The following is an 864,369-nucleotide window of genomic DNA, read 5'->3' as shown; positions in this document are numbered from 1 at the left end:
ACCATGAAGTCGTGGTTGGCCGGGTCGTACGAGATGTTGCCGGTGCCGTCCTGCTTCTCGATGCCGCCGATGCGGTGTTCGAGACCGGGCGTGCCGGGGATCGCCCAGGGGCGCGCAAGCGTCTCCGGGTCGCGCTTGTAGGGCCAGAAGACCTCAGTTCCGTCCTCCAAGACGTGGTTGGGTCCTTGGGGGAACTGGACCAGCATCTCGGGCAGTTCGTCGGCCTGGGGGATGCGCCAGGGCTCGGAACCGTTGGCCAGATAGCCGTCGCTCAGCAGGAACACCGGCGTGCGGTAAGTGACCGCGATCCGTGCCGCCTCAAGGGCCGCGTCGAAGCAGTCCGCCGGTGTCTTGGGCGCCACGATCGGCACCGGCGCCTCGCCGTTGCGCCCGTACATGGCCTGCAGCAGGTCGGCCTGCTCGGTCTTGGTCGGCAGTCCGGTCGAGGGACCGCCACGCTGGATGTCCACGATCAACAGCGGCAGTTCGAGCGACACCGCGAGGCCGATCGTCTCCGACTTCAGCGCCACACCGGGGCCGGAGTTGGAGGTGACGGCCAGCGAGCCGCCGAACGCGGCGCCCAGGGCCGCTCCGATCGCGGCGATCTCGTCCTCGGCCTGGAAGGTGCGGACGCCGAAGTTCTTGTGCTTGCTCAGCTCGTGCAGGATGTCGGAGGCCGGGGTGATGGGGTACGAGCCCAGGAACAGGGGCAGCCCCGTCTGGCGTCCCGCCGCGATCAGCCCGTACGAGAGGGCGAGGTTGCCGGAGATGTTGCGGTAGGTGCCGGCGGGGAAAGCTTCGGCTGCCGGGGCGACCTCGTACGAGACCGCGAAGTCCTCCGTCGTCTCGCCGAAGTTCCAACCCGCCTGGAAAGCGGCGATGTTGGCCTCGGCGATGGCGGGCTTCTTGGCGAACTTCGTCCGCAGGAACTTCTCCGTGCCCTCGGTCGGCCGGTGGTACATCCATGACAGCAGACCCAGCGCGAACATGTTCTTGCACCGGTCCGCGTCCTTGCGGGACAGATCGTGCGACTTCAACGCCTCGACCGTCAGCGTCGTCAGCGGGACCGGGTGTACCCGGTACGCGTCAAGCTCGTTCCCTTCGAGGGGACTTGAGGCGAAGCCGACCTTCTGCAGCGCGCGCGGCGTGAACTCGTCCGTGTTGACGATGATCTCGGCACCCCGGGGCACATCACCGAGGTTGGCCTTCAGCGCGGCCGGGTTCATCGCGACCAGGACGTCCGGCGCGTCGCCCGGCGTGAGGATGTCGTGGTCGGCGAAGTGGAGCTGGAAGCTGGACACTCCGAGCAGCGTGCCCGCGGGGGCGCGGATCTCGGCGGGGAAGTTCGGCAGCGTGGACAGGTCGTTGCCGAAGGATGCCGTCTCCGAGGTGAACAGATCCCCGGTGAGCTGCATGCCGTCGCCGGAGTCACCCGAGAAACGGATGATGACCCGGTCGAGCCGCTCTGTCTGCTTCGTCACCGGCACAAGTCCTCTCTTGCTGGGGGTGGTTGGGCGGTCGAGCGGCTGTCCGACCGCCGCCGGGGCCGAGCCTAGAAGCGCCGTCAGAATATTTCAATAGGCGTTGAATTCATCCGGGACGCCGCTGCCGGACGGCTGGACCGCTGAACTCACTCTATGTAGACTTCATCGGCAGTTGAATTGATACCGTGCGGGCTCGTGATCGAGAGGAGCTGCCGCCGTGGGGGACGACAAGGGTGTGCCGAGCACACGCGAGGCCATCATGCGGGCCGCCGCGGACCTCTTCGCCGAACAAGGCTTTCGCAGGGCCTCGTTGCGCTCCATAGCCGCGAACGCGGGCTGCGATCCCGCCCTGATCGGGCACTACTTCCCTTCCAAGGAAGACCTGTTCACCGCCGTGGTCGCGGAGACGGTCCGACCGGCCGAGGTGCTGCGCGAAGCCGTCGGGCGCCGGGATCCGGACGCCGCGGAGTGGCTGCTCCGTAATGCCGTGGCTGACTGGGACGACCAGGTTCAGCGCACGCGCATTCTCGGTGTCCTGCGGTCCGCGCTCGACCTGTCCGCCGCCGAGTCGCGGCTGCGGCAGTCGCTCGTGCCCGAGGGGGTCGCCGAGGACGAGGACGGCGAGATCAGGCTGGCTCTGATCAGCAGCCTGTTCGTGGGTGTGGTGATGGCGCGTCATCTGGAGCTGCTTCCGGCCGAATTGGCCAAGGAGGGCGGCTCCGACGAACTCGTGCGCACGCTCATGCCGGTCGTCGCCAGCTACCTCGCGGCCGGACGCTGAGCCGGCCCGGCAGCCGCAAGGGTCCGCGGCGGCCGTAGGCGGCCCGACCCCCAAGCCTTTGCGTTCATAAACGCAAAGGCTCGCTTCTGCATGCTCTGGGCCGGGTGCCCCGGCCCTCTGGGTCTCAGTCCAACTCCCCTCCGTATCAGCGTGAGTACCCCTCAAACCTGCCCGCATGTGCCGCAGTTGACCGGAGTCCGGATGTCCGGAAGCGAGCCATCAGGGTTGCGTGAGGAAATTCAATGCTCGTAGACTTCATTGGACAGTGAATAATCCAGCAGGCCGCAGTCAGTGGGCCCGAGGAGGGAACATGGAAGCAATGAGTACCGATGTGAAGGCGGGGAAACCGCCGGGTACTTCGTCCGGGTCAGGGCCCGCCGGACACTCCGCACGCTGGGTGGTCCTCGCGGTCACGCTCTCCGCGATCTTCATGCAGATGCTGGACACCACGATCACGATGGTCGCCCTGCCGTCGCTGCAGAGCGACCTGGGCGCCACCTTCGCCGAGATCCAACTGGTCGTCGCCGTCTACTCGTTGGCCTTCGCCTGTGCGTTGGTGACCGGTGGCAGGCTCGGCGACATCTACGGCCGACGGAAGATCTTCCTCATCGGCATGCTGGGCTTCACCGCGGCCTCCGTGCTGTGCGGCGCCGCCCCCACGTCGACGTTCCTGATCGGCTCCCGGGTGCTGCAGGGCCTGTTCTCGGGCCTGATGTTCCCCCAGGTCCTCTCGATCATCCAGGTCACCTTCTCGACGCGTGAGCGGCCCAAGGCCCTTGCCATGTACGGCGCTTCGATCGGTCTCGGCACCGTTCTCGGGCCCGTGCTCGGCGGCTGGCTGATCGACATGGACATCCTCGGCAGCGACTGGCGTGCGATCTTCTACGTCAACCTGCCCGTCGGTCTGGTGGCGCTCGCGCTCGGCATGGCCAAGATCCCCGAGTCCAAGGCGGAGGGCGCCCAGCGTCTCGACGTGGTGGGCGCGACGATCCTCTCCGCCGGCCTCTTCAGCCTGATCCTGCCGCTGGTGATCGGCCGCGAGCACGACTGGCCGACCTGGAGCCTGGCACTGCTCGGTCTCAGCCCGCTGATCCTGATCGGATTCGCGCTCTACGAGGCCAAGTTGTCCAACCGACCGGACAAGTCACCGCTCATCCCGATGCGGCTCTTCAAGGAGCGGTCGTTCTCCGTCGGGCTGCTGATCAGCATCGTGTTCTTCGCCGGCATCCCGTCCTTCTTCATGACGTTCTTCATGAGCCTGCAGGTCGGGTTCGACTACACGCCGATCTCGGCGGGCCTGGTGAGCCTCGGCTTCGCCGTCCTCATCGCGGCCGGTTCGGCGCGCTCCACGGCCGTGGTCAAGAAGCTCGGCACCAAGACGCTCGCCCTCGGCACCGGTCTCCTGCTCGTCGGCATGACCGGGGTGATCGCGACCGTCCACTGGGCCGGCTCGGACCTGCACGGCTACCAGCTGATCCCCTCGCTGATGGTGGCCGGCATGGGCGGTGGCTTCTTCCTCGCCCCGTGCACCGGCATCATCCTGGCCGGCATCCGCTCGCGCGAGGCGGGCTCGGCGTCCGGCATGCTCGCCACCGTGCAGCAGGTCGGCATCGCGATCGGCATCGCGGTCGCGGGCATCCTCTTCTACGGATTCCTGGGCACGAACGCCGATGACTCCAGCCGCTCCGCGGTCTCGGAGCTGCGGAAGGACCTCACGTCCGCGGGCGTCGTCGACGACCAGCAGGACAAGGCCGTCGCGGGATTCCAGACCTGCTTCCACGACCGCATGAACCAGAAGGACCTGACCGAGACACCCGAGAGCTGCGCGGCCATCGAGAAGGAGATGGCGAACAACCCGGCCCCGCAGGAAGTCAAGGACAAGGTGCAGGCCGCTGTCCTGGAGAAGGCCGTGCCCGAGGCTCGCAAGACCAACTTCAGCGAGAGCTTCGAACAGGTCGTCTACTGGCAGATCGGCTGCTTCGGCCTCTCCTGCCTGCTCGTCCTCGCCCTGCCGAGGATCCGCCCCGAGGACGTCACGGACGTGCCGGGAGGCGCGTGACACCGCCCCGAGGAACCGGATCCCGGTCCGGGGGCGCGGGGCCAGAACCCCGCGCCCCCGGACCGCCGAGTCCCCGTCCGCGACCCGTCTGCGAAAGGAAGCCGCGGTGGACACCGTCGTGCCGGTCCTCTCCCTCGGCGTCGTCTCGGCCCTCGCCTACGCCGCCGCTGCCGTCGTGCAGCGGCGGGTGGCGGCGCGGGGGCCCGGCCGGCTCCTGCGTACGGGGGCCTGGTGGGCCTCCGTCCTGTTCAACCTGTCCGGCGCGGCGCTCCACGTGGGGGCGCTGCGCCACGGACCGCTCATCACCGTCCAGACCCTCGGCGTCCTCACGCTCGTCGCGGCGCCCCTCCTGTCCGCCGCCGTCGCGCACACGCGGATGACCCCGGCCCAGTGGGCCGGAACGGCGCTGACGGTGACGGGAGTCGCCGGGCTGCTCGCCCTCACCGGATCGTCCGCCGCGAGCCGGACCCTGCGTACGCCGGAAGTGCTCGGTGTCATCGCCGCCACCGCCGTGGCCCTCGGCCTCACGACAGCGGCCGCCGCCGTGGCCCGCACTCCGGTCGGCAGGGGGCTCTGGTACGCGGCTGCCGCCGGGATCGCCTTCGCCACCGCTTCGGCCCTGGCACAGACCGCCGTCCTGAAACTCTCCGGCGACGACACCGCCGGGCTGCCGCTCTGGACGACCGTGGTCGTCGTGACGGTCACCGCCGGCCTGGGCACGGCCGGCCTGATGCTCAGTCAACTGGCTTTCAGGGACGCGCTTGACGCGCCGCTGGCCACCGTCACGCTGGTCAACCCGGCCTTCGCCTCCCTCATCGGGACCCTCGTCCTGGGGGAGCGCTGGGTGTCAGGTCCCGCCGGGCTGGCGGCTGTGCTCGCCGCCGCGCTCGTGGCGGGCCGGGGCGTGCTCGTCCTGGCGCGGTCCGAGGCGGCCGTGCAGGCGCGGGAAGCGGCCGCCCGCACAGCGGAGGCCGCGATGACGCCGACGGATCTAGCCCTGCGCCAGCTTGTCGAAGTGCACGTCGAGCGCGGGCACGAACCACGTGAGCAGGTCCTCGAAGTCGACCGAGGCCAGCGGCTCCACCTTGAGGATGTAGCGCAGCATCGCGAGACCCGCGAGCTGCGCAGACACCAGTGAGGTGAACACCTCGGTGCGCTCGGTCACTTCGGGCACCATCCGCAGCACGAAGTTCCCCATGCTGGACTCGATGCGCTCCCGGAACGTCCTCGACGTCGACTCGTCCGCGAGGCCCGTGCGGTAGATGGCGACCATCGCGGGCCGCGTCGACTCGTCCTCCCAGAACGACAGGAACGTACGGGCGACCCACTCGGCGCGGTCCTCGGGAGCGAGCTGCGAACCGTCGTCCGTCAGGGCGTCGAAGAGCGACGACACGCTCAGGCGGGAGTTGACCGCGGCGTGGAAGACGCCTTCCTTCGTGCTGAAGAAGTGGTGGACCAGGGCCGGATCGACGCCGGCCTCACCGGCGATCGCACGGATCGTGGTGCCCGAGTAGCCCTTGGCCGCGAAGAGGTCGAGGGCCGCGGTGAGGATCTGCTCCTTGGTGCTGTTCTCCCCGGGGCGCCGGCCGCTGCGGGCCGACGGAGGGCGCCCTCCGCGCGTGGCGCTCCGCCGGCGCGAGGCGGCCTCCTGCGCGTAAGGGATCCCGTTTCCGGCGTTCATAGGGGGCCCTCCGTCATGCGTTACGGCTCGCGGCGATCAAGTTCCCACCCGTTCACGCACGGCCTCTTGTCGTGGAAAGCATCCCGGCACCCCGCCGGAGTGTCCAGAACGCGTCCACTTTCGGGCGGAGTCGTTGGCCAGAACGCACCAACGGGCCGCCCCTCGAAGGGACGGCCCGCGGACTGCTATTCGGTGACGCTGGGCTGGATCGTCGCCCCTTTGGTGAGCACCCTGCGTACCAGGTGCGGGGCCTTGCGCTTGGCCCACAGGAGGACCTTGACCCGCTTGAGCGGAGTGAAGTTGTAGTAGCGGTCGGAAGGGTCCCCGAAACCGAACAGCGGCGGGATGAATGACGCGCTCCGCATCTGGCCGAAAATCCGCTCGGCCGCGGAGCCCGCGCTGACGCGCTCGTCGGCGACCTGACGCAGCAGCCGGTACGTGTCGTCGAACAGCACCCCGAAGCCCGGATAGGCGGGGAACCACATGCCGTTGCCCCGGTAGCTCTCCAGCTCTGCCCACTGGTCGGCCGCGCCGGGCCTGGCGAGCGCGTCGTTGCGGGCCCGCTTCAAGGAGAGCGCGGCGAACATGGAGTGCAGCAGCCAGACGCGGCAGAAGGCGTTCCACAGCCGGAAGTCCGTGGTGGCGGTGAGCGCCGTCTGCAGCAGGCGGTCGTTGTGCTCGGTCAGCGAGGCCTGGAAGGCCTCGAGCCCCCGGAAGCGCTCGACGGACCAGTCCCCGGCCTCGGCCGCGGCGAGGATGCGCACCGCCGCCTCGTGGACCAGCTCGGCGGTGAGCGTGACATCGCGGGACAGCGTGAAGTCGCAGCGGACCGCCGAGCGGTCCAGGACCACGAACCCGTCGCCCGCTGTGGTCGAGGCGCCGTACTGCCACTGCTCGCCGCCGGACCACGGGCGCACGGTCGTGGCCCGCGCGAACTGCCACTCCAGGTCCGGGAATTGACGTACTAGTTCCTTGAAGTCCGCCTCCGGCGACGCCGATCGCTGCGGCCACCGCTTGGCGTCCAGGCTCACCGACACACTCGTCAGGGCCTGCTCGCCGCCGCGCTCCTCGCCGAAGGGGATCAGCTGCAGCCAGCCGCCGGGGAAGATCACCTGTGTGGTGCCCCCGGTCCAGGGCGTGCCGCCGTCACCGGGGTCCACCCGCCGCTCGAGGGGCCGTACGCCGCGCAGCTGAGCCGTCAGGACCCGCGACGAGTGGCGCAGCGGACGCAGGGCGGTGCCCAGACGGCGCAGCATCGGCGCGTCGGGACCCGACATGTCGACCACGAACCCGGCCCGTACGGAGCGGCCGTCGGCGAGCTCGACGGTGAAGTCGCCGGGGCCGCCGCGCACATCGGCCAGCGGCGCCCGGCTCGGCGGGACCTTGCTGCCGTACGACACCGCGAGCTGGTGCACCCAGGCGTCGACGTCGGGCCGGTAGAGATGCGATTCGCCGTGCTCGCTCGGCACGTTGAACTGGAGCTTCTGGCGCGGGCGCACCGGCTCTCCGGGGCGCGCGTAGACGAAGCCGATGCTCTTCTTGACCCCGGACGTCCGGCGTATCTCCGGCGGCAGCTCCCCGAAGTGGCCGAGCGCGGAGAGCTCGGGGACGTCGAAGCGGCGTGCGAGCAGCTCGAAGACCTCCGCCGTGTACGGCACCGTGCTCTCGCCGGCGGGCGCGGTCGCGTCGTGTGGCGCGTCCACCAGGACGACGTCCACGCCCGCGCGGGCCAGGACGGCGGCCAGCATGCCGCCGCCCAGGTGCGCGCCGAGCACGGCCACCGTGTGCACCGGGCCCGGCTCGGGCGCGGGATCGTCGAACGGCTCGTCGGGGAGCGCCGACTCCGACGGCCCCACCGCGTCGGCGCCCTCGCACCACGCGGGGTCCGACGGCGGTCCCCCGTCCGCCGGGAGTGGTGCCCCGGCGCGCGTTTCCTCGTGTCGGTCAGACATGTTCCCGTCCTCCTGGGTCGGCCGTCGTCAGCTCTTGTGGAACCGGGAGCGCAGGAATCCGCCGAGGGCACTGGCCAGAATGGGGCCGGTGTCGGCTGCGGCCGGGCCGCGTTTGGCCCAGAGCATGGTGCGGATCATGCGCGCCGGGTTGGGGTTGTAGAAGCGGTTCGCGGGGTCGTGCAGGCCGAAGGGGGGCGGGGCGTAGCTGTCGTCCTGGAGCAGGTCGAAGAGTTCGCCGGTGGCGTGGTCGGGGGTCATCAGGCCCGCCTCGACGTCCCGGCAGGCCGACCAGGCGGCGTCGGTGATCTTGTTGAAGCCGACGCTCGCCGGGAACAGCGCCCCGGGGTGCGGCTGCGCCTCCAGCTCGCGCCAGACCATCGGGTCCCGGCCGCGCTGGAAGCGTACGAGCGCGTCCTGGGCGTTGAGGGTGCCGAGCACCGTGCCCAGGGCCCACATGCGAAACGTGGCGTTCCACATGCCGTAGTCGCGGAAGGACGTGAAGGAGGACGCCACCACGTCGTCGTGGGCGCGGACCAGGCCCTGCTGGAGCGTCTCGATGTGGCTGAACCGCTCGGCGGAGAAGTCGTCGTCCTTCGCGGCCTCGATGAGCCGCCAGGCGAGGGAGTTCACGATGTCCGTCGTGTTGGTCAGGCCGCGCGAGTACAGGGCGTCCACGAAGCCCGCCGCGTGCGAGGTCAGGCAGAAGCGGTCGCCGACGACCTGGTGCGAGGAGTACTGGAGCCGGCCGGTGGACACCCAGGGGCGGGCCGCCTTGGCGTTCCTGAACTGCGGGGTGATGTCGGGGAAGCGGTCGAGGAACTGGGCGAACTCCACGTCGGGTGCCAGGTCGGTCTTGGGGTGGCGGCGCGGGTCCAGGGTCAGGCCGACGCTGCAGAGACGGTTCGTGGCGCCGCGGTGGTTGTCGAAGGGGATGACCCAGACCCAGCCGCCGTCGAAGACGTGATGCAGGGTGCCCTGGTGCCAGGGGCTCGGGTTGTCGTGCTTGCGGCCCGCGGGGCTGGTGTCGAAGGGCGTCACGCCCACCATGTGCGTGAAGAGCGTCCGGGAGTGCGTGCGCTGCTGGGGCACCTCGTCCCGCAGCCCGAACTTCTTCGCGAGCGGCGAGTTGTGGCCGCCCGCGTCCACCACGTACCTGGCGCGGATGTCGGGCCCGTCCGAGACGGCGAGGGTGGCGCCGGAGCCGTCGATGTCGACGTCCGTCACCCGCGTGTTCAGCCGCGGCACCGCGCCGTAGCGCACCGCCACGTTGAACATGTAGGCGTCGACGTCCTGGCGGAACATGTGCGACTCGGTGGAGAGCGCCACCGGGATCACGAACTGGTTGATCTCCCGCGGGTCCTGGGGCTCGCCCTCCCGGTGGTAGACGAAGCCGAAGTTCTTCTTCTGGCCGGAGTTCGACGAGACCTTCGAGCGCATCGTGGAGAAGTGGCTCAGGTGCGCGATCTCCGGCACCTGATAGCGGGCGGCCAGGATGCGCAGCATCACCGAGGTGTACGGGATGGTCGACTCGCCGACGGCGAAGCGCGGGTGGGCCCCGGCGTCCACCAGGACGGTTTTGACCCCGTTGCGGGCGAGGATGGCGGCCAGGATCGACCCGGCGATACCGGCGCCCAGGATGGCGACGTCGTGGTCGGCCTTGCCGGGCGAGTCGGACACGGGCAGCGGTTGCATGATGCTCGTCCCTTCAGGGGCTTCGGAGGCTGTGATGGCTTCGGAGGGCGGGGCGGGTTCGGGTCGGGCGCCGGTCATGCGGTGGCCGTCTGGCGCGGCGCGGCCGACAGGTCGGCGGCGGGGTACTTCTCCTCGATCAGTTCGTGCAGGAAGGAACCCCAGTCGATGCCGGGGCAGGCGAAGAAGTCGCGGCTGTTGATCTCCAGGCCCAGGTCGTCCCTGCAGCGGCTGATCAGCTCCATCACCATCAAGCTGTCCAGGCCCATGTCGGCGAGGCGGGTGTCCGCGGTCAGCGTGTCGAGCTCCATCCGCAGGATCCCGGACAGCTGCACGCGTACGTACTCGTTGATCTCCGCGAGCCGCTCGTCGCGGGGCAGGGCGAGCAGCCGCGCCGTCAGCGATCCCGGCTCGGCCCCGGCCGCGGCGCCGGCGGCGGGCGCGGAACGGATGCCGCTCAGGATCGGCCGCTCGCGTCGCGCCTCCATCAGGTCGCGGAACAGCGCCCAGTCCGCCGAGCACACCGTGCGGTTGGCGACCCCGTCGGCCATCGCCTCGCCCAGCAGCTCGAGGGCGTGGGCGGGGTTGAGCTGGTGCAGGCCGATGGAGCGCAGGAAGGCCATCACGGAGTCGTCCGCGAGCCCGGACTGGGCACCCCAGGGGCCCCAGCTGACCGTCGTCGCGTTCAGCCCCCGCAGCTTCCGGTAGTACGCGAAGGAGTCGAGGAAGGCGTTGGCCGCCGAGTACCCGGCCAGGTGCTGCGAGCCCCACACCGACGCGATGGAGGAGAAGGAGACGAACAGATCCAGGTTCTGGTCGACGGTGGCGTCGTGCAGCGCCCAGGTGCCCGCCGCCTTCGCGTGCATGACCCGGTCGTACGTCTCGGGGTCGCTCTCCCGCAGGAACTGCGGCTCGGAGAGCCCGGCCGCGTGCACCACGCCCCGCAACGGGCGCCCCGCGAGACCCAGTTGATCCGTCAGCGAGCGCAGCGCCGTCTCGTCGGCGACGTCCAGGGCCACCACGCGTACGTCGGCGCCCAGGGCCTCGATGCGGCGGACCCCTGCGATCTTGGCCGCCGTCGCGTCGTCGAGCTCCGGGGCGTCCCAGGCCGAACGGTCCGGAAGGCCGCCCCGCCCGATGAGGACGACGGTGCCGGCGCCGAGGCTCGCGAGCCATTCGCCGACCAGCAGACCGAGGCTGCCGAGGCCGCCGGTGACGAGATAGCTGCCGAGGTCGCTCAGCTGCGGTACGGGCCGCTCGGCGGCGGACTCCGCGACGGGCGCGGGAATCAGGCGGGGCACGAGCAGCGCCCCCGCCCGGCGTGCCGTCAGATCCTCCGCGGTCTGTGTCGTGAGGAGGGCCGCGATCTGCCCGGCCTCGTCCGGCGACCCCGCCGGGTCCAGGTCCAGGAGGCCGCCCCAGAGCTCGGGGTGCTCCAGGGCCGCCACCTTGCCGAGGCCCCACAGCGGGCCCGCGGGCAGGCAGATCTCGGACTGGCCGGAACCCGTGAACTGGGCGCCCCGGGTCACCACCCACACCCGCGTGGCGGACTCCTCCGTCGCCAGCTGCTTCACGGCGGCGAGGAACACGTGCTCGGCCTGCTCACGGGCCTGCTGGATCGCGGAGGAGTCGTACCCGGTCACCGGCAGGTCGAGGCCGCTGAGGAGGACGAGATGGTCGTACGGGCCCTCCGACGGAAGCGCGGCACGGACCGCGTCCACGGACGCCTCCGCATGCGTCACCAGGGCGCCCCGCAAGGCGAGTTGCGTGGTCGTCGCCTCGACGATCCCGCTCGCCGCGCTGTCCGCGCCGCCGCCCACCAGGAGCACCCGCTGCCCGCGCAGCTCCCGCTCGCCGGTCACCGTCGCCGGGTCCACGGGCTGCCAGGCCTGCTCCCAGACGGTGTCCTCGCGCGGGCTGCGCGGCAGGTCGTCCAGGTCCGCCGACGTCGAGCGCAGATGGACGTCCCGCATCATGATCAGCGGGCTGCCGTCGGCGCCCAGGATCTCCAGGCCGCCGCGGAGCTCGCCGTCCTGCGCCTCGGGGTCCTCGGGGTCGAGCCAGCCGTGGATGTAGCGGCGTACGCCGACGGGCTGTGCCTTGGGCGCCTTCGCGTCGGCGGCCTCCCCGACGCGCGCGGACTGCCGCAGCAGCCCGATCGTCAGGTCGAGGAGCGCGCCCCTCGGCAGCTCCTCCGCGGCCGAGTTGACCTCGGCGAGCACCTCGCCGGGGCCTTGGTACACCTCGTTCAGGACCGGTTCCGCCCAGACGGGGACGGTGACGTCGGCCGGGGCGACCGGCAGGCACCGCGCGCGCACCGCGGCCAGGTCACCGCCGCCGGGACGTGCGTCCGGCGTACGGCGGGCCAGGACGCCACGGGCGTGCAGGCGCCAGCTCCCGGACTCGACGGAGTCGCCGCCCTGCAGCGAGAAGCAGAGGAAGAGCGAGCGCCCCTCGTCGTCCTGCGGCAGGACGTAGACGCGCACCTGGCCGGGCCGGTGCTCGGCGTCGAGCAGCAGCGGCTCGCCCACCACGAAGCGCTCCACGACCCGGGGCTGCGCGCCGGGCAGCTTCGCCGCGCCGGCCAGCGCCCAGTTGCAGAAACCGCCCGCCGAGACCGAACGGCGGCCGTCCTGTCCCGTCTGCACGAACACCGAGGGCAGTTCGTCGAGTGCGGGGGAGAAGGTGGGCTGCCCCGACAGCAGGTGCCCGTCGAAGAAGGCGCCTGGGGAGTCGTCCGGTGCTGCGGCGGGCAACCCGCCGCCCGTGCCCTCCTCCTTGAACCAGTACCGCTCCCGCTGCCAGGGGTAGCTGGGCAGGGCGGAGCGGCGCGGCTCCTCGGCGCGGTGCACGGCCGCCCAGTCGACCGGCACTCCCCGGTGGTGCAGGGCGCCCAGGGCCTGGGCGACGATGTGGCCGTCCTCCCGGTCCCTGCGCAGGGACGGGATCCAGCAGACGCCGTCCTCCGGCAGGCTGCGGGCGCCGAGACCCAACAGGACGGGCGCCGGGCCGAGTTCGAGGAAGGTGCGGCAGCCCGTCTCGTGGAGCGTCGTGATGCCCTCGGCGAACCGGACCGGCGCCATGACGTGCTCGGACCAGTACTGGGGCCGCAGTTGCTCGGGGCCCCACTCCTTGCCCGTGACGTTCGAGATGATCGGGTACTTGGGCTGATGGAACGTCAGGGTCTCGGTGACGGCACGGAACTCCTCCAGCATGGGTGCCATCAACGGCGAGTGGAAGGCGTGCGAGACCGCGAGCGGGCGGTGCTTGACGCCCTGCGCGGCGAGCAGCGCGACGACCTCGCCGACCTCTGCTCCCGGGCCCGAAAGCACCACATCGGTGGGGCCGTTGATCGCCGCCACGGCTACGTCGCCGGCCCGTCCCGCCTCGGCGATCGCGGCGCGCACGGTCTCCTCGTCGCAGACCAGCGTCTCCATCACGCCGCCCGCGGGCAGCGCCTCCATCAGGCGGGCGCGGGCCGTGATGAGCCGGGCCGCGTCCTGGAGGGAGTGGACACCCGCGACGCAGGCCGCGGTGATCTCGCCCAGGCTGTGCCCGATCAGCGCGCTCGGCCGCACGCCCCACGACTCCCACATCCGGGCCAGGGCGTACTCGACGGCGAACAGGGCGGGCTGCGTGAAACCGGTCCGGTTGATCCGGTCCACGTCCCCGCCGCGTCCCTCCAGGACCGGGCCGAGCGGCTCCGCCAGATGGGGGTCGAGCGCGGCCACGCACTCGGCGAGCGCCGCCGCGAACACCGGCTCGCCCGCCGCGAGTTCGGACGCCATCCCGGCGTACTGCGAACCCTGCCCGGTGAACAGCCAGCCAAGGCGGCGCGCCTTCGCGCCGGTCGGGGCGTGCACCGTGACCTGCTCGGACCGCTCGCCCGCGGCGAACGCGGCCAGACCGGCGGCCAGTTGCTCGCGGGTGCCGGAGACGCTGAGCCCGTGCTTCATGCGGGCCCGGCCGATGTGCGTGGTGTAGCAGATGTCCGCCAGGGCGCGCGGATCGGCGTCCCGCACCCGTGCCTCGTACGACGTCGCCATCGCCCGCAGCGCCGGGAGGCTGTTGGCGCTCAGCGTCAGCAGACCGGTGTCGCGGGTGGTGCCGCCGCGCGGCGCGGGCTTGGGTGCCTCGCCGATCACGGTGTGCGCGTTGGTGCCGCTCGCGCCGAAGCTGCTCACCCCGGCAAGGCGCGGTCCCTGCGGCCAGCGGGTCTCCTCGGTGGTGACCTTCAGGTGCAGATCGGACCAGGGGACCTGCGGATTGGGGTGGTTGAGGTGTAGATGGCGCGGCAGCGTGTCGTGCTTCAGGGCAAGGACGACCTTGAGGATGCCGGCGGCACCTGCGGCCGGCTCCAGGTGGCCGATGTTCGTCTTCACCGAGCCGACGAGCAGCGGCCGGTCGGCGGGCCGGTCCGTACGCGTGATGGCGTCGAGGGCCTTCAGCTCGATCGGGTCGCCCAGCGGGGTCCCGGTGCCGTGCGCCTCGACATAGCTGAGCTCGGCGGGGGCGGCTCCCGCGTCCTTCAGGGCGGAGCTGATGACGCTCTGCTGCGCCGATGGATTGGGCACGGTCAGGCCGCTGCTGCGCCCGTCGTGTTCGGTGGCGACACCGCGGACGACGGCCAGGATGCGGTCGCCCGCGGCCTCCGCCTCGCTCAGCCGCTTCAGCACGAACAAGGCGCCGCCCTCGCCGCGCGCATAGCCGTTGGCCGACGCGTCGAAGGTCTTGCAGCGCCCGTCGGGAGACAGCGCGCGCAACTTGCTGACCAGCACGAAGCCGTACGGCGACAGCATCAGGTTCACCCCGCCGACCAGCGCCATGTCACAGGCGCCGGACCGCAGCGAGAGGCAGGCCTGCTCCAGGGCGACCAGGGAGGAGGAGCAGGCCGTGTCGATGACCATGCTGGGGCCCTGGAGCCCGAAGGTGTAGGAGATGCGGCCCGCGAGGAAGCTGGGTTCGCCGATCAGCTGGTAGGCGTCGACGTCCGCGATCGCGCCCTCCTGCTGGCGCATGCGCACGTAGTCGCTGGTGCTCGCGCCGAGGAAGACGCCGACCTGCTGGCCCTCGAGCTCGGTCGGGGGCAGGCAGGCGTCCTCCATGGCCTCCCAGGCCAGTTCGAGGACCAGGCGCTGCTGGGGGTCCATGCCCGCGGCCTCGCGGGGCGAGATGCCGAAGACGGTCGGGTCGAACGTGTCCACGGGACCGTCGAGGAAGTTGCCCGCCAGGGTGTAGGCGGTGCCCGGGTGGTCCGGGTCGGGGTGGTAGAAACCGGCGACCGGATGCCGCTCCTCGGGGAACTCGGACGTCGCGTCACGGCCCTCGGCGAGGGACTCCCAGAACTCCTCGGGCGTACCGCCGCCCGGCAGCCTGCAGGAGAGACCGATCACCGCGAGGGGCTGGGGCTGCTGGAGCTCCTGGACCCGGGCGCGGAGGCTGCGGATCGTGCCGAGCGACTCCTTCAGACGTCCGCGCAGGACGTCCTGGCTCGGCTGGGCCGGCTTGTCCGCGGGCCGGTTCGGCTCCTGGGCGGAGCGGTTCGGCTTCTCTGCGGGGGTGTTCGTCATCAGTTCTCCTCGAACCCAAGGGCTGTGCCGGAGATCTCGGCCTCCAGCTGGCGAAGCAGTTCGTCGTCGTCGAGTTCGTCCATGCCGTCCGGGTCACCGGCTTCGCCGGGCCCGGCGCCGTCCGCTTCGGCGGCCCGCGTGGCCGCGTCCGGGGCGTCGGCGGGGTAGCCGAGGCGGTCGAGCAGATGGGCGGTGAGCGCGAGCGCGGTGGGGTGCTCGAAGGCGACCGTCGACGACAGGTCGGTCTTCAGCCCCCGCGAGAGCCGCAGCCGCAGCGTGAGGGACATGACCGAGTCCAGGCCGAGATCGAAGAAGCCCTGCTCGGCCTGGAGGTCGTCCTCCGGAAGCCCGAGGACCGCGGCGACCTGGGTGCAGACCCAGTCGAGCATCCGGTCGCGGCGCAGGGCCGGGTCGAGCTCACCGAGCCCGGCCACGAACTCCGTGCCGCCGTCCCGCTTGGCCGACCCGAGCACCGGGGCGAAGAGCCGCTGGTGCGGTGAGTCCGCGAGCGCGGCCCTGAAGAGTTCCCAGTCGACGTCGGCCACCGACACGTGCACGGCGCTCTCGCGGGCGAGCAGGCCGAGGGCGCCGACCAGGTCCTCCTCCTGGAGGGGCGCGATCCCACTGCTCTTCAGCAGTAAAATCGTCCGTTCGTCGAGGAGTTCACTGCCCGCCAGGGGCATGAGCTCCAGATGGGACACGGGCAGGCCGCTCGCCCTGCGCCGGGCGGCGAGCGCCCGCAGGGCCCAGTCGGCGGGCGCGGCCGCGCCGGTGACGGCGCCGCCCCAGGTGCCGGGCACCGAGCCGAGCAGGACGAAGAGGCCGAGCGGTTCCTTGACGGTCAGCTCGTGAAGCAGCTCCGCGGTGGTGGCGCGCCGCAGTTCCGCGTGGACGGCGGCGTCCGTGGTCTCGTCCAGGAGCGTCGCGGTGCCGGGGGAGTCCGCGCAGACGACGCCCGCGATACCGGCGTCGGCGCGCAACTGGCCGACCAGCGCCGTGAGTTCACCGCGGGTGGCGCCGGGGACGCGGCGGATCTCCACGCCCTGGGCGCGCCAGGCCTCGATGCGGGGCTCGTCCCAGGGCAGGGGCTCGTCCGACGCCGGTTCGGTGTCCGCGAGCGCGATGCGCCGGGCGCCCGCCCCGATCAGCCAGTCCACGACGGGCGGCGCGAGCTCACGGCGCGCCCCGGTCACCAGGTGCCAGCGGTCGGCGGAGAGCGGCGCGTGGCCGGACGTCTCGGGCGGCCTGCACTGCGTCAACTCCCCCACCTGGAGCGAGGAGTGCTCGACGCGGAGGTGTTCGTCGCCCGGCGCGCAGAGCAGCCGGGCCACCAGGGTCCGCAGCTCCTCCGCGCTGCCGTGCGTGAGGTCCACGTGCCCGCCCCACGCGTCGGGACGCATCATCGCCAGGGTCCGGCCGAGCCCCGCGTGCGCGCCTTGTGCGGCGACGGGGAAGCCGGCGTGGCCCGCGGCGACGAGCGCGTGCCGGGTGACGAGCCACAGCCTCGGCGCGGTGCCTTCGAGGCCGGCGAGGGTGGCGGCGAGCGCGGTGGTGGCGCGCCACGTGTCCGGGCGTGCGTCCAGGTCCTCCAGGGGCCAGAGGTCGCAGACGGCGGTGGTGTCCGCGTCGGCGCGCGCCCAGGCGTCCGTCCCGGTGAACAGCCGTTGCCAGGCGTCCCGGTCGTTCGGGTCGATGGTCACGTCGGCGGGGCTCGCGTGGCCTTCGTGCGCGAGCTGCGACGACCGTACGCGGATCACCTCGACTCCCGCTTCCCGCAGCCCGTCCGCCACCGCGCCCGCCAGATGTTCGGTGTCGCCGCAGACCAGCCAGCGGGTGGCGGGCGCGGGGCTCTGCGCGTCGTGGTCGGTGGGGCGCAGCGGGGCGGGGCGCCAGGCCATGCGGTAGAGGAGGCTCTCCAGACGGTCCCTGGCGGCGTCCGCGGGCACGAGCTCGCGGGGCGCCGCCAGGCGCAGGCCCGCCAGCTCCACCACGGCACGGCCCGCGGGGTCGAGCACCGTCACGTCCGCCTCGCGCAGCCCGTCCGCGGAGAGCCGCACCGGGCCGCGGCACACCCGTACCGTGCCGTCGGCGGCGGCCTTGACCCGGACAAGGCCGATCGACGCGGGCAGCGGGTCGGCCTCGGCGGCCTCGGTCGCGGTGCCTCCGGCCGCGGTGCCTTCGGCGACCAGCCGCAGGGCCAGCCGCAGCAGGTCGGCCGGCAACCTGCGCCGGGACGCCCCGTCGGGCAGCTCCACGGAGATCTCGGCGGCGCCCGCGGCGGAGTCCGCCGCCAGGATCCGCAGCCCCGGGAACGCCTCGGCGAGGCTCGCCCGCAGGGGTTCGTCCACCGCGAGCCCGCCCGGCGCGGCCATCTGCGGCGCACTCACATCCCCGGTGTCCGTCGACGCCGTCAGGGCGGCATCGGAGGGCGCGTCATCAGCCAGCGAGCGCAGCGCCACCGAGGCCTGCCGGGTGTCGACGACGGCCTGCAGCTCTGCCCGGCTCTCGGCGTCGGTGCGGGGCGCCGGACCGAACCGTACGCCGGTGAGTGCCGGTATCGGTGCGCCCGTCGAGGCGGCGCAGTCCAGCGCGGCCTCCAGGAGCGCGGGCGCGGCCACCGTGCCGGAGGCGGTGATCTGCCAGGGCGCGCGCACCCCGTCGACCGTCACCGGCAGGAGCGCGGTCCAGGAGGCGTTGGCCGGACGGACCGGGGTGCCGACCAGGGCCCCCGTACCTCCGGCGCGTTCCTTGGGCTGCTGGGGCAGCCAGTGTTCCTTGCGCTGCCACGGATAGGCGGGCAGCTCCACGAGCTGCCGGCCGGGCCCGGCGAACGCCGCCCAGTCGACCGGGACGCCCTGCGCGTGCAGTGCGCCCAGGCTCGTGAGCAGGGCGGCCACCTCGTCTTCGTCGCGCACCAGCGAGGGCAGCACGACCGGAGCCCGGACGCCTGCCGCGGTCAAAGACTCCTCGGCTCCCGACACGAGCACCGGATGCGGCGAGATCTCGACGAACACCCGGTCCTCCGGGTCCTCGACGGCGCTCACCGCGTCCTGGAAGAGCACGGTGTCACGCAGGTTGCGGCCCCAGTACTCGGCGGTCAGCGAGGAGCCGTCCACCTCGCCGCCCGCCACGGCGGAGTAGACCGGAATGCGGGCCTCGGCGGGCGCGAGGGCGGCGAGTCCCGTCACCAGGCGCTCGCGCAAGGGCTCCACCAGCGGGGAGTGCGGGGCGACCGGCACCTTGATGCGGCGCACGAAGACGTTGGCGTCGCTCAGCTCGGCGGCGAGCTCCTCGAGGGCGGCGTCGTCACCGGCGACGACCGTGGTCCGCGGGCCGTTGATGGTCGCGATGCTCAACTGGTCCTCGTACAGGGCCAGATACGGCGCGAGCTCATGGCGCGGCAGACCCACCGCGATCGAGCCGCCCGTGCCCACGACCGTGTCGAGGAGCCGCGAGCGCAGGCAGAGGATCTCCGTGGCCTGGGCGAGCGTCAGCGCGCCCGCGGCCCAGGCGGCGGCGACCTCGCCCATGCTGTGGCCGACGACCGCCTCGGGCACCACGCCCCAGCTGCGCCACAGCTCGACCAGGCCGACCTGCACGGCGAAGATCAGTTCCTGCGGGATGCCCTCGTCGAAGGGCCTGCTGCCGGTTTCGCCGCGCAGCGAGGCCAGCGGCGACCAGGCGATCCACTTGCGCATCTCCTCCTCCACGGCGAGCACCGCGTCCCTGAACACCGGCTCGGCGTCGAGGAGTTGGCGGCCCATCCCGGCCCACTGGGAGCCGAAGCCGGAGAAGACGAACACACAGGAGCGTGCGGCCTCCGCCGTGCCCGTGAGCAGGCCGGGGTCCTCCTCGCCCGCCGCGAGCGCGGCCAGCGCGGACCGGACCTCGGCGAGGCTCCGCCCGACGGCCACCGCGCGGTGGTCGAGGCGGCTGCGGCGTACGGACGCGGTGTACGCGAGGTCCGCGAGCCCGCTCTCGTCGATGCCCTCGGTCCGGGCGAGGAAGGCCTCGGCGGCCGGGGCGAGCGCGGAGGGCTGCGCGGCGGACAGCGGGACGGCGAAGCGGGCCGGGGCGGGCGCCGGGGGAGCGGGGGCGGCCGCGGGCGGTTCCGCCACCAGGATGTGGGCGTTGGTGCCGGTGAAGCCGAAGGAGCTGACGCCCGCGACGCGGGGCCGGCCGGGGGCCGACGGCCACTGCTCGGCGCCGCCCGCGACTTCGAGGCCCAGCTTCTCCCAGGCGACCTGGGTGGTCGGCCGGGTGGTGACGCCGATGTGCGGGGCGATGCGGCCGTGGTGCACGGAGAGGACGGCCTTGATGAGCCCGGCCATGCCGGCGGCGGCTTCCAGATGGCCGATGTTGGGCTTGGCGGAACCCACGAGGAGCGGCGCGGCCTCGGAGTCCTGTCCCGTGGAGTGCCCCGGACGCAGCGCCTGGGCGAGCGCCCGCAGTTCGATCGGGTCGCCGAGCGGTGTGCCGGTGCCGTGGGCCTCCGCGTAGCCGACCGCGCTGCCCGGCAACCCGGCCTGGTCCAGGGCCTGTTGGATGAGCGCCTGCTGGGCCGTGCCGTTGGGCACCGTCAGGCCGCTGCTCGCGCCGTCCTGGTTGACGGCGCTGCCCGGCAGCACGGCGTAGACGCGGTCACCGTCGGCGATGGCCTTGGAGAGCCGCTTGAGCACGACCGCGCCGGAGCCCTCGCCGCGCAGATAGCCGTCGGCGGCCTCGTCGAAGGTGTGGCAGTGGCCGGTGGGCGAGAGGGCGCCGCCCGCCGAGACCGACACGGGGATCACCGGGCTGAGGATCACGTTCACGCCGCCCGCCACCGCGAGGTCGCTCTCACCCTGGCGCAGGCTCTGCGCGGCCAGGTGCACGGCGGTCAGCGACGAGGAGCAGGCGGTGTCCACCGCGAGGCTCGGACCGGTCAGACCGAGGAAGTACGAGAGCCTGCCGGACGCCCCGGCGAAGGAGTTGCCGGTCCCGTAGTAGAGGTCGACGTCCTGGAGATGGCTGCTGACGTGCTGGGCGTGGTCGGAGCTGTTCATCCCGACGAACACGCCGGTCGCCGAGCCGCGCAGCCGGTCCCTGGTGGCCCCGGCGTCCTCGAGGGCCTCGTAGGCGACTTCGAGGAAGAGCCGGTGCTGGGGGTCGAGGCTGCGTGCCTCGCGGGGCGAGACCCGGAAGAAGGCGGCGTCGAAGCCGCGTACGTCGTCGAGATAGCCGCCGCGCAGAGAGGTCATCGTGCCGGGCGTCCAGGCCCCGTCGGAGAGGAAGGCCTTGCCGTCCCAGCGGTCCGACGGGACGTCGCGGATGACCTCGCGCCCCTCGACGAGCAGCTGCCAGTAGTCGCGCACGGTGGGGCTGCCGGGGAAGCGGCAGCTCATGCCGACGACGGCGATGGGGTCGTCGGCGGGCGCGGGCGCGGGCGTCGTGGGCTGCGGGTCGGCGGGTGTGGCCGTCCGCGCCGGGAGGTGTTCCTCGGCCGGGGCCTGCGCTTTCGCGAGGACCTCCGGGAGCAGGAAGTCCACCAGTTCGTCCAGGCAGGGGCGCTCGAACGGCGTGGACAGGGCGATCTCCAGGCCGAGCGTGATGCCGAGCCGGTCGACGAACTCGACGATGGAGAGCGAGTCGAGGCCGAGGTCGGCGAAGCCGCGGCGGGGCGAGATGCGGCGGGTCGGGTCCTGGCCGAGGATCTCCGCCAGGACGGCCGACGTCTGGCGCATCAGCTCACGCCGGTCACGTGCCGTCCCGGTCGCGCCGTGTGCTGACTCCGTGCCGTCCGCCGTCGCCTCCGCTGGCCCACGCGGGGTGACGGCGGACGGTACGGCCTCCCGGCCCGGCCCGTCGGGGGTCGGGACCGTGACCGGGGAGTCACCGGCGGAGAGGGGGATCCCCGCCGGCATCAAGGGGGCGCCGGTGGTGGCACCGGCGCCGATCCGCAGCTCCTGCGCCGGGCCCAGTGGATGCCCCTCGGGGTCGATCAGCTGGACGGCGAGCCTGGCGGACGTTGCCTGCGCGGCGCCGGGGGCGACCGCTCCGGACTGCGCGCCCCGCGTGACCTCGGGCAGCCAGAAGGACTCGTGCTGCCATGGGTGGCGGGGAAGGTCGGCCGGGCGGCCGGGCAGCAGGCCCTCCCAGTCGATGTCGGCGCCCGCGCAGTGCAGGTGGGCGAGGGCGCCGAGCAGCGTCGCGGGCCCGTCGGCGTCCCTGCGCAGCGAGGCCACGGCCACGCCGTGCCGGCGCGTGGTGGTGAGCGCCTCGGTCAGCGGGCGTACCAGCGTCGGGTGCGGGCCGATCTCGATGAAGTCGGCGCCCCGGTCGTTCAGGAGGTGGCGCACGGCGGGCCAGAACCGTACGGGGTTCAGGACGTTCGCCGCCCAGTACGCGGCGTCCAGGACGGCGGGGCGCTCGTCGGGCGTGACGGTGGAGACGAACGAGTCGGGCGTGGGCGCGGCAGCGAACTCGGCCAGCTCCAGGCGCAGTTGTTCGGCGTACGGCTCCATCGCCGGGCTGTGGAAGGCGTAGTCCCCGGGGACAAAGCGTGCCGTGACGGATCGTTCGCGCAGGAGTTCCGCGAGCGCCGTCAGGTCCTCCTCGGACCCGGCGAGCACGGTCGCGTTCGGTCCGTTGACCGTGGCGACGGTGACCGGGCGCCCGGTGCCCGCGACCGTGTCGACGGCCTGGACCTCGGGCAGCCCCACCGCGAGCATGCGTCCCGTGCCCGCGGCGCCTGCCATGACGCGCCCGCGCCGGATCGCGAGGTCGAGGGCGGATGGCAGGTCGAGCGCGCCGGACCAGCAGGCCGCCGAGATCTCCCCGAGGCTGTGGCCGATGACCTTGTCGGGGCGCACGCCCCGTTCGCGCCAGACCTCGGCGACGGCCAGTTGCAGGGCGACCACGGCGGGCTGGGCGAGCTCGGTGGCCGTGAGGTCGGCTTCGCCGAACAGGTCCCGCAGTGCGGGGAGTCCCGCGGCGCGGATCACCTCGTCGCAGCGCTCCAGGCAACGGGCCGCGGCCGGCTCCCGCTCCCAGAGGTCGAGGCCCATGCCCCGCCACTGCGAGCCCTGCCCGGAGAAGACGAAGACGGTGCGGTGTCGCCGGCGGGGCTCGGCGACACCGGTCAGGGTGCGCTCGTCGGGCGTGCCCTGGGCCAGGTCCGTCAGTGAGGCGCGCAGTTCGTCCAGGTCGGCGCCGATCACGGTGGCGCGGGTCTCGTGGTGCGTGCGCCGGACGGCCGCCGAGTGCAGGACGTCCGCCAGGGGCTGGTCGCCGTCGAGGGTCGTCAGGAGGTCCCTGGCGCGCTCGTGCAGGGCGTCGTCGGTGGAGCCGGACAGGAGGAGCACCTTCGGCGCGGGTCCTGTGCTCTCCTCGCGGGGTTCGGCAGGAGCCGGTTCGGGGGCGGCGGACAGCAGGATGTGGGCGTTGGTGCCGCTCAGGCCGAACGCGCTCACGCCGAGCAACTGGTCCTCGGGGCCGTCGAGTTGACGTGCCTCGGCGGAGATCTGCAACGGGCCGTCGGCCCAGGGGATCGCCGGGTTCGGCGTGCCGAAGTGCAGTTGCGGCGGTACGAGCCTGTGCTGTGCGGTCAGGACGGTCTTGATGAGCGCGGCGACCCCGGCGGCCGCGTCCGTGTGCCCGAAGTTGGCCTTGTGCGAGCCGATGTGCAGCTTGCGGGCGGGATCACGGCCGGGCCCGAACACCTCCGACAGGGCGTACGCCTCGATCGGGTCGCCCAGCGGTGTGCCGGTGCCGTGCGTCTCCACGTAGCCGACGTCGCCCGGGGTGGCGTCGGCGCGGCTCAGGGCGTCACGCAGCAGGGCCGCCTGGGCGGAGGCGTTGGGCACGGTCAGGCCGGCGCTGCGGCCGTCGTGGTTGAAGGCGCTGCCCCGGATGACGCCCAGCACCCGGTCACCGTCGGCGAGCGCGTCGTCGAGCCGCTTGAGGACGACGACTCCGCAGCCCTCGCCCCGGACGATTCCGTCGGCGTCCGCCGCGAAGGGCTTGCAGCGGCCGGTGGGGGACAGGGCCTGCACCTTGCTCATGAAGATGGAGAGCTCGGGTGCGGCGAGGACGTTGACGCCGCCCGCGAGCGCGGTGTCGGCCTCGCCGCTGGCCAGGCTGCGGCACGCCAGGTGCACCGCGACCAGGGACGACGAGCAGGCGGTGTTCACCGCGAGCGCGGGTCCGTGCAGGCCCAGGGTGTAGGCGACGCGCCCCGGCGCGAAGCTGAACTCCTTGCCGCTCGCGTAGTAGGGGTCGATGCCCCGCACGCCGCGCGTCTTGGAGTGCAGGAGCGTGTAGTCCATGCCGAGCATGCCGAAGAAGACGCCGGTGCGTGACCCGGCGAGCTGCGGCTTGGTCAGGCCCGCGTGCTCCAGGGCCTCCCAGGAGACTTCGAGCAGGAGCCGCTGCTGCGGGTCCATCTCGCGGGCCTCGCGGAAGGAGATGCCGAAGAAGTCCGCGTCGAACTGGTCCAGGCCCGGCAGGACACCCGCGTAACGGCAGTAGCCGGTGCCGGGTTCGGCCCCGTCCTCGCTGATGAACTCGGGGCCCCAGCGCTCCGCGGGGATCTCGCCGATCACGTCGACGCCGTCCCGCAGGACGTGCCAGAAGGATGCGAGGTCGACCACTCCGCCCGGGTAACGGCACCCGATGCCGACAAGGGCTATGGCCGGATCGGTGACTGGTCCGCTGCGGACGGGCATGGGTCCCCCTCAAAAGAGTGCGACGGGAGTGCGTCGGGAGTACGACGAGTGGGTGAGGAACGGGGTCCGGGTGGCGCGAGTGGTGTCCGCGCCACCCGGTGTGCGGCGGCCGTACGGTCTAGAACTTCGCGGCCGCCGTGGGTGCCTTGAGCTCCCCGAGATACTTGTGCCAGAGGTGGTTGGGGTCGTTCTCCACCGCCGTGACGATCTCCCGCATGGCGGCGAGCGCCTTGGGTTCCCCGTCGTACACGTCGCCCTGGAGCATCTTCAGCACGTCCAGGCGGTAGCGGGGGTCCTGGACGAACGCCGTGAACAGGATGTTCAGGCGGTAGTAGATGGAGATGAACTCGTACCAGTTGTGTACGGCGCTGCGCAGGGTGTCGACGTACGTGTCGAAGCGCTTCCTGCGGAAGTCGCCCGCCTCGTGCGCCGCGATGATGTCGTTGGCCGCCAGGCGCGCGCTGTTGAGGGCCACGCTGACACCGCTGGAGAAGATCGGGTCGACGAAGCGGGCCGCGTCACCGATCATGATGAGCGAGTCGTCGGCGATCTGCGTCAGTGCGTAGCTGTAGTCGCCCTCGGACTTGAACTCCTTGACGCGCTGGGCGTTCTTGAGCGCGTCGCACAGCGCGGGACGGGAACCGACGGTGTCCCAGAAGAACGTCTCCAGGTCGTCCTTGGCCTCCTTGAAGCGGGACTTCTGGGTGACGACGCCGACCGAGGTGATGGTGTCGGTAATCGGGATCTGCCAGACCCAGGTGTCGGTCAGCGGCAGGAAGTGGATGAAGATGTAGTCCGACTGCTCCTTGTTGACCGCGAGCGCCTTGCGGTCGAAGTTGTCGAACCAGGTGTGCACCGCGTACTGGTTGAATACCGGGTCGGGCACCTTGACCTTGAGCTGGCTGCCCATCATGGTGCGCCGGCCGCTCGCGTCGACGACCATGCGGACCGGGACGCCGATCGGCTGGTTGCCGACCTTCGCCTGGATGATGGGGCGGTCCCGCTCGGAGAAGTCGACGCGGTTGACGCGCACCCCGTGGTAGACCTTCGCGCCCAGGCTCTCCGCGTGCTGCAGGAGGATCTGGTCGAACTTGCCGCGGTCGACGTGGAAGGTGTAGTCGCGGTCGACGCCCGCCTGGTCGCGCTCGCTGAAGAGCACCTCGGCGGCGCGGAAGTCGTGGTCCAGGCCCTGGAAGCCCATGTGGTCGATGTCGCGGTCCTCGGCCGACGTCCAGGCGGCGCCGTACTTCTTGGGGAAGCCCGCCGCCTCGACCGCGTCTATCGCGCCGGTCTCGATGAGGACCGGCGTGGTGGCCGGGACCAGCGACTCACCGACGTGCTCGCGCGGGAAGGTCTCGGACTCGAAGACCACGACGGAGAGGCCCGCCTTGGCGAGGTAGGAGGCGGCGGTTGCGCCGGCCGGACCGCCGCCGATGATGCCGATGTCGTAGTCGTAGTTTGCGGACAACTTGAGCTCCTCTTCAGGGTTCGGTCGGTGTGCTGCGCCGTGGTCGCGGTCAGTGCACGGGAGAGCCGAGGGACAGCAGCAGGTCGGTGATGCTGTCGAGGTTCTGGAAGTTGGTCCCGGTCAGCTCGGTCGGCGGGATGTTGGTGCCCAGCTCGTCCCGGATGAAGGTGAGCAGCTGGGCGGTGTTGATCGAGGTGAGAATCCCCCACTCGAGCAGCGGGGTGTCCGGAGCTATGCCCTTGGGGTCCGGCTCGGACAGGAGCCGTTCCTGGATGAACTCGGTGAGCCGGCCGATCAGTTCGTCACGGTCACTGGCCACGCCGTACCTCCTGAAGATGCTGATGACGGGCGGGACGCTCCGCTGCCGGGGAGGCACTGGGAGCCGCCGGGGGAAACCCTGAGGAAGGAGTTCAACACTCGGGGAGTTCAACGCCCGGTGATTTCATTTCCTGATGAACTCTACTAGTGTTGAGCTCATCGTCAAGGGCCCAACACAAAGCAGTGGTCGCGTAGTTGGAGGTGCCATGAGCGGGGAACAGCACGGTCCACCCACCGGAGAAGCGCACGTCTGGGCGGTGCGCGAGCCGCCACCGGGCCCGGGGCGCAAGGCGGTGGTCGAACGCTGCCTCGCGCTGCTCACCCCCGCGGAGCTGCGCCGCTACGAACGCGTCGTGCCGCCCCAGCAGGCCCTGCACGCCTGCGCGCATGCCGCACTGCGCACCGTCACCGCCGCGTACACCGGACTGCGCGCACCCCAGGTCGCCTTCACCACGGGCGAGTTCGGCAAGCCCTACGTGGCATCGGACCCCGGCCTGCGGGTCAGCCTCGCGCACACGGACGGCATGGCGCTCGTCGCGGTGACCCGGGACGGCCCCGTGGGCGTCGACGTCGAGCGCATCACCGCCCTGCACGACCCGGCCGGCATGCGAGGCCAGGTGCTCTCGCCTTGGGAGGCGGCGCGCTGGCCCCAGAGCGCCGAAGACGCCGCGCAGAGCGGCCTGTTCACCCACTGGACCTGCAAGGAAGCCGTGCTCAAGGCGATCGGCAGCGGCCTCGCGGGTGATCTCACGGCCATCCAGGTGGCCCCCGGGGCGCGGCGTTCCGGGCCCGTCCCCGTCCACGCGCTGCCCGCCCAGGCGGCCACGCGCACCTGGGCCCTGCAACTCATCGACCTGGGGCCCGAGTTCAGGGCCGCTGTGGCCGTGGCGGACGGCGGCAGCCTCGTACGCGCCTTCCACATGGCACCCGGCAGCACCCCCAGCGTCCCGCCGGCCCTGCCCGCGCCCGTCCCGCCGCTGCTCCCCGAAGTCGCCGGGGTCCCCGAGGCCCCCGGCCGCCAGACCGTTCCCGACCGTGGAGGTCCGTCATGCAGCTGAGCAGCCCCCGATCGCCCGAACCGACGTCCCCGGTGCCCCCGACCGCGCCGCCGGCCCTGATCTGCCTGCCCCACGCGGGCGGCGCCGCCCGCGTCTTCACGAGCCTGCGGGCGGCCCTCCCGCACGTCGACTCCACCCTGCTCGAACTTCCCGGGCACGGCACCCGGATGCGCGAGGCGCCGCGGGACGACTTCGGCGCCGTACTCGACGACCTGGTCCGCAGCTCCGCCCCGCACACCGGCGGCCGCTACGTCCTGCTCGGCCACAGCATGGGCGCGGCCTTCGCCTATGAACTGGCGCGCTACTGGGCCGCGTTGGGCAGGCCGCCCGTGGCCGTCATCCTGGCGGGACGCAACGGCCCCACCGCCCGGCGCATCCTGCCCGACATCCACCCGCTGGGCGCGCAGGAGTTCCTGGACGCCGTCCGCAGGCTCGGTGGCACCCCGCCGCAGGTGTTCGCCAACCCCGAGCTGGTGAAGCTGTTCATCCCGATGCTGCGGGCCGACTTCACCATGTCGGAGACGTACGAGGCGCTGCCCGGCGCCCCGCTCGACTGCCCCCTGTGGGTGTGCGCGGGCCGCGACGACCCGATGGTCGACGACGCGGGACTGCACGACTGGGAGAACCACGGCGCGGGCGAGGTGCACACCGAGTGGCTTCCCGGCGCCCACTTCATCCTCGACACCCCGGAGTTCCACGCGTACGTCGCCAAGGTCTTCGCCGCCCTGCCGCCGCGCTGAGAGAACGATCGAACGCCGTCGGCCTTCCCCGGTCCAAGGGGAAGGCCGACGGCGTTTCGGGCCACGCGGCGGGTCGGCTCGGGGTCAGCTCGCGAGCCCCTGCGGCTGCACCTCGGAGAACTGCGTGCGCCAGTAGGCGAGGGGCGTGCGGGCCGCGCTGGCCTCGCCGTGCACCAGGCGGCCGATCAGGACCTGATGGTCGCCGGCGAGATGGCTGCTGGTCAGGATGCACTCGGCGAGCGCGACGGTGGAGCCGAGGAGCGGGGCGCCGGTGCGCTCGCCCGGCCGCCACGCGACGTCCGAGAAGCGCTCGGGCACCGACGACGCGAACGTACGCGCCAGCGCCGTCATGTCGGCGGAGAGGAAGTTCACCGCGAACACCGAGCTCTGGTGGATGGCCTCCAGCGTCGCGCTCGGCGCCTTGACGCAGACCAGGAGCAGCGGCGGCGACGCCGAGACGCTGCACACGGCGCTGCAGGTCAGTCCGCGCGGTTCCCCGTCGGCCGTCACGCTGGTGACCACGCTGACGCCGGTCGGCAGGGAACCCATGACGGAACGGAAGGTGTTCAGGTCGACCTGGTCCAACACGGTTTCGGTGACGTCCAGTTGATCGGGCATGTATGAATCCTCGTCTGTGAGTCCGAGGCGGCTCAGTCCGGCGGAGGTCACCGCGGCTACCGCGGATCGCTGTCGGCGAGAGCGGCGACCAGCGCCGGACGGTCCGTCTTTCCGTTGGCGGTCAGGGGGAGTTCGGGCACGACGTGCACGGCGTCGATCACCATGTAGAGGGGAAGCCGGGTGGCGCAGTCCCTCTTGAGCTCCAGGAGTCCGGGACGCTCGTCGCCCGACGCCACCACGAACGCGTGCAGCTTGGCGTCGAGGCCGGAGCCCACCACGGCACACGCGGCGGACTCCACCGAGGGGGCGTCGGCGATCACCGCCTCGATGTCGCCGAGTTCTATGCGGTGTCCGCGCACCTTCACCATGTGGTCGCGGCGGCCCACGTACTCCAGCATCCCGTCCGCGCCCATCCGCCCGATGTCACCGGTGAAGTACGCGCCCTTCTGGGGCTCCTGTCCCCAGTAGCCGAGCATGACCGTCGGCCCGGTGACCACGATCTCGCCCTCGCGCGAGCGCGGCGGGTGCAGCCGGATCAGGTCACCGGAGACCGCGGTGCCGATGGGCAGCGGGCGGGTGCTGCCCAGGTCGCGGTCGGTGACCTCGTAGCTGGTGCAGACATTGGTCTCGGTCGGCCCGTACCAGTTGTACATCCGCACATCGGGCCAGGCCTTGCGCAACTCGTGCACCTGCTGGATCGGGAACGGCTCTCCGGCGAAGACGCAGGCGCGCAGCGCCTTGGGCGGCTCGTCGGCGAGAAGGTCGCCGCGCTGCATCATCAGGGTCAGCGCGGACGGCACCGAGTACCAGACGCTGATCTCCTCGCGGCGCAGGAGCGCGCCGAGCTGGACCGGGTCGTACGCGAGCCCTTCGGGCACCAGGAACACCGAGGCGCCGGTGAGGAACGCGGCGTACAGGTCGAAGACCGAGAGGTCGAAGTTGAACGGCGCGTGGTTGGAGAGTCGGTCGTCGGGGGTGACGCCGATCTCGGCGGCGGCCCAGCGGATGAAGGAGAGGGCGTTGCGGTGGCTGATGCAGACGCCCTTGGGCTCCCCGGTGGAGCCCGATGTGTAGAGGATGTACGCCGGCTCGTCCGGCTCGTTCTCGTACGCCGCGGGGGCGTCGTCCGCGGTGGCCTCCTGTGCCAGGTCGGCGAACCCGACCAGCGGCACCGAGGCGGGCCAGTCCGTGGCGTGGGCGCGGCGCAGTCCGTCGCCGTCGGCCACCACCAGGGCGGGGGAGCAGCTGTCGGATATCCGCTGGACGCGGGCGGCCGGGTTGGCGGCGCTGACCGGGGCGTAGATCGCGCCGACGCGCAGCGCGCCCTGCATGAGGGCGATCGCCTCCAGGGTCTTGTGGCTCCACAGCACGACCCGGTCGCCGGGGCGCACCCCGCGCCGGTGCAGCGCGGCGGCGTACCGGTCGGCGAGAGCGTCCAACTCCCGGTAGCTGTGGACCCCTTGGGGGGACCGCACGGCCGGGGCCTGTGGAGTGCGGCGGGCGGAGTCGATGACGAGCTGGTGGAGCCTCACAGTCCTGTCTCCTTCGCTATCAGTTGGCGCTGGATGTCCGAGGTGCCGGAGAAGATCGTGCTGGGCACGGCGTCGCGCAGGGCCGCCTCGATGCCGTCCTCGCGGAGATAGCCGCGCCCGCCGAAGATGCGTACGGCGTCGGTGGCCGCGGCGAGCACGCCCTCGGACACCGCGAGCTTGGACAGCGCGATCTCCAGGACGGCCGGCTTGCCCTGGTCCATCTCCCAGCAGGCGCGGTACAGCAGGAGCCGGGCGCTCTCCAGGGTCAGCTTCATGTCGGCGATCCGGTGGGACACCGACTGGAACTCACCGATGCGCTTGCCGAACTGGCGCCGCTCGGTGGCGTGCCGCACGCACCTCTCGATGAGCCGTTCCAGGAGCCCGAGGTAGAGGGCGAAGAGGCAGGCCCGCTCCCAGCCCATGGAGTGCTGGAAGATCGCCGCGCCCTGGCCCACGCCGCCCAGGACGTTCTCCTCGGGGACGAAGCACTCCTCGAAGGTGATCGCGCCTGCCGGGCAGGAGTGCATGCCCATCTTCTCGTGCGGCTCGCCCACGACGACGCCGGGCGTGTTCCGGTCGACGACGACGCCGGTCACGCCGAGGAAGCCCGCCTTGGGATTGACGGTCGCGTACGCCACGTACACGTCGGCGGCCGGTCCGTTGCTGACGAAGCTCTTGGTGCCGTTGAGGACGACCCCGCCGTCGACGACACGTGCGGTCGTGGCGAGCCGGGAGGAGTCCGAGCCCGCGTCCGGCTCCGTCATCGCGTTGCCCGCGATCAGCCGCCCGGCGGCCAGCTCGGGCAGCAGCCGCTCCCGTACGGCGGCGCTGCCGAACTCCGCGATCGGCACCGCGCACGCGAAGGTGTGCGCGGCGGCGCCGAAGACCAGGCCGGTGTCCGCGCAGCCGCGGCCCACCGCCTCGACGACGCGCGCGGTGTCCAGGGCGCCGAGCCCCTGGCCGCCCACCTCGGTGGGCAGACAGGCGCCGAGCAGGCCGATCTCGCCGAGCCGCAGCCAGTCCTTGCGCGTGTAGAACCCGTGGCCCGAGCCGGGCCCGGTGGGGAAGGCGGCCCGGGTGGCCGCGAGCACCTCGTCGTAACGGGCCTGTTGGCCCTCGTTCCAGCCGAACTCCACGTCTGCTCCTGTCGTACGGGGAAGGGGCTCCCTCCCGCGTCGGGATCTGGGTGAGTGGTGGGTGCCGTGTGCCTCGGGGTGCCTCAGGCCGGGCCGGGCAGGTGGCGCAGGTTCCGCGGGCCGACGTATCGCAGCCGTGGGTGGATGCGTCCCTGCTGTGCGCGCTGTTCCTCGACGTGGGCGAGCCAGCCGGGCACCCGGGCGGCGGCGAACATCGGGACGAAGAGGTCGGACGGCATGCCCAGGAGGTGGTAGATCGCGGCCGCGTAGCAGTCCACGGTCAGGTACGGGCGGGGGCCTTTGGAGGGGTGCGCGGCGGTGCGCACCGCGTCCAGGACCTTCAGTACGTGGTCGCGGCCGGGGCTCGCCCTGAAGCCGCGGGCCGCCTCGCGCAGCGGCCCGACCCGGGGGTCCTCCATCGCGTACGGCACCGGTCCGGTGCGTACGGCGGCGGCCTGGTCGGCGCGGCCCCGCAGGTAGGCGGCGGCCGCGTCGGGGTTCTCGGTCTCCTGGGCCTGGTCGACCACTTGGTTCGCCGAGCCGCCGTGCAGTGGTCCGGTGAACGTCGCGAGCGCCACGGTGATGGCGGCGAAGGTGTCGGCGCCGGTCCCCGCCGCGACCCGGGCGGCGAACGCCGACGCGTTGCAGCCGTGTTCGGCCTGCAGGACCAGGCAGAGGTCCACGAGGCGGACGCGCTCCGGGTCGCGGGGCAGGTCCAGCATGTGGAGGATGTTCTCGGCGTGCGACAGCTCGGGATCGGGGCTGATCATCCGGCGGCCGGTGCGGGCGGCCTGCTGGATGGCGAAGATGGTCGGGATGCGTGCGATCAGGCGTTCGCCGAGGCCGATGTGCGCGGCCGGGTCGGCGTCGGCCTCGGCGGCGACCGCGAGTGCGGAGACCGCCGTGCGCAGCACCGACGACGTACTGCACCCGGCGTTGAGGACGAGGTTGGTGGCCACCATGGCCGGCAGCTCACGGGCCGCGGCGAGCCTGGCGCGGAAGGCGCGCAGCTCGTCGGGGTCGGGCAGCCAGCCGCGGATCAGCAGGTGGACGACTCCCTCGAAGGTCACCCGGCCGGCCAGCTCCTCGATGGGGTAGCCGCGGTAGGCGAGCCTGCCGCGGTCGGGGTCCACCTCGGAGATGCCGGTCTCGCCGACGATCATGTCCGCCACGTCCGGCGCGGCGGGCGACTGCTCGGGGTCGGGGCGCTGCATGCGGGGCAGTGCGGGGGCCACGGCCGACGCGTCCTCGGGGATGTCTATCTCCGCGAGGTCGTCGGTCGTGGAGAGTTCGGCGAGGCGTTCGTCGTAGAACGCGCGGAGCTGGCCCACGGACTCGATGTGCTCGATCAGACCGTTGTCGAGCGTGGTGCCGAGCTCATGCTCGAGATGGACCTGGAGCTCGACGGCCGTGAGGTTGTCCCAGCTGGCCACCGCGCGGAGCCGCAGTTCGTCGCCGATGTGTTCCGACGGCATGTCGAAGACCCGGGAGAGCGTGCTGATGACGGGATGCACGGGGGGCATCTCCTTCTCTGTCGTCGTACCGAGCCGGCGGCTGCTATCCCGCCATGTCCGGTGCGTGGTCGTCGGCCGGTTCGGGAAGCCGCACCACGGCGGGGGTGGTGTCGCGGGCGGTCACGCTCTCGCGGGTGCTCGACGCGTCGCGCGCGGGGGGCTGCTCGCGCAGCGGCGCGGACGGGCGCGGTGGGCCGGAGCCGCGTCGGGTCACGAGGTCCATCCGGGTGCGCGGCAGCAGGTGGGGCAGCGCGGGGCCGGTCATGGCGGTCGTGATGAGCGCCATCAGGACCATCTCGGTGAAGAGGGTCTGGTCGAGGACCCCGAGGTTGAGGCCGATGCCGAGGATGATCAGCTCGGTCAGACCACGGGTGTTCATCAGGGCGCCGACACCGAGGGACTCCCGCCAGCTGAGCCCGAAGGAGCGGGCGGGCAGGGAGGCGCCGACCAGTTTGCCCACGATGGCGGCGGACAGGATCAGGGCCAGCTCGGCCCATGCGGTGGCGGACATGCCGGCGACGTCGACGGAGAGGCCGGTGATGATGAAGTAGACGGGCAGCATCAGCTCGCCCGCGTGCTGCAGCGGCCGGAGCATCTTCTCCTCGAGGAGCTCGCTCGGCTTGCGGGGCATGACCAGGCCGAAGGCGAAGGCACCGAAGATCGGGTGGATGCCGATGTTCGAGGTGATGTACGCGGAGAGCAGCAGCCCCGCGGTGACGAGGGCGGCGAGGTAGGTGCCGCTGCCGCGCCGGGACATCCACGCGACGGCGCGGGTCAGCGCCGGGCGGACGACGACGAACATCGCGGCGCCGTAACCGGCGGACATCCAGAGGGTGTCGGTGAATCCGGTGGGCCCGGACGCGGTGACGATCGCGACCACACCGGCCAGCACACACCAGGCGATGACGTCGCCGAACGCGGCGCTGGTGAGCGCGAGCGCGCCGACCTTGGTGCGGGAGAGGTGCTTGTCCTTGAGGATGCGGGCGAGCACCGGGAAGGCGGTGATCGACATGCTGACGCCGAGGAACAGGGCGAAGGAGAAGAAGTCGATCTTCTCTCCGTTCACCACCGAGTGGTTCTGGTAGATGACCCAGGCGATCGACATGCCCAGGGCCAGCGGGACGAGGATGCTGCCCGCGGTCACCGCGGCGACCGACCGCTTGCGCCGGCGCATCGTCGCCCAGTCCAGTTCCCAGCCCACGGTGAACATGAAGAGCAGCAGGCCGATCTGCGCGACCATCGAGAGCAAGGGGCGTACGTCGTCGGGGAACAGACGGTTCGTCAGGTCACCGGGCAGCAGCCCGAGCAGGCTCGGGCCGAGCAGAATGCCCGCCGTTATCTCGCCGATGACGGCGGGCTGATGAAACCGCCGTGCCAGGCGTGCCAGCAGTGCGCCGACAGTCAGGATGACCGCGATGCCGGCGAAAGCGGTGGCCTGTAAGTCTTCCAGCTCGTGTGGAGTGGGCACAGCGTCACCTAATTCATTCGTCGCTGAAGTCAACTGGTGATGAGTTTTGCACGCCGATGTCGGGCGCTGCAAGGGGGAACCGGCGTCCCTTGACCCGTTCTTGAGTTGCCGTCAGTGGCCCGCACTCCGGCCTCCCCGGGCCCTTCCGGGGGCTTGCTGGGGTGCTCGGTCCATGCAAAACTCATCGCCAGTTGAGTTCACTGTTTGGTGAGTTTCCCTGTTCGGAAGGCGGTGCGTGACCATGCGCGAACTGGTGGAGGCGATCGAGGCCCCGGACTCGGTGCCGGCCGATGTGGCGGCCCTCAAGATTCCCGGCTCCTACCGCGCCGCCGTCCTGCGCAAGGAGGAGGCCGACATGTTCGAGGGCGTCGAGCTGCGTGACAGGACCCCGGCCGACTCCCTGCACATCCAGGAGGTGCCGACCCCGGAGCCGGGACCCGGCGAAGTCCTGGTGGCGGTGATGGCGAGCGCGGTGAACTACAACACCGTGTGGAGCGCCCTCTTCTCGCCCGTGCCGACCTTCGCCTTCCTCGAGCGGTACGGCAGGCTCGGCGGCCTCGCGGCGCGCCACGACCTGCCCTACCACGTCATCGGCTCCGACCTGGCGGGCGTGGTCCTCAAGTCCGGCCCAGGAGTGCGACGTTGGCACGCGGGCGACCGTGTGGTCGCCCACTGCGTGTCCGTCGAACTCGAAGGCGCGGAAGGGCACGGCGACGCGATGCTCGACCCCGAGCAGCGCATCTGGGGGTTCGAGACGAACTACGGCGGCCTCGCCGAACTCTCCCTCGTCAAGGCCAGCCAGCTCCTGCCCAAGGCCGAGCACCTCACCTGGGAGGAGGCCGCATCGCCCGGCCTGGTCAACTCCACTGCCTACCGCCAGCTCGTCACCAACAACGGCGCCGGCATGAAGCAGGGCGACAACGTCCTCATCTGGGGCGCCGCCGGCGGACTCGGCTCGTACGCGACCCAGCTCGCCCTGGCCGGCGGCGCCACGCCCATCTGCGTCGTGTCCTCGCCGGAGAAGGCCGAACTGGCCCGCCGCATGGGCGCCGAGCTCATCATCGACCGCGCCGAGGAGGGCTACCGCTTCTGGCGCGACGAACGCACCCAGGACCGCAAGGAGTGGCGGAGGCTCGGCGAGCGCATACGGGAGCTGACCGGGGGAGAGGACCCCGACATCGTCTTCGAGCACCCGGGCCGCGAGACCTTCGGCGCGAGCGTGTACGTCGCCCGCAAGGGCGGCACCATCGTCACCTGCGCGTCCACCGCGGGCTACAACCACGAGTACGACAACCGCTATCTGTGGATGTCCCTGAAACGTATCGTCGGCTCGCACTGCGCCCACTACCGCGAGGCATGGGAGGCCAACCGTCTCATCGCCAAGGGCAAGATCCACCCCACCCTCTCGCGGACCTACGCCCTCGACGAGGTCGGCGACGCCGTGGAGTCCCTGCACCGCAACGCACACCACGGCAAGGTCGGCGTGCGCTGCCTCGCACCCGCCGAAGGCCTCGGCGTCACGGCCCCCGAGTTCCGTGAACGCCACGAGACGGCCATCAACCGCTTCCGCGCCGCGCCCCCGGCCCAGCACCAACTCCCCACCATGGAAGGGGTGGCGGCGTGACCGTCGACCACACAACACTCGCGGTGGTGGGCCTGGGCGGCATCGGCTCCGCGCTCGCCCGCAGGGCCGCCCTCGGCGGTCTGGACGTCATCGTCCTCGACAAGGACACGCCGACCACACGCCACCGGGCCGCGACACTCTTCGACACGGCCCTCGCGGACGGGACGGTCACCCCCGACCAGGCCCGCGAAGCCGACGGGCGCATCCGCCGCGCCGAACGATGGGAGGATCTCGCCGGGGCGGCCACGGTCGTCGAGGCGGTGCCCGAGCGACGCACCGTCAAGGTGGACGTCCTGCGCGCCGTCGCCCGCGCCTGCCCGCCCGGCACGGTCATCGCCAGCACGGCGGCCGCCCTCTCGCTCACCGACCTCGCGGCGGCCTGCGGTCGACCAGGGCGGCTGGTCGGCCTCCAACTCCCGCTGCCCACCGCCGAGGTGGCCGAGGTCGGCCGCACGGTGATGGCGGACGACGACGCCCTCGAACAGGTCGAAGACCTCGTGGAACGGCTCGGCCTCCGCGCGGTCGGCGTCGGCGACCGGGCCGGACTGATCTCGTCGGCGCTGCTCTTCGGCTACCTCAACCAGGCCGTCACCATGTACGACCAGCAGGTCGCGAGCCGGGACGACATCGACGCCGCGATGCGGTTCGGCTGCGGACTGCCGCTCGGGCCGCTGCAACTGCTCGACGTCCTCGGCACGGACACCGCCTGCGACATCCTCACCGTGCTCGCCGAACGGTGGGACGAGCCCGCGCTGCGGCCCGCGCGCCGCCTGCGGCACATGGTCCTTGCCGGACTGCTCGGCCAGAAGTCGGGGCGCGGCTTCTACGACCACCGGGGCAGCGGCGAGACGTCGCCCGCACCCGAGACACGCTCCGGTTCGCCCGCCGTGCGGACGGTCGGGGTCGTCGGATCGGGCACCATGGCCGCCGGAATCGCCGAGGTCTTCGCGCTCTCCGGGTGCGCCACCGTCCTGGTCGGCCGCACCGACGACCGTGCCAAGTCGGCCTGGCAGGCGGTGTCCCGCTCGACGGGCCGCTCCCTGAAGCGCGGACGGCTCGACGAGACGACACGCGACGCCGCCCTGGGCCGCCTGACCCCCAGCAGCGATCTGACGCAACTCGCCGACTGCGACCTGGTGATCGAGGCCGTCGCGGAGGACCTGGCCGTCAAGAAGCAACTCTTCCGCGAGCTGGGGGAGGTCTGCCGGCCGGGCGCGCTCCTTGCCACCACCACGTCGAGCCTGCCCGTGATCGAGTGCGGACTCGCGTCGGGACGCCCCGCCGACGTACTGGGACTGCACTTCTTCAACCCGGCACCCGTGATGCGCCTCGTCGAGGTGATCGGCTCCCTGGAGACCGCCCCCGAGCACGTCGCCACCGCCCGCGAGCTCTGCCGCACGCTCGGCAAGCATCCGGTGCGCTGCATGGACCGGCCGGGCTTCATCGTCAACGCCTTGCTCTTCCCCTACCTCAACGGCGCGGTGCGGCTCGCCGAGAGCCACTACGCCACCGTCGACGACATCGACGCCGTCATGAAGCTGGGCTTCGGCTACCCGCTCGGCCCCTTCGAGCTCCTCGACGTCATCGGCCTCGACATCTCGCTGAGCATCCAGCACATCCTGCACGCCGCCGACGGCAACCCCGCGACCGCGCCCGCGCCCCTCATGGAGCACCTGGTCGCCGCGGGCCGGGCCGGGCGCAAGGCAGGGGCGGGGTTCCGGGTCCATGCGTGAGGGGCCGACCGCCGAGGGCGTGAGGGAAGGGAATCGGATGAACGACGACATGAGCACCAACATAAGAACCGAGACGGGCCCTGAAACGAGCCCTGAAACGGGCACTGGGGGGTTGGGCGTCGAGACAGGCGCCGAGCACGGGCGGGACCACCGCAGGGCCCTCCGCAGGGCCGAGATCGAGGTCGGCGTCGACGCCATCGCGCGGGCCATGCTGGCCGAGCTCACCGGATGGCCCGACCTGGATCCCTTCGTCCGTGGGCTCTGCGCGGCCCCCGAAGCGGGACAGCCGCTGCGGGAAGGCGCGAGCCGATGAGCACCTCGACACCGGTGGCCGCGAAGACGGTCCGGGAAGCGGCGGAGGCGGCCCGGGTCGCCGCGGCCCGGCTTGCCGCCACGACGGGGGCCGAGCGTGACTCCGCGCTCCGCGCGATCGCGGGGGCCCTCACCGACCGGGCACCGGAGATCCTGGCCGCGAACAAGCGGGACATGGACGACGCTCGCGCGGCCGGGCGCCCGCAGGCGGTGCTCGACCGGCTCGCCGTCTCCGACTGTCAGCTCGCCGGCCTCACGGACATGACGCGTGGCGTGGCCGCCATGGCCGACCCCGTCGGAACGGTCACCAGTGGCTCCGTCCTGCCCAACGGCCTGGAGGTCCGCCAGATCAGGGTGCCCCTCGGTGTCGTCGGCATGATCTACGAGGGCCGGCCCAACGTCACCGTCGACGCGGCCGTGCTCTGCGTCAAGAGCGGCAACGCGGCGCTGCTGCGCGGCTCCTCGGCCGCCCGGCACACCAATGCCGCGTTGATCGCCGTGATGCGGGACGCGGTGGCGGAGACGGCGCTGCCGGCCGACGCGATCCAGGGAGTACCCGGCGACACGCACGCCTCCGTGACGGAACTCATGGCGCTGCGCGGGTTGGTGGACGTACTGATACCGCGGGGCGGCCGGGAGCTGATCGAGACCACCGTGCGTGAGGCGGCGGTCCCGGTGATCGAGACGGGCGTGGGGAACTGCCACGTCTACGTAGACGAACACACCGACATGGAACGGGCGTTGAGCATCCTGATCAACGCCAAGACGCAACGTCCGTCCGTCTGTAACGCGGCGGAGACGCTGCTCGTGCACGAGGCCGTGGCGCCCGCGTTCCTGCCGCGCGCGCTCGCGGAGCTCGCCCGGCACGGGGTCACCGTGCACGGTGACGCCCGCGTCCTCGCCGCGGCGTCCGCTGTTCCGTCCGCTGCGGGCGAGCCGGTGGTCGTCGCGGCCACGGAGGAGGACTGGGACCGCGAGTACCTCGCGGCGGACATCGCGGTCGCCGTGGTCGACTCGCTGGACTCGGCGGTCGAGCACATCCGCCGCCACGGCACCGGGCACACCGAGGCGATCGTCACCGAATCCCAGTCCGCGGCCCGCAGGTTCGTCCTCGCCCTGGACACGGCGGTCGTCGCCGTCAACGCGTCGACGAGGTTCGCGGACGGCGGCGAGCTGGGCCTCGGCACCGAACTCGGCATCTCCACGCAGAAGTTGCACGCGCGCGGGCCGATGGGCGTTATCGCGCTGACGACCACGAAATACGTCCTGGTGGGCGACGGTCAGATCCGGTAGTTCAAGGAGGAACGGGCCATGCATGTACGCATCATCACCGCCACGGAACCTTCCGGAAGGTTCCTGTACGAGGACAGCCGTCCAAGGGACCGCTTCCCCCGCACCGCCGCCCCCGTGCCACCCTGGCTCGGCCTCGCAGGAGCGGAGGACGATTCGACGGAACCGCACATCGTGCGGGGCATCGACTGAGGGCTCACGCGAACCGCACACGGAAGGCGCCCACGCGAGACGCTCGCGCGGGCGTCTTCTGGCGACGGGTCACGCACACCTCAGCGCATCGCTTCCGTCGCCGGTCCGGCGGCCGGCTGCACCCGGATGGTGATGCGTCGTGGTGCGGGCGCCGGGGGTTGCCGCGGCACGGTCGAGGGGCCCGGACCGCCGCACCTGTGCCGCCTTGGCTCGGCCTGGCAGGTGCGGAGGATGATCCGGCGGAGCCGCGCATCGTGGGGGGCTTCGACTGAGGGGCCATGTGAGCCGCACATCGAAAGGCGCCCACGCGAGAGGAGCGTGCGGGGGTGATGTGTCGTGGTGCGGGCGCCGGGGGGTGCCGCGGCACGGCCGATGGGCCCGGACCGTCGCTCCCGTGCCGCCCTGGCACTCGCGGAGCACGATCCGGCGGAGCCGCGCATCGTGCGGGCTTCGAGTGAGGGACCATGCGAGCCGTACCGAAAGGCGCCCACGCGAGAGGGTCGCGCGGGGTGATGCGTCGTGGTGCGGGCGCCGGGGGTTGCCGCGGCACGGTCGAGCGGCCCGGACCGCCGTACCCGTGCCGCCCTGGGTCGGCCTGGCAGGCGCGGTGGATGATCCGGCGGAGCCGCGCATCGTGGGGGGCTTCGACTGAGGGTCCATGTGAGACGCACACCGAAAGGCGCCCACGCGAGGGGATCGCGCGGGGGTGATGCGTTGTGGTGCCGGCCCCGGGGGCTGCCGCGGCACGGCCGAGAGGCACGGACCGCCCTGGCTCGGCCTTGGAGGAGCGGAGGACGATCCGGCGGAGCCGCGCATCGTGCGGGGCGTCGACTGAGGGATCACGCGAGCCGTACACCGAAAGGCGCCCGCGCGAGAGGATCGCGCGGGCGCCTTTCAACTACGGCGTCACGTACACCTCAGCGCATCGCCTCCGTCGCCATCCCGGCAGCCGGTCGCACCCGGATGGTGATGCGTCGTGGTGCCGGCGCCGGGGACTGCCGTGGCACGGTCGAGGGGCCCGGGAGGAGTAGGACGAGGTCGTCCAGGCTGACCAGTTCGGTGTCCGAGTGGCCCAGCAGGGGCGGGAGTTCACGTGCGTCCAGGTTGACGAGGCCCCGCGCGACGACCTGTCCGGCCGGGGAGATCAGCTCCACGGGATCGCCCGCGGCGAAGTCGCCGTCGGCGTACGTCACGCCGGTGGCCAGGACAGGGCCCGCCCGGCCCGCGAGAGCCCTGGCGGCGGCCGCGTGCAGGTGCAGCGCCCCGCAGGGGCTGCTCGCGTGCTCCAGCCACAGGAGATGGTCGGCGGCGCGTGCGCCCGTGCGGTGGAAGTAGGTGCCCGTGTCCCGGCCTGCCAGCGCGTCCGTCGCGTGCCGGGCGGCGGTGAGGACGACCGGGATGCCCGCGTCGGTGGCGATGCGCGCGGCCTCCACCTTGGTGACCATGCCGCCGGTGCCGACGCCCGCGCTGCCGGTGCTGCCGATCTCCACGCCCGCCAGATCGCCGGGGCCACGGATCTCGCTGATGCGGCGCGACCCCGGCCGGTCCGGAACGCCGTCGTACAGGCCGTCCACGTCGGACAGCAGGATGAGCGCGTCGGCCCGCACCAGATGGGCGACGAGCGCCGCGAGCCGGTCGTTGTCGCCGAACTTGATCTCCGCGGTGGCCACGGTGTCGTTCTCGTTCACCACCGGCAGCGCGCCCATGGCGAGCACCTGCTCCAGCGTGCGGTACGCGTTGCGGTAGTGCGCCCGGCGGCTGACGTCCTCCGCGGTGAGCAGCACCTGCCCGACCCGCACCCCGTAGCGCGCGAAGGAGGCGGTGTACCGGGCGACGAGCAGCCCCTGCCCCACGCAGGCGGCGGCCTGCTGCCGCGCCAGGTCGTGCGGGCGGGCCGCGAGGCCCAGCGGTGCGAGGCCGGCCGCGATGGCACCGGAGGAGACGAGCACGACCTCGACGCCCGCCGCCTTCGCACGCGCAAGCACATCCACGAGTGCGTCGACGCGATCGGAGTCGAGCCCTCCGGCAGCGGTGGTGAGCGAGGACGAGCCGACCTTGACCACGATGCGGCGGGCGGCGAGCACGTCGGCCCTCGGACCGTGGGTTCTCGGCCCGTCGGTTCTCGGGCCGTCGGTTCTCGGGCCGTCGGTCCTCGGCCCGTGGGCCGAGCCCGTCACCGGCTCGCCGCAGTCGACATGCCACTGCCCCAGGAGAGTCCGTGCGCCCCCTCGCGCAGCAGCGCGTGCACCGTCTCCACCACCAGGACCGGCTGCTCGTACGGAAGGTCGTGGCCGTGGCCCGGCACCGTCTGCAGGGTCGCGCCCGGTATCTCGGAGGCGAGGGCCCGCGCCTGTTCGGGCGGTGTGTAGCGGTCGAGTTCGCCCACCAGGACCCGGGTGGGGACGTTGCCGAGCGCACGGATGCGGCCCGCGCAGTCATGCGAGGTCAGGGCCGAGTAGAACTCGGCGATCGCCAGGACCGGCACGTCACGGAAGGCGCGCGCGTTGGCGCGGACCGCCTCGGTGGTGGGCCCGGGGCCGAAGACCGCACGCCACAGCGGCGCCGTGGTCGGGTGGGAGAGCGGGCCGGTCAGGAGGCGGTGGGCGGTGCGCGCCGCGCGGGGCGAGCGCAGCAGACGGTCGGCGACTTTCCGCTGGGTCCGTGCGCGCCGCCGGGACCCGGGCGCGCCCGTCGGTCCAGGACGGTCGTTCAGGGCGCTCAGCGTCGCGCCGACCTCGTTGAGCGAGGTGGAGATCAGGCCCACGCCCACCACGTCCGTGCCGAACAGGCCGGGCCGCCGCGCGGCGAGTTCCTGGATGGCCATGCCTCCCATGGAGTGGCCGACCAGGATCACGGGCCTGCCGTCACGCGCCGCGTCGGCCAAGACCAGGGCCAGGTCGGCGCAGAGCAGCTCCATGTCGAGGACGGCGCTGCCCCGCGTCGAACGGCCGTGCCCGCGCTGGTCGAAGCTGATGGCCCGCAGGGCGGGAAAGCCGGGGCGCGGCCGGGTCAGCGCGTCGATGTGCGGACGCCAGTCGAGGGCGGACATCGTCCAGCCGTGACAGAGGATCACGCTGAGCGGAGCATCGGGATCACCGTGCGTGGAAACGGCGAGCTCGGCCCCGTCAGGCGTACCCAGCACATGAACCTGATGACGCGGCTCGACCGCAGCGGCGGTACTCATGACGCCTTCCTGTGCTCGGCGGGGAGCGCCGGGGCCGGTTCGGCGGGGAGCGGCGCGGCCGAGGCGTCGTAGCCGCAGGCCGAGGCGAACTCGGCTGTGCGCCAGGCGTGCTGGACCTGGCCGAAGGTCATGCCGAGCGCCGTGGCGATACGCGTCTGGCCCCACCCCCGGCGGCGCAGGAACCACACGTAGGCCGAGCGCTCCTGGGGGCGGGGCTTGCTGCGCCTGCCGCCGCTCTCCAGGAACTGGTGGAGATCGCCGCTGAGCGCGTGGACCGTGCCGGCCACACGCCGCAGCTCCCGGCGCTCCCGGACGGTGAGCCCGCCCCATATGCCGGCGCTCTCCTCGTGCGCGAGCGCCTCGCCCAGGCAGTCGGCGACCACCGGGCAGCTCGCGCAGAGCCGTTTGGCGGCCGCCTCCGCCTCCGTGTCGTCCGGGCTCCGCCCCGAGGGGAAGAAGGTGTCCGGATCACAGTCACGGCAGGCCGCCCGCTCCACCCAGGGTGCCCCGAGCGTGTGCTGATTCGCTGGTGCGTACATGTCGGTCGGCCCTTCCCTCGCTTCATCGCGGCCCCGAACCGATGCGGAACCGCCCCCTCAATGACCTGAAGACGACCATGGCGAGCGGCGGCGCCCACGGCGTGCCGAAGTCGTGGTGATGCCGTCCCACTGGTGTCGAGAATAAAGTCAACACCCAATGATTTCAATGGGTGTTGAGCTCAATCCGAATGGCCGGAAGGCGGCGCCACGGACCCGTGGTGCCTGCATGAACCGGCCCCGTCGTCCGCGCCGGCAGGTGATGTCCCAGGTGAGCGGCCCCGGCCTGCCGGGGCGCAGGCACTGTGACCACGAGGTGGTCACGCGGCGCCCATTCTGTGGATTCCTCGCGTGTTGAAATCAAGTCTTGCTGGAGCCAACTCGCTTGGCGTACGGTCCCCATGGCTCAAACCACACGGATCCGCATCGGGTCCCGGGGGAGTGCCGACGGACGTGCCCTGGCTGTGCCCCGGCACCGGCCGACGCACCCCCCAGCACCAGGCAGCCCAGATCCACGCTCTTGAACGCCACGCGTCATCGAGCTCGACGTTCTTCATCCGCGCTGTACGGCGCTCCCAACGGGGGGAGCACGGTCAACACCTGAAGGGGTGTTTTACGTGCATTTACTGCCATTGCGAGAGCTGACGAACGGACCGGCGGCCGCCATCCCCACAGATGTCACGGCGCCCCATGCCGCTCGAAGCCCGGGCTCGCGTTCAGTTCGCCACTGTCCGAGCGTCTTGGAGGTTCCCATGCCGGTCGTCAGCGCACCTGTCGTAGCCCTTCCCCGCCATCAGGTCGACACCGATGAACTCCTCAGCGTGCTGAGCGAGTTGTACGTCGACCACCCGAGGCTCGAAGCCATCCACACGGCCATCCGTGCCACGTCCGTACGGTCACGCTGGTACACCCGCCCGCTGGCCGAGCAGTTCAGTACCGACGTGCCCGTCGTGGAGCGGATGCGCACCCACCTGCGCGACTCCCTCGACCTGGCGGAGAACGCCGCCCGGGGGGCGCTGTTCGAGTCGGGCCTCGAGCCCGGCGACATCACCAACCTGGTGGTGACGAGCGCCACCGGACACACCATGCCCGGCCTCGACATCCACCTGATGGAGCGGCTCGCCCTGCCCTGCTCGGTCCGCCGGCTCCCGGTGACCCAACTCGGCTGCGGGGGAGGGGCGTTCGCCCTCACCCGGGCCAGGGATCTGGTCGCCGCGCGGCCCGACGCGACGGTGCTGGTCGTCTGCGCCGATGTCTACAGCCACTATCTGCACCCGGCCGACACCGGCATGGACGGCATGATCTTCAAGGGGCTCATCGGCGACGCCGCGGGCGCCTGCGTGGTGCGCGCGGGGTCGGACGGCCCGCACATGGAGCTCAACGAGCCCTGGGAGTACCTGCTCCCCGGCAGCCGCGACATCGTGGGGAGCTACGTCGACTCCGACGGGCTGCACGCGCACAACGCCCCACGGCTGCTGCGGGCGGTGCAGGACATCGCGCCGCGCCTCAGGGAGTGGCTCGAGCGAACGGCGCCACACGGTGCGGACGCGCGGCCGGGGTTCGTCGTCTCGCACTCCGGCAGCCCGAAGATCCTGGACGCCGTGATGGCGGGCCTCGGCTGCCCGCCGGAGATGGTGGACCTGTCCAGGGACTCCCTGCGCGAGCTCGGCAACGTCGGCTCGGCCTCGGTCCTCGACGTACTGGAAAGGACCTTTGCCAAGCCGCCGGGCGACGGTGACGAGGGGCTGCTGCTCGCGCTCGGCCCCGGCATCTCGCTCATCGCCTCGAAGATCACCTGGCGGGCCTGACGCGGGATACGTCAACTGCCCTCGGGGGAGGAACAGTTGGCAGGCCGGGGGATTCCCTTCGGGGGGTTCCCCGGCCTCCGTCCCGATGACTCGGGTCAGGCCTCGGGCTCGGCGGGCCGGTTCAGTCCTGGTCCTCGGGGCTGATGTCCGCGAGGTCCGGGACATTCGGGAGGTCCAGCGAGGCGAGCCGCAGGTTCAGGGTGGGTGTCACCCAGCGGATGATGTCCTCGAAGTCCATCGAGGCCAGGGGTTCGACCTTGAGGACGTAGCGGATGATGGCGACGCCCGCCAGGTGGGACGAGGCGAGGGCCGAGACGATGGACGCGTCCGGGTGGTCCTTGAAGACCATCTGCCCGGCCCAGTTCTTGATGCTTGTCTCGATCCGGTCCCGCAGGAGATCGGAGGTGGCGCTGTCGGCGAGCCCCGCGCGGTAGATGGCGGTCATCGCGTACCGCGTGTCCTCGTGCTCCCAGAAGTTCAGGTACGTCCGGGCCAGCCACGCGGCGGTCCGGGTCGAACCGTCGGGCTGGGGCGCGTCGAACTCGTCGAAGGCGGCGGAGACGCTCAGCCGGGACTCGACCGCCGCGCGGAAGACCCCTTCCTTGTTGCTGAAGAAGTGATGCACGAGCGCCGGGTCCACCTGTGCTGCCTCGGCGATGGAGCGGATGGTCGTGCTCGTGTAGCCGCGGTCCGCGAAGAGATGGAGCGCGGCCACCAGGATCTGCTCGCGCGTGCCGCTGTCGCCGGGCCGTCGGCCACTGCGTGCGCGCAACGGCCTCGGCTTCTTGCCGGGCGGCTTCTGAGGGGACGTGGACTGTCGGGCGGACGTCGCTGGTCCGTCCGTGCGCCTGGGTGTCATGGAATCACTGCACTTCGGGGGGTGTCAGAGCGGCTAATTCATTGCTTAGTGAAAACATCCTAACAGGCGCTAACCGAGGACTCCAGAGGCGTGCGTCGATCTTGGCGCGGAGTCGTGCCCCGTACCGGCGGGCCGGCCCCGGGCGGCTGCCGGCGGGCGGTTCACCGGGAGTTGGCGGGTCCCATCAGGGTCCGGCGCAGCCCCGGGGCGAGCGTTTCGATCACCGTTTCGAGGTCGGCGGAGGCGACGGCCTCGACCCCGATCAGGTGCCGGACGATCGCGGTGCCGCCGAGCTGGGCGCCGAAGAGCGCGGTGCGCAGATCCGCGTCCGGGCCGGGCAGCCGGTGGTCGACCTGGCCGTTGAGGGACTCCGATATGCAGGTGCGCAGGACCGCGGAGGCGTCCCGGTCGGAGAGGGCGATGCGGTAGACCTCCACCAGCGGGGACTCCTCGTCGCCGGGCTCCCACAGGGGCAGGTAGCTGCGGGCGAGGCGGGTCGGCAGATCGTCGTCGATGCCCACCGCGACCTCGGGCGCGAGCAGCCCGGCCACCTTGAAGGTCCGCCGGAGCAGGGCGGCGAAGACCTCGGCCTTGTCGGCGAACAGCGCGCGGGCGAGCTCCGGTTCGAGGCCCGCCTGGTCGGCGAGGTCGTCCAGGCTCGTCTGGCGGTAGCCGCGCTCGACGAAGAGTGTGCGGGCCGCGGAGACCAGGGCCTGGGCGGCCTCGGTCCGCTGGGTGTCCACGAGACTCTCGGTGGTGGTGGTCATGGTGCATCTCCCGTTGGTGTGTGGCATGGCGACGCTGTGCCGATGGCGTCGTCAAGGGGAGCGCCGTGTGACGAGACCCGTGCTTGACGGCCGCCGGGTGCGGGTGTTCCCCCGCTGAATTATTTCACGATGCAGTGAACTCTACTGGCGTTGAATTCGTCAAGTGACCGAGATGTGCGCGGTGTTGTGCGCTTCGGCGGTCAACGTCGGCGCGGCGGTGGGGGCTTGGCGGGCGAGCGCGTGTGTGCGAAACTCCACAAGCGATGAGTTCATCGTTTGTGGAGTTGTGGGCTCCCGCAACCACCCGGACAGCACGGGCAGTCGACGCCCGTGGGAGCGCCCCCAGTGGAACCGCGGTTCGCACCGCGCCGAGGAGGAATCGTGCAGTCGATCGGCATCGTCGGAGTGGGGTCCTACCTGCCCGAGACCGTCATCACCAACGAGGAGATCGGGCGCGGCGCGGGCGTGAGCGACGAGTGGATCGTCCGCAAGACCGGCATCCGCGAACGGCGCAGGGCCGCGGCCCACGAAGCCACGTCCGACCTGGCCGCCGCGGCGGCACAACACGCGCTTGCCAGGGCAGGTTTGACGGCGGATCAGCTCGCGTACGTCGTGGTCGCCACCTCGACCCCGGACCATCCGCAGCCCGCCACGGCCGCCCTCGTGCAGAACCTGATCGGCGCGACCCGGGCCGCCGCCTTCGATGTCAACTCCGTGTGCAGCGGCTACGTCTACGCGCTCAAGGCCGTCGAACGGATGCTGGCCGGCGCGCCCGCCGACGAGCCGCGCCACGGCCTGGTCATCGGCGCCGACATCTACTCCCGCATCCTCGACTACGCCGACCGGCGGACCGCCGTGCTCTTCGGGGACGGCGCGGGGGCCACGGTCCTGGGCCCGGTGGCGCCCGGCCTCGGCCTGCACAGGATCTCCCTGACCTCGCGCGGTGACGCACACCGGCTGATCGGCGTCGCCGCGGGCGGCAGCCGTCACCCGGCCTCGCCGGCCACCGTGACCGAGGGCGGCCACTACTTCCGGATGGACGGCCGCGGCGTACGCGACTTCATCCAGCGCACGCTGCCGGACGAGATCGGCGGGCTGCTGCGACGCGCCGGCGTCCCCGCCACCGCCGTACGCCACTTCGTCCCGCACCAGGCCAACGGCATCATGCTCGCCGACCTCTGGCCCGGACTCGGCATGGACCGCGCCGCACTGCACCTCACCCTGGAGCGGTACGCCAACACCGGGGCCGCATCGGTGCCGATCACCCTGGCCGAGATGGACCGCGCGGGAGCGGCGGCACCCGGCGACCCGGTCGTGCTCGCCGCGTTCGGCGGCGGCATGAGCCTCGGGACCGCGCTCCTGACGTGGAGCATGTCGCCGCAGGCCAACGCCCGTACCACGCGCCGGAGTTCAGCGGTGGCCGACGCCCTGTGCAACGTCCCCGACCTGCTCGCGGCGGGCGGACCCGCGCCGCTGGCGTCATGAGCGCGCCGAGCGGGTGGGCCGGCGGAACGCCCTCCACGGGCCCCGCGCCGGACCCCGACACCCTCACTCCGGACGCCTTCGCCCCGGACGCCCGTGGCCGCGTGGCCCGGCTGCGCGCCATCCGCGAACTCGCCGAGAACGGCCCCTCCGAGAAGGCCACCGCCGCCCAGCACGCCAAGGGCAAGCTCACCGCGCGCGAACGCATCGCGCTGCTGCTCGACGACGCCACCTTCCAGGAGGTCGAGCCGCTGCGGCGGCACCGCGCGCAGGGCTTCGGCCTGGAGGAGAAGCGGCCCTACACGGACGGCGTGGTCACCGGCTGGGGCACCGTGCACGGCAGGACCGTGTTCGTGTACGCCCACGACTTCCGCATCTTCGGCGGCGCGCTCGGCGAGGCGCACGCCGCGAAGATCCACCGCATCATGGACATGGCCATCGCCGCGGGAGCACCGCTCGTCTCGCTCAACGACGGGGCGGGCGCCCGCATCCAGGAGGGCGTCACCGCGCTGGCCGGCTACGGCGGGATCTTCACCCGCAACGCCCGCGCCTCCGGTGTGATCCCGCAGATCAGCGTGATGCTCGGGCCCTGCGCGGGCGGCGCGGCCTACAGCCCCGCGCTCACGGACTTCGTGTTCATGGTGCGCGAGACCTCGCAGATGTTCATCACAGGACCCGACGTCGTGCAGGCCGTCACCGGGGAACAGGTGACGCACAACGGCCTGGGCGGCGCCGACGTGCACGCCACCGTCTCGGGCGTCGCGCACTTCGCGTACGACGACGAGCACAGCTGCCTGGAGGACGTCCGCTACCTCCTCTCGCTGCTGCCCCAGAACAACCGCGAGACCGCGCCCGCCGTGGCACCCGACGACCCCGAGGACCGGCTGTGCGACGCGCTCACCGACCTGGTGCCGGTCGACGGGAACCGCCCCTACGACATGCGCCGCGTCATCGAGGAGATCGTCGACGACGGAGAGTTCCTCGAGGTGCACGAGCGCTGGGCGACGAACGTCGTCGTCGCGTTCGCGCGGCTCGGCGGGCAGGTCGTGGGCATCGTCGCCAACCAGCCGCAGTCCCTCGCCGGCGTCCTGGACATCGACGCGAGCGACAAGGCGGGGCGCTTCGTGCAGCTCTGCGACGCCTTCAACATCCCGCTGGTCACCCTGCTCGACGTACCGGGTTTCCTGCCCGGCGTCGACCAGGAGCACGGCGGCATCATCCGGCACGGGGCCAAGCTCCTCTACGCGTACTGCAACGCGACCGTCCCGCGGATCTCGCTCGTCCTGCGCAAGGCGTACGGCGGCGCGTACATCGTCATGGACTCCCGCTCCGTGGGCGCGGACCTCTCGTACGCCTGGCCCACCAACGAGATCGCGGTGATGGGCGCGGAAGGCGCCGCGAACGTGATCTTCCGGCGCCGGATCCAGGCGGCCGACGACCCCGACGCGATGCGCGAGCAGATGGTCAAGGAGTACAAGGCCGAGCTCATGCACCCCTACTACGCCGCCGAACGCGGACTCCTCGACGACGTGATCGACCCCGCCGACACCCGCCGGGTCCTCGTCGGCGCCCTGCGCATGCTGCGGACCAAGCACGCGGAGCTCGCGGCACGCAAGCACGGCAACCCGCCGCAGTAGGCGGCAGCCCACCCCGCCCGTCCGACTTCGCTGGAGGAACACACATGACCACCGCGACTCCCGCACAGCCCCTCGTTCGTGTCGTCAGGGGCGGCAGCGTCCTGGACGAGGAACTCGCCGCCCTGACGGCGGTGCTCCTTTCCCGCGCCGCGGCGGCGGGCCCCCAGGACGGCGCCGAGCCCGCCACGCAGTCCGTGTCCGTGGTCCCGCTGTGGGAGCGCCCCGGCCCGCAGTCCCCCTACCGCTCCCCGCTCAGCTGGCGCAACTAGGTCTCGAAGAACCCTAGTTGGCCCAGAGGGCGGTGAGCAGGGAAGGCGCGACCAGCTTCGCCAGCGCCTGCACGGGCAGATCGGCGATCGGCTGCAGCCGCAGCAGATAGCGGGCGAACGCCACACCGAGCAATTGCGCCGCGACCAGACTCGTGTTGGACGCGGCGCGCTCGGCGCCGAGCACGCCCGTCAGGCTGCTGGTGAACTGCTGGTGCAGGATGCGCCGCAGCCGCTCGGCCGCCCGCTCGTTGGTCGCGGCGGACCGCAGGAGCAGCCGCAGGGAGCCCTCGTCCGTGTCGTTCTCCCACGGGGCGAGGAAATAGGTGACCAGGACGTACGGCAGCTGCTCCGGAGGCGTGCCGGTCAGGTCGGGGAGGCCCAGGTCGACGTCGAGAGCGGCGTCGAAGAGCTGGTCCTTGGTCCCGAAGTACCGCATGACCATCGAGGGGTCTATCGAAGCGGTGGCCGCGATGGCGCGGATGGTGGCCCGCTGATAGCCGTCGGCGGCGAAGTGCAGCCGGGCGGCGTACAGGATCGCCGCGCGCGTGCGGTGCGAACGTGTGGTCCCGCTGTGGTCCACGGCATCCCCTTTCTTGACCGGCCGGAAGCGGTGGTGGTGCGGTGCCGGCCGGGCGCGCGGCTTCAGCGGCGCGCACCCGGCCCTCGGTGCGGGAGAGGAGCCCGGGGCGTCTACGCCTCGGGCCGCGAGGACAGGCTTTCCGCGTCGGCCTGAGCAACCGCCTGAGCACCCGTCTGAGCGCCCGCCTGAACGCCCGCCTGGTCGCCCGCCCGGCCGTCCGCGTGGGCTTCCGGCGCGGGAGCCGGAGCGGTTCGCGGCGGTCGCGCGGTCGGCGTCTCGTGCGTACGGCGGCTCGGTGCCGGCCCCTGGACCCCGCACCACCGGTGCAGTGCCTCGCTCACCCGGTCCTCGTCCGCGCCGCGCTCCTCCGGTCCGGCCACCCAGGCCGCGTACCCGTCGGGGCGGACCAACAGGAGCTCCACGCCCGCGAGTCCGGGCAGCGGACCGGCCACCCGGACCGGGCTCACCCGCGAGCCCCAGTCCTCGGCGAGCTTCGCCGCCGCCCCGTCGGCGGACAGGTCGACGAGCAGGAAACGGCCGTCACGCATCAGCTCGTACAGCCGCACCGGCGGCGCGTCGGGCCGCGGCACGCGCAGGTCGGGGACCCGCTGTCCGGCCCGGATCGGGAGGCCGCCGCCACGGCTGCCGCGCGGCGCGTAGCCGGCGCGCAGCCCGCTGATCGCCTCCCCCGCCACCCGCCTCGGCCCGCTGTGCGAAAGGAGCCGCGCGAGCACGGTGCGCCGCACCGTGTTGAGCACGGGGGAGGGGTTCGTGGCCAGGCGCGTCGCCCGGTCCGTGGCGCGCAGGATCTGCTCGGCGTGCGGGCGGCGCTCGGCCTCGTAGGAGTCGAGCAGGCCCGACGGCGCCCAGCCCTGCACCTCGGCGGCGAGCTTCCAGCCGAGGTTGACCGCGTCCTGGATGCCGAGGTTGATGCCCTGTCCGCCCAGCGGCGAATGCAGATGGGCCGCGTCCCCGGCCAGCAGGACCCGCCCCGTGCGGTACTGGTCGGCGATCCGCTGGTGGATCTTGAACCGGGCGAGCCAGGTCGGCTCGTAGGGCTCCGGGTCGAATCCGAGCGCCTCGGTCAGGAGTCCGCGCAGCTCGTCGAGGGTCACCGGGTCACGCGTCCACGGCCGGTCCCGGTGGGCCACCGCGAGACGGTACAGACCGTCGCCGTACGGCACCGAGAGCACGATCCCGCCCCCGCCGTTGCGCAGGAGCACGGCCTCCGGCGGCGGCTTGCGCAGCCGCACGTCGGCGAGGATCGGCGCGATGTCGTACGTCCGTCCCCGGAAGGCGATGCCCGCGAGTTCGCGTACGACGCTGTGGGCGCCGTCGCAGCCGACGACGAAGTCGGCGCTCTCCTCCCACTCCCCGGCGGGCGAACGCACCTGGAGGGTCACGCCCTTGCCGTCCTGGCCGAGGCCGAACACCTCGGCGTCCCGCTCGATGGTGACGCCGAGGTCGATCGCGCGCTGCTGGAGCACCGACTCGGTCCGGCTCTGCGGGATGACGTTGAGGTAGGGGAAGCGGGTGTCGAGCTCGGCGAAGTCGACGACCGCGCCGCGCGCCGGGACCATGCGGCGCACGGGCCGGCCGAGGGCCACCAGGTCGTCGGCGTGGCCGCGCAGGTCGAGGACTTCCATGGTCCTGCTGTAGAGGCCCATCGCGCGGGACTGCGCGGAGGGCGCGGTGCGGCGCTCCAGGACCGTGCAGGAGATCCCGGCGGCGGCCAGTTCGCAGGCCAGGGCGAGACCGGTGGGCCCGGCCCCGACGACGATGACGGACTGCTGAGGGGCGCTGGTGGCCACGGGGTCCTCCTTGGACTCGTACGGCTGTGGCGATGGCTGTGGCTGTTCGGTGGCTGGTGCGTGCGTGGTTCAGGGGGCGGTGGCGCCGGACCGCACGGGCCGGCCGGGTGCGGGCGTCGCGGTCCGCGGCAGCCCGAGGCGCGCGGCCCAGGTGCCCGCGCCGAGCACGAGCGCCCCGAGCAACAGCCAGCCCACCGGCCCCTGCTGGACCACGAGGAAGGTGATGACGAGCGGCCCGTACGTGTTGCGCGCGGCGTTGCCGAGGCTGAAGAACGCCAGATAGACCTGGCGCCGGTCCTCGGGCGCGAGGTCGTAGGAGATCGCCCAGGCCCCCGCCTGCTGGTGCATCTCCGCGAACGCCTGGAAGCCGACCGCCGCGAGGATCAGTGTCACGGCCGCCCAGACGGGCACCGCACCGCTGACCGCCAGGACGGCGCAGCACACGGCGAGCAGCAGGCCGCCCCGCCGCAGGGCACGCCCGCCGTCCGCCGCGCTCTGCGTGCCCCGGGTGGCGCGGACCTGGAAGAGCACGACGACGACGGTGTTGAGGACGAGCGTCCAGGCGATGGTGCCCCGCGGGATGTCGTCATGGGCGAGCACCCAGAGCGGCACGCCCGTGGTCAGTACGGTGACATGCAGGCTGACCAGGGAGTTCAACGAGGTCAGCGCGCTGAACCTGCGGTCCTTCAGGACGCTGAGGCGCTGCCGCCAGGGGAGCGGCCTGCCGCCGCCCGCGTCATGGCGGGGCGTCCGCAGCCGCAGGACCAGGGCCGCGGCGAGCACGAAGGAGAAGCTGTTGGCGTAGACGGTGCTCACGTACGCCGTGTCGCTCTCCCGCAGCAGCGCGGCGCCGGCCACCAGACCGCCCAGGGCGAGCCCCAGATTCTGCAGCGAGCGCGCGCGTCCCATGGCGCGGACCCGCTCCTCCTTGCCCACCGCCGCCCCGAAGAGCCCCTGCACGAGCGGCGAGGCCCCGCGGTCGGCGACCGCGAGGACGGAGACCACCACGAGGAACGCCCAGAAGTCCGAGGCCAGCGGGTAACAGAGGAGCAGCGCCGCCCGACCCAGATGCGCGGCGACCAGCATGCGGTGCGGGCCGACGCGGTCGGCGAGGACCCCGATCGGCACGAGGGACAGGAACGACAGGGCTCCGGCGACGGACAGGCCGATGCCGACCTGGCTCGTCCCCAGGTCCAGATACCGCGTGAAGAAGATGACGGAGACGGCCATGTAGAGGCCGCTCCCGAGGGCGTCGACGAACACGGCGGCGAGCAGGCTGCCCGCCGCACCGGGCAGCCTGAGCCGCCGTCCGTCGCGCGTGTGCTCCGTCGGACCTGTCATGTCGCCCTCGCCCCCGTCTCTTTCCGCTGCCTCGCCCCGGTGCCGCTGCGCTCAGTAGTAGTCGCGCATCAACTCGTCGACCCACGAGGGCTGTTCGATGTCGCCCTGCGGTGCGAACTGCGTCATGTACGGCTTGATGTCGAGGACCGGTGTGCCGTCCACCGCGTCGAGCCCCAGGACGTGCAGGTCGAGGCCGTCCGTCTTGATGAGCCTGCAGCGCGATACGCCGACCCGGTTCGGGCGGTTCTTGCCGCGCTGCGCGAAGACGCCGGTCAGCGGCCAGTCGGGGTTGCCGCGGGGGTGGCGGGCCCCGCGCTCCACCTTCTCGGGCGGCACCCGGTGGAAGTGGAAGACGACTTCGAGGTGCGAGAAGGAGTCCAGGCCGCGCAGGGCGTCCGGTCCGAAGCGCCCGGCGTCCAGCCGGATCACGGAGGCCACGGGCCCCCAGTGGTCGTCGACGACTTCCTTGCGGTCGTTGTGCACGGTGGCGATCGGCACGATGCCGGTCACCTCCCCGGGGCCGTCCTGGCCCAGGGTGTCGCCCTGCCAGACCTCGCCCCGCACCAGCAGCTCCCCGACCGTGGCGCGTCCCACCGTGAGGTAGACGTCGTCGCGGGGTACGTCGAGCAGCTCGCCGATGCGGTCCTGAAGCAGCCGCAGAAGACTGCCCACCTGTGCCCGGCCGTAGCTCTCCTTGCAGACGACGAAGCCCACCGGCGCCGGATTCCCCGGGCCCTGCCACTGCGGCCGGTGGAAGGAGCCGGGCTCCACCCGCTGCCACCAGAGCCAGCAGTGGCCCGCCGGAATGCCGAGCAACTCCGTGACGGAGGACGCAAGTTGGGCGAGCACGGACTCGCCGGGGCTCGGCGCCGGCGAGTACAGCCTGATGACCGGCATCTCAGCGTGCCCCCCGCAGCGGCTTGACGCCGATCACCATGCAGGTGCGCACGGGGATGCGGAACTCGTCGCCGTCCTTGCGGATACCCAGGGCGTGCAGATGGCTGCTCGGGGCCTCGAAGAGCCGCTGCCGGATGGCCTGTTCGGCCTCCGCCCCCGACGAGGCGATCTCGCACCACCGCTTGATGGGTACGCCGGTGCGGCTCTCCGCGAGCGAGCCGCGGGCCACCGGCACGTTCAGACCGGCGTCCTGGAGGAAGCCGACCCACTCCGTGAGGGTGTAGCTGCGGTGGTGGGTCGGGTCGTGCAGCATCTCCAGCTCATGGTTGAGGGCGTCGATCTCCGGGTCGCGATGCCCTTCGAGGTCGATGACGGCGAGGCGCCCGCCGGGCCTCAGGAGCCGGGTCATCTCGCCCACCGCCGTCGGCATGTCGCGGAAGTGATGCGGGGCAAGACGCGACACGACGAGGTCGAACGAGGCGTCGGGGAAGGGGAGTTCCTCGGCGAAGGCCTCCGCGGACTCGACCGTCGCCGAGCGTTCCGCGGCGAGCTTGAGGAAGGACTCGAGCATGCTGGGCGCGGGGTCGACGCCCACCAGACGGGCCGGGCCCTCGTCGGCGAAGGAGAGCGCCAGGTGCCCGGCGCCGCAGGCGACATCGCAGATGTCCTTGCCGGTCTGCGGGCCGAGCGTCTCGTGCAGGGCCTCCATCGTCGGGCTCGACCGGTGCACCTCGCTGGTCGCGAAATTGTCGGCGATCTTGTCGAATCGCTGGCTGGAGAGCATGTTCTTGGCCTGCTTCCTCTCGTTCGTCGTCACCGGCCGGCGGCCAGCGCGGTCAGTGCCGAGACCGGGTCCGGCACCGGACCGGCCGCGCAGGGGTGCAGCGTGTGCCCGAGCCCCTTGAACAGATAGACGTGCACGTCGAGCGCGTGCCGCCCGATGAGCCTGGCGGCCGACCACTTGCCGTACATGTCGGGGGTGAGGGCCACGGGCGGCAGGCCGTCGTCGGCCTCGGCGACGTAGCCGATCAGGTCGAGGCTGCCGTAGACCAGGTCGAGGGTCTCGATCTGGCTGCTGAGGAAGGTGTCCTCCTCGAGGACCGTCCCGACCAGGACCACCCGGTCGGCCCGGCGCGGGTCGCCGGACGTGAGCATCCGCAGCACGGCCTGCCCGCCCAGCGAGAACCCGATCAGGGTGACCGGGCCCACCGCCAAGTGCTCGTGCGCGCGCAGGAGTTGACCGAGCCGGTCGGCGCAGGCCCGGGAGTCGGAGTCGTCGGCGGGCCGCCCGCGGTCCCTCTCGGGCATGTCACAGGTGAGGACCTGCGCCCCGTCCGCCACCAGACGGTGGGTCAGATCCCGCAGCAGGGCGTCGTCGCGCCCCTCGCCGTCGAGGGCGGACACACTGCCGGGCCCGGCGAGCAGCACGGTCGCGTGCGGCGGCCCTGCCGGGAACGACCGCCGGGTGCGATAGGCAGAGCCCGCGGGATCGATCCGCCACTGGGTACGTTCCTGTACGGCCACGGGATCACCGACGGCAGACGGCTTCGGCGAATCCGCCGACGCGCTGGTGGAAGTAGACACTGATGATCTCCTCGTGCAGCGCCTCGCCGTCCAGCGTGGGCACGACACTCTCCGCCGTGCCGGGCACCGGCTCCACGAGTCCGCGCTCCATCAGGTCGTCGAAGACCGCCGCGAACGGCTCGTCACGGAACAGCTCCACGCCGAACCGCCTCCTGAACCGCCCGGCGTCGATCGGCTGGTTCGCCTTGAAGGCGAAGCCGAGCACCATGCCGATGGCCTCGTGGCCCACCAGACGACGGCCGGAGGCGAGGGGCAACCCGGGTCCTTCCCGCAGCCGGCGGGCGTAGGAGGAGATGTCGGCGACGTTGTGGGTCTGCACGATCTCGTCGCCGTCGCCGGTCAGCCAGCCGTACGCGCCGGGGCCGATGGCGATCATCGAGTCGTGGCGCTGCCACTTGTTGCGGGAGACGCGGGGGATGTTCCCGTCGGGGTAGACGCCGGGGCGGTTCCACCAGCCGCAGGGGCTCGGGTGGTATCCGCCGTCCAGGAGCGTCTCGACGATGGCCTCGCGCATCTCGTACGTCTCGCCGAGGGCGGGGAAGCGGTGCTCGTCGTTCAGCCGCGCCTTGACGCTCTCGACGTTCCACAGGGCGCGGTTGCCGATGCCCATCTTCGCGCGGTCGGCGTTGCGCAGGCGGTAGATGGTGATGGTGGGTACGTCGAGGTCGACCAGGCGGCTGATGCCGTCGGCGACGGTGGCCACGCTCTGGTGCGGCAGACCGAACATCATGTCGACGTTGAACGGCCGTCCCGTCGCCCGCAGCTTCTCCACCGCGGTCAGTGACATGGCGGCGTCGTGGCCGCGCCCCGCGAAGGCGTTGACCTCGCTCTGCAGGGACTGGACGCCGACGCTGAAGCGGTTGAAGCCGATGGCGCAGGCCTCGGCGAGCTCGTCGTGCTGGAAGTTGTCCGGGTTGCCCTCCAGCGAGATCTCGCAGTCGTCGGAGAGCGTGTAGCGCGTGCGTATGTGCCGTACGAGGCGCGCGAGTTGCTCCGTGCCGAGCAGGGAGGCGGTCCCTCCGCCGAGGTACACGGACTCGATCCGGGCGTCGGACAGCCAGGGGGAGTGGGCCAGTTGGCGCTCCGACTCGTCCAGGAGCAGGTCGGTCCAGATGCGCGGCGCCTGCTCGCCCTCGGGCCCTTCGGGCACCTTGCGCTTGACGTAGTTGCAGAAGTGACAGATGTACGCGCACAGCGGCACATGGAAGTAGAGATGCGCCGGGCGCCCGGCTCCCGGGTGGCGGCGCAGGGCGTCGGCCACCTGCCCGTCCGCCAACTGTTCGCCGAAGTTGGCGGTCACGTTGATGTTGTAGTCGTCCTGGCCGATCCGCAGCGCGGGGTTCTCCTGGAGCAGTCGCGCGAGCCCGGTGCCGGGGCGGAGGGTGGTGGTACTGGCTGAGGCGGTCTTCTCCATGCTCGTCGCGACCTCGTCTCTGGTGACGGGATATGGACTGGGAGGCGGCGCGGCCGTCCCGGCCCGGCCCCGCGTCAGGGGCGGGGCCGGTGCCGGGCGGCGGTGCGCCGGATGGCGGGTCCTGTGGGGCTCAGACCTCGACCTCGATGACCGTGGCCTCGGTGACGGTGGTGGCCTCCACCAGCGTCTCGGAGGGTGCGGTGGCGGAAGCGGCGCCGACGGCGCTCAGCGTCACGCCCTCCTGCCCCGGCTCCAGGTGGATGCGGATGATTTTCTTCTCCTCGGCTCCCATGATCTTTCCCTTCGGTGGGGCGGCTTCGGTGGTGCCGCCGTGGACGGGGGCCCGCTCACGTCGTCGGGAGCGGGGGTCAAAGGGGCGCTGCGGCGGCTAACGCGGGGTCAGCGTCAGCCGTACGTCGCGCTGGGCGCGCCCACGCCAGTAGCGGCCGGAGCGCAGGGTGAACTCCTGGAGGTACTCGGTGGCCCCGCAGCCCTTCGGGTCGCCGGTGATGTTGCGGGCGAGGGGCGGGCAGCGGAACTGGCACCAGATGTCCTCCTGGGCCACCGGGCACTGGCCGCAGACGGAGTGGTCGCTGAACCTGATGTCGCGGAACTCGTCGAAGCCGTGCTCCCAGATGTCCCTGAACGAGCGCTCGGTGATGTTCCCCGCGCCGTAGAGCTGGCCGGACATGCAGTTGCTGCACGGGTACACGTCGCCGCGGCTGTTCACGTAGACGACGGAGCGGCCGCACTTCTCCTGCCCCACCGCGCGTTCGAGGCGCTGGCAGAACTTGATGGTGTCGACGCCGCGGATCTCGTCCGCCGCGCGCCGCCCGGCACCACTGCCGGAACTCGCGCCGTCGCCGGCGGCCATGCCCGGATCCGAGGAGTACCGCTCCATGCACCGCTGGTAGACGCCGAAGACCTCATCGATGTCCTCGGGCCTGAGCAGCATGTCCGGGTGGAGCAGGGCGCGGCCCACCGGGTGGGTCTCCAGCCACTGGGGCCGGGGATAGCCGTGCTCGGCACACCAGTCGAAGATCTCCTCGGCGTCGTGGATGTTGTTGCGGTGCACGGAGATCGCGGTGCGGAACACATGCCCGTGCCTGCGCATCATCTCGAAGGCGCGCTGCAGCTTGGGGAAGTCCATCTTGCCGCGCACGGTGCGCTCGGGGTCGGCGGTGTCGAAGCTGATGAAGAACGACTGTCCCGCCGGGATCTCGGCGAGCCGCTCCTCGGTGACGAGCAGCCCGTTGGTGAAGATCTGCGTGCTGAACGGCTTGCTGCGCGCATGCCGGATGATCTCTGTGGCGTCCCGGTGCGAGAAGATCTCACCCCCCGTCAGGAACACCTGGAGTACGCCCATCTCGGCGAAATCGTCCAGGAGTTGCTTGATGCGCGGGGTGGAGATCTCGTCCGGCCGTTTGAGCGCGGAGTCCGCATAGCAGTGCCGGCAGCGCAGGTTGCAGAGGTTGGTGGTCTCCACGAACGCGATGGCGGGTGCGGACAGATGGAACCGCTCCAACTCCACCAGGGGGTCGGTGATCACATGGCTCAGCAACTCGGCCGAGGAGACCGGGTCTCCGGCGTTGTGACGCAGGATCAGCTCCCTGGCGGGCGCGGCGAGGAACTCGACGTGCCCGTCCGGCAGGAGAGCGACGAGACCGCCGTCGTTCATCTGGAAGGGGATCTGTTGCACGAGCGAGCCCTGCCTCTCCTGGTCGTAGGGGGCGCCGTGGGAGCGGACGAACATCAAAGTCAACACCCGTTGAACTCGTCCGGTGTTGAACTCTACGACCGTTGAATACAGCTTGGCAAGGCACCTGCGACAGGTCCCGCGCACCGCCCGTCGGACCGCTCCCGGCATTTGCGGGTACGCGTCAACCGTCCCTAGGTTGACCCGATGGGCCTCTTCGACAAGCTGACCGGCACCAAGCACCCCACCAGTGGTGGCGCACCACGTCCGGCCGATGAAGTGCGGGCCGCGCTGCTCGCCCTCAACGGCTCCGACGTGCCCTACCGCGTACGCGACGCCACCCCCTCCGAGGGCGCCGACCTGGTGGCGGAGTGGCGGATCCTGGAGCCCGCCTGGCACACCTTCTTCGTCCGCACCCAACTGGACCGGACCCTCAAGACCCGGATGCGCCTGGTCCCGGACAGCAACGAGGTGCGCGCCCTCGACGAGCAGTGGCAGGTCTCGTGGGTCGGGGACACCCCCAGGCTCGCGCGGTCACGCGAGTACTCCCGCGGGCAGTCGACCGTGAAGTCCCGGCAGTGGACCTACGAGCGCGGCGCCGACGGCAAGCTGCACAAGAAGGAGACGTACCGCTTCGACCCCGCGGACATGAAGGACCCCCTGCGCGACGCGGTCCTCGACGCGGGCTGGGTGTGGCGGGGAGTGGTCTTCAAGCTGTGAGCGGCCACGGCCCGCTGGGGACGCGGTCGCGGCGGCGCGGTGCTGCGCGCCGATGGCCCCTCCGTCAGCCCGCCGCGGTGACCGCCCCCGGCACCACGCTCCGGGGATCTCCCTGCGCCACCTCGTGGGCCACCTCGCGTGCGGTCCGCGCGAAGGCCGCGACCGCCCCCGTGCCGTGCCCGGCCCGCCACACCAGGCCGTAACCGACCGGCTCGGCGTCGGCGAAGGGTACGTAGGCGACTCCCGGCCGCGTGAAGTACGTACCGGTGTGCGCGGGGGCCAGGAAGGCGCCCTTGCCGCCCGCGACCAGCATCAGCGCCTCCTGCATGTTGGTCACCCCGGGACCGCGGCCGATCGGTGCGCCGGACGGGGTGCGGGAAGGGACGCGGTGCTCGAGCCAGTAGCCGGGTAGCTCGCCCTCGATCGTCAGGAGCGGGACGTCGGCCAGATCCTCCAGCGACACCGAGTCCCGCGCCGCCAGCGGATGCGCCGAGGCGATCGCGAGGACACGCTCCTCGGCGAGCAGCGCGGGACCCCCGCCCAGGTCCGCCTCGCGCACCGGGAACTCCGTCAGCTGCACGTCGAACTCGCCCTTGCGCAACTGCCCGTACGGATCACCGAGCGGCACCTCGCAGATCTCCACGGCGAGACCCGGATGGCTCACGCGCAGCGCCTCCGTCGCCCGCATCACGATCTCGCCGGCCAGCGGGTTGGCGAAACCGACGTGCAGCACACTGTCGATGCCGCGCGCCGTGGCCGCGGCCCGCTCGACGGCGGCCTCGATCGCCCGGTGGTGCGGCTCCAGGTCGGCACGGAGCTGCCGGCCGAGCGCGGTGAGGCCGACGCGGCGGCTCGTGCGGACGAACAGCGGTGCGCCGACACGGCGTTCGGTGCGCTGGATCAGCTGGCTCACCCGGGCCCGGGACAGCCGCATGCGCTCGGCCGTCCTGCCGAAGTGCAGCTCCTCGGCCAGGAGCAGAAAGCACTCCAGTTCATCGCGTTCCATCGACGTCCCCCAGGCAGCTCGGATCGGTAAGCCTGGTTGAACGAACGTTGCGATCTTCGCCGTTGTTCCGTCCGTGCGCCCTGACCGAGTCTGAGTGAGCCGGGAAATCCCCCGCGCCACCCATGAATCGGCGGAGTACAGACGTGAGTTCACAGACAGAGAGAACAGCCGGGGCGCCGAGCGCCTCCCCCGTCACCTTCAGGCCCCGCGAGTGGGGCGTCCTGCTCGTCCTGTGCGGCGCGATCTTCCTCGAGGGCATCGACGTCGCCATGCTCAACGTGGCCCTGCCGTCCATCCGCGCCGACCTGGGCCTGTCCACCGGCTCCCTGCAGTGGGTCATGAGCGCCTACGTCCTCGGCTACGGCGGCTTCATGCTGCTCGGCGGACGCGCCGCCGACCTCTTCGGACGCCGCCAGATGTTCGTCTTCTGGCTCTCCGTCTTCCTGGTCTTCTCCGGGCTCGGCGGGTTCGCCACCGAGGGCTGGACGCTGATCGTCGCCCGCTTCGTCACCGGCGTCGCCGCGGCCTTCATGACCCCCGCGGGCCTCTCCATCATCACCACCGGCTTCGCGGAGGGCCCGCGCCGCAACAAGGCGCTGCTCTTCTACTCGGGCACCGCCGCGGGCGGCTTCTCGATCGGCCTGGTCGTCGGCGGGCTGCTCACCGCGATCGGCTGGCGCTGGGTGTTCTTCGTGCCCGTGGTGCTCTCCGCCCTGATCCTGGCCGCCGCGCTCGCCTACGTCCCCAAGTCCCCGCGCCCCGACCGCACCGGACAGAGCGTCGACCTGGTGGGCGCCCTCACGGTCACCGGCGCGATCGTGCTGCTCGTCCTCGGCGTGGAGCGCGCGTCGCACGCGAGCGCCGCCGCCACGATCGGCACGCTCGCCGCGGGTCTCGGCCTCCTCGCCGCCTTCGTCGCCGTGGAGCGCCGCTCGGCCTCCCCGCTCGTCCGTCTGGGCATCTTCCGCAGCGGCCCCTTGGTCCGCGCCAACCTCGCGGGACTCTTCTTCGCGGGCGGCTTCTTCGGATTCCAGTTCCTGGTCGTCCTCTACCTCCAGGAGCTGCGGGACTGGTCGACGCTGCAGACCAGCCTCGCGATGATCGTCGTCGGTCTCGACGCGGTGCTCTCGCCCACGCTCACCCCCAAGCTGGTCGCACGCTTCGGCAACGCCCGCGTCATCTTCGGCGGCCTTCTCCTGGCCGCGCTCTCCTACGCCCTGTTCCTGCCGGTCGGCGCCGACTGGACGTACCTGGCGATGTTCCCCAGCCTGATCATCCTCAGCCTCGGCTTCGCCCTCACCTACGGACCGCTCACCATCGTCGCCACCGAGGGAGTCAAGGAGGAGGAGCAGGGCCTGGCCGGCGGACTGCTCTACACCGCCTTCCAGTTCGGGGCGGCCCTCGGCCTCTCCACGGTCACCGCCGTCAACGTCTGGGCCACCACGTCGAGTTCACCCTCCGCGCTCCTGGACGGCTACCGCGCGGCCCTCTGGGTCCCGCTCGCCGCGGCCCTGATCGCCGCCCTCATCAGCAGCTTCGGCCTCCGCTCGCGGCCCGGCACGGTGACGGCGGCCGGCGACCCCGCGGCCGGCCGCACCGAAGTCCCCGCGACCCACTGACCCGCCACTTCGCACGGCAAGGAGCACCCGACATGCCCACCACCAAAGTCAGCGACTTCTCCGAGGTGCGGGACACGTTCTTCTCGTACGTACGCGACATCAAGTACGCCACGATGGTCACCGTCGACCGGAAACACCGCCCCCGGGCCCGCGTCCTGCTGCCCGTCTGGGAGATCGTCGACGGCCGCCCCGTCGGCTGGCTCGCCGCGTACAAGACCCCCGTCAAGGCCGCCCACCTGGCCGACAACCCGCACACCACCTACTCCTACTGGAACCCCCGCCAGAACACCGTCCACGTCGACGCCCTCTCCGCCTGGGCGGAGGACGAGGCATCCAGACGCCACGCCTGGGAGCTCTACACCTGGGGCGGCCCGCCCGGCGTCGGCTACGACCCGGTCCACTACTGGCGCGGCGGCCCGGATGACCCCGAGTACCACGTGATCCGCATCGAGCCCTGGCGGATCCAGCTGGTCCGCGGATCGGATCTGCGCAGCACACTCTGGCAACCGGCACGCGACGCGGTCACCGACGGATCTGGTCCAGGAGTGGGCGAACGCGTAGCGTGAGGCGGCATGAAGATCCTGATCAGCGCAGACATGGAGGGGGCCACGGGTGTCACGTGGCCGGCCGACGTGCTGCCCGGTACGCCGCAGTGGGAGCGGTGCCGTTCGATGTTCACCTCGGACGTCAACGCCGCCGTGCTCGGCTTCTTCGACGGGGGCGCCGACGAGGTGCTCGTCAACGAAGCCCACTGGACCATGCGCAACCTGCTCCTGGAGGACCTCGACGAGCGGGCCGAGATGCTCACCGGGCGGCACAAGTCCCTCTCCATGGTCGAGGGCGTCCAGCACGACGACGTGGACGGCATCGCGTTCATCGGCTACCACGCGGGCGCCGGCATGGAGGGCGTGCTCGCGCACACCTACCTCGCCAACTCGATCACCGGGGTGTGGGTCAACGGCGACCGGGCCAGCGAGGGCCTGCTCAACTCCCACGTCGTCGCCGAGTACGGGGTCCCCGTCGTCCTCGTCACCGGCGACGACCTGGCCTGCGAGGACGCCCTCGGCTACGCGCCCGGCGCGCTGAAGGTCGCCGTGAAGGACCACGTGTCGCGGTACGCGGCGGTCTGCCGCACCCCGCGGCGGACCGCCTCCGACATCCGCGCCGCGGCCAAGGAGGCGGCCCCGCTCGCCGTACGGCACGAACCGGTCCAGGGCGGCCCGTTCACCGTGGAACTCGAATTCGACGCCGAGCACCTGTCCATGGCGTCCACCGTGGTGCCGGGCGTGCGGCGCACCGGAGAGCGGAAGGTCGCGTACACCAGCGAGACCATGTACGAGGGCATCCGTACGTTCAAGGCGGTCACGACGATCGCATCGGCCGCCGTGGAGGAGCAGTATGGCTGAGGAGCAGCCGGGGCATCGGAGCACCGGACACGTCGACGGGCAGGCGCTCGACGAGGTCGTCCGGTTCACCTCCGACCTGATCCGCATCGACACCACGAACCGGGGCGGCGGCGACTGCCGGGAGCGGCCCGCCGCCGAGTACGCCGCGGAGCAGCTCGCCGGAGCCGGGCTCGAACCGAAGCTCCTGGAGCGGACGCAGGGCCGTACGAACGTGGTGGCGCGCATCGAGGGCACCGACCCCTCCGCCGACGCGCTGCTCGTGCACGGGCATCTGGACGTCGTTCCCGCCGAGCCCGCCGACTGGAGCGTGGACCCCTTCTCCGGGGAGATCCGCGACGGCGTCGTCTGGGGCCGCGGCGCCATCGACATGAAGAACATGGACGCGATGATCCTGTCCGTGGTGCGCGGCTGGGCGCGCGCGGGCGTGCGGCCACGGCGGGACATCGTGATCGCGTTCACCGCCGACGAGGAGGCCAGCGCCGAGGACGGGTCCGGGTTCCTCGCCGATCAGCACGCCTCCCTCTTCGAGGGCTGCACGGAAGGCGTCAGCGAGTCCGGCGCCTTCACCTTCCACGACGGCCGCGGCAATCAGCTCTATCCCATCGCGGCGGGGGAGCGCGGCACCGGCTGGCTCAAGCTGACCGCGCGTGGCAAGGCGGGCCACGGCTCGAAGGTCAACCCCGACAACGCCGTGAGCAAGCTGGCCGCGGCGATCTCCCGCATCGGTGAACACCGCTGGCCGGTGCGGCTCACGCCCACGGTCCGGGCGTCCCTGACCGCACTGGCCACGCTGTACGGGGAACAGGCCGATCTGGACACGCCCGGATTCGACGTGGACGCGCTCCTGGAGAAGCTCGGCCCGGCCGCCGACCTGGTCGCGCCGACCGTGCGGGGCAGCGCCAACCCGACGATGCTGCAGGCCGGTTACAAGGTGAACGTGATTCCGGGCGAGGCCGTCGCCTATGTGGACGGCCGGTATCTGCCGGGCGGCGAGGAAGAGTTCGCCGCCACCCTTGACCGGCTCACCGGAGTGGACGTCGACTGGGAGTTCCACCACCGCGAGGTGGCGCTGCAGGCGCCGGTCCACTCGTCGACGTACGCGAAGATGCGGGCAGCCGTCGAGGAATTCGCGCCCGAGGGACAGGTCGTGCCGTACTGCATGTCCGGCGGCACGGACGCCAAGCAGTTCTCGCGACTCGGCATCACCGGCTACGGCTTCTCGCCGCTGAGGACACCGGAGGGCTTCGACTACCAAGCGCTCTTCCACGGAGTCGACGAGCGCGTCCCGGTCGACGCGCTGCACTTCGGCGTCCGCGTACTCGACCGCTATCTGAGAACGGCCTAGGGAACACAACCGATCATGGGGGAAGAGAAGGACATGATGGAGACCCAGGCTTACGGATCATGGCCGTCGCCCATCGACGCGGCACTCGCCGCGGCCCACGACGGCTCCCCGGCCACCGTGGGCTTCGTCGGGGACGAGGCGTGGTGGACCGAGCCCAGGCCCGCCGAGGGCGGTAGGCGCGCCCTGGTGCGACGGCGCCCGGACGGCGCCGAGGAGTCCGTGCTGCCCCAGCCGTGGAACGTGCGCAGCCGGGTCATCGAGTACGGGGGGCGTTCGTGGGCGGGGGCCGTGGGTCCTGACGGTCCGCTGATCGTGTTCGCGAACTTCGCGGACCAGCGCCTGTACGCGTACGCGCCCGACGTCCCCGGGGCCGAGCCGCGCCCGCTGACCCCGCTCTCCGACGTGGGCGGCGGCCTGCGCTACATCGACCCGTGCGTGCACCTGGACCGGGGCGAGGTGTGGTGCGTCCTCGAGGAGTACACGGGGGAGGGGCCGACCGATGTGCGCAGAGTCGCCGCCGCCGTGCCCCTGGACGGCTCGGCGGCCGACGACCGCGCGGCGGTGCGCGAACTCTCCGACGACCGGCACCGGTTCCTCACCGGGCCCCGCCTCTCGCCGGACGGCGCCCGCGCGGCGTGGATCGCCTGGGACCACCCCCGGATGCCGTGGGACGGCACGGAACTCCTGGTCGCCGAGGTCCGTACGGACGGCACGTTCGGCGCCCCGCGGGTGTTCGCGGGCGGCCCCGAGGAGTCCGTCGCGCAGGCGGAGTGGGCCCCCGACGGACGGCTGCTGTTCGCGAGCGACCGCACGGGCTGGTGGAACCTCTACCGCGGTGACGTCTCCGAGGGCGGCGACGGAGTACCCGTCTGTCCGCGCGAGGAGGAGTTCGGCGGCCCCCTGTGGCAGATCGGATCCGGCTGGTTCGCGCCCCTGGACAGCGGCCTCGTCGCCGTCGTGCACGGCAAGGGCGCCACCGCGCTCGGCGTGCTCGACCCGGAGACCGGCGAGGTCGTCGACGCGGCGGGCCCCTGGACGGAGTGGGCGGCCACCGTGGCCGTGAACGGCACCCGCGCCATCGGCGTCGCGGCCAGCCCCCGCAGCGCGTACGAGGTCGTGGAGCTGGACACCAGCACCGGCCGCGCCCGGGTGATCGGCGCCGCGCACGACGACCCGGTGGACACCGCGTACTACCCCGAGCCGCGCATCCGCACCTTCAGCGGCCCGGCGGGCCGCGAGATCCACGCGCACGTCTACCCACCGCACCACCCGGCCTGCGTGGCCCCCGACGAGGAACTCCCGCCGTACGTGGTGTGGGTGCACGGCGGACCCACCAGCCGTTCCCCGCTCGTGCTCGACCTGGAGATCGCCTACTTCACCTCGCGCGGCATAGGCGTCGCCGAGGTCAACTACGGCGGCTCGACCGGCTACGGCCGCGAGTACCGCAACCGCCTGCGCGAGCAGTGGGGCATCGTCGACGTCGAGGACTGCGCGGCCGTCGCCCTGGCCCTGGCCGACGAGGGCACCGCCGACCGCGACCGCCTCGCGATCCGCGGCGGCAGCGCGGGCGGCTGGACCACGGCCGCCTCCCTGACCACGACGGACGTGTACGCCTGCGGCACGATCATCTACCCCGTCCTCGACCTCACCGAGTGGGCCGCCGGCGGGACCCACGATTTCGAGTCGCGTTACCTGGACTCGATGATCGGCCCCTTCGACGAGGTGCCGACACGGTACGTGGAACGCTCCCCCGCGGAGCACGCCGACCGGGTCAGCGTGCCCTTCCTGCTGCTCCAGGGGCTCGACGACGTGATCTGCCCGCCCGAACAGGCCGAGCGGTTCGTCTCCGAACTGGAGGGGCGTGGAGTGCCGCACGCCTACATCGCCTTCGAGGGCGAGGGGCACGGATTCCGCCGCGCGGACACCCTGATCCGGGCCCTGGAAGCCGAACTCGCCCTGTACGCCCAGGTGTTCCGCCTGAAACTGTCGGGCGCGGCGCCCACCCTGGAGCTCTCCAAGTGACCCCCTTGACGCGTCCCGCGCGGCTCACCCCCGGCGCGCGGGTCGCCGTCGTCGCGCCCAGCGGGCCCATTCCGGAGGAGCGGCTCCAGGCGGGCCTCGACATCCTGCGGGGCTGGGACCTCGAACCGGTCGTCGCCCCGCACGTCCTGGACCGCCACCCGCGGCTGGATCACCTCGCGGGCACGGACGCCGGCCGCGCCCGTGACCTCCAGGAGGCGTGGTGCGACCCGTCGGTCTCCGCGGTCCTCTGCGCGCGCGGCGGGTACGGAGCCCTGCGCATGGTGGAGTCACTGGACTGGGCGGCGATGCGGGCGGCGGGCCCCAAGGTGTTCGTCGGCTACAGCGACATCACCACGCTGCACGAGGCGTTCGCGGCGCGCCTCGGCGTCGTGACGCTGCACGGGCCGATGGTCGCGGCCATGGACTTCCTCAAGAACGCCCGTGCGCAGGAGCACCTGCGGGCCACGCTCTTCGCGCCCGAGCAGGTCCAGGTGATCGCCTCGGGCGGGACGGCGCTCGTGCCGGGCCGCGCGCGAGGAGTGACCCTCGGCGGCTGCCTCTCGCTGCTCGCCGCGGACATCGGCGCCCCCCAGGTGCGTACGTCGGCGCGCGGCGGGCTGCTCTTCCTGGAGGACGTCGGCGATGAGACGTACCGCCTCGACCGCTACCTCACCCAACTCCTCCGCGCGGGCTGGCTCGAGGGGGTCCGCGGGGTCGCGCTCGGCTCATGGGTGGACTGCGATCCCTACGACACGGTGCGGGCGCTGCTGCTCGACCGGCTGGGCGGTCTCGGCGTGCCGGTCGTCGAGGAGTTCGGTTTCGGGCACTGCGACGGGGCGCTGACCGTGCCGTTCGGCGTGCGGGGCGAACTGGACGCGGACAAGGGCACGTTGACGCTGGAGACGCCCGCGCTGGCCTGAGGCCCGCCCCGCGTACGGCGTCTCACCCGCACCTCACCCGTTTGGCCCACGCCCCCACCCCGGAGGAGCAACCACCGCGCGCGAACCCGGTCCAGCTGCCCATGCTGGTCACCGGGGGAGGCCGGTCGAAGCTCCGACGGAAGGTCCACGTATGAGTCCCAGCAGCTCGACGGGCGGCGCGAAGGGCGGCTCGGGCGGTGGCGGTGGCCGCGGTGTCATGACACCCGGGAGGATCGCCGTCCTCGCGGTCGCCGTCCTCACCCTGGTCTTCATCTTCGAGAACACCCGCCACACCAAGATCAGACTCCTGATCCCCGAAGTGACCATGCCCCTGTGGGTGGCACTTCTCGGCACCGGCCTGATCGGCGCGCTGTGCGGGGCGTACTTCATGCGACGCCGCAAGTAGCGCCTTTGCGGAATCCTGACCGGGAGAGACCCTGGTCGGGACGGCGTCGAGCGTGTTCCATGGTGATCGTGACGACCACCGTGCGACGTGACGTACTGACGCTGCCCGCCGCCCCGTTGGGCCCCGAGAACCCGCTGCCGCCGCTGCGGCCGCTCCGTGAGGTGCACACGCTGGACGAGCGCGGCAGAGAGGGCCTGCCGCGCGACATGGCGCGCCAGCTCGGGTACGAGCCGTTGCGCGGGGTCCTGCCGACGCGGGTGCTCGACGGATATGGACGCGAGCGGACCGACACCACCCTCGACACCCTGGTCATCGAGAACGACCGGCTGCGCGCCACCGTCCTGCCGGGCTTCGGCGGCCGCGTCCACTCCCTCTTCCACAAACCGACCGGCCGTGAACTCCTCTACCGCAACCCGGTCCTTCAGCCCGCCGCCTTCGCGCTGAACGGCGCCTGGTTCTCCGGCGGCATCGAGTGGAACATCGGCGCCACCGGCCATACGACGCTGTCCTGCGCGCCCCTGCACGCCGCGCGCGTGACGGCGCCCGACGGCGGCGAGATGCTGCGGCTCTGGGAGTGGGAGCGGCTGCGCGACGTGCCGTTCCAGGTGGACCTGTGGCTGCCGGAGGACTCCGACTTCCTCCACGTCGGCGTGCGCATCCGCAATCCGCACGAGAAGGCGGTCCCGGTCTACTGGTGGTCCAACATCGCGGTGCCCGAGGAGCGCCGGGTCCTCGCCCCGGCCGACGAGGCCTGGCACTTCGGGTACACGGGCGCGCTGCGCAAGGTGCCGGTGCCCGAGACCGACGGCGTGGACCGGACCTACCCGCCGCGCAGCGAGTACGCCGCCGACTACTTCTACGACGTACCCGACCGCGCACGCCGCTGGATAGCCGCGCTCGACGACGACGGGCACGGCCTCGTCCAGACGTCGACCGATCTGCTGCGCGGCCGCAAGCTCTTCGTGTGGGGCTCCGGCGCGGGCGGGCGGCGCTGGCAGGAGTGGCTGACGGAGCCCGGCACGGGAGGGTACGCGGAGATCCAGGCCGGCCTCGCACGGACCCAGCTCGAGCACGTACGCCTGGACGCCGAGAGCGAGTTCAGCTGGCTCGAGTCGTACGGACCGCTGTCGGCGGACCCGGGTCTCGTGCACGGCCCCCACTGGGGGGCCGCGCGCGAGGAGGCCCAGGCGCGGCTCGCGGACGCGCTGCCGCGCGCCGCGGTGGAGGAGGCGTACGACGCGTGGCGGCCGTGCGCGGACAACGAGCCGGGCGAGGTGCTCGCCGCCGGTTCCGGGTGGGGTGCGCTCGAAGTCCTGCGCGCCGGTCACAAGCTGCCGGGCACGCCGTTCGCCGATTCCACCCTTGGCCCCGAGCAGGAACCGTGGCTGGAGCTCCTGCACTCCGGCGCCGTCCCCGAGCCGCGCCGGGTGGCGCCGCCCGGCCCGACCCTTGTCGCCCCGCACTGGCGGGACATGCTGGAGACGGCGCCCGCGCGGCCGGCCGCCGAGTACCACCTGGGCGTGGCGCAATGGCACGCGGGCGACCTGGCGCAGGCGGTGCGCAGCTGGGAGCGCGGCCTCGAACTCGCCCCTTCGCGCTGGCCGTTCCTGCGCTGCCTGGCGGTCGCCGACCAGGACGCGGGGAACCTGGAGCGCGCCGCCGACCGGTACGCGGAAGCCTTCGACGACCTGTGCCAGGAGCGGCGCGACGACGGTGTCCTGTGGACGTCCGCGAGCGCCGCCCTCGGCAGGGAGGCGATGGGTGTCCTGCTCGCGGCCGGGCGCAAGGAGGCGGCCCGCGGAGTGTGGGACCGCCTGCATCCCGCCACGCGGGCGGAGGGCCGCTTCCGCCTCGTCGAGATCCGGCTGCTCCTGGCGGAGGGCGACAAGGCCGCCGCGCGGGCGATGTTCGACGAGGGCTTCGAGGTCCCCGACCTGCGTGAGGGCGCCGAGGTGCTCGGCGAGCTGTGGCGCGCGGTGACCGACGAGGAGCTGCCCGCCCGGTACGACTTCCGGATGCGGGCAGCTTCGGGGGAGTGAGGTCCCGCGGTTACGTCAGCTCGCCGTTCCTGGCGACGACCTTGCCGCCGTGCACCACCATGTCCCGCTGCGGCATGTCCACCAGGACCTGCGGGAGGCACTCCCCGCGCACGAGGATGAAGTCGGCGGGGGAGCCCGGTTCGAGGTCGGCGTGGTCGAGGCCCATCACGTCGGCACCGCCGTGCGCGCCCACGTCGTAGCAGTCGGCGAGTTCGTCGTCGAGACGGACGTCGGTGACCCAGCCGAGAACGTGCGCACGGTGCAGCATGTCGGCGTTGCCGAACGGGCTCCACGCGTCGCGCACCCCGTCCGAGCCGAGCCCGACCCGCACGCCGTGCTCACGCAGCCTCGCGATCGGCAGCACGAGCGACTCGTTCGGCGCGACCGTCGTCAGGGAGATGTCCTGCTCGCCCAGGTCGGCCGCCATCGTGCCCAGATCGGTGTCGGACAGGTTCGGCAGGCAGAAGACGTGGCTGACCGTGACCTTGCCGCGCAGGGACAGGGCGCGGGTGCGCTCGATGATCGCCCGCAGGACCTTCGTGCCCTTCTCGTCGCGGTCGTGGAGGTGGATGTCCACGCCGACCCCGTGGCGGTCCGCGAGGCCGAAGACCAGGTCGAGCTGTTCGTCCATCGCGTCGTCGAAGCTGATCGGGTCGATGCCGCCGACCAGGTCGACGGCCCCGGAGCGGGCCGCTTCCTCCAGGAGCTCCGCCGTGCCGGGGGTCCGGATCACGCCGTGCTGCGGGAACGCCACGATCTGCACGTCCAGGGCGTCCCGCAGCCGCTCGCGGGCCGCGTTCACGCCCTCGACACCGGCCAGGTCGTAGGCGGGCGCCACGTCCACGTGGGCGCGCATCGCGCGGGTGCCGCGGGTCACGGCGTGTGCCATCAGGCCGTGGGCGCGTTCGCCGACCGGCCGGGCCTGGCTCTTGAACAGCTCCACGTCCTGGGCGCAGTAGTCGGCGATGCCGCTCGCGGGCTTCCGCGTGACCCAGTCGCCGCCCCACGTCGTCTTGTCCGGGTGGATGTGGGCGTCCACGAGCGAGGGCAGGGCGACCCGTCCGCCGCCGTCGATCACCTGGGCGCCCTTGGGCGCCCGGCCTTCCGTGATGCGGCCGTCGACGACCGTGAGGTCCACGGGGGTCTTCGCGCCGAAGGGCCGGACGTTGCGGAACACCACGGCCTTGGGTCGGTGCTTGTCGCCGTGAGGCGCCGCGGCGGCCGGGGCGGCGGCCGACAGGGCGGCTCCGGCACCCGCGAGGGCGGCGGCTCCGGCGAGCACGCCGCGACGGGAGAGAGGCGTCATAGGGGTCTCCTTCGAGAGATGAGATGCGCGGAGGGCTACCGAGAACTCGGGGGTGTTCAGACCGCGATGCCCGAACGCACCACGCGTACGGGCTTCTTGAGGACCGTCACGTCGGCCAGCGGGTCGCCGTCCACCAGGAGCACGTCACCGGCGAAGCCACGCGCGAGGCGGCCCGCCGTGCGCTCCACGCCGAGCAGCTCGGCGGCGCCGGTGGTGGCCGTACGGATCGCGTCGAGCGCGGAGAGGCCCGCCGCGCGCATCAGCTCCACCTCGCGGCCGATGGGCTTGATCTTCCCGCCGGAGGAGTCCGTGCCCGCGGCCAGCGGCACCCCCAGCTCGTGCGCGGCGAGCACGGCCCGCTTCAGGACCGGCAGGTACTGGCGGCCGCGCTCCGCGAGCACCGGGTCCGAGGACTCGGCGAGGCCAGCGATGGAGGTGAGGGTCGGCGTGAAGTACGTGCCCCTGCGCCGCATCTCGTGCAGCGTGCGCTCGCCGACGAACGCGCCGTGCTCCAGCGAGCGGATGCCCGCCATGACGGCGTCGTGGCAGCCCTTCTCGCTGTAGCTGTGGCAGAGCACGCCCTTGCCGCCGCGCCGGGCCGCCGCGACCACGGCGGACAGCTGCTCGCGGTCGTACACCTGGGCCAGCGGGTCCTGCTCGGGAAGCCCGGCCCGCTCGTTGACCCGGGTCTTGATGACGTCGGCGCCCCGGGCGAGGTTGACCTCGACGACGCGGCGCAGCGCCTCGGGCGAGCGCACCCCGTCACGCAGCCTGGCCAGCGGGGTCAGCTCCGGGTCGGCGAGGATCGTGTCGCCCAGGTCGGGCGTGACGAAGACACCGGCAGCGCGCAGTCGGGGCGCCTGTCCGGGGGCCTGGCGGGCCAGTTCCCGTACGGCGATGTCCTGGAAGAAGTTGGTCGAGCCGCTGCGGGCGCTCGTCGCGCCGAGCAGCACCGCGTCGCGTGCCTCGGCCGCGGTGTTGAGGTGGATGTGCGCGTCGACGAGACCCGGCAGGATCCAGCGCCCGTGCGCGTCGAGCACCTCGGCCCCCTCGGGCACCTTGGTCCGGCCGCGCCTGCCCGCCGCGCGCACGACACCGTCCACGATGACGACCACCGCGTCCTCGGTCACCTCGCCGGTCGCGGGGTCCAGGAGGGTGCCGCCCTCGACGACCAGATCACCGCCGGTCCGCCGGCCCCCGGGGGAGGCGGGGCTCGCGCCGGCCCGTGGCGCGGCGGCGGCCAGCGCGGCCGTGGTCCCGGCGAGGGCCGCCGCACCCGCGAGGACGCCGCGCCGGGTGAGCCGGGAAGAGGGCGGAGGGGTGTTCTCGACGCACATGGGGCTGCTCCAGGACGGGTTGCGGAGGGAACGCGTCCGCAGTTTGTATACCAAGCTGGAGTGGCCCGCAAGGGAGGGCGGGAAAATGTGCAGGTATAGGCAGAGTAGTGGCCTGGGAGAGTGGGGGAAGGGGATACCTATCGAGCTTTGGTATACAGAGAGCTAGGAGTCGCCCTCCTCGAAAAGCGCCCTCAGCGCCACCGCCTGGCTGTCCCGCACATGCAGCAGCGTGCTCGCCGCGGCCGTCTCCTCGTCGCCCGACGCGATCTGCCGGTAGATCAGGTCATGCTGGGCCCGCATGTGGTCCGGCTCCGCGCGCATGCCGAAAAGGAGCTGCAGCTGCCAGCTCAACTGCTCCATCGTGCGGGCCAGGAGGGGGTTGCCGGACAGGGCCACGATGCCCTCGTGGAAAGCCGTGTGCGCGGCGACCTCGCGAGGCCCGTCGTCCACGTCCGACGCCTGCTCGGCCTGGTGCAGCGTGCCTCGCAGCGCGGCGAGCCCCGGCGGCTCGCCCGGCGCGCTCCGCGCCACCCGGCGGGCCGCGAGCCGGGACGCCTGGACGGCGAGCGGCTCCCACACCTCGTACAGATGCCGCACATCGGAGCGTTCCAGGCGGCGCACCCGCACCCCGCTGTGCGGCAGGAGCTCGAGGAGGCCCTCGGCGACCAGCGCGCGCAGCGCCTCCCGCACCGGGACCCGCGACATCCGCAGCTCCTCGGCGACCTCACGCTCCACCAGACGCGAGCCCAGCGGGTAACGGCGGTCCACGATGCGCTGCCGGACGGCCTCGCGCGCCTGGGCGCTCAACGAGATCCGTTCCGTACCGTCCGCCGTACTGCCCGCCACGTGCACCGTCCTCCGTTCGGCCTGCCTGCCGTGGAGGATACGGGGAGGGCCGCGCGGGCGCGGTTCAGGACGCGGGGCGCCGGTCCGCGTACTCGAACACCGTGCCGTCCGGATGCACCGCGATGAGGTTGCGGCCCACCGGTGTCGGGACGGGGCCCGCGATGACCCGGGCGCCGGACGCGTTCAGGACGGCGTACGCCTCGTCGACGTCCGGTACCGCGATCGTCGCCGAGACCTTCCTGAGGATCTCCAGCTCACGCTCGGGCCCGCTCATCAACAGAAAGCAGCCGACCGCCGCCACCGACACGCCCTCCCGCTCGAAACGCTGCGCGGTACCGCCCGCGAGGCGTTCGTAGAAGGCGACCGAGGACTCCAGGTCCTCGACGCAGATACGCAGCGTGGCTCCCAGGATCTCCATACGGGCGAGCCTAGTTGGCCCGGCCCGCATCCGAGATCGTTTCGGCGGACTTCCGGGGGCTCCACCCCGTGGCGGCGACCACATCGGCCGCGATGTCCCGCACCCGCCGCCCGTCCGTCGCCACACGACGGGTGCCCTCGGCCGCGTGCTCGTCGAGCCGCCTGGCCATGAACGCGCTGCGGCGCAGCTGCTGTTGCAGCTCCGAGCCCAGTTCACGCTTGGTCAGCCGTTCCTGGACGGTGGCGTCCGAGGCCGTGAGGAGCACCCGGATGATGCGCGGGCCGCGCAGGGCGCGGGTGAACAGCCACTCCTCGCTCCCGAGGACGCTCGCGGTGTTCGTGTAGATCAGACGACGGCAGCCGAGGTCCGTGTAGTTCGCCCAGAGCGCGGCGAGATTCCGCTCGGTGATCCCCGAGCGGTCCGGGTCACCCGCCGGAACCGGATGGACGGCGTCCAGCACGTCGCCCTCGATGTACGCGTGCCCCACGTCCGCCGCCCGCAACTGCGCGGCGACCTCCCAGCCGACCGAGGACTTGCCCGCCCCGGAACGGCCCCCGATGAGCAGTGCCTCCGCCGTTCGCTCCCGCATGGGCCGAGCGTGGCACGCGGGGGCGGCGCTACGCGACCCGGTATTCCTCGACCTCCTCCGTGCGCCGCAGCTCCAGGCCGTGGCCCACGCCGCCGTCGGGGCGGACGACACCGCCCGTCGGGTCGAGGGCGCCGTCGAAGAACATCGACTCGATCCGCACATGGTCGTGCAGCCACTCGATGTGCCGCAGATTCGGCACACACGCGGCGACCGCGGCATGCGCGTGCGGTGCGCAGCGGGCCGAGACCTCGATGCCGTGCGCCTGCGCGAGGGCCGCGGCGCGGAGCCACTCGGTCAGACCGCCGCAGCGCGTCGCGTCCAGCTGGAGGCAGTCCACGGAGGGGACCATCCGCGCGAAGTACGGGAGGTCGTAGCCGTACGCACCGGCCGCGACGTCGCAGACCAGCGCGTCCCGCACCAGCGCGAGCCCCCGCAGATCGTCGGACGGGACCGGCTCCTCGAACCAGCCCACACCGTGCTCGGCGAGCACCCGGCCCACCCGGATCGCCTGCTTGCGGGTGTAGCCGCCGCTCGCGTCGACGTACAACTCGGCCTGGGAGCCGATGACATCGCGCGCGGTGCGCACCCGCAGCACGTCGCGGGCCGCCGCACGGCCCCAGGCCTCGCCGACCTTGATCTTCACGCGGGGTATGCGCTGGCCGTGCACCCAGCCGTTCAGCTGGGCCGCCAGATGCGTGTCGTGGTACGTCGTGAAGCCCCCGCTCCCGTACACGGGGACCTCGTCGCGGGCGGCGCCCAGGAGACGTACGAGGGGGATCTCCAGGAGGCGCGCCTTCAGGTCCCACAGGGCGATGTCGATCGCCGAGACGGCGCTCGACGCGGCGCCGGGGCGGCCGGTGTTGCGCACCGCCTTCGTCATCGCGGTGTGCGCGGCGGGGATGTCGAGCGCGTCGAGGCCCGTGACGACCGGGACGAGCTGCTCGGCCAGCAGGGAGACGATGGACGCCGGACCGTAGGTCCAGCCCGTGCCCGTCGCGCCGCCCGCCGTGATCTCGACGATCACGATGGTCGTGCTCTCCCAGGCGAAGGTGCCGTCCGCCTCGGGGGCGTCCGCAGGGACGGAATAGGCGGACATGGCGGGCATTTCGATGGGCACTGCGTCCTTCATCGGGACCGTCCTGGATTACATGCGGGGTGGGGGGCGCGGAGCGGTGCGGGGTCGGTTCACGACCCCCCACACCTGCGACGGCGCTCCGTACGGGTATCCCGATGCCGGGCGGGCAAACCGGACCGGCCCCGGATCCCGCCCCGCGTTCCCGCGGTGTTTGACGGCAGGGCGCGAGGGCAACCCGAAGGGCCCGCGTGCCGGTGCCGTCGGAAGACCACGCCCGGACGGAACGTCACGCCCGACAGGCCGAGGGCCGACGCGCCCGGCGGACCGCCACCACCGCACGCCCCACCCGAGGAGGACCCGCCATGACCACCAGCGAACTCGCCCCACTGGCCCGGCAGTTGAGGGTCGACTCCGTCCGTGCCGCCGACGCCGCGGGCTCCGGGCACCCCACCTCCTCGATGTCCGCCGCCGACCTGATGGCGGTGCTCGTCGCGCGCCACCTGCAGTACGACTTCGACCGGCCCGACCATCCCGGCAACGACCGCTTCATCCTTTCCAAAGGGCATGCCTCGCCCCTCCTCTACGCGACGTACAAGGCGGCCGGCGTCGTCACCGACGACGAGCTGCTGACCTTCCGTGCCCGGGGCAGCCGCCTCGAAGGGCACCCGACGCCGCGCCGCCTCCCGTGGGTCGAGGTCGCCACGGGGTCCCTCGGCCAGGGGCTTCCCGTCGGCGTGGGCATGGCCCTCTCGGGCAAGCGCCTCGACCGGATTCCCTACCGGGTGTGGGTGCTGTGCGGCGACAGCGAGCTCGCCGAGGGCTCGGTGTGGGAGGCCGTCGAGCACGCCGGGTACGAGCACCTGGACAACCTGACCGCCGTCGTCGACGTCAACCGCCTCGGCCAGCGCGGCCCCACCCGCCACGCCTGGGACCTGCACGCCTACGCCCGCAGGTTCGCCGCCTTCGGCTGGCATGTCGTGGAGGCCGACGGCCACGACCTGGACGACATCGACCGCGCCTTCCAGGAGGCCCGCTCCACCACCCGCCAGCCCACGGTCGTCCTCGCCCGCACCGTCAAGGGCAAGGGAGTCGCCGCCGCCGAGGACCGCGAGGGCCTGCACGGCAAGCCCCTCGCGGACGCGGCGGCGGCGATCGAGGAGCTGGGCGGCGCGGGCGGCGGGGAGGACGTACGCGTGGAGGTGCGCAAACCCGCCGCCGCGCGGGCGCTGCACGCGACACGCAGCGGCCATCTGGAACTGCCGCGCCACCAGGTGGGCGACTCCGTCGCCACCCGCACCGCCTTCGGCCAGGCGCTTGCCGCGCTCGGCACCGCACGCGGCGACATCGTGGCCCTCGACGGGGAGGTCGGCGACTCCACGCGGACCGAGTACTTCGCCAAGGAACACCCCGACCGCTTCTTCGAGTGCTACATCGCCGAGCAGCAACTCGTCGCCGCCGCAGTGGGGTTGGCGGCCCGCGGCTGGGTCCCGTACGCGTCGACGTTCGCCGCCTTCCTCACCCGCGCCCACGACTTCGTCCGCATGGCGGCGATCAGCGGCGCCGGCATCAACCTCGTCGGGTCGCTCGCCGGTGTGGCCATCGGCCAGGACGGACCGTCCCAGATGGGCCTCGAAGACCTGGCGATGTTCCGCGCCGTCCACGGCTCGACGGTCCTGTACCCGTGCGACGCCCACCAGACGGGCAAGCTCGTCGCGCAGATGGCGGGCCTCGACGGCGTGCGGTACCTGCGGACCTCACGTGGGGACGCGCCCGTCATCTACGGCCCCGGCGAGGAGTTCCCCGTCGGCGGTTCCAAGACCCTGCGCTCGTCCGCGAACGACCGGCTCACGCTCGTCGCGGCGGGCGTCACCGTGCACGAGGCGCTGACCGCGGCCGAGTACTTGGACCGCGAGGGCATCCAGGTACGGGTCATCGACCTGTACTCGGTCAAGCCCGTCGACCGCGCCACCCTGCGCGAGGCCGCCGAACGCACCGGCTGTCTGCTCACCGTCGAGGACCACCGGCCGGAGGGCGGCATCGGCGACGCCGTCGTCGAGGCCTTCAGCGACGGCGGCCCGGTGCCCCGCCTGGTGCGGCTCGCGGTGAACACGATGCCCGGCTCCGCCTCCCCCGAGGAGCAGTTGCACCACGCGGGCATCGACGCCGAGTCCATCGCGGCGGCGGCGAGGCTGCTCGTGGAGCAGGCGGTCGTGCGGTGAGGCCGGTCAGCGCCTCCCGGACTCCACCGACCGCGTTGCCCGCGCCCTGAACCAGGCGTTGGACGTGGGCAGGAACATCAGGGCCGTCGCCACGAGCACCGCGCTCAGATGCAGCACGCGGCTCGCGCCGAACAGGACGTCCACCGCCCCAAGGTCGCGGAAGGCGTCGCCCAGGGAGTGCCCGTCGGCCAGCCACCGGAGCGGCTCGACCACCAAGGACAGCGTGCCGAGGACGCCGAGCCCCACGGCGAGCGTCAGCCGGGCCCAGTTCCTGCCGCGGCGCAACTGGACGGCGGTCAGGACGGCCGCCGAGAACACGGCCATCCGCAGCAGCAGGCCGCCGGCCAGCTCTCCGGCGGACGTGTCGCCGTCAGCCACCAGGCCGCCGGCCATGAGCACCGTCTCGAAGAAGCCCGCCACGACCGCGGTGATCCAGAGCGCGAACGCGGCGTGGACGGGCGGGGGAGCGGATACAGGCGGGCGAGCGGAGGGTTCACCGCCGCCCGGCCGTGCGGGGCGCTGCCCCGGATGTCTCTGCGTCGCGTTCGTCATGCTGCGCCTCGCTCACCGCGGTCCACCCTGAACCGTCCCTCTGAATGGTTCCGGCGAACGCGGCCCGGGGCACGCCCGGCGGCCCCCCTCTTCAGGTGTTGTCAGCACCCCTGCGCGGCATGAGAGAAACCCCCTGGGCGCCGCCTCTCACTTCCGGCAGAGGATCTCCCCGTGCAGGACGGCGAACCAGCCGTCCTCCCGCTCTCCCCACTCCCGCCACGCGTCGGCGAACGCCCGCAGTTCACCGGCGTCGGTGTGTCCGCCCTCCACGGCCAGCCGCGCGTAGCCGGACGCGACCGTGCGGTCCGCCCAGAGGCCGCTCCACCAGGCACGCTCATCGGCCGATGTGTAGCACCAGGTGCTCGCGCTCGCGGTGACGTCGTCGAAACCGGCCTTCAGGGCCCAGGACTTGAGGCGGCTTCCCGCGTCCGGCTCGCCGCCGTTGGCGCGGGCCACCCGCCGGTACAGGTCGAGCCAGCCGTCCATGGCGGGGAGCTTCGGGTACCAGGCCATCGCCGAGTAGTCCGCGTCGCGGGCGGCGACGGTGCCGCCCGGCGCGCAGACGCGCCGCATCTCGCTCAGGGCGCGCACCGGGTCGCCGACGTGCTGGAGCACCTGATGCGCGTGGACGACATCGAAGGAGTCGTCCCGGTAGTTCAGGTCGTGGACGTCGGCGACGGCGAACTCCACGTTGCGCAGGCCGCGTTCGGCCGCCGTCGCGCGGGCCCGGTCCAGGATGCCGGGCGCGTGGTCGACGGCCGTGACGTGGCCGTCGGGCACGAGCGCGGCCAGGTCGGCGGTGATGGTGCCGGGTCCGCAGCCGATGTCCAGGACCCGCATGTGCGGCTTCAGTGCGTCGACGAGATAGGCGGCCGAGTTGGCGGCGGTCCGCCAGGTGTGGGAGCGCAGGACGGACTCGTGGTGTCCGTGCGTGTAGACGGCGGTCTCCTCCGGCATGGCGGGAACTCCTTCACAATCGGTGCCGCTTCGCTGCGGTGGAGCGAACGGTACGCCGCCATGTCGAATAATGAGACCCACGTATCACTATGTGGGCAGGCGTGGCACGCTTGTAGGGGCCGGAAAGGAGCGGCCGGAAACGGAGGGAGCCGAAACGCATTTGCGGCAAGCCGCACCGCCCACGGAGAATCCCCCGCATGGGACATCTGGAAGCCGCGCACATCGAGTACTACCTGCCGGACGGCCGAGCGCTGCTCGGCGATGTCTCCTTCCGTGTCGGTGAGGGCGCCATCGTCGCCCTCGTCGGGGCGAACGGCGCGGGCAAGACCACCCTGCTCCGCCTGATCTCGGGCGAGATCCAGCCCCACGGCGGCACCGTCACCGTCAGCGGCGGCCTCGGTGTCATGCCGCAGTTCGTCGGGTCGGTGCGCGACGAGACGACCGTGCGTGACCTGCTCGTCTCCGTGTCCAACCCCCGCATCCGCGATGCCGCGAAGGCCGTGGACGTGGCCGAGCACCTGATCATGACCGTCGACGACGAGGCCGCCCAGCTCCAGTACGCCCAGGCGCTCTCCGACTGGGCCGAGGCCCACGGCTACGAGGCCGAGATCCTTTGGGACATGTGTACGACGGCCGCGCTCGGCATCCCGTACGACAAGGCGCAGTTCCGCGAGGTCCGCACGCTCTCCGGCGGTGAGCAGAAACGTCTCGTGCTCGAAGCCCTGCTGCGCGGCGGCGACGAGGTGCTGCTCCTCGACGAGCCGGACAACTACCTCGACGTACCCGGAAAGCGCTGGCTCGAGGAGCGGCTCAAGGAGACGCGCAAGACCGTCCTCTTCGTCTCGCACGACCGCGAGCTCCTCGCCCGCGCCGCCGAGAAGATCGTCAGCGTCGAGCCGGGTCCCGCGGGCGCCGACGCCTGGGTGCACGGCGGCGGCTTCGACACCTTCCACGAGGCGCGGCGCGAGCGCTTCGCGCGCTTCGAGGAGCTGCGCAGGCGCTGGGACGAGAAGCACGCGCAGCTGAAGAAGCTGGTGCTCAGCCTGCGGCAGGCCGCATCGATCAGCCATGAGCTGGCCTCGCGGTACGCCGCCGCGCAGACCCGCCTTCGCAAGTTCGAGGAGGCGGGCCCGCCGCCCGAGCCGCCGCGCGAGCAGGACATCACCATGCGGCTGCAGGGCGGGCGTACCGGCATCCGGGCCATCACCTGCAAGGACCTCGAACTGACCGGTCTGATGAAGCCCTTCGACCTGGAGGTCTTCTACGGCGAGCGGGTCGCCGTCCTCGGCTCGAATGGCTCGGGCAAGTCGCACTTCCTGCGGCTGCTCGCGGGCGGCGACGTCGCGCACACCGGCGACTGGAAGCTCGGCGCGCGTGTCGTGGCAGGGCACTTCGCGCAGACCCACGCCCACCCGGAGCTCTTCGGCCGCACGCTCCTGGACATTTTGTGGCGCGAGCACGCCCAGGCCAAGGGTCCCGCCATGTCACGCCTGCGCCGGTACGAGCTCACCGGGCAGGCCGAACAGCGCTTCGAGCGGCTCTCGGGCGGCCAGCAGGCCCGCTTCCAGATCCTGCTCCTGGAGCTGGAGGGCTCCACCGCCCTGCTGCTCGACGAGCCCACCGACAACCTCGACCTGGAGTCCGCCGAGGCCCTCCAGGAAGGCCTCGAGGCATACGAGGGAACGGTCCTCGCGGTGACGCACGACCGCTGGTTCGCCCGCTCCTTCGACCGCTATCTCGTCTTCGGCAGCGACGGTCTCGTGCGCGAGACGCCCGAGCCGGTGTGGGACGAACGCCGCGTGGAGCGCAAGCGGTAGCGGCTCTCGGCCGCAGGAGGACAATGGCGGGTATGGCAGACACCACTGGCACAGCCGGCCCGTCCGACCTGAACGACCGCGAACTCCTCGGCCGGCACGCCGCCGCCCTCGAGCTGTTCGGCGACCGGGTGCACGCGATCGGGCCCGACCAATGGGACGCGGGAACGCCGTGCACCGACTGGTCCGTGCGCGACCTCGTCGACCACCTGACCACCGAGCAGCTCTGGGTGCCCTCGCTCGTCCGCGACGGCGCCACCATCGACTCCGTCGGCGACGCCTTCGACGGAGACGTGCTCGGCCCCGACCCCGTCGCCTCCTGGGACACGGCGGCGGCCGCCGCCCACGAGGCGTTCGGCGAGCCGGGCGCCCTCTACCGCACGGTGCACCTCTCCTTCGGCGACACCGCGGCCGACTTCTACTGCGGCCAGATGATCACTGACCTCGTCGTGCACGCCTGGGACCTGTCCCGCGCCATCGGCGCGGACGAAACCCTTCCGGAAGACCTGGTGGCCTTCTCCCTGCACGAAATCAAGCCGTACGCTGCGGACTTGGCGAAGAGCGGGCTCTTCGCCCCCGCGGTGGAGCCGCCGCGGGACGCCGACGCACAGACGGAGCTGCTGAGTCTGGTGGGGCGCCAGGTGTAGCCGCGGGGGAGCGTCAACGATGTCGGGGGAGCGGGTGAGTGACGCGTGAGTGCCCAGGTGCCGAGGACGTCCTTCAGGACCGCGGACGTGGACGAGGCGCGGCAGGTGATCGGTGAGGCGTTCTACAGCAACTTCATGGATGTCCTCGACGGGCCGCGCGCCTTTCGCGCCGAGTTCGACATCGGGCAGCTCGGCGCGCTCACCGTCGGCGAGCTCAGCTGCGGCGCCGATGTGTGGATGCGGGTCGGTGAACTGGGCGCGTACCACGTGAACATCCCGCTCGGCGGGCACATGCGCTTTCGGCAGGGCGGCGGCGCGAGCACCGTAGCGACGGCGCAGCGGGCCGGGGTGTTCCAGCCCGTCGGCGACACGGTGGTGGAGCGGTGGACCGGCGACTGCCGGATCCTGGCGGTGAAGATGGACCGCGAGGCGCTCGAACAGCGCCTTGAGCAGCTCCTCGGCCGGCCGACCCGCGCCCCGCTGGCGCTCGCCCCCGAGCTGGACACCACCCGTGGCCCGGGGCGCAGTTGGGCCCGGCTCGTCACCACGGTCATCGAGGATCTGCGCGCGGAGCCGGGTGCTCCGCCGGGCCAGGCGTCCCTCTGCGCCTCACCCCTGGTCGCCGCGCCCCTCCAGGAGGCGATCCTGAGCGGGCTGCTGCTCGCCGTCGAGCACCCCTACCGCGACGAACTCAACGCCCCGGAGCGGAGGTTGCGCCCGGCGCCCGTGAAGCGCGCCATGGACGCCGTCCAGAAGCGGCCCGAGCATCCCTTCACGCCCGCCGGGCTCGCCGCAGAGGCGCGGGTCGGGGTGCGCTGGCTCCAAGAGGCCTTCCGTCGCTATGTGGGCATGTCCCCCATGGCGTACGTACGAGAGGTGCGGCTGATCCGCGTGCGCGACGAACTGCGGGAGGCCGAGCCCGGCGCGATCGGCGTGAGCGAGGTGGCGCACCGGTGGGGCTTCGGCCATCTGGGGAGGTTCGCCGAGCAGTACCAGGCCCGGTTCGGGGAGCTGCCGTCCCAGACGCTGCGCGGTTGAACCGCCGGTAACCGGACCGTGCGCTATGCGGACAGCTGCTGCGTTCAACGGATCGTTTCCGCAGGGCAACTGATCTACCGTTTCTCTTGTCACCGGCTGGGCCGGTCGCCGTCCGGTTCGTGAGGGGCCCCAACCCCCACAGGGCGCGGCCGTGACGGACCCCCGGGGACGATCCGGCCCGGCCTCAGGCCGGGCCGGGCCCGCGCCGCGGGTCCGGTCGCTCCCCCTGCACGACCCGTGCAGCCGGACCCGCAGCCTCGGCCCGGGCCTGGACCCCGCCCGGGCCGAGGGGCCCTGGGCGGCGGGTGTGCGCCGCGGCACTCAGGCCGAGGCGGCGAGGTCCCGGAGGGTCACCATGCCCACCGGCTGGCCGTCCTCGACGACGGGCAGCCTGCGTACGGCGTTCTCGAGCATCAGGCTGACCGCCGACGCCACCGCGTCGTCGGGGGCGACCATCACCGGATTCGGCGTGCAGATGGCCTGCGCGCTGACGGTGAGGGGATCGGCGCCGTCGGCGACGGCCCGCAGCGTGATGTCCCGGTCGGTGAGCACGCCGACGAGGCGGCCCGCCGTGGCCACCAGGACATGCCCGATGTCCTGCGCGCGCATCAGCTGCGCCGCTTCCACCAGCGAGGCATCGGGGCCTACCGCCACGACTCCCGGTGTCATGACGTCCCTTACGACAACAGCCATGGTGGGGGCCCTTCCTGTGGGGGGACGGTTGTCTGGCCGCAGTACCCCGGCTCGGCCGGTCCATGCGGGTTTGCCCGGAAGAAACGGCATCGCGCAGGAACGCACAGGTGTTTGCTTCCCGGGCCACGGGGCAGGCGGAGTTCACAGTGCTTCGGAACGGAGGCACGTCCGTGGGAGCGGTTCGCGCTCGCCCGGGTGTGCCCTGTCGCGCTGTCGCGTCCACCCACGGTGACTCTTCAACCCAAGGCACCGAAAGAGGAGTTGCGACGCATCATGCGATCCGACGCGCGACAGACGAAGCGCCATCCGCACGACGACGCACCCGACACCGCGGCCGCTTTCCGCAGGCTGACCGAGATGCCGCACGGTCCCGAACGCGACGCACTGCGCCAGGAGTTGGTCAGGGCCTGGCTGCCGATGGCCGAGCGCCTCGCCGGCCGTTTCCGCAACCGCGGCGAAGCACTGGACGACCTGCGCCAGGTGGCGGCCCTCGGCCTGGTCAAGGCCGTCGACCGTTACGACCCCGAGCGCGGCAGCGCTTTCGAGAGCTATGCCGTGCCGACGGTCACCGGCGAGATCAAACGCCACTTCCGAGACCACATGTGGACCCTCCATGTGCCGCGCCGTGTGCAGGACTTGCGCAACCGGGTGCGGTTCGCCCGCCAGGAGCTGACCCAGACGGTCCCCGGGCGCACCCCCAGCCTCGTCGAGATCGCCGAGAAGGCGCAGCTCTCCGAGGAGGACGCGGCCGCCGGCCTGGAGGCACTGGAAAGCTTCACCGCGCTCTCCCTGGACGCCGAACTGCCGGGCAGCGACGACGGATACGCGCTGCGCGACGCACTCGGCGCGCCCGACCCCGCCCTCGACGTCGTCATCGACCGCGAGGCCGTCAAACCGCGCATCGCCGCCCTGCCCGAGCGGGAGCGGGACATCCTCTACATGCGGTTCTTCGGCGACATGACGCAGAGCCGCATCGCCGAGCAGCTCGGCATCTCCCAGATGCACGTCTCGCGCCTGATCAGCCGCTGCTGCGACCGGCTGCGCGAGGAAGTCATGCAGGACGCCGCCTAGTTGAGGCCGGGGGTCTCCCGGCTCGCGTGCCGGGCCATGGCAAGCGCGATGTGGCGCGACATCACGTCGACCGTCTGTGCCTCGGCCAACGAGAAGGCGAGCCGCGCCCCGCTCCTGAACAGCGTGAGGACACCTTCCACCGGACCGTCCGAGCGACCCCTCAGCGGCACGCACAGCAGGGACGTCACCTGCGCGCGTACGAGGACGGGGGCGCCGGACGCGTCCCGGCCGAAGGAGTCCGGGTCCTCCGGACGCACCTGCAGCATGGGCGCCCCGCCGCGTGCCGCCTCGACGACGAGGGGGCACGCGGCGGGCGCCTGTGCGAGGACGTCGTCGACCGGTGCGCCCTTCGGCCCCAGGACGGTCGTACGCCGCTGCCGCGCGGCCCCTTCGTCGGCGATCACCCAGTCCGCGAACCGCGGGTGCAGCACGCCGGCCGCCCGTTCGAGCACGGCCACGCGATCCCCGGCGGGAGCCGTGAGCAGGGCGGTGGTCATGGCGTCCGCGAGGTCCAGGCGGGCCGCGTGCCGGGTCGCCTCGCCGAGGTCGGGGGCGGGAGCGCGCGAGGCCTCCCGGGGTGACGCGGGCGAGCCCGCGGGCTGCGTGCCGGGCTGCAGCACCACCAGGACCGCCGTACGCGGCTCGGCGCCGGGCCGCAGCGCGGTGAGCGTCGCGCGGACCGGGAGGTCCGGGTCACGCTGGAGGTGGACGGTGAGGCTGCGGTCGCCCTCGCCACGGGCGACCGCTGCGGTCTGCGAGCGGAACGCCACCCGGTCCGCGTGCAGCAGGAATCCGGTCAGCGGCCTGCCGGTGGCGTAGCCCGCGCGTACGCCCGTGAGGCCGGTCGCGGCGAAGTTCATCCGCCGCACCACCGACTCCCGGTCGACGAGGGCGACGGGCAGGGGGAGGCGCTGGAAGAGGGCTCGCAGGAGGTGCTGCTCGTCCCGGTCGGGAACGCCGCTTCCCAAGTGGCCCGCGGCGGCGAGGCGTTCGTAGAGCGGCCGCAACTGGGCGACCACATGGTCGAGTTCGAAGATCGCCGCGTCGAGGACGGTGCCGAGGTCGTCCGCCGGAACGGAGCGTGCTGACTTCAACTCGGCGACGCGGCGCACGAAGTCCGCGATCTCTTCACCGAACTCCTCCGTTTTGGCCATGTGCCGAACGTATCCGCTGCGGCCGTTTTCCGGGGGACCTCGCGGGAAGGCGGAGAAAAGGAGGAGGAACCCACCATGCCCCTCGTACCGGAACCGGATCTCGACCTGGCGGGACCGGAGTCCGCGCTGCCGGGCCGCAGGCTCTCGCAGCTCGCGGAACAGGCCGTGCGCTGCACCACCGCGTGCTGCGGCGCGGGCACGACCGTGTCGGAAGGCGGCAGCGACCACCCCGCTTCGGTGACCCACCCCGACCTCGCCGGTCTCGTCTCCGTACAGCTGCGCTCGGGCGACGGGCCCATTCCGGCGGCGCAGGAGCGTGGGGCGCCGGTGGAGACCGGTGACCTGCTGCGGGACGAGCGGTGGCCCGTGTACCGCGCCATGGCGCTCGACACCGGCGTGCGCTCCAGCGTCACGCTCCCCTTCCAGCGCGGGGGTCTCACCGTCACCCTGACCCTCTTCAGCTTCCGTCCCGGCGCCCTGGACGACGTCCGGCACGGTCCCGCCCAGGCGCTCGGCGACCTCGCCACGACGGCCCTGGTCCGCGACCGCCGCTACCGCGCGGCCCTCACGGAACTGGACCACCTCGGCAACGCCCTGCGCACCCGCCCCGTGGTCGACCAGGCCTGCGGCATCATCATGCACGTCCTGACCTGCGACGCGGACAAGGCCTTCACGATGCTGCGCCGCATCTCCCAGACCACGAACCGCAAGCTGGCCGACGTGGCGTCCGCGGTGGTCGAGACGCGCGGCAAGGGCCTCGAGAGGGAGCTGGCGGCCCTGGCCGCGCAGAACTGACCGCACCCGGCCCCGGCCCTCCGCGCGCGGAGAACGCCCCGTCGCGTTTCGATGGGTACATGCGGACGGAACCCGAAGGCCGTGGCCCTGTCCGGTACGGGCCTCCCCTGCCGGAGCCGGGCCTCCCGGTCCTGCCCGAGCTCTCCGCCGTGCTCGCCGGCGCCGCGGGCCGCGCCCACGCGGAACCACCCGGCGGCAGCCCCGCCCTGCTCGACGCCGCGAGCGGCTACTGGGCCCGGCGCGGCCTGCCGGGAGAGCGGGACCAGGTCGTCGCGGCGCCCGGAGCCGCGCCCCTGCTGCTCGCGCTGACCGCGGCCCTCGGCGGCGGCGACGTCCTGCTGCCGCGCCCGTGTCCCGCCTGGTGGGCGCCCCAGGTGCGGCTGCTCGGCCGGTCGGTGTACCACGTGCCGACGCCCGCGGAGTGCGGCGGCGTCCCCGACCCGTTCGCCCTCATGGAGACCGTCCGCCGCATCCGCGCCGAGGGCGGCACCCCGCGCCTCCTCGTGCTCTCCGTCGCCGACGACCCCACCGCCACCGTGCCGCCACCCGAGGTGCTGCACGAGGCCGTGGAGGCGGCGGCGGACGAGGGGCTGCACATCGTCAGCGACGAGACCTGGCGCGACACCCTGCACCGGCCGCACGACACGGTGCTGGTGAGCCCCGCCGAGATGGACCCCGGACGCGTGACGGTGCTGACCGACCTCTCCGGGGCGTTCCTGCCGCCGGGCTGGCCCGCCGCGGTCGCCCGGTTCCCGGCCGGAGCGCGGGGCTCGGCGCTGCGGGCCCGCACCCTGGACGTCCTGACCGCGCTGGGCGCGTGCGTCACGGCGCCGGTCGGGGCGGCGGCGTCGTACGCCCTGGGCGAGCCGGACGAGATCACCGACCGCCTCGCCCGCGCGACCCGCCTGCACGCGCGCGTGGCCGCGGCCGCGCAGCACACGGTGGTCACGGCGGGCGCGCTCGCCCGCCCGCCGGGGGCGGGCCGTCACCTCTACGTGGACCTCGGGCCGCTCCGCCCGGCGCTCGCCGCACGCGGCGTCGGCGACTCGCAGGACCTGGAGGACTTCCTCGGCGGACGCCTCGCCATGCCCGCACCCGGCGGCCACCGCTTCGGCGACGAGCTGGGTGCGCTGCGCGTACGCCTGTCCACCGGCCCCCTGCTCGGCGCGACCCCGCAGGAACGCCTGACGGCCCTCACCGCACCGGACCCCTCTCAACTCCCGTACGTGGAAAGGGCATTGAGCACCCTGGCCGCAGCCTTCGACGATCTCCGCGCCACAGCGGCACAGGCCTAGGCCACCGCGCGCCGGACCTTGTGCCACAGCGTCGGTGCCACGCTGATCAGCACCGTGAGGGCGACCGCCACCAGCACGCCCTGCCACGGCTCCTTGAAGAGGGAGCCGCCGAGAATGCCGATCAGTTGGTACGTGAAGGCCCAGGCGAGGCACGCCGGTATGTCACCGCGGGCGAACCGGCGCAGCGGCATCTTCGCCATCAGACAGGCCAGCATCACCGGAATCCGCCCGGCCGGGACGAGCCGGGAGAGGACGAGCACCAGCACACCGTGGTCGGCGAGTTTCTCCTGCGCCTGGGCCAGGCGCTCCTCGGGCGCCCGGTCACGGATCGCCGCGAGCCAGCGCGAGCCGTTCGTCGAGTGCATGCCGCGCCGGCCGAGCCAGTACAGCGCCATGTCACCCAGGAACGCGGCGAACGCCGAGACCACGAACACCAGGAGCAGCGCCAGGGGCGCCTCCTGATGGAAGGCCACCACCGCGGCCGAGCTGACGAGCGCGCCCGTGGGCACCACGGGCACCAGCGCGCCGACCATGATGAGCAGGAACAGCGACGGATAGCCGACGGCCTGCGTCGACCCCGGTGTCACCTGGGCCGTCAGGGCGAGGATCACTGAGGATCTCCCTTGGTGACCTCGGGCCGCACGCTCTCGCCGTGCCCCAGCCGGTGCACCGCCACCTCGGGCGCGATCCGCGCGGCCTGGCGCACGAACTCCTCGCCCGGCGTGTGGAATTCATGGGGCCGCACGGCGTCCATGCCGATCGGCCAGTACGTCCCGTAGTGCACCGGCACCGCACTGCGCGGCGCGAGCTCCGCCAGGGCCAGGGCCGCGCGCCCCGCGTCGAGATGACCATGGCCGAGATACGGCCCCCAGCCACCGACCGGAAGCAGCGCGACGTCGACGTCGCCGACCTCCGCGGCCATCGAGTCGAAGAGCCCGGTGTCCCCGGCGAAGTACGTCCGTGCCTCACCCCGCACCACGAAGCCGAGCGCGGGCGCGGCATGCGGTCCGACGGGCAGCCGCCGCCCGTCGTGCCGCGCCGTCACCACGCGGACGACCAGGTCGCCGATCCGCACCTCGTCGCCCGGCACGACCTCGATGAGGCGCAGATGGGAGAGCCGGCGCGCGAGCCCCGGCACCTGCCGGCGTGCGCCGCGCGGCAACAGCACACGCGTGCCCGGGGTGATCCGTGCGAGGGACGGCAGATGCAGATGGTCGGCGTGCAGATGGGAGAGGAGCACGATGTCGGCGACGGCCGCCTCGGGCGGCGGGAGCGCGCCCCTGCGCCGGCGCAGATGGGCCAGGCGCCGGGCGAACAGCGGGTCGGTGAGCACCCGCAGCCCCGAGTCCTCGACCGTGCAGGTGGCATGACCCCACCAGGTGATCTCCACCGGCACTCCCATTGCTCCTTCTTCCTCCTTCGCGCGACTGTTTACGAGCCTACGGCCAGGAGTAGGGTCTTCGGCTGACGCCAGTGGTGAGGATGCCAGAGGTGAGGGGGACGCGATGGGGGACACCGCAAGCGTGACAGTGATGCGGGCCGCCGCGATCGCCAGCCTGATACCGCTGGAGGAGCTGGACGCCGACCCCTTCCTGGTGGACTCCCGCAGCCAGCACGCGATGTGCGCGCGCTGGGCCGCCGCCCGGGGGTACGTCATCACGCGGGAGTTGGTCGTGCACGGGCTGCCCACCGATCACGCCGTGCTCTGGGCCGACGTCGACGAGGGCCTCGTGGACCTCTTCGTCGTGCCCAGCCGCCGCGTGCTCGACCGCGCGCTGCGTTCGCCGGACGAGTTCACCGCGGAGTGCGGGCGGCGCGGGGTGCGGATCGAGACCGCGGGGCTCGCCGAACCGTCGTACGACGCGCAGATGAAGGCCTGTGTCCACCGGCGGCTGTCCATGCCGACGGCGGGGTACGACGGTCGCTGACCCACCCCCGGCACCTGTCCGTGGGCCCTGTGACACGCTGGTGTCCGGATCTGTCATGAAACCTGAGGCGGCGCGGCGTGGGGCGAGAGCGATGGCGGGCGGTCGGCAGTGCGCTGTGGAGATCCGTCGCCGTATGGCTGGTCAGCACGCTCACGATGCTCGCGCTCGCCGGGATCCTGCCCGACTTCCAGCTGCAGGCCGACGACGACGACAGCGCGACGCGCATCGCCAGCACGGCCGCCCTGGGCGCCGGTGCCTTCGGCCTGCTCTCCTCGCTGGTGTGGCCCCTGCTCGTGCGGGCGCTGCTGCTCGTGCCCGCGCTCGTGCTCGGCCTGCTCGCCTTCGCCCTCAACGGCTCACTGCTGCTGCTCGCCCTCAGCCTCATCCCCGACGGGCGCGGTGAGGCCAACCCCGAGACCGCCGTCGTCGTCGCCGCGGTCATGTCCGCGGTCGCCTCCGCCACCGGCGGTGCCCTCGCCGTCCGCGACGACGACGCCTACCGCCGCCGCCTCTACCGCCTGGCCGACCGCAAGCGGCGCCGCCTCGCCGAAGGACGCTTCGGTCCCGTACCGCCCGGCACCGTCTTCATCCAGCTCGACGGTCTTGGCCACGACGTCCTGCGCACCGCCGTGGACAAGGGGCTGATGCCCACCATCGCCGCCTGGCTCGGCCAGGAGGGGGCGCCGACCCATCGCCTCACCCCGTGGCGCACCGACTGGTCGAGCCAGACCGGGGCGAGCCAGCTCGGCATCCTGCACGGCTCCAACGACGACGTCCCCGCCTTCCGCTGGTACGAGAAGGACACCGGCGAGGTCATGGTCTCCAACCGGCCCGCGTCCGCCGTGGAACTCCAGCGCCGCGCCATCGAGCGCACCGGCGACGGCGGCCTCCTCACCCTCGACGGCGCCAGCCGCGGCAACCTCTTCAGCGGCGGCGCCGAGCAGGTCGCCCTGGTGCTCTCCCTGGCCGCGCGCCGCGGCAAGGAGAACCGCTCGCGCGCCGGGTACTTCGCCTACTTCTCCGACCCCGCCAACGCCGTCCGCACCGCCCTGTCCTTCGTCGCCGAGGTCGGCCGCGAGATCGGCGAGTCGACCCGGGCCCGGATCAGGAAGCAGCGTCCGCGCGTCGCCCGGGGCGGGCTCTACCCCTTCATCCGCGCCTTCGCGACCGTCATCGAGCGCGATGTCGTCGTCGCCGCGGTCATCGGCGACATGCTCGCGGGGCGCAGCGCGGTCTACGCCGACCTGGTCGCCTACGACGAGGTGGCCCACCACTCGGGGCCCACCGGTCACGACGTGGAGAAGGTGCTCCAGCGGCTCGACCGGTCCCTCGCGCTGATCGCGAAGGTCGCCGAACACGCCCCCCGCGCCTACCGCATCGTGGTCCTCTCCGACCACGGCCAGAGCCCCGGCGAGACCTTCCGCGCCCGCTACGGCCTCACCCTCGGCGACCTCGTCAGGGCCGGCTGCGGGCTGCCCGTGCCCCGCAAGGCGCAGCGCACGCACAGCGGCGCCGAGGCCCGCTCGACGGTCCGCGCCGCGCTGCGCCGCCCCGTGGAGGAGGGCGCGGACGAACACCGCCCGGCCCGCCGCGCGGAGCCCATCGTGCTCGCGTCCGGCAACCTCGGCCTCGTCTCCTTCCCCGACGTCCCGCACCGCATGACCCGCGAGGAGATCGACCTGCGCCACCCGGCGCTCCTGCCCACCCTGGCCAACCACCCGGGCGTCGGCTTCCTGCTCGTGCACAGTCAGGAGCGCGGCGCGGTCGTCCTCGGCGCGCGCGGCACGGAGGTGTACCTCGACGAGCGGCCCGGTGACCTCGGCCCGCTGGCCGACTTCGGGCCGGGCGCCGCCGAGGCCGTGCGCCGCACCGACGGCTTCCCGCACGCCGCCGACATCATGGTCAACTCCTGGTACGACCCCCAGGAGGGCGAAGTCCTCGCCTTCGAGGAGCAGATCGGCTCGCACGGCGGGCTCGGCGGCGCCCAGGCCGTCCCGTTCCTCCTGTCGCCCCTCGTGCTCTCCGCGCCGCTCGAGGACGGCCAGGAACTCGTCGGCGCCGAGCGCGTCCACGAAGTGCTCCGGCGCTGGCTCGGCGAGTTCCAGGGACCGGAGGTTCCGCTGGCTCCGCAGCCGGACGGGACAGCTTTTACGGTCGCCGACCCTCCCGCGCAGGACAAAACACGCTGATTTTGTACGGTTCCCTCCGTGCCCGACCATGTCTCTCGCCCCGGCGATCCCGGGCGTCCGGCACGATGAGAGGCACCACCCCCATGCACGACACCGGAACCGTGAACCAGCCGGCTCCGGCCCCCGACCAGGAAGAACTGCGGACAGAGCAGCACGAGGACGGCGGCAGCAGGCACGCCCGCCGCTTCGGCCTCCCGATCGCCACCTGCCTCGTCATGGGCAACATCATCGGCGGCGGCATCTTCCTGCTCCCGGCCTCCGTCGCCCCCTTCGGCACCATCAGCCTCGTCGCGTTCGCCGTCCTGACCGCGGGCGCCATCGCCCTCGCCCTGGTCTTCGGGCGGCTCGCGCGGCGCGACCCGCGCACCGGCGGACCGTACGTCTACGCGCGCGCCGCGTTCGGTGACTTCGCGGGATTCCTCGCCGCGTGGTCCTACTGGGCCACCGCCTGGGTGTCGAACGCCGCGCTCGCCGTCGCGGCCGTCGGCTATCTGGACGTCCTGATACCGGTGGGCGACCACAAGTGGACCGCCTGCCTGGCCGCCCTGGTCCTGCAGTGGCTTCCCGCGCTCGCCAACTTCGCGGGCACCCGCTACGTCGGCGCGGTCCAGGTCGTCGCCACCGTACTGAAGTTCGTGCCCCTGCTCCTGGTCGCGATCGGCGGGCTCTTCTTCTTCGACAGCGCCAACCTCGGCCCCTTCCAGGCGAGCGACGACAGCCCGGCCGGTGCGATCTCCGCCTCCGCCGCGATCCTGCTCTTCTCCTACCTGGGCGTGGAGTCGGCCGCCGTCAGCGCCGGCGAGGTACGCGACCCGCGCCGCAACGTCGGACGCGCCACCATCCTGGGCACCCTCGGCGCCGCCCTCGTCTATCTGCTCGGCACCCTCGCCGTCTTCGGCACCGTCGCCCACGACAAGCTCGTCGGCTCCACCGCACCCTTCTCGGACGCCGTCAACGTCATGTTCGGCGGCTCCTGGGGAGGTACGGCGGTGGCGATCGCGGCAGTCGTCTCCATCCTCGGGGCCCTCAACGGCTGGACCCTGCTGAGCGCCCAGACGCCGTACGCCGCCGCCAAGGACGGGCTCTTCCCCGAGGTCTTCGGCAAGAAGAGGCGCGGTGTGCCGACCGTGGGCGTCCTGGTCACCGTCGTTCTGGCCTCGCTGCTCACCGTCTACAACTACTTCGCGGGATCGAGCGGCGTCTTCGAGTCCCTCGTCCTGATCACCACGTTCACCGCGACCGTGCCCTATCTGCTCGCCACCGCCGCGCAGATCTACTTCCTGGTCTCCGGGCAGGGCGAGCGCGTCAACCGCGCCGCCCTGGTGCGGGACGGTGTCCTCGCGGCCATCGCGTCCGGGTTCTCCATGTGGCTGGTCGCCGGGTCCGGGTACGCGGCCGTCTACCAGGGCGTCCTGTTCCTCTTCGCGGGTGTGCTCGTCTACGCGTGGAGGGCGGCCCGCAAGGAGCGGACCGCCACCCACTGAAAAGACGCTCCCGGACTACCTGGCGAGCGGTGCGACCACCCAGCGGCGGGTGGTGTACATGCTGTCGGGCGAGCCGATCTCGATCAGCTTGCGGGCGGCCGGGTAGGCCTCGTTGCCCTCGATCTCATAGCCGACCTCGAAGGTGCCCGGCACGTCCCTGACCTGGGGCTCGCGCGGTGCCGCGGCGCTCCGGCCGCCCTGCTCGTCGGCCGTCACGGAGGCGAGCTCGGCGAGCAGCCTGCGCTGGGCGGCGGCGAGGGCCTCGCGCGGCTCGCGTGCCCGCTGCGGGGCGGCCGCGGCCTTGCCGCCCGCGGGCGGCGGCGCGATGTCGGTGCTCGGCTCGCGGGTCGTGCCGGTGGTGTCGCGCGTGGAGATCTGCGCCTGGACGACGGTCGCGTCGTTGTCCAGGGCCACCCGGATGAGACCGCGGTCGGGCGTGATGACCGGGATGCCGTCGAAGACCTGACGGAACGTCACATGGGTCTCGAGGGACACCGGCTCACCCAGCTCGGAGCCGTCCTTCGCCCCGGAGTTCTGCATCAGGTCGTGCACGCTGTCCACGACGAGCTCGGCGCCGTCGGCGTACTGCTCGGCGAATCCGCGGGCCGCCTCGACCGCCCGCTCCGTGGGCAACTGCCGCAGGTTGCGGTGGTTGGCCTCGGCGAGCTTGACCCACCGGATCGCGTGCGGAGCCGTGGAGACGGTCCGGTCGCCGGAGGTGGCGCTGAGCACGCCCTGCCGCTCGACCTGCACCTCTTGCAGCGCCGCCGACGGGAAGTCGGCGATGCGGCCCACCTTGGCCAGCTCGTCGCCCGGGTCGCGCGGCGCGAGCTGCACGATCTGCGGGGTGCTCGGGGCCTGCGTCAAAGGCTCCCTGAGGGAGTCGCGTGCGTTGTACCAGCGCCACGCGTACCAGTTGTCCGGCACGTGCTCGCGGTACAGGGTGCGCTCGCCGTTGAGGCGGGCCGTGGCCTCGGCCTGGTTGGCGCCGACCGCGCAGACCGAGGGCGCCTGGCCCTTGTAGATGTCCCAGCTCGCGTTCAGCCACGCGTCGGTGAACGTCTGGCCCGCCCGCCACTTCTCCCAGAACTTCTTGCCGTAGTCCGGGCTGTCGATGCTGACGGTCTCGAACCCGAAGATCATGCGGAAGCCGATGTTGGGGCCCGCCCAGGTGCGGATCGGGGAGTGCCCGCCGAGGACCCGCAGCGAGGTGCAGGTGGACCAGAAGATGTAGTTGACCTTCTCGTTGCCGAGCGCCATCCGGTTCGAGACCGCGTCGCTGCGGCCGTCCCAGACCGCGCCGAGCGGCGCGAAGAAGACGCCGTTGTTGTCCATGCCGCCGTGGCCCGAGTGGTAGACGGCGACCACCGCGTCCATGCCGTAGCGGTCCTGCCAGTTGTCGTACGTCTCCTCGTACGCCCAGACCTGCGCCCCGCCGTCCGCGAACCAGAAGTTGCGGTCGTAGAACTGCTGGAGGTACGCGAGCCACCCGGTGGCGTCGGCGTGCGTGTGGAACAGAGATGACTGGTTGACGAACTTCTGGATGCTGAAGGCGCCCCACCAGCCGAACGTCGAGTCGCGGTCTCCGGCGGCCCCGGGCTTCGCGCCTTCCAGCGGAGACGGACCGCGTTCCGAGTAGTTCATGCGCATGGTCAAACCCCCTGAGTGGACTCCTCGTCCCGTGGGCGAGGGGGCCTCAAAGTGTCACCGCAGACGCGCCTTGCACAGTTGGCATTTCGGCCATAGCGACCACGCACCGGGGCTGCCCTGACGCCTCAGGAGCCCCGGTGGAGAGGAGCGGTCTTGCGCGTGCGCCGCGTCCGGGTGTGATCGGATGGGCGCACGGAAGTTCCGGAACGCATCCCGGAACCGCACTGAAGGGAAGTACATCGTGGCTACCACGCGCTCCGCGCACACGGTCTGGGAAGGCTCTCTGACGGAGGGCTCGGGAACCGTCACCTTCGATTCCTCCGGGATCGGGGAGCAGGCCGTGTCCTGGCCGTCCCGTGCCGAGCAGGCCAACGGCAAGACCAGCCCCGAAGAGCTGATCGCCGCCGCGCACTCCAGCTGCTTCTCCATGGCGCTGTCGCACGGTCTGACGGGCGCGGGCACCCCGCCCACCCGGCTGACGACCTCCGCCGACGTGACCTTCCAGCCGGGCACCGGCATCACCGGCATCCACCTCACCGTCGAGGGTGAGGTGCCGGGCCTCGACGAGGCCGCGTTCACCTCCGCCGCCGAGGACGCCAAGGCGAACTGCCCCGTGAGCCAGGCACTCACGGGCACGACCATCACGCTGTCGGCGAAGCTGGCCTGACGCTCCTCGGACCGTGCCGCCGTCCCTCGCGGGGCGGCGGCACAGTCATGTGCGGCATTGACAACAAGCCGCTCAAGTTTTGTGATGGAGGTCGAAGTACGCCGGGAAACGGGCTCGCGTTGAAGGAGACTGGACATGGCACGTGCAGTCGGGATCGACCTCGGTACGACGAACTCGGTGGTGGCCGTCCTGGAGGGCGGTGATCCCACGGTCGTCGCCAACGCGGAGGGAGCGCGCACCACACCCTCGGTCATCGCCTTCGCCAAGAACGGCGACGTGCTCGTCGGAGAAGTGGCCAAGCGGCAGGCGGTCACGAACGTGGAGCGCACCGCGCGTTCCGTCAAACGCCACATGGGCGACGGCAGTTGGCGCTTCCCGGAGAGCGGCTCGGTGGACGGCACCCGGTACACCGCGCAGGAGCTCTCCGCCCGCGTCCTGCAGAAGCTCAAGCGTGACGCCGAGTCCTATCTGGGCGAGGACGTCACGGACGCGGTCGTCACCGTGCCCGCCTACTTCGACGACACGCAGCGCCAGGCGACCAAGGAAGCCGGCGAGATCGCGGGCCTGAACGTGCTCCGCATCATCAACGAACCCACCGCCGCCGCCCTCGCCTACGGCCTCGACAAGGGCGACGACCAGACGGTCCTCGTCTTCGACCTCGGCGGCGGCACCTTCGACGTGTCGCTCCTGGAGATGGGCGACGGCGTCATCGAGGTGAAGGCCACCAACGGCGACACCCAGCTGGGCGGCGACGACTGGGACCAGCGCATCGTCGAGTACCTGGTGCGGCAGTTCAAGAACGCCCACGGAGTGGACCTCGGCAAGGACAAGATGGCGCTGCAACGCCTGCGTGAGGGCGCCGAGAAGGCGAAGATCGAGCTGTCGTCGTCCAGCGAGACCGACATCAACCTGCCGTACGTGACGGCGTCGGCGGACGGCCCCCTGCACCTGGCGGAGAAGCTGACCCGCGCCCAGTTCCAGGAGCTGACGGCGGACCTGCTCGAACGCTGCCGCATCCCCTTCCACCAGGCGGTGAAGGACGCGGGCATCAAGCTGTCGGCCGTCGACCACGTGATCCTGGTGGGCGGCTCGACACGGATGCCCGCGGTCACCGAACTGGTCAAGGAACTCACCGGGAGCGAGCCGCACAAGGGGGTCAACCCGGACGAGGTCGTGGCGCTGGGGGCGGCGCTCCAGGCCGGTGTGATCAGGGGCGACGTCAAGGACGTCCTGCTCCTGGACGTGACGCCGCTGTCCCTCGGGATCGAGACCAAGGGCGGCATCATGACCAAGCTCATCGAACGCAACACGACCATCCCCACCCGGCGTTCGGAGACCTTCTCGACCGCCGAGGACAACCAGCCGTCGGTCGGCATCCAGGTCTTCCAGGGCGAGCGGGAGATCGCCGCGTACAACAAGAAGCTCGGCGTCTTCGACCTCACCGGGCTGCCCCCGGCGCCGCGCGGTGTGCCCAAGATCGAGGTCACCTTCGACATCGACGCCAACGGAATCATGCACGTGTCCGCCAAGGACGAGGCGACGGGGCGCGAGCAGCGCATGACGGTGACGGGCGGTTCCGCGCTGCCCAAGGACGACATCAACCGCATGGTGCGGGAGGCCGAGGAGCACGCGGAGGAGGACCGCAAGCGGCGCGACGCCGCCGAGACCCGCAACCAGGCGGAGCAACTCGTCTACCAGACCGAGCGGTTCCTGCGGGAGAACGAGGAGCGGATCCCCGCGGCCACCAAAACCGAGGTGGAGGCGGCGGCGACGGAGCTGAAGGGCCTCCTGAAGGACAAGGCCGACGACACGGCGGCGCTGCGCGCGGGCGCGGAGAAACTGGCCTCGGTGAGCCAGCGGATGGGCCAGGCCATGTACGAGAGCTCCGGCGAAGGCACCCAGGAGCAGGCGGCTCCGGGCTCCGTCCCCGACGAGGGCGTGGTCGACGCGGAGATCGTGGACGACGAGAAGCCGGGGGAGGGCGCCGACAAGTAAGGGGCGGCGGGCTGAGGGTTTCAGCCCGTCCGGCGTTTGAGGACGAACTCGGCGAAGCCGGTGTCGCCCGGCAACCAAGGCCCCCGCGCCGAGCGGCCCGCGGCGGAGCCGCAAATGTCACAGTCGGGAAGGGGCGGGGTTGGGGATCAAGACCCTGTCTTCTCCCAACCCCGCCGCTCCGGACGAGCTCCCACCCTCCGCGGGTCCCGACTCCGGTACACCACGTACGGCCGGAACAGATACTGCACCGGCGCGCTGAACATGTGCACGAGCCGTGTGAACGGGATCAGCGCGAACAGCGCCATGCCGACCACCGCGTGGATCTGGTACATGACCGGCACCCCCGCCATCCGGTCCGTGTCCGGCTGCAGGGTGAACAAGCTGCGGGCCCAAGGCGCCATCGACTCGCGGTAGTTGTAGCCCTCGCCCGAGGCATGTGTCAGCTTGGCCACCATGCCGAGCACGATCGCCGCGAACAGCACGAGATACATCAGCTTGTCGTTGGCGGTCGTCGCCCGGAACACCGGCGCGTTCGTGCGGCGCCGGTAGAGCAGCAGCAGGATGCCGAGCACAAGCAGGATGCCCGCCGCCGTGCCGCCGTACAGCGAGAACAAGTGGTAGGTGTGCTCGCTCACGCCCACCTTCTCCGTCCACGACTCCGGCACGAAGAGCCCCACCAGATGCCCGACGAGGACGAACAGAATCCCGTAGTGGAACATCGGCGACGCGATGTTCAGGAGCTTCGACTCGTACACCTGCGAAGAGCGCGTCGTCCAGCCGAACTTGTCGTAGCGGTAGCGCCACAGCAGGCCCGCCACGAGGAGGACGAAGGCCACGTACGGGATGACGCCCCACAGCAGCGTTCTCATCAGTGCTCCCCGATCAGTGCGAAGGGTTCGAGGCCGACGTCCTCCCGCGGGGGCCCCGACCTGGCCAGCGCCTGCGCCTCGGCCCGGTCCTTCGGCGAGGGGCCGGGCAGCGTCGCGCAGACCGCCCGGAGGACGGACGCGTAGGGCGTGCCGAAGTCGGTGAGGGCGAGCCGCAGCAGCTCGAGGCCCGGCCGGTGCTCCTCCAGGAGGACAGGGCCCGCGTGCGCGGAGAACTCCAGGACCGCGGGCAGGAAGTCCGGCAGCTCCTCGCCCGTGAACTCCAGGCCGTGCTCGCGGTAGACCTCCTTGAAGCGGACCAGGGCCATGCCGCGCCGGCGCGTGTCACCGTCGCGCCACCAGCTCAGATAGAGGCTGTGCCTGTTTTTGAAGTCGAAGACCTGGACGTAGTGCGCGGCGAGATCGGAGGGACCGGTAGCCGCCGCGTACGTCAAGAACTCCCGCAACTCCGGTGCGGCAGCGCTCAGTTGAGGCAGCAGGCCGCGGAACTCCTCGTCCGGGTAGGTCAGGCAGTGGGCGGCTGCCTGGTAGAGCACGGCGTTCTCGCTCACAGGGTGTCCTTCTCGGTCGCGGAGGGCTGCTCGTCGGCGGTCTGCCGGTCCCGCAGGGTGTGGAAGTTCTCGATGGTCACCAGCGGCAGCTGCTTGCGGCCCGAGTCCTGGCCGAACGGGCCGTCCCCGCCCGCTCCCGGGCCGCCCTCGAAGTCGAGACTGCACGAGTCGGGCAGCGCGGACTCCTCCAGCCGCTGGGCGTCACCGACCGCCGCGGTCGGGATGACGTAACGGTCCTCGTACTTGGCGATGGCGAGGAGGCGGTACATCTCCTCGATCTCCTGGGCCGACATGTCCACGGCCTCGGCCACCGAACTGTCGGGCCGCTCACCGAGGTTGATGGCCCGCATGTGCGCCCGCATCGCCGCCAGCTTCTCCAAGGAGGCCCGCACCGGGCCCACGTCTCCGGCCGTGAAGATCTCCGCCAGGTATTCGAGCGGGATGCGCAGGGTGTCGATCGCGCCGAACAGGTTGTCCAGGTCCTCGCCGTCGTGCCCGGTCTCGCTCAGCGCGTCCACGACCGGGGAGAGCGGCGGGATGTACCAGACCATCGGCATCGTGCGGTACTCCGGATGCAGCGGGAGCGCCACCTTGTACGTGCTGATCAGCGCGTGCACGGGGGAGCGGCGCGCCGCCTCGACCCAGTCGTGACCGATCCCGGCCCGCTCGGCCTCGCGCCGCACCTCGGGGTCCTCCGGGTCGAGGAAGACCCCCAACTGGGCCTCGTACAGGGCCTTGTCGTCCTCGACCGAAGCGGCCTCGGTCACCTTGTCGGCGTCGTACAGGATCACGCCGAGGTAGCGCAGGCGTCCCACGCATGTCTCCGAGCAGACGGTGGGCAGACCCACCTCAAGGCGCGGATAGCACATCGTGCACTTCTCGGCCTTGCCGGTGCGGTGGTTGAAGTAGACCTTCTTGTACGGGCAGCCCGTCACGCACTTGCGCCAGCCCCGGCAGCTGTCCTGGTCGACCAGGACGATGCCGTCCTCCTCGCGCTTGTACATCGCCCCCGACGGACAGGACGCCACGCACGACGGGTTGAGGCAGTGCTCGCAGATCCGCGGCAGATAGAACATGAAGGTCTGCTCGAAGGCGAACTTCACCTTCTCGGCGGCCTTCTCGCGGGTCTTGGCCACCATCGGGTCGAGGTCGCCGTACTCGGTGGCGCCGCCCAGGTTGTCGTCCCAGTTCGACGACCACTCGATCTTCATGGGCTTGCCGCTGATCAGCGAGCGCGGCTCGGCCACCGGGTAGTCGTCGCCGAGCGGGGCGTCGGTGAGGTTCTTGTACTCGTACGTCCAGGGCTCGTAGTAGTCCTTGATCTCCGGCAGCTTGGGGTTGGAGAAGATCTCCAGGAGTGCCTTGATCCGGCCGCCGTTCTTGAGCTTCAGGGCGCCCTTCTTGTTCAGCTCCCAGCCGCCGCGCCACTTCTCCTGGTCCTCGTAGCGGCGCGGGTAGCCCTGGCCGGGCCGGGTCTCCACGTTGTTGAACCAGACGTACTCCATGCCGTCCCGGTTGGTCCATGCCTGCTTGCAGGTGACGGAGCAGGTGTGGCAGCCGATGCACTTGTCGAGGTTCATCACCATCGCGATCTGTGCCATCACGCGCATCAGTAGGTGACCTCCTGTTTACGGCGGCGGATGACCGTCACCTCGTCGCGCTGGTTGCCCGTCGGGCCCAGGTAGTTGAAGGCCCACGACAACTGGGCGTAGCCGCCGATGAGATGGGACGGCTTGAGGATGAGGCGGGTCAGGGAGTTGTGGATGCCGCCGCGCTTGCCGGTGGTCTCCGTCCTGGGGACGTTGACCGTGCGCTCCTGCGCGTGGTGCATGTAGACCGTGCCGGCCGGCATCCGGTGCGAGACGACCGCGCGCGCCACCACGACGCCGTTGCGGTTGACCGCCTCGATCCAGTCGTTGTCCTTCACGCCGATCGCCTCCGCGTCCTGCGGCGACATCCAGATGCACTGCCCGCCCCGGGAGAGCGACAGCATGAAGAGGTTGTCCTGGTACTCGGAGTGGATGGACCACTTGTTGTGCGGGGTGAGATAGCGGACCGTCACCTCCTTCTCGCCGTCCGGCCCGAGCTGTGGCTCCCCGAAGAGGCGGTTCATGTCCAGGGGCGGCCGGTAGACGGGCATCGCCTCGCCCAGCTCGTGGATCCAGTCGTGGTCGAGGAAGAAGTGCTGGCGCCCGGTGAGCGTGTGCCACGGCTTGAGGTGCTCGGTGTTGAGCGTGAACGCCGTGTAGCGCCGCCCGCCCGCCTCGCTGCCCGACCACTCGGGCGAGGTGATCACGGGGACGGGCGCGGCCTGCGTGTCGGCGTACGTGACGCGCTTGCCCTCGTGCTCGGCGGCCAGGTGCGCCATCTCCTGTCCGGTGCGCTCCTCCAGGGTGTGGAAGCCCTGCGTGGCGAGGCGTCCGTTGGTCGTGCCGGACAGGGCGAGGATGGTGTTCGCCGCCTTCACCGCCGTGTCCAGGGCGGGGCGCCCGTCGGCGGGACCGCCGCGTACGACGCCGTTGCGTTCGCGCAGCTCGTCGACCTCCTGGTCGGGCCGCAGGGCGATGCCCTTCGCGGGCAGGCCCAGGTTCTCCGCCAGGGGGCCGAGCGCCGCGAACTTCGCGCCGATCGCCGTGTAGTCCCGCTCGACCACCGTCAGGCCCGGCATCGTCTTGCCCGGGATGGCCTCGCACTCGCCCTTGCGCCAGTCGAGGACGACACCGCCCGGCTGCGCCGTCTCACCCGGGGTGTCGTGCTGGAGCGCGGTGGCGACGACGTCCTTGCGCACGCCGAGATGGTCGACGGACAGCTCGCTGAGCCGGTCCGCGATCGCCTTGAACGCGTCGAAGTCGGTGCGGGCCTGCCAGGGCGGGTCGACGGCGGGGGTGAACGAGTGCACGTCGGGGTGCATGTCCGTGGAGGACAGGTCGTGCTTCTCGTACCAGGTGGCCGCGGGCAGGACCACGTCCGAGAGCAGCGTCGACGACGTCTGGCGGAAGTCGAGCGAGACGAGCAGGTCGAGCTTCCCCTCGGGCGCCTCGTCGCGCCAGGTCACCGTCGAGGGCCGCTCGCCGGGCGCCGCCTCCTCCGCCCGCAGCGAGGAGTGCGTGCCGAGCAGATGCTTGGTGAAGTACTCCGCGCCCTTCGCGGACGAGCCGAGCAGGTTGGCGCGCCACAGGGTCAGCACGCGCGGCCAGTTCTCCGGGGCGTCCGGGTCCTCGCAGGCGAAGTTGAGGGTGCCGGCCTTGAGTTCGTCGACGACGTTGGCGACCGGGTCGTCGGTGGTCTCGCCGAGATCGAGGGAGTTGCGGTCGAAGGTCGGATAGGAGGGCATCCAGCCGGTGCGCGCCGACAGGGCCAGGCAGTCGGCGCCCGTCATGCCCGCGAACCGGCCCTCGCCGAGCGGCGAAGCGAGCACGTCCGCGGCGAACTTGTCGTAACGCCACTGGTCGGTGTTCAGGAACCAGTACGCGGTGCCGATCATCTGCCGCGGCGGCCTGCTCCAGTCGTTGGCACTGGCCAGCGTCGCCCAGCCCGTCACCGGACGGCACTTCTCCTGCCCCACGTAGTGCGCCCAGCCGCCGCCGTTGCGGCCCTGGCAGCCGGTCAGCTGGAGCAGCGCGAGGAAGGCACGGTAGATCGTCTCGGAGTGGAACCAGTGGTTGGTCCCCGCCCCCATCAGGATCATGCAGCGCCCGCGCGACTTCTCGGCGGTCCGCGCGAACTCCCGCGCGATCTTCACCGCCTTCGCGGCCGGCACCGAGGTGTGCGCCTCCTGCCAGCCCGGGGTGCCGGGCGCGTCGGCGTCCTCGTACGAGGAGGGCCACTCGCCCGGGAGGCCCGCGCGCCCGACGCCGTACTGCGCGAGCAGCAGGTCGAAGACCGTGGTGACCAGGGGTCCGTCCTGCCCGCCGAGCCGCGTCGCGGGAACCCCGCGGCGGACGATCTCACCACGCCCCTGGCCGTGGGTGCCGCCCTCGGTGTCGAAGCGGGGGAGCAGCACCTCGACGCCTGTGGCGACATCGGAGTCGTGCAGGGAGAGCTGCGGCTTGATGGTGCCGAGCTCCAGATTCCACTTGCCCTTGCCTGACTCGGTCCAGCGGAAGCCGAGCGAGCCGTTCGGGACGGCCGGCTGCCCGGTGTTCTCGTCCAGGACGGCCGTCTTCCAGTCACCGCCCTCGCCGCTCTGGCCGAGGTCGGTGGCGCGCAGGAACTTCGACGGGACGTACGCGCCGTCGCGCTCGGTCAGCGTCACCAGGAACGGCAGGTCGGTGAACTTGCGCACGTAGTCGGTGAAGAAGTCCGTCTGCCGGTCGACGAAGAACTCCTTGAGGATGACGTGGCCCATCGCGATGGCCAGGGCGCCGTCCGTGCCGGGGTGCGGGTGCAGCCACTCGTCGGCGAACTTCGTGTTGTCCGCGTAGTCCGGGGACACGGCCACGACCTTCTGACCGCGGTAGCGCGCCTCGGCCATCCAGTGCGCGTCCGGCGTCCGCGTCACCGGGACGTTCGAGCCCCACATCATCAGATACGCGGCGTCCCACCAGTCACCCGACTCCGGTACGTCGGTCTGGTCGCCGAAGACCTGCGGCGAGGCGACCGGCAGGTCCGCGTACCAGTCGTAGAAGGACAGCATGGGGGCGCCGATCAGCGACATGAAGCGGGCGCCCGCCGCGTGCGACACCATCGACATCGCGGGGATGGGGGAGAAGCCCGCGACCCGGTCGGGGCCGTGCGTCTTGATCGTGTGCACGTGCGCCGCCGCGATGATCTCCACGGCCTCGTCCCAGGTCGCCCGCACGAGGCCGCCCTTGCCGCGCGCCTGCTGGTACGTCCTGCGCCGCTCCGGGTCCCCCTGGATGTCCGCCCAGGCGAGGACCGGGTCCCGCAGCCGGGACTTCGCCTCGCGGTACATCTCCAGGAGCACGCCCCGCAGGTAGGGGTAGCGCACGCGCGTCGGCGAGTACGTGTACCAGGAGAACGCGGCGCCGCGCGGGCAGCCGCGCGGCTCGTACTCGGGGCGGTCGGGGCCGACGGAGGGGTAGTCGGTCTGCTGGGTCTCCCAGGTGATGATGCCGTCCTTGACGTACACCTTCCAGCGGCAGGAGCCCGTGCAGTTCACGCCGTGCGTCGAGTTCACGACCTTGTCGTGGCTCCACCGGTCCCGGTAGAAGGCGTCCGCGTCCCGGCCGCCGACGAGACCGATGCTGTGCAGGTCGGGGGCGGCGGTGCCGCGGCGGAAGAACTTCCCCGCACGCAGCAGCGCGGCGCCGGGCTCGGTCGTCTCTGTCACCCTTGAGCTCCCTAGGTCTGCCTTTCAACGAACCTAGGTCCGGGGTGACGGGGGCACACGGCGGCGACCGCCGTACGGGTTGCGGCGGCGTGCGGATGCCCGGGACGCTCGGTGGGCGGCGGCGCCCTTACTTCTGAGGTAATCGACCGCGGCTCGCGGTCCCGGCAGGGTGGTCTCACCGGGCCCGGTCCGGCGCACTCTGGACCGGACCCGGCCCCCTCTCCCTACCACCGCTCGGAGGCAGCACCTCATGTCGACGTACTCCGCGAACCCGCTCACCGCACTGGCCCGCACGAACGACGCGAAGACGATGCTGCGCCGCTTCCTCGGCATCGACGCGGTCGTGACCACCGGGAACGGCCTCGCCTATGCGGCCGCCTCGGGCCCGCTGGGCCGTTTCCTCGGCGTCGACGCGGGGCTCCTGCTCGCCCTGGGTGTCTTCCTCACCCTGTACGGCGTGGGCGTCGGCTACCTCGCGTCACGCAAGAGCCCGCCCACGCCCGCCGTCCAGGGGGTGATCGAGGCGAACGCGGCCTGGGCGGTGCTCAGTGTCGTCGCCCTGATCGCCTGGCTCTCGCCCACCACCGCGGGTGCCGTGTGGATCCCGCTCCAGGCGGTGACCGTCGGGGGTTTCGCCGCCCTGCAGTACGCGGCGCTGCGGTCCCTTCGGGCCTAGGTGCCCGACTGGAGGTACTTGACCGTCGCCGGATCGGCCGGGAGGAGCGTCTCGATGGCCAGTTCGGCGACCGTCACGTCCATGGGTGTGTTGAAGGTCGAGATCGACGAGATGAAGGACAGCAGATGCCCGTCGTGCTCGATGCGCAGGGGCAGCGCGAAGTACGGGACGCCGCTCTGCGGCCCGTCGGCGTCGAACACATCGGCACCGGGGTCCTGCACCGGATACGCCGCCACCTCCTCGTACACCGCACGCAGCGCGTCCGAACGCTGCAGCGCGATCTGCCGCTCCATCTGGTGCAGCAGGTGCCCACGCCACTCCCGCAGATTGCGGATCTTGGGGGCGAGGCCCTCCGGGTGGAGCGTGAGCCGCATCGCGTTCAGCGGCGGCTGCAGGAGGTGCGCGGGGATGCCGTCGAGGATCATCGCGATGCCGCGGTTCGCCGCGACCACGTCGTACGCCGCGTCGACGACCAGGGCGGGGTAGGGCTCGTAGCCGCGCAGGAGCTGTTCGAGGCCCTCGCGCAGGGTGCCCATCGAGGGGTCGTCCATCGGGGTCTCCCGGAAGCGGGGAGCGTAACCCGCCGCCAGGAGCAGGGAGTTGCGTTCCCGCACGGGTACGTCGAGGTGCTCGGCGAGGCGCAGCACGATCTCCTCGCTCGGGCGTGACCTGCCGGTCTCGATGAAACTGATGTGCCGCGCCGAGGAGTCGGCGCGCAGCGCCAGTTCCAGCTGGCTCACCTTGCGCCGCTCGCGCCAGCCGCGCAGCAGCGGACCGACGGTGTTCTCCTTGCTGACCACGGCAGTTGTCATACCCAGACAGTAATCGAAGACCTCCTGCCCGGTGGCATGCCCAGGTGGGTTCCTGAGGGGGTGTGGCAGGCTGAGGGACACACGTCCGTACGCACGGAAAGGGGCGCGGCCATGTCACTCGAACCGCTGTCACAGAAGGACGTCGAGGAGCGGCTCGCGGAGCTGCCCGGCTGGTCGCTCGCGGGCGACAAGATCACCCGCTCCTTCCGGCTCGGCTCGCACTTCGCCGCGACCGCGATGGTCGTGCACATCGCGCGGATCCAGGAGGAGCTGGGCCACCACTCCGAGCTGACGCTGGGCTACAACACGGTCACCCTGTCCGTGAACACGCACAGCGTGGGCGGCGCTCTCACCACGCTCGACTTCGACCTGGCCGGCCGGGTCGAGGAGCTCGCCGTCGCTCACGGGGCGGTCTAGGCGCGGATGCTGGACTACGGCAAGGAAGCCGACCGCTACGACGCGTCGCGGGGAGGTGAGCCGCGCGCCGACGCCGCTGCCGCCGCCGTCCGCGGCCTGCTGCCGCCGGACGCCCGCACCCTCCTGGACGTCGCCTGCGGAACGGGCCTTGTCACCCGGCGCCTCGCCGGGCCGGGCCTGCGGGTGACCGGGGTGGACTCGGCGCCGAACATGGCCCGCATGGCATCGGGCCGCCTGCCGGGCGCCATCGTCCTGGGCGACAGCCGTCAACTCCCTTTCCCCGACGACTCGTTCGACGCGGTGAGCGCGGTGTGGCTGTTCCACCTGCTCTCCGGCGCCGATGAGGCGGCGGGGGTCGTCGCCGAGTGCGCCCGTGTGCTGCGGCCCGGCGGTGTGTTCGTCACGACCGTCGACAAGGCCGCCGCGCACGACGTGGGCAGCGACATCGACGCCGTCCTCGCACCGCGCCCGGTGGGCCCCGCCGTCGACCGCGCCCAGGCGGTCGAGGCGTACGCGGCGGCCCAGGGCCTGACCCCGGCCGGCGGGGCCCGCTTCCAGGGCCACGGCCAGGGCCGCTCCCCCCGCTCAACGATCGAGGACCTCGGCCGGGGCTGGTTCACCCGAGTCCCGCCCGACAGCCCCCTAGCCGCTCAGTTCGCCAAGGAGCTCGCGGCCCTGCCGGACCAGGATGCGCCGCGCCCCGACCCGAGGTTCACGCTCACGTCGTTCCGGTGAGGGCCCGCGTGGGCGCTGAGGCACGGTGGTCTCCCGTGGTGCCGTCGGGCAGGGTGTCCGCGATGTAGGCGTCGAGGTCGGGCAGCCGGGGCAGCTCGGGAGCGAGCATGTGCCGTACCCAGGCATCGCGTTCGTGGAGCAGCGGCGGCAGCTCCCAGACACAGCCGATCAGCGGCCGGTCCAGGAGCCTGAAGTGCGTCGGATCCTGGTCGGGGCAGCCGAGCGCGGGCTGACCGGCGACGGCGACACGGCAGTGCAGGACGTTGTCCCACACCCAGCTGTACGCGTTGAGGTAGGCCCCGCTGTCCCCGCCCCGGTGCAGCACGACGAACGTCGCGGGCGGCGTCCCGTCGGGCTCGGGAAGGAGCCGGGGCAGGATCGCGTACGCCGCCTTCTCCACGGCGGGATCGATGCCCGCCGGGTCGGCGGTGACGTGATAGCGCTTGACGCGGCGGCCCGCCACCTCGACGGGCGGCGGCGAGTGCAGCAGTTTTTCCTGAAAGGCCATGCCAGGGACGGTAGGCCCGCTTCACTGACATCCTGTGTCAGTGAAGTCGAAACACGGCAGGCGCCCGGCCACGCCTCGGACGGGACCCCTGTGAAGGCCGACAGACTCGTCTCGATCATCCTGCTGCTGCAGACCAGGGGCCGGATGACGGCCGCGCAGCTCGCCGACGAGCTGGAGGTGTCGGTCCGCACGGTCTACCGGGATGTCGAAGCGCTGCACACCGCCGGGATCCCGCTCTACGGGGATGCGGGCCACGCCGGCGGCTACCGGCTCCTGGACGGCTACCGCACCCGCCTCACCGGCCTGACCGCGCCGGAGGCGGCGGCGCTCTTCCTGGCGGGTGCGCCGGGCGCCGCCGCGGCCCTGGGCCTCGGCCCGGTCCTGGCCGCCGCCCAGCTCAAGGTCCGCGCGGCGCTCCCCGCCGAGCTGCGCCCGCACGCGGCCCGGGTCGGCGCCCGCTTCCACCTGGACGCCCCGGGCTGGTACGCCCGCCCCGACGACGTACCCCATCTGACCGCGGTCGCCGCCGCGGTCTGGGACAGCCGGGTCCTGCACGTCCGCTACCGCCGCTGGCGGGCCCCCACGGAAGTGGAGCGCAGCCTGCGGCCGTACGGCCTGGTCCTGAAGGCGGGCCGCTGGTACGTGATAGCGGCGACGACCGAAGCGGACGAGCCGCGCACGTACAGAGTCGACCAGATACTCCAACTCACCTCCACTCAAACACAGTTCGAGATCCCCCCGTCCTTCGACCTGGCGGCGCACTGGACGTCGTACCAGGAGTCCTTCCACGCGCGGCTGCGGCAGGGCGAGGCGGTCGTGCGCCTGGCGCCGCGCGCGGTGTCCCGCCTGACGGGCCCCGCGGCGCGCGCAGCCGAGGCGACGGGCCGTACCGAGCCCGACGCTCCCGACGGTCCTCGCGGCGAGGGCTGGATCCAGGCAGTGCTGCCCATCGAGTCCGTGGATCACGCCCACGACGAGTTCCTCCGCATGGGAGCGGACATCGAGGTCCTGCAACCGCCGGAACTGCGCGCGCGGTTGGCGGCAACGGCACGGAGCTTGCACGCCCGCTACTCCTGACGGATTGTGCCCTCCGCTTCCTGACCGGGCGAACCCTCCGCATCTCCGGACCGGGCTGGTCCTCCGCGTTTGCCGAAACCGCAACACGACTGGCCGTTACGGGGACGACGGCGCACGCTGGACACGGCTCGGACCCCACCACCCCGACACGCGAAGGCGGCGGCAGAACCATGGCTCACGACCACAAGCACGGTCACCACCACGAGGACATCGACTGGGCGACGATGGGCCCGATGCTGGAACGGAACGCGGAGCTCGCCGCCCCGCAGAACCGCGAGATCGCCGCATGGTTGCGCACCTGGCAGCCGGAGCCGGCCTTGATCGCGGACGTCGGCAGCGGTTCGGGGTCCATCTCCTTCCTCCTCGCGGAGATCTTCCCCAAGGCGAACGTCATCGCGGTGGACCCGGCGGAGCCCCTCCTGGAGCGGGCACGGGAGCGGGCGTCCAGGGAACAGCTGACAGACCGATTCAGCACCCTGCAAGCGGAACTGCCCCAAGGCATCGGCGAGTTGCCGCCGGCGGACCTCCTCTGGATCGGCAGGGCCCTGCACCACGTAGGAGACCAGGAGGGCGCCCTGGCAGCCCTGGCCGACCGCCTCGCGCCGGGCGGCGCGCTCGCCCTCCTGGAGGGCGGCCTGAACCAGCGCAGCCTGCCCCGCGACATCGGCTTCGGCCGGCCGGGCCTGCAGACTCGCTTCGACCTGGCGGACGACGAGTGGTTCACGCGGATGCGCGCCGACCTGCCGGGCGCGAAGGCGGTCACGGAGGACTGGCCCACGCTCCTCAAGGAGGCGGGCCTGCGCCACGCGGGCACCCGCACGTTCCTCCTGGACCTGCCGGCCCCCGTCTCCGAAGCGGCCCGCGCCCAGATCATCTCCGAGCTCTCCCGCCGCCGCGACATGCACGAGGACACCCTGACCCCCGACGACCTGACCACGGCCGACCGCCTCCTGGACCCCGACGACGAACAGAGCCTGCACCACAGGCCGGACGTGTTCCTGCTGTCGGCGCAGACGGTGCATGTGGGGGTCAAGGGCTGAACCGCGACGCGGAATATGCCCAACACCGACTGCCGGAACAGCCGTTGACGTTACCTTTTAGGCGACGTCGATCAGGCTGCGGAGGGGAGTCGGGCTGTGAGCGAGCTGATGCGATGGGAGTCCGACGAAGGTCCTGTCGTCGTGGAAGTGGACTCCAGGGACCCGGGTTTCAGGTCGGCGTCGCGCAGAAGCGACGGCAGCGAGATCCATGATGTCGAGGGGCACTTCGGGGCGGCGCTGAGCAATGTGCGGGGTGCCGCGATGTCCGCGCTGCGGACCTTCCGTGACCAGGCGCTCGACCCCGACGGCATCGAGCTGGAATTCGGGGTGAAGTTGAGCGCCGTCGCGGGCGCCGTCATCGCGAAGACGGCCGCCGAGGGCCACTTGACCGTCAAACTGACCTGGTCCCGGCGTGACGAGCCGGGCGAGCGATGACGGTGCGGGGCGGATAATGCACGGCATGCACTGGCGTGCCCGCATCGGCACGGTCGACGGCACACCCAGAGGGGCGGGGGTACTGGTCGACGGCACGCGCCTGCTCACCTGCGCCCATGTCGTCGAGGGGCTCTCGGCGGTCTCCGTCACACTGCCGGGCGTCACCGAAACCCTGCCCGCGAAGGTCGCGTGGTCCGGTGACTGGCGGCGCCTGGGGGACCGCGGTGACATAGCGGTGCTCGAACTCGCCCACGCGCTCAAGGTGACGCCCTGTGCGTTCGCGCCGCTCGACACACTGCGCCCTCAGCCTGGCCGGGCCGCACATGAACTGCGTGCGCTTGGCTTCCCCTTCGGCCATGAGCAGGACGGCACACATGTCACGCTGACGACCAGCGCGGACCGGCTGCTCGGTCAGGAGTGGCTGGAGGTCGATGTCGGGCAGGCCCACCTGCGGCGCCTGGACGAGGGGTTCAGCGGCGCGGCGGTCTACGACCCCCAGTCCGGCAAGGTCGTCGGCATGGTCACCGACGCCGTCCTCGGCGGCGACCAAGAGGGCTACATCGGGCGGATGCTGCCCATCGACACCATCCGGCGCCACTGGGAAGAACTGGACGACTTCCTGCCCCTGGACTGGCTGCCGGGTGAGCCACGCCGTGAACTGCGCGCCCTGTTCGCGGACGCACACCTCGATGCCGACGGCCTTGAGGTCCTCGTGCGGCGCGCCTTCCCCACCTTCCGTCGCCCGCTGCCGCCGTTCCGGTCGGTCTGGCACACCATCCGCCACGTCGGCGAGGAACTGACCGGCGAGGAGCGTCTGTTGCGGCTGCTGCGCGTACTCGGCACCCGGTTTCCTGAGGTGGACGTCGGAGCCTGGCTGCGGCGCTGGATGCCCGAGCAGTACGAGGACGAGGCACACGCCGCGAAGGCCGCGCGCGAGGCGCCCGCGCCCGTCGGTTCCGTGATGTTCCGCGCGGAGTCCATGACCCGTGGCGCCGGTCTCGACCTCACGGTGTGCACGGTGGTCGACGGCGTCCCGGTCGGCTCGTCCGGGCCGGTCAGGATCCGCCCACGCCAGCTCCGCACGAAGGTCGAGGCGATGCTCGCCGAACAGATCGGCAGGGTGCACGAATGCGACTGGATGCTGGAGTTCGTGGTGCCGGAGCGGCTGATGAGCGAGCCCTTCGAGGAGTGGCAGATCCACGAACCGGGGGCGGCGCGCCCCCGCCCCATGCGCACGGTGCCCGTGGTGGTCAGGCACATGGACCGCCTCAAGCCGCTCACCGTCTCCCGTCTGACGCGCAGGCGCTGGGAGACGGTGCGGGCCCGAGGCGAGACCCGCCCCCGCCGTGTGGCGTGCGGGCTTCCCTACGGCTACGACGAGTTCCACGACTGGCTGGACGCGGACGACGAGGTGTGCGCCCTCGCGTATGCCGCGACTCCCCTGGGGGACTGGCTCTCGGCAGCCCTGGACACCGGTGTGCCGATCATGCTGTGGAGACGGCACGAGTGCGGCGAGGACGGCCACGCGCAGTGCGCTCCCGACAGGTTTCTCGACCGGCTCACGGAAGCGGTGGGGGTCCTCGACCCCGACCGGCTGCCGTTCGAGGTCATGAGGCTGCGCAAGGAGGCCCGCTCCCCGGACAAGGGGGACGCCGAGCACTGCGGGCACCGGCTGACGCTCTTCTGGGACGACCCGGAGCGCAAACCGGATCCACCGCTGGCGATGGGAATGCGGGGAGAACAGTGAGCCCACGGAGCGCGAGGAGAGCAGTGAGCACCGGCAACGCGGGAAATACCGGCAGTACAGGGAGCAGGGGGAGCGTGAAGCGTGCCTGACACCGCCGAGACGTCCAACTGGCGCATCTACTCCGGGAGCCGGGTCCCGCACGACGGCATCGACCGCCTGCCGGCCCCGCCCCCCTGGCGCACCTTCACCGGTGGCCCGGCCCTGCGCACCCCGCCGGGCGACTCCGGCAACCCCCACGCGGCGGTCAGCTACCGGCCCGGCGAGGACGCGGTCCGCCAGGTCAACGCCGCGCTCTACCTGCGCAGACCACTCCTGGTGACAGGTGCGCCAGGCACCGGCAAGTCCTCCCTCGCGTACGCGGTGGCCCATGAACTGGGTCTCGGCAAGGTCCTGCACTGGCCGATCACCAGCCGGGTCACGCTCCGGGACGGCCTGTACGAGTACGACCCGCTCACCCGGCTGTACGCCGCGGAGCGCGCACGACGTGAGGACGTGAACGGCTCGTCGGGCGACGACATCGGGGACTATCTGCGCCTCGGACCCCTCGGCACGGCGCTGCTGCCGTACGAGCGCCCGCGCGTCCTGCTCGTCGACGAGATCGACAAGAGCGACATCGACCTGCCGAACGACCTGCTCACCATTTTCGAGAAGGGGGCGTACGAGATCGTCGAGCTGGCCCGTCGTGCGGAGCCGACGGCCAGGGTGATGACGGCCGACAGTACGACCGACCGCGTGGAGATCCGCGACGGCACGGTCAGCTGCCGCGCCTTCCCTCTCGTCGTCATGACGAGCAACGGCGAGCGCGAATTCCCGCCCGCGTTCCTGCGGCGCTGCGTGACCGTGGACCTGAAGCAACCCGCGAGTGTGGCGGAGCTGACGGCGATCGTCCGCGAGCACCTGGGCCCCGTCGTCGAGGGCGAGGGCGGCGAGCTGCCCGCGGGCGTCCAGGAGATCATCGACCGCTTCTTCGAGCGGCGCAGCGGAGGGCTGCTCGCGAACGACCAACTGCTCAACGCCATCTACATGTGCCACCACGCGTCGTTCAGTGAACCCCCGGAGACGGTGCGGCAGTTGGCGGACCAGGTGATGCCGTTCCTGAGCAGCGAGGCAACGCGCTCCGATGGAGACTGAGCGGCTGGTGAAGCTGCGGGGCCTGCTCGACACGCTGGGGCCCCACGTCACTCCGCTGGAGCTCGCGGAGATGCTGTGGCTTGCGGAGCGACTGCCTCCGTGCGAGGCGGACGGCGAGAGTGAGAGCGGGAGCGGCGGTGCGGACTCGTCCGGGTGGCTGACCGACGTGCTGCAGGAGGCCCTCGAAGGGATGGGGGACGCGTCGGGGGCGCAGCCTCGGCAGCGGGATGACCCGGAGGCCGGGCATCCTCACGTCGGCGATGCGCCGGACGGCCAGGGCCCGCCCGGCGACCCCTCCCGCTCGGCCCTGCACATCCCGCACGGCGCCCCGCGCCCCGGCACCGACGCCGAGGACGTCCTGGTCCCCGCCCCACAGGCCCTGCGCCACGAACTGGAGATCCAGCGCGCCCTGCGGCCGCTCAAGCAACGCGTCCCCGACCGTCGCCGCCGCATCCTGGACGAGGAGGCGACGGCCACGCGCGCCGCACTCCACGCGGGGCTGCGCCCCTGGGCCCCGGTCATGGCCCCCGCCACCGACCGCCTCCTGAGCCTGGCCCTCGTCGTGGACACGGGTCCGGCGATGCAGGTGTGGCGCTCGCTCGCGCGTGAACTGCGGGAGGCGATGCAGCGCACCGGCGCGTTCCGGGACGTACGGCTCTGGCATCTGGGCGACCTCGGCCCGGGTGTCTGCATCCGCTCCTCGCCCCGGGGCCCCGCGCTGGCCCCGGCAGCCATGGTGGACCCGACAGGCCGCCAGGTGACCCTGCTGCTCAGCGACTGCTCGGGCCCGCACTGGTGGGGCGGGCACGCGTCCCCGGCCCTGCATCTGTGGGCCAGGCGTGGCCCCACCGCCATCCTGCAGCCCCTCCCCGAACGACTCTGGCGGCGCACGGCGGCCCCCGCGATCCCCGGCAAGGCCATCGCGTCCCGGGCGGGCGCCCCCAACACCGCGCTGCGTTTCACCCCGCACGACGGCCGGGCAGGACGCCCCGCGCCGGACGCGGTCCCGGTGCCCGTCCTGGAGCTCTCTCCCGAGTGGCTGGCCGACTGGGCGGGTCTGGTGACCGCGTCCGGCGATCACCACCGGGACACGGCGGTGACGTACGTGAGCGCGGCGCAGCCACCGCACAGCCAACCCCTCGCCGAGGAGGGGGAGTTGACGATCACCGATCGGATCCTCCGCTTCCAGGCCGCGGCTTCGCCCACGGCGGTGGACCTGGCGGCACATGTCGCTCTGTCGGTGCCCGCGCTGCCGGTGATGCGGCTGATCCAGCAGCGGGTCACGCCGGGCTCGCGCGCCAGCGACCTCGCCGAGGTGCTCCTGAGCGGCCTCCTGGAACCGGTCGATCCGGAGCGGGGCCTGTACGACTTCGTGCCGGGTGCGCGAAGCGCCCTGCTGGAGACCCTGCCTCGCCCCGAGTCACTGGCGGTCGCCGATCTGCTGAACCGGCTCGGCGCCGAGATCGAGACCAGGGCCGGCTCGACGATCCGGGCCTTCAGGGCGATCGTGCCGGTCGCGGAAGGGACGGGGGGCCGAGCGCTGGGGGACGCGGGCCGGCCCTTCGCGCTGGTGAGCGAGGAGGCGATGGGGCTGCTGCGGGGGCGGGCGATCCGGGTGGCGGAGCGGCCGGTGGGCGAGGAGAGCGCGGTCGGCGACGAGCGGCCGGAGCCGTACGACGCCGATCATCGGACCCCGCCGGGCAACTCGTCGTCCCCTCTCGGCGGCTTCGATCCGCCTGCTTCGGTTTCGTGTCCGCCGGGACTGACGAATGTGGAGGCGCCGCGGGATTTCGTCGGCAGAGGGGATGTGCTGGAACGCCTGGACCTCGAACTGCTGGGCCCACGGACGGGGTCCGCGTCGCCGCGCACCGTCGTCCTCCATGGAATGGGAGGCGTGGGCAAGACGGCGCTGGCGTCGGAGTGGGCGGCCGGGGTGGCCCGCGCCGGGACTCTGCGCCCGGTGTGGCGGGTGCGCGCCGACTCGCCCGCCTCCATCGTCAAGGACATCTCCGGCCTCACCCGTGCACTGCAGCCCTCGGTCCCGGATTTCCTTGCGCGGGAGGGACGTTGGGAATGGGCCCTTCAGTGGCTGACCTCGCACACGGACTGGGTCCTCGTCTTCGACGGTGTGGAGGACCCCGACAACGTACGCGTCCTCCTCTCCCGTCTGGGCGCGAACGGGAGTGTCCTGATCACCAGCCGTCTGGCCGCCGGATGGGAGGGCACCGCCACTCAGATGGAGCTCGGTGTTCTCTCGCCGGAGGAAGCCGTGGCGATGCTCGACCAGCTCGGGGAGCCGGTGGCGGAGGTGGAGCAGCTGGCCGATGAGCTGGGGCGGTTGCCGCTCGCGTTGCAGCAGGCGTCCGCGTACCTCGCCGGAACGGACGTCTCCGTCGAGGAGTACCGCGCCTTGATCGCGGCACAGATGGGCCGGCTGCGGAACCCGGAGGACGATTCCTCCTCGATCTCTGTCGGCGACACCTTGAGACATGCCCTTCGAGCCGTCAGCACTCCGACGGCGAGGCGCGTCCTGCAGACCCTGGCTTGGTACGGCTCCGAAGACATTCCCAAGGGCCTCCTGACCGGAGCTCAGCTCACCGAGTCGGAGATTGCGGACGCGCTGGAGTTCCTGGTGCGCGCCCACCTCCTCGACCACCAAGCTGGATCGGCGACGGTCAGCGTGCACCCCCTGATCGCACGCCTCGCCCGCGTCTGGGATACCGGAGACCAGGCCGCAAGCAGTGAGAAGGACACGCAGGCGGCACGTCAGGCGGCTGCTCGCTGCCTCGCGGAGGCTGTCCCCGACGACCCGGACGACCCGGCCGGCTGGCCCCTTTGGCGCGCTCTCCTCCCGCACATCGAGGCATACGCTGACCACTCCCCACCCGTGGACGACGACGTGGTCTTCGGGACTCTGCTGGCGGACACGGCATGTTTCCTCATGGCACAGGGCCGGCTGGAACAAGCCCTGGTCTTTCTGCAGAGAGCAGCGGAGTCCTTGCAGAGAATCCTGGACGAGGACGATTCCCGAGCGCACCGCGCCGCGATTCTGCTGGGCAGGGCGTATCTGGCGTCGGGCGACACAGCGCGGGCGCTTGCGTGGTTCAGGAACGTAAGGGTCTCGATGGACCGCGCGGGAAGGCCCGAGGACGATCCGGAGAGGATCGCGCTGCGTGCGGAACTCGCCGGAGCCTTCCTGGCGACGGGCGCGACGAGGCGGGCGATCAGGGAGCTGGAGGTGACCCATGCCCTCGCGCTCAGGACTCTGGGCCAGGACCACCCGGTGACCGTTCCGGTGCTGGAGCGGCTCGCCGGCGCCTATCTGGCGGACGAGGACTGGGACCGTGCGGTGGCCGCCTATCAGGAGGTGCTGACCACCTACCGGCGGGAGCGGGGCGACCTGGCGCCCGCCGCACTCGGCGTGCGCGGTGAACTGGCCCTCGCGTACGACAAGGTGGGAGACGCGACGCGAGCGGTGCAGGAACTCGAGCAGGTCCTGGCCGGATACCGGGAAGCCCTGGGTGAGGCTCATCCCCGTACGCTCACGACACTGGCCGCCTTGGCCGGGGTGTACGAACGCGAAGGCGTTCTTGACCAGGCCATGGAGATGTACGGGGAGGCGTTGTCCTACAGCGCCGATACGTTCGGCGAGGAGCATCCGGAGACGCTGGGCCTGCAGGATCGGCTGGCCCGCGCCTGCCTCTTGGCCGGGGATCTGGGGCGGGCGATTCCGCTGTACGAGGATGCTCTGACGGCCAAAGGCGAGGCTCTGGGCCACGAGGACCCCGAGACGCTACGGGCGGCCGCGGCGCTGGCGGAGGCCTATCGGCGCGCCGGGAGCAGAGCGAAGGCGATCGCGCTGTACGAGCGGACGCTGGTCAAACGGATCAGTGTCCTCGGAAAGTCGCACGTCGAGACCCGCAGGGCGTACAGCGATCTGGCCGAAGCGCTGCTGGAAGCCGGAGAAGCATGGCGCGCGATCGAGCTGTTGGAGGCGACTCTGGGCGAACGCGTGTCCAGTCTGGGCGACGTGCACCCGGGAACCCTGCGCACACGCCATCAACTCGCCGAGGCCTATCAGCAGGCCGGAGAGCCGGAAGCGGCAAGCGTGCTGCACCAAGCCTCCCTGGCCGGCCTGAAGACGTCACTGGGCGAGGATCACCTGCGGACCTACGAGGCGAGGTCACATCTCGCGCATTCCCTTGCCATGGAAGGCGACATGGCGGGCGCCATCAGTCAACTGAGCCGCGCCGCCGAGGGATTCGCCCGCGAACTCGGAGAGGACGCCGCGGAGACCATCGCCGCTCGCGAGACCCTGGCCGGGTGGCAGGAGCCACGCTCCTGACCTGGGGCCAGGGTCTCGTATGAGGGTGGGCCTCAGGCCGCGTCGAACGTCGCCGGGTCCGGGCCCAGGCGCCTGTCCTCGTTCAGCGCGCTGATCGCCGCCACGTCCTCCGGGTCCAGTTCGAAGCCGAAGACGTCGATGTTCTCCTTGATCCGGGACGGGGTCACGGACTTGGGGATGACCACGTTGCCCAGCTGGATGTGCCAGCGCAGGACGACCTGGGCCGGTGTGCGGCCGTGCTTCTGGGCGATGGCGATGATCGCCGGGACCTCCAGGAGGCCCTTGCCCTGGCCGAGCGGGGACCAGGCCTCCGTGGCGATGCCCTGTTCCGCGTGGAACTCGCGGAGGGCGTGCTGCTGGAGGTGCGGGTGGAGCTCGATCTGGTTGACCGCCGGGACGACCGACGTCTCGGCGAGCAGCTGCTCCAGGTGCTCGGGCAGGAAGTTCGAGACGCCGATGGACTTCGCGCGGCCGTCGGCCTGGATCTTCTCGAAGGCCTTGTACGTGTCCACGGCGAGGCCCTTGGAGGGCAGCGGCCAGTGGATCAGGTACAGGTCCACGTAATCGAGGCCGAGCTTCTCCAGGGACGTGTCGAAGGCCCGCAGCGTGGAGTCGTATCCCTGGTCGGTGTTCCAGAGCTTCGTCGTGACGAAGAGCTCCTCGCGGGCGATGCCGGAAGCGGCGATGGCCTTGCCGGTGCCCTCTTCGTTGCCGTAGATGGCCGCGGTGTCGATGCTGCGGTACCCGGCCTCCAGCGCCGTCGCGACGGCCGACCGGGCCTCGTCGTCCGGGACCTGCCAGACGCCGAAACCGAGCTGCGGCATCTCGACGCCGTTGTTCAGGATGATCGGGGGGACCTTGCTCACGAGCTCTCGATCCTTAAAGTCGTCGGGTGGTACTCCCATGGTCAACGATCACGTGCGGTGCCGCATTCCTTGACCACTCCCATATCCACGACTCTATTGCACATCTTTGAACGCGGAATACTTATGTGAACGACTGGTAAATGCTCGGATGCGCGGTGGCTAAGCCGCCGTCGTGCCGAGGTACGCGTCCCTTACCCGCGGATCCGCGCGCACCTCGGCCGCCGTGCCCTCGGCCAGGACATGGCCCAGGTCGAGGACGACCACGCGGGCGCAGAGCTCCATCACGAAGGCGACGTTGTGCTCCACGAGGAGCACGGCGCAGCCCTCCTCGTCCGCGAGGTGCCGGATGACCGCCGACAGCTGCGCTCGTTCGTCGGCCGTCATGCCGGAGGCCGGCTCGTCCAGGAGCAGCACCCTGGGCGGGTCCGCCACCGCGCGTGCCAGTTCCACCATGCGGGCCCTGCCGACGGGCAGCGCGCCCGCGTAGTCGTCGGCCAGGGCCTCAAGTCCGCACTCCTGGAGAATAGTTGAGGCGCGTGCGCGTCGTTCGTTCTCGTGTTTGCGGCGGGTGGGCGCCGCCAGCAGATCCGCGGCGAACCCGCCGCCGCCCCCGCGCCACTCCTGCGCCACGAGCAGATTGTCACCGACCGTGAGCTGCCCGAAGAGCTGCTGGCGCTGGAAGGTGCGGCGCATGCCGTGGCGTGCGCGCCAGACCGGGGAGCGGCGGGTCACGTCGGCGCCGTCGAGCAGGACGCGCCCCTGGTCGGGGCGGCGGATGCCGGAGACGACGTCGAACAGGGTTGTCTTCCCTGCCCCGTTGGGGCCGATGAGGCCGCAGACCTCGCCGGGGCCAAGGCTCAGGTCCACGTCGGTGAGGGCGTGGATGCCGCCGAAGCGGACGCCGATGCCGGCAGCTTCGAGCACGCGCTCGCTCATGGCCTGCCCACCCCTTCGGTGCGGTCCCGCGCGGCTATGCCCAGATAGGCCTCGGTCAGCTGGTCCGCCCGGACCTCGGAGCGCGGGCCGCACCAGGAGACCCGGCCCTGTGCGAGGTAGGCGACGGTGTCGGCGACGCCGAGGATCTCGGCGGCCTTCTCCTCGACCAGGAGCAACCCCGTGCCGGAGTCCCGGAGTTCGGCGAGCAACCGGAAGACTTCCTCGACGACGCGGGGGGCGAGGCCGAGGGACGGTTCGTCCGCGATCAGCACCTTGGGCGGGCGCTGGAGGAGGGGCGCGAGGGCGAGCATCTGCTGTTCTCCTCCGGAGAGGGACCCCGCGGTGACCTTTCGCCGGGCGGCGAGGCCGGGGAAGCGGTCGTAGACGGCGTCGCGAGCGTGCCCCTCCTTCAGGTGCAGGGTGAGGTTTTCCTCGATGGTGAGGGCGGGGAAGATGCCGCGGCCCTCGGGGGCGAGGACGACTCCCGCCCGGGAGCGGTGGACGGGGCCGCGGTGCGTGGCGTCCGTCCCGGCGACGTGGATCTCGCCCCTGGTGGGGGCGATCAGCCCTGCCGCGACCTGGCATGTCGTGGACTTGCCTGCCCCATTCGGGCCGAGGAGCGCGAGGATCTCGCCGGGGTGGACGGTGAGGGTCACTCCGTGGAGTACGGGCGCGCCGTCGTATCCGGCGTGGATGTCGCGGAGGGCGAGGGAGGGCGGGTTCTCTTCCCCAAGCCCGCCCCTTCCCGAAACCGGCTCCGCCGCCCCGGGTGACCACCGACCACCTGCTCCGCCGACCGGCGGACGTACATCACCGGCTCCGCCGACCGGCACACGTACATCACCGGCTCCGCCGCGCTCGTCCTCAAACGCCGGACGGGCTGAAGACTTCGCCGCCCGCCGGCGATGCATCCGCACCGACACCGCCGCGCAGTACCCGTCCGGATCATTGGCCAGCGCCAGCCCCGCCAACCCGAACAGGATCACCGGCAGCTGTACCGACTCCGTCACGTAGTCGGCGATCAGGTGCGGCATGATCGCGAAGACCAGCCCCGCCACCACCGCGAACTGCGGCCTGCGCACCCCCGCGGCGACCACCACCGCCAGCCACACCAGGCCCGTCATCGCGGTGAAGTCCGTTGCCGTGATGCGGGTGTTGTACGACGCGTACATCACGCCCCCGAAACCGGCGAGCCCGGCCGACAGCGTGAACAGGAGCAGCTTCGTCCGGACCACCGAGACCCCGGAGGCCATCGCCGCCGCCGGAGCGGACCGCACCGCCAGCATCGCCCGCCCCGTCGCCGACCCCCGCAGCGCGCTGAGCGCGGCCACGGCCACCGCGACGAGGACGACCATCGCCACGCCCATCGCCCGGTCGTCGCTCAGGTCGACGGGGCCGAAGACGGCGCGCGGGATCTCCCACCCGGTGTCGCCGTTCCTCAACCACCCCATCTGGAACAGGACTTGGTCGGCGAGGAAGGCCAGCGCGAGCGTGGCCAGCGCCAGTGACCGGCCGCCGAGACGCAGCGCGGGCAGCGCGACGAGGGCGCCGAGCACCGCCGCACCGCACGTCCCCACGAGAGCGGCGGCGATGAACGGCCACCCGTGGCTCATCAGGAGGCCCGCGACGAGGGCCGCACCCGTCACGAACGTCGCCTGCGCCAGGGACACCATCGCCCCGAGGCCCGTCACCACGGTGAAGGAGACGAAGACCAGGGAGATGGCCAGCCCTTGCGCGAGGATCCCGCTCCAGAAGGGGGTGGTGACCGTGTAGAAGGAGAGCGCCAGCAGCACGCCCCCGGCGGCCCACGGCCCCCAGCGACGCATCCACGACTTCCCCGCCAGATAGTCGATCGGCGGCGCGTCCACCGCGGCCGTGCCCGCCGTCCGCTGCCGCCGTGCCATGAGGAGCAGCCCGGCGAAGAGGATCAGGAAGGGGACCGCCGTACGGAAACCGGTGATCTTCTCGGCGAAATCCGCGTAACCGGCGACCAGGTTCTGCAGGACACCCAGGCCGAGCCCGCCCGCGAAGGCCAGCGGGATCGACATGAAGCGCCCGAGCACGGCGGCCGTGGCCGACACGAAGAGGAACAGGGTGAAGTCGTGGGAGGAGAGGCCGAGCAGTGGCGTCGCGAGGACGCCCGCCAGGCCCGCGAGGCCCGACGACAGCATCCAGGCCACCGAGGAGAGCCGGTCGGCGCTCATGCCCCGCAGCTCCACCAGCGAGCGGTTGTCCACCGCGGCCCGCAGCCGGAGCCCCAGCGGTGTGTGCCGCATCAGGACCCACAGGCCGATCGCGACCACGGCCGTCGCGACCCAGGTGATCAGCTGGTCGGAGTCGATGCCGACGCCGTCCATGAGCTGCCAGTTCTTGGCGGGGCTCGGCCCCACGCCCGGCAGACCGAACTGGTTCTCGGCCGGCTTGACGGACGCCCCCGCGTCCTCGAGGAGTTCCACCGCCCACAGGCCGAGCGCGGGCAGCGCGACGAGCAGGCCGATCGTCGCCACGATCTGCGCGGTCTCGCCCACCCTCGCCAGCTTCCGGAACATCAGCCGGTCAAGGCCCCAGCCGAGCGCGGGCGCCACGACGCAGACGAGGAGCAGGGCCGTGGGCAGGGCGGGCCAGCCGAAGCCGGAGTGGAGTTCGTAGAAGGCGAGCGCGCAGAGGTAGGCGGTCGCGCCGTGCGCGAAGTTGAAGAGGCCGGAGGCGGAGTAGGACAGGACGAGCCCCGTCGCGAGCAGCGCGTACAGGGCGCCGGACACGAGGCCGCTCAGCACGAATCCCAGCAGGTCGGACATGGGTGACGCGCCCCCTCTGATGGAAGATCGCTACGTGCGGGTCCGCTACTTGAAGGGGATGGGCTCGTAGCACTTGAAGGGCGCGGACACCGAGTACTTGCCGCCCTTGAGCTGCACGAGGGCGCCGCAGCCGAACGACTCCTTCTGCCCCTTGGGCAGACTGCGGTCGCCGACCATCGTGTCCTGGTCGGAGAAGCCGTTCGCCGCCTGCTGGAAGGAGTCGGCGGTCAGGTCCTTGCCCGCCTTCTCGGCGATGGCGAGGAAGAGGTCGGCCGACATGTAGCCGGTCATCATGTGCATGTTGAGCGGGACGTCCTTGCCCGCCGTCTTCCTGATGTCCGCCTTGAACTGCTTCATCGCCGCCGTGTTCTGCTCGAACGGCTGGAAGGCGAGCAGGATGTGCACGCCGTCGAGCGCCTTCTTCGTCGCGCTCTTGGCGAGGAGCCCGGGGTCGTAGTCGGTCGGGTCGGTGAGCACGCCCTTGAAACCGGAGCGCTTGACGGCCGTGAACAGGCCGATGTTGTACGGGGTCTGCATCACGGAGACGACCACGTCCGGCGCCTTGCCGCCGTCCGAGCGCAGGATCTCCTTGGTGTACGCCGACCAGTCGCTCGGCACGGAGGTCGCGGGCACGGTCGACTTGGCGTACGTCACCTTGTAACCGGCCGCCGCGAAGCTCTGCTTGTAGGTGCGGATGGCGAAGGTGCCCGCGTCGTTGTCGTTGGCGAGGATGGCCACGGACTTGCCCTTCGAGCCGTCCGTCACCTTCTTCAGGCCCTCGGGCCAGCTCTGGGTGATGGTGCCGCCCGGCATCGGGACCATGCAGCCGCCGTAGCCGTACATGTAACTCGGCCCGCAGAACGGCGGGATGGTGCCCCAGCCGAAGGTCGGGACCTTCTGCTTCTGCAGGAAGTCGGCGCCGGAGAAGGTCACCGAGCTCATCGGTGACACCGCGAACACCTTGTCCTGCTGGACGAGTTTGCGCGCCGCCGCGAGATTCTTTCCCGGGTCCTGCCCGTCGTCCTCGGCGCCCAGATAGTCGATCTTCCGTCCGTGTACGCCGCCTTCGGCGTTCACGCGGTCGAAGCGGGCCTTGGCGCCGAGGTCGGTGTCCTTCTTGCTGTAACCGCTCGCGGTCGTCATGGAGACGATGCCGCCGACCTTGATGGAGTCGGCGCTCACGCCGCGTACGGAGCCGCCTGCCTTGTCGCCGCCGCTCGAATCACCGCTGTTGGAGGCGGAGTTGCAGGCGGTGGCGAGCAGCAGTGCGGTCACGGTGGCGGTGATGGTGCGGATCGATCGCGACACGGGTCGAGCCCCCTCCGTCGAAGTGGGGCTGATTCTGTGCGGGACCTGATGAACCGTCAATAACCACCGCAGCAATAAATGACGAACCATCAGATGTGGGTGATCACGCCCTGTAGAGAGCCTCGACCTCGGCCGAGTAAGCCGTCTCGATCGCCTTGCGCTTCAACTTCAGCGAGGGGGTGAGCAGCCCGTGCTCCTCGGTGAACTGGTGGGCCAGTATCCGGAAGGTGCGGATCGACTCGGCCTGCGAGACAAGGGTGTTGGCGGCCACCACGGCGCGGCGCACCTCGGTCTCCAGGTCGGGGTCGCGCACCAGGTCGGCCGGGGACATCGGAGGCTTGCGGCGCATGTTCAGCCAGTGCTCCACGGCCTCGCCGTCCAGGGTGACGAGCGCCGCGATGTACGGGCGGTCGTTGCCCACCACGATGCACTGGGCGACCAGCGGATGGTCGCGCACCCGCTCCTCCAGCTGCCCCGGCGAGACGCTCTTGCCGCCGGACGTCACCAGGATCTCCTTCTTGCGCCCGGTGATCGTGAGGTAGCCGTCCTCGTCGAGCGCGCCCAGGTCGCCGGTGGCCAGCCAGCCGTCGTGCAGGGTCGCGTCGGTGGCCTTGGGGTCGTTGAGGTAGCCCTGGAAGACGTTGGCGCCGTTCAGCCAGACCTCGCCGTCCTCCGCGATGTAGACGGTGGTGCCGGGGATGGCCTGACCGACCGTGCCGTAGCGGGTGCGCTCGGGCGGGTTGGCGGTGGCGGCGGCGGTCGACTCCGTCAGGCCGTAGCCCTCGTAGATCTCCACGCCCGCGCCCGCGAAGAACAGGCCGAGGCGCCGGTCCATCCCGGAGCCGCCCGACATCGCGTGCCGGACGCGGCCGCCCATCGCCTCGCGCACCTTGGCGTAGACGAGCTTCTCGAAGAGCGAGTGCTGCATGCGCAGGGCCGCCGAAGGCCCGGGGCCGGTGCCGAAGGCCCTGGCCTCCATCGCGTCCGCGTACCGCACGGCGCACTCCACGGCCTTGTCGAAGGGACCCGTCTTGCCGTCCTTCTCGGCCTTGCGCCGCGCCGCGTTGAAGACCTTCTCGAAGATGTACGGCACGGCCAGGATGAAGGACGGGCGGAACGCGGCCAGGTCAGGGATGAGCGCCGCCGCGTTCAGGCTCGGCTGGTGGCCCAGCTTGACCCCGCCGCGGACCGCCGCGACCTGCACCATGCGCCCGAAGACGTGCGCGAGCGGCAGGAAGAGCAACGTGGTCGCCTCGTCGCCGCGCCGGGAGTGGAAGACCGGCTCCCAGCGCTGGATGACCGTATCCGCCTCGAACATGAAGTTCGCGTGCGAGATCAGACAGCCCTTGGGGCGGCCCGTGGTGCCCGAGGTGTAGATGATTGTGGCGATCGAGTCGGGGGTGACGGCACGGCGGTGGCGGTTGACCACCTCGTCGTCGACGTCCTGGCCCGCCCGGTACAGCTCCTCCACGGCGTCGGCGTCCAGCTGCCACAGCCTGCGCAGCTGCGGCAGCCGGTCGATCACCGAGCCGATCGTCATCGCGTGGTCCTCGTGCTCGACCATGGCGGCCGACACCTGCGCGTCATGCAGCATCCAGAAGACCTGCTCGGCGGAGGACGTGGGGTAGACCGGCACCACCTGGGCGCCGACGGTCCAGAGCGCGTAGTCGAAGAGCGTCCACTCGTAGCGGGTGCGGCACATGATGGCGACACGGTCGCCGAAGCGCACGCCCTGGGCGAGCAGCCCCTTCGCCAGTGACATCACCTGGTCGCGGAACTCCGCCGATGTGACGTCACGCCACTCGCCGTCGGTCTTGCGGCCGAAGGCGACGTGCAGCGGATCCTCAAGGGCATGGTCGAACACGACGTCGGCAAGGCCGCCCACCAGCGGCGCCGACGCCATCGGAGGGTTCGTGAACTCGCGCAATGATGCTCCTTGTGGCGCTCCGCACAGCGCCGGTGACGGTACCCCACAGCGCAGCCCGGCGGGAGAGGGGCGACCGACCCGTCGGTACGTAACATTCACGCTGGTCACACGGGTAAATCCGGCCACAAGGGGAGAGGCGGGACAGAATACTTACGGTTGAGTAAGTTTCGGTGGCGTAATCTCCACCGAATCTGTACGCAGCGGTTACGGCTGTGGCTGCGCCGCGGGGACGCGCTCGGCGGCCGCCGGAATTTTCGCTTCCGGCGCTGAGCGCGCGGACCGCACCATGACGAGAACCGCCGCTCCCGCCGCCAGACCCACCACGCCCGCGACGACCGCGGCCGCGTTCAGGCCGGAGGCGAAAGCCGACCGCACGGCGTGCTCGGAGAACGTGCCGCCCACCGCCGACGCGCCGCCGCCCGCGACGGTGTGCGCCGCGTCGTGGCCGAGCGAGTCCTGCATCCGCGAGGTCAGCACGGTGCCGAAGACGGCCACGCCGACCGCGTACCCGAGCTGGCGGAAGGTGTTGACCGCGCCGCCCGCCATCCCCGCGTTCGCCGGCGGCACCGCCGCGAGGGCCGCGCCCCCCAGGGCGGGGGAGACCAGGCCGGTGCCGACGCCCGCGACCGTCAGCCCGGGGATGAGCGCGCCCCAGGACGACCCGGCGTCGAGAACCGCGAGGGCGAGTCCGCCGCCCCCGATCAGAAGCAGGCCCACGCCGATGGTCAGCCGCGCGGGCACCCCGTGCAGCAGCCTCCCGCCGACCGCGGCCACCACGAACGAGGTCGCGGCGAGCGGCAGCATGACGAGGCTGCCGGTCACCGGGCTCATGCCGAGCACGGTCTGCAGCCAGATCGAGAGGTAGGGCATCAGGCCGAACGCCGCCGCGTTGTAGCCGATCGCGCCGACCAAGACGCCCGTGAACGCGGGCATGCGCAGCAGCCGGAGGTCGATCAGCGGGTGCGCCACCCGGCGTTCGACGGCCACGAAGGCGACGAGCGCGAGCAGCGACACCGCGAGGGTCGCCACGGTGGGCCCGGACGCCCAGCCCTCCGCACCGGCCCGCACCACCCCGTACGTCAGCGCGCCCGCGAACAGCGCGAACGTCACCGTGCCCGCCCAGTCGACCCGGCGGCCCGCCTGGCCCCTGGACTCCGGCACCACGCGCAGCGTCAGCCACATCGAGGCGACGCTCACCGGCAGGTTCACGAAGAAGATCCACCGCCAGCCGGGCCCCTCGGTCAGCAGTCCGCCGACGATCGGCCCGAGCGCCGCCGCGGCCCCGCTGACCGCACCCCAGACGCCGAGCGCCACCGACCGGTCCCGCCCCTGGTAGGCGGCCCCGAGCAGCGGCAGCGTCGTCGCGAACATCGCGGCCGCCCCCAGCCCCTGCAGGGCGCGGGCAGCCACCAGCGCCTCCGCGTTCGTGGCGAGCCCGCAGCCCAGCGAGGCGAGCGCGAAGAGCGCGGTGCCCGCCACGTTGAGCCGCCGCCGGCCGAGCACGTCCGCCGCGGCACCGACCCCGAGCAGCAGCGCGGCCAGCGCGAGGGCGTAGCCGTCGATCACCCATTGCAGATCGCTCAGCGAGGCGTCGAGCGCTCTCGCCATGTCGGGCAGTGCCACGACCACGATGGTCACGTCCAGCAGCAGCATGAACGTCCCCAGGCATACCGCTGTGAGCGGCCCCCATGTACGCATTCTCAGTTCCCCTCGGGCGACTTGTTCGTCGCGCACGTTGTTCGTCTTGCACGGCTTTTACGACGCGTGTGCGCTCCCCGTACGATGGAGCCCGATCGGACGATCCCGGTCATCAGCCGTGTGAGACCGAAGGAATCCGACACCGAAGGACAGTGCAGCGATGGAATCCGCCACATCGGACGCGCCGGACCCGTTCGACGTCAAGCTCCTGCAGGCTCTTGAGCTCGACGGGCGCGCGCCGTTCAGCAAGATCGCCGCCGTCCTCGGGGTCTCCGACCAGACCGTCGCCCGCCGCTACCGCAGGCTCGTGGCCGGCGGTGGCCTGCGGGTCGTCGCCGTGCGGGATCACGAGCGGCTCGGCCAGGGCCAGTGGATGCTGCGGCTGCGCTGCGCCCCCGACGGAGCCGAGGCCATCGCCGCCGCGCTGGCCCGCCGCCCCGACACCTCCTGGATCGGCCTGACGTCCGGCGGCACCGAGGTCGTCTGCTGCACCCGTCCCCGCACCCGCTCCGACCAGGACGAACTGCTGCTCGGCAAACTCCCGCGCACCCCGCACATCGTCGACATCCGCGCGCAGCAGATGCTGCACCGCTTCTTCGGCGGCCCGGACGGCTGGCTCATCAAGCACGGGCCGCTCAGCGAGGAGCAGGTCGCCGCGTTGCGTCCCGCGACGCCCCCGCCGACCGCCCGCGCGGAGGGACCCCTGCGGATCGAGCCGGAGGACGAACCGCTGGTCGCGGTACTGGAGCGGGACGGCCGCGCGACCTACCCCGAGCTCCAGCAGGCCACCGGACGCTCGGAGTCAGCGGTCAAACGCCGCCTCGCCGGGCTCCTCGCGTCCGGCGTGATCTACATCGACATCGAGTACGCCGATGCCCTCATCGGCGTCAACGTCGGGGCGATGCTCTGGATCACCACGGCGCCCTGGGCCATGGACTCGGTCGGCAGGGCCCTCGCCTCCCACGCCGAGATCGCCCACGCCACCGCCGTGGCCGGGCCCTCCAACCTCATGGCGACGGCCGTGGCCCGTGACATCCCGGCGCTCTACACCTACCTGAGCGGGAAGCTGGGGCAGCTCGAGGGCGTCCAGCACGTCGAGACGGCGCCGTTCATGCGCCGCGTCAAGCAGCTCACGTACCGGCCCCATCCCCGCTGACCGTCACTGCCCGCGCTGACGCCGCCGGTGCAGGCGGTCGCCGCCCGCGAGGATCGACGCCGCGAGCGCGTCCGCGGCGCCCTGCGCGGAGGCCCGCCGCTCCCCGTGCAGGAGCACGAAGTCGACCGCGCCCAGCTCCGGAAGGCCCGCCCGCTCCGGGACCCGGACCAGGCCGGGCGGGATCAGGCCGTGCGAGTGCGCCATCACGCCGAGCCCCGCGCGGGCCGCGGCGACGAGGCCGTTCAGGCTGCCGCTCGTACAGGCGATCCGCCAGGCACGGCCACGCCGCTCCAGGGCCTCCAGGGCGAGGGCGCGGCTGATGCCCGGCGGCGGGTACACGATGAGCGGCACCGGCTTGTCGGGGTCGAGCCGCAGCCGCTCGGCGCCGATCCAGACCAGCTCGTCGTGCCACACCAGTTCGCCGCGCGGGTCCTCCGGGCGCCGCTTGGCCAGGACCAGGTCGAGCCTGCCCGCGTCGAGGCTCTCGTGCAGCGTGCCGGACAGTTCGACCGTCAGCTCCAGGTCGACCTCGGGGTGATCGTGCCGGAACGACTCCAGGATGTCGGTGAGCCGGGTCAGGACGAAGTCCTCCGACGCGCCGAACCGCAGCCGGCCACCGAGCCGCGTACCGGTGAAGAACGCCGTCGCCTGCTCGTGCACCTCCAGGATCCGCCGCGCGAAGCCGAGCATGGCCTCGCCGTCCTCGGTCAGCTCCACGGAGTGCGTGTCGCGCGCGAAGAGCTGGCGCCCGGTGGCGTCCTCCAGGCGGCGCACGTGCTGGCTCACCGTGGACTGGCGGAGCCCCAGGCGCCGGGCGGCCTGCGTGAAGCTCAACGTCTGGGCCACCGCGAGGAACGTACGGAGCTGGGCGGGGTCGTACATGGGCACCAGGCTAACGCGGCTATCGCGGAACGTGATGACAGTCAGAGCGGTATCCGGGATTCCCGATCGCGGTGATCAGGAGGATCATCGAGAGGGCACGACATGAACCGAACCGTTGGAGCGAAGTGAAACGCCCGAGCTGGCCCACCTGGATGCCGATCGACCCCTACATCCTGGCGTTGCTCGGCACAGTAGGGATCGCCGCGCTGCTGCCCGCGCGCGGTGTGGGCGCCGATGTCGCGGGCGGCGCGTCGACCGGGGCCGTGGCGCTCCTCTTCTTCCTCTACGGGGCGCGGCTCTCCACCCGCGAGGCCCTCGACGGGCTCAAGCACTGGAGGCTGCACACCACCGTCCTGGCCTGTACGTTCCTGGTCTTCCCGCTGCTCGGGCTCGCGGCCAAGGGCCTCGTCCCGTACGTCCTGACGCCCGCTCTCTACAGCGGATTCCTCTTCCTGACGCTCGTGCCCTCGACGATCCAGTCGTCGATCGCCTTCACCTCCATGGCGCGCGGCAACGTCCCCGCGGCGATCTGCGCGGGCTCCTTCTCCTCGCTGGCCGGCATCGTGCTCACGCCGCTGCTCGCGGCCGCCCTGCTCGGCAACAGCGGGGGCGGGTTCTCCGCGGACTCCGTCCTGAAGATCGTGCTGCAGCTCCTCGTGCCGTTCCTCGCCGGTCAGTTCCTGCGCCGGTGGATCGGAGCGTTCATCGCACGGAACAAGAAGGTGCTCGGCCTCGTCGACCGCGGCTCGATCCTGCTCGTCGTCTACACCGCGTTCAGCGAGGGCATGGTGCAGGGCATCTGGCACCAGGTGACGCCGCTGCGGCTCGGCGCGCTGCTCGGCGTGGAGGCGGTGCTCCTCGCCGTGATGCTCGCCCTCACCTGGTACGGGGCCAAGAAGCTGGGCTTCGGACGCGGGGACCGCATCGCCATTCAGTTCGCCGGGTCGAAGAAGTCCCTCGCGGCCGGACTGCCCATGGCGAGCGTCCTGTTCGGGGCCGAGGCCTCGCTCGCCGTGCTGCCGCTGATGCTCTTCCACCAGATGCAGCTGATGGTCTGCGCGGTGATCGCCAAGCGGCGCTCGCGGGACCCCGAGGACTTCCTCACTGCGCCGTCGCCAGTCGAACGGACACGAACCGCGGTCGGTACAGGGACACGTTCCGGCTGACGTTGGCCGCCGCGCTTGCGGGCGCCGCGTCCAGCCAGTTGACGTCGTAACTGAGCAGCAGCCGCCCGTCGCCGCTGAGCGCGGGGTGGGCCTGGGGGTTGTACGCGGCCGTGTCCTGCCGGGCCGCGCCGTCCTTCGGCAGGGGCGGCGCGAAGCCCTTCGCGGGGCCGTGCCAGGGGCCGGTGGGCGAGCACGCCCAGTAGGAGGTCACGGTGGTCAGGCCCTCGGACCCCGCGGCCATCGTGAACAGGACGTACGTCCCCTTCACGCGCACCACGGTGAACGCGCTGCCCACACCCTTGCGCTCGCCGTCACCGAGCACGGCCCGCGGTTTCCCCGACTCCGTCCAGTCCCTGCCGTTCCAGTACCGCCACGCGCCGGGCTCGGCCAGCCTGCCCTTGGGCACGCGTGCCACGTAGGCGTGCGAGGCGGGGCGCGAGACCGCCTTGCCGTCGTTGCCGCCGAAGACGTACGTCCAGTCGCCGTCGTCCACCGTCGTCGTGCCGTACAGGACACGCTTGTCGAGGTCCGGCACGGAACTCTGGTCGGAGACCTTGACGATGCCCTCGACGCGCAGGTCGGGCAGGGAGAGCGTGGCGACCTCGGTGGCGTTCGGCACGCCGTAGATCCACGGGCCCGTGCCGGCGGAGCGGCTCCAGAGCAGGACGCGCACGACCTTCTCGGACGAGCCGGGGGTGCGGGGCTCCACCTTCGCGGCGACCGGCCAGCGCCACTGCTGGGGGGCCGGGTCGGCGAAGAGCGGGGCGGGCAGGGTGCGTTCCAGGGAGCCCGAACGCGACATCACCACAGCCGAGTTGCGGACCATGGGGGTGTTCGCGTCACGCCAGGTGTGCGGCTGGCCCGCGGGGTTCGGGGGCGCGTGCACCTGGCCGAGGAAGGTGTCGGAGAACAGCCAGAGCAGCCGCCCGTCGGGCAGGCGCACCGAATGCGTGCCGTCGCCGCCGGTCCAGTCGTCCGCCCGCGCGGTGTCGTCGCCGTAGCGGGCGAACGCGCCGGTGACCTTGTCGTCGGCGGTCCAGGACGAGACGGTGCGTGCCCGGCATGCGTCGCCGCCCTCCCGGTCGTCGTCCGGGAGGGCGGTGAGCAGCACGGCCGCGCAGGCCAGGGCGAGCAGCAGGACGAGCCACGTCCTGCGCGCGCCCCGGCCTCGGCGTGGACCTTGGTCGGCGGACACGTGCCGGACGTTAGTTGCTCCCGCGGATGTGGTCCATGGGGAGCCATGCGACGGTGTCCCTCGTCACAGGGGCCTTGGCCGCGCCGTCCCCGCCGAGCGAGGCCAGCTCGGTATCGCTCAAGGCACGGTCGTACACGCGCACTTCGTCGATGGAGCCGTTGAAATGCGCCCGGCTGTCGACCCGCTGGCCGACGTGGAACCCGTACCCGGAGGTGCGGGTGACCGTGCCCGGCACGTCCCCGGTGCTGATCCGCGTGCCGTCGACGGAAAGGGCGAGCTGCCCGCCGCCTCGCCGCAGGGCGATGTGGTGCCACTGACCGTCGTTGTAGGCGCCCGTGGTGCGCACGGAAGCGGACCTCGGGGGAGCGGAGCCCTGACGTGTGGTGATCAGGCCCGTGACACGGTTGCTCGCGGGCTCGCCGCGCAGCCACACCTGCGGCTGGTTGGTGCCGATGCCGCCCATCCAGAGCAGCGGCTGTTCACCACTGGTGGCGGAGTAGCGGAACCACATCGATGCGGTGAAGTCCTTCGCGCCGAGCGGGAGTTGCCTGCGGAAGGGCAGGCGTACGGCGTCGTCCTGGCCGTCGAAGGTGATGGCCTCGCCGAACCGCCCTTCAGTGGTGGTCGCCCCACCGAGCACGGCAGCGGGCTTCGCGTGCGGCGCGCGGTCGGAGGTCGTGGGGTCCGGTCCCCTGCGCGGCTGCAGCCAGTCCTCGGTGAAGCGCGCGAAGCGGATCTCGTCACGGGCGTCGACCGCGCCACCCTCGTACATGAGGCCCACGTGCTCGCCGTCGGCCCGCACCATGTCCGAGTAGCCGGACCAGTCCGTGGTGACCGTCGTGCCGCGGTCCACGCTGTCCCAGGTACGGCCGCCGTCGTAGGACGAGCGGATCTGCATCGTGCGGCGGCGGTCGGGGTCGCCGGGGCAGGCGAGGAGCATCCGCTTGCCGAACTGGAGCGTGGAGCCCTGTACTTGGGGCGTGTACAGATCGGGGATGGCCTTGAAGGGCGCGACGAAGGACTCGCCCCCGTCGCGGCTGATCGTGTGGGTGCGATGCCCCAGGTCGGTGCCGTCCTGCTCGCGCCCGCTGATGTAGAGCGCCCCGTCCGGGCGCTCCGTGACGGTCATCTCCGACGGCTTCTGCCGGAACGTGCCGTCCTGCGCTATCGGGTACGAGTCCTTGGCGCCGATCCGCCAGTTGTCGCCGCCGTCGTCGCTGACGATCAGGGCCGCGTGGTTCGCGGAGATCCGACTGCCGTCCCACGTCTCGGTGTTGGCGGTGAAGACGAGCCGTCCGGCGTGCCGGCCGCGGGTCAGCTGGAGGCCGTGCACGGGCCCGGTCGCGTACCAGGAGTTCCAGTCCTTCGGCAGGATCTGGTCGCTGAGGTCACGGGGCGCCGACCAGCTGCGGCCGTCGTCGTCGCTGTACTGCAGGTGCGGGGTGCGGTCACACGGTATGGCGCAGTTCTGCCCGTCCGTGCGGCCCGTGTTGTACGTCTCCGCGAGGACGATGCGGCCGGTCCTGCGGTCGACGATCGGGGCGGGGTTCCCGTGCGTGTCACCGGCGCCTTCGTTGACGACCTGGAGCGGTCCCCAGGTGCGGCCGCCGTCGTGCGAGCGCTTGACGACGATGTCTATGTCACCCGCGTCGCTGCAGTCGTTCACCCGGCCTTCGGCGAAGGCGAGGAGCGTGCCCTTGACCGTCTTCACCACGGCGGGAATGCGGTAACAGGCATACCCGGGGTCCTGCGCGGCCTTGAAGAGCACCTGCTGCTCGAACCCCGCCGCCCGGTCGTCCGGCGCCGCCTGTGCCGCGGGACCGGGCAGCAGCGCCCCGACGGCGACGACGGTCAGCGCGGCCGTGGCCGTGCGCAAGGATCTGAGGCGTACATGGAGAGCTGATGGCATGGCGCGGCCCACCCTTCAAGGTGACTGGACATCCTGACATCCCACGTCCAACGTTCGCGCCTCAGACGCTACTTGGACGGCTCGACACCCCACAAGAAGCGTGCGTGGCACGAATGGACGCGGCCTGGTCAGGGGCCAGAACCCGAACAGGGCAACAGCGGGAGCGGGACCGGGACCCCGCCGGCGCAGGGGGCGCTCCCCGCCGGCCGGGGTCCCGCCGCCGTGCAGCGGGGAGCGGCCGGTCAGCCCTGGGAGGCCGCGGCCCGCACGGCGATCCGGTGCTCGCCCGCGTACACGTTCATGGAGGAGCCGCGCAGGAAGCCGACCAGGGTCAGGCCCGTCTCGGCGGCCAGGTCGACGGCGAGGGACGAGGGCGCGGAGACGGCGGCGAGCACCGGAATGCCCGCCATCACCGCCTTCTGCGCCAGCTCGAACGAGGCGCGCCCCGACACCAGGAGAACCGCGCGCGACAGCGGCAGGCGGCCGTCCTGAAGTGCACGCCCGACGAGCTTGTCGACCGCGTTGTGCCGGCCCACGTCCTCCCGTATGTCGAGGAGCTCGCCGTCCTCCGAGAAGAGCGCCGCCGCGTGCAGGCCGCCGGTCCGGTCGAAGACGCGCTGGGCCGCGCGCAGCCGGTCGGGGAGGCCCGCGAGCAGGTCGGTGCCGAGGTGGACCGGGGGAGTGTCGGCGATCGGGAACCGGGCCGTCGTACGGACCGCGTCCAGGCTCGCCTTGCCGCACAGGCCGCAGGACGAGGTGGTGTAGACGTTGCGCTCGAGATTGATGTCGGGCAGGACGAGCCCCGGAGTCGTCTTCACGTCGACCACGTTGTACGTGTTCACGCCGTCCGCCGTGGCCCCGGCGCAGTAGACGATCGACTGAAGCTCGTCCGCCGAGCCGAGCACCCCCTCGCTCACCAGGAAGCCCGCCGCGAGCGCGAAGTCGTCACCCGGCGTGCGCATGGTGATGGCCAGGGGCTTTCCGTTGAGTCTGATCTCCAGCGGTTCCTCCGCGACCAAGGTGTCCGGCCGCTCGGTGACGGCCCCGTCCCTGATGCGGATGACGCGGCGGCGCTCCGTGACTCGTCCCATGTCGATCAGTCCCGGTTCTGTACGTGCTGGTAGCCGAAACGGCCCTTGATGCAGAGGTTGCCGTGGGTCACCGGATTGTCGTGCGGTGAGGTGACCTTCACGATGTCATTGTCCTGCACGTGCAGGGTCAGATTGCAGCCGACTCCGCAGTACGCGCACACCGTCGTCGTCTCGGTCTGCCGCTCCTCGTCCCAGGTGCCGGCGGCCCGCATGTCGAACTCGGACTTGAAGCTGAGCGCTCCGGTCGGGCAGACCTCGATGCAGTTCCCGCAGTACACACACGCGGAGTCGGTCAGCGGCCCGTCGTGCTCGACGGCGATGCGGGCGTCGAAGCCGCGGCCCACCACCGAGATGGCGAACGTGTTCTGCCACTGGTCACCGCAGGCGTCGACGCACTTGTAGCAGAGGATGCACTTGTCGTAGTCGCGGACGTAGAGGTCGTTGTCGACCCTGGGTTCTTCGTCGACCCGGGCGGCGTCCGGGCCGAAGCGGTCGGGCTTGGCCTCGTACTCCTTGAGCCAACCCGCGACCTTCGGGGTGGTCGACATGTCGACGGACGAGGCGAGGAGTTCGAGCACCACCTTCCGGCTGTGGCGGGTGCGCTCGGTGTCGGTCAGGACGGTCATGCCCGGCTCGGCCCGGCGCGAGCAGGCCGGGGCGAGCGTACGGGCCCCCTCGACCTCCACGACACACACCCGGCAGGCGTTCTTCGGGGTCAGGGTGTCGCCCTCGCAGAGGGTCGGGACGTCCTTGCCCGCGGCCCGGCAGGCGTCCAGGATGGTGGACCCCTCGGGCACTCTGGCGTCCTGCCCGTCAAGCGTGAACTCGACGAGGCGGCGCGGGATTCCCAGCGGTACGGCGGTCACTTGTACGCCCCCAGGCGGTCGATGGCGGATTCCACGGCGTTCCAGGCGGTCTGGCCGAGCCCGCAGATGGAGGCGTCCCGCATGGTTCTGCCGACCTCGCGCAGGAGGCCGATGTCGGCGGCGGCATCCGCGCCCGTCCGCTCGACGATGCGGTGCAGGGCCTCCTCCTGGCGGACGGTGCCGACCCGGCAGGGCACGCACTGGCCGCAGGACTCGTCGCGGAAGAACTCGGCGATGCGCAGCAGGACGCGGGGGAGCGGCACGGTGTCGTCCAGGGCGAGGACGACGCCGGAGCCGAGGGTGGTGCCCGCCTCCCTCGTCCCCTCGAAGGTGAGCGGGATGTCGAGCTCGTCGGGCCGTACGAAGCCGCCGGCGGCGCCGCCCAGGAGGACCGCGCGGAGGTTGTCCGGCTTGCCCGCGAGGGTGAGGAGCTCGCCGAGGGTGGCGCCGAAGGGCAGCTCGTAGATGCCGGGGTGTTCGACGCTGCCGGAGACGCAGAACAGCTTGGGCCCGGTGGACTTGTCCGTGCCGATGGCGGCGTAGGCCTGCGCGCCCATGGTGAGGATGGGGAGGACGTTGACGAGGGTCTCGACGTTGTTCTCGGCGGTGGGCTTGCCGAAGAGGCCCTTCTCCACGGGGAAGGGCGGCTTGGAGCGCGGCTCTCCTCTGTACCCCTCGATGGAGTTGAAGAGGGCGGTCTCCTCCCCGCAGATGTAGGCGCCGGCGCCCCGGCGTATCTCGATGTCGAAGGCGTACCCCTGCCCGAGGACGTCGTCCCCGAGGAAGCCGCGGGCGCGGGCCTGCGTGAGGGCGTGCTCCAGCCTCTGGAGCGCGCGGGGGTACTCGCCGCGGAGATAGAGGTAGCCGAGGTGGGCGCCCGTCGCGTACCCCGCGATGGTCATCGCCTCGATGAGCGCGTACGGGTCGCCCTCCATGATCACCCGGTCCTTGAAGGTGCCGGGCTCCGATTCGTCCGCGTTGCAGACGAGATAGTGGGGGTGGTCCGGCTGGGCCGCGGTGGCCTGCCACTTCCTCCCCGTGGGGAAGGCGGCGCCGCCTCGGCCGAGGAGGCCGGAGTCCGTGACCTCGCGGATGACTTCGGCGGGGCCGATGGTGAAGGCGGTGCGGAGGGCTGTGTAGCCGCCGTGGGCGCGGTAGTCGTCGAGGGAGGTGGGGTCCACGGCGCCGATGCGCTTGAGCAGGATCAGCCCGTCCTGGCCTGCCTGGGGGACGGCCAGGGCCGCGGGGGGCTCGGTGGGGGCGGATTCGGGGGTGAGGGCGGCTTGGGTGAGGGTTTCGGGTGTGGCGGGGGCGACGGTTGCGGTGACATACGTCTTCTCCCCAACCCCGCCCCTTCCCGAAAACCCGCTGGCGCGGGGGCCTGGGGTGACCGCCGATCGCCTTGACGGCTCGTCCTCAAACGCCGGACGGGCTGAAAGATCACGGCCGGGCGAGAGGGTTTCAGCCCGTCCGGCGTTTGAGGACGAACTCGGCGGAGCCGGTGATTGACGGTCACCCCGGCCGGCGGAGCCGGAATTTTCGGGAAGGGGCGGGATTGGGGAAAGAACCGCCGGAGGCCCCGCCCGCACCACCAACGCAGCCGGAGCCCTCTCACACAACCCCAGGCAGGGCGAGGCCTCCACGGCCACCCCGGACGCGGGGCCCAGCCGAGCCTCCACCTCCCCGCAGAGCGACGCCCCACCCCCACAAGCAAGATCCGTGCACACCCGCACCACCGTCGCCGGACGCGGCCGCACCGAAAGCATGGAGTAGAACGTGGCCACCCCATACCCCTCCGCCGGCGGTACCGTCAGACGCCGGCAGAGGTAGTCCAGGCCCCCCTCGCTCACCCACCCCACGCGATCGTTGAGCGCGTGCAACCCCGGCAACAGCTCATCCCGCCGCTCCCGCGCCGCACGGCCGCCCCGGGCCCACCGCAGATCCGCGTCGCTGCGGTCATCGGCGCCCTCCCAGGCGGACTCCGGCGGCCCGAGCACCGCGTCGACGGCCGCCCGCTCCTCGTCCGTCGGTTTGCTGTCACCGAAGTGCAGATCCATACGTCACCTCACCTCACGTCACGTAACTGGCTCGGCCAGCTTCTCGATGCGTATCGCCGACGCCTTGAACTCCGCCGTGCCCGCGATCGGGCAATTGGCCTCGATCGTGAGCTGGTTGGTGTCGACCTCGTCGGGAAAGTGCATGGTCATGAAGGCCAGACCGGGGCGAAGGCCGGGGTCCACCCACACGGGCGCCGTCACCGCGCCCCGCCGGGACGAGACGCGGACGTGCTCGCCGACCACGACCCCGTACCGCTCCGCGTCCTCCGGGCACAGCTCGACGTACTCGCCGCGCCGCAGCGGCGAGGCGAAACTCCCGCTCTGCACACCGGTGTTGTAGGAGTCGAGCCGCCGTCCCGTCGTCAGCCGGATCGGGAAGGAGTCGTCGGTGAGGTCGACCGGCGGGTCGTGCGCGACGAGCCCGAAGGGCGCGAGCACACCCCGTCGCGCCGGGTCCGCCTCCCACAACCGGCCGTGCAGGTACGTCGGTTCGACCCGTTCCTCCGAAGGGCAGGGCCACTGGATGCCCTGCAGGGATTCGAGGCGGTCGTACGTCATGCCGAAGTGGTCCGGCGACACCGACCGCAGCTCGTCCCAGACCGCCTGCGCGTCCGCGTACTTCCAGTCGTGGCCGAGCCGTTCGGCGAGGTCGCAGAGGATGTCGATGTCCTCGCGCGCCTCGCCGGGCGGCCGCACGGCCTTGCGCACCCGCTGGACCCGCCGCTCGCTGTTGGTCGTCGTGCCGTCGGTCTCCGCCCAGGCGGCGGTCGCGGGAAGGACGACGTCGGCCAGCTCGGCGGTCTTGGTGAGGAAGATGTCCTGGACCACGAAGAAGTCCAGGGCCCGCATCCGCCGCATCGCCTGCTCGCTGTCCGCCTCCGACTGCGCGGGGTTCTCGCCGATGCAGTAGACGGCCTTGAGCGACCCCTCCTCCATCGCCTCGAACATCTCGGTCAGGTTCAGCCCGTAGCGCGGCTCGATGACCGTGTCCCAGGCCGTCTCGAACTTCGTCCGCGAGTCAGGGTCGAGGATGTCCTGGAAGCCCGGGAGGCGGTTGGGGATCGCGCCCATGTCGCCGCCGCCCTGCACGTTGTTCTGCCCGCGCAGGGGCTGCAGGCCCGAGCCGTAGCGCCCCACGTGGCCGGTCAGGAGCGAGAGGTTGATCAGGGCGCGGACGTTGTCGGTGCCGTTGTGGTGCTCGGTGATGCCGAGGGTCCAGCACAGTTGCGCCCGCTCGGCTCGCGCGTAGGCGTGCGCCAACTCCTTGATGGCGGCGCCCGGCACGCCCGTCACCTTCTCGGCGAGCGAGAGGGTCCAGGGCTCGACCAGGGCCGCGTACTCCTCGAAGCCGGACGTCGCCCGTTCGATGAACGCCCGGTTGGCCAGGCCCGCGTGGATGATCTCGCGGCCGATCGCGTGCGCCATCGGGATGTCCGTGCCGACGTTCAGGCCGAGCCAGCTCTCCGCCCACTCGGCGGTCTTGGTGCGGCGCGGGTCGACGGCGTACATCCGGGCGCCGTTCCTGATCCCCCGCAGGACGTGCTGGAAGAAGATCGGGTGCGCGAAGCGGGCGTTGGAACCCCACATCACGATCAGGTCGGTGTGCTCGACCTCTTCGTACGAAGACGTGCCGCCGCCCGACCCGAAGGCCGCGGAGAGGCCCGCGACGCTCGGGGCGTGGCAGGTGCGGTTGCAGGAGTCGACGTTGTTGGTTCCCATCACCACGCGGGCGAACTTCTGTGCCACGTAGTTCATTTCGTTGGTCGCGCGGGCGCAGGAGAACATCCCGAACGCGCCGCGCGCGGCCCGTAGCCCTTCCGCTGTCCTGGCAAGCGCCTCGTCCCAGGTGGCGCGGCGGAACGGCTCGTCGCGCGAGTCGCGTACGAGGGGGTGGGTGAGCCGGGTGTACGTGGTGGGCACCCGGTCCCGTTTCCTGCTCATGGCGCGCTCCATGTGTTCTCGCTCATGCCGCGCTCCTCATGCGGTCGGCCAGCAGATCCGAGATGGCGTGGACGGTTCGGAGCGTCGGCACCGGGACCCCGGTGATCTCCGCGAGCTCCACGACGGCCGCGAGCAGCACGTCGAGTTCAAGGGGTTTGCCGCGTTCCAGGTCCTGGAGCGTGGAGGTGCGGTGGTCGCCGACGCGCTCGGCGCCCGCCAGGCGCCGCTCCACGGAGATGTCCGGGCGGCAGCCGAGTGCCGCGGCGACAGCGAGCGTCTCGTTCATCATGATCTCGATGACGCGGCGGGTGCCGCCGTGCAGACACATCTCGCGCATGGTCGCGCGGGAGAGCGCGCTGATCGGGTTGAAGGAGATGTTGCCGAGCAGCTTGATCCAGATGTCGCCGCGCAGTTCGGGCTCGACGGGGCACTTGAGGCCGCCCGCTTGCATCGCCTCGCTGAAGGCGAGACAGCGCTCGGAGCGCGAGCGGTCCGGCTCCCCGACGGAGAACCGCGTGCCTTCCAAGTGCCGTACCACGCCGGGCCCTTCGAGCTCGGTCGCCGCGTACACCACACACCCGATGGCCCGCTCGGGCGCGATCACCGCACTGACCGCGCCGTCGGGGTCCACGCTGCTGACGCGGTGGCCGTCGTGCGGGCCGCCGTGCCGGTGGAAGTACCACCAGGGGATGCCGTTCTGGGCGGCTATGACCGCCGTATCGTCGTGCAGGAGCGGCTCGATCAGCGGCCCGCACGCCGCGTACGAGTTGGCCTTCAGGCCCAGGAAGACATAGTCGACGGGGCCGATGTCGGCCGGGTCGTCGGTGGCGTGGGCCCGTGCGGTGAAGTCGCCGCGCGGGCTGTGGACACGTACTCCGTGCTGCCTCATGGCCGCCAGATGCGGTCCACGGGCGACGAGATGGACGTCGGCACCGGCGCGGTGCAGCGCGGCTCCGACGTAGGCGCCGATCGCACCGGCGCCGAGGACTGCGACTTTCACGGTGGCGCGCTCCGTTCGGTTGAGGGATCCGAAGAAGGCTCAGGATCGACAGCGCACGCTCTCGACGGACGTACATCGCATGCCACAACTGTCGATGGAATATTGTCTACAGTATGGAAGTTGGGCCAGCAAGGGGTCGCGCGGCACATTGCATACCGTCGACGGAATCGTGTTTGCCTCTTCCCAACTCCCCACCCGGGTTCCTACTGTTCGGGATCATGAGGCCCCCCGTCGCACCCCCGGGATGGAGCCGCTGGCTCGTACCGCCCGCCGCACTGTCCGTACACCTCTCCATCGGCCAGGCCTACGCCTGGAGCGTCTTCAAACCCCCACTGGAATCAGCCCTCGACCTCAGCGGCACCCAGAGTGCGCTCCCCTTCCAGCTCGGCATCGTGATGCTCGGCCTCTCGGCGGCCTTCGGCGGCACGCTCGTCGAGCGCAACGGCCCGCGCTGGGCGATGACGGTCGCCCTCGTCTGCTTCTCCTCCGGCTTCCTGATCGCGGCCCTCGGCGCGGCGATCAGCCAGTACTGGCTGATCGTCTTCGGCTACGGCTTCGTCGGCGGCATCGGCCTCGGCATCGGCTACATCTCGCCCGTGTCGACCCTGATCAAGTGGTTCCCGGACCGCCCCGGCATGGCGACCGGCATCGCGATCATGGGCTTCGGCGGCGGCGCGCTCATCGCGTCCCCGTGGTCCGCGCAGATGCTGGACTCCTTCGGCTCGGACAACGACGGCATCGCGCTCGCCTTCCTGGTGCACGGCCTCACGTACGCCGTCTTCATGGCGCTCGGCGTGTTCCTGGTGCGGGTGCCGCGCACGGAGGGGGCGCGGGCGCCCGGTGCTCCCGGTGTGCTCGACGGGCCGCAGGTGTCCGCGCGGGCGGCCGTACGGACACCCCAGTTCTGGTGCCTGTGGATCGTGCTCTGCATGAACGTGACCGCGGGCATCGGCATCCTGGAGAAGGCGGCGCCGATGATCACCGACTTCTTCGCCGACACCTCTACGCCGGTGTCGGCCGCCGCCGCGGCGGGCTTCGTCGCCCTGCTCTCCGCGGCGAACATGGCCGGACGCATCGGCTGGTCGTCGACGTCCGACCTGATCGGCCGCAAGAACGTCTACCGCGTCTACCTGGGCGTCGGCGCACTGATGTATCTCCTGATCGTCCTCTTCGGGGACGAGTCGAAGCCGCTCTTCGTCGTCTGCGCCCTGGTGATCCTCTCCTTCTACGGAGGCGGCTTCGCGACGGTCCCCGCGTATCTGAAGGACCTGTTCGGGACCTATCAGGTCGGCGCGATCCACGGCCGTCTCCTCACGGCCTGGTCGACGGCGGGCGTGCTCGGCCCGCTGATCGTCAACTGGGTCGCCGACCGCCAGGAAGAGGCGGGCAAGAGCGGGGCGGGGCTCTACGGCCTCTCCCTCACGATCATGATCGGGCTCCTGGTCATCGGCTTCGTGGCGAACGAGTTCGTACGCCCTGTCCACGCCCGCCACCACATCCCCGCCCCGAGGGAGGCAGCCCATGACGGCACCGACCAGCACGCCGCCAAGTGATCCGCCCCGCCGACGGGCGCTGATCGTCGCCGCCTGGGTCTGGGTGGGGGTTCCGCTCGCATATGGGGTGTATGAGCTCGTACACAAGGCCACCCAGCTCTTCACCGGGTGACGTGATGATGAGAAGTCGCCAAACCCATCGCCCGATTCCTGTCGCTTTACGCGTCCTGTTACTGGTGAGTCGCTGAGCAGACTGGACGGTCCCGCATCTCCGGCAACAAGGGGGACCCGTTCATGCACGGCTCACGCATCGCCGCCGTCGGCCACTACCAGCCCGCCAAGATCCTCACCAACGAGGACCTGGCGGGCCTGGTCGACACCAGCGACGAGTGGATCCGCTCCCGCGTGGGCATCCGCACCCGGCACATCGCGGGACCCGACGAGCCGGTCGACGAGCTCGCCGCGCACGCCGGTGCCAAGGCCGTCGCCGCGGCGGGCCTCGCGCCCGACGCCATCGACCTGGTCCTGGTCGCCACCTCCACGGCGATCGACCGCTCGCCGAACATGGCGGCGCGGGTGGCGGCCCGCCTCGGCATCCCCTCGCCGGCCGCCATGGACATCAACGTGGTCTGCGCGGGCTTCACGCACGCGCTCGCCACGGCCGACCACGCCGTGCGGGCCGGGGGCGCCACCCGCGCCCTGGTGATCGGCGCGGACAAGATGTCCGAGGTGGCCGACTGGACGGACCGCACCACGTGCGTCCTGGTCGGGGACGGCGCGGGCGCGGCCGTCGTCGAGGCGTGCGGCCCCGGCGAGGAGCCCGGCATCGGTCCCGTGCTCTGGGGCTCGGTGCCCGAGATGGGCAACGCCGTGCGGATCGAGGGCACGCCCCCGCGGTTCGCGCAGGAGGGCCAGAGCGTCTACCGCTGGGCGACGACGCAGCTGCCGCCGCTCGCCCGCAAGGCCTGCGAGCGGGCCGGGCTCACCCCGGCCGACCTGGCGGCGGTCGTCCTGCACCAGGCCAACCTGCGCATCATCGAGCCGCTCGCCGAGCGGATCGGCGCGGTCAACGCGGTCGTCGCCCGTGACGTCGTGAACTCCGGCAACACCTCGGCGGGCAGCATCCCGCTCGCCCTGTCCAAGCTGGTGGAGCGCGGCGAGATCAACCACGGGGACCCGGTGCTGCTGTTCGGCTTCGGCGGGAACCTGTCGTACGCGGGCCAGGTCATCCGCTGCCCGTAGCGGGCCCGCCCCGTGTGACCGGCGCGACTCCCCCTGGTGCTGGCCATTGTGCTCAGTAGACTGTAGACAAAAGGCAATCGTCGAGGAGGGGACCGCGATGTTGTCCACAGGACTGCCGCAGGGGGCGGTGCCCAAGCTGGAACGCCCCGGTCCGCTCCGGGAGCGGGTCTACGAGGCGCTGCTCGAACTCATCACCACCCGCGCGCTCCAGCCGGGCCAGCACCTCGTGGAGAGCGAACTGGCCGGGCACCTCGGGGTGTCGCGGCAGCCCGTGCGCGAGGCGCTGCAGCGGCTCAACACCGAGGGCTGGGTCGATCTGCGGCCCGCCCAGGGCGCGTTCGTGCACGAGCCCACCGAGGAGGAGGCGGACCAGCTGCTCACGGTCCGCACGCTCCTGGAGGCGGAGGCGGCCCGGCTCGCCGCCGCCAACACCGGCACCGCGGGGATCACCGCCCTGGAAGAGCTGTGCGACAAGGGTGAGAAGGCCGTCGCCGACGGCGAGGTGGACCTGGTGGTGGCCACGAACGCGGCCTTCCACGCCAAGGTCATGGAGCTCGCCGGCAATGTGGTCCTCGCCGAACTCGCCGGTCAGGTGGACCGCCGCGTGCGCTGGTACTACACGCCGGTGGCCCGTCAGCGCGGCAAGCAGTCCTGGATCGAGCACCGCCGGCTGATCGCGGCCATCGCCGAGCGCGACGAGGGCCGGGCCACGGAGATCATGCGCGCGCACACGGAACACACCCGCGAGACGTACCACCGCCGCGACCGCGACGCCTGACGGGTCGACTCCTCCGGGGCGCGATAACCGCCTGTGCCCCACCGGCCTGCCCGCTGTACGCGGGCAGGCCGGTGTCATGCGTGGGACACGTCTGTCCGCCCCTTTGTCCTGTGACTGGAGAAAGTCATGGGTAATTCGTGCGCAACTTCTTCCCACTCCCGGCAGGCGCTGCTACGTTCCCCTCGAAAGCCCGGCGAGAAGAACGAAAGCCGGGCGTGCTGACATGAGTTGCCCGATGAGGCGGGGAGGGGCGCGTGAGACGTATGACGGCTCGACCCGCCAATGCGCACCAGGCGCGACTGCTGCGGCTGCTGCGTGACGGAGGGCCCAACTCCCGTGCCCAGCTGGGCGATCAGGTCGACCTCTCGCGGTCGAAGCTGGCCGTCGAGGTGGACCGGCTCCTGGAGACCGGACTCGTGGTCGCCGACGGACTCGCCGCCTCGCGCGGCGGCCGCCGCTCCCACAACATCCGCCTGGCCCCCGCCCTCCGCTTCCTCGGCGTGGACATCGGTGCGACCTCGGTCGACGTAGCGGTGACCAATGCCGAGCTGGAGGTCCTCGGCCACATCAACCAGCCCATGGACGTGCGCGAAGGCCCCGTTGCCGTCTTCGAGCAAGTCCTGGCCATGGCGGCCAAGTTGAAGGCCTCCGGGCTCGCGGAAGGATTCGACGGCGCCGGGATCGGCGTCCCGGGTCCCGTCCGCTTCCCCGAAGGTGTCCCGGTCGCCCCGCCGATCATGCCGGGGTGGGACGGCTTTCCCGTACGGGAGGCCATCAGTCAGGACCTGGGCTGTCCCGTCATGGTCGACAACGACGTGAACCTGATGGCGATGGGGGAGCAGCACGCGGGCGTCGCACGCTCCGTGGGCGACTTCCTCTGCGTCAAGATCGGCACCGGCATCGGCTGCGGGATCGTCGTCGGCAGCGAGGTCTACCGAGGGGTGACCGGCAGCGCGGGCGACATCGGCCACATCCAGGTCGAGCCGGACGGGCGGCCCTGTGCCTGCGGGAACAAGGGCTGCCTGGAGGCGTACTTCAGCGGCGCGGCACTGGCCCGCGACGCGGAGGACGCCGCGAGTCAAGGGCTCTCCCAGGAGCTCGCGACCCGCCTGGAAGCCGCCGGGAAGCTCAGCGCGATCGACGTCTCCGCGGCGGCCGCCGCCGGTGACGCCACCGCACTCGACCTCATCCGCGCGGGCGGCAACCGCACCGGGCAGGTCATCGCGGGCCTGGTCAGCTTCTTCAACCCGGGCCTCGTGGTGATCGGCGGCGGTGTGACCGGCCTCGGCCACACGCTGCTCGCCGCCATCCGCACCCAGGTCTACCGCCAGTCGCTCCCCCTGGCGACCGGCAACCTCCCCATCGTCCTGGGGGAGTTGGGGCCGACCGCCGGAGTCATCGGCGGCGCCCGGCTCATCAGCGACCACCTGTTCTCGCCGGCCTGACGGCCGGTCCGTAGGCACCCGCTCGAACCGGCCCACCCCTTACCTCCACGTCACCAACACCCCACCCAGCACAGCGCCCTGCTCTGCCCTGCCCGAAATCGTCGGCCGCACCCGCCCCAAGGGAACCGTCATGGCACCAGAACCACCGCTGCTCACCATGTCCGGCATCACCAAGTCGTTCCCCGGCGTCCGGGCCCTCGACGGCGTCGACCTCCAGGTCCAGGCCGGCGAGGTGCACTGCCTCCTCGGCCAGAACGGCGCCGGGAAGTCCACGCTCATCAAGGTCCTCGCGGGGGCCCACCAGCCCGACGACGGCGAGATCACCTGGCGCGGCGAGCGCACCGCGCTCAAGTCGCCGATCGCCGCCATGCGTCTGGGCATCGCCACCATCTACCAGGAGCTCGACCTGGTGGAGGGCCTGTCGGTCGCCGAGAACGTCCACCTCGGGCACGAGCCGACGGCGGCGGGTTTCGTGGTGCGCGGCAAGGACGCGAGGGCCTCAACTGGCGCTCTCCTCAAGCGACTTGGGCATGCCGAGATCGATCCGGGGGCGCTCGTCGGTGAGCTCTCCGCCGCCCAGCAGCAGATCGTTTCCATGGCCCGCGCGCTCTCCCACGAAGTGCGCCTGATCGTCATGGACGAGCCGTCCGCCGCCCTCGACCCGGACGAGGTCGACAACCTCTTCCGCATCGTCGGCGACCTCACCGCGGACGGCGTCGCCGTCGTCTACATCTCCCACCGCCTCGAGGAGATCCGCCGCATCGGCGACCGCGTCACCGTCCTCAAGGACGGCCGCGCGGTGGCGGGCGGACTCCCCGCGAAGGAGACCCCGACCCGCGAGGTCGTCGCCATGATGACGGGCCGAAACGTCGAGTACGTCTTCCCCGACCGGCCCGTCGAACCACCTGTCGCCGAACCGGTGTTGACAGTCCGGGGCCTCGCCCGCGACGGCGAGTTCGAGTCCCTCGACCTCGACCTGCGCCCCGGCGAGATCGTCGGCCTGGCCGGCCTCGTCGGCTCCGGGCGCTCCGAGATCCTGGAGACGATCTACGGCGCGCGCAAGCCGTCCGCAGGCCAAGTCAGCGTGGGCGGCCAGGTGTTGAAGCCCGGCAGTGTGCGTGCCGCCGTCCGCGCCGGCCTCGGGCTCGCCCCCGAGGAGCGCAAGGCGCAGGCCCTGCTGATGCTGGAGTCCGTCACCAACAACGTGTCCGTCTCCTCCATGTCCCGTTTCTCGCGCGGCGGTTGGCTCGACCGCGGCGCCGAGAGGAAGGCCGCGCAGACCGCGACCCGCGAGCTGTCGCTGCGCCCCGACAACCCCACCGCTCCCGTGCGCACGCTCTCCGGCGGCAACCAGCAGAAGGCCGTCCTGGCCCGCTGGCTGCTCCGCGGCTGCCGCGTCCTGCTGCTCGACGAGCCGACCCGCGGCGTGGACATCGGCGCCCGCGCCGAGCTGTACGCCGTGATCCGCAGGCTCGCCGACGACGGCCTCGCCGTCCTGCTCGTCTCCAGCGAAGTGCCCGAAGTCCTGGGCCTCGCCGACCGTGTCCTGGTCCTTCGCGAGGGCTGCGTCGTCCATACGGCGCCCGCCCGTGACCTCGACGAACACCGCGTACTCGACCTCGTACTCGAAGGGAGCCCGGCGTCATGACGCAGCCCGCATCGCCGCCACGGCCCGCCGCATCGAAGAGTCAACCGGCGGACGGCGCAAGCCCGTTGCGGACACTCACCGCACGTGCCGACGTGCGGACGCTGTCCCTGCTCGGTGTGCTCGCCGTCCTGATCCTGATCGGCGGCATCACCCAGCCCGACTCGTTCCTGGACACCGACAACGTCCAGCTGATCCTCACCCAGGCGTCCGTCATCGGTGTCGTCACGGTCGGGATGACGTTCGTGATCATCTCCGGCGGAATCGACCTGTCCGTCGGCGCGATCGTCGCCCTCGCCTCCGTGTGGGCGACGACGGTCGCCACCCAGGAGTACGGCTTCGCCGGCATCCTGTTCACCGCGGTGATCGTCGGTATGGCCTGCGGCCTCGTGAACGGCATGCTCATCGCGTACGGCGGGATGGTGCCGTTCATCGCGACGCTCGCGATGCTGGCCTCGGGACGGGGCCTCGCGCTCGAGATCACCGACGGCAAGACCCAGATGGTCACCGTCGACAGCGTGCTGAAGCTGGGCGAACGCGACTCCTACGTCCTCGGCATCCCGCCGCTCGTGCTGGTCTTCGCGGCCGTCACCGTCGTCGGCTGGCTGCTCCTGAACCGCACCACCTTCGGGCGCCGCTCGGTCGCCGTCGGCGGCAACGCGGAAGCGGCACGGCTCGCCGGCATCGACGTACGCAGGCAGCGGCTCTACCTCTACCTGCTCTCCGGCCTCTGCTGCGGCATCGCGGCCTTCCTCCTCATCGTCCTCTCCGGGTCCGGCCAGAACACCAACGGCAACCTCTACGAGCTCGACGCCATCGCCGCCGCGATCATCGGCGGCACCCTGCTCAGCGGCGGCCGGGGCACCATCGTCGGCTCCGTGCTCGGCGTACTGATCTTCATCACGATCCAGAACATCTTCGCGCTCAACAACCTGGAGACCGCAGTCCAGCAGATCGCCAAGGGCGCGATCATCGTCGCCGCGGTGCTCGTCCAGCGACGTACGGCCTCAACCACCTGACCCGAAGGGTTCACCGCCATGCCAGAGTCATCCCCATTCGCGAGCCGCAGAGGACTGCTCTTCGGAGCCGCCGCTCTGTCCACCGGTGCCCTGATAACGGGCTGCACCAGCAATGAACCCAAGGACGAGGGCTCCGACGACAAGGACCAGCCGGTCGCCGATGACAAGCCCGGCAAGGAGGTCACCATCGGCTTCGCGGGTCCGCAGGCCGACCACGGCTGGCTCAACGCGATCAATGACAACGCCAAGGAGCGGGCGAAGAAGTACTCGGACGTGACGCTCGAGGCCACCGAGGGCTCGAACGACACCGCCGCCCAGATCGGCCAGGTCGAGACGCTGATCAACAAGAAGGTCGACGTCCTGGTGATCCTGCCCGCCGACGGCAAGGCGCTCACCCAGGTCGGCCTGAAGGCCATGAAGGCGGGCATCCCCGTCATCAACCTCGACCGGGTCTTCGCCTCGCCGCAGGCCTACCGCTGCTGGATCGGCGGCGACAACTACGGCATGGGCCTGAACGCCGGGCACTACATCGGCGAGAAGCTCAAGGGCAAGAAGAACGCCAAGGTCGTCGAGCTCGCGGGCCTGGACAACCTCGAACTGACGAAGCAGCGTTCCAAGGGCTTCGACGACGCCCTGAAGAACTACTCGAACATCGAGAAGGTCGCCCGGCAGGCCGCCGAGTTCACCGTCGAGTCGGGACAGCAGAAGATGTCCCAGCTCCTGCAGGCCCAGAAGAACTTCGACGCCCTGTGGAACCACGACGACGACCAGGGCGTGGGCGCCCTGCGCGCCATCAAGCAGGCGGGCCGCGACGACTTCCTGATGGTCGGCGGCGCCGGCGCGCTCTCCGCGATGCAGGCCATCGAGTCCGACGACAGCGTCCTCAAGGCCACCGTGCTCTACCCGCCGACGATGGCCGCCTCCGCGATCGACCTGGCGCGCGCGCTCGGCCAGGGCAAGGGCATCAGCGGGATGGCCGAGTTCGAGATCCCGGCGTTCATCACCCTCTACTCGGCCGTGGTCGACAAGGAGAACGTCGGCAAGTACATGTCCACCGGCTTCAAGTGATCCGCGCGTCCGCACCCCCCACCGAGCATTTACGAGGAGGAGTACCGCATGCGTGAGACGGAACACGAGGCCGGGACAGGGAAGCGGTCCCTGGGAGTGGGCATGGTCGGCTACGCCTTCATGGGCGCCGCCCACTCCCAGGGCTGGCGCACGGTCGGACGCGTCTTCGACCTGCCGGTGCAACCGGTCCTCTCCGCGGTCTGCGGACGCGACGCCACCGCCGTGCGCGCCGCGGCGGACCGCCTCGGCTGGGCGGCGGCCGAGACCGACTGGCGCGCCCTCGTGGCCCGTGACGACGTCGATCTCATCGACATCTGCACCCCCGGCGACAGTCACGCGGAGATCGCCATCGCGGCGCTCGACGCGGGCAAGCACGTGCTGTGCGAGAAGCCCCTGGCGAACACCGTCGAGGAGGCCGAGGCGATGGTCGAGGCCGCCGAGCGGGCCCGTGCGCGCGGGCAGGTGGCGATGGTCGGCTTCAACTACCGCCGGGTCCCCGCCCTCGCGCTCGCCCGGCAGATGGTCGCCGAGGGGCGGCTCGGCACGCTGCGGCACGTCCGGCTCACGTACCTCCAGGACTGGCTGGTCGACCCCGGCTTCCCGCTCACCTGGCGGCTGCGCAAGGACCGGGCGGGGTCGGGCGCCCTCGGTGACCTGGGCGCGCACATCGTGGACCTCGCGCAGTTCCTGGTGGGGGAGCCGGTGGCGGGCGTCTCGGCGCTGACGGAGACATTCGTACGGGAGCGTCCGCTGCTCGACGGCGCGTCGAGCGGGCTCACCGCGGAGGCGGGCAGCGCGCTCGGCCAGGTCACCGTGGACGACGCGGCGGTCTTCACCGGACGCTTCCCCTGCGGCGCCCTCGCCTCCTTCGAGGCGACCCGTTTCGCGGCGGGCCGCAAGAACGCCCTGAAGCTCGAACTCAATGGCTCGGAGGGGTCTTTGGCCTTCGACCTGGAGCGCCTGAACGAGCTCTCCTTCCACGATCACACGGAGCCCGCCGCGTCATCGGGCTTCCGCCGCATCCTGGTGACCGAGCCAGGCCACCCGTACCTGGAGGCCTGGTGGCCGCCGGGGCACGGGCTCGGCTACGAGCACACGTTCGTGCACCAGGCCCGTGACCTGCTGCACGCCGTCGCCACCGGCGAGCAGCCTGAACCGTCCTTCGCCGCGGGACTCTCGGTGCAGCGGGTGCTCGCCGCGGTGGAGGAGAGCGCGGCGAAGAACTCGGTGTACACCTCCGTAGCGTCCACCCCCGTCTCGGTCTGAGGAGGCCTGTTCATGCCCCGCGACTTCACGCTCTTCACCGGCCAGTGGGCCGACCTGCCGCTGGAGGAGGTCTGCCGCCTCGCTCGCGACTTCGGCTACGACGGCCTCGAACTCGCCTGCTGGGGCGACCACTTTGAGGTCGACAAGGCGCTGAGCGACCGTTCCTACCTGGACTCGCGCCGTCAGCTCCTCGACAAGTACGGCCTCAAGTGCTGGGCCATCTCCAACCACCTGGTCGGCCAGGCCGTCTGTGACGCGATCATCGACGAGCGGCATCAGGCGATCCTGCCCGCCCGCATCTGGGGCGACGGGGACGGCGAGGGCGTACGGCAACGTGCCGCCCGCGAGATGGAGGACACGGCGCGCGCGGCGGCCGCCTTCGGCGTCGACAAGGTCGTCGGCTTCACGGGCTCGGCGATCTGGCATCTGGTGGCGATGTTCCCGCCCGCGCCGGAGTCAATGATCGAGCGCGGCTACGACGACTTCGCCGAGCGCTGGAACCCGATCCTCGACGTCTTCGACGCCCAGGGCGTGCGCTTCGCCCACGAGGTGCACCCCTCGGAGATCGCGTACGACTACTGGACGACGCAGCGCGCCCTGGAGGCGGTCGACCACCGCCCGGCCTTCGGCCTGAACTTCGACCCCTCGCACTTCGTGTGGCAGGACCTGGACCCGGTGGGCTTCCTGTACGACTTCCGGGACCGCATCTACCACGTCGACTGCAAGGAGGCCCGGCGCCGCCTGGACGGCCGCAACGGGCGTCTGGGCTCGCACCTCCCGTGGGGCGATCCGCGCCGCGGCTGGGACTTCGTGTCGGCCGGCCACGGGGACGTCCCCTGGGAGGACGTGTTCCGGATGCTGCGCTCGATCGCGTACGAGGGTCCGGTCTCGGTCGAGTGGGAGGACGCGGGGATGGACCGCCTGCAGGGGGCGCCCGAGGCGCTGAAGACCCTGAAGGCATTCGACTTCGAGCCGCCGACGGCGTCCTTCGACGCGGCGTTCGGCGGGAACTGAGCCGCCACGAGCGGCAGTGGCGCGGAGCCACTTTGTCCTGGACAAGGAAAAAGCTGAACTTCATTGCTGTGCAAGGGCTTTCCGTCCAAGACAAACGTGGCTACCGTCCCTGATGTGTACAGGACATAGAAACCTTCCGGGGTGACGGCGCACCCCGGCGCCCAGCGCCCTCTTCGCAGCACACCCGCGTACGACCGTCCCCCTCCCGGAGGAACTCCGTGCACAGGAAACGCCTGAGACTTCGCAAGACCCTCGCCCTCTTCACCGGCACCCTGCTGGCCGGTGCCACCCTCAGCCTCACCGCCCCCACCGCGAACGCCGCCGACCCGGAGGCCGTACGCGCCGCCCAGGCCCAGGCGGACAAGGCGGCCGCAGGCAAGTCCACCGGCAAGTCCACCGGCAAGGCCGCCGCGGCCGAGGACTTCCAGCAAGTCACCCTCGCCAAGGGTGAGCCCGAGACCGGCGAGCCCATGACACTCGCCGTCCTGCCCGACCGCTCCGTCCTGCACACCTCCCGCGACGGAACGCTCCGCCTCACGGACGCCGCGGGCAACACCAAGATCGCGGGCAAGATACCGGTCTACACGCACGACGAAGAGGGCCTCCAGGGCGTCGGCCTCGACCCGAAGTTCAGCGAGAACCGCGCGATCTACCTCTACTACGCGCCCCCGCTCGACACCCCGGCGGGCGACGCCCCGGAGACCGGCACGGCCGAGGACTTCAAGAAGTTCGACGGCGTCAACCGCCTCTCCCGCTTCGTCCTGAAGACCGACGGTACCCTCGACAACGCCAGCGAGAAGAAGGTCCTCGACGTCCCCGCGACCCGCGGCATCTGCTGCCACGTCGGCGGCGACATCGACTTCGACAAGGACGGCAACCTCTACCTGTCGACGGGCGACGACTCCAACCCCTTCGCCTCGGACGGCTTCACGCCGCTCGACGAGCGCGCCGACCGCAACCCCGCCTTCGACGCCCGCCGCAGCGCCGGCAACAGCAACGACCTGCGCGGCAAGATCCTGCGCATCAAGGTCGCCGACGACGGCTCGTACACCGTCCCGGACGGCAACCTCTTCGCGCCGGGCACGGACAAGACCCGTCCCGAGATCTACGCGATGGGCTTCCGCAACCCCTTCCGCATGAGCGTCGACAAGCCCACCGGCACGGTGTACGTCGGTGACTACGGCCCCGACGCGGGCGCGGCCGACCCCAAGCGCGGCCCCGCAGGACAGGTCGAGTTCGCCCGCGTGACCAAGCCGGGCAACTTCGGCTGGCCGTACTGCACTGGCAAGAACGACGCCTACATCGACTACGACTTCGCCACGCAGACCTCCGGCGCCGCCTTCGACTGCAACGCACCGAAGAACGATTCCGTGCACAACACCGGCCTGACCGATCTGCCGGCCGCGCAGGAGGCCTGGATCCCGTACGACGGCGGCTCCGTCCCCGAGTTCGGCTCCGGCTCCGAGTCCCCGATGGCGGGCCCCGTCTACCGCTACGACGCGGCGAACACCTCCCCGGTGAAGTTCCCCGAGGCCTACGACGGCGACTTCTTCGCCGGCGAGTTCGGCCGGCGCTGGATCAAGCGCATCGAGCACGGCGCCGACGGCACCGTCCAGTCCATCAACCCGTTCCCCTGGACCGGCACCCAGATCATGGACATGGAGTTCGGCCCCGACGGCGCGCTGTACGTCCTCGACTACGGCACCGCCTGGTTCGGCGGCGACGAGAACTCCGGCCTCTTCCGCATCGAGAACGCCACGGACGGCCACTCACCGGTCGTCGAGGCGAGCGCCTCCGTGACCAGCGGCCAGGCCCCGCTCAAGACCAAGTTCACCGCGGAGGCCACGGACGCCGACGGCGGCACCCTGACCTACGCGTGGGACTTCGGTGACGGCGGCAAGTCGACCCAGCAGAACCCCTCGTACACGTACAAGAAGAACGGCGTCTACACCGCGACCGTGACCGTCAAGGACTCCACCGGGCGCACCGGTTCGGCCAGCGCGCACGTCACCGTCGGCAACACCGCGCCCAAGGTGACCCTGGAACTCCCGGGCGACGGGCAGCTGTTCACCTTCGGCGACAAGATCCCCTTCAAGGTCAAGGTGACCGACAAGGAGGACGGCCCGATCGACTGCACGAAGGTCAAGGTCACGCACATCCTCGGCCACGACAGCCACGGTCACCCGGTGACCTCGGCCAACGGCTGTGAGGGCACCCTCCAGACGTCCGCGGACGGCGAGCACGACCCGAACGCCAACATCTTCGGGGTCTTCGACGCCGAGTACACCGACAAGGGCGCCAACGGCCAGCCCGCGCTGACCACCCACGACCAGAACGTCGTCCAGCCCAAGCACCGCCAGGGCGAGCACTACAACGACTCCAAGGGCGTCTCCGTGGTGAACCACACCCCGGCGCACGGCGGCAAGACGGTCGGCGAGATCAACAACGGCGACTGGATCTCCTTCAAGCCCTACATCCTCGGCAACGCCACCAAGCTGACCGCGCGCGTCGCGTCGGCCGGCGCGGGCGGCACGCTCGAGGTCCGCAGCGGATCGGCCACCGGCAGGCTCCTGGGCAAGGCCAAGGTCGCACCGACCGGTGGATGGGAGACGTACGCGGACGTGAGCACCACCATCAGCAAGGCACCCACGAAGACGACGACGCTCTTCCTGGTCTTCAAGGGCAAGGGCTCCGGAGCTCTGTACGAGGTCGACGACTTCACCTTCACCACGCGCTGAGGAAGGGGTCACCCCACCATGCGGGCATCCGCACGCATCACCATCGCCACCGCCACGGCCGCCTTGCTCATCGGCTGCGTGTCGGGCCCGGCGGCCTCCAGGCCGGCAGGGTCCGAGGGTCCTGAGGGTCCTGCGGGGAAAGCCGCCGGTGAGAAGGTCCTGGTCTTCTCCAAGACCGCGGGCTTCCGCCACGACTCGATCCCGGAGGGCATCGCGGCCATCAAGGAGCTGGGAGCGGAGAACGGCTTCACGGTCGACGCCACCGAGGACGCCAAGGCTTTCACGGCCAAGAACCTCGCGAAGTACGACGCCGTGATCTGGCTCTCCACGACCGGCGACGTCCTCGACGGCAAGCAGCAGAGCGCCTTCGAGGGCTACATCAAGAGGGGCGGCGGGTACGTGGGCGTGCACGCCGCCGCCGACACCGAGTACGACTGGCCCTTCTACGGCGGACTCGCGGGCGCGTACTTCCAGTCGCACCCCGCGATCCAGCCCGCGAAGGTGCGGGTCGAGGACCATGGGCACCCCTCCACGGCGCATCTGCCGGGGATCTGGGAGCGGACCGACGAGTGGTACAACTACCGCTCCAACCCCCGCGACCGCGCCCATGTCCTGGCCTCGCTCGACGAGTCGTCCTATTCGGGCGGTTCGATGTCCGGCGACCATCCCATCGCCTGGTGCCAGGACTACCAGGGGGGTCGCTCCTTCTACACGGGCAGCGGCCACACCAAGGAGTCCTTCGCCGATCCCGCGTACCGCACCCACCTGCTCGGCGGAATCCGCTGGGCGGCGGGTGCGGCACAGGCCGACTGCCGCCCGGAGAAGGGCTACACGCCCCTCTTCGACGGCACGGCCAAGTCGCTGGAGGCATGGAAGCAGGCGGGCCCCGGTTCGTTGGAGCTGAACGAGAAGGACGGGACCCTCACCACCGTCGGCGGCATGGGCATGCTCTGGTACGACGGGGCGAAGGAGCTCGGCTCCTACTCCCTCAAGCTGGACTGGCGCATGGACGGCGACGACAACTCGGGGATCTTCGTGGGCTTCCCGCCCTCCGACGACCCCTGGTCGGCCGTGAACAACGGCTATGAGATCCAGATCGACGCCACCGACGTCCCGGAGAAGACCACGGGCTCCGTCTACGGCTTCAAGTCCGCCGACCTGAAGAAGCGCGACAAGGCGCTGAATCCGGCGGGGGAGTGGAACACGTACGAACTCCGGGTCGAGGGCGAACGCCTTCGGATCTATCTCAACGGAGTGAAGATCAACGACTTCACCAACACGGATCCGGCGAGGAGCCTCAAGGACGGTCATATCGGCATCCAGAACCACGGTACCGATGACCAGGTCTCCTTCCGCGACATCCGGGTGAAGGACCTGCCGGCCCGCACCGCGTCCGGCGTGGGCCGCTAGACGGCGGCGGGCGGAGGACGCCGGACCTCCGCCCGCCGTCTTTACCCCGTCCGCCGTCTCTTTCCCTGTTTCTTCCCCTGCGCGTTCGCCGCGTGTACGACAGGAGGCAGCCATGTCCAACTCTTCCTCTACCGGTTCCTCTGGCTCACCCGGCTCCTCGGGTGGCGGGCTCACCGGGGTGTGGCTGATCGGGGCGCGCGGGTCGGTCGCCACGACGGCTGTCGCGGGGTGCGCTGCCGTGACGGCCGGGCTCCACCCGCCGACCGGCATGATCACGGAGACGCCGCCGTTCGCGGACTGCGGTCTGCCAACGTTGTCGTCGCTCGTCTTCGGCGGCCACGACGTGCTGGAGTGCCCGCTGCCCAAGCGGGCGGAGCAGCTGGCGGCCGGGGGCGTGCTCCCGCACGGCGTCCCCTCGGCGGTGGGCGCCGAACTCGCCGCGGCGGACGCGGAGATCCGCATGGGCGGGCCGCGCCGCGGGGACTCCGACACCAGGACGGACGAGGAACTGATCGAGTCCTTCGCCGCCGACCTCCGGGACTTCGTACGCCGTCGGGGGCTCGCCCGTGCGGTGGTGGTGAACGTGGCGTCGACGGAACCGGTGCCTGCGGAGGGCGAGGGGCGGCTGCCCGCAAGCTCCCTCTACGCGGCGGCGGCGCTGCGGGCGGGCTGCCCGTACGTGAACTTCACCCCGTCGGCGGGCCTGCACCACCCGGCGCTCGCGTCCCCGGCGGCCTCGTCCGGGCTCCCTTACGCGGGCCGGGACGGCAAGACGGGCCAGACCCTCCTGCGCTCGGTCCTCGGCCCGATGTTCGCCCAGCGTGCGCTGGCCGTCCGCGCCTGGTCCGGCACGAACCTCCTGGGCGGCGGCGACGGCGCCGCCCTCGCGGATCCCGCCGCGGCCGCGGCGAAGAACGCGGGCAAGGAACGGGTGCTCGCCGACACGCTGGGCTCCGCCCCGGAGGGCGAGGTCCACATCGACGACGTCCCGTCGCTCGGCGACTGGAAGACCGCCTGGGACCACATCGCGTTCGACGGGTTCCTCGGCGCGCGGATGGTCCTGCAGACGACCTGGCAGGGCTGCGACTCGGCCCTGGCGGCGCCCCTGATCCTGGACCTGGCCCGGCTAACGGCCCGAGCCCACGAGGCAGGCCTGACCGGCCCGCTGGGCGAACTGGGCTTCTACTTCAAGGACCCGGACGACGGCTCATCGTCGGCGCTGGCCGAACAGTACGAGGCGCTCGTGGGCTTCGCGTCGCGGCTGCGGGGGGTGAGTGCGTGAAGGGGGCTGGTGTTGAGGGGGTTGGTGCTGAGGGGGCTGGCGCTGGGTGGACTGGTGCTGAGGGGGCTGGTGTTGAGGGGGCTGGTGCTGGGAGGGTTGGTGCTGAGGGGGCTGGTGCAGGGAAGGCTGGCGCTGAGGGGGCTGGTGTTGAGAGGGCTGGCGCTGAGAGGGGTGGCGCTGGGAGGGGTGGTGGCGGTACCGGTCGTGGTGCTGCCGGTGGGCTGGGGGCAGGCCGCGACTGGGCCGAACTCTTGCGCGTCTCGGCCCTGTTCACCGTCCCGGGCGACGCCCTGGCCGGTGCGGCGGCGACAGGGCTGAACCCCAACCGCCGCACGCTCCTGGCCATCGCCGCCTCACTCTCCCTCTACGAAGCGGGCATGGCCCTCAACGACTGGGCCGACCGTGAGGAGGACGCGGTCGAACGCCCGCACCGCCCGCTGCCGTCGGGCCGCATCGCTCCGCCGGCCGCCTTGGGCGCGGCGGCGGCTCTGACGGCAGGGGGCCTGGCTCTGGCCGCGGGTGCGGGCCGCCCCGCCCTGACGGTGGCGGGAGCGCTGGCTGCCACGGTGTGGGCCTACGACCTGGGCCTCAAACACACCCCGGCGGGCCCGGCCGCCATGGCAGCGGCGCGCTCCCTGGACTTGCTCTTGGGGGCGGCGGCTACTTCGGCGGGGGTGGTGGGCGGTGGGGCACGAGGCGGTGGCCGCCGTTTCGGCCTACGTGCTGCTGCGCCCGCCGCTCTGGTGCTCGGCGCCCACACGCTCGCGGTGACCGCGGTCTCGCGGCGCGAGGCACAGGGCGGCTCCTCGGCGGCCCCCCTGGCGGCACTCGCCGCGACAGCAGCGCTGACGCGCCTGCTGGCTTCAGGCGGGGGCGGCGACGGTGGCGGTGGCGGTGACGCTCATGGCGACGCGGGTGCCGGCACCGGAACTCAACAACTCCCGGCAGGCCGCGGCGAAGCCACCACCCGCGGGCTGCCGGGCTTCACTCCGGGGGAGCTGACGGGGGGCCGCCGCCTGGTGGGCGGACCGGTGGGCCGAGCCTGGCGCACCGGCGGCGCGACCGGCCCCGCCTCTGGGCGGTCAGGCAACGCGTGGCGTACCGGGACTCGCGCCGGCGTCCAGCTCGCGCTCGCCGCCACGTACGCGGCCACCGCCGCCCGCCCCTTCTTCCACGCCGCGCTCAACCCGTCACCCCAGCTCACCCAGCGGGCCGTGGGCGGCGGCATCCGAGCCATGATCCCGCTCCAGGCCGCACTCTCCGCCCGCACCGGGGCCTTGGTCCCCGCCCTGCTGACCGCCGCCCTGGCCCCGGCGGCCCGGAAGTTCGGCCGAAAGGTGAGCGTCACATGACAAAGACAACGGACCGGCCGGACGCCCCGCAGGCTGCCCCGTCTCCCTTTCGCTTCGGGTACGGCACCAACGGGCTGACCGACCTGCGGCTCGACGACGCCCTCGGCCTTCTCGCCGACCTCGGCTACGCGGGCGTCGGGCTCACCCTCGACCACATGCACCTCGACCCCCTCGCCCCCGACCTCGCCACCCGCACCCGCCACGTGGCCCGCAGCCTGGAACGCCTCGGTCTGACGGCGACGATCGAGACCGGCGCCCGCTACGTACTCGACCCGCGCCGCAAGCACGGCCCCTCTCTTCTCGACCCCGACCCGGACGCACGCGCCGCCCGCGTCCGGGTGCTGATCCGTGCCGTACAGGTCGCCGCCGACCTGGGCGCCCACGCCGTGCACTGCTTCAGCGGCATCACCCCCGACGGCACCCGTGAGGACGACGCCTGGCTGCGGCTTGCCGAAGCCCTCGGCCCGGTCCTCGACGCCGCGTCCGGCGCCGGCGTACCCCTGGCCATCGAACCTGAGCCCGGCCACCTCCTCTCCACCCTCGCCGACTTCCACCGGCTCCGGCACGAACTGGGCGACCCTGAGCCGCAGTTCCTGGGCCTCACCCTCGACATCGGCCACTGCCAGTGCCTCGAGCCGCAGCCACCCGCCGACTGCGTACGCGCCGCCGCCCCCTGGCTGCGGCACGTCCAGATCGAGGACATGCGCCGCGGCGTCCACGAACACCTCCCGTTCGGTGACGGCGAGATCGACTTCCCACCCGTCCTCGAAGCCCTGGCCTCCACCGGCTACCAGGGCCTCACCGTCGTCGAACTGCCCCGCCACTCCCACGCGGGCCCACAACTCGCCTCCCAATCCATCGAGTTCCTGCACAAGGCGGCCACCGAAGCGGTCCGCTCAGCGCCGATCCCCACCCCGGCCGGAGGAGGAGCCCCGTGACCGAAGCCCCCGTCCTCGACGACCTCCGCACCCGCCTCGAATCCACCCTCGGCGGAGCCGCCCGGGCCTGGCTGGACCAGGCCACCGCGGAGGCCGCCGCCCAACGCGACAGGCCGGCCCAGAACACGACCCCCGTATGGGAGTTGCGCTTCGCCGAAGCCGGACGACGCTGCGGCCAGGACCACGCCGACGCCGCCCGCGTACTGCTCCTGCACGCGGCCGGAGCCGACCCGGCCACCCTCACCCGCATCTACGGACAAGGCACCGCGGCCGAACGCCGCGCCGTCCTGCACGCCCTGCCCCACCTGGTCCAGGGCCCCGACGCGCTACCCCTGGTCGAGGACGCCCTGCGCACCAACGACACCCGGCTGGTCGCCGCCGCCGTCGGCCCGTACGCCGCTCAGCACCTCCCCTCGCACGACTGGCGTCACGCGGTCCTGAAGTGCCTGTTCACCGGCGTCCCCGTGGAAGCCGTCGCCGAACTGGACCGCCGGGCCACCGCCGACGCCGAACTGGCCCGCATGCTCGGCGACTACGCCGGCGAACGCACTGCCGCCGGTCGCACCGTCCCCGGCGATCTGCACCGCGTCCTGGCCCTGACCGCCCCTACGGCCGCCTCGGCCGCGGTGGCGCCCCCGGCCCCCACGACCCCTTCCACCGGCGAGGAGCAGGAGTCCTGATGCGCATCTTCGACCCCCACATCCACATGACGTCCCGTACCACCGACGACTACCAGGCCATGTACGCCGCAGGCGTCCGCGCCGTCGTCGAACCCGCCTTCTGGCTGGGTCAGCCCCGCACCTCACCCGCCTCCTTCTTCGACTACTTCGACTCGCTCCTCGGCTGGGAGCCCTTCCGCGCGGCCCAGTACGGCATCGCCCACCACTGCACCATCGCCCTCAACCCCAAAGAGGCGAACGACCCCCGCTGCACCCCTGTCCTTGACGAACTGCCCCGCTATCTCGTCAAGGACAACGTCGTGGCCGTCGGCGAGATCGGCTACGACTCCATGACCCCCGCCGAGGACGCCGCACTCTCCGCCCAGCTCCAGCTCGCCGCCGACCACGAGCTGCCCGCGATGGTCCACACCCCCCACCGCGACAAGCTCGCCGGACTGCGCCGCACCATCGACGTCATCCGGGAGTCCGCGCTGCCCCTGGACCGCGTCCTGATCGACCACCTCAACGAGACCACGGTCAAGGAGGCCAAGGACAGCGGCTGCTGGCTCGGCTTCTCCGTCTATCCCGACACGAAGATGGACGAGGACCGGATGGTGGCCATCCTGCGCGACCACGGGCCCGAGCGGGTCCTGGTCAACTCCGCCGCCGACTGGGGCAAGAGCGACCCGCTCAAGACCCGCAAGGTCGCCGACGCCATGCTCGCCTCCGGATACAGCGAGGACGACGTCGACCTGGTGCTCTGGCGCAACCCTGTCGCCTTCTACGGACTCAGCGGCCGCCTCGCGCTCGACGTCACGGACACCGAAGGCACCCACGAGGGCAACTCCATCCTTCGCGGCGGGGAGTGAGCCATGCGCTTCCGGCACCCCGACGGCAGCGTCGTCCACCTCGCGTACTGCACCAACGTCCACCCCGCCGAGACCCTCGACGGCGTCCTCGCCCAACTCCGCGACCACTGCGAGCCCGTACGCAAACGGCTCGGCAGGGACCGCCTTGGCATCGGCCTGTGGCTCGCCAAGGACGCCGCGCACGCCCTGGTCACCGACCCGGCGGCGCTGCGTGGCCTGCGCTGCGAGCTCGACCGGCGCGGCCTTGAGGTCGTCACCCTCAACGGCTTCCCGTATGAAGGGTTCGGCGCCGAAGAGGTCAAGTACCGCGTCTACAAACCGGACTGGACCGACCCCGAGAGGCTGTCCCACACCACCGACCTGGCCCGTCTCCTTGCCGCCCTCCTCCCGGACGACGTCACCGAGGGCACCATCTCCACCCTTCCTCTCGCCTGGCGCACCCCGTTCGACGCCACGCACGCCGAGGCCGCCCGCACCGCACTCACCGCGCTCGCCCAACGCCTCGACGCGCTCGCCGAGCTGACCGGTAAGTCGATCCGCATCGGTCTCGAACCGGAACCGGGCTGCACCGTGGAGACCACGGGCGACGCGATCGCCCCCCTCACCGCGATCGGCCACGACCGCATCGGTGTATGTGTCGACACCTGTCACCTCGCCACCTCCTTCGAGGACCCGCAGACCGCGCTCGACGCGCTCGCCGTCGCGGGTATCCCCGTCGTCAAGTCCCAACTCTCCGCCGCCCTGCACGCCGAACACCCCCATCTCCCCGAAGTCCGCGAGGCCCTCGCCGCCTTCGACGAACCCCGCTTCCTGCACCAGACCCGCACCCGCACCGCGGCCGGGCTGCGCGGCACCGACGACCTCGGCGAATCCCTCGCCGGCGACGCACTGCCCGAGACGGCGCCCTGGCGTGCCCACTTCCACGTCCCCCTGCACGCGCCTCCCGCGCCTCCCCTCACCTCCACGCTCCCCGTACTCAAGGACACCCTCGCCCTCCTGGTCGGCGGGCCCGACCCCCGCACCCGGCACCTCGAGGTCGAGACCTACACCTGGCAGGCGCTGCCGCCCGAGCTGCGCCCCCGCTCCCGCCCCCAGCTCGCCGACGGGATCGCCGCCGAGCTCACCCTCGCCCGCGATCTCCTGACGGACCTCGGCCTGAAGGAACTCCCATGAGCCCCACACCCCTCCTCGTCCTGGATGTCGTCGGCCTCACCCCCCGTCTCCTCGACCACATGCCGCACCTCAAGTCCCTCGGCCAGTCCGGCTCACGGGCCCCGCTCGGCACGGTCCTGCCCGCCGTCACCTGCGCCGCCCAGTCCACCTTCCTCACCGGCACCACCCCCGCCGAACACGGCATCGTCGGCAACGGCTGGTACTTCCGCGAGCTCGGCGACGTACTCCTGTGGCGCCAGCACAACGGCCTCGTCGCCGGCGACAAGCTGTGGGACGCCGCCCGTCGCGCGCATCCCGGCTACACCGTCGCCAATATCTGCTGGTGGTACGCCATGGGCGCCGACACCGACATCACCATCACCCCCCGTCCCGTCTACTACGCCGACGGCCGCAAGGAACCCGACTGCTACACCCGGCCCCCGGCCCTGCACGACGAACTCACCGACAAATTCGGTACGTTCCCCCTGTTCCACTTCTGGGGCCCCGGCGCCGACATCGTCTCCAGCCGCTGGATCGTGAACGCCACGCGTCACATCCTCAGCACCCGCCACCCCGACCTGGCCCTCTGCTACCTCCCTCACCTCGACTACGACCTGCAGCGCTTCGGCCCCGACGACCCGCGCTCACACCGGGCCGCCGCCGAACTCGACGCGACCATCGCCCCCCTTCTCGACGAGGCGAAGGCCGAGGGCCGCACCGTCGTCGCCCTGTCCGAGTACGGCATCACCCGCGTGGACCGCCCCGTCGACATCAACCGCGCCCTGCGCCGCGCCGGCCTGCTCGAAGTGCACACGCAGGACGGCATGGAGTACCTGGATCCCATGACCTCGCGCGCCTTCGCCGTCGCGGATCACCAGATCGCCCACATCTACGTGCGCAGGCCCGAGGACCTGGAGGTCACGCGCCAGGCACTCGCCGACCTGCCCGGCATCGAGCAACTCCTCGATGACGAGGGCAAGAAGGCCCACCACCTGGACCACCCGCGCTCCGGCGAACTCGTCGCCGTCGCGGAGCCGGACGCCTGGTTCACGTACTACTACTGGCTCGACGACGACCGCGCGCCCGACTTCGCGCAGCTCGTCGAGATCCATCGCAAACCCGGCTACGACCCCGTCGAGCTCTTCATGGACCCCGAGGACCCCTACGTCCGCGTCAAGGCCGCGTCCGCGCTGGCCCGCAAGAAGCTCGGCATGCGCTATCGCATGGCGGTCGTGCCCCTGGACGCCTCACCTATTCGAGGCAGCCACGGCCGCCTCCCCCTGAGCGACGACGACGGTCCGCTCATCATCAGCTCCACCCCCCATGCGTTTCCCGACCGGATCGCGGCCACCGCCGTGAAATCCCTTCTCCTCGACCTGGCCGGCCTGGGCTGAGGAGCAGTTACAGAGAGTGAAGCATGCGTCACTGACAACGCGCCAGTGGCGTTCGCCCGCACGTCGAAAGATCAGGGAAAACCCCGAGAGCCCCTGAGTCCGAGAGTCGTAGTTCCCCAGAACCCAGAGTCCAGGAGAGGCACCCGTGACCGACATCCACGAGACTTCCGCCGCCGACGAGGCCCTCAGACAGCGCCTTGGCGTCAACCGCCGCCGCTTCCTCAGCACGTGCACCGCCGTCGGCGCGGGCGCGATCGCCGCGCCCGTGTTCGGCGCGGCACCGTCCTTCGCCCAGCCGCAGCCCAAGGGCGGCCATGGCCACGGTCACGGCCGCGACCTGGTACCCGCGAGTAAGCGCGGGATCATCCTCTACACGGTGCGTGACGCGACCGGCCGCGACCCGCTTGCCAGCACCCTTCCCTCCGGCTTCCGCGAGGTGTTCAAGGAGCTGGCCCGCTACGGGTACAAGCAGGTCGAGTTCGCGGGCTACGGCCAGCACGCCAATGCCCCGGGCGGAGCCAACCTGGAGTCGGTCGCCGGCGCCAAGCTGCTGCGCTCGTGGCTCGACGAGTACGGCCTGCGCGCCCAGGGCAACCACGGCTTCATACCGGGGTCATGGCCGCTCACGCAGCCCGACCTCGACACGTTCAAGAAGCACCTGGAGATCGCCAACATCCTCGGCATGGACCACATGGGCACCGGCGGTGACCCCACTAACAGCTCGTACAAGGCCGATTGGGATGTCGCCGCCGACAAGTGGAACGCCATGGGCGCCATCGCGCGCAAGGCCGGCATCAAGCTCTACACCCACAACCACGACGCTGCGTACGGCTTCCTGCTCGACGGTGGCCCGCTCGACGCGCAGGGCCGCCCGACCCGCAGCTCCGGGATCCGCAAGCTGGAGTACTTCCTCAAGGCCACCGACCCGAGGTCGGTCTGGCTGGAGATGGATGTCTACTGGGCGCACGTCGCGCAGTACAAGTTCCACACGTACACCGCGTACGACGGCTCGCAGCGGAAGAAGGTCTTCGACCCGGCTGCGCTCGTCAGCCGCAACAACAAGCGCTACCCGCTGTTCCACGCCAAGGACGGCACGCGCAACGACACCAGCGGTCAGGGCTACGACATGGTGGCCTTCGGTGAGGGTGTCATCGACTACCGCACCTTCTTCAGCCGTGTGGGCGAGAAGAATTACCACAACCCCATGGTCGAGCAGGACAACGCGCCCAGTGGCACCGACGCCGGCCAGTCCCTGAAGCTCGCCAAGATCGGCTACGACAACTTGGCGGCCCTCCGCAAGAAGCGCTGAGCCAGGCACAAGCCGAGCACACGCACAAACTGAGCACACGCACAAACAGCTCTCGCCGCGCGTCTTTCGCGCGGCGAGAGCTGTTCGTGCGTCACCCGGATCACGGTCACCGACCGTGTCGTCAGGACATCTCCTCGCCGAGGGGTTGTGGATTGGGTTTGATGCCTTTGTCCTTGGGCCTCCCGGGTTGAGAGAGGAAGAGCGCGATGAACCCCGCGAACAGGGAGATGGAGCCGGCCAGTGTAAAGGCCCCGGAGTGGCCCCAGTTGCTCACCACGACGGCACCCATACCGGAGCCGAGCAGTCCCGAGACCAGTTTGGAGCTGTAGACCAGACCGTAGTTGGAGGCGTTGTTGTTCTCGCCGAAGTAGTCCGCCGTCATCGCCGCGAACATCGGGAAGATGGCGCCGCCTCCGAAGCCGGAGATGCTGGAGAAGATCAAGAACAGCGGGAGGTTCTCGATGTTCGCCGACCACAGGATGCCGTACTGGGAAAGTCCCAGGACGATGCAGACGAAGATCAGGCAGCGTTTACGTCCGTAGAGGTCGGAGAGCCAGCCGATGACCCCTCGGCCCGTGCCGTTGACGATGGCCTTCAAGGACATGGCCGTGGCGACGATTCCGCCGGCGAATCCGGCTTCCTTTCCGATGTCCACCTGGAATGCGATGCCGAAGATGTTGACGCCCGATGTGCACAGCAGACAGAACCACATCAGCGCGACACGCCCGGTCTGCCACGCCTCCTTGGGCGTGTACTGGCGCACGGCGGGCGGGTTCATCGCCAGCGCGCGCCTGGCCCGCGGGTCCGTCGGCGGCCGCAGCGGGTCCACGTCGGCCGGCCACCAGTTCTTCGGCGGGTCCTGGAAGAAGTGGCCTGCCACGGCGACCATCGCCGCGAGGAAAAGGCCGACGGACACGAGCACCCAGCGGAAGTTCGTCAGGTCCATGTAGCCGGTGAAGATGAACACGAACGGCACCGAGCCGTAGGCGAATCCGCCGTTGACGAATCCGGTCTTTCCTCCCTTCCGTTCGGGATACCACTTGCCGACCATGTTCACGCAGGTCGCGTACACCATTCCGGCGCCCATACCGCTGAACATGCCGAAGCCGATGTAGGCGACGATAACATGTGGCGCGAACGCCAGTGACAGATAGCCCAAAAGCGTGCCGAGAGCGCCGCACATCATCGCCCAGCGTGCCGGAAGTTTTCCGCTCTCGCGCAGCTTGCCCGCGGGGAAGGCCACCGCGGCCTGGAAGAAGACCCACACGCCCAGCATCCAGAAGATATGGGTGTCGCCCCAGGAATGCGCGGTGTGCAGGGTGTCCTCGGCAGAGGCGAATGCGTACTCGGCCGAGCTGATGCCCATCATGCCGATCCACGGCAGGATGACCATCCACTTGCGTTTACGGCCCATGAGGTCGATGTCGGTCTCGCCGACCCGGTACATCCGGCCGTTGGCGTCCGTCACCTCCCTGTAGGGGACGGCTGTGGGTATGTCAGTTGTCGTCATGTTGGTTCAGCACCCCTTGCGTCGAAAAGATCCTGGCCAGCGCCCCCTGTCCAATACCTTTCGTGTGCGCACGGGTCCCGGGTCCTGCCGACGCGCACCGCCGGCAGGACCCAACACCGGTCACCTCATCGACCGCCCCCCAACAGGCCGGCCGCTCGGGCCCACCGGTACTTCGCGCCGAGCGCGGCGACCGGCTTCTCCGTGGTGTACGGATACGCCACGACCCCGCGCTCGAAGAGGTACTGGCAGGCCTCCTCCACCTCGACGTCGCCCGCCAGGGATGCCACGACGGGCTTCTCGATGCCGCGCTCACGGAACTCCGCGATCACGCGGGCCGTCAGTTCGGCGAAGACCATGGGAGGGGTCACGATGGTGTGCCAGTAGCCCAGGACGAGCGCGTGAATGCGCGGGTCCTCAAGGCCGAGCCTGATCGTCGCCTCGTACGTCGACGGAGGCTCGCCCCCGGTGATGTCGACGGGGTTTCCCGCAGCCCCGAAGGGCGGGATGAAGGCCCGGAACGACGCGTCCAGGTCTTCGGGGATGTCCATCAGCCGCAGCCCGTTGTCGGTGACCGCGTCGGAGAGCAGCACCCCGGAGCCGCCCGCGCCCGTGATGATCACGATGTTGTCGCCCTGCGGGGTGGGGAGCACGGGCAACGCGCGCGCGTACTCCAGCATTTCGTTGAGGCCCGGCGCCCTGATGACGCCCGCCTGCCTGAGGATGTCGTCGTACACGGCGTCATCGCCCGCGAGGGCCCCCGTGTGCGATCCGGCGGCCTTCGCCCCGGCAGCCGTACGTCCGGCCTTCAGGACCACGACGGGCTTCTTCGGGACGGTCGCCTTCGCGGCCTCCACGAAGGCGCGGCCGTCCTTGAGGTCCTCCAGGTGCATGGCGATGCACTGGGTGTGGGGGTCCTCGCCGAACCACGTGAGGAGGTCGTCCTCGTCCAGGTCGGACTTGTTGCCGAGCCCGACGATCGCCGAAACGCCCGTCTTCGTAGTGCGCGCGAAGCCGAGGATGGCCATCCCGATGCCACCGGACTGACTCGTCAGCGCGACCCCGCCCTTGACGTCGTACGGCGTGCAGAACGTCGCACACAGGTCCTGCCACGTCGAGTAGTAGCCGTAGATGTTCGGGCCGAGAAGCCGCACGCCGTGCCGCTCGCCGATCTCCATGATCTCGTCCTGGAGGGCCACTTCGCCGGTCTCGGCGAATCCGGAGGGGATCAGGACCGCGTTGGGGATGCCCTTGCGACCCACCTCCTCCAAGGCCGACGCCACGAACTTTGCGGGGATCGCGAAGACCGCCACATCCACCTCACCGGGAACGTCCGTGACACTCTTGTACGCCTTGCGGCCCAAGATGTCATCGGCCTTGGGGTTCACCGGATGGATCTCGCCGGAGAAGCCGCCGTCGATGAGGTTGCGCATCACCGAGTTGCCGATCTTGCCCGGCTCGTTGGAGGCGCCGATCACGGCGACGGAGCGGGGTTCCATCAGCCGCCGCATCGACGTGAGCATCTCCTCACGCGTGTAGGTGCGGCGCTGTTTCGTGGCCCCTTCGGAGAGGATGACGCGGATGTCCGCGGCGATCGCACCCTCCGGGGTGGCGATCACCGGGTTGAGGTCCACCTCAGCGATCTCCGGGAAGTCGGTGACCAGTTGGGACACCCGGCGTATCTGCTCGGCGACGGCCCACCGGTCCACGGCGGGCGCTCCCCGCACGCCGCGCAGGATCTCGGCGGCGCGGATGGAGTCGAGCATCGAGGCGGCCTCGTCCGCGTCGACGGGCGCGAGCCGGAACGTGACGTCCTTGAGGACTTCGACGAGTACGCCGCCGAGCCCGAAGGCGACGACCTTCCCGAACGTCGGGTCGGTCACCGCCCCGACGATCACTTCCTGGCCGGATGGCAGTAGTTCCTGTACCTGCACGCCCTCGATACGTGCCGCCGGCGCGTACGCGCGCGCGTTGTTCACGATTTCGCAGAAGGCTGCCCTCACGTCGGCGGCGCCCTCCACGCCGACGATGACGCCGCCCGCGTCGGTCTTGTGCAGGATGTCGGGGGAGACGATCTTCATGACGACGGGCCCCTCGAAGCGGGCCGCGTGCGCCACCGCCTCGTCCACGTCGGTCGCCAGTTCCTCGCCCGGCACGGCGATCCCGTACGCGTCCGCGAGGATCTTGCCCTCCGGCGCCGTCAGGGAGGTCCGTCCCTCGGCGCGCACGGTCTCCAGGAGCGCCCGCACCGTCAGTGCGCGGTCTTCGGCCATCAATCAGATCACTCCGTTCGACTTGAGCAGGCGCAGTTCCTCGTCGCCGAGGCCGAGTTCGCCGACGAAGACCTCCGCGTTGTGCTCGCCGAGGAGCGGCGAACTGACCACGTTCACGGGGGAGTCCGACAGCTTCAGCGGGGAGCCGACCGTGGTGAAGGAGCCGCGCTGCGCATGCGCGACCTCGACGACCATCTCGTTCGCGGCCAGCGAGGCGTCCTCGATGATCTCCTTGGTGGAGAGGATCGGGCCGCACGGGATGTTGTGGGCGTTCAGCCGCTCGAGGACCTCCCACTTGGGGAGCGTCGACGACCACTCCTCGATCAGCTGGAACATCTTGCCGAGCTTGGGAAGCCGCGACTCCGGAGTGGCCCACTCGGGATCGTCCGCGAGCTCGGGGCGTCCGATGAGCTCGGTGAGCGGCTGCCAGCCCACGGGCTGCACGATGACGTACACGTAGTCGTTCGGGCCGCCGGGCGCGCACTTGACCGCCCAGCCGGGCTGCCCGCCGCCGCTCGCGTTGCCCGAGCGCGGCACCTCGTCCCCGAAGTCCTCGTTCGGGTACTCGGCGAGTGGTCCGTGCGCCAGGCGCTGCTGGTCGCGCAGCTTGACCCGGCACAGGTTGAGCACGGCGTGCTGCATGGCCACGTTCACGCGCTGCCCGCGACCGGTGTTCTCCCTCTGGAAGAGGGCGGCGAGGATGCCGGCGACGGCGTGGATGCCGGTCCCGGAGTCGCCGATCTGTGCGCCCGTGGCGAGCGGCGGACCGTCCTCGAAGCCCGTGGTCGACATGGAGCCGCCCATGGCCTGGGCGACCACTTCGTAGGCCTTGAAATTGGTGTAGGGGCCCTCTCCGAAGCCCTTGATCGAGGCGTAGACGATCCGCGGGTTGATCTCCTGGATGCGCTCCCAGGTGAAGCCCATCCGGTCGACGGCGCCGGGACCGAAGTTCTCCACCATCACATCGGAGCGCCGGATCAGCTCGGTCAGGAGTTCCTTGCCACGCTCGGTCTTGGTGTTGAGGGTGATGCTCCGCTTGTTGCAGTTGAGCATCGTGAAGTAGAGCGAGTCGACGTCCGGGAGATCGCGCAGCTGCTTGCGCGTGATGTCGCCGGAGGGCGCCTCCAGCTTCACCACGTCCGCACCGAGCCAGGCGAGCAGCTGGGTGGCTGAGGGCCCGGACTGGACGTGTGTCATGTCGAGGACGCGTACGCCCTCAAGAGCCTTGGTCGTCATCGCGCGGGCTCCTCACTTGTACATGGTCTGGTTCATGGTTCCGGGGGCGTACGCGTCCGGATCGACCCATACGTTGATCAGCGAGGGCTTGCCCGACTCGCGGGCCCGCCGCAGCGCGGGGCCGATGTCGGCGGGGTCGCGCACCTCTTCGCCGTGGCCGCCGAGCATCTGGGCGAACTTGTCGTAGTGGACGTCTCCGAGGGTGTTGCCGATCCGCTCGCGCTCCTCGCCGTACTTGGCCTTCTGGCCGTAGCGGATCTGGTTCATCGAGGAGTTGTTGCCGACGATCCCGACGAAGGGCAGGTCGTAGCGGACGAGCGTCTCGAAGTCCCATCCGGTCAGCGAGAAGGCGCCGTCTCCGAAGAGGGCCACCACCTCCTTGTCGGGCCGCGCCTGCTTGGCGGCGAGCACGAAGGGGATGCCGACGCCGAGCGTGCCGAGCGGTCCGGGGTCCATCCAGTGGCCGGGCGACTTGGGCTGCACGACCTGCCCGGAGAAGGTGACGATGTCGCCGCCGTCGCCGATGTAGATGGAGTCTTCGGTAAGGAAGTCGTTGATTTCGCTCACGAGACGGTAGGGGTGGATGGGCGAGGCGTCGGACCGCAGGTTCGGAAGCCGCTTCTCGATCGCCGTCTGCTCGGCGGCGCGCAGCTCGTCGAGCCACTCCTTGCGCTTGGACGCGCCTCCGTTGAGACGCCCGGAGGCGGCCTCGGTGACCGACTTCAGGATGAGTCCGGCGTCGCCGACGATGCCGAGGTCGATGTCCCTGTTCTTGCCGACGGTGCGGTAGTCGAGGTCGATCTGTACGACGGTGGCATCGGGGGAGAGCCGCTTCCCGTAGCCCATGCGGAAGTCGAAGGGCGTCCCCACGATGACGATGAGGTCGGCGTTGGAGAAGGCGTACCGCCGCGAGAGCTGGAAGTGGTGCGGGTCCCCGGGCGGCAGGGTCCCGCGGCCCGCGCCGTTCATGTAGGCGGGCACATTCAGGGTGCGCACGAGTTCGATGGCGGAGGCGGTTCCCCGTGTCGTCCACACCTGGCTGCCGAGGAGGATCGCGGGCTTCTCGGCGTGCACGAGCAGGTCGGCGAGCTTCTCGACGGCCTCGGGGTCCCCGGTGGAGCGGGTGGACGCGCGGTACTGCCCGGCCTGCGGCACCCGGGCCTTGTCCACCGGCACCTTGGCGTCGAGCACATCGCGCGGTATCTCCAGGAAGGACGGGCCGGGAGCGCCGTGGAAGCACTCGCGAAAGGCCATCGAGACCATGTCGGCGGCGCGCGCCGTGTCCGGCACCGTCGCGGCGAACTTGGTGATGGGCGTCATCATGTCGACGTGCGGAAGGTCCTGGAGTGAGCCCATCTTGTGCTGGGTGTGCGCTCCCTGGCCGCCGATCAGCAGCATGGGGGACTCCGCGCGAAAGGCGTTCGCGACGCCCGTGACAGCGTCGGTCGTTCCCGGTCCTGCCGTCACCACGGCGCATCCGGGCTTTCCGGTGAGGCGCGCGTAGCCGTCGGCCGCGTGGGCGGCGACCTGCTCGTGGCGTACGTCGACGACATCGATCCCCTCGTCGACGCAGCCGTCGTAGATGTCGATGATGTGGCCGCCGCACAAGGTGTAGATGACCTCCACACCCTCTGCTTTGAGTGCCTTGGCGACCAGATGCCCACCGGAGATGTGGGTTTGGTTCGTGTCGCTGCTGCCGTCGGGCATGGCGAAGTCCTGTCCCTTCGTAGGGGAGTTGGAGCGCTCAGATGCTGCTCGCACACTGCTCGGAGGTGCTGTCGCGGTAGATTGCATACAGTCGACGAATACTGTATGAAGCTTGTTATCCCGCATCCGGTCAGTGGTGTCCAGGGGGCGTGCGGCACTTTTCGGAGGCGGGGGGTTCGCTCCCCGGAACGACAAGGCGTCAGGAGCCGGAATGGACCTGTTCGAGCACCAGGCAAGGGAACTCTTCGAGGAACACGGCATCTTGGTGCCGCGAGCGGAGGTCGCCGACACGGCGAAGGAGGCCCGCGCGGGCGCCGAACGCCTGGGTGGGCGCGTCGTCGTCAAGGCCCAGGTGAAGACCGGCGGACGCGGCAAGGCGGGCGGCGTGAAGGTGGTCGCGGACGCGGCCGCCGCCGAGATCACCGCACGCCAGATCCTCGGCATGGACATCAAGGGCCACACCGTGCACAAGGTGATGGTGGCCCAACCCGTCGAGATCGACAGCGAGTTCTACGTCTCGTACGCACTGGACCGCGCGGCGGGACGCTTCCTCGCGATCGCGTCCGCAGAGGGCGGCATGGAGATCGAGGAGGTGGCGGCGAGCCGTCCGGAGGCCGTCGCGCGCGTGGAGATCGACCCGGCGGAAGGCGTGGACGACGCGAAGGCCGCCGAGATCGCCGCCGCGGCGGGGCTCCCCGAGGCCACCGCGGACGTCCTGGTCAAGCTCTGGCAGGTACTGATCCGCGAAGACGCCCTCCTCGTAGAGGTGAACCCCCTCGTCCAAACCACCCAGGGAGAGATCCTCGCCCTCGACGGCAAGGTCACCCTGGACCACAACGCCCGCTTCCGCCAGGCCCGCTGGGGTGCCGACGACTCAGAACACGACGACCCCCTGGAGTCGGCGGCCGCCTCCAAGGGCCTCAACTACGTCAAACTCGACGGTGAGGTCGGCATCATCGGCAACGGCGCGGGCCTCGTCATGTCCACCCTCGACGTGGTCGCGGGCTGCGGAGCGCGCCCCGCCAACTTCCTCGACATCGGAGGCGGCGCCTCCGCCCGGATCATGGCCGACGGACTCTCCGTCATCCTCTCCGATCCCGCGGTCAAGTCCGTCTTCGTCAACGTCTTCGGCGGCATCACCGCGTGCGACGCCGTAGCCGACGGCATCGTCCAGGCACTGGAATCCGTCCAATTGACCAAACCGCTGGTCGTGCGACTCGACGGCAACAACGCCGTACGCGGCCGCGCCATACTCGACGCCCGCTCCCATCCCCTGGTCCAGCAGGCCACCACGATGGACGGCGCCGCGCGCCGAGCCGCCGAACTCGCCGGTCACACCAACGCAGCCTAAGGAGCAGGGACATGGCGATCTACCTCACCAAGGAGAGCAAGGTCCTCGTCCAGGGCATGACCGGCGCCGAGGGCATGAAGCACACCCGACGCATGCTCGCCGCCGGGACGGACGTCGTCGGAGGCGTCAACCCCCGAAAGGCCGGCCGCACCGTCGACTTCGACGACCGGGCCGTACCCGTCTTCGGCTCCGTCCGCGAAGGCATCGAGGCCACGGGCGCCGACGTCACCGTGGTCTTCGTGCCGCCCGCCTTCTCCAAGGCGGCGGTCATCGAGGCCGCAGACGCCGGGATCGGCCTCGCCGTGGTCATCACGGAGGGCATCCCCGTACACGACTCCGTCACCTTCCACGCGTACGCCAAGGGGCGCGGCACACGTGTCATCGGCCCCAACTGCCCCGGGCTCATCACCCCCGGCCAGGCCAACGCGGGCATCATCCCCGCCGACATCACCAAGACCGGACGCATCGGGCTGGTGTCGAAGTCCGGCACCCTCACCTACCAACTCATGTACGAGCTGCGCGACATCGGCTTCTCCACCTGTGTCGGCATCGGCGGCGACCCCGTCGTCGGCACCACGCACATCGACTGCCTCGCCGCCTTCGAGGACGACCCCGACACCGAACTGATCGTCCTCATCGGTGAGATCGGCGGCGACGCGGAGGAACGCGCGGCCGCCTACATCCAACAGGCCGTCACCAAGCCCGTCGTCGCCTACATCGCCGGCTTCACCGCACCCGAGGGCAAGACCATGGGCCACGCGGGAGCCATCGTCTCGGGCTCCTCCGGCACCGCACGCGCGAAGCAGGAGGCGCTGGAAGCCGCGGGAGTGCGGGTCGGCGCCACACCGACGGAAACGGCCCGCCTCGTTCTCAACCAACTCGGGGCGTGACGTCACTCATAGGTGACACACGCTGACTGCACTACCGTCCCCCAGCACATACGCGCGGACAGCGAACGAAGCGAACCACAGCGAATCGCAGCCAGCCGAACCGAACCACAGCGAATCGCAGCGAACCGAACCGAGCTGCGCCGCGCGAAGCCATGCACCTCCCGCCCCGACTTGTGCACCGTGAGCGGAGAACCCCGAATGGCACCCACCCTCCCCAACTCCCGTGTCCTCAAAGCAGGAACGGCCTGGACCGACGCCTGGCGACGCTGCCTCGCCGTCGCGCCCGAGGCCTTCCGCGACGACCGCGTCCTCAACCTCTGGAACGGCACCTGGCAGGCGGACGGCCGCGCCCTGCCCGCCACGTCGCCCGTCGACGGCAGCCCCATCGCGGGCCCGCCGCGCCTCGACGCCGCCACCGCCCAGCAGGCCGTACGCGCCTCACTCGACCAGCACCGCGCCTGGCGGCACGTCCCGCTGGACGAACGGCGCGCCCGCGTCGCCGCCACCCTCGACGCCCTCACCGAACACCGCGAACTGCTCGCGCTCCTCCTCGTCTGGGAGATCGGCAAGCCCTGGCGGCTCGCCCAGGCCGACGTCGACCGGGCCATCGACGGCGTGCGCTGGTACGTCGACGGCGTCGAGCCGATGGTCGAGGGCCGGACCCCGCTGGAGGGTCCGGTATCCAACATCGCGAGCTGGAACTACCCGATGAGCGTGCTCGTTCACGCAGTGTTGGTACAGGCACTCGCGGGCAACGCGGTCATCGCCAAGACCCCGACGGATGGCGGCGTCGCCTGTCTGACCCTCGCGTGCGCCCTGGCCGCCCGTGAGGGAATTCCCGTCACCCTCGTGAGCGGCAGCGGGGGCGAACTGTCCGAAGCGCTGGTCCGCGCACCCGAGATCGGCTGCGTCTCCTTCGTCGGCGGACGCGACACGGGCGCCGCCGTCGCCACCGCCGTCGCCGACCTCGGCAAGCGGCACATCCTCGAACAGGAAGGACTGAACACCTGGGGCATCTGGAACTACAGCGACTGGGACGCGCTCAGCGCCGTCATCCCCAAACTCTTCGACTACGGCAAGCAACGCTGCACGGCGTACCCGCGCTTCGTCGTCCAGCGAGCCCTCTTCGACGAGTTCCTCGCCGCCTACCTGCCGGCCGTGCGGACCGTCCGCGTCGGCCACCCCCTGGCGGTCGAGCGCGCCGACGACCCGTTCCCACAGCTGGACTTCGGGCCGCTGATCAACGCGGCCAAGGCCAAGGAGCTGGGCGACCAGGTGGCGGAGGCCATCGACCGCGGCGCGGTGCCGCTGTACCGCGGCGCGCCGGCGGCGGATGCCTTCCTGCCGGGCCAGGACACCGGCGCGTACGTCCACCCCGTCACGCTCCTCAACCCACCCCCGTCGTCCCCGCTGCACCACGCGGAGCCGTTCGGCCCGGTCGACACCATCGTCCTGGTCGACACGGAGGCGGAGCTGCTCGCCGCCATGAACGCGTCGAACGGAGCGCTGGTCGCCACCCTGTCGACCGACGACACCGCGACGTACGAACGCCTCGCGCCGCAGATTCGCGCGTTCAAGACGGGCCGCGGCAAGCCCCGTTCGCGTGGTGACCGGGACGAGCTGTTCGGTGGTTTCGGCGCGTCCTGGCGCGGGGCGTTCGTCGGCGGGGAGCTGCTGGTGCGCGCGGTCACACACGGCCCGGCGCTGGAACGGCCGCCGGGGAACTTCCCGAGTTACCACCTGATGGCGTGAGCCTGGGTCCGACGGCGTGAGCCCGGGGCCGGCAGGGTATCGGTTGCCTAGCCGATGCCCTGCCGGTCCGGCAGCAGTGCGAACGCGCGGTCCGCGGCCTCCGGGACCGTGCGTTCCACCGCCTGCGCGAGCAGTTCGCGGTGGCGCAGGAGTGGCTCTCTGCGCTCCTGCGGCGCGAGCCGCAGCAGGTCGTCGAGACCGGCCACCATCCGCCGGGTGACCTGCGGGCTGCCGACCGCGCAGCCCCGGATCTCGGCGAACCCGAGGTCCACCAGCGCGGTCCAGTCCGGTACGGGCTGCACCATGCGCACGGCGCCGCGCCGGTCACGGTGGCGCAGGGCGCCCAGCGGGTGGCCGGCCACCGAGGCCAGGAACTGGACGATGCGGTCAAGGGCCTGGACGGCGGTGGTCGGGTCGTTCACCGCGGGGGAGAGTGCCCGCAGCGCGATGTCGGCGAGCTGGCGGAGCCCGAACCCGAGGTCCTGGTGGAAGGTGCGCTCCACGCTGACGGACACCGTGTACCGCAGGGCGCGCGGGGGCGGCGCCGCACCGCCGTGCACGGTGAACACCGGCGTCCCCGGCACCACGAAGTCTCCGATGCGCGGCAGCAGGCGCAGCACCACACCATGACGTCCGGCCGCACGCACGACGCGGGCGATGTTCACGTCCCGCAGCACTCCGGCCCGCCCGTCGTGAGTGATCCGGGCGGTGGCGGGGCCGAGGCGTTCGTCGTCCACCGCGGCTTCGGTCGGGTGTTTCACGGCCACCCGGAACGACTCCCGGGCGATCCGGTCGATGACGAAGCTGATCCGCATCATCCGGAGGGTGCCGTTCACGTACGCGACGAAGAGGAGCAGGCTGAGGAGCACCATCGCCATCGCCAGAACCGACTCGACCAGCGGCACGCTCGCCAGGAGCCGCGGATCGCTCTCGCTGTCGAAGGACGTCAGCGTCATCAGCGAGAAGAGGAACGTCGCCAGGAAGACGGTGAGCGTGATCTTGGTGATCCGCGACCTGACGTACAGCCGCACCACCCGCGGGCTGAACTGTCCGCTGGCCATCTGCACGGCCACCAGCGAGATGCTGAAGACGACACCGATGAACGTCATCATGGCCGAGCCGATGGTGCTGATCACCGCCTTGGCGTCGTCGGCGATCCCCATCAGGCTCCGAACGGTTTCGTAGTCGCCGTCCTCCTGCAGCGACGCCACGAGCCGGCTGTCCACCTCGGCGGCGACGGCCCACAGCACCATGGCTCCCACCAGGCCCGCGGTCGGCGCGAACCACATGGTGTCCCGCAGATGCTCGCGCAACGGGGACAGCAGCCGGGGCCGCCGCACCTTCACCCCACCAAGCACTTCCGTAACCAGTCCGTCACTCATGGTGAGACTGTAGATGCGGCGGATCGGGTCACCGGGCATCCGCCCGCCGACGTACGGATACGCAGGTGAAAGGCACTCCGAAAGCTTGGTATTGTTGTCCATGTCGCCGCGGGGAACACCCCGCGAACGGCAGACACCTAGTCCGGGTGGCGGAATGGCAGACGCGCTAGCTTGAGGTGCTAGTGCCCTTTATCGGGCGTGGGGGTTCAAGTCCCCCCTCGGACACCAGTCAGAACCCCACGGTCTCCTCGAGACTGTGGGGTTTTGTCATGCCCGCCCTTCCCGGGACAGGCAGGGCGGGTGCGACATGGGGTTCAGGTCGTAGCGCCCGAAGCCGCGCGTGGGTCATTCTTCGTCTCGGGGGAGTCGGAGGCGGAAGCCGCGTCCATCGGGCGCACCGGGATCAGCGCCGCCACCGCCGCTGCCGCGAGGGCCACCCCGCAGCCCAGCAGCATCGCGGTCTTGAAGCCGTTCTCCGACGGCAGGAAGTGGCCGCCGAAGTCCGTCGTCATCTGGGCCAGGACCACGCCGATCACGGCCGCCGCCGCGGAGCTGCCGATCGAGCGCATCAGGGTGTTGAAGCTGTTGGCCGACGCGGTCTCTTCCTGCGGGACCGCGCCCATGATGAGCGCCGGCATGGCCCCGTACGCGAGACCGACGCCCGCGTTGCAGACGATCGTCACGGCCAGCAGACCCCAGGTGGAGCCGAGCAGCAGCATGGAGGAGGCGTAGCCGAGGGAGATGACCAGGCTGCCGACGGCCAGGGTGACCTTGGGGCCGCGGGCGTCCGACAGCTTCGCGCCGAGCGGTGCGAGGGCCATCATCATCAGGCCCGCCGGCGCCATCCACAGGCCCATGGCCATCATCGACTGGCCGAGGCCGTAGCCGGTGGCCTCCGGCAGTTGCAGGAGCTGGGGAACGACCAGCGACTGGGCGTACATCGCGAAACCGACGAGCACCGAGGCGGCGTTGGTCATCAGGATCTGCGGCCGGGCGGTGACGCGCAGGTCGACCAGCGGCTCGTCGCTGCGCAGCTCCCATCGGCCCCAGGCCGGCAGGATGACGACCGCGGCGGCGAACAGGCCGAGCGTGGTGCCGCTCGTCCAGCCCCAGTCGGAGCCCTTGGACACGGCGAGCAGCAAACAGATGAGGCCGCTGCCGAGTCCGATCGCGCCCAGTACGTCGAAGCGGGCGGAGCCGGAGCCTTCCCGGCCTGCGGGCACGAACAGCCAGGCCAGGACGGCGACCAGGAGGCTCAGGGCGGCGGCGACCCAGAACAGCACGCGCCAGCTGGCGTTCTCGGCGACGGCCGCCGAGAAGGGCAGTCCGAGCGCGCCGCCCACGCCCATGGACGCGCTCATCAGGGCGATGGAGGAGCCGAGCTTCTCGGGCGGCAGTACGTCACGCAGGAGGCTGACGCCCAGCGGCACCACACCCATGCCAAGGCCCTGAAGGCCACGGCCGACGATCATCGGCACCACGGACGAGGCGAGGGCGCACACGACTGAGCCGACCACGAGCGGTATCACGGAGACGAGCAGCATGCGCCGCTTGCCGAACATGTCGCCGAGCCGCCCGGCCACCGGCGTCGCCACCGCCGCCGAGAGCAATGTCGCAGTGACCACCCACGAGGCGTTCGACGGGGTCGTGTCGAGCATGCTGGGGAGGTCCCCGATCAGGGGCACCACCAGCGTCTGCATGACGGCGGCCACGATGCCCGCGAGGGCGAGTACCCCGACGACGCGCCCTGGGTGTACATCAGGGCGTACATCGAGGCGGGCATCGGGCTTCGAGCTGACCACTGGCTTCTCCTCTGGCTTCCGGGGGCGATGACCTGACGACATCGCGACGCTGTTCCACGGCACCAAGATGTGCACTATACATACGAAGTGCATGATGCATATGCCGAGTAGAATGACCTCATGGAAAAGCCCGGTCGCCGCAACGACAAGCCCGCCGGCCGCACGGACAAGCCCGTGCGGCGGGTCGAATTCGAGACGATGCTGCTCGGACGGCACTCACACCTGTTCAACCCCCGCACACGCTCCTCCGGCGGACGCCTCGACCGCAGCGCGTACATCCTGCTCAGCCGCATCCAGATGGACGGCCCCATGTCCATCGGCCAGCTCACCGACGCCTTCGGCCTCGACGCCTCCACCCTGAACCGGCAGACCGCCGCGATGATGCGCGGCGGTCTCGTCGAACGCATCCCGGACCCCGACGGCGGCATGGCCCGCAAGTTCCGCATCTCCGCCGAGGGGGCGCGCCAACTCGACGCCGACCGGGCCGAGTACACCCTCAGCCTGGAGAAGGTCATGGACGACTGGTCGGCGGACGACGTGGCCACGTTCGCGGGCTTCCTCCAGCGCTTCAACAGCGACATCGAGCGCCTGGAGGGCCACCCCTGGCCGCGCCCGTGAACCAACTCGGCCCACGGGACGCATCCCCCTAGGGGGGAAGTCCGGCCCCCTAGGGGGAAGTAACACCCACGTATGACGAGACGGAGCTGCGTACTGCCAGATCAGTACGGCGGATTGAGTGCAGGTGCACGACGACCGGACCCCCCGCGCCCGGAGAACCTGTGGAGGTACCCGAGATCAGATCTGGAGACCTCTGCCCGTGGCTACTCTTCTCTATCGCCTTGGCCGTCTGGCGTTCCGGCGGCGCTGGTACGTCGCCCTGCTGTGGGCGGCGGTCCTCGGTGCCGTCGGCTTCGGCGCGGCCACGGCGCCCGCCGCCTCGGACGAGGGCAACTCGATGCCCGGCATCGAATCGCAGAAGGCGTTCGACCTGATGGAGCAGCGCTTCCCCGGGGCCGCTGCCGACGGGGCGAGCGCGCGCATAGTCTTCGTCGCCCCTGACGGGCAGAAGGTCACCGCCGCCGAGAACCGCGAAGCCGTCGAGAGATTCGTCGGCGAGGCGGCCGACGGACCCCAAGTCGCTGATGCGGCCGACCCGTTCAAGGCGCGGGCGGTGAGTGAGGACGACTCGACGGCGTACGCGACGGTGACGTACAGGGTGGAGGCCGATGACCTCGCCGACCGGAGCAAGACGGCTCTCGAGCACGCCATGGAGGAAGCCAGGGACGCGGGCCTGACCGTCGAGGCAGGCGGGAACGCGCTCGCCACCCAGCCCGAGGCGGGCGGGGCGGCCGAGGGGATCGGCGTCGCCATCGCCGCCGTCGTCCTCCTGATCACCTTCGGATCGCTGGCCGCGGCCGGGCTTCCGCTGCTCACCGCGCTCATCGGCGTCGGCGTCAGCATGGCCTCGATCCTGGCCCTGGGCAGCGCGCTCGGCCTCTCCGCGACGACCGGCACCCTCGCCACGATGCTCGGCCTCGCCTGCGGCATCGACTACGCCCTGTTCGTCGTCTCCCGCTACCGGGAGGAGCGGGCCAAGGGGCACGCGCCTCAGGAGGCGGCGGGCCTGGCGGCGGGTACGGCCGGTTCGGCGGTCGTCTTCGCTGGGCTCACCGTGGTCATCGCGCTGGCCGGGCTCTCGGTGGTCGGCATCCCGATGCTGACCAAGATGGGTCTGGCCGCCGCCGGGGCGGTCGTCGTCTCCGTCGTCATCGCGCTCACCCTCGTGCCGGCCCTGCTCGGCCTCTGGCCGAACGCGGTGCTCTCCCGCTTCACCCGCAGGCGCGGCAACCGCAAGGACGGGGGCGAGCGCCACGGCGGCGAGAGCAACGGGGGCAGCCGCTGGGCAAGATTCGTCCTGCGCCGCCCCGTTCCCGTGCTGCTCGCCTCCGTCGCGGGGCTCGGCGCGCTGGCCCTGCCGGTGCTCGATCTCCGGCTAGGCATGCCGGGGGCTGAGGCCAAGCCCACCTCGACGACGGAGCGACGCGCCTACGACGCCCTCGCCGAGGGCTTCGGCCCCGGGTTCAACGGACCGCTGACCATAGTCGTCGACGCCAAGGGGGCAGCCGACCCGAAGGCCGCGGTGACGACGGTCGAGCAGCGCGTCGGCGCCACGAAGGGGGTCGTGTCCGCGTCGCCCGCGCAGTTCAACCCCGACGGCGACACCGCGATGTTCACCGCCGTGCCGGCCGCCGCTCCCACCGACCAGAAGACCAAGGACCTCGTCCACGGCATCCGCGGCGAGCGTCCCGCGATCGAGGCCGCCACCCGGGGAGCCACCTTCGAGGTCACCGGCACCACCGCGATGAACATCGACATGGCGCAGAAGGTCCAGGACGCACTGATCCCGTACCTCGCCGTTGTGGTGGGCCTGGCCGTGCTGCTCCTGATGGTGGTCTTCCGCTCCGTCCTCGTACCGGTCAAGGCCGCCCTCGGCTTCCTCCTGTCGGTCGGGGCCGCCCTCGGGTCGGTCGTCGCGGTCTTCCAGTGGGGCTGGGGCGCGGGGCTCCTCGGTGTCGAGCAGACCGGCCCGATCATGAGCCTGATGCCGATATTCCTGGTGGGCATCGTGTTCGGGCTCGCCATGGACTACGAGGTGTTCCTCGTCGCACGCATGCGCGAGGCGTATGTGCACGGGGACCGGCCGGGGCAGGCCGTGGTCAGCGGGTTCCGGTACAGCGCACGGGTCGTGGTGGCGGCCGCACTGATCATGATGGCGGTGTTCTCGGGGTTCATCAGCGCCGGTGAATCCATGATCAAGACGATCGGGTTCGGACTTGCCGTGGCCGTGCTGTTCGACGCGTTCGTCGTCCGTATGGCGCTCGTCCCCGCCGTCCTCGCCCTGCTCGGCAAGGCGGCGTGGTGGCTGCCGCACCCGCTGGACCGGCTGCTGCCCCGCGTCGACGTGGAGGGCGAGGCGCTCAGCCGCAGGTCCGCCGTCATACCGGCCCCCGCCCGGACGGACGATCGCGAGACGGTGCGGACCTGACAGAACCGCGTGACGGACCGTGAGGCCTGGGGGCGCGACGCCGGATCGCCCCGCGAGGGACACGAAGCGGCCCTGCGCCCGTCGGGGCGCCGCGTGGCCGACGATGGCTCAAGAACTCTGATCGGAGAAGTCGATGCTCACCAGCTGGCAGCGCCACGCGGAGGCCCACCCCCGCGTCGCCGACGCGGCCGTGGCGCTGCTGCTGTTCGGCGTCTCCTTCTCCGGCAGCATGCTCAGCACCACCGATCCCTCCGACCGGCCCGCGTGGTGGGCCGGCGTGCTGGCCTCGGCCGTCGGCTGCACCGCCCTGCTGTGGCAGCGCAGCCGTCCCCGCACCGTCGTCGCCGTGACCACGGTCTGCGCCATGGGCGTGAGCGCGATGGGCTTCCTGCTCACCCCGCTGCTCCTGGGCCCGGTCATGGTGGCGCTCTACTGGCTGGCCGTCGGCAGCGGCCGCAAGGTCACCCGGGCGTACACGCTGTCCGTGGCCGTCCCGGTGGGCGCGACGGCCCTGTTCGCGGACACCGTCAACCACTCGCTGTGGCTCAAGACGCTCAACCCCATCGCCTGGATCCTCCTGTCGGCGATGTTCGGCAACGGCGTCCAGCTGCGCCGTGCCTACGTGGAGTCCCTGCAGGCCCGCGCCGCGCACGCCGAACGCATGCGCATCGCGCGGGAGTTGCACGACGTCGTGGCCCATCACATGACCCTGGCCAACGCCCAGGCCGGTACGGCCGCGCACCTCGCGGGCACCCACCCCGACCAGGCCAAGCAGATCCTCACCGACCTCACGGGCACCACCGCGACGGCGCTGCGGGAGCTCAAGGCCACCGTGGGACTGCTGCGCCAGGCGAGCGACACCGACACCCCCCTGGAGCCGGCCCCCGGGCTCGCCCGGCTCGCCGACCTCACCGCGTCCTTCGCCTCCACCGGGCTCACGGTCACCGTCACCACGGAGGGCGAGCCGCAGCCGCTCTCGGCGGCGGTCGATCTGACAGCATTCCGGATCGTGCAGGAAGCGCTCACCAACGTCAGCAAACACGCCCGCACGGAGACGGCGTACGTCCACCTGACCCACGCCCCCGACGGCCTGACCCTCAAGGTCACCGACGACGGACACCACACGGCGCCCGCCACGGCCGCCGCAGGACACGGCTTCGGGCTCATAGGCATGCGGGAACGCGCCCACTCCGTCGGCGGTCACCTGCACGCCGGCCATCGCCCCGAAGGCGGTTTCGAAGTCACCGCCCACCTGCCGCCGCACCCCGAGAACACGGAAGAGAAGCGCACCACATGACCCTCCGCGTCCTGCTTGCCGACGACCAGGCCCTCCTCCGGGCGACCTTCCGCATCCTGATCGACTCCTGCGACGACATGGAGGTGGTCGCCGAGGCCACCGACGGCGAGGAAGCACTCGAACTCACCCACACCCACCGCCCCGATCTCGCCCTCATGGACATCCGCATGCCGGGCACGGACGGCCTGGCCGCGACCGCCCGGATCTGCGCCGACCCGGAGCTCGCCGCCACCCGCGTCCTCATCCTCACGACCTTCGAGACCGACGAGTACGTCGCCCAGGCACTGCGCGCCGGAGCGAGCGGATTCCTCGGCAAGGACGTGGGCGTCGACGAACTCCTCGGTGCGATCCGCACCGTGGTCGCGGGCGATTCGCTGCTCTCCCCGTCGGCCACGCGCGCCCTCGTCACCCGCTTCCTCGCCACCCCCGACGCCGGCGGCCACCTGGTGCCGCCCGAGAGCCTCGCCGCGCTCACCGCCCGCGAGCGGGAAGTGATGGCTCTGGTCGCCGAGGGGAAGTCCAATGCCGAGATCGCCGACGCGCTCTTCGTCAGCCCGCTGACCGTACGTACGCACGTCCAGCGCGCCATGACCAAACTCGATGCCCGTGACCGTGCCCAACTGGTCGTCATCGCCTACCAGTCGGGCCTCGTCCGCCCCGCCCCGCCCCTGTGCTGAGTGGTCAGGTCCTCCTGGACCCGTCCCTCACTTCTTGAGCCCCTCCATCGCGGCGCGCGTGTCGGACTTGAGCATCTCCTCGACCTCCGAGGCGGTCGGCGGCTCGGACTTGTCGTCCGCGCCGCCGTAGTAGCTCCAGCGCGTCTCGATGGTGAACCAGCCCTCGCGCACGGCGAGCGTCATGCCGTTGAGGTCGTCCCCGCTCGAGCTGCTCGAGCTGCTCGAGCTGCTCGAGCCGCTTGTGCTGCTCCGGTCGGTCACCAGGTACGCCTCGTCGCCGATGCCGCTGACGGGCTTGGTCTTGTAGGTGTACGTCTTCTGCGACTGGTCCTCGTAAGCCTTCTGCTCGGAGGCGAACTCGCCCTTCGGGTCGGTGGCCTTGTGCCAGCGGGCGGTCGAGTAGACGTAGATGCTCGAGTACGAGTCGGCGTCGGCCTTCGGGTCCTTGAGCTTGCGGCTGCAGTAGCTCTGGTCGAACCCCTTCTGCTGTGTGCCGTAGTGGGTGGTCGAGGTGGAGTCCGAGTCGATCTCGTACTTCTCCTTGAAGGCGTCGAGCGGGGAGACGTCGCAGAGATTCTTCGCGTACTGGTATCCGGCGAGGTCCGCCTTCGCGCCGTCGCCGTCGTCGCTGCTGGAGCCGAGGTTGCCGGTGGCGAAGAGCGCTCCCGCCCACAGGGCCGACGCGACCACGACGCCGCCGATGCCCCACACCCAGCCGGGCGTGGGCTTACGGGGGCCCGCCGGGGGTGCGGGCGGTGCGGGAGGCTGGCCGTAGGGGCCCGGCTGCTGGCCGTACGGACCCGGTGGCTGGCCGAAGGGCTGGGGCGAACCATGGGGCGGCACCGCGCCCGGAGGCTGCTGGTAGGGATTCGGCGGGGTCTGCTGGTACGGATTGGGCTGGGCGGGCTGATTGGGCTGGGCGGGCTGATTGGGTTGGTTGGGCTGGGGATTCGGTATCGACATAGGCGGCAATGTACCGCTGGCCTCCGGGCGGGTGGACGTGGCCCGGCCCAGGTCGCCCCGGTCGTGAGCGGCTCAAGTAAGGTCACCCTTAGCCAAGCGTCCGCAGTGAACCCCTGGAGGCTCCCCCATGCCGCTCACCGCTCCTCCCACCGGGGCGACCCGTCGGCCGCCCCGCATCCCGCGGCCGCGGCCGGTCGAGCGAGCGGTCAGTGCGTGGGTGGGGCAGGCCGTCGAGCGGGGCGGTGACTTCTGGGGCGCCGTGCGGGAGGCAGGCGGGGCGCCGGTCGTCGAGCCCGATCCGCGGGGCGACGACGAGCACCGGGTGGTCACCTTCCTGTGGCGGGGCACGGACGCGACCCGAGCTGTCCTCGTCATGCCGAACAAGATCGTCGACCCGCGTGACATGACACCCAACCTGATGGAACGGGTGCCCGGAACGGACATCTGGCACTGGTCGATCCGGATGCGGGCGGACTGGCGGGCGACGTACAGCCTGTGCGTGGACGAGGGGGACGGGCCCGGGGCCGAGGACGCCGGATACTGGCCCTGGCTGCGGCAACAACAGCGAACCGACCCGCTCAACTCCCGTACTCTCACCCGGCGTTGGGGCGGTGAGCCCGTCTCGTGCGTCGAGCTGCCGCAGGCGCCGGCAGGCGACGACTGGCGGCGTCGCGACGGCGTCGCGCGCGGCACCGTCAGCACGCACACCGTCCGCAGCGAACTCCTCGGCAACGAACGCCGGGTGCACCTTTACGAGCCGCCGGGCGGCGGGCGCGACCTGCCCGTCCTCGTCCTCATGGACGGCGAGATGTGGCAGCCGGGCCTGGATGTCGCGGCCCTCCTCGACAACCTCATCGCCGACGGCCGCATCCCGCCCCTGGCCGCGCTGCTGCCCGAATCCCTGAGCGCCGACCAACGGTGGAACGAGCTCGCCTGCAACGAACGGTTCATCGGATTCCTCCAGTCTGAACTGCTGCCGTGGGCGGGTGAGCGCGTCTCCCTCACCGCCGATCCGGCACGGACCGTGGTCGCGGGACAGAGCCTGGGCGGCCTCACCGCCGCGTACGCCGGAGTGATCGCGCCGGGGCGGTTCGGTCGTGTCCTGGCTCAGTCGGGGTCCTTCTGGTGGCCGGACGGCCCCGACCTCGAACGCTCCGAGTGGCTGACCGGCCGCATCGCCGAGAGCGAGAAGCTGCCCGTCCGCTTCTGGCTCTCCGCCGGCGAGCAGGAGTGGGTCGCGCTCCCCGCGATGCGCAGGCTGCGCGCCACGTTGCGGGAGAAGGGTTACGAGGACGCCGTGTACCGCGAGTTCAACGGCGGGCACGACTACCTGTGCTGGCGCACGGAACTCGCGGACGGACTGGTCGGGCTGCTGGGCTGCACGGAGTCCGCGGGGGAGCCCCCGGCGGAGACCGCTGCCGCCTAGCTCTCGCGGCTGGGCGGGCGTCCAGGGTGCTCCTGTCTCGGGGGAGGCGGGGGTGTCGCGCGCGCTTGCGCAATGGGGGAGGGAGCGCGGCTTGCTGGGGCTCGGGGCGTGGCGCGGTGGCAACGACGGCTGCCGCTGAGCTTTGGGTGGCGCCGCGGAAAACTTCCGGGCGGTTCTGCCCGAAGCCGGCCAGGGCGGGCGCCGTGCCGGGTGGGGCGGCGGGGCGCGTGCGGTCAGCTGGGGTCTTGGGTGTTGGGGGCTCAGAGCGTCTGGGGCTCAGGGCGTCTTGGAGTCCGCGATGGCGACTGCTGCCGCGCAGCCCTCGGGGGCGGCGACGTCTCGTACCATCCAGCCCTGGACTTGGAGGGGCGTGGCGCCCATGCCCACATGGAGCGAGGCCATTCCGCCCCCGCGTGTGTGTGCGGCCGGCTGGGGTCTTAAGCGCCGGGGGCTCAGCGCGCCGGGAAGTCCGCGATGGCGATCGCTGCCGCGTAGCCCTCGGGGACCGCCACGTCACGTACCGTCCAGCCCTCGACGGTGAGGGGTGTGGGGCCTGTGCCCGCCAGGAGTGAGGTTATTCCGCCGCCTGCGAGGCCCTCGCCTGTTCCCTTGAGGTAGGCCTCCTTGCGTGTCCAGCAGCGGGCGAAGGCCAAGGGGCGTTCCGTGGGCGGGAGTTCGGACAGTTCGGTCTGTTCCTGGGGGTGCAGGGACGCCGTCACGTCCGCCACCACGCTCGCGGACGGCAGACGCTCGACGTCGGCGCCGACCGGGCGGTCCGCGAAGGCGAGCAGGGCCAGGCCGTCCGTGTGGGAGAGGGAGAAGTGCGGGCCCGCGCCGTCGGCCACCGCCGGGCGGCCGTGCGGGCCCCCGCACAACGGGCACGGCAGCCGTACCAGCTCCACCGTCGCCGGGTCGACGGAGAGGTACGCGCCGAGCCGTACACGCAGCGCCGTGTGCGCCGCCGCGTACAGCTCCCGGTCCGCGGGGCGCCGCAACGCCGCCGCCCGGCGCCGCTCCTCCGCGTCGAGGAGCGACACGTCGAGCGGGGCCGGGCGGACCAGCTGGATCTCCGTCACGCGGGCGGAACCTGGAGGCGGGCGACGCAACGGCCGTACGTCTCCGGGCCGTACACCGTGGTCCACCCCTCGGGCGCGGCGCGGAAGACCGGCCACAGGGAGTACTCGCCGAGCGCGTTCTCCAGGATCAGGTGGGTCGGCTCGGCATCGGCGTCGGTGCCGGTGCTGGCGTCGGCAGGGGCGAGCGGATCGAAGGGGCCGGGCGTCGTCGTCATGCGTGGTCCAGCTCCTTGAGGCGGGCGGCGAGGACGGCGCAGACCTCGTCGAGGCGGCGCGGCTGGGTCAGCTCCGGGTGCAGGCAGTCCACGTCGTGGTTGGTGATCGAACCGGTGACGTACGGCGCCCAGGCCTCCCTCGTCAGCCAGTCCTCGGCGCGCGGCGCGGCCGCCGTGAAGAACAGGGCGTCACCGTCGAAGGGACGGTGGTCGTGCTCGCGCATCAGGCGGGCGTTGTTGACCACGATGTCGAGGACCGCCGACAGGGTCCGGTCGGGCAGGCCCGCCAGAGCGCTGCCCTCACGCTGAAGCGTCGCCAGGACGTCCTCGCGGGTCATCTCGTCCGTACGGTCGTAGCCGGCCATCCGCAGCAGCGCCGCCAGTGCGTCCGCCTCCTCCGGGACCACGGCGTCGCGCCACTGGTCGGAGGGGTAGGCGTCGAGCAGCGCGAGCAACTCGACCTCCTCGCCCGCCTCTTGCAGGAGTACGGCGACCGTGTGGGCGAGGACACCGCCGACCGACCAGCCGAGCAGCCGGTAGGGGCCGTGCGGCCGTACCGCGCGCAGTGCCTCGACGTACTCGGCGGCCATCTCCTCCATGGTGGAGGGGAGTTCGCCCTCACCGTGCAGGCCGCGCGCCTGGAGGCCGTACACCGGCTGCCCGGGGTCGAGCCGCGAGAGCAGCCCCGAGTAGCACCAGCTCATGCCGCCCGCCGGGTGGAAGGCGAACAGCGGGGCGCGGTCACCGCCGGCGCGCAGCGGGAGCAGCACGTCCAGGGAGTGGTCGGCCTCGTTGTGGTCCGCGTCCAGGAGAGCGGCCAGAGCCGCCGGGGTCTGCGCCTGGAAGAGCGTGCCGATGGTGAGCTCGGCGCCCAGCGTGTCGCGGACCCTGGCGACCAGGCGGGCCGCGAGGAGCGAGGTGCCGCCCAGGTCGAAGAAGGCGTCGTCCACTCCGAGTTGGGGCACTCCGAGGATCTCGGCGAAGAGCCGCGTGAGCGTCTCCTCGCGGTGGCCGCTCGGCACCCGGCCGCCGTCGCCCGAGCCCTCGAAGGCGGGGGCGGGCAGGGCGCGCCGGTCCAGCTTGCCGTTCGGGCTGAGCGGGAAGTCGTCCAGGACGAGGATCGCGCCCGGCACCATGTAGTCGGGCAGCGTGCGGGCGAGCCGAGCGCGCAGCTCCTCGGGGTCGGGGGCAGGGGCGGCTCCGGTGTCGGAAGCCGTCACGTACCCGACGAGCCGCTGGTCGCCCGGACGGTCCTCGCGCACCAGGACGCTCGCCGCGCCCACGGATACATCGGCCGCCAACTCGGCCTCGATCTCGCCCAGTTCGATGCGCAGGCCGCGCAGCTTCACCTGATGGTCGGTGCGGCCCAGGTACTCGATCTCGCCGTGCTCGGTCCAGCGCGCCAGGTCACCCGTGCGGTACATGCGGGTGCCGGGCGGGCCGTAGGGGTCGGCGACGAAGCGGGAGGCGGTCAGTTCGGGCCGCCCCAGGTACTCGGCCGCCAGTTGGGTCCCCGCCAGGTACAACTCGCCCTGGATGCCGGGCGGGCACGGCTGGAGCGCCGCGTCCAGGACGTACAGGCGGGTGTTCCAGACGGGCTTGCCGATCGGCACCGGGCCCGTCGCGTCGGTGGCGCATGGGTGGTACGTGACGTCGACGGCGGCCTCGGTCGGCCCGTACAGGTTGTGCAGCGGCACGCCGTTGAGCACGCGCCCGAACTCCCGCACCGTCTCGCGCGGCAGCGCCTCACCGCTGCAGAAGACGTGCCGCAGGCCCGCGCAGTCCGCGGCGGCGGGCTCGGACAGGAACACCTGGAGCATCGACGGAACGAAGTGGCAGACGGTGACGGCCTGTTCGCGGATGACGCGCGCGAGGTACGCAGGGTCCTTGTGGCCGCCGGGCTCGGCGACGACGAGCGTCGCGCCCACCCGCAGCGCCCAGAAGAACTCCCACACCGACACGTCGAAACCGGACGGCGTCTTCTGCAACACCCGGTCAGCGGCGCCGAGTTCGTAGGTCGCCTGCATCCAGCGGAGCCGGTTGTCGATCGCCGAGTGCGGCACGACGACGCCCTTGGGGCGGCCGGTCGAGCCGGACGTGTAGATGACGTAGGCGGGGTGGTGCGGGGTGAGCGCGCGCGGCGGGTCGTAGGTGCCGTACGGCGACGTGTCCAGGGTGTCCAGGGCGACGAGCGGGACGCCCGACGTGGGCACCCGGTCGGCGCGGTCGGCGATCACGCAGGCCGGACCGGCGTCCTGAAGCATGTACGCGAGGCGGTCCGCCGGATAGTCCGGGTCGAGCGGGAGATAGGCGCCGCCCGCCTTCAGCACGGCGAGGAGCGTGATCACAAGGTCCAGGGAGCGGGGCACGGCGACCGCCGCGAGCGCGCCAGGACGTACGCCGGCCTCGACGAGGCGGTGGGCGAGGCGGTTGGCGCGGGCGTTCAGCTCGGCGTAGGTGAGTTCCTGGTCGCCGAAGACCAGGGCGGTGGCGTCCGGGGTGCGGACGGCCTGGGCCTCGATCGGGCCGATCAGCGTGGTGGGCGGCACCGGGTGCTCGGTGGCGTTGAACTCGTCGACCACCAGGGTGAGTTCACTGCGGCGGGCGATCGTGTGCTCGGCCAGCGGCGTGTGCGGGCCCGCGTCGGCGATGCGTTCCAGGAGTTCCATGAACCGCGCCTGGTGTACGCCGAGTTCGTCCGGCTCGTACAGGGCGGGGTTGCCGTCGTAGTCGATGCGCAGGCCGCTGCCGTCGGCACGGTCGTAGACGTTGACCGTGAGGTCGTCGACCGGGCCCGCGGACAGGTTGTGGGCGTCGGTGCGGGCGCCCGCGAAGGTCAGCCCGTAGTCGAACGGCATGACGTTGATCAGCGGTCCGACCAGGGACCGGCCCTCGCCGAGAAGGCCCAGGTCGCGGCGGATATCCTCGTAGCGGTAGCGCTGGTGGCGGCGGGCGGCGCGGATGCCGAGCACCACCTGGCGGGTCAGTTCCGCGAAGGTGGCCTGCGGGGTCACGGTGAGCCGCAGCGGCAGCACGTTCATCACCATGCCGGGCACGCGAAGCGCCACCGAACCCATGCGGCCCATCATCGGCAGGCCGAGCACCACCTCGGCGGAGCCGGTGGCCCGCGAGACGTACAGGGCCTGCGCGGCGACGAGCACCTCGGGCCAGGTCGCCCGCATCGAGGACGCCGACTCGCGCAGCCGCGAGGTCGCCTCGGGGGAGAGGCGGGCGCTGCGGCGGTGGAAGGTGCGCGAGGGCAGTGCGGTGCGCCCGGCCAGGTTGGGGGCGTCGGGGCGGTCGGCGAAGGCGCCGTCCCAGTGGCGGCGATCCGCCTCGAACGTCTCCGATGAGCGGTAGGCGGTGTCCTCGGCGACCAGGTCCTCAAGCCGTCCGAAAGGACTCTCGCCGGGCTCCTCGCCCGCCGCGAGCGCGGTGTAGATCTCGGCGGTGCGGCGGGCGAGCAGCGAGTAGCCGAAGCCGTCCATCACGATGTGGTGCACCCGCTGGTACCACAGCCAGCGCTCGTCGCCGACGCGGAACAGCGCGTGCGCGAACAGCGGCCCGGCCGCCAGGTCGAACGGCGTGGCCAGGTCCTCGCGCATCCACGCCTGCGCCTCGGCGTCCGGGTCAGAGGCGGCGCGCAGGTCGCGCACCTTCAGCGGAAGCGTCGGGTCGACGACCTCCAACTGGCTCGGCCCGTCCGCCCCTTCGATGACCCTCACGCGCAGGGCGTCGGCCTCGGACACCACCTGCCGCAGCGTCGCCGCGAACAGCGACGGATCGATGGGACCGTGGATCTCCAGGCACTCGGCCGTGTTCTGGGCCGGGCTGCCGGGGTCGAGTGCCTGCGCGAACCACATGCCCGACTGGGCAGCGGTGAGTCTCATGCCGTGGCTCCCAGAAGCGGCGCCCAGGCCTCGATGGCGGGCTGTTCGGCCAGGTCCACGAAGGTGGCCGTGATGTCGTGCTCGCGGCGCCAGCGCTCGATGAGCGACATGATGCGCACCGAGTCCAGGCCGTAGTCGACGAGGTTCTCGTCGACGGGGATGTCGGCCGGGTCCTCGCCCAGGACGTCGGCGACGTCGGCCCGTATGAGTTCCACGCTGAGCGCCATGTCAGATCCCCTTCAGAACCGCGTCGGTGGTGGTGACGACCGCGCATCGTCCGGCCGCGTAGCGCAGGGCCATGTCGTGGTCCTCGCGGGAGAAGTCGGCCACGGCGTCCGCGACGACGAACGCCTGCACGTCACGCATCCAGGCGTCGCAGGCCGTCATCAGGACGCCGATGTGCGCGTACACGCCGACGATGACGATCTGGTCCCGGCCCGCCTCGCGCATGCGCTCCTCGAGGTCGGTGCGGACGTACGCGCTGTACTTCCACTTCGTGAGCACGGTGTCGCCGGGCTCCGGCGCGACGGGGCCCGCGATGGCCTTCGCGTGCTCGTCGTCGGGCAGCCCGGGACCCCAGAAGTCCTGCTGCAGTCCGCGCTCGGCCGGCGTCTGGCCGCCGGGCTGCGCGGAGTACAGGACGGGGATGCCGGACGCGCGCGCCGCCTTCGCCAACTCGCCGACGTTGGCGAGCAGTTCGGTCGTCGGTGAGGTGTCCGGGGTGTACGCGGTCAGGAAGTGGTTCTGCAGGTCATGGACGAGCAGCACCGCCCGCTGCGGGTCGATGGTCCAGGCGACCCGGTTGTCGGGCAGCTCGTCGGACGAGGGCATCGGGTACGGCGTGACGGCGGGGAGCGCCATGGTGGGGCCTTTCGGGAAATTCTGGAAAGCTGGGTGCATCGGGGTGCTGCCGGGCAGGGGTCGACCGCCCGCAGCGGCAGAGGTCAACTGCCCAAAGCTGCGGCGGTCAACTGCCCGGAGCCGCGGCGGTCGTCCGCTGGTCCTTCTTGCTGATCTTGCCGATGCCGGTCTGCGGGAAGGCGGTCACGAACTCGACCCGGTCGGGCACCTTGTATGCGGCGAGCCCACGCTCCCGTACGAACTTCTTGATGACGACGGGCTTCAGCGGCTCCGCGTCCGCGCGCAGGATCACGTACGCGAGGGTCCGCTCGCCCAGGTACTCGTCGGGGACGGCCACGACCGACACGTCATGGACGTGCGGGTGGGCGAGGATGATGTTCTCGACCTCCTCCGGCGCGATCTTCTCGCCGCCGCGGTTGATCTGGTCCTTCGCCCGGCCCTCCACCACCAGATGCCCGGTGGGGGTGCGGCGCACGATGTCGCCGGTGCGGTAGAAGCCGTCGGCGGTGAACGAGCGGGCGTTGTGGTCGGGCGCCCGCCAGTAGCCGCGGATGGTGTACGGGCCGCGGGTCAGCAGATGGCCCGCCTCGCCCTCCGGCACGTCCTGGTCGAGGTCGTCGACGATGCGGATCTCGTCGTCGGGGGAGATCGGGCGGCCCTGGGTGGTGACGATGGTCTCCGCCGGGTCGTCCAGGCGCGTGTAGTTCACCAGGCCCTCGGCCATCCCGAAGACCTGCTGGAGCGTGCAGCCGAGCGCGGGGGCGACCCGGCGCGCGGCCGACTCGCTGAACTTCGCGCCGCCCACCAGCAGCACCTCGAGGCTGGAGATGTCGTACGGCGTGGTGCGCCCCGCGTCCGTCCACACCAGGGCGAGCGGCGGGACGAGACCGGTGATCGTCACCCGTTCCCGCTCGATGAGCGGGAACGCGGTGTCCGGGTCGGGCTGCGGGCACATCACGACACGGCCGCCCGCGTACAGCAGACCGAGGGAACCCGGCGAGGAGAGCGGGAAGTTGTGGGCCGCGGGCAGCGCCACGAGGTAGACGGAGTCCTGCGTCACCCCGCAGAGCTCGTTCGAGCCCCACAGCGAGTACATGTAGTCGTCGTGGGTGCGGGGGATCAGCTTGGGTACGCCCGTGCTGCCGCCCGACAGCTGGAGGAACGCGAGGTCGGACGGCACGGGCCCGTCGAGCTCGACCGGCTCGCGCGGAACGTCGGCGAGCGCGGTGTGCTCGCCCGGGTCGCCGACCACGAACACGTCACGCAGCGTGGGCACTTCGGCGAGGACCTTGGACGCGAGGTCACGGTGGTCGAAGCCGCCGACCTTGTCCGGGATGACGTAGGCGACGGCCTCGGTGAACTCGCAGAAGTAGTGGATCTCCGTCTCGCGGTGCGCGGGAAGCGCGAAGACCGGCAGCGCGCCGATCCGGAAGAGGGCGAAGATCACCTCGAAGAACTCGGCGACGTTCGGCAGCTGGACGACGACCCGGTCACCCTTGCGGATGCCGCGTGCGGCAAAGCCTGCGGCCAACTGGTCGGCGCGTACGTCGAGTTCGCCGTACGTCCAGTTGCGGTCCCCGTCGGTGATCGCGACCCGGGCGGGGTGCGCGTCGGCGCGCTCGCGGAGCATGCCGCCGAACGTCTCGCCGCGCCAGTACCCGGCGGCGCGATACCGCTCGGCGAAGACTTCGGGTATGGGTGGTGCGTCTCTGCGGCTGTCCGCCGTCCGACTGTCTGCCGTCGTCATCGGTCGACCCCCACGGCGTCCAGAAATGTACGGAACTTGGCGCCCGTCTCGGCGCGTTCGGCCTCCGGCGAGGAGTCGGCCACGACGCCCGCGCCCGCGAAGAGCCGCAGCCGTCCGCTGCCGTCCGCTGTCTCCTCGGACTCCGCGCAGCGGATCGTGACGACCCACTCGCCGTCGCCGCGCGCGTCGCTCCAGCCCACCATGCCGGTGTAGTGACCGCGGCCGAAGGGCTCGAGCTCGCCGATCACGTCACGGGCATGCCCGGTCGGGGTGCCGCACACGGCCGGGGTCGGGTGCAGGGCGGTGGCCAACTCCAGTGCGGAGGTGGCGGGTTCGGCGAGTTCGCCGGTGACGGTCGTCGACAGGTGCCACATGGTGGCGGTGCGGACCAGCGTGGGCCGCTCCGGCACGTCCAGGTCGGTGCAGAACGGGGCGAGGGCCTTGTGTACGGCGTCCACGACGACGGCGTGCTCGTGCAGGTCCTTCGCCGACTCGAGCAGTGCGGCGGCCCGGCGCACGTCCTCGGCCAGGTCCGCCGAGCGGGGCGTCGAACCGGCCAGCGGGTTGGCGGTCAGGCGGTTGCCGTGCCGGGAGACGAGCAGCTCCGGGCTCGCGCCGAGCAGGGTGCGGCCCGCGCCCGTGGGTACGGCGAAGGAGTAACCGCGCGGGTCGCGCCGTGCCAGGCGCTGGAGCATCGCGGGCAGGTCGAGGGGGCCGTCCGTGGACAGCTCCAGGGTGCGGGCGAGGACGACCTTGTCGAACTCGCCGCTCTTCATGCGGGCCACGGCGGCCTCGACCGACGCGGCGTACTCCTCGCCCGAGGGGACTTCGCGCACCTGCCAGCCGCCGGCCGTGGCGGGCGGCGGGGTGGGCAGCGCCACGAGCGGGTCGGTGCGCAGCGCGGGCGCCCAGCGTGCCGCTTCGGGCACCGTGAGCACGGCGGGCTCGGCGGGGTCGAAGGGGATGGAGCCGACCACGATCGGCGCGTGGTTGCCTGCGCGCTGCTGCGCGTCCAGGGTGGCGGCGACCCGCTCCGTCAACGGCCGCTCGTCGTGCGGGACGTCGGCGGCGGTGCCGTGGGCGAGGAGGGTGCGGGTGGGCGACGCGAAGAACCGGGTGTCGCCGGGTCGGTAGGCGTCGAGCAGCGCGGTCGCCGCGCCGACGGCCCCGGGGGTGGTGGGGGCGGCGTCTGCGACCACGTCGTTGGGGGGTGTCACGGATGACTCCTCGTCAAGTAGGGGAGGGCGGCGCGGCTTTCAGGCGCGCAGGGTGGCGCCGCCGTCCACGTACAGGTCGTGCAGGGTGATGTGCCTGGCCCGGTCGGAGACCAGGAAGGCGACCGCTTCGGCGATGTCGGAGGGGTCGGCGATCCGGCCGAGCGGAATGCCGACCCGGTACGAGGCGGGGTCGCCGTCGATGACCCGGGCCTCGGCCTGCTCGTGGTCGCCGGTCCACAGCTGCCGCTGCATGTCGGTGTGGGTGGAGCCCGGCGACACGACGTTGCAGCGCACGCCGTCGCGGGCGACCTCGAGGCCGAGGCATTTGGTGAACATCGTGGCGGCGGCCTTGGACGCGGCGTACGCGGCCATCTGGGTGCGGGGCACCCCGGCGGCGTTCGAGCCGACCGTCACGATGGAGCCCTTGCCCCGGGCGGTCATGCGGCGGGCCGCGGCACGCGAGGTGTGGAAGACGCCGTTCGTGTTGACGGCGAAGGTCTCCGCCCAGTCGGTGTCGGTGAGTTCGACGACCGGGGCGGGCCGCAGGATGCCCGCCACGTTCACGAGGATGTCCAACGGCCCCACGGTGCGCTCGACTTCCTCGAACGCGGCGTCCACGGCAGCGGCGTCGGTGACGTCGAGGACCATGCCGGTGACGCGGCCGCCGCCCGCCGGCCGCGCTGCGACGTCCTGTTGCTTGACGTCGGGTGACCGGTCGGCGGCGACGACCCGCGCGCCGCGCTCGGCGAGCGCGCGGGCCACTGCCTGGCCGATCCCCCGGCCCGCACCGGTGACCAGAGCCACCCGGCCCGCGAGCTCAGGGTCGGTTATGCCGGAAGTCACTTGCCCATCGCCTTCTCGACGTCATCGAGGACGGAGACGGCGGCCTGCGCGCCACCGAGGCTGGTCCACTTCGAACCGTCGATCTCGGTCGTGTGGCCCTTCTTGACCGCGTCGAGCTGCTTGTACGCGGCCTTGCCCTTCAGCTCCTTGAAGAGGTCGGCGTCAGGACCGGCCGACGCGAGGGTGCCGATGAACAGCCAGTCGGCGTCGATCTGCTTGAGGTCCTCGTCGCTGAGCGGCGTCGAGTGGCCCTCGCCCTTCTTGTTCTGGATGCCGGGCCGCTTGAAGCCGAGGTCCTTCAGGACGTCGGAGATGAACACGCCCTGCTGCATGACGGCGGTTCCCTTGGCGGAGTAGCGCGCCACGGAGACGCTCGCGCCCGCGTTGTCGCCGAGGTTCTTCTTCACGGCGGCGGCCTTGGTGTCGTAGTCCTTGAGGAACGCGCTCGCCTCGTTGGACTTGCCGAGCACCTCGCCGGTGAGTTCCAGGGACTTCTTCCAGTCCTTGGTCCTGTCGATCGTGACGACGGTCGGGGCTATCGCCTTCAGCTGCTTGAGGACCTGCTGGTCGGCGAGCTGGCCCGCGAGGATGACGTCCGGCTTGGCCTGCAGCACCTTCTCGATGTCGGGTCCGGTGACCGCGCCCACCACCGGGATGCCCTTGGCCTGGTCCGCCAGATACTCGGGGGCGCCCTTCTGGCCTCTGCCCGCGGAGAGACCGACGGGCTTGACCTTGAGGGCGAGGGCGGAGTCCAGGTCCATCTCGCTCAGCGCGATGACCTTCTTGGGATTGGCCGGAACCTTTACCTCCGCACCGGAGGCGTCGGTGACGGTGACGTTCTTCGCGGCGTTCTTGGCGTTGCTGCTGGAGTCGGAGTCGTCGGACGAGTCCGAACCGCAGGCGGAAAGGGTGAGCGCGGAGGCCAGAGTGAGGGCCGCAACCGCGGTCAGCCGGGTACGCGGGGAGTGGTTCGAGGACATGTCCGTGATCTCCATGCTTCAGTTGCCCGGCGGTCAGTCCGGACATAAGGGTTATTCCTGGCCGTGTCGGGGCATGACGAATTACCCCTGAAAGAACAGGGAGTTCGCCGCCACCCCGACTCGGGGCTCCAGGTCAAGGTTAGGTTAGGCTAACTTCATGTTGGTTGCGCAAGGGGGCCGGGTCCCAACGTCCGGATCCAGACCTCCGATACCGGGCTTGGCGAAGATGCATCGCCCCACGCTGTGGGCGGCTGCCGCCCTAGTTGTCCTGCTCCTCTTGCTCGGCCTCCTGTCGCTCCTGATCGGGTCGGGGTCGACGCCGGTGGGCCGCGCCTGGGACTTCCTCGTCGGGGACGCCTCCGCGCGGGCCGACGCCCAGATACGGCTCGCCGTCATGGACGTACGCCTCCCGCGCACGCTCGCCGGCGTCCTGGTCGGCGTCGCCCTCGGCGCGGCCGGCTGCCTCCTGCAGGCCGTCACGCGCAATCCGCTCGCCGAGACGGGCCTCCTCGGGGTCAACTCGGGTGCGGCGCTCGGCGTCGTGATCGGTCTCACCTACTTCGAAGTGACCTCGGCCTACGGCGTGTTGGTGTGGGCCCTGGTCGGCGGCATGGCCGCCAGTGCGGTGGTCCTGCTGCTCGCCGCGTCGGGCAGGGCCGCGGGCTCGCCGCTGCGGCTCGTCCTCGCCGGATCGGCGCTCGGCGCCACCTTCCACGGCATGACGTCGTACGTACTCCTGGGAGAACAGGCCACGTTCGACACCTACCGCTACTGGACCATCGGGTCGCTCGCCGGCATCAAGACGTCCGAGACCTACCCCCTGATCCCGCTGATCGCGGTCGGTCTGCTCATCGCCTTCTCCTGCGTGCGCCCGCTCTCCGCCCTCGCACTCGGCGACGACAGCGCGCGCTCCCTCGGCCACCACCCGGGACGCATCCGTCTGATCGTCGCGGCGGCGGTGACGCTCCTCGCGGGCTCGGCGGTCGCCCTCGCGGGCCCCATCGCCTTCCTCGGCCTCCTCGCCCCGTACGCCGCACGCGCGGTCACCGGCCCCCGGATGGCGGGCCAGTTGCTGCTCTCCGCGCTGGTCGCGGCGAACGTGATGATCGCCGCCGACCTCCTCGCCAGGGTCGTGATTCGCCCCTGGGAGACCCCGGTCAGCGTGCTCCTCGCCTTCATCGGCGGCCCGTTGCTGATCTGGATCGCCCGGTCGCAGCGGATGTCGACGGCGGGGGTGGCCGCGTGAGCACGCAAGAGATGCCCGAGGCGGAGCCCGAAGCCTCGGCCGCCGCGGAACCCAAGAACGTCACCCCGCCCGACTCCACCGCCGTACGCGTCGGGGCCTTCTCCTGGCTCTTCCCCTACCGCAGCGCTCTCGCCGCCGTCGGCCTCACGCTGGTGATCGGGGTCGTCGTCTCGTTCGCCACCTTCGCCAGCTCCACCGGGATGAGCTTCTCCGACAGCCTCTCCGGACTGCTCGGAACCGGCGACTCCGCCACCGTCATGCTGGTGCAGGACTTCCGGCTCCCGCGCATCGCCGTGGGCCTCATGGTCGGCGCGGCGCTCGGCATCGCCGGGTGCCTGACGCAGACACTCGCCGGGAACCGCCTCGCGACCCCCGACATCATCGGCGTGAACGAAGGCGCCACCGCGGCCGTCGTCGCCTCCGTCGTCGGATCGTCCACCGGCATGATCGGGGACTGGTGGCTCGGGCCCCTCGGCGCGGCGGCCGCGGCCATGGTCGTCGTCGCCTGCGCGGGCGGCGCGGGCAGCGGGGGATACCGCATCCTGGTCGTGGGCATCGGCGTCTCCACCGTCATCGGCGCCGTCACCGACCTCGTCATGTCCCGCGAGAACGACAACACCGCGGGCGGCGTCTTCCTCTGGACCGTCGGCTCGCTCAGCGGCCGTGACTGGAGCGTCGGCACACCCCTCTCGGTCGTCCTGCTCGTCCTCGTGCCGCTGTCCCTCATCGCCGGCGGCCGCCTCCAACTCCTGCGCTTCGACGACGACATGGCGGCCACCCTCGGCGTCAACGTCCGCCGCGTGCGCGCCGTGACCCTCGCCCTGGCCGTCGCCCTGTCCGGCGTGGCCGTCGGCATCGGCGGGCCGATCGCGTTCGTCGCGCTCGCCGCACCCGTCGTCGCGGGGCGGCTCAGCGGACCCACCCGGGTCCCGGTCATCGGCTCGGCCCTGGTCGGCGCGGCGCTCGTGGGCGCCGCCGACGCGCTCGGCCGGGTCGTCGCCCCCGTGGAGATCCCCGTCGGCGTCATCACCAGCGTCCTTGGCGGACCCTTCCTCCTGTGGGTCCTCTTCGGCAAGAACTCCGAGCAGACCGGAAAGGCCTGACCCCGTGCAACTGACCGTCGAGGCGCTCACCTCCGGCTACCCCGGCCACACGGCCGCCGTGGACGGCGTCGACCTGACCATCCCCAGCGGACAGGTCGCCGCCATCGTCGGCCCCAACGGCTGCGGCAAGTCGACGCTGCTTCGCTCCATCTCCCGGCTCCACAAGCCGAGTTCGGGCACGGTCCGCGCCGGGGACGAGGACGTGTGGCGGCTGACCCAGCGCCGCGCGGCCCACCGCATCGCGCTGCTCGCCCAGTCCCCGCAGGCCCCCGAGGCCGTCACCGTCGCCGGACTCGTCCGCTACGGCCGCCACCCCCACCAGGGCCTGTTCCGCCAGTGGTCGCGCGAGGACGAGGCCGCCGTACGCGCCGCCCTGGAGGCCACCGGCACCACGGACCTCGCCTCGCGCCGCCTCGACCACCTCTCCGGCGGCCAGCGGCAGCGCTGCTGGCTCGCGATGGTCCTCGCGCAGGAGACACCGATCGTGCTCCTGGACGAGCCGACCAGCGCCCTTGACCTCGGGCACGCCGTCGAAGTCCTCGCCCTGGTACGGGAGGTGGCCGCCGCGGGCCGCACCGTCGTCATGGTCCTGCACGACCTCGCGAGCGCCGCCCGCTACGCCGACACCGTCATCGCCATGAACGCGGGCAAGGTCGTCGCGAACGGCCCGGCCCGCGAAGTGGTGACCGCCGAGCTGGTCAAGGAGCTGTACGGGATCGACGCGGACATCCTCAAGGCGCCGGGGGACGGCTCCCCGGTGGTCGTACCGACGATGACGGCGAAGGCGACCACGCAGGCGACTACGAAGACGCCGACCGGCTGACCGCGTAGTCCGCGGCCGTCCACGCGAGCCCCACGGCCCCGTCGATCAGGGCCTGTTCGGCCTCCGGAGTGGCGGCCGCGGCGGCGAACTCCGGCTGGTGCGGGCCGCAGCCGCCCCCGCTGATGTCGAGCACGGGGTGGATGGACGGGACGACGTGCGAGACGTTGCCCATGTCCGTGGACGCGAAGGGCCCGCGCCGCTGCGGTTCGGGCCGCCCGAGGGCGCGTGCGTTGGTCTCCCACAGGGCCACGAGAGCGGCATCGGACCGGAAGTCGAGATAGTCGGGCGCGGGCTGCTCGAGCTCCACCGCGCACCCGGCGGCGAGCGCCCCCGCCCGGAAACAGTCGGCCACGCGCTCCCGCAGCTCACGCAGCTCCTCGACGGACGGCGTCCGCAGCGCGTAGGCGGCACTGGCTCGCTCGGGGATCGCGTTGAGCGCGGTCCCGGCCTCGGTGGTGATGCCGTGCACCTTCCACTCACCGGGCAGCTGCTGCCGGAGCAGCCCGAGGGCCACCTGCGCCACGGTCAGCGCGTCGGCCGCGTTCCGCCCGTCCTGCGGGTTGAGCGCCGCGTGCGCGGACTTGCCGGTGTACGTCACCGAGAGCGCCCCCATCGCGTACGAGCGGAAGTCGGCCACCTCGAACGGGCACGGGTGCACCATCATCGCCGCGTCGACCCCGTGGAAGGCCCCGGCGTCGAGCATTAGCGCCTTGCCCGCCCCGCTCTCCTCCGCCGGAGTCCCCAACACGCGCACGGTGAGACCGAGTTGACCGGCCACCGGGGCGAGTCCGAGAGCGGCCCCCACGCCCGCCGCCGCGATCAGATTGTGCCCGCAGGCGTGCCCCATGCCGGGCAGCGCGTCGTACTCACAGGCAAGCGCGACGGTCACGGGTCCCGTCCCCAGGGTGGCCTCGAAGGCGGTGTCGAGCCCGTACGCGGAAGCGGTCACGGCGAAGCCGTGCGCACGCAGCACGTCCGCGCACCACCCGGCGGCCCGCCGCTCCTCGAAGGCGATCTCCGGATGGGCGTGAATCCGCCGACTGAGCCCGACGAGCTCACCGCGCACCTCGCCGATCCGAGCCCGGATCTCCTCCTTGAGTCCATCGAGCCCATCGAGGCCATCGAGCCCGTCGCCTGTCACGCGTCCTCCTCGTCACCGCCACGGCCACCGCCGCTGTCACCGAACATCCCGTCCGGCCAGCTTACGGTCGCCCGCGTTCCCGCTCAGACCGGCAACAACCGCCCGATCAGCGCGCTGAGCTGCCGTGCGTTGCGGCACTCGTACATGTCCACGAGCTCGGCGTAGGTGCCGGCCGCCGAGTCGCCGGTCTGCCACTGGGCGCGGCCTTCCGGGTTGAGCCAGTACACCCGGCGGGCGCGGGAGGCGAGGGTGCGCAGGGCGGGGACGTTCGGGTCGCTCATGTTCGTGCGGGCGTCGCCGAGCACGAAGACCGTGGAGCGCGAGGTGACGGCTTCGTGGTAGCGCTCGGCGAACTCCCCGAGCGCGGAGCCGTAGTCGCTGCTGCCGTGGTAACCGGTGACCGCCGCGCCCGAGATGATGCGAGCACTCAGGCCCTCGGGGTCGGCCGTGCCGCGGGCGATGAGGTCCGTGACCTCGTCGACGCGGTTGACGAAGGCGAAGACCTGCACCTTGCTGAACTGGTCGTGCAGCGCCTGTACGAGCAGCATCGCGAAGTTGGCGAAGCCCGCCACCGAGCCCGACACATCGCACAGGAGCACCAGTTCGGGGCGTGCGGGGCGCCGCCTGCGCAGCACCGGACGCATCGGGATGCCGCCCGTGGACAGCGAGCCGCGCAGCGTCCTGCGCAGGTCGATGTGGCCGCGGGCCGCACGGCGGCGGCGGGCGGCGAGGCGTGTCGCGAGTTTGCGGGCCAGAGGCTGGACCGTCCTGCGGAGTTCGTCGAGCTGCGCGCGGCCCGCGATGAGGAAGTCCACCCGGTCGGCGGTCGGGGCGATGGCCCGCCGGGCGATCACGTCCGCGCCGCGCCGCTCGGCGACCCGGCGGCGCGCTTCGCTGCCCACGAGCGCGCGGAAGCCCTCGATGCGGCGGCGGATCTCGTCGGCGGTGAGCCGGTCGGCGAACTCGCGGTCGTCGGCGGCCCCTTGGCGGATGCCGGCCAGGACGCGGGCCAGCAACGTCTCGGGGCGGAGGCGGGACAGCGTCTGGTGCGAGGACCAGCCGTCCGAGCCTCCGGTGCCTCCCGACCCGGGCCGCGTCCCGTAACCGCCCATGCCCTCCACCGCCTCGGCCGCCAACTGGGCGAGCAGGGGCTGGTCGTTGGCGGCCAGGGCGGCGGCCAGACGGTCACGCAGGTCGTCCCTGTCGAAGTCCCGCCCCGCACCGGAACCCTTCGCCGTGTCCGGTGCTCCGATCCCGCGCGGGAAGTACAGGTCGAAGACCGGATCGAAGACCGGCCGCTGGCCCTCGCTGTGCAGCAGCGCGGCGGCGAGTCCCTCCCGTACCCGCTCCCGGTCGGTGAGGCCGAGCGCCTCGATCGCCTGGCCGGCGTCCACCGTCTCGCCCGTGCCGATCCGGATGCCGTGCGAACGCAGGGCCTGCACGAGCGCGGTGAGCCGCTCCGGAACCCCGGTGGCCGTCCCGGTCACACGGAGTCCAGGTCCAGTTTGGCCGCCGCCTTCAGCACGTCGTCCTGGTGCTTGAGCACGACGCCGAGACTGTCGCGTACGACCTCCTCGTCGAGGGAGTCGGCGCCGAGGGCGATGAGCGTACGGGCCCAGTCGATGGTCTCGGCGACCGAGGGCACCTTGCGCAGGTCCATCGCGCGCAGCGCGCCCACCACGCGTACGACGGACCGCGCGAGGGTCTCGTCGAGTCCGGGCACCTTCAGGCGCACGATGCGACGCTCCAACTCCTCATCGGGAAAGCCGATGTGGAGGAAGAGACAGCGGCGGCGCAGCGCCTCGGAGAGCTCACGGCTCGCGTTGGAGGTGAGGACGGTGAAGGGCCGCCGGGTGGCGGTGATGGTGCCGAGCTCGGGGACCGTGACCTGGAAGTCGCTGAGGACCTCCAGGAGCAGCCCCTCCACCTCGACGTCCGCCTTGTCGGTCTCGTCGATCAGGAGCACCTTCGGCTCGTCGCCGCGGATGGCGGTGAGCAGCGGGCGCGGGAGCAGGAACTCCTCGCTGAAGATGTCCGTGCGGGTCTCGTCCCAGGACTCGTCGCGGCCCGCGGTGATGCGCAGGAGTTGCTTGGCGTGGTTCCACTCGTAGAGCGCGCGGGACTCGTCCACGCCCTCGTAGCACTGGAGGCGCACCAGACGCGCGTCCGCGACCTCGGCGACGGCCTTGGCCAGCTCGGTCTTGCCGACGCCCGCGGGGCCCTCCACGAGCAGCGGCTTGCCCAGGCGGTCGGCCAGGAAGACGGTGGTGGCGACGGCCGTGGAGGCCAGATAGCCCGTCTCGGCGAGCCGCGTGGAGACATCGTCCACGGATGAGAAGAGCAACGGGGCCTCCGGCTTGTGCGGGTGAGCGGGCTGAGCGCGCGTGAGTGGGTCGGTCGTGCGGGTAAGCGGCTGCTTACCCCACCTGATCAGTCCGCCGGGCCGCTCCACAACGGTGGTGCCGCGTTTGCGGCGAACGTCACGTGCGCGTACCGGCACCCGCCCCGGGCTGCTGAGTCCGGTATCGAGACCCATCGAGACCCATCGAGACCCATCGAGGCCCGGGGCCCCTTCTCGTATCCTTGCGGCATGAGGCGGACCTCCTTTGCCGACTGGCCCTGCTCCATCGCGCGCACCATGGACCTGCTGGGCGACTGGTGGACGCCGCTCGTGCTGCGCGAGGCGTTCTACGGGATCAGGCGGTTCGACTCCTTCCAGCAGGAACTCGGCATCGCGCGCAACACTCTGGCCGACCGGCTGCGCCGCCTGGTCGACGAGGGCCTCATGGAGAAGCGCGCGTACCAGAGCGAGCCGGTGCGCCACGACTACGTGCTGACCGACAAGGGCCGCGACTTCTTCGGCGTGCTCGCCGTGATGAACAGCTGGGGCAACCGCTGGCTGAGCGGTGACGAAGGCGCGCCGGTCGTCTTCGAGCACGACCGCTGCGGGCACGAGGCCGAGGCCGAGGTGGTCTGCGGTCACTGCAAGGAGCCGATGTCGGCCGCGGACACGCACGCGCGCCTCGGCCCCGGCTACCCGGCGCGGCTCGCCGAACGACCCGACATCCGGGACCGCTTCACCCGCTGAACCCCCTTCGCGCCGTTCGGGTCCTTCACCCTTGACGAGTGAGTCTATCTACGCAACTCTCGTGGTCGGCGAGGTAAGAGGCGACCTATAGAGAGGCGACCCACGATGGAGTGGACAGGCGCGCGCTACGCGGACGGGCCGACGGCCGAGGTGCGCACACGGATCGCCGCGTCACCGGAACGCGTGTGGGAGCTCGTCTCCGACATCGCCCTGATGCCCACGCTGAGCGCGGAGCTGCGGTCGGTGGAGTGGCTGGACGGGACGACCTCCCCCGCTCTCGGCGCGCGGTTCGCCGGCCGCAGCGAGCACCCGTCGTTCGGCGCGTGGGAGACCACGTCGTACGTCGTGGAGTGCGAGGCCCCGCGCGTGTTCGCCTGGGCGGTGGAGGACCCCGAACGGCCCAGCGCCGTCTGGCGGTTCAGCCTCACGGCGGCGGACGACGGCTCCACCGAGCTGACCCAGTGGATGCGGATGGGGCCGGGCCGCTCGGGTCTGTCGTACGCGATCGAGCGGATGCCGGAGAAGGAGCAGAAGATCGTGTACGTACGGATGCGGGAATTCGAGCAGAACATGGCGGCCACGCTGGACGCGATCAAGAAGCTGGCCGAGGGCGGAGCTTCCGGCCCGGCCCACGCCCCGAAGGCGGACGCCTGATGCGTACGTCGACGACCATCGAGGCGTCCGGGGCGAACTGGCGGGAGACCGTCGACTTCGTCACCGAGGCCGAGAAGCTGGGGATGGACATCTGCTGGGTCGCGGAGGCCTGGGGCTCCGAAGCGCCGTCCCCGCTCGGCTACTTGGCCGCCCGCACGGAACGCATGCTGCTCGGGTCCGGCATCATCCAGCTCGCGACCCGGACCCCGGCGGCCATCGCCCGCGCGGCGATCACTCTCTCGAACATCTCCGAGGGACGCTTCATCCTGGGGCTCGGTCCGTCGGGGCCGCAGGTGATCGAGGGCCTGCACGGGGTGCCGTTCGCCCGGCCGCTCACCCGGATGCGGGAGACCGTGGAGATCGTCCGCCTGGCGGTCTCGGGGGAGAAGATCTCGTACGCAGGACGGGAGTTCACCCTCCCGCTGCCGGGTGGCGAGGCCAAGCCCATGCGGCTGTCCATGCGCGCCGAGCACGAACTGCCCGTCTACCTGGCCACGCTCTCGCCCAAGATGCTGCGCCTGACCGGCGAGATCGCCGACGGCTGGCTGGGCACCAGCTTCGTCCCCGAGGGCGCGAAGGAGGCCTACTTCGACCACCTCGACGCGGGCCTTGCCGCCTCCGGCCGCACCCGCGGCGACCTGGACGTCTGCCAGGGTGCCGAAGTGGCCTTCGCCGACGACGAGGACGCCCTGCGCGCGATGGTCGCGGGCCGCAAGAAGGAGCTCGCCTTCAGCCTGGGCGGCATGGGGTCCGCCACCACCAACTACTACAACAACGCCTACAGCAGGCAGGGCTGGGCCGACATCGCCGCCGAGGTCCACGAGTGCTGGCAGTCCGGCGACCGTGATGGCGCGGCCGCCCTGATCACCGACGACATGGTCCTCGCCACCACCCTCATCGGCACCGAGGGCATGGTCCGCGAGCGGCTGAGGGTGTGGCGCGACGCGGGCGTGGACACGGTCCGCTTCTACCCTGCGGGCGAAGGTCTGGAGGCGCGGCTCACGACTCTGGGGCGGGCGATGGATCTGGTGCGGGAGTTGGATGCGGAGCGGGGGCGGGAGCGGGAGGTGGAGCGCGAGGTGGAGCGCAAGGTGGAGGGCGAGGTGGAGGGCGAGGCGCCGCGGTGATGTGACCTCGGCCGCGCGTGGTGGCCCCACCTGCGTATCCCAAGATCGTCAACTTCGGGTCACCGAGGGCCTGTTGGCTCAGCCGAACCCTTGATCTAACCTGGGAGCCGCCTGAGGGGGGTAGCCGCATGAGTGGAAGCGTCGAGCACACCCGGGACAGCAAACGCACGGCTCCGGCCGGCAAAGGGGAGCGGGTCGCCGACTGGGCGGACGGCCGTCTGGGCATCCACACCCTGGCCAAGAGCCAGATGCGGAAGATTTTTCCCGATCACTGGTCCTTCATGTTCGGGGAGATCTGCCTCTACAGCTTCCTGATCCTGATTCTCACCGGGGTCTGGCTGACGCTCTTCTTCGAGCCGAGCGGCTCCGAGGTGATCTACGACGGCGTCTACACCCCGCTCAAGGGCATCCAGATGACCAAGGCCTTCGAGTCCACGGTCGACATCAGCATGGAGGTGCGCGGCGGGCTGCTGATCCGGCAGATCCACCACTGGGCCGCGCTCGTGTTCGTGGCCGCCATGCTCGTGCACATGATGCGGGTGTTCTTCACCGGCGCGTTCCGCAAGCCGCGTGAGGTCAACTGGCTGTTCGGCTGGACGCTGCTGTTCCTCGGGATCATCACCGGTCTCACCGGCTACTCGCTCCCGGACGACCTGCTCTCGGGCACCGGCATCCGCTTCGCGCAGGGTGCGATCCTGTCCATCCCCGTCGTGGGGACGTACATCTCCTTCTTCCTCTTCGGCGGGGAGTTCCCGGGTGATGCCATCATTCCGCGGCTCTTCAGCGTGCATGTGCTGCTCTTGCCGGGGATCATGCTGGGGCTCGTCGTGGCCCACCTGATCCTGGTCTTCTACCACAAGCACACCCAGTTCGCGGGGCCCGGAAAGACCGAGAAGAACGTGGTCGGGGCGCCCTTCATGCCCATCTACGTCGCCAAGGCGGGCGGCTTCTTCTTCCTCGTCTTCGGTGTCCTCGCGCTCATGGGCGCGATCGCCACCATCAACCCCGTGTGGGTGATCGGGCCCTACCGCCCGGACCTCGTCTCCACGGGCGCCCAACCCGACTGGTATCTGGGCTTCTCCGAGGGCCTGATCCGGGTGATGCCAACCTGGGAGATCAACGCCTGGGGGCACACGGCCGAACTGGGCGTCTTCATCCCGTTCATGCTCTTCCCGCTGATCCTGGCGGCCATCGCCGTCTATCCGTTCATCGAGGCCTGGGTCACCGGCGACAAACGCGAGCACCACATCGCCGACCGGCCGCGCAATGCCCCGGTGCGCACCGGGCTCGGCGTGGCGTGGCTCTCGCTGTTCGGCGTACTGATGGTCGGCGGCGGCAACGACATCTGGGCCACGCAGTTCCATCTGTCCATCAACGCGATCACGTGGTTCGTGCGGGTCAGTGTCTTCGTCGTGCCGGTGCTCGCCTTCTTCGTGACCCACCGATGGTGCATGGGGCTGCAGCTCCGCGACCGCGAGAAGGCGCTGCACGGCCGCGAGAGCGGCACGATCAAACGCCTGCCGCACGGCGAGTACGTGGAAGTCCATGTGCCGCTCACCCAGGGTGAGTTGTACACCCTGACCGCGCACGAGCAGCCCAAGCCGTACGAGATAGGCCCGGTGGTCGACGCGCACGGCGTGGCCCGCAAGGTCACCCGGGGCGAACGGCTGCGGGCGCGCCTGGGACGGGCCATGTACGGCCCCACGGCCCAGGTGCCCAAGGCGACGCCCGAGGAGTACCTGCAGATCCAGCAGGGCGGCGGGGACGGACACCATTGATCGCGCCACGCGGCGGCAGCTCTGCGGTTAGCCTCGCACAGTGACACAAGTACCCGAGAAGAAGCCGAAGTTGTACGCCATCAGCGATCTGCATGTCGCGTACGACGACAACCGGAAGTTCCTCGAGTCCCTGCGCCCGGAGACCGACGAGGACTGGCTGATCGTCGCGGGGGACACCGCCGAGCGCATGGCCGACGTCGAATGGGCGCTGCGCACCCTCACCGACCGTTTCGCCAAGGTGGTGTGGACGCCCGGCAACCACGAACTGTGGACGCCCCGCGACGACCCGAACCAGTTGCGCGGCGAGGCCCGCTACCGCCATCTCGTGGACCTGTGCCGCTCCTTGGGCGCCGTGACCCCCGAGGACCCCTACCCGGTGTGGCGCGGCGACGGCGGGCCCGTCACCGTGGCCCCCCTGTTCCTGCTCTACGACTACACGTTCCGCCCCGAGGGCACGCACGCGAAGCGGGACGCCCTTGAGGCGGCGCACGCGGCAGGCGTCGTCTGCACCGACGAGGTGCTCCTGCACCCCGACCCCTACCTGGGCCGCGACGACTGGTGCCGCGCCCGCGTGGCGTTCACCGAGGAGATGCTCGCCCGGCGGACGCCCGGCCTGCCCACGGTCCTGATCAACCACTGGCCGCTGGTGCGCGACCCCACCCGGATCCTGCACTACCCCGAGTTCGCCCTGTGGTGCGGCACCGAGCTGACCGCCGACTGGCACGTGAAGTACGAGGCGGCGGCAGTCGTCTACGGCCACCTGCACATCCCCCGCACCACCTGGCACGACGGAGTCCGCTTCCAGGAGGTCTCGGTCGGCTACCCCCGAGAATGGCGCCGAGACCACCACCCCACCCCACACCTACGCCAAATCCTGCCGGAGCCCCGGGACGACTGACGGTCGGGTGGGCTTGGGCGCGACAAGGCGGCGGGCGAGATCGACGAGGTCGGCGAGGAGCAGCGTCCGGCCCGGCTCGGCCGAGCCCGGCAGCGGGACGTGCAGGGCGGCCGTCCACTCGGTGGGTAGGGCGGCGAGGCCGTGACGGGCGCCGGCCAACGCGCCGGTGACCGCGGCCACGGTGTCCGTGTCGCCGCCAAGATCGACCGCCGCGCGCACCGCTTCCGCGTACGACGTCGTGGTGCGCAGTGCCCACACGGCCGAGCCCAGACAGGGCCAGACGGCGCCGTTGAACTCGGTGGCCTCGTCGGGGTGCCAGTCGGGGGCGAGGACGCGCGCGTACCGGTCCCGGTGGTCGGGGTGGACCCGGGCCAGGGCCTCCGGCAGGTGGACGAGCGGATCGGCGCCCTCCAGAGCCAGCCGCAACAGCTCATGGAAGACGGCCGTGCCCTCCCAGGCCGCGCGGTCGCCGTGGGTGAGGGCCGCGATGCGGCGAGCGGCGTCCATCGTGGCCGCCCGGCCCGCGTCGGCGAAATAGAGGGCCGCGGTGGTGGCGCGCATGAGCGAACCGTTGCCCGCGGCCCGCATGTTGACCTGGAAGTGGACCTGGGCGGCGAGGTCCCACGGCTGGCCGTTCGTCAGGACGTCCTCCGTCTGCAGGCCGATGTCCTTGGGCTCGGCCCCCGCCCACCGCTGGAACCGCCCGAAGATGTCGGGCAGGTCGAGACCCCCGTGGGCGAGCAGCGAGTCCGTGACGTGCACGGCCATCTGCGTGTCGTCCGTCGCCTCTCCGGCGTCCCAGCCGCCGCCCCCGCACATCTCCCCGCCCAGGCCCGGCTCCGGGAAACGCGCCGAGAAGTCGCCCGCGAGCCCGAACTCGAAGGGCGCGCCGAGCGCGTCTCCCACGGCGGACCCGACGAGGGCGCCCGCGGCGCGTTGGACACGGTCAGGGACGGGACTCATGGGGCCAGGCTAGTCTCGCCGCTCCCGTTGGCCCCTGGCAGCCCTTGGTGGCCCCTTCACCCCTGTCCGAGGCCGGGCGCCCCCTCCATCTGGCGGTCGACGGCGAGGCCGAACTCGCGGAGCCAGTCCGGGCGTACTGCTGCCATGCCGAAGCCCGATGGGCTTCGCAGGGGGCCGTGGGACAGGTTTTCCTCGCGGTAGCGGCGGCAGTCGCGGTGCCAGGTGTAGATGCCGGCCATCCAGTTCTCGAGGTCGCGTACGTAGTCGTCGAGGATGTGCCGGGTTGACTGGGGGAGGTCGAAGTCGTCGTAGAGGACCGGTAGTTCGTGGGTGATGATGTGCTGGAACTGGTTCAGCCGTGACTTCATCAGGTCGTCGATGATGCCGAGCGCCGTCGGGTAGTCGCAGCCGAAGAAGTTCTGGACGACGAGGACGCCGTTGTGGATCTCGCCCTCGTACTCGATCTCCTTCTGGTACGAGAAGACGTCGTTCATCAGGGCCGAGTAGTCGACCGCGGCGTTCTCCAGGTTCTGCATCGGGCCGCTCCGGTAGATCTCCGGTGGGACCTGCGGGCCGTTGCCCAGGCGGCACAGGCTCAGGGTGAGCGGGGCGCCGAAGGTGAGGCGGCGCATCTCGATGTAGTCGACGGGGTCGGGGATACGGTTCTGCGCCTGGTTGTCCAGCTCCCAGAGCCAGCTGGCCGTCATGGCCTCGACGGCGGTGCGCAGCGTGCGGCGCGCCTCGTCGTCCATCGGGCCCGCGGTGCGCACCCACAGGTCCGCGAGGCCGCGCTCCATCGCGCTCGTCGGCGCCGGCATGTCGGCGAAGTCCAGCGGCATGAAGAGCGAGAGCCGGTCGTTGCAGAGCTTCGCGCCCGCCAGGTCACGGGGCCTGCCGAAGACCACGGGGAAGTAGTCGTCCCCGTACGTCCCCCAGGTCAGCCACTGCGAGCCCAGGTCGAGGGCTTCGAGGTCGGCGTCCGGGTGGAGGCCGGCCGCGCAGAGCGGGAAGTCGTAGCCGTACAGCTTGTGCGCGTCCCAGATGTCCGAGCTCGGGACCCCGGGCTGGGGCCGGAGCATGCCCATCCGGCTCGCCCATTGCACGGTGCGGGGCCGCGACGCCTCCAGGTGCGGCGAGAGGCGGGTCTTGAACGGCAGGTCGAAGTCGGGGAGCCGGGACGGGCCCACCCGTTGGAAGGGGACGTGCGTGTAACCGCGCAGCCGCTCCGCGCCCGTGGCGGCGATCAGCGCCTTGATCCCGGCGGCGGACGTGCCGGGCCCTGTGGGGCCGTCGAGAGGCGAAGGCGTGGTGCCGCCCTTGTTCATGTAGCGGCTTGACACCATGTGCCACTCCTGCCCGCCCGACTGCCAGTCCTGCAGCCCCTTGGTGTACGCGAGGACATCGGCGCACTCCTTCGGGGGCAGCCCCGTCCGCGCGAAGAGCGGGCCGAGTTCGGTCAGCACCGTGTTCTCGAACTGCTGCATCCGCGAGGTCAGCAGGTCGTTCACGGCATCGGCCGCCTCCTGCGTGGAGCAGTCCAGGAACCTCTCGAGGACCAGTACGCCGTTGGAGAGCTCCCCCTCATCCTCGATCTCCCGCTGGTACGAGAACAGGTCGTTGCGCAGATGGACGGCGTCGGAGAACGTCTCCTTGAGGACGCGCAGCGGCCTGGACCCGGCGACGGCCGGCGGGACCTCCGCGCCCGTCGCGTACTCGATCAGCCCCGCCGACCAGGGCGCGCCGCCCACCTTGCGGCGCATCTCGATGTACTCGACGGGGTTGGCGATCCGGCCCTCGTTGATGTTCGAAAGCTCCCACAGGGATTCGTTGAGCAGATTCTCCGTGCTCTCCGCGAACCGCGCCCGCCAGTCACGCGACATGAACGGCACGGTCCGCGCCCAGAGGTCCGCGAGTCCCGCTTCGACCGGATTGGTCGGCTCCGGCACGGGCGTGGACAGGTCCATCGGCATGAAGGCGGGCAACCGGTCCAGATAGGCTCTGCCGCCCTCGCGGTCATGGGTCCGCTTGAACAGTTCGAGGAAATGGTCGTCGAAGAAGAACACCCACACGTACCAGTCCGTGACCAGGGACAACGCGGGCCCGTCGCAGTCGGGGTGGGTGTACGCACACAGCAGCGCGTAGTCATGGGCGTCCAGGTCACGCTGCTCCCAGACGCCCGACCCCTCCAGCATCCCCATGTCACGTGCCCACTTCCCGGAGTGCTCCCTCGCCTCTTCCACATGGGGGTTGAGTCGGGCGGGATGCACCATGTAGAAGCTGGGCAGTTCGAAGGGCTGCGACGACATACGGCGTTCTCCTCGCGACGGCGGTGACGGCGGTGGCGGCGGTGATGGCGAAGGCGACGGTGGCGGCTTACGGGCAGCGGAGCACTACCCGAGCGGGGGTGACCGATGCGGTGGCCGCCGGAGCGTCACACCATTGCGTGACCGATGCGGTTCAAACTTCGCCTTGCGCTCGGCAGCCGGCAGGGGCTCGGCCGCCGGTGAAGATGAAGCAGCGACACCGCCCCGTCAAGGCCCGTGACGCCACCGGAATTTGACCTCCGACGCCCCCTTGTATACGGCATCTTTCTCGATCTAGCCTGCTGGCGCTCAAGCGCTTCAGCTCGGCGGCCGCCGACCGTCGGCAACCCTTCCCACCCTGCTGACAACGTTGCCAACCCGACGCGCCCGCACGACGAGGAGAACTGCCCATGATCCAGCCGTGGTTCACGGATTCCAAGCTCGGGATCTTTCTCCACTGGGGCATCTACAGCGTGGACGGCGTGGCCGAGTCCTGGTCCTTCTTCGACGGACGCGTCCCGTACGACCGGTACATGGCGCAGCTCGACGGCTTCACCGCGTCCGCCTACGACCCCGATGCATGGGCGGATCTCTTCGTCCGCGCGGGGGCCCGCTACGTCGTGCTCACCGCCAAGCACCACGACGGAGTCGCCCTCTGGGACACGGCGGCGAACGACCTCTCCGTCGTCAAGCGCACCCCCGCCGGCCGCGACCTCATCACTCCGTACGTCGCCGCCCTGCGCGCCAGAGGCATCAAGGTCGGCCTCTACTACTCGCACCTGGACTGGTCGCACCCCGACTACGCCACCGTGCGCCCCGACGGCCAGGACCCCGCCGAACGCGGCAACCGCTTCTCGATGCCCGCCCCCGGCGAGGAGTCCGAGGAGCGGTGGGCGGACTTCCTCGCCTTCCACCGCGTACAGGTGCGGGAACTCCTCGAGCGCTTCGCACCGGACCTCCTGTGGTTCGACGGCGAGTGGGAGCGCAGCCCCGAGCAGTGGCGGATGGCGGAACTCGCGGAGGAGATCCGGGCGCTCTCCCCGCACACCGTCGTCAACGGCCGCCTCACCGGGCACGGCGACTACGCCACCCCCGAGCAAGGCGTGCCGATCGAACCGCCGCGCCAGCCCTGGGAGTTGTGCCTCACGGTCAACGACTCCTGGGGGTACCAGCCGCAGGACACGAACCACAAGTCACCCCGTCAACTGGTCCGCATCTTCGTCGAGACCGTCGGAGGCGGCGGCAATCTGCTCCTCGACGTCGGCCCGAAGGAGGACGGCACGCTGCTCCCCGAACAGACCGAGCGCCTCGAAGCGCTGGGGGAGTGGACGGGCCGGCACGCCGAAGCGGTCTACGGGACGGTACGCGGCCTTCCGCACGGCCATTTCTACGGCCCTTCGACGCTCTCCGCCGACCGCCGCACCCTGTACCTGTTCCTCTTCGACCGGCCCAACGAGTACGTCGTGCTGCGGGGCGTGCGCAACGGCGTGACGTCAGCCCGCGTGCTCGGCACGGACACCGCCCTCCGGCACGAACGCGTGGGCGGACTCGGCGACGTACCGGGCTGGGAGTACGTCCACCTCACCGACGACCACCTCGATCCGCTGTGCACGGTCATCGCACTCGAACTCGACGGCGCACTCGACGGCGATCTCGACCTGTACCGCGCGCACACGCGCGACTGAGCGCTCCGCTGGACACGCGGTCCCACCCCCATCCCGAAGTTCGGAGGCCCCATGCCCCGCACCACACGCGTCCTCAGAACCCGGACAGCGCTTCTCGCGCTCGCCGTCCTGGCGGTCCCCCTGGCCCCATCGGCAGCCGCCGCGCCGCCGTCGCCGTCGCCGCAGGAGGGTGCCGTGACCCGCAAGCTCCCCGTCGTCTCCCCGACCCCGCAGCACATGGCGCGTGCGGGCGGCGACGTGCCGCTCGCCCGGCGCGCCGAACTCGTCGTCGGCGACGGCACGGACGAGGTGGCCCGCAAGCGCGTCACCGAGACGCTGCGCGCCCACGGGGTGCGTGACATCGACGTACGCGCGAAGGCGTCGGGCCGCGCCCCGCTGACCGTCCTGCTCGGCCCCGCGACCCGGCCGGACATCGCGAAGGCGCTCGGCGGGACGAAGGTGCCGGAGCAGGCGGAGGGTTACGCGCTGCGGGCGCGGCATCGCACCGTCGCGCTCGGCGGCAAGGACGCCACCGGGCAGTTCTATGCGGCGCAGACCCTCGGCCAGCTCATCACCAGGGGGCGCATAGCCGGGGCCGAGGTCTCCGACTTCCCCTCCATGCCGCTGCGTGGCAGCATCGAGGGCTTCTACGGCCCGCCCTGGACCGAGGCCGAACGCCTCGACCAGATGGACTTCCTCGGCGACACCAAGGCCAACACGTATGTGTACGCGCCGAAGGACGACCCCTACCACCGGGACAAGTGGCGTGAGCCGTACCCGGCGGACAAGCTCACCGAACTCGGCAAGCTGATCGACCGCGCCACGGCCAACCACGTCCGCTTCACGTTCGCTGTCTCGCCGGGCGGTTCCATCTGCTACTCGGACCCGGCGGACGTCAAGGCACTGACGGCCAAGCTCCAGGCGATGTACGACCTCGGGGTACGGTCCTTCTCGGTGCCGCTCGACGACATCAGCTACACCAAGTGGAACTGCGACGCCGACAAGGCCGCGTTCGGCGAGCCGGGACGCGGGCCCGCGGCGAAGGCCCAAGTGGGGCTCCTCAACACCATCCAGCGGGACTTCATCGCGCAGCACGAGGACGCCAACCCGCTGCAGATGGTGCCCACGGAGTACGGGGACCTCACGGACACCGCGTACAAGCAGACGATGCGGGCCGAGCTCGACGGTGCCGTCGAGGTGATGTGGACGGGTACGGACGTGGTCCCGCCGGAGATCACCAACTCCCAGGCGGAGAAGGCCGCCGAGCTCTTCGGGCGCAAGGTGTTCGTCTGGGACAACTACCCGGTGAACGACTTCGCGCGCACGAAGGGGCGGCTGCTGCTCGCGCCCTACGACAAGCGCGAGTCCGGTCTGTCCGGCCACCTCAGCGGCATCGTGTCCAACCCGATGAACCAGGAGGGGGCGAGCAAGCTCGCCGTCTTCACCATGAACGACTTCTCGTGGAACGACCACGGGTACGAGCGGGCGCGCTCGGGGCGGCAGGCGGCGCTGTATCTCGCCGGGGGTGATGAGCGGGTCGCCGACGCGGTGCAGACGTTCGTGGACCTCAACCACGCGGCGCCCACCTTCGGCGAGACGAACTGGCAGCCGCAGTCCCCGGTTCTCGGACCCAAGCTGGACGCGTTCTGGAAGCGGTACGAGAGTGACCCCGCCGGGGCGGTACGGGCGCTGCTGCCCACCGTCCGGGAGATCGGGAAGGTCCCCGCGGTGCTGCGCTCCGGGGTGCCGGACGAGCTCTTCCTCCATGACGCGAAGCAGTGGCTGGACGCGACGGAGCTGTGGGGTTCCGCGCTGGAGCATGGCCTTGCGGCGCTTTCGTTCGCCCAGGAGGGGGATGACGCGGGGGCCGCGCGGGAACGGGCCTCGATGGAGTCCCTCGTGAAGCGGGCCCGCGCGATCACGGTCGATCCGGCCGAGCATCATCAAGTGGGACCGGTGAAGATCGCCGATCCTTACCTGGACGAGTTCGTCGCCGGGGTGCAGGAGCGGGCCTGAGGTCCCGAGGCTGCGCGTTCCATTTCTCTCCCGCCCGCCCACCCGTTCACCCCCAGCGGAGGGGGAGCGGGTGGGCGGGCCCGCTTGCAGGCTGCGGGCTCTTGTTGCGGGATTGCGGTGACTGAGACATCAGTCAGCATCGCAATTGCGCAATCACCTGGAGGAACCGCCCCCGAAGATTGCGATCACCGCAACACCCAGGTAGCGTGACCGCCCATGCAGCAAGACCCCGAGGTCGCGGACAGAGTCCGCAAGGTCATCGCCGACGCCGGAGCGACCCAGCGCGAATTCGCCCGCCGCATCGTGATGGACCCCTCCAAGCTCTCCCGTTCCCTCGGCGGCACCCGCCGCTTCACCGCCGCCGAGCTCGCCCGCATCGCCGACACCGGCGGCGTGGACGCGGGCTGGCTCCTGGGCACCCAGCTTCCGGGCACCCAGCCTTACGGCGCCCAGCACCCGGGTGGCCCGAACGCCGCGACCTCGGCCCGCCGGGAACGCACCGCCGCGGCCCCGGAGGGTGGGCGCCCCCTCCAGATCGTCCGCGAGACCGTACGGCTCGTCGCTGAGCGCGGGTTCCATGCCGTACGCGTGGCGGACATCGCCGAAGCCTGCGCCACCAGTACCGCCGCCATCCACTACCACTTCCCCGGCCGCGACGACCTCCTGGAGGCCGCCGTCCGCTGGTGCATGGACGAGGACACCGCCCGCCGGGCGGCCCGCGTCGCCGACGCGGCCGACGCCGCCGACGAGCTGCGCCAGCTGATCGAGCTGCAGACGCCCCGCACCCCGCAACAGCGCTGGCAGTGGAGCGTCTGGCTCGACCTGTGGGCGGAGGCCGCCCGGTCGACCGCCGTGGGACGGCTGCACGCCGACTACTACCGGCAGTGGCGTGCGACGGTCGCCGACGTCATCCGGCGCGGCGTCGACGAGGGCGTGTTCCGCCTCGTCGATCCGCAGTCCGCCGCGCTCCGGCTCACCGCGCTGATCGACGGCCTCGCCACCCAGGTGCTCGCCTCGACCCCGGGGGACGACGGCACGACCCCCGACGACATGCACGAGGCGCTGCTCGTGTACGTGGACGCGACACTCGCGGCGCCGAGACCCGCGTAAGCACCGACAGAGCTACGGCAGCACCCCCGCAACACCAACACCAACCCCAACACCCCACCCCCGAGGGAGAGTTCGCCATGCCCGTGAACCAGGACGTCATCATCACCGCCGCGCTCACCGGCGCGGGCGACACCGTACGCAAGAGTCCCCACGTCCCCGTCACCCCCGAGCAGATAGCCGCCTCCGCCGTGGAGGCCGCCGAGGCCGGCGCCGCCGTCGTGCACATCCACGTACGCGACCCCGAGACCGGCGATCCCTCGCGTGACCCCCGTCTGTACCGCGAGGTCGTCGAGCGCATCAAGGAGACCGGCACCGACGTCGTCATCAACCTCACCGCGGGCATGGGCGGCGACCTGGTCATCGATCCGGTCGAGCCGCTGAAGGAGCTCGGCGAGCTGCCGGGCACCGACCTCGTCGGCGGCCTCGACCGCCTCCCGCACGTCGAGGACCTGCTCCCCGACATCTGCACCCTCGACTGCGGCTCCCTCAACTTCGGCGACAACCTCTACATCTCCACCCCCGACATGCTCCGCCAGGGCGCCAAGCGCATCCAGGAGCTGGGCGTGCGGCCGGAGTTGGAGATCTTCGACACCGGACAGCTCTGGTTCGCCAAGCAGCTGCTCGCCGAGGGGCTGCTCGACAACCCCACCGTCTTCCAGCTCTGCATGGGCATCCCGTGGGGCGCCCCGGCAGACCCGGGTGTGCTCCAGTCGATGGTCAACATGCTTCCCGAAGGCGCCCAGTGGGCCAGCTTCGCGCTCGGCCGCATGCAGATGCCGTGGGTCGCCCAGTCGATCCTGCTCGGCGGTCAGGTCCGCGTGGGCCTCGAGGACAACCTCTACCTCGGCAAGGGCAACAAGGTCAGCAACGCCCAACTCGTCGAGCGGGCCGTGCAGATCACCGAGAACCTCGGCTCCCGTGTAGCCACGCCGGACGAAGCGCGCCAGAAGCTCGGCCTCAAGCGGTAGCGCTTCGCTGGATTGCGCGGCTATCCGGCCGCGGGCCGGCTGTGGCCGGTCGCGCAGTTCCCCGCGCCCCTTCGGGGCGCGACCTCGCCGCACCCCCCCCACGACGAGTAGGACCCCTCCATGAACGACATCAACACACCCCCCGCCCCCTGCGCCCCCGAAGACGTACGTCGCATCGCCTGCGTCGGCGCCGGAGTGATCGGTGGCGGCTGGGTCGCCCACTACCTGGCCCGTGGCTACGACGTCACCGCCTGGGACCCGGCCCCCGACGCCGAGCAGAAGCTCCGCCGCCTGGTCGACGCCGCCTGGCCCGCGCTGACCCAACTCGGCCTCGCCGAAGGCGCGTCGCCGGACCGCCTCACCGTCACCGCCACCCTCCAAGAGGCCGTGGCCGACGCCCAGTTCGTGCAGGAGAGCGCCCCCGAGAAGCTGGAGCTGAAGCGCGATCTGCTGGCTCAGCTGGACGCGGCCGCGCCCGCCGGCGTCGTCATCGCCTCCTCCACCTCCGGCTACCCGATGACCGACATGCAGACCACGGCCGCCGACCCGGGCCGCCTCGTCGTCGGACATCCCTTCAACCCGCCCTACCTCATCCCGCTCGTGGAGGTCGTCGGCGGCGACAAGACGGCCGCACACGCGGTCACTTGGACCTCCCGCTTCTACGAGGTCGCGGGCAAGTCCGTGATCACCATGGCGAGCGAGGTGCCCGGTTTCATAGCCAACCGCCTCCAGGAAGCGCTGTGGCGCGAGGCCCTGCACATGGTCGCCAACGGCGAGGCCACGGTGAAGGAGATCGACGACTCGATCACCGAAGGCCCCGGCCTGCGCTGGGCGTTCATGGGCCCCATGCTCACCTTCGCGCTCGCGGGCGGCGAGGGCGGCATGGCCCACATGCTCGATCACTTCGGCCCGTCCCTGAAGTCGCCGTGGACGCGCTTGGAAGCACCCGAGCTCGACAAGAAGCTGTACGACGCCGTGGTGGCCGGCTGCGACGACGCGGCGGAGGGCAGGACCATCGCCGACCTGGTCGCCGAGCGTGACCAGGGAGTCATCGACGTACTGCGGGCGACGGGACGCCTGCCGCAGCAGCGCCGCGCGAAGGAGGAGGCCAAGTGAGCGAGTCCACGACCGTCGAGCCGCTGCCTCTGCTCCACCGGACCGTGCGGCCCGAGTGGATCGACTACAACGGCCACATGAGCGAGGCGTTCTACGTCCTCGTCTTCGGCTACGCCACCGACGCCATGATGATCGAGACCGGCCTGCACGAGGGCTACCGCGCGTCCACGGGCTGCTCCCTCTACACGGTCGAGGCGCACATCCGCTACCTCGACGACGTGGCGGAGGGCGCCCACCTCGCCGTCCGCACCCGCATCCTGGGCGCGGACGCCAAGAAGGCCCGCTTCACCCACGAGCTGTACGTGGTTCAGGAGCCCGAAGCGGCCATCGCCCCGGACGCGACCCCAGTGGCGACCACAGAGCTTCTGGCCCTCCACGTGGACCAGAACGCAGGCAGGTCGGCCCCCTTCCCGGAGCCGATCCACACCCACCTGCTGTCCCTCACGGAACCGGCCCCGGAGTGGGCGGGCCGCTCGATCACCGAGGTCCCCCGCACGTCCTGACGACTCGCCTCTCAGGTGTCGCAGCCGACGCCGTCACCGTCGCGGTCGAGGTGCGGCCCGTAGCCGGGCTCACCTCGATGCACGGGCGCGGCGCCCGCGGCACGGGCCTCGCTGCAGTTCCCGTAGGCGACGCTGCCGCCCCCACCGGAGCCGCTGCCACCCGAGCCCGGGTCGGCCGCCTCCGGCTGGGCGGTGACGGTGGCCTTCACCGTCTTCGTGGCCTTGACGGTCTTGGTGACCGTGGGAGCGGGCTCCGGCTTCGCCGTCTCGGTGGCCGTCGCGGTGGCTGTGGCGGTGACGGTCGAAGTCGGGCCCGCTTCCTTCGCGGCGGCCTTCGTCGAGGTGCTGCCGTCGTCACCGAGGCCGGTCCCGAGGCCGATGAAGAAGGTGAGGGCGAGGGCGGGGAGCACGAAGCGCTTGCGCGCCCATTTGGGCGCGGGTCTCGGCGCCGGCGGTGGTGCGGGATATGGGTTGGCCATGGGTGCCCCCTTGCTGCGGTGAAGGGGCATGACGCTAGTCCTGCTGCGCCAGTTGTGAAGGTATTTTGTTCAACTGGTGATGGAGTCGTAATCAGGTCTGCTGCGGCTAGCGTTCCAGTTCCTTGTGGGCCGATTCCGGGAGCTTGAGGTACACAGCCGATGAGGCGAGGCAGAGCACGGCCACGTACCAGGGAAACAGGCCCGGGTTGCCGATTTCCTTGAACAAGGTGCCGATGTACGGGGCCGTGCCGCCGAACAGGGCGACGGTGAGGGAGTACGGGAAGCCGATTCCCGCCGCGCGGACATGAGCGGGGAACACCTCCGCGTTCACGGCCGCCGAGATGGACGTGAAGCCGGTGAGCAGCACCATGCCCGCGCACTGCACCATCAGGAGCGAGCCGAACGAGCCGTTCAGGGAGCGCAGCAGCGGCACGCTCAGGACGGCGAAGCCGATTCCGAAGAAGAGCAGGAGCGGCCTGCGGCCGAAGCGGTCGGAGAGCAGTCCGCCGACCGGCTGGAGCAGGGCGAAGAACGCCAGCGAGAGCGTGCCGGACAGCAGCGCCTGGCTCTTGCTGATGTCGGTGTTCAGCTCGGCATAGGTCGGCAGATACGACGTCCACGTGTAGTACGCGATCGTGCCCCCGGCCGTGATCCCGCAGATCAGCAGCGACTGGCGCGGATACTTCCGCAGCGCGTCGAACAGGCCGGGCCGCTCGGACGCGCCCTGGGGCGCCTGATGGGTTTCCTGCGCGCCCTGCCTGATCCAGAAGCCGACCAGGCTGAGCACCGCCCCGACGACGAACGGCAGCCGCCAGCCCCAGCCGTCCATCTGCCCGTCCGAGAGCGTGGCGACGAGCAGAGCCGCGACACCGGACGCGGCGAGCTGGCCCACGCTCGTCGACACGTACTGGAAGCTGGAGAAGAGCCCGCGCCGGCCGGGCCCCGCGGACTCCACGAGAAAGGTCGTCGACGCCGCGAACTCGCCGCCCACGGAGAGGCCTTGGAGCAGCCGGGCCAGGACCAGGACGACCGGCGCGAGCACCCCGACGGACGCGTACGTCGGCGTCAGGCCGACCAGCAGGCTGCTGCCGCCCATCAGCAGGATCGTGACGGTCAGCGCCGCCCGCCTGCCCCGCCGGTCGGCGACCGCGCCCATGAGCAGACCGCCGACCGGCCGCATGAAGAAGCCGACGGCGAAGACGGCGAACGTGGAGAGCAGCGGTACGAGGGAGTTGCCCGAGCCCTTGGGAAAGACCTGGTCGGCGATGTACGTGGCCAGGAACGTGTAGGCGTACCAGTCGTACCACTCCACGGCGTTGCCCACCGACGCGGCGAGCAGTTGCCGTATCGGGCGGCGGGGCTGAGCGGGGGGCGTTTCGGACACGGGTGCGTGCCGGTGTTGCTGTGTCATGATCGCGACCATCCCCCGCCCGGCCCCTCCGCACACGTCCGGCATGTCGAGGGTGTGTGCGGGTCAGCCAGTGGTGGTGAGCCGGTTCCGGTCAGCCGGTCGTCGGCTTGTACGCGTACACCGACGTCGTCACCAGGCACGGCACCGGCGGCACGACCTGGACGCGCAGCGTGCGTCGCGCGGAGTCGTAGTCGACGCCCTCCGTCTCGAACGTGCCCCGGCACAGGCTCCGTTGCGGGACGGCGAACAGGCTCGTGACCTTGCCCGTCACGGGCTTGCCGTCGAGCGCCCGCTCCAGGTCCACCTGCAGGACGGGCCGGTCCTCGGGCCACAGCTCCTTCGACGCGTCGTTGGACGCGCACACGAGGCGGGTGTCGGAGACGAAGTCGCAGCCCTGGATGTCCCGCACCGGCTTGTCGAGCGAGATCTGACCGGCCTGGGGGAGCGCACCGCCGGTCGGCGGGGTCGAGGAGTTGAGGAGCGGGGCGGGAAAGACCTGGAGCCGGTTCTGGTCACCCCACTCGCCCGACACCAGCCACTGGTTGCCCGGCGCGACGGCCGCGAACGAGTTGTTCAGCTTCTCGCCCGCGTCCAGCTGGTGCTCGTAGAGGTAGCGCTTCCCACCGGGCGTCGTGACGGCGAACATCTTCGACTTCGCGCCGTCACCGCCCTGGTAGGCGTCGACGGTGTGGCCGTCGGCTATGTCCGGGTCGCCGACGTGGCTCCAGCCCTTGGCCCGCAGGTCGAGCGGGATCGAGGCGAGGCCACGGTAGAGGAGACTGCCGTCGGCGCGGCTGGCCAGGCCCTGGCTGCCGGTGAGGGAGTTGACGGACGAGGCGCCGGTCTCCTGCCAGCCGCCGGGGGATCTGGGGGCCGTGTCCGCCGCTGCCGCGGAGCCGGTCGACACTGCAAGGGCGAGGGCGCCGAGCAGGGCCGCGGATGCCTTCGCGGACGTCTTGAGGGGTGTCATCGGTGCGCTACCTCCGTGGGGGGTCGATCGCTGCCGGGCAATCGTACGTAACGTGACCTCTGTCGACGGGTGAGTTCTGACAGGTCGACAGATGTGCGTGTGCCGGCAGGCAGGTGCTCCGACAGAGGTCGGTCGAGACGTGAAGGTGGTTGTGACGTGAAGCTGGTCATTCTCGGTGGCGGCGGATTCCGCGTGCCGCTCGTGTACGGCGCGCTGCTCGGCGACCACGCCGAGGGCCGGGTCACGGAGGTCGTCCTTCACGACCTGGACGCGGGACGGCTCGGCGCGGTCGCCCGTGTGCTGGCCGAGCAGGCCGCCGGGGTGCCGGACGCCCCCGCCGTGACGGCCACCACCGACCTCGACGAGGCCCTGCGGGGCGCGGACTTCGTCTTCTCGGCGATCCGGGTGGGGGGCCTGGAGGGACGAGCGGCCGATGAGCGGGTGGCACTCGCGGAGGGCGTCCTGGGCCAGGAGACGGTCGGCGCGGGCGGCATCGCGTACGGCCTGCGGACCGTGCCCGTCGCCGTGGACATCGCGCGCCGCGTACGGCAGCTCGCCCCCGATGCCTGGGTCATCAACTTCACCAACCCGGCGGGCCTGGTCACCGAGGCGATGTCCCGGCACATCGGCGACCGCGTCATCGGCATCTGCGACTCGCCGGTGGGCCTGGGGCGCCGCGTGGCACGCATGCTGGGCGGCGACCCCGACGAGGCGTTCATCGACTACGTCGGACTCAACCACCTGGGCTGGCTGCGCGGACTGCGGATCGCGGGCCGCGACGAGCTGCCGCGACTGCTCGGCGACGCGCGGATGCTGGGCTCGTTCGAGGAAGGGCGGCTGTTCGGCGCGGAGTGGCTCCAGTCGCTGGGTGCCATCCCGAACGAGTACTTGCACTACTACTACTTCAACCGCGAGGCGGTCCGCGCCTACCAGGAGGCGGAGCAGACGAGGGGCGCCTTCCTGCGCGACCAGCAGGCGCGCTTCTACGAGCAGCTGGGCCGTGACGAAGAGGTGTCCTCGGCGCTGAAGGCCTGGGACGCCACGCGTGCGGAGCGGGAGGCCACGTACATGGCCGAGAACCGGGAGGCCGCGGGCGTCGGCGAGCGAGCGGCCGAGGACCTCGAATCCGGTGGCTACGAAAAGGTCGCCCTCGCCCTGATGCGGGCGATCGCGCGGGACGAACGGGCGACGCTGATCCTCAACGTCCGCAACCGCACGACCCTTTCGGCGCTGGACGCCGACGCGGTGATCGAGGTCCCGTGCTCCGTCGACGCCAACGGCGCGCACCCCATGGCAGTGGACCCGCTGCCGGGACATGCGACGGGGCTCGTGTGCGCGGTGAAGGCCGTGGAGCGGGAGATCCTCGCGGCGGCGGAAAGCGGCTCACGCACCACGGCGGTCAAGGCGTTCGCACTGCACCCCCTGGTGGACTCCGTGACGGTGGCGCGCCGGCTGGTGGAGGGCTACAAGGCGGTGCACCCGGGGCTCGCGTACCTGGGGTGAGTCGGAGTGACGTGCGGTGGGTGACGTGACACGGGAGACGTGAGATGTGAGACGGGCGAGGTCATATCAGACAGAACTCATTGCCCTCCGGGTCGGCCATTTCCATGTGGTCGGGATTTCCCTGCAACTCGTGCTGCCGGATCACCGTCGCTCCGGCCGCGGTCAGCCTCTCGGCCGCGGCGACGACCCGGGGCCAGCGGACGTCCCAGGGCGTCTCACGGCCGCCGCCCACCCGCACGTCCAGGTGCAGCCGGTTCTTGACCACTTTCGGCTCCGGGACCTTGAGGAAGGAGAGGGCGGGCCCATGGCCGTCAGGGTCCAACAGATAGGCGCCGTCGTCCCATTCCTCCTCGGGGACCTCGTAGTGCGCCAGCCAGGCTTCCCAGCTGTCGAAGCCGGCCGGGGGTGGCTTCTCCGCGTAACCGAGCGCCAGCGCCCAGAACTTGGCCAGCTCGCGGGGTCGCGCGCAGTCGATGGTGACGGTCCACTGGATGGCCATGAGCGCTCTCCCTCTCCTGCGTACGCGTCCGCGTACCCCTGCGCGGTGGTGCCGGATCGTGATGAATCGAGCGTCCCACGAGGGTCTGACAACGAGGCTGAGATGATCACTGGATGAGCCCCGTCATCTCCATCGGATCCGCCGCCGCCCGCCCCTGCACGCTGGTCGTGTGCCGAGGCTGCTGCTGCGGCAACTCGCGCAAGCATCCCGGAACGGACCACGACTGGCAGCTGGCACGGATGCGGGCCGCCGCCGCGGAGTCGGCGGGGCGGTTCGCGGTGCGGACGAGCGAGTGCCTCGGCCCCTGCGGGCAGGCGAACATCGTCGTCGTACAGCCCTCGCGCGAGGGGCGCAGGCGCGGTGGCCGGGCCGTCTGGATCGGCTTCGCCATGGACGACGACTCGATCGACGAGATAATCGCGTGGGCGCAGGCGGGCGGGCCGGGGGTCGCGGCACCGTCGGCGGCGCTGACCCTGCAGGTGGTGGACCCCCGGCAGACCTGAGCGGCGCAGGGCGGGAAGGGGCGGCGAGGGCCAGGGGGTCAGGCCGCCGCCGTCGTCCCTTCGAGGACCTTGTCGATGAAGCCGTGCAGGTTCGCCACGGTGCGGGCGTTCTGCTCCTCCAGGCCGAGGGTCTCCTCGAAGCGGCGGGCGAGGGGCGTGGTCTTCTTCCCGCGTACGTAGAGGGAGCAGGCGAGGTCGGCGCAGATGTAGATGCCGACCGAGTTGCCCTGGCGGCCCGCGGGGCCGGCGAGAGGTGCCACGAGCAGCGTGATGCCGGAACCGGACTGCGGGGTCACGCAGACGGAGCAGATGCTGCTCTTGAAAAGGCTCTTGCGCGCGCCGGTCGAGGCGCGCAGCGCGATGCCCACGTACTCACCGTCCCGCTCGGTCACGATGTAGCCCCGGTCCGGGGCCTTGGGGTCCCGCCACCCGAGGAAGTCCAGGTCGGACCAGGGGGTCTCCTGGAAGCCCGCGGGGAGCGTGAGTCTGCGGGCTTCGCCCTTGGAGCAGTTGACGAAGGCCGCGCGAATCTCTTTCTCGCCGATAGGTTCCATGATTCGAAACGTACCAACGAGAGCGCCTCCCCGTCGCTTCCTTTTCGCCCGCCCGATTTCTTCCCCCTGCCCCCTCCGACCAGGCTTTCCCCGGGCACCCGCGGTCGGAACGGAGACGTGAGGCGACGCGGCGGTCAGCCGCGACGCGGTGGTCAGCCGCGACGCGGTGGTCAGCCCGCTCCCACCTCAATCACGACCTTCCCTCGCGCATGTCCGCCCTCCACCGCCCGAAGCGCCTCGTCGGCCCGGTCCAGGGGGTACGTCGCCGTCACCTGGGGGCGCAGCACCCCCTCGACGGCGAGCCGCGCCACCGCGTCCAGGACCTCGCTGGTTCGCGCCCGTGCCACCGCCGCCCCGCCCAGTTCCCCGACTGTCTCCTTGGCCGCGGCCGTGATCAGTTTCCCCTCGCGGCCGGCGAGCGGCAGCAGGGCCGCCACCGCCACGAGATCGTCGCCGCCCACCAGGTCGAAGACCGCGTCGACCTGCCCGCCCGGCGCAGCCGCCCGCACGCGGTCCGCCAGGTCGGGACCCGGCGGCACATGCACCGCACCCAAGGACTCGACGAAGTCCTTCTTGCCCGCGCTCGCCGTGCCCACGACCTGAATGCCGCGGTGCCTGGCCAACTGCGCCGCGGCCACGCCCACCCCGCCGCCGACCCCGGTGATCAGCAAGGTGGCCCCAGCGGGCAGGTTCAGCTGCTGGAGGCCGTCGTACGCCGTCGCCACCGCGACCGGCAGCGCGGCGGCTTCCGCGAAGGTCAGGCCCGCGGGCTTGTGCGCGGCGAGCGAGGCGGGCAGGAGGGTGTGCTCGGCGTAGCCGCCGGTGTCCGGGTTGCCGAACACCGCATCACCGACCGCGAAGCCTTCGACGCCCGAACCGACCGCTTCGACCACGCCCGCGACCTCGCTCCCCAGCACCTCGGGGAACTCGGCGGGCGGCGCCCCAGGCCTCCGCTTGCCCGCGCGCAGCTTCCAGTCGACCGGGTTGACCCCCGCCGCCCGCACGGCGACCAGGAGTTGCCCCGGACCGGGCTCCGGCCGGGCCTGATCGACAAAGGCCTCCACGTCAGGGCCGCCGAACCGCGTGAATACGTACGCCTTGGACATGTGCTCCCTCGCTTCGAGCCGTGAACCCTGAGCCCCGTCCCTCACCTCCAAGGACGGAACACCTAGGACGACCACCACGATCGCCCCGCTATTCCCCGTACGCCACAGCGCGCCACAGCGTTCACGAGGCCGCAATGCGGGGCCGGCCCACGGCCTATGTCAGCCTCCGCCTCAGAAAACTGAACGACCTCCAAAGTTTTGCCGACGCGAGCATTGACCTTAAGCGTTCAACCAATCAAGACTCAGGCCCCACAACACCGCACTGGCGCGGGTGACGCATTCAGCTCTTGGCGTCGCCGACCCAGTTCGGCCTGCCCAGAGCCGCGTTCGGAGGCCATTTCGCCATGCCTGCCACCACACGTCGTGAACTCATGAAGCAACTCGGCGGCACCGCAGCCGCCTTCGCCTTCGTGGCCGCCGCCGGCCCGCTCGCCGCCGCGACGCCCGCGGTAGCCGTAGCCGCAGCCGCCGGAGGAACGCAAGCTCCCGCCTCCCCGGGCGCGGCCGCCGCCACGCGCCGCGTCCGGGGGCTCATCGCCCGCCTCACCCTCGACGAGAAGATCAGCCTCGTCCACGGCGCGACCGACCCGCGCAGACTGGGGCAGGCCGGTTACCTGCCGGGCGTCAAGCGTCTCGGCATCCCGGAGCTGCGCCTGAGCGACGGCCCCGCGGGCGTGAACGTCACGCAGTCCGCGACCGGCCTCCCGCCGGTCGCCACGCTCGGCTCCTCCTTCAACCTCGAACTCGCCCGCCGGTACGGCGAGGTCATGGGCCGCGAGGGCCGCACCCTCGGCATGGACGTCCTGCTCGCCCCGCAGATCGAGCTCTCCCGTACGCCCTACTTCAGCCGCAACAAGGACCAGTCCGGCGAGGACCCCTACCTCAACGGCCTGATCGGCGCCGCCCAGGTCGAGGGCGTCCAGGCGCAGGGCATGCTCGCCCAGGCCAAGCACTTCCTCGCCAACAACCAGCGCCTGCACGAGTTCGACCGCGAGAAGCCGGAGAACTCCTATGACTTCGTCGTCGACGACCGCACCCTGCACGAGCTCTACCTGCCCGCCTTCGAGGCCGTCGTGCGCGCCGGAGTGGCCTCGGTGATGTCGGCGTACAACCACCTCAACGGCGAGTGGAACTCCGAACAGAGCACCACCCTCACCGACATCCTGCGCGGCGAACTCGGCTTCCAGGGCTTCGTCACCTCCGACTGGGGCGCCACCCACTCCACGGCCGCGCTCGAAGCGGGGCAGGACATGCAGATGTGGGACGGCTCGTTCTACGGGGAGCCGCTCAAGAAGGCCATCAAGGACGGCTCCATCCCCGTCGCCGCCCTGGACACCGCCGTCTCCCGCATCCTCGGCCGGTACGACGCGTTCGGCATGCTCGACGGAAGCCGCGTCCCCGCCCGCAAGAAGATCGACGTCCAGGCCGGCGCCCGCGTCGCCCGCGAAGTCGCCACCCAGGGCGCGGTGTTGCTGGCCAACGACGGCGGACTCCCGCTGTCCCACGCCGCGTTGCGCGACCTCGCCCTCATCGGCCCGACCGCCGGCCAGGTCGCCACGTCGGTCTCCGGCGAGCGCGCGTACGGCTTCGAGGACCGCCTGGTCAGCCCGCTCGACGCACTGCGCCGCAGCACCAAGCGGAAGATCGCGTACGAGGTCGGCGTCGACCTCACGGGCACGGCAGTCCCCGCGTCCGCCTTCCCGAAGGGCCTGACGCGCAAGAGCAGCGGCACGAACAGGACCGACAAGAACGTCGACTTCGTCGGCGACAAGGCGCTCCCGGTCGGCGCGACGGCCGAGTGGACCGGCACCTTCGTGCCGCCCACCACCGGCGAGTACGCGCTCAAGATCCAGGGCTGGGGCGCGGCCGTCTCGCTCAGCCTCGACGGCAAGGAGCTGACGACGGCGGCCGGCGCCCGTGACAGCTTCGCGCGCAAGTGGTCCTCGATCGTCCCGACCACGGACGGCCTCGACAACGGTCAGGCCGACCCTGTCCGACTCACCGGCGGCACGTCCTACCAGGTCGTCGTCAAGGCCACCGGCTGGGCCGAGACCATCGCCGAACGCGGCCCGGTCCAGGTGCGGTTCGCCTGGGTGACACCGCAACAGCGCACCGCCTCGATCGCCGCCGCGGCGAAGCTGGCCCGGCGCGTCCACACCCCCGTCGTCTTCGCCTTCAACGGCTCGGGGGGATCGGTGGGCGGCAGCGGCGACTTCACCACCCTGACGCTCCCCGCCCACCAGGACGAGCTGATCACGGCCGTCGCCAGGGCCAACCCGCGTACGGTCGTCGTCCTCACCACCGGCTGCCCGGCGACGATGCCCTGGCGCCGCGAGGTCGGCACGATCCTGCACACCGGTTACGTCGGCCAGGAGGGCGGCTGGTCCACCGCCGACCTGCTCACCGGCCGCGCGAACCCGGGCGGCAAGGCCACGGTGACCTGGCCGAAGAAGGACACGGACCACCCCACCCTCGATCCGGCCCACCCCGAGCGCTACTACGGCGTCGACGGGGTGGTCACGTACAGCGAGGGCATCTTCACCGGCTACCGAGGCTTCGACAAGGCGGGCACAGAGCCTCTGTTCCCCTTCGGACACGGCCTGTCCTACACGGAGTTCGGCTACCGCGACCTGTCCGTGCGCAGGGCGGGCGAGGGGTACGAGGTGTCGTTCACGGTGACCAACCGGGGCCGGCGCGCGGGCGCCGAGGTCCCGCAGGTGTACGTGGGCGCCCCGCGCGGAGCCGCCGTCGAGATGGCCGTCAGGACGCTGGCCGCCTTCGACCGTGTCGAGCTGCGCGCGGGGGAGTCGCGCCGGGTCAGGGTGCGGATCGCCGAGCGGCAGCTGTCGTACTGGGACACGGAGCGCGGCCACTGGGTGCGCCCCGAGGGGCGGCGCGCGGTGTACGTCGGGTCGTCGTCCCGCGACATACGGCTGACGGGGGTGGCCCGCTAGGGGGTGGCGGGGTCGGTCGGCTCGCCAAGTCCCTCGCCGTCCACGGCGAGGGCTTGGACGAGCCGGTCCAGGTACGCCCGGTACAACCCGACGAAATCCAGCCGCCCTTCGGCGATGGCCCACTGCACCTGGAGCCCGTCGGACACGGCGAGGATCTCCCGCGCGATGCTCTCCGGGTCGATTCCCGGCTTCAACTGCCCCGCTTCGACGGCACGTTGCAGCGCCGAGGCCAGATAGTGCGCGACGCGTTCGTACCGCTCGGTGAAGTAGGCGTGCGCGGGGTGCGCGGGGTCACCCGCTTCCGCCGAAAGCCTGGTGTAGAGCTCGATGAGGCCCGGCTGGGTGAGGTTGTACGCGGCCAGCGCGAGCACCTCCCGGAACAGCGCGCGTACGTCGTCACCGCCAAAGACGGGGTCGGAGCCGGGGTCAGAGTCGGAGCCGGGGCCGAGCCGCCCGAAGGTACGGACGGTGCGCTCCTCGCGGGCTTCGAGCACCGCCATCAGGAGGCGCTGCTTCGACCCGAAGTGGTGGGTGATGACGGTGGCGGAGGTACCCGCCTCCTCGGCGATCTTCGCAAGCGACGAGTTCAGATAACCCGCTTTGGCGAAGAGCGCGAGCGCCGCGTCGATGATGGCCGCCCTGCGGGAATCGGCGGCGGCGTACTGCCCTGACGGGCGGTGGCGGGGGGTGCGCTGCTCCATGGGGGCAGATTACGTTCCCCCTACTTCAGCCCGCGGTACAGCGCCCCCACCAGATGCACGCTGCGCAGATCCTCCCCGGAGGTCCCGCCGCCCATCCGGTTCATCACGTACGCGTACGAGACCCGGTTCTCGGGATCGGCGAACGCGTAGGAACCGCCCGCACCCCCGTGCCCCACGGCCCGCGGATTGGGCCCCGCCTGGCCGTACCGGTTAAGCATGTAGCCGAGTCCCCAGTCCCACTTCTCGCCCCACGCCGTGCCCGCCGCGAGCACCAGGTCCGGTTCGTCGGGCTCGCCCTGCCGCGTCCGGAGCCGCTCGAGTGCCGCGGAACTCAGCAGCTCGCCGCCGCCCAGCGCCGCGTACACCGTCGCGAGCCCCCGCGCGGACGCGTGCCCGTTGGCCGCGGGGATCTCGGCGCAGCGGTAGGCCGCACTGTTCACGTTGCCGACGGGCAGGTACTGCAGGGCGAGCGTGACGACGGCCATCGGGTGGGCGTCGATCGAGGCCACCGGTGGCGCGGGCGGAGGCGCGGAGCCCAGCGCACTGCGCGGGCCGTCCGAGGCGAGCGGTCTCGCCATGTTCGCGCACCGGCCGTGCTCGCTCTCCGGAGTGCCCACGTACACATCCGCGCCAAGGGGGCCCGTGACCTCGCTCCGCAGGAACGTGCCGAGCGAGACCCCGGTGATACGCCGGACCACCTCACCGACCAGATAGCCGAAGCTCAGCGCGTGGTATCCCTGCGCCGAACCCGGCTTCCACCACGGCGGTGTCGCGGCCAGCGCCCCGCACACCTTCTCCCAGTCGTAGAGGTCGTCCGGCGTCATGGGCTCACGCGGCGCGATCACCCCGGAGCGGTGACTCAGGAGCCAGCGCACCGGGATGTCGTCCTTGCCCTCCTGGGCGAACTCCGGCCAGTAGCGGGCGACGGGCGCGTCCAGGTCGAGCTCGCCCCGGTCGGCCAGCAGATGCGCGCACAGCGCGGTCATCCCCTTGGTCGTGGAGTACACGTTCACCAGCGAATCGCGCTCCCACGCGCGCGTGCCCGTCTTGTCCGCGTCCCCGCCCCACAGATCGACGACGAACTCACCGTCGACCGTCGCCGCGACCGAAGCCCCCAGATCGCCGCGCTCGGCGAAGTTGCGCGCGAACTCCTCGCGTACGCCCTCGAATCCAGGGGCTACGGTTCCATGGATGCGTGCGGTCATGACTCTCCTCGATCGCTGGAAGCGCCGGCCTGGCAGGAGACAAGCGGGAGACGAAGCAGAAGGCAAAAAAAGAAGGCAAGGAGGTGTTCCCACTCCTTGCCACTCTTAATTTATAGCGCAGTGGGGGGCTTGCGGCAAGGCCCCGGTCATCCCGCACAATCGCAGGCCTAAGCCCACGACCTGCGAAAACGGGAGACTCCTTAAGTGCCTGCGTTGCTGTTTGCGTTCGACCTTCCTGCCCGCCTCGCCGCCAAGGCCGACCCGGCGCTGATCGCCCACGACGAGAAGCACTTCGCGGCCATCGAACAGAGCCTGAAGCAGACCGTCGCCGAAGTGTCCGACCGCCTCGACGCCCAGCGCAGGGCCCCCGGTGGCATCGGCCGTGAAGCGATGGACCGGGACCTGGAGATCCACCGCCTGTCCGGCCGCCTGCGCACGCTGAGCCGCTTCGGCCTCGACCTGTGCCTCGGGCACATCGTGACCGCGGACGACCCCGAGCCCGTCTACATCGGCAGGCTCGGCCTCACCGACAGCGAGGGCCGCCGGCTGCTGCTCGACTGGCGCGCCCCCGCGGCCGAGCCGTTCTTCGCGGCGACCCACGCCGACCCGATGGGCCTGGCGAGCCGCCGCAGATACCGCTGGACCGACGGCCGGATCAGCGATTACTGGGACGAGGTGTTCACCGCCGACGGGCTCGACGGGCACGCGGCGCTCGACGACCAGTCCGCCTTCATCGCCAGCCTCGGCGGCAACCGCTCGTCGCGGATGCGCGACGTGCTCGCCACCATCCAGTCCGACCAGGACGCCATCATCCGGGCGGGCTCCCGGGGTGCTCTCGTCGTCGACGGCGGTCCGGGCACGGGCAAGACCGTCGTCGCCCTGCACCGTTCCGCCTATCTCCTCTACTCCGACCCGCGTCTCGGTCACAGCCGGGGCGGCGTGCTCTTCGTCGGTCCGCACCGGCCCTACCTGAACTACGTCGCGGACGTCCTGCCCAGCCTCGGCGAGGAGGGCGTGCAGACCTGCATCCTGCAGGACCTGGTCACCGAGGGGGCCACGGCACAGCCCGAGAGCGACCCGGAGGTGGCCCGCCTGAAGGCGTCAGCCGACATGGTGAAGGCGATCGAGAAGGCCGTCAGGTTCTACGAGGAGCCGCCCACCAAGGGGATGACGGTCTCGACCGACTGGGCCGACGTACGGCTGAGCGCCGACGACTGGGCGGAGGCGTTCGACGCGGCGGGACGCGGCACACCGCACAACGAGGCGCGTGAGCAGATCTGGGAGGAGCTCGTCGCGATCCTCCTCGACAAGGTCGACGGCGACGTGCCCGGCGAGCTGTTCGAGCGGTCGCTGCGGCACGACGAGGAGCTGGTCACCACCCTGCACCAGGCGTGGCCGCTGCTCGAAGCGGCCGACGTCGTCGGAGACCTGTGGTCGAACTCCGCCTACCTGCGCATGTGCGCTCCCTGGCTCGACCGGGACGAGGTGCGCACGCTGATGCGCAAGGCGGCGCCCCAGGCCTGGACGGTCTCCGACCTGCCGCTCCTCGACGCGGCACGCCAGCGGCTCGGCGACCCGGAGGCGGCCCGGCAGAAGCGCCGGCACGAGGCGATCCTCGCCGCCCAGCGTGAGCAGATGGCGCAGGTCGTCGACAACCTGATCGACGCCGCGTCCGCCTCGGGCGCCGACGGTGACGACGGCGAGGGCCTGGTCACCATGTTGCGCGGCCAGGACGCCCAGGTCAGCCTGGTCGACGAGTCCGAGCTGCCGCCCACCGACCCGGACCGCCTCGCGGGACCGTTCGCGCACGTCGTCGTGGACGAGGCCCAGGAACTGACGGACGCGGAGTGGCAGATGCTGCTGCTGCGCTGCCCGTCCCGGAGCTTCACCATCGTCGGCGACCGCGCGCAGGCCAGGCACGGCTTCACGGAGTCGTGGCAGGAGCGCCTGGAGCGGATCGGGCTCGACCGGGTCGAGGTGGCCTCCCTGAGCGTCAACTACCGGACGCCGGAGGAGGTCATGACGGAGGCCGAGCCGGTCATCCGGGCGGCGCTCCCGGACGCCAATGTGCCGACCTCCATCCGCAGCAGCGGCATCCCCGTGACGCACGGTCCGGTGACGGAGCTGGACACGGTCCTCGACGGCTGGCTCGCCGCCCACGCCGACGGGGTCGCCTGTGTCATCGGCGATCCCGCCTTCCAAGAGACGCCCCGTGTCCGGTCGTTGACCCCGGAGCTCGCGAAGGGACTCGAGTTCGACCTGGTCGTCCTCGTCGACCCGGACCACTTCGGCGAGGGCGTCGAAGGCGCGGTCGACCGCTATGTGGCGATGACCCGGGCGACCCAGCAGCTCGTCGTCCTCACCAGCTGACCGGGTCGTAGTAGGGCATGTCGGTGCTTATGTGTCGGACAGGGAAGTTCTGGCCCATAGGGTCTGGCCTTGTGCCCTTCCCACCAAGGGTTGGACTTCTCTTCACATCCAGGTCACGGCCCCTTCCCTGATCCTTGCTCCCCTTGACACACTGCACCCGCTCACGCCCCCCACACCCCACATGACGAGGTCGAATCCACACATGCCAGAACTCAATCGGCGCCGGTTCATGCAACTCGCCGGAGGCACCGCGGCCTTCGCGTCGCTCTCGCAGAGCATCGCCCGCGCCGCCTCCCTGCCCGCCCAGCGCCGCTCCGGCTCCATACAGGACGTCGAGCACGTCATCGTCCTGATGCAGGAGAACCGTTCGTTCGACCACTACTTCGGCACGATGAAGGGCGTACGCGGCTTCGGCGACCCGCGCCCCGTGACCCTGCCCAGCGGCAAACCCGTCTGGAACCAGTCGGGCGGCGGCAAGGAGGTGCTGCCCTTCCATCCGGACGCCGAAGACCTCGGCATGCAGTTCATCGCGGGCCTCGACCACGACTGGGCAGGCGGCCACAGCGCCTTCGCCGACGGCACGTACGACAACTGGATCGCCGCCAAGTCCGAGCGGACGATGGCGTACCTGACGCGCGACGACATCCCGTTCCACTACGCCCTCGCCGACGCGTTCACCGTCTGCGACGACTACCACTGCTCGTTCATGGGGGCCACCGACCCCAACCGCTATTACATGCTGACGGGTCACGTCGGCAACGACGGCAAGGGCGGCGGCCCGGTACTCGGCAACCAGGAGGCGGGCTACGACTGGACGACGTACGCCGAGCGCCTGGAACAGGCCGGGGTCTCCTGGAAGGTGTACCAGGACATCGGGGACGGCCTGGACGCGGCCGGGCACTGGGGCTGGATAGACGACGCGTACCGCGGGAACTACGGCGACAACTCGCTGCTCTACTTCAACAAGTACCGCAACGCCAAGCCCGGCGACCCCCTCTACGACAAGGCGCGCACCGGCACGAACGTGAAGGCGGGCGACGGCTACTTCGACCTCCTGAAGGCCGACGTGAAGGCCGACAAGCTCCCGCAGGTCTCCTACATCGCCGCGCCCGAGGCCTTCTGCGAGCACCCCAACTGGCCGGTGAACTTCGGTGCCTGGTACATCGCACAGGTCCTGGACGCGCTCACCTCCAACCCCGCGGTGTGGGCGAAGACGGCGCTGTTCATCACGTACGACGAGAACGACGGCTACTTCGACCACGTCGTCCCGCCGTACGTCCCCAAGGACGCCAACCAGGGCAAGTCCACCGTCGACACCGCGCTCGACTTCTTCCCGGGCAACGCGCAGTACGCCGCCGGACACTACGGCCTCGGCCAGCGCGTTCCGATGGTCGTCGTCTCGCCGTGGAGCACCGGCGGCTTCGTGAACTCCGAGGTCTTCGACCACACGTCGATCATCCGGTTCATGGAGAAGCGCTTCGGCGTGCGCGAGCCGAACATCTCGCCCTGGCGGCGCGCCATCTGCGGCGACCTCACCTCCGCCTTCGACTTCGCGGGCAAGGACATGGACCCCGCCACGCTGCCGGACACCGACGCCTATGAGCCGCCGGACAAGGAGCGTCACCCCGACTACGTGCCCAAGGCCCCCGCGAAGGCGAACCTGCCCAAGCAGGAGTCCGGCTCCCGGCCCGCGCGCCCGCTGCCGTACGCACCGCTGGTGGACGGGGCCGGGGCGCCCGCCGACGGCAAGTTCACGCTGACCTTCGGCGGCGGCGACGCGGCGGGCGTCTGCTTCCACGTCCGCTCCGGCAACCGTACGGACGGGCCCTGGACGTACACCACGGAGGCCGGCAAGAAGATCTCCGACACCTGGAACACGGCGTACTCGAAGGGTGCGTACGACCTGTCGGTGTTCGGGCCCAACGGCTTCCTGCGCGTCTTCAAGGGACCCGGCAAGAAGGCGGGCCCCGAGGTCACCGCCCGCCACGACAAGGCCACCGGCAACCTCAGGCTGACGCTGAAGAACGCGGGCACGGCCGACGTGAACCTCAGCGTCTCCAACTCCTATGGCGGCGCCGCCCAGACGTTCAAGGTGAAGGCGGGCGGCACCGTCGAGCACACCGTGGACCTGCGGGCGAGCAAGCGCTGGTACGACGTGACGGTGAAGTCCGACGCGGACGCCACCTTCCTGCGGCGCTTGTGCGGGCACGTGGAGAACGGCCAGGCGGGCGTCAGCGACCCGGCGATCCTCTCCGCCTGACAACGCCCGGCGGCCCCAGGAGCACAGGCACCTGGGGCCGCCGCTCCTGCCGCGAAAACAGGAGGCCGGAGCACCCCGCCCGCGCTTACCATGCGGAGGCATGACCTTCCCCCATCGCACCGGCGCGGACGGCGCCCCCGACAAACTCTCTCTCGACGGGCTCGAGGAGAAATGGTCGAGGCGATGGGACGAGTCGGGCGTATACGCCTTCGACCGCACCAGGACGCGGGCGGAGGTCTTCTCCGTCGACACCCCGCCGCCCACGGTCAGCGGCTCCCTGCATGTCGGGCACGTCTTCTCCTACACGCACACCGACACCGTCGCCCGCTATCAGCGCATGCGCGGCAAGGAAGTCTTCTATCCGATGGGCTGGGACGACAACGGCCTGCCGACCGAACGCCGTGTCCAGATCCACTTCGGCGTCCGGTGTGATCCCGCGCTGCCCTACGACCCTTCGTTCCGGCCGCCGGAGTCACCGCCCAAGAACCAACTTCCCGTTTCGCGGCGCAACTTCATCGAACTGTGCGAACGCCTCACCATCGAGGACGAGAAAGCCTTCGAGGAGCTGTGGCGGCTGCTCGGCCTGTCCGTCGACTGGTCGCGTACGTACCGGACGATCGGCACCGAGGCGCGCGCCACCGCGCAGCTCGCGTTCCTCAACAACCTGGCGCGCGGCGAGGCATACATCGCAGAGGCGCCCACCCTGTGGGACATCACCTACCGCACGGCCGTCGCGCAGGCCGAACTGGAGGACAGGGAGCGGCCCGGCGCCTACCACCGGCTCACCTTCCACGGCCCGGACGGCCGGCCGGTCGTCATCGACACCACCCGGCCCGAACTCCTTCCGGCGTGCGTCGCGCTGGTCGTCCACCCCGACGACGAGCGCCACAAGGACCTGATCGGCACGACGGTCCGCACTCCGCTCTTCGGCGTCGCGGTACCCGTCGTCGCCCACCGCGCCGCGGTCCCGGACAAGGGCACGGGCATCGCGATGATCTGCACGTTCGGCGACACGGCCGACGTCACCTGGTGGCGAGAACTGCGGCTCGCCACACGGCCGGTCATCGGCTGGGACGGCCGTTTCCTGGCGCAGCCGCCGAGCGGGGTCGAGTCGGCGGACGCCGTCGCCGCGTACGCGAAGCTGGCGGGCGCCACCGCGCACACCGCACGGGAGCGAATCGTGGAGCTGCTGCGGGCGAGCGGCGAACTGGAAGGCGAACCACGGCCCGTCACCCACGCCGTGAAGTTCTACGAGAAGGGCGACCGGCCCCTGGAGATCGTCACCACCCGGCAGTGGTACCTGCGCAACGGCGGCCGCGACGCACACCTGCGGGACGAACTCATGGCGCGCGGCGGCGAGTTGATCTGGCATCCGCCGCACATGCGGGTGCGCTACGAGAACTGGGTCGGTGGCCTGAACGGCGACTGGCTGGTCAGTCGGCAGCGCTTCTTCGGCGTCCCGATCCCGGTCTGGTACCCCCTGGACAACAACGCCGAGCCCGACCACGCCCACCCGATCGTCCCGGACGCCTCCGCCCTGCCCGTCGATCCGAGCGCGGAGGCACCGCCCGGCTACGAGGACGCCCAGCGAGGTGAGCGGCACGGCTTCACCGGCGACCCGGACGTCATGGACACCTGGGCCACCTCCTCGCTCACCCCGCAGATCGCCGGAGGCTGGCGCTCGGACCCGGACCTGTTCGCGCGCGTCTTCCCGATGGACGTCCGGCCGCAGGCCCACGAGATCATCCGTACCTGGCTGTTCTCTACGGTGGTGCGCGCCCACGCCGAGCAGGGGGAGCTGCCGTGGCGGCATGCCGCGATCTCCGGCTGGATCCTCGACCCCCACCGCAAGAAGATGTCGAAGACCAAGTCGAACGCGGTCACGCCCGGGGACCTGCTCGTCCGGCACGGCTCGGACGCGGTCCGCTACTGGGCGGCGAGCGGGCGGCCCGGCACGGACACGGCGTTCGACGTCGGCCAGATGAAGGTCGGCCGCCGCCTGGCGACCAAGCTCCTGAACGTCGGCACGTTCGTGCTGAGCCTCGGCGATGCGGCCGGGCCGGCGCACCCGGCTCCGGTCACCGAACCGCTCGACCGGGCGGTGCTCGCCGAACTCGCCGCCACCGTGGAGGAGGCGACCGCCGCCTTCGACGACTTCGACTACGCGCGGGCGCTGGAGCGTACGGAACGATTCTTCTGGCGCTTCTGCGACGACTACGTGGAGCTGGTGAAGGCGCGGGCGTACGGCGACCAGGGCGAGGACGCGGGGACGCAGTCGGCGCGCGCGACGCTGCGGACCGTTCTCGACGCGCTGGTCCGCCTGTTCGCGCCGGTTCTGCCCTTCGTCACGGAGGAGGTGTGGTCCTGGTACGCCCAGGGCTCCGTCCACCGCGCCGCGTGGCCCACACCCGAGGTCCCCGAAGGAGCGGACGCCGCGGTCCTGACGACGGCCTCGGAGGTCATCGCGGCGATCCGCAGGGCGAAGTCGGAGGCCAGGCTCTCGATGCGGGCGGAGGTCGCGGGGGTGGTCGTCCTCGGACCACGCGCGAGCCTGCACCGCTTCGCGCTCGCGCAGGCGGACGTGCGGGCCGCGGGGCGGGTCGGGGCCGTGGAGACGCGGGAGGGGGAGACGCAGCTGAGGGTCGAGGTGCGCGTCGGGGATCAACCCGGGTGAGTCAGGTGTCACAGGGGGCGCGAGGGGCTGGCGAAGCGCCCCCATGTGCGGGGTAGTGTGCCCGGGTGACGACGCAATCGAACACTCCTGCAGGTTGGTATCCGGACCCTCAGGGCGCGCCCCAGCTGCTGCGCTGGTGGGACGGTTCCCAGTGGACCCAGCACACCAACCCGGGCCCGCAGACCGGCGGTGAGCAGGCGCAGGCCCAGCAGGCGCAGCCTCAGCAGGTCCCGCAGCAGGCGCACGCGGCGGCTCAGCAGCAGCCGGCCCAGCAGCAGGCGCAGCCCGCGTACGGTCAGCCGCAGGCTCAATTCGGCCAGCAGCAAGGGCAGTTCGCCCAGCAGGCGGCCCAGCAGCAGGCCCACTACGGCCACCCCCAGCAGGGGGCCCCGCAGGCCGACCCGGCCAAGGTGCAGCGGCAGGTCCAGCAGCAGGCGGGCGTCACGCCCACGTCGCAGGGCGGCGGCACGCTCTTCACCGAGCCGGTCCTGGTCGTGAACCAGAAGGCCAAGCTCATCGAGCTGACGAACGAGTACAGCGTGATGGACCAGGCGGGCAACACGCTCGGCTCGGTCGTGCAGGTCGGTCAGAGCACGCTGAAGAAGGTCGCGCGCTTCGTCTCCAGCGTCGACCAGTTCATGACGCACAAGCTCGAGATCCGTGACGCGTACGGCCAGCCGGTGCTCAACCTGACCCGCCCCCGCAAGTTCATGAAGTCGCGGGTCATCGTCGAGCGCGCGGACGGCCAGCCGATCGGTGAGATCGTCCAGCAGAACATGATCGGGAAGATCAACTTCGCGATCATGGTGAACGGTCAGCAGGCCGGCGCGATCAAGGCCGAGAACTGGCGCGCCTGGAACTTCTCGATCGTCGACCACGCGGACAACGAGGTCGCCCGGATCACGAAGACCTGGGAAGGCCTCGCCAAGACGATGTTCACGACCGCGGACAACTACGTCCTGCAGATCCACTACCAGCTGCCCGAGCCGCTCCTGAGCCTCGTCGTGGCGACGGCGTTGACGGTCGACACGGCCCTGAAGCAGGACTCGCGCGGCCTCGGGTGAGGACAGTTCCCCGCGCCCCTGACGGGGCTGCCTCAGTGGCGTGACAGATGCAGCGCGGCGGGTTCGGTCTGTCCGGGTATGGAGGGCAGGAAGTCCTGTGGGGACAACTCCGAAGGTGCCTCCGAGGGCGCTCCGCCCCGTGGTGAGCGGGTCAGGACCAGCACTCCGTACGCGGCGATCGCCGCGCCCCCGACCGCCAGGAAGACCCCGGCCACGCCTCCCTGCAGCCGCTCGCCGAGCAGGGTGAGACCGATGCCGGCGGCGGCCACCGGGTTGGCCAGGGTGACGACGGCCAGGGGCGCCCCGAGGCCCCCGCGATACGCGGTCTGGGACAGCAGGAGACCGCCCACGGCGAACGCGGCGACGAGCAGCGCCACGACGATCACCTGCGGGCTGAGCAGCGGACCCGAGCGGTCCGTCGCGGCGACCGTCACGGTCTGGGTGAGCGCGGACGCGACGCCCGAGGCGAACCCGGAAGCGGTCGCGTGACGCAGCCCCGGCCGCGTACCGGGGCGGGAGAGCACGCCGATCACGGCCATCGTGACGCCCGCGACGGCCAGTGCCTCCGTCAGGGTCAGTGTGTCGTCGGGCGCGGGCCCCGAAGCGGTGAGGAGCAGGGCGCCGAGACCGATGAGCGTGAGCCCGGTGCCACGCCACTCCGGCGGGGTGACGCGCCGCCCCGCCAGGCGGGCGCCCAGCGGCACGGCCGCGACCAGGGTGAGCGCGCCGAGCGGCTGCACCAGGGTGAGCGGACCGTATTTCAGGGCCGCCACGTGAAGCAGCGCCGCGGACGCGTTGAGCCCGACCGACGACCACCAGGGACCGCTGCCGAGCAGCCGCAGGAAGCCGGTGCCGGAGTCCGCGACGCGGGTGGCGAGGCGTTCCTGGGCCACGGCGGCACAGGCGTACGCGGCGGCCGAGACGAGCGAGAGCGCGACGGCGAGGAGGGTGGCGTTCATCGGCGGGCCCCGGGAGCGGCCAGCTCACGCGTCGGCGCGTACCTCCGCACGACACGCGAGCGCGCGGGATCCGGCAGCTTGATCACGGCGAGCGCGATGCCGAGCAGCGCGGTCACCACGAGGGCGTCGAGCCAGTAGTGGTTGGCGGTCCCGACGACCACGAGCAGGGTGATCAGCGGGTGCAGCAGCCACAGCCAGCGCCACCGTGAGGAGGTCGCGACGGTGAGCCCGACGGCGAGCATCAGCGCCCACCCGAAGTGCAGGGACGGCATCGCGGCGAACTGGTTCGCCATCGAGTCGGTCTGCGGGCTCGCGCCGTACACGCTCGGCCCGTACACCTGCCCGGTGTCCACGAGGCCGGTCGCCTCCAGCATCCGGGGCGGCGCCAGCGGGAAGGTCAGATGCAGCACGAGGGCCGCCGCGGTCAGCGCAGCCAGCACCCGGCGGCTCCACACGTAGTGCCGGGGCCTGCGCAGGTAGAGCCAGACCAGGAAGAGCGCGGTGGCCGGGAAGTGCACGGTCGCGTAGTAGGTGTTCGCGATGTGCACCAGGGTGTCGCTGCCGAGCAGCGCGTTCTGTACGGCGCCCTCGCCCGGCAGGTGCAGGGTGCGTTCGGCGTCCCACACGTGGTGGGCGTTGCGGAAGGCCTCGCCGGTGTGACCGTTGGCCAGCTGCCTGCCGAATTTGTAGACGAGGAAGAGTCCTACGACGAGGAGGAGCTCGCGGACGAGGGGCGGTCGGGCAGATGTGTCCGGCTCCCGGACGGCTATGTCCGGTTTCCCTTCGGCAGGCTCGGTTCGGGATTTCATCCCCCGGCCCCTTTACGTGACGACTGGGTGGTGCGGGTAGTGAGTGGTCAAGCGCCTCGCGCAGTCGTGGAGCGCCGCACTCATCGATACGCCAGTGTACCGATACGCCAGTGTACCGATACGCGGCCGTACCGGTACACTGGCGTATCGATAGGGTCGGTCGAAGCCGCCGCATCGAGGAGAAGAGTCATGACGTCGCCGGACCGGGCAGCAGAAGCAGGCACGACGGACCCCACGGGCTCATCGCGCCGCTCCAAGATCACGCCCGAGCGCGAGCAGGAGTTCTACGAGGCCGTCCTCGACCAGCTCCGCGAGTGCGGGTACGACGCCGTGACCATGGAGGGCGTGGCCGCGAGCACCCGGTGCAGCAAGTCCACGCTCTACCGCCAGTGGAAGACGAAGCCCCAGTTCGTGGCCGCCGCGCTGCGCGCCAACCGCTGCGTACGGTTCGCGGGCATCGACACCGGCACGCTCGCCGGTGACCTGCGCGAGGCGGCGCGGGCCGCGGGGGAGTGGTCGACCCGGGACAGCATGCTGGTCCAGGCCCTGAGCCATGCGGTGCTCCAGGACGAGGATCTGCGCAGCGCGCTGCGTGAAGCGCTGGTCGAGCCGGAGACGAGGGCACTCGACGAAGTGATCGAGCGCGGGGTGGCCCGGGGTGAGATCGCCGCGGACCATCCGGCCACCAGATTCATCACGGCTCAGCTCATGGGCGTGGTCCGGGCCCGGCCCGTCCTCGAGGGCAAGCAGGCGGACGAGGAGTATCTGTCCGACTTCGTGGAGGCGTGTGTGCTGCCCGCTCTGGGGCTGACCGGAGCCACCTGATCGTGGACCGGGGCCTGCTGGATGACGGGCCCCGATCTGCCTGGCGCGCCGCACCGTGGGGACGGGGGTGGCGTGGCCGCTCTTGGCCGGGCGGGCGGAATCCTCGTGGTTCCGCCCGCCCGGCTCTGACGTTCCCGGGGCCCGTCGGACCTTCGGGGCCGGTCAGACTTCCTGGCCGTTGCCGCCCCCGCCGGGCGCGGCCTTGATCCCCTTGGTGATCTCGTCCATGACGGACAGCTTCGGCGACTTGTCGTTCACGTCGATGCCGAACCGGACGATGACGATCTTCGACTTCAGGGTGGGAGAGGGGAAGGCCAGCGACTGGACGTACCCGTCGTCGCTCTTCTCGGTGACGGCCTTCCAGCGCACGAGGTAGCCCTTCTGGCCGGCCACGGTGACCGCCTTGGACTCCAGCTCCTTGTGCGAGGTGATCTTGCCGTAGGTCTTGCCGCCGTACGACTCCTTGGCGTTGACGGAGATGTCGGCCTTGGCGGCCGCCTCCGCCGTCTTGGCGTCGATCTTGAACCTTTCGGCGGGCCCCGAGTACGCGCCGCCGCGGGTGCAGGTCTTGTCGGTGTCCCGGGGGCAGGGGTAGGGCCCGGTCGTCACCGAGGCACCGCCGCCGGCGGACTGGCCGGTCCAGTCGTCGGGCACGGGAAGACTGATGCCGCTGAAGATGTCGGTGGCGTACCCCTCTTCGCTGGGCGGCGCGCCGGACGGTCCGCCCGGGGGCTCCGACGACTCCGGGGCCTTCGGCTCCTGGGGTGCGCCGGGCTTCGACGGCGCGGAGGAGGGAGTCTTGGCGGCGCTGTCGCTGTCCCCGTCGCCGTCGTCGGAGGTCAGGAAGTACACGCCCCCGCCGATGCCCGCCAGGACGGCCACGGCCACGCCGATGGCTATGCCTGTGCGCAGGCCGCGGCGGGGGGTGGGCTGGCCCGGATAGGCGGGATAGTTGGGGTATGCGGTCGGGGCACCGGGCGGATAAGCCGGAGGGGACGCGGGCGGCGCACCACCAAATCCGGCGGCGGCTCCCACCGCACGTACCTGGTCCGTCCATGTGCTCCCGTCCCACCAGCGTTCGGTACGGGGGCCGTCAGTCGTCTGGCCGGGGTCGGGGTACCAGCCGGGAGGGGTTACCTGGGTCATGGGCGTCAGGGTATGAGCATTCGGTGAAAGTGGGATGAGAGGGGGCCTCTACGGAGGTCACCGTTCGGCCGCCGTACTCCCGGGAGAAAGGGGCGAGTTCACCGCTCCCGCCCGTCCACCACCAACCGCACCGGGCCGCCGCCCTCGGGAGCGGGCACCCGCACACCGGCCCGGCCCGGCGTGATCGACCCCAGCACGCTCGCGTGCCGCGCCCCCGTGCTCTCCGGCACCGTCCCCGGCAGCCCGTGCGCCGTCAGGAAACCGAGGACCGCGAAGGCGTACGCCTCCTTCGCCGCGGACGGCAGACCGAGCTCGTCGGACGTGCGCACCGGGACCTTGTCCCCCAACTCGGCGCGCAGGAACGCCATCAGCGTCGGGTTGCGGGTGCCGCCGCCGGAGGCGATGACCTCGGAGGCGTCCACTGACCTGACGGCGTCGGCGACCGTGCGGGCGGTCAGGAGGGTGAGCGTGGCGATGACGTCCTGCGGGGCGAGCGTCTCGTACCCGGCGAGCGCCGCCCGCAGATAGGGCAGATGGAAGAGCTCCTTGCCGGTGGTCTTCGGGGCGGGGCGCGCGTAGTACGGCTCGCGGAGCAGGACCGCGAGCAGCCCCTCGTCGACGGTGCCGCGCGCGGCCATCTCGCCGTCCATGTCGTACGTGAGCCGTTCCCGGGTCAGCTCGCGCACGGCGGCGTCGATGAGTGCGTTCGCGGGGCCCGTGTCGAAGGCGGTGCCGTCCGCGGCGGTGATGTTGGCGATGCCGCCGAGGTTCAGGGCGGCGGGGGCGCCGGGCCTGCCGCGCAGCCACATTCGGTCGACGATGCTGACCAGGGGCGCGCCCTGGCCGCCCGCGGCGATGTCGCGGGGGCGGAAGTCGGCGACCACCGGGAGGCCCGTAGCCTCGGCGATCCATGCGGGCTGCCCGATCTGCAGCGTGCCGTGCACCTGGCCGTCCGCCACCCAGTGATAGACCGTCTGGCCGTGCGACGCGACCAACTCGGCGCGTCCGTCGCACAGTTCGCGGTCCGCCTCGGCCGCCGCGGTGGCGAAGGCCTGACCGATGCGGGTGTCGAGGCGGCACACGTCCGCCAGCGTGGTGGCGGCGGGCGGCAGCGCGGCGGCGAGCGTCGTCCGCAGCTCCTCGTCGTACCCGCGGGTGATCAGACCCAGCGGGGAGAGCAGCAGGCGGTCGCCGTCGATCGTCAGGTCGGCCGCCGCCGCGTCGATGGCGTCGTACGAAGTCCCCGACATGAGCCCGATTACGCGCACGTGCTGCCCCTTTCACCGTCCTCACCAGTGCGTTTTGATCATTGCAGCGAAGACGGGGCGAGCGCACTCGCACGTACGATCCAGTTCAGGCCATCGACGCAGAGGGAGGGGCGACTTGTCCATGTCCACCACGGGTTCGCCCGGTCCGCGCCGGGGGGTGCGCCGCACGAACCTCACCCGAACCGACGGCACCTGGAACGGCCTGCTCCTGGAAGTGAGCGGCCCCGGCCCGGACTGTGCCCTTGGATCGCCGGCAACCGTCTGCTCCTGACGCAAGGGGCGACCGCGGATCCGCTGCTGCTGGCCGTGGTGGCCCCGGACCGCGACGGCGTCGACTTCTACCGTACCGCTCGCCACCGCCCCCCGGCCCCACCCCTGCGCGCACACATGGCCCGCGCCTTCGAGGGCTCACCGGAGCGCTGGGCCCACCACTTCGCGGCCTTGCTCACGACGTCACCCGACAGCCCCCTGCACGACGGGCGTTGGGTGCTGTCCCCGGACCCGCCGCTGCGCCTGCGCCCGAACCATCCTCAGGGCGAGTCACCGGGGGAGTACTGGCGCTCGCTCCTCGTCGAGGGTGATCCCGACGGGTACATCGAGTGGTTCATCCACAACGGCTCGTGGGAGATTCTTCCGCTGCGGGCGATGCCCGACGCCGACGACCCCAGGGTCAAGGCCTACCGCAAGCAGGCGCGGGACGGCGTCCTGCCGCCCGTCCTGCTCTGGTGGGTGAGCGGCCTCGACTGCCACCTGGTCCTTGACGGGCACGCCCGGCTGGCAGCGGCGATCGCCGAATCCGTGGAGCCGGCGGTCCTGGAACTGCAACGCACTGTTCCTCAGGACGAGGTGGACTCCGGCACGGAGCAGGCCGTGGCGACGTACGAGACGGAGCTCGAGCGGTTCACCGCGCTGCGTGCCGCGCAGGGCCCGCGCGTCCCCGACGGCGCCGAGTTCGCGGGACCGGCCCTCGCCCGCCGCCTCGACGAACTGCGTACGGCCCACCGCCCCACGTGGGCCTGGCCGCTCCCGGGCGGAGTGCGGGAGTGGGACAGGATCGCCCGGGAGCAGGTGGGCGAGGGGGGCTGGGAGTACGGGTGACGGAGCGTACGGGTGACGGGGCGCGCGGGGCTTCGCGTCAGCGCAGGGAGAGGACGCAGAAATCGTTGCCCTCCGGGTCGGCGAGGCACGTCCACGGGACGTCGCCCTGGCCGACGTCGGCGTCGGTGGCGCCCAGGGCCCGCAGCCGCGCCACCTCCGCCGCCTTGTCGTCACCCTTGTAGGGCGCCACGTCGAGGTGGGCGCGGCTCACCACGGTCCTCTCGCCGGACGTGCGGATGAACTCCAGATAGGGGCCCACCCCCTTGGACGAACGCATCCGGGCGAGATCGTCGGACACCTCGTGCAGGGTCCAGTCCATCGCCTCGTCCCAGAACCGGGCCATGGCCCGCGGGTCGGCGCAGTCGACCACGATGGCGGCGACCGGCCCGGTGTCCCGGTAGAGCTCCCGAGGCTCCAGCACACAGAACACATTGCCCTCCGGGTCGGCCATGACCGTCCATGGGACGTCGCCCTGGCCCACGTCGGCGTGCGTCGCGCCGAGATCCTGCAAACGCGCGACCAGTTCCGCCTTGTGGGCCTCGGAGGTGGTGGCGAGGTCCATGTGCACGCGGTACTTCACCGTCTCGGGGTCCGGGACGACGACGACATCCACGCAGATGGCGGAGGGGTCCGGCCAGGCGACGCCCTCGGGTTCGACGTTCGTGACGCCGGGGCCCTCGCTGGAGATGCCCCAGCCGAGCGCCTGCGCCCAGAACCGTCCGAGCGCCCATTCGTCCCGGGCCTTGAAATTCACGTTCACGAGTCGCAACGGCATGTTGTCGATCATATGCACGGGCGGATGACGCGTGGCCGGAATTCAGTCCCCGGGCCGGCCGGCCCCCCGGGCCTCGGACAGCACCAGCCGCCGGCACTCGCCGGGGCTGCCCCACGCCCCGCGCAGCGCCCGCGCCTTCATCAGCCACAGCGACAGGTCGTACTCCGCGGTGTACCCGATGGCGCCGTGGAGTTGGAGTGCCGCCCGCGCGGCGCCGTACGCGGCTTCGCTCGCCGCCACCTTTGCCGCGGCTATGTCCGCCGTCTCCAGGGTCAGCGCCGCCCCGAACACGAGGGGCCGGGCGAACTCAAGGCCCATCAAGACGTCCGCAAGGCGGTGCTTGACCGCCTGGAAGCCGCCGATCGGCGTCCCGAACTGGGTGCGCTGCTTGACGTACGCCACCGTCCTGTCGAGCAGCGCGAGCCCGACACCCAGGGCCTGCGCCGCCGTCGCCAGCGAGGCCCAGTCGGCCGCGTACCGGGAAGCCTCCGTCACCGACGGGCCCGAGGCGAGCAGTTCGCCGGGGCCGAGCCGGGCGAGGCGCCGCGCCGGGTCCAGCGACCGCTGCACGCGCGCGTGCCCGGAGGCCAGGCGCAACTCGCCGTCCCCGGCGGCCAGCCGCAGCGTCGCCGCGTCCGCGTCCAGTGCGAACGGCCCCCCTTCGGGGAGCGCGAGCGTCGTGATGGCCTCCCCGGAGGCCACGGACGCAAGGAGCCGCTTGGCGGGGGCCGCATCGCCCAGTTCGGCGAGGCGGGTGAGCAGCGCGCCCGCCGCCACCGTCTCGACCACCGGCCCCGGCACCGCGTGCCGCCCCAACTCGACGAAGGACACAGCCATTTCCACCGGGAGCGGCCCCACGCCCTCGTACTCCTCGGGGACGGCCAGGGCGAACACGCCCGCGTCCGCGAGGCGGCTCCACACGGCATGCCCCGGTGCGTGGTCCCCGGCGGCCCACGCCCGCGCGGCCGCCGGGGTGTCCGCCGCGGTCAGCATCGCGTCGAGCGTGCGGGCGAACGCGCGCTGCTCGTCGTCCAGGAGGAACCTCATCAGCGGCGTCCCTTCGGCAGTCCGAGCAGCCGCTCGGCGATGATGTCGCGCTGGATCTCGTTCGTGCCCGCGTAGATCGGTCCGGCGAGCGAGAAGACATACCCCTCGGCCCACTCGCCGCCGTCCGTCAACTCGCCCTCGGCGCCCAGGAGATCGAGTGCGGTCTCGTGCAGCGCGATGTCGTACTCCGACCAGAAGACCTTGTTCAGGCTCGACTCCGCGCCGATCGTCTCGCCGGCGGCGAAGCGCGAGGCGTTGGCCCAGGTGAAGAGCTGGTAGGCGCGGGCCCCGATCACGGCGTCGGCGACCCGGTCGCGCAGCGCGGTGTCGGCGGGATCGCCGTGTGTGCGCCACTGCCCGACCAGGCGGTCCGCCGCGGCGACGAAGCGGCCGGGGGAGCGCAGGGTCAGACCGCGTTCGTTGCTCGTCGTCGACATGGCGATCCGCCAGCCCTGGCCCGGCTCGCCGATCACGTCCTCGTCCGGCACGAAGACGTCGTCGAGGAAGAGCTCGGCGAACGCGGGCTTGCCGTCGAGGCGTCCGATGGGGCGCACGCTCACGCCGTCCGCGTCGAGCGGGAACATCAGGTAGGTCAGGCCGCGGTGCGGCTTGGCGGAGTCGGTGGCGGAACCGTCCGTGGAGCTGCCTGCGGGGCCGCTGCGGAACAAGCCGAAGGCGCGGTCGGCGAACGCGGCCCGGGACGACCAGGTCTTCTGTCCGCTGATCAGCCAGCCCCCGTCCGTGCGGCGGGCGGTGGAGCGCAGCGAGGCCAGGTCCGAGCCCGACTCCGGCTCGGACCAGGCCTGCGCCCAGATCACCTCGCCGCTCGCCATCGGGGGCAGCACGCGGGCGCGCTGCTCCTCGGTGCCGAAGTCGAAGAGGGTCGGCGCGAGGAGGTTGATGCCGTTCTGCGAGACCCGGCCGGGGGCGCCCGCGGCGAAGTACTCCTCCTCGAACACCAGCCACTTGACGATGTCGACGCCCTGCCCGCCGTACTCCTCGGGCCAGGAGACCACCGACCAGCGAGCGGCCGCGAGCTCGCTCTCCCAGGCGCGGTGGGCCGCGAAACCCTCGCGGGTCTCGAGCGACGGCAGGGGCTCGGCGGGTACGTGCGCGGCGAGCCAGTCACGCGCCCGCCGCCTGAACTCCTCTTCCCCGGCGGTGAAGTCGAGGTCCATCAGTGGCCACCTACCTTCCCTAACAAGTGTTTGGTAGATTACCCTGGGATCGAGCCCGTCGTCGAGAGCGTGTCGGCGAGTCAGTCGAGAGTCGAGGGAGGCCGAGCATGGACGCACCCACGTATGTGCCGGGGCACGGTCTGCTCGCGGGCCGCACCGCCGTCATCACCGCCGCGGCCGGAGCGGGCATCGGCGGCGCCACCGCCCGCCGCTTCCTGGAGGAGGGCGCGCGCCTCGTCATCGGCGACGCGCACCCGCGCCGCACGAAGGAGACGGTGGAGGCGCTGGCCGCGGAGTTCGGCGGGGGACGGGTCGAGGGGACATCCTGCGACGTCACGGACGAAGCCCAGGTCCAGGGGTTGTACGACCTGGCCGAGCAGTGCCACGGCGGTCTGGACATCGTCGTGAACAACGCGGGACTCGGCGGCACGGCCGAGCTCACCGAGATGACCGACGAGCAGTGGGACAGAGTCATCGACGTCACGCTGAACGGCACGTTCCGCTCCACCAGAGCCGCCCTGCGCCGCATGCGTGCCGCCGACCGCGGCGGCGTGATCGTGAACAACGCCTCGGTGCTCGGCTGGCGCGCCCAGGCCGGCCAGGCGCACTACGCCGCGGCGAAGGCGGGCGTCATGGCCCTCACCCGCTGCGCCGCCGTCGAGGCCGCGCCCCACGGCATACGGATCAACGCGGTCTCGCCCAGCCTCGCCATGCACCCGCACCTGGCGAAGGTCACCTCGCCGGAGCTGCTCGAAGAGCTGACCGCGCGCGAGGCGTTCGGGCGCCATGCCGAGCCCTGGGAGATAGCCAACGTCATCGTCTTCCTGGCCAGTGAGTACTCCTCGTACATGACGGGGGAGACGGTCTCGGTCAGCAACCAGCACGCCTAGGCGGAGAATGACCGTGTGTCGAAACAGAAGCAGAACAGCACCACGAAGAAGAAGGCCCCCGTGAGCTCGCCCGAGCGCCGCAGCGAGCTCCTCGCCATCGCGGCCGACGTCTTCGCCGAGCAGGGGTACAACGCGACCACGGTCCGCAAGATCGCCGACTCCGCGGGCATGCTCGCCGGCAGCCTCTATTACCACTTCGACTCCAAGGAGTCGATGCTGGAGGAGATCCTCTCCACCTTCCTCACCGAGCTGTGGGACGGGTACGACACCGTGCTCCAGTCGCGGCTCGGCCCCCGCGAGACCCTGGAGGCGCTCGTCACCGAGTCCTTCCGGGAGATCGACCGGCACCGCGCGGCCGTCGCGATCTACCAGAAGGAATCCAGGCACCTGGTCGCACAGGCGCGCTTCCAGTACCTGACCGACTCGCAGCAGCGCTTCGAGAAGACATGGCTGACGACGCTGGAGCGCGGCGTCGCGGAGGGCGTCTTCCGGGACGACCTGGACATCCGGCTCGCCTACCGCTTCGTGCGCGACACCGTCTGGGTCGCCGCGTCCTGGTATCGCCCCGGCGGCGGCCACAGCCCCGAGGAGATCGCCCGCCAGTACCTCTCGATGGTCCTGGACGGCATCGCCGTACGCACCACGTAGAGCGCGCGTCGTCACCCGGCGACCGCACCGACCGAGGAGCACGAGGAGTACGCAGTCATGGCCGAGGCCTACATCGTCGAAGCGGTCCGCACCCCCGTCGGCCGGCGCAAGGGCGGCCTCGCGGCCGTCCACCCCGCCGACCTGGGAGCCCATGTCCTGAAGGCACTCGTCGAGCGCACCGGCGTCGACCCCGCAGCCGTCGAGGACGTCGTCTTCGGCTGCCTGGACACGGTCGGCCCGCAGGCCGGGGACATCGCCCGCACCTCCTGGCTCGCTGCGGGGCTGCCCGAAGAGGTGCCCGGCGTGACGATCGACCGGCAGTGCGGTTCCTCGCAGCAGGCCGTGCACTTCGCCGCGCAAGGCGTCCTGTCCGGCACACAGGACCTCGTCGTCGCGGGCGGCACACAGAACATGTCGATGATCCCCATCGCCTTCGCCTCCCGGCAGGCCGCCGAACCGCTCGGCCTCACCGAAGGCCCGTACGCGGGCAGCGAGGGCTGGCGCGCCCGCTACGGGGACCGGCCCGTCAACCAGTTCCACGGCGCCCAGCTGATCGCCGAGAAGTGGGGCATCACCCGCCGCGACATGGAGGAGTTCGCCCTCCGCTCGCACCGACGGGCCGTCCGCGCGATCGACGAGGGCCGCTTCGACCGCGAACTCACCCCCTACGGGGACGTGACCACCGACGAGGGCCCGCGCCGCGACACGACACTGGAGAAGATGGCGGGCCTCAAGCCCGTCCTGGACGACGGCACCATCACCGCCGCCTGCTCCTCACAGGTGTCGGACGGCGCCGCCGCCATGCTCGTCGCCAGTGAAAGGGCCGTGCGGGAACACGGGTTGACGCCCCGCGCCCGCATCCACCACCTCTCCGTGCGCGGCGAGGACCCGATCCGGATGCTGTCCGCGCCGATCCCCGCCACCGCGTACGCCCTCAAGAAGACCGGCATGAGCATCGGCGACATCGACCTCGTCGAGATCAACGAAGCGTTCGCGCCGGTCGTCCTCGCCTGGTTGAAGGAGACCGGCGCAGACCCGGAGAGGGTCAATGTCAACGGCGGCGCGATAGCCCTCGGCCATCCCCTCGGCGCGACGGGCGTCAAACTGATGACGACGCTCCTGCACGAACTGGAGCGCACCGGCGGCCGGTTCGGCCTGCAGACCATGTGCGAGGGCGGCGGCCAGGCGAACGTGACCATCATCGAGCGCCTCTGACGGCGTCCAGCTTCGGGCTCGACCTTCACCCCTTGCGGGAGTTGCTGCCCGGACCCCCCACCGTGAGGCCTTCTACCCGGCTAGTCTCGATGTCTGTACGTCGATTGAGCGACCTCGGGAGGTAGCGCGATGACGCAGGGACGGCCCGGAGGCGCCGCCTGGGCCCCGCTGTGGGAGCGCGACGCGGAACTCGCCGCTGCCGCGAGGGCGGTCGACGAGCTGTGCTCCGACTCGACCACGGCGGGCGGGCTGCTCGTCTTCCAGGGCGAGGCGGGCATCGGCAAGACGGCGCTCCTCGCCGAGGTGCGCCGTATCGCGGAGGGGCGGGCCGTGGTGTGGTCCGCGCGGGGCGGCGAGACCGTCACCTCCGTCCCCTTCAACGTCGTACGCCAGTTGCTGCAGCCGGCTCTCGTCGGTCTCTCCCCGGAACTGGCACGCGAGTATCTCGGCGACTGGTACGAGATCGCGGGCCCCGCCCTTGGCATAGCCGAGCCGACCGGTGTCCAGGCCGACCCGCAAGGCGTGTGCGACGGCCTGGTCGAGGCGGTCGTACGCCTTTCGGGACTGCACTGGCCGCTGGTCCTGCTCATCGACGACGCGCACTGGGCCGACCAGGAGACCCTGCACTGGCTGGCCGCGTTCGCCCAGCGCCTCGACGAACTGCCCGTGCTCGTGGTGGTCGCCCACCGGCCCGACGACGCCACCGGCGACAGCGCGCGCCACCTCGCGGCGGTCGGCGCCGCGGCCCGCCCGCTGCCCCCGCTGCGCGCGCTCACCCCGGACGCGGCCGCCGGCCTCACCCGCGCCACCCTCGGCGAGCACGCGGACGCCCCGTTCTGCCGCGAGGTCTGGGCCGTCACGGGCGGCAACCCGTACGAATCCGTGGAACTGCTCGCCAAGGTGCAGGACAGCGAGCTGGACCCGGTGGAGGGCTCCGCCGCCGAACTGCGCGCCCTGAACCGCTCGGCGCGCGGCCGTGGACTGGTCGCCCGTCTCGAAGGACTCGGCACGGACGTCACGCGGTTCGCGTGGGCCGCCGCGATCCTGGGCACCGCCATCCCGCTGGACCTCGCCGCCTCACTCGCCGGGATGACCCGCGAGACGGCCGAGCGGTGCGCGGAGCGGCTGCGCACCGCGCGCATCCTGCTCGGCGCCGACGAGGGCCTGGAGTTCGTCCATCCGCTGATCGCGAGCACCGTCTACCGCTCGATCCCGCCGGCCACCCGCACCGCGTTCCACGGCCAGGCCGCCTGGGCCGTCACGCTGTCGGGCCGCGGCGCCGCCGCCGCGTCCCGGCACCTCCTCGAGGTGCATCCGGACGACGACCCCGAGTTGGTCAAGCAGTTGCGTGAAGCGGCGGCCGAGCACCTCGCGGTCGGCGCGCCGGACGCCGCCCGCCGCTGCCTCGAACGGGCCCTGCGGGAGCCTCCGCTGCCCGAGACCCACGCGCGCGTGCTCTACGAACTGGGTTGCGCCACCCTCCTCACCTCGCCCGCCACGACCATCGGTCACCTGCGCGAGGCCCTGCACACGCCGGGGCTCGACCGGAAGCTGCGCGTGGACGCGGTCTGCCGCCTCTCCCAAGCCCTCGTGCACAACGACCAGTTGGAGGAGGCCCTGCGCGTCGTGGACGCCGAGGCCGAGCGGCTTGCCCCCGGACCCGACCGGATGCGTCTGGAGGGGGTCCACTACATGTGGGAGGGCATCCACGCGCGTGAGGACGACGCGACGGGCCGCTCGCGCCGCCTCGCCGCGCTCGCCCGGCCGCTGCCGGGGCGCGACAACTCCGAGCGCGCCCTGCTGATCCTGCGCGCCTTCGACGCCATGACCCGCGGGGAGAACGCGGAGGAGGTCGTCGAGCTCTGCGACCGTTCCCTCGTCAACGGCCGTCTCGCGCCCGGACTCGGCTGGACGGACACGGAGTGGGGCTTCGAGCTCCTGACGATGCTGGGCGGCTCCTACATCTTCACCGACCGCCTCGACCGCGCCGAGAGCGTCTTCGCCGAAGGGGTGCGTGCCTATGAGGCCGCGGGCTGGAGCGGCGGTCATCTGGCGGTCGCCAAGGCCTGGTTGGGCCTGGTGTACCGCAGGCGCGGGCGTCTCGCCGAGGCGGAGGCGTCGCTGCGGGAGAGCCTCCGGCTCACCGACCGTGTCGGCAGCGGGCTGCCGATGCACTGGGACGCCGCGTGCAAGCTCATCGACGTGCTGCTCTCGCGCGGCAAGACCGACGAGGCCCGGGAGGCCGCCGATCGGTACGGCATCGCGCCGCCCTACCCCTCCACGATCTTCCTGCCCGACATCCACTACGTGCGCGGCCGCCTGCTGATCGCTTCCGGGCAACGGCCGGAGGGCATCAACGAACTGGAAGTGGCCGCGAAGACGGCGAACGAACGCGGCTGCTACAACAGCGTCGTCAACCCCTGGGCGTACGAACTGGCGCAGGCGGTCGCCGGCGAGGACCCGCGGCGGGCCGCCGACCTGGTGGCCGAGGCGCGGGTGCAGGCGGAGCGATTCGGGACGGAGACGGCGATCGGCGAGGCGCTGCGGTTCGCGGCGTCACTGGAGAGCGGCCAGCGGGCGGTCGAACTGCACGCACGAGCCGTCGCCTGCCTGGAGGCATCCCCGTGCGCCTACGAACACGCGGTCGCCCGCGTCGAGTACGGCATCGCGGCAGGCTCCGCAAGCGAACTCTCCCGCGGCCTGGCCCTGGCCGAATCGTGCGGGGCGGCGGGCTTGGTCGCCCGAGCACGGGCTTCCCTGGAGGTGGCGAGGGTCTGAGCGGGGGTGCCCGGGGCCGACTCCGGGACGACCACTCCCGCGAAGCCTGCCCGAGGTCGCAGGGCCTGGGCACGGATGCGGCCTTCTGTGCCGCGCTGGTGCGGGGGGGTGGTGTCTTCGGTCTGGCCAGCAGCCGCCGTCCGGCACCTTCGGTACGCGCTCCGTGCACCTCCTGGCACCTATGCCCTGGTGGGCATGCCCCGTCCACAGCCCGCCCCGGGGCTCTGAGGGTGGGGAGGTGGTGCGGCCTTCCGTGCGTGCCGCGCATACCGCCCTGGACCTGCGCTACGGCGCGCCCGCGCCCGGGGAGTCAGGCACTGGCGGCGGCGGGATCGGGCAGGCCCCGCCGCAGGCAACCGCCAGCCCGCCTCAAGTACCCCGCTCAGCTCAGTCGCCTTACCACCGCCGCTGCCTCCGTCATTACCTCCGTGATCAGCTCCTCGCACGACGGCAGGTTTTCGATTACGCCCGCCACCTGGCCGGAGGCCATGATTCCGGTCTCCGGGGAGCCGTCCACCATCGCTGACTTCAGCATCATCGGCGTGTTGGCGGCGAGCAGGGTCTGGCTCCACGTCAGTTGCTTGCCGTGGCGCATCGTGAGGCCGTCGCGGATCATCTCCCGCCACCCCAGGCCGGACATCTTCCGGAACGCCGCCGCGTGCCGCACGGCCCGTGCGAGGGATGCCGTCCGGCCCGACTTCTCCAGGGCCGCGACGAAGTCCGTCCGCAGCATGCGGTGGGGGAGGCCGTCCACGCGCGTGGTCACCGTGACGTCCTTGACCGACGCGGCCAGGTAGCGGGCCTTGACCGCGTCCGGCACCGTCGAGTCCGACGTCAGCAGGAAGCGCGTGCCCATCGCGACGCCCGCCGCGCCATAGGCGAGCGCGGCGACGAGCCCCCGGCCGTCGAAGAAGCCGCCCGCCGCGACCACCGGAAGGTCCACCGCGTCCACGACCTGCGGCAACAGCACGGTCGTGGCGACCTCCCCCGTGTGCCCGCCGCCCTCGCCGCCCTGCACGATCACCGCGTCCGCGCCCCATGCCGCGACCTTCTCGGCGTGCCGGCGCGCGCCGATGGACGGGATGACGACCACCCCGGCGTCCTTCAGCTCCGCGATCAGCTCCTTCGAGGGGGCGAGCGCGAAGGACGCGACCCGCACCCCCTCGTCGACGATGATCCGCACCCGCTCCCGCGCATCGCCCGCGTCGGCGCGGAGGTTGACCCCGAAGGGCTCGTCCGTACGGGACTTGACCTCGCGGACGGCGGAACGCAACTGGTCGACCGTCATCGTCGCGGAGGCCAGGATGCCGAGGGCGCCCGCGTTCGCCGTCGCGGAGACCAGGCGCGGGCCCGCCACCCACCCCATGCCGGTCTGCACGATCGGATGCCGGACCCCGACCAGCTTGGTCAGCGCCGTCTCCATGCTCGCCGGGGGCGCCGTCACGAACGGACCTCGCGCTCGCGCAGCCCGCGCGGGTCCACCACGTCCCGGATCAGCCGGAGCTCCTCCGTGGTGGGCTCGCGGGTGGAGGGGACGTCGTCCGCCGTCGCGAGCGCGAAACCGGTCGCCTCCCGCACCTGCTCCACCGTCACGCCCGGATGCAGGGACACCAGCCGCATCGCGTGGTCCGCCGCCCCGAAGTCGAAGACGCCGAGATTCGACACGACCCGGCGCAGGTCGTGGAAGCGGGTCGCGGACGGCCCGGCTGCCGCCGCGCTGTCGTATCCCACACCGCTGATCATGTCGACCTTCTCCACGAAGACACGCTTCGAGTGGCGCGGAAGCCAGTAACTCACGGGATTGTTGAGGGTGTTGACCGGCGCGCCGCGCACGCCGAGCAGCTGGCGCTTGGGCCGCTCCCAGTCGCCGATGCAGGAGATGTTCTGGTTCCCGAAGCGATCGATCTGGCTCGCGCCCATCATCACGTGACGCCTGCCGCCCATGACCATCGTCAAGTGCTTCCTGTACGGCAACCAGCCCTCCGTCACCGCCGAGGGCGTCCCCACGGCGGGCACATCCCCGATCAGCAGCGCCTCCCCGTCTGTGAGCAGCAGGTCCGGCGAGAACGTCAGCTTGGCCAGGCGGGCGGCGATCGAGGGGATCGTGCCCATCGGCGACGCGAGGATCTCGCCCGCGTCCCGCCAGGCCTCGGCGCAGGCGATCACGCAGTACTCGGCGCGGGTGACGGTGGCCTCCCCGGCCGCACCGGCCGTGGCCGTCGGGTCGGTCCGCGTCATCGCTGCTCCTTGTGCCAGGTCTGGACGGCCGACTGATAGTCCTGCTCGGTGCCCGCGAGGAACCGGTCCTCGAATTCCTTCCAGGCGTCCGGGTCGGCGGCGGCCGCCGCGTACGCCTTCTGGAAGGGCTCGTCACGGCCGTAGTCCGGGACGCACGACGTGAAGTGCGCGCCGTTGGGTGTCTCGGTCACGCCCGTCACCGCGTGCCGGGAGATCAGCATCGTCTGTGGCGCCGACTGCCCGGTGAGCTCGCTCGACTCGACGATCCGCTCGCACGACACGTACGCCGTGTCGGCCGCCTCGCAGAACAAGTCGTCGAAGTACGGGTCGGGGCCCAAGTACTGGGCGTTGCCCAGGCGGTCCGCGCGGTTCAGGTGCACCAGGGCCGCGTCCATCCGCAGGGCGGGCACGGCGACCAGTTCCTCGCCGTCCTCGTACGGCGAAGTGACCGTACGCAGGTGGGGATTGACCCGCAGGACGTCCGAGCCGAGCCCCGCGCGGATCGGCAGGAAGGGCAGCCGCTGGACACCGGCATTCAGGCCCTGCATGAACATCGCCTCGTCCAGCTCGACCAGTTCGAAGGCGCCACGCTCGCGTGCCGCGCGGAAATGCGGCTCCAGGGGAATCGAGTCGAGGGTGGTGAACGCCGTGACCAGCTTGCGGATCTTCCCCGCGGCGGCGAGCAGACCGATGTCCGGGCCGCCGTACGACACGACCGTGAGGTCCGTGATCCCGGACCGGAGCAGGGCCCGCACCAGGGCCATGGGCTTGCGGCGCGACCCCCAGCCGCCGATGCCGAGCGTCATGCCGCTGCGCAGCCGTCCCACGATCGCGTCGGGCGTCATGGTCTTGTCCGTCATGCCCTGCCCTCCTCCTTCTCTCCGGGCCCTGTCCCGAAGTCCTCACGGATGCGGTCGGCCAGGCCGCTCAGGTTCGCCTCGAAGGTGAAGCCCTGCTCGAAGCGGTAGCTCCGGTGGACGTCCACGGGGTCGATGCCGTTGATCGCGGCCTTCGCGAACCGCAGCAGCGTCCCGTCCTTCTGCGCGATCTCGCGCGCCAACTCCAGTGCTGCGTCCCGCAGTTCCGCGCGCGGGACGACCCGCCACACGGAGCCGTGCGCGTGCAGCTCCGCAGCCGTGGCCGTGCGCGAGGTGTAGTACAAGGCCCGCATCAAATGCTGCGGCACCAGGCGCGCGAGATGCGTGGCCGCGCCGAGCGCGCCCCGGTCGAGTTCGGGCAGGCCGAAGGTGGCGTCCTCGCTCGCCACGATCGCGTCCGCGTTGCCCGCCAGGCCGATGCCGCCGCCCAGACAGAAGCCGTTCACCGCCGCCACGACCGGGACCTCGCACTCGTACACCGCCGAGAACGCCTCGTAGCAACCGCGGTTGGCGCCTATCAGGGCGCTGTGGCCGCTGTCGCGCTGCATCTCCTTGATGTCCACGCCCGCGTTGAAACCGCGGCCCTCGGCGGCGAGGACGACGCAGCGCGTCCCGGAGTCGCGGCCCGCCGCGCGCACCGCGGCCGCCAGGTCGAACCACCCCTGCACGGGCAGGGCGTTGACGGGCGGGAAGTCGACGGTGACGACGGCCACGCCCTTGTCCGGGGTGGAGGTGGAGACAGACATCAGAGGATCCGCTACCTTTCAACCAGGCCCTTCAACCAAACATTTGTTAGTTGGAAAGGTAGCAGCGATGACTGACACCCGACAGGTGGTCGTCGTCACCGGCGGCACCCGAGGCGTCGGCGCCGGTATCGCCCGCAGCTTCCTCGCCGCAGGCGCGCGGGTCGTCGTCTGTGCCCGCAGACCGCCGGACCGGCCGGTCGAAGCGGCGGGAGAGGTCGCCGAGTTCAGGGCGCTGGACCTGCGTGACGCGGCGGCGGCGCAGACGTTCTTCGCCGGTGTGGCCGCCGATCACGGCAGGTTGGACGCCCTGGTGAACAACGCGGGCGGCACGCCCTTCGGACTGCTCGCCGATGCGGACCCGGCCCGCCAGGCGAAGATCGTCGAGCTCAACCTGCTGGCCCCGCTGTACGCGTCCTTGGCGGCGTACGAGGTGATGCGCGGTCAGGAGGGCGGCGGGGGCAGCATCACCATGATCGGCAGCGTCAGCGGCTCCCGGCCCTCGCCCGGCTCCGGTGCCTATGGGGCGGCCAAGGCGGGCCTGGAGAACCTCGCGCGCACGATGGCCGTGGAGTGGGCCCCGAAGGTGCGGGTGAACACCGTCGTGCTCGGCCTGGCCCGCACCGAGAGCGCCCATCTGCACTACGGGGACGAGGCCGGCGTCGCGGCGGTCGCCCGCACCGTTCCGCTCGGCCGGCTCGCCGATCCGTCGGACGTCGGGGACGCGTGCGTGTTCCTCGCCTCCGCCGGCGCCCGCTACATCAGCGGCGCCGCGCTGCACCTGCACGGGGGCGGCGAACGTCCCGCGTTCCTGGACGCAGCGTCCGTCAACCACTGATCGCACCAACCCACTTCCGAGGAGTTCCGCATGACCGCAGCTGACCAGCCGGGCACGGGAATCTGCGCGGGCCGCGTCGTGATCGTCACGGGCGCGGGCCGTGGCCTCGGCCGTGCGCACGCGCGCGCGTATGCCGCGGAAGGTGCCAGGGTCGTGGTGAACGACCTGGGGGTGGGGGCCGACGGCTCCGGGGCGTCCGGCGGGCCCGCGCACGAGGTCGTCGAGGAGATCCGCGCGGCGGGCGGCGAGGCCGTCGCGCACGGCGGTGACATCGCCACGTCGGAGGGCGCCGCGTCTCTGGTGCGGACCGCGCTCGACACGTACGGGGGCCTCGACACCCTCGTCAACAACGCCGGGTTCCTACGGGACCGCATGCTGGTCAACCTTGAGGAGGACGACTGGGACGCGGTGATGCGGGTCCATCTGAAGGGGCACTTCCTGCCGATGAAGCACGCGGCGGCGTACTGGCGCGGGGAGGCGAAGGCGGGGCGGGCGCGGCACGCGTGCGTGATCAACACCAGCTCCGGGGCGGGGTTGCTGGGGAGCGTGGGGCAGGGCAACTACAGCGCGGCCAAGGCCGGAATCCTCGGGCTCACCCTGGTCGCCTCCGCCGAATTCGCCCCCTACGGAGTACGGGTCAACGCCATCGCACCCGCCGCGCGCACGCGAATGACGGAGAGCACCTTCGCGGAAACCATGGCCGCGCCCGAGAACGGCGGCTTCGACGCGATGGCCCCGGAGAACGTGTCGCCCCTCGTGGTGTGGCTCGGCTCCGAGTCGTCCGCGGGCGTCACGGGACGAGTCTTCGAGGCCGAAGCGGGCCGCATCACGGTCATGGAGGGCTGGCGCCCAGGCCCAACGGCCGACAAGGGAGCACGCTGGACTCCGACAGAGGCAGGCAACACAACACTCAAGCTGCTTGCGGGGGCGGAGGCGCCTCAACCGGTGTACGGGGCGCGGTAGGGCTGGGTTCAGCCGGAGCCGGACGGGCAGCGCATCGCCATGCCTGCCCGTCGCTCCCAGCGGTCCTCAAGCCCCGGAGCCGACCCGCACCGCCTCCGTGTCCTTCGTGCTGTGGTGGTCCGCCCAGGTTTCCAGGGAGGTGTGGCAGGCGTGGTCCAGGTGTCGTAGGCCCGTGAGGTCGAGTTCGACCGGGCGGTCCGGGGGGAGGGACTCCAGTGCGTCGAGGAGCTTGGGCAGGCGCAGGAACGTGGCGTTGCCCGAGAGGTGGACGTGGATCGGGCCCACGCCCTTGTCGACGACCTCCACGTTCACGTGTGACGTCTCCCAGGCGGACTTGACCACGGCGAGCACGAGACCGATGAGGACCCCCTCGAACATGTTCACCGTGACGATCGCCGTGGCCGTCACGACCAGGACCACCGCCTCGCCGCGGTGCTCGCGCCACAGGTGCGCCAACTGCCGCACCGGGATCAGCTTGCAGCCCGCGTGCACCAGGACGCCCGCCAGCGTCGCGACCGGGATGAGGCCGAGCGCGGCGGGCAGCAGCGCCGCGAAGAGGAGCAGCCACACGCCGTGCAGCACGCGGGACGCCTTCGTCCGCGCACCCGCCCGCACGTTGGCCGAGCTGCGGACGATGACGGCGGTCATCGGCAGCGCGCCGAGCAGCCCGCTCACGGTGTTCCCCGCGCCCTGCGCCATCAGCTCCTTGTCGTACGACGTGCGGCGGGCCGTCGTGCATGCGGTCCACGGCGGCCGCGCTGAACAGGCTCTCCGCCGACGCGATCAGGGCGAACGCCAGGACGGTGCCGACGGCACCCACACTCAGCAGTTCGCCGAAGGCTGCTGCGTCCGGTACCCGCACCGCCTCGACGAGCCCCCGCACCTCGACCGTGGCCACCGGCAGGGAGAAGAGCAGCGAGGCTCCCGTGGCGAGCGCCACTGCCGCCAGCGGCGCGGGGACCACGCGGACCTTCGAAGGAAGCCGGTGCCAGGACAGGAGGATGCCGATGGTGCCTACGCCGAGACCGAGGGCAGCGAGTGCGCGTTCCGAGCCGATCGCGCCGGTGAGCAGCCCCGGCAGTCCGGCGATCTTGGCGAGGCCGCTCGCCGGTGCCTCGCTGTCCGTCATGGCGTACAACTGCCCCGCGATCAGGATGAGTCCGATCCCGGCGAGCATGCCCTCGACGACCGCCACGGAGATGGCGCGGAAGAAGCGGCCGAGGCGGAGGAAGCCCATGACCAGTTGGAGGAGCCCGGCGGCGAGCACGAGGGCGCCGAGCGCCGCGAGCCCGTACTGCTGCACGGCTTCGTACACGAGCACGGTGAGCCCCGCGGCGGGACCGCTGACCTGGAGGCTGCTGCCGGGCAGCAGGCCGGTGACGAGACCGCCGACGATGCCGGTGATCAGGCCGAGTTCGGCCGGCACCCCGGAGGCGACGGCCACGCCCGCGCACAAGGGCAGGGCGACGAGGAAGACGACCACGGAGGCCGCGAAGTCGTGTCGTACGCCGTTGTCGGGTGCCGTGAACACCGAGCGGGCGCGGTCGAGCAGGGAGGCAGGGGAAGGCTGCATGTCGGTTGACTCCTGAGCGCCGTGGGGGGCGCATCGGTGTGACGTGGACCGGTTCGGGTCCGGCCGACGGCGCGTCAGGCGGGGGAGCCTGGCGGCATGGCCGTGCCGGAGGGCCCGATCAGCAGCGGAAGACCTGGAGCAGGGCCGGTAGTTCGCGGCCCGCGGGTTTCGTCCCGGGGTGGGTGACGGCAATGGCGCGGCACGCGCGCGTGCCGTCGTCCGCGGCCGTGCGCGGATGGGCGTGCAGCTGCGGAGCCGTGTCGGGGGTGAGGTCACGGCAGTGCGGGCGCCCGCGCGCCGGGAAGCGCTCGGACTCCTCGGGGTGCGTGTCCTCGCCGCACTGGGCGTACGGCGCCGTGGCCGGTGGCGTACGCGATTCCACGGCGGACGCGTATTCATTGACGCCGTGCGCGAAGAACTGGACGATCACCAGGAGTACGGCGACCAGTGCCGCGGACAGCATCCGCCTGCGCACCCCGGCTCCCGTCACAGTGGCAAAGTCCTCACGTGGCCGCGTAACTCCCATGGTCACCAAGTAACTTAACCGCCGGAACCGTCACCTGAGTGATCGCACGGTGACGTGGCGCGACAGCCACCCTTCGCTCAGATGTGCGTGACACGGCTGCGCGGGCAGGGGGCGGGTCGGGGTGAGGAGGGGCGGGGCGTGCGGGCCCCGCCCGGCGCGGGCTGAGCGTCACTGCACGTGCGGCCCGCCAATCAGCTGCGGCTTCCCGCGCGGCACAAGGACGAACGCGGCGGCCGCGCTGACCGCCGCGGCCACGGCACACACCATGAACGCGTCCGCGAAGCCACCTCCCGCCCCGCCGTCGATCCCCGTCGCGGCGACCGTCCGCGCGGCTCGCTCGCTGTTCCTGCGCGAGGGCTTCGGCGTCGGCATGGACGCCATCGCGGCCGAGGCGGGCGTGTCCAAGGTGACCGTCTACAACCACTTCGGGAACAAGGAGACGCTGTTCGTCGCGGTGATCGCGGGCGCGCTCGACGAACCACCTCGTGGCCCGGGAGATCCACCGCCTCCCCTCGCTCGGTGAGGCATGGGGAGCGCGCGGCCCTGAGGGTCATCACCCCGCCATCGCGGGCGCGTTGCGCGAACTCGCCGAGCGAGGGCGGCTCACCGTCCCCGACATGGAGACGGCGGTCCTCCAGCTCTACTCCCTGCTGGTCTTCCCTCACCTGGTCTTCGGCTCGTACGGAACCGACGTCGGCGAGGACCTTACGGAGCGTCTGATCGTTGCAGGGGTCGACATGTTCCTCGGGTTCTACGCCACCGCTTAGCGGCACAGGGCGAATTGGCATCGCAGGGCGAAGCGCCCGCATTGCGCCACCCGAAACCCCCGCGAAACCGCCCCGCCGCGCCGCCCGCCTACACTCCGGCCCATGGCGCGGATCCTGCCCTTCCAGCCCAGGCGGCTTCCCACCGGCGACGAGAGCGGGCCCGCCCTGCGGTTCCGCACCGTGCACGGCTACCGGCGCGCGTACCGCGTCGCGGGTGAGGGACCGGCGATCCTGCTGATCCACGGCATCGGCGATTCGTCCGCGACGTGGGCTCCGCTGATTCCGCGCCTGGCCCGTACCCACACCGTCATCGCCCCCGATCTGCTCGGCCACGGCGCGTCCGAGAAGCCCCGGGCCGACTACTCGGTGGCCGCGTACGCCAACGGGGTCCGCGATCTGCTCGGCGTACTCGGCGTCGAGCGGGTCACCCTCGTCGGGCATTCGTTCGGCGGCGGGGTCGCGATGCAGTTCGCCTACCAGTTTCCCGAGCGTGTCGACCGGCTCGTCCTGGTGAGCACCGGAGGCGTCGGCCCGCAGGTCACTCCCGTGCTGCGGGGCGTCTCACTGCCCGGCGCCGCACTGCTGCTCTCCCTGCTCGGGCTGCCCGGCGCCGATCTGCCGGTGCGGGCCACCGTCGGGTTGCTGCGGCTGCTCGACACCGGGCTCGGGCAGGACGCGCCGGAGCTGGTGGGCCTGGTCGACGCGCTGCCCGACGTGTGGGCGCGGGCCGCGTTCATCCGCACGCTGCGGTCGGTCGTCGACTGGCGCGGCCAAGTGGTCACGATGCTGGACCGCTGCTACCTCGCCCAGGGGATGCCCACCCTCATCGTCTGGGGCGACCGGGACGGCGTCCTTCCGGTGGACCACGCGTACACCGCGCACGAGGCGATGCCCGGCAGCCGCCTCGAGATCTTCCCGGGGGCCGGGCACTTCCCCTTTCACGCCGATCCGGTGCGCTTCCTCGCGCTCGTCGAGGAGTTCATCGGGGCGACGGAACCGGCCAATTGGAGCATCGAGCAGTGGTGGCGGCTGCTGCGGGCGGGGCGGCCGGGCGACGAGGCGTACGTCGACGCGATCGAGCGGCGGTATCGCGAGGCGAGCGAGCGGAGCGCCACGTAGGGCCCTGGAGTCCTGGGGCCCTAAGCCTTCCGCCAGACCGTCATGTCCGCGGTCATGAAGCTGAACCCGTCGTTCGGCAGCGCGGTCGACTTCACCTGGACCACGAGCAGGGCGATGTCCCCGGAGGGGTTCTTCACGCAGATCTCGCTGCCGGCCGCCACCGCGGCGAGCGGGAGGTCGTGGCTGTCGGCGCCCTTCAGGGCGATGCGGCACGATGCGAGGGTGGCGCCCGGCTTGCTGTAGAGGAGGGAGATCACGCTCTTGTCGCTCTCCAGCGCACAGCGGTCCTGCCCGCAGACGAAGCGGAGGTCGCCCTTGCGGTCCTTGCGGCGGGTGGGCTCCCTGAGGCTCACGGAGTTCTTCTCGTCGAACCATTCCTGCGGATACGCGGCGGGGCGCGGCGAAGCGGGTTCGGTCGCGGAGGACTTCGAGGAGGGGCGCGTACCGTCCGACGAGCCGTCGTTCCCGTCACCGGCCTCGGCGTTCTCGCCGGTCACCGACTTCTCGCCGTCCCCGGAACCCGCCCCCGCCCCGGATGTGGAGCCCGACGACCGGCCGCTCGCCTCCGAACCCGACGCATCAGAACCGGACTTCGAGTACGTGTCCCGGACGCGCAGGCCCGCCGCGTCCATGACCGCCCACGTCAGCCCGAGCACCAGCAGCGCGCACCCCGTCACGACGGCCGCTATGAGCGCGTTGCGTCTTCGGCCGGCCCGCTGCTCGTCCAGACCCGCCGGCCGGGTCGTCGGCGGCGCCTGAGGCGGGGCGTACAGCGGCAGCGTGTGCACCGGCGTGGGGTGGGGGACCGGCGCCGGGACCGTGACCTCGGGCCCCATGACATCCCGCCAGACGGCCAGGCCCGCTCCCGCGTCGGTGTCCCGGCCAAGCCGCCGGCGGCACCACTCGACTATCTCCGCCGGGGTGGCCCGGTCCGCCGGATCGGCGGCCAGGCACTTGGCGAACAGCGGACGCAACTGCGCGGGCAGCAGGGAGAGGTCGGGCTCCGAGTGCACGATGCGGTACAGCACGCTGACCGAGGGACCGTCCCCGTACAGCGGCTCGCCCAGTGCCGCGAACGCGGCCGTCTGGCCCAGCGCGAAGACATCGGTGGCCGCCGTGACCTCCCCCACGGACGCCTGCTCGGGAGCCATGAACTGGGGCGTGCCCGCGGCGGTGCCCGTGGCCGTGTACGCCGTGGTGGCGCTGGAGGTCAGCGAGATGCCGAAGTCGATCACGCGCGGTCCGTCGGCGGCCAGCAGTACGTTCGACGGCTTCAGGTCACGGTGCACGATTCCGGCGCCGTGGATGGCCTGCAGCGCCTCGGCGATCCCCGCCATCAGCCACAGCAGCGCGGGTACCGGCAGCGGACCGCGCCGGGCGACGGCCTCCGTCAGGGAGGGGCCGGGTACGTACAGGGTGGCGAGCCAGGGCGGGGCGCCGTCCGCGTCGGCGTCGATCAGCTCGGCCGTGTAGGCGCCCCGGACCCGCTGGGCGGCCTTGATCTCCCGGCCGAAGCGCCGCCGGAAGGCCGGGTCGTCGGCCAGCTCCGGGCGCACCACCTTGATCGCGACCGGGCGGCCGCCCTGCGTGTGCGACAAGTAGACCCGGCCCATGCCGCCGGCGCCGAGCCTGGCCGCGAGTCGGTAACCCGCCACCACCGGCGGATCCTCCGCCTGCAGCGGCTGGAACACCTCAGTCGCGTCGTGCATCGCCTCTTGCCCCCCGGTTCCCCTGAGCCCCTTAGCCCCTGCTCGTGTGATCCCCCTGATCAGCAGCAGCCTAAAGGGTTGGCCCGAGACCGTTTACTCCTCTACTACTTCGCTACTCCTCGGAGAGGACCCGCTGTGCTACTGCGAACGCCGCGTTGGCCGCGGGCACACCGCAGTAGACCGCCGTCTGGAGCAGCACCGCCCCGATCTCCTCGGGGGTGAGCCCGATGCGGCGGGCCGCCCGGACGTGCATGGCCAGCTCGTCGTGGTGTCCGTGCGCGACCAGGGCCGTCATGGTGATCATGCTGCGTTCGCGGCGCGCGAGGGTGGGGTCGGTCCAGATCTCGCCCCAGGCATAGCGCGAGATGAAGTCCTGGAAGCGGGCCGTGAAGTCGGTGGTGTTGCCCTGCGCGCGGTCCACGTGCGCGTCCCCGAGCACGGCCCGCCGGACCGCCATGCCGCTCGCGGCCGCCCCCGTCAGGTGTGTGCGCAGCGCCGCGACCACGGCCTCCGGACGTTCCGCGGGCGCCAGATGGGAGGCGCCCGCCAGCTCCATGAGGGAGGCGCCCGGCACGGCGTCGGCGATCTCGCGTGCGTGGGCGGGCGGCGTCGCGGGGTCCTCGCGGCCGGCGACGACGAGCGTGGGCGCGGTGATCGACTCCAGCGCGTCCCTGATGTCGTACGCCGCCAGCGCGTCGCAGCAGGCGGCGTACGCGTCGGGGTCGGTGGTCCGGTGGTCGTCCACCAGGCCGGGAACGGTGAAGCCGGGGGTGAACCAGCGCTCCGGGGCGCTGTCCGCGAGCGAGGCGATTCCCTCGCGGCGGACGAGCGCCGCGCGTTCCTCCCAGCGGGCACTGCCGCCGAAGTGCGCCGACGAGCAGATCGCGGCGAGGCTCTCGACGCGTTCCGGGTGATGCGCGGCCAGGTGCAGGCCGATCGCGCCGCCGAGGGAGACGCCCGCGTACGCGAAGCGGTCGACGCCGAGGGAATCGGCGAGCGCGAGGACGAGCGCCGCCAGGTCGGCGACGGTCGCTCCCGGGCCGATGAGGTCGGCGGGGGACTTGCCGTGGCCGGGCAGGTCCCAGCGGATGACCCGGTGGGTGGTGGAGAGTTCGGGCGCGACGGCATCCCACAGGGCGGTGGAGGTGCCGACGGACGAGCCGAGGAGGAGGGGCGGCGCGGTCGGGGCGCCCTCGGTGGTGTGGTGCGGCAGCTTGCCGGTCATCGTCGCTCCAGGGCTCGGTCGGTGAGGGCTCCGGCGGAGCCGGTGTAACGGGCGGGGTCGGTGAGTTCGGTGAGGTCCACGGCGGCAAGACCGGGCTCATCGGCGAGTACGTCCGCGAGGGTCCTGCCCTCGTCGCGGGTACGGCGGGCCGCCGAGGTGAGCAGCTCTTTCGCGCGGGCCCGGCCCAGAAGTGGCGTCAGCTCGGCCGTGAGCCGTTCGGAGACGATCAACCCGTGGGTGAGAGCGAGGTGTTCGCGCATCGCCTCCGGATGGACCCGGAGGTTCTCGGCGAGCTCCGCCGCGTGGTGGCTCGCGCCGCCCACCGTGCGCAGAAGGTCGCGCAGGGTCTCCCACTCCGCGTGCCAGGCCCCCGCCGGACGTTCGTCCTCGGCGGCCATCGACGCGTGCAGCGTCGCGGCAAGGGCGGGCGCGCGGCGGGCGGCGGCCGCGACGAGGGTGGAGCGCACGGGGTTCGCCTTGTGGGGCATGGCGGACGAACCACCGCCCGCACCTTCGGAAACCTCGGCGATCTCCGTGCGGCTGAGCGTGAGGACATCCACGGCCGCCTTGCCCAACGCCCCGGCGACGAAGGCGAGAACTCCGGCGAGGTCGGCCACGGGGGTACGGAGGGTGTGCCAGGGCAGAGCGGGTTCCGCCAGCCGCAGCTCCCGGGCGTAGACGGCGACCAGCTGGTCGGCGAGGCTGCTTTCCGTCGGGGGAGTGTCGTCGGGGGACCTATGGGCCGGGGCCGTGTGGGGCGGACGTGCGGCGGTCGAGGAGGCGCCGGTGGATGGCGTGTCGGCCGGGGTGGCCAGGTGCGTGTCGGCCGGGGACGCGTCGGCCGAGGGCGAGTTGGGCGGGGAAGTCTCGGCCGGGACGGCCGACGAGTGGTCCGGGGACGCGCCCCCCGAACAGCCCGTCGACGACGCCCCCCATGAGCCTCCCGAGGACGCCCCCGCAGAAGCTCCGGCCGCGCCATCCCACGCCGAGCCCTCGCTGTCCGCGTACGCCCCGAAAGCCGCCAACGTGCCCGCCGCGCCGCCCAGTTGGGACGGGAGTGTGTCGCGCAGCGACCGCACCCTGTCGCGGGCGTCCAGGGTCAGTGACCGCCAGCCCGCGGCCTTGAGGCCGAACGTCGTGGGGACCGCGTGCTGGGTCAGGGTGCGGCCCGGCATCACCGTGTCCCGGTGCTCCGCCGCGAGGCGGGCCAGTGCCGCCTCCGTGCGGGTCAGGTCCGCCAGGATCAGGTCGAGCGTGCGCCGCGCGACCAGCATCATCGCGGTGTCCATGATGTCCTGGCTCGTCGCCCCCCGGTGGACGTACGGCGCGGCCTCCGCGGGTACCGCCGCCGTCAGGTCCGCGACCAGCGGGATCACCGGATTGCCGCCGGAGCGCGCGCGGAGCGCGATGTCCCGTACGTCGAAGCGCTCGGCACGAGCCGCCGCGCCGACGGCGGCAGCCGCGGCCGCCGGGGCCAGGCCCGTCTCGGCCTGCGCCCGCGTCAGCGCCGCCTCCGCGTCAAGCATCGCCTGCAGGAAGGCCGTGTCGCCTGTCGCGGACTCGGCCGGGGAGCCTGCTCGCCCGGGGGCGAGCAGGCCGACGTCGGTACCTTCATCACTCACTGGAACTCCAGGAACACCGTTTCGCCCTCGCCCTGAAGGCGGATGTCGAAACGGTACGTGTGGCTCGCCTCGGGCCGGGCGATCAGCGTCGTGCGCCGCGCCGGATCGAGGGAGCCGAGGAGAGCGTCGCCCGGCTCGTCGACCAGGTAGGCGCGCGTGTAGAGGTGATGGAGCAGGCCGCGCGCGAAGACCGCGATCGCGATGTACGAGGCGCCGCCCGGCGGGAGCGTACGGACCGTCCAGTGCCCGTCCGCGTCGGTCGGGACGCGGCCGAACCCGGTGAACGCGACACCGTCACGGCCGATGACCTGACCGGTGACCGGGTCGTGCCGCAGCGATCCCGGCGCGCCCGTGCGGGAGCCGTCGGGCGCGGGCTGCCAGGTCTCGATGAGCGCGTCCGTGACGGGAATTCCCGCGCCGTCGTACACGTGCCCGTGCAGGGTGATCGTGTCCGGGTGGCCGGTCGGCGCGATCTCGCCGCCCCGCGGGAAGGGCAGCGCGTAGCCGTAGAAGGGGCCGACCGTCTGGGAGGGAGTCGGAGCGTACGACATCAGTGGTGGTCGCCTTCCTCGAAGAGCGTCGCGGAGGGGCCGTCGAGCACGATGTCCCAGCGGTAGCCCAGCGACCACTCGGGGGCGGAGAGATCGTGGTCGTAGGCGGAGACCAGGCGCTGACGCGCCGACTCGTCGGTGACCGAGCGCAGGACCGGGTCGTAGGGGAACAGCGGGTCGCCCGGGAAGTACATCTGCGTCACCAGGCGCTGGGTGAACGCGGTGCCGAAGAGCGAGAAGTGGATGTGCGCGGGGCGCCACGCGTTGACGTGGTTGCGCCACGGGTACGCGCCCGGCTTGATCGTCGTGAAGGAGTACGTTCCTTCGTCGTCGGTCAGGCAGCGGCCGAAGCCCGTGAAGTTCGGGTCGAGCGGAGCCGGGTGCTGGTCCAGCTGGTGGGCGTAACGGCCGGACGCGTTGGCCTGCCACAGCTCGACCAACTGGCCGCGTACGGGCCGCCCTTCGCGGTCCAGGACACGGCCGGACACGGTGATCCGCTCGCCGAGCGGCTCGCCCAGGTGCTGGCGCGTGAGGTCCCGGTCGAGCGCGGTGATGTCGGTGACGCCGAACGCGGGGCCGCTCAGCTCCACCGCCTCCGGGTCGCGCAGCGGGACCAGCGGCTGCTTGGGGTGGCGGAAGTGGCTGCTGCGGTACGGGGGATAGTCACGCGGCGGGTGGTCGGAGGGCGCGGCAGCGGCCTGCGCCTTGGCGACCTCGGTGTCTATCTCCTGCTGACTCAGCCCGTCGGGCAAGGGTTCGGTGAGGGGCATGTCTCGGCTCCGTGAGGACGGCGTTCTGTGAGGTCGGTAGGGAAAGCTGCGGGTCAGCGTTCGAGGACCAGGGCCAGGCCCTGGCCGACACCGATGCAGAGGGTGGCGACGCCCGTGCCCGAGCCGCGCCGGGCGAGCTGGTGGGCGACGGTCCCGGCGAGTCGCGCGCCGGAGGCGCCGAGCGGATGGCCGAGCGCGATCGCACCGCCGAGCGGGTTCAGGACGGCCGGGTCGAGGTCGGGCCATTCGGCCGCGCACCCCAACACCTGTGCCGCGAAAGCCTCGTTCAGCTCCAGCGTGCTCAGATCACCGAAGGACCTGCCCGCCTTGCCGAGGGCGCGGTTAACGGCCTCGACCGGCGCGAGACCGAAGTAGTGCGGCTCGGTCGCGGACACGGCGGACGCCGACACACGGGCCAGCGGCTCACGGCCCGTCGCCCGCAAGCCCTCCTCGTCGACCAGGAGCAGAGCTGCCGCACCGTCGTTGAGGGGCGAGGCGTTGCCGGCCGTGACGGTTCCGTCCGGGGTGCGGAAGGACGGCTTCAGCTTGGCCATGGCCTCCAGAGAGGCATCGGCGCGTACGCACTCGTCACGGTCGAAGAGGACGGGCTCGCCCTTGCGCCGCGGGACGGAGACCGGGGCGATCTCCGTGTCGAACAGGCCCTTCTGCTGTGCTGTGGCGGCCTTCTGATGGCTGCTCAGGGCGTATGCGTCCTGCTGCTCGCGGGTGATCCCGTGCTTGTCCGCGATGAGTTCGGCGCTCTCGCCCAGCGGGATCGTCCACTGGGGCTCCATCCTCGGGTTGACCATGCGCCAGCCCAGCGTGGTGGAGTACAGCTCGGTGTGCCCGGCGGGGAAGGGGCGCTCGCTCTTCGGCAGGACGTAGGGGGCGCGGGTCATCGACTCGACGCCGCCGGCCAGGGCGATGGAGACGTCGCCGAGCGCGATGGCGCGCGCTGCCTGGATGACGGCTTCGAGCCCGGAGGCGCAGAGCCGGTTGACGGTCACGCCCGGCACGGTCACGGGGAGACCGGCGAGCAGGGCGGCCATGCGGCCGACGTTGCGGTTCTCCTCGCCCGCGCCGTTCGCGTTGCCGAAGTAGACGTCGCCGATCCGCGAGGGGTCCAAGTCCGGCGCACGGGCAAGGAGTTCGCGGATCGCGTGCGCGCCGAGATCGTCCGGGCGGACCCCGGCCAGCGCACCGTTGTACTTGCCGACGGGGGTGCGTACGGCGTCGACGATGTAGACGTCGCGCAGGCTCATGACGGGGTTCCTCCGGGGTTTTCGGCGGAGAGCGCTTCGGGGACGCGGACCTTGGCCGCGGTCTTGGCGGCGATCTCCTCGGGAGTGACACCGGGCGCCGACTCGACCAGTTCCAGACCGGTTTCGGTGACGTCAAGGACGCCGAGATCGGTGATGATCCGGTTCACGCAGCCCTTGCCGGTCAGCGGCAGCGCGCACTCCTCCAGGATCTTGGGGGAGCCGTCCTTGGCGGTGTGCGTCATCGCCACGATCACCGTGCGGGCGCCGTGCACCAGGTCCATCGCCCCGCCGATCCCCGTGATCATCTTGCCGGGGATCGCCCAGTTGGCCAGGTCTCCGCGCGCGGAGACCTGCATGGCGCCGAGCACCGCGACGTCGATGTGGCCGCCGCGGATCATCCCGAAGGACAGGGCGGAGTCGAAGTAGGAGGCGCCGGGGCGGACGGTGACCGTCTCCTTGCCCGCGTTGATCAGGTCCGGGTCCACCTCGGCGTCGGTGGGGTAGCGGCCCACGCCGAGGATGCCGTTCTCCGACTCCAGGACGACCTCGACGCCCTCGGGGAGGTAATTGGGGATCAGCGTGGGCAGGCCGATGCCCAGGTTCACGTACTGCCCGTCGCGCAGCTCGCGTGCTGCGCGTGCGGCCATCTGCTCGCGCGTCCAGGTCATCAGCCGCTCACCGTTCCTCGGTTCTGCGGCGCGGAGACCGTACGCCGCTCGATCTGCTTGTCGGCGGCCTGCTCGGGGGTGAGCTCGACGACCCGCTGGACGTAGATCCCCGGCAGATGCACGGCGTCGGGGTCGATCTCGCCCGGCTCCACCAGCTCCTCCACCTCGGCGACGGTGATCCGTCCGGCCATCGCGGCCAGGGGGTTGAAGTTGCGGGTGGACTTGTTGAACACGAGGTTCCCGTGCCGGTCGCCCTTGGCGGCCCGCACCAGGGCGAAGTCGGTCCGGATGCCGCGCTCCAGGACGTACTCTCGCCCGTCGAACTCCCGTACCTCCTTGGCGGGCGAGGCGAGCGCCACCCCGCCCGAGCCGTCGTAACGCCACGGGAGTCCGCCGTCGGCGACCTGTGTGCCCACCCCGGCAGGCGTGTAGAACGCCGGGATGCCGCAGCCTCCCGCGCGCAGCCGCTCGGCGAGCGTGCCCTGCGGGATCATCTCCACCTCGAGCTCACCGCCCAGATACTGGCGGGCGAACTCCTTGTTGGCGCCGATGTACGACCCGGTCACCCGCGCGATCCGGCCCGCCGAGAGCAGGACGGCAAGGCCCGACTCCATCGCCCCGCAGTTGTTGGACACCACCCGCAGGCCCGACACGTCGGCCTCGTACAGCGCCGCGATCAGCACGCCGGGCACACCGCTCAGCCCGAACCCGCCGACCGCCAGGGACGCACCGTCCCCCACATCGGCCACCGCGTCGGCGGCCGATGCCACCACCTTGTCCATCTGTCGAGCCCCATCTCTTCCAGGCCTTCGATGCCCCGCCCATTAATCAGGGCACTGACTATTTCCACGAGGTTCGGCTTACGCTGCCACTCCTTCCGTGGGCCGTCAAGAGCGAGTAGTGTTCAGTGCACCTACCGAATCAGCAGGCCCGAACAGGCTCGAGGCAGTGGAGGAACTCATGGCCGCGGTGGACCTGACCACCCACCCCGGGCACCTGGCCCGGCGCCTGCAGCAGGCGCACTACCTGCTGTGGAACACGATGGTCTCCGAGGAGATCACCTCGCCGCAGTTCGCCGTCCTGAACGCGCTCGTCGCCGAGCCCGGCCTCGACCAGCGCACCGTCGGCGAGCGGGTCGGCCTCGACCGGTCCACCATCGCGGAGGTCATCAGCCGCCTGATCCGCCGCGAACTGCTCGACAAGGTCCGCGACCCGCAGGACGGCCGCCGGTACCTGCTGCACCTCACCGACGAGGGCAAGCGCACGCACCGCAAGCTGACGGTGCGGACGGCCCGGATGAACCAGGTCTTCCTCGGACCGCTCTCCGCGGCCGAGCAGACGGTGTTCTTCGACCTCATCCAGCGGGTCTCGGACGCGGCGGAGGGCCTGCGCAATCCGACCGAGCACGTCGCGGCCCACTAGCTTCTTCATCGCGACCCCAAGGCCCGGGTCACGCCGCCTTCGCGTACACCACCCACACCTGCCCCTTCGCGAACGGCAGCGGTTCGCCCTTGTCCGCCGTCGTGAACTCCGTGCCGTCCTGAGGCAGCGGCCGCTCCCAGCGCGCCTCGTAGGCACGGCCGTCGCGCAGGACCCGCGCCTTGCCGGACCCGACGGTCTCGGTGAACGGCGTGTTGTTGCCCCCGCGGTCGTGGAACCGCGACTCGCGCACCTTCACGTACTGCACGACGACCGTCGACGCGCCGAGCGTCCTGCCGTCGGCCGTGCGGGCCCGCGTGCCGTCCATGGAGACCAGCCAGCGCTTCTGCTCGGCGGCCCAGGTGAAGGTGAACCGCGCCGCCGGGAAGCGGACGGTGCGCTCACGTTCCGGGGTGCCGCCCTTGGGGCGCGGGCCGAAGCTGAAGCCCGTGCTCCCCAGACCTCCGTCACCCGTATCGGCGTCCAGGGCCTTCGGGCGTACGAAGAGGTTGTGCGGGGCCGGTTTGTCGCTGCCACGGAAGTAGGCGTTCCCCGGCGCCTTGCCGGGCGACAGCTGGCGCAGAGGGGCCGCCGAGATCAGCGGGAGGAGCTTCGACTGCGCCCCCGAGAACACGAGCGCCGGGTCGTCGAACTGCCGCAGCAGCTCCAGATCCGTCTCCCGCGCGCTGCGCACCGGCCCGATGACCGGCGGCAGCTTGCCCGCGTACACCGCCATCAGGCGGCTCAGACCGGCCTCGACCTGCTCCGCGTACACGACGTCCGCCGCGTCCAGGCCCGTCTGCGGACGGGCCGGACCCACGTTGTCGATCTTCACGGCGAGCACGCGCCCGCCGCCGGCGTCCTTCCCGTCGCCCTCGCCGGTCTGGCTCAGGGTGCAGCCGGGTGCCAGGGCCAGGGCGGCGACGGCCGCCACCGCCGCCACCGTCGTGCGTCGTGTCCGTGTCCGCGTTCCCATACGGGTGTCCTACCCCGTACGCCCCTGCTCTCCCGCCCTCAGCCCAGATCGAGGGCGTTGCGCAGACCGAGCCGGTAGCGGGTGCGGTCGTGGCGCTTGAGAAGCTCGATCGCGGGAGCGCGGTACAAGGGGGTCACCGTGCAGCGCTCGGCATCCGAACCGACCCTCTCCAGGACGGCGTTCACCGCCTGGCGTGCAGCTGTGTTGGCGCCCTCCATCGTCGCGAGGTCGATCGGCACGGCCACGTAGTCGCCGGCGAGGCAGAGGTTGGGGATCTTCGTTGCCGCCTTCGGCCGGTTGTGCAGGGTGCCGACCGGGTGGATGAGCAATTCGTCCTCGTTGGTCGGGTTCGGCGTGCCGATGCCGTCGACGCCCGGGTCCAGGAACCACGAGTGCAGCTTGCCGTCGCTCAGGACCACCTTGCCGGTGTCGTTGAGGGCGGCCTTGAGCTGGGCCCACACCTCCTTGGCGACCTCGTCGCGCGTGCACTGCTTGGCGGTCTTGCCGTAGAGCATCCCCGGCTTGTCCCACTCGGAGATGTCCACGGAGAGGCACTCGACCGCGACACCGTCCCCGTAGTCCGCCGCGAAGTCACGGTGTGGCCAGTGGCCGGCCTGGGCGATGCCCGTGAGCGACCAGGGCGAGTCGATGCAGTTGAAATGACCCTTGACCGTGGGCGGACGCTCCGTCAGGTAGAACTGGATGCCCGTCATCCAGTCCGTCTCCAGCTTGTCGCAGCGCGCCAACTGCGGGTCGGCCGCCTTCAGTTCCGCGCTCCACGTCTTGCGCGCGTGCTCCACCGGCATGGCCTGGATGTAGTGGTCGGCGGTGATGTCGCGGCGTACACCGTCGGGGTCCTCGATGACGGCCTTGGTGATGCGGCCGCCCGCGAACCCCAACTGGCGCACGTTCCAGCCGATGTGGAACTCCACGCCGAGCGACTTCAGGTGGGCCACCCAGGGGTCGATCCACGCCTCGTTCGTCGGCGCGTTCAGGAGCCGGTCCGGCGGCCCGTCCGCGCCCTGCCCGAGCGCGTTGAGGACGAAGGCCTCGCCGAGCGTGCCGACGGTGCGGGTGCTGGCCTCCTCGGCCTTGGTGGCGACGATGTTGCGGGTGACGCCGATCGCGAGGATGCGCTGGTAGTCCTTCGACATCTTCGCGGCGCGCGTGAACTCCCACCAGGGCGTCGACTCCCAGGTGCTGTCGCGGCGTTCGTCGCAGCTGGTGAGGAAGACCAGGGCGCGGTTCACGAAGTACGCGACCTCGTGCGCGGGCAGGTTGAAGGCGGTGTCGAGGAGCGCGGTGAGCGCGCGTGCGATGTCGTCCAGGGTGAGCTTCTCCGGCTCGCTGCCCGGCCACGGGATCGGCATCCGGATGTCCTCGCGCCCGGTGCGCGCGAACGACATCTCGCGCGGCGCCGCGAGGTTGTCCCAGACCCCGTTCGCGTTGCCAGGAAAGGGGATGCGGCGCATCGTGTCCGGGAGGTTGTGGTAGATCCCCGGGATGAAGCGGAACCCGTGCTCGCCCGGCAGCGGCTTCCGGTTGCCCTTCGCGCTGTCCGGTACGTCCATGCTGCGGGCCTTGCCGCCGAGCGCCCTGCGCTCGTAGACCGTGACGGCGAAGCCGCGCTCGGCCAGCTCGTGCGCGGCGGTCAGTCCAGCGACGCCGCCGCCGAGGACGGCCACGGAGATCGTCGCCGGATCCGCCCGCGGTGCGCGGTCCGCGGCCGCCGCCGGAAGCGCCCCCGCGCCGAGCGCCGCCACGCCGCCCGCGGCGGCCGCCCCCGCGACGAACGTCCGCCTCGTGCTGCCCGCGGCTCCCGAGTACCCCATGCGTCGGCCCCCTTACCGTAAGTAACTCCCGTGTCAGGCGCAGGAGCATACGGTCGGCGCCCATGGGGTGGAAGCGGCGAGAGGTCAGGGGCGCGAACATTGGCGCGATCACGTTCCGGTCGGGTTCCGGTCGGGTCCCCGGAACGGTTCCGGTGAGGACGCCGCGGACCGGTGTGACGCGCGTATGACCGGAGTACGAAGGCTGCGTTTCCGGAAAGCCGGGGCGAGCGCGATGACTTGACCCTCTCTTGATGCCGTGGCTAGTTTCAACGCCATGCGAATATCCCGGCGGTTCAAGCAGCGGCGCGCTGTTGATCTGATGCGCGTGGCCACCGCTCTGTGTAGCTGACCTTCGCAACGTCTCGTGACAAGCCGCAGGGAAATCTCCTGCCGGTCTTCCCTTGCCGTGTAGGTCCGCACTCCGGGAAAGAATTCATGCCCACACATATCCGGGCGGCGCTCGGCGCTGCCCTCCTCGTCCCCCTGCTCCTGGCCGGTTGCGCAGACAACGCGACGTCCACCACGACCGTCGACGCCAAGCACGTCTCCGCCAAGATCCCCGCGAAGGTGGATCCTGACACAACCCTCACCATCGGGGCGCCGGACACCCAGGTCGCCCTGAAACTCTCCGGGCAGATCGACAAGCTGCCCTTCAAGGTGAAATGGGCCAACATCAGCGGCGGCCCCCAGTGCTCCGAGGCATTCAGGGCGCATTCCCTGGACGTGTGCTCGGCGGCGGAAATTCCGTCCATCCACGCGCATTGGACGGGACTCGACACGAAATTGGTCGCCGCCAAATACCGCAAGGAACCGCTCAAGCACCCCGTCTACGAACTCGGCATCGCACCCGGCGCCGACATCGACACGCTGAAGGACCTGCGCGGCAAGAAGATCGCCTACAGCCCCGGGCAGGCGCAGGGCGCCCTCGTCCTGCGCATCCTCGCCAAGGCCGGCCTCGCCAAGGACGACGTGGAACTCGTCGAGCTGCCGAGCACCGGCGACGTCTACCCCTCCGCCCTCGGCAACGGCCAGGTCGACGCGGCGCCGCTCGGCGGGGTCAACATCAAGCGCTACCCCGCGAAGTACGGCAAGGACGGCGCGAAGACGATCCAGCACGGCCTGCGGGACGACCCCGGACATCTGTGGGTGCCGACCGAGTCGGTGGAGAACCCCCAGAAGGCCGCGGCCATAAGGGAGTTCGTGAAGGCCTGGGCGCGCGCCGCCGAATGGGCCGACCAACACCCCGACGAGTGGATCGCCGGCTACTACGTCAAGGATCAGGGCCTGACCCGCGCGGACGGCGAGTACCTGGTCAAGGGGGTCGGTCATCCGGACATCCCGGCCGACTGGACCGACGCCATCGCACGCCAGCAGAAGACCGTCGACCTGCTCGCGAAGGAGACCGGCAAGGAGACCTTCGACGCGGAGGTCCTCTTCGACCGGCGGTACGAATCGGTCGCCGCGGACGCCGTCAAGTCCGGCGCCGGGGAGGGAACATGAGTGCCGAGGCCCCTGTTCTGACCAAGGCCGCCGCCCACCCCGCCGCACATTCTGAGCCCGTGGTCCGCGTCCGCCGCAAGCCGCGGCGTCGCAGGCTCGGCCCCGGCAGGCCCGTCCCGTACGGCTGGGCAATCGGCCCCCTGCTGCTGCTCGCGCTCTGGTCGGTGGGGTCGGCCGCCGGGTTCATCGACGCCCGCAATCTCTCCGCGCCCTGGACCGTGGTGAGCACCGCCGGTGATCTGATCGCCGAGGGCAGGCTCCAGTCGAACCTCGCCACCTCCGCCGAACGCGCCGCCCTGGGGCTGCTGTTCGGCACCGCGGGCGGGCTCGCCCTGGCGGTCATCGCCGGGCTCAGCAGGATCGGCGAGGGCGTCATCGACGGCCCCGTACAGATCAAGCGGGCCATCCCCTCGCTCGCGCTGATCCCGCTGCTCATTCTCTGGTTCGGCATCGGCGAGTCGATGAAGGTCATCACCATCGCGCTCGGCGTCTTCGTGCCCGTCTACATCCACACCCACAACGGCCTGCGGACCATCGACGGCCGCTACGCCGAACTCGCCGAGACCGTCGGGCTCTCCCGCACCGGGTTCGTGCGCCACGTCGTCCTGCCGGGAGCGCTGCCGGGTTTCCTGCTCGGCATGCGGTTCGCGGTGACCGCGGCATGGCTCTCGCTCGTCGTGGTCGAGCAGGTCAACGCGACGAGCGGCATCGGCTACATGATGGAGCTCGCCCGCACCTACGGACAGACCGACATCATCATCGTCGGCCTCGTCGTGTACGGCCTCCTCGGTCTCGTCTCGGACGCACTCGTACGGCTCGTGGAGAGGAAGGCGCTGTCATGGCGACGCACACTGGCGGGCTGACGGTCCGGATCGAGAACCTCGTCCGGTCCTTCGGCGACCGGAGAATCCTGGACGGGCTCGAACTGCGCATCGCGGCGGGGGAGTTTGTGGCGCTCCTGGGCCGCAGCGGCTCCGGGAAATCCACGCTGCTCCGGGCGCTCGCAGGGCTCGACCACGAGGTCGCGGGAAGCGGGGACCTCGTGGCTCCCGGCGATGTCTCGGTGGTCTTCCAGGACGCACGCCTTCTGCCGTGGAAGCGGGTCCTGGACAACGTCGCCCTCGGCCTGACGGGCGCCGGGGCACGGGACCAGGCCCGCGCGGCCCTCGCCGAGGTCGGTCTCGCGGGCCGGGAGGACGCCTGGCCCGCGGACCTGTCCGGCGGCGAACAGCAGCGGGTCTCGCTGGCCCGCTCCCTGGTACGTGAACCTCAACTGCTGCTCGCGGACGAGCCGTTCGGCGCCCTGGACGCGCTCACCCGCATCCGCATGCACGCCCTGCTGCGCCGCCTCTGCGAGGCGCACCGCCCCGCCGTGCTCCTGGTCACCCATGACGTCGACGAGGCGATCGCACTAGCCGACCGGGTGGTCGTCCTGGACGCCGGACGCATCGCGGCCGACCTCCGGGTGGAGCTTCCCGCGCCGCGCGGCCAGGGAAGCCCGGAGTACGCGGAGCTGCGGGGGCGGCTGCTGCGGCAGCTGGGGGTGGATCCGGCCGAGGGGGACCCCGCACGGGCCGACGACGTCGAGCGCGCCCCCGAGGAACCCGAGGAGAGGGGCGACGCCGAGCGCGCCCCCAAGGAGAAGGCGACCGCCGCATGAGCCCCCGCGAGCTGCACCTCAACCTCTTCGTCTACCCCGGCGGGCACCACGAGGCCGCCTGGCGGCACCACGCGTCCGACCCCGCGCACTTCCTGGACATCGACTTCTACCAGGACCTCGCACGGCGCGCGGAGGCCGCCACCTTCGACGGGATCTTCTTCGCCGACGGCCCGGCGCTCGCCGACAACGTCCGCTACGCGAGCCGCTTCCGCCTCGAGCCCTTCACCTGGCTCTCCGCGATCGCCGCCGTCACCTCGCGGATCGGGCTCATCGCGACCGCCTCCACCACCTACAGCGAGCCCTACAACCTGGCCCGCCTCTTCGCCTCGCTGGACCATCTCAGCCGGGGGCGCGCCGGCTGGAACATCGTCACCACCGGAGCCCCGCAGGCCGCCCTGAACTTCGGGCTCGACGCGCACCCCGTGCACGCCGAACGGTACGACAGGGCAAGGGAGTTCCTCGACGTCGTCACCAAGCTCTGGGACAGCTGGGAGGACGACGCGCTCGTCGCCGACCAGAAGACCGGGCTCTTCGCGGACACCGACCGCATCCACGCCATCGACCACGAGGGGCCGCGCCTCAAGGTGCGCGGCCCGCTCAACACGCCGCGCACACCACAGGGCCGCCCCGTCTACGTACAGGCGGGCTCGTCGGAGGACGGCCGCGCCTTCGCCGCACGGTACGCGGAGGCGGTGTTCACCGCGCACCAGACCCTCCGCAACGGCCAGGACTTCTACGCCGACCTCAAGAAGCGGGCCGCGGGGCTCGGGCGCGACCCCGGCAAGGTGCTCGTCCTGCCCGGCATCAGCCCCTTCATCGGCTCCACGGAGGCCGAGGCGCGTGCCCTGCACGACGAGTACAACGAACTCACCCAGCCCGCGTACTCGTTGCAGCTCCTGCACCGCATGCTGGGGCTGCGCCTGACCGCCGAGCAACTGGACGGTCCCGTGCCGCGTGAGCTCATCGATACCGGCGGCGAACGCGGCAACGGCAGCCGCTTCCAGGTCATCCTCGACATCATCGACCGCGAACAGCCCACCGTGCGCGGTCTGTTGCACCGGCTGGCCGGGGCTCGCGGGCACCGCGTCATCGCGGGCACGCCGGAGCAGGTGGCCGACCAGATCCAGGAGTGGTTCGAGCAGGGTGCGGCCGACGGCTTCAACGTCATGCCGCCGGGGCTGCCCGGCGGCTTCGACGTCTTCGCGGACGAGGTCGTGCCGATCCTGCGGGCCCGCGGCCTCTTCCGCACCGAGTACACCGGCACGACCCTGCGCGACCACTACGGCCTCGCACGTCCGGAGAGCCAGTACGCGGGCGGGGGCGCGAGCCGGTCCGCCGGTTAGCGCAGCACATCCGCCAGGTCGTACCGGACCGGCTCCTCCAGCTGGGCGAACGTACAGCTGTCAGGGGTGCGGTCCGGTCGCCAGGTGCGAAAGCGCGCGGTGTGCCGGAAGCGCTGCCCGTTCTCCATGTGGTCGTAGGCCACCTCGCAGACGCGCTCGGGGCGCAGCGGCACCCACGAGAGGTCCTTCTTGCCCGTCCAGCGGCTCGGCGCACCCGGCATCCGGGACGTCTCGTGCGCGGACTCGTCCCCCCAGGCGGCCCAGGGGTGGTCGGCGGCTGACTCAAGACGCAGCGGTTCCAGCTCCTCCACCAGCTCGGCGCGCCGCCGCATCGAGAACGCGGCGCAGACGCCGACGTGCTGCAGGGTGCCCGCGTCGTCGTACAGGCCGAGGAGGATCGAGCCGACGATGGGGCCGCTCTTGTGGAAGCGGTAGCCGGCAACCACGCAGTCCGCCGTGCGCTCATGCTTGATCTTGAACATGAGGCGTTCGTTCTGCCGGTAGCGCAGGTCGAGCGGCTTGGCGATGACACCGTCGAGGCCCGCGCCCTCGTACTGCTCGAACCACTCCTGGGCCAGCTCCGGGTCCCTGGTCGCCGGCGCGAGATGGACGGGGGCGCTCACGCCTTCCAGGGCCTCGGTGAGGCGGGTGCGGCGGTCGGTGAGGGGAGTGTCGAGGAGGCTCTCGTCGTCCGCCGCCAGGAGGTCGAAGGCCACGAAGGACGCCGGGGTCCGCTCGGCGAGCGTGCGCACCCGGGACGCGGCCGGGTGGATGCGTTCGGTGAGCGCGTCGAAGTCGAGGTGGCCGTCCCGGGCGATCACGATCTCGCCGTCCAGGACACAACGGCCGGGCAGCCGGTCGAGCAGGGCCTCGGCCAGCTCGGGGAAGTAGCGGGTCAGCGGCTTGCCCGTACGGCTGCCGATCTCCAGGTCGGCGCCGTCCCGGAAGACGATCGCGCGGAAGCCGTCCCACTTGGCCTCGTACTGCATGCCCGTCGGAATCCTCGCCACGGGTTTGGCGAGCATGGGCTTGACGGGGGGCATCACCGGCAGATCCATGCTCCGATTCTGAGCCCATACGTCGCTTTGTGCCCGGTATGCGACTTATCTCCGTTGCGCCTAGCGTGGCGGCATGGGTGGTAAAGCGGTGGAGCTCGACGCGGGCGGGCGTACGGTGCGGCTCTCCAGTCCGGACAAGGTGGTCTTTCCGGAGCGGGGATTCACCAAGCTGGACGTGGCCCGCTACTTCATCGCGGTCGGCGACGGGATCGTGCGCGCCCTGCGGGACCGCCCCACGACGCTGCAGCGCTTCCCGGACGGGGTCGCCGGTGAGTTCTTCTACCAAAAACGCATCCCGAAGAACCACCCCGACTGGATCCCCACGGCCGTCATCGCCTTCCCCAGCGGCCGCACCGCCGAGGAGATGTGCCCCACGGAAGTGGGCGCGGTCGTCTGGGCCGCCCAGTTCAACACGCTGACCTTCCATCCCTGGCCGGTACGGCGCGGCGACACCGACCGCCCCGACGAGCTCCGCATCGACCTGGACCCGCAGCCCGGCACGGACTACGCCGACGCGGTCCGCGCCGCGCACGAGCTCCGCGCGGTCCTTGACGAGTACGGCCTCCGGGGCTGGCCCAAGACCTCCGGCGGGCGCGGCCTGCACGTCTTCGTGCCGATCGAACCGCGGTGGGACTTCTCCGGGGTGCGCCGTGCCGTGATCGCCTGTGGCCGCGAGCTGGAGCGCCGGATGCCGGACCAGGTCACCACCGCGTGGTGGAAGGAGGAGCGCGGGGAGAAGATCTTCGTCGACTACAACCAGGCCGCCCGTGACCGCACCATCGCCTCCGCCTACTCGGTGCGCCCCCGGCCGAACGCCCCCGTGTCGGCGCCGCTGCGCTGGGACGAGATCGACGACGCCGTGCCCGAGGACTTCGACATCGGCACGATGCCCGAGCGGTTCGCCGAGGTCGGGGACGTGCACGCGGACATGGAGGACTACGCCTTCTCCCTGGACGCGCTCCTCGAACTCGCCGCCCGGGACGAGCGGGAGCACGGCCACGGTGACCTGCCCTATCCGCCGGAGTACCCGAAGATGCCGGGCGAGCCGAAGCGGGTCCAGCCGAGCCGGGCGAAGCACGAGGAGTAGCGCGGCAGAGAGCGCTCAGATCGGGTACGCCGTGTGGATGTTCCCGTCGCGGATGACCACCTCGACCTCGTTGGTCACCCTGCCACTGCCGTTGACGCCGACGGGGCTGCCGTAATCGAAGCGGTGGATATGGCTGTCCTGACCCATCGTGGCGCGCGGGTTGGGCATGGCCGGGGTGCCCCGGATGCCCGCTTGGAGGCGGCTGCCGAGGGCGAAGTTGTCGCCGTCCCACAGGAAGTCCTCGCTGAACTCCCCGGGGATGTTCGGTTCGGAGCCGTAGTCCGCGCTCTCCCGTGCCCGCTGCTGGGCGCCCGGGCCGTGCTGGCCCTCGATGTGGGTCTCGCGCCTCTCGGTGATCCCGTGGTTACCGTCACAGCTCGGTGCGAGTCCCCAAGGGTCGGTCCAGCGCAGCGGGTTGAGGACGTACGCGTGGTGGTTGGGGGCCGGGGCGAGGCCGAGCGGGTCGGGGCTGAGATAGCTGGCGTTCGCCGGGTCGTAGTAGCGCTGGAAGTTGTAGTGCAGGCCCGTCTCGCGGTCGAGGTACTGGCCGGGGAAGCGGAGCGGGCAGTCGGCGCCCGCCGGGGCACTGTCGCTGACCTGTGTGCCCCACAGGGTGGTGCGGGCGCGCCAGGCGACGCCGCCATCCTCGTCGACGAGTTCGGTGGGGGTGCCGACGAGGTCGGTCACGATGGCGTAGAAGCGACGGTCGACCGCGGCCTGGTCGAGGCCGTCCGCTCCGGCGGCGGGACCGGCCGGGACGTCCGGTCCGTTCTGCTCGAGCTGCATCAGTGCCCGGTTCGTTCCCGGCGCCCACTCCCAGCTCGTGGTGGCGCCGTCGGCCGACGTCCGCTGCTCCGCCAGCCGCGTTCCGTCCCACGTGAAGACGGTCTCCTCCACCGCACGGCCGTCGTCGTCCGCAGACGACAACCGCTTCGCCACGCGGCGCCCGAGACCGTCGTACACGTACGTCCAGCGGCGGCCGTCGGGCGTGGTGACGGCGGTCAGGCGGTCCTCGGTGTCCCAGGTATACGTCCAGGTGCGCACGCCGCCGGACAGCAGTTTGCGGGACTGGCGCACGACACGGCCCTGCGCGTCATGCACATAGGTGACGTGGCCCGACCAGCGCACCAGGGTGCCGTCGTGGACGCGCTCGCCCTGCGGACCCTGGGGGGTTTCGGCGCGGCTGACGTTGCCGGCCGCGTCATAGGCGTACCGCTCCGACCAGTCGGCGGCGGTCACCGACTCCACGCGGCCGCGGCCGTCATGTGTGAAGCGGCGGGTGCCGTGGGCCCGGTCCTCCACGGCGGTGAGGTCACCGTCCTCGCCGTATGCGTACGCGCGTTGGAGGAGTGGGCCGCCGTCCCCGGCCTCCGTGGTCAGCGTCTGCCCGGTGAGGCGGTGGCCCGCGTCCCATTCCTGCGCCAGTACGGTCGTGTCGTCGATGCGGCGTTCCGTCTCGTGGCCGGACGCGCCGTAGGAGAAGGCGAGCCGGTGGTTGGCGACACGGACCTGTGTGGTGCGGTTGTTGGCGTCCCACTCCCACCGGCTGACGGCACCAGAGGGAGTGCGTCGGGCGACGCGCCTGCCGAGCACGTCGTACGTGCTCTCCAGCACCCTGCCGTTGCACCGCTCGGACAGGACACGGCCCGCCGCGTCGCGGGTGAGGGTGAGCTCGGTCCCGGGCGTCGTGGCGCGGACGAGATGGCCGGCGGCGTCGTACGCGAACGAGGTGACGCTGTCGTGGGACCGCCGCTCGATGACGCGGCCGCAGCCGTCGCGGACGTACGTCGTCGTCTCACCGGCTCCGTTCGTGCGCTCGGTCAGGCGGCCCGCCGCGTCGTAGGCGTATGTGAGGGAGCGGCCGTTGAAGTCGGTCTCCTCGACGAGACGGCCAGCGGCGTCGTAGGAGTACGTCCACACGGCGCCCGCCGCGCCGGTCACCGCGGTGAGACGCAGCTCGGTGTCGTAGGTGAAGCGGACCGTGGAGGCGTCGGCGCCCTCGCCCTCGGTGCGCCGGGAGCGGCGGTCGAAGTGTGTGAAGCCGTACGTGACGGTCCGGCCATCGGGGCCGGTGTACCGGACGACGTTGCCCTCGGCGTCGTACCACCAGCGTTCGCAGGTCCCGTCAGGCAGGAGGCGCTCGGAGGGGCGGCCCTCCACGCTCCAGGACGTGCGGGTGACGGCTCCGGTGCCGTCGGCCGACGCGACGATGCGGCCGAACGCGTCGCGCGTCAGGCGTGTGCCGTCGCCCAGGGGCGGGATGGTGGCGAGCGGCAGGCCGGTGGCGTGCGGCTCGGCGCGGTGCGTGGCGCCGAGGGCGTTTGTCACGCTCGTGAGCCCGCCGAAGCGGTCGTACGTGAAGGTGGTCAGGGCGCCCAGGGGATCCACGGTTCCGGTCGGGCGGCCCTGCTCGTCATAGGCGTAGCGGCGGGTGCCGCCCGTCGGCAGGGTGGTCACGAGGGGGCGGTCGGATGCGTCGTACTCGGCGGTGGTGACTGAGCCGTCGGGCCGGGTGATCCGGGTGAGGTTGCCGCGCTCGTCGTAGTCGAAACGTGACGTGTGACCGAGCGCGTCGGTGCGCGACAGCATGCGGTCGTACGCGTCCCACTCGGCGTACGTGGTGTACCCGAGCGGGTCGGTCTGGGCGACGAGCTGTAGTTGCTCGTTGTGCCGGTAGGTCGTGGTGTGGCCGAGCGAGTCGGTGTACTGCGTCGAGCGCTCTTCGGTGTCGTAGGCGACGGTGCAGGAGAGGTGGCCTTCGGCGCCCTCGCCTCGTACGCAGCGGTCCTGGTCGTCGTACGTGAAGCGGTACCAAGAATCGTTGCGGTCGGTCCAGGACGTGACGCGCGCGTGCTCGTCGTACGTCAACCGCAAGGGCAGCCCGGACGAGTTGACGACGTCGGTGAGGTGGCCGTCGGTGTATCCGTAGCGGATGAGGGTGGTGCCGTCGGGCCCGTCGTCGGGGTTGTGAAGGCGCAGACCGGTGACCCGGCCGCCTTGGGTGTCGATGTGCAGATGGCGGCCGGCCGAGTCGCGGACGGCCGTAGGGGTGCCGCCTTCGTCGCGGTCGAAGTCGACGCGGCGCCCGTTGCGGTCGCTGATCGCCGCGAGCGGCAGCGTGAACGCCTCGTCGGCCCTGGTGGCCCGGCCGAGCGGCGCGAAGTGACGGGTGTGGCCGGTGACCGGGTCCGTGATGCGGATGGGGGCGCCCGGCGCGCCGTCCCAGTCCAGGGGGAGGCGCGGGCCGTGCCGGGGCATGACAGAGGTGCCGGGCGCGGGCACCGGGTAGCTGAGGATCATGCCGTCGTCGGTGGCGAACAGGGCGCCCTCAGGGTCGAGTTCGAGGCGCTCGTCGAGGGTGGAGGCCCATGAGGGGCCGAACCAGCGGCCCGACGCGTACGTCGAAAGATGCGTGCGCCGCAGCACGAGTGGCAGCAGCCCCGGAAGTTCGACGTCGGTCTCCTCCATGATCATCTCGCCGGAGATCATGTCGATCGGGTCGCCGTTCTTGCATCGGCCCTTGGCGGGCTTGCTGGTGGCCGCGTCGTCCGCGCCGCGCCGCAGTCCGTTCTTGAGGCCCTTGCCCAGGCCCTTGAGGCCGCCCTTGGCGAGGCCCTTCATGCCCTTGGCGAGCTTGCCGACGCTGGTGAGGGCCTTACCGCCGGGGATGCAGTCGAGGGCGGCGAAGGCGACGTCGAGCAGCCCTGCCTCGCCCTTCGCATATTTGTTGAGGGTGTCGGCCAGGACGACCAGGGCGGCGACCAGGACGATGGCGGCGAGGATGGGTCCGCCGACGATCATCGCGATGACGCCGAGGACGGCGACGACGACCTTGCAGACGGCGACGATGGTGTCCCAGTTGTCGGTGACCCAGTCCCCGACCTCCTCCCACCACTTGCGGTTCTGGATGCCCGCGTCCGAGGCGTCTTCCAGCTTCTTCTTCGCCGTCCCGGCCGCGCCCTCGCGCATCTTGCGCGCGTCTTCCGCCATCTTCTTCGCCGCGTCCAGGTTGCTCTTCGCGGCGGAGACGTCGGACTTGGCGGCCGTCTGGGCCTTCTCGGCGGAGTCGGCGTTGCGGGTGGCGGCCTTGACCTTGTCCGGGTCGGGTTTGGGGACGTCTTTCCCGCTGTCCTTGTCGTCCTTGTACTTGTCGGCTTCCTTGCCCGCCCGATCCACCCAGGAGTCGGCGGAGGTCAGGCGGGACTGGGCGGCGGAGAGGCTGGTCTGGGCCTCGCGGCCCTGGGCGAGGGCCTTGTCGGCCAGGGCCTGGGAGCGTTCCAGCTCCGGCCAGTAGGCGGAGAGGGCGTCGCCGGCCATCTCGTAGCTCTTCTTGAGCTTCTTCAGCTTGCCCGGCGCGTCCTCGAACTCTGCCGTGAACGATTCCGCGGTCTTGCCCGCCCAGGTGAGGATCGCGTCCTCGCCCGCCATCCCCTTGATGTCGCGCAGGACTTTCGATACATCGTCGGCGAAGTCATGCAGATTCTTCGCCAGGTTCCGGACCCGGTCGGGATCCCCCGGAGTCGGATCCTTGTCCAGATCAAGGACATGCCAGTCAGCAGGCCTGTTGTTCACGTCATCCCCCGTTGCGCACGCTCACTCAGTACGTGAATGCATGAGGGAAAATACTTGGTCCGCTCCACTGGGCGAAACCCTGTGCCGAATCAGGGCCTCCACCGGCTCGTAGAATCCCGGGGTGAGCGATGACCAGGTGAAATTGCCCGACCCCGCGGAGCTGAAGAGGCTGGCCGCATCCCGACCGGATCAACTGCGGGGAATTGCCGCAGAGTTGGCCAAGGGGCGGCGGATCCCGGAGCTCGAGCCGCTCTTCGCCGAACCGCCGCGGGGCGCCGACGACCCGGAGGTCGAGCTGCGGGCCTGCTTGCTGGGCGAACTGGCGCTGATGGGGGTCTCCTGGCGCGAGCGGCCGGGTCTTGAAGCGTATGCGGCGCGGCTGCGGGAGCTGGGGCATCCGTTGTCCTGGCTGCCGGGGGAGCGGCTCGATCTGGAGCACCGCTTCGGGGTGCGGGTCCGGGGCGCGGGGCCGGTGAAGTCGGCCGGGCAGTTGCGGGGGCGCTTCCCCGAGATCCCGGCCACGGAGGCGGGCGCGGAGGCCGGGCGAACGGCGCAGGAGGTGCGGGACGCGGAGCGTGCCCGCGAGGCCGCAAGAGCGTTCACCGCGGGAGGCTGGGCGCGCGAACCCGAAACGCGGTTCTTCACGCTGCCCGAGCCGCTGGGCGACGACGACTTCGGCATGGCCTTCCTCCAGGAGTTGCCGCTGGACTGTCTGGCCGGGGAAACGGGGCGGGGCGGCGCCCTCGCGTGTCTGACGGCGGCCGACGACGTGGCGAACGAGCTGTACTCGGCGTCGTTCAACGGCGGTGTCGACGGGCGTCCCCAGCACGGGGCCTACGCCCGTCTCCACGCCTGGCGCGGGCTGTACGCGATGCTCGGCCTGCCTGCGGGTATGCCGTTCCTCGACGCCGTGCGGTACGCGGCCGACTGCCGGTGGCTGCGCTTCATGGCGTTCACGCGGTGGTTCCACCACGACACGGCCGACGTGGGCTTCGCGGTGCTCGATCCGTCCCGGACGCGGGTGGCGGTCCTCGCGGCCACCGACACCGGCGACTGAACCGCCCCGCCCGCCACAGGCGACGGCGCCCTCGCCCCGGACAGGGACGAGGGCGCCGCGGTGGGATGCGATCAGTCGCGGAGGCCCAGGGTGACTACAGCTCCTTGATCCTGATGTCGCGGTACGAGATCACATCCGTGACCCCGTGCACCTGGAGCCCGACGTAGCCGGACGAGTAACGCCGTCCGTCCGTGCCGGGGTCGTCGCCACGCGGCGGCGTGAAGACCTGGCCGCCCGTGTTGTCGAACTCGTTGATCAGGACGCCGTTGCGGTAGATCGAGTAGTGCTGGTCCACCACCTTGATCTCGTAGTCGTTCCACGTGCCCTTCGGGGTGACGCCGGCGCCGCCGAGCCCCACCCGGTCGAAGCCGTAGATCGACCCCGTCTTGTACATGTCGCCGTCAGGCCGGTCGAGCATCTGCACCTCGTGCCCGTACTTGATGGCGACCCACTCCGGACGTGACTCCTCCGGGTGGTCGTGGACCTGCGGGAAGCGCACGAAGGCGCCGCCGTTGGCGTTGCCGTTGCCCGGCGCGTCGTCCCGCCACTGGAGCTTCAGCGAGAAGTCACCGTACTTGCGCTGGGGGAACCACAGCATGCCCATGCCCTGCACGGTGGTGCTGCTGGTGATCGAACCGTCCGCGTTCAGGCCGAACTTGCCGCCACCGACCTGCTCCCACTTGTTCAGGGACTCCTGGGTACCGTCGAAGATCTTGCGGTAGCCCTCGGTCTGGCCCGGCTTGCCGATGCCGGACTGCTTGGCGGCCTTGTTGATCTTGTTGTACTCACGCTGGTCGATCTCGCCGGCCTTCAGGAGCTTGTCCGTGACGCTCTTGACGTGCTTCAGGAAGAGCGCGTGGGACGTCCACTCCTTCTCGTCCTCGATCATCTCGTTGATGCGGCACCGGTTGTTCGTGACGCGGTTCGGGATGCCCGTGTCGACCGTGCCGACGATGACCGTCAGACGCTCGTCGAACTCGGCGCAGTTGGGGGCCGGGACCCCGCCGCCCTCCGCGACGGTGAAGGAGACGTCCTTGGCCGCCGAGGTGTTGCCCGCCTTGTCGCTCGCGCGGTAGGCCACCGTGTGCCGGCCCACGCGGTCGACGACCACCGGGTCGGCGTACGCGAGATACGGACCGCCGTCCAGCGAGTACTCGACCTTGTCGACACCGGAGTCGGCGTCGGTCGCGGTGACCGACACCTTCGCCTTGCCGACGTACGCGCCGTCCGAGTTCTTGGTGCCGTCGACCTTGGCGGTGGTCTCCGGCGGTGTCTTGTCCTCGACCGGCGGCGTGACCACGGTGAACTCGACGGACTTCTCGGCGGCCTGGTTGCCCGCCTTGTCCGACGCGCGGTAGCGGATCTTGTGGGCGCCCGCCGCGTGCACCATGACCGGCGCGCTGTAGGCCGTCCACGCGCCGCCGTCACCGACCGCGTACTCGATCTTGTTGACGCCGGAGCCGGTGTCGGACGCCGTCACGGTGACGGTCGCCATCCCGACGTACTCACCCTTGTCGTTCTTCTCGCCGGTCACCGTGGCCGAGGTCTCCGGTGGCGTCTTGTCGTCGCTCGACGGCGGGGCCACCGTGAAGTCGACGGATTTCTCCGCCGCCACGTTGCCCGCCTTGTCGCTCGCGCGATAGCGGATCTTGTGGGTGCCGACCTGGTCGACGACCACGGGCGCCGTGTACGGCTGCCAGGGGCCGTCCGCCCCGACGGCGAACTCGGTCTTGTCGACGCCCGAACCCTCGTCGGTCGCCGTCACCGCGACGGTGGCGGAACCGACGTAGGCGCCATCGGAGTTGGTCTGCCCTTCGACCTTGGCGGCGGTCTCGGGAGCGGTGGTGTCCTCGCTGCCGCCCTCGGTCACCACGAGGATGCCCTGCATGGAGCCGTGGCCGGGGATCGTGCAGTGGTAGCGGTACCGGCCGGGCGTCAGGGTGACCTCGGCCGTGTGCTTGCCGCCCTGGTCGTCGTTCGGGTTGGCCAGGATGTTCAGCGGTACGTCGTTGTTGTACTCGGGGTCCGAGACGTCGAACGTCAGCGTGTGCGGCATGCCGGTGGTGTTGCCGGTCGCCTCACTGTTCTCGAAGACGATCGTCGTCGCTCCCGCGACCGCCGTGGTGGGCGCGGAGGCGTACTTGTCGATCGCGTTGTCCGCGGTCCAGGTCAGGGTCTGGGCCGCCGCACGGCCCGGGTTGTCGGGCTGGCTCGCCGCCGTGGAGGTCAGGCCGAGCACCATCAGGAGCGACGCGAGAAGCGCCGTCCAGAGTCTTCGCTTGCGTACCGCCCGCATCATCCGGCCTTCCTTGCGAGGTCCTTGGCGGCCGGAGTGGCCGCGCCGCCCGAATAAGTGACGCGCCACAGCGCCGACTTGGAGTCCGAGGTGAAGAACCCGCGGCCGTAGTCGAGGACATAGAGCGAGCCGTCCGGGGCGAACTTCCAGTCCATGAGGTTCTTGATGCCGTCGTTGCCGATGGGGATGATCTTCTTCAGGGACTCGGCGTGCGTGGGCAGTCCGCCCTTGCCGACCGTCTTCGGGTCGGTCAGGACCGCGTGCCGGGGCTGGTCGGCGTCGTAGAAGTCACCGACGAACCACTTGCCGTCCCAGTACGAAGGCCACTTGTCCGCGCTGGTGTTGGCGGCGTCGTAGCGGTAGACCGGGCCGTTCATCGTGGCCTGGCCGCCGCCCTTGAGCCACGGCAGGAGGATCTTCTGCTCCTCCGTCTTGTAGCTCGGGACACCGTTCGCGTCGCGCGGGTAGTCGACGCCACCGCCCTGCGGCGAGTACCAGATGTTGTTCGGCTCGGCCGGCGGGATGTTCACCAGGCCGTCGTTGTTGGGCGACTCGTTCTTGAGGTTCTTGCAGTCGTACCAGCCGAGCGGCTTCGTCGGATCCGGCAGATTGCGGTCGCGGTAGGGCTGGTTGTTGCCCATGCAGTACGGCCAGCCGCGGTTGGAGGCGTGGGTGATGGCGGCGAACGTGTCGTACTTCGCCGGGCCCCACGTCGTCGACGGCGCGCCCGCGTCCGGGCCGACCCAGCCCGCGTACAGCGTGTCGGTCTTCTTGTCGACGGAGATGCGCGCCGGGTTGCGGACACCCATCACATAGATCTCGCCGCGCGTCTTGCCGCCGCCCTCGTCCGGCTCCTTGCCGGTGAAGAGGTTGCCCTCCGGGAGCGTGTACGTCCCGTCGGCCTCGGGGTGGATGCGCAGGATCTTGCCGTTGAGGTTGTTGGTGTTGCCCGCCGTGCGGCGCGCGTCGGCGAAGGAGACACCCTTGAAGTTGGGCTCCGGGTTGTTGCCCGAGTATCCGTTGCTGAAGCCCGACGAGTTGTTGTCACCGGTCGCGATGTACAGGTTGTTCTTGGAGTCCCACGCCATGCCGCCACCCGCGTGGCAGCAACTGTGGATCTGCACCGGCCACTTGAGCAGGACCTTCTCGCTGGCGAGGTCCAGCTTGTTCGTGGTCTGGTCGAGCGTGAAGCGCGAGACGTAGCGCTCGGCCATGTGCGTCTCACGGTTGATCTTCGAGTGGGGTGTGTAGTGCAGGTACACCCAGCCGTTCTGCTCGAACTTGGGGTCCAGCTCGATGCCGAGCAGGCCCTCCTCGACCTTGATCAGCTCATCGCCGCCGCCCTTGTTGCCGAAGATCGTCAGCGCTCCGGCGAGGGTCGTCTTCTTGGTCTTGGGGTCGTAGACGTGGATCTCGCCCTTGCCCTTGCCGATGTCCGGGTTGTTCCAGTCGGTGACGACCGGCTGGGACGAGTCGGCGCCGCCGCGGCCGATGTAGAAGACACGGCCGTCGGGCGCGGTGACCAGGCCGTGCGGCTCGCCGATCTGGTCGTTCTGGCCCGGCTGGTTGGGCTGGGTCAGGCGCGACGCCTTGTAGTTGGCGGTGATGGTCGACTTGCAGTCGGCGCGGGCGATGCGGCTCGTCCAGAGCAGGGCGCCGCGCAGGTGCTGACGGAAGTCGGTCTCGTCGTACGAGGCCGCCGTGCCGCCCATGCCGGTGTAGAAGGAGCGCCCGCCGTCGTAGTCACGGCACCAGGAGACCGGGTGGTCGGCGCCGTTCTTGCTCGCGCCCGGCTGATAGGTGGACTCCCGCACGCGGGCCACGGTGTGGACCTCGCCGGTCGGGTTCTTGGTCCAGTTCAGCCACTGGTCGGGGCGCTTCCACTCCAGGGGCAGGTCCTTGGTGGCCGGATTCTCCCGGTCGCCGACCTCGACGGTGGCGCGCTGCACGTTCGTCGGGCTGGAGTCTGCCGGGCGGGCACCGATCAGGCCGGTGAACCAGGACGAGTACGGCTCGGCGCGGGCCGCATCATGGATGCCGACGAAACCGCCGCCCGCCTCCATGAAGGCCTCGAGGCCGGCTTCCTGCTCGGCGTCCAGGACGTCGCCGCCGCCGGTCAGGAAGGCCACGGCGTTGAACTTGCCGAGCTTGGCCTCGTTCGTGAAGACCGAGGCATCGTCGGTCGCCACGATCTTGAACCGCTCGGCGGCCGGGCCGCTCTGGCCGATCTTCTCGATGGCCTCGATGCCGGCGTTCACGACGGGCGACTCGTCGCCGTCCGCCGCCGAGCCGTGGAAGACGAGGACGCGCACGTTCGCCTGGCCGGGCGGTGACGGCAGGGACATCGTTGTCAACGGTGGCTCGGGATAGGGCCGCGCGGTGGCGGCCTGTGTGGAGAGCGCGCCGGTGACCATGACCCCGGAGATCAGGGCCGCGGCCCAGGCGCGCCGTGAGCGGCTCCGGTTCCGGTCGTCGCGGTTCGGTCTGCGTCTGGCTCTGCTCAACCCTCGTACAGCCAAGGGCTCTTGATGCGGTGTGAGCCGCATGAGTACACCCACCCCTCGTCGGTCACAGCAACAGGCGCGGATGAAGCTAGACCTCTTTTTGCCACTCGCCAATAGGTACGGACGGAATACCGCGAACTTTGTCCTGCGTGTGGATAAACGAAGCTCCCCCCGATACCGTGTGGCCGTCCCGGGGGCCACCTGCGCCCCGTCAGTCTCCGTACCGCAGTGGGGAGTTCGGCATGGACCGACGGAGCTTCAACCGACGGATGCTCGTGGGCGGAGCGGTCGCGACGGCCGGCGTGACATCGTTGTCGCTGGCCACCGCGCCCGAGGCGAGCACGGCCGAAGGGCCCAAGACCGCCCCCGCGGGCGGCGAGGTGCGCCGCATCAAGATGTACGCCGAGAAGCTGCCGGACGGGCAGATGGGCTACGGCCTGGAGAAGGGCAAGGCGTCCATCCCCGGCCCGCTCATCGAGCTGAACGAGGGCGACACCCTGCACATCGAGTTCGAGAACACGATGGACGTGGACGCCAGCCTGCACGTCCACGGCATGGACTACGAGATCTCCAGCGACGGCACCAGACACACCAAGAGCCACGTCGAGCCCGGCGGCAAGCGGACCTACACCTGGCGCACCCACGCCCCGGGCCGCCGCAAGGACGGCACCTGGCGGCCGGGCACGGCGGGCTACTGGCACTACCACGACCACGTCGTCGGCACCGATCACGGGACGGGCGGTGTGCGCAAGGGGCTCTACGGCGCGCTGGTCGTGCGGCGCAAGGGTGACCTGCTGCCGGACAAGACGTTCACGATCGTCTTCAACGACATGACGATCAACAACAAGGCCGGGCACGACAGCCCCAACTTCGAGGCCACGGTGGGTGATCGGATCGAGTTCATCTCGATCACGCACGGCGAGTACTACCACACGTTCCACGTCCACGGTCACCGCTGGGCGGACAACCGCACGGGCCTGCTGACCGGCCCCGACGACCCGAGCCAGGTCCTCGACGACAAGATCACCGGGCCCGGGGACTCCTTCGGCTTCCAGGTCATCGCGGGGGAGGGGGTGGGCGCGGGCGCGTGGATGTACCACTGCCATGTGCAGAGCCACTCCGACATGGGCATGGCCGGGTACTTCCTGGTGAAAAAGGCGGACGGCACCATCCCGGACTACGAGCCGCACCATCCTTCGGCGGCGAAGAAGTCCGGCGGGTCGGCCGGCTCCGGTGACTCCGGCGGGGCGAAGTCGGGTGCGTCCGGGCACGATCACGGCTAGACGAGCGATCCCGAGGAGTTCTGTGGGCTGATCGGTGTCGGTTCACTTCGAGGTCTGATCACCGTGGTCGTCTCGGAGCATGTGCCGACGTTCCTGTTCGCGCTTGGAGTAGGCGGCCGCACGGATCGCCTCGTCGCTCTCCAATCCTGATCCCAGGGCGCCGCCCACGGTGGCGACCGAAGCGACGAACCAGGACAACGTCACGTACTCCGCGGCGTGCAGCGGTGTTCGTGTCATGGAGGCGAACACTTGGTCGTTCAGGATGAACAGCGCCCACGCCAGGTTGATGACGATCAAGCTCCCGTAGCAGACGAGCACACCGATGCCCACGGTCATGACCGTCGAGGCGTTGTAGAGCCTCGCCTTCTGCCGCGCCTCAGGCGAGCCCTCCGCCGATCGATGCCACAGCTCCCCGTCCACGATCAGCCAGCCGATCATGAGCCCGACGGACCCGACCATGGCGATCACGAGGCGTGGCGCGCTCAGGGCCTCGGCCAGGCTCCAGGTGGTGGAGTTCACGGTGGCGACCGCTCCTGTGGCGAGTGCGGCCGCCAAGGCTTTCGACAAGCCGGGCACCAACCGCCATGGCCGGTTGGCGCGGACCATGCCGACGAGCACCCTCAGGTATCCGCGGGGCCCATTGACGACGTACCGAAGATCGGCAAGATCGGCGGCCTCCTCCTCACCGATCGGGCCCGGACGGACAGGCGTGAGACGACCGGCGCAGGGGCCCAGAAGCGGCTGACTCGTGGGTTCTTCGGCCTCAGTGGCCCGCGGACCCGCCAAGCCGAGCACGGCTTCCTCCACGGCCCGCCGGGCTCTCGTCTGCAGCCGCCAGCCTCCCAGTGCAGGCAGAGACAGCAGCGCCAGGCCGTGTTCGTGACTCAGACGCGCGGCGAGTCTGCGCCCGTGTGAGTGCAGCGGAAGGTCGGTGAGGGCCACAACGACATCCCAGTTCTCCGCACGTCCACGGTCCGTGATCCGGCGCATCAAGGTGGGCAGGTCCTCGGTCCCCGCGGAGAAGGGTTCACTGACCACCTCGACGTCGAACCGTCGCCCCGGGCCTGCCTTGTCGGCGAGCCGAGCAGGGAGTGTCCGGGCCATGCGCTGGGCGATCTCCGTCGGCGCGTCCGGGTCCGCCAGGAGAGCCACGACGGTAACGCCCTGGGACGACACCCGCATGGCACGACCCTTCTCTTCGACCACCGCGAACACCCGCTCCGGGGGGGCTACTCCGCCGAGCTTGCCGTGTCAGCTTGCCGTGTCCGCCTCCGGCTCGACCGCGCCCCCCGAGTCGGCCGCCGGACCGAGGGTCAGTGCCAGCTCGCCGTCCTTGACATCGGCGATGACGGTGTCGTCCGGATTGACCGAGCCGCTGAGCAGCATGTTCGAAAGACGGTTGTCGAGCTCCGTCTGGATGGTGCGGCGCAGCGGCCGGGCTCCGAACTCGGGCTGGTAGCCACGGTTGGCCAGCCACTCCTTGGCCGTCTCGGTGACCTCGAGGTTGATCTGCTGGGCGTGCAGCCTGCGACGGCTGCGTTCCAGCAACAGGTCGACGATGCGCACCAGGTCCGCCCGGGACAGGACGTGGAAGACGATGATCTCGTCGATGCGGTTGAGGAACTCGGGCCGGAAGTGCGCCTGCAGTTCGGACATCAGGTCATCCCTGATGTCCTCGACTGCCCCTTGGTGGTCCAGGATGCGCTGGGAGGCGATGTTGCTGGTCATGATGACCACGGTGTGCCGGAAGTCGATCGTGCGTCCCTGGGCGTCGGTGAGCCGCCCGTCGTCCAGCACCTGCAGCAGCAGGTTGAAGACGTCGGGGTGGGCTTTTTCGACCTCGTCGAACAGCACGACGCTGTACGGCTTGCGGCGCACCACCTCGGTGAGCTGCCCGGCCTCCTCGTAGCCGACGTATCCGGGCGGGGAGCCGACGAGCCGGGAGACGGTGTGCTTCTCCTGGAACTCGCTCATGTCGAAGCGGACCATCCGGTCGGCGTCTCCGAAGAGCAGTTCAGCGAGTGCCTTGGCCAGTTCCGTCTTGCCGACTCCCGTGGGTCCCAGGAAGAGGAAGCTGCCGGTGGGCCGATCGGGGTCTCCCATGCCCGCCCGGCCGCGGCGCACGGCCTGGGACACGGCGGTGACTGCCTCTTCCTGGCCGACCACGCGCTCGTGCAGGGCCTCCTCGAGCTTCGTGAGCCGCTCGCGCTCGGTCTCGGTGAGCTGGGAGACGGGGATGCCGGTGCGCGCGGAGAGCACATCGGCGATGTCCTCGGCCGTCACACTCCCGGCCTCCTCCCGCTCCCCGCCGACCTCGGCGAGTTCCCGCTCCACCTGCCGGATCTGGTCCTTGAGCTGTGCGGCGCGTTCGTAGTCCTCGGTGCTGACGGCCTCGTCCTTCTCCCTGCGCAGTTTGGTGAGGCGGTCCTCGATGCTCGCGGCCCCGGTCGGGGCACCGAGGCGGCGCAGTCCCACGCGTGCTCCTGCCTGGTCCATGAGGTCGATCGCCTTGTCGGGCAGGAACCGGTCGGTGATGTAGCGGTCGGACAGGGCGGCCGCGGCGTCCAGGGCCTCGTCCGTGTAACGGACCTGGTGGTGGGCCTCGTAGGAGTCGCGAAGCCCGCTGAGGATCTGTACCGTCTCCTCGACGGTGGGCTCGCGCACCATGACCGGCTGGAAGCGACGTTCGAGCGCGGCGTCCTTCTCGATGTACCGGCGGTACTCGTCGATGGTGGTGGCGCCGACGACGCTGAGGTCGCCCCGGGCGAGCGCGGGCTTGAGAATGTTGCCGGCGTCCATGGCACCCTCGCCGCCTCCACCCGCGCCGACGACCGTGTGCAGTTCGTCGATGAACAGGATGATGCCGCTCTCGGCCTCCGTGACCTCGTCGATCACCTTCTTCAGCCGCTCCTCGAACTCTCCCCGGTACTTGGATCCTGCGACCAGACCGGCCATGTCGAGGCTCACGACGCGGCGGTCGCGCAGGGCCTTCGGGACCTCTTCGGCGACGATCCGCTGCGCCAGTCCTTCGACGATGGCGGTCTTGCCGACTCCGGGATCGCCGATGAGGACGGGGTTGTTCTTGGTGCGCCGGGAAAGCACCTCCACGGTCTGCTCGATCTCCTCGGCGCGGCCGACCACCGGGTCGAGACGTCCGCTGCGGGCCTCGACGGTGAGGTCGCGCCCGTACTCGTCCAAGGTCGGGGTGTCGCTGTGCTCGCCCGACGGCGCCTTCCGGCCTGCTTCGCCGCCGTTCAGCAGACCGGAGGAGACTCCCTCGGATCCCAGCGTGCGGGCGAGGCCGGAATCTTCCAGCAAGGCGGCGAGGATGTGCTCCGGACCGATGTACGAGGCACCGGTCGCCTGGGAGCGGGCGTGGGCGGCAAGCAGAGCGCGCTTCGCCGCCGGTGTGAGGCCGGGGTCGCCGGGTTCGGTGCCGGTGGGGAGGTTCTCCTGCAGGTCCGCAGCCAGCTGGTCCGGATCGGCGCCCGCCTGCTCCAGGATCTGCCGGGCGGCCGGCACCTGCGTGGCGGCCCACAGTAGGTGCACGGTGTCGAGATCGGACCCGTCCTCGGACGCCCGGCCGCCTGCCGCCCCCAGCAGCTCGTGCGAGGAATCACTGAGCAGTCGCCCGATGGGCACGCGCTGCACGGCCGGCGGCGAGGCTGCCGGACTCGTGCCGAAGAAGCGGTTGAAGAGATCGGAGAACGGGTCGCCGGACCCGAAGGGGGAGGTTGTCACGAGGATCGTCCCGTCCGGCGGGCCGCACAGCGGCTGTGCGCAGCCTGCCATGGTCGAATTGCCGTACACGGCCATTCTTCGCCGGGTCGCCCCGGGGTGCGACCGCAGCACATGAGCGACGGGCGTCCTTGGCGCTGAGCGTCACCGCCTGTCACGCCTCATGGTGCTTGTCCGAGGCACAGGGGGGACGAAGCCGCCGTCGGGCAGCGCGTCGTCCTGCGGGGCAGTCGTGCGTACGGGGTGAGCGGGGTCTTCGGGGGTCTTCGGTGTCTCCGGCGCATGGGGCTGGGAGACGGTTTGAGCGCTCTTGACGGTCGGCCCGGTGCGGTGCTCGGCGTCGCCCTTTCTGTTCGTCATGTGGAGATCGTGTGGGACAGGCCGATCCTCGCGTCATCCCTTTACCCAGAGGTCCACGTTGGGTGTACTCCTTGTACGCGTCATCCATGCGCAGCACCCGTACGTCCCCTGTGCGCATCCCTCCGTGAACTGCCATTCAAGGGAGTCGAGTTGAGCAAGGACAGCGTGTACGACTACGTCATCGTCGGTGCCGGTTCCGCGGGGTGCGTCCTCGCCGCGCGGCTCTCCGAGGACCCCGCGGTGCGGGTGGCGCTCGTCGAGTCGGGGCCACGCGACCGGAAGCCCGAGATCCGCATCCCGGCGGCTTTCCCGAAGCTCTTCAAGACGCCCTACGACTGGGACTACTCCACCGTGAAGCAGTCCGCGCTCGACGGCCGCGAGCTGTACTGGCCGCGCGGCCACACGCTGGGCGGCTCGTCCTCGATGAACGCCATGATGTGGGTGCGCGGTCACCGCGACGACTACGACGCCTGGGGCGAGGCCGCGGGGCCCGAGTGGTCCTACGACGCGTTGGAACCGTACTTCCGGCGCGCGGAGCGGTGGACGGGTGACTCCGGCGGCTCCTCCGCCGGCTCCGGCTCCGGTGGGACCGGCGCCGGCAGCGTGTACGGCAGTGACGGGCCGCTCTGGATATCGCCGCCCCGCGCCCTCAACCCCACCACCGGCGCGTTCCTCGACGCCTGCCGCGACGCGGGCCTGCGCGAGCTGACGGAGCTGAACGAGCCGGACCACAGCGGCTTCGCGCTCACCCCGGTCAACCAGCGCCGCGGGCGCCGGTGGAGCGCCGCCGACGGGTACCTGAAACCGGCCAGGCGGCGCCGCAACCTGGACGTCCTGACCGAAGCGCGGGTCCGCAGGCTGGAGTTCGACGGGACGCGCGTGGCCGGGGTCATCGCCGACGGCGTCCCCGGCAAGCTGATCGCCCGCCGCGAGGTGCTCCTCTGCGCGGGCGCCATCGGCTCCCCGCAGCTTCTCCAGGCCTCCGGCGTCGGCGACCCGGACGACCTCGCGAAGGCGGGCATCGAACCACGCATCGAGTCCCGCGGCGTGGGCCGCAACCTCCAGGACCATCTCGCCTACGCGGTGACCATGCGCTGCCCGGAGCCCGTCACGCTGACCGGCGCGGACTCCCTCGCCAATGTCGGCCGCTTCCTGCTCGGCGGGCGTGGCCCGCTCACGTCGAACGTCGGCGAGGCCGTCGCCTTCATCAAGACGCGGCCGGAACTGGCCGCCCCTGACATCGAGTTGCTCTACGCCCCCGTCCCCTTCGTGCACCACGGCCTGACCCCGCCCACCGAACACGGCATCACGATCGGTGTGGTGCTGCTCCAGCCGGAGAGCGAGGGCCGGATCACGCCGAGGGGCCCCGGCGTCGGCTCCGCGCCGCTCATCGACCCCGGATATCTGTCGGCCGAGGCCGACATTCGCACGCTCGTGGCCGGGGTGCGCCGCGCCGAGGAGCTTCTCGCGGGGCCCGCCCTCGGCCCGTACACGTCGGGGCCGCTGGCGCCGCATCCGGGCACGGTCGACGACGCGACGCTCGCCCGGACGATCCGCGGGGCCTCCGAGACCCTCTACCACCCGGTCGGCACCTGCCGGATGGGCCTCGACGACGCCTCCGTCACCGATCCGGGGCTTCGGGTGCGGGGAACGTCGGCGCTGCGGGTCGTGGACGCCTCCGTCATGCCGCGGATCACGCGCGGCCACACGCACGCCCCGACGGTGGCGCTCGCGGAGAAGGCGGCCGAGCTGATCAGGGCGGACGCGCGCGGATGACGAGGGCCGGGGGCAGGGGGATGTGCCCCCGCCCCCGCCCACCGGTCGTATCCTGACCGGCGCACCAGCCAGCCGCCCCCGAGGAGCCCCACGTGACCGAGCCGTCGAGCGTCGCCCCGCGCCCCACCCTGGAGGCCGTGGCCGCCCGAGCCGGGGTCTCGCGGGCCACGGTGTCCCGTGTCGTCAACGGCGACACGGGCGTACGTGAGGTGCTGGCCGAGAAGGTCAGGCTGGCGGTCGACGAGCTCGGCTACGTCCCGAACCGTGCCGCCCGCAGTCTGGTGACCCGCCGGCACGACGCGGTCGCCGTGGTGATCGCGGAGCCGGAGACCCGGGTCTTCGCCGACCCGTTCTTCGCGCTGCAACTGCGCGGCATCAGCAAGGAGTTGACGTCGCGTGACGTCCAGCTGGTGCTGCTGCTCACGGAGGGGCGGGACGATCACGAGCGGGTCGGCCGCTACCTGGCCGGTGGCCATGTGGACGGCGCCCTCGTCTTCTCCCTGCACCTGGACGATCCGCTGCCCGGCATCATCCAGGGCGCGGGGGTGCCGACGGTCTTCGGCGGCCGGCCCGGATGGCCGGACGGGACGGTGACGACTCCGTACGTCGACTGCGACAACCGCGGCGGGGCCAGGGACGCGGTCCGCCACCTTCTCTCGCTGGGGCGCACCCGGATCGCGCACATCAGCGGCGCACTCGACCAGACGTCGGCCGTGGACCGCCTCGACGGCTTCCGTGACGTGCTTCCGGAGGCGGGGGAGAGGTTCGTCGCGCACGGCGACTTCACCCCGGCGGGCGGTGAGCGGGCGATGCGCGAGCTCTTGGACCGCGTCCCCGACGTGGACGCGGTCTTCGCCGCCAACGACCTGACGGCTTCGGGAGCGCTGCGGGTGCTGCGGGAGCGGGGGAAGCGGGTGCCGGAGGACGTCGCGGTGGTGGGCTTCGACGACATGCTGGCGGTGGCCGAGCAGGTGGACCCACCGTTGACGACGGTGCGCCAGGACATCGAGGAAATGGGCCGCCTCATGGCCCGCATGCTGCTCTCCCGCGACGACCTGCCCCCGAAAAGCGTGGTACTCCCGACAAAACTGGTGCGACGGGGCTCGGCGTAAAGCGACAGCACTCCGCTCCGGGCTGCGTCCCACCCCGCCCCGTCCGGCTCACCGGCGCCGGTCGGCCGCGATCCGCGCCCAGCCCTCACGCACCACCGGGCCCCCGCTTCCTAACGCCCCGACTGCCGGACAGGTGGCCCGACCCGGCACCCCCGCCCAGAGGCCCAGGAACGCCTCCCATCCCACGAACGAGTGCCCTCGTTCCCCCGCACGGTCCACCCGTGTTTTTGTCGCATCGATGCCGGGTGAGGCTCGCTTCAGCACTTCCACTCATCCGGAGGTAACACCATGCGCAAGTGCGCGATCCTGGCAGCAGCGGCCTTCGCCGCGGTCACCGTCATCGGCGGTGCCGGTTCGGCCGCCGCCACTGCCGACCCCGGCCCCGGCGCCTACGCCGAGGGCTCGGCTCACAAGTCGCCGGGCGTCCTCAGCGGCAACGTCGTCCAGGTGCCCGTGGACGTTCCGGTCAACGCGTGCGGCAACTCGCTGAACGTCGTCGGTCTGCTCAACCCGGCAGCGGGCAACCACTGCAAGTAGGTCTCCGGACCGGCGGGCGATCCCTGCCGGACGGCACGCCGCCCCGTCGCGACCAGTGCGCGACGGGGCGGTGCACGTGTGGGGGGTGGGTCCGCCAGGGAGCCGCTGCTAGGAGCCGACGCTCACCGTGAACCGGCGCGGGTTGCCGTCGTGCGCCGCCCCGGACACATCGGGCTCGCCGTCCGGCCGGACGTCGTCGTACGGGAACGCGTAACCGATGGGCGAGTTCGCGTGCACCACGCGGGCCCAGTGGTTGGTCACGTCACCCTTGTAGTAGTCCCCCGCGCCGGCCCCGTTCGGCTGCTGTGCGTGCGACAGCATGATGCTGCGGTTGAAGCCCGCCGCGAGCCGCGCGAGCAGGCCCTTCTTGTCGTCGGAGTCCCCGGGGTTGTTGGTGAAGGGCCCGTGGTTGCAGGTGAAGATGTCCTTGGACGTCGGCTTCGGGAAGGTGTGCCCGCCGTTGAACGTCAGCGTGTCACCGCTCACGCGGCCCGTGAACACGCCACGGCCGCCCTGAAGGTCGATCTTCAGGTCGGTGCCGCGGTACTTCTCCCACGCCTCGTCGATGTAGCTGTTCCACACGTCCCGGAACGGCATCTCGTTGGGACGGTCGAAGTACGGGGCCATGAGGTTCTGCGGCGAGATGACCCGGAGCACCTTGTCGCCGTCGCCGCGGATCACCAGATCGCCCCAGGGCTGCCCGTCCTTCTCCCCTTGGGCCACGAGATCGGCGGCTATCTTGTCGACGGCGCCGTCCGGCAGCGGGGCCACCGTGTGCGTGCCGTCGCCCTCCAGGGTCAGGCCGATGGGCAGGGCCGTGACGAGGTCGACGTAGCTGATGTTGGCGTACAACTGCGAGCTGTTGAAGGTGAATTCGCAGAACGACCAGGTGCGCCCGTAGTTGGCGTCCTCCTTGGTCGCGAAGGCGGGCTCGACCAGCGAAGGGCCCGGGTTCAGGAAGAAGTCCAGCTTGTCGTCCCGCACGAAGTAGACCCGCGCGCCGTACATCTGAGGCAGCGTCAGTACCTTCGGCACCGAACCCGCCGCGCCCAGCGGAATCGCGCAGTCGACCGGCAGCGGAGTCTGCGGGGCCGACGGCGAGTCGGGGCGGTAGACGCCCCCGTCCGGCTTCAGCAGGACCCAGCGGTCGGTGCCCTGCTCGTGCCCGGTGACGTAGGCCCGCACCTCGCCGGGCAACGACTTGTTCTGCAGGGCGAGTTCACAGGTCGCGGGGGCTGCCTTGGCGCCGGGGCTGAGGACGCTTCCCCAGACGGGGTAGGTGAGGGCTCCGGCGGCAGTGGACAGGAACACTCGACGCGAAATCACGGAAGGTCTCCCGGGATGTGTGGGGGGATGTCATGCGGCCGTGTGGGGGGTGGTGGCCGTGTGGTGCGACCACTGTCGCGTCGGCCCATTCGGCCGTCAAGAGTTGTGGCTGAGAGCGCTCTCAGAATCTCGCTTCTTTCACAAGGTGGCAGCACGCGCGCACTGTCAGTGGTGGGTGTCAGACTCAGAAGGACGGCAGAGAGATGCGACAAAGGAGTCGATCATGCTCAATACCCGTTATGTCGCGGGCGCTCCCACGTGGGTGGACCTCGGCACCCCGGATCTTGAAGGCGTCCACGCCTTCTACGGCGCACTGTTCGGGTGGGAGTTCCGCTCCGGTGGCGCCGAATTCGGTGGATACGGCATGTATCAGGCGGACGGGAAGACCGTGGCAGGCGCCATGAGCGTCCCCGCCGACCAGGCGCCTCCGGCCTGGACGATCTATTTCAAGACGACGGACGCCGACGCGACGGTGAAAGCGGTCGAGCAGGCCGGCGGCAGCACGGTGTACGAGGCGATGGACGTGGGCGACCTGGGTCGCATGGCTGTCCTCAATGACGCCCAGGGCGTCGGCTTCGCGGTGTGGCAGCCGGGCACGAACAAGGGCCTCGACCTGGTCGACGCGCCGAACAGCATGTGCTGGACCGAGCTCTACACCCCGGACATCACGGCGGCCCAGGAGTTCTACGGATCCGTGTTCGGCTGGGGCGCCACCACCCAGGCCTTCGAGGGCGGTTCGTACACGATGGTGCACCCCGCGGGCGGCACCGCGGACGACATGTTCGGGGGCCTGTGGCCGCTGTCCGACGCCCCGGACGAAGTCGAGGCAGGGGCGTACTGGACTCCGTACTTCCAGGTGACCGACATCGACGCGGTGCTGGCCCAGGTCGAGCCCGCCGGGGGCACGGTGCGGATGGCGCGCATGGACCTCGCGGGCGTCGGCAGCTTCGCCAAGCTCGCCGATCCCTCGGGGGCGCGCTTCGCGCTGATGCAGCCGGAGGCGCCCGACGCGGGGTGAGGCCGGCGGCCATGGGGCGGAGGCAGGGGTCACTTCGCAATGCAGGTGCCTGAAACGGCGCACGTCGCAGCGTTGATCGTTCGTTGATTTCCTGTTTCGCGCGCCCTGCCAGCATCGGCGGCATGCAGATCGACATGACAGCCGAGCCGGAACTCGCCTGGCAGGAGCAGGCCCTGTGCGCCCAGACCGGATCCGAGTTCTTCTTCCCGGAACCGGGCAGCTCGGTGCGCGAGGCCAAGTACATCTGCCGGCTCTGCGAGATGCGCCCCGCGTGTCTCGAGTACGCCCTGGCCCATGACGAGCGGTTCGGCGTCTGGGGCGGCCTCTCGGAGAAGGAGAGGCTCAGCCTCAGACGCACCTGACCCCCTCACGCGCGCGTCACCTCAGGCGTAGGTGACCGTGAACCTCCTCGTGCCCGCCGGAACGTGTACGTCGTCCCCCGTCACCGCCAGGTCGCGGCCGTCCGCCGTGACCGTCCGCACGGGGCCGAACCGGCACGGATAGACGTACCGCACCCGCTTCGGCGCCCGCGTGATGTCCACGGTCACCTTCCGCCCGCCCGCGTCGTGGGTGAGCCGGTAGCCGAAGGGCGCGCCGAACAGGTTCGGGGCGTCGTCGACGGCCACCGTGGCACCGTCCGGCACCCAGTGGGGGCGTATGCCCGGGGCGATGTAGAGGTGCGGGTCGCGGTCCTCGTCGGCCTCGAAGAAGAGGATGTCGCGGAGCAGGAGCAGGTACTCCGCCGCCGCCCAGCCGTGCGGGATGTCCCCCATGTACCAGTGACGGCCCGGGACTTCGCGGTAGTCGGAGGCGATGGGGAAGGCGTGCTGCTCGTTCCACGCGCCGAGCGCCACCGCGCGCTCCTCGGTCCGCGGCAGCGAAGCACCGATGATCCAGCCGAGCAGTGCGTCCATCCGCTCGGTGTCACCGGCCAGCAGATAGGCGTGCGCCAACTGGGTCGTGAGATAGGGGCCGTAGGTGTTCCAGGCCGCTTCGTGGCGGTAGCCGCCGGTCACGAAGTGCGCGTACATCGTGTCGAGCGTCCAGCGGGCCGCCCGGTCGATGTCCTCGCCCAGCTTGCTGCCCATGTGCAGCCGCAGCGGGTGGAAGAACGCCGCCGTGCCGATCATCGTCGAGTCGAGCCGCCCGACGTCGGCGGGCCCGGTCGGGATGTACGTCTCCCAGGCGCCATGCCTGCGTTGCTCCTCCAGGACCCAGCGGATCGAGGCGGCCGTCGCCCGCTTCAAGTCGTCGAAAGCGCCCCAGAGTTCGGGGACGTCGGGGGAGCCGAGCCGCTCCGCGAGCCGAGCGGCCTCGTAGAGTCCTGCCAGGCCCCACAGGTCATCCCAGTAGTGCGGCTTGTGGCGCTCGCCGAGATGTTCGGCGCTCCAGCCGCTGTGCAGCAGGCCGTTCTGGTCGCGGTTGTCCCGCAGCCACCGGGCGCCGTCGATGACGTACGGCGTGTAGAGCTTGGCGCCGAACGCGGTGGCACGGCCGTGCGTCCGGTCGAAGCGGCCGATCGCCCACAGCGCCTGGCCGTTGCTGTCCCACTCGCGGTCGTCCTTCTCGTGCGGGCCGCCGAAGAAGCCGTACTCCGCGCACGGCCCGATGCGGCCCGAGCCGCGGTTGAACTTGAGCGGATAGTGCGTGCCCAACTGGCGCTCGGCCAGCGACGCGTCGCCGACCAGCGAGCACGCGGTCGCCTCGACGGAGGAGTCACGGATCCAGAAGGAGTCGTACACCGTCGGCCCCGGGTGGATCTCGCCGTGGTCGGAGAGGATCAGGAGCTGCGAACGGCACTGGCGGAACTGGTCGGCCAAGTGGGATACGGGCAGCGGCAGTTGAGGCTGCAACCCACGCGCGATCAGCTTGTCCGTCCAGAAGACCCGATTGGCCTCCTCCAGGTCCGCGGCCGGAGTGGCCTTGATCTCCGCGAGATCGGCGGACCCGCTGTAGAGGTCGACGGGAAGCCGCACGTCGAGTTCGAACAGCTCGTCGTCGGTGATCCGGTAGGGCCAGGCGAACGCCGCACTGCACATCCCGGCGATCTGGTCCTGCGCCTGCACGGCGCCGTTCAGCTTGCCGCCCGTGACGAGGTCGTGGAACGGATTGCGGGTCAGATAGGCGCCCGGGTCGTACGTGAAGTCCGGGTTGCCGTACACGCCGAACTGCTCGGGAGGCGTGTCGAACACCGGGCCCCAGCCCGAGTTCGTCTCCACCCGCCCCTCGTCGGGCAGATGGCGCAGGAACGTCAGGCGCCGGTCGGTGATCTGCCGGCCGTTGCGGTCGTGCCGCTGGAAGCCGCTCGGCCCCGCGGGCATGACGGCCGCGCACAGCCAGCCCTCGCGCGGCTGCCCGGTCGCGCTGCCCACGGTCAGCCGGGTCACGACGAGGTCCCGCTGCCGGGGACCGATCGCCGTCCCGAAGGTGCGCTGCACGAACTCGGTGCCGTCGGCGGTGCGGAACGTCGTCAGGACCACCGGCAGATGCGGCGCCTCCATGCGCTGGCCGACGGCCCCTGCGTCCGTCAGCTGTGGAAGGCGGACGGCGCCGGTCGACGGTGAGTAGAGGAAGAAGGACAGGCAGTACTTGTCGTAGACCGGTTCGATCTCGCCCGCCTGCCCGATCAGGGACTCCTGCCGGTGGTCCTTGACGCCCACCATGTGCCAGTAGCGGTACAGGGCGTTGGAGGAGAAGGCGGCCTCCTTGGATTCATAGGTTCCCGAGTCGAAGTCGTCGCTCCAGTGCCGGAAGGCCGCCTGGGCCCACCACGGAACGGGGTAGGGCACCTGAGCCCGTCCCGCCCAGCCGCGCCACATGACCTCGTAGAACATCCACTCATGGGTCTGCGCCATGGGTTCCACCCCCGTGCCCACCGTTGCACCAGGGCGGGCGGTCGTAAATCGGTTCGGCACGGGGGTCTTGTGCGGTTACGATCCGGGAGCGCGGGCGGGCCGAACACTCCTGGTCCGCGGGTGTGGGGTCCTGTAGAGCAGAGGCAGACTCGCCGCTTTGCCAAGGCGGATACGCCGGTTCGAATCCGGTCGGGACCACGAGCGGACGGCACGGGCGGGGCGGGACGGATGAGTGAGAGCGGCGCGACCGGCGAGGCGACCGGCGGGGGGATCAGCGAGGCCGACCTCGCGGTCTTCCACGACGTGGTCGGCAGGCTCCGCGCGCTGCCGGTCGACGACCCCGCGCGGCTGCGCGCCGAACAGGTCGCCGCGTCCTTCGCCCGCGACGGGCGGCTGCGCAGGCGCAAGGCGCGCGGAGCCGAACTCTCCGCCGCCGACGCCGCCGTGATGGCCGCCACCGCCACCGGGGCCGACGACCGCCGGGAGGACGCGCCGCTGGTCGCCGATGAGGCTGCGGGTGGTGTGAGTGGTGCGGGTGCTGCCGTAGCCACGGGCTCCGCGGGTGTCGCGGGAGTTTTCCGGCGGCCCCGGCCCTGCTATGTCTGCAAGGCGTCGTATCGACAGGTCGACTTCTTCTACCACCGGCTCTGCCCCGACTGCGCCGCCGACAACCGAGCCCGGCGCGGGCTCGCCACCGATCTGAGCGGGCGCCGCGCGCTGCTCACCGGGGGCCGCGTGAAGATCGGCTTCCAGCTGGCCCTGATGATGCTGCGCGACGGCGTGGAACTCCTGGTCACCAGCCGCTTCCCGCACGACACGCGGCGCCGCTTCCGTGCCGTGCCCGGCAGCGAGAAGTGGCTCGACCGGCTGACCGTGCTCGCCGTCGACCTGCGTGACCCGCGCCAAGTCCTCGGCCTGTGCGAGGAGTTGCGCCAGGAGGGCGAACCGCTGGACATCCTGGTCAACAACGCGGCGCAGACGGTGCGCAGGCCGTCCGAGTCGTACGCGGCGCTCATGGCGGGGGAGTCGGCGCGGCTGCCCGCCGGGGCTCGTGGCGCGCCCGGGTTCCGCCCGATTGCGGCGCTGGAGGACGCCGCCGCGACGCGGGGCGCGCTCGCTTTCGTCCTGAACGAGGCCGACGAGGCGGGCCTGCTGCCTGATCCCTCGCCGGAGAACTCCTGGTCGGCCCGGCTCGGTGACCTCGACCCCGCCGAGGTCCTGGAGACCCAGCTGGTCAACGCGCTGGCCCCGGCCCTGCTCTGCGACCGGCTGTTGCCGCTGCTGCTCGCCTCGCCGCGCCCCCGTACCTACATCGTCAACGTCACCGCGGTCGAGGGCCGCTTCGCGGTGCGCAACAAGATGGCCGGGCATCCTCACACGAACATGGCGAAGGCCGCCCTGAACATGCTCACGCGCACGAGCGCCGCCGAACTCGCCGCGCGCGGCGTGCACATGTGCGCCGTCGACACCGGCTGGATCACCGACGAGAACCCCGCACCGAAGAAGGACCGCATCGCCGACGCGGGCTTCCGCACGCCCCTCGATGTGGTGGACGGCGCGGCTCGTGTCTATGACCCGATCGTGCGGGGCGAGGCGGGCGCGCCGGTCTCGGGAGTCTTCCTCAAGGACTACCGGGAGGCCGAGTGGTGAACGACCCGTCTGTGACACCTCAGTTCGCGGGCGTGCCCCGCGTCGAAGCGCGCCCCCTCGCCGAACTGGACCCGCTGCTCGCCTGGTTGCGCGGCGGAAAGGCGCCGAGCGAGCGGGTGGACTTCGCAACCGGGACCGCACTTCCGGACGGGCGGCTCGACCTCTGCAAGCAGGCGATCGGACCGCAGGGTGCCGCGCTGATCGCCGGAGCACTGCGGGCCGACCGCGACGAACAGGAGCCTGCCGTACGGCACTTGCTGCTCGGCACGGACGGTCTGGGCGACGAGGGCGCGGCCGTCGCGGCGGCGGCCGCGACCGGCGAGACGGGCCCCACCGGAGTCGAGACGCTCTACCTCGGCTGTAACGGCATCACCGCCGGCGGCGCCTGCCGCATCGCGGACCAGCTGCGTGCCTCGCCGCAGGTCGTGACGGGACTCTGGCTCAAACGCAATCCGCTGGGCCCGGGTGCGGGAGCAGCCGCCACCGAACTGATCGAGTCCGTACGGACGTTGCGCACCCTCGACCTCGTCCAGACCGGCCTGGACGCGGCCGGAGCGGCGGCCCTCGCCGACGCCCTGCTCACGGCGGCCGGTGCCGAGCGTGGCGTCGAGCGGGTCTTCCTTGGCGGCAACCCGCTGGGACCGTCGGGCGCGGCCCCGCTGGCCGAGCTGATCGCGCGGGGCGGAGTGCGTGAACTGTACGTATCGGCAGCGGCGTTGGGCGACGAGGGGGCGCTGCTGATCGCGGAGGGGCTGGAGCGCGCGGAGCCGGGCGGGCTCGACCGCCTGGCCCTCGCCAGCAACAGCATCGGGCCGCGAGCCGCCGCCCGGCTCGTCGCGGCCTCCGTGACCGCCGGAGTGCGACTGCTCGACCTCGGCCGGGTGCGCGCCGCGGGGACGCTCGGAGCGGCGGACAACCACATCGACGACACGGCGTCGGGAGCCATCGCGGAAAGCCTCGCCGCGGTCGAACACCGCCTGTCGCACCTGGTGCTCGCCCACACCGGCCTACGCAGTCGCGAGGCCCACCGCCTGCTCGACACCGCCGCCCACGCGCGCACACCCACCCGCTTCGTCCTCGGCCAGGGCATCGAGGCGAGCATCAAACGCCGCCTCGCCGCCCTCAGCGCACACATCCCGGCACCGTCGACCCCACGGGACGTGGCGGCGGTACGCAGCGTTCACCGTTGAGCTCGCGAGGCGAAACCTTTCTCACCGACCGAATCCCGAGACCTCGGCCCGCCCTGGGGATACGATTCACCGCAAGGCGGGGCGTAGCGCAGGGGCTGTCGCGCCGGTCTCCAAAACCGGAACACGCTGGTTCGATTCCAGTCGCCCCGCCCCCTTGGCAATTGCTCGTCCCCGAGTCGGTCCCACCGGGCACAATCCGTGCATGGCTCCGCACGAGAAGACCGCCGCCCACTATCTGCTCTCCGACCTCGACCCCCTGCCCTATCCGCGGCGGGTGCGGGAGATCGCCGAGAGCGCCCGGGACCTCGCCGGACGCGGGGCGCTGCGGTCCGTCATCGAGGAGCTAGAGCGCGGCGGCCCGTACGAGCGCGGGGTGGCCGTCCTGCTGGCCTGTGCCGGTAAGGACGCCGAGTGGACCGCGGCGCGGATCGCCGACCCCGACCCCTTCGTGCGGGGGCACGCGCTGCGGGTCGCCCAGAGCCACGGAGTGCCGGACGCCGCCTTCGAGGCCGCGCTCGACGACGCCCCCGAGGTGGTGCGGCGGCAGTTGCTGCGGGCGATCGTCGCCGGGCGCCGCACCGCGCTCGCCGATCGCGTCATCGAACCGCTGCGCCGGCAATGGGGCGACGCCGAGGCGGCCCGGCTGCTCCCCGGCTGCTCGGGTCCCGTGGTCGAGCGGCTGCTGCCCGGCCTCTTCCATGCCGTACGGGGCTGGCGCCCGCTGGCGCGGCGGCACGCGGGAGCCCTGCTCGACGTCGCCGGACATGAGCTCGACGCGCTGCCCGTCGCGCTGCGGGACGCGTGGTGGCAGCGGTACGCGGCGGGAATCGCGGCCGTCACGGAGGCGGAGCCGGCCCGGGTGCTCGACCTCCTCGAACGGTTCGCGCCGAGCGTGTTTCCGCCGCACCTGCGCCCGCGTCTGGGTGTGCTGGCCGGTGCCGCGCCGGGACGTGTCCTGGCGATCCTCTCCGGGCCCTGGGGGTGGCCGCTGCGGCACAGCGGCCACCTCACGGCTCCCGTGCTGCGCAAGCTCGCCCGTTCCGGCCTGCCCGAACTGCGCGCCTACGCCCGCACGGTCGCCGACGACTCCGCTGACCTGGCCCGGCTGATGCTCGCCCACCCGCCCGCCGAACGGGCTGCCGTGTACGCCCTCGCCGTCGAGGGACGCGGCGCGGGAGGCGTCACCGTCGACGGGGTCATCCTCGGCGCGCTGCCCCGTAGCGCCGTCGCCGACGAGGCGCGACGGATGGCCGAGCGGGTCAAGGAGAGCGGCGGACACTGGAGTGCCGTCCTGCTCGCCGAGTCCTTCCTGCCCTGCGCCGAGGTGCGCGACCGGCTCGTGGCGGCGACCCGGCGGCCCGCGGCCGACGACCGCGCGGAGGCGTGGCCGCTGCTCGTCCGCAACGCCGCCCGCTCCGGCGAACGGGCCCAAGTCACCGCCGTACTCGAAGAGATGACCCGGCTCGCCAACGAGCAGGACCCCGTGCGGTCCGCCGCCCTGGCCGCGCTCGCCGAGACCCGCCCCGCCCTTTTCGGGACCGATGCGGAACCGTTCCTCGACCGGATCTCCGCCGACGCCGTCACGGCCCGCGACTCCTCGCACCGCACCCGCGGCAGCCTCAGCCGCCTGGCCGTCGCCGTCCTGCGCGAACACGCGGCGTGCGGACAGCGGGAGTTGGTGAACTGGGCGCTGCGCACGCTGGTCCGCATCTCCGGCAACACCGGCGGCGCCGACCTCGGACGCCTGGACCACACGCTGCGCCGCGGCCAGGAGCACGACGTGTTCGAGGCGCTGCGTCCCTGGATCGAGGCGGGCGCGGAGAAGGCCGACTACAGCCTCACCTTCGCGCTGGCCCGCGCGGTCGGCCGGCGTGCCGCGGGAATGCGGGAGGTGCAGGAACTCCTGTGGCAGGCCATCCGGTTCGGCAGCAACGCGACGGTTTCGAGGGCGGTCGACCTGTGGTTGCAGCCACCCGCGACCCGTGACGAACGCGTCGCCCGCGTCCTGGCGCACGAGCAGTCGACCGCAGTGCTCGCGCCGGTCCACGCCGTGCTGTGCTCACGCCGCACGGACCTGCTCGACCCCCTCCTTTCCGCCACACCGCCCTACGGACGGTTCCTGACCAAGGGTGCCGCCTGGACCGTACCGGCCGACGCCCGCCAGATCAGCCGCTGGCTGCCGCGCCAACAGGAGGCGCTGGCGCGTCAGTTGGGGCAGGCAGCCGGTGACGCGGGGCTCCCGAAGTGGGACCGGGCCGAGGCGATCGCACGCGCCGCGTGCGTCCCCGGCCCGGGGGAGGAGCTCGTACGCCGCTGGACCACATCGTCCGACACGGTGCTCGCCGAGGCGGCCATCGGCGCCCTGGCCCACATCTCGCGGCCCGGGGACGTACTGCCCGACCTGCTCGCGCACGCGGGGGGCGAGCGGGCGCGGGTCGCGGTGTACGCGGCGACGCGGGCGTCACGGCACGCACCGCCCTCCCGGCTCGCGCCGCTGCTGCGCGAGATCCTGTGCGGGCCCGGCAAGAAGGTCACGAGCCGCAAGGAGGCCGCGCGATTGGCCGCCGTACGGCTGCCCGCGCCCCAGGCGGCGGCGCTGCTCGCCGACGCCTATGAGACGCCGGACGCACACCGCGACGTACGCGCGGCGTGTGTCGCCTTCGCGGGTGGGCTGCTCGGCGAGGAGCGGGTCTGGGCGCTGCTGAGGGACGCAGCCAGGGGTGAGGCGGTGCTGCGCACGGCAGTGCTTCGGGTCCGGCCGCTCGACCTGGCGCCGGAGCATCGGGAGCGGTACGCGCGCCTGGTGCGCGAGGCGGTCGGGGCCGATGACGACGAGGCGGCGGGCCAGGCGCTCGCCGCCCTGGCGCGGTGGGCCCCGTGGTCGCCGGACGCGGCATCGGTCCTCGCGCACGCCGTCGCGGACCTCGACCGGCGGGCCACGTGGCAGGTGGCCGCGCGGGGTCTCGTGACGGCGGCGGCGACCGCGCCCGGAGGCGTTGAGGCGTTGTGCGGCGCACTCGCGGCGCTGGCGGCGGGTTCCGATGCGTCCGATGCGCCGGACCGGGATCTGCCCGCGCGGCGGCGGATCGACTACGTGGCCCGGACGCTGACCGACGAGGGCGAGGTGTACCGCACCGCTGCCTTGCGGGCGGCCGAGCTTCTTGCCGGGTACGGGGACTTCGTGCCGCAGGCCGCTGAGGTGCTCGCCGGCGCCGTGGCGCTGGACGGCGAGTCCGCGGAGGTGGCGGACGCGGTGTCGCGGCTGGCCCGGCTGCACGAGGGGCGGCCCGCGCTGGCCGTACGGACGGCGTCGGTGCTGGGCGCGCGCCTGGCCGAAACGGAGGGGGAGACGGCATCGCTGCTGCCCGTGGCCCGGCGCTTGGCCGAGGACGGCGGCCACGCGTCCGGACTCTTCGCCGTCGCGGCGGTGGAGTCCCTCGGGGAGCGGACCGGCTGGCCCGCGGCCTGGCGCGATCTGCTGGGGTCCCTGCGGGGCCACGGCGTCCCGGACGTCCGGGACGCCGCGCTGACGGTGTGCACGACGCGGGAGTGACGGCGAGGCCGGCACCCCCGCCGGGGAGGGGTGCCCTACTTGCCCCGGGCCGCCATCCGCGCCTTGCGGGCGGCGAGCTTCTCGTCGAACTTGCTGGCCTCGCTGTCGAGCCCGTTCATGTACAGGCCGAGCTCTTCCTGCGCCTTGAGACCCTCGGGGCCGAGCCCGTCGATGTCCATGACCTTCAGGTAGCGAAGGACGGGCTGGATCACGTCGTCGTGGTGGATGCGCATGTTGTAGATCTCGCCGATGGCCATCTGGGCGGCGGCGCGCTCGAAGCCGGGCATGCCGTGACCGGGCATCCGGAAGTTGACGACGACGTCGCGCACGGACTGCATGGTCAGGTCCGGGGCGAGCTCGAAGGCCGCGCCCAGGAGGTTGCGGTAGAAGACCATGTGCAGGTTCTCGTCGGTGGCGATGCGCGCCAGCATGCGGTCGCAGACCGGGTCGCCCGACTGGTGGCCGGTGTTGCGGTGCGAGACGCGGGTCGCGAGCTCCTGGAAGGCCACGTACGCGACGGAGTGCAGCATCGAGTGCCGGTTGTCGGACTCGAAGCCCTCGGCCATGTGCGCCATGCGGAACTGCTCGAGCTTGTCCGGGTCGACGGCGCGCGAGGCCAGGAGGTAGTCGCGCATCACGATGCCGTGGCGGCCCTCCTCGGCGGTCCAGCGGTGCACCCAGGTGCCCCAGGCGCCGTCGCGGCCGAAGAGGGATGCGATCTCGTGGTGGTAGCTGGGGAGGTTGTCCTCGGTCAGCAGGTTGACGACGAGGGCGATCTTGCCGATGTCCGTCACCTTGGACTGCTCCGGCTCCCAGGCCTCGCCGTCCTCGAAGTAACCGGGGAAGTTCCGGGCGTCCGAGAACGGGACGTACTCGTGCGGCATCCAGTCCTTCGCCACCTTCAGGTGGCGGTTGAGCTCCTTCTCGACCACTTCTTCCAGGGCGAACAGCAACCGGGCATCGGTCCAGTCGTCCGTGCTGCCGAGATGGGGAGAGGTGATCGTCACGGGGGCTCCAGGGGGGACGGGAGTTTTTACGGATTACGTGCGTAGGGGTTACGCGGTAGCACGAGCGGTGGTACCTACCTACGGTCTCGTAGGTTACGTTGCCGTAGGTTAAGCCCTCCGTAAAGTGGCCGAGACAGAGGGGCCCAGGAGCCTCTCGTGTCCCCTCCGCCCCAGGACTGGTCAGGCGTACAGCTCCCGCAGCCGGACTGAGAGGCATGTCACACAGCCCTCAAGCTTCTCGAACTCGCTGATATCCACCACGACGGGCTCGAGACCGAGGTCCGCGAGCAGCTCCGCGCTCTTGGGCGCGCTCGCCGCGATGAGCAGTTTCGCGCCACCGAGCAATACCACGTGCGCCCCGGATTCCTCGGGCACGGGCAAGAAGCGCGGGAAGAGCGAGGGGGAGTCCACGAGGGGCGGGTGGCCGATGACCGTGCCGTCCGGCAGCGCCGTCACCGCCGACTTCAGATGCAGGACCTTGCTGACGGGTACGGCGACGACCCGCGCCCCCAGCGGCTCGAAGACCGCCCGAAGCTGCCGCACACCGGCTGCGTTCGTGCGCCCACCCCGGCCCACGTAGATCGTGTCGTCGACCTTGAGGATGTCGCCGCCGTCCAGCGTGCCCGGCTCCCACACCCAGTTCACGGAGGCGCCGAGCCGGGCCACGGCCTCCTCCACGGCGGCCGTCTCCGGCCGCCGGGACTCGGCGCCGGGGCGGGCGATCAGCGCCACGTTGCGGAAGACGACGACGGTGTCCTCGACGAAGACGGAGTCCGGGCAGTCGTCGGCGGGCTCGATCTCGATCGTCTCCCAGCCGTGCGCCCGCAGCGCGTCGGCGTACGCCTCCCACTGTTCGAGGGCGAGGTCCGCGTCGACGGGGGTCCGCTCGACATGGGTGACCAGGCCTTCGGCGAGGCGCGGTCCTGGCCGGCGGATCAGCGCTTTCCTGCTGGGCACGGGATGTTCTCCGTAGGGGTGGAGCGGCGGGGGCGCCCCCACCCGGCGGGCGCCGGGCCGGGGTCTTTCCGCTCATCATGCAGCGTGCGAGGGGTCCAGGCCCAGGTCTCGTCGCAGATGATCGGCGGTGAATGATCCGGTCGCCTCGACGAGCTGTCCCGGTGTCCCCTCGAAGACGATCCGGCCGCCGTGCTTGCCGCCGTCGGGGCCGAGGTCGATCACCCAGTCCGCGTGCTTGACGACCTCCAGGTTGTGCTCGACGACGACCACGGTGTTCCCCGCGTCGACGAGCCGGTCCAGGAGGGCGAGCAGGCCGTCCACGTCCGCCATGTGCAGGCCGGTCGTCGGCTCGTCCAGGACATAGGTCGTGCCGGTGCGGTGCAGCTGCGTGGCGAGCTTGATGCGCTGGCGCTCACCGCCCGACAGGGTGCTCAGCGGCTGCCCGAGCGTCAGGTAGGTGAGCCCCACGTCGTGCAGGGCCCGCAGCCTGCGCCGTACGGCCGTGTCGTCGACGGCGGCGAGGAAGGCGAGGGCGCGCTCGGCCGTCATGTCGAGGACGTCGGCGATGGAGCTGCCGCCGACGGTCAGCCGGAGCACGTCCTCCTTGAAACGGCGCCCCTCGCACGCCTCGCAGGTCGTCGTCACCGGGTCCATGAAGGCCAGGTCGCTGTAGATGATCCCGCGGCCCTGGCAACTCCCGCACGCCCCCGCCGAGTTGAAGCTGAAGAGCCCCGCGTCCCGGCCGGTCTCGCGCGCGAACAGCTTGCGCAGCGAGTCCATGATCCCGAGGTACGTCGCCGGGGTCGACCGGCCCGAGATGCCGATGCCCGACTGGTCGACGACCACGGCGTCCGGGTGCTCGGCGACGAACGCCCGCGACACCAGCGTGCTCTTGCCCGATCCCGCGACGCCCGTCACCGCCGTGAGCACCCCCGTCGGCACGCACACGCTGACGTCCTTGAGGTTGTGCAGGTCGGCGCCCTTGACCCACCGCCCGCCGATGGCCTCGCGCGGGCTCTCCTTGACGTCCGTCGAGCGCCGCAGGTGCCGGCCCGTGAGCGTGTCGGCGCGGCGCAGCTCCTGCGGTGTCCCCTCGAAGACGACCAGACCGCCGCCGGTGCCCGCCGCGGGGCCCATGTCGACGACGTGGTCGGCGACGGCGATCACGTCCGGGTCGTGCTCGACGACCAGGACGGTGTTGCCCTTGTCGCGCAGGCGCAGCAGCAGGTCGTTGAGCCGCCCCACGTCACGCGGGTGCAGCCCGACGCTCGGCTCGTCGAAGATGTACGTCATCCCGGTCAGGCTGGAGCCGAGGTGCCGCACCGTCTTCAGGCGCTGCCCCTCGCCGCCGGAGAGCGTGGACGTCTCGCGGCCGAGGCTGAGGTAGCCGAGGCCGATCGCCTCGATCCGTTCGAGTGCCGCCACGGCCGCCGACGCGACGGGCCCGGCCACCGGGTCGTCGATGCGGGCGAGCGCGGGGATGAGGTCGGTGACCTCCATGCGCGAGCAGTCGGCGATGCTCATGCCGTCGATGCGGGTGGCGAGCGCCGCCGCGTTGAGCCGCGCCCCCTCGCAGACGTCGCACTCGCCCTCGACGAGGAAGCGCTGCACGAGGTCGCGGGTCTTCTGCGAGAGCGTCGAGAGGTCGCGGTTGAGGTAGAGCCGCTCGAAGCGGTCCGCGAGCCCTTCGTAGTCGATGTCCCGCGCGCCCCCGGTGTTGTCGACGTTGACCTTGCCGCCCTGCTCGCCGCCGCGCATCAGGAACTCCCGCTCCCGCGCGCTGAACCGTCCCACCGGCTTGTGGGTGTCCAGGTCGGGGGTGTTGGTGTACGTCTGGCCCTGCCAGGTCCCGGCGGCGAACGGCGGGAAGAGGATCGCGCCGTCCGCCAGGGACTTGGCGGGATCCAGGATGCGGTCGTAGTCGGGCCGTACGGTCTTGCCCAGGCCGTGGCACCGGGGGCACATGCCCGACGGGTCGTTGAACGAGTACGCGGTGGCCGGACCGGCACTCGGTGTGCCGTGCCGCGAGAACAGCACGCGCATCACCGAGTAGATGTCCGTCATCGTGCCCACGGTGGAGCGCGAGTGGCCGCCGATCGGCCGCTGGTCGACGACGATCGCGGGCGAGAGCTCCTCGATGGTCTCCGCGTGCGGCCGCTCGTACTTCGGCAGCCGGTTGCGGACGAACCACGTGAAGGTCTCGTTCAGCTGGCGCTGCGACTCGACCGCGATCGTGTCGAACACGACCGACGACTTCCCCGACCCCGACACGCCGGTGAACACCGTGAGCCGGTCCTTCGGGATGCGCAGGTTCACCTCCTTGAGGTTGTTCTCACGGGCTCCTGTGATGGTGATGAACTGGTGCATACACGCGAAGCTAGCCGGGATACCCGACAGCTTCTGTCGTGATTTCCTTCATTTCTCCGTCGAGCAGCAGCCAGCGCGTGATGTTGATCGACTCCAGGAACGGCACGTCGTGACTGGCCACGATCAGTGCCCCCTCGTACGACTCCAGGGCCGTGGCCAGCTGTTTCACGCTCGCCATGTCGAGGTTGTTCGTCGGCTCGTCCAGCATCAGGAGCTGCGGCGCGGGCTCCGCGAGCAGCAGCGCGGCCAGCGCCGCACGGAACCGCTCGCCGCCCGAGAGGGTCGCCGCCCGCTGATCGGCCCGCGCCCCCTTGAACAGGAAGCGGGCCAGGCGGGCCCGGATCCTGTTGTTGGTGGCCGCGGGTGCGAAGCGTGCCACGTTCTCGGCGACGGTCAGTTCCTCGTCGAGGACGTCGAGGCGCTGGGGCAGGAAACGCAACGGGACATGCGCGAGCGCCTCGCCCTCCACGGCTGCCAGCTCTCCGGCGATGGTCCGCAGGAGCGTGGTCTTGCCCGCGCCGTTGCGGCCGACCAGCGCGATCCGCTCGGGGCCGCGCAGCTCGAACTCGCCCTGCACACGGGCTCCGTAACGCAGGGTCAGCTCGCGCAGCGTGAGCACGGTGCGGCCGGGCGGGACCGCGGTGAACGGCAGGTCGACGCGGATCTCGTCGTCGTCGCGCACCGCTTCGACGGCCTCGTCCAGGCGCTCCTTCGCCTCGGTGAGCTTCTCCTCGTGCATGATGCGGTGCTTGCCCGCGGACACCTGTGCCTGCCGCTTGCGCTCACCCATGACGACCTTGGGCTCGCGCTTGGTGTCCCACATCTTCTGGCCGTACCGCTTGCGGCGGGCCAACTTGACGTGTGCGTCGGCCAGTTCGCGCTTCTGCTTCTTCAGGTCGGACTCGGCGACACGGACCATGCGCTCCGCGGCCTCCTGCTCGGCGGCCAGCGCTTCCTCGTACGCCGAGAAATTACCTCCGTACCACTTCAGTTCTCCGTCCCGCAGATCGGCGATCTGGTCGACCAGATCGAGGAGTTCACGGTCGTGGCTGACCACGACCAGGACTCCGGACCATGCCTCGACGGCCGCGTAGAGGCGCCGACGGGCGTACAGATCCAGGTTGTTGGTGGGTTCGTCGAGCAGGAGCACATCAGGCCGGCCGAGCAGCAGCGCGGCAAGGCGCAGCAGCACGGACTCGCCGCCGGACACCTCGCCGGTGGTCCGGTCCAGGCCGATGTGGCCGAGGCCGAGCTGATCGAGGGTCGCGACGGCACGCTCCTCCACGTCCCAGTCGTCACCGACCGCCGTGAAGTGCTCCTCGGCCACGTCGCCCGACTCGATGGCGTGCAGGGCCGCTCGCGTCGACGCGATGCCGAGCACCTCCTCGACGCGCAGCGTGGTGTCGAGGGTGACGTTCTGCGGCAGGTACCCGATGTCACCGGCGACGCGGACGGTGCCGTCGGTCGGCGTGAGCTCACCGGCGACGAGCTTCAACAGGGTTGACTTTCCTGACCCGTTGACGCCGATGAGGCCGGTCCTGCCGGTGCCGAAGGCCGCCTGGAAGCCCTCGAAGACGCCGGTGCCGTCCGGCCAGGTGAAGTCGAGCGACGTGCACGTGATGGAGGTGGGGTGGGTAGACATGGGGTCCTCGCGGTTGCGTGAGATGAAGCGCGGTCAGGGGCAACGCGTTTCGGGACACCGCGAGGTGCGACTAGAGGACGGGAGCAGCGTCGTCAAAAGGCGGCAAGGAGGGCAGAAAAAAGGGCCCTGCGCCTGGGGACGGCTCGTACGCCGAGGTCGCACGCTACGCACACGGCCGAGCCGTGTGACGCGGTGACACCAGACCTCAGACGAGCAACGTCCTACTCCTATCGGCGACAACAGAACCGCTATACACCGTAGGGTGCGGCCCAGGGGCTGTCAACGACTTATCGTGAGCGCGGACGAGGAGCGCCGACAGGAGCGCGTACGAGGAGGCCCTCATGCCCTATGGCTCGCTCTCACTTCCGACCCGGATCTTCCTGCTGGCCTGGGACACCGGCCGGAACAGGATCGCCGGCGCACCCGACCTGCCCTACGCGGTACGGGCCTGCGCGCTGGCGGAGCTGGCCCAGAGAGGACTCGTCTCGGACGTGGACGGCATCGTCACGCCGGTCTTCGGCGCCCGCACCGGGGAACAGGCGCTCGACGGCGTCCTCGAACTCATCGAGGAGTCCCGGCCCCGTAAATGGCGCGGCTGGATCACTCACAAGTCCGGGCACACGATGGACGGGGTGCGCGACCAGCTGGTGGCGGAGGGCTATCTGCGGTCGGAGCGCACCCGGGTCCTCGGGATCTTCCCCTCCCGGCGTTACGAACTGGAGCGCGCCGGATACGTGGAGGTCCTGCACGCCGAGGCGCTCGCGGTCCTGCGTGGTCCGGTGCCGGTGTCCGAGGTCCCGCCCGGCGACGCGGCCCTGGTGGTCTGCGCGGCGACGGGCAAACTGCGCGGCATCATCCCGGGCAAGGAACGCAGGCAGTACAAGGACCGGCTCGACGAGCTCACCGACCGCGCCGGGGCCCCCGGCCCGGAACTCCCGGAGGTGATGCGCCGGCTGCGCAAGGCCCTGGCGTCGGCGGTCTCGGCCGCGGAGGCGGCCAGGTCGGGCGGCAGCGGGGGCGGTTGAGGGGCGGTCCGCGACCGGGGTGCTAGCAGGCGTCCCGCATCAGGTCGGCGAGGTCCCGGTCCAGGTCGACGTACAGATGCTCGTCGCCCATCGGCACCAGGGCGAGCGAGCGCTGCAGGAAGCCGCGCAGTTCGCCGCTGCGGATGTGGACGATCGCCGTGCCCTCCGGGGCGTGGAACTCGACGACCGTGCGGTCGAAGCCGTAGGGCCGCACGCGGACGTCGCCGTCGCCCACCCCCTGCTCCAGGCCCTGGGCGAGCAGCTCACGGGCGAAGGTCCAGTAGACCTCGATGCCCTCCAGGGTCGCCGGGGCGGGGAAGCTCATCCGGACGGCGAACGGATCGCTCCGGTCGTAGTGCAGCGTCGCGGGAATGGTCGACATCCGCGGTGCGGCGGCGACGAGGCGGGCCTCTACGGCTTGTTCGATGCTGGTGGACAACGCCTGCTCCCTCAACTACAGCTGGACGACTCGGGTCGGCACTTTGATAGACGTCGGAATGACGGAATCCGTGCACGCGAACACGGAGTGACCTCGGTCACCGCGTGCTCTTCACTCTCTTCACGGAATCCCCGGAAGGAATCCTGCGTTCCGGTGGTAACTTCGCCCGCCATGAAGTCTCTGGGGAAGACGAGATGGGTGCGGTCCACGGGCCGTGCGGTGTCGGTGGGACTGTGCGGGGCGGCGCTCGCCGCGACGGCGCTTGCCGCGCCCGGCCCCGCCCAGGCGGCCGCCGGGAGCCAGTCGCAGCGCGGCGGCGGCTGGGACCTCAAGGACAGCGGCTCCGACGCGCGCTTCCGCGGTCTGGCCGCCATCAGCAGGCACACCGCCTGGGTGGCCGGCGCCAAGGGCACCGTGCTGCGCACGTCGGACGGCGGCGAGAACTGGCGGAACGTCTCTCCGCCCGGGGCCGAGGGGCTGGAGTTCCGGGACGTCGAGGCCTTCGACGGCCGCCGCGCGGTGGTCCTTGCCATCGGCGAGGGCGAGGCGTCCCGCGTCCTGCGCACGTCGGACGGCGGAGCGACTTGGACGGAGTCCTTCCGCAACACCGACCCGAAGGCCTTCTACGACTGCATGACGTTCTTCGACCGGCGCCACGGTCTGGCGATGAGCGACCCGGTGGACGGCAAGTACCGCATCCTGTCCACCGCCGACGGCGGCCGCTCCTGGAAGGTCCTGCCCAGCGACGGCATGCCCGCCGCCCAGGAGGGCGAGGCGGGCTTCGCGGCGAGCGGCCAGTGCCTGGTGAGCTCCGGCTCCCGCGACGTGTGGCTCGCCACCGGGGGAGCGGCACGCGCGCGTGTCCTGCACTCCGCCGACCGTGGCCGCACCTGGACGGCCACGGACGCGCCGATCCCGGCGGGCGACCCGGCCCGCGGTGTCTTCGGCCTCGCCTTCCGCGACCGTACGCACGGCATCGCGGTCGGCGGTGACTACAACGCGGGCAAGCCCTCGCCCAAGGCCGCGGCCACCACCCGCGACGGCGGCCGCACCTGGACCACGGCAGCCGAACCCCCGCCCGCCTACCGCTCCGGGGTGGCCTGGCTGCCCGGGAGCCGCCGGGGCGCGCTCGCGGTCGGGCCCACCGGCACGGACGTCACGGCGGACGGCGGGCGCAGCTGGCGGACGGTCGACTCCGGGTCGTACGACACCGTCGACTGCACGCGCGACCGGGCCTGCTGGGCGTCCGGCGAGAAGGGCCGGATCGCCCGCTGGGAGCGGAGGTAACTAGGGCAGCTGCTGCCGGTAGGGGGCGAGTGCCGGGGCCGTCTTCGTGGCGATGAACTCGGTGATCCGGTACTCGCAGACCTCCGCGAGCACGAAGGGGTCGCCCGCCGCGATCTCCTCGATGGCGGCACGGTCGTCGGCCACGGCCAGGATCACGCCGCCGTCGCGCGGGTTCTTGCGCCCGGAGGCGATGAAGACGCCCTGCTCGTACAGCTGGTCGAGCCAGGCGACGTGGGCATCGAGCTCCTTGTCGACGGCGGACACGGGCGCGGTGTAGGTCAACTCGAGAACGAACATGATCGCGAGGCTACCGCCGGGCGCCGCCATCCGTGGCGGTGGCCCGGGGCGGTCGCGGTCCCTCACCTGGCCGACTCTTATGCTGACGGCTCCACCTGCCGCTCCATGGGGCCACTTCGTGCCGCGCGGCTGCCCCATTTCTGCCGGGAGACACTTTGCTGTACAGAAAGACCACTTCGCGCGGTGTCGCGACGGTGGCCGTGCTCGCCCTCGCGCTGACCGCCTGTAGCGGCCACGACGGCAAGAAGGACGCGTCGGACCGGAAGCGGGTGGCGCGCGGCACCGGCGAGAGCGCCACCGGCGAGGCGAAGGAGGGCGACGTCTTCGTCACCTACGACCTCACCGCGCAGAAGGTCGAACTGGGCACGGAGGCGCAGACCGCGAAGATGGTCTCGGAGCCCAAGCTGGCCAAGGGCCTGGTCCCGGCCATCGCCTACGTGAAGTACACGCACAGGTCCGGCCCGACCCTCACGGAGCGCCCGCGCGCCAGCCAGCCCACCACGATCTGGGCGGACGGCAGGCGCGGCACCCTGATCGTCGGCGCGGCCGACCGCACGCCGGGCTGCGAGGCCCCCTCGTCCATCAAGGGCTGGAAGCGGGGCGAGACGCACGTCATGTGCGAGACCTACCTCGTCCCCAAGGACGCGAAGAAGCTCGAGGTCCACTGGTCCGAGCAGGGCGGCCAGACGTTCATCTGGAAGTTCCCGGCAACCAGGTGAGCTGAGCTCCGCCTAGGCTTGCCCGCACCATGACGACGCACACGACTGCCTCTGCCCACGCGCCCGCGGACTGGCCCACCGACGAGCAGGCCGCCCGCGCCGTCCAGGACCGGCTCCGCGCCCGGGTCGTGCTCGACGAGGCGGGCCCCGAGCCGGGCACCGGACACGTCACGGGCGTCGACGTGGCCTACGACGACGAGCGCGACATCGTCGCGGCCGCGGTCGTCGTCCTGGACGCGGCGACACTCGACGTCGTGGAGGAGGCGACCGCGGTGGGCCGCGTGGCCTTCCCGTACGTGCCGGGACTGCTCGCCTTCCGGGAGATCCCCACCGTGCTGGCCGCCCTGGGGGAACTGCGGGCCGCGCCCGGCCTCGTCGTCTGCGACGGCTACGGCATCGCCCACCCCCGCCGCTTCGGCCTCGCGAGCCACCTCGGCGTCCTCACCGGGCTGCCCACGATCGGCGTGGCCAAGAACCCCTTCACCTTCACGTACGAGGCTCCGGACGCGCCGCGGGCGAGCGCGTCCCCGCTCCTCGACGGGGCCGAGGAGATCGGCCGCGCCCTGCGCACCCGCGAGGACGTCAAGCCGGTCTTCGTCTCCGTCGGCCACCGCGTGAGCCTGGACAACGCCTGCGCCCACACGCTCCGTCTGACGCCGCGCTACCGCCTCCCGGAGTCCACGCGCCGCGCGGACGCCCTCTGCCGCGCGGCGCTGCGCGAGGCGACTACTACCGCGACGCCGCCACCCGGAAGCTGAGCCCGGCCGCCGTCAGCCGCGCCGTCAGGGCGTCGCCCATCGCCACGGCGGTGGTCAACTGCCCGGCCACGTCCGGCAGGTCGTCGTCGACGGCCAGGCACAGGGCCGCCTCGCCCAGCATCTTCGCCGTCTCGTCGTACCCCGGATCGCCGCCCGAGACCTCCGTGTAGACCCGCTTGCCGCCGCCCTCGCCGACGAACCGCACGGAGAACCAGCTGTCCGCGCGCCGCTGCTCGCTCGGCCCGTCGCCCGGCTTCAGGCGCGACGACAACCATCGGCGTGCGGGCGGCAGTTGGGCCGCGGCGACCAGAGCGCTGACACCCACCGCGCCGCCCACCGCGAAGGGCAGGGTCTTCACGGCCGCGTAGTGGCGGTAGCGGAAGTCGGGCCCGTAGCGGTCGAGCGCGCGGGCCGAGCGCTGCACCACCTGCGGGTCGATGGTCGGCAGGGGCAGGGCCCAGGCGCCGACCTCGCCCGCGTACCGGGGCGCGCTCGGCGGCGCGTACGCCTTGCGGCCCACCACGCGCGGCTCGTGACGGCGCCGGTCGCGTGCGGCGGCCAGCATCTGCGGGCCGCGCGCGAACTGGGCGAGCGCGGAGGCGAACGTACCCCCGGAGAAGGTCGCGTTGCTGCGCACGAACCCGTCGACGCGCAGCGGCACGCCCTCGGGCAGCTGGCGCACCGTGAAGTACGCGCCCAGGTCGTGCGGGACCGAGTCGAAGCCGCAGGAGTGCACCAGGCGCGCGCCCGTCTCCCGCGCGCGGGCGTCGTGCCGCACGTACATCAGGTCGACGAACTCCGGCTCACCGGTGAGGTCCACGTAGTCCGTGCCCGCGTCGGCGCACGCGGCGACGAGTTCCTGGCCGTACTCGAGGTAGGGGCCGACGGTCGTGGCCACCACGCGCGCGTGCCCCGCCATCTCCCGCAGGGACGCGGGGTCCGCCACGTCGGCGCGGACGAGGGGGAGCTTCGCGCAGGCGGGGTGGGCTTCGGCGAGCGTGTCCCGCAGCCGCTCCAGCTTCCCGGTGTCACGCCCCGCGATCGCCCAGCGCACGCCTTCGGGGGCGTGCGCCGCGAGGTACTCCGCGGTGAGCACACCGACGAAACCCGTCGCCCCGAAGAGCACGATGTCGTACGTGCGGTCCGCCGCACGCTCCTTGCCGTTGCCGTTCTGACTGGTCATGGCACCTCTCTGCCGTGCGCCCCACGCCGATGTCGGTGGCCGAGGCTAGCGTGCGGGGGGAGTCGCGGCGCAAGGCCCGTCCCCCGATTTGTCTAAGCGCTTGCTTGCTAGGGTCTTGTGCGGAGTGGAACACGTTCTTAGCATCACTGGTGTTACATCAGTTGTGTCATAGCTGTGCCATAGCGCTGGGGGCTCAATGGCAGTTCCGGACAAGGACGTTCACGGACCGCTCGCAGGGGTGCGTGTCGTCGAGCTCGCGGGCATCGGTCCCGGGCCGTTCGCGGCCATGCTCCTCGCCGACCTCGGTGCCGACGTCGTACGCGTCGACCGGCCGGGAGGCGGCGGTCTCGCGATCAATCCCGCGTACGACGTCACCAACCGCAACAAACGCTCCGTGATCGTCGACCTCAAGGCCGCGGACGGCGCGGACCGCGTCCTGGACCTGGTCGACCGCGCCGACGTGCTCATCGAGGGCTACCGCCCCGGCGTCGCCGAGCGCCTCGGCGTCGGCCCCGACGCCTGCCACGCCCGCAACCCCAGGCTCGTCTACGGCCGGATGACCGGCTGGGGCCAGGAGGGACCGCTCGCCCAGCGCGCCGGGCACGACATCGCGTACATCGCCATCACCGGCACCCTCGGCATGATCGGCAACCCCGACGAGCCGCCCACCGTCCCCGCCAACCTCGTCGGCGACTACGCGGGCGGCTCGCTCTACCTCGTCGTCGGCGTCCTCGCGGCCCTGCACCACGCGCGGGCGACCGGCGCGGGGCAGGTCGTGGACGCCGCGATCGTCGACGGCACCGCGCACCTCACGTCGATGATCCACGGCATGCTCGCGGCCGGCGGCTGGCAGGACCGGCGCGGCGCCAACCTCCTGGACGGCGGCTGCCCGTTCTACGGGAACTACGAGACGGCCGACGGCGGGCACATGGCCGTCGGCGCCCTCGAGCAGCAGTTCTACGACGAGTTCATCGCGCTCCTCGGCCTGACCGAGGAGGCGCCGGCCCGCAAGGACCTCGCCCGCTGGGGCGAGCTGCGCGAGGCGGTCGCCGCCCGCTTCAGGACACGTACGCGCGAGGAGTGGACGGCCGTCTTCGAGGGCTCCGACGCGTGCGTGGCGCCCGTGCTCTCGCTGCGCGAGGCCCCCGCACACCCCCACCTCGCCGCCCGCGGCACCTTCGTGGACCACGGCGGCATCACCCAGCCCGCACCCGCGCCCCGCTTCTCCACGACGCCCACGGACGTGCGCAGCGGCCCCGCCCAGCCGGGCGCGGACACCGAGGCCGTGGCCCGCGACTGGGACGTACCGGCGCTCGTCCGGCATTCCGGCACCACCACGAAGGAAGACAGCTGATGGAGATCTCCGCACCTCTCGCCTACGCGGGCGACCCGCGGCAGGCAGCCGACGATGTCGCGGCCCTGGAGTCCGCCGGTCTGGACGCCGTCTGGGTGGCGGAGGCGTACGGCTTCGACTCGCCCACCATCATGGGCTACCTGGCCGCGCGCACCGAGCGTATGAAGATCGGCGCCGCGATCCTCAACGTCTACTCGCGCACCCCCGCCCTCATCGCCCAGACGGCGGCCGGACTCGACGCGATCTCCGGCGGCCGGGCGATCATCGGGCTCGGCGCGTCGGGCCCGCAGGTCGTCGAGGGCTGGCACGGAAAGCCGTACGACAAGCCCCTCGCCCGCACCCGCGAGGCCATCGAGCTGACCCGCCGCATCCTGCGCCGCGAGGTCATCGACCACCACGGCGTCACGGACATGCCGCTGCCCAGGGAAAAGGGCGGCAAGCTGGGCAAGCCGCTGAAGATCCTCACCAGGCCGGTCCGCTCCGAAGTGCCCCTCTACGTGGCGTCGCTGGGCCCGGCCAACGTCCGCATGACCGCCGAGATCGCCGACGGCTGGCTGCCCACCCTGTTCATCCCGGAGAAGGCCCACCAGGTGTGGGGCGCCCCGCTCGCCGAGGGCAAGGAGAAGCGCGATCCGGCGCTCGGCCCCTTGCAGACGGTCGCGGGCGGACTGCTCGCCATCGGTGACGACGCGGCCGCCGCACGGGATCTGGCCCGACCCCAGATCGCCCTCTACGTAGGCGGCATGGGTGCCCCGGGGAAGAACTTCTACAACGACCTCGCGGTCGCGTACGGCTACGAGAAGGAAGCGAAGCTCATCCAGGAGCTGTATCTCTCGGGCAAGAAGAAGGAAGCCGAGGCCGCCGTCCCGGACGAGTTCTGCGAGCTCATGTCGCTGTGCGGACCCGAGAGCTACGTCCGCGAGCGTGTCGAGGCCTTCCGTGCGGCGGGCGTCACCATGCTCAACGTCATCCCCGTCGGCCCCGAGCCGGCCAAGTTGATCGAGACCGTCAAGGGCTGGCTCTAGGGCTGTAGGAGGCCGAACGTGAAGCGACAGATCTTCTCCGCCGAGCACGAGGCGTTCCGCGAGACCGTCCGCACCTTCCTGGCCAAGGAGGTGCTGCCCCACTACGAGGAGTGGGAGAAGGACGGGATCGTCAGCCGTGACGCGTGGCTCGCCGCGGGCAAGCAGGGGCTGCTCGGGCTCGCCGTGCCCGAGGAGTACGGGGGCGGCGGGAACACCGACTTCCGCTACAGCGCCGTCCTCGCCGAGGAGTTCACCCGGGCGGGCGCGGCCGGGCTCGCGCTCGGCCTGCACAACGACATCATCGGCCCGTATCTGACCTCGCTCGCCACCGAGGACCAGAAGCGCCGTTGGCTGCCCGGCTTCTGCTCCGGCGAGATCATCACGGCCATCGCGATGACCGAACCGGGCGCGGGCTCCGACCTCCAGGGCATCCGCACCACCGCCACCGACCAGGGCGACCACTGGCTGCTCAACGGCTCCAAGACGTTCATCTCGAACGGCATCCTCGCCGACCTGGTGATCGTCGTCGCCAAGACGTCGGCGGAGGGTGGCGCGAAGGGTCTGTCCCTCCTGGTCGTCGAGCGCGGCATGGACGGCTTCGAGCGGGGCCGCAACCTCGACAAGATCGGCCAGAAGTCCCAGGACACCGCCGAGCTGTTCTTCAACGACGTACGCGTCCCCAAGGAGAACCTCCTCGGTGAGCTCGACGGCGCCTTCATCCACCTGATGACGAACCTCGCGCAGGAGCGCATGGGCATCGCCGTCGCGGGGATCGCCGCCGCCGAGCACCTCCTGGACATCACCATGACGTACGTCAAGGAGCGCGAGGCCTTCGGGCGCCCGCTCTCCAAGCTCCAGCACATCCGCTTCGAGATCGCCGAGATGGCCACCGAGTGCGCGGTCACCCGGACCTTCCTCGACCGCTGCATCGTCGATCACTCGAACGGCGAACTCGACGCCGTGCACGCCTCGATGGCCAAGTGGTGGGCCACCGAGCTCCAGAAGCGCGTCGCCGACCGCTGCCTGCAACTGCACGGCGGATACGGCTACATGACCGAGTACCGCGTCGCCAAGGCCTTCACCGACGGCCGCATCCAGACGATCTACGGAGGCACGACCGAGATCATGAAGGAGATCATCGGCCGCTCCCTGCTCGCCTGAGCCTTCCCCACCCTCACCTGCAAAGTTCTTTGCGAAAGGCTGCTGTCCTGACCACCGAAGCGTACGTATACGACGCGATCCGCACCCCGCGCGGACGCGGCAAGGCCAATGGCGCCCTGCACGGCACCAAGCCGATCGACCTCGTCGTCGGCCTGATCCACGAGATCCGGGCGCGGTTCCCCGACCTCGACCCGGCCGCCGTCGACGACATCGTCCTCGGCGTCGTGGGCCCCGTCGGCGACCAGGGCTCCGACATCGCGCGGGTCGCGGCCATCGCCGCCGGTCTTCCCGACACCGTCGCGGGCGTGCAGGAGAACCGCTTCTGCGCCTCGGGTCTCGAAGCGGTCAACATGGCCGCGATGAAGGTGCGTTCGGGCTGGGAGGACCTCGTTCTCGCGGGCGGCGTCGAGTCGATGTCGCGCGTCCCGATGGGCTCGGACGGCGGCGCCTGGTTCGCCGACCCGATGACCAACTACGAGACCGGTTTCGTGCCGCAGGGCATCGGCGCCGACCTCATCGCGACGGTGGAGGGCTACTCCCGGCGTGACGTCGACGAGTACGCGGCCCTGTCCCAGGAGCGCGCCGCGGCGGCCTGGAAGGACAACCGCTTCGAGAAGTCCGTCGTACCGGTCAAGGACCGCAGCGGTCTCACCGTCCTGGACCACGACGAGTTCATGCGCCCCGGCACCACCGCCGACTCGCTCGCCAAGCTGAAGCCGTCCTTCAAGGACATCGGCGACCTCGGCGGCTTCGACGCCGTGGCGCTGCAGAAGTACCACTGGATCGAGAAGATCGACCACGTCCACCACGCGGGCAACTCCTCGGGCATCGTGGACGGCGCGGCCCTGGTCGCCATCGGCAGCAAGGAGGTCGGCGAGCGGTACGGCCTCGCGCCGCGCGCCCGGATCGTCTCCGCGGCCGTCTCCGGCTCCGAGCCGACCATCATGCTCACCGGCCCCGCCCCTGCCGCGCGCAAGGCACTCGCCAAGGCGGGCCTGACCATCGACGACATCGACCTCGTCGAGATCAACGAGGCGTTCGCGGCGGTCGTGCTGCGCTTCGTCAAGGACATGGGCCTGTCCCTGGACAAGGTCAACGTCAACGGCGGGGCGATTGCGTTGGGGCATCCCTTGGGCGCGACGGGGGCGATGATCCTGGGCACGCTCGTGGACGAGCTTGAGCGGCGTGACCTGCGGTACGGGCTCGCCACGTTGTGCGTGGGCGGGGGCATGGGGATCGCCACGATCGTGGAACGGGTCTCCGGCTAAGCGCCGAGGGGCTGTTGTCCGTCGCCGACTGCGGGTGCGTTGTGGCTGGTCGCGCAGTTCCCCGCGCCCCTGAGATGCGCACTGCGTGCGCCACCTCAGGGGCGCGCACCGGGGAAGGCAGCGGCGAAGCCGCACGCCTTCAGGGGCGCGGGGAACTGCGCGATCAGCCCCCACCCACCGTCAGTCGGCAATGAAACGGCACCGCCCACCCCCGTAGCCGCCCACCTCCCCCGCATAAGACTTCACGGAGACAGACAAATGACCGAAAGCACCACCATCCGCTGGGAACAGGACGACACCGGTGTCGTCACCCTCGTCCTCGACGACCCCAACCAGTCCGCGAACACCATGAACCAGGGTTTCAAGGACTCCATCGCGGCCATCGCCGAACGCGCGGAGGCCGAGAAGGACTCCATCCGCGGCATCATCTACACCTCCGCCAAGAAGACCTTCTTCGCGGGCGGTGACCTCAAGGACATGATGAAGGCGGGCCCCGAGAACGCGCGGGACGCGTTCGAGGCGGGCGTCGCCATCAAGAGCTCCCTGCGCCGCATCGAGACCCTGGGTAAGCCGGTCGTCGCCGCCATCAACGGCGCGGCCCTCGGCGGCGGTTACGAGATCGCCCTGGCCAGCCACCACCGCGTCGCGCTCGACGCGCCCGGCTCCAAGATCGGCCTGCCCGAGGTCACCCTCGGCCTGCTCCCGGCGGGCGGCGGCGTGACCCGCACCGTACGCCTCATGGGCATCGCGGACGCGCTGCTCAAGGTGCTCCTCCAGGGCACCCAGTACAACCCGAGGCGCGCCCTGGAGAACGGCCTGATCCACGAAGTGGCCGCCACCCGCGAGGAGATGATCGAGAAGGCCCGTGCCTTCATCGACGCCAACCCCGAGTCGGCGCAGCCCTGGGACAAGCCCGGCTACCGCATCCCCGGCGGCACCCCGGCCAACCCGAAGTTCGCCGCGAACCTGCCCGCGTTCCCGGCCAACCTGAAGAAGCAGATCAACGGCGCGCCCTACCCGGCCCCGCGCAACATCCTCGCGGCCGCCGTCGAGGGCTCGCAGGTCGACTTCGAGACCGCGCTGACCATCGAGGCCCGGTACTTCACCGAGCTGGTCACCGGACAGACCGCGAAGAACATGATCCAGGCGTTCTTCTTCGACCTCCAGGCCGTCAACTCCGGCGCCAACCGCCCCAAGGGCATCGAGCCGCGCCAGGTCCGCAAGGCCGCCGTCCTCGGCGCCGGGATGATGGGCGCGGGCATCGCCTACTCGTGTGCCCGCGCCGGCATCGAGGTCGTCCTGAAGGACGTCTCCGCCGAAGCGGCCGCCAAGGGCAAGGCCTACTCCGAGAAGCTGTGCGCCAAGGCGGTGCAGCGGGGTCGTACGACCCAGGAGAAGGCCGACGCGCTGCTCGCCCGCATCACGCCGACCGCCGACCCGCAGGACCTCGCCGGCTGCGACGCCGTGATCGAGGCCGTCTTCGAGGACACCGCCCTCAAGCACAAGGTGTTCCAGGAGATCCAGGACGTCATCGAGCCGGACGCGCTGCTCTGCTCCAACACCTCGACGCTGCCGATCACCCAGCTCGCCGAGGGCGTCACGCGGCCCGTCGACTTCATCGGCCTGCACTTCTTCTCGCCCGTCGACAAGATGCCGCTCGTCGAGATCATCAAGGGCGAGCGCACCGGGGACGAGGCGCTCGCCCGCGCCTTCGACCTCGTACGCCAGATCAGCAAGACGCCGATCGTCGTCAACGACTCGCGTGGCTTCTTCACCTCGCGCGTGATCGGGCACTTCATCAACGAAGGCGTCGCGATGGTCGGCGAGGGCATCGAGCCCGCGTCCATCGAGCAGGCCGCGGCCCAGGCGGGCTACCCGGCGAAGGTCCTCTCCCTGATGGACGAGCTGACCCTCACCCTGCCCCGCAAGATCCGCAACGAGACGAAGCGCGCCGTCGAGGAGGCCGGCGGCACCTGGGCCGGGCACCCCTCCGACTCCGTCATCGACCGCATGGTCGACGAGTTCGAGCGGCCCGGCAGGAGCGGGGGAGCCGGCTTCTACGACTACGTGGACGGCAAGCGCGCCGGGCTCTGGCCGGGCCTGCGCGAGCACTTCACCAAGCCGGGCACGCAGATCCCGTTCCAGGACATGCAGGAGCGGATGCTCTTCTCCGAAGCGCTCGACACCGTACGCCTGGTGGAGGAGGGCGTCCTGACGTCCGTCGCCGACGCCAACATCGGCTCCATCTTCGGCATCGGCTTCCCCGGCTGGACCGGTGGTGTGCTCCAGTACATCAACGGCTACGAGGGTGGCCTGCCCGGCTTCGTGGCACGCGCGCGTGAGCTGGCCGACCGCTACGGGGAGCGGTTCACGCCGCCCGCGCTCCTTGTCGAGAAGGCCGACAGGGGCGAGAAGTTCAGCGACAACTGACCTGTCGCGCGTACGCGGGAGTGGCTCAGCCTTCTGCGAGCCACTCCCGCAGCTCCTCCTTGAGGGAGCGCTGGAACGCCGTCACCAGGGCCTGCACCACCATCGGCTGCATGTGGGCCGACAGGGAGCGCATCGCGGCCACGTGTTCGGGGTCCGACTCCCGGTCGCGGTAGGGGCTCCACACCTCGTCGCGGAAGAGCCGGGAGAGTTCGACGGCGGCCGAGCGGGTGTGCTCCATCAAAACCGTGCGGGCCGCCAGGATCGTCTCGTGCGCGATGGGCACGTCGAGCAGCTGGACGCCCAGGCGCAGCAGCCCCGGGTCGACGCGGTACGCGCCCGGGGCCTCGCCGGGCGCGACGACGCCCATCGCCGAGAGCCGGTCCAGGTCCCCGTCCGTCAGCGTGCGGCCCGCCCTGCGTTCCAGCTCCGCGTGGTCGGTGTCCTCGGCGGAGTCGGGGGCCCAGGAGGCCACCACCGCGCGGTGGATGGCGAGGTCGTGGGCGCTCAGATCGGACGGCAGCTGTTCCAGGTACCGCTCGATCGCGGCCAGTGTCATGCCCTGGTGCTGCAGCTCCTCGATGAGCCCGAGCCGGGACAGATGCTCCTGGCCGTAGTGCCCGACCCGCCGCGGGCCGATCACGGGGGGCGGCAGCAGGCCCTTGGTGCTGTAGAAGCGGATGGTGCGGACGGTGACGCCCGCGCGCGCGGCCAGCTCGTCGACCGTGAGCGTCGGCTCGTCCGTGCCCGAAGCCGTCGTCATCGTCATGGCAGCGCATCGCCTCCTCAGTCGTGCACCCGTGGCCGGGCACCGAGTTGTGCACCGATCAGGTGCAACAGTATTGCTGTCTCACCACTGTTGTGAAAGCGTCCGGGCCAGTCACTTGCTTCGTCGATGACGCCAGGAGGCGGTCATGACCACGATCCTGCGACTCCCCGGGGAACCCGCCGACATCACGCTCCCCGCCCTGCTGCTCCGCAACGCCGAGGACCACGGCGACCACCCGGCACTCTCCTGGCGCGCCGCTTCCGAAGGTTCCGAAGGGGAGTGGACGACACTCACCTGGCGCGAGGCCCGCCGCAAGATCGGGGTCCTCGCCGCCGGGTACACGGCGCTCGGCGTACGGCGCGGCGAGCACGTCCTGATGATGATGGGCAACCGCCCCGAACACTGGCTGAGCGATCTCGCGCTCGTACACATCGGCGCGGTCCCCATCACCGTGTACGGCACCTCGGCCCCCGAGCAGATCGCGCACATCGCCCGGCACAGCCGTGCCCGCTTCGCGATCATCGAGGGCGCCCGCGAGCTGGAACGCTGGGAGCCGCTCCTGACCGACCCCGACGCGCCCATCGAGCGCCTGGTGGTCGTGGAGGCGGCCGACGCGGGCCCGCACCGCACGTACGGCTCACTGCACGCCACCGGAAGCCGGCTGTTCGACCCGGACTCCTTCGAGAAGGCCTGGCGCGAGTCCCGGGCCGACGATCCGCTGACCGTCGTCTACACCTCGGGCACCACGGGCGACCCCAAGGGGGTGCGCATCACGCACCGCAACGTCGTCCTCAACGGCGTCGCCCTGGACGCCGTCGTCGAGCTCCCCGACTTCGTGGAGCACATCAGCTACCTCCCCTTCGCCCATGTCGCGGAGCGCATGCTGGGCATCTACCTGCCCGTGTTCCGCGCCTCGCACGTGCACCTGTGCGCGGACCCGACCGCCGTCGCCGCGACCGCGCGCGAGCTGCGTCCCGCGCAGTTCTTCGGGGTCCCGCGCGTGTGGGAGAAGCTGGCCGCGTCCGTGAAGGCCGTGCTCGCCGGGCTGCCGCAGGAGCAGCGGGAGTCGATCGAGGCGGCGAACGAGACGACACGCGCGCGCGTGGACTGCGTCGAGCGCGGCGAGGCACCGCCGGCCGACCTGGAGAGGGCGTATCGCGAGGCCAAGGAGAAGGTCATCGGCCCGCTGCTCTCGCTGGCCGGATTCGACCGCCTGGTGTGGACCGCGAGCGCGGCGGCCTCGATGCCCCTGGACGTCGTGCGCTTCTGGGCGGGCTTCGACATCGTGATCATGGACGCGTGGGGGCTCACGGAAACCACCGGGGTCGTCACCATCAACACCCCGGACGCCTTCCGGCTCGGCTCCGTGGGCAGGCCCCTGGACGGTCTGGAGATCCGCACCACCGACGACGGCGAGATCCTGGTGCGCGGCGCGACGGTCTTCGACGGCTATCTCCTGCCCGACGGGGGCGTGGAGTCGGCCTGCGACGCGGACGGCTGGTTCGCCACCGGCGACGTCGGGCGCATCGACGAGGACGGCTTCCTCTGGCTCACCGACCGCAAGAAGGAACTGATCGTCACGTCGACGGGCAAGAACGTCTCGCCCGCGCTCGTCGAGAACACCCTCAAGGAGCACCCCCTCATCGGCCAGGCCCTCGTGCACGGCGACGGCCGCTCCTACCTGGTCGCGCTGCTCGTCCTGGACGCCGAGATGGCCCCCGTATGGGCCGCGGGGCACGGGATCACGGGTGACCTGATGGCGAGCGAGGCCGTACAGGAAGAGGTCGCACGGGCCGTCGATGCGGCCAACGCACGCCTCAACCGCACCGAGCAGATCAAGCGCTACCGGCTCCTGGGGGAGGAATGGGGCCCCGAGACCGGGGAGCTGACGCCGTCCCTGAAGCTGCGCCGCAGGGTGATCCGGGAGAAGTACGCGGAGGCCATCGACGGGCTCTACACCCAGTGAGGCACGATCCGTACACCCTGTGATCATGGTGTGTACACCCCCTGCCCACCATGTGAGAAGTGCCGCTATGTGACGTGCGCCACCGCATGTCGGGTGATCTCTGGGGGAAGGTGTCGCGTCGGTCCACGCACATGTCAGGGGTGTCGTGGGCCGGAGCACATCCGGACACCGGAGTTTTCCGGGCACCAGAGAGTAGACCCCCCACGTGAGCAAGGAAGCCGTAGACACGGCCGCTGCGGACGCATCCCGCACAGATGCGTCCCAGGCCCCCGCGGACGCGGGCGACGCCGGTTACAGCAAGGACCTCAAGGCCCGTCACGTCAACATGATCGCCATCGGTGGCGCGATCGGAACTGGACTCTTTCTCGGTGCGGGCGGCCGCCTGCACTCCGCGGGCCCCGCGCTCGCCGTCGCGTACCTCGTGTGCGGCATCTTCGCCTTCTTCGTCGTGCGCGCCCTCGGCGAGATGGTCATCTACCGGCCCTCGTCGGGTTCGTTCGTCAGCTACGCGCGCGAGTTCCTCGGCGAGAAGGGCGCCTACGTCGCCGGCTGGATGTACTTCCTCAACTGGTCGACCACCGGCATCGCCGACATCACCGCGATCGCGCTCTACACGCACTACTGGAGCCTCTTCACCGACATCCCGCAGTGGGTGCTCGCGCTGATCGCCCTCGCCGTCGTCCTCGTGATCAACCTGATCTCGGTGAAGTACTTCGGCGAGATGGAGTTCTGGTTCGCGATCGTCAAGGTCGCGGCCCTGGTCGCCTTCATGCTGATCGGCATCTTCCTGCTGGTCACCCAGCACAAGGTCGGCGGCGAGACGCCGGGCCTGAGTGTGATCACCGACAACGGAGGCTTCCTGCCGCACGGCCTGATGCCGGTCGTGATCGTGATGCAGGGCGTCGTCTTCGCGTACGCCTCGCTGGAGCTGGTCGGTGTCGCGGCGGGCGAGACCGCCGAGCCGCAGAAGATCGTCCCGCGCGCGGTGAACTCCATCATGTGGCGCGTGGGCCTCTTCTACGTCGGCTCCGTCGTCCTCCTCGCGCTGCTCCTGCCGGGGTCGGTGTACTCGGCCGACCAGAGCCCGTTCGTGACGGTCCTGTCCAAGATCGGCGTGCCCGCGGCCGGTGACGTGATGAACCTGGTCGTCCTCACGGCGGCGATGTCCTCGCTCAACTCGGGCCTGTACTCCACGGGCCGCATCCTGCGCTCGATGGCGATGGCGGGTTCCGCGCCGAAGTTCACCGCCCGGATGAACAAGAGCCAGGTCCCCTACGGCGGCATCCTGCTCACCTCCGCGGTGTGCGTGCTCGGCGTCGGCCTGAACTTCCTCATGCCGAGCCAGGCCTTCGAGATCGTCCTGAACGTGGCGTCCCTCGGCATCATCAGCACGTGGGTGATCATCATGATCTGCCACCTGGCGTTCGTCCGCCGGGCCAAGGAGGGGCTGCTCACCCGCCCGAGCTTCCGGCTTCCCGGCAGCCCGGTCACGGAGATCGTCACGATCGTCTTCCTGCTCTCCGTGCTCGGCCTGATGTGGAAGGACCCCGAGATCGGCCGCAAGACGCTCTACCTCATCCCGATCATCGCGGCGGCACTGGCCGCCGGCTGGTACGGGATCCGCCGCAGGGTGGACCGCGAGGCCGCGGGCCTCACGAAGTAGCGCACGAGAACAGCAGGTCGACGGCGACTGTCAGTGGCAGCGCCCACGGTGGCGTCATGTCGGGGATCACTTACCCCCGAGGTGACGCCACCGCGCCGTCGGGCAAGGGCGTCCAGGTCGCCATGGAGTGGCGAGCGTCACTCAACTGGCGTGCAGATGCGCGTTGTTGGGCACACATGAGCGGGTAGATCAGCGGCATGCAGCTCATTCCCATGCCGCTAGGGCCGATCAACCCGGATGTCGAGAATCTTGCTGTCGGAGCCGTGCTGTTCGGCTCCCTCTACTTCTTCGTCAGGCGCATGATCCTCCGCGTCAACGGCGTACTCCAGGAGCGCGCCACGATCCTCGAGGGCGTCACCGGCGGACCGGCGGCGGACCTGCGCCGCGAGGCCGAGCGGATACGCGCCGAGCGGGCGGACCTGCTGGCCCAGGCCCGTCAGGAGGCCGCGCAGACGCGCCAGCGGGCCCGGGAGGAAGGCGCCGCCCTGATCGCCGCCGCACGGGAGGACGCCGTGCGTGAACGCGACGAGATGTTCACCGCGGGCCGCGCCGCGCTCGCGACGGAACGCGCGTCGACGGAGGCGGCCCTGCGCGCCCAGGTCCCCGACCTGGCCACGGTCCTCGCGAGCAGGATCGTGGGAGAGCCGCTCCCGACGGCGTCGGCTTCGGGCCGCTAGAGCCGGGAGACAGGCCGAGTTCCGTCTGGCCACCGGGCCGGACCCACGGCACGCTCGCACCATGGAACTCATGGTGCCGGTCAAGGACGGCGAAGTGTGGGCGCAGGACTTCGGCGGCGAGGGAATGCCGCTGGTTTTGCTGCACCCAGGAGTCGCCGACTCCCGGGTCTGGGACGGCATCGTGCCGCGCCTGGCGGAGGGACGCCGCGTCATCCGCTACGACGCGCGGGGGTACGGCAGGTCTCCCGCACCCACCGCGCCGTTCTCGCTCGTCGAGGACCTGAGCGCGGTCCTCGACCACTTCGACGTCGCGCGGGCGTTCCTCGCGGGATCCAGCATGGGCGGCACCACCGCCATCGGCCTCGCGCTCGGCGACCCCGCCAGGGTGGCGGGCCTCGCGCTGCTCGTCCCCGGGATCACCGGCAACCCGGACTTCGTCATGGCGGAGTTCACCGCCGAGGTGGGCAGGCTCGCGGAGGCGGGCGACATGGACGGCATCGTGACCCTGGTGAGGCGCACGTCGGCCGCCGCGGGGGCCGGGGACGACCCCGCGGCGGCGCTCATCAGGGCGGTGATCCCGGCCTGGTTCGCCGTCCACCCCCACCAGGTGCCCGACCCGCCGGCCTTCGGGCGCCTCGGTGAGCTGGACGTGCCGTGCGTGCTCGCCCTGGGGGAGCGGGACGACCCCGAGGTGATCCGCTGCAACGAGCAGATGGCGGCACGCATCCCCGACTGCCGGCTCGTGCGGCTGCGGGACAGCGATCATTTCCCGACCCTGCGCGCACCGGACGCGGTCGTCGACATCGTCCTGGAGGCGTACGAGGCCGCCCGGTGAGCGGACCGACGGGGCACGGGGCTCAGGGCCCGTGCGTCACAGCCCGTAGCACTTCCCGATGATGTCCCGCTGGATCTCACTGGTGCCGCCGTACACCGTCGACACCACCGCGGCCCGCAGATGCCGCTCCATGTCGTACTCGGTCGCGTAGCCGTAGCCGCCCATCATCTGCATGCCTTCCAGCGCCGCGCGCTTCGCCGTCTCGGTGGCCTTCAGCTTGGCCATCGAGGCCTCGCGCGGGAAGAGCCGTTCCGGCTCGGCGTCACACCTCGCCGCCACGTCGAGGACGAGGAGCCGTACGCACTCGATCTCCGTCGCCAGATCCGCGATCCGGTGCCGCAGCGCCTGGAAGGAGCCCACCGGACGCCCGAACTGCTCCCGCCCGCGCACATACGTGAGCGTGTCGTCGAGGATGCGCTCGGCGAGCCCCAGCATGTTCGCCGCCAGGAAGAGCCGCTCCGCGTTGAGCCCCGCCATCAGCTGCGGCCACGCCCTGCCCTCGGCGCCCACGACCGCGTCCGCGGGCAGCCGCACATCCGTGAAATAGACGTCGTTGACCTCGCGGCCGCCCATCGTGGAGATCCCGCGGATCTCGATCCCCGGGGTGTCCGCGGGCACGTGGAACATCGTCAGTCCCTCGTGCTTGGGCCCGCCCGCGTCCGTGCGGGCGACCAGGAGGATGTACGAGGCCAGGTGCGCGTTGGAGATCCATGTCTTGTGCCCGTTGACCAGCCACCCGCCGGCGCCCGCGTCGTCGGACCGTTCGGCCCGGCACCGCAGCGCCGCCACGTCCGACCCGGCGTCCGGCTCCGACATCGCGATCGACAGGACCTGCCCGGTGACGGCCCCGCCCACCGCCGCCTTCTTCTGCGCCGCAGAGCCGAACCTCTCGTACGCCTTCGCCGTGATGACGGAGGTGACGAAGCCGCCCGCGGGAACCAGCCCGCGTGCCGTCTCGCGCAGGAAGAGGCAGGCGTCCGTCATGCCACCGCCCGACCCGCCGTACTCCTCGGGCAGGCACACGCCCAGCCAGCCCAGTTCGGCCAGCTTCGCGTAGAGGGCGGGGGAGTGCGGGCCGCCGGATTCCGCGGTCAGGGCGTCGCGCTGCTCCCGGGTGCCGCACTCGCGCTGCGCGAAGTCACGGAGCGCGGCGGTGAAGTCGAGCTGCTCCGAGCTGAGCCGCTGCGTCATGGAACCCTCCTGGTCTGGGCATAGTTACAAAGAGATTGAGTTAGTGTCCGTGTAGCCATGGGGAGTTGGCGCCATGGCTGTGGTTGAGTGCGCAGGGACGACGGGGAGGGCTCATGGATTCGATGATGGAGCGCGCGCTGGACGCGGCACCGCCGCCCGACGCCCTGACCGAGCAGATACTCGACGCGGCGCGCGAGCAGTTCATGACGTTCGGCCTGCGCCGCTCCACCGTCGACGACGTCGCCAAGCGCGCCCGGGTCTCGCGCGTCACCGTGTACCGCCGCATCGGCAGCAAGGAAGAGCTCGTCTCCGCCTGCCTGCTGCGCGAGTACCGCCGCTTCGTGCGGGAGGTGGACGAGGCCGTCGCCCCCCTCCCGACGATGGAGGACCGCATCGTCGAGGGCTTCGTCGTGGTCCTGCGGCACATCCGCGAGCACCCGCTCATCGGCGGCCTGATGCGCCTCGAACCCGAGACGATGCTGCCGTTCCTGACGCTGGAGAGCGGCCCCGCCTTCCTCGCCATGCGCGGATACCTCACCGACCGGCTGCGCCGGGCGCAGCGCGCCGAGGGGAAGGAGGAAGGTGATCCGACGCCGGTGGCCGAGCTGATGGTGCGGATCACGGTCTCCTTCCTGCTCAATCCGGTGAGCTGCTTCGCGCTCGAAGAGGACGACCACGTACGGGACTTCGCGCGCCGCTATCTGGTCCCGCTGCTCGGCAGGTGAGGCCCGACGCTCCGGGGCCCCGCGGCTCAGAGCCGGGCGTGCAGCCTGCGCCCCAGTTCCACCGCTCGCGCCGTCTTCTCCCGCGCCGTCGTGAACGACGTCAGGTCCGCGTACGGCGCGAACCGCTTCACCGTCACCGAGCGCGGCACCGCGAACGCCCGCAGCCCCTCGGCGCCATGGATCCGGCCGTACCCCGACTCTCCGGTGCCGCCGAACGGCAGCGCGGGCACGGCGGCGAACCCGAGCACCGAACCCACTGACACGGCACCGGAGTTCAGCCGCGCGGCCACCGCGAGCCCGGTCCTGCGCGACCCGGTGAAGACCGCTGCACCCAGCGCGTACGCCGACGCGTTGGCCCGCCGCACCGCCTCGTCGAGATCGCGTACGCGGTTCACCGCGACCACCGGGCCGAAGGTCTCCTCCGTCATCGCGGGCGAGTCCTCGGGCACGTCCACCAGGACGACCGGATGCACATAGGGGCCGCGCACGGCCTCGGGGCCGCCGAGCGGCGCCCGCGCCCCCGCTGCCAGGGCCTCCTTCATGTGGCGTTCCACGACGCCGAGTTGGGAGGGCAGCGTCATCGGCCCGTAGGTCTCCCCGGCGCTGAGCGCACGCGCCCTCTCGACGATCAGCGCGCAGAGCCTCTCGTGCACGGACTCGACCGCGTACACCCGCTCCACGCCCGCGCAGGTCTGGCCCGCGTTGGCCATCGCGCCCCACACCACCGCGTCCGCGGCGGCCGGCAGGTCGGCGTCCGCGCCCACGATCACCGCGTCCTTGCCCCCGCACTCCGCCAGGAGCGGCGTCAGTGACCGGGCGCACGCCTCGGCCACCTTCCGCGCGGTCCCCGGTGATCCGGTGAACGCGACCTTGTCGACACCGGCCTCGGCCAGCGCCTGGCCGGTCGATCCGGGGCCGGTCACCGTCTGGAACAGCCCCGCGCAGTCCGGCACGGCGTCGTCGAAGGTCTGCGCCAGCAACACCCCTGTGCCCGCTGTCAGTTCGGACGGCTTGTAGACGACGGCGTTGCCCGCGGCGAGCGCGTAGCCGATCGAGCCCATGGGGGTGAAGACGGGATAGTTCCACGGGCCGATCACCCCGACGACGCCCAGCGGCCGGTAGCCGAGCAGCGCCCGCTGATGGACCGAGAGCAGCCCCGACGGAACCCGGCGCACCCGCAGCACGCCGTGGGCGTGCCGGGCCGCCCAGTCCAGGTGGACAAGGGACAGCAGCACCTCGGCGCGCGCGTCGTGCTCCGGCTTGCCCGTCTCGGCGGCGACGGTCCCCGCGAGCTCGTCCATCCGTACGGCGAGCGACCGCTTCCACTTGAGCAGCCGCGCACGGCGGCCCGACCAGCCGAGGCCCGCCCAGACGGCGGCGGCGCCCCGGCCGCGTGCGACCGCGTGCGCGATGTCGTCGGGGCCGTGCACCGGGTGCTCGCCGAGCGGTTCGCCGGTGGCGGGGGAACGTACGAAGAAGGTGGTCATGATGCGGCGCTCCAGGGGTGTGACCGGGGTGTGGGCGGCCGTGCGGACCGACGGTGCCTCAGTACGGTGTAGCGGACCTCGGCGGCGTCCACGAGTACCTGCCCGGCCGTCCATGGCCTCAACTTGCCCCCGCGCCAAGCCATTTGATGCGCTCTCCCGCCTGGTGTGTCAAAGTTACAAGAACTATCGACTTGTTTCACCGGTCGCGTCAACACCAGTCGCATACTGGAACACGTACACACCGGGCACCGACCGGCGGGCCCGCCGACCCCAGGGAGCCGTGTGATGCCGGACCGCCGCCAGACTCCCGAGCCACCCCCGCCCGGCGGCATCCTGTGGGACATCGCGGGCGACGTCCGCGCCCTGCTCGCCCTGCCCGCCGCGCTCACGATGCAGGTCGCGCACCCCGCGGTGGGCGCGGGCGTCGACACGTACTCCGTCTTCCGGACCGACCCCTGGGGGCGCGGCGAGCGGTCGCTGCGGTCGCTGCAGACCTGGGTGTACGGCGGCGAAAGCGCGGCCGAGGAAGGACGCAGGCTGCGTGACCTGCACAAACACATCCGGGGTACGGACGCGCACGGCCGTGACTACCACGCGCTGACGCCCGCTTACTACGCGTGGGTCCACGCCACCGGGTTCCCCGTCTACCACCACGCGCAGAAGTACCTGGGCCGCCCGTTCACCGAGGCGCAGGCGCGGCAGCTGTACGCGGAGTGGCTCCAGGTGGGCCGGATCCTCGGCATCCACGACCGGGACATGCCGCAGACGCTCGAGGAGTTCTGGCCGTACTACGCGAAGATCCTCGCCGATGAGCTGGAGCAGACCGAGGTGGTCCGCGATCTCGTCGCCACGGACCGTCCGGTGCCGCCACCGGACCGCGGCCCCTACCTTCTGCGGGTGGCGCTGCGCGTCCTGTGGCCGCTGCTGTTTCCGCCGCTGGCCCGCTTCCGCCGCTTCCTCACGATCGGCCTGATGCCGCCGGACGCGAGGTTGGCGATCGGCCTGCCGTGGACGGCCGCCCAGGAGCGGAGGCTGCGCCGCTTCGGCCGGGTCGTGCGGGCGGTGGTGCCGCGGCTGCCGGAACGACTGCGCTACTTGCCGATGGCTCGCAGGGCTCGGGCGCACCGGGCAAGAATCACCGGCTCCGCCGAGCTCGTCCTCAAACGCCGGACGGGCTGATATCCCACCCACCCGCCCTTCCCAGCGGATCGCTGCCGGGTGATCGAGTGGGTGGGCGGGAAAAATCCGCCGCGAAGCGGCGGCCCAGTATCAGTGACCGTGCCCGTGCACACCATTCGTCGCAGCAATGGACTTCCACGACTTCGGCGCAGCCGGAACCGCCGAGGACCGAGCGATCCCCGCCCCCCGCGCAGCAGGCGCGTCCGGCCGCGACGGCTGGAACAGCCACGCGTCGAAGAGCGAGGCCAGCGGCTTGCCGGACACCTTCTCCGCGTACTTCACGAAGTCACCCACCTTCGCGTTCCCATACGCATGCTCCTTCGGCCACCCCTTCAAGATCGCCGAGAAGGACTTCTCGCCGATCTCGTTGCGCAGCGCCTGCAGGGCCAGCGCCCCGCGGTCGTACACGGCGATGTCGAACTGGTTCTCCGGCCCCGGGTCACCGGGCTTGACCTTCCAGAACGGGTCGTCGGCGGGGTGCTGGGCGTACACGTAGTCGGCCAGCTCCTGCGCCGTGCCCTCACCCTCCTTCTCCGACCACAGCCACTGGCTGTACCGCGCGAAGCCCTCGTTGATCCAGATGTCCTTCCAGCCGTCGACGGACACGCTGTCGCCGTACCACTGGTGGGCCAGCTCATGGACCACGACGGACACGTTGGAGCCGTTCGCGAACTGCCTCGGGCTGTAGAACGGCCGCGTCTGCGTCTCCAGGGCGAAGCCGCTCGTCACGTTCGGGACGTAGCCGCCCAGGGCGTTGAAGGGGTACTTGCCGAAGACCGTCTCCAGCCACTCCGCCACCTCGACGGACCGCTCGATGCTCGCCCGCGCGGCGCCGGCGTTGTCGCCGAGGTCCTTGCTGTAGGCGTTCAGGACGGGCAGGCCGTCCGCGGTCTTGTCCGTCGTGATGTCGAACTTGCCGACGGCGAGCGTCGTCAGATAGCTGGCCTGCGGCTTGTTCGAGCGCCAGTTGAAGCGCGTCCAGCCGAGCCGCGAACTCTGCGACTGCAGGACGCCGTTGGAGATGGCCTGGGAACCGTCGGGCACGGAGACCGAGACGTCGTAGGTCGCCTTGTCGAGCGGGTGGTCGTTGGACGGGTACCACCAGGCGGCCGACTCCGGCTCCTGTGCGGCCACACCGCCGTCCGGCGTGCGGGCCCACGCCGTGAAGCCGTTGATCTTCACCTCGGACGGCTTGCCCGCGTAACGGACGACCACCGTGATCGGTGTGCCCTTGGGCAGGCCGGCCGCCGGAGTGATCTCCAGCTCCTGCTCGCCGGTCTTTTTGAAAGCGGCCTTCTTGCCGTTCACCCGCACCTCGCTGACCTTCAGGCCGAGGTCGAGGTTGAAGCGGGAAAGGGCCTGCGTCGTGGTGGCGTTGAGGGTGGCCGTGCCCTCGAGCAGGTCGGTCTTCGGCTGGTACTTCAGCCGCAGGTCGTAATGCGAGACGTCGTATCCGCCGTTGCCGCTGGCCGGGTAGTAGGGATCGCCGATACCCGGCGCCCCCGGGGTGAAGTCGGCCGCCGATGCCGGGATCGCCAGCAGCAAAGAGGCCGCGAGCGCGCCCGGGGCGATGAGTCTGCGGTGCACAAGAGCTCCAAGTCGTACGCGTCGTAGGGGGTGGTGGCAGGGGTTGATCCGTAGCCGTGTCCGACCTTATTGAGCCCCCAGGCCACGCGTCATGTCCATGGTCGCTGCTGTCACACGATCGCCATTCGGCCGACATGTGCCAAAACGCCCCACGAACCTGTCGTGCGTGTGTACGGCCCTCTGTCGCGCCGGAGTTGACCGGTGTACCTTCCGCGCCATGCCGATACGTGCGCGACGCACGCGCTTGATCCGGAGATCCCTGCCGCTGGCGGCCATCGCCGCCCTGCTGTCCACGCTCCTGACCCCGGGAGCCGCCCAAGGGGCGCCGAGCGCCCCACGTGAGAGCAAGCCCGTCTACTCGTACGAGAGCGCGATCCGCGAATCCGTCTGGGTCGACACGAAGATCGACGGCGACAGCGACGGGAAGACCGACCGGGTCGCCGTCGACATCGTCCGGCCCCGCGAACCGGCGCAGCACGGCCGGAAAATCCCCGTGATCATGGACGCCAGCCCGTACTACTCCTGCTGCGGGCGCGGCAACGAGAGCCAGAAGAAGACGTACGACGCGGACGGCAACCCCGTCCAGTTCCCGCTCTACTACGACAACTACTTCGTCCCCCGCGGCTACGGCTTCGTCGCCGTCGACCTCGCGGGCACGAACCGCTCCGACGGCTGCGTGGACGTGGGCGGCCGCTCCGACGTCCAGTCCGCCAAGGCCGTCGTCGACTGGCTGAACGGCCGGGCCCGCGGCTACACCACCCGCACCGGAGGCAAGAGCGCCAAGGCGTCCTGGTCGAACGGCGCCACCGGCATGATCGGCAAGAGCTACGACGGCACGGTCGCCAACGGCGTGGCCGCCACCGGAGTGCGAGGTCTCAAGACCATCGTGCCGATCGGCGCGATCTCCTCCTGGTACGACTACTACTTCGCCAAGGGCGCCCCGCTCTACGACAGCGGCCCCGAGTGGCTCTCGGACTACGTGGAGAGCCCCGAGGCGCGGGCCCGCTGCGGTGCCGTACAGAAGCGACTTGTCGACGAAGCACCCCGTACCGGTGACTGGACCCGGCTGTGGGGCGAACGCGACTACACCCCGGACGCCGACAAGGTGCGGGCCAGCGTCTTCGCCGTACACGGCATGCAGGACCTGAACGTCCGGATGAAGCACTTCGGCCAGTGGTGGGACGCACTCGCCGACGAGGGCGTCGACCGCAAGGTGTGGCTCAGCCAGACCGGTCACGTCGACCCCTTCGACTTTCGCCGAGGCGACTGGGTGCGCACCCTGCACCGCTGGTTCGACCACGAACTCCTCGGCTACGACAACGGCATCGACCGCGAGCCGATGGCCGACATCGAGCGCGCCCCCGGACAGTGGACCACCGACCGCGTCTGGCCCCCGCGCGCCACCGAGACCGTCAAGCTCCGCCCCGGCAAGGGGACTTCGCCCGGCGTCGGCACCCTCGGGACGCGTTCCGGCTCCGGCAGCGAGACCTTCACCGACGACCCGAAGCTGAGCGAGACCGACTGGGCCGCGCAGATCGACACCTCCACCCCGTCGAAGGCCGGTTTCGTCAGCCGCCCCCTCGGCAGCGACCTGCGTCTCTCCGGCTCCTCCGAGGTCATCGTCACCGCGACCCCGACGACCCGCACCGCCCACCTCTCCGCGGTCCTCGTCGACCTCGGCCCCGCCACCATCCGCGACTACGCGAGCGCCGGCGAGGGCATCACCACGCTTCCCGAACGCACCTGCTGGGGCCCGAGCACCGCCGGTGACAGCTCCTGCTTCAAGGAGACCAAGGCCAAGACCGCCGACGTCGAGCACACGATCTTCAGCCGCGGCTGGGCCGACCTCGGCAACTACGCGGACGACCACAAGGGCCGCCCCCTCACCCCGGGCAAGAAGCACACCATCACCCTCGACCTCGCCGCGAGCGACCACGTCGTACCGAAGGGCCACCGCCTCGCCCTGATCGTGGCGGGCACCGACAAGGACCTCATCGATCCCCCCGCCGACACCCCGACCCTCACCATCGACCTCGCCCGCACCTGGGCGAAGGTGCCGCTGGTCGGCGGCGCCGACGCGTTCCGCGCCACCGGTCCCGCCACCGACCGCGACTCCCGCCTCGACGGCGTGGCCCCGCCGCGTCCGTTCCGTCCCGTACCTGGAGGCAGCACTTCATGAGCCCCCGCACCGGCCGCACGCCCCGTGTCCGCACCCTGGTGCTCGCCTGCGCCACCGCCGCGCTCGCCGCGCCCCTCCTGACGGTGCCCGCGCAGGCGACGCCGACCCCGCCCCGCACCGGATTCGAGGAGTCCGACGGTGCGCGCTGGACCAGTCAGCCCGAGGAACAGAAGCTGCTCGCCACCGTCGACAAGGCGAGCGACCGGGTCTCGGTGTCCCGCATCGGCACCACCAAGCAGGACCGGCCCGTCCAACTGGTCCGCATCGGTGAACGCCCCACGAAGAGCACGGTGTTGCTGATCTGCAGCCAGCACGGCGACGAGCCGTCGGGCCGCGACGCCTGTCTGTCGACGATCCGCGACCTGGCGTACGCGAAGGACAAGAAGACCCGCACGTTCCTCTCGCGCACCACACTCCTCGTCATACCCACCGCCAACCCGGACGGCCGCGCCGCCGACACCCGCGGAAACTCCGACGGCGTCGACATCAACCGCGACCACATCTCCCTGCAGACCGCGGAGGCCCGCGCCATGGCCGCCGTCATCCGCGACAAAAAGCCCGACTCCATCTACGACCTGCACGAGTACGGCGCCACCCCGAAGTACTACGACAAAGACCTCTTCGACCTGTGGCCGCGCAACCTCAACACCGACGAGGCGGTGCACAAGGAGGCGCAGACGCTGTCCAAGGCGTACGTCAGGCCCGCCGCGGGCAAGGCGGGACATACGACGGGGACGTATGGAATCTGGACCGATCCGGTGACCGGGGAGCCCATCAAACAGACGGCGGGCGACGGTCAGGAACGCATCCTGCGCAACGTCTCCGGCATCAAGCACGCGGCAGGTCTGCTCATCGAGAGCCGCGTCGATCCGCTCACCGAAGCCGAGAAGAAGGACGAGGCGCTGAACAGCCGGCGCCGTGTCACCTCGCAACTCGCGGCGCTCGGCGGCCTGTTCAGCTACGCCGACGAGCGGCGCGGACAGCTGGAGGCGGCCACCGACGCGGCCCGCCTCGAAGGCTTCCGCGACCGCGGGCCCGTCTACGTAGGCGGCGCCGACAACGACCCCGCCGAGCCGGCCGAAGTGATCCAGGACCCGCCGTGCGGCTACCGGCTCGACGCGCAGCAGTTCGGCGACATCAAGGACGAACTCGCCCTGCACGGAGTAAAGGTCAGGAAGGACGGCAAGGGAGCCTACGTGCCGATGCGGCAGTCGGCGCGATCTCTCGTACCGTTGCTTCTCGACGAGCGCGCTGCCTACCACCTCGTCACCGGTTCGCCCGACACCAATTGTTGAGTGGTTGTTAGGTGCGTCACATGTGGTACTGGGTAGCGGACCACAGAGTTTGTACGAATGCGAAACCGTGAGAGGTGTACTTGTGACGCAAGAACAACAGAAAGCGGACGGCGGGGGAGGGGACGGACATCTGATGCACGCCGCTCACGGCGGCGCCCATCCCCAGACCGACCGCATCGTGTTCGGCGTGACCGCCGTTCTCACCCTGGCCTTCGTGGTCTGGGGCGCCGTGGCGACGGACTCGCTCGAGAGCGCCTCCACGAAAATGCTCAACGGCCTCATCCACAACGGTGGCTGGGCCTTCATGCTGGCGGCAAGCGGGTTCGTGGTCTTCGCGCTCTGGCTCGCCTGCAGCCGGTACGGAAAGATCACGCTCGGTGAGGAGGGCGAGGAGCCGGAGTTCCGCACCATCTCCTGGGTCGCGATGATGTTCAGCGCCGGCATGGGCATCGGCCTGATGTTCTACGGCGTGAGCGAGCCGCTCGCCCACTTCACCACGCCCCCGCCGGGCACGGATCCCGCCGACTCGGCGGCGAAGATGGAAACGGCGATGTCCACCACCCTCTTCCACTGGACGCTCCACCCGTGGGCGATCTACGCGGTCGTGGGTCTCGCCATCGCGTACAGCACCTTCCGGCGCAAGCGCAGGCAGACCATCAGCGCCGTCTTCACGCCGCTCATCGGCGAGAAGCGCGCGAACGGCGCTTGGGGCAGGGTCATCGACATCATCGCGATCTTCGCGACGCTCTTCGGATCCGCCGCGTCGCTCGGCCTCGGCGCCCTGCAGATCGGCAGCGGCTTCGAGGTGCTCGACTGGATGGACAACGCGGGCACGGGCCTGCTCGTCGCCATCATCGCCGTCCTCACGGTGGCCTTCGTGGCGTCCGCCATCTCCGGTGTGGAGAAGGGCGTGCAGTGGCTGTCGAACATCAACATGGTGCTCGCGCTGCTGCTCGTCGTGTTCGTCTTCATCGCGGGCCCGACCGTCATCGTCCTCGACCTGCTTCCGACCTCGATCGGCTCCTACCTCGGCGACCTGCCCCAGCTCATCGGGCGCACCGAGGCCTCGAGCGGCAAGGGCGTATCGGACTGGCTGGGCAGCTGGACGGTCTTCTACTGGGCCTGGTGGATCTCCTGGACGCCCTTCGTGGGCATGTTCATCGCCAGGATCAGCCGTGGGCGCACGATCCGGCAGTTCGTCGGCGGCGTCATCCTGGTGCCGAGCACCGTCAGCCTCATCTGGTTCGCCGTCTTCGGCGGATCGGCCATGAAGGTCAAGGAGAGCGGCGGTCTCGGCGGCGAGTCGACCCCCGAGGGCCAGCTCTTCGGCCTGCTGCACGAGTACCCGATCGCCACGGTGACGAGCCTGCTCGTGATGATCCTCGTCGGCATCTTCTTCGTGTCGGGTGCCGACGCGGCGTCCATCGTGATGGGCACGCTCTCGCAGAAGGGCGCGCTGGAACCCGGCAAGCTGGTGGTGGTCTTCTGGGGCGTCGTGACGGGAGCCGTGGCGGCGATCATGCTGCTCATCGGCGACGGGTCCGGCAACGCGCTCCAGGGCCTGCAGAATCTGACGATCCTGGTCGCCGCGCCCTTCACCCTGGTGATGATCGGGATGTGCGTGGCCCTGATGCGGGACCTGCGCCACGACCCGCTGATCGTCCGTGGTGAGCACGGCACGGAGGCCGTCGAGAAGGCCGTCATCGCGGGCCACGAGCAGTACGACGGCGACTTCGAGCTCCGCATCGGCCCGAGCGACAACGGCGACGAGGAGGAGAGTCCGGCCAAGTCGGTCTGACGTACCACCACTTTTCGCACCCCCTTCAGGAGGCGGCCGCTTCGTTCGCGAGGCGCGCCGCCTCCTGCGCGTCCTCACCCCTCGGCGCCGGCCGCGGAATGTCCAGCCGCGTCTCGCCGCGTACGCCATCGACCACGCGTACGGCCGGTCCGTGCCGCCCGGCGCACTGACCGGCGCCCCCTTCGTCCCGGGAACGTGGCGGAATACGTCATGCCGTGCTCACATCACCGCACAGATGGGGATACTCACCCTATGTCTGCCGAGTACGCGACCTTCGGTCTGGCACCGGCCATGCGCGCCGGTGGAGTCCTCGCCAACGGTGATTTCCAAGTGCACCGCGATTTCGTCGACTTCATCGTGAACGGGCGCCCGCTGCTGTTCCAGCTCTCCGACCTCGACGCCGTCTCCCCGCTCGCCTCCGACGTACCACCCGCGATCTTCACCCACCACGTACGCGGCCTCCTCCTGGAGACCCAGGCCCCCCTGCTCGACGACCGGCACGTCATCTACGGCTGCCCCGAGTGCGAGGGCCTGGACTGCGGAGCGGTCACCGCGGTCATCGAGCGGGCGCCGGACGGCACCGACACCTACGTATGGCGGGACTTCGCCTGGCAGACGGCCGACCGGGCCGATCTGGAGCTCAACGGCTACCACGGCATAGGGCCCTTCCGGTTCCGGGGAGCCGAATACCGGGAAGCGCTGGGGCAGTTGCTCACCGACGGCGAGCCGACGCCGCGCCGCAGGGTGCTCCTGATCGGCGCCCGTGTCGCCGTCCTCGCCAAGCTCGCGGCGGCGCTGCGCACGATCGGTGTCGGCGCCGAGATCGCGGCGGACGCGGCGGGCGTGCCACCGGACGAGCTGCGGACGTACGGGGCGGTGGCCTTCGGCCGTTCCGTTCCGGCGGCGACGCGCGACGGGGTACGTGCGGCGTTCGAAGGGGCGGGGCTCCGGGTCGCGTACGTCGACGGCCTCGCCCCGATCATCCCGCTCCTGGTCGCGCAGATAGAGCACGCCCTGGACCGCGGCCCGCTGGAGCTGCGGCGTCTGACGCGGCTCGCGGCGGCCGACGGCTCGGCGGACGTGGAGATCACCTCGACGTGCCGGGTCCAGCTGCTCGCCTACCGCCTGGACCGGCTCTCCCGCACCCAGGTCCATGCGGTCTTCGACGGCGTACTGGAGCCGGGCGAGCACCGCGTGCGGCTCGACGCCAAGGCGACGAAGGGAGAATCGTTCCTGGTGGCCCGAACGACGGACAGCGTCCTGACGGCGCCGATAGTGCGGTAGTGACGGGGCCCCGGGTGTGCCGGGCCGCCGGACAGGAACACGGCGCCGACCACGCGGATACTGCCGCGCGAGCCGACCTGCGCCTCGCCTAAACTCGACCCCCTGATGACCGCAACCCTCGTCGCCAAGAATCTCGCCGCCGGCCACGGCGACCGCTCCCTCTTCTCCGCCCTGGAGCTGGTCGTCGCCCCCGGCGACGTCATCGGCCTGGTCGGCGCCAACGGCGCCGGCAAGTCGACCCTCCTGCGCCTCCTCGCCGGCCTGGACACCCCGGAGACCGGCGAACTGCGCCTCGCCCCGGCCAGTGCCGCCGTGGGTCACCTGCCGCAGGAGCCCGACCGCCGCCCCGGCGAGACCATCCGCGCCTTCCTCGCCCGCCGCACCGGCGTCGACGAGGCCCAGCGGACCATGGACGAGGCCACCCAGGGCCTGGTCGACGGGACCCCCGGCGCCGACGACGCGTACGCCACCAGCCTGGAGCGCTGGCTGGCCCTCGGCGGCGCCGACCTGGACGAGCGGGCGGAGGAGGTCGCCGCCTCGCTCGGCCTCGACGTCAGCCTCGATCAGCCCATGACCTCGCTCTCCGGCGGCCAGGCCGCCCGCGCGGGCCTCGCCTCGCTGCTCCTGTCCCGCTACGACGTCTTCCTCCTGGACGAGCCGACCAACGACCTCGACCTCGCGGGCCTCGAACGCCTGGAGAGCTTCGTCCGCGGACTGCGCGCCGGCACGGTGGTCGTCAGCCACGACCGCGAGTTCCTCACCCGCACCGTCACCAAGGTCCTCGAACTCGACCTCGCCCAGCAGCAGGTCAACCTCTACGGCGGCGGCTACGAGGCGTATCTGGAGGAGCGTGACGTGGCGCGACGCCACGCCCGCGACGAGTTCGAGGAGTACGCCGACAAGAAGTCCGCCCTGGAGGGCCGCGCCCAGATGCAGCGCTCCTGGATGGACAAGGGCGTCAAGAACGCCCGCCGCAAGGCCGGGGACAACGACAAGCTCGGCAAGAACTTCCGCAGCGACTCCAGCGAGAAGCAGGCGGCGAAGGCACGCCAGACCCAGCGCATGATCGAAAGGCTCGACGTCGTCGAGGAGCCCCGCAAGGAGTGGGAGCTGCAGATGGAGATCGCGTCGGCGCCGCGCTCCGGCAGCGTCGTCGCCACCCTCCGCGACGCGGAGGTGCACCGCGGGCACTTCACGCTCGGCCCCGTGACGCTGCAGATCGACTGGGCGGACCGGGTGGCGATCACCGGCGCGAACGGCTCGGGCAAGTCGACCCTGCTCGGCACCCTGCTGACCCGCATCCCGACGGACGCGGGCCACGCGGCCCTCGGCTCGGGAGTGCTCGTCGGCGAGGTGGACCAGGCGCGTGCCCTGTTCCACGGCCCGGAGTCGCTCCTGGACGCGTTCTGCGCGGCCGTGCCCGACACCGAACCGGCCGAAGTCCGCACGCTGCTCGCCAAGTTCGGCCTGAAGGCGGCCCATGTCCTGCGCCCCGCGGCCACGCTCTCGCCGGGCGAGCGCACCCGGGCGGGTCTCGCGCTGCTCCAGGGCCGGGGCGTCAACCTCCTGGTCCTCGACGAACCGACGAACCACCTCGACCTGCCGGCCATCGAACAGCTGGAGTCCGCCCTCGAGGCGTACGAGGGCACGCTGCTCCTGGTGACCCACGACCGCAGGATGCTGGACGCCGTCCGGGTCACGCGCCGTCTGGAGGTGGCGGAGGGCAAGGTGACCGAGCTGTCACCCTGACCTCCGCCGACTCTCCCCGGATCAGCGCTGCTTGGGGTTCAGGAGCCCGGCCCTGCGCAGTGCGTCCGCCATCGCGTCATTGGCCGGCGGCGGGCCCTGCCGCTCCTTGCGCTGGCCCTGTCCGCCGCCCTGCTGCCGCGGGGGCCGCTGCCCCCGCGGCTGCGGCGGACGTCCGCCCCGCTTCGGCTGCTCCCCGCCGGGGGCGGCCGCCTCGTCGTCCAGGCGCAGCGTCAGCGAGATCCGCTTGCGCGGGATGTCGACGTCCATGACCTTCACCTTGACGATGTCGCCCGGCTTCACCACGTCGCGCGGATCTTTGACGAACGTCTTGGACATCGCGGAGACATGGACGAGCCCGTCCTGGTGGACGCCGATGTCCACGAAGGCGCCGAACGCCGCCACGTTCGTGACGACACCCTCCAGGACCATCCCGGACGCGAGGTCGGAGATCTTCTCGACGCCGTCCTTGAAGGTCGCCGTCTTGAAGGCGGGGCGCGGGTCGCGGCCCGGCTTCTCCAGCTCCTTCAGGATGTCGCTGACGGTGGGCAGACCGAAGGACTCGTCCACGAACTCGTCCGCCCGCAGGGAGCGCAGCGTCGCCGTGTCGCCGATGAGCGAGGCGACCTCGCCGCCCGTCTTCTTCGCCATCTTGCGCACCACCGGATACGCCTCGGGGTGCACGCTGGACGCGTCGAGCGGGTCGTCGCCGCCGCGGATGCGCAGGAAGCCCGCGCACTGCTCGTACGCCTTGGGGCCGAGCCGTGCCACGTCCTTGAGGCCCTTGCGGGAGGAGAAGGGGCCGTTCGTGTCGCGGTGCGTCACGATGTTCTCGGCGAGGCCCGCGCCGATGCCGGAGACCCGGGCGAGCAGCGGGGCGGAGGCCGTGTTCACGTCCACCCCGACGCCGTTCACACAGTCCTCGACGACCGCGTCGAGCGAGCGGGACAGCTTCACCTCGGAGAGGTCGTGCTGGTACTGACCGACGCCGATGGACTTCGGGTCGATCTTCACCAGCTCGGCGAGCGGGTCCTGCAGGCGCCGGGCGATGGACACGGCGCCGCGCAGCGACACGTCCATGTCGGGCAGCTCCTGCGAGGCGAAGGCCGACGCGGAGTACACCGAGGCGCCCGCCTCGGAGACCATCACCTTCGTGAGGTTCAACTCCGGGTGCTTCGCGATGAGTTCACCGGCGAGCTTGTCCGTCTCGCGGGACGCCGTGCCGTTGCCGATCGCGATCAGGTCGACCGCGTGCTCCTTGGCGAGCTTCGCGAGCGTGGCCAGGGACTGGTCCCACTTGTTCGCCGGGACGTGCGGGTTGATGAAGTCCGTCGCGACGACCTTGCCGGTCGCGTCGACCACGGCGACCTTCACGCCCGTACGGAAACCGGGGTCGAGCCCCAGCGTCGCGCGCGTGCCCGCGGGTGCGGCGAGCAGCAGGTCGCGCAGGTTCGACGCGAAGACCCGGACGGCCTCGTCCTCGGCGGCCGTGCGCAGGCGCAGGCGCAGGTCGATCCCCAGGTGCACCAGGATGCGGGTCCGCCAGGACCAGCGCACCGTGTCCTGCAGCCACTTGTCGGCAGGGCGGCCGCGGTCCACGACGCCGAAGCGGTGGGCGACCATTCCCTCGTACGACGACGGGCCCTCCGTGGGCTCCTCCGGTTCGAGGACGAGGTCGAGCACGTCCTCCTTCTCGCCGCGCAGCATCGCGAGGACGCGGTGCGAGGGGAGCTCCTTGAAGGGCTCCGCGAAGTCGAAGTAGTCGGCGAACTTCGCGCCCGCCTCTTCCTTGCCCGCACGGACCTTCGCGACGAGGCGGCCGCGCACCCACATGCGCTCGCGCAGCTCGCCGATCAGGTCGGCGTCCTCGGAGAACCGCTCGGCGAGAATGGCGCGGGCACCGTCCAGTGCGGCCTGCGGCTCGGCGACGCCCTTGTCGGCGTCCACGAAGGCCGAGGCAGCGGCGAGCGGGTCCACCGACGGGTCGCCGAGCAGGCCGTCCGCCAGCGGTTCGAGGCCTGCCTCGCGGGCGATCTGCGCCTTCGTGCGGCGCTTCGGCTTGAACGGCAGGTAGATGTCCTCGAGGCGCGCCTTGGTGTCCGCCGCGCGGATCTGCCCCTCGAGATCGTCCGTGAGCTTGCCCTGCTCGCGGACCGATTCGAGGATCGCGGCGCGCCGCTCCTCGAGCTCCCGCAGATAACGCAGCCGCTCCTCGAGCGTGCGCAGCTGCGCGTCGTCGAGCATCTCGGTCGCTTCCTTGCGGTAGCGAGCGATGAAGGGCACCGTCGAGCCGCCGTCGAGCAGGTCGACGGCGGCCTTCACCTGCCGCTCCCGTACGCCGAGTTCTTCGGCGATCCTGCCTTCGATCGATGCTGGAGTGGACGTCTGCAGAGGTGCCACGTTTCCCGCCTTCTCACTGGGGTTGCGGGGCAATTGTGGCAGGTGGCACCGACAGCGGGGGGATCAGACCCGGCGTGCCCGCCCCGGGCGGCGTCCCGTCCGCCTTCCGGAGCGCGAGGCTCCGCCGAAGAGGCGGGCCAGGGCGCGGAACGGCCAGGTCACCAGGAGGGCGAGCGCCGTGCCGATCGTGCGCAGGACATCCGCGATCGCACGGAACACGGCATTTCCCCTTTCGTCGCCCGGTCCGCACACGTCGCGCGGGACCGGAGACGAACGGGTACCTCGTACGGCGCCGGACATGCCCGGCGGCCGCGTGCCTGTGCCTGCTCCTCGCCGGGCTACTCCTTGCCGAGCAGATCCGCGGGGAACGCCCCGGCCTGCAGTGCCGCGCCCGCGAACACGGTCCCCAGCTCCGTCAGACGCTCGACGCCGGCCGCGCCCAGGTGCTCGTACGGCGCCCGGTCGAGGCGGTCCGTGGCCTCCTCGACGTCGTTGCGCAGCGCGACGCCCGCCTCGGTCAACTCGGCCACCCCGTCGTGCAGTCCGCGGGCGCGCAGCCGCTCCACGGCCGCGTCCCAGTCCTCCTGGGTCCAGCCGCGCGTGTTGAAGTTCCACTTCGGCCGCATGCCCTTGCCGGTCGCGGTGTGGCTCACCAGGGCCTCGAGACCGTCGAGTTCGGCGTGCTGGAGGGCCGTGAGGTGCCCGTCGCCCCGGTGCTCGCGCAGCAGCGTCGCGGCGTGCCAGAGCGCGAGGTGCGGCTGCTCGGGTACGGGAAGGTCGGCGTGGGCGGCGTAGAGCGGCCGCGCCGAGCGGGAGCAGGCCTCGGTGGCGCGCAGCGCGAGCTCGGCGGCCTCCGCCATCTCCGGCGATGTGAGGGCCTCGTCTCCGAGGAGGCGCCGCAGCGTCGAGTCGACGGCCCGCAGGCGTGCGGCGAGGACGTCCTCGGGGGAGGCGATGCGCCAGATGTCGGGGACATGCTTGGCAACGGCCTCGTGCTTGTAGTTGTAGAACGCCGCCGTGACCATTCCGGCGCCGACCGGCCCCATCGCCGCCGTCCGCACGGCGAAGTTGACGGCCTTGGGGTGGGTGATCCCGATCTCGGCGAGCTCGCGCCCCGTGTCGGGCGAGAAGTAGTGCGTCGAGTGCAGCGAATTGAGCACGGTGTGGCACCGACGTCCCGCGCGCGGGTGCAGGGCCGCGGCCGGGGAGGGGGGCTTGAGAGAAGTCATGACCGCACGCTACCGACTGGTTGGTATGACGTGAAGTCCGGGGCGCCACGAGACCGCGCCGCCCCCGCCCGGCCGCCGTCGGTGGCAGGAAGAGTGGGTCATTCGTCATTGCGGCCATCCTGTAAGCGGCCAAGAATCAGGGCATGGAGCAGCGAACTGTCCTGGTCGTCCTCTACGACGGCGTCCAGAGCCTCGACGTGACGGGGCCGGTGGAGGTCTTCGCGGGCGCCGCCGCCTGCCACGGCGGTGACCGGCCCGCGTACCGCGTCCGCACCGCCTCCCTGGACGGCGGTCCCGTGCGCACGTCGAGCGGCCTCACGCTCGTGCCGGACTCCTCCCTCGCCGACGCCCCCGCGCCGCACACGCTCCTGGCCCCCGGCGGCATCGGCACCCGCGAGGCCGACCCCCGCCTGATCGACTGGCTCCGGACGAACGCCCCCCGCGCCCGGCGCCTGGTCTCCGTCTGCACCGGCGCCATCCTCCTCGCCGAGGCCGGGCTCCTGGACGGCCGCCGGGCGACGACCCACTGGGCGTTCTGCGACAAGCTCGCGCGTGATCACCCCGCCATCGAGGTCGACCCGGACCCGATCTTCGTGCGCGACGGTCACGTCGCGACCTCCGCGGGCGTGACCGCGGGCATCGACCTGGCCCTGGCCCTGGTGGAGGAGGACCTGAGCCGGGACGAGGCGCTGATGGTCGCGCGCTACCTCGTGGTCTTCCTGCGGCGGCCGGGCAACCAGGCGCAGTTCAGCGCCCAGCTCGCCGCCCAGACGGCCCTGCGCGAGCCGCTGCGCGAGGTCCAGCAGTGGATCACCGAGCACCCGGACGAGAATCTCTGCGTCGAGTCGCTCGCCGCCCGCGCCCGCCTCTCGCCGCGGCACTTCGCCCGCGCGTTCCAGACGGAGACGGGGATGACGCCGGGCAAGTACGTCGAGCGGGTGCGCGTGGAGCACGCGCGCCGCCTCCTGGAGGACACCTCGCACGGGATCGGGGAGGTCTCGCGCGCCTGCGGCTACGGCACTCCGGAGGCGATGCGCCGCGCCTTCGTCAAGACCCTCGGCGCGGCCCCCGCCGAGTACCGGCGGCGCTTCCACGCCCCTCTCGCCTCACTTTCCGCTCAGCCGGCACCCGCCCTCGACGGATAGGCACGCCATGCAGATCGCCATCGCCCTCTTCGAACGCTTCACCGCCCTGGACGCGGTCGGCCCGTACGAGACGCTCAGCCGCATGCCCGGCGCCGAGACCGTCTTCGTGGCCGAGCGCCCCGGCCCCGTGCGCAACGACACCGGCTCCCTCACGCTCGTCGCCGACCGCTCCTTCGCCGACATACCCGAGCCCGACGTCCTGGTCGTCCCCGGCGGTCCTGGCCAGAGCGACCACATGGCGGACGAGGCGCTCCTGGGCTGGCTGCGGTCCGCGGACGCCACCAGCACCTGGACGACGTCCGTGTGCACCGGCTCCCTCCTGCTCGCGGCGGCGGGACTGCTCAAGGGGCGCCGCGCCACCTCGCACTGGCTCGCCCTGGCGGAGCTGGGCAGGTTCGGCGTCGAGCCGACGGAGGAGCGGGTGGTGTTCGACGGCAAGTACGTCACGGCGGCCGGGGTCTCCTCCGGCATCGACATGGGGCTCGCCCTGATCGGCCGTATCGCGGGCGAGGAGCGGGCCCAGACCGTGCAGCTCCTGACGGAGTACGACCCCCAGCCGCCCTACGACGCCGGTTCCCCGCACAAGGCGCCCGCGCACCTCGTCGAGGAGTTCCGCGCGGGCAGCCGCTTCAGCCAGTAGCGCCGTCGCCCGCAGCGGAGCCGCCGGGAGTCCACGTGAAGCGCGGCTCGCGGCGCTCCAGGAAGGCGGCGACCCCCTCGGCGGTGTCGCCGCCCGCACGCGCCTGCTCGCCCCAGTGGGCGTCGCGGTCCAGGCGGCCGGCCGCGAACTCCTTGGCCGCGGCCTGCGTCAGCTGTGAGCGTGCGGCGAGGACGGCGGTGAACTCCGCGACCCGCTTGTCCAGTTCGCCCGCGGGCAGCACCTCGTCGACGAGACCCGTGCGCAGCGCCCGCCCCGCATCGATCAACTCACCGGAGAACAGCAGGTACTTGGCGGCGGAGGGCCCCACGAGCGCCACCAGGCGCCGCGTCGACGACGACGGATAGACGATCCCCAGCTTCGCGGGAGTGATCCCGAACAGCGCGCCCTCGTCCGCGAACCGCAGATCGCAGGCCGCCGCGAGCTGGCTCCCGCCGCCCACGCAGTAGCCGCGCACGGCGGCCAGCGTCGGCTTGGGGAAGACGGCGAGGGCTTCCTCGGCCCGCACCGCCAGGTCCTGCGCCTCGCCCGGCGACTCGCGGAGCGAGGAGATGTCGGCCCCCGCGCAGAAGGTCCCGCCCTCGCCGGTCAGCACGAGGGCCCGCACGGCCGGGTCGGCGGCGAGCCCGGCGAGCAGCGGCGGCAGCTGACGCCACATGTCCGCCGTCATGGCGTTGCGCTTCGCCGGATGGTCGATGACGACGGTGGCGACGCCGTGGGTGACGGCCTGCCTCAGCTGCGGCTCCATGCGCAGGATGCTATCCGCACCTCTCGAACGTACGATCAAGAAGGGGCGGCCCTGAGAACTCTGTGCAGCGGGGGAAGCAGGACGGAGACGCTGATGGCCCGATCCAAGAGCGCCGAGGCCGCCGCACCGCAGGCCCAGGGCGCCAAGCAGCTCAACCGCAGTCTCGGCTGGCTGGCCCTCCTCGGTGCGATCCTGGCGATCGCCGGGCTCGTGGGCCTCGTCTACACGGGCGTGGCCACCCTCACCTCCATGCTCCTCTTCGGCTGGCTGCTCCTGATCGGCGGTTGTGTGGGTCTGGCGCACGCGGTGCAGTCGCGAGGCACGAACTTCTTCTGGCTCGGCGTGGTCGTGGCGGCCCTGAACCTCGCCGCCGGCGTCGTGATCATCCGCAGGCCGGATGTGGCGGCGGAGGCGCTGACGATGTTCGCCGCGCTGCTGTTCCTGACCGGTGGTGTCTTCCGGCTCGTCGGCAGCCTGGTGGTGCGCGGCCCGCAGTTCGGCTGGACGCTCGTGCAGGGTGCCTTCGGTCTCCTTCTGGGCATCCTGGTGCTCGCCAACTGGCCCAGCAGCAGCCAGTACGTGATCGGCTGCTTCTTCTCGCTCGCGCTGCTCTTCGACGGCCTCGGCCTGCTCGCCACGGGTCTTGGCGGGCGCCGGATCGTGAGCATGGTCAGCGAGGGCACGGAAACGGGACAAGGCGAACAACCCGTACAAGCGGAAGAAAGCTTCAAAGCGAAGCCGGAGGGACAGAAGTAATCACTCACCCGACGCGCTCGGGCGCCAGTGATCAAATACCGTCGATAGTCGCTGACTTCTGTTCAGTCGCACGGTCCGGACCAACGCATTCCCAACACTCGATGCGTGGTGACAATCGAGCGCAAGGGCGGCGACCGGACGATGGACGACGACGGGAGGGGCCCCGGCCCACTCCCTCGGGAGCCCGCGAAAGTGCCGTACGAAGGCGTGTGGCGGTTCACCGCCGCCGCCGTGGACGCCTCGGTGCCCCAGGCGCGGCACGCGGTGCGTGACCTGCTCGCGCGCCAGGGCGTGCCCGTGTCGGACGACCTCGTGCAGGGCCTGCTCCTGATCGTCTCCGAACTGGTCACCAACGCCGTACGGCACGCGGCCCTGCTCTCGCCGATGCTGGCGGTGGAGGTGGCGGTCGGCGCCGAGTGGGTGCGGGTCTCCGTGGAGGACGACCATCCCTACCGCCCGACCGCCCTGGTGGCCGACCACGGCCAGACCGGCGGCCGCGGCCTTCTCCTCGTGCGCGAGATCACCCAGGAGGCGGGCGGTGCCTGCGACGTCGAGCACACCGCGAGCGGGGGCAAGGTCATCTGGGCGGCCCTGCCCCTGAAGCCCAACGGCTCCGGCCCGCACGGGAGTTGACTCACCAGCCGGCGGCAGGCCCCGTCAGCTCGCGGACGGCGGGGCGCGCCGCGTCGAGGACGGTCATGAACCAGGCGGAGAACGGCCCCTTCGCGTGCCGCTCCGCCAGCTCGGCGGCCGTCACGAACGCGGTCTCGCCGACCTCGGAGGCGTCGGGCCGCAGCGGCGACTGGACCATCCCGACGAAGAGGTGGTTGTACTCCTGCTCCACCAGACCCGAGTCGGGGTCCGGGTGGTTGTAGCGCACCGTGCCCGCCTCCGCGAGCAGCGAGGGCGAGACGCCCAGCTCCTCGTACGTCCGGCGCGCTGCGGCCGCGAACGGCGCCTCGCCGGGGTACGGGTGGCCGCAGCAGGTGTTCGACCAGACACCGGGGGAGTGGTACTTGCCCAGGGCGCGCTGCTGCAGCAGGAGCCGCCCCTGCTCGTCGAAGAGGAAGACGGAGAACGCCCGGTGCAGCTGCCCGGGCGCCTGATGCGCGGAGAGTTTCTCCGCTGTGCCGATGGTCCTGCCGTCCTCGTCGACGAGTTCCAGCAAGATCGCTTCTCCGGTGCCGTTCGACGAGCTGTTCGCCGCGGTGGCAGGTGTGGTCGGCATACCCATCCTTCGCTTCGGTCTACGAGCCTCAAGTCTGCCGCACGTGAGGGGCCCTCCTGGCAAGGAACCACCGGAAGCCACCCTCACCGGTACTCATGGACCGGTCAGTGGCAGAGCTTCGCCTCGTGCTCCGCGTGGCCGACGGGCTCCAGCTGGAAGGTGCAGTGCTCGACGTCGAAGTGGTCGCCCAGGCAGCCCTGCAGCTCGTGCAGCATCTTCTCGTGGCCGATCGCGTTCAGTGTCTCGGTGCTGACGACCACATGCGCGGAGAGGACCGGCATCCCCGAGGTGATGGTCCAGGCGTGCAGGTCGTGGACGTCCTCGACGCCCGGCAGATCCAGTATGTGCGAGCGGACCTCGGCCATGTCCACGCCCTTCGGGGCGGACTCCAGGAGCACGTTCAGGGTCTCCCGAAGGAGCTTCACCGTACGCGGGACGATCATGAGGCCGATGACGAGGGAGGCGATCGGGTCCGCCGCCTGCCAGCCGGTCGTCAGGATGAGCACCGCCGCGACGATCACGGCCAGGGAGCCGAGCGCGTCGGCCATGACCTCCAGGAAGGCGCCGCGCACGTTCAGGCTGTCCTTCTGGCCGCGCATCAGGAGCGAGAGGGAGATCATGTTCGCCACCAGGCCGATGACGCCGAAGACGATGGTCAGTCCGCCCTCGGTGTCGGCGGGCGTGATGAACCGCTGGATCGCCTCGAACAGGACGTAGCCGCCGACGCCGAGCAGCAGTAGACAGTTGGCGAGCGCGGCCAGGATCTCGGCGCGCGCGAAGCCGAAGGTGCGGTTCTCGGTGGCCGGGCGGTTGGCGAACTGGATCGCCAGCAGCGCCATGCCCAGGCCGAGGGCGTCCGTCGCCATGTGCGTCGCGTCCGCGATGAGCGCGAGCGAATCCGCCATGATGCCGCCGACGATCTCGACCACCATGACGGTGAGCGTGATCGAGAGCGCGATGCGCAGGCGTCCCCGGTACGCCGCTGTCGCCGTCCCCCCGTGCGCGTGTCCGTGATCGTGCCCAGCCCCCATGGAAGCCGCCTCCGTGTGCTCGGTATCGGTCTTCTGTTCCCTGGTCGCGCGTCTGTCGCGATCACAGTGAACTACTGGTGGGGGGTATCCGGCAACACGGCACTGAACACCGTTGTCATATGCTCTGACCTGCGGAAATGACCGCAGGTCAGAGCGCTGACGTGGTCAGGGGCGGCGCGCCTCCGGGTGGTGGAGGCACCAGCCGGCCCACGCGGATTCGACCATCTCGCGTACGGTGCGCCGCGCCTTCCAGCCCAGCTTCTCGGCGGCCAGGCCCGCGTCCGCCACGGCGCGCGGCGCGTCGCCGTCGCGGCGCGGCTCGACGATCGCCGGGCGGGTGTCGCCGGAGATCTCGCCGATGAGCGTCACGAGTTCGCGTACGGAAACACCCTCGCCGCGGCCGATGTTCACCGTCAGGTCGCCCTCGGGGTGCGCCTGGACGCGGCGGGCCGCCGCGAGGTGGGCGTCGGCGAGATCGGCGACGTGGATGTAGTCGCGCACGCAGGTGCCGTCCGGGGTCGGGTGGTCGGCGCCGAAGATCCGCGGCGACTCGTCACGCGTGAGCCGGTCGAAGACCATCGGGATCACGTTGTAGACCCCGGTGTCCGCGAGCTCGGGGGTCGCGGCGCCCGCCACGTTGAAGTAGCGCAGGCACACGGTCGCGATGCCATGCGCCCGCCCGGCGGCCCGCACCAGCCACTCCCCGGCGAGCTTCGTCTCGCCGTAGGGGTTGATCGGCACGCAGGGGGTGCTCTCCGTCACCAGGTCCACGTCGGGCGGGTTGCCGTACACCGCGGCCGACGAGGAGAAGACGAAACGCTTGATGCCGGCCTCGGCCACCGCGTCGAGCAGGGTCACCAGGCCGCCGAGGTTCTCGCGGTAGTAGCGCAGCGGCTGCTCCACGGACTCGCCGACCTGCTTGCGCGCCGCGAGATGCACCACACCGGTCACCTCGTGCTCGGCGAAGACCCGCCGCAGCAGCTCGCCGTCGAGCGATGAGCCCCTAATGAGAGGGATGTCCGCGGGGAGCCGCTCGGGCACCCCGGCCGAGACGTCGTCAAGGACGACGACCCGCTCCCCGGCGCCGGCCAGAGCCCGCACCACATGTGCCCCGATATATCCCGCTCCACCTGTGATCATCCATGTCATGGGCGTCCACTTTATGCCGGTCGATGGGGCGCGGTTTGTGGGTGCCGCCCCCGATCGACCATGATGATCGCGTTGGCGGAGGCCTCTGCAGGTCATGCTTATGGGCCGTAAACGGGCGGTGAACGCCCGCTTCCCATCATCCGATAGCCTCTGCCGACGTGCCGCCCGGCCGCTGCCGGCCAGGGGCGCCCCTCATCACGCACGTGCCCGGCGCGAGCCGCGCCGGCAATCAAGGAGTGAGTTCGTCTGTCGACCGCCATCCTGACCGGTCAGCCGGTCCCCGGGTCGCCGCTCGAAGGCGATCTGCGGTCCCTGGGGTTTGACGTCCGGGTCGCCTCCGACGCGGCGGACACCGAGACGCTGCTCGCCGCCGTCCCCGCCGGGCAGCGGGTCGCGGTCGTCGACGCGCGCTTCGTGGGCCACGTCCACGCGCTGCGCCTGGGCCTGACGGACCCGCGCTTCGCGGCCTCGGCCGTCCCCGGCGCCGTCACCGCGCAGCCCGAGGCCCGCGCCGACCTGACGCGCGCCCTGCGCACCGCCACCACCGGCCCCGGCAACGGCGGCTCCGCCGTGACCGTCGAGGCGCTCGCGGACCACGTGGCCGAGGCGATCGAGGCCGAGGGCCGCGCGCTCCACCGCCCCGACCTCGGCACCCTCGTCGCCACCGTGCCCAGCGATCCGCAGACGCGGAACGAGGCACGCCAGGCCGTCGCCGCCGTGGACGACGAAGCCGTACGCCTGCGCACGGCCGTCAAGTCGCGGGACGGCTTCTTCACGACGTACTGCATCTCCCCGTACTCGCGCTACATCGCCCGCTGGTGCGCGCGCCGCGGCCTGACCCCGAACCAGGTCACCACCGCATCGCTGCTCGTCGCCCTGATCGCGGCGGGCTGCGCGGCCACCGGCACCCGCGGCGGCTTCGTCGCGGCCGGCCTCCTCCTGCTCTTCTCCTTCGTCCTGGACTGCACGGACGGGCAGCTCGCCCGCTACTCCCTGCAGTACTCGACGCTGGGCGCCTGGCTCGACGCGACCTTCGACCGCGCCAAGGAGTACGCCTACTACGCGGGCCTCGCGCTCGGAGCCGCCCGAGGCGGCGACGACGTCTGGGCGCTCGCGCTCGGCGCGATGGTCCTGCAGACCTGCCGGCACGTCGTCGACTTCTCCTTCAACGAGGCGAACCACGACGCCACCGCCAACACCAGCCCCACCGCGGCCCTCTCCGACAAGCTCGACAGCGTCGGCTGGACGGTCTGGCTGCGCCGGATGATCGTGCTGCCGATCGGCGAGCGCTGGGCGCTGATCGCCGTGCTCACCGCGGTGACCACCCCGCGCATCACTCTGATCGTGCTGCTCATCGGCTGCGGCCTCGCCGCCTGCTACACCACGGCGGGCCGTGTCCTGCGCTCGCTCACCCGCAAGGCCACCCGCACCGACCGCGCCGCACAGGCCCTGGCGGACCTGGCGGACACCGGGCCGCTCGCGTCGTCCTTCGCCGCACTCCGGCTCGGCGGCCTCGCGCTGCCCGCGCCGGTCCTCGCCTTCGTCGGCGGCGCCGTGCTGGTCTGCGTGGCGGGACTCACGTCGTACGGCAGCCCGTGGGTGATCGTCGCCGCGGTGATCTACGTCATCACTTCGGGTCTCGCCGTCGCCCGCCCCCTCAAGGGCGCCCTCGACTGGCTGGTCCCGCCGTTCTTCCGCGCGGCCGAGTACGGGACGATCCTGCTGCTCGCCGCCCACGCGGACGTGAACGGCGCCTTGCCCGCGGCTTTCGGACTGGTGTCCGCCGTCGCCTACCATCACTACGACACGGTGTACCGCATCCGCGGCGACGCAGGCGCGCCGCCGCACTGGCTGGTGCGGGCGATCGGCGGGCATGAGGGCAGGACGCTGGCGGTCGCTCTCGCCGCCGCCCTGCTCACCGACACAGATTTCACCGTCGCGCTCACGGCTCTCGCCGTGGCCGTGGCACTCGTGGTGCTCGTCGAGAGCATCCGCTTCTGGGTGACCGCTCACAAACGTGGAGCACCCGCCGTACACGATGAAGGAGAACCCGCATGATCGGCCTCGTGCTGGCGGCCGGCGCCGGACGGCGTCTTCGCCCCTACACCGACACGCTTCCCAAGGCCCTGGTGCCGGTCGACGGTGACACCACCATCCTCGACCTGACCCTCGGCAACTTCGCGGAGATCGGTCTGACCGAGGTCGCGATCATCGTCGGCTACAAGAAGGAAGCGGTCTACGACCGCAAGGCGGCGCTCGAGGAGAAGTACGGCCTCAAGCTCACGCTGATCGACAACGACAAGGCCGAGGAGTGGAACAACGCCTACTCCCTCTGGTGCGGTCGTGACGCGATCAAGCACACGGTGATCCTCGCCAACGGCGACACCGTGCACCCCGTCTCCGTCGAGAAGACGCTGCTCGCCGCCCGCGGCGACGGCAAGAAGATCATCCTCGCCCTCGACACGGTGAAGAACCTCGCCGACGAGGAGATGAAGGTCATCGTGGACCCCGAGAAGGGCGTCCAGAAGATCACCAAGCTGATGGACCCGGCGACCGCCACCGGTGAGTACATCGGTGTCACGCTCATCGAGGGCGACGCCGCCGAGCAGCTGGCCGACGCCCTGAAGACGACCTTCGAGCGCGACCCCGACCTCTACTACGAGGACGGCTACCAGGAGCTCGTCAACCGCGGCTTCAAGGTCGACGTGGAGCCGATCGGCGACGTCAAGTGGGTCGAGATCGACAACCACGACGACCTCGCCAAGGGCCGGGAGATCGCGTGCCAGTACTGACGAGGCTCATCCCCTCGCCGGTCGTCGTGGACATCCGGCCGGGGGCGCTCAACGACCTGGCCGGTGTCCTCGCGGACCAGCGGATCTGCTCGTCAACCGGCAAGCTCGCCATCGCCATCAGCGGCGGCTCCGGCGCGGTGCTCCGTCAGCGGCTCGAACCGTCGCTGCCCACCGCCGAGTGGTTCGAGGTGGGCGGCGGCACGCTCGATGACGCCATCAAGCTCGCCGACGCCATCAAGAAGGGCCGCTACGACGCGGTCGTGGGCCTCGGCGGCGGCAAGATCATCGACTGCGCCAAGTTCGCCGCCGCTCGCGTCGGCGCGCCGCTGGTCGCCGTCGCGACGAACCTGTCGCACGACGGCCTGTGCTCGCCGGTCGCCACGCTCGACAACGACGCGGGCCGCGGCTCGTACGGAGTGCCGAACCCCATCGCGGTCGTCATCGACCTCGACGTGATCCGTGAGGCCCCCGTACGGTTCGTGCGCTCCGGCATCGGCGACGCCCTGTCCAACATCTCCGCGATCGCGGACTGGGAGCTCGCCGCCCGCGAGCGCGGCGAGGACATCGACGGCCTCGCGGCCGCGATGGCGCGCCAGGCCGGCGAGGCCGTCCTGCGTCACCCCGGCGGCGTCGGCGACGACGGCTTCCTGCAGGTCCTCGCCGAGGGTCTGGTCCTCACCGGCATCGCGATGTCCGTGTCGGGCGACTCCCGCCCGGCGTCCGGCGCCTGCCACGAGATCAACCACGCCTTCGACCTCCTCTTCCCCAAGCGCGCGGCGAGCCACGGCGAGCAGTGCGGCCTGGGCGCGGCCTTCGCGATGTTCCTGCGCGGAGCACGCGAGGAGTCGCTGTACATGGTGGAGGTCCTTCGCAGGCACGGCCTCCCCGTGACGCCGGAGGAGATCGGCTTCACCGTGGACGAGTTCGTCCAGGTCGTGGAGTACGCCCCGCAGACGCGCCCCGGGCGCTACACGATCCTCGAGCACCTCAATCTGAATTCCGACCAGATCAAGGACGCATACGCCGACTATGCCAAGGCCATCGGTAGCTGAACTCCGCCCCGTCGTTCACCCCGCAGGGGTGAAGGACCGGCGCAGCGGTGAGCACTGGGCGGGACGCCTGTACATGCGAGAGATCTCGCTGCGCTGCGACCGCTACCTGGTGAACACCAGGATCACGCCCAACCAGCTCACGTATCTGATGACCGTGGCCGGCGCCCTGGCCGCCCCGGCGCTTCTGGTGCCGGGGATCACGGGCGCCGTGCTCGGCGTGATCATGGTCCAGCTGTATCTCCTGCTCGACTGCGTCGACGGCGAGATCGCCCGCTGGCGCAAGCAGTACTCCATGGCCGGGGTCTACCTGGACCGCGTCGCCGCCTATCTGTGCGACGCCGCGGTGCTCGTCGGCTTCGGTCTGCGCGCCGCCGACCTGTGGGGCTCGGGCCGCATCGACTGGCTGTGGGCCTTCCTCGGCACGCTCGCCGCGCTCGGCGCCATCCTGATCAAGGCGGAGACCGACCTCGTCGGAGTCGCCCGTCACCAGCAGGGCCTCGCGCCGGTCAAGGAGTCGGCCTCCGAGCCGCGCTCCTCCGGCATGGCCCTGGCGCGCAGGGCAGCGGGTGCGCTGAAGTTCCACCGCCTCGTGCTCGGCATCGAGGCGTCGCTGCTGATCCTGGTCCTCGCGATCGTGGACTCGGTCCGCGGCGACCTGCTCTTCTCGCGCATCGGTGTCGCCGTCCTCGCGGGTATCGCGATGCTGCAGACGCTGCTGCACCTCGTGTCCATCCTCGCCTCCAGCAGGCTGAAGTGAGTGCGGCGGGGAGCCGGCCCCTGAAGGTCGGCGCGGTCATCATCACCATGGGCAACCGGCCGCAGGAGCTGCGCGCCCTGCTCGACTCGGTCGCCAAGCAGGACGGCGACCCCGTCGAGGTGGTGGTCGTCGGCAACGGCGCCCCCGTGCCCGAGGTCCCCGAGGGCGTACGCACCGTCGAGCTGCCCGAGAACCTCGGCATCCCCGGCGGTCGCAACGTCGGCATCGAGGCCTTCGGCCCCGGCGGCACCGACGTCGACATCCTTCTCTTCCTCGACGACGACGGCCTCCTGGCCAACACGGACACGGCCCAGCTGTGCCGCGAGGCCTTCGCCGCCGACCCGAAGCTCGGCATCATCAGCTTCCGCATCGCCGACCCCGACACCGGGGAGACCCAGCGCCGGCACGTCCCGCGCCTGCGCGCGGCCGACCCGATGCGCTCCTCCCGGGTGACGACCTTCCTCGGCGGCGCCAACGCCGTCCGTACGCAGGTCATGGCCGAGGTCGGCGGACTGCCCGACGAGTTCTTCTACGCCCACGAGGAGACCGACCTCGCCTGGCGTGCCCTGGACGCGGGCTGGATGATCGACTACCGCGCCGACATGGTGCTCTTCCACCCGACGACCGCCCCCTCGCGGCACGCGGTCTACCACCGGATGGTCGCGCGCAACCGTGTCTGGCTCGCCCGTCGCAACCTGCCCGCGCTCCTGGTCCCGGTCTACCTCGGCGTGTGGATGCTCCTGACCCTGGCCAGGAAGCCCTCGGGCCCCGCGCTCAAGGCCTGGTTCGGCGGCTTCAAGGAGGGCTGGACGACGCCCTGCGGACCTCGCAGGCCGATGAGGTGGCGTACGGTGTGGCGCCTGACCCGACTGGGCCGACCTCCTGTCATCTGAGAAGCTCGGGTCTGAGAACATCTGGGCCATACCCCGGTCCCTGGCCCACGCCTACGCCCGACCGGCTGCGCATCTGAAGACGAAAGTTTCCACTCGTGAGTGAGACAACGCATGACGGCGGAGTCGCGGTGACCTCGCCTCCGTCGCCCGATGACGGGCTCTCCCGGGCCGATCTCGCCGCCAAATACGGTCTGACCGTCAGCGGCGCACGGCCCGGACTTTTCGAGTACGTCAACCAGCTCTGGGGACGGCGCCACTTCATCCTCGCCTTCTCGCAGGCGAAGCTGACCGCCCAGTACAGCCAGGCCAAGCTCGGCCAGCTGTGGCAGGTGGCGACGCCGCTCCTGAACGCGCTCGTCTACTTCCTGATCTTCGGTCTGATCCTGGAGGCGGACCGGGGCTTCGAGCGTGAGGTCTACATCCCGTTCCTGGTCACCGGTGTCTTCGTCTTCACCTTCACGCAGTCCTCGGTGATGGCGGGTGTCCGGGCGATCGCGGGCAACCTCGGTCTGGTGCGCGCGCTGCACTTCCCGCGGGCCTCGCTGCCGATCTCCTTCTCGCTGCAGCAGCTCCAGCAGCTGCTGTTCTCGATGATCGTGCTGTTCGTCATCACGATCGGCTTCGGCAGCTACCCCAAGCTGTCGTGGCTGCTGATCGTTCCGGCCCTCGCCCTGCAGTTCCTGTTCAACACCGGCCTGGCGATGATCATGGCCAGGCTGGGCAGCAAGACCCCCGACCTCGCTCAGCTGATGCCGTTCGTGATGCGCACGTGGATGTACGCGTCCGGCGTGATGTTCTCCATCCCGGTCATGCTCAAGGGCAAGCCGGAGTGGATCGCCGACATCCTGCAGTGGAACCCGGCGGCCATCTACATGGACCTGATGCGCTTCGCGCTGATCGACGGGTACGGCATCGACTACCTCCCGCTGGGTTACTGGACCTGGGCGATCGCCGCGGGCTGGGCCGTGCTGATCGCCGCCGGGGGCTTCGTGTACTTCTGGAAGGCTGAGGAGCGTTACGGCCGTGGCTGATGAGAACACCGTCGACAAGATCGACAGGACACACATCCCCACCGTCATCGCCGACGAGCTGCATATCGTCTACCGCGTGAACGGCGCCAAGACGGGCAAGGGCAGCGCCACCTCCGCCCTGAGCCGCATCCTCAGGCGCGGCGAGGAGCGCGGCGTACGCAAGGTGCACGCCGTGCGCGGCGTCAGCTTCACCTCCTACCGCGGCGAGGCCATCGGCCTGATCGGCTCGAACGGCTCCGGCAAGTCGACCCTGCTCCGTGCCATCGCGGGCCTGCTGCCCGCCGAGAAGGGCAAGGTCTACACCGACGGCCAGCCCTCGCTGCTCGGCGTGAACGCGGCCCTGATGAACGACCTCACGGGCGAGCGCAACGTCATACTCGGCGGCCTCGCGATGGGCATGACGCGCGAGCAGATCAAGGAGCGCTACCAGGAGATCGTCGACTTCTCGGGCATCAACGAGAAGGGCGACTTCATCACCCTGCCGATGCGCACGTACTCCTCGGGCATGGCGGCCCGCCTGCGCTTCTCCATCGCGGCCGCCAAGGACCACGACGTACTGATGATCGACGAGGCACTCGCCACGGGTGACCGCAAGTTCCAGAAGCGCTCCGAGGCGCGCATCCGTGAGCTCCGCAAGGAGGCCGGCACGGTCTTCCTCGTCAGCCACAACAACAAGTCCATCCGTGACACCTGCGACCGCGTGCTGTGGCTGGAGCGCGGCGAGCTGCGCATGGACGGGCCGACCGACGAGGTCATAAAGGAGTACGAGAAGTTCACGGGCAAATAGCCCCTGTCGTACGCCCGAATGCACCAGGGCCCCGCCGGAGTCAACCCGGCGGGGCCCTGTCGCGTCCTGAGGCACGACCGTCCCGGTGGTTGCCTCAAGTCCCTTGCGCCCAGGGAAGATTGACGCCAATCGGTGTGTTGTTGTGATGCGCGGAACACCCCGACGATGCAGGCTGCGTTGTACAACGTAAGCTGTAGCGGTGCTGATTCGCGGCAAGTGGGGCGATATCGTGCGGCGCCCCCGGCTCATGGCACGGTCCGTCTCGCGGAGGGCCGGGCGGCGTGTCCGAAATAGGATGTATTGGGTCGGCAGTGTAGAACGGGAGATGTGACGGCAATGGCTACGGATGATCTCCAGCTGCGCGACGCATCCGCCGTCCTCGCGAAGGCCGCGGACGAGAACTTCCCCGTGGCGCCCTTCTTCCTGCCCCGCGCCTGGCGCGACGACCTCATGGCCGTGTACGGCTACGCCCGCCTCGTCGACGACATCGGCGACGGCGACCTGGCCCCCGGCGGCGCCGACGCCCGCCACCTCGGCGTGGATCCCGGGGCCGCCGACGACCGGCTCGCCCTCCTTGACGCCTTCGAGGCCGACCTGCACCGGGTCTTCGACGGCACCCCGAGGCACCCGCTGATGCGCGCGCTGCAGCCCACCGTGCGGCGCTGCGCTCTCACCCCCGAACCCTTCCTCGGCCTGATCGCGGCCAACCGCCAGGACCAGCTCGTCACGCGCTACGAGACGTACGACGACCTCCTCGCCTACTGCGAGCTGTCCGCGAACCCCGTGGGCCGGCTCGTGCTCGGCATCACGGGCACCGCGACGCCGGAGCGCATCCGCCGCTCGGACGCGGTGTGCACCGGCCTCCAGATCGTCGAGCACCTGCAGGACGTGGCCGAGGACCTGGCACAAGGCCGCATCTACCTGCCCGCCGAGGACATGAGGCGCTTCCATGTCCAGGAGCGGGATCTCGCCGCGCCGACAGCAGGCGCATCGGTGCGCGCACTGGTTGCATATGAAGCAGAACGCGCCCGCTGCCTCCTGAATGAAGGCACCCCCCTGGTGGGTAGCGTCCACGGCAGGCTGAAGGTGCTGCTTGCAGGTTTCGTGGCTGGGGGGAGGGCGGCGGTCTCCGCGATCGCCGCCGCCGGATACGACGTACTTCCTGGACCGCCGAAGCCCACCAAACCGCGTTTGCTGCGCGAGGTGGGGGCGGTTCTGCGAGGAGAGGGGTGAGCCGGACCGTGGAGTCAGGCCCGAACGTGTCCGCGCCGGTTCTCGCCGCATACAGCTACTGCGAGGCCGTCACCGGACAGCAGGCACGCAATTTCGCGTACGGCATCAGGCTGCTGCCGATGCCCAAGCGCCGCGCCATGTCGGCGCTCTACGCCCTCTCGCGGCGCGTGGACGACATCGGCGACGGCGCGCTCGCCCCGGACGTCAAGGCCGAGCGCCTCGACGAGACCCGGGCCCTCCTCGCCCGGATCCGCGCGGGGAACGTGGACGAGGACGACACCGACCCCGTGGCGGTGGCGCTCGCGCACGCCGCACACCACTTCCCCATTCCGCTCGGCGGGCTCGACGAGCTGATCGACGGGGTCCTGATGGATGTCCGCGGTGAGACGTACGAGACGTGGGAGGACCTGAAGGTCTACTGCCGGTGTGTGGCGGGGGCCATCGGGCGGCTCTCCCTGGGCGTGTTCGGCACCGAACGGGGGGCGCTCCATGCCGAGCGCGCGCCGGAGTATGCCGACACGCTCGGCCTCGCGCTCCAATTGACCAACATCCTGCGTGACGTGCGCGAGGACGCGGAGGGCGGCCGTACGTATCTGCCCGCCGACGACCTCGCCAAGTTCGGCTGCTCCGCCGGGTTCTCGGGCTCCGAGCCGCCCGCCGGTTCCGACTTCGCCGGGCTCGTGCACTTCGAGGTGCGCAGGGCGCGGGCACTGTTCGCCGAGGGATACCGGCTCCTTCCCATGCTGGACCGGCGCAGCGGGGCCTGCGTCGCCGCCATGGCGGGCATCTACCGCCGCCTCCTCGACCGCATCGAGCGGGAGCCCGAGGCGGTCCTGCGCGGCCGTGTCTCGCTGCCCGGCCGTGAAAAGGCGTACGTCGCCGTGCGCGGTCTCTCCGGTCTCGATGCGCGCACCATCTCCCGACAGACCGTCAGGAGGCGTACTTGATGGGCATCCGCGGCGAATGCGGTGAACGTAGGGCAACCCCCTGCAACCGGCGGGCAACCCTCCGCCCGGCCCTGGCGTCCCAGACTGCAACCGCCGAGGGAGAAAGAGCATGAGCGACGACGACACGCGGCCGGCCGCGGAGGCCGACGGCAAGGTGGGCCGCGGGGCCGCCGTGGTGGTCGGCGGCGGTCTCGCCGGGATCACCGCGGCGCTGTCCCTGGCCGACGCGGGACTGCGTGTGACGCTGCTCGAAGGGCGGCCGCGCCTCGGCGGGCTCGCCTTCTCCTTCAAGCGCGGCGAACTGACCGTCGACAACGGCCAGCACGTCTATCTGCGCTGCTGCACCGCCTACCGCTGGTTCCTCGACCGCGTCGACGGTGCCGCCCTCGCGCCCTTGCAGGAACGTCTCGACGTGCCCGTACTCGACGCCGACCGCAACCGGCTGGGACGTCTGCGCCGCACCGCGCTGCCCGTACCGCTGCATCTGGCGGCGAGCCTCGCCACGTACCCGCATCTGTCGCTGGCGGAGCGCGCCAACGTGGGCCGCGCCGCGCTCGCCCTCAAGGGACTCGACCCGGCCGACCCCAGGCTGGACGGCCAGGACTTCGGCAGCTGGCTGGCCGAGCACGGTCAGTCGGCGCGTGCCGTCGAGGCGCTGTGGGACCTGGTCGGCGTGGCCACGCTGAACGCCGTCGCGGGGGACTCCTCGCTGGGGCTCGCCGCGATGGTCTTCAAGACCGGGCTGCTCTCGCAGCCGGGCGCCGCCGACATCGGCTGGGCTCATGTGCCCCTCGGTGACATCCATGACACGCTCGCCCGCAAGGCGCTCGACTCCGCGGGCGTGCGAACCGAACTGAGGACACGCGTCACCTCCATCTCCCGTACGGAGAACGGGGGTTGGCAGGTCGAAGTTCCCGGCGAGACGCTCGAGGCGGAGACCGTCGTGCTCGCGGTGCCGCAGCACGAGACGCACGACCTGCTCCCGGACGGCGCCCTGGACGAGCCCGACCGGCTCCTCGACATCGACACCGCGCCGATCCTCAACATCCACGTCGTGTACGACCGCAAGGTCCTCAAGAGGCCGTTCTTCGCGGCGATCGGCTCGCCGGTGCAGTGGGTCTTCGACCGGACCGACGCCTCCGGACTCACCGAGGGGCAGTACGTCGCGCTGTCCCAGTCCGCCGCCCAGGACGAGATCGACGCACCCGTCGCCGCGTTGCGCGAGCGCTATCTTCCGGAGCTGGAGCGGCTGCTGCCCGCCGCGCACGGCGCGGAGGTACGGGACTTCTTCGTGACCCGGGAGCGCACGGCGACCTTCGCGCCGACTCCCGGTGTGGGCCGGCTGCGGCCCGGTGCTCGCACCAAGGCTCCCGGCCTGTATCTGGCCGGGGCGTGGACCGCCACCGGGTGGCCCGCGACCATGGAGAGCGCCGTGCGCAGTGGCATCAGTGCCGCCGGGGCCGCTCTCTCCGCTCTCGACCGCCCACGCGATCACCTCTTCGACGTCGAGGAGGCCGCGTGAAGCCAGCCCTCCTGGGGTCAGGTCCCCAGGAATCCAGCACCGGAACAAGAGGAGAGACTGTGCCGACTGTGCCCTCGGCCGAATCGGCTGCCGACACGGTGGACGTGACCTCACTGCTCGAGCGCGGAAGGACGCTGGCGACCCCGGTGCTGCGGTCCGCCGTGGACCGCCTCGCCCCGCCCATGGACACCGTCGCCGCCTACCACTTCGGCTGGATCGACGCCGAGGGCAACCCGTCGGACGGCGACGGCGGCAAGGCCGTGCGCCCCGCGCTCGCCCTGCTCTCCGCGGAGGCCGCGGGCGCCGCGCCGGAGGTCGGCGTACCCGGAGCCGTCGCCGTCGAGCTGGTGCACAACTTCTCGTTGCTGCACGACGACCTGATGGACGGCGACGAGCAGCGCCGCCACCGCGACACGGTGTGGAAGGTGCACGGTCCGGCCCAGGCCATCCTCGTCGGCGACGCCCTCTTCGCGCTCGCCAACGAGATCCTCCTGGAGATCGGCACCGTCGAGGCGGGCCGCGCCACGCGCCGCCTGACCACCGCCACCCGCGCCCTGATCGACGGCCAGGCGCAGGACATCTCCTACGAGCACCGCGAGCGGGTCACCGTCGAGGAGTGCCTGGAGATGGAGGGCAACAAGACCGGCGCCCTGCTCGCCTGCGCGGTCTCCATCGGCGCGGTCCTCGGCGGCGCCGACGACCACACCGCCGACGTCCTGGAGAAGTACGGCTACCACCTCGGCCTCGCCTTCCAGGCCGTGGACGATCTGCTCGGCATCTGGGGCGACCCGGAGTCCACCGGCAAGCAGACCTGGAGCGACCTGCGACAGCGCAAGAAGTCCCTGCCGGTGGTGGCCGCGCTCGCCGCGGGCGGGCCCGCGTCCGAGCAGCTCGGCGAGCTGCTCGCGGCCGACGCCAAGAGCAACGACTTCGACAGCTTCTCCGAGGAGGAGTTCGCCGCGCGCGCCGCGCTGATCGAGCAGGCGGGCGGCCGGGAGTGGACCGCCGAGGAGGCCCGGCGCCAGCACACCATCGCCATCGAGGCCCTGGACACCGTCCAGATGCCGGACCGGGTGCGGGCGCAGCTCGTCGCGCTCGCCGATTTCGTCGTCGTACGAAAGAGATGATCACTATCGGGCAGATATGACTCGCAGTCGCCGGCCGGCGCCCAGCGCGTCGGCCGACGGCGGACCCACAGCAGAGAAGACGACTGCACGAAGGGGAAGCCATGACAGCGACGACCGACGGAAGCACCGGAGCGGTGACGCCCCGCGCAACCTCGGCCAGCCAGCCACTCGACCGCGCCGCCGCGACAGCAGGGCCACATGACGCCGCCGCGCGCGCCATACAACGCTCCACCGAGTTCCTGCTGCGACAGCAGGACGCCCAGGGCTGGTGGAAGGGCGACCTCGAGACCAACGTGACGATGGACGCCGAGGATCTGCTGCTCCGTCAGTTCCTGGGAATCCGGGACGAGAAGACCACGCGCGCCGCCGCACTCTTCATCCGCGGCGAGCAGCGCGAGGACGGGACCTGGGCCACCTTCTTCGGCGGCCCCGGCGAACTCTCCACCACCATCGAGGCGTACGTCGCGCTGCGCCTGGCGGGCGACGCCCCGGACGACCCGCACATGGCGAAGGCCTCCGCCTGGATCCGCGACCAGGGCGGCATCGCCGAGAGCCGTGTCTTCACCCGCATCTGGCTCGCCCTGTTCGGCTGGTGGAAGTGGGACGACCTGCCCGAACTCCCGCCGGAGCTCATCTACTTCCCCAAGTGGCTGCCCCTCAACATCTACGACTTCGGGTGCTGGGCACGGCAGACGATCGTGCCGCTCACGGTCGTCTCCGCCAAGCGCCCCGTCCGCCCCGCGCCCTTCCCGCTGGACGAGCTGCACAGCGACGCGCGGGTCCCGAACCCGGACAAGCCCCTTGCGCCCCTGGGAAGTTGGGACGGCCTCTTCCAGCGTCTCGACAAGGCGCTGCACGTCTACCACAAGGTCGCGCCGCGCAGGGTGCGCAAGGCCGCGATGAACAGTGCCGCCCGCTGGATCATCGAACGCCAGGAGAACGACGGCTGCTGGGGCGGCATCCAGCCGCCCGCCGTCTACTCCGTCATCGCGCTGCACCTGCTCGGCTACGACCTGGAACACCCGGTCCTCAAGGCGGGTCTGGCGTCCCTCGACCGGTTCGCGGTGTGGCGCGAGGACGGCGCACGGATGATCGAGGCGTGTCAGTCGCCGGTCTGGGACACCTGCCTGGCGACCATCGCCCTCGCCGACGCGGGCGTGCCCGCCGACCATCCGCAGCTCATCAAGGCCGCGGACTGGATGCTCGCCGAGGAGATCGCGCGGCCCGGTGACTGGGCCGTACGCAGACCCGAACTGGCCCCCGGCGGCTGGGCGTTCGAGTTCCACAACGACAACTACCCCGACATCGACGACACCGCCGAGGTCATCCTGGCGCTGCGCCGCGTCGACCACCCGGACCGCGCGCGCATGGAGAACGCGATCAGCCGCGGGGTGCGCTGGACCCTGGGCATGCAGTCCAAGAACAACGCCTGGGCCGCCTTCGACGCCGACAACACCAGCCCGTTCCCCAACCGGCTGCCGTTCTGCGACTTCGGGGAGGTCATCGACCCGCCGTCGGCCGACGTCACCGGGCACGTCGTCGAGATGCTCGCCATCGAGGGCAAGGCACACGACCCGCGCACCCGGCGCGGCATCGAGTGGCTGCTCGCCGAACAGGAGCCGGACGGTTCCTGGTTCGGCCGCTGGGGCGTCAACTACGTGTACGGGACAGGGTCCGTGGTGCCCGCGCTCACCGCCGCGGGCCTGCCGGGCTCGCACCCCGCGCTGCGCCGCGCCGTCAGCTGGCTGGAGTCGGTGCAGAACGACGACGGAGGCTGGGGCGAGGACCTGCGCTCCTACCGCTACGAGGAGTGGCGGGGCCACGGCGTGTCCACCGCCTCGCAGACCGCCTGGGCGCTGCTCGCGCTGCTCGCCGCCGGAGAGCGCGACTCCAAGGCCGTGGAGCGGGGCGTCGCCTGGCTCGCCGAGACACAGCGGGACGACGGCTCCTGGGACGAGCCGTACTTCACCGGCACCGGCTTCCCCTGGGACTTCTCCATCAACTACCACCTCTACCGGCAGGTGTTCCCGCTCACCGCCCTGGGCCGGTACGTCAACGGGGAGCCGTTCACCGGCCTCTCCGTCAAGGGGGGTTGATGGAGAGGACCCCGGCCGCGCCGGACCCCGCGCCGCTGCTGATCGCCTGCGCGCTCGGCATCGAGCACCTCGCCCTGCGCACGGGCGACCGCGGGGGCGCGCACGGGCGGGCCACCCTGCTCCGTACGGGCATGGGCCCCAAGAACGCCGAGCGCGCCGTCACCGGCGCCCTCGGCAAGGAACCGCTGCGCCACGCCGCCGTCGTGGCCACCGGTTTCTGCGCCGGGCTCGCCCCCGGCATGCACCCCGGCGACCTGATCGTCGCCGACGAGACCCGCGACGCACATGGCCACACGCCCTGCGTCGGCACCGATCTGCTGGTCAAGGAGCTGGAGCGGGCCGTTCCCGGCCGCACCGTGCACACCGGACCGCTCATCGGATCCGACCATGTCGTCCGAGGGCACGAACGTGCCGGCCTGCTCGCCACGGGAGCCATCGCGGTGGACATGGAGTCCGCCGTGACCCTGCACAGCGCGCTGCGGGCGGGAGACCGTCCCGTTGCCGCCGTCCGGGTGGTCGTGGACGCCCCACAGCACGAACTCGTCCGCATCGGCACGGTGCGCGGTGGAATATCGGCTTTCCGTGTTCTTCGCGCCGTGCTTCCCGCATTTTTCGAATGGCACCGTTCTTCTTTGCTCCCTCGGAGGTGAGCCAGATGGCCATGCCGCTGCGCCAGACCATCAAGGTCGCGACGTATCTCTTTGAACAAAAGCTCCGCAAGCGTGAGAAGTTTCCGCTGATCGTCGAGTTGGAGCCGCTCTTCGCGTGCAATCTCGCATGCGAGGGATGCGGGAAGATCCAGCACCCGGCCGGTGTGCTCAAGCAGCGCATGCCGGTCGCCCAGGCCGTGGGCGCCGTCCTCGAGTCCGGTGCGCCGATGGTGTCCATCGCCGGTGGCGAGCCGCTGATGCACCCTCACATGGACGAGATCGTGCGGCAGTTGGTGGCCAAGAAGAAGTACGTCTTCCTGTGCACCAACGCCATGCTGCTGCGCAAGAAGCTGGACAAGTTCACGCCTTCCCCGTACTTCGCGTTCGCCGTGCACATCGACGGCATGCGCGAGCGGCACGACGAGTCCGTCGCGAAGGAGGGCGTGTTCGACGAGGCGGTGGCGGCGATCAAGGAAGCCAAGAAGCGCGGCTTCCGGGTCACCACCAACTCGACCTTCTTCAGCAACGACACCCCGCAGAACATCATCGAGGTCCTCAACTACCTCAACGACGAGCTGCAGGTCGACGAGATGATGCTCTCGCCCGCCTACGCCTACGAGAAGGCACCGGACCAGGAGCACTTCCTGGGCGTCGAGCAGACCCGTGAGCTCTTCAGGAAGGCCTTCGCGGGCGGCAACAGGCGGCGCTGGCGTCTGAACCACTCGCCGCTGTTCCTCGACTTCCTGGAGGGCAAGGCGGACTTCCCGTGCACCGCGTGGGCGATCCCGAACTACTCGCTCTTCGGCTGGCAGCGCCCCTGCTACCTGATGAGCGACGGGTACGTCCCGACGTACAAGGAGCTCATCGAGGAGACCGACTGGGACAAGTACGGCCGCGGCAAGGACCCGCGGTGCGCCAACTGCATGGCCCACTGCGGCTACGAGCCGACCGCCGTCCTGGCCACCATGGGCTCCCTGAAGGAGTCCATCCGTGCCGCCCGTGAGACGGTCTCCGCCAACCGCGCGGGGTGACGTCATGACCCCTGGAACGCCTGTCGCACTGGGCCTTCCTGAGCTGCCGGTCCGGCCGGTCGCGGAGCGCCGCCCCTCGCGGCGCATCGAGGTCGGTCCGGTGGCCGTGGGGGGCGGCGCGCCGGTGTCGGTGCAGTCGATGACGACGACGCGTACGTCCGACATCGGTGCGACGCTGCAGCAGATCGCCGAACTGACCGCGTCCGGCTGCCAGATCGTGCGGGTGGCGTGCCCGACGCAGGACGACGCCGACGCCCTTGCGACGATCGCGCGGAAGTCGCAGATCCCGGTGATCGCGGACATCCACTTCCAGCCGAAGTACGTCTTCGCGGCGATCGACGCCGGGTGTGCGGCGGTGCGGGTGAATCCGGGCAACATCAGGCAGTTCGACGACCAGGTGCGCGAGATCGCCCGCGCCGCGAACGACGCGGGTACGCCGATCCGGATCGGCGTGAACGCGGGCTCGTTGGACGCACGTCTTCTCAAGAAGTACGGCAAGGCGACTCCGGAGGCCCTGGTCGAGTCGGCCCTGTGGGAGGCGTCGCTCTTCGAGGAGCACGGCTTCCGGGACATCAAGATCTCCGTCAAGCACAACGACCCGGTGGTCATGGTCAACGCCTACCGCCAGCTGGCCGCGGCCTGCGACTACCCCCTGCACCTCGGCGTGACGGAGGCCGGACCGGCCTTCCAGGGCACGATCAAGTCGGCGGTCGCCTTCGGGGCATTGCTGAGTGAGGGCATCGGCGACACCATCCGGGTCTCGCTGTCCGCGCCGCCCGCCGAGGAGGTCAAGGTCGGCATCCAGATCCTGGAGTCGCTGAACCTGCGCCAACGCCGTCTGGAGATCGTCTCCTGCCCGTCCTGCGGGCGCGCCCAGGTCGACGTCTACAAGCTGGCCGAAGAGGTCACCGCGGGCCTGGACGGCATGGAAGTGCCGCTGCGTGTCGCCGTCATGGGGTGTGTCGTGAACGGGCCGGGGGAGGCCCGCGAGGCCGACCTCGGCGTCGCGTCCGGCAACGGCAAGGGGCAGATCTTCGTCAAGGGCGAGGTCATCAAGACCGTACCGGAGTCGAAGATCGTGGAGACCCTCATCGACGAGGCGATGAAGATCGCCGAACAGATGCAGGACGACGGCGTCACCTCAGGGGTGCCGGACGTCACCGTGAGCTGAGTTCCACCAGAGAGGGGGCCGAGCATGACCATTCTGGAATCCATCCGGGGGCCGCGTGACCTGAAGGCGCTGACCGAGGACGAGCTCGACGAACTGGCCGAGGAAGTACGGGAGTTCCTGGTGCACGCGGTCGCCAGGACCGGAGGCCACCTCGGCCCCAATCTCGGGGTGGTGGAACTCTCCATCGCCCTCCACCGGGTCTTCGAGTCGCCGCTCGACCGCATCGTGTGGGACACCGGACACCAGAGCTACGTGCACAAACTCCTGACCGGCCGGCAGGACTTCTCCAAACTGCGCGGCAAGGGCGGGCTGTCCGGCTACCCCTCGCGCGCGGAGTCCGAGCACGACATCGTCGAGAACAGCCACGCGTCGACCGCGCTCGGCTGGGCCGACGGCCTGGCCAAGGCGCGCCAGGTCCTGGGGGAGCGGGGCCATGTCGTCGCCGTCATCGGGGACGGCGCGCTGACCGGCGGCATGGCGTGGGAGGCGCTCAACAACATCGCGGCCGCGAAGGACCGGCCGTTGATCATCGTCGTCAACGACAACGAACGTTCGTACGCCCCCACCATCGGCGGCCTCGCCAACCACCTCGCCACGCTGCGCACGACCGACAGCTACGAACAGGTCCTGGCCTGGGGCAAGGACATACTCCAGCGCACCCCCGTCGTCGGGCACACGCTGTACGAGTCGCTGCACGGCGCCAAGAAGGGGTTCAAGGACGCCTTCGCGCCGCAGGGCATGTTCGAGGACCTGGGCCTGAAGTACGTCGGGCCGATCGACGGGCACGACACCGGGGCCGTCGAGTCGGCACTGCGACGTGCGAAACGCTTCCACGGCCCCGTCATAGTCCACTGCCTCACCGAGAAGGGCCGCGGCTACGAACCCGCGCTCGCCGACGAGGCCGACCGCTTCCACACGGTCGGCGTGATGGACCCGCTGACCTGCGAGCCCCTCGCACCCTCGAACGGGCCGTCCTGGACCACGGTGTTCGGCGAAGAGATCGTACGCATCGGTGCCGAGCGGGAGGACGTGGTCGCGATCACCGCGGCCATGCTGGGCCCCGTAGGCCTGACGAAGTTCGCCCAGACCTACCCCGACCGGGTGTGGGACGTCGGTATCGCGGAACAGCACGCCACCGTGTCGGCCGCCGGACTCGCGACGGGCGGCCTGCACCCCGTCGTCGCCGTCTACGCAACCTTCCTCAACCGCGCCTTCGACCAGCTCCTGATGGACGTCGCGCTGCACGAGTGCGGCGTCACCTTCGTCCTGGACCGGGCCGGGGTCACGGGCGTCGACGGGGCCTCGCACAACGGCATGTGGGACATGTCGATCCTCCAGGTCGTGCCGGGCCTGCGGATCGCCGCGCCCCGCGACGCGGACCAACTGCGCGCGCAACTGCGGGAAGCCGTCGCCGTGGACGACGCGCCGACGCTGCTCCGCTTCCCCAAGGAGTCGGTGGGCCCGGCGATTCCCGCCGTCGACCGGATCGGCGGCATGGACGTGCTCAGCCTGGACGCCGATGCCGATGTGCTCCTCGTGGCGGTCGGCGTGATGGCGCCCGTCTGCCTGCAGGCGGCGGAGCTGCTGCGGGAGCGTGGCCTCACCTGCACCGTGGTCGACCCGCGCTGGGTCAAGCCGGTCGACGCCGAGCTGCCCGCGCTGGCCGCACGGCACCGCGTCGTGGGGGTCGTGGAGGACAACAGCCGCGCTTCCGGGGTCGGCGCGGCCATCGCCCTCGCACTGGGCGATGCCGAAGTCGACGTACCCGTAAGGCGGTTCGGCATCCCCGAGCAGTTCCTCGCGCACGCCAAGCGGGCCGAGGTGCTCGCGGACATCGGGCTCACCCCCGTCGAGATCGCGGGGCGGATCAGCGCCACACTGGCAGCCAAGGAGCACGGAGCATGACCAAGGAGTTCGACCTCGGCAGACTGCTCGCCGAGCGGGGCGCCGAGCGCTACGAACTGCACGCGCGGCACCTGAACCATCAGCTGCCGCGCATGCTGCACACCATCGGCTTCGACAAGGTCTACGAACGGGCCGAAGGCGCGTACTTCTGGGACGCGGAAGGCAACGACTACCTCGACATGCTCGCGGGCTTCGGGGTGATGGGCCTGGGCCGCCACCACCCCGTCGTGCGCAAGGCGCTGCACGACGTCCTGGACGCCTCGCTCGCCGACCTGACGCGCTTCGACTGCCAGCCGCTGCCCGGCCTGCTCGCCGAGAAGCTGCTCACCCACAGCCCGCACCTGGACCGGGTCTTCTTCGGCAACAGCGGCACGGAGGCCGTGGAGACCGCGCTGAAGTTCGCGCGGTACGCGACGGGCAGGCCGAGGGTGCTCTACTGCACGCACGCCTTCCACGGCCTGACCACCGGCTCGCTCTCGGTCAACGGCGAGTCGGGCTTCCGGGACGGATTCGCACCCCTGCTGCCCGACACCGCGGTGCCGCTCGGTGACCTGGACGCCCTGCGCGCGGAGCTCGCCAAAGGCGACGTGGCGGGGCTCATCGTCGAGCCCATCCAGGGCAAGGGCGTGCACGCGCCGCCGCCCGGCTATCTGCTCGCCGCCCAGGAGCTGCTGCGCAGGCACAAGGCGCTGCTCATCGCCGACGAGGTGCAGACGGGCCTCGGCAGGACCGGCGACTTCTACGCCTACCAGCACGAGGAAGGCGTCGAGCCGGACCTGGTGTGCGTCGCCAAGGCACTGTCCGGCGGCTATGTGCCGGTGGGCGCGACCCTGGGCAAGGACTGGATCTTCAAGAAGGTCTACTCGTCCATGGACCGGGTGCTCGTGCACTCGGCGAGCTTCGGGTCCAACGCACAGGCCATGGCGGCCGGGCTCGCGGTCCTCGCGGTCATGGAGGACGAGAAGGTCGTCGAGAACGCGCGCGTGACCGGCGAGCTCCTGAAGACGCGGCTGGGCGCGCTCGTCGACCGCTACGAGCTGCTGAGCGAGGTGCGCGGCCGGGGCCTGATGGTCGGCATCGAGTTCGGGCGGCCCACGTCACTGAAGCTGCGCGGCCGCTGGACCATGCTGCAGGCGGCCCGCAAGGGCCTCTTCGCGCAGATGGTCGTCGTGCCGCTGCTGCAGAAGCACCGCATCCTCACCCAGGTCTCCGGCGACCATCTGGAGGTCATCAAGCTGATCCCGCCGCTGACCGTCGGAGAGCGGGAGGTCGACCGGTTCGTGGAGGCCTTCACCGCCGTGATGGACGAGGCGCACAGCGGCGGCGGGCTGATGTGGGACTTCGGCAGGACACTGGTGAAGCAGGCGGTCGCCAACCGCTGAGGCGTCACCGCAGGCGTAGGCGGCTGTCGCGGCAGGCACAGGCGGCTGTCGCGGCAGGCACAGGCGCCTGTCGCGCCAGGCACAGGCGCCTGTCGCGCCAGGCGCAGGGGGCTTTTGCCTCTGGGGCAAGAAAGTTGCCTCGGGGGCAAGAGCCTGGCTCAATCGAGGTATGAGCAATGCCGAGCCCGAACCGCTCGACCCGGAGGCCGCCGATGCGCTGCCCGCCGTCGCCCCGCAACTGCGTGAGCTGCGGCGCCGTGCCGCGCTGACGCTGGAGGCCGCCGCCCGCACCGCCGGGCTCTCGCCCGCCCATCTCTCCCGCCTGGAGACCGGGCGGCGCCAGCCCTCGCTGCCGATGCTGCTCGCACTCGCCCGCACCTACGGTACGACGGTCTCGGAGCTCCTCGGCGAGAAGCCCGCCGACCGGGACGCGATCGTCCGCGCCTCGGACATGGAACCGACGCGGGCCGGCGGCTGGACCTACTGGCAGGCGGGCGCGCAGGCCCGGGGCATGCAGGCGCTGCGGGTGCACGTGCCGCACGGCGCACAGGGCGACATCGTGCGCGTCCACCCCGGCGAGGAGTGGCTCTACGTCCTCCAGGGGCGCCTTCGGCTGCGGCTCGGCGACACCACGTACACGCTCGAACCGGGGGACAGCGCGCACTTCGACTCGCTGACCCCGCACCGGATCGCCGCCGCGGACCACCTCGGCACCGACCTTCTCTTCGTCCACACCCTGCTGCAGAGTCCCGCCACCGCGCTGTGCCTCGGCGGGACCCCGCACAGCCCCACCCTGGGAGACACGCGATGACGGAACCCGAAGCGCGGCAGCCCGAACCGGCCGTTCCCGCCAAGAAGGACATGTCCATGGAGGAGAAGCTTCCCCGCGGGCTCTGGATCCGGCTGATCATCTACGTCGCCGTGGGCCACGTGTTCGCGGCCTTCATCTACCTGCTCTTCACGCTGGGCGCGCAGAACCAGTGACGGCGTGGCCGGTGTTGCCGGTGGGGAGTGTCAGTCCAGGAGGTGCTCGCGCAGCCGCTCGCGGGTCTCGGGAGCCAGCCCGAGGCCCTCGGTGAGGTAGGTCTCCGTGTCGCCCCAGGTCTGCTCGATCGTCTCGAAGGCCGCGGCCAGATACTCGGCGCGGGCCTCGAAGAGCGGGCTGAGCAGCTGCATGACCTCGGGGGACATCGCGTTCGGTGAGCTGTCGCTGCGGCGCACCTTGTAGCGGCGGTGGGTGGCGTTCGACTCCAGGTAGTCCGCCTCGATGGCGTCGCGCTCGACGCCGACGGCAAGGAGCGTGACGGCTATCGAGAGGCCCGCGCGGTCCTTGCCCGCCGCGCAGTGCATCAGCGCGGGCACACTGTCCGCCGCCATCTCGTGCAGCACCCGGCTGTGCTCGGCGGTGCGATCCCTGATGATCTCGCGGTACGTGTCGGAGAGGCGTCCCGCGGCCTGCCCCTCGGAGAGCGCCGCGCGCAGCTGGTCCAGGTCGCCGTCGCGGACCATCGTCCAGAACTCGGCGCCGTGGGCCGGGTCGGTCAGCGGCAGGTTCACGTTGCGTACGCCGGGCAGCTCGACGTCCGGGCCTTCGAGGCGCTGGTCGGCCGCGTTCCGGAAGTCGTAGATCGTGTGCAGGCCCAGGGTGGAGAGGAACGCGGCGTCGGACGCGGTGGCGTGCGCGAGGTGACCGCTGCGGAAGAGCCGGCCGTGGCGCACCCGGCGGCCGTCCACGGTCGGAAGTCCGCCCACGTCACGGAAGTTGCGGACTCCGGTCAGCTCGGGCTCCGCCTGCTCGGTCGTCGTCAGCTCTGTCGGCGGGACCTGCTGCGTCACGGGGGCTCCTCCGGTCCGGGTGCCGGCGCGACTCGCCGGTCGGGGTGGGACTTCGACCATACGACACGGGTGCCTGAAGCAATCACTGCCGGTGCATGAGCGTTGCCTCACAGGTGAACCCCCTCACGGCGGCTCCGCGTTGCCGTCTATTCCTGGCTTGGACGAAACTTGACCGGTGGCTTATCTCACCCCCCGTCAACCCCTCCCTACGGTGGCGTAGGTCACTTGGTGAGGTGAAAGATGTGACGACGTGAGAGCAGAGTCGACAACCTTCATCCCGGACACATTCACCTCCTACGCAGCGGTCGGCGACAGCTTCACCGAAGGTGTGGGGGACCCCGGTCCCGACGGCGCGTTCGTCGGCTGGGCCGACCGCCTCGCGGTGCTGCTCGACGACCGGCTGCCGGAGCACACCTTCCGGTACGCCAACCTCGCCGTGCGGGGCAAGCTGCTCGACCAGGTCGTCGCGGACCAGGTGCCCCTGGCCAAGGAGCTGGGCCCCGACCTGCTGACGTTCTGCGCGGGCGGCAACGACATCATCCGGCCCGGCACCGACCCGGACGAGGTCGCCGAGCGGTTCGAGCGGGCCGTCGCCGACCTCACGTCGTCGGTCGGCACGGTCATGGTGACCACGGGGTTCGACACCCGCGGGGTCCCGGTCCTCAAGCACCTGCGCGGCAAGATCGCCACGTACAACGGCCATGTCCGCGCGATCGCCGACCGCTACGGCTGCCCGGTCCTGGACCTGTGGTCCCTCAAGACCATCCAGGACCGCCGCGCCTGGGACGGCGACCGCCTGCACCTCTCCGCCGAGGGCCACACCCGGGTGGCGCTGCGCGCGGCCCAGGTGCTCGGCCTCGAGGTCCCCGCCGATCCGGACCAGCCGTGGCCGCCGGAGCCGCCGCGCGGCACGCTGGAGGTGCGGCGCGACGACATCAACTGGGCGCGCGAGTACCTGGTCCCGTGGTTCGGGCGGCGGCTGCGCGGGGAGTCGTCGGGGGACCACGTGGAGGCCAAGGGGAGCGTGGACCCGTACACCGTCAGGATGCACATCAAGTCGGCGTCCTGAAGGGGGAGTCGTCCGCGGCGGGCGATGTGGCCGGGGCCGGGCCCAGTTCACGGTCCAGGGCCTCGTCCACCCACGCCAGCATGCGGGCGCGGGACAGCGAGCCCTCGTAGGCCGTCATCTGCACCGCCAGGCCGTCGAGCAGGGCCGTGACGCGCAGGGCCGTGGCCCGGGGGTCCGCGCAGGTGAACTCGCCCGCGGCGACGCCCTCCCCGATGACCTCCGCGAGGGCGGCCTTCCACTGCTGGTCCAGGTCGCGCGTCACCGTGCGCAGGGTGGGCTCGCGCAGCGCGGCGGACCAGCCCTCGATCCACAGGCGCCAGCCCTTGGCCTGACCGGTGGGGGCGTACCAGCGGATGGCGGCGCGCAGGCGGCGCAGGGCCGTGGTGCGGCGCCCCAGGAGGGCACGCAGGTGCGCCAGATCGCCCTCCGCGGCGTGCGCGAAAGCCGCTGCCACCAGCTTCTCCTTCGTGGAGAAGTGGTACAGGACCAGCGCGTTGCTCACCCCGAGCGCCGCGGCCACGTCCGCGATGCGTACGGCCGCCACACCGCGCACCTCGATCTGTTCGACGGTCGCGGCAAGGAGTTCCGCCCGCCGTTCCGCCACGCTCAACCGCACTCTCGCCACGCCGGGCAGCCTACCCACGGCCCTCGGCGTCCGCGTACCAGCCGAAGCGCTCCCCGATCACCGGCAGCCGGTCGGCGACCAGCGCGTGGGCGGCCGCGCGTGGCGTCGTGCCGTCCGCTTCGGCGCGCCGCAGCAGCAGGTCGACCAGGGCCCGCATCGAGCGGCGCGTGTACGCGAAGGCCTCGTCCGCGTCGGGGCCGATGTCACCGAAGAGCGTCCACCACCACCAGGCGTTGGTACCGGAGTTGACGACGACATCGGGCAGGACGGTGATGCCCCGCTGTGCGAGGAGCTGCTCCGCCTCGGGCAGCACCGGCATGTTGGCCGCCTCGGCTATCCAACGGGCCTTGATTCGCGCCTGGTTGGTCGAGTCGATGGCGTACGACACCGCCGCGGGGACCAGGATCTCCGCCTCCGTGGAAAGCCAGGCATCGCCCGGGAGCTCGCGGTCCCCGGGCCGCAGGGCGGAGCGGTCCACCGTGCCGTGCGCGTCCCGGGCGGCGAGCAGTGCCTCCACGTCGAGACCCGCCGGGTTGGCGATCGTGCCCTTGATGTCGGCGACGGCCACGACTCTCAGGCCCGCGCGGGTGAGGAACCGCGCGGTCGCGCCGCCCATGGTGCCCAGGCCCTGTACGGCCACGCGCGCGCCCGCGTGCGCGTGGCCCGCACGGTCGAGGGCCGCGAGGACCGCTTGGGCGACGCCGTGGCCGCCGACCAGCTCGGCGAGGCCGATCCCGTCGACCCGCACGGCGAACGCGTCCGCCAGGCGCTTGCGGGCCGCCGCCTCGTCGTCCAGGAGCGGGTGGACGGCCTGGACGCACGAGATCAGGCCTGCTTCCGCCGCCGCCGCGTCGACCAGGTCCTGGGTCAGCCCCAGGTCCTCGCCCGTCGTCCAGGAGCTCTCGACGTACGGGCGCATCGCCCGCAGATAGCGGACCAGGACGTCGTACGCCTCCGGGGCGCGCGGATCGCAGTCGATGCCGCCCTTGGCGCCGCCGAGCGGGATGTAGCGGGCGCTGGGGTCGTAGTGCAGGGCCTCCTTCATCGTCATCCCGCGGGCCAGGCCGGCGACCTCGTCGAGGGTGCAGCCGGGGCGCATCCGCAGGCCGCCGCTGCAGACGCCGCGGACGAGACGGTCGATGACCAGGTAACCCCGGTGGCCGGTGAGGTGGTCGGTCCAGGTGAGGGAGAGGAGGGGTGCTGGGGGCATGGGGGGACTCCTACTGAATGAGGGATCAGTAGGAGTACATCACGCGCGTGCGCGCGCGTGCCCGGTGCGGGGCCCTCCGCCTGGCCGGTGCGGACCCCTCCGGGCGGCCGCTGTCGGAGGCGGTGCACATAATGGAGATCTGACCTACCCCTTCCAGGAGGTGCTGTGTCCCGTTCGCTGAGCTCTGGGCTCCGCTCGCTCAGGACCGCCGCCTTCGGCGCGGATCCGGCCGGTGAGCGGCTCGCGAGGATCCACAGATCGCCGAACTTCGCCGACGGGTCCTTCCAGAACCCCGAGGGGGCGCGGACCCGGCCCACCGGTTCGACGCTGGAGTTCGCGAAGATCTACTTCCGCAAGGAGGAGCGGATCCGGCGCGGGCCCATGGGCACCGTTCCCGTGCATGCCACCACCCTCGCCGATCTCGCCGTGCCCCCGGCCGGCGGATTGCGCATCACCTGGATGGGGCACTCCAGTGTGCTCGCCGAGATCGACGGGCAGCGGGTGCTGTTCGACCCCGTCTGGGGAGAGCGGTGCTCTCCCTTCTCCTGGGTCGGACCCAAGCGGCTGCACCCCGTGCCGGTGCCGCTCGCGGCGCTCGGCCCTGTGGACGTCGTGGTGATCTCGCACGATCACTACGACCACCTGGACATGCCCACCATCCAGGCCCTGGTCGGCACGGACACCGTGTTCGCGGTGCCGCTGGGCGTCGGCGCCCACCTGGAGCGCTGGGGCGTCCCGGCCGACCGGCTGCGCGAGCTGGACTGGAACGAGGCCACGAAGGTGGGCGGCCTGACCCTGACGGCGACGCCCGCGCGCCACTTCTGCGGCCGCGGCGTGCGCAACCCGCAGCACACGCTCTGGGCGTCCTGGGCCGTCGCCGGACCCGAGCACAGCGTGTACCACAGCGGTGACACCGGTTATTTCGGCGGATTCCGGGAGATCGGCGCGGAACACGGCCCGTTCGACGTCACGATGATCCAGATCGGGGCGTACAGCGAGTTCTGGCCCGACATCCACATGACCCCCGAGGAGGGAGTGCGCGCGCACCTGGACCTCCAGGGCGGGCGCCCCGACGGCGTGATGCTGCCGATCCACTGGGGCACGTTCAATCTCGCGCCGCACCCGTGGTCCGCGCCGGGCGAGGGCACGCTCGCCGAGGCGGCCCGCGTGGGCGCGAGGATCGCGCTTCCCGTACCGGGCGAGCCGTTCGAGCCCGCGTCGGACGCGATCCCGTCCCAGCCGTGGTGGCGCGGCGTCGCGATCGAGCCGGAGACCGGGTGGGCCCACCCGGAGGGCGACACCGCGAGCACCGGGACAGCGACGGAACCCACCGAGCACGCGACAGCGGCCGACCGCCCCGAGCGCACGGAAGGCACCGGGGAGCCGGAGGCGGCGCGGGTCGGTTGACGGGTGCTTGCTCCGCGGCCGCGTCAGCCGGGCGTGGGGGTTAGGGTTGCCTGAGGGGAGCTCTTGACCGCCGGGGCGACCAGCATGGTGAACCAGACCGTCTTGCCGGTGGTGGTGGGGCGGGTGCCCCAGGCGTCGGCGAGGGCCTCAACCAGGAGCAGCCCGCGGCCGTCCTCCTCGGTGCTCTCCGCGAGCCGGGCCCGCGGCCGGGGCGTGGTGTGGTCGGTGATCTCCACGCCCAGCTCGCGGACGCTGTGCCACACCCGCAGGTTGAAGGGCCCGCGTGCGTGGCGGAACGCGTTGGTCAGGAGTTCGGAGGCCAGCAGGAGAGCCGTGTCGGTCTGCGCCGTCAGCCCCCATTCCGCCAGCTTCGCCCGCAGGAAGTGCCGCCCGGCCGGGATCGAGACCGCCTCGCACTCAAGGCCCGTCTCGGCGGTGTCCAGGGGCGCCGTGGGAAAGCTGACGAGGAGCAGGGTCACGTCGTCGGCGTACGTCTCGGTGTCCGGCAGCAGCGCGTGCAGGACGCTGTCGGCGGCGCTCTCCAGGCCGCCGGCCGTGGCGAAGACGTCCTCCAGCATGTTGGTGACCAGCTTCAGACGGAGATCGATGTCGCTGCTCGCCGTCTCCACCAGACCGTCGGTGTAGAGGGTCAGGGTCGTGCCGGCCCGCAGCGGCAGACGTACCTGCTGGTGCGGCACCCCGCCCACCCCGAGAGGAACTCCGGTCGGCACCGGCAACTCGCGCACGGTCGCGTCCGGCTCGATGAGGAGCACCGGCAGATGACCGGCCGAACACACGGTCACCTCGCCCTGGGCGGGGTCGGCCTCCAGATAGACGCAGGTGACGAACGGCTCGGGCAGATCACGCGTGAACGCGTCCAGCGTCTGCATCAGTTCGCACGGCGGCAGCCCCGCCAGGGCAAGTGCGCGGGCCGCGGAGCGCAACTGCCCCATGACCACGGCCGCGTCCAGGCCGCGCCCCATCACGTCGCCGACGAAGACACCGACCCGGCCGGCGCCCAGGTCGATGAGGTCGAACCAGTCCCCGCCGACCCCCTGCCCCTGCGTCGACGGCAGATACCGGCTGGCCGCGAGCGCCCCGGGAATCTGCTTGGCGTTGCCCATGAGGTTGAGGGCCAGCGCGACCTGACGCTGCTGCGCGTGCAACTCGGTGAGCTCCGCGTCGGCTCTCTTGCGGGCGGTGATGTCGCGCATGAGGGAGCAGGCGGCCGTGATGGTCCCGTCGTGGGCGCGGATCGGCCACAGGGTCACGTCGATGTCCAGGACGCGGCCGCCGCTGGCGGTCCGGCGGGTCTCGTAGTGCTCGATCCGTACGCCCCGGGCGATCTGCGCGAGCAGTCCGGCTTCCTCGTCCTTGAGGTCCGGGGGCACGATCATGCCGACATGGCTGCCGACGGCCTCCTCGGGCGCGTATCCGTACAGCCGTTGCGCCGCCGCGTTCCAGAAGATGATCTGCCCGTCCAGGGTCTTCATCAGGATCGCGTCCTGTGAGGATTCGACCAGCTCCCGGAAGAACCCCGGCTGGTTCCCGGTGTCCTGCAGCCTTTCCACCGACATCGCTGATGCCTCGCTTCACCTGACGCGTCCGCACCCGGGTGGAGCACGTCCCCTCCCGCGCTGTGCGGGTCCACGTCGCCCGTCACGCTCGTGTTGACGGATATTGCAGTACGGCGCCGACGGCTCTCAGGGTTCTACCGGTATTTCACCGATACGGATGCGCTGTTGTCCTTTCTCTGCGAAGTCCGGGTGGCTCGGGTGTCACATTGGGACGTTCGTGACGGGTCGGCCTCGCGCCGGATCGCTCTCGCCCGCGGACGTCGAACACTTCTCCGGCGGTTAATCGGACGGCCGTGCGACGTGTCATACCAGAGCGGGACGCGGGGTGCCGGACTTTGTCAACTGCCCCCCGCACATGAAGCGTTGGTGACTACCGTGAGTGTCCGCCGGTCGACGCAGGGATCATGGCAGCGATCTTGCCTGTGCCCTCCCGACCGGTACGGCGATGCCGCGAACCCACACCTCGTGCCCGCCGGAGCCCGCTCCCCGACCGAGGACGCTGATGTCTCACCTCCGTGCACCGGCCGCCCGCGCAGACCGCCGAGAGGGCGGCCGGCACGGCAGGCCCGGGAGCCGACCCGGCACGGCGCTGCCCGAGGCCCGGATACGGCCGCAGCTCCTGCGCATCGCCGTACTGCCCGCCGTCGCGGTGGTGCTCTGCGCCGCTGCCGCCGTGCTGTTCATCGTCCGCTCGTCCCCCGGACCGCTCGAACCCGCGCTGCTCGTCATCCTCGCCGCCGCCGGTGCCATCAGCCTGGCCAGCGTCGTGATCGCCGCCGTCGCCGCCGACCGCACCGCCACCTCCGTACGCGACCGCGTCGGCACCCTGCGCCGCACCACCGCGCGCGGACAGGCCGAGCTGCGTGAAGTCGTCGAGAAGCTGCGCCGCGGCGACGGCCCGCCCCCGCGCAAGGCTCCCGCCGCGCCCGCCCCGGAGGGCGACGAGTTCGGGCTGCTCGCCGCCGAGCTGTCCCGGGCCCAGGACGTCGCCGTCACCGCCGTCGTGCAGGCATCCCAGCTCTCCAGCCACGCGGGCAGCGAACAGAAGGTCGAGGTCTTCGTCAATCTCGCCCGGCGGCTGCAGTCCCTCGTGCACCGCGAGATCTCGATCCTCGACGAACTGGAGAACGAGGTCGAGGACCCGGAGCTGCTCAAGGGCCTCTTCCACGTCGACCACCTGGCCACCCGCATCCGCCGGCACGCCGAGAACCTCGCCGTGCTCGGCGGCGCCATCTCGCGCCGCCAGTGGAGCAACCCGGTCTCCATGACGGAGGTGCTCCGCTCGGCCATCGCGGAGGTCGAGCAGTACTCGCGGGTCAAGCTGGTGCCGCCGATCGCGGGCACCCTGCGCGGCCACGCCGTCGCCGACGTCATCCACCTCCTGGCCGAACTCGTCGAGAACGCCACGGTGTTCTCCGCCCCGCACACCCAGGTCCTGCTGCGCGCCAACCTGGTGACGGCCGGGCTCGCCGTCGAGGTCGAGGACCGCGGCCTCGGCATGCCGCTGACCGAGCAGAACAAGATGAACCACCTGCTCACCGACCCGGACCAGGTCAACGTCGCGAGCCTTCTCCAGGACGGGCGGATCGGCCTCTACGTGGTCTCCGCGCTCGCCCGGCGCCACGGCATCGCGGTCCGCCTCCAGACCAACATCTACGGAGGCGTGCAGGCCGTACTGATCCTTCCGCAGGGCCTCCTCGGCACCGAGCCGCAGGACGAGCCCGCCGCAGGACGTCCGCAGCCGGCGCCGGAAGCCGCGCCCCCGCCTGCCCCCGCCGCCGCGCAGGCGCCCGTCACCGCCCCCCGGCCGGAGCCGGTGGCCGTGCCCCTGCAGCCGCAGCGCGACGTGCCGCAGAACCCGCCGCCGACCGCTCCCGGCACGCACGGCTCCGGGCCCGCCCCGCTGCCCGTGCGGGGCAGGGAGGGCCGGCCGACGCCGGCCGACGCCGTGCCGGGGATCAGGCCCGAGGACCGGCAGGCCGCCGCCGAGCACACCGGGACACTGCCGACCCCGCTCAACGGCACCGCCGTACACGGCCGGGTGGCAAGGCCCCAACTGCCCAAGCGGCGCGCCCAGGAACACATCGCGCCCCAACTGCGGGACGCGCCCACGCCCCGCCCCGAGAGCGAACACCACATCGGCCACGACCCGGGCCTGATGGCCGCCTTCCAGCGCGGCATCGGACTCGCCGCCGCCCAGGAGATGCGCGACCCGGCGCCCGGACCCGACCTCAGCACCCCCCGCGACGGGGGCGACCAGGGTGGCTGAACCGCACCACCCCACCAGCACCCTGTCTGCCCCGGCAGACCTTCGTACCCCAAGGAGTCGATCCACCATGGCGAGCGATGCGCCGACCGGGCAGGTATCCGACCTCGACTGGCTGATGAGCGGGCTCGTGCAGCGCGTGCCGCACACCCACAGCGCGGTCCTGCTCTCCTCCGACGGACTCGTGAAGTCGGTCCACGGCCTCGACCCGGACAGCGCCGACCACATGGCGGCCCTCGCCTCCGGGCTCTACTCACTGGGGCGCAGCGCGGGCATCCGGTTCGGGGACGGGGGCGACGTGCGCCAGGTCGTCGTGGAACTCGACTCCACCCTCCTGTTCGTCTCCACGGCGGGCTCCGGCACCTGTCTCGCGGTGCTCGCGGGACGCGACGCGGACGCGGCGGTCCTCGGCTACGAGATGGCGATGCTGGTCAAGAGCGTGCGCCCCTACCTCCTCACCGCGCCCCGGCAACCTGTCGGCGAACCCGCCCCGATGAGGCATTGAGCGTGGCGGCCCCGCACGACGGGCCCTGGCTCGACGAATCCGCCGGACGGCTCGTCCGGCCCTACACGGTCAGCGGCGGGCGGACCCGGCCGACCGCCCAACTGGACCTCCTGACCCAGGTGCTGGCCACCGGAGGTCTGGTCACCGGCTACCTGGGGCCCGAACACACCCAGGCACTCGGGCTCTGCACGGCCCCCACATCGGTCGCGGAGATCGCGGCGCAGCTGAAGCTGCCCGCGGTCGTCACCAAGGTGCTGCTCTCCGATCTCGTCGACTGCGGGGCGCTCACCCTGAGAGCCCCGGACTTCTACCACAACCCCACCGACCGGTCCCTGTTGGAGGCAGTGCTCGATGGACTACGACGACAGCTCTGACCCCTTCCCCACCGCGCTGAAGATCCTGGTCGCGGGAGGTTTCGGGGTCGGCAAGACGACCTTCACGGGCGCGGTGAGCGAGATCGCGCCGCTCAGCACGGAGGAGCTCCTCACCACGGTCAGTGAAGGCACCGACGATCTGTCGGGCGTCGAGAACAAGACCACGACGACCGTGGCCATGGACTTCGGCCGCATCACCCTCGACCCGGAGCACGTGCTCTACCTCTTCGGGACGCCCGGCCAGGAACGCTTCTGGTTCATGTGGGACGAACTCTCCGAGGGCGCGCTCGGCGCGGTGGTCCTCGCCGACACCCGCCGCCTCGAGGACTGCTTCGCGGCGGTGGACTTCTTCGAGCAGCGCGGCATGGGCTTCATCGTCGCGATCAACGAATTCGACGGAGCCCACCGCTACGAACCCGAAGAGGTACGTTCCGCCATCGACCTGGACCCGCAGGTGCCCGTCGTGCGGTGCGACGCGCGGATCTCCAGCTCGGGCATCGCGACCCTCCTCACCCTCGTCAAACACCTCCTCGCCCACGCCCCGGCCGCACCGAGCTACGGAGCCCACACCTGATGTACGACTCGACCGCGCCCCTGCTGCTCACTCCCGTCGACAAGGAGGCGCCGAGCCGGGTGCGGCGGCTGCGCAGACTCGGCATAGGCCTGCGTCCGGAGCTCGCCTTCGACGCCTTCGCCGACCGGCTCGCCGAGATCACGGGCGCGCCGTACTCCATGGTCAACTTCATCGACGAGAACCGGCAGTTCTTCGCGGGCCTGCACACCCCCGACGCCCTGGGGGGCGGCTCCGAGCTGACCTCCGCGGCGGCCGGGGACACGGCGTACCGCTATATGGCGCGCGATCACGGGTACTGCCCGCATGTGATCGTGCGGCGCAAGGCCCTCGTCCTTGAGGACGTCTGCGACTATCCGCGGTTCGCGGGCAACCCGGTGGTCGACGAGATCGGCATCCGCTCCTATCTGGGTGCCCCGCTCATCGACCGCACGGGCATCGCGCTCGGCACCATCTGCGTCGTGGACGTCGAACCCCGCCCCTGGGGGAGGGCGGGACTGGAGACGATCAAGGCCATGGCGGCCGAGCTGATCGAGCAGATCCACCGCCGGGAGGACGGCGGGATCTGACGCTAGCCCTCGAACGCTCATACCTCCAGGAGGGTGCCGTCGGGGAAGCGGAGCCGGACGGTGTCGCCCTCCACCGTGCAGGTGAGGGACTCCCGCAACGCCGAGGGCAGGACGGTGTCCTGGGAGAGCACGACCAGGGTGACGTGGACGCTGGTGCCGCCCTCGTGGCCGGTGAGACGCAGGTACGGCGTCGCCGAGTGCGGGCCGTAGGCATTGGCGGCCACCTCGCGGGCGATGCCTGCCTCCTCGTCCCAGCCGTGGAGGGCGACGACGGCGCTGGTCAGCCCGGCTTCGGTACGGGTGAGGGCCCAGCCGGGCCCCTGCTCGGCGTGCGGCTGTGCCGTGTCGGCCACCGCGTGACCGCCCTCGCGTACGGCCACGCCTGCCGGGGCCTGCACGCGGTGGACGCGGATCTCCCAGGGGCCGTGCAGCGCGCTGGTCGACTCGACGGGGAACTCACCGTCGAAGCCCGGCAGTTGCGCGTCGTGGCGGGATGCGGCCACCCGTCCCTCGCAGCGCACCGGGTGGATGCGGCGGCGGCGTGACGGGGTGCCGTCCGGCGTGAGGAGTGCGAGGTGGTTGTCCACGGTGCGTTCCCACGCGCTCGGGGCGGTCTCGGGGGCGGTGGCCGTGGAGTAGCCGAACTTGGCGTAGTGCGGGTCGTCGGCGGCGGGGCCTTCGAGGGGGTTGTGGTCGCTTCCGTGGTTGATCAGGCGGACGATGCCGTCGGGGCGTGTGCCGTGCAGGAGCCAGCCGGGCTGCGGGAGCGCCGTGTACTGGTCGGACTCCTCGACGGGGAGCGGGAGTTCGCGTTCCGTCCACACCGGGTGGTCGGCTGGCAGCAGCAGGCCGAGGAAGCCCTTGCTGGCCCAGTAGGGGGACGCCGGGCCCGAGTAGGCCTGGGTGGCCGGCAGGAACGTCCCGTACCAGCCGAGCGGAAGCAGCCCGCGCTCGTCGGGGACGCCGCGCTCCACGAAGTGCCGTGCGGTGCCGGACGCGAGCCGCCGGGTGAGGCCGGGGGCCAGGGGCGTGCAGTCCGCGAGAGCGCCCATCCAGACGGGGGCGGTCGCCGCGAAGCGGTAGGTCAGGGAGCGGCCCTGGTGGACGGGGGCGCCGTCGGCGCCGAAGAAGTGCGGGTAGGTGGTGAGGAACTGGGTCAGCCGTTCGCGGTAGACCTTGCCGCGTCCCTCGTCGTCCTGGCCCGCCATGCGGGCCCAGAGCAGCGGGTACAGGTGCATCGCCCAGCCGATGTAGTAGTCGAAGTTGCGGCCGTCGCCGTCGCTGTACCAGCCGTCGCCGTGGTACCAGTCCTCGATGCGGTCGAGCCCGCCGTCGATGTCCGCCTTGCTGTACGGGGCGCCGACGGACGCCAGGAACTGCTCGGACACCACCTGGAAGAGGCGCCAGTTGTTGTCCCACGTCCGGCCGCCGACGAAGCCGGAGAACCAGTCCACGACCCGCTCCTGGACCCGGGTGTCGAGCTTGTCCCAGATCCAGGGGCGGGTCTCGTGCAGACCGATCGCGATCGAGGCCGCCTCCACCATCTGCTGGGAGCAGTCGCTGAGTTCGGGCCACGCCTCGCCGCCCGCGGTATCCCGGTCCGTGCCCGTTGTCAGACCCTGCGCGTAGCGTTCGATGAGGTGAGGGTCCACCTCGCCGCCCGCTCCCGCGATCCGGAAGGAGGCGAGGAGGAATGACCGCGCGTATCCCTCGAGGCCGTCCGACACGACCCCCGACCAACTGCTCCGGCCGGGCAGTCGGTACTGCGCGAAGTGAGGCGTCGCGTACGGGACGAGCGCCTCCAACTGCCGGTCGGCGAGGGCCTCCCAGTGGGCGCGGGTCCAGCCCGTGAGCGGGGACAGGACCCGGTCGGTGGGCGGCAGGGCCAGATGCGGTGCGGGCATGGTGGGTCCGTGCTTCCTGGGGATGGGGGCTTCCGGGCGACAGCGTGCCTGTCACCTCAGGTGTGCGGTGTGGGTGTGGCCGCGTGAGCCCTCTACGCGGACAGTGACGACGGGGTGGCGGCCCGGGGTGACGGTGACCGTGTCATCGGCGCCGACCACCTTCCGTACGGGGAAGGGCAGTTCCACGGTGACGGTCGAGCCGGTGCGGCCCGGGTCGGCCACGGCCAGCGAGATGCCGCCGCCGTCACGTCGGACGATCACGGTGCAGGGGCCCGATGCCGAGATCCCGGCCGCGCTGCCTGGCGCCCAGAAGTGCGCGGCGAGGAGTCCGTGGCGGCGGGCCTCGACGGCCTGGGCGGTGGCGTTGTTGGCGATGACGCGGACCGGGCGCGAGTGGGCCCAGACGGCGGTCGCGGCGGCGCTCGCTCCGGGAAGGAGGACGTAGGCGTACGAGGACGAGGTGGGGGAGACGCCGTGGTCGAGCCACAGGGTCAGATAGCGGCGGGTCAGGGGCGTGGTGCTGCCCCCGGTGTCCGCGCCGGTGTTGATGGCGCGCCAGGTGCCGGTCCGCTCCTCGCGCAGGGCGTTGAGGCGGGCCCCGCCCCGGCCGTGCGCGGGCTGCCCGGGGGCGTCGGGGAAGACGTAGCCGCCGGTGCCCTCCAGGTGGGCCCAGCGGGCGCCGGGCAGGGGCGCCGACCAGCCGGTGCGCGAAGGCTGCCGCCGGCCGTCGACCGTGAGCCGGGGCGCGCCGTCCTCGTACAGGTTCCGGTTCTCGACGACCGTTTCGATGCTCCGGCCGTCGCTCGCGGTGATGTCCGCGCCCAGGCAGACGACCGCGTTGTCCAGGAAGAACCACGCCTTCCTGGCGCGCAGCGTGCTGCCGTCGGCGAGGAGTTCCATGGCGGCCGCGCCGAATCTCGCGTCGAGCACCGCACCGCCCGCGACGGCGTTCTTGGGCCGGTAGGTCCCCGTCCCCGCGCCGGAACCGATGTCGGCGCGCTCGCGGGTGTCCACGGTGGTGCCCGGCAGGCGGTATGGATCGACCGTCGCCCAGAAGCCGTCCCCGAACTGCCCCAGGTCGTCGCCGTCGTACAGGTAGGTCATGCCGTCGCCGGTGTACCAGCCGTGCAGGTTCTCGCCGTTGCCCGCCTCGTACGCGGCGATGCGCTTCGAGGAGAGCGAGAGCGTGAGCGCCCAGCCGGGACGCCGGTGCACCACCCGGTCCATGTCGGCGAACGCGAAGTGCCCGGTGAGCCGGTCAGCGGCGGGTACGTCTCTGTCGTCGAGAACCGCCTTGGCGCGGGCGATCGCGGGAACGCCGACCAGGCTCAGGTAGGGGTGGGACGTGTTGCGGCTGATCCACCCCTTGGCCAGCGCGCGCCACCGCTCGGCGTACGCGGCGGGGGCCCCGCCCGCCAGTTGCAGGATGTGGGAGACGGCCGCCGCGCCGTCCTTGTGGTCGGGCGCCTTCTCGCGGGATATGGCCCGACCGCGCACCGCGTCCATCATCAGCCCGTCGAAGACGACCGGCGAGAACGTCCGGTCCACCGCCTCGTACAGCACGGAGGTCTTCGGGTCGGTGACGGCCCACTCGGAGTCCGCGAGCAGCGCGATCAGCTGCCCCGCGCTGCCGAGCAGGACACTGCCGTACGTACCCGTGTAGGCGACGGAGCCGTGCTGCACGAAGGACCCGTCCTCGTAGAAACCGTCGCCCGAAGTGACGTACGTGAACAGGCTGTTCCTGCCCTTGTCCCGGACGTCGGAGAGGCCGTCGCGGGCCAGCGTCAGCGTGGCCGGGTCTCGCGCGAGCAGCCCGCGCAGCGCCACGATGACGGCCTTGTCGGCACGGTTGGCCCCGGTCTCGGAGAGGGTCGGGGCGTTGGTGCGGCGGTCCGGGTCGGGGCAGAACTTCGCCACGGTGGCGACGTACGCCGTCAGGTCGGCCGCCGGGACCTTGTCGCCCAGCAGGACGCAGGTGTCCATCAGGGCGCGGGGCGCGCCGATCTCCCAGAACCACCAGTTGCCGGCTTCCGGGCGGCCGGGGTTGTAGGCGTCGTCGTGCAGGAAGCGCAGGGCGGCGAGCAGGGCGTCCGCCGTTTCGGCGCTGCCGCTGAGGGAGGTGCCGGGCGTGGCCCAGGCCGTGGCGATCGTGCGCAGGCGGGTGTAGCTCTGGCCGAAGTTGCCCGCGTCCTTCGCGGGGGAGAGGTCGGCCCACAGGGCGGTGCGGCCCGCCGACCGGTCCAGGTCCCGCCACCAGCCGGAGGCCTGGGTGTCCAGGACCTTCAGCGCCGCCGCGAAGTCCGGGTCGGCGGGGTCGAACGTGCCGCCGGTGAGCTGTGCCGCGGCGCGGGCGAGCAGGGTCTTGAAGGGGTCGGCGTCCGGGGAGGCGTCCGGGGCGGCCCACGCCGTGCCGCCGAGCGACGGTGTCAGCGTCGGTGCCACAAGGGCGGATGCGGCGCTCGCGGCGAGGAGCGTACGGCGGCTTGGACCGGTGGAGCCGGAGCTGGGCGTGCGCATGGGAACTCCCGTGAGGCGTCGGGGCATCGGAGGGTGGGGGAGGGAGCGGCGTGAGAAACGTGAGAGGCGTGAGCGATTCCGCGACAGCATGTAAGCGGTTGCTACGAGAGGGCAAGAGGGCCCGGCATCTTTCTATGTTCTTTCTGTCCCTGGGTTCGCGACGGGCGCGGTCAGGGGCAACCGGCGGGGACTCCAAGGTGTTGACGGCGACAGTAAGCGATTACTACGTTGCGGCCCCATGGCTGAGAACAGGACCCGAACCGCACGTGCTCGCACCGTCCGTGCCGCGACGGCGACCGTGGCCGCGGCCGCCACTCTCGCGCTCGCCCTCCCCGCCCACGCGGCGCCCTTCGACCCGTCCCCGGGAGCGGACGGCGTCGGCGACCCGCTGTTCCCGACGCTCGGCAACGGCGGCTACGACGTCCGCCATTACGACCTTTCCTTCGACTTCACGCCGGTGACGTACGACTTCGCGGGCACCATGAAGATCAAGGCGAGGGCCACCCAGGACCTGTCGTCGTTCAACCTCGACGTCGACTCCCTTGCCATCGACGCGGTCAAGGTCAACGGCAAGAAGGCCGGCTGGGCGATCGTGTCCGGCCAGAGCGGCCAGGAGCTCACTGTGACCCCGGCGGGCGCCCTGCGCGACCACCGCGCCTTCGACGTCGAACTGACCTATCACGGCAACGGCAAGACGAAGCCGATCGGCCAGCCCGGCTGGCGTTACATGTCCGACGGCGGCTTCGCCTCCGCGGCCCAGGCCTCGCGCGCCGACACCTTCGCGCCGGTCAACGACCACCCCTCGGACAAGGCCACCTGGTCCTTCCACCTCACCGCCCCCGACGGCTGGACACCGGGCGCCAACGGCAACCTCACCGGAACCCGCGAGGCCGCCGCGACCAAGACCTCCGGACCCAGGAAAACCTGGGACTTCTCCCTCAAGTCACCCATGGCGCCCGAGCTGTTGGGGATCTCCGTCAACAAGCAGACCTACCTCTACGGCCGCGGCCCGCACGGCGTGAAGCTGCGCCACCTCGTCCCCGAGGACCAGCAGGCCAAGTACAAGCCCATCGCCGAGGAGACCGGCGGCCAACTGGCGTGGCTGGAGAAGACCCTCGGCGTGCGCTACCCGTTCGACACGTACGGGGTGCAGATCGTGCGGGACGGCTACAGCGACGCGTTGGAGAACCAGACCCTGTCGCTCTTCGGGCCTTCGTGGTTCGACCGGCCCACCTACTCGACCACCATGGTGCACGAGCTGACCCACCAGTGGTTCGGTGACTCCGTCACCCCCGCGACCTGGCAGGACGCCTGGCTGAACGAAGGACCCGCCGTCTACTACGCGGCCGTGTGGGCGGACCAGAAGGGCTTCCAGCCCATCGAGGAGAAGATGCGGACCGCGTACGCCAAGCTCGACGCCGTCCGCAAGACCGACGGGCCACCCGGAAAGCCCACCGGGCTCGGCGGCTTCAACATCTACGACGGCGCGGCGGTCTCCCTGTACGCCCTCAACCAGCAGATAGGCCAGGAGAAGTTCGACGCCGTCATGAAGGCGTGGCTGACCGGGCACCGGCACGGCAACGCCTCCACCCAGGACTTCGTCGACAACGCCGTCGAGGTCACCGGCGACGACTCGGTCGGCACCTTCCTGCACCACTGGCTGTTCGACCTCGACAACCCGCCCATGCCGGGCCACCCGGACTGGGGTGTCGCGCAGTGAGGCGCCCGCACGTCACCGCGGCGGCGATGGCCTTCGCCGCCCTCGGCGCCGCCATCGCCCCGCAGGGCGTGGCCCAGGCCGCCCCGGGGCCCAAGGTCATCCACGCGGCCCCGAACGGCTCGGGCGAGTCCTGCACCGTCGCCCGCCCCTGCACTCCACGGGCGGCCCGCGACGCCGCCCGCACCGTGAGCGGACGGGACGTACGCGTCGAACTCGCCGACGGCATTTACGAGTTGAGCGAGCCGCTGCAGCTGGGCGCGGCCGACTCCGGACGCGACGGGCACACCGTCACCTGGACCGCCGCGCGCGGCGCCCGTCCCGTCCTGTCCGGCGGCAAGGCGCTGACCGGCTGGGACAAGAGCGCCGACGGCACCTGGACGGCCAAGGTCCCCGAAGGAATCACCCCGCGCCAGCTCTTCGTGGACGGCGAGCGGGCCGTGCGCGCGCGGGGCGAGGCCTGCGCGGCGAGGACCTGCGACGCGACGAAGACCGGCATGACGGGCGCCACCGCCACCGGGATCGACACGTGGCGGCGCCCCACCGGTGCGGAGGCCGTCATCAAGGTCCGCTGGCGGAACTACCACTGCCGGATCGCCTCCGTGGACGGCGACCGGATGACGTTCGCGCAGCCCTGCTGGGCCAACTCCGCGAGCGGCACGAACCGTACGGGTCCGGCGTGGGACTCCACCACCGTCGACTCGGCGCGCTACTCCGGAGTGGCCTTCTTCGAGAACGCCCGCGAACTCCTGGACGAGCCGGGCGAGTTCGTGTGGGACGCCGAGGACCGCACCGTCACCTACCTCCCGCGCAAGGGCGAGGACATGCGCCACGCGCGCGTGCTCACCCCGGTGACCGAGCGTCTCATGGTCGTCGACGGCGCTCACGACGTGCGCGTACAGGGCATCGGCTTCGCCCACGCCGCGTACGGCCAACCGTCCACCGACGAAGGCTATGCGGGCACCCAGGCCGGGCTCACCCTCACGGGAGCGAGCGGCCCGGTCGACCACGCGGGCCGTCACTACACCAAGCCGAGCGCTGCACTGACGGTCCGGGGCGGTCGTCATGTGACGGTCACCGGGGCCGAGTTCACGCGGCTGGGCGGCGCCGGAGTCATCTTCGAGGCGGGCACCAAGGACTCGTCGGTCACCCGCTCCCGCTTCACGGACCTGTCGTCCGGCGCCGTGTACGTCGGCGACACCGAGCCGAAGCCGCAGGCGGGAGGCGCGGGGGAGCGGAACACCGTCGCGTACAACACGATCCGCCGCGCCGGAGTGGAGTACACCGACGCGGTCGGCATCTGGGCCGGGTACGAGGCCGGGCTGACCGTCGACCACAACACCCTGGACGACCTGCCCTACTCGGGGATCTCGGTCGGCTGGGGGTGGAACCAGCCCGAGGCCCAGGAGTCCGTCCTGCGGGATAACAGGATCACGGGCAACCGCATCACGAACGTGATGCGCGTCGAGCACGCCCAGCACGACGGCGGCGCCGTCTACACCCAGGGAGCCCAGCCCGGCACGGTCGTCTCCGGCAACTACATCAACCGCTCTGCCTACGGGAACACCGAGCGCGACGGCAACGGCATCTACCTCGACGAGCAGTCCTCGTACATCCGCGTCGAAGGCAATGTGATCACCCGCGTCGGCTACAAGTGGGTCTCCAACTGGGCCGATTACGGCATCCGCAACCACGCGACCGGCAACTGGACCGACACCGACGCACCGGCCCTCACCGGCACCGGATCGACCATGGAGGACAACCACACCAAGCTCGACCGGCTGCCTGCGCGCGCACTCGCAGTGGCGGCCCGCTCAGGGGCGCACGGAGCGCCGGCCGAGCAACTGCGGCCCGACCTCGCCCGCGCGGGCACCGCGTCCCAGTCCTCCACGGACGGTGCGGCCCCGGCGGCGTACGCCACCGACGGCGACACCTCCACCGACACCCGCACGCTGTCCGAGCCGGGCGCCTGGTGGCAGGTCGACCTCGGCGAGGCGCGGCGCGTGGGACAGGTCGAGGTCTGGAACAACACCTCCATGACCACGGCCGGCTTCGACGTGCAACTCGCCCGCACCGCGGACTTCTCCGACGCGACGACCCTGCGGGTCGGCGGACGAGCGCTGCGGCCCACACTCCTCGACACGGACGCGGAAGCCAGATACATAAGGATCAAGCTCACCGGCACGGGAAGCATGGCGCTCGCCCACGTACTCGTGCACCCTGCACGTACATAGCAACACCCGCACGCGCACAAGCAATTGTGCACAGGTATTGGTACGGAAAGGCACACCATGACCGACCTCCGTCTCGGCGTCCTCGGCTACGGCCTGCGCGGTTCGCTCGCCCGCACCGCACACCGGCCAGGCGCGGGCTCGCGCGTCACCGCCCTCGCCGACCTTGACGTCACCGCGCGGACGGAGGCGGCCGTGGCCTTCCCCGGCGCCCTGATATCCACCGGCCACCGCAAGGTCGTCGAGGACCCGGACGTCGACGCCGTCGTGATCCTCACCCCCGACCACACCCACGCGCAGCTCGCCTGCGAGGCGCTGCGCGAGAAGAAGCCCGTCTTCGTGGAGAAGCCCCTCGACATCGGCATCGAAGCCTGCGACGAGATCCTGCGGACCGCGTACGAGACCGGGACGCGCCTCTACGTAGGCCACAACATGCGCCACATGCCCGTGGTCAGGCTGATGCGCGACATCATCGGGCGTGGCGAGATCGGGCAGGTCAAGACGGTCTGGGTACGCCACTTCGTCGCCTACGGAGGCGACTGGTACTTCAAGGACTGGCACGCCGAACGGCGGCACACCACCGGCCTGTTGCTCCAGAAGGCCGCCCACGACATCGACGTCCTGCACTGGCTCGCCGACGGCTACACCCGCCAGGTGCAGGCCCTGGGCGACCTCATGGTCTACGGGGACAACCCGCGCCGCGAGCCGGGCGAACCCAAGACGGACGACTGGTACACCAAGGACGGCCACTGGCCGCCGCACACCCAGCGCGACCTCAACCCCGTCATCGACGTCGAGGACGTCTCCCTGGTCAACATGCGCCTCGACAACGGGGTCCTTGCCTCCTACCAGCAGTGCCACTTCACGCCCGACTACTGGCGCAACTACACCGTCATCGGCGACGCGGGCCGCCTGGAGAACTTCGGCGACGGCCCCGGCGGCGTGGTGAAGGTCTGGAACGCCCGCCGCTCGACCTACCGCCCCGAAGCCGACGCCGAGTACCCGGTGCCGGACGAGCAGGACGAGGGCGGGCACGGCGGCTCCGACCCGCTGCTCATCGACGAGTTCGTACGGTTCGTGCGCGAGGGAGGGCGCACCGACACCTCGCCCGTCGCGGCCCGGATGGCGGTGGCGGCGGGCGTACGCGCCACGCAGTCGCTGCGCGACGGGGGTACGCCGCGTGAGGTCCCCGAGCTCGACCCGGAGCTGATCGCCTACTTCGAGCGGGGCCAGAGCAGGGCCTGAAGGAAAGCTGCGGCGGCGCTTAAGAAATCCTCGATGGACCAGGGCGCCGCCGTAGGGAAGATTCCTGTGTCGTCGGGGGAAGAAGCGACGTACGACAGGAGCCGTTGCGTTGAAGGCGCTGGTCAAGGAGAAGGCAGAGCCGGGTCTCCGGCTGATGGACGTACCGGAGCCGGTCATCGGCCACGGGGACGTCCTGATCAAGGTGCTGCGCACCGGGATCTGCGGGACCGATCTGCACATCCGGGCCTGGGACGGCTGGGCGCAGCAGGCGATCGAGGCGCCGCTGGTCGTCGGCCACGAGTTCGTCGGCGAGGTCGTGGAGACCGGGCGGGACGTCGCCGACATCAAGACCGGCGACCGGGTCAGCGGCGAGGGCCACCTGGTCTGCGGCAAGTGCCGCAACTGCCAGGCGGGCCGCCGCCACCTGTGCCGTGCCACGGTGGGCCTCGGTGTCGGCAGGGACGGGGCGTTCGCGGAGTACGTCGCGCTGCCCGCCTCGAACGTGTGGGTGCACCGCGTCCCCGTGGACCTCGACGTCGCCGCGATCTTCGACCCGTTCGGCAACGCCGTGCACACCGCGCTGTCCTTCCCACTGGTCGGCGAGGACGTCCTGATCACCGGGGCGGGACCGATCGGCCTGATGGCCGCGGCCGTGGCCCGGCACGCCGGCGCCCGCAACGTCGTCGTCACGGACGTCAGCGAGGAGCGCCTGGAGCTCGCCCGCAAGGTCGGCGCGAGCCTGGCACTGAACGTCGCCGAGACCTCGATCACCGAGGGGCAGCGCGAGCTCGGCCTGCGCGAAGGCTTCGACGTCGGCCTGGAGATGTCCGGCAACCCCGTCGCGATGCGCGACATGCTCGCCAACATGACCCACGGCGGCAAGATCGCCATGCTCGGTCTGCCGGCCGAGGACTTCGCCGTCGACTGGTCCCGGATCGTCACCTCCATGATCACGATCAAGGGCATCTACGGCCGCGAGATGTTCGAGACCTGGTACTCCATGTCCGTGCTGCTCGAAGGCGGCCTCGACCTCGCCCCCGTGATCACCGGACGCTACGGCCACCGTGACTTCGAGGCGGCCTTCGACGACGCGGCGAGCGGCCGCGGCGGCAAGGTCATCCTCGACTGGACCGCCTGAGCCGCCCGGCCCCTGAACCGCCCGGCCCCTGAACCGCCCGGCCCCCGAACCACCCGGCCCTCCTGAACCCGACCGCCTCAGCAGCCGAAGGAACCCAGCATGTTCGACTCCGTACGCGACGACCTGCGCACCACCCTCGACGAGATCCGCGCCGCCGGACTGCACAAGCCCGAGCGCGTCATCGGCACCCCGCAGTCCGCCACGGTCGCCGTCACCGCGGGGGGCCGCCCCGGCGAGGTCCTGAACTTCTGCGCGAACAACTACCTCGGCCTCGCCGACCACCCCGAGGTGATCGCCGCCGCGCACGAGGCCCTGGACCGCTGGGGCTACGGCATGGCGTCCGTGCGCTTCATCTGCGGTACGCAGGAAGTGCACAAGGAGCTCGAGGGACGCCTCTCCGCGTTCCTCGGCCAGGAGGGCACGATCCTCTACTCGTCCTGCTTCGACGCCAACGGCGGAGTCTTCGAGACGCTGCTCGGCGCGGAGGACGCGGTCATCTCCGACGCGCTCAACCACGCGTCGATCATCGACGGCATCCGGCTGAGCAAGGCCCGCCGTTTCCGGTACGCCAACCGCGACATGGCGGACCTGGAGCAGCAGCTGAAGGAGGCCTCCGAGGGCGGCGCGCGCCGGAAGCTCATCGTCACCGACGGCGTCTTCTCCATGGACGGGTACGTCGCCCCGCTGCGGGAGATCTGTGACCTCGCCGAGCGCTACGACGCCATGGTGATGGTCGACGACTCGCACGCCGTCGGCTTCGTCGGACCCGGCGGACGCGGCACGCCCGAGCTGCACGGCGTCATGGACCGCGTCGACATCATCACGGGCACGCTGGGCAAGGCGCTCGGCGGAGCCTCCGGCGGCTACGTCGCCGCCCGCGCGGAGATCGTCGCGCTGCTCCGTCAGCGCTCGCGCCCGTACCTCTTCTCGAACACGCTCGCCCCGGTCATCGCGGCGGCCTCGCTCAAGGTCATCGACCTCCTGGAGTCGGCGGGCGACCTGCGCGAGCGGCTCGCCGCGAACACGGCGCTCTTCCGCTCGCGGATGACCGAGGAGGGCTTCGACATCCTGCCGGGCGACCACGCGATCGCCCCGGTGATGATCGGCGACGCCTCGGTCGCGGGCCGCATGGCCGAGCTGCTCCTGGAGCGCGGCGTGTACGTGATCGGCTTCTCGTACCCGGTGGTGCCGCAGGGCGCGGCCCGCATCCGCGTCCAGCTGTCGGCCGCCCACTCCACGGAGGACGTGAACCGCGCGGTGGACGCCTTCGTGGCGGCGCGGGCGGAGCTGGACGCCTGACGGTGTCCGGCCAAGCCTCTCGGGTGACTGAGGGCACCCTCGGGTGACCGAGGGCTTGGCCGGACCAGTGGTGTCGGTGGGCCCCGTGGTGCGGGACAATCGACCCCATGATCGAAGCGCGGCGGCTGCACATCCTCCGTGCGGTGGCCGACCACCGCACGGTCACGGCCGCTGCAGCCGCGCTCTATCTCACGCCGTCCGCGGTCTCCCAGCAGCTGACCGCCCTGGAACAGGAGACGGGTCACCGCCTGGTCGAGCGGGGCGCCCGCGGGGTCAGGCTGACCCCGGCGGGCGAGATCCTGCTCTCCCACACGAACGCGGTCCTCGCCCAGCTGGAGCGGGCCGAGGCGGAGCTCGCCGCGTACAGCTCGGGCGCGGCGGGGACGGTGACCGTGGCGTCCTTCGCCACGGGGATCGGCCTGGTCGTCGGCCCCGCCCTCGCGCGCCTTTCGACCCTCGCGCCCGGAATCCGGGTGCGGGTCCAGGACGCGGAGGGCGACGCGAGCCTGCCGATGGTCCTCGACCGGCAGGTAGATGTCGCCGTGGCGGTGGAGTACCGGGGCGCGCCGGGCGCGGACGACCCGCGGCTGACGCGCGTCCCGCTCTACGCGGAGCCGTTCGACGCGGTGCTCCCGGAGACACATCGCCTGGCGGCGGCGGAGCGGGTGCCGCTCGCGGAGCTCGCCAAGGACGCGTGGATCGGCCCCTTCGTCGGCAACCCCTGCCATGACGTGGTGATACTCGCCTGCGAGACGGCAGGCTTCCAGCCCCTGCTCGAACACTGGTCGGACGACTTCCGCGCGGTGGTCGCCCTGGCGTCGGCGGGGGCGGGCGTGGCGCTCGTGCCCCGCTCGGCGCTGCGGGGCATGGACGTCTCGGGAGTGGTGATCCGCCCGGTGGAGGGCGTCGCTCCCACCCGCCGGGTCTTCGCGGCGGTGCGGTGCGGGGCGGAGGAGCATCCGCTGATCCGTCCGGTGCTTGACGCGCTGGGGGAGGCGGCGGGATAGGGGGCGGTTCCCCGGTCCCGTCGGTGCTGGGGCAGACGGGACCGGGGTGCGCGAGGGTGAGCGGTGGCTACAGCCCTACATCCAGAGGCCGTCGAGGAACGGGTAGGCCTCGGTCAGCCTGGCCGGGCCCTGGATGAGCTTGTCCTCGGAGACGACGACGAACTCGTCGCCCTTGGTGAGGAAGTAGTGCGCCGTGGAGTCCGAGACGGCCGTGGCCGCCGCGTCCGGCCCGAACCCGAAGGAGTCGGGTGCGGCCGTCAGCAGGAACTGCTGGTGGGACGAGCCACGGGCCAGGTCCACCTTGGTGGGGTCCATGGTGACGCTGTCCTTGCGGCCGAAGATCACGAGCCTGCCGCGTTCGGTGCCGAAGCCGGTGACGTCGCACAGCTCGCCCACCGCCTGTACGAGGCCGGGGTGCAGCATGGCCTCCGCGTCGTGGACGGGACCATGGCTCTTGTCGGAGAACTCGATGGCCTGGTCCCGCGTGAAGCCCAGATAGGTGTGACCGCTGCGCTTGGCGGCCGGACCCACGGCGTCGAAGCCGTCGCGGAAGGGCTTGGGCAGGTGCGGGAACTGTTCGGCGATCTTCCGTGGGCCCGCCTCGATGCCGCGGCGCTTGGAGAAGCGGATGAACTCGTCACGGCGGAAGCCCTCGAAGCGTACGTAGGGCGCGTCGCTGTCCGGGATCGACTTGGCGGCCGCCTCGAAGATTCCGCCGCCCGCGTCGAGGGCCTGCTTGGCCGCGCCGCTCAGGGAGCCGAGAACCGAGCCGAGGATGCCGCCGCCGGCGGAGACCAAGGTGGCCGTCAGCGCGTCGAACGCCGTGGTCTCGCCCCGGCTCGGCACCCGCTCCAGGCGCCACTGCTGGGCGATGCGGGCGCCCGCGGAGGGCTTGGCCGCCTGCTCCAGGGGCACGTCCGGCATGTTGCTGTCGCCCTCGACGGACAGCAGGTGGCCGCTGTTCACGTTGACCAGCGTGTACCGGTCGTCGCCGGCCGCGACCGGCCGCCACAGCTGCGACTCCAGCAGATCCTGCCGGGTCTCCGCCGGGCACTGCTGCACCGGCGAGCCCGCGCGGCCACGGCCGGTCATGATGTCCATGCGCATGGCGCTGTGCACGCTCTGCAGCGTCCAGGCACCCTCCTTGGCGGCGCTGGGCCGCAGATGCCACAACTGGCTGTGCCGGGCGGTTCCTTGCGGGTGCAGCTCCTGCTGCACGACCGGGGCGCTCTGTGCGGTCTTGGCCCCCTGCACTCCCGCGTACAGCCCGCTCGCCTCGTTCTTGAGCAGGTAGATCCCCTCGGACAACGCAGACATTGCCAACCTCCGTGGAAGACGGACAGTGATCCCCCGCGTGTGCGCCTCACAGAGTAGGAGCTGAGCGCGATTGCCGATACGGGTGGATTTCGGCTGCTATTTACCCCTCAATCAAGGAGAGCTGGCGGGGGTGGGCGTGGGGGATCGCCCCAGGTGGCGTCGACTGTGGGTGTGCGCGGACCTGTTGACGGGGCGCGGGGCGGGGCAGGGGTGTGTGGAGAGTGGCGGTCCGGTTCTTGTCTGTGACGTGGCGTCAGGCGGTCGTGTGGAGAGCTCAGTTGTGTCCGGGCTGAGGTCGCTTCACGTCAGGCCGCCGGAGACCGGCGTGGCGCCGAGGCCCGCACCGTCTCCGTCTCCGTCCACGTCTCCCTCCCCGTCCGCGTGGCGGTGGACCCAGTCGTCGAGGTCGCGGGCGGCTTCCAGCGGGTTGCCTGCAACGTAATCCCACCACCACCCCCTCTGGGTGGAACTTCTGGCGGACTGGGCCGACTCGAGAGCGCGCAATTCCTCACGGAAGCAGGACTCGGCCGCGGTGAAGCGTGCCCGCGCCGCCGGCGCGTCCACGCCCAGGGTGTCGCCGATGACCTGCCAGCTCGCCCCGCCGAGCCGCTCGTACACGGCGGCGGCCTCGAAGAGGCGCTGCGCGGCGCGCAGCACGTGGACGGCATCGGAAAGCGCCGAGCCGGGGGAGTACGTGGTGCCGTCGGGGCGCAGCTCGTGGTCTCCGACAGGTACGGCCGCGCGCGCGATCTCGGCCAGCTCGCACGCTTCGTACGCCATCGCCAGCCGGGCTCGCGCTGCGTCGCTGAACGGCGGTCGCGTGGACGGCGGTTCAGCGTGCGGCGACGCGGTGTCGGCGTCGGAGTGTGAGCTGTCCATGACGGCCCGCCTCAGCCGCGCACGAAGTAGAGGACGGTCATTGACACGGCGGTGGTCAGGATGATGCCGCGCAGCAGCCGGTCGGAGAGGTGGCGCGCGAAGTGGGCTCCGGTGAAGCCGCCGGCCAGCGCGCCGGCGAACATCGTGGCGAGGACGAGCGGGTTGCTCAGCGCGTCGGAGGCGACGAGGAGCAGGGCGGTCGCGCTGAGGTTGATGGCCGCGATCTGCGTGACCCGCATCGGGTTGCTGACCGCGGTGTCGAGTCCGAGGCCGATGCCCCACAGGGCGAACATCATGATGCCTACGGCCCCGCCGAAGTATCCGCCGTACAGGGCGAGGAGGAACTGGCAGAGCAGAACGGCCCGGGAGCTGATGCCGAGCTCGCGGCCGAGCGCGTCGCTCAGCGCGCGGGAGAGGCGGCGGCCGAAGGCCAGAACCAGCGTGGCGAACGCGAGCAGCCAGGGCACCGCGGCGTCGAACGACGCGGCGGGGAGGGTGAGGAGCAGGACGGCGCCGAGCCCGCCACCGACCACGCTGACCACCGTCAGCGCCTTCGTGGATGTCGTCCCGAGCGGGGTGAGTTCGCGTCGGTAGACCCATCCGCTGGCCACGGCTCCGGGGACGAGGGCGATGGTCGACGACGCGTTCGCCGTCACGGGGGACAGGCCGACCGCCACCAGAGCGGGCAGCGCCACGAACGTGCCTCCGCCGCCGACGGAGTTCAGCGCTCCGGCGGCGACGCCCGCCACCAGCACGAGGAGTATTTCTGACACCTGCCGAGCATCGCCCTGTGGGTGGTGGGCCCACAATGCGTTATCGGTGTACCCAGCCTAAGGCTGTGGCTTAGGCTCACGAGGGTGCGCTATGACCTGGACGATCTGCGGCTGTTCCTCGGCATCGTGACGGAGGGGTCGATCACGGCGGGCGCCCGTCGTATGCACCTGAGCCTGCCGTCGGCCAGCGCGAGGGTCCGCTCGCTGGAACAGCAGGCCGGTGTGGCGCTGCTGATCCGCGGCCGGAGGGGCGTCCGGCCGACCCCGGCGGGGACCACGCTGGCCCGGCACGCGCGCGAGGTCCTGGCGCAGACCGTCCGTCTGGAGAGCGCGGTCGCGAGCTATACGAGATCCCCGACCGCGCCCGTGACCCTGCTGGGCGGCGGCTCGGCGGTGCACCGGCTCGTGCCGCGGGCCCTGGTCTCGTTCCTTCTGGCCCATCCGGATGTCGACGTACGCGTCTTCGAGAACCGCACGCCACAGATCGTGCGGATGCTGGCCGACGGTGAGGCGGACCTGGGAATCGTCCTGGACGACGAGGCGCGCGGCTGCGGCCTGGTGATGGAACCCCTCGGTGACGACTCCCTGGTGGTGGTCGGCCAGGCGGGCGGAATCCTCGCGGGCCGTACGTCCCTGACCTACAGCGAGGCGGCCGAGCACCCCCTCGTCGGCCTGGACGCCGATGCCTCGCTGCGCCGCTGGATCGAGAGACATGTGGGCCCGCACGCACCGGTCGTGCGCTACCGCACGACGGTCGCCGACCTGAACGTCCTGGTGGCCCTCGCGGCGGCGGGCGTCGGCCTCGCCATAGTCCCCCGCCGCGTGATCGACCCCTCCCAGCCCCTGGACGTATGCGAGTTGCAGGACTCCTGGGCCCGCCGCCACCACCTCCTGGCCTGGGGCACCACAACGGGCCCGCCTTCCCCGGCCACCGAGTCCCTGGCGGAGCACCTACGCAAAGCATCAAACGCCGAACCCAGGCGCGCCCCCCTCCCGCCCTCCTGAACCCTCAGCCCCCAGGCCGACCCGTGCTGGCCCGTAGTACCACCTCGCCCCTTACCCGCTCCACCCGTGACCTCGCGCCCCGTTCGCGGAGGGCGAGGGCCAGTACGTCCCTGCCCATCCGTGTCAGCGGCAGGGCCACAGTGGTCAGTGGGGGCGTGAGTTCGCCGATGAGGGGGATGTCGTCGAAGCCCGCGAGCGACACGTCGTCCGGCACCCGGAGCCCCCGTTCCCGCAGTGCGCCCAACGCCCCCACGGCCATCACGTCCGTCACCGCGAAGACGCACGTCGGATGCCGGCCCCGCCGTAGCAGTTCGACCGCCGCCGCATGGCCGCCGTCACGGGTGAAGGCGCCCTCGACGACCCGCTCCGGGGGGAGGGCCACCCCCGCTTCGGCCAGCGCCTCGCGGAAACCGGCCAGGCGGTCCGCGACCGTGGTGAGGCGCTCGGGGCCGGTGAGGACCGCGAACTCCCGGTGACCCAGGGCCAGTAGAGCCCGCGCCAGCGCACCCGCCCCCGCCCGGTTCTCCGGCTGCACCGTGTCCACGCGCAGGCTGCGGTGCCGGCTGACCACGGCGACGCGGCCCCCGGCACGCATGTAGGGCGCGAGTTCCGACTCCAACGCCCTTTCCCACGCGGGGTCCTGGAAGCCCGAGCCGATCAAAAGGATCGCGCGCGCCCGCTGCGCCCGCAGCATCGAGACGTACGCGATCTCCCGTGCCGGAGCGCGGAAGGTACTGGCCAGCATGACCAGCACGTCCTGCTCGGCCGCCGCCGCCATCACCCCGCTCGCGATGGCCGCGAAGTACGGGTCGCCGACGTCGTGACAGATGACGCCGACGGTGTTGTTCGAGGAGCTGGCGAGCGCCTGCGCATGGGCGTTGGGGATGTATCCCAGCAGGTCCGCCGCTTCGAGCACCCTGCGCCGCAGATCCTCGCGTACGCGCGTCGTGCCGTTCAGGGCCCGGGACGCGGTGGCCGGGGAGACCCCGGCGGTCCTGGCCACCGCGTGGAGGGTGACATGGGGCCCGCGCTCGCGTCCCCGCCCCGGCGCGGCGGCGGCTTGCGGTTCCTGCCCTTGCCTCTGCCTCGGCGCCTGCTCTGGTGCCTGCGCCTGCCCTTGGCGCCGCCCTGCTCCGGACCCCTGCTCGTGCCCCAACGCCCGCACCGCGCCCCCCTCGTCTCGCGTCGCGAAACTTCGAGCCGACCTATTGACCCTGCGGTCAGCCAGTCATTAGCGTGGCGAACACCGTATCAGAAAGCGCTTTCTGAAAGCGGTTTCCGCATCACCGACTCACCGACTCACTGATCACCGAGTCACCCACCACCCTCACGTCACCGCTTCACGCCAGGGGAGTTCACCGTGAGCCAGAGCGCACTGCAGGCAACGCCCGTGAAAACGGCGGGCGTTGTCGACCGCAGCCGTCCCACCCCGCGCCAACGCCTCGCGGAAGCGGCCGAGAAGAGCTGGCGTCCGCTGGTCCTGCTGCTCGTCTGCTTCGGCGTCTGGTGGCTGATCGCCGCCACCGAGATGGTCGAGGCGTATCTCGTACCCTCGCCGGGGGCGACCTTCGACGTGATCCTCGACAAGCCCGACTACCTGTGGCAGCACACCTGGGTCACCACCTACGAGACCCTGCTCGGCTTCGTCATCGCCGTGGTCGTCGGCGTCCTCGCCGCGGTCCTCATGGTCTATTCGACGACCGTCGAGAAGACGCTCTACCCGATCCTCCTCTTCGCCCAGGTCGTACCGAAGATCGCGATCGCCCCGCTGTTCGTCGTCTGGCTCGGCTTCGGCATCGCGCCGAAGATCCTCATCGCCGTGCTCATCGCCTTCTTCCCCGTCGTCATCTCGATGGTGACCGGACTGAAGGCCGTCGACCCGGAGATGCTCCAGCTCTCCGCCACCATGGGCGCGCGGCCCTGGCAGACCTTCCTCAAGATCCGCTTCCCGGCGTCGCTGCCGCACCTCTTCTCCGGTCTGAAGGTGGCCGTCACGCTCGCCGTGACCGGCGCCGTCGTGGGCGAGTTCGTCGGCGCGAACGAAGGCCTCGGGTACGTGATCCTGCAGGCCAACGGAAACCTCGACACCCCGATGCTCTTCGCGGGCCTGCTCGTCATGTCGCTGATCGGCGTCGTCCTCTTCGTGCTCGTCGAGATCGCCGAGAAGCTGCTGCTCCCGTGGCACGCGAGCCGCAGGGACGTGGCCGCCACCACCGCCTACTGACACCCGTCACGGCCGACTGACCCCATCACGGCCGACTGAGACCCACCCCGCGGTGCCGGCGCACCCACCCCGCCATGTCCGATGTTCGACGTACGCGAGAAGGGCCGTCCCATGCACGCGCGCAGACTGCTCACCGGCATCGTCCCCCTGGCCCTCGTCGCGGTGACCGCGACGGCCTGTGGTGGCGACGACGACAAGACGAGCACCAGCGACTCAGGCAAGAAGCTCGACAAGGTGACGCTGACGCTCAACTGGTATCCGTACGGCGAACACGCGCCGTTCTACTACGGCAAGCAGCAGAAGATCTTCGAGAAGCACGGCATCGACGTCGACATCAGGGCGGGCCAGGGGTCGCAGAAGACCGTGCAGGCCACCGGCGCCGGGCAGACCGACTTCGGCTGGGCCGACACCCCCGCGGTGCTCGCGGGGGTGGACCAGGGCGTGAAGGTCAAGAGCCTGGGCGTCTTCCTGCAGACGACGCCCGCCTCGGTGCAGTACTTCGAGGCCCAGGGCATCAAGTCGCCCGCCGACCTCAAGGGCAAGACGATCGCGGGCACGGCGGGCGACGCGCTCACCAAGACCTTCCCGATCTTCCTGGAGAAGAACGACATGGACGTCTCCGACGTCAACATCCAGAACACCGACCCGGCGGGCAAGATCGCCGCGGTGATCTCCGGCAAGACGGACGCGCTGCTCGGGTACGCGAGCGACCAGGGCCCCACCATGCAGAACAAGGCCAAGAAGGGCGTCTCGTATCTGCGCTTCTCCGAGAACGGCCTGAACTTCTACTCCAACGGCCTCATCGCAGGCCCCAAGACCCTGCAGGGCAGGGGCGATCTGGCCAAGCGCATGACCGCCGCGGTGAGCGAGTCGTGGGCGGCCGCGGAGAAGAGCCCGGAGCCCGCGGTCGCCTCGATGGAGGGCGCCTCCGAGCAACTGCCGCCCAAGGACGTGCTGTCCGAGCAGTTCAAGACGACGCTGACCCTGCTGCACACCGACGCGACGGAGGGCAAGGCGCCGGGCGCCAACACCGAGGCGGACTGGCAGCAGACCATCGACGTCTTCTCCGAGGCGGGCCTGGTCAAGGAGGCCAAGCCCGTCGCCGAGTACTGGGACGCGGCCAAGGGAATCAAGGGCTGAGGGGCGGCAGGGCCATGGCGAAGGACACGACGCTCAAGACGAGCGACGAGCCACGCGCGAGGGTGGGGGAGACGGCGGAGCAGGACGCGCGGCCGACCGCGGTATGCCTCGATGACGTCGCCGTCCGCTTCCGTACGAAGAAGAAGGACGTCACGGCTCTGCGGGACGTCTCGCTGAACGTCGGCGCGGGCGAGTTCGTGGCGATCGTCGGGCCGTCGGGCTGCGGCAAGTCCACCCTCCTGAAGCTCATCGCCGGGTTGCTCGCGCCCTCGTCGGGCGATGTGCTGCTCGGCGGCGAGCGGGTGCGCGGACCGCGCCGCGACATCGGGTACGTCTTCCAGCGCGCCGCCCTCCTGGACTGGCGCACGGCACGCCGCAACATCCTCCTCCAGGCGGAGATGCGGGGGATCCCGGGCGCCGAGGCACGCGCGCGTACCGACGAGTTGATCCGCATGACCGGACTCGGCGGCTTCGAGGACGCCTATCCGCACGAGCTCTCCGGCGGCATGCAACAGCGCGTCGCGCTCTGCCGAGCACTGCTTCACGAGCCCCCGGTGCTGCTGATGGACGAGCCCTTCGGAGCGCTCGACGCGCTCACGCGTGAGCAGATGAACGTCGAGCTGAACCGCATCTGGCGCGAGACCGGGACCACGGTGCTCCTGGTGACCCACTCGATCCCGGAGGCCGTGTATCTGGCGGATCGCGTGGTCGTGATGAGTCCGCGGCCCGGCACGGTGGAGGAGATCATCGACGTCGGCCTCCCCGCCGAGCGCTCGTACGCGACGACTCTGGCGACAGCCGAGTTCGGCGAGGCCACCGGGCGCATCCGCGAGCTGCTGGGGGCGGTGTCCGCGCACGAGTGAGGGCCGATTCACGGAGACGGCGGGGATTGTCGTGCGTCTCATATTCGGGATACCGTGCCGAATATGGAACGCATGCCGACTGTGGAACACGACGGGGTCGACGAACGGCTCGCCGCCCGCCTCGCCGAACTGCGCGCGGAACGCGGCTGGTCGCTTGGCGATCTGGCGGACCGCAGCGGCGTGAGCCGCTCCACCCTGTCGCGGGCCGAACGCGGGGAGATCAGCCCCACCGCGTCCCTCCTCAACCGGCTCTGCGCCGTCTACGAGCGCACCATGTCGCAGCTCCTGAGCGAGGTGGAGGCCGAGCCCGCGCAGTTGGTGCGCGCCGCCGACCAGAGCGTGTGGACCGACGGCGCCTCCGGTTTCGTACGCCGGTCGGTGTCGCCGCCGCACGCCGGGCTGCGCGGCGAACTCGTCGAGGGCCGACTGGAGCCGGGCGCCGACGTGGCGTACGACCGGCCTCCCGTGGCCGGGCTCGAGCAGCACATCTGGGTGCTCGACGGTGGCCTCGACGTGACCGTGCAGGGCGAGACGCATGCCTTGCACGCCGGGGACTGCCTGCGCTTCAGGCTGTGGGGGCCGACGCGGTTCCGGTGCATCGGGCAGCGGGCCGTGCGGTACGCCCTGGTGGTGGTCGCGCGATGAGCGCACCGACGCGCCTATCGGCCGGTCAACTCAAGTCAGTCGCAGATCACTTGGCGTCCCTGCTCGCCGACGTCGTGGACGGCGGATCGTCCCTCGGCTTCCTCGCGCCCCTGGACAGGACCGCCGCCGCCGACTGGTGGCGGAGCCTGACTCCCGCGGTGGCCGAAGGGCGGCTCGCGATCTGGGTGGCGCGCGACGGCGAACGGATCACCGGCACCGTCAGTGTCGGCTTCGTCGACAAGCCCAACGGCAGGCACCGCGCCGAGATCCTCAAGCTGATGGTCCACGGCTCCGCACGCGGCCGCGGCCTCGCCCGCACCCTCCTGGCCACGGCGGAACAGGCGGCGGCCGAAGCGGGCGTCACCCTCCTGGTCCTGGACACGGAGACCGGCAGCCCCGCCGAGTCCCTTTACCGGCGCGGCGGTTGGACGGCTGCCGGAACCATCCCCGACTACGCGGCCGATCCGGCCGGGGTGCTCCACCCGACCACCCTCTTCTTCAAGAAGGTGGGCGGTTCGGGCGCACCCCGGCCGGAGCCGGCCCATCAGTACCGCAGTGCGGCCAGATACGCGTAACTGTTGCGGGCCGTGGCGAACGCATCGGCGGGGCTGTCGTGCTCCACCAGCCACTGTTTGACGCCGCCCGCCTGCGCGTCGTCGAACATCGCGGCGAAGTCCAGCGTCCCCGAGCCGACATCGGCGAAGCCGCCGTCCGGGGCCATGTCCTTCACATGGAGCGCCGGGAAGCGCCGCCGGTGCCGCACGAAGTACGTAGCCGGATCCGCGCCGCCCTTCGCCGCCCAGTACACGTCCAGTTCGAAGCCGACCAGATGCGGGTCGGTCTCGGTGAGGAGGATGTCGTACAGGCTCGTGCCGTCCACCACCACATGGTCCGAGCCGTGGTTGTGGAAGAGCACCGGACCGAGCCCGGCGTCACGCGACGCCTGCCCGATGCGGTTGAACTGCCGTGCGGCCTCCCGGAATCCGTCCGGCGTGTGCAGCGCGCCGGGCAGACTCGGCACCACCGGCCACTTCGCGCCGAGGGTGTGCAGGTCCTCCAGCGCCTGCGGGAGACCACTGCCCTTGAGGATGTCGTACGAGACGTGTTCGAGGACCGCGCGCAGGTCCACCGCGTCGAGCATCCGCCGGATGCCGGCCGCGTCGTTCCCGTGCCTGCCGCTCACGCCCACCGTCGCGTAGCCGATGTCGGCGAGCTGCTCCAGCGTGCCCGCGAAGTCCCGGGCGAGGGCATCACGCATCGTGTAGAGGTGCATGCCGATCCCGCCGCGCGGGATGCGCCGGCACCGTGACGCGTCACTCGCGCGCGCGGGCAGTGCGGTACCGACCGCTGCCGCGAGCCCCAGCGACGTACCGAGAAAGGCGCGCCTGGTCCCGTTGGGGCTGCCCCCACCATGGCTTGTCCCGTTCGGACCGGTTCTCTTCATGGATGTCATGGCCGTCCCCTCACTTCGCCGTGATCCGGACCGCGCCGGTCGTCGTGTCGCCCTTGTCGTCCGTGACGGTCAGATGCGCCGTGTACGGGCCCTTGCGCGCGTACGTGTGCTCGGCGGTGGCGCCCTCCGTCCCGGTCGGCTTGACGTTGTCGCCGAAGTCCCAGTGGTACGAGGCCGCCGTGCGGCCCGCGGGGAGCTTCACCGTGCTCGTGAGCTTGACGGCGAGAGGCGCGGTGCCGTCGGCCGGAGACGCCTTGACCGTCACCTTCGCCCCGGCCTTCTTCTCGACGCCGGGGCCGTTGAAGTGCAGCCAGTCGAGCGTCAGGAGGTCGGCCTTCTCGGACGTCCACTCGGGGTTGGTGAAGACGGCGTACAGCTTCGTCGTGCCGTCGTGGTCGGCCAGTTGGGTGGTCGGCGAGATGAAGTTGCCCCAGCCACCGGTGTTCGGCACGCTCACCTTGCCGAGCAGCTTGCCCGTCGGGGAACCGGCGCGGAACTCGATGTCACCGCCGAGCCCGGCCGAAGCCGCGCCCACCGTCACGGAGTCGACGCCCTTGAGGTGCACCGGGTCGAAGGAGACCCAGTCGCCGTCCTCGATCTCGATGAGCCGCTTGCCGCCGGACGCGTCCGCGCGGTCACCGATGTCCACCCCGCCGTGCGCGCCCCCGGTGGCGGTACGGTGCTCGCCCTCCCGGAAGGAGGTCCGCAGCGTCAGCGAGGAGGACCCCGTCAGGGCCGGCGCGCCGGACGCGCCCTTGTCCTCGTACTGGGCCGTGATCCCGTAGTACAGGTTCTGCCCGGGGCCATGACTGTCACCGGCGTCCGTCGCGATCTCGCCCGCGCAACCGGTGTAGTTGTCCAGCGGATGCAGATGGGTGTCGTGCCCGAGCTGGGACTGGACGACGACCCGCTTGCAGTCGATCTTCCCGTCCTCCTTGTCCGTCACCTTGATCTTGAACGGAATGGTGTCGCCGAAGCTGAACGTCCCGCCGTTGGGCGGCTGTTGGATGCTGACCACGGGCCGGGTGTTCCCGACGGTGATCTCCTGCACGGCCAGGCTGCTCAGCTCGTCCGGCCCGGTGACCTTCAGGCGCGCGCTGAACTGCCCCTTCTGGGTGTACGTGTGTGTCGGGTTGGCCTCGGTCGAGTCGGTCGTGCCGTTCCCGTCGAAGTCCCACGCGTAGGTGACGGGCTTGCCACCGGGCAGCCCCGAACCCTCGCTGGAGAACTTGACCTCGAGAGGCGTGCTGCCGTTGTCCGGCGTGGCCTTGACGCGGGCGTCGGGCAGCCGTCCGTCCGCCACGTAGTCGATGCGGTAGATGCCCGCGCCCTCGTTGCCGCCGCCGCGGCCCGTGCCGCTGCCGAGCCCGAAGTCGATGACGTACATGGCACCGTCAGGACCGAAGTCCGCATCGAAAGGCTGGTTCCATTTCATGTCGCCGAAAATGGAGTTGATCGACTGGAGATCGCCCGCCTTAGCGGGCTCGAAGCGCGGGTCGGTGAACGTCTGGTCCTTCTCCTGCATCGAGAAGACCTTGAACCACTGCCGCGTCAGCTCGTAGTTGAACCACTTCCCCTCGAAGTACTCGGGGAACTTCGTCTTGTACGTGTTGGCGGCGTCGTAGTCGTAGACGGGACCGCTCATCGGGCCGCCGCCGCCCGTGCCGAGTTCGGGGAACTTCTCCGAGGCGGAGTAGGCGTACCAGACATCCGCGGCCTGGGCCGGAGGCAGGTCGCGCAGGCCGGTGTTGTTCGGCGAATCGTTCACGATCTTCGCGCAGTCGAATTTCGCGCCCGACTTCTTCGTCGCGAAGTCGTAGTCGTTGAACGGGATGTTGTTGCCGACGCAGTACGGCCAGCCGTAGTTGCCCGCCTTGGTGATCCGGTTGAACTCGACGGTCCCTTCCGGGCCGCGGTCGGCCACGGCGTTCTTCGCGTCGGGCCCGTAGTCCGCCATCAGGAGGGCGCCGCTCAGCGGGTCCGTGGTGATGCGGAAGGGGTTGCGCATGCCCATCGCGTAGATCTCGGGGCGGGTCTTGTCCGTTCCCGGCGCGAAGAGATTGCCCTCGGGCACGGAATACGTCCCGTCGTCCTTCGGCGTGACGCGCAGAACCTTGCCCCGCAAGTCGTTCGTATTGCCGGAGGTGCCCTGCGCGTCCCAGGCGCGGCGGCCCTCGCGCTCGTCGATCGGGCTGAATCCGTCCGACGCGAACGGATCGGTGTTGTCACCCGTCGCGATATACAGGTCGCCCTTCTTGTCGAAGGCGATCGACCCCGCCATGTGCGAGTTCGCCCGGCCCTCGCCACGGAAGGTGGGAATGGTCAGGATCCGCTTCTCCGAGGCCAGATCGACCTTTCCGCCCGCTTCGGTGAAGCGCGAGAGATTGATGCGTTTCTCGTTCTTGTCCGAGTTGAGGAGATAGACCCAGTGGTTGTCCTCGAACTTCGGATCGAGCGCGAGGCCGAGCAGCCCGTCCGACTGACTCGTCATCTCGGGGGTGTAGTCGAAGTCGAGCGCCGTGGAGACCTTCAGCGTCTCCTGATCGATGATCTTCAGCTTCCCGGTGCGCTGGACGAAGAACACCCGGCGGTCGGGCGCGACGGCGAGCTCGAAGGGGTCGGCCAGATCGTTCGTGGCGAGCGGCGTGCGCTGGAAGGCGCCGGTCTTGGTGGCGGTGCAGTCGCCGGGCTTGGTGCCCGCGGCCCACTCGATGCCACCGAGAAGGTGCTTGAGGAAGCTCTCTTCCTGGTAGGCCGCCTTGTCGTGCCCGCCCGCGGTGTACCAGGAGCGACCGCCGTCATAGTTCTGGCACCAGGACCACGGCTGGTCGACACCCTCGTCGAGCCCGGTGACTCCGTCGCGCACCTTGACCTGCGCGAGAGTGTGCACCTTGCCCGTCGGATTGGCGCGCCAGTTGTACCACTCCTCCGTGCGCTCCCAGAGCTCGGGAAGGCCCTTCGTGGAGGGGTGCGCGTGATCGAGGACCTTGACGCGCCCGGTCTGCACCTCGGGGTGCTTGTCGAAGATCGCCCCGACCAGACCCTCGTACCAGGACCAGTCCCGCTCGCTGGCCGACGCCGCGTGGAGCCCGACCCAGCCGCCGCCGCCACGGACGTACTTCTGGAAGGCCGCACGCTGGTCGGCGTCGAGCAGGTCGCCCTTCTCCGGGGTGGAGTTGGTGTTGTTGAAGACGATGGCCTGGAAGCGCGCGAGATTGGCGTCGGTGAAGGCCGCCGCGTCGTCGGTGGCCTCGACCTCGAAGCCGTTCTCGCTGCCGAGCTTCTTGATGGCCTCGATGCCCGCGGGGATCGAGTCGTGGGGGAAGTTCGTGACCTTGGAGAAGACGAGGACGCGGAAGGGGTCGGCTTCGGCTTCGGCCGGGGCTGTGGGTGCGGGGTGCGGCTGGGCTTTCGCTTCGGCGGCCGCGCGGGGTGGTGCGGTGAGCCCGAGGCCGATGACGAGGGCCAGCAGGGCGATGAGCGCGAGCCAGGGGCTCGGCGTGGTGGGGCCCGGTCTCGACGTGGCGGGGCCGCGTCTGGGCGCGGTGGGACTCGTGGAACTCATGGCGCTCCCTGGGCTGGGCGGGTGGACGGCTGCCGGTAGCCGGGTTTGCGGTGAGTGCGAGTTGCGTGGGGGTGAGTTGTGCGGGGGTGGGTGCGGGTGGGGGTGCGTGGGTTAGAAAGCGCTTTCTCGTGCGCGTTGCTCAGCGTAGGTTCCGCTCTGACGGGGGGTCAATGGGTCGTAAGGGCTTGGCGTGAGAAGGGGGTCACGCAGAGGTACTTGGGTGAGGGCGCTGATGCGAGGACGGAATGCGGGCGGTCTGAGGGCGTACACCGCACGGCGAGGGCGCACACCGCACGAGGGCGTACGAGGACGGTATGAGGTGGCGTGTGCGGGGGAGGGTTTCAGGGGCAGGTGTGCGGTAGCGGCGTTCAGCAGCAGGGACGCAGCTCTGCCGAAGCCGGCCCGGAAACCATCCAGAACGTCCCAGAAGTCGTACAGGGGAGCCTTACGCAATGCCTGACCACGCCTCGACGCCCGCCCCCGCCGCGTACACCGCCGGACTCGTGAACGCGGCGGACGGCGTCCCCGTCGCCACGTACACCTGGCTGCCCGCCGACGGCAGGCCGCGTGCCTTCGTGCAGATCGCGCACGGCGCGGGCGAACACGCCCTGCGCTACGACCGTTTCGCCCGCCATCTGATGGAGCACGGCTACGGGGTGATCGCCTCGGACCACCGGGGGCATGGCGCGACGGCGCAGGCGACCGGGGGGTACGGGGTGACGGGCTCGTCCTCTGACGCGCCTTCCGACGGGTCTTCCGACGAGGGGGCCGATGGGGCGCCCGATGCCCGGCGGTCCGACGCGTCCGGCGAGGCCGACTCGTCGTTCGACAGTTGGCGCGCCATCGTCGACGACCTCAAGGCGATCGGCGACCAGGTACGCACCCTGCATCCCGGGACCCCGCTCTTCCTGCTCGGCCACAGCATGGGCTCGCACCTGGCCAGGGACTACGCGCAGGAGTACCCGGACGGCCTCGCGGGCGTGATCCTCTCCGGCACGTTCCGCTCCCTGCCCGGTGTCGGGATCGAGGAGTCGATCGCCCGCCTGGAGCGCGAGATCGCCGAGGGCGGCCGTGAGGTGCTCTCCTCCTACCTCCCCGAACTCTTCGCCGCCTTCAACGACGCGTACCCGCACCGCACCGGCTTCGAGTGGCTCTCGCGCGACGAGGCCGAGGTCGACGCGTACGTCGCCGACGAGCGCTGCGGCTTCCCCTTCTCCGCCGGGCTCTGCCTGGACTGGGTGCGTGCCGTGCGCAAGATGAATGACCCGCGAAACCTCGCCCGGGTCCCTGTCGACCTGCCCGTCCACATCGCCGTCGGTACCGAGGACCCCTGCAACCAGGGCATGACGCTGGTTCACGAACTCGTGGAGGACTACCGCTACGTGGGCCTCGACGACCTCACCTGGAAGGGGTACGAGGGGGCGCGCCACGAGATCCTCAACGAGACCAACAGGGAGGAAGTGCAGGAGGACCTGCTGAGCTGGATGGACAAGCGGGTGCTGTGAGGGGCGGGGCGCGCTGTCGGTGGTCCCGGGGGGTCACTGTCAGTGGTGTTGGCTACCGTTCGGGACATGTCTCGAGCTCATGCCAAAGCCAAAGCCAAAGCCAAAGCCCAGGTCACGGGTGACGACGTCCGGCGTATCGCACTGGCCCTGCCGGATACGACGGAGAAGATCGCCTGGAGCATGCCCACCTTCCGGGTGGCAGGGAAGATGTTCGCCACGCTCCCCGAGGACGAGACGTCCATCGCCGTGCGGTGCCCGAAGGAGGAGCGGGACGAGTTGGTCCTCGCCGAGCCCGACAAGTTCTGGATCGCCGACCACGAGGCGATGTTCGCCTGGGTGCGCGCACGGCTCTCGGCGCTCGACAAGGACGAACTGAGCGACATTCTCGCCGACTCCTGGCGCCAGGCGGCCCCCACCCGACTCCTGGAGGCGTACCCGGAGTTGGGGCTTCCGCCGGCGGACTAAAAGGGATCGGCCGCTGTCAGTACCCCGTGGCATGATCCCGGCAGAGGTGGAGGGTGGGGTTCGTGGGACGACGGACCGGACGCCGCTGCCGGGGGAGGGGACTGCGGTGCCGTCAGGGGACGGGATGGGCGAGGGCGGGTCTGCTGAGGGCAGGTCTGCGGAGGGCGGGGCTGCTGGGGGCGGGTCCGGCGAGGGTGAGCGCGCCACGCGCGTGCGCAAGGCCAAGCGCAAGGCCAAGCGCACGCCCACCGGCAGGCAGGTGACCGAACAAGCCGCACCCCCAGGACAAACCACACCCCCAGGACAAACCGCACGCCCAGGCACGAGCATCTGGTCCCGGGACTTCGGGTTCTTCTTCGGCGCGCGTACGGTCGCCAAGCTCGGCGACACGATGCTGCCGGTGGCCCTCGCCGCGGGGCTGCTCCAGCACGGGCATGGAGCGGGTGCCGTAGGTCTTGCCATGGCCGCCACGACGGTCTGCTTCGCCGGTCTGGTGATCTTCGGCGGGGTCTTCGCCGACCGGTTCAGCACCCGCCTGCTGATGATCGGGGCGGACGTGGCCCGGCTCGGCACGCAGTCGGTCGCGGCGGTCCTCTTCTTCAGCGGCCACGTCGTGCTCTGGCAGATCTGCGTGATCGGAGCGGTCAACGGCGCGGCGGGCGCGATCTTCCAGCCCGGCGTCGCCAGCACGGTCCCGCGCCTGGCCGCCGACGTCCAGAAGGCCAACGGCGCGATACGCGTGGCCGAGTCCGCCGCGGCGTTGGCGGGCCCGGCCGTGGCCGGCGTGCTCGTGGCCTTCGCCTCGCCGGGCGCGGTCTTCGCCGCGCACGCGGGGACGTACGGCCTGAGCGCCTTGTGCCTGGTCCTGCTCCGGCTGCCGCCCGCGCTGCCCGGCTCGCTGCCGCACAGCAACGGCTTCCGGGCCGACCTGGTGCAGGGCTGGCGGGAGTTCAGGTCCCGCACCTGGCTGTGGGGCGTCATCGCCATCTTCTGCGTCCTGATGATCACGACCACCGGCCCACTGACGCCTCTCGTCGCCACGCTCGTGGTGCAGGAGCACGGCTCGGGGGCGTACGGCCTGGTGAACTCCGCCCTGGGCGCCGGCACCGTACTCGGCGGCCTGGTCGCCCTGCGTCTGCGCCCCCGCCGCATGCTCCGCGCCGGTTCCTTCGCCCTGATCGGCTACTGCGCGTTCCCGGCGACCGTCGGCGCCCAGCTGGGCGTCCCACTGATGGCGGTGGGCGCCGCGGTCGCGGGGGCGGGACTCTCCTTCTGGGGAGTCATGTGGGCGACGAGCGTCCAGACGCAGGTGCCGCCCGACGTCCTCAACCGCATCCACGCCTACGACGTCGCGGGATCGATCGCTTTGCTGCCCGTCGGCCAGGCCCTCGCGGGCCCGGCCGCGAGCGCGTTCGGCGCGGAACAGGTGCTGATCACGGGGGCCGTGACGACGGTCGTGGTCTGCCTGGCCATGCTCTCCGTGCCCGCGATACGAGGGTTGGTGCGGGTGGACGGCCGGGCACCGGTCCGGAGCGGGGGAGGAGCGAGGAGAGCCCGCCCCGGGGGCCACGAGCCCGAAACGGGCGCTACAAGGAAGACAGTGGGCGGCGCGCGCCCGGGAGCTAAACGAGAATCCGCGAAGACGCTGCAGCCCCCGCCCAGCGGCTGATCCGCTCCCGCAGCGAGCGGATGTCGAGCCCGTGCGCGGCCATGTGCTCGTCGACCTGCCCGTAGCGACGCAGCTCGGCACGGCCGACACCGAGCCCGAGCACCCGGTGCGGAACGTCGGCGAGGGCGTCGTTGACGGCAGCGGTGGAGGTCCCGGCCAGATAAGGCTCGACCACGACGACATCGGCGACGGTGGCGGCCCCCGTCGCGCGCCGCAGAGCCTCCGCGTCGAAGGGCCGCACGGTGGTCGCGTACAGAACGGTGAGGTCGAGCCCTTCAGCGGCGGCAAGAACGTTGTCGAGCATGGGCCCGACAGCGACAACCACCCCACCACGCCCTTCACGCACGGTGTGGAAGCGGGTGCCGTCGACCGGCAGAGCCCGAGCGTTCGACTGCACGGAGAGCCGTACGTAGACCTTGTCGTCACCGGCGGCGACCGCGTGCCGCAGCAGGGTCTCGGCCTCGTCCGGGTGCCCAGGCACATGCACGGTCCAACCGTCGAGCGTGTCGAGCAACGCCACATCGCCGGGCGACATGTGCGTGTAGCCACCGGCGGGCCAGTCGAAGGAGGCAGCGGCGCTGACCAGGACGCCCCCAACACCTTGATGCCCGAAGTCCAGCTTCACCTGCTCGAACGGCCGCTCCACAAGAAAGCTGGCGAAGGTGTGCATGACGGGCCGCATCCCGGCCAAGGCGAGCCCGGCCCCGGCCCCGACGAGCAACTGCTCCCGGATCCCGACATCGATCACCCGCTCCGGGTGCTTCCGCTGAGCCTCCGCGAACCCGTCCGCACCGATGACGGCGAGAACGACGGCGACACGCGGATCCTCGTCGAGCAGGCGAGAGAGGGTGGGGGCAAAGCGATCACGCATGGTGTCCATGACAAAACCTCCGAGGAGTAGCGCAAAAGGGGAAGGAAACGACGGGCGCGAGGCCGAACAAGCGCCCGTGGGGAGGGGAGGTGCGAGGCGCCCCTACGGCCCCTTCGGCTCGACGCGGGCGACGACGACGCGGGGCTGGCCGGGGTGCGGCGCGGTGAAGGCCGCGTAGAGCGCGTCGTGATCGCGCCCGTCGACGGTCGCGGTGGACCACCCGGCGGCTTCGAAGCGGGCGGCGATGCCGCCGGGCCTGGCGTGCCGGGCGGAGGCGTTGTCGATCACGACGGTGTGCAGCCGTTCGAGCCCGGCGGGCCCGGCGAAGGCGATGGCTTCGTGATTGCTGCCCTCGTCCAGCTCCGCGTCCCCGACGAGCACCCACACCCGGGCATCCGCGAGCCCCCGCGCCCTGAGCCCCAGCGTGGTCCCGACCGCGATCGGCAGCCCATGCCCGAGCGACCCGCTCCCGATCTCGACCCCCGGCACGAGCACCCGGTCCGGATGGTGCCCGAGCGGCGAGTCGTAGGCCCCGAACCCTTCCAGCCAGTCGACGGGGATGAAGCCCTTGGCGGCGAGGACGGCGTAGTAGGCCATGGGCCCGTGCCCCTTGGACAACAGAAACCGGTCCCTCCCGGCCTCCTCCATCTGCTCGGGTGTGACCCTGAGCACCCGGTCGTAGAGGACCCAGAGCGCATCAAGGGTGGAGGTCGCGGCGGGCCCGTGCTTCTCGTCCCCGGTCATCCGCCCCATGAGGCGGGACAGGTCTGTGTATCCGTATCCATCCGCACGCCGGAGCGCACGTTCCGTTGTCGTCGTCATGCCACAGAGAGTGCAACCTCAAGTCCGCTTGAGGTCAACAGCTCGAAAGGCGTGAGCGATCACGGCCCCGAGTGCGGTATTGTTTCGGTGCACGTTCGGCCAGGGGAAACCCCAGGTCACACGGGCACCGGGACGTGGCGCAGCTTGGTAGCGCACTTGACTGGGGGTCAAGGGGTCGCAGGTTCAAATCCTGTCGTCCCGACTAGTTCGAACATTCGAACGTCGCAGCTGAAGGGCCGTTTTCGAACGGCCCTTTTTCTGTTGCTCCCACGTTCCCGGGTGGGAGCGTGGAGCGGGAGCACGCTCCCAGTGCGACCCCTTGCCTGTTTGCTCCCACTCGGGCGGCTGCGCACATATTCGTTTTCTTGCGCGCACGTTCACATCAGTGTCCGTTTTGTTACCTGCGGCTCCCCGTCGATCGGGTGGCCTCCGGGGTAAGTGCTTGCGCTCTTGCTGCTGGTCACCCGCGCTCCCAGTGGGGGCGGGGTCGGGAGCGGCGGCCCCATATCCGCAGGCCGGGATATGGGGCCATGCGAATCCTTGCCCCCCTGTCCGGTTGCGTTTGTGTGGTCTGCCGGTCTCTGCTTGTGGCGCAGCCGCTGGAGGCCTTCGCGCCGACGGATGCGGAGTGTCGACTGAAGTCGGGCGCGGAGGAGTGCTCATGGAGAACGCACTCTTCACAATTTGCGCTTCCGTATTTACATTCGGTGAGAGTGGCATGTCCGGGATTAGTCACGGACGTAGTCGAGGGTGGGGCACGGCCGGGGGCCCTTCGAGTGCCGTCGGCCGCGTTTGTCCTCAAGGGGGCGACATGGCGGACCGAGCACTTCAACGCGGCACGTATGAAGAAGCGGTGCAAGTGGCCGTCTCTGCCTTCGGGGCCGAAGTCACGCCCAAGCTCAGAGGCGGGGGGTGGCAGGAGGATCAGCTCCGTGGCCCACTGGAGACTTTGTTCAGGCGGGTTGGGCGACGGCTGGGGGTTCACCGTCACACTGGTCGGTGAAGTCCCACTCGTGGACCTGCGAGCCAGGCCCGACTACGCGGTTTCGGTCAACGGAGCGCTCGTCGGGTACATCGAGTTGAAGAGGCCGGGACGCGGGGCAGATCCCTCGGCCTTCACCGGGGACAGCGCCGCCCAGTGGGAGAAGCTGCGGCTGCTTCCCAACGTCCTGTATTGCGACGGGGATGAGTTCGCGTTGTACCGCGGCGGCCAACTCTTTGGCAAGCGTGCCGGAATGAAAGGCTCCGTCCTCAAGTCCGGCGCTCGACTGGCGCCGGAGGGAGCGGCTCTGTCCAGGGTGCTTCGTGACTTTCTCCTCTGGCAGCCCAAGCCGCCGCGTACCACCGCGCAGTTGGTTCGCTCTGTCGCTGGCCTGTGCCGTCTGCTCTGCGATGAGGTAGCCGAGTCGATGGTTCAGGAGAAGGCCGGCAGGCGCCGCCAGGTCTTCACTGAGATCGCCGAGGAATGGCGGCGCCTGCTCTTCCCAGAGACAACCGATGGTGAGTTCGTCGAGCAGTTCGGTCAGACGGTCGTGTTCGCCCTCTTGCTGGCGAGGGTCGAAGGGATTGCGTTCGAAGGGGAGTCGGTGCATGCGATTGCCACGAAGTTGGGCAAGCGGCACTCGTTGATGGGCAAGGCTCTCGATGTCCTCACCGAGGAGTCGGCGACCAGTGACCTGTCGACGACGCTGGACACGCTGCTGCGGGTGGTGGGCGCAGTCGAGTGGGACCGAGCTGCGCGTCCGCACGGGCTCCTACTACACACCGCACGGCGTGGTCGAGGCCATGGTGCGCCTGACCGAGGCGATACTGCAGCGGTCTTTCGGCATCGAAAGCGGGTTTGCGTCGCCGGAAGTAGTCGTGGTCGACCCCGCGATGGGGACGGGCACGTTCTTGTTGTCGATCCTCAGGCGGGCGGCCGCCACCATCACCGAGGAGGAAGGGCCTGGAGCGCTTGGTCTCGACTGCGGCAACTAGTGGGCCAGCGACTCGTCGGCTTCGAGAGGCAGATCGGCCCCTACGCCGTGGCGGATCTGCGCATGCATGCGCTGTTGAAGGACTACGGCTCCGCGGCTCCGAGGCAGGGGCTGCGCCTCCTGGTCGCCGACACCCTCGACAACCCGAAGGCGGAGTTCAACTGGATCCCCCACACTTATCGCCCGCTCGCAGAGTCGCGTCGTCAGGCCAACAAGGTCAAGCGGGACGAACGCGTGATGGTGGTCATCGGCAATCCGCCCCACGACGCCGTGACACGCGGTGCCGGCAAATGGATTGAGGCAGGCGATCCGAATATTGGTGAGAAACCACCGTTGGATGCCTTCCGGCTGGCAGGCAACGGAAGATACGAATCGAAGCTGACCAACCTCCATGTCTTCTTCTGGCGCTGGGGGACCTGGAAGGTCTTCGACGCGCATGATGACGCGCCGTTCGGTGTGGTCGCCTACATCACCCCCAAGGCCTGGCTGAAGAGCCGCGCATTCGCGGGCATGCGCCGCTACCTGAGGAAATCGGCCGACGAAGGTTGGATCATCGATCTATCTCCCGAAGGCCAACGCTCTGCCGTGGCGAACCGTCTCTTTCCATCTGTTGCACAGGAGTTGTGCATCGCGGTGTTCGTGCGTCTGCGTGAAGGGCACCGGGAGGACGGCGCTCGCGTGCACCACCTGAAGGTGCACGGGCGTCGAGACGGCAAGGCGGAGCGCCTACTCAACCTGACCCTCGACGATCCCGAGTGGCGCGACTGCGCAAGGGGAGACACAGACCCCTTCCTTCCGGAAGGAGACGACTTATGGATGAGCGCACCGCCGCTGGCAGACCTCATGCCGTGGTCCTCGCGCGGAGTGACGCCGGGCCGGGTGTGGGTCTATGCGCCGGATGAGGCGACCCTCCGCAATCGGTGGCGGATCTTCCTCAGCGCTGACCCTGCCGAGCGTAAGAGACTTCTCGGGGAGGCCAGGGATCGTACGATCGACAGCCGAGTGGCACCGCTCGCTGGACTAGCGGGTTACGACACCACTCCATTACGACAGGAACAGCGGCCTCAGCCCTCTCCTGTCCGGATCGGGTATCGCTCCTTCGACCGGCAATGGGTTCTGCCGGATCACCGGCTCATGGTGGTCGCGCGGCCCGACCTCTGGCGGGTGCGGGGTGAACATCAGGTGTTCACCGTGGAGCAGAACGCGCATCCCGTCGTGGACGGGCCAGCACTTGTTTTCAGCGCGCTGCTTCCTGACATGGATTACTTCAACGGACGCAGTGGCTGTGTCCGCCCGCTCTATCGAGACGGATGGGCAGAGTGCCCCAACTTTGCTCCCGCACTGCTTGGTGCGGTTTCCCGACGGCTTGCCGTCCCGGTCACCCCCGAAGACTTTCTGGCCTACATAGCCGCCGTGGTCTCCCACCCGGCCTACACGGAGAGTTTTCGAGAGAACCTCGAAGACCCAGGCGTTCGGGTGCCGCTGACGGGAGACGCCCGGCTGTGGGAGCATGCCGTTCGCCTCGGCCGCCGTGTGCTGTGGCTGCACACATACGGGGATCGCTTTTCCGATCAGGCAGAGGGTCGTACGCGTGAGGGGCTGAGGCTTTTGTCTGGCCGCCCTCGCTGTGTTGTTGAGATACCCGACACGGAAGCGGGCATGCCTCAGGCTCTCCGGTATGAGCCAGGCAAGCAGCGCCTGTGGATTGGTTCGGGGTGCATCGAGCCCGTACCGCCATCAACCAGGGAGTATCAGGTCTCCGGGATGAACGTCCTGGACAAGTGGTTCGGCTATCGCCGCAAAGAGCCAGCGGGAAAGCGGCGACTGGACCTCGATTTTGAGGTGGCTCGTCAGTGGTCTCCCGACTGGACCACCGAGTTGCTCACCTTGCTGAATATCCTCGGTCTGCTGGTGCAGGAAGAGCCGGCGCAGCGGGAACTACTGGAGGCGGTTTGCACCGCCTCTCTCATATCCGCGTCAGAGCTGACGCAGGAAGGCGTTCTCCCAGTGCCACGGCATGCACGAAAGCCCGTCAAGCCTGTCGACGGGCCAGGCACCGAGCGAGGCTTGTGACGCCGGGAGAGCTAGCAAACGGCTGTGTGCCCTCCCGTCGACGACAGCAAGCGTGACTTTCGCCTGCCGCGGTCATTGCTGTCACGCGGATCCTTCACGAGGCCACGGTCCGTACCCTGGCCAGTACAAGAACTTGCCGCTCGGTCCTCCACCGCAGCTGAATCTCGGACACCTCAGAGTTTGCGGCGGAAGAACGCCCGGCTCCTGCTCGACGGCAAGGCTCTATCAGTAGCCTTGCATGTCATGCTTTGAGGGCGGCGACTTCTCGCGCCCGTCCCGCCAGTTCTTTCACAGGTCGTGCGCTGGCACGAGCGCGCATCTCCCGTCGCATCGTCCCGAAATGCTCGTCGCCGCGTGCGGAGGAGACGAGCTCGTACTCGTCCAGGAACCGGCCCCAGGAGGCGCATGCCGCGTCCAGGTGCCCGTGGGCGAGCTGGCGTTGAGCCAGCAGGGCGTAGGAGTGCACGCGGCCCTGCCGTTCCTGTGCGGGCTGCACCTTGATGGAGTCCTGTAGCGCCTTGATGCTGCCGGGCAAGTCCCGCTCCTCGTAGAGCACGTGCGAGAGGTGGAAGAGCCAAGCGGTTCGGTCGTACCCGCCCACGGCGTCCCGCCGGTTGTCGGCCTTCGACAGCGCCGCCTCGGCCTCGCTCAGCCGTGCGTGGGCCTGCCTGCGGTCCTTGACCGTGGATGCGGCGTGGGCCTGCTGGCCGCGCAGGAATGCCACCAGGCGCGGGCCGGCTTGTGGGGCTGCCTCGGCGGCGCTGTCGGCGAACTCCAGCCCTTTGCGGCCGTGGCGAAGGCTCGTCATCTGCAGCGACATGCCCCGCAGTGTGCGGCAGTAGGTCACGTGGTCGCCGGCTTCGTCGGCGAGGGAGAGGGCTTTGAGGTACCAGCGCTGGGCGGCGGCGTGGTCCTTTTCGTACATCGCCATCCAGCCGGTGAGGTACGTCAGGTCCGAGGCTGCGGCCTTCATGTCGGCCGCGACAGGGCCCGACGCCTGTGCCTTCATCCACGGCCCGACGGTGTTCACGAGGAATGCAGCTGCCATCGGCCGTGCGTGGCCTGCACCGTCCTCGTCCAGGATGTCGGCGATCCGGACGGTCGTGCGCCGCACCGAGGCGACCTGCGAGCCGCCGATGCGCGTGGTCGCCTTGCCCGGTGAGACCGGCTCGCCGGCATGCGCTGCCGCCGTACCGAAGGCGGGCACCGCCAGCGCCGCGGTGAATACGCCGGCAGCGAGGACGCCGCGTCGAGAGGGATCCATGTCCGCCCTTCCCAGGTCGATCAACACCTCAACAGTGTCGGGGTGGTGAGAGCCTCCGGCGGGCGTGGCGGGGGTCAGGCCTGCTTCTTCGTGCGTGATGGGCCTGCCGAGTTTTTCCGACAGGGCGGCTACCACTATTGCCCTGACCTGTTGCTTTGGCTGGTGGCCGCGCAGCCACATCGAAACCGACTGACCGCTGTAGGTCAGCGGCATACCGGCGAGGGCGCCGATGCGGTTCACCGCGCGGGCGAGCTCCTCGCGCTGACATTGCCCCTGGTCAAGAAGGTTGGCCAGCTTGATGTTCGGCGTACGCGTGGTGCCTGCCATGAGTGATTCTCCCGCCAGCTCCGACAGCTTTTACGGCGTTTACGAGCGCGCTCTTCCTTCACGGTACCCGCGCAGCGTGACCGGTAGTTGGCTGTACGTCAGGAACCAGACGGAACCATCTCGTCCACCCCAGGGAGCCCACGGTGACCCTCATGACCACCCCCCACCACAACACCAACGACCCCGTGGACCTGGCTCTCGTCGACAACGCCGTCCACCGTGCCGAAGGACTCGCCGTCGCCGACCCCAGCAGCCGTCTCGCCGACGCCGTGGCCGTTGAGCTGGCCATCTACCTGGCCGCGCTGATCACGCCCGCCGAGTACCACCTGAACCGCATGCCGGGACGCAGCCCGGCCGAGCAACGCGCTCGCGATGTCCTCGCCGACAGCATCCGCCACGCCAGATCCGTACAACACGACCAGCAGACCGGCGCCTTCACCAACCCCACCGCCCGGCTCTACCTCCTCGCCGGAGCATGCCGCCTGCTCAAGAACGCGATGGTGCCGTCGTGGTGAACCGCCGGGACGGTCGCCGCGCTCGGCGTCCGATGCGCTCCAGAGCGACCGAGACGGTCATCACCACGGCGCTGGTATCGCTGGTCGTGATCACCTTCAGCCTGCTCCTTATCCACACACTGGCCGGCACCTGACAGTTCTCAACTCCCGTGCCGGACCTCACCAGCCGCCCTTGCTTCCCAGCGAGGCGGCCCGGCACGGGTCCCGCGGGCAGATCCGCCCGCCCCGGAGCACAACCGACGAATGGAACCCGCTGTGAAGCAACGCCTGGACCAATCCACCAGCCGGCAAGCCACGACGCTCGGCGGCATCGAGCTGGGCCCGCTGTTCACCGACCATGCCCAGTACGAGGTCCCCGACCTGGCAACCCGCTTCGCCTACAAGAAGGAAGCAGGCTCCTCGGACACCAACCACGAATACGACAGCCTCAAGGTCTGACCCACCCCGCCCCAGCACCCGTGTGCGTGGGGCCCGGCCAGGCCCAGACCCCGCCCGGCCGGGCCCCACGCCCCACCTCGTGGAGGACCCGTGCTCAAACTGCGCATCCAACCCACCCCGGCCCGCCGCGAGGCCGGCGGGTGGGCGTGGAACAACACCCGCCTTCAGTGCGGCGCGTCCTGGGTTGCCCCGCTGGACCATCCGTCCCTGGACGCGGTCGCCCTCACCGACCGCGACACCGGACAGGTCCTTGTCCACCTCCGCGAGCGCGACGCACGTCGTGCGGGCGATGCCCGATGTGCCGTCGTGGAACTGTCCACCACCACCTTCCGCGAGCTCCGCGCGGAGCTCTTGGCCTGGCCCCTGAACTTCGTCGCCATCGATCTTGCCCCCGACGGCACGGTCAGCCTCAGGGCCGGTGAACACGGCACCGCTCCGCTGTACCTGACAGCCGTCGACGGTGTGCTGCACGGCTCGTGGACCACCGCCGACCTCGTCAAACGCATGCCCCGCGTGGACTTCCATGTCGCCGAGACGGCACGACTGCTCAGCCTGTGGTTCCGCTACAGCCACCACACCTGTTTCACCAGCCTGTACCGGCTGACCGAGCGCGCAGCCGCCCACTACAACGGTCACGGACCGATCCGCTTCGAGCAGCCTGCCCCGGCGCTGCACTCCAGGGCCCGTGCTCTGGCCGACGACGCCGACGTACTGACCGCGTACGGCACCATGCTCGACGCGGTGCTCGACCGGCATCTGTACGACCCGGACACCACCAGCGCGCATGTCTCGGGCGGCTTCGACTCGGCCGTCACCGGCACCCATCTGTCACTGCGCCACCCCGGAAGGGTCACCGCCTCGGCGATGCTCCTCCCCGGCCCGATGGGAGCACAACAGCGCACGCGGCGAGCCGAGATGCTCCGTACCGGGCGCTTTCGCACCGACATCACCACCCCGGCCCTGCCTCCTCTGCACCCGGACGGACGACGCGCCCTGAGCGGATACGTATACCCCTACGAAGAGCCCTACCACGAGGCCACCGCCGCCCTTGTCTACCAACTGGCCGGGGCCGGCATCCGTACCGTGGTGACCGGGATCGGCGGAGACGAGATGGTCGCCCTCACTCCCCGGGAAGCACCACACCCGCCCGTCGGCCCGGGCCACGCGATGACCGAATGGCTGGGGCCTGCCGCCCGCGAGGCCCTCACGGACGTGGACGGGGACACCTGCCCGCCCGCCGTCGTCAACGAAATGACCCTGCTCGCGATGGCATCGGCCGCGCCGCTGCTGCTCGAGGCCGGCATCTGGCCCCTGCACCCCTTCGCCGATCCGCACATGATCCGCTTCGGCGAGTGGCTGCCCCGCTCCTGGCGCTCCCGCAAGAACCTGCACCGCCGCCGTCTGGCGGCCCTGGGCCTGTCCGAACTGGTCGTGGAACCGCCCTTGCCGGAAAACTTCACCGACGTCATGAACACCGCGGTCCGCACCACCCTTCCCGCACAGGTGCGACGCCTACTCGATCAAGGGTCTCCGCTCATCGACGCCAAGCTCGTAGACGCCGACGTCCTCACCCGAGTCCTGACGCGCATCGAATCCGGCGACATCCGCGCCACAGACGACCGTCTCGCCGACGTCGTCGCCGCCGACCTCGCCCATCGCGCCGCCCACAACTGAGAGCCTCAAAGACCATGTACGTGATGCGCCCCGCCACCGCCGACGACCGCTCCGCTTACACCGAGCTAATCCGCGCCCGCGCCGCCTGGATGGTGAGCACAGGCAAGGTCGGCGGCGCAGACCTCCTCGAAGAGGACCGGGCCGAACAGATCGCCGCACAGGCCGGGAACGGCCACACCCCCGTATGGGCTTTGCTCTCACCCGAGGCAGAACTCATCGGCTGCACCAGCCTCTACGACCAGACCCCCGAATGGGGATGGACCGATACCGAGCGCGCCGAGCCCGCGCTCTTCTTGGCCACCACCTTCACCCACCCCGACCACCGGGTAACCAAGCCCGGCACGCTCATGGCCTGGTGGGCCCTGGCTCACGCGGCCCGCACCGGAAAGCTCTGGGTACGGCGCGGCTGTGGACACCAACGACTCGTGCGCTACTACCGCGAGCACCAAGGCTTCGACCTCGTCCACACCACTGAGCGAGGCGGCCACCCCGCCTACCTCCTGGCTCGCAAAGCCGAGGAGCTCAACCGCCTGCCCGTCACCACCGAACCCACCGGCACCGTCACCTGACTCCTCGGGAGGCGCACGCACGCCCAGCACCTCCACCGAGTACGACGCAGCGTGAAGCCGCAATGCCCGCACCCGATCCGACGGATCTCTAGCCGCCGAAGCGGAGCCTGTACCGCGCCTTGCCCTTGGGGTAGTCGTCCAGTGTTCCGCCGCCCCAGTCGAAGTCGAAGTACGCCTGGTACGCCGAGTCCTTGACCAGGTCGGCCATCCGGTCGATGAAGTAGGGGGAGTCGCCGCCGCCCATGTAGGCGTCGCCCCTTCCGTAAAGGCCCCATTCCGGATAGGACTTGGGCTTGGTGTGCGTGGCGGCGAATTTTTTGAACTCCTTCACGCCCATGGGGGTGGTGAGAGTGTGGTCCCAGCGCTGGGCGGGGGTCGCGTCCGGGTGCTCCCACCACACGTCGTAGATGTTCAGGCCCACGATGTCGACGTACGAGTCGCCGGGGTACAGCGTCTCGAATGAGGTGACCTTGCCCGAGGTGCCGACGGCCATGTTGTAGTCGAAGCGGAAGTGCGTCCCGGTCTGGGCGCGCAGGAGAGTGACCACCCGACGGAACATCTCCCGATAGGCCGCGGGATCGTCAGTGCCCTGCCAGGCGCCGATGGTCTTGTTGTTGCCCTCGTACCCGAGGCGGACGACGGAATCGGCGAGGCCGTTCCTGACCAGCAGGTCGGCGAGGTCGCGGAACTGGCTGTCGTATTTCCCGGCGAGCCCGTCCCGGAAATTTCCGCCCTTGGGCAGCATCGGCAGCCCGAGCACGAACTGCCGGCCGTCCCCGGCCTTCTTCCAGTCACCCCAGTACTTGGCCGCGTACTGATTCCAGCCGTCGTTCTCCGACGGGTCCAGATAGTCCGTGGCATCCATCTGTGACCGCCCGAGCCACGTCCGCGAATCGTTCACGGCATCCGTTTTGCCCGGCCCGGCATAGACGCCCAGACGAGAGGGGACGTCGGCACCCTCGGAAGGCATGGCCATGGTCGCGAGGATAACCCCGGCCATGGCGCAGATCGTCGCCAGCTTTCGCTTCACTTCTCGTCCTTCTCGACCCTGGCCCCCCGGTTCAGTTCCGGGACATTGTGGGAAGGGCCGTGCGCGAAGGCAATGGGAGGACCTACTAAGCGCATTCGTAGGGCCGGCGGTTTACCCCATTCACCCTCCGCCCGCCGTCAGCCCGATTCACTGCTATCGAGCGTCGTTGGCGCCGAGCGCCGCATGGTGCATCTCACGCCGGAAGGGCACTGGATGAGTTGTGTGATGATACGCGGATGTTGGCCGGCCACTGGGGGGAGGCCGGGTGTATGCGAAGGGGTGGGGACGCCGCGTGGGCAAGGATGGGTCCATATCGGACGAGGAGTGGGCGCGCTTTCTGCGGGACGCGGAGGCGGGCGCGGGCGCTGAAAGCGCTCCCGAGGAGCCTTCGGCGCGGGCCCGCATGGTGGCGCGGCGGTTGCGGGACGAGCCCGGCAGGCCGGAGGGGTGGCGGACCCATCGACCGGCCCCGCGGCGACGGGGCAAGGGCTGGTACGTGGTCGGTCTCGTCGTGGTCGCGCTTGTCCTGGCGGTGGCGGTCGCTCCGGGGAGCCTGACGGACTGGTTCGGAGGCGGTGGTGACGGGGATGCCTCGCCTGCCGCCGCGGAGTCGGCTCGTCCGAGTCAGGCGCCGGCGACGGAGGCCGCGGCCCAACGGCCCACGGTGGACGAGCCGTTCAGGGGCTCGCCCGCGGCCCGTTGGCGGGACGGGGTGGCGGGGATTCATCTGCCGGAAGCACGGGCGACGGGCTGGATGAGCCGTGCGCAGGTCGCGGACGCCCTCGGGCGGTCCCGGGACTTCCTTGCGGCGTCCAGTCTCGACCGAGGGGTGCTGCGCGGGGAGCGGCCCGCCAAGGCGATCGAACTCATCAACCCGCATCAGGCCGACACCAAGGAATTCCTCTCCGTCGCGTTCAGCGCGCCCAGCAAGGAAAACGATCCGCTGCTGATGTTCAGCCGGTTCGAGAAGTCGAAGGTGCGTCTCGTCGGGGACGTGATCAAGACGCGAGGCCGCCTCACCTTCGAGGAAGGCAAGCGCGGCGCGGTCGAGGTGACCGCCGATGTCACCTATGTCTATCCGGTCGTGAGCGCCGAAGCGGGCAGCGAGGAAGTCGTCCGTACCATCGTGCGCCGCGAGACCGTGATGAGCTGGGACGACCCGGCGAAGGTGATCACCAAGAAGGGGACGTTCTCCTTCGTCTCCTACAAGGTCGACACCACCAACGGCGGCTGCGACACCTACACCGGCTACCTCACCCCCGAATTCGGCGCCGATCGCGCCGCCCCGAACGCGCACGACGGCCCCGAAGTCGACCCGTACGACCGCAGCGAGACGATGGAATCGCGTATGCGCGACAGATCGGAATGCGGCACTGCCTCACGGTCTTGAGGGGGGTGCGGCGCGGCCCGTGGGACTCCGGCGCACCACTGCGTGAGCCGCGTCGTTGGCCGGCGATTAGAATCTTCTCTCATGTCGAAGCCTGACGAACTGCTTGTTGACATCGCCGCCCTGGTGGAGTCCGGGCACAGCAATCAGATGTCTCTGACCGTGGTCGCCTGTGGTGCTGTCATCACCGGCCGGCTGGCTCCCGAATCCGTCTGGAGGCAGCGGGTGTCGGAGGTTCTGGCGGACTCGGACCGCCTGAGCGATTTCTCCGCCATGTTCACCGCCGCGTCGGACAAGGAGGGGCCCCCGCGCCATCTGCATTTCCACGTGGCGCGGATTCTGCAGGGCACGGTGGGAATCCCGGAGACCGGCGGCATGTACCGCGTGGCGATCGAGGACGTCAGCGCCTGGACCATCGGCGACTTCAGCTACTCCGACCACTGACGGACGCCCCTGTGTGAGAACGTGCCGAAGGGCCCGGGTGCCACATGGCACCCGGGCCCCGACGGCTGCTCGGATGTTCGGGTGTTCCGCTCAGCCGGCTCGTTCAGCCGGCTCGTTCAGCCGGCTCGCTCAGCCGTCTCGCTCAGTCACCCGCGCCCAGCCTGAAGTGGAAGATCCCCCAGGTCAGGTGCGCGTCGCGGCCGCCCGCTATCCAGTGGCCGAGCCCCTTCTTCATCTGGGCGAGGTAGTCGTGGCTGATCCTCCTGGCCAGCCCGTCCGCCTCCTGCCGCTCGGTCTCCTCGAGGACCCGCGTGTAGTGGTTCACCAACTGCTCGCGGTGCTCCTCGAAACCGCCGTCGACGGCGGTGAAGCCGAGACGGTCCAGCTCGCGTGTGTAGAAGCCGGGTGAGCCCATGTCGTCCAGGTGGATGCGGTCGAGGATCGGCTGCAGTACGTCCGTGCTGCCGCCGTCCGCCGCCGCCATCGGGTCGGTGAAGATGAGACGGCCGCCCGGCCGCAGCACCCGCGCGATCTCCTCCAGGACCCGGACCCGGTTCCCGCTGTGCAGGAAGGCGTCCTGGGACCAGATGACGTCGACGTGGTCGTCCGGGTACGGGATGTCCTCGAAGGACCCGTCCACGACCTCGATCCTGTCGGTGAGCGAGCGGGTCGCGTTCAGCTCCTTGTGGCGCTGGTTCTCCACCTCGCTGAGGTTGAGGGCGAGGACCCGGCAGCCGTACGTCTGCGCCAGATAGCGCGCCGAGCCGCCGAACCCGGAACCGAGGTCGAGCACCACGGATTCCTGGGTCAGCTGCAGCTTCGACGCCATCCGCTCGACGGTCCGCCTGCTCGCGGCCGCGATGGGCTCCACCGGGCTTTCGTACAGGCCGATGTGGATGTCCTCGCCGCCCCACACCGAGGCGTAGAAGGTGTCGGCGTCGGGTGAGTTGTAGTAGCTGCGGGCGGTGCCGACCGCGCCTTTGTACTGTCCCTCGTTCTCGGTCCGGTACTCCTTCTCCGCCACGTGCACGAAGAAGTCCGGCTGCTCACCCCGGTAGGTGTGCTGGAAGTCGCCGTAGGTCTCGATGTGCTGGAAACCCACCTCGGACATCAGCCGCCGCGTGTAGTCCTTGCGCAGCGGGAACATGTTGAGGTGGTAGATGGAGTTGTCCGGGAAGCTGTACCGCATGCGGCACAATCCCTCGTCGACATACTCCGGCTCCACGATGACGTCCTCACCGCAGTAGTAATACCTGTGCTTGCTCGTGTAGCCGTCGTCCAGGACCGCGTCGTAATTGCGCTGGTCCAAGATGAGAATTCCGTCGTGCTTGAGCATCGCGTAGAACTCGGCCAGTGCCTTGCGCCGGTCCCGCTCCGAGAAGAGATGGGTGAAGGAGTTGCCGAGGCACACGATGGCGTCGTACTCCCCGTGGACGTCTCTGTTGAGCCATCGCCAGTCCGCCTGGACGACCCGCAGGATGTGTCCGCCCTGCTTGGTGCCGTTCTCGAACGCCCTCGCCAGCATCTCCGCGCTGCCGTCCGCGCTCACGGTCTCGAATCCGGCGGCCAGCAGCCGTACGGAATGGAATCCCGTGCCCGTCGCGACGTCGAGCACGCTCCTCACCCCCCACTTGTGCAGCAGGTCGATGAAGAAGTTCCCTTCGCTCTCCTCTCTCTTCTCCCAATCGATGAGGGAGTCCCACTTCTCGACGAAGCTGGGGACGTACTCCTCCGTGTAGTGCCCGGTTTCGCGTACTTCGACAGGGTTGTCGCCGAACTCTTGAGCCGGTTGCACGATGATGGGGACCCTTCAGCCTTGAGGAATCCTGCCCGGCGCGGCAGCCCAGGCAGGCACATGCCGCAGGCCTGGGGAACCGCGTGGTGTGAGCGCATTGCTATCCAAGACTGAGGGGTCTGATGCCTCCAAAGTTCGTATACGGAGCCGGAGTTGGGCCCGACAGCGGCCTTGGCCAGCGGCTTTCCCGCCGCAAGATTGTTTGCGGTGGTGGGGGCTGAGCGGCTGCAGTGCCTAGCAGGTGCCGTCCGACACCTTGAGGCCGGTGTTCGCTCCCGCGGTTCTGCCCAAGACGGCCGGTACGCAGGCGGCGCTGTCGAGCTTGTGCGCGTAAGGGATGGTCACCGTCGTGTTGGACGTCGGGTTCGGGCCCGCCGGCTTGTACTCGTCGTCGGCGGGGGACCAGGTCACCTTGGCGAAGGTGTTGCCGCTGACCTGCCAGGAGCCGGCCGCGTCGGTGTAGAAGGTGCCCAGGACGTCCTTGGAGTCCTTGAAGTAGTTGTTGTCCACCTTGGCCTTGGCCCCGGCGCGGGAATTGATGCCGGACTCGTGCAGGCCCACGTAGTAGTTGTTGTAGATGTGGGCCGTGCCGCCGCGGAGCAGGGGCGTGCGGGAGTCGATGTTCTCGTACTTGTTGTGGTCGTAGGTGACGTAGCCGTTCGAGACGTCGCTCTCGCTGGACCCGACCAGGCCGCCGCGCCCGGAGTTGCGCAGGATGCTGTACGAGAGGGTCACGTACTGCGTGTTGTTCTTCATGTCGAAGAGGCCGTCGAAGCCCTCCGACTCCCCGCCCGACGCCTCCAGGGTCGTGTGGTCGACCCAGACGTTGCGGACGTCGCTCTCCATGCCGATGGCGTCGCCGCCGTTGGACGTGGGGGAGCCGGACTTCTTGACGTTCTTGACGGTCACGTTCTGGATGATGATGTTGCTGGAATCCCTGATGTGGATGCCCAGCTGGTCGAAGACGGCGCCACTGCCGACACCGACGATCGTGACGTTGCTGATCTGCTTGAGCTCGATCACCCCGGCGGCGGTGTTGCAGCTGCTGCCCGACACCTTCGAGGTGTTGCCGTGGTTGATCGTCCCCTGCACCTCGATGGTGATCGGGGTGTCGTCGGCGGCCCGGGTGCACAGCGCCGTGTGGATGGCGGTGCCCGTCGTGGCCCGCACCGTCTTCCCGCCCGCGCCGCCGGTGGTCCCGCCGTTCTGCGAGGCGTAGCCGGTGGCGCTGCCGACCGCGGCCGAGGCCCCGGGCCGCGCGGAGGCGTCCGTCTGCGCGGCGGCCTCCGGCAGCGTGAGCGCCGCGCCGGTCGCGGCCGTGGCGACCAGCGTGGCCAGCGTGACGTGCAGTCTTCGTGAACGTGCTCGGCTCATGGTCGGCTCCCTGTTCGTCATGGAATCCCGGTGTGGAATCCCGGGTGTCGCTGTCCCGTACGCCCTAGTCGTCGCGGCGGGACCCGAGGTTGCCGCCTTGTCGCCGCGTTCTGCGCGCGATGTGCCGACCGGGCTCGCGCCGTGGGATGAGCGGGGGGTGAGCGTGGGCACCGACGCCGCGTCCGGGGTTCTTGGGGCAGGTGGGAGGATGTACGGCATGGATATTCGAGCCAGGAACAATGTGACGGTCACGGGGCCGGCCGACGGGCCCGCGGTGGTCCTCGCGCACGGCTTCGGCTGCGACCAGAACATGTGGCGGCTGGCCGTGCCTGCCCTGGCGGAGCGGCACCGCGTGGTGCTCTTCGACTACGTCGGCTCCGGCGGCTCGGATCTGTCGGCCTGGAGCCAGGAGCGGTACGCGTCACTCGACGGTTACGCCCAGGACGTGGTCGACGTCTGTGCGGAACTCGGACTCGAGCAGGCGGTCTTCGTCGGGCATTCCGTCAGCGCCATGGTCGGGGTGCTCGCCGCCCGGACGGCACCCGAGCGCATCGGGTCGCTGGTGATGGTGGCGCCCTCCCCCCGCTACATCGACGACGACGGCTACCGGGGCGGCTTCACCGCGGAGGACATCGACGAGCTGCTGTCCTCGCTCGACTCGAACTACCTGGGCTGGTCGTCCACGATGGCACCGGTGATCATGGGCAATCCGGAGCGGCCGGAGCTGGGTCAGGAACTGACCAACAGCTTCTGCGCCACCGACCCGGACATCGCCCGGGTCTTCGCCCGCACCACGTTCCTGTCCGACAGCCGCGAGGACCTGAAGAGCGTGACGGTGCCGACCCTGGTGCTCGAATGCTCCCAGGACATGATCGCGCCGCGTGAGGTCGGCGCGTATGTGCACGCCGCGATCCCCTCGTCCCGCCTGGTCACCCTGGACGCCACCGGGCACTGCCCGCAGCTGAGCGCGCCGGAGGCCACCAACGAAGCCATACTCGACTTCCTGGGGGCCTTGCGTTGATGAGCCTCGGAGGCGACGAGCCGGAGCCGGCCGAGATCGGGGACGCCGCGGGAACGAACGCCGCGTTCACCGCGCTGCTCGAGGACAGTGCCGAGGACCTGTACGAGACGGCTCCCTGCGGTTATCTGTCGACGCTGATGGACGGAACCATCGCCAAGGTCAACACCACCCTGCTCGACTGGCTCGGCCTGGAGCGCGAGGCCGTGGTGGGGCAGGTCCGCTTCGCCGATCTCCTCACCGTCGGCGGGAAGCTCTACCACGAGACGCACTTCGCACCGCTGCTGCGCATGCAGGGCGAGCTGCGCGGCATCGCGCTGGAGATGAAGGGTGCCGACGGGAGCCGGCTGCCGGTGATGGTCTCCTCCGTGGTCAAGCACGGCAGTGAGGGGGACCCGCTGCTGATCCGCACGACGCTCTCCGACGCCTCCGACCGGCGCGCCTACGAGCAGGAACTCCTGCGCCGCCGCGAGGAATCCGAGCGGGCGCGTGCCGAGGCCGAGCGGGCGCGCGCGGAGGCGGAGGAGGCCCGCCGGCAGGCCGAGGCCGACCGGCAGCGCCTCGCCGACTCGCTCTCCGTGCTGCAGCAGTCCCTCGTGCCCTCCTCGCTGCCCGCCGTGCCGGGGCTCGAAGCCGCCGTCTACTACCACACGGCCTCTCCGGACCGCCTCGGCGGCGACTTCTACGACCTGTTCGCCCTGGGCGACGGCCGGTGGGCCTTCTTCCTCGGGGACGTGTGCGGCAAGGGCCCCCAGGCGGCGTCGCTCACCTCCCTCACGCGGTACACGCTGCGGGCCGCGGCCCTGCACGATCCCGAGCCCGCCGCGGCCCTGGCCACGCTCAACTCCGTCCTCCAGGAGCGCTACGGAGCCAGCGGCGACCCCCGCTACTGCACGGTGATCTTCGGCGTCGTCCAGCCGGGCGCCGAAGACGGGGACATCACCGTGCGCCTCGCCTCCGGGGGACACCCGCCGGCGCTTGTCCTACGGGCCGACGGCACCGCCGACTACCTCCCGACTCCCGGGGGTTTGCTCGTCGGCGTCGTTCCCGAGGCCCGGTTCGCCACCGCGGAGACCACGCTCGCCGCCGGTGACACGCTGTTGCTCTACACCGACGGACTCACCGAGGCCCGTACCGGCTCCTCTCGGCGGAGCCTCTTCGGCGACGACGCCCTCCAGGCCTTCGCCGCCGAACACGCACCCAGCACACCCCACGAGATGATCGCCGCGCTGACCGGGCTCCTGGAGAGCTTCGGTGACGGCCTGGACGACGACACCGCACTGCTCGCACTGGGCGTCCCCACCGCCCACCCGGCAACGGATGACGCACGATGAGCCCTCTGAACATCACCTACCGCAGCACTGCCACCGGCCCCGTCCTGCACGTGGTCGGCGAACTCGACTACGAGCGGGCCACCGCCCTGCGCGAACAGGTCGACTGCCTGGCCCTGACCCGGGGCCAGAACCTGGTCATCGACCTGTCCCGCCTGGAGTTCTGCGACTCCACCGGCATCAGCGTCCTGCTCGCGGCCCGCCTCCGCGCCCAGGCCGCCGAGGCCGAGCTGATCCTGGTCGGCATCCCCGCCAACACGCTGCGCATCCTGCGGATCGTCGGCCTGGACCAGGTCTTCACCATCCAACCCGCGAGCGAGACCGCGAGCGAGACCGCCTGAGCGGTACGGGCAGCCCGTCGGGTCAGGGCAGCTGTGCGGGGCAGAGGCGGTGCGGCTTCGGGTCGCCCTTGAGCCTGGCCTCCGCGCAGCCGCCCGGCAGCGACCCGTACGCCTTCTTGCCGAAGTTGGCCGTCACCGTCAGCTTGCCGTCGCCGAACTGCGAGCGCTGCACCGTCCCGTCAGCGGTGAGCCGCCGGTAGTCGGTCATCCGCTCGGTGCCCGCGGCCTGGTGCAGGGGTGCGAACTGGCGTTGCAGCGCGGCCATTTCCTTGCCCGTGGACGTCAAGTTCTTGTCCCCGAGCGTGAAGTTGAGCGGGGTGTTGTAGAGAGCGGACATCAGCGCTCGGTCGGTTTTCTGTTCCGGGAGTTTGTTGTACGGCATTTCCCAGCGGTCGGTGTTGATGACGGAACCGTGCAGCGCGGTCTCGTACAGGGGGACGCGATAGCGCGGGTCGTACATCGCCTTTGCCAGCGCGGGCGGCAGTGCGGCCTCCTTGAAGAAGAACGCGGGCTCGCCCTGCGGTGCGTAGCCGCCCCACTTCTCCTTGTCCTTCTCCAGCTTCCACAAGCCGTCGGCGACCGGGGTCTGGCCGCCGTGGTTGAAGGCGAGCACGGGAGCGGCCCAGGCGCCCGCCGATTCCGAGCCGAGGACGAACTTGTCGTCGGAGGCCAGTTTCCGCATGCGCTCCAGGCGGTTGGCGCGGTCTTGCTTCTTGTTCATGCGGTGGCCCTCGCTGCTGTCGGTGAACAGTTCACCCGCCGCGTCGACGTCCAGGAAATAGCTGTCGGCGCCATTGGCCGTGATCTTCTTCGCCCGGTCGGCCAGGTAATGCTTGGTGGGCTCGGCCTGCTGGAAGGCCTGGGTGCTGACATAGCAGCCGCGGCCGCCGAAGCCTTCCTTGATCTCGCCCTTCCAGTTCCTCACGCAGAAGTCCGGGTAGACCGCGTCAGGCCATTTCGACGACGGATTGTCGGCGGTTTCGGAGGGCTGGCCGTTGGCCCAGGAGTCGTAGGGGCCGACCAGATAGCCGTTTCGCTTCGCTGCCCGCACGGCCTGCTCGTCCATCGGCTGGTCGTCCGCGTCATAGCCGAGCCAGAGCCGCGAGACGCCGAGCTTGTGCAGTTCGTTCACGCCCTTCGCGGTGCGTGCGCTGCCCCAGGCGTAGGCGTGCACGGCCCCCAACAGGCGTTTCACTCCCGGGTTTTCGCGGATCTTCTGCTTCAGCGAGCGCAGCTTGCCGTGCTCGTCCAGGTAGGCGCGGTAGTCGGTGGCCGAGGAGACCGGGGACGCGTCGGTGAGGGAGAAGTGCACCGTGTAGTCGCGGGTCCGCTCGCGCCGCGAGAACTCGTGCCGCGCGGTCGAGCCGATCCGCCCGTCCTTCGACGCGAAGGCGAGCGACGTGCCGACCTCCTCCGGCACGATGTAGCCGACACCGTGCCCACCCTGGGTGTAGCCCCAGGCCGGAAGGGTGAGGCCGCCCGAGAGTTCGGCCTCCGAGTCCTTGAGACCGGCCTCGCCGGAGTTCCAGAAGTTGTCGCTCACCGGGACCCGCAGGCCCTCGCCGCGCGGGATCTGCAGGGCCGCGCCCGCGCCGGGCGTCGTCCTGGGCCAGGACAGGTTCTGGTCGGCCGCGGAGTGCACCGTCATGCGCAGGCGGCCCCGCTCGCTCCTCGCCGTGACGGTGAGCTTCTTGTCGGGGTACGACCAGTGGGCCGTGCCGCCGTCCACGGTCACCTTGCCCGGCTTGCCGAGCCGCTGTCCCGCCGCGCCGGACACCGGGAGCGTGGCCCCGTCGCCGGTCCGCCCCGTGACGCGCAGCGTCCCGGTGTCCACGCGCGCGGTGCCGCCCCGCACGCTGAAGTCCACTGTGGCGCCGTGCACTTGAGGCGGCGCCGACGCCCTGCCGCCCCCGGCCGGCGACTCGGCCATGGCCAGGTAACCCGCCGACGCCGTCCCGGCGGTCAGCGCCACGGCCACGGCGATGCCGTACGTACGGAGGCGTCGCCGACGCCGCGCACCCGCGACGTCACTGTGCCGGGCTCCCTGGGGCTGACTGCTGCTGTTCATCGCGTAGTTCACGGGGGACAGCGTCGGCGGTGAGCCTAAGAACTTATTAAGAACGTTTCCCCGACCGGCGCATGGCGGATTTTCGGCATCTTCTGGCAGATTCTCGGAAGTGCGACACGACCTTCGGCGCCGACGATGACGGGGTGCGAAGAAATACGTCCATCACTCTGCTGTCCGCCGGGCACGCCTGCGTCGACCTGTACCAAGGCGCCGTGGCGTCCCTGGTGCCGTTCTTCGTCGCCGAGCGCGCCTACAGCTACGCCGCCGTCTCCGGCATCGTGCTCGCCGCCTCGCTGTTGTCGTCGGTGGCGCAACCGCTGTTCGGCATCCTCACCGACCGCCGGTCGATGCCGTGGCTGCTCCCGGCCAGCACGCTGCTCGGCGGTCTGGGCATCGCCTTGAGCGGGGTGAGCGGCTCGTACGGGCTGACCCTCGTGTTCGTGGCCGTGTCCGGGGTGGGCGTGGCCGCCTATCACCCCGAGTCGGCGCGGGTGGCCCGGCTGGCGAGCGGGGGCAGTCACCGAGGAATGGGGTGGTTCTCGCTCGGCGGGAATCTCGGCTTCGCGGTCGCCCCGCTCCTGGTCACCGCCGTCGTCACCGCGGGAGGCCTGCGGCTGACTCCGCTGCTCGTCCTGCCGGCGCTCGTCGGCGCCGTACTGTGCCTGCCCGTGCTGCGTGCGCTGGAGCGGCAGCGAGAGACCGCCGGGGACAGTGCCGGTACGGCGGTGGCGGCGGCGCAGGACGACAAGGCGTCGTTCGTGAAGCTGTCGCTGGCCGTGGTGTGCCGGTCGATCGTCTTCATCGGCCTGAGCACCTTCATCTCCTTGCTCGGCAAGGAGCGCATGGGCGGCAGCACGGCCGCGGGCACGGCGGCGCTGTTCGTGCTGTACCTCGGTGGCGCGGTGGGCTCGGTCCTCGGCGGCGCGCTGGCCGAGCGCTGGGGCCGGGTCACCGTCGCGCGCTGGTCTTACCTGCTCACGGTGGGATGTGTCGCGGGTGTGGTGTTCGTGCCCGGTCCCGCCTTCTACGTGTGCGTGGCGCTGACCTCGGCGGGCCTGTACGTCCCGTTCTCGCTGCAGGTCACGCTCGGGCAGGACTACCTGCCCTCCCGCGTCGGCACCGCGAGCGGGATCACGCTCGGTCTGACCGTCAGCATCGGTGGCCTGGTGAGCCCTTTGATCGGCGGCCTCGCCGACGCGACATCCCTGCGGAGCGCCTTGGCGCCCCTGGTCCTCATGCCCGTACTGAGCTGGTTCCTGTTCCGCACCCTGCCCGAACCCGAACCCACCGTGCCGCAACCCGTGGGCACGGCCCGCTGACGAGGGGAGGGGCCCCGGATGCACCGGAGCCCCTCCACGTCCCGACGAGCCGCTCGGCATCGACGAACGCCCGCAACTGGTTGAGGGTCACGCGGCGCCTCCCTTCGGGGCGGATACCGGGAGGCGGCTGTTGCGAGGCCGTGGAGCGGCGGGGCGGGAGGTTGTTCTGTGCATACCCGCACCTTAGGAAAGGGCGGGACGGCGGCGAAGCCGGCGGGTGCCGCGCTCTCACCAGCCCGTGAACAGCAGGTGATTCACCAGGAGCGCCAGTACGGCCTGCGCGGCGAGCCAGTGGCGCCGGCCGGCCTTCGGCAGGGACGCGGTCGCCGCGAGCAGGAACGTGGCGAACGGCAGCCAGATGCGTTCCGTCTCCGCCTTGCTCATGCCCGACAGGTCGGCGGCAAGCAGCGCCAGCAGGGCGGCCAGGACGAGGGCGGTCAGCCGGTCGGCGGGTGTGGTGCGCCCGCTCCACAAGCGACGGACGGTATCGGGTGCCGCCCTCACCGTCCTGCGCAGGCCCGCGACCGTCGCGAGGCCCACGACGAGCACCGTGCAGGCGAGGTTGGCCCAGACGAAGTAGGCGTACGGCCTGATGCCGCCCGCCCCCTGGTGGTAGCGCTCGACGAGCAGGCGGTACGCCTCCCACCAGTCGAAGCCCGCCAGAGTGAAGACGAGCGGGGCCACCGCCGCCCCCGCCAGGAAGAACGGCAGGGGACGTGGGGTGCGGGTGATCAGCAGGACGGCCGCGGCGACGAGCGCGAAGAGCGTCAGGCCGTACGAGAGGTAGCAGATGAGGCCGAACAGAAGGCCGGAGCCGAGTGCCGCGGCGGCGGGCGAGCGGGCTTCGCGCGTCGCCGCAAGCGCGAGCAGGGCGACCATCCAGGCGGTCACGGCGGCGAAATAGCCGTCCGCCGAGGCGCCGACCCAGATCGCTGACGGCGCCAGAACGAGGAACGGCGCCGCACGGCGGGCCACCGCCTCGTCGGCCAGAGCGCGCAGGGTGATCAGGACGGCCGCCACGGCGGTGCCGCCCACCGTGATGCAGAAGGCTCCGGCCCAGGCGCCGCCCCCGAGGCCGACGCGGTCGAGGAGGACGAAGGTGAGGGTGGCGCCGGGCGGATGGCCCGCGGTGTGGGCGGGCCAGTGACCGGGGGAGTCGATGAGGATGTGCCGGGTGAAGTCCCGCAGCGTCGCGGGGATGTCCTCGAAGCGGTCGATGACCTGGAGGTATTCGTACTTGGTGGTGAGCCGCGCGGCCACGCCCCGGTGCCAGCCGTCGATCAGCGCGAGCGACCAGATCCAGGCCGTCGAAGCGGTCCATGCGGACAGGAGCAGCGCCCGCCAGGAGAGCCGGGCGGCGAGGACGGGGGCGTACGCGATCACCGCGACGGCGACCGCGAGCGCGGCGGGGGTGCCGGGCCCGATGTGCGGATCCCATCGGGCGTACAGGGGCGGCCAGTTGAGGTGCAGGGTGCCGTCCGCGTGCTCGATCGACGTGCCGACGACGACGGCCGCGGCGACGAGCAGCGCCGCGATGCCGGCAGCGGCCAGGTCACGGCGGCGGCCGGTGCGTTCCGTGGTGCTCACGTCTGCACCGTAGGCGCAGGTGGCGGGAGTGAACGGGCCCGGCGGCACGACGTCAGCGTTTCGTCATGAGTCGCGGGCCCGTTCGGCCACATGGTCCGGCTTACGGTCGCTCCATGCCCCGTAGCTCCGTGCCTCGTAGCTCCTTGTCTCGTCACTCCGTGCCCCCAGCGTCACGCGTCCCCTCTCCCTCCGACCCCGGTTTCTGGCGCAGTCCGCTGCGCGGGCCGTGGCTCACCTCGGTGCTCGGCGTCATCCTGCTCGTCGGCGTCACCGTGCTGTTCGTCACCGGTCTGCTGTCGTACGCGGCGTACAACCCGGACCTGTCACCCGTCAACGACAAGACACCCGACAAGGGGCTCCTCGGCTTCTACCTCTTCGACTGGCCGACCGACCCGCACTGGCTCTACCGCCTCAACCAGGGCCTGCACGTCACGGTCGGCATCACGCTGATCCCGGTGCTGCTCGCGAAGCTGTGGTCGGTGATCCCGAAGCTCTTCGCGCTGCCCCCGGCGCGGTCGGTGGGGCACGCCCTCGAGCGGGTGTCGCTGCTCCTGCTGGTCGGAGGCGCGCTGTTCGAGTTTGTCACCGGTGTCCTCAACGTCCAGTTGGAGTACCTCTTCCCCGGGTCGTTCTATCCGCTGCACTTCTACGGCGCCTGGGTGTTCTTCGGCGCGTTCGTGGCCCACGTGGTGCTGCGTCTCCCTCAAGTCGTACGGGTGCTGCGGGAGCGGGGGTGGCGCGAGCAGGTACGTGATCCGCGTGCGGAGCCCGCCGACGCGGAGGGCCTGGTCGCGCCCGCGCCCGCCGAGCCCACCGTGACGCGGCGGGGAGCGCTCGGCATGGTCGGTGCGGGGTCCGCCCTGCTGTTCGTGACGACGGCGGGGCAGAACGTGGACGGGCCCCTGCGCCGCACCGCCCTGTTCGCCCCGCACGGCGGCGGTGATCCTGGGAGCGGGCCGAACGGCTTCCAGATCAACAAGACGGCTGCGAAGGTGGGGGTCGGGCGACGGGACAGGGGTGAGGGGTGGCGGCTGTCCGTCGGCGGCCCACGGGGAGAGGTCAGGCTGTCCCGCGACGACCTGCTTCAACTCCCGCTGCACAGTGCTGCGTTGCCCATCGCGTGCGTGGAGGGGTGGTCGACGTCGGACCAGTGGTGGCGTGGGGTGCGGCTGCGTGACCTCGCGGCGCTCGCCGGGTACGAGGAGGACCCTCCGGGGGTGTTCGTGGAGTCCCTGCAGCGGCACGGGGCCTTCCGCAAGGCCGCGTTGCGCGACAACCAGGTCCGCGACCCGCGCTCCCTCCTCGCGCTGCGGGTGAACGGCGAGGATCTGTCGCCGGACCACGGCTATCCGGCACGGATCATCGTTCCGGCCGCGCCAGGAGTGCTCAACACCAAATGGGTGTCCCGCCTGACTTTCGGGGAGCTGTGATGAGCGGTTTCGTGGGTCGACTGCGGCGGTGGTACGGCGAGGGCCCGCTGCAACTCCTCGTACTGCTGGCCTCGTTCGCGCTCGCGGGGTACGCGGGGGTGCGCCTGCTGGAGGGCGACTGGCCAATGGTCGTCCTCTGGTTCGTCGGCGCGGCGCTGGTGCACGATCTGCTGTTCGTGCCCGCCTACGCGCTCGCCGACCGTGCCCTGCGGGCGGCTGCGGGGCGCCGGGAGCGCGGGGGGTGGGTCAACTTCGTACGGGTGCCGGCGTTCCTGTCCGGGCTGCTGTTGCTGGTGTGGTTCCCGCTCATCACCGGGCGGGTGGAGCGTTATGAGTCCGCGACCGGGCTCTCTGCTGATGCCTTCCTGACACGGTGGCTGATCGTCACGGCCGCGTTGTTCGCGGGGTCCGCTCTGTGCCGAGTGCTTCAGGTGCGACGAGGGCGGCGCAGCGCCAGGAAGGAACGGCCGTCGGTGGTCCACTGAGCGGCCGGGCTCCAGCCGCGCGGACGGGCGTGCCGCAGCAGGGCGGGGGTGCCGAGGCGGGCCCAGGGGAAGGATTCGCCGGGGGCGCGGTGCCCGTCGTCGACGTGCACTTCGACCCGTTCGTCGACGTCCACCGGTACGGTCTCGGCGATCAACAGCCCCCCGGGCGCGAGAAGTTGATTTACGCGCGCGAGCAGGGCGCCGGGGTCTCCACCGATCCCAAGATTGCCGTCCATGAGCAGGGCGGTACCCCAGCGGCCTTCGCCGGGAAGCGCGTCGAAGACGGAACGGAGCAGTGCGGTGCCGCCGAGCCGAAGCGTGTGGTCGACGGCTGCCTGGCTGACGTCGACGCCCAGGACGCGGTGGCCCAGGGCCGCGGCCCCGGCCACGAGGCGGCCGGGCCCGCAGCCGATGTCAAGGACGCTGCCTTCGCAGAGGCGCAACGCGGAGAGATCCGCGCCATCGGCACTGGCGCACCAACGCTCGACGTCGAGCGGCAACAACCACCCGTCACTACGGCGCAGGAAGAGGGGGCCGTGGCCGTTGCGCAGGGCGTTGGTGTACGGGTCGGCACGCCAGGGCGTGGGTGGGGTCGCGGGCGGGGTTGCTGCGTCGCGAAGGCCGGTGTCCGGGGGCGCTGAGCTCATTGGCTGCTGCCGGGGTGTGTGTGGCCGGCTGGGGCGCCCAGGCGGGTGAGGGTTGCGGCGAACCGGCTGCCGGGTGCGGTCGCGGCGACCTTTGCGGCGTCGTGGGCTGTTTCGATGTCGGGGAGGGCGTTGGGGTGGGGGTCTGCGTGCCGGGGCGTGAGCGGGGTTGTTGTGTCGCGTTGGCCGGTGTTCGGCGGTGCTGCGTTCATTGGCTGTCGCTGGGGCGCGTGTGTCTGGGTGCCCGGTGCGGCCGCGGCGATGACCTTTCCGGCGGAGTGGGCTGTTTCGATGTCGCGCAGGGTGGTGGTGTGGGGGTCGGCATGCCAGGGAGTGGGCGGGGTTGTTGTGTCGCGGAGGCCTGTGTTCGGCGGTGCTGTGTTCATCGGCTGCCGCCGAGGCCTGTGTGGCCGGCTGCTGTGGTGAGGCGGGTGAGTGTGGTGGCGAAGTGGCTGCTTGGGGCGGTTGCGGCGACGCGTACGGCGTCGTCGGCTGTGTCGACGTCGCGGAGTGTGGGCAGGTTGCGGACCCTCAGGCCGGCGTCGGTGAGCCGGGCCCGTTGGAGGGTGCCGGTGTTGGCGCGCGACATTGGGACGCCGCGCAGCAGGCTTGGGTCGGGCTCGGCCAGGCCTAGCGCCCAGAATCCGCCGTCGACGGCGGGGCCGAACCAGGCGTCGCAGTCCTGCCAGGCCTCGGGGCCGAGGGCAGGGGCGAGCAGGCCCGGCGTGACCTGCGGGGTGTCCATGCCGATCAGGAGGGCCGGCTCGGTACACCCCGCGAAGGCCGCGGCGAGCCGTTCGTCCAGGCTTCCCGCGCACTGCGGGACCACCTCGATTCCGGCGGGGACCCAGGGCCCCGGCTGCCCGGCAAGCACCAGGACACGCCGGCGTGCGGGCGCCGCCAGCACAGCGTCGAGAGTGTCGGCGAGCGAGGCAGCGGCCAGCTCGGCGGCTTCGTCGGGGGTGTAAGGCGGGGTGAGGCGGGTCTTCACGCGTCCGGGGAGCGGTTCCTTGGCGATGACAAGGAGGGTCGTCTGGTGGGCGGTCATTTGGCGCCGCCCGGTGTGTGCTCGCTGCTCCTCGCGGGGGCCGGTCGTGGGGGTTCTGCCAGTACCGAGCGCATGTCGTGTACCGCTTGCCACGTCCCGCGCCATGTCCCGGTGACCTTCGACCTGCCCTCGCGCGGCAGGTACGGAACGTCCCGTTCCTCGATCCGCCAGCCCGCGTCGGCCGCGCGCACGATCATCTGGAGCGGGTAACCGCTGCGGCGGTCGGTCAGGGCGAGCCCCAGCAGATCCTCGCGCCGCGCCGCCCGCATCGGGCCCACGTCATGCAGCCGTACGCCGGTACGCCGCCGCAGCATCCGAGCGAGCGCCAAGTTGCCCGCGCGCGCATGCGGCGGCCAGGCGCCGCGGCCCTGAGGGCGCCGCCGTCCCACGATCAGGTCGGCCGCCCCGTCCCATACCCCCCGTACGAAGGGCCGCAGCAGCCCCGGATCCAGGGAGGCGTCGCAGTCGCAGAAACACACCACGTCCGCGTCGGACGCAAGGAGACCCGCGTGGCAGGCAGCCCCGAACCCGCGCTGCGGCTCCCGCACCACCGTGGCGCCCAAGGCGCGGGCGATGTCCGCCGAACCGTCGGTGGAGCCGTTGTCGACCACGATCGCCCGCCAGCCCGCGGGGATACGCTCCAAGACCCAGGGCAGCGCCGCGGCCTCGTCGAGGCAGGGCAGGACGACGTCCACCCGAGGGGAGCGAGGGCCGGGCGGGCCGGATGGATCGGATGGGTCGGATGGGTCGGGCACGTCAGGTACGTCGGGTTCCGTGGCGGGTGAGGGGGTCATGTGACTCACCCTATGAATCCGAACCGGACAAATGGGGCTTGAGGTTCTTACGAAACGGGGACGTCGGCAACCGGGAGCCCCTCTGACCGGCCGGTCCACGCGCCGCAGGTGCGAGGCTTGCGGCATGCAGCCGCCACCAGCACCGCAGGACCACCCGCCCGCCGGGAACGCCGGGAACGCCGGGAACGCCGGTACCGCCGGGCGCGCCGGGAACACCGGCAGTGACGGGAACGCCGCTCCCGGCCCGCTCAAAGTGCTCGTCGTGGACGACGACCCGACCGTCGCCGAGGTCGTCGCGGGCTATCTGGAGCGCGGTGGCTACACGGTCGACCGCGCCGAGGACGGCCCCGGCGCGCTGGAACGTGCCGGGGTCCTCCGCCCCGACCTCGTCGTCCTCGACCTGATGCTGCCCGGCATGGACGGTCTGGAGGTGTGCCGCCGCCTGCGCGACAGGGGACCGGTGCCGGTCATCATGCTCACCGCCCGGGGCGACGAGGACGACAGGATCCTGGGCCTTGAGGTGGGGGCCGACGACTACGTCACCAAGCCGTTCAGCCCGCGCGAACTGGTCCTGCGGGTGGAGTCGGTGCTGCGGCGCAGCCGCGCCGCCGCGCGCGCTCCCGAGGGGGTCGCCACGCTGAGCGCGGCCGGCCTCCGGGTGGACCCGACGGCACGCCGCGCGACCAAGGGCGCCACCGAACTCTCCCTCACTCTCCGCGAGTTCGACCTTCTCGCCTTCCTGCTGCGCCACCCAGGGCAGGCGTTCAGTCGCGAAGAGCTGATGCGGGAAGTGTGGGGCTGGGAGTTCGGCGACCTGTCCACGGTCACGGTCCACGTACGCAGGCTGCGGGGCAAGGTCGAGGACGACCCGGCCAGGCCGCTGCTGATCCAGACCGTGTGGGGCCTGGGATACCGCCTCGATGTCCCCGACATCGAAGCTCCGCACGACCCCCGTCGTGACCGCGTACCACCCCGAGCCGAAGGCTGACCCGCATGCAGGACATCCTCCTCATCGCCCTCTTCGCCTTCCTGGGCGCCGCCAGCGCCGGACTCCTGGGCGCCCTGACGCTGCGCCTGCTGCGGCACCGCTCCCTCGTGGTGGCGATGACCGTCGTCGCGGCCGTCGCCGTGCTCGCGATGCTGGCCGGGACGCTCGCGGTGGCCTGGGAGATGTTCCTGTCGCCGCACGACCTGACCGTCGTCACCGTGGTCGTGGCGATGGCCGCCGTGGTCTCGCTCGCCACCGCGCTGCTGCTGGGCCGCTGGGTCGTCGCCCGCAGCAACGCCCTGACCCTGGCGGCCCGTTCCTTCGGCGACGGCGGAAGCTTCGCGGCCCCGCCGGAGCCCGTCAGCGCAGAACTGGCCGCACTGACAAGGGAATTGGAGTCGACCAGCGCCAAGCTCGCCGAATCCCGGGAACGCGAGCGCGCGCTGGAGCGTTCCCGGCGCGAACTGGTCGCCTGGATCTCACACGACCTGCGCACCCCGCTGGCCGGACTGCGTGCCATGTCCGAGGCCCTCGAGGACGGCGTCGCCGCCGAGCCGGACCGCTACCTGCGCCAGATCCGCACGGAGGTCGAGCGCCTCAACTCCATGGTCGGAGACCTCTTCGAGCTCTCCCGCATCCATGCGGGCGCGCTCGCCCTCTCACCGTCCCGCATCTCCGTCTACGACCTCGTGGGCGACGCGCTCGCGGGCGTCGACCCGCTGGCCCGCGAGCACCGCGTGCGGCTCGTCGGCGACAGCGTCGAGGCCGTCCCGGTGGAGGTCGACAGCAAGGAGATGAGCCGTGTCCTGGGCAACCTCCTGATCAACGCGATCCGCCGCACACCCGCCGACGGGACCGTCGCGGTGGCCGCGGAGCGCTCCCCGGACGGTGTGGTCCTGTCCGTGACCGACGGCTGCGGCGGCATCCCCGAGGAGGACCTCTCCCGCGTCTTCGACACCGGCTGGCGCGGCAGCCAGTCCCGCACACCCCCGGCAGGCGCGGGCCTCGGCCTGGCGATCGTCCGCGGCATCGTCGAGGCCCACCAGGGCCGGGCGGCCGTACGCAATGTCGCGGGCGGCTGCCGCTTCGAGGTCACGCTCCCGGCGGCGGGGACGTAGGCGGCAGCCGTCGAGAACCAGGTCGAGAACCAGGTCGAGGAGCAGGTCGAGAACCGCGCTACCCGCGCCCCCGCAGCGGCGCCTTCGCGAAAGACCTCATTCCCTCGGTGAAGCCGACCTCGGGCCGCCAGCCGAGCTCCGCCCGCAGCCGCCCCGAGTCCGCCGTGATGTGGCGGACGTCCCCGAGCCGGTACTCACCCGTCACCTCCGGGGCCGGGCCGCCGAAAGCTCGCGCCAGTTCGTGGGCCATCTCCCCGACCGTGTGCGGCTCCCCGCTGCCGTTGTTGTACGCCGTGAACGCCCCCGCCTCCCGCTCGCGCACCGCCTCCAGCGCCAGCGCATTGGCCGCCGCCACGTCCCGTACGTGCACGAAGTCCCGCCGCTGGCGGCCGTCCTCGAAGACCTGGGGCGCCGCGCCCCGCTCAAGGGAGGAACGGAAGAACGAGGCCACACCGGCGTACGGGGTGTCGCGGGGCATGCCGGGGCCGTACACGTTGTGGTAGCGCAGGGACACCGCGCGGCCACCGCTCGCCCGCGCCCACGCGGCGGCCAGATGTTCCTGTGCCAGCTTGGTGGAGGCGTACACATTGCGTGGATCGGCGGGCGCATCCTCACCCACCAGGCCGGGCCTCAACTCGGCCCCGCAGTCCGGGCAGAGGGGCTCGAAGCGCCCGGCGTCCAGATCCGCCGCCGCGCGCGGACCCGGCCGCACCTCCCCATGCCGTGCGCACGCGTAGCGTCCTTCCCCGTAGACCACCATCGACCCGGCGAGCACCAGGTCACGTACCCCGGCTTCGGCCATCGCGGCGAGCAGCACGGCCGTACCCAGGTCGTTGCAGCCGACGTACGCGGGCGCGTCCGCGAAGTCCTTGCCGAGGCCCACCATTGCCGCCTGATGACACACCGCGTCCACCCCGCGCAACGCCTCCCGCACCGCGTCCCGGTCCCGGACGTCGGCCACGGTCCACCGCTGCCCGTCGGGCGCCCGCGGCGGATCGGCGTGCGCGGAAGGCAGCAGGGCGTCATACACCTCGACTTCGTGCCCGCGTTCGGTGAGGGCTTCGACCACGTGCGATCCGATGAACCCGGCGCCGCCGGTGACAAGTACGCGCATGCGGCCCACGCTAGGCGCGCCGAGCAGGGCCGACGGCCGACGACGGGCCCACGTCACGGGTCCGTAAGAATCCCGCGGCGACGGATCCGGTCGCAACCGCTGAAGTCCGGAATGCGGGTGGGCATACTGGCGCCATGCCTTGAAGCCGTGTCCCCGTGGCCGGGACGGGCTGTAGGGAGGTGGTCTGGTGGAACTCCAGACATCCGTCAGGCAGGGCTGCCTGGTGGTGAGGATGCCCCCGGAAGTGCGCGTCGGCAACGCCGAGCCGCTGCGGTGGGAACTGCGTGAGATGTGCCGGACCCGCCTCGACCGTGCAGCGCAGGGCGGGGTCTCGGCGGTGATCGTGGACTGGGCGGCCGCGCCCTTCCTGACCTTGGCCGGGGTGGCCGTCCTGGACGACTTCCGGCGGACGGCGGCCGAACGCGGGGTCCCGATGCGGCTGGTGGCTCCGCACAGAGCGCCTCGCGCGGTACTGCGCATCGTGGGCCTGAACGGCGTGCTGGCGATCCACGACACCGTGGATCAGGCGCTGGCCGTCGGTGAAGCCTCTGGTGAGGGCCGGGGCCGCCCCGAGATCGGGAAGACCTCCTGACCCGGAGAGCGGACGGATGGTGCGGACATGACCAATGGCGAACGCCGGCGCAGCCGCGGGACCCCGACCAGTCACCTGGGCGATCACCTGGGTCTGATCTCCCAGTTCACCGAGCATGCAAGGGTGGGCCTCGAGGAGGAGAACGACACCGCGCGGATCTTCATGGCGATCTACTCCGGCTTCCTGGTGGAGGCCGGGGCGGGCATCCGCTGGCTGCTCGAACCGTCCCTGATCGAGCGGGCGACCGTCGCCGTCCGCCGGGTGGCTCCCGGGGTCAGGGGAGCGGAGCGTGACCTGGCGACCCGTCTGCTGGCCACCTTGTGGACAGCGGGCGTCGTCGCCGGAGTCGACACCGACGACTGGATCCGGGCCGCCCCCGAACTCCCCGAGAGCTGTCTGCGCATGGCCGCCGAGGTCGTCGGAGGGAGCGACGCCGGACCCTCGCGGTGACGCCAACGGGAGAACGAGGGGTATGACGACAGGAATCAGTCTTGACGTGCCGTCACAACGCCTCGCGCCACGCCGAGTTCGACCAGATCCTGCGGTCTCAGGCGAAGCTGCTCCGCCGTCGACCGGACCTCGTCGTGCCCTCGTTTGAGGATCGCGGTGGCCAGCTCAGGGGCGATCACCGAGAAGTAGCTGTCCGGAGTCGCCCAGAGGTTGTCCGGTGCCGCGAGCGCGAGTGCCCCGCCCGAGCCGCCCTCGCCGATGATGAGTGACGTGACCGGCACCGGGGAGGTGGCGACGGCGGCGAACAGATCGGCGATGGCCGCGCCCGCACCCGCCCGTTCGGCCTCCGCCCCGTTGGCGGCTCCCGGGGTGTCGACGAGGGTCAGGACGGGAATCCCGAGCCGCCCCGCGAGCCGCACGAGACGTGCCGCGGTGCGGTACCCGGCCGGTGTCGTCGCCGTCCCGCACTGCGCCGCGAAGGCGACGGTACGCCCTTCGCGGCGCCCGAACCCGCAGAGCATCCCCGGGTCCGTGCCCCCGCACCGGTCGCCGCGCAAGGGCGCCCGCTCCGTGAAGTAGGCGTCCAAATACCTCTCCGCACGCGGGCGTTCGGATGCGCGGGCACGGCTGACGGCCTCCCACCCCGTGGCGGGCAGGTCGCGTCGGCCCAGCGCGTCGGGGGGTTCGGGAGAGTCGGGTGCGTCGGCCACAGGGCGGGCGCCGCCGGGAGTGGACAGCAGCCCGAGGCGCAGCGCCAGCGCCTCGCGCAACTCCTCGGGGCGTACGATGTCGTCGATCGCCCCGGCCGCGAGCTGGGCCTCGGCCGTGTAGGCGCTCGGATCCGCGTCCGCCGGGCGCACTCGGGACCCGGCGAAGCCGACCTGGCTGCCGGGCAAAGCGAGGATCAGGTCGGCGCCTGCCCCCAGGGTGGCCCAGCCGCCGCCCGTGGTCGGGTCGCGCAGGACGGCGATCCGGGCCAGGCCGGCCGCGCCGGTGAGCTCGGACTGCCGTGCCACGCACTGGAGTTGGACCAGTGCGCGCATGCCCTCCTGCATGCGGCTGCCTCCCGTCGCGATCAGCGAGACGACGGGCAGCCGGTGGTCCCGGGCATGTCGGTGCGCGGCTTCCAGGCGGTCACCCGTGCGCTCGCCGAGGGAGCCGCCAAGGAAACCGAACTCGAAGGAGACGATCACCGCGGGAGTGCCGCCCACGGTGGCGGCGCCGCAGACCACCGACTCCCGCTCGCCGGTGCGTTCTTCGGCGCGGGCGAGGGATGCGGCGTACCCCTGCCAGGCAAGCGGTCCATCGAGCCAGGGCGCCTCGAAGTCGGCATCACGCAGGGGAAGTTCGCTGAAGCTGTCCTCGTCCGCCACCGCCGCAATGGCCGCACGCGCGGTCCAGCGGGCGGGCGAGCGCGCAGCCGGGCCGTCAGGCGTCGGCTCAGGCATGGAGGGACCGCTTCATGATCTTGCCCATGTCGTTGCGGGGGAGCTGCGAGAGGTAGCGCACCGTGCGGGGGCGCTTGTGCGGAGCGAGCTGGGCGGCCACGTGATCCGCCAAGTCGGCTGCTGTGGGCGGCTGTTCGGGGTCGGTCGGGACGATCCAGGCGACGATGCGCTCGCCCAGGTCGTCGTCGGGCTCCCCGGTCACGGCGGCCTCGCGTACGCCCGGGTGCTCGAGGAGGGCGTTCTCGATCTCGCCCGCGCCGATCTTGTAGCCGCCGCTCTTGATGAGGTCGGTGGCCTTGCGGCCGACGATGCGGACATAGCCGTCGTCGTCGCGCACCGCCATGTCGCCGGTGCGGAACCAGCCGTCGGCGGTGAAGGCGGCGGCGGTGGCGTCCGGCCGGTTCAGATACTCGGTGAACAGGTTCGGGCCGCGCACCTCGATCTCGCCGACCTCGCGCGGGTCGGTGGTCTCGGCGCCCGTCTCGTCCACGAGGCGCAGCTCCACTCCGCCCAGCGGCACCCCGACGGTTCCGGCGCGCGGTTCGCCGTCGGCCCGCACGCTGGTGTTCATCAGGGTCTCCGTCATGCCGTACCGCTCGATCACCCGGCGCCCGGTGGCCGCCGCGATCCGTTCGTGGTCGTGGACGGGCAGTGCGGCGGACCCGGAGACCAGGATCCGCGCGCCGGACAGGGCCTTGGCGAGGCCCGGGTCGGTGGGCAGCGCCTCCGCGATGCGGTGGTACATGGTCGGTACGCCGAACAGCATCGTGGCCCCGTCGGTCAGTTCCTGCTGTACCCCGTCGACGGAGAACCGGCCCAGGTGCCGCACCGAACCGCCCCGGCGCAGCGGCCCGAGGATGCCGAGGATCAGTCCGTGCACGTGGAACAGCGGGAGCCCGTGCACCAGCACGTCGTCGGAGGTCCACTGCCAGGCGTCCTCCAGGGCGTCCAGGGTGGTGGAAAGCGCCCTGCGGGGAAGCACCGCGCCCTTGGGAGGTCCCGTGGTGCCCGAGGTGTAGACGATCAGGGCCGGGGACTCGGGGCCGGGCTCGACGGGCGCAGCCGCGGCTGTCGTGGGAGGGGTGAGGGTGACGTCCACACGTTGCAACGCCCGGAGAGGCGCCGGGAGTTCGTCGTCGGGCGCCGCGAGCACCACCGTCGGGGCGCTGTCCGCCACGATGTGCCCCAGCTCGCGCTCGCCGATCTTCGGGTTCAGCGGCACCACCGGCACCCCGGCGAGCAGCGCGGCCACCACACCGACGGCGGTCTCCAGGGTCGGCGTGGCCCACAAGGCCGCCCGGCGCGCCGAGCCGATCGAGGCGGCCAAGGAACCTGCGGTGGCGGCCAGCTCGGCGTACGTCAGCGCGCGTTCGCCGAAGCGCAGGGCGGGGAGGTCGGGGCCCGCGACGAGGGCCGGGAAGAGGGGCGGATGGGGGGAGCTCACGCTGCGTATCTCCTTGGTTGTCGTCACGGACCGATGTCTGGTGCTGGTTCTGTTCTGTCGTGTGCTGGTTCGTCCTACCCGAATCCTGGCACCACGAAGACGAGCCACACCGCGGCGGGCACCACGGCCACCACGACCCCGCCGTACACCATCAGCTGCCGGAAGAAGCGCTCCCGGTCGACGTCCGGGGCGGCGGCGAGCACCAGCGCGCCGTTGGTCGAGAAGGGGCTGACGTCCACGACGGTGGCGGACACGGCGAGCGCCGCGATCATGCCGACCGCCCCGATCTCGCCCTGGGCCAGGAACGGTACGGCGAGCGGGATGAGCGCTCCCATGATCCCGACGGAGGAGGCGAACGCGGAGACGAGCGCACCGATGTAGCAGAGCAGTACGGCAGCGAGGAGCGGGACGCCGATGTCGGAGACGCCCTCCCCGGCCCACTTGATGGTGCCCATCTCCTCAAGGACCCCGACGTACGTCAGCACACCGCAGATCAGCAGCACGGTCGGCCAGGCGATCTCGCCGACGGCCTTGCGGCTGACGTCGGGCCAGAACGCGCTCAGGAGCACGGCCAGGGTGATGGCGCTCAGGCCGGCGTCGAGATCGAAGGCCAGGACGGCGACGACGAGGGCGACCAGCGCGGCGAGCGTGGCGATCTTGGCCGGATCGAGCCTCGAACTGTCTTCGGAATCGGCCGACTTGTCGGTGTCGCGGCCGCCCAGCTTCAGTCCGCCGAAGAGGACGAAGACGATCCCGGCGATGATGAGGTTGACGACGAGCGAGGCGAGGAAGAGCACGACCTCGTTCCCCGGCAGGTTCTCGCGCTCCATGATGCCGTTGACGATCGACCCGTAGATGCTGATGGGCGAGAAGCCGCCGCCCTGCGCCCCGTGCACCACCATGGCACCCATCAGGAGCGGGCTGATCCCGTAGCGGGCGGCGAAGCTCAGGGCGATCGGGGCCACGATCGCCACGGCGGCCGGACTGACCGCGCCGATCGCGGTGAGCGCCCCGGTGATCACGAACATCACCCAGGGGATCAGCGCGATCCGCCCGCGCACCAGGCGGATGGACGCGTGCACGAGCCAGTCGGTGGTGCCGTTGGCGCGGGCGATCGCGAACAGATAGGTGACGCCGACCAGGACGACGAAGAGGTCGCCGGGGAAGCCGGCGAAGATGCCGTCCGCGTCGAGGTCGGCGACCAGCTCGCCGACCGCGAAAGCGGCGGCGAAGGCGAGCGCGCCCATGTTGATGGAGCGGGTGGTGGCGATCACGAAGACCACCACGAGTACGAGGATGGAGATGAGCTCGGCGGACATGCGTGGGCTCCCGTCCCTGGGGCCGACCCTCAGTGGCCAAGTGGCTGAGCCAATGTGGCCGTTGGCGGAACTCAGCGTCGGGGTATCGGTTTCGGCCGTCAAGGGATCGGACGCAAATTGGCTCAGCCACTTGCCCACTCGTCCACTGGATCGGCCGCTGTTAGGCTGCGAGGCCATCGGCACGGGGACCGAAATCCGGCACTGAGGCCGATATGGGGGTTGGGATGTCTGACGCGCTGCGCCCCATGGGCAGGACGCGGCTGTACGAGCAGGTGCTCGACCGGCTGCGCGCCTACGTCGCCGAGGGCGGCCTGCGCTCCGGCGACCGGCTGCCGCCCGAGCGCGAACTGGCCCAGCGCCTCGGCGTGTCCCGCGCCTCCGTCAAGCAGGCCATCGTCGTACTGGAAGTGCAGGGCCTGGTCGAGGTCCGGCACGGCGGCGGCACCTACCTGGTCAAGGACAGCCTGGACGCCGAGCCCGTGGAACGGCTCGTGGAGCGCAAGCGCCGGCTGCCCGACGTCCTGGAGGCGCGCGAGGCCCTTGAGACCAAGCTCGCCGAACTGGCCGCCGAGCGCCGCACGGACGAGGACGTACGGGCCATGCGGGCGGCGCTCGACACGATGGCGCGGGAGATCGAGGCGGGCGAGCGCGGGGTCGAGGGCGACCGGCTCTTCCACGCCGCCGTGACCGCGGCCGCCCACAGCGCGCTGCTCGCGGAGTTCATGCGCTCCATCGCCGAGCAGATCACCGAGAGCCGCAACGAGTCGCTGCGCCAGGTGCGGCGCCCCGCCCGGTCCCTCGCCCAGCATCACGCGATCCTCGACGCGATCGAGGCCGGCCGGGGCAGGGCGGCGGCGGCCGCGATGCGCCGCCACGTGCGGACGGTGGCGAAGGTCCGGCTCCTCGACTGGAACCCGGACGACGAAGCGAGCACCCCCGATCCCACCGAGGTGTGATACCCGCGGTAACTTCCCTGCCGCACAGGTCTGTTCATTCGTTGTCCCAGACCTCACCATTCTCGGCTGAACGTGGTGAAGTCCGCCGGACCGAAGGGGAGCCCGTGCTGCGCCGCATCTCATTCCCACTGACCGTCGCGGCCGTCGCCGCCCTGCTGCTGCCGCTGGCCCCGGCCCAGGCGGACGAGACCCCGAAGGCCGCCCGCACTCCGGTGATCTTCGTCCATGGCTACAACGCCGACCCGGGGGTGTGGGGCTCCCTGCGGGAGGACTTCAAGGCGTCCGGCTATACGGACGGGGAGCTCTTCTCCTGGGGGTACGACACCAGCCGGTCGGTGAACGAGGTGCTCTCCGGCCGGTTCGCCGCATACGTCGAAGAGGTGCGCGCGAGGTCGGGCGCCGCCAAGGTGGACATCGTCGCCCACTCCTTCGGGAGCCTTGTCACCCGCTGGTACGTCAAGCACGGCGGCGGCACCGCGACGGTCGCCCACTGGGCCTCCCTCGCGGGCCCCAACCACGGCACCGCCACGGCCTGGGCCTGCGCCGCCTGGTCGCAGGCCTGCCGTGACATGACGCCGGGTTCGTACGTCCAGGACGGGCTCGCGGAGGGCGACGAGACGCCGGGAGGCGTCGCCTACGCGACCTGGTGGTCGAACTGCGACGAGGTCATCAACCCCGACAGCAGCGTGCGCCTGGCCGGCGCCACGAACAACGCGGCGGGCTGCCTGAAGCACAACGACCTGCTGGGAGATGACGGGGTGTCGCAAGGCGTGCGCGACTTCGTGGGCGGCTAGCGGCCAGCGGCAGTTGGCGACGGTCAGCGGCGGACGCGGAAGCGGGACATCAGGTCCTCGCCCGCGGGGCCCGACGCCGACTTGTCGACCACGTAGGCGGTGCCCTTGTTCACGTGGACGTGGTTGGGCAGGGCGGCGGTGGTCACCGTCTTCACGACGGCGCCCTTGTGCGGGTCGACGATCGTGACGGTGGCGGAGAGGCGGTTGACGGCCAGGACGTGGCCCGAACGGTGGTCGACGGCAACGGACTTGGTGCCCAGGCCGGATGCCACGGACCGGGTGACGGCGCCCTTGCGGAGGTCGACGACCGAGACCGTGCCCGCGGTCTGGTCGCCGGTGTAGGCGGTGCGGCCGTTCTTGGACAGTGCCACCGAGAGCGGGCCGTCGCCGGTCGGGATGAGCCGCGGGCTTTCGGCGCCGGGGGAGACCTCGATGATCCGGTCGCCGGTGTGGTCGGCCGCGTACACCGCGCCGGTCCGCTCGTTCACGGCGAGGCCCGTCGGCCCCGCGCCCGGGACGGTGACGCGCCGCTTCTCCTCGAAGGTGCCGGAGTCGAAGGCGACGAGGGTGCCGTCCCCGAAGGCGCTGGCCCACACCAGGTCGCGCCGCTCGTCGACGACGACCTCGCGCGAGTGGTGCACGCCGGGCAGGGTGGCGAGGTGCTTGCCGGTGCGCTGGCTGTAGACGGAGACGGAGTTGTCGCGGGTGTTCGTCGTCCAGACGGTGTTGTGCTCGTCGTCGACGGCGACGCCGTAGACGGACTGGACGGCGCCCGTGGCCGCGTTGGTCGCCGGCGTGTATCTCTTCTCCACCCGCAGCGAGTCCGGATCGACCTTCAGGAGGCTGGACCCGGTGACGGGCGCGGGCGGCTGGCCCACCGAAGAGGCGACCCAGAGCGCGTCGTTCCGCTCCGAGTACGCGGACTGGTACAGGCCCGGCGCGATCGGCGCGGTGGTGGCGGGCGAGCCGGCGCCCGCGGTGACGGCGCCCGCGGTCCCGGTCGAGGCCAGGGCGCCGCCCGCGGCGAGGGACACGGCTATCGCGGTGGTACGGCGGGCCCGGCGGATGGTTGAGCTCATGCTGCGTCGATCTCCTTGGCAGAGGTGCCTCCGGAGGGAGGCACTCGCCGATCAACTTAGCCGAGCCTTACCTAATCCGTCACCGGGGGTTTCGCCGGGCGACACGCCGGGCCGCGCCGACTCCGCTCAGGACAGGCAACCCGCGTGCGCGAGGGCCTGCTTGAGGAGGAGGCCGTGACCGCCCGGCATCTCGCTCTGGACCACCTCGGACGAGGCCTCCTGCGGACTGAACCAGGCCAGGTCGAGAGCGTCCTGCCGCGGACGGCAGTCACCGGCGACCGGGACGATGTAGGCGAGGGACACGGCGTGCTGGCGGGGGTCGTGGAACGGCGTGACGCCCTGCGTCGGGAAGTACTCGGCGACGGTGAAGGGCTGCAGCGAGGCCGGGACACGGGGGAGCGCCGCCGGGCCGAGGTCCTTCTCCAGGTGGCGCAGCAGGGCGTCGCGCACCCGCTCGTGGTGCAGGACCCGGCCGGAGACGAGGGAGCGGCTGACCGCCCCGTCCCGCCCCATGCCCAACAGCAGTCCGATGCTGGTGACTTCGCCGTTGTCGTCGACGCGCACCGGCACGGCCTCGACGTACAGGATCGGCATGCGTGAACGGGCCTGCTCGAGCTCGTCGGAGGTCAGCCAGCCGGGTGTGGTTTCGGTCGTGTCAGACATCGGCTGATCATACGTTCACTGGCTCCCGGCGTGCTGCTTCACCTTGGTCGCGCTGTCGCCGTCGACGGCCGACGCCAGCTGCGGCACCAGGCGTTCCAGCATGTACGGCAGGCTCAGGACCGACACGAAGGAGACGGAGTTTCCGTAGTCGCTCGCTTCGGCCACGTAGACCTCACGGTCCTCCTTGGCCACGTCCAGGTCAGCGTAGAGGGCGTTCTTGTCGAGCTTGGCCTCGTCCTTCGCGGGGTCCGTGGCGATCCACACGATGGCGTCGGTGTCCAGCAGGTCGGTGCGTTCCTTGCTGATGTTGGCGCCGAACTCGTCGCCGATGACCTTGTCCAGGTCGCCCGGCAGGGTGAAGCCGAGGCCGGTGAGCACGCGGGAGCGGGGGTCCTGGCTGCCGAAGGCGAAGATCCCCTCGTACGGAGTGGCCATCACGGCACTGGACTTCGCGAACTCCGGGTTCTCCTTGGCCGCGGTCTTGAACTCGGCCTCGACGCCCGTCACCAGCTTCTTCGCCTTGGCCTCCTGGCCGAGCGCCTTGCCGATGGTCGTGGTCTGCTGCTGCCACGGGACCCCGAAGTCGTTGTACTCCTTCGGCTGGGCGACCACCGGGGCGAACTTCGACAGGGTCGTGTACTGCTCCTTGGTGAGGCCGCCGTAGACCGCGAGGATCAGGTCGGGGCGCAGCGCCGCGATCTTCTCGGTCTGCGGTCCTGTGCCGGTGTCCTTCAGGACGGTCGGTGCCTTGGCACCGTCGAGCTTGTCGGCGGCCCAGGGGCCGACGGCGCCCTTGTAGCCGCCGAGCCACTCGGTGGTGCCGACCGGCACCTTGCCCAGGGCGAGCACGGCGTCCTGGTCGGTGAGGCCGACGGTGACGATGCGCTTGGGCTCGGCCTTGACGGTGGTGCTGCCGTACTTGTGCGCGAGGGACACCGGGAAGGCGCCGTTCGCGGGCGCGGCGTCCTCCGATCCCGCGTCGGAGTCGTCTCCCGAGCCGCAGGCGGTGGCGGTGGCGATGAGGAGGAGTGCGGAGGCGAGCGCGGTCGCGAGGCGGCCTGCGCGTCTGGGAGAGCCGAGCATCAGTCGTCGTCCTTCACGGTGGTGGTGTCGGTGCCGGCATGCTGCGTGGGGGTCTTGTCGCTCGCGGTACGGGTGCCCGACCACGCCTGCCACAGCGAGGCGTAGGGCCCCGAGCCCGCGCGCAGTTCGTCATGGGTGCCGCTCTCCACGATCCGGCCGTCCTCCATGACGACGATCCGGTCCGCGGTCGCGGCCTGGGTCAGGCGGTGCGCGACGATCAGCGCGGTGCGTCCCTCGACCGCCCGGTCCGCGGCCTTCTCCAGGAGCCGCGCGCCGGTGCTGCCCGCCTCGGCGGTCGCCTCGTCGAGCACGGCCACCGGCGGATCGGCCAGCATCAGCCGGGCCAGGGCGAGTTGCTGGACCTGGGCGGAGGTGAGGCGGTGGCCTCCGTCGCCCACCACGGTGTCCAGGCCGTCGGGCAGGGCATCGACCCAGTCGATGGCCTCGACGTCGGTCAGCGCCGTGCGCAGTTCGTCGTCGGTGGCGTCGGCACGGGCGAGGCGCAGGTCGTCCGCGAGCGGCCCGGCGAAGACATGCGTCTCCTGGGTGACCAGGGCGACCGGAAGGCCGTCGCCCCGGCCCCGGGCGCCGGTCAGGTGCACCGATCCGGAGGTCGGCCGGTGCACCCCCGCGACGAGTTTGGCCAGGGTCGTCTTGCCGGCGCCGCTCGGGCCGACCAGCGCCACGCGTTCCCCGGCCCGGAGCTTCAGGTCCACCGCTTGCAGGACGGGCTGGCCGGGGACGTACTCGTGGTCGATGCCGATCACGGTGACGGTGCCGGCCGGCTCCGTGCCGGGCTGCGTCAGCGGTGTGGCGGCGGGCTCGGAGGTCGTCTCGTCGGCGACCCCGACCAGGCGGGCGAGCGAGGCGGTCGCCGACTGTGCATCGTCCAGGAGGACGAGCGCGGAGTTGACCGGCGTGAAGAGGCTGTGGAAGTAGAGCGCGGCGGCGGTCGCGGTGCCGATGGACACCGAGTCGGCGCGGACCAGGAAGAAGCCGGTGACCAGGACCGCGGTGAGGCCGACGTACTCGGCGACGTGCAGCCGGTTGTAGAAGTCCAGGACGAGCCGGATGCCGCGCATCTTCAGCTCGACCGCCGTCGAGCTGCGTCGGGTCACCCGCGCGGTGTGCTCCTCCTCGATGCGGAAGGCCCGCACCGTGCCCGCGCCGGCGATGGTGTCCAGCAGCTGCTGCTGCTGGGCCCCGGTGGCGATGCGCTGCTGGGCGTAGAGCGGAACGGCGTGGCGGACGTACCAGCGGGCGGTGGACGCCTGGATGGGCACCGCGAGGAGGGTCGCGACCAGGAAACGCCAGTCCAGGGCCGCCATCGCCACCAGCGTCAGGAGGATGGCGAGCAGGGAGCGGGCCAGTTCGGGCAGGGCGCTGCGCACCGCCTCGCCCACCACCGACACATCCCGGGTCACCCGGGCGGTGAGGTCTCCGGCCCCGGCCTTCTCCACCTGTTCCAGCGGCAGCCGCAGGGCCTTCTCCACGAACCGTTCGCGCAGCTGCGCGAGCACGGTCTCGCCGAGCCGGGAGACGAGCGTCAGGCCGAGCGAGGTGGTCCCGCCGTGCACGAGGGCGACCAGGACGAGCAGGACGACCGGCAGGGTGAGGTCGCCCGCCGGGCGCTGCTCGGCCACCAGGTCGACGATGCGGCCGAGCAGCGGCTGGACCAGGAGGCCCACGGCGGTCGCCGCGATCATCACTCCGAAGCCGCAGGCCGCCAGGCCGCGGTAGGGGCGCACCAGTTCGCGGACCGCGGCGCGGGTGCGTGGTGCGGTGGCGGTGGGGAGCAGCTCGCGGGTGTCCGTGTGCTGCTCGGCCGAGGTCTCGTTCATGCCAACACCGCCGTGCAATAGGCCTCATGACGCTGGATCAGGTCTGCGTGCGGGGCCGTGTCGATGACCCGCCCCTCGTCCAGGAGGACCACCCGGTCGGTGACCGAGAGGAGCGCGGGACTCGTGGTCACCAGGACCGTGGTGCGGCCCTTGCGGATCTCGCGGACCCCGGCCGCGATGCCGGCCTCGGTCACGGCGTCCACCGCGGTGGTCGGATCGTGGACCACCAGGACGGGGGGCTCGGCGGCCAGTGCTCGGGCGAGGGCGACGCGTTGGCGCTGCCCGCCCGAGAGCGAGCGACCGCGCTCGCCGACCGGCGTGTGCTCGCCGTCCGGCAGCGTCCGGGCGACCTGCGTGACGCCGGCCGCGGCCATGGCCTGCTCCGGGTCGGTGGCGTCGGCCGCGGCGGCCGTGACGTTGTCGCGGACGGTGCCCTCGAAGAGGTCCGCGTCGTGTTCGGCGACCAGCATCGCCGTACGCAGTTCGGCGGGGTCGAGGTCCCGCAGGGGGATGCCGTCCAGCTCCACGGTCCCGGTCTCCGGGTCGGTCCGCCGGGCCAGGCAGCGCAGCAGGTCGGCTGCGTGCGCGGGGTCCGTCGCGACCACGCCGAGCAGTTCGCCGGGCGCGACGTCCAGGTCCACTCCGCGCAGCCCTCCGTGCCGTACGCCGTCCAGCCGTACCGCTCCGCGCACCGGGAAGGGCAGACTCCGGTCCCCGGCGGTGACGACGGGCTCGGTGCCGACGACCTCCGCGATCCGTGCTGCCGACGCCCGGCCCTGGGCGAACTCGGCGTTGACCCAGGCGAGCACCTCGAGGGGGCCGAGGAGGAAGAGCGCGAGCCCCACCGCCGAGACCAGCTCGCCCAGGCTGATGCTGCCCTGGGCCGCGAGCCTGCCGCCGACCAGCGCGACGGCCGCGATCAGGCACCCCGTCAGCGCGAGGACCATTCCGCTCTGGAAGGCCTGCGCGCGCGCCGCCTTCAGGGTGGCGCCCAGGGAGTCGCGGCTGGTGGTGCGGTAGCGGGCGATGGCGGCCGACTCGCCGCCGATGCCCTTGAGGATCCGCAGGCCCGTCACCAGGTCGGCGGCGACGGCGGAGGCGTGCGCCGCCCGCTCCTGCTCGGCCTCGCTGCGGCTTTCGAGGGGCTTGCTCAGAAGGTGCCCGAGCCAGAGCAGCACCGGTGTGCCGAGCAGCACGACGAGGCCGAGCGTCAGCGACATGCGCAGCAGGACGACCGCACAGGTGAGGATGCCGGTCAGCGCCGAGATTCCGGACATCAGGGCCATGTTGACGGCGCCGACCCGCTTGGCGTCCTCGGTGGCGATGTTCGCGAGGGCGCCGGGCAGCCGGCCTTCCTCGGCCCCGCCGCCGGGGTCCAGGATGCGGCGTACGAGGGAGACGCGCAGGGTGTGCTCGGCGACGGCGGCGGAACGCTCACCGGCCATGGCGCCGAAGCGGAAGCTCAGCGCGAGCGCCACGTAGCCCACGGCGAGGACGCCGAGACATATGAGCAGGGCGCCGGTGTCGGAGTCGGTGACGGCCTGGTCGATCGCGACACCGATCAGGACGGGGACGAGCGCCTCGCCTATCTGGTGCCCGGAACCCAGCACCGAGCCGACGGCGACATCGCGCCGCCGGCCCCGTATCGACTCTCTCAGGACGTCCCGCCCCGACGGACTTGAGGAACTCACCCGCCACCTCTCCAGGGCCGGACAGTATAAATCTAGGTGAGGCTACCCTAAGTCGATTCTCCGTGGTGACGTCCCATGGGAATGACCAGCGGGGTTCCGCTGACGGGGTCCGGCGTGATGCGGCATCGCAGGGAGAAGACGTCCCGGACGAGGTCGGCGGTGATCACTTCGGCCGGGGAGCCCTCGGCCGCGATCCGCCCCGCCTTCATGGCCAGGACGTGGTCGGCGTACCGGCAGGCCTGATTGAGGTCGTGCAGGACCATCACGACGGTGCGGTGCTCGCGCCGGTTGAGATCGATGATCAGGTCGAGCACGTCGATCTGGTGCGCCAGGTCGAGGTAGGTCGTCGGCTCGTCGAGGAGCAGGACGGGGGTGCCCTGGGCGACCGCCATGGCGATCCAGGCGCGTTGGCGCTGCCCGCCGGAGAGCTCGTCGACGGGACGGTCCGCGAGGTCGGTCATGCCGGTCGCGGCCAGCGCTTCGTGCACGGCTCGCTCGTCGGACTTCGACCACTGCCGCCACCAGGTCTGGTGCGGTGAGCGCCCGCGGTTGACCAGGTCGACGACGGTCAGGCCCTCCGGGGCGACCGGGCTCTGGGGCAGGATGCCCAGACGCTGGGCCAGCTCGCGGCTGGGTATGGAGTGCAGCGCGCGGCCGTCCAGGTGGACGGTGCCCTCGCGGGGCGCGAGCAGCCGGGCCAGGGCGCGCAGGAGGGTGGACTTGCCGCAGGCGTTGGCGCCGACGATGGCCGTGATGCGGCCCGGCGGGACCGACAGGTCGAGTCCGTCCACGACGATCCGGTTGCCGTACGCCAGGCGCAGGCCGTCGGCCCGCAGGTCCACGTCGGCGGCCTCGGCGGGGCCGGGACCGGGGTCGGTCGACAGGGAGTCAGCCGCCATGGGATCAACCTCCAGAACCCGCGCGGTTCGCGCGGGCGAGCAGCCAGAGCAGGATCGGCGCGCCCAGCACGCCGGTGACGATGCCGACCGGCAGTTCCGTGCCGGTGACGAGGGTGCGGGCGAGGAGGTCGCCGCCGAGGACGATCACGGCACCGGTCAGGCCCGAGGCGAGCGTGGGCGGCCACGCGGTGCGGGCGAGGCGTTGGGTGATCTGGGGTGCGGCGAGCGCGACGAAGGCCACGGGCCCGGCGGACGCGGTGGCGAAGGCGACGAGGCCGACCCCGGTGAGCAGCACGGCCAGGCGCACCGGCTGCACCCGGGTGCCGAGCCCGGTGGCCACGTCGTCGCCGAGCTGCAGGGTGCGCAGCAGCCGGCCCAGGAGCAGCGCCGTCGGCAACAGCACCGCGAGCGCGATCGCGAGGGGCCCGACCTGGCCCCACGTACGCCCGTTGAGATTGCCGACCAGCCAGCCGAGGGCGGCCTGCGCCTGAAAGCGCCCGCCCTTGGCGACCAGGTAGTCGGTGGCGCTGGTGCAGATCCAGGCCACCCCGATGCCGACCAGGATGATGCGGTAGCCGGTGGCACCGCGTCGCCAGGCCAGGGCGTACACGACGAGCGCGGTGGTCAGCGCGCCGAGCAGTCCGAGCGCCTGGGTGCCGAGTCCGCCGTCCCAGCCGAGGACGATGCCCGCGACGACGGCGGTGCCCGCACCCTGCGTCAGGCCGATCATGTCGGGGCTGGCCAGCGGATTGCGGGTCATGGTCTGGAACAGCGCGCCGGAGATCCCGAAGGCGACCCCGGCGAGCAGTCCCACCAGGGCGCGGGGCAGCCGCAGTTCCTGGACGACGAGTACGGTGCCGGGGTCGCCGGAGCCGGCCAGGGCGCGCACGACATCGGCGAGGGCGATGGGGTAGTCGCCGATCGACAGGCCCCAGCAGAACAGCAGGAAGGCGGTGACGGCGAGCACCGCGCCCAGCGTCACGAGCCGGGGGCGGATGATCCCGGAGACCGGCGGCACCGTCAGCCGGAAGGTGCTCATGCTCATACCTCCGCCAGGTGGCGCCGGCGGACCATGGCGATGAAGAACGGGCCGCCGATGAAGGCGACGATGACGCCCGCCTGGATCTCGGTGGGCCGTGCGACGACCCGCCCGACGATGTCGGCGGCGAGCAGCAGGCACGGGGCGAGCACCGCCGACAGCGGCAGCAGCCACCGCTGGTCGGGGCCGATGCCCGCCGACTGGGCCAGCACGCGCGCCATATGAGGGACGATCAGCCCGATGAAGACGACCGGGCCGATCATGGCGACCGCCGCGCCGGTCAGGAGCGTGACCGCGGCGACGCCCTGGAGCCGGACGAGGCCGAGCCGCCGTCCGAGCGAGGCCGCCACGTCGTCGCCCAGGGCCAGGCTGTTGAGCGCGGGTGCGCAGGCCAGGGCGAGGACCGTGCCGACGGCGATGAACGGCAGGATCCGCAGGACGGTCGCACCGTCCTGGTCGGCCATCGAACCCGCCGAGAAGAAGCGGTAGCGGTCCAGGGCGTCGGGGTCGGTGAGCGCGATCGCGCTGGTGAGGGAGGAGAGCAGCGAGGTCACCGCGACGCCGGAGAGGGCCAGTTTGACCGGCGTCAGGCCGGAGCGGCCCAGCCTGCCGAGGGCGTAGACCAGGACGCTCGCCGCCAGAGCGCCCGCGAAGGCGAACCAGACGTACCCGTGGAACGAGCCGATCCCGATCACCCCTACGGCGAGCACGATGGCGAAGGAGGCACCGGCGCTGACGCCGAGGATGCCCGGGTCGGCGAGCGGATTGCGGGTCAGGGCCTGCATGAGCGCCCCGGAGATGCCGAGGGCGGCGCCCGCCGCGAGGCCGAGCGCGGTACGGGGCACGCGTGCCGACCAGACGATGTTCTCCACGAGCCGGCTCGGTGCGTGCCCGAAGAGCGCCCGTACGACCTGGTCCGGGGCGATGGCGGCGGCGCCGACGGCGAGCGACAGCACGCAGAGCGCGGCGAGGACGGTGCAGAGCAGAGCCACGAGAAGGGCCGGTCGCAGCTTTTTGCTCTCCGTCACCTTACGGTCTCCAACAGCCAACTCCCTTGGAAGCGGCGGGACTTGGGCGTGGTGCGGGACGCGTTGAGCGCCGAAGCCGGGCCGGGCGATTAGGTTACCCTAACTTTTCGGCCATCGCCGGGGAGGGTCCCGGGCGCTGCCGCCGCATCCCGGTCCACGGTCCCGCGGCCCCCTAGGCTTCTCCTGGCATCGGCCCCCGACCCTGGAGCGCACACCGTGTTCGACCCCGCACCGGAGCACCCGTACCCCGACGGCCACCGGCCGGACGAGGCGCCGACGCCGCACGCGCTGCTCGCGCCGGTGCTCGGTCTCCTTGGGACCTGGCACGGCCGGGGCCAGGGTGAATACCCGACCCTCGACGCGGACTTCACCTACGCCCAGGAAGTCACCTTCAGCCACGACGGCCGCCCCTTCCTCCGTTACGAGGCACGGGCCTGGCTCCTGGACGCGGACGACGCACCGCTGCGGCCGTCCGCGCGGGAGAGCGGCTGGTGGCGGCTGCAGCCCGACGGCCGCGTTGAGGCGCTGATCACCCAGCCCACCGGTATCGCGGAGATCGCGGTGGGCCGGGCGACGGGAGGCACGATCGACCTCTCCACCGGCGAGGTGGCGCGCACCCCCACCGCCAAGGAGGTCCAGGCGACCCGCCGCCGCTACACGCTCACCGACGACGGCCGGCTCACCTTCGTCCATGACCTCGAAGCGGTCGGCCAACCGCTCCAGCACCACCTCTCGGCACGCCTGCGCCGCACGGCGTAGACCGCGGCTCTCCTGTCGCACGTACCTGGCGCAAAAGGGGCCTTGACCGAGTCCCGCCGAAGTCTATGGTCTGGACTAATCGGCCCTCGTGAACATCTGGCCCCAGCACTTCACGCACACCCCCACCTCAGCGCCGTGAAGGAGTACGCATGCACAGGAAGCGGAAGATCGCCGCCATGATCGGTGCGGGCCTCGCACCGGTCCTCGCCCTCACCCTGCCGACCGGTTCGGCCAGCGCGCACGGATACGTCAACGCACCGGCCAGCCGGCAGGCGCAGTGCGCCGCCGGCACGGTGGCGTGCGGTGAGATCAAGTGGGAACCGCAGAGCGTCGAAGGACCCAAGGGCCTGCGCAGCTGCAGCGGCGGCAACGCCCGGTTCGCGGAACTCGACAACGACAGCAAGGGGTGGCGGGTCAGCGACGTCAGCCGGACGCAGACCTTCACCTGGACCTTCACCGCACGCCACCGCACCGCGAACTACGAGTACTTCGTCGACGGCAGGAAGGTCGCCACCATCGACGGCGGCAACCAGCAGCCCCCCACCACCGTCTCGCACCAGGTCAACCTCGGCAGCGCCACCGGCAGGCACAAGGTGCTCGCGGTCTGGAACATAGGCGACACGTCCAACGCCTTCTACGCGTGCATCGACGTCAACATCCGTTAGCGCACTGCCGCTTGCTCTTCGGGGCGGGCGGGTGGCTGCTCGCGCTGGAAATTTCTCCGGTCATGGCCCTATGAAGTGATACGCCCTCTGGCTACCCTCCGCGCATGATTTCCACGGTGGTCTGGGGTACCGGAAACGTCGGCCGAGCGGCCATACGCGCCGTGGAGGCCCACCCGGCGCTGAAGCTCACGGCCGTGCTCGTCCACAGTCCCGACAAGGTCGGCCGCGACGCGGCCGACCTCGCCGGTCTCCAGGGGCAGTTGGGCGTCACGGCGACCGACGACATCGACGCGGTCCTCGCGGCGTCGCCCCGGGCCGTGGTGTACGCGGCCTCCGGCGACATCCGCCCCGACGAGGCCCTGGAGGACGTCGGCCGGGCGATCCGGGCCGGCGCCGTCGTCGTCACCCCCGCCCTCTACGCGCTCTACGACCAGCGCAACGCCCCGCCCGAGCTGCGGGACCCGCTCCTGGCCGCCGTCGCGGACGGCGGCGGCTCCCTGTTCGTGTCCGGCGTCGACCCCGGCTGGGGCAACGACATCCTGCCGCTCCTCGTCAGCGGACTCGGCAGCACCGTGGACGGGATCCGCTGCCAGGAGATCTTCGACTACTCCACGTACGACCAGGAGGATTCCGTACGCCACCTGATCGGCATGGGGCACCCGATGGACTACCAGCCCCTGATGCTCGCCGAGACCGTTCCGACCATGGTGTGGGGCGGGCAGATCCGGCTGATGGCCAGGGCGCTCGGCGTCGAACTCGACGACATCCGCGAGACGTTGGAGCGCCGCGCACTCGACACCGCGGTGAGCACCAGGACGATGGGCGACTTCGAGGCCGGCACCCAGGGCGCCGTGCGCTTCGAGGTGCAGGGCATCGTCGGGGGCGAGCCCCGCATCGTCATCGAGCACGTCACTCGCATCCACCCGTCCTGCGCACCGGACTGGCCCACGCCGCCCGACGGCGCCGGGGCGCACCGCGTGATCATCGAGGGCCGTCCCCGCATCGAGGTGACGGTCGAGGCCACCGACGAGGGGGAGAACCGGTCGGCGGGCGGCAACGCCACCGCGGTCGGCCGTCTGGTCGGCGCCATCGACTGGCTCGTGGACAGGGACCCCGGCCTGTACGACGCGCTCGATGTCCCGCTGCGCCCCGCGACCGGCAAGCTCGGAAGGAGCAAGCAATGAGCTCGATGCACATAGACATCCCCGAGGGGCAGGAGCCGATCGGGTACGTGTGGGGTGAGATGGTGCCCGGGATCGGCATGGCCGCGGCGAACTTCTCGTTGTCGGTGTACGAGCACACGACCCTGGGGCTGCGGGAGTTCGAGGCCGCGCGGCTGCGGGTCGCGCAGATCAACGGGTGCCTGTTCTGCCTCGACTGGCGCACCGAGCGCGAGGGCGAGAAGGTCGAGGAGGAGTTCGCCGAAGCGGTCACCCAGTGGCGCACCACCGACGCCTTCGACGACCGGACACGCCTTGCCGCCGAGTACGCCGAGCGGTACGCCCTGGATCACCATGGCCTTGACGAGGAGTTCTGGAAGCGGATGACCGCGCACTACAGCCAGCGCGAGATCGTGGAGCTGAGCATGAGCATCGGTTCCTGGCTGGCCTTCGGCCGGCTCAACCACGTGCTGGGCCTGGACGCGGTCTGCGTACTCCCCGGCCACTGAGGGAGGTTGCTACACACCCACGGTGCTACGCACCCATGGTGCTGCACATACGTGGTGCTACACGTCCGTGGCGATGATCTTCTCGATGTTGCGTTCGGCGAGCGCCGTGATGGTGACGAACGGGTTGACGCTCGTGTTGCCGGGGATCAGCGAGCCGTCGATGACGTACAGGCCCGTATAGCCGTGCAGGCGCCCGTAGTTGTCGGTCGCCTTGTTCAGGACGGCGCCGCCGAGCGGGTGGTAGGTGAGATGGTCGCCCCAGATCTTGTACGTGCCGAAAAGATCGGTGCGGTAGATCGTCCCCTCCTTTGAATTGATCTTGTCGAAGATGGTCTTGGCCGCGTCGATGGACGGCTGCTTCCAGGCCGTCTGCCAGTTCAGCTCGACCTTGTTCGCCGCCGCGTTCCACGAGAAGGCGGCACGGTTCGGGTTCTTGGTGATGGAGAGGTAGAACGAGGCGTAGGTCTCGATGCCGGTGGGCAGCGGCGCGACCTCGGCGAACGCTCCTCCCGCCGCCCAGTTGTCGATGCCGGCCGTGGGGATGGACGACTGCACCTTGCCGGTCGCGTCCCACATGTGGTTGGCGCGGCCGCACATGACGTTGCCGTTGTCGCCCCAGCCCTTGCCGATCTCTGCGTTCAGCCGGGGGAGCGCGCCGGTGGCCTTCAGTTTGACGAGCAGTTTGCTGGTGCCGACACTGCCTGCCGCGAAGAACACCTTCTGTGCGGTGACGGTCTTGGTGGCGGTGGTGGTGCCGCTGGTGTCGAGCTGCTCGATGACGACGGTGTAGCCGCCGCCGGAGGCGGGGCTGACCGTGGTGACCTTGTGCAGCGCGGAGATGCTGACCTTTCCGGTCGCGGTGGCCTTGGCGATGTAGGTCTTCTGGAGTGACTTCTTGCCGTAGTTGTTGCCATAGAGGATCTCACCGGCGACCGCCGACTTGGGGACTGTTCCGGCCGCCTCCTGCTTCATGTAGTCCCAGTCATAGACACCGGGCACGAAGACGAACGGGAAGCCGGAACGCTGGGCGTGCTTACGGCCGACCCGGGAGTACTGGTAGCAGTCGACGCTGTCGAACCAGGCGGGGTCGATGGTGCTGACGCCGAGACCGGCGTTGGCGCGCGGATAGTAGGTGGAATACATCTCGTCGGCGTTGACCGAGGGCAGGACCGCGCCGAAGTTCTCGCGCTTGGGCGTGACCGCCATACCGCCGTTGACCAGGGAGCCGCCGCCGACCCCGCGGCCCTGGTAGACGAGGATGCCGCCCATGTCCTCGGCGTCGAGGATTCCGGTGTAGCGGGGGATGTCCTTGTCGATGGGGAAGCCGAGGAAGTTGCTCAGGGGCTGTTTGGTCTTGGTGCGCAGCCAGTAGGAACGGCCGTCGGGTGAGGTCGTGTGGGCGAAGATCTTGCCGTCGGATCCGGGGGTGTCCCAGGCCATGCCCATCTCGACCATGTGTACGTCGACGCCTGCCTGGGCGAGGCGCAGGGCGGCGACGGAGCCGCCGTACCCGGTGCCGATGATCAGCACGGGGACGCGGGCCCCGTCGCCGATGGGGCCCGCCGCTGCCGCGGCGTAACTCTGGGTCGCGGGGGCGAGCGTCGCAAGAGACGCGACGCCGAGAATAGAACTGGTTCCAGCTATGAATCTTCGGCGTGAAACGCCTCCGGAACCGTCAGAACGCGTGGTGGTGCCACTCATGTGACGTTCCTCACTCTCGTAGGAATGGGAACGAGTTCTACTGCTAGTGGCGCACTAAGTCACGGCATACCTAGAAGTAACTTCTGCCCGATCTTGTCGCAGTGATCTTTAATGTCCGATCTTGTGCCTACGTGCCGCCCTATGCGGCACCTTCGCCCGCGAGCAGCTCGCGCGCCGCGGCGACGTCGAAGTCCGCCTTCGGGTACTGCGGATCGAGTGCGGTCAGGTGCTCGAGCAGCAGGCGGCTGATCGCCCAGTTGCGGTACCACTTGCGGTCCGCCGGGACGAGGTACCACGGGGCGTCCGCCGTGGAGCAGCGCTCGAGCGCGATCTCGTACGCCTCCTGGTAGGCGGGCCACACGGCGCGCTCCTCGATGTCCCCCGGGCTGAACTTCCAGTGCTTGTCCGGGTTGTCGAGCCGTTCGAGCAGGCGGCGGCGCTGCTGTTCGTACGAGATGTGCAGGAAGCACTTGATGACGGTGACGCCGTCGTCGGCGAGGGTCTGCTCGAAGTTGTTGATCCTGCCGTAGCGGCGGCCGAGGTCGCTGGGCGGGACCAGTTCGCGTACGCGGGCGATCAGGACGTCCTCGTAGTGCGAGCGGTCGAAGATGCCGATCTCACCGGGCACGGGGAGCGCCTGCGTGATGCGCCAGAGGAAGGGGTGGCTCAACTCCTCGGCTGTGGGCGTCTTGAAGGCACGGACGCGGCAACCGGAAGGATTGAACTGGCCGATGACGTGCTTGACGGTACCGCCCTTGCCGCTGGTGTCCATGCCTTGCAGGATCAGCAGGACGCGGCGGCGGTCGCCGGCGGTGCTCGCCGCGTGCAGCCTCTCCTGGAGGTCGGCGAGCCGTTCGCCCATCTGGGCGGTGGCCAGCACTCCCGCGGCTTTGTCCACCGGCCCTCCGGGAGTCGCGTCGGCGGCGTACGAGGCGAGGTTGACGCGCTCGCCCTCGGGGATGCGGAGGAGTTCGCTGAGCGGCGGGGTGGGGCTCGTCTTGGCCTTCTTGCCCCCGTGCTTCTTCTTGCCCTTGTCGTCCTTCTGGTTCTTCTTCTTCGGGTCCTTCTTGTCCTTGGCCACGGGGCGGTCCCTTCCTCCGGTGTCCCTCGATGGTGGGTCAGGGGCCGGGTACCCGCCAGCGGGATCGGGGCTCCGGCGAAGCCCGTGGAAGCCTTGTAAAGGTTTCTTTCTAAAGATAGCTTTACATCATGGACGAGACCCCGGAGACCCCTGAAGACCAACAGAGCCCAGGGACCGCCGAGCGCAGCATTCACCTCACCGACCCCCGTGCCCTGCGTGCCTACGCCCACCCGACGCGCATGGCCCTGGTCGGCCTGCTGCGGCGGAGCGGACCGTTCACGGCCACCCGGGCCGCCGAGCTGACCGGCGAGTCCGTGGCCAGCTGCTCGTACCACCTGCGGATACTGGCGAAGTACGGGCTCGTCGAGGAGGCGCCGGGGGGCCGGGGGCGCGAGAAGCCGTGGCAGGCGACCGCGCGGTTCACCGACTGGCCCGGCTACAGCGAGGACCCGTCCGTGGCCGAGGCGTCGGACGCGCTGAGCGCGGCGGTCGCCCGGCGGTACTTCGAGCGGGCCGTCCGGGCGATGGAGCAGCGCCACCTGTTGCCGCGCGCCTGGCGCGAGGCGGAACAGTTCAGCGACTCGCTCCTCCACCTCACCCCCGAGGAGCTGACCGGCATCGGCGAGCGCATCGACGCGCTGCTGCAGCCCTACGAGGACCGCGAGAGCGACCCCGCCCTGCGCCCCGAGGGCGCACTCCCCGTCAGCATGGTGCGGCTCGGCTTCGTCGACCGGGAGATCCCGGACGAAGTCCCGGGCGCGGCTGGAGAGGGTGACGGCGCGGAGGCCGAGGCATGAAGCTCCGGGAGCGCATACCCGAGCTGCTGCGGGAGCGGACCTTCCGGCGCTACTGGACCGGGCAGACCGTCTCGCTCATCGGCGACGAGATCTCACTGATCGCCATTCCGCTCGCCGCCGTCCTGGCCCTCGGCGCCGACGCCGCCGAGATGGGCTGGCTCAAGACCGCCGAACTGCTGCCCGCGCTCCTCCTCAACATCCCGCTCGGCGCCTGGGCCGACCGGCAGGCGCGGCGGAGGTACGCCATGATCGCCGCCGACCTGGCGCGCGCGGCGCTGCTCCTGACGCTTCCGGTCGCCTATCTGCTCGACGTCCTCACGCTCGGGCAGCTCTACGTGACCGCCTTCGGCATCGGCGCGCTGACCGTACTCTTCGACGCCTGCAACGCCACGCTGTTCGTGGCGCTGGTGTCGAGCGAGCGCTATGTGCAGGCCAACTCCCTGGTGCACGGCAGCCGTTCGATGTCCTGGCTGGCCGGGCCCGGAGCGGGCGGGCTGCTCGTGCAGCTCCTCACCGCTCCCTTCGCCCTGTTCGCCGACGCCTTCACCTACCTGGTCTCGGCGCGCCAGCTGGCCCGCATCAAGCCGGTCGAGCCCGCACCGGCGCTGGTCACCAAGGGCCACTTCACGGCGGGACTGCGCTGGGTCTTCGGGCAGCCGACCATGCGGGCGCTCTTCGCCTGGTCGGGCACGATCCAGTTCTTCAACTACATGTTCCACACGCTCTTCGTGCTGTACGTGACGGTCGAACTCGGCCTGAGCGCAGGCGTTCTGGGCGCGATACTCGGCGCGGGGGCCGTCGGCGGACTGCTGGGCGCCGTATACAGCGGGCGGGTCGTACGGCGCTTCGGCATCGGACCGTCGATCATCGTAGGCTCCGTCGGCTTCACCCTGCCGCTGGTGCTCATCCCCCTCGCGGACGGCCCGCTGCCGCTGATCGTCACCACGCTCTTCGTCGCCGAATTCCTCAGCTGTGTCGGCGTGATGGTCATCGATGTCGCCGCCGGGTCGCTTCAGATGGCGCTCATCCCCTCCGCCATCCGCTCCCGGGTGATGGGCGCCCAACGCACCCTCAACCACGGCTTCCGCCCGCTGGGGGCGCTGACCGCGGGCGTCCTCGGCACGGCCGTCGGCCTGCGCCCCACGCTCTGGATCGGCACGGCGGGAGCGGTCCTAGCCATCCTGTGGCTCCTGCCGTCACCCGTACCGAGCACCCGGGAGCTGCCCGAACCCGCCGAAGACGCCGTGCCGGTCTAGGGCCCAGGAAAACCCGGTCCTCGCACGGGCCGCGCTCTACGATGAACAGCGCGAAGCACATCGGGGGCATCGGGGACATCGGGGGAAGGGGCCGGGGCGTGGAGGTCAACCTCTCGTTCGGCGAAGGCGGCGAAGGCGGCGACGACCGCGCTGGTGGCGCAGGCGGAGAAGGCACCGAAAGTACGGCGTCAGTGCTTTCGCTGTACCGCTGGCTGCTGGCGGAGCCCGAACTGCGCGGCCAGGCACAGGTGTCCACCGCGGCACGGCACACGGCGCCGGGAAGCATGGGCGACGGGCTGGATCTCGTCAACGTCGTCCTCGCCAACAGCATCGCCCTGGGCGGCCTGGTCACCGCCGTCGCCGCCTGGCGGGGCTCGCGCCCGCGTCCGCCGCAGGTGCGGCTCGAACGGGACGGCGTCGTCGTCACCTTGCGGGACAGCTCACCGGAGACCGTCGAACAGGTCCTGCGGCTCTGGAACGAGGGCGCAGGGCCCGCGGCCGCCCCGGCGGACGGAGATGACGAGTAACCGTGGCGCTGCTGTCGGATCCGGCCCGCTCCGAGGCCGTACTGGTCGGTGTCCACGACTACACCCGCCTGGACGACCTGCCCTCCGTCGCCCGCAACCTGCAAGGTCTGCGCGAAGTGCTCACCGATCCCGCCGTCTGGGGGCTGTCGGACGACGCGTGCACGGTCCTGCCCCAGCCGGGCAGCGCCGGACAGGTCCTCGACGTGGTCCGGGAACGGGCGCACCAAGCCGTGGACACCCTGCTCGTCTACTACGCCGGGCACGGTCTGATGGACCCGCACACCGAGGAGCTGTACCTCGCCCTGCCCGACTCGGACGGCGAACGCGAGTACACCTGGCTGCGGTACGAGTACCTGCGCAGGGCCGTGCTCGACCCGCGGGCCCGCGCCCGCAGCACGGTCCTGATCCTCGACTGCTGTTACAGCGGGCGGGCCCTGGTCGGCAAGATGAGCGCGAGCGCGCACCTCGCGGACCAGGCCGTGGTCGACGGGACGTGCGTGCTCGCGTCCTGCGCCGAGACCCGGCCCGCGCTGTCCCCGCCCGGCGAGACGTACACCGCGTTCACCGGCGAACTGCTCACCACCCTTACCGAGGGGGTGGCGGGCAAGCCCGATCCGCTGGACATGGACACCCTCTACCGGGACGTGCGCCGCGCCCTGACCAGCAAGTCCCGCCCGGTGCCGCAGCAGCGCAACCGCAACCTCGGCGGTGACATCGCCATCGCCCGCAACCGGGCGGTATCCCGCGGCGCCATGCCCTGGCCGGAGCGGCGGCATCTGGACATCCTGCAGCAAGAGGCCGAGGAGCGGCTCAAGCGGATCGAGCGGCGGGCCGAGCAGATGCGCCTGGAGAGCGAGGAGTTGCGCCAGGAGGCGGAGCGCCGCGCCCGCGAGACGCTCGAGACCGCGCAACGCCTCGCGTCGGCCGTGGCGGCCGTGCCCGACCCCGGCTTCGAACCGTTCTGGTTCGCGGTGCCGGTCGCGCGCCCGCTGATGGGCGAGGACGGATCGTTGCAGCCGGTGGCGGAGCTCGCACCGGGCGTCTGGCATCTGGCGGCCGAGCAGCGCGGCACGGCGTACGTCACCCTCACCCAGGAAGGCCTGCGCGGCTTCCTGCTCGACACGTCGGGCATAGAGCGGGGGATCAGCGAGAAGCCCGACGCGCAGGCCCTGAAGTCGGGCGCCCCGCACGGCGGCAGCGACACGGCGACGTCGAGACGGCGCACCGAGCGGACCGTGCGCGAGGCCCGGCGGCTGGCCGACGCGGTGAGTGCCGCGCCCGACCCCGGCTTCGAGCCGTTCTGGTTCGCGGTGCCGGTCGCGCGTCCGCTGATGAGCGTGGACGGCGACTTCGAAGAGGTGGCCGAGCTGCAGCCGGGTGCGTGGTACCTGGCGGGAGAGCGGCGGGGCGAGGCGCTGCTCGCGCAGTCCCAGGACGGCCTGCGGGGGTTCCTGCTCGACACGTCGGGCATCCAGCGGGGGGCGAGTGAAGGGCCCGGCGAGATGACCGCCGGATTCGACGCGGACTTCGAGCTGTTCTGGTTCGCGGTGCCGGTCCCGCGTCCGCTGATGAGCGTGGACAACGACGACGTAGAGGTGGCTGAGCTGCTGCCCGGCACGTGGTATCTCGCGATCGGGCGCCAGGGCGACGGGCTCATCGCGCTGGACCAGGAAAGCCGGCGGGGCGTCCTGCACAACACGGACGGCATCCAGCGCGGCTGACCGAAGCCCGCACCCCGGGCCGTCAGAAGGGCCCTGCCCGCTGCGCGAACCATTGACATGTCACCCCGGCGCGGAGAAGCTCCATCACGCCCGTGTTAACGCTAACACCGGGCCGACACACACCTGGGGGAGCCGCCCATGTCAGGTAGTCGTCACCTCCTTTCTCCGGCGTCAGGTGCTCCGCTCGACCGCCGCGCCCTGCTGGCCGCGGCCGCCGCCGGGGCGTTCGCCACTGCCTGTGGGACCGCGAGCGGGCAGCCTCCCGGGAGGGTCGCCGTGCTGGGGGACAGCGCGGCGTGGGAGAAGCCGATGGTCGCCGCGGGGGCGGCGATGAAGGCGGCGGCAGGGCTGCGGCTGGTGCCTGAGGTCAATCCGTCCCTGGAGTCGTTCGAGCAGGTCGTCAAGTCCTCGCTGCGCACCAGCAAGACGCCGGACATGCTCAAGTACTGGTCGGGCTACCGGCTCCAGGACCTCGCCCGCACCGGCGGCATCGTCGACCTGACCCGGCAGTGGGACAGCGCCGTCGGGAAGGGATGGGTCGACGCCTCCTTACGGGACGCGTTCACCCACCGGGAGCGGGTCTACGGCCTGCCGATGAACCTCGCGTACTGGGTGTTCTTCTACAACATCGAGGTGTTCGAGGAACAGCAGCTGCAAGTCCCCGTCACCTGGGACGAGTTCCTCGCCGTCTGCGCGCGGTTCAAGAAGAGCGGGATCACCCCGCTGCACGGCTCGGCGGCCGATCGCTGGCCCTCCTTCATCTGGTTCCAGGAGGTCCTCAGCCGCCAAAATCCGCAGTTCTACGAGGACTTGATGAACGGCCGCGAGCGCTACACCGACCCGCGTGCCGAACGCGCCCTGCGCACCCTGGAGTCCTTCTTCGACAAGGACTGGTTCACCTCCATGGACATGAGCCACGCCGACGCCGCCGCTGCCGTCGTGCACGGCAAGGTCGGGATGGTGCCCTGCGGCACCTGGCTCGGCTCGACCCTGGTGGGCGCGGGCGCGAAGCCCGGCAAGAACCTCGGTGCCTTCGTGCTGCCCATGGCCGACCCGAAGGCCCGGCCCTGCGTCATCTTCGAGTCCAGCGCCCTCGTCTCCACCGTCAAAGGACCCGACAGGGCCGAGGCGTTGAAGGCCACGGACAACTGGCTGCGGCCCGCCGTCATGAAGGCCTTCTCGCACAGCCTCCAGGACGGCTGCCCCAACCCGCGGGTCGAACCCCCGAACCCGGTGATCGCCGGCCTCGCCAAGAAGGTGCGGGGCGACAAGCTCTGGCTGCTCAACCGCTTCTGGGAACAGGGCCCGCCCGAACTGGTCGAGGCGACCGTCGACGACCTCGCCGGGTTCCTGCTCAACCCCTCATCGGCCCGCAGCACGCTGCGGACCATGCAGGACCGCGCGGACGAGGCATGGCAGGTATGGCGGGAGGCGGAGGAGACATGACCGAGACCGCCACCCCCGCCCCGCACACCGCGAAGCCCGTGCGCCTGCGCCGCCGTGTCCCCATCCGCAGCCCGCATCAGGCCGCCCGCGGCAACGGCAGGCTCGGCGGTCCGCTCGCCGCGCTGCCCTGGGCCCTGCCCGCCTTCGCCTTCGTCGGCGTACTCCTGGTCTACCCCTTCTTCCGCAGCGTCTACGACAGCTTCTTCGAGGACAACGGCTTCACGAGCAGCTTCGTCGGGTTCGACAACTACGCCCGGCTCGCCGACGACCCGATCCTCGGCCGGTCGCTGCTCAACACCCTGATGTGGGTGGCCGGAACGCTGCTCCTGCCCGTCCTGGCCGGACTGCTCATCGCCGTCGCCACGCACCGGATGCGCTTCGGCGGCATCGCCCAGCTGGTGATCGTGCTGCCGTACGCCATCTCCGCCGCCGCCACCGCGGTCCTGTGGAACTTCATGCTGACCTCCGACGGCGCGGTCAATCAGGTACTTCGCGGGATCGGCCTCGACTCGTGGGCGCAGACCTGGCTCCTGGAATGGCCGCAGAACACGCTCTCGATGATCGTCGCCAGCACGTGGCAGGCCACCGGGCTCAATGTCGTCCTCTTCGCGATCGGCCTGCGCGCCATTCCTCAAGACACCGTCGAGGCCGCCCAGTTGGACGGCGCGAGCGGCTGGCGGATGTTCCGGTACATCACACTTCCCCAGCTGCGGGCCGTCACGGTCGTCGTGGTCGGGATGGCCGTCGTGAACAGTCTCAAGGCGTTCGACATGATCTGGATCCTCACCAAGGGCGGCCCGTCCCGCTCCTCCGAGACGCTCGCCCTGAGCATGTACCGCGAGGCGTTCCGCCTCTTCCACATCGGCTACGGCTCGGCGATCGCCCTCGTCCTCTCGGTGATCGTCGTCGCCTCCTCCTGGATGTATCTGCGCCGCCAGATGCCCGAGGCCGCATCGCGCGCCACCACCGCCAAGGCCTGAGGAGGCTCCTCATGGGTCGCACCGTGCGCCATCTCTTCGTCGCCGGATGCGTGCTGCTCTGGCTGATCCCGCTGTATCTCCTCGTGGTCAACGCGCTGACGCCCGCGACCGAGTACGCGGGCAAGCCCGAGTGGACCGTCCAGGGCTTCGACCTCGTCGAGAACGTCAGAACCGCCTGGGACGTCGCGGGCATCGGCGACAGCTTCCAGGCCTCGCTGCTCTACGCGGTGGTGTGCGGCCTGGCCGCTGTGCTCGTCGCGGCCATGGCCGCGTTCGCCGTCGTCGTCCTGCCCATCCCCCGGCCCGCCTTCTGGTTCTGGCTGATCTACTCCGGCACGCTCTTCCCGCTGCAGATGTTCCTGGCACCGCTCTTCGGCCTGTACGCGGACGCCAACCTGTACGACACGCGACTGGGGCTCATGCTGGTCTACTCCGCGTGGGCCGTGCCGTTCGCCTTCTTCCTGATCCGTAATCAGATGACCACGATGCCGCCCGAGTTGACCGAGGCGGCGCTCATCGACGGGGCGTCCTTCCGACGGATCTTCTGGCGTATCCACGTACCCCTGATGAAGGCGGGGCTCGGCGCGGCCTTCATCTTCCAGTTCACGGCCGTCTGGAACGACCTGCTCCTGGGCATCACGCTCAGCCGCAGTCCCGACGTCCAGCCCGTGATGGCGGCCCTTGCCACCCTCAACAACGCCTACGCATCGACGGGGCCGCCCGTCATCCTGGCGGGCGCGCTGATCGTCTCCGTGCCCACGCTCCTCCTCTTCCTGGTGTTCCGCGGCCTGTTCCTGCGCGGCGTCACCGCATCCACCCACTGAGCCCCGTATACCGTCCGCCGCCCCACCGGGAGAGAACCGCATGACGACACGCGCCCTCGTCCGCACGACCGACTGGGACAACGACCGGATACGCGACAGCCTGCGCTCGTCCGTCATCACCGCGGAGGGCAGCCTCGGCGGCGCCACGCTGCGGCTGACGGAGGAGCCGCTGCTGCGCGAGGCGGCGGACGGCACGGGCCTGACGCAGTCGCTGCGGGTCGAAGCGGTCAACGGGGCAGGCGTGCCGTCCGAGTTGACCGTCCGCACCGAGTCCGGTGCCGCGCTCCCCGTCGAGCGGCTCACCGGCCCCGGTGGCTCCGTACGCCTCATGGTGCCCGCCGTCGACACCGAGACCCGCCTCACGCTCTGTCTGCCGGACGCCGCCGATGTCACCGAGGGCATCGACGTACGGCTCACTCCCCAGCGCCGCTGGACCCTCCACCTGATCCACCACTCCCACCTCGACATCGGCTACACCGACCCTCAGGGCCATGTCCTCGCCGAGCACCTCTCCTTCCTCGACTCCTGCCTCGAGCTGACCCGGGCCACCGACGACTGGCCCGCCGAGTCCCGCTTCCGGTGGTGCGTCGAGTCGCTGTGGTCGTTCCGGCAGTGGGCCGACGCGCGCCCCGCCGAGCAGGTCGAAGAGTTCGTACGCCGGGTCCGCGAGGGACGCATCGAGCTGACCGCGCTGCCGTTCAACCTGCACACCGAGACCTGCTCGACGGACGAACTGCACGAACTCCTGCGCCTGGCACACGAAGTGCGTGACCGCTACGGCGTCACCTTCACCTCCGCGATGCAGACCGATGTGCCGGGCGCGGTCGTCGGTCTCGTCGACGCGTTGTCCGCCGCCGGGGTCAAGTACCTCTCCGTGGCGCACAACTGGGCCGGACGCTCCGTGCCCCATCTGGTCGGCGGCGAGAAGCTGCCGCGCCTGTTCCGGTGGCGCGCGCCCAGCGGCAACAGCGTCCTCGTCTGGGTCACCGACACCCCGCACGGCCTCGCCTACATGGAAGGCCCGCTGCTCGGCTTCGACACGGCCTACGCGGACGTGGACGACCTCCTTCCCGCCTACCTCACCTCCCTGGCCACCAACCCCTACCCCTACCGCGGCGGCATCTTCGGCTGGGCCATGGACCAGACCGAGGTCAAGCGCGAGCCCTACCCCTGGGACGTGCTCCATCTGCGCGTCCAGGGCAAGTTCGGCGACAACGCGCCGCCCCGCCGCATCATCGCCGACACCGTCCGCCGCTGGAACGAGACCTGGGCCTTCCCGCAGCTGCGGCTCTCCCGCAACGAGGACTTCTTCACCGACGCCGAGGCCAGGCTCGGCGACGACATTCAGACCTTCGAGGGTGACTGGACCGACTGGTGGGTCGACGGAGTCGGCTCAGGCGCGCGGCCGCTGTCCCTGGCCCGCACCGCCCAATCCGTGGTCGCCGACGCCCAGACCATCGGCACGTTCGCAGGACTCCTCGGCGCCACGGGGGCGGAGGAAGACAGCGCGGACGCGTCCGGGGTCTACGAGGCGGTGTCGCTCTTCGACGAGCACACCTGGGGCGCCGGCGACCCGTGGACCCACGGGGACGAGGGCGGCCACTCCGGTGAGCACCAGTGGCACTGGAAGTACGGGCAGGCCATGCGCGCGTACGACGACGGAAACGCGCTCCTCGGCAGGGCGAGCGCACGGCTGGGGCAGCGCCTCGCGACGGCTCCGGGCGCGGCGGCCACGTACCACGTGATCAACACCTGCTCCTGGCCGCGCACGGACGTCGTACGGATCTTCCTGCCGGAGAGCAGCGTGCCGCTCGAACAGCCGGTGGCCGTCCACGACGCCCGCAGCGCCCGCCGAATCGCCCACGAGGAGGAACCCCAGACCAACGACGACCACCGAGACGCGGGACGCTTCCTGCTCATACGCGTGAACGACGTCCCGCCCACGGGCTCGGTACGCCTGGACATCACCACGGACGCGGCACGAGCGGGGGAGCGACCGGAGCACACGGAGCACACGGAGAGCCCGGAGAGCACGGCGGTGAAGGCCGCGACCGGCTGGAATCCCACCGGTGGTACCGAGCGGGAGGATCCGGCGGAGAGTGCCGTCGCGGCGCATGCGCGGCTTGAGCCGACGCTTCTGGAGAACGAGCATCTCGCCGTTCGCGTGGACCTGGCCCACGCCTGCATCGCCTCCGTCATCGACAAGGCGACCGGCCGCGAACTCGTCAGGCAGGGCGCGATCGTCGGCTTCAACGGCTACATCCACGACAGTTACACCACCGCCGGGGCCTTCAACCACAACTCCAGCCGCACCACCGCCTCCGACCGCCTCGAACACCTCGGCGCCCGCGCCGTCGCCCCGCCCGCCGCGCTCATCGCCCGCCGCTCCACCGCGATGGCCGAGTCGATCACGTACGAGACGCGTCCGGCCGGCGCCAACCGGTTGCGCACCACCCTCACCCTGCCCGTGGGCGTACCACGCCTGGACATCGAGAACCGCCTCGACAAGGACGCGACGCTGCGCAAGGAGAGCGCCTACTTCGCGTTCCCCTTCGCCTTCGACGAGCCGGTCGTCCGGATGGAGGCCTCCGGCGGGCTCACGGGCAACACCCTCCCCGTGGTGCCGGGTTCGGCCCTGCACATGCGGGCCGTGCGCCGCTGGGTGACCCTCGCCGACGAGGGCCTCGCGGTGGCCTGGTCCACGCAGGACGCGCCCCTCGTGCAGTTCGGCAACATCGCGCTGCCGTACGCGCCCTTCCCGAAGACCATGGGGCACGACGAGCCGGCCACCGTCTTCTCCTGGGTCCACAACAATCTCTGGGACACCAATTTCCCCGGAGAGCAGGGCTTCGAGTTCACCTTCCGCTACAGCCTCGCCTGCGCCACGACCGCCGAGGGGCTCGGCCCCCGTACGGCCGCGGCCTGGAGCCGCCCGTTGCGCGGCGTGCGGGCCAGGGGAGCGGAGGGCGCAGGCTCGGCATCGCTCGCCTTCGTCGATCTCGGGGACGCGCGGGTCCGCCTGGTCGGCTGCACCGTCCCCCGGCCCGGTGAGGTCCTGCTGCGGCTGCAGTCCTTCGCCGAGCAGCCGGTGGCCTGCCCGGTGCGGGTCCACTTCCCCGTCACGGCCGCGTACAGCGCCACCTATCTGGGGGCGGTTGGCCATGAACTGGGCGTCGCGCAAGGTGCGTTGACCGCCCAGCTTCCTGCTCTCGGCACAGCTGCCGTGCTCTTGACACGTCCCTGAACCCGTATCCCCGCACCCCCGTGAAAAATCTCCGCACGAAGGAGCATGCGTGTACCGGCTCGACCCGCGTTACCCCCCGGCACCGGGGACCGTCCTGACCGTCGGCTGGGAGGCCGTGGCTGCCCAACTGCCGGGAGAACCCGCGGTCGTGGCCGTCGAGGGGCCGCCGGCAGTCGACTGGGAGACCCTCGCGGCGCGGCTCACCGCCGCCTGCCCCGTGCCCGTACGCACCCTCGACATCCATACGCGCTACGCGCCCCCTGCCGACGTACGGCGCCGCACCATGAGCGCACCGGACGCGGACGACCCGTACTACTGCAAGCTCGCGGAGAACCCCCTCACCGACCTGTTCGACGAACTCCCACGGGACGACGGCGATCTGGAGGGGCTGCTGCTCGTGTACGGGCCGGGTGCCTCGCTGGTCCTGCATGACGTGCTCTGGTACGCCGACCTGCCCAAGCGGTACGCGGAGTCCGCGGTGGCGGCAGGGGAGGGGAGCAACCTCGGACTGCCTGGCGAACACGCCGAGTTGAAGCGGCTCTTCTTCGTGGACTGGCCGATGCTGGACCGCCACCGCGACGCGCTCGCCAGGCAGCTGGACGGCTGGGTGGACGTGCAGGACCCCGAGCGACCGGTGTTCGTCGACGGGGCAGGGCTGCGGGCCAGCTACGCCCAGCTCGCACGCCACCCCGTGCGCACCAGGCCGTTCTTCAACTCGACGCCCTGGGGCGGGCATTGGGGTCAGCGCGCGCTCGGCTTCAACCCCCGCGCACGCAACACCGCACTCGGCTACGAACTCATCGCCCCGGAGGCGGGCATCCTCATCGGCGACAACCCCGAAGCGCAGGCGGAGGTCCCCTTCCAACTGCTCTGCGTCCTGCACCCCGAGGAGGTGCTCGGAAGGGAGGCGCACGCCCGCTTCGGCACGTCCTTCCCGCTCCGCTTCGACTACCTGGACACCGTGGGCGGCGGCAACCTGTCGGTGCACTGCCACCCCAAGGAGCCGTACATGCGCGAGCGGTTCGGCTGGCACTACACCCAGCACGAGACGTACTACATGACGCTCGGCAGCGCGGACACCCGCGTCTATCTCGGCCTGCGCGAGGACGCCGACATCGGCCTCTTCCGCAAGGAGATCGAGGAAGCGGCGCACGACGGGGTGCCGATGGACCCCGCGGACCACGTCATGACGTTCCCCGCCGAACAGGGCAGACTCTTCATGATCCCGGCAGGCACCCCGCACGCGAGCGGCGCCGGAAACCTCGTCCTGGAGATCAGCGCGACCCCGTACCTCTACAGCCTGCGCTTCTACGACTGGCTGCGGCCGGACGCCGACGGCAACCCGCGCCCCCTGCCCTACGAACACGGCCTCGCCAACCTGGAGACACGGCGGCGCGGCGACGCCGTGACACGCGATCTCGTGCAGGAGCCGTACGTCCTGCGCCGCGGGGACGGCTGGTACGAGGAACTGCTCGGCGCCCTGGATGAGATGTTCTACGAGGTGCGGCGCTACACGCTCGCCGCGGACGCCGTCGCCGCGGACGACACGGCAGGACGGTTCCACGTCCTGAACGTGGTCGAGGGGGACGCGGTCACCGTGCTGACCTCGGCGGGGGAGCGGCACACCCTGGCGTACGCGGAGACGCTGACGGTGCCCGCGGCCGTCGGCGGCTACCGCCTGGAGGCGGGGGACGGCCCGGCGAAGGTGGTGAAGGCACTGGTGCGGGACCGCCGGGCCGCGGGCGTGAGCGCGGGACACCCGTGAGAGCCGTCCTGGAGATGGGCGGCACCCATGTCACCGCCGCCCTGGTGGACTCCTTGCGCACGCGGGTGATCCGCAGCGTCCGCCGACCGCTCGACGCGCGGGGCGACGCCGAGCACGTACTCGGCACGGTCGTGCGCTGCGCCGGGGACCTCGAGGTGCCCGCGGGGCAGGTGTGGGGCGCCGCCGTGCCGGGACCCTTCGACCACGAGAAGGGCATCGCCCGCTTCGAAGGCGTGGGGAAGTTCGACCACCTGTACGGCGTCGACGTGCGCTCGGTGCTGCTCGACGGCGTGTGGCCCAGACCCGCCGACGTGGTGTTCCTCAACGACGCGCACGCGTTCCTGCTGGGGGAGTGGAGCGCGGGGGCCGCGGCCGGCCATCGGCGCTGCGTGGGCATCACCCTGGGGACAGGCGTCGGGTCGGCGTTCCTCGTGGACGGCGGCCTGTGCCGGGAAGGGCCGGGGATACCGCCCGAGGGACGCCTGGACCTCATGAGCTGGTCCGGCGCCCCGCTGGAGCACACCGTCTCGCGGCGGGCGATCCTCGCCCGCTACGGCGACGAACGCGGAGTCGACGTGCGGGGCATCGCCGAGCGGGCGCGCGCGGGCGAACAACGGGCCGCACGGGTCCTTGACGAAGCCCTTGCCGCCCTGGGTACTGTCCTCGCCCCGTGCCTGCGTGACTTCGGCGCCTCGGCGGTCGTCGTCGGCGGCGCCATGGCGCTGTCCTGGGACCTGGTCGGCCCGGCCCTGCGCACCGGCCTCGGGGATACTCCGGTGACACCGCGCCCCGGCACGCTGGGCGCGGACGCGGCGCTGATCGGAGCGGCCGAGTATGTGGGGGCTGCCGGGAGGTGAGGCGGCCCCCGGGAAAGGACACACATGACGATGCCCGAACCGCGTCCCCCCATGGACGGTCCGCCCACGCTGCGCGATGTCGCCGAGCGGGTGGGCGTCAGTGCGATGACCGCATCCAGGGCCCTGCGCGACGACCCGCGCGTCCTGCCGGCCACCCGTGAACGCATCCGCGTCGCGGCGGCGGAACTCGGCTACCGGCCCAACGAAGTGGCCCGCAGCCTGCGTCTGGGGCGCGGCACGGGCCTGGTCGGACTCGTCGTCACGAACCTGGCCAACCCCTTCTACTCGCGGTTCGCCCTCGGCGTCGACTCCGTCATCGCGGGCGACGGCTTCAAGACCGTCATCGGGAACACCGGCCAGGACCTGGACGCCGAACGCGAGCTGGTCGCCGACCTGGTGGCCCGCCGCGTCGACGGCATCATCGCCGTCCCCGCAGCGGCCGACCAGCGTCATCTCGCCGCCGCGGCCGCCGACGGCGTGCCCGTGGTGCTCGCCAGCAGGCCGCCCGAAGGGTTCGACGCGGACTGCGTCCTGGTCGACGACTTCGGCGGGGCCCGCGCCGCCACCGCCCGGCTGATCACCCGCGGGCACCGCCGGATCGGCTTCCTCGGCTCGCCGCCCGCCGTCTACACCGGCACCGAGCGCCTGCGCGGGTACGCGGCGGCCCTCGCCGCACATGGCATCCGCCTCGACGAGGACTACGTACGGCAAGGACAGACCGAACCGCGCGAGGCCCGCCGTGCCGCGGCCGAACTCCTCGCGCTGCCGGAACCGCCCACCGCGCTGTTCTGCTCCAACAACCGCAACACCATCGGCGCGTTCCGTGCCCTGCGCGCGTCCGGCACCGACACCGCGCTCGCGGGCTTCGACGACTTCGAACTGGCGGACGCGCTCGGGCTGCCGCTCACCCTCGTCGCCTACGACAGCGACGAGATCGGCCGGGCGGCGGGCAGGCTCCTCGCCGACCGGATGCGGGGGAGGGAATCCGACCCGGGCAGGAAACTGGTGGAGGGCCCGGCGCGCCGCATCGTGACGCCCACCAGCCTGGTGGAGTACGGGAGTTGAGACTCGCGGGGGTCACCGGCCCCGGTGGTTCTACGCGTTGGCGTCCGGCTCCGGCTGCGCGCCTGCGCGGCGGCGTTGGCGCGAGGCCCGCAGGTTGGCGGCGTTGCCGCAGTCGCGGGTGGAGTGCCAGACGCCGCTGTTGTTGCGGGAGCGGTCGTAGAACGCCGTGGCGCAGCGGTCGTTGCGGCAGATCTTCAGGCGGCGCCACTCTCCGGTGGTCTGGGCGAGCAGCGCCTCGCACAGCACGGCGGACGTCAGCCAGCGCCAGCCCTCGCCCTCGGGCTCGGTGGTCAGGGCGGCGTCGCCGTGCAGGTTGACCTGGAGGGCGCAGGAGGTGAAGCGGGCGGTCTCGCCGCTCGTCGTGCCGCACCGGGAGAGCAGGGCACGGCGCAGCTGTTCGCGCAGCTGCCGCAGCTTGGGCAGGTCCTCATCGGTGAGGGTGAGCCGCACCGCCGTGCGTCCCGTCCTCTCGGCCCAGGTGGGGAGCGCGACGGACACCCAGCCCTGCGCGGCGGCCAGGTCCCCGAGGAGATCGGCCTCGGGGGCGTGGCCGGTCGGTGCGGTGTTCAGGATGTCCTGCACGAGCCCCAGGCCGCCGGGAACGGCGGTGGGGAAGTAGCGCTCGGTGGCAGGCCAGGTCATGCGCATATCGTACGCGACCGCGGGCGACAGCAGCGTGGGGCATTGACTGCTGTCGCCGTGCGGCGCCGTCGGCCGGGCTTGCTCAGACCAGGCTCTTGAGGAGCGACTTGTCGAAGGGCAGGGCCTCACCGAGCCGGTTCTCCAGGGCCTTGGCTGCCCACTCCGGGTCGGCGATGAGGGCACGCCCCACCGCGACCAGGTCGAACTCGTCCCGCTCCAGGCGCTCGACGAGCGGCTCGATGCCGGTCGCCGCGGACGGCGCCGCCCAGCCCTGCGAACCGATGAACACCTGGTCGAGGCCGACCGAGCCCACGGTGACCACCGGCACCCCGGACACCTTCTTGACCCAGCCCGCGAGGTTGAGGTCGCTGCCCTCGAACTCGGGCTCCCAGTAGCGGCGGGTGGAGGCGTGCAGGACGTCCACGCCCGCGTTCACCAGCGGGGTGAGCAGGCGCTCCAGCTCCTCGGGGGACTGGGCGAGCTGCGCGTCGTAGCTGCCGGCCTTCCACTGCGAGAGCCGGAAGAAGACGGGGAAGTCGGGCGAGACGGCGGCGCGTACGGCCGCGACGATCTCCGCGGCGAAACGGGTGCGGGCCTCGATGTCACCGCCGTAGCCGTCCGTGCGGCGGTTGGTGCGCTCCCAGAGGAACTGGTCGAGCAAGTAACCGTGCGCGCCGTGCAGTTCGATGCCGTCGAACCCGATGCGCTCGGCGGCGGCCGCGGCGTCGGCGAACGCGCGGATCACGTCGTCGAGGTCGTCGGCGGTCAGCGTGCTGCCCTTGGGCTGCCCGTCCAGGTCGATCCCGGAGGGGCCCGCCGCGGGAGCGGACGGCACCGGGCCCTTGCCCTCGTCGCGCGTGATGCCGACGTGCCAGAGCTGCGGAATGATCTTCCCGCCCGCTCCGTGCACCGCGTCGACCACCTTGCGCCAGCCTTCGAGGGCGTCTTCGCCGTAGAAGCGCGGGACCCGGTCGCTCGTGCCGGCCGAGGGGTGATCGACGTACGTCCCCTCGGTGACGATCAGGCCGACCCCGGCGGCGGCCCGGCGCGCGTAGTACTCCGCCACGTCCGCGCCCGGCACGCCGCCCGGCGAGAACTCCCTGGTCATGGGGGCCATCACGATGCGGTTGCGCAGGGTGAGGCTGCCGACGCTGAAGGGGCGGTCGAGGGTCTGGGAAGTGCGCGCGGTCTGTGAGGCCGAGGTCATGTGTCCTCCTGGCAGGGAACGAGGGGGGAGAGCGATCTCCTGTGATCGATGACGTAAGCGTACGCGCTTTACTCATGTCGCTTGCGGGAGGGCCCCTTCGTTCCGTCCGTCCTGTACGAGACGGGGGAGCTCCAAGGCGGCCGCTCTCCGTACGGGCGACGGAAACGGGTGGCCTCGTGGGAGAATTTCCGCGTGGACGGGGGGATCCTGGAGCGGGATCGTGAACTGGCTCGACTGACCGCCGCCGCACGGGAAGCGGGCGGCGGAGCGGGCTCGGTGGCGCTCGTCTTCGGGGAGGCCGGCATCGGCAAGTCGAGCCTCGTGAACGCGTTGCCGGGAGCGCTGTCCTCGCAGGCCAGGGTGCTGGTCGGACAGTGCGACGACCTTGCGACCCGGCGGCCGCTCGGCCCCTTCCGTGATCTCGTCGGCAGTGTCCGCACCGAACTGGCGCAGGCGGTCACCGAGGGCGGAGACCGGCACCGTGTGTACGACGCGCTGCGGACCGAGCTGGGCGACCCGCCGCACCCGACCGTCCTTGTCGTAGAGGACGTGCACTGGGCGGATGAGGCCTCTCTCGACGCGCTGCGGTTCCTGGTACGCCGCGTGGACCGGATGCCCGCGGTCCTCGTGCTGACCTTCCGCGACGACGAGCTGGGCCGCGAACACCCGCTGCGGCACCTCCTCGGCCAGGTGTCGAGGGCGGCCCGCGTGCACCGCGTCCCCCTGCCCCGGCTCTCCCGCGACGCCGTGCGCACGCTGAGCGCGGTGAGCCGCCTCGACCCCGCGCAGGTGTACGCGGTGACGTCGGGCAACCCCTTCTACGTCGCCGAGGTCGTCGCGGCGGGCGGCACCGGGGACGTGCCCCCGACCGTGGTCGACGCCGTCCTGGCCCGGCTGCGCGGCCTCGACGACGCCGCACGCGACGCCCTCGAACAGCTCGCGGTGGTTCCCTCGGCGGCCGAGCGCACCCTGGCCGACGCGCTGCTGCCGGGCGGGGTCGGCCAGTTGACCTCGGCGGAACGCCGTGGCCTGCTCGTCGTGACGCCCGAGCGGGTGATGTTCCGGCACGAGATCATCCGGCGCGCCATCGCCGACTCGCTGCCCGCGGCACGGCGCATCGAGCTCGACCGGAACGTGCTCGCCGTCCTGGTCGCGCAGCCCGGCGCCGACTCCTCCCGCATCGTGCACCACGCCGCCCAGGCGGGCGACCACGACGCCATCGCGCGCTACGGCCCCGACGCGGCGAGGGACGCGGCCCGCACCGGCGCGCACCGCGAGGCCGCCGCCCAGCTGAGGCTCGTCCTGCGACAGCGGGAGCGCTACGGACCGGCCGAACTCGCCGATCTCCTGGAGCGGTTCGCGGTGGAGAGCTACACCATCGCCGACTCGCCCGCCGCCGTCGGCGCCCAGCGGGAAGCCGTCGCCCTGCGCCGCTCCCTGGGCGACCTGCGGGCACTCGGCGCCGATCTGCGCTGGCTGTCGCGGATCCACTGGTGGGCGGGCGACGCGGACGCCGCGCAGGAGGCCGCCAGGGAAGCCATCGACGTACTCGAACAGGCCGGTGACGAGCGTCTTTTGGCGCTCGCGCTCAGCAACACCTCCCAGCTGCGCATGCTCTCCGACCGGTACGCGGAGGCCATCGGCTACGGCGAGCGCGCCATCACCCTGGCCCGCCGCACGGACGACGCGGCGATCCTCTCGCACGCCCTGAACAACGTGGGCACCGCCCGCTGGCGCGGCGGCGATCCGCTGGGCAGGCCGCAGCTCGAGGAGAGCCTGGCGGTCGCCCTGAAGGCGGGCGAGGCCGAACACGCCTGCCGCGCCTACGCCAACGTCATCTGGACCCTCCTGGAGAACCTCCGCTTCGCGGAGGCCGACCACTTCCTGGCGCCCGCCATGGAATTCGCGGACCGCACGGAGCACCTGGGGTTCCTGCGCTACCTCCAAGTGGAGCTGGCGCTGCGGCAGTTCGCCGCGGGTCGGTGGGACGAGGCGGAGAAGCACGCCGAGTCCGGCGACGCCTACGAATTCCCGCCCGCGCGCTGCCCCGCCCTGACCGTCCAGGCACGCGTACGCATCCGCCGCGGCGCGGAAGGCGCCGACGAGCTCCTCGCGCGGGCCTGGGAGGTCGCCGAGCGGACCCGGGAGCTGCAGCGCACGGGCCCGGTCGCCGCGGCACGGGCGGAGGCCGCCTGGCTGCGCGGTGACCACGCGGCCGTGCTGGACGCCGTCGGCCCGCTGTACGCGCAGGCGCGCGGCCTGGCCGCGACGCCCTACCGCGCCGAACTCGGCCACTGGCTCGCCAAAGCGGGGCACCCGCCGCCCGCCGACGGCTCCGATCACCCGTACGCCTTGCAGGCCGCCGGGCAGTGGCGCCGGGCGGCCGAGGCATGGCGGGCCGCGGGCTGCCCCTACGAGCACGCGGCAGCCCTCGCCGAGAGCCCCGACCCGGCGGACAAGCTCACCGCGCTCGCCGGCCTCGACGCCCTGGGCGCCGAACCCCTGGCCCGCATCGTCCGCGCCGACCTGCGCGACCTCGGCGTCGCCCGCATCCCGCGCGGCCCGCACGCGGCGACCCGGCGCAACCCGGCGGGCCTCACCGGCCGCCAGCTCCAGGTCGGACGGCTCCTCGCAGAAGGACTCACCAACATCGAGATCGCCGAACGGCTCTTCCTTTCCGTGCGCACCGTCGACAACCACGTCCGCGCGGTCCTGGAAAAGCTCGGCGCCCGCACCCGCCGCGAGGTCGCCGCCCGCGCCGCGCAGCTGGGGGTGGAAATCGGCGGCGAAAAGTAGGTGACCGCCGGACGTGAGCTAGGTGGTGGGCACGGATATCGGTGGGTGGCGGACAGTACTAGAACGGGCGGATCGGACACGCCGAACCATCGGGGGAGCACATGTCCATCACGCCCGCACAGGCAGCGCGCAGCGAACTGGCAGGATTCAAGGGTGAGTTGAAGGGCCCGGACGACGCCGGGTACGACGAGGCGCGTGCCGTCTACAACGCGATGGCCGACAAGCGCCCCGCGCTCGTCGCCCGCTGCACCGACGCCGGCGACGTGTCCCGGGTCATCGGCTTCGCCCGCGCGCACGGCCTGCCGCTCGCGGTCCGCGGCGGCGGCCACCACGGAGCGGGCCTCGGCACCGTCGAAGGCGGCGTGGTCGCCGACCTGTCGCCGCTCAAGTCGGTCGAGGTCGACGCGCCGAACCGCACCGTACGGGTCGGCGGCGGCTGTGTGTGGAGCGAGGTGGACCGCGCCACGCACGAGCACGGCCTGGCCACGCCGAGCGGCATCATCTCCACGACCGGCGTCGGCGGGCTCACCCTGGGCGGCGGCCTCGGCCACCTCACCCGCAGGTTCGGGCTGAGCATCGACAACGTCCTGGAGGCCGACCTCGTCCTGGCCGACGGCCGTCAGGTGCGGGCGAGCGCCGACGAGAACCCGGACCTGTACTGGGCGATCCGCGGAGGCGGCGGCAACTTCGGCGTCGTCACCTCGTTCCTCTTCCGCCTGCACGAGCTGAGCACGGTCGTCGCGGGCCCCACCTTCTGGCCCGCGGAACAGGGCGCCGAGGTGCTCGCCGCCTACCGGGACTTCCTGCCGCGGGCGCCGCGCGAGGTGAACGGCTTCTTCATGTACGGCACCGTCCCGCCGGCCCCGCCCTTCCCCGAGCCCCTCCATCTGCGCAAGGTCTGCGGCGTCGTGTGGTGCCACACCATCGAGGACCCCGAGGCGGCGGCCCACGCCATGGCGCCCCTGCTCGACGCGCTGCCCGACCCGCTCCTGCACGCCGTGGCCCCGATGCCGCACCCCATGCTGCAGTCCCTGTTCGACGGGCTCTACCCGCCCGGCGACCAGTGGTACTGGCGCGCGGACTTCGTCGACGAGATCCCGGACGACGCCGTCGCCCTGCACGCCAAGTTCGGCCCCGAGGTGCCGACCATGAAGTCGACGATGCACCTGTACCCCATCGACGGCGCCGCCCACGACCACGGCACAGCGGAGACCGCCTGGAGCTATCGCGGGGCCCGCTGGGCCTGCGTCTACGCGGGAGTGGACACAGACCCGGGCAACGCCGATCTCATCAAGCGCTGGACCGTCGACTACTTCGACGCACTGCACCCGTTCTCGGCGGGCGGTGCCTACGTGAACATGATGATGGAGGAGGGCCAGGAACGCGTCCGGGCCAGCTACCGCGACAACTACGCCCGCCTGGCACGGGTCAAGGCCGCCTACGACCCGGACAACGTCTTCCGCCTCAACCAGAACATCGAGCCTGACCCCGGCGCCCTCGGGTAACCCCGCTGGACCGCCTGCCGCGCCCCGATGTGACGGGGGTCGTAGCGTGTGATCCATGTGCTGGAGCGCGACGGCCGATCTCGTGGCGGGTGTGGGTGTCGCTGCCGTGGGGATCGCGTGTGTGACCCGGGCGGCCCGCGGCGGGCGGGCCCGCGACCTGCCGATCGCCGCGCTGCCGTTGCTGCTCGGTGCCCACCAGATCATCGAGTCCGAGGTCTGGCGCAGCGACGGCGGCACGGGATGGGCCACCATGGCCTGGGCCGTGATCGCCCTGCCGCTGCTGGCGCTGTGGATGCCCGTGGCGGTGCTGTGCGCGGCCCCGCCGAGCGCCCGCCGCCGCCTGCTGATCCCCCTCGTGGCGGGCATGGCGACGGCGGCGGTGCTCTCCTACTACCTGGTGACCCGCACCGTGACGGCCGAGATCCGCGGCCACACGGTCGGCTACGCGCTCGGCCTGCCTTGGCCCGAGCTGATCATCGCCGGATACCTCATCGCCACCGTCGGCTCCCTGCTCCTCTCCGGCGACCGGGGCCTGGTCCTCTTCGGCGTCCTGGTCGCCGTCGGGGCGGCGGTGTGCGTGCTGCTGTGGCGTCGCGAGTACATCTCCACGTGGTGCGCGTTCGCGGCGGTGTGCTCGGTGTACCTCTACTTCTGGGTCAGAAGGCGTTCTCGTCCAGTTCGAGCGCGGTCCGGTCCAGGCTCTCCAGGAGCGTGAACTGGGCCTCCGTCTTCGGCAGTTCATGGCGGAAGAAGTAACGGCAGGCGGCGCGCTTGCCCGCGTGGAAGTCCTCGCTGCCGGTCTCGGCCGCGAGCAGCTGCTCCAGCCACATCCAGGCGACGACCACATGCCCGACCGCCTCGAGGTAGACGCTCGCGTTGGCGAGCGCCGTCTGCGGGTCACCGGTCGACCAGAGCCGCTGGGTCACCTCCACGGCACGCGCCGCGGACGCGTCCAGCGCCCGCCCGTATCCGGACGCGGAACCACCCGCCGCTGCGGCACGGGCGGACGTCCGCGAGATCCGCTCGACGAGCAGGCGCAGACCCGCGCCGCCGTCCATGATCACCTTGCGGCCGAGCAGATCGAGGCCGTGGATGCCGTGCGTGCCCTCGTGGATGGGGTTGAGGCGGTTGTCGCGGTAGAACTGCTCCACGTTGTACTCGCGCGTGTAGCCGTAGCCGCCGTGCACCTGGATCGCGAGGTTGTTGGCCTCCAGGCACCACTGCGAGGGCCAGCTCTTGGCGATGGGCGTGAGCACGTCGAGCAGCAGCTTGGCCTCCTCGCGCGCCTGCGGAGAAGTGCCGGTGTTCTGCTCGTCGAGCAGCCGCCCGCAGTACAGGTTGAGCGCCAACGCGCCCTCCACGTACGCCTTCTGGGCGAGGAGCATCTTGCGTACGTCGGCGTGCTCGATGATCGGAACCTGCGCCGACGCGGGGTCCTTCGCCGCGAGCGGACGGCCCTGCGGGCGGGTGCGCGCGTAGTCAAGGGCGTGCAGATAGCCGGTGTAGCCGAGCGCGGTGGCGCCGAGGCCCACGCCGATCCGGGCCTCGTTCATCATGTGGAACATGTACGCGAGCCCGCGGTTGGCCTCACCGATGAGGTGGCCGACCGCGCCGGGCTCACCGCCGGGACGGTGGGCGCCCTCGCCGAAGTTCAGCAGGGTGTTGGTGGTCCCTCGGTAGCCCATCTTGTGGTTGAGGCCCGCAAGCACGACGTCGTTGCGCTCGCCGAGCGACCCGTCCTCGCCGACCAGCACCTTGGGCACGATGAACAGCGAGAGCCCCTTCACGCCGGGCGGGCCGCCCGGAATCCGGGCGAGCACCAGATGCACGATGTTCTCCGAGAGCTCGTGCTCGCCGCCGGAGATCCACATCTTGTTCCCGAAGAGGCGGTAGGTGCCGTCCTCCTGCTCCTCGGCCCGCGTCCGCACATCGGCGAGCGACGAGCCGGCCTGCGGCTCCGACAGGCACATCGTCCCCAGGAAGCGGCCCTCCACCATGGGGCGCACGAAGGTGTCGATCTGCTCCTTCGAGGCGTGCGCGAGGAGCAGATTGGCGTTGCCCATGGTCAGGAAGGGATACGCGGCCGTGCCGACGTTCGCCGCCTGGAACCACGCGAAGCAGGCCTGCGCCACCACGGCGGGCAGCTGTCCGCCGCCGATCTCGTGGTCCATGGCGCTCGCCAGGAGCCCCGAGTCCCCGAAGACCCGCAGCGCCTCCTTCACCTCGGGGATGATGTGCACCCGCTCGCCGTCGAAGGTGGGCTCCTGGGCGTCGTTCTTCTTGTTGTGCGGGGCGAAGTGCCGGGTGGCGATCTGCTCGCTCAGTTCGAGCGCGGCGTCGAAGGTCTCCCGGGAGTGGTCCTCGTACCGCTCCCGGCCGGTGAGCGCGGGCACGTCGAGCCACTCGTACAGCAGGAAATCGAGGTCACGACGGGACAGGAGCAGGGATGCCATGCGGTTTCTCCATGGGGTGACGGCGGTACCGATCCCGGGGCAGGGGGCCCCGCACACCCGATACTAAGCGGTTGCTTATGGGGTTTGTCGAGGGCGGCCCTGTGACACCCGGCTCAGCCGACCGCGTCCCCCTGGAAGGTGGCCGCGCGCACCGCCTCGAACAGCGCCGTGACGTCCGAGCCCGTGAGGCCCGCGGACCGCGCCTGTTCCATCCACTCGGTCAGTGCGCTCTGCAGGGGTGAGTCGGGACCCGCCTGGGGGCGGGCGAGCGAGCGGGTGATGAACGTGCCGGCCCCCTGGCGGACCTCGGCGAGGCCCGCGCGCTCCAGCTCGCGGTAGGCCTTGAGCGTGGTGTTCGGGTTGACCTTGGTGGTGGCGGCGACCTGGGCCGCCGTGGGCAGCCGGTCGCCCTCCACCAACGCGCCCATGCGCAGGGCCTGTTCGACCTGGCGCACGATCTGGAGGTACGTGGCCACACCGCTGCGCCGGTCGATGCGGAATTCGACCACTGTCCCCACTCTCTGCTCGTTTGCGGACACTTTACGTACTTGTCGTTCCCGGGGCCCTAGAGGGGCCGCCGCGAGGCCCACCACAGGACGAACACCGCCACGGCCGCAGTCGCGCCGAGCAGGATCGCGGCGCCGGTCCACTGCATGCCCGGCATCTGGTCGTAGCCGAAGTACTCGACCATGTTGTTGACGATGCCGTGTTCCTTGATGCAGGCGTTGGTCGCCTTCTCGGTCGGTTCGGCGCAGGTGCCCCAGCCGTAGAGCTGCCCGTCCGCGGTGCTGATCCAGCGGTCCGCCTCCACGGCGCTGCCGCTGTCGAGGAAGTTCGGCGTGTCGCCGTTCAGCGGCCAGGTGATCGTGCGAGGGGTGGCCAGGCGGTCGCGGAACTCGCCCCAGGCCACCTGGACGACCAGGGCGAAGAAGAAGGTGGCCAGCATCGCGGGCAGCACCCGGCGCAGCAGCATGCCGATCGCGATGCCGCCGATGGTGGTGAAGAGGGAGAGCGCCGCGAGCATGGGGCCCGTGTTGTCGAACACCGATCCCGAGAGCCATTCCGTGAGGAGGGGGCCGCGGTAGGGCTCCCACCACCAGAAGAACAGCGTGGAGAGCACGAGGGTGGCCACCAGGACGAGCGCGAGGCACCAGGTCAGCTTGGCCGCGAGCCAGCGGCGGCGCTGCACCGACTGCGTGGTGACCAGCTGCGCCGTGCCGTGCTCCTGGTCGCTCGCGATCAGCGGGGCGCCGATGAAGACACCGAGGACGATGGGCAGGGCGCCGAGGATTTCGGCGATGTACTGAAACCTCTCCGGGGCCTGGGTCAGGTTGACGTTCTTGCCGGGCCAGCCCATCCCGGCGAGCGTGTCGGCCAGCTGGCCGCGCTCGTAGATGATCGCGGCCGAGCCGAGCACGGCCAGGGCGACGACGATCCACGTGGTGGTGCGGTGCTGGCGCAGGACGAGCCAGGTGAGTCCGTGCAGCAGACCCGGCTTCTTGGCGGACTGCTCCGTGCGCGGCTGCTCGGTCAGGGTGGTGCTCATGCGGCGGCGATCCCCTCGGCCTCGATACGTGCGTCGTGCGTGAACAGCGGCTCCGCGTCCGGCGAACGGAGATGGGCGAGCAGGACTTCCTCCAGGCTCGGCTCGGACACCTCCCAGTCGGGGGCCAGCGGGCCGTGGGGGCGGACGAGGGCACGGAACTGGCGTCCCTGGACCCGGAATTCGACGACCGTGTGCGGGGCGAGGTCCGCGGGCGGGGTGCCGTCGGGGGCGAGTCCGGTCACCAGGGCGTGGGCCGGGACCAGTTCATCGGTGTCGCCCGCCATCCTGAGCCGGCCGTCCGCGATGACCAGGAGGTAGTCGCACATGTCCTCCAGCTCGGAGAGCATGTGGGAGGACATCAGCACGGTCGTGCCGCGCTCGACGGCCTCCGACATCAGCAGGGAGCTCATCTCGTCCCGGGCCAGCGGGTCCAGGTCCGCCATCGGCTCGTCGAGCAGCAGCAGATCGGGCCGCTTGCCGAAGGCGAGCGCGAAGGCGACGCGGGTGCACTGACCGCCGGAGAGCGTGCCGACCTTGGCGTCCATCGGGACGTTGCCGGAGCGCACGATCCGCTCGGCGGCGGGCATGTCCCAGCCGGGGTTGAGTTCGCTGCCCAGGCGCAGCGTCTCGGCCACGGTGAACCGCTTGAACAGCGGCTTGTCCTGGGAGAGGAAGGCGAACCGGGGCATCGCGGCCGGGTCGTCCACCGGGACACCGAAGATGCGCAGCTCGCCCTCGGTCGGTGTCACCAGGCGCGTCGCGAGCCCCAGCAGGGTGCTCTTCCCGGCGCCGTTGGGGCCGACGAGACCGCAGATCCGCCCGGCGGGGAGCCGGAAGGAGCAGTCGCGCAGCGCCCAGCCGCGGCGATAGCGCTTGCCCAGGCCGCGAGCCTCGAGCGCGGTCGCGCTCAGGGGGCTCTCGGCCTCGGAGGGGTCGGCAAGGGTCATGAGCACGCACGCCTCTCTCGATTCCATTAAACAATTAATGGAATCATGATCTGCGCGATGTGGACCTGTCAAACCCCCTCCGAGTCGCCCGGCCGTCCGCTACTGCACCGACTTCGCCGGCGCCGTGGCGTCGCGCTGGTGCGGGATCAGGCCCGGCGGCAGCTCGCCCTGCTGCACGTTCACCGTCCTGACGGGGGCGGGAACGCGAATGCCCTCGGCGCGGTAGCGCTGGTGCAGCTGCTTGATGAACTCGTGCTTGATGCGGTACTGGTCGCTGAACTCGCCGACGCCGAGGATCACCGTGAAACTGATCCTGGAGTCGCCGAACGTGTGGAAACGCACGGCCGGTTCATGGTCGGGGAGCGCGCCGTCGACGTCCTTCATGACGCTCTCCACGACCTCGGTCGTGACGCGCTCGACCTGCTCCAGGTCGCTGTCGTAGCTGACGCCGACCTGGACCATGATGGAAAGGTCCTGCTCGGGACGGCTGAAGTTGGTCATGTTGGTGCCCGCGAGCTGGGCGTTGGGGATGATGACGAGGTTGTTCGACAGCTGACGCACCACCGTGTTGCGCCAGTTGATGTCGACGACATAGCCCTCCTCGCCGCTGCTGAGCCGGATGTAGTCGCCCGGCTGCACGGTCTTGGCGGCGAGGATGTGCACGCCCGCGAAGAGGTTGGCCAGGGTGTCCTGGAGGGCCAGGGCCACCGCGAGGCCGCCGACGCCGAGCGCCGTGAGCAGCGGGGCGATGGAGACGCCGAGCGTCTGCAGGACGACGAGGAAGCCCATCGCGAGCACGACGACACGGGTGATGTTGACGAAGATCGTCGCCGAGCCCGCGACGCCCGACCGGGACTGCGCGAGGGTCTTCACCAGGCGGGTGACCACGCGGGCCGCCGTCAGCGTCCCGGCCAGGACGAGCAGGGCGGTCAGCGTCATCGAGACGTTGCGGCCGGTCCTCGGGGTGAGCGGGAGAGCGGCCGCGGCGACGGCCGCCCCCGCGGTGATCGCCGCGCAGGGGACCAGCGTGCGCACGGCGTCGACGATGACGTCGTCGCCGCTCCACCGGGTCCTGCTGGCCCGTTCACCCAGCCACCGCAGGATCATCCGCAGCAGCAGACCCGCCGCGATGCCTACGGCCACCGCTATCCCGGCGGTGATCAGGTCGTGCCATGTGAGCGCTCGCTCCATCAGTTCAATCTCCAGGTTGTGCGGGCGCGCCGGACGCGTGTTCGTGGTCCGGCGCGAGCGTCATCCTGCCCCATGGGTGCGGCGCCGTTGCCGGGGGCCCGCACCCAGCTTGCCCCCAACTCAACGGCCGCGGGGTGATGTCCGACATCCCGCGCCGTATCACCTGACTTCAGGTCAGCCGGCCGCCCCGTCTCGCGGCTACGCCTTGCGGCCCACCCCGGCGTACAGCGGCACCGGCGTCCCGTTCCTGACCTCGTCCACGGCGAGCTCCGGGTGCCAGTCCGGCAGCCAGGTGATGCCGGGGTCCATCAGCTCGAGGCCCTCGAAGAACCGCTCCACCTCGGCGCGCGCCCGCGGCACGAGCGTGACACCGCCCGCCTTGTACATCTCCACCGCCTGCCGCGTCCGCTCCGGGTCGAAGTCGCCCGCCATCTGGGAGAGGACCAGGTGGCTGCCGGGCGCGAGAGCGGACACGAGCCGCTCCACGATGTCGTGGGCGCCCTCGTCGTCGCCGATGAAGTGGAGCAGCGCGATCAGGGACAGGGCGATCGGTTGGCTGAAGTCCAGTACGTTCTCCGCCTGTTCCAGGATCTTGTCCGGCTCACGGGCGTCCACCTGGAGAAACTCCGTCACCCCCTCGGGCGTGCCCCGCAGCAGTGCCTCCGCGTGCGCGAGGACGATCGGGTCGTTGTCCACGTACACGACACGCGTCTCGGGAGCGGCCGACTGCGCGATGCGGTGGAGGTTCGGCTCGGTGGGGATGCCGGTGCCGATGTCCAGGAACTGGCGTATCCCGGCCTCTCCCGCCAGGTGGCGCGTGGCGCGCTGCATGAACCATCGGTTGTGCTGCGCGCAGTACTTGGTCTGCGGTTCGAGCGACACGATCTGCCGTCCGAGCTCCTCGTCCACGGGGTAGTTGTCCTTGCCGCCGAGGAACCAGTCGTAGACCCGGGCGGGATGCGGCTTGCTGGTGTCGATCGGGTGGGTCACGGGCGGCGGAATCGCGGACATGCGTCAACTCCCAGGCGGGCGGCGGGTGTTCGGAAGAGCACGGCGTGCGTCCGGTCATCGTGCCCGCTCGGCCCACCGGGCTCAAGTGACTCCTGCCCGAGGTGTCGCCCCATGTGTCACCGACGGTCCTCAGGGAGGCGAGGCGTGATGTCGGCCCCGCGGAGGGGGTTCCCCGGCGGCCATAGATATGCAAGTCTCCTCCCTAATCTCCGGGGCAAGCGGTTGACTCACTGGTCAACAGGGCTGCCCCGGCCTCGACATGAGGTGAAGAAGTGTTGCGGAACGGGACACGGGGGCACGATCTCGCCTCGCTGCGCCGGCTGAACACCACCGTCGTGCTGCGTGCCCTGCACCGCCGCAGCCCCCAGACCCTCGCGGAGCTCGCCGCCGGCACCGGGCTCTCCCGGCCCACCGTGGAATCCGCCGTCGAGGAGCTGACCGCGCACGGCTGGGCGGGGGAGGCCGAGCGCGACGAGAGCGAGCGCGCGCCGGGACGCCCCGCCCGGCGCTTCCGGTTCCGCGTGGAGGCGGGCCGCGTCGTCGGAGCCGACATCGGCCTGCACAAGATGGTCCTGCTCCTCGCCGACCTCGGCGGCACGGTGCTCGCCGTGCGGCGCGACGACATCGACCCGGCCCTGAGCGGAGCCCAGCGTCTCGACCTCCTGCGCAGGGGCCTCGAAGCCTTCCTGGACGCGCACTCCGTGCGGCGCGACGACATCCTCGCCCGCTGCGTGGGCGTACCCGGCGTCGTCGACGCGGGCGGCACCATCACCTCCCACGTCATACCCGAATGGTCCGGCGTCGACCTCGGGCGGCTCCTCGCCGAGGGGGAGGCGGGGCACACCCTCGTCGAGAACGACGTGAACCTCGCCGTCCTCGCCGAACGCTGGCAGGGCGCCGCCACCCTCGCGCACGACGTCGTCTGCGTCCTGACCGGTCACCGCGTGGCGTGCAGCCTCACCATCGGCGGGCGACTCCACCGGGGGAGACGGGGCGGCGCGGGCGAGCTCGGCCTGCTGCCGCTCCTCGGCATGAACACCGCCCAGGACGCCCTCAGTTGGAAGGGTGAGCGGCGCTCCGGCGAGTCCGAGGTGGCCGCACTCGCCCGCGCCGCGGACACCGGTGACCCCCGCGCCCTCGCGGCCGTCGCGGACTTCGCCGACCGCATCACACCGGGCATCGCCGCCCTCGCCCTCGCCGTCGACCCGGAGCTGGTGGTGCTCACCGGCGGCGCGACCCCCCTCGGCGGCCACCTCGTGCCGCTGATCGAGGACCGGCTGCGCCCGCTGACCCTGCACGTCCCGCGCATCGCGCTGAGCACGCTCGGCGAGCAAGGCGTCGCGATCGGCGCCGTACGCAAGGCACTTGACCGGGTCGAGTCCGATCTCCTGACGGATGCGGACCCGGCACCGGCGCTCTGACCAGTCCTGAAGGGAGGCGCTCATGCGCAGGAGGACTCTGCTGTACGGAGCGATGGCGGCGCCCCTGCTCGCCGCCTGCTCCGGCGAGAGTGACGCCGGCAAGGGGAGCGGTGGACGCACCACCCTTTCGTACGGGGTGTGGGACGTGGCCCAGGTGCCGGGGCTGCAGAAGGTGATCGACGCCTTCGAGAAGAAGAACCCCGGTATTTCCGTGCGGATGGAGCTGACGCCCTGGTCGAGCTACTGGACCACCCTCAAGACGTCGATGCGCGGCGGCACGGCACCCGACGTGTTCTGGATGAACGCGGTCAATCTCCAGCTGTACGCCTCCAGCGGCGTCCTGGAGCCCCTGAGCGGACACATCAAGAGCGACCGCACCCCCGTGGACCGCCACCCCGACTCGCTCGTGAAGATCTACGCCTACCAGGGCACGCAGTACGGGATACCGAAGGACTTCGACACCATCGGCCTCTGGTACAACAAGGCCCTCTTCGACAAGGCGGGCATCAAGTACCCGGACGCGACATGGACCTGGGACGACGTGCGCGACGCGGCCGCCGAACTCACCGATCCCCGCGCGCGGGTGCACGGCATGGCCGCCGAGATGGACCGTCAGGGCCAGCTCTACCCCGCCATCCACGGAGCGGGCGGCTACGTCCTCGAGGACGGGAAGTCCGGCTTCGGCGACGAACGCTCCATCGAGGGGCTGCGCTACTGGACCGACATGATCGACCGCGGGTGGTCGCCGCCGCAGAGCGCGATGGTCGAGTCCAAGGGCCGCAACCGCTACTGGTCGGAGAAGACCGCCATGTACTACGACCTCTCCGCGATGGCCGGCCAGATGTACGCCGTGCCCGCACTCAAGGACCACGGCGGCGTCGCCGTGCTGCCCAAGGGCCGGGAGCGCGCCACGATCATCCACGGCCTCGCCAACGTCATCTCCGCCAAGAGCCGCAAGAAGGAGGCGGCCTGGAAGTTCGTCCACTTCATGGCGGGCCGCGAGGCCGCCGAGATCCAGGCGTCGGCGGGCGTCACCATCTCCTCGTACGAGGGGACGCAGGGCGCCTGGCTCAAGTCGATGCCCGAGTTCGACCTGAAGCACTTCATCGAGATGCAGGAGTACGCCGTGCCGTACCCGAGCTCGAAGAACACCGCGGTCTGGGAGAACCTCCAATACCCGCTCCTGGGCGCCGCGTTCAGCGGAAAGGGCGGCATCGAGAGCGCCGCACGCACCCTGGGCGAGCAGATGGACCGGGCCCTTAAGGAGGAGCGCGCATGATGAGTGTCTTTCCCTCCACGGCAGCGGCGAAGAAGGCGAGCCGCGGCGGTCCGACGACCCGGAGCGCGCCCAAGTCCTCCGGCCGGCGCACCGCGTACCTCTTCATCGCGCCGCTCGGCATCGGCTTCGCCGTCTTCTACTTCTGGCCGCTGCTCCAGACCTTCTACTTCAGCTTCACCGAGTTCGGGGCGTTCGGCGGCCACACCTGGATCGGCACGGACAACTACGTGCGCGTGCTCAAGGACGTCACCGTCTGGCAGGCGCTCGGCAACACCCTGATCTACTGCGCCATCGGACTGCTCGCCCTGCCGATCGCGATCGGCGTCGCGGCGCTGCTCAACCGGCGCGGACTGCGCGGCGTCCCGGTCTACCGCGCCCTGTACTTCATCCCGTTCGTCACGCTGCCCGTCGCCGTCGGCCTCGTCTGGAACTGGCTCTACAACGGCGACTACGGACTGATCAACGAAGTCTTCGAGTGGTTCGGTGGGGACCGCCGCTACTGGGTCTCCGACCCCTCGACCGCGGTCTACGCGATCGGCACCGTCATGGTCTGGTCGACCACCGGCTACTACTTGATCATCTTCATGGCGGGCATCAAGGGCATCCCGCAGGACTACTACGAGGCCGCCGAGCTGGACGGCGCCGGGCCGCTGCGCCGGTTCTTCACGATCACCCTGCCGCTGCTCAGCCCGACGATCTTCTTCGCGTCCATCATCTGCATGATCAACTCGCTGCAGACCTTCGACCTGATCTACATCATGATGGCCGAGAAGAACCCGGCGATCGGCGACACCCAGTCCGTGGTGAGCCTCTTCTACAAGTGGGCCTTCGTCGAGAACGCCCAGGGCGCCGCCGCCGCGCTCGCCTTCCTGCTCATGCTGATCATCGCGGCGCTGACGCTGGTGCAGTTCAGGCTGCAGAAGAGGTGGGTGCACTATGCGTGAGTCATCCGTACGGCCGGCGACCCGCGGACGTGCCGAGCGCCGGCGTTTCAACGCCGGTTCGGTCGCCACCCACGCGGTGCTCTCCCTCGGCGCCCTGGTGATGGTCTTCCCCTTCCTGTGGCAGCTGCTCACGGCCGCCAAGTCCCTCGCGGAGACAGCAAAGGTGCCGCCGACGTTCCTGCCCGACACCTGGAACTGGTCGAGCTTCGAAGAGGTCTTCAGTGCGCTGCCGTTCAAGGAGATGCTCTTCAACAGCGTCCTCAACACCGTGGGGCGCACGGTCGGACAGCTGGTGTTCTGCTCGCTCGCGGCCTACGCCTTCGCGCGCATGCAGTTCCGGGGCCGCAACGTCCTGTTCGCGGTCTTCCTCTCCGTCCTCATGGTGCCGAGCTCGCTGCTCGTCCTGCCGCAGTACGACATCATCCAGCGGATCGGCCTGCTCAACTCGGCGCCCGCGCTGTTCCTGCCGGGCATGTTCAGCGCGTTCGGGACGTTCATGCTGCGCCAGTTCTTCCTCACGCTCCCCAAGGAGCTGGAGGAGGCGGCGCGGATCGACGGTGCGGGTGCGTTCCGCGTCTTCTGGTCGATCATGTTGCCGCTGGTGCGGCCCGCGCTCGCGGCTCTCGCCGTCATCACCGCGATGTGGTCGTGGAACGACCTGCTGTGGCCGCTGATCGTCAACACCGACCCGCAGAAGATGCCCATCAGTGCCGGACTGACCTCGCTGGAGGGTCAGTTCGAGACCAACTATCCCGTGATGATGGCCGGTTCGCTCATCGCGAGTCTGCCCATGCTCATCGTCTATGTCTTCCTGCAGCGGCACTTCGTGCAGAGTGTCGCGCTCTCCGGCTCCAAGAGCTGACTCCGGCCACCCGACAGGAATGGTGAATCCCTTCATGCGACCGCTTCACATCGGCCTGATCGGGGCGGGCGGCATCGCCCGCGCCCATCTCCCCGGCTGGCTGGAACTGGGTGCGCGCGTCAGCGTCCACACCGTCGACGGCTCGGCGGAGAAGCTGGCCGCCGAGTACGAGGGCCGTGGGGTCACCGCGGTGGCGGGCCTCGACGAACTGCTCGCCGACTGCGCGGCCGTCGACATCTGCACCCCCACCCCGACCCACAAGGACCTCGCCCTCGCGGCCGTCGCGGCGGGGCGTCACGTCATCTGCGAGAAGCCCCTCGCGCTGAACGTGCGGGACGCCGAGGAGATCGCCGCAGCCGCCGAAGCGGCGGGTGTGCGGCTGCATCCCGCCCACGTCGTACGGTACTTCCCGGCGTACGCGACGATGCAACAGGCGGTCGCCAGGGGGGAATTGGGCAACCTCGCCGTGCTGCGCTTCACGCGCGGCGGGGCGCGTCCGCAGTGGGCGCCCTGGTTCGGTGACCCCGCCCTGTCCGGCGGCGTCATCATGGACCTGATGGTGCACGACATCGACATCGCACGCTGGATCGCGGGCGACGTGGTCCGCGTGCACGCGCAGACGCGAGGCATAGAGCACGCCACGGGCGACGCGCGGGCCGAGGTCGTGTCGGCGACCGCCGTCCTCACCCATGCCTCCGGCGCGATCAGTCACATCACCGGACTCTGGGGACTTCCGGACCAGCGGTTCCGTACGACGTTCCGTGTCGCGGGCGGCGACGGACTGCTGCAACACGACTCCACGACCGTGCCCGGCTACCGGATCACCGCGCAAGGTGTGCGCGCGGCCAACGAGGGCATCCCCTCGAGCCCGATGACCGAGAGCCCCTACCTCTCCGAGCTGCGGGACTTCGCGGCTTCCTGGGAGGAGGGCGGCCCGGAGCCGCGGGTGGGCGCGCGGGACGGGATCGAGGCGGTGCGGATCGCGGAGGCGGCCGTCGAGTCGAGCCGTACGGGCCGGGCGGTCGAGCTCCGACCGTCCAGTGAGTCGATGATCAAGGAGGTCACGCGATGAAGGTCGCGATGAAGGGCGTGATGAAGGTCGCGGTGCTGTCGTTCGCCCATGTCCACGCGGCCGGGTACCTGCGGCTCCTTGCCCGGATGCCGGGGGTCGAGGTCATCGGCAGCGACCCGGACGCCGACTCGGCCGCGCCCGGTGAGGTGCGGGGCCGCGCGTTCGCCGAGGAGAGGGGGGTCGCGTACGTGGAGACGTACGAGGAAGCCTTCGCCTGGGGCCCCGACGCGGTGATCGTCTGCTCCGAGAACGCGCGGCACCGTCCGCTGGTGGAGCTTGCCGCGTCCCACGGGGTCGACGTCCTGTGCGAGAAGCCGCTGGCCACGACGGTCGAGGACGGGGAGGCGATGCTCGCGGCGTGCCGGGAGGCCGGCGTGCGGCTCGCGGTCGCCTTCCCGGTCCGCTTCAGCCCGGCGTACGCGGCGGTCAAGGCGGCCGTCGCGTCGGGGGAGGTGGGCCGGGTCCTGACCGTGTCCGGCGCGAACAACGGCTCCATGCCGAGCTCGCGGCGCTGGTTCGCCGATCCCGAACTCGCGGGCGGTGGCGCGCTGATGGACCACACGGTCCACATAGCCGACCTCCTGGACGACCTCTTCGGCGACGCCCGCCCCGTCGACGTGTACGCCCAGACGAACAACCGTATGTACGAGGGCGAGGTCGACGCCGAGACCAGCGGTCTGGTCACCGTGACCTACGACAACGGCTCGGTGGCCACGATCGACTGCAGCTGGTCGCACCCCCGCTCCCACCACTCCTGGGGCGGCCTCGAACTCACCGTGGTCGGCGAGCGGGCAACCCTGGAGATGGACGCCTTCGACCAGTCGCTCCACGGCTACAGCGAACGCCACCGCAAGGGCCTGGAACTGCCCTTCGGCGCCAACCTGGACGAACGAATGCTGCACGCCTTCCTGTACGGCCCCGGCGAGGACGGCATGAACGTGGCCGATGGCGAGGGCGGCCTACGCACGCTGAGAATCGTGACGGCGGGCTATGCGTCGGCCCGGAGGGGGGTGCCGGTGGCGGTGGGCTGAGGGGGGCGGCTCCGTCCGCCCGGCGGTTCGCACAGGCCCTCAGCCGCCGAACAGCTGTGTCCAGTACGTGCCCGCCGGGCCGCCGCCCGCGAAGCCGACGCCGAGGTGGGTGAAGGTGGGCTTGAGGATGTTGGCCCGGTGGCCGGGGCTGTTCATCCAGCCGTCCACCACCTCGGCGGGCGTGCGCTGCCCGCAGGCGATGTTCTCGCCGATCGCGCGGTGCGTGCTGCCCGCGGCGGACGCACGGTGCCAGGGTTCGCCGCCGTCGGGCGAGGTGTGGGAGTAGAAGGCCCGCGCCACCATGTCCGCGCTGTGGGCCTGCGCCGCCGCGGTCAGGAGCGGGTCGGGGGAGAGGGGTCGCAGGCGCGCGGCGGTCCGTTCGGCGTTGGTGAGCCGGAGCACCGCCGCCGCCCACTCCGCGAGGCCCTGCGTGCTGAAGGGAGTGGCCCACAGCGCCGTCCAGTAGAGGTCGCCGGAGCGCGCGTCGGCGGCGTGGCCCACCCCGACGTGCGTGTACGCCCGGCTCCGCACCGTCAGCCCCGACTGCTCGCCGGAGAGGCAGTACTCCACGAAGTCGGCGGGTGAGCGAGGCCCGGAGACCAGATGCTCGCCTATGGCCAGATACGCGTACCCACCGGCGACGACGCGCTGGTAGAGGGACGTGCCGTCCGCATGCTCCGAGCTGAGCGTGGACCGCGCCGCCATCCCGGCGGCATGCGCCCCCGCGGCGGCGGTCAGCCGGGCGTCGAGGGAGACGGGAGGAGCCCCCGCCGACGCCCGCGCGGCGTTGACCAGCGGGAGGAATCCATCGGGTGCGGGCGGTCCGGAGGGCGCGAGCCGACCGGCGGGTGCAGCGGGTCGGGACGGCGCGGGTATACGTGCGGGGCCGGTCGGCGGCTGTGGCGCCTCGTCCTCCGCCACGTCCACCCCGAAGTCGCGTGCCACCCCCGCGAGCCCGTCCGCGTACCCCTGGCCGAGTGCCCGCAGCTTCCACCCCGGCCCGCGGCGGTAGATCTCCGCGAGCAGCAGCACCGTCTCGCGGTCGGGCCGCGGCGGTGTGAAACGCGCCACCAGCCCCCCGCCGGGCCCGTGCACCTGGAGCGCGATCCCGGGCAGGCGCCCCAACGGCGTGCCCGGCTCGGCAGGGCTCACGGCCACCGTTACGCGGCTCGCACCGGCCCGCAGGCGCCGCCCGTCGATCGTGACCGTGTCGCCCTGGAGGCGGGCGCCGGCCGTGGCGGGCTGGTTGTAGAAGACGAAGTCACCGTCGCCCGAGACCTTGCCGCTGTCGCCCGTGACGATCACGGACAGGTCGAAGGGGCCGGGCACCCGGAGGGTGACGGCACCGTCGGGCAGCGGCACGTTCCCCCCGGCAACCAGCTCGTTCATGCAAGGACAACGCGAGGCCGGCACCCCCGGGTTCCCGGCGCGCGGAGACGCGGAAGGGGAAGGAGCCAGGGCCGAGCCGGAGGTCCCGCCGAAGGGCGGAGGGCGGCTGAGACCGGAGGCGGATCCGCGCCGGAAAAGCGGCGTATTAGCGTGGGGGTCACGGGAAAGCACAATTCTCCGACAGGATCCGAGGTGCCCGGCAGATGGCAAGCCGCAGCGAGAGCCGTACCCAGCTCGTAGAGGGACTCATGGAGCGGTTCCCGCAGGTGCCGCGGGAGGCGGTGATCAAGGAGGACCTGCTCAGGGGCGGAATGGCGTTCGACGAGTCCGCGCTCAGCGACAATGAGGGCGGCGAGGTCAAGCCGAAGTCGTACTTCATCTTCTCCTTCGACCACAGCACCCTGCCCGAGCTCGGCGCTGCGGCCCTGCGCCGCCCGCCGGAGGAGATCGTCCTCACCGGCGGCCCGTACGACCTGCGCCGCACGGTCGTCTCGGTCCGCGTGAACCCCGCCTCGCCCTACCGCGTCGCCGCCGACGACGACGGCGTACTGGGCCTCTACCTGGACGGCGTACGCATCTCCGACGTGGGCCTGCCGCCGATGCCGGACTACTACCGGCACACGCTGGAGAACGGCAAGTCCGTGATGGAGGTGGCGCCCACCATCCAGTGGGGCTACCTGATCTACCTGACGGTCTTCCGGGTCTGCCAGTACTTCGGCGCCAAGGAGGAGTGCGGGTACTGCGACATCAACCACAACTGGCGCCAGCAGAAGGCGGCGGGTCGCCCCTACACGGGCGTGAAGCCGATGGACGAGGTCCTCGAAGCCCTCGCCATCATCGACAAGTACGACACCGCGAAGGCCTCCACCGCGTACACGCTCACCGGTGGCGCCATCACCACCCAGCTGCAGGGCAAGGACGAGGCCGACTTCTACGGGCAGTACGCGAAGGCCATCGAGGAGCGCTTCCCCGGCCGCTGGATCGGCAAGGTCGTCGCCCAGGCGCTGCCCAAGGAGGACGTCCAGCGCTTCCACGACTACGGCGTGCGGATCTACCACCCCAACTACGAGGTGTGGGACCCGTACCTCTTCGAGCGCTACTGCCCCGGCAAGGAGCGCTACGTCGGCCGTGACGAGTGGCACCGCCGCATCCTGGACTCCGCCGACGTCTTCGGACCGCGCAACGTCATCCCGAACTTCGTGGCGGGCGTGGAGATGGCGGAGCCGTTCGGCTTCAAGACGGTCGGCGAGGCCATCGACTCCACCACCGAGGGGCTGCAGTACTTCATGTCGCGCGGCATCACGCCCCGCTTCACCACCTGGTGCCCGGAGCCCACGACGCCGCTGGGCAAGGCGAACCCGCTGGGCGCACCGCTGGAGTACCACGTGCGTCTGCTCGAGGCGTACCGCGCGACGATGGAGGCCAACGGCCTCTCCTCGCCTCCTGGTTACGGCCCCGCGGGTCCGGGTCGCGCCGTGTTCTCCGTCTCCTCCTTCATGGACAGCCTGGCGCCGGACGAGGCAGCCCCCGAGGACCGCCTGACCGGGAACATCGTCCCCGAGAGGGCCTAGTTCCTGGGAGGGCCTAGCTTTTGGGCGTGCCCAGCGCCGACAGGAGTCGTTCGGCCTCCGCCGTCACCGAGGTGAGGGCGGAGGCCGGGTCGGGCGAGCGGGCGAGGAGCATGCCCGCCTCGCACAGCGCACCGAACATCAGCTGACAGCGCACGTCCAGATCCCCGTCGCCCAGGTGCCCGGCGTCCGCCGCCGCGCGCATGCCGTCCGTCAACACCCGCAACGTGTGCGCGTATTCGATCTCGCGGACGCCCTCCCAGCCGAGGACGGAGGGCGCGTCGAGCAGCACGATCCGCCGGAACCCGGGGTCCAGGCAGTGCTCCAGAAAACGCCGGCAGCCGCGCCGCAGCGCGGACCAGGCGTCGGGCTCCTCGGCCGCGGCGCGCTCCAACTCCGCCGCGATCTCCTCCTGTTCGCGGACGAACACCGCGTGGAAGAGGGCCGCCTTGCCCTCGAAGTGGTGGTAGGCCGCGCCCTTGGTGACCCCTGCGGCGGCCGCCACGGCGACGATCGAGGTCGTCGCGTACCCGTCCCGGCCGAAGAGCCGCTGCGCCGCCGCGATCAGTTGCGCGGTGGTCGCGTCCGAGCGTTCCGCCTGTGTGCGGCGGGCAGTTGACGGCGTTGGCGGCACCTGGGGGACCACGATCGGCTCTCCTCTTGACGAACATACTCACGGTACGTAGGTTCCGCACCAGTTGCATACCTTCGGTATGAAAGCGAGTTGAGCATGACAAAGCCGCTCTTCGCAATCTACGGAGCCTATGGCCACACCGGACGCCTCGTGGCCTCCGAACTCCGCGCCAGAGACGCGGAGTTACTCCTGGTCGGCCGCGACGCCGAGGCGTTACAGGCACTGGCAGACGAACTCGACGCGGGGCAGCAGGTGCGGACCCGCACCGCCTCCGTGGACGACGCCACGGCCCTGCGCGAGGTGATGACCGCGGCCGACGTACTCATCCAGTGCGCGGGCCCCTTCGCGGTCACCGGCGCTCCCGTCGCCGCCGCGGCAGCGGACGCGGGCTGTCACTACATCGACCACGCACTCGAACCCCACCACGTGAAGAACGTCTTCGACACCACGCAGGCCACGGCGCAGCGCACCGGCGCCGTCATGATCCCCGCCCTCAGCTTCTACGGCGGCCTCGGTGACCTCCTGGCGGGAGCGGTGGCGGACGGCATCGCGGGCATCGACCGGATCGTCGTCGCGTACGCGGTGAACGGCTGGCGGCTGACCACCGGCGCCAAGAACACCGCGACCCACCTCTTCGCCGAGACCGAGCGCCTCACTTTCGAGGACGGCGCCCTGCACGCGGGCTACGTCGAGCCCCGCAACGCCGTCTTCCCCTTCCCGCCGCCCCTCGGCCCGCGGTCGATGATCGCCCCGTTCCCGTCGAGCGAGGTCGTGACGCTCCCGCGCCATGTCCCCGCGCGCGCCATCGACTTGATGCTCAGCACCAGCGCCTTCGAGGCCGAGAAAGCATTCGACAGCGAGCACATCGGCGCCGCGGAACGCGCGGCCACCGACTTCACCGTGGCCGTCCAGGTGATGGGGGAAGGAGGCAGCGCGGCGGGGCAGTTGACCGGCCACGACCTGTGGCGGGCCGGAGCGCTCGCCTCGGTGGAGGGCGCGACGCGGATCGCGGAGGGAAGGGGCCCGACGAAGACAGGGGTCCTCGCCCCTGGCGAGGCATTCGAGGCGGAGCCGTTCCTGCGCGATCTGGAGCGCCAGGGCGCGTTCACGCTCACGCTGCGACGCGGGGAGAGGTGAGCGGGATGCCAGAGACGACGCCGACGCCGTCGGCCACAACCGAACCGGTCCTGGTCACCGGAGCCGCGGGAGGACAGCAGGGTTCCACCGGCCGCCATGTGGTGCGGCTGCTGCTCGACCGCGGCCAGGCGGTACGAGCCCTCGTGCGCACCGACGACGACCGCGCCGCTGCGCTGCGGAAGATGGGCGCGGAGGTGGTCGTCGGGGATCTGCGCGAGATAACGGACGTGCTCGCGGCGGTACGGGGCGTGCGCCGCGCCTTCTTCACCTATCCGGTCACCGACGGCCTCCTTGAGGCGACCGGCGCCTTCGCGGCAGCGGCCCGGCGCGAGGGCCTCGAACGCGTCGTCGAGGTGTCCCAGCTGGCGGCGGCCCCGGACGCGGGAACGCCGCGGATGCGGCAGCACTGGGTCGCCGAGGAGGTCTTCGACTGGGCGGGTGTCGGCGCGGTGCACCTGCGCGCCGGGGTCTTCTTCGAGAACCTGGACTTCCTGGTGCGCGCGGGCGGCGGCCGCGAGCTCGCGATGCCGCTGGGTTCCCTGGACACGGTGCTTCCGCTGATCGCGGGGGAGGACGTGGCGCGCGTGGGCGCGGGGCTCCTCGCGGACCCGCTGCCCTCGTGCGCCGATCCCGTGGTGCTGCTCACCGGGCAGATCCTGACCGTGGGGGAGGCCGTGGAGACGTACGGCGGCGGCCTGAAGTACGTGGACGTGCCACCGGAGGAGTGGCGCGAGCGCGCGATGTCCCTGTACGGGGACACGCACGTGGTGGCCCACCTGGACAAACTGTGGGAACTGTTCCGCCTGATCGGCTCGCACCACGAGCTGTATCAGGCGACGGAGGCGATCGAGCGGTTCGGGGGTCGCCCACCGGGGACGCTGCGGGAGTTTGTGCAGGGCCGTCGCGCCTAAATCTATTCAGCCCGTCCGGCGTTTGAGGACGAACTCGGCGAAGCCGGTGATCAACGTCAGCTAGGCCCCCGCACCGGAACGGCCCGTGGCGGAGCCGCCAATGTCACAGTCGGACAGGGGCGGGGTTGGGGAATGATCGATCAAACGGCGACCCTGCCCCACCCGCGCCCCACCCCCGGAGGAAACGTGCAACAGAACCCCGTCACCGCAGTGACCGGCGGCAGCCGCGGCATCGGCGCAGCCATCTCCACCCGCCTCGCCAAGGACGGCCACCACATCGCCCTCGGCTACCACTCCGACGCCGACGCCGCCGAAAAGGTGGCCGCGGAGGTCCGCGCGACGGGGGTCCGCTGCCTCACCGTCCGGATGGACACCGCCGACGAGGCGGACGTCGACCGTCTCTTCGAGACCGCGGCCGCGGAACTCGGCCCGGTCACGGGGCTCGTGAACAACGCCGGGATCGGCGCCCCGGTGGGCCCCCTCGCGGACGCCGACGTCGCCGCCATGCGCCGCGCGCTCGACGTGAACGTACTCGGCTATCTGCTCTGCGCGCGCCGCGCGATCCGCGACATGAAGCGGACCGGCGCCGGCGGCGGCATCGTGAACATCTCCTCCGCTGCGGCGACCCTCGGCGCCCCGGGCGAGTACGTCCACTATGCCGCCGCCAAGGGAGCCGTCGACACGATGACCGTCGGCCTGTCGAAGGAGGTCGCGGCGGACGGCATCCGCGTCAACGCGGTCGCGCCCGGTGTGATCTGGACCGAGTTCCACGCGGACCCGGAGCGTCCGGCGAAGCTCGCGGGCAACATCCCCCTGGGACGCTCGGGCCACCCCGAGGAGATCGCGGCGGCCGTCGCATGGCTGCTCTCGGCCGAGGCGTCGTACGCGACCGGGACGATCCTGCGGGTCGCCGGCGGACGGTGAGCCGACCCGCGTGCGCCGGGCGGGGGCGCGTGTCCTTCGCCCTCTCTAGGCTTGGCGCATGATCACCGCATCCGCCCGCATCACCCCGGACGTCGTCATGCGCCCCGCCAGGCCGGAGGACGCCGAAGGTCTCGCGCACGCCCGGCTGCGCAGCCGCGCGCATCTGGAGCCGTGGGAACCCGACAGACCCGAGGACTACTTCACCCGGCAGGCGCAGGCGGCCCGGCTCCGTGCCCAGCTCGAGGAGTGCCGGGCCGGGCGGACGGCTCCCTGGGTGCTCGACCGTGACGGCGACATCGTCGGCTCGGTCACCATGTCCCACATCGTCCTCGGCCCGCTGCGCAGCGGCAGTCTCGGCTACTGGATCGACGTGGACCACGTGGGCCGAGGTCTCGCCACCGCCGCCGTCGAGCAAGCCTGCGTTTCCGCGGACACCGAGCTCGGCCTGCACCGCGTGGAAGCGGGCACGCTGCTCGACAACGTGCCCTCGCAGCGCGTCCTCAGCAAGTGCGGCTTCGAGGAATTCGGGGTCGCGCCGAAGTTCCTGCACATCAACGGCGCCTGGCGCGACCACCGGCTCTTCCAGCGGATCCTGAACGACCGCACCCCCTGAGTCGATCCCAGGGGGCGCGGTCGTACGAACGAACTGCAAGCGTCTAGATGATGTCCTCCGCGATCTCCGCCTGCTCCCGCTCCGAGCCGTACGCCGACGGTGTGCTGTAGGAGCGCCGCGCGACGAACCACCAGATCGTGGCGAGGGTCAGCACCACGACGAGCGCGATCGACGCGTAGTTCATCGTGTCGACGGTCACCGGCGAGACCTGGGGCAGGCAGAACAGGACCGTCACGAACGCCACCCAGATCACCGCGATCCAGCCGATGGGCTTGCTCCAGCGGCCCAGGTTCCACGGACCCGGCTCGAAGCGGTCGCCCGCCCGCAGCCGCAGGTAGATCGGGATGGCGTACGCGGGCGTGATGCCGATGACGTTGATGGCGGTGACGGCCGTGTACGCGGTCGTCGAGTACAGCGACGGCAGGGCGATGACCGCGGCGAGGCCGACCGAGAGCCACACCGCGGGCACCGGGACCTGCGTACGGGAGCTGACCTTGCGCCATACCTTGGAGCCGGGCAGCGCGTTGTCGCGGCTGAAGGCGAACACCATCCGGCTGGCCGCCGCCGTCTCGGCGTTGCCGCAGAACAGCTGCGCCACGATCACGATGAGCAGCAGGGCCGTCGCGCCGGACTCGCCGATGGCGTCGATCATGATCTGCGCCGGCGGCACCCCGGTCTCGGTGTTCTGGGTGCCCGCGTAGTCCTGGATCGCGAACGTGAGACCGGCAAGCAGCACGAAACCGGCTATCCAGGACGCCCAGATGGCACGCACGATGCCGCGTGCCGCGGTCACCGAGGCGTTGGAGGTCTCCTCCGAGAGGTGGGCGGAGGCGTCGTACCCGCAGAAGGTGTACTGCGCGAGGAGCAGACCGATCGCCGTGACGTAGAGCGGATTGTCCCAGCCGGTGTCGTTGACGAACTCGCCGAAGACGAAGCCGGGCGACTGGTGGTGGTCCGGCACGATCGCGAGGACGCCCACGATCACGGCGACACCGGCCACGTGCCACCACACGCTGATCGAGTTGAGCAGGCTGACCAGACGCACGTTGAAGAGGTTGAGGACGGCGTGCAGGAGCAGGATGCAGAGGAAGATCAGGAAGGTCTTCTCCGGTGTCGGCGTGAAGCCGAACTTCAGGTTCAGGAACGCCCCGGAGAAGAGCGCGGCGCCGTAGTCGATGCCCGCGATGGCGCCGAGCAGGCCGAGCAGGTTCAGCCAGCCCGTGTACCAGCCCCAGCGTCGGCCGCCGAGCCGGTCGGCCATGTAGTAGAGGGCACCCGAGGTCGGGTACGCGCTGGTGACCTCGGCGAGCGCCAGGCCCACGAAGAGCACGAAGAGGCCGACGCCTGCCCAGCCCCAGAGCATCACGGCCGGGCCGCCGGTGCCGAGCCCGAAGCCGTACAGGGTCATGCAGCCGGAGAGGATGGAGATGACGGAGAAGCTGATGGCGAAGTTGCCGAAGCCGCCCATCCGGCGTGCCAGGACCGGCTGGTAACCGAGCTCCCTGAGCCGTTGTTCCTCGTCGGGCAGGGGGGCCGTGGTCGTCTCAGGACTCGACCAGGTGGTGCGGGACACGGATGTACCTCCGTCGGGGAGCGGTGGACCGGGGAGCTGGTGGTGCTTCTTTCGATGGACCGTGCCGAGGAGGGTGCTCAGTCCGGATCCGGTACGGCGCTCAGACAGCGCGTACGTGCCTGCGTGAACGCCTCGGCCGCCGCGTCGGCGTCGCCGGGCGAGCGGGTGCGGTACGTCCAGGGCGCCACGGTGTAGAAGGGGTCGAGCACCTCGAACACCCGGGCCGCGTCCGCGAATTGGTGGGCGCCCCACAACGCGTGGGCGACGTGGTTGAGGTCGAGCAGCGAGGTCGCCGCGGGGCGCGTGTGCTCAAACCACAGGTGCAGGGCGCGCAGGGCGGAGCGGGTCGCGTCCTCCCCGATCCAGTGCAGGTCCAGGGCGCGTTCGGCGCCGCCGTCCTTGCGGTACCGCTCGACGCGCACATACAGGGGCAGTACGTGCAGCGCGGAGCCCGCGGGAGCCGAACCGGAGGCCCAGTGGGCGAAGTTGACCGCTTCGGTGAGCGGGCCTCCAGGGCGCCGGGTGTACGCGAACTGCAGCATCCGGTGGTAGGCCTCGCGATTGCCGGGGTCCCGCTTGTCGGCCTCGGCGAGGAGATGCCAGGGGCCGGGGAAGAGCATCGGCTCGGGGGCGGGCACCCGGTGTTCGTCCCAGCGCTGCCCCTTGTCGAGCTGGGCGAGGGCGAGCAGGCAGACCCAGGGCACGGGGTCCTCGGGGGAGGCGTCGATCGTGGCGCCGCAGGCCGCTGCCGCCTCGCGCCAGAGCTCGTTGGTGTGGCGGTGTCCGGCACGATGGGCGCGCAGGGTCCGCTCGACCAGGACCCTGGTGTGCAGGACGGATGCCGCCGCACTGTGCGGCTCCTCGGCCTGCCAGGCCTTGACCACGTCGGAACCGGCGACGGCGGCGGCGAGGATCTGTGTGCGCTGCGTCCAGAGGCCCCAGTCGGGGGTCGAGTCGAGCAGGTTGCGCGTCGACACCCAGCGCCCCGTCTTGAGGTCCTGGAGTACGGCGCGCAACTGTTCGTCGTGGCCCGCCGGGTGGTACACGGGGCGGCCTGACGGAGTGGGCATGAATCCTCTGTGGGGGCAGAGAGCGGCGGGCAGGGGCTGAACTGGCGTGTTCGGGAGTGATGTTGTTTGTTCGGCGGTCAGTGTAGATCTGTAACTTCCGTTTACAGGGCGGTTCGTGGATCTTTTTGGATCGAATTGCGTTCAACTCGGCGCGCCGGTTGGCAATTTGGAAAAAAAGTCAGTCGCGGAACGGCCCGTGAAGGGGGCTCTTGACGCCTTCCCGGGCGCTGTAGCAGGCTTCCGCGGTGATCACCAACGGCAGAGGACCGCGCGGCGAGGCTGTCCTCGCCATCGACCAGGGCACGTCCGGCACGAAGGCTCTCGTCCTCTGTCCGGAGCGCGGGGTGATCGGTTCCGGTGCCGCGCCCGTACGTCCGCGCCACCTCCCCGGCGGCCGGGTGGAGGTCGATCCGGCGGCGCTTCTTGCCTCGGTCGTCGACGCGGGGCGCCGCGCCCTCGCGGACGCCGGGGAGCCGGTCGCCGCCGTCGGCCTCGCCAACCAGGGCGAGACGGTCCTCGCGTGGGACCCCGTATCCGGCAGCCCGCTGACCGATGCGATCGTCTGGCAGGACCGCCGAGCGGAACCCCTGTGCACGGAACTCGCGCCATATGCGAAGGAGTTGAGGCAGCTGACAGGGCTTCCCCTCGACCCCTACTTCGCCGCCCCGAAGATGGCATGGATACGCCGCCACCTCACCCGGGAGGGCGTCGTCACCACCAGCGACGCCTGGCTGGTCCACCGGCTCACCGGCGAGTTCGTCACCGACGCGGCGACCGCCGGACGCACCCAGCTCCTCGACCTCGACGATGCCACGTGGGCGCCACTCGCCCTTGACGTCTTCGGCCTCGCCGACGAGCGGCTGCCCCGGGTCGTCGACGCGGCGGGCCCGGTCGGCCCCACGAGCGCCTTCGGCCCCGAACTCCCGCTGACGGGCCTCCTCGTCGACCAGCAGGCCGCGCTGCTCGCCCAGGACGTGACCGAGCCGGGCACCGCCAAGTGCACCTACGGCACCGGCGCGTTCCTGCTCGCCCAGACCGGCTCCCGCCCACGCCGCGGCGACTCCGGCCTGGTCAGCTGTCTCGCCTGGCGGCTCGCGGGGGAGAACAGCTACTGCCTCGACGGGCAGGTCTACACGGCCGCGTCCGCCGTCCGCTGGCTCACGGACCTCGGCGTGATCGAGGGGGCGGCGGACCTCGACCTGGTCGGCTCGTCGGTGGCGGACGCGGGCGGCGTCACCTTCGTGCCCGCGCTCGCCGGGCTCGCGGCGCCCTGGTGGCGCGGCGACCTGCGCGGCTCGATCACCGGGCTCGGCCTGGACACGGCCCCCGGCCATCTGGTCCGCGCCCTGTGCGACGGCCTCGCGGCTCAGGTGGTCTCCCTCGCCGACGCCGTGGCCGCCGACCTGGGCGAGCCCCTGACGAGCCTGCGCGTCGACGGCGGTCTGACGCGCTCGTCCCTCCTGATGCAGACCCAGGCCGACCTCCTGCAACTCCCGGTGGAGGTCTCGGCGTTGCCCGATGTCACCGCCCTCGGCGTGGGGGCCGTCGCCCGCATGGGCCTCGACCCGAAGCTCACGGTGCGGGACGCCGTCCCCCGGTGGCAGCCCGCCGCCGTGTACGAGCCGCAGATCGACGCCACGCGGGCCGCCGAGCGCCTCGGGGAGTTCCGCTCGGCGGTCGACGCCCTGCTCGACCGCGCGCCCACCCCCTCGTCATGAGCGTCACCACCAAGGGGCCACTGTCGTCCGAGCCCTACGACGTGACCGTCGTCGGCGCCGGGGTGGTCGGCTCTGCCATCGCCAGGGAGCTCGCCAGGCACCCCCGCCTCCGCGTCGCCCTGGTCGAAGCCTCCGGCGATGTGGGCGACGGCACGTCGAAGGCCAACACCGCCATCCTGCACACCGGCTTCGACGCCGTCCCCGGCTCACTGGAAGCCCGCCTCGTACGCGAGGGAAGCCGCCGGCTGGCCGCGTACGCAGCCGAGGCGGGCATCCCCGTCGAACCCGTCGGGGCACTGCTCATCGCCTGGGATGCCGAGCAACTGGCTGCGCTGCCCGCCCTGTTGAAAAAGGCAGAACGCAACGGCTACACCGAGGCCCGCATCATCGGCGCCGACGAGGTGAGGTTCCGCGAACCCCACCTGGGCGAGGGCGTGTTGGGCGCCCTCGACATCCCCGGCGAGTCGATCATCTGCCCCTGGACGACGACCCTCGCGTACGCCACCCAAGCGGTGCGCGCGGGAGTGGACCTGCACCTCAACTGCCCGGTGGAGAAGGCCGGCCCAGCGCGATCGCCGAGCGACGACGACCCCACCTGTCACGAACTGACCACACCCCGCGGTGTCATACGCACCCACTACCTCATCAACGCCGCAGGTTTGCACGCCGACGTGCTCGACCGGCGGCTGCTCGGCCGCGGCGAGTTCACCGTGACCCCGCGCCGGGGCCAGCTCATCGTCTTCGACAAGCTCGCCCGCGACCTGGTCAGCCACATCCTGCTGCCCGTGCCGACGGCACTCGGCAAGGGCGTGCTGGTGGCGCCGACCGTGTACGGGAACGTTCTTCTCGGGCCCACCGCCGAGGAGTTGGACGACAAGCGGGCCACCGGCACGACCGAGGACGGTCTCGCCGGGCTGCGCGCCAAGGGCCGGCGCATCCTGCCCGCACTCCTCGACGAGGAAGTCACCGCGGTCTACGCGGGACTGCGGGCGGCCACCGAGCACGACGACTACCAGATCCACGCCTCACCGAAGGAGCGGTACATCACCGTCGGCGGCATCCGCTCCACGGGCCTCACCGCGTCGATGGCGATCGCGGAGTACGTCGTGGGCCTGCTGGCCGAAACCGCGGCCCCGGACCTCGGCCTCGACTTGACCACCCCCAGGGCCCTGGACCCGGTGCGCATGCCGAACCTGGGCGAGGCCTTCCCCCGCCCCTACCAGCGCGCCGACCTCATCGCGACCGACCCCGCGTACGGCAGCATCGTCTGCCACTGCGAGCGCGTGACCCGCGGGGAGATCAGGGACGCCCTCATCAGCACCATTCCACCCGGCTCGCTCGACGGACTGCGGCGCCGGACACGGGCGCGGGGCGGGCGCTGCCAGGGGTTCTACTGCGGGGCCGCCGTGCGGGAACTCTTCGACGGCTGGGGCGAGTCGGGGGCGGCGCGATGAGGCGGCAACGGAGTGTGGACGTACTCGTCGTGGGCGCGGGCCCCGCGGGACTCGCCGCGGCCGCGCGCCTCGCCGCCTCGGGCGCGGGCACGGTGGAGGTCCTGGAGCGCGAGGCGCGGGCAGGCGGAGTACCGCGCCACTGCCACCACGGCGGGTTCGGGCGGTGGGGAGTGACGGGGCCGCGGTACGCGGAAAGCCTCGTCGAGGCCGCGCTCGGCGCCGGAGCGGCGGTAAGGACCGGGGTGAGCGCCACAGGCTGGGCCGGACCACTATCCGTGGAAACGACCGGACCGCACGGCCTGGAACAGATCACTGCGCGTGCCGTGGTCCTCGCCACGGGCGCGCGGGAAAGGCCGCGGACGGCACGGCTCGTGCCGGGGACGCGCCCGGCGGGGGTCTTCACCACGGGAGAGCTGCAGCAGGCGGTCAACCTCTACCGCCAGGAGATCGGGACCCGCGCGGTCGTCGTCGGCGCGGAGCCGGTGAGCTACGCGGCGCTGTCCGCTCTGCGGCGCGCGGGCGTGCGGGTCGCCGCGCTCGTCACGGAGGAGGCGCGGGCCCAGGTGGGCCCTGGCAGGGCCGCGGTCGCCCGCCTCGGGGTCCCGTCGGTACCACTGCTGACCGGGGTGTCGGTGACCGAACTCCTGGGCCGCGGGCGGCTGTCGGGGGTACGGCTGCGGCGGCACGACGGCCGGGAGCGCGTCCTCGCCTGCGACACGGTGGTGTTCACCGGCGACTTCGTCCCCGACCACGAGCTGGCGCGGCGCGTAGGCGTGCTCCTGGACCCCGGGACACGGGGCCCGGCGGTGGACACCGCGTTCCGCACCGCGACCCCGGGGGTCTTCGCGGTGGGCAGCGGGGTGCATGCGGTGGAGCCGGCGAGGGTGGCGGCGGGGGAGGGGGCGCGGGTGGCGGGTTCGGTGCTCGGCCACCTCGGGGGCGCGGAATGGCCTGGCGACGCGGTGCCGGTCGTGGCCGACTCCCCTCTGCGCTGGGTGGCGCCGAACCGGCTGATGCCGGATGCACCGGGCGGCCGCTTCGTCCTGCGGACGGCGGAGGCTCTGACCTGCCCCGTTCTGGTGGTGACGCAGGACGGTCGGCACTTGTACCGGCAACGGGTGAGGCGGAGGGTGCTGCCCAACCAGGGGGTGTATCTCTCGGGGGATTGGGTCGGGAGGGTGGATGCGGGGGATGGTCCGGTGCGGGTGAGTATCGGGTAGGGCCTGCCCCCAGACCCCCGGTAGGGATTCCAGCCCGTCCGGCGTTTGAGGACGAAGTCGGCGGAGCCGGTGATGACGGTACGCAAGGCCCCCGCGCCAGAGCGGGTTTTCGGGAAGGGGCGGGGTTGGGGAAAAGACCACTCTTCCGCCCAGCCGCACCTCCCCGTACACTCAAAACTAGCAGTGCTAATTTACGTCCAGCCGTCACGCAGTGACCCCGCAGTGACCCCGCAGACGACGACCGCAAACGATCCGGAGCCGTATCGTGCGCCCAGTCCACTTCGCCGCAGCCCGCCGCACCCCCATCGGCAAACTCCGCGGCACCCTGTCCTCCGTCCGCCCGGACGACCTCGCCGCCACCGTCGTACGGGGCCTCCTCGCGGGCACACCGCAGCTGGACCCCGCCCGGATCGACGACATCTACTGGGGCGCCGCCAACCAGGCGGGCGAGGACAACCGCAACGTGGCCCGCATGGCCGCCCTCCTCGCCGGTCTCCCGGACTCCGTGCCCGGCGCCACCGTGAACCGCCTCTGCGCCTCCGGCATGGAAGCCGTCACCGCCGCCGCCCGCACCATCGCCTCGGGTGAGGGCGACGTCGTCCTCGCGGGCGGCTCCGAGTCGATGAGCCGCGCCCCCTTCGTTCTGCCCCGCCCCGACGAAGCGCTGCCGCACAAGATGGAGACCGCCGACACCCGCCTGGGGTGGCGCCTGGTCAACCCGGCGATGAAGGACCTGCACGGCGTCCTCGCGATGGGCGAGACCGCCGAAGAAGTCGCCGAGCGCCACGCCATCTCCCGCGAACGCCAGGACACCTTCGCCCTCCGCAGCCACCAAAAGGCCACCGAGGCCCGCAAGAACGGCCACTTCGACGACGAGATCCTCCCCGTCACGCTGCCCGACGGCACCCTCGTCGAGCTCGACGAATGCATCCGCGAGGACACCTCGTACGAGAAGCTCAGCGGCCTGCGTCCCGTCTTCCGCAAGGGCGGCACCGTCACCGCGGGCAACGCGTCGCCGATGAACGACGGCGCGGCAGGACTCCTCCTCGTCAGCGAGGAGGCACTGAACGACCTCGGCCTCGAATCCCTCGGCCGGTATGTCGCGGGTGCCTCCGCCGGTGTGCATCCGGACGTCATGGGCATCGGTCCCGTACCCGCCACCCAGAAGGCGCTCGCCCGCGTCGGCTGGTCCGTCGGCGATCTCCAGGAGGCCGAGTTCAACGAGGCGTTCGCGGCCCAGGCACTCGCCTGCGTCGACGCCCTGGGCATCGACCCGGAGCTGGTGAACCCGACCGGCGGCGCCATCGCCATCGGCCACCCCCTCGGCTGCTCCGGAGCCCGCATCCTCACCACGCTGCTGCACCGCATGCGCCGCACCGGATCGGCCCGCGGCCTCGCCACCATGTGCGTGGGCGTCGGCCAGGGCAGCGCGCTGCTCGTCGAGCGCGGCTGACCCCACCCCCTCCTCAAAGCTTCAAGGCCGCACGGAACGCAAGGAAACGGAGCACCACCCATGGCCACGCTGTCCCTCGCCGCGATCCTCGCCGAACCCGCCCGCCGCCGACCGGACCGCACCGCCCTCGTCGAGGGCGAACTGCGCCTCACCTTCGGCGAGTTGTGGGAGCAGGCCCGTGCGCAGGCCGCGGCCCTCGTGGGGCTCGGGGTGCGGCCGGGGGACCGGGTCGCCCTGATGGCGCCCAACACCGCGGAGTTCCCCCGCGCCTACTACGCGATCCTCGCCGCGGGCGGCGTCGTCGTCCCCGTACACCTCCTGCTCTCCGCGGAGGAGGTCGAGCACGTCCTGCGGGACAGCGGCGCCACCCTGCTCCTGTGCCACCCCGCGCAGGCCGAGACGGGCAAGGCCGCTGCCGCCGCCACCGGCGTACGCATGCTGACCCTCGGCGAGGGCGGTGAACTGGAGACCCTGACGGGCGCGGCCCAGCCGCTCCCCAGTTACGTCACTCGGGACGCCGACGACCCCGCCGTCGTCTTCTACACCAGCGGCACCACGGGAGTCCCCAAGGGCGCCGTGCTCAGCCACTTCAACCTGGTGATGAACGCGACCGTCTGTGCCTTCGACGCCCATGACGTGCGCGACGACGACATCGCGCTCGGCGCGCTCCCGCTCTTCCACGCGTTCGGCCAGAGCGTCTCCATGAACGCGACCTGGCGCGCGGGCGCGACGCTCGTCCTGCTGCCGCGCTTCGACGCGGCGCGGGCGATCGACCTGATGGCGGCGGAGGGCGTGAACACCTTCCACGGGGTGCCGACGATGTACGTGAACCTCGTGGCCGCCGCTGCCACCGCCCCCGAACTGCCCACGCTGCGGCTCGCGGTCTCCGGCGGCGCCTCGCTGCCCGTGGCCGTACTCGAACGCTTCGAGGAGGCCTTCGGCGTACCGGTCTACGAGGGCTACGGCCTCTCCGAGACCTCGCCCACCGCCTCCGTGAACCAGCCCGTCTTCGGCACCAAGGCGGGCAGCATCGGCCACCCGCTGTGGGGCGTCGACGTGGAGATCGCCCGAGCCGATGTCGAGGAGCGGATCGAGCTGCTGCCGACGGGGGAGCTGGGGGAGGTCGTGGTCCGCGGCCACAACGTCTTCTCCGGCTACCTGGGGCGCCCGGAGGCGACCGCCGAGGCCGTCGTCGACGGCTGGTTCCGCACCGGAGACCTCGGGACCAAGGACGCCGACGGGTTCCTGGCCATCGTCGACCGCAAGAAGGACGTCATCATCCGCGGCGGCTTCAACGTCTATCCGCGCGAGGTCGAAGAGGTGCTGATGCGCCACCCGGACGTGGCGCACGTCGCCGTGATCGGTCTGCCGGACGACGTGCACGGCGAGGAGATCTGCGCCGTCGTCGTCGCGGCGCCGGGCGCGGCCCCCGACGCCGCGGCCATCATCGAGTGGTCCAAGGAGCACCTGGGCCGCCACAAGTACCCGCGCCGCGTCGAGTTCACCGGCGAGCTGCCGCTCGGCCCCAGCATGAAGGTCCTCAAGCGGGAGCTGCGGGTCACCTACAGCGGAGCCTGAGTCCGGTCGGCCCCAGGCGTCCAGGATGTGGCCGCCGCTGACGGCGTCCGGATAGTTGGGTCTAGCATTTGTTTTCGGCATGGACATATCTATCGGCATGGACCTATCTGTCTGGGGCTTCGCCGCGCTCGCCGCGGCCGCGGTGCTCGTCGGCTTCTCGAAGACCGCCGTCAGCGGGGCCAACACGGTCAGCCTCGCGGTCTTCGCCGCGGTCCTGCCGGCGCGCGAGTCGACCGGGGTCCTGCTGCCCATCCTCATCGCGGGCGACGTCCTGGCCGTCCTCACCTACCGCAGGCACGCCCACTGGCCCACCCTGTGGCGGCTGTTCCCCGCCGTCGCGGGCGGCGTGGTGGTGGGCACAATCTTCCTGCTGTGGGCCGACGACGCCGCGGTGCGTACGTCGATCGGGGCGATCCTGCTGCTGATGGCGGCGGTCACGGTGTGGCGGCGCAGGGCTCCCGCGGACGAGACTCGCCCGGCGGGCCCGTCCCGCGGCTCCCGCCTCAAGGCCCCCTCCTACGGCGTGCTCGGCGGCTTCACCACCATGGTCGCCAACGCGGGCGGCCCGGTCATGTCGATGTATCTGCTGTCCGCGGGCTTCCAGAAGCTCAGCTTCCTGGGGACGTCGGCGTGGTTCTTCCTCATCGTCAACACCTCCAAGGTGCCGTTCAGCGCGGGCCTCGGCCTGATCGACGCGCACTCGCTGCTGCTGGACGCGGCACTCGTGCTCTTCGTCATCCCGGGCGCCCTCATCGGCAAGGCCGCCGTACACCGCATCAACCAGCGTCTCTTCGAGCAACTGGTGATCGGGGCCACGGTGCTCGGCGGCCTGCAACTGCTGCTGCGCTGAACCGCCGGAAGCCTCTGCTGCCCCGCCACACCGAGGGGCTTCTCGACCGGACGAGGAAAGCGTGCTGTCACACCTGGGGGATGGCTTCGGCCCAGGCGCCCCCCCCTAGACGCTGCGTGTCGGGACCGCGAGGTGTCGCCGCCCCTCGGGGGCCAGGCCATGCTCCAGGTCCTCGACGAGCAGCCGCTTCGCGATCGCGTCGACCGCCTTGACGAGGTCCTGGTCGGCGGGACGGCCGCTGTCCCGCTCCACCTGCTCGCCCAGCCATCCGGCCCACGCCTTGCCGATCACGTCGGCCTCGCGTGCACCCGCGGGGGTGTGCGAGAAGAGCAGGCCGGAGCGGGTGAGGAAGCCTTCCTCGACCATGCGGTCGAACACCGGCACAAGGACTTCGGCCGGCAACTGACGCCGGGCGGCGATCAGGCTCAGACTGGCGTGCCCGACCATCCGGTCGAAGAGCGACACCTGCATCACGGCCCACGCGCCGGCGATGTCGAGGCGGGTGTCGGAATCGCGGATGACACGACGAGCGGTGTCCATGCCGGTGTTGCGGATGATGTTGCCCACCGCCAGTTCGAGCACCCGGTCCGGGCTGCCGCCCGAGGTCGGCGACGCGAAGCCCTCGCCCATGTCCGATGAACTCATCCGCGCGCTGTCCCTCAGCTGCACCTGCTTGAGGAAGAGGGCCACCAGGAACCCGAGCAGCGCCACGGGCACCGTCCACAGGAACACGGTGTGCAGCGTGTCGGCGTACGCCTTGATGATGGGCGCCGCCGCCTCCGGGGGCAGGTCGTGCAGCCCCGCCGGACTCTGCGCGGCCTTGGCCACCACGGCGGGATCGACGGATCCGGCCTTCGCCGCCGCCGCGACCCCGTCCTCCAGATTCGGCTTCAGCGTATTGGCGTAGATCGTCCCGAACACGGCGGTGCCGAAGGAGCTGCCGAGCGTACGGAAGAAGGTGACCCCGGAGGTCGCCGTACCCAGATCCGAGTAGACGACCGTGTTCTGCACGGCGATGGTCAGAACCTGCATGCAGAGCCCGATGCCGGAGCCGAGGACGAACATGTACAGGGATTCGAGCCAGGTACTCGTCTCGTTGTCCATCAGGGAGAGCAGATAGAGCCCGAGCGCCATGACCAGCGCACCCACGATGGGAAAAATCCGGTACTTCCCGGTCTTGCTCACCACGTTGCCGCTGAAGATGGACGCGATGAGCAGCCCGATCACCATGGGCAGCGTCCGCACACCCGAGATGGTGGCCGAGTCCCCGTCGACGTACTGCAGATAGGTCGGCAGGAAGGTCATCGCGCCCAGCATCGCGAAGCCGACGATGAAGCTGAGGATCGAGCAGACCGTGAAGACGGGGTTGGCGAAGAGCCGCATCGGCAGCATCGGTTCGGCGGCCCGCGTCTCGACCACGCAGAACAGCGCGAGCGAGATCGCACCGCCGACGAACAGCGCGATGATCGTGCCCGACCCCCACGCGTACTGATTGCCGCCCCAACTCGTCGCCAGGATCAGCGCGCTGGCGCCGATCGCGACGAACGCGATGCCGAGATAGTCGATGACGGGCCGCACCGCCGACTTCACGACGGGGATCGTACGGGCCGCGGCGATCACCACGACGATCGCGATGGGCACGTTGACGTAGAAGGCCCAGCGCCAGGTCAGATGGTCGGTGAAGAGACCGCCGAGCAACGGCCCGATGACGGTGGACACCCCGAAGACGGCACCGATCGCACCCTGGTACTTGCCGCGCTCACGCAGCGGGATGACGTCGGCGATCAACGCCATCGACGTCACCATGAGCCCGCCCGCGCCGATGCCCTGCAGGGCACGCCAGGCGATGAGCAGCGTCATGTTGGTCGACAGGCCGCACAGGAACGAGCCGGTGATGAAGACGATCGCCGAGACCTGAAAGACGATCTTCCGCCCGAAGAGATCGCCGAACTTTCCGACAAGCACCGTGGCGACGGTCTCCGCGAGCAGATACGACGTCACGACCCACGACATGTGCTCCGCGCCGCCCAGATCCGCCACGATCGTGGGCAGCGCGGTGCCCACGATGGTCTGGTCGAGCGCGGCGAGCAGCATCCCCAGCATGATCGTCACGAAGACGATGTTGCGGCGGCGCTTGTCGAGGACGGGCGGCCCCTGCGCGGGGGCCTCGGCGGCGGGCTCGGCGGTGGTCGTCACTCCGCCACCCTCACACCGGGCACACGCCTGTGCATGCGGGGCCGGTCCGGTCCGGTGACGCGGGGCTCGCGCGATTCCCTCAGTCCAGGTTGCGGCGCAGCAGATAGGTGTCCATGATCCAGCCCTTGCGCTCGCGCGCCTCGGCCCGGAGGGCCTCGATGCGCGGAGCGGCCTCGTCGAGCGGCCCGGAGACGAGGATCTCGTCGGCGGTCCCGATGTAGGCACCCCAGTAGATGTACATGTCGCCGCCCTCCTCACCCTGATACCGCCGGAAGGCCTGATGAGCGTCGAGCATGACCACGACATCATCGACACCGTCAGGGAATCCGTGGGCCGCGAGGCGGCGCCCGGTGGTGATCTGCACGGGGCGCGCGACGCGGTTCAGTCCGGTGCGGTGCTTGGCGGCGAGCGAGGAGACGCTGCTGATCCCCGGCACGACGTCGTACGTGAAGGCCACCGCACCCCGGTCGAGGACCTCCTCCAGAATCCCGAGCGTGCTGTCGTACAGCGCGGGGTCGCCCCACACCAGGAACGCGCCGCACTCGTCCGCACCCAGCTCATCGGTGATCAGCCGCGCGTAGATGTCCGCCCGGCGGCTGCGCCACTCCCCGACGGCGGGGGAGTAGTCCGCGCCCCCCGCCTTCCGGTCGCGTGCGGGGTCCCGCGCCTCGACCACGCGGTAACCGCCGTCGGCGCGGTGAGCGGCAAGGAGGTCACGCCGCAGCTGGACGAGATCGTCCTTCTCCTCACCTTTGTCGAGGATGAAGAACACGTCGGTGCTTTGCAGAGCCTTGACGGCCTGCAGGGTCAACTGGTCGGGGTCGCCGGCGCCGATACCGATGACATGAATTCTGCGCACGCCGAGAGTCTGCCGTATGGGGGTGGGGTGGGGACTGGGCGGGGCTGGTCAGGACTGGTCGGGGCCGGTCGGGCTGGTCGGGGCTGTGCCGGGCTGGTCTGGGGTGCGTCGGCTCGATCCGGGTTGAGTCACGGGGGGACTCCGCCGGGGGGCTCCGCCGGGAGGCTGGGCCGCGTAGGGCCACTCGCGTGCACATGTCGGCGACGACCCCGAGCTGTCGCTCGCGCGCACTTGTCGTGGGCCGGCGGTGTCACTCGTGTGTACTTGTCGTGGGCTCGCGGTGTTACTCGCCGTCGACCTCGCGGGGTCACTCGCCGCTGATTCCGGGTAACCCCGGATATCACTTGCCGTCGGCCCCACGCAGCCGCGGCGCGTGCTCGGCGGCGTCCACCGTCGCCCCCTCCGCTTCCAACAACTCCGCCAACTGCCGGGCCCACGACACGAGTCCGTCCACGTCGATCCCGTACGGCCGCTGGCCCCGCCGCCCCGCGTCGATCGCGTCCGCGCCCCTGAGCAGCAACCGGGCCCCGCCCGTGGGGTTGCCGCGGGCCGAGTGGGTCAGCCCAACGGCCAGCTGGGCGAGCCCCTTCCACAGGTCCCGCTCGTCATCGGGCCCCGACTTCCAGGCGTCCTCGAAGACCTCGTGCGCGTGAAAGGGCCGCCCCGCGTCGAGCAGCGCCTGCGCCTGAGTGACCGTCTCCTCGGGTGTGCGCGTGACCCCTTCGGGCTGCCGCTCCACGCCTTCCGTGCCGTACGGCAAGGGCCGCCCGAGACCGTCACGCGGCCGCGCGTTGCGGGCCCGCCCTTCGGTGTCACGGTCACGGCCACGGTCATCGGGTCGGGGTGCGGTGCTCATACGGCGATTGTCCCTCGCCAGACGTCCGGCAGGGGGCGCGGACCACCCCCGATCGTGGGGTAAAGTTCTGTCTGCGCGATCACGCAGAACACCGCGGGACACGCGCACCGGGACGTGGCGCAGCTTGGTAGCGCACTTGACTGGGGGTCAAGGGGTCGCAGGTTCAAATCCTGTCGTCCCGACGGAAACGTCGCAGGTAGGGGCCATCTTCGGATGGCCCCTACTTCGTGTTCGGGAGCGTTTTTCCGGGAGCGGGAGACCGGGAGTCAGAGGGCGTCCGGGTAACTGCCGTCCCCCAGGTCAGGGTTCGGCAGCACGCCCGCGGGGTCGTGGACGGCGACCCTGTGGCCGTCCAGCCGCAGGCGGCGCAGCCCCTCGAGCGACATGCGACGGCCGAGATCGGAGAAGGAATGCACCTTCGTGACGTCCAGGATCACGTCGGCCGTGCCCTCCAAGTCGGCCATCAGGTCCAGGAGCTCCGAGGCGGCGGTGAGCTGGACGTTGCCCCGCAGGGTGAACGTGATCGTGCCTCGTGACTCGCTCACGTCGACGGCGTCGAGTCGGCCCCGATCGGAGGAGAACAGGTGCATTCCCATGTCCCGGGAGAGCCGCTCGAAGATGAGACGCCCTCTCTGGCTGTTGCCGTGGGAGTCCAGGCGCGGGGAGAAGGTGCCGATGCCCACGAGGTCGGGCAGGACACCGACGATGCCCCCTGAGACGCCGCTCTTGGCAGGGATGCCCACACGGGTGAGCCAGTCGCCGGCCGCGTCGTACATCCCGGCCGCGGCCATCACGGCCATGACGTGCTGAGCGACGGCGGGATCCATGATCCGTTCGCCGGTGACGGGCTGGATGCCTCCGGTGGCGAGCGTCGCGGCCATCACCGAGAGGTCCCGGACGCTGACCAGGATCGAGCACTGGCGCGTGTACCCCTCGACGACGGAGGGCACGTCCCCGTCGAGGATGTCGTAGGTACGCAGCATGTGGCCGATGGCTAGATTGCGGTGCGCGGAGGCTAGCTCTGAGGCGCACACACGCTCGTCCACCTGCAGATCCCGGCCTGCGAGGCGGGAGAAGAACGACACGGCACGGTCGACGCGATCGTCCTGGCCGGCCTCCGCGCCGACCAGGAGCGAATGCGTGGTGATCGCTCCGGCGTTGATCATGGGATTCCTGGGGCGGTGGGTGCCGCCTTCGAGGGAGAGCTCGTTGAAGGCCTCGCCGGACGGTTCTACCCCGACGACATCCAGGACGCGGTCGAGGCCGCGATCGATGATGGCGGCCGCGTAGGCGAACGGCTTCGAGATCGATTGGATGGAGAACTCGGTGTCGGCGTCACCGGCGGCGTACGTGCGACCGAGCGTCGTGGTCAGCGCCATGCCGAAGCGTTCCGGGTCCGCCTCGGCGAGCTCGGGGATGTAGTCGGCGTTGGCGCCGCTGGTGTCCTCACGCAGGCTGTCGAGCACTTCGTCGAGGTAGTCGGGCACGGGAGTCTTCATGAGGCAGGTCCTTCCGAGGGCCAGGGCCAAGGCCGGGGTCGTGCGACTGCGTTCCATCTGTCGACGCGGGCCGTCCGGTCCGGGCTGTGGACGGCATCACCAGGCGTCTCGGTCTGCCGTGTCTCCGACGCTGCCCGCCTCAGAGTCCGAACCGCGCCCGTTGCCCCTGCGGCACCACATCGGCGTAATCGGAGTGCTTGCCGATCCAGCCACGGATGAAAGGGCAGAAGGGGAGTACCCCAAGCCCCTGCTCCCTGGCCGCGTCGAGGGCCGCGCGGGCGAGTACACCGCCGAGGCCCCTGCCTTCGAACCGCGGATCGATCTCCGTATGAATGAAGGCGATCTCGTCCTGGTACTGGTGGTACTCGGCGAAGCCGGCGAGCTCGTCGCCGTCGAAGACCTCGAACCGTGATCGGTCGGGATTGTTCGCCACGCGGGATTCCATCGCTGCTCCTCGGGATGGCCACTGCGCCGTCACTCCTCCGTACGAAGAGGAGGCTGCCGCGGCAAGACAACCATCAGGGTAGTTGATGGGTCAACTGGACATGCGGGGAGCGGTCAGGGTCAGTCAGGCTGCTTCTGCATGTGTTCGAGGACGCGGTTCGAGATCCGGGCGAGCGTGTCGAGCTCTTCCTGGGTGAGCGCGTCGATGAACAGCCGGCGGACGTGCGCGACGTGCACGGGCGCGGCGTCTTCGATCGCCTTGTAGCCGGCCGGGGTGGCGACGATGAACGCTCCGCGTCCGTCGTCGGGGCATTCTTCCCTGTCCACGAGGCCGCGCTTCATCATGCGTTTGACCTGGTGGGACATGCGGCTCTTCTCCCACTCCACCTGCTTGGCCAGGTCCAGGAACCGCATCCGCCCGCCGCCTCGTTCGGTGAGGCTCACCAGCACGATGTAGTCGGAGGCGGACATGTGGGAGTCGGCCTGGACTCGGCGGGAGAGGCGACCGATGAGCGTCTCCTGCATGCGGATGAAACTGTCCCAGGCGGCCTTCTGCTCCGAGGTCAGCCAGCGAGGCGTTTCGTTCATCGAGGGAGTGTAACGAAGACGTTGACACCTCATCTATCGCGTTGACGTGCCCGATTCTGCGCGATGCCCGGAATGTCCGGGGGTGCCGCAAGCGAGCGCGACTGGGCCCGTGAGACGTGGCTGCCGCATCCCGGCACCGCGGGGGAGTCGGGTCCGCGCTGGCCCGCGCCGCCCTCGACGAGGCGCGCGGTACCTGGCCGAAGAGGCGGCGTTGTCCCTCGGGTGCGCTGCAGTATGAACTCGTGGACGGTAAGTCGTAGACCCGGAAAGGACAGGCACATGGGGTACATCACCGTAGGCAGTGAAAACAGCACGCCGGTCGAGCTCTACTACGAGGATCAGGGCGCAGGTCAGCCCATCGTCCTCATCCACGGATATCCGCTGAACGGTCACAGCTGGGAGCGCCAGACACGAAATCTCCTGGCCGCCGGATACCGCGTCATCACCTACGACCGACGGGGCTTCGGCGCGTCGTCGAAGGTGAACTCCGGCTACGACTACGACACTTTCGCCGCAGACCTGAACACCGTCCTGGAGACGCTGGACCTGCGCGACGCCGTCCTGGTGGGCTTCTCGATGGGCACGGGCGAGGTCGCCCGTTACGTCGCACGATTCGGGCATGAAAGGGTCGCCAAACTCGCTTTCCTGGCCTCGCTCGAGCCCTTCTTGGTCGCCCGGGACGACAATCCCGAGGGCGTGCCCCAGAAGGTCTTCGACGGAATCGAGGCAGCGGCCAAGGACGATCGGTTCGCCTGGTACACGCAGTTCTTCTCGGACTTCTACAACCTGGAGGAGAACCTCGGCAGTCGGATCAGCCAGGAGGCCGTCACCGCGAGCTGGAACGTGGCGACGTCAAGTGCCCCCGTGGCGTCCTACGCCGTCGTTTCCGCGTGGATCGAAGACTTCCGTACCGACGTCGAAGCGGTCCGCGACAGTGGCAAGCCGGCCCTGATCCTGCACGGCACAGCCGACAAGATCCTGCCCATCGACGCCACGGCCCGCCGCTTTCGCCAGGCATTGCCGGAGGCGCAGTACGTGGAGATCGAGGGCGCCCCGCACGGGTTGCTCTGGACACACGCGGACGAGGTCAATTCGGCCCTGCGGTCGTTCCTCGGGTAGATCCGCGCCCCTTGCGTTGCCGGTAGCGTGATCGGCTGCCGCATGGAATGTCCATGTGTCCGGTGGTGAGTGATGTGAGTGATGGGGCCGTGATGAGTGAACTGGCGAAGCCTGTGGTTGAGGTTCCGGAGGGTGAGGCGCCCGCCGAGTTGATGGTGCGGGACCTCGTGTTGGGGGACGGGGCCGAGGCGTTGCCGGGCAGGGTCGTTCAAGTTCACTACGTCGGGGTCACGTTCGCGTCCGGCAAGGAGTTCGACTCCTCCTGGGAGGAGGACCGGCCGTTCAAGTTCGCCGTGGGCGGTGGCAGGGCCATCAAGGGCTGGGACAGGGGAGTACGGGGAATGAAGGTCGGCGGTCGGCGCGAGATCATCGTTCCGCCGCGTCTTGGGTACGGCCGGCAGTCACCCTCCCCCTTGATCCCACCGGGGTCGACGCTGATCTTCGTCGTGGACCTGCTCACGGTGGTGGGCGGGCCCCCCGTAGCGAGGCCCGCCTGACCGGCTCGTACTGAACCTGGGAGTAGTCCTGGGGGGTAGGTGTTCACCGGCGAGCAGTCCGCAGCCGACGGGTCAGCAGACGCTGTCCGTCGGCTTCGGGTTGCCCAGGCCGAACAGGGGGCGCAGGCGCAGGCCCGCCCAGGTGCCGAGGATGGCCACGGCTGCCCAGATCCAGCCGTGCAGGGAACCCGAGGCGATGCCGGCCAGGTAGGCGCCGATGTTGCAGCCGCCGGCGAGGCGGGCGCCGACGCCCATCAGGATGCCGCCGATGACGGCGGCGAGCGCCGTGCGCGCAGGGATGTTCCGGTGCAGCTGCCATACGCCGCCGGCCGCCGCCGCGACGGCCGCGCCGACCATGATGCCGATGTCGGTGAGGCTGTTCTTGTCGGCGAGGACGGGCCCGGACAGCTGCGCCGCGTTGTTGGGCTGCTGCCAGAACGTCCAGGTCTCCGGCGTCCCGCCGAGTGCCTCCACGGCCTTCGAGCCCCACAGGGCGAACGCGCTGGTGACGCCCCAGGCGCCACCCGAGACGAGCAGAACCCCGGCGCCGAGCACCGCAAGCGCGATCGCACCCGCTGCCAGCGGCCAGGAGCCCCTGATCGCGCGGCGGAGGGCGCCGCGTGTCGATGGCGGGGTGCCGACCGGCGGGGGGTTGCGGCGGGCCTGCACGGCGCGGGCGATGAACCAGATCGCGGCGAGTGCCGCGATCGTCAGCGCCCAGGAGCCGAACCAGCCAACGTGGTCGGAGAGCACGTACGGGTCGAGCGCCGGCAGATTGTTCCAGAGGCCGAACTGCCAGGCGGCGAGGGTGGATCCGGTGATGAAGCCGAAGAGGGTGAGCACGATGGTGCCCTGGCCGGAACCGACGGCGAAGAGGGTCCCGGACGCGCAGGCCCCGCCGAGCTGCATGCCGATGGCGAACAGGAAGGCGCCGATGAGCAGCGCCACCCCGAGCGGCCCGGCACTGGGTGCGGGCACGGAACCGAACAGGCCGCTGCCTGTGCCGATGATCAGGGCGAAGAGCGTCGCGGTGGTGCCGAGCAGGAGGGTGTGGGCACGCAGCCCGGTGCCGTTGCCGACGGCCACCAGCTGCCGCCAGGCGGAGGTGAACCCGAACCGGGAGTGGAACAGGGCGACGCCGAGTCCGATGCCGAGCAGCAACAGGGTGCCGGGCTTGGCCCCGTGCTCCGCGAAGACGTAGCCGGAGAGCGCGACGCCGATGGCACCCGCGACCGCCAGCGGCACCCGCCGGACCGGCGGCAATGCCTCGGCTCGAGGGGCGGGGGCGGAGGTGGGGGACGGGGGGAGCACGGCGATCCGGGGCGGCGCCCCGGCATCGGGAGCGGTGGTCAAGGGGGTCTCCGGGAGCGGGAGGGGATTCGGACGGGCGGTGGTCGCGCGAGCGCGGAGCGCTGAGACCTGAGAGGGGTCAGCGGCTGTAGAGCGCTGGGCGGGGCGTCAGCTGCTACAGAGCGCGTCGTCGACGCTCCACGGCGTGGCCGCGAAGAGCGCGAGAGCGAGCTGACGAGCGGGTCCGAACATGCGCACCACCATAAACATCCCGCGGAGATCTCGAAACGCCGTCTCACATAGAGAGCACGAGAATGAGACGGCGAGGTGAGAGGGGGGATAGGGCGGCCATCGGTAGCGGTTGGTAAGCGGGCCGAGGGCGACCGGTCTGGCGTCAGCGTGGCGCTCGGCGATGACGGCGCGCACGGTGATGGCCCACGGGTCGGTGACCGCGAGGCCTTCAGCAAGTTCCTGCGGGCCGGCGGGAAGATCGTGGGCGCGGGCCTGGAGCGCGTGCGCTGCACGTCCCGCACCCGCGCGACTTTTCCGCACCGCCGAAGAGCGCGTTTCGGAATGCCGGGAGGGAGCGCACGATCAGCGATCACCAGACGGTTCTGAGCCGCCCGGCCACCGCCCGGCCGCGCCGCCGGCCGCCCCCGGTGCGGGAATTGTGCGGAACTTCAGCGCTCAGGACGGAGCAGCGTGTCCGCGGCGCCGCCGTTCAGGACCTGGCGGGCCACGTCCGGGAGCTTGAGTCGGCGGTTGCGGGCGTACGTGCGCATGCGGATGAAGGCCTGGTCCGCGCTGCATCCGCGGGAGCTGGCCAGGTACCCCTTGGCCTGCTCGATGAGGACGCGGGACTCGAGGGCCTCCTGGAGCTGCGCGATCTGCGTCCGCTGCTCGTGCAGCGCCTGCTGGCGGATGACGCAGGCGGTGGCGGTGTCCGCCAGGGCCTGGGCCAGGCGCAGCCGGGTGTCGTCCAGTGGCGTCGGCCGGTCGTGCAGGAGGCTCAGGGCGCCGAACACCGTGTCCTGGCAGCGCAGCGGCACCGTCGCGACCGAGGTGAAGCCGAGCAGCAGGGCGCGCGGCGTGAACCGGGGCCACCGCGTGCAGGCGGGCTCGGTGTCCAGCCGCAGCTCGCGGACGTCTGCCCGGGAGCGCCGGCAGTCCAGGAGCGGGCCCTCGTCCCATTCGAGGCCGAACAGTTCCAGCGAGCGGGTGTACTCGTCCGAGGCCGCCACTTCCACGACCTGGCCGCGCGGAACGTCCAGCATGACCCCGGCCGCCGACACCTCCAGCAGATCCACACAGTGTTCGGTCAGTGCGTGCAGGGCATCGGGCACGCTCACTTCGCGCACCAAGGGGGCAGCGAGATCCGCGAACGCGCACGCCAGCCGTTCCTCGCGCTGCCTCTCGGACATGGCGGTCATGCCGCCGCTCCCTTCCGTGGTCACACCGTCCGGGCCCCCGGCGGTCGTACGCCGGCGGTTCGCTGCCCGCGGGGACGGTGTGAGGAGATGCCTGCCACGCTACCGCCAAAGGGTGTCCCACGGCAGGCGCACGCTCATCGCCGCAGCACGCCAACTTACGGCGCCTTCCGTGGCCTTGGAAAGAATCCAGGTACGCTTCTTGCAGCTCTTCAGGGCATGTCGTACGACGACCCGTCCCGCTCCCCGTCGCGCCTGCCGTGCACCTGGTCGGCGATCGCGGCAGGCAGCTCGGCGAGGCCCAGGAACCCGGCCACGGTCCCCGCCGTCAGCGCGTGCCAGGCGCGGGCGCGGCGGAGCATGGCGTGGTCACCGCCGCGAAGGAGCACGGTGGCCGCCTCGGCGCCCGCGGCACCGGCGCGCGACGCGAAGTCCAGGGAGGACCCGGGATCGGTCGTACGGTCCTGGTCGCCGTGCAGCAGCGCCACGCGCCGGTCACGCAGGTGCGCCACCGGTTCCCCGGCGGGGCACCACGGGGCGAGGCCGACTACCCCTCGGACCAGCGGGTTTCCGGCGGCACGCAGTGCGGCGCGGGCCCCCATCGAATGCCCCACCAGGACGGTCGGCACGTCACCGGTGAGCTGCTCCAGCTCACGCAGGGCCTGGCGGGCGTCGTGCGCGGGGTCCTCGCGCTCTCCGTTCCAGCCCCGGACGCGATAGCGCACCCGCCCCATCAGCACCGCGCCTCCCGACGTGGAACGACGGATCGCGCCTTCGAAGAGACGCAGCCGTACGCCCGGCAGATTCCACGGCGAGGGCACGTCGGTCCCGTGTTCGCGGCCGCCGTGCAGCAGGAGCACGGCGGCACGTGGCTTCTCGACCGGTCTGCTCAGCCGGGGCAGCACCAGTGCCGGGCGCTCGCCGTCGTTGAAGGACACAGGCACGGGACTCCTCGACTCGGCTTGACGCGGCTCGGCTTGACTCGGCTCGACTGGCTGTCGGTGTCCGGCCGCACCAACGTAATGGACGGGGCCGAGGCGCCGGACGCGGCCGACCATCCAGAACGCTCCGTCCAGTCCGTGCGCCCCGCCCCGCCCGTCTACCGCACGCCCCGCACGCCCCGCTCGCCGACCTCCTCCAGCCTCTCACCGTCGCTCAACCGCGCCCGCACGGTCGCGTCGGGGTTCTTGGAAGCCTTGACGGCCAGTGTGCGTCCTCGCTCGGTCGCCTCCACGTCACCGGTCACATCGATCCCTTCGACCTCGCGGCTGCCCGCGGCCAGGAGGTAGTGGCGCCCGGAGGCCGCCGTCCAGGGGGTGCCGGCCACGATGTGCTGGCCGAAGCGGCTGCAGGCCGCGGTCGACCGTGCCCGCCCGACGACCTTCGCCGGTGCGGTGGGGGACGCCGCGGACGTGCGGAACTGCACGAGGACGTCGCCGGGGCCGCGCCAGGTGGAGGAACGCGTGCAGGACCACACCGCCCGGCCTCCCCGCTCGGGCAGGTCCTGCTCGGCGAACTCCCATTGATTGACGGCCCGTACGCCGTTCTCGCGCAGCCCGGGGAGCTGGCACGCGGTGTGCGCCCAGCTCCGCAGTGCCGCGCTGCTGGTCGCCTCGCGAGGCTGGCGGGCCGGGGCGCCGGTGCCGGGCAGCGGGGTGTAGCTGAGATGTACGGGGGTGAGGCCGCCCAGGTCGGCCACGAGGAAGGCGTGCTTCTCCACGATGCGGCTGGAGGAGCGCAGTTGCAGCACCGGCAGGCTGTCGCAGGCTCCCTTGCCCGGTGGCTCGGGGACGGCGTCGGTGAGGCCCTCGTCCGACACGTCGAGCGGACGCCCGGGGGACTCGGGGGTCAGCAGGTCGCGCGTCCGTGCCTCGGCGATCCAAGGCGCGGTCAGATAGCGGACCTTGTCCGCCTCGCGGCTGACGACGAGCGCGGCCGCCGTGGTGACGTCGGCCTCGTCGGAACGGGAGATGTCCAGGGTCGCGTCGCCCAGCGAGGCGAGCGGTTCGACGTAGCGGACCACGCGTCGGCCGTCGTGGAACAGCACGACCGCCTCCCGGCCGACGACATCCGCGTACAGCAACTGGGTGTTCTGGGGCGGGGGTTCGGCGCTGGTCGCCTTTGCGACGTCGACTTGGGTGCCGGGCGGCGGGTCGGTCCAGGCGCCGAGCGCGCGGGTGATCAGCGCGTCGTCGTCGGTGCGCGCGCCGCGGGCCGGCCAGGCGGTGAAGTCCACTCGTGAGGTGTCGGCCCAGGCGTCGCCGGAGGTACGGAGCAACTCGTCGGGGCCGAAGGCTAGGGGGACGTCGGCGGCTCGGGAAGGTTTCCCCGGGGGTGTGCCGCCGAGGATCGCCGGCAGCACCGCGCAGCACAGGGCGACGATCCCCGCGGTGAGCCAGGCCAGTTGGTGCCGGCGCCTGCGGCGGAGCAGATCGGTCGGACGGGTCTGCACGGAGCAGGCGTCGAACTCCCGTGAACGCAGCAGTGCTTCCGTCGCCGGGCCCGCGGCCGCCGCCACGTCACAGGCGGCGCGCACCGCCTCTTCGGGCCCGGACACCTCGGCGGCGGAGAGCAACTCGGCGACCTCGGAACGGGGCAGCCCGTCCAACTGCAGCAGTACGAACGCCGCGCGGGCGGCCGCGGGAACCTCGGCGAGCACCTGCCCCAGCGCGACCTCCTCGGTGGAGCCCGCGCGTGGGAACAGCCGCAGCCCCCAGACCACCGGGAGCATGGGGCGCAGCGCGCGGGGCGGCGGAAGGAAGCCGGGCCAGCCGCGCGGACGGTGGTCGTGCGCGAGCGCCGAGCGCAGGACGCGTGCCCGTGTGCTCGCCACCACGGGGTCGGGCGTGACCCTGCGCTGCTCGGGCACACGGGGCGCGGCTCGGCCGACACGGAATCCCGGCAGCGCGCGCTGTACCAGAGCGTGGGCGACGAGGACCCGCCGGTGCCTGCCAAGCGAGTGGGGGAGGGTGAGATAGGCGAGGCGTACGAGCCGGGTGTACTGGTCGACGATGACGGCCTCGGCCTGGTCAAGGGCCACCCGCCCGGACCCCTTCGACGAGGGCCGTTGCGATGTGCTCATTGATCAAGAAGCCTTCCAAAGGCTGACGACGTTGCGTCCTGACCACGTTCAAACGAGTGAATCGTGCGATGGTCACAGTCATCGGGTCGCAGCAGGCGAGTCGCAGCCTTCGGGCCGTCCGTGCAGGAGCCGGTTGCCGTCAGGCGACGTCGACCACCACCGAGTGCCGGCCGCTGGCCCCGTCGGGAATCGTGCGGGTCCGCTTCTCGGTCTGGACCTCGCCCGTGCGGTCGGTCGCCCGCACCGTGAGGGTGTGGCCCCCCGCGGTCGCCTTCCAGGGGAAGGACCACTGCCGCCAGGTGTCCCGGGTGTCCTCCGCGGCCAGATCGGCCTGCTCCCACGGCCCGTCGTCCACGCGCACCTCGACCTTGTCGATGCCCCGGTGCTGGGCCCATGCCACCCCCGCGACCGTCACCGTGCCGGCCTTCGGCCGGGCGAAGGGTTTGGGGGTGTCGATCCGGGACTGCGTCTTGATCGGTGCCTTGCGGGCCCAGTCCCGCTTCACCCAGTAGGGGTCGTAGTCGTCGAACGTGGTCAGCTCGATGTCCTTGATCCATTTACAGGCGGACACATAGCCGTAGAGACCGGGGACCAGCATGCGTACGGGGAAACCGTGCACGAACGGCAGCGGTTCGCCGTTCATGCCGAGGGCGAGCATCGCGTCGCGGCCGTCCATCACGTCGTCGACGGGGGTGCCGATGGTCATGCCGTCCACGGACCGGGCGACCAGCTGGTCCGCGGGGCCGCCCTTCGAGGGGGGTTCGACCCCGCACTCCGCCAGCAGGTCGGACAGGCGTACGCCGATCCAGCGGGCGTTGCCCACGTACGGGCCGCCGACCTCGTTCGACACACAGGTCAGGGTGATGTCGCGTTCGATCAGCTCCCGCCGTAGCAGGTCGTCGAAGGTGAGGGTCGTCGGACGGCTGACTCCCTTGCCGTGGATGCGCAGGCGCCAGGTCTCGGCGTTCACCTTGGGGACCACGAGCGCGGTGTCCACCCGGTAGAAGTCCTTGCCGGGCGTCACGAACGGACTGATGCCGGGCACCCGGAGCCGCGCGCCCTTGGGCACCGGTTGCGCTGCCGACGCCGGGGCGGGCAGCCTGATCCGGTTCCGCGAGGCGACGGCGTCCTGGCCGCCCGCGGCGTTCAGCGATCGTCCGAGTACGCCGGCTCCGGCCGACGCGGCGGCGGCGGCGCCGGCCGCGATGATGAACCCGCGGCGGTCCCACTGCGGCCGATCGACGTCGCCCGGCACGGAAGTCGGCTCATCCGGCACCGACGTCCGCTCGGAGGCCGTATCTACGGGGCGAGGGGCGCGATCTACGGGGCGGAGGGCGAGGCGGCCCGCGAGCCAGTACAACAGGGCGGCACCGACGACGGAACCCGCTACCGAGGGCAGTGCGTCGGTGAAGCCGGTGGAGTCGGGGCGGCCGGTGGCCGCCGCCGCACCGATCACTCCGAAGAGCAGCACACCCGCCGCGCCGAGAAGGCGGTGGCGCAGGGAGAGCAGCCCCAGCACGAGCGCCAGCAGGGCGAGCACCGCGAGGATGCCTGACTGCAGGACGAGTTTGTCGTCCGTGCCGAACTGCTGGATGGCCCAGTCCTTGACGGGCGCGGGGGTGCGGTCGATCGCCGCGCCTCCGACCGCCACCACCGGGCCGGCCTCGGGCCGCACCGCCGCGGACACCAGCTCCGCGACCGCGAGCGCGGCGAAGCCCGCAAGCAGCCCGCTCAGGGCGCCTGCCGGGACACGCCACCGGTCGGCCGGTCGTCGCAAGACTTCTCGCTCTGTCATCACATGAGGTATCCGGCACCGACGGCCTCGCGGATTGCTCGACTCCCTCATCGGTGTGGGGAGAAAGGCCCGGTTGGCCCAACGCGCACCCGACGAAGGCCGAGCAGATGCCCGACGCGCGCCCCGGGCGGGGGGAGGAGCGGGGGAGGAGGTGGCGGCGGGGTGTCCGGGCGGAGGAGGCTCGCGCCTCGACGTTCCGCCGGGATCTCCGACGTCCGCCGCCACCTCTGTGCGTCCGGGTCCCTCACAAACCCATGCGGACACAGGGGATTCGACGGCGGGCGCGCAGCGGATTGGTTCGGGCGCGAACTTCGTCGCGATGGCCTCCGCGTCACCCCCAGGAGTGCCGCCAATGCAAGAGCGCCCCCTCGCACGCCCCCCATCACGCCTTGAATTGCGCCCCCGGATGTTCATGGAACGCGCTTGCCGTGCAGGTCAGAACGCGCTTTCCGGGGGAAGGCGTCGTGACGCGGGTCGAGATCGCTTGGCTGAATCAGCGCGGTTCGGAGCTCATTCGTTTCTGGTGTCCGCCCGGCGGGCTCGGATCCGGTGCGTGTGCCGGGCATCTATCGGGTGCTCGGGGATCTACGACCCCTCTGAGCGGCCACGACGTCCCGGAGCGCCTTGCTCCGCTGTGTCATCTTCCGTCACGCCACGCTCGTTTCGTACCGCAAAAGGTTCGCCATCTTTTTTCCGCCAGGTTTCACAGAATCCGCACAGACCCCACAGGTGGACCGCACTATGTGACGCGTCAGAGCGACGCGGACACACAGTGCGATGTGTGAACGCGTCGTTGGGGGGCGGGCCGTGGGGTGGAGACACCCCCTCGGCCCGACCGTGGAGGGGACCACGCACCGCATGAATCACACCGCACGAGCGGCGGCTCTCGGCGCCACCGCTCTGCTTCTCGCGCTCTCGCTGCCCGGCACTCCGGCATCGGCGGCCGAGCTGCCACGCATCGACCTACGCATCCTCGTGGTGACCGACGGAGGCCCTGCCACCGCCGCGATCACCGCCGAACTCGACGGCCAGGGCACGCCGTACACGACCGTCGACCTGCGGCAGAGCGGGCGGCCGGTGATAGACGCCGCGTTCCTTGCGGACACCGTGGACGGCAGGGCGCGCGCCAAGTTCCAGGCCGTCGTGCTGCCCAACGACAACCCGTTCGCGGCCGGTTCGGCCGAGATGGCCGCCCTCGCCTCCTACGAGCAGACCTACGCCGTCCCGCAGGTCGACGCCTACACGTACGCCAGGCCCGAAGCGGGACTGCAGACACCCGAGTTCAGCGGCCCGCTCGACGGGGTGCGGGCGCAGGTGACCGCGTCGGGCAAGAGCGGCCCCTTCGGGTACCTCGCCGGGCAGGTACCCTTCGAGGACAACGCCCCCGCCACCAACGAGAGTTACGGCTTCCTGTCCGAGCCCGCGCCGGGCGCCGACTTCACGAGTTACGTGGACGCGCCGATCCCCGGCACCTCGGACCGCGGCTCACTCGTCGGCGAGTACCGCCACGACGGGCGGCGCGAGCTGGTGGTGACCTTCGTCTACAACCAGCACCAGCAGCAGTTCCGGCTCCTCGCCCGCGGCATCGTCGACTGGATGACCCAGGGCGTCCAACTCGGCTCGTCGCGCAACTACTTCGCCGTGCACGTGGACGACGTCTTCGGGGCCGACGACCGCTGGGACACCGAGCTCAACTGCACCCCCGGCGACGTGGACTGTGCGCCGGGCCAGGGTACACCCGACCCGATCCGGATGACCGCCGACGACGCGGCGTACGCGGCCCAGTGGTCCAAGGGGCGCAAGTTCCCGCTCGACATGGCCTACAACGGCGGTGGCAGCGAGCTCTTCCGCGAGGAGAACGGCGGCGCCGACCCCCTGGCGGACCGGCTGATCGCCGACCGGGGCGAGCACCGCTGGATCAACCACACCTACAACCACCCCTTCCTCGGCTGCGTCCAGGACGTCAGCGTCGTGCCGTGGACCTGCGCGAAGAACGCGGACGGCAGCACACGCTACGTCTCGCGCACGGAGATCTCCCAGCAGATCTCCGACAACCGCAACTGGGGGCAGCGTGCCGGACTCCCGCTCGACAACGACGAGTTGGTGACCGGCGAGCACTCGGGCCTCAAGGTCCTTCCGCAGCAGCCCGACGACAACCCGAACCTGGGCCCGGCCCTGCGGGACAACGGCGTGACCTGGCTCGGCTCGGACAACTCCCGGGACCGGGGGCAGCGCCCGGTGGGCTCGGCCCTGACCGTGCCGCGCTTCCCGATGAACGTCTTCTACAACGCGGGCCGCGCCGCCGAGCAGGTCGACGAGTACAACTGGATCTACACCCGCAAGGCGGACGGCGGCAGCGGCGTCTGTGAGAACTCCTCCGTGGCCACCTGTCTGGAGCGTCCCCTCGACCCCGCCACCGGCTACGAGGACCACATCGTGCCGGTGGAGTCGACGATCGCGATGGGGCACGTCCTGGCGAACGACCCCAGGCCGCACTTCATCCACCAGTCGAACCTCGCCGAGGACCGCATCGCGTACCCCGTGCTCGGCTCCGTCCTCGACGCGTACGGCGAGCTGTTCGCGGACAACGCCCCCGTGGTCAACCTGCGGATGGCCGACATCGGCGGCGAGCTGCGCTCCCGCGCGGCCTGGGACACGGCCGTCAAGGCGGGCCGCGTCACCGCCTACCGGATCGGCGGCAAGGTGACCGTCCAGGCCCCGGCCGGCGTGGCGGTCCGCGCCACCATGCCCACCGGCACCGTACGGCAACTCCTGCTGGGCACCGACAAGTTCGGGACCGCGTACGCGGGACGAACCTCCGGCTGGGTGTCCCCGGCGCTCCTCCAGAGCCGCGTCACGCTCAACCTTCCGTCCGCGCCGGCCCTGGCCGCCAAGGAGGCAGGGCAGCCCGACATCGCGAAGGCGGCCAGGAAACTGCCCGTCCCGCCCGGCGCCGCCACGTACGTGAAGCCAGGCACCGACGGTCACACGCCACGCGCGCTGCCGACCCGGCGCTGACCCGACGTTCGCCCCCGGTGGCAGGCCGGCCCCTCCCGGCCGCCACCGGGCCCAAGAAGTCGCCTCACCCAGCCCCGCAGTCCGGGGCCACACCGCACCACCCTCCCCCCGCGCCCGTACGACCCGCATGCCGCCGTTCACGGAACGCGCCCACCCCGGCCCACCGGGGCGGGCGTCGCCGTCGGCTCCCTCGCGTTCGTATCTCACCCGCGGAGCCTCACCATGTCCGACTCGCCCTCGCCCGTGCCGATACCGGCACCCTTCCCCGCTCCGTCACACCGGCCCGCACGGACCCGCGTCACCCTGCTGACCGAAGGCACCTACCCGCACAGCCACGGCGGCGTCAGCGTCTGGTGCGACCAACTCGTGCGGGGCATGCCCGACATCGACTTCGGCGTGCTCGCCGTCACCGGCACCGGCCGCGAGAGCCTCGCCTGGGAGCTGCCGCCGCACGTCGCCGAACCTGTCTGCCTGCCCATGTGGGGCCCGGCCCCCACCGGCCACCCCCCGCGCGGCCGACGCCGACGGCAACTCCTCGGCTCCTACGAGCAGTTCCTCACCGCCCTGCTCGACCCGGCCGCCGAGGACGGCTTCGCCCCCGCGCTGCACGACCTCGCCCGGCACGCCCGCGACGGCGCCCTGGCACCCGCGCTGCGCACCGACCGCGCGGTGCACGTCCTGACCTCGGTGTGGAACGTCCCCGGGCGCGCGACCGCCGAGGCGCGGCCGACGCTGCACGACGCGGTCACCGCCACCAGCCTGCTCGAACACGCGCTGCGCCCGCTCGCCGCCCGGCCTCCGGAGAGCGGCGTCGCGCACGCGGTGAGCGGCGGCATAGCGGCCATGCCCGGCCTGGTGGGACGCCAACTCCACGGCGTGCCGCTGCTGTTGACCGAGCACGGCGTGTACCTGCGCGAGCGCTACCTCGGCTACCGCACGGGGCCGTACAGCTGGCCCGTCAAGGCCTTGCTGCTCGGGTTCTTCCGGCTGCTCGCCGAGGAAACGTACCGCCAGGCCTCCCTGATCACCCCGGGCAACCGCTACAACCGCCTCTGGGAGGAGCGCGGCGGGGCGGAGCCCTCCCTCATCCGCACCGTCTACAACGGCGTGGACCCCGAGGCCTTCCCGCCCGCGGGCCCCGAGCCGCTGACCCCCACCCTGAGCTGGGCGGGCCGGGTCGACCCCATCAAGGACCTGGAGACCCTGATCCGCAGCTTCGCGCTGGTCAGGCAGGAGATCCCGGACGCCAGGCTGCGCCTGTTCGGCGGCACTCCGCGCGGCGGCGAGGCCTACCGCGAGCGCTGCCAAGCCCTGGCCGCCGAGCTCGGGCACGGTGACGCGGTGGTCTTCGAGGGCCGCGTCGAGCACATCAAGGACGCCTACTCGGCGGGCAACGTGGTGATGCTGTCCAGCATCAGCGAGGGCTTCCCCTTCACCCTGATCGAGGCCATGTCCTGCGGGCGGGCCACGGTCTCCACGGACGTCGGCGGGGTGCGCGAGGCCGTGGGGCCCACCGGGCTCGTGGTGCCGCCGCGCGCGCCGGAGGCCATGGCGCGCGCCGTCGTCGAACTGCTCCGCGACCCCGCGCGCCGCGCCGCGATGGGCGAGGCGGCCCGGCTGCGCGTGATCGAGCAGTTCACGCTGCGCCAGACGGTCGACGCGTTCCGTTCGATCTACGAGGAGCTGGCCGGGCCAGGCCAACAGGGCCTGTATCAGCCGGAGTTCGTCAGCCATGGCGCCCCGGTCCCCGGCGAGGTGGCGGGATGAGCGGCCCCCTCCCTCTCCGGCCGCGCGGCGCACACGCCCGCGGCGCGGAGCACGGCGAGGCGTACGGCGCCGACGACACCCTCGCCCTGCGCCTGGCGCGTCCGCCCCGCACCGGCCCCCACGACAACCGGCCCCGCCCACGCCCCGGCGTCGCGCTGCGCCCCGCCAGGGCCGACGACCCCGTGGACCACCTCGCCGCCGAACTCGCCGAGGAGGCGGGCGCGGCCGTGCACGCCTACGAAGTCGCCGCGCTCCTGGAGTCGCAGGGCCTGACCGGCGACAGGATCCAGGAGACCTATGGGCACCCCGATCTGTTCTCGCTGGCCGACGCCGTCTACCGGCGGGTGCCGCGCAGTCATCCGAAGCCGCCTGTGCCGCCCGACCCCTGGCGCCCCGACCACCTGCGCTGCGCCCTGCGCGGGCTGCTCTTCGCGCTTCCCGGCACGGCATACGTACTGGCGCAGGGCGCTTGGGGGACGGCCTCCGGGCTGTACGGGCTGATCGCCGCAGCCCTGGTCTCCTGGGCCTGGTCGCAGGCGCTGAGCCACCGCGCGTACAGCAGGCTCGCGACAGGACGGCACGAGGCGGGGCGCACCCTGCTGGCGGGCGCGCCGCTCGGCATCGTGGCCGCGTCGGTCACCGGCCTGCTGGTCGCGGGCCCGGGAGCCGCCGCGCTGTTCGCCGTCGGCCAGTCCTGCTACCTCGCCGCGGCCGGGCTGCTCCTGGTGCTCGGTCGCGAGAAGGTCCTCGCGGCGGCGCTCCTGCCGGTCGTGGCGGGCGCGGCCGCCCTGCCGTGGTGGCAGCCGCCGGAACTCCTGCGCACCGGGCTGCCGTTGCTCACGGTCCTGCTCGCGGCGGCCGCCGCGGGGCACGCCCTGCGCTCGGCACTGCGGACGGCCCCGGTGCCGGGCCCCGTGCCACGCCTGGCGCACTCGCTGCCGTACGGCCTGTTCGGGCTCGCGGCCGGTGCGCTGACCGCGGTGGCGGGACAGCAGGAGCCGTACGCCGTCATCGTGCTGACGCTCAGCATGGGTCTCGCCGAGTGGCTCCTCTACCGCTACCGCGGGCTCGCCGTGGCCGCCCTGCACGCCTCGACCACTCCCAGGGGCTTCAGGCTGCGCTCCGCGCGTGCGCTCGCCGTCTGCGGCGCCGCCTATCTCGTGCCGCTCGCCCTGGGCGCCGTACTCGTCGGAGCGAACGCGACCCGGCTCGTCCTGCTCGGGGCCGTGCTGTGGACCGCCCTGCTCCTTCAGGCGTTCGGCGTGGCCTGGCCGTCCGTCGCGCCCTGTATCGCCGCCGCGGTCTGCGCGACGGCACTGCCGCTCACCGGCACCGTCTCTACGCCCGCCGCGCAACTCATCGGCTGCGGCGCCGCCGCGGTGGCGCTCCTCGCCGTCGCCGTCCACCACCTGGGCAGGCCCACGGCGCACGCCTGAGCCGGCCCCGCCCGTCGCACCACCCTCGACACCGTCCCAGCATCAGGAGCACTCATGGCATCCGCACCACTCGTCGCCGTCACCGGGGCCGAAGGCTTCATCGGCTCGCACCTCACCGAGGCGCTCGTCGCGTCGGGCCACCGGGTCCGCGCGATGGCGCAGTACAACTCCTTCTCCTCCTACGGCTGGCTGGAGACCCTCGCGCCCGAGGTGCTCGCCGAGGTCGAGATCGTCCTCGGCGACGTACGCGACCCCGGCTCGGTCCGCGGCCTGGTCACCGGCGCCGAGACCGTCTACCACCTGGCCGCCCTCATCGCGATCCCGTACTCCTACCAGGCCCCGCACAGCTACGTGGACACGAACGTGACCGGCACGCTCAACGTCCTGGAAGCCGTGCGCCACCTGGAGATCCCCCGCCTGGTGCACACCTCCACCAGCGAAACGTACGGCACCGCGCAGACCGTGCCGATCACCGAGGACCACCCCATCAACACCCAGTCCCCGTACGCCGCTTCGAAGGCCGGCGGCGACCGGCTCGCCGACAGCTACCACGCGAGCTTCGAGACGCCCGTGGTCACGCTGCGGCCCTTCAACACCTTCGGGCCGCGCCAGTCGATGCGGGCCGTCATCCCCACCGTCATCGGCCAAGTGGCCTCCGGCTCACGGGAGATCACCCTCGGCGACCTGCGTCCGACCCGCGACTTCACCTTCGTCGCCGACACCGCGCAGGCCTTCATCGCCGTCGGCACCGCCCCAGCGGACGCGGTCGTGGGCCGCACCTTCAACGCGGGCACGGGCGGCGAGATCTCCGTCGGCGACCTGGTACGGCTCATCGGCAAGGTGATGGAGGCCGACCTCGACGTACGTGAGGACGAACAGCGCATCCGCCCCGCGGCATCCGAGGTGATGCGCCTGGTCGCCGACGCGAGCCGGCTGCGCGCCGCCACCGGCTGGGCGCCAGGACACGACCTGGAACAGGGCCTGGCCCGCACCGTCGAGTTCTTCCGCGACCCGGCCAACCTGGCCCGCTACAAGACGGACATCTACAACATCTGAACCATCCCCCGCACGTCGCTGACCACCCGTCAGCACACCTGCGCATCTGGCCACTTGACCGCTTCGGGTCACTCACAGGGGAGACAACCATGCACGCAGTCATTCTTGCCGGGGGCAAGGGCGTCCGGCTTCGGCCGTACACCACCGCGCTGCCCAAGCCGCTCGTCCCGATCGGCGACCAGCACGCCATCCTGGAGATCGTCCTGCGCCAGCTGGCGAGCGCCGGCTTCACCAGCTGCACCATCGCGATCGGCCACCTGGGCCACATCATCCGCGCGTACGTCGGCAACGGCGCCCGCTGGGGCCTGCGCGTCGGCTACTCCACGGAGGACAGCCCGCTCGGCACCATGGGCCCGCTCCTGACCATGATGGACCGGCTGCCCGAACACTTCCTCGTGATGAACGGCGACATCCTCACCGACCTCGACTACGCGGACGTCCTGAACAGCCACCGCACGTCCGGGGCGCCGCTGACCATCGCCACGTACGCACGTCAGGTGCGCATCGACTTCGGCGTGCTGACCACCGACTCGGAGCGCGTGGTCGCCTTCACGGAGAAGCCGAGCGTGGACTACCGCGTCTCCATGGGGGTCTACGGCCTCTCGCGCGACACGCTCGCCTCCTACACGCCGGGCCTGCCGCTCGGCTTCGACGAGCTGGTCCTGGACCTACTGAAGACCGAGACCCCGCCGCACGCCTACGCGTTCGACGGCTACTGGCTCGACATCGGACGCCCCGACGACTACGACCGCGCCAACGCGGAGTTCACCTCGCACCGCTCCCTTCTCCTCAAGGGAGCGTGAGGGGGCCGTGCGCGTTCTCGTCCTCGGCTCCACCGGATACCTGGGCGGGCACATCGCCGAGCGGCTGCACGCCCTGCCGGGCGTGCGGCTGCTCCGCGGCGGCCGCGCCCCCTCGGACGACCTCCGGATCGACCTCGCCCACATGACGCCCGCCGCGCTGGCCGAGCAGCTGACCCGGGCCGAGCCCGACGCCGTGGTCAACTGCGTGGGCGCGGTCGGCGGCAGCACGCTGACCCTCGCCGAGGCCAACTCCCGTGGTCCGGCGGCCCTGTGCGAGGCCATGGGGTCGGTGGCGCCCGCCGCGCGCCTGGTGCACCTCGGCTCGGCGGCCGAGTACGGGCCGACCGGCATCGGCGAGCGGACGGCGGAGGAAGCCTGCGCCCGCCCGGTCGCCCCGTACGGAGCGACGAAGCTGGCCGGAACCCTGTCCGTCCTGGACACGCGGCTCGACTCGCTCGTGCTGCGGGTCACCAACCCGGTGGGGCCCGGCGCGCCCCGTGCCGGGCTGCCGGGGCGGCTCACCGCCGAGCTCGCCCACGCGGTGGCCAGGACCCCGCACGCCCCCGTCCACCTCGGCGACCTGTCCGCGTACCGCGACTTCGTCGACGTACGCGATGTGGCGCGCGCCGTCGCGCTCGCCGTGACCCTGCCGGGGCGGCTGCCGCGACTGCTCAACATCGGCAGCGGCCGTGCCGTTCCGGTGCGCGATCTGGTGCACGGCCTGGTCGGTGCCGCGGGCTTCACCGGGCGCGTCGAGGAGTCGCTCGGCAAGGTGGGCCGGTCGGTGGCCGTGCCCTGGCAGTGCGCCGACATCGGCGCCGCGGAGCGGGAGTTGGGGTGGACGCCGGCATACTCCCTGCGGGACTCGGTGACCGCGTTGTGGGCCGCGGACGGTGCGCCACGGACGTGGCCGCAGGGCGCCGACGGCGCGTCGCCGCCTCTCGCGCAGGCCGGCGGGGACCCGCGATGACCCTGCTGGTGCCGCTGTACGTCCACCCGGCCGCTGACCCCGCGGCCTGGCAGGCGCTGGTGGCGGCCGCGCCCCAGCTGTACGGCGTCGTCCTGAACGCCGCCGACGGTCCGGGCGCGGCACCCGACCCCGCCTTCACCGCCGCCTCGCGGGCCCTGCGCGAGGCGGGGGTGCGGGTGCTCGGGTACGTCGACACGGCGTACGGGGAGCGGCCGCTGGCCGCCGTCACCGACGACCTGGAACGGCACCGTGCCTGGTACGGCGTCGACGGCTGCTTCCTGGACCAGGTCGCGTCCGGGCGCCGCGAGCTGCGGCACTGCCGGCGCATGGTCCGTGCGGCGCGGGAGCGGGGCGCGGGCACGGTGGTCCTCAACACGGGCGTGCATCCGGCGCCCGGGTATGCCCGCGCCGCCGACCTGATCGTCACGTTCGAGGGGCACTGGACGACGTATCTGCGCTCGTTCGACGCCCCGTCCTGGACGGCCAGACACCCCCCTGAGCAGTTCTGCCACCTCGTCTACGGAGTGCCGCCCGCGCTGGCCCGCCTCGCCGGGCGCACCGCCGTACAGCGGGGCGCGGGGGTGCACTGCGCGGTGCCGGGCGCGGGACCCAACCCCTGGACGCAGCCGCCGCCCCTGCCGGTGTCCGGAGGCCCGTCGTGAGGCGTGCCGTGAAGCACCGCTCCTCGTGGCTCGGCCCGCTCCTCGTCACCGTCCTGCTGCTCGCGGGGTGCTCGTCGGCGACGCGGGAGGGGGACACCCCGGACCGGTGGCGGCCACTGCCCGGCACCGCCTGGCAGTGGCAGCTCGACGGGCGCGTCGACCCGCGTGTGGACGTGCCCGTCTACGACATCGACGGGTTCGAGAACCGCGGGTCCGACGTGGCCAGGCTGCACCGCGACCGGCGCCGGGTCATTTGCTACATCAACGCCGGTGCGTGGGAGTCCTTCCGCCCCGACAGCGACGACTACCCCGCATCCGTGCTCGGCCGCGCCAACGGATGGAAGGGCGAGCGCTGGCTCGACATCCGACGCCTCGACGTGCTGCGTCCGCTCCTCGCGGAGCGCTTCGACATGTGCCGCCGCAAGGGCTTCGACGCGATCGAACCGGATCTGCTCGACAGCTACCTCAACCGCACCGGATTCCCCCTGACGGCGCGCCACCAGCTGGCCTTCAACCGCATGGTCGCCCGCCTCGCGCACGAGCGCGGCCTGTCCGTCGGCCTGAAGAACGACCTCCCGCAGATCCCGCGGCTCGTGCGGGACTTCGACTTCGCGGTCAACGAGGAGTGCGCTCAGTACGGCGAGTGCGCGTCACTCACCCCCTTCGTCAAGGCGGGCAAGGCGGTGCTGCACGTCGAATACGCCGTGCCCAACGAGAAGTTCTGCGCCCAGTCGAAACGCCTTGGCCTGTCGTCCATGCGCAAGAAACTGAACCTGGACGAATGGCGAAGGCCGTGCTGAGGCCCTGAGGCGAGGGGAGGAGCTGATCCGCGCAGGGGACGGCGCGTAACCGTCGATCTTGCTGTCGCGTTGGTGAGCCGGGGCTCGGCATGTCCTGCCGGGCCATGACGCGAAGGCTTGAGGGTCACACATCATGCAGGACATCACCAGGAAGATCGCCGCGGGAATCGGGGCCATGGCCGCGGCGCTGGGCTGTGTCATCGTCTCCGGACCGTCGGCGGTGGCCGACGGCAAGTGGTGCAACCACTCGGTGTGCATCGAGACGTACGACAGCGGCACCTATCTCGGCAGGGTCGAGGTGTCGGTCACCAACACCAACCAGCCGAACCGCATCAGCGCGCGCGTGTGGACGACCAACGGCTGGAGCGCCAACACCAAGGTGGAGGACGTAGCCAAGTTCCGTACCTACCGCGACCAGGCCTACCCCCAACGCCACTTCCCCGCAGGCACCCGCCTCTGCGCAGAGGGCTTCCGCGGCGGCGCCAGCGTGGGCCTGCCCTGCGTCACCCTGACGAACTGACGGCGCCGAGGGTCAGCCGTACTGGCGGCAGCGGCCGGGGAAGACGGCCCGCACGCGTGCGGTGAGCAGGCCGAGGGCGTCCTGCGCGTCGGCGGCGCCTGAATCGGACCCGAGCTGCAGGGCAAGACCCTCGGTCAGGCAGTGAAGTTCGAGTGCGGCGAGGTCGGGGTCGGTATCGGCCGGGACCTCGCCGCACTCCTTGCCGTTGTGGACCGCGGTGGCGAGCATCGAGCGGATCAGCCGGCCCGTCTCGGCGTGGGAGCGGGCCAGTCGAGGGTTGTCGACGGTGCGCCCCAGAAAGGCAAGCATCACCCGGTGCGCCGAGCGGCGCCGCTGGTCTGCCGGGAGCCATTCGCCGAGCCCTTCGACGACCACGTCACGGATCGGCAGCCGCTGACGCGTGGCGCGTTCCCCCAGGTCGGAGACCCGGTCGAGGATCTTCTGGACGACGCGCTCGTGGGTGAACAGCAGCATCTCGTCCTTGGTCGGGAAGTAGTGCTGCACGTGGCCGACGGAGCAGCCCGCCGTCGCGGCGGTCCGCGCCACGGTGACCCGGTCGAGCCCCTCCTCGGTGACCAACTTCTGTACGGCGTCGGCGACCTGGATGCGCCTGGCTTGATGATCGACGACCTTCGGCATGCCCTCAGGGTATCCGGCACCGGATCTTGCGGATCGTTTTTACCGTATGGTCATATGGTAAAAAAGCCGGGACGCGGAACAGGGGGCGGCAATGGATGCAAAGGTGCGGCAGCGCAAAGGGCGGTCGCGATTAAGGCAGTTGACACGCGTGCTGCTCGTCGCGGGGGTGGTGGTGGGTCTGACGGCACCCGCCGCGGGAGCCGAGGGCGTGAGATCCGAGGCCGGTGCGGCGGCGCGCGGGAAGGCCGGCGACGTGGGGGAGTGGTCGGAGGTGGACGCGTTCGTCCGTGGCTGCCTCGACGCGACGGGCACGCCCGGTGCCGCGCTCGCCGTGATCGAGGGCGGACGTGTCGTGCACCAGCGGGGCTTCGGCGAGGACAGCCGGGGCCGGGCTGTCACGTCCGACACTCCTTTCCTGTGGGGCTCGTTGTCCAAGCCGGTCACCGGGCTCGCCGTGATGCAGCAGGTGGAGGCGCGCCGCGTGGACCTGGACGAACCGGCGCGCACCTATCTTCCGTGGTTCCGGCTGGCGGACACGGCCCTGTCCGACCGCATCACCGTGCGGCATCTGCTCACCCACACCAGCGGCATCCCCACGTCCGCTTCCGGCGAGATCGGGGATCGCTTCGACAACGCGCCCGGCGCCCTCGCCGCCGCGGCCCGCGACCTCGCGCACATCGAGCCCGCCGATCGTCCGGGCGGCTCCTACGCCTATTCGAGCGCCGGTTACGCCGTACTGGGCGCACTCGTCGAAGAGGTGTCAGGGCGGCCGTTCGGCACCTACCTGCACGAGAAGATCCTCGACCCGCTCGGCATGGAGCACGCGGTCGCCACCGAGCGTGACTTCGCTCGGGAGGGGGTGGCGCCCGGCCACCGCTCCGTCTTCGGCGCCTCGGTCCCGTTCGACGCGCCCTACGACACTTCGGGCGTCCCGTTCGGTTATGTGGGCGGCAGCGTCGGGGACGTGGCCCGATTCACCCTCGCCGAGCTGGGCGGAGGCCGGCTGCACGGGCGGCGGGTGCTGTCGGCGAAGGGGATCGCCGACACCCAGCGCGGCCAGGTCGAGAGCAGCGCCGAGCGCTACGGCCTCGGGTGGTCGGTCGGCACGCTCAAGGGCACGAGTGAACGCATGGTCTGGCACGACGGGGCGCTGCCCGGTCATCACGCGATGCTGGTCATGCTGCCCGACAGCGGCCGCGCGGTGATCGTCCTGCAGAACGCCTACCACCAGCTGCGGGCCAAGGAGTTCGGCGACGCCGCGATCGGGGTGGCGCAGCTGCTGTCCGGCGCCGATCCCCGCACCACGCCAACCGATCCGCTGGTCGCGGCCCTGCCCTGGGCCATGGCCGCGCTGGCCGGAGCGTTGCTGATGGGCGTGGCCGCCCCGGTCCTACGACGGCTGCCGGGACGACGCGCCGCGGCCCGCGCCCGCTCCCGGCGGCGGATCATCGCGACCACTCTGGCGTCGGTCACCACCGCGCTGGGCATCGCGGCGCTCCTGTGGTGGCTGCCCTCGACCCTCGGCGGCACGCTGCCGATGGCGCTGCTGTGGCTGCCCGACGTGGGGTGGGGGGCGGTCACCGCCATCGCGCTCGCGCTGCTGCTCGCGGTGGAACGCGCGGTGCTCGGGGCCCTGGATCTACGGCGGCGGGGCCGCATCCAGCGAGATTGATGCCGAGCGGCCGGGGTTGTCTGGAGCGGGCCCCGGCCGGGGCAGGTCGGCGGAGACCGCGAGCGTCGCGGCCAGCAAGATGCCCGCCGAGGTGATCACTCCGCCCGTGCTGGCCAGGCCCTCCAGGACGCCGCGTGTGTGGCCCAGGCGCGCGGCTTCCTCCTTGGCGCGGTGCACCAGGAAGCTGTTGCAGCTGACAGGAGGACCCGCTGCCTGTTGAAGATTCCCGACACATCTCGGGGCCAGACAAGGGGCGCCACTGGCGGACGTCCCGGGGGCGCTTCTCAGGGGCGTCCGCCGGGCCTACTCCCCGTGTCGTACGCGCCCTGCGCGCGCGGCTCCTATCGTGAGTTCCGTGACCATCGCCTTCCGCTCCTGGCAGCGGCGCCTCCCGTGGCCCCTGTCTCCGCAGCTCACGGATCTGGTCGTGGCCGCGGTCGTCGCGCTTCTCACGGGGCTGGACGCGGCGGTCAACGGTCCCGGGCACCGGCAGGCCGACTGGCTGACGTGGTTGCTGTTCGCCGTGTCCGTCGCGGCTCTGCTGGTGCGCAGCCGGTGGCCGGTCGCCGTCACCGTCGTGACTGGGGCGGCCTGCGCGGGCTGGGCGCTGTACGGGCACATCGGGGAGCTGCTCAATCTGCCGGTGATGGTCGCGCTGTACGCCCTCGCCGTACGGGGTGACCGGCGCCGCACGCTGCGGGCCGCCGTGGTCGCCGCCCTCGTGTCGGGGACGGTGTCGGTGATCGCGGGCAAGGACGTGGCGCAGCCGCAGGGCGCCCCGCTCCTGGAGATGCTCTGGCCCCTGGTGCCGCTGCTGCTCGGTGAAGTGGTGCGCGGGCGGCGGGAGTTGCTGCAGGAGTACGCCGAACGGGCCGAGCGGGCCGAGGCCGACCGGGAGCGCGAGGCGCGGCGCAAGGTCGACCAGGAGAGGGTGCGCATCGCGCGCGAGCTGCACGACGTCATCGCCCACACGGTGTCGGCGATGACCGTGCAGGCGGGCCTCGCCCTGGACGCCCTCGACAGCAGACCCGAGGTGGCGCGGATGGCGATGCGGCAGGTGCGCACGTCCGGCAAGGAGGCCGTGCGCGAGCTGCGGACCACGGTGGGGGTGCTGCGCGCGGGCCGGCGCACGGCCGCCGCCGATCCGGCTCCCCGCCTCGCGCAACTGGACGAACTGGTGGAGGGGGTGCGCGGCACCGGGCTGCGGGTGTCCCTGCACCTCGACACGGGTGGCCGGGAGCTGCCGCAACTGGTGGAGTTGGCGGCGTACCGCATCGTCCAGGAGGCCCTGACCAACGTGATCAAGCATGCGGACGCCCGGCATGTGGCGGTGTCGGTCGCGGTGGTGGGCGAGGGCCTGGCTGTGGAGATCACCGACGACGGGCCGGAGCGTGCCGTGGCCGCGGGGGAGGGGTACGGCCTGATCGGCATGCGCGAACGGGCCACGACGATGGGCGGCGACCTGGAGGCGGGCCCGCTGCGCGGCGGCGGGTGGCGGGTGCGGGCGGTGCTTCCTGCCGAGGGAGGCGCGCGATGAGTGAGCGGACGAGCGAGCGGGTGAGTGCGCGGGCGAGTGCGCGGATCCGGGTGGTGCTTGCCGACGACCAGACCGTCGTCCGTGCCGGGTTTCGCGCTCTCCTCGACCTCACCGACGACCTCGCCGTGGTGGGCGAGGCGGCGGACGGCCTGGCGGCCGTGGAACTGACCCGCACCACGCGCCCGGACGTCGTCCTGATGGACGTCCGCATGCCGCGGGTGGACGGCCTCGAGGCCACGCGCCGCATCGTCGCCGACCGCGCCCTCGACGCCGTACGCGTCCTGGTCCTGACGACCTTCGAGACCGACGCGTACGTCTTCGAGGCGCTGCGCGCGGGCGCCGCCGGGTTCCTGCTCAAGGACATCGAACCGGACGACCTGCGCACCGCGATCCGCACCGTGGCCGCCGGGCAGAGCCTCCTGGCGCCCGGGGTCACGCGCAGGGTGATCGAGGAGTTCGCCCGCCTCAAGGCGCCCGAGGCCCAGGCGCTGCGGCTCCTCGACCCGCTGACGGACCGGGAGCGCGAGGTGCTCGCGCTGGTCGGCCGGGGGCTGTCGAACGACGAGATCGGCGCCCGGCTCCTCATGTCGCCGCTGACGGCGAAGACGCACGTCAGCCGGTCGATGACCAAGCTCGGGGCGCGGGACAGGGCCCAGTTGGTGGTGCTCGCGTACGAGACGGGTCTGGTGCGCGCGGGCGAGCCCTGAGCCGGGCGTATCAGGACCCGCCGGCTGGTACTCCGTGGGGAGTAGCCGCCGACTCCCCGCGGCAGATGTCAGCAGCGCCCGGCCTTCGTAGCGTCGACGGCATGATCGAAGCACGGGAACTCACCAAACGGTACGGCGACAAGGCGGCGGTCGACCGGCTCACCTTCAGCGTCCGCCCCGGCCGCGTGACCGGCTTCCTCGGCCCGAACGGCGCCGGGAAGTCGACCACCATGCGCATGATCCTCGGCCTCGACGCGCCGAGCGGCGGCACGGTCACGGTCAACGGGCGGCGCTACGACCGCCTCACCGCGCCCCTGCGCGAGGTCGGCTCGCTCCTGGACGCCAGGTCGGTGCACGGCGGGCGCACCACGCGCCGGCACCTCCTCGGCCTGGCCCGCAGCAACGGCATCGGCGCGAGCCGGGTCGACGAGGTACTCGAGGCGGTGGGCCTCACGGACGTCGCGGGACGGCGGGCCAAGGGGCTCTCCCTGGGCATGGGCCAGCGCCTGGGCATCGCGGCCGCGCTGCTCGGCGACCCCGGCGTACTCATCCTCGACGAGCCGGTGAACGGCCTGGACACCGAGGGCATCCGCTGGATCCGCGACCTGCTCAAGTCCCTTGCCGCGGAAGGCAGGACGGTGTTCCTCTCCAGTCATCTCATGAGCGAGATGGAACTGACCGCCGACCACCTCATCGTGATCGGCCGCGGACGCCTCCTCGCGGACACCGACATGCGGGACTTCATCGAGACCAACTCCCAGGGCGCCACCCTGCTGCGTACGCCCGACTCCGAGGCGCAGCGGATGCGGGCCCTCCTTGAGACGGCGGGCGCGTCCGTGCGTCTGGACGCGCGGGGCGGCTGGCGGGTGGGCGGCCTGAGGCCCGCCGAGATCGGCGAGCTGGCCCGCACGCAGGGCCTCGCCATCCATGAACTCACCCCCGTCTTCTCCTCGTTGGAGGAGGTCTACACCGACATGACGCGGACCTCGGTGGAGTACCGGGGCACGGCGACGACGACCACGCACGAAGCCGTGGCGTCCAAGGGAAAGGAACCGGTCCGATGACGACCTCAACGACGGCGACAAAAAAGACCGCCCCGCCCGCCCCCGGCTTCCCCGCGGCCCTCACCTTCGAGTGGACCAAGTTCGCGAGCCTGCGCTCCACCCGCTGGACCCTCCTCGTGACCGGCGCGCTCACCGTCCTCGGCGCGGTGTTCGTCGGCCTGAGCGGCAGCCTGCAGCCCGACGACACGGTGCTCGGCGGCAGCCTCACCCTCAGCGTCGTCTCGCTGATGGTCGCGGGCACGGTGGGGGCGCTGACCATGTGCGGCGAGTACGCGAGCGGCACCATCGCCGCCACCCTCACCGCCGTACCGCGCCGCGGCCGGGTGCTCGCCGCGAAGGCGATGCTGCTGGCCTGCCTGCTGTACGCCACCGGCCTTGTCTCCTGCACGGTGGCCTATCTCCTCGGCGGCGCGGTCCTGGAGGACGGCGCGTACGCCCAGGGGGAGCCGATGCCCGCGCTGCTCGGCATCGCGGGGCTCTTCGCGCTCGTCGGTCTCATCGGCCTCGCGGTCGGCACTCTCCTGAAGCACTCGGCCGGGGCGGTCGTCACGGTGGTCGGCGTGCTGCTCCTGCCTTCCCTGTTCGGACCGCTGCTGGGCGATCTCCAGCGCTGGGTCGCGGGCGCGACACCCACCGCCGCCCTCGAAAAGCTCACGCAGACCTCGGACGCGAGCCCGGAGACCGTCGGCAGCCTCGGCGCCTGGCCCTCGCTCGGCCTGGTCGCCGCGTACACCCTGCTGCTCCTGGGGGCCGCCGGGTGGCGCCTGCGCCGAAGGGACGCCTGACCGGCACTTTGCGATTCTTTTACAGTGGGTGTAGAAGTAAGGCGTGCCCGTGCCCGTGCCGGGGAGGCACGGGAGCCACGGCCGGCGTGGCGAGCTGCCCCGGTCCCGCCGAGAATGACCGGCACGCCCCTTCGTCGGAACGGAGCCACTGTTGCTGTCCGCCGTCCTCGGCCTGCTCGCCGTCCTCGTCCTGACCGCGGGCACCGGCTACTTCGTGGCGCAGGAGTTCGCGTACGTGGCCGCGGACCGCCTCGCTCTCGCCCGCGAGGCGGAAGCGGGCGACAGGCGGGCCGCCCGTGCCGTGCAGGTCCTCGGGCGCCTCTCGTTCATGCTGTCGGGCGCCCAGCTGGGCATCACCGTCACCGGTCTGGTCGTCGGCTTCCTCGCCGAACCGTCCGTGTCCGGGCTCCTGCGACCCGCCCTGGACGGCACCGGCCTCTCGGACGGCGTCGTCTCGGCGCTGTCCGTGGTCCTCGGCTTCGTCTTCGCCACGGTGCTCCAGATGGTCCTCGGCGAGCTCGCTCCCAAGAACCTCGCTCTCGCCGTGCCCGAACGGCTCGCGAAATCCCTCGCCGCCTCCACGCTGGCGTATCTGAAGGTCGTCGGCCCCCTTGTCCGCGTCTTCGACGGCGCGGCCAACCGGCTGCTGCGCCGCATCGGCATCGAGCCCGTCGAGGAGCTGCACCACGGAGCCACGCTCGAAGAGCTCAGCCACCTCATCGGCGAGTCCCACGAGCACGGTCAACTGCCGCGCGAGAGCGCCGAACTCCTCGACCATGCCCTGGAGTTCACCGAGCGCACACTGGACGAGGTGATGGTGCCGCGGGCAGACGTCACGTTCGTGCGCAAGGACGCCACAGCGGACGAGGCCGTGCGGCTCATCGCCCTGCACGGCCACTCGAACTACCCCGTCATGGGCGACCACCCGGACGACGTCGCGGGCGTCATCGGGGTGCGCGAGCTGATGCGCCTGCCCGCCGCCCGCTTCGACCGCGCCACCGCGGGCGGCGAGGCCCGCCGCGCCCTGCTGCTGCCCGACACCCTGCCGTTGCCGGGCGCTGTGGCACAGATGCGCGAGCGCGACGACGAGTTCGCGGTCGTCCTGGACGAGCACGGGGGAGTGGCGGGCATCGTGACGTACGAGGACATCGCCGAGGAACTCGTCGGGGACATCGCCGACGAGTCCGACACCGTCGTGGAACTGGCGGTCCCGGACGGCGCGGGCTGGTTCGTCGACGCGGGCCGCCGTCTGGACGAGGTGGCCGCCGCGACCGGCATCGACCTGCCCGAGGAGGACGACTACGACACCGTGGCCGGACTGATCGTCGACCGGCTCGGCCGCTTCCCGGCCATCGGCGACCGTCTGACCGTGGAGCTGCCCGACGGCAGCCGCGTCGCCGTCGCCGTGCTCGGCCTCGATCGCCACGTCCCCGAGCGCGTGCGGATCGAGCGCCTGCCGACGGCGGACGCGCCGACCGCCGAGGAGGCCCCGGCATGAGCTTCCCCCTTGCCCTCTTCGTCACCGTCCTGCTGCTGATCGCCAGCGGCTTCTTCGTCGCCGCCGAGTTCGCCCTCGTCGCCGCCAAACGGCACCGCATGGAGCGCGCGGTCGCCGCCGGGCAGCGGGGAGCCAAGTCCGCGCTGGCGGGCATGCGGGAACTCTCCCTGATGCTCGCCGGGGCCCAACTGGGCATCACCGTCTGCACCTTGGGCCTCGGCTCGGTCTCCAAGCCCGCCATCTCCCACGAACTCGACCCGCTCCTGGCGAAGCTGGGCCTGCCCGCCGGGCTCAGCTACGGCATCGCCTTCGCGCTCGCCATGATCGTCGTCGTGTTCCTGCACATGGTCGTCGGCGAGATGGCCCCCAAGTCCTGGGCCATCGCCCACCCCGAGCGCTCGGCGATGCTGCTCACCCCGCCCTTCCGGGCCGTGGTCAAGGTCGTGCGCCCGCTGCTCACCGTTCTCAACAAGGTCAGCAACGCGCTCGTGCGGCTCTGCAAGGTCACCCCGCGCGACGAACTCACCTCGGTGCACAACCGCGAGCAACTCGCCCACCTGGTCGAGGAGTCGTGGCGGCTCGGCCTGATCAGCGACGCCGACTCCGGCCTCATCACCACCTCCCTCACCGCGCCGCTCACCGCGGTGGGCGACCTCCAGACCGCGGCGGCGCAGATCACGTCCGTAGCGGCCGACGCGAGCGTCGAGGAGGTCCTTCAGACGGCCGCCGCCAGCGACCGCACCCGCCTCCTCGTCACGGACGGCGCCACCGTCATCGGCTCGGTGCACGCCCGCGACGCCCTGGTGGCCCGCGCCCGAAGCCGCGCACTGACCGCCCGCGAACTGGCGCGCCCCGTCCCCGAGCTCGCCGCGGACGACACCGTCGGCCACGCCGTCGAGGAACTGCGCCGCCGCCGCGCCTCGCTCGCCGTGCTCTGCGACGAATCGGGCCGCCTCACCGGCCTGGTCAGCCTGGACGACCTGCTCGCCCGCCTGATGGAACCCCGGCAGCCGGTCTGAGACCGCCGATGATCCTCTTCCCGGTACGCCCGCAACTCCCCACCCCGGTCCGCCCAAAGCGCCCTTCCCTGCACGAAAAGCCACCCTGTACGGGGATATACGGGGGTCGCTCCCTGTGGCTAGTGTGCGGGCGGTGAAGTTCCGAAGACCGCCTCCTCCCTGCCCGCAGGCGGTCACCTACCGATGCGCCCCCGCCACGGTGGCGGCGGGCCGCCAGGTCGTCACGCTCCTCGACTCCGGGGGCCGGGAGATCGGCCACCTCGTCCACCAGGTGTGCCACCTCTGCGCCGCCGCCCACGTCGACACCATCGCGGTCGCGGGCCCTTGGCAGGGCCTCGGCCTGGGGCGCGAGGCCCTCCACCGCGCCACGGACCCCTGGCCGGGTTACGCGTGGACCACCTCCCGGCAGTCCGCGGACGGCCGCAAGTTCTTCGCCGCGATGGCGGAGGAGACCGGCATGGACTTCGTGCCGGGCGCCGCGGGATGCCCGCACATCAGCGCCCGCGCACGGGAGTCGAGATTCGGGGGAACGTCCCTCTGAGAGCCAGGGGAACGTCCCGCTGAGGCGCCCGCAGGGCCGGGATCCGCACGCGATAGCGTCACCGCCGTGACGATCAACACGCGGGGGACCGCCGCCGACTCCGCCGGGCACGCGGAGGTGACCGCCGGACAAGGACGCACCGCGCGCCGCGTCGCCGACCTCGTCGTCCTTCTGACGCCACCCCTGCTGTTCGTGGTGCCCGTCCTGCTGATCAGGGCCCGGCTGATCGACGACGGATTCATTTTCCTCAACCTGGTCTCGCTCCTCATCAGCGTCCTGGTGGCCGCCTACGCCCACATGGGCTGGCATGCGCGCCCGCACGACGGCGACCTGCTGTCCGCCCGCACCCTGACCGGGCGGCACACCGTCGACCTCTCCCGGCTCACCAAGGTCGGGCGCCTGGAGGCACCGGGCGAGACGCGGGTCGACGACCGGCTGATCCTCACCGACGCGCACGGGGTGCGCATCGTCCTCGACAAGCTCGCGGGCAGCGACGAGTCGGTCGACGCCCTGGTGCGCAAGGCCCTGCTGAGCAGGCCGCCGGGCGCGGGCGTCGTCGTGTCCGACCGGGCCGCCGAACGCCTCGATCTGCGTACGGAGGTGCGCCGCCCGCACGGCCGCCTCAAGGCGGGACGCACCATCCCCGAGGGGCTCACCGCGTGGGTTCCCCTGCTGTCGTTGCTCGTGTTCGCGGGGGTCGGCTTCGGTCTGCTGGTGGCGGCCTTCCTGCTCTCCGACCTCCGCTGACGCCCGGGGGCCGAAGGCTGTCAGGAATGCTCGGCGGCTGATGGGGGCACTCGGTGATCGGGCGCGTACCGCGCGCAGACGGTTCTGGGAGGACACGATGACGCTGTCTCGAGTGCACATACGAGGCTGGAACAAGAAGCCCTTGGCCGGGCGCTCGGCGGAGAACGAATCGCTGACGGCGGCGGGCCGTGCGGGCTTCGTCGCACGAGGTGTCGTCTATGTCCTCATCGGCGCGCTGGCCCTTCAGATCGCCTTCGGCAGCAGCAATGAAGAGGCCGACCGGCAGGGCGCGTTGGCGCAGGTGCGCGAGCAGCCCTTCGGCGAGGTCATGCTGTGGGCGCTGGTCGTCGGCTTCGGCTGCATGGCTCTGTGGCGGGGCGCCCGCGCGGTGGGAAGGCGGGGGCCCCACCGCAAGGCCCCCTCCCGGGCCCTCGACGCCGGCAGGGCGGTCTTCTACGCCTTCGTCTGCTGGGCGACCGCCTCGTACGCGGCCGGCGGCGGCCAGGGTTCCAGCGGCGACGCCAAGTCGCAGGACTGGACGAAGACCGCGCTGGAACTTCCCTACGGCCGCTACCTGGTGGGCGGCGCGGGCCTCGTCCTGATCGGCGTCGGGGTGGTGCTCGCCGTACGGGCGATGATGCGCAGCTTCCTGAAGCAGCTGGACCTCGGCTCCCTCAAGGGCCGCAAGCGGCAGATCGTCACGACCCTGGGCGTGACCGGCGGTGTGGCGCGCGGCGCCGTGTTCGCCGCCGCGGGCGTCTTCATCGTGACGGCGGCCGTCCAGTTCGACCCCGACGAGGCCAAGGGCGTGGACGCGACGCTCCGCAGCTTCTCGCACACCCCCGCGGGCCCCTGGCTCCTGGCCGCCGTCGCGGCCGGTCTCGTCCTCTACGGCGTCTTCTCCTTCGCCTCCGCACGCTGGCGTCGGCTGTGAGAACACCGCCGATCGGGGAGACCGCCGCTTAGATCGGCGCCGTCTCATCGGCCTTGAACGCACCGCCGTGACCCGGCACGATCACGTCGGCGGCGGCGAGCACCCGCAGCCGTGACGTCCGCAGCGTCGAGAGGTCCGGGGACACCGGGTCTTCCACCGGGCCGTTCGGCCGCCACCACAGGTCGCCCACGAACGCGATGGTGCCCTCGGCGGTGCCCGCGAGCAGCGTGATGTCCTCGCGGCTGTGGCCCGGGGTGCGGATCAGCCGCAGGGACGGGGCGAGTTCGAAGCCCTCGGCGTCCCGGTCGGTCCACTGGTCGTTCTCGTAGATCGCCTTGTGGTCATGGACCCGGGCGCGCCCGAAGAGGCCCACGTTCATGGTGTTGTCCGGGTGGTGGTGGCTGAGCACCACGGCGGTGATGTCGTCCGGGCCCAGGCCGAGGTCCGCCAGCGGGCCCAGGATCCGGTCCCGGCTCGCCACCATGCCCGGGTCGACGATCACATGCAGGTCGCCGTCGTGTACGTAGGAGACGGTGGCGGCGACCCCGGGGCCGGTGGAGCCCGTGTAGCCGGTGGTCAGGATCGTGTAGGTGGCGCTCTGGCCGAGCGGGGCGTCTGCCGGTGTGTTCATCATGCCCATGAGTCTTCCGGGCAGAAGGTCCGGCAACGAGTGGCCCTTCTGCCACTGATCGCAGGAAACGTGCCACACTCCCGTATGCCGCCTTTCGTGACCATCGCCGCCTACGCCCCGACGGGCGTCGGCATCCTCGGCGCCGGCATCGTCTCCGAGGTGTTCGACGAGCGGGGCCCCGCTCTGCCCCGCTTCGACTTCGCCCTGTGCACCGACCGGCCCGGACAGGTCCGCACCGACGCCGGAGTGCCGATCATGGTGGAGCACGGCCTCGACAGGCTCGCCACCGCCGACCTCGTGATCGCCCTGCCCTGGGCCGACTTCCGTACGCCGCCCGCGCCCGCCGTCCTCGACGCGCTCGTCGCCGCCCACGAGCGGGGCGGCCTGGTCGCGGGGCACTGTGTCGGGGCGTTCGCCCTGGCCGCGGCGGGGCTGCTCGACGGGCGGCGCGCGACCACCCACTGGCGGTTCGCGGAGCTCCTCGCGGGGCGGTATCCGCACGTCACCGTGGAGGCCGAGGCCCTCTACATCGACGAGGGGCAGATCGTCACGGGCGCGGGAGCGGCCGCGGGCTTCGACCTCAGCCTGCATCTGCTCCGACGGGAGTACGGCGCGGCGACGGCCAACACCATCGCCCGGGACCTCGTCCTGCCCTCGCACCGCGACGGCGGCCAGGCCCAGTACCTCGCCGCTCCCGTCCCCGAGGACTGCGGGGACGACCGTCTCGCCGAGGTGCTCGACTGGGCCCGCGCGCACCTGCACGAGCCGCTGCCCGTCGCCGAGTTGGCCCGCCGCGCCCTGATGAGCAGACGTTCCTTCGCCCGCCGCTTCTCGGCGGCCACCGGCACCACGCCGCACGCCTGGCTGGTCAACCTGCGGCTGAGCAGCGCCGAGGAACTCCTGGAGACCACGGACCTGCCGGTGGAGGAGATCGCCCACCGGGTCGGGTACGGCAGCGCGGCCGTCCTGCGCGAGCAGTTCGTACGCCGCCGGGGCGTGCCCCCGCGGTCCTACCGCCGCGCGTTCACGCGGGCGCCGGAGCGCCTCTGACGGATCTCTCTGAAAGTCTGACGGATCTCCCTAGGAGAACGAGGGCATCTCGCCCTCGGTGGTCGTCAGGTCGATGACGCTGAAGATGGCGTCCTGCTGGTCGGCGACCGTGGCGAAGCGGCCGAAGGGGCTGTCCATCGGGCCGAAAAGCAGCCGGCCGCCGAGCTTGGTGACGGTGGCGATCGCGGCGTCGCAGTTGTCCACGGCGAAGTGCACGTTGACGAACGGCGGCACGTCCGGCGGGAAGTCCTCGGTCATCCTCAGCCGTCCGAGCACGGCCTGCCCTTCGACCTCGAAGACGCTGAAGTCGACGTCGCGGACGTCCATCCGCTTCATCCCGAAGGGGAAGACGGCGGGCAGGAACGCGTCCGTCGCCGCCGGGTCCCGCGTGGTGAGCTCCGCCCAGCAGTACGCGCCCGCCTCGCCGGTCTTCTCGAAGCCCTGGTGGCTGCCCGGCTGCCAGACGCTCAGGTACGCGCCGCTCGGCTCCTGGGCCATCGCCATGGTGCCGAACTCGCCGACCTGGGTCGGCTCCATGGCGAGGGTCCCGCCGTTCTCCCGGATCCTGGCGGCCGTCGCCGCGGCGTCGGGCGTGGCGAAGTAGAGGTTCCAGGCGGCGGGCCCCTCCACTCCCTGCATCTGCGGGACGACGGCCGCCACGGCCTTGCCGTCCGAGCGGGCCTGCGTATAGCCGCCGTGCTCCTCCGAAGCGGAGTCGAACGTCCAGCCGAGCAGCTCGCCGTAGAAGCTCTTCGCGGCCGCCACGTCGGGGAACATCGCGTCCGCCCAACAGGGGGTGCCTTCCGGGTACGCCGACATCGCGAGGCCTCCAGTTCCGGCGGTTCCTTTGTCTTCACGCTATTCGAGTGAAGGCACCCGCGCCCGTCGAAACCCCGGCCCCGCAGGCACGGCTACCGCGCGCCGAAGTTCTGCGTCCACCAGGGGCCGCCGCCGCCCTGCCGGTAGCCGATGCCGATCTCCTTGAAGGAGCAGTTGAGGATGTTGGCGCGGTGGCCGGAGCTGTTCATCCAGGAGTCCATCACGGCGGCCGGGGTGCGCTGGCCCGCGGCGATGTTCTCGCCATAGGTGGTCCACTTGTAGCCGGCGGCCGTCACCCGGTCGCCGGGGTCCTTGCCGTCGGGGTTCGTGTGGTCGAAGAAGTCGCGCTCCGCCATGTCGTCGGAGTGGCCCTGCGCCGCGTCGTTCAGCTTGCTGTTGAGGGTCAGCGGGCCGCAGCCGCTCTTGGCGCGCTCGGCGTTGGCGAGCCGGGTGACCTGCTCGCCGTACGAGTTGCCGGCCGGGGCCTGCGGGGCCTGCGGCGGGCTGCTGGTGCGGGTGGGCTTCGGGGTGCTCGCCCTGGGCTTCGGCGCCTTGGTCTTCTTCGAGGGCGTGGCCTTGGGGGACGGCTTCTTCGAGCGGCTTGGGGAGGCGGAGGGGGACTTGCTCGGCTTGGCGGCCTTGGTGGACGGAGCCGCCGAAGAGGGGGGCTGCGAGGCAGTCAGGGGCTGCGCCTCGGTCTTCTTGTCGTCCGAGGGGCGTGTGGCCGAGTAGATGACCCCGGTCGCGACGACGAGCACGGCGACCCCCGCGGCGACGGTGCGGCCCTTGCGGGGCGTCCGGTGGCGCTTGGCGGCGTGTCTCGCCGAGGCCCGGGAGCCGGATATCTCGTACGTGTTGCCGCCCGTGGAGTGGGTGTCGGGCGACAGGTGCGGTGAGCCGGCCGTCAGGTGGTGGGCTTCGGCCGCGCTCACCGCGCGTATCGCACCGGGGGCGGCGAGCGCGGCGGACACCGGCACCAGGGCGAGGCCCACAAGGAGCCGCTCGGCGAGGACCAGACCCGCGCCATGGCCCGAGCACACCGGGCAGTCACGGACGTGCCGGGCCAGGCGCTTGCGCCACAGAGCGGACGGCGTGCCGTCCCACGGCTGCACCACTTCGCTGAGGTACGGGCACCGGGGGTCCGCGGCGAGGGCGCGGACCACGATCCGCGCGGTCTCCAGCTGCGTCTTCATCCGCTGCACGCGCACCGTGGCGTGCTGCGTGGGCAGCTCCATCGCGGCGGCGACCTCCGGCCGGGTCAGCTCGCCGGAGACCTCGAGCCACCACAGCGAGAGGAGCGCGCGGTCGTCGGTGTCCAGCCACCTGGTCGCCTCGGCGACCTCCTTGCGCTGCCCCACCAGGCCGAGCCGGATGATCGTCAGGTCGACGAAGTCGGCGCCGGGGTCCGCGACGTCGTGCGCCTCGTGCAGCGGGCTCGGGCTCTTCTGGCCGGACGCGCGCTGAGCCCAGTGCCTGCGGATCTCGTTCATGGCGATGGCCACGAGCCAGGACCGGAAGCTCGCCGGATCGCGGAGCGACGCCAGGCCGGCCAGCGCGCGCAGCATGGTCTCCTGCACGACGTCGTCGACGTCGGCATGGCCGTCGAGCGCCCGCCCGACGATGTTGTAGACCAGCGGCAGGTACCCGGCCACCAGCTCGTCCTGCGCCTGCTGGTCCCCGGTCTGCGCCGCCGTCACCAGAGGATCGTGTTCACCGATCATGGACTGCCTCACTCGCTTTCATCGTCGGCACGTTTGGCCTTACACCTGGGAGATCGCGTGAGCGTACGGAGATAACAGAAATCCGCGAACAGATGTCCGGGCCGGGTCGGTGAGCATACGCACCCGGTGGCCGGAGGAGGGCACGCATGGCCTTCTCTCCGGCATACCGGACATCTGCCGCTCACGCACCGTTCGATGGGCTGAACGCACGATGAGGCCGGGGCGGCGCGGGACCAGGGTTCAGCGCGCCATGAGGTCCCGCAGCGCACCGGCGATCTCGTCCGGCGCTTCCTCGGCCATGAAGTGGCCGCAGGTGACGGGGGTGTGGCGCAGGTCCGGCGCCCAGGCGCCCCACAGGGCCGCCGCATCGAAGCCGAGCGCGGCGCCCCAGTCCTGCTGGAGCACGGTGACCGGCATCCGCAGCGTGCCGCCGGCTTCCCGGTCGGCCCGGTCGTGCTCGACGTCGATCCCGGCGCTGGCGCGGAAGTCGGCCACGATCGAGGGCACCGCGGCGCGACAGGCGTCCAGATAGGCGACGCGTACGTCGGCGGGGATCGCCCGCGGGTCGTTCGCCCAGATGTCGAGGAAGTGACCGAAGAACGCGTCCGGGGCGGCGGCGATCAACTGCTCGGGCAGGCCGGGTGGTTGGGCCATCAGATACAGGTGGAAGCCGACGGCGGCGGTGACGCCGTGCATCACGTCCCACATGTCCAGGGTGGGCAGCACGTCGAGACAGGCCAGGTGCGTGACCGCGCCCGGGTGGTCGAGACCGGCGCGGAAGGCGACCAGGGCGCCCCGGTCGTGCCCGGCCAGCGCGAACCGCTCGTGCCCGAGGGCACGGGCCACGGCGACGACGTCGGCCGCCATGGTGCGCTTGGAGTACACGGTGCCGTCGGTCTCCGCAGGCTTGTCGCTCGCCCCGTAGCCGCGCAGGTCGGGGCAGATCACCGTGTGGTCCGCGGCGAGGTCGGCGGCGACGTGCCGCCACATCAGATGGGTCTGCGGGAAACCGTGCAGGAGCACCAGCGGCGGCCCCGATCCGCCGACGGCCACGTTCAGGCCGACGCCCTCCGCAACGGGCACACGGTGATGGTCGAAGTTCTCGATGGCAGGGGTCATGGTCGCGGTCCTTCGCGGTGGCGGAACAGGTGCTCCCGAGCCTGCCGGGCGCCGATGAGCATCCGATGAGCGCGCTACCGTGACCAGGGGCGATGCCCACGGGAACGGGTGGAAAGGCTGGTCAGGCGTGCAGGTCACGTTCGGGGTGCTCGGGCCGGTGACGGCCTGGGACGGTGCCGGGGAAGCCGTCGCGCTGAAGGGGCCGCGGCACCGCGCGGTGCTCGCCCGGCTGATCGTCGCCCGTCGCCGTGTCGTCCCGGTCGCCCGCCTGGTCGACGACCTGTGGGCGGACCCGCCCAAGGACGCGGTCGGGACCGTACGCACCTTCGTCGCCGCGCTGCGCCGGGCCCTGGAACCCGGGCGCCCGCCCCGCACGCCCGCCCGGCTCCTCGTCACCGAGGGCCCGGGATACGCCCTGCGCGCCGAGCCCGCCACGGTGGACGCCTGGCGCTTCGAGCAGGCGGTGACCGACGCCGCGAACCTGTCCCCGAAGCAGGCCGTCGACCGCCTGGACGAGGCGCTCGGGTGGTGGCGCGGCCCCGCCTACGCCGAGTTCACCGACGAAGCCTGGGCCCGCGCCGAGCGTTCCCGTCTGGGCGAGCTGCGCCTGCACGCCGTGGAGCGCCGGGCCGCGGCGCGGCTCGACCTGGGACGCCCCGCCGACGCGGTGCCCGACCTCGACGCGCACGTGGCCGAGCACCCCTGGCGTGAGGACGCCTGGCGGCTCCTCGCCCTCGCGCTCTACCGCACCGGCCGCCAGGGCGACGCCCTCGCCGTCCTGCGCCGGGCCCGCGCGCTCCTGGTCGAGCAGCTGGGCGTGGACCCGGGCCCCGCGCTGCGCCGCCTGGAGGCGGACATCCTCGGCCAGGCCCGCCACCTCGACCCCGAGCCGTCCCGGGCCGGTGACGCGGCCGAACAGGTGTGGGCGCGGGCCACCACCGCCTACGACCGGACGGTGGCGTCCGGCGCCCGCGCCCGACTGGACTCGACGGTGAGCCTGCTGCGCAATTTGGCGGTCACCGGGGGCGGCGGCCTCGAAGCCGCGCGCGAGCACCGCATGGCGGCCGTCGAGGCGGCGGAGGAAACGGGCGACGCGGAACTCACCGCCCGCGTGATCGGCGCGTACGACGTCCCGGCGATCTGGACCCGCGTCGACGACCCGCGCCAGGCCGCGCAGGTCGTCGCGGCGGCCGAACGCACCCTGGCCGCGCTCCGGCCCGACGCGCACCCGGCGGCGCGGGCCCGCCTGCTCGTCACGATCGCCCTGGAGTCACGCGGCACCAGGTCGGCGCGCGGGCCCCAGGCCGCCCGGCAGGCCGAGGAGATCGCCCGCCGGCTCGACGACCCCGGACTCCTCGCGTTCGCCCTCAACGGGCTGTTCATGCAGAGCTTCCACCGCACGGGCCTCGCCGCGGACCGGGACGCGATCGGCGCCGAACTCGTCACCCTGTCCACCCGGCACGGGCTCGCCACCTACGAGGTACTCGGCCACCTCATCCGGCTCCAGGCCCGCAGCGCGCTCGCGGACTTCCCGGGCGCCGACGGCCACGCGAAGGCCGCGGACCTCCTGGCGGACCGTCATGAACTCCCGCTGGTCGGGGGTGTTCACGCAGTGGTACGCGGCGCTGCGGCTCGCCGCGGCAGGCCGGGCCCCGGCTGCCGAGGCCGCCTACCGGGAAGCTGCCGGGCGACTGAACGACTCCGGCATGCCGGGCCTGGAGTGCGGACTGCTGCCGCTCGCGCTGCTGTCCCTGGACCAGGTGCAGGACGCCGGCACGGACTGGGGCCCGTACGAACCCTGGGCTCGCCCCCTGGTGCTGCTGTCCCAGGACCGTCGCACGGAAGCGGCCGAGGCGTTGCGCCGCATCCCGGACCCACCCCGCGACCTGCTGCAGGAAGCCCTGTGGTGCCTGGCGGGGCGAGCGGCGATCGCCCTGGACGACACGGAGGCGATGGAACGCGTACATGCTGAACTCGCCCCAGCCGCAGGCGAGTTGGCGGGAGCGGGCAGCGGTCTGCTCATCCTCGGCCCTGTCGCGCGGCACCTCGACGACCTGACCTCGGCTCTCCGTCGACGTCGCGGGTGAGACTCAAGAGCCCTGCGCGCCTTGGACGTTGGCCACCATCGCGCGCAACACCTTCAGCGCGGCCACGTACTCCGCGTTGCTGATCCGTGGTGGGGCCGCTGGTGGCGCTGTTCGACGGAGTCATGATCGCGAGGTTATCCCGGCACCTTGGGCCGCACAGAGTTCAGCCCGGCGGCGCGGGCATCGCGCGGCCGGGCTGAAGTTCGAACAGGCTCAGCCCTTGCGGGTGTTGACCTCTTCGGTGAGGGCGGGGACGACGTCGAAGAGGTCGCCGACCACGCCGTAGTCGACCAGGTCGAAGATCGGGGCCTCGGCGTCCTTGTTGATCGCCACGATCGTCTTGGAGGTCTGCATGCCCGCCCGGTGCTGGATCGCACCCGAGATACCCGAGGCGATGTACAGCTGCGGCGAGACGCTCTTGCCGGTCTGGCCGACCTGGTTGGAGTGCGGATACCAGCCCGCGTCCACCGCCGCACGCGAGGCACCCACGGCCGCACCGAGGGAGTCGGCGAGCGACTCGATGAGGTGGAAATTCTCGGCGCCGTTCACGCCACGGCCACCGGAGACCACGATGGCGGCCTCGGTCAGCTCCGGACGCCCGGTCGACTCCCGCGGCGTACGCGCGGTCACCTTGGTGCCGGTGGCCTGCGCCGAGAACGACACGGAGAGGGCTTCGACCGCACCGGCGGCCGGGGCGGCCTCCACCGCGGCACTGTTGGGCTTGACCGTGATCACCGGAGTGCCGGTCGAGACACGGGACTTGGTGCTGTAGGAGGCGGCGAACGCCGACTGCGTGGCCACCGGGCCCTCATCGGAGGCCTCCAGGTCGACGGCGTCGGTGATGATGCCGCCCTTGATGCGCAGCGCGAGACGCGCCGCGATCTCCTTGCCCTCCGCCGAGGAGGGCACCAGCACCGCAGCCGGGGACACCGTCTCATAGGCGGCCTGCAGCGCATCCACCTTCGGCACCACCAGGTAGTCGGCGAGCTCGGCGGCATCGTTGGTCAGCACCCTGACCGCACCGTGCTCGGCCAGCGCGGCCGCGGTGTCCGCCGCGCCATTGCCCAGCGCGACGGCGACGGGCTCACCGAGGCGGCGGGCCAGCGTCAACAGCTCCAGGGTGGGCTTGCGGACGGCACCGTCCACGTGGTCGACATAGACGAGAACTTCAGCCATGGGATTGCAATCCTTTACGAAGACGAGGAAGCGGGAAGGGGGACGGCCGGGCTCAGATGAACTTCTGGCCCGCGAGGAACTCAGCCAGCTGCTTGCCGCCCTCGCCCTCGTCCTTGACGATCGTGCCCGCGGTACGCGCGGGACGCTCGGTGGCCGACTCGACCTTCGTCCAGGCACCCTCCAGGCCCACCTGATCGGCCTCCAGGTCCAGATCCGAGAGGTCCCAGGCCTCAACCGGCTTCTTCTTCGCCGCCATGATCCCCTTGAAGGACGGGTAGCGCGCCTCACCCGACTGGTCGGTCACCGACACCACCGCCGGCAGCGAAGCCTCCAGCTGCTCGGAGGCTGCATCCCCGTCCCGGCGGCCCTTGACGAGCCCGTCCTCGACCGACACCTCGGACAGCAGGGTCACCTGCGGCACACCCAGACGCTCGGCCAGCAGCGCCGGCACCACACCCATCGTCCCGTCGGTGGACGCCATGCCCGAGATCACCAGGTCATAGCCGGCCTTCTCGATCGCCTTGGCCAGCACCAGCGACGTACCCAGCGCGTCCGTGCCGTGCAGGTCATCGTCCTCGACATGGATGGCCTTGTCCGCACCCATCGACAACGCCTTGCGCAACGCGTCCTTGGCATCCTCCGGACCCACCGTCAGCACGGTGATCTCCGCGTCGTCCGCCTCGTCCGCGATCTGCAACGCCTGCTCGACCGCATACTCGTCCAGCTCCGACAGCAGGCCGTCCACGTCATCCCGGTCGACGGTCAGGTCATCGGCGAAGTGCCGGTCGCCGGTGGCGTCAGGCACGTACTTCACGGTGACAACGATCCTCAAGCTCACGCCGGCTCTCCTACCTGGGTGTGGTTCGTTATTGAAGACGGTATGGCACTCAGTACCCCCTGTAAAGGTACGTAGTGCCAGACTGGCCTCCACGATGCTACGTTCCCCGCATGACTGAGGCGCGCGGACCAGCGAAGAAGGCCCCCATGCGGGAGGTGCTCGCCAAGGCGGCGTTCCAGCTGTTCCTGGAAAGGGGCTTCGAGCAGACCACGGTGGACGACATCGTGGCGCGGGCCGGGGTCGGACGCCGCTCCTTCTTCCGGTACTTCCCGTCCAAAGAGGACGCGGTCTTCCCCGACCACGAGAGCTGCCTGGCCGACATGACGGCCTTCCTCGAGGCGGCCGACGGCGTCGACCCGGTGGACGCCGTGTGCGACGCGGCCCGGATCGTGCTGCGGATGTACGCCACGAACCCCGAGTTCTCCGTGCAGCGCTACCGCCTCACCCAAGAGGTCCCCGGTCTTCGTACGTACGAGCTCTCCGTGGTGCGCCGCTACGAACGCACCATGGCCGGCTATCTCCGCGGCCGTTACGCCGACGCCGAGGACGGCTCCCTGCGCGCCGAGGTGATCGCCGCCGCCGTGGTCGCCGCGCACAACAACGCCCTGCGCTCCTGGCTGCGTTCGGGTGGCGACGGTGACGCCGAGGCGGCGGTGGACCACGCGCTCGAACTCGTGCGGGAGGGGTGGGGGAGCGGCGCCGACGGCGGACGCGAGGCGGCCGACGGCGCCGACGAGGAGGTCGTCGTCATGGTGGTCTCCAAGCGTGCCCCCATGTGGCGGGTGGTCCAGCGCGTCGAATCTGCCCTCGGCCAGGACTGAGCCCCCGGTTCGGCGGCGGAAATGAGAACGAGCGAGTAGCACTCAGTACCTTTACCGATTGGCACTCAGTGCCATATGGTGCGGATGCGTCGACGCCGAGCGCGGCGCATCCGAGCCGAGTGCAGGTCAATGCAGGGGGTCGAGACGTGTCCCAGCAGGAATTGAGCATCGCGCCCATAGAGCACGAGCGAACCGGCATGATCTACCAGCGCTGCCGATGGTGCGGCACCGCGTCCTTCCGGCGCATGCTGTGTCCGGTGTGCGCGTCCAGTGATCTGGAGTCCGAGCGGAGCGACGGCGAGGGTGTCGTCGTCCAGTCCAGCGTGGTCAACCGCTACACCGGCACCGCACGCAACGAATCCCTCGTCCGCTTTCCCGAGGGCTTCGTGTTCCGCTGCCGTGTCGTGGGTGCCTCGCCGCATCTGGTGTGGGTCGGCGCGCGCGTGCGGCCCGTGGCCGGGTCCGACCCGGAGACCGGAGAGGCCGTCTTCGAGCTCTGCGAGACGAACGCGAGCGCCGACTGGTAGTGCCGAGGGTTTAGTTGACGCCGCGCTCGCGGCCCTCCCAATAGGGCCCGCGCAGCTTGTACTTCTGCAGTTTTCCGGTGGCCGTGCGGGCCAGTTCGCCGCGGAACTCCACCGAGGTCGGCGCCTTGAACCCGGCGAGGTGCTCCTTGCAGTGCCGGATGAGCTCCTCCTCGGTGGCCTGTGTGCCGGGGGCGAGCACGACCAGGGCCTTGATGGTCTCGCCCCACTTCTCGTCCGGCACCCCGATGACCGCGACCTCGGCGACCGCGGCATGGCTGAACAGGACGTCCTCCACCTCGATCGACGAGACGTTCTCACCGCCGGTGATGATGACGTCCTTCTTGCGGTCGCTGATCGTCAGATGGCCGTCCGGTCCGATGGTCCCGCCGTCGCCCGTGTGGAACCAGCCGCCCTCCAGCGCCTTCGCGGTCTCCTCCGGCTGCTCCCAGTAGCCCTCCAGGATCACGTTCGAGCGGGCGAGGATTTCGCCCTCCTCCGAGGTGCGCAGCGTGACGCCAAGCGCGGGGGCCCCGGCCTGGACCAGCTTCTCCGCGCGCTGCTGCGAGGTGAGGTCGTCCCATTCGGCGCGGGTGCGGTTGATGGTGAGCAGGGGCGAGGTCTCGGTGAGGCCGTAGATCTGGATGAACTCCCAGCCGAGCTCCGATTCGACCTGCTCGACCGTCTTGGTGGGCGGCGGCGCCCCCGCGACGATGATGCGCACGCGGTCCCGCCCAGGGATCTCCCCCTCCCACGTCCGCGCCGCGGCGAGCACCGCGTTGACCACGGCGGGCGCCGCGCACATCACCGTGACGCCGTGCTCGGCCACCCGGCGCAGGATCTCCGCGCCGTCCACCTTGCGCAGCACGATCTGGCGCGCGCCCATGCCGGCCATGGCGAACGGCATGCCCCAGCCGTTCGCGTGGAACATCGGCAGGGTGTGCAGATAGACGTCCCGGTCGGTGACCCCGGCGTGCAGTGCGAACGTCAGGGCGTTCACCCAGATGTTGCGGTGCGTGATCTGAACGCCCTTGGGGCGTGCGGTCGTTCCGCTGGTGAAGTTGATGGTCGCGGTGGCGTTCTCGTCGTGCTGCCAGGGCTCGAGCTCGGTGTCGAAGCGGTACAGGTGCTTGTCGGCGTCCGCTCCCAGCGTGTAGCGGTGCTTGCAGGTCACCCCAGCGAGGCGGTCCTCCAGTTCGGGGTCGACCAGCAGGACGCTCGCGCCCGACTGGCCGACGATGTACCCCACTTCTTCGGCCGACAGACGGAAGTTGACCGGCACGAGAACCCGGCCGTGGCCGCTGACGCCGAAGAACGACGTCAGCAGCCGGGCGCTGTTGGGCGAGACCACCGCCACCCGAGCGCCGTGCGGCACCCCGAGCGCGTCGAGCCCGGCGGCCTGGGCCCGCGCCAGCTCACCCACGCGCCGGTAGGTGAGCCCTCCCCAGGGCTCGGCCGGCTGATCGGGTTCGTCGACGATACCGACCCGGTCCCCGTAGACGGCCGTGGCGCGGTCCAGAAAATCAAGGGCCCCGAACGGGACGAACATCCTGGCCTCCAGAAGCTCAGTCGATGGACGCCGCCTATCCGACCACGCCCCGACGGAAACCGGACACCCCGACGCCAGGTCCCTTCCGACCTCAGGCCCCTTGAAGCCGACGCAAGGACGCCACCAGCAGATCCACCTCCTCGGACGTGTTGTAGAGCGCGAGCGAGGCGCGGGCGGCCGACTCCAGGCCGTAGTGGGCGAGCGCGGGCTGGGCGCAGTGGTGGCCCGCGCGGACGGCGATCCCGTCGCGGTCGAGCCAGTCCGCGACGCCCGCCGGATCGTGGCCCGCGAGGGTGAAGGTGAGGACCGCGATGCGCTCGGGCGCCGCACCGAGGACTTCCAGGCCGGGCACCGTGGCCAGGGCCTGCTGCGCGTACGTCATGAGCGCGGTCTCGTACGCGGCGACGGCGTCCCGGTCGAAGGACGTGAACCAGTTCAGTGCGGCGAGGAGGCCGACGACGCCTGCGATATGGCCCGTGCCCGCTTCCAGGAGGTGCGGGACCGGCGCGAACGTGGTCCGTGTGAAGTCGACCGAATCGATCATGTTGCCGCCGCCCTGCCAGGGCCGCATGCCCTGCAGGATCTCCGGCTTGGCGTAGAGCGCGCCGATGCCGGTCGGGGCGAAGAGCTTGTGTCCCGAGAAGGCGTAGAAGTCGGCGTCCAGATCTTGCACGTCGACCGGGAAGTGCGCGACGGCCTGCGCCCCGTCCACCAGGACCTTGGCGCCGTAGCGGTGTGCGAGGGCGGTCATCTCCTTCACGGGCGGGACGGTGCCGAGGACGTTCGACGCGTGGCTGACGGCGACGAGTTGGGTCCGGGAGGAGAGGAGGTCGGCGTAGGCGTCCTGGTCGATCGCGCCCTCGGGGGTCAGGGGGATCGGGACGACCCGGGCCCTGGTCTCCTTCGCGATCAACTGCCACGGCACGATGTCGGAGTGGTGTTCCAGGGTGGCGACCAGGATGTCGTCCCCGGGCCCGAGGTTGGCCCGCCCCCAGCTCTGGGCCACCAGATTGATCGCCTCGGTCGTGCCGCGTACGAAGACGATGTCGTCCGGCGACCCGGCCCCGAGGAAGCCGGCGACCGCGGCCCGCCCCGCCTCGTACATCTGCGTCGCCTCGCGCGCCATGGTGTGCGCGCCGCGGTGGATGTTGGAGTTCGCGGCGCCGTAGAAGGCGCCGAGTGCCTCGATGACCTGGCGCGGCTTCTGCGTGGTGGCGCCGTTGTCGAGCCAGACGAGGGGGTGGCCGTTGACGGTGCGGTGCAGGATCGGGACGTCCTGGCGGGCCGCCTCGGGCGAGAACCCCGGGGGTTGCGGCTGCGGGAGGGCGGCCGGCGCGGGGGTCGTGACTGCGGGGGCCGCGTCCGCGCGTGGCATGTCCGCGGGGGCCGCACCCGGGAGCCCTGGGACGCCCGCCCCGAGTGTCGTCCCCGGCACGCCCGCCCCGAGCGTCGTCCCCGGGACGCCCCTCCCGAGCGTCGTGAGGTCAGGAATAGTCATGGTAGTTGGACACCTCGACGTTCTGCAGGACGGCGATGGCGTCCTCGACCAGGACCGCGGTGTTGAAGTACGCCGTCATCAGATACGACGTGATGCCCTTCTGGTCGACGCCCATGTTCCGCATGGACAGGCCCGGTTCGACCTCGTCGGGGACGCCCGAAGGCCGCAGACCCACCACGCCCTGCTCGGCCTCGCCCGTCCGCATCAGCAGGATCTCGGTGGTGCCGAGGCCGGGACCCATGCCGCCCGAGAAGCGCACCTTGTCCGACGGGAGCAGCGGAACACCGCGCCAAGTCAGGAGCGGGCTGCCGTAACGGTTGTCCGTCACCGGGGGCACGCCACGCCGCGTACATTCACGGCCGAAGGCGGCGATCGCCCTGGGGTGGGCGAGGAAGAAGCCGGGCTGCTTCCAGACCCGCGTCAGGAGCTCGTCCAGGTCGTCGGGGGTGGGGGCGCCGGTGCGCGCCTGGACCCGCTGCCCGGCGGAGACGTTGTGGAACAGGCCGTGCTCCGGGTGGTTCAGGAGCGAGGCCTCCTGCCGTTCCCGCAGCGCAGCGATGGTCAGGTTGGACTGCGCGCGGGTCTGGTCGATGGGCCCGTTGTAGAGGTCGGCGACCCGGGTGTGCACGCGGAGCACCGTCTGCGCGAGCGTCATGTGGTACTCGCGGGGCGCGTCCTCGTAGTCGACGAACGTCCCCGGCAGGTCGGGCTCCCCGACGTGCCCCGCGGTCAGATCCACCGGCACCTCGGCGCCGGGCGTCATCATGCCCCCGTCGCAGTACGCGGTGATCGCGCCGCCCAACGCCTCGTCCCGGTCGGCCAGCGCGGCCAGTGCGCTGCGCTCCGCGCAGAGCGCCGTGCCAGGGGTGAGCGCCTTGACGCGGTAGGGCATCGACTCGGTCCTGGTCCACGCACCGAGGTCGAAGAACTGGCCGTCGCCGATGACTTCGAGCAGCGCGTCGTCGCCGTACCGCCCGGTCACCCGCTTCTCGGCCTTGCCCTGCACGATCACCCACAGCCGGTCGGCGGGGTCGCCCTCCTGGGCGAGCACCTGCCCCGCCTCGAAGGTCACCTCGGTGAAGGCACCGGCCAGCTCCGCGAGCGCCGCGTCGTCGGCGTCACGGAGGTAGGGCACCTCGCGTAAGTCGCCGGGCACGACACGCTGCGAGCCGCCTTCCTCGTACGTGGTGATGCGGTCGTCGCCGAGCACGAACGTCCTGCGGCGGTTCACCCGGTAGGTGCCCGACTCGACGTCCACCCAGGGCAGGGCGCGCAGGAGATAGCGCGGGGTGATGCCGCGCATCTGCGGGGTGGTCTTGGTCGTCGTCGCCAGTTGCCGTGCGGCATCCGGACCGAGTGCGAGCCGGTCGTTCACTGGAACCTCCTGGAAGACGGTCTTTCGCGGCTGCCGCAATGGCATCGGCGCCGATCGTCTTCGGGGCGGTTCCATGACCGCAAGTGGTCGTTTATGGGGGCTAGTTGAGAAAAGGCCGGAAATGACCGGACAGGGGGGCGCACACCTCTTGAACCACCATCCCAGGGCTTGAGCGGGCCATCCCGCCACAGCGGATATCGGGCTCAAATCATCCCGATACCGGACCTGAGCACCCCTGAAAGGAGCGCTTATGACTCGGGTATCGGGGTGAGGAGTCGGGAAGGATGGTTCCGGTGCGAGGGGTGGTCCCCTCCGTTTCATGAAGGGTGCAGCGATGACAGATTCGGTCCCTGGGCGGCTCACCGTCTCGCGGGCGACGCTCGACGACTGGCAGGTCGTCAGCGGGTGGGCGGCGGACGAGGGCTGGAATCCGGGCCTGCGGGACGGCCCCTCCTTCTTCGCGCAGGACCCCGAGGGATTCTTCATCGGCCGCCTCGGCGACGAAGCCGACGGAGCAGGTGAGCCGGTCTCCGCGATCTCGGTCGTGAACTACGACGAGCTGTACGCCTTCCTGGGGTTCTACCTCGTACGCCCGGACCAGCGAGGACGTGGGTACGGCCTGGCCACCTGGCGGACGGCGCTCGCCCACGCGGGCAAGCGCACCATCGGCCTCGACGGCGTGGTCGCCCAGCAGGACAACTACCGCCGCTCGGGCTTCGAGCTCGCCCACCGCACCATCCGGTATGTGGGCTCCCTGTCCGGCGGCGGTCCGCGCCCCGCACGGGTCCTGCCGGTCGAGGCCGCCGGTCTGCGGGCGATCACCGCGTACGACGCCGCGAGTTACCCCGCGGACCGCCCGCGCTTCCTTGAGTCCTGGCTGACGGCTCCCGGGCACCGCGCCCTCGCCCGGATCGTCGACGGCACCATCACCGGATACGGCGTGCTGCGTCCGGCCCACGGCGCCCTGCGCGTCGGGCCGTTGTTCGCGGACACACGCGCCGACGCGGAGGAACTCTTCGACGCGCTGACGGCCGAGGTGGACGACACCCCGGTGGTCATCGACGTCCCCGAGACCCAGCCGCACGCCGTCGCCCTCGCGGAGGCGCGCGGCATGAAGCCCACGTTCCCGACCGCCCGTATGTACACGGGGCCGGTGCGGGAAATGGCGGCGGAGCGCGTCTTCGGCGTCACCACGCTCGAACTCGGCTGATTCACCTGACTCGGCTGACCCGTGCGGGGCCGGGCCCTCCTTGGGTCCGGCCTGCCTCCGCGGTCGCTACGCGATCGTCAGCCTCTTCTTCGCCTCGGCCTCCGAGCTGGTGCCGACGTAGAGGTCCACCGCACCCTCCTCGACACGGAACTCGCCGTCCAGGGCGTTCGTCCAGAACCCGAGGTCCTCGGCGCCGAGTCGGAAGCGGACGGTCGTGGATCTGCCCGCCTTCAGCGTCACCCTGCGAAAGCCGCGCAGCTTGCGCACCGGCTGCGCGATGCTCGCCGCGATGTCGTGGACGTACAGCTGGACGACCTCGTCGCCCGTGCGGTCGCCCGTGTTGCGGACGGTGACCGCGACCTCCAGGGTGTCGCCCCCGCGCAGCGCCCGCGCCGACACGCGGTCGCGGCTCAGCTGCGGCTCGCCGAGCTCGAAGGACGTGTAGGAGAGCCCGTGGCCGAAGGCGAACTGCGGGGTCGGGGGCAGATCGAGATACTTGGACGTGTATTTGTTGTCCGCGTCGTACGGGCGGCCCGTCGACTCGTGGTTGTAGTGCACGGGGATCTGGCCGACCGTCCGCGGGAACGACACGGGCAGCTTGCCGCCCGGATTGACCTCGCCGAACAGCACGTCGGCGATCGCGTTGCCCGCCTCGAGTCCCGGGTGCCAGGCCTCCAGGACGGCGGGAGCCGACTTCAGCCAGCCGCCGACGGTCAGCGGACGGCCGTTGACCAGGACCACCACGAACGGCTTGCCCGTCCCGGCGATCGCCTCGATCAGCTTCTCCTGCGCGCCCGGCAGGCTGATGTCGCCGCGCGCGGCGGCCTCGCCGCTCATCGCCGGAGCCTCGCCGACCACGACCACGGTGACGTCCGCCTTCTTGGCCGCGGCGACCGCCGCCGGGATGCCGCCGGTGTCCTCGCCGTCGGGGTCCCCGCCCTTCGCGTACGTCACCTTCGCCCGCGGAGCCGCGGCCCGCACCGCGGCGAGAACCTTGCCCGAGGGGAACTTCTTCGCCGCGCCGGGGAACGTCCACGTGCCGAGCAGGTCGTCGGAGTCGCCGAACGGGCCGACGACCGCGATCGACCCGACGGACTTCTTGAGCGGCAGGGCCTTGCCCTCGTTCTTCAGGAGCACCATCGAACGGGCGGCGGTCTCGCGGGCGGCCTCGCGGGCTTTCGCGGACGGCTCGTCGATGGCGGCGCCCTCGTCGACGTACGGATGGTCGAAGAGGCCGAGCGCGAACTTCAGGCGCAGGATCCGCGTGACCGCCTCGTCGAGGCGCCGCTCACTGATCCTGCCACCGCGCAGCAGCTTCTTGCCGTGCTTGGCCAGGTCCGTGCTGGCCATCTCCATGTCGACGCCGGCGTTCAGCGCGAGGCGGGCCGCGTCGGCGCCGTCCTCGGCGAAGCCGTGCGCGACGAGCTCGTCGACGCCGTTCCAGTCGCTGACGACGAAGCCGTCGAAGCCCCACTCCTTGTACAGGATGTCGGTGAGCGTGTGGGGGTTGCCGTGGGCCGGCACGCCGCTGATGGTGTTGAACGAGGCCATCACCGTGGCCACGCCCGCGTCCAACGCGGCCTTGAACGGCGGCAGATAGTGGTTGCGAAGGCGCGACTCCGACACGTCGACCGTGTTGTAGTCCCGGCCGCCCTCGGCACCGCCGTACGCGACGAAGTGCTTGGCGCAGGCGGCGATACGGTCCTTGGCGTCGAGTCCTGAACCCTTCGCGCCCTGGTAACCCTCGACCTTGGCCACCGCGAACGCCGTCGTGAGGTAGGGGTCCTCGCCGCAGCCCTCGGCGATCCGGCCCCAGCGCGGCTCGTGCGTGACGTCCATCATCGGCGAGAACGTCCAGTGCACGCCGTTCGAGCGCGACTCCTTCGCCGACACCTCGGCATCCCGCCGGGTCACCTCCGGGTCGAAGCTCGACGCCTGGGCGAGGGGGATCGGGAACGTGGTCCACAGGCCATGGATGACGTCGAGGCCGAAGAGCAGCGGGATGCCGAGCCGGGACTCCTCCACCGCGATGCGCTGCAGGGCGTTGCTGCTCTTGGCGCCGAAGATGTTCAGGACCGAACCGAGCCGTCCGGCGCGCGCGGCGTCCTCGACGTCCTTGGTCTCGCTGCCGCCGGGGCCCGTGCTGACCGACCAGGGGAGCTGCTGCAACTGCCCCAGCTTCTCTTCGACCGTCATACGGTCGAGCAGCTTCTCGATCCTCGGGTCGAGAGGTCTCGCGGGGCTCGGGCGGCGCGGCGCGGCCTGGGCGATACCGGTACCGGCGGCGGTGATGCCGCCTCCGGCGACGGCCGTGCCGCCGATCGCGGACAGCAGAGTACGCCTTCGTAGCTCACGCATGTGTTCGCCTTCTCGCCTCAGGAAGTCGACAACCTCTGTGATGGCCACAAGAGTTGAAGCGAAAGTACGTTCCTGTTACACGCGGGTCAAGGGATGCGGCAGGGACGCGCGGGACGCTCGTCCGGAGGCCTCATTCGGGTGTCTCACCCCCAACGCTTGACCTCAAGGAAACTTGAGGTTCTACGTTCTTCTCATGAGCATGGAAACGACAGCCTGGACCCAGCTGCAGAGCGTCATGCACGCCGAGCAGGACCGCCGTCCCTTCGCCCGCGCCACCCTGCGCCGCATCGGGACCTTCGCCCGTCCGCACAAGCGCCGCATCGTCTACTTCGTCCTCCTGAGCATCATCACCGCACTGCTCGCGGTGGCGACCCCCGTCCTCGCGGGCAGCGTCGTGGACGTGATCGTCAAGGACGGAGACTCCTCGCTGGTCGTCCGGTACGCCCTGCTCATCGCCGCCATCGCCGTCGCCGAGGCCGCTTTCGGACTGCTCGGCCGCTGGCTGTCGGCGAACCTGGGGGAGGGCCTCATCCTCGATCTGCGGACGGCGGTCTTCGACCACGTCCAGCGCATGCCCGTCGCCTTCTTCACCCGCACCCGCACCGGCGCGCTCGTCAGCCGCCTGAACAACGACGTGATCGGCGCCCAGCGCGCGTTCAGCAACACGCTCTCCGGAGTCGTCGGCAACGTGGTCACGCTGCTCCTGACCCTGGCCGTCATGCTCAAGCTCTCCTGGCAGATCACGCTCCTCGCGCTCGTCCTGCTCCCCGTCTTCATCGTGCCCGCCCGCCGCATGGGCTCCCGGATGGCCAAGCTCCAGCGCGAGGCCGCCCACCACAACGCGGCGATGGGCACCCGCATGACCGAGCGCTTCTCCGCCCCGGGCGCCACCCTCATCAAGCTCTTCGGGCGGCCCGGCGCCGAGTCGGAGGAGTTCGCGACGCGGGCCCGGCGGGTGCGGGACATCGGTGTCCGCACGGCCATGGCGCAGTCCACCTTCATCACCGCGCTCACCCTGGTCTCCGCCCTCGCGCTGGCCCTCGTCTACGGCCTCGGCGGCTACTTCGCCCTGAACGGCACCCTGGAGGCAGGCGCGATCGTCTCCCTGGCCCTGCTCCTGACCCGCCTCTACGCACCGCTGACCTCCCTGGCGGGAGCACGGGTCGAGGTCATGAGCGCGCTCGTCAGCTTCGAGCGGGTCTTCGAGGTCCTCGACCTGAAGCCGCTGATCGACGAGAAGCCGGACGCCCGTGAGGTCCCCGCGGGCCCGGTGGCGGTGGAGTTCGACGACGTCCGCTTCGGCTACCCGTCCGCCGACAAGGTCTCCCTGGCCTCCCTCGAAGAGGTCGCGTCCCTCGACACCCGGGGCGGCGAAGAAGTCCTGCACGGCCTCTCCTTCCGCGCCGAGCCGGGCCAGACCGTCGCACTCGTCGGCTCGTCCGGCGCGGGCAAGTCGACCATCGCGCAACTGCTTCCCCGCCTGTACGACACGGACGGCGGGGCCGTGCGCATCGGCGGAGTCGACGTCCGCGACCTCTCCGCGGCCTCGATGCGCCGCACGCTCGGCATGGTCACGCAGGACGGCCACCTCTTCCACGAGTCGGTCCGCGCCAACCTGCTGCTCGCCCGCCCCGAGGCCACCGAGGACGACCTGTGGGACGTCCTGCGCAGGGCCCGCCTCGAAGACCTCGTACGCTCCCTGCCCGACGGCCTCGACACCGTGGTCGGCGAGCGCGGCTACCGGCTCTCCGGCGGCGAGCGCCAGCGCATGACCATCGCCCGGCTGCTCCTCGCCCAGCAGCGGGTGGTCATCCTCGACGAGGCCACGGCGCACCTGGACAACACCTCGGAGGCCGCGGTCCAGGAGGCGCTCGCCGAGGCGCTCGAGGGCCGCACCGCCATCGTCATCGCGCACCGGCTCTCGACGGTGCGGTCCGCCGACCAGATCCTCGTCGTCGAGGCCGGGCGGATCGTGGAGCGCGGGACGCACGAGGAACTGCTCGCGGCGGAAGGCCGGTACGCGGAGCTCTACCGCACCCAGTTCGCGCACAAGCCGGTGCAAGTGGCGGCGTAGAACGCGCGGAAAGGGCGCCGGGCCAGAGGGAGTCGCCCCTCTGGCCCGGTGCCCTTTCGCGCGGGCCGCTGGTCCTAGTGCCGCGCGGCAGAAGTGCGCCGCAGACCGGCCGCCGCACCCACGGCGCCCAGCAGACACAGCACCCCGGTCACGGTCACGGCAGTGTGCACGCCGTTCATGAACGCCTGACCGCTGCCCTCCACGACCGCCGACCTCAACTGCGCGGGCATGTCGGGCGAGACCGGGGCCGCACCCATCGCCACCGCGTCCTCGGCCTTGTGGAGCCCGGTCGCCAGGGGCTCCGGGACACCCGCCGCCGTCAGTTCGCCGGTCAGCGTCGAGCCGACCCGGCTGCTGATGAGCGAGACGAGGACGGAGGTGCCGAGCGCGCCGCCGATCTGCAGGGCGGTGGCCTGCAGCCCGCCGGCGACGCCCGCGTCCTGGACGGGTGCCTGTCCGACGATGGCGTCGGAGGACGCGGAAAGGACCATGCCGACGCCGAGGCCGAGCGCGATGAACGGCGGCCACATCGTGGCGTACGACGATCCGGTGTCCCAGGCCAGCATCCCGAAGGCGGCGCCGGCCTGGAGCAGCATGCCCAGCGGCATCGTCAGGCGTGGCCCGAACCGCGCGGTGAGCGCGGCACCCAGCGGGGAGGCCACCAGGGAGGCCAGGCTGAGCGGGAGGGTGCGCACCCCGGCCTCGACCGGCGAGAAGCCGCGCACGTTCTGCAGGTACAGCATCACGAAGAAGATCACGCCGAGCATGACGAAGAAGTTCAGGGCGGTGATGACCGTGCCGGTGGTCAGCGCCCGGCTGCGGAAGAGCCGCATCGGAAGCAGCGGATGCGAGACGCGGTTCTCGTACCAGCCGAAGGCCCCGAGGAGCAGTACGCCGACGCCGACGCAGCCCAGGGTCCCCGCCGACGCCCAGCCCCAGGTCTCCCCCTTGACGACGCCGAAGACCACGCACAGCAGCGCGACGGCCAGCAGGACGACCCCGAGGACGTCGAAGCGCTGCGACCCGGCGGTGTTCATGCCCTCGCTCTTGCTCCGCGGGAGTACGGCGGCGCTGACCACCAGGGCGATCACGCCGATGGGGGCGTTGATGTAGAAGACGGACTCCCAGGAGACGTTCTCCAGGAGCAGTCCGCCCACGATCGGCCCCAGCGCGGTCGACACCGCCGAGACCATGGCCCAAATGCCCACCGCCATACCGAACTTGCGCGGCGGGAAGGCGGTGCGCAGCAGGCCCAGGGTGTTGGGCATCAGCAGGCCGCCGAAGAATCCCTGCACGGCACGGAAGGCGATGACGCCCTCGACGGAGCCGGAGAGGCCGATGGCGACCGAGGCGAGCGTGAACCCGGCGACGCCGGCCATGTAGAACGTGCGGCGCCCGAAACGGTCGCCGAGCTTGCCGCCCAGGATGAGGGAGGCGGCCAGGGCGAGCAGGTAGGCGTTGGTGACCCACTGGAGGTCCGCGGTGGAGGCGTCGAGGGCGCGGCCGATCTCCGGGTTCGCGATGGCGACGACGGAGGCGTCGAGCTGAACCATGAAGAGACCGAAGGCCACGGCGGCGAGCGTCAGCCAGGGGTTGGCGCGCCTGCCGGCCTCCGGTGGAGTGCAAACGGGCAGGGGTGAGGAATCCACGGTGGTGGACGGCATGAAGGTGCCTTGTCTGTGGTGAGAGGTACGAAGCTGTGGTGAGAGGTACGAAGGGGTGAGCGCACAGGCGGCGGCGTCGGGCGCGGGCCGAGAACACCCCCGTACCGGGGGCGTGTGGGTCTACTCCGCCGAGGGCGCCGCGTGCAGCTGACGCGACAGTGAGTTGAGCGCGCCCAGGGCCGAACCCAGGGCATCGCGCTCGCCCTGGGTGAGGAACTGCAGGGCGCGCGCGAGGTGTTCGCCCTCGAGGCGCCGGACCTCGGCCAGCTCGCGCCGGGCGCGGGAGGTCAGATGCAGGTGCGCGATCCGCTTGTCGTCCGCGTCCTGCCGCCGTTCAAGCAGCCCCTGCTCGGTGAGCTGGGAGACCAGGGCGCTGACGTTGTTCGGCCGCATCAACAGGGCGTCGGCGGCCTCTCGGACGGTGACGCCTTCTTCCTGCGCCACCAGACGCAGCAGCGCGAGCTGCGCCTCCGGGGGCTTGGGGCGCGCGAAGTCGCGGCCGACGTGCCGGTCGAGGGCACGGTTCAGCGCGGGCAGGCTCGACGCGAGGGCGGAGGCCACACGGTCGAGGTCCTGGGCGGACGCGCTGGAATCGGGCACGACGCGAGAGTACCTCTGCAGACATAGGTATGTCCAAAGACATTGTTCTGTCCTCGCATCCCCCTGTGCGCCCGCATCTGAAAAAGCGATGACCTACAGCGGAAACATCTGTTGGACAGGATTCGTGGCGCGTTCAAGGATGTCTCGCACGGCAGCACCGTCAACGCGACACCGAGATGAACTGCCGTCTGAGCGGAGGATGAAGTGCCGAGCGAAGAAACCGAAGTTGTCGTCGTCGGAGCCGGCCAGGCGGGCGTGGCGGCCAGTGAGCACCTCGGGGCCCACGGAGTGCCGCACGTCGTGCTGGAGCGGCACCGCGTGGCCGAGCGGTGGCGCTCGGAGCGATGGGACTCCCTGGTGGCGAACGGGCCCGCGTGGCACGACCGTTTCCCCGGCCTCGAGTTCACCGACGTCGACCCCGACGGCTTCGCCTCGAAGGAGCAGGTCGCGGAGTACTTCACCGCGTACGCCGAGAAGATCGGCGCGCCGGTGCGCTGCGGCGTCGAGGTGACCGACGTGCGCCGGCACATCGGCCGGCCGGGCTTCCGGGTGGAGACGTCGCGGGGTTCCATCGACGCGCGCTTCGTCGTGGTGGCGACCGGGGCGTTCCAGCGGCCCGTCTTCCCGCCCATCGTTCCGCACGACGCCGTCCCCGTGCAGATCCACTCCAGCGGCTACCGCAACCCGGACCAGCTTCCCGAAGGCGCGGTCCTGGTGGTCGGGGCGGGCTCGTCGGGGGTGCAGATAGCCGACGAACTGCGCCGCTCCGGGCGCCGGACCTTCCTCTCCGTCGGCCCGCACGACCGCCCTCCGCGTGAGTACCGCGGGCGTGACTTCTGCTGGTGGCTCGGTGTGCTCGGACTCTGGGACGCCGAGACGCCCCCGCAGGGCGCCGAGCACGTGACCATCGCGGTCAGCGGCGCGCGCGGCGGACACACCGTGGACTTCCGTGCCCTGGCCGCCGACGGTGTCGAGCTGCTCGGGGTGACCGCGTCCTGCGAGGACGGCGTCCTGCGCTTCGCACCCGACCTCGCCGAGAACATCGCGCTCGGCGACGAGAAGTACCTCGCCCTGCTCCGGGCGGCCGACGAGTACGTGGAGCGCAACGGTCTCGACCTCCCCGAGGAGCCGCAGGCCCACGTCCTGGGTCCGGACCCGGTGAGCGTGACCGCTCCCCGCCTCGAACTGGACCTGGCCGAGGCCGGCGTGACCTCGATCGTCTGGGCGACGGGCTTCGCCACCGACTACGGCTGGCTCGACGTCGACGCCTTCGACGAGAAGGGCCGCCCGCAGCAGCGGCGCGGAGTCTCCAGCGAGCCCGGCGTCTACTTCCTGGGCCTGCCCTGGCTCTCCCGCCGCGGCTCCAGCTTCATCTGGGGTGTCTGGCACGACGCCCGGTACGTCGCCGACCACATCGCGACCCGGCGTGGCTACCTCGCCTACGCCCGCGCCGACCGGGCCGCCGCAGCTCCGGCCACCCCCAACTCCTGAGGAGCAGACGATGACTTCCCCGCACCAGGGCCCCCGGCCCACGACCCCGATCGTCGCCGGCGGACACACCCGCATCCGTCCGTTCAACACCCGCGACACCTATCCCGAGCAGAACCTCGACAACGACCTCTGCCAGGCCGTCGTCGCGGGCAACACGGTGTACGTACGGGGCCAGATCGGCCAGGACCTCGACACCAGCGAGTCCGTGGGCATCGGCGACGTAGAGGCGCAGGCCGAGCGGGCCATGGCGAACATCAAGATGCTGCTCGAAGAGGCCGGCGGCCGGATGGAGCACCTGGTCAAGCTGACCATCTACCTGGTCGACCCGCGCTACCGCGAGGCGGTCTACCGCACGGTGGGCCGCTGGACCAAGGGCGTTCACCCGATCTCCACCGGCCTGGTGGTGTCCGCCCTCGCCCGGCCGGAGTGGCTGTGCGAGATCGACGCCGTCGCCGTACTTCCCGAGGTGGCCGTACCGGCCGAGGGGGAGCGGGCATGACGTTCTCTCTGGTGGTCCGGGACGGCGAGCGGTTCGGCATCGCGGCCAGCTCGTCGAGTCCGGCCGTCGCCGCCCGCGTCGTCCATCTGCGGCCCGGCGTCGGCGCGGCGACGTCGCAGAACATCACCGACCCCCTGCTCGGCACCGACCTTCTGGAGGGCCTGACGGAGCACGGCGACGCCGAACGCGCCCTGGCCGACGTCACCGGCGCCGCAGAAAACCAAAAGACCATCGCCTACCGGCAGTTGACCGTCCTTGGCCGGTCGGGCCCCGGTGTCGCCTTCAGCGGCCCGCACACTCTGGGCACCTTCGCGTCGGCCACCGCGGACGGCGCGGTCGCGGCCGGCAACATGCTGTCCGGCGCCCACATCCCCGACGTGCTCATCGACGCGTACGCAGCCGCCACGGGGGAGTTGGAGGAGCGGCTGCTCGCCGCGATGAAGGCCGCCGTCGCAGCCGGCGGCGAGGAAGGGCCGGTGCACTCCGCCGGGATGGCGGTCGTCGCGGACGTCGGCTGGCGGGTCACCGACCTGCGGGTGGACTGGGCCGACGACCCCCTGGACCGGCTCGGTGACCTGCTCGACGTCTGGCTGCCGCAGCGGGACGACTACGTGCGGCGCGGCCTCGACCCCGCCGGCTCTCCCTCGTACGGCGTACCGGGAGACGAGTGATGGGGACGAACGGGAATTCCGCGACGGGGACGATGAAGGAGGCGGCGCGGCACGCGGTCGACCGGCACGCCGAGCAGCTCATCGGCCTCTCCGAGCGACTGCACGCCGACCCGGAGACCGCCTGGGAGGAACACCGGGCCGCCGCCGCGGTGCCCGAACTCCTGGACCGCGCAGGATTCGACGTCACCCCGTCCTACCTCGGCCTGAACACCGCCTTCCTCGCCCGGTTCGGCAGCGGTCCGGTCCGGATCGCGCTGTGCGCCGAGTACGACGCGCTGCCCGGCCTGGGCCACGCGTGCGGTCACAACCTCATCGCGGCGAGCGCGGTCGGCGCGGCCCTGGGCCTTGCCGCCGTCGCCGACGACGCCGGGCTCACCGTCGAGGTCTACGGCACCCCGGCCGAGGAAGGCGGCGGCGGCAAGATCGAGATGCTCGACCGGGGAGCCTTCACCGGCGTGGACCTCGCGATGATGGTGCACCCGGCGCCGGTCGACGTCGCCGAGGCGCGCCCGTTCGCCGTCAGCCATTCCAAGGTGTCCTACACCGGGAAGTCCGCGCACGCCGCCGCCTACCCGGAGGCCGGGATCAACGCGGCCGACGCCTTCACCGTGGCCCAGGTCGCCATCGGGCTGCTGCGTCAGCAGTTGCCGGGGTCGGCACGCGTGCACGGCGTGGTGACGCACGCCGGGGACGCCCCGAACGCCATCCCGGAACGGTCGAGCGGACGCTGGTACGTCAGGGCCGAGACGCTCGCCGAACTGGCCGACCTCGAACCGCGCGTCATGCGGGCCTTCGAGGCAGGCGCCCTCGCCACCGGCTGCGACCTGGTGATCGAGCCGGAGAGCAAGCCCTACGCGGAGTTCCGCACGGACGAGACCGCCCTCGCGCACTACCGGGCCAACGCCGTCGCCCTGGGGCGGGAGTTCGCGCCGCCCGGCCAGGCGGCGCGCATGAACCGCGCCTCCACCGACATGGGCAACGTCTCGCAGGTCGTGTCGGCCATCCACCCGTACATCGGCATCGGCTCCCTGCCCGCCACCAACCACCAGCACGAGTTCGCCGCCTTCTGCGTGGGCGGGACGGCCGAGCGTGCCCTGCTCGACGGCGCGGTCGCGCTGGCCTGGACCGGCGTGGACCGCGGCGCGCCGACGACCGACCTGCTCTCACCCTGACGACACGACATCTTTCCCCAGGAGGCGCGCATGCCCACGCGTGAAAGCCGTGAAAGCAGTGCCACGACGACCGAGGCCGAGCCGGCCACCGACGCGGTCGCACTGCGCAGGAGCGTCGCCGCGGGAGCCGTGGGCGTGTTCGTGCACTGGTTCGACTGGGCCGCCTACGCCTATCTCGCCGGCACGGTCGCCACCGTGTTCTTCCCCGCCGGCGACAGCACGACCGGACTGCTCGCGGTGTTCGGCGTGTTCGCCGTCTCGTTCGGCATCCGGCCCATCGGTGCCCTGGTCTTCGGGCCGCTCGGCGACCGGATCGGCCGCAAGCGCACCCTGTCCCTGGTCATCTTCATGATGTCGGGCGCGACCCTGACCATAGGCCTGCTTCCCGGCTACGACTCGATCGGCATCGCCGCCCCGGTGCTCCTGGTGGTGCTTCGCCTGATCCAGGGCTTCGCCGCGGGCGGCGAGTTCGGCAGCGCGGCGAGCTTCCTCGCCGAGAGCGCGCCACGGCGCCGCCGCGGATTCGGCGTGAGCTGGCTGGAGGTCGGCTCCCTGCTCGGCTTCCTCGCCGGTTCGTTCGTCTTCCTCGTCCTGTCCTCGACGCTCGACGAGAGCCAGCTCACCGCCTGGGGCTGGCGCATCCCCTTCCTGATCGCCGCACCCCTCGGCGTCATCGGCTTCATCATCCGCAGCAAGATCGAGGACACCCCGGAGTACCGGGCCCTCGAAGCGGGCGGCACCGTGCCCAGCAGCCCCGCCAGGGAACTGCTCCGCTCCCACAAGCGTGAACTGCTGCAGGCAGCCGGGCTGATGGCGGCCATGCACGTCCCCTTCTACGCGGTGCTGACCTACCTCGTCACCTATGAGACCGACCACCTGGGCCACTCGGACGGCAACGCGGCCCTGTTGTCCACGGCCATCTCGCTGATGGGCCTGGTGCTCGTGCCGCTGTTCGGCGCGCTGTCCGACCGGGTGGGTCGCAAGCCGGTGTTCGTCGGGGCGACGCTGGCCCTGCTGGTGCTCTCCACCCCGGCCTTCCTCCTGATGCGGACCGGACTCGCGGGCACCTGGGCGGCCGGGCTCGTGCTCGGCGTGATCCTGGCGGCGATCCTCGGCACCTACGCGGTGTGGTCGGCGGAGATCTTCCCCACCCGCACGCGTCAGAGCGGTCTTTCCGTCGCGTACAACATCACCGCGGCGCTGTTCGCCGGGACCGTGCCCTACCTGATGACCGTGCTCATCTCCGCGACCGGCAGCACCCTGGTGCCCGGCCCGTACCTGATGGTGTTCGCCGTGGGCGGCCTCATCGCCGCCCTGACCCTGAAGGAGACCGCCGGCACCACGCTGCTGCGCCCCGAGGACGTCTCTCCCGAGGACGTCTCCCGTACGCCCGCGGAGTCCCACGCGCCGGCGGCAGAGCGGGTGTGACCGTCGCCGCCGCATAGGGTCGCTGCGCACACCGTTCACGGTTCACCGGGCACAAGGGTCTCGTATGACGTCACCGCTGGGTTTCACCCTCGTTCAGCTGCGCTACTTCCTCGTGGCGGCCGAGCGTGGCTCCATGACCGAGGCGTCGGCGGAGCTGCACGTCGCCCAGTCGGCCGTGTCCGCCGCGGTCCACAACCTGGAGCAGGATCTCCAGGTGCAGCTCTTCATCCGGCGGCGGGGCCGGGGCCTGACCCTGACCCCCGCCGGGGAGCGGCTGCAACAGCAGGCGCGGGACCTGCTGGCGCGCGCCCGTGAGGTCCACCGGGAAGCCCGGGGCGACGGTGAGACCCTCTCCGGTCCGGTGGCCGTCGGCTGCTTCGTGACCCTGGCCCCGTACTACCTGCCGCCTCTGTTCAGCGAGTTCACCCGGCGTCATCCCGGCATAGAGATCGACGTGGTGGAGGAGGAGACGGACCAGCTCGTCCAGGCCCTGGCAGCGGGACGCATCGACTTCGCCCTCACCTACGGCCTGGGTCTGTCGTCCGAACCGGACCTGCACAGCGAGACGATCGCCCGCGCCCCGGCCTACGTCATCGTCGCGGCCGACCACCCGCTGGCCGGGCAGGGCAGCGTGGAGCTGGCCGAGCTGTCCGCCGAACCCCTTGTCCTGCTCGACCTCCCGCACAGCCGCGACTACTTCCACGCACTGGTGGCCGCCACCGGCACCGCGCCCGACGTCCGCTACCGCACCCGCAGTTACGAGACCGTACGCTCACTGGTGGCGCGCGGACTCGGCTACTCCGTGCTCAACCAGCGCCCGTCGACCAGCCAGACCTACGGCGGCGGCGAGGTCGCCGAGCTGCGCCTCCGGGACGGCGGCCCCCCGCTCGAAGTCAAGATCGTCTCCATGGGAGGCGTGGCCCAGACCGCCCGGGCCCGAGCGGTGATGAACCTGCTGCGGGAGATCGCCGCACGACCCGCGTGAGCCCGCGCCCCTCGACGTCGATGGGGGAGCAGACACAGAGTAAGTGGGCGCTCACGCAGGGAAGTTGATGCGGTGGAGATCGAGTGTGTTACCCATACGCAATCCCGGGGGAGGGACAAGAACCCTGGTCGGTGGCAGGATGCACCGCAGCTTGCGCAGCACACAGCGCTGTTGATCTCGCTCGCGCCCTGGTTCGAGCCTGCCCTGGAGGTCCTGTGTCCGCTCGTCGACCGAAGTCCGTTCGTTCCCCGGTGGCTGTCATGGCCCTGACCGCAGTGGTCGGCCTCGTGATGACGGGCTGCACCAGTACCAAGTCCGACAGCGACGGCGACAAGGGCGCGTCGGGGATCAAGCTCGTCTCGTCCGGCAAGATCAAGACCTGCACGCATCTGCCCTATCCGCCGTTCCAGTCGAAGAAGGACGGCAAGATCGTCGGCTTCGACGTGGATCTGGTCGACCTGGTCGCCAAGGAACTCAAGGTCGAGCAGGAGATCGTCAACACACCCTTCGAGGGCATCGAAACCGGCCAGGACTTCAACATCCGCAAGTGCGACCTGGCCGCCGCAGGCATGACGATCACCGACGAGCGCGACAAGGTCATGGACTTCTCGGACCCCTACTTCAACGCCACCCAGGCGCTGATCACCAAGAAAGGGCAGCCCTACAAGACCTTCGAGGACCTCAAGGGCAAGAAGCTCGGCTACCAGAAGGCCACCACCGGCGGCATCTACGCCAAGAAGGAGAGCAAGGGCCTCGACGTCGAGCTCGTGGAGTACGAGGACGTCGGCCTGCTGCTCACGGCGGTCAAGGCCGGCAAGGTCGACGCGGGCATCAACGACAACGGCGTGCTCTTCGAATACATCAAGGACAACCCGGACACCGAGGTGACCGCGGAGTTCGACACCGGTGAGAAGTACGGAATCGGCTTCCGCACGGGCAACGACTCCCTGCGCACGAAGGTCAACAAAGTCCTCAAGGAAGCGCGCAGCGACGGCAGTTACGACAAGATCTACAAGAAGTGGTTCGGCACCACACCGCAGAGCTGACCTCGCGCATTCACACGGCTGACCAGAGGAGTTCTGCACGTATGACCATGTCCCGACGGCGGCGGGCACGGCTGTTCCGCGGCGTCCAGTACGCCGTGCTGTTCATCGCCATAGCCGTGTTCGCGCTGGTGGCCGACTGGGGGACACTGCGCCAGGCGTTCTTCGACGTGGAGATCGCCAAGGCGCTGTTCCCCGAGGTGATCACCACCGCGCTGGTCAACACCGCCTACTACACGCTGCTCGGCTTCGGCTTCGGCCTGGGGCTCGGCATCGTCCTCGCGCTGATGCGGCTGTCCACGGTGCCTCCGTACCGCTGGATCGCCATCGCCTACATCGAGTTCTTCCGTGGCGTTCCCTCCCTCCTCGTGTTCATCGCGCTCGGCTTCGGTGTGCCGCTGGCCTTCGAGGTCGCGCTTGACATGGACATCACGGTGATGCTGTCCCTGGGCCTGGTGGGGGCCGCCTACATGGCCGAGACGATCCGCGCGGGCATCCTGGCGGTGCCCAAGGGGCAGTCGGAGGCGGCCCGTTCGCTGGGCATGTCACCGGGGCGCGCGATGGTGTCGATCGTGATGCCGCAGGCGTTCCGGATCGTGCTGCCGCCGCTGACCAACGAGCTGATCCTGCTCACCAAGGACTCCTCCCTGGTGTATCTGCTCGGCCTCTCGCTCGGCCAGTTCGAGCTGGCCAACTTCGGCCGGGACGCGCTGAACGAGCACAAGAGCCTGACCCCGATCCTGATCGCCGGACTGCTGTATCTCGTCATCACCCTCCCGCTCGGCCATCTGGTGCGGCGGCTCGAGGCCCGTACGGCGAAAGCCAGGTGAGCACCATGAAGTTGGACAAGGAACCCGACGCGCCCGCACCTTCGGGCCAGGCGATCGAGGTGCGTGAACTCCGCAAGTCGTTCGGCGACCTGGAGGTGCTCAAGGGCATCGATCTCGCGGTCGGGCGCGGTGACGTGGTCTGTGTCATCGGCCCCTCGGGGTCCGGCAAGTCGACCCTGCTGCGCTGCGTCAATCTCCTGGAAGAGCCCTCGTCGGGCACGGTGACGGTGGCCGGCACCGAGGTCACCGACCCCGATGTGGACATCGACCGCGTACGCCGTCGGATCGGCATGGTCTTCCAGTCCTTCAATCTCTTCCCGCACCTCACGGCGCTGCAGAACCTGACCATCGCGCAGCGCCGTGTGCTGCGGCGTGGCAAGGAGGAGGCGGAGCGCATCGCGCGGGCCAACCTCGCGCGGGTGGGCCTCGTCGACAAGGAGCAGTCCTACCCGGCGCAGCTCTCCGGCGGCCAGCAGCAGCGCGTCGCGATCGCTCGGGCGCTGTCCATGGACCCCGAGCTGATGCTCTTCGACGAGCCGACCTCCGCGCTCGACCCGGAGCTGGTCGGGGACGTGCTCGCGGTGATGCGCTCGCTCGCCCAGGAGGGGATGACGATGCTGGTCGTCACCCACGAGATGAGCTTCGCGCGCGAGGTCGCCGACCGGGTGATCTTCATGGACGACGGAGTGATCGTCGAGGAGGGCACGCCCGACCGTGTGGTGGGCGACCCGCAGCACGAGCGGACCCGGACGTTCCTGGCGCGCGTACTCGATCCTGCGGCGGCGGAGGTGGGCGAGGTACCGGACACCGGACCGCACGAGAAACGCGCGGACCGCTGAGCGCACCGCAGGGCCGCTGACCTGCACAGATGGAGCCTGCTCGGCGGGTCGCACGATGGCGCGAAAGCCTTCGGGCCGAAGGCGTGCCGATGTACAGTGAAGGACGCCCTTGACCCGCACAAAGCAGGCAGGGAGCCATCTTCCGGGAGTGCCTCATGCTGCGCACCATGTTCAAGTCCAAGATCCACCGAGCCACGGTGACCCAGGCCGACCTGCACTACGTCGGCTCCGTCACCATCGACGCCGATCTTCTCGACGCCGCCGATCTGTTGCCCGGTGAGCTCGTGCACATCGTCGACATCACCAATGGCGCCCGCCTGGAGACGTACACCATCGAGGGTGAACGCGGCAGCGGCGTCATCGGCATCAACGGAGCGGCCGCGCACCTGGTGCACCCCGGCGATAGGGTGATCATCATCAGTTACGCGCAGGTCGACGACGCCGAGGCCCGCACCCTGCGGCCCAAGGTCGTGCATGTCGACGGCGAGGACAACCGCATCGTGGCCCTCGGCGACGACGCGGCCGCACCGGTGCCGGGCGCCGACGACATGGCGCGCAGCCCGCAGGCGGTCTGACCTGCGCGGCCCGCAGGCGGTGCGCGACCTCCAGGAGAGCCGATGAGCAGCAGTGGGATCGAGATCCGCGACGACCGGGCGCGCGGCGTCCTCGAGGCGCGCCTCGGCGGTGAAGTCGTGGGCCAGATCGTGTACTTCACGCTGGACTCGCCCGAGTCCGCCCTGGTGCCGGTGCACACCGAGGTCGTGCCCGCCCATGAGGGCGAGGGCATCGCGGGATCGCTGACCAGGGAGCTGTACGCCCTGGCGGCGCGCGAAGGCGTCGCCGTCGCGCCCCTGTGCCCGTACGTCGTGAAGTGGGCCGAACGGCACCCCGAGGAGGCGCCCGTCGCCTCGGGGGCGCTGGTCAGCGCCGCCCTGGACAAGGTGAAGTCGGACCCGGCCGCGTGGTGACCGCCACGCTCGCCCTGCTGCACACCTCGCCCGTGCACGTGCCCGTCTTCGAGGGGCTGCGGGACGAGGACCACCCGGGGCTCGCGCTGCGCCACCTCGTGCACGAGGACCTGCTCGCGCGGGCCCGCGCCGAGGGGCCCGACGCGGTGGCCGACGACATCCAGGAACTCCTTGTACGGGCCGTCGCCGAAGGGGCGGACCTCGTGCTCTGCACCTGCTCGACGATCGGCGCCGTCACCGAGGCCCGCGCCGCCGCGGTCGGCGTCCCCCTCGTACGCGTCGACCGGCCGATGGCGGCCGCCGCCGTGGCCGCGGGGCGGTCCGTGGCCGTCGTCGCCACCCTGCGGAGCACCCTGGGGCCGACCCGCGCCCTGGTCGAGGAGGAGGCCGCCCGCGCCGGGCGGTCCGTCGACGTCACCGAGGTGTTGGTGGCCGGCGCCTGGGAGAAATTCGAGGCCAGCGACAGGGAAGGTCACGTACGTCTGATCGTGGAAGCCGTCGACGGCCTGCGCGGCGTCGACTCCGTCGTCCTCGCGCAGGCCTCGATGGCGGACGCGGCGGACCGCGCCGCTCTCCCTGTGCCGGTCATTTCCAGCCCGCGCCCCGGTCTGCGCGAGGCCGTTCTCCGCTGTGGTGTCGGCGCCAAGTCGTAGGCTGGCGGCGGGAGATGGTGATCGCTCACCCCCGGTGATCGCTCACCCCCCCCCGGGACACACCACACTTCACACGCACGCTTCACGGGAGCGGACATGGCGCGGCAGGACGAAGAGGCAGTGATCAGTCCAACCGGCTGGGTGGGCAAGCAGGCCCGCCTGTACGAGGAGTCGGGCGGCACGAAGGGCACCGGGGTGCAGGGCGTCCCCTGCCTCCTGCTCGACTACCGCGGACGGCGCACGGGCCAGTTGCGCCGCACCGTGCTCATCTACGGCCGCGACGGCGACGACTACCTCATCGTGGCCTCGAACGGCGGCGCCGACGAGCACCCCCTGTGGTACCGCAACCTCGTCGACGCCCCCGACGTACGCCTCCGCGTCGGCACCGAGGAGCGGTTCGACGCCCGCGCCGAGACACTGTCGGCCGAGGACAAGGCCAGGGTCTGGCCGAGCCTCGTCGAGCTGTTCCCCCTCTATGCGGACTACCAGGCCAAGACGGATCGCGACATCCCCGTCGTACGGCTCAGCCGCACCTGAGACCGAGGTCGGACGGCGTGGGGACGCGTGGACTCGGCAGGCGTGGGCACGCGAGGCGGGAGAGAGTGGACACGACCGATCTCCGACCCTGATGGAGGAGACATGACCGTCCCGTACCCGGACCCTGTGCCGCCGAGCCCGATCCCCGACCCGAACGGGCCGAACCCGGTTCCGGACCCCGAACGGCCCACACCCGGCCCGGGGCCCGGCCCCGTGCCACGCCCCACGCCGGGTCCGCCGCCGACCCCGCTTCCGCCGCCCGGCCCGGAGCCCGAGACGGAGCCGAAGCCGGTCTGACGGCAGACAGGTACGGCAGACAGGTGCGGCAGACAGGGAGGCCGCCGGAGTGACAGGTTCTAGGCCTGCACCTCCGAGCGGTCCCCGCCCCACAGCGTGTGGAACGAACCCTCGCGGTCCGTGCGCCGGTAGGTGTGCGCCCCGAAGAAGTCCCGCTGCCCCTGCGTGAGCGCGGCCGGCAGCCGCTCCGCGCGCAGCGCGTCGTAGTACGCGAGGGCCGCCGAGAAACCAGGCGTGGGGACACCCTGCCGGGTGGCCGCGACCAGGACCGCGCGCCAGTCGTCCTGAGCAGCGCCGATCTCCTGCGCGAACGTCTTGTCCGAGAGCAGGCTCGGCAGATCCGCGCGTGTGTCGTACGCGGCGCGGATGCGGTCCAGGAAGGCGGCGCGGATGATGCAGCCGCCGCGCCAGATGGCGGCGACCGCGCCCAGGTCGATGTCCCAGCCGTACTCCTCGCTGCCCGCGGCGACCTCATGGAAGCCCTGCGTGTACGACACGATCTTCGAGGCGTACAGCGCCTGCTCGACCTGGTCGGCGAAGGCAGCCGCCTCGGTCTCGTCCAGCGGGCGGGCGGTCGGCCCCGCCAAGTCCTTGGACGCCGCCCGCAGTGCGGAGTGGCCGGAAAGCGACCGCGCGAACACCGCTTCCGCGATCCCCGACACCGGGACGCCCAGATCGAGGGCGATCTGCACCGTCCAGCGGCCGGTGCCCTTCTGCTCGGCCTGGTCCTGGACCACGTCCACGAACGGCTCACCCGTCGCGGCGTCCACGTGCTTGAGGACCTCCGCCGTGATCTCGATCAGGTAGGAGTCGAGGCGGCCGGTGTTCCAGGTGCGGAAGATGTCGGCGATCCGCGCGGGGGAGTAGCCCGCCACATCGCGCAGCAGTTGATACGCCTCGGCGATCAGCTGCATGTCCGCGTACTCGATGCCGTTGTGCACCATCTTCACGAAGTGCCCCGCGCCGTCCGGGCCGACGTGGGTGACGCACGGCGACCCGTCCTTGGCCTTCGCCGAGATCTTCTCCAGCATCGGGCCCAGCGAGGCGTACGACTCCGCGGAGCCGCCCGGCATGATGCTCGGGCCGAGCAGCGCGCCCTCCTCGCCGCCGGAGACGCCCGTGCCGACGAAGTGGATGTCCTGCTCGCGCAGTTCACGCTCGCGGCGCCGGGTGTCCGCGAAGTGCGCGTTGCCCCCGTCGATGATCATGTCGCCCGGCTCCATGAGCGGCGCGAACTCCTTGATGACGGCGTCCGTCGGGTCGCCGGCCTTCACCATGATCACGAGGCGGCGCGGGCGTTCGAGAGCCGCCACGAACTCCTTGGCGGTCTCGGTGACGATGAACTCGCCCTCGCCGCCGAACTCCTCGACCAACGCGTGTGTCTTGGCCGCCGTGCGGTTGTGCAGGGCGACGGTGTAGCCGTTGCGTGCGAAGTTGCGGGCCAGATTGCGCCCCATGACCGCGAGGCCGGTGACACCGATCTGGGCTGACGTGCTGCTCATGCCGTGACTCCTGAGGTGGAAGTGCCGGAGGTGTTCGCCAGTATTGCCCCGCGGCGTAGCGTGACATTCCGACACTGTGTCCGACGAAGGAGCCGCCCGTGCCCCATTTCGACATGCCGCTCGACGAACTGCGCCGCTACCGGCCCGAGGTGACCGAGCCCGAGGACTTCGACGCGTTCTGGGAGAAGACCCTTTCGGCCGCACGCGAGCACGACCTGGACGCCCGCTTCACTCCCGTCGAGGCGCATCTGAGCACGGTCGACGTCTTCGACGTGACGTTCGCCGGGTTCGGCGGTCACCCGGTCAAGGGCTGGCTGATGCTGCCCGCCGGGACGACCGAGCCGCTGCCCGCCGTCGTCGAGTACATCGGATACGGCGGTGGCCGCGGTCTCCCGCACGAGCGACTGCTGTGGTCGGCCGCGGGCTTCGCGCACTTCGTGATGGACACCCGGGGTCAGGGCAGCGGTGGTTCGGCGGGCGACACGCCGGACCCGGTCGGCAGCGGGCCCGCCTACCCCGGCTACATGACGCGCGGCATCGAGGACCCCCACGAGTACTACTACCGGCGCGTCTTCACCGACGGCGTACGGGCGGTCGAGGCGGCCCGCGCGCACCCGCTGGTGGACTCCGAGCGGATCGCGGCGGTCGGCGGCAGCCAGGGCGGCGGGATCACCCTCGCCGTCGGCGGACTCGTCCCGGATCTGGCGGCGATCGCCGCCGACGTGCCGTTCCTGTGCGACTTCCCGCGCGCCACGACCCTCACCGACCGGCCGCCGTACCGCGAGATCGCGCTCTACATGAAGGCGAAGCGCGGCGTCGAGGAGCGCGTCTTCCGAACGCTGTCCTACTTCGACGGGGTGCATTTCGCGGCGCGGGGCACGGCGCCCGCGCTCTTCTCGGCGGCCCTTGAGGACATGACGTGCCCGCCGTCCACCGTCTTCGCCGCCCACAACTCCTACGCGGGGGCGGAACGTTCGATGGAGGTGTACTCCTTCAACGATCATGAGGGCGGTGGCCCCTACCAGCAGAGTGTCCAACTCCAGTGGATCCCGGAGCACTTGAAGGGCTGACCGGTGGTGCGTTCCCTCGGTCGCGCGCCCTTGTCACGCCTCGGTCGGAGCGGCTAACTTGCCGCCTTGTCGTGTGTCCGACGTGACTGTGTTGTGTGTGACTGAGGGAGCTCTCATGGCCGTACGCGGTCGGCACCGCCGGTACCAGCCGAACCGGATCAACCGAGCTTCGCTGACCGTCACGGCGGGCGGCGCCGGGATGGCGCTGCCGCTGATCGGCACGGGCACGGCGGAGGCTGCCGACGTCGACACCTGGAACAAGGTCGCCGCCTGCGAGTCCACCAACAACTGGAGCATCAACACCGGCAACGGCTACTACGGCGGCCTGCAGTTCAAGCAGTCCACGTGGGAGGCGTACGGCGGCACGGCCTACGCCCCGCGCGCCGACCGGGCCACCAAGCACCAGCAGATAGCCGTCGCCGAGAAGGTCCTCAAGGCACAGGGGCCGCAGGCCTGGCCGGTCTGCTCGGAGCGGGCAGGCCTGACGCGGGGCGGTGACGCGCCCGACATCACGCCGATGAGCGCGCCCAAGAAAGCCGCGCCGAAGGCTCCCCAGCGCGAGGTCAAGGACGTCAAGCCGGAGGTGACCCCGCAGTCCACCGCGGGCCGCGGCCAGATGTACACCGTCGTCCGCGGCGACACGCTTTCCGGGATCGCCGACGAGCGCCGGGTCAGCGGCGGCTGGCGGCAGTTGTACGAGGCCAACCGCGCGACGATCGGCGCCGACCCCGACCTGATCACGCCCGGCCAGCGGCTCGCGATGCAGGGGCAGAAGAAGGCTCAGAAGGCGGAGGCCGCGCCGAAGCCGCGTACGCAGCCCAAGCAGCGGGCCGAGCCCAAGGCCCAGCCGAAGCCGAAGCCCCAGGCCCAGAAGGCCGAGCCGAAGAAGGCGAAGCCCGCCCAGGCCACGCAGGGCATGTCCGCGCCCGTGGCCGCCTCGCCCAGCACCCCCTACCGTGCCGCGGGCGGTTCCTGGTCGAAGGGCTACCACACGGGTGTGGACTTCCCCGTGGCCACCGGAACCTCCGTGAAGGCCGTCGCCGCGGGCACAGTCGTGTCGTCCGGCTGGGGCGGCTCGTACGGCTACGAAGTGGTGATCCGGCACGGCGACGGCAAGTACTCGCAGTACGGCCACCTCTCGGCGCTCACCGTGAAGGCCGGGCAGAAGGTGGGGGCGGGGCAGCGCATCGCGCGCTCGGGGTCCACGGGCAACAGCACGGGCCCGCATCTGCACTTCGAGATCCGTACGGGGCCCGGCTTCGGCTCCGACGTCGATCCACTGGCGTACCTGCGGGCGGGTGGCGTCCGGATCTGACGCCTCTCAGGAGCCGATGCGCTCACGGCCGTGGCCGTGGCGGAACAGCACCCGCCGGTGCGGGCCGGCCGCGGGCTGGGACGGCACGGCGGGCAGCTCGTGCGCCCGCTCATCGGGCCGCTTCTCGGGCTGCTGGTCGTGCGCCACGGCGTCCGCCGCCACGGGGCCGCCCTTGGCCACCTGGACCGTCGAGGCCGCGGCACCCTGCGCCGCGCCGATCCGCTCCGTGGTCAGCAGGATCAGACCGCCGGCCGCGACGACCCCGAAGCCCAGGGCGACGGCGGTGCCCGCGGAGCCGTAGCGGAACGATTCGCCGAAGAGCGTGAGGCCCACCGCGGCCGCCACGACGGGGTTCACGACCGTCACGGTCGACAGCGGGGCCGCGAGGCCCGCGCCGCGGTAGGAGGCCTGCGAGATCAGGACACCGGCACCGGCCAGGACGGCGATCACGGCGAGGCTCGGCACCTGCCGCGTCAGCGCGATGCCCGCGTCCAGGTCCACCGCCACCGTCTTGGTGAACACCGAGGCGATACCGAAGGCGACGCCCGCCGCGCTGGCGAGCAGCACACTGCGCACCACCGGGTGACGGTGCACCGCGTGCGCCACGACCATGAGCGTCACCACGGCGCCCGCGGTCACCAGCGCCACCATGACCCGCTCGGCACCATCCAGGGACTGCACGTCCGCCGACTGCGTCAACGACAGCAGCCCGGCCAGACCCACCGTCGCCATGATCGCCCCGCGCCACGCGGTGGCCCCCGCCTTGCGGCGCACGAAGAGCGCGGCCATCGGCAGCGCGAAGACGATGGTGAGGGCACCGAGCGGCTGCACCAGGCTCAGCGGCCCGTACGCGAGCGCCACCACGTGCAGCAGCGCACCCAGGCCGTTCAGCGCGATGGCGACCCACCAAACGCCGCGGCGCAGCGGGGCGTACCGCCGCTCCGGCATGCTGACGGCGACGCGCTCCTGCAGAATGGCCCCGCCCGCGTACGCCACGGCGGAGACGAGGGAGAGCAGCACGGCGAGCGTGAGGGCACTCATGAGGTGCTCCACGGCTTGCGTTGCGCCCCCTGGTGGGCCCGGGGCGTCCGGCGCGGCGAACGGTCGGCTTCCATACACACCACGATCTCGCGAATTTCCCTCCACGTCGTCGTACCTCAGCAGGCATTGGGTCCTACTGCCGATGGAGTACGACCAGAGAGATGTCCTCCCCCGGGTGGGTTACGCGGTGGTTCGGTGGATCATCCGAAATCTCGAAAATTCTTGCGTACGGGCCCCTCGCAACGCCCCCGTACGGGCCTCAGGGGGCGCCGTAAGCGGGTCGGCGCGCGGGCTGCGGGACACTGCCACTCCGTGCCGCTCCCACCTCGTCGGACGGCCGCCGGCCCGTTTCGGACGCACCGGCTGACCTGGGCTTTCATGGTGCGCGGTCCTAACCTTGAGGTCTCGTGGAGAGGGGCCCGGATGCACCGGAACGTACGCAGCGTCGACGACGTCCTGAAGCTCATGGACGGCCTGTTCGCGCCGGAAGCCGACCGCTGGACCGCCGACGCGGCGAGCTGGTGGGACGGCTTCTACACCGACCGCGACCGGCCGGTGCCGTTCTTCGTGGCGAAGCCCGACGAGAACCTGGCCTCGTACGTCGAGCGTGGCCTCATCACCCCGGGGCGCGCCCTCGATCTGGGATGCGGTCCCGGACGCAACTCCCTCTACCTGGCCTCCCTGGGGTTCCAGGTGGACGCCGTCGACCTCTCCCCGGCAGCCGTGGACTGGGCCGAGGAGCGGGCCCGCGAGGCCGGGGCGGACATCCGCTTCCACCGCGGCGACGCCTTCGTGCTCACCGGCACGGAACTGCGCGGCCCCTACGACCTGATCCACGACTCGGGCTGCTTCCATCACCTGCCGCCCCACCGCCGCGTCAGCTATCTCTCCCTGCTCGATCGTGCCCTGGCCCCCGGCGGCCACCTCGCCCTCACCGCCTTCGCCGCCGGAGAAGCGGGTTCCGGCTCCGAACTGCCCGACGCGGACTTCTACCGCGCGTCCGGACTTCAGGGCGGCCTCGCCTATACGCCGGAGTCCCTGCGCTGGATCTTCTCCGAGCTCACGGAGGTCGAACTGCGCCGCATGCGCGACGAGCCCGCCGATTCCCCGCGCTTCGGCGAGCCCTTCTTGTGGACGGCACTGTTCCGCCGGGACACCTAAGCTCTACTGCCGTGAAAGCCCCTCTCGACCTGACCGAAGTCGGCTCCGTCGGCGGATTCTTCGCCCTGCGCACGGGCGCACCGCCCGCAGGTCCCCAAGTGACGCCCCTGGCACGGCTGTACGCGGGGGACGACGGGCCCCTCGCGTTCCGCGTCGACAAGGTCGCCGCCAAGCTCGGGGCGCCCGACGCGCGCGTCGCGGTGTCCGTGGCGCAGTTGGGGCTCGCGGCGCGGTTGTGGTCGGTGGCGCTCGGCTCGGCCGCGCTGCACGGCGAGGTGCCGGACCTCGATCCGGTGCGGCTGCACTGGGACGCGGACGGCAGCTCCCCCGACGACCTGTGGCTGACCGAGGTGCGGACGCGGCCGGGCGACGCCGCGCACCTCCGGGACGTCGTGCAGCACGCCCATCTGGCGCCCCTGGCCGACGCGGTCCGCACGCGGTACCGGATCTCCGCACCCCTGCTGTGGGGCAACGCGGGCTCCGCGCTCGCCGGCGCGGCCCGCGAACTGGACACCTGGGCGCACCGCACGGGACGTACCCACGTAGGGGAGCGGGCGCGGGCGCTGGCCGCCGAGCTCTTCGACCACCCCGACCTGCGCGGCACCGGAACGATGCGCGGCACGGCGTTCCGCCGCCGCAGCTGCTGTCTCTACTACCGGTGCCCGAGCGGCGGCCTGTGCGGGGACTGCTGCTTCGACCGGCCGCCCCGGAGGTCGGTGCGGGCCTCTTCCCCACCGGGCGCTTCTGGGTGACCATGAGGGGGCGGACGACCGGCGGCTGGGGTGGACGGACGGAGGTTCTGCGTGCGAGTAGGACTGCTCACCCGGGAATACCCCCCGGATGTCTACGGCGGGGCGGGCGTCCATGTCGAGTTCCTCGCACGGGAGTTAGCGGCCCTCGTCGACGTCGACGTGCACTGCTGGGGCAACGGCGCAGCCGGTGAAGGCCCCACGCGCCATCAGGCCTGGGACTCCCTCGACGGCGCCAACGACGCCCTGCGCACCTTCTCCGTGGACCTGTCCATGGCGGCGGCTCTCACGGGCTGCGACCTCGTCCACTCCCACACCTGGTACGCCAACCTCGCGGGCCACATCGGAAAGCTCCTGTACGGCATCCCGCACGTCATGACCGCGCACTCCCTGGAGCCGCTGCGCCCGTGGAAGGCCGAGCAACTGGGCGGCGGGTACGCCCTCTCCGGCTGGGCCGAGCGCACCGCCGTGGAGGCCGCGGACGCCGTGATCGCCGTCTCGCGCGGCATGCGGGCCGACATCCTCAACTGCTACCCCGGCATCGACCCGGCGAAGGTGCGCGTCGTCCACAACGGCATCGACACCGGCCTGTACCGCCCCGTTCCCGGCACGGACGTCCTCGAACACCTGGGGATCGACCCCCTGCGGCCGTACATCCTGTTCGTCGGACGCATCACCCGGCAGAAGGGGGTGCCCCATCTGCTGCGCGCCGCCAAGGAGTTGGACCCGGCGGCGCAGCTGGTGCTCTGTGCCGGAGCGCCCGACACCCCGCAGATCGACGCCGAGTTCCGCACCCTCTTCGAGGAGCTGAGCCGGGCCCGCGGGGGAGTCCACTGGATCCCGGAGATGATGCCGCGCGAGCAGATCATCCAACTCCTCACGCACGCCCGCCTGTTCGTGTGCCCGTCGGTGTACGAGCCGCTCGGCATCGTGAACCTGGAGGCGATGGCCTGTGGCACCCCGGTCGTGGCATCGGACGTCGGCGGCATCCCCGAGGTCGTCGCCGACGGCAGCACGGGCCTCCTCGTCCCGTACGAGGAGAAGGAGCCGGCAGCCTTCGAGGCGCGGCTCGCACAGGCGCTGAACGAACTGGTCTCCGATCCGCGCACCGCGGCCCGCATGGGCGCCGCCGGACGGGACCGGGCCGTCAGGGAGTTCGGCTGGGACGCGGTCGCGCGACACACGACCCGCGTGTACGAGGAGTTACTCGAGTCCAAGTGATCCAAGTGATCCCAGTTAAGGGGGCGGCGCGATGCGCGGTGGACCTTCGGTGCTCGGAATCGTCCTGGCGGGCGGTGAGGGCAAGCGCCTGCAACCCCTCACGGCCGACCGGGCCAAACCAGCGGTCACGTTCGGCGGCACCTACCGCCTCGTCGACTTCGTGCTCTCCAATCTCGTCAACGGCGACGTCATGCGGATCTGTGTGCTGACCCAGTACAAGTCGCACTCCCTGGACCGGCATGTCACCACCACCTGGCGGATGTCCAGCCTCCTCGGCAACTACGTCACCCCGGTGCCGGCCCAGCAACGCCTGGGCCCGCGCTGGTATTTGGGCAGTGCCGACGCGATCCTGCAGTCCCTCAACCTCGTCCACGACGAACAGCCGGACTACATCGCGGTGTTCGGGGCCGACCACGTCTACCGCATGGACCCGCGTCAGATGCTCAACCAGCACTTCGAGAGCGGCGCCGGGGTCACGGTCGCGGGGATCAAGGTGCCGCGCTCGGAGGCGTCGTCCTTCGGCATCATCACGCCCGCGCGGGACGGCACCCGCGTCGAGCGTTTCCTGGAGAAGCCCACCGACCCGCCGGGCCTGCCGGGATCGCCCAACGAGGTGTTCGCCTCCATGGGCAACTACGTCTTCACCACCAAGACCCTCGTCGACGCGATCCAGCAGGACGCCGAGGACGACCACTCCAAGCACGACATGGGCGGTTCGATCCTGCCGATGCTCACCGAGCGCGGCCTGGCCCAGGTGTACGACTTCGACGACAACCACGTGCCGGGGGAGACCGCGCGCGACCACGGCTACTGGCGTGACGTCGGCACGCTCGACGCGTACTACGAGGCGCACATGGACCTGATCTCCGACCAGCCGGTCTTCAACCTGGACAACCGCCGCTGGCCGATCTACACGCATCCCGGCGGCCTGCCGCCCGCCAAGTTCTGCGCGGCGGGCATCGCGAGCGAGTCCATCGTCAGCCCCGGATGCGTCATCCGGGGGCAGGTCACACGCTCCGTGCTCTCACCGGGCGTGACGGTCGAGGACGGAGCGGTCGTGCAGGGTTCGGTCCTGCACGACAACGTGCGTGTGGGCAGGGGAGCGGTGGTGCGGGGAGCCGTCCTCGACAAGAACGTGGACGTCCCGCCCGGGGCGACGATCGGCGTCAATCCCGAGCGGGACGAGGAGCTCTACACGGTGTCGAAGGGCGGCGTGATCGCGCTGGGGAAGGGGCAGGTCGTTCCCATGTAACCGCCCCGCGCCCGTGTCCGCTACAGCACCCGGCGCCGGCGCCCCAGCCACGTCTGGGCGATCACCACGAGTGCCAGGAAGGCGCCGCTGACCACCTGTTGGTAGGCGGAGTCCAGCGAGCCGATCTGGTTGATGACGTTCTGGATGACCTTCAGGAGCAGCACGCCGACCAGTGATCCGCTCATGAAGCCGAAACCGCCGGTCAGCAGGGTGCCGCCGATGACGACCGCGGAGATGGCCTCCAGTTCCATGCCCGAGCCGAGGATGGTGACGCCCGAGACCAGCCAGGCCGCGTTGAGCGCGCCCGCGAGGCCCGCGCACAGGCCGGAGAGGGTGTAGACGGTGACCTTGGTGCGGGCCACGGGGGCGCCCATGAGGGCTGCCGCGTCCTCGTTGCCGCCGACTGCGTACACGTACTGGCCGAAACGGCTGCGGCGCAGGACCACGGCGCCGGCGACGAAGAGGGCGAGGGTGATCCAGACCGGTGCCCCGATGCCGAGGAGCTTGCCCTGGCCGAGCGTCGCGAAGAACGAGTCCTTGTCGACGAGGTAGGTCTTGGAGCCCTCGTCGGTGATGGACAGCAGGATGCCGCGCGCCCCCAGCATGGCGGCCAGCGTCACGATGAAGGGGGCCAGGCGTGAGCGGGCGATGAGGAGGCCGTTGACCAGGCCGATGAGTCCGCACACGGCCAGCGGCAGGAGCAGCGCCACCGCCGTCCCGTACTGCGATCCCCAGGCCGCAAGGACCCCGCCGAGGGCGAACAAGGAGCCGACGGAGAGATCGATGCCGCCGGTGATGATCACGAAGGTCATGCCGAGGGCGACGACCGCGAGGAAGGCGGAGGAGACCGCCATGTTCTCCAGGTTGTCGGCGGTCAGGAACGTGTCGAAGCTGAGCGAGGCCGCGATGACGGCGACCACCAGGGTGACCAGGGCGCCGTGCTGCTGGGCGAGTGCGCTGACGCGCTCGGAGCGGCTTGCGCCGGTCTCCTCGTCCTCGGGCTTCTTCATGGGCTTGGCCTCGGATAGGACGGTGCCGGTCACCGCTTGCCCCTCTCCCGTGCCGCGTAGACGGCGAGAATGATCACTACCGCCTGGGCGATCTGTGTCCAGGAGGGCGGCAGATCGTGCTTGATGAGCGTGGTGGTGAGCAGCTGGATCAGTACGGCGCCCGCGACGGTGCCGCCGATCCGTACGCGCCCGCCGCTGAGCGGGGTGCCGCCGACCACGACGGCGGTGATCGCGGACAGTTCCATCAGGTTGCCGAGCGAGGTGGGGTCGCTCGCGGTCAGGCGGGCTGTCGCGAGGACGCCCGCGATGGCGGCGAGCACGCCGGAGCAGACGTACACGAGGATCAGGACGCGCCGTACGGGCAGTCCCGCGAGGCGCGCGGCCGGGCGGCTGTCACCGATGGCGAGGAGCTGGCGCCCGAACGTGGTGCGCCGGACGACGAAGGCCACGACGAGCGCGAGGGCCGCCGCGATCAGGACGAGGTAGGGGATACCCAGGACGTCGCCGGAGCCGAGCGAGGCCATGGTCGGGTCGCGTACGTCCTTGAGCTGGGGCAGGAGCACCAGGGCGAGTCCGCGCCCCGCGACCATCAACGCGAGGGTGGCGACGATGGGTTGGACGCCGATGAACGCGATGAGGGAGCCGTTCGCGACACCGATGACCGCACCCCCGATGAGCGCGACGATGAGCGCGACCCAGGTCCCGTAGCCCAGATAAAGGGAGAGCAGGGACGTGGAGAGCGCCATCACCGAACCGACGGAGAGGTCCACGCCCTCGCTGCCGATGGCCAGGGCCATGCCCAGGGCGACGATGAGGACGGGGGCCACCTGGACGGCCTGGGTGCGGAAGTTCTCGGCGGAGAGGAAGTGCGGGGTGAGGGCGATGTTGAGGATCAGGAGGACCGCGACGCCCAGGTAGACGCCGTAGTTCTGGAGGAGGCCCAGGATGCGGTCGCGGTCGGTGTACGTTGTCGCGCCGACGGCGTCCGTGGCGAGGTCAGTCATGGTGGTCTCCGGGGCCTCCAGTGGTGGCTATCGCGCGCATGAGGGCGTCCTCCGTGACCTGGGAGCCCGTCAGTTCCTCGATCACCGCGCCGTCCTTGAGGACGATGACCCGGTCGGATCCTTCGATGAGTTCCTCCATGTCGGAGGAGATGAGGAGCACCGCGAGGCCGTCGTTGGCCAGTTCGTCGATCAGTTTCTGGACTTCGGCCTTCGCGCCGATGTCTATGCCGCGGGTGGGCTCGTCGAGGAGGAGGACCTTCGGGTTCATCGCCAGCCAGCGGGCCAGGAGGACCTTCTGCTGGTTGCCGCCGGACAGCTCGCCCACCTTCTGGTGCGGACCCGAGGCCTTGATGCGCAGCCGCTTCATGAACGTGTCCACGATCGAGTCGATCGCCGCCTCGTTGACCAGACCGAGGCGGGAGAGACGGGGGAGCGCGGCGAGTGCGATGTTCTCGCGGACGGAGAGGCCGGGGACGATTCCCTCGGCCTTGCGGTCCTCGGGGAGCAGGCTGATGCCGGCGCGGATGGCGGCGGGCGGCGAGCCGGTACGGACCGCGTCGCCCGCCACCACCACCCGTCCGGAGTCGGGCGGCAGCGCACCCGCGATGGCCTTGGCCGTCTCGCTGCGTCCCGAGCCGAGCAGGCCGCCCAGGCCCACCACTTCGCCGGGACGGATCTCGACGGAGACACCGTGCAGGTGGTGGCGCATCGTCAGGTCCGCCGCGCGGAGGACCGGTTCGGTCTCCGGGGCGTGTTCCCCGGAGAACTTGGTGACGCCCTCCTCGCGTACCTCCCCGACCTCGCGCCCCAGCATCAGCGAGACGAGGCGGAGCCGGTCGAGTTCCGCGATGGGGCCCGTGTGCACCAGCTTGCCGTCGCGCAGCACAGTGACCGTGTCGCACACCTCGTAGAGCTCCTCCAGGCGGTGGCTGACGTAGATCACCGCGATCCCGCGGTCCCGCAGCATGCGGATGACGCCGAACAGGGTCTGGACCTCGCGGGGTTCGAGCGACGACGTGGGTTCGTCCATGATGACGACCTGCGCGTCGACCGAGACCGCTCGGGCCAGGGCCACCATCTGCTGGGTGCCGACGCCCAGTTCACGCAAGGGGCGGCGTACGTCCACGCGGATGCCGAGCCGCCGCAGGGCCTCGTCCGCCTCGCGGTGCATGCGGCGGAAGTCGATGAGGCCGAGCCGGCCGCGCGGCTCGCGGCCGAGGAAGAGATTGCGGGCCACGCTCATCAGGGGGACGAGGTTGACCTCCTGGTAGATGGTGGAGATGCCCGCGTGCTGTGCCTCGAGGGGCGTGCCGAAGGTGACCTGCCGCTTGTTGTACGTGAGTGCGCCGGCGTCCGGTGCGTACACGCCCGTCAGGACTTTGATCAGCGTGGACTTGCCCGCGCCGTTCTCGCCGATCAGGGCGTGCACCTCACCGGCGCGTGCGGTGAAGTCGACCCCGTCCAGGGCCCGTACGCCCGGGAACGTCTTGCTGAGGCCGGTGACCGAGAGGACGTCGGACATCTCAGTACGCCTTGCCGAGGTCCGCCTTGGCGTTGTCCTTCGTGTACGCGCTGTCCTTGATGACGATGTCCTGCGAGACCTTCGTGCCCTTGGTGAAGGTGTCCAGGGTCTGGAAGGCCAGCGGGCCGAAGCGCGGGTTCGACTCGATGACGCCGTCGATCCAGCCGTCGACGATGCCCTGGACGGCGTTGCGGGTCCCGTCGACCGTCACGATCTTCACGTCACCGGCCTTCTTGCCCGCGCCCTTGAGGGCGTTGACCGCGCCGAGGCCCATCTCGTCGTTCTCGGCGTAGATCCCCTTGATGTCCGGCTTGGACTGGATGAGGTTCTCGGTGACCGACTGACCCTTCTCGCGGGCGAACTCGCCCGTCTGCTTGAAGACGATCTTCAGGCCGGGGGCCTTCTCTTTGACGCGGTCCTCGAAGCCCTTGGTGCGCTCGGTGGTGACGTTGTTGCCCGCGGAGCCGAGCAGGATCGCGACCTTGCCCTTGCCGCCCGTGGCCTTGATCATCTGGTCGGCCGCGCGCTTGCCCTGCTCGACGAAGTCGGAGCCGATGAAGCTGACGTAGTCCTTGCAGGCCTTGGCGTTGATCTTGCGGTCGATGGTGACGATCGGGATGTGCTTGGCGGAGGCCGAGCGCAGCACGGGCTCCCAGCCGTCGGAGTTCAGCGGTGCGATGACCAGCAGGTCCGCGCCCTTGGCGATGAGGTCCTGGACGTCGCTGATCTGCTTGGAGAACTGCGACTGGGCGTTCGCGGTGAGGAGCTTGACGCCGCGCTTCTTCGCCTCGGCCTTGATGGACGCCGTCTCCGCGATGCGGAAGGGGTTGGCCTCCTTCTCGGACTGGGAGAAGCCGACGGTGGCGCTCTTGAGGTCGAGCTTCTTGCCGCCGTATGCGTCTATCGCGCAGGTCGGGCCGCTGCCCTCGCTCGGTTCGGAGACGACCTGGCCGGAATCGCCCTGGTCCTTCGACGCGGAGCTCTTGTCGCCGTCGTCCTCGGACTTGGCGCATCCGGTGGCGAGCGCGAGGCTCGCGGCGAGGCCGGCGGCGAGGAGGGTCCTGGCTGAGATGCGGCTAAGGCGTGTGGTCGGCTTCATGGAGTCCCCAAAACGGCACGGCCCCGGCGCTGAGAGCGCACACGGGAGGATCGGCTCTTACGGTCACTCGGCGGTACGGGGAGCTTTTTACATCGTTGAAAGAGGGCTGTAAACCCTCCGCGCACGGGGAGGCCTCGGCTGACGACCCGCCGGTTCAGCGTCGGCCCAGCGTGCTCTCCCGCTCCACCAGGCGGAATTCGGCGGTGAGTTCACGCCCCTCGGGCGTTCCCGAGCCCTCCAGACTGCGCAGCAGCGAGGCCACCGCGAGCCGGGCGATGGCCTGCTTGTCCGGCGAGACCGTGGTCAGCGTGACCGCCCCGAACTGCCCCTCGGCGATGTCGTCGAAGCCGACCACCGCCACGTCCCACGGCACGCGCAGACCGCGCTCGTGCAGCACCCGCATGGCGCCGATCGCCACCAGGTCGTTGTACGCGAACACCGCGTCGGGCCGCACCCCCGCGTCCAGCATCCGCGCCATCGCCTTCGCCCCGTCCCAGCGGTTCCAGCCGCCGACCGGGCCCACCAGGCTGTCCGGCGCGGCTATCCCCGCCTGCGTCAACTCCTCGCGCCAGCCCTGGAGGCGCAGGTTCGCCGGGCGGTTCGCGGAGTCCGTGCGGGCGCCGAGATAGGCGATGCGGGAGCGGCCGCGGCCGATGAGGTGGCGTACCGCGGCGCGGGCCGCGGCGACGTTGTCGATCGCGATGTGGTCGTAGGGCAGGTCGTACTGCCGCTCACCGAGCAGCACCAGTGGCACGTCGTCCTCGCGGCCGAGCAGGTCGGCGGACTCCAGCTCCAGCGGGCTCATGATCAGGCCGTCGATCACCCGGGCCCGGAAACCCTGGCTGACCAGGACCTCCTGCTCGCGTTCGCCGCGGGTGTGGTCGAGCAGGACGGTGAAGTCGTGTTCGGCCGCGGCGTCGATGACCGCGCCCGCCAGCTCGGCGAAGTAGGGGTTGCCCAGCTCGGGGACTGCGAGCGCGATGATGCCCGTACGCCCTTTCCGCAGGTGCCGGGCCGTCAGGTTCGGGCGATAGCCCAGCTCGTCGATCGCCTCCTGCACGCGCGCCCGCATCGCCGGGGTGACGTGCTGATATTTGTTCACCACGTTCGAGACGGTCTTGATGGAGACGCCCGCGCGCTCCGCGACGTCCTTGAGGCTTACCCGCACGTGCAGCTCCCTGCGTCGAGGTGCACCCCTGTCCTGGGGTGTTTGTCATGGCCCTGGACAGCGCGCCGGAGAGCGTGCTGTCATGCCAACTGCCGTTCCTTCCAACGTTGTACAGATTCGTTGTACAGACTGCGGCGGTCAGCCGCCACCCCCTTCCTCAGCCTTCAAGCACCGCTTCGAGCTACGGAGGATCTGTGCGCCCCACCCGACCCGGACGCGTCAGGCAGCGACTGATTTTGCTGCTCACCGTCGCCCTCGCTTGTGCCGGTCTCACCGCGGTCCCCGCCGCGACGGCCGCCGACGAACCCCCCGAGATCCACGGCCTGAAGGGCGAGTACTACACCCAGTCCGCCCCCGGTGCCTTCGACTTCCACGAGCTCAAGGCCACCGGCTTCGACCAGAAGATCGACTTCGACAACCTCGACCCGCGCCTGGCCTTCGCCACCGGCAAGGCCGACGATGCCACCGTCCGCTGGACAGGCAAAGTGGTCCCGGAGAAGACCGGCTCCCACACCTTCTCCATGATCGGCGACAACGGCTTCAGGCTCTGGGTCGACGGCAAGCTCGCCATCGACCACTGGGTCGACGACTGGGACAAGGAACAGACCGCCCAGCCCGTCGAGTTGACCGCCGGCAAGGCCTACGACATCAAGGTCGAGTACTTCGAGCACTACGGCGGCTCCAACCTTCACCTGCGCTGGACCGAGCCCGGCGGCACCAAGAAGGCCGTCCCGCAGTCGGCCTTCCGCCTCCCCGACGGCTTCGAGTACGACGGCGCCACCTCCGCCACCGTCCTCAAGGACGGCCGCACCCTGAAGCTGGACTTCGCCCAGAAGCTCGGCGCGCCCCCGAACGGCCTCGCGGACCACATCGAGGCGGTCATCGGCGGCGCCAAGTGGCCCATCGGCACGGTCAAGGCCGACCCCGAGAACCCGCGCGCGCTCCTCGTGGGCCTCGAGGAACCCGTCGTCGGCAACAAGACGGGCACCGCCAAGGGCACCGCCGACATCCGCTACGACGGCAAGGGCGGCCTGGCGGGCGACGACGGCAAGGAGGTCGCCGCCTTCTGGAGCAGCGGCCCCAACCACTCCGAGCACCAGCTGCGCACCAAGTTCGCCGACGACGTGAAGCCGGGCAACGTGCTCCCCGAGTACCCGCGCCCCCAGCTGACCCGCGACGCCTGGCGCAACCTCAACGGGACCTGGCAGTTCGCCGCGGCCAAGGCCGGCGAGGCGCCCCCGTTCGGCAAGCAGCTCGGCGAGAAGATCCTCGTCCCCTACCCCGTGGAGTCCCAGCTCTCCGGCCTGGAACGGCACGAGGACCGCATGTGGTACCGCAGGACCTTCACCGTCCCGCAGAGCTGGAAGGTCGGCGAAGGCAAGCGCCTCAAGCTCAACTTCGGCGCGGTCGACTGGCGGTCCGAGGTCTTCGTGAACGGCAAGAAGGTCGCCGAACACAAGGGCGGCTACGACAAGTTCAGCGCCGACATCACGGACGCGCTGAAGCCGGGCAAGACGCAGGAGCTGATCGTCGGCGTCTATGACCCGACCGACTCCAAGGACGGCGAGAACCCGCCCGTCGGCAAGCAGCGCCTCGACCCCAGCGGCATCTGGTACACCCCGTCGTCCGGCATCTGGCAGACGGTGTGGATGGAGCCGGTGGCCGCAGACCACGCCGACTCGCTGAAGATCACGCCCGACGTGGCCACCAAGCAGGTCACCGTCGAGCCCAAGGGCGTACGCGACGGAGTGCCGGTCAAGGCGGTCGCGTACGAGGGCAAGAAGAAGGTCGCGGAGGCGAGCGGACGCACGGGCAGCCCGCTCAAGCTGAAGATCGCCGAGCCGCGTCTCTGGTCGCCGGACAAGCCCTTCCTCTACGACCTGAAGGTGACCGTCGGCCGCGACAGCGTCAAGAGTTACTTCGGGATGCGCACCGTCGCGGTGGAGAAGGTGAACGGCACCCCGCGCACCCTGCTCAACGGCAAGCCCACCTTCCTGATGGCCACCCTCGACCAGGGCTTCTGGCCGGACGGTCTGCACACGGCGCCGACCGACGAGGCGCTCGCGTACGACCTGAAGATGCACAAGGAGATGGGCTTCAACTCCGTGCGCAAGCACATCAAGGTGGAGCCCGACCGCTGGTTCTACTGGGCGGACAAGCTGGGCCTGATGGTCTGGCAGGACATGCCGTCCATGGACGCGGGCCGTAACCCGGGCACGGCCGCCCGCGCCCAGTACGAGTCCGAGATGAAGCAGATGATCGACGAGCACTGGAACCACCCGTCGATCGTCATGTGGGTCACCTTCAACGAGGGCTGGGGCCAGTACGACGAGGGCCGCATCGCCACCCAGGCCAAGTCCTGGGACCCGACCCGCCTGATCAACGGCATGTCGGGCCTCAACCTCGGGCGCGACGGCGGCACCGGCGACATCATGGACGAGCACGGGTATCCGAGCCCGGCGCTGCCGCCCAAGCCTGACGGTGAACGGGCGCTGATCAACGGCGAGTACGGCGGTCTCGGACTCGCGGTGCCGGGCCACGCCTGGTCCGTCCAGCAGAGTTACGTCGACGTGGACCCGGCGACGTACACCGAGGACTACCTCACCAAGCTGAACGAGGTGCGCGCGCTCGCCTGCAAGGGTGGCAACGGCGCCGTCTACACCCAGATCTCGGATGTGGAGGGCGAGTTGAACGGTCTGCTGACGTACGACCGCAGGGTAGTCAAGCCAGACGTGAAGCGGCTCAAGGCAGCACATGAGGCCTTGATCGGCGACGCGTCACGGCCCGACCCGGCAGGGTGCCCGGCGTCCTGACCGGCTTAACCCGTGGACGCGGCCCCTCCCGCTTGGCACGATCAGCCCGTGATCATCGCGAGCGAGTGGGCAGGGGCCGCGGCCCGCAACAACGCCGAGTGGTGCGACGCGGTCTGCCGCGCGCACGGGGTGCCGGGGGAGTTCGGGGCCGGGGTGTGGAGCAGCGCACGGCGGACGCCGCCGCTGTATCCGGACGCCGTCTCGCTCACCCCCGGCATCGCGCCGGACGACCTGCTGGCCCGGATCGACACGGCGTCACCGGGCTGTTCCGTCAAGGACAGCTTCGCCTGCCTGGACCTGGAGCCGTGGGGCTTCGAGGTGCTCTTCGAGGCGCAGTGGATCCACCGGCCCGCGGGTGCGGCTCCCGTGGGGCATCCCGCTGTCAGCTGGGAGCCGCTCAAGAGCGCCGATGCGCTGCCCGTGTGGGAGAGCGCCTGGAACGACGGCGAGGGCGGCCTGGGCCTGTTCCGGCCCGAGTTGCTGGCCGGCGACACGACGTCCGGCGACACGGTGTTCCTGGCCGGGACCTCCACGGACGGCGTGATCGTCGCGGGTGCCGTGGCCAGTCGCAGCGCATCCGTGATCGGCGTCTCCAACCTGTTCGCGGTGGGCGACGCGACGCGCGGAGAGGCCGCTGCCTGGGCCGGGTGCCTGACGGAGATCGACCGGCTCTGGCCCGGCCTGCCCGTCGTCGGGTACGAGAGCGGCGCGAGCCTGGACATCGCCGTCGGCCAGGGATTCACCCCGGTCGGGCCGCTGCGGATCTGGGTGCACACCGACTGAGGGCCGCGGCCCGCCTTCTCCTTCCTCTCCCACCCCTTGACGCACGCGACGCGACCACCGAAGAATGATCGCGTTCCGCGCTGTGACAACGTTGTCCAAGGAGGCGTTCCCACCCATGAGATGGAACCGACGGCTACGCGGTACGGGGGTGGCCGTGGCCGCGGCCACGCTCCTCGGGGGAGCCCTCGCCATACCGGCGGCGCAGGCCGCCCCGGCGGCGGACGGCCGGCTCACCGACCTGGTCAACCCGTTCATCGGCACCGAGAACGAGGGCAACACCTATCCCGGTGCGGCCGTGCCCTTCGGCATGGTCCAGTTCTCGCCCGACACCGGGCACAACACCGGCTACGACCACTCCGACACCCACATCCGCGGCTTCTCGACCGTCCATCTCTCGGGCGTCGGCTGCGGGTTGGGCGGCGATCTGCCGGTGCTGCCCACCACGGGTGACGTCAAGGAGACGGACTACGCGAAGTACGCGGCGGAGTTCAGCCACGACGACGAGAAGGCGAGCCCCGGCTCGTACCAGGTGGGCCTGAAGTCCGGCATCGAGGCCGAGCTGACGGCCACCAAGCGCACCGGAGTGCAGCGCTACACCTTCCCCGCCACCGACAAGGCCAACGTCCTGCTCAACGCGGGTCAGTCGCTGCACAAGACGGGCAGCACCAAGGTCGAGATCCTCGACAGCCGTACGGTCCGCACGGCGATCACCGGCAGCGGCTTCTGCCAGGACACCAAGCCGTACACCGTCTACACGATCACCAAGTTCGACCGCCCCTTCACCACATCGGGCACCTGGAAGGGCGACACGGTCACCGCGGGCTCCAGGAAGTCGTCGGCGGGCGAGGAGCGCAACGGCGCGTACGTCCGCTTCGACACCTCCAAGGACCGCACGGTCGAGGCGACCACCGCCCTGTCGTACGTCGACGCCAAGGGCGCCGCGCTCAACCTCCGCGCGGAGGGCGGGCGTTCGTACGACCGTGTCGCCAAGGCCGCGCAGGCCGCGTGGGAGGACCGGCTCGACGACGTAAAGGCGCAGGGCGGCAGCGAGACCGTGCGCCGCACCTTCTACTCGTCCCTCTACCGCTCGTTCCTCGCGCCGAACATCGGCAGCGACGTGGACGGCCGGTACACGGGCTGGGACCAGAAGATCCACCGGGCCAAGGGCTTCACGTACTACCAGAACTGGTCGCTCTGGGACACCTACCGCACCCAGGCGCAGCTCCTCGCCCTGCTCGCGCCGCACGAGTCCCGTGACATGGCGCTCTCCGTCCTGAAGATCGACGAGGAGAGCGGCTGGCTGCCCAAGTGGGGCTACGGCACGGTCGAGACGAACATCATGACCGGGGACCCCGTCACCCCCTTCCTCACCAACGCCTATCAGCAGGGTCTGCTCAAGGGGCACGAGGAGGAGGCGTACCGCGCGCTGAAGAAGAACGCGGACGGTGTGCCGCCCGCCGAATCGGCGCCCGTGGGCCGTGAGGCCAACAAGGAGTACCTGAGCGAGGGCTTCGCGCCGTACATCAAGGGCCGCCCGCACGCCAAGCCCGGCGACTCGGACTACGACCACGGCGCTTCCGCCACGCTGGAGTACGCGCTCTCGGACGCGATGCTCGGCCAGATGGCCGGCGACCTCGGGCACAAGGCCGACGCCAAGCGGTATGCCGAGCGTGCGCAGAACTACCGGAAGATCTTCGACGCCTCGACCGGCTTCTTCCGGGCGCGGGACGCCGCGGGCGCCTTCACCGGCCCTGCGGACCCGGCCAAGAGCGAGGGTTTCCACGAGGGCACGTCCTGGCAGTACCAGTGGCTCGTCCCGCAGGACCTGCCCGGCATGGTCGGTCTCATCGGCGGCAAGCAGGCCACCAACGACCGCCTGGACTCCTTCTTCGCCTACGAGCAGCTCCTGAAGGACCCGGCGAGGACCGCGCGCGAGGTGTGGGTCAACGGTCCGTACGACTACTACAACGCGGACAAGTACAACCCGCAGAACGAGCCCGATCTCATCGCCCCGTACACCTACCTGTCGACGGGCCAGCCGTGGAAGACGACCGACGTGGTGCACGCCGCGCTCACGCTCTTCACGGACACCCCGACCGGCATGACCGGGAACGACGACCTCGGCACCATGTCCGCCTGGAACGTGCTGTCCTCGATCGGTGTCTTCCCGGTCCAGCCCGGCACGGACACATGGGGGCTGTCGACGCCCGTCTTCGAGCGCGTCGACCTGAAGCTCGACCGCCGCTACTACCCCAAGGGCCGCCTCACGGTGAAGGCGCCGGGCACCTCGGACACCGAGCGGTACATCCAGTCGGCGCGCACGGACGGCGCCGACTACGGCAAGACCTACCTGACGACCGACGACATCCGTGACACCCGCGAGATCACCTTCACGGTGGGCGACAAGCCCTCCCAGTGGGGCACGTCGGAGGATGCCGCGCCGCCCGCACTGAAGTGACGTATCCGCCCCTGCCCGAAGTGACGTAACCGATACGCCACTTGCGCACCATCAGGCCCGCCTCTCCCAGAGAGGCGGGCCTTAATCTGTTGTTAACTGTGCGTAGCTTGATCGTACTTGACCGTAGTCGCGCAACGGCGATTGACTGCACACTCATGCCGCCCCCCGCATCGTCCTCGACGCGAGAGCAGACCGTTGAACCCGTTGAAAGCGCAGACCGCTGAGTCCGCCGACCTGCTCGCACCTCTCGACCTCGCCTTCTGGAACATCGAGTCCGCCGAACACCCCATGCACCTGGGAGCGCTCGGTGTCTTCGAGGCCGACTCGCCGGACGCCGCCGAGCGCGCCGCGCGGCTCCTCGCCGAACGCGCGGCCACCGTGCCCGGACTGCGGCTGCGGATCCGCCCGGTCTGGCTGCCGGTCGGCGGGGCCGTCCGCGCCACCGCCCCCGCCTTCGACCCGCTGGACCACGTCCGCCTCGCCGAGCCCGCGCAGGACTTCCACGCCGCGGCGGGCGCGCTCATGCAGCGCCCCCTGGAGCGCGAGCGGCCGCCGTGGGAGGCGCACGTGCTGCCCGGCGGCGACGGCACCTCCTTCGCCGTCCTCTTCAAGTTCCACCACGCCCTCGCCGACGGGCTGCGCGCCCTGATGCTCGCCGCGGCCGTCATGGACCCCACCGAACTGCCCGCCGCCCGTCCGGCGCCCCCCGAACCCGAGACCTCCCCGTGGTCCTGGCTGCCCGATCCGCGCAAGCTGCCGGGCCTGGTCCGTGACACCGTCGGCGACGTGGGGCAGGCCCTGGACATCGGCTCGTCCGTCGCCCGCGCCACCTGGGGCGTGCGCTCGTCGGCCGCCCTCACGTCACAGGCCACCGGTACGCGGCGCACCGCGGGGGTGGTCCTTGACCTGGACGACGTGCACCGCGTGCGCAAGACCGTGGGCGGCACCGTCAACGACGTACTGATCGCCGTGGTCGCGGGAGCGCTGCGCCGCTGGCTCGACGAGCGCGGCGACGGCAGCGAGGGGGTGGAGCCGCGCGCCCTCGTTCCGGTCTCCCGGCGCAGGCCGCGCTCCGCGCAGCCGCCGGGCAACCGCCTCTCCGGCTATCTGGTCCGCCTTCCGGTCGGTGATCCGGACCCGGTCGCGCGGCTGCGGGCGGTGCGGACCGCCATGGACCGCAACAAGGAGGCGGGTCCCGGCCGCGGCGCCGGTGCCGTCGCCCTGCTCGCCGATCATGTGCCGCCGCTCGGCCACCGCATCGGCGGCCCCGTCGTCGCGCAGGCCGCCCGGCTGCTCTTCGACATCCTCGTGACCAGCGTTCCGCTGCCCAGCCTCGGCCTGCGGCTCGGCGGCTGCCCGCTCACCGCCGTCTACCCCTTCGCGCCGCTCGCCCAGGGGCAGGCGCTGGCCGTCGCGGTGTCGACGTTCCGGGGCCGGGTGCACTTCGGTCTGGTCGCGGACGCGGCCGCCGTGCCCGACCTGGACGTTCTCGCGCGCAGCGTGCGGGAGGAACTCGCGGGGCTCGTCGAAGCGTGCGTAAACCGTCCGCGTTTGGTAGAGGGGCCCGTCGCTACGTAAAGTTCTCTTCTTTGGAGCTTCCGCGGTCACCCAGACGAGCCGCGGCATGAGTGACGCGAGGACAGCGGCGATGACGGTGACAGAGGACAGCCCGGGGGCCGGCGGTCCGGCCGAGGCCCAGGAGGCCGGGTCGGTCTCCTTCGGCCCCGGCATCGACCCCGACCGCCTCGCCACGTGCCTCAGCGTGCTCGACGAGCTCGACAAGCTGGACGTCGACCACCCCGACGCGATCGCGGTGCGCCGCGCCACGGCCGGGATCTACCGGACCGTGAAGCAGCGCCGCCGTCAGGAGCGCAGGGCCGCCAAGACCGCGCACGACAAGGCCGTCACCGAGGCCACCGCGACCGGCTCCGCCGAGCGCATCGACGACGAGACCGAGGGTCTGCTGCCCTCCTCGCAGACCGAGGAGGGCCGGATCGCGGGGATACTCCAGCGCCCCCGCTCCTGCTACACCTGCAAGACCCGGTACGTGGAAGTCGACTACTTCTACCACCAGCTGTGTCCGGACTGCGCCCGCCTGAACCGGTCCAAGCGCGACGCCCGCACCGACCTCACCGGCAAGCGCGCCCTGCTCACCGGCGGCCGCGCCAAGATCGGCATGTACATCGCGCTGCGTCTCCTGCGCGACGGCGCCCACACCACCATCACCACGCGCTTCCCCAAGGACGCCATCCGCCGCTTCAAGGCGATGGACGACTCGGCGGACTGGCTGCACCGCCTGGAGATCGTCGGCATCGACCTGCGCGACCCGGCGCAGTCCGTCGCGCTCGCCGAGCAGCTCGCGGCGGCGGGCCCGCTCGACATCCTGATCAACAACGCGACGCAGACCGTACGCCGCCTGCCCTCCGCGTACGCCGCCCTGGTCGACGGCGAGGGCGCGCCGCTGCCCGCCGGGGAGCTGCCCGCCCACTCCGTCATCGGCGCCTTCAACTCCGGCGCGGTGGACGGCCTGGCCGCGCTGCCCGTCGGCACCAGCGGCCTGGACGCACAGCAGGTCGCCGATCTCGCCCTCGTCGCGGGCAACGCCAGCGTCGCCCGGCACCTGGACGGCACCGCCATCGACGCGGGCGGTCTGGTCCCGGACGTCGTCGACAGCAACACCTGGGTGCAGACCATCGAGCAGATCTCCCCGGTGGAGCTCCTCGAGACGCAGCTGTGCAACTACACCTCGCCGTTCATCCTGATCAGCGCGCTGCGTTCGGCCATGGCCGACGCCGCGAAGAAGGCCTCGAGCGGCCGCTCGTACGTCGTCAACGTCTCGGCGATGGAGGGCGTCTTCGGCCGCGGTTACAAGGGCGCGGGCCACCCGAACACCAACGCCGCGAAGGCCGCCATGAACATGGTGACGCGCACCAGCGCCCAGGAGATGTTCCAGACCGACGGCATCCTCATGACGTCGATCGACACCGGCTGGATCACCGACGAGCGCCCGCACTACGACAAGCTGCGCCTGGCCGACGAGGGCTTCCACGCCCCGCTCGACCTGATCGACGGCGCGGCCCGGGTCTACGACCCGATCGTGCGGGGCGAGGCGGGCGAGGACCTGTACGGCATCTTTCTGAAGGACTACGCACCCGGCAAGTGGTAGCCGCGCGCGGGCGGCGTCAGGCCTGGTCCGTGGCCCCGCCCGTCGCCGCCCGCAGCCGCTCGTGCACGGCGTACGAGGAGGTCGCGCCGGCGGCGGCCCGCACTCGCGTACCACCGTCCACCAGCACATCCGCGCCCGTCACCCATTCGGCCGCATCCGAGACGAGCCATGCCACGGCACGCGCCACGTCGTCCGGTTCGCCGATGCGCCCCAGCGGCAGGCTCGCGGCGAGTTCCTCCTCGGCGCCGTCCCACACGAAGCGGGCCATCTCGGTGCGGATGAGGCCGGGGGACACGGAGTTGACCCGCACCAGGGGCGCCAGTTCGCCCGCGAGTTGAGCGGTCAGGTGCAGGAGCGCCGCCTTGCTGGTGCCGTACGCGCCCACGTTCGGGCCCACATGGGACGCGCCCTCCGTGCAGATGTTCACCACCGTGCCGCCGTGCTCGCTCATCCAGGCACGCCAGGCGAGCTGGGTCAGGCGCAGCGCGGCCTCGACGTTCACGGTGAACGCCGCGCGCCACCGGGTGAGGTCGACGTCCATCAGCGCGCCGTAGGGGGCGTTCGTCGCGGCGTTGTTCACCAGGACGTCGAGGCGCCCGTACTCCTGGACCGCGAGCGCCACGCAGGCCCGCGCCCGACCGGAATCAGCCACGCCGCCCGCGCACCCCACGGCCCGGACGCCGTCCGCGCGCAGCCGGGCCACGGCCGCCTCCAGGGCGTCCGGCTCGCGGGCGGTCAGGACGAGGCGGTGCCCCGACTCGGCGAGCGCCCGCGCGACGGCGAACCCGATCCCGCGCGAAGCCCCGGTCACCAGGGCCACCGCGCCGTCCCTTGCCTGGGCGGACATCATCTGCGTACGGTCCCATGGAGGCCTGGAAAGGCCCATGGGCTCGACCCGTTGAGAATTTTTCGGCTCGCGGGCCACCCCCACACCGGGATCAACTGTCCGAAATACACTCCTTCGGCGGACCCCATAGAGCGCGGGCGCGCTCATTTGGTTAATGTGAGGCGAACGGACGGTCTCCAGGGGATCCACAAGCACCCCTCAACCGCCCCGGGACAGGCTCGCCACCGTGGCCGCGATCCCGCCTGAACAACGGCGCCACCGCGACCGAACAGCTCTTGTCCTTCCGTTACGCGACACAAAGGAGTGCGCGGTGACACCAGATCTGACGAAGCAGGAAAAGCGACCGGCGGAACACGGCAGTGAGCGGGCCGGCAGACCACGCAAACTGAGCAACCTGGACTCGTGGGCGAAAGCGGCCCCGATCCGGCTCGCCGGCTACGAGGACGACCTCGCCGAGCCGCACATCCTCCCCGGTATCGACTGATCCCTCCGCTTTCGCCGCGCGCCCCCCGCCCACCGGCCGGGGGCGCGCGGCGTTGTCCCGGCGGTCTCGTCGACGCAGGTCGGTCCGCTCGCGCATGGCCCGGCGGTTGCGGGTTACTCCGGGAGTATGGACGGAACATCGCATGCAGAGCGCGACGTGGACCGCGCGCCGGAAGAACCCACGCAGTTGCCCAAGCGGTCCTGGAAGGCGGTGCTCAAGGGCGTCGTCAAGGAGTTCCAGGACGACGAGCTGACGGACCGGGCCGCGGCACTGACCTACTACGGGGTGCTGTCGCTGTTCCCGACGCTCCTGGTGCTGGTCTCCCTGCTTGGCGTGGTCGGCAAGTCGGCGATCGACTGGCTCCTGGAGAACCTGGAGAAGCTCGCGCCCGGTTCGGCGCGGGACATCATCGGCGACGCCGTGAAACAGCTGGAGGGCCAGGGCGGCGTCGGCTCGCTGATGGCGGTGGTCGGCATCGTGCTGGCCGTGTGGGCGTCGTCCGGGTACGTGGGCGCCTTCATCCGCACCGCCAACGCCGTCTACGACATGCCCGAGGGCCGGCCCGTGTGGAAGGTGCTCCCGGTCAGGGTGGGCGTGACGGTGGTGCTCCTCCTGCTCGCGGTCGTCAGCGCGGTCATCGTGGTGTTCACCGGCGGTCTCGCCCGCACCGTGGGCTCGACCCTGGGGATCGGGGACGCGGCCCTGACGGTGTGGTCCATCGCGAAGTGGCCGGTGCTCGTCGTGCTGGTGACCTCCATGATCGCGCTCCTGTTCTGGGCGACGCCGAACGTGAAGGGCCGCGGTTTCAGGTGGATCACCCCCGGCAGCGTGGTCGCCCTGGTGATCTGGCTGATCGCCTCGGCGGGATTCGCCTTCTACGTCGGGAACTTCAGCTCCTACAACAAGACCTACGGCGCACTGGCCGGAGTGATCATTTTTCTGGTGTGGCTGTGGATCAGCAACATCGCGATCCTGCTGGGCCTGGAGTTCGACGCGGAGCTGTCCCGGCAGCGCGCCATAGCCGGTGGGCTGCCTCCCGAGGAGGAGCCCTACGTACCGCCACGCGACACCCGCGCGTGGGACGAACAGGACCGCCGCCGCGTGGACGAGTGACGACGGGCGACGACAGGGGGACGCCGTCCGTGATGACCGCGGCCCCTGACCATGTGCCGATGCCGAAGATCGGGGTACTCGGCCGCTGAACAGACAGGAGGTTGATGACGATGGCCCAGACAGGCCCGCACACCACCGGCCGTGACGGCGCCGGACAGACCGCCCCCCACAACGAGCCGGTGGGCGACCTCGTGCAGCGCGCCTCACAGCAGCTGACGGAGCTGGTGCGCGGCGAGATGCGCGTGGCACAGGCGGAGATGAAGGAGAAGACCAAGCGCTACGGCAAGGGCAGCGGGTTGTTCGGCGGAGCAGGTCTCGTCGGCTTCCTGACCCTGCAGGCGCTTGTCGCCACCGCGATCGCGGGGCTCGCCGTGCCGCTTCCGGTGTGGGCCGCGGCGCTGATCGTCACCGCCGTCCTCGGTCTGATCGCCGCGGTACTGGCACTGACCGGCAAGAAGGAGGTCGGCCGGGCCGCCCCGCCGATCCCCGAGCAGGCGATCGACGGCGTGAAGGCCGATGTCGCAGAGATCAAGGAGAGTGCACAGCGATGAACCAGCCCGACGACAAGCACACCGCGGACCCCGGGGAGCTGCGCGCCAAGGTCGAGCAGACCCGGCAGGACCTGGGCGAGACGGTCGAGGCACTGGCGGCCAAGACCGATGTCAAGGCCCGCGCGCAGGAGAAGGCGGTCGCGATCAAGGGGCAGACCGCCACCAAGGCTACGGAGCTGGGCGAGCAGGCCAAGGCCAAGGCATCCGAGGCCGCCCATGTGCTGCAGGAGAAGGTGCCCGACCAGGTCAAGGACAAGGCCGTCGCCGCCACCGGGCAGGTGAAGGCCGTGGCCGGGCAGGCCAACGAGGTCTGGCAGGACAAGGCGCCCGAGCAGGTCCGCAACCGCCGTACCGCCTTCCTCGCGGGTGGCGCGTCGCTGGTGATCGCGTATGTGCTGATGCGGCGCAAGCGGAAGCACGGGAGCGCGCGGTGAAGGCCTCGAAGATCGCGTACAAGCCGGTCGGGATGGCGCTCGGCGCGCTGGCCGGTGTGGCCGCGGGCGGCCTGTTCAAACAGGCGTGGAAGGTGATCGGCCACGACGAGGACGCGCCCGACGCCACCGACGAGGACCGGGACTGGGGCGAGATCCTGCTCGCGGCGACGCTGCAGGGCGCGATCTTCGCCATGGTCAAGGCGGCTGTCGACCGCGGTGGCGCGGTCGCGACGCGTCGGCTGACGGGTGCCTGGCCCGGCTGACGAGGGTCGGTGGGTCGGCATTCATCCGATGGATCAGTGCAGGGCAGCGTAAATGTCCAAGTCCCCGCCGCGGGCAATGCATTGACACCCTTCGGGGGCGCTTGAATCATCGGATGTCATGACTGACATGCGCATGATCTTCGCGCCACGCCGTGCGCCGAGCCGCGCGCGGCTCCGCAGACTGCGAGGCGCCGCGGTGGCCTTGCTGCTGCTTGCGGCGCCGGTCCCGGCGGCTCAGGCCGCCGGGACCTCGCGGCCCGCCGCGGACCTGCCCCGCACCGTCCCCGCCCTGGCCGACTGGACGCCGGGCAAGGGGAGTTACGCCTACGGCCGCGACACCCGGCTCGTCGCGCACGGGCGGGCGGCACGCGAAGTCGCCCGTACCCTCGCCGACGATCTGCGCGCCGCGGGCGAGGGCCGGGTGCCGGTCACCGGCGGCGCCCCGCGCGACGGCGACATCGTGATCGACGTCGCTCCCGCGCGCACGGCGCTCGGCGCCGAAGGGTACGAACTCCGCGCGGGCAAACGCCTGGAGATCACCGGCGCGACAGAGACCGGTGCCTTCTACGGCACCCGCACCCTCCTGCAACTCCTGGCCCAGAGCGACCGCGTACCGGCCGGACGCACCGTGGACGTGCCGCGGTACAAGGAACGCGGCGTGGGCGTCTGCGCCTGCTACATCCACATCTCGACGCCCTGGCTGGAGAACCTCGTACGCGACATGGCGTACCACAAGCAGAACCAGCTGCTCCTCGAACTCAAGGTGAAGAGCGCCAAGCACCCCGAGGCCAACAGCTGGGGCTACTACACCAAGAGCGAGATACGCCGCATCGTCGCCCTCGGCGAGAAGTACCACGTCACGATCATCCCGGAGATCAACTCACCCGGCCACATGGACCCTTGGCTGGAGAAGCGCACCGACCTCCAGCTCACCGACTCCGACGGCAAGCCGCAGCCCTCGCGCCTGGACGTCACCAAGGACGAGGCCTTCGCGTACTACACGAGCCTCATCGACGAGTACGCCGAGGTGTTCCCCGCGAAGTCCTGGCACATGGGCGCCGACGAGTACATGCTCGGCTCCGACTTCGCCAAGTACCCCCACATCCTCGAATACGCGAAGAAGAAGTACGGCGAGAAGGCGACCCCGCAGGACGCCTTCGTCGACTTCATCAACCGGGTGCACGCGTACGCGAAGAGCAAGGGCAAGCAGCTGCGCATCTGGAACGACGGCCTGACCGGCGCGCACACGGTGCCGGTCGCGGCGGGGACGAGCGTGGAGCACTGGCTCGACGTGCAGACCAAGCCGAGCCAACTCATCGCCCAGGGATACCCGTTGCAGAATGCCGCCTACGCGCTCTACCTCGTGCGCGGCGGCTTCCACACCGACACCAAGGCGCTCTACGAGCAGGCGTGGGACCCGCGCAGCTTCGAGGGCGAGAAGCTCGCGTCGAGCGACGGCATCACCGGGGCGAAGATCAGCCTGTGGCCGGACAACGGCCGGGGCGAGACCGAGAACGAGGTCGCGGCCTCCATGGCCATGCCGCTCAGCCATGTCGCCCAGGTCACCTGGGGCTCCGCGCACCCCGACCCGACCTACGCCGACTTCACCGCGCGCGCCAAGGCCGTGGGCCACGCGCCCGGTTGGCGTGACCTGACGAAGGTCTCGGTGGCGGACGGAACGTACACCCTGCGGGACACCAAGGGGGATGCGGAGCCCGCCGCCTACGAGATCAAGCGCACCGCCGACGGCTACGTCACGCTGAAGTCCACGGCGGACGGCACCTGCCTGGAGACCCGGAGCGGGAAACTCACCCTCAATGCGCCGCTCGAGCCCGGCAGCTCGGTCACCCGGGAGTCCTGCGACACGGCGAACACCTTGCAGCGCTGGCAGCTCACGAAGGCGGCGGGCGGTCACCGGCTGACGAACGCGATCACCCAGATGTCCGTGCACGTCACCGAGGACGGACGGCTCCAGCAGTACCCGGTGGATCAACAGGCCCCGAGCACCTGGACCTTGACCGCGCGCTGACCCCCGTACCCCGACATCCGACAGGGAGACCGCACGCCCATGACTGTCAGCAGACGTCTCTTCGTGACCGCCGCCGTCACCACGGCGGTCGCCGCGTCCAGCACATCCCTCGCCCTCGCGGCGCCTGGCCGCACCGGCGCCCCAGCCGTCCCGGAAGCGCCCTACCGCATCCCGATCAGCCCCGAGGACTCCCCGGACGAAGTCGTCACCAAGGCCTCCCACGTCAGGCCGACGGAACGGCAGATCGCCTGGCAGCGCCTCGAACAGACCGCGTTCCTGCACTTCGGGGTCAACACCTTCACCGGCCTCGAATGGGGCACGGGCGACGAGGACCCCGACGTCTTCAAGCCGACCGGCCTCAACACCGACCAGTGGGCGCGGGCCCTGCGCGACGGCGGATTCAAGCTCGCCATCCTCACCGTCAAGCACCACGACGGCTTCGTGCTCTATCCCTCGCGCTACACCAAGCACAGTGTGGTGAGCAGTAGTTGGCGGGACGGCAAAGGTGATGTGCTGCGCGCGTTCGCCGACTCGCTGCGACGGCACGGGATCAAGGTGGGTGTCTACATCTCGCCCGCCGACGAGAACCAGTACCTGCACGGCGTGTACGCCAACGGCAGCGCCCGCTCACGGCGCACCATTCCCACGCCGGTCGACGGCGACGACCGGGCGGACGCCGCCGCCGTACGTTCGTTCACGCTCGACGCGACCGACTACGGCGCGCACATGCTCAACCAGCTGTACGAGGTCCTCACCGAGTACGGGCCCATCGACGAGGTGTGGTTCGACGGCGCGCAGGGGCGCATCCCGCCGGAGAAGGTCGAGACGTACGACTGGGACAGCTGGTACGCGGTCGTCCGTGCCCTGGCCCCGGACGCGACGGTCGCCGTACGCGGCCCCGACGTCCGGTGGGTCGGCAACGAAGGCGGCCTTGCGCGCGAGAACGAGTGGAGCGTCGTCCCCGTCAAGGACTCGGGGAACGGCAGCATCGACTACGCCCTGAAGTACGACGCGCCCGACCAGGGAAGCAGGGAGGCACTCGCCGAGGCGAGGGAGGTCGCCCAGTACGTCCAGTGGTGGCCGGCGGAGTGTGACGTCTCGATCAGGCCGGGGTGGTTCTACCACGAGGATGAACAGCCCAAGCCTGTAGAGCAGTTGACGGACATCTGGTTCCGTTCCGTGGGACGCAACTCCGTGCTGCTCCTCAACATCCCGCCGGACAAGCGAGGCCTGCTCCCCGAGGCGGACGTGGCGCGGCTGCGGGAGTTCCGCGAACGGATCGAGCGCGAGCTGCCCGAGGACTTCGCGCGGGACGCACGGGCCCGGGGCGACGGCCGCCGCCCGTCACAAGCGATCGACGGCGACCCGGACACGGCATGGGCGTGCCCCGCGCCCTCCAGGGGGACGCTCACCGTCGACCTGGGCGAGGCGCGCGAGGTCGACCGGATCAGGTTGGGGGAGGAGATCCGGCAGGGGCAGCAGCTGGAGCACGCGGTGATCGAGGCGCGGGTCTCCGGCGGCTCCGGGTGGACCTTCGTGAGCGAGGTGGACACGGTGGGGGCGAGCCGGGTCCTGACCCTTGCCACGCCGGTACGGGCACGGGAGTGGCGGCTTCGGGTGACGGGGTCGCGCGGGGCGGTACGCCTGGCTGAGTTCGGCCTGTACCGGTCGCGGGTGTAGCGGGCGTCGGCACGAGTCCCAAGTGAGCCTGGCCGCGGCGGTGTTACCGTCGCGGCCATGTCCAAGAACGAGATCGACGCCGTGACCGCCGAGTTCTTCGGCGCCTTCGACAACCGTGGCGGCCGGGCCGCCGACGTGGCCCGGATCCGCCGCCTGGTCCTCCCCGGGGGTGTGATCGTCTCGACCGGACCGAAGTTCACGGTCTACACGGTGGAGGAGTTCATCGAGCCGCGCGAACGGCTCCTTTCGGATGGCCGGTTGGTCGACTTCTCCGAGTGGGAGACATCCGAACGGACCGAGATCGAGGGCGACATCGCCTCGCGGTTCGGCACGTACCGCAAGTCCGGGACGCTGGACGGCGAGCCCTTCGAGGGGAGCGGGACCAAGACCATCCAGTTCGTCCGCACCCCGGAGGGCTGGCGGATCACGGCGTTCTCCTGGTACGACAAGGCCTAGGGCCACACGACGACGCCCCGCACCATCAGAGGGACCGGCCCGTCCTCCTCGTGGAACCTGATCCAGCCGACATGGACAGAGCCGCCGGACCGCTCGTGGCGGTCGGCTGCCCTGCCCGCCAGCCAGACGAGCAGCTCGCCGACGCGGTCGAAGTCGTCCGGGTGGATCTCCTGGCGCGCGGTCAACGCCCAGCCTCCCTCGCGCGACAGCAACGCGGAGGTGAGGGCCCCGCCCACCTTCGAGGCCGCGTCGTGGCACCCCAGGAGCGGCACAGGGTCGTCCTCGATCACCGGCTCGCCCTCGTCGTCCTCCACCACGACCGGGAACGCGCGCACGATCGTCAGGGTCTCCGGCCGGGGGCCCAGGCCGAGATGCCACCGGAGTTCGGCGATCTCCTCGTCGGAGACGTCCGCGGACAGGTCAAGGGCCACCGAGAGCTCGTAGATGTCTGCCATGCCCGGCACTGTACGGGTGGGGTACGACAGGCTCGCGCCGGGCCCGCGGCACCGTTCAGCCCCCGGCCACCCGCCCCGTGCTCTCCCGTTCGATGAGCGTGGGCAGCGGCACCTGGACCGTGGCCGCGGGGCCGTCGTCCAGGAGGGAGAGGAGTTCGCGCGCCGCCGTACGCCCGAAGGACACCGTGTCGCGTGACAGGGCCGTGAGCCACGGGTGCACCATCCGGCACAGGGCCGAGTCCTCCCACGCGATCACCGACACGTCCCCCGGCACGGAGAAGCCCAGCGAGGCCGCCGCGGCGATCCCCGCGACGGCCATCACGTCGTTGTCGTAGACCAGGGCCGTCGGCGGTGACGCGGCGGACAGCACACGCCGGGTCACCGCGGCGCCCTCCGCGTCCGAGTAGTCCGTGGTCACCGAGCGGACCTCCGACAGGTCGCGCCGCTCGGCCTCGGCCCGCAGCGTGCGGATCCGCCGCTCGGTGTGGGCCAGGCCGGGCAGACCCGCGATGTGCACGATGCGGCGGTGGCCGAGGGCGTGCAGATGGTCCACGACCGAGGCCATCGCGCCCGCGTCGTCGGCCCAGACGGTGGAGAGGCCGGGGTGGTGCGCCTCCGGGTCCGGCACGCCGCCCGTCACCACCGCGGGCAGTCCGAGGTCGTCGAGAAGCGCCGGGCGCGGGTCCCGCGTGCGCGGGTCCACGACGAGGACGCCGTCCACCCGGTGCTCGGCCCACCAGCGCTGGTAGACCGCGCACTCGGCGCTCACGTCCTCCACCACCTGGAAGAGCAGGCCCAGTTGACGCTCCGCCAGGACTTCCTGGATGCCCGAGATCAGCTGCAGGAAGAACGAGTCGACGCCCAGCGTCCCGGCGGGCCGGGCCACCACGAGCCCCACCGTCGCCGAACCCTCGCCGGACAGCGCGCGCGCCGCCGTGCTCGGGTGCCAGCCCAACTGCTCGGCGACCCTGCGGACGCGGTCGCGGGTGACCTCGGAGACACCGGGCCGGTCGTTGAGCGCGAAGGACACGGCGCTCTCGGAGACGCCGGCGCGGCGCGCGATGTCCTTCATGGTCGGCCGGCGTGCCGGGGACCGCTTGCCTTGCACCGGTGTTGCCCCTTTCCTGTGGCACGCATACTAATGCGCTTGAGCCAGCACACTCTAAAGCGCTTTAGTCGATCCCCGCAAGAAGTTCAACGCACGGCTCTGACCTGCACAGTTGAAGAGATTCGCGGGATTGTTCCACGAATCCATTGACTTTTTACCGGAGTTCCATGCAGGGTCTGCCTCACGCTGGGCCGAGCAAAGGAGCCGTTTCACCGTGCGCATCTCCCACCACCCCCGCATCCCCAGAAGGGCAGCCGCCGCTGCCGCCGTCCTCGCCGTGCTCCTGCCGCTGAGCGCCTGTGGCGACGGAGGCGACGGCGGCGGTTCGACCGACGCGTCCGGCAAGATCGAGGGCGAGATCACCTTCCAGACCTGGAACCTGAAGGCGAACTTCAAGTCGTACTTCGAGGGCGTCGTCGACGGCTTCGAGAAGAAGTACCCCGGCACGAAGGTGAACTGGGTCGACCAGCCCGGCGAGGGCTACGCCGACAAGATCAGCGCCGACGCCGCGGCCGGCACCCTGCCCGACGTCGTCAACGTCTCGCCCGACCTGGTGGCCCCGCTCGCCAAGGCCGGTCTGGCGCTCGACCTCGACAAGGCCGCGGGCAAGTACGAGAAGGAGTACCTGCCGGGGGCGTGGAAGAGCCACCAGATACCGGGCACGGAGGGGACGTACGCCTTCCCCTGGTACCTGAACACCGGGCCCCTCTTCTACAACAAGCGGATCTTCAAGGAGGCGGGCCTCGACGCCGACAAGCCCCCGAAGACGTACGACGAACTCTTCGCCGACGCGCTGAAGCTGTCGAAGAAGACCAAGGGCAAGACCGCCACCCTCGCCAACGTCCCCACCATCGAGGACTTCGGGCGCTACGGCGTGCCGCTGATGGACAAGGAAGGGACCAGGTTCACCTTCAATGGCCCCAAGGGCGTCGAACTCCTCACCAAGTACAAGGAGTTGTACGACGCGAAGGCCCTGGACGGCCAGGCGCTCACCGCGACGCCCGAGTCGACGGGCAAGAAGTTCCTCACCGAGGCTGTCGCCATGAACCCCGGAAGCGCCCTGGACCTCGGCAAGTTCAAGAAGGAAGCGCCCGGCCTCTACAAGAACATCGGGATCACGCCGCAGATCACCGACACCGGCAAGGACAACATGTACGTGATGGGTGTCATGGTGAACACCCGCACCAAGCAGACGCCCGCCGCCGTGGCCTTCGCCCACTACGTGACGGACGCGCAGCGCCAGATGTCCTTCGCCAAGAAGGTGGCGATCTTCCCCAGCACGAAGGGGTCGCTCGACGACCCGTACTTCACCAAGCAGGACGGCACCGACGACACGCGGGTGCGGGTCGCCGCCGCCGAGTCCATCAAGACCGCGGTGAACTACACGCCCGTGCTGTTCAGCGAGCAGATGAAGATCGAGCTGCGCAACGGCGTCGCCAGGGCGCTGCAGGGCAAGCAGAGTCCCAAGGAAGCGCTTGACAACGCTGTCAAGAACTGCGACCGGCTGCTGAAGCAGAGCTGACAGGACGACACGGACCACCACCATGAAAACCTCAAGCGCCGCGGCCGACCAAAGCCCGCCCTTCCGCCGCATCAGGCGTCAACTGCCGTCCAGCCCTTGGCTGTTCGCGGCGCCGGGTCTGCTGGTCGTCGGCATCTTCATCCTCTATCCGTTCGTCAGCACGCTCATCAACTCCTTCACCGACAAGCGCACCCTGATCCCGGGGGAGTACGTCGGCCTGGACAACTTCCGGGAGCTGCTGCACGACGACATGTTCTGGATCGGGCTCCGCAACTCGACGCTCTACATCGTGGGGGTCGTCCCCGCGCTCGTCCTGCTGCCGCTGCTGCTCGCGATGCTCGTCCAGAAGCACATTCCCGGCATCACCTTCTTCCGGTCCGCCTTCTACACGCCGGTGGTCGCGTCCATCGTCGTGGTGGGCCTGATCTGGGTGTGGATGCTGGATGAACGGGGCCTGGTCAACGCGGTCCTCGAGGCCGTGGGCGTCGGCTCGGTCGGCTTCCTCAGCGACCAGTGGCTGCTCCTGATGAGCGCCATGGCCGTCACGGTCTGGAAGGGCCTCGGCTACTACATGATCATTTACTTGGCGGCGCTCGCCAACGTGCCACGTGAACTCCACGAGGCCGCATCGGTGGACGGCGCGGGCGCGGTGCGCCGGTTCTTCACGGTCACCGTCCCCGCCGTTCGCTCCACGATGGTCCTGGTCGCCGCGCTGTCCTCGGTCGCCGCCTTCAAGGTGTTCTCCGAGGTCTATCTGATGGCCGGGCCCAACGGCGGCCCGGCCGGCGAGGACACCACGCTCGTGATGCTGGTGCAACGCGTCGGCACCGGCCTGACCGGCCGCGTCGGGTACGCGTCGGCCATCTCGGTCGTCGTCTTCGTCGTCACCGTCGCGCTGATGCTGCTCGTGCTGCGCGCGGACCGGAAGGAGGACGCGTGAGCACCGCGACGGACACGCGCGAGACCGAGCAGGCGGCGCCGAAGACGGAGGGCGGCAAGGCCGGGAAGGGCGGCGCCCGCAGGCGCGGGCGGATCACCGACGAGAACGGCCGCCGGATGCCCGTGTGGGAGATCATCCTGCGCTACGGCCTCCTGCTCGCCGTACTGGCCCTGATGATCGGCCCCTTCCTCTGGCAGTTGTCCACCTCCCTCAAGGGCCCGCACGAGAACATCTTCAGCTCCCCGCCCAAGTTCCTGCCGAGCAGCCCGACCTTCCACAACTACGAACGCGTCGCCGACACCATCCCCGTCTGGGACTACGCGCTCAACTCCCTGAAGGTGGCCGCCGCCAACGTGGTGACCAACTGCGTGGGCGCCACCCTCGCCGGCTACGCGCTCGCCCGCCTGCGCTACCGGGGCCGCCGCGCGGCCACGATCGTGTTCGTGCTCGCCATGCTGGTGCCCGTGGAGGGCATCATCATCGCCCAGTTCACGACCATGCGGGAGCTGGGCCTGAACAACACCCTCATCGGTGTGCTGCTGCCCGGCTGCGTCTCCGCGCTCAACGTCCTGCTGATGCGCAACGCCTTCCTGAACCTGCCGTACGAGATCGAGGAAGCCGCGTACGTCGACGGCGCCAACGTCTGGCAGCGGTTCCTGCGGATCGCCCTGCCCGCGGTCAAGGGCACGCTCGCCGTGGTGGCGATCTTCGCCTTCATGGGCGCCTGGGACGACTTCCTCTGGCCGCTGATCGTGCTGAGCGACCCGGACAAGTTCACCCTGACCATCGGCCTGAACTACCTCCACGGCACCTTCGCCAACGACGAACGGCTCGTCGCCGCGGGCACGGTCATCGCCGTGCTCCCGCTGATCGTGCTCTTCGCCTGCCTCCAGCGGTACTTCTTCCGCGGGGTCGGCGAGGGAGCGGTCAAGGGCTGAGCCGCCGCCGCATCCCCCCGCACCCCGGTCCCGCACCGGCCCCCCGCACCCCCGAGAACCAGGACTCGCATGTCTCGTACGACCCGTGTGCCCTCCGCCGCGCCGCGCTTCGGCGCGAACTACACCCCCAGTCAGGGGTGGTTCCACCACTGGCTCGACTTCGACATCGACGCCGTACGCGCCGATCTCGACGCGATCGCCGCGCTGGGCCTCGACCACATCCGGGTCTTCCCGATCTGGCCGTACTTCCAGCCCAACCGCACCCTGATCCGGCCGCGCGCCGTGGAACAGCTCGTCGCCCTCGCGGACGCCGCGGCCGAGCGCGGGCTCGACGTCAACGTCGACGGACTGCAGGGGCACCTGTCCAGCTTCGACTTCCTGCCCGCGTGGACGCAGACGTGGCACCGGCGGAACATCTTCACCGACCCGGATGTCGTGGCGGGCGAGGTCGCCTACCTGCGTACGCTCGCCGCGGCCCTCGCCGACCGCCCGAACTTCATCGGCATGACCATCGGCAACGAGGTCAACCAGTTCTCGGCGGGCCCCCACCCCGACCCCGACCGCATCACTCAGGACCAGGCGGGGGAGTGGCTGCGGCGGGTGCTCGCCGCGTGCGAGGAGGGCGCCCCGGGGAAGCTGCACCTGCACGCCGAGTACGACGCCGCCTGGTACCAGGACGACCAGCCCTTCACCCCGGCCCAGGCCGCGCGCCTCGGCGGCGCGACCGCCGTGCACTCCTGGGTGTTCAACGGCACGGCCCAGCGGCACGGTCGGGGCGGGGTCGCCACCGCTCACCACGCGGCGTACATGATCGAGCTGTCGAAGGCGTGGGCGGACGATCCGCACCGCCCTGTGTGGCTCCAGGAGGTGGGCGCGCCGGCTCCCCTCATCCCCGCGGAACACGCGGCTGGCTTCACCGAGGCGACGGTGGAGGCGGCGCTGGACTGTGCGGATGTGTGGGGGGTGACGTGGTGGTGCTCGCACGATGTGTCGCGAGGGCTGTCCGATTTCCCCGAACTCGAGTACAGCCTGGGCCTGCTGACCAACGAGGGGCAGGTCAAGCCGGGGGGTGAGGTGCTGGCGCGGCTGGCGAAGGAGTGGCGGGGGCGGGAGTACGCGCCTGCGGTGCGGGGCACTGCTGTGGTGGTCGAGGACTCCACCTCGGAGCGGTCCGCGTGTGCGCCGGGGGGTGCGGTGTTCGACGCCTTCATGGGGCTTGTCGCGGACGGGGTCCGGCCTACGACGGTGCTCGCGAGCCGGGTGGAGGACTCGGCGCACTTGGCTGCGCGGGGCATTACAGAGGTCGTGCGGCCGGGGGAGGTGGGCCAGGGCTAAGAACCATCCCCCACCCCGCCCCTTCCCGAAACTCGCTGCGCGAGGGCCTCCTCAAACGCCGGAGGGGCTGAGAAATCAGCCCGTCCGGCGTTTGAGGACGAACTCGGCGGAGCCGGTGATGACGGCACGCAAAGCTCCCGGCAGAGTCCACCCGTTCCAACCCTCGGAGAGAACATGCATGACGACCGCACCCTCATCGAAGCCCGCCTCAAGCGCGTCCTCGACGAACGCATCCGCCCCGCCGTATACCCCGAGTCCGTACCTCTGGACGTAGCGGTGTGGAACGCACCGGGCGAGCCGGTCCCAGTAGCCGAAGGCCTGGCAGCGCACCCCGAACCCACAGAGGTCGGCGCGCGATGGGGCGCCCCCTGGGCCACCAGCTGGTTCCAGGTGACCGGCACCGTCCCCACGGAATGGGCGGGGAAGACCGTCGAGGCCATCCTCGACCTCGGCTTCGACGAGAACATGCCCGGCTTCCAGTGCGAGGGCCTGGTCTACCGCCCCGACGGCACCCCGGTGAAGGGCCTCAACCCCCGTAACCAGTGGGTGCGGATCGCCACCCCGGCCACCGGCGGCGAAGACGTCCACCTGCACATCGAGGCCGCGTCCAACCCCGTCATCCTCGACTACCACCCCTTCCTGCCCACCCAGCTCGGCGACAAGGAGACGGCAGGCAGCGAGCCCCAGTACAAGCTCGCCCGCATGGACCTCGCCGTCTTCGACGAGACCGTGTGGCAGCTCGTCATCGATCTCGAAGTGCTCGGTGAGCTGATGCAGGAGCTTCCGGAGGATTCCGGGCGGCGGTACGCGATCGTGCGGGCCATCGGCCGCGCCCTGGACGCGGTCGACCTCCAGGACGTGAACGGCTCCGCGCCCGCGGCCCGCGCCGAGCTCGAAGGCGTCCTCACCACCCCCGCCGAACCGTCGGCCCACCGCATCAGCGCCGTCGGCCACGCGCACATCGACTCCGCGTGGCTGTGGCCGCTGCGCGAGACGGTGCGCAAGGTCGCGCGTACGACGTCGAACATGACCGCGCTCATCGAGGACGAGCCGGACTTCGTCTTCGCCATGTCGCAGGCGCAGCAGTGGGCGTGGGTCAAGGAGCACCGGCCCGAGGTGTGGGCGAAGGTGAAGAAGGCGGTCGCCGACGGGCGGTTCGTGCCCGCGGGCGGCATGTGGGTCGAGTCGGACACGAACATGCCGGGGTCGGAGGCGATGGCCCGGCAGTTCGTGCACGGCAAGCGGTTCTTCCTCGACGAGTTCGGTGTCGAGAACGACGAGGCGTGGCTGCCCGACACCTTCGGGTTCGCGGCCGGTCTTCCGCAGATCATCAAGGCGGCTGGCTCCAAGTGGCTGCTGACCCAGAAGATCTCCTGGTCGCAGACGAACCGCTTCCCGCACCACACCTTCAACTGGGAGGGCATCGACGGCACCCGGATCTTCACGCACTTCCCGCCCGTCGACACCTACAACTGCTCGATGAAGGGCAGCGAGATCGCCCACGCGGCGAAGAACTTCAAGGACAAGGGAGTCGCCCGGCACTCCCTCGCCCCGACCGGCTGGGGCGACGGAGGCGGCGGCACCACCCGCGAGATGATCGCGAAGGCGGGGCGCCTGCGTGACCTGGAGGGCTCCGCAACGGTCAAGTGGGAGACCCCGGCGGCCTTCTTCGAGAAGGCCGAGGCGGAGTACCCGAACGCCCCCGTCTGGGTGGGTGAGCTGTACCTGGAGCTGCACCGCGCCACGCTCACCAGCCAGGCGGGTACCAAGCAGGGCAACCGCCGCAGCGAGCACCTGCTGCGGGAGGCGGAACTGTGGGCGGCGACGGCGGCGGTCCGCGCACCCGACTTCGCTTACCCTTACGAGGAGTTGGACCGTATCTGGAAGACGGTGCTGCTCCACCAGTTCCACGACATCCTGCCCGGCTCGTCCATCGCCTGGGTGCACCGCGAGGCGCGCGCGACGTACGCGAAGGTCGCCGAAGAGCTGAACGCCATCATCGACGCGGCCCAGCGGGCGCTCGCCGGGGAGGCCGGCGGCACGGACACCACCCTCGTCTTCAACTCCACCCCGCACACCCGCGACGGCGTCCCGGCGGGTGGCGCGCGCCCCGCCTCGATCGACGGCCAGTCGGCGATCGCCTCGCGCGCCGACGGCGGCTACGTGTTGGACAACGGTCTGCTGCGGGTCGAGATCGACGCGCGCGGTCTGATCGTCTCGGCGTACGACATCGTGGCCGACCGGGAGAGCGTCGCGCCCGGCCAGGCCGCGAACCTGCCGCAGATACACGCCGACTTCCCGAACATGTGGGACGCGTGGGACGTCGACGAGTTCTACCGGAACACGGTCACGGATCTGACGCAGGCGGACTCGGTCGAGCCCGTCGACAACGACGTCTCGGTCCGTGTCGTACGCAGCTTCGGTGCGTCGCGGCTCACCCAGACGCTGTCCCTGGCGCCCGGCTCCATGCGCCTGGACATCGAGACGGAGGTCGACTGGCACGAGACGGAGAAGTTCCTGAAGCTGGCGTTCCCGCTGGACATCCACGCGGAGCGGTACGCGTCGGAGACGCAGTTCGGCCACTTCTACCGGGCCACGCACACCAACACGAGTTGGGAGGCCGCCAAGTTCGAGGCGTGCAACCACCGCTTCGTGCACGTGGAAGAGCCGGGCTGGGGCGTCGCCCTGGTCACGGACTCGACGTACGGCCACGACGTGACCCGTACGGTACGCGCCGCGGACTCCGGCACGACCACGACGGTCCGCGCCTCGCTCCTGCGCGCCCCGCGCTTCCCCGACCCCGAGACGGACCAGGGCGTCCACCGCTTCCGGCACGCGCTGGTGCCGGGGGCCGGGATCGGAGACGCGGTGCGTGAGGGCTACCGGATCAACCTGCCCGAGCGGCAGATCCCGGGCAGCGCCGAGGTGGCCCCGCTGGTGACCCTCGACAACGACGCCGTCGTCGTCACCGCGGTCAAGCTCGCCGACGACGGCAGCGGCGACGTGATCGTCCGCTTCCACGAATCACGGGGCGGCCGCGCGAAGGCAATGCTGACGACGGGCTTCCCGGTCGGCACGGTAGAGGTAACGGACCTCTTGGAGCGCCCCCTCGCAGACGCCGCGATCCCCGAGCGCTCGGACGACGAGATCACGCTGACGCTGCGCCCGTTCGAACTGATGACGCTGCGTCTGACGCGGGCGTGACGTTGCGCTGAGCTGAGCTGAGCGAGACAGGCGCCGGGAAGACGCCGGGGGGACATACGGCCAGTCCCGCCCGGCGTCTTCGCCTGCCCGGACATCCCGGCGCACACTGGCCCCCATGCCTGTCGCGTTGCATCACATCGTCATCGACGCCCATGATCTGCCCGCCCTGGCCCGCTTCTGGGCCGAGGCGCTGCGCTGGCGGATTCTGTCCGAGCGGGAGCGGGAGGTGGTCATTGGCCCCGACGCAACCGCTCCGGTGGGCATCTGTTTCATGCCGGTCACGGACCGCAAGGTCGTCAAGAACCGTCTGCATCTCGACCTGACGTCCGACGCGGAGGACCGGGAGTCGGAGATCGACCGCCTGCTCGCACTCGGGGCGCGAAGGGCGGAGGTCGGACAGACCGGCGAGGAATCCTGGACGGTCCTGGCCGATCCGGAGGGAAACGAGTTCTGCGTGGTCCGCCCGAAGCAGACCCTCATCGGGTAGGGCGGGGGCTGCGCGTCAGCCGTCCACCTGGGCCCGCATCCATTCCTCCACCTCTCCCACGTGTGCCGCCGCCGCGGCCCTCGCTGCCTCCGGGTCGCGGGACGCCAGCGCGCGGTGGATGCGGGCGTGTTCTCGGCGGGTTCGTTCGAAGGCGCCCTCTTCCTGGTAGCCGCGCCAGACCCTCGCGCGGAACGTGCGGGACGACAGGCCCTCCAGGATGGCCGCCATCGTGTCGTTGCCTGCCGCGAGGGCGATCGTGCGGTGGAAGGCCAGGTCGTGGGAGAGGATCTCCTCTGGGTCCTCCGTGGCGTTCATCGCCTCCAAGTGCTTCTCCACGTCCGCCAGTTGGTCGGCGGAGATGCGCGCCGCCGCCAGCGCCGTCGCCGTGGACTCGAGGACCCGGCGTACTTCCAGGAGTTCCACGAGGCGCGGCCCGCGTGACAGGTCGGCCACGACGCCGAAGGTCTCCAGGAGATCCCCGGCCTCCAGCTGGGTGACATAGATGCCCGAGCCGTGTCGGGCCTCAAGCACCCCCATCACCGTGAGCGCGCGGATCGCCTCCCGCATGGAGCTCCGCGAGATCCCCAGCTGGGTGGCCAAGTCACGTTCCGTGGGCAGGCGTTGGCCCGGTTGGAGACGGCCCTCGCCGATCATCGCCTTGATCTGCTCGATGGCCCGCTGCGTCACGGTGGCCTTCTGCGGGGCGGTCTGGTCCACGTAACGCTCCTCCACTAGCCGAGTGCGCCGCAGTCTAGTCAGAGATGTGGTCCGACCACTACGGCCTGAAAGCGGGAAAACTTGGCGTCGAGGGGTGTTGTGAGCGCCAAGTGGTCTGATAAATATTCGCCCATCAGTCGCCAGTACTTCCGATCCACGCTCGATGAGGAGCCGTCAGATGGCCGGCAGAACAGTGCGCAACAGGACCAGCAAGGCGGGGACCTCGCGTGTGGCGCGGATCGCCGCCGCCGCGGCCTGCGCGTCCCTCGTGCTCACGGCATGCGGCAGTACGAAGGACAGCGCGGCGCCCGCGGGCGGCGGAGGCGGCGGGGAGGGCAAGGTCGGGGTGATCCTGCCCCTGCTGACCTCGCCGTTCTGGCAGTCGTACAACGACTACGTGCCGAAGATGGCGAAGTCCGAGGACGTCGACGCGATGAAGACCGTCAACTCCAACAGTGACCCCTCGCAGCAGATCACCGACATCAACAACCAGCTCAATCAGGGCGTCAAGGGGCTCGTCGTCGCGCCGCTCGACAGCGCGGCCATCTCCGCGGGACTCGACCAGGCCGAGCGCAAAGGCGTGCCCGTGGTCGCCGTCGACGTCGCCCCCGAGAAGGGCAAGGTCGCGATGGTGGTGCGGGCCAACAACGTCGCGTACGGCGAGAAGGCCTGCGACTACCTCGGCGAGCAGGTCAAGACCGGCAAGGTCGTCCAGATCATGGGCGACCTCGCCTCCGTCAACGGCCGTGAGCGCTCCGAGGCGTTCCGCACCTGCGTGAAGAAGAAGTACCCCAAGCTCAAGGTCCTGGAGATCCCCGCCAAGTGGGAGTCCGACACCGCCGCCTCCAAGCTGGACACGCTGCTCAACTCCAACCCCGACATCAAGGGCATCTACATGCAGGCGGGCGGCGTCTATCTCGCGCCCACCCTGCAGACCCTGAAGTCCAAGAAGATGCTCAAGAAGACCGGCGAGAAGGGCCACATCACCGTCATCTCGAACGACGGCATCCCGCAGGAGTTCGACGCCATCCGCAAGGGCCAGATCGACGCCACGGTCTCGCAGCCGGCCGACGCGTACGCCAAGTACGGCATGTACTACATCAAGGCCGCGATGAACGGGAAGAAGTTCAAGCCCGGCAGGACCGACCACGGTTCGACCATCGTGAAGCTGCCCGGCGGCATCCTCGAGGACCAGCTGCCCGCGCCGCTGGTCACCAAGGAGAACGTGGACGACTCCGAGCTGTGGGGCAACACGGTCAAATGAGGACACCGATGACCGAGCCCCCCACCGGCCCGGCGACGACCCCGCTCGTCGAAGCGGCCGGCATCACCAAGCGGTACGGGCCCACCGTCGCCCTCCAGGACGGGCAGCTGACCGTCCTGCCCGGTGAGTCCCACGCCCTCGTCGGCCGCAACGGCGCGGGCAAGTCCACCCTCGTCACCATCCTCACCGGACTCCAGGCGCCGGACGCGGGCACCGTCCACTTCGACGGGGAGCCCGCGCCCCCGCTCACCGACCGCGACGCCTGGCGCCGCAAGGTGGCCTGCGTCTACCAGAAACCGACGGTCGTGCCTGACTTGACCGTCGCCGAGAACCTCTTCATCAACCGGCAGCCCGCAGGCCGCGGCGGCTTCATCAGCTGGCGCAAGCTGCGCGCCCAGGCCGCGGAGGTGCTCGACACCTGGGACGTACGCGTCGACCCGGACGCCCGCACCGCCGACCTCAAGGTCGAGGACCGGCAGATGGTCGAGATCGCGCGGGCGCTGAGCTTCGGGGCGCGGTTCATCGTCCTCGACGAGCCCACCGCGCAGCTCGACAACCGGGAGATCGAACGGCTCTTCACGCGCATGCGGGCGCTCCAGGAGTCGGGGGTCACCTTTCTCTTCATCTCGCACCACCTTCAGGAGGTGTACGAGGTGTGCCAGACCGTCACGGTCCTGCGCGACGCCCGCTGGATCACCACGGAGCCCGTCGCCGACCTGCCCCGCGCCGCCCTGGTCGAAGCCATGGCGGGCGAGGCCCTGCGGGAGAAGGAGGCCGCCGAGGAGTCCGTGGCCCGGACCGAGGTCCCCGCCGACGCCCCGGTGATGCTCGACGTCAGGGGCCTCACCAGCGACTCGTACGCGGACGTCGACCTGACCGTCCGCAAGGGTGAGGTCGTGGGCCTGGCCGGGTCCAGCGGTAGCGGCAAGATCAACCTCGCGGAGACCGTCGCGGGTCTGCACACGCCGACCGCCGGCAGCGCACGGCTCGACGGCGAGAAGCTGCCGTTCGGGGACGTCACCGCTTCGCTGCGCGCCGGAGTGGGCTGCGTGCCGCGCGACCGGCACGACCAGGGCCTGGTCTTCGGGATGACGATCGGCGACAACGCCACGATGACCGTGCTCGACCGGCTCGGGAAGTACGGCTTCGTCGGCACCGAACGCAAGCGCGGCTTCGCCGAGGAGCTCATCGACCGCCTCGACATCCATGCCGAGGGACCCGACCAGCCCGTGTCGGACCTCTCCGGCGGCAATGCCCAGAAGGTCGTCATGGCACGCGCCCTCGCCTCGGACCCGCGCCTCCTCGTCCTCATCAACCCCACCGCGGGCGTGGACGTGAAGTCCAAGGAGTCCCTGCTCGCCCGGATGGACAACGCCCGCGAGGACGGCACCGCCGTCCTCGTCGTCTCCGACGAACTGGACGACCTGCGGCGCTGCGACCGCGTCCTGGTCCTCTTCCACGGCCGCGTCGTCGCCGAGCACGAGGCGGGTTTCACCGACCACGACCTGATCGCGTCGATCGAGGGGGTGGGAGCCACGGGCCCCGAAAGGGGCGCGGGGAACTGCGCGACCAGCCACAACGGGCCCGCAGCCGAAAATCAAGGAGACCACCATGGCTGACCTCAAGGCCCCGGCCGCGACCGCACCCGACCTGACGGCGAAGACCGACAACGCCCGAGCCCAGGCGCGCTCGGTGCTGCTGCGCCGGGCCAGGGAACTCGCCCTGGTGCCGGCCTTGCTGCTGCTCATGCTGCTCGGCACCCTGGTGAACGACTCGTTCCTCACGGAACGCAACCTCATCTCGATCCTCGGCGCCTCCGCCGCCCTGGCGATGGTCGTCCTCGCCGAGTCGCTCGTTCTGATCACGGGCAAGTTCGACCTGTCCCTGGAGTCTGTCGTCGGCATCGCGCCGGCCGTCGGTGCGCTCCTCGTCCTGCCCGCCGCCCAGGCCGGGTTCGGCACGGACATGCCCGTGGCTGTCGGGCTTCTCGCGATCCTGCTCGTCGGCGGAGCCATCGGCGCCTTCAACGGCATCCTCGTGGTGAAGCTCAAGCTCAACGCGTTCATCGTCACGCTCGCCATGCTGATCGTGCTGCGCGGACTGCTGGTCGGCGCGACCAAGGGCAAGACGCTCTTCGGGATGCCCGACGCCTTCTACACCCTCGCCACCTCGACGTTCCTGACCATCCCGCTCTCGGTGTGGCTGGCAGCCGTCTCCTTCGGCGTCGCCGGCTTCGTCCTCAAGTACCACCGCGTGGGGCGCGCCCTGTACGCGATCGGCGGCAACGCGGACGCGGCACGCGCCGCGGGCATCCGCGTCGAGCGCGTGATGCTCGGCGTGTTCGTCGTCGCCGGCTGCCTCGCCGCCGTCGGCGGGCTCATGCAGACCGGCTACGTCGGCGCGATCAACGCCAACCAGGGCCAGAACATGATTTTCACCGTGTTCGCGGCCGCCGTCATCGGCGGCATCAGTCTCGACGGCGGCAAGGGCACCATGTTCGGCGCCCTCACCGGCGTGCTGCTGCTCGGCGTCGTACAGAACCTGCTCACTCTCGCCCAGGTGCCTTCCTTCTGGATCCAGGCCATCTACGGCGGAATCATCCTGGTCGCCCTGATGATCGCGCGCGTCACCACCGGCCGCGCACAGGACTGACCCCGCTCCGGGTTCCCCCGTCTCCTTGCCCCTTTCCGGAAAGGCCTCCTGTGTCCCCGACTCCCGCCCGCATCACCGCGGTCGACACCTATGACGTACGGTTCCCGACCTCACGGGACCTCGACGGATCCGACGCGATGAACCCGGACCCCGACTACTCCGCCGCCTATGTGGTCCTGCGCACCGACGCCGACGACGGTCTGGAGGGGCACGGCTTCACCTTCACCATCGGGCGCGGCAACGACGTCCAGGTCGCCGCGATCGAGTCGCTGCGTCATCACGTGCTCGGCCGGCCGGTCGAGGAACTCTGCGCCGATCCGGGGACGTTGAACCGCGACCTGGTCGGGGACAGCCAACTGCGGTGGCTCGGGCCCGAGAAGGGCGTGATGCACATGGCCATCGGTGCCGTGGTCAACGCGGCGTGGGATCTGGCGGCCAAGCGTGCGGGCAAGCCGCTGTGGCGGTTTCTGGCCGACGCCGATCCCCAGTGGCTCGTCTCCCAGATCGACTTCCGCTACATCGCCGACGCCCTCGCCCCGCAAGAGGCCCTGGACATGCTCCGGTCGGGCCGCCATGGAGCCGCCGAGCGTGCGGCCCTGCTGCGGGAGCGCGGCTTCCCCGGATACACGACGTCGCCCGGCTGGCTCGGCTACAGCGACGAGAAGCTGACCCGCCTCGCCCGGCAGGCCGTCGCCGACGGCTTCACCCAGATCAAGCTGAAGGTCGGTGCGGACCTGGCGGACGACGTACGCCGCTGCCGTACCGCCCGCGAGGCGATCGGGCCCGGCATCCGCATGGCGATCGACGCCAACCAGCGCTGGAACGTCGGTGAGGCCGTCGAATGGACGCGCGCCCTGGCGGAGTTCGACCCGTACTGGGTGGAGGAGCCCACCAGCCCCGACGACGTCCTCGGACACGCCGCGATCCGGAAGGCCGTCGCCCCGGTCAAGGTCGCCACCGGCGAACACGTGCAGAACCGCATCATCTTCAAACAGCTCCTCCAGGCGGGAGCGATCGACGTGCTGCAGATCGACGCGGCCCGCGTCGGCGGAGTCAACGAGAACCTCGCGATCCTGCTGCTCGCCGCCAAGTTCGGCGTCCCGGTCTGCCCGCACGCTGGTGGCGTCGGCCTGTGCGAACTCGTCCAGCACCTCTCGATGTTCGACTTCGTGGCGCTCTCGGGGACCACCGAGAACCGCGTCATCGAGTACGTCGACCACCTCCACGACCACTTCGTCGACCCGGTCGTGGTGCGCGACGGCCACTACATGGCGCCCACCGCGCCGGGCTTCTCGGCCACCATGCGGGCCGAGTCCCTCGCCGAATTCACCTATCCGGACGGCGCCTTCTGGGCGGCCGACCTCGCGCACGGCAAACTCGCACACGGCAAAGGAGCAGCCGCATGACCGACGCCCAGGACTTCGAGGGGCTCAAGGCCCTGGTCACCGGCGGAGCCTCCGGGATCGGACGGGCCACCGCCGAACTGCTCGCCGCACGAGGCGCCCGCGTCGCCGTGCTCGACCTGGACCCAGGAAGCGTGGAGAAGCCGCTCACCGGCCACCGCGCCGACGTCTCCGACGACGCGTCGGTGCGCGAGGCCGTGGCCGCCGCCGTGGACGAGCTCGGCGGACTCGACGTACTGATCAACAACGCGGGCATCGGCGCGCAGGGCACCGTCGAGGACAACGACGACGACCAGTGGCACAAGGTGCTCGACGTGAACGTCCTCGGGATCGTGCGCACCACCCGCGCCGCCCTGCCGCACCTGCGCGTCTCCACCCACGCGGCGATCGTCAACACCTGCTCGATCGCCGCCACGGCCGGTCTGCCGCAGCGCGCCCTCTACTCGGCGTCCAAGGGCGCCGTGCTCTCCCTGACGCTCGCGATGGCCGCCGACCACGTACGCGAAGGGGTGCGCGTCAACTGCGTCAACCCCGGCACCGTGGACACCCCGTGGGTCGGCCGCCTCCTGGACGCCGCGCCCGACCCGGCGGCCGAGCGTGCCGCGCTCGCGGCCCGCCAGCCCACCGGGCGCCTCGTCTCGGCCGACGAAGTCGCGGGCGCCATCGCTTACTTGGCGAGCCCTCTGTCCGGCGCGACCACCGGCACCGCGCTCGCCGTCGACGGCGGCATGCAGGGCCTGCGGCTGCGGCCCGCGAGCCGGTGAGCGGCATGGCCCGGCGCGCCATCGGACCCGGCGGCGTCGAGGTGACCGAGCTGTCCTTCGGCGCCGCCGGCCTCGGCAACCTCTACACGCCGATCACCGACGAGGAGGCCCGCGCGGCGATCGACGCCGCCTGGGAGGCGGGCATCCGCTACTTCGACACCGCCCCGCACTACGGCATCGGCCTGTCCGAGCGCAGGCTCGGCGAGGCACTGCGGGCACGCCCCCGCGGGACGTACACGCTCTCGACCAAGGTAGGCCGCCTCCTCGAAGCGCTGGAGAGGCCCGGGGGTGACGACCTGGACCACGGCTTCGCCGTCCCGGCCACGCACCGCCGGGTCTGGGACTTCAGCGCGGACGGCATCCGCCGCTCCCTGGAGGCGAGCCTCACCCGCCTCGGCACCGACCGCGTCGACATCGTCTACCTCCACGACCCGGACGACCACGCCGAGCAGGCCTTCCGCGAGGGCTATCCGGCCCTGGAGCGGCTGCGCTCCGAAGGCGTCGTGGGCGCGATCGGCGCGGGCATGAACCAGACGGCGATGCTCACCCGCTTCGTCCGGGACACGGACGTCGACGCCGTGCTGTGCGCGGGTCGCTACACGCTCCTGGACCAGAGCGCTCTGACCGAACTCCTCCCGGCCGCGCACGAGCGAGGCAAGGCGGTCGTGATCGGCGGCGTGTTCAACTCGGGCCTGCTCGCCGACCCCAGACCCGGCGCGACGTACGACTACACGACCGCGCCACAGGACCTGGTGGACCACGCCCGCCGTCTGCAGACGATCGCGGAGCGCCACGGCACCACACTGCGCGCGGCCGCCTTGACCTTCCCCCTGGCCCACCCGGCGGTGACCACCGTCCTCGTCGGCGCCCGCTCCCCGTACGAAGTCCGCGACGCGGCGGCGCAGTTCGTGAGGGCGGTCCCCGAGGACTTCTGGGGGGAGGCGCGAACCGCGGGCCTGCTGCCCGCCGATGCCCCGGTGCCGGCCCCGGTGCCGGTGTCAGGGGCGGAGTCCGCGTGACGATCACCCCATGCACGAGAAGGCGCGCTGCCGGGCAACACCGGCGGCCCCCGGCTCGGCGGCACGGTCATCGACCTCAAGCTTGGCTACGCCCCCACGGCGTGGGCGGGTGCGGCGTGTGCGACGCCGGTCGCGGCCGGGCCGCCCGCCTTGGGTTGGCCGACGCCGTTGAGTTCGCGACGCCCGTCCCCCGTCCCAGACCCACGAGAGGACCCCGCGTGAGAATCGCGCTGCACACCAAGGTCCGCGCCGACCGCGTCGCCGCGTACGACGCCGCACACCGGGAGGTGCCCGCCGAGCTGGTCGCCGCCATCCGCGCGGCCGGTGCCACCTCCTGGACGATCTGGCGCAGCGGCACCGACCTCTTCCACGTCCTGGAGTGCGCGGACTACGCCCGTCTCCTCGCCGAGCTGGACACGCTGCCGGTCAACGTCGCCTGGCAGGCGCGCATGGCCGACCTGCTCGACGTCGTCCACGACTACTCGGCCGAGGGCGCGGACGCGGGCCTGCCCGTCGTATGGGAGCTGCCGTGACGGCGGAACCTGCCGTGGCGCCCGGCCTCGTCGACGCCCACCACCACGTGTGGGACCTCTCCGTACGCGACCAGGAGTGGATCACCGGCGACGCGCTCGCCCCGATCCGCCGGAACTTCTCCCTCGCCGATCTGCTGCCCGAGGCCCGCGCCGCGGGCGTCACCGCGACCGTGCTCGTGCAGACGGTCACCGTCGCCGAGGAGACCCCCGAGTTCCTCGCCCTGGCGGCCGGCAGCGACCTGGTCGCGGGCGTCGTCGGGTGGACCGACCTCACCAGCCCGGACGTCGCCGACGCCCTCGCTGAAACGCGTGAACTCCCGGGCGGGCAGCACCTCGTGGGCATCCGGCACCAGGTGCAGGGTGAGCCCGACCCGCAGTGGCTGTTGCGGCCCGACGTGCGTCGGGGCCTGGCCGCGGTCGGCGCCGCGGGCCTCGCCTACGACCTCGTGGTCCTGCCCCACCAACTGGTGGCTTGCGTCGAGGCGGCGCGGGGGCATCCCGAACTCACCTTCGTCCTGGACCACTTGGGCAAGCCGCCCATCGCCTCCGGCGCGCTCGAACCCTGGGCCACGGCCGTCCGCTCGCTCGCCGCGCTCCCCAACACCGTCTGCAAACTCTCCGGCCTGGTGACCGAAGCCGACCCGAGGACGTGGACGGTCGACGACCTGCGCCCGTACGCGGACACCGTCCTGGACGCCTTCGGGCCCGACCGGCTGATGTTCGGCTCGGACTGGCCCGTCTGCACTCTGGCCGCCAGCTATGCGGAAGTCGTCGACGCGGCAAGGAAGTTGACCGACTCGCTCACGGAAAGCGAACGCGCCGACCTCTTCGCGGGGACCGCGGCCCGCGTCTACCGTCTCCGACTCAGCGAGGCGAGCTGATCCGCGTAGGCGGCAGGAACTCCCGCACGTACGTCCGCTCCCAGCAGGCGCCGGTCTCGCGCAGCTCGCGCCAGGTCGTGTAGCGGTAGCGGTAGAGGCGGGCGCGGATGTACGCGGGCGGCTCGTCCGGCGGGAAGGGGATGTGGCGCAGCAGCCGCAGCGTGTCCCGGTCGCCGTCCAGGAGGCGTTCCACCAGCGGGCCGAACCACGAGCGCGCGTAGGCGGGGGAGAGCGCGGCGAACCACATCATCCAGTCGAGCCGCAGATGGTACGGCGCGAACTGCCGCGGCCAGCGGCGCACGTCGCCCGGCTTGCCCTTGAACTCATACTCCCGCCACTCCGACTCCTGCCGGGGTGTGGTGTCCGCCGTGCCCTCGATGACCACCTCCTGGCGGACGCGGCTGACGCTGCCGAACGCGCCGTACGTGTTGACGAGATGGAGCGGGTCGAAGGAGAAGTTCATGATCTGCCGGCGCGAGAACAGATTGCGCGCCGGCCGGTAACTCAGACCCAGGATCAGGGCCGTCGCCGCGATCACGACCACCTCGTACCAGAGCGGAGGAGCGGACGAGCTCGACGGAGCGCCCGCGCCGCCGAAGTCGACGACGGAGGCGGCGAGCACGATCGTCAGCCAGTTCAGCCAGGAGAAGTTGCCCGAGAGGACCAGCCACAGCTGGGTGGCGATCATCAGGCAGGCCGCGGCTGTGGCGACCGGCTGCGGCGTGAACAGCAGGACGGGCACGACGAGTTGGGTGAAGTGGTTCGCCGCGACCTCCATCCGGTGGACCGGCTTCGGCAGACGGTGGAAGAACCAGCTCAGCGGCCCCGGCATCGGCTGTGTCTCGTGGTGGAAGTACAGGCAGGTGAGCTGGCGCCAGCACGCGTCGCCGCGCATCTTGATCAGCCCGGCCCCGAACTCCACGCGGAACAGCACCCAGCGCAGCAGGAAGAGGATCAGGACCGGCGGCGCCGTCTCGTCGTTGCCGAGGAACACGGCGAGGAAACCGACCTCCAGGAGCAGCGACTCCCAGCCGAAGCCGTACCAGGTCTGTCCCACGTTCACGATCGAGAGATACAGGGCCCACGGCACGAGCCACAGCAGCATGCCGCCCCACAGGGGGAGCAGTCCGTCGGCGCCCGCGAGCAGCGCGAGGGCGCAGGCGCAGCCCGTCCACGCGACGAGGGCGAAGAAGCGGTCCGAGTAGTGCAGGTGGAAGAGGCTCGGCGCCTTGCGGAAGGGCACGCGCTCGACGTGACGCGGTACGGGCAGCATGCCGCGCTCACCGATCAGCGCACGGAACTGCAGGGCCGCGCCGAGGAACGCGACGAGGTAGAGCGCGGCGAGAGCCCGCTGGAAGACGAGGCGGCCGAGCCAGTACTGATCCGCTGTGAACCACTCCACGAGGCCATCTTGCGCCCTGACCGGCCGTGGGTCCCTCCTCGGCTTGCGCACCGCCTCCGACTTCCTCAGAGAATGGGGCAAAGTGCCCGATAACAGGCGGGAGAGCACGGTGCGTGTGCCCACCAGGCCCACCAGCCCCACCAAGCCCACCAAGCCCATCAGGAGCTACGCGACGGTCTTCGCGATATCCGCGGCCCTCGCCCTCGCGGGATGCTCGGGCTCGGGTGGAGGCGAGAAGAAGTCCACCGACGGCAGCGGCGAGCTGTTCATGCAGCCGGTCGCCGCCCAGGGCCCCGATCCGTTCACCGACTCCACCGCGACGAGCACGGCGACCCCCTCGCCCGTCACCCGTTCGCCGCAGCCGTCACCGACGGGTACTTCCTCGCCGACGGCCCAGGGCGTGCGCTCCCTCTCGGGCGGCACACCCGGTCTGTACGGCGGCACGCACTCCCTGGGCAGCTGCGACGTCGGCGCCCAGGTCCGCTTCCTCACCGCCGACCAGGGCAAGAGCCGCGCCTTCGCCCAGGCGTCGGGCATCTCCCAGGCGGACATCCCGAGCTTCCTGCGCGGCCTGACGCCGGTCGTGCTGCGGGCCGACACCCGCGTGACCAACCACGGCTACCGCGACGGCGGTGCCACCAGCTTCCAGTCCGTGCTGCAGACGGGCACCGCCGTCCTCGTCGACAACCGGGGGCTGCCCCGCGTGCGGTGTGCCTGCGGGAACCCGCTGAAGCCGCCGGTCGCGCTCAAGGGCACGCCCAGACACCAGGGCGAGCAGTGGTCCGGCTACCGCCCGGCGCAGGTCGTGGTGGTGACCCCGGCGCCGAAGATCATCGTGAACATCACGATCGTGAACATCGTCGACAACACCTGGATCGAGCGGAGGACCGGCGACGAGGACGGCGGCCACGACCACACCGTGCCGCCGCCGCACCCGACCCCGACGCCCACCCCCACCACGCCGACCCCGACCGACCCGGACGACAGCGACTCGCCCAGCGACAGTGACAGCCCCAGCGACAGCGACACCCCCAGCGACAGCGACTCGCCCAGCGACAGCGATACGCCGAGTGACAGCGACAGCCCCAGTGACAGCGACTCGCCCAGCGACAGTGACACCCCCAGCGACAGCGACTCGCCCAGTGACCGGGGCACCACCTCCACGGACTGCCCCACGCTCCCGCCCACCACGGGCACGGAGCCGCCCACCGGCACGCCGTCCGGGATCCCGTCGGGCTGCCCGACGCCCACACCCGGCGGCTGAGCGTGCGCACTCGGTCCCGACAGCGAAGAATCTTGAAGTGTCATGACGCCCACGCCCCTGCCGGACGACTGGCCAGCGGATCCCCGGTCGATCCTGGCGTCCAACCGCACAGGCTGCTTCGACTGGGACCTCGACAGCGGCCTGATGCATCTCGATGCCGCGGGCCACGAGGTCTTCGACGTACGGGCCGACGAATACGACGGCCATCCGACGAGCCTCGGCGTACGCGTCCCACCGGTCGAGGCACACCGCCTTGACGCCTACGTCTCGCACGCCCTCAAGGACGGCAGCCGCACCTACGGCATCTACTTCCGCATCCGGCTGCGGGAAGGCGGGCTCCGCTGGACCCATACCCAGGGGTTCATCCACCGTGACGAGATGGGCCGGCCGCACCGCATCGTCGGCATCATCCGCGACGCCACGCAGGAGCTGGGCGACAGCACGGCCCGGCATCAGCGCGCCGACGAGGAGGAGGACCGCCGTCGCCGTACGAGCATCGTGCAGGGCACCACGGCGGCCCTCGCGCACGCCCGTACCGTCCGGGACGTCATCGACGTGCTCAAGGACACCCACGGCCTCGCGCACCTGGGCGCCTCGAACCTCGTCATGGGCCTGGTCGAGGCCGGGCGGATCCGGCTGGTCGCGGAGGGGCCCGTGGGCAGCTTCGTGCCGGGCACCAAGTTCACGCGGATCGACGCGCGGTATCCGATGAGCGACGCCGTGCGCACGCTCTCGCCGCGCTTCATCGAGACGGCGGCGGAGTTCGCCGCCTCCTACCCGGACCTGTGGCCGCACATAGACAAGCTGGGCATCACGTCGGCCGCGTATCTGCCGCTCATCGCGCAGGCCAAGCCGATCGGCGTGCTCGGCCTGCTCTACCAGGACAAGACCGGCTTCACCGAGGAGGAGCGCAACGTCCTGGTCGCCCTCGGCAGCGGCATCGCCCAGAGCCTCCAGCGCGCCATGTTCTACGAGCAGGAGAAGGACCTGGCCCAGGGGCTTCAGCAGGCGATGCTGCCGCGCACCATCCCCGGCGTGCCCGGCGCCGACATCGCCGTCCGCTACCGCTCGGCGGCGCTCGGCCGGGACATCGGCGGCGACTGGTACGACGTGATCCCGCTGCCCGGCGGGCGCGTCGGGGCGGTCATCGGCGACGTACAGGGCCATGACACCCACGCGGCGGCCGTCATGGGCCAGCTGCGCATCGTGCTGCGCGCCTACGCCGCCGAGGGGCACCCGCCGGCCACCGTCATGGCCCGCGCCTCCGGCTTCCTGCACGAGCTCGACACCGAACGCTTCGCCACCTGCCTCTACGCGGAGGCCGATCTGTCGTCGGGCGTGGTCCAGCTGGTGCGGGCAGGACACATCGACCCGCTGGTCCAGCGGACCGACGGCACCTGCCGCAGGGTGCCGGTCGAGGGTGGTCTGCCGCTGGGGCTCTCGGCCGAGTTCGGCCGTCTCGAATATCCGGTCACCACCTTCGAACTCGACGCGGAGCAGACCCTGTTGCTCTTCACCGACGGCCTCATCGAGGAGCCGGGCGCCGACCTCGACGACGGTCTGCGGGCCCTGGGCGAGCTGGCCTGCTCGGGGCCGCGTGACCTCCAGCACCTGGCGGACCGGCTCTGCGAGACCGTGGACGAGCGGGGCGGCGAGGACGACGCGGCGCTGCTTCTCCTGCGCCGCCGCACGGCCGACGCCCCGCGGACCGGCGGCCGCCTCCAGCAGCACGTGGGCCCCGGTGACCCGGAGGCGCTGGCCGAGGCCCGGCACATGATCCGGGCCGCGGTGCGCGCCTGGGGCGCCGGGGACGGCGCCGACGAGATCGAGCTGGTGGCGGACGAGCTGATCACCAACGCGCTGATGCACACCGACGGCGCGGCGATCGTCACCCTGCGGGTGGTCAGCGGCAGCGAACGGCGCCTGCGCGTCGAGGTCGAGGACTCCTCCAGCGCGCTGCCGCGCCGCCGGGAGGCGGGGGAGTCGGGGGTGTCGGGGCGGGGGTTGCTGCTTGTGGACATGCTCGCGGACGAGTGGGGCGTCGAGTCGCGAGGCACCGGCAAGTGCGTGTGGTGCGAGTTCCTCGTGCCCGCCCGGGAAACCGAGGGGTAGGGGCGGGCGGATGGCGCTGTCGGAGCTGGAACTGGGACAGGAGTGAGCGGATGCCGGAGCTTCCCGAGGTAGAGGCGCTGCGCGCCTTCCTCACCGACCACCTCGTCGGCCACGAGATCGTGCGGGTGATGCCCGTGGCGATCAGTGTCCTCAAGACGTACGACCCGCCGCTCACCGCTCTCGAAGGGCGCACCGTCACGGCCGTGGCGCGCCACGGCAAGTTCCTCGACCTGGACGCGGACGGCCTGCATCTGGTCACCCACCTCGCCCGCGCGGGCTGGCTGCACTGGAAGGACCGCCTCCCGGACGGCACGCCACGCCCCGGCAAGGGCCCGCTGGCGCTGCGGGTCGCCCTGGAGACGGGGGAGGGCTTCGACCTGACGGAGGCGGGCACGCAAAAGCGCCTCGCGGTGTACGTGACCGACGATCCGGCGGCCATCCCGGGCATCGCCCGCCTCGGCCCCGACCCGCTGGCCCCGGACTTCGACGAGGACCGCTTCGCCGGGCTCCTGTCGGGCGAGCGCCGGCAGATCAAGGGCGCGCTGCGGGACCAGACCCTGCTCGCGGGCGTCGGGAACGCGTACAGCGACGAGATCCTGCACGCGGCCCGCATGTCTCCGTTCAAGCTCACGTCGAGCCTCACGAAGGACGAGATCCACGGGCTGTACGCGGCGCTGCGCAGCACGCTGACCGAGGCGGTGGAGCGCTCGCACGGGGTTGCCGCGGGCCGCCTCAAGGCGGAGAAGAAGAGCGGCCTGCGCGTGCACGGCCGCGCCGGTGAGACGTGTCCCGTGTGCGGCGACACCATCCGCGAGGTCTCCTTCAGCGACTCCTCGCTGCAGTACTGCCCCACCTGCCAGACGGGCGGGAAGCTGCTGGCGGACCGCAGGATGTCCCGCCTCCTGAAGTAGCCCTGCAAGCATGCGAGTTCAGCGGCTCCGTAAGGTCAGCAGGCGCAGTCCGCCGGTGGTGCGCACCTCATAGCGGGCGATGTCCTCGCGGAGCAGGGCCGCGCCTCCCTGCGTCGCCAGTTCTTCCGACGGCTCGCCGGCGGGCGCCATCCACGTCGTCACCGTCTGCTCGGAGCCGTCGGTGCCGACGGCGATGAGCTCGCAGACGTGGGGGCCGTCGGGGTCGCGGACCCGGAGTCCGATGTCCGTGCCCCAGTCGCGGCCCCGCGCGGTCAAGGTCGCCGAGACTCCGGTGCGGCCGTCGCGGGCGGTGATCTGCTCCGGGCCGGGCCCGTCGGCCCGCAGCACCGCGGCCACGGGAGCCGCGAGGGCCAGGACGACGCTCGCCGCGACCGCGCACAGCCATCGTCGGCGCCCGGCCCTGCGCAGCCGCACGGCCTCGGCGAGCAGCCGCTCCCCGAGGCCGGGACCGGGCACGGCATGTGGCTCGACGTGCGGCGGCGTGAGTCGTTCGTAGGCGGCCAACTGCTGGGCCGTCGGGCCGAGTTCCGCCAGCAGGACGCGACACTCGGGGCAGTCCATGAGGTGGTCGTCAAAGCGGAAGGTGTCGGCAGCGTCGAGGACGCCGAGCGCGTAGGCGCCGGCGTCGCGGTGCCGCTCCAGGGGCCTCATGGCGTTCCTTGCGTGACGAGTCGGGCAGGGGGGTGCTTCCTGCCCTCCCGTACGCAGCGGACCGCCGAATCACTCAAGACACGGGACGCGAACACTCGCACGGGGTGTCAGGGCGACTCCGTGGCGGTGTCGGAACGTCTCTGCCGGGGCGTCAGAACAGATGGATCGCCAGGTGTCCGAGCGGCAGCCCCAGGCGCCAGGCCGCCGTCCACACCTTAGGTCCGTCGTCCTCACCGCACGGCGACCCGCCGCCCGGCACCGCGTCCAGGTCGGGCGCGAGCAGCTCCGTCTCCTCGAGCCAGCGCCACGCCAGGTCGGCCAGCTGCAGGTCGGGTGCGGGTTCGCCGGAGGCGACCGCGTCCGCCGTGAGCAGGGCCATCCGCTCGCCGACCCAGTCGAGCCACGGCTGGTCGTACGCCGTCAGGGACAGCCAGGTCTCCAGCTGGGAGACCACACGAATGCCCGACAGTTCGCCATTTGTGTCGGAAAGGAAAATAGTCAGGGCCAGAGCATCACGCCCCGCGCGGTATTCGAAAGATGTCGGCGGCATCAAATCGCCGGTGCGCAGCAATTCGTCCGCGATGTACTCGGCGTACAACCACGCCATCGGCACGGCCAGTTCGCCATCACTCGGGCCCTCCGTGTTTCCTCGGCTCTCGTGCAGCATCCCGTCTCGCCTTCCTCCGATCCGTGCGCGTCGCCGGCCTCTGGCCCCCAATCCGGAACACGGATGAGGACAGCCGATTACCCGAAGGGGGCTCCGAGCAAGGCGCTTTACGGAGGCTTGACCAAGCCCTCGGTTTCGTCGCAGGTAGGGCCCCCTCTGTTCTTCGTGTCACATGGCCGGATGATTTAAGTCCGTTTCGGGGACTATGACGGCATTGCTGCTTGACTCGGCATTGTGTCCGAATGTGGATTCATTTCGCCGAATAACCCCCATTCATGGAGCCTGGCCGATGACGCAGCGCACACCCCAGGGAACAGCCCTTCTGACCGCGGCAATGATCGGAGCCACTCTCGCCGGAACAGCCGGCTGCACGGCGAATACGGAGCCCACCCAGGAGCGGAATACGGAGCAGCGCAGCGAAAGACCGCGGGAAGACACCCAAGGCGGTAATCGGGACGCTCCGCCCCCCGCCCCGTCGGCGGCCGGCGGCGGCCAGGGCGCCCCGCGCGCCTTCACCCTCGTCGCCTCCGGGGACGTGCTCCCGCACTCCTCGATCATCGACAGGGCCAGCGCCGACGCGGGCGGCCACGGCTACGACTTCGTGCCGATGTTCCAGGACGTCAAGCCTGTCGTCTCCAAGGCGGACCTGGCGATCTGTCACATGGAGACGATCTACGGCGAGAACGGCGACTACACCGGCTATCCCAGCTTCAAGTCCCCGCCCCAGATCGCCCAAGCCCTGGCGGCCACCGGGTACGACTCCTGCTCCACCGCCTCCAACCACACGCTCGACGACGGCTCGGCGGGAGTGAGCCGGACCCTCGCCGCGCTCGACAAGGCAGGCGTCAAGCACGCGGGTTCGGGCCGCACGGCCGCCGAGGGCAGATCGCCCGCCTGGCTGCGGGCGGGCGGCGCGAAGGTGGCGCAGCTCGCGTACACGTACGGCACGAACGACGCCCCCATGCCCCCGGGCGAGCCCTGGACGGTCAACCTCATGGAGCGCGAGCGGATCATCGCGGACGCGCGGGCCGCGCGGAAGGCGGGCGCGGACGTGGTCGTCGTCTCGGTGCACTGGGGCACGGAGTGGCAGGACGCCCCCGACCGCCGCCAGCTGAGCCTCGGCAAGGAGCTCACGGCGTCGAGGACCGGCGGCCGCCCGGACATCGACCTGATCCTGGGCACCCACGCGCATGTCCCGCAGGCCTACGAGAAGGTCAACGGCACCTGGGTCCTGTACGGCATGGGCGACCAGATCGCCGGCGACATGATCAACCACGAGGGTGCGAACGACCCCCGGGGCAACCAGGGCACCCTCGGCCGCTTCACGTTCGTCCCGCCCGCGGCCTCCGGCGGCCGCTGGGAGGTCAAGAAGGCCGAGTTCATCCCCCAGTGGTTCAACACGGCCACGGGCCGCGTGACCAACCTGAACACGGCGCTGGAAGGCGGCGCCGACGTGGCGGCCATCCGCGACCGCATCCGCGCGATCGTCCTGAGCCGGGGCGCGGGCAAGGCGGGCCTGCTGATGGGCAAGTAGCGGGAGGGGGCGTTTGGTGAGCCCGTGCCGGAGCCGTGCACGTGCACGGCTCCGGGCGGCATCTCACCCGAGCCGCACCAGCCACCCCCGCCCCGGCTCCACCCGTATCGCCTCGCCCGCGGCGAACTTCCGCTCCGGCTGGAAGTTCTCGATCTCCGGGGCGTATGCGGTGGTGGGGCCCGTGGCGGTGGCGAGGGTGATGTCCACGGGTTCCGCGGCCCAGGAGGCAAGGGCCGTCACGGTTCCTCCCGGGCCCTCCCAGGTGGTGGCGAGGACATCGTCCCGTCCGGTCCGGACCGGCGGCGCATCGCCGGCCCACCAACCCGTCATCTCCGCCTCGGGCAGCCGGAGTTGATCGAAGGCCCGCCACAGCGGCCGTACGTCCGTCATGGGCGCCCGCGCGGTCATCCCGAAGACCAGGCCGCGCCAGGGATTGCCGCCGCCCTCCAGCATCTCGCCCATCAGGCCGAAGCAAATGCCCGAGATCTCGACGAGCCAGTACGCGGGATCGCCCCCGGCGGCTCCGTCCTCGCCCTCGTAGTCGAAGAGTTCTCCCAGCCAGAGCCGGTCGACGTAGGGCAGCAGCTCCGCGTACAGATTGGCGCTGGAGGCGAACCCGTCCGGCTCGCGGTACTGGTTGCAGGAGTGCAGGTCGACCAGCGGTGGCCGCTCGCCGGAAGCGGACAGCACCTTGCGGACCCGCTTCATGGTCGTCCGGTCGTACGCCACGTCGTCGAGGTAGAGCCCGTCGACGCCGACCACCCGCCGCAACCGCTCGATCCCGCTCACATAGGAGTTGTGCCATCGCGAGTCGCCGGAGGTGACGACCGCGACGTCCCCCACATCGGGCGCCACCCACCCGGGCACGTAGTTCCCGCCCAGATGCTCCCGCAGCCACGCGTGCCCGCCCCCCGGCCCGGGTGCGAAGATCTCGTCGCCCAGCGAGGCGAGCACCGGCAACTCCGGTGTGTGACGCGTCAGTTCGCGCACCGTGTCGTACACCTTGACCTGGATCCCGAGCCGGTGCGCCTCCTCGGTGTAGGAGCGCAGGGCGTCCGCGCCCAGGAGCGGGTCGTTGATGTACGGGTTGGGCGGCGTGGCGTGGTGCAGATTGGCGACGTTGGCGCCGTACCCGGCGATCTCCGAGGGCGGCGCGTATGCGTGGAAGTAGCGCTCGGAAAACTGCCGCGCCGGGTCGAGCGGCTTGAACGGGGTCAGGAGGAGCCGGAACTCGAAGCAGCGGGTCTCGCCCGCGCGCAGTGTGAGCGGACCGCTGAAGGCGGAGAGGCAGCGCACGCCCTCGCTCGTGCGCAGCCGCACCCCGCCCGTCCCGTCGCCCGCCCAGGAGCGCGGGGTGCGCAGCGGCTTCTCGCGGTAGTAGTTGGTGTTGAGCGGCCGTGCGTAGTGCTCATCACGCAGGCTCAGCTGGAGCCCCGCGGCCGGATCGCCGAGCCAGAAGGAGTCCTGGTTGCGGGTGGGCGTGTCCCATGCCCAGTCGTATGCGGCGGGACACGCCCGGCCCGTCAGGTCCAGCCCCATCGCGTACCGCGCGACCTCTTCGCGCACCGGCACGTCCAGCGTCACGTCGAGTTCGGTGTCGGCCGTGGCCTCGACGGTGGCGCGCACGACGAGGAAGCCGTCGGCCTCCAACTCGCCCTCGGTGCGCAGGAGTACGTCCTGTCCTGCGGCCCGCGAGGACCAGCGGACCCGCGCGGGGCCCGGCCGGTCCAGGCTGAGCGGCCCATGGGCCAGAGGGCGGCCGAGGTCCAGGGTGACGGGTGCGGCGAGCAGGTCGCGAGGCGGACCGTCGGCGCGCGTGACGCTCGGCGTGAAGGTGGAGACAAGCCGCCGGGGGAGCCCTTCCGGGCCGAGCTCGACGGTGCGGCCGAGCAGCGTAAGGCGCTGTCCGTCGTCCGTGGCGGCCACTTCGACCGGGGTGAACGGCGCCACGGGCTCGTCGTCCTGCGCGAGCGTCGAGTCCAGCCAGCCCAGCCGGGCGAGCCGCCACGGTTCACCTGCGCCACCGTCGGGGACGACGTCCCGGCCGACGGTGATGCGCAGCGGCAGCACGCGCTCCGGCACACCGGGCGCGCGGACGGCGATCTCCCCCTCGTACAGGCCGGGTTGAGCCTCCTCGGGCACCTCCACGCCGAACCACAGCGCGCCCGCGCGTCCCTGACCGATCGCGACGCGTCGCCCGAAGGCCTGGCCGCGCGCGTCGATGCCGCCCGTGCTGAGGCATCGTGTCGAGAAGGGGAGCCCGCGGATCTCGCCGCGTACGTCCGCGAGCTCTTGGAGTGCGTACACGCCGACCTGCACCGCGTGGAACTCCCCTCGGTCCGCGGTGACGTCGAGCGGCGTGAAGGGCGTGGCCAGTGCCCAGCGCGCGGGCAGCCGTTCGTAGCGGCCGAGGGGGTGGGTGCGGTCCTCGCCGTAGAGAAGCAACTGGGCGTCGCCGTGCGTCTGTTGGACCCGGACGCATTCGTCCTGCGTCGCCGCGAAGCCGAGCGGGGCGAAGGAGTCGACCGCGCTCGCCGCCTCGTAGGCGAAGGCGTGCGCACGGGGCAGTTTCCCCCATCCGTCGGCGTCGTGCAGGCCGCAGCGGTGCACCCAGCCGGGGTCAGCGGTCCGCGTCGGGGGCCGGTAGGCGGCCTGCGGATAGTAGGGCTTGCCCGTGTGCGCGTACGGGAGGTAGTGCACGGCGTACGTGCCGGGGCCGTCCACCGGCTCGAAGGCGATGCGCCCCCTCTCGGCCGTGGCGTCGACCGTGACGGTGTTGCGCACGCGTTCCCCGGACGGCCCGATCACGATCACGTCCACCGCGCCGGGGTCCGGGTCCTGGCGCCGCCACGGCAGCTCGGCCGCGACGGCGGGCGCCGCGGTGTCGGTGGCGTCGGCGCGCACGAGAAGCCGGTGGTTACCGTAGACGTCGCTGTCCCAGGAGCCGATGCCGCACGCAAGCTCCGGATGACCAGTCTCACCCATCTGTGCTCCCCCAAGGGCGCTATTTATTAGGTAAGTTTCTCAATCGCTCCGGGTCACACTGGAGATCAACCGATCGCGCTGTCAAGGGGGACGCCTTGAATCGGCAAGACATGAGCGGGGACCCGTCGCTGCTGCGCCGCCTCAACGCGGCCGCCGCCCTGCGCGTGCTGCGCGAGCGCGACGAGATCACCGTGCCCGAACTGGCGGGGCTCATCGGTGTGTCGCGGCCCACGGCCCAGGACCTCACGGCCCAGCTCCTGCGCGAGGGCCGCCTGGTGGAGCTGACGCCGGGCAGCGGCAGCGTGGGCAGACCGGCCCGCAGGTTCCGCTTCCGGGCGGAGGCCGCCCACGTCCTGGGCGTGGACATCGGCGCGCACAAGATCCTGGTGCACGCCGCCGACCTGCTCGGCCGTACCGTGGCCACCCAGCGTGTCGCCGTCACGCCCGAACTCCCGGCACCCGAGCGCCTGGACGCCGTCCGTGAGGCGATCGCGGGCTGCCTGGCCCAGCCGGCCGCCGCGCAGGTGCGTCCGCTGGCGACCGGCGTCGGCACCAGCGGCATGGTGGACGCCGCGGGCCGGGTGGTGGAGAGCGACTCGCTGCCCCAGTGGACGGGCCTCGACCTCACCCGCGAACTCGCCGACTCGGCCCACGGCCCCGTCGTCGTGGGCAACGACATCCAGCTCGCGACCCTCGCCGAGTGCACCGGGGGAGTGTCGGTGGGCGCCGGCGACTGCGTGTACCTGTACGTCGGCAACCGGCTCGGCATCGGCCTGTGGCTGCGCGGTCAGCTGCACCGCGGACACCGTGGCGCGGCGGGGGAGATGGTCGCGGGGGACGGCTGGGAGCGCTGCTACCAGCGGCTTCTCGACTGGTTCGCGGGGCACCAGGGCGCGGACAGGCCCACCCGGGAGAACGCCGCCCGCGCGGTGGTGACCGCGGCGGCCGCGGGCGACGGCGGGGCGAAGTACACGCTGCGGGCCTTCGCCGAGGCCCTGGCCGACAGCCTGGCCCGCCATGTCGCCGTGCTCGACCCGCAGTCCGTCGTGCTCGGCGGCGGCATCTCCCGCGCGGGCGCCCTGCTCAGCGAGCCGTTCGCGGCGCGGCTCGGCGCGCTCTGCCCCTACCGGCCGACGGTCCAAACCTCCGTACTCGGCGAGGAATCCACCGCAATCGGGGCAGCTCGCCTCGCACTGGAACACATCGAGCACGCCGAGCAGAAAAGTCCAACTCTCTAGGACCGGAAGGTGGTTGACGGGCGGGAGCCACGCTTCGATGATGTGGCTCTCTTTCGGCAAGTTGGCTTCTTAATTGGCCGGCTCTCGACGGCCGTCCCGGCTGTCGGCTGCCACTTTTCTGTTCCGTCGTGCCGCCAGGCCAGGGAGTACGTGTGACATCCCCAGCAACGCGACGCAGGCCACGAGCCGCGTCGCCGCCACCGTCCGGGTCAGGTCCGAAAGCGGATCCGAAGTCCGCCGGGCCGCCGCGCCACCGCCGCGTGCCGCTCCGCGTCCGACTGCGGAACAACTGGGTGATGCTCGCCCTCATGGCCCCTGGCCTGCTCTTCTTCCTGCTCTTCTTCTATGTGCCGATGCTCGGCAACGTCATCGCCTTCCAGGACTACCAGCCCTTCATCGGCTTCAAGGACAGCCCCATGGTGGGTCTGGCCAACTTCCAGGAGCTCTTCGCCGACCCGGCGTTCTGGGAGGCGGTCCGCAACACCCTCGCCTTCGCCGCGCTCCAGCTGATCTTCTTCTTCCCCGCGCCGCTGGCCCTCGCCCTGCTCATCAACAGCCTGGTCAGCCCGCGCATCAAGAAGTTCGTGCAGAGCGTCGTCTATCTGCCGCACTTCATCTCCTGGGTCCTGGTCGTCGCGCTCTTCCAGCAGGTGCTCGGCGGCGCGGGCCTCTTCAGCAACTACCTGCGCGACCACGGCATGTCCGCCCTGGACGTGATGACCGACCCCAGCACCTTCTCCCTCCTCATCACCGGCCAGGTGATCTGGAAGGACATCGGCTGGGGCATGATCATCTACCTGGCCGCGCTCGCGAGCGTCGACCAGAGCCTGTACGAGTCGGCGGCGGTCGACGGCGCAGGACGCTGGCGCCGCATGTGGCACGTCACCCTGCCCGCCGTACGCGGCGTCACGATCATGCTGCTCGTGCTGCGCCTCGGTGACGTCCTGTCCGTCGGCTTCGAGCAGTTCCTCCTCCAGCGCGACGCCGTCGGGGCCCGCGCGTCGGAAGTCCTGGACACGTACATCTACTACCACGGCGTCGTCTACGGCGACTGGGGCGTCGGCGCCGCGGCGGGCCTGGTCAAGGGCGTCGTCGGGGCCCTGATGATCTACGGCGCCAACAAGGTCGCCCACGCCTTCGGAGAGCACGGGGTGTACAGCAAATGAGCAGCTTCGGATTTCCCCTGCGCGCGCCGCGGACCCGCGAGGAACGGCCCGCCTGGGAGGAACCGCCGACGAAGATCGGCTCGACCGCCAAGGCCGTCGTCATCACCGTCATCTGTGCCGTGATGATCCTGCCCTTCCTCACCGTCCTCTCCACCAGCCTCGCCTCCCGCGAGGAGATCACCGAGGCGGGCGGCTTCGTCCTCTTCCCCACGGACCCGACCCTGGACGCGTACCGCACGATCCTCTCCGGCGGCATCGTCTCCCGAGCCGTCGTCGTCAGCGTCCTGATCACCCTCGTCGGCACAGCACTCTCGCTCCTGACGACGATCGCGCTCGCCTACGGCCTCAGCAAGCGCGGCGTCCCCGGCAGCAAGCCGATCCTCCTGATGGTGCTCTTCACGCTGCTCTTCGTGCCGGGCATGGTGCCGATGTACGTGGTGGTCAAGGAGCTCGGACTCCTCGACTCCTACTGGTCGTTGATCCTCCCCGTCATGATCAACGCCTTCAACCTCGTCGTCCTGCGGGCGTTCTTCATGAACATCCCCGAGGAGCTCTACCAGGCCGCGCGGATCGACGGCGCGGGGGACTGGCGCATCCTGACCCGCATCGTGCTTCCGCTCTCCAAGGGCGTCGTCGCCGTCGTCGGCCTCTTCTACGCCGTGACGTACTGGAACGCGTTCTTCAACGCCATGCTCTACCTCAACGACTCGGGCAAGTGGCCCATCCAGCTGGTCCTGCGCACCTACGTCGTCCAGGGCAAGTCCATCTCGGGCGACCAGCTCGGCGTCAGCCACATGCCGCCCCAGCAGTCGATCTCCATGGCCGTGGTCATGATCGCGCTCATCCCGATCCTGCTGCTCTTCCCGTTCCTGCAGAAGTACTTCACCAAGGGCGTGCTCACCGGCGCCATCAAGGGCTGACCCTCCCCTACCCACGACCCCCTTTGCGGAGATTCCCATGACAGGCATGTCCCGACGCACGTTCCTGAGCCTCTCCACCGCCGTCGCCGCGGGCGCGGCCGCCACCTCGCTCACGGGCTGCGGCTCGGGTGCGAAGAAGACGGGTGAGGCGGCATCGGCCAAGGTCAAGCTGCCTTCGTACGTCCCCTTCGGCAAGGTCGAGCCCGATCTGCCGCCGAACGCGAAGGGCCTGTCGGCGGGGTTCCTCTCGTACCCCAAGGACCTGGTGCGCAGCGTCCCCAAGACCCCCGGCGACGGTTCGAAGATCACGGTGCTCACCGAGATCTGGACCCAGCCGCCGGCCCCCGCGGGCTCCAACGCGCACTGGCAGAAGGTGAACAAGGCACTGGGCGTCGACCTGGGAGCGATCCTGGGAACCGACCCCGGATACGAGGAGAAGTTCTCCGCCGTCATCGCGGGCGGCGACCTGCCCGACCTCCTGTGGATACCGCCGAACCAGGGCATCCAGCACATCGCCGAACTGCTCGAGGCCAAGTGCGCGGACATCACGCAGTACGTCAGCGGGGACGCGGTGAAGGACTATCCCCACCTCGCCGCGATGACCCCCGCGCACTGGAAGACCGCCGTCGTCAACGGCAAGATCTGGGGCGCTCCCAGCCCGTACCCCGCCTTCGGGCAGGTCTACGGCGGCAATCCGAGGATCTGGGAGAAGGCGGACGGTTTCTCGGCGAGCGGCCCCGAGGAGTTTCTCGCCAAGTGCAAGGAGGTCACGGGCGGCAAGGTCTGGGCCCTCGAGCCGATCTACGTCAACGCCGCCGGCGTGATGAGCCAGTGCTTCGGCGCCCCCAACAAGTGGCGCCAGAACAAGGACGGTTCGCTCACCTGGTGGCAGGAGACGGACGAGTACACCGAGGCCCTCAACTTCGTCCTGAAGCTGAAGAAGGCCGGGGTCTTCTACCCCGGCAACCCCAAGATGGCGGACGCGAACACCAAGCTGGCGCAGGGCTCGATCGGCGCCACCGTCCACGCCAACCCCTTCAACGCGCGCCGTGACATCCGCGTCCAGGACCCCGCCCTGGCCGCCGAGATCCTGATCCCGTTCGGCGTGGGCGGCAAGAAGCCGAAGCACCACTATCACCTGGGCACGATCGGCTACACCGCCATCAAGAAGGGCGACGAGAAGCGCGTGCGCATGCTGCTCGGCGTGCTCAACTACCTGGCCGCGCCGTTCGGCACCACCGAGCGCGAGTTCCTCGAGTTCGGCACCGAGGGCGAGGACTTCACGTACGACAAGAACGGCTTCCCGGAGCGTTCCAAGAAGGGCAAGCAGCAGGTCGAGGGTCTGTTCAGCGGACTGACCACGGCGACCACCTCACCGTTCGCGCTGGTCGCGTCGGCGTTCCCGGGCACCGACCGCGCCCAGGACGTCAAGGACGTCTACGCCGCCGAGCAGAAGCTCATCGGGACCGCCGTGCAGAACCCGGTCGTCGGCCACTACTCCGACGCGTACACCCAGCACTACGGCCGCATGTCGACGGAGGCGACCGACCTGGTCAACGACATCGTCAGCGGCCGCAAGAAGCTGAGTGAGTGGAAGCCCTTCTGGGCGGAGTGGAAGAACAAGGGTCTGGAGCAGATGGCCCGGGAGTTCCAGAAGTCCATCGAGAGCGTCTGAGTCCCGCCCCGCCGCACCCCGCGCCATCGGCGCACCGCCGTTCGGGAGGGCGCGGGTGCGGTTCAGGGGGCGACGGGCTGGTGGATGAAGCCGGTCAGCGGTGCGAGGACCTTCCAGTCGAGCGTTTCGTAGAGCGCCCGGCCCTGCACGGTCGCGCCCAGGAGGCCGGTGGTCGCACCGCTCTCGATGGCCGCGTCGGTGAGGGCGCCCATCACGACCGTGCCGAGGCCGAGGCGCCGGTGAGCCTCCTCGGTGACGATCTGGTCGAAGACGCCCGCCGCGCCCGTCAGGCCGACCTGACCCCGCGCGGCGAGCTCCCCGTCGGCGGTCAGGATCCGCACGCCGATGACGCCGTCGGCGGTCTCGGTCGTGGCCGAGTAACCCCGTGGCGCGCGCACGGCGGACGGACGCAGGTCGACCGCCATCAGGAAGCCGGGATCGGTCGGCTCCCACGCGGGCGAGAACCACGGCGTCATGACGTCCGGTGCCAGGAAGCCCTTGACGCAGGTGGCCGGTCCGGTGACCGAGCCGATGAGCCCGCGGGCCGTCTCGGCATCGGCGTCGAGCAGGACGTGACGGACCCTCTGGGCCCGCTGTCCGACCTGGATGCTCAGCCCCCACGGTGCGTCCACCGGTTGCGGCACCCTCCGTGAGACGGTCCACCCCTCGACCCACGAGCGTGCGAGCTCCCACATCCGGCCACCCCTCCGAGTAACGACTGATAAGAGGATGCGGATGTTACACAACCTAGGGAACGCGGTCGGTCTTCGCCAGCTCCGACTTCCGGTACGAGTACCCGAAGTACACGATGAGGCCGACCGCGAACCACACCGCGAACCGCGCCCACGTCTGCCACTGGAGGAACGTGATCAGCCAGATGGAGAAGACGACCCCGATCGCGGGCACCACCGGCATTCCGGGGCAGCGGAACGTCCGCGGCAGATCGGGCTGCTTGTAGCGCAGCACGATCACCGCGACGCACACCACGACGAAGGCCAGCAGGATGCCGATGTTGGTCAGTTCGGCCGCCTCACCGATCGGCAGGAACCCGGCGATGGCGGCCGAGGCGAATCCGACGATCCACGTCACCCGCGTCGGCACGTGGCGGGTCTTGTGCGTCTTGGCGAACCACTTCGGCAGCAGCCCGTCACGGGACATGCTGAACCAGACGCGGGTGACGCCCAGCATGAAGGTGAACATCACGGTGAGGATGCCGATGATCGCGCCGACCGCGATGACGTCGGCGAGACCGCCGAGCCCCACCGACTTGAAGGCGGTGGAGAATCCGCTCTCCGGGTCGATGTCCTTGTAGCTCTGCATGCCCGTGAGGACGAGACAGGCCAGGACGTACAGGACCATCGAGATCGCCAGGGAGTAGAGGATCGCCTTCGGCATGTGCCGCTGGGCGTCCTTGGACTCCTCGGCGGCGGTGCTCATGGCGTCGTAGCCGAACACGGCGAAGAAGACCGTGGCCGCGCCCGTGAACGCGCCGCTGACGCCGAAGGGGAAGAACGGCTTGTAGTTGCCCGTGTTGATGTGGAAGAACCCGACCGCGATCACCACGAGGACGACCAGGACCTTGAGGACGACCACGACCATCTCGAAGCGCGCGGCGTTCTTGATGCCGAGCGTCAGCAGATAGGCGATGAGCAGGCACAGCACCGCGGCGAAGAGGTCCACCTTGTGGCCGTCGCCCGTGCCGGGGGCGCCCAGCATCCAGTGGGGCAACGAGGCGCCCATGTCCTCGATCAGGAAGTTGAAGTAGCCCGAGATGCCGATCGCGACCACCGCCACGATCGCCGTGTACTCCAGGAGCAGGTCCCAGCCGATGAACCAGCCCGTGAGCTCGCCGAGCACCACATAGCCGTAGGTGTAGGCCGATCCCGCCTTCGGGATCAGACCCGCGAACTCTGCGTACGAGAAGGCCGCCGCCGCGCTCGCGATGCCGGCGATGAGGAAGGAGATGAGGACGGCCGGCCCGGCCGTGCCGTTGGCCACCGTCCCGGCGAGGGTGAAGATGCCGGCGCCGATGATGCCGCCGACGCCGATCGCGGTGAGTTGCCAGAGGCCGAGCGAGCGGGAGAGCCCGCCACCCGCTCCCTCTTCGGTCTCGTCGATGTGTTCGATGGGCTTGCGGCGCAGAACGCCGTGCCCCATCCGGAGTCCCGCCATGAGCTCCACCTTTTCGCGGACGGCAGTCGGCTGATGGCGGATCATGATGGCGCAGGCCCGTGCGTGACGGAAGACGCCACACCCCTCGTACGTGTGAGGGTTCAGCAGTCTGGGGGCCCGGGGTTACGGCACCACGGTGACGGGCCAGCGGCCCGCCTTGACGAGGCGTACGGCGACCGAGCCGACGATCCGGTGGCCCGCCTGCTCGGAGGCGCCGACGATCACGGCGTCGGCCTTGAGGTCGTCCGCCGCGGTGACCAGACCGCTGTAGGGGTCGCCGCGGAAGGTGTGGAACTCCCAGCGCACGTCGAATATGTCCTTCACCCGCTCGGCCGACTCCCTGATCTCGGCGATCAGTCCCTCGGCGATCTCGTCGGTCGTCTCGGCCACCGGGGCGCCGAGCGCGGCGCCCGCGGCCATCACCGGCTGGATGTAGACGACGGCGAGCAGGGCCCGCTGCCGTCGCGCGAGGCCTCCGGCGTAGGCGGCGGCCCGGAGCGAGGAGTCCGATCCGTCGACCCCGACGACGATCACCTTCGGGCCGTCGGTGCCGCGTTCGAACTGGTGGGAGTGGTCTTCAGTCACAGCCGAGAGGTTAACGGAGAGCGCCGTTCCTGTTGAGGGCGCCCGCGGTCCTGCCTGCGCACCGCCTCGACGGGCGGCACCGGCCGACCCTTCCTAGGGTCGGTCCATGAGCACCAGCGTGGAGAGCCCGAGGACCGCGCCACCGCAGGGCGCGCGAGACCGCTTGCTCGGACGGGTGCCGGAAGGGTTCGCCACCTTCTTCGGCACCCTGGGCCTGTTCTGCGCGATCCTCGCGGTCGTCGCCCCGCTGCGCCACCTGCTGCGCCCGGTGGTCCGCTTCCTCGACCTCCTCACGGTCCCGGTGAGCCCCAACCTGGCGTACGCGGTCTTCCTTTTCCTCCTCGCGGCGGCGACAGCGGCCCGCAAGAAGGTCGCCTGGTGGCTCGTCATCGTCTACCTGGGGCTCCTCCTCGCCTTCGACGTGCTCGGTATCGTCCTCGGCTACTGGGCCGACTCGCTCCCTTCGTTGATCGTCTGCGGTATCGCCTTCGTCCTCCTGGTCCTGGCCCGCAAGGAGTTCTCCGCCGACTCCCGCCGTGGGGCGGTCCGGCGCGCCCTCCTGGTGCTCGTCGCGGGCCTGGCCGTGGCGATCCTGGCCGGCTGGGGGCTCGTCGCGCTCTTCCCGGGGACGCTGCCGCGCGGCCAGGCCCTGCTCTGGGCGGCGAACCGTGTCTGCGGCGGGCTCTTCACCGGCCACGACTACTTCGACGGCCGGCCTCCGCGCGCCCTGCACTTCTGGCTCGGCCTCTTCGGCGCCCTCGCCCTCCTGAACGCCGCCGCGGCGCTCTTCCGCTCCCAGCGCATGGAAGCCGCCCTGCACGGCGACGAGGAACCCCGCATCCGCGCGCTCCTGGGGACGTACGGCGCCCAGGACTCCCTCGGTTACTTCGCCACCCGGCGCGACAAGGCCGTCGTCTTCTCGCCCAGCGGCAAGGCCGCCGTCACCTACCGGGTCGAGGCAGGCGTCTGCCTGGCCAGCGGCGATCCCGTCGGCGACCGTGAGGCCTGGCCGCACGCGATCGGCGCCTGGCTGGAGGTGGCCCGGCGGTACGCCTGGGCGCCCGCCGTGATGGGAGCCTCCGAGGAGGGCGCCACCGCCTACGCGCGCTCCGGACTCGGCGCGCTTCAGCTCGGCGACGAGGCGATCCTGCACGTCGCGGACTTCGACCTGGACGGCCGGGACATGCGGGTCACCCGCCAGGCCGTGAACCGGGTACGCCGCACCGGTGCCACCACCCGCATCCGCCGCCACTCCGCCCTCACCGACGAGGAGATGGAGGAGATCGTCGACAAGGCGGACGCCTGGCGGGACACCGAGACCGAGCGCGGCTTCTCGATGGCGCTCGACCGCCTCGGCGACCCCGAGGACGGCGACTGTCTCCTCGTCGAGGCGCTGGACGCCGACGGCCGGCTCATCGCCCTGCTCTCCCTCGTCCCCTGGGGCAGGGACGGCATCTCCCTGGACCTGATGCGCCGCGACCGGGCGACCGCGCCCAACGGCGTCATGGAGTTCATGGTCGCCGAACTCTGCGCGGACGCGGGCAGGTCAGGGGTACGGCGCATCTCCCTGAACTTCGCCGTGTTCCGCTCGGTCTTCGAGGAGGGGGCCCGCATCGGCGCCGGGCCCGTGCTGCGGCTGTGGCGCAAGCTGCTGCTCTTCTTCTCCAAGTGGTGGCAGCTCGAAGCGCTCTACCGCTCCAACGCCAAGTACCACCCCGAGTGGTACCCCCGCTTCATCTGTTACGGCGACGCCGGGGCGCTCGCCCGGATCAGCCTCGCCTCGGGCATCGCCGAAGGGTTCGTGTCCGTGCCCTCGCTGCGCAAGCTCTGGGGCAAGGGCCGGGGACACAAGGGGGTCACCAAGCCGACGAGCACGGAACACCTCCCGCCGATCTCCGCCCTGGGCCTCGCGGGCCACGGCGACGGCGCGGACGCCGACCCCATGGCCGCGCTCCCCGACCAGGTCCGCATCCGCCACCGCAAACTCGACCGGCTGCGCGCCGACGGCATCGACGCCTACCCCGTGGGCCTCCCGCCGCGCACCCACACCCTCGCCGCTGTGACGCCCGCCCTGGCCGGGCAGGACGTCACGGTCGCGGGGCGCCTCATGCTCGTACGCGACTTCGGCGGGGTCGTCTTCGCCGTCCTGCGCGACTGGTCCGGGGACCGCCAACTCGCCCTGACCCGCGACGGGTCGGGCCAGGACGTCCTTGACCGCTTCACCTCCGGCACCGACATCGGCGACCACATCACCGCCACCGGCACGGTCGGCGCCTCCGACAAGGGCGAACTCACCGTCTTCGTCACCGGCTGGCAGCTCACCGGCAAGTGCCTGCGCCCCCTTCCCGACAAGCGCCGCGGCCTGGCCGACCCCGAGGCCAAGGTCCGCCGCCGCTACCTCGACCTGGTGGCGAGCCCCGGCGCCCGCGACGTCGTCCGGGCCCGCTCCACCGCGGTACAGGCGCTGCGCCAAGGGCTGTTGGACCGCGGCTACCTGGAGGTCGAGACCCCGATGCTCCAGCAGATCCATGGCGGCGCCAACGCCCGCCCCTTCACCACCCACATCAACGCCTACGACCTCGACCTCTACCTGCGCATCGCACCCGAGCTCTTTCTCAAGCGGCTCTGCGTCGGCGGCATGGAGAAGGTCTTCGAGATGGGCCGCACCTTCCGCAACGAAGGCGTCTCCTACAAACACAACCCCGAGTTCACCATGCTGGAGGCCTACCAGGCGTACGCCGACTACGACGTGATGCTCGACCTCACCCGCGAGCTCATCCAGGGCGCCGCCACCGCCGCCTTCGGCGCACCCCTCGCCCGCAAGGCCGACGCGGACGGCCGGCTCACCGAGCACGACATCTCAGGGCCCTGGCCGGTCAAGACGGTCTACGGCGCGATCTCCGAGGCACTCGGCGACGAGGTGGACGCCGACACCGAGCTGCCGCGGCTGCACCAGCTCTGCGACCGCGCACACGTCCCGTACCAGCCCGACGACGGCCGCGGCGACGTCGTCCTGGAGATGTACGAGCGCCTCGTCGAGGAGAAGACGACGCTGCCCACCTTCTACAAGGACTTCCCCACCGACGTCTCCCCGCTGACCCGCCAGCACCGCACCGACCCGCGCCTCGCCGAACGCTGGGACCTGGTCGCCTTCGGCACCGAACTGGGCACCGCCTACTCGGAGTTGACCGACCCCGTCGAACAGCGCCGCCGCCTCACCGCACAGTCGCTGCTCGCCGCCGGCGGCGACCCGGAGGCCATGGAACTCGACGAGGACTTCCTGGACGCCCTGGAGTACGCGATGCCGCCCACCGGCGGGCTCGGCATCGGCGTCGACCGCCTCGTCATGTTCCTCACCGGCCTGACGATCCGCGAGACGCTGCCCTTCCCGCTCGTCCGGCGCCGCTGATTCCCCTTCTTCCCGCGTGTTTCCGCTGGTCCCATCGGGTGCTTTCGCGGCCCGCCGTGGTGTTGCTGTCCGGCGTCCGCCTTCCGCCATGCGACGGATTAGTAATGAAAAAGGATCACATGACTCCTGGGCGTCGCGCACTTCTGCGCGGCGCCGCTGTCTTCGGTCTGGTCGCGACCGCCGGATGCGCGGGCTCGGAGCCCAAGGCCCCGCCAGGGCCCACGGCTTCCGGTGGTTCGGCGGCCGGCGGCCCGCCCGCCGCGCGCGCCCTCAAGCCCTCCGCGTACCGCCTCCAGCCCATGGCGGGCAACGGCCCCCCGCGCGCACCGCGCGCCCTGCCCCGCGTCCGCAAGGCGCCGATCCTGCGCATGGATGGGCAGGGCCGCAGCATGTTCCTGACGTTCGACGACGGCCCCGACCCGCGCTACACGCCGGGCATCCTGAGCACCCTGCGCAAGTACGACGTGCGCGCCACGTTCTTCGTCTGCGGTGAGATGGCCGTCGACAACAAGGACCTGCTGCGCCAGATGGCCGACGACGGGCATCTGATCGGCAACCACACCTGGACGCACCCGCTCCTTCCGAAGATGAGCCGGAGCGCGATGCGCGAGGAGATCGAGCGCACCTGTGACGTCGTGGAGGAAGCGGTCGGCGAACCCCCCGCCTGGTTCCGCGCCCCCTACGGCGCCTGGAACCGCAACGCCTTCCAACTGGGCGCCGACCTCGGCATGGAGCCGCTCGCCTGGACCGTGGACACCCTGGACTGGACCGAGCCGGGCGCCGACACCATCATCCGGCGCGTACGGGCCGGTGCGGGGCCCGGAGTGGTGGTGCTCTCGCACGACGCGGGTGGCGACCGTTCCCAGAGCGTCGCGGCGCTGCGGACCTATCTGCCGGAGCTGATCGACTCGGGTTACCGGATCACGGTGCCGAGCCGCCACGAGATGTAGGAAGAATTTCGCCCGCCCGGTGCCGTCAGCGCACATCCACCAGGCGGGCGAAAGCGACGACGTTCCCGTCGTAACCGGACCGCTTGGAGAATCCGCCGCCGCAGGTGATGACGCGCAATTCCGGAGCGCCCTTGTCGCTGTAGACGCGACTGCCCGGGAAATTGTCCTTCTCGAAGACTTCGATTCCATAGATCTCGAAAACCGCGGTCTTGCGGTCCCTGCGCAGCACCTCGACGCGATTTCCCTTCTTCAGCGAACCCAGGCCGTAGAAAACCGCGGGGCCCTGCTGATTGTCGACATGGCCGACGATCACGGACGTGCCCTTCTCGCCCGGTGACACGGCTCCGGTGAACCAGCCCGCGAGGTTCGGGTCCTCCGCCGGGGGCGCGTCCACCCAGCCGTCCTCGTCGAGCCCGACCGGCATGACCGGCGCCTCCACCTGGATGCCCTTGATCCCCACACGCTCGGCGGGGGAGAACGTCAGCGGCGCGACCGTCTTCCCCGCTCCGTCGGGCGCCGGGTCCGCCGCGGCGGCCGAAGCGGGCTGCGGCGGGCCCACGTCGAATTCCCCTGAACCATTCCGGATCAGCGCGAGGCCGGTCAGCAGAACGAGCGCCATCACGCCCCACGGCGCGCGCTTCCGCTGCGATTCCTCTTCATCGGCCGGCTGGGACGAAGGCATTCTCTGATCCCCTCTCAACGCGGCATTCGCACCGCGTCCGTTGCGCGTACAAGAACGCTAAGCGCGGCGCGCGTGCCGGGCGACAGAGCGGGAGCGAACGGGTGGCGCCCATACCGGGCATGCGCCATCCGAGTCGCGGTCGGCAGGAAATTTCTGACGGTCCGTGACCTGCGGCAATATCGGCTTGTGCGTTCACGCTTCGGCGTGTCGCCTCACCAGGACGGCCGATCGCCGAAATGCGGGTCTGAGCAGGGCAACTGAGGGTCAGTCTGGGAGGCGCTCTCGCCGATCGACCGGGGAACGGTTACCCCGGGGCGCTTTCCGCGGAGGATTCACATGCGTACTTCTCGTATGCGCACCACTCATGCCCTCGCGGTCGCCGTCACCGCGGGTGCCGTCGTCGGCCTCGCCGCCCCGACGGCATCGGCCTGGGCCGACCCGTCCAACATCGTCGCCATGCCGAGCGTGATCCCCCGCGGGGGACAGCTGACGGTCACGGTCGACGGCACCGCGTGCGCGGCCCCGGGCAGCAAGGTCACGTCGAACGCCTTTCCCGACACGCCTCTGCACTCCATGAACGGCGGCACCGCCAGCGCGAACCCCAGGGTCTACCACCACGCGAGCCCCGGCGCCCACAGCATCACCGTGCACTGCGGCAGCGGCGGTGCCAGGAAGACCCTCACCAAGCCGGACGCGTTCACCGTCATCCACGGCGGCGTCCGCGGTGGTCTCGGCGGCAGCAGCAGCTCCGGGGCGACCGGCACCGACATGGCGATCGGCGGGGCGCTCGTGACGGTCGCCCTGGTCGGCGGCGGGGTGTTCTGGATGCGCCGCCGCTCGGAGAACGCGGGGCGCGGCATCTGACCACGGGCCCGGCACCGGTGCGCCCGCCCCTCGCACGTCGGGCGCTCGTATGCCGGGCGTGAACTGTTCCGCCTCCCTGACCGGCGCGTCCCCCCTTCCGCGCCGGTCGGGCGGCGGGCGGGTCAGGACTTGTTGCCGTCCCCGGTGCGGCGGCGCGTCCAGTGGTACGCGGTGCCGAGCGTGCCCACGATCAGGACGCCGCCGAGGGCGATCTCGTGCAGGTCGAACCCGCCGAAGCTGCCGCCCACGCCGGCCTTGACCCCGTGGTGGACCGGTCCCGTGGGGTGCGAGGTGGGGTGATGGGTGGGGCGGCCGGTGGCGATGGTGAGGTCCGTGGTGCCGGTCTCGCCCTTGCAGTCGAAGGTCACCTCGTACATCGCGCCGGGCTTGGCGTCGGGGAAGACCATCGCGGCGACGGAATTCTGCCCCTTGGGGATGTGCGCGTCGTCGAAGACGCCGGAGGTGACCTTCGTGTCGCCCTCGCAGCCGTCCACGCTGAGCTGGACCTGGCCGCCCGCGGCTATCGTGGAGGGGGTGACGCGGAAGCCGAACGAGGTGATGTTGTTGGGGTTGTCCCCCTCGTCGGCGACGGCCGTAGAGGCGGTGGTGGCGCCGAGGGTCAGGGTCGTGGCGGCGAGCAGAGCGGCCGAGGCGACGCGTATCGCGCGCATGATGATTCCTCCGGGTCCCCGAGGAGCAGCCGCGGACCTTCTTCCGCTTTCACCTGATATGCACCTCGATGCCGCACACGCTAAGCAGGGACCCGGGCGGCCGCGATCCACGTCGCGCGAACGGGGCAACGGTGTGGGCCGGACAGGGGAACGGACGGGGTGTCGCGGGCGTGGTGGCGGGGTTCGGGGGACGAGGGGTGTAGCGGGGCGGGTCGTCAGGAACCAGGCCCCCACACATGCGCCGCGCCGCCTCTCCACTCCACGAGGTGGGGGTCGTCCAGGGCCATGTCCGCGTCGCCGAGGCCCGCGCGGCGCAGAAACTCCACCAGGTCGTGATCGTCGCGTGCGACACCGACGGCCCGCCCGCGCACGGTGACCCGCCGTCCGCCGTCGGTAGCGGGCGGGTGGACGATGATGGGTGTCTGCCAGGTCATGCCACCAGAGTGCGCCGTACGGGGCCGCCGCGCAGCATGGTTTACGGACCCGTGTGCGAAGCCGGTCCCGGGAGGCCGGGGTAACCGCTGCGCCGGTATCCCTCCGGGACGGTTCCCGCTCACCGGCAACCATCACGTCACCGCGCTGCCGCCGAGAAGCGCCGCCACCGCGTCGGGGTGCCGTACTGGACCAACTGCCGCGCGACCCGCGTGGGTTCGGTGGGCTCCATGGCCACAAGTATGGGCTCCATGGCGACCAGGGTGCGCCACCCCCTTTCGGGGCGCGGGTCAGACGGCCGGTCGGGGGTGGTCGCGCCATAGGCTGACCTCGATGATTGAGACCGTCGTGTTCGACGTGGGGGAGACCCTCACCAAAGATGACCGCTACTGGGCGTCCTGGGCCGACTGGCTCGGCGTGCCCCGTCACACCGTCTCCGCGCTCGTGGGAGGTGTCGTCACGCGGGGCCGCGACCACACCGAGGCGTTGCGGCTGCTCAGCCCGGACATAGACGTCGCCGCCGCCCATCAGGCCCGCGAGGCGGCGGGGCGCGGTGAGCACCTGGCCGAGACCGATCTCTACCCCGATGTGCGCCCTGCTCTCGGCGGACTGCGTGACCAGGGGCTGCGGGTCGTCGTCGCGGGCAACCGCACCGCACGCGTGGCCGAGTTGCTGCGGGGTCTCGACCTGCCCGCCGATCTCGTCGCAACCTCGGGGGAGTGGGGTGTGGCGAAGCCTGACCCCGCCTTCTTCGCCAGGGTGATCGAGGCGGCCCAGGCCGCCCCGGAGCAGACGCTGTACGTCGGAGACCACCCCGCGAACGACATCTTCCCCGCGAAGGCCGCCGGGCTGCGGGTCGCGCACATCCGGCGCGGTCCCTGGGGGCACTGGTGGGCCGACGACCAGTCCGTCGTCGAGGCCGCTGACTGGCGGATCGACTCCCTCACCCAGGTCGCGTCGGTCATCGCGGAGTGAGTACCCGTCAACCCGTCAGGACCACTGCCCCGCCCGGGAATTGAGGGCGGGGCAGCGGGTCCCTCATCCCCCGAGGTTGTCGAAGAGGGCGCGGAACGGATCCGGGGTGGCCGCGACGCCGCGGCTGTAGGGGGCGTCGAAGTCCCAGATGAGGAAGAGCAGGAAGGCGATCAAGGCCGAGAACAGCCCCGCGAGCATGAGTTCGCGTGGAGTGCGGCGGATCTGCAGGGCGAAGATCATGCCGACGGTGACGAGACCGCCCGTGATGAGGCCGAACCAGACCACGCCGGGCATGGTGGCTCCGGCGCTGTCGCCGCGGGAGTTGCGCGCGTCGTCGGCGATCGCGACCTGGTCGACCAGCGGCTGGTAGGCCTGGGCCTCGAAGTCGGACTTGGGCTCGTAGTCCGTGACGTCGTGGCGCACGCGGTCCAGGAGTTGGGTGCCGCGGTCGGTGAGTTCGCCGCGGTCGGTCATCACGTCCCACTCGGTGGTCACGACATGGCTGACATAAGCGTGTACATCCGTGCGGATGCGCTCACGGATGTCGGCCGGATAGACCCGTGCACGCTCCGACACCTCGTGCAACGCCTGGGCCTCGGTGTGCACATGGTCCTCGGCGACGCTGCGGGCCTCCCAGACACCGGCGATGGCCAGGCCCAGGACGATGGCGTACACGACACCGATCATCATCGTCATGTACTCGATGACGTCCGGGGTCTCCGAGGCGTCGTAATCCGGGCTCGTCCTGCGGTGCCGCAGGAAGGTGACGACCAGGACGACGCCGCACGCGGCCGCCATCGCGAGGGTGAGAACAAGCCATTCCGACATGGGACCTCCGACGGGTCAGCGCGGCCGCAGCGCGGCGACGGCGAGCACCGCGGGCGCGGTGAGGAGCAGGGTGAGCGAGACCAGGGACGGGCCGCCGCGGGGCGGTGCCTTGCGGTGCGCGATGCGGTACGAGGGGTAACTCACCGGCTTCGGCGTGGCCTTGGCCGGGGCGGACGGGGTCGGCTTCGGGCTCGGACCCGGTCGCGGGGGCGGAGGCGGCGCGGGCTCAGGAGGGGTCGGCCGCGCGGGCGGTGGCGGCGGGGGTGGCGGCGGAGGCGGTGGCTCCGGCGCGGGGGGCTCCGGGCGTGGCGGCGGGGCCGGAGCGGGTGGTGGCGGCGGTGGCGGCGGGGGTGGAGGCGGCGGCTTCGGGCGACGCGTGGGGCCCGCCCTGCAGACCACCCCGTCCCCCGAGACCGCCACGGCGTCACCGCCGGGTCCGTCGCCGATCGAGGCGTAGGCGCAGTTGTCGGCGGGCGCGGTGGCAGGCGCCGCGGCGGCCGCCGGCGCGCCGAGCAGCCAGGCCAGCACCAGCAGCGCCAGTAAGCGTGTGACCAGGCGGGACGAGGCCCTAGTGGATCCATGCACGTCAGGGATCATGGGCAGCGCGTCGCCCTGCCACGCCGATGCGGTCCCCTTGTGACCCGAAGGGAGGAGACGCCGGGCGCGGGCTTGACGAACAGGCGGACGCGGGCTTGACGGTCCGGCGCGTGCGGGCCCGGCGAACGGGCGGGCGTGAGCCCGACGCAGAAAAGAATCTTGAACGCCGGTTGAACGCATCAGCCGTCCCCACCCGTACCTAGGGCCATGCGTGACGCACTCCGCGGCGCGACACCCAAGCAGACAGCGGGAGTTACCGATGAAGACCTGGCGAAGCGCCTCACTCGTAGCGACAGCTGCGGCCATGCTGGCGCTGACGACGGCGTGTGGTCAGGAGAAGGGGGACCAGTCGCCGAACGGGCAGAACGTCGGCAACCAGGCCCCGGCGAAGGACGGGTACGGGGCCGGGGACGGGTACGGCGCCGACACGGGCGACGCGAAGGAAGGCGCGGGGAAGGCGAAGGCCGCCGGTCAGCTCGCCGTCTGGGACAGCAAGAAGCTCGGCAAGGTCGTCACCGACAGCGAGGGCCGCACGCTCTACCGCTTCGACAAGGACACGGCCCAGCCCCCCAAGTCGAACTGTGACGGCGCCTGCGCCTCCACCTGGCCCGTCGCGTCCCCCGAGGGCGCGGAAGCCCCGGCCGGGGTCGACAAGTCCCTGCTCGGCGAGGTGACCCGCTCCGACGGCAGCAAGCAGCTGACCATCGACGGCTGGCCGATGTACCGGTACGCCAAGGACACCAAGGCCGGTGACGCCAAGGGCCAGGGCGTGGGCGGCACTTGGTACGCCGCCGCCCCTGACGGCAAGAAGGCCGCGCCCGCGGCCGACGAGGCCGAGCCCCCCGCCGAGACGGCGCCCGTCGACCCGGCAGGGCTCTCCACCCGCAAGGACCCCAAGCTCGGGGAGATCGTCGTCGACAAGAACGGCATGACCGTCTACCGCTTCACCAAGGACTCCGCCTGGCCGATGAAGACCGCGTGCACCGGTGCCTGCCTGGAGAAGTGGCCGGTGGTGCCGCCCGTGGCCAAGAACGACACCAAGGGGATCCTGAAGAAGGGCTTCGTCGTCTTCGACCGCCCCGACGGAGTGCGCCAGCAGACGATCGACTGCTGGCCGATGTACACCTTCGCCGGTGACAAGAAGCCCGGCGACACCAATGGCCAGGGCGTGGGCGGCACTTGGTACGCCGCCGGCCCTGACGGAAAGCCTGTCGGCGCCCCGAAGTAGGCGTACAGGAAGCAGGCGTACGGGAAGCAGCCGTACGGGAAATAGACGTACAGGAAATAGAGGTACAGAAGCAGTCGGCGTCGAAGGGCAAGTCCGAAGAAGAAGTCGGCCAAGAAGGGGGGTCAGTCAGAAGTACCTCGCGTACGGTCTACCGGTCCGTTCCTTTCCCCCTCCCGGGGAGGAACGGACCGGTTCTTTGGGTTGAAATTCGGCACTTGCCACAGGCAGTGACCGAGAACGGACGCCCAATTTCCGTTTTGACTCGCTCCCTTGGCGGACGATCAGTAGCCTCACCTTCGAACACCGGCTCGTCTCGCCTACGCCTTGGAGTCTTGATGGAGCGTCCCGCCTGGGCCCCGCAGGGCATCGACATCACGATGCCCAGCGTGTCCCGCATCTACGACTACTACCTGGGCGGTTCGCACAACTTCGAGGTCGACCGGGACGCAGCCCGCCGGGCCATGGAGTACCTGCCGGGGCTGCCCAAGATCATGCAGGCGAATCGTGCCTTCATGCGCCGAGCGGTGCGTTACGCCGTGGACCAGGGCATCACCCAGTTCCTCGACATCGGTTCGGGCATCCCCACCTTCGGCAATGTGCATGAGGTCGCGCGGCGGGCCGACCCCGAATCCCGCGTGGTGTACGTCGACCACGACGCGGTCGCCGTGGCACACAGCCGTGCCGTCCTCGACGGCGACGAGAAGACGGCCGTCGTCGCCGCGGATCTGCGCAAACCGCAGGACATTCTGGGCAGTTCGGAGGTCAAGGGGCTGCTCGACCTGGACCGTCCCGTCGCCCTTCTTCTCGTCGCCGTCCTGCATTTCGTGGAGGACGCGTACGATCCCTACACAGCGGTCGCCGAACTGCGGGACGCAACTGCGCCCGGCAGCGTGATCGCCCTCACGCACGCCTCGTACGAAGGGATGCCGATCCCCGCCGAGCAGGCCGGTCAGGCCGTCGGCGTCTACAAGGACATCCGCAATCCACTGATCATGCGCTCGCGCGAAGAGATCGCGCGGTTCTTCGAGGGATACGACATGGTGGAACCCGGCCTCGTGCCGATGCCGCGCTGGCGGCCCGACACCGCGCCCGAGGAGGAGGATCCCTATGCCTTCTCCGGGTTCGCCGGCGTGGGGCGCAGGGCATGAGCGGGGAACCGGACGGCCCCGAGGACAGAGTGCGCAGGTTCGCCACCATCTGGAGCCGCGCCATCTTCCCCGTGACGGCGACGTCGCTGACCCGTCCCGAGTTCGAGCTGCAACTGGTGCCGCTGGCACGGAGGTTGCGTGCCGCCCTGCACGAGCGGATCTTCGACGCGGCCGAGGGCCAGGCGATCGGCGCGGCGCTCGTCGGCACCCACTGCACCGACCCCGAGGCGCTGAGCCGCACGCTCGACTGCGTGGACGCCTATCTCGTCCTGTACTGCGGCGACGACGGACCCCAGGAGGAGCTGCGGGCCCGGTCCGCGCGCCTGCAGCACGCGGTGGCCGCGGGTTTCGCGGCAGCCCTGCGCGAGCGGACCCTCGCCGAGCAGGAGGCGATATCCCGCGCCGCCCTGAACGCCCGCAGCGCGGTCGCCGAAGCCCTGCACGCGAGCGAGGCACGCTTCCGTGCCGTCTTCCACGGCGCGGCGATCGGCATCGGCATCGCCGACCTCACGGGCACGGTCCTGGAGGCGAACGACGCGCTGATCCGCATGTTCGGCGGTCTGGAGAGCCAGCTGCGCGGGCGCAACGTCGCCGAGTGGACCCACCCGGAGGACTCCCCCCACGTATGGAAGCTCTACGAGGAGCTGGTGCGCGGGGAGCGCGAGCACTACCGCGTGGAGAAGGCCTTCTACCGCCCCGACGGCACCGCCCTGTGGACCAACCTGACCGTCTCGCTGCTGCGTGACGCGGACGGAGTGCCGCAGTACCAACTGGCGTTGATGGAGGACACCACCGAACGCCGGCTGCTCAATCTGCGCCTTCGCTACGAGGCCACGCACGACGCGCTCACCGGCCTGCCCAACCGCACCCTGTTCTTCGAGCGCCTGGAGAAGGCCCTCGCCGCGGGCGACGGCGCACGCTTCGGGCTCTGCTATCTCGACCTCGACGGCTTCAAGACGGTCAACGACAGCCTCGGGCACGCGGCGGGCGACCGGCTCCTCGTCGAGGTCGCCGACCGGCTCCAGTCGTGCGCCACGGCCCCCGGCGAGATGGTCGCGCGGCTCGGCGGCGACGAGTTCGTGGCGCTGACCACGGGCCGCGACACCGAGGCCGAGGTGGACGAGCTCGCCGGGCGCATCATGCACGCGCTCTCCACGCCGATCCGCGTCGAGGGCCGCGAGCTGACCGTGCGCGGCAGCATCGGCATCGTCGAGGGCCCGGCCGGTGAGCGAGGTGCGGCGGAGGTGCTGCGCAGCGCCGACATCACGATGTACCGCGCGAAGTCCGCGGGCGGCAACCGCTTCGAGCTGGCCGACCCCGAGGCCGACGCCCGCGCCATCACCCGGCACGGCCTGACCACCGCGCTGCCCGCCGCCCTGGAGCGCGGCGAGTTCTTCATCGAGTACCAGCCCCTGGTGCACCTGGGCGACGGCAGCGTGCGCGGGGCGGAGGCGCTGGTGCGGTGGCTGCATCCGCAGCACGGCATCATCGGCCCCGACCGGTTCATCCCGCTCGCCGAGCACACCGGCCTGATCGTGCCGCTCGGCCGCTGGGTCCTCGAGGAGTCCGTCCGCCAGGCCCGCACCTGGGAGGCGCGGCACAAGGACGCCGGGCCGCTGCGCGTGAACGTGAACCTCTCGCCCATGCAGCTGAACCACCCCGGCCTGGTCTCGGACACCGTGGAGATCCTGGAGCGCGCCGGGCTCGAACCGGGCGCGCTGTGCCTGGAGGTGACCGAGTCCGCGCTGATCGGCGCCGACGACGACCTGCTCAAGCCGCTGCGGCGGCTCGCCGAGATGGGCGTGGACATAGCGCTCGACGACTTCGGCACGGGCTATTCAAACCTCGCCAACCTGCGCCGCCTGCCGGTGAGCATCCTCAAGCTCGACCGCTCCTTCACCCAGGGCATGCAGCACTTCCCGGCCGACCCCGTCGACCTGAAGATCGTCGAGGGCATCGTCGCGCTCGCCCACAGCCTGGACCTCGCGGTCACGGTCGAGGGCGTGGAGACGGGCGCCCAGGCGGATCAGCTGCGAGAGTTGGGCTGCGACACGGCACAGGGCTGGTACTACGCCAGGCCCGGCCCGCCGGACCAGCTGCACGAGCTGGCGCTGGCCGACGCGGTGAGCTGAGGAGTACGAGGATGTCCGACGGAGTGATCCAGTGGGTGTACGCCTTCGTGGACCGGCCCAAGGACGGGTTCGCGAAGGCCCATGACTTCTGGGCGGCGGTCACCGGCACGCGGCTCTCCGCCTTCCGGGGCGACGACGGCCAGTTCGTGACGCTCCTTCCTGAGGGGGCCGACGCCTTCCTGAAGGCGCAGGCGGTCGGAGGACCCGGCGGCGCGCATCTCGACTTCTCGGTGGAGGACGTACCGGCCAAGGCGCGCGAGGCCCGCGCGCTCGGGGCCACTCCGGTCTTCGCGGAGGAGGGCATCGAGGTCCTGCGCTCTCCGGGAGGGCAGCTGTTCTGCGTGGTGCGCTGGGAAGGCGAGAAGATCCGCCCCGGGCCGCTTCTCGCGCCGGACGGGACCACGAGCCGCCTCGACCAGGTGTGCCTGGACGTGCCGCCTTCGGTGTTCGAGGCGGAGAAGGCGTTCTGGCCCGCCTTCACGGGGTGGTCCGACCGCCCGGGGTCACGCCCGGAGTTCCACCTCGTCGAGCCTGACCCACGGCTGCCGGTCCGCATTCTGCTCCAGCGCCTCGACACGGAAGGACCGGCCGGAGCACACCCGGACTTCTCCTGCTCCGACCTCGACGCGGACCGCGTCCGGCATGAGCGGCTCGGCGCCGAGACCGTGTGGCGCGGGCCGCACTGGATCGTGATGCGGGACCCGGCGGGCGGCACGTACTGCCTGACGATCAGGAACCCCGAGACCGGCGGCTTGCCCGACGCGCGTTAGCTTCGCTGGAACCTGCGGGCCGGTGGGGGCTTGCCGCGCAGTTCCCCGCGCCCCTCAGACGGCGCCGGGAACCCCGTGACGGCATGGGGGGGCGCCCCTCAGGGGCGCGGGGAACTGCGCGATCAGCCACGTCCCACCCGCAGTCCACGTACCGGCCTCACCGCGAAGCGGAAACTCACCGCTCAAGCAGCATCCGCTGCAGCTCCCGCGCGGCCCGCGGCGGAGCCACATCGCTGCGGTGCGCCAGCGCGATCGTGCGCTGCAGGGACGGCTGGGCCAGCGGAGTCATCCGCAACCCGCGCCCGGCGCGTTCGGCCACCATGCGCGGCACGACCGCGACCCCGAGCCCGGCCTGCACGAAGCCGAGCACCGCGTCCATCTCGCCGCCCTCGACCGCGAACTCCGGCTCGAACCCCTCGGCCCGGCAGGCGGCGACCGTCAGCTCCCGCAGGTCGTAGCCGTGCCGGAACATCACGAGGCGCTCCCGTTGCAGATCGGCCACCCGTACCGACGTGCCGCCGAACTTCCGCGCGTCCGGGGACGACACCACGACCAGGTCCTCGCGGAGCAGCTCCACCGTGGTCAGGGCCGGAGAAGGGGTGGGGAGGGGGAGCACGACGACGGCCAGGTCCAGGGCGCCGCGCGCCAGTTCGCGCACGAGGTCGTGGGAGCCGCTCTCCTCGAGCAGGAGCTGGATGCCGGGGTGGCGGTCGTGGAAGGCGCGCAGCACGTCCGGCAGCAGGCCGGTGCAGACGCTGGGGGTCGCCCCCAGGCGGATGCGGCCGCGGCGCAGCTGGGCCAGCTCCTGGACCTCGATGCGCGCGGTGTCGGCGTCCGCGAGGATGCGGCGGGCCAGCGGAAGCAGCGCCTCGCCCGCGTCGGTCAGCGCGATGTTGCCGCGGGCCCTGCTGAACAGTTCGGCGCCCAGCTCCTTCTCCAGGGCGCGGACCTGCTGGGAGAGCGAGGGCTGGGAGACGTGGACCTGCTCGGCGGCGCGCGTGAAGTGCCTGGTCTCGGCCACCGCGACAAAGTAGAGGAGCTGTTGGAACTGCATATACGGCAGGGTACGGCCGATGATAGCCACTCGCTATCGAGATGAGCTGATCCATCTCTTGGACCGATCGGGACTTTCGGCCTTAGCGTCGGTCCCATGGCTCTGGCAACGCGGACGGACCGAAAACGGCCGTCGATGACGCGCACGATCTGGGACTCGTCCGTCGGCAAGAAGACAGTGATGGCGGTGAGTGGCCTGATCATGCTGCTCTACCTGATCGCCCACATGATCGGAAACCTGAAGATCTTCTTCGGGCCCGCGGAGCTCAACCACTACGCCCACTGGCTGCGCACGGTCGGCGAGCCCTTCATGCATTACGAGTGGACGCTCTGGCTGATCCGCGTCGTGCTCGTCGTCGCCGTGGTCGCGCACGCCGTCTCCGCGTACCAGCTGAGCCGCCGTGACATCAGGGCGCGCCCCGCCAAGTACGTCAACAAGAAGGCGGGCAAGAGCTTCGCCACGCGCACGATGCGCTGGGGCGGCATCATCCTCGCCCTGTTCATCGTCTGGCACATCCTGGACCTGACGACCGGCACCGTGCACCCGGGCGCCTACGAGCACCTGCACCCGTACCAGAACATCATCGACACGTTCTCCACGTGGTACGGCAACGTCATCTACATCGTCGCCGTCACCGCCCTCGGCTTCCACGTGCGCCACGGGCTGTGGAGCGCCGCGCAGACCCTGGGCGCGGGCAGGGCGACCCGCGACCGCGCCCTCAAGATCGTCGCCAATGGCCTCGCGCTGGTCCTGACGGCGGGCTTCGTCGTCGTCCCCGTGGCCGTCATGACCGGAGTGGTGAGCTAGCCGATGAATTCCTCTCGTGAGTACGCCGAGTATGTGACCGGGGAGCCGGTCGTCGACACCAAGGCGCCGGCAGGCCCCGTCGCCGAGAGGTGGGACACCCGCCGCTTCGAGGCCAAGCTGGTCAACCCCGCCAACCGCCGCAAGCACACCGTGATCGTCGTCGGCACCGGCCTCGCGGGCGGCTCCGCCGGCGCCACGCTCGCCGAACAGGGTTACCACGTCGTCCAGTTCTGCTACCAGGACTCGCCGCGCCGCGCCCACTCGATCGCCGCGCAGGGCGGCATCAACGCCGCGAAGAACTACCGCAACGACGGCGACTCGGTCCACCGGCTCTTCTACGACACCGTCAAGGGCGGCGACTTCCGCGCCCGCGAGTCCAACGTCCACCGCCTCGCGCAGATCTCGGTGGAGATCATCGACCAGTGCGTCGCCCAGGGCGTCCCCTTCGCGCGCGAGTACGGCGGCCTCCTCGACACCCGCTCCTTCGGCGGCGTACAGGTCTCCCGGACGTTCTACGCACGCGGCCAGACAGGGCAGCAGCTCCTGCTCGGCGCCTACCAGGCACTCAGCAGGCAGATCGCCGCGGGCAACGTGGAGATGCACGCGCGCACCGAGATGCTCGACGTGATCGTCGTCGACGGGCGCGCCCGCGGCATCGTCGCCCGCGACCTGATCACCGGGAAGATCGAGACGTACTTCGCCGACGCCGTGGTCCTGGCATCCGGCGGCTACGGCAACGTCTTCTACCTGTCGACGAACGCCATGAACTCCAACGCCACGGCCGTCTGGCGCGCCCACCGGCGCGGCGCCTACTTCGCCAACCCCTGCTTCACGCAGATCCACCCGACGTGCATCCCGCGCACCGGCGACCACCAGTCGAAGCTGACGCTGATGAGCGAGTCGCTGCGCAACGACGGCCGCATCTGGGTCCCCAAGGCCCAGGGCGACGACCGCCCGGCCAACAAGATCCCCGAGGAGGAGCGCGACTACTACCTGGAGCGCATCTACCCCTCCTTCGGCAACCTCGTGCCCCGTGACATCGCCTCGCGCGCGGCGAAGAACGTGTGCGACGAGGGCAGGGGAGTGGGCCCCGGCGGCCAGGGCGTCTACCTCGACTTCGCCGACGCCATCAAGCGCATGGGCAAGAAGGCGGTCGAGGCCAAGTACGGCAACCTCTTCGACATGTACGCGCGGATCACCGACGAGGACCCGTACAAGACGCCGATGCGGATCTACCCGGCCGTGCACTACACGATGGGCGGGCTGTGGGTCGACTACGACCTGCAGACCACCGTCCCCGGCCTCTTCGCGGTCGGTGAGGCCAACTTCTCCGACCACGGCGCGAACCGGCTCGGCGCCTCGGCCCTGATGCAGGGTCTCGCCGACGGCTACTTCGTGCTGCCGTCCACGATCAACGACTACCTCGCGCGCAACCCGCACCACGACGAGGTCTCCGACGAACACCCCGTCGTACGTGAGGTGCTGGACGAGACCACCGAGCGCATCACCCGGCTCCTCGCCGTCGACGGAGACCGCACCCCCGACTCCTTCCACCGTGAACTCGGCGAGCTGATGTGGGAGTTCTGCGGCATGGCCCGTACGGAGACGGGGCTGCGCAAGGCCCTGGAGCGCATCCCGCAGATCCGCGAGGAGTTCTGGCGCCGGATCAAGGTGCCCGGCACCGGCGAGGAGTTCAACCAGTCCCTGGAGAAGGCGAACCGCATCGTCGACTACCTGGAGCTCGCCGAGCTGATGTGCCTCGACGCCCTGCACCGCGCCGAGTCCTGCGGCGGTCACTTCCGCGAGGAGTCACAGACACCGGACGGCGAGGCGGCCCGCGTGGACGAGGAGTTCTCGTACGCCGCCGCCTGGGAGTTCACCGCCACCGGTGCCGCCCCCGTCCTTCACAAGGAAGACCTCGTCTTCGAGTACGTCCACCCCACCCAGCGGAGCTACGCATGAAGCTCACCCTGCGCGTCTGGCGCCAGCAGAACGCCGACGCCGACGGCGCCATGTCCACCTACGAGGTCGACGGCATCTCGTCCGACATGTCCTTCCTGGAGATGCTGGACACCCTCAACGAAGAACTCATCGTCAAGGGCGACGATCCCGTCGCCTTCGACCACGACTGCCGCGAGGGCATCTGCGGCGCGTGCTCGCTCGTCATCAACGGCGACGCGCACGGGCCCGAGCGCACCACCACCTGTCAGCTGCACATGCGGTCCTTCAAGGACGGCGACACGATCGACGTCGAGCCGTGGCGGGCCGCCGCCTTCCCGGTCGTCAAGGACCTGGTCGTGGACCGCTCGTCCTTCGACCGGATCATCCAGTCCGGCGGGTACATCAGCGCCCCGACCGGCGCCGCCCCCGAGGCCCACGCGGCGCCCGTGCCGAAGCCCGACGCGGACTTCGCGTTCGAGCACGCGGAGTGCATCGGCTGCGGTGCGTGCGTCGCCGCCTGCCCCAACGGCTCGGCGATGCTGTTCACCTCGGCCAAGGTCAACCACCTGGGCGTCCTGCCGCAGGGTGCTCCGGAGCGTGAGACGCGTGTCCTGGACATGGTCGCGCAGATGGACGAGGAGGGCTTCGGCGGCTGTACGTTGACCGGCGAGTGCGCCACCGCCTGCCCGAAGGGCATCCCGTTGCCCTCTATCTCGGCCATGAACAAGGAGTGGCTGCGGGCCACCCGGAAGGTCAGCCGCTAGCCGAACCATCAGGCTCCGTACGAGGTCTGACGCACCGTCAAGGCGCTCCTGTACCGTCACCGCATGCACCCGGGAGCGTACGACCCCGCCAGGCCGGCCGTCGTCACCGCCGACGGCACACGGACCCTCACCTACGGACAGCTCGAAGAACGCTCCCTGCGGCTCGCGGATCATCTGCGGGCCGCAGGACTGCGTCGGGGCGATCACTTCGCCCTCCTGTGCGACAACGACCCGCGCGCCCTGGAGGTCTACTGGGCGGCGCTGCGCTCGGGCCTCTATCTCACCGCCGTCAACCATCACCTCAGCACGGAGGAAGCCGCGTACATCGTGCGCGACTGCGGGGCGAAGGTGCTGATCATCTCCGGATCGCTCGCCGAACTGGGCGCCGCCGTCGTGGAGTTGGCGGGCGGTCCGCCGATGCTGCTCGGTCTCGACGACGGGACGTACGAGAAGGCCCTGGAGGCCGCGTCCGCCGAGCCGCCCGCCCACCAGCCGCGCGGCACCGACATGCTCTACTCCTCCGGCACGACGGGCCGCCCCAAGGGCATCAAGCCCGCCCTGCCCGAGGGCGACGTGCGCGACGAGCCGAGCACCTATGTGCTGATCTTCCAGGCCATGTACGGCTTCGGCGAGGACACCGTCTACCTCTCGCCGGCCCCGATCTACCACGCGGCGCCGCTGCGGTTCTGCGGAGTCGTCACGTCGCTCGGCGGCACGGTCGTCCTCATGGACGCCTTCGACGCGGAAGGCGCCCTGCGGGCCATCGAGCAGCACCGGGTCACGCACAGCCAGTGGGTGCCGACCATGTTCGTACGGATGCTGAAGCTGCCCGCACAGGTGCGCGAGCGGTACGACCTGTCGTCGATGAAGGTCGCCATCCACGCCGCCGCGCCCTGTGCCGTCGAGGTGAAGCAGCGGATGCTGGAGTGGTGGGGGCCCCTCCTGTACGAGTACTACTCGTCGACGGAGGGCAACGGCATCACGTTCATCTCGCCCGACGAATGGCTGCGCAAGCCCGGCTCGGTGGGCAAGGACGGGTTCCTCGGCGAGCTGCGGATCTGCGACGAGGCGGGCGGGCTTCTGCCGAGCGGCGAGACCGGCATCGTCTACTTCGAGCGCGAGGAACTGCCCTTTCGGTACCACGGCGACGAGGACCGCACGCGCGGTGCCCAGCACCCCACGCACCCGAACTGGACCACCACGGGAGACATCGGGCACGTGGACGAGGACGGTTATCTGTTCCTCACCGACCGCAAGGCATTCATGATCATCTCGGGTGGTGTGAACGTCTATCCGCAGGAGGCCGAGGACTGTCTCGTGCTGCATCCGGCGGTCGCGGACGTCGCGGTGATCGGGGTGCCGGACGCGGAGATGGGGGAGGCCGTCAAGGCGGTGGTGTGCCCGGCCGACGGAGTGAGCGCCGGGCCCGCACTGGAACGTGAGCTGATCGCGTTCGTGCGCGAGCGCCTCGCCCACTACAAGGCGCCGCGCTCCGTGGACTTCACGGACACGCTGCCCCGCACCCCCACCGGCAAGCTGGCCAAGTCCTCGCTGCGCCAGTCCTATTGGGAGTAGGCCGGGTGGAATGAGCCGCCGCGTCAGCCGAGGGAGCGGCCGGCCAGGACCGTCTCGCGGAAGGACGCCACCACCGGCCGCAGATCGACGGCGTGCCAGGCCGCCCACAAGTGAACGGACGCCTTGTGCCAGGGGAGTTCGCGTACGGCGACATCGTCCGTCGTGCCACGCACCATGCTCTTCTGGATGAGCGCGAGACCCAGGCCCGAGGCGACCAGGCCGAGCGCGGTGAGCGGCTCGGCGGCGTCCAGGCGGATGTCCGGGGTGAAGCCGGACGCCACGCACGAGGCGAGGAAGACGTCACGCCAGGCCGGATCCCGGGAGTTCTCGACCGCGATCCACGCCTGCCCGTCCAGGTCGTCCGGCGTCAACTCGGCCTGTGTGGCCAGCGGATGGGCCGCGGGCAGCGCGAGCAGCAGCGGATCCTCGAGGAGGGGCGCGGCCAGGAGATCCGGGTCGTCCTTCTCCGGCGGCTCCTGGACGAGGGCGATGTCCAGGCTGCGCTGGCGCAGGCCCTCGAACTGTTCCGCCGCGGAGAGGCTGTAGAGGGCGACGTGGATGCCGGGGCGTTCCTCCTGGAGGGTGCGCAGCGCGCCCGGCAGGACGCCGGTGTGCATGGCGTCGCCCACGTATCCGATGCACAGGCCGCCCTCCTCGCCGCGGCCGAGCCTGCGGCCGAGGTTCTCCAGGCGGTCCGCGTGCCGGAGCAGGGCGCGCGTTTCGCTCAGGAAGACCCGGCCGTCGGCGGTGAGGCGGATGCGCTGCTGGCTGCGCTCGAACAGGACGAGGCCGAGCTGCTTCTCCAGCTGGGCGATCTGGCGGCTGAGGGGTGACTGGGAGATATGGAGCGCCTCCGCCGCGCGGCCGACGTGTTCCGTCTCGGCCACGGCCACGAAGTAGCGCAGTTGTCGCAGGTCAAGCATGTAAGACCTCGGAGGACTCAAGTGTGTCCAAGCGAGTCTTGGACAGTCTCAAGCGTCGATCCTAACCTCGAACTCGCCAGGCCGACGGATCCCCCGAACCCTCACCAACCCCACGGAAACGTCGGAAATCCACCACCGCGAGGAAACACCCCCATGAGCATCAAGCACCTCCTCCCCGGAGCGCTCGGCTTCGGCACCGCCCCGCTCGGCAACATGTTCCGCGCCATCCCCGACGCGGAGGCCGCGGCCACCGTCGAGGCCGCCTGGGACCAGGGCATCCGCTACTTCGACACCGCCCCCTTCTACGGCGCGGGCCTCTCCGAGATCCGGCTCGGCGACGTCCTCGCGGGCCACCCCCGCGACGACTACGTGCTGAGCACGAAGGTCGGCCGCGTCATCCTGGACGAGGCCGAGGACCCCGCCGCCCGCGACCTCGGCGAGAAGGGCGGCCTCTTCGAGCACGGCCGCCCGAACAAGATGGTCAACGACTACACGGCCGACGCCACCCTGCGCTCCATCGAGGACAGCCTGAAGCGGCTGAGGACGGACCGGCTCGACATCGTGTGGGTGCACGACGTCGCGCAGGACTTCTACGGCGACGCGTGGCTGGCCGCCTACGAGCAGGCCCGTACGGGAGCCTTCCGCACCCTGGACCGGCTGCGCGACGAGGGTGTCATCGAGGCCTGGGGCCTTGGCGTCAACCGCGTGGAGCCGCTCGAACTCACCCTGGACCTGGACGAGCCGCAGCCCGACGCCTTCCTCCTCGCGGGCCGCTACACCCTCCTCGACCACGACCGCGCCCTCCAGCGGCTGTTGCCGGCCGCCGCCGCGAGGAACGTCGACGTCGTCGTGGGCGGGCCCTACTCCTCGGGCATCCTGGCGGGTGGACAGCACTTCGAGTACCAGAAGGCGCCCGCGGAGATCGTCGCCAAGGTCGAGCGCATCAAGGCACTCGTCGAGCGGCACGGTGTCGGCATCAAGTCCGCCGCCCTGCAGTTCTCCCTCGCCCACCCGGCGACGGTGGCGGCGATCCCCGGAGCCACCAGGCCCAGCCGCATCGCCGAGGACGTCGCCGCGCTCGGCGAGAAGATCCCCGCCGCGTTCTGGACGGACCTGCGCGCGGAGAAGCTGATCGCCGAGGACGCGCCGGTGCCCACCGCCTGACCCTTGAGCCGGACCCTCGCCGCCCGGGGAAGCGGCCGCCCGTCAGAGGCGGGCGGTGAACTTGACCTCGACAAGGAGCTCCGGGAAAGCCAGCCGCGGAGTGCCGACCATGGTGCTTGCCACCTGCGGGTCCGGCCGCCCGTAGGCCTCCTTGCGCACCGGCCCCGCCGCGGCGTCGGCCGCCTCGACGTCGAGCGCGTAGATGACTTCCTCGACGACGTCGTCGAGCGAGGCGCCGAAGCGCCCGAGCAACTCCGCCGCGTTGGCGTAGCACTGGCGCAATTGCTCGCCCGTGCGGGAGAAGTCGGTGACCCGTCCGGCATCATCGACGGTGGCGGGGGCGATCACTTCCGTACCGCTGTGGGACACCTGGCCGGACAGATAGATGGTGTCGCCGCGTCTGACCGCCTGTGCGTACCCGTAGGTCTTCTCCCACGGGACGCCGAAACTCTCGACTTGCTGTGCGCTGCTCATGAGGTCGACGGTATGAGGCGGTTCAGGGTCGGACCAGGATCGGCTGTGCCACTTACGGCAAGGATCGTGCCAGTGCCGGCATGAGGTTCGCGACGGTGCAAGGGGGAGCAGTTGGGTTCTGAAGAAGGCCGGACGGTGGTCGCGATCCTGGTGATGCCGCGGGTGTTCGCGCTCGACGTCAGCATCCCCGAGCATGTCTTCGGGCGGCATCCGGGCTATCGGGTCCTCGTGCGCGGGAACGTGAGCGGAGAGGTGAGCGGCGGGGCGTCGCTCGCCGACGTCGAATCCGCCGACATCGTCGTCGTGCCCGGCTATGAGGACCCGCACGTCCCGGTCCCGGACGCCTACCTGAAAGCGCTGCGGATCGCCGTCGAACGGGGTGCCCGTGTCGTGGCCATCTGCACGGGGGTGTTCGCGCTCGCGGCCTGCGGAATCCTGGACGGCAAGTCGGCCACGACGCATTGGCGTCATACCGAAGAACTCCGTCTGGCGTATCCGCGCGTTAACGTCGTCGAGAACCGGGTGTTCACCGAGGACGGCGCCGTTCTCACGTGCGCGGGCGGCGGGGCCGGCATCGACGCGTGCCTCCATGTCGTCGACCGCGACTTCGGTACGGCCGCCTCGGACGGCGTGGCGAAGGACCTCGTTTTCTCCTCCACCCGTGGCGCGAACGAACCGCAGTACAGGGACGCGCCCGCCCCACCGCGCGACAGCCTGCGGGCGACGCGTGAGTGGGTGCTCGACAACCTGGGGGCCGCGATCACCGTGCAGCGGCTAGCCGACCACAGCCTGCTGTCGCGGCGGACCCTCGTCCGGCGTTTCGTGCGCGAGACGGGGCTGCCACCCATGCAGTGGGTCACCCTCCAGCGGATTCTCGACGCGCGCCGGCTTCTGGAGACCTCGGCCTTGTCCGTGGAGAGGATCGCAGGGGCGGCGGGATTCGGGTCGGCCGCCAATTTCCGGACGATCTTCCGAAGGGAGGTGGGAGTAACCCCCACCGCCTACAGAAAGCTCCACGAAAAGCCAGTGAAGCCGCCCGAATGATCTACTGGACATCGGGGACAAGACGGAGGCCACGCTTGGGGCCGCCCGTCGCACCGCACGCAGCAGGAGGTAACACAGCATGCTCGTCGATCTCTCCGGCAAGACCGCCCTCGTCACCGGATCGACCCAGGGGATCGGGGCGGCCATCGCGGCCGGCCTGGCCAGGGCGGGAGCCCGGGTGGCCGTCAACGGCCGCTCCGCGGCCTCCGTGGACAAGGCCGTCGACCGGTTGAAGGGGGAGCACGGCGCCGCCGAGTTCTTCCCGGCCCCCGGAGACATCTCCACCGACGAAGGCGCCGCGCAGGTCTTCGCGGCCGTTCCCCGGGCGGACATCCTCATCAACAACCTGGGCATCTTCGGCGCGGAGCCCGCCCTCGACATCAGCGACGACGAATGGCGCCGCTACTTCGAGGTCAACGTGCTGACCGCCGTCCGCATGATCCGCCACTATCTGCCGGGCATGAAGGACCGCGCCTGGGGGCGGATCCAGAACATCGCCAGCGACTCGGCGCTCGTCACCCCCGCCGAGATGATCCACTACGGCACGTCGAAGACGGCGCTCCTCGCGGTCTCCCGGGGCTTCGCGAAGGAGGCCGCGGGATCGGGCGTGACCGTCAACTCCGTGATCGCGGGCCCCACGCACACCGGCGGTGTGGAGGACTTCGTGTACGAGTTGGTCGACCCCGCCCTGCCCTGGGACGAGGCCCAGCGGGAGTTCATGGCCAAGCACCGCCCGCAGTCCCTGATCCAGCGGCTCATCGAGCCGGAGGAGATCGCCCACATGGTGGTCTACCTCAGCTCACCCCTGGCCTCGGCCACGACGGGCGGCGCACTGAGGGTGGACGGCGGCTACGTGGACGCGATCGTCCCGTAGCGGAGCCGCCTCACCCCGTCTGCCCGTGGCGCCTAGTTGTTGGTGGTCACACGGACGTAGTCGACGACCAGTTGCTGCGGGAAGCTGGTGTTGCCGTCGGGGTCGCCGGGCCAGTAGCCGCCGACCGCGAGGTTGAGGATCAGGAAGAAAGGCTTGTCGAAGACCCACTGCTTGCCGCCGAGGTCGGCGGGGGTGCGGGTCTGGTAGACGTTGCCGTCCACGGACCACGTGACCTTGTTCGGTGACCAGTCCACCGCGAAGGTGTGGAACTTGTCCGCGAACGCCTCGCCGCCGGGCAGGGTGTAGCCCGCGCCGATGCCGCCGGAGCCCGAGTAGCCGGGGCCGTGCAGGGTGCCGTGGACGGTGCTCGGCTCGAAGCCGACGTTCTCCATCACGTCGATCTCGCCGCTCTGGGGCCAGCCCACGCTGCCGATGTCGGCGCCGAGCATCCAGAACGCGGGCCACATGCCCTGCCCGCGCGGCACCTTCATGCGGGCCTCGACATGGCCGTACGTCTGCGTGAACTTGCCGGAGGTGTTGAGGCGGGCCGAGGTGTACTCGCAACGGCCGTACCAGCACTGGTAGTTCGCGGGGTTTTCCTTGCGGGCGGTGATGACCAGGTTGCCCTGGCCGTCGAGGGCCGCGTTCTTGTTGCCCGATGTGTAGAACTGCCGCTCGTGGTTGTTGACGTTGTCGCCGGTCTCGATCTGCCACTTGCCGCCGTCGACCGCCGAGCCCGCGGGCCCGTTGAAGTCGTCGGTGAAGGTGGCGGCCGCTGCGGCGGGGGTGGGGGAGGGGGCCGCCGACGCTCCGGAGGGGAGACCGGTCAGGGCGGTGGCGCAGCAGGCCAGGGCGGCTGTGGTGAGCGCCGCACGGCGGCGCCAAGAGGTATGCACTGTCATCACATCGCTTCACGTGGGGGTGGCGAGAGAGTGGGGGGTGCGTAGTGCTGAGGCGTACGAGCACGTCATCAAGGCGTGCGCATGACAACCCGATGTCGAGAACTGAACGCGGCGAGCGATCAACCCCGCCGCTTTGTTCAGTACTTGATTTAAGGCAGACTCCGGTGCGCCGTCAAGGACTTGGTGCGTACCAACCTCAGCGGCCCCCGCCCGCCGCCCGCGCCAGATACGGCGCCGTCCGGCTCCCCACGGCCTGCGCCACCGCCGCGGGCGGCCCCGAGGCGACCACGCGTCCGCCCTCGTCCCCGCCGCCGGGACCCAGGTCGATCACCCAGTCCGCGCCGGCCACCACCGCCATGTCGTGCTCGACGACCACCACCGAGTGGCCCGCGTCGACCAGGCCGTGCAACTGGCGCATCAGGACCTCGACATCGGCCGGGTGGAGCCCCGTCGTCGGCTCGTCCAGGAGGTAGAGCGTGTGACCGCGTCTGACCCGCTGCAGCTCGCTCGCCAGCTTGATCCGCTGGGCCTCGCCGCCCGACAGCTCCGTCGCGGGCTGCCCGAGGCGCAGATAGCCGAGCCCCACGTCGAGGAGGGTGCGCAGACTGCGCGCCACGGCCGGGGTGTCCGCGAAGAACTCCGCGGCCGCCTCCACCGTCAGGTCGAGCACCTCCGCGATGTTCCGTCCCTGGTACGTCACTTCGAGGGTCTCGGGGTTGTAGCGAGCGCCCCCGCAGTCCGGGCAGGGCGCGTACGTGCTGGGCAGGAAGAGCAGCTCCACGCTCACGAACCCCTCGCCCTGGCAGGTCTCGCAACGTCCGCCCGCCACGTTGAAGGAGAAGCGGCCGACTCCGTAACCCCGCGCGCGTGCCGCGTCCGTGGCCGCGAAAGCCTTGCGCGCCACGTCGAAGAGACCCGTGTAGGTGGCCAGGTTGGAGCGGGGCGTGCGGCCGATCGGCTTCTGGTCGACGCACACCAGGCGCTCCACGCCGTCGAGGTCCTCGGTGACCTCGCCGATGAGGGTGGACTTGCCCGAGCCGGAGACTCCGGTGACCGCGGTGAAGGCGCCGAGCGGGAACGCGGCCGTCACGTCGCGCAGGTTGTGCCGGCTGACGGGGCCGACCTTCAGCCAGCCGCGCGGCTCGCGCACCTCGCGCGGCGGCGCGGACTCACGTCCGAAGAGGAAACGGGCCGTCGCGGACTCCGTGACGCCCTCCAGGTCCGCCACCGGGCCGCTGTGCAGCACCCGCCCGCCGTGCTCACCCGCGGCGGGGCCCACGTCGACGAGCCAGTCCGCGTGGCGCATGACATCGAGGTGGTGCTCCACGACGAAGACCGAGTTCCCCGCGGCCTTGAGCCGGTCGAGGACGGTGAGCAGGGACTCCGTGTCCGCCGGGTGCAGACCGGCCGACGGCTCGTCCAGGACGTACACGACACCGAAGAGCCCGGAGCGCAACTGGGTGGCCAGGCGCAGCCGTTGCAGTTCGCCGGCGGAGAGGGTGGGGGTGGCGCGGTCCGGGCTCAGATAGCCGAGGCCCAGCTCGGTGATCGTGTCGATGCGGGCGAGGAGGTCCGCGGCCAGGACCCGGGCCGCCTCCGAACGCGCCGCGCCCTGCAGGGACTTGGCGAGCTCCGACAGGGGGAGCGCCCCGAGGTCGGCGATCGTGCGCCCCGCGAAGGTGACCGCCATCGCTTCCGGGCGCAGTCTGCTGCCGCCGCACGCGGGGCAGTCGGAGCTCGCCAGGAACCCCTCGGCCTTGGCGCGCAGCGTCTGGCTCTTGGAGTCCGAGAACGTCTTCATCACATAGCGGCGGGCGCTCATGTACGTGCCCTGGTACGGGCGTTGAATGCGGTCCGCGTCCCGCACGGGGTGCACCGTGACCACGGGCTGCTCGTCCGTGAACAGGATCCAGTCCCGGTCGGCTTGCGGCAGCTCGCGCCAGGGGCGGTCGACGTCGTACCCCAGGGCGTCCAGGACGTCGCGGAGGTTCTTGCCCTGCCAGGCGCCGGGCCAGGCCGCGATGGCGCCCTCGCGGATGGAGAGCGACGGGTCGGGGACCAGGAGCTCCTCGGTCGTGCCGTGCACCCGGCCAAGACCGTGGCACTCCGGGCAGGCCCCGGCAGCCGTGTTCGGCGAGAAGGCGTCCGAATCCAGGCGCTCGGCGCCCTCGGGATAGGTGCCGGCGCGGGAGAACAGCATGCGCAGCGAGTTAGAGAGGTTCGTGACCGTGCCCACCGAGGAGCGGGAGGTCGGCGCGGAGCGGCGCTGCTGGAGCGAGACCGCCGGCGGAAGCCCGGTGATCTCCCCGACCTTCGGCGCCCCCACCTGATGGATCAGCCGCCTGGCGTACGGGGCCACGGACTCGAAGTAGCGGCGCTGGGCCTCCGCGTAGACCGTCCCGAAGGCGAGCGACGACTTGCCCGAGCCGGAGACCCCCGTGAAGACCGCGAGGACGTCACGGGGGATGTCCACGTCGACGTCGCGGAGGTTGTGCTCGCGGGCACCCCGGACACGTACGAACGGATCGTGGGGGCTGTGCATGGGGACTCCGTGGCGGCTAGGGGGCAAACCCCACGATTCTAGGTCCCGGCCAGACCCGCGACCCGGGCCAGGCGCCGGAAGGAGTCGAGGAGAGCCTCGCGGTCGTACGTACTGGTCGTGACCAGCACTTCCTGGGCCCCGCTCTCCTTGATCAGGATCTCGAGCTCGTCGGCCACCTGTTCCTCGGTGCCGTGGATGTGGCCGACGAGACCGGACTCGTAGAAGCCGCGCTCCTTCTCGGTCATCGTCATCTCCGGCGACTCGACGCGCTCGGCCGGGGGCAGGGGCGGGAAGGTGCCGTGGGTGCGTGAGTACGCCATGGACCACGCTTCCGGTATGAGCAGGCGGCGGGCCTCCTCGGGGGTCGCGGCGACCGCGACCGTGCCCGAGATGACCACGTACGGCTCGCTCGACCACTCCGACGGGCGGAAGGTGGCGCGGTAGTGATCGATGCCGCGGAGCATCTTCTCGCGGCTCCTGATGTCGCCGATGACCATCGGAAGCCCGGCGCGGGCCGCGACGGTGGCTCCCTCGCCGATGGCCAGGACGAACGGCGGGACGGTCATGCCCTCGCTGGGACGCGCGTGCGCTCCGGTGTCCGACGTGCCGCGGAACCAGCCCAGGAGCTCGGTGAGCTGCGCGGCGAAGTCCTCGGCGTCGTGCTTGTCCCGGCCCAGGGCCTTGCGCACCCCGTCGGTGAACCCCACCGAGCGGCCGAGCCCCATGTCGACGCGCCCGGGGAAGAGTGCTTCGAGGACCCCGAACTGCTCGGCGACGACCAGGGGTTGATGGTTGGGCAGCATCACGCCGCCCGTGCCGACCCGGATGGTGCGCGTCGCGGCGGCCACCGCGGCGGCCAGGACCGTCGGCGCGGAGCCGGCGACGCCCGGCACCGCGTGGTGCTCCGACACCCAGAGGCGGTGATACCCGAGCTCTTCGAGCTCCTGCGCCAGGCGCACGGTGTCGCGCAGGGCCTCGGGCCCCGCGTGCCCCTCGCGGGTGCGGGAGCGGTCGAGGACGGAGAAGCGGGTTGATCCGATCACTGAGGTCACGCCAGGTTCAACGCCTGAGCGGCGCCAGGATTCCCGGCCCCGGGGATGGGGCCGGGCCAGGCCGTCGCGGGAACTGCCTAGGCTGGGCGCGTGAGCGACGACAGCAGGCCGCTGGCCGTATTCGACCTGGACAACACCCTCGCGGACACCGCGCACCGCCAGCGGTTCCTGGAGCGCAGGCCGCGGGACTGGGTGGCGTTCTTCGCGGCGGCTCCGGACGACCCGCCGCTGGCCCAGGGGGTGGAGCTCGCCCTGGAGTCCGCGCGCGAGTGCGAGGTCGTCTACCTCACGGGCAGGCCCGAGCGGTGCCGCGCGGACACCGTGGCGTGGCTTGCGGCACAGGGGCTCCCGGAGGGGCGCATCTGGATGCGCCGCAACGACGACCGGCGGCCCGCCCGCCGGACCAAGCTGGAGATCCTGCGGAGGATCTCCAGGTCCCGTGAGGTCCGGATGCTGGTGGACGACGACGAGCTGGTGTGCGACGAGGCCGAACGGGCGGGCTTCACGGTCGTACGGGCGCGCTGGGCGAGCACATCAGCCGCGTTGAAGGACGCTCAGGAGCGCGAAGGGCGGACGTGACCGATCAGGCGCCGGACCTCGGTGAGGGTCAGGCGCTGTCGCCGTCCTCGAGGCGGAACCCGACCTTCAGGCCCACCTGGTAGTGCTCGATCTCGCCGTTCTCGATGTGGCCGCGCACCTGGGTGACCTCGAACCAGTCCAGCGAGCGCAGCGTCTGCGAGGCGCGGGCGATGCCGTTGCGGATGGCCTGATCGACGCCCTCGTGCGAGGTGCCGACGATCTCGGTGACCCGGTAGGTGTGGTCGGACATGAGGCAGTTCCTCTCCGCCGTGTGATGACGTCACAGCTGTGCGGTGACGTCACTCCACCGTGCCCCACCACGCGGCGGTGCGCGAGGCGGTGGGCGCCGGGCACCCGGCGCCACCCTCCAGTTCGAGCCGCGGGCCGAGAACGGCACCGGAATCCGGGATTTCGGTGCCGTTGCCCCTTGACCGACCCATTGGTACAGACCAAACTCCAGCCATACCCGTTCGAGCCATCAGCTCACCCCCCGCGTCGGGCCCGCCCCTCCCTGTCCGCAGGCAGAAAGTGACCCACGTGAAACCGCACCGCCGCGTCGCCATGTCCCTGACCCTCGTCCTCGCCGCCACCACGCTGCTCCCCGGCTGCGGTGTCCTGCCGGGCGGCGGAGAGGACAGGCGGACCGTCACCGTGTGGCTCATGCGGGGCAGCGCGTCGGCGGAGTTCATCAAGCGGTTCACCACGGACTTCGAGAAGCGCAACGGCGACGTCGACCTGGAGATACGGCTCCAGGAGTGGACCGGCATCGGCGGCAAGGTCAAGGCCGCGCTCAAGGCCGAGGAGGGGCCCGACGTCATCGAGGTCGGCAACACCCAGGTCGCCCAGTACGTCGACGAGGGCGGGCTCTACGACCTCACCCTGGAGTCCGCGCGCGACCTCGGCATGAAGGACTGGCTGCCGGGTCTCGCCGAGCCAGGGCGCTACAACGGCAGCCAGTACGGCATCCCCTGGTACGCCGCGAACCGCGTGGTCATCTACAACAAGGACCTCTTCGAGCGGGCCGGGATCGAGCAGCCGCCGAAGACGCGCGCCCAGTGGATCGCCGACACGGAGCGCCTCAACTCCGGCGGCGACCAGGGAATCTACCTGGCGGGCCAGGACTGGTACACGCTGGCCGGGTTCATCTGGGACGAGGGCGGCGAGCTCGCCACGGAGGCCAAGGGATCGCGCGGCGTGTGGGAGGGCAGCCTGCACACGCCCGCGGCGCTGCGGGGCATGGACTTCTACCGGCAGCTGCAGGCGCTGGGCGAGGGCCCGCGCGACGCGGACGAGGAGCATCCGCCGCAGGCCGGGGTGTTCGCCAAGGGGGACGTGGCGCAGATCGTCGCCGTGCCCGGGACGGCGCGCGCCATCGAGGAGGCGAACCCGAAGCTGAAGGGAAAACTCGGCTACTTCCCGATCCCCGGCAAGACGGCGGCGAAGCCCGGTGCCGTCTTCACCGGCGGATCCGACCTCGTGGTGCGCGGGAAGACCGAGGACCGCGCGGGCGCGGTCGCCGTGATCAAGGCGCTCGCGGGCAAGAAGTGGCAGACCGACCTGGCCAGGACGATGAACTACGTGCCGAACAAGACGACGCTCGCCTCCGCCGTCTCGGGCGAGGAAGGGGTCGCCGCGATGGCCGCGGGCGCCGCCCGGGGCCGGGCGACACCGACCACTCCGAAATGGGCCGCGGTGGAGGCGGACAACCCCATCAAGGCGTACATGTCCAAGGTCCTCGCCGGGGGTGACCCGGCGACGGAGGCGAAGGCCGCCTCGCGCCGGATCACCCGGGAGCTGGACGTCAGCGGGCCGTGAGGCACGCCCGCCCGGTCACGTGGTCTAGCGCGCCACGCTGAGCGAGAGCGCGAAGCGTGCCCTCTCGTCCGTCCACCAGTGGGTCAGCTTCAGGTCGGCGGCGGACAGCTCGGACCGTACCTTCTCCTCGCCGAACTTGGCCGAGATCTCGGTGCGCATCTCCTCGTGGCGTTCGAAGTCGACCGCGAGATCGAGTGCCGGGATCTTCACCGTCTGGGCGGCCAGGGAACGCAGGCGCATCTCGATCCACTCGTGCTCGCGGTCCCAGACGGCCACGTGCGAGAACGCGTCGGGGTCGAAGTCCGCGCCGAGCTCGCGGTTGATCACGGTCAGGACGTTCTTGTTGAAGGACGCGGTGACGCCCGCCCCGTCGTCGTACGCCGAGACGAGCACCGACTCGTCCTTCACCAGGTCCGTGCCGAGCAGCAGCGCGTCACCGGGGGAGAGCAGGGTGCGCACCGACGACAGGAACGCCGAGCGCTCCGCGGGCAGCAGGTTGCCGATCGTGCCGCCGAGGAAGGCGACGAGCCGCGGTCCCGGCGTGCCCGGCAGGGCGAGACCGCCGGTGAAGTCGGCGATGAGGGCGTGCACGTTCAGGGAGGGCCGCGAGGCGATCAGGGCGTTCGCGGCGCCGGTGAGGGCGCTCTCGCTCACGTCCACGGGTACGTAGGTGTGCAGGTCCGCGAGCGCGTCGATCAGATGCCGGGTCTTCTCCGAGGAGCCCGAGCCCAGCTCGATGAGCGTGCGCGCGCCCGTCGCCGCGGCGATCTCCGCGGCACGGGTCTGCAGGATCTCGCGCTCGGCACGCGTCGGGTAGTACTCGGGCAGCGTGGTGATCTCGTCGAAGAGGGCGCTGCCCCGCGCGTCGTAGAACCACTTGGGCGGCAGCGTCTTGGGGGAGTGTGTGAGGCCCTGCAGGACGTCGGCGCGCAGAGCGGCGTCCGTGGCGTCCACGGGCAGGGTGCGGGTCAGCTGGAACGGGCTCACGCGGTGGGCTCCTTGAGCGGGGTCAGCAGGACATCGGTACGGCTTGCGGCGAGCAGGGTGCGGTCGGGGACCTGACGCCAGTGCGGATCGTCGTCGTAGGGCTCGGAGGCCACGACGGTGCGGCGGCCCGGTTCGGCGAGGTACCAGAGGCTGTCGCCCCAGGCGGTCGCGGCGATCGTCTCGCCGTTGGTGAGCAGCAGGTTGAGGCGTGAGCCGGGGGCCGCCTCCGCGACCTCGGTCACGGTGTCCGCGAGGGCCTGGCCCTCGTCGTCACCGCTGCGCAGCCGGCGCAGGACCATGGCCCACACCAGCGCGGAATCGCAGCGTGCCTCCATGGAGAGCAGGTCCGCGGGCGGCAGGAGGCGGGACACCCGGGCCAGCGAGTCGGGCCAGCCCGTGACCGCGCCGTTGTGGCTGAACAGCCAGGTCCCGGCGGCGAAGGGCGCCGCAGCGGCCTCACCGTCCGCGCCCGCCTCGGTCGCGTCGCGCACCGCGGCGAGCACGGCCCCGGACCGGACCACCCGGGCGAGGTCGGCGAAGGACTGGTCGCCCCAGATGGGTCCGGAGCGGCGGTAACGGGCGGGCACCGGGTCACCTTCGGCGTACCATCCCACCCCGAAGCCGTCGGCGTTGACCGTGCCGTGGCGCTGGTGGCGCGGCGCCCACGACTGGCGCAGCAGGCTGTGCGCGGGGTCCACGAGGAGCTTGCCCAGCGGTTCATCCGGCCCGAGGAAGGCCAGGTGTCGGCACATCAGCGGGCCTCCGTCGGACTCGCGTCGCGCGCGGTGCGGAACCCGGAGAAGATCTGCCGCCGGACCGGATGGTCCCAGTTGCGGAACGTACCCCGGCAGGCGACCTCGTCCACGGAGAACGCCCCGCCGCGCAGCACCTTGTAGTCGCCGCCGAAGAAGACGTCCGAGTACTCGCGGTAGGGGAAGGGCGCGAACCCCGGATAGGGCAGGAAGTCGCTGGAGGTCCACTCCCACACGTCGCCGATCAACTGGCGTACGCCGAGAGGCGATTCACCGGCCGGATAGCTGCCGGCCGGGGCCGGGCGAAGGTGGCGCTGGCCCAGGTTCGCGCGCTCGGGCGTGGGGTCCGCGTCGCCCCACGGGTAGCGCATCGAGCGGTCGGTCGCCGGGTCGTGCCGGGCGGCCTTCTCCCACTCCTCCTCGCTGGGCAGACGCCGGCCCGCCCAGCGGGCGTAGGCGTCCGCCTCGTACCAGCTGACGTGCAGCACCGGCTCGTCCGGCGGCACGGCCTCGACGGTCCCGAAGTGGCGGCGCAGCCACTGGCCGCCCTCGCGACGCCAGAACAACGGCGCCGAGAGACTGTTCCCGCGCACCATGTCCCAGCCCGCCGGGGCCCACCACCGCTGCTCCTCATAGCCGCCCTCGGCGATGAAGCGCTGGAACGCGGCGTTGGTCACCGGCGTCGTGTCGATGAAGAACGGCGGGACCAGACGGTGGTGCGCCGGGCGTTCGTTGTCCAGCGCCCATGGCTCGGTGGAGGTGCCCATGGTGAACGGGCCGCCCGGCACCAGGACTTCGGCGGGGCCGCTGAACGGCGGCGCGGGCGCGGGGTCGGGCGCCGTGAGCGCCGTGGGGCCCGAGCGGAGCTGATGGGTGATCAGCATCGTCTCGTCGTGCTGCTGTTCATGCTGCGCGATCATGCCGAACGCGAAGCCCGCATCCGTCAGCGGCGAACCGCGGAAGGGCGTGCTCTCCAGGACGTCGAGGGCACGCCCGCGTACGTCGGCCGCGTAGCGGCGGGCCTCGGCGGGCGCGAGGAGCGGCAGGCTCGGCCGCTCGGAGCGGGGGTGCTCGAAGGCGTCGTACAGGCCGTCGATCTCGGGCCGCATGGCGTCACGGCCCGCCACCGCCCGCAGCAGCCACAGCTCCTCCTGGTTGCCGATGTGGGCGAGGTCCCAGACCAGGGGCGACATCAACGGCGAGTGCTGTGCGGTCAGTTCGGGCTCCTCGACGCACGTGGTGAGGAGCGAGGTGCGGTCCCTGGCGGCCAGCAGAGCCGCCTGGGCGCGTCGGCGAAGCGCATCGGGATCGCTGACGGTTCCGGTCATCGGAGGATGTCCTTCTCGTGCTCGTGTTCGTGGTAGTGGGGGTGGCCGTGCCGGTTCCCGTCGAGCAGGTCGTCCGCGGGGCAGCGGCCCCGCGCGACATACCGCTCGGCGTACGCGGCGACGGCTTCGCACACCTCGGCGCCCGCACCGAGGCGGGGCAACGCGTCGAGGGCGGCCGCGAAACACACGGCCGCGGCCTCGCGCAGCTCCGGGTCGGTGAGTCCGTCCCGCGCCGCGTCCAGCCACAGCGGGCTGCGCGGCGCCGCGGGCGCACCCGGCGGGCACGCGCGCTCGGCCAGCGGCTTCACGGTGCGGTACGCGGTCTCGGCGGCCTGCGGGTCGTCGAACAGCGCACTCGTCACGGCGAGCGGCACGATCCAGCCGTACTGTCCCGGCTGGGCGTCGACCATCCGCAGCTCCAGGTGGCCGCGCGGGCGTACCGGCGGGAAGAGCGTGGTCAGGTGGTAGTCGAGGTCGTCGCGGGTGGGCGGGCGTGGCGCCCCCTTGCGGGCCCAGTCACGGAAGGTCAGCCCCTCCGGGACGGCCCAGGGCGCGTCGTCGTCACCGTCCTGCGATCTGACGAACATCACCGGCGCGTCCAGGGCGTGCCGGGCCCAGGCCGCCCGCGGCTCCGCGTCCAGCGGCGGCGCGCCCGACGTGCCCGGCGCGACGGACGCCCACACGGCCTGCCGCGTGGAACGCCAGCCGGTGTAACGCCCGTTCTGGAACGGTGAGTTGGCGAACGCGGCGACCAGCACGGGGCCCAGCAGATGCGCGAGCCGCCAGCGGCGTCCGTAGCCGAGCGGGCCCGGCTCCTCGTGCCCCGCGTCCAGGCAGATCTGCACGGACGCCGTGGAGCACATCATGCGGCGGCCCGCGGGACCCGTGCGGTCGAGGTAGCACTCCATCGCGTCGTAGCGCGGCCGGTGCAGGATGCGGGACGGCGGGCGCCAGGGATCGGCACCGAGTCCGGTGAGCGTCAGATCCAGGGCGGCGAGGCGGTCACGTACGAGGGAGAGGTCCGCCGATACGGCGGTCACGCACTCCATGAGCGAGGCGGCGGGGAGCGAGCTGAGCTCCAGCTGGCCGCCTGGTTCGACGGTGATCAGGGAGTGCAGGGGCAGGGCCCGCAGTGCGGCGTAGGCCGCTTCGAGGCGGGCGGGGGAGACGGGCAGATGGAGCCGGTGCGGCTCGTGGATCAGCCATTCCAGTTCGACACCGGTGATGCGCGGTGGCCCGGTCTTGAAGCAGATGCCGGCGACCAGCGCCTCTGCCTCGGACTCGGATACCGCGGTGCCGTACTTCGCGCGGTACGTCGTACAGTCACCCTCGGGCATGCTGAGGTCCTCCTGTTCAGGTCCTGCCTGGTCCCACGGTTGTGGACCACCCGGCCGACTCGGTCGGGGTGGCCCGGGCCGGTCGGGGTCGGCAGCGCTCACACCACCCAAGACCCTGTCGGCCGTTCGCACAAGAGTGCCCCTGGGGCCGTGCCGGTGCCAGGGAATTCTGTTGCGGCGGACGTCGGCGGAAGCTCACGATGCGTTCATGTGTGAGACGGGGGACGCAGGCGCGTCCGGTTCGGGGGAGCGGGCATGAGTGCGCGACTGCGCGGAATCGCGCAGCAGACCGAGGAGATCGTGGCAGCAGGGCGGTACGTCGCTCCGGGTGGCCGGGAGGTGGTGATCGCTGCTGCCGTGGACGCCGCGCGCTCCGGTACGCGGATGTTCGGTCCGGCGGCCCTGGATGTGACTGCGGTGACTCCCGTGACGCCCGTGATGCCGCCCGAGCTGATCCCCACGGTAGTCGAGGTCACCGGGGAGAGCAGCTTGGAGGCCGCGCGGCGCCTGACGGCCGCGGACGAGGGCCCGGTGGCCGTCCTGAACTTCTCCTCCGCGCGCAATCCCGGCGGCGGCTACCTGAACGGCGCCCAGGCGCAGGAGGAGGCACTCTGCCGGGCCTCGGCGCTCTACACGTGCGTGCGCTCGGCCCGGGAGTTCTACGACCACCACCGCGCCCACCGCGACCCCTTCTACACCGACCGCGTGATCCACTCGCCGGGCGTGCCGGTCTTCCGCGACGACAAGGGGCGGCTGCTCGACCACGCGTACGAGGTCGGCTTCCTGACCTCGGCGGCGCCGAACGCGGGCGTCGTGCTGCGCCAGGCCCCCGAGCGCGCGCAGGATCTTCCGGCCGCCCTGGCCCGGCGCGCGGAGCGGGTCCTGGAGACCGCCGCGGCCTGCGGCTACCGGCGGCTCGTGCTCGGCGCGTGGGGCTGCGGGGTCTTCCAGAACGACCCCGCCCAGGTCGCGGACGCGTTCCGGGTGCTGCTCGACGAAGGTGGTCGGTTCCACGGGTACTTCGGGCACATCGTGTTCGGGGTGCTCGACCGTACGCGCGGCGCGGTGACGCGGGCCGCCTTCGAGGAAGCGTTCAGCGCCAGCCGTAGCGCTCTTGGAGCCGCCGCACGACGAGGTTGAACCTCATCCGGTCGAGCGCGCACGCCTCGCGCCGCATGCCCGCGTCGTGCACCCGGAGCACCCGGTCGATGTCGACCCAGGACTCGCGTCCCTCGCGGTCCCAGGGCCCGCTGCCGATCGGCACCCACTCACGGTCATTCGCGTGCTGCTTGCTGGAGAGCTGCACCGCGAGCAGCGTGCCGCGCGCCTCGCGGGCGACGACCAGGACGGGGCGGTCCTTGCCGCGCCCGTCGTTCTCCTCGTAGGGCACCCACGTCCAGACGATCTCGCCGGGGTCGGGATCGCCGTCGTGCGCGGGCGCGTATGTCGTCTGCACCCGGCCGACCTCGCGCGGCTGGGCCTCGGTGGTCGCGGTGCGTCCGGTACGGCCCGGGTGCGCGGTCATCTGCGGGTCATCGGTGTTGGCTGTCACGCGGGCCACCGTAGATCCCGGGCCACTGCTCGTACCAGCGCTGATCGGCCTCCAGTTGTGCGGCGAGCGAGATCAGGAGCGGCTCGCTGTCCGCGGGCCCGAGCAGTTGCGCGCCGACCGGAAGGCCGTCGCCGACCCTGCCCGCGGGCACGTTGACGCCGGGCCAGCCAAGGACGTTCCACGGCCACGCGTAGGGGCAGGCGGCGATCATGGCCTGGTCGGTGCGCCAGCCGCTGAGGGCCGCCATGGTGCCTATCCGCGGCGGGGGAGTGGCGGTGGTGGGCGTGAGGACGACGTCGTACGTCGAGAAGATCGCGCCGACGCTGCGCTGCAGGGCGCCCTCGGCGCGGCGGGCCAGGCGCAGCGGGGCGCCGCCGAGCAACCGGCCCAGGCGAGCCGCCTCCTTGGTCCGTGGGTCGAGGAGGCTGGGGTCCGGCACCGCGCGGGCCCAGTCCGCGATGCCCGCCGTGCCGCGGGGCACGAAGCCGAGGCCGATCTGGCCGTAGCGCGGGTCGTCCTCCACGACGTCGTGTCCGAGGGCGGCAAGGCGGTCGGCGAGGACCATGACCTTGCGCCGCACCACGGGATGCAGCCGCTTGGGCGTCGCGGTGAACGGCATGCGCAGGGAGAGGGCGATGCGCAGCCGGCCCGGCTCGCGGGTCGCCGCGTCCGTGGCACTGATGGTCGGCGGCTTGTGCAGGTCACCGCTGTGGTTGCCGCTCGCCGCGTCGAGCAGCAGGGCCGCGTCGGCGACGGTCCTCGCGAGGGGGCCGTTGACGGTGATGCCGTTGAAGGCCTCGGGCCAGGGCCAGGTCGAGATGCGGCCGCGCTGCGGTTTGATGCCGACGAGATGGGTCCAGGCGGCGGGTATGCGCACCGAGCCCGCGCCGTCCGAGCCGAGCGCGGCGGGCACCAGGCCCGCGGCGACCGCGGCCGCCGAGCCGCCCGACGAACCGCCGGGAGTGTGGCCGGTGTGCCAGGGGTTGCGGGTGTCCCCGAAGCCGGGCCCCTCCGTGAAGGGCCACTGCCCGAGCTCGCACGTGTTGGTCTTGCCGACGATCACCGCTCCGGCCGCCCGCAGCCGGCGCACCGACTCGGCGTCCTCCTTCTTCGGCGGAAAGTCGCCCCGGCATCCGAACGCGGTCGGCTCTCCGGCCATATCGGTGTCGTCCTTGACGGCGAGTGGCACGCCGAGCAGCGGCCGCCCCGTCCCGCCGGACGCCAACTCCCGGTCGGCGGCGTCCGCTTCGGCGAGCGCGGCCTCGGCCCGCATCAGCTTGAACGCGTTGAGCGTGGGCTGGGAGGCCTCGATCCGCGCCAGCGTCCGTTCCGTCAGCTCACGTGCGGACACTTCTCCGTCTGCCAACGCGCGAGCGGTGCGCGCGAGTCCATCGGCACGGTCGACAGTCATGTGGGGGCACCTTTGATCGACGGGCAGGTGCAGGCACGCTAACCGGCCGGTCCGTAACGCGGTACGTGGGCAGGGAAGTTCACGCCGCGCACGGCGGCCGGGGGCGCGACGAAGCGGGCCGGGGGCGCCACGGCGCCCGCTTGGGAGCGCTCGCGCGCCGTCTGGAAGGATGAGCCCCGTCATGGTGCAGATACCGAACAAGACCGCACAGAAGTCCGCGCGCGAGCCGGCGCAGTACTCCGTGCCGACGAGCGCCGACGTGGCGCGCCTGGCGGGGGTCTCGCGCGCGACGGTCTCGTACGTCCTGAACAACACGAGCGCCGTCCGCATCAGCGAGCCCACCCGCCGCCGTGTCCACGAGGCCGCGAAGGAACTGGGCTACGTCCCGCACGCCGCGGCCCGCAGCCTGCGCGCCGGACACAGCCGTGTGGTCCTGATGCCCACGCCGCAGATCCCGGTGGGCCCGCTCTTCAGCGAGTTCTTCAACGAGCTGCAGTGGGCGCTGAGCCGCTTCGACTACACGGTCGTGCAGTACGGCAGCCTCGGCCTGACCGGCGAGGAGGCGGCCCGCGCCTGGGCCGAGCTGCGTCCGGTGGCGGTCCTCGCCCCCGACGCGTCGGGGCTCGGCGCGCGCGGTGTGAACGTCCTGAAGCGCTCGGGCGCCAAGGCCGTCTTCACGATCGGCCCGCAGCGGGCGGAGGGCGCCCACGCCCTGCTCATGGACCAGCGTCTGGTCGGAGAGTGCGCCGCCACCCATCTTCTGGAGCGCGGCAGCCGGCACATCGGCGTCGTGATCCCCGAGGAGAGGGGCCTGGAAGCCTTCGCGCGCCCGCGCTCCGACGGCATCCGCCGCACCGTGGCGCAGCACGGCACGGAGGTCACGATGACCGAGCTGCCCCTGGCCTACGACGAGGAGTCCGCGGCGCGGCTCGCGGCGGGCTGGCGCACCCTCGGCGTCGACGGGGTGTTCACGTACAACGACGAGTTCGCGATGCTGCTGATGCGGGCGCTGCAGGACGAAGGCATCGCCGTCCCCGAGGAGACGGCGATGATCGGCGCCGACGACTTGATGCTCGGCAGGCTCCTGCGGCCGCGGCTCAGCACGGTCCGCATCGAGCTGCCGTCGGGTCAGAAGCTCGCGGAGCTCGTCGACCGGGTCGTGCGCGACCCGGGCATGGAGCCCGAGGTGCACGACGTGCTCGGTGCGACGGCAGTGCACCGCGAGTCAAGCTGACCCCTGTGCTGACGGGTCTTGCTGGTCCCGCTTACTGCTCCTGCGCCTCGGCCTTGGCCTGCTCCTCGGCGACGGACTTGCGGACCTCGTCCATGTCCAGCTGCCTGGCCTGTCCGATGACGTCCTGGAGGGCGGCCTCCGGCAGGGCGCCGGGCTGCGCGAACACGGCCACCTGATCGCGGACGATCATCAGCGTCGGGATCGACTGGATGCCGAAGGCCTGAGCGAGCTCGGGCTGCGACTCCGTGTCCACCTTGCCGAAGACCATGTCGGGGTTGGCTTCGGCGGCCTTGTCGTAGACGGGCGCGAACGACTTGCACGGGCCGCACCAGTCGGCCCAGAAGTCGATCAGGACGAATTCGTTGTCCGTGACCGTCTGGTCGAAGTTCTCCTTGGTGAGCTCCACAGTCGTGCTCATGGTGTTTCCCTCTTCCTGCTGTCAGTCGAAGCCGTAGTGCACAACGGGCCGGGCGGCAGACATATTCCGCGCGCTCACCCGTGCCCGCTGTCGCGCGCGTACCCATGTGGCCACGGCGCACACCTGCGACCACACTGGCTTCCATGACGGATTCGAAGACATACGACGTAGTGGTCCTTGGTGCTGGTCCGGTGGGGGAGAACGTCGCGGACCGGGCCCGTGCGGGCGGCCTGAGCGTGGCGATCGTGGAGAGCGAACTCGTCGGGGGTGAATGCTCGTACTGGGCGTGCATGCCGAGCAAGGCGCTGCTGCGCCCGGTGATCGCCCGCGCGGACGCCCGCAGGGTGCCCGGACTGCGCCAGTCGGTGCAGGGGCCCCTGGACGCGTCGGCGGTCCTGGCGCACCGGGACTACTACACCTCCCACTGGAAGGACGACGGCCAGGTCGGCTGGCTGGAGTCGATCGGCATCGACCTCTACCGCGGCCACGGCCGCATCGCGGGCACCCGCCAGGTGACCGTCACGGGCTCCGACCACACCGAGCAGACCCTCACGGCCCGCCACGCGGTGGCGGTGTGCACCGGCACCCGGGCCGCCCTGCCCGACCTGCCGGGCCTGGCCGACGTGAAGCCGTGGACGAGCCGCGAGGCCACCAGCGCGGACCACGTGCCGGGACGCCTCGCGGTGGTCGGCGGCGGTGTGGTCGCCGTGGAGATGGCCACGGCCTGGCAGGCGCTCGGCTCACAGGTCACCCTGCTCGTCCGCGGCGATGACGGCCTGCTCCCGCGCATGGAGCCGTTCGCCGGGGAACTGGTCACCAAGGCGCTGACGGAGGCGGGCGCAGAGGTCCGTACGGGCGTCTCCGTGACCGGCGTGCGGCGGGAGAACGGCACGGTCACCGCGACCCTGAGCGACGGCGGCACCCTCGAGGCCGACGAGATCCTCTTCGCCACGGGCCGTGCCCCGCGCACCGACGACCTCGGCCTGGAGACGATCGGCATGGAACCGGGCTCCTGGCTGCCGGTCGACGAGAGCCTGCGGGTGCAGGGCAGCGACTGGCTCTACGCGGTGGGCGACGCCAACCACCGCGCGCTCCTCACCCACCAGGGCAAGTACCAGGCCCGCATCGCCGGGGCCGCGATCACCGCCCGCGCCCAGGGCGTGCCCCTCCTGGAGACCGACGCCTGGGGCGCGCACTCGGCCACCGCCGACCACGCCGCCGTACCCCAGGTGGTCTTCACCGACCCCGAGGCGGCCTCGGCGGGCCTGACCCTCGCGGAGGCGGAATCCGCGGGGCACCGCGTGCGCGCCGTGGACTACGACATGGCGGGCGTGGCGGGGGCCGGCCTCTACGCGGACGGCTACGAGGGCCGTGCCCGCATGGTCGTCGACCTCGACCGGGAGGTCCTGCTCGGCGTGACCTTCGTGGGCCCCGGCGTCGGCGAACTCATCCACTCGGCGACGGTGGCGATCGCGGGGGAGGTGCCGATCGACCGGCTGTGGCACGCGGTTCCGGCGTATCCCACGGTCAGTGAGGTGTGGCTGCGTCTGCTCGAGACATATCGCGGCTAGTCCCGCGGGCAGGCAGCGCGCGGTCGGCGTAACAGCGCTACCAGCGGTGGTAGCGCTGTTAACGTCTAGGTGTTAGCGTTGCTCTCCTCGGGTGGTGGAGAGCGCCACCCGCCCCTCCGAACTCGGAACAGGGAGCAACGCCATGAGTGAGCAGCAGTCGAGCGCGTCCCGCCGGGTGGCCCTGGTCACCGGCGGTTCGCGCGGCATCGGCCGGGAGAGTGCCGAGCGTCTGGCCGCCGACGGGTTCGCCGTCGTCGTCAACTACGCGGGCAACAAGACCGAGGCCGACGCGGCGGTGGCCGCGATCACCGACGCCGGGGGTGCGGCGATCGCGCACCGCGCCGACGTGGCCGACGAGAACGCGGTGTCCGCCCTCTTCGACGCCGCCGAGGAAACCTTCGGCGGCATCGACGTGGTCGTCCACGCGGCGGGTGTCATGACCCTCGCCCCGCTGGCCGAGACCGATCTGGACGCCCTCGACCGCATGCACCGCACCAACATCCGCGGCACGTTCGTCGTCGACCAGCAGGCCGCGCGCCGGCTGCGGGCCGGTGGCGCGATCATCAACTTCTCCAGCTCCGTCGTGGGTCTCGCCATCCCCGGCTACAGCGCCTACGCCGCCACCAAGGGTGCCGTCGAGGCCATGACGCTGATCCTGGCCAGGGAGCTGCGCGGCCGCGACATCACGGTGAACGCGGTCGCCCCCGGGCCCACGGCCACCGCCCTGTTCCTGGACGGCAAGGACGAGGAGACCGTCGCCAGGATGGCCGCCCAGCCGCCGCTGGAGCGGCTCGGCACCCCCCAGGACATCAGCGAGGTCGTCTCCTTCCTTGCGGGACCCGCCCGCTGGGTCAACGGCCAGGTCCTGCGCGCCAACGGCGGCATCGTCTGACCGCAGGGGTTTTGAGTGATGTCCACTGACCGCAGCACGCCCGCGTATCAGCGCTACGGCGGCCCTGCTAGCGTCCCCCGGGTGAGTACGCGCGAACGCATCCTGGAAGTGGCGGCACGCCTGGTCGCGGAGTCGGACGACGGAGACGTCTCCACGCGGGCCGTGTGCGAGGCCGCGCAGGTGGGCGCCCCGGCGCTGTACCGGTACTTCGGGGACAAGCAGGGGCTGCTCGCGGCCGTGGTCGACCACGGCTTCGACCAGTACCTGGCGACCAAGCGGCGGCGCGAGACCACCGCGGACCCGGTCGACGACCTGCGCGACGGCTGGGACAGCCATGTGGACTTCGCGCTGCGCAACCCGAACCTCTACCGGCTCATGAACTCACCCGCGATGCGGACCCCGCCCGCCGCGGCCCTGGAGTCCCACCAGATCCTCACGCGCGACCTGGAACGGGCCGCGGCACAGGGCAAGTTGCGGCTGGCTCCCGAACTGGCCGCCCAGATGGTGATGTCGGCCAACGTGGGCGTGGCGCTCATGCTCGTCGCCCGTCCGGCCACGTTCGTTGACCCCGACGTGTCGCGGCGCGTACGGGACGCGGTGCACGCCGCCATTTTCACCCCGGAAGCCGCCGAGAGCCGTGGCGGTGCGCCGCGGGAGGCCGGGCAGGGTGAGGTGCAACTGCCTGCCGCCGCGGCCAGGTTGAGCGCGACGCTGGCAGCGGAACCCCCGCAGGCGCTCACCTCCGCCGAGACGGCTCTCCTCAGCGAGTGGCTCGACCGGCTCTCGCGCTGAGAGCGTCCCCGTCCCGGCGCGGTCGTACGAGGAGATCGACCTCCCGCGGCTTCCGCACCCCCTCGGGCCCCGTCAGTCCTCCGCGTCCCGCCACGCCGTCTCCCGCAGCAGTCGCAGCCCGTTGAGGCCCACGATCACCGTGGAGCCCTCGTGGCCGAGCACGCCGAGAGGGAGCGGCAGGTCGCCGACCAGGTCCCACGTGACCAGGACGGCGATGAACGTGCCGGCGATCACCAGGTTCTGCACCACGAGGCCGCGAGCCCGCCGGGACAGGGCGATCACCCGCGGCACGGTGGCGAGTTCGTCCCGCACGATGACCGCGTCGGCGGTCTCCAGGGCGAGGTCGGAACCGGCCCGGCCCATCGCGATGCCGGTATGGGCGGCGGCGAGGGCGGGCGCGTCGTTGACGCCGTCTCCGATGACGAGGACCTTGTGTCCCTCACCCTCCACCCCGCGTACCGCCGAAACCTTGTCCTGCGGGAGCAGTCCGGCCCGTACGTCCTCGATGCCGACCTCGGCCGCGACCCGGGCCGCTGCCTGCGCGTTGTCTCCGGTAAGCAGCATGGGCGTCGTACCGGTGAAGGACTTCAGGGCGGTGACGGTGGTCGCGGCGTCGGGGCGCAGGCGGTCGGCGATGCCGAGCACACCCGCGGGGATTCCGTCGCGCATCACCAGGACGGCCGTCTGGCCACCCTCGCCCAACTGCATGGCGAGGGCGCGTACTTCGCCGCTGGCCGCGTCCGCGGGCCCGCCGCCCGGCCCGGCTCCGAGCAGCCGTGCCGGAGCGCCCACCTGGACCTCCGTACCCCCGACCGTGGCGCTGACCCCGACCCCCGGCGTCGACGCGAAGTCCGACACCGGCGGAAGGTCCAGGCCGCGAGCCCGCGCGGCGGCCACCACGGCGCGGGCCAGGGGGTGTTCGCTGCGGTGCTCGGCCGCCGCCGCGAGCGCGAGGAGGGTGGCGTCGGTCAGGCCGCTGCCGGGGAGCGCGTGGACGGCGGTCACCCGGGGCGTGCCCTCGGTCAGGGTGCCCGTCTTGTCGAGGGCGACCGCGTCGACCTGTCCCAGCCGCTCCATCACGACGGCCGACTTCACCAGGACGCCGTGCCGCCCCGCGTTCGCGATCGCCGAGAGCAGCGGCGGCATCGTGGCGAGGACCACCGCGCACGGCGATGCCACGATCATGAACGTCATGGCCCGCAGCAGCGCCCCGGTCAGGTCGTCGCCGAAGGCCAGCGGCACGGCGAAGACGGCGAGCGTGGCGACGACCATGCCCAGCGAGTACCGCTGCTCGACCTTCTCGATGAACAGCTGCGTCGGCGCCTTGGTCTCCGACGCCTCCTCGACCATCGCCACGATCCGCGCGATCACCGAGTCCGACGCGTCACGCCCGACCCGCACCCGCAACGCCCCGGCCCCGTTCAGCGTGCCCGCGAACACCTCGTCCCCTGCACCCTTGGCGACCGGCAGCGGCTCCCCGGTGATCGTCGCCTGATCGACGTCACTGGCTCCTTCGAGCACCTCACCGTCCGCGCCGACCCGCTCGCCGGGCCGTACGAGGACGATGTCGCCGACCTTCAACTCGGCCGTGTCGACGCTCTCTTCGGTGCCCCCGTCGCTCACCCGCGTGGCCGTGGCCGGCGCGAGGTCGAGCAGGCTGCGCACCGAATCGGCGGTACGAGCGGTGGCAAGGGCCTCCAGGGCGCCCGACGTGGCGAAGATGACGATGAGCAGCGCCCCGTCCATCACCTGCCCGATCGAGGCGGCGCCGAGGGCCGCGACGATCATCAGCAGGTCCACGTCCAGGGTCTTCTCGCGCAGCGCCCGCAGGCCCGCGAGCGCGGGATCCCAGCCCCCGGTCACGTACGCGACGGCGTACAGCGCGCCCCACAGCCAGGAGGGCGTTCCGGCCAGTTGGAGCGGCAGCGCGATCAGGAACGCGGCCGTCGCCGCGGCCGCCCAGCGGGCCTCGGCCAGCGCGAGGACGCGGGTGCGGCGGCGTGGGGGTGCCGCTGGACCGGCGGGGGTTCCCTGGTCGGGGCGGGGGAGCAGGGCAGTGGGCATGGCGAGGTAACCCTTCGCGGGCTGGAGGACGGCAACACCCACACCGTACAGGAATGAATGAACAGCTTTTCATGCGTACATGTGTCATCGCTAGGATGGCGCCATGGGCCACGGAGTCGACGACAAGAGCAACGCCACCACGCGCGAACGCCTGGACACCGTGGGGGCCGCCGACGTCGCCGCCACGCTCCAGGCCCTGGCGACGCCTTCGCGGCTGCTGATCCTCGCCCGTCTGCAGGAGGGCCCCTGCGCCGCCGGCGACCTGGCCGAAGCGGTCGGCATGGAGCAGTCGGCCTGCTCCCACCAGCTGCGCCTGCTGCGCAACCTCGGCCTCATCACCGGCGAACGGCGCGGCCGGTCCGTCATCTACGCCCTCTACGACCACCACGTGGCCGAACTCCTCGACCAGGCGCTCTTCCACGTCGAGCACCTGCGCCTCGGTCTGCGGGACACCCCGCCCGGCGGCTAGCCTGAGGGCGATCTTCAGTGGCGCTCTCTCGATTCCGCGCAGGTGAGACAGGTGAGACACGGCGTGTGGCCCGTGGTGGCGGTCGTGGCCGCCGGCGGCGCGATCGGCGCGTCGGCTCGCTACGGCGCGTCCCTGATCTGGCCGACCGCCCCCGGCACCTTCCCCACGACGACGCTCCTGGTGAACGTCGTCGGATGCGCGGTCATGGGCGCCTTCATGGCGATCCTCACCGAGGTGCGGGCCCCGCACCGGCTGCTGCGGCCCTTCTTCGGCACCGGCGTGCTCGGCGGCTTCACCACCTTCTCCACCTACGCCGTGGACTTCGAGCGCCTGGTGGCGGGCGGCCACGCCGGCACGGGCCTCGCCTATCTCGGACTGACGCTGCTCGCGGCCCTCGCGGCGGTGTGGGGCGCGGCGTGGGCGACCCGCCGCGTGGTCGTACCGATGGTCGTCCGGAGGCGGGCATGACCGGGGTGGTCCGGTGAACTGGCTCTGTGTGGTGGCCGGGGCGATGATCGGCGCCCCGCTGCGGTTCCTCACCGACCGAGCCGTGCAGGCCAGGCACGTCACGGTCTTCCCGTGGGGAACACTCACCGTCAACGTGGCGGGCAGCCTGATCCTCGGTGTGCTCACCGGTGCGACGGTCGCGGGCGCCGCCTCCTCCCACACCCAGCTCTTCCTCGGCACCGGCCTGTGCGGCGCTTTGACGACGTACTCGACCTTCTCGTACGAGACGCTGCGGCTCACCGAGGGCGGCGCCACGTTCTACGCGGTGGCCAATGTCGTGGCAGGCGTGGTCGCGGCGCTCGGCGCGGTCTACGTGGGCGTCGCGCTGGCGGAGGCGTTCTGGGCGTGAGCTCGCGTCACGCCCAGAACCGGAACTGACCTCTCGCTCCCGGGATCAGGCTTTTGCCTTCGGGATCAGACCTCAGACCTCAGACCTCAGACCTCGGCGAAGTCCCCGGAGAGGGCCGCCGCCATGCGCAGGTGCGGGGCCGCGTCCGCGTCCCGTCCCTGCCGCTCCAGCGTGCGGCCGAGGAGCAGCCTGGCGTACTGCTCGACGGGGTCGAGCTCGATGACCGTACGCAACTCGGTCTCCGCGCGCAGCAGTTGCGCCGAGTGGTAGTAGGCGCGGGCCAGCAGCAGACGCGGGGCGACCTGCTCGGGCACCTCGTCGGTCAGGGGGCCGAGGATGCGCGCCGCCGTGGCGTACTCCTTGGCGTCGAAGAACTGCCGCGCGCGCTCCCAGCGCTCCGCCGCGGTCCCGTGGTCGTAGTACATCGTGTCCACTGTTGCCTCCTTCGAGCGCTCCAACGGTCAGGGTTGGTTAAAAATTCCACTAAGTAATCCGGCCGGGACGGTGGCGCGGGCGGGGTTCCGGCGGAATGACCGACGTGCGTGCCTGACGCCCGGTGCCCCACGGGTCTAGGTTGTGCGACATGAGCAATCTTGATCGCGAGGCGGTCCCGTCCCTGTGCGGGGGGCGCGGGTTCGTCGTCGCCGAACCGGTCCGCGAACTCCTCAGCCCCCGACAGGTCAAGCTCGGCGAGTCCACCGAGGTCCGCCGCCTGCTGCCGAACCTGGGCCGCCGCATGGTCGGCGCCTGGTGCTTCGTGGACCACTACGGCCCCGACGACATCGCCGAGGAGCCCGGCATGCAGGTGGGCCCTCACCCGCACATGGGCCTGCAGACGGTCAGCTGGCTGCACGAGGGCGAGGTCCTGCACCGCGACTCCACCGGCAGCCTCCAGACGATCCGCCCCCGCGAGCTGGGCCTGATGACGTCGGGCCGGGCGATCTCGCACTCCGAGGAGAGCCCCAGGTCGCACGCCCGCTTCCTGCACGGCGCCCAGCTCTGGGTGGCCCTGCCCGACGCCCACCGCAACACCGACCCGCGCTTCGAGCACCACGCGGACCTGCCCCTGGTCACGGCCCCCGGCCTGACGGCGACCCTCATCCTCGGCACGGTCGACGGCACCACGTCCCCCGGCACGACGTACACCCCGATCGTCGGCGCCGACCTCGCCCTGACCCGCGACGCGGACGTACGCCTGCCGCTGAACCCCGACTTCGAGTACGCCGTTCTGTGCATGTCCGGCGAGACCCGGGTGGACGGCGTGCCCGTGCTGCCCGGCTCGATGCTGTACTTGGGCTGCGGCCGCACCGAACTGCCGCTGCACGCCGAGTCGGACGCGGACCTGATGCTCCTCGGCGGCGAGCCGTTCGACGAGGAACTGATCATGTGGTGGAACTTCATCGGGCGGTCCAACGAGGAGATCTCACAGGCGCGTTCGGACTGGATGGCCGGCCATCGCTTCGGCGAGGTGAAGGGGTACGACGGGGGACCGCTGCCCGCTCCGGAACTCCCGGCGGTGCCTTTGAAGCCGCGCGGCCGCGTGCGCTGAAGCAGGAAGTCGCGTGACCCTGGCATATTCGTGCCGCTCGCACGGGGTAATTCATCGAGCCCCTGTAGCGATATGCCGCGCGGTCAATGCCCGTACACGTCGCGATAGTTGATAAGCCAAATATTGCCTGCGGATGCTGCTCCGTGTTTGTTCGTCTAGGCTTATAGAGGCGCCTCCAAGAACACAGTTCAGAGGCGTGCAGCATGCAAGGCCTTGCCTGTTCGCGCATTTCCCCAATGCACGTGAGGTAAAGGTAATCCATGCGCTGAGTTTCCACGGCTGGCAGTACGTGCAGGAAACGCGCTGGCATTACGTGGTCGACCCGGCGTTCTATGATGAAAGAGGTAGAAGCATGGCTTCCACCGAATTCACAGATCAGGACGTAGCCGAGACGCTGGACGTTGAGGCGGCTCTCGACCCGGTCGAGGCCGACGGCTCCTACCGCGACAGCCGCGAATGCGCGGCGCTGGCCCTGACGGGCGGGACGATCTCCCTGCTGTTGTCGCCTCCGACACCGCGGCCCAAGAAGGCTTGACGGGCCCCGGTATGGAGGACTCAGGCACTACGACGCCTCTGGCGGGCGCGGTGCAGGGCCTCACATCGGAACTGGTCTCCGCTCTTCGGAGCGGGGGCCGGTTCCGGCTGACCGGCAGTGTTGCCGGGCCCGACGGAGCGGCCGCCGACGGCCTCGCTCTCGCCGCCGTACGTGTGGTGGGGGCCGATGCCGTCCTGCCGGGCGTCCTGCGCCGCACACCGCTCGAACCCGACGATCTCGCCCTGTTCGGCAAGGCCGTGCAGGCCTACCCGCCCCCCGCCGATGCCTCGCCCACGTCCCTGTGGAGCCACTGGGCGATGCGGCGCACACTGGCGGGATTCGACGCCTCCTTCGACGGGGCGCCCGAGCATGCGACCCAGCCCCGGGCAGCCTGGCTGGAGGACGCCCCGTGGCAGGTGCTGACCCATCAACTCGCCGTGCTGGCCCCCCTCGCGGTGCCCGGGACGGACTGCGAGGTGGCCCAGGTGGCCCGCACGCGGCCCGTGGACGTCGCGCGCGGCTTCGTCCGAGCGGTCCGCCGCCGCGACTGGCTGCAGGCCGCCGGAGCGGGCCGCTGGCTGGTCCTGCTCGACGGTGTACCGCAGACGCTCGGCCTGGAGTCCGGGCTGGAGTTCGTGGCCCACATGGGCTCCACGGACCCCCGCGTGGTGCTGCAGGTGGAGGCGGCGCAACTGCTGCGGACCGGAGTGCCCGGGTGAGGGCGCGCGACGTCCGGGGGGTCGCCGAATCGGCGCTGGCCTGGGTGTCCGAGCACCGCGACGACTTCGCGCTCGGCGATGACGCGCTGGCCGAGAGCGGCAACGTGAACTTCACCTGGAAGCCGCTGGGGGAGCTGGCGCATGTGTGCGTCACCGTGCGCCGGCACAGCGAGGCGTCCACGCCGCTGCACGAACAAGCACACGACCTGCTGGACTTCGCCTGGCGACAGACCGGGCAGGGCGACCTCCTGTGCCAACTGCAGCGCCTGGAGCCGTTCGCGACGTATCCGCTGGAGATCTACGCCGCGTTCGCCTCGGCAGGGCTGCGCCACGAAGCCTTCGAGAAGGCGGCCGCGACAGTGGCCCGCACCCGCTCCTGGCAGGTGACCGAGCAGCAGCCCAACCGGCGCCTCGGCATCCTCAACTCCGAACGCCATTTGGGCATGCGCCCGCACCAGGGCATGGAACGCGCGCTGGACCGCACCTGGCTCGGCGGCCTGCCGGAACCCTGGATGTTCGAAGGGGACGCCGGCTACACGCTCACCCATGTGATCTTCCACCTGACCGACTGGGGCGCGACCCCGCACCACGTACCCCCGCAGGTCGCCGCCTACCTGTCGCAGTGGCTTCCCCCGTGGCTCGACACCTGCCTGGAGGACGAGCGGTGGGACCTGAGCTGCGAGCTCCTTGCCGTCGCGGGCAGCCTCCCCGGCCCGCCCGACCGCACGATGCTGCGGGACTCCTGGACGCGGCTCGCGCGGGCACAGTCCGCGTCCGGCGCCGTTCCGGAGGTTGGCTCCGGGCGGGGCGAGCGGGCGCCCGTGGACGCGCCTGCGGGCGGGCCTCCGGACGACTTCATCGGCTGCTATCACTCGACCCTGATGACGGCCTTCGCCGCCGTACTGACCGCTGACGCATTGCACGAGGACAGCGGTGTCTGCGTCACTGCGAACGGGAAGCCACACCCGCACGCGCAGCCGGAACACCAGCGGCCCGCGCATCAGGGAGCGGGCGGACAGCGGGGACGAGGAGTGTCGAGATGACCAGCACCCGCCTCATGCACACCGTCGGCAGCCGCGCCCTGGAATGGCTGCACGCCCACCGCGACGGGTTCCGCCTGGAACCGGACGTCGACCCGGAAGTGGGCTTTCTGGAGCGCTTCAAGCCGGTCGGCGAACTGGCCCTCATCTGCGCGGTGCTGTTCCGCGAAGGGGTCGCGGGCTCCCGGCAGGCGCAACTGGCACGGCAACTGCTCGACCACGCCTGGCGCGACACCCTGGACGGCGGCCAGATGCTGGTGCGCGCCCAGCGCATCGAGCTGCTCTCGCCCATCCCCTTCGAGGTCTACCTCCCCTTCAAGGAGTTGGGCTACAGCCACCCCGCCTTCGAGCAGATGGTCCGGCTCAACCAAAGCCTGGAGAGCTTCGCCGCCCACGAGATGTCACCCGTGCGCCGCCTCGGGCTCTCCGCGTTCCAACGCCGCGGCGGGCTTGAGCCCCGGCCGCCGGAATCCGAGGTCATCGGCAGGACATGGCTGGGGCGCACCCCCGAACCCTGGACCGTGGAAGGACACACGGCCTACGACATCACCCACACCGTCTTCCATCTCACCGACTGGGGAAAAAGCCCGGAGAACATCCCGCCCCCGATCGCCGACTACCTGAGCCACTGGCTGCCCGCCTGGCTGGACGACTGGCTCGACCTGGAGCGCTGGGACCTGCTGGGCGAACTCCTCGTCGTCGACGCCTGCCTGCCCCGTCCCACCCTTGACGAGCGCGCCTGGGAAGGGTTCGCCGCCGCCCAACAGCCCGACGGTGCCATGCCGGCCGTGCGCACCATCCCGCAGGGCGAGCCCGAAGAACTCTTCGACCTCATCTACCACCCCACACTCGTCGCCGCCTTCGCCTCCGTCATGGCCACCTCCCGCGCCCTGACGCAACTCACCCACACCACATCCGGATGACGGCTCCCCACGCGCCCTGGCCCGGTGAGTCGCGCAACGCCACCGAAGGCTCGCCTCCGGCGGACGCCCTGCCGGAGGACGACGACGAAGCGGTGTGCCGACGGCTGGACGACGCCATCGAAGCGGTCCGGGCCCCCGACGTCGTCTTCGCCCTGTCCCGCGGCGGCCGCCGCACGGTGCGTTGCGGCGGCACGGGACCGCCGCCGTCCGTACCCCGTGACCAGCTGCGTTACGAGATCGGCTCGGCCTCCAAGACGTTCACCGCGCTGCTCCTTGCCCACCTGACGCAATCCGGCATCCTCTCGGCGGGCGAGCCGGCCCTTTCCCTCCTCGCCCCGGCACGGCGTACCGGCGCCGACCCCGTCACCCTCGCCCACCTGATCACCCACACCTCCGGACTGCCCGCCCTGCCCGCCGACTTCTACCCCCGGGCCCTGCCCACCTGGCGCACCAACCCCTACGCCGGTTTCCAGGACCGCCACGTCATCGACGCCTTCGTACGCCGCCGTCCACCACGGCGGCCCGGATCACGCTGGCACTACTCCAACTTCGGTGTCGCCGTGCTCGGTCACGCCCTGGCCGCCGCCACCGCCACCTCCTGGGACGATTTGCTCACCTGCCAGGTGCTCAGCCCCCTACGCCTCGACGGCACGGCCCTGCACCCCACCGGTCCGGACACCGACGCCACCGGCCACCGCAAGGACGGCACCACGCCGACGCCCCCGCTGACCATCGGCGGCTTCGAGGCGGCCGGCGCGATCCGTGCCACCCCGCACGACCTGCTGACCTTCCTCGAAGCCCACGTCGACCCGACGGGCAGTCCCCTGGCCGCGGCCCTGCGAGCAACGGCCCGCCCGGTCATCCGGCGCGGCTGGGGGCACCGGAACACGCACACCATCGGCTGGTTCCAGCACCCCGCCGAGCACGGCCCGCTCTACTTCCACTGCGGAGCCACCCTCGGGCAACAGGCGTTCCTGGGCTACCGGCCCGACACCGCGACGGCCCTGGCCGCCGTCTGCACCCGCCGCTACCACGCACGCGAGACGTTCGTGGCAACGGCGTACGCGCTGCTGGCACAGACCTGAGCCTGGGCCTTAGGTGGTTGCACTGATCGGACGGCCCGTCAGACGCGCTGCCACAGGGCCGGCGTGCGGGCAGGCTGCCACACGCCCTGCGCCTGATGCGACTGCAGGCACACGTAGGTGATGCCGTTGTAGGTCACCCGGGTCCCGGTCTCGTAGACCTTGCCCGTGCCCCAATTGCCCGTGGCTTCCTGCGTACTCGGCTCGCGCTGGGCGGCGGCCGTCTTCAACGTGAGCCCGAACTCGTCGAGCAGTGGGTTCACCGGCTGATGGAACGTGATCCCGCCGCTCTTGCAGTCGCCGCTGCCCCCGGAGGTCACTCCCTGGGCCTGGGTGCCGGAGAGGTAGGAGCCGCCGGAGTCACCCGGCTCCGCACATACCGTGGTGCGGGTGACCCCTTCGATGACGCCCTCCGAGTAGCTCACGCTGGTGCCGTGCTGCTCGATGGTCCCGCAGTGCCAGCCGGTGGTGGAACCCGACCGGCAGACGGCAGCGCCCACCAGAGCCTGCACCGACCCGGCGACCTGCACGTCCGTCTCCTTCTCGCCCTTCACCCGGGGTGTGGCGGTCCACTGGTCGTTCACGGCGACCCAGGACATGTCCTTGGCCGGAAAGACCGACGCCTCGAAGGCACCTTGGGCGACCTTGTTGAAGCCGGTGGTCTTGGCGCCCGCCTTGCCGCAGTGCCCGGCGCTGGCGAACCCCTGCTGGGCGCCCTTCGTCACCGAGAAGCCCACCGAACAGCGGGCCTTCTCGTCGATGTAGTACGCGTCGCCCCCGCGGACGTCGTGCAGCGCGCGCGGACGGTCGGCCGACACCTTGACGTCCAGGAGCCGCCGGTCGACTCCGGCGGCCGCGATCAGCTTGTCGGCGGCCGCGGTGCTCGTCGCCTGGACCGCCGCCTTGTTGGCCCGCACGTCGACGTAACGCACGGGCGTCTCCAGACCACCCGCACCCGCGCCCGCCACGGCGGCGGCATTCAGCTTCTTCGTGAGCGCCTCCAGCTCTCCCAGACCGTGCGTGACGACCTTGGCCTGCGCCCCCTCCGCCTTGATGGCCGCCACATCCGCGGCATCCGTGGTCGCCACCACCAGCCGGGCGGAGGTCGCCCCCTGCACCCAGGCACCCGCGAAGTCCTTGCCCAGCGCGGTCTGCAGCCGCCCCGCCCGCGTGCCGGCCTCCGCCTCGTTCACCAACCGCGTGCGCGCCTGCTCACGCGACAGCCCCAGATCACGCTGAAGCGACTGCAGCAAGGCCGCCGACGGCTTGTCGGCAGCCAGCGTCTGCGCGGCCGAGGGGAGCGCCGGCCCCGCGGAGGACTGCGGCGCGGGCACCGGCGGAGGCGGCGGCGCGGGCGGCGCGACGGCCGCGGCCACCGGCAACCCCGTCAAGGCGAAGGCGCCCAGCACGGTCACGGCGAAGCCGGCGAGTCGGGCAGGGCGGCCGGGGCCGGCAGGACGGGCAGGACGGCCGGGTCGGTCGGCGTGTCGGTCAGCCATGAGTGATTCCTCATCCTCGGAAGATCCGGTACGACGGGCTGGAGGCGGAAAAACCCCAGGACCTAGCCCTTGCCGACACCCACTCAGAAAATCCCTCGAGAAGCCCAGTTCGGCACAACGGACCACACCGGCGACCCACCCGGCCCAACGCCCAGGGCCCCGGCCGACAGGGGAACCAACGGGATCAGCGAACACCCACAGACCCGCGTACCGCTTCCTCGACCGCCAGGCGTACGAGTGTGTTCTTCGCCCGCTCCTGGTCGTACGGCCGCTTCCGTGGCCGCTTGCGTCGGCGAGCGACGCGCCACAAAGCCAGGACGGTGCGGTCCCGGAACTCAGGCCCCAGGGAGAGTACGGCGACGACGGCTCGGTCGCGGTCATCGGCGCTCACGCCCCGTCTGACGATGAAGCCGAGGAGGGCCTCGGCGGCCAGTGGTCTGTACTCCTCGCCTCCGGACAGCATGAGATCGACGAGTTCCTGTTCCTCGCTGCCGTACCCCTGCCAGCGCCGAGAAGCCCTTGTCGCGGCGCGGGCTGCCGCATGGTGGTACTGGTCGCCGAGGCGGATGAGCCTTGCCATCAACTCCACTCGGTCGTAGCCATCGGCGCGGCGGCTGCGCAGAGTGCCGCACAGGATGCGGGCCGCGTAGGGGGCGTAGGCGTCGCCGAAGGCGATCAGACGGTCGGCGATCTTGCAGAGGTCGTACACGTCGAGTCGAGGGTTGTGTGCTGTCCGGCGCAGGGCTCTGGCTGCTGCCGCGGTGTGCCCGAGGCGGTCCAGGATCGGAGCGGCGTCCACTCTGATCAACCTGCTCCTGAGTGCCGCCTTGAGGAGGCGCGTCGCCCTGCGCTGTTGCCCTGTCCCAGGTTCGAGCAGAGCGATTGCCGCTCGGTGGCGTTTGACTGAGTTGAGCCTGTAGTGCCGGAACGGGGAGCATAGGTCGCGGGCTGCTTCGTCGATGTGTTGCGGGCTCAGACAGAGCAAGATGCGCAGGGCGAGGAGCCGTTCGGGGAACGCCGTCCCGCGGGCACCGATGATGTCGCGGAGTGTGTCGTCGGCGAGCGGCACGTAGGGCCCCTCGAGCGTCAGAAGCGCCCGAACAGCCCTCCGATGCGTCCGCGGTGCCGCGTCCGGACGGGAGAGCTCCGAGGCCAAGCCCTCGGCCGCGAACCGGACGCTCTCTTCGCCGAGTTCGCGCAATGCCCGAGAGACACTCTGGCGCACGAACGGGCCGGTACGCCGGTCGGTCAGGACGCCCTGGAACTCCCGGACTGCTTCGCGCATGCAACCGGCGCCTCGGTCGCGCAGGGCTGCTGCGGCGCGTCGCCGGCCGTCCTCGTCTCCGACGGACAGATCGACGATCACGTCGTGCAGGTGCGCGGGGGCCAGGGACGACGAAGCACCGAGAGCCAACAGGAGGTGGGTGACAGTCCGGCGGGCCTTGACCGGGGTGTCTTCCGCCGTGAGGCGCTCGTGCAGCCTCTCCGTGACCTGGGCGAGGTGCGGGTCCCCGAGTTCGCGGAGTGCTGACAAGTCGCGATTCAGCCAGTGGTTCCAAGAGCGATCACCGAGCAAGGACGCAGTGATGGTTTCCGCCATCTCCTCGACGCGGACGGCACGGCAGGGTGCCAATTCGTGGATGGCGTACGACCGATGCCACGGAGCTCGTTGACTCTTGATCATGTCGCGCAGGAGGTCGAGCATGTCGTCTGCGGCTTGGTGCGGCCCGGCGGCCACGAAGTCCTGGGCGACCAGCCGGTCTCCGAGCGGTGCCGGAGAGTTGACCAGGGAGTTCTCGACGCGCTGTACGGCTTCCTCCGCGTACTCCCAGCCGAGGCGAAGGAGGCCACGGGCCGCCGTCAACCTGGTGGGGAACGGCTCGTCGTCCGACTCGACCAGCGCTCGCAGGATGGCTGCTCGTTGCTCCGCAAGCACGCTCCCGGGGTAGGCCCGTCCCCGCATGTAGCTCCACCACTCGTGCGGGCCTACAGCGCCGGGCCCGAACAGGACGCGCGTCCTGAGCGTCGCCTCCGTGAGGTAGGACCCGCCGAGGTCGGCCAGAGCCGTCAGCGCTCTCAACCGGCCCCACCCGTTCGTGAACGGCGCGTCCGCGACGGCACGGTAGGCGCGGGCCGCATCGGGGTGGAACGTGGCGTCCAAGCTGCTCAGGGCGCTCGCCGCATCCAGCTGGCGGTCGATGCCGTTCCCCGGTTCGGCGGCCGCGCGGGCGTAGAGCTGTGCGGCGCGCTCTCTGTGAGCTCCGCCCAGCTCGGCCAGCTGCTCGACCGCCATTTCTCTCTCTGACCACGGGGTTCCTGTGTCCTCGGCCAGCGCCGTCAGCGCCCGACCGGCCGAGTCCCTGTGTTTTTCGCCGAGGGCGGCGAGGGACTCAGCGGAGGAAAGCCGTTGGTAACTGTCCGCCAGACGCCGACCGGTAAGGGCCACGCGTGCCCTGGCCGCCGCAGCCGTGTCGCCGCGGGTCGATTCAGTCAACAAGTCGACTGCGTAGTCGAGATCGTAGAAGTCCACACGGGCGTCGTTCGCGAGCCCGGCGAGCACATCCGCGGCAGCCGTCGGGTCGTGCGGGATCAACGCCGTCGCCGCCAACACCTGGCCAGGGTCACCGGGACGGCTCGCCGTGTTTCGTAGGTACGCCCTCACCAGGTCCTGGCGGATTCCGCCCAGGTGGTTCCACAGCGCGCTGCCGCTCCCCAGACACCGGTAGGTCTCGACGGCTTCGAGCAGGCGCTCGTAGTGGTGGTCCTCGGCGGGGCACCCCTCCGCCAACAGCGCTCCGGCCAGGACGTGACGGCTGTGGAGCCCCGTCTGGAGCCAGTCCAGCAGCACACGCCCGCTCTCTCTGCGACGGTTGCAGAAGTGGACGAGGGCCGCGCGGTACAACTGCGTGTGCGGGTGGTCGGTGATTCCCGAGGCGGCCACGACCGCTCTGCGCCAGATCTCGGCTTGCGGGTCGAAGTTCTCCGGCAGAGTGCCGACCAGCTGCTCCGCCGCCAGGTGTTCGGCGAACGTCGCGTGCAGGAATTCCCAGCGGCCTCGGCGCCGTATGACAAGACCGCTGGCGAGGACGGTGTCGGTGACGGCGCTGAACCAGCCGTCCAGCGGCGGATCGGCGCCGAAATGCCGGCCCTGAGGATCGACGGCATGGTTCTCCCACCACTGCCGGGCCACCTCCGGCAGATCGTCGGCCCCCGCGGTGACCTGCGCGTGCGCGAGATGAGTCAGCAGCGCCTCGCCGTGATTCCTGAGGTAGGCCACCGCACGGCGGGCCTGCGCCGTGGCCTCTGCGCGGCTCTCCAACTTCCTCCAGAAGGCCTCGAGATACTCCTGCCTTGCTGCGCGGAGATGGACACGGAATTCCTGGTAAAGGGCCCACCGGCTCTCCGGCAGCGGCTGATGTGGAGCGCTCAGGAAGACAAAGGCCGTGATGGTGGCGAACAGCGGGAAGCGCAGCAGGTCGCCCAGTTCGGATTCTTTGGCCTGGGCCAGGAAATCCGGTGCCAGGTCAGGGCGCCCGGAGTCCCGGAACCACGCATGGGCGAATGTTTCCAACGCCTTCCCGTCGAAGGGCTGGAGGACGTAATTCGTGAATCCCGCTCTCGTCAGCTCCCTCATGGCCTCATCGTCGAAACGGGAAGTGAGCAGCACCCGCAGGGCCGAGCGCGCGCCGAGCCGCGCGTGCGCTGCCAAGCGGTGGATGAGCAGGCTGCGGTGGTCCTGGTGGACTTCGTCCAAGGCGTCGACGAGCACGAGCCAGATCGCGCCGTACGGGAGGCGGGGGAGCGTCCCCGTACCGGCGTCGAGGTGGGTGGCCGAGGCCACCGCGCCCTCCAACGATCGGCCCTCGCCGACAAGTTGATTGGCGGTGACCAGCAGCGGTACGAGCTTTCCGGACCCGGCGGCGGCCGCCAGTGCTTCCTCGCCCAGACGCAGGGCGCTGTGGTGCAGCAGGGTGGACTTTCCCGCGCCGGGCTCCGCCTGGACGAGCAGATGCGTGCCGGCCGAGGCGTCACGCAGGACGTCATCCAGCAGTCTGGGCGGGCCGATGTGCTGGGTGGGGTGTGTGCCGGGCCCCGCGCTGCCCGGGCCGCCGACGGGCCCGGGCCCTCGGCCCGCTCGGCGTTCGGCGGGGGACTCAAGACCATCGGCCCTGGCGGTTGCGGCCTCGTCCTCGCGCGGGTCGTCCTGGCTCAGCTTCTGCCGGACGTACACGGCTGTCAGGGTGCGGGGCTGCCTGTCCTGCCGGAAGTGGTGCGGTAGTTCGTCGGCCTCTTCCCTCTGGAGGGCAAGCGCCGCCCGCACGGGCGGGGGCAGCCAGTGCGGCGGCCCGACGGCGGACCGGCCGCCTTCGGGCAGTACGGGAATCGGGGTGGTGTCGATGCCGTGTGCGGTCAGGGTCCCGATGAAAGCCGGGTCCCGGAGGCCTGCCAGGTCAGTACCCGTGGTGTTCTTGCGGTCTCCGTCCGGACGATGGCTGGCGGCGATCCCGACCAGAAGACCTTCGCGCTTGGTGAGGATCCCCGCGCCGGAGTAACCGGCCCACGGTGAACCGCCGACTTCGCCACGTGGAGGATCGCTGCTGCGCACGGACAGTTGGAGCTGGTGGTCCGTGCGGTCCGAGCCGAGCTGGACGGTCCCGTCGATCTGGTGGGCCCGGCGCACCGCGTCCTCGACGGCGAACCCGGGGAACCCGACCGCGTGCACTTCTGTCTGACCGAGGTCGTGCGGCAGCTCCCCGAATCGCAGGGGCGGCAATGCTTCCTGATCCGCGTCCAGTATCAGCAGGGCGAGGTCGCGCTCAGCATGTATCACCACGCGTCGCACCATGAGGCGGGAGGCGAGCAAGGCCTGGCGCAATGGCCGCACTTCGTAGGCCAGGGTGCGCTCCCGCACCGCGTGTGCGGTGGTGATCGCCACGTCACCGACGAGGAGGAACCCCGACGCCCGGAAGTAGGACCGGCCACCCGGCTCGCGTCGGACGATCTGCACCACGCGATCGAGGTGGCTCACCGAGCGGCCGTCGGGGCCACCCTGTGGGGGCCACACGACTAGTCGTCCGTGAGGGGGAGCCGCTCGGCGTCGTCCGTCGAGGTGTGCACGCGGCCCCCGGCGGCCGTCTCGGCCTTCAACTGCAGTGACACCGTGTGGGTCAGCGCGGAGTTCCTGGTGGCCTTGCCGTCCGCGGACAGGACCCAGAACCTGGCGCCGCCCCCGGCCTCCTGGGAGTGGGTCACGGCCACTTGCAGATCGAGGTTGATCGTCTCGACATGCAGTCTGACGGGCTGCCCCGCCGCCTCCAGCGCGGCTGCCGCCAGCTCGTCCCTGAGGGCCCTCAGTGCTTCCGCGAGACCGATCTCCACCGCTGGCCCCCTGTCCGGCACCCGCATCGGGCCCGCCCCGGCTGACTGCACGTCATCGTCCTTTTCAGCGTACGACGTCGGGGCGGGGATAAGGGCCCGGTCGGTACGCCGCATAGCGGGCAGGCGTGGTCGGGTCGGCCTTCTGGGCGCGGGAGTTGAGGGTCTCCGGTGAGGTGTCGCCCCAGTGGCCCGTCGTGATCCGGTGGTCGAGCGTGTGGACGGCGGCGAGCTGTTCGGCGGGGCTGAAGGTGCAGTGGCCGGCGTTCGATGTGTACGCCTGGCGCAGCAGCGGGAGGCGGCCCGCCCGGGTGACCGCCTGGTGGTAGGCGTTCTCCACCTGTACGGGGACGAGCGCGTCGCCGGTGGTGTGGACGGTGAACTGGGGCTTGCTCAAGCGGCCCGAGGGTGCGGCGTGCTCGGTCATGTAGCGCACCGCCCGCGGCTCGGCGCCGACGCGGGGTGCGCGGGCCAGGTCGCGGAGGTCGTCCTTGAGCGAGAGGCCCGCCGCCTTGTAGAGGGCCTTGACCTCCTTGTGGTCGTCGGAGCGTGCCAGCATCGCCGTGTAGTCGACGCCCGTGTTCCAGGACATGTTGCCGCCCGCGCGGCGTTCGGCCTCCTCCCGCCAGACGAAGCCGGGCTGCGCCACCAGGCCGCGCACGGCGGTGTACTGGTTCGCCTGTCGCGCGGCGTGGTCGTCCGGGGCCGGGCGGGGCGTGGCCGGGTCGTTCCAGCCGGGGATGTTGTGCAGTGCGGCGGCGAGGGCTATGCGGGCCCGGCCGTCCGCCGTCTTCTGCGCCGTGCCCAGGGTCTCGCCGAGGCGCCTGGCCGACGCCGCCGCGTCGGAGGCGTCCTTGAAGCCTGTCAGGCGGATTGCGGAGTCACCGGACCGCGGGGCCAGGAGCGTGCGCAGCGCGAAGGTGGCGTCCAGCGTCGAGTTCCAGTTGGCGACCCCGCCGTGGACCAGGCCGCACATGGACAGGGAGCCGTCGATGCGCCCCGGGTGGCGCTCGGCGATCGTCGTGGTGATCAGACCGCCCAGTGACTGGCCCCAGGCGAGCGTCCGCCTGGCTTCGCCGACTTCGCCGGTGAAGGCGTCGAGGGCGGCCAGCTGGTCGGGTACCGCCTGCTCCACGGACCAGCCCGTCGTCGCGTACGAGGAGCCGACCAGTGCGTAACCCTCCGCCAGGAGAAGCCTTTTGGCCGCCTCGCCGGGTGCGTTCGCGGCCGGGTTCGGGGCGCCCTCGGGGCGGTATCCGTGGCTGAAGAGCAGGACGGTGCCGTTCCAGCCGTCCGGGGTGTCGATCACGTACGCGGCGCCTGAGGGCAGGGTGCCCTCCAGATGGCGGGCGGTGGGCGGTGCGGCGGTGGCGGAGACCTGGGGCGCCGCCACGAGGAGCAGCAGGGCGGCGGCGAGTCCGGCGAGGGGTCGGTGTCTCATGAGCGTTCTCCCTGTACGTCGCGTTGTCCGGCCTGTGCGTCGCGTCCTCCGCCGTGCGTGTCGAGTTGCCCGGCCTTCCCGTCCAGTTGTCCGTCAAGGCTCTTGGCGCCCGTCTCCCCGACCCGCCAGACGGCGATCGCGGTGATCGCGGCACCGGCCGTGAGCAGCAGCGCGACCGCGTCGCTGGAGTCATGGGCGGCGAGCAGCCCACTGGCGATCAGCGGGGAGAAGCCGGCGCCGAGCAGCGTCGCCGTCTGATAGCCGAGCGAGGCGCCCGTATAGCGCACCCGGGTCGAGAACATCTCGCTGAACAGCGCGCCCAGTGGCCCGTACATCACGGACTGGGCGATCCCGTGGCCGATCACGCAGGCGAGGATCAGCAGACCGGGCCGGTGGCTGTCCACGAGGGCGAAGACCGGGAAGGCCGTGGCCGCCGAGAGGAGGGCCCCGGCCAGGACGAGGGGGCGGCGCCCGTATCGGTCGGAGAGCAGGTTGGCGCAGGGCAGCACCACGAGGGCCACGCAGGAGGCCACCGTGACCCCGGTCAGCACCTGCGGGCGCGTGTAGCCCTCGTCGACGGCGTACGAGATCATGAAGCTCGTCATCAGCGCCTGCGCGGTGAACGGACCGATGCCGACCGCCGAGGCGAGCAGGACGGGGCGCGGCGCGCGCAGGACTTCGAGCAGCGGCATCCGCGCGCGTTCCCGCCGCTGCGAGAGCGAGGCGAAGAGCGGGCTCTCGGTGACCTTGAGGCGGATGTAGAGGCCCGCGCCGAGCAGCAGGAAAGAGAGCAGGAACGGCACGCGCCAGCCCCAGGCCCGGAAGTCGTCGTCGGGCAGGGTGCTCACCAGCGCGACCACCCCGGTGGAGAGCACCGTGCCGAGCGGGGCTCCGAGCTGCGTGAAGCTGGTCCACAGGCCGCGTGGCCGGTCGCCCGCGTGCTCGGCGACCATGAGCGTGGCGCCGCCCCACTCGCCGCCGATCGCGATGCCCTGCACGACGCGGAGCAGGACGAGCAGTACGGGCGCCCAGACGCCGATCACGTCGTACGTGGGCAGCAGGCCGATGAGGAAGCTGCCCGCGCCCATCAGGATCATGGTGAGGAGCATCATCGACTTGCGGCCGAGCCGGTCGCCGAAGTGGCCGAAGACGATGCCGCCGAGGGGCCGGGCGAGATAGCCCGCGGCGAACGTGCCGAAGGCGGCCACCGTGCCCACCGCCGGGTCGGCCTCGGGGAAGAAGAGGTCGCCGAAGACGAGCGCGGCGACGGTGCCGTACACGAGGAAGTCGTAGAACTCGATCGCGGTGCCGAGCAGGCCGGACAGGGCGACGCGGCGCAGTTGCCCGGATCTCTCCTCGGGGCCGGCCTCGGGGCTCGTCGTGTCGGCGGGCATCCCGGCGGGCATCCCGGCGGGTGTCTCGGCGGGTGGGTGCGGCATGGTGTCGGGCCTCTCAGGCGTAGAAGCGGGACAGGCTCCGCAGGACGCAGGCGGGCTTGTCGCCGCCCTCGATCTCGACCGTGCCGTCGACCGCGATCTGCACCCCGCCGCGCACCTCGTCGACGGAGGCGAGCGTAGCGCGCAGACGTATCCGGGAGCCGGCCTTCACGGGGGAGGGGAAACGCACCTTGTCCAGGCCGTAGTTGACCTTCGTGGTGACGCCCCGGACGTCGAGGAGATCCGTGAAGAGCGGGATGAAGAGGGAGAGCGTCAGGTGGCCGTGCGCGATGGGTGCCCCGAAGGGGCCCTGTGCGGCCTTCTCCGGGTCGGTGTGGATCCACTGGTGGTCGTCGGTCGCGTCGGCGAAGGTGTCGATGCGGTCCTGGCCGACCTCGAGCCAGTCGGTGACGCCGAGCTCGCTGCCCGCGAGCGCGTGCAGTTCGTCAAGTCCGTTGGCGGTGACGGTCATTGAGGTGCTCCTTCAGGGGGTGGGTGTCGGTGTGTCGCCGCCGTGGTCACGGCGCAGGCTGGGCTTGTGGAGCTTTCCGGAGGCGGTGCGCGGCAGTTCGTCCACGCACACCACCGACTTGGGGATCTTGTACGTGGCGAGCCGGCCAGCGAGGAAGCCGAGTACGTCCGCCGGGTCGGGGGCCGCGCCCTCGCGGGGCACGACGACGGCGCGCGGCACTTCGCCCCAGCGCGCGTCGGGTACGCCGATGACGGCGCACTCCAGCACGTCGGGGTGGGCGAGCAGCGCGCTCTCGACCTCGGCGGGGTAGATGTTCTCGCCGCCGGAGATGATCATGTCCTTGAGGCGGTCGGCGATGGTGACGAAGCCGTCGGCGTCCACCCGGGCGGCGTCGCCGGTGCGGAACCATCCGTCGGCGAAGGCTGCGGCGGTCTCGTCGGGCAACTGCCAGTATCCGGGCGTCACATGGGGCCCGCGCACCAGCACCTCGCCGGTCTCCCCCGTGTCCGCCGGGCTGAGATCGGGACGTACGACGCGTACGTCGGTGAAGAAGTGCGGCACGCCGGCCGAGCCCGCCTTGGGCCGCGCGTGCTCGGCGTCGAGATAGAGGGCGCCGGGCGCGGCCTCCGTCATCCCGTACCCCTGCTGGAAGGCGAGCCCGCGCTCCGCGTACGCCTCGATGAGCGGCGCGGGCACGGGCGCCCCGCCGCACATCAGGATGCGCAGCGAGGACAGGTCGGCCGTCCGCCAGCGCGGCTGGCGGGTGAGGCGCTCGTACATCGTGGGCACCCCGAACAGCGCGCCGACGCGGTGCTCTTCGACGAGGTCCAGGGTCTCGGCCGGGTCGAAGGACTCGACGAGCACGCAGTGGCCGCCCTTGAGGAGCACGGGCAGGGTGAGCATGCCGAGTGCCGCGGCGTGGAAGAGCGGGGCGGAGACCAGGGCTACGGTGTCGGCGGTGAGGTCGGCGTCGACCAGGACGTTCACCGCGTTCCAGGTGAGGTTGGCGTGGGTGAGCATGGCGCCCTTGGGGCGGCCCGTGGTGCCGGAGGTGTACATCAGGAGGCACACGTCGTCCCCGCCGACCGCCTCGTCGAGGGGATCCTCTACCGAGCCGCCGAGCAACGCCTCGTAGTCGGGGCCCACTTCGACGGCGAGTTCCACCTGACCCGCAGTCTGCCGAAGGTCCGCCACGACAGGGGTGTGCGCGGGGGAGTGGACGAGCGTTCGGGCGCCCGCGTCGGCGAGTTGGTACGCGATCTCGGGCGCGGCCAGGCGGGTGTTGAGCGGCACGAAGACCGCGCCGAGCGCGCCTGCCGCGAAGAAGGTCTCCAGGAAGGCGGGATGGTTGGGCCCGAGGTAGGCGACCCGGTCCCCGCGCCGGACGCCGTGGGCGCGCAGGGCGTGGGCGAGCCGCAGGACGCGGGAGTGCAGTACGCCGTAGCTGATGGGGCGGCCCTGGTGGGTGAGGGCGGTGCGGTGCGGGGTCTTGCGGGCCCGGCGTGCGGGCCAGGAGCCGAGTCCTTCGTTGCGCATGGCGCCCCCTCTATTTGAGCCCGAGCAGACGGGCGGCGTTCTCCTTGAGGATCTTGGGGCGGACCTCGTCCTTGATCGCCAGCTTCGCGAAGTCGGCGAGCCAGCGGTCGGGTGTCAGGACGGGGAAGTCGGAGCCGAAGAGCACCTTGTCCTGCAGCAAGGAGTTGGCGTAGTGCACGAGTTGCGGCGGGAAGTACTTCGGCGACCACCCCGAGAGGTCGATGTGCACCCCCGGTTTGTGGGTGGCGACGGCGAGGGCCTCGTCCTGCCAGGGGAAGGACGGGTGCGCGAGGATGATCTTCAAGTGCGGGAAGTCGGCGGCGACGTCGTCGACGTGCATCGGGTTCGAGTACTTCAGCCGGATCCCGCCGCCTCCGGGCACGCCCGCGCCGATGCCGGTCTGCCCGGTGTGGAAGAGGGCGACGCAGCCGGTCTCCTCGATGACCTCGTACAACGCATAGGCGAGAGCACGGTCGTTGGGGAAGAAGCCCTGGATGCTGGGGTGGAACTTGAAGCCCTTCACCCCGTACTCCTCCACGAGCCGGCGGGCCTGCCGCACGCCCGCCTTCCCTCGGAACGGGTCGACGGACGCGAAGGGGATCAGCACGTCAGGGTGGGCGGCCGCGGCCTCGGCGACCTCCTCGTTCGGGACGGGCGCGGTGCCGGTGGCGGACTCGGCGTCCACGGTGAAGACGACGGCGGCCATCCGGCGCTCGCGGTAGTAGGCGGCCATCTCCTCGAGGGTCGGCTTGCGGTTGCGCCCCTCGACCTTGAAGTACGCGCTGGAGGCGGCGTCGAGATCCTCGTCGAGCGAGGCGTGCCCCCGGGAAGAGACCTCGGCGTGTGTATGGACGTCGATCGCGGTGAGCTCGGAGGGATTCAACTCGTCCAACTCCCTCACGCGCCGGGGATCTTGGGCGCGGGGATGCCGACCGGCTCCGGGGTGCTGCCCACCGAGGTGTGCCAGGCGGCGGCGATGGACTCCGGGGTCCAGCCGCCGTCCGCGTACGCCACGGAGGACTCGCGCGGATGCGACCACAGGGTGAGCCGGTCGCCGCCGATGCCGACGCACTGCCCGGTCACGTCACGGGCGAAGCCGGAGGCCAGGAACGGGACGAGCGCGGCGCAGTCGTCGGCCGTCCCAAACCCCTCGCCCTTGCGGAGGAAGTCCGGCAACGGCTGCCCCTCCTTCATGGCCTCGATGTACGGGGCGAAGGCGGGGATGGTCTCGGTCATGGCGGTGGCGGCCACCGGCACGATCGCGTTGACGGTGACGTCGGCCCTGGCCAGCTCCATCGACCACGTACGGACCAGGGCCGCGATGCCGGCCTTGGCGGCGGCGTAGTTGGTCTGCCCGAAGTTGCCGCGCTGCCCGGCGGGGGAGCCGACCAGGATCAGACTGCCGCCCTCGCCCTGCTCCCGCATGCGTACGGCGGCGGCGCGGGCGCAGGTGAAGGTGCCCCGCAGGTGGGTGGTGAGGACCGCGTCGAAGTCGTCGTCGGTCATCTTCCACAGCACCCGGTCGCGCAGGATCCCGGCGTTGGTCACCATCACGTCGAGCCGCCCGAACTCCGCGACGGCGCGGGCGACCAGGCGCTCCGCGGCCTCACTGCTGCCGACCGCCGCCACCTCCGCGACGGCGCGCCCGCCCGCTTCGGTGATGGTCTTGACGGCCTGCTCGGCCGCCTCCTCGTCGACGTCGTTCACCACCACGGCGGCTCCGGCGCGAGCGAGGGCGGCGGCGTAGGCGAGGCCGAGGCCGCGCCCTGATCCCGTGACGACGGCGACCTTGCCGCTCAGGTCCACGGTGTATGAGTCCAGCACTGGGAAACCCCTTCAACGCGCAGCGAATACACATGGGTTGGCGGGCGGAGGCGGTGGGCCTCGGCCCGCAGAAAGGAAGCTAAGTCAAACCATTGTTGTCGTCAATGATTGTTTCCAACATCGATAATGCGGCATGCTGGACACTGTCAGCACGACCGCCGCCGGTACCGCTGTACGCCCGCGAACCACCGATCAGGGAGAGCACCCCACATGACCAGCCGGAAGACCACCGCCGAGCCCGTGGAGGAAGGGTCCGTGGACGAGAGCGCGCCCTGGATGCGGGGCCTGCACGCCGACGCGGGCTACCTGCTCTACCGCCTGGGCCTGCGCTCGGGTCAGCTCTTCAACGCGGCGCTCCAGAGATCCGGGCTACGCCTGCGCCACTACGCGCTGCTGCGCTACCTGGCCACCGTGGAGGGCGCGGCCCAGCGCGAACTGAGCCAGGAGCTGGGGTACGACCCCAGCGCGATCGTCGGCCTGGTCGACGACCTGGAACGCCTCGGCTTCGTCGAACGCCGCCCCGCCCCCGACGACCGCCGCCGCCGCATCGTGGCCCTCGCACCCGCAGGCCACGACTTCCTGCGGGACTCGGACGAGGTGGCGCGGGGGGTCACCGACGAGCTTCTGGCTCCGCTCGGTGCGGAGGAGCGGGAGATGTTGCATGGGCTGTTGTCCCGGGTGGCTCATGTGGAGGGGGGCTGAGGGGCCTCGGGCGGAGGTCAGTCCGGATCGTCCAGCAGAGCGTCTTCCTGGCGGTCGAGCTCCCGGCCGGCGGTGTTGCCGGAGTGGTTGCTGCGCACGATGGCCATCGTCTGTTCCACCCACGCCTCGCCCGGATGACGGCCGATGGCCCGCCACTCGTGGAGCACGGTGCGCAGGTAGCGCTCGATGAAGTCCTGGAACTCGGGCTGAGCACCGGGCAGGCTGTGCAGCGCCATGTGCAGTGCCGTGCGGTGCAGTTCCGATGGAGGGGCGGCGGATTCCTCGTGCCGGGCGGCCCAGAGCTTGAGCAGCACATGGGCCGCCGAGACGCTGTGGTCCTCCCAGTAACCGGCGAAGTCGGTCACGGCCATGCCGAGATGCGCCTGACACAGGGGCTCCAACGCGTGCTGCATGATGTCCCGGTCCATGTCACACAGCAGGCGGTTCTCCCGACGCCATGGTTCGTCGCCTCCCCTCATCCAGGAGAGGTGCCCACGCTGGTCGTCGCCGGGCGCCATGCCGTAGGTCCAGTACGGGTCGACCGCCGGGGTGGCGGGAGGGGCGCCGGACTCGATGTCCGCCAAGGTGAGGCGTACGTCCTTCCGCTCCCCGAGCCAGGTGCGCTCCAGGTCGATCGCCCTGCTGAACGTACGCCACCGGTCGCCTCCCGGATCCGTGTCGGAACGGCCAGCGTTTCCATCATGGCGGAGCGGGGCGGTCATTCATCCGGAAATGGCCGCCCCGGCCCGCACCGCGCGGTCAGGAACCCGAGGGAAGTTCCGCCCTCACCTCCCGTGCCGCCGCGACCAGGTTCTCCAGGGACGCCTTGGTCTCGGGCCAGCCTCGGGTCTTGAGGCCGCAGTCCGGGTTCACCCACAGTCGGTCGGCGGGGATGGCCTCAAGTCCCTTGCGCAGCAGGGCTGCCGCCTCCTCGGTGCTCGGCACGCGCGGGGAGTGGATGTCGTAGACGCCGGGGCCCGCCTCACGCGGGTAGCCGTGCTCGGCCAGTTCGCGTGCCACCTGCATGTGGGAGCGGGCCGCCTCCAGGCTGATGACGTCGGCGTCGAGGTCGTCGATGGCCTGGACGATGTCACCGAACTCGGCGTAGCACATGTGCGTGTGGATCTGCGTGTCCGGTCGCACGCCGCTGGTGGTGAGGCGGAAGGATTCCGTGGCCCACTCCAGGTACGCGGCGTGCTCGGCGGTGCGCAGCGGCAACGTCTCGCGCAGCGCGGGCTCGTCGACCTGAATGACCGACGTGCCCGCGGCCTCCAGGTCGTCGACCTCGTCGCGCAGGGCCAGGGCGACCTGACGCGCGGTGTCGCCCAGGGGCTGGTCGTCGCGGACGAAGGACCAGGCGAGCATGGTGACGGGGCCCGTGAGCATGCCCTTCACGGGGCGGTCCGTGAGGGAGTTGGCGTACGACGTCCAGCGCACCGTCATCGGCTCGGGCCGTGAGATGTCGCCCGCGAGGACCGGCGGGCGTACGTAGCGGGTGCCGTACGACTGGACCCAGCCGTGTTGCGTGGCGAGATAGCCGGTGAGCTGTTCGGCGAAGTACTGCACCATGTCGTTGCGTTCGGGCTCGCCGTGCACCAGGACGTCGATGCCCGCCTTCTCCTGGAAGGCGAGGACCTCGCGGATCTCCGAGCGGATGCGTTCCTCGTAGCCGTCCGTGTCGATGCGGCCCGCCCGCAAGTCCGCGCGCGCGGTGCGCAGTTCGGTGGTCTGTGGGAACGATCCGATGGTGGTCGTGGGCAGTTGTGGCAGGCCCAGGCGCGAGCGCTGGGCCGCCGCGCGCACCGGATAGGCGTGGACGCGGCGGGCGTCGGCGTCCGTGACGGCGGCGACACGGGAGCGTACCGCCGGGTCGTGGGTGAGGGCCGAGCCCGAGCGGGACGCCAGATCGGCGCGGTTGGCGGCCAGTTCGGCCGTGATGGTGTCCGTTCCCTGGGCCAGGGCGCGCGCCAGTGTGGCGATCTCGGTGGCCTTCTGGTGGGCGAAGGCAAGCCAGCGGGCCACCTGCGGGTCGATGTCCCGTTCCGCGTCGGCGTCCAGCGGGACGTGCAGCAGGGAGCAGGACGCGGAGACGTCGACCCGGTCGGCGAGGCCCAGGAGCGTGCCCAGGGTGGAGAGGGACTTCTCCAGGTCGTTGATCCAGATGTTGCGGCCGTTGACGACCCCCGCGATCAGGCGCTTGCCGGGCAGCCCGCCGACGGCGGCGAGGTCCTGCAACTGGCCGGCGGCGGCCTCCGTGAAGTCCAGGGCGAGCCCCTCGACGGGTGCCTTGGCCAGCACGGGCAGGGCATCGCCGAGCCTGCCGAAGTAGGAGGCGACGAGGAGCTGCGGGCGATCGGTGAGGGCGCCCAGGTCACGGTAGGCGCGGGCGGCGGCGTTGAGCTCGGCCGGGGTGCGGTCCTGGACCAGGGCGGGCTCGTCGAGCTGCACCCATTCGGCGCCCGCGGCGCGCAGGTCGGCGAGGACTTCCGCGTAGACGGGCAGCAGGCGGTCGAGGAGCGTGAGCGGCTCGAAGTCGGCGGCCACGCCGGGCGCGGGCTTGGCGAGCAGGAGATACGTCACCGGGCCGACAAGGACAGGGCGTGCGGCGAGGCCGAGCGCGACGGCCTCCTTGAGCTCGGTCACCTGCTTGGCGGAGTCGGCGGTGAAGACGGTGTCGGGGCCCAGCTCCGGTACGAGGTAGTGGTAGTTGGTGTCGAACCACTTGGTCATCTCAAGGGGCGCCACGTCCTGGGTGCCGCGGGCCATCGCGAAGTAGCCGTCGAGGGGGTCGGTGTCGACGGCCTCGCGGTGCCGCCGCGGGACGGCGCCGACCATGACGCTGGTGTCCAGGACATGGTCGTAGTACGAGAAGTCGCCGGTCGGCACTTCGTGGATGCCGGCGCCGGCCAGATGCTGCCAGGTGGACCGGCGCAGCCGTGCCGCGGTCTCCCGCAGGGCGTCGGCGCCGACGCGGCCCTTCCAATAGCCTTCGACGGCCTTCTTCAGTTCCCGGTCGGGGCCCTGGCGGGGGTAGCCGTACACGGTGGCCCGTGCTGCCGCGGCTGCGGACTTCGCTGTCACGGAAATCTCCTTCGCGAGATGACTCCTGAGCATCCCGGGGACGGGACACGGACGCGAAGGGATGACGGACCGGGCGGACGTACGCGCCGATCGCGCGGTGCTCCACCTGATCTGTACGCCGACCCGCCCACGAGGTCACCGGGATGTCCGCACATGAGGGATCACATGCGGGCAACGGGCAGGTCTTCGGACTCGCGGGCACATCTGCCGGGGCAGACACCTACTGGCCGTCGCTTCCCGGGCCCGCGCTCGGACCCAGTGCGTATGACGGCGGTCGTTCCCACTCACCGCTGCGGGGCAGTCCCGGATTCCCACCGGGTTCCCTCTTGCGACGCCTCTGCCTGGCGGACAGGGCGAACCAGCTGCACGGATCAGGCTAGAGGGTAGGTGGCCTCTTGGGCAGTACTGATCACATTCCGGACCGTGAGCTGAGACACGGACCCATACCGGCGTGGGACGCGCGAAGGGGCGCGGAACAGATCACCACTCTGTTCCGCGCCCCGCTCACAGCAGCCGCGGGCCCCTCGGCCCGGCGGCGGACCCGGGCCCCTCAGCCCCGGTCGTAGAGGTGGAACCCGCGCCCGCTCTTGCGGCCGAGCAGCCCCGCTTCGACCATGCGCAGGAGCAGCGGTGGCGGGGCGTAGAGGGGTTCCTTGAACTCTGCGTAGAGAGATGCCGCGATGGAGGCGACCGTGTCCAGGCCGATCAGGTCGGCCAGCTTCAGCGGGCCCATCGGGTGCGCGCAACCCAGCTCCATGCCCGCGTCCACGTCGGCGGCCGTGGCGAAGCCCGACTCCGTCATCCGGATCGCGGAGAGGAGGTAGGGCACGAGCAGCGCGTTGACGACGAAGCCCGCCCTGTCCTTGGACCGTACGACCGTCTTGCCCAGCGTGTGCGTGGCGAAGTCCGTCACGGCGGCGACGGTCTCCGCGGCCGTGTGCAGCGAGGAGACGACCTCGACCAGCGGAAGGACGGGGGCGGGGTTGAAGAAGTGCAGGCCGAGGACGCGGTCGGCGCGCCGGGTCGCCATGCCCAGACGCATGACGGGGAGGGAGGAGGTGTTGGTGGCCAGGATCGCGTCCGGGTCCTCGACGATCTTGTCGAGGGCGGCGAAGATCTCCGTCTTCGCCGCGGTGTCCTCGACGACCGCCTCGACGACGAGCTGGCGGTCGGCCAGATCGTCGAGGCTGCCGGTGAAGACCATGCGGGCCAGCGCGTCCTCGGCGCCGATGCGGTCCAACTTGCCGCGCTGTACGGCACGTTCGAGGCTGACGGCGACGCGCTCGCGGGCGGCGCGGGCGGCGAGCGCGTCGGCCTCGCAGACCACGGTGTCCAGACCGGCGCGGGCGCACACCTCGGCGATTCCGGCGCCCATCTGACCGCCGCCCACCACGCCGACCCGGCGGATGGCCGCGGTCATGACTGACGCTCGGGGCGGTCGGCGAACGGGCGGCGCACGAGGTGGCGACTGTAGGCGTCCGTGGTGAAGAACGCGGGCAACTCCCGCCCCAGAGCGGTGCGTTCGAAGATCTCGCGGATTTCGCCGAGGGGCGCCCATGGGTACTGCGCGCCCAGCGCGGCCAGCTCGTCCTCCACCAGATCGAGCACGGTCGCGCGGTCGACGACGCGGTGGCGCAGCCACTGCCAGATCTGCACCCGGGCGATCTCGGCCGTGGCCGCGTCCTCCATGAGACCGTCCACGGCGACGGCTCCCTGACCGTGCAGCCACGCGGCGAAGTAGCGCAGGGCGACCGCGATGTTGGTGCGTACCCCCTCCGCGGTGGGCGGCGCGCTGATGCGCCGTACGGACAGCAGTCGCGCGGCCGTCACCTCGACGTCGTCGCGGGTGCGGTCGAGCTGATGCGAGCGGGTGCCGAGCACCCCGTCGAACACCTCGCGGCAGACGGGGACCAGTGCGGGATGGGCGACCCAGGAGCCGTCGAAGCCGTCCTCGGCCTCGCGTTCCTTGTCGAGCCGCACGGTGGCCAGGGCCGCCCGGTGCGCGTCAGGATCTCTGCCGGGCACGTGGGCTGCCATGCCGCCGATCGCGTGGGCACCTCGCTTGTGGCAGGTGCGGACGAGGAGGTCGGTGTACGCGCGCATGAAGGGGGCGGTCATGGTGACCTGCGCCCGGTCGGGCAGCAGGAAGTCCGTGCGGTGCCCGAAGGTCTTGATGAGGCTGAACAGGTAGTCCCAGCGGCCCGCGTTGAGACCTGAGCTGTGCTCGCGCAGCTCGTAGAGGATCTCCTCCATCTGGACGGCCGCGGTGATGGTCTCGATCAGGACGGTGGCCCGGATGGTGCCGCGGGGAATGCCGGCGAGGTCCTGGGCGAGGACGAAGACGTCGTTCCACAGCCGTGCCTCGTCGCGGTTCTCCAGCTTCGGCAGATAGAAGTACGGGCCGTGCCCGGCGTCGATCTGCCGCTGGGCGCAGTGGAAGAAGTAGAGCCCGAAGTCCACGAGCGAGGCGGGCGCGGGCCTCCCGTCGATCTCCAGGTGCTCCTCGGTCAGATGCCAGCCGCGCGGACGGACGACGATGGTCGCGACCTGCTCGCCGAGCCGGTACCGCTTGCCCCGCGGCGTGCTGAAGTCGATCCTGCGCTCGATCGCGTCGAGCAGGTTCAGCTGGCCGCCGATGACGTTGTCCCAGGTGGGCGAGGTGGCGTCCTCGAAGTCCGCCATCCACACCCGCGCACCGGAGTTGAGGGCGTTGACCGTCATCGCACGCTCGGGCGGCCCGGTGATCTCCACACGGCGGTCGGTGAGGCCGGGCGCCGGGGGCGCGACCCGCCAGGAGTCGTCCGCCCGGACGCGGGCGGTGGCGACGGAGAAGCCGAGCGGGGACCCGGAGGCGAGCCGGGCCCCCACCCGTGTGCGCTCCTTGAGGATCTCCAGGCGGCGTTCGGCGAAGGCGTCGACGAGGCGGCCGACGAACTCCAGCGCTTCGGGGGTGAGGATCTCGTCCTGCCGGTCGGTCTTGCCGAGGACCTGGGCGCGGCTGGTCGGAGCGGAGATGGACATACGGGTCTCCTCGGGAAGGAACCGGACGGACCGGAAGAAGCCGACGGACTAGTGGAACTGCTCTTCCTCGGTGGACCCGGCGAGCGCGGTCGTCGACGAGGCCGGGTTGACGGCGGTGGACACCTGGTCGAAGTAGCCGGTGCCGACCTCGCGCTGGTGCTTCACGGCGGTGAAGCCCTGCGCCTGGGCGGCGAACTCGCGCTCCTGGAGGTCGACATAGGCGGTCATGCCGTGCTCGGCGTAACCGCGGGCCAGGTCGAACATGCCGTGGTTGAGGGAGTGGAAGCCGGCCAGGGTGATGAACTGGAAGCGGTAGCCCATGGCGCCCAGCTCACGCTGGAACTTGGCGATCTGGTCGTCGTCCAGGGCGGCCCGCCAGTTGAAGGACGGCGAGCAGTTGTAGGCGAGCATCTGGTCGGGGTGCTCGGCGTGGATGGCCTCGGCGAACTCACGGGCCTGCGCGAGGTCCGGGGTGCCGGTCTCGACCCAGATGAGGTCCGCGTACGGGGCGTAGGCGAGGCCGCGGGCGATGACGGGTTCCATGCCGCCGCGCACCCGGTGGAAGCCCTCGGCGGTGCGCTCGCCCGTCACGAACCGGGCGTCGCGCTCGTCGACGTCGCTGGTCAGCAGGTTCGCCGCGAGCGCGTCCGTACGCGCCACGATGAGCGTCGGGACGTCGGCGATGTCGGCGGCCAGACGTGCCGCGTTGAGGGTGCGGATGTGCTGGCCGGTCGGCACGAGGACCTTGCCGCCCAGGTGACCGCACTTCTTCTCCGAGGCCAGCTGGTCCTCGTAGTGGATGCCCGCCGCGCCCGCCGCGATCATCGCCTTGGTCAGCTCGAAGGCGTTGAGTGCTCCGCCGAAGCCCGCCTCGGCGTCGGCGACGATCGGCGCCAGCCAGTCGGTGGTGTCCTCGCCGCCCTCGGCGGTGGCGATCTGGTCGGCGCGCAGCAGCGCGTTGTTGATCCGACGGACCACCTGCGGGACCGAGTTGACGGGGTAGAGCGACTGGTCGGGGTAGGTGTGCCCGGCCTGGTTGGCGTCGGCGGCGACCTGCCAGCCGGACAGGTAGATCGCCTGGAGGCCTGCCTTGACCTGCTGGACCGCCTGGCCGCCGGTCAGTGCTCCGAGCGCGTGGATGTAGTCCTGCTCGTGCAGTTGGCGCCACAGGCGCTCGGCGCCGCGTCGGGCCAGGGTGTGCTCCTCGCGGACGCTGCCGGAGAGCCTGATCACGTCGTCGGCGGAGTAGGTGCGTTCGATGCCCTGCCACCGGGCGTCGCTCGCCCACCGCTGAGCCAGCTCCTGGGCCGTTGTCGTCTTCGTGCCTGCCTGTGCCATGGCCGTCTCCCGGAGATGCGTGAACTGTGCGAATGTGTGGCACTGAGTGCCGAACTGAAGGTGGGGTGCGGCCCGTCGGCGGAGCCCGGCGGGCCGCGGTACGACTCTGGCATCGGCACTCAGTGCCAACAACCGGGGAAAGATGCCAAGTTCTGCGCATCTTTCCTCGCCGTATTGCCAACGTTGCTAAGGCGACCGGACAGGAGCCACGGGTGAGCAGGACGTACGCGGGTGCGCGGCTGCGCCGACTGCGGGAGGAACGCCGCATGAGCCAGGCCGACCTGGCTCGGGCGCTGGCCATCTCGCCGAGCTATCTGAACCAGATGGAGCACGACTCCCGGCCGCTGACCGTGCCCGTACTGCTGCGTCTCACCGAGGCGTTCGGCGTCGACCCGGGCTTCTTCTCGGAGCGCGACACCAGCCGTCTGGTGGCCGACCTGCGCGACGCCCTCACCGGCGAGGTGTCCGCGGGCCGGGTCTCCGCGTCCGACCTCTCGGACCTGGCCTCGCGGATGCCCGCCGTGGCAACGGTTCTGGTGGACCTCGGCCGCCGCAACCAGCACCTGACCGAACAGCTCTCCGAGGCCGCGGAGGGGCGGGGGCCCGGCACGGTGGCTCAGCCGCGCTCCGCGCACGAGGAGATCCGGGAGTTCTTCTACCGGCGCCAGAACTACCTGCACGACATCGACCTCACCGCCGAGCGGTTCGCGGACGAGATCGGACTGCGACCCGGCGAGGTCGTACGCGCCCTGTCCGCACGCCTCGCCGAACGGCACGGGGTGCGGCTGGCGGCGGACGCCGGTCAGCGCCTGCACCACTACGACCCCACGGCCAGGGTCCTGCACCTCTCCAGCCGGCTGCGCCCCGGCCAGCAGGCGTTCCGGATGGCCACCCAACTCGCCCTGCTCGAACACGCGGACGCCCTCTCCGCGCTCGCCTCGGAGGACTTCGGCGAGGAGACCGCGGCCTGGCCGCTGGCCCGCATCGGCATCGCCAACTACTTCGCGGCGGCGCTGATCCTGCCCTACCGCCGCTTCCACGCGGCCGCGGAGGAGTTCCGTTACGACATCGAGCGGCTTACCGACCACTTCGGCCTCGGCTACGAGACCATCTGCCACCGCCTCAGCACCCTGCAGCGGCCCCGGCTGCGCGGAGTGCCCTTCTCGTTCGTGCGGGTCGACCGGGCGGGCAACATGTCGAAGCGGCAGTCCGCCACCGCGTTCCACTTCTCCCGCGCGGGCGGCACCTGCCCGCTGTGGAACGTGTACGAGGCGTTCGCCGCGCCCGGCCGCATCCACGTCCAGGTCGCCGCGATGCCCGACGGCCGGCGCTTCCTGTGGACCGCCCGCGCGGTCACCCGGCACCGCGGCGGCTGGGGCGAGCCCGGCAAGACGTTCGCCATCGGCCTCGGCTGCGAAATCCGCCACGCGGCGCGGCTCGTCTACTCCGACGGACTCGACCTCGACAGCGCCTCGTCCGCGGTGCCCATCGGCATGGGCTGCCGCCTCTGCGAACGCACCGACTGCCCGCAGCGGGCGGTGCCTCCGCTGGACCGCCGACTGGCGATCGACGAGAACAGCAGCACCTTCGTCCCCTATCCGGTGGCCGGGCCCTAGGTCTTATTGCACATCACTTGCAACTACACTCATTGTGCAGAAAGTGCGGGAGACCTGTACGTGAGGAGACGCCGGTGGCCGCGGGGCGCATTGTGCTGGGGATCGAGTCGTCGTGCGACGAGACCGGGGCGGGGATCGTGTCGGAGGGGCGGCTGCTCGCCCATGTGGTCGCGTCCAGCATGGACGAGCACGCCCGGTTCGGCGGTGTGGTCCCCGAGATCGCCGCCCGCGCGCATCTGCATTCCTTCACCCCGGTCGTCCGGCGCGCCCTCGACCAGGCGGACCTGAAGCTGTCCGACATCGACGCGGTGGCCGTCACCACCGGGCCCGGCCTGGCGGGCGCGCTGCAGGTCGGCCTCGCGGGAGCGAAGACCCTGGCCCGCGCGCTCGACGTCCCGTTGTACGGGGTGCACCACCTAGCCGGCCATGTCGCCGCCGACACGCTGGAGCACGGCCCGCTGCCCGACCCCTGCGTGGTGCTCATCGTCTCCGGCGGGCACACGTCCCTGCTGCTCGTGCGGGACCTGGCCCGCGATCAGATCGTGCACCTGGGGGACACCCTGGACGACGCGGCGGGCGAGTGCTTCGACAAGGTCGCCCGGGTCTTCGGCCTGCCGTACCCGGGCGGCCCCGCCATCGACCGTGCGGCCCGGGACGGCGACCCGCGCGCGGTGGCCTTCCCCCGCCCGCTCACCGGGCCGAAGGACGCCCCGTACGCGTTCTCCTTCTCCGGCCTCAAGACCGCCGCCGCCCGGTGGGCCGAAGCGCACGCGGGCCGTGCGCTGCCGGTGGCCGACGGCGCGGCCTCGCTCCAGGAGGCCGTCGCGGACGTCCTGACCCGCAAGGCGCTCGCCGCCTGCCGCGACCACGGGGTCACGACCCTCGTGGTGGTCGGCGGGGTCGCCGCGAACTCACGGGTGCGGTCGCTCGCGGAGGAGCGGTGCGCGGCAGCCGGCGTGCGCCTGCGCGTCCCCCCGATGACCCTGTGCACCGACAACGGAGCGATGATCGCCGCCGTCGGCGATCTGCTCGTACGCGCAGGGGCCGCGCCCGCGCCCCTGGACGTGTCGATCGACCCGTCCGCCCCGCTGGAGTACGCGGCCCTGCAGCCGGGAACGGCCCCGGCGAAGGCGGCCTGATGACGGCGGTCGTCCACGTCCTGCGCGGCGCGCAACTGCTCGCGCACACCGACGCCTTGCGCACGGTCTACGCCGAAGCCTTCGGCCCGCCGCCCTGGCACGAGGACGAGGACCGGGTGGCGCAGTTCCTGGTCCGGCTCGGCGGCGACGTGCGGCGTCCCGGCTTCACCGCGGCCATCGCCCGGCATGGGGCGGACATCGCCGGATTCGCCACCGGGTGGATCACTCCCGACCCCTTTCCCGCCGACCGCTGCTATCCGCAGGCGGCCGCCGGACTCGGGGCCGGGCGCGCCCTGTCGTGGCTGTGCGGCGCGCGTGAGATAGACGAACTCGCCGTACGTCCCGGGGCGCAGGGGACCGGGGTCGGGGCGGCCCTGCTCGAGGCGGTGGCCGCGGGCGCACCCGACGGCCGTGCCTGGCTGCTCACTTCGGTCCGGTCGACGCAGGGCATGGGTTTCTACGGCCGCCAGGGCTGGACCCAGGCGACCCACCCCTCACCCGACGGCAAAGGCGTCGTCGTCTTCCTCGGGCCCCGCCACCCCGCCAGGACCCTCGCGGTGTCCTGCGGCACAGAAGGGGCGACCTCCCGGGGAGCGGGGCGTACGCCGGGCGCGCACGGGCCGGTGCACATGGGCTGACCAGGGGCGTACGCCCTGGTCATGTGCGCTCGCGCGTGCCACAGGTCGAGCGGTCCCGCAAGTTGTCAGGTCACTGGATTCCGCACTAGGGTCACCACGCCTTGGTGCTCGGGAAATCGGTGTGATGCCGGTGCGGCCCTCGCCACTGTGATCGGGAAGTCCGGCTCCAGCCCTCGCGGCAGCCACTGGGCGCAACACGCGCCCGGGAAGGCGGAGTCCGGTCGGTACGACCCGTCAGCCAGGAGACCGGCCAAGGCGCGTTGTCCATCCACGAGGTGCTGGAGAGGGTCTGCTTAGCCATGCACATAGCCGAGGGTTTCCTCCCACCGGCGCACGCGATCGCCTGGGGCGTAGCGTCCGCGCCGTTTGTCGTCCACGGAGTCCGCTCCCTCACCCGTGAGGTCAAGGAACACCCGGAGAGCACCCTGCTCCTGGGCGCGTCCGGAGCGTTCACCTTTGTCCTTTCCGCGCTGAAGATCCCGTCCGTCACCGGCAGTTGCTCGCACCCGACGGGCACCGGGCTCGGCGCGATCCTCTTCCGGCCGCCGATCATGGCGGTGCTCGGCACCATCACGCTGCTGTTCCAGGCGCTGCTGCTCGCCCACGGCGGGCTCACCACACTGGGCGCCAACGTGTTCTCCATGGCGATCGTCGGGCCATGGGCCGGATACGCCGTCTACCGGCTCCTGAAGCGGTACGACGTGCCGCTCATGGTGGCCGTGTTCTTCGGCGCGTTCGTCGCCGACCTGTCCACGTACTGCGTCACCAGCGTCCAGCTCGCCCTGGCGTTCCCGGACCCCGGCAGCGGGTTCCTCGGCGCCCTGGGCAAGTTCGGCGGCATCTTCGCCGTCACGCAGATCCCCCTCGCCGTCAGCGAGGGTCTGCTCACCGTCGTGGTGATGCGGCTGCTCGTGCAGTCCAGCAAGGGCGAGCTCACGCGGCTCGGCGTGCTGCTCCAGGGCACGAAGCCGTCCGAGAAGGCGGACACCGGCAGCAAGACGGAGACCGAGACGGGGGCCAGCGCCTGATGAGCCGGAACGCGAAGATCAACACCCTGCTCCTCCTCATCGTCGCCGCGCTGGCGGTGCTGCCGCTGGCGCTCGGTCTCGGCGACGACGAGAAGGAGCCGTTCGCCGGGGCCGACGCCCAGGCCGAGACGGCGATCACCGAGATAGAGCCGGATTACGAGCCCTGGTTCTCGCCCCTGTACGAACCCCCCTCGGGGGAGATCGAGTCGGCGCTCTTCGCGCTGCAGGCGGCGCTCGGAGCGGGCGTCCTCGCCTACTACTTCGGTCTGCGCAAGGGGCGCCGTCAGGGCGCCGACGCCGCGCGGGCCGAGGCGGAGCGCACCGGGACAGCCACCGCGGAGCAGGCCGTCGACGAGGAGCACACCCGGGCCGGGACCGGGCAGGTCTGACCCGGCGTGCTGCCCATCGACGCGGCGGCGCACAGCAGTCGCTGGCGCCGCCGCCACCCCGTGGACAAAGCCGTGCTCGGGCTCGGCCTCACCGTCCTTGCCGTCTCCCTGCCGCCCTGGCCGGGAGCCGCCCTGGTCCTGGTCGCCGCGCTCGCCGTGCTCCTCGGACCCGCCGCCGTGCCGCCGCGCAAACTGTGGCGCGCCTACCGCGTGCCCCTGGGTTTCTGCGTCACCGGTGCCCTGACGCTGCTCGTCCAACTGGGCGGGCCCGAGGGGTTCGTCACGCTCGCCGACGGCGGCCCCGAGCGGGCGGGCGGACTGCTCCTGCGCACGTCGGCGGCCTCGCTCGGCGTCCTCCTCTTCGCCTTCACCACCCCCATGTCGGACCTGCTGCCCCGCCTGGTGAAGGCAGGCGTACCGGCGCCGGTCGTCGACGTGGCCCTGGTCATGTACCGGATGAGCTTCCTGCTCCTCGACTCCATGAGCCGGATCCGGCAGGCGCAGGCCGCGCGGCTCGGCCACACCACCCGGGCCGCCACCTGGCGTTCCCTCGGCGGTCTCGGCGCCACCGCGTTCGTGCGGGCCTTCGACCGGGCGAGCCGGCTGCAGGCCGGGCTCGCCGGACGCGGGTACGACGGGACCCTGCGGGTGCTCGTGCCCGACGCCCGGATCTCGCGGCCCTTCGTGGCCGCGAGCGCCGGGCTCCTCGTGGGCCTTGCGGCCCTCACTCTCGTACTGGAAAGGGTTCTGCCATGAGCGAGCCGAGCGGGTCCCTGGTCGCTCTGCGCGCCGTCTCCTACGCGTACGAGGACGGGCCCACCGTCCTCAGCGGCCTGGACTTCGACGTCACCGAGGGCCGCGCGCTCGCGCTGCTCGGGCGCAACGGCAGCGGCAAGACCACCCTCATGCGGCTCCTGAGCGGTGGACTCCGCCCGGACCAGGGCGGATTGACCCTCGGGGACACCCCGGTGACGTACGACCGCAAGGGGCTCACGCGGCTGCGCACCACCGTCCAGCTGGTGGTCCAGGACCCGGACGACCAGCTCTTCGCCGCCTCCGTCGAACAGGACGTGTCCTTCGGGCCCCTGAACCTGGGTCTCACGGACACCGAGGTGCGCGGCCGGGTCGCCGAGGCGCTCGCCGCGCTCGACATCAGCGCCCTGGCGGACCGCCCCACCCATCTGCTCTCCTACGGCCAGCGCAAGCGCACGGCCATCGCGGGAGCCGTGGCGATGCGTCCCCGCGTCCTGATCCTCGACGAGCCGACCGCGGGACTCGACCCCGACGGCCAGGAACGCCTCCTGAGCACCCTTCAGGGCCTGCGGGACGCGGGAACGACCGTGGTGATGGCCACCCACGACGTGGACCTGGCCCTGCGCTGGGCCGACGACGCGGCCCTGCTCACCCCCTCGGGAGTACGCACCGGGCCGGTCGCGAAGATGCTCGCCCACCGCGAACTCCTGACGCAGGCGGGTCTTCGCCTGCCCTGGGGGATCGCCGTCACGGAGCTGCTGCGGACCAAGGGCCTGCTGGCCGAGGCGGGCGACGGGCCGCGCACCCCCGAGGAGTTGGCGGCCCTGACGGCATCGGCGCTGCCCGGCGCGTCAGGCGGCTGACGGGTCCGCGGCCCGCCGGGCGCGGGCCGGCAGCAGCGTCACGGCGAGCAGTGGGATCGCGGCGAGCACCAGCCACGGCGCCCAGGGCGGTAGCCCCGCGTCGAGGAGCGAGCCGGTCATGGCGCTGCCCGCGAGGACGATCAGGCCGGAGACCGACGACAGCGCCCCGGTGTAGAGGCCGAGCCTGCCGTCGGGCGTGAGATCCGGGACCCAGGCCCTGGCCGCCGGGGCGACCAGCATCTGGCCGAGGGTCAGAAGGACGACGAACCCGGCGGCGGGCAGCAGCCCGGCCACGCCGGTCCAGGCGGCCGGCCGCGCGACGGCCACGACGGCGAACCCGACGGAGATGAGCACGAGCCCCGCCGCCATCGAGCGGCGTTCGTCGAGGCGCCCTGCCGCCCAATGGGTGACCGGAAGCTGTGTGGTCACCACCAGGAGGGAGGAGAGGGCGAAGAGCCAGGCGATCGGCGCCTGCGAACCGGCCGTACGCTCCACCTCGTCCGGCAGCGCGAGATAGAGCTGGTTGTACGCCAGGAGATAGGCGCCGTAGGCACAGCACACCGCCAGGAACCGGCGGTTGCGCAGCAGTTCGCCCATGCCTCCGCGCACGCGGGTCTTCTCCCGCCCCGGGATGCGCTGCGGCAGCAGCCACAGGTGCCCGGCGAGGACGAGGACGAAGACCCCGGCCCCGGCAAGGCAGACGGTGCGGAAGTCGACGGAGAGCAGCAGCGCGCCGATGAGCGGACCGAGGAACGCGCCCGCCTGGCCCGCCACGGTGAGCAGGGCCAGGACACGGGTGCGCGGGCCGCGGCCCGACTGCTCCCAGAGCACCGCCTGCCGGGCGACCTCGGACTCCACGGCGGGGGAGAACAGGGCGGCGGCGAACCCGATCAGGAGCACCGCGCCGATGACCGACCAGGTCTGCTGCGCGTAGCCGAGCCAGGCGAAGCCGGCGATCCGCAGCAGGCAGCCGGTGAGCACCACCGGCCGCACGCCGTAGCGGTCGGTCAGGGCGCCGCCCACGACGAAGAGCCCCTGCTGGCTGAAGGTCCGCAGGCCGAGCACCAGGCCGACCAGCCAGCCCGCCATGCCGATCGCCGTGCCCAGGTGCTCGGCCAGGAACGGCAGGACGGCGAAGAAGCCGATGTTGAAGGCGAGTTGGGTGAGGATCAGCAGGCGCAGGAGGGGCGACAGGTGCGGCCAGGTCCGTTCGCGGCGCGAGCGCTCGGCGGGCCGGAGCCGCGTGAGCAGGGGCAGTTGACGTCGATCGCTCACCGGGCGGCCGTCCCTGCCGTGGTCAAGTCCCGCTCCTTGGGCCGTACGTCGGCCACGCGAGGGGGTTCGTCGGGTCGGCGTGTGCGCCGCAGCCGGCGGGGGAGGGGCACTCCGCCCGCCGCCGTCACCGCGAGGGCTCCCAGGAGGGCGAGCGCGGCCGCCGGGGCGAGCAGCGCCCAGGGGGCGCGTTCGGCGTAGGGCTGGTTCTCGGCGAGCAGCAGGCCCCACTCGGGGGACGGCGGCTGGGCGCCGAGGCCGAGGAAGCCGAGGGCGGCCAGGGCAAGTGCGACGGCGGGGAGCCGCAGCAGCGCGTGGCGGGTGACGGGCGGCAGAACGGCGGGCAGCAGATGGTGCCGCAGCTGGTGGCGGCGCCCCGCCCCCAGGCTCCGGGTCGCCGTCAGATGCAGGGTGGCGCGTTCCTGGAGGAGCAGGGCGGCGGTGTGGGCGGCCAGCGGGACCCAGGCGACGGCGGCCACGGCGATCGCGGGGGTGGCCGCACCGCTGCCCGCCACACCGGCGACGAGGAGTCCGGCCAGCGTCGGCGGTATCGCGTTCAGCGTGTCGAGGAGCGGGCCCGAGAAGCGCGGCAGAAGCCCGAGCAGGATGCCCGCGGCCAGGGCGAAGGCGCTGATCCCCAGGGCCAGCGCGAGGGTGTGCAGCGCGCCGTGCCCGACCCGCGCCAGGACATCGCGGCCCAGGGCGTCGGTGCCGAACGGGTGCGCCAGGGACGGCGACTGGAGCCGGGCCGCGGTGTCCAGGGCGAGAGGGTCCCGGGCCAGGGCGAGGAGGATGACGCCCAGCAGGACCCCGCCGTACAGCAGCGGCAGCCGGCTGGGCGCGGGGCGCTCCGGGAGATGCAGGGTCGGCAGGGTTCCGTCCCGCAGCGCCGGACCGCTCGCCAGCCGCGACACGAGGCGGAAGAGGCCGCCTGCCACGGCGGCGAGCAGGACGAGCGCGAGGGTTCCGGCCTGGAGGACGGGCAGATCCTGCGCCACCGCGGCCTGCAGGGTGGAGCGGCCGAGCCCGGGGATGTCGAAGATCTGCTCCACGGCGACCGCGCCACCGGTCAGGCCCACGAGGAAGAGACCGAGGTTCGGCAGGAGGCCGGGCAGGCAGCGGCGCAGCGCCTGGCGCGCGATGCGTCCGCTCGGAATGCCGCGGGCCGCGGCGGCCCGCGTCCACGGTTCGGCGAAGGCACCGGGCAGCAGGTCGTCGATGAGCCGCCCGAGCAGTGCCCCGGCGGGCAGCCCGAGCGAGAGCGCGGGCAGTACGAGCCACTGGGGCCCGTACCAGCCGAGGGCGGGCAGCCAGCCCAGTTGGACGCCGACCACGGTGGCGAGTACCGAGGCGGTCAGGAATTCGGGCAGCGCGGCGACGACCGCGGCCCCGCCACCGGAGGTGCGGCGCCCCGAGAGCCGGCGGCGGGAGCCGAGCCACAGGGTGCGCGAGCACACCGTGCCCGCCGTCACGACGGCCACCACCAGCGCCGCCGACATGAGCAGCAACGAGACACCCAGGGCCTGCACCACGGAGGGCAGCACCGCTTCACCGGATATCCACGACCGCCCGGCGTCCCCGTGCAGGAGCCCGCCCGTCCACTGGCCGAGCAGCCGCAACGGGCCCTCGTCCAGGCCGAGTTCACCCCGGACGGCCGCAAGGACCTCGGGGGTGGGGGTGCGCTCCGCCGCCCGCGCCTTGAGCACGGTGAGCGCCGGGTCGGTGCGCGACAGCCAGGGCAGCAGGCCGATCAGGCACAGCAGCGCCGCGGCGAGCACCACGCGCCACAGCAGCACCGGTGCGCCGCCGCGGGCGAGGCTCCTGCGCATGCCGCCCTCAGCGCCTGGTGCCGGCGGCGACCAGCGTCCGCTCGTACGGGTCGAGGATCTCGCCGCGCACGGAACCGCCGACGCCCGTGATGATCCGCTGGTGGACCAGCGGCACGACGGCGTCGGTGCCGAGGATCGCGGCCTCCGCGGCCATGGCCGCGTCCTGCCGCTTCGCGGTGTCGGTCGTGTTCTCGGCCTTCCGCACGGCCTTGTCGAACGAGGTGTCGCACAGGTGCGAGAGGTTGTAGCTGCCGTCGCAGGTGTAGTCGCTCGCGAGGACCGACACGGGGTCGCCGGTGTCGAGCATGGTGTTGCGGGCGCCGACGAACGCGTCGAACTTCCCGGCCAGGGCGTCGCCCTCGATGCGGGAGGACTCGCGCACCTCGAGGGTCACCTTGAATCCTGCCTTCTGCAGCTGCTGCTTGAGCACCTGCGCGACCTCGGGGAGTTCGGGCCGGTTGTCGTACGTGCCCAGGGTGATGGACTTCCCGCCGGGTGCGGTCGCCTTCGCCTGGCCCTTCGGCTTGACGCGCTTTCCGTCGGCCCAGGTCAGGGCGGGCCCGAAGATGCCCTTGCCGGTGTCGGCGTGGCCCTCGTAGACGTCCTTGGCGAGCGCGGAGGTGTCGATCGCGGCGCGGGCCGCGGCGCGCAGGCCGGGGTCCTTGAAGGCGCCCTTCTCCGTGTTGAGCTGGACGGCAGTGGTGCGTGCCGTGGCGGTCTCGCGTCCGTGGCCCTTGTCGAGGGAGGCCGCCTGGGAGACGGGGACGGCCTCGGCGATGTCCACGTCGCCGGTGCGCAGGGCGTTGGTGCGCGCGGTGCCGTCGGCGATGAACCGGGCGTCGACGCCGGACGCCTGGGCGCGGCCGCCCCAGTAGTCGTCGAAGCGGTCCAGGGTGGCCGCGGTGGCGCCGGTGGTCTTCGTGAGCTCGAAGGGCCCGGTGGCGGTGCCGACCGGGCTGGCCTTGTCGCCCTTCGCGTACGCCTTCGGGGAGAGCACGGCGAGGCCGGGGCTCGACAGGCGCAGGGGGAGCGCGGGGTCGGGGTCGGCGGTGGTGATCCGGACCCGGTCGGCGCCGACGGCCTTGGCGGTGAGGGTGACTCCCGACAGGGCGGCGGTGACGGGCTTGGCCTTGCCCGCGTGGGTGAGGGCGGAGGCGACGGCGGACGGGGTGACGCGGCTGCCGTCCTGGAAGCCGGCCTGGCGCAGGGTGAACAGCCAGCTGCGGTCGTTCTCCTGCTGCCAGGACGCGGCGAGCGCGGGGGCGGCGGCGCCGTTCGCGTCCAGCTTGGTCAGGCCCTCGGTGACGCCGAGGCGGCTGAGGAGGGTGGCGTCGGCGCCGTACGGGGAGAAGTTCTCCGAGGGAGGGAAGGCCAGCGCGACCTTGAGGCGGGCGCCTTCCGCGGAGTCGCCGGACGCGTCGTCCTTGGCGGCGAAACAGCCGGTGAGCAGGGGAGCGACGAGCAGGCCGGCTATGAGGGGACGGCGGCGGACGGAGCGCATGGTCCTCGTTCTCGGGGTGGAGTGGGTCCGGACGTACGGTGGCAGCCACGAAGACTACATGACAACCATTTCCATTAATGCGGCCGGGTCGCGGTGAGCGGGACTACGGCCGCATGGGTACTTCGAAGTGCACGACGCGCGACCCGTCGGAGTCCTCGCGCTCGTCGTGCACCACTTTCCCCATGGAGCGCCAGAAGCCCTCGGCGCCGGTGACCGCGGGGTCGGTGTGCAGATAGACGGAGCGGTACCCGCCGTCAGCCGAGGCGAAGTCGAGCAGCTCACCGACCAGTCGCCGGGCGAGACCGCGACGCCGGTGCTCGGCCCGCACGTAGACGCGTCGCAGCTGCGCCGTCTCCCCGGAGGGGAAGCGCTCGGCGATCCAGCGCGGGTTCGGCGGGTGCGCGGGGCCGCGTGAGTCGAGGGCGGCGGTCGCCGCGACCGTCCCGTCCCGCTCGTCCACCGCGACGAGCAGGGTGTGGCGGACGGGTCTCAGGTAAGCGGAGTCGAGATCGATGATGTCGCCGTGCCAGCGCGGCACGTACCCCGTGCCGAAGTCGTGGTAGACGGTGTCGAGCATGACGGCTCGGGCGGCGCCGAGGTCATCGGCGGTGGCCGTCCTGATGCGGTATTCAAGCACTTGCACATCCTAAGCATTAGGCCGATATGGCCTGTCACCAGCGGTATTGCCGACCGTTCGAACCGCCCGCGCGAGCAACGTTGCATGACCATGCGAAGTCATGCATACTCTTCCTATGTCCAAGGTCCTCACCTCCCTCCCCACCGGCGAGCGCGTCGGCATTGCCTTCTCCGGCGGTCTCGACACCTCGGTCGCCGTCGCCTGGATGCGTGACAAGGGCGCAGTGCCCTGCACGTACACCGCCGACATCGGCCAGTACGACGAGCCCGACATCGCCTCCGTGCCCGGCCGCGCCTCGGCGTACGGCGCCGAGATCACCCGACTCGTCGACTGCCGCGAGGCGCTGGTCGAGGAAGGGCTCGCGGCACTGGCCTGCGGCGCCTTCCACATCAGGTCGGGCGGGCGTCCCTACTTCAACACCACGCCGCTGGGCCGCGCCGTGACCGGCACGCTCCTGGTGCGGGCGATGCTCGAGGACGGGGTGCAGATCTGGGGCGACGGCTCCACCTTCAAGGGCAACGACATCGAGCGGTTCTACCGCTACGGGCTGCTCGCCAACCCGCACCTGCGGATCTACAAGCCCTGGCTGGACGCGGACTTCGTCACGGAGCTCGGCGGCCGCAAGGAGATGTCGGAGTGGCTGCTCGCACACGAGCTGCCCTACCGGGACTCCACGGAGAAGGCGTACTCCACGGACGCCAACATCTGGGGCGCCACGCACGAGGCCAAGACGCTCGAGCACCTGGACACCGGTCTCGAGACCGTCGACCCGATCATGGGCGTGAAGTTCTGGGACCCCGCGGTGGAGATCGACACGGAGGACGTGACGATCGGCTTCGACCAGGGACGCCCGGTCACCGTCAACGGCAAGGAATTCGCCTCCTCGGTCGACCTCGTCATGGAGGCCAACGCGATCGGCGGCCGGCACGGCCTCGGCATGTCCGACCAGATCGAGAACCGGATCATCGAGGCCAAGAGCCGCGGCATCTACGAGGCGCCCGGCATGGCGCTCCTGCACATCGCCTACGAACGCCTGGTCAACGCGATCCACAACGAGGACACGCTGGCCGCGTACCACAACGAGGGCCGGCGCCTCGGCCGGCTGATGTACGAGGGCCGCTGGCTCGACCCGCAGGCGCTGATGATCCGCGAGTCGCTGCAGCGCTGGGTCGGCACGGCGATCACCGGCGAGGTGACGCTGCGGCTGCGGCGCGGCGAGGACTACTCGATCCTCGACACCACGGGCCCGGCGTTCAGCTACCACCCGGACAAGCTCTCCATGGAGCGGACCGAGGACTCGGCGTTCGGCCCGGTGGACCGGATCGGCCAGCTGACCATGCGGAACCTGGACATCGCCGACTCCCGCGCCCGCCTCGAGCAGTACGCGGGCCTGGGCCTCGTCGGCTCCGGTCACCCGACGCCGATCGGCGCCGCGCAGGCGGCATCGACCGGTCTGATCGGCGCCATGGACGGCGGCGGCGCCGAGGCGATCGCCTCGCGCGGTGAGACCACGGACGAGGAGTCGATGCTCGACCGCGCCGCGATGGAGTCCGGCACGGACTGACACGGCCCCGGTCGTACACATGTGAGCAGCGGGCCCCGGCGGATTGCGATCCGCCGGGGCCCGCTGTCTGCTCTCAGGGGCTTGGGGTCACGTCAGGGAGCGGCTGCTGTGCGGTCGGCGCGGACCACGCCGAAGGCATCCGCCATGCGCAGCGCCGCCTCCAGGTCGCCGTTCACGTCGATGAGCTGGGCGCTGGCCGCGTCCTCGAGCGGCAGGGAGCCCGCGCCGAGTTGCAGCAGGGTGCCCAGATCGGTGACGAGGGTCGCGGCGGCGTCCGGTGCGGGGCCCAGGCCCGTCTCGACGGTGCCGTCGTCGACGCGGGCATGGAAGACGAGATCGCCGATCACCCACTCGTAGGTCTCGCGTACGCCAAGGGCGCGGTCCGGGCGGAACGAGGCCCCGACGGCTCCGACGATGCCGTGCCGGCCGCCGGTCGCCTCGGGGTGGGCGCCGAGGATGTCGATCACCCGCGCGGCGGCCGTGCGTTCACCCTCGAGCCGGGCCAGGCCGCGCGCGACGGCGTCCTCGATGTCGACGAGGCGGGCGCCGACGGCGAGGAACGTCCCGAGGTCGGTCGTGATGGAACAGACGGGGTCCGTGGCGGCGCCGTTGCGGATGTCGAGCACGCCGTCGTCGACGCGCAGGTGGAACGTGTCGCCGTCGACCCGGAACTCGTACGTCTCCCGCAGCCCGCCGGCCTGCTCGGGCCGGAAGCTGGCGCGCAGGCAGCCGAGCACCCAGCTGAGCCGGAAGGTGTCGCCGGGCCGGGAAGCGGCCGGAAGGCGCATGCCCCAGCGGGTCAGCTCGTCGAGCACCGGGCGCATGGCGGCGCCGAGTTCGGTCAGTTCGTAGACCGTCGAGGAGGCCGGTGGCGGCAGCTTGGCCTGGCTGATGACGTCCGCGTCGCGCAGGGCGCGCAGCCGCTCGGCCAGGACGTCGGGGCCGATGCCGGGCAGTCCGGCGACGAGGTCGGTGTAGCGCCGGGGGCCCAGCAGCAGCTCCCGCACGATGAGCAGGGACCACCGGCCGCCGACGACGTCCAGGGCGCGCGCCGCCGGACAGGACTGGTCATAGCTGCGTGTCATACGGGCCGGGCCGCCTTCCCCCGTGGATGGCTGAGTTTTTGATGGTACTCGGCAACTCGCTTGTTTCCGCGGCTCCTTGGGGCCGGGCGGGGCGGGACCAGCAGCACGACAGACGCGTACGCAATGTCCCGGTGGGCCACATGTCTCATTGGGACATTCCGAGGAGTACAGTCGGAGATGAGGGGGACAGCAGGCGCACAGCACGAGCCGAGAACGAGAAGAGGCATCCCAGATGTCAGCGCAAGAAGGCCCCGACATGCCCGCCGAGATGAAGGCCGTCCAGTACCGGAGCGTCGGCTCCGCTCCCGAGGTCGTCACCGTCCCGCGCCCGGAGCCGGGTCCGGGACAGGTACTCCTGAAAGTCACCGCCGCGGGCGTGTGCCACTCCGACATCGCGGTGATGAGCTGGCCGGCGGAGGCCCTGACCTTCCCGCTGCCGCTGACCCTCGGCCATGAGGGCGCGGGGACCGTGGCCGCGCTGGGCGACGGCGTGACCGGCTTCGAGGTCGGCGACTCCGTGGCCGTCTACGGACCGTGGGGCTGCGGAGCCTGCCTGATGTGCTCGCAGGGCAAGGAGAACTACTGCTCGCGCGCCGCGGAACTCGGCATCCTGCCGCCCGGACTCGGGGCGCCCGGGGCCATCGCCGAGTACATGATCGTGGACAACACGCGTCACCTGGTCCCGCTCGGCGGCCTCGACCCCGTGACCGCGGTGCCCCTCACCGACGCGGGCCTGACCCCGTACCACGCGATCAAGACCTCGCTGCCCAAGCTGACCCCCGGCAGCACCGCCGTCGTCATCGGCACCGGCGGCCTTGGCCACGTGGCGATCCAGCTGCTGCGGGCGCTGACCCCGGCGCGGGTGATCGCCCTCGACGTCACCGACGGGAAGCTGCGCCTCGCCCATCAGGTCGGCGCCCACGAGACCGTCCTGTCGGACGAGCACGCGGCGACGAGGGTCCGTGAACTGACCGGCGGACTCGGCGCGCAGGCGGTGTTCGACTTCGTCGGCGCCCCGCCCACCGTCGCCACGGCGACCGCCTGCGCGGCGGTCGAGGCGGACGTCACCATCGTCGGCATCGGCGGCGGGGCCGCGGCCGTCGGCTTCGGCACCACCCCCTACGACGCGGCGGTCCGCGCCCCGTACTGGGGCAGCAGGTCCGAACTGATCGAGGTCCTCGACCTGGCCCGTTCCGGCGCGATCGACGTGCATGTGGAGACGTACGCACTTCAGGACGCGCCCAAGGCGTACGAGCACCTGCACGAGGGACGGATCAACGGCCGAGCGGTCATCCTGCCCAACGGCTGATCCCGCACGGCGACGCACGACGTGGGGCCCGGGGCTTTCGCCCCGGGCCCCACGTGTGTGCCCTGCCCGTGTGCCTGTGCACGACACGAGCTAGATGCGCAGCAGCCTCTCCGTGGCTTCGCGGTACTGCCGCAGCGCGAGGCGCAGTTCTTCCGTGTGCGCCTCGGTGTCGTGGTTCTGCCAGCTCGCGCGCAGGACGCGACGACGCTCCGTGAGGGTTTCGGTCAGGTGCCTGACGGCGTCGTCGAAGAGGCTGTCGGCCTCTTCCACCGCCTGGCGCGGGCTGTCGACGAAGGTGCTGAGAGCCTGCTGGAGCCGCAGACCGAGCTTGTCGTGTTCCTCCTGCGGGAGCAGGGCGGAGCCGACGTCGCCGGACGGCGTGTGGGTGCCGGGCGTGTGGGTGCCCGAGGCGGGGGAGCCGAGGTCGTGGGACCCGGGGTCATGGGCGCCGGGGGCGTGCGTGCCGGTCGCGGGGGAGCCTGCGGCAGGAGCGCCCGGGGCGGGGGGAGCGGGGGGCGCCGCCGGAGCGGTGGCGGGAGCCGGGACATCGCTGCCCAGGGCCCGCTCGCGCGGTGTGGTGTGCCGGGCGTCAGTCATGACGTGCCACTTCCCTTCGCATGGCGCCGGGGCAGTGCCCACGGCGCGTGGCCGCGGTCGGCGGTGGAGTGCCGGTCGTTCCGGGTGGAGTCGACCGTGTGCTCGGCGACGAGTGCGTCGAAGAGGCGTCGGGCCTCGACCATGGCCTCGCGCATCTCCTCGGTGCCGCCCTGTCCGCGTGCCGCCGTGTGCACGCGGCGGTAGCCGTGGACGTGGTGGGCGTGGTGGACGGAGAGCGCGGCCACCTGCTCGTCGAAACGCTCGCCGTCGGGGAACCCGCGGTCCCTGGACAGGCGGGCAATGAGTGCGTCGGCCTCGGCGACGGCCTGCTGCGGTGATTCGACGAACTGCTCCTGGACGCCTGCCCACTGGGCCACGTAGCGCTCGCGCGCGCCGGGCGGCAGCGGTTCGGCCTTGAAGGAGCCGTGCAGGCGCACGCGCTCGTGCAGCTCCTGCTCGGCTGCCCGTACGTCTCCGCCGTGACGGGCCACGGTGTGGTCGTACTCGGGCCCGAAGCGGTGCTTCAGACTCTGCCCGCCGCCCTTGGCTCGCCGCATGACGACGAAGAGGACGGCGGCTGCCGCGATGACGACCACGGCGATGATGACGGCGGTGATCATGGCTGCCTCCCTTGATGTCGTGGTGTGATCAGCTGTTCTCGTGTTTCGTTCAGCGCTGAGGCCGGCCGGTGGGCACCCACGCGACGCGGGCACCGATCGGGGCGTCTGTGATCAGCGTGTGAACGACTGCTTCCGGGTTCGCATGGCGGCCGAGTACCCCCATGTCCGGCAAACAGTCGAGCGAGAGCCGATTCACGTCTCAGGAGGCGCCGAAGGTACGCCGGTAGGCCTCGGGCGGCAGGCCCGTGACGCGGGTGAAGTGGCGCCGGAGCGTGGCGGACGTCCCCATGCCCGTCCGGGCCGCGACGCGTTCGACGCTCTCGTCGCCCGACTCCAGCAACTCCTGTGCCAGACGCACGCGTTGACCGAGCAGCCAGCGCAGGGGCGCCGTGCCCGTGACGGCGTGGAAGTGCCGGGACAGATTGCGGCTGCTCATGCCCGCCTGCCGGGCCAGGTCTTCCACGGTGAGCGGCTGATCGAGGCGGGCGAGTATCCAGGGCAGCAGATCGGCCAGGGGGTGGTCGCGTCCGTGCGTCACGGGTGCCGGGATGAACTGCGCCTGGCCGCCGTCCCGGTGGGGCGGCGTCACGAGCCGCCGGGCCAGCGCGTTGGCCACGGTCGCCCCGTGGTCGGCGCGCACGATGTGCAGGCACAGGTCCATGCCGGCGGCCTTGCCCGCCGAGGTGAGCACGCTGCCCTCGTCGGTGAAGAGGACCCCGGCGTCGACCGTGACGCGGGGGTGGAGCGCGGCGAGCCGCTCGGCGTGCGCCCAGTGCGTGGTGGCCCGACGGCCGTCGAGCAGCCCGGCCGCGGCCAGGACGAAGGCGCCGGTGCACAGCGAGACGATGCGGGCACCTGACGCGTGGGCGGTGCGCAGGGCCTCGGTCAACTCGGCGGGCGGAACGTCGCCGATGTCGCGCCAGGCCGGGACGATCACCGTCTGTGCGGTGGCGACGGCTTCCAGGCCGTGGGTGGGCTCGGCGTGCAGCCACTGCCCGACGCGTGTGCTGGCCGCGCCGCACACGCTGAACGAATACCAGGACCCGGCCAGATCGGAGTGGTCCGAACCGAAGACCTCGAAGGCCGCCGCGGCCTCGAAAAGCATGCTGCCCTCGGGAAGTGCCATCGCCACGGTCCGCATGTCCGAAACTGTACGCCCCTCGTCATTCCGGCCGCTGGTGATATGCGGGACGGGCGCGGAACATGGTGCGTGCAGGGCGCAACCGCCCTCGGGACAACGGGAGTCAACGATGAGCAACGCCCCTTCCACGCCCACCGCGCAGGACGCCGGTGTCCGGTCCGACGGGCGCTCGGTCGCCGTCGTCGGCGCGTACGGCCACACCGGCCGCTTCGTCGTGGCCGAGCTCCTTCGCCGCGGAGTGACCCCGGTGCTCGTGGGGCGCGACCGGGAGAAGCTGGAGGCGCTGCGCGGCCTGGCCCCCGAAGCGCCGGTGCGCGTGGCGTCCACCGGGGACGCGGCGTCCCTCGACCGGGCGCTCGCGGGCGCCTCGGCGGTCGTCAACAGCGCGGGCCCGTTCCTCGACACGGCCCTTCCGGTGGCCGACGCGGCGCTGCGCGCGGGCATCCCGTACCTGGACGTCGCCGCCGAACAGGGCGTCAGCGCCGCCCTGTTCGACACCTACGGCGAGCGCGCGCGAGAGGCGGGCGTCGTCATCGCCCCGTCCCTGGCGTTCTACGGCGGCCTCGGTGACCTGCTGGCCACGGCCGCGCTGGGGGAGTGGCCGGACGCGGACGAGATCACCCTCGCGTACGCCCTCGACAGCTGGCATCCGACCCAGGGCACCCGGCGCACCGGGGAGAGCAACGCCGGGCAGCACCTCGTGTACACGGGAGGCGAACTGCGCCCGTTCGACTACTCCCAGGACGCCTTCCCGTGGGACTTCCCCGAGCCGTTCGGCACCCAGGAAGCCTCCGCGTTCGCGACGGCCGACCAGGTCACCCTGCCGCGCCACGTGCGGACCTCCGAGGTGCGGGCGGTGATGAACCTCGCGCCGCTGCGGGACATCCGGGCCGAGGAGACTCCGGCGCCCGAGCCTGCCGACGCCGAGGGGCGCTCCGCGCAGACCTTCCTCGTCGAGGCGGTCGTCCGGCGCGGCTCCCAGACCCGGCGCGCGGTCGCGGGCGGGCGCGACATCTACGCCGTGACGGCGCCGCTCGTCGTGGAAGCCGTCATGCGGCTCCTCGACGGACGCGGCAAGGCGCCGGGCGTACGCGCGGCCGGGGAGGCCTTCGACGCCGCCGACTTCCTGCGGGCCCTCACCCCCGAGCACCTGACCCGGCTCGAGCTGCCGTCCTAGCCGAGTCGACACGCCCCGCCCCGCGGCGGACGCCGTATCCGCCGCGTCGGATGACATGCTGAAACGACGGACCACGCGAAGGGCAAGGGCGACGTGCTGACCGTGCTGGTGCTGGCCGCCGACCACCGGGCGGGAGACCTGATCCCGCGGATCGAGGCCGTCCCCGGCGTGTACGTCATCTCCCAGACGGACGACAGCTTCCTCGCCATGGCCAGGGCCCGCGCCCTGCTGCCCGACGTCCTGGTCATCGACCTCAGCGCCCGTTTCGCCGGCGACGCCGCGACGGTCATCGACCAGGCCCGGCAGCTGCGGCCGCCCAGCCACATCCTGGTCCACTCGGGCGACACCTTGGTGGGGGCGGTCTCCCCCGACGGCGCGGTCGGACCCGCCGCCGGTTCACCGCAGGGGCTCGGGCACGCGCTGGCGCATCTCGCGGGCGCGGCGGCCCCGCCGCCGTGAAAGGCGCCCTACGCCTGCGCGACCCGCACCGAGAGCCCGTAGTCCAGCTCGGACCCGTCGACCAGAAGTGCCTCGACGGTGCGGGTCTCGGGGTCGATGTCGGCCTCCATGCCGTCCCCGGCGAACCGGGGGAACCCGGAGGCGCCGGTCTCGCCCGTGGCGACCACGACGGCCGAGCGCAGGGCGCCGCGGCCGTCGGTGGTGCTTGAGCCGTCCCCCGAGAACTCGGGGACCAGCAGGATCTCGAAACGCTGCGGGACAGTGTTCATGACCGTGACGCTAGACAGGAGTCGCGCACCACGCATGTCCACCGCTGCCGCCCGGCGCCGCCCACCGCGCTAGCCGAGCGTCAGCTCGACGCTCAGCCGCCCCTGGGGGGCGGCCTGCGCCGACGGTTCCACGCGCACGGTGGCCTCGGCCGTGCCGGACGGGCCCAGGAGAGGGTCCGCCCGGCAGATGAGCCGGTACTCGCCCGCTGTGGGGGCGACGAGGGAGAAACGTCCCTCGGCGTCCGTCAGGGCAGCGATGTCCGGCAGGGGTTGCGGGCCCTCGGTGAACAAGACATGGGCGCCTGTCACCGGGGTGCCCGAGGTGTCGCGGACGACGCCGGTGATCTCCACTGCCGACCTGCTGCCGTTCATCGGGGTGCGCTCACGCCTTCCATGCCACGTAGTTGTTGAAGACGGGTGTGGTGAACCGGGTGCCCGAGTTCACCCGGGCTCCGCCGTAGGCGTGGATGCCGAAGCCGTAGCGGCCGGTGCTGTCGATGCGGTAGACGGAGCTGCCGCTCTGCCCGCCCGCGGTGTCGATGTCGTAGTACACCTTGCGCGGGGCGACCGAGTCGATCCCGCGCGCCGCGTACCACTGTGTCCCGGACGGCTTGTCGCCCGGATAGCCGGAGATGTTGCCGGTGGTCTTGAGCAGGTCCGAGTCCGACCAGACGCCGAAGCCGAACCAGCCCGTGGTGGAGCCGATGTTGGAGGGCGTGATGATGGCGCCGTAGTCGAAGTTCTCGTCGCCGTTGCTCGTCCAGCCGGTCACGGAGCGGAAGCTCGTGCAGGTGATGCTGCCGTAGGGCAGCGAGGCGCCGTTGCGCCCCGGCATGACCTGGATGCTCTTCACCCAGCCGTCCCGGCCGGCCACGCCGCTGTTCTTGATGTAGACGCAGTGGCCCGCGGTCGCCAGGGTGTGGGGTCCGAGGAGCCACCCGGTGCCCTGGTAGAGGGCGTTGTCGCGGGCGGTGATCAGCAGGTAGCAGTGCACGCGCCACGGGTACACGCTGGTGTTGGTGATCTGGATGCGGTCGTCGGGGCCGTGCACGGTCTCCGGGGCCAGGGGCGGCGGGCCGTACGACGCCTCGCCGATGTCGGGCAGCGAGGCGGTCGGTGCCGTCCAGGCCTCGGGGGCGAAGTGCTCCGGGCGCCGGTAGCCCTCGACGTGCTCCAGGCCTTCACCCGTCGAGTGCTGGGCCTGGCCCTCGGTCCCCTCGGAGGGCGGCTGCAGCACCGCCTCCTGCTCGGCGGCCAGGGTTATCGCTCCGTCGTCCGGCTCGTTCGTCACTGCGGTGTGTGGATCTTGCGCCATTCTGGATCACCCGGCTTCTCTCAGAGCTGCGATGTGATGCCTTGCAGGACGCCGCGGCCGCAACGTTTCTGGGTCGATTCCCTTGTTTACTGCCGCCGGACAAGTGTCGCAATGAAGCTTTTGCGCCGACCGTCGCACGGGCGCGCGTGCTGGGGTCCAGGGCTCCGCGGGCGTCAACTGCCCGGCTCCCGGGGCACATTCGACGCTCGGGCCGTCAGCTCGCCCCGCCGCCTCACGGTGCACGCCGCGGGACGGGCCCCAGCAGTCACCACCGGGCACCCGCGCCCCGCCCGCGGCCGGAGCGGGCGGGGCGCGATGCCTCAATCACGACTCGAACAGACAAGCAGCCCAGGGGAGCCGCCCGTTCCGCACCGCGGAGAGCTAAGGGCGCGCGTACGGCCGGGTCATGATCTCCATGTTGTGGCCGTCCGGATCGTCGAAGTACGCGCCACGACCGCCGAACAGACGGTTGATCTGGCCGGGTTCGGTATGGCTGGGGTCCGCGTAGTAGGTGACCCCGACCGCCTCCAGGCGGGCGATCATGGCGTCGAACTGATCGTCGGGCACGAGGAACGCGTAGTGCTGGGACTGGACCGGCTCATCGGTCAGCTCGTAATAGTCGAGCGTCACGCCGTTGCCCAGGTCGACGGGCAGGAAGGGCCCGAACGGGGCGCCGACGGTCAGGCCCAGGATCACGGCGAGGAACTCGGCGGACAGCTGCCGGTCCTTGGCGTAGACGGCGGTGTGGTTCAACTGGACGGTCGTGACAGGTGTTTCGACGTCGTGCGAGTGCGAGTGCGCGTGCTGGTGCTGCGGCATGTGTGAGATCTCTTCCGGGTCTTGGAATCCACTGACGGTGCGCCGCGTGGGGCGCTGTGGGAAGTCGGAAGAGGGGACGGCGGGGCTCTGGCCCGCCTCGCGCTCACGCCAAGGCCGGATGCCTCACTCGTACGTGGCCCATGGCCGACCCGGCAGTCACCCGAGTGATCTTAATGAGTGCCGTGGGGCGGGGCAACGCCGTTTTCGCCCCGCGTCGGCGGGCGCCCGCCTCGCGCCCGACCGGCGGCACACCCCGGGCGGCCGGGCGTTAGCCTCGACCAGGACGACTGGGCAGCGGAAGGGAGACGGGCGTGGCGGAGCAGGAGCGGCGGCCCCGGCGGGGGCAGGGTGAGCTGGAGGCGCAGGTCCTCTCGGCCCTGCGCGCGGCGGAGGGCCCCGCGACCGCGGGCTGGGTGCAGGAGCGGCTCGGCGGGGACCTCGCGTACACGACCGTCGTGACGATCCTGAGCCGCCTCCTGGACAAGGGCGCCGTGACGCGCGAGCGCGCGGGACGCTCCTTCGCGTGGACGCCGTCGGCCGACGAGGCGGACCTCGCGGCTCGCAAGATGCGCAAGGTGCTCGACGGCGAGCGCGACCGGGAGGCGGTCCTCGCCAGCTTCCTCACCGCGCTGCCGCCGGGCGACGAGCAGGTGCTGCGCGAGCTCCTGCGGCAGGCCGAGGCGGAGAAGGACGTCTGAACCGTCATGGGGATGTTCGTCCTTCTGCCGCTCGTGCTGCCGCTGACGGCCTGGCCGGTCGCCCGGCTCGCCGAGCAGCGGCTGCACCCGCGCACGTCGACCCGGCTGCTCACGACGGTCGCCGCGGTCATGGCGCTCTGCAGCACGCTGTGCCTGGGCCTCCTGATGGTCGTCGGCACCGCGCAACTGCCCGGCAACCCGCTGCCCGACGGCTGGTCGGACCCCGAGGTGCGCGCGGCCGTCCCGTACGACGAGATCGCCGGGCGCCTCGCCATCCCCGGGCTGCTCGCCGTGGCCCTGGCGTGCGGCAGGGCACTGTGGCGCCACCGCCAGGTACGCCGCCGCGCCCATCGCGCGCTCGCCGGACTGCCCGGCACCTCCGTCGCCGTCCTGCCCGACACCGTGCCCTACGCCTACGCGCTGCCCGGCGGCGCCCGCGACCGGGTCGTGGTGACCACCGCGCTGCTCGACTGCCTCGCCCCCGCCGAGCGCCGCGCCCTGTTCGCCCATGAGCGCGCCCACCTCGCGACCCGGCACCACCGCTACCTCCTCGCCGTGCAGCTGGCCGCGCGCGCCAATCCGTTCCTGCGCCCGCTGCGCACCGCCGTGTCCTACACGACCGAGCGCTGGGCCGACGAGGACGCCGCCCATGCCGTCGGCGACCGCAGGGCCGTGGCCCGCGCGATCGGCAAGGCGGCTCTGCACTCCCGGGGCGCCCCGGCACCGACCCTGGCCGGACTCGCGGCGCCGGGGCCCGTGCCGCGCCGGGTCGCGGCCCTCCTGGGCCCGGCTCCCTCGGCGCGCAGCTGGCCTTCGCTGTTCACCGCGGTGGGGCTCGCGGCGTGGGCAGCCGCCGCGGGGGCGGCGGTCTCCGCCATGTCGTCGGCGAACTCCGCCGTGACGATGGTCATGATCCTGCACGCGGCCACACCGCTCTAGAACACAGGTCCCGCGCCTTGGGGCACAGGTCCCGGCCGACTCGCTTTGCCGTTCCTTTACAGTGGGTGTAGAAGCCCCACCGCTTCCCCGCCACCGCCCTCGTACGACGCTTCGTACGAGTACGAGAAGGAGCCACGGACCCGCAATGGGTGAGCCTCCCAGTACGAACCGTGCCACGTCCCGCCCGCTGCACGAGCGCGAGGGAACGGGGGTGGCACGGTGACCGAGATCCTGCTCCTGCTGCTCGCCCTGCTCCTGACGCTCGCCTGCGCGCTGTTCGTGGCGGCCGAGTTCTCCCTGACCACCGTCGAGCGCGGTGACCTGGAGCGCGCCGCCGAGGCCCGCGAGCGGGGCGCCGAAAGCGCCCTGAAGGCGGTCCGGCGCCTCACCCTTCAGCTGTCCGGCGCCCAGCTCGGCATCACCGTCACCTCGCTGGTCATCGGCATGCTCGCCGAGCCGTCGCTCGCGGCGCTCCTGCGCGGCCCGCTGGAGGCCGCGGGGCTGGGGGGCGCCGCTCCCACCACGGCCACCCTGCTCGGTGTGGCGCTCTCCACCGTGATCCTGATGGTCGTCGGCGAACTGGTGCCGAAGAACTGGGCGATCTCCCGGCCGCTGGCCGTCGCCAAGGTGGTCGCGGCACCCCAGCGCGGCTTCACCGCCGCCTTCGGACCGTTCATCCGGCACCTGAACAACACCGCGAACCACGTCGTGCGCCGCTTCGGCCTGGAACCCGCCGAGGAGCTGGCCTCCGCCCGCACCCCCGAGGAGCTGGTCGCCCTCGCCCGGCGGTCGGCCGCCGAAGGCGCCCTGGAGCCGGACTCCGCCGAACTGTTCGTGCGCACCCTGCACCTGAGCGAGCTGACCGCGGAGAACGTGATGACCCCGCGCGTCGACGTACGGGCCCTGGAGGCGCACGCCACGGCCGCCGACGCGGCGAACCTGACGCACGCCACGGGCCTGTCCCGCTTCCCCGTCTTCCGCGACAGCCTGGACGAGGTCATCGGCACCGTCCACATCCGCGACGTGCTCGCGCTGTCCCCCGACAAGCGCCGGCTCACCCCGGTCACCGACCTGGCCACCGAGCCGCTGCTCGTGCCCGACAGCCTGCCCGCCGACCGGCTGCTCGAGCGGATGCGCGAGACCCGCACGATGGCCGTGGTCATCGACGAGTACGGCGGCACGGCCGGTGTGGCCACGGTGGAGGACATCGTCGAGGAGGTCGTGGGCGAGGTCCGCGACGAGCACGACCCCGTCGAGATCCCCGACCTGCTGCCCGCCCAGGCGGCCCCCGACGGCCGCACCGTGTGGGAGGCCGACGGGAGCGTCCGCATCGACCAGCTCGCCGCGATAGGACTCACCGCGCCCGAGGGGCCGTACGAGACCGTGGCCGGACTGATCGCCACCCGGCTCTCCCGCATCCCCGCACAGGGGGACGCCGTCGACCTGGACGGCTGGCAACTGTCCGTCCTGGCGGTCGAGCACCACCGCGCCGACCGGATCCGCATCACCGAACCCGCGCTCCAGGCGCTCCGCCAGGCCGTGGAGGAAGCCCGATGACCACGCTCCAGCTCGCCATCGGCGCCCTGACCCTGCTCACCAACGCCTTCTTCGTCGGCGCCGAGTTCGCCCTGATCTCCGTGCGCCGCAGCCAGATCGAACCCCGCGCCCAGGCGGGCGACAAGCGCGCCCGCATCACCCTGTGGGGCCTGCAGCACATCTCCGCGATGATGGCCACCGCCCAACTCGGCATCACCGTCTCCTCGTTGGTGCTCGGCGCGGTCGCCGAACCCGCCATCGCGCACCTTTTGGAGCCCGCCTTCGAGGCGGTCCACATCCCGCACGCCCTGGTGCACCCGATCGCCTTCGTCATCGCCCTGACGGTGGCGACGTATCTGCACATGCTGATCGGCGAGATGATCCCCAAGAACATCGCGCTCGCCGCGCCCGCCAGGACCGCCCTGCTGCTCGGCCCGCCGCTGGTGGCGCTCACCCGCGCCCTCAGGCCGTTCGTCTTCGGCATCAACGCCTTCGCCAACACCCTCCTCAAGCTGCTCAGGGTCGAGCCGAAGGACGAGGTCGAGTCCGTCTACACCGATGACCAGCTCGCCCGCATGGTCGTCGACTCCAGCGAGGCGGGTCTCCTCTCGGCGGCCGACGGCGAGCGGCTGCGCGACGCGCTTGAGCTGGGCACCCGGCCGGTCGGCGAGATCCTCGTCCCGGCCGCCACGATGCGCACCGTCGACCACACGGTCACCCCGGCGCGCCTGGAGCAAGTGGCCGCGGACGCGGGCTTCTCCCGCTTCCCGGTGACGGGCCCCGAGGGCACCCTGCTCGGCTACCTCCACATCAAGGACACCCTCGGCATCGCCGAGCGCGACCGGCCCTTCCCGCGCGCCGCGTTGCACGTGGTCACGCGGGTGCACATCGACACCCCGCTCGACGACACGCTCACCGCGCTGCGGGCCGCGGACAGTCACCTGGCTGCGGTCACCGGCGAGAGCGGCACGGTGCTCGGCTTCGTCACGATGGAGGACGTGCTGTCCGAGCTGGTCGGCCCCGCACCGGCGGCGCTCGGCTGATTCACAGGTGGCGCGACTGTACGTGCGGGGGCTCCGGTGGCTAGGGTGCCCGTGATGTTCTACACAGGTGTAGCACCCGCATTGGACGTAAGACGCGAGACCGCGGGCCCGGGTTCCCCCGGGAGGTCCCGTGAGTGAGCCTGTCCGCTCGATGCACCGGACCGGAGCATTGCGCACGCCGCTGCCCGCCGCGCGCAATGCTCCTCCCCGGGCTCCGGAGCCCCCCACGGTCGTGCCGAAGCCTCCGGTCAAACGCCGGGACTCGTTCTTCGACAACGCCAAGTACCTGGCGATCGTGCTGGTCGCGATGGGCCACGCCTGGGAGCCGCTGCGCGGCGACAGCCGGGCGGCCGCCGCGCTCTACATCACCGTCTACACCTTCCACATGCCGGCGTTCATCGTCATCTCCGGCTACTTCTCGCGGACTTTCGACGCGAGCCCCGGCCGCCTCAAGCGCCTGGTGACGGGCATCGCGGTGCCCTACGTCATCTTCGAGGTCGCCTACACCTTCTTCAAGCGCTGGGCGGGCGACGACCCGACGTACCCGATCAGCCTGCTCGACCCCTGGTACCTCACCTGGTTCCTGGTCGCGCTCTTCGTCTGGCGGCTGACCACCCCGCTGTGGAAGGTGGTCCGCTGGCCCCTGCCCATAGCGCTGGCCATCGCCGTGCTCGCCTCGGTCTCCCCGGACATCGGCGACGACCTGGACCTCCAACGCGTCCTGCAGTTCCTGCCGTTCTTCGTCCTCGGCCTGTGCCTGAAGCCCGAGCACTTCCAGATCGTGCGCCGCCGGGAGGCCCGCATCCTGGCACTGCCGGTCTTCGCCACGGCCCTGCTGTTCGCGTACTGGGCGGCGCCGCGGATGAACGCCGCCTGGTTCTACCGCCGGGACAGCGCGCAGGAACTGGCGGCGCCCGGCTGGTCCGGGGCCGTGATGACGCTCGGGATGTTCGGCTGCTCGGTGATCCTCGTCGCGTGCTTCTTCGCCTGGGTGCCGGGCCGCAGGCTGTGGTTCACCGCGCTGGGCGCGGGCACCCTCTACGGCTATCTGCTGCACGGCTTCATCGCCAAGGGCTCCCGCTTCTGGGACTGGTACGAACTGGACTGGCTGCACACCCCGGCGGGCGAGATCACGGTCACCGTCTGCGCGGCGGCCCTCATCACCGCACTGTGTACGCCGCCGGTGCAGCGCCTCTTCAAGTTCGCGATGGAGCCCGAGATGGAATGGGCGTTCAAGAAGGACGCGAAGACGTCGGCCCGCGGCAGGGGCGCGCACCGGCGGCGCTGACAGGCGTGGATCAGGAAGTGGTCAGCTCGTAGAAACCCCTTCCGAACGTCGCGGCCACCAGGCGGTGGTTCCCCGCGTCGTACTCGATGTCGTCGACCGGCACCGCGGGCATCCCGCGGCCCAGGCGCTTCCAGTGGCCACCCTTGGCGCCGGAGGTGAACACCCCCTGGTCGGTGCCGATGTGGAGCGTGCCGCCCCGTGCGATGACGAGGTCGTTGACGGGCGCGTCCGGCAGGTTGCCGGACAGGTTCCTCCAGTGCGCGCCCCCGTCCGTGCTGCCGTACACGTGCGGCGTGCCGGAGCCGGAACGGTAGGCGGAGTGGGTGGTGTACACGCGGTCGGCGTCCCGCGGGTCGACGACGACGCGGGTCACCCAGGGAAGCCCCTCGGCGAGCTTCGTCCAGTGCGCGCCCAGGTCCTTCGTGACCCAGACGCGGCCGTCGTCCGTGCCTGCGTAGACGGTGCGGCCGTCCGCGGCCGGGGCGATCGAGGTGATCGTGCCGTAGTTGGTGTAGATCGGGTCGGGGCCCGGCCCGCCCGACAGGTCCGGGCTGATGGCCTGCCAGGTAGCGCCGCCGTCCGTGGAGCGGTTGAGCACCTCGGAGCCGTAGTAGAGGATCTTGGGATCACGGGGGTCGAAGACGACCGGCGTGAACCAGTTCCGGCGCTTGTAAGTCGTCTTGTCCGCGAAGTAGGTGAGCGTGTCGCCGCCGTCGGTGGAGCTGAAGCAGTTGCCGTACTGGTAGCAGGCGTAGACGTTGTTCACGTCGGTCGGGTTGATCAGGTTCTCCTCGCCGTCCCCGCCGAGGTATTCGTTGAAGCGGTCGCCGCCCCAGGAACGTATCGAGCCGTTGTCCTGCGAGCCCCCGGAGATCCGCGAGGTGTCCTGGGGGGATATCGCCGCGCTGTAGAGCTGGGTGTACGGCTCGTGGCGCGCCTTGACCCAGCCGCCGTCGCCGTTCGCGTCGGAGCGGTAGACACCGCCGTCGTTGCCCAAGTAGACGCGGCCGGGGCGGCGCGGGTCCCAGATCATCGCGTGCTGGTCGACGTGGATGCTGGTGTCGTCGGCCGTCCAGGTGGCGGCGCCGTCCTTCGAGGTCATCAGCGGAACTCCGGCGACCTGCACATGCTCGGCGTCGCGTGGGTCGGTCCAGATCTTCCCGAACCACCAGCCGAACGTGGACTGCGAGTCGGTGAGCTTCTGGTCGGCCGGGGTCCGTTTCCAGGTGTCACCCGCGTCCGTGGTGGCGTAGAAGCCCTCGAAGGGGCCGTCCGTCTTGTTGACGATGGCGTAGGCGCGCTCACCCGCGACGGCCAGACCGATCCGCCCCACGTCCGGGCCCTGCGCCGGCAGGCCACCGCCGAGCCGTTTCCAGGTCTTGCCGTCGTCGCCGGAGCGGAAGATGCCGGAGCCCTCACCGCCGTAGGTGCGGCGTTCGGGTGTGCGCCGGTGGTCCCACAGCACGGCGTACAACTTCTCGCCCTGGACGACGATCTCGGTGGCGCCGGTGAACTCGTTCGCCCCGGTGAGGATGCGCTGCCAGGTCCTGCCGCCGTTCTCCGAACGGTAGACGCCGCGGTCGCCGCCGCCGTTGTAGAGCGAACCGGCCGCGGCCACGTAGATGCGCCGGGGGTTGCCCGGGTCCACCGTGATGGCGCTGACGGCGCCCGAGTCACGGAGCCCGGACTGCTTCCAGTGCTTGCCGCCGTCGGTGCTGCGGTAGAGGCCCGTTCCCTCGTACGTGATGCTGCCGCCGCCGGGGTTGGGTTCGCCGGTCCCCGCGTACAGGGTGCCGTCCGGGCCCGTGGCGAGCGCGCCCATCGACTGCGTCAAGCCCTCGGGCCACGCGGACTTGAAGGTCTGACCGGCGTCCGTGCTGCGCCAGACGCCGCCGCTGGCCGCGGCCGCGTACAGGGTGTCCGCGCGCTTGGGGTCGAGTGCGAGTGAGACGACGCGCCCGCCGATGTTGGTGGGCCCGACGGACTTCCACCGGCCACCGGTCGCGGGAAGTTCGCGAGCCTGCGCGGCGGCTTCCTCGTGGGCGTGGCGCGGAATCGACTCTCCGGGGACGGTCTTTTGCAGGTAGCGGTATTCGGCGGGTGCGGCCGGGCCGCGTACCGGGCGGTACACGTCCCCGGGTGGCGGGGGCGCCGCGGAGGCCGGTGCCGAGACCATCAGGATTCCGGCGAGCGGGGCGAGGACCAGGTGAAGCAGGCGTCTGCGCATGGGCTCCCTCTTCTTCCTTCCACGTCCTTCGGCATGGCCATTTCAAGCTGTGCCGACGTTAGGGGAGGGGATGGGGGAGCAGTAGGTCACAACCCGGCCGTTGTGACTGTTCGGGCACGGGTGTTCGTGTGCGCTGCGGGAACCTCCTCATCCAAGAGTCTGAGTATCTGCGAACTCCGAGCGCGGCCCGTCCGGCTTCTGGGCAGCGGCACGCAACAGCGGTATGCCAAGTGTTGACCCGTACACCACGAGAGGGTGGGCCAGACATGTGGACCGCTGGATTCTGGAAGGCCACCACGGAGCGTGCGCTCCGTACCTTCGCGCAGTCGCTCGCCGCCGTTCTGGTCGCCGGGGCGACCACCCTCCTGGACGTCGACTGGAAGGCGGCGCTCGCCACCGCGGGGATGGCGACGCTGCTCGCCGTGCTCACGGCGGTCGGTGCCGCCAACGTCGGGGCCCGCGGCCCCGGCATCACGGAGACGCCCACCGCCCGCCAGGGACCGGCCGCGACCTAGAGGCTCAGGGGAGGACCGGCCGCCCGGCCTCCACCGAGATCCGTTCGCCCCGGAACCGCTCCCGCAGCCGCCGGTCGTGCGACACCACGACCAGCGTGCCGCGGTATCCCGCGAGCGCCTCGTCGAGTTCCTCGACCAGGGCGGGGGAGAGGTGGTTCGTCGGCTCGTCGAGCAGCAGGAGGTCGGCCGGGCGCGTCACCAGGCGGGCGAGCGCCAAGCGGCGGCGCTGACCTACGGAGAGCCCCTTCACCGGCACGGCCAGGTCCTCCTCGCGGAACAGGCCGAGGGCCAGGAGCGCCTGCGTGTGGTCCTCGGGGAGTCCGCCGAGCCCTGCCGCGAACGCGTCGAGCAGCGGCCTCGCCGTGTCCTCGTCGCCGAGGTACGCGATCTCCTGCGGCAAGTAGCCCACCCGGGCGGGCAGTTGCACCTCCCCGCGATCCGGGGCGAGCGCACCGGCGAGGACGGCGAGCAGCGTCGACTTGCCGGCGCCGTTCACCCCGGTCACCAGCGTGCGCGAGCCGGGTTCGAGGGCCAGGCGCTCGACGGTGAGGCGCTCGCCCACCACGACGTCCGTCAGCGCGACCGGCCGTACGAAGGGGTGGTCGCCGCCCGACAGGCCCTCGGCGGCGGTGAAGTGCAGCGGGTCGGGCGGGCGCGGCACCGGGTCGGCGCGCAGTCTGCGCAGCCGCTCGCGCGCGTTACGCACGATCCCGGAGAGCTGCCCCTCCACCGACCGGTTGTTGCTCGCGAAACGAGGGCTCTCGCTCATCCGCCAGCCGACCGCGAGCCGCTTGGAACCGCCCTCGGCGAGCTTCTCCTGACGCGCGACCTCCTCGCTCCACTCGCGATAACGCTCCTCCCAGCGCCGCCGGGCCGTGGCGCGCTGCTCCAGGTAGCCGTGCCAGCCGCCGCCGAAGCGGGCCACGGATCTGCGGTCGCCGTCGACCTCGACGATCACCTCGGCGACCCGGTCGAGGAAGACGCGGTCGTGGGTGACGGCCACGACCGTGCCCCGGTGGGCGCGCAGCCGCTCCTCCAGCCAGCCGAGCGCCTGGTCGTCCAGGTGGTTCGTCGGCTCGTCCAGGAGGAGCAGCTCGGGCTGGGGTGCCAGGACGCAGGCGAGCGCGAGGCGCGCGGCCTCGCCGCCGGACAGCGAACCCAGGGTGCGCGAACGCTCCAGGTGCGGTACGCCCAGACCGTGCAGCGCCGCGTCGAGGCGTGCGTCGGCGCGGTAGCCCTCACGTGCCTCGAAGGCGGCGATGAGGTCTCCGTACGCGGCCAGTTCGGCCTCACCGGCCGAGCCGAGGGTCTCCTCCGCCTCCCGGATCCGCCGCTCCAGATCCCGCAGCTCGGCGAGCGCGTCGTCCACCGCGTCCTGCACGGTGGCGTGCGGCGGAAGGCGAAGGGTCTGCGCGAGATAGCCGGTGCCGCCGTCCGAGACGACGGCCACCTCGCCGTCGGCGGGCGCGAACTCGCCCGCCATCAGGCGAAGCAGCGTCGACTTGCCCGAGCCGTTCTCACCGATGACGCACGCCTTCTCGCCGGGCCGCACCGACAGGGAGACCCGGTCGAGCACGGGACGCTCCGGATAGCCGTACGACACCTCGCGCAAGACCAGTTGACTCACCGTGCACATCCCCCTCGGCTCACGGGTCCTTCTCGGTTCACACGGGCTGACCGAACAGCTCCCGCAGTACGTCCTCCATCGTGACCATGCCGGCCAGCCTGCCGTCCGATCCGAGCACCGCCGCCACATGCGTGCGGCTGCCGCGCATCGCGGTCAGCACGTCGTCCAGCGGCGTGGTCTCCCTGACCTGCGCGATCTTCCGCATGTCCGGCACGCGGAACGGCAGATCGCGCGGCATCCGGTCGAGCGCGTCCTTGACGTGCAGATAGCCGACGATACGACGGCCGTCGTCCACGACGGGGAAGCGCGAGAAACCGGATTCCGCCGAAAGCCGTTCCAGCTCCTCGGGCGTCACGCCCACGCGGGCGTAGACCACGCTCTCCAGCGGCAGCACCACGTCCCTGACGGGGCGGCGGCCCAGCTCCAGGGCGTCGTGCAGCCGCTCCTGGGCGCGGTCGTCGAGGAGCCCCGCCTCGCCGGAGTCCTTGACCATCCGGGCGAGCTCGTCGTCCGAGAAGGACGCGCTCACCTCGTCCTTGGCCTCGACCCTGAGCAGCTTCAGGAGGCCGTTGGCGAACGCGTTGATCGCGAAGATGACCGGGCGCAGTGCTCGGGCGATCGCGACCAGCGGCGGGCCGAGCAGTAGCGCGGTGCGCACGGGCTCGGCCAGCGAGATGTTCTTGGGGATCATCTCGCCGAGCAGCATGTGCAGATACGTGGCCAGCGCCAGGGCGATGACGAAGGAGAGCGGGTGGACCAGGCCGTGCGGCACCCCGACACCGTCGAACAGCGGCTCCAGGATGTGCGCGATGGCGGGTTCGGCGACGATGCCGAGCACCAGCGTGCACAGCGTGATGCCGAGCTGCGCGGCGGCGAGCAGCGCGGAGACGTGCCGCAGGCCCCACAGCACGCTCGTGGCACGCCGGTCGCCGTCCTCGGCGTACGGCTCGATCTGGCTCCTGCGCACGGAGATGAGGGCGAACTCGGCGCCCACGAAGAAGGCGTTGACGACGAGGGTCGCCAGGCCGATCAGCAACTGGACGGCGGTCATCGCTCCTCCTCCTGGTGGTCGTCGTGCAAGGGCGCGTGCAGCAGGACGCGGGCCGCGCGGCGGCCGCGGGCGTCCACCACGTCGAGGCGCCAGCCGCCCACCTCGAGGGTGTCGCCCTCGGCGGGGATGCGGCCGAGTTCCGTGGCGACGAGTCCGGCGAGCGTCTCGTACGGACCCTCCGGTGTGCGCAGGCCGACGCGGGCCAGCTGGTCGGTGCGGGCCGAGCCGTCGGCGGAGTACCGCGTCCGGCCGTCGTCGTCCTTGCCGTCGACCGCGATGTCGGGCGTCTCGTGCGGGTCGTGCTCGTCCCGCACCTCGCCGACGACCTCCTCGACGATGTCCTCCAGGGTGGCGACGCCGGCCGTGCCGCCGTACTCGTCGATGACCACGGCCATCGTGCGCTTGCCGGAGAGCCGGTCGAGCAGGCGGTCGACGGTCAGCGTCTCCGGTACGAGCAGGGGCTCGCGCATCAGCTCGGCCACGGGGAAGCGGGCCCGGCGCTCGGCCGGTATGGCCAGGACGTCCTTGATGTGCGCGACGCCGACGACCGAGTCGAGGTTGCCGCGGTAGACGGGGAAGCGGGACAGGCCCGTCGCCCGGGTGGCGTTCGCGACGTCCTCGCAGGTGGCCATCACGTCGAGGGCCATGACCTGGACGCGGGGTGTCATCACGTTCTGCGCGGAGAGGTCGGCGAGGTTCAGGGTGCGGACGAACAGCTCGGCGGTGTCCGGCTCCAGTGAGCCCTCCTTGGCGGAGTGCCGGGCGAGCGCCACCAGCTCCTTGGGGCTGCGCGCGGTGGCCAGCTCCTCGGTGGGCTGGATGCCGAAGCGGCGTACGGAGCGGTTCGCGGTGTTGTTCAGGTGCGCGATGAAGGGGCGGAACACGGCGCTGAACAGGCGCTGGGGGGTCGCCACCCGTTTGGCGACGGCCAGGGGGGAGGAGATCGCCCAGTTCTTGGGGACCAGCTCGCCGACGACCATCAGGAAGACCGTCGACAGGGCCGTGCCGATGACCAGGGCGATCGACGAGGCCGCCGACGTGGGGATGCCCACGGCGCGCAGCGGGCCCGAGATCAGCTTGGCGATGGAGGACTCGGAGAGCATGCCGACGACCAGATTGGTGACGGTGATGCCCAGCTGGGCCCCGGAGAGCTGGAAGGTGAGGTTCTTGACGGCCTTGAGGGCGCCCGCGGCGCCGCGCTCACCGCGTTCGGCGGCTCGCTCCAGCTCGCTGCGCTCGACCGTCGTGAGGGAGAACTCGGCCGCGACGAAGACGCCGCAGGCCAGTGAGAGCAGTACCGCCACCAGGAGCAGGAGCACTTCGGTCATCGGGTCACCTCCGTCCCATGATCGGGCAGGGACCGGGGGAATGCGCGATGTCGGGGACTGGGAGGCTCGCCCATGGGCGGACGCTCACACCTTTCGTAGACGTTCGAGTGGTCGGTCCATTTTAAAGGATCAGCAAAGCCCACTCCTGCCGTCGCGTACGGGTACCCACGGCTCGGTCCCTCAGTCCAGGAGGTGCTTCACCCAGCGGCGCCACTGCGGCTGGGGCGCGTAGCCCGCGGCGCGCCACGCGTGGTGGGCCTGTTCGTTGTGGTCGAGGACCATGGCGTCGCCGCGCCGCCCGCCGAGATCCACGAAGCGTTCCTCCGCCGCGGCGAGCAGCGCCGAGCCGATGCCCTGACGGCGGTGGTCCGGATGCACGGCGAGGCGGTAGAGGTGACAGCGCCAGCCGTCGAAGCCGGCTATCACGGTGCCCACGAGGAGGCCCTCACGTTCCGCGAGCAGCAGGGCGTCGGGGTCGCGGGTGACCAGGCGCGTCACTCCGTCGTGGTCGTCGCTGACGCTCGTGCCCTTCGCCGCCTCGCGCCAGAACCGCAGGACGCCGTCGATGTCCGGAGGAGTCGCGCTGCGGATGTGGAGATCGCTCATGGGGGAGATGTAAGCAGTGCGGCCGCCCGGTGGGCGACTGGGTTCCGGCGCCGACTGCTGCCCTCCGGTTCGTGGCGGAAACCTTCGGTGGAAACTTTTTCTAGAAAATGTCTCTAGAAAGCGCGAGGGTTGGTCCAGAATCTCGTTCATGGTCAAACGTGAGTCCGAGCCGGTGCGTCAGCCCGTGCCCGGCAACCCCTACGCCCAGCCGGTGCTCCCGGCGCCCCCGGCGCGCACCCCGCGAAAGCTCCGCTTCGCCCTCGGCGCCGGCGCGTTCGCCCTGGTCCTGATCGGTGTGGGCTTCTACGCCGTCACGCAGGCGGACGAGGACGGTAAGGGGAGCGGTTCCCGTGAGCCCGTCGCCGGGCAGACACGCCAATCGCCGGACGGCGGGCCGGAGTCGGCGGACCCGGACACGGACGCCGACGCGAAGGACGACGGGTCGGCCGCCGTGATCGATGTCAACGCGGGGCGCAAGGCCGGCGAGGCCAAGGCGTGGGTCGCCATGAACGACATCAAGCTGCCGGGCAAGGGCGCACAGCTCCTGGACCTCTGGCATGTTCCCGGGATCGTCGCCCAGGCCGAGTACAACGAGGTTTCCGGCTACCGCACCAAGGACGGTTCGAAGGCATGGTCGGTGCCGCTGCCCGGCACGGTGTGCGACACCCCGGTCAATCCCACACCGGACGGCAAGGTCGTGGTGGCGTACACGAAGAAGAAGTCCGAGCAGAACGCGTCGTGCGACCAGCTGCGGATGATCGACCTGAAGACCGGCGAGAAGGGCTGGCACAAGGAACTCGTCGACCGCGGCTTCTGGGACGACACCAGCGCCACGCACGTCTCCATCACGGGCAGCACCGTCCTGGTCGACCAGAGCGCCACCATGCGGGCCTACCGCATCGGCGACGGCAAGCGGATGTACACCACCGAGCGGGAGCGCGAGGGCGGTTGCTCGCTGGACGGCGTCGCGGGCGGCTCGCGGCTGCTGCAGGTGGAGTCGTGCCGGCCGGGCAGCCCCGGCACGCACGGCAGGCTCAAGAAGCTCGACCCCCGTAGCGGCGACGTCAAGTGGAGCTACCGGACGAAGAAGGGCTGGAGCATCCAGAAGGTCTACTCCGTGGACCCCGTCGTCCTCGCGGTCAGGAACCGCGAGGAAATGGACAAGTGGGCCGTCGTCGGCGTCGACGACAAGGGGGACCAGCGCTCCTGGATCAGTCTCGACAAGGGGCCGCAGAAGTTCGAGATGTGCGCGGGGGCCGGGGACTCCGGCGAGGGCGTGCAGAACTGTCCGGGGGCCGCTGCCGAGGCGGACACGTTCTACCTGGCGAGCGAACCCAAGGACGGCGTCCTCGGACCGAACAAGATCGTCGCCTACGACCTGCGTACGGGGAAGCCCAAGTGGTCCGGAGCGGTCGACGGCGGGCGGCAGATCCTGCCCGTCGTGGCCGGCGGCGACCGGCCCGGGTTGATCGCGTACGCGCGGGCGCAGGACGGCAAGAACGGGCAGACCGTGCGGTTCGGCCCCGGTGGCGGCAAGCCCGACGTGCTGCTGCGGCACACCTCGTCGGCCCAGAGCACGGAGGCCGCGATGTTCGCCGGCAACGTCCTGTACGCCGACAAGCGGTTCTTCGTGACCCCCACGCGCCTGGACGGCAAGAGCCACGGCGGCAACGGCGAGGAAGGCAACGCCCGCCTGCTCTCCTTCGCCCGGTGAGGCCACCGGCCGAGCAGCACGACCCCCGACCCTCACCAGCAGTGGAGCCCCGATGACCCAGCCACCCCCCGACCACTCCCCGCAGCAGCCCCAGCCCCAGGGCCCGGTGCCTCCGCAGGGCGCGTTCGGCCCGCCCCCACAAGGCGCCTTCGGCCCGCCCCCGCAGGGGCAGACCCCGGGCTTCGGCCCGCCGGTCGCCCCGCCGCCCAGCGGCTTCGGCCCGCACCAGGACTACCGGCCGACACCGGCGCCCCCGGCACCGGGACCCGGGGGCGGACGCCCCGGGCGGCGTACCGCGATCGTCGTCTCCGTGGTCGCCGCGATCGCCCTGATCGTCGGCGGCGGCGTCTGGTACGCCACCTCGGCGGGCGACGGCTCGAAGGACAAGACCGCTGCCAAGCCGGGCGGCGACGGCGCGGCGCCCGCCTACGAGAAGCCCGAGGAGAAGGCGCCCGCGGAGCCCAAGGCGTTCTTCAAGACCAAGGCCCTGCAGCCCAAGCTGCCCAAGGGGCAGACCACCTGGAAGGCCCAGGGCTCCTGGCTCACCGACAAGGTGTACGCGAAGTCCTCGGTCGAGGCGATCGTCGGCGTCGACGCCACGTCGGGGAAGGGGCTGTGGCGCCTGCCGAAGCCGGGGGAGTCGTGCGCGGGCTCACCGGACGTCGGCAAGGGCAACATCGCCGTCGTCGTCACGGGGGCGAAGGTGGAGGACGACAGGGGCTTCAAGGACGCGTGCACCGAGGTGACCGCCTTCAACGTGGACACCGGCGAGAAGCTCTGGACCAAGTCGATCACCGTCGGCTACGAGAAGAAGAAGACCGTCTTCAACCAGGTCACGATCAGCGGTGAGACGGCGGCGGTCGGCGGTCTGTACGGCGGCGCGGCGTTCGACCTGCGCAGTGGCGAGGTCCTGTGGAAGCCGCAGCAGGGGGACACCTGCCGCGACGTGGGGTACGGGGGCGGCGAGCGCCTCGTGGCGGTCCGCTCCTGTGGTGACTACGGGTCGGAGCGGTTCCAGGTCCAGGTCATCGACCCGGTCACGGGCAAGTCGAAGTGGACCCACAAGCTGCCGGCGGGTGTCCGCAGCCCCAGCGTGGTCGCCACGAAGCCGGTGGTGCTCGCCCTGGACTCCGGCGAGATCAGCGCGTCCGGTGCCACGGATGTCTTCGCCATCGAGGAGAAGGGCAAGCGGCACACCCGGATCGCCCTGGCGGACGGCAAGTACCTGCACGAGTGCGGCACCGTCTCCATCGTCCAGGACTGCCGGGGGATCGTGGCGGGCAACGGCAAGCTCTACGTCGCCACCGAGAAGCGCGAGGGGGCGAAGGAGTTCTCGTCGGTGAACGACGTCGTGGTCTTCTCCCTGGCCACCGGCAAGACCACGGGGGAGAAGGTGGAGGGCGGCGACAGTTCCCCCGTCTTCCCGATCCGCATGGACGGCGGGAACGTGCTCGTCTACAAGAGCGGCCCCTACGCGCAGGTGGTCTCCCTCGACGGCAGGAACCTGAAGAAGGAGACGGTGCTCATCGACCTCGGCACCCGGCCGACCGCGCTGCCACCCCTGATCTCCGAACTGCGCTACCACCGCAACAAGTTGTTCCTCAGCTCCGATCTGCTCGGCCAGTACTCCGCGGACAAGAAGACGATCATGATGTTCGGCTTCGCGGCCAAGTAGGCACGGCGGCGGCGGGCCCTCACTCGTGCGCGATGGCCGCGAGCACGTTCATGCGTGAGGCACGCAGCGCGGGCAGCAGGGCCGCCGCCAGGCCGACGATCACCGAGCCGACCAGCACCGCGATCACCGTCGTCCAGGGGATCGCGAACGCCGTCATGCCCTGCAGCGCGAGCACCTGCTGGGCCGCGACGCCCCACACCAGGCCGAGCGCGAGCCCCAGCAGCGCGCCGAACACCGCGATGACCACCGACTCCAGGCGGATCATCCGGCGCAGTTGCCGCCGGGCGAGTCCGATGGCGCGCAGCAGGCCGATCTCGCGGGTGCGCTCGACGACCGACAGGGCAAGGGTGTTGACCACGCCGAGGATCGCGATGATGATCGCCAGGCCGAGCAGCGCGTAGACGAGATAGAGCATCACGGCGATCTGCTCGCGGATCAGTTCCTTGTAGTCGGCCTGGTCGCGGACCTGCACCTGCGGATACGGGTCCAGCGTCTTCTCGAGCCGGTCGCGCAAGGTGTCGGCGTCCGTGCCCGGTGCCGCGTTCACGTACAGCGCGGAGTCCTGGCCGCCCGGAGCGAACTTTTCGACGGTCTCCATGCCGAAGTAGATCCCGCCCTCGACGCCGAAGCCCTCGGCCCCGGGCTGGTCGGTGAGCGCGCCCACCGTCAGTTCCGTCTTGCGCCCGCCGGGGAACTGTACGGGCAGCTCGGAGCCCATGCGGACCTTGTGGTCGCGCGCGAAGTCCCGCTGCATGGCGATGCTTCCCGGCGCGAGCGCCCGGGGGGTGTCGCCGTCCACGTAGGTGACGCGGGCCACGTCGTCGAGCTGCGCATCGTAGCCCGCCGCGGTGGTCTCCACGCTCTTGCCGTCCGGCATGGACACCTTCACGGGCGTGAACCGCTGCCGCACGACGAGCCCGGCGCCCTCGGTGTCCCGCACCTTCTGGGTGATCTCCTGAGAGAAGGGCAGGAAGTTGCTGTTCTGTACGACGAAGTCGGCGCCCAGCGTCTTGTCGATCTGCTCGTCGAACGACTTGGTCATCGACGCGCTCGCCACGGACATGCCGCTCACCAGGGCGAGGCCCACCATCAGCGCGGCGGCGGTGGCCCCCGTACGGCGTGGGTTGCGCAGTGCGTTGCGCTGGCTCATCCGGCCGACCGAGCCGAACAGGGCGGGGAAGGCGCCGCCGAGCACGCGGATCACCGGGCGGACGAGGAGCGGTCCCGCGATGACGGTGGCGACCAGGGTCAGGACGAGGCCGAGGCCGAGCAGGGACGCCGCCGACGCGGTCTCCTCCGCGGTGGCACAGCCCACCAGGGCGGCGGCGCCCGCCGCCCCGACGAGCGCGCCGACCGCGGCGCGGACCTTCAACGGCCGCCCCACGCCCGCGATCTCCGCGTCGGCGAGCGCGGCCATCGGCGACACCTGCGCCGCGCGCCGCGCCGGGAGATACGCCGCGACGAACGTGACGCCGACCCCGACGACGTACGACGCGACGGGAGTCGCCCACCCGATGACCATCTCGGTGGACTTCAGGTTCATCCCGAACAGGCCCATCAGCTCGATGAGCCCGGCCGCGAGTCCGATCCCCGCCGCGAGACCGATCGTGGAGCCGACCACGCCGAGCAGGATCGCCTCGGTGAGCACGGAGCGGCGGACCTGCCTGCGGTCGGCGCCGAGGGCGCGCAGCAGGCCGAGTTCGCGGGTGCGCTGCGCGATCAGCATCGAGAAGGTGTTGACGATCAGGAAGATGCCGACCAGGACGGCGATCCCGGCGAAGCCGAGCATCACGTACTTGATGACGTCCAGGAAACCGCCGAGTTCGGCCGCCGCCGAGTCGGCCTGTTCGTCGGCGGTCTTCAGGTCGTAGCCCGAGCCCAGCTCGGCGGCGATGCGACGCTTCAGCTCGGTGTCGCTCACCCCGGGGGCGGCGTCCACGGAGATGCCCGTCGCGGCGTCCTTGTCGCCGAGGAGCTCACGCTGGGCGGTCGCCGTGTCCAGGTAGACCAGCGCGGCGCCGGGGTTGGTGGTGGTGAAGGTGACGATGCCGACGACCTTCACCTTGAACGAGCCGGGCGCGGCGAGCACCGTGAGGGTGTCGCCGATCCGTACGTCCTTCTTGTCGGCGGTGTCCTTGTCGAGCAGCGCCTGGTCCTTGCCGCGCGGGGCGTGCCCCGAGGTCAGATCCACCGGGCTGCGGTCGTTGGGCTCCCAGTTGGTGGCGATGGTGGGGGCGCCCGTGGTGGAGCCGACCGGGTCGTTCTCGCTGTCGACGACCGTGATGTTCTCGACGGCGGCGTCGACACGCGTTTGTGCGACCCCGTCGATCCGGGCGATGCGGTCGGCGAGCTCGACGGGGATCGTCGGTGTCCGGCCCGAGGGCACGGCCTCGTCGAGGTCTTCCTTCGGTTCGACGGTCACGTCGGCGGACGTCGAGGCGAAGAGCCGGTCGAAGGTGCGGGCCACCGTGTCCGAGAAGATGAGGCTGCCCGCGACGAACGCCACCGAGAGGATCACGGCGAGCGCGGAGAGCAGCAGCCGGCCCTTGTGCGCGAGGAAGCTCCTGAGCGTCGCCTTCAGCATGTCCCCGACGCCTCAGTCCTGGTCCGGCTTGCTGTCGATGTCGACGCTTTGACCGCCCTCGGCCCCGGGCGGGCTCTCCTGCGGCAGCGCGTGGATCACGTCGAACCGTTTGAGGCGTTCGAGGACGGACTCCGCCGACGGGCGCGGCATCTCGTCGACGATGCGGCCGTCCGCGAGGAAGAGCACCAGGTCGGCGTGGGCCGCGGCGCCGGGGTCGTGGGTCACCATCACGACCGTCTGGTCCAGCTTGTCGACGGCCTCGCGCAGGAAGCCGAGCACTTCGAGGCCCGCGCGCGAGTCGAGGTTGCCGGTCGGTTCGTCCGCGAAGATCAGCTCGGGGCGCGAGGCGAGCGCCCGCGCGCAGGCCACGCGCTGCTGCTGGCCGCCGGAGAGCTGGGCGGGCCGGTGCTTGAGGCGGTCGCGCAGGCCGAGCGTCTCGATGACGTGGTCGAGCCACTCGCGGTCGGGGCGCTGGCCCGCGATGTCCATGGGCAGCGTGATGTTCTCGGCGGCGTTCAGGGTGGGGATCAGGTTGAAGGACTGGAACATGAATCCGATGCGGTCCCGGCGCAGTTGGGTCAGTTCCCGTTCCCTGAGCCCGGTGATCTCGGTGTCGCCGAGCCACACCTGTCCCGCGGAGACCGTGTCGAGCCCGGCGAGCAGATGCATGAGCGTGGACTTGCCCGAGCCGGACGGGCCCATGACCGCCGTGAAACGGCCGCGCGCGATGTCCACGTCGACCGAGTCGAGGGCGAGCACCGTGGTCTCACCGGAGCCGTACGCCTTGGTCAGGCCGCGTGCCCGCGCGGCGACCTCGGTGGGCTCCGCGAGGCCTGTGGCCGATGCCGAAGCAGGTGTGGACAAGGCCGCCTCCTGGGTCGTGGCCGCTCCAACTCCCGTAATCCTGCCGAGAGTAGAGGGTCGGGGCGGACGCCGGTATCCCTCCAAGGTCGTGAACCGGAGACGTATGTAAGGGGCACGGGGAGCCGGCCCGCGTGTGCGCCTCTGCGCCCTTCCGCGCTCTCCCGCGCCCTCTTGCCGGTGCTAGCACCCCGGCGCTAGCTTGAAGGCATGGCGAAGACCCAGCTGAACGTGCGGGTGGACGAAGGCACCGCCCGGGCCGCGCGCGAGCGAGCGCTCGCCCGCGGGATGAGCGTGAACCGCTACATCGAGGAACTGGTCAAACAGGACGCCGGCGAGGTCGGCCACACCTTTGTCGAGGCCGCCGCCGACTTCATGAAGCAGTACGAGTCCGTGTTCGCTGAAGAGTTCGGTGCCGAGCGCGAGGGTCGTCGTTAGCCCTTGAACCTCAGAATCGATCTTGCCTGGCTGTTGATGATCGCCGAACACAAGACGCCCGGAGACCCGCAGGTCACCGACTGGGGTGCCCTGGTGGCCGCCGTCAGCCGGCACGAGGCGGAGATCTTCGGCGTGCCCGTCTATGAGAGCCCGCACGACCGTGCCGCCGCCCTGCTCCAGGTCCTCCTGCACATCCCCGCCCTGGAACGCTCCAACGCCCTCTTCGCCTCGTCCGTCGCCTACGCCTATCTGGTCGCCAGCGGCATGAAGGTCGTCACCTCGCCCGAGCAGGTGCGCGAACTGGCCCGCCTGGTCAAGGAGGACGGAGCGAGCGTGGGCGCCATCGCGGACGAACTGCGCAAGTGGAGTCTGTAGCGGCCGCGACCGCACGAGCCGGCCGGATGGTGAGGTGCGCAGGTGCGCACCAACGATCACGCGGCGGAGATAGGTTCGGCGCAAAGGAGCCGCACCCCAGGAGGACACCCATGCCCGCCGCCATCCAGCCGATGATCATCACCCCGGACATCGACCGCCTGGTGCGTTTCTACCAGGAACTGCTCGGCGCCAAGGAGGTGTCGAGGACTCCGGAGGAGGGGCCCGCGTTCTTCGTGGACCTGCGCATCGGCGACTCGGAGCTCGGCGTCGTCGCGGACACGAGCGTGCCGCTCGACACGCCGCAGCGCATCCTGCTGAGCATGGCGGTGCACGCCGTGGACGACCTCCTCGCGAGGGTGGAGTCCCTGGGCGGCGAGGCGCTCGGGCCGGCCAACGACATGCCGTGGGGGCAGCGGGTCGCGCACATCAAGGACCCGGACGGCAACGCGGTCAACCTCACGCAGATGATCTGACGTCCGCTGATCTGACGTCCGCCGGGTACGCCGGCCCCCGCCACCGGGGTCAGTCGCTCTCCGGCCGCCGGGCCGTGCCGAGCACACAGTAGGAGGACGGCAGCCGCGGGCCCTTCGGGGGCACCAGCAGACTCCGGTACGGGCCGATCTCGAAGCCCGCCGTGCGCAGCGCGCCCAGGGTGTCCCGTGCGACGTGACAGCCACCGAAGAGCAGGGGCCACACCGTGCGGTCCAGGGCGCGCTGCGTGGCCGCCATCGCAGCGCCCGGAGCCACGCCGTGCTCGAAGAACCGCAGCTCGCCGCCCGGCCGCAGGACGCGCCGCAGCTCGCCGAGGGCACGGGGCACGTCACGCACGCTGCACAGCACCAGCGAGGCCACGGCGCCGTCGAAGGCCTCGCTCTTGACGGGCAGCGCCTCGGCGGCACCGGGCACCACGTCCACCGGGACGCCGGCCCGCACGGCCGCGTCCACGGCCAACTGGCGCAGAATGCGCTCCGGTTCGATGGCCACGACCTCGGAGACCGCCCCCGGATAGTGCGCGAAGTTCAGCCCGTTCCCCGCGCCGACCTCGATCACCCGGCCGGAGAGCCCGGCGAGCAGCTCCTTGCGGTACGTGGCGATGACGCGCTCGGCGGCCACGCTCTGACGGGCGTAGAAGCGGGCGAAGACAGGATGATGCACCGCGTCCCGGGACGCGGACCTGGCGGAGCGAGGCGACATGAACCCTCCTCGGCGGGACGACCGGACACCGCAATGGTGCCCCGGCAGCGCCCCCTTTCCCCCTGCCGAAGCCCGCGAGTCCCGGGACGGACCCGAACGGAAACCGCCGGAGTCTCAGGCGCTGTGCGGTGCCTCACGTGCCGTGAACGCCGCGCTGCTCCACGTTCCCCCGAGCTCCGGCCCGAGCCAAGTCCCGGCGCCGGTACGGAAGTCGGCGGGCGCGAGCCTTGCCGCGCCCTCCGGCAGCGCGCCGAGCAGCGGGGCGCCCGCGCACCGTGGCAGGTCCGCGACGTTGCAGCGTGACGCCAGGTCCGGAGCCGCCGGCCAGCTGCCGATCATCACGCCCAGCGGGGCGAGTTCGCGTGCCCGCAGGGCCTCGGCGGTGAGCTCCGTCGTGTTCAGCGTGCCGAGGCCCGCCGTCGCGACCACCAGGACCGGAGCCGACAGGAGGCGCGCGGCGTCGGCGAGGGTGGCGCCCTCGTCGTCGTAGTGGACCAGCAGGCCGCCCGCGCCCTCGATCAGGACCAGGTCGTGGTCGGCCGCCAGCTTCTCCGCCGCCGCGGCCACCTCGTACGGACGGACCTGCGCCATGCCCGCCCGCCGCGCGGCGGTGTCCGGCGCCAACGGCTCGGGGAAGCGGGCGAGTTCAAGGGTGGTGATCGACGCGCCCGCGAGCCGCGTCACCTCTTCCGCGTCGCCCGGCTCGCCGGGCGCCACCCCTGTCTGCGCGGGCTTGAGCACCGCGACGCTGCGCCCCGCGGCGAGCGCGACGGCGGACACCGCCGCCGTCGTCACCGTCTTGCCGATCTCGGTGCCGGTCCCCGACACCACGATGACCGTCATCTCAGCCCTCCTTCGCCGCCGCGCACACCGCGCGGCCGATGCGTGTCACGTCGTCGTCGCCCGTGATGAACGGCGGCATCGTGTAGATGAGGTCGCGGAACGGCCGCACCCACACCCCTTCGCGTGTCGCGGCGCGGGTGGCAGCCTCCATGTCCACGCCGTGGTCCAGCTGTACGACGCCGATCGCGCCGAGCACGCGTACGTCCCGTACACCCGGCAGCTCCGCGGCCTCGGCCAGCGAGCCGCGCAGGCCCGCCTCGATGCGCTTGACCTCGGTCTGCCAGTCCTGCCCGAGCAGCAGGTCGATGGAGGCCAGGGCCACCGAAGCGGCCAGCGGATTGCCCATGAACGTCGGGCCATGGGCAAGGACCGGAACCTCGCCCTGGGAGATGCCGTCCGCGACCCGCGAGGTGCACAGCGTCGCCGCCAGCGTCACATAACCGCCGGTCAGCGCCTTGCCCAAACACATCACATCGGGCGTGACACCCACGTGGTCGGCGGCGAACAGCGCGCCCGTGCGGCCGAACCCCGTGGCGATCTCGTCGAACACGAGCAGCACGTCGTGCTCGTCGCAGGCCTCGCGCAACACCCGCAGATAGGCGGGGGAGTGGAACCGCATGCCGCCCGCGCCCTGCACCACCGGCTCCACGATCACACCGGCCAGCTCGTCGGCGTGGCGTCCGATCACCTCGCGCAGATGGTCGGCGTAGGCGTCGTCGTACGACTCGAAGCCCGCGGGCGGCATGTCCGCGAACAGCTGCTGGGGCAGCGCCCCCTGCCAGAGCTCGTGCATGCCGCCCTTGGGGTCGCACACCGACATGGGCTGCCAGGTGTCCCCGTGGTAGCCGCCGCGCCAGGTCAGCATCCGCCGCTTGGCCGGGCGGCCGAGCGAGCGCCAGTGCTGCAGGCACATCTTGACCGCGACCTCGACCGCCACCGAGCCGGAGTCCGAGAGGAAGACGTGCTCGAGGCCCTCCGGAGATATGTCGACAAGGCGCTTCGCCAGGCGGACGGCGGGCTCATGGGTGAGCCCGCCGAACATGACGTGGCTCATCCGGTCCAGCTGGCCGCGCACCGCGTCGTTGAGCACGGGGTGGTTGTAGCCGTGGATCGCCGACCACCAGGACGACATGCCGTCGATCAACTCGCCGCCGTCGCCCGCGAGTCGAAGGCGCACACCGCTCGCCGCCTCGACCACCAGGGGCTCCTGACGGCCGGGCATGGGTCCGTACGGGTGCCACACATGACGGCGGTCGAGATCGAGCAGTTCGGGAACGGAGAGGTCAGGCATTGGGCGCCAGATCCGTTCCCGCGCCCCGGCGGCGTACCGCGACCAGGTCCGTGCGCGCCTCGGACGTCTCGTCATCGGAGCTCCCGGCCGATGCCGGTGCGGGTACGGCCTCCGGCTCCGCGGAACCGCACGGCCCGCAGCCGCCCCCGGCCTCGCCGTGCGACCCGCAGCCCGCGGCCGCGAGCGCGTCCGCGCGGTGCTCCGGCAGGGTGACGGTGTCGGTGCCCTCGACCTCGAAACCGGCGTCCGCGATCATCTCCAGGTCGGTCTTGCCGGCCTGGCCCTCGCTGGTCAGGTAGTCGCCCAGGAAGATCGAGTTGGCGAGGTGCAGCGCCAGGGGCTGCATCGAGCGCAGGTGCACCTCGCGGCCGCCCGCGATGCGGACCTCCACGTCGGGGCAGACGAACCGGACCATCGCGAGGATGCGCAGGCAGCGCTGTGGGGTGAGGTTCCACTCCTTGGCCAGCGGCGTGCCCTCGAAGGGGATCAGGAAGTTGACCGGCACCGAGTCGGGGTCGAGGTCGCGCAGCGCGTAGACCACGTCCACCAGGTCCTCGTCGCTCTCGCCCATGCCCGCGATCAGACCCGAACAGGCGGAGAGGCCCGCGGCCTGCGCCTGCTGCACGGTGTCCACGCGGTCGGCGTAGGTGTGGGTCGTGGTGATCTCGCCGTACGTGCTCTCGGACGTATTGAGGTTGTGGTTGTACGCGTCGGCGCCCGCGGTGCGCAGTTTGTCCGCCTGGCCCGCGGAGAGCAGACCGAGGCACGCGCAGACCTCGACGCCGTCGTTCTGTTCCTTGATGGCCTCGATGGTCTGCGAGACCCGGTCGACGTCACGGTCGGTGGGACCGCGCCCGCTGGCGACCAGGCAGACCCGCTTGGCGCCGCCCGCCACTCCGGCGGCCGCTGCCTGCGAGGCCTCGTCGGGCTTGAGCCAGGTGTACTTGAGGATGCCCGCCGTCGAGCCCAGACGCTGCGAACAGTACGAGCAGTCCTCAGGACAGAGGCCCGACTTGAGATTGACCAGATAGTTGAGTTTCACCCGGCGCCCGAACCACTGCCGCCGTACCTTCCCGGCGGCGGCCACCACGTCGAGAAGCTCGTCGTCGGACGTGGCCAGCACGGCCAGCGCCTCTTCACGGGTCGGCAGCTCGCGCCGAAGCCCCTTGTCCACCAGCGTGTTCAGCAGATCCATGGCGCTGATCCTTACGCACGGGGGCCCCGCTTTCCAAGGAGACTTCGCACAACAGAAACGCTGAGAGGTGTGGGTATTGCCACATCCTGGCCCGGTGGCCGGACGGCTAGGGTCTGTGCACTGTCTACAAACCGGCCCGTGCCGGCGACCCGGAGGGGACCCCTATGGCGAGCTCGCCGTTCGACTGGATCGACGAGCAGGCGAGCCTGCGCGCACGGGCCGGACTCGTCCGCACCCTGCGCCCCCGGCCCGCCGACGCGGGCGGCCTCCTCGACCTGGCGAGCAACGACTATCTGGGCCTTGCCAGGCACCCCGAGATCACCGAGGGCGCGGCGGCCGCGGCCCGGCGCTGGGGCGGTGGAGCCACCGGCTCCCGTCTGGTGACCGGTTCCACCGAACTGCACGCGGAACTCGAACGGGAGCTCGCCGAGTTCTGCGGCTTTGAGGCCGCTCTGGTGTTTTCCTCCGGATACGCGGCGAATCTCGCCGCCGTCACGGCCCTCGCCCCGCACGGTTCGCTGATCGTCTCCGACGCGGGCAACCACGCCTCGCTGATCGACGGCTGCCGCCTGGCGCGCGGGACGACGCAGGTCGTGCCGCACGCCGACACCGAAGCGGTGCGCAAGACGCTGGACGCGCACGCGGGTCCCGCGCTCGTCGTCTCGGACACCGTCTTCTCGGTCGACGGAGACGCGGCCCCCCTGGTCGAACTCAGTTCCTTGTGCCAGGAGTTCGGTGCCGGTCTCGTCGTCGACGACGCCCATGGTCTCGGTGTGCTCGGCGACGGCGGCCGCGGCGCCCCGCAGGCGGCCGGGCTCGCGGGCACGGACCACACGGTGGCCACGGTCACCCTGTCGAAGTCGTTCGGCAGCCAGGGCGGTGCGGTTCTCGGGCCCGCCAAGGTCATCGATCATCTGGTCAACGCGGCCCGGACCTTCATCTTCGACACGGGGCTCGCTCCCGCCGCCGTGGGGGCGGCCCTCGCTGCCCTGCGGTTGGTGCGCGCGGAGCCGGAGCGTGCCGCACGGGCGCGCGCGGTCGCGGCCGAGCTGCATGAACGCCTGACGGCGGAAGGTCTTTCGGCGGTCCGTCCTGACGCCGCCGTCGTCTCGGTGCGCGCGCCGTCACCGGAAGCCGCCGTGCGGTGGGCCGCCGACTGCAGGGGCGCGGGCCTGGCCGTCGGCTGCTTCCGTCCGCCGTCGGTGCCCGACGGCATCTCGCGACTGCGGCTGACCGCCCGTGCGGATCTCACCGACGGACAGATCGCCGATGCCGTACGAGTGATCAGCCGCGCCGCACCCCGGTAGTCACCGGAGGCCGTGGACGAAGGCCTCCCATGTCGTGGGCGAGAACAGCAGGGCGGGCCCCGCCGTGTTCTTCGAGTCGCGCACGGCGAGCAGCCCCTGCTTCGGCCCTGAAGCGAGCGAGGCTGTCTCCACACAGTTGTTCATGCCGTTGCTGCGACTGCTGCGGTACCACCGTGCGCCGTGCAGAGAGGTGCTGGAAGGTACGTGCCGAGGCAGTGCCGTCATGGTGCCCCCTTACGCGCCGTCACGTATCCCGGCGATGTGATCCGTTGATTCCTCGGGTGAAAGTGCCTTTCTCTGAAGGGAGTTGAAGGCCTCCGTGTAGGCCTGGAGGTCTTCTTTCCGTTCGAGGTAGAGGCTACTCGTCAAGTGGTCGAGAACAACCACATCCAGATCAGCAATGTTCGGAAAGGAGAAAATAACGAAAGGGCCGATGAGGCCCACGTGCTCTCCGGCGGCGAACGGCAACACCTGAAGTCGTACATGGGGCAACTGTGCGGCCTCCAGCAACCGTTTCAGCTGGCCCGCGAGCACCTGCCTGCCGCCCACCGGCCGGTGCAGCACCGCCTCGTCCAGGATCACGCTCAGTCGCAGCGGCGGGGCCGCGCGCAGCACGTCCTGACGGGCCAGACGCACCTCCACCAGCGTGTCCACCTGCTCCGCGGGCAGTCCGTCGAGCGCGGCCCGCGTCACCGCACGCGCGTAGTCCGGCGTCTGCAGCAGACCCGGCACCACGGTCGTCTCCAGGGTGCGCATCCGGCAGGCCTGCGACTCCAGGCTGATGAAGTCGCGGTAGGCGGGAGGCAGCAGCTCGCGATAGGCGTGCCACCAGTGGCGCCGTCCGCCGTCCTCGTCCGAGCCCGCCAAGGCCACCAGCAACTGACGGAGCTGGGGGTCCGCCACCTCGTACGCGTCGAGCAGCAGACCTACGTCGGCCGCCTTGACACTGCTACGTCCCGTCTCGATCCGGCTGACCTTCGACTGATGCCAGCCGACCCGGTCCGCCGCCTGGCCACTGGTGAGCCCGGCGTGCGTGCGCAGCGCACGCAGTTCGGCGCCGAGTTTCCGGCGGCGTACCGCGGGGCCGTACCGCATGTCCGTCTCCTTCCCGACGGAGCGTTTCTTTTCGGCCTCCCCCGGGCCGTTCAGGGGCGACAGTAGAGGAAGCGCCGACCTCGCGCCCAAATACGGTCTCTCGTAGCAGAGTTCACCGCTTTGAGCGACAGATATATGCACATCTTGGTGGATGGCCACCTCTGAGGGGTCCAAGAGTGGCAGGCTGGCGCGAAGCACCATTCCGGGACTGTCCTCGTGCCTTCGTTACGAGTCGGAGCCGAGCCCCGGTGGGAAAGGGACAGCGTCGCCATGGCAGACCTTCAGGAAGCATCCGTCACCCTGCCGAGCGATCCTGCCTCGGTCTCCGCGGCCCGGAAATACGTGGCGAGCATCTTGGCCGAGTGGGGCCTGCCGGGCGAGACCGAGGCGGCCGACACGGTCCGGCTCATCGTCTCGGAACTGGCCACGAACGCCGTCCAGCACACGAGGGGGCAGTCGCCCACCTTCCGGGTGGACATCGAGCTGGACCGCGACGAGCAACTGCGCATCGGCGTCACCGACAGCCACCCCCGCTACCCCAAGCGGCTGCCCGCCGCCGTCCAGCAGGACAACGGCCGCGGTCTGGTCATCATCCGCTGGCTGACCATGGAGTGCGGCGGCAGGCTGTCGGTCACGCCCACCCCCGAGGGCGGCAAGACGGTCTGGATCGAGCTGCCGTGGACCGCGCCCGTCCGCGGCGGGGCAGCGGCGCCCTCGTCCTCACCCCGCTGAGCGGCCGAAGGCACCCCGCAGCAGGGCCCGGAAGGTGTCCGCCGCCGGATGCGACACGTCGGTGCGGTGCACCACCGAGATCGTGCGCCGCAGGGTGCCCGGCTCCAGCGGCCTGCTCCCCACCGGGGTGGCCGCCGTCCGCGCCACCATCTCCGGTACGACGGCGACGCCGAGCCCGGCGCTGACCAGCGCGCACACCAGTGCGTAGCCCGGCGTCTCGACCAGGACCGCGGGTGTCGCGCCGGCCCGGACGAGCGCGGACTCCACGCCCCGCCGGGGTGCATGCGTCGGCGCCATGCTGACGAGCGGCTGCCCGGCGAGTGCGCTCAGGGGCAGCCGCGACGAGGAGCTCGCGAGCGCGTGGCCCGGCGAGGTCACCAGGACCAGCTCCTCGACCAGGACCGGCTCCGCACTCACGGAGGCGGGCAGCGCCACCGGATCGCCGGGCTCGTAGGTGTGCGTGAGGGCCACATCGACCTCGCCCGCCGCCACGGCCGCGACGCCGAGCGGCGGTTCATAGCCCCGTACCGTCAGTTCGACGTCCGGATGGGCGCGGCGGAACGCGGTCAGCGCGGGCGGCACCAGATGGATGCCGGCGGTGGTGAAGGTCCCCACGCGCAGCCTGCCGCCGCTCAGGCCCGCGAGCCGGGTCAGTTCGTGCCGGGCCTGCTCCATCTCGTCCAGGACCCGGCGGGCCCGCGCGAGCAGCAGCTCCCCCGCGCCGGTCAGCCGTGCCCCGCGGTGATGCCGTACCAGGAGCGCGGTGCCCGCCTCCCGTTCGAGCTTGGCCAGCTGCTGGGAGAGGGCGGGCACGGTGTAGCCGAGGCGTTCGGCGGCGCGGGTGATCGACCCGGCCTCGGAGACCGCCACCAGTGCGGCGAGCCGCGTCGGGTCGTACATGGTCTCTCCCGGCGGCATGGGGGTACACGGCTGCTCAAGGCAGACTCAGGATATGCGCGCGCTGCCTTCGTCGGCGCGGCCGGCGAGCGCCGGGCGTGCTCGGGCCGGTGCTTCTCACCGAGGATTGGACGACCTGACGTCGTCCGGGCTTTCCGATTCCTCGTCGTCACGCGCACGGCGCAGCAGAAGAGGGAGCAGCCCCCACAGGCCCGCGCACACCACCAGCGTGGCCGCGCTCGCGATGATCCCGCCGGTCCGGCCCACCGCCACGTCGACGACCAGGAGCACGGCGCCGGAGACCGCGAACACCAGGACGCCCAGACCGATGCCGGCGAGGCGGGAGGACACCCGCACGATCAGCGGCTTGGAGTGCTGCCCGAACAGCGACCTGTGCACGGCCGCCGGAGCGGTGAACAGAGCCGCGGCGAGCACGGCGAGCAGCAGGGTGGTGACGTATGTGGCGCGCTGGACCGTGTCGAGCGAGGGGAAACGCTCGGTGAAGGCGAGCGTCAGCAGGAAGGCGAAGAGGATCTGCACCCCGGCCTGCGTGACGCGCAGCTCCTGGAGGATCTCCGCGAAGTTGCGGTCGGCGCGTTCGAAGCGCGTCTCGTTGCGCGGTGGGTCGTCCGAGGCGGGAGCACTGTTGTTTTCGGCCATGGCGCACGAGTATCCGCGCCGGCGCGCCCCACGCCCGGCGGGCGCGCCGACCGGAGGGCCGGGCGGGGGCCGCCCCGCCCTCCGGCCGTTGACGGATGATCAGCGCACCCTGCCGTACGAGACGCTCTTGGTCCAGATCTTCTCGAGCCGCACCTTGGTGTTCGACTTGGGGGCGTGCCAGATCCGGCCCTTACCGGCGTAGATGCCGACGTGGTAGACGTTCCGGCCGGAGTGGAAGAAGACCAGGTCGCCGCGGACGCGCTTGGACGCGGAGACGTGCCGGGTCTTGTTGTACTGCTGTGCGGCGGTGCGTGGCAGCTTCTTGCCCGCGCGCTTGAAGGAGTACTGGGTCAGGCCCGAGCAGTCGAACCGGTGGGGTCCCGTGGCTCCGTAGCGGTACGGAGAGCCCTTCTTGGAGGCGGCGATCTTGAGCGCCTTCGTCCCGTGTGTCGCGGCCTCCGCCTCCGACGTGAGCCCCGGGGCCACGAGGGTGCCGCCTACGACGGCGAGCGTGAGGGCGGATACGGATCCGACCCTGGTGAGCAGCGACGGAACATGATTCAGCGCAGTCATGCGCAACCCTTCGTCAACCGCCTGTGAAGGATGACCTGTCGGATTCGGGCTGACAAAGTTGCCCGGCCGCGTACTGCGGCTTCACCCCAAGGGTCGTTGTCCGAACCTTCCGGACCGACCCGTCATGCCTGGGTCCTCCACTCCTGCCGATGCACCGATGTCGACCGGTCATCCGGGCGGCGGCAGGACTCGGCGTCCGCCCGGACCGCCCCGCCGCTGTGGCGGGGGCTTGTCGTCGGAGAGGATCTTGACCCGACATGGGGTCGAAAACCGAGCCGAAACGGCGTTTTGTGAGGCTACTCACGGCTGAACCGTTCGGGTGGACACGGTCGGATTCGGGAGCCGGAGAACGCGCCGGACGATCGTTCGACCAGCACCGGAACGACTAATTCCGGCCCACGCGTACTCATCTGACGCAACTGAAGACGTCTCGAAAAAGGACGAATGTCTACGCCGAATGAGGTAGCCCGTTTGGTTCGTTTGAGATCGGCCCCGGACACAACGGAGTTCGCGGCCCGGGGTGACGGGGGCTCAGGGGGCCGATGGGGGCGGCAAGGTGACCCGCCCGGCTCGCCGCTCTCCGTCGAGCACCCGCAGCGCACGGGCCAGCGTCGGTGCGTGGACGGCACTTTCGCCCCGCTGGTGCATGAGCGTCAGCGCGTCCCGCAGGGCGGTCGCGCTGCCGACCAGGGTCTGGGCGGCGCGCAGTCCTCCGTAGGTGTCAGAGGCGCGGGCGGGGTTGATCCGGCCCAGCAGGTCGACCACTTCGAGGTACCGGTCGATCAACTCGCCCTCGGCGCGGGTGAGTGCGGGCAGCGGGGGCAGTTCGGGCGGCAGCATCGGCGGCTCACCCCGCGTCCGGGGTGCGCAGTGAGGTCTTGCGGCTCGTGATGATCCCGTCCACCAGGCCGTATTCGACCGCCTCCGCCGCGTCGAAGATCTTGTCCCGCTCGATGTCGGCCGCGACGCGTCGCGCGCTCCGGCCGGTGTGCCGGACGAGCAGCCTCTCCAGTTGCGCGCGGGTGCGCAGGAGTTCGTCGGCCTGGATCGCCAGGTCGGAGGTCTGGCCGTGGACCGGCTCGGCCAACGAGGGCTGGTGGATCAGCACCCGGGCGCCGGGCAACGCGAACCGCTTGCCGGGGGTGCCCGCGGCAAGCAGGACAGCGGCCGACGACGCGGCCTGACCCAGGCAGGTCGTCTCCACGTCGCAGGTGACGAACTGGATCGTGTCGTAGATCGCGGTCATCGCGCTGAACGAGCCGCCGGGGGAGTTGATGTAGAGCGCGATGTCGCGGTCGGGCGCCAGGTGTTGAGGTGCATGAACTGCGCCATCACGTCGTTGGCCGACGTGTCGTCGATCGGCGTCCCCAGAAAGATGATGCGCTCTTCGAGCAGCTTCGAGTACGGGTCCAGCGTCCGCCGGCCCGTACGGGAGTGTTCGGTGAACTCGGGCAAGACATAACGGGCGAACGGTCGGTTCATGGCACGTCTCTCCTCCGCCGGGGTCGGCTGCTCCCCAAGGCTTCCTGTAAAAAATGTACAGGACGTACGTAACGTGGGGAGTGAGAAGCGGGGACGGCGTGGGCAGGCTTCGCCTCGTCGCGATTCCAACCGCCCCCGGCCGAAAGCGTCGTATGACTGCGTCCGAGCTCGTCCACCTCACCGCCCGCGAACTCGCCGCCAGGATCCGCACCCGTGAGGTGTCGGCCCGCGAGGTCGTCCAGGCCCACCTCGACCGGATCGAGCAGGTCAACGACCCCGTGAACGCGGTCGTGACGCTCGTGGCGGACCGCGCGCTCGAGGAGGCGCGCGCCGCGGACGAGGCCGCCGCGCGCGGCGCCGCGCTCGGCCCGCTGCACGGACTGCCCGTCGCCCACAAGGACACCCACGACACCCGCGGCATCCGGACCACCTACGGGACGCCGCTCCTCGCCGACAACGTCCCGGACCGGGACGAGCTGATCGTCGAACGCATCCGCGCCGCCGGGGCGATCACCATCGGCAAGACCAACGTGCCCGAGTTCGCGGCCGGTTCGCACACCGTCAACCCTGTCTTCGGGGCGACCCGCAACCCGTACGACCCGCGGCGGTCGGCGGGCGGCAGCAGCGGGGGAGCGGCGGCCGCGCTCGCGTGCGGCATGCATCCCCTGGCCGACGGCAGCGACATGGGCGGTTCGCTGCGCAACCCCGCGTCGTTCTGCAACGTGGTGGGCCTGCGCCCCTCGCCGGGCCGGGTGCCGACCTGGCCGGACTCCGCGCCCTGGTCGACGATGGCCGTGCAGGGGCCGATGGCACGCACCGTCGCCGACGCGGCTCTGCTGCTCTCGGTCGTCGCCGGTCCCGATCCGCGCTCACCGATCGCCCTGGAGACACCGGGCAGCGCCTTCGGTGGTCCGCTGGAGCAGGATCTGAGGGGGCTGCGGATCGCCTGGTCGCTTGACCTGGGCGGAGCGGTCCCGGTCGACCGCGAGGTCAGGGATGTGCTCGTGCCCGCCGTCACGGTCTTCGCCGACCTGGGGTGCGCGGTCGAGGAGGCGTGCCCCGAACTGGGCGGCGCCGACGAGGTGTTCCGTACGTTCCGCGCCTGGCAGTTCCACCTGGCGCTCGGCGCGCTCGTGGAGAGCGAGGCGGACCGGATCAAACCCAGCCTCGTCCGCAACGTACGGCAGGGGCGCGCGCTCACCGGCATCGATCTGGAGCGGGCCACCGTGCTGCACGGCGAACTCTTCCACCGGATGAGGGAGTTCTTCGACCGTTACGACGCGCTGATCCTGCCGACGAGCCAAGTGCCACCTTTCCCGGTGGAGTTGGAGTATCCGGACAACATCGACGGGGTGCCGATGACGGACTATCTGGACTGGATGCGCTCGGCGTACCTGGTGTCCGCCACCGGCTGCCCGGCCCTGTCCGTGCCCGCCGGATTCACCCCGGGCGGACTGCCGGTCGGGCTGCAGATCGTCGGGCCGCACCGCGGCGACCTACGTGTTCTGCGGATCGGGCACGCCTTCGAGCAAGCCACCCGGCACGGCGAGCGCAGGCCGGGGCGGAGCGTTATGCGTCCGGACGGGCGGGTACTCGGGCGCCATGAATCGTTTGGAGCATCTGGACAAGAGCCTCGTCGATGAACTGACGCGTGCGGCCCGCGAGGCCGTGCGGGACGAACTGAGGGAGCAGACGCGAGGGCAGCGTCGCAGGGCAGCGCTGTACGCCGGTGCGGGGGCCTTCGGCCTCTACGCGGGCGCGGCCCTGGCACTCGCCTTCGGCCTCGCGCTTGCTCTGGGGCTGCCCGACTGGGCGGCGGCGCTGATCACCGCGGTGGTGCTCGCCGGCGTGGCCTATCTGCTGCGCAACGCGGCGCGCCCTTCCACGGACCGTGCTTCCGCGGACCGCCCTTCCGTGGACCGTCCTTCCGCCGATCACCCCTCCGCGGACCTGCCGTCGGTGGACGGGCCGACCATGTCCGCGCCGCCCGTGACGCCGCCGGCGCCCGAGCGGCCCGCGACGCCGCCGACCGTGGACGCGGCACATCCGGGCGGTGTGGAGCCCGAGGTGCCGCACCGCTGGGGCCAGTGATCCGGGCCACGAGAACGAAGATGTTTGGCCAACGCGTTACGGGCCACTCGGGGAATTGAGGTGGCCATATTGAACACATCATCGGATCCAGAGAAGAAGAAGGCGAGTTCGCAGAACTCGCGTAATTCAACCGAACACGCGGAAAGCGGCAGCGAGAAGCGCCGCCCGGGCCCCATGGAGGTGCTGCGCATCGCACGCACCCAGCTCGCCGAGCTGACCGGGATGGCCGCCGAGTCCGTGTCGTCCTTCGAACAGACCGAGGACGGCTGGACGTTGGAGATCGAGGTCCTGGAACTCACCCGGGTGCCGGACACGATGAGCCTCCTCGCGAGCTACCAGGTGGAGTGCGACCCGCAGGGCGAACTCCTGGGTTACCGACGCGTCCGCCGCTACGAACGCGGACGCGCCGACGGCAGCAAGGCCGGCGGCCGCTGAGGCGGCTGTCCGCGCGGCTTTCCGCGAAATATCCACAGATATCCCAGACTAAGGAGGGTCGATCGGCATGACCGTTGTCCCTGCACAGCAATCCGGCGGATCGGGCGGCACCAGTGGTCTGTACGACGTCCTGGAGCTGGTTCTCGACCGCGGCCTCGTGATCGACGCCTTCGTGCGTGTCTCGCTCGTGGGCATCGAGATCCTGAAGATCGACGTGCGTGTGGTGGTCGCCAGCGTCGACACCTATCTGCGCTTCGCCGAGGCGTGCAACCGCCTCGACCTGGAGGCAGGCCCGCACAAGAACCCCGGACTTCCCGACCTCGTGGGCGAGATGACCGAATCCGGTGCGCGCGGCAAGTCGAAGGGCGCCCTTTCGGGCGCGGCCGAGACCATTTCCGACGCGTTCAAGCAGTCGCGTGAAGAGAGCCAGTCGGAGTCCCGCCCGCGTGCCCGCAAGAGCACGTCGGCGCGCCGGAAGGAGGAGCAGGAATGAGCACGTACGTCTACGGCATCACCGCGGGTTCGCACCCGTCGCTCCCCGAGGGCATGGAAGGCGTGGGAAAGCCGGCCCGCCCCGTGCGCATCCTCAAGGAGGGTGGCCTGGCGGCGATCGTCAGTGACGCCCCCGACGGGCTGCGCGCCAAGCGCAACGACCTGCTCGCCCACCAGAACGTGCTGAACGAGGCGGGCGCTGCCGGTCCGGTCCTGCCCATGCGGTTCGGCAACGTCGCCCCCGACGACGCGTCCGTCACGAGCGTCCTCGCGGAGCGCGCCGAGCATTACAACGAGCGGCTCTCCACGCTGGCCGGCAAGGTCGAGTACAACGTCAAGGCCAGCCACGACGAGCAGGCCGCACTGCACCGCGTGATGGCGGACAACCCCGAGGTGCAGGCCCTGGCCGAGGCCAACCGGCAGGCGGGCGGCGGCAGTTACGAGCAGAAGCTGCAGCTCGGCGAGATGGTGGTGGCCGCGCTCCAGGCCCGCGAGGCCGAGGACGCGGTGGAACTGCACCGCACCCTGGAGCCGACGGCGCACTCCGTCAGCGTGGGCCCCGAGTCCACGGGATGGCTGGCCAACCTGTCGTTCCTCGTGGAGCGCAAGTCGGCCGAGGTGTTCCTCGCCGCCGTGGAGGAAGCCCGCAAGGCCCACCCGCACATCGAGCTGCGCGTCAACGGCCCGCTGCCGCCCTACAGCTTCGTCGAGCCCGGTCCTTCCGAGCCGACCGGGGCCACGCAGGAGTCCGCGAGCTCGCAGGCCGGTCGGGAGTAGCTCATGGGCCTGATCGGCGAAGTACTGATGCTGCCGCTCGCTCCGGTGCGCGGCGGCCTGTGGGCGGTGAGCCAGGTACTCGCCGAGGCCGAGCGCCTGTACTACGACCCGGCCACCGTCCGGTCCGAACTCGCCCTTCTCGAGCAGCAGCTCGAGTCGGGCGAGATCGGGGAGGAGGAATTCGACCGCCGGGAGGACGAGTTGCTCGACCGCCTGGAAATAGGCCTGCGCCCCGGCGCGGGAACCGACAACGGGACGACACAATGAATCGAGTGGGACTTGGCCTCGCCGTAGGGGCCGGATACGTCCTCGGACGTACGAAGAAGATGAAACTCGCCTTCGCGGTCGGCACCATGGTGGCCGGCAAGCGGATGAACCTGAGCCCGCGCGCCTTGGGTGACCTGCTGTCTCAACAGCTGCAGAACAACCCGCAGTTCAAGGAGATCGGCGACCAGCTGCGCGAGGACATGCGCGGGGTCGGCAAGGCCGCGACCGGAGCCCTGGTCGAGCGGCAGATCTCGGGCCTGGCCGACCGGCTGCACGGCCGGACGGCGGATGTGCGCGACCAGCTCTCGGGCGTAAAGCCGGACCTGCCGGGTCGCGACACCGACGAAGACGAGGAAGAGCCGGACGACGCGTACGAGGAGTACGACGACGAGGGCGACCGGGACGACCGGGACGAGCGGGACCACGAGGAGTCCGCCGACGCGGAGTCCGACGAGGAGCCCGAGGAGAGGCCCCGGCCGCGGAAGAAGGCTCCCGCGCAGAAGGCCGCCCCCAAGAAGGCGGCCGCCAAGAAGACCCCCGCCAGAAAGACGGCGGTGAAGAAGAGCCCTGCGAAGAAGACGGCGAAGAAGGCCCCCGCCAGGGCCGCGGCGAAGTCGTCCGCGCGCCGTGCCACCGGGGCCCGGTTGCCGAAGGAGGGGGGCCGCGATGAGTGACACCTTGAAGTCCGCCTCGGGCAAGGCGAAGGAGAATCCGCTCACCGGCATCGCACAGAGCGAGGCCGCAGACCGCCTGAAGTCCGAGGTCCAGGAATATCTGGGCGCCCAGGCCCAGCGGCTGCTCGTCGGAGTGGGCCACAAGCTCGGCCAGACGACGGGCAAGCTCAACGACATCGCCGAGGGCAACAGTCCGGGCTTCGCCAAGCTCGCCCTCGACGGCGGCCGCAAGATGGCCGAGGGCAAGGGCCCGCTGCGGTCCGCCGTGGAGATCGGTGCCGGCCGCGCCAAGGACAGCGTGGTCGGAGCCTTCAAGAACCTGACCGGTGGCAAGGGCGGCCGCAAGAGCGGGGCCGGCAAGAAGCCGACGGTCATCATGGAGTTCATCGACGTCGGCGTGCCGCTGCGCACCGCGTACGACCAGTGGACCCAGTACCAGGACTTCAGCACCTTCGCCAAGGGCGTCAAGAGCGCGAACCGCGCCGACGACACCACATCCGACTGGCAGGCCAAGATCTTCTGGTCCAACAGGAGCTGGAAGGCCCACACCACGGAACAGGTCGCGGACGACCGGATCGCGTGGACCTCGGAGGGCGCGAAGGGCACCACGAAGGGCGTCGTCTCCTTCCACTCGCTGGCGGAGAACCTCACGCGTGTCCTGCTGGTCCTCGAGTACTACCCGAAGGGCCTCTTCGAGAAGACGGGCAACATCTGGCGCGCCCAGGGCCGCCGGGCCCGGCTCGACCTGAAGAACTACGCGCGCTTCATCACCATCAAGGGTGAGGCGGAGGACGGCTGGCGCGGTGAGATCCGCGACGGTGAGGTCGTCCACAGCCACGAGGACGCGGTCGCGGAGGAAGAGGCCGAGGGCGAGCAGGCAGACGTCGCCGAGGACGAGTACGAGGGCGACGAGGAGCAGCCGGAGGAGTCCTACGAGGACGAGGAAGGCGAGCCCGAGGAAGACGAGCAGGACGAGGAAGCGCGCGACGAAGAGGAGCGCGACGAGGAGGACCAGCCCGAGGAGTCCTACGAGGACGAGGACGACGAGGCGACGTACGAGGACGCCGAGGACGCCGAGGACGCCGACGAGGCGAAGTACGACGAGTACGAGGACGAGGAAGAGGCGAAGCACGACGAAGACGCCGAGATGAGCGGGAGCCGTCGATGACGATGGCTGGCCGGATGCCGGAGCCGTACGGGCAGGGCGGCGGCGCGAACCTCGCCGACATCCTGGAGCGCGTGCTCGACAAGGGAATCGTGATCGCCGGTGACATCCGGATCAACCTGCTCGACATCGAACTCCTGACGATCAAGCTGCGGCTCATCGTCGCCTCTGTCGACAAGGCGAAGGAGATGGGGATCGACTGGTGGGAGGACGACCCCGCGCTTTCCACCCGCGCACGCCGGGATGAACTCACCCGTGAGAACGCCGAGTTGCGCGCCCATGTCGCCGAACTGGAACAAGGCAGGACGGGGCGGGAGAGCGTGACGGAGCGAGGCAAGGTGGAAGAGGGCACGACGAAGCGCGGCAAGGCGGAGGAAAGCACATGAGTGGACTGCGGTACGTCTACGCGATCTGCCGGCCCTTCGACGCGGCGCTTCAGGCGCAGGTGACCGGGGTGGACGGCGCTCCCCCTGGTCAGCTGTCCCACCACGGCTTGATCGCCGTGGTCGGCACCGTGCCGGAGCAGGACTTCGCCGAGGAGCCGCTGCGGCGCCATCTGGAGGACCTGGACTGGCTGAGCGCCACCGCGCGCGCCCACCAGTCCGTGATCGACGCGCTCACGGCGGTCACCACGCCGCTGCCGTTGCGCCTCGCCACGGTGTTCCGGGACGACGCGGGAGTGCGCGCGATGATGGAGGCACGGGAGGACTCCTTCAGGCGCACACTCGACCGGCTCGACGGCCGGGTGGAATGGGGTGTCAAGATCTACTCCGACGCGCAGGCCGCGAGCCCGGCCGCCGAGCCGGAGAAGCCCGCGTCGGGCCGGGACTATCTGCGCCAGCGCAGGCAGCGCAACCGTGCGCACGAAGAGATGTGGGAGAGCGCCGAGAAGTTCGCCCACCGGCTGCACGGCACGCTCTGCGAGCAGGCGGAGGACGCCCGGCTGCACGCGCCCCAGAACTCCGCGCTCTCCAAGGAAACGGGCCGCAATGTACTCAACGCGGCCTACCTGGTGCCGCGTTCGGACTCGGAGGCCTTCGTCGAACTGGTGCAACGCGTGAAGACGGCGGAGCCCGGCCTGCGCGTGGAGCTCACGGGGCCGTGGGCCGCGTACTCCTTCGCGGGTGTGGAGGTCGAAGGGGACGACATGGCGGGGGAGGCGGGACTGTGACCGTCATCGAACGCCGCGAGGTCGCCCTGGTCGACCTGCTCGACCGGCTGCTCGCGGGCGGGGTCGTCATCAAGGGCGACCTCACCCTGCGCATCGCGGACGTCGATCTCGTCCGCATCGACCTGAACGCGCTCATCAGCTCGGTGAACGAGCAAGTCCCCTCGCCCTTCGAGGAGTTCCTGTGAGTGCGGGCGAGGGTGAGGCCGAGCGCGAGGTCGAACAGATCCGGGAGCAGGTCCGCGAGCGGCCCGCGGGAAAGAACCGGCTGGAACTGGAGCCGGACACGGTCGAACGCGATCTGATCAAACTGGTCCTCACCGTCGTGGAGCTGCTGCGGCAGCTCATGGAGCGGCAGGCCGTGCGCCGGTTCGACACCGGCGAACTGGACGAGGACCAGGAGGAGCGCATCGGCCTCACGCTGATGCTCCTCGACGATCGCATGGCCGAACTGCGCGACCGCTACGGCCTGCGGCCCGAGGACCTGAATCTGGACCTCGGGCCGCTGGGGCCGCTGCTTCCCCGGGATTAGCCTCCCGGGGCTGGCCCCCGGAACTAGCTCTTCGTGAACTCCGTGAGGAACGCCTCGCAGAACGCCTTGAGGTCGTCCGGCTTACGGCTGGTGATCAGCGCGTTGGGCCCGTCGTGGCAGACCTTCACCTGCTCGTCGACCCAGGTGCCGCCCGCGTTGCGGATGTCCGTACGGAGGCTGGGGAACGAGGTGAGTCCGCGGCCCGAGACGACGCCGGCCTCGACGAGGATCCACGGGGCGTGACAGATGGCCGCCACCGGGCGGCCGCTGTCGAAGAAGCTCCGTACGAAGGACACGGCCCCCTCGTCGAGGCGCAGCGCGTCCGGGTTGGCCACGCCGCCCGGCAGCACGAGCCCGTCGAAGGACTGTGCCGACACGTCGCCGACGACCTCGTCCACGGGGAACGTGTCGGCCTTGTCGAGGTGGTTGAAGGCCTGGATCTCGCCCGCCTCGGTCGACACGAGGACGGGCTCGCCGCCCGCGTCCTTCACCGCCTTCCAGGGGTCGGTGAGTTCGATCTGCTCGACGCCCTCGGGCGCCATCAGGAATGCGACACGCATGGTTCTTCTCTCCTTGTGCGGGGTTGGGGTGGCTGTCAGCCGGTCGTCTCGCGGACGACCCGCACGGTGTCCAGGCCGGGATCCGCCGCGTCGGGCAGGTTCATCCCGGCCGTCTTGCCGGTGCGCAGATAGCGCAGCACCGGCTCGGTGAGGCGTTCGCCGGGCAGCGCCGCCGGAATGCCCGGCGGGTACGGCGTCAGCATCTCGGCCGCCACGCGCCCCGCGGCCTCGGCCACCGGCACGTCGACGGTCGGCCCGAAGTAGGCGTCGCGCGGCAGATCGACCTGGGAGAGCCGCAGTGCGGCGGGGGAGGGGACGTCCACCTCCGGCACCGGACGCAGGCCGGGAGCGGCCTGGGACAGGGCGCGCAGCGCGGCCAGGAGCTGATCCGTCGTCTCCCGGTCGTCGGCGTGCGTGAGCTGGGTGCTGATGCGGCGGTGGTCGGCCAGGTGCGCCTCGATCGAACGGTGCTCCCGCAGCCAGTCCGCCGCCCGGAATCCCGACGTGCCGAGGCCGCTCACGTCGATGACGACCGGCAGCGGGTCGAAGTCGGCGGCGGGTCCGCAGAAGTCGACGCGGTCGTTCACGTGCAGGCCCTCGATCTCCTCGATCTCCGCCCGCACGTCGGCCGCCAGATCCAGGGCCGCCCCCATCAGCTCCTTGCCGTGCAGGGCCATCTGGCGGCGCCAGCCGTCGAGGCCGGCGTAGATGAGCACGGAGGGGCTCGTGGTGCCGAACAGGTCCGCCCGGGACTTCAGCACCGTCGGGTCGATCAGGTCGCCCTGGAGGTGGAAGACGGAACCCTGCTCCAGGCCGCTGCCCATCTTGTGGATGCTCGTCACGCAGATGTCGGCGCCCGCGTCCATCGCCCACGACGGCAGGTCGGGGTGGAACGGCAGATGCGCGCCCCAGGCCTCGTCCACGATCAGCGGACGGGAGTGCCGGTGGCAGACGTCCGCGATGCCCCGCAGATCGGCGCAGCTTCCGTACGGAGTCGGGCTGGTGACCAGGGCGCCCATCGCGTCGGGATGGGCGGCGAACGCCTCGGCGTAGGCGTCGGCCGTCGGTGGGTGGGCCAGATGACGGTCGGGGTCCCAGCTCGGGTCGACCCAGACCGGGCGGATGCCGGAGAGGATCAGGGCCGAGACGACGGACTTGTGCGCGTCACGCCCGATGAGCAGCTTCTCGTGCGGTCCCGCGGCCGAGAGCATCGCCGCCTTGACCGACAGGGAGCTGCCGCACGTGGAGAAGAAGGTGTGCGACGCGTGCACGGCGTCGGCCATCAGCCGTTCGGCCCGTTCGAGGACCTGGCCGCGGCCGAGACGGTCGTCGAGGCCCCCGGAGGCCAGGAGGTCGCCGTGGAAGACGGCGTCGCCGAGCACCTCCCGCACCAGCGGGTCGGCGCCCCGGGCCTGCTTGTGGCCGGGCGGGGTAAAGGAGACACGGCCCTTTCTGCGGTGCTCCGCCAGGGCTTCGAGTACGGGGGCGCGGGCGTGATCGACGGTCATGGATCACGGGTTCCCTGGTGCCACGATGGTCAATCAGAGTGACTGAGTACTGACCTGTTGGGTACTCAGAGTCACATGCGGATGAGTGTGATGGATGTGGGTTCGAATGCGGTCCGGCTGGTCGTCGTGGACGCGGAGGACGGTGTGCCCTTGCCGGTGCACACCGCCAAGTGGAAGGTGAGACTTTCCGAGGAGGTCGGGCCGAGCGGGGTGATCCCCGAGGAATCGGTGGGGCAGCTGGTCAGAGCGGTCGCCGAGGCGGCGGGCACCGCCCGCAGATGGGGCTCGGCGGAGCCCCTGGCCTTCGCGACGACCGTGGTACGCAGTGCGCCCAACCGTGTGGACGTGTTGCGGGAGATAGGTGAGGAGACGGGCGTGCCGCTGTGCACGCTGCCCGGGGAGGTGGAGGCCGAGCTCACCTTCCTCGGTGCCCGGCGGTGGATGGGCTGGCGGGCCGGGCCCCTCGCCATGTTCGACATCGGCGGCGGCTCCCTGGAGGTGGCCTTCGGACGCGGGCGGCTCCCGGACTACGTCGCCTCGCTGCCCCTCGGCGCCCGTCGGCTGACCCGGGAGTTCTTCGACGGAGAGGATCCGCCGACCGAGCAGAGCGTGAAGGCGCTGCGGCGCAAGGTGCGCCACCAGCTGCGGGACGTCGCCGCACGGATCCGCTGGGAGGGGCCGCGCACCGCGGTGGCGACCTCGCGGACGTTCCAGCAGCTGGCACGGCTCGGCGGCGCCGCCCCCGGCCGCCATGGGCCGTTCATGGCACGGCAGTTGAGCCGGGCGGACCTGCGCCACTGCCGCGACCGCCTCGCGGCGCTGCCGGTGGCCGAACGTGCCGCGCTGCCGGGAGTGTCGGCGCCGCGGGCCGCGCAGAGCCTGGCGGGGGCGATCGTGGGCCACACGGCGATGAAACTGACGGGCGTCAAGACGGTCACCCTCTGCCCCTGGGCCATCCGCGAAGGCGTGCTGCTGCGCCATATGGAGGACGGCGGGGCGTGGTGGGCGGACGTCAGCCAGGGTGAGATCACCGCACCGGCCACCCGGCCGCTGCCCCTGAGGATCGCGGCGCTGCAGAACTGAGCTGCAGAACTGAACCGCAGGCTCCTCTACGGGCGTCGGAACGGCTCGGGGACCCTCCCTCCCGTGGCGGCGCCGACCACTTCGTCGGCCACGAGGTGCAGTTTGGTGTTCGTGTTCTGCGAGATCGAGACGAGCACGCCCCACGCCTCATCGGGGCTCAGGCCGAAGGAGGCCATCAGGACCCCGCGGGCCATGTCGATGACGGGCCTCGTCTCCATGGCCCGCCGGAGCTGCACCAGCTCATCCGAGAGGGAGGCCAGGTGCTCCGCGACCGGCGCGATCAGTACACGTTCTGTCATGGCGGCCACTCCGTAGACGTCGGGGCGTCATCACCTCACCCAGCGTCGGTCCGCGAGACTTACCCGTCAAGGGATACAGGAAATGTCGTTCGCCCTTTTGAATGCGTGAATCAAACGCCCTATCTTGTAGGGATGGGAGCAGTACCTGAATCACACAGCGGTTGGACCTTCCTCACCAACCATGCCCGCGTGCTGGCCGCGATCGCCGATGACCCCGCGACCCGCATCCGTGACATCGCCGCTCGCTGCCGGCTCACGGAGCGCGCCGTGCAGAAGATCGTCGCGGATCTGGAGGAGGGCGGATACCTCTCGCACACGAGGCAAGGCCGTTCCAACACGTATCGCATCGAGGCGGGGACCATCCTGCGCCACCCCGCCGAATCGGGTCTCGCGGTCGCGGAGCTTCTCACGCTTCTGGCCCAGCACGACGTCGACCACGGTGACGGCTCCCGGCAGTTGGAGTCGTCGCCGCCGCACGCGCGCGAGCCGAAGTCTGACTCGTGATGTGCTCGTGATGTGCGGGCTGACCTGCGGCGCATCCCCTCTTCGTGGGCCGGATGGCCGTACGGGTCGCCGGTAAGCTGGGGCACATGGCCTACGAGATTCCGGTGACGCAAGCCCGTGCAGAGCTCGCCGACCTGATCAACCGCGTCGTGTACGGCGGCGAGCGGGTGGTCGTCACCCGTCATGGCAAGCCACTCGTGGCCCTTGTCTCCGCCGCCGACCTGGAGCGGCTCGAGGCGCTGCCCGAGGCGTCGTCCGAAGCGGGTGAGGAGCAGGTGATCAGTTCCGTGTCGACGTTGCGTCCGACGTCGTCCTCGTCCGGCGCGGGCGAAGGCCGCCGTTTCGGTATCGCGGCCGAGCACCGGGGTCCCAACGCGACGTAACGGTCGGGTGGTTGCACGCATGCGTCGCGGGTGCACGCAGCGTTCGCAGAAATGGCCGTACGCCCCCGTCCGCTACAGCGGGGACGTACGGCGGTCTGACTGCCGGAGGCGCTGCCAGGCGTGCCGTCAGGTCACGAGACCGGCACCGCGTCCGTCGCGCTCGGCGCCGCGTCGCGCGTCGCGGCAGGGGCAGGGGCGGCGGGACGGCGGCGGAGGGTGCCCAGCAGCACGGCCGTCAGGCCGAGCAGGGCCCAGACGGCGAGGGTGATGAGCGGGCCCGTGATGCGCGCGCCGTCGAAGAAGGACACCGAGCGCAGCAAGGTGCCTCCGGCGCCCGGCGGCAGCAACTGCCCGATGAAGCCGACCGGTTCGGGCAGCAGCCGTGGCGCGGACGTCACGCCGGAGAACGGGTTGCCGAGCAGCACCATGGTCAGCGCGCCGGCCCCGATGCCCGCCGTGCCGAGGAGCGCGGCGCATCCCGCGACGGCGCCGCCCACCGCGAGCGTCGAGAGCCCCAACACCCCGCCTTCCGCCCACCAGTTGCCCGTCAGGACGCCGAGCCAGCTGTGCGTCACGGCCGCGGCGACCAGGCCGACCGCCCCGGCGGCCAGCACGAGGGCACCCGCCGCGCGGATGCCGCGCAGGCCCAGCATCGTCACCATCGCGCCCGCCGCGACTCCCGCGATGGCCAGCGGCAGGATGCTCGCGCCGAGGGCGGAGCCCCGCGGGTCGGCCGCGGGCGCCGGCACCACGTCGGTGGTCCGCACCTCGGCCCCTTCGGGGGCCTGACCGGCCACGGCCTGCTCCAGGAGCTGGGCGACCACCGGGCTCGCCGCCGTCGCGGTCAGCAGTTTCGTGCCCTGCGGCGTGACGACGACCGCCCCGTACACAGCCCGGTCCTCGATGGCATCGCGGGCCGCGGACTCATCGGCGTACTGATGAATCTCGAACGCTCCCTTGTGGTCGGCCAGTTGGGCCTTGAGCGGGGCCGTCGCCGCGGCGGGTCCCGCGACGCCGAGGGGGAGATCACGCGGGGCGGTCCGGGTGGCGGGCCAGGCGAAGGCCCACAGGGCGAGGGCCACGACGGCGGAGACCAGGACGGCCACCAGCACCATGCGGCGGCCCTGAGGAGGCGAGGTGGCGACGGGCGTCGACGTGAGCTGAGCCCCTTCCGGGATTCTGGGATCGAATTAAAGAGAAGGATCGTTCGTTTTACGTGATGTCCTCACTGTGCTGCCGGGCGTGCCGCTTGTCAAGAATGAATGTTCGTTTTAGTTTGGCGGCATGGCCCGCGTATCCCAGGAGCACCTAGACGCACGCCGCCGCCAGATCCTGGACGGCGCCGCCCTCTGCTTCGCCCGCAATGGTTTCCATGCCACCTCGATGCAGGACGTGCTCAAGGAGGTCGGCCTTTCGGCCGGAGCGGTCTACCGCTACTTCCGGGGCAAGGAGGAGCTGATCGGGGCGATCGTCGGCGAGGTCCTCGAATGGATCCAGGAGACCTTCGAGGCGGCGGCCAAGGAGACCCCGCCGCCCCCGCCGGACGAGCTGGTCGGCCGCGCGCTGGCTCAGGTGCTCAGCCGGAAGGCGGGCGCCCAGGAGGGGGAGGGCTCGTACTTCCCGCGGCTGATCGTCCAGGTGTGGGCGGAGACCCTGCGCAACGAAGAGCTCGCGTCCGTGATGCATCAGGGGTACGCGAAGGTGCGCGTCGCCTGGGTGAAGATCGTCGAGGGGTATCAGGCGGCAGGCATGATGCGCGGCGACATCCCGGCCGACCATGTCGCGCGGGTGATGGTCGCGACGGCGCAGGGGTTCGCCGCCCAGCTCGCGCTGTTCGACGAGGTCCCGATCGAGGCGTTGCAGGACGGTCTGCGCGGTCTGATGAGCATGGGCCGGCCCGGCGGGTGATAGGGGTCTGCCGAGCGGATGAGTATGGGTCTGCCCAGCTGATGGTCATGGAGCGGTCAAGCGCTGGTTAACCTCGTTGAAACTCCTCCCAACTAGCCTGCGATCCCACGCCACCAGGGGATTTGGTAACCGGGGTGCGCAAGATCAAGCGCGCTGCCTGTGTGTTACATCTATATCCGTCGCGGTGGCCGCGGCAACCGGACCCCGCACGGTCCGGAGCGAGGACTGTGAGGTGGGACGCGTGCAACTGACCCCGCACGAGCAGGAGAGACTGCTCATCCATGTGGCCGCGGACGTGGCCGAGAAGCGAAGGGCGCGGGGGCTGCTGCTCAACCACCCCGAGGCGATCGCGCTCATCACGTCCCACATCCTCGAAGGTGCCCGTGACGGCCGCACCGTCTCCGAACTCATGTCGTCGGGGCGCAAGGTGCTCACCCGCGACGACGTCATGAGCGGCATCCCCGAGATGATCCACGACGTCCAGGTCGAGGCCACCTTCCCGGACGGCACCAAGCTCGTCACCGTCCACGACCCGATCGTGTGACGGGGGCCGGCCACATGAGTTCCGCGCAGAGTCCCACGCATCCCGTGATCCCCGGCGAGATCCTCTTCGCCGACGAGCCCGTCGCCTACAACGAAGGCCGCGAGGTCACCGCCCTCACCGTCCTCAACGCCGCCGACCGCCCCGTCCAGGTCGGCTCCCACTACCACTTCGCCGAGGCCAACCCCGGCCTCGACTTCGACCGCGGCGCCGCCCGCGGCAAGCGGCTCAACATCGCCGCCGGGACCGCCGTGCGCTTCGAGCCCGGAATCCCCGTCGACGTCGAACTCGTCCCCATAGCCGGTCTGCGCGTCGTGCCCGGTCTTCGCGGCGAGACCGGAGGTCCCCTCGATGCCTGAACTGTCCCGCGCCGCGTACGCCGACCTGTTCGGCCCCACAACGGGTGACCGGATCCGGCTCGCCGACACCGACCTCCTCGTCGAGATCGAGGAGGACCGCTCCGGCGGCCCCGGACGCTCCGGCGACGAGGCCGTGTTCGGCGGCGGCAAGGTCATCCGTGAGTCGATGGGGCAGTCGCGCACGACGCGCGCCGAAGGCGCCCCCGACACCGTCGTCACCGGCGCCGTGATCATCGATCACTGGGGCGTCGTGAAGGCCGACATCGGCATACGCGACGGCCGTATCACCGGCATCGGCAAGTCCGGCAACCCGGACACGATGGACGGCGTGCACCCCGATCTCGTGATCGGCCCGGAGACCGAGGTCATCGCCGGCAACGGCAAGATCCTCACCGCCGGCGGAATCGACACCCACATCCACTTCATCTCGCCGACCATCGTCGACGAGGCGCTGGCCTCCGGGGTCACCACCCTCATCGGTGGCGGCACCGGACCCGCCGAAGGCAGCAAGGCGACCACGATCACGCCCGGCTCCTGGCACCTGGCCCGGATGTTCGCCGCGATGGACTCCAGCCCCGTCAACATCGGCTTCCTCGGCAAGGGCAACACCGTCTCCGCCGAGTCCATGCACGCCCAACTGCGGGCCGGAGCCGTCAGCTTCAAGATTCACGAGGACTGGGGCGCGACACCCGCCACCATCGACGCCTGCCTGAACGTCTGTGAGGACACCGGCGCCCAGCTCGCCGTCCACACCGACACCCTGAACGAAGCGGGCTTCATCGACGCCACGTTCGCCGCCGTCGCGGGCCGCACCCTGCACGCCTTCCACGTCGAGGGCGCGGGCGGCGGGCACGCCCCCGACATGATCACGGCGGTGTCGCTGCCGAACATGCTGCCCAGCTCCACCAACCCGACCCGGCCGCACACCGTCAACACCGTCGAGGAGCACCTCGACATGCTGATGGTCTGTCACCACCTCAACCCCGCGGTCCCCGAGGACCTCGCGTTCGCCGAGTCGCGGATCCGGCCCACCACCATCGGGGCCGAGGACATCCTGCACGACATCGGCGCCATCTCGATCATGTCGTCGGACTCGCAGGCCATGGGACGCATCGGCGAGGTCGTCATGCGGACCTGGCAGACCGCGCACGTGATGAAGCGGCGGCGCGGCTTCCTGCCGGGGGACACCCGTGCCGACAACCGGCGCGCGCGGCGCTATGTCGCCAAGTACACGATCAACGCGGCGGTCGCCCAGGGCGTCGAGCACGAGATCGGCTCGGTGGAGAGCGGCAAGCTCGCCGACCTGGTGCTGTGGGACCCGAAGTTCTTCGGCGTCAAGCCGCAACTGGTCATCAAGGGCGGGCAGATCGCGTACGCGCAGATGGGCGACGCCAACGCCTCCATCCCCACCCCGCAGCCGGTCCTGCCGCGTCCCATGTTCGGCGCGCACGGCAAGGCACCCGGGCTCAACTCGCTCAACTTCGTGACGCAGTCGGCACTGGACGACGGGCTGCCGGAACGGCTCGGTGTGGCCAAGGAGTTCACCGCGATCCGCTCCACGCGCGGCCGCTCGAAGGCGGACATGCGCGAGAACGACGCCCTGCCCAGGGTGGAGGTCGCGCCCGACAGCTTCGCCGTCACCATCGACGGGGAGCTCGTCGAGCCGTCGCCCGCCGCCGAACTGCCGCTCGCGCAGCGGTACTTCCTCTTCTGATGGCGGGTGCTCCGATCCTGATGACGGGTGCTCCGATGACGGTCGGCCGCCATGTCTAGGGCCGCGCTTCTCGTCCTGGCCGACGGCCGGTTCCCCGCCGGAGGGCACGCCCACTCCGGTGGGGCCGAGGAGGCCGTCAAGGCGGGACGCGTCACCGGCGCCGCGAACCTGGAGCAGTTCTGCCGGGGGCGGCTGCACACGACGGGGCTCGTGTCCGCCGCGCTCGCGGCGGCCGCGGCCCTCGGGATCGATCCGCTGGAGCTGGACGAGGCCGCCGACGCGCGGACCCCGTCGGCCGCGCTGCGCGGTGCCGGACGGCGGCTCGGGCGGCAGATGATGCGGGCCGCGCGCGCCGCGTGGCCCGACCCCTCGCTCGACCGACTGGCCGCCGCCCGGCCCAAGGGGGCCCACCAGTCCGTCGTCCTCGGCCTCGCCGCGCGGGCGGCGGGACTGGGGGCGGAGGACGCCGCGTACTGCTCCGCGTACGAATGCGTCAGCGGGCCCGCGACGGCGACCGTGCGGTTGCTGAGCCTGGACCCGTTCGACGCGACGGGGGTCCTTGCCCGCCTCGCCCCTGAGCTCGATCTCGTCGCGCGGGCCGCGGCGGAGGCCGCGCGGCGCGCCGTGACCGAGGGGGTCGACGCGCTGCCCGCGGCGTCCGCGCCGCTGCTCGAGGTAGGGGCGGAGGCCCATGCGGCCTGGCCCGCGCGGCTGTTCGCGTCGTAGCGGACCGCACCGCCGGGCGCCGGCCCCGGAGCCCCGCCGTACGGGGCGAAACAAACTGCTGAACCATAGGAGTCGCACCATGCATCTCGACCACTCCCACGACGAGTCCACCGCCGTGAGCGCCGACGCGCACCGCCCCGACGGGCGCCGCCGCGCCCTGCGGATCGGGCTCGGCGGGCCCGTCGGGTCCGGCAAGACCGCCACCGTCGCCGCGCTCTGCAGGGAGCTGCGGGCCGAACTGTCCCTGGCCGTCGTCACGAACGACATCTACACCCGCGAGGACGCCGAGTTCCTGCTGCGCGAGGCGGTGCTCCCGCCCGAGCGGATCACCGCCGTGGAGACCGGCGCGTGCCCGCACACCGCGATCCGCGACGACATCTCCGCCAACCTGGAGGCCGTGGAGGACCTGGAGGACGAGATCGGGCCGCTGGACCTGATCCTCGTCGAGTCCGGCGGCGACAACCTCACCGCCACCTTCTCCAAGGGGCTCGTCGACGCGCAGATCTTCGTCATCGACGTCGCGGGTGGCGACGACATCCCGCGCAAGGGCGGCCCCGGCGTCAGCACCGCCGACCTCCTGGTCGTCAACAAGACCGACCTCGCCCCGCACGTCGGCTCCGACCTCGCCCGCATGGCCGCGGACGCCAAGGCCCAGCGCGCCGAACTGCCGGTGGCCTTCCAGTCGTTGCGGTCGGAGCAGGGCGTCGGCCCCGTCGCCGCCTGGGTACGCGCCCAGTACGCGGCCTGGACCGCGTCCGCATGAGCGCGTCCGCCGTCGTGGCATCGGGGGTGCGCGGCACCGCCCGCATCACCGCGCGGGGCGACGGACGGGGTGGCACCGTCCTGCCCGTGCTCGACGGCGAGGGGCCCGTCGTCCCGCGCCGCACCCGGGCCGCCGGAGCGGGCGCCCACGTCACCCTCGTCGGGGCGATGAGCGGCCCTCTCGGGGGCGACCACCTCACCGTCGAGGCCGCCGCCCACGAGGGGGCCAGGCTGCGCGTCGGCTCGGCCGCCGCCACGCTCGCGCTGCCGGGGCAGTCGAAGGAGGCGGCGCGTTACGACGTGCGGCTCACGGTGGGCGAGGACGCGGAACTGCTGTGGCTGCCCGAGCAGTTGATCTCCGTACGCGACAGCGATCTGCGGGTGACCACACGGGCCGAGCTCGCCGCGAGCGCGCGCCTGGTGCTGCGGGAGGAGCAGGTGCTCGGGCGGACCGGCGAGGACCCGGGGCGCCTCAGCAGCCGCCTCACCGTGCGCCGCGCCGGCCGTCTCCTGCTCGACCAAGAGCTCTCCTGCGGGCCCGGCGGACCCGGCGGATGGGACGGCCCCGCCGTCCTCGCGGGGCATCGCGCGATCGGCCAGCTCGTCGTCGTACGCCCGGAGTACGAACAGGAGCGCCCCGCACCCGCCCTCCTCGCCGACGGAGCCGCACTCACCCCCCTGGCCGGCCCCGCCGTCCTCGTCACAGCCGTCGCCACGGACGCCCTACGGGTACGCCGCATCCTCGACGAAGCGCTGCGCACACTCACGTGAACGGGGGCATATCCGCTCAGCGGGGTTCCCGGCACCGTCTATCGGATTGGTAAAGAAACACCGGTTGCGTCTGTCGCACTGAACCCGAAGACCGACAGGATCCTCCTACTGTTCGAAAATCGACAGGCAAATCGACAGGGGGAGGAACCAGTTGAGACGCACCACAGCATTCGGCGCAGCCGGCACGCTGATCACGGGCTCGCTCATAGCGGGCGCGATCATGGCGCCGGTCGCCAATGCCGACGCCCGCCAGGGCAGCGGCAGCGCTGAGGCCCGCCAGCGGACCAGCTCCGAGGCGCGCGGTGTGGCGCTCGCCGCGCAGCGTGCCGCCAAGGCCGGCATCGACTGGCAGGCGTGCCCCGCGGACTGGGGTCTGGAGAAGGCCGTCACGTGCGGTTGGGTGACCGTCCCGGTCGATTACGCCAAGCCCAACGGCAAGAAGATCAAGCTCGCCGTCGACCACATCGGCAACACCGGGACGAAGAAGGAGCGCCAGGGCGCGCTCGTCTACAACCCCGGCGGCCCCGGCGGTTCCGGGCTCCGCTTCCCCAACCGCGTGGCCACCAAGGCCAAGCTCTGGGAGAAGACGGCCAAGGCCTACGACTTCGTGGGCTTCGACCCGCGCGGCGTCGGCCGCTCGGCGCCCATCTCCTGCGTGGACCCGCAGGAGTACGTCAAGGCCCCCAAGCTCGACCCGGTGCCGGACTCCGAGGCGGACAAGCGCGCCCAGCGCAAGCTCGCCGCCGAGTACGCGGACGGCTGCGCCGAGCGCAGCGGCGACATGCTGCCGCACATGACGACGCCGAACACCGCGCGTGACCTGGACGTCATCCGGGCCGCGCTCGGCGAGAAGAAGCTGAACTTCCTCGGCGTCTCCTACGGCACCTACCTCGGCGCGGTCTACGGGACGCTCTTCCCGTCGCACGTGCGCCGCATGGTCGTCGACTCGGTGGTCAACCCCTCCAAGGAGAAGATCTGGTACGAGGCCAACCTCGACCAGGACGTCGCCTTCGAGATCCGTCTCAAGGACTGGATGAAGTGGGTCGCCAAGTACGACGCCACCTTCCACCTCGGGGACACCGTGGACAAGGTCGCCAAGAACTGGGACAAGCTGCGCGCCGCCGCGAAGAAGGAGCCGCTGGGCGGAGTGGTCGGCCCCGCCGAGCTCGTCGCCTACTTCCAGAGCGCCCCGTACTACGACTCCGTGTGGGTGTCGATCGCGACGAACTTCAGCAAGTACGTCGCCGGTGACGCCAAGCCGCTGATCGAGGCAGCCAGCCCCGACCTGTCGGACACCGCGGGCAACATCGCGTCGGAGAACGGCAACGCCGTCTACACCGCCGTCGAGTGCGCGGACGCCAAGTGGCCCACCAGCTGGAAGAAGTGGGACCGGGACAACACCCGCATCCACCGCGACAACCCGTTCATGACGTGGGCCAACGCCTGGATGAACCTGCCCTGCGCCACCTGGTCGAGCAAGCAGCACGAGCCCGTCGAGGTCAAGACGGGCAAGGGTCTGCCGCCCGTGCTCATCGCGCAGGCGACGCGTGACGCGGCCACCCCGTACGAGGGCGCCGTCGAGCTGCACAAGCGGTTCAAGGGTTCGCGTCTGATCACGGAGAAGGACGCCGGCTCGCACGGCATCACGAACCTGGTCAACCCGTGCCTCAACGACCGTGTCGACACCTACCTGCTCACCGGCAAGGTGGACAGCAAGGACGTGACGTGCGCGCCGCACGCCACGCCCAAGCCGTGACGGACCGCCGTTAGGCATCCGACAGGCAGCTGAGCGAGGGGCGACCGGGGACATCCGGTCGCCCCTTCGCCATGCCGCCTCCTGTCGCTACGCCGCCTCCTGCGCGATCTCGGCCGTACGCGGCTCCGCGATCGCCACGTAGTCCGCGGTCCGCAACGCCAGCGAACGGTCCAGACGGGCCGCGTTGAAGAAGATCTCCTCATGGGCGAGCAGCCCCGGATCCACGACCAGCTCAAGATCGGGGTCGAAGGAGAACGGCAGGATCGTGCCGCTCACGCTGCCCGCGAGCCGCTCGGCCACCTCCTGCGTCGCGAAGCCCGCGTACGTCCCGCCCAGGAGCTGCTTGACGGCGTTCAGGTCGACACGCCGGTCGCCGGGGACCACGGCGAGCACGTACCGCTTCGTCTTCTTGCCGATCTTGACCATCACCACGATGCACTTGGCGGCCTGCTGAAGGGTGTTGCCCCGCAGCGCGCTCACCGCCTCCGTGGCGCCCTCCTCCTCGTGCTCGATGACGCGATAGGCCGCGCCCCGCTCGTCGAGGAGCCCGACCAGCTTCGTGTACAGGGTGTGTTCGCTCATGGACATGACCGTATGTCGCCCCATCAACTCAGCGGCATGCGGGGGAACTTCCGCCGGCTCGCCGCGGCGGCGCGCTCGGCTTCCTCGGCCTTGACGACCGCCGCGTACTTGTCCACGTACTCCTGCCCGGAGAGCCCGAGGATGGCGTACATGATCTCGTCCGTGACGGCGCGCAGGACCGCCTTCTCGTTCTCCATGCCCGCGTAGCGCGAGAAGTCCAGCGGGGCGCCGAAGCGGATGGCCACACTCTGGAAGTTCGGCACCTTCTGGCCCGGCGGCTGCGCCTCGAACGTGCCGATCATCGCGCAGGGGATCACCGGGACCTGCGCCTTGAGCGCCATCGCGGCGACGCCGACCTTGCCCTTGTAGAGGCGCCCGTCGTGCGAGCGGGTGCCCTCGGGGTAGATGCCGAGCAGCTCACCCTTGCGCAGCACCCCGAGGCCCTCGCGGATCGCGGCCTGGCCCGCCTCCTTGCCCGAGCGGTCCACCGGGATCTGCCCGGCGCTGCGGAAGAACGCGGCCGTCAGACGGCCCCTGACGCCGGGGCCCGTGAAGTACTCGGCCTTCGCGAGGAAGGTGATCCGCCGCTTGATGATGGCGGGCATCAGGAAGTGGTCCGAGAACGAGAGGTGGTTGCCCGCCACGATCGCCGCGCCCGACTCCGGTACATGCTCCAGACCCTCGATGCGCGGCCGGAACATGAGCCGCAGCAGCGGCCCCAGGACGACGTACTTGAGCAGGTAGTAGAACACCCGTTGCTCCTTGACGTAGGTGGACCGGCCTGGGTGCTGCGTCGTCGCAGGTCACGGGTCCTCGCGCAGCGGTCAGTTTAGGTGCGCCGCCGCGACGGGAGAAGGGAGCGAAGCCGGGCGGAGTCGGTCCCTTGGCGCGATCGCACGCCTGGCCGGTGACGCGCCCGTCCGGACCTCGCTCCGCACACGTCCGGGTGAGCGTCCGGCGTGTCGCTCGCGCGGGCGGCGGGCGCGGGGGTGGCCTGGCCTGACTCCGACGCAGTACGTCACCGTCACAGGAGGTCCCCATGAGGTCTCGTCCCACGTCCCGCCTGCGCCCGGCCGCGGCGACCGCCGCCGCGCTGGTCTCCCTCGCCGTCGCCGCCCCCGCCCACGCGGCGGGCGAGACGGCGCCCGAGCGGTCGAGCGGCGTCTTCCTGACCGTCACGGGGCAGGACAACGCCTGGGTCCGCGGCGTGCTGCTCGACTGCGTGACCCAGCGGCCCGCGCACCATCCGCACGCGGCCGCTGCCTGCGCGGCGATCGACAAGGCGCACGGCGACTTCGACGCACTGCCGACGACGAAGTCGGGGATCTGCACCAAGCAGTACGCCCCGGTCACCGTGAGCGCGACGGGGCTCCACCGGGGCAAGCCGGTCAGCTGGAACAAGACGTACGGCAACGCCTGCGAGATGGGGTACTCGACGGGCGCCGTCTTCCGCTTCTGACGGCGTCGGCCGACGTTCCACCCCGGGCGCCGCCCCGCACCTCTCCTCGGCGGTACGCGGCGTCTAGGGGGTGCTGCGCGAGAGCACCATCGCCAGCGTGAGCATCCCGATGACGACCCAGCCGAACCACAGCCAGCCGTTGCTCCCCAGCGCGACCGTGTACGCGGTCACCGCGACCAAGCCTCCGATGGTGAATACACCCATCGTCTTCGTAGAATCAGGCATCGCCCTGCCTCCTCCCGGCAGCCCGGCGCCTCGACGCCAAGACCGCGGCCTGAGACCATCCTCGCCCGCGAAGACCCTTTGCCGCTAGCGCCCGCGCGCGGCCAGTGAGGCGAGATAGGCGTTGTACGCCTCGAGCTCCTTGTCGCCGTCGCGGTCGGCGGCCCGGTCCGTGCGCCGCGCCTGGCGCTGCTCGGAGCGGTACCACTGGAAGAGCAGCGCGAGCAGCACGAGGACCGAGGGCACCTCGCTGAACGCCCAGGCGATGCCTCCGGCAGCCGTCTGATCGGCGAGGGCGTCGATGCCGAGCGAGGACGGCGGGTTCTTGTAGGTGCCGACCATCGGCTCGGACGCCATCATCAGGGCGATGCCGAAGAAGGCGTGGAACGGCATGCCGGCGAACAGCTCCAGCATCCGCATGATGTATCCGGGCCGGTGCGGCCCCGGGTCCACGCCCATGATCGGCCAGAAGAAGACCAGGCCGACCGCGAGGAAGTGCACCATCATCCCGATGTGGCCCACCTTGGACCCCATCAGGGTGTCGAAGAGCGGGGTGAAGTACAGCGCGTACAGGCTCGCGATGAACAGCGGGATCGTGAACGCGGGGTGGGTGATGATCCGCATGTAGCGGCTCTGCAGGATCCACAGCAGCCACTCGCGCGGGCCCTTGCTGCCGCGGGCGGCGACCGGCAGCGCGCGCAGGGCGAGGGTGATCGGGGCGCCCATCAGGATCAGGATCGGCGAGAGCATGCTGATGATCATGTGCTGCACCATGTGCACGCTGAACATGACCATGCCGTAGTCGTTCAGCTTGGTGCACATCACGAGCAGGATGGTCAGCACGCCCACCACGAAGGAGATGGTGCGTCCGACCGGCCACTTGTCACCGCGCCGTACGAGCCGGACCACGCCCCAGCCGTAGAGCGCGAGGGCCACCAGGCAGCCGATGAGGAAGAAGGGGTCGGCCGAGAGCTCGAGCCCGCGCCCCAGCGTGAACGGCGGCAGATCCATGTTCATGCCGTGCCCGCTGTGATCCATCCACTGGCTCCTGATTCGTGCGGTTGTGCGCTGTGTGTCCGCACCAGACTAGAACGGCCCCCGGACGCCGACGCGTCCGGGGGCCGTTCCTTCGGCCTTGATCTGCGGCGTGGTCTAGAGCACGCACTCCGCCTCGGCGTAGCGCTCGTCCGGCACCGTCTTGAGCGTCTCGACGGCCTCGGCGAGCGGGACCATCGTGATGTCCGTGCCGCGCAGCGCCGTCATCTTGCCGAACTCGCCGCGGTGCACGGCCTCCACGGCGTGCCAGCCGAAGCGGGTGGCGAGGACACGGTCGTACGCGGTGGGGGTGCCGCCGCGCTGGACGTGCCCGAGGATCACCGGGCGCGCCTCCTTGCCCAGGCGCTGCTCCAGTTCGATGGAGAGCTGGCGGGCGATGCCGGCGAACCGCTCATGGCCGTACATGTCCTTGATGCCCTCGTCGAACTCCATCGAGCCCTCACGGGGCTTGGCGCCCTCGGCGGCCACGACGATCGCGAACTTCTTGCCCGCGGAGAACCGCTCGCCGACCTTGCGCGTCAGTTCCTCTATGTCGAAGGGCCGCTCCGGCACGACGATCGCGTGCGCGCCCGCGGCCATGCCCGAGTGCAGCGCGATCCAGCCGGTGTGCCGGCCCATGACCTCGACGATCAGGACCCGCTGATGCGACTCGGCGGTCGTCTTGAGCCGGTCAAGGGCCTCGGTCGCCACGCCGACGGCGGTGTCGAAGCCGAACGTCACGTCGGTGACCGCGATGTCGTTGTCGATCGTCTTGGGCACCCCGACGATCGGCAGACCTGCGTCCGACAGGAGCCGGGCCGCCTTCAGCGTGCCTTCGCCGCCGATCGGGATGACCGCGTCGAGGCCCAGGTCGGCGAGGTGGCCCTTGGCCCGCTCGACGCCGTCGCGCAGGTGCGCGGGCTGGACACGGGAAGAGCCGAGAATCGTTCCGCCTCGCGCCAGGATGCCGCCCACCGCGTCCAGGTCGAGCTTGCGGTAGTCGCATTCGAGCAGACCACGCCAGCCGTCGTGGAATCCGATGACCTCGTCGCCGTGGTCGACGACGGCACGGTGCACGACCGAGCGGATGACGGCGTTGAGACCGGGGCAGTCGCCGCCGGACGTGAGGACACCAATGCGCATAGCCCGCCAACGTCTTTCATAAAGAGGGGCCCTTGTGCTGCGTGGGCCGAAGTCCGGACCACGTCGTCCGGCGGGAACCCCGCCACCCTATAGGCGGCAGGGGGCGGGGCCGCACCGGGCGTCCGACTGCTGGACTGTGCCGCTCACCTGTGCGGCGACGGCCTCAGGCGGGCTGCTGCGCCGCGTTCATCCGCTCGGCGCGCAGCGCCTCGTACCAGCGGTCGTCCGTCGGCGGCAGCGCGTTCACGTCGAGGGCCAGCTTCAGGAGCAGGTCCGCGATCAGCGGGTTGCGGGCCAGGACGGGACCGTGCATGTACGTGCCGAAGACGGTGCCGTTGTACGCGCCCTCGGTGCCGTCGCCCGTGCCGTTGCCCCGGCCGAGCGTGACGCGGGCGAGCGGGCGCGCGGACGGGCCGATGTGCGTGATGCCCTGGTGGTTCTCGAAGCCGGTCAGCGGGGGCAGGCCCAGCTGCGGGTCGATGTCGCCGAGGACGTCGCCGACGCACCGGTCGCCCTCGCCGCGGGTGGAGATCACGTCGAGCAGGCCGAGGCCCGGCTCGCGCTGGCCGAGGTCGTTGATGAACTCCTGGCCCAGGATCTGGTAGCCCGCGCACACCGAGAAGACGATCGCGCCGTTGCCCACGGCCCGCTGCAGGCCGCCGTCGCGGCGCAGCCGCTCGGCCGCCAGGCGCTGCGGGCGGTCCTCGCCGCCGCCGATCAGGTAGATGTCGCCGGAGGTGGGCACCGGCTGGTCGCTGCGCACGTCGTAGCGCTCGACCTGGAGGCCGCGCTGGTGGGCGCGGCGCTCCACGACCAGGGCGTTGCCCTGGTCTCCGTACGTGCTGAGCAGGTCGGGGTAGACCCACACCAGCCGCAGGCTGTTGTCGCTCATGCTCATTCGTCCCTACGAGGGTCTAGAGGGTCCGGTGGGGTCAGTTGCCGACGCGGCGGCGCAGGTCCTGGAACGCGGTGTAGTTCGCGATCGTCTCGATGCGTCCGGGCGGCGCCAGCTGCACGGCCTCGTCGAGGGACTCGCAGACCCGGAAGTCCAGGCCGGCGACCTCAAGACGCACGGCGAGGTCCAGCTTGCGGTCGCCGAGCACGAAGATCGGGTGACCGGCCAGGCGCGTGTAGTCGACGTCCCACAGCCAGGAGGTGTCGGTGCCGTCGGCGCCGCGGGCGTTCACCGACAGGACCACCGGGGTGGGCGGCGGGTCGATCAGCGAAAACGTTTCGAGCCAGCCCGCGGGGTTCTTCGCGAGGAGCAGGCGCAGGTCACGGCCCTGGAACTGCACGACGTCATAGCGTCCGGCGACGGCCTGGACCTGGTACATCCGTTCCAGGGCGACCTGCGGCGGCACACCGAAGACGGCGGCGACGGCGGCCGACGTGGTGGCGTTCGCCTTGTTCGCGCGGCCCGGCAGCTGAAGGTGGATCGGCCAGGCCGAGCCGTGCGGGTCAAGGACGTGGTCGCCGGAGAGCACCCAGCTGGGCGCGGGGCGGCGGAAGCCGCACTCGCCGCAGAACCAGTCGTCCCCGGGGCGCTGCATGACACCGCCGCAGGAGGGGCACGACCAGGCGTCGTCCTTCCACTCCTGTCCCGCGGCCACCCATACGACGTTCGGCGACGAGGACGCCGCCCAGACGACCAGCGGGTCGTCCGCGTTGGCGATCACGACCGCCTTGGAGCCTGCCAGGCCCTCGCGCCAGTTCTCGGCCATCATGCGGGTCTCCGCGGCGCGGTCCAGCTGGTCGCGCGAGAGGTTGAGCAGCGCGATCGCCTTGGGTTCCACGTCGCGGGCGACACCCGCGAGATACTTCTCGTCGACCTCGATCACGCCGAAACGGGCGTCCGAGCCGCCCGCGAGGGCCGAGGTGATCCCGGCCGGCATGTTCGCGCCCAGCGCGTTCGACACCACGGGCCCGCTGGCGCGCAGCGCCTCGGCGAGCAGCCGGGTCGTGGTCGTCTTGCCGTTGGTGGCGGAGACGAGCACCACGTCCAGGTGCGTGGCGAGACGCCCGAGCAGGTCGGGGTCGAGTTTGAGCGATACGCGGCCGCCGATCACCGATCCGCTGCCGCGGCCCGCCGCGCGCGACACCGCCGCGGCCGCCTTGCCCGCCGTCACGGCCAGCTTGGCCCGCGGCGACAGCGGGTCCGTGTTGCCTGCCATCAGTTCTGGATCCTCCTTGCTTACGGCGCCGCGCCTGCCCCCGGCAACGCGATGAACCTCAGCCTATCGAGATCCACTGTCAAGCCCGAACCGCGGCACCACCCCGACCCCGGGGTTCACCAAGGACCGTACCCTTGCGGCCATGCGACACGGCTCGATCCCGGGCGCCTCGGGGCGCGTACGACCTCTGACACTGCTCGGTGACCCCGTGCTGCACAAGCCCTGTGAGGAGGTCACCGACTTCGGTCCCGAACTGGCCCGGCTCATCGAGGACATGTACGCCACGATGTACGCGGCCCAGGGCGTGGGCCTGGCGGCCAACCAGATCGGCGTGAACCGGCGGGTCTTCGTGTACGACTGCCCGGACGACGACGAGGTGCGTCATCTCGGGTACGTGGTGAACCCACGTCTGGTGGAGGCCGACGGGGTGGTGGTGCGCGGACCGGAGGGCTGTCTGTCGCTGCCGGGCCTGGAGGCGGGCACGCCGCGCTTCGACCACGCGGTGGTGGAGGGCGTCACGATGCTCGGTGAGCCGGTGCGGGTACACGGGACCGGCTGGTTCGCGCGGTGTCTGCAGCACGAGTGCGACCACCTGGAGGGCGGGGTCTACACCGATCACGTCACGGGCTGGCGGCGGCGCAGGGTTCTGCGGGCCGCCGCCAAGGCGCCCTGGCGCACCTGACCTTCAGGGGCCACCGGTGCTCAGAAGCCGGGGCCGCCGACGCGGTCGCCCGCCGCCGCGAGGCGTCCCCACAGCAGGTCGGCCAGGCTGCTGACCAACTCGGCGCGCGGGCAGGGGCGTTCGCCGAGCCACCAGTCGCCCGCCGCGTGCATCATGCCGACGATGCCGTGTCCCCACACGCGCGCGAGCTGCGCGCTGCCCGGCCCGAGGTCGACCCGCTCCTCGATGACCTGCGCGAGCTCCTCGCCCATGCGGCGAAGGACGGGCGCGGAGTGCAGGCCCACGTCGAAGCCCTGGTCGCCGGGGGCGGCGGCGTCCGAGGGGTGCATGAGGAAGCGGTAGACCTGCGGGCGGGCCTCGATCGCCGCGAGGTAGGTGTCCAGGGTCTGTTCGACGCGCTCGCGCCGCTCGGCCGGGGCGTCCAGGGCGGCGCGCAGCGCTTCGAGGAGTGCGTCGGTGTGCCGCTTGGCGAGCGCGGCGTACAGTCCGCCCTTGTCGCCGAAGTGCCGGTACAGGATCGGCTTGGTGATGCCGGCCTCCGCGGCGATGGCGTTCATCGAGGCGCCGGGGCCGTCGCGGAGCACCACCCGGTCGGCGGCCTCCAGCAACTCGCGCCGCCGGCGCTCGGCAGACCGCTGCTGATCGGTCTGCTGTGTGGTGGTCTCCATAGCGATTCTCTCCCCGCCCATGCGATTGCGTGACGCACGCGCAACGTAACACCCCACGCACGACGACGATCGAACGGGCGGCCGGGAGTTGACATCGGCTACCCGCCAGTAACAGACTCCAGTTACCGCAAGTAACGCACGTCTTCACCGCAGGTCCTGGAGGGGTCATGGCCGAGTTCACCATGGAGCTCAACGACGAACAGAAGGAGGTCCGGGACTGGCTCCACGGGTTCGCCGCTGACGTGATCCGTCCCGCGGCCGCCGAGTGGGACGAGCGTGAAGAGACCCCGTGGCCCATCATCCAGGAAGCGTCGAAGCTGGGGATCTACTCCCTGGACTTCTACGCCCAGCAGTTCTTCGACCCCACGGGCCTCGGCATCGTGATGGCCACCGAGGAGATCTTCTGGGGTGACGCGGGCATCGGCCTGTCCATCATGGGCACCGGTCTGGCCGCCGTCGGCGTGCTCGCCAACGGCACCGAGGAGCAGATCGGCACCTGGATCCCGCAGATGTATGGCGACGTGAACGACGTCAAGGTCGCCGCCTTCTGCTCCTCCGAGCCGGACGCCGGCTCCGACGTGGCGGCGATGCGCACCCGCGCCGTCTACGACGAGGCCAAGGACGAGTGGGTCCTCAACGGCACCAAGACCTGGGCGACCAACGGCGGCATCGCCAACGTCCACGTCGTCGTCGCAGTCGTCGACCCCGAGCTCGGCTCCAAGGGGCACGCCTCCTTCATCGTCCCGCCGAACACCCCCGGCCTCTCCCAGGGCCAGAAGTTCAAGAAGCACGGCATCCGCGCCTCGCACACCGCCGAGGTCGTCCTGGAGGACGTCCGCGTCCCCGGCCACTGCCTGCTCGGCGGCAAGGACAAGCTCGACGAGCGCCTGGCCCGTGCCCGGGAGCGCGCCAAGACCGGCGGTGAGCGCGTGAAGAACGCCGCGATGGCCACCTTCGAGGCGTCCCGCCCGGCGGTCGGCGCCATGGCGGTCGGCACGGCGCGCGCCGCGTACGAAGAGGCCCTGGAGTACGCCAAGACGCGTACGCAGTTCGGTCGCCCGATCATCGACAACCAGGGTGTCGCCTTCCAGCTCGCCGACATGCGTACGCAGATCGACGCAGCCCGTCTGCTCGTCTGGCGTGCCTCGTGGATGGCGAGCACGGGCAAGAAGTTCGAGTCGGCCGAGGGCTCCATGTCGAAGCTGTACGCGAGCGAGGTCGCCAAGAAGGTCACCGCGCAGGCGTTGCAGATCCTCGGCGGCAACGGCTTCACGCGGGAGTACCCGGTCGAGCGGATGCACCGAGACGCCGCGATCTACACGATCTTCGAGGGCACGAGCGAGATCCAGCGTCTGGTGATCGCGCGCACGCTGTCGGGCATGCCGATTCGCTAGGTGCGGCTGGGGACCGCCTGTGGCGGTCGATGCACGGCATAGGAGATGGGCAGGCAAGTTTGCAAGTTTGCCTGTCCATCTCCTACGGTCGTTCCATGACCGAAAAGCCCGGCGACCCCACCCCCGAGCAGCTCGCCGCCGATCTCACGGCCGTGCTCGGACGTGTCGTACGGCGACTGCGGACGGCGTCACCGGGGGCCGGGCTCAGCGCGTCGCAGCGCACCGTCCTCGCGCTCCTTGACCGGGAGGGCCCCGCCACCACGGCCGCTCTGGCCCGCACCGAGCTCGTACGGCCGCAGTCGATGCGCATGACGGTGGGCGCCCTGGAGAGCATGGAGCTTGTCGAGCGCGCCCCCGACCCGAACGACGGGCGGCAGTCCGTCGTCTCGGTGACGGACAAGGGGCGACGCACCCTCGCGGACGCGCGCGCCGCCAAGCACGGATGGCTGTCGGGCGCCATCACCGACGGCCTCGATGCCGGCGAGCAACGCCAACTGGCAGACGCGGTCGTGCTGTTGGAGCGCCTGGTGAAGCGGTGACAGTGCCGGTCTCGGCGCGCCCCAGCCCTCCGAGCCCGCTGACCCCCACGCCGCCGACCACCAACGCCGTTGGCCCCACCCCCACGTGAGAAAGATCTGAGCCATGACTGCCACGACCCTCGACCCCACCACGGCCCTCGTCCTCGTCGACCTCCAGAAGGGCATCACCGCCCTGCCCACGGCACACCCCTCCGCGGAGATCGTCGAACGGTCGGCCCGTCTCGCCGGTGCCTTCCGTGAGCGCGGCCTGCCCGTGGTCCTCGTCCGGGTCACCGGCGGCGCCCCCGGGCGCACCGAAGGCCCCGCTCGCGGCGGCGATGTGCCGGCCGACTGGGCCGACCTGGTCCCCGAACTCGGCCGCCAGGACAGCGACATCGTCGTCACCAAGCAGCAGTGGGGCGCCTTCTACGGCACCGACCTCGACCTCCAGCTGCGCCGCCGCGGCGTCACCCAGGTCGTCGTCGCCGGCATCGCGACGAGCATCGGCGTCGAGTCGACGGCCCGCGCGGCACACGAGCACGGCTACCACGTCACGGTCGCCGTGGACGCGGTGACCGACATGGACGCGCAGGCGCACCGCAACAGCATCGAGAAGATCTTCCCGAGGCTCGGCGAGACGGACACGGCGGCGGCGATCGCGAAGCTGCTCCCGGCGACCTAGAGCAGTCCTAGGGCGCGTAGACGTACGGCGTCGTCACGCTCAGCGGTACGAAGCCCAGGCGTCGCAGGATCGGGCGGCTGTCGTCGGAGGCGTCCACCTGGAGGTAGCGGCAGCCGCGGGCGGCGGCGATGCGGGTGCGGTACGCGACCAGGGCGCGGTAGATGCCCTTGCCCCGCCACTGCGGCGCGGTGCCGCCGCCCCAGAGCCCGGCGAAGTCGGTGCCGGGACAGAACTCCATCCGGGCCGAGCTCACCGGTACGTCACCGGCCATCGCGACCACCGCGACGATGGTGTCGGGGGCCTCGGTCAGCTGGGTGAGGACGCGCTGGGCGAGGCGCTCGCCCAGTGCCGCACTGTCCTCGCCGAAAGCCGCGTCGTGGGCGTCGACCATGAGGCGTACGCCGGACGCGTCGGTCACCGGGAGCAGGCTCACCCCCTCGGGCAGTTCGGGCTCCGTGGGCAGATCGGCGACCTCGGCCACCATCACGGTCTCCGGGGGCTCCGGGACGAAGCCGGCCGCCCGCAGCCGGTCGGCGAGGTCGGCCGGGCGGTCGTGGGAGTGCAGCTTCCACTCGAAGTCGCGCCCGAGAGAGGTGAAGTGGCGGATCTGCTCGGCGATGACGGCGTCCGCCGTTTCCTCGTCGACGTCCGCCCAGTGCACGCCGTTCCAGTCGTGCGCCGCGCCGGTCTGCCGGACGACGGCTCCGTCCCGCTCGACACGCGCACCGGGACTGTCCGCCTGCGCACCGCGCCGGATCTGCCGGTCGTACGCCGTCAGTACCGCTTGATGATCCATGCGGGCACTTCAGCAGCGGCGACGGGCCGCGGCAACTGATTTTGCCGCGCGCGGTCAGGCGTGCCAGTGGCAGCGGAGGGCGGCGGTGGCGAAGCCGGGCCCGAAGGCGACGACGACGCCACGGGCGCCGTCGGCGGGGGGCGCGGCGTGGGTGCGTTCGAGGATGCGCAGGACGCTGACACCGCCGAGATTGCCCTCGTCGGCGAGGGTGTCGGTCGAGTGGCGGATGTCGTGCGGGGTCAGGCTCAGCGCGGTGGCCGTGTCGGAGATGATGCGGGGGCTGCCGGGGTGGATGACGGCGAAGTCCGGTTTCTGTGGGCCGTGCCAGCCCATGACGGCGGGCAGCACGTCGTCGGCGGCGGTGAGGGCCTTCTTCGTGGAGTCGAAGTGGAACCCGTCGGTGGCGATGCGCCCCTGATAGCGGTCGAGACTGTCCGGCAGGACGTACTCGAGGCTGTCGTCGATGGCCAGTCCGGAGGCCGATGGTTCGCCGGTGAGAACGGTCGCGGCTGCCGCGTCCCCGAACAGCGCCTTGTAGATCATCGATTCGATCGTGGTGTCCGCGTGGTTGTAGACCGTGGATATGACCTCGGCGGCGACCACGAGAACTTTGCTGCCGGGACGGGCGGCGACCAGGTCGGCGGCGCGAAGCAGGGCTTGGGCGCCCCCGGCGCAGGCCAGGGTCGTCAGCGCGATGCGGCGCACGGTGGGACGCAGCCCCAGGCGGGCCACCAGGTGTACGTCGAGGTTCGGCACCGCCCAGCCGGTGACATGGGCGGTGACGATCGCGTCGATGTCGTCGGCCGTGAGTCCGGCGGTGTCGAGGGCCGCGTGGGCGGCGCGCTCGGCCATGTCGACGGCATCGCTGAACGCGGTCTCGGCCCGCTGGGTGATGCCGGCCGCGCCCGCGACGGCGGGGGAATCGACGGGACGCGTGAAATAGCGGGTGTGAACACCGCAGTTGCCCACGACGCGCAGGATCGCGCCGAGCCGGGGATGGTCGGGGTGGTGCTCACGTATGTCGTCCGCGATCTCGGCGGTCGTGACCTTGTGGTCGCCGAAGACGGTCCGGGGTCTTGAGACATAGGCGGGCACGAGGTGGCTCCCACTGGCTTGTCGGATGTGGGGGGTGCGGCACAACGTACTTCACCGCGCCGAACTGGTCCCCCTCCGACAACCGGAGTCCTGGAAACGTGTCGTCAGGTCAGCGAGCCCGCAGCATGGGAGCGCGCGTGTGACTTCGCTTCTCGCCGGGGTGGAACACCATGATGATCAGCCGGGCACCGGGCGCCGTCATGGGCTGTGCCGCGCACATCGTCAGCCAGCCGGGGCCTTGTTGGGCGTGGTACAAGGGGCGCTCGTCGCCGTCCGGGTGCGAGAAGAAGTCGCCGGCTCCGTAAAGGGGAGCGGCTTCGGGGTCCGCGAGGACTTCCTTCTCTATCTGACGCAGGACCTCGTCGTCCGGCCGTGCCGCGAGCGCGGCCCGCAGCTGGGGCAGGACCATGGGGGCCCACGCGGTGTGCCAGTCCGTCAGGGACCGGCGTCCCTCGGGATCGAGGAGCATCCAACGCATCGTGTTGCCCGGCACGTTCCCGTTGGGGAACAGGTCGGCGAAGGGTTCGTTGTAGGCGAGCATGTCCCACGACGCGTCGGTGACGTACGCCATGTGCCGGATGCTCTCGACGGCCTCCTGCCAGACCCCCGGGATCTCCTTGCCCGACGACTGGTGGAGCGGGCCCGGAGGTTCCTGCAACAACGCGAACCGGCAGAGCGAAACCCACTCCTGCTCGTTCAGGCCGAACAACAGCGCGACATCCCGCAGCAGTGAAGCCGGCGGGTTGGGGTAACTGCCCGACTCCAGGCGGTGGTACGTGCCGATCGCGCGGTGCAGCAGCTGGTCGACCTGGTGCTGGGAGAGGCCGCGGGCGCGTCGCCCCTGGCCCGTGGGGCGGCTGAAGCCGTGCGATTCGGGGGCTATGAGGGCGCGTCGTTCGCGGAGCAGAGCGCGGAGCGCCGTCTTGTTCATGGTGGGTAATCCCTCTTGGTGCACGCCGAGTTGAGCATCAGCAGTCTAAATATTCTCACCAGCTTTGGTAGTAAAGATTGCCCGAAGAAAAACGATCAGTCGATGCGGCACCATGGATGGAGCGCGACCACCGACCTGCGAGTTCCGGCGTCGGTGGGCACGCGGACACAAGTGTGGGGCGCCTTGGCCGAGGAGCTGTAAATTGGCTGAAATTCCTCGGCGTCGGTACCCCCTAGGCCCATTGGGCCGCTGCGGGAAGAGTATGGATCGGTTGTTCGTATTCCGATGTGTGTGGTCGGAAACGTCGCACTCGGGACGTACGACGCATGACTTCCCGGACCGGTCCCTGGGTCCACTGGCTGCGGCCGGTGCCGTCACTCGCCATTACGTAGCGGCCACGGTACCGGCCGCCCGCGGTCGTCCCCGGGCGGTGCACCCGGGGAAGTCACCCGGCGGGAAGCTGCTCCTCGGCCAGGGCCAGGATCTCCGTCACGCGCAGACCGAACCGCACGTCACAGGCGTGTGAGCGGCCGGTTCGTGCCGCCTCGACGAGCGCGTCGACCGCGCGGCCGAACGCGTCGAGTGCCTCGCCCCCCGTCGGCATCAGCGCCGTTCCCGCCTCGCCGCGCAGCTCCACCGTCACCCCCGCGGCCTTCGGCGGCGTGGTCAGGCTCAGCGTCGCCGTGCTCGACGCGCCGCCGCTGTGCCGCAGGATCAGATGGACCACGTCCGCCTGTCCGGCCGCCGCCGTCACGTCGGTGACGTCGCCGAGCACCGGCAGCAGGATGGACAGGGCGTGCGGCCCGACGTCCCACAGGCCGCCGCGCCGCGCCCGCCACGGCGAGGAGAAGGGGCTGGTGCCGTCCGCCGCGTAGAACGCGCCGTACCAGTCCGCGCGGCCCGTGAACCAGCCCTCCGTCGCGGCCTGCTCCGTCACCCAGGCCGCCGTCGGCCCGGCGAAGCGCAGCGTGAAGAAGACGACGGAGGCCACCCGGGCCGCCTCGGCGGCCGCCGCGAGTTCGCGCGCCGCGGCCGGCGTCGTCGCCACCGGCTTGTCCAGGAGCAGATGGCAGCCCGCCGCCGCGGCCCGCGTGGCCAGCGGTGCCTGCACGTCCGGCGGTACGGCGAACGCCACGGCGTCGCTCGCGGCGAACAGCTCGTCCACCTCCGCGTACGCCGTGGTCGCGTGCGTCGACGCCAGCGCGGCCGCGGCGTCGGGCCGCCGCCCCCACACGCCGGAGAGCTCCGCTGCCGGGTGCGCGGCGAGCGCGGGAGCGTGCGTGGACGAGGCCCAGGGACCCGTGCCGACCAGTCCAATTCGCAATCTCTTCATGGTCGGCATTATGGCTGACTCCATACCGTCGGGCGCGGCGACGCCCAGTGGCCACACGGCAGTTGGCGGCTCTTCGCTCTTGTGTCCAAGTCGCCGATGGCTTGATCTCGTTTCCGAACTCGGCGGTGGTGAAAGTCCATTCACCCGCTATGGTGAATTCCCATTCACTTCCTTTCGTCTTCCTTCACTTCTCCGGAGTCCGTGTCCACGCTGGAGTGATCATGAAGTTCGCCCCGATATCTTCCGCAGATAGCGCAGGCATATGCGCCCGCCGTGACGCCGCAGCGACGAAAGCCGCCATCATCCGCGCCGCCCGGTACCTCCTGGCCCGGCACGCGCACGCCGACATCACGCTCAGGGCGGTGGCCGAACGGGCCGGTGTGAGCGCGCCCCTGATCCTGAAGTACTTCGGCAACAAGGACGCGCTCTTCGCCCGCGTCATGTCCTTCGAGGCCGACGCCGAAGCCCTGCTGGACGCGCCCCTCGCCGACCTGGGCCGCCACATGGTCCACCACCTGCTGACCGGTCAGGCCGAGCACGGCGCCGACCCCGTCCTGCGGATCGTCTTCGCGCCGCTCCACCGGGAACAGGGCGACACCCTGCGCGACAACTTCCGTACGCAGGTGGTGGACCGGCTCGGCGCACGCCTCGAAGGACCGGACGCGGGCGTGCGTGCCGAGCTGGCGGTGGGCACGCTGCTCGGCCTCGGTGTGATGTACGGGATAGCTCGCGGGCCCCACGTGCGCGGCACACCCGTGGCCGAAATCACCGAGCGGTACGCACCCACCGTGCAGGCTTTCCTCACGCCCCCCGAGGTGCGCCCCCCCGCACCCCCGCCGACCTCCGAAACGGAGAGCACGCATGAGCGACGCGAGTGAACGCCCCGCCCTGGCAGCTGAGTTGGGCATGGAACCGCACCCCGAAGGCGGCTGGTTCGTCGAGACCTGGGTGTCGGACCACTCCTTCACACCCGCCGGCTACCCCGGCGCCCGTACGGCGGCCACCGCCATCTACTTCCTGCTCTGCCCGGGGGAGGAGTCCCGCTGGCACGTGGTGCGCTCGGACGAGATCTGGCTGTGGCACCGCGGCGGCCCGCTCGACCTGCGCCTGGGAGGTGACGGCGAGGACCCGAAGGAGGGCGCGGCGCCCATGCGTCTGGGCCCGGGCGTCGAGCGCGGTGAGCGCCCGCAGATCCTGGTGCCCGGCGGCGTGTGGCAGGCGGCGCGCCCCGCCGGTGACGAACCGGTCCTGGTGAGCTGCGTCGTCGCGCCCGGTTTCGACTACGCGGACTTCCGGCTCGCGGACTGACGGGGTGTCGCCGTCGCGGGCGGGTCCTGCGACGAGCGCACCACCGAGGGCGCGGAGCTCTTCCCGCGGTGCACGACGCCGACCGCCGCGAGCCCGACCGCGAGGCCCAACGCCGTCTGTACGCCGAAGGGTTCGCCGAACATCAAGGCCCCCCACACGGCCGTGACCGGCGCCATCAGGAACATGAGCGTGTTGACCTGCGTGACCCCGGAGCGCCGCAGGATCAGCCAGTAGAGCCCGTACCCGCCGAAGGTGGAGAGCGTCACCAGCCACGTGATCGCCACCCAGAACGACGTCTCCGCCGGCGGTGTGGCGGCGCCCGTGCCCACGGCCAGCGCCGTGAAGATGACGGCGCTGGTCACGCAGTGGACCGTCATGGAGACCGCCGGGGCGACCGGGCGAGGGGAGCGGCGGTCCAGGAAGGTCGCCGCGACCAGCGAGAACATCCCGAGGAACGGCACCGCGTAGGCCCACCAGGGCGCGTCGGTGCCGCCCGTGGCGTCCGCCGCGGTCACGATGAGGACCCCGGCCACGCCGAGCGCGAGGCCCGCCCATTGGGTGCGCGAGACGTACTGGCCGAGCAGTGGTCCGGCCAGCGCGCCCGCCACCAGGGGCTGGGTGCCGTCGATCAGGGCGGTGGTGCCGCTGGAGACGCCGAGCTGAATCGCGTAATACACGGTGAGCAGATAGCCGCTCTGTGACAGCGCGCCGACCGCGGCCTGGCGTATCGCGTCACGGGCCGTGAAGCCGCGCCAGGAGGCCCGCGCCACGGTGAGGGCGACGGCCGCGAGCACGAGGGCCAGCGGCAGGAACCGCCACATCAGGACCGTCACGGCCGACGCGCTCCCGGCGCCCAGCTTGGCCCCGATGAAACCCGAGCTCCAGGTCAGTACGAACGCGATCGAGAGCAGGACGTTCATGTCGTTCCTCCACGCGAGGTATACAGATCTGTCTACTCCCCTCGACTATACAGATCGGTTTACCATGGGGGCATGACCGAGCTGCTGAGTGAGATCGTGAAGGGCGTCGGCGGCGCCGAGGGCGCACCGCGCAGGGTCGTCATGACACCGGCCGCGCGGCGCGCCCTGGATGCCGCGAGCGCGCTGTTTTACGACCGCGGGATCCATGCCGTCGGGGTGGATCTCATCGCCGCCGAGGCCGGTGTCACCAAGAAGACGCTCTATGACCGCTTCGGCTCCAAGGAGCAGATCGTCGTCGAGTATCTGGCGGCCCGTGACGAGCGCTGGCAGGCCTTCCTCGCGCCGTACGTCGAGTCCGCGAGCACCCCGACGGCCAGAATCCTGGCCGTCTTCGACGCCTCACGCGACTGGGCCGACGCGTACGGCGTCAAGGGCTGCAGCATGGTCAACGCGCACGCCGAGATCAGCGACCCCGCGCACCCCGCGTCCCGGGTCATCGCGGGCCAGAAGGCGTGGATGCTCGCCCTGTTCACCGGCCTCGCCCGCGCCGTCGCGCCCACGCGGGCGGCCCAGCTCGGCCGGACGCTCATGCTGCTGCACGAGGGCGCCGTGGTCGCCCACGGCCTGCGCGTCTTCCCGGACGCGATCGCTCACGCCCGCGAGGAGGCGGCAGCACTGCTCTCGGCCTGAGTCCGACGGGCCCAGGCCTCACCACCGTCCTATTGGCCCGAACAGTTTCGGACCGTCGGCTGCGGCGGGACCCGGTCCTCCGCGTCGGGTTCGACCGTGGTCGCGAGGGTGTCGAGGAAGCGCTGGAGAGCGGGTGCGCCACCGGGGCCCAGGCTGCGGCGGATGGGCGGCACGGTCGCCGGGGCGTCCGTACCGCGCCGGGTCCCGGCGGTGGGGCAGGGTGCTTCCGTGGCGTCGACGGTCACGGCCCGGCGTATGAACTCGTCGACCGGGAGCCCGAGCTGGTCCGCGTTCCGCAGGACCGCCTCGTACTCGTCGGGCGTGAACAAGACCTGCACAGGCTTGGCACCGTCCATGGACGCATGATGCCGCTCGCGGGGTGCGCCGCGCCGTGCGGTTGGCATATTCGCCCTCGAAGGCGTGAAACGGCCCCGAGTGGACATGAACGGTCGGAAATAGAGGTAGGCCCCGACCGGACGGGGGAATCGCGATCGGGACCTACGTACTGTTCAACGGTGAACCAACGGTCGATGTTCCCAGGTAGGGGGCCTGTCGGTGTGAGCTGCGTTACGTGCCGGTAAGGGAACGAGCGACCCGGAATCCCACGTCGTCGATGCGGAACGTCGGATGGCTGCGCCGCCGCACCGAGGCCCGGCAGCTCCAGTGCTCGTCGAACCACCCACCGCCACGCAGCACCCGATAGGCGCCGTACACCTCGGGGTCGTACAGGTCCCAGCACCACTCCCACATGTTGCCGAGCATGTCGTGCAGGCCCCACGCGTTGGGCTGCTTCCCGCCCACCTCGTGGATCCGCCCCGAGCCGTTGCCGCCGTGCCAGGCGATCTCGTCGAGCGGCCCGTACCGCGCACCGGTCGTACCCGCCCGGCACGCGTGTTCCCACTCGGCCTCGGTCGGCAGCCGGTACCCGTCGGCGGTGCGGTCCCACTCGGCGCCCTCGCCGTCGGCCGCGAGCCGGTAGACGGGCGTCAGGCCCTCCCGCAGGGACAGCGCGTCGCAGAACCGGACCGCGTCCGGCCAGGAGACGTTCTCCACGGGCAGCCGGTCGCCGCGCGCGGTGCTCGGCCGCTCGCCGAGGACGTCCGCGTACTGCTCCTGCGTGACGGGGAACGGCGCGAGCTCATGGGCCGCGACCTCCACCACCCAGCTGCGCTGAGTCCGCCGGTCCGACAGCGTCACCTGCCCCGCCTCGACGCTGATCATCTCGTGCTCCGTACTCAGGTCGACAGCAGGCGGGCCGCACGCATCTGCAGGTAGCGCGTCTCGGGGATGCTCAGCGTACGCGTGGCCGCCAACTGGTAGGCGGCGCGGGCCGCCTCCGTCTCGCCCGCCCGCTCCAGGAGATGGGCGCGCACGGCGTCGAGCCGGTGATGTCCCGCCAACCGGTCCTCGAGCGCCGCCACTTCGGCCAGGCCGGCGCGCGGCCCGTGCACCATGGCGAACGCCACGGCCCGGCTGAGCTCGGCCATGGGTTCGGGAGCACGGCGTACGAGGATGTCGTAGAGGGCGAGGATCTGCGGCCAGTCGGTGTCGTCGGCGCGCGCGGCCTCGTCGTGCAGCGCGGCGATCGCCGCCTGCAACTGGTAGGCACCCGCCGGGCCTTGCGACAGGGCCTTCTCGACCAGACCTGAGCCCTCCTCGATCGTGCGCCGGTCCCAGCGTGAGCGGTCCTGCTCGTCGAGCGGGATGAGTTCCCCGTGCGGGCCCGTACGGGCCGCGCTGCGGGCCTCGGTGAGCAGCATCAGCGCGAGCAGGCCGGTCACCGCGCCCTCGTCGGGCAGCAGCGTGCGCACGGAGCGGGTGAGCCGGATCGCCTCGCGCGCCAGATCCGAGCGGTGCAGGGCGCTGCCCGAGGTCGCCGTGTACCCCTCGTTGAAGATCAGGTAGAGCACCTGGAGCACCACCGCCAGCCGCTGATCACGGTCCTTCGGGCCGGGCTGCCGGAACGGCACGCCCTTGACCTTCGCCTTCGCCCTGCTGATGCGCTGCGCCATGGTCGCCTCGGGCACGAGATGCGCGCGGGCGATCTCGGCCGTGGTCAGTCCGCCGACCGCGCGCAGCGTGAGGGCGACCTGCGCGGCCGGGCTCAGCCCCGGCTGACAGCACAGGAAGAGCAGGGTCAGGGTGTCGTCGTCGGACGGCGCGCGGCTCTCGCCCGGCGGGGGCGCCGTGAAGGTGTCCCGGGGCGACAGCTGGGCCGCCTCCTCCTCGCGCCTGCGACGGGCCTCGTCACTGCGCAGCTGGTCCATGAGCCGGCGCGAGGCGACCCTGATCAGCCAGCCGCGCGGGTTCTCGGGAACGCCCTGCTCGGGCCACTGCCGCGCCGCGGCGAGCAGCGCCTCCTGCACGGCGTCCTCGGCCTCGCCGAAGTGCCCGTACCTGCGGATGAGCGCGCCGAGGACCTGCGGCGCGTGCAGGCGCAGCAGGTCCTCGACCGCGGCTGTGCTGTTCAGGACGCGTCGTCCGGGCCGCCCATGATGGGGCGGATCACCACGGGGTAGTTCGGGGCGCCCTCGGGGATCGGGCACTGCTGGATGCGGTTGGCGATCTCGGTGACGCGGTCCAGGCTCTCGCACTCCAGGACCCAGTAACCGGCGAGGACTTCCTTCGTCTCGCCGTAGGGGCCGTCCGTGATGACCGGGCGGCCTTCCTTGTCCACGTCGACCAGGCGGGTCCGGGCGGGCTCGGCGAGGCCCTGACCGTCGACCAGCTCGCCGGACTCGGCCAGGTCGTTGTTGAGCGCCCCCATGAAGGCGAACATCGCCTGCAGGTCCTTCTCGCTCCACGACGGGCTCGTCGCGTTGGCCTTGCCGCTCTGCGCCTCGTAGTCCGCCTGCGTGCCCTGCACCATCACCAGGTACTTCATGACGTCTCTCCTCGACTGTGCGGTGGTCACCCCTTGTGGGCAACTCTCACAGGGGACGTCGGGGCCGACCACCTGTTCTCGACATTACGCCGGAAGAAATTCTGTGACTTCTTGAAAGAGCCGTCCGGACCCCGCCCACCAGGACGTTTCGGTGGTCGCCGAACCGACGCGCGGCTACGGTCCGGGCATGACCTACGCACAGCGAGCCGAGCAGTTCCGCGCCCTGCACCGCACCGGCGAGCCCCTGTTGCTGCCCAACGCCTGGGACCACGCCTCCGCCGCCGCGCTCGCCCACGCCGGCTTCCCGGCGATCGGCACCACGAGCCTGGGCGTGGCGGCCGCCGCCGGCAAGGCGGACGCCACCGGCGGCACACGGGAGGAGACCCTGAACCTGGCCCGCGGCCTGGCGAGGCTGCCCGTGCTGGTCACCGTGGACATCGAGGGCGGGTTCAGCGACCGGCCGGGGGAGGTCGCCGCGCTCGCGGCGGAACTCGCGGGGGCGGGTGTCGTGGGCGTGAACATCGAGGACGGCCGCCCGGACGGGACGCTGACCGACGCCGTCCTGCAGTGCGAGCTGATCCGCGCGGTCAAGGAAGCGGCCCCCGACCTGTTCGTCAACGCGCGCACGGACACGTACTGGCTGCGGGCCGGGGGAGCGGGCGAGACCGAGCGCCGGGCCGCCGACTACCAACTGGCGGGAGCAGACGGCCTGTTCGTCCCCGGGCTGCAGGACGAGAAGGTCATCACGGGACTGGTCGAAGGGATGGCCGGCCTGCCGCTGAACATCCTTTACGCGCCCGGGGCCCTGACCTTTGAGCGCCTCGCGGAACTCGGCGTGTGCCGGGTGAGCAGCGGCTCGCTGCTCTTCCGCGCCGCGCTGCACGGAGCCGTCGAGGCGGCGCGCGCCATCGCCCGGGGCGGCGCCGTGCCCCAGGACCTGCCCTCGTACGCGGACGCCCAGGCGCTCTCGGCGGCCTACGGCGAGGAGGCGTAGGGCGGCCCGTCGGCGTCCGAGCCGTCGCCTTTGCCACTTCGGGGGCCGCGTCCGCCGCGCTTCTCGTCCCCGTGGCCCGGCCACCACGCCCTGTGCCCGATCAGCGCCGTCAGCGCGGGCGTGAAGATCATCGCCATGACGAAGGCGGCGATGAGGATGCCGAAGGAGAGGGAGAAGCCCATCTGGGAGAGCGTCGAGTTGCCCGCGAGCATCAGCGTCGCGAACGTGCCCGCCAGGATCACGCCCGCCGAGCCGATCGTCGGGCCCGAGTGGCGCACCGCCGTGCCCGCCGCGTCGTGCGGGGTGCGGCCCTCGCGGGCCTCCTCGCGCAGTCGCGACACCATGAGGATGTTGTAGTCCGTGCCGAGGGCGACCACGAACAAGTACATGATGACGGGCAGCATGAACATCAACCCGGGCTGGCTGCCGATCTGCTGGAAGAGCAGCGAGGTCGCCCCCAGGGTCGCGCCGAAGCCGAGCGCGACGGACAGCATCAGGTACCAGGGCGCCACCAGGCTCCGCAGGAGCAGGCCGAGGATGACCATGATGGCGAGGGCGGCCACCGGGAAGACCACCGAGTAGTCCCGGTCCACGGCCTTGTTGATGTCGACGTACACCGCGGTCGTCCCGCCGACGAGTGCTTCGGTGCCGGCCGGGGCATCCTCGTGGGCGACCGGGCGCAGGCGGTCCTTGACGGTCTCCAGGGCCTTGTCGGAGGCGGGCGGGTCCGAGAGCACCACGGAGAACGACGCGGTGCCGCCGTCCTTGCTCAGCCGGGGCGGGGACACCTCGCCCACGCCCTCGACCTTGTCCAGCTGCCCTCGGAAGGCTGCCGTCCGCGCTGCGGGGAGCGAGCCGTCGTCCGTCGAGGTGAGGTAGACGAAGGTGGGGTCGGTGGTGCCCGCGGGGAAGCCCTTCTGGAGGTTCTCCAGGGCGACCATCGACTCCTTGTCCTTGGGCAGCGAGGAGCCCGCGAGGTCGAAGTTGGCCCGGTAGCCGAGGGCGCCGAGCGTGAGGGCACCCATGAACAGCGCCGACACCAGCGCCCAGATCGCCGGCTTACGGGCGATGGAGGCGCCGAGCCGTGCGAACCCGGTGCCCTGCGGCTCCCGCTGCCACGACTTCGAGGGCCAGAACACCTTGGTGCCGAGCAGCGAGACGACGGCGGGGACCAAGGTGAGGCCGGCGAGCAGCGTCACGAAGACCGCGATGGCCAGGGCGGGGCCCATGGAACGCAGCATGCCGAGCGAGGAGAGCGTGAGCGCGGCGAACGCGACGATGACCGCGCCGGCCGCCGAGGTGATGGCCTCGCCGACCCGCTCGACGGCGTGCACCATGGCGCTCTTGGGATCCTCGCCCGCCCGCAGGGCCTCCCGGTAGCGGAAGAGCAGGAACAGGATGTAGTCCGTGCCGACGCCGAACAGGACGACGGTGAGCAGTTCCTGGATGGAGGAGTCGGCCTTCATGTCGAAGGCCTTGTTCGCGGACGCGATGAGACCGGTCGCCATCGGTGAGATGAGGCCGATCAGGACCACGGGGAGCAACGCGATGATCGGGCTCCGGAAGATCACCAGGAGCAGCACGATGATGATCACGATCGTGCCCACGCCGACCAGCAGGCCGGCCCGCTCCGACGCGTCGCTCTCGTCGAGCGCCTGGGCGGCGGAGCCGGTGATCCCGGCCGAGAGGTCCGTGCCCTTCAGCTCGGGCTTGAGGTCGGAGCGCAGTTTCTCGACCGCGTCCTGCTGTGCGGTGTCCTCGGGATCGGTGAGCTTCGGCATCGCGACGACCGACGTCTGCACCAGCTTATTGGGCGAGACCGCGCCGGGCACCACCGCCTGCACCTCGGGGATCTTCTTGGCCTGCAGATCCCTGGAGACGCGGGTGATGTCCGCGGAGTCGCCCGCCGTCAGCTTTCCGCCGTCGGAGCGCTGGAAGACGATGATCGCGCCGACGTTCTGCTGTTTGGGGAACTCCGCTTCCTGCACGTCCGCCGCGCGGATGGACTCGTAGTGGTCCGGCAGGAAGCTCGCCTCGTCGCTGCTCGAGGTGAGTTTGGGCGCCAGGGAGATCACGGCGCCGGCCGCCACGACCCACGCGAGGATGATCCACCACGGGCGACGGACCACGAATCGGCCCAGGCCAGAGAACATCGGCTGCTGCCTCTCCCTCGCCCCCGAGGCGTAACGGCACGTTCCGACCAAGGATCTTCCGGACCGGGCGGCCCCGCCACTTGAGCCGTTCGGCCGAGCGGCGGGGCGCGCCCGGGAAGCCCGGGTGAAGCCCGCGTGGCGTCAGAAGTTGATCATGTGCCCGGCCAGGCCGTGCACCGCTTCCTTGACCGCCTCGCCGAGCGTCGGGTGCGCGTGCACGTTGCGGGAGACCTCGTGCACGGTCAGGTCCCACTGCTGGGCCAGGGTCAGCTCGGGGAGGAGCTCGGTGACGTCAGGGCCGATCAGGTGGGCGCCGATGATCTCGCCGTACCGCGCGTCGCTGATGATCTTGACGAAGCCGACGGTGTCGCCGAGGCCGTGCGCCTTGCCGTTCGCCATGAACGGGAACTTGGCGACCTTGACGTCGAAGCCCTTCTCCTTGGCCTGCGCCTCGGTCCAGCCGAAGCTGGCGATCTGCGGCTGGGAGTATGTGGCGCGCGGGATCATCGGGTAGTCGAGCTCCATCGTCTCGGCGCCCGCGAGGGTCTCGGCGGCCACCACACCCATGGCCTCGGCGGTGTGCGCGAGCATCAGCTTCGCGGTGACGTCACCGATGGCGTAGATGTGCGGCACGTTCGTCCGCCCGCGCCCGTCGATGTCGATGGCGCCGCGCTCGGTCAGCGCCACGCCCGTCGCCTCCAGGCCGAAGCCCTCGACGTTCGGCGCGAAGCCGATGGCCTGCAGAACCTTGTCCGCCTCCAGGACCTCCTGCTTGCCGTCCTTGCCCGTCACCGTGACCTTGACCTTGGCGCCGGACTCGTCGATCGACTCGACGCGGGTCGAGGTCTTCACGTCGATGCCGAGCTTGCGGTACTGCTTGGCCAGCTCCGTGGAGACGTCCGCGTCCTCCAGGGGCGCGATGCGGTCGAGGAACTCGACGATCGTCACCTTCACGCCGTAGTTGTGCAGGACGTAGGCGAACTCGATGCCGATGGCGCCCGCGCCCGCGATCACGATGGACTCCGGCACGGAGTCGGCGAGGATCTGCTCCTCGTACGTCACGACCCGCTCGGAGCGCCGCGTGCCGGGCAGCAGCTTCGGCGTCGCGCCCGTGGCGATGATGCAGTTCTCGAACGTGATCGTGTCCGTGGAGCCGTCCGACTTGGCGACCTGGAGCGTGTTCGCGTCGAGGAACGTGCCCCGGCCGTCGAACTCGGTGATCTTGTTCTTCTTCATCAGGAAGTGGACGCCCTTGACGCGGCCGTCCGCGACGGTGCGGCTGCGGTTGAACGCCTCGCCGTAGTCGAAGGACACGTTCCCGTCGACCTTGATGCCGTACGTCTTCTGCTCGTGCGTGAACAGGTGGGCCAGCTCGGCGTTGCGCAGCAGCGCCTTGGTCGGGATGCAGCCGACGTTCAGGCAGACACCTCCCCAGTACTTCTCCTCGACGACCGCTACCCGCTTGCCCAGCTGGGCGGCGCGGATGGCGGCCACATAGCCGCCGGGTCCTGCTCCGAGCACGACGACGTCGAAGCGGTCTTCCATGGGGAGGTCCTCTCTGGTGGTACGTAACCGGTGGCACGTATCCGGTGGTGGGTGACTCGCGCACGTCCGATCATGCGCCATCCGGCCGCCCCGCGGGCGGTCGGGTGTCCGATGTCATGCCGCCCGTCCTGCCCCGTTTTCCCAACCCCCTCCAGCGGCAAGCCCGTTGGTGATCCGTCCCAGGTTCACCCGGTCGAGAGTCACGGGATAGTGTCGCCGTGACAGAGCAGAAACACATGTCCCTGCGGGAGAGGTGGAGAACGCGCTGTGGCGGCAGACGACCAGGCCGAGTTGATGTCCATTCCCTTCGACGTGCCGACATCGGCGCGCGCCTACGGCTGGATGCTCGGCGGCAAGGACAACTACGCCGTCGACCGCGAGTTCCTGCTGCGGACGCTGCCCGACTTCCCCGAGTGCGTCGACATCGCACGCCAGAACCGCGAGTTCCTCTACCGCGTCGTACGCCACCTCACCCAGGCCGGCATCCGCCAGTTCATCGACATGGGCTGCGGCCTGCCGACCGACGACAACGTCCACCAGGTCGCCCGGCGCTTCGCCCCGGACACCCGCGTCGTCTACGTGGACGTCGACCCGATCGTCCTCGCGCACGGCAGGGCGCTGCTCGCCGACGACTCCACCACCGCCGTCGTCCACGGCGACATGCGTGACCAGGACACGATCCTGAAGCACCCCGACGTCGTCCGGCTCATCGACTTCGACGAGCCGGTCGCGGTGCTCTTCCTCTCGGTGGTGCACCACCTCACCGACGCCGACGAGCCCCGCCGCGTACTGCGCACGATCATCGACAAGGCGGCGCCCGGCAGTTACCTCGGCCTCTCCCAGGTCGTCGCCGACGATCCCGCCCGCGGCGCCGCGATGAGTGCGCACATCTCCGGCGGCGGCGTCCCCTGGCAGACCCGCACCCCGGCCGAGGTCGACACCCTCCTGGACGGCCTCGACCCCGTCGAGCCCGGCCTGGTGAACCTGGTCGACTGGCGCCCCGACGCCGACCAGCCCCCGCTGGCACCGGTCCACGAGGACCTGGCCCCCTACCTGGGCGCCACCGAGCAGAACAAGGGGATCTACGAGTACGGGGGTTTGCTCCGCAAGGCATAGCCATACACAATGGTGTGCATGATCCAGCACCTGACCGCCGCCGTGAGGACCTTCCAGGTCCCGTGGCGCCGTGGGTGCGAGCGATCGGGTCGCTAGCTGCCCGGGGATTCGTCTCCAGCCGTCCGGGGTTCTTGCTCCGTGACGCCACCCGTTCACTCACAACTGAAGGATCACCATGGCCGTGGTTTCCCCTGCCGTCCCTCCCGCCTCTCCTGCCCCCACCGGCTCTCCCACGCTGCGTGACGCCCGCGTACCCGCCGACGGCATGTACGAGGGCCGCCGCACCCTGCGCCGCGTCCCCGAGGGCTGGGAAGAGCGCCCGTACGAACTGATCTCCGTCGTCCCCCAGGGGCGTCTCATCGGCGCCGAGATCCGCGGCGTCGACCTCGCAGAGCCGCTCACGCCCGCGCTGCGCGAGGAGCTCAACCGCGCCCTCCTGGAGTGGAAGGTGCTCTTCTTCCGCGGCGCTGCCATCACCTCCGAGCAGCAGCGTGCCTTCGCCCTGAACTGGGGCGAGTTGGAGACCAATCCGCTGCTCGCGCGCGGCTCCGCCGATGACGTCGTCCGCTTCGACAAGGGCGGCAGCGCGACACCCACGTACGAGAACGTCTGGCACGCCGACGTCACCTTCCGCGAGCGCCCCGCGCTCGGCGCGGTCCTGCAACTGCGCGAGGTGCCGCCGGTGGGCGGCGACACGATGTGGGCGGACATGGCCGCCGCGTACGACAACCTCCCCGACGAGGTGAAGGCCCGCATCGAGGACGCCCGCGCGGTGCACGACTTCATCCCCGGCTTCGTCCGTTTCTACGGCCCCGAGAAGCTGATCCCGCTCCAGGAGCAGTTCCCGCCGGTCACCCACCCCGTGGTGCGCAGGCACCCGGAGACCGGCCGCAAGATGCTCTTCGTGAACACCTCCTTCACCACGCACATCGTGGGCATGGAGCGGGCCGAGAGCGACCGGCTGCTGAGCTATCTCGTGCGGCAGGCGCAGGTCCCGGAGTACCAGGTGCGGTTCCACTGGCAGGCGGGTGACGTCGCCTTCTGGGACAACCGCTCCACCCAGCACTACGCAGTCGACGACTACGCCCCGCACCGCCGCGTGGCCGAACGCGTCGCGATAGCGGGCGACCGCCCTTACTGAGCAACTTCCTCGGAAGGACCTGATCCTTGATGACAGCCGCAGCGCGCTTCCCGTTGACGCCCGAGCCGATCCACGTCCCCGACGCGGTGCTCGACGACCTCAGGGCGCGACTGCGGCTGACGAGGTGGCCCGACGACGTGGGCAACGACGACGGCTACTACGGCGTGCGCCGCGGCTACCTCCAGGAGTTGGCCGAGTACTGGCTCGACGGCTACGACTGGCGCAAGGCCGAAGCGGCCATCAACTCCTATGAGCACTACCGGGTGCGGGTCGACGGCGTGCCCGTGCATTTCCTGCGCAGGCCCGGCGTCGGCCCCGCCCCCACCCCGCTCATCCTCACGCACGGCTGGCCCTGGACCTTCTGGCACTGGTCCAAGGTCGTCGACCGGCTCGCCGACCCCGCCGCGTCCGGCGGCGACCCGGCCGACGCGTTCGACGTCATCGTGCCCTCGCTGCCCGGCTTCGGCTTCTCGTCGCCGCTGCCGGACCACCCCGACATGAACTTCTGGAAGGTCGCCGACCTCTGGCACACCTTGATGACCGACACGCTCGGCCACGAGAAGTACGCCGCCGCGGGGTGTGATGTCGGCGCCCTCGTCACCGGCCAGCTCGGCCACAAGTACGCGGACGAACTGCACGGCATCCACATCGGCTCCGGCCAGAAGCTCACCATGTTCAACGGCGACCGGGGCTGGGACCTCAGCGGCGGTCAGCCGTTCCCCGAAGGTCTGCCCGAGCCCGCGCACCGCCAACTGCTGTCCCTGGAGAAGCGCTTCGCCGCGCACCTGGCCGTGCACGTCCTCGGGCCGAGCACCCTCTCCTTCGGGCTGAGCGACTCCCCGGTCGGCCTGCTCGCCTGGATCCTGGAGCGCTGGGACCGGTGGAGCGACAACGGAGGCGACGTGGAGAGCGTCTTCTCCAAGGACGACCTCCTCACCCACGCCATGATCTTCTGGGTGAACAACACCATCGGTACGTCGGTGCGCTACTACGCCAACAACAACCGCTACCCCTGGACGCCCTCCCACGACCGCCAGCCGGTCATCGAGGCCCCCACCGGCATCACCTTCGTCGCCCACGAGAACCCGCCCGGCGTCACCACCCCCGAGCAGCGCGTCGAGAGCTGGCTGGCCGGTGACCGGGCCGACTGGTACCACCACGTGAACCTCACCGCGCACGAGAGCGGCGGTCACTTCATCCCGTGGGAACTCCCCGACGCCTGGGTGAGCGATCTGCGCCGCACGTTCCGCGGCCGACGCTGAGCGAGGTGCGGACGGCGTCCTCGCTCAACGCACCAGCGTCCGCTGCCACTTGACCTCGCCGTCCTGCCACGCGTCCGTGGGGGTGAGGCCCGCGGCGCCGGCCACGGCGGCCGATGCCCGGTGGTCCGGGTGGACGTGGGCGATGATGCCGCGCACGGCCGGGTTCCCGGCCAGCCAGGCGACGAGGGCGCGGGCCGCTTCCACGGCGATGCCCCGCCCCTGCCAGGGAGTCCCCACCACCCAGGCGATCTCCGCGACCAGCTCGCCATCGGAGCCGGCGGGCACCACCGTCGCCTGCACGGTCCCGGCGAGGCACTTCTCGTCGCGCAGGCGCAGCACCCAGTTGCACCAGGAGACCGCGGGGTCGGGGGACCCGGCGGTCATCCGCCGATAACGGGCACGCAGGGCCTGCGCATCGTCGGGAGAGCCGCCGATGAAGGTGTGCAGGGCCGGATCGGAGAGGGCCACGGCCATCTCGTCGGCGTGCTCGACCCGCAGAGGTACGAGGTCGAGGCGGGCGGTGCTGATTTCCTGGGCGTGGACCGTGGGCATGCGTCACCCTAACCGGGGGGCCGGCCCCTCCTGTCGACGGCCGAGCAGGAACGCACGCTCGGCCGCGTTCTCGGTGCGGGTCAGGGCGGCGTCGTAGGCGGCGCTCGCCTCGTCGGTGCGGCCCAGGCGCCGGAGCAGGTCGGCACGGACGGCGTGGAAGACGTGATATCCGTCCAGGCCCAGGTCGTCGAGGAGGGGCAACGCCTCGGCGGGGCCCTTGACTTCGGCGACGGCCACCGCGCGGTTGAGGGCCGCGACGGGGCTCGGGGCGACGGCCAGGAGCTGGTCATAGAGCTGGAGGATCTGGCCCCAGTCGGTGGCGGCCGCGGTCGTCGCGTCGCTGTGCACGGCGTTGATCGCGGCCTGGATCTGGTACGGCCCCGGCCGGCCGCGGCGCAGACAGCGGCGGACGAGTTCCTGGCCCTCGGCGATCAGGGCGCGGTCCCAGCGTCCGCGGTCCTGGTCGGCGAGAAGGACGAGTCCGCCGTCGGCGGTGGTCCTGGCCGTCCGCCGCGACTCGGAGAGCAGCATCAGCGCGAGCAGCCCCAGGGCCTCCGGCTCGTCGGGCATCAGCTCGGTCAGGAGGCGTCCCAGGCGGATGGCCTCCGCGCAGAGGTCGTCGCGGACGAGGGCCTCTCCCGCGCCGGCCGTGTGCCCCTCGTTGAAGACGAGGTAGACGACGGCAAGGACCGCGCGGAGCCGTTCGGGCAGGTCCGCGTCGCGGGGGACCCGGTACGGGATGTGCGCGTCGCGGATCTTGCCCTTGGCCCGCACGATCCGCTGGGCCATCGTCGGCTCCGGCACCAGGAAGGCGCGGGCGATCTCCGCGGTGGTGAGACCGCCCAGGAGGCGCAGCGTGAGGGCCACCCGTGCCGCGGGGGCGAGCGCCGGATGGCAGCAGGTGAAGATCAGACGCAGTCGGTCGTCGCGCACGGGTCCCTCCAGGGCCGGTGCCTCGTGGGCGTGCAGCAGGGCGGCCTGCGCGTGCCGGTCCTCGCGCGACGCCTCACGGCGCAGGCGGTCGATGGCGCGGTTGCGGGCGGTGGTGATGATCCAGCCGGCCGGGCTCGGCGGCAGACCGGTGGAGGGCCACCGCTGCGCCGCCGTGGTGAACGCCTCCTGGACTGCCTCCTCGGCGATGTCGATGTCGCCGAAGACGCGGACCAATACGGCCACCGCGCGTCCGTACTCCGCACGGAAGACCTGCTCGATGACCCCCGCTGTGACCTCCGGGGAACCCGAGGTCACTAGCAGGTTCCGGACTGCAGCGGCCTGACCTCGACGGGCAGGGTGATGGCGCGGGCCACCTTGGCGCCCCAGGCGAGCGCCTCGTCCAGATCGGCGGCCCGGATGACGGTGAAGCCGCCCAGATGCTCCTTGCCCTCGACGTACGGTCCGTCGGTCGTGAGCACCTCGCTGTCCTTGCTGTCCTTGCCGTCCTTGAGGCGCAGCACGGTCGCGGTGCTCGGCGGGAAGAGGCCTGCGGCGAACACCCAGGCGCCCGCCTCCTTGAGCTCGGCGGTCACCGCCTCGACGTCACGCATGATCGGTTCGAGGACCTCCGGCTCCGGCACGCCGCCTTCGGGCTGGTAGACGCTGATCAAGTACTGGTTCACGGCTGTCTCTCCCTCACGCCGACGGATCACCCCTGACCGGCCGCTGCCGGTCTCTCACAGTCCATACGAACGGCGATCGGCCGGATCGACATGCCGGAGAAGAATTTTCCTGCGTCGTCCCACCGACGGATTCTCAGCGATCGGTGATGATCGCGTCGAGGTGCCGCAGCGCCGCCGTCACCCGCGCCGGATCGTCGAAGAAGGGGTCGTCGGGGACGGGCAGCGATCCCGCGAGCGCGATCCCGCGGCCCCGCGCCCACATCGCGTCGTCCGCGCCCACCGCGTCGCGGAACGCGCCGCGGGCCTCGTCCGGCAGGAAGAGCCATGCGGGCAGCAGGTCGACCGCCGGATCGCCCACGGCCAGCGTCCCGAAGTCGATGACGGCACTCAGACGCCCTTCGACGGCCAGGAGATTGCCGGTCGCGAGGTCGCCGTGGACCCAGACCGGCGACCCGTCCCACGCGGGAGCCGCGAGCGCCGCGTCCCACACGGCGGTCACCGCGTCCGTGTCGACGAGTCCCGCCACCTTCAGCTTCGCGATCTTGGCGCGTACGAGGGAGTCGGCGAACAAGGAGTCGCACTCGGTGCCCACCCGTTCCCCGCGGAAGGCGTTGCTGAGCCTGGGGCCCGGACCGCCCGTGGGGTCGATGTGCCGCAGAGCGGTGACGAACCCGGCCAGGTCTTCGGCCGCCCGGAGGGGATCGGCCAGGGAGCCGGTGGTCGCGGTGTCGCCCTCCAGCCACCGGTAGACGGACCAGGGGAAGGGGTAGCCCTCGCCGGGCTCGCCCTTGCCGAGCGGCTCGGGGACGGTGAGCGGCAGTTGCGGGGCGAGCCACGGCAGCCATCGCTGTTCCGCCTCCACCTGCCCGACCCAGCGGGGGTAGCGCGGCAGCCGCACGGACAGGTCGTCGCCAAGCCGGTAGGTCGCGTTGTCCATGCCGGACCGCGGGACCGGTGCGATCGGCAGGTCTGCCCAGCGGGGGAACTGCGCTGCCAGCAGGCGGCGGACCAGGTCCGTGTCGATGTGCGGATCGCGGTCGGCCTCGGGGCCGGTGTCGAGGTCCCGCGTGGTGGCACGGTCTTCGGGTCCGGCTGCTGTCATGTGGGCAACTCCCTGCCATGGCAAACGCCTTGGACGTCGCTCGGGGCGTCGTCCAAGGCGCGGTCGTGAAGGACAAGTCCTCATCCCACCGTCAGGGGCGAGGCCGCGTCCACCCAATTACCGTCGTGTGCACGGCGGGTGGTGGCTCAGAACGAGAAGGCCGCGCCTTCCGCGAGGCTCGCCCGCATCTCGCAGCTGTTGCCGAAGGTCGTGCTCCAGGCGACGCGCTTGCCCTGCCACACGCCGTCGACGGTGACGACCACGGGCTGCCACTCCTTCGTACAGAACGCGGCGGGTGACGTGCTGACCAGCTGGGCGAACTCGCCGTTCACCGCGCGCAGTTCGGCGCAGGCGGCAGAGGCCGAGGGGTGGGTGCCCGAGGCCTTGGGCGCGCAGTTCAGCGTCACGGCGCGTTGCATCGTCGCGGTGTCCGCCTCTTCGCCCTGGCCGACGGCGAGGACCAGCGACGAGGGCGCGAGGAGGCCGGAGCCGGCCGCCTTTGGCTGGGCCTGCGCCGTGCCAGAGGTTCCGGACATCACGCAGGCGGCCACGACAGCGGTGGCGCCCACCGTCTTGAGGAAGAAACGCACGTCAACTCTCCTTTGATGCGGGTGTGGTGCTGGTTGCTGACGGGAGTCTTGCCGGTGCGGAGAGTGAGCACCAAATGCATGGTCGATTTCCGGATGCATGTGTCCGCTGAGCGGTCGTCGGACGGCTGTTCGGGCAGCTCAGGGCGGGCGGCAAGGGGGTGAGGAGAAGGCCTCACGCGTGTCCAACATGTGGACCGGAAGCGATGGTGCAAGCAAGAACAACTGCCTGACCTGCAAAAACAGTTGTTTTGATTTTCTACCGGAATCGAGGGTCGACCGGAAAGCATCGGTGCTAAGGGTACGGGGGCGCGGTGCGGGCCGACCGCGCCCCGACCGGACCTCAGCCCAGCCTGACCGTGATCCGCTGCGTGGCCCCCTTCGTGCCGCTGAGGTCCCCGAAGGTCAGCTTCAGGGACGCCCCCGTCACCGCCGAGGTGACCGTGGCGGGCTTGGCCGTCACCGCGGCCACGGCGCGACTCCAGGTCAAGGTCAAGGAGGCCTGCGCGCGCATCGGGTCGCTCACGCAGATGACCGCGGTGCCGTCGCTCCGCTCGCTGATCTGCACCGAACAGGGCGCGCTCGCGGTGAGCTTGCCGACCGTCCCGCCGAACCAGAAGTTGACCCCGGTGAAGCCGAGGGAGGGCACGGAAACCCCCTGCTGGCTGTCGGAGTTGGCAAGGATCTGGAGCCAACCGGTGGCCGCCGAGCGGGCCGCCGTCTGTGCCGCGCTCGCACCCGGCATCAGGACGTAGGCGTACGTGCCGTTCGTCGGTGCGGTGCCGTGATCGACGTACATCGTGAGGTACGTGCGGGCGATCGCGGTCGTCGCGCCGCCCTTGTTGATGTCGCTCCACCTGCCGGTGCGCTCCTCGCGCAGCGCCTTGACCGTCGCGCCGCCGGGGAACACGTAGCCGCCGTGGCCTCCGATGTGCGCCCACTTGGCGCCGGCGAGCGTCGCCGACCAGGGGGACGCCGTCGGCTTGGCGGCGCCGTCCACCTGGAAGGAGGTGGTGCCCGTCGGGCCGAGGTTGCGGTTCTCGACGGTCGTCTCGACCGCCGCGCCGTCCGTGCAGGCGATGCCCGCGCCCAGGCAGACGATCGCGTCGTCCAGGCAGAACCACGACTTCTTCGCGCGCAGGGTGCTCTGCAGGCCCTTCACGTACTGCCCGATGGCGGCGCGTTGTCCGTCACTCGCCCCGCCCACCCACCTCACGTCCGGCAGGGACGCGCCCCAGTCGCCGCCCGCCGCATCCGCGAGCGCCTTGCGGGAGGCCGTGATGCCGGGCAGCCGGTACGGGTCGACGGTGGGCCAGAAGGCGTCGCTGTACTGCCCGTTGGCGTAGCTGTCGCCCCACCAATAGAGCATGCCGGCGCCGGTGTGCCAGCCGCGCAGGTTCTCGCCGTTGCCCGTCTCGTAGTACGTGATGCGGGGATCGGACATGCTGATCGACGCGGCCCAGCCGGGGCGCCGGTGCGTGGCGCGGGCCATGTTCGGGAAGAGACGGTGGCCGGTGGGCTCGGCGATCGCGGTCACCGACGCGTCGTCCTCGACGCCCTGCAGCCGGGCCAGACTCGTCAGGCCGAGTGAGGCGTCGCTCAGCGGCGGGCTGTAGTAGTCACGCCGCATCCAGCCCTTGACCAGGCCGCGCCAGCGCGCGTTCTCGGCGGCGCTCGCGCCCTGACCGAGGAGCACCACGGCCGACATGATGGGGTGTCCGCGCCGGTGGTCGTCCGCCTGGATCCTCTTGGTGTCGGAGGCCGAGAGCCCGCGGCTGATGGCGCGGCCCGCCACGCCGTCCATGACGAGGCCGTTGTAGAGGAACGGCGCCCACGCCTTCTCCACGGCGTCGAAGACGATCTGCTTCTTGGCGTCCGTGACCTCCCAGTCGGAGCCCCGCAGCAGCGAGAAGAGCATGCCGAGGCCGCCCAGCATCACCGACCCGTACGAGCCCGTGTAGGGCACGGTGGTGTGCTGGATGAACGAGCCGTCGGTGTAGAGGCCGTCGCCGGCCGTCACGTACGGGAAGACGGGGGAGAGTGCGTCCCGGGCCAGCGCGATCTTCGCGGCACTGGCGCCGACGACTCCGCGCAGCGCGAGCACCCGGCACAGGTCGACGCGGTTCGCCCCGGTGCTCGTCCCGGTGTAGCTGCCCACCGCGGAGTCGGGCACGAAGTGGTCCACGGCCCTGCAGTAGTTGGTCACCTGGGTCGCCGACAGGTGGTCGTACATCAGCACGCAGATGTCGAGGAGGGCCTGTGGGGCGCCTATCTGCCAGCTGTACCAGTTGCCGAAGTGTGCCTGGGTCTCGTTGTAGACCTCGGCGTAGAGATGATCGAGGCCCTGGAGGATGCCGGTCCTGAGGCTCGCGTCGCCGGTCAGGCCCGTGCCCTCCTGCCGGTAGGCCTGGGCCATGGTGCTGAGCCTGCTGTAACCGGTTACCACGTTGGCGGAGTATCCGTACGACTCCTGGTCGGTGTCCGGATCGGGGTCGGCGTACGAGAGGTCCGGCCACAGGGAGCCCGTGGCGGGGGCCATGGTGGCGCGCAACTCCCGTGCGGTGGCACCGAGTTCGGCCAGGCGGCTCTTGAAGGGCTCGGCCGTCGGGGAGAAGCCCTCGCCGAGGAGGAGGGTGCGCCACCTGGTGCGCAGTGCCTCGTAGGCGTCCGCCTGCTCCGCCGCTGCCGCCTCGTCGGCGGGCAGCCCCGAGGCCGTCAGGGCGAGCGCGGAGCCACCGGTGGTGAGCAGGAAAGCGCGGCGGGACCAAGGAGAGTGCATGGGTTCTCCGATGGTGAGGGGGGAGTGCGGCGGAAGAGGCGCGAGGGCCGCGCGAGGAGCAAGCGCTTTCTAGCATGGGTCCGGGCCGCTGCTCAATGGGTCGCGCAACGCGCTGTAGCGTCAGGGGCATGAGCGATCACGCAGTGGTGGATGTGGGCGACGTACGCCTGGCCTATCGGACCTGGGGCGACTCGTACGGAGCACCCGTCGTGCTGCTGCACGGGCTCGGCGGTTCCTCGGCGAGCTGGGAGAAGGTCGGGGAGGCGCTCGGCCAGGAATGGCGGGTGTACGCGCTCGATCTGCGCGGGCACGGGGAGAGCGACTGGCCGGACGAGTACACGGTCGAGCTGATGCGGGACGACGTGCTCGGCTTCCTCGACGAGCTCTCCCTCGACCGGGTCGGCGTCGTCGGCCACTCCATGGGCGGGGTCGTGGCCTACCTGCTCGCCCAGGACAACCCGGACCGCGTCGAGCGCCTGGTCCTGGAGGAGACGCCGCCGCCCTACCCGCGCGACTGGGTCGAGCCCCCGCCCCCCGACGGCGCCATCGACTACGACTGGCCCGTGTCTCCCGCGATCCGCGCCCAGATCTTCGACCCCGACCCGGAGTGGGCCGAACGCCTCGGCGAGATCGTCGCGCCGACGCTGATCGTGGCGGGCGGCCCGGACAGCAGCATGCCGCAGGAACGCATCCCCGACATGGCAGCCGCGATTCCCGACTCCCGGGTGATCTCGATCCCGGTCGGGCACCGGGTGCACGAGGAGAGCCCGCAGCAGTTCGCGGAGCAGGTCAGCGAGTTCTTCACCAGCTGAGCGGGTGGGGCGGGCCGGGAGGCGCCCCGGTGCTGCGGCTACGCCGGCCGGGGCCGTGACTGGTGGAGGCGGGTGTAGTAACGGCCCTCCGCCTCCAGACCCGTGGGATCGTCACCGGCCTTGAGCACCTGGTCCACCGCGCTGCTCATCTCGGAGATGTCGGTGAACATCCGCTGCGGATAGGTCCGTTCGGGATCGGTGTCGGTGGCCAGACCGTACGCGTCCAGGGTCGCGAGAATGTCCCGGAAAGGCACCGTCCGCAGGACGAAGGCGCTCACCCACACCGGGATGCGTGCCGCGTCGAGGAGTGCGTCGAAGGTGCGGTGCGTGATGTAGCCGATGCCTCCGGTGACCGTGATCAGGCCGACGCGCCCCATGGCGTCGCGCAGTCCGTCGCTGGGCGGGTGGCGCTCGAGGTTCTCGGCATGGGCCTCGTCGAGCAGCCCCACCTCCAGGGCGTACCGCGTGGCGTTGCCGGCCATGTCCAGACCGATGACCGGGACGGCGCCGGTGCGCCGCCGCGAGGCGTAGAACTCCTTGTCGGCCTCGACGAGCTCACCGCGGGTGAGGGCCGCGGTCTCGGCGCTGGTGTAGTGCGCGTACAGATCGGCGAGCGTGAGGTCGTGGTTGAGCAGCGCCGCGTTGATCCCGTAGGAGCAGCAGAGGTCGAGGACCGTGACGGGGAGACGGGTGCCGCGCACCGCCGACCGCTGGGCGAGCGTGCGCCGGAAGACACCCTGGGCCTGCTGCGGTATCTCGTACCGCAAGGGGGCGAGCGTGCGGAAGTACGCGCGGGGGTCGGGCTGGTCGTAGATGTCGTCGAACCGGGTCTTGCCCGCCGCGGTGGTGGTCCGGGCGCCGGTCATGAGGCAGCCTCCTCGCGCTCGGTGGCGGGTCTACGGCCGCGCTTCGGCCCGTTCCTGTGCTTGTGCTTGTGCCGCCTCCGGTGTTTCCGGTTCCGGTTGCCCCGCCTCCGGTTGCCCCGGCTCCGGGGACGCCGCCGTGGTCGTGGCCGTGGTGGTGGCCGGTGGTGCGATCGGTGCCGCCTGCGTCTGCTGGGCCTTCTCCAGGAAGCGCAGGAGTTCCACGGGGAAGGGCAGGACGAGGGTCGAGTTCTTCTCGGCGGCGACGGCCACCACGGTCTGGAGCAGCCGCAGTTGGAGGGCCGCGGGTTCCTCCGCCATCTGGTGCGCCGCCTCGGCCAGTTTCTTGGAGGCCTGCAGCTCGGCGTCCGCGTTGATCACGCGCGCCCGCCGTTCACGGTCGGCCTCGGCCTGCCGGGCCATCGAGCGCTTCATGGTCTCCGGCAGGGAGACGTCCTTGATCTCGACCCGGTCGATCTGCACGCCCCAGCCCATGGCGGGGGAGTCGATCATCAGCTCAAGGCCCTGGTTGAGTTTCTCGCGGTTGGAGAGCAGATCGTCCAGGTCGCTCTTGCCGATGATCGAACGCAGCGATGTCTGCGCCATCTGCGAGACCGCGAAGCGGTAGTCCTCGACCTTGATCACCGCGTCCGCCGCGTCGATCACCTTGAAGTAGATGACCGCGTCCACGCGTACGGTCACGTTGTCCCGGGTGATGCCGTCCTGCGCCGGGACCGGCATCGTGACGATCTGCATGTTCACCTTGTTCAGGCGGTCGACCCCGGGAACGATCATGGTGAATCCCGGCTGGCGAACCTCCTCCCGCAGCCGTCCGAGGCGGAACACCACGCCCCGCTCGTACTGCTTGACCACGCGGGCCGCCGACGCCACGTACATGAACCCGGCAGCCACGACCGCGGCCCCTGCCGTGAGCAGCTCTTCGACCATGACGACCCCCCTTCTTCCGAGTCGCCCGTCTCAATACCAAGATATGCCCCGGTTTGTCCGGGGTCGAGCCCCGGCCGCCCCGCCGCTGACTAGGGTGGGGACGGTGTTCACCTCCCAGGGACCCACACTCCGCGAACTGGCCGTGCAGGCTCTCTCCTCCATCGAGGACGGCTACGACCTGCTGGCCCCCAAGTTCGACCACACCCCTTTCCGTACGCCCGACCGGATGCTGCACGCCGTCGCGGACACCCTGGGGCGCCTCGGGCCGTTCGACGCGGGGCTCGATGTCTGCTGCGGCACCGGCGCGGGCGTCCAGACGCTGCTGCCGCTGTGCCGGGAGCGGGTCACCGGCGTCGACTTCAGCTCGGGGATGCTGACCGAGGCGCGGGCGGCCGTGGTCCCGCACCAAGGCGGGCCCGCCGCGGATCCCGCCGTGCAGTGGGTACGAGCCGACGCCCGCGCCCTGCCCTTCGTCGACGTCTTCGATCTGGCGGTCAGCTTCGGGGCGTTCGGGCACTTTCTGCCCGCCGAGCGGCCGAAGCTGTTCGCGGAGGTGTGCGGGGCGCTGCGGCCCGGTGGGGTCTTCGCCTTCCCGATCGGCGCGCCGCCGCCCCTGACCTCGCCGCTCTACTGGGCGCTGCTCGGCTTCGACGGGGTGATGCGGGTGCGGAACCTGCTGTGGCGTCCGCCGTTCGTCATGTACTACAGGACTTTCCCGCTGCAGGGTGTGCGCGATGACCTGCTCCGGGCCGGCTTCACGATGCGGTTGCACCCGCTGGAGGAGTTCGGGCGCCGCGCCGACGGCAGCCCCCACTGGTGCCTCGTCGAGGCGCGCAAGGTCTGAGCTTCACCTGCCAGGGGCGGTCGGCGGTCAGCGGTTGGCGGCCGACATCACTGGAACGCCCTGCGATACGCCTGCGGGCTGACTCCGGCGACGCGCTTGAAGCGGTCGCGGAACGCGGTGGGCGAGCCGAAGCCGACCTGGACGGCGATGCGCTCGACGGAATGCCCCGTCGATTCGAGCAGGTGCTGCGCCTGCCGGATGCGTGCGCGGTGCAGCCACTGCAGCGGTGTGCTGCCCGTCTGATCCCGGAAGCGGCGCAGCAGCGTACGGGTGCTCATGCCCGCCCGGCCCGCGATGTCCTCCAGGGTGAGCTCACGGCCGGCGTTCTCCTCCAGCCAGCGCAGCAGCGGCTCCAGCTCGGAGCCCTGCGGTGTGGGCGGTGCCTCAGGGACGATGAACTGGGCCTGGCCGCCCTCGCGTTCCAGGGGCATCACGGAGAGCCGGGCGGCGTCCGCAGCGACGGC

General features: G+C 71.2%; 737 protein-coding genes, 5 tRNA genes, 10 pseudogenes and 3 riboswitches (1 of these 755 only partly in view). Of the genes and pseudogenes, 422 read left to right on the top strand and 330 right to left on the bottom strand.

Annotated features, from left to right (window positions below):
* Positions 1–1,463 (bottom strand): annotated as a pseudogene (locus tag AB0M70_RS04515) (2-oxoacid:acceptor oxidoreductase subunit alpha); the annotation flags it as partial.
* A 238-nt stretch (positions 1,464–1,701) separates the two neighbouring features.
* On the opposite strand from AB0M70_RS04515, the gene AB0M70_RS04510 reads away from it, so the two are divergent.
* Both AB0M70_RS04510 and AB0M70_RS04505 read left to right on the top strand, forming a co-directional pair.
* Positions 1,702–2,265, top strand: coding sequence for a TetR/AcrR family transcriptional regulator (locus AB0M70_RS04510; protein ID WP_365816207.1), 564 nt, complete (start codon positions 1,702–1,704; stop codon positions 2,263–2,265).
* A gap of 310 nt (positions 2,266–2,575) precedes the next feature.
* Positions 2,576–4,324, top strand: a complete 1,749-nt coding sequence (locus AB0M70_RS04505; RefSeq protein WP_365816205.1) for an MFS transporter — start codon at positions 2,576–2,578, stop codon at positions 4,322–4,324.
* Between the two features lie 991 nt (positions 4,325–5,315).
* Here the strand turns inward: AB0M70_RS04505 and AB0M70_RS04500 are convergent.
* The 7 genes from AB0M70_RS04500 to AB0M70_RS04470 form a co-directional block, all read right to left on the bottom strand.
* On the bottom strand, positions 5,316–6,005 hold the full coding sequence (locus tag AB0M70_RS04500) for a TetR family transcriptional regulator (protein WP_365816203.1): 690 nt from the start codon (positions 6,003–6,005) through the stop codon (positions 5,316–5,318).
* Positions 6,006–6,190: 185 nt separating this feature from the next.
* Positions 6,191–7,957 carry a hypothetical protein gene (locus AB0M70_RS04495; protein WP_365816201.1) on the bottom strand — a complete coding sequence of 589 codons (1,767 nt, stop codon included), beginning with the start codon at positions 7,955–7,957 and terminating at the stop codon, positions 6,191–6,193.
* Between the two features lie 27 nt (positions 7,958–7,984).
* Complete coding sequence (locus AB0M70_RS04490) at positions 7,985–9,649, bottom strand: NAD(P)/FAD-dependent oxidoreductase (RefSeq protein WP_365816199.1); 1,665 nt, start codon at positions 9,647–9,649, stop codon at positions 7,985–7,987.
* Between the two features lie 74 nt (positions 9,650–9,723).
* Complete coding sequence (locus tag AB0M70_RS04485; RefSeq protein WP_365816197.1) at positions 9,724–15,216, bottom strand: SDR family NAD(P)-dependent oxidoreductase; 5,493 nt, start codon at positions 15,214–15,216, stop codon at positions 9,724–9,726.
* A complete protein-coding gene (locus AB0M70_RS04480; protein ID WP_365816195.1) occupies positions 15,216–23,918 on the bottom strand; it encodes a beta-ketoacyl synthase N-terminal-like domain-containing protein in 8,703 nt (2,900 codons plus the stop codon). The genes AB0M70_RS04485 and AB0M70_RS04480 overlap by 1 nt, the downstream gene beginning before the upstream one ends.
* A gap of 118 nt (positions 23,919–24,036) precedes the next feature.
* Positions 24,037–25,386, bottom strand: coding sequence for an NAD(P)/FAD-dependent oxidoreductase (locus AB0M70_RS04475; RefSeq protein ID WP_365816193.1), 1,350 nt, complete (start codon positions 25,384–25,386; stop codon positions 24,037–24,039).
* Positions 25,387–25,435: 49 nt separating this feature from the next.
* Positions 25,436–25,705: an acyl carrier protein gene (locus AB0M70_RS04470; RefSeq protein ID WP_365816191.1), complete on the bottom strand. Its 270-nt coding sequence runs from the start codon at positions 25,703–25,705 to the stop codon at positions 25,436–25,438.
* Positions 25,706–25,910: 205 nt separating this feature from the next.
* On the opposite strand from AB0M70_RS04470, the gene AB0M70_RS04465 reads away from it, so the two are divergent.
* Together AB0M70_RS04465 and AB0M70_RS04460 are read left to right on the top strand one after the other, a co-directional pair.
* Entirely contained in the window at positions 25,911–26,762 is an 852-nt protein-coding gene (locus AB0M70_RS04465) for a 4'-phosphopantetheinyl transferase superfamily protein (protein WP_365816189.1), read from the top strand.
* Positions 26,753–27,502: an alpha/beta fold hydrolase gene (locus AB0M70_RS04460; protein ID WP_365816187.1), complete on the top strand. Its 750-nt coding sequence runs from the start codon at positions 26,753–26,755 to the stop codon at positions 27,500–27,502. The genes AB0M70_RS04465 and AB0M70_RS04460 overlap by 10 nt, the downstream gene beginning before the upstream one ends.
* 84 nt (positions 27,503–27,586) lie before the next feature.
* On the opposite strand, the gene AB0M70_RS04455 is transcribed toward AB0M70_RS04460, so the two are convergent.
* From AB0M70_RS04455 to AB0M70_RS04435, 5 genes are all read right to left on the bottom strand, one after another.
* On the bottom strand, positions 27,587–28,120 hold the full coding sequence (locus AB0M70_RS04455; RefSeq protein ID WP_365816185.1) for a flavin reductase family protein: 534 nt from the start codon (positions 28,118–28,120) through the stop codon (positions 27,587–27,589).
* A gap of 56 nt (positions 28,121–28,176) precedes the next feature.
* Complete coding sequence (locus tag AB0M70_RS04450; protein WP_365816183.1) at positions 28,177–29,652, bottom strand: amino acid adenylation domain-containing protein; 1,476 nt, start codon at positions 29,650–29,652, stop codon at positions 28,177–28,179.
* Positions 29,649–30,788, bottom strand: a complete 1,140-nt coding sequence (locus tag AB0M70_RS04445) for an acyl-CoA dehydrogenase family protein (RefSeq protein WP_365816182.1) — start codon at positions 30,786–30,788, stop codon at positions 29,649–29,651. Before AB0M70_RS04445 ends, AB0M70_RS04450 begins: the two co-directional genes overlap by 4 nt.
* Before the next feature lie 83 nt (positions 30,789–30,871).
* Positions 30,872–32,302: a citrate/2-methylcitrate synthase gene (locus AB0M70_RS04440; protein WP_365816180.1), complete on the bottom strand. Its 1,431-nt coding sequence runs from the start codon at positions 32,300–32,302 to the stop codon at positions 30,872–30,874.
* 43 nt (positions 32,303–32,345) lie between these two features.
* Positions 32,346–33,770, bottom strand: coding sequence for a cation:proton antiporter (locus AB0M70_RS04435; RefSeq protein ID WP_365816178.1), 1,425 nt, complete (start codon positions 33,768–33,770; stop codon positions 32,346–32,348).
* 241 nt (positions 33,771–34,011) lie between these two features.
* Between AB0M70_RS04435 and ccrA the strand changes: the two genes are divergently transcribed.
* From ccrA to AB0M70_RS04410, 5 genes are all read left to right on the top strand, one after another.
* Positions 34,012–35,394: a crotonyl-CoA carboxylase/reductase gene (gene ccrA / locus AB0M70_RS04430; RefSeq protein ID WP_365816176.1), complete on the top strand. Its 1,383-nt coding sequence runs from the start codon at positions 34,012–34,014 to the stop codon at positions 35,392–35,394.
* Positions 35,391–37,127, top strand: a complete 1,737-nt coding sequence (locus tag AB0M70_RS04425; protein ID WP_365816174.1) for a 3-hydroxyacyl-CoA dehydrogenase family protein — start codon at positions 35,391–35,393, stop codon at positions 37,125–37,127. Before ccrA ends, AB0M70_RS04425 begins: the two co-directional genes overlap by 4 nt.
* A gap of 112 nt (positions 37,128–37,239) precedes the next feature.
* Positions 37,240–37,440, top strand: coding sequence for a hypothetical protein (locus tag AB0M70_RS04420; protein ID WP_365816172.1), 201 nt, complete (start codon positions 37,240–37,242; stop codon positions 37,438–37,440).
* Positions 37,437–38,732: a glutamate-5-semialdehyde dehydrogenase gene (locus AB0M70_RS04415; RefSeq protein WP_365816170.1), complete on the top strand. Its 1,296-nt coding sequence runs from the start codon at positions 37,437–37,439 to the stop codon at positions 38,730–38,732. The genes AB0M70_RS04420 and AB0M70_RS04415 overlap by 4 nt, the downstream gene beginning before the upstream one ends.
* An 18-nt stretch (positions 38,733–38,750) precedes the next feature.
* The gene (locus AB0M70_RS04410; RefSeq protein WP_365816168.1) at positions 38,751–38,921 is read left to right on the top strand and encodes a hypothetical protein; all 171 of its coding nucleotides are present in this window, start codon (positions 38,751–38,753) and stop codon (positions 38,919–38,921) included.
* 917 nt (positions 38,922–39,838) lie between these two features.
* On the opposite strand, the gene proB is transcribed toward AB0M70_RS04410, so the two are convergent.
* From proB to AB0M70_RS04395, 3 genes are all read right to left on the bottom strand, one after another.
* Positions 39,839–41,005 carry a glutamate 5-kinase gene (gene proB, locus AB0M70_RS04405; protein WP_365816167.1) on the bottom strand — a complete coding sequence of 389 codons (1,167 nt, stop codon included), beginning with the start codon at positions 41,003–41,005 and terminating at the stop codon, positions 39,839–39,841.
* A gap of 89 nt (positions 41,006–41,094) precedes the next feature.
* A complete protein-coding gene (locus AB0M70_RS04400) occupies positions 41,095–42,105 on the bottom strand; it encodes an alpha/beta hydrolase (protein WP_365816165.1) in 1,011 nt (336 codons plus the stop codon).
* Positions 42,102–42,644 (bottom strand): WhiB family transcriptional regulator, encoded by a 543-nt coding sequence (locus tag AB0M70_RS04395; RefSeq protein ID WP_365816163.1) that lies wholly within the window; start codon positions 42,642–42,644, stop codon positions 42,102–42,104. The genes AB0M70_RS04400 and AB0M70_RS04395 overlap by 4 nt, the downstream gene beginning before the upstream one ends.
* A gap of 749 nt (positions 42,645–43,393) precedes the next feature.
* On the opposite strand from AB0M70_RS04395, the gene AB0M70_RS04390 reads away from it, so the two are divergent.
* On the top strand, positions 43,394–44,449 hold the full coding sequence (locus AB0M70_RS04390) for a PhlD (RefSeq protein WP_365816161.1): 1,056 nt from the start codon (positions 43,394–43,396) through the stop codon (positions 44,447–44,449).
* A gap of 121 nt (positions 44,450–44,570) precedes the next feature.
* On the opposite strand, the gene AB0M70_RS04385 is transcribed toward AB0M70_RS04390, so the two are convergent.
* Together AB0M70_RS04385 and AB0M70_RS04380 are read right to left on the bottom strand one after the other, a co-directional pair.
* Entirely contained in the window at positions 44,571–45,221 is a 651-nt protein-coding gene (locus tag AB0M70_RS04385) for a TetR family transcriptional regulator (protein WP_365816159.1), read from the bottom strand.
* 248 nt (positions 45,222–45,469) lie between these two features.
* Positions 45,470–46,075: a TetR family transcriptional regulator gene (locus AB0M70_RS04380; protein WP_365816157.1), complete on the bottom strand. Its 606-nt coding sequence runs from the start codon at positions 46,073–46,075 to the stop codon at positions 45,470–45,472.
* 381 nt (positions 46,076–46,456) lie between these two features.
* Here AB0M70_RS04380 and AB0M70_RS04375 point away from each other — a divergent pair, with 381 nt between their 5' ends.
* The 3 genes from AB0M70_RS04375 to AB0M70_RS04365 are packed head-to-tail and all read left to right on the top strand — an operon-like array spanning position 46,457 to position 49,463.
* Positions 46,457–47,560: a beta-ketoacyl-ACP synthase 3 gene (locus AB0M70_RS04375; protein WP_365816155.1), complete on the top strand. Its 1,104-nt coding sequence runs from the start codon at positions 46,457–46,459 to the stop codon at positions 47,558–47,560.
* Positions 47,557–49,194, top strand: a complete 1,638-nt coding sequence (locus tag AB0M70_RS04370) for an acyl-CoA carboxylase subunit beta (protein ID WP_365816153.1) — start codon at positions 47,557–47,559, stop codon at positions 49,192–49,194. The genes AB0M70_RS04375 and AB0M70_RS04370 overlap by 4 nt, the downstream gene beginning before the upstream one ends.
* A 44-nt stretch (positions 49,195–49,238) precedes the next feature.
* Positions 49,239–49,463, top strand: coding sequence for an acyl-CoA carboxylase subunit epsilon (locus AB0M70_RS04365; RefSeq protein ID WP_365816151.1), 225 nt, complete (start codon positions 49,239–49,241; stop codon positions 49,461–49,463).
* A gap of 13 nt (positions 49,464–49,476) precedes the next feature.
* Here AB0M70_RS04365 and AB0M70_RS04360 read toward each other — a convergent pair whose 3' ends face one another.
* The 9 genes from AB0M70_RS04360 to AB0M70_RS04320 form a co-directional block, all read right to left on the bottom strand.
* On the bottom strand, positions 49,477–50,043 hold the full coding sequence (locus tag AB0M70_RS04360) for a TetR family transcriptional regulator (RefSeq protein WP_363207805.1): 567 nt from the start codon (positions 50,041–50,043) through the stop codon (positions 49,477–49,479).
* Between the two features lie 110 nt (positions 50,044–50,153).
* Positions 50,154–51,854 (bottom strand): FAD-dependent oxidoreductase, encoded by a 1,701-nt coding sequence (locus tag AB0M70_RS04355; protein WP_365816149.1) that lies wholly within the window; start codon positions 51,852–51,854, stop codon positions 50,154–50,156.
* A 69-nt stretch (positions 51,855–51,923) separates the two neighbouring features.
* Positions 51,924–53,195, bottom strand: a complete 1,272-nt coding sequence (locus tag AB0M70_RS04350) for an MFS transporter (RefSeq protein ID WP_365816147.1) — start codon at positions 53,193–53,195, stop codon at positions 51,924–51,926.
* Between the two features lie 51 nt (positions 53,196–53,246).
* A complete protein-coding gene (locus tag AB0M70_RS04345) occupies positions 53,247–53,696 on the bottom strand; it encodes an SAM-dependent methyltransferase (RefSeq protein WP_365816315.1) in 450 nt (149 codons plus the stop codon).
* Between the two features lie 397 nt (positions 53,697–54,093).
* Positions 54,094–54,909 (bottom strand): class I SAM-dependent methyltransferase, encoded by an 816-nt coding sequence (locus AB0M70_RS04340; RefSeq protein WP_365816145.1) that lies wholly within the window; start codon positions 54,907–54,909, stop codon positions 54,094–54,096.
* The gene (locus tag AB0M70_RS04335) at positions 54,906–55,616 is read right to left on the bottom strand and encodes a hypothetical protein (protein ID WP_365816143.1); all 711 of its coding nucleotides are present in this window, start codon (positions 55,614–55,616) and stop codon (positions 54,906–54,908) included. Before AB0M70_RS04335 ends, AB0M70_RS04340 begins: the two co-directional genes overlap by 4 nt.
* A gap of 4 nt (positions 55,617–55,620) precedes the next feature.
* Entirely contained in the window at positions 55,621–57,090 is a 1,470-nt protein-coding gene (locus tag AB0M70_RS04330) for a radical SAM protein (protein ID WP_365816141.1), read from the bottom strand.
* A gap of 130 nt (positions 57,091–57,220) precedes the next feature.
* Positions 57,221–57,382, bottom strand: coding sequence for a hypothetical protein (locus tag AB0M70_RS04325; protein ID WP_365816139.1), 162 nt, complete (start codon positions 57,380–57,382; stop codon positions 57,221–57,223).
* A 96-nt stretch (positions 57,383–57,478) separates the two neighbouring features.
* Positions 57,479–58,843: a radical SAM protein gene (locus AB0M70_RS04320; RefSeq protein ID WP_365816137.1), complete on the bottom strand. Its 1,365-nt coding sequence runs from the start codon at positions 58,841–58,843 to the stop codon at positions 57,479–57,481.
* Positions 58,844–58,993: 150 nt separating this feature from the next.
* Between AB0M70_RS04320 and AB0M70_RS04315 the strand changes: the two genes are divergently transcribed.
* On the top strand, positions 58,994–59,506 hold the full coding sequence (locus AB0M70_RS04315) for a hypothetical protein (protein ID WP_365816135.1): 513 nt from the start codon (positions 58,994–58,996) through the stop codon (positions 59,504–59,506).
* A gap of 64 nt (positions 59,507–59,570) precedes the next feature.
* On the opposite strand, the gene AB0M70_RS04310 is transcribed toward AB0M70_RS04315, so the two are convergent.
* Positions 59,571–60,512, bottom strand: coding sequence for a LysR family transcriptional regulator (locus AB0M70_RS04310; RefSeq protein ID WP_365816133.1), 942 nt, complete (start codon positions 60,510–60,512; stop codon positions 59,571–59,573).
* Positions 60,513–60,733: 221 nt separating this feature from the next.
* Here AB0M70_RS04310 and AB0M70_RS04305 point away from each other — a divergent pair, with 221 nt between their 5' ends.
* The 8 genes from AB0M70_RS04305 (at position 60,734) to AB0M70_RS04270 (ending at position 70,269) form a co-directional block, all read left to right on the top strand.
* Positions 60,734–62,131, top strand: a complete 1,398-nt coding sequence (locus AB0M70_RS04305; protein WP_365816313.1) for an MFS transporter — start codon at positions 60,734–60,736, stop codon at positions 62,129–62,131.
* A 32-nt stretch (positions 62,132–62,163) separates the two neighbouring features.
* Entirely contained in the window at positions 62,164–62,697 is a 534-nt protein-coding gene (locus AB0M70_RS04300; RefSeq protein ID WP_365816131.1) for a pyridoxamine 5'-phosphate oxidase family protein, read from the top strand.
* A 6-nt stretch (positions 62,698–62,703) separates the two neighbouring features.
* Complete coding sequence (locus AB0M70_RS04295; protein WP_365816129.1) at positions 62,704–63,537, top strand: M55 family metallopeptidase; 834 nt, start codon at positions 62,704–62,706, stop codon at positions 63,535–63,537.
* Entirely contained in the window at positions 63,530–64,882 is a 1,353-nt protein-coding gene (locus AB0M70_RS04290) for a M20/M25/M40 family metallo-hydrolase (RefSeq protein WP_365816127.1), read from the top strand. Before AB0M70_RS04295 ends, AB0M70_RS04290 begins: the two co-directional genes overlap by 8 nt.
* A 15-nt stretch (positions 64,883–64,897) precedes the next feature.
* Positions 64,898–66,904: an LpqB family beta-propeller domain-containing protein gene (locus AB0M70_RS04285; protein ID WP_365816125.1), complete on the top strand. Its 2,007-nt coding sequence runs from the start codon at positions 64,898–64,900 to the stop codon at positions 66,902–66,904.
* On the top strand, positions 66,901–67,824 hold the full coding sequence (locus AB0M70_RS04280) for an LD-carboxypeptidase (protein ID WP_365816123.1): 924 nt from the start codon (positions 66,901–66,903) through the stop codon (positions 67,822–67,824). Before AB0M70_RS04285 ends, AB0M70_RS04280 begins: the two co-directional genes overlap by 4 nt.
* Before the next feature lie 151 nt (positions 67,825–67,975).
* On the top strand, positions 67,976–68,230 hold the full coding sequence (locus tag AB0M70_RS04275; RefSeq protein ID WP_365816121.1) for a DUF1049 domain-containing protein: 255 nt from the start codon (positions 67,976–67,978) through the stop codon (positions 68,228–68,230).
* A 59-nt stretch (positions 68,231–68,289) separates the two neighbouring features.
* Complete coding sequence (locus tag AB0M70_RS04270) at positions 68,290–70,269, top strand: DUF5107 domain-containing protein (RefSeq protein WP_365816119.1); 1,980 nt, start codon at positions 68,290–68,292, stop codon at positions 70,267–70,269.
* A gap of 10 nt (positions 70,270–70,279) precedes the next feature.
* On the opposite strand, the gene AB0M70_RS04265 is transcribed toward AB0M70_RS04270, so the two are convergent.
* The 6 genes from AB0M70_RS04265 to AB0M70_RS04240 all read right to left on the bottom strand — a co-directional run bounded on the left by AB0M70_RS04265 (position 70,280) and on the right by AB0M70_RS04240 (position 75,894).
* Positions 70,280–71,575, bottom strand: a complete 1,296-nt coding sequence (locus tag AB0M70_RS04265) for an amidohydrolase family protein (protein ID WP_365816117.1) — start codon at positions 71,573–71,575, stop codon at positions 70,280–70,282.
* 56 nt (positions 71,576–71,631) lie between these two features.
* Entirely contained in the window at positions 71,632–72,912 is a 1,281-nt protein-coding gene (locus tag AB0M70_RS04260; protein ID WP_365816115.1) for an amidohydrolase family protein, read from the bottom strand.
* Positions 72,913–73,074: 162 nt separating this feature from the next.
* The gene (locus tag AB0M70_RS04255) at positions 73,075–73,758 is read right to left on the bottom strand and encodes a GntR family transcriptional regulator (RefSeq protein WP_365816113.1); all 684 of its coding nucleotides are present in this window, start codon (positions 73,756–73,758) and stop codon (positions 73,075–73,077) included.
* 64 nt (positions 73,759–73,822) lie between these two features.
* Entirely contained in the window at positions 73,823–74,176 is a 354-nt protein-coding gene (locus tag AB0M70_RS04250) for a VOC family protein (protein WP_365816111.1), read from the bottom strand.
* A 10-nt stretch (positions 74,177–74,186) separates the two neighbouring features.
* Positions 74,187–74,765, bottom strand: a complete 579-nt coding sequence (locus AB0M70_RS04245) for a hypothetical protein (protein ID WP_365816109.1) — start codon at positions 74,763–74,765, stop codon at positions 74,187–74,189.
* 28 nt (positions 74,766–74,793) lie between these two features.
* Positions 74,794–75,894 (bottom strand): enolase C-terminal domain-like protein, encoded by a 1,101-nt coding sequence (locus tag AB0M70_RS04240; protein ID WP_365816107.1) that lies wholly within the window; start codon positions 75,892–75,894, stop codon positions 74,794–74,796.
* Between the two features lie 308 nt (positions 75,895–76,202).
* Between AB0M70_RS04240 and AB0M70_RS04235 the strand changes: the two genes are divergently transcribed.
* Positions 76,203–78,059, top strand: a complete 1,857-nt coding sequence (locus tag AB0M70_RS04235) for a transketolase (RefSeq protein ID WP_365816105.1) — start codon at positions 76,203–76,205, stop codon at positions 78,057–78,059.
* 6 nt (positions 78,060–78,065) lie between these two features.
* Here the strand turns inward: AB0M70_RS04235 and AB0M70_RS04230 are convergent, their stop codons facing one another.
* Positions 78,066–78,611, bottom strand: coding sequence for a hypothetical protein (locus AB0M70_RS04230; RefSeq protein ID WP_365816103.1), 546 nt, complete (start codon positions 78,609–78,611; stop codon positions 78,066–78,068).
* Positions 78,612–78,758: 147 nt separating this feature from the next.
* Entirely contained in the window at positions 78,759–79,568 is an 810-nt protein-coding gene (locus AB0M70_RS04225) for a methyltransferase domain-containing protein (protein ID WP_365816101.1), read from the bottom strand.
* Between the two features lie 197 nt (positions 79,569–79,765).
* On the opposite strand from AB0M70_RS04225, the gene AB0M70_RS04220 reads away from it, so the two are divergent.
* From AB0M70_RS04220 to AB0M70_RS04210, 3 genes are read left to right on the top strand one after another with little or no spacing between them, the layout of a single operon-like run.
* On the top strand, positions 79,766–81,385 hold the full coding sequence (locus AB0M70_RS04220) for an ATP-binding cassette domain-containing protein (protein WP_365816099.1): 1,620 nt from the start codon (positions 79,766–79,768) through the stop codon (positions 81,383–81,385).
* 32 nt (positions 81,386–81,417) lie between these two features.
* Positions 81,418–82,029, top strand: a complete 612-nt coding sequence (locus AB0M70_RS04215) for a TIGR03086 family metal-binding protein (protein ID WP_365816097.1) — start codon at positions 81,418–81,420, stop codon at positions 82,027–82,029.
* A 45-nt stretch (positions 82,030–82,074) separates the two neighbouring features.
* Positions 82,075–83,067, top strand: coding sequence for an AraC family transcriptional regulator (locus tag AB0M70_RS04210; protein ID WP_365816095.1), 993 nt, complete (start codon positions 82,075–82,077; stop codon positions 83,065–83,067).
* Positions 83,068–83,388: 321 nt separating this feature from the next.
* Here the strand turns inward: AB0M70_RS04210 and AB0M70_RS04205 are convergent, their stop codons facing one another.
* Positions 83,389–83,760 (bottom strand): CBS domain-containing protein, encoded by a 372-nt coding sequence (locus AB0M70_RS04205; protein WP_365816093.1) that lies wholly within the window; start codon positions 83,758–83,760, stop codon positions 83,389–83,391.
* Positions 83,761–84,033: 273 nt separating this feature from the next.
* On the opposite strand from AB0M70_RS04205, the gene AB0M70_RS04200 reads away from it, so the two are divergent.
* Complete coding sequence (locus tag AB0M70_RS04200) at positions 84,034–84,831, top strand: RNA polymerase sigma factor SigF (RefSeq protein WP_365816092.1); 798 nt, start codon at positions 84,034–84,036, stop codon at positions 84,829–84,831.
* Here the strand turns inward: AB0M70_RS04200 and AB0M70_RS04195 are convergent.
* Complete coding sequence (locus tag AB0M70_RS04195) at positions 84,828–85,985, bottom strand: PAS domain-containing protein (RefSeq protein ID WP_365816090.1); 1,158 nt, start codon at positions 85,983–85,985, stop codon at positions 84,828–84,830. The genes AB0M70_RS04200 and AB0M70_RS04195 overlap by 4 nt on opposite strands.
* A 75-nt stretch (positions 85,986–86,060) precedes the next feature.
* On the opposite strand from AB0M70_RS04195, the gene AB0M70_RS04190 reads away from it, so the two are divergent.
* Together AB0M70_RS04190 and AB0M70_RS04185 are read left to right on the top strand one after the other, a co-directional pair.
* Positions 86,061–86,780 carry an ANTAR domain-containing protein gene (locus AB0M70_RS04190; RefSeq protein ID WP_365816088.1) on the top strand — a complete coding sequence of 240 codons (720 nt, stop codon included), beginning with the start codon at positions 86,061–86,063 and terminating at the stop codon, positions 86,778–86,780.
* A 59-nt stretch (positions 86,781–86,839) separates the two neighbouring features.
* The gene (locus AB0M70_RS04185; RefSeq protein WP_365816086.1) at positions 86,840–88,075 is read left to right on the top strand and encodes an aminotransferase class I/II-fold pyridoxal phosphate-dependent enzyme; all 1,236 of its coding nucleotides are present in this window, start codon (positions 86,840–86,842) and stop codon (positions 88,073–88,075) included.
* Here the strand turns inward: AB0M70_RS04185 and AB0M70_RS04180 are convergent.
* Both AB0M70_RS04180 and AB0M70_RS04175 read right to left on the bottom strand, forming a co-directional pair.
* Positions 88,072–88,686: a VTT domain-containing protein gene (locus AB0M70_RS04180; protein WP_365816084.1), complete on the bottom strand. Its 615-nt coding sequence runs from the start codon at positions 88,684–88,686 to the stop codon at positions 88,072–88,074. The genes AB0M70_RS04185 and AB0M70_RS04180 overlap by 4 nt on opposite strands.
* The gene (locus tag AB0M70_RS04175) at positions 88,683–89,471 is read right to left on the bottom strand and encodes an MBL fold metallo-hydrolase (protein ID WP_365816311.1); all 789 of its coding nucleotides are present in this window, start codon (positions 89,469–89,471) and stop codon (positions 88,683–88,685) included. The genes AB0M70_RS04180 and AB0M70_RS04175 overlap by 4 nt, the downstream gene beginning before the upstream one ends.
* A gap of 109 nt (positions 89,472–89,580) precedes the next feature.
* On the opposite strand from AB0M70_RS04175, the gene AB0M70_RS04170 reads away from it, so the two are divergent.
* From AB0M70_RS04170 to AB0M70_RS04160, 3 genes are all read left to right on the top strand, one after another.
* On the top strand, positions 89,581–90,003 hold the full coding sequence (locus tag AB0M70_RS04170; RefSeq protein WP_365816082.1) for a hypothetical protein: 423 nt from the start codon (positions 89,581–89,583) through the stop codon (positions 90,001–90,003).
* Positions 90,004–90,080: 77 nt separating this feature from the next.
* A complete protein-coding gene (locus AB0M70_RS04165) occupies positions 90,081–92,192 on the top strand; it encodes a phage holin family protein (RefSeq protein ID WP_365816080.1) in 2,112 nt (703 codons plus the stop codon).
* An 83-nt stretch (positions 92,193–92,275) separates the two neighbouring features.
* Entirely contained in the window at positions 92,276–93,676 is a 1,401-nt protein-coding gene (locus AB0M70_RS04160) for an amino acid permease (protein ID WP_365816079.1), read from the top strand.
* Between the two features lie 15 nt (positions 93,677–93,691).
* On the opposite strand, the gene AB0M70_RS04155 is transcribed toward AB0M70_RS04160, so the two are convergent.
* Entirely contained in the window at positions 93,692–95,326 is a 1,635-nt protein-coding gene (locus AB0M70_RS04155; RefSeq protein ID WP_365816077.1) for a DUF6345 domain-containing protein, read from the bottom strand.
* A gap of 241 nt (positions 95,327–95,567) precedes the next feature.
* Here AB0M70_RS04155 and AB0M70_RS04150 point away from each other — a divergent pair, with 241 nt between their 5' ends.
* On the top strand, positions 95,568–95,993 hold the full coding sequence (locus tag AB0M70_RS04150) for an OsmC family protein (RefSeq protein ID WP_365816075.1): 426 nt from the start codon (positions 95,568–95,570) through the stop codon (positions 95,991–95,993).
* 135 nt (positions 95,994–96,128) lie between these two features.
* Positions 96,129–97,988, top strand: a complete 1,860-nt coding sequence (dnaK, locus tag AB0M70_RS04145; protein WP_365816073.1) for a molecular chaperone DnaK — start codon at positions 96,129–96,131, stop codon at positions 97,986–97,988.
* A gap of 146 nt (positions 97,989–98,134) precedes the next feature.
* On the opposite strand, the gene narI is transcribed toward dnaK, so the two are convergent.
* Genes narI through AB0M70_RS04125 form a run of 4 tightly spaced genes read right to left on the bottom strand, consistent with a single transcriptional unit; the run spans position 98,135 to position 104,719 of the window.
* Positions 98,135–98,857 (bottom strand): respiratory nitrate reductase subunit gamma, encoded by a 723-nt coding sequence (gene narI / locus AB0M70_RS04140; protein WP_365816071.1) that lies wholly within the window; start codon positions 98,855–98,857, stop codon positions 98,135–98,137.
* Positions 98,857–99,426 carry a nitrate reductase molybdenum cofactor assembly chaperone gene (gene narJ / locus AB0M70_RS04135; protein ID WP_365816069.1) on the bottom strand — a complete coding sequence of 190 codons (570 nt, stop codon included), beginning with the start codon at positions 99,424–99,426 and terminating at the stop codon, positions 98,857–98,859. Before narJ ends, narI begins: the two co-directional genes overlap by 1 nt.
* Positions 99,423–101,036 (bottom strand): nitrate reductase subunit beta, encoded by a 1,614-nt coding sequence (gene narH / locus AB0M70_RS04130; protein WP_365816067.1) that lies wholly within the window; start codon positions 101,034–101,036, stop codon positions 99,423–99,425. Before narH ends, narJ begins: the two co-directional genes overlap by 4 nt.
* The gene (locus AB0M70_RS04125; protein ID WP_365816065.1) at positions 101,036–104,719 is read right to left on the bottom strand and encodes a nitrate reductase subunit alpha; all 3,684 of its coding nucleotides are present in this window, start codon (positions 104,717–104,719) and stop codon (positions 101,036–101,038) included. Before AB0M70_RS04125 ends, narH begins: the two co-directional genes overlap by 1 nt.
* 250 nt (positions 104,720–104,969) lie before the next feature.
* Here AB0M70_RS04125 and AB0M70_RS04120 point away from each other — a divergent pair, with 250 nt between their 5' ends.
* Positions 104,970–105,395, top strand: coding sequence for a hypothetical protein (locus AB0M70_RS04120; protein WP_365816063.1), 426 nt, complete (start codon positions 104,970–104,972; stop codon positions 105,393–105,395).
* Here AB0M70_RS04120 and AB0M70_RS04115 read toward each other — a convergent pair.
* The gene (locus tag AB0M70_RS04115) at positions 105,392–106,207 is read right to left on the bottom strand and encodes a helix-turn-helix transcriptional regulator (protein ID WP_365816061.1); all 816 of its coding nucleotides are present in this window, start codon (positions 106,205–106,207) and stop codon (positions 105,392–105,394) included. The genes AB0M70_RS04120 and AB0M70_RS04115 overlap by 4 nt on opposite strands.
* A gap of 111 nt (positions 106,208–106,318) precedes the next feature.
* Here AB0M70_RS04115 and AB0M70_RS04110 point away from each other — a divergent pair, with 111 nt between their 5' ends.
* Both AB0M70_RS04110 and AB0M70_RS04105 read left to right on the top strand, forming a co-directional pair.
* The gene (locus tag AB0M70_RS04110; RefSeq protein WP_365816059.1) at positions 106,319–106,624 is read left to right on the top strand and encodes a 4a-hydroxytetrahydrobiopterin dehydratase; all 306 of its coding nucleotides are present in this window, start codon (positions 106,319–106,321) and stop codon (positions 106,622–106,624) included.
* Between the two features lie 6 nt (positions 106,625–106,630).
* Positions 106,631–107,359 (top strand): class I SAM-dependent methyltransferase, encoded by a 729-nt coding sequence (locus tag AB0M70_RS04105; RefSeq protein ID WP_365816057.1) that lies wholly within the window; start codon positions 106,631–106,633, stop codon positions 107,357–107,359.
* On the opposite strand, the gene AB0M70_RS04100 is transcribed toward AB0M70_RS04105, so the two are convergent.
* Positions 107,343–107,867, bottom strand: a complete 525-nt coding sequence (locus tag AB0M70_RS04100) for a hypothetical protein (protein WP_365816055.1) — start codon at positions 107,865–107,867, stop codon at positions 107,343–107,345. The genes AB0M70_RS04105 and AB0M70_RS04100 overlap by 17 nt on opposite strands.
* Positions 107,868–107,957: 90 nt before the next feature.
* Between AB0M70_RS04100 and AB0M70_RS04095 the strand changes: the two genes are divergently transcribed.
* From AB0M70_RS04095 to AB0M70_RS04070, 6 genes are all read left to right on the top strand, one after another.
* A complete protein-coding gene (locus AB0M70_RS04095; protein ID WP_365816053.1) occupies positions 107,958–108,944 on the top strand; it encodes a YafY family protein in 987 nt (328 codons plus the stop codon).
* Positions 108,945–109,114: 170 nt separating this feature from the next.
* Positions 109,115–109,984 carry a methyltransferase gene (locus AB0M70_RS04090; RefSeq protein WP_365816051.1) on the top strand — a complete coding sequence of 290 codons (870 nt, stop codon included), beginning with the start codon at positions 109,115–109,117 and terminating at the stop codon, positions 109,982–109,984.
* Positions 109,985–110,080: 96 nt separating this feature from the next.
* Positions 110,081–110,419, top strand: a complete 339-nt coding sequence (locus AB0M70_RS04085; RefSeq protein WP_365816049.1) for a CU044_2847 family protein — start codon at positions 110,081–110,083, stop codon at positions 110,417–110,419.
* Between the two features lie 25 nt (positions 110,420–110,444).
* Complete coding sequence (locus AB0M70_RS04080) at positions 110,445–112,166, top strand: trypsin-like peptidase domain-containing protein (protein ID WP_365816047.1); 1,722 nt, start codon at positions 110,445–110,447, stop codon at positions 112,164–112,166.
* Between the two features lie 81 nt (positions 112,167–112,247).
* Entirely contained in the window at positions 112,248–113,297 is a 1,050-nt protein-coding gene (locus AB0M70_RS04075; protein ID WP_365816045.1) for a MoxR family ATPase, read from the top strand.
* Positions 113,287–117,642 carry an SAV_2336 N-terminal domain-related protein gene (locus AB0M70_RS04070; protein ID WP_365816043.1) on the top strand — a complete coding sequence of 1,452 codons (4,356 nt, stop codon included), beginning with the start codon at positions 113,287–113,289 and terminating at the stop codon, positions 117,640–117,642. Before AB0M70_RS04075 ends, AB0M70_RS04070 begins: the two co-directional genes overlap by 11 nt.
* Before the next feature lie 32 nt (positions 117,643–117,674).
* Here the strand turns inward: AB0M70_RS04070 and AB0M70_RS04065 are convergent, their stop codons facing one another.
* The 6 genes from AB0M70_RS04065 to AB0M70_RS04040 form a co-directional block, all read right to left on the bottom strand.
* Complete coding sequence (locus tag AB0M70_RS04065; RefSeq protein ID WP_365816041.1) at positions 117,675–118,547, bottom strand: aldo/keto reductase; 873 nt, start codon at positions 118,545–118,547, stop codon at positions 117,675–117,677.
* 120 nt (positions 118,548–118,667) lie between these two features.
* Positions 118,668–119,444 (bottom strand): ABC transporter ATP-binding protein, encoded by a 777-nt coding sequence (locus tag AB0M70_RS04060; protein ID WP_365816039.1) that lies wholly within the window; start codon positions 119,442–119,444, stop codon positions 118,668–118,670.
* Positions 119,441–122,242 (bottom strand): ATP-binding cassette domain-containing protein, encoded by a 2,802-nt coding sequence (locus AB0M70_RS04055; RefSeq protein WP_365816037.1) that lies wholly within the window; start codon positions 122,240–122,242, stop codon positions 119,441–119,443. Before AB0M70_RS04055 ends, AB0M70_RS04060 begins: the two co-directional genes overlap by 4 nt.
* 45 nt (positions 122,243–122,287) lie before the next feature.
* On the bottom strand, positions 122,288–123,550 hold the full coding sequence (locus tag AB0M70_RS04050; RefSeq protein WP_365816035.1) for an ABC transporter substrate-binding protein: 1,263 nt from the start codon (positions 123,548–123,550) through the stop codon (positions 122,288–122,290).
* A gap of 103 nt (positions 123,551–123,653) precedes the next feature.
* Positions 123,654–125,477 carry an AMP-binding protein gene (locus AB0M70_RS04045; protein ID WP_365816033.1) on the bottom strand — a complete coding sequence of 608 codons (1,824 nt, stop codon included), beginning with the start codon at positions 125,475–125,477 and terminating at the stop codon, positions 123,654–123,656.
* Between the two features lie 204 nt (positions 125,478–125,681).
* On the bottom strand, positions 125,682–127,175 hold the full coding sequence (locus AB0M70_RS04040) for an MFS transporter (protein WP_365816031.1): 1,494 nt from the start codon (positions 127,173–127,175) through the stop codon (positions 125,682–125,684).
* Positions 127,176–127,335: 160 nt separating this feature from the next.
* On the opposite strand from AB0M70_RS04040, the gene AB0M70_RS04035 reads away from it, so the two are divergent.
* Positions 127,336–128,331: an AsnC family transcriptional regulator gene (locus AB0M70_RS04035; RefSeq protein ID WP_365816029.1), complete on the top strand. Its 996-nt coding sequence runs from the start codon at positions 127,336–127,338 to the stop codon at positions 128,329–128,331.
* Positions 128,332–128,334: 3 nt separating this feature from the next.
* Here AB0M70_RS04035 and AB0M70_RS04030 read toward each other — a convergent pair whose 3' ends face one another.
* Positions 128,335–129,213 (bottom strand): LysR substrate-binding domain-containing protein, encoded by an 879-nt coding sequence (locus tag AB0M70_RS04030; RefSeq protein WP_365816027.1) that lies wholly within the window; start codon positions 129,211–129,213, stop codon positions 128,335–128,337.
* Positions 129,214–129,365: 152 nt separating this feature from the next.
* Here AB0M70_RS04030 and AB0M70_RS04025 point away from each other — a divergent pair, with 152 nt between their 5' ends.
* On the top strand, positions 129,366–130,379 hold the full coding sequence (locus AB0M70_RS04025) for a bile acid:sodium symporter family protein (protein WP_365816309.1): 1,014 nt from the start codon (positions 129,366–129,368) through the stop codon (positions 130,377–130,379).
* Here AB0M70_RS04025 and AB0M70_RS04020 read toward each other — a convergent pair.
* The 7 genes from AB0M70_RS04020 to AB0M70_RS03990 all read right to left on the bottom strand — a co-directional run bounded on the left by AB0M70_RS04020 (position 130,315) and on the right by AB0M70_RS03990 (position 140,438).
* On the bottom strand, positions 130,315–131,574 hold the full coding sequence (locus AB0M70_RS04020) for a DUF4185 domain-containing protein (protein WP_365816025.1): 1,260 nt from the start codon (positions 131,572–131,574) through the stop codon (positions 130,315–130,317). The genes AB0M70_RS04025 and AB0M70_RS04020 overlap by 65 nt on opposite strands.
* 10 nt (positions 131,575–131,584) lie before the next feature.
* Complete coding sequence (locus AB0M70_RS04015; RefSeq protein WP_365816023.1) at positions 131,585–133,483, bottom strand: sialidase family protein; 1,899 nt, start codon at positions 133,481–133,483, stop codon at positions 131,585–131,587.
* Positions 133,484–133,725: 242 nt separating this feature from the next.
* Positions 133,726–134,574 (bottom strand): formate dehydrogenase accessory sulfurtransferase FdhD, encoded by an 849-nt coding sequence (gene fdhD, locus AB0M70_RS04010; RefSeq protein ID WP_365816021.1) that lies wholly within the window; start codon positions 134,572–134,574, stop codon positions 133,726–133,728.
* Between the two features lie 5 nt (positions 134,575–134,579).
* The gene (locus AB0M70_RS04005; protein ID WP_365816019.1) at positions 134,580–135,440 is read right to left on the bottom strand and encodes a 2Fe-2S iron-sulfur cluster-binding protein; all 861 of its coding nucleotides are present in this window, start codon (positions 135,438–135,440) and stop codon (positions 134,580–134,582) included.
* Positions 135,437–137,497, bottom strand: a complete 2,061-nt coding sequence (locus tag AB0M70_RS04000) for an NADH-ubiquinone oxidoreductase-F iron-sulfur binding region domain-containing protein (RefSeq protein WP_365816017.1) — start codon at positions 137,495–137,497, stop codon at positions 135,437–135,439. The genes AB0M70_RS04005 and AB0M70_RS04000 overlap by 4 nt, the downstream gene beginning before the upstream one ends.
* Before the next feature lie 18 nt (positions 137,498–137,515).
* Positions 137,516–139,438, bottom strand: coding sequence for a molybdopterin-dependent oxidoreductase (locus tag AB0M70_RS03995; RefSeq protein WP_365816015.1), 1,923 nt, complete (start codon positions 139,436–139,438; stop codon positions 137,516–137,518).
* Between the two features lie 22 nt (positions 139,439–139,460).
* Positions 139,461–140,438, bottom strand: a complete 978-nt coding sequence (locus AB0M70_RS03990) for a 2-dehydropantoate 2-reductase (protein WP_365816013.1) — start codon at positions 140,436–140,438, stop codon at positions 139,461–139,463.
* A 218-nt stretch (positions 140,439–140,656) separates the two neighbouring features.
* Here AB0M70_RS03990 and AB0M70_RS03985 point away from each other — a divergent pair, with 218 nt between their 5' ends.
* From AB0M70_RS03985 to AB0M70_RS03895, 19 genes are all read left to right on the top strand, one after another.
* Positions 140,657–141,991 (top strand): OFA family MFS transporter, encoded by a 1,335-nt coding sequence (locus AB0M70_RS03985; RefSeq protein WP_365816011.1) that lies wholly within the window; start codon positions 140,657–140,659, stop codon positions 141,989–141,991.
* A 234-nt stretch (positions 141,992–142,225) separates the two neighbouring features.
* Entirely contained in the window at positions 142,226–143,173 is a 948-nt protein-coding gene (locus AB0M70_RS03980; protein WP_365816009.1) for a beta-ketoacyl-ACP synthase III, read from the top strand.
* Positions 143,174–143,270: 97 nt separating this feature from the next.
* On the top strand, positions 143,271–143,951 hold the full coding sequence (locus AB0M70_RS03975) for a GntR family transcriptional regulator (protein WP_365816007.1): 681 nt from the start codon (positions 143,271–143,273) through the stop codon (positions 143,949–143,951).
* Between the two features lie 263 nt (positions 143,952–144,214).
* The gene (locus AB0M70_RS03970) at positions 144,215–145,396 is read left to right on the top strand and encodes an ROK family transcriptional regulator (RefSeq protein ID WP_365816005.1); all 1,182 of its coding nucleotides are present in this window, start codon (positions 144,215–144,217) and stop codon (positions 145,394–145,396) included.
* A 130-nt stretch (positions 145,397–145,526) separates the two neighbouring features.
* A complete protein-coding gene (locus AB0M70_RS03965; RefSeq protein WP_365816003.1) occupies positions 145,527–147,044 on the top strand; it encodes a sugar ABC transporter ATP-binding protein in 1,518 nt (505 codons plus the stop codon).
* Positions 147,041–148,060, top strand: coding sequence for an ABC transporter permease (locus AB0M70_RS03960; RefSeq protein ID WP_365816001.1), 1,020 nt, complete (start codon positions 147,041–147,043; stop codon positions 148,058–148,060). Before AB0M70_RS03965 ends, AB0M70_RS03960 begins: the two co-directional genes overlap by 4 nt.
* Before the next feature lie 18 nt (positions 148,061–148,078).
* On the top strand, positions 148,079–149,128 hold the full coding sequence (locus tag AB0M70_RS03955) for a substrate-binding domain-containing protein (RefSeq protein ID WP_365815999.1): 1,050 nt from the start codon (positions 148,079–148,081) through the stop codon (positions 149,126–149,128).
* A gap of 48 nt (positions 149,129–149,176) precedes the next feature.
* Positions 149,177–150,394: a Gfo/Idh/MocA family oxidoreductase gene (locus AB0M70_RS03950; protein WP_365815997.1), complete on the top strand. Its 1,218-nt coding sequence runs from the start codon at positions 149,177–149,179 to the stop codon at positions 150,392–150,394.
* 12 nt (positions 150,395–150,406) lie between these two features.
* A complete protein-coding gene (locus AB0M70_RS03945) occupies positions 150,407–151,408 on the top strand; it encodes a sugar phosphate isomerase/epimerase family protein (RefSeq protein WP_365815995.1) in 1,002 nt (333 codons plus the stop codon).
* Between the two features lie 218 nt (positions 151,409–151,626).
* The gene (locus AB0M70_RS03940; RefSeq protein ID WP_365815993.1) at positions 151,627–154,146 is read left to right on the top strand and encodes a PQQ-dependent sugar dehydrogenase; all 2,520 of its coding nucleotides are present in this window, start codon (positions 151,627–151,629) and stop codon (positions 154,144–154,146) included.
* Positions 154,147–154,164: 18 nt separating this feature from the next.
* Complete coding sequence (locus tag AB0M70_RS03935; RefSeq protein WP_365815991.1) at positions 154,165–155,556, top strand: ThuA domain-containing protein; 1,392 nt, start codon at positions 154,165–154,167, stop codon at positions 155,554–155,556.
* A gap of 112 nt (positions 155,557–155,668) precedes the next feature.
* The gene (locus tag AB0M70_RS03930) at positions 155,669–156,838 is read left to right on the top strand and encodes an inositol-3-phosphate synthase (RefSeq protein ID WP_365815989.1); all 1,170 of its coding nucleotides are present in this window, start codon (positions 155,669–155,671) and stop codon (positions 156,836–156,838) included.
* Between the two features lie 221 nt (positions 156,839–157,059).
* Positions 157,060–158,190 (top strand): SCO3242 family prenyltransferase, encoded by a 1,131-nt coding sequence (locus AB0M70_RS03925; RefSeq protein WP_365816307.1) that lies wholly within the window; start codon positions 157,060–157,062, stop codon positions 158,188–158,190.
* Positions 158,187–159,128 carry a sugar phosphate isomerase/epimerase family protein gene (locus AB0M70_RS03920; protein WP_365815987.1) on the top strand — a complete coding sequence of 314 codons (942 nt, stop codon included), beginning with the start codon at positions 158,187–158,189 and terminating at the stop codon, positions 159,126–159,128. The genes AB0M70_RS03925 and AB0M70_RS03920 overlap by 4 nt, the downstream gene beginning before the upstream one ends.
* Positions 159,125–159,808 carry an EboA domain-containing protein gene (locus tag AB0M70_RS03915; RefSeq protein ID WP_365815985.1) on the top strand — a complete coding sequence of 228 codons (684 nt, stop codon included), beginning with the start codon at positions 159,125–159,127 and terminating at the stop codon, positions 159,806–159,808. The genes AB0M70_RS03920 and AB0M70_RS03915 overlap by 4 nt, the downstream gene beginning before the upstream one ends.
* Positions 159,808–160,656 carry a TatD family hydrolase gene (locus AB0M70_RS03910; protein ID WP_365815983.1) on the top strand — a complete coding sequence of 283 codons (849 nt, stop codon included), beginning with the start codon at positions 159,808–159,810 and terminating at the stop codon, positions 160,654–160,656. Before AB0M70_RS03915 ends, AB0M70_RS03910 begins: the two co-directional genes overlap by 1 nt.
* Before the next feature lie 3 nt (positions 160,657–160,659).
* Positions 160,660–161,829 (top strand): metabolite traffic protein EboE, encoded by a 1,170-nt coding sequence (gene eboE / locus AB0M70_RS03905; RefSeq protein ID WP_365815981.1) that lies wholly within the window; start codon positions 160,660–160,662, stop codon positions 161,827–161,829.
* Positions 161,826–163,202, top strand: coding sequence for a nucleotide pyrophosphatase/phosphodiesterase family protein (locus tag AB0M70_RS03900; RefSeq protein WP_365815979.1), 1,377 nt, complete (start codon positions 161,826–161,828; stop codon positions 163,200–163,202). The genes eboE and AB0M70_RS03900 overlap by 4 nt, the downstream gene beginning before the upstream one ends.
* Before the next feature lie 145 nt (positions 163,203–163,347).
* Positions 163,348–164,511 carry a sugar phosphate isomerase/epimerase family protein gene (locus tag AB0M70_RS03895; protein ID WP_365815977.1) on the top strand — a complete coding sequence of 388 codons (1,164 nt, stop codon included), beginning with the start codon at positions 163,348–163,350 and terminating at the stop codon, positions 164,509–164,511.
* A 121-nt stretch (positions 164,512–164,632) separates the two neighbouring features.
* Here the strand turns inward: AB0M70_RS03895 and AB0M70_RS03890 are convergent, their stop codons facing one another.
* The 4 genes from AB0M70_RS03890 to AB0M70_RS03875 all read right to left on the bottom strand — a co-directional run bounded on the left by AB0M70_RS03890 (position 164,633) and on the right by AB0M70_RS03875 (position 171,234).
* On the bottom strand, positions 164,633–166,021 hold the full coding sequence (locus tag AB0M70_RS03890) for an OFA family MFS transporter (protein WP_365815975.1): 1,389 nt from the start codon (positions 166,019–166,021) through the stop codon (positions 164,633–164,635).
* Between the two features lie 125 nt (positions 166,022–166,146).
* Entirely contained in the window at positions 166,147–168,291 is a 2,145-nt protein-coding gene (locus tag AB0M70_RS03885; protein ID WP_365815973.1) for an acetate--CoA ligase family protein, read from the bottom strand.
* Positions 168,292–168,294: 3 nt separating this feature from the next.
* Positions 168,295–169,527 carry a formyl-CoA transferase gene (gene frc, locus AB0M70_RS03880; protein ID WP_365815972.1) on the bottom strand — a complete coding sequence of 411 codons (1,233 nt, stop codon included), beginning with the start codon at positions 169,525–169,527 and terminating at the stop codon, positions 168,295–168,297.
* 12 nt (positions 169,528–169,539) lie between these two features.
* The gene (locus AB0M70_RS03875; protein WP_365815970.1) at positions 169,540–171,234 is read right to left on the bottom strand and encodes a thiamine pyrophosphate-binding protein; all 1,695 of its coding nucleotides are present in this window, start codon (positions 171,232–171,234) and stop codon (positions 169,540–169,542) included.
* Between the two features lie 211 nt (positions 171,235–171,445).
* On the opposite strand from AB0M70_RS03875, the gene sucC reads away from it, so the two are divergent.
* From sucC to AB0M70_RS03860, 3 genes are all read left to right on the top strand, one after another.
* On the top strand, positions 171,446–172,585 hold the full coding sequence (sucC, locus tag AB0M70_RS03870; protein ID WP_365815968.1) for an ADP-forming succinate--CoA ligase subunit beta: 1,140 nt from the start codon (positions 171,446–171,448) through the stop codon (positions 172,583–172,585).
* 11 nt (positions 172,586–172,596) lie between these two features.
* Entirely contained in the window at positions 172,597–173,475 is an 879-nt protein-coding gene (gene sucD, locus AB0M70_RS03865) for a succinate--CoA ligase subunit alpha (protein ID WP_365815966.1), read from the top strand.
* Between the two features lie 198 nt (positions 173,476–173,673).
* Complete coding sequence (locus tag AB0M70_RS03860) at positions 173,674–175,227, top strand: aldehyde dehydrogenase family protein (protein WP_365815964.1); 1,554 nt, start codon at positions 173,674–173,676, stop codon at positions 175,225–175,227.
* 47 nt (positions 175,228–175,274) lie between these two features.
* Here the strand turns inward: AB0M70_RS03860 and AB0M70_RS03855 are convergent, their stop codons facing one another.
* Positions 175,275–176,609 carry a DUF2254 domain-containing protein gene (locus AB0M70_RS03855; RefSeq protein ID WP_365815962.1) on the bottom strand — a complete coding sequence of 445 codons (1,335 nt, stop codon included), beginning with the start codon at positions 176,607–176,609 and terminating at the stop codon, positions 175,275–175,277.
* 140 nt (positions 176,610–176,749) lie between these two features.
* Between AB0M70_RS03855 and AB0M70_RS03850 the strand changes: the two genes are divergently transcribed.
* A tRNA-Leu gene (locus tag AB0M70_RS03850) sits at positions 176,750–176,837 on the top strand.
* Between the two features lie 86 nt (positions 176,838–176,923).
* Here AB0M70_RS03850 and AB0M70_RS03845 read toward each other — a convergent pair.
* Positions 176,924–178,504 carry an MFS transporter gene (locus AB0M70_RS03845; RefSeq protein WP_365815960.1) on the bottom strand — a complete coding sequence of 527 codons (1,581 nt, stop codon included), beginning with the start codon at positions 178,502–178,504 and terminating at the stop codon, positions 176,924–176,926.
* Positions 178,505–178,531: 27 nt separating this feature from the next.
* Between AB0M70_RS03845 and AB0M70_RS03840 the strand changes: the two genes are divergently transcribed.
* From AB0M70_RS03840 to AB0M70_RS03825, 4 genes are all read left to right on the top strand, one after another.
* Complete coding sequence (locus AB0M70_RS03840) at positions 178,532–179,029, top strand: MarR family transcriptional regulator (protein ID WP_365815958.1); 498 nt, start codon at positions 178,532–178,534, stop codon at positions 179,027–179,029.
* 199 nt (positions 179,030–179,228) lie between these two features.
* The gene (locus AB0M70_RS03835; RefSeq protein ID WP_365815956.1) at positions 179,229–181,457 is read left to right on the top strand and encodes an MMPL family transporter; all 2,229 of its coding nucleotides are present in this window, start codon (positions 179,229–179,231) and stop codon (positions 181,455–181,457) included.
* 133 nt (positions 181,458–181,590) lie between these two features.
* Complete coding sequence (locus tag AB0M70_RS03830; RefSeq protein ID WP_365815954.1) at positions 181,591–182,754, top strand: sensor histidine kinase; 1,164 nt, start codon at positions 181,591–181,593, stop codon at positions 182,752–182,754.
* Positions 182,751–183,431 carry a response regulator transcription factor gene (locus tag AB0M70_RS03825; protein WP_365815952.1) on the top strand — a complete coding sequence of 227 codons (681 nt, stop codon included), beginning with the start codon at positions 182,751–182,753 and terminating at the stop codon, positions 183,429–183,431. Before AB0M70_RS03830 ends, AB0M70_RS03825 begins: the two co-directional genes overlap by 4 nt.
* Before the next feature lie 27 nt (positions 183,432–183,458).
* Here AB0M70_RS03825 and AB0M70_RS03820 read toward each other — a convergent pair whose 3' ends face one another.
* Positions 183,459–184,394: a hypothetical protein gene (locus AB0M70_RS03820; protein ID WP_365815950.1), complete on the bottom strand. Its 936-nt coding sequence runs from the start codon at positions 184,392–184,394 to the stop codon at positions 183,459–183,461.
* Positions 184,395–184,521: 127 nt separating this feature from the next.
* Here AB0M70_RS03820 and fes point away from each other — a divergent pair, with 127 nt between their 5' ends.
* On the top strand, positions 184,522–185,820 hold the full coding sequence (fes, locus tag AB0M70_RS03815) for an enterochelin esterase (protein WP_365815948.1): 1,299 nt from the start codon (positions 184,522–184,524) through the stop codon (positions 185,818–185,820).
* Between the two features lie 276 nt (positions 185,821–186,096).
* Here the strand turns inward: fes and AB0M70_RS03810 are convergent, their stop codons facing one another.
* The 10 genes from AB0M70_RS03810 to AB0M70_RS03765 form a co-directional block, all read right to left on the bottom strand.
* Positions 186,097–186,222 carry a hypothetical protein gene (locus tag AB0M70_RS03810; RefSeq protein ID WP_365815946.1) on the bottom strand — a complete coding sequence of 42 codons (126 nt, stop codon included), beginning with the start codon at positions 186,220–186,222 and terminating at the stop codon, positions 186,097–186,099.
* A 50-nt stretch (positions 186,223–186,272) separates the two neighbouring features.
* Entirely contained in the window at positions 186,273–186,896 is a 624-nt protein-coding gene (locus tag AB0M70_RS03805; protein WP_365815944.1) for a 4'-phosphopantetheinyl transferase superfamily protein, read from the bottom strand.
* On the bottom strand, positions 186,893–187,111 hold the full coding sequence (locus AB0M70_RS03800) for an MbtH family NRPS accessory protein (RefSeq protein ID WP_365815942.1): 219 nt from the start codon (positions 187,109–187,111) through the stop codon (positions 186,893–186,895). Before AB0M70_RS03800 ends, AB0M70_RS03805 begins: the two co-directional genes overlap by 4 nt.
* The gene (locus AB0M70_RS03795; protein WP_365815940.1) at positions 187,108–191,001 is read right to left on the bottom strand and encodes an amino acid adenylation domain-containing protein; all 3,894 of its coding nucleotides are present in this window, start codon (positions 190,999–191,001) and stop codon (positions 187,108–187,110) included. The genes AB0M70_RS03800 and AB0M70_RS03795 overlap by 4 nt, the downstream gene beginning before the upstream one ends.
* Positions 190,998–191,228 carry a phosphopantetheine-binding protein gene (locus AB0M70_RS03790; RefSeq protein ID WP_365815938.1) on the bottom strand — a complete coding sequence of 77 codons (231 nt, stop codon included), beginning with the start codon at positions 191,226–191,228 and terminating at the stop codon, positions 190,998–191,000. Before AB0M70_RS03790 ends, AB0M70_RS03795 begins: the two co-directional genes overlap by 4 nt.
* Position 191,229: 1 nt before the next feature.
* Positions 191,230–191,862 carry an isochorismatase family protein gene (locus tag AB0M70_RS03785; RefSeq protein ID WP_365815936.1) on the bottom strand — a complete coding sequence of 211 codons (633 nt, stop codon included), beginning with the start codon at positions 191,860–191,862 and terminating at the stop codon, positions 191,230–191,232.
* 106 nt (positions 191,863–191,968) lie between these two features.
* Positions 191,969–193,609, bottom strand: a complete 1,641-nt coding sequence (locus AB0M70_RS03780) for a (2,3-dihydroxybenzoyl)adenylate synthase (protein ID WP_365815934.1) — start codon at positions 193,607–193,609, stop codon at positions 191,969–191,971.
* Positions 193,606–194,826 carry an isochorismate synthase DhbC gene (gene dhbC / locus AB0M70_RS03775; RefSeq protein ID WP_365815932.1) on the bottom strand — a complete coding sequence of 407 codons (1,221 nt, stop codon included), beginning with the start codon at positions 194,824–194,826 and terminating at the stop codon, positions 193,606–193,608. Before dhbC ends, AB0M70_RS03780 begins: the two co-directional genes overlap by 4 nt.
* Before the next feature lie 39 nt (positions 194,827–194,865).
* Positions 194,866–195,669: a 2,3-dihydro-2,3-dihydroxybenzoate dehydrogenase gene (locus tag AB0M70_RS03770; RefSeq protein WP_365815930.1), complete on the bottom strand. Its 804-nt coding sequence runs from the start codon at positions 195,667–195,669 to the stop codon at positions 194,866–194,868.
* Positions 195,666–196,649 carry an iron-siderophore ABC transporter substrate-binding protein gene (locus tag AB0M70_RS03765; RefSeq protein ID WP_365815928.1) on the bottom strand — a complete coding sequence of 328 codons (984 nt, stop codon included), beginning with the start codon at positions 196,647–196,649 and terminating at the stop codon, positions 195,666–195,668. The genes AB0M70_RS03770 and AB0M70_RS03765 overlap by 4 nt, the downstream gene beginning before the upstream one ends.
* A gap of 226 nt (positions 196,650–196,875) precedes the next feature.
* Between AB0M70_RS03765 and AB0M70_RS03760 the strand changes: the two genes are divergently transcribed.
* From AB0M70_RS03760 to AB0M70_RS03750, 3 genes are read left to right on the top strand one after another with little or no spacing between them, the layout of a single operon-like run.
* A complete protein-coding gene (locus AB0M70_RS03760) occupies positions 196,876–197,895 on the top strand; it encodes an iron ABC transporter permease (protein ID WP_365816305.1) in 1,020 nt (339 codons plus the stop codon).
* A gap of 11 nt (positions 197,896–197,906) precedes the next feature.
* On the top strand, positions 197,907–198,998 hold the full coding sequence (locus AB0M70_RS03755) for an iron ABC transporter permease (RefSeq protein ID WP_365816303.1): 1,092 nt from the start codon (positions 197,907–197,909) through the stop codon (positions 198,996–198,998).
* Between the two features lie 4 nt (positions 198,999–199,002).
* A complete protein-coding gene (locus AB0M70_RS03750) occupies positions 199,003–199,821 on the top strand; it encodes an ABC transporter ATP-binding protein (protein WP_365815926.1) in 819 nt (272 codons plus the stop codon).
* On the opposite strand, the gene AB0M70_RS03745 is transcribed toward AB0M70_RS03750, so the two are convergent.
* The 3 genes from AB0M70_RS03745 to AB0M70_RS03735 form a co-directional block, all read right to left on the bottom strand.
* The gene (locus AB0M70_RS03745; protein WP_365816301.1) at positions 199,799–200,908 is read right to left on the bottom strand and encodes an amidohydrolase; all 1,110 of its coding nucleotides are present in this window, start codon (positions 200,906–200,908) and stop codon (positions 199,799–199,801) included. The two genes, AB0M70_RS03750 and AB0M70_RS03745, sit on opposite strands and share 23 nt — an antisense overlap.
* Positions 200,909–201,045: 137 nt before the next feature.
* Positions 201,046–202,449, bottom strand: a complete 1,404-nt coding sequence (locus AB0M70_RS03740) for a VWA domain-containing protein (protein WP_365815924.1) — start codon at positions 202,447–202,449, stop codon at positions 201,046–201,048.
* Positions 202,446–203,306: a MoxR family ATPase gene (locus AB0M70_RS03735; protein WP_365815922.1), complete on the bottom strand. Its 861-nt coding sequence runs from the start codon at positions 203,304–203,306 to the stop codon at positions 202,446–202,448. The genes AB0M70_RS03740 and AB0M70_RS03735 overlap by 4 nt, the downstream gene beginning before the upstream one ends.
* Positions 203,307–203,552: 246 nt before the next feature.
* Here AB0M70_RS03735 and AB0M70_RS03730 point away from each other — a divergent pair, with 246 nt between their 5' ends.
* The 5 genes from AB0M70_RS03730 to AB0M70_RS03710 all read left to right on the top strand — a co-directional run bounded on the left by AB0M70_RS03730 (position 203,553) and on the right by AB0M70_RS03710 (position 208,507).
* Positions 203,553–204,050: a helix-turn-helix domain-containing protein gene (locus tag AB0M70_RS03730; protein WP_365815920.1), complete on the top strand. Its 498-nt coding sequence runs from the start codon at positions 203,553–203,555 to the stop codon at positions 204,048–204,050.
* 105 nt (positions 204,051–204,155) lie between these two features.
* Positions 204,156–204,704, top strand: a complete 549-nt coding sequence (locus AB0M70_RS03725; RefSeq protein ID WP_365815918.1) for an SRPBCC family protein — start codon at positions 204,156–204,158, stop codon at positions 204,702–204,704.
* Positions 204,704–205,831, top strand: coding sequence for an LLM class flavin-dependent oxidoreductase (locus AB0M70_RS03720; RefSeq protein ID WP_365815916.1), 1,128 nt, complete (start codon positions 204,704–204,706; stop codon positions 205,829–205,831). The genes AB0M70_RS03725 and AB0M70_RS03720 overlap by 1 nt, the downstream gene beginning before the upstream one ends.
* Before the next feature lie 128 nt (positions 205,832–205,959).
* The gene (locus AB0M70_RS03715) at positions 205,960–207,609 is read left to right on the top strand and encodes a cytochrome bc complex cytochrome b subunit (RefSeq protein ID WP_365815914.1); all 1,650 of its coding nucleotides are present in this window, start codon (positions 205,960–205,962) and stop codon (positions 207,607–207,609) included.
* Positions 207,610–207,649: 40 nt separating this feature from the next.
* The gene (locus AB0M70_RS03710; RefSeq protein WP_365815912.1) at positions 207,650–208,507 is read left to right on the top strand and encodes a metallophosphoesterase; all 858 of its coding nucleotides are present in this window, start codon (positions 207,650–207,652) and stop codon (positions 208,505–208,507) included.
* Here the strand turns inward: AB0M70_RS03710 and AB0M70_RS03705 are convergent.
* On the bottom strand, positions 208,472–209,470 hold the full coding sequence (locus AB0M70_RS03705) for an ADP-ribosylglycohydrolase family protein (protein WP_365815910.1): 999 nt from the start codon (positions 209,468–209,470) through the stop codon (positions 208,472–208,474). The two genes, AB0M70_RS03710 and AB0M70_RS03705, sit on opposite strands and share 36 nt — an antisense overlap.
* Positions 209,471–209,526: 56 nt before the next feature.
* The gene (locus AB0M70_RS03700; RefSeq protein ID WP_365815908.1) at positions 209,527–211,776 is read right to left on the bottom strand and encodes a terpene synthase family protein; all 2,250 of its coding nucleotides are present in this window, start codon (positions 211,774–211,776) and stop codon (positions 209,527–209,529) included.
* A 407-nt stretch (positions 211,777–212,183) separates the two neighbouring features.
* On the opposite strand from AB0M70_RS03700, the gene AB0M70_RS03695 reads away from it, so the two are divergent.
* The 6 genes from AB0M70_RS03695 (at position 212,184) to AB0M70_RS03670 (ending at position 219,150) form a co-directional block, all read left to right on the top strand.
* Complete coding sequence (locus AB0M70_RS03695) at positions 212,184–213,458, top strand: alpha-L-fucosidase (RefSeq protein WP_365815906.1); 1,275 nt, start codon at positions 212,184–212,186, stop codon at positions 213,456–213,458.
* 51 nt (positions 213,459–213,509) lie between these two features.
* A complete protein-coding gene (locus AB0M70_RS03690; protein WP_365815904.1) occupies positions 213,510–215,453 on the top strand; it encodes a beta-N-acetylglucosaminidase domain-containing protein in 1,944 nt (647 codons plus the stop codon).
* Between the two features lie 216 nt (positions 215,454–215,669).
* Positions 215,670–216,563: a TetR/AcrR family transcriptional regulator gene (locus tag AB0M70_RS03685; protein ID WP_365815902.1), complete on the top strand. Its 894-nt coding sequence runs from the start codon at positions 215,670–215,672 to the stop codon at positions 216,561–216,563.
* Positions 216,564–216,640: 77 nt separating this feature from the next.
* Entirely contained in the window at positions 216,641–217,531 is an 891-nt protein-coding gene (locus AB0M70_RS03680) for a 3-keto-5-aminohexanoate cleavage protein (RefSeq protein ID WP_365815900.1), read from the top strand.
* A gap of 120 nt (positions 217,532–217,651) precedes the next feature.
* Positions 217,652–218,647, top strand: a complete 996-nt coding sequence (locus tag AB0M70_RS03675; RefSeq protein WP_365815898.1) for a 3-hydroxyacyl-CoA dehydrogenase NAD-binding domain-containing protein — start codon at positions 217,652–217,654, stop codon at positions 218,645–218,647.
* Entirely contained in the window at positions 218,644–219,150 is a 507-nt protein-coding gene (locus tag AB0M70_RS03670; protein WP_365815896.1) for a thioesterase family protein, read from the top strand. Before AB0M70_RS03675 ends, AB0M70_RS03670 begins: the two co-directional genes overlap by 4 nt.
* Before the next feature lie 11 nt (positions 219,151–219,161).
* Here the strand turns inward: AB0M70_RS03670 and AB0M70_RS03665 are convergent, their stop codons facing one another.
* The 3 genes from AB0M70_RS03665 to AB0M70_RS03655 form a co-directional block, all read right to left on the bottom strand.
* Positions 219,162–219,629 carry an excalibur calcium-binding domain-containing protein gene (locus AB0M70_RS03665; RefSeq protein ID WP_365815894.1) on the bottom strand — a complete coding sequence of 156 codons (468 nt, stop codon included), beginning with the start codon at positions 219,627–219,629 and terminating at the stop codon, positions 219,162–219,164.
* Positions 219,630–219,735: 106 nt separating this feature from the next.
* A complete protein-coding gene (locus tag AB0M70_RS03660; protein ID WP_365815892.1) occupies positions 219,736–221,040 on the bottom strand; it encodes an MFS transporter in 1,305 nt (434 codons plus the stop codon).
* 91 nt (positions 221,041–221,131) lie between these two features.
* Positions 221,132–222,010 (bottom strand): hypothetical protein, encoded by an 879-nt coding sequence (locus AB0M70_RS03655; RefSeq protein ID WP_365815890.1) that lies wholly within the window; start codon positions 222,008–222,010, stop codon positions 221,132–221,134.
* Between the two features lie 156 nt (positions 222,011–222,166).
* On the opposite strand from AB0M70_RS03655, the gene AB0M70_RS03650 reads away from it, so the two are divergent.
* Entirely contained in the window at positions 222,167–223,513 is a 1,347-nt protein-coding gene (locus AB0M70_RS03650; RefSeq protein WP_365815888.1) for a 6-phospho-beta-glucosidase, read from the top strand.
* A 61-nt stretch (positions 223,514–223,574) separates the two neighbouring features.
* Here AB0M70_RS03650 and AB0M70_RS03645 read toward each other — a convergent pair whose 3' ends face one another.
* On the bottom strand, positions 223,575–224,012 hold the full coding sequence (locus AB0M70_RS03645) for a VOC family protein (RefSeq protein ID WP_365815886.1): 438 nt from the start codon (positions 224,010–224,012) through the stop codon (positions 223,575–223,577).
* 113 nt (positions 224,013–224,125) lie between these two features.
* Here AB0M70_RS03645 and AB0M70_RS03640 point away from each other — a divergent pair, with 113 nt between their 5' ends.
* A complete protein-coding gene (locus tag AB0M70_RS03640) occupies positions 224,126–224,515 on the top strand; it encodes a (2Fe-2S) ferredoxin domain-containing protein (protein WP_365815884.1) in 390 nt (129 codons plus the stop codon).
* 38 nt (positions 224,516–224,553) lie between these two features.
* Here the strand turns inward: AB0M70_RS03640 and AB0M70_RS03635 are convergent, their stop codons facing one another.
* Entirely contained in the window at positions 224,554–225,069 is a 516-nt protein-coding gene (locus AB0M70_RS03635) for an FBP domain-containing protein (protein ID WP_365815882.1), read from the bottom strand.
* A 170-nt stretch (positions 225,070–225,239) separates the two neighbouring features.
* Positions 225,240–226,175, bottom strand: coding sequence for an NADP-dependent oxidoreductase (locus tag AB0M70_RS03630; protein WP_365815880.1), 936 nt, complete (start codon positions 226,173–226,175; stop codon positions 225,240–225,242).
* Between the two features lie 344 nt (positions 226,176–226,519).
* Between AB0M70_RS03630 and AB0M70_RS03625 the strand changes: the two genes are divergently transcribed.
* On the top strand, positions 226,520–229,129 hold the full coding sequence (locus tag AB0M70_RS03625; protein WP_365815878.1) for a glycoside hydrolase family 3 N-terminal domain-containing protein: 2,610 nt from the start codon (positions 226,520–226,522) through the stop codon (positions 229,127–229,129).
* Here the strand turns inward: AB0M70_RS03625 and AB0M70_RS03620 are convergent.
* Together AB0M70_RS03620 and AB0M70_RS03615 are read right to left on the bottom strand one after the other, a co-directional pair.
* A complete protein-coding gene (locus tag AB0M70_RS03620; protein WP_365815876.1) occupies positions 229,126–229,830 on the bottom strand; it encodes a TetR/AcrR family transcriptional regulator in 705 nt (234 codons plus the stop codon). The genes AB0M70_RS03625 and AB0M70_RS03620 overlap by 4 nt on opposite strands.
* Before the next feature lie 20 nt (positions 229,831–229,850).
* Positions 229,851–231,035, bottom strand: a complete 1,185-nt coding sequence (locus tag AB0M70_RS03615; protein ID WP_365815874.1) for a serine hydrolase domain-containing protein — start codon at positions 231,033–231,035, stop codon at positions 229,851–229,853.
* Between the two features lie 204 nt (positions 231,036–231,239).
* Here AB0M70_RS03615 and helR point away from each other — a divergent pair, with 204 nt between their 5' ends.
* The 4 genes from helR (at position 231,240) to AB0M70_RS03595 (ending at position 239,403) form a co-directional block, all read left to right on the top strand.
* Positions 231,240–233,405: an RNA polymerase recycling motor ATPase HelR gene (helR, locus tag AB0M70_RS03610; RefSeq protein ID WP_365815872.1), complete on the top strand. Its 2,166-nt coding sequence runs from the start codon at positions 231,240–231,242 to the stop codon at positions 233,403–233,405.
* A 202-nt stretch (positions 233,406–233,607) separates the two neighbouring features.
* Entirely contained in the window at positions 233,608–235,665 is a 2,058-nt protein-coding gene (locus tag AB0M70_RS03605; protein ID WP_365815870.1) for a phosphocholine-specific phospholipase C, read from the top strand.
* A gap of 100 nt (positions 235,666–235,765) precedes the next feature.
* A complete protein-coding gene (valS, locus tag AB0M70_RS03600) occupies positions 235,766–238,339 on the top strand; it encodes a valine--tRNA ligase (RefSeq protein WP_365815868.1) in 2,574 nt (857 codons plus the stop codon).
* A 65-nt stretch (positions 238,340–238,404) separates the two neighbouring features.
* Positions 238,405–239,403 carry a phospholipid scramblase-related protein gene (locus AB0M70_RS03595; RefSeq protein WP_365815866.1) on the top strand — a complete coding sequence of 333 codons (999 nt, stop codon included), beginning with the start codon at positions 238,405–238,407 and terminating at the stop codon, positions 239,401–239,403.
* Between the two features lie 32 nt (positions 239,404–239,435).
* On the opposite strand, the gene AB0M70_RS03590 is transcribed toward AB0M70_RS03595, so the two are convergent.
* Together AB0M70_RS03590 and AB0M70_RS03585 are read right to left on the bottom strand one after the other, a co-directional pair.
* On the bottom strand, positions 239,436–240,362 hold the full coding sequence (locus AB0M70_RS03590; protein ID WP_365815864.1) for a DMT family transporter: 927 nt from the start codon (positions 240,360–240,362) through the stop codon (positions 239,436–239,438).
* Positions 240,359–241,171 carry a phosphatase PAP2 family protein gene (locus AB0M70_RS03585; protein ID WP_365815862.1) on the bottom strand — a complete coding sequence of 271 codons (813 nt, stop codon included), beginning with the start codon at positions 241,169–241,171 and terminating at the stop codon, positions 240,359–240,361. The genes AB0M70_RS03590 and AB0M70_RS03585 overlap by 4 nt, the downstream gene beginning before the upstream one ends.
* Positions 241,172–241,360: 189 nt before the next feature.
* Here AB0M70_RS03585 and AB0M70_RS03580 point away from each other — a divergent pair, with 189 nt between their 5' ends.
* The gene (locus AB0M70_RS03580) at positions 241,361–241,996 is read left to right on the top strand and encodes a TetR/AcrR family transcriptional regulator C-terminal ligand-binding domain-containing protein (RefSeq protein ID WP_365815860.1); all 636 of its coding nucleotides are present in this window, start codon (positions 241,361–241,363) and stop codon (positions 241,994–241,996) included.
* A gap of 162 nt (positions 241,997–242,158) precedes the next feature.
* Here AB0M70_RS03580 and AB0M70_RS03575 read toward each other — a convergent pair whose 3' ends face one another.
* Together AB0M70_RS03575 and AB0M70_RS03570 are read right to left on the bottom strand one after the other, a co-directional pair.
* Positions 242,159–243,142 (bottom strand): DUF2510 domain-containing protein, encoded by a 984-nt coding sequence (locus tag AB0M70_RS03575; RefSeq protein ID WP_365815858.1) that lies wholly within the window; start codon positions 243,140–243,142, stop codon positions 242,159–242,161.
* A 98-nt stretch (positions 243,143–243,240) separates the two neighbouring features.
* The gene (locus AB0M70_RS03570; protein ID WP_365815856.1) at positions 243,241–244,410 is read right to left on the bottom strand and encodes an anhydro-N-acetylmuramic acid kinase; all 1,170 of its coding nucleotides are present in this window, start codon (positions 244,408–244,410) and stop codon (positions 243,241–243,243) included.
* 306 nt (positions 244,411–244,716) lie between these two features.
* Here AB0M70_RS03570 and AB0M70_RS03565 point away from each other — a divergent pair, with 306 nt between their 5' ends.
* Positions 244,717–245,508, top strand: a complete 792-nt coding sequence (locus tag AB0M70_RS03565; RefSeq protein WP_365815854.1) for a hypothetical protein — start codon at positions 244,717–244,719, stop codon at positions 245,506–245,508.
* A gap of 37 nt (positions 245,509–245,545) precedes the next feature.
* On the opposite strand, the gene AB0M70_RS03560 is transcribed toward AB0M70_RS03565, so the two are convergent.
* The 3 genes from AB0M70_RS03560 to AB0M70_RS03550 are packed head-to-tail and all read right to left on the bottom strand — an operon-like array spanning position 245,546 to position 248,508.
* Positions 245,546–246,283, bottom strand: coding sequence for a VOC family protein (locus AB0M70_RS03560; RefSeq protein WP_365815852.1), 738 nt, complete (start codon positions 246,281–246,283; stop codon positions 245,546–245,548).
* Between the two features lie 42 nt (positions 246,284–246,325).
* Positions 246,326–247,330 carry an acyl-CoA dehydrogenase family protein gene (locus AB0M70_RS03555; protein ID WP_365815850.1) on the bottom strand — a complete coding sequence of 335 codons (1,005 nt, stop codon included), beginning with the start codon at positions 247,328–247,330 and terminating at the stop codon, positions 246,326–246,328.
* Complete coding sequence (locus tag AB0M70_RS03550; protein ID WP_365815848.1) at positions 247,330–248,508, bottom strand: acyl-CoA dehydrogenase family protein; 1,179 nt, start codon at positions 248,506–248,508, stop codon at positions 247,330–247,332. Before AB0M70_RS03550 ends, AB0M70_RS03555 begins: the two co-directional genes overlap by 1 nt.
* Before the next feature lie 107 nt (positions 248,509–248,615).
* On the opposite strand from AB0M70_RS03550, the gene AB0M70_RS03545 reads away from it, so the two are divergent.
* The 4 genes from AB0M70_RS03545 (at position 248,616) to AB0M70_RS03530 (ending at position 254,039) form a co-directional block, all read left to right on the top strand.
* A complete protein-coding gene (locus tag AB0M70_RS03545; RefSeq protein WP_365815846.1) occupies positions 248,616–249,398 on the top strand; it encodes an SDR family oxidoreductase in 783 nt (260 codons plus the stop codon).
* Positions 249,399–249,413: 15 nt separating this feature from the next.
* Positions 249,414–250,046 (top strand): TetR/AcrR family transcriptional regulator, encoded by a 633-nt coding sequence (locus AB0M70_RS03540; protein ID WP_365815844.1) that lies wholly within the window; start codon positions 249,414–249,416, stop codon positions 250,044–250,046.
* A 57-nt stretch (positions 250,047–250,103) separates the two neighbouring features.
* Positions 250,104–251,261: an acetyl-CoA C-acetyltransferase gene (locus AB0M70_RS03535; RefSeq protein ID WP_365815842.1), complete on the top strand. Its 1,158-nt coding sequence runs from the start codon at positions 250,104–250,106 to the stop codon at positions 251,259–251,261.
* A gap of 129 nt (positions 251,262–251,390) precedes the next feature.
* On the top strand, positions 251,391–254,039 hold the full coding sequence (locus AB0M70_RS03530; protein WP_365815840.1) for an AAA family ATPase: 2,649 nt from the start codon (positions 251,391–251,393) through the stop codon (positions 254,037–254,039).
* A gap of 382 nt (positions 254,040–254,421) precedes the next feature.
* Here the strand turns inward: AB0M70_RS03530 and AB0M70_RS03525 are convergent, their stop codons facing one another.
* Genes AB0M70_RS03525 through AB0M70_RS03510 form a run of 4 tightly spaced genes read right to left on the bottom strand, consistent with a single transcriptional unit; the run spans position 254,422 to position 257,901 of the window.
* A complete protein-coding gene (locus AB0M70_RS03525) occupies positions 254,422–255,462 on the bottom strand; it encodes a nitronate monooxygenase (RefSeq protein ID WP_365816299.1) in 1,041 nt (346 codons plus the stop codon).
* 17 nt (positions 255,463–255,479) lie between these two features.
* Positions 255,480–256,277, bottom strand: a complete 798-nt coding sequence (locus AB0M70_RS03520; RefSeq protein WP_365815838.1) for a CoA-transferase — start codon at positions 256,275–256,277, stop codon at positions 255,480–255,482.
* Positions 256,274–257,137, bottom strand: a complete 864-nt coding sequence (locus AB0M70_RS03515; RefSeq protein ID WP_365815836.1) for a CoA-transferase — start codon at positions 257,135–257,137, stop codon at positions 256,274–256,276. The genes AB0M70_RS03520 and AB0M70_RS03515 overlap by 4 nt, the downstream gene beginning before the upstream one ends.
* Entirely contained in the window at positions 257,134–257,901 is a 768-nt protein-coding gene (locus tag AB0M70_RS03510) for an enoyl-CoA hydratase family protein (protein ID WP_365815834.1), read from the bottom strand. Before AB0M70_RS03510 ends, AB0M70_RS03515 begins: the two co-directional genes overlap by 4 nt.
* 67 nt (positions 257,902–257,968) lie before the next feature.
* On the opposite strand from AB0M70_RS03510, the gene AB0M70_RS03505 reads away from it, so the two are divergent.
* A complete protein-coding gene (locus AB0M70_RS03505; protein ID WP_365815832.1) occupies positions 257,969–258,736 on the top strand; it encodes an SDR family oxidoreductase in 768 nt (255 codons plus the stop codon).
* A 30-nt stretch (positions 258,737–258,766) separates the two neighbouring features.
* Positions 258,767–259,699: an SDR family oxidoreductase gene (locus AB0M70_RS03500; RefSeq protein WP_365815830.1), complete on the top strand. Its 933-nt coding sequence runs from the start codon at positions 258,767–258,769 to the stop codon at positions 259,697–259,699.
* Positions 259,700–259,765: 66 nt separating this feature from the next.
* Here the strand turns inward: AB0M70_RS03500 and AB0M70_RS03495 are convergent.
* Both AB0M70_RS03495 and AB0M70_RS03490 read right to left on the bottom strand, forming a co-directional pair.
* Positions 259,766–261,272: pseudogene (locus tag AB0M70_RS03495) on the bottom strand (SulP family inorganic anion transporter).
* Between the two features lie 118 nt (positions 261,273–261,390).
* Entirely contained in the window at positions 261,391–261,762 is a 372-nt protein-coding gene (locus tag AB0M70_RS03490) for a hypothetical protein (protein ID WP_365815828.1), read from the bottom strand.
* A gap of 301 nt (positions 261,763–262,063) precedes the next feature.
* On the opposite strand from AB0M70_RS03490, the gene AB0M70_RS03485 reads away from it, so the two are divergent.
* From AB0M70_RS03485 to AB0M70_RS03475, 3 genes are all read left to right on the top strand, one after another.
* Positions 262,064–262,321: a helix-turn-helix domain-containing protein gene (locus AB0M70_RS03485; RefSeq protein WP_365815826.1), complete on the top strand. Its 258-nt coding sequence runs from the start codon at positions 262,064–262,066 to the stop codon at positions 262,319–262,321.
* Positions 262,284–262,565 carry a TetR/AcrR family transcriptional regulator C-terminal domain-containing protein gene (locus tag AB0M70_RS03480; protein WP_365815824.1) on the top strand — a complete coding sequence of 94 codons (282 nt, stop codon included), beginning with the start codon at positions 262,284–262,286 and terminating at the stop codon, positions 262,563–262,565. Before AB0M70_RS03485 ends, AB0M70_RS03480 begins: the two co-directional genes overlap by 38 nt.
* 102 nt (positions 262,566–262,667) lie before the next feature.
* Positions 262,668–263,684: an alpha/beta fold hydrolase gene (locus AB0M70_RS03475; protein ID WP_365815822.1), complete on the top strand. Its 1,017-nt coding sequence runs from the start codon at positions 262,668–262,670 to the stop codon at positions 263,682–263,684.
* A 20-nt stretch (positions 263,685–263,704) separates the two neighbouring features.
* Here AB0M70_RS03475 and AB0M70_RS03470 read toward each other — a convergent pair whose 3' ends face one another.
* The 8 genes from AB0M70_RS03470 to AB0M70_RS03435 all read right to left on the bottom strand — a co-directional run bounded on the left by AB0M70_RS03470 (position 263,705) and on the right by AB0M70_RS03435 (position 272,273).
* Positions 263,705–265,393, bottom strand: a complete 1,689-nt coding sequence (locus AB0M70_RS03470; RefSeq protein ID WP_365815820.1) for a serine/threonine-protein kinase — start codon at positions 265,391–265,393, stop codon at positions 263,705–263,707.
* A gap of 112 nt (positions 265,394–265,505) precedes the next feature.
* A complete protein-coding gene (gene pcaD, locus AB0M70_RS03465; RefSeq protein ID WP_365815818.1) occupies positions 265,506–266,618 on the bottom strand; it encodes a 3-oxoadipate enol-lactonase in 1,113 nt (370 codons plus the stop codon).
* Positions 266,615–268,240, bottom strand: a complete 1,626-nt coding sequence (locus AB0M70_RS03460; RefSeq protein WP_365815816.1) for a lyase family protein — start codon at positions 268,238–268,240, stop codon at positions 266,615–266,617. Before AB0M70_RS03460 ends, pcaD begins: the two co-directional genes overlap by 4 nt.
* Positions 268,237–268,791, bottom strand: coding sequence for a protocatechuate 3,4-dioxygenase subunit alpha (gene pcaG / locus AB0M70_RS03455; protein WP_365815814.1), 555 nt, complete (start codon positions 268,789–268,791; stop codon positions 268,237–268,239). Before pcaG ends, AB0M70_RS03460 begins: the two co-directional genes overlap by 4 nt.
* Positions 268,791–269,561 carry a protocatechuate 3,4-dioxygenase subunit beta gene (gene pcaH / locus AB0M70_RS03450; protein ID WP_365815813.1) on the bottom strand — a complete coding sequence of 257 codons (771 nt, stop codon included), beginning with the start codon at positions 269,559–269,561 and terminating at the stop codon, positions 268,791–268,793. Before pcaH ends, pcaG begins: the two co-directional genes overlap by 1 nt.
* A 53-nt stretch (positions 269,562–269,614) precedes the next feature.
* On the bottom strand, positions 269,615–270,817 hold the full coding sequence (locus tag AB0M70_RS03445) for a thiolase family protein (RefSeq protein ID WP_365816297.1): 1,203 nt from the start codon (positions 270,815–270,817) through the stop codon (positions 269,615–269,617).
* 2 nt (positions 270,818–270,819) lie between these two features.
* Positions 270,820–271,491: a CoA transferase subunit B gene (locus AB0M70_RS03440; RefSeq protein ID WP_365815811.1), complete on the bottom strand. Its 672-nt coding sequence runs from the start codon at positions 271,489–271,491 to the stop codon at positions 270,820–270,822.
* Positions 271,491–272,273, bottom strand: a complete 783-nt coding sequence (locus AB0M70_RS03435) for a CoA transferase subunit A (RefSeq protein ID WP_365815809.1) — start codon at positions 272,271–272,273, stop codon at positions 271,491–271,493. The genes AB0M70_RS03440 and AB0M70_RS03435 overlap by 1 nt, the downstream gene beginning before the upstream one ends.
* Positions 272,274–272,451: 178 nt before the next feature.
* Here AB0M70_RS03435 and AB0M70_RS03430 point away from each other — a divergent pair, with 178 nt between their 5' ends.
* Complete coding sequence (locus AB0M70_RS03430; protein ID WP_365816295.1) at positions 272,452–272,913, top strand: MarR family transcriptional regulator; 462 nt, start codon at positions 272,452–272,454, stop codon at positions 272,911–272,913.
* A 28-nt stretch (positions 272,914–272,941) separates the two neighbouring features.
* On the opposite strand, the gene AB0M70_RS03425 is transcribed toward AB0M70_RS03430, so the two are convergent.
* Positions 272,942–273,886, bottom strand: coding sequence for a DUF3048 domain-containing protein (locus AB0M70_RS03425; RefSeq protein WP_365815807.1), 945 nt, complete (start codon positions 273,884–273,886; stop codon positions 272,942–272,944).
* A gap of 38 nt (positions 273,887–273,924) precedes the next feature.
* A complete protein-coding gene (locus AB0M70_RS03420) occupies positions 273,925–275,718 on the bottom strand; it encodes an FAD-dependent oxidoreductase (protein ID WP_365815805.1) in 1,794 nt (597 codons plus the stop codon).
* A gap of 435 nt (positions 275,719–276,153) precedes the next feature.
* On the opposite strand from AB0M70_RS03420, the gene AB0M70_RS03415 reads away from it, so the two are divergent.
* Genes AB0M70_RS03415 through AB0M70_RS03400 form a run of 4 tightly spaced genes read left to right on the top strand, consistent with a single transcriptional unit; the run spans position 276,154 to position 280,221 of the window.
* Complete coding sequence (locus AB0M70_RS03415; protein ID WP_365815803.1) at positions 276,154–277,218, top strand: ABC transporter substrate-binding protein; 1,065 nt, start codon at positions 276,154–276,156, stop codon at positions 277,216–277,218.
* The gene (locus AB0M70_RS03410) at positions 277,215–278,081 is read left to right on the top strand and encodes an ABC transporter permease (protein WP_365815801.1); all 867 of its coding nucleotides are present in this window, start codon (positions 277,215–277,217) and stop codon (positions 278,079–278,081) included. Before AB0M70_RS03415 ends, AB0M70_RS03410 begins: the two co-directional genes overlap by 4 nt.
* Positions 278,057–278,878, top strand: a complete 822-nt coding sequence (locus AB0M70_RS03405) for an ABC transporter ATP-binding protein (RefSeq protein ID WP_365815799.1) — start codon at positions 278,057–278,059, stop codon at positions 278,876–278,878. Before AB0M70_RS03410 ends, AB0M70_RS03405 begins: the two co-directional genes overlap by 25 nt.
* Positions 278,875–280,221 (top strand): LLM class flavin-dependent oxidoreductase, encoded by a 1,347-nt coding sequence (locus AB0M70_RS03400; protein WP_365815797.1) that lies wholly within the window; start codon positions 278,875–278,877, stop codon positions 280,219–280,221. The genes AB0M70_RS03405 and AB0M70_RS03400 overlap by 4 nt, the downstream gene beginning before the upstream one ends.
* Here AB0M70_RS03400 and AB0M70_RS03395 read toward each other — a convergent pair.
* Positions 280,218–281,279 carry an ATP-dependent DNA ligase gene (locus tag AB0M70_RS03395; RefSeq protein ID WP_365815795.1) on the bottom strand — a complete coding sequence of 354 codons (1,062 nt, stop codon included), beginning with the start codon at positions 281,277–281,279 and terminating at the stop codon, positions 280,218–280,220. The genes AB0M70_RS03400 and AB0M70_RS03395 overlap by 4 nt on opposite strands.
* Positions 281,280–281,352: 73 nt before the next feature.
* Here AB0M70_RS03395 and ligD point away from each other — a divergent pair, with 73 nt between their 5' ends.
* Positions 281,353–282,366 carry a non-homologous end-joining DNA ligase gene (ligD, locus tag AB0M70_RS03390; protein ID WP_365815793.1) on the top strand — a complete coding sequence of 338 codons (1,014 nt, stop codon included), beginning with the start codon at positions 281,353–281,355 and terminating at the stop codon, positions 282,364–282,366.
* A gap of 15 nt (positions 282,367–282,381) precedes the next feature.
* Here the strand turns inward: ligD and AB0M70_RS03385 are convergent, their stop codons facing one another.
* Positions 282,382–286,938, bottom strand: coding sequence for a DUF6531 domain-containing protein (locus AB0M70_RS03385; protein WP_365815791.1), 4,557 nt, complete (start codon positions 286,936–286,938; stop codon positions 282,382–282,384).
* A gap of 121 nt (positions 286,939–287,059) precedes the next feature.
* Here AB0M70_RS03385 and AB0M70_RS03380 point away from each other — a divergent pair, with 121 nt between their 5' ends.
* Positions 287,060–287,995, top strand: coding sequence for a DUF6183 family protein (locus AB0M70_RS03380; RefSeq protein ID WP_365815789.1), 936 nt, complete (start codon positions 287,060–287,062; stop codon positions 287,993–287,995).
* A 94-nt stretch (positions 287,996–288,089) separates the two neighbouring features.
* Here AB0M70_RS03380 and AB0M70_RS03375 read toward each other — a convergent pair whose 3' ends face one another.
* Complete coding sequence (locus tag AB0M70_RS03375) at positions 288,090–290,291, bottom strand: family 16 glycoside hydrolase (protein ID WP_365816293.1); 2,202 nt, start codon at positions 290,289–290,291, stop codon at positions 288,090–288,092.
* Positions 290,291–292,705, bottom strand: a complete 2,415-nt coding sequence (locus tag AB0M70_RS03370) for a ThuA domain-containing protein (RefSeq protein ID WP_365816291.1) — start codon at positions 292,703–292,705, stop codon at positions 290,291–290,293. The genes AB0M70_RS03375 and AB0M70_RS03370 overlap by 1 nt, the downstream gene beginning before the upstream one ends.
* Before the next feature lie 332 nt (positions 292,706–293,037).
* On the opposite strand from AB0M70_RS03370, the gene AB0M70_RS03365 reads away from it, so the two are divergent.
* Positions 293,038–294,078, top strand: coding sequence for a multicopper oxidase domain-containing protein (locus tag AB0M70_RS03365; protein WP_365815787.1), 1,041 nt, complete (start codon positions 293,038–293,040; stop codon positions 294,076–294,078).
* 42 nt (positions 294,079–294,120) lie between these two features.
* Here the strand turns inward: AB0M70_RS03365 and AB0M70_RS03360 are convergent, their stop codons facing one another.
* The gene (locus AB0M70_RS03360; RefSeq protein WP_365815785.1) at positions 294,121–295,260 is read right to left on the bottom strand and encodes a hypothetical protein; all 1,140 of its coding nucleotides are present in this window, start codon (positions 295,258–295,260) and stop codon (positions 294,121–294,123) included.
* A 69-nt stretch (positions 295,261–295,329) separates the two neighbouring features.
* The gene (locus AB0M70_RS03355) at positions 295,330–297,819 is read right to left on the bottom strand and encodes an ATP-dependent Clp protease ATP-binding subunit (protein WP_365816289.1); all 2,490 of its coding nucleotides are present in this window, start codon (positions 297,817–297,819) and stop codon (positions 295,330–295,332) included.
* Positions 297,820–298,326: 507 nt separating this feature from the next.
* Here AB0M70_RS03355 and AB0M70_RS03350 point away from each other — a divergent pair.
* The 3 genes from AB0M70_RS03350 to AB0M70_RS03340 all read left to right on the top strand — a co-directional run bounded on the left by AB0M70_RS03350 (position 298,327) and on the right by AB0M70_RS03340 (position 301,601).
* On the top strand, positions 298,327–299,952 hold the full coding sequence (locus AB0M70_RS03350; RefSeq protein WP_365815783.1) for a GMC family oxidoreductase N-terminal domain-containing protein: 1,626 nt from the start codon (positions 298,327–298,329) through the stop codon (positions 299,950–299,952).
* A 92-nt stretch (positions 299,953–300,044) separates the two neighbouring features.
* Positions 300,045–301,064 carry a LacI family DNA-binding transcriptional regulator gene (locus tag AB0M70_RS03345; RefSeq protein ID WP_365815781.1) on the top strand — a complete coding sequence of 340 codons (1,020 nt, stop codon included), beginning with the start codon at positions 300,045–300,047 and terminating at the stop codon, positions 301,062–301,064.
* 288 nt (positions 301,065–301,352) lie between these two features.
* Positions 301,353–301,601, top strand: a complete 249-nt coding sequence (locus tag AB0M70_RS03340) for a chaplin (RefSeq protein ID WP_365815779.1) — start codon at positions 301,353–301,355, stop codon at positions 301,599–301,601.
* Positions 301,602–301,709: 108 nt separating this feature from the next.
* Here AB0M70_RS03340 and AB0M70_RS03335 read toward each other — a convergent pair whose 3' ends face one another.
* A complete protein-coding gene (locus tag AB0M70_RS03335) occupies positions 301,710–302,927 on the bottom strand; it encodes a glycoside hydrolase family 64 protein (protein ID WP_365815777.1) in 1,218 nt (405 codons plus the stop codon).
* 223 nt (positions 302,928–303,150) lie between these two features.
* Between AB0M70_RS03335 and AB0M70_RS03330 the strand changes: the two genes are divergently transcribed.
* Together AB0M70_RS03330 and AB0M70_RS03325 are read left to right on the top strand one after the other, a co-directional pair.
* Entirely contained in the window at positions 303,151–303,945 is a 795-nt protein-coding gene (locus AB0M70_RS03330; protein WP_365815775.1) for a VOC family protein, read from the top strand.
* Between the two features lie 122 nt (positions 303,946–304,067).
* A complete protein-coding gene (locus AB0M70_RS03325; RefSeq protein WP_363314455.1) occupies positions 304,068–304,307 on the top strand; it encodes a WhiB family transcriptional regulator in 240 nt (79 codons plus the stop codon).
* A 21-nt stretch (positions 304,308–304,328) separates the two neighbouring features.
* Here the strand turns inward: AB0M70_RS03325 and AB0M70_RS03320 are convergent, their stop codons facing one another.
* Positions 304,329–306,800 (bottom strand): hypothetical protein, encoded by a 2,472-nt coding sequence (locus AB0M70_RS03320; RefSeq protein ID WP_365815773.1) that lies wholly within the window; start codon positions 306,798–306,800, stop codon positions 304,329–304,331.
* Between the two features lie 126 nt (positions 306,801–306,926).
* Between AB0M70_RS03320 and AB0M70_RS03315 the strand changes: the two genes are divergently transcribed.
* The 5 genes from AB0M70_RS03315 (at position 306,927) to AB0M70_RS03295 (ending at position 313,193) form a co-directional block, all read left to right on the top strand.
* Positions 306,927–306,998, top strand: a tRNA-Gly gene (locus tag AB0M70_RS03315).
* A 30-nt stretch (positions 306,999–307,028) separates the two neighbouring features.
* Positions 307,029–308,450 (top strand): SDR family oxidoreductase, encoded by a 1,422-nt coding sequence (locus tag AB0M70_RS03310; protein ID WP_365815771.1) that lies wholly within the window; start codon positions 307,029–307,031, stop codon positions 308,448–308,450.
* Positions 308,447–309,640 (top strand): ribonuclease inhibitor, encoded by a 1,194-nt coding sequence (locus AB0M70_RS03305; protein WP_365815769.1) that lies wholly within the window; start codon positions 308,447–308,449, stop codon positions 309,638–309,640. Before AB0M70_RS03310 ends, AB0M70_RS03305 begins: the two co-directional genes overlap by 4 nt.
* A 77-nt stretch (positions 309,641–309,717) precedes the next feature.
* Positions 309,718–309,790, top strand: a tRNA-Trp gene (locus tag AB0M70_RS03300).
* A 52-nt stretch (positions 309,791–309,842) separates the two neighbouring features.
* Positions 309,843–313,193, top strand: coding sequence for a hypothetical protein (locus tag AB0M70_RS03295; protein ID WP_365815767.1), 3,351 nt, complete (start codon positions 309,843–309,845; stop codon positions 313,191–313,193).
* A 35-nt stretch (positions 313,194–313,228) separates the two neighbouring features.
* On the opposite strand, the gene AB0M70_RS03290 is transcribed toward AB0M70_RS03295, so the two are convergent.
* The 4 genes from AB0M70_RS03290 to AB0M70_RS03275 form a co-directional block, all read right to left on the bottom strand.
* Positions 313,229–314,200 (bottom strand): acyl-ACP desaturase, encoded by a 972-nt coding sequence (locus tag AB0M70_RS03290; protein ID WP_365815765.1) that lies wholly within the window; start codon positions 314,198–314,200, stop codon positions 313,229–313,231.
* Positions 314,201–314,380: 180 nt separating this feature from the next.
* Positions 314,381–315,157, bottom strand: a complete 777-nt coding sequence (ddaH, locus tag AB0M70_RS03285) for a dimethylargininase (RefSeq protein ID WP_365815763.1) — start codon at positions 315,155–315,157, stop codon at positions 314,381–314,383.
* 75 nt (positions 315,158–315,232) lie between these two features.
* Complete coding sequence (locus AB0M70_RS03280) at positions 315,233–317,524, bottom strand: excinuclease ABC subunit UvrA (RefSeq protein WP_365815761.1); 2,292 nt, start codon at positions 317,522–317,524, stop codon at positions 315,233–315,235.
* A gap of 10 nt (positions 317,525–317,534) precedes the next feature.
* The gene (locus AB0M70_RS03275; protein WP_365815759.1) at positions 317,535–319,166 is read right to left on the bottom strand and encodes an ATP-binding cassette domain-containing protein; all 1,632 of its coding nucleotides are present in this window, start codon (positions 319,164–319,166) and stop codon (positions 317,535–317,537) included.
* A 341-nt stretch (positions 319,167–319,507) separates the two neighbouring features.
* Here AB0M70_RS03275 and AB0M70_RS03270 point away from each other — a divergent pair, with 341 nt between their 5' ends.
* On the top strand, positions 319,508–320,191 hold the full coding sequence (locus AB0M70_RS03270; RefSeq protein ID WP_365815757.1) for a GPP34 family phosphoprotein: 684 nt from the start codon (positions 319,508–319,510) through the stop codon (positions 320,189–320,191).
* Between the two features lie 22 nt (positions 320,192–320,213).
* Here AB0M70_RS03270 and AB0M70_RS03265 read toward each other — a convergent pair whose 3' ends face one another.
* A complete protein-coding gene (locus AB0M70_RS03265) occupies positions 320,214–320,630 on the bottom strand; it encodes an SsgA family sporulation/cell division regulator (RefSeq protein ID WP_365815755.1) in 417 nt (138 codons plus the stop codon).
* Positions 320,631–320,801: 171 nt separating this feature from the next.
* On the opposite strand from AB0M70_RS03265, the gene AB0M70_RS03260 reads away from it, so the two are divergent.
* A complete protein-coding gene (locus AB0M70_RS03260) occupies positions 320,802–321,917 on the top strand; it encodes an oxidoreductase (RefSeq protein ID WP_365815753.1) in 1,116 nt (371 codons plus the stop codon).
* Here AB0M70_RS03260 and AB0M70_RS03255 read toward each other — a convergent pair whose 3' ends face one another.
* Entirely contained in the window at positions 321,918–322,214 is a 297-nt protein-coding gene (locus AB0M70_RS03255) for a YciI family protein (protein WP_365815751.1), read from the bottom strand. It lies immediately after the preceding gene.
* Positions 322,215–322,369: 155 nt separating this feature from the next.
* On the opposite strand from AB0M70_RS03255, the gene AB0M70_RS03250 reads away from it, so the two are divergent.
* Both AB0M70_RS03250 and nfi read left to right on the top strand, forming a co-directional pair.
* Positions 322,370–322,933, top strand: a complete 564-nt coding sequence (locus AB0M70_RS03250; protein ID WP_365815749.1) for a hypothetical protein — start codon at positions 322,370–322,372, stop codon at positions 322,931–322,933.
* A gap of 29 nt (positions 322,934–322,962) precedes the next feature.
* Positions 322,963–323,691 carry a deoxyribonuclease V gene (gene nfi, locus AB0M70_RS03245; protein WP_365815747.1) on the top strand — a complete coding sequence of 243 codons (729 nt, stop codon included), beginning with the start codon at positions 322,963–322,965 and terminating at the stop codon, positions 323,689–323,691.
* On the opposite strand, the gene AB0M70_RS03240 is transcribed toward nfi, so the two are convergent.
* On the bottom strand, positions 323,663–324,874 hold the full coding sequence (locus AB0M70_RS03240) for a saccharopine dehydrogenase NADP-binding domain-containing protein (protein ID WP_365815745.1): 1,212 nt from the start codon (positions 324,872–324,874) through the stop codon (positions 323,663–323,665). The two genes, nfi and AB0M70_RS03240, sit on opposite strands and share 29 nt — an antisense overlap.
* A 196-nt stretch (positions 324,875–325,070) precedes the next feature.
* Between AB0M70_RS03240 and AB0M70_RS03235 the strand changes: the two genes are divergently transcribed.
* The 5 genes from AB0M70_RS03235 to AB0M70_RS03215 all read left to right on the top strand — a co-directional run bounded on the left by AB0M70_RS03235 (position 325,071) and on the right by AB0M70_RS03215 (position 332,112).
* The gene (locus AB0M70_RS03235) at positions 325,071–326,228 is read left to right on the top strand and encodes a CaiB/BaiF CoA-transferase family protein (RefSeq protein ID WP_365815743.1); all 1,158 of its coding nucleotides are present in this window, start codon (positions 325,071–325,073) and stop codon (positions 326,226–326,228) included.
* Positions 326,228–327,253: an LLM class F420-dependent oxidoreductase gene (locus AB0M70_RS03230; RefSeq protein ID WP_365815741.1), complete on the top strand. Its 1,026-nt coding sequence runs from the start codon at positions 326,228–326,230 to the stop codon at positions 327,251–327,253. Before AB0M70_RS03235 ends, AB0M70_RS03230 begins: the two co-directional genes overlap by 1 nt.
* An 18-nt stretch (positions 327,254–327,271) precedes the next feature.
* Positions 327,272–328,414, top strand: coding sequence for an acyl-CoA dehydrogenase family protein (locus tag AB0M70_RS03225; RefSeq protein WP_365815739.1), 1,143 nt, complete (start codon positions 327,272–327,274; stop codon positions 328,412–328,414).
* A 47-nt stretch (positions 328,415–328,461) separates the two neighbouring features.
* Positions 328,462–329,682, top strand: a complete 1,221-nt coding sequence (locus AB0M70_RS03220) for an acetyl-CoA C-acetyltransferase (protein WP_365816287.1) — start codon at positions 328,462–328,464, stop codon at positions 329,680–329,682.
* Positions 329,683–329,940: 258 nt separating this feature from the next.
* Positions 329,941–332,112 (top strand): 3-hydroxyacyl-CoA dehydrogenase NAD-binding domain-containing protein, encoded by a 2,172-nt coding sequence (locus tag AB0M70_RS03215; protein ID WP_365815737.1) that lies wholly within the window; start codon positions 329,941–329,943, stop codon positions 332,110–332,112.
* A gap of 25 nt (positions 332,113–332,137) precedes the next feature.
* Here AB0M70_RS03215 and AB0M70_RS03210 read toward each other — a convergent pair whose 3' ends face one another.
* A complete protein-coding gene (locus AB0M70_RS03210; RefSeq protein ID WP_365816285.1) occupies positions 332,138–332,872 on the bottom strand; it encodes a MerR family transcriptional regulator in 735 nt (244 codons plus the stop codon).
* 151 nt (positions 332,873–333,023) lie between these two features.
* Here AB0M70_RS03210 and AB0M70_RS03205 point away from each other — a divergent pair, with 151 nt between their 5' ends.
* The 4 genes from AB0M70_RS03205 to AB0M70_RS03190 all read left to right on the top strand — a co-directional run bounded on the left by AB0M70_RS03205 (position 333,024) and on the right by AB0M70_RS03190 (position 338,019).
* Positions 333,024–334,844 carry an AMP-dependent synthetase/ligase gene (locus AB0M70_RS03205; RefSeq protein ID WP_365815735.1) on the top strand — a complete coding sequence of 607 codons (1,821 nt, stop codon included), beginning with the start codon at positions 333,024–333,026 and terminating at the stop codon, positions 334,842–334,844.
* A gap of 205 nt (positions 334,845–335,049) precedes the next feature.
* The gene (locus AB0M70_RS03200; protein ID WP_365815733.1) at positions 335,050–336,507 is read left to right on the top strand and encodes an amino acid permease; all 1,458 of its coding nucleotides are present in this window, start codon (positions 335,050–335,052) and stop codon (positions 336,505–336,507) included.
* 197 nt (positions 336,508–336,704) lie between these two features.
* Positions 336,705–337,184 (top strand): hypothetical protein, encoded by a 480-nt coding sequence (locus tag AB0M70_RS03195; protein WP_365815731.1) that lies wholly within the window; start codon positions 336,705–336,707, stop codon positions 337,182–337,184.
* 61 nt (positions 337,185–337,245) lie between these two features.
* Positions 337,246–338,019 (top strand): alpha/beta hydrolase, encoded by a 774-nt coding sequence (locus AB0M70_RS03190; RefSeq protein ID WP_365815729.1) that lies wholly within the window; start codon positions 337,246–337,248, stop codon positions 338,017–338,019.
* Between the two features lie 36 nt (positions 338,020–338,055).
* Here the strand turns inward: AB0M70_RS03190 and AB0M70_RS03185 are convergent, their stop codons facing one another.
* Entirely contained in the window at positions 338,056–339,210 is a 1,155-nt protein-coding gene (locus AB0M70_RS03185; protein ID WP_365815727.1) for an acyl-CoA dehydrogenase family protein, read from the bottom strand.
* A 113-nt stretch (positions 339,211–339,323) separates the two neighbouring features.
* On the opposite strand from AB0M70_RS03185, the gene AB0M70_RS03180 reads away from it, so the two are divergent.
* Positions 339,324–339,935 (top strand): TetR family transcriptional regulator, encoded by a 612-nt coding sequence (locus tag AB0M70_RS03180; protein WP_365815725.1) that lies wholly within the window; start codon positions 339,324–339,326, stop codon positions 339,933–339,935.
* A 26-nt stretch (positions 339,936–339,961) separates the two neighbouring features.
* Here the strand turns inward: AB0M70_RS03180 and AB0M70_RS03175 are convergent, their stop codons facing one another.
* The gene (locus AB0M70_RS03175) at positions 339,962–341,422 is read right to left on the bottom strand and encodes an aldehyde dehydrogenase family protein (protein WP_365815723.1); all 1,461 of its coding nucleotides are present in this window, start codon (positions 341,420–341,422) and stop codon (positions 339,962–339,964) included.
* 285 nt (positions 341,423–341,707) lie between these two features.
* Between AB0M70_RS03175 and AB0M70_RS03170 the strand changes: the two genes are divergently transcribed.
* On the top strand, positions 341,708–342,601 hold the full coding sequence (locus tag AB0M70_RS03170; RefSeq protein ID WP_365815721.1) for an oxygenase MpaB family protein: 894 nt from the start codon (positions 341,708–341,710) through the stop codon (positions 342,599–342,601).
* Positions 342,602–342,691: 90 nt separating this feature from the next.
* Here AB0M70_RS03170 and AB0M70_RS03165 read toward each other — a convergent pair whose 3' ends face one another.
* A complete protein-coding gene (locus AB0M70_RS03165; RefSeq protein ID WP_365815719.1) occupies positions 342,692–344,188 on the bottom strand; it encodes a M1 family metallopeptidase in 1,497 nt (498 codons plus the stop codon).
* A gap of 217 nt (positions 344,189–344,405) precedes the next feature.
* Here AB0M70_RS03165 and AB0M70_RS03160 point away from each other — a divergent pair, with 217 nt between their 5' ends.
* The 5 genes from AB0M70_RS03160 (at position 344,406) to AB0M70_RS03140 (ending at position 352,493) form a co-directional block, all read left to right on the top strand.
* On the top strand, positions 344,406–346,367 hold the full coding sequence (locus AB0M70_RS03160; RefSeq protein ID WP_365815717.1) for a Xaa-Pro dipeptidyl-peptidase: 1,962 nt from the start codon (positions 344,406–344,408) through the stop codon (positions 346,365–346,367).
* A complete protein-coding gene (locus tag AB0M70_RS03155) occupies positions 346,364–347,662 on the top strand; it encodes a M14 family metallocarboxypeptidase (RefSeq protein WP_365815715.1) in 1,299 nt (432 codons plus the stop codon). Before AB0M70_RS03160 ends, AB0M70_RS03155 begins: the two co-directional genes overlap by 4 nt.
* 133 nt (positions 347,663–347,795) lie before the next feature.
* The gene (locus AB0M70_RS03150; RefSeq protein ID WP_365815713.1) at positions 347,796–349,460 is read left to right on the top strand and encodes a BCCT family transporter; all 1,665 of its coding nucleotides are present in this window, start codon (positions 347,796–347,798) and stop codon (positions 349,458–349,460) included.
* 252 nt (positions 349,461–349,712) lie between these two features.
* Positions 349,713–350,744 (top strand): oxidoreductase, encoded by a 1,032-nt coding sequence (locus AB0M70_RS03145; RefSeq protein WP_365815711.1) that lies wholly within the window; start codon positions 349,713–349,715, stop codon positions 350,742–350,744.
* A gap of 105 nt (positions 350,745–350,849) precedes the next feature.
* Positions 350,850–352,493: an ABC-F family ATP-binding cassette domain-containing protein gene (locus AB0M70_RS03140; protein ID WP_365815709.1), complete on the top strand. Its 1,644-nt coding sequence runs from the start codon at positions 350,850–350,852 to the stop codon at positions 352,491–352,493.
* Between the two features lie 21 nt (positions 352,494–352,514).
* On the opposite strand, the gene AB0M70_RS03135 is transcribed toward AB0M70_RS03140, so the two are convergent.
* From AB0M70_RS03135 to AB0M70_RS03125, 3 genes are all read right to left on the bottom strand, one after another.
* Positions 352,515–354,890, bottom strand: a complete 2,376-nt coding sequence (locus AB0M70_RS03135; RefSeq protein ID WP_365815707.1) for a Tex family protein — start codon at positions 354,888–354,890, stop codon at positions 352,515–352,517.
* 63 nt (positions 354,891–354,953) lie between these two features.
* Complete coding sequence (locus tag AB0M70_RS03130; RefSeq protein WP_365815705.1) at positions 354,954–355,109, bottom strand: LPFR motif small protein; 156 nt, start codon at positions 355,107–355,109, stop codon at positions 354,954–354,956.
* A gap of 119 nt (positions 355,110–355,228) precedes the next feature.
* A complete protein-coding gene (locus tag AB0M70_RS03125; protein ID WP_365815703.1) occupies positions 355,229–356,119 on the bottom strand; it encodes a hypothetical protein in 891 nt (296 codons plus the stop codon).
* A 143-nt stretch (positions 356,120–356,262) separates the two neighbouring features.
* Here AB0M70_RS03125 and AB0M70_RS03120 point away from each other — a divergent pair, with 143 nt between their 5' ends.
* Both AB0M70_RS03120 and AB0M70_RS03115 read left to right on the top strand, forming a co-directional pair.
* A complete protein-coding gene (locus tag AB0M70_RS03120; RefSeq protein ID WP_365815701.1) occupies positions 356,263–357,264 on the top strand; it encodes a GlxA family transcriptional regulator in 1,002 nt (333 codons plus the stop codon).
* 7 nt (positions 357,265–357,271) lie between these two features.
* On the top strand, positions 357,272–357,904 hold the full coding sequence (locus AB0M70_RS03115) for a DJ-1/PfpI family protein (RefSeq protein ID WP_365815699.1): 633 nt from the start codon (positions 357,272–357,274) through the stop codon (positions 357,902–357,904).
* Here the strand turns inward: AB0M70_RS03115 and AB0M70_RS03110 are convergent.
* A complete protein-coding gene (locus AB0M70_RS03110; RefSeq protein ID WP_365815698.1) occupies positions 357,894–358,670 on the bottom strand; it encodes an enoyl-CoA hydratase-related protein in 777 nt (258 codons plus the stop codon). The genes AB0M70_RS03115 and AB0M70_RS03110 overlap by 11 nt on opposite strands.
* Positions 358,671–358,763: 93 nt before the next feature.
* On the opposite strand from AB0M70_RS03110, the gene AB0M70_RS03105 reads away from it, so the two are divergent.
* Entirely contained in the window at positions 358,764–359,426 is a 663-nt protein-coding gene (locus AB0M70_RS03105) for an HdeD family acid-resistance protein (protein WP_365815696.1), read from the top strand.
* Positions 359,427–359,567: 141 nt separating this feature from the next.
* Positions 359,568–360,059, top strand: coding sequence for an ATP-binding protein (locus tag AB0M70_RS03100; RefSeq protein ID WP_365816283.1), 492 nt, complete (start codon positions 359,568–359,570; stop codon positions 360,057–360,059).
* A gap of 1 nt (position 360,060) precedes the next feature.
* Here AB0M70_RS03100 and idi read toward each other — a convergent pair whose 3' ends face one another.
* From idi to galE, 3 genes are all read right to left on the bottom strand, one after another.
* Positions 360,061–360,654 (bottom strand): isopentenyl-diphosphate Delta-isomerase, encoded by a 594-nt coding sequence (gene idi / locus AB0M70_RS03095; RefSeq protein ID WP_365815694.1) that lies wholly within the window; start codon positions 360,652–360,654, stop codon positions 360,061–360,063.
* 104 nt (positions 360,655–360,758) lie between these two features.
* Complete coding sequence (locus tag AB0M70_RS03090) at positions 360,759–361,685, bottom strand: cation diffusion facilitator family transporter (protein ID WP_365815692.1); 927 nt, start codon at positions 361,683–361,685, stop codon at positions 360,759–360,761.
* 165 nt (positions 361,686–361,850) lie between these two features.
* Positions 361,851–362,834 carry a UDP-glucose 4-epimerase GalE gene (gene galE / locus AB0M70_RS03085; protein ID WP_365815690.1) on the bottom strand — a complete coding sequence of 328 codons (984 nt, stop codon included), beginning with the start codon at positions 362,832–362,834 and terminating at the stop codon, positions 361,851–361,853.
* 246 nt (positions 362,835–363,080) lie between these two features.
* Between galE and AB0M70_RS03080 the strand changes: the two genes are divergently transcribed.
* From AB0M70_RS03080 to AB0M70_RS02990, 19 genes are all read left to right on the top strand, one after another.
* Positions 363,081–364,892: a DUF5941 domain-containing protein gene (locus AB0M70_RS03080; protein ID WP_365816282.1), complete on the top strand. Its 1,812-nt coding sequence runs from the start codon at positions 363,081–363,083 to the stop codon at positions 364,890–364,892.
* Positions 364,889–365,626 carry a phosphocholine cytidylyltransferase family protein gene (locus AB0M70_RS03075; protein WP_365815688.1) on the top strand — a complete coding sequence of 246 codons (738 nt, stop codon included), beginning with the start codon at positions 364,889–364,891 and terminating at the stop codon, positions 365,624–365,626. Before AB0M70_RS03080 ends, AB0M70_RS03075 begins: the two co-directional genes overlap by 4 nt.
* Positions 365,614–366,678 carry an iron-containing alcohol dehydrogenase family protein gene (locus AB0M70_RS03070; protein ID WP_363207562.1) on the top strand — a complete coding sequence of 355 codons (1,065 nt, stop codon included), beginning with the start codon at positions 365,614–365,616 and terminating at the stop codon, positions 366,676–366,678. The genes AB0M70_RS03075 and AB0M70_RS03070 overlap by 13 nt, the downstream gene beginning before the upstream one ends.
* Entirely contained in the window at positions 366,656–367,435 is a 780-nt protein-coding gene (locus AB0M70_RS03065; protein WP_249586469.1) for a CDP-alcohol phosphatidyltransferase family protein, read from the top strand. The genes AB0M70_RS03070 and AB0M70_RS03065 overlap by 23 nt, the downstream gene beginning before the upstream one ends.
* Positions 367,436–367,455: 20 nt before the next feature.
* Positions 367,456–368,328, top strand: a complete 873-nt coding sequence (locus AB0M70_RS03060; protein ID WP_365816280.1) for a glycosyltransferase — start codon at positions 367,456–367,458, stop codon at positions 368,326–368,328.
* Positions 368,329–368,423: 95 nt separating this feature from the next.
* Positions 368,424–369,359, top strand: coding sequence for an ABC transporter permease (locus AB0M70_RS03055; protein WP_365815686.1), 936 nt, complete (start codon positions 368,424–368,426; stop codon positions 369,357–369,359).
* 19 nt (positions 369,360–369,378) lie between these two features.
* Positions 369,379–370,146 carry an ABC transporter ATP-binding protein gene (locus AB0M70_RS03050; RefSeq protein WP_365816278.1) on the top strand — a complete coding sequence of 256 codons (768 nt, stop codon included), beginning with the start codon at positions 369,379–369,381 and terminating at the stop codon, positions 370,144–370,146.
* 336 nt (positions 370,147–370,482) lie between these two features.
* On the top strand, positions 370,483–371,379 hold the full coding sequence (gene hpnC, locus AB0M70_RS03045; RefSeq protein WP_365815684.1) for a squalene synthase HpnC: 897 nt from the start codon (positions 370,483–370,485) through the stop codon (positions 371,377–371,379).
* Positions 371,376–372,326, top strand: a complete 951-nt coding sequence (hpnD, locus tag AB0M70_RS03040) for a presqualene diphosphate synthase HpnD (protein WP_365815682.1) — start codon at positions 371,376–371,378, stop codon at positions 372,324–372,326. Before hpnC ends, hpnD begins: the two co-directional genes overlap by 4 nt.
* Before the next feature lie 109 nt (positions 372,327–372,435).
* Positions 372,436–373,848, top strand: a complete 1,413-nt coding sequence (gene hpnE / locus AB0M70_RS03035) for a hydroxysqualene dehydroxylase HpnE (protein ID WP_365815680.1) — start codon at positions 372,436–372,438, stop codon at positions 373,846–373,848.
* Positions 373,845–374,975, top strand: a complete 1,131-nt coding sequence (locus tag AB0M70_RS03030; RefSeq protein WP_365815678.1) for a polyprenyl synthetase family protein — start codon at positions 373,845–373,847, stop codon at positions 374,973–374,975. The genes hpnE and AB0M70_RS03030 overlap by 4 nt, the downstream gene beginning before the upstream one ends.
* Before the next feature lie 101 nt (positions 374,976–375,076).
* Positions 375,077–377,071, top strand: coding sequence for a squalene--hopene cyclase (shc, locus tag AB0M70_RS03025; protein ID WP_365815676.1), 1,995 nt, complete (start codon positions 375,077–375,079; stop codon positions 377,069–377,071).
* The gene (locus tag AB0M70_RS03020; protein ID WP_365815674.1) at positions 377,071–377,721 is read left to right on the top strand and encodes a 1-hydroxy-2-methyl-2-butenyl 4-diphosphate reductase; all 651 of its coding nucleotides are present in this window, start codon (positions 377,071–377,073) and stop codon (positions 377,719–377,721) included. The genes shc and AB0M70_RS03020 overlap by 1 nt, the downstream gene beginning before the upstream one ends.
* Before the next feature lie 5 nt (positions 377,722–377,726).
* Entirely contained in the window at positions 377,727–378,752 is a 1,026-nt protein-coding gene (gene hpnH, locus AB0M70_RS03015) for an adenosyl-hopene transferase HpnH (RefSeq protein ID WP_365815672.1), read from the top strand.
* A 4-nt stretch (positions 378,753–378,756) separates the two neighbouring features.
* A complete protein-coding gene (ispG, locus tag AB0M70_RS03010) occupies positions 378,757–379,923 on the top strand; it encodes a flavodoxin-dependent (E)-4-hydroxy-3-methylbut-2-enyl-diphosphate synthase (RefSeq protein ID WP_365815670.1) in 1,167 nt (388 codons plus the stop codon).
* 24 nt (positions 379,924–379,947) lie between these two features.
* On the top strand, positions 379,948–381,828 hold the full coding sequence (gene dxs / locus AB0M70_RS03005) for a 1-deoxy-D-xylulose-5-phosphate synthase (RefSeq protein ID WP_365815668.1): 1,881 nt from the start codon (positions 379,948–379,950) through the stop codon (positions 381,826–381,828).
* Complete coding sequence (locus AB0M70_RS03000) at positions 381,825–383,210, top strand: aspartate aminotransferase family protein (RefSeq protein ID WP_365815666.1); 1,386 nt, start codon at positions 381,825–381,827, stop codon at positions 383,208–383,210. Before dxs ends, AB0M70_RS03000 begins: the two co-directional genes overlap by 4 nt.
* Before the next feature lie 169 nt (positions 383,211–383,379).
* On the top strand, positions 383,380–384,021 hold the full coding sequence (locus AB0M70_RS02995; RefSeq protein ID WP_365815664.1) for an XRE family transcriptional regulator: 642 nt from the start codon (positions 383,380–383,382) through the stop codon (positions 384,019–384,021).
* Positions 384,018–384,194 (top strand): DUF6126 family protein, encoded by a 177-nt coding sequence (locus AB0M70_RS02990; RefSeq protein ID WP_365815662.1) that lies wholly within the window; start codon positions 384,018–384,020, stop codon positions 384,192–384,194. Before AB0M70_RS02995 ends, AB0M70_RS02990 begins: the two co-directional genes overlap by 4 nt.
* Positions 384,195–384,224: 30 nt before the next feature.
* Here AB0M70_RS02990 and AB0M70_RS02985 read toward each other — a convergent pair whose 3' ends face one another.
* Positions 384,225–385,046, bottom strand: coding sequence for a tyrosine-protein phosphatase (locus tag AB0M70_RS02985; protein WP_365815660.1), 822 nt, complete (start codon positions 385,044–385,046; stop codon positions 384,225–384,227).
* Between the two features lie 250 nt (positions 385,047–385,296).
* On the opposite strand from AB0M70_RS02985, the gene AB0M70_RS02980 reads away from it, so the two are divergent.
* A complete protein-coding gene (locus AB0M70_RS02980; protein WP_365815658.1) occupies positions 385,297–386,115 on the top strand; it encodes an SGNH/GDSL hydrolase family protein in 819 nt (272 codons plus the stop codon).
* Here AB0M70_RS02980 and AB0M70_RS02975 read toward each other — a convergent pair.
* A complete protein-coding gene (locus AB0M70_RS02975) occupies positions 386,099–386,740 on the bottom strand; it encodes a TetR/AcrR family transcriptional regulator (protein ID WP_365815656.1) in 642 nt (213 codons plus the stop codon). The genes AB0M70_RS02980 and AB0M70_RS02975 overlap by 17 nt on opposite strands.
* 10 nt (positions 386,741–386,750) lie before the next feature.
* Positions 386,751–387,950 (bottom strand): Glu/Leu/Phe/Val dehydrogenase dimerization domain-containing protein, encoded by a 1,200-nt coding sequence (locus AB0M70_RS02970; protein ID WP_365815654.1) that lies wholly within the window; start codon positions 387,948–387,950, stop codon positions 386,751–386,753.
* Positions 387,951–388,115: 165 nt separating this feature from the next.
* Here AB0M70_RS02970 and AB0M70_RS02965 point away from each other — a divergent pair, with 165 nt between their 5' ends.
* Positions 388,116–389,357, top strand: a complete 1,242-nt coding sequence (locus AB0M70_RS02965) for an MBL fold metallo-hydrolase (protein ID WP_365815652.1) — start codon at positions 388,116–388,118, stop codon at positions 389,355–389,357.
* A gap of 23 nt (positions 389,358–389,380) precedes the next feature.
* On the opposite strand, the gene AB0M70_RS02960 is transcribed toward AB0M70_RS02965, so the two are convergent.
* The gene (locus AB0M70_RS02960) at positions 389,381–390,934 is read right to left on the bottom strand and encodes a SpoIIE family protein phosphatase (protein ID WP_365815650.1); all 1,554 of its coding nucleotides are present in this window, start codon (positions 390,932–390,934) and stop codon (positions 389,381–389,383) included.
* Between the two features lie 502 nt (positions 390,935–391,436).
* On the opposite strand from AB0M70_RS02960, the gene AB0M70_RS02955 reads away from it, so the two are divergent.
* The 5 genes from AB0M70_RS02955 (at position 391,437) to AB0M70_RS02935 (ending at position 395,219) form a co-directional block, all read left to right on the top strand.
* Entirely contained in the window at positions 391,437–393,203 is a 1,767-nt protein-coding gene (locus AB0M70_RS02955) for an ATP-binding protein (protein ID WP_365815648.1), read from the top strand.
* Positions 393,204–393,270: 67 nt separating this feature from the next.
* Complete coding sequence (locus AB0M70_RS02950; RefSeq protein WP_363207543.1) at positions 393,271–393,705, top strand: roadblock/LC7 domain-containing protein; 435 nt, start codon at positions 393,271–393,273, stop codon at positions 393,703–393,705.
* 2 nt (positions 393,706–393,707) lie between these two features.
* Complete coding sequence (locus AB0M70_RS02945; RefSeq protein WP_365815645.1) at positions 393,708–394,079, top strand: DUF742 domain-containing protein; 372 nt, start codon at positions 393,708–393,710, stop codon at positions 394,077–394,079.
* Entirely contained in the window at positions 394,057–394,653 is a 597-nt protein-coding gene (locus AB0M70_RS02940; protein ID WP_363207541.1) for an ATP/GTP-binding protein, read from the top strand. The genes AB0M70_RS02945 and AB0M70_RS02940 overlap by 23 nt, the downstream gene beginning before the upstream one ends.
* Entirely contained in the window at positions 394,650–395,219 is a 570-nt protein-coding gene (locus AB0M70_RS02935; RefSeq protein WP_365816276.1) for a GAF domain-containing protein, read from the top strand. Before AB0M70_RS02940 ends, AB0M70_RS02935 begins: the two co-directional genes overlap by 4 nt.
* Positions 395,220–395,236: 17 nt before the next feature.
* Here AB0M70_RS02935 and AB0M70_RS02930 read toward each other — a convergent pair whose 3' ends face one another.
* A complete protein-coding gene (locus AB0M70_RS02930) occupies positions 395,237–397,123 on the bottom strand; it encodes a DUF2264 domain-containing protein (protein WP_365815643.1) in 1,887 nt (628 codons plus the stop codon).
* A 51-nt stretch (positions 397,124–397,174) separates the two neighbouring features.
* On the bottom strand, positions 397,175–399,640 hold the full coding sequence (locus AB0M70_RS02925) for a polysaccharide lyase 8 family protein (RefSeq protein WP_365815641.1): 2,466 nt from the start codon (positions 399,638–399,640) through the stop codon (positions 397,175–397,177).
* A 238-nt stretch (positions 399,641–399,878) separates the two neighbouring features.
* Between AB0M70_RS02925 and AB0M70_RS02920 the strand changes: the two genes are divergently transcribed.
* From AB0M70_RS02920 to AB0M70_RS02895, 6 genes are all read left to right on the top strand, one after another.
* Positions 399,879–401,360 carry a M1 family metallopeptidase gene (locus tag AB0M70_RS02920; RefSeq protein WP_365815639.1) on the top strand — a complete coding sequence of 494 codons (1,482 nt, stop codon included), beginning with the start codon at positions 399,879–399,881 and terminating at the stop codon, positions 401,358–401,360.
* A gap of 26 nt (positions 401,361–401,386) precedes the next feature.
* Positions 401,387–403,591, top strand: a complete 2,205-nt coding sequence (locus AB0M70_RS02915) for a right-handed parallel beta-helix repeat-containing protein (RefSeq protein ID WP_365816274.1) — start codon at positions 401,387–401,389, stop codon at positions 403,589–403,591.
* Between the two features lie 57 nt (positions 403,592–403,648).
* Positions 403,649–404,833 (top strand): Gfo/Idh/MocA family oxidoreductase, encoded by a 1,185-nt coding sequence (locus AB0M70_RS02910; protein ID WP_365815637.1) that lies wholly within the window; start codon positions 403,649–403,651, stop codon positions 404,831–404,833.
* Between the two features lie 109 nt (positions 404,834–404,942).
* Positions 404,943–405,971 (top strand): L-threonine 3-dehydrogenase, encoded by a 1,029-nt coding sequence (gene tdh / locus AB0M70_RS02905; protein WP_365815635.1) that lies wholly within the window; start codon positions 404,943–404,945, stop codon positions 405,969–405,971.
* Between the two features lie 99 nt (positions 405,972–406,070).
* The gene (locus AB0M70_RS02900) at positions 406,071–407,270 is read left to right on the top strand and encodes a glycine C-acetyltransferase (protein WP_365815633.1); all 1,200 of its coding nucleotides are present in this window, start codon (positions 406,071–406,073) and stop codon (positions 407,268–407,270) included.
* A 107-nt stretch (positions 407,271–407,377) separates the two neighbouring features.
* Positions 407,378–408,277 carry a LysR family transcriptional regulator gene (locus AB0M70_RS02895; RefSeq protein ID WP_365815631.1) on the top strand — a complete coding sequence of 300 codons (900 nt, stop codon included), beginning with the start codon at positions 407,378–407,380 and terminating at the stop codon, positions 408,275–408,277.
* Between the two features lie 75 nt (positions 408,278–408,352).
* Here AB0M70_RS02895 and AB0M70_RS02890 read toward each other — a convergent pair whose 3' ends face one another.
* The 3 genes from AB0M70_RS02890 to AB0M70_RS02880 all read right to left on the bottom strand — a co-directional run bounded on the left by AB0M70_RS02890 (position 408,353) and on the right by AB0M70_RS02880 (position 411,246).
* The gene (locus AB0M70_RS02890; protein ID WP_365815629.1) at positions 408,353–409,594 is read right to left on the bottom strand and encodes an RICIN domain-containing protein; all 1,242 of its coding nucleotides are present in this window, start codon (positions 409,592–409,594) and stop codon (positions 408,353–408,355) included.
* 300 nt (positions 409,595–409,894) lie between these two features.
* Positions 409,895–410,473: a hypothetical protein gene (locus AB0M70_RS02885; protein WP_365815627.1), complete on the bottom strand. Its 579-nt coding sequence runs from the start codon at positions 410,471–410,473 to the stop codon at positions 409,895–409,897.
* 11 nt (positions 410,474–410,484) lie between these two features.
* Positions 410,485–411,246, bottom strand: a complete 762-nt coding sequence (locus AB0M70_RS02880) for a sulfite exporter TauE/SafE family protein (protein WP_365815625.1) — start codon at positions 411,244–411,246, stop codon at positions 410,485–410,487.
* 84 nt (positions 411,247–411,330) lie between these two features.
* Between AB0M70_RS02880 and AB0M70_RS02875 the strand changes: the two genes are divergently transcribed.
* The gene (locus tag AB0M70_RS02875) at positions 411,331–412,251 is read left to right on the top strand and encodes a LysR family transcriptional regulator (protein WP_365815623.1); all 921 of its coding nucleotides are present in this window, start codon (positions 411,331–411,333) and stop codon (positions 412,249–412,251) included.
* A 4-nt stretch (positions 412,252–412,255) separates the two neighbouring features.
* Here the strand turns inward: AB0M70_RS02875 and AB0M70_RS02870 are convergent, their stop codons facing one another.
* The gene (locus AB0M70_RS02870; RefSeq protein ID WP_365815621.1) at positions 412,256–413,254 is read right to left on the bottom strand and encodes a LacI family DNA-binding transcriptional regulator; all 999 of its coding nucleotides are present in this window, start codon (positions 413,252–413,254) and stop codon (positions 412,256–412,258) included.
* A gap of 357 nt (positions 413,255–413,611) precedes the next feature.
* Between AB0M70_RS02870 and AB0M70_RS02865 the strand changes: the two genes are divergently transcribed.
* The 5 genes from AB0M70_RS02865 to AB0M70_RS02845 all read left to right on the top strand — a co-directional run bounded on the left by AB0M70_RS02865 (position 413,612) and on the right by AB0M70_RS02845 (position 417,698).
* Positions 413,612–414,475, top strand: a complete 864-nt coding sequence (locus AB0M70_RS02865) for an ABC transporter permease (protein WP_365815619.1) — start codon at positions 413,612–413,614, stop codon at positions 414,473–414,475.
* 111 nt (positions 414,476–414,586) lie between these two features.
* Complete coding sequence (locus AB0M70_RS02860; RefSeq protein ID WP_365815617.1) at positions 414,587–415,615, top strand: ABC transporter substrate-binding protein; 1,029 nt, start codon at positions 414,587–414,589, stop codon at positions 415,613–415,615.
* 14 nt (positions 415,616–415,629) lie between these two features.
* Positions 415,630–416,478: an ABC transporter ATP-binding protein gene (locus AB0M70_RS02855; protein WP_365815615.1), complete on the top strand. Its 849-nt coding sequence runs from the start codon at positions 415,630–415,632 to the stop codon at positions 416,476–416,478.
* Positions 416,479–416,550: 72 nt separating this feature from the next.
* Entirely contained in the window at positions 416,551–417,123 is a 573-nt protein-coding gene (locus AB0M70_RS02850) for an XRE family transcriptional regulator (protein WP_365815613.1), read from the top strand.
* Entirely contained in the window at positions 417,120–417,698 is a 579-nt protein-coding gene (locus tag AB0M70_RS02845; RefSeq protein ID WP_365815611.1) for a GNAT family N-acetyltransferase, read from the top strand. Before AB0M70_RS02850 ends, AB0M70_RS02845 begins: the two co-directional genes overlap by 4 nt.
* On the opposite strand, the gene AB0M70_RS02840 is transcribed toward AB0M70_RS02845, so the two are convergent.
* Positions 417,668–418,486 (bottom strand): sugar phosphate isomerase/epimerase, encoded by an 819-nt coding sequence (locus AB0M70_RS02840; protein ID WP_365816271.1) that lies wholly within the window; start codon positions 418,484–418,486, stop codon positions 417,668–417,670. The genes AB0M70_RS02845 and AB0M70_RS02840 overlap by 31 nt on opposite strands.
* A gap of 100 nt (positions 418,487–418,586) precedes the next feature.
* A complete protein-coding gene (locus tag AB0M70_RS02835) occupies positions 418,587–422,141 on the bottom strand; it encodes a ThuA domain-containing protein (RefSeq protein WP_365815609.1) in 3,555 nt (1,184 codons plus the stop codon).
* A 452-nt stretch (positions 422,142–422,593) separates the two neighbouring features.
* Between AB0M70_RS02835 and AB0M70_RS02830 the strand changes: the two genes are divergently transcribed.
* The 3 genes from AB0M70_RS02830 (at position 422,594) to AB0M70_RS02820 (ending at position 425,780) form a co-directional block, all read left to right on the top strand.
* Positions 422,594–423,646: an alpha/beta hydrolase gene (locus AB0M70_RS02830; RefSeq protein ID WP_365815607.1), complete on the top strand. Its 1,053-nt coding sequence runs from the start codon at positions 422,594–422,596 to the stop codon at positions 423,644–423,646.
* 66 nt (positions 423,647–423,712) lie between these two features.
* Positions 423,713–424,111, top strand: a complete 399-nt coding sequence (locus AB0M70_RS02825; RefSeq protein WP_365815605.1) for an MmcQ/YjbR family DNA-binding protein — start codon at positions 423,713–423,715, stop codon at positions 424,109–424,111.
* 328 nt (positions 424,112–424,439) lie between these two features.
* Complete coding sequence (locus AB0M70_RS02820) at positions 424,440–425,780, top strand: MFS transporter (RefSeq protein WP_365816269.1); 1,341 nt, start codon at positions 424,440–424,442, stop codon at positions 425,778–425,780.
* Here AB0M70_RS02820 and AB0M70_RS02815 read toward each other — a convergent pair.
* Both AB0M70_RS02815 and AB0M70_RS02810 read right to left on the bottom strand, forming a co-directional pair.
* Complete coding sequence (locus AB0M70_RS02815; RefSeq protein ID WP_365815603.1) at positions 425,734–426,660, bottom strand: transketolase C-terminal domain-containing protein; 927 nt, start codon at positions 426,658–426,660, stop codon at positions 425,734–425,736. The genes AB0M70_RS02820 and AB0M70_RS02815 overlap by 47 nt on opposite strands.
* A 93-nt stretch (positions 426,661–426,753) precedes the next feature.
* Positions 426,754–427,473, bottom strand: a complete 720-nt coding sequence (locus AB0M70_RS02810; protein WP_365815601.1) for a transketolase — start codon at positions 427,471–427,473, stop codon at positions 426,754–426,756.
* A 128-nt stretch (positions 427,474–427,601) separates the two neighbouring features.
* On the opposite strand from AB0M70_RS02810, the gene AB0M70_RS02805 reads away from it, so the two are divergent.
* Positions 427,602–427,675 (top strand) — tRNA-Pro (locus AB0M70_RS02805).
* A 751-nt stretch (positions 427,676–428,426) separates the two neighbouring features.
* Here AB0M70_RS02805 and AB0M70_RS02800 read toward each other — a convergent pair.
* On the bottom strand, positions 428,427–429,065 hold the full coding sequence (locus AB0M70_RS02800) for a hypothetical protein (RefSeq protein ID WP_365815599.1): 639 nt from the start codon (positions 429,063–429,065) through the stop codon (positions 428,427–428,429).
* Positions 429,066–429,117: 52 nt separating this feature from the next.
* Here AB0M70_RS02800 and AB0M70_RS02795 point away from each other — a divergent pair, with 52 nt between their 5' ends.
* Both AB0M70_RS02795 and AB0M70_RS02790 read left to right on the top strand, forming a co-directional pair.
* The gene (locus tag AB0M70_RS02795; RefSeq protein ID WP_365815597.1) at positions 429,118–429,450 is read left to right on the top strand and encodes an N-6 DNA methylase; all 333 of its coding nucleotides are present in this window, start codon (positions 429,118–429,120) and stop codon (positions 429,448–429,450) included.
* Between the two features lie 62 nt (positions 429,451–429,512).
* Complete coding sequence (locus AB0M70_RS02790; RefSeq protein WP_365816267.1) at positions 429,513–431,522, top strand: type ISP restriction/modification enzyme; 2,010 nt, start codon at positions 429,513–429,515, stop codon at positions 431,520–431,522.
* Positions 431,523–431,763: 241 nt separating this feature from the next.
* Here AB0M70_RS02790 and AB0M70_RS02785 read toward each other — a convergent pair whose 3' ends face one another.
* Positions 431,764–433,113, bottom strand: coding sequence for a hypothetical protein (locus AB0M70_RS02785; protein WP_365815595.1), 1,350 nt, complete (start codon positions 433,111–433,113; stop codon positions 431,764–431,766).
* Positions 433,114–433,265: 152 nt separating this feature from the next.
* Here AB0M70_RS02785 and AB0M70_RS02780 point away from each other — a divergent pair, with 152 nt between their 5' ends.
* From AB0M70_RS02780 to AB0M70_RS02765, 4 genes are all read left to right on the top strand, one after another.
* On the top strand, positions 433,266–433,628 hold the full coding sequence (locus tag AB0M70_RS02780; protein ID WP_365815593.1) for a hypothetical protein: 363 nt from the start codon (positions 433,266–433,268) through the stop codon (positions 433,626–433,628).
* A 243-nt stretch (positions 433,629–433,871) separates the two neighbouring features.
* Positions 433,872–434,066, top strand: a complete 195-nt coding sequence (locus AB0M70_RS02775; protein WP_365815591.1) for a hypothetical protein — start codon at positions 433,872–433,874, stop codon at positions 434,064–434,066.
* A gap of 90 nt (positions 434,067–434,156) precedes the next feature.
* Positions 434,157–435,740, top strand: coding sequence for an asparagine synthase (locus AB0M70_RS02770; protein WP_365815589.1), 1,584 nt, complete (start codon positions 434,157–434,159; stop codon positions 435,738–435,740).
* A gap of 23 nt (positions 435,741–435,763) precedes the next feature.
* Positions 435,764–436,309, top strand: a complete 546-nt coding sequence (locus AB0M70_RS02765; protein ID WP_365815587.1) for a GNAT family N-acetyltransferase — start codon at positions 435,764–435,766, stop codon at positions 436,307–436,309.
* Positions 436,310–436,397: 88 nt separating this feature from the next.
* Here AB0M70_RS02765 and AB0M70_RS02760 read toward each other — a convergent pair whose 3' ends face one another.
* The gene (locus AB0M70_RS02760; RefSeq protein ID WP_365815585.1) at positions 436,398–437,285 is read right to left on the bottom strand and encodes a glycosyl hydrolase; all 888 of its coding nucleotides are present in this window, start codon (positions 437,283–437,285) and stop codon (positions 436,398–436,400) included.
* Positions 437,286–437,631: 346 nt separating this feature from the next.
* Between AB0M70_RS02760 and AB0M70_RS02755 the strand changes: the two genes are divergently transcribed.
* Together AB0M70_RS02755 and AB0M70_RS02750 are read left to right on the top strand one after the other, a co-directional pair.
* Positions 437,632–438,729: a hypothetical protein gene (locus AB0M70_RS02755; protein WP_365815583.1), complete on the top strand. Its 1,098-nt coding sequence runs from the start codon at positions 437,632–437,634 to the stop codon at positions 438,727–438,729.
* 81 nt (positions 438,730–438,810) lie between these two features.
* On the top strand, positions 438,811–439,170 hold the full coding sequence (locus AB0M70_RS02750) for a hypothetical protein (RefSeq protein ID WP_365815581.1): 360 nt from the start codon (positions 438,811–438,813) through the stop codon (positions 439,168–439,170).
* A gap of 142 nt (positions 439,171–439,312) precedes the next feature.
* Here AB0M70_RS02750 and AB0M70_RS02745 read toward each other — a convergent pair whose 3' ends face one another.
* Together AB0M70_RS02745 and AB0M70_RS02740 are read right to left on the bottom strand one after the other, a co-directional pair.
* The gene (locus tag AB0M70_RS02745) at positions 439,313–440,965 is read right to left on the bottom strand and encodes a methyltransferase domain-containing protein (protein ID WP_365815579.1); all 1,653 of its coding nucleotides are present in this window, start codon (positions 440,963–440,965) and stop codon (positions 439,313–439,315) included.
* 237 nt (positions 440,966–441,202) lie between these two features.
* Positions 441,203–442,339: pseudogene (locus AB0M70_RS02740) on the bottom strand (polysaccharide lyase family 1 protein); the annotation flags it as partial.
* 217 nt (positions 442,340–442,556) lie between these two features.
* Between AB0M70_RS02740 and AB0M70_RS02735 the strand changes: the two are divergent.
* The 3 genes from AB0M70_RS02735 to AB0M70_RS02725 are packed head-to-tail and all read left to right on the top strand — an operon-like array spanning position 442,557 to position 445,029.
* Positions 442,557–443,360: an alpha/beta hydrolase gene (locus AB0M70_RS02735; RefSeq protein ID WP_365815577.1), complete on the top strand. Its 804-nt coding sequence runs from the start codon at positions 442,557–442,559 to the stop codon at positions 443,358–443,360.
* A complete protein-coding gene (locus tag AB0M70_RS02730; protein ID WP_365815575.1) occupies positions 443,360–444,691 on the top strand; it encodes a SpoIIE family protein phosphatase in 1,332 nt (443 codons plus the stop codon). Before AB0M70_RS02735 ends, AB0M70_RS02730 begins: the two co-directional genes overlap by 1 nt.
* Positions 444,688–445,029: an STAS domain-containing protein gene (locus AB0M70_RS02725; RefSeq protein WP_365815573.1), complete on the top strand. Its 342-nt coding sequence runs from the start codon at positions 444,688–444,690 to the stop codon at positions 445,027–445,029. The genes AB0M70_RS02730 and AB0M70_RS02725 overlap by 4 nt, the downstream gene beginning before the upstream one ends.
* Before the next feature lie 22 nt (positions 445,030–445,051).
* Here the strand turns inward: AB0M70_RS02725 and AB0M70_RS02720 are convergent, their stop codons facing one another.
* Complete coding sequence (locus tag AB0M70_RS02720) at positions 445,052–447,109, bottom strand: glycoside hydrolase (protein ID WP_365815571.1); 2,058 nt, start codon at positions 447,107–447,109, stop codon at positions 445,052–445,054.
* A gap of 131 nt (positions 447,110–447,240) precedes the next feature.
* Here AB0M70_RS02720 and AB0M70_RS02715 point away from each other — a divergent pair, with 131 nt between their 5' ends.
* A complete protein-coding gene (locus tag AB0M70_RS02715; RefSeq protein WP_365815569.1) occupies positions 447,241–448,416 on the top strand; it encodes an MFS transporter in 1,176 nt (391 codons plus the stop codon).
* A gap of 228 nt (positions 448,417–448,644) precedes the next feature.
* Here the strand turns inward: AB0M70_RS02715 and AB0M70_RS02710 are convergent, their stop codons facing one another.
* On the bottom strand, positions 448,645–450,003 hold the full coding sequence (locus tag AB0M70_RS02710; RefSeq protein ID WP_365815567.1) for a hypothetical protein: 1,359 nt from the start codon (positions 450,001–450,003) through the stop codon (positions 448,645–448,647).
* 113 nt (positions 450,004–450,116) lie between these two features.
* Between AB0M70_RS02710 and AB0M70_RS02705 the strand changes: the two genes are divergently transcribed.
* Both AB0M70_RS02705 and AB0M70_RS02700 read left to right on the top strand, forming a co-directional pair.
* Positions 450,117–451,433 carry a molybdopterin-dependent oxidoreductase gene (locus AB0M70_RS02705; RefSeq protein WP_365815565.1) on the top strand — a complete coding sequence of 439 codons (1,317 nt, stop codon included), beginning with the start codon at positions 450,117–450,119 and terminating at the stop codon, positions 451,431–451,433.
* Positions 451,433–451,918: a hypothetical protein gene (locus AB0M70_RS02700; protein ID WP_365815563.1), complete on the top strand. Its 486-nt coding sequence runs from the start codon at positions 451,433–451,435 to the stop codon at positions 451,916–451,918. Before AB0M70_RS02705 ends, AB0M70_RS02700 begins: the two co-directional genes overlap by 1 nt.
* Here AB0M70_RS02700 and AB0M70_RS02695 read toward each other — a convergent pair.
* From AB0M70_RS02695 to AB0M70_RS02685, 3 genes are all read right to left on the bottom strand, one after another.
* Positions 451,861–452,565 (bottom strand): methyltransferase domain-containing protein, encoded by a 705-nt coding sequence (locus tag AB0M70_RS02695; protein WP_365815561.1) that lies wholly within the window; start codon positions 452,563–452,565, stop codon positions 451,861–451,863. The genes AB0M70_RS02700 and AB0M70_RS02695 overlap by 58 nt on opposite strands.
* 379 nt (positions 452,566–452,944) lie before the next feature.
* Positions 452,945–453,610, bottom strand: coding sequence for a DUF2064 domain-containing protein (locus AB0M70_RS02690; RefSeq protein WP_365815559.1), 666 nt, complete (start codon positions 453,608–453,610; stop codon positions 452,945–452,947).
* A complete protein-coding gene (locus AB0M70_RS02685) occupies positions 453,607–454,404 on the bottom strand; it encodes a glycosyltransferase family 2 protein (protein WP_365815557.1) in 798 nt (265 codons plus the stop codon). The genes AB0M70_RS02690 and AB0M70_RS02685 overlap by 4 nt, the downstream gene beginning before the upstream one ends.
* Positions 454,405–454,528: 124 nt before the next feature.
* On the opposite strand from AB0M70_RS02685, the gene AB0M70_RS02680 reads away from it, so the two are divergent.
* Entirely contained in the window at positions 454,529–455,392 is an 864-nt protein-coding gene (locus tag AB0M70_RS02680; protein WP_365815555.1) for a response regulator transcription factor, read from the top strand.
* 5 nt (positions 455,393–455,397) lie between these two features.
* Complete coding sequence (locus AB0M70_RS02675; RefSeq protein ID WP_365815553.1) at positions 455,398–456,510, top strand: HAMP domain-containing sensor histidine kinase; 1,113 nt, start codon at positions 455,398–455,400, stop codon at positions 456,508–456,510.
* 58 nt (positions 456,511–456,568) lie between these two features.
* On the opposite strand, the gene AB0M70_RS02670 is transcribed toward AB0M70_RS02675, so the two are convergent.
* Positions 456,569–457,624, bottom strand: coding sequence for an NAD-dependent epimerase/dehydratase family protein (locus tag AB0M70_RS02670; protein WP_365815551.1), 1,056 nt, complete (start codon positions 457,622–457,624; stop codon positions 456,569–456,571).
* 187 nt (positions 457,625–457,811) lie between these two features.
* Here AB0M70_RS02670 and AB0M70_RS02665 point away from each other — a divergent pair, with 187 nt between their 5' ends.
* Entirely contained in the window at positions 457,812–458,216 is a 405-nt protein-coding gene (locus AB0M70_RS02665; protein ID WP_365815549.1) for an STAS domain-containing protein, read from the top strand.
* A 27-nt stretch (positions 458,217–458,243) separates the two neighbouring features.
* Complete coding sequence (locus AB0M70_RS02660) at positions 458,244–458,666, top strand: hypothetical protein (protein ID WP_365815547.1); 423 nt, start codon at positions 458,244–458,246, stop codon at positions 458,664–458,666.
* A gap of 35 nt (positions 458,667–458,701) precedes the next feature.
* Here the strand turns inward: AB0M70_RS02660 and AB0M70_RS02655 are convergent, their stop codons facing one another.
* From AB0M70_RS02655 to AB0M70_RS02645, 3 genes are all read right to left on the bottom strand, one after another.
* Complete coding sequence (locus tag AB0M70_RS02655) at positions 458,702–460,114, bottom strand: carboxyl transferase domain-containing protein (protein ID WP_365815545.1); 1,413 nt, start codon at positions 460,112–460,114, stop codon at positions 458,702–458,704.
* Positions 460,107–461,558, bottom strand: a complete 1,452-nt coding sequence (locus tag AB0M70_RS02650; protein WP_365815542.1) for an acyl-CoA synthetase — start codon at positions 461,556–461,558, stop codon at positions 460,107–460,109. The genes AB0M70_RS02655 and AB0M70_RS02650 overlap by 8 nt, the downstream gene beginning before the upstream one ends.
* Before the next feature lie 74 nt (positions 461,559–461,632).
* A complete protein-coding gene (locus tag AB0M70_RS02645; protein ID WP_365815540.1) occupies positions 461,633–462,877 on the bottom strand; it encodes an SLC13 family permease in 1,245 nt (414 codons plus the stop codon).
* 224 nt (positions 462,878–463,101) lie between these two features.
* Between AB0M70_RS02645 and AB0M70_RS02640 the strand changes: the two genes are divergently transcribed.
* Positions 463,102–463,833, top strand: a complete 732-nt coding sequence (locus tag AB0M70_RS02640; protein ID WP_365815538.1) for a FadR/GntR family transcriptional regulator — start codon at positions 463,102–463,104, stop codon at positions 463,831–463,833.
* Between the two features lie 104 nt (positions 463,834–463,937).
* Positions 463,938–464,627, top strand: a complete 690-nt coding sequence (locus tag AB0M70_RS02635) for a triacylglycerol lipase (protein ID WP_365815537.1) — start codon at positions 463,938–463,940, stop codon at positions 464,625–464,627.
* Positions 464,628–464,650: 23 nt separating this feature from the next.
* Here the strand turns inward: AB0M70_RS02635 and AB0M70_RS02630 are convergent, their stop codons facing one another.
* The 8 genes from AB0M70_RS02630 to AB0M70_RS02595 all read right to left on the bottom strand — a co-directional run bounded on the left by AB0M70_RS02630 (position 464,651) and on the right by AB0M70_RS02595 (position 473,950).
* Positions 464,651–465,706, bottom strand: a complete 1,056-nt coding sequence (locus AB0M70_RS02630) for a YncE family protein (protein WP_365815535.1) — start codon at positions 465,704–465,706, stop codon at positions 464,651–464,653.
* 126 nt (positions 465,707–465,832) lie between these two features.
* Positions 465,833–466,369, bottom strand: coding sequence for an NUDIX hydrolase family protein (locus AB0M70_RS02625; RefSeq protein WP_363207413.1), 537 nt, complete (start codon positions 466,367–466,369; stop codon positions 465,833–465,835).
* Positions 466,370–466,384: 15 nt separating this feature from the next.
* Positions 466,385–467,452, bottom strand: a complete 1,068-nt coding sequence (locus AB0M70_RS02620; protein ID WP_365815533.1) for an iron-siderophore ABC transporter substrate-binding protein — start codon at positions 467,450–467,452, stop codon at positions 466,385–466,387.
* Entirely contained in the window at positions 467,452–469,293 is a 1,842-nt protein-coding gene (locus tag AB0M70_RS02615) for an ABC transporter ATP-binding protein (RefSeq protein WP_365815529.1), read from the bottom strand. Before AB0M70_RS02615 ends, AB0M70_RS02620 begins: the two co-directional genes overlap by 1 nt.
* On the bottom strand, positions 469,290–470,984 hold the full coding sequence (locus AB0M70_RS02610; RefSeq protein ID WP_365815527.1) for an ABC transporter ATP-binding protein: 1,695 nt from the start codon (positions 470,982–470,984) through the stop codon (positions 469,290–469,292). Before AB0M70_RS02610 ends, AB0M70_RS02615 begins: the two co-directional genes overlap by 4 nt.
* A gap of 47 nt (positions 470,985–471,031) precedes the next feature.
* Positions 471,032–471,883: an ABC transporter ATP-binding protein gene (locus AB0M70_RS02605; protein ID WP_365815525.1), complete on the bottom strand. Its 852-nt coding sequence runs from the start codon at positions 471,881–471,883 to the stop codon at positions 471,032–471,034.
* 4 nt (positions 471,884–471,887) lie between these two features.
* Complete coding sequence (locus tag AB0M70_RS02600) at positions 471,888–472,922, bottom strand: iron chelate uptake ABC transporter family permease subunit (RefSeq protein ID WP_365815523.1); 1,035 nt, start codon at positions 472,920–472,922, stop codon at positions 471,888–471,890.
* Positions 472,923–472,924: 2 nt separating this feature from the next.
* Entirely contained in the window at positions 472,925–473,950 is a 1,026-nt protein-coding gene (locus AB0M70_RS02595; RefSeq protein WP_365815521.1) for an iron chelate uptake ABC transporter family permease subunit, read from the bottom strand.
* Positions 473,951–474,166: 216 nt separating this feature from the next.
* Here AB0M70_RS02595 and AB0M70_RS02590 point away from each other — a divergent pair, with 216 nt between their 5' ends.
* The 4 genes from AB0M70_RS02590 (at position 474,167) to AB0M70_RS02575 (ending at position 477,043) form a co-directional block, all read left to right on the top strand.
* Positions 474,167–474,709: an FABP family protein gene (locus AB0M70_RS02590; protein ID WP_365815519.1), complete on the top strand. Its 543-nt coding sequence runs from the start codon at positions 474,167–474,169 to the stop codon at positions 474,707–474,709.
* Positions 474,710–474,858: 149 nt separating this feature from the next.
* Positions 474,859–475,374 (top strand): lytic polysaccharide monooxygenase auxiliary activity family 9 protein, encoded by a 516-nt coding sequence (locus AB0M70_RS02585; protein ID WP_363207405.1) that lies wholly within the window; start codon positions 474,859–474,861, stop codon positions 475,372–475,374.
* Positions 475,375–475,478: 104 nt separating this feature from the next.
* Positions 475,479–476,558, top strand: coding sequence for a dihydrodipicolinate reductase (locus AB0M70_RS02580; RefSeq protein ID WP_365815517.1), 1,080 nt, complete (start codon positions 475,479–475,481; stop codon positions 476,556–476,558).
* A 5-nt stretch (positions 476,559–476,563) separates the two neighbouring features.
* Entirely contained in the window at positions 476,564–477,043 is a 480-nt protein-coding gene (locus tag AB0M70_RS02575; protein ID WP_365816265.1) for a carboxymuconolactone decarboxylase family protein, read from the top strand.
* Positions 477,044–477,100: 57 nt separating this feature from the next.
* Here the strand turns inward: AB0M70_RS02575 and AB0M70_RS02570 are convergent, their stop codons facing one another.
* Together AB0M70_RS02570 and AB0M70_RS02565 are read right to left on the bottom strand one after the other, a co-directional pair.
* Positions 477,101–478,744 (bottom strand): GMC oxidoreductase, encoded by a 1,644-nt coding sequence (locus AB0M70_RS02570; protein WP_365815515.1) that lies wholly within the window; start codon positions 478,742–478,744, stop codon positions 477,101–477,103.
* A gap of 139 nt (positions 478,745–478,883) precedes the next feature.
* A complete protein-coding gene (locus AB0M70_RS02565) occupies positions 478,884–479,705 on the bottom strand; it encodes a PPK2 family polyphosphate kinase (protein ID WP_365816263.1) in 822 nt (273 codons plus the stop codon).
* Positions 479,706–479,953: 248 nt separating this feature from the next.
* Here AB0M70_RS02565 and AB0M70_RS02560 point away from each other — a divergent pair, with 248 nt between their 5' ends.
* From AB0M70_RS02560 to AB0M70_RS02500, 13 genes and pseudogenes are all read left to right on the top strand, one after another.
* Positions 479,954–480,622, top strand: coding sequence for a helix-turn-helix domain-containing protein (locus AB0M70_RS02560; RefSeq protein WP_365815513.1), 669 nt, complete (start codon positions 479,954–479,956; stop codon positions 480,620–480,622).
* Positions 480,619–481,878, top strand: coding sequence for an MFS transporter (locus AB0M70_RS02555; RefSeq protein ID WP_365815511.1), 1,260 nt, complete (start codon positions 480,619–480,621; stop codon positions 481,876–481,878). Before AB0M70_RS02560 ends, AB0M70_RS02555 begins: the two co-directional genes overlap by 4 nt.
* Positions 481,879–481,976: 98 nt before the next feature.
* The gene (locus AB0M70_RS02550; RefSeq protein ID WP_365815509.1) at positions 481,977–482,405 is read left to right on the top strand and encodes a hypothetical protein; all 429 of its coding nucleotides are present in this window, start codon (positions 481,977–481,979) and stop codon (positions 482,403–482,405) included.
* A 2-nt stretch (positions 482,406–482,407) separates the two neighbouring features.
* A pseudogene (locus AB0M70_RS02545) lies at positions 482,408–483,082 on the top strand (caspase family protein); the annotation flags it as partial.
* A 273-nt stretch (positions 483,083–483,355) separates the two neighbouring features.
* A pseudogene (locus AB0M70_RS02540) lies at positions 483,356–483,547 on the top strand (hypothetical protein); the annotation flags it as partial.
* Between the two features lie 129 nt (positions 483,548–483,676).
* Positions 483,677–483,886 (top strand): annotated as a pseudogene (locus AB0M70_RS02535) (hypothetical protein); the annotation flags it as partial.
* A gap of 378 nt (positions 483,887–484,264) precedes the next feature.
* Entirely contained in the window at positions 484,265–485,572 is a 1,308-nt protein-coding gene (locus tag AB0M70_RS02530) for an extracellular solute-binding protein (RefSeq protein ID WP_365815507.1), read from the top strand.
* On the top strand, positions 485,569–486,552 hold the full coding sequence (locus tag AB0M70_RS02525; protein WP_365815505.1) for a sugar ABC transporter permease: 984 nt from the start codon (positions 485,569–485,571) through the stop codon (positions 486,550–486,552). Before AB0M70_RS02530 ends, AB0M70_RS02525 begins: the two co-directional genes overlap by 4 nt.
* Positions 486,553–486,563: 11 nt before the next feature.
* Positions 486,564–487,376 (top strand): carbohydrate ABC transporter permease, encoded by an 813-nt coding sequence (locus AB0M70_RS02520; RefSeq protein WP_365815503.1) that lies wholly within the window; start codon positions 486,564–486,566, stop codon positions 487,374–487,376.
* A gap of 40 nt (positions 487,377–487,416) precedes the next feature.
* A complete protein-coding gene (locus AB0M70_RS02515) occupies positions 487,417–490,620 on the top strand; it encodes an alpha-mannosidase (protein ID WP_365815501.1) in 3,204 nt (1,067 codons plus the stop codon).
* Positions 490,621–490,669: 49 nt separating this feature from the next.
* Complete coding sequence (locus tag AB0M70_RS02510; RefSeq protein ID WP_365815499.1) at positions 490,670–492,385, top strand: hypothetical protein; 1,716 nt, start codon at positions 490,670–490,672, stop codon at positions 492,383–492,385.
* The gene (locus AB0M70_RS02505; protein ID WP_365815497.1) at positions 492,382–493,242 is read left to right on the top strand and encodes an ROK family protein; all 861 of its coding nucleotides are present in this window, start codon (positions 492,382–492,384) and stop codon (positions 493,240–493,242) included. The genes AB0M70_RS02510 and AB0M70_RS02505 overlap by 4 nt, the downstream gene beginning before the upstream one ends.
* 30 nt (positions 493,243–493,272) lie before the next feature.
* Positions 493,273–494,307, top strand: coding sequence for a LacI family DNA-binding transcriptional regulator (locus AB0M70_RS02500; protein WP_365816261.1), 1,035 nt, complete (start codon positions 493,273–493,275; stop codon positions 494,305–494,307).
* Between the two features lie 30 nt (positions 494,308–494,337).
* On the opposite strand, the gene AB0M70_RS02495 is transcribed toward AB0M70_RS02500, so the two are convergent.
* Positions 494,338–494,949, bottom strand: coding sequence for a CGNR zinc finger domain-containing protein (locus AB0M70_RS02495; protein ID WP_365815495.1), 612 nt, complete (start codon positions 494,947–494,949; stop codon positions 494,338–494,340).
* An 82-nt stretch (positions 494,950–495,031) separates the two neighbouring features.
* Positions 495,032–496,156, bottom strand: coding sequence for an NADH:flavin oxidoreductase (locus tag AB0M70_RS02490; RefSeq protein WP_365815493.1), 1,125 nt, complete (start codon positions 496,154–496,156; stop codon positions 495,032–495,034).
* Between the two features lie 192 nt (positions 496,157–496,348).
* On the opposite strand from AB0M70_RS02490, the gene AB0M70_RS02485 reads away from it, so the two are divergent.
* The 3 genes from AB0M70_RS02485 (at position 496,349) to AB0M70_RS02475 (ending at position 501,172) form a co-directional block, all read left to right on the top strand.
* Positions 496,349–498,952: an AAA family ATPase gene (locus tag AB0M70_RS02485; RefSeq protein WP_365815491.1), complete on the top strand. Its 2,604-nt coding sequence runs from the start codon at positions 496,349–496,351 to the stop codon at positions 498,950–498,952.
* A gap of 101 nt (positions 498,953–499,053) precedes the next feature.
* Positions 499,054–500,457, top strand: coding sequence for an FAD-binding oxidoreductase (locus AB0M70_RS02480; protein ID WP_365815489.1), 1,404 nt, complete (start codon positions 499,054–499,056; stop codon positions 500,455–500,457).
* A 55-nt stretch (positions 500,458–500,512) separates the two neighbouring features.
* Positions 500,513–501,172, top strand: a complete 660-nt coding sequence (locus tag AB0M70_RS02475; RefSeq protein WP_365815487.1) for a DUF6629 family protein — start codon at positions 500,513–500,515, stop codon at positions 501,170–501,172.
* Here the strand turns inward: AB0M70_RS02475 and AB0M70_RS02470 are convergent.
* The 6 genes from AB0M70_RS02470 to AB0M70_RS02445 all read right to left on the bottom strand — a co-directional run bounded on the left by AB0M70_RS02470 (position 501,114) and on the right by AB0M70_RS02445 (position 507,605).
* Positions 501,114–502,910: an acyl-CoA dehydrogenase gene (locus AB0M70_RS02470; RefSeq protein ID WP_365815485.1), complete on the bottom strand. Its 1,797-nt coding sequence runs from the start codon at positions 502,908–502,910 to the stop codon at positions 501,114–501,116. The genes AB0M70_RS02475 and AB0M70_RS02470 overlap by 59 nt on opposite strands.
* A 113-nt stretch (positions 502,911–503,023) precedes the next feature.
* On the bottom strand, positions 503,024–503,428 hold the full coding sequence (locus AB0M70_RS02465) for a GntR family transcriptional regulator (RefSeq protein WP_365815483.1): 405 nt from the start codon (positions 503,426–503,428) through the stop codon (positions 503,024–503,026).
* A gap of 47 nt (positions 503,429–503,475) precedes the next feature.
* The gene (locus AB0M70_RS02460; RefSeq protein ID WP_365815481.1) at positions 503,476–504,456 is read right to left on the bottom strand and encodes an ABC transporter permease subunit; all 981 of its coding nucleotides are present in this window, start codon (positions 504,454–504,456) and stop codon (positions 503,476–503,478) included.
* Positions 504,453–505,403: an ABC transporter ATP-binding protein gene (locus AB0M70_RS02455; protein WP_365815479.1), complete on the bottom strand. Its 951-nt coding sequence runs from the start codon at positions 505,401–505,403 to the stop codon at positions 504,453–504,455. Before AB0M70_RS02455 ends, AB0M70_RS02460 begins: the two co-directional genes overlap by 4 nt.
* Positions 505,404–505,502: 99 nt before the next feature.
* Complete coding sequence (locus tag AB0M70_RS02450) at positions 505,503–506,594, bottom strand: mechanosensitive ion channel family protein (protein WP_365815477.1); 1,092 nt, start codon at positions 506,592–506,594, stop codon at positions 505,503–505,505.
* 198 nt (positions 506,595–506,792) lie between these two features.
* Positions 506,793–507,605 (bottom strand): SAM-dependent methyltransferase, encoded by an 813-nt coding sequence (locus AB0M70_RS02445; protein ID WP_365815475.1) that lies wholly within the window; start codon positions 507,603–507,605, stop codon positions 506,793–506,795.
* A gap of 272 nt (positions 507,606–507,877) precedes the next feature.
* Here AB0M70_RS02445 and AB0M70_RS02440 point away from each other — a divergent pair, with 272 nt between their 5' ends.
* From AB0M70_RS02440 to AB0M70_RS02415, 6 genes are read left to right on the top strand one after another with little or no spacing between them, the layout of a single operon-like run.
* A complete protein-coding gene (locus AB0M70_RS02440) occupies positions 507,878–509,026 on the top strand; it encodes an ROK family transcriptional regulator (RefSeq protein ID WP_365815472.1) in 1,149 nt (382 codons plus the stop codon).
* A gap of 22 nt (positions 509,027–509,048) precedes the next feature.
* The gene (locus AB0M70_RS02435) at positions 509,049–510,305 is read left to right on the top strand and encodes a sugar ABC transporter substrate-binding protein (RefSeq protein ID WP_365815470.1); all 1,257 of its coding nucleotides are present in this window, start codon (positions 509,049–509,051) and stop codon (positions 510,303–510,305) included.
* The gene (locus AB0M70_RS02430; protein ID WP_365815468.1) at positions 510,302–511,249 is read left to right on the top strand and encodes a sugar ABC transporter permease; all 948 of its coding nucleotides are present in this window, start codon (positions 510,302–510,304) and stop codon (positions 511,247–511,249) included. Before AB0M70_RS02435 ends, AB0M70_RS02430 begins: the two co-directional genes overlap by 4 nt.
* Positions 511,242–512,111: a carbohydrate ABC transporter permease gene (locus AB0M70_RS02425; RefSeq protein ID WP_365815466.1), complete on the top strand. Its 870-nt coding sequence runs from the start codon at positions 511,242–511,244 to the stop codon at positions 512,109–512,111. The genes AB0M70_RS02430 and AB0M70_RS02425 overlap by 8 nt, the downstream gene beginning before the upstream one ends.
* A gap of 34 nt (positions 512,112–512,145) precedes the next feature.
* Positions 512,146–513,183 carry a Gfo/Idh/MocA family oxidoreductase gene (locus AB0M70_RS02420; RefSeq protein WP_365815464.1) on the top strand — a complete coding sequence of 346 codons (1,038 nt, stop codon included), beginning with the start codon at positions 512,146–512,148 and terminating at the stop codon, positions 513,181–513,183.
* Positions 513,180–514,214: a Gfo/Idh/MocA family oxidoreductase gene (locus tag AB0M70_RS02415; protein ID WP_365815462.1), complete on the top strand. Its 1,035-nt coding sequence runs from the start codon at positions 513,180–513,182 to the stop codon at positions 514,212–514,214. Before AB0M70_RS02420 ends, AB0M70_RS02415 begins: the two co-directional genes overlap by 4 nt.
* Positions 514,215–514,253: 39 nt before the next feature.
* Here AB0M70_RS02415 and AB0M70_RS02410 read toward each other — a convergent pair whose 3' ends face one another.
* Positions 514,254–515,603: a CAP domain-containing protein gene (locus AB0M70_RS02410; protein ID WP_365815460.1), complete on the bottom strand. Its 1,350-nt coding sequence runs from the start codon at positions 515,601–515,603 to the stop codon at positions 514,254–514,256.
* A gap of 203 nt (positions 515,604–515,806) precedes the next feature.
* Between AB0M70_RS02410 and AB0M70_RS02405 the strand changes: the two genes are divergently transcribed.
* Entirely contained in the window at positions 515,807–517,174 is a 1,368-nt protein-coding gene (locus AB0M70_RS02405; RefSeq protein ID WP_365815458.1) for a radical SAM protein, read from the top strand.
* Positions 517,175–517,187: 13 nt separating this feature from the next.
* Here the strand turns inward: AB0M70_RS02405 and AB0M70_RS02400 are convergent, their stop codons facing one another.
* Complete coding sequence (locus AB0M70_RS02400; protein WP_365815456.1) at positions 517,188–517,817, bottom strand: TetR/AcrR family transcriptional regulator; 630 nt, start codon at positions 517,815–517,817, stop codon at positions 517,188–517,190.
* A gap of 84 nt (positions 517,818–517,901) precedes the next feature.
* On the opposite strand from AB0M70_RS02400, the gene AB0M70_RS02395 reads away from it, so the two are divergent.
* From AB0M70_RS02395 to AB0M70_RS02380, 4 genes are all read left to right on the top strand, one after another.
* The gene (locus AB0M70_RS02395) at positions 517,902–518,942 is read left to right on the top strand and encodes a saccharopine dehydrogenase NADP-binding domain-containing protein (RefSeq protein ID WP_365815454.1); all 1,041 of its coding nucleotides are present in this window, start codon (positions 517,902–517,904) and stop codon (positions 518,940–518,942) included.
* A gap of 5 nt (positions 518,943–518,947) precedes the next feature.
* Positions 518,948–519,853 (top strand): NAD(P)H-binding protein, encoded by a 906-nt coding sequence (locus tag AB0M70_RS02390; RefSeq protein ID WP_365815452.1) that lies wholly within the window; start codon positions 518,948–518,950, stop codon positions 519,851–519,853.
* A gap of 186 nt (positions 519,854–520,039) precedes the next feature.
* Positions 520,040–520,777 (top strand): SDR family oxidoreductase, encoded by a 738-nt coding sequence (locus tag AB0M70_RS02385; RefSeq protein WP_365815450.1) that lies wholly within the window; start codon positions 520,040–520,042, stop codon positions 520,775–520,777.
* A gap of 58 nt (positions 520,778–520,835) precedes the next feature.
* Positions 520,836–521,390: a GNAT family protein gene (locus AB0M70_RS02380; protein WP_365815447.1), complete on the top strand. Its 555-nt coding sequence runs from the start codon at positions 520,836–520,838 to the stop codon at positions 521,388–521,390.
* 43 nt (positions 521,391–521,433) lie between these two features.
* Here AB0M70_RS02380 and AB0M70_RS02375 read toward each other — a convergent pair whose 3' ends face one another.
* Both AB0M70_RS02375 and AB0M70_RS02370 read right to left on the bottom strand, forming a co-directional pair.
* Complete coding sequence (locus tag AB0M70_RS02375) at positions 521,434–522,963, bottom strand: amino acid permease (protein ID WP_365815445.1); 1,530 nt, start codon at positions 522,961–522,963, stop codon at positions 521,434–521,436.
* 77 nt (positions 522,964–523,040) lie between these two features.
* Positions 523,041–524,033, bottom strand: a complete 993-nt coding sequence (locus tag AB0M70_RS02370) for a hypothetical protein (protein ID WP_365815443.1) — start codon at positions 524,031–524,033, stop codon at positions 523,041–523,043.
* A 245-nt stretch (positions 524,034–524,278) separates the two neighbouring features.
* Here AB0M70_RS02370 and AB0M70_RS02365 point away from each other — a divergent pair, with 245 nt between their 5' ends.
* From AB0M70_RS02365 to AB0M70_RS02340, 6 genes are all read left to right on the top strand, one after another.
* A complete protein-coding gene (locus AB0M70_RS02365) occupies positions 524,279–525,751 on the top strand; it encodes an FGGY family carbohydrate kinase (protein WP_365815441.1) in 1,473 nt (490 codons plus the stop codon).
* The gene (locus AB0M70_RS02360) at positions 525,748–527,205 is read left to right on the top strand and encodes an FAD-dependent oxidoreductase (RefSeq protein WP_365815439.1); all 1,458 of its coding nucleotides are present in this window, start codon (positions 525,748–525,750) and stop codon (positions 527,203–527,205) included. Before AB0M70_RS02365 ends, AB0M70_RS02360 begins: the two co-directional genes overlap by 4 nt.
* Complete coding sequence (locus tag AB0M70_RS02355; protein WP_365815437.1) at positions 527,202–528,425, top strand: FAD-dependent oxidoreductase; 1,224 nt, start codon at positions 527,202–527,204, stop codon at positions 528,423–528,425. The genes AB0M70_RS02360 and AB0M70_RS02355 overlap by 4 nt, the downstream gene beginning before the upstream one ends.
* Before the next feature lie 265 nt (positions 528,426–528,690).
* The gene (locus AB0M70_RS02350; protein ID WP_365815435.1) at positions 528,691–529,878 is read left to right on the top strand and encodes a thiolase family protein; all 1,188 of its coding nucleotides are present in this window, start codon (positions 528,691–528,693) and stop codon (positions 529,876–529,878) included.
* A gap of 60 nt (positions 529,879–529,938) precedes the next feature.
* Positions 529,939–531,456 (top strand): long-chain fatty acid--CoA ligase, encoded by a 1,518-nt coding sequence (locus AB0M70_RS02345; protein ID WP_365815433.1) that lies wholly within the window; start codon positions 529,939–529,941, stop codon positions 531,454–531,456.
* A 79-nt stretch (positions 531,457–531,535) separates the two neighbouring features.
* Positions 531,536–532,306, top strand: a complete 771-nt coding sequence (locus tag AB0M70_RS02340) for a sulfite exporter TauE/SafE family protein (protein ID WP_365815431.1) — start codon at positions 531,536–531,538, stop codon at positions 532,304–532,306.
* A gap of 105 nt (positions 532,307–532,411) precedes the next feature.
* On the opposite strand, the gene AB0M70_RS02335 is transcribed toward AB0M70_RS02340, so the two are convergent.
* From AB0M70_RS02335 to AB0M70_RS02325, 3 genes are all read right to left on the bottom strand, one after another.
* A complete protein-coding gene (locus AB0M70_RS02335; protein ID WP_365815429.1) occupies positions 532,412–534,502 on the bottom strand; it encodes an MDR family MFS transporter in 2,091 nt (696 codons plus the stop codon).
* A 79-nt stretch (positions 534,503–534,581) separates the two neighbouring features.
* Complete coding sequence (cobF, locus tag AB0M70_RS02330) at positions 534,582–535,361, bottom strand: precorrin-6A synthase (deacetylating) (protein WP_365815427.1); 780 nt, start codon at positions 535,359–535,361, stop codon at positions 534,582–534,584.
* 340 nt (positions 535,362–535,701) lie between these two features.
* On the bottom strand, positions 535,702–536,217 hold the full coding sequence (locus AB0M70_RS02325; protein WP_365815425.1) for a DUF309 domain-containing protein: 516 nt from the start codon (positions 536,215–536,217) through the stop codon (positions 535,702–535,704).
* Positions 536,218–536,325: 108 nt separating this feature from the next.
* Between AB0M70_RS02325 and AB0M70_RS02320 the strand changes: the two genes are divergently transcribed.
* Positions 536,326–536,399: transfer RNA gene (locus AB0M70_RS02320), tRNA-Pro, on the top strand.
* 84 nt (positions 536,400–536,483) lie between these two features.
* On the opposite strand, the gene AB0M70_RS02315 is transcribed toward AB0M70_RS02320, so the two are convergent.
* From AB0M70_RS02315 to AB0M70_RS02305, 3 genes are all read right to left on the bottom strand, one after another.
* A complete protein-coding gene (locus tag AB0M70_RS02315; RefSeq protein WP_365815423.1) occupies positions 536,484–537,716 on the bottom strand; it encodes a glutaminase in 1,233 nt (410 codons plus the stop codon).
* 139 nt (positions 537,717–537,855) lie between these two features.
* The gene (locus AB0M70_RS02310; protein WP_365815421.1) at positions 537,856–538,161 is read right to left on the bottom strand and encodes a GNAT family N-acetyltransferase; all 306 of its coding nucleotides are present in this window, start codon (positions 538,159–538,161) and stop codon (positions 537,856–537,858) included.
* A gap of 119 nt (positions 538,162–538,280) precedes the next feature.
* On the bottom strand, positions 538,281–538,748 hold the full coding sequence (locus AB0M70_RS02305) for a MarR family winged helix-turn-helix transcriptional regulator (protein WP_365815419.1): 468 nt from the start codon (positions 538,746–538,748) through the stop codon (positions 538,281–538,283).
* 279 nt (positions 538,749–539,027) lie between these two features.
* Here AB0M70_RS02305 and AB0M70_RS02300 point away from each other — a divergent pair, with 279 nt between their 5' ends.
* Both AB0M70_RS02300 and AB0M70_RS02295 read left to right on the top strand, forming a co-directional pair.
* A complete protein-coding gene (locus tag AB0M70_RS02300; RefSeq protein ID WP_365815417.1) occupies positions 539,028–539,867 on the top strand; it encodes an alpha/beta hydrolase in 840 nt (279 codons plus the stop codon).
* Between the two features lie 92 nt (positions 539,868–539,959).
* Positions 539,960–540,364, top strand: a complete 405-nt coding sequence (locus tag AB0M70_RS02295) for an FKBP-type peptidyl-prolyl cis-trans isomerase (RefSeq protein WP_365815415.1) — start codon at positions 539,960–539,962, stop codon at positions 540,362–540,364.
* Between the two features lie 72 nt (positions 540,365–540,436).
* Here the strand turns inward: AB0M70_RS02295 and AB0M70_RS02290 are convergent, their stop codons facing one another.
* The 5 genes from AB0M70_RS02290 to AB0M70_RS02270 form a co-directional block, all read right to left on the bottom strand.
* On the bottom strand, positions 540,437–541,717 hold the full coding sequence (locus AB0M70_RS02290) for a YeeE/YedE family protein (protein ID WP_365815413.1): 1,281 nt from the start codon (positions 541,715–541,717) through the stop codon (positions 540,437–540,439).
* A gap of 617 nt (positions 541,718–542,334) precedes the next feature.
* Positions 542,335–543,084, bottom strand: a complete 750-nt coding sequence (locus AB0M70_RS02285; protein ID WP_365815411.1) for a GAF and ANTAR domain-containing protein — start codon at positions 543,082–543,084, stop codon at positions 542,335–542,337.
* 209 nt (positions 543,085–543,293) lie between these two features.
* Positions 543,294–544,019: an alpha/beta fold hydrolase gene (locus tag AB0M70_RS02280; RefSeq protein ID WP_365815409.1), complete on the bottom strand. Its 726-nt coding sequence runs from the start codon at positions 544,017–544,019 to the stop codon at positions 543,294–543,296.
* Between the two features lie 161 nt (positions 544,020–544,180).
* A complete protein-coding gene (locus AB0M70_RS02275; protein ID WP_365815407.1) occupies positions 544,181–546,163 on the bottom strand; it encodes a hypothetical protein in 1,983 nt (660 codons plus the stop codon).
* A 139-nt stretch (positions 546,164–546,302) separates the two neighbouring features.
* Positions 546,303–547,958, bottom strand: a complete 1,656-nt coding sequence (locus AB0M70_RS02270) for a molybdopterin-dependent oxidoreductase (protein WP_365815405.1) — start codon at positions 547,956–547,958, stop codon at positions 546,303–546,305.
* An 858-nt stretch (positions 547,959–548,816) separates the two neighbouring features.
* On the opposite strand from AB0M70_RS02270, the gene AB0M70_RS02265 reads away from it, so the two are divergent.
* The 9 genes from AB0M70_RS02265 to AB0M70_RS02225 all read left to right on the top strand — a co-directional run bounded on the left by AB0M70_RS02265 (position 548,817) and on the right by AB0M70_RS02225 (position 558,990).
* Positions 548,817–550,976: a hypothetical protein gene (locus AB0M70_RS02265; protein ID WP_365815403.1), complete on the top strand. Its 2,160-nt coding sequence runs from the start codon at positions 548,817–548,819 to the stop codon at positions 550,974–550,976.
* Between the two features lie 222 nt (positions 550,977–551,198).
* A complete protein-coding gene (gene pelF / locus AB0M70_RS02260; RefSeq protein ID WP_365815401.1) occupies positions 551,199–552,743 on the top strand; it encodes a GT4 family glycosyltransferase PelF in 1,545 nt (514 codons plus the stop codon).
* On the top strand, positions 552,740–554,179 hold the full coding sequence (locus AB0M70_RS02255) for a hypothetical protein (RefSeq protein WP_365815399.1): 1,440 nt from the start codon (positions 552,740–552,742) through the stop codon (positions 554,177–554,179). Before pelF ends, AB0M70_RS02255 begins: the two co-directional genes overlap by 4 nt.
* A 54-nt stretch (positions 554,180–554,233) precedes the next feature.
* Positions 554,234–555,235 carry a GDP-mannose 4,6-dehydratase gene (locus tag AB0M70_RS02250; RefSeq protein ID WP_363207341.1) on the top strand — a complete coding sequence of 334 codons (1,002 nt, stop codon included), beginning with the start codon at positions 554,234–554,236 and terminating at the stop codon, positions 555,233–555,235.
* 89 nt (positions 555,236–555,324) lie between these two features.
* Positions 555,325–556,038, top strand: coding sequence for a nucleotidyltransferase family protein (locus tag AB0M70_RS02245; protein ID WP_363207340.1), 714 nt, complete (start codon positions 555,325–555,327; stop codon positions 556,036–556,038).
* 7 nt (positions 556,039–556,045) lie between these two features.
* Positions 556,046–557,008 carry an NAD(P)-dependent oxidoreductase gene (locus AB0M70_RS02240; protein WP_365815396.1) on the top strand — a complete coding sequence of 321 codons (963 nt, stop codon included), beginning with the start codon at positions 556,046–556,048 and terminating at the stop codon, positions 557,006–557,008.
* Positions 557,005–557,670, top strand: a complete 666-nt coding sequence (locus AB0M70_RS02235; RefSeq protein WP_365815394.1) for a spherulation-specific family 4 protein — start codon at positions 557,005–557,007, stop codon at positions 557,668–557,670. Before AB0M70_RS02240 ends, AB0M70_RS02235 begins: the two co-directional genes overlap by 4 nt.
* Positions 557,667–558,470 (top strand): endo alpha-1,4 polygalactosaminidase, encoded by an 804-nt coding sequence (locus tag AB0M70_RS02230; RefSeq protein ID WP_365815392.1) that lies wholly within the window; start codon positions 557,667–557,669, stop codon positions 558,468–558,470. Before AB0M70_RS02235 ends, AB0M70_RS02230 begins: the two co-directional genes overlap by 4 nt.
* Before the next feature lie 133 nt (positions 558,471–558,603).
* Entirely contained in the window at positions 558,604–558,990 is a 387-nt protein-coding gene (locus tag AB0M70_RS02225) for a hypothetical protein (RefSeq protein ID WP_365815390.1), read from the top strand.
* A 12-nt stretch (positions 558,991–559,002) separates the two neighbouring features.
* Here AB0M70_RS02225 and AB0M70_RS02220 read toward each other — a convergent pair whose 3' ends face one another.
* On the bottom strand, positions 559,003–559,629 hold the full coding sequence (locus AB0M70_RS02220; protein ID WP_365815388.1) for a TetR/AcrR family transcriptional regulator: 627 nt from the start codon (positions 559,627–559,629) through the stop codon (positions 559,003–559,005).
* Between the two features lie 148 nt (positions 559,630–559,777).
* Between AB0M70_RS02220 and AB0M70_RS02215 the strand changes: the two genes are divergently transcribed.
* On the top strand, positions 559,778–561,301 hold the full coding sequence (locus tag AB0M70_RS02215; protein ID WP_365815386.1) for a serine hydrolase domain-containing protein: 1,524 nt from the start codon (positions 559,778–559,780) through the stop codon (positions 561,299–561,301).
* 39 nt (positions 561,302–561,340) lie between these two features.
* Here AB0M70_RS02215 and AB0M70_RS02210 read toward each other — a convergent pair.
* Positions 561,341–561,490: pseudogene (locus AB0M70_RS02210) on the bottom strand (MMPL family transporter); the annotation flags it as partial.
* A gap of 166 nt (positions 561,491–561,656) precedes the next feature.
* Between AB0M70_RS02210 and AB0M70_RS02205 the strand changes: the two are divergent.
* The 9 genes from AB0M70_RS02205 (at position 561,657) to AB0M70_RS02165 (ending at position 570,133) form a co-directional block, all read left to right on the top strand.
* On the top strand, positions 561,657–562,838 hold the full coding sequence (locus AB0M70_RS02205; RefSeq protein ID WP_365815384.1) for a sensor histidine kinase: 1,182 nt from the start codon (positions 561,657–561,659) through the stop codon (positions 562,836–562,838).
* The gene (locus AB0M70_RS02200) at positions 562,835–563,545 is read left to right on the top strand and encodes a response regulator transcription factor (protein ID WP_365815382.1); all 711 of its coding nucleotides are present in this window, start codon (positions 562,835–562,837) and stop codon (positions 563,543–563,545) included. The genes AB0M70_RS02205 and AB0M70_RS02200 overlap by 4 nt, the downstream gene beginning before the upstream one ends.
* Positions 563,546–563,646: 101 nt before the next feature.
* Complete coding sequence (locus tag AB0M70_RS02195; RefSeq protein ID WP_365815380.1) at positions 563,647–564,609, top strand: ATP-binding cassette domain-containing protein; 963 nt, start codon at positions 563,647–563,649, stop codon at positions 564,607–564,609.
* Complete coding sequence (locus AB0M70_RS02190; RefSeq protein WP_365815378.1) at positions 564,606–565,394, top strand: ABC transporter permease subunit; 789 nt, start codon at positions 564,606–564,608, stop codon at positions 565,392–565,394. Before AB0M70_RS02195 ends, AB0M70_RS02190 begins: the two co-directional genes overlap by 4 nt.
* A 154-nt stretch (positions 565,395–565,548) precedes the next feature.
* Positions 565,549–566,892: a hemolysin family protein gene (locus AB0M70_RS02185; RefSeq protein ID WP_365816259.1), complete on the top strand. Its 1,344-nt coding sequence runs from the start codon at positions 565,549–565,551 to the stop codon at positions 566,890–566,892.
* Positions 566,889–567,911 (top strand): hemolysin family protein, encoded by a 1,023-nt coding sequence (locus AB0M70_RS02180; RefSeq protein WP_365815376.1) that lies wholly within the window; start codon positions 566,889–566,891, stop codon positions 567,909–567,911. Before AB0M70_RS02185 ends, AB0M70_RS02180 begins: the two co-directional genes overlap by 4 nt.
* Before the next feature lie 133 nt (positions 567,912–568,044).
* Positions 568,045–568,452 (top strand): N-acetyltransferase, encoded by a 408-nt coding sequence (locus tag AB0M70_RS02175; protein ID WP_365815374.1) that lies wholly within the window; start codon positions 568,045–568,047, stop codon positions 568,450–568,452.
* Positions 568,453–568,518: 66 nt separating this feature from the next.
* On the top strand, positions 568,519–569,199 hold the full coding sequence (locus AB0M70_RS02170) for a hypothetical protein (RefSeq protein ID WP_365815372.1): 681 nt from the start codon (positions 568,519–568,521) through the stop codon (positions 569,197–569,199).
* 97 nt (positions 569,200–569,296) lie between these two features.
* Positions 569,297–570,133: a DUF1206 domain-containing protein gene (locus AB0M70_RS02165; RefSeq protein WP_365815370.1), complete on the top strand. Its 837-nt coding sequence runs from the start codon at positions 569,297–569,299 to the stop codon at positions 570,131–570,133.
* Between the two features lie 28 nt (positions 570,134–570,161).
* Here the strand turns inward: AB0M70_RS02165 and AB0M70_RS02160 are convergent, their stop codons facing one another.
* Positions 570,162–570,764: an MBL fold metallo-hydrolase gene (locus AB0M70_RS02160; RefSeq protein WP_365816257.1), complete on the bottom strand. Its 603-nt coding sequence runs from the start codon at positions 570,762–570,764 to the stop codon at positions 570,162–570,164.
* Positions 570,765–570,848: 84 nt separating this feature from the next.
* Between AB0M70_RS02160 and AB0M70_RS02155 the strand changes: the two genes are divergently transcribed.
* On the top strand, positions 570,849–571,814 hold the full coding sequence (locus AB0M70_RS02155) for a helix-turn-helix domain-containing protein (protein ID WP_365815368.1): 966 nt from the start codon (positions 570,849–570,851) through the stop codon (positions 571,812–571,814).
* A 30-nt stretch (positions 571,815–571,844) separates the two neighbouring features.
* Here AB0M70_RS02155 and AB0M70_RS02150 read toward each other — a convergent pair whose 3' ends face one another.
* The 3 genes from AB0M70_RS02150 to AB0M70_RS02140 all read right to left on the bottom strand — a co-directional run bounded on the left by AB0M70_RS02150 (position 571,845) and on the right by AB0M70_RS02140 (position 575,473).
* Positions 571,845–572,633 (bottom strand): VOC family protein, encoded by a 789-nt coding sequence (locus AB0M70_RS02150; RefSeq protein WP_365815366.1) that lies wholly within the window; start codon positions 572,631–572,633, stop codon positions 571,845–571,847.
* A 92-nt stretch (positions 572,634–572,725) separates the two neighbouring features.
* Positions 572,726–574,354 (bottom strand): sigma-70 family RNA polymerase sigma factor, encoded by a 1,629-nt coding sequence (locus AB0M70_RS02145; RefSeq protein WP_365815364.1) that lies wholly within the window; start codon positions 574,352–574,354, stop codon positions 572,726–572,728.
* A gap of 240 nt (positions 574,355–574,594) precedes the next feature.
* A complete protein-coding gene (locus AB0M70_RS02140) occupies positions 574,595–575,473 on the bottom strand; it encodes an alpha/beta hydrolase (protein ID WP_365815362.1) in 879 nt (292 codons plus the stop codon).
* Positions 575,474–575,600: 127 nt separating this feature from the next.
* On the opposite strand from AB0M70_RS02140, the pseudogene AB0M70_RS02135 reads away from it, so the two are divergent.
* A pseudogene (locus tag AB0M70_RS02135) lies at positions 575,601–577,560 on the top strand (BTAD domain-containing putative transcriptional regulator).
* A 213-nt stretch (positions 577,561–577,773) separates the two neighbouring features.
* On the opposite strand, the gene AB0M70_RS02130 reads toward AB0M70_RS02135, so the two are convergent.
* Both AB0M70_RS02130 and AB0M70_RS02125 read right to left on the bottom strand, forming a co-directional pair.
* The gene (locus tag AB0M70_RS02130) at positions 577,774–578,736 is read right to left on the bottom strand and encodes an electron transfer flavoprotein subunit alpha/FixB family protein (protein WP_365815360.1); all 963 of its coding nucleotides are present in this window, start codon (positions 578,734–578,736) and stop codon (positions 577,774–577,776) included.
* A gap of 52 nt (positions 578,737–578,788) precedes the next feature.
* The gene (locus AB0M70_RS02125; protein WP_365815358.1) at positions 578,789–579,574 is read right to left on the bottom strand and encodes an electron transfer flavoprotein subunit beta/FixA family protein; all 786 of its coding nucleotides are present in this window, start codon (positions 579,572–579,574) and stop codon (positions 578,789–578,791) included.
* A 110-nt stretch (positions 579,575–579,684) separates the two neighbouring features.
* Here AB0M70_RS02125 and AB0M70_RS02120 point away from each other — a divergent pair, with 110 nt between their 5' ends.
* Positions 579,685–580,395 carry a TetR family transcriptional regulator gene (locus tag AB0M70_RS02120; protein WP_365815356.1) on the top strand — a complete coding sequence of 237 codons (711 nt, stop codon included), beginning with the start codon at positions 579,685–579,687 and terminating at the stop codon, positions 580,393–580,395.
* A gap of 197 nt (positions 580,396–580,592) precedes the next feature.
* Positions 580,593–580,922, top strand: a complete 330-nt coding sequence (locus AB0M70_RS02115) for a zinc ribbon domain-containing protein (RefSeq protein ID WP_365816256.1) — start codon at positions 580,593–580,595, stop codon at positions 580,920–580,922.
* Positions 580,923–580,932: 10 nt separating this feature from the next.
* Here the strand turns inward: AB0M70_RS02115 and AB0M70_RS02110 are convergent, their stop codons facing one another.
* The 3 genes from AB0M70_RS02110 to AB0M70_RS02100 form a co-directional block, all read right to left on the bottom strand.
* Positions 580,933–582,468: an AMP-binding protein gene (locus AB0M70_RS02110; protein WP_365815354.1), complete on the bottom strand. Its 1,536-nt coding sequence runs from the start codon at positions 582,466–582,468 to the stop codon at positions 580,933–580,935.
* Between the two features lie 91 nt (positions 582,469–582,559).
* Complete coding sequence (locus tag AB0M70_RS02105) at positions 582,560–583,966, bottom strand: cysteine desulfurase (RefSeq protein ID WP_365815352.1); 1,407 nt, start codon at positions 583,964–583,966, stop codon at positions 582,560–582,562.
* Positions 583,953–585,341, bottom strand: coding sequence for a family 2B encapsulin nanocompartment shell protein (locus AB0M70_RS02100; RefSeq protein WP_365815350.1), 1,389 nt, complete (start codon positions 585,339–585,341; stop codon positions 583,953–583,955). The genes AB0M70_RS02105 and AB0M70_RS02100 overlap by 14 nt, the downstream gene beginning before the upstream one ends.
* Before the next feature lie 334 nt (positions 585,342–585,675).
* Here AB0M70_RS02100 and AB0M70_RS02095 point away from each other — a divergent pair, with 334 nt between their 5' ends.
* On the top strand, positions 585,676–586,551 hold the full coding sequence (locus tag AB0M70_RS02095) for a GNAT family N-acetyltransferase (RefSeq protein ID WP_365815348.1): 876 nt from the start codon (positions 585,676–585,678) through the stop codon (positions 586,549–586,551).
* 66 nt (positions 586,552–586,617) lie between these two features.
* On the opposite strand, the gene AB0M70_RS02090 is transcribed toward AB0M70_RS02095, so the two are convergent.
* Positions 586,618–588,909 carry a glycoside hydrolase family 3 N-terminal domain-containing protein gene (locus AB0M70_RS02090; RefSeq protein ID WP_365815345.1) on the bottom strand — a complete coding sequence of 764 codons (2,292 nt, stop codon included), beginning with the start codon at positions 588,907–588,909 and terminating at the stop codon, positions 586,618–586,620.
* 193 nt (positions 588,910–589,102) lie between these two features.
* Between AB0M70_RS02090 and AB0M70_RS02085 the strand changes: the two genes are divergently transcribed.
* Entirely contained in the window at positions 589,103–590,983 is a 1,881-nt protein-coding gene (locus AB0M70_RS02085) for an ABC transporter ATP-binding protein (protein WP_365815343.1), read from the top strand.
* A 74-nt stretch (positions 590,984–591,057) separates the two neighbouring features.
* On the opposite strand, the gene AB0M70_RS02080 is transcribed toward AB0M70_RS02085, so the two are convergent.
* Both AB0M70_RS02080 and AB0M70_RS02075 read right to left on the bottom strand, forming a co-directional pair.
* Positions 591,058–592,647 carry an MFS transporter gene (locus tag AB0M70_RS02080; protein ID WP_365815341.1) on the bottom strand — a complete coding sequence of 530 codons (1,590 nt, stop codon included), beginning with the start codon at positions 592,645–592,647 and terminating at the stop codon, positions 591,058–591,060.
* Between the two features lie 120 nt (positions 592,648–592,767).
* Positions 592,768–593,247 (bottom strand): MarR family transcriptional regulator, encoded by a 480-nt coding sequence (locus tag AB0M70_RS02075; protein WP_365815339.1) that lies wholly within the window; start codon positions 593,245–593,247, stop codon positions 592,768–592,770.
* Between the two features lie 204 nt (positions 593,248–593,451).
* Between AB0M70_RS02075 and AB0M70_RS02070 the strand changes: the two genes are divergently transcribed.
* The 14 genes from AB0M70_RS02070 (at position 593,452) to AB0M70_RS02005 (ending at position 604,660) form a co-directional block, all read left to right on the top strand.
* The gene (locus tag AB0M70_RS02070) at positions 593,452–594,738 is read left to right on the top strand and encodes an NAD(P)/FAD-dependent oxidoreductase (RefSeq protein ID WP_365815337.1); all 1,287 of its coding nucleotides are present in this window, start codon (positions 593,452–593,454) and stop codon (positions 594,736–594,738) included.
* Positions 594,739–594,748: 10 nt separating this feature from the next.
* On the top strand, positions 594,749–595,237 hold the full coding sequence (locus tag AB0M70_RS02065; protein ID WP_365815335.1) for a RidA family protein: 489 nt from the start codon (positions 594,749–594,751) through the stop codon (positions 595,235–595,237).
* The gene (locus tag AB0M70_RS02060; RefSeq protein ID WP_365815333.1) at positions 595,234–595,908 is read left to right on the top strand and encodes a DUF1028 domain-containing protein; all 675 of its coding nucleotides are present in this window, start codon (positions 595,234–595,236) and stop codon (positions 595,906–595,908) included. Before AB0M70_RS02065 ends, AB0M70_RS02060 begins: the two co-directional genes overlap by 4 nt.
* On the top strand, positions 595,908–597,080 hold the full coding sequence (locus tag AB0M70_RS02055; protein WP_365815331.1) for a M20 family metallopeptidase: 1,173 nt from the start codon (positions 595,908–595,910) through the stop codon (positions 597,078–597,080). The genes AB0M70_RS02060 and AB0M70_RS02055 overlap by 1 nt, the downstream gene beginning before the upstream one ends.
* A 30-nt stretch (positions 597,081–597,110) precedes the next feature.
* Entirely contained in the window at positions 597,111–598,508 is a 1,398-nt protein-coding gene (locus AB0M70_RS02050; RefSeq protein ID WP_365815329.1) for an MFS transporter, read from the top strand.
* A gap of 64 nt (positions 598,509–598,572) precedes the next feature.
* Positions 598,573–599,493, top strand: a complete 921-nt coding sequence (locus tag AB0M70_RS02045) for a LysR substrate-binding domain-containing protein (RefSeq protein ID WP_365815327.1) — start codon at positions 598,573–598,575, stop codon at positions 599,491–599,493.
* Positions 599,494–599,753: 260 nt separating this feature from the next.
* The gene (locus tag AB0M70_RS02040; protein WP_365815325.1) at positions 599,754–600,539 is read left to right on the top strand and encodes an ABC transporter substrate-binding protein; all 786 of its coding nucleotides are present in this window, start codon (positions 599,754–599,756) and stop codon (positions 600,537–600,539) included.
* A 41-nt stretch (positions 600,540–600,580) separates the two neighbouring features.
* Entirely contained in the window at positions 600,581–601,366 is a 786-nt protein-coding gene (locus tag AB0M70_RS02035) for an amino acid ABC transporter permease (RefSeq protein WP_365815323.1), read from the top strand.
* A 5-nt stretch (positions 601,367–601,371) separates the two neighbouring features.
* Entirely contained in the window at positions 601,372–602,205 is an 834-nt protein-coding gene (locus AB0M70_RS02030; RefSeq protein WP_365815321.1) for an amino acid ABC transporter ATP-binding protein, read from the top strand.
* A gap of 155 nt (positions 602,206–602,360) precedes the next feature.
* The gene (gene panD / locus AB0M70_RS02025; RefSeq protein WP_365815319.1) at positions 602,361–602,780 is read left to right on the top strand and encodes an aspartate 1-decarboxylase; all 420 of its coding nucleotides are present in this window, start codon (positions 602,361–602,363) and stop codon (positions 602,778–602,780) included.
* A 42-nt stretch (positions 602,781–602,822) separates the two neighbouring features.
* On the top strand, positions 602,823–603,173 hold the full coding sequence (locus tag AB0M70_RS02020; protein ID WP_365815317.1) for a GNAT family N-acetyltransferase: 351 nt from the start codon (positions 602,823–602,825) through the stop codon (positions 603,171–603,173).
* Positions 603,167–603,826, top strand: coding sequence for an aspartate/glutamate racemase family protein (locus AB0M70_RS02015; RefSeq protein WP_365815314.1), 660 nt, complete (start codon positions 603,167–603,169; stop codon positions 603,824–603,826). The genes AB0M70_RS02020 and AB0M70_RS02015 overlap by 7 nt, the downstream gene beginning before the upstream one ends.
* Before the next feature lie 96 nt (positions 603,827–603,922).
* Positions 603,923–604,363 (top strand): nitroreductase family deazaflavin-dependent oxidoreductase, encoded by a 441-nt coding sequence (locus AB0M70_RS02010; protein ID WP_365815312.1) that lies wholly within the window; start codon positions 603,923–603,925, stop codon positions 604,361–604,363.
* 102 nt (positions 604,364–604,465) lie between these two features.
* Positions 604,466–604,660, top strand: coding sequence for a hypothetical protein (locus AB0M70_RS02005; protein WP_365815310.1), 195 nt, complete (start codon positions 604,466–604,468; stop codon positions 604,658–604,660).
* A gap of 59 nt (positions 604,661–604,719) precedes the next feature.
* Here the strand turns inward: AB0M70_RS02005 and gndA are convergent, their stop codons facing one another.
* Positions 604,720–606,162: an NADP-dependent phosphogluconate dehydrogenase gene (gene gndA / locus AB0M70_RS02000; RefSeq protein ID WP_365815308.1), complete on the bottom strand. Its 1,443-nt coding sequence runs from the start codon at positions 606,160–606,162 to the stop codon at positions 604,720–604,722.
* A gap of 98 nt (positions 606,163–606,260) precedes the next feature.
* On the opposite strand from gndA, the gene AB0M70_RS01995 reads away from it, so the two are divergent.
* Complete coding sequence (locus tag AB0M70_RS01995) at positions 606,261–607,232, top strand: acetylxylan esterase (protein WP_365815306.1); 972 nt, start codon at positions 606,261–606,263, stop codon at positions 607,230–607,232.
* 115 nt (positions 607,233–607,347) lie between these two features.
* Positions 607,348–608,547 (top strand): transglycosylase family protein, encoded by a 1,200-nt coding sequence (locus AB0M70_RS01990; RefSeq protein WP_365815304.1) that lies wholly within the window; start codon positions 607,348–607,350, stop codon positions 608,545–608,547.
* 6 nt (positions 608,548–608,553) lie between these two features.
* Here the strand turns inward: AB0M70_RS01990 and AB0M70_RS01985 are convergent, their stop codons facing one another.
* Entirely contained in the window at positions 608,554–609,588 is a 1,035-nt protein-coding gene (locus AB0M70_RS01985; protein ID WP_365815302.1) for a DMT family transporter, read from the bottom strand.
* A gap of 423 nt (positions 609,589–610,011) precedes the next feature.
* Between AB0M70_RS01985 and AB0M70_RS01980 the strand changes: the two genes are divergently transcribed.
* The 4 genes from AB0M70_RS01980 to glgC are packed head-to-tail and all read left to right on the top strand — an operon-like array spanning position 610,012 to position 613,971.
* Positions 610,012–610,749 carry a class I SAM-dependent methyltransferase gene (locus AB0M70_RS01980; protein ID WP_365815300.1) on the top strand — a complete coding sequence of 246 codons (738 nt, stop codon included), beginning with the start codon at positions 610,012–610,014 and terminating at the stop codon, positions 610,747–610,749.
* 11 nt (positions 610,750–610,760) lie between these two features.
* Positions 610,761–611,501 (top strand): (2Fe-2S)-binding protein, encoded by a 741-nt coding sequence (locus tag AB0M70_RS01975; RefSeq protein ID WP_365815298.1) that lies wholly within the window; start codon positions 610,761–610,763, stop codon positions 611,499–611,501.
* 51 nt (positions 611,502–611,552) lie between these two features.
* Positions 611,553–612,719: a glycogen synthase gene (gene glgA, locus AB0M70_RS01970; protein WP_365815296.1), complete on the top strand. Its 1,167-nt coding sequence runs from the start codon at positions 611,553–611,555 to the stop codon at positions 612,717–612,719.
* Positions 612,720–612,750: 31 nt separating this feature from the next.
* Entirely contained in the window at positions 612,751–613,971 is a 1,221-nt protein-coding gene (gene glgC, locus AB0M70_RS01965) for a glucose-1-phosphate adenylyltransferase (protein WP_365815294.1), read from the top strand.
* Positions 613,972–613,991: 20 nt separating this feature from the next.
* Here the strand turns inward: glgC and AB0M70_RS01960 are convergent, their stop codons facing one another.
* The 5 genes from AB0M70_RS01960 to AB0M70_RS01940 all read right to left on the bottom strand — a co-directional run bounded on the left by AB0M70_RS01960 (position 613,992) and on the right by AB0M70_RS01940 (position 619,774).
* Positions 613,992–614,981: an ABC transporter permease gene (locus AB0M70_RS01960; protein ID WP_365816255.1), complete on the bottom strand. Its 990-nt coding sequence runs from the start codon at positions 614,979–614,981 to the stop codon at positions 613,992–613,994.
* A gap of 29 nt (positions 614,982–615,010) precedes the next feature.
* The gene (locus AB0M70_RS01955; RefSeq protein ID WP_365815292.1) at positions 615,011–615,985 is read right to left on the bottom strand and encodes an ABC transporter permease; all 975 of its coding nucleotides are present in this window, start codon (positions 615,983–615,985) and stop codon (positions 615,011–615,013) included.
* Positions 615,978–617,507, bottom strand: coding sequence for a sugar ABC transporter ATP-binding protein (locus AB0M70_RS01950; RefSeq protein ID WP_365815290.1), 1,530 nt, complete (start codon positions 617,505–617,507; stop codon positions 615,978–615,980). Before AB0M70_RS01950 ends, AB0M70_RS01955 begins: the two co-directional genes overlap by 8 nt.
* A gap of 1 nt (position 617,508) precedes the next feature.
* Complete coding sequence (locus AB0M70_RS01945; RefSeq protein ID WP_365815288.1) at positions 617,509–618,606, bottom strand: ABC transporter substrate-binding protein; 1,098 nt, start codon at positions 618,604–618,606, stop codon at positions 617,509–617,511.
* Between the two features lie 154 nt (positions 618,607–618,760).
* Positions 618,761–619,774: a LacI family DNA-binding transcriptional regulator gene (locus AB0M70_RS01940; protein ID WP_365815286.1), complete on the bottom strand. Its 1,014-nt coding sequence runs from the start codon at positions 619,772–619,774 to the stop codon at positions 618,761–618,763.
* Between the two features lie 194 nt (positions 619,775–619,968).
* On the opposite strand from AB0M70_RS01940, the gene AB0M70_RS01935 reads away from it, so the two are divergent.
* The 5 genes from AB0M70_RS01935 to AB0M70_RS01915 all read left to right on the top strand — a co-directional run bounded on the left by AB0M70_RS01935 (position 619,969) and on the right by AB0M70_RS01915 (position 628,994).
* Positions 619,969–622,587 carry a PA14 domain-containing protein gene (locus AB0M70_RS01935; protein WP_365815284.1) on the top strand — a complete coding sequence of 873 codons (2,619 nt, stop codon included), beginning with the start codon at positions 619,969–619,971 and terminating at the stop codon, positions 622,585–622,587.
* A 48-nt stretch (positions 622,588–622,635) separates the two neighbouring features.
* Positions 622,636–623,370, top strand: coding sequence for a hypothetical protein (locus tag AB0M70_RS01930; protein WP_365815282.1), 735 nt, complete (start codon positions 622,636–622,638; stop codon positions 623,368–623,370).
* A 115-nt stretch (positions 623,371–623,485) separates the two neighbouring features.
* Positions 623,486–625,828 carry a GH92 family glycosyl hydrolase gene (locus AB0M70_RS01925; RefSeq protein WP_365815280.1) on the top strand — a complete coding sequence of 781 codons (2,343 nt, stop codon included), beginning with the start codon at positions 623,486–623,488 and terminating at the stop codon, positions 625,826–625,828.
* A gap of 204 nt (positions 625,829–626,032) precedes the next feature.
* Entirely contained in the window at positions 626,033–627,406 is a 1,374-nt protein-coding gene (locus tag AB0M70_RS01920) for a wax ester/triacylglycerol synthase family O-acyltransferase (RefSeq protein WP_365815278.1), read from the top strand.
* 70 nt (positions 627,407–627,476) lie between these two features.
* Positions 627,477–628,994 (top strand): SDR family NAD(P)-dependent oxidoreductase, encoded by a 1,518-nt coding sequence (locus tag AB0M70_RS01915; protein ID WP_365815276.1) that lies wholly within the window; start codon positions 627,477–627,479, stop codon positions 628,992–628,994.
* Between the two features lie 16 nt (positions 628,995–629,010).
* Here the strand turns inward: AB0M70_RS01915 and AB0M70_RS01910 are convergent, their stop codons facing one another.
* Positions 629,011–629,844 (bottom strand): SDR family oxidoreductase, encoded by an 834-nt coding sequence (locus AB0M70_RS01910; protein WP_365815274.1) that lies wholly within the window; start codon positions 629,842–629,844, stop codon positions 629,011–629,013.
* Positions 629,845–630,151: 307 nt separating this feature from the next.
* Between AB0M70_RS01910 and AB0M70_RS01905 the strand changes: the two genes are divergently transcribed.
* The 8 genes from AB0M70_RS01905 to AB0M70_RS01870 all read left to right on the top strand — a co-directional run bounded on the left by AB0M70_RS01905 (position 630,152) and on the right by AB0M70_RS01870 (position 636,851).
* The gene (locus AB0M70_RS01905; protein WP_365815272.1) at positions 630,152–630,325 is read left to right on the top strand and encodes a hypothetical protein; all 174 of its coding nucleotides are present in this window, start codon (positions 630,152–630,154) and stop codon (positions 630,323–630,325) included.
* Positions 630,326–630,451: 126 nt separating this feature from the next.
* Positions 630,452–631,438 (top strand): YihY/virulence factor BrkB family protein, encoded by a 987-nt coding sequence (locus AB0M70_RS01900; protein ID WP_365815270.1) that lies wholly within the window; start codon positions 630,452–630,454, stop codon positions 631,436–631,438.
* A gap of 179 nt (positions 631,439–631,617) precedes the next feature.
* Positions 631,618–631,989, top strand: a complete 372-nt coding sequence (locus AB0M70_RS01895) for a phage holin family protein (protein WP_365816253.1) — start codon at positions 631,618–631,620, stop codon at positions 631,987–631,989.
* Entirely contained in the window at positions 631,986–632,423 is a 438-nt protein-coding gene (locus AB0M70_RS01890; protein ID WP_365815268.1) for a DUF3618 domain-containing protein, read from the top strand. Before AB0M70_RS01895 ends, AB0M70_RS01890 begins: the two co-directional genes overlap by 4 nt.
* Complete coding sequence (locus tag AB0M70_RS01885) at positions 632,420–632,686, top strand: DUF4235 domain-containing protein (RefSeq protein WP_365815266.1); 267 nt, start codon at positions 632,420–632,422, stop codon at positions 632,684–632,686. The genes AB0M70_RS01890 and AB0M70_RS01885 overlap by 4 nt, the downstream gene beginning before the upstream one ends.
* 118 nt (positions 632,687–632,804) lie before the next feature.
* A complete protein-coding gene (locus tag AB0M70_RS01880) occupies positions 632,805–634,715 on the top strand; it encodes a family 20 glycosylhydrolase (RefSeq protein ID WP_365815264.1) in 1,911 nt (636 codons plus the stop codon).
* Between the two features lie 39 nt (positions 634,716–634,754).
* A complete protein-coding gene (locus AB0M70_RS01875) occupies positions 634,755–636,395 on the top strand; it encodes an alpha-L-fucosidase (RefSeq protein ID WP_365815262.1) in 1,641 nt (546 codons plus the stop codon).
* 57 nt (positions 636,396–636,452) lie between these two features.
* Complete coding sequence (locus AB0M70_RS01870; protein ID WP_365815260.1) at positions 636,453–636,851, top strand: nuclear transport factor 2 family protein; 399 nt, start codon at positions 636,453–636,455, stop codon at positions 636,849–636,851.
* Here AB0M70_RS01870 and AB0M70_RS01865 read toward each other — a convergent pair.
* Both AB0M70_RS01865 and AB0M70_RS01860 read right to left on the bottom strand, forming a co-directional pair.
* Positions 636,848–637,306: a hypothetical protein gene (locus tag AB0M70_RS01865; RefSeq protein WP_365815258.1), complete on the bottom strand. Its 459-nt coding sequence runs from the start codon at positions 637,304–637,306 to the stop codon at positions 636,848–636,850. The two genes, AB0M70_RS01870 and AB0M70_RS01865, sit on opposite strands and share 4 nt — an antisense overlap.
* A 55-nt stretch (positions 637,307–637,361) precedes the next feature.
* Positions 637,362–638,414 (bottom strand): LacI family DNA-binding transcriptional regulator, encoded by a 1,053-nt coding sequence (locus tag AB0M70_RS01860; RefSeq protein WP_365815256.1) that lies wholly within the window; start codon positions 638,412–638,414, stop codon positions 637,362–637,364.
* Between the two features lie 214 nt (positions 638,415–638,628).
* Here AB0M70_RS01860 and AB0M70_RS01855 point away from each other — a divergent pair, with 214 nt between their 5' ends.
* The 6 genes from AB0M70_RS01855 to AB0M70_RS01830 all read left to right on the top strand — a co-directional run bounded on the left by AB0M70_RS01855 (position 638,629) and on the right by AB0M70_RS01830 (position 646,840).
* A complete protein-coding gene (locus AB0M70_RS01855; RefSeq protein WP_365815254.1) occupies positions 638,629–639,936 on the top strand; it encodes an extracellular solute-binding protein in 1,308 nt (435 codons plus the stop codon).
* A gap of 22 nt (positions 639,937–639,958) precedes the next feature.
* Positions 639,959–640,876: a sugar ABC transporter permease gene (locus AB0M70_RS01850; protein WP_365815252.1), complete on the top strand. Its 918-nt coding sequence runs from the start codon at positions 639,959–639,961 to the stop codon at positions 640,874–640,876.
* A 116-nt stretch (positions 640,877–640,992) separates the two neighbouring features.
* Positions 640,993–641,814, top strand: coding sequence for a carbohydrate ABC transporter permease (locus tag AB0M70_RS01845; protein WP_365816251.1), 822 nt, complete (start codon positions 640,993–640,995; stop codon positions 641,812–641,814).
* A gap of 69 nt (positions 641,815–641,883) precedes the next feature.
* Positions 641,884–643,149, top strand: coding sequence for a glycosyl hydrolase (locus AB0M70_RS01840; RefSeq protein ID WP_365815250.1), 1,266 nt, complete (start codon positions 641,884–641,886; stop codon positions 643,147–643,149).
* 174 nt (positions 643,150–643,323) lie between these two features.
* Positions 643,324–646,353: a glycoside hydrolase family 38 C-terminal domain-containing protein gene (locus AB0M70_RS01835; protein ID WP_365815248.1), complete on the top strand. Its 3,030-nt coding sequence runs from the start codon at positions 643,324–643,326 to the stop codon at positions 646,351–646,353.
* 115 nt (positions 646,354–646,468) lie between these two features.
* Positions 646,469–646,840 carry a VOC family protein gene (locus AB0M70_RS01830; RefSeq protein ID WP_365815246.1) on the top strand — a complete coding sequence of 124 codons (372 nt, stop codon included), beginning with the start codon at positions 646,469–646,471 and terminating at the stop codon, positions 646,838–646,840.
* Between the two features lie 15 nt (positions 646,841–646,855).
* Here the strand turns inward: AB0M70_RS01830 and AB0M70_RS01825 are convergent, their stop codons facing one another.
* Positions 646,856–647,557: a FadR/GntR family transcriptional regulator gene (locus tag AB0M70_RS01825; protein WP_365815244.1), complete on the bottom strand. Its 702-nt coding sequence runs from the start codon at positions 647,555–647,557 to the stop codon at positions 646,856–646,858.
* Between the two features lie 178 nt (positions 647,558–647,735).
* Here AB0M70_RS01825 and AB0M70_RS01820 point away from each other — a divergent pair, with 178 nt between their 5' ends.
* From AB0M70_RS01820 to AB0M70_RS01785, 8 genes are all read left to right on the top strand, one after another.
* Positions 647,736–648,821 (top strand): sugar ABC transporter substrate-binding protein, encoded by a 1,086-nt coding sequence (locus tag AB0M70_RS01820; protein WP_365815242.1) that lies wholly within the window; start codon positions 647,736–647,738, stop codon positions 648,819–648,821.
* An 8-nt stretch (positions 648,822–648,829) separates the two neighbouring features.
* Positions 648,830–650,440, top strand: coding sequence for a sugar ABC transporter ATP-binding protein (locus AB0M70_RS01815; protein ID WP_365815240.1), 1,611 nt, complete (start codon positions 648,830–648,832; stop codon positions 650,438–650,440).
* Positions 650,433–651,473, top strand: coding sequence for an ABC transporter permease (locus AB0M70_RS01810; RefSeq protein WP_365815238.1), 1,041 nt, complete (start codon positions 650,433–650,435; stop codon positions 651,471–651,473). The genes AB0M70_RS01815 and AB0M70_RS01810 overlap by 8 nt, the downstream gene beginning before the upstream one ends.
* A 50-nt stretch (positions 651,474–651,523) precedes the next feature.
* Positions 651,524–652,879, top strand: a complete 1,356-nt coding sequence (locus tag AB0M70_RS01805; RefSeq protein WP_365815236.1) for an L-fuconate dehydratase — start codon at positions 651,524–651,526, stop codon at positions 652,877–652,879.
* On the top strand, positions 652,876–653,640 hold the full coding sequence (locus AB0M70_RS01800; RefSeq protein WP_365815234.1) for an SDR family oxidoreductase: 765 nt from the start codon (positions 652,876–652,878) through the stop codon (positions 653,638–653,640). Before AB0M70_RS01805 ends, AB0M70_RS01800 begins: the two co-directional genes overlap by 4 nt.
* Positions 653,641–653,645: 5 nt before the next feature.
* A complete protein-coding gene (locus AB0M70_RS01795; protein WP_365815232.1) occupies positions 653,646–654,659 on the top strand; it encodes an aldo/keto reductase in 1,014 nt (337 codons plus the stop codon).
* A gap of 218 nt (positions 654,660–654,877) precedes the next feature.
* A complete protein-coding gene (locus AB0M70_RS01790) occupies positions 654,878–655,192 on the top strand; it encodes an L-rhamnose mutarotase (RefSeq protein WP_365815230.1) in 315 nt (104 codons plus the stop codon).
* Positions 655,177–656,073, top strand: coding sequence for an amidohydrolase family protein (locus AB0M70_RS01785; protein ID WP_365815228.1), 897 nt, complete (start codon positions 655,177–655,179; stop codon positions 656,071–656,073). The genes AB0M70_RS01790 and AB0M70_RS01785 overlap by 16 nt, the downstream gene beginning before the upstream one ends.
* Here AB0M70_RS01785 and AB0M70_RS01780 read toward each other — a convergent pair.
* Positions 656,057–657,475, bottom strand: coding sequence for a lipase maturation factor family protein (locus tag AB0M70_RS01780; RefSeq protein ID WP_365815226.1), 1,419 nt, complete (start codon positions 657,473–657,475; stop codon positions 656,057–656,059). The genes AB0M70_RS01785 and AB0M70_RS01780 overlap by 17 nt on opposite strands.
* A gap of 109 nt (positions 657,476–657,584) precedes the next feature.
* On the opposite strand from AB0M70_RS01780, the gene AB0M70_RS01775 reads away from it, so the two are divergent.
* From AB0M70_RS01775 to AB0M70_RS01765, 3 genes are read left to right on the top strand one after another with little or no spacing between them, the layout of a single operon-like run.
* On the top strand, positions 657,585–658,739 hold the full coding sequence (locus AB0M70_RS01775; RefSeq protein ID WP_365815224.1) for a DUF6777 domain-containing protein: 1,155 nt from the start codon (positions 657,585–657,587) through the stop codon (positions 658,737–658,739).
* Between the two features lie 42 nt (positions 658,740–658,781).
* On the top strand, positions 658,782–660,851 hold the full coding sequence (locus tag AB0M70_RS01770; RefSeq protein WP_365815222.1) for a SpoIIE family protein phosphatase: 2,070 nt from the start codon (positions 658,782–658,784) through the stop codon (positions 660,849–660,851).
* 50 nt (positions 660,852–660,901) lie between these two features.
* Complete coding sequence (locus AB0M70_RS01765) at positions 660,902–661,762, top strand: DNA-formamidopyrimidine glycosylase family protein (protein WP_365815220.1); 861 nt, start codon at positions 660,902–660,904, stop codon at positions 661,760–661,762.
* An 18-nt stretch (positions 661,763–661,780) separates the two neighbouring features.
* On the opposite strand, the gene AB0M70_RS01760 is transcribed toward AB0M70_RS01765, so the two are convergent.
* Both AB0M70_RS01760 and AB0M70_RS01755 read right to left on the bottom strand, forming a co-directional pair.
* On the bottom strand, positions 661,781–662,434 hold the full coding sequence (locus tag AB0M70_RS01760; RefSeq protein ID WP_365815217.1) for a zf-HC2 domain-containing protein: 654 nt from the start codon (positions 662,432–662,434) through the stop codon (positions 661,781–661,783).
* 151 nt (positions 662,435–662,585) lie between these two features.
* On the bottom strand, positions 662,586–663,101 hold the full coding sequence (locus AB0M70_RS01755) for a hypothetical protein (protein WP_363207257.1): 516 nt from the start codon (positions 663,099–663,101) through the stop codon (positions 662,586–662,588).
* 289 nt (positions 663,102–663,390) lie between these two features.
* Here AB0M70_RS01755 and AB0M70_RS01750 point away from each other — a divergent pair, with 289 nt between their 5' ends.
* Positions 663,391–664,635, top strand: a complete 1,245-nt coding sequence (locus AB0M70_RS01750) for a CapA family protein (protein ID WP_365815215.1) — start codon at positions 663,391–663,393, stop codon at positions 664,633–664,635.
* 63 nt (positions 664,636–664,698) lie between these two features.
* On the opposite strand, the gene AB0M70_RS01745 is transcribed toward AB0M70_RS01750, so the two are convergent.
* Positions 664,699–667,620 (bottom strand): glycoside hydrolase domain-containing protein, encoded by a 2,922-nt coding sequence (locus AB0M70_RS01745; RefSeq protein WP_365815213.1) that lies wholly within the window; start codon positions 667,618–667,620, stop codon positions 664,699–664,701.
* A 95-nt stretch (positions 667,621–667,715) separates the two neighbouring features.
* On the opposite strand from AB0M70_RS01745, the gene AB0M70_RS01740 reads away from it, so the two are divergent.
* From AB0M70_RS01740 to AB0M70_RS01725, 4 genes are all read left to right on the top strand, one after another.
* Positions 667,716–668,858, top strand: a complete 1,143-nt coding sequence (locus AB0M70_RS01740) for an ROK family protein (RefSeq protein ID WP_365815211.1) — start codon at positions 667,716–667,718, stop codon at positions 668,856–668,858.
* 152 nt (positions 668,859–669,010) lie between these two features.
* Complete coding sequence (locus AB0M70_RS01735) at positions 669,011–670,024, top strand: ABC transporter permease subunit (RefSeq protein WP_365815209.1); 1,014 nt, start codon at positions 669,011–669,013, stop codon at positions 670,022–670,024.
* Positions 670,021–670,944 carry a carbohydrate ABC transporter permease gene (locus tag AB0M70_RS01730; protein ID WP_365815207.1) on the top strand — a complete coding sequence of 308 codons (924 nt, stop codon included), beginning with the start codon at positions 670,021–670,023 and terminating at the stop codon, positions 670,942–670,944. Before AB0M70_RS01735 ends, AB0M70_RS01730 begins: the two co-directional genes overlap by 4 nt.
* Before the next feature lie 46 nt (positions 670,945–670,990).
* Entirely contained in the window at positions 670,991–672,619 is a 1,629-nt protein-coding gene (locus AB0M70_RS01725; protein WP_365815205.1) for a hypothetical protein, read from the top strand.
* Between the two features lie 62 nt (positions 672,620–672,681).
* Here the strand turns inward: AB0M70_RS01725 and AB0M70_RS01720 are convergent, their stop codons facing one another.
* From AB0M70_RS01720 to AB0M70_RS01710, 3 genes are all read right to left on the bottom strand, one after another.
* Complete coding sequence (locus tag AB0M70_RS01720) at positions 672,682–673,251, bottom strand: GNAT family N-acetyltransferase (RefSeq protein WP_365815203.1); 570 nt, start codon at positions 673,249–673,251, stop codon at positions 672,682–672,684.
* Positions 673,252–673,366: 115 nt separating this feature from the next.
* Complete coding sequence (locus AB0M70_RS01715) at positions 673,367–674,791, bottom strand: amino acid permease (protein ID WP_365815201.1); 1,425 nt, start codon at positions 674,789–674,791, stop codon at positions 673,367–673,369.
* A gap of 123 nt (positions 674,792–674,914) precedes the next feature.
* Complete coding sequence (locus AB0M70_RS01710; protein ID WP_365815199.1) at positions 674,915–675,376, bottom strand: universal stress protein; 462 nt, start codon at positions 675,374–675,376, stop codon at positions 674,915–674,917.
* 106 nt (positions 675,377–675,482) lie between these two features.
* Between AB0M70_RS01710 and lysX the strand changes: the two genes are divergently transcribed.
* Both lysX and AB0M70_RS01700 read left to right on the top strand, forming a co-directional pair.
* Positions 675,483–678,785, top strand: coding sequence for a bifunctional lysylphosphatidylglycerol synthetase/lysine--tRNA ligase LysX (gene lysX, locus AB0M70_RS01705; protein WP_365815197.1), 3,303 nt, complete (start codon positions 675,483–675,485; stop codon positions 678,783–678,785).
* Positions 678,786–678,889: 104 nt separating this feature from the next.
* Positions 678,890–679,735, top strand: a complete 846-nt coding sequence (locus AB0M70_RS01700) for a polysaccharide deacetylase family protein (RefSeq protein WP_365815195.1) — start codon at positions 678,890–678,892, stop codon at positions 679,733–679,735.
* 25 nt (positions 679,736–679,760) lie between these two features.
* On the opposite strand, the gene AB0M70_RS01695 is transcribed toward AB0M70_RS01700, so the two are convergent.
* Positions 679,761–680,417, bottom strand: coding sequence for a class F sortase (locus tag AB0M70_RS01695; RefSeq protein WP_365815193.1), 657 nt, complete (start codon positions 680,415–680,417; stop codon positions 679,761–679,763).
* Positions 680,418–680,768: 351 nt separating this feature from the next.
* Between AB0M70_RS01695 and AB0M70_RS01690 the strand changes: the two genes are divergently transcribed.
* Complete coding sequence (locus AB0M70_RS01690) at positions 680,769–681,281, top strand: hypothetical protein (RefSeq protein WP_365816249.1); 513 nt, start codon at positions 680,769–680,771, stop codon at positions 681,279–681,281.
* 122 nt (positions 681,282–681,403) lie between these two features.
* On the opposite strand, the gene AB0M70_RS01685 is transcribed toward AB0M70_RS01690, so the two are convergent.
* Together AB0M70_RS01685 and AB0M70_RS01680 are read right to left on the bottom strand one after the other, a co-directional pair.
* Complete coding sequence (locus AB0M70_RS01685; RefSeq protein ID WP_365815191.1) at positions 681,404–681,952, bottom strand: hypothetical protein; 549 nt, start codon at positions 681,950–681,952, stop codon at positions 681,404–681,406.
* A 215-nt stretch (positions 681,953–682,167) separates the two neighbouring features.
* Complete coding sequence (locus AB0M70_RS01680) at positions 682,168–682,386, bottom strand: hypothetical protein (RefSeq protein ID WP_365815189.1); 219 nt, start codon at positions 682,384–682,386, stop codon at positions 682,168–682,170.
* A gap of 331 nt (positions 682,387–682,717) precedes the next feature.
* On the opposite strand from AB0M70_RS01680, the gene AB0M70_RS01675 reads away from it, so the two are divergent.
* Complete coding sequence (locus tag AB0M70_RS01675) at positions 682,718–683,359, top strand: HAD family hydrolase (protein ID WP_365815187.1); 642 nt, start codon at positions 682,718–682,720, stop codon at positions 683,357–683,359.
* Between the two features lie 63 nt (positions 683,360–683,422).
* Here the strand turns inward: AB0M70_RS01675 and AB0M70_RS01670 are convergent, their stop codons facing one another.
* Entirely contained in the window at positions 683,423–684,187 is a 765-nt protein-coding gene (locus AB0M70_RS01670; RefSeq protein WP_365815186.1) for a hypothetical protein, read from the bottom strand.
* Positions 684,188–684,202: 15 nt separating this feature from the next.
* Positions 684,203–684,772, bottom strand: coding sequence for a hypothetical protein (locus AB0M70_RS01665; protein WP_365815184.1), 570 nt, complete (start codon positions 684,770–684,772; stop codon positions 684,203–684,205).
* A 271-nt stretch (positions 684,773–685,043) separates the two neighbouring features.
* On the opposite strand from AB0M70_RS01665, the gene AB0M70_RS01660 reads away from it, so the two are divergent.
* From AB0M70_RS01660 to AB0M70_RS01645, 4 genes are all read left to right on the top strand, one after another.
* The gene (locus AB0M70_RS01660; RefSeq protein ID WP_365815182.1) at positions 685,044–686,012 is read left to right on the top strand and encodes an SCO0930 family lipoprotein; all 969 of its coding nucleotides are present in this window, start codon (positions 685,044–685,046) and stop codon (positions 686,010–686,012) included.
* A gap of 335 nt (positions 686,013–686,347) precedes the next feature.
* Positions 686,348–687,160, top strand: coding sequence for an SAM-dependent methyltransferase (locus tag AB0M70_RS01655; protein ID WP_365815180.1), 813 nt, complete (start codon positions 686,348–686,350; stop codon positions 687,158–687,160).
* Positions 687,157–689,292 carry an EAL domain-containing protein gene (locus AB0M70_RS01650; protein WP_365815178.1) on the top strand — a complete coding sequence of 712 codons (2,136 nt, stop codon included), beginning with the start codon at positions 687,157–687,159 and terminating at the stop codon, positions 689,290–689,292. Before AB0M70_RS01655 ends, AB0M70_RS01650 begins: the two co-directional genes overlap by 4 nt.
* An 11-nt stretch (positions 689,293–689,303) precedes the next feature.
* Positions 689,304–690,062, top strand: coding sequence for a VOC family protein (locus tag AB0M70_RS01645; protein ID WP_365815175.1), 759 nt, complete (start codon positions 689,304–689,306; stop codon positions 690,060–690,062).
* A gap of 175 nt (positions 690,063–690,237) precedes the next feature.
* Here the strand turns inward: AB0M70_RS01645 and AB0M70_RS01640 are convergent, their stop codons facing one another.
* The gene (locus tag AB0M70_RS01640; protein WP_365815173.1) at positions 690,238–691,116 is read right to left on the bottom strand and encodes a LysR substrate-binding domain-containing protein; all 879 of its coding nucleotides are present in this window, start codon (positions 691,114–691,116) and stop codon (positions 690,238–690,240) included.
* 135 nt (positions 691,117–691,251) lie between these two features.
* On the opposite strand from AB0M70_RS01640, the gene AB0M70_RS01635 reads away from it, so the two are divergent.
* The 4 genes from AB0M70_RS01635 to AB0M70_RS01620 all read left to right on the top strand — a co-directional run bounded on the left by AB0M70_RS01635 (position 691,252) and on the right by AB0M70_RS01620 (position 696,203).
* Positions 691,252–691,923, top strand: coding sequence for a succinate dehydrogenase (locus AB0M70_RS01635; RefSeq protein ID WP_365816247.1), 672 nt, complete (start codon positions 691,252–691,254; stop codon positions 691,921–691,923).
* A gap of 3 nt (positions 691,924–691,926) precedes the next feature.
* Positions 691,927–693,885 (top strand): fumarate reductase/succinate dehydrogenase flavoprotein subunit, encoded by a 1,959-nt coding sequence (locus tag AB0M70_RS01630; RefSeq protein ID WP_365815171.1) that lies wholly within the window; start codon positions 691,927–691,929, stop codon positions 693,883–693,885.
* Positions 693,882–694,628 carry a succinate dehydrogenase/fumarate reductase iron-sulfur subunit gene (locus AB0M70_RS01625; protein WP_363207235.1) on the top strand — a complete coding sequence of 249 codons (747 nt, stop codon included), beginning with the start codon at positions 693,882–693,884 and terminating at the stop codon, positions 694,626–694,628. The genes AB0M70_RS01630 and AB0M70_RS01625 overlap by 4 nt, the downstream gene beginning before the upstream one ends.
* Before the next feature lie 63 nt (positions 694,629–694,691).
* Positions 694,692–696,203, top strand: coding sequence for an acyl-CoA synthetase (locus AB0M70_RS01620; protein ID WP_365815169.1), 1,512 nt, complete (start codon positions 694,692–694,694; stop codon positions 696,201–696,203).
* A gap of 23 nt (positions 696,204–696,226) precedes the next feature.
* On the opposite strand, the gene AB0M70_RS01615 is transcribed toward AB0M70_RS01620, so the two are convergent.
* Positions 696,227–697,126, bottom strand: a complete 900-nt coding sequence (locus tag AB0M70_RS01615; RefSeq protein WP_365815167.1) for a LysR substrate-binding domain-containing protein — start codon at positions 697,124–697,126, stop codon at positions 696,227–696,229.
* A gap of 153 nt (positions 697,127–697,279) precedes the next feature.
* Between AB0M70_RS01615 and AB0M70_RS01610 the strand changes: the two genes are divergently transcribed.
* Positions 697,280–698,290: an aldo/keto reductase gene (locus tag AB0M70_RS01610; protein WP_365815165.1), complete on the top strand. Its 1,011-nt coding sequence runs from the start codon at positions 697,280–697,282 to the stop codon at positions 698,288–698,290.
* A 42-nt stretch (positions 698,291–698,332) separates the two neighbouring features.
* Here the strand turns inward: AB0M70_RS01610 and AB0M70_RS01605 are convergent, their stop codons facing one another.
* Positions 698,333–698,764 carry a Rid family hydrolase gene (locus AB0M70_RS01605; RefSeq protein ID WP_365815163.1) on the bottom strand — a complete coding sequence of 144 codons (432 nt, stop codon included), beginning with the start codon at positions 698,762–698,764 and terminating at the stop codon, positions 698,333–698,335.
* Positions 698,765–698,899: 135 nt separating this feature from the next.
* Between AB0M70_RS01605 and AB0M70_RS01600 the strand changes: the two genes are divergently transcribed.
* Positions 698,900–699,808, top strand: coding sequence for a helix-turn-helix domain-containing protein (locus AB0M70_RS01600; protein WP_365815161.1), 909 nt, complete (start codon positions 698,900–698,902; stop codon positions 699,806–699,808).
* Positions 699,809–699,887: 79 nt separating this feature from the next.
* Positions 699,888–700,682, top strand: a complete 795-nt coding sequence (locus AB0M70_RS01595) for an SDR family oxidoreductase (protein WP_365815159.1) — start codon at positions 699,888–699,890, stop codon at positions 700,680–700,682.
* 32 nt (positions 700,683–700,714) lie between these two features.
* On the opposite strand, the gene AB0M70_RS01590 is transcribed toward AB0M70_RS01595, so the two are convergent.
* From AB0M70_RS01590 to AB0M70_RS01580, 3 genes are all read right to left on the bottom strand, one after another.
* Entirely contained in the window at positions 700,715–701,584 is an 870-nt protein-coding gene (locus tag AB0M70_RS01590) for a glycoside hydrolase family 16 protein (protein ID WP_365815157.1), read from the bottom strand.
* A 196-nt stretch (positions 701,585–701,780) separates the two neighbouring features.
* The gene (locus tag AB0M70_RS01585; protein WP_365815155.1) at positions 701,781–704,126 is read right to left on the bottom strand and encodes an excinuclease ABC subunit UvrA; all 2,346 of its coding nucleotides are present in this window, start codon (positions 704,124–704,126) and stop codon (positions 701,781–701,783) included.
* Positions 704,127–704,164: 38 nt separating this feature from the next.
* Positions 704,165–705,178: an LLM class flavin-dependent oxidoreductase gene (locus AB0M70_RS01580; RefSeq protein WP_365815153.1), complete on the bottom strand. Its 1,014-nt coding sequence runs from the start codon at positions 705,176–705,178 to the stop codon at positions 704,165–704,167.
* A 90-nt stretch (positions 705,179–705,268) separates the two neighbouring features.
* On the opposite strand from AB0M70_RS01580, the gene AB0M70_RS01575 reads away from it, so the two are divergent.
* Positions 705,269–705,757, top strand: a complete 489-nt coding sequence (locus tag AB0M70_RS01575) for a hypothetical protein (RefSeq protein WP_365815151.1) — start codon at positions 705,269–705,271, stop codon at positions 705,755–705,757.
* A gap of 28 nt (positions 705,758–705,785) precedes the next feature.
* Here the strand turns inward: AB0M70_RS01575 and AB0M70_RS01570 are convergent, their stop codons facing one another.
* Positions 705,786–706,007: a dodecin gene (locus AB0M70_RS01570; protein ID WP_160509111.1), complete on the bottom strand. Its 222-nt coding sequence runs from the start codon at positions 706,005–706,007 to the stop codon at positions 705,786–705,788.
* Between the two features lie 311 nt (positions 706,008–706,318).
* Here AB0M70_RS01570 and AB0M70_RS01565 point away from each other — a divergent pair, with 311 nt between their 5' ends.
* Positions 706,319–707,572: an extracellular solute-binding protein gene (locus tag AB0M70_RS01565; RefSeq protein ID WP_365816245.1), complete on the top strand. Its 1,254-nt coding sequence runs from the start codon at positions 706,319–706,321 to the stop codon at positions 707,570–707,572.
* A 24-nt stretch (positions 707,573–707,596) separates the two neighbouring features.
* On the opposite strand, the gene egtD is transcribed toward AB0M70_RS01565, so the two are convergent.
* The 4 genes from egtD to egtA are packed head-to-tail and all read right to left on the bottom strand — an operon-like array spanning position 707,597 to position 711,976.
* Positions 707,597–708,559: an L-histidine N(alpha)-methyltransferase gene (gene egtD / locus AB0M70_RS01560; RefSeq protein WP_365815149.1), complete on the bottom strand. Its 963-nt coding sequence runs from the start codon at positions 708,557–708,559 to the stop codon at positions 707,597–707,599.
* Positions 708,556–709,311, bottom strand: a complete 756-nt coding sequence (gene egtC, locus AB0M70_RS01555; protein ID WP_365815147.1) for an ergothioneine biosynthesis protein EgtC — start codon at positions 709,309–709,311, stop codon at positions 708,556–708,558. Before egtC ends, egtD begins: the two co-directional genes overlap by 4 nt.
* A complete protein-coding gene (gene egtB, locus AB0M70_RS01550; protein ID WP_365815145.1) occupies positions 709,311–710,639 on the bottom strand; it encodes an ergothioneine biosynthesis protein EgtB in 1,329 nt (442 codons plus the stop codon). The genes egtC and egtB overlap by 1 nt, the downstream gene beginning before the upstream one ends.
* Positions 710,636–711,976, bottom strand: a complete 1,341-nt coding sequence (egtA, locus tag AB0M70_RS01545) for an ergothioneine biosynthesis glutamate--cysteine ligase EgtA (protein ID WP_365815143.1) — start codon at positions 711,974–711,976, stop codon at positions 710,636–710,638. The genes egtB and egtA overlap by 4 nt, the downstream gene beginning before the upstream one ends.
* Before the next feature lie 255 nt (positions 711,977–712,231).
* Between egtA and AB0M70_RS01540 the strand changes: the two genes are divergently transcribed.
* Positions 712,232–713,116 carry a TIGR02452 family protein gene (locus tag AB0M70_RS01540; protein WP_365815141.1) on the top strand — a complete coding sequence of 295 codons (885 nt, stop codon included), beginning with the start codon at positions 712,232–712,234 and terminating at the stop codon, positions 713,114–713,116.
* Here AB0M70_RS01540 and AB0M70_RS01535 read toward each other — a convergent pair.
* The gene (locus tag AB0M70_RS01535) at positions 713,070–713,501 is read right to left on the bottom strand and encodes a type II toxin-antitoxin system PemK/MazF family toxin (protein WP_365816243.1); all 432 of its coding nucleotides are present in this window, start codon (positions 713,499–713,501) and stop codon (positions 713,070–713,072) included. The genes AB0M70_RS01540 and AB0M70_RS01535 overlap by 47 nt on opposite strands.
* A gap of 7 nt (positions 713,502–713,508) precedes the next feature.
* Positions 713,509–714,939, bottom strand: a complete 1,431-nt coding sequence (locus tag AB0M70_RS01530) for an amidase (RefSeq protein ID WP_365815139.1) — start codon at positions 714,937–714,939, stop codon at positions 713,509–713,511.
* Between the two features lie 181 nt (positions 714,940–715,120).
* On the opposite strand from AB0M70_RS01530, the gene AB0M70_RS01525 reads away from it, so the two are divergent.
* A complete protein-coding gene (locus AB0M70_RS01525; RefSeq protein WP_365815137.1) occupies positions 715,121–716,173 on the top strand; it encodes a LacI family DNA-binding transcriptional regulator in 1,053 nt (350 codons plus the stop codon).
* Positions 716,174–716,204: 31 nt separating this feature from the next.
* Here AB0M70_RS01525 and trxA read toward each other — a convergent pair whose 3' ends face one another.
* A complete protein-coding gene (gene trxA / locus AB0M70_RS01520; RefSeq protein WP_363207217.1) occupies positions 716,205–716,591 on the bottom strand; it encodes a thioredoxin in 387 nt (128 codons plus the stop codon).
* Between the two features lie 143 nt (positions 716,592–716,734).
* Between trxA and AB0M70_RS01515 the strand changes: the two genes are divergently transcribed.
* The 3 genes from AB0M70_RS01515 (at position 716,735) to AB0M70_RS01505 (ending at position 719,846) form a co-directional block, all read left to right on the top strand.
* Complete coding sequence (locus AB0M70_RS01515; protein ID WP_365815135.1) at positions 716,735–718,162, top strand: NAD(P)/FAD-dependent oxidoreductase; 1,428 nt, start codon at positions 716,735–716,737, stop codon at positions 718,160–718,162.
* A gap of 142 nt (positions 718,163–718,304) precedes the next feature.
* A complete protein-coding gene (locus tag AB0M70_RS01510; RefSeq protein WP_365815133.1) occupies positions 718,305–719,054 on the top strand; it encodes an SDR family oxidoreductase in 750 nt (249 codons plus the stop codon).
* Between the two features lie 81 nt (positions 719,055–719,135).
* Complete coding sequence (locus tag AB0M70_RS01505) at positions 719,136–719,846, top strand: TetR/AcrR family transcriptional regulator (RefSeq protein WP_365815131.1); 711 nt, start codon at positions 719,136–719,138, stop codon at positions 719,844–719,846.
* Positions 719,847–719,918: 72 nt separating this feature from the next.
* Here AB0M70_RS01505 and AB0M70_RS01500 read toward each other — a convergent pair whose 3' ends face one another.
* Positions 719,919–721,910, bottom strand: coding sequence for a heavy metal translocating P-type ATPase (locus AB0M70_RS01500; RefSeq protein WP_365815129.1), 1,992 nt, complete (start codon positions 721,908–721,910; stop codon positions 719,919–719,921).
* A gap of 103 nt (positions 721,911–722,013) precedes the next feature.
* Here AB0M70_RS01500 and AB0M70_RS01495 point away from each other — a divergent pair, with 103 nt between their 5' ends.
* From AB0M70_RS01495 to crcB, 3 genes are read left to right on the top strand one after another with little or no spacing between them, the layout of a single operon-like run.
* Positions 722,014–722,379: a metalloregulator ArsR/SmtB family transcription factor gene (locus AB0M70_RS01495; RefSeq protein ID WP_365815127.1), complete on the top strand. Its 366-nt coding sequence runs from the start codon at positions 722,014–722,016 to the stop codon at positions 722,377–722,379.
* A 42-nt stretch (positions 722,380–722,421) separates the two neighbouring features.
* Entirely contained in the window at positions 722,422–722,847 is a 426-nt protein-coding gene (locus AB0M70_RS01490; protein ID WP_365815125.1) for a CrcB family protein, read from the top strand.
* 13 nt (positions 722,848–722,860) lie between these two features.
* On the top strand, positions 722,861–723,235 hold the full coding sequence (gene crcB / locus AB0M70_RS01485; RefSeq protein WP_365815123.1) for a fluoride efflux transporter CrcB: 375 nt from the start codon (positions 722,861–722,863) through the stop codon (positions 723,233–723,235).
* 86 nt (positions 723,236–723,321) lie between these two features.
* Here crcB and AB0M70_RS01480 read toward each other — a convergent pair whose 3' ends face one another.
* Positions 723,322–723,669: a tetratricopeptide repeat protein gene (locus AB0M70_RS01480; RefSeq protein ID WP_365815121.1), complete on the bottom strand. Its 348-nt coding sequence runs from the start codon at positions 723,667–723,669 to the stop codon at positions 723,322–723,324.
* A gap of 149 nt (positions 723,670–723,818) precedes the next feature.
* On the opposite strand from AB0M70_RS01480, the gene AB0M70_RS01475 reads away from it, so the two are divergent.
* The 6 genes from AB0M70_RS01475 to AB0M70_RS01450 all read left to right on the top strand — a co-directional run bounded on the left by AB0M70_RS01475 (position 723,819) and on the right by AB0M70_RS01450 (position 729,086).
* Entirely contained in the window at positions 723,819–724,784 is a 966-nt protein-coding gene (locus tag AB0M70_RS01475; RefSeq protein ID WP_365815119.1) for a pirin family protein, read from the top strand.
* A 352-nt stretch (positions 724,785–725,136) separates the two neighbouring features.
* On the top strand, positions 725,137–725,319 hold the full coding sequence (locus tag AB0M70_RS01470) for a hypothetical protein (protein WP_363207207.1): 183 nt from the start codon (positions 725,137–725,139) through the stop codon (positions 725,317–725,319).
* 11 nt (positions 725,320–725,330) lie between these two features.
* On the top strand, positions 725,331–726,038 hold the full coding sequence (locus AB0M70_RS01465; RefSeq protein ID WP_365815118.1) for a hypothetical protein: 708 nt from the start codon (positions 725,331–725,333) through the stop codon (positions 726,036–726,038).
* Positions 726,035–727,081 carry a hypothetical protein gene (locus AB0M70_RS01460; RefSeq protein WP_365815115.1) on the top strand — a complete coding sequence of 349 codons (1,047 nt, stop codon included), beginning with the start codon at positions 726,035–726,037 and terminating at the stop codon, positions 727,079–727,081. The genes AB0M70_RS01465 and AB0M70_RS01460 overlap by 4 nt, the downstream gene beginning before the upstream one ends.
* The gene (locus AB0M70_RS01455) at positions 727,078–728,001 is read left to right on the top strand and encodes a hypothetical protein (protein WP_365815113.1); all 924 of its coding nucleotides are present in this window, start codon (positions 727,078–727,080) and stop codon (positions 727,999–728,001) included. Before AB0M70_RS01460 ends, AB0M70_RS01455 begins: the two co-directional genes overlap by 4 nt.
* The gene (locus AB0M70_RS01450; protein WP_365815111.1) at positions 727,998–729,086 is read left to right on the top strand and encodes a serine hydrolase domain-containing protein; all 1,089 of its coding nucleotides are present in this window, start codon (positions 727,998–728,000) and stop codon (positions 729,084–729,086) included. The genes AB0M70_RS01455 and AB0M70_RS01450 overlap by 4 nt, the downstream gene beginning before the upstream one ends.
* Before the next feature lie 38 nt (positions 729,087–729,124).
* On the opposite strand, the gene AB0M70_RS01445 is transcribed toward AB0M70_RS01450, so the two are convergent.
* The 9 genes from AB0M70_RS01445 to AB0M70_RS01405 form a co-directional block, all read right to left on the bottom strand.
* A complete protein-coding gene (locus AB0M70_RS01445; protein ID WP_365815109.1) occupies positions 729,125–730,582 on the bottom strand; it encodes a carbohydrate-binding protein in 1,458 nt (485 codons plus the stop codon).
* A gap of 184 nt (positions 730,583–730,766) precedes the next feature.
* Positions 730,767–735,611 carry a trypsin-like peptidase domain-containing protein gene (locus AB0M70_RS01440; protein ID WP_365815107.1) on the bottom strand — a complete coding sequence of 1,615 codons (4,845 nt, stop codon included), beginning with the start codon at positions 735,609–735,611 and terminating at the stop codon, positions 730,767–730,769.
* Positions 735,612–735,649: 38 nt separating this feature from the next.
* The gene (locus tag AB0M70_RS01435) at positions 735,650–736,012 is read right to left on the bottom strand and encodes a trypco2 family protein (protein WP_365815106.1); all 363 of its coding nucleotides are present in this window, start codon (positions 736,010–736,012) and stop codon (positions 735,650–735,652) included.
* Positions 736,013–736,025: 13 nt separating this feature from the next.
* Complete coding sequence (locus AB0M70_RS01430; RefSeq protein ID WP_365815104.1) at positions 736,026–737,399, bottom strand: DUF6351 family protein; 1,374 nt, start codon at positions 737,397–737,399, stop codon at positions 736,026–736,028.
* Positions 737,396–738,793 (bottom strand): MFS transporter, encoded by a 1,398-nt coding sequence (locus AB0M70_RS01425; protein ID WP_365816241.1) that lies wholly within the window; start codon positions 738,791–738,793, stop codon positions 737,396–737,398. Before AB0M70_RS01425 ends, AB0M70_RS01430 begins: the two co-directional genes overlap by 4 nt.
* 58 nt (positions 738,794–738,851) lie before the next feature.
* Positions 738,852–739,307, bottom strand: a complete 456-nt coding sequence (locus tag AB0M70_RS01420; protein WP_365815102.1) for a MaoC family dehydratase — start codon at positions 739,305–739,307, stop codon at positions 738,852–738,854.
* Positions 739,308–739,319: 12 nt separating this feature from the next.
* The gene (locus AB0M70_RS01415) at positions 739,320–740,843 is read right to left on the bottom strand and encodes a long-chain fatty acid--CoA ligase (RefSeq protein WP_365815100.1); all 1,524 of its coding nucleotides are present in this window, start codon (positions 740,841–740,843) and stop codon (positions 739,320–739,322) included.
* A 10-nt stretch (positions 740,844–740,853) separates the two neighbouring features.
* Entirely contained in the window at positions 740,854–741,726 is an 873-nt protein-coding gene (locus AB0M70_RS01410; RefSeq protein WP_365816239.1) for an amidohydrolase family protein, read from the bottom strand.
* 14 nt (positions 741,727–741,740) lie between these two features.
* On the bottom strand, positions 741,741–742,664 hold the full coding sequence (locus AB0M70_RS01405) for an SDR family NAD(P)-dependent oxidoreductase (RefSeq protein WP_365816237.1): 924 nt from the start codon (positions 742,662–742,664) through the stop codon (positions 741,741–741,743).
* A gap of 213 nt (positions 742,665–742,877) precedes the next feature.
* Here AB0M70_RS01405 and AB0M70_RS01400 point away from each other — a divergent pair, with 213 nt between their 5' ends.
* Positions 742,878–743,369 carry a MarR family winged helix-turn-helix transcriptional regulator gene (locus tag AB0M70_RS01400; RefSeq protein ID WP_365815098.1) on the top strand — a complete coding sequence of 164 codons (492 nt, stop codon included), beginning with the start codon at positions 742,878–742,880 and terminating at the stop codon, positions 743,367–743,369.
* A gap of 17 nt (positions 743,370–743,386) precedes the next feature.
* Here the strand turns inward: AB0M70_RS01400 and AB0M70_RS01395 are convergent, their stop codons facing one another.
* The 5 genes from AB0M70_RS01395 to aceA form a co-directional block, all read right to left on the bottom strand.
* Complete coding sequence (locus AB0M70_RS01395; RefSeq protein WP_365815096.1) at positions 743,387–744,091, bottom strand: hypothetical protein; 705 nt, start codon at positions 744,089–744,091, stop codon at positions 743,387–743,389.
* A 37-nt stretch (positions 744,092–744,128) separates the two neighbouring features.
* Positions 744,129–746,450, bottom strand: a complete 2,322-nt coding sequence (gene metE / locus AB0M70_RS01390; RefSeq protein WP_365815094.1) for a 5-methyltetrahydropteroyltriglutamate--homocysteine S-methyltransferase — start codon at positions 746,448–746,450, stop codon at positions 744,129–744,131.
* Between the two features lie 159 nt (positions 746,451–746,609).
* Positions 746,610–746,828, bottom strand: a riboswitch (cobalamin riboswitch).
* Positions 746,829–747,000: 172 nt separating this feature from the next.
* Positions 747,001–747,870, bottom strand: a complete 870-nt coding sequence (locus tag AB0M70_RS01385) for a 3-hydroxybutyryl-CoA dehydrogenase (protein ID WP_365815092.1) — start codon at positions 747,868–747,870, stop codon at positions 747,001–747,003.
* Positions 747,867–749,471, bottom strand: coding sequence for a malate synthase A (gene aceB / locus AB0M70_RS01380; protein WP_365815090.1), 1,605 nt, complete (start codon positions 749,469–749,471; stop codon positions 747,867–747,869). Before aceB ends, AB0M70_RS01385 begins: the two co-directional genes overlap by 4 nt.
* A gap of 48 nt (positions 749,472–749,519) precedes the next feature.
* Positions 749,520–750,809 carry an isocitrate lyase gene (gene aceA / locus AB0M70_RS01375; RefSeq protein WP_365815088.1) on the bottom strand — a complete coding sequence of 430 codons (1,290 nt, stop codon included), beginning with the start codon at positions 750,807–750,809 and terminating at the stop codon, positions 749,520–749,522.
* Between the two features lie 212 nt (positions 750,810–751,021).
* Here aceA and AB0M70_RS01370 point away from each other — a divergent pair, with 212 nt between their 5' ends.
* The 7 genes from AB0M70_RS01370 (at position 751,022) to AB0M70_RS01340 (ending at position 757,235) form a co-directional block, all read left to right on the top strand.
* Positions 751,022–752,425: a short-chain fatty acyl-CoA regulator family protein gene (locus tag AB0M70_RS01370; protein WP_365815086.1), complete on the top strand. Its 1,404-nt coding sequence runs from the start codon at positions 751,022–751,024 to the stop codon at positions 752,423–752,425.
* A 74-nt stretch (positions 752,426–752,499) separates the two neighbouring features.
* The gene (tsaD, locus tag AB0M70_RS01365) at positions 752,500–753,564 is read left to right on the top strand and encodes a tRNA (adenosine(37)-N6)-threonylcarbamoyltransferase complex transferase subunit TsaD (RefSeq protein WP_365815084.1); all 1,065 of its coding nucleotides are present in this window, start codon (positions 752,500–752,502) and stop codon (positions 753,562–753,564) included.
* Positions 753,564–754,202: a GNAT family N-acetyltransferase gene (locus tag AB0M70_RS01360; RefSeq protein ID WP_365815081.1), complete on the top strand. Its 639-nt coding sequence runs from the start codon at positions 753,564–753,566 to the stop codon at positions 754,200–754,202. The genes tsaD and AB0M70_RS01360 overlap by 1 nt, the downstream gene beginning before the upstream one ends.
* Before the next feature lie 85 nt (positions 754,203–754,287).
* A riboswitch (cobalamin riboswitch) is annotated at positions 754,288–754,472 on the top strand.
* 29 nt (positions 754,473–754,501) lie between these two features.
* The gene (locus AB0M70_RS01355) at positions 754,502–755,230 is read left to right on the top strand and encodes an energy-coupling factor ABC transporter permease (protein WP_365815079.1); all 729 of its coding nucleotides are present in this window, start codon (positions 754,502–754,504) and stop codon (positions 755,228–755,230) included.
* Positions 755,230–755,619 carry an energy-coupling factor ABC transporter substrate-binding protein gene (locus tag AB0M70_RS01350; RefSeq protein ID WP_365815077.1) on the top strand — a complete coding sequence of 130 codons (390 nt, stop codon included), beginning with the start codon at positions 755,230–755,232 and terminating at the stop codon, positions 755,617–755,619. The genes AB0M70_RS01355 and AB0M70_RS01350 overlap by 1 nt, the downstream gene beginning before the upstream one ends.
* 6 nt (positions 755,620–755,625) lie before the next feature.
* A complete protein-coding gene (cbiQ, locus tag AB0M70_RS01345) occupies positions 755,626–756,375 on the top strand; it encodes a cobalt ECF transporter T component CbiQ (protein WP_365815075.1) in 750 nt (249 codons plus the stop codon).
* Positions 756,372–757,235 carry an ATP-binding cassette domain-containing protein gene (locus tag AB0M70_RS01340; RefSeq protein WP_365815073.1) on the top strand — a complete coding sequence of 288 codons (864 nt, stop codon included), beginning with the start codon at positions 756,372–756,374 and terminating at the stop codon, positions 757,233–757,235. Before cbiQ ends, AB0M70_RS01340 begins: the two co-directional genes overlap by 4 nt.
* Here AB0M70_RS01340 and AB0M70_RS01335 read toward each other — a convergent pair.
* The 4 genes from AB0M70_RS01335 to AB0M70_RS01320 form a co-directional block, all read right to left on the bottom strand.
* On the bottom strand, positions 757,224–758,429 hold the full coding sequence (locus AB0M70_RS01335; RefSeq protein ID WP_365816235.1) for an MFS transporter: 1,206 nt from the start codon (positions 758,427–758,429) through the stop codon (positions 757,224–757,226). The two genes, AB0M70_RS01340 and AB0M70_RS01335, sit on opposite strands and share 12 nt — an antisense overlap.
* Positions 758,430–758,506: 77 nt before the next feature.
* Complete coding sequence (locus AB0M70_RS01330) at positions 758,507–760,336, bottom strand: ABC transporter permease subunit (protein WP_365815071.1); 1,830 nt, start codon at positions 760,334–760,336, stop codon at positions 758,507–758,509.
* Between the two features lie 7 nt (positions 760,337–760,343).
* The gene (locus AB0M70_RS01325; RefSeq protein WP_365815069.1) at positions 760,344–761,837 is read right to left on the bottom strand and encodes an ABC transporter substrate-binding protein; all 1,494 of its coding nucleotides are present in this window, start codon (positions 761,835–761,837) and stop codon (positions 760,344–760,346) included.
* Positions 761,838–761,940: 103 nt separating this feature from the next.
* Entirely contained in the window at positions 761,941–762,474 is a 534-nt protein-coding gene (locus tag AB0M70_RS01320; protein WP_365815067.1) for a GNAT family N-acetyltransferase, read from the bottom strand.
* Positions 762,475–762,589: 115 nt separating this feature from the next.
* Here AB0M70_RS01320 and argG point away from each other — a divergent pair, with 115 nt between their 5' ends.
* Positions 762,590–764,038 (top strand): argininosuccinate synthase, encoded by a 1,449-nt coding sequence (gene argG / locus AB0M70_RS01315; protein ID WP_365815065.1) that lies wholly within the window; start codon positions 762,590–762,592, stop codon positions 764,036–764,038.
* Positions 764,039–764,130: 92 nt separating this feature from the next.
* On the opposite strand, the gene AB0M70_RS01310 is transcribed toward argG, so the two are convergent.
* Positions 764,131–765,123, bottom strand: coding sequence for a winged helix-turn-helix transcriptional regulator (locus AB0M70_RS01310; protein ID WP_365815063.1), 993 nt, complete (start codon positions 765,121–765,123; stop codon positions 764,131–764,133).
* Between the two features lie 268 nt (positions 765,124–765,391).
* On the opposite strand from AB0M70_RS01310, the gene AB0M70_RS01305 reads away from it, so the two are divergent.
* Positions 765,392–766,432, top strand: coding sequence for an NAD(P)-dependent alcohol dehydrogenase (locus AB0M70_RS01305; RefSeq protein ID WP_365816233.1), 1,041 nt, complete (start codon positions 765,392–765,394; stop codon positions 766,430–766,432).
* A 90-nt stretch (positions 766,433–766,522) separates the two neighbouring features.
* On the opposite strand, the gene AB0M70_RS01300 is transcribed toward AB0M70_RS01305, so the two are convergent.
* The 3 genes from AB0M70_RS01300 to AB0M70_RS01290 all read right to left on the bottom strand — a co-directional run bounded on the left by AB0M70_RS01300 (position 766,523) and on the right by AB0M70_RS01290 (position 768,790).
* A complete protein-coding gene (locus AB0M70_RS01300; protein ID WP_365815061.1) occupies positions 766,523–767,029 on the bottom strand; it encodes a hypothetical protein in 507 nt (168 codons plus the stop codon).
* Entirely contained in the window at positions 767,026–767,649 is a 624-nt protein-coding gene (locus AB0M70_RS01295; protein WP_365815059.1) for a hypothetical protein, read from the bottom strand. Before AB0M70_RS01295 ends, AB0M70_RS01300 begins: the two co-directional genes overlap by 4 nt.
* Before the next feature lie 199 nt (positions 767,650–767,848).
* On the bottom strand, positions 767,849–768,790 hold the full coding sequence (locus tag AB0M70_RS01290) for a helix-turn-helix domain-containing protein (RefSeq protein ID WP_365815057.1): 942 nt from the start codon (positions 768,788–768,790) through the stop codon (positions 767,849–767,851).
* A 109-nt stretch (positions 768,791–768,899) separates the two neighbouring features.
* On the opposite strand from AB0M70_RS01290, the gene AB0M70_RS01285 reads away from it, so the two are divergent.
* Together AB0M70_RS01285 and AB0M70_RS01280 are read left to right on the top strand one after the other, a co-directional pair.
* A complete protein-coding gene (locus AB0M70_RS01285) occupies positions 768,900–769,967 on the top strand; it encodes a saccharopine dehydrogenase NADP-binding domain-containing protein (RefSeq protein ID WP_365815055.1) in 1,068 nt (355 codons plus the stop codon).
* Positions 769,968–770,060: 93 nt separating this feature from the next.
* Positions 770,061–770,426 carry a hypothetical protein gene (locus tag AB0M70_RS01280; protein ID WP_365815053.1) on the top strand — a complete coding sequence of 122 codons (366 nt, stop codon included), beginning with the start codon at positions 770,061–770,063 and terminating at the stop codon, positions 770,424–770,426.
* An 8-nt stretch (positions 770,427–770,434) separates the two neighbouring features.
* Here the strand turns inward: AB0M70_RS01280 and AB0M70_RS01275 are convergent, their stop codons facing one another.
* The 4 genes from AB0M70_RS01275 to AB0M70_RS01260 all read right to left on the bottom strand — a co-directional run bounded on the left by AB0M70_RS01275 (position 770,435) and on the right by AB0M70_RS01260 (position 772,829).
* Positions 770,435–770,695, bottom strand: coding sequence for a hypothetical protein (locus AB0M70_RS01275; RefSeq protein WP_363207182.1), 261 nt, complete (start codon positions 770,693–770,695; stop codon positions 770,435–770,437).
* A 69-nt stretch (positions 770,696–770,764) separates the two neighbouring features.
* Entirely contained in the window at positions 770,765–771,067 is a 303-nt protein-coding gene (locus AB0M70_RS01270; RefSeq protein WP_365815051.1) for a carboxypeptidase-like regulatory domain-containing protein, read from the bottom strand.
* 10 nt (positions 771,068–771,077) lie between these two features.
* Positions 771,078–772,010, bottom strand: a complete 933-nt coding sequence (locus AB0M70_RS01265) for an endopeptidase (protein ID WP_365815049.1) — start codon at positions 772,008–772,010, stop codon at positions 771,078–771,080.
* Between the two features lie 381 nt (positions 772,011–772,391).
* The gene (locus tag AB0M70_RS01260) at positions 772,392–772,829 is read right to left on the bottom strand and encodes a VOC family protein (RefSeq protein WP_365815047.1); all 438 of its coding nucleotides are present in this window, start codon (positions 772,827–772,829) and stop codon (positions 772,392–772,394) included.
* A gap of 311 nt (positions 772,830–773,140) precedes the next feature.
* On the opposite strand from AB0M70_RS01260, the gene AB0M70_RS01255 reads away from it, so the two are divergent.
* From AB0M70_RS01255 to AB0M70_RS01235, 5 genes are all read left to right on the top strand, one after another.
* Positions 773,141–773,527 (top strand): BlaI/MecI/CopY family transcriptional regulator, encoded by a 387-nt coding sequence (locus AB0M70_RS01255; RefSeq protein ID WP_365815045.1) that lies wholly within the window; start codon positions 773,141–773,143, stop codon positions 773,525–773,527.
* 6 nt (positions 773,528–773,533) lie between these two features.
* Positions 773,534–774,466 (top strand): M56 family metallopeptidase, encoded by a 933-nt coding sequence (locus AB0M70_RS01250; protein WP_365815043.1) that lies wholly within the window; start codon positions 773,534–773,536, stop codon positions 774,464–774,466.
* Between the two features lie 219 nt (positions 774,467–774,685).
* Positions 774,686–776,023 carry a hemolysin family protein gene (locus AB0M70_RS01245; protein WP_365815041.1) on the top strand — a complete coding sequence of 446 codons (1,338 nt, stop codon included), beginning with the start codon at positions 774,686–774,688 and terminating at the stop codon, positions 776,021–776,023.
* Positions 776,020–777,045, top strand: coding sequence for a hemolysin family protein (locus tag AB0M70_RS01240; RefSeq protein WP_365815039.1), 1,026 nt, complete (start codon positions 776,020–776,022; stop codon positions 777,043–777,045). The genes AB0M70_RS01245 and AB0M70_RS01240 overlap by 4 nt, the downstream gene beginning before the upstream one ends.
* Positions 777,046–777,175: 130 nt before the next feature.
* Entirely contained in the window at positions 777,176–778,333 is a 1,158-nt protein-coding gene (locus AB0M70_RS01235) for an acyltransferase family protein (RefSeq protein WP_365815037.1), read from the top strand.
* A gap of 10 nt (positions 778,334–778,343) precedes the next feature.
* On the opposite strand, the gene AB0M70_RS01230 is transcribed toward AB0M70_RS01235, so the two are convergent.
* Positions 778,344–780,560 carry a glycosyl hydrolase gene (locus tag AB0M70_RS01230; RefSeq protein WP_365815035.1) on the bottom strand — a complete coding sequence of 739 codons (2,217 nt, stop codon included), beginning with the start codon at positions 780,558–780,560 and terminating at the stop codon, positions 778,344–778,346.
* A 266-nt stretch (positions 780,561–780,826) separates the two neighbouring features.
* Here AB0M70_RS01230 and AB0M70_RS01225 point away from each other — a divergent pair, with 266 nt between their 5' ends.
* On the top strand, positions 780,827–781,075 hold the full coding sequence (locus AB0M70_RS01225) for a holin (RefSeq protein ID WP_365815033.1): 249 nt from the start codon (positions 780,827–780,829) through the stop codon (positions 781,073–781,075).
* Positions 781,076–781,079: 4 nt separating this feature from the next.
* Here AB0M70_RS01225 and AB0M70_RS01220 read toward each other — a convergent pair whose 3' ends face one another.
* From AB0M70_RS01220 to AB0M70_RS01205, 4 genes are all read right to left on the bottom strand, one after another.
* Positions 781,080–782,711, bottom strand: a complete 1,632-nt coding sequence (locus AB0M70_RS01220) for an ABC-F family ATP-binding cassette domain-containing protein (RefSeq protein ID WP_365815031.1) — start codon at positions 782,709–782,711, stop codon at positions 781,080–781,082.
* Positions 782,712–782,739: 28 nt separating this feature from the next.
* On the bottom strand, positions 782,740–783,753 hold the full coding sequence (locus AB0M70_RS01215; protein WP_365815029.1) for a hemolysin family protein: 1,014 nt from the start codon (positions 783,751–783,753) through the stop codon (positions 782,740–782,742).
* Complete coding sequence (locus tag AB0M70_RS01210; protein WP_365815027.1) at positions 783,750–785,081, bottom strand: hemolysin family protein; 1,332 nt, start codon at positions 785,079–785,081, stop codon at positions 783,750–783,752. The genes AB0M70_RS01215 and AB0M70_RS01210 overlap by 4 nt, the downstream gene beginning before the upstream one ends.
* A 180-nt stretch (positions 785,082–785,261) precedes the next feature.
* Positions 785,262–785,687, bottom strand: a complete 426-nt coding sequence (locus tag AB0M70_RS01205; RefSeq protein WP_365815025.1) for a GNAT family N-acetyltransferase — start codon at positions 785,685–785,687, stop codon at positions 785,262–785,264.
* Positions 785,688–785,835: 148 nt separating this feature from the next.
* On the opposite strand from AB0M70_RS01205, the gene AB0M70_RS01200 reads away from it, so the two are divergent.
* Both AB0M70_RS01200 and AB0M70_RS01195 read left to right on the top strand, forming a co-directional pair.
* On the top strand, positions 785,836–787,401 hold the full coding sequence (locus AB0M70_RS01200; protein ID WP_365815023.1) for a PQQ-binding-like beta-propeller repeat protein: 1,566 nt from the start codon (positions 785,836–785,838) through the stop codon (positions 787,399–787,401).
* 52 nt (positions 787,402–787,453) lie between these two features.
* Positions 787,454–789,076, top strand: coding sequence for a PQQ-binding-like beta-propeller repeat protein (locus tag AB0M70_RS01195; RefSeq protein ID WP_365815021.1), 1,623 nt, complete (start codon positions 787,454–787,456; stop codon positions 789,074–789,076).
* A 19-nt stretch (positions 789,077–789,095) separates the two neighbouring features.
* Here the strand turns inward: AB0M70_RS01195 and AB0M70_RS01190 are convergent, their stop codons facing one another.
* Positions 789,096–791,660, bottom strand: coding sequence for an FtsX-like permease family protein (locus tag AB0M70_RS01190; RefSeq protein ID WP_365815019.1), 2,565 nt, complete (start codon positions 791,658–791,660; stop codon positions 789,096–789,098).
* A 12-nt stretch (positions 791,661–791,672) separates the two neighbouring features.
* Positions 791,673–792,524 (bottom strand): ABC transporter ATP-binding protein, encoded by an 852-nt coding sequence (locus tag AB0M70_RS01185; RefSeq protein ID WP_365815017.1) that lies wholly within the window; start codon positions 792,522–792,524, stop codon positions 791,673–791,675.
* A gap of 207 nt (positions 792,525–792,731) precedes the next feature.
* On the opposite strand from AB0M70_RS01185, the gene AB0M70_RS01180 reads away from it, so the two are divergent.
* From AB0M70_RS01180 to AB0M70_RS01170, 3 genes are all read left to right on the top strand, one after another.
* The gene (locus AB0M70_RS01180) at positions 792,732–792,959 is read left to right on the top strand and encodes an antitoxin (RefSeq protein WP_344526843.1); all 228 of its coding nucleotides are present in this window, start codon (positions 792,732–792,734) and stop codon (positions 792,957–792,959) included.
* A 3-nt stretch (positions 792,960–792,962) separates the two neighbouring features.
* Positions 792,963–793,334 (top strand): fic family toxin-antitoxin system, toxin component, encoded by a 372-nt coding sequence (locus tag AB0M70_RS01175; RefSeq protein ID WP_365815015.1) that lies wholly within the window; start codon positions 792,963–792,965, stop codon positions 793,332–793,334.
* A gap of 110 nt (positions 793,335–793,444) precedes the next feature.
* Positions 793,445–793,807 (top strand): VOC family protein, encoded by a 363-nt coding sequence (locus AB0M70_RS01170; protein ID WP_365815013.1) that lies wholly within the window; start codon positions 793,445–793,447, stop codon positions 793,805–793,807.
* Positions 793,808–793,856: 49 nt separating this feature from the next.
* Here the strand turns inward: AB0M70_RS01170 and AB0M70_RS01165 are convergent, their stop codons facing one another.
* From AB0M70_RS01165 to bioB, 4 genes are all read right to left on the bottom strand, one after another.
* Positions 793,857–794,528, bottom strand: a complete 672-nt coding sequence (locus AB0M70_RS01165; RefSeq protein ID WP_365815011.1) for a class I SAM-dependent methyltransferase — start codon at positions 794,526–794,528, stop codon at positions 793,857–793,859.
* A gap of 114 nt (positions 794,529–794,642) precedes the next feature.
* Complete coding sequence (gene bioD, locus AB0M70_RS01160; protein ID WP_365815010.1) at positions 794,643–795,371, bottom strand: dethiobiotin synthase; 729 nt, start codon at positions 795,369–795,371, stop codon at positions 794,643–794,645.
* 1 nt (position 795,372) lies between these two features.
* Positions 795,373–796,662 (bottom strand): adenosylmethionine--8-amino-7-oxononanoate transaminase, encoded by a 1,290-nt coding sequence (locus AB0M70_RS01155; RefSeq protein ID WP_365815008.1) that lies wholly within the window; start codon positions 796,660–796,662, stop codon positions 795,373–795,375.
* Positions 796,655–797,857, bottom strand: a complete 1,203-nt coding sequence (gene bioB, locus AB0M70_RS01150; RefSeq protein WP_365815006.1) for a biotin synthase BioB — start codon at positions 797,855–797,857, stop codon at positions 796,655–796,657. The genes AB0M70_RS01155 and bioB overlap by 8 nt, the downstream gene beginning before the upstream one ends.
* Before the next feature lie 164 nt (positions 797,858–798,021).
* On the opposite strand from bioB, the gene AB0M70_RS01145 reads away from it, so the two are divergent.
* Positions 798,022–799,164, top strand: coding sequence for an 8-amino-7-oxononanoate synthase (locus AB0M70_RS01145; RefSeq protein ID WP_365815004.1), 1,143 nt, complete (start codon positions 798,022–798,024; stop codon positions 799,162–799,164).
* On the opposite strand, the gene AB0M70_RS01140 is transcribed toward AB0M70_RS01145, so the two are convergent.
* Both AB0M70_RS01140 and AB0M70_RS01135 read right to left on the bottom strand, forming a co-directional pair.
* Positions 799,165–799,389, bottom strand: a complete 225-nt coding sequence (locus AB0M70_RS01140; protein WP_361831386.1) for a DUF397 domain-containing protein — start codon at positions 799,387–799,389, stop codon at positions 799,165–799,167.
* A gap of 9 nt (positions 799,390–799,398) precedes the next feature.
* Positions 799,399–800,259: a helix-turn-helix transcriptional regulator gene (locus AB0M70_RS01135; RefSeq protein ID WP_365815002.1), complete on the bottom strand. Its 861-nt coding sequence runs from the start codon at positions 800,257–800,259 to the stop codon at positions 799,399–799,401.
* A gap of 270 nt (positions 800,260–800,529) precedes the next feature.
* On the opposite strand from AB0M70_RS01135, the gene AB0M70_RS01130 reads away from it, so the two are divergent.
* Entirely contained in the window at positions 800,530–800,991 is a 462-nt protein-coding gene (locus AB0M70_RS01130; RefSeq protein ID WP_365815000.1) for an ATP-binding protein, read from the top strand.
* Here AB0M70_RS01130 and AB0M70_RS01125 read toward each other — a convergent pair.
* From AB0M70_RS01125 to AB0M70_RS01105, 5 genes and pseudogenes are all read right to left on the bottom strand, one after another.
* Positions 800,980–801,891, bottom strand: a complete 912-nt coding sequence (locus AB0M70_RS01125) for a LysR family transcriptional regulator (RefSeq protein WP_365814998.1) — start codon at positions 801,889–801,891, stop codon at positions 800,980–800,982. The genes AB0M70_RS01130 and AB0M70_RS01125 overlap by 12 nt on opposite strands.
* A 114-nt stretch (positions 801,892–802,005) precedes the next feature.
* Positions 802,006–802,548, bottom strand: coding sequence for a DUF6328 family protein (locus tag AB0M70_RS01120; RefSeq protein WP_365814996.1), 543 nt, complete (start codon positions 802,546–802,548; stop codon positions 802,006–802,008).
* Positions 802,549–802,647: 99 nt separating this feature from the next.
* Positions 802,648–803,121 carry a C40 family peptidase gene (locus AB0M70_RS01115; protein ID WP_363207154.1) on the bottom strand — a complete coding sequence of 158 codons (474 nt, stop codon included), beginning with the start codon at positions 803,119–803,121 and terminating at the stop codon, positions 802,648–802,650.
* Positions 803,122–803,124: 3 nt separating this feature from the next.
* Positions 803,125–803,316, bottom strand: a riboswitch (cyclic di-AMP (ydaO/yuaA leader).
* A gap of 336 nt (positions 803,317–803,652) precedes the next feature.
* A complete protein-coding gene (locus AB0M70_RS01110) occupies positions 803,653–803,961 on the bottom strand; it encodes a hypothetical protein (protein ID WP_365814994.1) in 309 nt (102 codons plus the stop codon).
* 7 nt (positions 803,962–803,968) lie between these two features.
* Positions 803,969–804,603 (bottom strand): annotated as a pseudogene (locus tag AB0M70_RS01105) (ATP-dependent Clp protease proteolytic subunit).
* A gap of 152 nt (positions 804,604–804,755) precedes the next feature.
* Between AB0M70_RS01105 and AB0M70_RS01100 the strand changes: the two are divergent.
* The 12 genes from AB0M70_RS01100 (at position 804,756) to AB0M70_RS01045 (ending at position 812,204) form a co-directional block, all read left to right on the top strand.
* The gene (locus tag AB0M70_RS01100; protein WP_365814992.1) at positions 804,756–806,246 is read left to right on the top strand and encodes an amidase; all 1,491 of its coding nucleotides are present in this window, start codon (positions 804,756–804,758) and stop codon (positions 806,244–806,246) included.
* Positions 806,206–806,694 carry a phage holin family protein gene (locus AB0M70_RS01095; protein WP_365814990.1) on the top strand — a complete coding sequence of 163 codons (489 nt, stop codon included), beginning with the start codon at positions 806,206–806,208 and terminating at the stop codon, positions 806,692–806,694. The genes AB0M70_RS01100 and AB0M70_RS01095 overlap by 41 nt, the downstream gene beginning before the upstream one ends.
* A gap of 69 nt (positions 806,695–806,763) precedes the next feature.
* On the top strand, positions 806,764–807,129 hold the full coding sequence (locus tag AB0M70_RS01090; protein WP_365814988.1) for a gas vesicle protein: 366 nt from the start codon (positions 806,764–806,766) through the stop codon (positions 807,127–807,129).
* 67 nt (positions 807,130–807,196) lie between these two features.
* The gene (locus AB0M70_RS01085) at positions 807,197–807,622 is read left to right on the top strand and encodes a gas vesicle structural protein GvpA (protein WP_363207149.1); all 426 of its coding nucleotides are present in this window, start codon (positions 807,197–807,199) and stop codon (positions 807,620–807,622) included.
* Positions 807,619–808,398 (top strand): GvpL/GvpF family gas vesicle protein, encoded by a 780-nt coding sequence (locus AB0M70_RS01080; RefSeq protein WP_365814986.1) that lies wholly within the window; start codon positions 807,619–807,621, stop codon positions 808,396–808,398. Before AB0M70_RS01085 ends, AB0M70_RS01080 begins: the two co-directional genes overlap by 4 nt.
* Before the next feature lie 3 nt (positions 808,399–808,401).
* On the top strand, positions 808,402–808,665 hold the full coding sequence (locus tag AB0M70_RS01075) for a gas vesicle protein GvpG (RefSeq protein ID WP_363207147.1): 264 nt from the start codon (positions 808,402–808,404) through the stop codon (positions 808,663–808,665).
* The gene (locus tag AB0M70_RS01070; RefSeq protein ID WP_365814984.1) at positions 808,662–809,339 is read left to right on the top strand and encodes a DNA primase; all 678 of its coding nucleotides are present in this window, start codon (positions 808,662–808,664) and stop codon (positions 809,337–809,339) included. Before AB0M70_RS01075 ends, AB0M70_RS01070 begins: the two co-directional genes overlap by 4 nt.
* Entirely contained in the window at positions 809,332–810,507 is a 1,176-nt protein-coding gene (locus tag AB0M70_RS01065; RefSeq protein ID WP_365814982.1) for an SRPBCC family protein, read from the top strand. Before AB0M70_RS01070 ends, AB0M70_RS01065 begins: the two co-directional genes overlap by 8 nt.
* Positions 810,504–810,890 (top strand): gas vesicle protein GvpJ, encoded by a 387-nt coding sequence (gvpJ, locus tag AB0M70_RS01060; RefSeq protein WP_365814980.1) that lies wholly within the window; start codon positions 810,504–810,506, stop codon positions 810,888–810,890. Before AB0M70_RS01065 ends, gvpJ begins: the two co-directional genes overlap by 4 nt.
* Positions 810,887–811,675 (top strand): GvpL/GvpF family gas vesicle protein, encoded by a 789-nt coding sequence (locus tag AB0M70_RS01055; RefSeq protein ID WP_365814978.1) that lies wholly within the window; start codon positions 810,887–810,889, stop codon positions 811,673–811,675. Before gvpJ ends, AB0M70_RS01055 begins: the two co-directional genes overlap by 4 nt.
* Positions 811,672–811,860, top strand: coding sequence for a gas vesicle protein (locus AB0M70_RS01050; protein ID WP_365814976.1), 189 nt, complete (start codon positions 811,672–811,674; stop codon positions 811,858–811,860). Before AB0M70_RS01055 ends, AB0M70_RS01050 begins: the two co-directional genes overlap by 4 nt.
* 38 nt (positions 811,861–811,898) lie before the next feature.
* A complete protein-coding gene (locus AB0M70_RS01045) occupies positions 811,899–812,204 on the top strand; it encodes a gas vesicle protein K (protein ID WP_363207851.1) in 306 nt (101 codons plus the stop codon).
* Between the two features lie 23 nt (positions 812,205–812,227).
* On the opposite strand, the gene AB0M70_RS01040 is transcribed toward AB0M70_RS01045, so the two are convergent.
* Positions 812,228–812,764 (bottom strand): type 1 glutamine amidotransferase domain-containing protein, encoded by a 537-nt coding sequence (locus AB0M70_RS01040; protein ID WP_365814974.1) that lies wholly within the window; start codon positions 812,762–812,764, stop codon positions 812,228–812,230.
* A 35-nt stretch (positions 812,765–812,799) separates the two neighbouring features.
* Entirely contained in the window at positions 812,800–814,272 is a 1,473-nt protein-coding gene (locus tag AB0M70_RS01035) for an ornithine decarboxylase (RefSeq protein WP_365814972.1), read from the bottom strand.
* Positions 814,273–814,347: 75 nt separating this feature from the next.
* Here AB0M70_RS01035 and AB0M70_RS01030 point away from each other — a divergent pair, with 75 nt between their 5' ends.
* The gene (locus tag AB0M70_RS01030; RefSeq protein WP_365814970.1) at positions 814,348–815,355 is read left to right on the top strand and encodes a Ppx/GppA family phosphatase; all 1,008 of its coding nucleotides are present in this window, start codon (positions 814,348–814,350) and stop codon (positions 815,353–815,355) included.
* A gap of 26 nt (positions 815,356–815,381) precedes the next feature.
* Here AB0M70_RS01030 and AB0M70_RS01025 read toward each other — a convergent pair.
* A pseudogene (locus AB0M70_RS01025) lies at positions 815,382–815,597 on the bottom strand (ANTAR domain-containing protein); the annotation flags it as partial.
* 189 nt (positions 815,598–815,786) lie between these two features.
* Here AB0M70_RS01025 and AB0M70_RS01020 point away from each other — a divergent pair.
* Together AB0M70_RS01020 and AB0M70_RS01015 are read left to right on the top strand one after the other, a co-directional pair.
* Positions 815,787–816,158, top strand: coding sequence for a helix-turn-helix domain-containing protein (locus AB0M70_RS01020; protein ID WP_365814968.1), 372 nt, complete (start codon positions 815,787–815,789; stop codon positions 816,156–816,158).
* Positions 816,159–816,244: 86 nt separating this feature from the next.
* Positions 816,245–816,541, top strand: a complete 297-nt coding sequence (locus tag AB0M70_RS01015; RefSeq protein WP_365814966.1) for a type II toxin-antitoxin system Phd/YefM family antitoxin — start codon at positions 816,245–816,247, stop codon at positions 816,539–816,541.
* A gap of 131 nt (positions 816,542–816,672) precedes the next feature.
* On the opposite strand, the gene AB0M70_RS01010 is transcribed toward AB0M70_RS01015, so the two are convergent.
* Positions 816,673–817,656: an ABC transporter permease gene (locus AB0M70_RS01010; RefSeq protein WP_365814964.1), complete on the bottom strand. Its 984-nt coding sequence runs from the start codon at positions 817,654–817,656 to the stop codon at positions 816,673–816,675.
* 169 nt (positions 817,657–817,825) lie between these two features.
* Between AB0M70_RS01010 and AB0M70_RS01005 the strand changes: the two genes are divergently transcribed.
* From AB0M70_RS01005 to AB0M70_RS00970, 8 genes are all read left to right on the top strand, one after another.
* Positions 817,826–818,449 (top strand): TetR/AcrR family transcriptional regulator, encoded by a 624-nt coding sequence (locus AB0M70_RS01005; RefSeq protein ID WP_365814962.1) that lies wholly within the window; start codon positions 817,826–817,828, stop codon positions 818,447–818,449.
* Between the two features lie 241 nt (positions 818,450–818,690).
* Positions 818,691–818,993: an urease subunit gamma gene (locus tag AB0M70_RS01000; RefSeq protein ID WP_361831764.1), complete on the top strand. Its 303-nt coding sequence runs from the start codon at positions 818,691–818,693 to the stop codon at positions 818,991–818,993.
* Between the two features lie 44 nt (positions 818,994–819,037).
* A complete protein-coding gene (locus AB0M70_RS00995) occupies positions 819,038–819,349 on the top strand; it encodes an urease subunit beta (protein ID WP_365816231.1) in 312 nt (103 codons plus the stop codon).
* Positions 819,342–821,063: an urease subunit alpha gene (locus AB0M70_RS00990; protein ID WP_365814960.1), complete on the top strand. Its 1,722-nt coding sequence runs from the start codon at positions 819,342–819,344 to the stop codon at positions 821,061–821,063. The genes AB0M70_RS00995 and AB0M70_RS00990 overlap by 8 nt, the downstream gene beginning before the upstream one ends.
* Positions 821,064–821,114: 51 nt before the next feature.
* Complete coding sequence (locus tag AB0M70_RS00985) at positions 821,115–821,789, top strand: urease accessory UreF family protein (RefSeq protein WP_365814958.1); 675 nt, start codon at positions 821,115–821,117, stop codon at positions 821,787–821,789.
* Positions 821,790–821,868: 79 nt separating this feature from the next.
* The gene (ureG, locus tag AB0M70_RS00980) at positions 821,869–822,552 is read left to right on the top strand and encodes an urease accessory protein UreG (RefSeq protein ID WP_365814956.1); all 684 of its coding nucleotides are present in this window, start codon (positions 821,869–821,871) and stop codon (positions 822,550–822,552) included.
* Positions 822,549–823,322, top strand: coding sequence for an urease accessory protein UreD (locus tag AB0M70_RS00975; RefSeq protein WP_365814954.1), 774 nt, complete (start codon positions 822,549–822,551; stop codon positions 823,320–823,322). Before ureG ends, AB0M70_RS00975 begins: the two co-directional genes overlap by 4 nt.
* Before the next feature lie 220 nt (positions 823,323–823,542).
* Complete coding sequence (locus AB0M70_RS00970) at positions 823,543–825,078, top strand: alpha/beta hydrolase (protein WP_365816229.1); 1,536 nt, start codon at positions 823,543–823,545, stop codon at positions 825,076–825,078.
* A gap of 87 nt (positions 825,079–825,165) precedes the next feature.
* Here the strand turns inward: AB0M70_RS00970 and AB0M70_RS00965 are convergent, their stop codons facing one another.
* Both AB0M70_RS00965 and AB0M70_RS00960 read right to left on the bottom strand, forming a co-directional pair.
* On the bottom strand, positions 825,166–825,660 hold the full coding sequence (locus AB0M70_RS00965) for a YbaK/EbsC family protein (protein ID WP_365814952.1): 495 nt from the start codon (positions 825,658–825,660) through the stop codon (positions 825,166–825,168).
* A gap of 23 nt (positions 825,661–825,683) precedes the next feature.
* Positions 825,684–826,412, bottom strand: a complete 729-nt coding sequence (locus AB0M70_RS00960; RefSeq protein ID WP_363207127.1) for a lysophospholipid acyltransferase family protein — start codon at positions 826,410–826,412, stop codon at positions 825,684–825,686.
* Between the two features lie 287 nt (positions 826,413–826,699).
* Between AB0M70_RS00960 and AB0M70_RS00955 the strand changes: the two genes are divergently transcribed.
* The gene (locus AB0M70_RS00955) at positions 826,700–827,119 is read left to right on the top strand and encodes an SSI family serine proteinase inhibitor (RefSeq protein WP_365814949.1); all 420 of its coding nucleotides are present in this window, start codon (positions 826,700–826,702) and stop codon (positions 827,117–827,119) included.
* Between the two features lie 63 nt (positions 827,120–827,182).
* Here the strand turns inward: AB0M70_RS00955 and AB0M70_RS00950 are convergent, their stop codons facing one another.
* From AB0M70_RS00950 to AB0M70_RS00930, 5 genes are all read right to left on the bottom strand, one after another.
* Positions 827,183–827,344: a hypothetical protein gene (locus AB0M70_RS00950; RefSeq protein WP_190078913.1), complete on the bottom strand. Its 162-nt coding sequence runs from the start codon at positions 827,342–827,344 to the stop codon at positions 827,183–827,185.
* A gap of 84 nt (positions 827,345–827,428) precedes the next feature.
* Positions 827,429–828,379 (bottom strand): cytochrome c oxidase assembly protein, encoded by a 951-nt coding sequence (locus tag AB0M70_RS00945; protein WP_365814947.1) that lies wholly within the window; start codon positions 828,377–828,379, stop codon positions 827,429–827,431.
* A 114-nt stretch (positions 828,380–828,493) separates the two neighbouring features.
* Positions 828,494–829,519: a 6-phosphofructokinase gene (locus AB0M70_RS00940; protein WP_365814945.1), complete on the bottom strand. Its 1,026-nt coding sequence runs from the start codon at positions 829,517–829,519 to the stop codon at positions 828,494–828,496.
* 163 nt (positions 829,520–829,682) lie between these two features.
* Positions 829,683–830,411, bottom strand: a complete 729-nt coding sequence (locus tag AB0M70_RS00935) for a type 1 glutamine amidotransferase (protein WP_160509220.1) — start codon at positions 830,409–830,411, stop codon at positions 829,683–829,685.
* Positions 830,412–830,451: 40 nt separating this feature from the next.
* Positions 830,452–831,690: a MurT ligase domain-containing protein gene (locus tag AB0M70_RS00930; RefSeq protein ID WP_344519320.1), complete on the bottom strand. Its 1,239-nt coding sequence runs from the start codon at positions 831,688–831,690 to the stop codon at positions 830,452–830,454.
* A gap of 142 nt (positions 831,691–831,832) precedes the next feature.
* Between AB0M70_RS00930 and def the strand changes: the two genes are divergently transcribed.
* Positions 831,833–832,372 (top strand): peptide deformylase, encoded by a 540-nt coding sequence (gene def, locus AB0M70_RS00925; protein WP_365814942.1) that lies wholly within the window; start codon positions 831,833–831,835, stop codon positions 832,370–832,372.
* Between the two features lie 20 nt (positions 832,373–832,392).
* Here def and AB0M70_RS00920 read toward each other — a convergent pair whose 3' ends face one another.
* Positions 832,393–833,040, bottom strand: coding sequence for a TetR family transcriptional regulator (locus AB0M70_RS00920; RefSeq protein ID WP_363207121.1), 648 nt, complete (start codon positions 833,038–833,040; stop codon positions 832,393–832,395).
* 167 nt (positions 833,041–833,207) lie between these two features.
* Here AB0M70_RS00920 and AB0M70_RS00915 point away from each other — a divergent pair, with 167 nt between their 5' ends.
* From AB0M70_RS00915 to AB0M70_RS00905, 3 genes are all read left to right on the top strand, one after another.
* Positions 833,208–834,434 carry an acyl-CoA dehydrogenase family protein gene (locus tag AB0M70_RS00915; protein WP_365814940.1) on the top strand — a complete coding sequence of 409 codons (1,227 nt, stop codon included), beginning with the start codon at positions 833,208–833,210 and terminating at the stop codon, positions 834,432–834,434.
* A 95-nt stretch (positions 834,435–834,529) separates the two neighbouring features.
* A complete protein-coding gene (locus AB0M70_RS00910; protein WP_365814938.1) occupies positions 834,530–834,973 on the top strand; it encodes a MarR family transcriptional regulator in 444 nt (147 codons plus the stop codon).
* 103 nt (positions 834,974–835,076) lie between these two features.
* The gene (locus AB0M70_RS00905; protein ID WP_365814936.1) at positions 835,077–835,634 is read left to right on the top strand and encodes an isochorismatase family protein; all 558 of its coding nucleotides are present in this window, start codon (positions 835,077–835,079) and stop codon (positions 835,632–835,634) included.
* Between the two features lie 7 nt (positions 835,635–835,641).
* Here the strand turns inward: AB0M70_RS00905 and AB0M70_RS00900 are convergent, their stop codons facing one another.
* The 4 genes from AB0M70_RS00900 to AB0M70_RS00885 all read right to left on the bottom strand — a co-directional run bounded on the left by AB0M70_RS00900 (position 835,642) and on the right by AB0M70_RS00885 (position 839,789).
* Complete coding sequence (locus AB0M70_RS00900) at positions 835,642–836,430, bottom strand: GNAT family N-acetyltransferase (protein WP_365814934.1); 789 nt, start codon at positions 836,428–836,430, stop codon at positions 835,642–835,644.
* 54 nt (positions 836,431–836,484) lie between these two features.
* Positions 836,485–837,525 (bottom strand): PhlD, encoded by a 1,041-nt coding sequence (locus AB0M70_RS00895; RefSeq protein ID WP_365814932.1) that lies wholly within the window; start codon positions 837,523–837,525, stop codon positions 836,485–836,487.
* A gap of 109 nt (positions 837,526–837,634) precedes the next feature.
* Positions 837,635–838,456 carry a helix-turn-helix domain-containing protein gene (locus AB0M70_RS00890; RefSeq protein ID WP_365814930.1) on the bottom strand — a complete coding sequence of 274 codons (822 nt, stop codon included), beginning with the start codon at positions 838,454–838,456 and terminating at the stop codon, positions 837,635–837,637.
* A gap of 445 nt (positions 838,457–838,901) precedes the next feature.
* Entirely contained in the window at positions 838,902–839,789 is an 888-nt protein-coding gene (locus AB0M70_RS00885; RefSeq protein ID WP_365814928.1) for a Gfo/Idh/MocA family oxidoreductase, read from the bottom strand.
* A 221-nt stretch (positions 839,790–840,010) separates the two neighbouring features.
* On the opposite strand from AB0M70_RS00885, the gene AB0M70_RS00880 reads away from it, so the two are divergent.
* Entirely contained in the window at positions 840,011–840,667 is a 657-nt protein-coding gene (locus AB0M70_RS00880; RefSeq protein WP_365814926.1) for a TetR family transcriptional regulator, read from the top strand.
* The gene (locus AB0M70_RS00875) at positions 840,651–841,097 is read left to right on the top strand and encodes a cupin domain-containing protein (RefSeq protein WP_365814924.1); all 447 of its coding nucleotides are present in this window, start codon (positions 840,651–840,653) and stop codon (positions 841,095–841,097) included. Before AB0M70_RS00880 ends, AB0M70_RS00875 begins: the two co-directional genes overlap by 17 nt.
* Here AB0M70_RS00875 and AB0M70_RS00870 read toward each other — a convergent pair.
* Positions 841,070–842,017, bottom strand: a complete 948-nt coding sequence (locus AB0M70_RS00870; protein WP_365814922.1) for a DMT family transporter — start codon at positions 842,015–842,017, stop codon at positions 841,070–841,072. The genes AB0M70_RS00875 and AB0M70_RS00870 overlap by 28 nt on opposite strands.
* Before the next feature lie 141 nt (positions 842,018–842,158).
* Between AB0M70_RS00870 and AB0M70_RS00865 the strand changes: the two genes are divergently transcribed.
* A complete protein-coding gene (locus AB0M70_RS00865) occupies positions 842,159–842,707 on the top strand; it encodes a helix-turn-helix domain-containing protein (RefSeq protein WP_365816227.1) in 549 nt (182 codons plus the stop codon).
* 29 nt (positions 842,708–842,736) lie between these two features.
* On the opposite strand, the gene AB0M70_RS00860 is transcribed toward AB0M70_RS00865, so the two are convergent.
* From AB0M70_RS00860 to AB0M70_RS00845, 4 genes are all read right to left on the bottom strand, one after another.
* On the bottom strand, positions 842,737–843,063 hold the full coding sequence (locus AB0M70_RS00860) for a hypothetical protein (protein WP_365814920.1): 327 nt from the start codon (positions 843,061–843,063) through the stop codon (positions 842,737–842,739).
* A 211-nt stretch (positions 843,064–843,274) separates the two neighbouring features.
* Positions 843,275–843,928 carry an SUMF1/EgtB/PvdO family nonheme iron enzyme gene (locus AB0M70_RS00855; protein ID WP_365814918.1) on the bottom strand — a complete coding sequence of 218 codons (654 nt, stop codon included), beginning with the start codon at positions 843,926–843,928 and terminating at the stop codon, positions 843,275–843,277.
* 14 nt (positions 843,929–843,942) lie between these two features.
* Entirely contained in the window at positions 843,943–845,178 is a 1,236-nt protein-coding gene (locus tag AB0M70_RS00850) for a sigma-70 family RNA polymerase sigma factor (RefSeq protein WP_365816225.1), read from the bottom strand.
* A complete protein-coding gene (locus AB0M70_RS00845; protein WP_365814916.1) occupies positions 845,175–845,591 on the bottom strand; it encodes a YciI family protein in 417 nt (138 codons plus the stop codon). Before AB0M70_RS00845 ends, AB0M70_RS00850 begins: the two co-directional genes overlap by 4 nt.
* Before the next feature lie 187 nt (positions 845,592–845,778).
* On the opposite strand from AB0M70_RS00845, the gene AB0M70_RS00840 reads away from it, so the two are divergent.
* On the top strand, positions 845,779–846,585 hold the full coding sequence (locus tag AB0M70_RS00840; RefSeq protein WP_365814914.1) for an isocitrate lyase/phosphoenolpyruvate mutase family protein: 807 nt from the start codon (positions 845,779–845,781) through the stop codon (positions 846,583–846,585).
* Here the strand turns inward: AB0M70_RS00840 and AB0M70_RS00835 are convergent.
* Together AB0M70_RS00835 and lpdA are read right to left on the bottom strand one after the other, a co-directional pair.
* On the bottom strand, positions 846,567–848,738 hold the full coding sequence (locus AB0M70_RS00835; RefSeq protein ID WP_365814912.1) for an MMPL family transporter: 2,172 nt from the start codon (positions 848,736–848,738) through the stop codon (positions 846,567–846,569). The genes AB0M70_RS00840 and AB0M70_RS00835 overlap by 19 nt on opposite strands.
* 141 nt (positions 848,739–848,879) lie before the next feature.
* Complete coding sequence (gene lpdA / locus AB0M70_RS00830; RefSeq protein ID WP_365814910.1) at positions 848,880–850,283, bottom strand: dihydrolipoyl dehydrogenase; 1,404 nt, start codon at positions 850,281–850,283, stop codon at positions 848,880–848,882.
* A 267-nt stretch (positions 850,284–850,550) separates the two neighbouring features.
* Here lpdA and AB0M70_RS00825 point away from each other — a divergent pair, with 267 nt between their 5' ends.
* The 3 genes from AB0M70_RS00825 (at position 850,551) to AB0M70_RS00815 (ending at position 853,802) form a co-directional block, all read left to right on the top strand.
* Positions 850,551–851,399, top strand: a complete 849-nt coding sequence (locus AB0M70_RS00825) for an SAM-dependent methyltransferase (protein ID WP_365814908.1) — start codon at positions 850,551–850,553, stop codon at positions 851,397–851,399.
* Positions 851,400–851,664: 265 nt separating this feature from the next.
* Positions 851,665–852,540 carry a TauD/TfdA family dioxygenase gene (locus AB0M70_RS00820; protein ID WP_365816223.1) on the top strand — a complete coding sequence of 292 codons (876 nt, stop codon included), beginning with the start codon at positions 851,665–851,667 and terminating at the stop codon, positions 852,538–852,540.
* Positions 852,541–852,569: 29 nt separating this feature from the next.
* Positions 852,570–853,802, top strand: a complete 1,233-nt coding sequence (locus AB0M70_RS00815; RefSeq protein ID WP_365814906.1) for an epoxide hydrolase — start codon at positions 852,570–852,572, stop codon at positions 853,800–853,802.
* Positions 853,803–853,826: 24 nt separating this feature from the next.
* Here the strand turns inward: AB0M70_RS00815 and AB0M70_RS00810 are convergent, their stop codons facing one another.
* The 6 genes from AB0M70_RS00810 to AB0M70_RS00785 all read right to left on the bottom strand — a co-directional run bounded on the left by AB0M70_RS00810 (position 853,827) and on the right by AB0M70_RS00785 (position 860,438).
* On the bottom strand, positions 853,827–854,354 hold the full coding sequence (locus tag AB0M70_RS00810; protein WP_365814904.1) for a GNAT family N-acetyltransferase: 528 nt from the start codon (positions 854,352–854,354) through the stop codon (positions 853,827–853,829).
* A 3-nt stretch (positions 854,355–854,357) separates the two neighbouring features.
* Complete coding sequence (locus tag AB0M70_RS00805) at positions 854,358–855,602, bottom strand: RNA polymerase sigma factor (protein WP_365814902.1); 1,245 nt, start codon at positions 855,600–855,602, stop codon at positions 854,358–854,360.
* Complete coding sequence (locus AB0M70_RS00800; RefSeq protein ID WP_365814900.1) at positions 855,602–855,970, bottom strand: YciI family protein; 369 nt, start codon at positions 855,968–855,970, stop codon at positions 855,602–855,604. Before AB0M70_RS00800 ends, AB0M70_RS00805 begins: the two co-directional genes overlap by 1 nt.
* Positions 855,971–856,103: 133 nt before the next feature.
* Positions 856,104–857,072 (bottom strand): aminoglycoside phosphotransferase family protein, encoded by a 969-nt coding sequence (locus AB0M70_RS00795; protein ID WP_365814898.1) that lies wholly within the window; start codon positions 857,070–857,072, stop codon positions 856,104–856,106.
* 146 nt (positions 857,073–857,218) lie between these two features.
* The gene (locus AB0M70_RS00790; RefSeq protein WP_365816221.1) at positions 857,219–857,608 is read right to left on the bottom strand and encodes a subtilase-type protease inhibitor; all 390 of its coding nucleotides are present in this window, start codon (positions 857,606–857,608) and stop codon (positions 857,219–857,221) included.
* A 394-nt stretch (positions 857,609–858,002) separates the two neighbouring features.
* Positions 858,003–860,438: a polysaccharide lyase 8 family protein gene (locus tag AB0M70_RS00785; protein ID WP_365814896.1), complete on the bottom strand. Its 2,436-nt coding sequence runs from the start codon at positions 860,436–860,438 to the stop codon at positions 858,003–858,005.
* A gap of 128 nt (positions 860,439–860,566) precedes the next feature.
* Between AB0M70_RS00785 and AB0M70_RS00780 the strand changes: the two genes are divergently transcribed.
* Positions 860,567–861,250 carry an alpha/beta hydrolase gene (locus tag AB0M70_RS00780; protein ID WP_365814894.1) on the top strand — a complete coding sequence of 228 codons (684 nt, stop codon included), beginning with the start codon at positions 860,567–860,569 and terminating at the stop codon, positions 861,248–861,250.
* Between the two features lie 38 nt (positions 861,251–861,288).
* On the opposite strand, the gene AB0M70_RS00775 is transcribed toward AB0M70_RS00780, so the two are convergent.
* Together AB0M70_RS00775 and AB0M70_RS00770 are read right to left on the bottom strand one after the other, a co-directional pair.
* On the bottom strand, positions 861,289–862,116 hold the full coding sequence (locus tag AB0M70_RS00775) for a hypothetical protein (protein ID WP_365814892.1): 828 nt from the start codon (positions 862,114–862,116) through the stop codon (positions 861,289–861,291).
* A gap of 30 nt (positions 862,117–862,146) precedes the next feature.
* On the bottom strand, positions 862,147–863,061 hold the full coding sequence (locus AB0M70_RS00770; RefSeq protein WP_365814890.1) for a slipin family protein: 915 nt from the start codon (positions 863,059–863,061) through the stop codon (positions 862,147–862,149).
* A 103-nt stretch (positions 863,062–863,164) separates the two neighbouring features.
* Between AB0M70_RS00770 and AB0M70_RS00765 the strand changes: the two genes are divergently transcribed.
* On the top strand, positions 863,165–863,905 hold the full coding sequence (locus AB0M70_RS00765; protein ID WP_365814888.1) for a methyltransferase domain-containing protein: 741 nt from the start codon (positions 863,165–863,167) through the stop codon (positions 863,903–863,905).
* Positions 863,906–863,952: 47 nt separating this feature from the next.
* Here the strand turns inward: AB0M70_RS00765 and AB0M70_RS00760 are convergent, their stop codons facing one another.
* Positions 863,953–864,369, bottom strand: the end of a protein-coding gene (locus tag AB0M70_RS00760; RefSeq protein WP_365814886.1) for a helix-turn-helix domain-containing protein. It continues 522 nt past the right edge of the window; only the last 417 of its 939 coding nucleotides appear in the window; its start codon lies beyond the right edge, outside the window; its stop codon occupies positions 863,953–863,955.

It is taken from the genome of Streptomyces sp. NPDC051214, from assembly GCF_040682375.1.
Classification (GTDB): domain Bacteria; phylum Actinomycetota; class Actinomycetes; order Streptomycetales; family Streptomycetaceae; genus Streptomyces.
Note: the sequence above shows the minus strand (reverse complement) of the source record. Positions and strands in the feature narration are given on the sequence as shown.

What these genes read in the sequence shown, in the direction of transcription:
- AB0M70_RS00880 (WP_365814926.1), top strand. Translation starts at nt 840,011, where the DNA reads ATGAAGTTCGCCCCGATATCTTCCGCAGATAGCGCAGGCATATGCGCC.
- AB0M70_RS04225 (WP_365816101.1), bottom strand. Translation starts at nt 79,568, where the DNA reads ATGCCGGAGGAGACCGCCGTCTACACGCACGGACACCACGAGTCCGTC.
- AB0M70_RS01815 (WP_365815240.1), top strand. Translation starts at nt 648,830, where the DNA reads ATGACCGAGCCCCCCACCGGCCCGGCGACGACCCCGCTCGTCGAAGCG.
- AB0M70_RS03830 (WP_365815954.1), top strand. Translation starts at nt 181,591, where the DNA reads ATGCTCACCAGCTGGCAGCGCCACGCGGAGGCCCACCCCCGCGTCGCC.
- ligD (WP_365815793.1), top strand. Translation starts at nt 281,353, where the DNA reads ATGGGTGGTAAAGCGGTGGAGCTCGACGCGGGCGGGCGTACGGTGCGG.
- ispG (WP_365815670.1), top strand. Translation starts at nt 378,757, where the DNA reads ATGACCCCTGGAACGCCTGTCGCACTGGGCCTTCCTGAGCTGCCGGTC.
- AB0M70_RS03585 (WP_365815862.1), bottom strand. Translation starts at nt 241,171, where the DNA reads ATGAAATCCCGAACCGAGCCTGCCGAAGGGAAACCGGACATAGCCGTC.
- AB0M70_RS03260 (WP_365815753.1), top strand. Translation starts at nt 320,802, where the DNA reads ATGAAGTCTCTGGGGAAGACGAGATGGGTGCGGTCCACGGGCCGTGCG.
- AB0M70_RS02600 (WP_365815523.1), bottom strand. Translation starts at nt 472,922, where the DNA reads ATGAGCACCTTCCGGCTGACGGTGCCGCCGGTCTCCGGGATCATCCGC.
- AB0M70_RS02705 (WP_365815565.1), top strand. Translation starts at nt 450,117, where the DNA reads ATGCCCCGTAGCTCCGTGCCTCGTAGCTCCTTGTCTCGTCACTCCGTG.
- AB0M70_RS03115 (WP_365815699.1), top strand. Translation starts at nt 357,272, where the DNA reads ATGCAGATCGCCATCGCCCTCTTCGAACGCTTCACCGCCCTGGACGCG.
- AB0M70_RS01230 (WP_365815035.1), bottom strand. Translation starts at nt 780,560, where the DNA reads ATGCGCAGACGCCTGCTTCACCTGGTCCTCGCCCCGCTCGCCGGAATC.
- AB0M70_RS02580 (WP_365815517.1), top strand. Translation starts at nt 475,479, where the DNA reads ATGATTTCCACGGTGGTCTGGGGTACCGGAAACGTCGGCCGAGCGGCC.
- gvpJ (WP_365814980.1), top strand. Translation starts at nt 810,504, where the DNA reads ATGACGATGGCTGGCCGGATGCCGGAGCCGTACGGGCAGGGCGGCGGC.
- AB0M70_RS01515 (WP_365815135.1), top strand. Translation starts at nt 716,735, where the DNA reads ATGACGGATTCGAAGACATACGACGTAGTGGTCCTTGGTGCTGGTCCG.
- AB0M70_RS00930 (WP_344519320.1), bottom strand. Translation starts at nt 831,690, where the DNA reads ATGGCAGGCAACACGGACCCGCTGTCGCCGCGGGCCAAGCTGGCCGTG.
- egtB (WP_365815145.1), bottom strand. Translation starts at nt 710,639, where the DNA reads ATGACCGGAACCGTCAGCGATCCCGATGCGCTTCGCCGACGCGCCCAG.
- AB0M70_RS04270 (WP_365816119.1), top strand. Translation starts at nt 68,290, where the DNA reads ATGGTGATCGTGACGACCACCGTGCGACGTGACGTACTGACGCTGCCC.
- AB0M70_RS02180 (WP_365815376.1), top strand. Translation starts at nt 566,889, where the DNA reads ATGAGCTTCCCCCTTGCCCTCTTCGTCACCGTCCTGCTGCTGATCGCC.
- AB0M70_RS02765 (WP_365815587.1), top strand. Translation starts at nt 435,764, where the DNA reads ATGCGCCCCGCCACCGCCGACGACCGCTCCGCTTACACCGAGCTAATC.
- AB0M70_RS01385 (WP_365815092.1), bottom strand. Translation starts at nt 747,870, where the DNA reads ATGACCGCGGCCATCCGCCGGGTCGGCGTGGTGGGCGGCGGTCAGATG.
- AB0M70_RS02060 (WP_365815333.1), top strand. Translation starts at nt 595,234, where the DNA reads ATGACGTTCTCTCTGGTGGTCCGGGACGGCGAGCGGTTCGGCATCGCG.
- AB0M70_RS02455 (WP_365815479.1), bottom strand. Translation starts at nt 505,403, where the DNA reads ATGACCCTTGCCGACCCCTCCGAGGCCGAGAGCCCCCTGAGCGCGACC.
- AB0M70_RS03780 (WP_365815934.1), bottom strand. Translation starts at nt 193,609, where the DNA reads ATGACGACGGCAGACAGTCGGACGGCGGACAGCCGCAGAGACGCACCA.
- AB0M70_RS02615 (WP_365815529.1), bottom strand. Translation starts at nt 469,293, where the DNA reads ATGAACGAGACCTCGGCCGAGCAGCACACGGACACCCGCGAGCTGCTC.
- AB0M70_RS02825 (WP_365815605.1), top strand. Translation starts at nt 423,713, where the DNA reads ATGTCTCGAGCTCATGCCAAAGCCAAAGCCAAAGCCAAAGCCCAGGTC.
- AB0M70_RS02795 (WP_365815597.1), top strand. Translation starts at nt 429,118, where the DNA reads ATGTCCTCACCGAGGAGTCGGCGACCAGTGACCTGTCGACGACGCTGG.
- AB0M70_RS02500 (WP_365816261.1), top strand. Translation starts at nt 493,273, where the DNA reads ATGCCCGAACCGCGTCCCCCCATGGACGGTCCGCCCACGCTGCGCGAT.
- AB0M70_RS01615 (WP_365815167.1), bottom strand. Translation starts at nt 697,126, where the DNA reads ATGCTTGACCTGCGACAACTGCGCTACTTCGTGGCCGTGGCCGAGACG.
- AB0M70_RS04060 (WP_365816039.1), bottom strand. Translation starts at nt 119,444, where the DNA reads ATGAGCGAGCGCGTGCTCGAAGCTGCCGGCATCGGCGTCCGCTTCGGC.
- AB0M70_RS01330 (WP_365815071.1), bottom strand. Translation starts at nt 760,336, where the DNA reads ATGCGCAGGAGCCTCGCCCGCGGCGGCGCACCGGTGCTGCTGTGGCGC.
- AB0M70_RS03090 (WP_365815692.1), bottom strand. Translation starts at nt 361,685, where the DNA reads ATGGGGGCTGGGCACGATCACGGACACGCGCACGGGGGGACGGCGACA.
- AB0M70_RS03955 (WP_365815999.1), top strand. Translation starts at nt 148,079, where the DNA reads ATGCCAGAGTCATCCCCATTCGCGAGCCGCAGAGGACTGCTCTTCGGA.
- AB0M70_RS03995 (WP_365816015.1), bottom strand. Translation starts at nt 139,438, where the DNA reads ATGAGCAGGAAACGGGACCGGGTGCCCACCACGTACACCCGGCTCACC.
- AB0M70_RS02855 (WP_365815615.1), top strand. Translation starts at nt 415,630, where the DNA reads ATGGCGAAGGACACGACGCTCAAGACGAGCGACGAGCCACGCGCGAGG.
- AB0M70_RS01800 (WP_365815234.1), top strand. Translation starts at nt 652,876, where the DNA reads ATGACCGACGCCCAGGACTTCGAGGGGCTCAAGGCCCTGGTCACCGGC.
- AB0M70_RS04410 (WP_365816168.1), top strand. Translation starts at nt 38,751, where the DNA reads ATGCATGTACGCATCATCACCGCCACGGAACCTTCCGGAAGGTTCCTG.
- AB0M70_RS03765 (WP_365815928.1), bottom strand. Translation starts at nt 196,649, where the DNA reads ATGTCCTCGAACCACTCCCCGCGTACCCGGCTGACCGCGGTTGCGGCC.
- AB0M70_RS04120 (WP_365816063.1), top strand. Translation starts at nt 104,970, where the DNA reads ATGTCGACGTACTCCGCGAACCCGCTCACCGCACTGGCCCGCACGAAC.
- AB0M70_RS02055 (WP_365815331.1), top strand. Translation starts at nt 595,908, where the DNA reads ATGGGGACGAACGGGAATTCCGCGACGGGGACGATGAAGGAGGCGGCG.
- AB0M70_RS01510 (WP_365815133.1), top strand. Translation starts at nt 718,305, where the DNA reads ATGAGTGAGCAGCAGTCGAGCGCGTCCCGCCGGGTGGCCCTGGTCACC.
- AB0M70_RS01570 (WP_160509111.1), bottom strand. Translation starts at nt 706,007, where the DNA reads ATGTCCGACCACACCTACCGGGTCACCGAGATCGTCGGCACCTCGCAC.
- AB0M70_RS03510 (WP_365815834.1), bottom strand. Translation starts at nt 257,901, where the DNA reads ATGTCTGTCTCCACCTCCACCCCGGACAAGGGCGTGGCCGTCGTCACC.
- AB0M70_RS02325 (WP_365815425.1), bottom strand. Translation starts at nt 536,217, where the DNA reads ATGAGCACCGCACCCCGACCCGATGACCGTGGCCGTGACCGTGACACC.
- AB0M70_RS01015 (WP_365814966.1), top strand. Translation starts at nt 816,245, where the DNA reads ATGGCCTACGAGATTCCGGTGACGCAAGCCCGTGCAGAGCTCGCCGAC.
- AB0M70_RS03440 (WP_365815811.1), bottom strand. Translation starts at nt 271,491, where the DNA reads ATGACCTGGACGCGCGAGCAGATGGCCGCACGCGCAGCACGCGAGCTG.
- AB0M70_RS02570 (WP_365815515.1), bottom strand. Translation starts at nt 478,744, where the DNA reads ATGAGTGGCACCACCACGCGTTCTGACGGTTCCGGAGGCGTTTCACGC.
- AB0M70_RS02040 (WP_365815325.1), top strand. Translation starts at nt 599,754, where the DNA reads ATGGCCCTGACCGCAGTGGTCGGCCTCGTGATGACGGGCTGCACCAGT.
- AB0M70_RS03810 (WP_365815946.1), bottom strand. Translation starts at nt 186,222, where the DNA reads ATGGCCTCGCTCCATGTGGGCATGGGCGCCACGCCCCTCCAAGTCCAG.
- AB0M70_RS03760 (WP_365816305.1), top strand. Translation starts at nt 196,876, where the DNA reads ATGCATCGCCCCACGCTGTGGGCGGCTGCCGCCCTAGTTGTCCTGCTC.
- AB0M70_RS03665 (WP_365815894.1), bottom strand. Translation starts at nt 219,629, where the DNA reads ATGGCCAACCCATATCCCGCACCACCGCCGGCGCCGAGACCCGCGCCC.
- AB0M70_RS01030 (WP_365814970.1), top strand. Translation starts at nt 814,348, where the DNA reads ATGCGGATGAGTGTGATGGATGTGGGTTCGAATGCGGTCCGGCTGGTC.
- AB0M70_RS03965 (WP_365816003.1), top strand. Translation starts at nt 145,527, where the DNA reads ATGGCACCAGAACCACCGCTGCTCACCATGTCCGGCATCACCAAGTCG.
- AB0M70_RS01955 (WP_365815292.1), bottom strand. Translation starts at nt 615,985, where the DNA reads ATGACTGACCTCGCCACGGACGCCGTCGGCGCGACAACGTACACCGAC.
- AB0M70_RS02370 (WP_365815443.1), bottom strand. Translation starts at nt 524,033, where the DNA reads ATGCCCACTCCGTCAGGCCGCCCCGTGTACCACCCGGCGGGCCACGAC.
- AB0M70_RS01075 (WP_363207147.1), top strand. Translation starts at nt 808,402, where the DNA reads ATGGGCCTGATCGGCGAAGTACTGATGCTGCCGCTCGCTCCGGTGCGC.
- aceB (WP_365815090.1), bottom strand. Translation starts at nt 749,471, where the DNA reads ATGTCCATCTCCGCTCCGACCAGCCGCGCCCAGGTCCTCGGCAAGACC.
- AB0M70_RS01525 (WP_365815137.1), top strand. Translation starts at nt 715,121, where the DNA reads ATGGTGCAGATACCGAACAAGACCGCACAGAAGTCCGCGCGCGAGCCG.
- AB0M70_RS02450 (WP_365815477.1), bottom strand. Translation starts at nt 506,594, where the DNA reads ATGGAGCGAGCGCTCACATGGCACGACCTGATCACCGCCGGGATAGCG.
- AB0M70_RS02395 (WP_365815454.1), top strand. Translation starts at nt 517,902, where the DNA reads ATGACAAAGCCGCTCTTCGCAATCTACGGAGCCTATGGCCACACCGGA.
- AB0M70_RS01645 (WP_365815175.1), top strand. Translation starts at nt 689,304, where the DNA reads ATGTCCGACGGAGTGATCCAGTGGGTGTACGCCTTCGTGGACCGGCCC.
- AB0M70_RS01310 (WP_365815063.1), bottom strand. Translation starts at nt 765,123, where the DNA reads ATGACACGCAGCTATGACCAGTCCTGTCCGGCGGCGCGCGCCCTGGAC.
- galE (WP_365815690.1), bottom strand. Translation starts at nt 362,834, where the DNA reads ATGACATGGATGATCACAGGTGGAGCGGGATATATCGGGGCACATGTG.
- AB0M70_RS01610 (WP_365815165.1), top strand. Translation starts at nt 697,280, where the DNA reads ATGAGCATCAAGCACCTCCTCCCCGGAGCGCTCGGCTTCGGCACCGCC.
- AB0M70_RS04465 (WP_365816189.1), top strand. Translation starts at nt 25,911, where the DNA reads ATGAGCGGGGAACAGCACGGTCCACCCACCGGAGAAGCGCACGTCTGG.
- AB0M70_RS01765 (WP_365815220.1), top strand. Translation starts at nt 660,902, where the DNA reads ATGCCGGAGCTTCCCGAGGTAGAGGCGCTGCGCGCCTTCCTCACCGAC.
- AB0M70_RS01950 (WP_365815290.1), bottom strand. Translation starts at nt 617,507, where the DNA reads ATGTCCGACGTCCTCTCGGTCACCGGCCTCAGCAAGACGTTCCCGGGC.
- AB0M70_RS02560 (WP_365815513.1), top strand. Translation starts at nt 479,954, where the DNA reads ATGGACGAGACCCCGGAGACCCCTGAAGACCAACAGAGCCCAGGGACC.
- AB0M70_RS03430 (WP_365816295.1), top strand. Translation starts at nt 272,452, where the DNA reads ATGGCCGCGGTGGACCTGACCACCCACCCCGGGCACCTGGCCCGGCGC.
- AB0M70_RS04170 (WP_365816082.1), top strand. Translation starts at nt 89,581, where the DNA reads ATGGGGGACACCGCAAGCGTGACAGTGATGCGGGCCGCCGCGATCGCC.
- AB0M70_RS01020 (WP_365814968.1), top strand. Translation starts at nt 815,787, where the DNA reads ATGGGAGCAGTACCTGAATCACACAGCGGTTGGACCTTCCTCACCAAC.
- AB0M70_RS03020 (WP_365815674.1), top strand. Translation starts at nt 377,071, where the DNA reads ATGGAGAGGACCCCGGCCGCGCCGGACCCCGCGCCGCTGCTGATCGCC.
- AB0M70_RS02420 (WP_365815464.1), top strand. Translation starts at nt 512,146, where the DNA reads ATGCGACCGCTTCACATCGGCCTGATCGGGGCGGGCGGCATCGCCCGC.
- AB0M70_RS01785 (WP_365815228.1), top strand. Translation starts at nt 655,177, where the DNA reads ATGGGAGCTGCCGTGACGGCGGAACCTGCCGTGGCGCCCGGCCTCGTC.
- AB0M70_RS02655 (WP_365815545.1), bottom strand. Translation starts at nt 460,114, where the DNA reads ATGCCTGAGCCGACGCCTGACGGCCCGGCTGCGCGCTCGCCCGCCCGC.
- AB0M70_RS03560 (WP_365815852.1), bottom strand. Translation starts at nt 246,283, where the DNA reads ATGCCGTTGCGACTCGTGAACGTGAATTTCAAGGCCCGGGACGAATGG.
- AB0M70_RS02475 (WP_365815487.1), top strand. Translation starts at nt 500,513, where the DNA reads ATGTGCTGGAGCGCGACGGCCGATCTCGTGGCGGGTGTGGGTGTCGCT.
- AB0M70_RS02800 (WP_365815599.1), bottom strand. Translation starts at nt 429,065, where the DNA reads ATGCACCGACTCCCCTTCGAACGCAATCCCTTCGACCCTCGCCAGCAA.
- AB0M70_RS00840 (WP_365814914.1), top strand. Translation starts at nt 845,779, where the DNA reads ATGACCTACGCACAGCGAGCCGAGCAGTTCCGCGCCCTGCACCGCACC.
- AB0M70_RS04090 (WP_365816051.1), top strand. Translation starts at nt 109,115, where the DNA reads ATGGCTCACGACCACAAGCACGGTCACCACCACGAGGACATCGACTGG.
- AB0M70_RS02640 (WP_365815538.1), top strand. Translation starts at nt 463,102, where the DNA reads ATGTCTGACGCGCTGCGCCCCATGGGCAGGACGCGGCTGTACGAGCAG.
- AB0M70_RS04215 (WP_365816097.1), top strand. Translation starts at nt 81,418, where the DNA reads ATGGCAGACACCACTGGCACAGCCGGCCCGTCCGACCTGAACGACCGC.
- AB0M70_RS03625 (WP_365815878.1), top strand. Translation starts at nt 226,520, where the DNA reads ATGCCTGCCACCACACGTCGTGAACTCATGAAGCAACTCGGCGGCACC.
- AB0M70_RS03330 (WP_365815775.1), top strand. Translation starts at nt 303,151, where the DNA reads ATGCTCAATACCCGTTATGTCGCGGGCGCTCCCACGTGGGTGGACCTC.
- AB0M70_RS00975 (WP_365814954.1), top strand. Translation starts at nt 822,549, where the DNA reads ATGAGCGCGTCCGCCGTCGTGGCATCGGGGGTGCGCGGCACCGCCCGC.
- AB0M70_RS03785 (WP_365815936.1), bottom strand. Translation starts at nt 191,862, where the DNA reads ATGGCGCTCCCCGCCGTCACGCCGTACCCGATGCCCTCGTCCGACGAG.
- AB0M70_RS04505 (WP_365816205.1), top strand. Translation starts at nt 2,576, where the DNA reads ATGGAAGCAATGAGTACCGATGTGAAGGCGGGGAAACCGCCGGGTACT.
- AB0M70_RS02190 (WP_365815378.1), top strand. Translation starts at nt 564,606, where the DNA reads ATGACGACCTCAACGACGGCGACAAAAAAGACCGCCCCGCCCGCCCCC.
- AB0M70_RS03215 (WP_365815737.1), top strand. Translation starts at nt 329,941, where the DNA reads ATGACCGAAAGCACCACCATCCGCTGGGAACAGGACGACACCGGTGTC.
- AB0M70_RS01875 (WP_365815262.1), top strand. Translation starts at nt 634,755, where the DNA reads ATGACTGTCAGCAGACGTCTCTTCGTGACCGCCGCCGTCACCACGGCG.
- AB0M70_RS01845 (WP_365816251.1), top strand. Translation starts at nt 640,993, where the DNA reads ATGCCCGTGTGGGAGATCATCCTGCGCTACGGCCTCCTGCTCGCCGTA.
- AB0M70_RS01630 (WP_365815171.1), top strand. Translation starts at nt 691,927, where the DNA reads ATGAATTCCTCTCGTGAGTACGCCGAGTATGTGACCGGGGAGCCGGTC.
- AB0M70_RS02925 (WP_365815641.1), bottom strand. Translation starts at nt 399,640, where the DNA reads ATGCGCACGCCCAGCTCCGGCTCCACCGGTCCAAGCCGCCGTACGCTC.
- AB0M70_RS03100 (WP_365816283.1), top strand. Translation starts at nt 359,568, where the DNA reads ATGGACGACGACGGGAGGGGCCCCGGCCCACTCCCTCGGGAGCCCGCG.
- AB0M70_RS02415 (WP_365815462.1), top strand. Translation starts at nt 513,180, where the DNA reads ATGAAGGTCGCGATGAAGGGCGTGATGAAGGTCGCGGTGCTGTCGTTC.
- AB0M70_RS03885 (WP_365815973.1), bottom strand. Translation starts at nt 168,291, where the DNA reads ATGGCCGAAGACCGCGCACTGACGGTGCGGGCGCTCCTGGAGACCGTG.
- def (WP_365814942.1), top strand. Translation starts at nt 831,833, where the DNA reads ATGCGACACGGCTCGATCCCGGGCGCCTCGGGGCGCGTACGACCTCTG.
- AB0M70_RS02065 (WP_365815335.1), top strand. Translation starts at nt 594,749, where the DNA reads ATGACTTCCCCGCACCAGGGCCCCCGGCCCACGACCCCGATCGTCGCC.
- valS (WP_365815868.1), top strand. Translation starts at nt 235,766, where the DNA reads ATGACCTTCCCCCATCGCACCGGCGCGGACGGCGCCCCCGACAAACTC.
- AB0M70_RS04295 (WP_365816129.1), top strand. Translation starts at nt 62,704, where the DNA reads ATGAAGATCCTGATCAGCGCAGACATGGAGGGGGCCACGGGTGTCACG.
- AB0M70_RS02735 (WP_365815577.1), top strand. Translation starts at nt 442,557, where the DNA reads ATGGATATTCGAGCCAGGAACAATGTGACGGTCACGGGGCCGGCCGAC.
- AB0M70_RS03370 (WP_365816291.1), bottom strand. Translation starts at nt 292,705, where the DNA reads ATGGTCACCGGCGCGCTCTCCACACAGGCCGCCACCGCGCGGCCCTAT.
- AB0M70_RS01795 (WP_365815232.1), top strand. Translation starts at nt 653,646, where the DNA reads ATGGCCCGGCGCGCCATCGGACCCGGCGGCGTCGAGGTGACCGAGCTG.
- AB0M70_RS02220 (WP_365815388.1), bottom strand. Translation starts at nt 559,629, where the DNA reads ATGCCGAAGGTCGTCGATCATCAAGCCAGGCGCATCCAGGTCGCCGAC.
- AB0M70_RS00935 (WP_160509220.1), bottom strand. Translation starts at nt 830,411, where the DNA reads ATGAGCGACAACAGCCTGCGGCTGGTGTGGGTCTACCCCGACCTGCTC.
- AB0M70_RS03505 (WP_365815832.1), top strand. Translation starts at nt 257,969, where the DNA reads ATGACTGACACCCGACAGGTGGTCGTCGTCACCGGCGGCACCCGAGGC.
- hpnH (WP_365815672.1), top strand. Translation starts at nt 377,727, where the DNA reads ATGGCCATGCCGCTGCGCCAGACCATCAAGGTCGCGACGTATCTCTTT.
- AB0M70_RS04265 (WP_365816117.1), bottom strand. Translation starts at nt 71,575, where the DNA reads ATGACGCCTCTCTCCCGTCGCGGCGTGCTCGCCGGAGCCGCCGCCCTC.
- AB0M70_RS00820 (WP_365816223.1), top strand. Translation starts at nt 851,665, where the DNA reads ATGTACGAGGGCCGCCGCACCCTGCGCCGCGTCCCCGAGGGCTGGGAA.
- AB0M70_RS03255 (WP_365815751.1), bottom strand. Translation starts at nt 322,214, where the DNA reads ATGTTCGTTCTCGAGTTGACCTACACCGCGCCCGTGTCCGCCGTCGAC.
- AB0M70_RS03405 (WP_365815799.1), top strand. Translation starts at nt 278,057, where the DNA reads ATGGCGACGCACACTGGCGGGCTGACGGTCCGGATCGAGAACCTCGTC.
- AB0M70_RS00915 (WP_365814940.1), top strand. Translation starts at nt 833,208, where the DNA reads ATGGCCGAGTTCACCATGGAGCTCAACGACGAACAGAAGGAGGTCCGG.
- AB0M70_RS02750 (WP_365815581.1), top strand. Translation starts at nt 438,811, where the DNA reads ATGTCGAAGCCTGACGAACTGCTTGTTGACATCGCCGCCCTGGTGGAG.
- AB0M70_RS04275 (WP_365816121.1), top strand. Translation starts at nt 67,976, where the DNA reads ATGAGTCCCAGCAGCTCGACGGGCGGCGCGAAGGGCGGCTCGGGCGGT.
- AB0M70_RS02660 (WP_365815547.1), top strand. Translation starts at nt 458,244, where the DNA reads ATGACCAATGGCGAACGCCGGCGCAGCCGCGGGACCCCGACCAGTCAC.
- AB0M70_RS01295 (WP_365815059.1), bottom strand. Translation starts at nt 767,649, where the DNA reads ATGATCACCGCCGTCATCATCGCCGTGGTCGTCATCGCGGCAGCCGCC.
- AB0M70_RS01135 (WP_365815002.1), bottom strand. Translation starts at nt 800,259, where the DNA reads ATGCGGTACGGCCCCGCGGTACGCCGCCGGAAACTCGGCGCCGAACTG.
- AB0M70_RS04185 (WP_365816086.1), top strand. Translation starts at nt 86,840, where the DNA reads ATGCGGACGGAACCCGAAGGCCGTGGCCCTGTCCGGTACGGGCCTCCC.
- pcaG (WP_365815814.1), bottom strand. Translation starts at nt 268,791, where the DNA reads ATGTCGTACGCTCCGACTCCCTCCCAGACGGTCGGCCCCTTCTACGGC.
- AB0M70_RS01655 (WP_365815180.1), top strand. Translation starts at nt 686,348, where the DNA reads ATGGAGCGTCCCGCCTGGGCCCCGCAGGGCATCGACATCACGATGCCC.
- AB0M70_RS04160 (WP_365816079.1), top strand. Translation starts at nt 92,276, where the DNA reads ATGCACGACACCGGAACCGTGAACCAGCCGGCTCCGGCCCCCGACCAG.
- AB0M70_RS02255 (WP_365815399.1), top strand. Translation starts at nt 552,740, where the DNA reads ATGAGCGGCCCCCTCCCTCTCCGGCCGCGCGGCGCACACGCCCGCGGC.
- AB0M70_RS02300 (WP_365815417.1), top strand. Translation starts at nt 539,028, where the DNA reads ATGGGGTACATCACCGTAGGCAGTGAAAACAGCACGCCGGTCGAGCTC.
- AB0M70_RS01070 (WP_365814984.1), top strand. Translation starts at nt 808,662, where the DNA reads ATGAATCGAGTGGGACTTGGCCTCGCCGTAGGGGCCGGATACGTCCTC.
- AB0M70_RS01465 (WP_365815118.1), top strand. Translation starts at nt 725,331, where the DNA reads ATGGAGGACTCAGGCACTACGACGCCTCTGGCGGGCGCGGTGCAGGGC.
- AB0M70_RS03900 (WP_365815979.1), top strand. Translation starts at nt 161,826, where the DNA reads ATGAGCCCCACACCCCTCCTCGTCCTGGATGTCGTCGGCCTCACCCCC.
- AB0M70_RS02920 (WP_365815639.1), top strand. Translation starts at nt 399,879, where the DNA reads ATGGCTGAGAACAGGACCCGAACCGCACGTGCTCGCACCGTCCGTGCC.
- AB0M70_RS01010 (WP_365814964.1), bottom strand. Translation starts at nt 817,656, where the DNA reads ATGGTGCTGGTGGCCGTCCTGGTCTCCGCCGTCGTGGCCCTCGCCCTG.
- AB0M70_RS04155 (WP_365816077.1), bottom strand. Translation starts at nt 95,326, where the DNA reads ATGCGCATGAACTACTCGGAACGCGGTCCGTCTCCGCTGGAAGGCGCG.
- AB0M70_RS00785 (WP_365814896.1), bottom strand. Translation starts at nt 860,438, where the DNA reads ATGCACTCTCCTTGGTCCCGCCGCGCTTTCCTGCTCACCACCGGTGGC.
- AB0M70_RS03635 (WP_365815882.1), bottom strand. Translation starts at nt 225,069, where the DNA reads ATGGAACCTATCGGCGAGAAAGAGATTCGCGCGGCCTTCGTCAACTGC.
- narI (WP_365816071.1), bottom strand. Translation starts at nt 98,857, where the DNA reads ATGAGAACGCTGCTGTGGGGCGTCATCCCGTACGTGGCCTTCGTCCTC.
- AB0M70_RS03875 (WP_365815970.1), bottom strand. Translation starts at nt 171,234, where the DNA reads ATGCCCGACGGCAGCAGCGACACGAACCAAACCCACATCTCCGGTGGG.
- AB0M70_RS03790 (WP_365815938.1), bottom strand. Translation starts at nt 191,228, where the DNA reads ATGGCGCTCAGCGTGGAACTCATACGGGCCGACGTCGCCGACGTCCTG.
- trxA (WP_363207217.1), bottom strand. Translation starts at nt 716,591, where the DNA reads ATGAGCACGACTGTGGAGCTCACCAAGGAGAACTTCGACCAGACGGTC.
- AB0M70_RS04230 (WP_365816103.1), bottom strand. Translation starts at nt 78,611, where the DNA reads ATGACGAACGCGACGCAGAGACATCCGGGGCAGCGCCCCGCACGGCCG.
- AB0M70_RS03515 (WP_365815836.1), bottom strand. Translation starts at nt 257,137, where the DNA reads ATGACGGACAAGACCATGACGCCCGACGCGATCGTGGGACGGCTGCGC.
- AB0M70_RS01500 (WP_365815129.1), bottom strand. Translation starts at nt 721,910, where the DNA reads ATGCCCACTGCCCTGCTCCCCCGCCCCGACCAGGGAACCCCCGCCGGT.
- AB0M70_RS03170 (WP_365815721.1), top strand. Translation starts at nt 341,708, where the DNA reads ATGCCGGACCGCCGCCAGACTCCCGAGCCACCCCCGCCCGGCGGCATC.
- AB0M70_RS03415 (WP_365815803.1), top strand. Translation starts at nt 276,154, where the DNA reads ATGCCCACACATATCCGGGCGGCGCTCGGCGCTGCCCTCCTCGTCCCC.
- AB0M70_RS02090 (WP_365815345.1), bottom strand. Translation starts at nt 588,909, where the DNA reads ATGCGTGAGCTACGAAGGCGTACTCTGCTGTCCGCGATCGGCGGCACG.
- AB0M70_RS02585 (WP_363207405.1), top strand. Translation starts at nt 474,859, where the DNA reads ATGCACAGGAAGCGGAAGATCGCCGCCATGATCGGTGCGGGCCTCGCA.
- AB0M70_RS01305 (WP_365816233.1), top strand. Translation starts at nt 765,392, where the DNA reads ATGAAGGCCGTCCAGTACCGGAGCGTCGGCTCCGCTCCCGAGGTCGTC.
- AB0M70_RS01475 (WP_365815119.1), top strand. Translation starts at nt 723,819, where the DNA reads ATGAGCAATCTTGATCGCGAGGCGGTCCCGTCCCTGTGCGGGGGGCGC.
- AB0M70_RS01200 (WP_365815023.1), top strand. Translation starts at nt 785,836, where the DNA reads ATGGTCAAACGTGAGTCCGAGCCGGTGCGTCAGCCCGTGCCCGGCAAC.
- AB0M70_RS03730 (WP_365815920.1), top strand. Translation starts at nt 203,553, where the DNA reads ATGAGGCGGACCTCCTTTGCCGACTGGCCCTGCTCCATCGCGCGCACC.
- pcaH (WP_365815813.1), bottom strand. Translation starts at nt 269,561, where the DNA reads ATGCCCCTCACCGAACCCTTGCCCGACGGGCTGAGTCAGCAGGAGATA.
- AB0M70_RS03320 (WP_365815773.1), bottom strand. Translation starts at nt 306,800, where the DNA reads ATGGCGCAGACCCATGAGTGGATGTTCTACGAGGTCATGTGGCGCGGC.
- AB0M70_RS03970 (WP_365816005.1), top strand. Translation starts at nt 144,215, where the DNA reads ATGACGGCTCGACCCGCCAATGCGCACCAGGCGCGACTGCTGCGGCTG.
- AB0M70_RS03680 (WP_365815900.1), top strand. Translation starts at nt 216,641, where the DNA reads ATGCCCGTGAACCAGGACGTCATCATCACCGCCGCGCTCACCGGCGCG.
- AB0M70_RS02390 (WP_365815452.1), top strand. Translation starts at nt 518,948, where the DNA reads ATGCCAGAGACGACGCCGACGCCGTCGGCCACAACCGAACCGGTCCTG.
- AB0M70_RS02670 (WP_365815551.1), bottom strand. Translation starts at nt 457,624, where the DNA reads ATGCGCGTACTTGTCACCGGCGGCGCCGGGTTCATCGGATCGCACGTG.
- AB0M70_RS04400 (WP_365816165.1), bottom strand. Translation starts at nt 42,105, where the DNA reads ATGAGTACCGCCGCTGCGGTCGAGCCGCGTCATCAGGTTCATGTGCTG.
- AB0M70_RS02970 (WP_365815654.1), bottom strand. Translation starts at nt 387,950, where the DNA reads ATGCCCCCAGCACCCCTCCTCTCCCTCACCTGGACCGACCACCTCACC.
- AB0M70_RS02695 (WP_365815561.1), bottom strand. Translation starts at nt 452,565, where the DNA reads ATGAGCTCAGCGCCCCCGGACACCGGCCTTCGCGACGCAGCAACCCCG.
- AB0M70_RS02315 (WP_365815423.1), bottom strand. Translation starts at nt 537,716, where the DNA reads ATGAAGACTCCCGTGCCCGACTACCTCGACGAAGTGCTCGACAGCCTG.
- AB0M70_RS03800 (WP_365815942.1), bottom strand. Translation starts at nt 187,111, where the DNA reads ATGACGACGACGCCCGGCCCCTTCGATCCGCTCGCCCCTGCCGACGCC.
- AB0M70_RS00890 (WP_365814930.1), bottom strand. Translation starts at nt 838,456, where the DNA reads ATGAACAAGACGGCGCTCCGCGCTCTGCTCCGCGAACGACGCGCCCTC.
- AB0M70_RS00855 (WP_365814918.1), bottom strand. Translation starts at nt 843,928, where the DNA reads ATGATCAGCGTCGAGGCGGGGCAGGTGACGCTGTCGGACCGGCGGACT.
- AB0M70_RS03660 (WP_365815892.1), bottom strand. Translation starts at nt 221,040, where the DNA reads ATGACACAGCAACACCGGCACGCACCCGTGTCCGAAACGCCCCCCGCT.
- AB0M70_RS04330 (WP_365816141.1), bottom strand. Translation starts at nt 57,090, where the DNA reads ATGGAGAAGACCGCCTCAGCCAGTACCACCACCCTCCGCCCCGGCACC.
- AB0M70_RS03820 (WP_365815950.1), bottom strand. Translation starts at nt 184,394, where the DNA reads ATGTCGATACCGAATCCCCAGCCCAACCAACCCAATCAGCCCGCCCAG.
- AB0M70_RS00775 (WP_365814892.1), bottom strand. Translation starts at nt 862,116, where the DNA reads ATGACCGGCGCCCGGACCACCACCGCGGCGGGCAAGACCCGGTTCGAC.
- AB0M70_RS01495 (WP_365815127.1), top strand. Translation starts at nt 722,014, where the DNA reads ATGGGCCACGGAGTCGACGACAAGAGCAACGCCACCACGCGCGAACGC.
- AB0M70_RS03235 (WP_365815743.1), top strand. Translation starts at nt 325,071, where the DNA reads ATGGCAGTTCCGGACAAGGACGTTCACGGACCGCTCGCAGGGGTGCGT.
- AB0M70_RS04250 (WP_365816111.1), bottom strand. Translation starts at nt 74,176, where the DNA reads ATGGAGATCCTGGGAGCCACGCTGCGTATCTGCGTCGAGGACCTGGAG.
- AB0M70_RS03485 (WP_365815826.1), top strand. Translation starts at nt 262,064, where the DNA reads ATGAACGCGTCCGCGAAGCCACCTCCCGCCCCGCCGTCGATCCCCGTC.
- AB0M70_RS01130 (WP_365815000.1), top strand. Translation starts at nt 800,530, where the DNA reads ATGGCAGACCTTCAGGAAGCATCCGTCACCCTGCCGAGCGATCCTGCC.
- pelF (WP_365815401.1), top strand. Translation starts at nt 551,199, where the DNA reads ATGTCCGACTCGCCCTCGCCCGTGCCGATACCGGCACCCTTCCCCGCT.
- AB0M70_RS01640 (WP_365815173.1), bottom strand. Translation starts at nt 691,116, where the DNA reads ATGCAGTTCCAACAGCTCCTCTACTTTGTCGCGGTGGCCGAGACCAGG.
- narH (WP_365816067.1), bottom strand. Translation starts at nt 101,036, where the DNA reads ATGCGCGTGATGGCACAGATCGCGATGGTGATGAACCTCGACAAGTGC.
- AB0M70_RS01360 (WP_365815081.1), top strand. Translation starts at nt 753,564, where the DNA reads ATGACGGCGGTCGTCCACGTCCTGCGCGGCGCGCAACTGCTCGCGCAC.
- AB0M70_RS02960 (WP_365815650.1), bottom strand. Translation starts at nt 390,934, where the DNA reads ATGTCGGTGGAAAGGCTGCAGGACACCGGGAACCAGCCGGGGTTCTTC.
- AB0M70_RS04220 (WP_365816099.1), top strand. Translation starts at nt 79,766, where the DNA reads ATGGGACATCTGGAAGCCGCGCACATCGAGTACTACCTGCCGGACGGC.
- AB0M70_RS03110 (WP_365815698.1), bottom strand. Translation starts at nt 358,670, where the DNA reads ATGGAGCCGCAGCTGAGGCAGGCCGTCACCCACGGCGTCGCCACCGTC.
- AB0M70_RS04240 (WP_365816107.1), bottom strand. Translation starts at nt 75,894, where the DNA reads ATGAAGGACGCAGTGCCCATCGAAATGCCCGCCATGTCCGCCTATTCC.
- AB0M70_RS02470 (WP_365815485.1), bottom strand. Translation starts at nt 502,910, where the DNA reads ATGGCATCCCTGCTCCTGTCCCGTCGTGACCTCGATTTCCTGCTGTAC.
- AB0M70_RS01260 (WP_365815047.1), bottom strand. Translation starts at nt 772,829, where the DNA reads ATGCCGCAGCACCAGCACGCGCACTCGCACTCGCACGACGTCGAAACA.
- ureG (WP_365814956.1), top strand. Translation starts at nt 821,869, where the DNA reads ATGCATCTCGACCACTCCCACGACGAGTCCACCGCCGTGAGCGCCGAC.
- AB0M70_RS01595 (WP_365815159.1), top strand. Translation starts at nt 699,888, where the DNA reads ATGCTCGTCGATCTCTCCGGCAAGACCGCCCTCGTCACCGGATCGACC.
- AB0M70_RS01340 (WP_365815073.1), top strand. Translation starts at nt 756,372, where the DNA reads ATGAGCGAGCCGAGCGGGTCCCTGGTCGCTCTGCGCGCCGTCTCCTAC.
- AB0M70_RS03205 (WP_365815735.1), top strand. Translation starts at nt 333,024, where the DNA reads ATGACCACGATCCTGCGACTCCCCGGGGAACCCGCCGACATCACGCTC.
- AB0M70_RS03180 (WP_365815725.1), top strand. Translation starts at nt 339,324, where the DNA reads ATGGATTCGATGATGGAGCGCGCGCTGGACGCGGCACCGCCGCCCGAC.
- AB0M70_RS02285 (WP_365815411.1), bottom strand. Translation starts at nt 543,084, where the DNA reads ATGACCGCCATGTCCGAGAGGCAGCGCGAGGAACGGCTGGCGTGCGCG.
- AB0M70_RS01650 (WP_365815178.1), top strand. Translation starts at nt 687,157, where the DNA reads ATGAGCGGGGAACCGGACGGCCCCGAGGACAGAGTGCGCAGGTTCGCC.
- AB0M70_RS02275 (WP_365815407.1), bottom strand. Translation starts at nt 546,163, where the DNA reads ATGAGCACATCGCAACGGCCCTCGTCGAAGGGGTCCGGGCGGGTGGCC.
- AB0M70_RS01110 (WP_365814994.1), bottom strand. Translation starts at nt 803,961, where the DNA reads ATGCTGCCGCCCGAACTGCCCCCGCTGCCCGCACTCACCCGCGCCGAG.
- AB0M70_RS00870 (WP_365814922.1), bottom strand. Translation starts at nt 842,017, where the DNA reads ATGAACGTCCTGCTCTCGATCGCGTTCGTACTGACCTGGAGCTCGGGT.
- AB0M70_RS04285 (WP_365816125.1), top strand. Translation starts at nt 64,898, where the DNA reads ATGGGGGAAGAGAAGGACATGATGGAGACCCAGGCTTACGGATCATGG.
- AB0M70_RS00955 (WP_365814949.1), top strand. Translation starts at nt 826,700, where the DNA reads ATGAGGTCTCGTCCCACGTCCCGCCTGCGCCCGGCCGCGGCGACCGCC.
- AB0M70_RS00790 (WP_365816221.1), bottom strand. Translation starts at nt 857,608, where the DNA reads ATGTCCGGAACCTCTGGCACGGCGCAGGCCCAGCCAAAGGCGGCCGGC.
- AB0M70_RS03920 (WP_365815987.1), top strand. Translation starts at nt 158,187, where the DNA reads ATGACAAAGACAACGGACCGGCCGGACGCCCCGCAGGCTGCCCCGTCT.
- AB0M70_RS02245 (WP_363207340.1), top strand. Translation starts at nt 555,325, where the DNA reads ATGCACGCAGTCATTCTTGCCGGGGGCAAGGGCGTCCGGCTTCGGCCG.
- AB0M70_RS02130 (WP_365815360.1), bottom strand. Translation starts at nt 578,736, where the DNA reads ATGGCTGAAGTTCTCGTCTATGTCGACCACGTGGACGGTGCCGTCCGC.
- AB0M70_RS02150 (WP_365815366.1), bottom strand. Translation starts at nt 572,633, where the DNA reads ATGTCGGCGTACCCGGAAGGCACCCCCTGTTGGGCGGACGCGATGTTC.
- AB0M70_RS03695 (WP_365815906.1), top strand. Translation starts at nt 212,184, where the DNA reads ATGATCCAGCCGTGGTTCACGGATTCCAAGCTCGGGATCTTTCTCCAC.
- AB0M70_RS01660 (WP_365815182.1), top strand. Translation starts at nt 685,044, where the DNA reads ATGAAGACCTGGCGAAGCGCCTCACTCGTAGCGACAGCTGCGGCCATG.
- AB0M70_RS02265 (WP_365815403.1), top strand. Translation starts at nt 548,817, where the DNA reads ATGAATCACACCGCACGAGCGGCGGCTCTCGGCGCCACCGCTCTGCTT.
- AB0M70_RS03525 (WP_365816299.1), bottom strand. Translation starts at nt 255,462, where the DNA reads ATGGAGACGGCGCTGACCAAGCTGGTCGGGGTCCGGCATCCGATCGTG.
- AB0M70_RS02730 (WP_365815575.1), top strand. Translation starts at nt 443,360, where the DNA reads ATGAGCCTCGGAGGCGACGAGCCGGAGCCGGCCGAGATCGGGGACGCC.
- AB0M70_RS02030 (WP_365815321.1), top strand. Translation starts at nt 601,372, where the DNA reads ATGAAGTTGGACAAGGAACCCGACGCGCCCGCACCTTCGGGCCAGGCG.
- AB0M70_RS02630 (WP_365815535.1), bottom strand. Translation starts at nt 465,706, where the DNA reads ATGAGCTCAACCATCCGCCGGGCCCGCCGTACCACCGCGATAGCCGTG.
- AB0M70_RS04300 (WP_365816131.1), top strand. Translation starts at nt 62,164, where the DNA reads ATGCCCACCACCAAAGTCAGCGACTTCTCCGAGGTGCGGGACACGTTC.
- AB0M70_RS01605 (WP_365815163.1), bottom strand. Translation starts at nt 698,764, where the DNA reads ATGAGCAGCGCACAGCAAGTCGAGAGTTTCGGCGTCCCGTGGGAGAAG.
- AB0M70_RS01415 (WP_365815100.1), bottom strand. Translation starts at nt 740,843, where the DNA reads ATGCGCAACGAAGGACTCGGCTCCTGGCCCGCACGCCGGGCCCGCAAG.
- AB0M70_RS03120 (WP_365815701.1), top strand. Translation starts at nt 356,263, where the DNA reads ATGGAGCAGCGAACTGTCCTGGTCGTCCTCTACGACGGCGTCCAGAGC.
- dnaK (WP_365816073.1), top strand. Translation starts at nt 96,129, where the DNA reads ATGGCACGTGCAGTCGGGATCGACCTCGGTACGACGAACTCGGTGGTG.
- AB0M70_RS02480 (WP_365815489.1), top strand. Translation starts at nt 499,054, where the DNA reads ATGTCCATCACGCCCGCACAGGCAGCGCGCAGCGAACTGGCAGGATTC.
- AB0M70_RS01535 (WP_365816243.1), bottom strand. Translation starts at nt 713,501, where the DNA reads ATGACCGCGCACCCGGGCCGTACCGGACGCACCGCGACCACCGAGGCC.
- AB0M70_RS01055 (WP_365814978.1), top strand. Translation starts at nt 810,887, where the DNA reads ATGAGTGGACTGCGGTACGTCTACGCGATCTGCCGGCCCTTCGACGCG.
- AB0M70_RS02490 (WP_365815493.1), bottom strand. Translation starts at nt 496,156, where the DNA reads ATGACCTCGGCCTCACAGACCGCGCGCACTTCCCAGACCCTCGACCGC.
- AB0M70_RS01190 (WP_365815019.1), bottom strand. Translation starts at nt 791,660, where the DNA reads ATGCTGAAGGCGACGCTCAGGAGCTTCCTCGCGCACAAGGGCCGGCTG.
- AB0M70_RS02110 (WP_365815354.1), bottom strand. Translation starts at nt 582,468, where the DNA reads ATGTTCGTCCCGTTCGGGGCCCTTGATTTTCTGGACCGCGCCACGGCC.
- AB0M70_RS02250 (WP_363207341.1), top strand. Translation starts at nt 554,234, where the DNA reads ATGGCATCCGCACCACTCGTCGCCGTCACCGGGGCCGAAGGCTTCATC.
- AB0M70_RS03980 (WP_365816009.1), top strand. Translation starts at nt 142,226, where the DNA reads ATGCACGGCTCACGCATCGCCGCCGTCGGCCACTACCAGCCCGCCAAG.
- AB0M70_RS01945 (WP_365815288.1), bottom strand. Translation starts at nt 618,606, where the DNA reads ATGAAGCCGACCACACGCCTTAGCCGCATCTCAGCCAGGACCCTCCTC.
- AB0M70_RS02910 (WP_365815637.1), top strand. Translation starts at nt 403,649, where the DNA reads ATGACCGACCTCCGTCTCGGCGTCCTCGGCTACGGCCTGCGCGGTTCG.
- AB0M70_RS04350 (WP_365816147.1), bottom strand. Translation starts at nt 53,195, where the DNA reads ATGACAGGTCCGACGGAGCACACGCGCGACGGACGGCGGCTCAGGCTG.
- AB0M70_RS03935 (WP_365815991.1), top strand. Translation starts at nt 154,165, where the DNA reads ATGCGGGCATCCGCACGCATCACCATCGCCACCGCCACGGCCGCCTTG.
- AB0M70_RS04455 (WP_365816185.1), bottom strand. Translation starts at nt 28,120, where the DNA reads ATGCCCGATCAACTGGACGTCACCGAAACCGTGTTGGACCAGGTCGAC.
- bioD (WP_365815010.1), bottom strand. Translation starts at nt 795,371, where the DNA reads ATGACGGTCATCGTGGTGTCGGGGACCGGCACCGAGATCGGCAAGACG.
- AB0M70_RS02625 (WP_363207413.1), bottom strand. Translation starts at nt 466,369, where the DNA reads ATGTCTGACACGACCGAAACCACACCCGGCTGGCTGACCTCCGACGAG.
- AB0M70_RS04205 (WP_365816093.1), bottom strand. Translation starts at nt 83,760, where the DNA reads ATGGCTGTTGTCGTAAGGGACGTCATGACACCGGGAGTCGTGGCGGTA.
- AB0M70_RS03575 (WP_365815858.1), bottom strand. Translation starts at nt 243,142, where the DNA reads ATGACCCAGGTAACCCCTCCCGGCTGGTACCCCGACCCCGGCCAGACG.
- AB0M70_RS00990 (WP_365814960.1), top strand. Translation starts at nt 819,342, where the DNA reads ATGCCTGAACTGTCCCGCGCCGCGTACGCCGACCTGTTCGGCCCCACA.
- AB0M70_RS03310 (WP_365815771.1), top strand. Translation starts at nt 307,029, where the DNA reads ATGAGTGAGAGCGGCGCGACCGGCGAGGCGACCGGCGGGGGGATCAGC.
- AB0M70_RS00845 (WP_365814916.1), bottom strand. Translation starts at nt 845,591, where the DNA reads ATGAAGTACCTGGTGATGGTGCAGGGCACGCAGGCGGACTACGAGGCG.
- AB0M70_RS00985 (WP_365814958.1), top strand. Translation starts at nt 821,115, where the DNA reads ATGTCTAGGGCCGCGCTTCTCGTCCTGGCCGACGGCCGGTTCCCCGCC.
- AB0M70_RS02780 (WP_365815593.1), top strand. Translation starts at nt 433,266, where the DNA reads ATGACCACCCCCCACCACAACACCAACGACCCCGTGGACCTGGCTCTC.
- AB0M70_RS01220 (WP_365815031.1), bottom strand. Translation starts at nt 782,711, where the DNA reads ATGTGCACGGTGAGTCAACTGGTCTTGCGCGAGGTGTCGTACGGCTAT.
- AB0M70_RS01270 (WP_365815051.1), bottom strand. Translation starts at nt 771,067, where the DNA reads ATGAACGGCAGCAGGTCGGCAGTGGAGATCACCGGCGTCGTCCGCGAC.
- AB0M70_RS02115 (WP_365816256.1), top strand. Translation starts at nt 580,593, where the DNA reads ATGATCTACCAGCGCTGCCGATGGTGCGGCACCGCGTCCTTCCGGCGC.
- AB0M70_RS03605 (WP_365815870.1), top strand. Translation starts at nt 233,608, where the DNA reads ATGCCAGAACTCAATCGGCGCCGGTTCATGCAACTCGCCGGAGGCACC.
- AB0M70_RS01700 (WP_365815195.1), top strand. Translation starts at nt 678,890, where the DNA reads ATGAAAAAGGATCACATGACTCCTGGGCGTCGCGCACTTCTGCGCGGC.
- AB0M70_RS04195 (WP_365816090.1), bottom strand. Translation starts at nt 85,985, where the DNA reads ATGGCCAAAACGGAGGAGTTCGGTGAAGAGATCGCGGACTTCGTGCGC.
- AB0M70_RS03195 (WP_365815731.1), top strand. Translation starts at nt 336,705, where the DNA reads ATGCAGCTCATTCCCATGCCGCTAGGGCCGATCAACCCGGATGTCGAG.
- AB0M70_RS03825 (WP_365815952.1), top strand. Translation starts at nt 182,751, where the DNA reads ATGACCCTCCGCGTCCTGCTTGCCGACGACCAGGCCCTCCTCCGGGCG.
- AB0M70_RS02990 (WP_365815662.1), top strand. Translation starts at nt 384,018, where the DNA reads ATGACGGAACCCGAAGCGCGGCAGCCCGAACCGGCCGTTCCCGCCAAG.
- fdhD (WP_365816021.1), bottom strand. Translation starts at nt 134,574, where the DNA reads ATGGGACGAGTCACGGAGCGCCGCCGCGTCATCCGCATCAGGGACGGG.
- AB0M70_RS01960 (WP_365816255.1), bottom strand. Translation starts at nt 614,981, where the DNA reads ATGAAGAAGCCCGAGGACGAGGAGACCGGCGCAAGCCGCTCCGAGCGC.
- dxs (WP_365815668.1), top strand. Translation starts at nt 379,948, where the DNA reads ATGACCATTCTGGAATCCATCCGGGGGCCGCGTGACCTGAAGGCGCTG.
- AB0M70_RS02080 (WP_365815341.1), bottom strand. Translation starts at nt 592,647, where the DNA reads ATGCCGTCCACCACCGTGGATTCCTCACCCCTGCCCGTTTGCACTCCA.
- AB0M70_RS04480 (WP_365816195.1), bottom strand. Translation starts at nt 23,918, where the DNA reads ATGCCCGTCCGCAGCGGACCAGTCACCGATCCGGCCATAGCCCTTGTC.
- AB0M70_RS01285 (WP_365815055.1), top strand. Translation starts at nt 768,900, where the DNA reads ATGAGCAACGCCCCTTCCACGCCCACCGCGCAGGACGCCGGTGTCCGG.
- AB0M70_RS02270 (WP_365815405.1), bottom strand. Translation starts at nt 547,958, where the DNA reads ATGACAGAGCGAGAAGTCTTGCGACGACCGGCCGACCGGTGGCGTGTC.
- AB0M70_RS04055 (WP_365816037.1), bottom strand. Translation starts at nt 122,242, where the DNA reads ATGTCCGACCTGCTGGGATTCGTGCTGAGCGGCCTCGTGTCCGGCGCC.
- AB0M70_RS01395 (WP_365815096.1), bottom strand. Translation starts at nt 744,091, where the DNA reads ATGACCGCCCCGCTCCGCCATGATGGAAACGCTGGCCGTTCCGACACG.
- AB0M70_RS02525 (WP_365815505.1), top strand. Translation starts at nt 485,569, where the DNA reads ATGACCGAGACCGCCACCCCCGCCCCGCACACCGCGAAGCCCGTGCGC.
- AB0M70_RS01065 (WP_365814982.1), top strand. Translation starts at nt 809,332, where the DNA reads ATGAGTGACACCTTGAAGTCCGCCTCGGGCAAGGCGAAGGAGAATCCG.
- AB0M70_RS02775 (WP_365815591.1), top strand. Translation starts at nt 433,872, where the DNA reads ATGGAACCCGCTGTGAAGCAACGCCTGGACCAATCCACCAGCCGGCAA.
- AB0M70_RS00770 (WP_365814890.1), bottom strand. Translation starts at nt 863,061, where the DNA reads ATGGTCGAAGAGCTGCTCACGGCAGGGGCCGCGGTCGTGGCTGCCGGG.
- AB0M70_RS04325 (WP_365816139.1), bottom strand. Translation starts at nt 57,382, where the DNA reads ATGGGAGCCGAGGAGAAGAAAATCATCCGCATCCACCTGGAGCCGGGG.
- AB0M70_RS01835 (WP_365815248.1), top strand. Translation starts at nt 643,324, where the DNA reads ATGCATGACGACCGCACCCTCATCGAAGCCCGCCTCAAGCGCGTCCTC.
- AB0M70_RS01880 (WP_365815264.1), top strand. Translation starts at nt 632,805, where the DNA reads ATGACTGACATGCGCATGATCTTCGCGCCACGCCGTGCGCCGAGCCGC.
- glgC (WP_365815294.1), top strand. Translation starts at nt 612,751, where the DNA reads ATGCGCGGTGGACCTTCGGTGCTCGGAATCGTCCTGGCGGGCGGTGAG.
- AB0M70_RS00810 (WP_365814904.1), bottom strand. Translation starts at nt 854,354, where the DNA reads ATGCCCACGGTCCACGCCCAGGAAATCAGCACCGCCCGCCTCGACCTC.
- AB0M70_RS01990 (WP_365815304.1), top strand. Translation starts at nt 607,348, where the DNA reads ATGGCCGTACGCGGTCGGCACCGCCGGTACCAGCCGAACCGGATCAAC.
- AB0M70_RS02790 (WP_365816267.1), top strand. Translation starts at nt 429,513, where the DNA reads ATGCATGCGCTGTTGAAGGACTACGGCTCCGCGGCTCCGAGGCAGGGG.
- AB0M70_RS01095 (WP_365814990.1), top strand. Translation starts at nt 806,206, where the DNA reads ATGAATCGTTTGGAGCATCTGGACAAGAGCCTCGTCGATGAACTGACG.
- AB0M70_RS03145 (WP_365815711.1), top strand. Translation starts at nt 349,713, where the DNA reads ATGTCTGCCGAGTACGCGACCTTCGGTCTGGCACCGGCCATGCGCGCC.
- AB0M70_RS01680 (WP_365815189.1), bottom strand. Translation starts at nt 682,386, where the DNA reads ATGACCTGGCAGACACCCATCATCGTCCACCCGCCCGCTACCGACGGC.
- AB0M70_RS04070 (WP_365816043.1), top strand. Translation starts at nt 113,287, where the DNA reads ATGGAGACTGAGCGGCTGGTGAAGCTGCGGGGCCTGCTCGACACGCTG.
- AB0M70_RS01755 (WP_363207257.1), bottom strand. Translation starts at nt 663,101, where the DNA reads ATGCTGCACGAGAGCCGAGGAAACACGGAGGGCCCGAGTGATGGCGAA.
- AB0M70_RS00865 (WP_365816227.1), top strand. Translation starts at nt 842,159, where the DNA reads ATGACACCGGCCGCGCGGCGCGCCCTGGATGCCGCGAGCGCGCTGTTT.
- AB0M70_RS01850 (WP_365815252.1), top strand. Translation starts at nt 639,959, where the DNA reads ATGAAAACCTCAAGCGCCGCGGCCGACCAAAGCCCGCCCTTCCGCCGC.
- AB0M70_RS01225 (WP_365815033.1), top strand. Translation starts at nt 780,827, where the DNA reads ATGTGGACCGCTGGATTCTGGAAGGCCACCACGGAGCGTGCGCTCCGT.
- AB0M70_RS04310 (WP_365816133.1), bottom strand. Translation starts at nt 60,512, where the DNA reads ATGGAACGCGATGAACTGGAGTGCTTTCTGCTCCTGGCCGAGGAGCTG.
- AB0M70_RS01730 (WP_365815207.1), top strand. Translation starts at nt 670,021, where the DNA reads ATGAGCAGCTTCGGATTTCCCCTGCGCGCGCCGCGGACCCGCGAGGAA.
- AB0M70_RS01080 (WP_365814986.1), top strand. Translation starts at nt 807,619, where the DNA reads ATGAGCACGTACGTCTACGGCATCACCGCGGGTTCGCACCCGTCGCTC.
- AB0M70_RS04235 (WP_365816105.1), top strand. Translation starts at nt 76,203, where the DNA reads ATGACCACCAGCGAACTCGCCCCACTGGCCCGGCAGTTGAGGGTCGAC.
- AB0M70_RS03365 (WP_365815787.1), top strand. Translation starts at nt 293,038, where the DNA reads ATGGACCGACGGAGCTTCAACCGACGGATGCTCGTGGGCGGAGCGGTC.
- AB0M70_RS03620 (WP_365815876.1), bottom strand. Translation starts at nt 229,830, where the DNA reads ATGGAGCAGCGCACCCCCCGCCACCGCCCGTCAGGGCAGTACGCCGCC.
- AB0M70_RS03845 (WP_365815960.1), bottom strand. Translation starts at nt 178,504, where the DNA reads ATGCACTTCGTATGTATAGTGCACATCTTGGTGCCGTGGAACAGCGTC.
- AB0M70_RS01470 (WP_363207207.1), top strand. Translation starts at nt 725,137, where the DNA reads ATGGCTTCCACCGAATTCACAGATCAGGACGTAGCCGAGACGCTGGAC.
- AB0M70_RS00945 (WP_365814947.1), bottom strand. Translation starts at nt 828,379, where the DNA reads ATGGATCACAGCGGGCACGGCATGAACATGGATCTGCCGCCGTTCACG.
- AB0M70_RS03890 (WP_365815975.1), bottom strand. Translation starts at nt 166,021, where the DNA reads ATGACGACAACTGACATACCCACAGCCGTCCCCTACAGGGAGGTGACG.
- AB0M70_RS02295 (WP_365815415.1), top strand. Translation starts at nt 539,960, where the DNA reads ATGAGTGAACTGGCGAAGCCTGTGGTTGAGGTTCCGGAGGGTGAGGCG.
- AB0M70_RS03125 (WP_365815703.1), bottom strand. Translation starts at nt 356,119, where the DNA reads ATGACTTCTCTCAAGCCCCCCTCCCCGGCCGCGGCCCTGCACCCGCGC.
- AB0M70_RS04390 (WP_365816161.1), top strand. Translation starts at nt 43,394, where the DNA reads ATGCCGGTCGTCAGCGCACCTGTCGTAGCCCTTCCCCGCCATCAGGTC.
- AB0M70_RS04245 (WP_365816109.1), bottom strand. Translation starts at nt 74,765, where the DNA reads ATGCGGGAGCGAACGGCGGAGGCACTGCTCATCGGGGGCCGTTCCGGG.
- AB0M70_RS01530 (WP_365815139.1), bottom strand. Translation starts at nt 714,939, where the DNA reads ATGACTGTCGACCGTGCCGATGGACTCGCGCGCACCGCTCGCGCGTTG.
- AB0M70_RS01670 (WP_365815186.1), bottom strand. Translation starts at nt 684,187, where the DNA reads ATGTCGGAATGGCTTGTTCTCACCCTCGCGATGGCGGCCGCGTGCGGC.
- AB0M70_RS01210 (WP_365815027.1), bottom strand. Translation starts at nt 785,081, where the DNA reads ATGACCGAAGTGCTCCTGCTCCTGGTGGCGGTACTGCTCTCACTGGCC.
- AB0M70_RS01430 (WP_365815104.1), bottom strand. Translation starts at nt 737,399, where the DNA reads ATGAGACACCGACCCCTCGCCGGACTCGCCGCCGCCCTGCTGCTCCTC.
- gndA (WP_365815308.1), bottom strand. Translation starts at nt 606,162, where the DNA reads ATGAGCAGCACGTCAGCCCAGATCGGTGTCACCGGCCTCGCGGTCATG.
- AB0M70_RS02430 (WP_365815468.1), top strand. Translation starts at nt 510,302, where the DNA reads ATGATGAGTGTCTTTCCCTCCACGGCAGCGGCGAAGAAGGCGAGCCGC.
- AB0M70_RS02405 (WP_365815458.1), top strand. Translation starts at nt 515,807, where the DNA reads ATGGCAAGCCGCAGCGAGAGCCGTACCCAGCTCGTAGAGGGACTCATG.
- AB0M70_RS03975 (WP_365816007.1), top strand. Translation starts at nt 143,271, where the DNA reads ATGTTGTCCACAGGACTGCCGCAGGGGGCGGTGCCCAAGCTGGAACGC.
- AB0M70_RS04040 (WP_365816031.1), bottom strand. Translation starts at nt 127,175, where the DNA reads ATGCGTACATGGGGGCCGCTCACAGCGGTATGCCTGGGGACGTTCATG.
- AB0M70_RS02085 (WP_365815343.1), top strand. Translation starts at nt 589,103, where the DNA reads ATGAGCATGGAAACGACAGCCTGGACCCAGCTGCAGAGCGTCATGCAC.
- pcaD (WP_365815818.1), bottom strand. Translation starts at nt 266,618, where the DNA reads ATGACCGGCAAGCTGCCGCACCACACCACCGAGGGCGCCCCGACCGCG.
- AB0M70_RS04380 (WP_365816157.1), bottom strand. Translation starts at nt 46,075, where the DNA reads ATGACCACCACCACCGAGAGTCTCGTGGACACCCAGCGGACCGAGGCC.
- AB0M70_RS04500 (WP_365816203.1), bottom strand. Translation starts at nt 6,005, where the DNA reads ATGAACGCCGGAAACGGGATCCCTTACGCGCAGGAGGCCGCCTCGCGC.
- AB0M70_RS02895 (WP_365815631.1), top strand. Translation starts at nt 407,378, where the DNA reads ATGATCGAAGCGCGGCGGCTGCACATCCTCCGTGCGGTGGCCGACCAC.
- AB0M70_RS03000 (WP_365815666.1), top strand. Translation starts at nt 381,825, where the DNA reads ATGACCAAGGAGTTCGACCTCGGCAGACTGCTCGCCGAGCGGGGCGCC.
- AB0M70_RS04315 (WP_365816135.1), top strand. Translation starts at nt 58,994, where the DNA reads ATGGGCCTCTTCGACAAGCTGACCGGCACCAAGCACCCCACCAGTGGT.
- AB0M70_RS01840 (WP_365815250.1), top strand. Translation starts at nt 641,884, where the DNA reads ATGTCTCGTACGACCCGTGTGCCCTCCGCCGCGCCGCGCTTCGGCGCG.
- AB0M70_RS01035 (WP_365814972.1), bottom strand. Translation starts at nt 814,272, where the DNA reads ATGACCGTCGATCACGCCCGCGCCCCCGTACTCGAAGCCCTGGCGGAG.
- AB0M70_RS04290 (WP_365816127.1), top strand. Translation starts at nt 63,530, where the DNA reads ATGGCTGAGGAGCAGCCGGGGCATCGGAGCACCGGACACGTCGACGGG.
- AB0M70_RS03230 (WP_365815741.1), top strand. Translation starts at nt 326,228, where the DNA reads ATGGAGATCTCCGCACCTCTCGCCTACGCGGGCGACCCGCGGCAGGCA.
- AB0M70_RS03715 (WP_365815914.1), top strand. Translation starts at nt 205,960, where the DNA reads ATGAGTGGAAGCGTCGAGCACACCCGGGACAGCAAACGCACGGCTCCG.
- AB0M70_RS02685 (WP_365815557.1), bottom strand. Translation starts at nt 454,404, where the DNA reads ATGACCCCCTCACCCGCCACGGAACCCGACGTACCTGACGTGCCCGAC.
- AB0M70_RS01925 (WP_365815280.1), top strand. Translation starts at nt 623,486, where the DNA reads ATGAGATGGAACCGACGGCTACGCGGTACGGGGGTGGCCGTGGCCGCG.
- AB0M70_RS03475 (WP_365815822.1), top strand. Translation starts at nt 262,668, where the DNA reads ATGGCGCGGATCCTGCCCTTCCAGCCCAGGCGGCTTCCCACCGGCGAC.
- AB0M70_RS03630 (WP_365815880.1), bottom strand. Translation starts at nt 226,175, where the DNA reads ATGTCCAAGGCGTACGTATTCACGCGGTTCGGCGGCCCTGACGTGGAG.
- AB0M70_RS02160 (WP_365816257.1), bottom strand. Translation starts at nt 570,764, where the DNA reads ATGAACACACCGGCAGACGCCCCGCTCGGCCAGAGCGCCACCTACACG.
- AB0M70_RS01750 (WP_365815215.1), top strand. Translation starts at nt 663,391, where the DNA reads ATGACGCAGCGCACACCCCAGGGAACAGCCCTTCTGACCGCGGCAATG.
- AB0M70_RS02035 (WP_365815323.1), top strand. Translation starts at nt 600,581, where the DNA reads ATGACCATGTCCCGACGGCGGCGGGCACGGCTGTTCCGCGGCGTCCAG.
- AB0M70_RS04460 (WP_365816187.1), top strand. Translation starts at nt 26,753, where the DNA reads ATGCAGCTGAGCAGCCCCCGATCGCCCGAACCGACGTCCCCGGTGCCC.
- AB0M70_RS02575 (WP_365816265.1), top strand. Translation starts at nt 476,564, where the DNA reads ATGCACATAGACATCCCCGAGGGGCAGGAGCCGATCGGGTACGTGTGG.
- AB0M70_RS03275 (WP_365815759.1), bottom strand. Translation starts at nt 319,166, where the DNA reads ATGTCTACCCACCCCACCTCCATCACGTGCACGTCGCTCGACTTCACC.
- AB0M70_RS02885 (WP_365815627.1), bottom strand. Translation starts at nt 410,473, where the DNA reads ATGGACAGCTCACACTCCGACGCCGACACCGCGTCGCCGCACGCTGAA.
- AB0M70_RS02005 (WP_365815310.1), top strand. Translation starts at nt 604,466, where the DNA reads ATGACCGTCCCGTACCCGGACCCTGTGCCGCCGAGCCCGATCCCCGAC.
- AB0M70_RS01980 (WP_365815300.1), top strand. Translation starts at nt 610,012, where the DNA reads ATGCACCGGAACGTACGCAGCGTCGACGACGTCCTGAAGCTCATGGAC.
- AB0M70_RS02195 (WP_365815380.1), top strand. Translation starts at nt 563,647, where the DNA reads ATGATCGAAGCACGGGAACTCACCAAACGGTACGGCGACAAGGCGGCG.
- AB0M70_RS02010 (WP_365815312.1), top strand. Translation starts at nt 603,923, where the DNA reads ATGGCGCGGCAGGACGAAGAGGCAGTGATCAGTCCAACCGGCTGGGTG.
- egtA (WP_365815143.1), bottom strand. Translation starts at nt 711,976, where the DNA reads ATGCCCGAGGGTGACTGTACGACGTACCGCGCGAAGTACGGCACCGCG.
- AB0M70_RS03160 (WP_365815717.1), top strand. Translation starts at nt 344,406, where the DNA reads ATGCCGATACGTGCGCGACGCACGCGCTTGATCCGGAGATCCCTGCCG.
- sucC (WP_365815968.1), top strand. Translation starts at nt 171,446, where the DNA reads ATGGACCTGTTCGAGCACCAGGCAAGGGAACTCTTCGAGGAACACGGC.
- AB0M70_RS00860 (WP_365814920.1), bottom strand. Translation starts at nt 843,063, where the DNA reads ATGGACGGTGCCAAGCCTGTGCAGGTCTTGTTCACGCCCGACGAGTAC.
- AB0M70_RS04100 (WP_365816055.1), bottom strand. Translation starts at nt 107,867, where the DNA reads ATGGCCTTTCAGGAAAAACTGCTGCACTCGCCGCCGCCCGTCGAGGTG.
- AB0M70_RS00815 (WP_365814906.1), top strand. Translation starts at nt 852,570, where the DNA reads ATGACAGCCGCAGCGCGCTTCCCGTTGACGCCCGAGCCGATCCACGTC.
- AB0M70_RS01325 (WP_365815069.1), bottom strand. Translation starts at nt 761,837, where the DNA reads ATGCGCTCCGTCCGCCGCCGTCCCCTCATAGCCGGCCTGCTCGTCGCT.
- AB0M70_RS01445 (WP_365815109.1), bottom strand. Translation starts at nt 730,582, where the DNA reads ATGGCTGACCGACACGCCGACCGACCCGGCCGTCCTGCCCGTCCTGCC.
- AB0M70_RS03295 (WP_365815767.1), top strand. Translation starts at nt 309,843, where the DNA reads ATGGCTCCGCACGAGAAGACCGCCGCCCACTATCTGCTCTCCGACCTC.
- AB0M70_RS03190 (WP_365815729.1), top strand. Translation starts at nt 337,246, where the DNA reads ATGGAACTCATGGTGCCGGTCAAGGACGGCGAAGTGTGGGCGCAGGAC.
- AB0M70_RS02930 (WP_365815643.1), bottom strand. Translation starts at nt 397,123, where the DNA reads ATGCCCGCACCGCATCTGGCCCTGCCGCCCACCGACCGGGTCCTGTCC.
- fes (WP_365815948.1), top strand. Translation starts at nt 184,522, where the DNA reads ATGCCGCTCACCGCTCCTCCCACCGGGGCGACCCGTCGGCCGCCCCGC.
- eboE (WP_365815981.1), top strand. Translation starts at nt 160,660, where the DNA reads ATGCGCTTCCGGCACCCCGACGGCAGCGTCGTCCACCTCGCGTACTGC.
- AB0M70_RS03950 (WP_365815997.1), top strand. Translation starts at nt 149,177, where the DNA reads ATGCGTGAGACGGAACACGAGGCCGGGACAGGGAAGCGGTCCCTGGGA.
- AB0M70_RS01300 (WP_365815061.1), bottom strand. Translation starts at nt 767,029, where the DNA reads ATGACTGACGCCCGGCACACCACACCGCGCGAGCGGGCCCTGGGCAGC.
- AB0M70_RS02045 (WP_365815327.1), top strand. Translation starts at nt 598,573, where the DNA reads ATGACGTCACCGCTGGGTTTCACCCTCGTTCAGCTGCGCTACTTCCTC.
- AB0M70_RS03615 (WP_365815874.1), bottom strand. Translation starts at nt 231,035, where the DNA reads ATGACCGCACGCATCCATGGAACCGTAGCCCCTGGATTCGAGGGCGTA.
- bioB (WP_365815006.1), bottom strand. Translation starts at nt 797,857, where the DNA reads ATGGATCTGCTGAACACGCTGGTGGACAAGGGGCTTCGGCGCGAGCTG.
- AB0M70_RS03270 (WP_365815757.1), top strand. Translation starts at nt 319,508, where the DNA reads ATGCCCTATGGCTCGCTCTCACTTCCGACCCGGATCTTCCTGCTGGCC.
- AB0M70_RS02645 (WP_365815540.1), bottom strand. Translation starts at nt 462,877, where the DNA reads ATGTCCGCCGAGCTCATCTCCATCCTCGTACTCGTGGTGGTCTTCGTG.
- AB0M70_RS03280 (WP_365815761.1), bottom strand. Translation starts at nt 317,524, where the DNA reads ATGCACCAGTTCATCACCATCACAGGAGCCCGTGAGAACAACCTCAAG.
- AB0M70_RS02495 (WP_365815495.1), bottom strand. Translation starts at nt 494,949, where the DNA reads ATGACCTGGCCTGCCACCGAGCGCTACTTCCCCACCGCCGTTCCCGGC.
- AB0M70_RS02165 (WP_365815370.1), top strand. Translation starts at nt 569,297, where the DNA reads ATGACGCTGTCTCGAGTGCACATACGAGGCTGGAACAAGAAGCCCTTG.
- AB0M70_RS03960 (WP_365816001.1), top strand. Translation starts at nt 147,041, where the DNA reads ATGACGCAGCCCGCATCGCCGCCACGGCCCGCCGCATCGAAGAGTCAA.
- AB0M70_RS02725 (WP_365815573.1), top strand. Translation starts at nt 444,688, where the DNA reads ATGAGCCCTCTGAACATCACCTACCGCAGCACTGCCACCGGCCCCGTC.
- AB0M70_RS02515 (WP_365815501.1), top strand. Translation starts at nt 487,417, where the DNA reads ATGACGACACGCGCCCTCGTCCGCACGACCGACTGGGACAACGACCGG.
- AB0M70_RS03535 (WP_365815842.1), top strand. Translation starts at nt 250,104, where the DNA reads ATGGCCGAGGCCTACATCGTCGAAGCGGTCCGCACCCCCGTCGGCCGG.
- AB0M70_RS01870 (WP_365815260.1), top strand. Translation starts at nt 636,453, where the DNA reads ATGTCCAAGAACGAGATCGACGCCGTGACCGCCGAGTTCTTCGGCGCC.
- AB0M70_RS04395 (WP_365816163.1), bottom strand. Translation starts at nt 42,644, where the DNA reads ATGTACGCACCAGCGAATCAGCACACGCTCGGGGCACCCTGGGTGGAG.
- shc (WP_365815676.1), top strand. Translation starts at nt 375,077, where the DNA reads ATGACAGCGACGACCGACGGAAGCACCGGAGCGGTGACGCCCCGCGCA.
- AB0M70_RS00885 (WP_365814928.1), bottom strand. Translation starts at nt 839,789, where the DNA reads ATGAAGAGATTGCGAATTGGACTGGTCGGCACGGGTCCCTGGGCCTCG.
- AB0M70_RS02235 (WP_365815394.1), top strand. Translation starts at nt 557,005, where the DNA reads ATGACCCTGCTGGTGCCGCTGTACGTCCACCCGGCCGCTGACCCCGCG.
- AB0M70_RS00795 (WP_365814898.1), bottom strand. Translation starts at nt 857,072, where the DNA reads ATGACAGCAGCCGGACCCGAAGACCGTGCCACCACGCGGGACCTCGAC.
- AB0M70_RS03550 (WP_365815848.1), bottom strand. Translation starts at nt 248,508, where the DNA reads ATGGACCTCGACTTCACCGCCGGGGAAGAGGAGTTCAGGCGGCGGGCG.
- AB0M70_RS02995 (WP_365815664.1), top strand. Translation starts at nt 383,380, where the DNA reads ATGAGCAATGCCGAGCCCGAACCGCTCGACCCGGAGGCCGCCGATGCG.
- AB0M70_RS04065 (WP_365816041.1), bottom strand. Translation starts at nt 118,547, where the DNA reads ATGGGAGTACCACCCGACGACTTTAAGGATCGAGAGCTCGTGAGCAAG.
- idi (WP_365815694.1), bottom strand. Translation starts at nt 360,654, where the DNA reads ATGCCGACCACACCTGCCACCGCGGCGAACAGCTCGTCGAACGGCACC.
- AB0M70_RS01250 (WP_365815043.1), top strand. Translation starts at nt 773,534, where the DNA reads ATGGGGATGTTCGTCCTTCTGCCGCTCGTGCTGCCGCTGACGGCCTGG.
- AB0M70_RS02155 (WP_365815368.1), top strand. Translation starts at nt 570,849, where the DNA reads ATGCCGCCTTTCGTGACCATCGCCGCCTACGCCCCGACGGGCGTCGGC.
- AB0M70_RS01350 (WP_365815077.1), top strand. Translation starts at nt 755,230, where the DNA reads ATGAGCCGGAACGCGAAGATCAACACCCTGCTCCTCCTCATCGTCGCC.
- AB0M70_RS01085 (WP_363207149.1), top strand. Translation starts at nt 807,197, where the DNA reads ATGACCGTTGTCCCTGCACAGCAATCCGGCGGATCGGGCGGCACCAGT.
- AB0M70_RS00900 (WP_365814934.1), bottom strand. Translation starts at nt 836,430, where the DNA reads ATGGATCATCAAGCGGTACTGACGGCGTACGACCGGCAGATCCGGCGC.
- AB0M70_RS03720 (WP_365815916.1), top strand. Translation starts at nt 204,704, where the DNA reads ATGCGTACGTCGACGACCATCGAGGCGTCCGGGGCGAACTGGCGGGAG.
- AB0M70_RS02410 (WP_365815460.1), bottom strand. Translation starts at nt 515,603, where the DNA reads ATGAACGAGCTGGTTGCCGGGGGGAACGTGCCGCTGCCCGACGGTGCC.
- AB0M70_RS02605 (WP_365815525.1), bottom strand. Translation starts at nt 471,883, where the DNA reads ATGGCGGCTGACTCCCTGTCGACCGACCCCGGTCCCGGCCCCGCCGAG.
- AB0M70_RS04415 (WP_365816170.1), top strand. Translation starts at nt 37,437, where the DNA reads ATGAGCACCTCGACACCGGTGGCCGCGAAGACGGTCCGGGAAGCGGCG.
- AB0M70_RS03150 (WP_365815713.1), top strand. Translation starts at nt 347,796, where the DNA reads ATGCACGCCGCTCACGGCGGCGCCCATCCCCAGACCGACCGCATCGTG.
- AB0M70_RS03855 (WP_365815962.1), bottom strand. Translation starts at nt 176,609, where the DNA reads ATGAGTGACGGACTGGTTACGGAAGTGCTTGGTGGGGTGAAGGTGCGG.
- AB0M70_RS00910 (WP_365814938.1), top strand. Translation starts at nt 834,530, where the DNA reads ATGACCGAAAAGCCCGGCGACCCCACCCCCGAGCAGCTCGCCGCCGAT.
- AB0M70_RS01830 (WP_365815246.1), top strand. Translation starts at nt 646,469, where the DNA reads ATGCCTGTCGCGTTGCATCACATCGTCATCGACGCCCATGATCTGCCC.
- AB0M70_RS03640 (WP_365815884.1), top strand. Translation starts at nt 224,126, where the DNA reads ATGAGCCCCGTCATCTCCATCGGATCCGCCGCCGCCCGCCCCTGCACG.
- AB0M70_RS04200 (WP_365816092.1), top strand. Translation starts at nt 84,034, where the DNA reads ATGCGATCCGACGCGCGACAGACGAAGCGCCATCCGCACGACGACGCA.
- AB0M70_RS01900 (WP_365815270.1), top strand. Translation starts at nt 630,452, where the DNA reads ATGGACGGAACATCGCATGCAGAGCGCGACGTGGACCGCGCGCCGGAA.
- AB0M70_RS02675 (WP_365815553.1), top strand. Translation starts at nt 455,398, where the DNA reads ATGCAGGACATCCTCCTCATCGCCCTCTTCGCCTTCCTGGGCGCCGCC.
- AB0M70_RS02815 (WP_365815603.1), bottom strand. Translation starts at nt 426,660, where the DNA reads ATGGACACCATGCGTGATCGCTTTGCCCCCACCCTCTCTCGCCTGCTC.
- AB0M70_RS01275 (WP_363207182.1), bottom strand. Translation starts at nt 770,695, where the DNA reads ATGAACACTGTCCCGCAGCGTTTCGAGATCCTGCTGGTCCCCGAGTTC.
- AB0M70_RS03075 (WP_365815688.1), top strand. Translation starts at nt 364,889, where the DNA reads ATGATCGGCCTCGTGCTGGCGGCCGGCGCCGGACGGCGTCTTCGCCCC.
- AB0M70_RS01890 (WP_365815268.1), top strand. Translation starts at nt 631,986, where the DNA reads ATGAACCAGCCCGACGACAAGCACACCGCGGACCCCGGGGAGCTGCGC.
- AB0M70_RS02145 (WP_365815364.1), bottom strand. Translation starts at nt 574,354, where the DNA reads ATGATCGGTGAACACGATCCTCTGGTGACGGCGGCGCAGACCGGGGAC.
- AB0M70_RS03410 (WP_365815801.1), top strand. Translation starts at nt 277,215, where the DNA reads ATGAGTGCCGAGGCCCCTGTTCTGACCAAGGCCGCCGCCCACCCCGCC.
- AB0M70_RS03690 (WP_365815904.1), top strand. Translation starts at nt 213,510, where the DNA reads ATGCCCCGCACCACACGCGTCCTCAGAACCCGGACAGCGCTTCTCGCG.
- AB0M70_RS01760 (WP_365815217.1), bottom strand. Translation starts at nt 662,434, where the DNA reads ATGAGGCCCCTGGAGCGGCACCGCGACGCCGGCGCCTACGCGCTCGGC.
- AB0M70_RS04115 (WP_365816061.1), bottom strand. Translation starts at nt 106,207, where the DNA reads ATGACAACTGCCGTGGTCAGCAAGGAGAACACCGTCGGTCCGCTGCTG.
- AB0M70_RS02940 (WP_363207541.1), top strand. Translation starts at nt 394,057, where the DNA reads ATGGACTACGACGACAGCTCTGACCCCTTCCCCACCGCGCTGAAGATC.
- AB0M70_RS01420 (WP_365815102.1), bottom strand. Translation starts at nt 739,307, where the DNA reads ATGACCGTCACCGCCAACGGACTTGACGAACTGCACGCGCTCGCGGGC.
- AB0M70_RS01620 (WP_365815169.1), top strand. Translation starts at nt 694,692, where the DNA reads ATGCACCCGGGAGCGTACGACCCCGCCAGGCCGGCCGTCGTCACCGCC.
- AB0M70_RS02140 (WP_365815362.1), bottom strand. Translation starts at nt 575,473, where the DNA reads ATGACCCCTGCCATCGAGAACTTCGACCATCACCGTGTGCCCGTTGCG.
- AB0M70_RS02835 (WP_365815609.1), bottom strand. Translation starts at nt 422,141, where the DNA reads ATGAGTTCCACGAGTCCCACCGCGCCCAGACGCGGCCCCGCCACGTCG.
- ccrA (WP_365816176.1), top strand. Translation starts at nt 34,012, where the DNA reads ATGCGCGAACTGGTGGAGGCGATCGAGGCCCCGGACTCGGTGCCGGCC.
- hpnE (WP_365815680.1), top strand. Translation starts at nt 372,436, where the DNA reads ATGAGCGACGACGACACGCGGCCGGCCGCGGAGGCCGACGGCAAGGTG.
- AB0M70_RS03435 (WP_365815809.1), bottom strand. Translation starts at nt 272,273, where the DNA reads ATGGACAAGGTGGTGGCATCGGCCGCCGACGCGGTGGCCGATGTGGGG.
- AB0M70_RS02680 (WP_365815555.1), top strand. Translation starts at nt 454,529, where the DNA reads ATGCAGCCGCCACCAGCACCGCAGGACCACCCGCCCGCCGGGAACGCC.
- AB0M70_RS01180 (WP_344526843.1), top strand. Translation starts at nt 792,732, where the DNA reads ATGGCGAAGACCCAGCTGAACGTGCGGGTGGACGAAGGCACCGCCCGG.
- AB0M70_RS02460 (WP_365815481.1), bottom strand. Translation starts at nt 504,456, where the DNA reads ATGAGCACCACCCTGACCGAGCAGCCGCGCACGGAGCAGTCCGCCAAG.
- AB0M70_RS03795 (WP_365815940.1), bottom strand. Translation starts at nt 191,001, where the DNA reads ATGAGACTCACCGCTGCCCAGTCGGGCATGTGGTTCGCGCAGGCACTC.
- AB0M70_RS01400 (WP_365815098.1), top strand. Translation starts at nt 742,878, where the DNA reads ATGACCAGCCGGAAGACCACCGCCGAGCCCGTGGAGGAAGGGTCCGTG.
- AB0M70_RS01725 (WP_365815205.1), top strand. Translation starts at nt 670,991, where the DNA reads ATGTCCCGACGCACGTTCCTGAGCCTCTCCACCGCCGTCGCCGCGGGC.
- AB0M70_RS03520 (WP_365815838.1), bottom strand. Translation starts at nt 256,277, where the DNA reads ATGACGCGGACCGACCCGACGGCCACGGCCGGTGCGGCCGGGGAGGCC.
- aceA (WP_365815088.1), bottom strand. Translation starts at nt 750,809, where the DNA reads ATGGCACAGGCAGGCACGAAGACGACAACGGCCCAGGAGCTGGCTCAG.
- AB0M70_RS01425 (WP_365816241.1), bottom strand. Translation starts at nt 738,793, where the DNA reads ATGCCCGCCGACACGACGAGCCCCGAGGCCGGCCCCGAGGAGAGATCC.
- AB0M70_RS03375 (WP_365816293.1), bottom strand. Translation starts at nt 290,291, where the DNA reads ATGCGGGCGGTACGCAAGCGAAGACTCTGGACGGCGCTTCTCGCGTCG.
- AB0M70_RS02380 (WP_365815447.1), top strand. Translation starts at nt 520,836, where the DNA reads ATGATCACCGCATCCGCCCGCATCACCCCGGACGTCGTCATGCGCCCC.
- AB0M70_RS03360 (WP_365815785.1), bottom strand. Translation starts at nt 295,260, where the DNA reads ATGCGGGTGTCGTCCCAGGGCGTTACCGTCGTGGCTCTCCTGGCGGAC.
- AB0M70_RS03705 (WP_365815910.1), bottom strand. Translation starts at nt 209,470, where the DNA reads ATGAGTCCCGTCCCTGACCGTGTCCAACGCGCCGCGGGCGCCCTCGTC.
- AB0M70_RS01865 (WP_365815258.1), bottom strand. Translation starts at nt 637,306, where the DNA reads ATGGCAGACATCTACGAGCTCTCGGTGGCCCTTGACCTGTCCGCGGAC.
- AB0M70_RS03930 (WP_365815989.1), top strand. Translation starts at nt 155,669, where the DNA reads ATGTCCAACTCTTCCTCTACCGGTTCCTCTGGCTCACCCGGCTCCTCG.
- AB0M70_RS00950 (WP_190078913.1), bottom strand. Translation starts at nt 827,344, where the DNA reads ATGCCTGATTCTACGAAGACGATGGGTGTATTCACCATCGGAGGCTTG.
- AB0M70_RS02955 (WP_365815648.1), top strand. Translation starts at nt 391,437, where the DNA reads ATGTCTCACCTCCGTGCACCGGCCGCCCGCGCAGACCGCCGAGAGGGC.
- AB0M70_RS02050 (WP_365815329.1), top strand. Translation starts at nt 597,111, where the DNA reads ATGCCCACGCGTGAAAGCCGTGAAAGCAGTGCCACGACGACCGAGGCC.
- AB0M70_RS00905 (WP_365814936.1), top strand. Translation starts at nt 835,077, where the DNA reads ATGACTGCCACGACCCTCGACCCCACCACGGCCCTCGTCCTCGTCGAC.
- AB0M70_RS02120 (WP_365815356.1), top strand. Translation starts at nt 579,685, where the DNA reads ATGACTGAGGCGCGCGGACCAGCGAAGAAGGCCCCCATGCGGGAGGTG.
- nfi (WP_365815747.1), top strand. Translation starts at nt 322,963, where the DNA reads ATGACGACGCACACGACTGCCTCTGCCCACGCGCCCGCGGACTGGCCC.
- AB0M70_RS03985 (WP_365816011.1), top strand. Translation starts at nt 140,657, where the DNA reads ATGAGGCCCCCCGTCGCACCCCCGGGATGGAGCCGCTGGCTCGTACCG.
- AB0M70_RS02810 (WP_365815601.1), bottom strand. Translation starts at nt 427,473, where the DNA reads ATGACGACGACAACGGAACGTGCGCTCCGGCGTGCGGATGGATACGGA.
- AB0M70_RS01690 (WP_365816249.1), top strand. Translation starts at nt 680,769, where the DNA reads ATGCGCACCACTCATGCCCTCGCGGTCGCCGTCACCGCGGGTGCCGTC.
- AB0M70_RS03655 (WP_365815890.1), bottom strand. Translation starts at nt 222,010, where the DNA reads ATGACACCCCTCAAGACGTCCGCGAAGGCATCCGCGGCCCTGCTCGGC.
- AB0M70_RS03675 (WP_365815898.1), top strand. Translation starts at nt 217,652, where the DNA reads ATGAACGACATCAACACACCCCCCGCCCCCTGCGCCCCCGAAGACGTA.
- AB0M70_RS04495 (WP_365816201.1), bottom strand. Translation starts at nt 7,957, where the DNA reads ATGTCTGACCGACACGAGGAAACGCGCGCCGGGGCACCACTCCCGGCG.
- AB0M70_RS02345 (WP_365815433.1), top strand. Translation starts at nt 529,939, where the DNA reads ATGGCCACGCTGTCCCTCGCCGCGATCCTCGCCGAACCCGCCCGCCGC.
- AB0M70_RS01695 (WP_365815193.1), bottom strand. Translation starts at nt 680,417, where the DNA reads ATGCCTTCGTCCCAGCCGGCCGATGAAGAGGAATCGCAGCGGAAGCGC.
- AB0M70_RS04015 (WP_365816023.1), bottom strand. Translation starts at nt 133,483, where the DNA reads ATGCCATCAGCTCTCCATGTACGCCTCAGATCCTTGCGCACGGCCACG.
- AB0M70_RS01915 (WP_365815276.1), top strand. Translation starts at nt 627,477, where the DNA reads ATGACGGTGACAGAGGACAGCCCGGGGGCCGGCGGTCCGGCCGAGGCC.
- AB0M70_RS01215 (WP_365815029.1), bottom strand. Translation starts at nt 783,753, where the DNA reads ATGACCGCCGTCCAGTTGCTGATCGGCCTGGCGACCCTCGTCGTCAAC.
- AB0M70_RS03400 (WP_365815797.1), top strand. Translation starts at nt 278,875, where the DNA reads ATGAGCCCCCGCGAGCTGCACCTCAACCTCTTCGTCTACCCCGGCGGG.
- AB0M70_RS03210 (WP_365816285.1), bottom strand. Translation starts at nt 332,872, where the DNA reads ATGACGACGGCTTCGGGCACGGACGAGCCGACGCTCACGGTCGACGAG.
- AB0M70_RS02225 (WP_365815390.1), top strand. Translation starts at nt 558,604, where the DNA reads ATGCAGGACATCACCAGGAAGATCGCCGCGGGAATCGGGGCCATGGCC.
- AB0M70_RS00875 (WP_365814924.1), top strand. Translation starts at nt 840,651, where the DNA reads ATGAGCGACGCGAGTGAACGCCCCGCCCTGGCAGCTGAGTTGGGCATG.
- AB0M70_RS01590 (WP_365815157.1), bottom strand. Translation starts at nt 701,584, where the DNA reads ATGACAGTGCATACCTCTTGGCGCCGCCGTGCGGCGCTCACCACAGCC.
- sucD (WP_365815966.1), top strand. Translation starts at nt 172,597, where the DNA reads ATGGCGATCTACCTCACCAAGGAGAGCAAGGTCCTCGTCCAGGGCATG.
- AB0M70_RS02620 (WP_365815533.1), bottom strand. Translation starts at nt 467,452, where the DNA reads ATGCTCGGCTCTCCCAGACGCGCAGGCCGCCTCGCGACCGCGCTCGCC.
- AB0M70_RS04030 (WP_365816027.1), bottom strand. Translation starts at nt 129,213, where the DNA reads ATGTACGACCCCGCCCAGCTCCGTACGTTCCTCGCGGTGGCCCAGACG.
- AB0M70_RS03755 (WP_365816303.1), top strand. Translation starts at nt 197,907, where the DNA reads ATGCCCGAGGCGGAGCCCGAAGCCTCGGCCGCCGCGGAACCCAAGAAC.
- panD (WP_365815319.1), top strand. Translation starts at nt 602,361, where the DNA reads ATGCTGCGCACCATGTTCAAGTCCAAGATCCACCGAGCCACGGTGACC.
- AB0M70_RS01165 (WP_365815011.1), bottom strand. Translation starts at nt 794,528, where the DNA reads ATGTCGCCTCGCTCCGCCAGGTCCGCGTCCCGGGACGCGGTGCATCAT.
- AB0M70_RS01265 (WP_365815049.1), bottom strand. Translation starts at nt 772,010, where the DNA reads ATGGCGCAAGATCCACACACCGCAGTGACGAACGAGCCGGACGACGGA.
- AB0M70_RS00970 (WP_365816229.1), top strand. Translation starts at nt 823,543, where the DNA reads ATGGCGCCGGTCGCCAATGCCGACGCCCGCCAGGGCAGCGGCAGCGCT.
- AB0M70_RS02555 (WP_365815511.1), top strand. Translation starts at nt 480,619, where the DNA reads ATGAAGCTCCGGGAGCGCATACCCGAGCTGCTGCGGGAGCGGACCTTC.
- AB0M70_RS03175 (WP_365815723.1), bottom strand. Translation starts at nt 341,422, where the DNA reads ATGACCACCTTCTTCGTACGTTCCCCCGCCACCGGCGAACCGCTCGGC.
- AB0M70_RS01290 (WP_365815057.1), bottom strand. Translation starts at nt 768,790, where the DNA reads ATGCGGACCGTGGCGATGGCACTTCCCGAGGGCAGCATGCTTTTCGAG.
- AB0M70_RS02890 (WP_365815629.1), bottom strand. Translation starts at nt 409,594, where the DNA reads ATGTCTGCGTTGTCCGAGGGGATCTACCTGCTCAAGAACGAGGCGAGC.
- AB0M70_RS01455 (WP_365815113.1), top strand. Translation starts at nt 727,078, where the DNA reads ATGACCAGCACCCGCCTCATGCACACCGTCGGCAGCCGCGCCCTGGAA.
- AB0M70_RS03580 (WP_365815860.1), top strand. Translation starts at nt 241,361, where the DNA reads ATGACGTCGCCGGACCGGGCAGCAGAAGCAGGCACGACGGACCCCACG.
- AB0M70_RS03590 (WP_365815864.1), bottom strand. Translation starts at nt 240,362, where the DNA reads ATGAACGCCACCCTCCTCGCCGTCGCGCTCTCGCTCGTCTCGGCCGCC.
- AB0M70_RS01140 (WP_361831386.1), bottom strand. Translation starts at nt 799,389, where the DNA reads ATGACGGCACTGCCTCGGCACGTACCTTCCAGCACCTCTCTGCACGGC.
- AB0M70_RS04000 (WP_365816017.1), bottom strand. Translation starts at nt 137,497, where the DNA reads ATGGATCTGCACTTCGGTGACAGCAAACCGACGGACGAGGAGCGGGCG.
- AB0M70_RS04190 (WP_365816088.1), top strand. Translation starts at nt 86,061, where the DNA reads ATGCCCCTCGTACCGGAACCGGATCTCGACCTGGCGGGACCGGAGTCC.
- AB0M70_RS02360 (WP_365815439.1), top strand. Translation starts at nt 525,748, where the DNA reads ATGAGCGTCACCACCAAGGGGCCACTGTCGTCCGAGCCCTACGACGTG.
- AB0M70_RS03155 (WP_365815715.1), top strand. Translation starts at nt 346,364, where the DNA reads ATGAGCCCCCGCACCGGCCGCACGCCCCGTGTCCGCACCCTGGTGCTC.
- AB0M70_RS01715 (WP_365815201.1), bottom strand. Translation starts at nt 674,791, where the DNA reads ATGGCGGGACTCCGGATGGGGCACGGCGTTCTGCGCCGCAAGCCCATC.
- AB0M70_RS03340 (WP_365815779.1), top strand. Translation starts at nt 301,353, where the DNA reads ATGCGCAAGTGCGCGATCCTGGCAGCAGCGGCCTTCGCCGCGGTCACC.
- hpnC (WP_365815684.1), top strand. Translation starts at nt 370,483, where the DNA reads ATGGCTACGGATGATCTCCAGCTGCGCGACGCATCCGCCGTCCTCGCG.
- AB0M70_RS02700 (WP_365815563.1), top strand. Translation starts at nt 451,433, where the DNA reads ATGAGCGGTTTCGTGGGTCGACTGCGGCGGTGGTACGGCGAGGGCCCG.
- AB0M70_RS03910 (WP_365815983.1), top strand. Translation starts at nt 159,808, where the DNA reads ATGCGCATCTTCGACCCCCACATCCACATGACGTCCCGTACCACCGAC.
- AB0M70_RS02520 (WP_365815503.1), top strand. Translation starts at nt 486,564, where the DNA reads ATGGGTCGCACCGTGCGCCATCTCTTCGTCGCCGGATGCGTGCTGCTC.
- AB0M70_RS01170 (WP_365815013.1), top strand. Translation starts at nt 793,445, where the DNA reads ATGCCCGCCGCCATCCAGCCGATGATCATCACCCCGGACATCGACCGC.
- AB0M70_RS03725 (WP_365815918.1), top strand. Translation starts at nt 204,156, where the DNA reads ATGGAGTGGACAGGCGCGCGCTACGCGGACGGGCCGACGGCCGAGGTG.
- AB0M70_RS00965 (WP_365814952.1), bottom strand. Translation starts at nt 825,660, where the DNA reads ATGAGCGAACACACCCTGTACACGAAGCTGGTCGGGCTCCTCGACGAG.
- AB0M70_RS04365 (WP_365816151.1), top strand. Translation starts at nt 49,239, where the DNA reads ATGACCACCGCGACTCCCGCACAGCCCCTCGTTCGTGTCGTCAGGGGC.
- AB0M70_RS03185 (WP_365815727.1), bottom strand. Translation starts at nt 339,210, where the DNA reads ATGACGCAGCGGCTCAGCTCGGAGCAGCTCGACTTCACCGCCGCGCTC.
- AB0M70_RS01100 (WP_365814992.1), top strand. Translation starts at nt 804,756, where the DNA reads ATGACTGCGTCCGAGCTCGTCCACCTCACCGCCCGCGAACTCGCCGCC.
- AB0M70_RS02860 (WP_365815617.1), top strand. Translation starts at nt 414,587, where the DNA reads ATGCACGCGCGCAGACTGCTCACCGGCATCGTCCCCCTGGCCCTCGTC.
- AB0M70_RS00780 (WP_365814894.1), top strand. Translation starts at nt 860,567, where the DNA reads ATGAGCGATCACGCAGTGGTGGATGTGGGCGACGTACGCCTGGCCTAT.
- AB0M70_RS02310 (WP_365815421.1), bottom strand. Translation starts at nt 538,161, where the DNA reads ATGGAATCCCGCGTGGCGAACAATCCCGACCGATCACGGTTCGAGGTC.
- AB0M70_RS02915 (WP_365816274.1), top strand. Translation starts at nt 401,387, where the DNA reads ATGGCCTTCGCCGCCCTCGGCGCCGCCATCGCCCCGCAGGGCGTGGCC.
- AB0M70_RS03530 (WP_365815840.1), top strand. Translation starts at nt 251,391, where the DNA reads ATGACGCAGGGACGGCCCGGAGGCGCCGCCTGGGCCCCGCTGTGGGAG.
- AB0M70_RS01240 (WP_365815039.1), top strand. Translation starts at nt 776,020, where the DNA reads ATGACCACGCTCCAGCTCGCCATCGGCGCCCTGACCCTGCTCACCAAC.
- AB0M70_RS01115 (WP_363207154.1), bottom strand. Translation starts at nt 803,121, where the DNA reads ATGACTGCGCTGAATCATGTTCCGTCGCTGCTCACCAGGGTCGGATCC.
- AB0M70_RS03500 (WP_365815830.1), top strand. Translation starts at nt 258,767, where the DNA reads ATGACCGCAGCTGACCAGCCGGGCACGGGAATCTGCGCGGGCCGCGTC.
- AB0M70_RS03425 (WP_365815807.1), bottom strand. Translation starts at nt 273,886, where the DNA reads ATGGGAACGCGGACACGGACACGACGCACGACGGTGGCGGCGGTGGCG.
- AB0M70_RS01125 (WP_365814998.1), bottom strand. Translation starts at nt 801,891, where the DNA reads ATGTACGACCCGACGCGGCTCGCCGCACTGGTGGCGGTCTCCGAGGCC.
- AB0M70_RS02950 (WP_363207543.1), top strand. Translation starts at nt 393,271, where the DNA reads ATGGCGAGCGATGCGCCGACCGGGCAGGTATCCGACCTCGACTGGCTG.
- AB0M70_RS03545 (WP_365815846.1), top strand. Translation starts at nt 248,616, where the DNA reads ATGGACGCACCCACGTATGTGCCGGGGCACGGTCTGCTCGCGGGCCGC.
- AB0M70_RS02340 (WP_365815431.1), top strand. Translation starts at nt 531,536, where the DNA reads ATGGACATATCTATCGGCATGGACCTATCTGTCTGGGGCTTCGCCGCG.
- AB0M70_RS01675 (WP_365815187.1), top strand. Translation starts at nt 682,718, where the DNA reads ATGATTGAGACCGTCGTGTTCGACGTGGGGGAGACCCTCACCAAAGAT.
- AB0M70_RS01820 (WP_365815242.1), top strand. Translation starts at nt 647,736, where the DNA reads ATGGCCGGCAGAACAGTGCGCAACAGGACCAGCAAGGCGGGGACCTCG.
- AB0M70_RS04490 (WP_365816199.1), bottom strand. Translation starts at nt 9,649, where the DNA reads ATGCAACCGCTGCCCGTGTCCGACTCGCCCGGCAAGGCCGACCACGAC.
- AB0M70_RS03645 (WP_365815886.1), bottom strand. Translation starts at nt 224,012, where the DNA reads ATGGCCATCCAGTGGACCGTCACCATCGACTGCGCGCGACCCCGCGAG.
- AB0M70_RS01005 (WP_365814962.1), top strand. Translation starts at nt 817,826, where the DNA reads ATGGCCCGCGTATCCCAGGAGCACCTAGACGCACGCCGCCGCCAGATC.
- AB0M70_RS02830 (WP_365815607.1), top strand. Translation starts at nt 422,594, where the DNA reads ATGCCTGACCACGCCTCGACGCCCGCCCCCGCCGCGTACACCGCCGGA.
- AB0M70_RS01120 (WP_365814996.1), bottom strand. Translation starts at nt 802,548, where the DNA reads ATGGCCGAAAACAACAGTGCTCCCGCCTCGGACGACCCACCGCGCAAC.
- argG (WP_365815065.1), top strand. Translation starts at nt 762,590, where the DNA reads ATGTCCAAGGTCCTCACCTCCCTCCCCACCGGCGAGCGCGTCGGCATT.
- AB0M70_RS01810 (WP_365815238.1), top strand. Translation starts at nt 650,433, where the DNA reads ATGGCTGACCTCAAGGCCCCGGCCGCGACCGCACCCGACCTGACGGCG.
- AB0M70_RS02200 (WP_365815382.1), top strand. Translation starts at nt 562,835, where the DNA reads ATGAGTGAGCGGACGAGCGAGCGGGTGAGTGCGCGGGCGAGTGCGCGG.
- AB0M70_RS02690 (WP_365815559.1), bottom strand. Translation starts at nt 453,610, where the DNA reads ATGACCGCCCACCAGACGACCCTCCTTGTCATCGCCAAGGAACCGCTC.
- AB0M70_RS03325 (WP_363314455.1), top strand. Translation starts at nt 304,068, where the DNA reads ATGCAGATCGACATGACAGCCGAGCCGGAACTCGCCTGGCAGGAGCAG.
- AB0M70_RS02305 (WP_365815419.1), bottom strand. Translation starts at nt 538,748, where the DNA reads ATGAACGAAACGCCTCGCTGGCTGACCTCGGAGCAGAAGGCCGCCTGG.
- AB0M70_RS04485 (WP_365816197.1), bottom strand. Translation starts at nt 15,216, where the DNA reads ATGACGAACACCCCCGCAGAGAAGCCGAACCGCTCCGCCCAGGAGCCG.
- AB0M70_RS01155 (WP_365815008.1), bottom strand. Translation starts at nt 796,662, where the DNA reads ATGCCTGACCTCTCCGTTCCCGAACTGCTCGATCTCGACCGCCGTCAT.
- AB0M70_RS01565 (WP_365816245.1), top strand. Translation starts at nt 706,319, where the DNA reads ATGTCCCTGACCCTCGTCCTCGCCGCCACCACGCTGCTCCCCGGCTGC.
- AB0M70_RS01585 (WP_365815155.1), bottom strand. Translation starts at nt 704,126, where the DNA reads ATGCACAGCCCCCACGATCCGTTCGTACGTGTCCGGGGTGCCCGCGAG.
- frc (WP_365815972.1), bottom strand. Translation starts at nt 169,527, where the DNA reads ATGACGACCAAGGCTCTTGAGGGCGTACGCGTCCTCGACATGACACAC.
- AB0M70_RS03140 (WP_365815709.1), top strand. Translation starts at nt 350,850, where the DNA reads ATGACCGCAACCCTCGTCGCCAAGAATCTCGCCGCCGGCCACGGCGAC.
- AB0M70_RS02845 (WP_365815611.1), top strand. Translation starts at nt 417,120, where the DNA reads ATGAGCGCACCGACGCGCCTATCGGCCGGTCAACTCAAGTCAGTCGCA.
- AB0M70_RS03420 (WP_365815805.1), bottom strand. Translation starts at nt 275,718, where the DNA reads ATGGGGTACTCGGGAGCCGCGGGCAGCACGAGGCGGACGTTCGTCGCG.
- AB0M70_RS01540 (WP_365815141.1), top strand. Translation starts at nt 712,232, where the DNA reads ATGAGTGCGCGACTGCGCGGAATCGCGCAGCAGACCGAGGAGATCGTG.
- AB0M70_RS01040 (WP_365814974.1), bottom strand. Translation starts at nt 812,764, where the DNA reads ATGCGTGTCGCATTCCTGATGGCGCCCGAGGGCGTCGAGCAGATCGAA.
- AB0M70_RS03860 (WP_365815964.1), top strand. Translation starts at nt 173,674, where the DNA reads ATGGCACCCACCCTCCCCAACTCCCGTGTCCTCAAAGCAGGAACGGCC.
- AB0M70_RS02105 (WP_365815352.1), bottom strand. Translation starts at nt 583,966, where the DNA reads ATGACTATTCCTGACCTCACGACGCTCGGGAGGGGCGTCCCGGGGACG.
- AB0M70_RS00835 (WP_365814912.1), bottom strand. Translation starts at nt 848,738, where the DNA reads ATGTTCTCTGGCCTGGGCCGATTCGTGGTCCGTCGCCCGTGGTGGATC.
- AB0M70_RS01685 (WP_365815191.1), bottom strand. Translation starts at nt 681,952, where the DNA reads ATGCGCGCGATACGCGTCGCCTCGGCCGCTCTGCTCGCCGCCACGACC.
- AB0M70_RS02355 (WP_365815437.1), top strand. Translation starts at nt 527,202, where the DNA reads ATGAGGCGGCAACGGAGTGTGGACGTACTCGTCGTGGGCGCGGGCCCC.
- AB0M70_RS01195 (WP_365815021.1), top strand. Translation starts at nt 787,454, where the DNA reads ATGACCCAGCCACCCCCCGACCACTCCCCGCAGCAGCCCCAGCCCCAG.
- AB0M70_RS01770 (WP_365815222.1), top strand. Translation starts at nt 658,782, where the DNA reads ATGACGCCCACGCCCCTGCCGGACGACTGGCCAGCGGATCCCCGGTCG.
- AB0M70_RS01910 (WP_365815274.1), bottom strand. Translation starts at nt 629,844, where the DNA reads ATGATGTCCGCCCAGGCAAGGGACGGCGCGGTGGCCCTGGTGACCGGG.
- AB0M70_RS04260 (WP_365816115.1), bottom strand. Translation starts at nt 72,912, where the DNA reads ATGTGCGTCGAGAACACCCCTCCGCCCTCTTCCCGGCTCACCCGGCGC.
- AB0M70_RS02435 (WP_365815470.1), top strand. Translation starts at nt 509,049, where the DNA reads ATGCGCAGGAGGACTCTGCTGTACGGAGCGATGGCGGCGCCCCTGCTC.
- AB0M70_RS03945 (WP_365815995.1), top strand. Translation starts at nt 150,407, where the DNA reads ATGCCCCGCGACTTCACGCTCTTCACCGGCCAGTGGGCCGACCTGCCG.
- AB0M70_RS01625 (WP_363207235.1), top strand. Translation starts at nt 693,882, where the DNA reads ATGAAGCTCACCCTGCGCGTCTGGCGCCAGCAGAACGCCGACGCCGAC.
- AB0M70_RS02425 (WP_365815466.1), top strand. Translation starts at nt 511,242, where the DNA reads ATGCGTGAGTCATCCGTACGGCCGGCGACCCGCGGACGTGCCGAGCGC.
- AB0M70_RS04320 (WP_365816137.1), bottom strand. Translation starts at nt 58,843, where the DNA reads ATGTTCGTCCGCTCCCACGGCGCCCCCTACGACCAGGAGAGGCAGGGC.
- egtC (WP_365815147.1), bottom strand. Translation starts at nt 709,311, where the DNA reads ATGTGCCGACACCTGGCCTTCCTCGGGCCGGATGAACCGCTGGGCAAG.
- AB0M70_RS03395 (WP_365815795.1), bottom strand. Translation starts at nt 281,279, where the DNA reads ATGGATCTGCCGGTGATGCCCCCCGTCAAGCCCATGCTCGCCAAACCC.
- AB0M70_RS03105 (WP_365815696.1), top strand. Translation starts at nt 358,764, where the DNA reads ATGGCCCGATCCAAGAGCGCCGAGGCCGCCGCACCGCAGGCCCAGGGC.
- AB0M70_RS03685 (WP_365815902.1), top strand. Translation starts at nt 215,670, where the DNA reads ATGCAGCAAGACCCCGAGGTCGCGGACAGAGTCCGCAAGGTCATCGCC.
- lysX (WP_365815197.1), top strand. Translation starts at nt 675,483, where the DNA reads ATGAGCACCAGCGTGGAGAGCCCGAGGACCGCGCCACCGCAGGGCGCG.
- AB0M70_RS00920 (WP_363207121.1), bottom strand. Translation starts at nt 833,040, where the DNA reads ATGGAGACCACCACACAGCAGACCGATCAGCAGCGGTCTGCCGAGCGC.
- AB0M70_RS02785 (WP_365815595.1), bottom strand. Translation starts at nt 433,113, where the DNA reads ATGGCAGGCACCACGCGTACGCCGAACATCAAGCTGGCCAACCTTCTT.
- AB0M70_RS01635 (WP_365816247.1), top strand. Translation starts at nt 691,252, where the DNA reads ATGACGCGCACGATCTGGGACTCGTCCGTCGGCAAGAAGACAGTGATG.
- AB0M70_RS01450 (WP_365815111.1), top strand. Translation starts at nt 727,998, where the DNA reads ATGACGGCTCCCCACGCGCCCTGGCCCGGTGAGTCGCGCAACGCCACC.
- AB0M70_RS04110 (WP_365816059.1), top strand. Translation starts at nt 106,319, where the DNA reads ATGTCACTCGAACCGCTGTCACAGAAGGACGTCGAGGAGCGGCTCGCG.
- AB0M70_RS01355 (WP_365815079.1), top strand. Translation starts at nt 754,502, where the DNA reads ATGCACATAGCCGAGGGTTTCCTCCCACCGGCGCACGCGATCGCCTGG.
- AB0M70_RS02020 (WP_365815317.1), top strand. Translation starts at nt 602,823, where the DNA reads ATGAGCAGCAGTGGGATCGAGATCCGCGACGACCGGGCGCGCGGCGTC.
- AB0M70_RS01745 (WP_365815213.1), bottom strand. Translation starts at nt 667,620, where the DNA reads ATGGGTGAGACTGGTCATCCGGAGCTTGCGTGCGGCATCGGCTCCTGG.
- AB0M70_RS02530 (WP_365815507.1), top strand. Translation starts at nt 484,265, where the DNA reads ATGTCAGGTAGTCGTCACCTCCTTTCTCCGGCGTCAGGTGCTCCGCTC.
- AB0M70_RS01205 (WP_365815025.1), bottom strand. Translation starts at nt 785,687, where the DNA reads ATGAGCGATCTCCACATCCGCAGCGCGACTCCTCCGGACATCGACGGC.
- AB0M70_RS03555 (WP_365815850.1), bottom strand. Translation starts at nt 247,330, where the DNA reads ATGAGGTTCCTCCTGGACGACGAGCAGCGCGCGTTCGCCCGCACGCTC.
- AB0M70_RS00940 (WP_365814945.1), bottom strand. Translation starts at nt 829,519, where the DNA reads ATGCGCATTGGTGTCCTCACGTCCGGCGGCGACTGCCCCGGTCTCAAC.
- AB0M70_RS03065 (WP_249586469.1), top strand. Translation starts at nt 366,656, where the DNA reads ATGCCAAGGCCATCGGTAGCTGAACTCCGCCCCGTCGTTCACCCCGCA.
- AB0M70_RS03470 (WP_365815820.1), bottom strand. Translation starts at nt 265,393, where the DNA reads ATGCACGACGCGACTGAGGTGTTCCAGCCGCTGCAGGCGGAGGATCCG.
- AB0M70_RS04025 (WP_365816309.1), top strand. Translation starts at nt 129,366, where the DNA reads ATGCCGATCGACCCCTACATCCTGGCGTTGCTCGGCACAGTAGGGATC.
- AB0M70_RS04370 (WP_365816153.1), top strand. Translation starts at nt 47,557, where the DNA reads ATGAGCGCGCCGAGCGGGTGGGCCGGCGGAACGCCCTCCACGGGCCCC.
- AB0M70_RS01985 (WP_365815302.1), bottom strand. Translation starts at nt 609,588, where the DNA reads ATGAGTGCCCTCACGCTCGCCGTGCTGCTCTCCCTCGTCTCCGCCGTG.
- AB0M70_RS02900 (WP_365815633.1), top strand. Translation starts at nt 406,071, where the DNA reads ATGTTCGACTCCGTACGCGACGACCTGCGCACCACCCTCGACGAGATC.
- AB0M70_RS03240 (WP_365815745.1), bottom strand. Translation starts at nt 324,874, where the DNA reads ATGACCAGTCAGAACGGCAACGGCAAGGAGCGTGCGGCGGACCGCACG.
- AB0M70_RS02445 (WP_365815475.1), bottom strand. Translation starts at nt 507,605, where the DNA reads ATGTCCGCGATTCCGCCGCCCGTGACCCACCCGATCGACACCAGCAAG.
- AB0M70_RS01145 (WP_365815004.1), top strand. Translation starts at nt 798,022, where the DNA reads ATGGCGAGCTCGCCGTTCGACTGGATCGACGAGCAGGCGAGCCTGCGC.
- AB0M70_RS02850 (WP_365815613.1), top strand. Translation starts at nt 416,551, where the DNA reads ATGCCGACTGTGGAACACGACGGGGTCGACGAACGGCTCGCCGCCCGC.
- AB0M70_RS02760 (WP_365815585.1), bottom strand. Translation starts at nt 437,285, where the DNA reads ATGGCCATGCCTTCCGAGGGTGCCGACGTCCCCTCTCGTCTGGGCGTC.
- AB0M70_RS04080 (WP_365816047.1), top strand. Translation starts at nt 110,445, where the DNA reads ATGCACTGGCGTGCCCGCATCGGCACGGTCGACGGCACACCCAGAGGG.
- AB0M70_RS03840 (WP_365815958.1), top strand. Translation starts at nt 178,532, where the DNA reads ATGGAAAAGCCCGGTCGCCGCAACGACAAGCCCGCCGGCCGCACGGAC.
- AB0M70_RS04105 (WP_365816057.1), top strand. Translation starts at nt 106,631, where the DNA reads ATGCTGGACTACGGCAAGGAAGCCGACCGCTACGACGCGTCGCGGGGA.
- AB0M70_RS02095 (WP_365815348.1), top strand. Translation starts at nt 585,676, where the DNA reads ATGACAGATTCGGTCCCTGGGCGGCTCACCGTCTCGCGGGCGACGCTC.
- AB0M70_RS04035 (WP_365816029.1), top strand. Translation starts at nt 127,336, where the DNA reads ATGGAATCCGCCACATCGGACGCGCCGGACCCGTTCGACGTCAAGCTC.
- lpdA (WP_365814910.1), bottom strand. Translation starts at nt 850,283, where the DNA reads ATGGAAGACCGCTTCGACGTCGTCGTGCTCGGAGCAGGACCCGGCGGC.
- AB0M70_RS03700 (WP_365815908.1), bottom strand. Translation starts at nt 211,776, where the DNA reads ATGTCGTCGCAGCCCTTCGAACTGCCCAGCTTCTACATGGTGCATCCC.